At 63.4% G+C, this 896336-nt stretch carries 818 protein-coding genes, 9 tRNA genes, 3 rRNA genes, 1 other RNA gene and 17 pseudogenes (1 of these 848 only partly in view); 449 read left to right on the top strand and 399 right to left on the bottom strand.

Annotated features, from left to right (window positions below; translation table 11 throughout):
• From ACZ0AV_RS10175 to bamJ, 9 genes and pseudogenes are all read left to right on the top strand, one after another.
• Positions 1-668 carry the 3' portion of a LysR substrate-binding domain-containing protein gene (locus ACZ0AV_RS10175; RefSeq protein ID WP_499150931.1) on the top strand. The gene continues 253 nt to the left of window position 1, outside the view, so the window shows 668 of its 921 coding nt (coding positions 254-921); its start codon lies off the left edge, out of view; its stop codon occupies positions 666-668.
• Between the two features lie 147 nt (positions 669-815).
• Positions 816-1961 (top strand): annotated as a pseudogene (locus ACZ0AV_RS10170) (Cache 3/Cache 2 fusion domain-containing protein); the annotation flags it as partial.
• On the top strand, positions 1956-2816 hold the full coding sequence (locus ACZ0AV_RS10165) for a methyl-accepting chemotaxis protein (RefSeq protein WP_499153341.1): 861 nt from the start codon (positions 1956-1958) through the stop codon (positions 2814-2816). The pseudogene ACZ0AV_RS10170 and the gene ACZ0AV_RS10165, both read left to right, overlap by 6 nt.
• A 618-nt stretch (positions 2817-3434) precedes the next feature.
• Positions 3435-4598: a type III PLP-dependent enzyme gene (locus ACZ0AV_RS10160; RefSeq protein WP_499150930.1), complete on the top strand. Its 1164-nt coding sequence runs from the start codon at positions 3435-3437 to the stop codon at positions 4596-4598.
• 149 nt (positions 4599-4747) lie between these two features.
• Positions 4748-7219, top strand: a complete 2472-nt coding sequence (locus ACZ0AV_RS10155) for a Lon protease family protein (protein WP_499150929.1) — start codon at positions 4748-4750, stop codon at positions 7217-7219.
• A 181-nt stretch (positions 7220-7400) separates the two neighbouring features.
• Positions 7401-7742 (top strand): PA4575 family protein, encoded by a 342-nt coding sequence (locus ACZ0AV_RS10150; protein ID WP_499150928.1) that lies wholly within the window; start codon positions 7401-7403, stop codon positions 7740-7742.
• A gap of 190 nt (positions 7743-7932) precedes the next feature.
• Positions 7933-8421, top strand: a complete 489-nt coding sequence (locus tag ACZ0AV_RS10145; protein ID WP_499150927.1) for a TIGR00645 family protein — start codon at positions 7933-7935, stop codon at positions 8419-8421.
• Positions 8422-8529: 108 nt separating this feature from the next.
• Positions 8530-8835, top strand: a complete 306-nt coding sequence (locus tag ACZ0AV_RS10140; protein WP_499150926.1) for a DUF6482 family protein — start codon at positions 8530-8532, stop codon at positions 8833-8835.
• A 65-nt stretch (positions 8836-8900) separates the two neighbouring features.
• Complete coding sequence (gene bamJ, locus ACZ0AV_RS10135; RefSeq protein ID WP_499150925.1) at positions 8901-9518, top strand: BamJ family beta-barrel-assembly machinery protein; 618 nt, start codon at positions 8901-8903, stop codon at positions 9516-9518.
• Between the two features lie 77 nt (positions 9519-9595).
• On the opposite strand, the gene ACZ0AV_RS10130 is transcribed toward bamJ, so the two are convergent.
• Together ACZ0AV_RS10130 and ACZ0AV_RS10125 are read right to left on the bottom strand one after the other, a co-directional pair.
• Positions 9596-9823, bottom strand: coding sequence for a PA4570 family protein (locus tag ACZ0AV_RS10130; RefSeq protein WP_042556302.1), 228 nt, complete (start codon positions 9821-9823; stop codon positions 9596-9598).
• A 182-nt stretch (positions 9824-10005) separates the two neighbouring features.
• Positions 10006-10974 carry a polyprenyl synthetase family protein gene (locus tag ACZ0AV_RS10125; RefSeq protein ID WP_499150924.1) on the bottom strand — a complete coding sequence of 323 codons (969 nt, stop codon included), beginning with the start codon at positions 10972-10974 and terminating at the stop codon, positions 10006-10008.
• 313 nt (positions 10975-11287) lie between these two features.
• Between ACZ0AV_RS10125 and rplU the strand changes: the two genes are divergently transcribed.
• From rplU to ACZ0AV_RS10100, 5 genes are all read left to right on the top strand, one after another.
• Positions 11288-11599 (top strand): 50S ribosomal protein L21, encoded by a 312-nt coding sequence (rplU, locus tag ACZ0AV_RS10120; RefSeq protein WP_042556304.1) that lies wholly within the window; start codon positions 11288-11290, stop codon positions 11597-11599.
• 38 nt (positions 11600-11637) lie between these two features.
• Entirely contained in the window at positions 11638-11895 is a 258-nt protein-coding gene (gene rpmA / locus ACZ0AV_RS10115) for a 50S ribosomal protein L27 (RefSeq protein ID WP_042556305.1), read from the top strand.
• Positions 11896-12109: 214 nt separating this feature from the next.
• Positions 12110-13333, top strand: coding sequence for an Obg family GTPase CgtA (cgtA, locus tag ACZ0AV_RS10110; RefSeq protein WP_499150923.1), 1224 nt, complete (start codon positions 12110-12112; stop codon positions 13331-13333).
• Between the two features lie 100 nt (positions 13334-13433).
• Positions 13434-14552, top strand: coding sequence for a glutamate 5-kinase (gene proB / locus ACZ0AV_RS10105; RefSeq protein ID WP_499150922.1), 1119 nt, complete (start codon positions 13434-13436; stop codon positions 14550-14552).
• A gap of 17 nt (positions 14553-14569) precedes the next feature.
• Positions 14570-15034, top strand: coding sequence for a CreA family protein (locus ACZ0AV_RS10100; protein ID WP_499150921.1), 465 nt, complete (start codon positions 14570-14572; stop codon positions 15032-15034).
• Positions 15035-15338: 304 nt separating this feature from the next.
• Here the strand turns inward: ACZ0AV_RS10100 and rpsT are convergent, their stop codons facing one another.
• A complete protein-coding gene (gene rpsT, locus ACZ0AV_RS10095) occupies positions 15339-15614 on the bottom strand; it encodes a 30S ribosomal protein S20 (protein ID WP_042556309.1) in 276 nt (91 codons plus the stop codon).
• 279 nt (positions 15615-15893) lie between these two features.
• Here rpsT and murJ point away from each other — a divergent pair, with 279 nt between their 5' ends.
• The 8 genes from murJ (at position 15894) to ispH (ending at position 23799) form a co-directional block, all read left to right on the top strand.
• Positions 15894-17438: a murein biosynthesis integral membrane protein MurJ gene (gene murJ, locus ACZ0AV_RS10090; protein ID WP_499150920.1), complete on the top strand. Its 1545-nt coding sequence runs from the start codon at positions 15894-15896 to the stop codon at positions 17436-17438.
• A 112-nt stretch (positions 17439-17550) separates the two neighbouring features.
• The gene (gene ribF / locus ACZ0AV_RS10085; RefSeq protein WP_499150919.1) at positions 17551-18489 is read left to right on the top strand and encodes a bifunctional riboflavin kinase/FAD synthetase; all 939 of its coding nucleotides are present in this window, start codon (positions 17551-17553) and stop codon (positions 18487-18489) included.
• A gap of 9 nt (positions 18490-18498) precedes the next feature.
• Positions 18499-21333 carry an isoleucine--tRNA ligase gene (ileS, locus tag ACZ0AV_RS10080; protein WP_499150918.1) on the top strand — a complete coding sequence of 945 codons (2835 nt, stop codon included), beginning with the start codon at positions 18499-18501 and terminating at the stop codon, positions 21331-21333.
• A gap of 30 nt (positions 21334-21363) precedes the next feature.
• Positions 21364-21870, top strand: a complete 507-nt coding sequence (lspA, locus tag ACZ0AV_RS10075; RefSeq protein ID WP_499150917.1) for a signal peptidase II — start codon at positions 21364-21366, stop codon at positions 21868-21870.
• Positions 21863-22300 (top strand): FKBP-type peptidyl-prolyl cis-trans isomerase, encoded by a 438-nt coding sequence (locus ACZ0AV_RS10070; protein WP_499150916.1) that lies wholly within the window; start codon positions 21863-21865, stop codon positions 22298-22300. Before lspA ends, ACZ0AV_RS10070 begins: the two co-directional genes overlap by 8 nt.
• A gap of 48 nt (positions 22301-22348) precedes the next feature.
• Positions 22349-22543 (top strand): type II toxin-antitoxin system RelB family antitoxin, encoded by a 195-nt coding sequence (gene relB / locus ACZ0AV_RS10065; protein ID WP_499150915.1) that lies wholly within the window; start codon positions 22349-22351, stop codon positions 22541-22543.
• Positions 22543-22818 (top strand): type II toxin-antitoxin system RelE/ParE family toxin, encoded by a 276-nt coding sequence (locus ACZ0AV_RS10060; RefSeq protein ID WP_499150914.1) that lies wholly within the window; start codon positions 22543-22545, stop codon positions 22816-22818. The genes relB and ACZ0AV_RS10060 overlap by 1 nt, the downstream gene beginning before the upstream one ends.
• Positions 22819-22854: 36 nt before the next feature.
• Positions 22855-23799 (top strand): 4-hydroxy-3-methylbut-2-enyl diphosphate reductase, encoded by a 945-nt coding sequence (gene ispH, locus ACZ0AV_RS10055; protein WP_499150913.1) that lies wholly within the window; start codon positions 22855-22857, stop codon positions 23797-23799.
• Between the two features lie 148 nt (positions 23800-23947).
• On the opposite strand, the gene ACZ0AV_RS10050 is transcribed toward ispH, so the two are convergent.
• Positions 23948-24658 carry a hypothetical protein gene (locus ACZ0AV_RS10050; protein ID WP_499150912.1) on the bottom strand — a complete coding sequence of 237 codons (711 nt, stop codon included), beginning with the start codon at positions 24656-24658 and terminating at the stop codon, positions 23948-23950.
• 465 nt (positions 24659-25123) lie between these two features.
• On the opposite strand from ACZ0AV_RS10050, the gene ACZ0AV_RS10045 reads away from it, so the two are divergent.
• Positions 25124-26002: a diguanylate cyclase domain-containing protein gene (locus tag ACZ0AV_RS10045; protein WP_499150911.1), complete on the top strand. Its 879-nt coding sequence runs from the start codon at positions 25124-25126 to the stop codon at positions 26000-26002.
• 56 nt (positions 26003-26058) lie between these two features.
• Positions 26059-26943 carry a dienelactone hydrolase family protein gene (locus tag ACZ0AV_RS10040; RefSeq protein ID WP_499150910.1) on the top strand — a complete coding sequence of 295 codons (885 nt, stop codon included), beginning with the start codon at positions 26059-26061 and terminating at the stop codon, positions 26941-26943.
• 54 nt (positions 26944-26997) lie between these two features.
• On the opposite strand, the gene ppa is transcribed toward ACZ0AV_RS10040, so the two are convergent.
• Complete coding sequence (gene ppa, locus ACZ0AV_RS10035) at positions 26998-27525, bottom strand: inorganic diphosphatase (protein ID WP_499150909.1); 528 nt, start codon at positions 27523-27525, stop codon at positions 26998-27000.
• A gap of 37 nt (positions 27526-27562) precedes the next feature.
• A complete protein-coding gene (locus ACZ0AV_RS10030) occupies positions 27563-28432 on the bottom strand; it encodes a M90 family metallopeptidase (RefSeq protein WP_499150908.1) in 870 nt (289 codons plus the stop codon).
• 211 nt (positions 28433-28643) lie between these two features.
• Between ACZ0AV_RS10030 and mpl the strand changes: the two genes are divergently transcribed.
• Genes mpl through ACZ0AV_RS10015 form a run of 3 tightly spaced genes read left to right on the top strand, consistent with a single transcriptional unit; the run spans position 28644 to position 30917 of the window.
• Positions 28644-29996 (top strand): UDP-N-acetylmuramate:L-alanyl-gamma-D-glutamyl-meso-diaminopimelate ligase, encoded by a 1353-nt coding sequence (gene mpl / locus ACZ0AV_RS10025; protein ID WP_499150907.1) that lies wholly within the window; start codon positions 28644-28646, stop codon positions 29994-29996.
• A 2-nt stretch (positions 29997-29998) separates the two neighbouring features.
• Positions 29999-30631: a flavin prenyltransferase UbiX gene (gene ubiX / locus ACZ0AV_RS10020; protein ID WP_164090966.1), complete on the top strand. Its 633-nt coding sequence runs from the start codon at positions 29999-30001 to the stop codon at positions 30629-30631.
• Positions 30624-30917, top strand: a complete 294-nt coding sequence (locus tag ACZ0AV_RS10015; RefSeq protein ID WP_092371114.1) for a YceK/YidQ family lipoprotein — start codon at positions 30624-30626, stop codon at positions 30915-30917. The genes ubiX and ACZ0AV_RS10015 overlap by 8 nt, the downstream gene beginning before the upstream one ends.
• A gap of 89 nt (positions 30918-31006) precedes the next feature.
• On the opposite strand, the gene ACZ0AV_RS10010 is transcribed toward ACZ0AV_RS10015, so the two are convergent.
• The 4 genes from ACZ0AV_RS10010 to ACZ0AV_RS09995 form a co-directional block, all read right to left on the bottom strand.
• A complete protein-coding gene (locus ACZ0AV_RS10010) occupies positions 31007-31939 on the bottom strand; it encodes a 2-hydroxyacid dehydrogenase (protein WP_499150906.1) in 933 nt (310 codons plus the stop codon).
• Positions 31940-31990: 51 nt separating this feature from the next.
• Entirely contained in the window at positions 31991-32581 is a 591-nt protein-coding gene (locus tag ACZ0AV_RS10005) for an IMPACT family protein (RefSeq protein WP_499150905.1), read from the bottom strand.
• Complete coding sequence (locus ACZ0AV_RS10000; RefSeq protein WP_499150904.1) at positions 32581-33240, bottom strand: TetR/AcrR family transcriptional regulator; 660 nt, start codon at positions 33238-33240, stop codon at positions 32581-32583. Before ACZ0AV_RS10000 ends, ACZ0AV_RS10005 begins: the two co-directional genes overlap by 1 nt.
• 124 nt (positions 33241-33364) lie before the next feature.
• A complete protein-coding gene (locus tag ACZ0AV_RS09995) occupies positions 33365-34288 on the bottom strand; it encodes an aldo/keto reductase (protein ID WP_499150903.1) in 924 nt (307 codons plus the stop codon).
• A gap of 221 nt (positions 34289-34509) precedes the next feature.
• Between ACZ0AV_RS09995 and ACZ0AV_RS09990 the strand changes: the two genes are divergently transcribed.
• A complete protein-coding gene (locus ACZ0AV_RS09990; RefSeq protein ID WP_499150902.1) occupies positions 34510-34860 on the top strand; it encodes a hypothetical protein in 351 nt (116 codons plus the stop codon).
• Between the two features lie 245 nt (positions 34861-35105).
• Here ACZ0AV_RS09990 and ACZ0AV_RS09985 read toward each other — a convergent pair whose 3' ends face one another.
• Positions 35106-36026, bottom strand: coding sequence for a LysR family transcriptional regulator (locus ACZ0AV_RS09985; protein WP_499150901.1), 921 nt, complete (start codon positions 36024-36026; stop codon positions 35106-35108).
• Between the two features lie 167 nt (positions 36027-36193).
• Between ACZ0AV_RS09985 and aptA the strand changes: the two genes are divergently transcribed.
• Positions 36194-37540 (top strand): omega-aminotransferase AptA, encoded by a 1347-nt coding sequence (gene aptA / locus ACZ0AV_RS09980; RefSeq protein ID WP_499150900.1) that lies wholly within the window; start codon positions 36194-36196, stop codon positions 37538-37540.
• Positions 37541-37679: 139 nt separating this feature from the next.
• Positions 37680-39179, top strand: a complete 1500-nt coding sequence (locus tag ACZ0AV_RS09975; RefSeq protein ID WP_499150899.1) for a CoA-acylating methylmalonate-semialdehyde dehydrogenase — start codon at positions 37680-37682, stop codon at positions 39177-39179.
• A gap of 163 nt (positions 39180-39342) precedes the next feature.
• On the opposite strand, the gene ACZ0AV_RS09970 is transcribed toward ACZ0AV_RS09975, so the two are convergent.
• Positions 39343-39876 (bottom strand): REP-associated tyrosine transposase, encoded by a 534-nt coding sequence (locus ACZ0AV_RS09970; RefSeq protein WP_499150898.1) that lies wholly within the window; start codon positions 39874-39876, stop codon positions 39343-39345.
• A 773-nt stretch (positions 39877-40649) separates the two neighbouring features.
• Here ACZ0AV_RS09970 and azu point away from each other — a divergent pair.
• Positions 40650-41099 carry an azurin gene (azu, locus tag ACZ0AV_RS09965; RefSeq protein ID WP_499150897.1) on the top strand — a complete coding sequence of 150 codons (450 nt, stop codon included), beginning with the start codon at positions 40650-40652 and terminating at the stop codon, positions 41097-41099.
• Between the two features lie 567 nt (positions 41100-41666).
• Here the strand turns inward: azu and ACZ0AV_RS09960 are convergent.
• Together ACZ0AV_RS09960 and ACZ0AV_RS09955 are read right to left on the bottom strand one after the other, a co-directional pair.
• The gene (locus tag ACZ0AV_RS09960) at positions 41667-42308 is read right to left on the bottom strand and encodes a TetR family transcriptional regulator (protein WP_499150896.1); all 642 of its coding nucleotides are present in this window, start codon (positions 42306-42308) and stop codon (positions 41667-41669) included.
• An 85-nt stretch (positions 42309-42393) separates the two neighbouring features.
• The gene (locus ACZ0AV_RS09955) at positions 42394-42834 is read right to left on the bottom strand and encodes a Z-ring associated ZapG family protein (RefSeq protein ID WP_499150895.1); all 441 of its coding nucleotides are present in this window, start codon (positions 42832-42834) and stop codon (positions 42394-42396) included.
• Positions 42835-43012: 178 nt separating this feature from the next.
• On the opposite strand from ACZ0AV_RS09955, the gene ACZ0AV_RS09950 reads away from it, so the two are divergent.
• The 3 genes from ACZ0AV_RS09950 (at position 43013) to zapE (ending at position 46486) form a co-directional block, all read left to right on the top strand.
• Positions 43013-43642, top strand: coding sequence for an alpha/beta hydrolase (locus ACZ0AV_RS09950; RefSeq protein ID WP_499150894.1), 630 nt, complete (start codon positions 43013-43015; stop codon positions 43640-43642).
• Between the two features lie 157 nt (positions 43643-43799).
• A complete protein-coding gene (locus tag ACZ0AV_RS09945; RefSeq protein WP_499150893.1) occupies positions 43800-45149 on the top strand; it encodes a tryptophan--tRNA ligase in 1350 nt (449 codons plus the stop codon).
• Between the two features lie 242 nt (positions 45150-45391).
• Complete coding sequence (gene zapE / locus ACZ0AV_RS09940; RefSeq protein WP_499150892.1) at positions 45392-46486, top strand: cell division protein ZapE; 1095 nt, start codon at positions 45392-45394, stop codon at positions 46484-46486.
• 12 nt (positions 46487-46498) lie between these two features.
• On the opposite strand, the gene ACZ0AV_RS09935 is transcribed toward zapE, so the two are convergent.
• On the bottom strand, positions 46499-47515 hold the full coding sequence (locus tag ACZ0AV_RS09935; protein WP_499150891.1) for a GlxA family transcriptional regulator: 1017 nt from the start codon (positions 47513-47515) through the stop codon (positions 46499-46501).
• A 129-nt stretch (positions 47516-47644) separates the two neighbouring features.
• Here ACZ0AV_RS09935 and nfi point away from each other — a divergent pair, with 129 nt between their 5' ends.
• Positions 47645-48352, top strand: a complete 708-nt coding sequence (nfi, locus tag ACZ0AV_RS09930; RefSeq protein ID WP_499150890.1) for a deoxyribonuclease V — start codon at positions 47645-47647, stop codon at positions 48350-48352.
• Between the two features lie 200 nt (positions 48353-48552).
• Here nfi and ACZ0AV_RS09925 read toward each other — a convergent pair whose 3' ends face one another.
• Positions 48553-49590: an NADP(H)-dependent aldo-keto reductase gene (locus ACZ0AV_RS09925; protein ID WP_499150889.1), complete on the bottom strand. Its 1038-nt coding sequence runs from the start codon at positions 49588-49590 to the stop codon at positions 48553-48555.
• 247 nt (positions 49591-49837) lie between these two features.
• Here ACZ0AV_RS09925 and rplM point away from each other — a divergent pair, with 247 nt between their 5' ends.
• From rplM to ACZ0AV_RS09875, 10 genes are all read left to right on the top strand, one after another.
• Positions 49838-50266: a 50S ribosomal protein L13 gene (gene rplM, locus ACZ0AV_RS09920; RefSeq protein WP_042556349.1), complete on the top strand. Its 429-nt coding sequence runs from the start codon at positions 49838-49840 to the stop codon at positions 50264-50266.
• Between the two features lie 14 nt (positions 50267-50280).
• A complete protein-coding gene (rpsI, locus tag ACZ0AV_RS09915) occupies positions 50281-50673 on the top strand; it encodes a 30S ribosomal protein S9 (RefSeq protein ID WP_499150888.1) in 393 nt (130 codons plus the stop codon).
• A 554-nt stretch (positions 50674-51227) separates the two neighbouring features.
• Positions 51228-51824 (top strand): ubiquinol-cytochrome c reductase iron-sulfur subunit, encoded by a 597-nt coding sequence (gene petA / locus ACZ0AV_RS09910; protein ID WP_499150887.1) that lies wholly within the window; start codon positions 51228-51230, stop codon positions 51822-51824.
• Positions 51821-53047 carry a cytochrome b gene (locus ACZ0AV_RS09905; RefSeq protein ID WP_499150886.1) on the top strand — a complete coding sequence of 409 codons (1227 nt, stop codon included), beginning with the start codon at positions 51821-51823 and terminating at the stop codon, positions 53045-53047. The genes petA and ACZ0AV_RS09905 overlap by 4 nt, the downstream gene beginning before the upstream one ends.
• A complete protein-coding gene (locus tag ACZ0AV_RS09900; RefSeq protein ID WP_499150885.1) occupies positions 53047-53829 on the top strand; it encodes a cytochrome c1 in 783 nt (260 codons plus the stop codon). Before ACZ0AV_RS09905 ends, ACZ0AV_RS09900 begins: the two co-directional genes overlap by 1 nt.
• 158 nt (positions 53830-53987) lie before the next feature.
• Positions 53988-54605 carry a glutathione S-transferase N-terminal domain-containing protein gene (locus tag ACZ0AV_RS09895; protein WP_499150884.1) on the top strand — a complete coding sequence of 206 codons (618 nt, stop codon included), beginning with the start codon at positions 53988-53990 and terminating at the stop codon, positions 54603-54605.
• 51 nt (positions 54606-54656) lie between these two features.
• A complete protein-coding gene (locus ACZ0AV_RS09890) occupies positions 54657-55070 on the top strand; it encodes a ClpXP protease specificity-enhancing factor (protein WP_499150883.1) in 414 nt (137 codons plus the stop codon).
• A gap of 287 nt (positions 55071-55357) precedes the next feature.
• A complete protein-coding gene (locus tag ACZ0AV_RS09885; RefSeq protein WP_499150882.1) occupies positions 55358-55723 on the top strand; it encodes a BON domain-containing protein in 366 nt (121 codons plus the stop codon).
• Between the two features lie 62 nt (positions 55724-55785).
• Complete coding sequence (locus tag ACZ0AV_RS09880) at positions 55786-55983, top strand: CsbD family protein (RefSeq protein WP_499150881.1); 198 nt, start codon at positions 55786-55788, stop codon at positions 55981-55983.
• Positions 55984-56149: 166 nt separating this feature from the next.
• A complete protein-coding gene (locus ACZ0AV_RS09875; protein WP_499150880.1) occupies positions 56150-57022 on the top strand; it encodes a hypothetical protein in 873 nt (290 codons plus the stop codon).
• A 21-nt stretch (positions 57023-57043) separates the two neighbouring features.
• On the opposite strand, the gene ACZ0AV_RS09870 is transcribed toward ACZ0AV_RS09875, so the two are convergent.
• A complete protein-coding gene (locus ACZ0AV_RS09870) occupies positions 57044-57994 on the bottom strand; it encodes a threonine dehydratase (RefSeq protein WP_499150879.1) in 951 nt (316 codons plus the stop codon).
• Positions 57995-58073: 79 nt separating this feature from the next.
• Here ACZ0AV_RS09870 and ACZ0AV_RS09865 point away from each other — a divergent pair, with 79 nt between their 5' ends.
• Positions 58074-59414 (top strand): aminotransferase-like domain-containing protein, encoded by a 1341-nt coding sequence (locus ACZ0AV_RS09865; RefSeq protein ID WP_499150878.1) that lies wholly within the window; start codon positions 58074-58076, stop codon positions 59412-59414.
• Between the two features lie 42 nt (positions 59415-59456).
• A complete protein-coding gene (amn, locus tag ACZ0AV_RS09860; protein WP_499153340.1) occupies positions 59457-60962 on the top strand; it encodes an AMP nucleosidase in 1506 nt (501 codons plus the stop codon).
• Positions 60963-61002: 40 nt separating this feature from the next.
• Here the strand turns inward: amn and ACZ0AV_RS09855 are convergent, their stop codons facing one another.
• Both ACZ0AV_RS09855 and ACZ0AV_RS09850 read right to left on the bottom strand, forming a co-directional pair.
• Complete coding sequence (locus ACZ0AV_RS09855) at positions 61003-61227, bottom strand: hypothetical protein (RefSeq protein WP_499150877.1); 225 nt, start codon at positions 61225-61227, stop codon at positions 61003-61005.
• Positions 61228-61296: 69 nt separating this feature from the next.
• Entirely contained in the window at positions 61297-61761 is a 465-nt protein-coding gene (locus ACZ0AV_RS09850; RefSeq protein ID WP_499150876.1) for an Lrp/AsnC family transcriptional regulator, read from the bottom strand.
• 225 nt (positions 61762-61986) lie between these two features.
• Here ACZ0AV_RS09850 and ACZ0AV_RS09845 point away from each other — a divergent pair, with 225 nt between their 5' ends.
• Positions 61987-63117 (top strand): cysteine desulfurase family protein, encoded by a 1131-nt coding sequence (locus ACZ0AV_RS09845; protein WP_499150875.1) that lies wholly within the window; start codon positions 61987-61989, stop codon positions 63115-63117.
• Positions 63118-63456, top strand: a complete 339-nt coding sequence (locus ACZ0AV_RS09840) for a hypothetical protein (RefSeq protein WP_499150874.1) — start codon at positions 63118-63120, stop codon at positions 63454-63456.
• 80 nt (positions 63457-63536) lie between these two features.
• Here the strand turns inward: ACZ0AV_RS09840 and pobA are convergent, their stop codons facing one another.
• Positions 63537-64739 carry a 4-hydroxybenzoate 3-monooxygenase gene (gene pobA, locus ACZ0AV_RS09835; RefSeq protein WP_499150873.1) on the bottom strand — a complete coding sequence of 401 codons (1203 nt, stop codon included), beginning with the start codon at positions 64737-64739 and terminating at the stop codon, positions 63537-63539.
• 140 nt (positions 64740-64879) lie between these two features.
• Between pobA and ACZ0AV_RS09830 the strand changes: the two genes are divergently transcribed.
• From ACZ0AV_RS09830 to ACZ0AV_RS09810, 5 genes are read left to right on the top strand one after another with little or no spacing between them, the layout of a single operon-like run.
• Entirely contained in the window at positions 64880-65746 is an 867-nt protein-coding gene (locus ACZ0AV_RS09830) for a helix-turn-helix domain-containing protein (protein WP_499150872.1), read from the top strand.
• A gap of 41 nt (positions 65747-65787) precedes the next feature.
• Positions 65788-66174 (top strand): DUF4345 domain-containing protein, encoded by a 387-nt coding sequence (locus tag ACZ0AV_RS09825; protein WP_499150871.1) that lies wholly within the window; start codon positions 65788-65790, stop codon positions 66172-66174.
• A gap of 31 nt (positions 66175-66205) precedes the next feature.
• Positions 66206-66919 (top strand): GntR family transcriptional regulator, encoded by a 714-nt coding sequence (locus ACZ0AV_RS09820; protein WP_499150870.1) that lies wholly within the window; start codon positions 66206-66208, stop codon positions 66917-66919.
• On the top strand, positions 66912-67097 hold the full coding sequence (locus ACZ0AV_RS09815) for a hypothetical protein (RefSeq protein ID WP_499150869.1): 186 nt from the start codon (positions 66912-66914) through the stop codon (positions 67095-67097). The genes ACZ0AV_RS09820 and ACZ0AV_RS09815 overlap by 8 nt, the downstream gene beginning before the upstream one ends.
• A 9-nt stretch (positions 67098-67106) precedes the next feature.
• Positions 67107-67382, top strand: coding sequence for a GNAT family N-acetyltransferase (locus ACZ0AV_RS09810; RefSeq protein ID WP_499150868.1), 276 nt, complete (start codon positions 67107-67109; stop codon positions 67380-67382).
• Positions 67383-67676: 294 nt separating this feature from the next.
• On the opposite strand, the gene ACZ0AV_RS09805 is transcribed toward ACZ0AV_RS09810, so the two are convergent.
• Both ACZ0AV_RS09805 and ACZ0AV_RS09800 read right to left on the bottom strand, forming a co-directional pair.
• Positions 67677-68624, bottom strand: a complete 948-nt coding sequence (locus ACZ0AV_RS09805; protein ID WP_499150867.1) for a PDR/VanB family oxidoreductase — start codon at positions 68622-68624, stop codon at positions 67677-67679.
• 58 nt (positions 68625-68682) lie between these two features.
• The gene (locus ACZ0AV_RS09800; protein ID WP_499150866.1) at positions 68683-69747 is read right to left on the bottom strand and encodes an aromatic ring-hydroxylating dioxygenase subunit alpha; all 1065 of its coding nucleotides are present in this window, start codon (positions 69745-69747) and stop codon (positions 68683-68685) included.
• Between the two features lie 361 nt (positions 69748-70108).
• On the opposite strand from ACZ0AV_RS09800, the gene ACZ0AV_RS09795 reads away from it, so the two are divergent.
• A complete protein-coding gene (locus ACZ0AV_RS09795; protein ID WP_499150865.1) occupies positions 70109-71437 on the top strand; it encodes an MFS transporter in 1329 nt (442 codons plus the stop codon).
• 40 nt (positions 71438-71477) lie between these two features.
• Here ACZ0AV_RS09795 and ACZ0AV_RS09790 read toward each other — a convergent pair whose 3' ends face one another.
• A complete protein-coding gene (locus ACZ0AV_RS09790; RefSeq protein WP_499150864.1) occupies positions 71478-72797 on the bottom strand; it encodes an OprD family porin in 1320 nt (439 codons plus the stop codon).
• Here ACZ0AV_RS09790 and ACZ0AV_RS09785 point away from each other — a divergent pair.
• The 6 genes from ACZ0AV_RS09785 to ACZ0AV_RS09760 all read left to right on the top strand — a co-directional run bounded on the left by ACZ0AV_RS09785 (position 72786) and on the right by ACZ0AV_RS09760 (position 80430).
• Entirely contained in the window at positions 72786-72992 is a 207-nt protein-coding gene (locus ACZ0AV_RS09785) for a hypothetical protein (protein ID WP_499150863.1), read from the top strand. The genes ACZ0AV_RS09790 and ACZ0AV_RS09785 overlap by 12 nt on opposite strands.
• 159 nt (positions 72993-73151) lie before the next feature.
• The gene (mhpT, locus tag ACZ0AV_RS09780) at positions 73152-74369 is read left to right on the top strand and encodes a 3-(3-hydroxy-phenyl)propionate transporter MhpT (protein WP_499150862.1); all 1218 of its coding nucleotides are present in this window, start codon (positions 73152-73154) and stop codon (positions 74367-74369) included.
• A 510-nt stretch (positions 74370-74879) separates the two neighbouring features.
• Positions 74880-75710 (top strand): p-hydroxycinnamoyl CoA hydratase/lyase, encoded by an 831-nt coding sequence (locus ACZ0AV_RS09775; protein ID WP_042556760.1) that lies wholly within the window; start codon positions 74880-74882, stop codon positions 75708-75710.
• Between the two features lie 64 nt (positions 75711-75774).
• A complete protein-coding gene (locus ACZ0AV_RS09770; protein WP_499150861.1) occupies positions 75775-77223 on the top strand; it encodes an aldehyde dehydrogenase in 1449 nt (482 codons plus the stop codon).
• A 115-nt stretch (positions 77224-77338) separates the two neighbouring features.
• A complete protein-coding gene (locus ACZ0AV_RS09765; RefSeq protein WP_499150860.1) occupies positions 77339-79195 on the top strand; it encodes a feruloyl-CoA synthase in 1857 nt (618 codons plus the stop codon).
• The gene (locus ACZ0AV_RS09760) at positions 79192-80430 is read left to right on the top strand and encodes a thiolase family protein (protein WP_499150859.1); all 1239 of its coding nucleotides are present in this window, start codon (positions 79192-79194) and stop codon (positions 80428-80430) included. The genes ACZ0AV_RS09765 and ACZ0AV_RS09760 overlap by 4 nt, the downstream gene beginning before the upstream one ends.
• A 48-nt stretch (positions 80431-80478) precedes the next feature.
• Here ACZ0AV_RS09760 and ACZ0AV_RS09755 read toward each other — a convergent pair whose 3' ends face one another.
• The 3 genes from ACZ0AV_RS09755 to ACZ0AV_RS09745 form a co-directional block, all read right to left on the bottom strand.
• On the bottom strand, positions 80479-80958 hold the full coding sequence (locus tag ACZ0AV_RS09755; protein WP_499150858.1) for a MarR family winged helix-turn-helix transcriptional regulator: 480 nt from the start codon (positions 80956-80958) through the stop codon (positions 80479-80481).
• Positions 80959-81131: 173 nt separating this feature from the next.
• Positions 81132-82628: an aldehyde dehydrogenase family protein gene (locus tag ACZ0AV_RS09750; protein WP_499150857.1), complete on the bottom strand. Its 1497-nt coding sequence runs from the start codon at positions 82626-82628 to the stop codon at positions 81132-81134.
• A gap of 179 nt (positions 82629-82807) precedes the next feature.
• Positions 82808-84109: an alginate export family protein gene (locus ACZ0AV_RS09745; RefSeq protein ID WP_499153339.1), complete on the bottom strand. Its 1302-nt coding sequence runs from the start codon at positions 84107-84109 to the stop codon at positions 82808-82810.
• Between the two features lie 401 nt (positions 84110-84510).
• On the opposite strand from ACZ0AV_RS09745, the gene ACZ0AV_RS09740 reads away from it, so the two are divergent.
• The 3 genes from ACZ0AV_RS09740 (at position 84511) to feaR (ending at position 87784) form a co-directional block, all read left to right on the top strand.
• Positions 84511-86010, top strand: coding sequence for an APC family permease (locus tag ACZ0AV_RS09740; RefSeq protein WP_499150856.1), 1500 nt, complete (start codon positions 84511-84513; stop codon positions 86008-86010).
• Positions 85991-86578: a DUF3156 family protein gene (locus tag ACZ0AV_RS09735; RefSeq protein ID WP_499150855.1), complete on the top strand. Its 588-nt coding sequence runs from the start codon at positions 85991-85993 to the stop codon at positions 86576-86578. The genes ACZ0AV_RS09740 and ACZ0AV_RS09735 overlap by 20 nt, the downstream gene beginning before the upstream one ends.
• 255 nt (positions 86579-86833) lie before the next feature.
• Positions 86834-87784, top strand: a complete 951-nt coding sequence (feaR, locus tag ACZ0AV_RS09730) for a transcriptional regulator FeaR (protein ID WP_499150854.1) — start codon at positions 86834-86836, stop codon at positions 87782-87784.
• 62 nt (positions 87785-87846) lie between these two features.
• Here the strand turns inward: feaR and ACZ0AV_RS09725 are convergent, their stop codons facing one another.
• From ACZ0AV_RS09725 to ACZ0AV_RS09695, 7 genes are all read right to left on the bottom strand, one after another.
• Positions 87847-88617, bottom strand: a complete 771-nt coding sequence (locus ACZ0AV_RS09725; protein WP_499150853.1) for an SDR family oxidoreductase — start codon at positions 88615-88617, stop codon at positions 87847-87849.
• On the bottom strand, positions 88617-89405 hold the full coding sequence (locus tag ACZ0AV_RS09720) for an SDR family NAD(P)-dependent oxidoreductase (protein ID WP_499150852.1): 789 nt from the start codon (positions 89403-89405) through the stop codon (positions 88617-88619). The genes ACZ0AV_RS09725 and ACZ0AV_RS09720 overlap by 1 nt, the downstream gene beginning before the upstream one ends.
• Positions 89398-90219, bottom strand: a complete 822-nt coding sequence (locus ACZ0AV_RS09715; RefSeq protein ID WP_499150851.1) for a molybdenum cofactor biosynthesis F family protein — start codon at positions 90217-90219, stop codon at positions 89398-89400. The genes ACZ0AV_RS09720 and ACZ0AV_RS09715 overlap by 8 nt, the downstream gene beginning before the upstream one ends.
• 90 nt (positions 90220-90309) lie before the next feature.
• Entirely contained in the window at positions 90310-91749 is a 1440-nt protein-coding gene (locus tag ACZ0AV_RS09710) for an amidase (RefSeq protein WP_499150850.1), read from the bottom strand.
• A gap of 60 nt (positions 91750-91809) precedes the next feature.
• Entirely contained in the window at positions 91810-93039 is a 1230-nt protein-coding gene (locus ACZ0AV_RS09705) for an MFS transporter (protein WP_499150849.1), read from the bottom strand.
• 10 nt (positions 93040-93049) lie between these two features.
• On the bottom strand, positions 93050-93979 hold the full coding sequence (locus tag ACZ0AV_RS09700) for a SphA family protein (RefSeq protein WP_499150848.1): 930 nt from the start codon (positions 93977-93979) through the stop codon (positions 93050-93052).
• Positions 93980-94044: 65 nt separating this feature from the next.
• Positions 94045-95055: a helix-turn-helix domain-containing protein gene (locus ACZ0AV_RS09695; protein WP_499150847.1), complete on the bottom strand. Its 1011-nt coding sequence runs from the start codon at positions 95053-95055 to the stop codon at positions 94045-94047.
• Between the two features lie 219 nt (positions 95056-95274).
• On the opposite strand from ACZ0AV_RS09695, the pseudogene ACZ0AV_RS09690 reads away from it, so the two are divergent.
• Both ACZ0AV_RS09690 and ACZ0AV_RS09685 read left to right on the top strand, forming a co-directional pair.
• Positions 95275-95892, top strand: a pseudogene (locus ACZ0AV_RS09690) (methyl-accepting chemotaxis protein); the annotation flags it as partial.
• A 33-nt stretch (positions 95893-95925) separates the two neighbouring features.
• On the top strand, positions 95926-97014 hold the full coding sequence (locus ACZ0AV_RS09685) for a substrate-binding periplasmic protein (RefSeq protein WP_499153338.1): 1089 nt from the start codon (positions 95926-95928) through the stop codon (positions 97012-97014).
• A 49-nt stretch (positions 97015-97063) separates the two neighbouring features.
• On the opposite strand, the gene ACZ0AV_RS09680 is transcribed toward ACZ0AV_RS09685, so the two are convergent.
• From ACZ0AV_RS09680 to ACZ0AV_RS09625, 12 genes are all read right to left on the bottom strand, one after another.
• The gene (locus ACZ0AV_RS09680; protein ID WP_499150846.1) at positions 97064-97735 is read right to left on the bottom strand and encodes a helix-turn-helix transcriptional regulator; all 672 of its coding nucleotides are present in this window, start codon (positions 97733-97735) and stop codon (positions 97064-97066) included.
• Between the two features lie 46 nt (positions 97736-97781).
• On the bottom strand, positions 97782-98147 hold the full coding sequence (locus tag ACZ0AV_RS09675) for a cupin domain-containing protein (RefSeq protein WP_499150845.1): 366 nt from the start codon (positions 98145-98147) through the stop codon (positions 97782-97784).
• Between the two features lie 53 nt (positions 98148-98200).
• On the bottom strand, positions 98201-99499 hold the full coding sequence (locus ACZ0AV_RS09670) for an NAD(P)/FAD-dependent oxidoreductase (RefSeq protein ID WP_499150844.1): 1299 nt from the start codon (positions 99497-99499) through the stop codon (positions 98201-98203).
• A 232-nt stretch (positions 99500-99731) separates the two neighbouring features.
• Positions 99732-100280 carry a hypothetical protein gene (locus tag ACZ0AV_RS09665; protein WP_499150843.1) on the bottom strand — a complete coding sequence of 183 codons (549 nt, stop codon included), beginning with the start codon at positions 100278-100280 and terminating at the stop codon, positions 99732-99734.
• A 67-nt stretch (positions 100281-100347) separates the two neighbouring features.
• A complete protein-coding gene (locus ACZ0AV_RS09660) occupies positions 100348-101802 on the bottom strand; it encodes an NAD-dependent succinate-semialdehyde dehydrogenase (RefSeq protein ID WP_499150842.1) in 1455 nt (484 codons plus the stop codon).
• Between the two features lie 43 nt (positions 101803-101845).
• Positions 101846-102664, bottom strand: coding sequence for a 4-hydroxy-2-oxoheptanedioate aldolase (hpaI, locus tag ACZ0AV_RS09655; RefSeq protein WP_499150841.1), 819 nt, complete (start codon positions 102662-102664; stop codon positions 101846-101848).
• A gap of 17 nt (positions 102665-102681) precedes the next feature.
• On the bottom strand, positions 102682-103485 hold the full coding sequence (gene hpaH / locus ACZ0AV_RS09650; RefSeq protein WP_499150840.1) for a 2-oxo-hept-4-ene-1,7-dioate hydratase: 804 nt from the start codon (positions 103483-103485) through the stop codon (positions 102682-102684).
• A gap of 8 nt (positions 103486-103493) precedes the next feature.
• Positions 103494-103904, bottom strand: coding sequence for a 5-carboxymethyl-2-hydroxymuconate isomerase (locus ACZ0AV_RS09645; RefSeq protein WP_499150839.1), 411 nt, complete (start codon positions 103902-103904; stop codon positions 103494-103496).
• A 76-nt stretch (positions 103905-103980) separates the two neighbouring features.
• Complete coding sequence (gene hpaD / locus ACZ0AV_RS09640) at positions 103981-104904, bottom strand: 3,4-dihydroxyphenylacetate 2,3-dioxygenase (RefSeq protein WP_499150838.1); 924 nt, start codon at positions 104902-104904, stop codon at positions 103981-103983.
• Between the two features lie 101 nt (positions 104905-105005).
• The gene (gene hpaE / locus ACZ0AV_RS09635; protein ID WP_499150837.1) at positions 105006-106466 is read right to left on the bottom strand and encodes a 5-carboxymethyl-2-hydroxymuconate semialdehyde dehydrogenase; all 1461 of its coding nucleotides are present in this window, start codon (positions 106464-106466) and stop codon (positions 105006-105008) included.
• Positions 106467-106488: 22 nt separating this feature from the next.
• On the bottom strand, positions 106489-107253 hold the full coding sequence (locus tag ACZ0AV_RS09630) for a fumarylacetoacetate hydrolase family protein (protein WP_499150836.1): 765 nt from the start codon (positions 107251-107253) through the stop codon (positions 106489-106491).
• Between the two features lie 10 nt (positions 107254-107263).
• Positions 107264-107920 carry a fumarylacetoacetate hydrolase family protein gene (locus ACZ0AV_RS09625; protein WP_499150835.1) on the bottom strand — a complete coding sequence of 219 codons (657 nt, stop codon included), beginning with the start codon at positions 107918-107920 and terminating at the stop codon, positions 107264-107266.
• A gap of 291 nt (positions 107921-108211) precedes the next feature.
• Between ACZ0AV_RS09625 and hpaR the strand changes: the two genes are divergently transcribed.
• The 5 genes from hpaR (at position 108212) to ACZ0AV_RS09600 (ending at position 113636) form a co-directional block, all read left to right on the top strand.
• Positions 108212-108634, top strand: a complete 423-nt coding sequence (hpaR, locus tag ACZ0AV_RS09620) for a homoprotocatechuate degradation operon regulator HpaR (protein ID WP_499150834.1) — start codon at positions 108212-108214, stop codon at positions 108632-108634.
• Positions 108635-108653: 19 nt separating this feature from the next.
• Positions 108654-109571: a 4-hydroxyphenylacetate catabolism regulatory protein HpaA gene (hpaA, locus tag ACZ0AV_RS09615; RefSeq protein ID WP_499150833.1), complete on the top strand. Its 918-nt coding sequence runs from the start codon at positions 108654-108656 to the stop codon at positions 109569-109571.
• A gap of 285 nt (positions 109572-109856) precedes the next feature.
• Positions 109857-111032, top strand: a complete 1176-nt coding sequence (locus ACZ0AV_RS09610) for a Bcr/CflA family multidrug efflux MFS transporter (protein WP_499150832.1) — start codon at positions 109857-109859, stop codon at positions 111030-111032.
• Positions 111033-111469: 437 nt separating this feature from the next.
• Positions 111470-112639, top strand: a complete 1170-nt coding sequence (locus ACZ0AV_RS09605) for a p-hydroxyphenylacetate 3-hydroxylase oxygenase component (RefSeq protein ID WP_499150831.1) — start codon at positions 111470-111472, stop codon at positions 112637-112639.
• Between the two features lie 61 nt (positions 112640-112700).
• Positions 112701-113636: a p-hydroxyphenylacetate 3-hydroxylase reductase component gene (locus tag ACZ0AV_RS09600; RefSeq protein WP_499150830.1), complete on the top strand. Its 936-nt coding sequence runs from the start codon at positions 112701-112703 to the stop codon at positions 113634-113636.
• Positions 113637-113880: 244 nt separating this feature from the next.
• Here the strand turns inward: ACZ0AV_RS09600 and ACZ0AV_RS09595 are convergent, their stop codons facing one another.
• Positions 113881-114318, bottom strand: a complete 438-nt coding sequence (locus ACZ0AV_RS09595) for a hypothetical protein (RefSeq protein ID WP_499150829.1) — start codon at positions 114316-114318, stop codon at positions 113881-113883.
• A gap of 246 nt (positions 114319-114564) precedes the next feature.
• Positions 114565-115560: a LysR family transcriptional regulator gene (locus tag ACZ0AV_RS09590; protein WP_499150828.1), complete on the bottom strand. Its 996-nt coding sequence runs from the start codon at positions 115558-115560 to the stop codon at positions 114565-114567.
• Between the two features lie 144 nt (positions 115561-115704).
• On the opposite strand from ACZ0AV_RS09590, the gene ACZ0AV_RS09585 reads away from it, so the two are divergent.
• The 13 genes from ACZ0AV_RS09585 (at position 115705) to ACZ0AV_RS09525 (ending at position 138494) form a co-directional block, all read left to right on the top strand.
• Positions 115705-116505, top strand: a complete 801-nt coding sequence (locus ACZ0AV_RS09585; RefSeq protein ID WP_499150827.1) for a response regulator transcription factor — start codon at positions 115705-115707, stop codon at positions 116503-116505.
• A 7-nt stretch (positions 116506-116512) separates the two neighbouring features.
• Positions 116513-118963, top strand: a complete 2451-nt coding sequence (locus ACZ0AV_RS09580; RefSeq protein ID WP_499150826.1) for a hybrid sensor histidine kinase/response regulator — start codon at positions 116513-116515, stop codon at positions 118961-118963.
• A gap of 26 nt (positions 118964-118989) precedes the next feature.
• Positions 118990-121254, top strand: coding sequence for a TonB-dependent receptor (locus tag ACZ0AV_RS09575; RefSeq protein ID WP_499150825.1), 2265 nt, complete (start codon positions 118990-118992; stop codon positions 121252-121254).
• Between the two features lie 263 nt (positions 121255-121517).
• The gene (locus tag ACZ0AV_RS09570) at positions 121518-123293 is read left to right on the top strand and encodes a ShlB/FhaC/HecB family hemolysin secretion/activation protein (RefSeq protein WP_499150824.1); all 1776 of its coding nucleotides are present in this window, start codon (positions 121518-121520) and stop codon (positions 123291-123293) included.
• A 40-nt stretch (positions 123294-123333) separates the two neighbouring features.
• The gene (locus ACZ0AV_RS09565; protein WP_499150823.1) at positions 123334-129003 is read left to right on the top strand and encodes a YDG domain-containing protein; all 5670 of its coding nucleotides are present in this window, start codon (positions 123334-123336) and stop codon (positions 129001-129003) included.
• A gap of 171 nt (positions 129004-129174) precedes the next feature.
• Positions 129175-130017: a phage integrase gene (locus ACZ0AV_RS09560; RefSeq protein WP_499150822.1), complete on the top strand. Its 843-nt coding sequence runs from the start codon at positions 129175-129177 to the stop codon at positions 130015-130017.
• 39 nt (positions 130018-130056) lie between these two features.
• On the top strand, positions 130057-130485 hold the full coding sequence (locus tag ACZ0AV_RS09555) for a type II toxin-antitoxin system RelE/ParE family toxin (protein WP_499153337.1): 429 nt from the start codon (positions 130057-130059) through the stop codon (positions 130483-130485).
• On the top strand, positions 130425-130757 hold the full coding sequence (locus tag ACZ0AV_RS09550) for an XRE family transcriptional regulator (protein WP_499150821.1): 333 nt from the start codon (positions 130425-130427) through the stop codon (positions 130755-130757). The genes ACZ0AV_RS09555 and ACZ0AV_RS09550 overlap by 61 nt, the downstream gene beginning before the upstream one ends.
• A 369-nt stretch (positions 130758-131126) precedes the next feature.
• Complete coding sequence (locus ACZ0AV_RS09545; RefSeq protein WP_499150820.1) at positions 131127-132626, top strand: type I restriction-modification system subunit M; 1500 nt, start codon at positions 131127-131129, stop codon at positions 132624-132626.
• Positions 132623-132760 (top strand): hypothetical protein, encoded by a 138-nt coding sequence (locus ACZ0AV_RS09540; protein ID WP_499150819.1) that lies wholly within the window; start codon positions 132623-132625, stop codon positions 132758-132760. The genes ACZ0AV_RS09545 and ACZ0AV_RS09540 overlap by 4 nt, the downstream gene beginning before the upstream one ends.
• Positions 132753-134297 (top strand): type I restriction-modification system subunit M, encoded by a 1545-nt coding sequence (locus ACZ0AV_RS09535; protein WP_499150818.1) that lies wholly within the window; start codon positions 132753-132755, stop codon positions 134295-134297. Before ACZ0AV_RS09540 ends, ACZ0AV_RS09535 begins: the two co-directional genes overlap by 8 nt.
• On the top strand, positions 134294-135433 hold the full coding sequence (locus ACZ0AV_RS09530) for a restriction endonuclease subunit S (RefSeq protein ID WP_499150817.1): 1140 nt from the start codon (positions 134294-134296) through the stop codon (positions 135431-135433). Before ACZ0AV_RS09535 ends, ACZ0AV_RS09530 begins: the two co-directional genes overlap by 4 nt.
• A 10-nt stretch (positions 135434-135443) precedes the next feature.
• Complete coding sequence (locus ACZ0AV_RS09525) at positions 135444-138494, top strand: type I restriction endonuclease subunit R (RefSeq protein WP_499150816.1); 3051 nt, start codon at positions 135444-135446, stop codon at positions 138492-138494.
• A gap of 147 nt (positions 138495-138641) precedes the next feature.
• Here the strand turns inward: ACZ0AV_RS09525 and ACZ0AV_RS09520 are convergent, their stop codons facing one another.
• From ACZ0AV_RS09520 to pmcY, 8 genes are all read right to left on the bottom strand, one after another.
• Complete coding sequence (locus ACZ0AV_RS09520) at positions 138642-140579, bottom strand: DUF6119 family protein (protein ID WP_499150815.1); 1938 nt, start codon at positions 140577-140579, stop codon at positions 138642-138644.
• A gap of 138 nt (positions 140580-140717) precedes the next feature.
• Positions 140718-140990, bottom strand: a complete 273-nt coding sequence (locus ACZ0AV_RS09515) for a hypothetical protein (protein ID WP_232917578.1) — start codon at positions 140988-140990, stop codon at positions 140718-140720.
• Complete coding sequence (locus ACZ0AV_RS09510; RefSeq protein WP_499150814.1) at positions 140987-141967, bottom strand: site-specific integrase; 981 nt, start codon at positions 141965-141967, stop codon at positions 140987-140989. The genes ACZ0AV_RS09515 and ACZ0AV_RS09510 overlap by 4 nt, the downstream gene beginning before the upstream one ends.
• Positions 141968-142919: 952 nt before the next feature.
• On the bottom strand, positions 142920-144176 hold the full coding sequence (locus ACZ0AV_RS09505; protein ID WP_499150813.1) for an integrase domain-containing protein: 1257 nt from the start codon (positions 144174-144176) through the stop codon (positions 142920-142922).
• A gap of 187 nt (positions 144177-144363) precedes the next feature.
• Positions 144364-144755: a transfer-messenger RNA gene (ssrA, locus tag ACZ0AV_RS09500) on the bottom strand.
• Positions 144756-144860: 105 nt separating this feature from the next.
• Positions 144861-145136, bottom strand: coding sequence for a PA2433 domain-containing protein (locus ACZ0AV_RS09495; protein ID WP_499150812.1), 276 nt, complete (start codon positions 145134-145136; stop codon positions 144861-144863).
• A gap of 154 nt (positions 145137-145290) precedes the next feature.
• Positions 145291-146178 carry a cation diffusion facilitator family transporter gene (locus ACZ0AV_RS09490; protein WP_499150811.1) on the bottom strand — a complete coding sequence of 296 codons (888 nt, stop codon included), beginning with the start codon at positions 146176-146178 and terminating at the stop codon, positions 145291-145293.
• A 59-nt stretch (positions 146179-146237) separates the two neighbouring features.
• Entirely contained in the window at positions 146238-146657 is a 420-nt protein-coding gene (pmcY, locus tag ACZ0AV_RS09485) for a periplasmic Zn2+ metallochaperone PmcY (protein ID WP_499150810.1), read from the bottom strand.
• A 151-nt stretch (positions 146658-146808) separates the two neighbouring features.
• On the opposite strand from pmcY, the gene hrpB reads away from it, so the two are divergent.
• A complete protein-coding gene (hrpB, locus tag ACZ0AV_RS09480; protein WP_499150809.1) occupies positions 146809-149340 on the top strand; it encodes an ATP-dependent helicase HrpB in 2532 nt (843 codons plus the stop codon).
• Between the two features lie 248 nt (positions 149341-149588).
• On the opposite strand, the gene gudD is transcribed toward hrpB, so the two are convergent.
• The 3 genes from gudD to ACZ0AV_RS09465 form a co-directional block, all read right to left on the bottom strand.
• Positions 149589-150935 (bottom strand): glucarate dehydratase, encoded by a 1347-nt coding sequence (gene gudD, locus ACZ0AV_RS09475; RefSeq protein ID WP_499150808.1) that lies wholly within the window; start codon positions 150933-150935, stop codon positions 149589-149591.
• A gap of 587 nt (positions 150936-151522) precedes the next feature.
• Positions 151523-152563: a LacI family DNA-binding transcriptional regulator gene (locus tag ACZ0AV_RS09470; protein WP_499150807.1), complete on the bottom strand. Its 1041-nt coding sequence runs from the start codon at positions 152561-152563 to the stop codon at positions 151523-151525.
• A gap of 36 nt (positions 152564-152599) precedes the next feature.
• Positions 152600-153259, bottom strand: coding sequence for a YciC family protein (locus ACZ0AV_RS09465; RefSeq protein WP_499150806.1), 660 nt, complete (start codon positions 153257-153259; stop codon positions 152600-152602).
• Positions 153260-153426: 167 nt separating this feature from the next.
• On the opposite strand from ACZ0AV_RS09465, the gene ACZ0AV_RS09460 reads away from it, so the two are divergent.
• The 7 genes from ACZ0AV_RS09460 (at position 153427) to ACZ0AV_RS09430 (ending at position 160491) form a co-directional block, all read left to right on the top strand.
• The gene (locus ACZ0AV_RS09460; protein WP_499150805.1) at positions 153427-153906 is read left to right on the top strand and encodes an NYN domain-containing protein; all 480 of its coding nucleotides are present in this window, start codon (positions 153427-153429) and stop codon (positions 153904-153906) included.
• 8 nt (positions 153907-153914) lie between these two features.
• Entirely contained in the window at positions 153915-154520 is a 606-nt protein-coding gene (locus ACZ0AV_RS09455) for a 3'-5' exonuclease (protein ID WP_499150804.1), read from the top strand.
• Positions 154521-154638: 118 nt separating this feature from the next.
• A complete protein-coding gene (locus ACZ0AV_RS09450) occupies positions 154639-155151 on the top strand; it encodes a sigma-70 family RNA polymerase sigma factor (RefSeq protein WP_499150803.1) in 513 nt (170 codons plus the stop codon).
• On the top strand, positions 155148-156065 hold the full coding sequence (locus tag ACZ0AV_RS09445) for a FecR family protein (RefSeq protein WP_499150802.1): 918 nt from the start codon (positions 155148-155150) through the stop codon (positions 156063-156065). Before ACZ0AV_RS09450 ends, ACZ0AV_RS09445 begins: the two co-directional genes overlap by 4 nt.
• A 78-nt stretch (positions 156066-156143) precedes the next feature.
• Complete coding sequence (locus tag ACZ0AV_RS09440; protein WP_499150801.1) at positions 156144-158525, top strand: TonB-dependent siderophore receptor; 2382 nt, start codon at positions 156144-156146, stop codon at positions 158523-158525.
• Positions 158526-158707: 182 nt separating this feature from the next.
• A complete protein-coding gene (rhlE1, locus tag ACZ0AV_RS09435; RefSeq protein WP_499153336.1) occupies positions 158708-160036 on the top strand; it encodes an RNA helicase RhlE1 in 1329 nt (442 codons plus the stop codon).
• Entirely contained in the window at positions 160036-160491 is a 456-nt protein-coding gene (locus tag ACZ0AV_RS09430; protein WP_499150800.1) for a GNAT family N-acetyltransferase, read from the top strand. Before rhlE1 ends, ACZ0AV_RS09430 begins: the two co-directional genes overlap by 1 nt.
• Before the next feature lie 66 nt (positions 160492-160557).
• Here ACZ0AV_RS09430 and ACZ0AV_RS09425 read toward each other — a convergent pair whose 3' ends face one another.
• Genes ACZ0AV_RS09425 through ACZ0AV_RS09415 form a run of 3 tightly spaced genes read right to left on the bottom strand, consistent with a single transcriptional unit; the run spans position 160558 to position 163140 of the window.
• A complete protein-coding gene (locus ACZ0AV_RS09425) occupies positions 160558-160920 on the bottom strand; it encodes a VOC family protein (protein WP_499150799.1) in 363 nt (120 codons plus the stop codon).
• Between the two features lie 24 nt (positions 160921-160944).
• Positions 160945-162189 carry a TIGR03862 family flavoprotein gene (locus tag ACZ0AV_RS09420; protein ID WP_499150798.1) on the bottom strand — a complete coding sequence of 415 codons (1245 nt, stop codon included), beginning with the start codon at positions 162187-162189 and terminating at the stop codon, positions 160945-160947.
• A 30-nt stretch (positions 162190-162219) separates the two neighbouring features.
• Positions 162220-163140 (bottom strand): histone deacetylase family protein, encoded by a 921-nt coding sequence (locus ACZ0AV_RS09415; protein ID WP_499150797.1) that lies wholly within the window; start codon positions 163138-163140, stop codon positions 162220-162222.
• A gap of 230 nt (positions 163141-163370) precedes the next feature.
• Between ACZ0AV_RS09415 and tesB the strand changes: the two genes are divergently transcribed.
• Together tesB and ACZ0AV_RS09405 are read left to right on the top strand one after the other, a co-directional pair.
• Complete coding sequence (tesB, locus tag ACZ0AV_RS09410; RefSeq protein WP_499150796.1) at positions 163371-164240, top strand: acyl-CoA thioesterase II; 870 nt, start codon at positions 163371-163373, stop codon at positions 164238-164240.
• Positions 164241-164335: 95 nt separating this feature from the next.
• Positions 164336-164932 (top strand): HAD family hydrolase, encoded by a 597-nt coding sequence (locus ACZ0AV_RS09405; protein WP_499150795.1) that lies wholly within the window; start codon positions 164336-164338, stop codon positions 164930-164932.
• Here ACZ0AV_RS09405 and cueR read toward each other — a convergent pair whose 3' ends face one another.
• The 3 genes from cueR to ACZ0AV_RS09390 all read right to left on the bottom strand — a co-directional run bounded on the left by cueR (position 164933) and on the right by ACZ0AV_RS09390 (position 168218).
• Positions 164933-165337 (bottom strand): Cu(I)-responsive transcriptional regulator, encoded by a 405-nt coding sequence (gene cueR, locus ACZ0AV_RS09400; RefSeq protein ID WP_499150794.1) that lies wholly within the window; start codon positions 165335-165337, stop codon positions 164933-164935.
• Positions 165334-167736 carry a heavy metal translocating P-type ATPase gene (locus ACZ0AV_RS09395; RefSeq protein ID WP_499150793.1) on the bottom strand — a complete coding sequence of 801 codons (2403 nt, stop codon included), beginning with the start codon at positions 167734-167736 and terminating at the stop codon, positions 165334-165336. Before ACZ0AV_RS09395 ends, cueR begins: the two co-directional genes overlap by 4 nt.
• Positions 167737-167831: 95 nt before the next feature.
• Complete coding sequence (locus tag ACZ0AV_RS09390; RefSeq protein WP_499150792.1) at positions 167832-168218, bottom strand: hypothetical protein; 387 nt, start codon at positions 168216-168218, stop codon at positions 167832-167834.
• Between the two features lie 143 nt (positions 168219-168361).
• Between ACZ0AV_RS09390 and ACZ0AV_RS09385 the strand changes: the two genes are divergently transcribed.
• Positions 168362-168580 carry a heavy-metal-associated domain-containing protein gene (locus ACZ0AV_RS09385; protein WP_499150791.1) on the top strand — a complete coding sequence of 73 codons (219 nt, stop codon included), beginning with the start codon at positions 168362-168364 and terminating at the stop codon, positions 168578-168580.
• Here ACZ0AV_RS09385 and ACZ0AV_RS09380 read toward each other — a convergent pair.
• Positions 168564-169184: a TetR family transcriptional regulator gene (locus tag ACZ0AV_RS09380; protein ID WP_499150790.1), complete on the bottom strand. Its 621-nt coding sequence runs from the start codon at positions 169182-169184 to the stop codon at positions 168564-168566. The genes ACZ0AV_RS09385 and ACZ0AV_RS09380 overlap by 17 nt on opposite strands.
• A gap of 167 nt (positions 169185-169351) precedes the next feature.
• Between ACZ0AV_RS09380 and ACZ0AV_RS09375 the strand changes: the two genes are divergently transcribed.
• Positions 169352-170542 (top strand): multidrug effflux MFS transporter, encoded by a 1191-nt coding sequence (locus tag ACZ0AV_RS09375; protein WP_499150789.1) that lies wholly within the window; start codon positions 169352-169354, stop codon positions 170540-170542.
• A gap of 7 nt (positions 170543-170549) precedes the next feature.
• On the opposite strand, the gene ACZ0AV_RS09370 is transcribed toward ACZ0AV_RS09375, so the two are convergent.
• From ACZ0AV_RS09370 to ACZ0AV_RS09350, 5 genes are all read right to left on the bottom strand, one after another.
• Positions 170550-170726 carry a hypothetical protein gene (locus ACZ0AV_RS09370; RefSeq protein WP_499150788.1) on the bottom strand — a complete coding sequence of 59 codons (177 nt, stop codon included), beginning with the start codon at positions 170724-170726 and terminating at the stop codon, positions 170550-170552.
• A gap of 376 nt (positions 170727-171102) precedes the next feature.
• A complete protein-coding gene (locus ACZ0AV_RS09365; protein ID WP_499150787.1) occupies positions 171103-171894 on the bottom strand; it encodes a Crp/Fnr family transcriptional regulator in 792 nt (263 codons plus the stop codon).
• Between the two features lie 195 nt (positions 171895-172089).
• Complete coding sequence (locus ACZ0AV_RS09360; RefSeq protein ID WP_499150786.1) at positions 172090-172362, bottom strand: TfoX/Sxy family protein; 273 nt, start codon at positions 172360-172362, stop codon at positions 172090-172092.
• An 88-nt stretch (positions 172363-172450) separates the two neighbouring features.
• Positions 172451-172807, bottom strand: coding sequence for a pentapeptide repeat-containing protein (locus ACZ0AV_RS09355; RefSeq protein WP_499150785.1), 357 nt, complete (start codon positions 172805-172807; stop codon positions 172451-172453).
• A 246-nt stretch (positions 172808-173053) separates the two neighbouring features.
• Positions 173054-174616: a bifunctional aminoglycoside phosphotransferase/ATP-binding protein gene (locus ACZ0AV_RS09350; protein ID WP_499150784.1), complete on the bottom strand. Its 1563-nt coding sequence runs from the start codon at positions 174614-174616 to the stop codon at positions 173054-173056.
• Between the two features lie 117 nt (positions 174617-174733).
• Here ACZ0AV_RS09350 and mrcB point away from each other — a divergent pair, with 117 nt between their 5' ends.
• From mrcB to ACZ0AV_RS09335, 3 genes are read left to right on the top strand one after another with little or no spacing between them, the layout of a single operon-like run.
• Positions 174734-177052 carry a penicillin-binding protein 1B gene (gene mrcB / locus ACZ0AV_RS09345; RefSeq protein WP_499150783.1) on the top strand — a complete coding sequence of 773 codons (2319 nt, stop codon included), beginning with the start codon at positions 174734-174736 and terminating at the stop codon, positions 177050-177052.
• A gap of 12 nt (positions 177053-177064) precedes the next feature.
• On the top strand, positions 177065-177811 hold the full coding sequence (locus tag ACZ0AV_RS09340; RefSeq protein WP_499150782.1) for a tetratricopeptide repeat protein: 747 nt from the start codon (positions 177065-177067) through the stop codon (positions 177809-177811).
• A complete protein-coding gene (locus tag ACZ0AV_RS09335) occupies positions 177808-178137 on the top strand; it encodes a YqcC family protein (protein WP_499150781.1) in 330 nt (109 codons plus the stop codon). The genes ACZ0AV_RS09340 and ACZ0AV_RS09335 overlap by 4 nt, the downstream gene beginning before the upstream one ends.
• Before the next feature lie 18 nt (positions 178138-178155).
• On the opposite strand, the gene ACZ0AV_RS09330 is transcribed toward ACZ0AV_RS09335, so the two are convergent.
• On the bottom strand, positions 178156-178593 hold the full coding sequence (locus tag ACZ0AV_RS09330) for a DUF4124 domain-containing protein (protein ID WP_499150780.1): 438 nt from the start codon (positions 178591-178593) through the stop codon (positions 178156-178158).
• Positions 178594-179133: 540 nt separating this feature from the next.
• Here ACZ0AV_RS09330 and ACZ0AV_RS09325 point away from each other — a divergent pair.
• Positions 179134-180864 carry an acetolactate synthase 3 large subunit gene (locus ACZ0AV_RS09325; protein WP_499150779.1) on the top strand — a complete coding sequence of 577 codons (1731 nt, stop codon included), beginning with the start codon at positions 179134-179136 and terminating at the stop codon, positions 180862-180864.
• Position 180865: 1 nt separating this feature from the next.
• Positions 180866-181357 carry an acetolactate synthase small subunit gene (ilvN, locus tag ACZ0AV_RS09320; protein WP_073268711.1) on the top strand — a complete coding sequence of 164 codons (492 nt, stop codon included), beginning with the start codon at positions 180866-180868 and terminating at the stop codon, positions 181355-181357.
• Between the two features lie 49 nt (positions 181358-181406).
• Here the strand turns inward: ilvN and ilvY are convergent, their stop codons facing one another.
• Positions 181407-182288 (bottom strand): HTH-type transcriptional activator IlvY, encoded by an 882-nt coding sequence (gene ilvY / locus ACZ0AV_RS09315; protein WP_499153335.1) that lies wholly within the window; start codon positions 182286-182288, stop codon positions 181407-181409.
• Positions 182289-182413: 125 nt separating this feature from the next.
• Here ilvY and ilvC point away from each other — a divergent pair, with 125 nt between their 5' ends.
• From ilvC to ACZ0AV_RS09255, 12 genes are all read left to right on the top strand, one after another.
• Complete coding sequence (gene ilvC / locus ACZ0AV_RS09310; RefSeq protein ID WP_499150778.1) at positions 182414-183430, top strand: ketol-acid reductoisomerase; 1017 nt, start codon at positions 182414-182416, stop codon at positions 183428-183430.
• Positions 183431-183583: 153 nt separating this feature from the next.
• Positions 183584-184399: a CDP-diacylglycerol--serine O-phosphatidyltransferase gene (gene pssA / locus ACZ0AV_RS09305; RefSeq protein WP_499150777.1), complete on the top strand. Its 816-nt coding sequence runs from the start codon at positions 183584-183586 to the stop codon at positions 184397-184399.
• A gap of 62 nt (positions 184400-184461) precedes the next feature.
• Positions 184462-185475 (top strand): protein-methionine-sulfoxide reductase catalytic subunit MsrP, encoded by a 1014-nt coding sequence (msrP, locus tag ACZ0AV_RS09300; RefSeq protein ID WP_499150776.1) that lies wholly within the window; start codon positions 184462-184464, stop codon positions 185473-185475.
• Positions 185475-186095: a protein-methionine-sulfoxide reductase heme-binding subunit MsrQ gene (msrQ, locus tag ACZ0AV_RS09295; protein WP_499150775.1), complete on the top strand. Its 621-nt coding sequence runs from the start codon at positions 185475-185477 to the stop codon at positions 186093-186095. The genes msrP and msrQ overlap by 1 nt, the downstream gene beginning before the upstream one ends.
• Positions 186096-186655: 560 nt before the next feature.
• Positions 186656-188192: ribosomal RNA gene (locus tag ACZ0AV_RS09290) — 16S ribosomal RNA — on the top strand.
• 66 nt (positions 188193-188258) lie between these two features.
• Positions 188259-188335: transfer RNA gene (locus tag ACZ0AV_RS09285), tRNA-Ile, on the top strand.
• A 31-nt stretch (positions 188336-188366) separates the two neighbouring features.
• A tRNA-Ala gene (locus ACZ0AV_RS09280) sits at positions 188367-188442 on the top strand.
• Positions 188443-188694: 252 nt separating this feature from the next.
• A 23S ribosomal RNA gene (locus ACZ0AV_RS09275) occupies positions 188695-191585 on the top strand.
• A gap of 141 nt (positions 191586-191726) precedes the next feature.
• Positions 191727-191842 (top strand): 5S ribosomal RNA (rrf, locus tag ACZ0AV_RS09270).
• Together the 16S, 23S and 5S rRNA genes with 2 tRNA genes alongside form the textbook arrangement of a ribosomal RNA operon.
• Before the next feature lie 340 nt (positions 191843-192182).
• Positions 192183-192842 carry a paraquat-inducible protein A gene (locus ACZ0AV_RS09265; RefSeq protein ID WP_499150774.1) on the top strand — a complete coding sequence of 220 codons (660 nt, stop codon included), beginning with the start codon at positions 192183-192185 and terminating at the stop codon, positions 192840-192842.
• Entirely contained in the window at positions 192829-193452 is a 624-nt protein-coding gene (locus ACZ0AV_RS09260; RefSeq protein WP_499150773.1) for a paraquat-inducible protein A, read from the top strand. The genes ACZ0AV_RS09265 and ACZ0AV_RS09260 overlap by 14 nt, the downstream gene beginning before the upstream one ends.
• Positions 193445-195742: a PqiB family protein gene (locus tag ACZ0AV_RS09255; protein WP_499150772.1), complete on the top strand. Its 2298-nt coding sequence runs from the start codon at positions 193445-193447 to the stop codon at positions 195740-195742. Before ACZ0AV_RS09260 ends, ACZ0AV_RS09255 begins: the two co-directional genes overlap by 8 nt.
• Before the next feature lie 92 nt (positions 195743-195834).
• On the opposite strand, the gene mksF is transcribed toward ACZ0AV_RS09255, so the two are convergent.
• The 3 genes from mksF to mksB form a co-directional block, all read right to left on the bottom strand.
• Positions 195835-198669 carry an Mks condensin complex protein MksF gene (gene mksF / locus ACZ0AV_RS09250; RefSeq protein ID WP_499150771.1) on the bottom strand — a complete coding sequence of 945 codons (2835 nt, stop codon included), beginning with the start codon at positions 198667-198669 and terminating at the stop codon, positions 195835-195837.
• Positions 198666-199358 (bottom strand): Mks condensin complex protein MksE, encoded by a 693-nt coding sequence (mksE, locus tag ACZ0AV_RS09245; protein ID WP_499150770.1) that lies wholly within the window; start codon positions 199356-199358, stop codon positions 198666-198668. Before mksE ends, mksF begins: the two co-directional genes overlap by 4 nt.
• 181 nt (positions 199359-199539) lie before the next feature.
• Complete coding sequence (gene mksB / locus ACZ0AV_RS09240; RefSeq protein ID WP_499150769.1) at positions 199540-200784, bottom strand: Mks condensin complex protein MksB; 1245 nt, start codon at positions 200782-200784, stop codon at positions 199540-199542.
• A 267-nt stretch (positions 200785-201051) separates the two neighbouring features.
• Here mksB and ACZ0AV_RS09235 point away from each other — a divergent pair, with 267 nt between their 5' ends.
• Positions 201052-202149: a carboxynorspermidine decarboxylase gene (locus ACZ0AV_RS09235; protein WP_499150768.1), complete on the top strand. Its 1098-nt coding sequence runs from the start codon at positions 201052-201054 to the stop codon at positions 202147-202149.
• 47 nt (positions 202150-202196) lie between these two features.
• Positions 202197-203441, top strand: a complete 1245-nt coding sequence (locus tag ACZ0AV_RS09230) for a saccharopine dehydrogenase family protein (protein WP_499150767.1) — start codon at positions 202197-202199, stop codon at positions 203439-203441.
• Positions 203442-203513: 72 nt separating this feature from the next.
• Here the strand turns inward: ACZ0AV_RS09230 and ACZ0AV_RS09225 are convergent, their stop codons facing one another.
• Positions 203514-205139 carry a methyl-accepting chemotaxis protein gene (locus ACZ0AV_RS09225; RefSeq protein WP_499150766.1) on the bottom strand — a complete coding sequence of 542 codons (1626 nt, stop codon included), beginning with the start codon at positions 205137-205139 and terminating at the stop codon, positions 203514-203516.
• A gap of 193 nt (positions 205140-205332) precedes the next feature.
• On the opposite strand from ACZ0AV_RS09225, the gene ACZ0AV_RS09220 reads away from it, so the two are divergent.
• A complete protein-coding gene (locus tag ACZ0AV_RS09220) occupies positions 205333-206466 on the top strand; it encodes a lactonase family protein (protein ID WP_499150765.1) in 1134 nt (377 codons plus the stop codon).
• A 64-nt stretch (positions 206467-206530) separates the two neighbouring features.
• Here ACZ0AV_RS09220 and ACZ0AV_RS09215 read toward each other — a convergent pair whose 3' ends face one another.
• Genes ACZ0AV_RS09215 through ACZ0AV_RS09205 form a run of 3 tightly spaced genes read right to left on the bottom strand, consistent with a single transcriptional unit; the run spans position 206531 to position 209565 of the window.
• Positions 206531-207838 carry a CitMHS family transporter gene (locus ACZ0AV_RS09215; protein WP_499150764.1) on the bottom strand — a complete coding sequence of 436 codons (1308 nt, stop codon included), beginning with the start codon at positions 207836-207838 and terminating at the stop codon, positions 206531-206533.
• Positions 207839-207892: 54 nt separating this feature from the next.
• The gene (locus tag ACZ0AV_RS09210; RefSeq protein ID WP_499150763.1) at positions 207893-208216 is read right to left on the bottom strand and encodes an AtuA-related protein; all 324 of its coding nucleotides are present in this window, start codon (positions 208214-208216) and stop codon (positions 207893-207895) included.
• Positions 208216-209565, bottom strand: coding sequence for an acyclic terpene utilization AtuA family protein (locus ACZ0AV_RS09205; RefSeq protein WP_499150762.1), 1350 nt, complete (start codon positions 209563-209565; stop codon positions 208216-208218). Before ACZ0AV_RS09205 ends, ACZ0AV_RS09210 begins: the two co-directional genes overlap by 1 nt.
• A gap of 105 nt (positions 209566-209670) precedes the next feature.
• On the opposite strand from ACZ0AV_RS09205, the gene ACZ0AV_RS09200 reads away from it, so the two are divergent.
• The 3 genes from ACZ0AV_RS09200 to rimI all read left to right on the top strand — a co-directional run bounded on the left by ACZ0AV_RS09200 (position 209671) and on the right by rimI (position 211910).
• Complete coding sequence (locus ACZ0AV_RS09200) at positions 209671-210564, top strand: LysR family transcriptional regulator (RefSeq protein ID WP_499150761.1); 894 nt, start codon at positions 209671-209673, stop codon at positions 210562-210564.
• 120 nt (positions 210565-210684) lie between these two features.
• Positions 210685-211461 (top strand): energy transducer TonB, encoded by a 777-nt coding sequence (locus tag ACZ0AV_RS09195; protein ID WP_499153334.1) that lies wholly within the window; start codon positions 210685-210687, stop codon positions 211459-211461.
• The gene (rimI, locus tag ACZ0AV_RS09190; protein ID WP_499150760.1) at positions 211458-211910 is read left to right on the top strand and encodes a ribosomal protein S18-alanine N-acetyltransferase; all 453 of its coding nucleotides are present in this window, start codon (positions 211458-211460) and stop codon (positions 211908-211910) included. Before ACZ0AV_RS09195 ends, rimI begins: the two co-directional genes overlap by 4 nt.
• 4 nt (positions 211911-211914) lie before the next feature.
• Here the strand turns inward: rimI and ACZ0AV_RS09185 are convergent, their stop codons facing one another.
• Positions 211915-212160 (bottom strand): hypothetical protein, encoded by a 246-nt coding sequence (locus ACZ0AV_RS09185; RefSeq protein ID WP_499150759.1) that lies wholly within the window; start codon positions 212158-212160, stop codon positions 211915-211917.
• A gap of 173 nt (positions 212161-212333) precedes the next feature.
• On the opposite strand from ACZ0AV_RS09185, the gene can reads away from it, so the two are divergent.
• Both can and ACZ0AV_RS09175 read left to right on the top strand, forming a co-directional pair.
• The gene (gene can, locus ACZ0AV_RS09180; RefSeq protein WP_499150758.1) at positions 212334-212975 is read left to right on the top strand and encodes a carbonate dehydratase; all 642 of its coding nucleotides are present in this window, start codon (positions 212334-212336) and stop codon (positions 212973-212975) included.
• Entirely contained in the window at positions 212972-213898 is a 927-nt protein-coding gene (locus tag ACZ0AV_RS09175; RefSeq protein ID WP_499150757.1) for a DMT family transporter, read from the top strand. The genes can and ACZ0AV_RS09175 overlap by 4 nt, the downstream gene beginning before the upstream one ends.
• Positions 213899-213963: 65 nt before the next feature.
• Here the strand turns inward: ACZ0AV_RS09175 and ACZ0AV_RS09170 are convergent, their stop codons facing one another.
• Positions 213964-214881 carry an ABC transporter substrate-binding protein gene (locus ACZ0AV_RS09170; RefSeq protein ID WP_499150756.1) on the bottom strand — a complete coding sequence of 306 codons (918 nt, stop codon included), beginning with the start codon at positions 214879-214881 and terminating at the stop codon, positions 213964-213966.
• Between the two features lie 293 nt (positions 214882-215174).
• Here ACZ0AV_RS09170 and ACZ0AV_RS09165 point away from each other — a divergent pair, with 293 nt between their 5' ends.
• Positions 215175-215972, top strand: coding sequence for a hypothetical protein (locus ACZ0AV_RS09165; protein WP_499150755.1), 798 nt, complete (start codon positions 215175-215177; stop codon positions 215970-215972).
• Positions 215973-216011: 39 nt separating this feature from the next.
• Here the strand turns inward: ACZ0AV_RS09165 and ACZ0AV_RS09160 are convergent, their stop codons facing one another.
• Both ACZ0AV_RS09160 and ACZ0AV_RS09155 read right to left on the bottom strand, forming a co-directional pair.
• On the bottom strand, positions 216012-216353 hold the full coding sequence (locus ACZ0AV_RS09160) for a zinc ribbon domain-containing protein YjdM (protein ID WP_499150754.1): 342 nt from the start codon (positions 216351-216353) through the stop codon (positions 216012-216014).
• Positions 216354-216429: 76 nt separating this feature from the next.
• On the bottom strand, positions 216430-216834 hold the full coding sequence (locus ACZ0AV_RS09155; RefSeq protein WP_499150753.1) for a RidA family protein: 405 nt from the start codon (positions 216832-216834) through the stop codon (positions 216430-216432).
• Positions 216835-217053: 219 nt separating this feature from the next.
• Between ACZ0AV_RS09155 and ACZ0AV_RS09150 the strand changes: the two genes are divergently transcribed.
• Positions 217054-217947 (top strand): YihY/virulence factor BrkB family protein, encoded by an 894-nt coding sequence (locus ACZ0AV_RS09150; protein WP_499150752.1) that lies wholly within the window; start codon positions 217054-217056, stop codon positions 217945-217947.
• On the opposite strand, the gene ACZ0AV_RS09145 is transcribed toward ACZ0AV_RS09150, so the two are convergent.
• The 3 genes from ACZ0AV_RS09145 to ACZ0AV_RS09135 all read right to left on the bottom strand — a co-directional run bounded on the left by ACZ0AV_RS09145 (position 217940) and on the right by ACZ0AV_RS09135 (position 220112).
• Positions 217940-218422: an LEA/WHy family protein gene (locus tag ACZ0AV_RS09145; protein ID WP_499150751.1), complete on the bottom strand. Its 483-nt coding sequence runs from the start codon at positions 218420-218422 to the stop codon at positions 217940-217942. The two genes, ACZ0AV_RS09150 and ACZ0AV_RS09145, sit on opposite strands and share 8 nt — an antisense overlap.
• Before the next feature lie 55 nt (positions 218423-218477).
• Positions 218478-219323 carry an EamA family transporter gene (locus tag ACZ0AV_RS09140; RefSeq protein ID WP_499150750.1) on the bottom strand — a complete coding sequence of 282 codons (846 nt, stop codon included), beginning with the start codon at positions 219321-219323 and terminating at the stop codon, positions 218478-218480.
• 153 nt (positions 219324-219476) lie between these two features.
• A complete protein-coding gene (locus ACZ0AV_RS09135) occupies positions 219477-220112 on the bottom strand; it encodes a TetR family transcriptional regulator (RefSeq protein ID WP_499150749.1) in 636 nt (211 codons plus the stop codon).
• 200 nt (positions 220113-220312) lie between these two features.
• Here ACZ0AV_RS09135 and ACZ0AV_RS09130 point away from each other — a divergent pair, with 200 nt between their 5' ends.
• From ACZ0AV_RS09130 to ACZ0AV_RS09120, 3 genes are read left to right on the top strand one after another with little or no spacing between them, the layout of a single operon-like run.
• Positions 220313-221455, top strand: coding sequence for an efflux RND transporter periplasmic adaptor subunit (locus ACZ0AV_RS09130; RefSeq protein ID WP_499150748.1), 1143 nt, complete (start codon positions 220313-220315; stop codon positions 221453-221455).
• A 14-nt stretch (positions 221456-221469) separates the two neighbouring features.
• Complete coding sequence (locus tag ACZ0AV_RS09125) at positions 221470-224613, top strand: efflux RND transporter permease subunit (RefSeq protein ID WP_499150747.1); 3144 nt, start codon at positions 221470-221472, stop codon at positions 224611-224613.
• Entirely contained in the window at positions 224610-226061 is a 1452-nt protein-coding gene (locus ACZ0AV_RS09120; RefSeq protein ID WP_499150746.1) for an AdeC/AdeK/OprM family multidrug efflux complex outer membrane factor, read from the top strand. Before ACZ0AV_RS09125 ends, ACZ0AV_RS09120 begins: the two co-directional genes overlap by 4 nt.
• Before the next feature lie 80 nt (positions 226062-226141).
• Here the strand turns inward: ACZ0AV_RS09120 and ACZ0AV_RS09115 are convergent, their stop codons facing one another.
• The 3 genes from ACZ0AV_RS09115 to ACZ0AV_RS09105 form a co-directional block, all read right to left on the bottom strand.
• The gene (locus ACZ0AV_RS09115) at positions 226142-226804 is read right to left on the bottom strand and encodes a DedA family protein (protein WP_499150745.1); all 663 of its coding nucleotides are present in this window, start codon (positions 226802-226804) and stop codon (positions 226142-226144) included.
• 188 nt (positions 226805-226992) lie between these two features.
• Positions 226993-227439, bottom strand: coding sequence for a hypothetical protein (locus tag ACZ0AV_RS09110; RefSeq protein ID WP_499150744.1), 447 nt, complete (start codon positions 227437-227439; stop codon positions 226993-226995).
• 132 nt (positions 227440-227571) lie between these two features.
• Positions 227572-227934: an RcnB family protein gene (locus tag ACZ0AV_RS09105; protein WP_499150743.1), complete on the bottom strand. Its 363-nt coding sequence runs from the start codon at positions 227932-227934 to the stop codon at positions 227572-227574.
• Between the two features lie 214 nt (positions 227935-228148).
• On the opposite strand from ACZ0AV_RS09105, the gene ACZ0AV_RS09100 reads away from it, so the two are divergent.
• From ACZ0AV_RS09100 to ACZ0AV_RS09060, 9 genes are all read left to right on the top strand, one after another.
• The gene (locus ACZ0AV_RS09100; RefSeq protein WP_499150742.1) at positions 228149-228538 is read left to right on the top strand and encodes a DUF3592 domain-containing protein; all 390 of its coding nucleotides are present in this window, start codon (positions 228149-228151) and stop codon (positions 228536-228538) included.
• Positions 228539-228809: 271 nt separating this feature from the next.
• Positions 228810-229373, top strand: coding sequence for an antibiotic biosynthesis monooxygenase (locus tag ACZ0AV_RS09095; protein WP_499150741.1), 564 nt, complete (start codon positions 228810-228812; stop codon positions 229371-229373).
• Positions 229374-229409: 36 nt separating this feature from the next.
• The gene (locus tag ACZ0AV_RS09090) at positions 229410-230228 is read left to right on the top strand and encodes an alpha/beta fold hydrolase (RefSeq protein WP_499150740.1); all 819 of its coding nucleotides are present in this window, start codon (positions 229410-229412) and stop codon (positions 230226-230228) included.
• 148 nt (positions 230229-230376) lie between these two features.
• On the top strand, positions 230377-232218 hold the full coding sequence (locus tag ACZ0AV_RS09085; protein WP_499153333.1) for an amidohydrolase: 1842 nt from the start codon (positions 230377-230379) through the stop codon (positions 232216-232218).
• 158 nt (positions 232219-232376) lie between these two features.
• Complete coding sequence (locus ACZ0AV_RS09080) at positions 232377-234032, top strand: MFS transporter (protein WP_499150739.1); 1656 nt, start codon at positions 232377-232379, stop codon at positions 234030-234032.
• Entirely contained in the window at positions 234029-234655 is a 627-nt protein-coding gene (gene ycaC / locus ACZ0AV_RS09075) for an isochorismate family cysteine hydrolase YcaC (protein ID WP_070881174.1), read from the top strand. Before ACZ0AV_RS09080 ends, ycaC (ACZ0AV_RS09075) begins: the two co-directional genes overlap by 4 nt.
• A gap of 51 nt (positions 234656-234706) precedes the next feature.
• Positions 234707-235609, top strand: a complete 903-nt coding sequence (locus ACZ0AV_RS09070; RefSeq protein WP_499150738.1) for a LysR family transcriptional regulator — start codon at positions 234707-234709, stop codon at positions 235607-235609.
• 175 nt (positions 235610-235784) lie between these two features.
• Positions 235785-236741, top strand: a complete 957-nt coding sequence (locus ACZ0AV_RS09065; RefSeq protein WP_070881176.1) for a GlxA family transcriptional regulator — start codon at positions 235785-235787, stop codon at positions 236739-236741.
• Positions 236742-236963: 222 nt separating this feature from the next.
• Positions 236964-238388, top strand: a complete 1425-nt coding sequence (locus tag ACZ0AV_RS09060) for an ATP-binding protein (RefSeq protein ID WP_499150737.1) — start codon at positions 236964-236966, stop codon at positions 238386-238388.
• A gap of 17 nt (positions 238389-238405) precedes the next feature.
• On the opposite strand, the gene ACZ0AV_RS09055 is transcribed toward ACZ0AV_RS09060, so the two are convergent.
• From ACZ0AV_RS09055 to ACZ0AV_RS09045, 3 genes are all read right to left on the bottom strand, one after another.
• Entirely contained in the window at positions 238406-238837 is a 432-nt protein-coding gene (locus tag ACZ0AV_RS09055; RefSeq protein WP_499150736.1) for a helix-turn-helix domain-containing protein, read from the bottom strand.
• Positions 238838-238978: 141 nt separating this feature from the next.
• The gene (locus tag ACZ0AV_RS09050; RefSeq protein WP_499150735.1) at positions 238979-239617 is read right to left on the bottom strand and encodes a response regulator; all 639 of its coding nucleotides are present in this window, start codon (positions 239615-239617) and stop codon (positions 238979-238981) included.
• A complete protein-coding gene (locus tag ACZ0AV_RS09045; RefSeq protein ID WP_499150734.1) occupies positions 239614-242667 on the bottom strand; it encodes a sensor histidine kinase in 3054 nt (1017 codons plus the stop codon). The genes ACZ0AV_RS09050 and ACZ0AV_RS09045 overlap by 4 nt, the downstream gene beginning before the upstream one ends.
• Positions 242668-242887: 220 nt before the next feature.
• On the opposite strand from ACZ0AV_RS09045, the gene ACZ0AV_RS09040 reads away from it, so the two are divergent.
• The 5 genes and pseudogenes from ACZ0AV_RS09040 to ACZ0AV_RS09020 form a co-directional block, all read left to right on the top strand.
• Entirely contained in the window at positions 242888-243178 is a 291-nt protein-coding gene (locus ACZ0AV_RS09040) for a hypothetical protein (RefSeq protein WP_499150733.1), read from the top strand.
• Positions 243179-243517: 339 nt separating this feature from the next.
• Positions 243518-243883, top strand: a complete 366-nt coding sequence (locus ACZ0AV_RS09035; RefSeq protein WP_499150732.1) for an excalibur calcium-binding domain-containing protein — start codon at positions 243518-243520, stop codon at positions 243881-243883.
• A gap of 837 nt (positions 243884-244720) precedes the next feature.
• Positions 244721-244993: a type II toxin-antitoxin system Phd/YefM family antitoxin gene (locus tag ACZ0AV_RS09030; RefSeq protein ID WP_499150731.1), complete on the top strand. Its 273-nt coding sequence runs from the start codon at positions 244721-244723 to the stop codon at positions 244991-244993.
• Entirely contained in the window at positions 244959-245273 is a 315-nt protein-coding gene (locus ACZ0AV_RS09025) for a type II toxin-antitoxin system RelE family toxin (protein ID WP_499150730.1), read from the top strand. The genes ACZ0AV_RS09030 and ACZ0AV_RS09025 overlap by 35 nt, the downstream gene beginning before the upstream one ends.
• A gap of 236 nt (positions 245274-245509) precedes the next feature.
• A pseudogene (locus ACZ0AV_RS09020) lies at positions 245510-245902 on the top strand (tyrosine-type recombinase/integrase); the annotation flags it as partial.
• A 29-nt stretch (positions 245903-245931) separates the two neighbouring features.
• On the opposite strand, the pseudogene ACZ0AV_RS09015 reads toward ACZ0AV_RS09020, so the two are convergent.
• The 3 genes and pseudogenes from ACZ0AV_RS09015 to ACZ0AV_RS09005 all read right to left on the bottom strand — a co-directional run.
• Positions 245932-246132 (bottom strand): annotated as a pseudogene (locus tag ACZ0AV_RS09015) (IS3 family transposase); the annotation flags it as partial.
• Positions 246093-246797: an IS3 family transposase gene (locus ACZ0AV_RS09010; protein WP_499150729.1), complete on the bottom strand. Its 705-nt coding sequence runs from the start codon at positions 246795-246797 to the stop codon at positions 246093-246095. The pseudogene ACZ0AV_RS09015 and the gene ACZ0AV_RS09010, both read right to left, overlap by 40 nt.
• Positions 246794-247087 (bottom strand): transposase, encoded by a 294-nt coding sequence (locus tag ACZ0AV_RS09005; RefSeq protein ID WP_499150728.1) that lies wholly within the window; start codon positions 247085-247087, stop codon positions 246794-246796. Before ACZ0AV_RS09005 ends, ACZ0AV_RS09010 begins: the two co-directional genes overlap by 4 nt.
• Positions 247088-247288: 201 nt before the next feature.
• Between ACZ0AV_RS09005 and ACZ0AV_RS09000 the strand changes: the two genes are divergently transcribed.
• Positions 247289-247567, top strand: coding sequence for a type II toxin-antitoxin system RelE/ParE family toxin (locus ACZ0AV_RS09000; protein WP_499150727.1), 279 nt, complete (start codon positions 247289-247291; stop codon positions 247565-247567).
• Positions 247568-247579: 12 nt separating this feature from the next.
• Positions 247580-247885: a HigA family addiction module antitoxin gene (locus ACZ0AV_RS08995; RefSeq protein ID WP_070881183.1), complete on the top strand. Its 306-nt coding sequence runs from the start codon at positions 247580-247582 to the stop codon at positions 247883-247885.
• Positions 247886-247958: 73 nt separating this feature from the next.
• Here ACZ0AV_RS08995 and ACZ0AV_RS08990 read toward each other — a convergent pair.
• The 11 genes from ACZ0AV_RS08990 to ACZ0AV_RS08940 form a co-directional block, all read right to left on the bottom strand.
• Positions 247959-248035 (bottom strand) — tRNA-Met (locus ACZ0AV_RS08990).
• Positions 248036-248173: 138 nt separating this feature from the next.
• On the bottom strand, positions 248174-248740 hold the full coding sequence (locus ACZ0AV_RS08985; RefSeq protein WP_499150726.1) for a cupin domain-containing protein: 567 nt from the start codon (positions 248738-248740) through the stop codon (positions 248174-248176).
• Between the two features lie 137 nt (positions 248741-248877).
• Positions 248878-249978, bottom strand: coding sequence for a redox-regulated ATPase YchF (ychF, locus tag ACZ0AV_RS08980; protein ID WP_308838252.1), 1101 nt, complete (start codon positions 249976-249978; stop codon positions 248878-248880).
• Between the two features lie 35 nt (positions 249979-250013).
• Positions 250014-250604: an aminoacyl-tRNA hydrolase gene (gene pth, locus ACZ0AV_RS08975; RefSeq protein WP_499150725.1), complete on the bottom strand. Its 591-nt coding sequence runs from the start codon at positions 250602-250604 to the stop codon at positions 250014-250016.
• Positions 250605-250656: 52 nt separating this feature from the next.
• Positions 250657-251277: a 50S ribosomal protein L25/general stress protein Ctc gene (locus ACZ0AV_RS08970; protein ID WP_499150724.1), complete on the bottom strand. Its 621-nt coding sequence runs from the start codon at positions 251275-251277 to the stop codon at positions 250657-250659.
• 110 nt (positions 251278-251387) lie between these two features.
• The gene (locus ACZ0AV_RS08965) at positions 251388-252329 is read right to left on the bottom strand and encodes a ribose-phosphate pyrophosphokinase (protein WP_499150723.1); all 942 of its coding nucleotides are present in this window, start codon (positions 252327-252329) and stop codon (positions 251388-251390) included.
• Positions 252330-252373: 44 nt separating this feature from the next.
• Positions 252374-252448: transfer RNA gene (locus ACZ0AV_RS08960), tRNA-Gln, on the bottom strand.
• A gap of 59 nt (positions 252449-252507) precedes the next feature.
• A tRNA-Gln gene (locus ACZ0AV_RS08955) sits at positions 252508-252582 on the bottom strand.
• Positions 252583-252607: 25 nt separating this feature from the next.
• Positions 252608-253480, bottom strand: coding sequence for a 4-(cytidine 5'-diphospho)-2-C-methyl-D-erythritol kinase (gene ispE, locus ACZ0AV_RS08950; RefSeq protein ID WP_499150722.1), 873 nt, complete (start codon positions 253478-253480; stop codon positions 252608-252610).
• Positions 253481-253744: 264 nt separating this feature from the next.
• The gene (gene lolB / locus ACZ0AV_RS08945; RefSeq protein ID WP_499150721.1) at positions 253745-254365 is read right to left on the bottom strand and encodes a lipoprotein insertase outer membrane protein LolB; all 621 of its coding nucleotides are present in this window, start codon (positions 254363-254365) and stop codon (positions 253745-253747) included.
• Positions 254365-256095, bottom strand: a complete 1731-nt coding sequence (locus tag ACZ0AV_RS08940; RefSeq protein ID WP_499150720.1) for a tetratricopeptide repeat protein — start codon at positions 256093-256095, stop codon at positions 254365-254367. The genes lolB and ACZ0AV_RS08940 overlap by 1 nt, the downstream gene beginning before the upstream one ends.
• A 374-nt stretch (positions 256096-256469) precedes the next feature.
• On the opposite strand from ACZ0AV_RS08940, the gene hemA reads away from it, so the two are divergent.
• From hemA to ACZ0AV_RS08910, 6 genes are all read left to right on the top strand, one after another.
• Positions 256470-257750 (top strand): glutamyl-tRNA reductase, encoded by a 1281-nt coding sequence (gene hemA / locus ACZ0AV_RS08935; RefSeq protein ID WP_499150719.1) that lies wholly within the window; start codon positions 256470-256472, stop codon positions 257748-257750.
• 10 nt (positions 257751-257760) lie between these two features.
• Complete coding sequence (prfA, locus tag ACZ0AV_RS08930; protein ID WP_499150718.1) at positions 257761-258843, top strand: peptide chain release factor 1; 1083 nt, start codon at positions 257761-257763, stop codon at positions 258841-258843.
• A gap of 32 nt (positions 258844-258875) precedes the next feature.
• A complete protein-coding gene (prmC, locus tag ACZ0AV_RS08925; RefSeq protein ID WP_499150717.1) occupies positions 258876-259709 on the top strand; it encodes a peptide chain release factor N(5)-glutamine methyltransferase in 834 nt (277 codons plus the stop codon).
• Positions 259702-260469 (top strand): molybdopterin-synthase adenylyltransferase MoeB, encoded by a 768-nt coding sequence (locus ACZ0AV_RS08920; protein WP_499150716.1) that lies wholly within the window; start codon positions 259702-259704, stop codon positions 260467-260469. Before prmC ends, ACZ0AV_RS08920 begins: the two co-directional genes overlap by 8 nt.
• A complete protein-coding gene (murI, locus tag ACZ0AV_RS08915; protein WP_499150715.1) occupies positions 260462-261250 on the top strand; it encodes a glutamate racemase in 789 nt (262 codons plus the stop codon). The genes ACZ0AV_RS08920 and murI overlap by 8 nt, the downstream gene beginning before the upstream one ends.
• Before the next feature lie 270 nt (positions 261251-261520).
• Positions 261521-262039 (top strand): acyloxyacyl hydrolase, encoded by a 519-nt coding sequence (locus ACZ0AV_RS08910; RefSeq protein ID WP_499150714.1) that lies wholly within the window; start codon positions 261521-261523, stop codon positions 262037-262039.
• Between the two features lie 86 nt (positions 262040-262125).
• Here ACZ0AV_RS08910 and ACZ0AV_RS08905 read toward each other — a convergent pair whose 3' ends face one another.
• From ACZ0AV_RS08905 to ACZ0AV_RS08875, 7 genes are all read right to left on the bottom strand, one after another.
• Entirely contained in the window at positions 262126-262443 is a 318-nt protein-coding gene (locus tag ACZ0AV_RS08905; RefSeq protein WP_499150713.1) for a YkgJ family cysteine cluster protein, read from the bottom strand.
• Between the two features lie 39 nt (positions 262444-262482).
• Positions 262483-262983 (bottom strand): DUF2878 domain-containing protein, encoded by a 501-nt coding sequence (locus tag ACZ0AV_RS08900; RefSeq protein ID WP_499150712.1) that lies wholly within the window; start codon positions 262981-262983, stop codon positions 262483-262485.
• Positions 262984-263191: 208 nt separating this feature from the next.
• On the bottom strand, positions 263192-264640 hold the full coding sequence (phrB, locus tag ACZ0AV_RS08895; protein ID WP_499153332.1) for a deoxyribodipyrimidine photo-lyase: 1449 nt from the start codon (positions 264638-264640) through the stop codon (positions 263192-263194).
• Between the two features lie 11 nt (positions 264641-264651).
• The gene (locus tag ACZ0AV_RS08890) at positions 264652-265596 is read right to left on the bottom strand and encodes a MerR family transcriptional regulator (RefSeq protein ID WP_499150711.1); all 945 of its coding nucleotides are present in this window, start codon (positions 265594-265596) and stop codon (positions 264652-264654) included.
• Positions 265593-266561, bottom strand: a complete 969-nt coding sequence (locus ACZ0AV_RS08885; RefSeq protein WP_499150710.1) for a YbgA family protein — start codon at positions 266559-266561, stop codon at positions 265593-265595. Before ACZ0AV_RS08885 ends, ACZ0AV_RS08890 begins: the two co-directional genes overlap by 4 nt.
• 126 nt (positions 266562-266687) lie before the next feature.
• Positions 266688-266915: a TIGR02450 family Trp-rich protein gene (locus tag ACZ0AV_RS08880; protein WP_499150709.1), complete on the bottom strand. Its 228-nt coding sequence runs from the start codon at positions 266913-266915 to the stop codon at positions 266688-266690.
• The gene (locus ACZ0AV_RS08875; RefSeq protein WP_499150708.1) at positions 266912-267904 is read right to left on the bottom strand and encodes an NAD(P)/FAD-dependent oxidoreductase; all 993 of its coding nucleotides are present in this window, start codon (positions 267902-267904) and stop codon (positions 266912-266914) included. Before ACZ0AV_RS08875 ends, ACZ0AV_RS08880 begins: the two co-directional genes overlap by 4 nt.
• A gap of 282 nt (positions 267905-268186) precedes the next feature.
• On the opposite strand from ACZ0AV_RS08875, the gene ACZ0AV_RS08870 reads away from it, so the two are divergent.
• A complete protein-coding gene (locus ACZ0AV_RS08870; protein WP_499150707.1) occupies positions 268187-269086 on the top strand; it encodes a TIGR01777 family oxidoreductase in 900 nt (299 codons plus the stop codon).
• A 14-nt stretch (positions 269087-269100) separates the two neighbouring features.
• Positions 269101-270123 (top strand): ferrochelatase, encoded by a 1023-nt coding sequence (gene hemH, locus ACZ0AV_RS08865; protein ID WP_499150706.1) that lies wholly within the window; start codon positions 269101-269103, stop codon positions 270121-270123.
• Between the two features lie 115 nt (positions 270124-270238).
• On the opposite strand, the gene ACZ0AV_RS08860 is transcribed toward hemH, so the two are convergent.
• Positions 270239-271516, bottom strand: coding sequence for a uracil-xanthine permease family protein (locus ACZ0AV_RS08860; protein WP_499150705.1), 1278 nt, complete (start codon positions 271514-271516; stop codon positions 270239-270241).
• A 3-nt stretch (positions 271517-271519) separates the two neighbouring features.
• Positions 271520-272158: a uracil phosphoribosyltransferase gene (upp, locus tag ACZ0AV_RS08855; protein WP_499150704.1), complete on the bottom strand. Its 639-nt coding sequence runs from the start codon at positions 272156-272158 to the stop codon at positions 271520-271522.
• A 355-nt stretch (positions 272159-272513) separates the two neighbouring features.
• Here upp and ACZ0AV_RS08850 point away from each other — a divergent pair, with 355 nt between their 5' ends.
• Positions 272514-273071: a hypoxanthine-guanine phosphoribosyltransferase gene (locus ACZ0AV_RS08850; protein ID WP_499150703.1), complete on the top strand. Its 558-nt coding sequence runs from the start codon at positions 272514-272516 to the stop codon at positions 273069-273071.
• A 236-nt stretch (positions 273072-273307) separates the two neighbouring features.
• Here ACZ0AV_RS08850 and dauA read toward each other — a convergent pair whose 3' ends face one another.
• Positions 273308-275014: a C4-dicarboxylic acid transporter DauA gene (gene dauA, locus ACZ0AV_RS08845; RefSeq protein WP_499150702.1), complete on the bottom strand. Its 1707-nt coding sequence runs from the start codon at positions 275012-275014 to the stop codon at positions 273308-273310.
• Positions 275015-275276: 262 nt separating this feature from the next.
• On the opposite strand from dauA, the gene ACZ0AV_RS08840 reads away from it, so the two are divergent.
• Positions 275277-275564 (top strand): PA4642 family protein, encoded by a 288-nt coding sequence (locus ACZ0AV_RS08840; protein ID WP_499150701.1) that lies wholly within the window; start codon positions 275277-275279, stop codon positions 275562-275564.
• Positions 275565-275620: 56 nt separating this feature from the next.
• Here the strand turns inward: ACZ0AV_RS08840 and ACZ0AV_RS08835 are convergent, their stop codons facing one another.
• The 14 genes from ACZ0AV_RS08835 to ACZ0AV_RS08770 form a co-directional block, all read right to left on the bottom strand.
• Entirely contained in the window at positions 275621-275929 is a 309-nt protein-coding gene (locus ACZ0AV_RS08835) for a DUF2845 domain-containing protein (protein WP_499150700.1), read from the bottom strand.
• The gene (locus ACZ0AV_RS08830) at positions 275926-276216 is read right to left on the bottom strand and encodes a DUF2845 domain-containing protein (RefSeq protein ID WP_499150699.1); all 291 of its coding nucleotides are present in this window, start codon (positions 276214-276216) and stop codon (positions 275926-275928) included. The genes ACZ0AV_RS08835 and ACZ0AV_RS08830 overlap by 4 nt, the downstream gene beginning before the upstream one ends.
• A gap of 7 nt (positions 276217-276223) precedes the next feature.
• A complete protein-coding gene (locus ACZ0AV_RS08825; protein ID WP_499150698.1) occupies positions 276224-279169 on the bottom strand; it encodes a DUF748 domain-containing protein in 2946 nt (981 codons plus the stop codon).
• A gap of 77 nt (positions 279170-279246) precedes the next feature.
• Positions 279247-280263, bottom strand: a complete 1017-nt coding sequence (locus ACZ0AV_RS08820; RefSeq protein ID WP_499150697.1) for a class I SAM-dependent rRNA methyltransferase — start codon at positions 280261-280263, stop codon at positions 279247-279249.
• Between the two features lie 107 nt (positions 280264-280370).
• The gene (locus ACZ0AV_RS08815; RefSeq protein WP_499150696.1) at positions 280371-281237 is read right to left on the bottom strand and encodes an oxygenase MpaB family protein; all 867 of its coding nucleotides are present in this window, start codon (positions 281235-281237) and stop codon (positions 280371-280373) included.
• Between the two features lie 76 nt (positions 281238-281313).
• Complete coding sequence (acs, locus tag ACZ0AV_RS08810) at positions 281314-283251, bottom strand: acetate--CoA ligase (RefSeq protein WP_499150695.1); 1938 nt, start codon at positions 283249-283251, stop codon at positions 281314-281316.
• 130 nt (positions 283252-283381) lie between these two features.
• Positions 283382-285046 carry a glucose-6-phosphate isomerase gene (gene pgi, locus ACZ0AV_RS08805; protein WP_499150694.1) on the bottom strand — a complete coding sequence of 555 codons (1665 nt, stop codon included), beginning with the start codon at positions 285044-285046 and terminating at the stop codon, positions 283382-283384.
• 122 nt (positions 285047-285168) lie between these two features.
• Complete coding sequence (gene panC, locus ACZ0AV_RS08800) at positions 285169-286029, bottom strand: pantoate--beta-alanine ligase (protein WP_499150693.1); 861 nt, start codon at positions 286027-286029, stop codon at positions 285169-285171.
• Positions 286026-286826 carry a 3-methyl-2-oxobutanoate hydroxymethyltransferase gene (gene panB, locus ACZ0AV_RS08795; RefSeq protein WP_499150692.1) on the bottom strand — a complete coding sequence of 267 codons (801 nt, stop codon included), beginning with the start codon at positions 286824-286826 and terminating at the stop codon, positions 286026-286028. The genes panC and panB overlap by 4 nt, the downstream gene beginning before the upstream one ends.
• Before the next feature lie 233 nt (positions 286827-287059).
• Positions 287060-287539 (bottom strand): 2-amino-4-hydroxy-6-hydroxymethyldihydropteridine diphosphokinase, encoded by a 480-nt coding sequence (gene folK, locus ACZ0AV_RS08790; protein WP_499150691.1) that lies wholly within the window; start codon positions 287537-287539, stop codon positions 287060-287062.
• A 4-nt stretch (positions 287540-287543) separates the two neighbouring features.
• Positions 287544-288938: a polynucleotide adenylyltransferase PcnB gene (locus tag ACZ0AV_RS08785; RefSeq protein WP_499150690.1), complete on the bottom strand. Its 1395-nt coding sequence runs from the start codon at positions 288936-288938 to the stop codon at positions 287544-287546.
• Between the two features lie 655 nt (positions 288939-289593).
• Entirely contained in the window at positions 289594-291018 is a 1425-nt protein-coding gene (locus ACZ0AV_RS08780) for a sigma-54-dependent transcriptional regulator (protein ID WP_499150689.1), read from the bottom strand.
• Between the two features lie 94 nt (positions 291019-291112).
• A complete protein-coding gene (locus ACZ0AV_RS08775; RefSeq protein ID WP_499150688.1) occupies positions 291113-294067 on the bottom strand; it encodes a sensor histidine kinase in 2955 nt (984 codons plus the stop codon).
• Between the two features lie 119 nt (positions 294068-294186).
• Positions 294187-294363, bottom strand: coding sequence for a hypothetical protein (locus ACZ0AV_RS08770; protein WP_499150687.1), 177 nt, complete (start codon positions 294361-294363; stop codon positions 294187-294189).
• A 210-nt stretch (positions 294364-294573) separates the two neighbouring features.
• On the opposite strand from ACZ0AV_RS08770, the gene ACZ0AV_RS08765 reads away from it, so the two are divergent.
• From ACZ0AV_RS08765 to ACZ0AV_RS08755, 3 genes are read left to right on the top strand one after another with little or no spacing between them, the layout of a single operon-like run.
• A complete protein-coding gene (locus ACZ0AV_RS08765; protein ID WP_499150686.1) occupies positions 294574-297864 on the top strand; it encodes a transglutaminase family protein in 3291 nt (1096 codons plus the stop codon).
• 60 nt (positions 297865-297924) lie between these two features.
• The gene (locus ACZ0AV_RS08760; RefSeq protein WP_499150685.1) at positions 297925-300414 is read left to right on the top strand and encodes a circularly permuted type 2 ATP-grasp protein; all 2490 of its coding nucleotides are present in this window, start codon (positions 297925-297927) and stop codon (positions 300412-300414) included.
• The gene (locus ACZ0AV_RS08755) at positions 300411-301307 is read left to right on the top strand and encodes a transglutaminase family protein (protein WP_499150684.1); all 897 of its coding nucleotides are present in this window, start codon (positions 300411-300413) and stop codon (positions 301305-301307) included. The genes ACZ0AV_RS08760 and ACZ0AV_RS08755 overlap by 4 nt, the downstream gene beginning before the upstream one ends.
• Before the next feature lie 28 nt (positions 301308-301335).
• Here ACZ0AV_RS08755 and ACZ0AV_RS08750 read toward each other — a convergent pair whose 3' ends face one another.
• The 8 genes from ACZ0AV_RS08750 to ACZ0AV_RS08715 form a co-directional block, all read right to left on the bottom strand.
• Complete coding sequence (locus ACZ0AV_RS08750; RefSeq protein WP_499150683.1) at positions 301336-301629, bottom strand: hypothetical protein; 294 nt, start codon at positions 301627-301629, stop codon at positions 301336-301338.
• Positions 301630-301841: 212 nt separating this feature from the next.
• On the bottom strand, positions 301842-303173 hold the full coding sequence (locus tag ACZ0AV_RS08745) for a DUF58 domain-containing protein (protein WP_499150682.1): 1332 nt from the start codon (positions 303171-303173) through the stop codon (positions 301842-301844).
• Positions 303174-303198: 25 nt separating this feature from the next.
• Entirely contained in the window at positions 303199-304245 is a 1047-nt protein-coding gene (locus tag ACZ0AV_RS08740) for an AAA family ATPase (RefSeq protein WP_499150681.1), read from the bottom strand.
• A complete protein-coding gene (locus ACZ0AV_RS08735) occupies positions 304242-305465 on the bottom strand; it encodes a DUF4350 domain-containing protein (RefSeq protein WP_499150680.1) in 1224 nt (407 codons plus the stop codon). The genes ACZ0AV_RS08740 and ACZ0AV_RS08735 overlap by 4 nt, the downstream gene beginning before the upstream one ends.
• On the bottom strand, positions 305462-307048 hold the full coding sequence (locus tag ACZ0AV_RS08730; RefSeq protein ID WP_499150679.1) for a DUF4129 domain-containing protein: 1587 nt from the start codon (positions 307046-307048) through the stop codon (positions 305462-305464). The genes ACZ0AV_RS08735 and ACZ0AV_RS08730 overlap by 4 nt, the downstream gene beginning before the upstream one ends.
• Entirely contained in the window at positions 307035-308015 is a 981-nt protein-coding gene (locus ACZ0AV_RS08725; protein WP_499150678.1) for a stage II sporulation protein M, read from the bottom strand. The genes ACZ0AV_RS08730 and ACZ0AV_RS08725 overlap by 14 nt, the downstream gene beginning before the upstream one ends.
• Entirely contained in the window at positions 308012-308737 is a 726-nt protein-coding gene (locus ACZ0AV_RS08720; RefSeq protein ID WP_499150677.1) for an RDD family protein, read from the bottom strand. The genes ACZ0AV_RS08725 and ACZ0AV_RS08720 overlap by 4 nt, the downstream gene beginning before the upstream one ends.
• A gap of 88 nt (positions 308738-308825) precedes the next feature.
• Positions 308826-309587 (bottom strand): hypothetical protein, encoded by a 762-nt coding sequence (locus ACZ0AV_RS08715; RefSeq protein WP_499150676.1) that lies wholly within the window; start codon positions 309585-309587, stop codon positions 308826-308828.
• A gap of 195 nt (positions 309588-309782) precedes the next feature.
• Between ACZ0AV_RS08715 and sbcB the strand changes: the two genes are divergently transcribed.
• A complete protein-coding gene (sbcB, locus tag ACZ0AV_RS08710; protein ID WP_499150675.1) occupies positions 309783-311213 on the top strand; it encodes an exodeoxyribonuclease I in 1431 nt (476 codons plus the stop codon).
• 165 nt (positions 311214-311378) lie between these two features.
• Here sbcB and mvaT read toward each other — a convergent pair whose 3' ends face one another.
• Complete coding sequence (mvaT, locus tag ACZ0AV_RS08705; RefSeq protein ID WP_499150674.1) at positions 311379-311759, bottom strand: histone-like nucleoid-structuring protein MvaT; 381 nt, start codon at positions 311757-311759, stop codon at positions 311379-311381.
• Positions 311760-312094: 335 nt separating this feature from the next.
• Between mvaT and purU the strand changes: the two genes are divergently transcribed.
• The 3 genes from purU (at position 312095) to ACZ0AV_RS08690 (ending at position 315066) form a co-directional block, all read left to right on the top strand.
• A complete protein-coding gene (gene purU / locus ACZ0AV_RS08700) occupies positions 312095-312946 on the top strand; it encodes a formyltetrahydrofolate deformylase (protein ID WP_499150673.1) in 852 nt (283 codons plus the stop codon).
• A 54-nt stretch (positions 312947-313000) separates the two neighbouring features.
• Positions 313001-313177, top strand: coding sequence for a hypothetical protein (locus ACZ0AV_RS08695; protein ID WP_499150672.1), 177 nt, complete (start codon positions 313001-313003; stop codon positions 313175-313177).
• Positions 313178-313581: 404 nt separating this feature from the next.
• Positions 313582-315066, top strand: a complete 1485-nt coding sequence (locus ACZ0AV_RS08690; protein WP_499150671.1) for a helicase HerA-like domain-containing protein — start codon at positions 313582-313584, stop codon at positions 315064-315066.
• 52 nt (positions 315067-315118) lie between these two features.
• Here ACZ0AV_RS08690 and ACZ0AV_RS08685 read toward each other — a convergent pair whose 3' ends face one another.
• Positions 315119-315337 carry a hypothetical protein gene (locus tag ACZ0AV_RS08685; protein WP_499150670.1) on the bottom strand — a complete coding sequence of 73 codons (219 nt, stop codon included), beginning with the start codon at positions 315335-315337 and terminating at the stop codon, positions 315119-315121.
• Between the two features lie 217 nt (positions 315338-315554).
• Positions 315555-316427: an aldose 1-epimerase gene (locus ACZ0AV_RS08680; protein ID WP_499150669.1), complete on the bottom strand. Its 873-nt coding sequence runs from the start codon at positions 316425-316427 to the stop codon at positions 315555-315557.
• A gap of 111 nt (positions 316428-316538) precedes the next feature.
• Here ACZ0AV_RS08680 and ACZ0AV_RS08675 point away from each other — a divergent pair, with 111 nt between their 5' ends.
• Positions 316539-317297: a FadR/GntR family transcriptional regulator gene (locus ACZ0AV_RS08675; protein ID WP_499150668.1), complete on the top strand. Its 759-nt coding sequence runs from the start codon at positions 316539-316541 to the stop codon at positions 317295-317297.
• A 107-nt stretch (positions 317298-317404) separates the two neighbouring features.
• On the opposite strand, the gene ACZ0AV_RS08670 is transcribed toward ACZ0AV_RS08675, so the two are convergent.
• From ACZ0AV_RS08670 to ACZ0AV_RS08645, 6 genes are all read right to left on the bottom strand, one after another.
• On the bottom strand, positions 317405-318316 hold the full coding sequence (locus ACZ0AV_RS08670) for an EamA family transporter (protein WP_499150667.1): 912 nt from the start codon (positions 318314-318316) through the stop codon (positions 317405-317407).
• A 120-nt stretch (positions 318317-318436) separates the two neighbouring features.
• Complete coding sequence (locus ACZ0AV_RS08665; protein WP_499150666.1) at positions 318437-319717, bottom strand: TRAP transporter large permease; 1281 nt, start codon at positions 319715-319717, stop codon at positions 318437-318439.
• Positions 319717-320244 (bottom strand): TRAP transporter small permease, encoded by a 528-nt coding sequence (locus tag ACZ0AV_RS08660; protein WP_499150665.1) that lies wholly within the window; start codon positions 320242-320244, stop codon positions 319717-319719. Before ACZ0AV_RS08660 ends, ACZ0AV_RS08665 begins: the two co-directional genes overlap by 1 nt.
• 61 nt (positions 320245-320305) lie before the next feature.
• Positions 320306-321280: a TRAP transporter substrate-binding protein gene (locus tag ACZ0AV_RS08655; RefSeq protein WP_499150664.1), complete on the bottom strand. Its 975-nt coding sequence runs from the start codon at positions 321278-321280 to the stop codon at positions 320306-320308.
• Between the two features lie 89 nt (positions 321281-321369).
• Positions 321370-322263: an SMP-30/gluconolactonase/LRE family protein gene (locus tag ACZ0AV_RS08650; RefSeq protein ID WP_499150663.1), complete on the bottom strand. Its 894-nt coding sequence runs from the start codon at positions 322261-322263 to the stop codon at positions 321370-321372.
• 39 nt (positions 322264-322302) lie between these two features.
• Positions 322303-323127 carry an NAD-dependent epimerase/dehydratase family protein gene (locus tag ACZ0AV_RS08645; RefSeq protein WP_499150662.1) on the bottom strand — a complete coding sequence of 275 codons (825 nt, stop codon included), beginning with the start codon at positions 323125-323127 and terminating at the stop codon, positions 322303-322305.
• 583 nt (positions 323128-323710) lie between these two features.
• Here ACZ0AV_RS08645 and kdgD (ACZ0AV_RS08640) point away from each other — a divergent pair.
• Positions 323711-324622: a 5-dehydro-4-deoxyglucarate dehydratase gene (gene kdgD / locus ACZ0AV_RS08640; RefSeq protein ID WP_499150661.1), complete on the top strand. Its 912-nt coding sequence runs from the start codon at positions 323711-323713 to the stop codon at positions 324620-324622.
• A gap of 124 nt (positions 324623-324746) precedes the next feature.
• Here kdgD (ACZ0AV_RS08640) and ACZ0AV_RS08635 read toward each other — a convergent pair whose 3' ends face one another.
• The 3 genes from ACZ0AV_RS08635 to ACZ0AV_RS08625 form a co-directional block, all read right to left on the bottom strand.
• On the bottom strand, positions 324747-326252 hold the full coding sequence (locus ACZ0AV_RS08635; protein ID WP_499150660.1) for a tripartite tricarboxylate transporter permease: 1506 nt from the start codon (positions 326250-326252) through the stop codon (positions 324747-324749).
• A gap of 10 nt (positions 326253-326262) precedes the next feature.
• The gene (locus ACZ0AV_RS08630; RefSeq protein ID WP_499150659.1) at positions 326263-326763 is read right to left on the bottom strand and encodes a tripartite tricarboxylate transporter TctB family protein; all 501 of its coding nucleotides are present in this window, start codon (positions 326761-326763) and stop codon (positions 326263-326265) included.
• A 63-nt stretch (positions 326764-326826) separates the two neighbouring features.
• Complete coding sequence (locus tag ACZ0AV_RS08625) at positions 326827-327795, bottom strand: tripartite tricarboxylate transporter substrate binding protein (protein WP_499150658.1); 969 nt, start codon at positions 327793-327795, stop codon at positions 326827-326829.
• A gap of 587 nt (positions 327796-328382) precedes the next feature.
• Here ACZ0AV_RS08625 and kdgD (ACZ0AV_RS08620) point away from each other — a divergent pair.
• The 5 genes from kdgD (ACZ0AV_RS08620) to ACZ0AV_RS08600 all read left to right on the top strand — a co-directional run bounded on the left by kdgD (ACZ0AV_RS08620) (position 328383) and on the right by ACZ0AV_RS08600 (position 334489).
• A complete protein-coding gene (gene kdgD / locus ACZ0AV_RS08620) occupies positions 328383-329294 on the top strand; it encodes a 5-dehydro-4-deoxyglucarate dehydratase (RefSeq protein ID WP_499150657.1) in 912 nt (303 codons plus the stop codon).
• A 157-nt stretch (positions 329295-329451) separates the two neighbouring features.
• Positions 329452-330495 carry a LacI family DNA-binding transcriptional regulator gene (locus ACZ0AV_RS08615; RefSeq protein WP_499150656.1) on the top strand — a complete coding sequence of 348 codons (1044 nt, stop codon included), beginning with the start codon at positions 329452-329454 and terminating at the stop codon, positions 330493-330495.
• A 489-nt stretch (positions 330496-330984) separates the two neighbouring features.
• Positions 330985-332541: a galactarate dehydratase gene (gene garD, locus ACZ0AV_RS08610; RefSeq protein WP_499150655.1), complete on the top strand. Its 1557-nt coding sequence runs from the start codon at positions 330985-330987 to the stop codon at positions 332539-332541.
• A 293-nt stretch (positions 332542-332834) separates the two neighbouring features.
• Positions 332835-333764, top strand: coding sequence for a 2-hydroxyacid dehydrogenase (locus tag ACZ0AV_RS08605; RefSeq protein ID WP_499150654.1), 930 nt, complete (start codon positions 332835-332837; stop codon positions 333762-333764).
• A gap of 278 nt (positions 333765-334042) precedes the next feature.
• Positions 334043-334489, top strand: coding sequence for a YybH family protein (locus ACZ0AV_RS08600; protein WP_499150653.1), 447 nt, complete (start codon positions 334043-334045; stop codon positions 334487-334489).
• Between the two features lie 6 nt (positions 334490-334495).
• Here ACZ0AV_RS08600 and ACZ0AV_RS08595 read toward each other — a convergent pair whose 3' ends face one another.
• The gene (locus ACZ0AV_RS08595) at positions 334496-335059 is read right to left on the bottom strand and encodes a tetratricopeptide repeat protein (RefSeq protein ID WP_499150652.1); all 564 of its coding nucleotides are present in this window, start codon (positions 335057-335059) and stop codon (positions 334496-334498) included.
• A 209-nt stretch (positions 335060-335268) separates the two neighbouring features.
• Here ACZ0AV_RS08595 and ACZ0AV_RS08590 point away from each other — a divergent pair, with 209 nt between their 5' ends.
• Genes ACZ0AV_RS08590 through ACZ0AV_RS08580 form a run of 3 tightly spaced genes read left to right on the top strand, consistent with a single transcriptional unit; the run spans position 335269 to position 338488 of the window.
• A complete protein-coding gene (locus ACZ0AV_RS08590; RefSeq protein ID WP_499150651.1) occupies positions 335269-336558 on the top strand; it encodes an NAD(P)/FAD-dependent oxidoreductase in 1290 nt (429 codons plus the stop codon).
• Positions 336559-336569: 11 nt separating this feature from the next.
• A complete protein-coding gene (locus ACZ0AV_RS08585) occupies positions 336570-337127 on the top strand; it encodes a helix-turn-helix domain-containing protein (protein ID WP_499150650.1) in 558 nt (185 codons plus the stop codon).
• Between the two features lie 20 nt (positions 337128-337147).
• Positions 337148-338488, top strand: a complete 1341-nt coding sequence (locus tag ACZ0AV_RS08580) for a glutamine synthetase family protein (RefSeq protein WP_499150649.1) — start codon at positions 337148-337150, stop codon at positions 338486-338488.
• Between the two features lie 68 nt (positions 338489-338556).
• On the opposite strand, the gene ACZ0AV_RS08575 is transcribed toward ACZ0AV_RS08580, so the two are convergent.
• Positions 338557-339168 carry a Yip1 family protein gene (locus ACZ0AV_RS08575; protein WP_499150648.1) on the bottom strand — a complete coding sequence of 204 codons (612 nt, stop codon included), beginning with the start codon at positions 339166-339168 and terminating at the stop codon, positions 338557-338559.
• Positions 339169-339598: 430 nt separating this feature from the next.
• Between ACZ0AV_RS08575 and ACZ0AV_RS08570 the strand changes: the two genes are divergently transcribed.
• From ACZ0AV_RS08570 to ACZ0AV_RS08535, 8 genes are all read left to right on the top strand, one after another.
• Positions 339599-339901 carry a hypothetical protein gene (locus ACZ0AV_RS08570; protein ID WP_499150647.1) on the top strand — a complete coding sequence of 101 codons (303 nt, stop codon included), beginning with the start codon at positions 339599-339601 and terminating at the stop codon, positions 339899-339901.
• Entirely contained in the window at positions 339901-340509 is a 609-nt protein-coding gene (locus ACZ0AV_RS08565) for a DUF6436 domain-containing protein (RefSeq protein WP_499150646.1), read from the top strand. Before ACZ0AV_RS08570 ends, ACZ0AV_RS08565 begins: the two co-directional genes overlap by 1 nt.
• Before the next feature lie 451 nt (positions 340510-340960).
• Positions 340961-341857, top strand: a complete 897-nt coding sequence (gene cyoA, locus ACZ0AV_RS08560) for a ubiquinol oxidase subunit II (protein WP_499150645.1) — start codon at positions 340961-340963, stop codon at positions 341855-341857.
• A gap of 3 nt (positions 341858-341860) precedes the next feature.
• Positions 341861-343834: a cytochrome o ubiquinol oxidase subunit I gene (gene cyoB / locus ACZ0AV_RS08555; RefSeq protein WP_499150644.1), complete on the top strand. Its 1974-nt coding sequence runs from the start codon at positions 341861-341863 to the stop codon at positions 343832-343834.
• Positions 343835-343837: 3 nt separating this feature from the next.
• Entirely contained in the window at positions 343838-344461 is a 624-nt protein-coding gene (gene cyoC / locus ACZ0AV_RS08550) for a cytochrome o ubiquinol oxidase subunit III (RefSeq protein WP_499150643.1), read from the top strand.
• The gene (gene cyoD, locus ACZ0AV_RS08545) at positions 344461-344793 is read left to right on the top strand and encodes a cytochrome o ubiquinol oxidase subunit IV (protein ID WP_499150642.1); all 333 of its coding nucleotides are present in this window, start codon (positions 344461-344463) and stop codon (positions 344791-344793) included. The genes cyoC and cyoD overlap by 1 nt, the downstream gene beginning before the upstream one ends.
• Before the next feature lie 10 nt (positions 344794-344803).
• The gene (gene cyoE / locus ACZ0AV_RS08540; protein ID WP_499153331.1) at positions 344804-345748 is read left to right on the top strand and encodes a heme o synthase; all 945 of its coding nucleotides are present in this window, start codon (positions 344804-344806) and stop codon (positions 345746-345748) included.
• 213 nt (positions 345749-345961) lie between these two features.
• Positions 345962-346348, top strand: a complete 387-nt coding sequence (locus ACZ0AV_RS08535) for a 3-phosphoshikimate 1-carboxyvinyltransferase (protein ID WP_499150641.1) — start codon at positions 345962-345964, stop codon at positions 346346-346348.
• Here ACZ0AV_RS08535 and ACZ0AV_RS08530 read toward each other — a convergent pair.
• Entirely contained in the window at positions 346335-347273 is a 939-nt protein-coding gene (locus ACZ0AV_RS08530) for a class I SAM-dependent methyltransferase (RefSeq protein WP_499150640.1), read from the bottom strand. The two genes, ACZ0AV_RS08535 and ACZ0AV_RS08530, sit on opposite strands and share 14 nt — an antisense overlap.
• 142 nt (positions 347274-347415) lie before the next feature.
• Positions 347416-348672 (bottom strand): OprD family porin, encoded by a 1257-nt coding sequence (locus tag ACZ0AV_RS08525; RefSeq protein ID WP_499150639.1) that lies wholly within the window; start codon positions 348670-348672, stop codon positions 347416-347418.
• Positions 348673-349221: 549 nt separating this feature from the next.
• On the opposite strand from ACZ0AV_RS08525, the gene ACZ0AV_RS08520 reads away from it, so the two are divergent.
• Positions 349222-349578 (top strand): 5-carboxymethyl-2-hydroxymuconate Delta-isomerase, encoded by a 357-nt coding sequence (locus ACZ0AV_RS08520; RefSeq protein WP_499150638.1) that lies wholly within the window; start codon positions 349222-349224, stop codon positions 349576-349578.
• A 32-nt stretch (positions 349579-349610) separates the two neighbouring features.
• On the opposite strand, the gene gcvT is transcribed toward ACZ0AV_RS08520, so the two are convergent.
• From gcvT to ACZ0AV_RS08495, 5 genes are all read right to left on the bottom strand, one after another.
• Entirely contained in the window at positions 349611-350732 is a 1122-nt protein-coding gene (gene gcvT, locus ACZ0AV_RS08515; protein ID WP_499150637.1) for a glycine cleavage system aminomethyltransferase GcvT, read from the bottom strand.
• Between the two features lie 91 nt (positions 350733-350823).
• Complete coding sequence (gene gcvP, locus ACZ0AV_RS08510) at positions 350824-353676, bottom strand: aminomethyl-transferring glycine dehydrogenase (protein ID WP_499150636.1); 2853 nt, start codon at positions 353674-353676, stop codon at positions 350824-350826.
• 9 nt (positions 353677-353685) lie between these two features.
• Entirely contained in the window at positions 353686-354069 is a 384-nt protein-coding gene (gene gcvH, locus ACZ0AV_RS08505; protein ID WP_499150635.1) for a glycine cleavage system protein GcvH, read from the bottom strand.
• A gap of 264 nt (positions 354070-354333) precedes the next feature.
• Positions 354334-355137: a SirB1 family protein gene (locus tag ACZ0AV_RS08500; protein ID WP_499150634.1), complete on the bottom strand. Its 804-nt coding sequence runs from the start codon at positions 355135-355137 to the stop codon at positions 354334-354336.
• 105 nt (positions 355138-355242) lie between these two features.
• Complete coding sequence (locus tag ACZ0AV_RS08495; protein WP_499150633.1) at positions 355243-355506, bottom strand: YebG family protein; 264 nt, start codon at positions 355504-355506, stop codon at positions 355243-355245.
• 285 nt (positions 355507-355791) lie between these two features.
• Between ACZ0AV_RS08495 and ACZ0AV_RS08490 the strand changes: the two genes are divergently transcribed.
• Positions 355792-356265: a phosphate-starvation-inducible protein PsiE gene (locus ACZ0AV_RS08490; RefSeq protein WP_499150632.1), complete on the top strand. Its 474-nt coding sequence runs from the start codon at positions 355792-355794 to the stop codon at positions 356263-356265.
• 9 nt (positions 356266-356274) lie between these two features.
• Here the strand turns inward: ACZ0AV_RS08490 and ACZ0AV_RS08485 are convergent, their stop codons facing one another.
• From ACZ0AV_RS08485 to yaaA, 7 genes are all read right to left on the bottom strand, one after another.
• Positions 356275-358908: a DEAD/DEAH box helicase gene (locus ACZ0AV_RS08485; protein ID WP_499150631.1), complete on the bottom strand. Its 2634-nt coding sequence runs from the start codon at positions 358906-358908 to the stop codon at positions 356275-356277.
• A gap of 111 nt (positions 358909-359019) precedes the next feature.
• On the bottom strand, positions 359020-359265 hold the full coding sequence (locus ACZ0AV_RS08480; RefSeq protein WP_499150630.1) for a hypothetical protein: 246 nt from the start codon (positions 359263-359265) through the stop codon (positions 359020-359022).
• A gap of 65 nt (positions 359266-359330) precedes the next feature.
• Positions 359331-360749, bottom strand: coding sequence for a GGDEF domain-containing protein (locus tag ACZ0AV_RS08475; protein WP_499150629.1), 1419 nt, complete (start codon positions 360747-360749; stop codon positions 359331-359333).
• A gap of 66 nt (positions 360750-360815) precedes the next feature.
• Positions 360816-361202 carry an ABZJ_00895 family protein gene (locus ACZ0AV_RS08470; protein WP_499150628.1) on the bottom strand — a complete coding sequence of 129 codons (387 nt, stop codon included), beginning with the start codon at positions 361200-361202 and terminating at the stop codon, positions 360816-360818.
• Positions 361203-361259: 57 nt separating this feature from the next.
• Positions 361260-362090: an SDR family oxidoreductase gene (locus ACZ0AV_RS08465; RefSeq protein ID WP_499150627.1), complete on the bottom strand. Its 831-nt coding sequence runs from the start codon at positions 362088-362090 to the stop codon at positions 361260-361262.
• A 51-nt stretch (positions 362091-362141) separates the two neighbouring features.
• The gene (locus ACZ0AV_RS08460; RefSeq protein WP_499150626.1) at positions 362142-362606 is read right to left on the bottom strand and encodes a multidrug transporter; all 465 of its coding nucleotides are present in this window, start codon (positions 362604-362606) and stop codon (positions 362142-362144) included.
• 93 nt (positions 362607-362699) lie between these two features.
• Positions 362700-363479 (bottom strand): peroxide stress protein YaaA, encoded by a 780-nt coding sequence (yaaA, locus tag ACZ0AV_RS08455; protein WP_499150625.1) that lies wholly within the window; start codon positions 363477-363479, stop codon positions 362700-362702.
• A 419-nt stretch (positions 363480-363898) separates the two neighbouring features.
• Between yaaA and ACZ0AV_RS08450 the strand changes: the two genes are divergently transcribed.
• From ACZ0AV_RS08450 to moaE, 4 genes are all read left to right on the top strand, one after another.
• Positions 363899-365290 carry a PhoH family protein gene (locus ACZ0AV_RS08450; protein ID WP_499150624.1) on the top strand — a complete coding sequence of 464 codons (1392 nt, stop codon included), beginning with the start codon at positions 363899-363901 and terminating at the stop codon, positions 365288-365290.
• Between the two features lie 111 nt (positions 365291-365401).
• A complete protein-coding gene (gene moaC / locus ACZ0AV_RS08445) occupies positions 365402-365881 on the top strand; it encodes a cyclic pyranopterin monophosphate synthase MoaC (protein ID WP_499150623.1) in 480 nt (159 codons plus the stop codon).
• Positions 365878-366120 (top strand): MoaD/ThiS family protein, encoded by a 243-nt coding sequence (locus ACZ0AV_RS08440; RefSeq protein ID WP_499150622.1) that lies wholly within the window; start codon positions 365878-365880, stop codon positions 366118-366120. Before moaC ends, ACZ0AV_RS08440 begins: the two co-directional genes overlap by 4 nt.
• A gap of 1 nt (position 366121) precedes the next feature.
• A complete protein-coding gene (gene moaE, locus ACZ0AV_RS08435; protein WP_499150621.1) occupies positions 366122-366589 on the top strand; it encodes a molybdopterin synthase catalytic subunit MoaE in 468 nt (155 codons plus the stop codon).
• A 40-nt stretch (positions 366590-366629) separates the two neighbouring features.
• Here moaE and ACZ0AV_RS08430 read toward each other — a convergent pair whose 3' ends face one another.
• On the bottom strand, positions 366630-366794 hold the full coding sequence (locus tag ACZ0AV_RS08430; RefSeq protein WP_499150620.1) for a hypothetical protein: 165 nt from the start codon (positions 366792-366794) through the stop codon (positions 366630-366632).
• A gap of 280 nt (positions 366795-367074) precedes the next feature.
• Here ACZ0AV_RS08430 and purT point away from each other — a divergent pair, with 280 nt between their 5' ends.
• Positions 367075-368256, top strand: a complete 1182-nt coding sequence (purT, locus tag ACZ0AV_RS08425; protein ID WP_499150619.1) for a formate-dependent phosphoribosylglycinamide formyltransferase — start codon at positions 367075-367077, stop codon at positions 368254-368256.
• On the opposite strand, the pseudogene ACZ0AV_RS08420 reads toward purT, so the two are convergent.
• The 3 genes and pseudogenes from ACZ0AV_RS08420 to ACZ0AV_RS08410 form a co-directional block, all read right to left on the bottom strand.
• A pseudogene (locus ACZ0AV_RS08420) lies at positions 368170-368391 on the bottom strand (hypothetical protein); the annotation flags it as partial. The gene purT and the pseudogene ACZ0AV_RS08420 sit on opposite strands and share 87 nt — an antisense overlap.
• Complete coding sequence (locus ACZ0AV_RS08415; protein WP_499150618.1) at positions 368298-369545, bottom strand: CNNM domain-containing protein; 1248 nt, start codon at positions 369543-369545, stop codon at positions 368298-368300. The gene ACZ0AV_RS08415 and the pseudogene ACZ0AV_RS08420, both read right to left, overlap by 94 nt.
• 4 nt (positions 369546-369549) lie before the next feature.
• A complete protein-coding gene (locus ACZ0AV_RS08410; protein ID WP_499150617.1) occupies positions 369550-370350 on the bottom strand; it encodes a cytochrome C assembly family protein in 801 nt (266 codons plus the stop codon).
• A 193-nt stretch (positions 370351-370543) separates the two neighbouring features.
• Between ACZ0AV_RS08410 and ffh the strand changes: the two genes are divergently transcribed.
• The 10 genes from ffh to thrC all read left to right on the top strand — a co-directional run bounded on the left by ffh (position 370544) and on the right by thrC (position 379580).
• On the top strand, positions 370544-371920 hold the full coding sequence (ffh, locus tag ACZ0AV_RS08405) for a signal recognition particle protein (protein WP_499150616.1): 1377 nt from the start codon (positions 370544-370546) through the stop codon (positions 371918-371920).
• A gap of 144 nt (positions 371921-372064) precedes the next feature.
• Positions 372065-372316 carry a 30S ribosomal protein S16 gene (gene rpsP / locus ACZ0AV_RS08400; protein WP_084306325.1) on the top strand — a complete coding sequence of 84 codons (252 nt, stop codon included), beginning with the start codon at positions 372065-372067 and terminating at the stop codon, positions 372314-372316.
• 7 nt (positions 372317-372323) lie between these two features.
• Positions 372324-372860 (top strand): ribosome maturation factor RimM, encoded by a 537-nt coding sequence (gene rimM / locus ACZ0AV_RS08395; RefSeq protein WP_499150615.1) that lies wholly within the window; start codon positions 372324-372326, stop codon positions 372858-372860.
• Positions 372861-372864: 4 nt separating this feature from the next.
• Positions 372865-373617, top strand: a complete 753-nt coding sequence (trmD, locus tag ACZ0AV_RS08390; protein WP_499150614.1) for a tRNA (guanosine(37)-N1)-methyltransferase TrmD — start codon at positions 372865-372867, stop codon at positions 373615-373617.
• Positions 373618-373658: 41 nt separating this feature from the next.
• Complete coding sequence (gene rplS, locus ACZ0AV_RS08385) at positions 373659-374009, top strand: 50S ribosomal protein L19 (protein ID WP_070881295.1); 351 nt, start codon at positions 373659-373661, stop codon at positions 374007-374009.
• 508 nt (positions 374010-374517) lie between these two features.
• Positions 374518-374925: an acyl-CoA thioesterase gene (locus ACZ0AV_RS08380; RefSeq protein ID WP_499150613.1), complete on the top strand. Its 408-nt coding sequence runs from the start codon at positions 374518-374520 to the stop codon at positions 374923-374925.
• Between the two features lie 46 nt (positions 374926-374971).
• Positions 374972-375868, top strand: coding sequence for a site-specific tyrosine recombinase XerD (gene xerD, locus ACZ0AV_RS08375; RefSeq protein WP_499150612.1), 897 nt, complete (start codon positions 374972-374974; stop codon positions 375866-375868).
• A 108-nt stretch (positions 375869-375976) separates the two neighbouring features.
• The gene (locus ACZ0AV_RS08370) at positions 375977-376702 is read left to right on the top strand and encodes a DsbC family protein (RefSeq protein WP_499150611.1); all 726 of its coding nucleotides are present in this window, start codon (positions 375977-375979) and stop codon (positions 376700-376702) included.
• A gap of 104 nt (positions 376703-376806) precedes the next feature.
• Entirely contained in the window at positions 376807-378111 is a 1305-nt protein-coding gene (locus ACZ0AV_RS08365; protein WP_499150610.1) for a homoserine dehydrogenase, read from the top strand.
• A gap of 59 nt (positions 378112-378170) precedes the next feature.
• Positions 378171-379580, top strand: coding sequence for a threonine synthase (gene thrC / locus ACZ0AV_RS08360; protein WP_499150609.1), 1410 nt, complete (start codon positions 378171-378173; stop codon positions 379578-379580).
• Positions 379581-379673: 93 nt separating this feature from the next.
• Here the strand turns inward: thrC and ACZ0AV_RS08355 are convergent, their stop codons facing one another.
• The 6 genes from ACZ0AV_RS08355 to ACZ0AV_RS08330 form a co-directional block, all read right to left on the bottom strand.
• Entirely contained in the window at positions 379674-380396 is a 723-nt protein-coding gene (locus ACZ0AV_RS08355) for an endonuclease (protein ID WP_499150608.1), read from the bottom strand.
• Between the two features lie 224 nt (positions 380397-380620).
• The gene (locus tag ACZ0AV_RS08350; protein ID WP_499150607.1) at positions 380621-381661 is read right to left on the bottom strand and encodes a DUF2157 domain-containing protein; all 1041 of its coding nucleotides are present in this window, start codon (positions 381659-381661) and stop codon (positions 380621-380623) included.
• A gap of 118 nt (positions 381662-381779) precedes the next feature.
• Complete coding sequence (gene rhlB / locus ACZ0AV_RS08345) at positions 381780-383204, bottom strand: ATP-dependent RNA helicase RhlB (RefSeq protein ID WP_499150606.1); 1425 nt, start codon at positions 383202-383204, stop codon at positions 381780-381782.
• 102 nt (positions 383205-383306) lie between these two features.
• Positions 383307-384470 carry a dipeptidase gene (locus ACZ0AV_RS08340; protein ID WP_499150605.1) on the bottom strand — a complete coding sequence of 388 codons (1164 nt, stop codon included), beginning with the start codon at positions 384468-384470 and terminating at the stop codon, positions 383307-383309.
• 56 nt (positions 384471-384526) lie between these two features.
• On the bottom strand, positions 384527-385465 hold the full coding sequence (locus ACZ0AV_RS08335) for a GGDEF domain-containing protein (RefSeq protein ID WP_499150604.1): 939 nt from the start codon (positions 385463-385465) through the stop codon (positions 384527-384529).
• 209 nt (positions 385466-385674) lie between these two features.
• Positions 385675-386328 carry an alpha/beta hydrolase gene (locus tag ACZ0AV_RS08330; RefSeq protein ID WP_499150603.1) on the bottom strand — a complete coding sequence of 218 codons (654 nt, stop codon included), beginning with the start codon at positions 386326-386328 and terminating at the stop codon, positions 385675-385677.
• A gap of 480 nt (positions 386329-386808) precedes the next feature.
• Here ACZ0AV_RS08330 and ACZ0AV_RS08325 point away from each other — a divergent pair, with 480 nt between their 5' ends.
• The 9 genes and pseudogenes from ACZ0AV_RS08325 to ACZ0AV_RS08285 all read left to right on the top strand — a co-directional run bounded on the left by ACZ0AV_RS08325 (position 386809) and on the right by ACZ0AV_RS08285 (position 394630).
• Complete coding sequence (locus tag ACZ0AV_RS08325) at positions 386809-387837, top strand: amino acid ABC transporter substrate-binding protein (protein ID WP_499150602.1); 1029 nt, start codon at positions 386809-386811, stop codon at positions 387835-387837.
• A 64-nt stretch (positions 387838-387901) separates the two neighbouring features.
• Entirely contained in the window at positions 387902-389080 is a 1179-nt protein-coding gene (locus ACZ0AV_RS08320; RefSeq protein WP_499150601.1) for an amino acid ABC transporter permease, read from the top strand.
• A gap of 11 nt (positions 389081-389091) precedes the next feature.
• Complete coding sequence (locus ACZ0AV_RS08315) at positions 389092-390192, top strand: amino acid ABC transporter permease (protein ID WP_499150600.1); 1101 nt, start codon at positions 389092-389094, stop codon at positions 390190-390192.
• Positions 390193-390347: 155 nt separating this feature from the next.
• Positions 390348-391109 carry an amino acid ABC transporter ATP-binding protein gene (locus tag ACZ0AV_RS08310; RefSeq protein ID WP_499150599.1) on the top strand — a complete coding sequence of 254 codons (762 nt, stop codon included), beginning with the start codon at positions 390348-390350 and terminating at the stop codon, positions 391107-391109.
• Positions 391110-391311: 202 nt separating this feature from the next.
• Positions 391312-391926 (top strand): annotated as a pseudogene (locus ACZ0AV_RS08305) (substrate-binding domain-containing protein); the annotation flags it as partial.
• A 66-nt stretch (positions 391927-391992) separates the two neighbouring features.
• A complete protein-coding gene (locus tag ACZ0AV_RS08300; RefSeq protein ID WP_499150598.1) occupies positions 391993-392499 on the top strand; it encodes a nuclear transport factor 2 family protein in 507 nt (168 codons plus the stop codon).
• A gap of 105 nt (positions 392500-392604) precedes the next feature.
• A complete protein-coding gene (gene pcsA / locus ACZ0AV_RS08295; RefSeq protein ID WP_499150597.1) occupies positions 392605-393315 on the top strand; it encodes a phosphatidylcholine synthase in 711 nt (236 codons plus the stop codon).
• A gap of 9 nt (positions 393316-393324) precedes the next feature.
• Positions 393325-393639: a GIY-YIG nuclease family protein gene (locus ACZ0AV_RS08290; RefSeq protein ID WP_499150596.1), complete on the top strand. Its 315-nt coding sequence runs from the start codon at positions 393325-393327 to the stop codon at positions 393637-393639.
• A gap of 55 nt (positions 393640-393694) precedes the next feature.
• Positions 393695-394630 carry a glutathione S-transferase family protein gene (locus ACZ0AV_RS08285; protein ID WP_499150595.1) on the top strand — a complete coding sequence of 312 codons (936 nt, stop codon included), beginning with the start codon at positions 393695-393697 and terminating at the stop codon, positions 394628-394630.
• A 272-nt stretch (positions 394631-394902) separates the two neighbouring features.
• On the opposite strand, the gene eutC is transcribed toward ACZ0AV_RS08285, so the two are convergent.
• The 4 genes from eutC to exaC form a co-directional block, all read right to left on the bottom strand.
• Entirely contained in the window at positions 394903-395715 is an 813-nt protein-coding gene (eutC, locus tag ACZ0AV_RS08280; protein ID WP_499150594.1) for an ethanolamine ammonia-lyase subunit EutC, read from the bottom strand.
• A gap of 31 nt (positions 395716-395746) precedes the next feature.
• Positions 395747-397141 (bottom strand): ethanolamine ammonia-lyase subunit EutB, encoded by a 1395-nt coding sequence (locus ACZ0AV_RS08275; protein WP_499150593.1) that lies wholly within the window; start codon positions 397139-397141, stop codon positions 395747-395749.
• Positions 397142-397348: 207 nt separating this feature from the next.
• Positions 397349-398794, bottom strand: coding sequence for an ethanolamine permease (gene eat, locus ACZ0AV_RS08270; protein WP_499150592.1), 1446 nt, complete (start codon positions 398792-398794; stop codon positions 397349-397351).
• A 75-nt stretch (positions 398795-398869) separates the two neighbouring features.
• Positions 398870-400390, bottom strand: coding sequence for an acetaldehyde dehydrogenase ExaC (gene exaC, locus ACZ0AV_RS08265; RefSeq protein ID WP_499149811.1), 1521 nt, complete (start codon positions 400388-400390; stop codon positions 398870-398872).
• A 348-nt stretch (positions 400391-400738) separates the two neighbouring features.
• Between exaC and qhpR the strand changes: the two genes are divergently transcribed.
• Entirely contained in the window at positions 400739-401830 is a 1092-nt protein-coding gene (gene qhpR / locus ACZ0AV_RS08260) for an AraC-like transcriptional regulator QhpR (protein WP_499150591.1), read from the top strand.
• Between the two features lie 208 nt (positions 401831-402038).
• Here the strand turns inward: qhpR and ACZ0AV_RS08255 are convergent, their stop codons facing one another.
• Both ACZ0AV_RS08255 and ACZ0AV_RS08250 read right to left on the bottom strand, forming a co-directional pair.
• Entirely contained in the window at positions 402039-402365 is a 327-nt protein-coding gene (locus tag ACZ0AV_RS08255; RefSeq protein ID WP_499153330.1) for an FCD domain-containing protein, read from the bottom strand.
• 155 nt (positions 402366-402520) lie between these two features.
• Positions 402521-402715, bottom strand: a pseudogene (locus ACZ0AV_RS08250) (GntR family transcriptional regulator); the annotation flags it as partial.
• Positions 402716-402917: 202 nt separating this feature from the next.
• Between ACZ0AV_RS08250 and ACZ0AV_RS08245 the strand changes: the two are divergent.
• The 3 genes from ACZ0AV_RS08245 (at position 402918) to ACZ0AV_RS08235 (ending at position 408456) form a co-directional block, all read left to right on the top strand.
• Positions 402918-404672, top strand: coding sequence for an IlvD/Edd family dehydratase (locus ACZ0AV_RS08245; RefSeq protein WP_499150590.1), 1755 nt, complete (start codon positions 402918-402920; stop codon positions 404670-404672).
• Between the two features lie 92 nt (positions 404673-404764).
• Positions 404765-406117: a GntP family permease gene (locus ACZ0AV_RS08240; protein ID WP_499150589.1), complete on the top strand. Its 1353-nt coding sequence runs from the start codon at positions 404765-404767 to the stop codon at positions 406115-406117.
• Between the two features lie 218 nt (positions 406118-406335).
• On the top strand, positions 406336-408456 hold the full coding sequence (locus ACZ0AV_RS08235) for a CHASE2 domain-containing protein (protein WP_499150588.1): 2121 nt from the start codon (positions 406336-406338) through the stop codon (positions 408454-408456).
• Between the two features lie 17 nt (positions 408457-408473).
• On the opposite strand, the gene ACZ0AV_RS08230 is transcribed toward ACZ0AV_RS08235, so the two are convergent.
• Positions 408474-409070, bottom strand: coding sequence for an OmpA family protein (locus ACZ0AV_RS08230; RefSeq protein WP_499150587.1), 597 nt, complete (start codon positions 409068-409070; stop codon positions 408474-408476).
• A gap of 12 nt (positions 409071-409082) precedes the next feature.
• Positions 409083-409547 carry a FecR family protein gene (locus ACZ0AV_RS08225; RefSeq protein WP_499150586.1) on the bottom strand — a complete coding sequence of 155 codons (465 nt, stop codon included), beginning with the start codon at positions 409545-409547 and terminating at the stop codon, positions 409083-409085.
• Positions 409548-409744: 197 nt separating this feature from the next.
• Here ACZ0AV_RS08225 and ACZ0AV_RS08220 point away from each other — a divergent pair, with 197 nt between their 5' ends.
• On the top strand, positions 409745-411739 hold the full coding sequence (locus ACZ0AV_RS08220) for an HD domain-containing phosphohydrolase (protein ID WP_499150585.1): 1995 nt from the start codon (positions 409745-409747) through the stop codon (positions 411737-411739).
• Positions 411740-411968: 229 nt separating this feature from the next.
• Here ACZ0AV_RS08220 and ACZ0AV_RS08215 read toward each other — a convergent pair whose 3' ends face one another.
• Positions 411969-412739, bottom strand: a complete 771-nt coding sequence (locus ACZ0AV_RS08215) for an SDR family NAD(P)-dependent oxidoreductase (protein WP_499150584.1) — start codon at positions 412737-412739, stop codon at positions 411969-411971.
• Between the two features lie 607 nt (positions 412740-413346).
• Here ACZ0AV_RS08215 and ACZ0AV_RS08210 point away from each other — a divergent pair.
• The gene (locus ACZ0AV_RS08210) at positions 413347-413847 is read left to right on the top strand and encodes a ProQ/FinO family protein (RefSeq protein WP_499150583.1); all 501 of its coding nucleotides are present in this window, start codon (positions 413347-413349) and stop codon (positions 413845-413847) included.
• Positions 413848-413901: 54 nt separating this feature from the next.
• On the opposite strand, the gene ACZ0AV_RS08205 is transcribed toward ACZ0AV_RS08210, so the two are convergent.
• Positions 413902-414957, bottom strand: coding sequence for a serine hydrolase domain-containing protein (locus ACZ0AV_RS08205; RefSeq protein ID WP_499150582.1), 1056 nt, complete (start codon positions 414955-414957; stop codon positions 413902-413904).
• Positions 414958-415426: 469 nt separating this feature from the next.
• Here ACZ0AV_RS08205 and ACZ0AV_RS08200 point away from each other — a divergent pair, with 469 nt between their 5' ends.
• Positions 415427-416908, top strand: a complete 1482-nt coding sequence (locus ACZ0AV_RS08200) for a SulP family inorganic anion transporter (RefSeq protein WP_499150581.1) — start codon at positions 415427-415429, stop codon at positions 416906-416908.
• Positions 416909-417326: 418 nt separating this feature from the next.
• Here ACZ0AV_RS08200 and ACZ0AV_RS08195 read toward each other — a convergent pair.
• The 4 genes from ACZ0AV_RS08195 to ACZ0AV_RS08180 all read right to left on the bottom strand — a co-directional run bounded on the left by ACZ0AV_RS08195 (position 417327) and on the right by ACZ0AV_RS08180 (position 422999).
• A protein-coding gene (locus tag ACZ0AV_RS08195; RefSeq protein WP_499150580.1) for an IS3 family transposase occupies positions 417327-418477 on the bottom strand; the annotation gives its coding sequence in 2 pieces (ribosomal slippage) (positions 417327-418234 and positions 418234-418477; 1152 coding nt in all).
• 428 nt (positions 418478-418905) lie between these two features.
• On the bottom strand, positions 418906-421302 hold the full coding sequence (locus ACZ0AV_RS08190) for a TonB-dependent siderophore receptor (protein ID WP_499150579.1): 2397 nt from the start codon (positions 421300-421302) through the stop codon (positions 418906-418908).
• Between the two features lie 264 nt (positions 421303-421566).
• On the bottom strand, positions 421567-422487 hold the full coding sequence (locus tag ACZ0AV_RS08185) for a FecR domain-containing protein (protein WP_499150578.1): 921 nt from the start codon (positions 422485-422487) through the stop codon (positions 421567-421569).
• Positions 422484-422999 carry a sigma-70 family RNA polymerase sigma factor gene (locus ACZ0AV_RS08180; RefSeq protein ID WP_499150577.1) on the bottom strand — a complete coding sequence of 172 codons (516 nt, stop codon included), beginning with the start codon at positions 422997-422999 and terminating at the stop codon, positions 422484-422486. The genes ACZ0AV_RS08185 and ACZ0AV_RS08180 overlap by 4 nt, the downstream gene beginning before the upstream one ends.
• A 350-nt stretch (positions 423000-423349) precedes the next feature.
• On the opposite strand from ACZ0AV_RS08180, the gene ACZ0AV_RS08175 reads away from it, so the two are divergent.
• Positions 423350-424564, top strand: coding sequence for an aldose 1-epimerase family protein (locus tag ACZ0AV_RS08175; protein ID WP_499153329.1), 1215 nt, complete (start codon positions 423350-423352; stop codon positions 424562-424564).
• Between the two features lie 201 nt (positions 424565-424765).
• Here ACZ0AV_RS08175 and ACZ0AV_RS08170 read toward each other — a convergent pair whose 3' ends face one another.
• The 3 genes from ACZ0AV_RS08170 to yjeH form a co-directional block, all read right to left on the bottom strand.
• Positions 424766-425089: a glutaredoxin family protein gene (locus ACZ0AV_RS08170; protein WP_499150576.1), complete on the bottom strand. Its 324-nt coding sequence runs from the start codon at positions 425087-425089 to the stop codon at positions 424766-424768.
• A 37-nt stretch (positions 425090-425126) separates the two neighbouring features.
• Entirely contained in the window at positions 425127-426134 is a 1008-nt protein-coding gene (gene yejK / locus ACZ0AV_RS08165; RefSeq protein WP_499150575.1) for a nucleoid-associated protein YejK, read from the bottom strand.
• 102 nt (positions 426135-426236) lie between these two features.
• Complete coding sequence (gene yjeH / locus ACZ0AV_RS08160; RefSeq protein WP_499150574.1) at positions 426237-427499, bottom strand: L-methionine/branched-chain amino acid transporter; 1263 nt, start codon at positions 427497-427499, stop codon at positions 426237-426239.
• Between the two features lie 158 nt (positions 427500-427657).
• Here yjeH and ACZ0AV_RS08155 point away from each other — a divergent pair, with 158 nt between their 5' ends.
• Both ACZ0AV_RS08155 and ACZ0AV_RS08150 read left to right on the top strand, forming a co-directional pair.
• Positions 427658-428077, top strand: a complete 420-nt coding sequence (locus ACZ0AV_RS08155) for an Lrp/AsnC family transcriptional regulator (protein ID WP_499150573.1) — start codon at positions 427658-427660, stop codon at positions 428075-428077.
• Positions 428078-428165: 88 nt separating this feature from the next.
• Positions 428166-428558: a hypothetical protein gene (locus tag ACZ0AV_RS08150; RefSeq protein ID WP_499150572.1), complete on the top strand. Its 393-nt coding sequence runs from the start codon at positions 428166-428168 to the stop codon at positions 428556-428558.
• Positions 428559-428624: 66 nt separating this feature from the next.
• On the opposite strand, the gene ACZ0AV_RS08145 is transcribed toward ACZ0AV_RS08150, so the two are convergent.
• From ACZ0AV_RS08145 to ACZ0AV_RS08130, 4 genes are all read right to left on the bottom strand, one after another.
• Positions 428625-429344, bottom strand: a complete 720-nt coding sequence (locus tag ACZ0AV_RS08145) for a lipopolysaccharide kinase InaA family protein (protein WP_499150571.1) — start codon at positions 429342-429344, stop codon at positions 428625-428627.
• Entirely contained in the window at positions 429344-430021 is a 678-nt protein-coding gene (locus ACZ0AV_RS08140) for a class I SAM-dependent methyltransferase (RefSeq protein WP_499150570.1), read from the bottom strand. The genes ACZ0AV_RS08145 and ACZ0AV_RS08140 overlap by 1 nt, the downstream gene beginning before the upstream one ends.
• Before the next feature lie 79 nt (positions 430022-430100).
• Positions 430101-431372: a sensor histidine kinase gene (locus ACZ0AV_RS08135; protein ID WP_499150569.1), complete on the bottom strand. Its 1272-nt coding sequence runs from the start codon at positions 431370-431372 to the stop codon at positions 430101-430103.
• Positions 431362-432045, bottom strand: a complete 684-nt coding sequence (locus ACZ0AV_RS08130; protein ID WP_499150568.1) for a response regulator transcription factor — start codon at positions 432043-432045, stop codon at positions 431362-431364. The genes ACZ0AV_RS08135 and ACZ0AV_RS08130 overlap by 11 nt, the downstream gene beginning before the upstream one ends.
• A gap of 106 nt (positions 432046-432151) precedes the next feature.
• Between ACZ0AV_RS08130 and ACZ0AV_RS08125 the strand changes: the two genes are divergently transcribed.
• The 3 genes from ACZ0AV_RS08125 (at position 432152) to ACZ0AV_RS08115 (ending at position 433622) form a co-directional block, all read left to right on the top strand.
• Positions 432152-432841, top strand: coding sequence for a dual specificity protein phosphatase family protein (locus ACZ0AV_RS08125; protein ID WP_499150567.1), 690 nt, complete (start codon positions 432152-432154; stop codon positions 432839-432841).
• Positions 432838-433206: a hypothetical protein gene (locus ACZ0AV_RS08120; protein ID WP_499150566.1), complete on the top strand. Its 369-nt coding sequence runs from the start codon at positions 432838-432840 to the stop codon at positions 433204-433206. Before ACZ0AV_RS08125 ends, ACZ0AV_RS08120 begins: the two co-directional genes overlap by 4 nt.
• Before the next feature lie 176 nt (positions 433207-433382).
• Positions 433383-433622: a DUF6434 domain-containing protein gene (locus ACZ0AV_RS08115; protein ID WP_499150565.1), complete on the top strand. Its 240-nt coding sequence runs from the start codon at positions 433383-433385 to the stop codon at positions 433620-433622.
• 30 nt (positions 433623-433652) lie between these two features.
• On the opposite strand, the gene ACZ0AV_RS08110 is transcribed toward ACZ0AV_RS08115, so the two are convergent.
• From ACZ0AV_RS08110 to ACZ0AV_RS08100, 3 genes are all read right to left on the bottom strand, one after another.
• Positions 433653-434339, bottom strand: coding sequence for an HAD family hydrolase (locus ACZ0AV_RS08110; RefSeq protein ID WP_499150564.1), 687 nt, complete (start codon positions 434337-434339; stop codon positions 433653-433655).
• A gap of 133 nt (positions 434340-434472) precedes the next feature.
• Positions 434473-435816 carry an APC family permease gene (locus tag ACZ0AV_RS08105; RefSeq protein ID WP_499150563.1) on the bottom strand — a complete coding sequence of 448 codons (1344 nt, stop codon included), beginning with the start codon at positions 435814-435816 and terminating at the stop codon, positions 434473-434475.
• A gap of 3 nt (positions 435817-435819) precedes the next feature.
• Positions 435820-436614: a methyltransferase domain-containing protein gene (locus tag ACZ0AV_RS08100; RefSeq protein ID WP_499150562.1), complete on the bottom strand. Its 795-nt coding sequence runs from the start codon at positions 436612-436614 to the stop codon at positions 435820-435822.
• A gap of 231 nt (positions 436615-436845) precedes the next feature.
• Between ACZ0AV_RS08100 and sbcD the strand changes: the two genes are divergently transcribed.
• A complete protein-coding gene (gene sbcD / locus ACZ0AV_RS08095; RefSeq protein WP_499150561.1) occupies positions 436846-438060 on the top strand; it encodes an exonuclease subunit SbcD in 1215 nt (404 codons plus the stop codon).
• A gap of 70 nt (positions 438061-438130) precedes the next feature.
• Here sbcD and ACZ0AV_RS08090 read toward each other — a convergent pair.
• The 3 genes and pseudogenes from ACZ0AV_RS08090 to ACZ0AV_RS08080 all read right to left on the bottom strand — a co-directional run.
• Positions 438131-438721, bottom strand: a pseudogene (locus ACZ0AV_RS08090) (methyl-accepting chemotaxis protein); the annotation flags it as partial.
• 267 nt (positions 438722-438988) lie between these two features.
• Positions 438989-439675: pseudogene (locus ACZ0AV_RS08085) on the bottom strand (cache domain-containing protein); the annotation flags it as partial.
• Positions 439676-440058: 383 nt separating this feature from the next.
• On the bottom strand, positions 440059-440796 hold the full coding sequence (locus ACZ0AV_RS08080) for a GntR family transcriptional regulator (RefSeq protein ID WP_499150560.1): 738 nt from the start codon (positions 440794-440796) through the stop codon (positions 440059-440061).
• A gap of 174 nt (positions 440797-440970) precedes the next feature.
• Between ACZ0AV_RS08080 and ACZ0AV_RS08075 the strand changes: the two genes are divergently transcribed.
• On the top strand, positions 440971-441801 hold the full coding sequence (locus ACZ0AV_RS08075) for an amidohydrolase family protein (RefSeq protein ID WP_499150559.1): 831 nt from the start codon (positions 440971-440973) through the stop codon (positions 441799-441801).
• Positions 441802-441833: 32 nt separating this feature from the next.
• Positions 441834-443135, top strand: a complete 1302-nt coding sequence (locus ACZ0AV_RS08070; protein ID WP_499150558.1) for an SLC13 family permease — start codon at positions 441834-441836, stop codon at positions 443133-443135.
• A 112-nt stretch (positions 443136-443247) separates the two neighbouring features.
• Here ACZ0AV_RS08070 and ACZ0AV_RS08065 read toward each other — a convergent pair whose 3' ends face one another.
• The 3 genes from ACZ0AV_RS08065 to ACZ0AV_RS08055 form a co-directional block, all read right to left on the bottom strand.
• A complete protein-coding gene (locus tag ACZ0AV_RS08065) occupies positions 443248-444375 on the bottom strand; it encodes a PQQ-dependent sugar dehydrogenase (RefSeq protein ID WP_499150557.1) in 1128 nt (375 codons plus the stop codon).
• A gap of 344 nt (positions 444376-444719) precedes the next feature.
• Positions 444720-445208 (bottom strand): cyclophilin-like fold protein, encoded by a 489-nt coding sequence (locus ACZ0AV_RS08060; RefSeq protein WP_499150556.1) that lies wholly within the window; start codon positions 445206-445208, stop codon positions 444720-444722.
• A 312-nt stretch (positions 445209-445520) separates the two neighbouring features.
• Positions 445521-446414 (bottom strand): LysR family transcriptional regulator, encoded by an 894-nt coding sequence (locus ACZ0AV_RS08055; RefSeq protein WP_499150555.1) that lies wholly within the window; start codon positions 446412-446414, stop codon positions 445521-445523.
• Positions 446415-446572: 158 nt separating this feature from the next.
• Between ACZ0AV_RS08055 and ACZ0AV_RS08050 the strand changes: the two genes are divergently transcribed.
• The 15 genes from ACZ0AV_RS08050 to ACZ0AV_RS07980 all read left to right on the top strand — a co-directional run bounded on the left by ACZ0AV_RS08050 (position 446573) and on the right by ACZ0AV_RS07980 (position 466982).
• A complete protein-coding gene (locus tag ACZ0AV_RS08050; RefSeq protein ID WP_499153328.1) occupies positions 446573-447772 on the top strand; it encodes an MFS transporter in 1200 nt (399 codons plus the stop codon).
• Between the two features lie 45 nt (positions 447773-447817).
• Entirely contained in the window at positions 447818-448846 is a 1029-nt protein-coding gene (locus ACZ0AV_RS08045; RefSeq protein WP_499150554.1) for an alpha/beta hydrolase, read from the top strand.
• Between the two features lie 156 nt (positions 448847-449002).
• Positions 449003-452416: an AAA family ATPase gene (locus tag ACZ0AV_RS08040; RefSeq protein WP_499150553.1), complete on the top strand. Its 3414-nt coding sequence runs from the start codon at positions 449003-449005 to the stop codon at positions 452414-452416.
• A 52-nt stretch (positions 452417-452468) separates the two neighbouring features.
• Positions 452469-452999, top strand: a complete 531-nt coding sequence (locus ACZ0AV_RS08035; RefSeq protein ID WP_499150552.1) for a hypothetical protein — start codon at positions 452469-452471, stop codon at positions 452997-452999.
• 134 nt (positions 453000-453133) lie between these two features.
• Positions 453134-454771 (top strand): glucan biosynthesis protein D, encoded by a 1638-nt coding sequence (locus ACZ0AV_RS08030; RefSeq protein WP_499150551.1) that lies wholly within the window; start codon positions 453134-453136, stop codon positions 454769-454771.
• A gap of 108 nt (positions 454772-454879) precedes the next feature.
• Positions 454880-455431: a YaeQ family protein gene (locus tag ACZ0AV_RS08025; protein ID WP_499150550.1), complete on the top strand. Its 552-nt coding sequence runs from the start codon at positions 454880-454882 to the stop codon at positions 455429-455431.
• 62 nt (positions 455432-455493) lie between these two features.
• A complete protein-coding gene (gene recJ, locus ACZ0AV_RS08020) occupies positions 455494-457206 on the top strand; it encodes a single-stranded-DNA-specific exonuclease RecJ (RefSeq protein WP_499150549.1) in 1713 nt (570 codons plus the stop codon).
• Positions 457207-457610: 404 nt separating this feature from the next.
• Positions 457611-458342: a tellurite resistance TerB family protein gene (locus tag ACZ0AV_RS08015; RefSeq protein ID WP_499150548.1), complete on the top strand. Its 732-nt coding sequence runs from the start codon at positions 457611-457613 to the stop codon at positions 458340-458342.
• A 201-nt stretch (positions 458343-458543) separates the two neighbouring features.
• A complete protein-coding gene (locus ACZ0AV_RS08010; RefSeq protein WP_499150547.1) occupies positions 458544-460166 on the top strand; it encodes a methyl-accepting chemotaxis protein in 1623 nt (540 codons plus the stop codon).
• A gap of 4 nt (positions 460167-460170) precedes the next feature.
• Positions 460171-460686 (top strand): chemotaxis protein CheW, encoded by a 516-nt coding sequence (locus tag ACZ0AV_RS08005; protein ID WP_499150546.1) that lies wholly within the window; start codon positions 460171-460173, stop codon positions 460684-460686.
• Complete coding sequence (locus ACZ0AV_RS08000; protein WP_499150545.1) at positions 460683-461930, top strand: CheR family methyltransferase; 1248 nt, start codon at positions 460683-460685, stop codon at positions 461928-461930. The genes ACZ0AV_RS08005 and ACZ0AV_RS08000 overlap by 4 nt, the downstream gene beginning before the upstream one ends.
• Entirely contained in the window at positions 461920-462600 is a 681-nt protein-coding gene (locus tag ACZ0AV_RS07995; protein WP_499150544.1) for a chemotaxis protein CheW, read from the top strand. Before ACZ0AV_RS08000 ends, ACZ0AV_RS07995 begins: the two co-directional genes overlap by 11 nt.
• Complete coding sequence (locus tag ACZ0AV_RS07990) at positions 462597-464888, top strand: hybrid sensor histidine kinase/response regulator (protein ID WP_499150543.1); 2292 nt, start codon at positions 462597-462599, stop codon at positions 464886-464888. Before ACZ0AV_RS07995 ends, ACZ0AV_RS07990 begins: the two co-directional genes overlap by 4 nt.
• Entirely contained in the window at positions 464885-465892 is a 1008-nt protein-coding gene (locus tag ACZ0AV_RS07985) for a chemotaxis response regulator protein-glutamate methylesterase (protein WP_499150542.1), read from the top strand. Before ACZ0AV_RS07990 ends, ACZ0AV_RS07985 begins: the two co-directional genes overlap by 4 nt.
• 61 nt (positions 465893-465953) lie before the next feature.
• Positions 465954-466982, top strand: coding sequence for a diguanylate cyclase domain-containing protein (locus tag ACZ0AV_RS07980; RefSeq protein WP_499150541.1), 1029 nt, complete (start codon positions 465954-465956; stop codon positions 466980-466982).
• Between the two features lies 1 nt (position 466983).
• Here ACZ0AV_RS07980 and ACZ0AV_RS07975 read toward each other — a convergent pair whose 3' ends face one another.
• Complete coding sequence (locus ACZ0AV_RS07975) at positions 466984-468636, bottom strand: sensor domain-containing diguanylate cyclase (RefSeq protein WP_499150540.1); 1653 nt, start codon at positions 468634-468636, stop codon at positions 466984-466986.
• 163 nt (positions 468637-468799) lie between these two features.
• Here ACZ0AV_RS07975 and prfB point away from each other — a divergent pair.
• The 5 genes from prfB to ACZ0AV_RS07950 all read left to right on the top strand — a co-directional run bounded on the left by prfB (position 468800) and on the right by ACZ0AV_RS07950 (position 473897).
• Positions 468800-469895 (top strand): peptide chain release factor 2 gene (prfB, locus tag ACZ0AV_RS07970; protein ID WP_499150539.1). Its coding sequence is split into 2 segments (ribosomal slippage): positions 468800-468871 and positions 468873-469895, totalling 1095 coding nucleotides; the frame shifts between segments, so codons are not numbered across the junction.
• A gap of 61 nt (positions 469896-469956) precedes the next feature.
• Entirely contained in the window at positions 469957-471459 is a 1503-nt protein-coding gene (lysS, locus tag ACZ0AV_RS07965; protein ID WP_499150538.1) for a lysine--tRNA ligase, read from the top strand.
• 150 nt (positions 471460-471609) lie between these two features.
• Positions 471610-472161, top strand: coding sequence for a hypothetical protein (locus ACZ0AV_RS07960; protein WP_499150537.1), 552 nt, complete (start codon positions 471610-471612; stop codon positions 472159-472161).
• A 51-nt stretch (positions 472162-472212) separates the two neighbouring features.
• The gene (locus ACZ0AV_RS07955) at positions 472213-473508 is read left to right on the top strand and encodes a flavohemoglobin expression-modulating QEGLA motif protein (protein ID WP_499150536.1); all 1296 of its coding nucleotides are present in this window, start codon (positions 472213-472215) and stop codon (positions 473506-473508) included.
• Between the two features lie 89 nt (positions 473509-473597).
• On the top strand, positions 473598-473897 hold the full coding sequence (locus ACZ0AV_RS07950) for a PA3694 family proteiin (RefSeq protein WP_499150535.1): 300 nt from the start codon (positions 473598-473600) through the stop codon (positions 473895-473897).
• Positions 473898-473986: 89 nt separating this feature from the next.
• Here the strand turns inward: ACZ0AV_RS07950 and lptF are convergent, their stop codons facing one another.
• The 3 genes from lptF to ACZ0AV_RS07935 form a co-directional block, all read right to left on the bottom strand.
• Positions 473987-474772: a lipotoxin F family OmpA-related lipoprotein LptF gene (gene lptF, locus ACZ0AV_RS07945; protein WP_499150534.1), complete on the bottom strand. Its 786-nt coding sequence runs from the start codon at positions 474770-474772 to the stop codon at positions 473987-473989.
• Between the two features lie 43 nt (positions 474773-474815).
• Entirely contained in the window at positions 474816-475250 is a 435-nt protein-coding gene (locus ACZ0AV_RS07940; protein ID WP_499150533.1) for a DUF4398 domain-containing protein, read from the bottom strand.
• Positions 475251-475498: 248 nt separating this feature from the next.
• Positions 475499-475843 carry a pilin assembly protein gene (locus ACZ0AV_RS07935; protein ID WP_499150532.1) on the bottom strand — a complete coding sequence of 115 codons (345 nt, stop codon included), beginning with the start codon at positions 475841-475843 and terminating at the stop codon, positions 475499-475501.
• A gap of 187 nt (positions 475844-476030) precedes the next feature.
• Here ACZ0AV_RS07935 and ppc point away from each other — a divergent pair, with 187 nt between their 5' ends.
• From ppc to ACZ0AV_RS07905, 6 genes are all read left to right on the top strand, one after another.
• Positions 476031-478667: a phosphoenolpyruvate carboxylase gene (gene ppc, locus ACZ0AV_RS07930; protein ID WP_499150531.1), complete on the top strand. Its 2637-nt coding sequence runs from the start codon at positions 476031-476033 to the stop codon at positions 478665-478667.
• A gap of 332 nt (positions 478668-478999) precedes the next feature.
• Positions 479000-479647, top strand: coding sequence for an adenylate kinase (gene adk / locus ACZ0AV_RS07925; RefSeq protein ID WP_499150530.1), 648 nt, complete (start codon positions 479000-479002; stop codon positions 479645-479647).
• A 53-nt stretch (positions 479648-479700) separates the two neighbouring features.
• The gene (locus ACZ0AV_RS07920; protein WP_499150529.1) at positions 479701-480714 is read left to right on the top strand and encodes a 5'-nucleotidase, lipoprotein e(P4) family; all 1014 of its coding nucleotides are present in this window, start codon (positions 479701-479703) and stop codon (positions 480712-480714) included.
• 203 nt (positions 480715-480917) lie between these two features.
• Positions 480918-481610 carry a tRNA (adenosine(37)-N6)-threonylcarbamoyltransferase complex dimerization subunit type 1 TsaB gene (tsaB, locus tag ACZ0AV_RS07915; protein ID WP_499150528.1) on the top strand — a complete coding sequence of 231 codons (693 nt, stop codon included), beginning with the start codon at positions 480918-480920 and terminating at the stop codon, positions 481608-481610.
• Positions 481611-481737: 127 nt separating this feature from the next.
• Positions 481738-482079 (top strand): hypothetical protein, encoded by a 342-nt coding sequence (locus ACZ0AV_RS07910; RefSeq protein WP_499150527.1) that lies wholly within the window; start codon positions 481738-481740, stop codon positions 482077-482079.
• A 70-nt stretch (positions 482080-482149) separates the two neighbouring features.
• Positions 482150-483013, top strand: a complete 864-nt coding sequence (locus ACZ0AV_RS07905) for a DUF72 domain-containing protein (RefSeq protein WP_499150526.1) — start codon at positions 482150-482152, stop codon at positions 483011-483013.
• 371 nt (positions 483014-483384) lie between these two features.
• Here the strand turns inward: ACZ0AV_RS07905 and ACZ0AV_RS07900 are convergent, their stop codons facing one another.
• The 8 genes from ACZ0AV_RS07900 to ACZ0AV_RS07865 form a co-directional block, all read right to left on the bottom strand.
• Positions 483385-484479, bottom strand: a complete 1095-nt coding sequence (locus tag ACZ0AV_RS07900; RefSeq protein WP_499153327.1) for a DUF1513 domain-containing protein — start codon at positions 484477-484479, stop codon at positions 483385-483387.
• A 9-nt stretch (positions 484480-484488) separates the two neighbouring features.
• A complete protein-coding gene (locus tag ACZ0AV_RS07895; RefSeq protein ID WP_499150525.1) occupies positions 484489-485550 on the bottom strand; it encodes an imelysin family protein in 1062 nt (353 codons plus the stop codon).
• Between the two features lie 10 nt (positions 485551-485560).
• The gene (locus tag ACZ0AV_RS07890; RefSeq protein ID WP_499150524.1) at positions 485561-486979 is read right to left on the bottom strand and encodes a di-heme oxidoreductase family protein; all 1419 of its coding nucleotides are present in this window, start codon (positions 486977-486979) and stop codon (positions 485561-485563) included.
• A gap of 161 nt (positions 486980-487140) precedes the next feature.
• Positions 487141-488478, bottom strand: coding sequence for an imelysin family protein (locus ACZ0AV_RS07885; RefSeq protein WP_499150523.1), 1338 nt, complete (start codon positions 488476-488478; stop codon positions 487141-487143).
• Positions 488479-488631: 153 nt separating this feature from the next.
• Positions 488632-490695 carry a putative bifunctional diguanylate cyclase/phosphodiesterase gene (locus tag ACZ0AV_RS07880; protein ID WP_499150522.1) on the bottom strand — a complete coding sequence of 688 codons (2064 nt, stop codon included), beginning with the start codon at positions 490693-490695 and terminating at the stop codon, positions 488632-488634.
• 297 nt (positions 490696-490992) lie between these two features.
• Complete coding sequence (locus ACZ0AV_RS07875) at positions 490993-491574, bottom strand: superoxide dismutase (RefSeq protein WP_499150521.1); 582 nt, start codon at positions 491572-491574, stop codon at positions 490993-490995.
• A gap of 272 nt (positions 491575-491846) precedes the next feature.
• Positions 491847-492686 carry an EamA family transporter gene (locus ACZ0AV_RS07870; protein WP_499150520.1) on the bottom strand — a complete coding sequence of 280 codons (840 nt, stop codon included), beginning with the start codon at positions 492684-492686 and terminating at the stop codon, positions 491847-491849.
• A 59-nt stretch (positions 492687-492745) separates the two neighbouring features.
• Positions 492746-493348 (bottom strand): LysE/ArgO family amino acid transporter, encoded by a 603-nt coding sequence (locus ACZ0AV_RS07865; RefSeq protein WP_499150519.1) that lies wholly within the window; start codon positions 493346-493348, stop codon positions 492746-492748.
• Positions 493349-493500: 152 nt separating this feature from the next.
• Here ACZ0AV_RS07865 and ACZ0AV_RS07860 point away from each other — a divergent pair, with 152 nt between their 5' ends.
• Together ACZ0AV_RS07860 and ACZ0AV_RS07855 are read left to right on the top strand one after the other, a co-directional pair.
• Positions 493501-494394 carry a LysR family transcriptional regulator ArgP gene (locus ACZ0AV_RS07860; RefSeq protein ID WP_499150518.1) on the top strand — a complete coding sequence of 298 codons (894 nt, stop codon included), beginning with the start codon at positions 493501-493503 and terminating at the stop codon, positions 494392-494394.
• Positions 494395-494456: 62 nt separating this feature from the next.
• Complete coding sequence (locus ACZ0AV_RS07855) at positions 494457-495443, top strand: NAD-dependent epimerase/dehydratase family protein (RefSeq protein ID WP_499150517.1); 987 nt, start codon at positions 494457-494459, stop codon at positions 495441-495443.
• Here ACZ0AV_RS07855 and ACZ0AV_RS07850 read toward each other — a convergent pair.
• Complete coding sequence (locus ACZ0AV_RS07850; protein ID WP_499150516.1) at positions 495434-495715, bottom strand: hypothetical protein; 282 nt, start codon at positions 495713-495715, stop codon at positions 495434-495436. The genes ACZ0AV_RS07855 and ACZ0AV_RS07850 overlap by 10 nt on opposite strands.
• Positions 495716-495971: 256 nt before the next feature.
• On the opposite strand from ACZ0AV_RS07850, the gene ACZ0AV_RS07845 reads away from it, so the two are divergent.
• The gene (locus ACZ0AV_RS07845) at positions 495972-496841 is read left to right on the top strand and encodes an ATPase (protein ID WP_499150515.1); all 870 of its coding nucleotides are present in this window, start codon (positions 495972-495974) and stop codon (positions 496839-496841) included.
• A 66-nt stretch (positions 496842-496907) separates the two neighbouring features.
• On the opposite strand, the gene ACZ0AV_RS07840 is transcribed toward ACZ0AV_RS07845, so the two are convergent.
• Complete coding sequence (locus ACZ0AV_RS07840; RefSeq protein ID WP_499150514.1) at positions 496908-497957, bottom strand: alkene reductase; 1050 nt, start codon at positions 497955-497957, stop codon at positions 496908-496910.
• A gap of 94 nt (positions 497958-498051) precedes the next feature.
• Entirely contained in the window at positions 498052-498363 is a 312-nt protein-coding gene (locus ACZ0AV_RS07835; protein ID WP_499150513.1) for an ArsR/SmtB family transcription factor, read from the bottom strand.
• Between the two features lie 155 nt (positions 498364-498518).
• Here ACZ0AV_RS07835 and ACZ0AV_RS07830 point away from each other — a divergent pair, with 155 nt between their 5' ends.
• Positions 498519-499100: an acyl carrier protein phosphodiesterase gene (locus ACZ0AV_RS07830; protein ID WP_499150512.1), complete on the top strand. Its 582-nt coding sequence runs from the start codon at positions 498519-498521 to the stop codon at positions 499098-499100.
• Positions 499101-499106: 6 nt separating this feature from the next.
• Here the strand turns inward: ACZ0AV_RS07830 and ACZ0AV_RS07825 are convergent, their stop codons facing one another.
• The gene (locus ACZ0AV_RS07825) at positions 499107-500018 is read right to left on the bottom strand and encodes a GntR family transcriptional regulator (protein WP_499150511.1); all 912 of its coding nucleotides are present in this window, start codon (positions 500016-500018) and stop codon (positions 499107-499109) included.
• Between the two features lie 382 nt (positions 500019-500400).
• On the opposite strand from ACZ0AV_RS07825, the gene ACZ0AV_RS07820 reads away from it, so the two are divergent.
• Complete coding sequence (locus ACZ0AV_RS07820) at positions 500401-501447, top strand: AbrB family transcriptional regulator (RefSeq protein ID WP_499150510.1); 1047 nt, start codon at positions 500401-500403, stop codon at positions 501445-501447.
• 6 nt (positions 501448-501453) lie between these two features.
• Here ACZ0AV_RS07820 and ACZ0AV_RS07815 read toward each other — a convergent pair whose 3' ends face one another.
• Together ACZ0AV_RS07815 and olsB are read right to left on the bottom strand one after the other, a co-directional pair.
• Positions 501454-502224, bottom strand: a complete 771-nt coding sequence (locus ACZ0AV_RS07815) for a lysophospholipid acyltransferase family protein (RefSeq protein WP_499150509.1) — start codon at positions 502222-502224, stop codon at positions 501454-501456.
• A gap of 119 nt (positions 502225-502343) precedes the next feature.
• Complete coding sequence (olsB, locus tag ACZ0AV_RS07810; protein WP_499150508.1) at positions 502344-503102, bottom strand: L-ornithine N(alpha)-acyltransferase; 759 nt, start codon at positions 503100-503102, stop codon at positions 502344-502346.
• A gap of 238 nt (positions 503103-503340) precedes the next feature.
• Here olsB and ACZ0AV_RS07805 point away from each other — a divergent pair, with 238 nt between their 5' ends.
• Both ACZ0AV_RS07805 and ACZ0AV_RS07800 read left to right on the top strand, forming a co-directional pair.
• On the top strand, positions 503341-503634 hold the full coding sequence (locus ACZ0AV_RS07805) for a hypothetical protein (RefSeq protein ID WP_499150507.1): 294 nt from the start codon (positions 503341-503343) through the stop codon (positions 503632-503634).
• A 118-nt stretch (positions 503635-503752) separates the two neighbouring features.
• Complete coding sequence (locus ACZ0AV_RS07800) at positions 503753-504910, top strand: phospholipase D-like domain-containing protein (protein WP_499150506.1); 1158 nt, start codon at positions 503753-503755, stop codon at positions 504908-504910.
• Here the strand turns inward: ACZ0AV_RS07800 and ACZ0AV_RS07795 are convergent.
• Both ACZ0AV_RS07795 and ACZ0AV_RS07790 read right to left on the bottom strand, forming a co-directional pair.
• A complete protein-coding gene (locus tag ACZ0AV_RS07795; protein ID WP_499150505.1) occupies positions 504885-506198 on the bottom strand; it encodes a sensor histidine kinase in 1314 nt (437 codons plus the stop codon). The two genes, ACZ0AV_RS07800 and ACZ0AV_RS07795, sit on opposite strands and share 26 nt — an antisense overlap.
• Positions 506199-506395: 197 nt before the next feature.
• Entirely contained in the window at positions 506396-507304 is a 909-nt protein-coding gene (locus ACZ0AV_RS07790) for a LysR family transcriptional regulator (RefSeq protein WP_499150504.1), read from the bottom strand.
• A gap of 105 nt (positions 507305-507409) precedes the next feature.
• On the opposite strand from ACZ0AV_RS07790, the gene argC (ACZ0AV_RS07785) reads away from it, so the two are divergent.
• A complete protein-coding gene (argC, locus tag ACZ0AV_RS07785; protein WP_499150503.1) occupies positions 507410-508348 on the top strand; it encodes an N-acetyl-gamma-glutamyl-phosphate reductase in 939 nt (312 codons plus the stop codon).
• Positions 508349-508423: 75 nt separating this feature from the next.
• Here the strand turns inward: argC (ACZ0AV_RS07785) and ACZ0AV_RS07780 are convergent, their stop codons facing one another.
• The gene (locus tag ACZ0AV_RS07780; RefSeq protein WP_499150502.1) at positions 508424-509515 is read right to left on the bottom strand and encodes an NADH:flavin oxidoreductase/NADH oxidase; all 1092 of its coding nucleotides are present in this window, start codon (positions 509513-509515) and stop codon (positions 508424-508426) included.
• A 54-nt stretch (positions 509516-509569) separates the two neighbouring features.
• Between ACZ0AV_RS07780 and ACZ0AV_RS07775 the strand changes: the two genes are divergently transcribed.
• Both ACZ0AV_RS07775 and ACZ0AV_RS07770 read left to right on the top strand, forming a co-directional pair.
• Positions 509570-509905, top strand: coding sequence for an ArsR/SmtB family transcription factor (locus ACZ0AV_RS07775; protein ID WP_499150501.1), 336 nt, complete (start codon positions 509570-509572; stop codon positions 509903-509905).
• 143 nt (positions 509906-510048) lie between these two features.
• Positions 510049-510486, top strand: coding sequence for a hemerythrin domain-containing protein (locus ACZ0AV_RS07770; RefSeq protein ID WP_499150500.1), 438 nt, complete (start codon positions 510049-510051; stop codon positions 510484-510486).
• Between the two features lie 94 nt (positions 510487-510580).
• Here ACZ0AV_RS07770 and ACZ0AV_RS07765 read toward each other — a convergent pair whose 3' ends face one another.
• Complete coding sequence (locus tag ACZ0AV_RS07765) at positions 510581-513349, bottom strand: PAS domain-containing hybrid sensor histidine kinase/response regulator family protein (protein WP_499150499.1); 2769 nt, start codon at positions 513347-513349, stop codon at positions 510581-510583.
• Positions 513350-513606: 257 nt separating this feature from the next.
• Between ACZ0AV_RS07765 and ACZ0AV_RS07760 the strand changes: the two genes are divergently transcribed.
• The 3 genes from ACZ0AV_RS07760 (at position 513607) to ACZ0AV_RS07750 (ending at position 516354) form a co-directional block, all read left to right on the top strand.
• The gene (locus ACZ0AV_RS07760; RefSeq protein ID WP_499150498.1) at positions 513607-515205 is read left to right on the top strand and encodes a histidine kinase famiy protein; all 1599 of its coding nucleotides are present in this window, start codon (positions 513607-513609) and stop codon (positions 515203-515205) included.
• A gap of 204 nt (positions 515206-515409) precedes the next feature.
• On the top strand, positions 515410-515613 hold the full coding sequence (locus tag ACZ0AV_RS07755) for a hypothetical protein (RefSeq protein WP_499150497.1): 204 nt from the start codon (positions 515410-515412) through the stop codon (positions 515611-515613).
• 201 nt (positions 515614-515814) lie between these two features.
• Positions 515815-516354 carry a thioesterase family protein gene (locus ACZ0AV_RS07750; RefSeq protein ID WP_499150496.1) on the top strand — a complete coding sequence of 180 codons (540 nt, stop codon included), beginning with the start codon at positions 515815-515817 and terminating at the stop codon, positions 516352-516354.
• A gap of 66 nt (positions 516355-516420) precedes the next feature.
• Here the strand turns inward: ACZ0AV_RS07750 and ACZ0AV_RS07745 are convergent, their stop codons facing one another.
• Complete coding sequence (locus ACZ0AV_RS07745; protein ID WP_499150495.1) at positions 516421-516867, bottom strand: MarR family winged helix-turn-helix transcriptional regulator; 447 nt, start codon at positions 516865-516867, stop codon at positions 516421-516423.
• A gap of 241 nt (positions 516868-517108) precedes the next feature.
• On the opposite strand from ACZ0AV_RS07745, the gene ACZ0AV_RS07740 reads away from it, so the two are divergent.
• The 5 genes from ACZ0AV_RS07740 (at position 517109) to ACZ0AV_RS07720 (ending at position 525676) form a co-directional block, all read left to right on the top strand.
• Complete coding sequence (locus ACZ0AV_RS07740) at positions 517109-518203, top strand: DUF3182 family protein (protein WP_499150494.1); 1095 nt, start codon at positions 517109-517111, stop codon at positions 518201-518203.
• Positions 518187-518957 carry an alpha/beta hydrolase family protein gene (locus ACZ0AV_RS07735; RefSeq protein ID WP_499150493.1) on the top strand — a complete coding sequence of 257 codons (771 nt, stop codon included), beginning with the start codon at positions 518187-518189 and terminating at the stop codon, positions 518955-518957. The genes ACZ0AV_RS07740 and ACZ0AV_RS07735 overlap by 17 nt, the downstream gene beginning before the upstream one ends.
• A gap of 318 nt (positions 518958-519275) precedes the next feature.
• Complete coding sequence (locus ACZ0AV_RS07730; RefSeq protein WP_499150492.1) at positions 519276-523406, top strand: CheR family methyltransferase; 4131 nt, start codon at positions 519276-519278, stop codon at positions 523404-523406.
• 189 nt (positions 523407-523595) lie between these two features.
• The gene (locus ACZ0AV_RS07725; protein ID WP_499150491.1) at positions 523596-524585 is read left to right on the top strand and encodes a hypothetical protein; all 990 of its coding nucleotides are present in this window, start codon (positions 523596-523598) and stop codon (positions 524583-524585) included.
• On the top strand, positions 524582-525676 hold the full coding sequence (locus ACZ0AV_RS07720; RefSeq protein ID WP_499150490.1) for a hypothetical protein: 1095 nt from the start codon (positions 524582-524584) through the stop codon (positions 525674-525676). Before ACZ0AV_RS07725 ends, ACZ0AV_RS07720 begins: the two co-directional genes overlap by 4 nt.
• Positions 525677-525832: 156 nt before the next feature.
• On the opposite strand, the gene ACZ0AV_RS07715 is transcribed toward ACZ0AV_RS07720, so the two are convergent.
• Both ACZ0AV_RS07715 and ACZ0AV_RS07710 read right to left on the bottom strand, forming a co-directional pair.
• Positions 525833-526051 carry a hypothetical protein gene (locus ACZ0AV_RS07715; protein ID WP_499150489.1) on the bottom strand — a complete coding sequence of 73 codons (219 nt, stop codon included), beginning with the start codon at positions 526049-526051 and terminating at the stop codon, positions 525833-525835.
• Between the two features lie 210 nt (positions 526052-526261).
• Complete coding sequence (locus tag ACZ0AV_RS07710) at positions 526262-527038, bottom strand: AraC family transcriptional regulator (protein WP_499150488.1); 777 nt, start codon at positions 527036-527038, stop codon at positions 526262-526264.
• Between the two features lie 143 nt (positions 527039-527181).
• Here ACZ0AV_RS07710 and ACZ0AV_RS07705 point away from each other — a divergent pair, with 143 nt between their 5' ends.
• The 5 genes from ACZ0AV_RS07705 (at position 527182) to ACZ0AV_RS07685 (ending at position 533765) form a co-directional block, all read left to right on the top strand.
• Positions 527182-528402, top strand: a complete 1221-nt coding sequence (locus tag ACZ0AV_RS07705; RefSeq protein WP_499150487.1) for an MFS transporter — start codon at positions 527182-527184, stop codon at positions 528400-528402.
• A gap of 99 nt (positions 528403-528501) precedes the next feature.
• Positions 528502-529158, top strand: a complete 657-nt coding sequence (locus tag ACZ0AV_RS07700) for a hypothetical protein (protein ID WP_499150486.1) — start codon at positions 528502-528504, stop codon at positions 529156-529158.
• Positions 529159-529267: 109 nt separating this feature from the next.
• A complete protein-coding gene (locus ACZ0AV_RS07695) occupies positions 529268-529708 on the top strand; it encodes an anti-virulence regulator CigR family protein (protein WP_499150485.1) in 441 nt (146 codons plus the stop codon).
• A gap of 426 nt (positions 529709-530134) precedes the next feature.
• Positions 530135-533524, top strand: coding sequence for a DNA ligase D (ligD, locus tag ACZ0AV_RS07690; protein WP_499150484.1), 3390 nt, complete (start codon positions 530135-530137; stop codon positions 533522-533524).
• Between the two features lie 16 nt (positions 533525-533540).
• Positions 533541-533765: a DUF2188 domain-containing protein gene (locus tag ACZ0AV_RS07685; RefSeq protein WP_499150483.1), complete on the top strand. Its 225-nt coding sequence runs from the start codon at positions 533541-533543 to the stop codon at positions 533763-533765.
• A gap of 298 nt (positions 533766-534063) precedes the next feature.
• Here the strand turns inward: ACZ0AV_RS07685 and ACZ0AV_RS07680 are convergent, their stop codons facing one another.
• Positions 534064-534921, bottom strand: a complete 858-nt coding sequence (locus tag ACZ0AV_RS07680) for a glucose 1-dehydrogenase (RefSeq protein WP_499150482.1) — start codon at positions 534919-534921, stop codon at positions 534064-534066.
• A 183-nt stretch (positions 534922-535104) separates the two neighbouring features.
• Here ACZ0AV_RS07680 and ACZ0AV_RS07675 point away from each other — a divergent pair, with 183 nt between their 5' ends.
• The 6 genes and pseudogenes from ACZ0AV_RS07675 to ACZ0AV_RS07650 all read left to right on the top strand — a co-directional run bounded on the left by ACZ0AV_RS07675 (position 535105) and on the right by ACZ0AV_RS07650 (position 540201).
• Complete coding sequence (locus tag ACZ0AV_RS07675; protein ID WP_499150481.1) at positions 535105-535485, top strand: termination factor Rho; 381 nt, start codon at positions 535105-535107, stop codon at positions 535483-535485.
• 242 nt (positions 535486-535727) lie between these two features.
• On the top strand, positions 535728-536156 hold the full coding sequence (locus ACZ0AV_RS07670; protein ID WP_499150480.1) for a DUF2231 domain-containing protein: 429 nt from the start codon (positions 535728-535730) through the stop codon (positions 536154-536156).
• Positions 536153-537445, top strand: coding sequence for a PQQ-dependent sugar dehydrogenase (locus tag ACZ0AV_RS07665; RefSeq protein WP_499150479.1), 1293 nt, complete (start codon positions 536153-536155; stop codon positions 537443-537445). Before ACZ0AV_RS07670 ends, ACZ0AV_RS07665 begins: the two co-directional genes overlap by 4 nt.
• Before the next feature lie 533 nt (positions 537446-537978).
• Positions 537979-538556, top strand: a pseudogene (locus tag ACZ0AV_RS07660) (DUF1016 N-terminal domain-containing protein); the annotation flags it as partial.
• 387 nt (positions 538557-538943) lie between these two features.
• Positions 538944-539768: an AraC family transcriptional regulator gene (locus tag ACZ0AV_RS07655; RefSeq protein ID WP_499153326.1), complete on the top strand. Its 825-nt coding sequence runs from the start codon at positions 538944-538946 to the stop codon at positions 539766-539768.
• A gap of 49 nt (positions 539769-539817) precedes the next feature.
• Positions 539818-540201 carry a cupin domain-containing protein gene (locus ACZ0AV_RS07650; protein ID WP_499150478.1) on the top strand — a complete coding sequence of 128 codons (384 nt, stop codon included), beginning with the start codon at positions 539818-539820 and terminating at the stop codon, positions 540199-540201.
• A gap of 56 nt (positions 540202-540257) precedes the next feature.
• Here ACZ0AV_RS07650 and ACZ0AV_RS07645 read toward each other — a convergent pair whose 3' ends face one another.
• From ACZ0AV_RS07645 to ACZ0AV_RS07630, 4 genes are all read right to left on the bottom strand, one after another.
• A complete protein-coding gene (locus tag ACZ0AV_RS07645) occupies positions 540258-541334 on the bottom strand; it encodes a polyamine ABC transporter substrate-binding protein (RefSeq protein WP_499150477.1) in 1077 nt (358 codons plus the stop codon).
• 184 nt (positions 541335-541518) lie between these two features.
• Entirely contained in the window at positions 541519-541860 is a 342-nt protein-coding gene (locus ACZ0AV_RS07640) for a cupin domain-containing protein (protein ID WP_499150476.1), read from the bottom strand.
• 31 nt (positions 541861-541891) lie between these two features.
• Positions 541892-543298 (bottom strand): NAD(P)/FAD-dependent oxidoreductase, encoded by a 1407-nt coding sequence (locus tag ACZ0AV_RS07635; protein ID WP_499150475.1) that lies wholly within the window; start codon positions 543296-543298, stop codon positions 541892-541894.
• A gap of 117 nt (positions 543299-543415) precedes the next feature.
• The gene (locus ACZ0AV_RS07630; protein ID WP_499150474.1) at positions 543416-544276 is read right to left on the bottom strand and encodes an AraC family transcriptional regulator; all 861 of its coding nucleotides are present in this window, start codon (positions 544274-544276) and stop codon (positions 543416-543418) included.
• Between the two features lie 195 nt (positions 544277-544471).
• Here ACZ0AV_RS07630 and metE point away from each other — a divergent pair, with 195 nt between their 5' ends.
• A complete protein-coding gene (gene metE, locus ACZ0AV_RS07625) occupies positions 544472-546769 on the top strand; it encodes a 5-methyltetrahydropteroyltriglutamate--homocysteine S-methyltransferase (protein WP_499150473.1) in 2298 nt (765 codons plus the stop codon).
• Positions 546770-546876: 107 nt separating this feature from the next.
• On the opposite strand, the gene ACZ0AV_RS07620 is transcribed toward metE, so the two are convergent.
• Positions 546877-547425, bottom strand: a complete 549-nt coding sequence (locus ACZ0AV_RS07620) for a cysteine hydrolase family protein (protein ID WP_499150472.1) — start codon at positions 547423-547425, stop codon at positions 546877-546879.
• A gap of 93 nt (positions 547426-547518) precedes the next feature.
• Between ACZ0AV_RS07620 and ACZ0AV_RS07615 the strand changes: the two genes are divergently transcribed.
• The gene (locus tag ACZ0AV_RS07615) at positions 547519-548490 is read left to right on the top strand and encodes a GlxA family transcriptional regulator (RefSeq protein ID WP_499150471.1); all 972 of its coding nucleotides are present in this window, start codon (positions 547519-547521) and stop codon (positions 548488-548490) included.
• An 18-nt stretch (positions 548491-548508) separates the two neighbouring features.
• Here ACZ0AV_RS07615 and ACZ0AV_RS07610 read toward each other — a convergent pair whose 3' ends face one another.
• Entirely contained in the window at positions 548509-549183 is a 675-nt protein-coding gene (locus ACZ0AV_RS07610; protein ID WP_499150470.1) for a DUF1028 domain-containing protein, read from the bottom strand.
• Positions 549184-549338: 155 nt separating this feature from the next.
• Between ACZ0AV_RS07610 and ACZ0AV_RS07605 the strand changes: the two genes are divergently transcribed.
• The 3 genes from ACZ0AV_RS07605 (at position 549339) to ACZ0AV_RS07595 (ending at position 553436) form a co-directional block, all read left to right on the top strand.
• A complete protein-coding gene (locus ACZ0AV_RS07605; RefSeq protein WP_499153325.1) occupies positions 549339-549926 on the top strand; it encodes an RNA polymerase sigma factor in 588 nt (195 codons plus the stop codon).
• Positions 549923-550903 (top strand): FecR family protein, encoded by a 981-nt coding sequence (locus ACZ0AV_RS07600; RefSeq protein ID WP_499150469.1) that lies wholly within the window; start codon positions 549923-549925, stop codon positions 550901-550903. Before ACZ0AV_RS07605 ends, ACZ0AV_RS07600 begins: the two co-directional genes overlap by 4 nt.
• A gap of 118 nt (positions 550904-551021) precedes the next feature.
• Positions 551022-553436: a TonB-dependent siderophore receptor gene (locus ACZ0AV_RS07595; protein ID WP_499153324.1), complete on the top strand. Its 2415-nt coding sequence runs from the start codon at positions 551022-551024 to the stop codon at positions 553434-553436.
• A gap of 991 nt (positions 553437-554427) precedes the next feature.
• Here ACZ0AV_RS07595 and ACZ0AV_RS07590 read toward each other — a convergent pair.
• The gene (locus tag ACZ0AV_RS07590; RefSeq protein ID WP_499150468.1) at positions 554428-555951 is read right to left on the bottom strand and encodes a fumarate hydratase; all 1524 of its coding nucleotides are present in this window, start codon (positions 555949-555951) and stop codon (positions 554428-554430) included.
• Between the two features lie 195 nt (positions 555952-556146).
• On the opposite strand from ACZ0AV_RS07590, the gene ACZ0AV_RS07585 reads away from it, so the two are divergent.
• The gene (locus tag ACZ0AV_RS07585) at positions 556147-557274 is read left to right on the top strand and encodes a GGDEF domain-containing protein (protein WP_499150467.1); all 1128 of its coding nucleotides are present in this window, start codon (positions 556147-556149) and stop codon (positions 557272-557274) included.
• On the top strand, positions 557267-558205 hold the full coding sequence (locus ACZ0AV_RS07580; RefSeq protein ID WP_499150466.1) for an iron-sulfur-binding ferredoxin reductase: 939 nt from the start codon (positions 557267-557269) through the stop codon (positions 558203-558205). The genes ACZ0AV_RS07585 and ACZ0AV_RS07580 overlap by 8 nt, the downstream gene beginning before the upstream one ends.
• Positions 558206-558265: 60 nt before the next feature.
• On the opposite strand, the gene pyk is transcribed toward ACZ0AV_RS07580, so the two are convergent.
• Both pyk and ACZ0AV_RS07570 read right to left on the bottom strand, forming a co-directional pair.
• Positions 558266-559717, bottom strand: coding sequence for a pyruvate kinase (gene pyk, locus ACZ0AV_RS07575; protein ID WP_070881430.1), 1452 nt, complete (start codon positions 559715-559717; stop codon positions 558266-558268).
• Between the two features lie 71 nt (positions 559718-559788).
• Positions 559789-560697, bottom strand: coding sequence for a universal stress protein (locus ACZ0AV_RS07570; RefSeq protein ID WP_499150465.1), 909 nt, complete (start codon positions 560695-560697; stop codon positions 559789-559791).
• A 188-nt stretch (positions 560698-560885) separates the two neighbouring features.
• Between ACZ0AV_RS07570 and ACZ0AV_RS07565 the strand changes: the two genes are divergently transcribed.
• The 3 genes from ACZ0AV_RS07565 to ACZ0AV_RS07555 are packed head-to-tail and all read left to right on the top strand — an operon-like array spanning position 560886 to position 562133.
• On the top strand, positions 560886-561263 hold the full coding sequence (locus ACZ0AV_RS07565) for a tetratricopeptide repeat protein (protein ID WP_499150464.1): 378 nt from the start codon (positions 560886-560888) through the stop codon (positions 561261-561263).
• A 30-nt stretch (positions 561264-561293) separates the two neighbouring features.
• The gene (locus ACZ0AV_RS07560) at positions 561294-561716 is read left to right on the top strand and encodes a DUF4124 domain-containing protein (protein ID WP_499150463.1); all 423 of its coding nucleotides are present in this window, start codon (positions 561294-561296) and stop codon (positions 561714-561716) included.
• A 60-nt stretch (positions 561717-561776) separates the two neighbouring features.
• Positions 561777-562133: a PilZ domain-containing protein gene (locus ACZ0AV_RS07555; RefSeq protein WP_499150462.1), complete on the top strand. Its 357-nt coding sequence runs from the start codon at positions 561777-561779 to the stop codon at positions 562131-562133.
• 552 nt (positions 562134-562685) lie between these two features.
• On the opposite strand, the gene fdxA is transcribed toward ACZ0AV_RS07555, so the two are convergent.
• Together fdxA and mutS are read right to left on the bottom strand one after the other, a co-directional pair.
• Complete coding sequence (gene fdxA / locus ACZ0AV_RS07550) at positions 562686-563009, bottom strand: ferredoxin FdxA (RefSeq protein ID WP_499150461.1); 324 nt, start codon at positions 563007-563009, stop codon at positions 562686-562688.
• A 142-nt stretch (positions 563010-563151) separates the two neighbouring features.
• Positions 563152-565725 (bottom strand): DNA mismatch repair protein MutS, encoded by a 2574-nt coding sequence (mutS, locus tag ACZ0AV_RS07545; protein ID WP_499150460.1) that lies wholly within the window; start codon positions 565723-565725, stop codon positions 563152-563154.
• 78 nt (positions 565726-565803) lie between these two features.
• On the opposite strand from mutS, the gene ACZ0AV_RS07540 reads away from it, so the two are divergent.
• The 3 genes from ACZ0AV_RS07540 (at position 565804) to recX (ending at position 567916) form a co-directional block, all read left to right on the top strand.
• Positions 565804-566316 carry a CinA family protein gene (locus tag ACZ0AV_RS07540; RefSeq protein ID WP_499150459.1) on the top strand — a complete coding sequence of 171 codons (513 nt, stop codon included), beginning with the start codon at positions 565804-565806 and terminating at the stop codon, positions 566314-566316.
• 83 nt (positions 566317-566399) lie between these two features.
• Entirely contained in the window at positions 566400-567443 is a 1044-nt protein-coding gene (gene recA, locus ACZ0AV_RS07535; protein ID WP_499150458.1) for a recombinase RecA, read from the top strand.
• Positions 567444-567451: 8 nt separating this feature from the next.
• Entirely contained in the window at positions 567452-567916 is a 465-nt protein-coding gene (gene recX / locus ACZ0AV_RS07530) for a recombination regulator RecX (RefSeq protein WP_499150457.1), read from the top strand.
• A gap of 110 nt (positions 567917-568026) precedes the next feature.
• Here recX and ACZ0AV_RS07525 read toward each other — a convergent pair whose 3' ends face one another.
• Both ACZ0AV_RS07525 and ACZ0AV_RS07520 read right to left on the bottom strand, forming a co-directional pair.
• A complete protein-coding gene (locus tag ACZ0AV_RS07525) occupies positions 568027-569097 on the bottom strand; it encodes an LOG family protein (protein ID WP_499150456.1) in 1071 nt (356 codons plus the stop codon).
• Positions 569098-569170: 73 nt separating this feature from the next.
• Positions 569171-569572, bottom strand: a complete 402-nt coding sequence (locus tag ACZ0AV_RS07520) for a quorum-sensing-regulated virulence factor family protein (protein WP_499150455.1) — start codon at positions 569570-569572, stop codon at positions 569171-569173.
• A gap of 251 nt (positions 569573-569823) precedes the next feature.
• On the opposite strand from ACZ0AV_RS07520, the gene ACZ0AV_RS07515 reads away from it, so the two are divergent.
• A complete protein-coding gene (locus ACZ0AV_RS07515) occupies positions 569824-570534 on the top strand; it encodes a tRNA-uridine aminocarboxypropyltransferase (protein ID WP_499150454.1) in 711 nt (236 codons plus the stop codon).
• Here ACZ0AV_RS07515 and ACZ0AV_RS07510 read toward each other — a convergent pair.
• Positions 570518-571414, bottom strand: a complete 897-nt coding sequence (locus ACZ0AV_RS07510) for a DMT family transporter (RefSeq protein WP_499150453.1) — start codon at positions 571412-571414, stop codon at positions 570518-570520. The two genes, ACZ0AV_RS07515 and ACZ0AV_RS07510, sit on opposite strands and share 17 nt — an antisense overlap.
• Before the next feature lie 157 nt (positions 571415-571571).
• Here ACZ0AV_RS07510 and erdR point away from each other — a divergent pair, with 157 nt between their 5' ends.
• The gene (gene erdR, locus ACZ0AV_RS07505; RefSeq protein ID WP_499150452.1) at positions 571572-572222 is read left to right on the top strand and encodes a response regulator transcription factor ErdR; all 651 of its coding nucleotides are present in this window, start codon (positions 571572-571574) and stop codon (positions 572220-572222) included.
• A gap of 71 nt (positions 572223-572293) precedes the next feature.
• Positions 572294-572665 (top strand): diacylglycerol kinase, encoded by a 372-nt coding sequence (locus tag ACZ0AV_RS07500; protein ID WP_499153323.1) that lies wholly within the window; start codon positions 572294-572296, stop codon positions 572663-572665.
• On the opposite strand, the gene ACZ0AV_RS07495 is transcribed toward ACZ0AV_RS07500, so the two are convergent.
• The gene (locus ACZ0AV_RS07495) at positions 572662-573588 is read right to left on the bottom strand and encodes a LysR family transcriptional regulator (protein ID WP_499150451.1); all 927 of its coding nucleotides are present in this window, start codon (positions 573586-573588) and stop codon (positions 572662-572664) included. The genes ACZ0AV_RS07500 and ACZ0AV_RS07495 overlap by 4 nt on opposite strands.
• A gap of 120 nt (positions 573589-573708) precedes the next feature.
• Here ACZ0AV_RS07495 and fpr point away from each other — a divergent pair, with 120 nt between their 5' ends.
• Positions 573709-574488, top strand: coding sequence for a ferredoxin-NADP reductase (gene fpr / locus ACZ0AV_RS07490; protein WP_499150450.1), 780 nt, complete (start codon positions 573709-573711; stop codon positions 574486-574488).
• Between the two features lie 230 nt (positions 574489-574718).
• Here fpr and bfr read toward each other — a convergent pair whose 3' ends face one another.
• The 5 genes from bfr to pyrC form a co-directional block, all read right to left on the bottom strand.
• Positions 574719-575189, bottom strand: a complete 471-nt coding sequence (gene bfr / locus ACZ0AV_RS07485; protein WP_499150449.1) for a bacterioferritin — start codon at positions 575187-575189, stop codon at positions 574719-574721.
• A 204-nt stretch (positions 575190-575393) separates the two neighbouring features.
• Entirely contained in the window at positions 575394-575612 is a 219-nt protein-coding gene (locus ACZ0AV_RS07480) for a bacterioferritin-associated ferredoxin (RefSeq protein ID WP_070883855.1), read from the bottom strand.
• A 304-nt stretch (positions 575613-575916) separates the two neighbouring features.
• Positions 575917-576849 carry an N-acetyl-gamma-glutamyl-phosphate reductase gene (gene argC, locus ACZ0AV_RS07475; RefSeq protein WP_499150448.1) on the bottom strand — a complete coding sequence of 311 codons (933 nt, stop codon included), beginning with the start codon at positions 576847-576849 and terminating at the stop codon, positions 575917-575919.
• 5 nt (positions 576850-576854) lie between these two features.
• Positions 576855-577529 (bottom strand): ribonuclease T, encoded by a 675-nt coding sequence (rnt, locus tag ACZ0AV_RS07470; RefSeq protein WP_499150447.1) that lies wholly within the window; start codon positions 577527-577529, stop codon positions 576855-576857.
• Positions 577526-578572, bottom strand: a complete 1047-nt coding sequence (pyrC, locus tag ACZ0AV_RS07465; protein WP_499150446.1) for a dihydroorotase — start codon at positions 578570-578572, stop codon at positions 577526-577528. Before pyrC ends, rnt begins: the two co-directional genes overlap by 4 nt.
• 149 nt (positions 578573-578721) lie before the next feature.
• Here pyrC and ACZ0AV_RS07460 point away from each other — a divergent pair, with 149 nt between their 5' ends.
• Positions 578722-579654, top strand: coding sequence for a flagellar protein MotY (locus tag ACZ0AV_RS07460; protein WP_499150445.1), 933 nt, complete (start codon positions 578722-578724; stop codon positions 579652-579654).
• A gap of 98 nt (positions 579655-579752) precedes the next feature.
• Positions 579753-580970 (top strand): argininosuccinate synthase, encoded by a 1218-nt coding sequence (locus ACZ0AV_RS07455; RefSeq protein WP_499150444.1) that lies wholly within the window; start codon positions 579753-579755, stop codon positions 580968-580970.
• 194 nt (positions 580971-581164) lie between these two features.
• Here ACZ0AV_RS07455 and ACZ0AV_RS07450 read toward each other — a convergent pair whose 3' ends face one another.
• From ACZ0AV_RS07450 to ACZ0AV_RS07425, 6 genes are all read right to left on the bottom strand, one after another.
• Positions 581165-581506, bottom strand: a complete 342-nt coding sequence (locus tag ACZ0AV_RS07450) for a HopJ type III effector protein (RefSeq protein WP_499150443.1) — start codon at positions 581504-581506, stop codon at positions 581165-581167.
• Positions 581503-581805, bottom strand: a complete 303-nt coding sequence (locus ACZ0AV_RS07445; RefSeq protein WP_499150442.1) for a DUF1244 domain-containing protein — start codon at positions 581803-581805, stop codon at positions 581503-581505. The genes ACZ0AV_RS07450 and ACZ0AV_RS07445 overlap by 4 nt, the downstream gene beginning before the upstream one ends.
• Before the next feature lie 86 nt (positions 581806-581891).
• Positions 581892-582263 (bottom strand): dihydroneopterin triphosphate 2'-epimerase, encoded by a 372-nt coding sequence (folX, locus tag ACZ0AV_RS07440; RefSeq protein WP_073265483.1) that lies wholly within the window; start codon positions 582261-582263, stop codon positions 581892-581894.
• Between the two features lie 2 nt (positions 582264-582265).
• Complete coding sequence (gene folE, locus ACZ0AV_RS07435; protein ID WP_499150441.1) at positions 582266-582826, bottom strand: GTP cyclohydrolase I FolE; 561 nt, start codon at positions 582824-582826, stop codon at positions 582266-582268.
• A 22-nt stretch (positions 582827-582848) separates the two neighbouring features.
• Positions 582849-583559 carry a dihydromonapterin reductase gene (gene folM, locus ACZ0AV_RS07430; RefSeq protein ID WP_499150440.1) on the bottom strand — a complete coding sequence of 237 codons (711 nt, stop codon included), beginning with the start codon at positions 583557-583559 and terminating at the stop codon, positions 582849-582851.
• 153 nt (positions 583560-583712) lie between these two features.
• Complete coding sequence (locus ACZ0AV_RS07425; RefSeq protein ID WP_499150439.1) at positions 583713-584285, bottom strand: antibiotic biosynthesis monooxygenase; 573 nt, start codon at positions 584283-584285, stop codon at positions 583713-583715.
• Between the two features lie 385 nt (positions 584286-584670).
• Between ACZ0AV_RS07425 and ACZ0AV_RS07420 the strand changes: the two genes are divergently transcribed.
• A complete protein-coding gene (locus ACZ0AV_RS07420) occupies positions 584671-585624 on the top strand; it encodes a MerR family transcriptional regulator (protein WP_499150438.1) in 954 nt (317 codons plus the stop codon).
• A gap of 10 nt (positions 585625-585634) precedes the next feature.
• Here the strand turns inward: ACZ0AV_RS07420 and ACZ0AV_RS07415 are convergent, their stop codons facing one another.
• Positions 585635-586222: a hypothetical protein gene (locus ACZ0AV_RS07415; RefSeq protein WP_499150437.1), complete on the bottom strand. Its 588-nt coding sequence runs from the start codon at positions 586220-586222 to the stop codon at positions 585635-585637.
• Positions 586223-586298: 76 nt separating this feature from the next.
• Positions 586299-586751, bottom strand: a complete 453-nt coding sequence (locus ACZ0AV_RS07410; protein ID WP_499150436.1) for a PAS domain-containing protein — start codon at positions 586749-586751, stop codon at positions 586299-586301.
• A gap of 136 nt (positions 586752-586887) precedes the next feature.
• On the opposite strand from ACZ0AV_RS07410, the gene ACZ0AV_RS07405 reads away from it, so the two are divergent.
• Positions 586888-587358 (top strand): flavodoxin, encoded by a 471-nt coding sequence (locus ACZ0AV_RS07405; protein ID WP_499150435.1) that lies wholly within the window; start codon positions 586888-586890, stop codon positions 587356-587358.
• Positions 587359-587937: 579 nt separating this feature from the next.
• Here ACZ0AV_RS07405 and gcsR read toward each other — a convergent pair.
• A complete protein-coding gene (gene gcsR, locus ACZ0AV_RS07400; RefSeq protein ID WP_499150434.1) occupies positions 587938-589467 on the bottom strand; it encodes a transcriptional regulator GcsR in 1530 nt (509 codons plus the stop codon).
• Positions 589468-589637: 170 nt separating this feature from the next.
• On the opposite strand from gcsR, the pseudogene ACZ0AV_RS07395 reads away from it, so the two are divergent.
• Positions 589638-590057, top strand: a pseudogene (locus ACZ0AV_RS07395) (malonate decarboxylase subunit alpha); the annotation flags it as partial.
• A gap of 35 nt (positions 590058-590092) precedes the next feature.
• Here the strand turns inward: ACZ0AV_RS07395 and ACZ0AV_RS07390 are convergent.
• Positions 590093-590404 (bottom strand): I78 family peptidase inhibitor, encoded by a 312-nt coding sequence (locus ACZ0AV_RS07390; RefSeq protein ID WP_499150433.1) that lies wholly within the window; start codon positions 590402-590404, stop codon positions 590093-590095.
• Positions 590405-590676: 272 nt separating this feature from the next.
• On the opposite strand from ACZ0AV_RS07390, the gene ACZ0AV_RS07385 reads away from it, so the two are divergent.
• From ACZ0AV_RS07385 to ACZ0AV_RS07365, 5 genes are all read left to right on the top strand, one after another.
• On the top strand, positions 590677-591600 hold the full coding sequence (locus ACZ0AV_RS07385; RefSeq protein ID WP_499153322.1) for an ABC transporter ATP-binding protein: 924 nt from the start codon (positions 590677-590679) through the stop codon (positions 591598-591600).
• A 145-nt stretch (positions 591601-591745) separates the two neighbouring features.
• Positions 591746-592507 (top strand): ABC transporter permease, encoded by a 762-nt coding sequence (locus tag ACZ0AV_RS07380; protein WP_042552012.1) that lies wholly within the window; start codon positions 591746-591748, stop codon positions 592505-592507.
• 93 nt (positions 592508-592600) lie between these two features.
• Complete coding sequence (locus ACZ0AV_RS07375) at positions 592601-593203, top strand: CoA pyrophosphatase (RefSeq protein WP_499153321.1); 603 nt, start codon at positions 592601-592603, stop codon at positions 593201-593203.
• A 22-nt stretch (positions 593204-593225) separates the two neighbouring features.
• Complete coding sequence (locus ACZ0AV_RS07370) at positions 593226-593750, top strand: gamma carbonic anhydrase family protein (protein WP_499150432.1); 525 nt, start codon at positions 593226-593228, stop codon at positions 593748-593750.
• Positions 593750-593941, top strand: a complete 192-nt coding sequence (locus ACZ0AV_RS07365; RefSeq protein WP_499153320.1) for a DUF1289 domain-containing protein — start codon at positions 593750-593752, stop codon at positions 593939-593941. The genes ACZ0AV_RS07370 and ACZ0AV_RS07365 overlap by 1 nt, the downstream gene beginning before the upstream one ends.
• A 259-nt stretch (positions 593942-594200) precedes the next feature.
• Here ACZ0AV_RS07365 and ACZ0AV_RS07360 read toward each other — a convergent pair whose 3' ends face one another.
• Complete coding sequence (locus tag ACZ0AV_RS07360) at positions 594201-594872, bottom strand: COG3650 family protein (protein ID WP_499150431.1); 672 nt, start codon at positions 594870-594872, stop codon at positions 594201-594203.
• 66 nt (positions 594873-594938) lie between these two features.
• Between ACZ0AV_RS07360 and ACZ0AV_RS07355 the strand changes: the two genes are divergently transcribed.
• On the top strand, positions 594939-595334 hold the full coding sequence (locus tag ACZ0AV_RS07355; protein ID WP_499150430.1) for a DUF488 domain-containing protein: 396 nt from the start codon (positions 594939-594941) through the stop codon (positions 595332-595334).
• A 3-nt stretch (positions 595335-595337) separates the two neighbouring features.
• Here ACZ0AV_RS07355 and ACZ0AV_RS07350 read toward each other — a convergent pair whose 3' ends face one another.
• From ACZ0AV_RS07350 to ACZ0AV_RS07340, 3 genes are read right to left on the bottom strand one after another with little or no spacing between them, the layout of a single operon-like run.
• Positions 595338-595652: an NIPSNAP family protein gene (locus tag ACZ0AV_RS07350; RefSeq protein WP_499150429.1), complete on the bottom strand. Its 315-nt coding sequence runs from the start codon at positions 595650-595652 to the stop codon at positions 595338-595340.
• Positions 595653-595711: 59 nt separating this feature from the next.
• Positions 595712-595960, bottom strand: coding sequence for a hypothetical protein (locus ACZ0AV_RS07345; protein ID WP_499150428.1), 249 nt, complete (start codon positions 595958-595960; stop codon positions 595712-595714).
• Positions 595961-595973: 13 nt separating this feature from the next.
• Positions 595974-596849: a LysR family transcriptional regulator gene (locus tag ACZ0AV_RS07340; RefSeq protein ID WP_499150427.1), complete on the bottom strand. Its 876-nt coding sequence runs from the start codon at positions 596847-596849 to the stop codon at positions 595974-595976.
• A gap of 87 nt (positions 596850-596936) precedes the next feature.
• Between ACZ0AV_RS07340 and ACZ0AV_RS07335 the strand changes: the two genes are divergently transcribed.
• From ACZ0AV_RS07335 to guaA, 4 genes are all read left to right on the top strand, one after another.
• A complete protein-coding gene (locus ACZ0AV_RS07335) occupies positions 596937-597401 on the top strand; it encodes a multidrug/biocide efflux PACE transporter (protein ID WP_499150426.1) in 465 nt (154 codons plus the stop codon).
• Positions 597402-597518: 117 nt separating this feature from the next.
• Positions 597519-598055 carry a sugar ABC transporter ATPase gene (locus tag ACZ0AV_RS07330; protein WP_499150425.1) on the top strand — a complete coding sequence of 179 codons (537 nt, stop codon included), beginning with the start codon at positions 597519-597521 and terminating at the stop codon, positions 598053-598055.
• Between the two features lie 247 nt (positions 598056-598302).
• A complete protein-coding gene (guaB, locus tag ACZ0AV_RS07325; protein WP_499150424.1) occupies positions 598303-599772 on the top strand; it encodes an IMP dehydrogenase in 1470 nt (489 codons plus the stop codon).
• 78 nt (positions 599773-599850) lie between these two features.
• On the top strand, positions 599851-601428 hold the full coding sequence (gene guaA / locus ACZ0AV_RS07320) for a glutamine-hydrolyzing GMP synthase (protein WP_499150423.1): 1578 nt from the start codon (positions 599851-599853) through the stop codon (positions 601426-601428).
• Between the two features lie 276 nt (positions 601429-601704).
• Here the strand turns inward: guaA and ACZ0AV_RS07315 are convergent, their stop codons facing one another.
• The 5 genes from ACZ0AV_RS07315 to ACZ0AV_RS07295 form a co-directional block, all read right to left on the bottom strand.
• Complete coding sequence (locus tag ACZ0AV_RS07315; RefSeq protein ID WP_499150422.1) at positions 601705-602229, bottom strand: putative natural product biosynthesis protein; 525 nt, start codon at positions 602227-602229, stop codon at positions 601705-601707.
• Positions 602230-602450: 221 nt separating this feature from the next.
• Positions 602451-604529 (bottom strand): TonB-dependent receptor, encoded by a 2079-nt coding sequence (locus ACZ0AV_RS07310; RefSeq protein WP_499150421.1) that lies wholly within the window; start codon positions 604527-604529, stop codon positions 602451-602453.
• Between the two features lie 102 nt (positions 604530-604631).
• On the bottom strand, positions 604632-605018 hold the full coding sequence (locus ACZ0AV_RS07305; RefSeq protein ID WP_499150420.1) for a DUF2946 family protein: 387 nt from the start codon (positions 605016-605018) through the stop codon (positions 604632-604634).
• A gap of 315 nt (positions 605019-605333) precedes the next feature.
• Positions 605334-605726 (bottom strand): DUF2946 domain-containing protein, encoded by a 393-nt coding sequence (locus ACZ0AV_RS07300; RefSeq protein ID WP_499150419.1) that lies wholly within the window; start codon positions 605724-605726, stop codon positions 605334-605336.
• Positions 605727-605869: 143 nt separating this feature from the next.
• Positions 605870-606829, bottom strand: coding sequence for a GlxA family transcriptional regulator (locus tag ACZ0AV_RS07295; RefSeq protein WP_499150418.1), 960 nt, complete (start codon positions 606827-606829; stop codon positions 605870-605872).
• A 248-nt stretch (positions 606830-607077) separates the two neighbouring features.
• Between ACZ0AV_RS07295 and ACZ0AV_RS07290 the strand changes: the two genes are divergently transcribed.
• The 3 genes from ACZ0AV_RS07290 (at position 607078) to ACZ0AV_RS07280 (ending at position 610477) form a co-directional block, all read left to right on the top strand.
• Positions 607078-607365, top strand: a complete 288-nt coding sequence (locus ACZ0AV_RS07290; RefSeq protein ID WP_499150417.1) for a hypothetical protein — start codon at positions 607078-607080, stop codon at positions 607363-607365.
• A 23-nt stretch (positions 607366-607388) separates the two neighbouring features.
• Positions 607389-607790 (top strand): PA0061/PA0062 family lipoprotein, encoded by a 402-nt coding sequence (locus tag ACZ0AV_RS07285; RefSeq protein WP_499150416.1) that lies wholly within the window; start codon positions 607389-607391, stop codon positions 607788-607790.
• A 551-nt stretch (positions 607791-608341) separates the two neighbouring features.
• Entirely contained in the window at positions 608342-610477 is a 2136-nt protein-coding gene (locus ACZ0AV_RS07280) for a TonB-dependent siderophore receptor (RefSeq protein ID WP_499150415.1), read from the top strand.
• Between the two features lie 180 nt (positions 610478-610657).
• Here ACZ0AV_RS07280 and ACZ0AV_RS07275 read toward each other — a convergent pair whose 3' ends face one another.
• The 3 genes from ACZ0AV_RS07275 to ACZ0AV_RS07265 all read right to left on the bottom strand — a co-directional run bounded on the left by ACZ0AV_RS07275 (position 610658) and on the right by ACZ0AV_RS07265 (position 612372).
• On the bottom strand, positions 610658-611029 hold the full coding sequence (locus ACZ0AV_RS07275; protein WP_499150414.1) for a PH domain-containing protein: 372 nt from the start codon (positions 611027-611029) through the stop codon (positions 610658-610660).
• A 131-nt stretch (positions 611030-611160) separates the two neighbouring features.
• Complete coding sequence (locus ACZ0AV_RS07270) at positions 611161-611775, bottom strand: TetR/AcrR family transcriptional regulator (protein ID WP_499153319.1); 615 nt, start codon at positions 611773-611775, stop codon at positions 611161-611163.
• Positions 611776-612372, bottom strand: coding sequence for an NAD(P)H-dependent oxidoreductase (locus tag ACZ0AV_RS07265; protein WP_499150413.1), 597 nt, complete (start codon positions 612370-612372; stop codon positions 611776-611778).
• 188 nt (positions 612373-612560) lie between these two features.
• Here ACZ0AV_RS07265 and ACZ0AV_RS07260 point away from each other — a divergent pair, with 188 nt between their 5' ends.
• The 5 genes from ACZ0AV_RS07260 (at position 612561) to ACZ0AV_RS07240 (ending at position 618084) form a co-directional block, all read left to right on the top strand.
• A complete protein-coding gene (locus ACZ0AV_RS07260) occupies positions 612561-613553 on the top strand; it encodes an extracellular solute-binding protein (RefSeq protein WP_499153318.1) in 993 nt (330 codons plus the stop codon).
• A 2-nt stretch (positions 613554-613555) separates the two neighbouring features.
• Positions 613556-615130, top strand: coding sequence for an ABC transporter permease (locus tag ACZ0AV_RS07255; RefSeq protein WP_499150412.1), 1575 nt, complete (start codon positions 613556-613558; stop codon positions 615128-615130).
• A gap of 280 nt (positions 615131-615410) precedes the next feature.
• On the top strand, positions 615411-616787 hold the full coding sequence (locus tag ACZ0AV_RS07250; RefSeq protein WP_499150411.1) for a multicopper oxidase family protein: 1377 nt from the start codon (positions 615411-615413) through the stop codon (positions 616785-616787).
• 30 nt (positions 616788-616817) lie between these two features.
• Entirely contained in the window at positions 616818-617294 is a 477-nt protein-coding gene (tadA, locus tag ACZ0AV_RS07245) for a tRNA adenosine(34) deaminase TadA (RefSeq protein ID WP_499150410.1), read from the top strand.
• Positions 617295-617433: 139 nt separating this feature from the next.
• On the top strand, positions 617434-618084 hold the full coding sequence (locus tag ACZ0AV_RS07240) for a tetratricopeptide repeat protein (RefSeq protein WP_499150409.1): 651 nt from the start codon (positions 617434-617436) through the stop codon (positions 618082-618084).
• Between the two features lie 242 nt (positions 618085-618326).
• Here ACZ0AV_RS07240 and ACZ0AV_RS07235 read toward each other — a convergent pair whose 3' ends face one another.
• Entirely contained in the window at positions 618327-618758 is a 432-nt protein-coding gene (locus ACZ0AV_RS07235) for a bleomycin resistance protein (RefSeq protein WP_499150408.1), read from the bottom strand.
• 84 nt (positions 618759-618842) lie between these two features.
• On the bottom strand, positions 618843-620306 hold the full coding sequence (mltF, locus tag ACZ0AV_RS07230; RefSeq protein WP_499150407.1) for a membrane-bound lytic murein transglycosylase MltF: 1464 nt from the start codon (positions 620304-620306) through the stop codon (positions 618843-618845).
• 212 nt (positions 620307-620518) lie between these two features.
• On the opposite strand from mltF, the gene purL reads away from it, so the two are divergent.
• Both purL and ACZ0AV_RS07220 read left to right on the top strand, forming a co-directional pair.
• A complete protein-coding gene (purL, locus tag ACZ0AV_RS07225; protein ID WP_499150406.1) occupies positions 620519-624415 on the top strand; it encodes a phosphoribosylformylglycinamidine synthase in 3897 nt (1298 codons plus the stop codon).
• A gap of 301 nt (positions 624416-624716) precedes the next feature.
• The gene (locus ACZ0AV_RS07220; protein ID WP_499150405.1) at positions 624717-625034 is read left to right on the top strand and encodes an NGG1p interacting factor NIF3; all 318 of its coding nucleotides are present in this window, start codon (positions 624717-624719) and stop codon (positions 625032-625034) included.
• A gap of 60 nt (positions 625035-625094) precedes the next feature.
• On the opposite strand, the gene ACZ0AV_RS07215 is transcribed toward ACZ0AV_RS07220, so the two are convergent.
• The 5 genes from ACZ0AV_RS07215 to tatA form a co-directional block, all read right to left on the bottom strand.
• Positions 625095-626105, bottom strand: coding sequence for an alpha/beta hydrolase (locus ACZ0AV_RS07215; RefSeq protein ID WP_499150404.1), 1011 nt, complete (start codon positions 626103-626105; stop codon positions 625095-625097).
• 27 nt (positions 626106-626132) lie between these two features.
• Entirely contained in the window at positions 626133-626561 is a 429-nt protein-coding gene (locus ACZ0AV_RS07210; RefSeq protein ID WP_499150403.1) for an organic hydroperoxide resistance protein, read from the bottom strand.
• Between the two features lie 363 nt (positions 626562-626924).
• Positions 626925-627674: a twin-arginine translocase subunit TatC gene (gene tatC / locus ACZ0AV_RS07205; RefSeq protein ID WP_499150402.1), complete on the bottom strand. Its 750-nt coding sequence runs from the start codon at positions 627672-627674 to the stop codon at positions 626925-626927.
• Positions 627671-627961: a Sec-independent protein translocase protein TatB gene (tatB, locus tag ACZ0AV_RS07200; protein WP_092364090.1), complete on the bottom strand. Its 291-nt coding sequence runs from the start codon at positions 627959-627961 to the stop codon at positions 627671-627673. Before tatB ends, tatC begins: the two co-directional genes overlap by 4 nt.
• Positions 627961-628191, bottom strand: coding sequence for a twin-arginine translocase TatA/TatE family subunit (tatA, locus tag ACZ0AV_RS07195; protein WP_499150401.1), 231 nt, complete (start codon positions 628189-628191; stop codon positions 627961-627963). Before tatA ends, tatB begins: the two co-directional genes overlap by 1 nt.
• A gap of 150 nt (positions 628192-628341) precedes the next feature.
• Between tatA and gspK the strand changes: the two genes are divergently transcribed.
• Positions 628342-629307, top strand: coding sequence for a type II secretion system minor pseudopilin GspK (gene gspK / locus ACZ0AV_RS07190; RefSeq protein ID WP_499150400.1), 966 nt, complete (start codon positions 628342-628344; stop codon positions 629305-629307).
• Positions 629308-630287: 980 nt separating this feature from the next.
• Here the strand turns inward: gspK and ACZ0AV_RS07185 are convergent.
• On the bottom strand, positions 630288-632327 hold the full coding sequence (locus ACZ0AV_RS07185) for a PhoX family protein (RefSeq protein WP_499150399.1): 2040 nt from the start codon (positions 632325-632327) through the stop codon (positions 630288-630290).
• 241 nt (positions 632328-632568) lie between these two features.
• Here ACZ0AV_RS07185 and ACZ0AV_RS07180 point away from each other — a divergent pair, with 241 nt between their 5' ends.
• From ACZ0AV_RS07180 to ACZ0AV_RS07125, 12 genes are all read left to right on the top strand, one after another.
• On the top strand, positions 632569-634206 hold the full coding sequence (locus ACZ0AV_RS07180; protein ID WP_499150398.1) for a bifunctional UDP-sugar hydrolase/5'-nucleotidase: 1638 nt from the start codon (positions 632569-632571) through the stop codon (positions 634204-634206).
• The gene (locus tag ACZ0AV_RS07175; protein ID WP_499153317.1) at positions 634206-634628 is read left to right on the top strand and encodes a pilus assembly protein PilZ; all 423 of its coding nucleotides are present in this window, start codon (positions 634206-634208) and stop codon (positions 634626-634628) included. The genes ACZ0AV_RS07180 and ACZ0AV_RS07175 overlap by 1 nt, the downstream gene beginning before the upstream one ends.
• A gap of 3 nt (positions 634629-634631) precedes the next feature.
• Positions 634632-636584 (top strand): type II secretion system secretin GspD, encoded by a 1953-nt coding sequence (gene gspD, locus ACZ0AV_RS07170; RefSeq protein ID WP_499150397.1) that lies wholly within the window; start codon positions 634632-634634, stop codon positions 636582-636584.
• Entirely contained in the window at positions 636578-638035 is a 1458-nt protein-coding gene (locus ACZ0AV_RS07165; RefSeq protein ID WP_499153316.1) for a GspE/PulE family protein, read from the top strand. The genes gspD and ACZ0AV_RS07165 overlap by 7 nt, the downstream gene beginning before the upstream one ends.
• Positions 638036-638037: 2 nt before the next feature.
• Positions 638038-639240, top strand: a complete 1203-nt coding sequence (gene gspF, locus ACZ0AV_RS07160; protein WP_499150396.1) for a type II secretion system inner membrane protein GspF — start codon at positions 638038-638040, stop codon at positions 639238-639240.
• Positions 639241-639254: 14 nt separating this feature from the next.
• A complete protein-coding gene (gene gspG, locus ACZ0AV_RS07155; RefSeq protein ID WP_499150395.1) occupies positions 639255-639689 on the top strand; it encodes a type II secretion system major pseudopilin GspG in 435 nt (144 codons plus the stop codon).
• Positions 639690-640322: 633 nt separating this feature from the next.
• A complete protein-coding gene (locus ACZ0AV_RS07150) occupies positions 640323-640802 on the top strand; it encodes a prepilin-type N-terminal cleavage/methylation domain-containing protein (RefSeq protein ID WP_499150394.1) in 480 nt (159 codons plus the stop codon).
• Positions 640799-641164: a type II secretion system protein gene (locus ACZ0AV_RS07145; protein WP_499150393.1), complete on the top strand. Its 366-nt coding sequence runs from the start codon at positions 640799-640801 to the stop codon at positions 641162-641164. Before ACZ0AV_RS07150 ends, ACZ0AV_RS07145 begins: the two co-directional genes overlap by 4 nt.
• Positions 641161-641751 carry a prepilin-type N-terminal cleavage/methylation domain-containing protein gene (locus ACZ0AV_RS07140; protein WP_499150392.1) on the top strand — a complete coding sequence of 197 codons (591 nt, stop codon included), beginning with the start codon at positions 641161-641163 and terminating at the stop codon, positions 641749-641751. Before ACZ0AV_RS07145 ends, ACZ0AV_RS07140 begins: the two co-directional genes overlap by 4 nt.
• Positions 641748-642854: a type II secretion system protein GspL gene (locus tag ACZ0AV_RS07135; protein WP_499150391.1), complete on the top strand. Its 1107-nt coding sequence runs from the start codon at positions 641748-641750 to the stop codon at positions 642852-642854. Before ACZ0AV_RS07140 ends, ACZ0AV_RS07135 begins: the two co-directional genes overlap by 4 nt.
• Entirely contained in the window at positions 642851-643237 is a 387-nt protein-coding gene (gene gspM, locus ACZ0AV_RS07130) for a type II secretion system protein GspM (protein WP_499150390.1), read from the top strand. The genes ACZ0AV_RS07135 and gspM overlap by 4 nt, the downstream gene beginning before the upstream one ends.
• Positions 643234-643893, top strand: coding sequence for a hypothetical protein (locus tag ACZ0AV_RS07125; RefSeq protein WP_499150389.1), 660 nt, complete (start codon positions 643234-643236; stop codon positions 643891-643893). Before gspM ends, ACZ0AV_RS07125 begins: the two co-directional genes overlap by 4 nt.
• A 6-nt stretch (positions 643894-643899) precedes the next feature.
• Here the strand turns inward: ACZ0AV_RS07125 and ACZ0AV_RS07120 are convergent, their stop codons facing one another.
• The 3 genes from ACZ0AV_RS07120 to ACZ0AV_RS07110 all read right to left on the bottom strand — a co-directional run bounded on the left by ACZ0AV_RS07120 (position 643900) and on the right by ACZ0AV_RS07110 (position 646421).
• Positions 643900-644403 carry a L,D-transpeptidase family protein gene (locus ACZ0AV_RS07120; RefSeq protein ID WP_499150388.1) on the bottom strand — a complete coding sequence of 168 codons (504 nt, stop codon included), beginning with the start codon at positions 644401-644403 and terminating at the stop codon, positions 643900-643902.
• A gap of 278 nt (positions 644404-644681) precedes the next feature.
• Positions 644682-645404, bottom strand: coding sequence for a pirin family protein (locus ACZ0AV_RS07115; protein ID WP_499150387.1), 723 nt, complete (start codon positions 645402-645404; stop codon positions 644682-644684).
• A 129-nt stretch (positions 645405-645533) separates the two neighbouring features.
• A complete protein-coding gene (locus ACZ0AV_RS07110; protein ID WP_499150386.1) occupies positions 645534-646421 on the bottom strand; it encodes a LysR family transcriptional regulator in 888 nt (295 codons plus the stop codon).
• Between the two features lie 97 nt (positions 646422-646518).
• On the opposite strand from ACZ0AV_RS07110, the gene ACZ0AV_RS07105 reads away from it, so the two are divergent.
• Entirely contained in the window at positions 646519-647667 is a 1149-nt protein-coding gene (locus ACZ0AV_RS07105; RefSeq protein ID WP_499150385.1) for a pyridoxal phosphate-dependent aminotransferase, read from the top strand.
• A gap of 69 nt (positions 647668-647736) precedes the next feature.
• The gene (locus ACZ0AV_RS07100; protein WP_499150384.1) at positions 647737-648519 is read left to right on the top strand and encodes an amidohydrolase; all 783 of its coding nucleotides are present in this window, start codon (positions 647737-647739) and stop codon (positions 648517-648519) included.
• Positions 648520-648653: 134 nt separating this feature from the next.
• Here the strand turns inward: ACZ0AV_RS07100 and ACZ0AV_RS07095 are convergent, their stop codons facing one another.
• Entirely contained in the window at positions 648654-649718 is a 1065-nt protein-coding gene (locus ACZ0AV_RS07095) for an NAD(P)-dependent alcohol dehydrogenase (protein WP_499150383.1), read from the bottom strand.
• Between the two features lie 221 nt (positions 649719-649939).
• A complete protein-coding gene (locus ACZ0AV_RS07090) occupies positions 649940-650830 on the bottom strand; it encodes a LysR family transcriptional regulator (protein ID WP_499150382.1) in 891 nt (296 codons plus the stop codon).
• A 154-nt stretch (positions 650831-650984) separates the two neighbouring features.
• Between ACZ0AV_RS07090 and ACZ0AV_RS07085 the strand changes: the two genes are divergently transcribed.
• The 5 genes from ACZ0AV_RS07085 to ACZ0AV_RS07065 all read left to right on the top strand — a co-directional run bounded on the left by ACZ0AV_RS07085 (position 650985) and on the right by ACZ0AV_RS07065 (position 657867).
• A complete protein-coding gene (locus ACZ0AV_RS07085; protein WP_499150381.1) occupies positions 650985-652367 on the top strand; it encodes a glutamine synthetase family protein in 1383 nt (460 codons plus the stop codon).
• A 13-nt stretch (positions 652368-652380) separates the two neighbouring features.
• Positions 652381-653874, top strand: a complete 1494-nt coding sequence (locus ACZ0AV_RS07080) for an aldehyde dehydrogenase (RefSeq protein WP_499150380.1) — start codon at positions 652381-652383, stop codon at positions 653872-653874.
• 174 nt (positions 653875-654048) lie between these two features.
• On the top strand, positions 654049-655326 hold the full coding sequence (locus ACZ0AV_RS07075) for an NAD(P)/FAD-dependent oxidoreductase (protein WP_499150379.1): 1278 nt from the start codon (positions 654049-654051) through the stop codon (positions 655324-655326).
• Between the two features lie 51 nt (positions 655327-655377).
• Entirely contained in the window at positions 655378-656133 is a 756-nt protein-coding gene (locus ACZ0AV_RS07070; RefSeq protein WP_499150378.1) for a gamma-glutamyl-gamma-aminobutyrate hydrolase family protein, read from the top strand.
• Between the two features lie 198 nt (positions 656134-656331).
• Positions 656332-657867, top strand: a complete 1536-nt coding sequence (locus ACZ0AV_RS07065; RefSeq protein WP_499150377.1) for an APC family permease — start codon at positions 656332-656334, stop codon at positions 657865-657867.
• A gap of 136 nt (positions 657868-658003) precedes the next feature.
• Here the strand turns inward: ACZ0AV_RS07065 and leuA are convergent, their stop codons facing one another.
• The 5 genes from leuA to xseA form a co-directional block, all read right to left on the bottom strand.
• Positions 658004-659680, bottom strand: a complete 1677-nt coding sequence (leuA, locus tag ACZ0AV_RS07060) for a 2-isopropylmalate synthase (protein WP_499150376.1) — start codon at positions 659678-659680, stop codon at positions 658004-658006.
• 303 nt (positions 659681-659983) lie between these two features.
• Positions 659984-661231: a mechanosensitive ion channel family protein gene (locus ACZ0AV_RS07055; RefSeq protein WP_499150375.1), complete on the bottom strand. Its 1248-nt coding sequence runs from the start codon at positions 661229-661231 to the stop codon at positions 659984-659986.
• A gap of 323 nt (positions 661232-661554) precedes the next feature.
• Positions 661555-662223 carry a glutathione S-transferase gene (locus ACZ0AV_RS07050; protein WP_499150374.1) on the bottom strand — a complete coding sequence of 223 codons (669 nt, stop codon included), beginning with the start codon at positions 662221-662223 and terminating at the stop codon, positions 661555-661557.
• A gap of 103 nt (positions 662224-662326) precedes the next feature.
• Positions 662327-663148, bottom strand: coding sequence for a peptidoglycan DD-metalloendopeptidase family protein (locus tag ACZ0AV_RS07045; protein ID WP_499150373.1), 822 nt, complete (start codon positions 663146-663148; stop codon positions 662327-662329).
• Positions 663149-663321: 173 nt separating this feature from the next.
• The gene (xseA, locus tag ACZ0AV_RS07040; protein ID WP_499153315.1) at positions 663322-664701 is read right to left on the bottom strand and encodes an exodeoxyribonuclease VII large subunit; all 1380 of its coding nucleotides are present in this window, start codon (positions 664699-664701) and stop codon (positions 663322-663324) included.
• Between the two features lie 185 nt (positions 664702-664886).
• Between xseA and ACZ0AV_RS07035 the strand changes: the two genes are divergently transcribed.
• On the top strand, positions 664887-665639 hold the full coding sequence (locus ACZ0AV_RS07035) for a response regulator transcription factor (RefSeq protein ID WP_499150372.1): 753 nt from the start codon (positions 664887-664889) through the stop codon (positions 665637-665639).
• 29 nt (positions 665640-665668) lie between these two features.
• Positions 665669-666994, top strand: a complete 1326-nt coding sequence (locus ACZ0AV_RS07030; RefSeq protein WP_499153314.1) for a sensor histidine kinase — start codon at positions 665669-665671, stop codon at positions 666992-666994.
• A gap of 655 nt (positions 666995-667649) precedes the next feature.
• On the opposite strand, the gene ACZ0AV_RS07025 is transcribed toward ACZ0AV_RS07030, so the two are convergent.
• A complete protein-coding gene (locus ACZ0AV_RS07025) occupies positions 667650-668549 on the bottom strand; it encodes a LysR family transcriptional regulator (protein WP_499150371.1) in 900 nt (299 codons plus the stop codon).
• 249 nt (positions 668550-668798) lie between these two features.
• Between ACZ0AV_RS07025 and ACZ0AV_RS07020 the strand changes: the two genes are divergently transcribed.
• Both ACZ0AV_RS07020 and ACZ0AV_RS07015 read left to right on the top strand, forming a co-directional pair.
• Positions 668799-669755, top strand: a complete 957-nt coding sequence (locus ACZ0AV_RS07020; protein ID WP_499153313.1) for an SDR family oxidoreductase — start codon at positions 668799-668801, stop codon at positions 669753-669755.
• A gap of 18 nt (positions 669756-669773) precedes the next feature.
• The gene (locus ACZ0AV_RS07015; RefSeq protein WP_499150370.1) at positions 669774-671111 is read left to right on the top strand and encodes an NTP/NDP exchange transporter; all 1338 of its coding nucleotides are present in this window, start codon (positions 669774-669776) and stop codon (positions 671109-671111) included.
• A gap of 403 nt (positions 671112-671514) precedes the next feature.
• Here ACZ0AV_RS07015 and ACZ0AV_RS07010 read toward each other — a convergent pair whose 3' ends face one another.
• Complete coding sequence (locus tag ACZ0AV_RS07010) at positions 671515-673479, bottom strand: TonB-dependent receptor domain-containing protein (protein ID WP_499150369.1); 1965 nt, start codon at positions 673477-673479, stop codon at positions 671515-671517.
• A 253-nt stretch (positions 673480-673732) separates the two neighbouring features.
• Here ACZ0AV_RS07010 and ACZ0AV_RS07005 point away from each other — a divergent pair, with 253 nt between their 5' ends.
• Positions 673733-673978, top strand: a complete 246-nt coding sequence (locus ACZ0AV_RS07005; RefSeq protein ID WP_499150368.1) for a type II toxin-antitoxin system CcdA family antitoxin — start codon at positions 673733-673735, stop codon at positions 673976-673978.
• On the top strand, positions 673978-674295 hold the full coding sequence (locus ACZ0AV_RS07000) for a CcdB family protein (protein WP_499150367.1): 318 nt from the start codon (positions 673978-673980) through the stop codon (positions 674293-674295). The genes ACZ0AV_RS07005 and ACZ0AV_RS07000 overlap by 1 nt, the downstream gene beginning before the upstream one ends.
• Positions 674296-674389: 94 nt before the next feature.
• Here the strand turns inward: ACZ0AV_RS07000 and ACZ0AV_RS06995 are convergent, their stop codons facing one another.
• The 10 genes from ACZ0AV_RS06995 to rimO all read right to left on the bottom strand — a co-directional run bounded on the left by ACZ0AV_RS06995 (position 674390) and on the right by rimO (position 681249).
• On the bottom strand, positions 674390-674830 hold the full coding sequence (locus ACZ0AV_RS06995; RefSeq protein WP_499150366.1) for a hypothetical protein: 441 nt from the start codon (positions 674828-674830) through the stop codon (positions 674390-674392).
• Positions 674831-674924: 94 nt separating this feature from the next.
• A complete protein-coding gene (locus ACZ0AV_RS06990) occupies positions 674925-675404 on the bottom strand; it encodes a GNAT family N-acetyltransferase (RefSeq protein ID WP_499150365.1) in 480 nt (159 codons plus the stop codon).
• 74 nt (positions 675405-675478) lie between these two features.
• The gene (locus tag ACZ0AV_RS06985; RefSeq protein ID WP_499150364.1) at positions 675479-675865 is read right to left on the bottom strand and encodes a hypothetical protein; all 387 of its coding nucleotides are present in this window, start codon (positions 675863-675865) and stop codon (positions 675479-675481) included.
• 94 nt (positions 675866-675959) lie between these two features.
• The gene (locus ACZ0AV_RS06980; RefSeq protein ID WP_499150363.1) at positions 675960-676439 is read right to left on the bottom strand and encodes a hypothetical protein; all 480 of its coding nucleotides are present in this window, start codon (positions 676437-676439) and stop codon (positions 675960-675962) included.
• 155 nt (positions 676440-676594) lie between these two features.
• Entirely contained in the window at positions 676595-676846 is a 252-nt protein-coding gene (locus ACZ0AV_RS06975; protein ID WP_499150362.1) for a hypothetical protein, read from the bottom strand.
• 65 nt (positions 676847-676911) lie between these two features.
• Positions 676912-677433: a hypothetical protein gene (locus tag ACZ0AV_RS06970; protein WP_499150361.1), complete on the bottom strand. Its 522-nt coding sequence runs from the start codon at positions 677431-677433 to the stop codon at positions 676912-676914.
• An 88-nt stretch (positions 677434-677521) separates the two neighbouring features.
• Positions 677522-678265: a hypothetical protein gene (locus tag ACZ0AV_RS06965; RefSeq protein ID WP_499150360.1), complete on the bottom strand. Its 744-nt coding sequence runs from the start codon at positions 678263-678265 to the stop codon at positions 677522-677524.
• A gap of 68 nt (positions 678266-678333) precedes the next feature.
• On the bottom strand, positions 678334-679074 hold the full coding sequence (locus ACZ0AV_RS06960; protein WP_499150359.1) for a hypothetical protein: 741 nt from the start codon (positions 679072-679074) through the stop codon (positions 678334-678336).
• Between the two features lie 216 nt (positions 679075-679290).
• Entirely contained in the window at positions 679291-679728 is a 438-nt protein-coding gene (locus ACZ0AV_RS06955) for a hypothetical protein (protein ID WP_499150358.1), read from the bottom strand.
• Positions 679729-679923: 195 nt separating this feature from the next.
• Positions 679924-681249, bottom strand: coding sequence for a 30S ribosomal protein S12 methylthiotransferase RimO (gene rimO, locus ACZ0AV_RS06950; protein WP_499150357.1), 1326 nt, complete (start codon positions 681247-681249; stop codon positions 679924-679926).
• Between the two features lie 189 nt (positions 681250-681438).
• Between rimO and ACZ0AV_RS06945 the strand changes: the two genes are divergently transcribed.
• Entirely contained in the window at positions 681439-682779 is a 1341-nt protein-coding gene (locus ACZ0AV_RS06945) for a short-chain fatty acid transporter (protein ID WP_499150356.1), read from the top strand.
• A gap of 42 nt (positions 682780-682821) precedes the next feature.
• Here ACZ0AV_RS06945 and ACZ0AV_RS06940 read toward each other — a convergent pair whose 3' ends face one another.
• From ACZ0AV_RS06940 to ACZ0AV_RS06920, 5 genes are all read right to left on the bottom strand, one after another.
• Entirely contained in the window at positions 682822-684093 is a 1272-nt protein-coding gene (locus tag ACZ0AV_RS06940) for a virulence factor family protein (protein ID WP_499150355.1), read from the bottom strand.
• Positions 684093-686723 carry a bifunctional lysylphosphatidylglycerol flippase/synthetase MprF gene (mprF, locus tag ACZ0AV_RS06935; RefSeq protein WP_499150354.1) on the bottom strand — a complete coding sequence of 877 codons (2631 nt, stop codon included), beginning with the start codon at positions 686721-686723 and terminating at the stop codon, positions 684093-684095. The genes ACZ0AV_RS06940 and mprF overlap by 1 nt, the downstream gene beginning before the upstream one ends.
• Before the next feature lie 232 nt (positions 686724-686955).
• Positions 686956-687032: transfer RNA gene (locus ACZ0AV_RS06930), tRNA-Met, on the bottom strand.
• A gap of 120 nt (positions 687033-687152) precedes the next feature.
• Positions 687153-687229 (bottom strand) — tRNA-Met (locus ACZ0AV_RS06925).
• 117 nt (positions 687230-687346) lie between these two features.
• Positions 687347-687423 (bottom strand) — tRNA-Met (locus ACZ0AV_RS06920).
• A gap of 275 nt (positions 687424-687698) precedes the next feature.
• On the opposite strand from ACZ0AV_RS06920, the gene dinB reads away from it, so the two are divergent.
• The gene (dinB, locus tag ACZ0AV_RS06915) at positions 687699-688769 is read left to right on the top strand and encodes a DNA polymerase IV (protein WP_499150353.1); all 1071 of its coding nucleotides are present in this window, start codon (positions 687699-687701) and stop codon (positions 688767-688769) included.
• Between the two features lie 250 nt (positions 688770-689019).
• Here dinB and ACZ0AV_RS06910 read toward each other — a convergent pair whose 3' ends face one another.
• The 26 genes and pseudogenes from ACZ0AV_RS06910 to ACZ0AV_RS06785 form a co-directional block, all read right to left on the bottom strand.
• Positions 689020-689421, bottom strand: a complete 402-nt coding sequence (locus ACZ0AV_RS06910; RefSeq protein WP_499150352.1) for an META domain-containing protein — start codon at positions 689419-689421, stop codon at positions 689020-689022.
• Complete coding sequence (locus tag ACZ0AV_RS06905; RefSeq protein ID WP_499150351.1) at positions 689421-689858, bottom strand: hypothetical protein; 438 nt, start codon at positions 689856-689858, stop codon at positions 689421-689423. The genes ACZ0AV_RS06910 and ACZ0AV_RS06905 overlap by 1 nt, the downstream gene beginning before the upstream one ends.
• 78 nt (positions 689859-689936) lie before the next feature.
• Positions 689937-690530 carry a biliverdin-producing heme oxygenase gene (locus tag ACZ0AV_RS06900; RefSeq protein WP_499150350.1) on the bottom strand — a complete coding sequence of 198 codons (594 nt, stop codon included), beginning with the start codon at positions 690528-690530 and terminating at the stop codon, positions 689937-689939.
• Between the two features lie 94 nt (positions 690531-690624).
• The gene (locus ACZ0AV_RS06895) at positions 690625-692748 is read right to left on the bottom strand and encodes a hypothetical protein (RefSeq protein ID WP_499150349.1); all 2124 of its coding nucleotides are present in this window, start codon (positions 692746-692748) and stop codon (positions 690625-690627) included.
• Positions 692749-694104, bottom strand: coding sequence for an efflux RND transporter periplasmic adaptor subunit (locus tag ACZ0AV_RS06890; protein ID WP_499150348.1), 1356 nt, complete (start codon positions 694102-694104; stop codon positions 692749-692751).
• Positions 694101-694871, bottom strand: coding sequence for an efflux RND transporter periplasmic adaptor subunit (locus ACZ0AV_RS06885; protein ID WP_499150347.1), 771 nt, complete (start codon positions 694869-694871; stop codon positions 694101-694103). Before ACZ0AV_RS06885 ends, ACZ0AV_RS06890 begins: the two co-directional genes overlap by 4 nt.
• Positions 694861-696567: a TolC family protein gene (locus tag ACZ0AV_RS06880; RefSeq protein ID WP_499150346.1), complete on the bottom strand. Its 1707-nt coding sequence runs from the start codon at positions 696565-696567 to the stop codon at positions 694861-694863. Before ACZ0AV_RS06880 ends, ACZ0AV_RS06885 begins: the two co-directional genes overlap by 11 nt.
• A 23-nt stretch (positions 696568-696590) precedes the next feature.
• Entirely contained in the window at positions 696591-702524 is a 5934-nt protein-coding gene (locus ACZ0AV_RS06875) for a putative Ig domain-containing protein (RefSeq protein WP_499150345.1), read from the bottom strand.
• Between the two features lie 56 nt (positions 702525-702580).
• Positions 702581-704185, bottom strand: coding sequence for a hypothetical protein (locus ACZ0AV_RS06870; RefSeq protein ID WP_499150344.1), 1605 nt, complete (start codon positions 704183-704185; stop codon positions 702581-702583).
• A 255-nt stretch (positions 704186-704440) separates the two neighbouring features.
• Positions 704441-704896 (bottom strand): YbaN family protein, encoded by a 456-nt coding sequence (locus ACZ0AV_RS06865; RefSeq protein WP_499150343.1) that lies wholly within the window; start codon positions 704894-704896, stop codon positions 704441-704443.
• A 91-nt stretch (positions 704897-704987) separates the two neighbouring features.
• Positions 704988-705575 carry a TadE/TadG family type IV pilus assembly protein gene (locus ACZ0AV_RS06860; RefSeq protein ID WP_499150342.1) on the bottom strand — a complete coding sequence of 196 codons (588 nt, stop codon included), beginning with the start codon at positions 705573-705575 and terminating at the stop codon, positions 704988-704990.
• The gene (locus ACZ0AV_RS06855) at positions 705572-706081 is read right to left on the bottom strand and encodes a TadE/TadG family type IV pilus assembly protein (RefSeq protein WP_499150341.1); all 510 of its coding nucleotides are present in this window, start codon (positions 706079-706081) and stop codon (positions 705572-705574) included. Before ACZ0AV_RS06855 ends, ACZ0AV_RS06860 begins: the two co-directional genes overlap by 4 nt.
• A 4-nt stretch (positions 706082-706085) precedes the next feature.
• Positions 706086-706931 carry a tetratricopeptide repeat protein gene (locus ACZ0AV_RS06850; RefSeq protein ID WP_499150340.1) on the bottom strand — a complete coding sequence of 282 codons (846 nt, stop codon included), beginning with the start codon at positions 706929-706931 and terminating at the stop codon, positions 706086-706088.
• A gap of 60 nt (positions 706932-706991) precedes the next feature.
• Positions 706992-707924, bottom strand: a complete 933-nt coding sequence (locus ACZ0AV_RS06845; protein ID WP_499150339.1) for a type II secretion system F family protein — start codon at positions 707922-707924, stop codon at positions 706992-706994.
• Positions 707921-708910: a type II secretion system F family protein gene (locus ACZ0AV_RS06840; protein WP_499150338.1), complete on the bottom strand. Its 990-nt coding sequence runs from the start codon at positions 708908-708910 to the stop codon at positions 707921-707923. The genes ACZ0AV_RS06845 and ACZ0AV_RS06840 overlap by 4 nt, the downstream gene beginning before the upstream one ends.
• Positions 708910-710277 carry a TadA family conjugal transfer-associated ATPase gene (locus tag ACZ0AV_RS06835; RefSeq protein WP_499150337.1) on the bottom strand — a complete coding sequence of 456 codons (1368 nt, stop codon included), beginning with the start codon at positions 710275-710277 and terminating at the stop codon, positions 708910-708912. Before ACZ0AV_RS06835 ends, ACZ0AV_RS06840 begins: the two co-directional genes overlap by 1 nt.
• Positions 710278-710290: 13 nt before the next feature.
• Positions 710291-711517 (bottom strand): CpaE/TadZ family protein, encoded by a 1227-nt coding sequence (locus tag ACZ0AV_RS06830; RefSeq protein ID WP_499150336.1) that lies wholly within the window; start codon positions 711515-711517, stop codon positions 710291-710293.
• A gap of 32 nt (positions 711518-711549) precedes the next feature.
• The gene (locus tag ACZ0AV_RS06825) at positions 711550-712203 is read right to left on the bottom strand and encodes a CpaD family pilus assembly lipoprotein (protein ID WP_499150335.1); all 654 of its coding nucleotides are present in this window, start codon (positions 712201-712203) and stop codon (positions 711550-711552) included.
• Between the two features lie 11 nt (positions 712204-712214).
• The gene (locus ACZ0AV_RS06820) at positions 712215-713780 is read right to left on the bottom strand and encodes a type II and III secretion system protein family protein (RefSeq protein ID WP_499150334.1); all 1566 of its coding nucleotides are present in this window, start codon (positions 713778-713780) and stop codon (positions 712215-712217) included.
• A gap of 23 nt (positions 713781-713803) precedes the next feature.
• Entirely contained in the window at positions 713804-714028 is a 225-nt protein-coding gene (locus ACZ0AV_RS06815) for a hypothetical protein (RefSeq protein WP_499153442.1), read from the bottom strand.
• Positions 714029-714087: 59 nt separating this feature from the next.
• Positions 714088-714723, bottom strand: a pseudogene (gene cpaB / locus ACZ0AV_RS06810) (Flp pilus assembly protein CpaB); the annotation flags it as partial.
• A 15-nt stretch (positions 714724-714738) separates the two neighbouring features.
• Positions 714739-715302, bottom strand: a complete 564-nt coding sequence (locus tag ACZ0AV_RS06805) for an A24 family peptidase (RefSeq protein WP_499150333.1) — start codon at positions 715300-715302, stop codon at positions 714739-714741.
• Between the two features lie 19 nt (positions 715303-715321).
• Positions 715322-715522 carry a Flp family type IVb pilin gene (locus ACZ0AV_RS06800; protein ID WP_042551910.1) on the bottom strand — a complete coding sequence of 67 codons (201 nt, stop codon included), beginning with the start codon at positions 715520-715522 and terminating at the stop codon, positions 715322-715324.
• A gap of 126 nt (positions 715523-715648) precedes the next feature.
• Positions 715649-717082 carry a sensor histidine kinase gene (locus ACZ0AV_RS06795; RefSeq protein ID WP_499150332.1) on the bottom strand — a complete coding sequence of 478 codons (1434 nt, stop codon included), beginning with the start codon at positions 717080-717082 and terminating at the stop codon, positions 715649-715651.
• A complete protein-coding gene (locus ACZ0AV_RS06790) occupies positions 717069-717734 on the bottom strand; it encodes a response regulator transcription factor (protein ID WP_499150331.1) in 666 nt (221 codons plus the stop codon). Before ACZ0AV_RS06790 ends, ACZ0AV_RS06795 begins: the two co-directional genes overlap by 14 nt.
• A gap of 286 nt (positions 717735-718020) precedes the next feature.
• Positions 718021-720786 (bottom strand): ATP-binding protein, encoded by a 2766-nt coding sequence (locus ACZ0AV_RS06785; RefSeq protein WP_499150330.1) that lies wholly within the window; start codon positions 720784-720786, stop codon positions 718021-718023.
• A 136-nt stretch (positions 720787-720922) separates the two neighbouring features.
• Between ACZ0AV_RS06785 and ACZ0AV_RS06780 the strand changes: the two genes are divergently transcribed.
• The 13 genes from ACZ0AV_RS06780 to ACZ0AV_RS06720 all read left to right on the top strand — a co-directional run bounded on the left by ACZ0AV_RS06780 (position 720923) and on the right by ACZ0AV_RS06720 (position 737248).
• Positions 720923-721630 (top strand): response regulator transcription factor, encoded by a 708-nt coding sequence (locus ACZ0AV_RS06780; protein ID WP_499150329.1) that lies wholly within the window; start codon positions 720923-720925, stop codon positions 721628-721630.
• 49 nt (positions 721631-721679) lie between these two features.
• On the top strand, positions 721680-722984 hold the full coding sequence (locus tag ACZ0AV_RS06775) for a HAMP domain-containing sensor histidine kinase (RefSeq protein ID WP_499153312.1): 1305 nt from the start codon (positions 721680-721682) through the stop codon (positions 722982-722984).
• 146 nt (positions 722985-723130) lie between these two features.
• Positions 723131-725209, top strand: a complete 2079-nt coding sequence (locus ACZ0AV_RS06770) for a TonB-dependent receptor domain-containing protein (RefSeq protein ID WP_499150328.1) — start codon at positions 723131-723133, stop codon at positions 725207-725209.
• A 370-nt stretch (positions 725210-725579) separates the two neighbouring features.
• On the top strand, positions 725580-726503 hold the full coding sequence (locus tag ACZ0AV_RS06765; RefSeq protein WP_499150327.1) for an ABC transporter substrate-binding protein: 924 nt from the start codon (positions 725580-725582) through the stop codon (positions 726501-726503).
• The gene (locus tag ACZ0AV_RS06760) at positions 726500-727513 is read left to right on the top strand and encodes a FecCD family ABC transporter permease (RefSeq protein ID WP_499150326.1); all 1014 of its coding nucleotides are present in this window, start codon (positions 726500-726502) and stop codon (positions 727511-727513) included. Before ACZ0AV_RS06765 ends, ACZ0AV_RS06760 begins: the two co-directional genes overlap by 4 nt.
• Positions 727510-728568 (top strand): FecCD family ABC transporter permease, encoded by a 1059-nt coding sequence (locus ACZ0AV_RS06755; protein WP_499150325.1) that lies wholly within the window; start codon positions 727510-727512, stop codon positions 728566-728568. The genes ACZ0AV_RS06760 and ACZ0AV_RS06755 overlap by 4 nt, the downstream gene beginning before the upstream one ends.
• A 40-nt stretch (positions 728569-728608) precedes the next feature.
• The gene (locus tag ACZ0AV_RS06750) at positions 728609-729427 is read left to right on the top strand and encodes an ABC transporter ATP-binding protein (protein ID WP_499150324.1); all 819 of its coding nucleotides are present in this window, start codon (positions 728609-728611) and stop codon (positions 729425-729427) included.
• A gap of 195 nt (positions 729428-729622) precedes the next feature.
• On the top strand, positions 729623-730528 hold the full coding sequence (gene cysM / locus ACZ0AV_RS06745) for a cysteine synthase CysM (RefSeq protein ID WP_499150323.1): 906 nt from the start codon (positions 729623-729625) through the stop codon (positions 730526-730528).
• Positions 730528-731877, top strand: a complete 1350-nt coding sequence (gene rlmD, locus ACZ0AV_RS06740) for a 23S rRNA (uracil(1939)-C(5))-methyltransferase RlmD (protein WP_499150322.1) — start codon at positions 730528-730530, stop codon at positions 731875-731877. Before cysM ends, rlmD begins: the two co-directional genes overlap by 1 nt.
• A 184-nt stretch (positions 731878-732061) precedes the next feature.
• Positions 732062-734308, top strand: coding sequence for a GTP diphosphokinase (gene relA, locus ACZ0AV_RS06735; RefSeq protein ID WP_499150321.1), 2247 nt, complete (start codon positions 732062-732064; stop codon positions 734306-734308).
• Between the two features lie 58 nt (positions 734309-734366).
• Positions 734367-735194: a nucleoside triphosphate pyrophosphohydrolase gene (gene mazG / locus ACZ0AV_RS06730; RefSeq protein ID WP_499150320.1), complete on the top strand. Its 828-nt coding sequence runs from the start codon at positions 734367-734369 to the stop codon at positions 735192-735194.
• 77 nt (positions 735195-735271) lie between these two features.
• Positions 735272-735811, top strand: a complete 540-nt coding sequence (locus tag ACZ0AV_RS06725) for a DUF2058 domain-containing protein (RefSeq protein WP_499150319.1) — start codon at positions 735272-735274, stop codon at positions 735809-735811.
• 105 nt (positions 735812-735916) lie between these two features.
• Positions 735917-737248, top strand: a complete 1332-nt coding sequence (locus ACZ0AV_RS06720) for an IS4 family transposase (RefSeq protein ID WP_499149135.1) — start codon at positions 735917-735919, stop codon at positions 737246-737248.
• Between the two features lie 41 nt (positions 737249-737289).
• Here ACZ0AV_RS06720 and ACZ0AV_RS06715 read toward each other — a convergent pair whose 3' ends face one another.
• The 4 genes from ACZ0AV_RS06715 to purM form a co-directional block, all read right to left on the bottom strand.
• Positions 737290-737472, bottom strand: a complete 183-nt coding sequence (locus tag ACZ0AV_RS06715; RefSeq protein WP_499150318.1) for a hypothetical protein — start codon at positions 737470-737472, stop codon at positions 737290-737292.
• Between the two features lie 212 nt (positions 737473-737684).
• Positions 737685-738401 (bottom strand): DUF3108 domain-containing protein, encoded by a 717-nt coding sequence (locus ACZ0AV_RS06710; RefSeq protein ID WP_499150317.1) that lies wholly within the window; start codon positions 738399-738401, stop codon positions 737685-737687.
• On the bottom strand, positions 738386-739060 hold the full coding sequence (gene purN, locus ACZ0AV_RS06705) for a phosphoribosylglycinamide formyltransferase (protein WP_499150316.1): 675 nt from the start codon (positions 739058-739060) through the stop codon (positions 738386-738388). The genes ACZ0AV_RS06710 and purN overlap by 16 nt, the downstream gene beginning before the upstream one ends.
• Positions 739060-740118, bottom strand: a complete 1059-nt coding sequence (gene purM, locus ACZ0AV_RS06700) for a phosphoribosylformylglycinamidine cyclo-ligase (RefSeq protein WP_499150315.1) — start codon at positions 740116-740118, stop codon at positions 739060-739062. Before purM ends, purN begins: the two co-directional genes overlap by 1 nt.
• A 280-nt stretch (positions 740119-740398) precedes the next feature.
• Here purM and ACZ0AV_RS06695 point away from each other — a divergent pair, with 280 nt between their 5' ends.
• From ACZ0AV_RS06695 to hda, 3 genes are all read left to right on the top strand, one after another.
• The gene (locus tag ACZ0AV_RS06695) at positions 740399-741481 is read left to right on the top strand and encodes a DUF2066 domain-containing protein (protein ID WP_499150314.1); all 1083 of its coding nucleotides are present in this window, start codon (positions 740399-740401) and stop codon (positions 741479-741481) included.
• Positions 741482-741595: 114 nt separating this feature from the next.
• Complete coding sequence (locus tag ACZ0AV_RS06690) at positions 741596-742666, top strand: AI-2E family transporter (protein ID WP_499150313.1); 1071 nt, start codon at positions 741596-741598, stop codon at positions 742664-742666.
• 166 nt (positions 742667-742832) lie between these two features.
• Positions 742833-743537 (top strand): DnaA regulatory inactivator Hda, encoded by a 705-nt coding sequence (hda, locus tag ACZ0AV_RS06685; protein WP_499150312.1) that lies wholly within the window; start codon positions 742833-742835, stop codon positions 743535-743537.
• A gap of 71 nt (positions 743538-743608) precedes the next feature.
• Here hda and ACZ0AV_RS06680 read toward each other — a convergent pair whose 3' ends face one another.
• The 3 genes from ACZ0AV_RS06680 to arsC are packed head-to-tail and all read right to left on the bottom strand — an operon-like array spanning position 743609 to position 744979.
• On the bottom strand, positions 743609-744031 hold the full coding sequence (locus ACZ0AV_RS06680; RefSeq protein WP_499150311.1) for a DUF2069 domain-containing protein: 423 nt from the start codon (positions 744029-744031) through the stop codon (positions 743609-743611).
• Entirely contained in the window at positions 744015-744629 is a 615-nt protein-coding gene (gene wrbA / locus ACZ0AV_RS06675) for an NAD(P)H:quinone oxidoreductase (protein ID WP_499150310.1), read from the bottom strand. Before wrbA ends, ACZ0AV_RS06680 begins: the two co-directional genes overlap by 17 nt.
• Positions 744626-744979: an arsenate reductase (glutaredoxin) gene (arsC, locus tag ACZ0AV_RS06670; protein ID WP_499150309.1), complete on the bottom strand. Its 354-nt coding sequence runs from the start codon at positions 744977-744979 to the stop codon at positions 744626-744628. The genes wrbA and arsC overlap by 4 nt, the downstream gene beginning before the upstream one ends.
• A gap of 258 nt (positions 744980-745237) precedes the next feature.
• On the opposite strand from arsC, the gene ACZ0AV_RS06665 reads away from it, so the two are divergent.
• Together ACZ0AV_RS06665 and ACZ0AV_RS06660 are read left to right on the top strand one after the other, a co-directional pair.
• A complete protein-coding gene (locus ACZ0AV_RS06665; RefSeq protein ID WP_499150308.1) occupies positions 745238-746467 on the top strand; it encodes a YihY family inner membrane protein in 1230 nt (409 codons plus the stop codon).
• A 139-nt stretch (positions 746468-746606) separates the two neighbouring features.
• The gene (locus ACZ0AV_RS06660; protein WP_499150307.1) at positions 746607-746807 is read left to right on the top strand and encodes a hypothetical protein; all 201 of its coding nucleotides are present in this window, start codon (positions 746607-746609) and stop codon (positions 746805-746807) included.
• Here the strand turns inward: ACZ0AV_RS06660 and ACZ0AV_RS06655 are convergent.
• Together ACZ0AV_RS06655 and ACZ0AV_RS06650 are read right to left on the bottom strand one after the other, a co-directional pair.
• Entirely contained in the window at positions 746792-747190 is a 399-nt protein-coding gene (locus ACZ0AV_RS06655; RefSeq protein ID WP_499150306.1) for a hypothetical protein, read from the bottom strand. The two genes, ACZ0AV_RS06660 and ACZ0AV_RS06655, sit on opposite strands and share 16 nt — an antisense overlap.
• Positions 747191-747293: 103 nt before the next feature.
• A complete protein-coding gene (locus ACZ0AV_RS06650; RefSeq protein ID WP_499150305.1) occupies positions 747294-748691 on the bottom strand; it encodes a PilZ domain-containing protein in 1398 nt (465 codons plus the stop codon).
• Between the two features lie 30 nt (positions 748692-748721).
• On the opposite strand from ACZ0AV_RS06650, the gene ACZ0AV_RS06645 reads away from it, so the two are divergent.
• Together ACZ0AV_RS06645 and ACZ0AV_RS06640 are read left to right on the top strand one after the other, a co-directional pair.
• On the top strand, positions 748722-749201 hold the full coding sequence (locus tag ACZ0AV_RS06645) for a TlpA disulfide reductase family protein (protein ID WP_499150304.1): 480 nt from the start codon (positions 748722-748724) through the stop codon (positions 749199-749201).
• A 3-nt stretch (positions 749202-749204) separates the two neighbouring features.
• A complete protein-coding gene (locus ACZ0AV_RS06640) occupies positions 749205-749480 on the top strand; it encodes an acylphosphatase (protein ID WP_499150303.1) in 276 nt (91 codons plus the stop codon).
• 3 nt (positions 749481-749483) lie between these two features.
• On the opposite strand, the gene ACZ0AV_RS06635 is transcribed toward ACZ0AV_RS06640, so the two are convergent.
• The 3 genes from ACZ0AV_RS06635 to ACZ0AV_RS06625 all read right to left on the bottom strand — a co-directional run bounded on the left by ACZ0AV_RS06635 (position 749484) and on the right by ACZ0AV_RS06625 (position 753691).
• Positions 749484-750440: a hypothetical protein gene (locus ACZ0AV_RS06635; RefSeq protein WP_499150302.1), complete on the bottom strand. Its 957-nt coding sequence runs from the start codon at positions 750438-750440 to the stop codon at positions 749484-749486.
• 17 nt (positions 750441-750457) lie between these two features.
• A complete protein-coding gene (locus tag ACZ0AV_RS06630; RefSeq protein ID WP_499150301.1) occupies positions 750458-752173 on the bottom strand; it encodes a proline--tRNA ligase in 1716 nt (571 codons plus the stop codon).
• A 255-nt stretch (positions 752174-752428) separates the two neighbouring features.
• On the bottom strand, positions 752429-753691 hold the full coding sequence (locus ACZ0AV_RS06625) for an OprD family porin (protein ID WP_499150300.1): 1263 nt from the start codon (positions 753689-753691) through the stop codon (positions 752429-752431).
• 668 nt (positions 753692-754359) lie between these two features.
• Here ACZ0AV_RS06625 and ACZ0AV_RS06620 point away from each other — a divergent pair.
• On the top strand, positions 754360-754788 hold the full coding sequence (locus ACZ0AV_RS06620; RefSeq protein WP_499150299.1) for an HIT family protein: 429 nt from the start codon (positions 754360-754362) through the stop codon (positions 754786-754788).
• Positions 754785-754991, top strand: coding sequence for a SlyX family protein (locus ACZ0AV_RS06615; RefSeq protein WP_499150298.1), 207 nt, complete (start codon positions 754785-754787; stop codon positions 754989-754991). Before ACZ0AV_RS06620 ends, ACZ0AV_RS06615 begins: the two co-directional genes overlap by 4 nt.
• Positions 754992-755050: 59 nt before the next feature.
• Here ACZ0AV_RS06615 and ACZ0AV_RS06610 read toward each other — a convergent pair whose 3' ends face one another.
• The 3 genes and pseudogenes from ACZ0AV_RS06610 to ACZ0AV_RS06600 form a co-directional block, all read right to left on the bottom strand.
• Positions 755051-755275, bottom strand: coding sequence for a cold-shock protein (locus ACZ0AV_RS06610; RefSeq protein WP_167359775.1), 225 nt, complete (start codon positions 755273-755275; stop codon positions 755051-755053).
• A 57-nt stretch (positions 755276-755332) separates the two neighbouring features.
• Positions 755333-755653: pseudogene (locus ACZ0AV_RS06605) on the bottom strand (cold shock domain-containing protein membrane protein); the annotation flags it as partial.
• A gap of 257 nt (positions 755654-755910) precedes the next feature.
• Positions 755911-756381 (bottom strand): Dps family protein, encoded by a 471-nt coding sequence (locus ACZ0AV_RS06600; RefSeq protein WP_499150297.1) that lies wholly within the window; start codon positions 756379-756381, stop codon positions 755911-755913.
• 284 nt (positions 756382-756665) lie between these two features.
• On the opposite strand from ACZ0AV_RS06600, the gene aspS reads away from it, so the two are divergent.
• The 15 genes from aspS (at position 756666) to ACZ0AV_RS06525 (ending at position 768916) form a co-directional block, all read left to right on the top strand.
• Positions 756666-758441 carry an aspartate--tRNA ligase gene (gene aspS / locus ACZ0AV_RS06595; protein WP_499150296.1) on the top strand — a complete coding sequence of 592 codons (1776 nt, stop codon included), beginning with the start codon at positions 756666-756668 and terminating at the stop codon, positions 758439-758441.
• A 219-nt stretch (positions 758442-758660) separates the two neighbouring features.
• Entirely contained in the window at positions 758661-759407 is a 747-nt protein-coding gene (locus ACZ0AV_RS06590) for a YebC/PmpR family DNA-binding transcriptional regulator (protein WP_499150295.1), read from the top strand.
• 189 nt (positions 759408-759596) lie between these two features.
• A complete protein-coding gene (gene ruvC / locus ACZ0AV_RS06585; protein ID WP_499150294.1) occupies positions 759597-760121 on the top strand; it encodes a crossover junction endodeoxyribonuclease RuvC in 525 nt (174 codons plus the stop codon).
• Between the two features lie 96 nt (positions 760122-760217).
• Positions 760218-760823: a Holliday junction branch migration protein RuvA gene (ruvA, locus tag ACZ0AV_RS06580; RefSeq protein WP_499150293.1), complete on the top strand. Its 606-nt coding sequence runs from the start codon at positions 760218-760220 to the stop codon at positions 760821-760823.
• A complete protein-coding gene (ruvB, locus tag ACZ0AV_RS06575) occupies positions 760824-761879 on the top strand; it encodes a Holliday junction branch migration DNA helicase RuvB (RefSeq protein WP_499150292.1) in 1056 nt (351 codons plus the stop codon).
• Between the two features lie 50 nt (positions 761880-761929).
• Positions 761930-762382, top strand: coding sequence for a tol-pal system-associated acyl-CoA thioesterase (gene ybgC, locus ACZ0AV_RS06570; protein WP_499150291.1), 453 nt, complete (start codon positions 761930-761932; stop codon positions 762380-762382).
• Between the two features lie 32 nt (positions 762383-762414).
• Positions 762415-763086, top strand: coding sequence for a protein TolQ (gene tolQ / locus ACZ0AV_RS06565; protein ID WP_111462204.1), 672 nt, complete (start codon positions 762415-762417; stop codon positions 763084-763086).
• Positions 763087-763119: 33 nt separating this feature from the next.
• Complete coding sequence (gene tolR / locus ACZ0AV_RS06560; RefSeq protein ID WP_192424948.1) at positions 763120-763578, top strand: protein TolR; 459 nt, start codon at positions 763120-763122, stop codon at positions 763576-763578.
• Entirely contained in the window at positions 763575-764588 is a 1014-nt protein-coding gene (gene tolA, locus ACZ0AV_RS06555; protein ID WP_499153311.1) for a cell envelope integrity protein TolA, read from the top strand. The genes tolR and tolA overlap by 4 nt, the downstream gene beginning before the upstream one ends.
• Positions 764585-765883: a Tol-Pal system beta propeller repeat protein TolB gene (gene tolB, locus ACZ0AV_RS06550; protein WP_499150290.1), complete on the top strand. Its 1299-nt coding sequence runs from the start codon at positions 764585-764587 to the stop codon at positions 765881-765883. The genes tolA and tolB overlap by 4 nt, the downstream gene beginning before the upstream one ends.
• Before the next feature lie 57 nt (positions 765884-765940).
• Positions 765941-766438 carry a peptidoglycan-associated lipoprotein Pal gene (gene pal / locus ACZ0AV_RS06545; RefSeq protein ID WP_042553163.1) on the top strand — a complete coding sequence of 166 codons (498 nt, stop codon included), beginning with the start codon at positions 765941-765943 and terminating at the stop codon, positions 766436-766438.
• A gap of 6 nt (positions 766439-766444) precedes the next feature.
• The gene (ybgF, locus tag ACZ0AV_RS06540; protein WP_499150289.1) at positions 766445-767266 is read left to right on the top strand and encodes a tol-pal system protein YbgF; all 822 of its coding nucleotides are present in this window, start codon (positions 766445-766447) and stop codon (positions 767264-767266) included.
• A gap of 190 nt (positions 767267-767456) precedes the next feature.
• On the top strand, positions 767457-768104 hold the full coding sequence (gene queE, locus ACZ0AV_RS06535) for a 7-carboxy-7-deazaguanine synthase QueE (RefSeq protein WP_499150288.1): 648 nt from the start codon (positions 767457-767459) through the stop codon (positions 768102-768104).
• Position 768105: 1 nt separating this feature from the next.
• Positions 768106-768780: a 7-cyano-7-deazaguanine synthase QueC gene (gene queC / locus ACZ0AV_RS06530; RefSeq protein WP_499150287.1), complete on the top strand. Its 675-nt coding sequence runs from the start codon at positions 768106-768108 to the stop codon at positions 768778-768780.
• A 60-nt stretch (positions 768781-768840) separates the two neighbouring features.
• A tRNA-Lys gene (locus ACZ0AV_RS06525) sits at positions 768841-768916 on the top strand.
• 132 nt (positions 768917-769048) lie between these two features.
• Here ACZ0AV_RS06525 and ACZ0AV_RS06520 read toward each other — a convergent pair.
• On the bottom strand, positions 769049-770068 hold the full coding sequence (locus ACZ0AV_RS06520; protein WP_499150286.1) for a branched-chain amino acid aminotransferase: 1020 nt from the start codon (positions 770066-770068) through the stop codon (positions 769049-769051).
• Positions 770069-770495: 427 nt separating this feature from the next.
• On the opposite strand from ACZ0AV_RS06520, the gene nadA reads away from it, so the two are divergent.
• Positions 770496-771554 carry a quinolinate synthase NadA gene (gene nadA, locus ACZ0AV_RS06515; RefSeq protein WP_499150285.1) on the top strand — a complete coding sequence of 353 codons (1059 nt, stop codon included), beginning with the start codon at positions 770496-770498 and terminating at the stop codon, positions 771552-771554.
• Positions 771555-771691: 137 nt separating this feature from the next.
• On the opposite strand, the gene ACZ0AV_RS06510 is transcribed toward nadA, so the two are convergent.
• Positions 771692-773128: a M48 family metallopeptidase gene (locus ACZ0AV_RS06510; protein ID WP_499150284.1), complete on the bottom strand. Its 1437-nt coding sequence runs from the start codon at positions 773126-773128 to the stop codon at positions 771692-771694.
• Positions 773129-773236: 108 nt separating this feature from the next.
• Here ACZ0AV_RS06510 and ACZ0AV_RS06505 point away from each other — a divergent pair, with 108 nt between their 5' ends.
• The gene (locus ACZ0AV_RS06505) at positions 773237-773488 is read left to right on the top strand and encodes a sulfurtransferase TusA family protein (RefSeq protein ID WP_499150283.1); all 252 of its coding nucleotides are present in this window, start codon (positions 773237-773239) and stop codon (positions 773486-773488) included.
• A 57-nt stretch (positions 773489-773545) separates the two neighbouring features.
• On the opposite strand, the gene ACZ0AV_RS06500 is transcribed toward ACZ0AV_RS06505, so the two are convergent.
• Both ACZ0AV_RS06500 and ACZ0AV_RS06495 read right to left on the bottom strand, forming a co-directional pair.
• Positions 773546-774016, bottom strand: a complete 471-nt coding sequence (locus tag ACZ0AV_RS06500; protein ID WP_499150282.1) for a peroxiredoxin — start codon at positions 774014-774016, stop codon at positions 773546-773548.
• Positions 774017-774027: 11 nt separating this feature from the next.
• Positions 774028-774585, bottom strand: coding sequence for a glycine cleavage system transcriptional repressor (locus ACZ0AV_RS06495; RefSeq protein ID WP_499150281.1), 558 nt, complete (start codon positions 774583-774585; stop codon positions 774028-774030).
• A gap of 226 nt (positions 774586-774811) precedes the next feature.
• Between ACZ0AV_RS06495 and dapA the strand changes: the two genes are divergently transcribed.
• The 3 genes from dapA (at position 774812) to ACZ0AV_RS06480 (ending at position 777844) form a co-directional block, all read left to right on the top strand.
• Complete coding sequence (gene dapA, locus ACZ0AV_RS06490; RefSeq protein ID WP_499150280.1) at positions 774812-775690, top strand: 4-hydroxy-tetrahydrodipicolinate synthase; 879 nt, start codon at positions 774812-774814, stop codon at positions 775688-775690.
• A gap of 17 nt (positions 775691-775707) precedes the next feature.
• The gene (gene bamC, locus ACZ0AV_RS06485; RefSeq protein WP_499150279.1) at positions 775708-776826 is read left to right on the top strand and encodes an NlpB/DapX family lipoprotein; all 1119 of its coding nucleotides are present in this window, start codon (positions 775708-775710) and stop codon (positions 776824-776826) included.
• A gap of 151 nt (positions 776827-776977) precedes the next feature.
• Positions 776978-777844, top strand: a complete 867-nt coding sequence (locus ACZ0AV_RS06480) for a phosphoribosylaminoimidazolesuccinocarboxamide synthase (RefSeq protein ID WP_499150278.1) — start codon at positions 776978-776980, stop codon at positions 777842-777844.
• A 178-nt stretch (positions 777845-778022) separates the two neighbouring features.
• Here ACZ0AV_RS06480 and ACZ0AV_RS06475 read toward each other — a convergent pair whose 3' ends face one another.
• From ACZ0AV_RS06475 to ACZ0AV_RS06465, 3 genes are read right to left on the bottom strand one after another with little or no spacing between them, the layout of a single operon-like run.
• Positions 778023-778505, bottom strand: coding sequence for a phosphatidylglycerophosphatase A family protein (locus tag ACZ0AV_RS06475; protein ID WP_499150277.1), 483 nt, complete (start codon positions 778503-778505; stop codon positions 778023-778025).
• On the bottom strand, positions 778502-779560 hold the full coding sequence (locus tag ACZ0AV_RS06470) for a CNNM domain-containing protein (RefSeq protein WP_499150276.1): 1059 nt from the start codon (positions 779558-779560) through the stop codon (positions 778502-778504). The genes ACZ0AV_RS06475 and ACZ0AV_RS06470 overlap by 4 nt, the downstream gene beginning before the upstream one ends.
• Entirely contained in the window at positions 779553-780929 is a 1377-nt protein-coding gene (locus tag ACZ0AV_RS06465) for a hemolysin family protein (protein WP_499150275.1), read from the bottom strand. The genes ACZ0AV_RS06470 and ACZ0AV_RS06465 overlap by 8 nt, the downstream gene beginning before the upstream one ends.
• A gap of 597 nt (positions 780930-781526) precedes the next feature.
• Here ACZ0AV_RS06465 and putA point away from each other — a divergent pair.
• From putA to ACZ0AV_RS06450, 3 genes are all read left to right on the top strand, one after another.
• A complete protein-coding gene (gene putA, locus ACZ0AV_RS06460; protein ID WP_499150274.1) occupies positions 781527-784703 on the top strand; it encodes a bifunctional proline dehydrogenase/L-glutamate gamma-semialdehyde dehydrogenase PutA in 3177 nt (1058 codons plus the stop codon).
• Between the two features lie 184 nt (positions 784704-784887).
• Entirely contained in the window at positions 784888-786378 is a 1491-nt protein-coding gene (gene putP, locus ACZ0AV_RS06455; RefSeq protein WP_499150273.1) for a sodium/proline symporter PutP, read from the top strand.
• A gap of 101 nt (positions 786379-786479) precedes the next feature.
• Entirely contained in the window at positions 786480-786692 is a 213-nt protein-coding gene (locus tag ACZ0AV_RS06450; RefSeq protein ID WP_092364341.1) for a VF530 family protein, read from the top strand.
• Between the two features lie 266 nt (positions 786693-786958).
• Here the strand turns inward: ACZ0AV_RS06450 and ACZ0AV_RS06445 are convergent, their stop codons facing one another.
• A complete protein-coding gene (locus tag ACZ0AV_RS06445; RefSeq protein ID WP_499150272.1) occupies positions 786959-790069 on the bottom strand; it encodes a transglycosylase domain-containing protein in 3111 nt (1036 codons plus the stop codon).
• A gap of 199 nt (positions 790070-790268) precedes the next feature.
• On the opposite strand from ACZ0AV_RS06445, the gene ACZ0AV_RS06440 reads away from it, so the two are divergent.
• Complete coding sequence (locus ACZ0AV_RS06440; protein WP_499153310.1) at positions 790269-791090, top strand: aldo/keto reductase; 822 nt, start codon at positions 790269-790271, stop codon at positions 791088-791090.
• Between the two features lie 994 nt (positions 791091-792084).
• Here ACZ0AV_RS06440 and rapA read toward each other — a convergent pair.
• On the bottom strand, positions 792085-794928 hold the full coding sequence (gene rapA, locus ACZ0AV_RS06435; protein ID WP_499150271.1) for an RNA polymerase-associated protein RapA: 2844 nt from the start codon (positions 794926-794928) through the stop codon (positions 792085-792087).
• 175 nt (positions 794929-795103) lie between these two features.
• Between rapA and ACZ0AV_RS06430 the strand changes: the two genes are divergently transcribed.
• The 7 genes from ACZ0AV_RS06430 (at position 795104) to ACZ0AV_RS06400 (ending at position 799906) form a co-directional block, all read left to right on the top strand.
• The gene (locus ACZ0AV_RS06430; protein WP_070881669.1) at positions 795104-795400 is read left to right on the top strand and encodes an aspartate-semialdehyde dehydrogenase; all 297 of its coding nucleotides are present in this window, start codon (positions 795104-795106) and stop codon (positions 795398-795400) included.
• Between the two features lie 35 nt (positions 795401-795435).
• A complete protein-coding gene (locus tag ACZ0AV_RS06425) occupies positions 795436-796032 on the top strand; it encodes an alpha-ketoglutarate-dependent dioxygenase AlkB family protein (RefSeq protein ID WP_499153309.1) in 597 nt (198 codons plus the stop codon).
• Positions 796029-796187 (top strand): hypothetical protein, encoded by a 159-nt coding sequence (locus tag ACZ0AV_RS06420; RefSeq protein ID WP_499150270.1) that lies wholly within the window; start codon positions 796029-796031, stop codon positions 796185-796187. The genes ACZ0AV_RS06425 and ACZ0AV_RS06420 overlap by 4 nt, the downstream gene beginning before the upstream one ends.
• A 214-nt stretch (positions 796188-796401) precedes the next feature.
• Positions 796402-796518, top strand: coding sequence for a cytochrome c oxidase subunit CcoM (ccoM, locus tag ACZ0AV_RS06415; RefSeq protein ID WP_499150269.1), 117 nt, complete (start codon positions 796402-796404; stop codon positions 796516-796518).
• A 193-nt stretch (positions 796519-796711) separates the two neighbouring features.
• On the top strand, positions 796712-798697 hold the full coding sequence (locus tag ACZ0AV_RS06410) for an FUSC family protein (RefSeq protein WP_499150268.1): 1986 nt from the start codon (positions 796712-796714) through the stop codon (positions 798695-798697).
• A complete protein-coding gene (locus ACZ0AV_RS06405) occupies positions 798684-798887 on the top strand; it encodes a DUF1656 domain-containing protein (RefSeq protein ID WP_070881667.1) in 204 nt (67 codons plus the stop codon). Before ACZ0AV_RS06410 ends, ACZ0AV_RS06405 begins: the two co-directional genes overlap by 14 nt.
• Before the next feature lie 167 nt (positions 798888-799054).
• Entirely contained in the window at positions 799055-799906 is an 852-nt protein-coding gene (locus tag ACZ0AV_RS06400) for an efflux RND transporter periplasmic adaptor subunit (protein WP_499150267.1), read from the top strand.
• Positions 799907-800087: 181 nt separating this feature from the next.
• Here ACZ0AV_RS06400 and codA read toward each other — a convergent pair whose 3' ends face one another.
• The 6 genes from codA to ACZ0AV_RS06370 form a co-directional block, all read right to left on the bottom strand.
• The gene (gene codA, locus ACZ0AV_RS06395; protein WP_499150266.1) at positions 800088-801323 is read right to left on the bottom strand and encodes a cytosine deaminase; all 1236 of its coding nucleotides are present in this window, start codon (positions 801321-801323) and stop codon (positions 800088-800090) included.
• Complete coding sequence (locus ACZ0AV_RS06390; protein ID WP_499150265.1) at positions 801320-802561, bottom strand: PucR family transcriptional regulator; 1242 nt, start codon at positions 802559-802561, stop codon at positions 801320-801322. The genes codA and ACZ0AV_RS06390 overlap by 4 nt, the downstream gene beginning before the upstream one ends.
• On the bottom strand, positions 802558-803829 hold the full coding sequence (codB, locus tag ACZ0AV_RS06385; RefSeq protein WP_499150264.1) for a cytosine permease: 1272 nt from the start codon (positions 803827-803829) through the stop codon (positions 802558-802560). Before codB ends, ACZ0AV_RS06390 begins: the two co-directional genes overlap by 4 nt.
• Positions 803830-804074: 245 nt before the next feature.
• A complete protein-coding gene (locus ACZ0AV_RS06380) occupies positions 804075-804581 on the bottom strand; it encodes a DUF1993 domain-containing protein (protein WP_499150263.1) in 507 nt (168 codons plus the stop codon).
• Positions 804582-804800: 219 nt separating this feature from the next.
• The gene (locus tag ACZ0AV_RS06375; RefSeq protein ID WP_499150262.1) at positions 804801-805271 is read right to left on the bottom strand and encodes a MaoC family dehydratase; all 471 of its coding nucleotides are present in this window, start codon (positions 805269-805271) and stop codon (positions 804801-804803) included.
• Entirely contained in the window at positions 805268-806242 is a 975-nt protein-coding gene (locus ACZ0AV_RS06370) for an alpha/beta hydrolase (protein WP_499150261.1), read from the bottom strand. The genes ACZ0AV_RS06375 and ACZ0AV_RS06370 overlap by 4 nt, the downstream gene beginning before the upstream one ends.
• Positions 806243-806390: 148 nt before the next feature.
• Here ACZ0AV_RS06370 and fadD2 point away from each other — a divergent pair, with 148 nt between their 5' ends.
• Both fadD2 and fadD1 read left to right on the top strand, forming a co-directional pair.
• Positions 806391-808079: a long-chain-fatty-acid--CoA ligase FadD2 gene (fadD2, locus tag ACZ0AV_RS06365; RefSeq protein ID WP_499150260.1), complete on the top strand. Its 1689-nt coding sequence runs from the start codon at positions 806391-806393 to the stop codon at positions 808077-808079.
• A 425-nt stretch (positions 808080-808504) separates the two neighbouring features.
• The gene (gene fadD1 / locus ACZ0AV_RS06360) at positions 808505-810193 is read left to right on the top strand and encodes a long-chain-fatty-acid--CoA ligase FadD1 (RefSeq protein ID WP_499150259.1); all 1689 of its coding nucleotides are present in this window, start codon (positions 808505-808507) and stop codon (positions 810191-810193) included.
• A gap of 367 nt (positions 810194-810560) precedes the next feature.
• Here the strand turns inward: fadD1 and uvsE are convergent, their stop codons facing one another.
• From uvsE to ACZ0AV_RS06335, 5 genes are all read right to left on the bottom strand, one after another.
• On the bottom strand, positions 810561-811589 hold the full coding sequence (uvsE, locus tag ACZ0AV_RS06355) for a UV DNA damage repair endonuclease UvsE (RefSeq protein WP_499150258.1): 1029 nt from the start codon (positions 811587-811589) through the stop codon (positions 810561-810563).
• Between the two features lie 67 nt (positions 811590-811656).
• Complete coding sequence (gene phnE, locus ACZ0AV_RS06350) at positions 811657-812424, bottom strand: phosphonate ABC transporter, permease protein PhnE (protein WP_499150257.1); 768 nt, start codon at positions 812422-812424, stop codon at positions 811657-811659.
• Positions 812421-813248, bottom strand: coding sequence for a PhnE/PtxC family ABC transporter permease (locus tag ACZ0AV_RS06345; RefSeq protein ID WP_499150256.1), 828 nt, complete (start codon positions 813246-813248; stop codon positions 812421-812423). Before ACZ0AV_RS06345 ends, phnE begins: the two co-directional genes overlap by 4 nt.
• Entirely contained in the window at positions 813242-814039 is a 798-nt protein-coding gene (locus ACZ0AV_RS06340) for a phosphonate ABC transporter ATP-binding protein (protein WP_499150255.1), read from the bottom strand. Before ACZ0AV_RS06340 ends, ACZ0AV_RS06345 begins: the two co-directional genes overlap by 7 nt.
• A complete protein-coding gene (locus ACZ0AV_RS06335) occupies positions 814036-814887 on the bottom strand; it encodes a putative selenate ABC transporter substrate-binding protein (protein ID WP_092364392.1) in 852 nt (283 codons plus the stop codon). The genes ACZ0AV_RS06340 and ACZ0AV_RS06335 overlap by 4 nt, the downstream gene beginning before the upstream one ends.
• Positions 814888-815120: 233 nt before the next feature.
• On the opposite strand from ACZ0AV_RS06335, the gene selD reads away from it, so the two are divergent.
• The 3 genes from selD (at position 815121) to ACZ0AV_RS06320 (ending at position 818124) form a co-directional block, all read left to right on the top strand.
• A complete protein-coding gene (gene selD / locus ACZ0AV_RS06330; RefSeq protein WP_499150254.1) occupies positions 815121-816155 on the top strand; it encodes a selenide, water dikinase SelD in 1035 nt (344 codons plus the stop codon).
• Positions 816155-817246, top strand: a complete 1092-nt coding sequence (gene mnmH, locus ACZ0AV_RS06325; protein ID WP_499150253.1) for a tRNA 2-selenouridine(34) synthase MnmH — start codon at positions 816155-816157, stop codon at positions 817244-817246. Before selD ends, mnmH begins: the two co-directional genes overlap by 1 nt.
• Before the next feature lie 344 nt (positions 817247-817590).
• Entirely contained in the window at positions 817591-818124 is a 534-nt protein-coding gene (locus ACZ0AV_RS06320) for an REP-associated tyrosine transposase (RefSeq protein ID WP_499150252.1), read from the top strand.
• A 996-nt stretch (positions 818125-819120) separates the two neighbouring features.
• On the opposite strand, the gene ACZ0AV_RS06315 is transcribed toward ACZ0AV_RS06320, so the two are convergent.
• Positions 819121-820290, bottom strand: a complete 1170-nt coding sequence (locus tag ACZ0AV_RS06315) for a cyanate transporter (RefSeq protein WP_499150251.1) — start codon at positions 820288-820290, stop codon at positions 819121-819123.
• Positions 820287-821189 carry a DMT family transporter gene (locus tag ACZ0AV_RS06310; protein ID WP_499150250.1) on the bottom strand — a complete coding sequence of 301 codons (903 nt, stop codon included), beginning with the start codon at positions 821187-821189 and terminating at the stop codon, positions 820287-820289. The genes ACZ0AV_RS06315 and ACZ0AV_RS06310 overlap by 4 nt, the downstream gene beginning before the upstream one ends.
• Positions 821190-821272: 83 nt before the next feature.
• Between ACZ0AV_RS06310 and ACZ0AV_RS06305 the strand changes: the two genes are divergently transcribed.
• From ACZ0AV_RS06305 to ACZ0AV_RS06295, 3 genes are read left to right on the top strand one after another with little or no spacing between them, the layout of a single operon-like run.
• Positions 821273-821770: a MarR family winged helix-turn-helix transcriptional regulator gene (locus ACZ0AV_RS06305; protein ID WP_499150249.1), complete on the top strand. Its 498-nt coding sequence runs from the start codon at positions 821273-821275 to the stop codon at positions 821768-821770.
• 14 nt (positions 821771-821784) lie between these two features.
• On the top strand, positions 821785-822081 hold the full coding sequence (locus ACZ0AV_RS06300; protein WP_499150248.1) for a hypothetical protein: 297 nt from the start codon (positions 821785-821787) through the stop codon (positions 822079-822081).
• 53 nt (positions 822082-822134) lie between these two features.
• On the top strand, positions 822135-822344 hold the full coding sequence (locus tag ACZ0AV_RS06295; protein WP_499150247.1) for a hypothetical protein: 210 nt from the start codon (positions 822135-822137) through the stop codon (positions 822342-822344).
• 37 nt (positions 822345-822381) lie between these two features.
• Here the strand turns inward: ACZ0AV_RS06295 and ACZ0AV_RS06290 are convergent, their stop codons facing one another.
• Complete coding sequence (locus ACZ0AV_RS06290) at positions 822382-823275, bottom strand: LysR family transcriptional regulator (RefSeq protein WP_499150246.1); 894 nt, start codon at positions 823273-823275, stop codon at positions 822382-822384.
• A 94-nt stretch (positions 823276-823369) separates the two neighbouring features.
• On the opposite strand from ACZ0AV_RS06290, the gene ACZ0AV_RS06285 reads away from it, so the two are divergent.
• Entirely contained in the window at positions 823370-824536 is a 1167-nt protein-coding gene (locus ACZ0AV_RS06285; protein ID WP_499150245.1) for an MFS transporter, read from the top strand.
• 250 nt (positions 824537-824786) lie between these two features.
• On the opposite strand, the pseudogene ACZ0AV_RS06280 reads toward ACZ0AV_RS06285, so the two are convergent.
• Positions 824787-826220: pseudogene (locus tag ACZ0AV_RS06280) on the bottom strand (efflux transporter outer membrane subunit); the annotation flags it as partial.
• A gap of 90 nt (positions 826221-826310) precedes the next feature.
• On the opposite strand from ACZ0AV_RS06280, the gene ACZ0AV_RS06275 reads away from it, so the two are divergent.
• The 7 genes from ACZ0AV_RS06275 (at position 826311) to ACZ0AV_RS06245 (ending at position 835415) form a co-directional block, all read left to right on the top strand.
• The gene (locus ACZ0AV_RS06275; RefSeq protein WP_499150244.1) at positions 826311-826925 is read left to right on the top strand and encodes a TetR/AcrR family transcriptional regulator; all 615 of its coding nucleotides are present in this window, start codon (positions 826311-826313) and stop codon (positions 826923-826925) included.
• Positions 826926-827006: 81 nt separating this feature from the next.
• The gene (locus ACZ0AV_RS06270; protein WP_499150243.1) at positions 827007-828113 is read left to right on the top strand and encodes an efflux RND transporter periplasmic adaptor subunit; all 1107 of its coding nucleotides are present in this window, start codon (positions 827007-827009) and stop codon (positions 828111-828113) included.
• Positions 828110-831187, top strand: a complete 3078-nt coding sequence (locus ACZ0AV_RS06265; RefSeq protein ID WP_499150242.1) for an efflux RND transporter permease subunit — start codon at positions 828110-828112, stop codon at positions 831185-831187. Before ACZ0AV_RS06270 ends, ACZ0AV_RS06265 begins: the two co-directional genes overlap by 4 nt.
• Before the next feature lie 80 nt (positions 831188-831267).
• Complete coding sequence (gene fabF / locus ACZ0AV_RS06260) at positions 831268-832560, top strand: beta-ketoacyl-ACP synthase II (protein ID WP_499150241.1); 1293 nt, start codon at positions 831268-831270, stop codon at positions 832558-832560.
• On the top strand, positions 832557-833801 hold the full coding sequence (locus tag ACZ0AV_RS06255) for a multidrug effflux MFS transporter (protein ID WP_499150240.1): 1245 nt from the start codon (positions 832557-832559) through the stop codon (positions 833799-833801). The genes fabF and ACZ0AV_RS06255 overlap by 4 nt, the downstream gene beginning before the upstream one ends.
• 244 nt (positions 833802-834045) lie before the next feature.
• The gene (locus ACZ0AV_RS06250; protein ID WP_499150239.1) at positions 834046-834465 is read left to right on the top strand and encodes a DoxX family protein; all 420 of its coding nucleotides are present in this window, start codon (positions 834046-834048) and stop codon (positions 834463-834465) included.
• A 26-nt stretch (positions 834466-834491) separates the two neighbouring features.
• On the top strand, positions 834492-835415 hold the full coding sequence (locus ACZ0AV_RS06245) for an NADP-dependent oxidoreductase (RefSeq protein ID WP_499150238.1): 924 nt from the start codon (positions 834492-834494) through the stop codon (positions 835413-835415).
• A gap of 125 nt (positions 835416-835540) precedes the next feature.
• Here the strand turns inward: ACZ0AV_RS06245 and ACZ0AV_RS06240 are convergent, their stop codons facing one another.
• The 3 genes from ACZ0AV_RS06240 to ACZ0AV_RS06230 all read right to left on the bottom strand — a co-directional run bounded on the left by ACZ0AV_RS06240 (position 835541) and on the right by ACZ0AV_RS06230 (position 838091).
• Complete coding sequence (locus ACZ0AV_RS06240; protein ID WP_499150237.1) at positions 835541-836512, bottom strand: helix-turn-helix domain-containing protein; 972 nt, start codon at positions 836510-836512, stop codon at positions 835541-835543.
• A gap of 80 nt (positions 836513-836592) precedes the next feature.
• The gene (locus ACZ0AV_RS06235; protein WP_499150236.1) at positions 836593-837012 is read right to left on the bottom strand and encodes a nuclear transport factor 2 family protein; all 420 of its coding nucleotides are present in this window, start codon (positions 837010-837012) and stop codon (positions 836593-836595) included.
• A 173-nt stretch (positions 837013-837185) separates the two neighbouring features.
• Positions 837186-838091, bottom strand: coding sequence for a LysR family transcriptional regulator (locus ACZ0AV_RS06230; protein WP_499150235.1), 906 nt, complete (start codon positions 838089-838091; stop codon positions 837186-837188).
• Between the two features lie 101 nt (positions 838092-838192).
• Between ACZ0AV_RS06230 and ACZ0AV_RS06225 the strand changes: the two genes are divergently transcribed.
• The gene (locus tag ACZ0AV_RS06225; RefSeq protein WP_499150234.1) at positions 838193-839110 is read left to right on the top strand and encodes a pirin family protein; all 918 of its coding nucleotides are present in this window, start codon (positions 838193-838195) and stop codon (positions 839108-839110) included.
• A 465-nt stretch (positions 839111-839575) separates the two neighbouring features.
• Positions 839576-840340 carry an SDR family NAD(P)-dependent oxidoreductase gene (locus ACZ0AV_RS06220; protein ID WP_499150233.1) on the top strand — a complete coding sequence of 255 codons (765 nt, stop codon included), beginning with the start codon at positions 839576-839578 and terminating at the stop codon, positions 840338-840340.
• Between the two features lie 108 nt (positions 840341-840448).
• Here ACZ0AV_RS06220 and ACZ0AV_RS06215 read toward each other — a convergent pair whose 3' ends face one another.
• The 7 genes from ACZ0AV_RS06215 to pstS form a co-directional block, all read right to left on the bottom strand.
• Positions 840449-842929, bottom strand: coding sequence for a bifunctional diguanylate cyclase/phosphodiesterase (locus tag ACZ0AV_RS06215; protein WP_499150232.1), 2481 nt, complete (start codon positions 842927-842929; stop codon positions 840449-840451).
• A gap of 484 nt (positions 842930-843413) precedes the next feature.
• The gene (locus tag ACZ0AV_RS06210; RefSeq protein ID WP_499153308.1) at positions 843414-844040 is read right to left on the bottom strand and encodes a hypothetical protein; all 627 of its coding nucleotides are present in this window, start codon (positions 844038-844040) and stop codon (positions 843414-843416) included.
• Positions 844041-844054: 14 nt separating this feature from the next.
• Positions 844055-844753, bottom strand: coding sequence for a hypothetical protein (locus tag ACZ0AV_RS06205; protein WP_499150231.1), 699 nt, complete (start codon positions 844751-844753; stop codon positions 844055-844057).
• Positions 844754-844851: 98 nt separating this feature from the next.
• Positions 844852-845613: a phosphate ABC transporter ATP-binding protein PstB gene (pstB, locus tag ACZ0AV_RS06200; RefSeq protein WP_499153307.1), complete on the bottom strand. Its 762-nt coding sequence runs from the start codon at positions 845611-845613 to the stop codon at positions 844852-844854.
• A gap of 73 nt (positions 845614-845686) precedes the next feature.
• Positions 845687-846580, bottom strand: coding sequence for a phosphate ABC transporter permease PstA (gene pstA, locus ACZ0AV_RS06195; protein ID WP_499150230.1), 894 nt, complete (start codon positions 846578-846580; stop codon positions 845687-845689).
• Positions 846580-847545: a phosphate ABC transporter permease subunit PstC gene (pstC, locus tag ACZ0AV_RS06190; RefSeq protein ID WP_499150229.1), complete on the bottom strand. Its 966-nt coding sequence runs from the start codon at positions 847543-847545 to the stop codon at positions 846580-846582. The genes pstA and pstC overlap by 1 nt, the downstream gene beginning before the upstream one ends.
• A 75-nt stretch (positions 847546-847620) precedes the next feature.
• Positions 847621-848652 (bottom strand): phosphate ABC transporter substrate-binding protein PstS, encoded by a 1032-nt coding sequence (pstS, locus tag ACZ0AV_RS06185; RefSeq protein ID WP_499150228.1) that lies wholly within the window; start codon positions 848650-848652, stop codon positions 847621-847623.
• Positions 848653-849209: 557 nt separating this feature from the next.
• Between pstS and ACZ0AV_RS06180 the strand changes: the two genes are divergently transcribed.
• On the top strand, positions 849210-849473 hold the full coding sequence (locus ACZ0AV_RS06180; protein WP_499150227.1) for a hypothetical protein: 264 nt from the start codon (positions 849210-849212) through the stop codon (positions 849471-849473).
• Between the two features lie 123 nt (positions 849474-849596).
• Positions 849597-849761: pseudogene (locus ACZ0AV_RS06175) on the top strand (con-10 family general stress protein); the annotation flags it as partial.
• A gap of 209 nt (positions 849762-849970) precedes the next feature.
• Here ACZ0AV_RS06175 and ACZ0AV_RS06170 read toward each other — a convergent pair.
• Positions 849971-850219, bottom strand: a complete 249-nt coding sequence (locus ACZ0AV_RS06170; RefSeq protein WP_499150226.1) for a DUF1652 domain-containing protein — start codon at positions 850217-850219, stop codon at positions 849971-849973.
• A gap of 326 nt (positions 850220-850545) precedes the next feature.
• Between ACZ0AV_RS06170 and hrpA the strand changes: the two genes are divergently transcribed.
• On the top strand, positions 850546-854649 hold the full coding sequence (gene hrpA / locus ACZ0AV_RS06165) for an ATP-dependent RNA helicase HrpA (protein WP_499150225.1): 4104 nt from the start codon (positions 850546-850548) through the stop codon (positions 854647-854649).
• Between the two features lie 359 nt (positions 854650-855008).
• Here the strand turns inward: hrpA and ACZ0AV_RS06160 are convergent.
• A pseudogene (locus tag ACZ0AV_RS06160) lies at positions 855009-855563 on the bottom strand (nucleotidyltransferase family protein).
• Between the two features lie 131 nt (positions 855564-855694).
• On the opposite strand from ACZ0AV_RS06160, the gene ACZ0AV_RS06155 reads away from it, so the two are divergent.
• Both ACZ0AV_RS06155 and ACZ0AV_RS06150 read left to right on the top strand, forming a co-directional pair.
• Complete coding sequence (locus ACZ0AV_RS06155; protein ID WP_499150224.1) at positions 855695-856168, top strand: hypothetical protein; 474 nt, start codon at positions 855695-855697, stop codon at positions 856166-856168.
• Positions 856155-856514: a hypothetical protein gene (locus tag ACZ0AV_RS06150; protein WP_499150223.1), complete on the top strand. Its 360-nt coding sequence runs from the start codon at positions 856155-856157 to the stop codon at positions 856512-856514. Before ACZ0AV_RS06155 ends, ACZ0AV_RS06150 begins: the two co-directional genes overlap by 14 nt.
• 72 nt (positions 856515-856586) lie before the next feature.
• Here ACZ0AV_RS06150 and ACZ0AV_RS06145 read toward each other — a convergent pair whose 3' ends face one another.
• Positions 856587-857492 carry a LysR substrate-binding domain-containing protein gene (locus ACZ0AV_RS06145; protein WP_499150222.1) on the bottom strand — a complete coding sequence of 302 codons (906 nt, stop codon included), beginning with the start codon at positions 857490-857492 and terminating at the stop codon, positions 856587-856589.
• A 160-nt stretch (positions 857493-857652) separates the two neighbouring features.
• On the opposite strand from ACZ0AV_RS06145, the gene ycaC (ACZ0AV_RS06140) reads away from it, so the two are divergent.
• From ycaC (ACZ0AV_RS06140) to ACZ0AV_RS06115, 6 genes are all read left to right on the top strand, one after another.
• A complete protein-coding gene (ycaC, locus tag ACZ0AV_RS06140) occupies positions 857653-858285 on the top strand; it encodes an isochorismate family cysteine hydrolase YcaC (protein ID WP_499150221.1) in 633 nt (210 codons plus the stop codon).
• Between the two features lie 138 nt (positions 858286-858423).
• Positions 858424-858942: a hypothetical protein gene (locus ACZ0AV_RS06135; RefSeq protein ID WP_499150220.1), complete on the top strand. Its 519-nt coding sequence runs from the start codon at positions 858424-858426 to the stop codon at positions 858940-858942.
• Between the two features lie 10 nt (positions 858943-858952).
• A complete protein-coding gene (locus ACZ0AV_RS06130) occupies positions 858953-859396 on the top strand; it encodes a DUF421 domain-containing protein (RefSeq protein ID WP_499150219.1) in 444 nt (147 codons plus the stop codon).
• A gap of 130 nt (positions 859397-859526) precedes the next feature.
• Positions 859527-861884: an FdhF/YdeP family oxidoreductase gene (locus ACZ0AV_RS06125; RefSeq protein ID WP_499150218.1), complete on the top strand. Its 2358-nt coding sequence runs from the start codon at positions 859527-859529 to the stop codon at positions 861882-861884.
• Between the two features lie 152 nt (positions 861885-862036).
• Entirely contained in the window at positions 862037-862942 is a 906-nt protein-coding gene (locus ACZ0AV_RS06120; RefSeq protein ID WP_499150217.1) for an SDR family oxidoreductase, read from the top strand.
• A gap of 76 nt (positions 862943-863018) precedes the next feature.
• Complete coding sequence (locus tag ACZ0AV_RS06115) at positions 863019-863570, top strand: ATP-dependent Clp protease proteolytic subunit (protein WP_499150216.1); 552 nt, start codon at positions 863019-863021, stop codon at positions 863568-863570.
• Between the two features lie 38 nt (positions 863571-863608).
• Here ACZ0AV_RS06115 and ACZ0AV_RS06110 read toward each other — a convergent pair whose 3' ends face one another.
• Positions 863609-863833: a hypothetical protein gene (locus ACZ0AV_RS06110; RefSeq protein ID WP_499150215.1), complete on the bottom strand. Its 225-nt coding sequence runs from the start codon at positions 863831-863833 to the stop codon at positions 863609-863611.
• A 196-nt stretch (positions 863834-864029) separates the two neighbouring features.
• Here ACZ0AV_RS06110 and ACZ0AV_RS06105 point away from each other — a divergent pair, with 196 nt between their 5' ends.
• The gene (locus ACZ0AV_RS06105) at positions 864030-864470 is read left to right on the top strand and encodes a hypothetical protein (RefSeq protein ID WP_499150214.1); all 441 of its coding nucleotides are present in this window, start codon (positions 864030-864032) and stop codon (positions 864468-864470) included.
• A gap of 9 nt (positions 864471-864479) precedes the next feature.
• Here ACZ0AV_RS06105 and ACZ0AV_RS06100 read toward each other — a convergent pair whose 3' ends face one another.
• Both ACZ0AV_RS06100 and ACZ0AV_RS06095 read right to left on the bottom strand, forming a co-directional pair.
• Entirely contained in the window at positions 864480-864743 is a 264-nt protein-coding gene (locus ACZ0AV_RS06100) for a DUF1652 domain-containing protein (protein ID WP_499150213.1), read from the bottom strand.
• Between the two features lie 92 nt (positions 864744-864835).
• Positions 864836-865060, bottom strand: coding sequence for a PLD nuclease N-terminal domain-containing protein (locus tag ACZ0AV_RS06095; protein WP_499150212.1), 225 nt, complete (start codon positions 865058-865060; stop codon positions 864836-864838).
• Between the two features lie 467 nt (positions 865061-865527).
• Between ACZ0AV_RS06095 and ACZ0AV_RS06090 the strand changes: the two genes are divergently transcribed.
• Both ACZ0AV_RS06090 and ACZ0AV_RS06085 read left to right on the top strand, forming a co-directional pair.
• Positions 865528-865878, top strand: coding sequence for a hypothetical protein (locus tag ACZ0AV_RS06090; RefSeq protein WP_499150211.1), 351 nt, complete (start codon positions 865528-865530; stop codon positions 865876-865878).
• Between the two features lie 70 nt (positions 865879-865948).
• On the top strand, positions 865949-866209 hold the full coding sequence (locus tag ACZ0AV_RS06085) for a DUF1652 domain-containing protein (protein WP_499150210.1): 261 nt from the start codon (positions 865949-865951) through the stop codon (positions 866207-866209).
• Positions 866210-866216: 7 nt separating this feature from the next.
• Here ACZ0AV_RS06085 and ACZ0AV_RS06080 read toward each other — a convergent pair whose 3' ends face one another.
• The 4 genes from ACZ0AV_RS06080 to denD form a co-directional block, all read right to left on the bottom strand.
• A complete protein-coding gene (locus ACZ0AV_RS06080; RefSeq protein WP_499150209.1) occupies positions 866217-868013 on the bottom strand; it encodes a methyl-accepting chemotaxis protein in 1797 nt (598 codons plus the stop codon).
• Between the two features lie 247 nt (positions 868014-868260).
• Positions 868261-869421, bottom strand: coding sequence for an L-talarate/galactarate dehydratase (locus ACZ0AV_RS06075; protein ID WP_499150208.1), 1161 nt, complete (start codon positions 869419-869421; stop codon positions 868261-868263).
• 182 nt (positions 869422-869603) lie between these two features.
• Positions 869604-871010: a GntP family permease gene (locus ACZ0AV_RS06070; RefSeq protein ID WP_499150207.1), complete on the bottom strand. Its 1407-nt coding sequence runs from the start codon at positions 871008-871010 to the stop codon at positions 869604-869606.
• Positions 871011-871065: 55 nt separating this feature from the next.
• Positions 871066-872022: a D-erythronate dehydrogenase gene (gene denD / locus ACZ0AV_RS06065; protein WP_499150206.1), complete on the bottom strand. Its 957-nt coding sequence runs from the start codon at positions 872020-872022 to the stop codon at positions 871066-871068.
• A gap of 190 nt (positions 872023-872212) precedes the next feature.
• Here denD and ACZ0AV_RS06060 point away from each other — a divergent pair, with 190 nt between their 5' ends.
• The 5 genes from ACZ0AV_RS06060 to otnI are packed head-to-tail and all read left to right on the top strand — an operon-like array spanning position 872213 to position 876548.
• Positions 872213-872923: a FadR/GntR family transcriptional regulator gene (locus ACZ0AV_RS06060; protein WP_499153306.1), complete on the top strand. Its 711-nt coding sequence runs from the start codon at positions 872213-872215 to the stop codon at positions 872921-872923.
• On the top strand, positions 872910-873854 hold the full coding sequence (ltnD, locus tag ACZ0AV_RS06055; RefSeq protein ID WP_499150205.1) for an L-threonate dehydrogenase: 945 nt from the start codon (positions 872910-872912) through the stop codon (positions 873852-873854). The genes ACZ0AV_RS06060 and ltnD overlap by 14 nt, the downstream gene beginning before the upstream one ends.
• Positions 873855-873856: 2 nt before the next feature.
• Positions 873857-875128, top strand: coding sequence for a 3-oxo-tetronate kinase (gene otnK / locus ACZ0AV_RS06050; RefSeq protein WP_499150204.1), 1272 nt, complete (start codon positions 873857-873859; stop codon positions 875126-875128).
• The gene (gene otnC, locus ACZ0AV_RS06045; protein WP_350008642.1) at positions 875125-875766 is read left to right on the top strand and encodes a 3-oxo-tetronate 4-phosphate decarboxylase; all 642 of its coding nucleotides are present in this window, start codon (positions 875125-875127) and stop codon (positions 875764-875766) included. The genes otnK and otnC overlap by 4 nt, the downstream gene beginning before the upstream one ends.
• A gap of 5 nt (positions 875767-875771) precedes the next feature.
• Entirely contained in the window at positions 875772-876548 is a 777-nt protein-coding gene (gene otnI, locus ACZ0AV_RS06040; protein WP_499150203.1) for a 2-oxo-tetronate isomerase, read from the top strand.
• Positions 876549-876780: 232 nt separating this feature from the next.
• Here otnI and ACZ0AV_RS06035 read toward each other — a convergent pair whose 3' ends face one another.
• Complete coding sequence (locus ACZ0AV_RS06035; RefSeq protein ID WP_499150202.1) at positions 876781-877824, bottom strand: LacI family DNA-binding transcriptional regulator; 1044 nt, start codon at positions 877822-877824, stop codon at positions 876781-876783.
• Between the two features lie 171 nt (positions 877825-877995).
• Between ACZ0AV_RS06035 and ACZ0AV_RS06030 the strand changes: the two genes are divergently transcribed.
• From ACZ0AV_RS06030 to ACZ0AV_RS06000, 7 genes are all read left to right on the top strand, one after another.
• Positions 877996-879162, top strand: a complete 1167-nt coding sequence (locus tag ACZ0AV_RS06030; RefSeq protein ID WP_499150201.1) for a zinc-dependent alcohol dehydrogenase — start codon at positions 877996-877998, stop codon at positions 879160-879162.
• A gap of 361 nt (positions 879163-879523) precedes the next feature.
• A complete protein-coding gene (locus ACZ0AV_RS06025; RefSeq protein ID WP_499150200.1) occupies positions 879524-879877 on the top strand; it encodes a hypothetical protein in 354 nt (117 codons plus the stop codon).
• Positions 879878-879957: 80 nt separating this feature from the next.
• Positions 879958-880458: a YciE/YciF ferroxidase family protein gene (locus ACZ0AV_RS06020; protein WP_499150199.1), complete on the top strand. Its 501-nt coding sequence runs from the start codon at positions 879958-879960 to the stop codon at positions 880456-880458.
• Between the two features lie 222 nt (positions 880459-880680).
• Positions 880681-881190 (top strand): ferritin-like domain-containing protein, encoded by a 510-nt coding sequence (locus ACZ0AV_RS06015; protein WP_499150198.1) that lies wholly within the window; start codon positions 880681-880683, stop codon positions 881188-881190.
• 231 nt (positions 881191-881421) lie between these two features.
• Positions 881422-881901, top strand: a complete 480-nt coding sequence (locus ACZ0AV_RS06010) for a RipA family octameric membrane protein (protein ID WP_499153305.1) — start codon at positions 881422-881424, stop codon at positions 881899-881901.
• Between the two features lie 117 nt (positions 881902-882018).
• Positions 882019-882618, top strand: coding sequence for an SCO family protein (locus ACZ0AV_RS06005; protein WP_499150197.1), 600 nt, complete (start codon positions 882019-882021; stop codon positions 882616-882618).
• Complete coding sequence (locus tag ACZ0AV_RS06000) at positions 882618-883277, top strand: cytochrome c oxidase assembly protein (protein WP_499150196.1); 660 nt, start codon at positions 882618-882620, stop codon at positions 883275-883277. The genes ACZ0AV_RS06005 and ACZ0AV_RS06000 overlap by 1 nt, the downstream gene beginning before the upstream one ends.
• Before the next feature lie 51 nt (positions 883278-883328).
• Here ACZ0AV_RS06000 and ACZ0AV_RS05995 read toward each other — a convergent pair whose 3' ends face one another.
• Positions 883329-884129 (bottom strand): methyl-accepting chemotaxis protein, encoded by an 801-nt coding sequence (locus tag ACZ0AV_RS05995; protein ID WP_499153304.1) that lies wholly within the window; start codon positions 884127-884129, stop codon positions 883329-883331.
• 57 nt (positions 884130-884186) lie between these two features.
• Positions 884187-884975, bottom strand: a pseudogene (locus ACZ0AV_RS05990) (MCP four helix bundle domain-containing protein); the annotation flags it as partial.
• A 329-nt stretch (positions 884976-885304) separates the two neighbouring features.
• Between ACZ0AV_RS05990 and ACZ0AV_RS05985 the strand changes: the two are divergent.
• Genes ACZ0AV_RS05985 through ACZ0AV_RS05960 form a run of 6 tightly spaced genes read left to right on the top strand, consistent with a single transcriptional unit; the run spans position 885305 to position 890732 of the window.
• Positions 885305-886156 carry an STAS domain-containing protein gene (locus tag ACZ0AV_RS05985; protein WP_499150195.1) on the top strand — a complete coding sequence of 284 codons (852 nt, stop codon included), beginning with the start codon at positions 885305-885307 and terminating at the stop codon, positions 886154-886156.
• 4 nt (positions 886157-886160) lie between these two features.
• Positions 886161-886523, top strand: a complete 363-nt coding sequence (locus ACZ0AV_RS05980; RefSeq protein WP_499150194.1) for an STAS domain-containing protein — start codon at positions 886161-886163, stop codon at positions 886521-886523.
• On the top strand, positions 886520-886924 hold the full coding sequence (locus ACZ0AV_RS05975; RefSeq protein WP_499150193.1) for an anti-sigma regulatory factor: 405 nt from the start codon (positions 886520-886522) through the stop codon (positions 886922-886924). Before ACZ0AV_RS05980 ends, ACZ0AV_RS05975 begins: the two co-directional genes overlap by 4 nt.
• Positions 886921-887931, top strand: coding sequence for an ATP-binding protein (locus ACZ0AV_RS05970; protein ID WP_499153303.1), 1011 nt, complete (start codon positions 886921-886923; stop codon positions 887929-887931). Before ACZ0AV_RS05975 ends, ACZ0AV_RS05970 begins: the two co-directional genes overlap by 4 nt.
• Positions 887924-888799, top strand: coding sequence for a sensor histidine kinase (locus ACZ0AV_RS05965; RefSeq protein ID WP_499150192.1), 876 nt, complete (start codon positions 887924-887926; stop codon positions 888797-888799). Before ACZ0AV_RS05970 ends, ACZ0AV_RS05965 begins: the two co-directional genes overlap by 8 nt.
• Complete coding sequence (locus tag ACZ0AV_RS05960; RefSeq protein ID WP_499150191.1) at positions 888789-890732, top strand: PAS domain-containing hybrid sensor histidine kinase/response regulator; 1944 nt, start codon at positions 888789-888791, stop codon at positions 890730-890732. Before ACZ0AV_RS05965 ends, ACZ0AV_RS05960 begins: the two co-directional genes overlap by 11 nt.
• Positions 890733-890786: 54 nt before the next feature.
• Here the strand turns inward: ACZ0AV_RS05960 and ACZ0AV_RS05955 are convergent, their stop codons facing one another.
• Together ACZ0AV_RS05955 and ACZ0AV_RS05950 are read right to left on the bottom strand one after the other, a co-directional pair.
• Positions 890787-891572 carry a 2-keto-4-pentenoate hydratase gene (locus ACZ0AV_RS05955; RefSeq protein WP_499150190.1) on the bottom strand — a complete coding sequence of 262 codons (786 nt, stop codon included), beginning with the start codon at positions 891570-891572 and terminating at the stop codon, positions 890787-890789.
• A gap of 24 nt (positions 891573-891596) precedes the next feature.
• Positions 891597-892517: an NAD(P)-dependent oxidoreductase gene (locus tag ACZ0AV_RS05950; protein WP_499150189.1), complete on the bottom strand. Its 921-nt coding sequence runs from the start codon at positions 892515-892517 to the stop codon at positions 891597-891599.
• A 104-nt stretch (positions 892518-892621) separates the two neighbouring features.
• Between ACZ0AV_RS05950 and ACZ0AV_RS05945 the strand changes: the two genes are divergently transcribed.
• Both ACZ0AV_RS05945 and ACZ0AV_RS05940 read left to right on the top strand, forming a co-directional pair.
• Positions 892622-893512, top strand: coding sequence for a LysR family transcriptional regulator (locus tag ACZ0AV_RS05945; protein ID WP_499150188.1), 891 nt, complete (start codon positions 892622-892624; stop codon positions 893510-893512).
• A gap of 138 nt (positions 893513-893650) precedes the next feature.
• Positions 893651-896113, top strand: a complete 2463-nt coding sequence (locus ACZ0AV_RS05940) for a PAS domain-containing protein (RefSeq protein ID WP_499150187.1) — start codon at positions 893651-893653, stop codon at positions 896111-896113.
• The last annotated feature ends 223 nt before the right edge of the window (positions 896114-896336 follow it).

The raw sequence follows: 896336 nt of genomic DNA, 5'->3' as shown, positions 1-896336 counted from the left end.
CGACCCTGCTCGTGGAGGACGGCACCTTGCGTCTGAAGGCGCCTTCGACCCTGACCATGCGCTGGCTGCTGGCGCGCCTGTCGCTGTTTCGCGCCCGGCATGCTGGCCTGGAGGTGCAGCTCACCAGTGCATGGATGGATCTCGATCGTGTGGATTTTCTCCATGAGCCTTTTGACTGCGCCGTGTTGCTCAGCGCAGGCACCTTCAGCAACGAATGGCATAGCGTGCGGCTGTTCGAGGAATGGCTGATCCCTGTGTGTGCGCCTGCTGTACTCGGCGAGCAGCCGTGGGACGTCAGCCGCCTGCAGCAGGCCGAGCTGGTGCATCCGACGCCCGATCGCCGTGACTGGCGCCGCTGGCTGCAGGCCATGGGCCTAACCGACCAGGTGTCGCTCAAGGGCGGGCAGGTGTTCGACACCCTCGAGTTGGGTATCGTCGCGGCGTCGCGCGGTTACGGCGTGTCGATCGGCGACCTGGCGATGGTCGCCGAGGATGTGCTGCTCGGGCGTCTGGGGTTGCCGTGGCCGACAGCAGTGGCCAGTGGCGACAGCTACTACCTGGTCTGGCCGCGAGCGCGTCGCGGTCAGGAGCGCTTCGAACGGCTGCGCGACTTCCTGCTTGGCGAGGTGGCGGCGATGCAGATGCCGGCGGTTGAAATGCGTCGCTGACTTGCCCGGCCCTGCATTTTTACGCGTCAGAAAAAAAACGCCTTAATTACGTCACGACAGCCATTGACGCACTAAGTTACTCAAGTATTCTCCGCGCTCGCCGATTCCAGGCCGTCCAACCGTCTATTTTATTCGCTCCAGTCATGGATGATGGCGGAGCTCGGAGATGTCATGACCCAACCTCGTTCCCGTATCGCCTGGCAGCTGGCGACGGCCCTCGCTGCCATGCTGGTGTTGCTGATCAGCGTCAGCACGCTGTTCGCCCTGCGTTCATTGAGCAGCGCCAACCTCGTTACCCGAGAGGAGCACCTCGGCAGCGAAGCGCGCCTGCTGGCCGATCAGTTGAGCACCTTCCATGACAGCCTGCGCGAAAGCACGCAGCGCCTGGCCGGGTTGTTCGAGCGCCGGTTCAGTAGCGGGCTGCGGGTCAGCCCGGACGAGCGGGTCACGGTCGGTTCCCTGCAGGCGCCCGCGCTGTACCTGGGCAGCACGCAGTTGAACAACAACTTCTCCGAGGTCGACGAGTTCAAGCAGCTCACCGCTGGCGTGGCAACCATCTTCGTCCGCGACGGTGACGACTTCGTGCGCGTGACCACCTCGCTGACCAAGCAGGACGGTAGCCGCGCCATCGGCACGGTGCTCGACCGCAATCATCCGGCCTACGCACGGCTGCTCGCCGGCAACAACTACGTGGGCCGCGCGCTGCTGTTCGAGCGTTTCTACATGACCCAGTACACCCCCGTGCGTGACAGCGCCGGTCGGGTGATCGCCGTGCTGTTCGTGGGCTTCGACTACACCGACGCGCAGAACGCCCAGTTCGCCAACCTGCAGCGCTTCCGCATCGGCAGCACCGGTTCGCTGGCGCTGCTCGATGATCAAAACAAATGGCTGGTTCCGCCTTATGCCGCGCAGCGCCCTGAGCAGCTGACCGGCAACATGACCAAGGTGCTTGGCACGCCGGGCAAAGGCGCTTTCTGGAGCGACGGCGAGCAGCAGTTCTACAGCGTCGCCGTGCCGTTCCCAGGTGGCCCGTGGACGGTCGTGGCGAGTATGCCGGAAGCGGAAATCCAGGCAGTGACCTGGCGTGTTGGCAGCCAGTTGGCGATCGGCAGCCTGGTCACCCTGGTGCTGGCGGTGATCGCCGTGATCTGGCTGCTGCGTCGCAAGCTGCGCCCGCTTGGCGATCTGGTTCGCCAGGCACAGGCATTGGGCGCCGGCGACCTCAGCGTGCGCCTGGACGTTACCAGCAACGACGAGATCGGCGAGCTGTCGCGCAACTTCAACCAGATGGGCGCGGCGCTGTCGACCATGGTGGAGCGCGTGCGCGCGGCTGCCGGCAACGTCAACCAGCGTGCCGAGGCCCTGTCCGGTTTGTCGCGCGGTGCCTATGAAGGCATCGAGCAACAGTCGGGCGAGATCAGCAGCATGGCCGGCGCCGTCGAAGAGTTCAGCGCCACCTCGCTGAACATCGCCGATAACATGCGCAGCACCGAGCGCATGGCCAGCGAGAACGCCAGCCAGACGCGCATCGGTCGCACCTCGATGGAGGAGGCGTCCAACGCGCTGGAGCAGATTTCCGCCTCGCTGAACAGCGCCGCCAAGGTGATCGACAGCCTTGGCCAGCGTTCCCAGGAGATCGGCGGCATTCTCAGCGTCATCACCTCGATCGCCGACCAGACCAACCTGCTGGCGCTCAACGCCGCCATCGAGGCGGCGCGTGCCGGTGAGCAAGGCCGCGGCTTCGCCGTGGTAGCCGATGAAGTGCGCAGCCTGGCCGGCCGGACCCGCGAGGCCACCACTGAAATCTCCGCCATGATCGGCAGCATCCAGGGCGAAACCAGCAGCGCCATCAGCACCATGGAACATGGCCGGCAGTTGATGCAGAACGGCCTGGAACTGAACGCCAAGGTGGCCGCAGCGCTGGGGCAGATCGCCGAGCAGACCAGTGCTGCAGGCGAGCAGTTTGCCGCCATCACCACCGCGACCAGCGAGCAGAGCAGCACCGCCACGGTGCTCAGCAGCAACCTGCAGAGCATCGCCCAGGCCAACGGCGAGCAGCGTGAAGTGATCGCCAACCTGGCCCACACGTCCAAGGAACTGGAGAGCCTGGCCAGCGACCTGCACCGCGAAGTCGAGCGTTTCCGCTAAGAACCTTGTCAAAGCCTGCTGCGCGTCGGCACTGCGGCGTTAAAAACAGACTCGGAGCGCTCATTCACATCAATAAACTCCGCCTCCTGGTCTGTTTTCGCCTTGCATTGCGCTAGCTCGCGAGGCTTTGCGCGGTCACCAAGGCGTCGCTGACCTTCGGCGGTGCAGCGGCGGCTGTCACTGTCGTGCAATCACCCCGTGCCAGGCTGAACGCCTGCACGGGGTTTTTCGTTATGGGTGCCGGCTGTTGTGCAGCATTTCGCGGTGCGTTGTGTGGAATCCAAAACGCTGGGGAAATCACTGCACCACCAAGGCAATTTTTGATTGATCTGAGCGGGGCATGGTCTTAAAGTCCGCGCCGAACGTCCATGCTGGCAACGATCCATCCGGCTCAAGTACTGACGACGAGAGGTTGCAGGGCCTGCCATACGGGCTCGGCAATTCTCGGCGACATGCCTTGGGAAGTAGGCGAACCAAAGTGGGGAAACTGATCAGACGTTCCAAGCCTGCCAGCAGGCTTATCGGCCGATTGCACGATGGCCGCCCCCATAGTTGAACCTGTGCCCGGTTCAATTGCCCGAAACCTAGTGTTCATGGTTTAGCCATCTGGAGTCCTGCATGTCGATCAAGGTCGAAGATTATTACCCGCGCGAAACCTTCAACAAGATGAAGGCCTTCGCTGACCAGCATGAAACCCCGTTCGTGGTGATCGACACCGCGATCATCAGCCAGGCCTACGATGACCTGCGCGCCGGTTTCGATTTCGCCAAGGTGTACTACGCCGTCAAGGCCAACCCGGCGGTGGAAATCATCGAGTTGCTGCGCGACAAAGGCTCGAACTTCGACATTGCCTCGATCTACGAGCTGGACAAGGTCATGAGTTGCGGCGTTGGCCCGGAGCGCATCAGCTACGGCAACACCATCAAGAAAGCCCGTGACGTGCGTTATTTCTTCGAGAAGGGCGTGCGCCTGTTCGCCACCGACTCCGAAGCCGACCTGCGCAACATCGCCAAGGCCGCGCCGGGCTCGAAGATCTACGTGCGCATCCTTACCGAAGGCTCGACCTCGGCCGACTGGCCGCTGAGCCGCAAGTTCGGCTGCCAGACCGACATGGCCATGGACCTGCTGATCCTCGCCAAGCAACTGGGCCTGGTGCCGTACGGTATTTCCTTCCACGTGGGGTCGCAGCAGCGTGACATCGACGTGTGGGACGCCGCCATCGCCAAGGTCAAGGTGATCTTCGAGCGCCTCAAGGAAGAAGACGGCATCGTCCTGCAGATGATCAACATGGGCGGCGGTTTCCCGGCCAACTACATCACCCGCACCAACAGTCTGGAAACCTACGCCGAGGAAATCATCCGTTTCCTCAAGGACGATTTCGGCGACGAATTGCCGGAAATCATTCTCGAGCCGGGCCGGTCGCTGATCGCCAACGCCGGCATCCTGGTCAGCGAAGTGGTGCTGGTCGCGCGCAAGTCGCGCACAGCCGTAGAGCGCTGGGTGTACACCGACGTGGGCAAGTTCAGCGGCCTGATCGAAACCATGGACGAAGCCATCAAGTTTCCCATCTGGACCGAGAAGAAGGGCGAGATGGAAGAAGTGGTTATCGCCGGGCCGACCTGCGACAGTGCCGACATCATGTACGAGCACTACAAGTACGGCCTGCCGCTGAACCTGGCCAGCGGTGACCGCCTGTACTGGCTGTCCACCGGCGCCTATACCACCAGCTACAGCGCCGTGGAATTCAATGGTTTCCCGCCGCTGAAATCCTTCTACCTGTAAGCCTTCCTGGTGACCGAAACGCCCGCACGTGCTGCGGGCGTTTTCGTTTCTGCGCCGTGGTGGGGCGGGCATTGCCATCGGCGCCTTGCCAGGGGGAAGGGGGCAGCGCGAGAATGCAGACACTTCTCCGCGGTATTTAAGGATCTCCGATGCCCGATCCCGTTGCAGCCGGCCTGCGCCTGGCGCCCGATGCACTCACCCGTCCCTTCTCGCCCCAGCAGTTCGCCTTCACCACCACCGATGACCTGGAGCCTTTTCGCGGCGTGCTTGGCCAGGAACGCGCCGTGCAGGCACTGCAGTTCGGCGTGGCGATGCCGCGCCCCGGCTACAACGTATTCGTCATGGGCGAGCCGGGCACCGGTCGCTTCTCCTTCGTCAAACGCTACCTGCGGGCCGAGGGCAAACGCCTGGAAACGCCGCCGGACCGCGTCTACGTCAACCATTTCGACGAGCCTCGCGAGCCGCGCGCCGTCGAGCTGGCGCCCGGTACGGCCGGCGCGTTCATCGCCGACATCAACGCCCTGATCGACAACCTGCTGGCGACCTTTCCGGCAGTGTTCGAGCATCCCTCGTTCCAGCAGAAGAAGAGTGCCATCGACCGTGCCTTCAACAAGCGTTACGACCAGGCGCTGGATGTGATCGAAAAGCTCTCGCTGGAGCGCGGCATCGCGCTGTACCGCGACAGCACCAATATTGCCTTCACGCCGATGCTCGACGGCAAGTCGGTGGACGAAACCGAATTCGCCCAGCTGCCGGAGGCCGAGCGCGAACGCTTCCACGCCGACATCGCCGCGCTGGAAGAACGCCTCAACGAAGAGCTGGCCAGCCTGCCGCAGTGGAAGCGCGAGTCGAGCAACCAGCTGCGCCAGCTCAATGAAGAAACCATTACCGTCGCCCTGCAGCCGCTGCTGGCACCGCTGTCGGAAAAATACGCCGAGAACGCCGAGGTCTGTGCCTACCTGCAGGCCATGCAGGTGGACCTGCTGAAAAGCGTGGTCGACCTGCTCATCGAAGTGGAAAAGGCCGATGCCCAGACCCGTAAGATGCTCGAGGAAATCTACGCGCCGAGCCTGATCGTCGGTCATCACGCCGACGGCGGTGCACCGGTGGTATTCGAGCCGCACCCGACCTACGACAACCTGTTTGGACGCATCGAATACAACACCGACCAGGGCGCGCTGTACACCAGCTATCGCCAGCTGCGCCCCGGTGCGCTGCACCGCGCCAACGGCGGCTTCCTGATTCTCGAAGCGGAGAAGTTCCTCAGCGAGCCGTTCGTGTGGGAGGCGCTCAAGCGCGCCTTGCAATCGCGCAAGCTGAAGATGGAATCGCCGCTGGCCGATCTCGGGCGGATCACCACCGTGACCCTCAACCCGGAAACCATTCCGCTGCAGCTCAAGGTGGTGATCATCGGCTCGCGTCAGCTGTATTACGCGCTGCAGGATGCCGATCCGGACTTCCAGGAGATGTTTCGTGTGCTGGTCGACTTCGACGAGGACATTCCCCTTGGCGACGACAGCCTGGAACAGTTTGCGCAGCTGATGAAAACCCGCACCACGGAAGAGGGCATGGCGCCGTTGAGCGCTGCGGCCGTTGCCCGTCTGGCGACCTACAGCGCACGCCTGGCCGAACACCAGGGGCGCTTGTCGGCGCGCATCGGCGACCTGTTCCAGCTGGTCAGCGAAGCGGATTTCATCCGCAACCTGGCCGGCGAGGCCGTTACCGATGCCGATCACATCGAGCGGGCCCTCAAGGCCAAGGCGACCCGCACCGGGCGCGTCTCGGCGCGGATCATCGATGACATGCTGGCCGGCATCATTCTCATCGACACCGCCGGCGCGGCCATCGGCAAGTGCAACGGCCTGACCGTGCTGGAAGTCGGCGACTCGGCCTTTGGCGTGCCGGCGCGGATTTCCGCGACCGTCTACCCGGGCGGCTCCGGCATTGTCGACATCGAGCGTGAGGTCAACCTCGGCCAGCCGATCCATTCCAAGGGCGTGATGATCCTTACCGGCTTTCTGGGCAGTCGTTACGCCCAGGAGTTCCCGCTGGAAATCTCCGCAAGCATCGCCCTGGAGCAGTCCTACGGCTATGTGGACGGCGACAGCGCTTCGCTGGGTGAGGTCTGTACGCTGATATCCGCCCTGTCGCGCACACCGCTCAAGCAGTGCTTCGCGATCACCGGTTCGATCAACCAGTTCGGCGAAGTGCAAGCGGTCGGCGGGGTCAACGAGAAGATCGAAGGCTTCTTCCGGCTTTGCGAAGCGCGTGGCCTGACCGGCGAGCAAGGCGCGATCATTCCGCATTCCAACGTCTCCACCCTGATGCTCGACGAGCGCGTGCTGCAGGCCGTGCGTGCCGGACAGTTCCATGTGTATGCGGTGCGTCACGTAGACGAGGCGCTGAGCCTGCTGGTCGGCGAAGACGCCGGAACGCCGGATGCCAAGGGCCAGTTCCCGGCGGGCAGCATCAACGCCCGGGTAGTCGAGCGCCTGCGCGAGATCGCCGAGATCGGCATGGGCGAAGAAGACAAGCCCGAGCAGGCCAAGGAAGCGCTCACCGCAGCGCTGCCAGCTAAGGCGCCAAAGAAACCGCGCGAGAAGAAGCCGCCCGTCGAATGAGCGGCGTGGGCGGGCTGGTCAATTCCTGAGCGCCTCGCCCGCAGCGATCCGGCAGGGCAGGTGGGCGCGCTTGCTCACCTGTCATGCACAGTGTTATCCACAGGTTCTGTGCATAAGCCTGCCTTTGCCGATCCGGGTCACGGGTGTAGGCTGAACGCCTGTTCCCGCGAGGATCGCCATCATGTCGCGTAACCTCTGCCTGATCCGCGAATACCTGGGCATGACTACCCGCATCGAATGCGCGGCACTGCCGCTGGCTGGCGAGCGTGGCCTGTGGACACTCATCTGCATTGCCGGAATGACCGCCAGGCAACCTTCTGCCATCAACGCGCAAGGCCCGTTCCATGGGCCTCTGGTGGTCGAGGAACTGCTCGACGAGATCGCCGACAGCCTGGCGGTCCAGGGTTACGTGGCCTGTAACGAGCCACCGATCTGGCGCCTGCATGCCCGGGCCGAACTGCGCCGCCTCAACGGTGACAGCGGCCACGCCGGTGCCGTGCACCTGTCGTTGCCCGATAGCTGAGCGAGCGCTGCACAGGGTTGCTGCCGGGGCGCTGGCGGCGCTGCTGCGGCGTTGCGTCGCAGCGCTTATCCACAATCGGCATCGTGCCTGGCCGTTGCGTCACCGCCGGCCTGTTGCGGCCTGCGGCCCGGGTTGCCGTGGATGTGCTGCTGGGTATACTCGCCCGCTGTGCAATCATTTGTGAGAACCCATGGAACGCTTTATCGAAAACGCGATGTATGCATCGCGCTGGTTGCTGGCGCCGATCTACCTGGGCCTGTCGCTTGGCCTGCTGGCGTTGGGGCTGAAGTTCTTCCAGGAAGTGTTCCATGTCCTGCCCAACGTGTTCGCCATGGCCGAGGCCGACCTGATTCTGGTGTTGCTGTCGCTGGTCGACATGGCCCTGGTTGGCGGGCTGCTGGTGATGGTGATGATGTCCGGCTATGAGAACTTCGTCTCGCAGCTGGACATCGACGAAGGCAAGGAGAAGCTCAGCTGGCTGGGCAAGATGGATTCCAGCTCGCTGAAGATGAAAGTCGCCGCCTCCATCGTGGCGATCTCCTCGATCCATCTGTTGCGGGTGTTCATGGATGCCCGCAACCATGAGGCCGATCACCTGATGTGGTACGTGATCATCCACATGACTTTCGTCATCTCGGCCTTCGCCATGGGCTACCTGGACAAGCTGACCAAGCACTGACCGCGCGGGAAGCATCCGACGCCCGGCCCTCAATTGCGAGAGCCGGGCGTTTTGTCATCTGCACGCAGGCAATCGTATAGTGGCGGCTCCAGCCATCGAGGACATGCCATGACTTTGCCTGAACTGCTACGCGCGACGCGCGACGGCGCGGTAAGCGAACTCGAACTGATTTCCCTGGAAGGCGGCATCTACCTGCTGCAGATACTCGGTGCGCAGCAGCGTTCCTATCTGGTGGACAACGCCGGCCGCAACCAGCACCTGCGCTCGGTCGAACATGCGCGTGACCTGCTGCAGGAACTGCCGGAGGTGCCGTTGTTCCTGGTGCACGCCTCGGCATACGACGAAATGTGCGGCCTGCCAGCCGGTACCCGTGACGCCCTGCGTGTTCCGGTGGCGTTGCGCAGCCGCTGGTAAGCCGCAGGGCTGGGCTGGAACCGTGGTAGGCTAGCCGGCCTTTTTTCAGCTTGCGGAGCGGCGCCATGTCCGAACTCACTCTTTCCACTGACGAAGCACGCGTCAGCTACGGCATTGGCCGCCAACTCGGCGGCCAATTGCGTGACAACCCGCCGCCGGGCGTCAGCCTCGACGCCGTGCTGGCTGGCCTGGCGGATGCATTCGCTGGCCTGGAAAGCCGCGTCAGTGAAGCCGAGCTGTCGGCCAGCTTCAAGGTGATTCGCGACGTCATGCAGGCCGAAGCCAAGGCCAAGGCCGATGCGGCCGCGGGTGCTGGGCTGGCCTTTCTCGCGGAGAACGCCAAGCGTGACGGCATCACCGTGCTGCCGTCCGGCCTGCAATACGAAGTGCTCAATGCAGGCGAGGGCGCCAAGCCATCGCGTGAGGATAGCGTGCGTACCCACTACCACGGCACGCTGATCGACGGCAGCGTCTTCGACAGCTCCTACGAGCGTGGCCAGCCGGCTGAATTCCCGGTCGGCGGCGTGATCGCCGGCTGGACCGAGGCCCTGCAACTGATGGGCACCGGCAGCAAATGGCGCCTGTACGTGCCGAGCGAGTTGGCTTACGGCGCCCAGGGCGTGGGCAGCATCCCACCGCACAGCGTGCTGGTGTTCGATGTCGAGCTGCTAGACATCCTTTAAGTCTGTTGTGGCGTGGCGCAGTGCTGGCGTTCAGCGCTTCGCCACTTCGCCCAAAGCGCTTAGGTTTTCAGCATGTTTCACGGGCGCAAGGCTCGTGCATAGCAATACAGGAACAGGCTGCGCACCAATTCCTTGAGCACCAGCGGTTCGCTGGAATTCAGCTCGTGCAGGTCCAGATCACCCTGCTTGCGCAATTCATCCAGCGCCTCTTCCTCGAGTACGGCGCACACTTCGCCTGTTTCCCTGTGCAGGATGCGCAGGTAGGGGTGAGGGCGATCCAGCCAGGCATCTATCAAGTAGGTCATGCTCATCTCTCCCGATTCAATGGTTGATATGAGAATAATTCTTATTACGTTAATAGCAAGCGTTAATCGCGCTTTTCGTCGATCTGCCTGCGGCAGCCAGGTTTCACGGCTTGCTACCGGCTGCCGGAACGACAGGCATGAAAAAGCCCGTCACGTGGACGGGCTTTGGCAGGCGTGCGGTCTCAGTGGGTGCGGGCAACCGCGAAGTGGCTGAGCTCCACCAGAGCGTCGCGGTACTCGCTCGGCGGCAGGACCTCCAGGCAGGCAATGGCGCGCTCGGCGTAATCGCGTGCCAGGTTGGCGGTGTAATCCAGCGCGCCGGCGGCTTCTACCGCATTGCGGATGCTTTCCAGGTCTTCCAGGCCACCCTTCTGGATCGCCGTACGCACCAGGGCTGCCTGATCGGCGTTACCTTCGCGCATGGTGTAGATCAGCGGCAGCGTGGGCTTGCCTTCGGCCAGGTCGTCACCGACGTTCTTGCCCAAGGTGGCAGCATCGCCTTTGTAGTCGAGCAGGTCGTCGACCAACTGGAAGGCAACGCCCAAGTGATCACCAAAGGTGCGCAGCGCTTCGTTCTGCTCCGGGGTGGCGTCGGCCAACGCCGCGGCGCTCTGGGTCGAGGCCTCGAACAGCATGGCGGTCTTGCCGCGGATGACTTCCATGTAGGTTTCTTCGCTGGTGCTGGCGTCGCGAATCTTGGTCAACTGCAGCACTTCGCCTTCGGCAATCACCCGGGTGGCCTTGGCGAGGATCTTCATCACCGGCATGGAGCCGAGCTCGACCATCATTTCGAACGAGCGCGAATAGAGGAAGTCACCGACCAGCACGCTTGGCGCGTTGCCCCACTGGGCGTTGGCGGTGCTGCGGCCACGGCGCATGTCGGACATGTCCACCACGTCGTCATGCAGCAGGGTGGCGGTGTGCAGGAACTCGATGGTCGCGGCCAGCAGGCGCAGCCGGTCGTCGTTCAGGCCCAGGGCCTTGCCGCTGAGCAGCACGAGCAGCGGGCGCAGGCGTTTGCCGCCAGCGGAAATGATGTAGTCGCCGATCTTCTCGACCAGCGGGACGCGGGAAACCAGCTGTTGACGGATAATGCCGTCCACGGCGGTAAAGTCATCCGCTACCACACTGTAAAAAGCCTGGGGTTGCATCAGCGACACGTGCTCCTTCTGGGTTGCGCGGCATGTTAGGGGCTGTTGAGGTTTCAGCGCAAGCCGAAGGACTGCGGGTGCGGCTCATTGGAGGGCCGCGATCCTGCCTGGCAGGGCAGGGTCGCTGCCGCTGGGTGCTTATGAAGCTTGCGCCGCTTCAGGGGCTTGCGTACAATCGCGCACCCTGAACTTCCCCCTGGGTATTTCCCTGCCTTACGCAATTGCAAGGGTGTCCTTCCGGCCCCAAGCAGCCATGCAAGCCGACACTTATTCCTATAAAGCGCTGGGTGAGCAGGATTAACGGAGATTTACCATGTACGCAGTAATTGTAACCGGTGGCAAGCAATACAAAGTCACCGAAGGCGAATACCTCAAGGTCGAGAAACTGGAAATCGCCACTGGCGAAGCCGTTACCTTCGACCGCGTGTTGCTGATCGGCAACGGTGACGACGTGACCATCGGTGGTCCGGTCATCGAGGGCGCCAAGGTGTCGGCTGAAGTCGTTTCGCAAGGTCGTCACGATAAGGTCACCATCATCAAGTTCCGTCGTCGTAAGCATCACATGAAGCGTCAGGGCCACCGTCAGTGGTTCACTGAGATCAAAATCACCGGTATTCAGGCCTGATTCGTTTCGCCTGAACCCTTTATAGGAGTATTGAACTCATGGCACACAAAAAAGCTGGCGGTAGTACCCGCAACGGTCGCGATTCAGAAGCCAAACGCCTTGGCGTGAAGATGTATGGCGGCCAGAAAATCATTCCTGGCAACATCATCGTGCGTCAGCGCGGTACCCAGTTCCACGCTGGCTACGGCGTTGGCATGGGCAAGGATCACACCCTGTTCGCGAAAATCGAAGGCGTGATCAAGTTCGAAGTAAAAGGCGCCTTCGGTCGTCGTTACGTGAGCGTCGTCGCGGCCTGATCGCGAGGTTGCTGGAAAAGCCCCGTCCTGCGACGGGGCTTTTTTGTTTCTGTATCCTAGTGTGGCGTTGTCGCTTTTTATGAAGGTGTCGAGTCGCACATGTGTGGGTTCTTGCCAAACTGTCCTGGGGTATTGCGGGCGGTTTCAGGGCAATTTCGCAAGCACCCGATTTTCCTTGTTTCAGAGACCCGCGTTTTAGGCGGGAGGCGTACCCATGAAATTCGTCGATGAAGTATCGATTTCTGTAAAAGCTGGTGATGGTGGCAACGGCATGATGAGCTTCCGTCGCGAGAAGTTCATCGAGAACGGCGGCCCCAACGGCGGCGATGGTGGTGATGGCGGCTCGATCTATATCGAAGCGGCGGCGAACCTCAATACGCTGGTGGATTACCGGTATACCCGTCGCTTTCAGGCGCCGAATGGTGAGAAGGGCGGCAGTACCGATTGCACCGGGGCGAAGGGCGAGGACCTGATCCTGCCGGTGCCGATCGGTACCACGGTGATCGACGCCGGTACCCAGGAAGTGATCGGCGACCTGACCAAGGCCGGGCAGCGCCTGTTGGTCGCGCAAGGTGGCTGGCATGGTCTCGGCAACACGCGCTTCAAGTCCAGCACCAACCGTGCGCCGCGCCAGACCACGCCCGGTAAGCCGGGCGATGCGCGTGACCTCAAGCTGGAGTTGAAGGTGCTGGCGGACGTTGGCCTGCTTGGCCTGCCGAATGCGGGCAAGAGCACCTTCATCCGTGCGGTCTCGGCTGCCAAGCCCAAGGTTGCCGACTATCCGTTCACGACCTTGATCCCGAACCTGGGGGTGGTCAGTGTCGATCGCTACAAGAGTTTCGTGGTCGCCGATATTCCAGGGCTGATCGAAGGGGCTTCTGACGGTGCTGGCCTGGGTATTCGCTTCCTCAAGCATTTGTCACGTACCCGCTTGCTGCTGCACCTCGTCGACATGGCGCCGCTGGATCTGACCGATCCCGCCGAGGCCGCGGCAACCATCGTTGCCGAACTGACCAAGTTCAGCCCGTCGCTGGCTGAGCGTGAGCGTTGGCTGGTGCTCAACAAGGCCGACCAGATGCTCGATGAGGAGCAGCAGGCGCGGGTCGCCGAGATCGTTGCGCGAATCGAGTGGACGGGCCCTGTGTACGTAGTCTCTGCGCTGGCGCGCGAAGGCACCGAGCAGCTCTGCTATGACATCATGGATTTTCTCGAGGCGCGTGCCGAGCGTATCCAGGAAAACCCGGAATACGCCGCCGAGCTGGCCGAGCTCGACACCCGTATCGAAGACGAGGCGCGTGCTCAGTTGCAGGCGCTGGACGACAAGCGCGCGCTGCGACGCAGTGGTGTGCGGGCTGTTGCCGACGTCGACGAGGACGACAGCTTCTGGGATCAGGAAGATGAAGAGGACGGCCCGGAAATCATTTACGTCCGGGATTGATTGGACGACAGACGCCGCTTTATAGCGGCGTTTTTGTAAGTTCTGAGCGTGGCCGTCGGCGACGGCTGGCAATGGTTGGCTTCTGGCTGGGGTTGGGAACATGCGTGACAAGGTAAGTGGTGCGCAGCGCTGGGTAGTGAAGATCGGCAGCGCCTTGCTGACTGCCGATGGCAAGGGGTTGGACCGTGCCGCCATGGCAGTATGGGTCGAGCAGATGGTGGCGCTGCGGGCGCAGGGTGTCGAGCTGGTGCTGGTGTCGTCCGGCGCCGTGGCGGCCGGCATGAGCCGCCTCGGCTGGACCGCCCGCCCGAGCGCCATTCACGAGTTGCAGGCAGCCGCTGCCATCGGCCAGATGGGCCTGGTGCAGGCCTGGGAGTCGAGCTTCGGCGAGCATGGCCGGCGCACCGCGCAGGTGCTGCTGACCCATGACGACCTGTCTGACCGCAAGCGTTACCTGAATGCCCGCAGTACCCTGCGCACCCTGATCGATCTCGATGTGGTGCCGGTGATCAATGAGAACGACACCGTGGTGACCGACGGCATCCGGTTTGGCGACAATGACACCCTGGCGGCGCTGGTGGCCAACCTGGTGGAGGCCGATCTGCTGGTGATCCTCACGGATCGCGACGGCATGTTCGACGCCGACCCGCGCAACAATCCCGCTGCCCAGCTGATCCACGAGGCGCGTGCCGATGATCCGGCGCTCGATGCGGTGGCTGGTGGTGTAGGCGGCGCGCTGGGGCGTGGCGGCATGCAGACCAAGCTGCGCGCGGCGCGCCTGGCCGCGCGTTCCGGTGCGCACACGGTGATCGTAGGTGGGGCCATCGAACAGGTGCTGGCGCGCCTCAAGGCTGGCGAGCTACTGGGTACCCTGCTGCTGCCCGAGCGCGGCATGCTGGCTGCGCGCAAGCAGTGGCTGGCCGGGCACCTGCAGACCCGCGGCACCCTGGTGCTGGATGCGGGGGCGGTGAAGGCGCTGGCGTCTGATCGCAAGAGCCTGCTGCCGGTTGGCGTCAAGGCCGTGCAGGGCAGTTTCCGCCGCGGTGAGATGGTGGTCTGTGTGGCTCCGGATGGTCGTGAGGTTGCTCGCGGTCTGGCCAACTACAGTGCGCTGGAGGCGCAGAAGATCATCGGTCGGCCTTCGGATGAAATCGAGCGGCTGCTGGGCTATGTCGATGAGCCCGAACTGGTGCATCGCGACAATCTGATTCTGGTCTGACTGTGGAGAGGGTGGCGATGCGTAGGCTTCTGTTGATTGCCGCGGCGATGATGGCGTTGCCACTCGGTGCTGCGGCCGAAGAGATCGGGCAGGTCTCCACGGTGTTCAAGTGGGTGGGGCCGAACGACAAGATCGTAGTCGAGGCGTTCGACGATCCCAAGGTGGCCGGCGTGACCTGCTACCTGTCGCGCGCCAAGACCGGTGGCGTGAAGGGCGGCCTCGGTCTGGCGGAGGATCGCGCCGAGGCGTCGATTGCCTGTCGGCAGGTCGGGCCGATCAGCTTCGCCGGCGAGCTCAAGGATGGCGAAGAGGTGTTCCGCGAGCGTACCTCGCTGGTGTTCAAGACCATGCAGGTGGTGCGATTCTTCGATCAGAAGCGCAACACTCTGGTGTACCTGGTCTACAGCGACCGCGTCATCGAGGGCAGCCCACAGAACGCGGTGACTGCCATTCCGATCCTGCCCTGGCCCAAGGCCGGCTGACGGGTATTCGCTGGCGGGCCGGGCCGGCGTGCAGGCCTTTGGATCTCCATCCCTGATGTCATTCGCCGACTGATGAGGTTGCGCCGGCCTCTGGGTTGACGTGGTTGGCGCTGGCCGATGGCGGGCGCGACGCACCAAATGCGGCGGTTGCAGGGATTCAGGGCTCGACGGGGCCGGTGCTGTGGCTGTTGGCCGGCGCGCTGTCATAGGCCGCGCATGCCGCATGCCGTGGGTTGGGCGGGTCACTTTTTCCGCAGGCAATAAAAAACCGACCCTGAGGTCGGTTTTTTATGAAACGGATCGTTTAGGCAGCAGCTTGGCTGAGTGCTTTAACGTGACCGTTCAGGCGGCTCTTGTGACGAGCGGCCTTGTTCTTGTGGATGATGCCCTTGTCGGCCATACGGTCGATAACAGGCACAGCCAGAACGTAAGCAGCTTGTGCTTTCTCGTGGTCTTTGGCGTCGATAGCCTTGACTACGTTCTTGATGTAGGTACGAACCATGGAGCGCAGGCTGGCGTTATGGCTACGACGCTTCTCAGCCTGTTTTGCGCGTTTTTTGGCAGAAGGTGTATTGGCCACCGTCAAGCTCCTCGAAAATGGGTTGCAAACAAATAAGGCCGCGAATCATGCAGGCGAGCCATGCACTTGTCAAGGCGGATCGCTGCGCGGTCGTGGTGAACTGCCGGACGGGAAGGGTGCTTTCTCGGCGCGGGGATTCTACACTCGCCAGCCGTGGCGGTGAATGCCGCACGAGCAGGAATTTTTGTGGTCTGTGTCTGGCGCAATGTAGCCACTGCCCCGGGCTGGCGTGCAGGGCGTAAACCAACGCTTCGAACCTGAATCAGGCGCTTTCGCTGAATGAATCTTCTCAAGTCGCTGGCCGCAGTCAGCTCGATCACCATGCTGTCGCGGGTTCTCGGTTTCGTGCGCGACACCATCATGGCCAGGATCTTTGGCGCCGGCATTGCTTCGGACGCCTTCGTGGTGGCCTTCAAGCTGCCCAACCTGTTGCGTCGCATCTTCGCCGAAGGGGCTTTTTCCCAGGCCTTCGTGCCGATCCTGGCCGAGTACAAGACCCAGAAGGGCGAGGAGGCAACACGCACCTTCGTCGCATACGTGGCCGGCCAGCTGACGCTGGTGCTGGCCGTGGTGACGTTGCTCGGCGTGCTGGCGGCGCCCTGGATCGTCTGGGCGTCTGCGCCGGGCTTCAGCGATAATCCCGAGCGTTTCGAGCTGACCAGCGACCTCTTGCGGGTGACCTTTCCTTATATCCTGCTGATTTCGCTGTCGTCCTTCGTCGGCGCGCTGCTCAACACCTGGAACCGCTTTGCGGTGCCGGCGTTCGTGCCGACGCTGCTCAACGTCAGCATGATTTTCTTCGCCCTGTTCCTGACCCCTTATTTCGATCCGCCGATCATGGCCATGGGCTGGGCGGTGCTGGTCGGCGGCCTGCTGCAGCTGCTCTACCAACTGCCGCACCTGCGCAAGATCGGCCTGCTGGTGCTGCCGCGTCTCAATCTGCGCGACAGCGGCGTATGGCGAGTACTGCGGCAGATGGGGCCGGCGATTCTGGGCGTATCGGTGGCGCAGATTTCCTTGATCATCAACACCATCTTCGCCTCCTTTCTGGTGGCGGGCTCGGTATCATGGATGTATTACGCCGACCGCCTGATGGAGCTGCCGGCCGGTGTGCTGGGGGTGGCGCTGGGCACCATTTTGCTGCCATCCCTGGCGAAGACCCACGCCGCTGAAGATCCCGCCGCTTATTCGAAACTGCTCGATTGGGGCCTGCGCCTGTGCGTGCTGCTGGCGCTGCCCTGTGCGCTTGCCTTGGCGCTGCTGGCCGAGCCGCTGGTGGTGGCGCTGTTCCAGTACGGCAAGTTCACTGCCACCGACGCCGATATGACTCAGCGTGCCTTGCTCGCCTACTCGGTGGGCCTGCTCGGTATGTTGCTGGTCAAGGTGCTGGCTCCGGCGTTTTACGCGCGCCAGGACATCCGCACGCCGGTGCGCATCGCCATGTTCACCCTGTTGATGACGCAGGTGATGAACGTGCTGTTCGTGTTCGTGATTCCCCTGGCGCATGCCGGTCTGGCCTTGGCCATCGGCCTGGCGGCCTGCCTGAACGCGGGGCTGCTGTTCTGGAAGCTGCGCGCCCGCGGCTTCTATCAGCCGCAGCCCGGCTGGGGCATGTTCGCCAGCAAGCTGCTGGCGGCGATGCTGGTGATGGCGCTGGTGCTGGTAGGCCTGTTATGGCTGATGCCCGCCTGGAGCGACGGCAACATGCTGCAGCGCCTGCTGCGCCTGGGGGCGCTGGTGGCCGCCGGGGCGCTGAGCTACTTCGCGGTACTGGGAATTCTGGGCTTTCGCCTGCGCGATTTCGCCCGTCGTTCGGTTGGCTGAACAGTGAAGGTGTCGCCAGGGTGGGCGACACCGGCAAAGGAGCGCCGCATCAGCCTACCCGGCGCCAGCCGCTGTGCGTATAATTGGCCACTTTGTGAGCAAGAAGCGCGTTATGCAGCTGGTTCGAGGCCTTCATAATCTGCGGCCCCAGCATCGGGGCTGTGTCGCCACCATCGGTAATTTCGACGGCGTTCATCGTGGCCACCAGGCGATTCTGGCGCGTTTGCGTGAGCGCGCCGCAGAACTTGGCGTGCCGGCCTGCGTGGTGCTGTTCGAGCCGCAGCCGCGCGAATACTTCGACCCCCAGGGTGCCCCGGCACGCTTGAGCCGCCTGCGCGACAAGCTGGCACTGCTGGCTGCCGAAGGCGTCGACCGGGTGCTGTGCCTGGCCTTCAATCCGCGCTTTCGGGAACTGAGCGCCGCCGAGTTCGTGCAGCGCATCTTGCTCGATGGCCTCGGTGTGCTGCACCTGGAAGTGGGGGACGATTTTCGTTTCGGCTGCGACCGTGCCGGCGATTTCGCCTTTCTGGCCGAGGCTGCGCAACGCGAAGGCTTTACCGTCGAGGCGGCGAAGACCGTGGAGATCGATGGCCAGCGCGTCAGCAGCACACGGGTGCGCGAGGCCTTGGCCAAGGGTGATTTCAAAATGGCCGAGGCGATGCTCGGGCGACCGTTTCGCATCGTCGGGCGGGTGCTGCACGGGCAGAAGCTCGGCCGCCAGTTGAATGCGCCGACCGCCAACGTGCAGCTCAAGCGCAAGCGCGTACCGCTGACCGGGGTCTACCTGGTCAGCGCCGAGATAGAAGGCCGGCCATGGCCCGGCGTCGCCAACATTGGCGTTCGCCCCAGCGTGGCCGGTGACGGGAGCGCCCACCTCGAGGTGCACCTGCTGGATTTTGCCGGCGACCTGTATGGCCGGCGTTTGACGGTGGCATTCCACCACAAGCTGCGCGATGAGCAGCGTTTCGCCTCACTCGAGGCACTGAAGACGGCAATTGCTGCCGATATTGCCGCCGCCCGCGCCCATTGGCAGGGCCAACCGCTTAAGTGAAGAGCCGAGATGACCGACTATAAAGCCACGTTGAATCTTCCTGATACCCCGTTCCCGATGAAGGCCGGCCTGCCGCAACGCGAGCCGCAGGTCCTGCAACGCTGGGACGACATTGGTCTGTATCAGAAGCTGCGTGAGATTGGCGCCGACCGGCCGAAGTTCGTTCTGCACGATGGCCCGCCCTATGCGAACGGCAGCATTCACATCGGTCATGCGCTGAACAAGATCCTCAAGGACATCATCACCCGCTCCAAGACCATCGCCGGTTTCGACGCCCCTTACGTGCCGGGTTGGGATTGCCATGGCCTGCCGATCGAGCACAAGGTGGAAACCACCTTTGGCAAGAATCAGCCCGCTGACCTGACCCGTGAGCGCTGCCGCACCTACGCCGGTGAGCAGGTAGAGGAGCAGAAGGGCAACTTCATCCGCCTTGGCGTGCTGGGCGAGTGGAACAACCCCTACCTGACCATGAACTTCGCCAACGAGGCCGGCGAGATCCGCGCGCTGGCGGAGATCGTCAAGAAAGGCTTCGTGTTCAAAGGGTTGAAACCGGTCAACTTCTGCTTCGATTGCGGTTCGGCCCTGGCCGAGGCCGAGGTCGAATACCAGGACAAGAAGTCCGATGCCATCGACGTTGCCTTCCCGGTCGAAGACGCCGACCAGCTGGCCGCCGCATTCGGCCTGGCCAGCCTGAGCAAGCCGACCAGCATCGTCATCTGGACCACCACGCCCTGGACCATTCCGGCCAACCAGGCGCTGAACGTGCACCCGGAATTCAACTACGCCCTGGTGGACGTTGGTGACCGCCTGCTGCTGCTGGCCGAAGAAATGGTCGAAGGCAGCCTGCAGCGTTATGGCCTGCAGGGCGAGGTCATCGCCACCGCGCCAGGCGCCAAGCTGGAGCTGATCAACTTCCGTCACCCGTTCTACGAGCGCCTGTCGCCGGTCTACCTGGCCGACTACGTCGAACTGGGTGCCGGTACCGGTATCGTGCACTCCGCGCCGGCCTACGGTGAGGATGACTTCTACAGTTGCAAGCGCTACGGCATGAGCAACGACGACATCCTCAATCCGGTGCAGAGCAACGGCGTCTACGTCGATTCGCTACCGTTCTTCGGCGGCCAGTTCATCTGGAAGGCCAACGCCAACATCGTCGCCAAGCTCGAAGAAGTCGGTGCACTGCTCAGGCACGAAGCCATCAACCACAGCTACATGCACTGCTGGCGCCACAAGACCCCGCTGATCTACCGCGCCACTGCGCAGTGGTTCATCGGCATGGATAAGCAGCCGAACGAGGGTTCGACCCTGCGTGAGCGCTCGCTGGCGGCCATCGAAGACACTCAGTTCGTACCCGCCTGGGGCCAGGCACGTCTGCACAGCATGATCGCCGGCCGCCCTGACTGGTGCATCTCGCGTCAGCGCAACTGGGGCGTACCGATCCCGTTCTTCACCCACAAGGAAAGCGGCGAGCTGCACCCGCGTACCGCCGAACTGATGGAAGAAGTGGCCAAGCGCGTCGAGCAGCAGGGCATCGAAGCCTGGTTCAAGCTCGACACCGCCGAGCTGCTGGGTGACGAATCCGGTCAGTACGACAAGAGCCGCGACACCCTGGACGTGTGGTTCGACTCGGGTACTACCCACTGGCATGTGCTGCGCGGCTCCCACGCCGAGCTGGCGCACCCGACCGGCCCGGCTGCCGATCTGTACCTGGAAGGTTCCGACCAGCACCGCGGCTGGTTCCATTCGTCCTTGCTGACCGGCTGCGCCATCGACGGCCACGCGCCGTACAAGGAACTGCTGACCCACGGCTTCACCGTCGATGAGCAGGGCCGCAAGCAGTCCAAGTCGCTGGGCAACGTGGTTGCGCCGCAGAAAGTCATCGACAGCCTGGGCGCCGACATCCTGCGTCTGTGGGTCGCCTCCACCGATTACTCGGGCGAGATGGCCGTCTCCGACCAGATCCTGCAGCGCAGCGCCGATGCCTACCGGCGTATCCGTAACACCGCGCGCTTCCTGCTCTCCAATCTCAGCGGTTTCGATCCTGCCCAGCACCTGCTGGCTCCCGACGACATGCTGGCGCTGGACCGCTGGGCCGTGGACCGCGCCCTGTTGCTGCAACGCGAGATCGAAGAGGCCTACACCAGCTATCGCTTCTGGAACGTGTACCAGAAAGTGCACAACTTCTGCGTGCAGGAGTTGGGTGGCTTCTACCTCGACATCATCAAGGACCGCCAGTACACCACCGCCGCCGACAGCGTGGCGCGGCGTTCCTGCCAGACCGCCATGTTCCACATCGCCGAAGCCCTGGTGCGCTGGATCGCGCCGATCCTGTCGTTCACCGCGGACGAAATCTGGCAGTACCTGCCGGGCGAGCGCAACGAGTCGGTGATGCTCAATACCTGGTACCAGGGCCTCAGCGAGCTGCCGGCCGGTTTCGAGCTGGATCGCGCCTTCTGGGAGCGCGTCATGGCGGTCAAGACCGCGGTCAACAAGGAACTGGAAAACCAGCGCAGCGCCAAGCTGATCGGTGGCAACCTGCAGGCCGAAGTGACCCTGTTTGGCGAAGAGTCGCTGGTGGCCGACCTGACCCGTCTCGGCGACGAGCTGCGCTTCGTGTTGATCACCTCCGGCGCCAGCCTGGCACCGCTGGCCGCCGCGCCGGTTGATGCGGTGCAGACCGAGGTCACCGGTCTGAAGCTGAAGATCGTCAAATCCGGCCTGACCAAGTGCGCCCGTTGCTGGCACTTCTGCGCCGACGTCGGCAGCCATGCCAGCCACCCCGAGATCTGTGGCCGCTGTGTCGACAACATCGATGGCAATGGCGAGGTGCGCCACTATGCATAAGCCTCCCGCCCGTACCCTGGAGCTGCAGTCATGAGTGCGCGTTTCGGCAAACTTGGCTGGGTGTGGTTGAGCGTGGTGGTCTTCGTGGTCGATCAGATCACCAAGTACTGGTTCGACAACAACCTGCAGATGTACGAACGCATCGTGGTCATCCCTGATTACTTCAGCTGGACGCTGGCCTACAACACCGGTGCCGCCTTCAGCTTCCTGGCGGGTGCGGGCGGCTGGCAGCGCTGGCTGTTCAGCCTGATCGCCCTGGTGGTCAGCGTGGTGCTGATCGTCTGGCTCAAGCGTCTGAAACCGGGCGAAACCTGGCTGGCCGTGGGCCTGGCCCTGGTGCTCGGTGGTGCGCTGGGCAATCTGGTGGACCGCGTGGTGTTTGGCCACGTGGTCGATTTCATTCTGGTGCACTGGCAGAACCGCTGGTATTTCCCGGCGTTCAACCTGGCCGACAGCGCGATCACCGTGGGTGCCGTACTGCTGGCGCTGGACATGTTCAAGAGCGACAAATCGCGAGAAGAGGTGGCACGTGACTGATGTACGTATCGGCCCGGATCGGCAGGTGACCCTGCATTTCGCGCTGAAGCTGGACAATGGTGATGTCGTCGACAGCACGTTCGACAAGCAGCCGGCCACCTTCAAGGTCGGCGACGGCAACCTGCTGCCGGGCTTCGAATCCGCGCTGTACGGCTTCAAGGCCGGCGACAAGCGCAGCGTGACCGTGCTGCCGGAGCAGGGCTTCGGTCAGCCCAACCCGCAGAACGTGCAGGTCATGCCGCGCTCGCAGTTCCAGGACATGGAGCTGTCGGAAGGGCTGCTGGTGATCTTCAACGACGCCGCCAATACCGAGTTGCCCGGTGTGGTCAAAGCCTTCGATGATGCTGAGGTGACCATCGACTTCAACCACCCGCTGGCTGGAAAGACGCTGACGTTCGATGTCGAGATCATTGAGGTCAAAGCGGTCTAGGCCGTGTAGGATGAATGTATTGTCGCCCGCTAACACGGAGGCCGCGCCATGAGCGTACAGCGTTCCCCCATCGTTTCGGAGTTCGAGACTCAGGAAATGGCGGACTGCCATGACGATTGGTTTCGCCGCAAGGTCGAGGAGTCCCTCGCGGATTCCCGCGGTGTGGTCGCTCATGATCAGGTAATGTCCGATGTCGAGGCCATCATTGGCGAGGCAGAGGCTCGGCAGCAGAGTGGGGATTGATGCTGCCCATCGTCTGGCGAGCGACTGCCAGGGACGATCTTTTGCAGATCATTCGCTATATCGCCAATGAAGATCCCCTGGCTGCCAGGCAGTTGAAGGAGCGCCTGGAGTCGGCAGTGCTGCCAGTGGCCGAGCATCCCTACCTGTATCGTTTGGGTCGGGTGCCTGGAACACGTGAGCTGATCGCACATCCAAATTACATACTGGTTTACCGAGTAGCCGCTGACGTTGTGGAAGTGGTGAATGTTCTTCATGCTCGCCAACAGTATCCTTGAGCCTCTGTTCGGCGCCGCGTAATCGAGACAACCATCATGCATATCAAACTCGCCAATCCCCGCGGTTTCTGCGCCGGTGTCGACCGTGCCATCGAGATCGTCAACCGCGCCCTCGAGGTATTCGGTCCGCCGATCTATGTGCGTCACGAAGTGGTGCACAACAAGTTCGTGGTCGAGGACCTGCGTTCGCGCGGTGCGATCTTCGTCGAAGAACTGGATCAGGTGCCCGATGACGTCATCGTCATCTTCAGCGCCCACGGCGTTTCCCAGGCCGTGCGCAACGAAGCCACCAACCGTGGCCTGAAGGTGTTCGACGCCACCTGCCCGTTGGTCACCAAGGTGCACCTGGAAGTGGTCCGCTACAGCCGCGACGGCCGCGAGTGCATTCTCATCGGCCACGCCGGGCACCCGGAAGTCGAAGGCACCATGGGCCAGTACGACGCCAGCAACGGCGGCGCCATCTACTTGGTCGAGGATGAAGAAGACGTCGCCAGACTGCAGGTGCGCGATCCCGATTCACTGGCCTTCGTCACCCAAACCACGCTGTCGATGGACGACACCAGCAAGGTCATCGACGCTCTGCGCACGCGCTTCCCCAACATTGGCGGGCCGCGCAAGGACGACATCTGCTACGCCACCCAGAACCGCCAGGACGCGGTCAAGCAACTGGCCGACGAGTGCGATGTGCTGCTGGTGGTCGGCAGCCCGAACAGCTCCAACTCCAACCGCTTGCGTGAGCTGGCCGAGCGCATGGGCACCCCGGCGTACCTGATCGACGGTGCTGACGACCTCAAACGCGAGTGGTTCGACGGCGCCAAGGGCATCGGCATCACCGCCGGCGCTTCGGCCCCGGAAGTGCTGGTACGCGGGGTGATCGATCAGCTCGGCGAGTGGGGCGCCAGCAACGTTCAGGAGCTCGATGGCCGCCCGGAGAACGTCACCTTCTCCATGCCCAAGGAACTGCGTCTCAAAGCGGTGTGAGACGGCGCGGCAGCTGAGCCAGGCCAGGGCATTGCCCTGGTTTTTTCATGCTGGGTGCTTCAATTGGCGTTCAGCGTGCCCCTCCACCGGCCGGCCGTGTGCCACCGTCAGGGGATACCAGCGCGGGCCGGGATCAGGCTGTTGAGCGCTAGGCGCGGTTGCCTACCGCAATTTCCGACTTTTCGAACAGAGCCCCGAGGTACTTCAGGGCCTCGCGGCTGAGCAGGTTGGTGGGGCCGAATCGAGTGGCGGCCTGGGTGGCTATCTTCAGGAAATCCATCTTCTGCTCTCGTCCCAGGCCGTAACTGATTTTCCCCGCTGTGCGGGAAAAGGCCTGGAAGTCCGCGCCGCGATGACGAAGGTAGAAGCGCGCACCCTGCAGGGTGCCGATACGTTGATCGAGGGACCATTGCTGGCAGAGCGTGGTAATGCCCTGGACCACCTGGTGCTGCTGGTAGCCGCTGACTTCCATGATGTACAGGAGGCTGCGAAGCGCGTCGCGGTACTTTTCGGTCACGCTATCGAACGAGTGTTCGGGCGTGCCTGCATAGAGGCTTAGCAGATGCTCGTAGATGTTCGCCACGTCAGCGGAGCTATTGATGTCATGGCAGGAAATTATCCTGCCGTAGCGCAGTTCGCGGTCCACGCCCGCAGTACGGCATCGGCCGAACAGGCCGGACTCGTCGAAATAACGAACATCCACGATACCGCGGCTTTCGCTGTCGTCCGGGTTCAGGTAGCGCAGGCGCAGCACGGCCTTTAGCGGTGTCCCGCACAAACGCCATGAAGTCTCGTCGGCTTCGACGCCTTGGACAAACCCGTCTTCTACCAGGGTTTTGACTAGAGAAATCATGACCATTCCTTGGCGATGCGCATTTAATTATTCAGGGTCCCGAAGTCTGGTGGAGTACTGCAATTACCATCTCGCATGAAAGAAGCTGACTGACACATTTGTGCCTAAGTTCGATTTAAATGCGGGGCGGACACACGTTATCTGACGGCCTGTATGACAGCGCTATGGCCACTTCATTCCTGGGGCCCATATGGGCTCTCCACCGAGCGCACTGATGCCGAGGTCGATGGAGAAATGCGAGTAAAGGAAGTGCTCGCCGACCCGCTCGGGTTGACCTGAACTGCGGCAGGGCAGCGAAGCGGGGGCTCAGTGCTACAGGGGGCGGCGAGGTGGGCGGTGCAGAACCGCTGGTAGGCGGCGCACAAGCCCGGCGCTGGCCGGGTTTTCTCGCGGTCTCCCGGGTTACACCTTCCTCGCCAGCAGTGGTTGGCATCAGGCTATGATCAGCCTCCAGAACCGGATTGCCGATCTATGCCTGTCGACCTTCAAGCGCTCTATCCCAAACTGATTCATCTGATGCTGGATACGGTTTTTGTGGTCGATCCGGACAACCGCATCGTATTCGTCAGCGATGCCTGCGAGGCATTGCTCGGATACCGCGCCGACGAACTGACCGGCACGTTGATCACCCGCTACATGCACCCTGATGACCTGGCCGCGACCAAGGCCTCGATTGCCCGCGTCATGAACGGTCAGCCGCACTTCGACTTCCGCAATCGCTACATCCGCAAGGACGGCGGGGTGGTGTATATCCTCTGGGCCGCCTTCTGGTCCGAGGAGGTCGGCGCGCGCATCGGCGTTGCCCGGGATGTGACGGCGCTGGCGCATGCCGAGGAAGAACTGCGCTTCCTCGCTCACCATGACCCCCTCACCAAGCTGACCAACCGCGCACTGTTCCGTGATCGCCTGGAAACGGCTCTGCGCGCCGCGCATCGTCATACCAGTACGCTCGCCTTGCTGTTCCTGGATATCAATGACTTCAAGGAAATCAATGATACCCACGGGCACACAGCGGGGGACCAGGTGCTCTGCGAGATTGCTCGGCGCCTGCAACGTTGCGTACGCGAAACCGATACCGTCGGCCGGATCGGCGGTGACGAGTTCACCGTGCTGCTGACCGAGCTACACACGCCGCAGGCCGCCGCCGAGAAGGTGGAGGAGATACTCGCGGCGCTGGGCGAGCCGCTGAGCGATGAGTTCACGGCACCGTGCATGCCGAGCTGCAGCATTGGCGTAGCGTGCTATCCGGCAGATGGCGCGGACGCCGATGCACTGCTCGGCCATGCGGACGAGCGGATGTACCGCATAAAGCGAGCGCGTCTGCCATCGAATGGCGGCCCGTTGGGCTAGTCCCGCGAGTGAGGGACTGGCCTCTCGTCATGCCTTTTCGGAGCGGCCTCGGTGACTTGACGGTTTTTGTCGCTGAGAAGATCGTCGCCGCTGAAATCAGCCGGCACTCGATTGCCATATTGTTGATCAATGCCTGGTCCCGTTCATTTATGCCCGCCGTTGCCAGGCGATGGTGCAAGGCATCCAACAGGAGAATCGACATGGCTCACGAGCAAACCACCATCACCACACCAGACGGCCAGTGCCCGGCACACGTGTTCACACCAACTGATGGACAGGGCGGGCCGGCGGTCATCTTCTATATGGACGCTGGCGGCATCCGCCCGGCGGAATTCGCCATGGCGCAGCGACTGGCCGATGCGGGCTATGTGGTGCTGCTGCCGGATCTGTATTACCGCTACGGCGCCTACGGGCCGTTCGATCCCAAGGAGGTTTTCAAAGGCGACTTCCGGGCAGTGCTTGGACCGCTAATGGCGACTACGGGCAATGCCAAGGTGGCGGCCGACACGGATGCCTACCTCGCCTACCTGGCTCAGCGCAGCGACGTGCAGGGCGAGCGGATCGGCGCGGTGGGCTTCTGCATGGGCGGCGGCATGGCGATCGCTGCGGGCGGTTCGCGGCCCGAGCGTTTCGCTGCGATTGCCAGCTTCCACGGTGGCAACCTGGCGACAGATGCCGATGACAGCCCGCACCGCTGCGCTGGCGCGCTCGAGGCTGAGCTCTATATCGCGGCGGCCGAGCATGACGGCAGCTACCCAGCGGAAATGGCCGCGCGCTTCGAGAAGGCCATGAGCGATGCTGGCGTGACCGTTCGTTCGGAAACCTACCCGGCCAAGCACGGCTGGATGAAGCCGGACTTCCCCGTGTATGACGAAAAAGCGGCCGAGCACGGCTGGCAGCAGATGCTCGCGTTCTTCGCCCGCACCCTGGCGCGCGGCTGAATCGCAGGCACAAAAAAGCCGGCTCGTGGCCGGCTTTCGTAAGGCAGGTTGTGCTTACTTTTGGTAAGCCGCAACCGCCTTGGTGATTTCAGCGCGGGCCGCTTCTGCGTTGCCCCAGCCTTCGACCTTGACCCATTTGCCTTTCTCGAGATCCTTGTAGTTCTCGAAGAAGTGCTTGATCTGCTCGATCAGCAGCGGCGGCAGGTCGGTGTATTCCTGGACGTCTTTGTAGATGGTGGTGAGCTTGTCGTGTGGCACGGCGATCAGCTTGGCGTCGCCACCGGCTTCGTCGGTCATGTGCAGCACGCCGACCGGACGGGCGCGGATCACCGAGCCTGGCGCGACCGGGTACGGAGTCACGACCAGCACGTCGAGGGGGTCGCCGTCGTCGGCCAGGGTGTGCGGGATGAAGCCGTAGTTGGCCGGGTAGAACATCGGAGTGGCCATGAAACGGTCGACGAACAGGCAGTCGGTGTCGTGATCGATTTCGTATTTGATCGGCGCGTGGTTGGCCGGAATTTCGATAGCGACGTAGATGTCATTCGGCAGGTCTTTACCGGCCGGAACCTTGCTGTAGCTCATGGGTGACTCCCTGATGTGGGCCAAAAAAGTGGCCGGATTATAGGTGGATTCCCGCGTCGTTGCCATTACAGCCATTGGTCGTAATGGGCTCGGCGGGGCTGCTGTCCTGATAGTCCGGGTGTTCGACCTGCAGGCGGCGTAAACGTGCCAACGGGTCTTGCCGATAGAACAGGCGCAACTGCGTATAGACCGCCGGGAAGGCCTCGTCGAGCAGGTCGGGGGCGTTGAAGAAATACTCGCTGGTCACCGCGAAGAACTCGGCGGGGTTTTCCGCGGCGTACGGGTCGAGTGCGGTCTGCGCGTCCGGGTCGGCATCCAGCGTGGCGTTCATGCTGTCGAAGGCCTGCTGCATCGCCGCCGCCCAGTCCGGGATGGACATGTCGCGGTGCAGTGGCGGCAGGCCGTTGGCGTCGCCGCCGAGCATGTCGAGCTTATGGGCCAGTTCGTGGGCCACCAGGTTGTAGCCTTCCCAGCCACCGCTGGCCTGCACACCGGGCCAGGCGAGAATCACCGGGCCCTGCTGCCAGGCCTCGCCGCTGTGCTCGCCGTCCCACTCGTGCTCGATGCCGCCCGAGTCGCGATAGCGCTGCGGGCTGACGAAATCGTCCGGGTAGAGGATCACCTCATGGAAGCCCTGGTACCAGTTCAGGTCGGCCAAACCGAGCAGCGGCAATTCGGCGAGCGTGGCCAGGGCCAGGCGGTCGTCGTTGTCCAGCTCCAGGCCGGGCAGGGTGGTCAGGTGCTTGTTGTGCAGAAACAGTACGGCGCGCTCGCGCAGGCGCTGCTCCTCTTGCGCACTGAGGCCGTCGAGAATCGGCAGGCGCTGGCGAACCACGGCCCAGCTGTCGTCGCTGACCGGATGACGGGAGAGGATGCGCTTGCGGCGCCAGGCGCTGAACGACCACATGGCTGGAGCTCGATGACAGGGTGGCGTCACCTTAAGCAGGCCATGCCCTTATCGCAAGGGTGCAGGCGGTACTCGCTGTTGAGTGATGTTGCGGCGGCTGAGGGGCTGGCGCAGCCGCTAGCGCTCGGGGCGCGGGCGTTGCTGTGCTAATCTGCGGCGATGTTTTCGCCCGGCCCGCCCGACCTTCGGCGCGCCTGTTTTCGAGGTTTTCATGCATATCCACATTCTCGGCATCTGCGGCACTTTCATGGGCTCGCTCGCCGTGCTGGCCAAGGACCTGGGCCACCGCGTGACCGGCTCCGATGCCAACGTCTACCCGCCGATGAGCACCCAGCTGGAGGCGCAGGGCATCGAGCTGATGCAGGGCTACGACCCCGCGCACCTGCAGCCGGCGCCTGATCTGGTGGTGGTAGGCAATGCCATGAGCCGCGGCAACCCGGCCGTGGAGTATGTGCTCAATCAGGGCTTGCCCTACGTGTCCGGGCCGCAATGGCTGGCCGACCATGTACTGCAGGGCCGCTGGGTGATGGCCGTGGCCGGCACCCACGGCAAGACCAGCAGCTCGAGCATGCTCGCCTGGGTGTTGGAGCACGCCGGCATGGCGCCGGGCTTTTTGATCGGCGGTGTGCCGCAGAACTTCGGTATTTCCGCGCGCCTCGGCGACACGCCGTTCTTCGTGGTCGAGGCCGACGAATACGACAGCGCCTTCTTCGACAAGCGCAGCAAATTCGTCCACTACCGCCCGCGCACGGCGATCCTCAACAACCTCGAGTTCGACCACGCGGATATCTTTCCGGACCTGGCAGCCATCGAGCGGCAGTTCCACCACCTGGTGCGGATCATTCCCAGCGAGGGCCTGGTGATTCACCCGGCCAGCGAAACCGCGCTGGCGCGGGTCATCGAGATGGGCTGCTGGACGCCAGTGCAGACCACCGGCGCAGGCGGCCAGTGGCAGGCACGCCTGCTGGCCGCCGACGGCTCGCGCTTCGAGGTCAGCTTCGACGGCAAGGTCGAAGGCGTGGTCGACTGGGGCCTGACCGGCCAGCACAACGTCGCCAATGCTCTGGCGGTGCTGGCAGCGGCGCGCCATGTTGGCGTGGTACCAGCGCTTGGCATCGAGGCGCTGGGGCAATTCATCAACGCCAAGCGGCGTATGGAAAAGGTCGCCGAGGTAGGCGGCGTGACCATCTACGATGATTTCGCCCACCACCCAACGGCTATTGCTACCACGCTCGACGGCCTGCGCAAGCGCGTCGGCGACGAGCAGATCATCGCGGTCATCGAGCCGCGCTCCAACTCCATGAAGCTCGGTGCTCACCGCGACGGCCTGGCCGAGTCCGCCCAGCAGGCCGACGCGGTATTCTGGTATGCGCCGCCGAACCTTGGCTGGGATCTGGCGGCTACCGTTGCCGGGGCGACCAACCCGACTCAGGTCTGTGATTCGCTGGAAGCGATCATCGAAGGCGTGAAGGCGCGGGTGCGCCCGGGCACCCAGGTGGTGATCATGAGCAATGGCGGCTTCGGCGGCCTGCACGGCAAGCTGGCCGTGGCGTTGGAGGCATGAACGTGGCCGGACCGGAGCGCATCACCCTTGCCATGACTGGCGCCTCGGGCGCCCAGTACGGATTGCGCCTGCTCGACTGCCTGGTGCGCGAGGACCGTGAGGTGCACTTCCTGATCTCCAAGGCCGCGCAACTGGTGATGGCCACCGAGACGGACGTCAGCCTGCCGGCCAAGCCCCAGGCGATGCAGGCGTTTCTCACCGAATACACCGGTGCCACCGACGGACAGATCCGCGTCTACGGCAAGGAGGACTGGATGGCCCCGGTGGCCTCCGGTTCTGGTTCGCCGACCGCGATGGTGGTGGTGCCCTGCAGCACCGGCACCCTGTCGGCCATCGCCACCGGTGCCTGCAACAACCTGATCGAGCGCGCTGCGGACGTCACGCTCAAGGAGCGCCGCCAGTTGATCGTGGTACCGCGCGAGGCGCCGTATTCGAGCATTCACCTGGAGCACATGCTCAAGCTGTCCAACCTGGGCGTGACCATCCTGCCTGCCTCGCCGGGTTTTTATCACCAGCCACAAACGGTGGACGACCTGGTCGACTTCGTCGTCGCGCGCATTCTCAACTGCCTGAACATCCCCCAGGACATGCTGCCACGCTGGGGCGAGCACCACCTCAACAGTGGCGATGACTAGGCGCACGAGCTGGCTGCTGGTGCTGGCCTGCCTGCAGTTGGGCGGCTGCGCCACTGCACGCACCCTCGACGCTGCCAAACCCGGCGCGCCGGTGGTCTACGCCGGCACGCGGCTGGACTGGTACGCACTGCAGGGCGGGTGCTGCCCGGTCGAGCGTTTCGGTGCCGAGGCGCCGCGCTATGCCGCCGTCGACCTGCCGGCCAGCGCGCTGCTCGATACCTTGCTGTTACCGCTGTCGCTGGCCAAAGCCCTGGGCATTGGTTTGCAGGTCAGGGGTGGTGGGTAGCGAAATCAACCGTTTGCCGCGACGCGGTCTGGGGCGCCGAGCGGCGTCCGCCTCGGCCCGCCGTGTCGCGCCCGGCATCCGCCTTCTGATCAGATCGGCGTCAGCAGCGATTCACCGCGAAAGTGCCGGCCGATATTGTCGAGGAACTGCGTCAGCGACTGCTCCAGCGCCTGGGGCGAGTTGCCGCCGACGTGGGGCGTGATGATCAGATTGTCGAGATCGAGCAGCTCGCTTGGCGGCAGCGGCTCGCTTTCGTAGACGTCCAGCGCGGCGGCGCGAATACGCTTGTCGCGCAGCGCCACACCCAATGCGGCGGTATCCACCACGCTGCCACGGGCCACATTGACCAGATAACCTTGCGGCCCCAGCGCGTCTAGCACGTCGGCGTTGACCATGTGCAAGGTCGAGGCACCGCCGGGAATCGCCACCACCAGGCAGTCGCACCAGCGCGCCAGGTCTAGCGCGCTGGTGAAGTACCGGTGCGGGCTGTCGGGCTTGGCCGAGCGGTTGTGATAGCCCACCGGCATGTCGAAGGCGGCGGCGCGGCGGGCGAGTTGTTCACCAATCGCGCCGAAGCCGAGAATTCCCAGGCGCTTGCCGCTGACCCCGTCGGTCATCGGCAGGGCATCACGCCAGATGCCGGCGCGGCAGGCGTTGTCCAGGCGGCGCACGTCGCGAATCGCTGCCAGCAACAGCGCCATGGCATGGTCAGCGACGCAGACAGCGTTGCTGCCGGCGCCGTTGCTCAGGGCGATGCCGCGGGCGCGGGCCGCCTCGATATCGACCTTTTCATAACCAACGCCCAGGGTACCGACGAAACCCAGCGCTGGCAGGCGAGCGATTTCCTCGGCCGTCAGGCCGATGGTGCCGATGGTCAGTACGGCCTGCACGCTGTTGCCGTGCTCGGCGATGGCCACCTCGCGGGCTGCGGCGTTCGGTGCATGGGTTACCCAGTAGTGCTCGGCGATCCGCGCCAGGCTGGCCTCGCTGAGCGGGTTGAGAATCAACAGATGGGGTTTCATGAGGTCTCCATGGTAGGCAGCCTGTAGTAGAGGGTGGGCCGCAGAGCGCGCTCACGGTAACACCACGCGCAGGCGGCTGCGCCCGCGGCTGATATCCGCCAGCAGGCGCTGTAGGGCGTCGAGGTGCGGCTGCGGAACGGCCAGGTGCAGTTCGGCGCCCTGGGCGTCGAAGGTTTCCTGCTCCAGCACCGCGTCGAAGTCGGCGAGGCGTGACTTCAGCAAAGCCAGCTCGGCGAAACCGCAATGGCAGGCGCAGGCCGTGCGCGGTATCTGTTCCTGGCGCTCGGCGTTCTGCAGGCATTTGTTGGCACTGCCGCCATAGGCGCGAGCGAGGCCGCCGGTACCAAGCTGGATGCCGCCGTACCAGCGCGTGACCACCACCGCCACGCCGTCGAAGCCCTGGGCCTCGATGGCTGCGAGAATCGGCCGGCCTGCGGTGCCGCCGGGTTCGCCGTCATCGCTGAAGCGGAACTGCTGGCCGGCTTTCCAGGCCCAGCAATTGTGCGAGGCGCTCGGGTCGCTGACCGCATCGATGAACGCCTGGGCGTCTGCTGCGCCGGTGATTGCGCAGGCCTGGGCGAGAAAGCGGCTCTTGCGGATTTCTTCGCGGTAATCGCAGGGAGCGAGGAGCACAAACGCCATCAGATGCCTGGCTGCAATCCGCAGCCCTTCAGGATGATGCGCACCAGGTTGTCGGCAGCCGCCTGGTAGTCCTGCTTGGTCAGGCGTGAGCGGCCGCTGACCCGGCAGATCTCGGACGCGAAGTCGGCGTAGTGCTGGGTGCTGCCCCAGATCATCAGGATCAGGTGCATCGGGTCGACCGCATCCATCTTGCCGGCGGCGATCCAGTTCTCGAACACCGCCGCGCGCTCGCGAAACCAGCTCCGTTGGTCTTTGCCGAAATGCTGCGCCAGACAGGCGCCGCCGCTGATCACCTCCATGGCGAAAATGCGCGAGGCTTTGGGGTAGCGGCGCGAATACTCCATCTTGGCGCGGATGTAGCGCTCCAGCGCTTCGGCCGGGTCATCCTCGACACGCAGGGTATTGAAGGCGCTGTCCCACAACGACAGGATCTTATCCAGCACAGCCAGGTAAAGGCCCTGCTTGCTGCTGAAGTAGTAGTGAAGGTTGGCCTTGGGCAAGCCCACCGCCTGGGCGATGGTGTTCATGCTGGTGCCCTTGAAGCCGTGGCGGGCGAACTCGTCCTCGGCGGCAGCGATGATCGCTTCTTCGTTCTTCTGCCGGATACGGCCAGTCGGCTTGTCGGGATTGGCGCTGGGGGCGAGGGCGTCGAGGGACATCGAAGGGTTTCCCGTTCTGATCAGAATGCACAGCGGGTGAACAGATACTCCACCGTTGCCGACGTGACAAGCGCCTGTCTCTGAAAATTACCTGGCCGGCGTCCGCTGCCGGCCGTCTCGCGGTCTAGGTGAAGGCTTGGACGATGCGCTCACGCAGCTCGGCATTGGGCAGCCGACCCTGGCCGGCCTTGAGGTTGTCGACCACATAGCGTGGGTTGGAGGTGGCGGGAATCACCGCCGTCACCGCCTCGTTGGCGAGGATGAACTTGAGCAGCAACTGCGCCCAGGAAGTGGCATCGATCTCGGTGGCCCACTGCGGCAGCGGCTGGCCTTTTACCCGGCCCAGCAATTGCGCGCGCTGGAACGGCCGGTTGATCAGCGTGGCGATGCCGTTATCGGCGCAGTAGGGCAACAGGCGCTCTTCGGCGTTGCGCTCGCCGACCGAGTAGTTGAGCTGCACGAAGTCGACCTTCTCCTTGGCCAGTACGGCCAGCAGGTCGTCGTGGGCCGACTCGATGTAATGGGTGATGCCGATGTAGCGCACCTTGCCTTGTTCGCGCAGCTCGCGCGCCAGCGCCAGTTGGGTGGTGGTGTCCTGCAGGTTGTGCACTTGCAACAGGTCCATCTTGTCGGTCTGTAGCGCCTTGAGGCTGGCCTCGAACTGCGCCAGGCCGCGCTCGCGCCCGGTGCTCGACAGCTTGGAGGCGAGAAACGCCTTGCCCTGGGTCTTGGTGCGCTTGAGCAATTCGCCAGTGACTGCTTCCGCGTTGCCGTAGCTGGGCGCGGTATCGATCAGCGTGGCGCCGCCGTTGATGAAGGCGCGCATCACCTCATCCAGATCGTCGAGGCTGTCGTCATCCATGCCGACGTTGAAGGTTTGTGAAGTACCCAGACCGATCACGGGCAGCGCCTCGCCACTCGATGGAATCTTGCGCTGCAGCAGCGGAGCTGGATTCGCGGCGAACGCGAAGCCCGGCAACAGCTGGCTACCTGCCGCGAGGGTCATCAGGGCAGCGCTACCCTGCAGGAAATGACGACGATTAGGCATGGCGTGCTCCAGCGGCTGGTTGAAGAGACAATGGCTTGAGACTAGACGCCCAGCCTCATGGATTGTCGACAGCCTGTTACCGGGTATGTCGCTAAAGGTTGACCGGCGAATAGGGAACCAACCTTTGCGGGGCTCATCACAGCAGAGCCCATCAGCTTCTCTGATACGTCTGAAATGTTCAGGTTGCCTGCCTGAACCGTTGCCTAAGGACCCTGCAGCCCGTGTTGTCTCGCCATCTGTTTTTACCCGTATTCGCTCTACTACTGGGCGGTTGTACCCAATACCGCGAAGTGCCGCCGCAAACTGCCGAAGGCCAGGCCTGCGTCCAGCAGTGCAACCAAACGCAGCGGGCCTGTGAGCGCAGTGAGGATGAGTCTTACCAAGGCTTCAAAGTCATCCATGACAGCCAGAACCAGAGTTACCAGAACTGCCTGCATTCCACCGAAGACCCCAATCTCAAAACGATGTGCCCTAAGCCCACGGCAATCGGCGGGCCTGACTACCGAATCTGCTCGGAGGTCTACAAGAACTGCTTCGTCAGATGTGGCGGCAGCTACGAGAAGGTCGAGTAAGCCCTGCATGGCAGGGTGGTGGCGAAAGCAGACGTAGGGTGGATGACGCTCTTTTCATCCACCATTGCGATCGGTGGACAGGTCGGGCCGCGTAGGTGAGGCGTCGTCCACCCTACGACTGTGGGAGCGGGCCGTGCCCGCGAATAATCACGGGCATGGCCCGTTCCCACAATGAATCACCGAACGTCCGCTTGCGCCTTATAGCCGCCAATTCGAACGCACATCTAATTGATCAAAAAGACCTCTCACGCACTCGCCGCGAGCTCCTCGAGAAAACTCTCCAGCACCAGGTGCGGGCGACGACCCTTGCGCGTGACCGAGGCCAGGTTGATGTCGTAGAAGCGTGTTTCGGCCTTCAGGGCACGCAGGCGGCCTTCCTTGATCCACGCGGCGGCATAGTGGTCCGGCAGGTAGCCGATGTAACGTCCAGTCAGAATCAGAAACGCCATGCCTTCGCGATCCGAAGCACTGGCCGTGCAGTTGAGCGCCTGGTAGTGGGTCTGGATTTCCGGCGGCAGGCGGAAGGTCGGAGCAATGGCGTCCTGGGCATTGAGCCGTGCGTCCGGCAGTTCGTGGTCATCGACATAGAACAGCGGGTGGCCGACCGCGCAGTAGAGCAGCGAGCGCTCGTCGTACAGCGTCTGGTACTCGAGACCCGAGAGGGCGCCGACCATCGGCACCACGCCGACGTGCAGACGGCCGTCGAGCACGCCCTGCTCGACCTCGCTGGGCGGGGTCATGCGGATGTGCACGCGCACCTCCGGCCCACGCTCCTTGAGGCGGGCGAGGGCACCGGTGATGCGCATGTGCGGCACCGTCACCAGGTTGTCGGTGAGGCCGATGTTCAGCTCGCCGCGCAGGTGCTGGTGCAGGCCGTTGACCTCGGTGCGAAAGCTCTCCAGGGCTGCCAGCAGTTGCTGGGTCGACTGGTACACCTCGCGACCTTCCTCGGTCAGTGCGAAGCCGGCACGGCCGCGTTGGCACAAGCGCAGGCCGAGGCGCTGCTCCAGATCGCTCATCTGCTGGCTGATCGCCGAGCGGCCGATACCGAGCACGCTTTCGGCCGCAGAAAAACCGCCGCATTCGACCACGCTGCGAAACAGCTTGAGCAGGCGGATATCGAAGTCGCTGACCTGGGCGAGGGGCTCCGGGCGTCGGGCGCTCATTGTTTAGTCACCAGTGAACTGAGGATAAGAAGAGTCAGGTTTGAGTGACTTTATGCCTGTGGCACCTTCACTGACAACCGATACGCTTCTGATAGACGGCGCGACTGCTGCGAGATTTCTCAGCCTGCCCGTCACCGGACACCCGCCACTTACGAGGCCCACCCGCCATGAACATGCCGCAGACCGCCACGCCGCCGCTGGCCAGCCAACTGAAGCTCGATGCCCACTGGATGCCGTTTTCCGCCAACCGCAGCTTTCATCGCGACCCGCGCATCATCGTCGGCGCCGAAGGCTCCTGGCTGACCGACGACGCGGGGCGCAAGGTCTACGACAGCCTTTCCGGCCTGTGGACTTGCGGCGCCGGCCATTGCCGCCCGGAAATCCAGGAGGCAGTGGCCAGGCAACTTGGCACCCTGGACTACTCGCCGGGCTTCCAGTACGGCCACCCGCTGTCGTTCAAATTGGCCGAGGAAATGGCCGAGTTGATGCCGGGCGAGCTCAACCACGTGTTCTTCACGGGCTCGGGCTCCGAGTGCGCCGACACTGCGGTGAAGATGGCCAAGGCCTATTGGCGCCTCAAGGGTCAGGCCAGCAAGACCAAGTTCATCGGCCGCGCCCGCGGTTATCACGGCGTCAACATCGCTGGCACCAGCCTCGGCGGCATCGCCGGCAACCGCAAGATGTACGGCCAGCTGATGGACGTCGACCACCTGCCGCACACCCTGCAGCCGGGCATGGCCTTCACCAAGGGCGCGGCGCAAACGGGCGGCGTCGAGCTGGCCAACGAGCTGCTCAAGCTGATCGAGTTGCATGACGCCTCGAACATCGCCGCGGTGATCGTCGAGCCGATGTCCGGCTCGGCCGGCGTCATCGTGCCGCCGACCGGCTACCTGCAACGCCTGCGTGAAATTTGCACCCAGCACAACATCCTGCTGATCTTCGATGAAGTGATCACCGCTTTCGGACGCATGGGCAAGTGGACCGGCGCCGAGTACTTCGGCGTTACACCGGATATCCTCAACGTCGCCAAGCAGATCACCAACGGCGCCATCCCGCTGGGCGCGGTGATCGCCAGCCGGGAGATCTACCAGACCTTCATGGGCCAGCCGACCCCCGAGCACATGATCGAATTCACCCACGGCTACACCTATTCAGCCCACCCGGTGGCGTGCGCCGCCGGCCTTGCGTCGCTGGAATTGCTCAAGCGCGAGAATCTGATCCAGCAGGCCGCCGAGCTGGCGCCCAAGTTCGAGAACGCCATCCACGGCCTCAAGGGCGCCCGGCACGTTCTGGACATTCGCAACTGCGGCCTGGCCGGTGCGATTCAGCTGGCGCCGCGTGACGGCGACCCGACGATCCGTCCGTTCGAGGCGGGCGTGGCCCTGTGGAAGGCCGGCTTCTATGTACGTTTCGGCGGTGACGGGTTGCAGTTCGGGCCAATGTTCAACGCCAGGATCGACGACCTCGACCGCGTGTTCAGTGCTGTCGGCGACGTGCTCAACAAGCTGGACTGATACGCCTGGCTGCATGGATTTCTATGGGAGCCCCACCCCCTTGGGCGATTGGCGCAGGCAACTCTGAGGGTGCCGTACGGCCGCCATCTTCGCGCCGAGGGCGACGCTCCTACCACCGTACAATTATCGAGGAAGTTTTATGACCACCATCCAGCACCTGATCCATGGCGAACTCACCGATGGCCAGGGCGGTCGCAGCGCCGACGTGTTCAACCCGGCCAGTGGGGAAGCGGTGCGCCGCGTTGCCCTGGCTGACGTAGCCACCGTGCAGCAGGCCATCGATTCGGCCAAGCAGGCCTTCCCGGCCTGGCGCAACACGCCACCGGCCAAGCGTGCCCAGGTGATGTTCCGCTTCAAGCAATTGCTCGAGCAGCACGAAGACGCCATCGCCAGGCTGATCAGCGAAGAGCACGGCAAGACCCTCGAAGATGCCGCCGGCGAGCTCAAGCGCGGCATCGAAAACGTCGAGTACGCCTGCGCTGCGCCGGAAATCCTCAAGGGTGAATACACCCGCAACGTCGGCCCCAACATCGACGCCTGGAGCGACTTCCAGCCGGTGGGCGTGGTCGCCGGCATCACTCCGTTCAACTTCCCGGCCATGGTGCCGCTGTGGATGTACCCGCTGGCCATCGTCTGCGGCAACTGCTTCATTCTCAAGCCCTCCGAACGCGACCCCAGCTCCACGCTGTACATCGCCCAACTGCTCCACGAAGCCGGCCTGCCCAACGGCGTGCTCAACGTGGTGCACGGCGACAAGACCGCCGTGGATGCGCTGATCCAGGCGCCTGAGGTCAAGGCCCTGAGCTTCGTCGGCTCCACGCCGATCGCCGAATACATCTACGCCGAAGGCACCAAGCGCGGCAAACGCGTGCAAGCCCTCGGCGGCGCCAAGAACCATGCGGTGCTGATGCCCGATGCCGACCTCGACAACGCCGTCAGCGCGCTGATGGGCGCCGCCTACGGTTCTTGCGGCGAGCGTTGCATGGCCATCTCCGTGGCGGTGTGTGTGGGCGATCAGATCGCCGATGCGCTGGTCGAGCGAATCGTCCCGCAGATCAAGGCCCTGAAGATCGGCGCCGGCACCCAGTGCGGCCTCGACATGGGGCCGCTGGTTACCGCTGCGGCGAAGGACAAGGTCACCGGCTACATCGACGCCGGTGTCGCCGCGGGTGCCCAGTTGGTGGTCGACGGCCGTGGCCTGAGCGTGTCCGGCAGCGAAAATGGCTTCTTCCTGGGCGGCACGCTGTTCGACCGGGTCACGGCGGACATGACCATCTACACCGACGAGATCTTCGGCCCGGTGCTGTGCATCGTGCGCGTCGACAGCCTGGAAACCGCCATGAAGCTGATCAATGACCACGAGTACGGCAACGGCACTTGCATATTCACCCGCGATGGCGAAGCGGCGCGACTCTTCTGCGACGAGATCGAAGTCGGCATGGTCGGCGTCAATGTGCCGCTGCCGGTACCGGTGGCCTACCACAGCTTCGGTGGCTGGAAGCGCTCGCTGTTCGGCGACCTTCACGCCTACGGCCCGGACGGCGTGCGCTTCTACACCCGTCGCAAGTCGATCACCCAGCGCTGGCCGCAGCGCAAGACCCACGAGGCGGCGCAGTTTGCGTTTCCCAGCAATAGCTGAGGTGGGGTGAGATAACGACAAGGCCGATCAATTGATCGGCCTTTTTATCAGTGGCGATAATCGCGTCGGCGCCCTGGGTATCGCTACGCTCAATCCAGGCTACCCACGATCCCGTAGCCCGGCGTCGAGCGAAGCGACACCCGGGGACGATTCTCATGGCGCCTTACAATCTCTCCCCCGTAAATATCTCGTCGTTCCCACCACCTGCCCAATCCGCCGGCAACTTTCCTGCCGCCACATAACGATGAAACGATGACCACGGCCAATCCACCACCCGCTCGACATGCCTATGCTTGCGCGGATTGTGGTGGATGTAGTCGACATGCCTCGCGAAGTCCTCATCGTCACGAATGCGATGTTCCCAAAATCGCCGCTGCCAGATACCTCGCTCGCCTTTACGTTGTCGGCTGGGCGATTGACGCTCGCCTAACGGCAAGGCCCTGGAAAATCCGCTCTTGATCAGCCGCCATCGCAGCGCGAAATCCGCATCGCCAGCTGGCAACGTGCAGAGCGCATGCAAATGATCGGGAAGGATGACGATGGCGTCGATTTGCCAGGGATGCAGGCGCATCACATGCGTGAAACTGCTGCGCAGAAGATCGATATGCGCAATCAGTAAATCGCTGTTGCGGTTAGCCAGATTGAGCGTGAAGAACCAGGTCGCGCCCGGCGTTGTATCGCGGCGATAAAGCACCATTGCCTGCAGTCCCTTGCAGAAAAAACACCATTCACTCTAGCCCGGGTCGAGCGCAGCGACACCCGGGAATCGGCGCCCTGGGTATCGCTTCGCTCAACCGCAGGCTACGGGCTTTGCTGGTGGTGTGGTTTTGTGGCGGCCATTCTCGAATAAGTAGCCCGGGTCGAGCGCAGCGACACCCGGGGATCGGTGCCCTGGGTATCGCTTCGCTCAACCGCAGGCTACGGGCTTTGCTGTTGGTGGGATTGTGGCGGCCATTCTCGAATAAGTAGCCCGGGTCGAGCGCAGCGACATCCGGGAATCGGCGCCCTGGGTATCGCTACGCTCAATCCAGGCTGCACTCCGCCGCCGCTTATCAACCGGTTTCGCCCTTACGGCGAGTCCCTTTTGGCAAACGCCGGATGGCCGGCCCCGCCCAAAAGGTCTGTGCCCCTGCATCCAGATTAGCAAGTAGCCCGGATATACGTAGGGTGGACGGCGCTTCAGGCTTCGCCTGGCGGTCGTATATGAAGTGCTTAAAGGGACGTGCCGCTCGTGCCTTGAGCGTAAGCGGCAAACCACTGCTGCAGGCTGTCAACGATTGTCATGATTCTCTCCTTCAGGTCGTTGGGCACAGGGTAGAGCCTGTGCCATAGTCCGGCCGCTTGTTTGTCTGGATCGCTTCGATAGCTTTTCTGGATGAGCCTGCGGTCTGTTGCCTCAGGTCATGGGCAAGCGTCGCGGGTTCAGGCACGCTGCACGTAGCAACCGCCTTTACTGCCAAGGAGACGTCCATGATTCGCAAGTTTGTCGTTGCCTCTGTGCTGGCCCTGGCCAGTGCACCGCTGCTGGCTGCCGAATGTTCGGTGGAAGTGCAGTCCACCGACCAGATGACCTTCGACACCAAGGAAATCAAGGTCAGCAAGAGCTGCAAGACCTTCACCATCGACCTCAAGCATGTCGGCGACCTGCCCAGGCATGTGATGGGGCACAATCTGGTGCTGGCCAAGACGGCGGATGTGCAGGGTGTCAACACTGACGGCATTGCCGCTGGCGTCGACAAGGGTTACCTGAAGGAAGGCGATGAGCGCGTGATCGCCCATACCAAGCTGATCGGTGGCGGCGAGTCCGACTCGGTGACCTTCGACGTCAGCAAGCTGGATGCGGCCGAGAGCTACCAGTTCTTCTGCTCATTCCCCGGCCACGCGGCGCTTATGAGAGGCGCGCTGACGCTGGTCGACTGACCGCTGGCTTTACGAAAGACAAGGCCGCTGCAATGCCAGCGGCCTTTTTGCATCTGTACCTGAAACGCGCTTGGCGATGTTATGCACAAAGGCTGTTGATAAGTCTGTTTCGAAGCTGTGCGCAAGTAGACACAGCGCCCTGTTCAGGCTAAGTCGCGTTTCCAGTACTTTTTTTGAGCAGCAATTTATCTATTTAAAACAGTAGGTTGTGCATAGCTATCGGGAGGGCGTGGAATTGTCCACGGCTTCTGTGGGCAGGGCTGTGGATAAGATGAGCATGATTATCTGCAGCCTCTAAGGGGCGCGGGCTGGAGTGTGTTGATGGTTATTTGATCAAGCCCTGCCGGCCTTGGATGCCCCCTTCGATACCGTGCTGAAGTCAACAAACAATTGAGTTATTTCAGAGGTTTGCGGCCGATTTGCCGGCAGCGTGGGGGTGTTGTCCACGATAGCTGTGGGGCAAGCTGTGGATAACGTGGGGGCAGGCTGGTGCAGGCCGCTGTGCATCGGCCGTATCGCGATCCGGCGATTTTTCGCTCAGTCGCGCAGCCGCAACGCGTCGTACGCTCAGTCGTCGCCAGACTCGCTCATGCCCAGGCCGCGCCAGCGCTTGGCACCAATCAGAATGAAGCGCAGTTGCTCGGTCATCTTGGTTTCCGGGCGGCGGTGCAGGGGCAGGGAGGCCGACCGCGGGTCGATCAGCTCGGGCAGGGTGGCGAACACCGTCTTTACCACCAGGTCGGCCAGCATGCTGCGCGCGGGCTCATCCAGATGCTGCAGCTTGGGCATCAGGCTGAGGTCGCTGGCCAGGTCGGCGGCAATGCCTTCACGAAACGTGGCCAAGGCCAGACGCACGGGCAGCGAGCCGCCGAATTGTTCGCGGGCGAGAAACAGAAATTGCCCGCGGTTCTGCTCCACGGCGCTGAGAAATATCTGCACCGAGGCGTCGATCATGCCACCCAGCTCGAATTCGTTGCGCCGCACCTGGCGCAGGGTAACGCGGAAGGTCTCGCCCACCTCCGCCACCAGGGCGAGGCCCAGGGCGTCCATGTCCTTGAAGTGGCGATAAAAGCCGGTCGGCACGATGCCGGCGACGCGTGCCACTTCGCGCAGGCTGAGGCTGCTGAAGGCCCGGCCGCTGTCGAGCAGTTCCCGGGCTGCATCCATCAGCGCCTGGCGGGTGGGGTGGTGGGGGCTGTGTGCTGGCATCGAATCGCTTCCCTGGTCTGCCCGATTCGGGGTCGTAAAGCAAAACCCCGCCAGGCGGCGGGGTCGGGACTACTCGCGCCGCTGGTTAATAGCGGTTCTTCAGGCCGTAGCCTTCGTCGAGCATGCCGGGGACGTCATCGGTCTTGGGGGCATAGTCCTTGGGGATTTCATTGTCGCGCGGCGGGGTCAGGCGGTCACGTTTCTCGCCAGTCGGCTCGGCGTGCAGGGTGGCGAGCAGGCGCTGGCGCGTCACTTCGTCGAGGGCCAGGCGGTCAGCGCCATGCGACAGGTGCTCCTGAACATCGTGATAGCTCTGGGTCAGCTTCTTGACCAGATTGGCGGTGGTGTTGAAATGGGTGACCACTTCGTTCTGGTAGGTCTCGAAACGTTCCTGCATCTCGTCCAGCTGGCGCTGGGTGCGGCTGGGGGCGGCATTGGGCGCGAGGCGGGCGATCAGGAAACCGATGGCGATGCCAGCGACCAGGGTAAGTGCCGGTAGCAACCAGGCGGTGAGCGTCTGTTCCACGAGTCCTTCCTCTCTAAACGGCTTTGCTTTACGTTAACGGCTGGAACCTGCGCTGTACACTGCTAAGTGCGTAAGTGCGTGTATGCGAAGGTGTTTAAGGTATTTGCCCACCAGCCCGGCAAGGGCTTGGGTGAATCGTTCGACGAGTCGACCCTGTTCAAGGTCACGGAGTTCACTGTTGCTCATGCGCGAAACCCCCGTAATGATCGATGGCCCGAGCGGCCAGCTCGAGGCCCTTTCTCTAGAGGTGGCCGAGGCGCGCGGCGTCGCGCTGATCTGCCATCCCAACCCGGTGCAGGGTGGCACCATGCTCAACAAGGTGGTGTCGACGCTGCAGCGCACCGCCCGCGATGCCGGCTACCACACCCTGCGGTTCAACTACCGTGGCGTCGGCGCCAGTGCCGGCAGCCATGATATGGGCAGCGGCGAAGTGGATGATGCCGAAGCCGTAGCCCACTGGCTGCGCGCCACCTATCCCGAGCTGCCATTGACGCTGCTGGGGTTCTCCTTTGGCGGCTTCGTGGCGGCCAGCCTTGGTGCGCGCCTGGAAGAGCAGGGCATCGAGGTGGCGAAGCTGTTCATGATCGCCCCGGCGGTGATGCGCCTGGGTGGCGACAACCCGCCGGCCGAGCGTTGTCCACTGGTGGTTATCCAGCCGGATGCCGATGAAGTGGTCGAGCCGCAGTTGGTCTATGACTGGTCCGCCAACCTCGGGCGTGCCCACGAGCTGCTGAAAGTGGCAGAATGCGGGCACTTCTTCCATGGCAAGCTGACGGATCTCAAGGACCTGCTGCTGCCTCGTCTCTGACTGCTGCGCGGCGATCTGGCGGCGTTGAACATGGGCCTGGGGGCGGCTGGCGAATGCCGGCAGCCCGCCCGTCGTCGACACCGCCGGCCATCAGGCTGGCGTCCGCGAGCTTGCCGCGCGCAATCATCCAGTTGCTCCACGTAAAGCGAACCCGAACATGACCACTCGTATTCTTACCGGTATCACCACCACCGGCACGCCACACCTGGGCAACTACGCCGGCGCAATTCGTCCGGCCATCGTCGCCAGCCGCAGCCCCGATGCGGACTCGTTCTATTTCCTCGCCGACTACCATGCGCTGATCAAGTGCGATGACCCGGCGCGCATCCAGCGTTCGCGCCTGGAAATCGCCGCGACCTGGCTGGCGCTGGGCCTGGATACCGACCGCGCGACGTTCTATCGCCAGTCCGACATCCCGGAAATCCCCGAGCTGTGCTGGTTGCTCACCTGCGTGGCCGGCAAGGGCCTGCTCAATCGCGCCCACGCCTACAAGGCCTCGGTCGACAAGAACGTCGAAGCCGGCATCGAGCCGGATGCCGGCGTGACGATGGGCCTGTTCAGCTATCCGATCCTGATGGCCGCGGACATCCTGATGTTCAACGCCGAGAAGGTGCCGGTGGGCCGCGACCAGATTCAGCATGTCGAAATGGCCCGCGACATCGGCCAGCGCTTCAACCACCTGTTCGGCCAGGGCAAGGAGCTGTTCAAGCTGCCCGAGGTGGTGATCGAGGAAGACGTCGCCACCCTGCCGGGGCTCGACGGCCGCAAGATGTCGAAGAGCTACGACAACACCATCCCGCTGTTCGGCAGCGCCAGGCAGCTCAAGGACGCCGTGGCGCGTATCGTCACCGACTCGCGCCAGCCTGGCGAGGCGAAGGACCCGGACAACTCGCACCTGTTCACCCTCTACCAGGCCTTTGCCGCGCCGACCCAGCAGGCGGATTTTCGCGCTGCGCTGCTCGACGGGCTGGCCTGGGGCGAGGCCAAACAGGCGCTCTACGAGTTGCTCGAGGCCGAGCTGGGCGAGGCGCGCGAGCGTTATAACGCGTTGATCGCCCGCCCGGCGGATCTTGAAGACATCCTGCTGGCCGGCGCCGCCAAGGCCCGTCGCGTTGCCACCCCATTCCTCGGCGAACTGCGCGAAGCGGTAGGCCTGCGTTCGTTCCGCAGCCAGGCGTCCGGCAGCGAAACCGTCAAGAAGAGGGCAGCCAAGCGCGCGCGCTTCGTCAGCTTCCGCGACGAAGACGGCAGCTTCCGTTTCCGCCTGCTGGATGCCGACGGCGAGCAACTGCTGCTGTCGCCATCCTTCGCCGATGGCAAGGCGGCCGGGCAGGTGAGCAAGCGCCTGCAGAGCGGCGAGCCGTTGGACATCCGCGTCCAAGGGCAAGCTTTCGCTGTGTGGCTGGACGGGCAACGGGTCGGCGAAAGCCCTGCCTTCGCCGACGCGGCCGCTGCCGAGGCTGCCATTGCCCGCTTGCGTGACGCGCTGGCGCCGGAAGAAGCCTGACACCAATGGCGGGGGCTACGGTCTGAGTTTGTAGCCAATGCCGGTGACAAGAGGGCGCGTGGTTGACGCGCCCTTTGTCTGCCTGCTGATCGCAGAACGGGCGGGCCGACCCGGCTTCGTCCACTCCACGCCACTCTGCGGGAGCCTGCCAGGGCGCTTTCTCGTTTCAGTGCGTGGCTTGCGCTGAAGCGGGGACAGCCCCTAAAGTGTCGCCCCCGCTTTATTTGCCCGGTTTACGCACTATGACCCCGCTCGAACGCTACCAGGCCGACCTCAAACGTCCGGACTTCTTTCACGATGCCGCCCAGGAACAGGCCGTGCGCCACCTGCAGCGCCTGTACGACGAGCTGATCGCCGACGACCGCAGCAAGCCCGGGGTGCTCGGCAAGCTGTTCGGCAAGAAGACCATCACCCCGGTCAGGGGCCTGTACTTCTGGGGCGGCGTCGGCCGCGGCAAGACCTACCTGGTCGACACTTTCTTCGACGCGCTGCCGTTCAAGGAGAAGGAACGTACCCACTTCCACCGCTTCATGAAGCGCGTGCACGAAGAAATGCGCACCCTCAAGGACGTCAAGAACCCGCTGACGGTGATCGGCAAGCGCTTCTCCGAGCAATTCCGGGTGATCTGCTTCGACGAATTCTTCGTCTCCGACATCACCGATGCGATGATCCTGGCGACCCTGCTCGAAGAGCTGTTCAAGAATGGTGTGACCCTGGTGGCGACCTCGAACATCGTGCCGGACGGCCTCTACAAGGACGGCCTGCAGCGCGCGCGCTTCCTGCCGGCGATCGAGCTGCTCAAGGTGCACACCGAAATCGTCAACGTCGACAGCGGCATCGACTATCGCCTGCGTGCCCTGGAGCAGGCCGAGCTGTTTCACTTCCCGCTGGGCGAGGCTGCCGAGCAGAGCCTGGAGAAGAGCTTCAAGAGCCTGTTGCACGAGAAGGCCAGCGTCCAGGAAAACGAAGCGCTGATGATCGAGAACCGTGCCATCACCGCGCGCCGCGTTGGCGGCGACGTGGGCTGGTTCGATTTCCGCGAGCTGTGCGACGGCCCGCGCAGCCAGAACGATTACATCGAGCTGGGCAAGATATTCCACTCGGTGATCCTCTCCAACGTCGAGCAGATGAGCGTGGCCAAGGAAGACATGGCGCGGCGCTTCATCAACCTGGTGGACGAGTTCTACGACCGTAACGTCAAGCTGATCATCTCCGCGGAAGTGGAGCTCAAGGATCTTTACACCGGCGGGCGCCTGAGCTTCGAGTTCCAGCGCACCTTGAGCCGCCTGCTGGAAATGCAGTCCCACGAGTTCCTGTCGCGCCCGCACAAGCCCTGATCGACGCGGGGTTCAACCGAGTGGGCTGATCTGTTGCGTCTGTTGCTGGAACTGCTGGCGGTAGTGGTTTGGCGACAGGCCCGTGTGCTGGCGGAACAGGCGGGCAAAGAAACTGGCATCGTCGTAGCCGATTTCATAGCTCACCGTCTTGATGCTCTTCGGTGAGGACGACAGCAGGCCCTTGGCTGTTTCGATGCGCAGCCGCTGCAGGTAGTACAGCGGCTTGTCGCCAGTGGCGGCGTGGAATCGACGCATGAAATTGCGGATGCTCATACCGTGCTCGCGGGCGACATCCTCGAAGCGAAAGCGCTCGGCGAAGTGGTCCTCGAGCCATTGCTGGATCTGCAGGATCTTCGGGTCCTGGTGCTGTTTCTGGCCGCCGAAACCGATCAGCCCCGGTGTATAGCTGCGCCGGACTTCGTAGAGGATGTCGCGGGCCACGCTCTGCGCCACCGCAGTGCCGCAGAAGCGCTCGATCAGGTAGATGTACAGGTCGCACGCCGAGGTCGGGCCCGCCACGCAATACAGGTTGTCCGCGTCGGTCAGGTGCTTGTCCTGGTTCAGTACCACGCCTGGAAAGCGCGTGCTGAACTCGCCGAAGAAGCGCCAGCACGTGGTCGCCTCCTTGCCGTCGAGCAGCCCGCTGCCGGCCACCCAGAACGCACCATTGGCTTCGCCGCACAGGCTGGCGCCCGCGGCGTGGCGTTCGCGCAGCCAGTCGAACACCTGCGGGTAGCGGCTGCACAGCGCGTCGTAGTCGTCCCAGAACGCCGGCAGGATGATCAGTTCGGCCTGCCCATCGAGCGGGCCGTCGACCGGCAATTGAACATCGCTGAAGCTGCGTACCGGCAACCCGTCCGGGCTGACCGTGCGCACCTCGAAGGTCGGCACCAGTCCCAGGCCCTGGTGCTTGCCGTGGCGCAAGGCAGCCATATGAAAGAAATCTCTGGCCTGCATGAGGGTCGAAGCGAATACACCGGACGTGGCGAGAATGCTCACGCGAGTGAGCGAAGACGGCGGGCTGGGCATGGTTGTTGTTCTTGTTCGAGTGAGTGAATCGGGCTGAGGGTAAAGCCGTCAGGCCGTGGCTGAATCGTCTTCTTTTATCGATGCTGCGTCCAGTCTGGTCTTGCCATCCATGTTCAAGGAGCTGTCGCCATGATCGCGTTTTCCGAACTCGCTGCCTCACCGTTCACCGACTGGGACGGGACGCCGGCCGCTGCCCGCATTCTGCAAAAACAGCTCGCCGAGCAGGTGCGCCTGGAAGACGATTTTCCGCCACTGCGCGTGCTGGCCGGGGTCGACGTCGGGTTCGAGGAGGGCGGCACCATCACCCGCGCGGCGGCAATATTGCTCGATGCCGAAACCTTGCAGCCGATTGCCCAGTGCGTGGCGCGCATTCCCACCAGCATGCCCTACGTGCCGGGTTTGCTGTCGTTTCGCGAGCTGCCGGCGCTGATCGATGCGCTGGCGGGGCTGCCCGCCGAGCCGGACCTGATCGTCGTCGACGGCCATGGCATTGCGCACCCGCGTGGCTTGGGCATTGCCGCCCACCTCGGGGTGGCCAGCGGACGGCCCACCATCGGCGTGGCGAAGAAGATCCTTACCGGTTCGCACGGCGAGTTGGGCGAGGAGCGGGGCGACAAGGTCGAGCTGCTCGACCGCCAGGGCCGGCAGATCGGCTGGATGCTGCGCAGCAAGCGCAAGGTGAAGCCGTTGATCGTCTCGCCCGGCCATCGGGTCAGCATGGATCGTGCGGCAGAGTTGGTGTTGAGCTGGGGGCGCGGTTATCGGCTGCCGGAGCCGACGCGGCTGGCTGATCGGCTGGCTTCGCGCCGCGATGACAAGGGCCCCACGCTTCTCTAGGCTGCTTGGTGCAAGGATATGATGGGCTGTCGCCTATCCTACGGCTAACGCCCAAGCAGCTTGTGTGATTTGCAGGAAGAGGGTGGGCCAGCCCCACCCTTCCGACTGAAAGAGCTCACGCAACGTAGCCCGGTGTCGAGCGCAGGCTACGGATGCGGGGCGATCTTCCCGACGGCACAACGCACCGCAAGGGCGCTGCTTTATGGCGCCGGGTTGGGTTGTGCCTTGTGGATCGCCTCGATGCCTTCGAGCACCGCGTCGCTGAGCGTCAGCTCGCTGCTCGCCAGGTTGGATTCAAGCTGCTCGAGCGAGGTGGCGCCGATGATGTTGCTGGTCACGAAGGGGCGGCTGGTCACGAACGCCAGGGCCATCTGCGCTGGGTCCAGGCCATGCTCGCGAGCCAGGGCCACGTAGCGTGAGCAGGCTGCGAGGGTTTGCGGGCTGCTGTAGCGGGCGAAGCGGCTGAACAGGGTGAGGCGGGCGTTATCCGGGCGGGCGCCGTTCTCGTACTTGCCGGACAGCATGCCGAACGCCAGGGGCGAGTAGGCCAGCAGGCCACACTGTTCGCGAATGGCGACTTCCGCCAGGCCCACTTCGAAGCTGCGATTGAGCAGGTTGTAGGGGTTCTGGATCGACACCACGCGCGACATGCCGCGGCGTTCGGCGGCCTGCAGAAATTTCATGGTGCCCCACGGCGTTTCGTTGGACAGGCCGATGTGGCGGATCTTGCCGGCTTTGACCTGCTCGTCCAGCGCCTCGAGAATGTCGTCGATGGGCGTGGTGTCGGCGTCCTGGTGGTTGTAACCGAGCTGGCCGAAGAAGTTGGTCGGGCGCTCCGGCCAGTGCAACTGGTAGAGATCGATCCAGTCGGTCTGCAGGCGCTTGAGGCTGGCGTCCAGGGCCGCGACGATGTGCTGGCGATTGTGCTTGAGCTGGCCGTCGCGGATATGCGTGATGCCGTTGCCTGGGCCGGCGATCTTGCTGGCCAGAATCCAGTTTGCCCGATCGCCGCGCTGCTTGAAGTACTCGCCGATGATCTGTTCGGTCTTGCTGTAGGTTTCGGCGCGCGGCGGGACGGGGTACATCTCCGCGGTGTCGATGAAGTTGATGCCGTAGGCCTTGGCGCGATCGATCTGGGCGAACGCCTCAGGGGCGTCGTTCTGTTCCCCCCAGGTCATGGTGCCCAGGCACAGGGCGCTGACGTTGAGATCGGTTTGGCCGAGCTGGCGGTATTCCATTGGAGCGTCCTCTGACAAAAGAGCCATACAAGCAGGTTGATATTTTTTTCGCAATCAGGATAATCCGCCTCCTCTTTCTGCGGTGGAAGTGATGCGCCGCCTGCCGAAGAATCTTGCCGTACGCGGACGCGCTGACCCGAGCCCCCGAATAGCGCCCGCATCCGGCTGCCTTTGACTTGTCAAAGTACGCACTATTCAGTAAGATCCGCCGTCTATTTTTGCTGGGCGGCCCCTGAGGCTATAAAGAATGAAAACTTTTACCGCTAAACCAGAAACAGTAAAGCGCGACTGGTTTGTGATCGACGCTGCTGGCCAGACCCTGGGTCGTCTGGCTACTGAAATCGCTAGCCGCCTGCGTGGCAAGCACAAGCCCGAGTACACCCCTCACGTTGACACCGGCGACTACATCGTCGTCATCAACGCCGAGCAGGTTCGTGTGACCGGTGCCAAGACCACCGACAAAATGTACTACTCGCACTCCGGTTTCCCGGGTGGCATCAAGTCGATCAGCTTCGACAAGCTGATCGCCAAGGCGCCTGAGCGCGTGATCGAGACCGCGGTCAAAGGCATGCTGCCGAAAAACCCGCTGGGTCGCGACATGTACCGTAAGCTGAAAGTCTATGCGGGCGCTGCTCACCCTCATACTGCTCAGCAGCCTCAAGAACTGAAGATTTAACGGAATAGTTCATTATGTCGGCGACTCAAAATTACGGCACTGGCCGTCGCAAGACTGCAACCGCACGCGTTTTCCTGCGTCCGGGCACTGGCAAGATCTCCATCAACAACCGCACCCTGGACACCTTCTTCGGTCGTGAAACTGCCCGCATGGTAGTTCGCCAGCCGCTGGAGCTGACCGAGATGACCGAGAAATTCGACGTCTACGTTACCGTTATCGGTGGCGGTGTGAGCGGTCAGGCTGGTGCGATCCGTCACGGTATCACCCGCGCTCTGATGGACTATGACGAGACGCTGCGTCCGGCTCTGCGTAAAGCAGGCTTCGTGACCCGCGATGCTCGTGAAGTCGAGCGTAAGAAAGTGGGTCTGCGTAAAGCGCGTAAGCGTCCTCAGTACTCCAAGCGTTAATTCGCTGCTGTACTCGAAAACGCCCAGTTTCCTCACGGAGCTGGGCGTTTTTTATGGCCTGCCATTTCCTGGCGGCCATCCTGCGGGCCGTCGCAAGCGACGTAAAAATAGCTCCCGGCCATTTATTCATGTCTGCTCCAGGCTGCGTTCACTCCCGCCTGCTCGCCCTGAGCGCCGGGCGCCCGGGTCTACTCGCCGCTTCGTTGATGCGCGTCATGAGTCGCCGGTCTGGCCTGTGCGACTCTCGCGCCGGATTGCAGGCAGGCTGCTTCTACGGCGTGATCCTCAGCGCTTTTTGCCCTTTCATCTCAGGGTGCGCCGCGACAGCCAACCCTGCCCGGGCAGCCAGCCCGTGGGAAGGGAGTAGAGTCCGCGATGCACCGTCGAATGGATCATCGGCTGCGGTCCACAAGGTGTGAGCCCTGGCACGGGCAGTGACAAGCCTGTTTTGCGAAGGGATTTATTCATTACCATCTGGCCGCCGTTGCACGCGACCAACCGTTAATCATGAGAGGCCTGAGCGACAGGCCGGAAAGCCGATGGGAGACGACTGAATGAGCAATGACGGCGTGAATGCGGGCCGGCGTCGCTTTCTGGTGGCAGCCACTTCGGTGGTCGGGGCCGCCGGGGCGGTGGGGGCTGCAGTTCCGTTTGTGGGGTCGTGGTACCCGAGTGCCAAGGCCAAGGCCGCTGGCGCGCCGGTCAAGGTGAATGTCGGCAAGATCGAACCCGGCCAGCAGATGGTCGCCGAGTGGCGCGGCCAGCCGGTGTTCATCATGCGCCGCACCGAGGCGATTCTCGGTAACCTCGCGCGCATCGAAGACCAACTGGCTGACGCGAATTCCGAACAGTCAGTGCAGCCCGGCTATGTCGATCCGAAGACCCGCTCGATCAAGCCGGAGATTCTGCTACTGGTCGGGCTGTGCACCCATCTGGGCTGCGCGCCGTCGTTTCGCCCGGAAGTGGCGCCAGCAGATCTCGGGGAAAACTGGCTGGGTGGCTATTTCTGCCCATGCCACGGTTCACGCTACGACCTCGCCGGCCGGGTCTACAAATCGCAGCCGGCACCGCTGAACCTGCCGGTGCCGCCGCATGCCTACGAGTCGGCTGACGTGATCATCATCGGCGTGGATCAGGAGCAAGCAGGATGAGCAAATTGATGGACTGGGTGGACGCGCGCTTTCCCGCCACCAAGATGTGGAACGATCACCTGGCCAAGTATTACGCGCCGAAGAACTTCAACTTTCTGTATTTCTTCGGCTCCCTGGCGCTGCTGGTGCTGGTCAACCAGTTGCTCACCGGCGTATGGCTGACCATGAGCTACACGCCCACCGCCGAAGGTGCCTTCGCCTCGGTCGAAGGCCTCATGCGCGACGTGCGCACCGGCGATACGCCCCACGGCGCGATCCTGCGCTACATGCATTCGACCGGCGCCTCGGCGTTCTTCATCGTCGTCTACCTGCACATGTTTCGCGGGCTGCTTTACGGCTCGTACCAGAAGCCCCGTGAGCTGGTGTGGATCTTCGGCATGCTGATCTACCTGATGCTGATGGCCGAAGCCTTCATGGGCTACCTGCTGCCGTGGGGGCAGATGTCCTATTGGGGCGCCCAGGTGATCATCTCGCTGTTCGGCGCCATCCCCTATATCGGCGATGCGCTGACCGAATGGATCCGCGGTGACTACCTGATATCGGGTATCACCCTCAACCGCTTCTTCGCCCTGCACGTGGTGGCCTTGCCGATCGTGATTCTCGGCCTGGTGGTGTTGCACATCCTGGCGTTGCACGAGGTCGGCTCGAACAACCCGGACGGCATCGACATCAAGAAATACAAGGACGAGAACGGCATTCCGCTCGACGGCATTCCCTTTCACCCGTATTACACGGTGAAGGATATCGTCGGCGTGGTGGTGTTCCTGTTCGTGTTCTGCTTCGTGGTGTTCTTCTTCCCGGAGATGGGCGGCTATTTCCTCGAAAAGGCCAACTTCGAGCAGGCCAACCCGTTCAAGACCCCCGAGCATATCGCCCCGGTGTGGTACTTCACGCCGTTCTACGCGATCTTGCGGGCGATTCCCGACAAGCTGATGGGCGTGATCGCCATGGGCGCCGCCATCGCCGTGCTGTTCGTGCTGCCCTGGCTGGATCGCAGCCCGGTGCGCTCGATGCGCTACAAGGGCTGGCTGAGCAGGCTCTGGCTGCTGCTGTTCTGCGTGTCCTTCGTGATCCTCGGCGTGCTCGGCGTGCTGCCGCCGACGCCGGGCCGTACGCTGCTGTCGCAACTCTGCACGGCGCTGTATTTCGCGTACTTCATCCTGATGCCGTTCTACACCAGGCTGGAAGCGACCAAACCCGTTCCGGAAAGGGTGACCGGCTGATGAGAACGCTATTTGCTGCATGGGTGATCGCGCTACTGCCTGTATTCGCCCTGGCCGCCGGTGGCCACGGCGTGGCTCTGGACAAGGCCGATATCGACCTGACCGACAAGGCCGCGCTGCAGGATGGCGCGCGGACCTTCGCCAACTACTGCATGGGCTGCCACAGCGCCAAGTTCCAGCGCTACGAGCGGGTCGCCGCGGACATCGGCGTCTCTGCGGAGCAGATGATGGCGAACCTGGTGTTCACCGATGCCAAGATCGGCGATCACATGAACATCGGCATGAAGCCCGAAGACGCCAAGCGCTGGTTCGGTGCAGCGCCGCCGGACCTGACCCTGGTCGCCCGGGTGCGCGGCAACGACTGGCTGTACACCTACCTGCGCACCTTCTACGACGACCCGGCGCGGCCTCTGGGAGCCAACAACCTGGTGTTCCCCAATGTCGGCATGCCCAATGTGCTGGGCACGCTGCAGGGGCGCCAGTACATGGGCTGCAAGCAGGTGCAGGTGGTCGACGATGGCAAGAAACAGTACGACCCGCTGACCGGCACGCCGCTGACCACCGAGGCCTGTGACCAACTGGTGCTCGAGCCCAACAGCGGCCAGCTCGGCCCCCAGGCCTTCGACGACAAGGTGCGCAACCTGGTGACCTTCCTGGCCTACTCGGCCGACCCCAACAAGCTGCATCTGCGGCGCATTGGCACCTACGTGCTGATCTACCTGGCGGTGTTCTTCGTGTTCGCCTACCTGCTCAAGCGCGAGTACTGGAAAGACGTGCACTGACTGCATCCGGTATCATGGCCGACCTGCGTGCTTCCCCTGGAGGCCCGCAGGTTTTTTTGTGACCCGCCAACCCTGGCAGTCGCCCTCGCGGGCCGTCGCGAGCGTCATCGAAACCGCTCCCGGCGACTTTTTGTGCTTTGAAATTCTGGAGGATCGCCTTGGCTGCGACCAATCGGTTGGCCTGTTATTCCGACCCCGCTGACCATTATTCCCACCGCGTACGCATCGTGCTCGCCGAAAAGAGCGTCGTCGCGGAGATCATCAGCGTCGAGAAGGGCCGCTCTCCAACCAAGCTCGTGGAGGCCAATCCCTATGCGAGCCTGCCGACCCTGATCGATCGCGACCTGGCCCTGTACGAGCCGACGGTGATCATGGAATACCTGGAGGAGCGCTACCCGCATCCTCCATTGATGCCGGTGTACCCCGTGGCCCGTGGCAACACCCGCCTGCTGATGCACCGTATCCAGCGCGACTGGTGCTCGCTGGTCGACCTGATCCTCGACCCGCGCAGCAAGGAGGCCGCCCGCGTGCAGGCACGCAAGGAACTGCGCGAGAGCCTGACCGGCGTATCGGCGTTGTTTGCCGACAAACCATTTTTTCTCAGCGACGAGCTGAGCTTGGTAGACTGCTGCCTGTTGCCGATTCTCTGGCGCCTGCCAGTGCTGGGCATCGAACTGCCAAGGCCGGCCAAACCGCTGCTCGACTACATGGATCGCCAGTTTGCCCGCGAGGGTTTTCGCCAGAGCCTGTCCGATGTCGAACGTGACATGCGATAACCCATTTTTCCAGGCGCGCCGCTCACGGCGGCCCCAAGCCCAGGAGGTTTGATGAACTCCAGTCGTCCCTATCTGATTCGTGCGCTTTACGAGTGGATCGTCGAAAACGATTGCACCCCCCACTTGCTGGTCAATGCCGAGTACCCGGGCGTCCAGGTGCCGCCGGGTTTCGTCAACGATGGGCAGATCGTGCTCAACGTCTCGCCCACGGCTGTCCGTGAGCTGGCCATCAACAACGATGCGGTGAGTTTCGAAGGCCGTTTCGGCGGCGTCGCGCACAGCCTGTTCGTGCCGTCGCCGGCCGTGCTGGCAATTTATGCGCGGGAGAACGGACAGGGCATGGTGTTCGACCTTGAGCCGCCGGTGACCCAGCCGGGCAGCGAGACGGTGGATGACGAGCCCACGCCACCTGATGACGAGCCGCCGCGGCCGAGTGGGCGACCGAGCCTCAAGGTCGTCAAGTAGCCTGTTGTCGTCATTGCCAAAGCCGGTCCCGGGACCGGCTTTTTCATGCCTGGGCGATTGGTACAAGCGGCGGTGGCCAAGGCTTTGGATATTTCGTGCAATCTGCCTGAGGCGTTTCGCTTGAACATGCAGTTTGCACGGAGCAAGTAATCGATATAATTTCTAAGTGTTTGTTTTTAAAGAATAAAATTTATGAAAAAAGCTGGCACAGCGCTTGCGATAGTAAGGGGGAAGCCACCGCTTAATGAATGTCGGTGGCTCCCTCGAATTAACCAGGAGTGATACCCATGAAACAGCCAATCAATAAGTTCGCCTTTGCCGCTATCACTGCGACCGCCCTGAGCTTGTCCGTGGCGGGTACCGCTTTCGCCGACAGCTACAGCAGCACCCAGCCGACCATGCTGGCTGCCAACACCATGGACAAAGCTGAAGAAGCCGTCTCCGACACCTGGATCACCAGCAAAGTGAAATCCACTTTCCTGGCAGACGATGGCCTTAGCGGTCTGGATATCAAGGTTGAAACCAACAAGGGTGTTGTTGCCCTGTCCGGTGTGGTTGCCACTGAAGCCGAGCGTGATCTCGCTGTCGCCAAAGCCAAAGAAATCAAAGGCGTTCAGGCAGTTTCCGCTGATGGCCTGAAAACCGCCGACTGATCATGCGTGCAGGGCAGGCTCGGTGAGCCTGCTTACTTCATTGCGTACAGGAGAAGCGAATCATGAACTCGGACATCATCAAAGGTAAGTGGAAGCAGCTCAGCGGCGATATCAAAACCCGCTGGGGCAAGCTCACCAACGACGACATGGACGTCGCCGAAGGCCATAGCGAATACCTGGCCGGAAGGCTGCAGGAGCGCTACGGCTGGACCAAGGAAAAAGCCGAGGACGAGTTGCGCGATTTTCGCAGCAAGTACTGATTCGCCGCTGGCGCCAGTCGCGCCATCGCTTGTACGGAAAACCCTGGCCGATGCCGGGGTTTTCTGTTTTTGGTGTTGGCGTTCGCAGTTGGTTTGCCGATCATCGGTTCAAGTTCGCAGGTGGCAGGCCGATAGCCTGGCATACTCGTCAGGCGCAGGATGCAGCATGTCGACCATCACCTCAACGCCCGCGGCTGCTATCAGAGCCGTGCCGGCTCGTTCTTCGAACGCCTCTTCCGCGGCTGAGTCCGAGGCTGCCGTCGAGCCCGAGAAACAGCGACCCTCCGTCACCCTGACCCTTAGCGACTACACCCGCAAACGCATGCAGACCATGCGCGAAGCCACGGCGAAGATGCGCGCGATGCAGAGCGCCCAGCAGGAGGCCCGCAAGGATGCAGCGCGCCAGCGCCTGGAAGACATCAAGCGGCGCATCGAGATGCTCAAGCAACTGGTCATGGCCCTTGGCCCCGCGGCGGCCAAGGGTGCGCTGCGGCAGATCAAGCAGCTCGCCGAGGAATTGGGCCAGGCTGCTTCCGTGCTCAAGGAACCCTCGAACGGCGGTGCCGTCACCCTCGATGCCGGCGCGGCGTCGGCGCCAGGTGGCGGCAGCGCTGTGGCAACGGAAACGGCCACCGTCGTCGAGCCGGCCAGCGCAGTGCCGCCCGAGGTCGAAGCCGATCCGCAAACACTGCCGGCCGCCGCTGCAGCCGAGCAGGCAGCTGTAGAGAACGAAGAGGATGGAGATGGGGCCGAGGGCGGCGAGCAGGGCGAAACCACTCTCGAACGCGCCCGCCATGACCGCGACGACCAACAGCGTCGCGATGATGCCGATGAGTTGAAAAAGGTTGCCCGCCAGCTCAGGCAGCTGCTCGCCATGGTCAAGGCGCAGCTCAGTGCGCAGCCGGATGAAGAAAACCGGAAGCTGGTGGGCGACATCGGCAAACAGCTGGCCGACGTGGAGAAGGCCGCCAGCGACATCGGCGGCGGCGGGGTGGCCGTTTCGGCTGCGGTGGGTGCCACGCTGTCGATCAGCGTCTGAACCGCCACCGGCCAGGCTGAGTCAGGCCAGAATCGACGCCAGCACGGTGCGGTCGATGTTCGCGCCGCTGAGCACCACTGCCGCCCGTTCCCCACGGTTGATCTCACGTTCCTGAACCAGCGCCGCCAGGGCTGCCGCTCCGGCACCTTCGGCGAGGTTGTGGGTGTCTTCATGCAGGATGCGTATCGCCTGACGAATCTCCTCGTCATCGACCCGCACGATACGCGCGGCGCCGGCGCTGATGATCTCCAGCGCCTCGGGCTGCGGTACCCGGCAGGCCATGCCATCGGCGAGGGTATCGGCGCTGTCGGTGGTGATGATTCGCCCGGCGGCAACGCTCTGTGCGTAGGCGTCGGCTGCGCTGCTCACCACGCCGATCACTTCGGTATCCAGGCCAAGCAGGTCGCGGGTGCGGATTACTCCGCAGATACCCGACCCGAGCCCGATCGGCACGTAGATTCGCCTGAGCGGCGGCGCGGCTTCGAACAGTTCCAGCGCATAGGTGGCCACGCCGCGAATCAGGTCCGGGTGCAGCGAGGGCACGAAGTGCAGGCCGCGTTGCACGGCGAGTTCGCCAGCCCTGGCGCGGGCTTCGTCGAAGTCGCGACCGTATTCGATCACCTCGGCACCCAGTGCTGCCATCGCTGCGTTCTTCTCGCGGGAATTACCGTGCGGCACCACGATGCAGATCGCCAGCCCGGCCTGGCGCGCGGCCAGTGCCATGCTCTGCCCGTGGTTGCCGCGCGTGGCCGACACCAGCCCGGTGACGGTCGGCTCGCGGCGTACCAGGGCGTCGACATACACCAGGCCGCCGCGCACCTTGAAGGCGCCGGTCGGCGTGTGGTTCTCGTGCTTGACCCACACCTCGCAGCCCAGTCGCTCGGCCAGTAAAGGCCAGGCGAACTGCGGCGTCGCCGGGACGCTCGGGCGGATCAGGGTGGCGGCTTGGCGTAGCGCGGCAAGGTCGAACATCTGGTGGCTCCGGTTGGCTTTGACCCGATGCTACGGCCCTGTCATTGTATGGGTAAATGTTTATATTGCATGGCAAACAATGTGGTTACCTGAGTTGCACGGCAGCACGCTGCCCACCTACCTGGCGTTGGTCGAGGCGATTTCCGCAGCCATCGGCAAGGGCGAGCTCAAGCCCGGCGAGCGCCTGCCGCCGCAGCGCCGGCTCGCCTGGACGCTGGGCATCAACCCGAGCACGGTGATGCAGGCGTACCGGGAAGCCGCGCGCCGCCATTTGGTGTCCGGCGAGGTGGGCCGTGGCACCTACGTGTTGGCCGATAGCCGCGAAGCCAGCCTGTTCCATCTCAAGCAGCCGAGCGCGCCGGCACAGGGTATCGACCTGTCGACCAACGTGCCGGTGCACGACGGCGACAGCGATGACCTGTCGCGCACGCTTCAGCAGCTCATCGCCAGTGGCGGCCTCGACGCGCTGCAGGCCTATGCGCCGGCCGAACTGGAAATGCGTGGCCGGTTGGCCGGCAGCCTGTGGTTGCAGCAGCGTGGGCTGCATGATTCGCCGTCACGTGTGCTGCTCTGTGCAGGCGCCCAGCAGGGCGTGTCGGCAGCGCTGCTGGCACTCTGCGAACCGGGCGATCCGGTGTTGGTCGAGGCCTTCACCGCACCAGGCATCAAGGCCGCCGCGCGGCAGTTGCGCCTGCCTCTGCACGGGGTGGCGATGGATGCGTGCGGCATTGTTCCCCAGGACCTCGACCGCCAGGTGCGCGCCACCGGCGCCCGGGTGCTGGTGCTCACGCCGTGCCTGCAGAACCCCACTGGCAGCAGCATGGATGCCGAGCGCCGCGCGCGCATCGGCGAACTGGTTGAGCGCCACGGTCTGTGGCTGATCGAGGATGATGTCTACGGTGCTTTGGGCAGCCAGGCACCTCTGGCGGCCTCGGTACCAGCGCGTAGCCTGCTGGTCACCAGTCTGTCGAAAACCGTGGCACCCGGGCTGCGGCTGGGCTTCGTGCACGGGCCGCAGGCGCTGCTCGAGCGCATCGACCCGCAAGGGCACGCCACCGGCTGGGCCGTTTCGCCGCTGTGCCTGGCGCTGGCCTGCACCTGGATCGAGGACGGCACCGCTGCGCGCAAGCTGGCCTGGCAGCGGGACGAACTGCAGCAGCGCTGGCGCCTGGCCGCGCGGATACTCGGTGCGCGCATGCCGCTGGGCCGCGAGGTGGCACCGCATTTGTGGCTGGAGGCGGCCAACTGCCGTGAGCTGGCGGCTGCCTGCCGTGCTGCCGGGGTCGACGTGGTGCCCGCCGAGGTTTTCGCCGTGGGCCCGGCCTCGGCCAGCGCGATCCGCATCAGCCTGGCCGCCGCGCGCAGCCGCGTCGAACTCAAGCAGGCGCTGGAACGCATCGTCGCCGCGTGGCCGCAATGATCACCTGCGCTTGCACCCAAGCTGTAATGGGTATCAGCTATGATGCGTGAATTCCACGATAAGGATCCGTGCATGTCCCTTTCCACAGACGGCGCTTTTATCGTCGTCCGCTCTGCCGAAGAAGCCGTCGAACGCCTGTCCGCGCTGCACCAGCGCGCCACCGAAGGCCTTAGCCAGGCGCTCAAGCGCTACCTGAAAGACCGCATCCGTCCCGATGCCGAGCAGCAGGAGGTATTTCGCTATCCCGAGCTGCGCCTGACCTACGACTGCCAGGGCGAGGTGCCGACCACGGTGCGCGCCTACGCCAAGGTACAGGTGCCTGGCACCTACAGCGTCACCATCACGCACCCGGCGGCGTTCCGTAAGTACCTGCTCGAGCAACTGCAGCCGCTGATGGCCGACTTCACCCTGACCGTGGAAGTGGGGGTCAGCCAGCAGTACATCCCCTATCCCTACGTGGTGGAGCAAGGCGATGAGTTGGCCGGCTCCGGTGTCACCGCTGCCGAACTGGCCCGGGTATTCCCCAGCACCGACCTGTCGGCCGCCACCGACGGCACCGCCGATGGCCTGTACGACTGGGAAAACACCGACCCGCTGCCGCTGGCGCTGTTCGATGCCGCCCGGGTCGACTTCTCCCTGCGCCGCCTGGTGCATTACACCGGCAGCGACTGGCGCCACGTACAGCCGTGGATCCTGCTGACCAACTACCACCGCTACGTCGACCAGTTCATTCGTCATGGCCTGGACATGCTGGTGGCCGAGTCGCGTTTCGAGCGCATGGTGTTGCCGGGCAACGTGGTGATCGAGCGTGGCATGCCGGAAGGCGAGATGCAGGCGATCATCGAGACCGTGGTCTGGCACCGTTACCAGATGCCGGCTTACCACCTGCAGGCCGCCGATGGGGATGGCATCACCCTGGTCAACATCGGTGTCGGCCCGTCCAACGCCAAGAACATCACCGACCACCTCGCCGTGCTGCGCCCGCATTGCTGGCTGATGATCGGCCACTGTGGCGGCCTGCGCCAATCGCAGACCATCGGCGACTACGTGCTCGCTCACGCCTACATGCGTCGCGACGGCATTCTCGACCGCGTGCTGCCGCCGCACATCCCGCTGCCGGCTTTGGCCGAGGTGCAGCAGGCGCTGCAGGATGCCGCAGCGCAGGTCACCGGCGAGCGCGGTGACGACCTCAAGCGGCGGCTGCGTACCGGCACCGTGCTGACCTACGACGACCGCAACTGGGAACTGCGCTGGGCGCAGGAGCGGCCGTTGATCAACCTGTCACGGGCTGTGGCGGTGGACATGGAAAGCGGCACCATCGCAGCGCAAGGCTACCGGCTGCGCGTGCCGTACGGCACCCTGCTGTGCGTGTCCGACAAACCGCTGCACAGCGAGATCAAGCTGCCGGGCGCCGCGGGCGCCTTCTACGAGCGGGCGGTCACCCAGCACCTGCACATCGGCATCGCCGCGCTGGATCTGCTGCGCGGTCAGCTCAACTCGCTGCACTCGCGCAAGTTGCGCAGCTTCGACGAGCCGCCGTTCCGCTGAAAATGGCCCGGCCTTCACGCGCCCTGGTGGCGTGCGAAGGCTATTTGCGTGGCTTGCCGACCATCATCCGCCAGCGGTTGCGGTTGAGCAGCACGTAGCCGGTCAGCTGCATGCCTGCGGCCACCAGCAGGCTGCGGGTCAGCCCCGCCTCTGCAGGCTGCGGGTCGCTGTAGATGGCGTACAGCGCGTACGCCACGCCGATCAGGCCGAGGATGAAGAACGCCAGGCCGAGAAGAGTCAGGCGATGCAGGTTGCGTAGGGACATGGCAAGAGTCGTCGTGGATGAACGGGGTGGCCAAACTAACCCGGAACAGCGGCTTTCGCCAGCCGCCGCCTACCTGCCCACCTGCTGGAGGGGCAGGGCGGTGGTCGACTTGATGCGCTCCATGGCGAAGCTGGAACTGATGTCGGCGATGCCCGGAATCTCGATGAGCCGCTTGTAGACCGCGTCGTACCCTTCGATATCGGGCACCACCAGACGCAGCAGATAGTCCGTGACGCCGGCCATCCGGTAGAAGTCCACCACCTCGTCGATCTCCGCGACCCGGCTGTGGAACTGCTTGAGCCATTCTGCGTTGTGCTGGTTGGTACGCACGAAGGCGAACACGGTGACCGGCACACCCACCTTGCGCGGGTCGAGCAGCGCTACCCGCGCACCGATCACGCCGCTTTCCTCGAGTTTCTGGATGCGCCGCCAGCAGGCGGTGTTGCTCAAACCGACACGCTCGGCGATCTCGCCCAGGGGTTGGGTGCAGTCCTGCTGCAGCAGCGCGAGCAGGGCGCGGTCGAATTTGTCCACGGTTGGGCGCTCCGGTCAGACGATCGAGGAATAGCCTCAGTATGAAATGGGCTAAGCCTGGAAAATAATTTCGTTTACTGTTGCTGGAGGGGAAATTTATTCCGATTAGGCGTCTGGTGGACAGTGAAATAACAAACTATTTCACCTGCGCCGCTTTTAGCATGTTGCCCCATGATCATGCCGCCGCTGCGGCGCCTTCCACTTCCTGCTACGGCCGCTACTTCCATGTCAGAACTGTATTTCGATTACGCCGCCACCACCCCCATCGACGATGCGGTCATCCAGGGCATGCTGGCCTGCATGGGTCGCGAGGTTGCGTTCGGCAACCCGGCCTCCGCCTCGCACTCCTTCGGGCAGCGCGCCCGCCTGGCGGTCGAGAAGGCGCGCAAGCAGGTGGCCGCGCTGGTGGGCACCCATGCCGACCGCCTGGTCTGGACCTCCGGGGCGACCGAATCGAACAACCTGGCCCTCAAGGGCGTGGCTGCGCTGGCCGCTGGTCGCCGCCACATCATTACCAGCACCATCGAGCACAAGGCCGTGCTGGACACCGCGACGCAGCTGGAGCGTGAAGGTTTCGAGGTGACGTGGTTACAGCCCGACGGCAATGGCCTGATCCAGCCCGACGCGGTGGCGGCGGCGCTGCGTGACGACACCTTGCTGGTCTCGTTGATGCTGATCAACAACGAGCTCGGCACGCTGACCGATATCGCCGCCGTGGGCGAGCAGGTTCGTCGGCGTGGCGCGCTGTTGCACGTGGACGCCGCTCAGGCGACGGGCAAGGTGGCCATCGACCTGACCGTCCTGGCGGTGGACCTGATGTCGTTCTCCGCGCACAAGACCTACGGCCCAAAGGGCATCGGTGCGCTCTACGTCGGTGAGCGCGCGCGCGGGGCGATCCAGGCGCAAATCCATGGCGGCGGGCATGAGCAGGGCTTGCGCTCCGGCACCCTGGCAACCCACCAGATCGTCGGCATGGGCAGTGCGTTCGCCCTGGCCGGTGAGCTGATGGACGAAGAGAACAAACGCATCACTCAACTCTGTGCGCAATTGCGCGAGGGCCTGCTGGCGCTGCCCGGCGTGCGCCTAAACGGCTGTGGCCGACAGCGCGTGCCGCATACCCTCAACCTGTGCATCGACCACCCCTGGTTCGCTGCCGAGAACCTGCAGGGCAGCCTGGCCTTCTCGTCCACCTCGGCGTGCAACTCGGCCAGCAGCGCGCCATCCCACGTATTGCTGGCGCTGGGCCTGGACCAGGCCCAGGCCGCTCGCAGTATCCGCCTGAGCCTGGGCCGCTACACCACGCTCACCGATGTCGAGCAGGCCATCGAGGCGATTCGCCTGTGCCTGCCCGAGTGAATGGCTAGCCCCGCGCGACACCCGACTACACCCGATGGCCGCTATTTCGTGGTCAAGGGCCAGCTCTGGCGGTGCAGCAATCCTGACTTGCCGCAAGCGGTGCGCAGCCAGTGGGTGAGCGAGCTAATGCAGGCGCGGCGGGCAGTCAAGTCGGCGGGCCAGGCGCAGGACGATGCCGCGATGCGCCTCGCCAGAGCGCGCGTGCAGGCCGCCAAGGTCGCCCTGGGCGAACGCGGACCGGTGTGGTGGGCGGATGGCGCCGCGGATTACAACAGGCACAAGGTCGCCAATACCCCTTACGCCGCTTGGTACGCCTCGCTGCAGCCTGCAGCCGAATGACGACCAGGCCGCCCACACAGCGGCTCGGCGACTGCGCTAGCGGGCGGGCGATTGCACGGTGACATGCCCGCCGATAGGCGTCAGAGGGTGCGGGGTGCGTCGTCTAGCGGCTCGTAAGGCAGCCCCACGTAGTTCTCGGCGATGCTGGTACGGCCGGCTTCGGAGCCGACAAAGTAGTCCAGTTCGGTCTGCCGCATGCGGGCGGTGAAGGCATCGGTGTCCGGGAAAGTGTGCAGCAGGCTGGTCAGCCACCAGGAAAAGCGCTCGGCCTTCCACACCCGGCGCAGGCAGATCGCCGAATAGCGTTCCAGCCATTCGGTACGACCCTCGCGGTACACCTTGAGCAGGATGCGGTACAGCGTGCTGACGTCGCTGGCCGCCAGGTTGAGGCCCTTGGCGCCGGTTGGCGGCACGATATGCGCGGCGTCGCCGAGCAGGAACAGCGTGCCGTACTGCATGGGCTCGACCACGAAGCTGCGCAGCGGCGCGATGCTCTTCTCGATGGACGGGCCGGTCACCAGGCTGGCGGCGGTGTCGGCGGGCAGGCGTGCCTTGAGCTCGTTCCAGAAGCGCTCGTCCGGCCAGTCCTGCACCTGCTCGTCTAGGCCGACCTGCACGTAATAGCGGGTGCGGGTGGGCGAGCGCATGCTGCACAGGGCGAAGCCACGCGGGTGGCTGGCGTAGATCAGCTCGTCGGCCACCGGCGGCGTGTCGGCCAGGACCCCGAGCCAGCCGAACGGGTAGGTGCGCTCGAACACCTGCAGGCTTTCGCTGGGGATCGACTGCCGGGCTATGCCATGAAAGCCGTCGCAACCGGCGATGTAGTCGCAGTCCAGGCGACGTGCCTCGCCGTCCTGGCGGTAAGTGACATAGGGTGAGCCGCTTTTCAGGTCGTGCAACTGCACATCGCTGACCGCGTAATGGGTCATTGCGCCACTGGCGGCGCGCGCCTCCATCAGGTCGCGGGTGACTTCGGTCTGACCGTAGATCATCACCGTTCTGCCACCGGTCAGGCCCTTGAGATCGATACGCTCGCGGCGGCCGTCGAAGGCCAGTTCGAAGCCATCGTGCACCAGCCCTTCGCGATCCATGCGCGCACCGACCCCGGCTTCGCGCAGCAGCTCGACCATGCCCTGTTCGAGCACGCCGGCGCGGATGCGACCGAGTACATAATCGGGGGCCTGGCGTTCGAGAATCACGGTGTCGATGCCGGCGTTGTGCAGCAACTGGCCGAGCAGCAGGCCGGACGGGCCGGCCCCGATGATGGCGACGGAGGTTTTCATGGCGTCCTCGATAGTATTGTGTGGGACTGTTGTGCTTGTATTTTTGATTGGCCTTGGCCGGCGGATAAGGCAAATTCACGTCGTTTACTTGGACTTTCGTAAACTCCGTTCGGCTATCGGCCATTATTCGAGGAACACCCATGACCCAGGCACAGATCGCTGTTCCGGTGTTCAAGCTGTATGGCGACGTGCTCGAGTGGCCGACACCCGATCTGCTGCATTGCGAATCGATTCCCAAGCGCAGCCGCCTGCATGACTGGGTGATCGAGCCGCACCGCCACCCGGATCTGCTGCAACTGCTGTACCTGCGCCAGGGCTCGGCGTTGATCGAAGTGGAGGGCGTGCAGTCGCGTATCGACGAAGCGGCGCTGCAGGTATTGCCGCCGTTGTGCGTGCACGGCTTCCAGTTTTCCGATGACGTCGACGGCTACGTGCTGACCCTGGCGGCGCCGCTGGTGGTGCAGCTGGAAGCACATCTCGGCGCCCAGCATCCGGTGTTCAGTGCGCCGGCGCTGTACCCGGTGGGTGACGAGCGGGCGTATCTGGATGGTCTGTTCGAGGCCATCGACAGGGAGTACGGGCAAAGCGCGCCGGCGCGTAACCTGCTGCTCCAATCGCTGGTCGGCGTGCTGGCCGTGTGGCTGGGGCGCCAGGTGCTGGTGCGCCAGGCCGCTGATCGACCGGGGCGCGGCGAGCAGCACCTGATCACGTTCAATCGCCTGGTGGAGCAGCATTTTCGCGAGCAGCTGTCGGTCGAAGAGTATGCGCGGCGCCTGGGCATCACCACCGCGCACCTCAATACCATGACCCGCCGCTACGCCGGGCAGAGCGCCCAGGCGCTGGTGCACCAGCGCCAGTTGCTGGAGGCCAAGCGCCTGCTGGTGTATTCGTCGATGACCCTCGCCCAGATCGCCGACGTTCTGCAGTTTTCCGAGCCGGCGTATTTCTCGCGTTTCTTCAAGCGCCTGACCGGGATGACGCCCAGCGCCTTTCGGCAGCAGCGTTGAGTGGCCTATGCTCAGCCCATGTGCCCACCAGGATTTCAGTCATGCTGTTTGCCCGCGTTTTTCTTGTTGTGCAGATTCTCGTGCTCACCGGCCTTGGCCTGGCCTACTTCCTGCGCCCGCAGGAAATGGGTGCAGTCAGCGGCATGCTGCTGATGGAGTCGGCTGCGGTGACCGACGTGCGCGCCTACTATGGCGCCCTGCAGATCGGCCTGGCGGTGTTTCTCGGCCTTGGCCTGTGGCTGCGCGAGTTGGCGCGCCCGGCGCTGATCCTGCTGCTGGTGCTCTACGCCAGCCTGGCACTGGGGCGCATCGCCGGCCTGTGGCTGGACGGCGGTGCGCAGCAGACCTTCAATCTGTGGGCCACCCTGTTCGAGGTGGTGTCAGCCGCCCTGGCGGGTTGGGCACTGCAGCGTTGGCGAGCGGTATGATGGGGTTTGCCATGAGGGTGACGAGGGCGTGATGTACAAATCCGGACAACGGGTGCTGGCGGCGTTGCGGCAGATGATCGCCTCGGGCGAGTTGGTGGCCGGTGAGCGTATTGCCGAGATCCCGACTGCCGAGCGGCTGCAGGTGTCGCGCACGCCGATTCGCATCGCCTTTCGCACCCTCGAACAGGAAGGCCTGTTGTGCAAGGCGCCGGGGCGCGGCTACACGGTTCGAGCGGTCACCGACGAGGACATCGCCGGTGCCGTGGAGGTCCGTGGTGTACTCGAAGGGCTGGCCGCACGCCAGGCCGCCGAACGCGGCCTGAGCGACGATATCCGCAATCGCCTGTACGCCTGCCTGGTGGAAGGCGATCGCCTGTTCGAGAAGGGGCATGTGGTGATGGAGGAACTGGAGATCTATCACGACCTCAACAAGCGCTTTCACCAGGCGCTCATCGAGGCCAGCGGCAACAGCGCCATCGCCGTGGCCCTGTCACGCAACGATCACCTGCCGTTCGCCTCGGTCAGCTCGCTGGCCGTGGACGGCAACGACATGCCCCGCGAATACCGGCGCTTCAGCTTTGCCCATATGCAGCATCACGCGGTTTACGACGCGCTGATCAATGGCCAGGGCGCTCGCGCCGAAGGCATCATGCGCGAGCACGCCAATGCCACCCTGCGTTATGCCAGGGTGGTGCATGGCGCTGCAGGCGGTGAGGCGGCGATGACCATCCTGCGTGATGGCTGAAGCCCGAGGCGGTTGGCCGATCCGCCAGGCCGACGAGGCGGATGCCGAGGCCATCAGCGCGGTCATCGTGCACGCCTTGCGGCTCAGCAACGCCCGGGACTATTCGGCCGAGGTGATCGAGCGGGTGGCGGCCCATTTCGATGCCGACGGCGTGCGCATGCTGATCGCCTCGCGTTAGGTGTTCGTGTTGCTCGATGGCGCGCGCATCGTCGCCACCGCGAGCCTGGCGGGTGATGTGGTGAGGTCGCTGTTCGTAGTTCCAGAGCGGCAGGGGCAAGGGCTGGGCACGGCGCTGATGGTTCATGTCGAAGGCGTCGCCCGCGCTGCCGGCGTGCAGCGATTGTGGGTGCCGGCCTCGTTGACGGCGGTGTCGTTCTACACGGGCCTTGGTTACGACGTGATCCGCGAAGTGGTCGAAGGTGACGAGCGTACTTTTGTCATGGCGCGTGAGATGTGCAGCTAAATCGATCTTGAGTGGACGCTGAGTTATGGGCGGCCGCCTCTGTGAGCGGGCCGTACCCGCGTTTTTTCATGGCGCCCTCCCACGGTATTTGCGTAAGGCGCTCGATATCTTTCACCTCCAACATGTGTAGCGAGCGGTCGCGTAGGTGAACGCCGCTTTATCCGTCCACCACTCGGTGCGTGTGAATGCTGAAAAGCGTGTGGATCAGCAAACCACCCTGAGCCCAAGAGAGCCTGTGGGCGCGGGCATGGCGCGAATCGCGCACTCCCGCAATTGCCGAGTCTGCCGAATACCTCAGATATCCAGCACCAGCCGCGCGCTTTTCGAGCGTGAGCAGCAGGGCGTGAACTGGTCGTTGGCGGCCTGTTCGTCTTCGGTGAGGAACAGATCGCGGTGATCCGGCTCGCCTTCGAGTACACGGGTCAGGCAGGTGCCGCAGATGCCCTGCTCGCAGGACACCGGGATTTCCACGCCAATGCTGCGCAACACCTCCACCACGCTGCTGCCTTCCGGTACCTGCAGCACCTCGCCGCTGCTGGCCAACTGCACTTCGAAGCCCGCCTGGGGCTGGTCGTCGGGTTCGGCGCTGAAGTATTCGCGGTGCAGGTTGTCGGTCGCCCAGCCCAGATCGCGGGCGCTGCCCAGTACGAGCTCCATGAAGCCGCCGGGGCCGCACACGTACAGGTGAGCCTGCGCCTGCGCCGGGCCGATCAGCGCGGCGATGTCCGGGCGCTTGCCCGGCTCGCCATCGTCGAAGTGCAGGTGCACGCGATCGGCGAACGGTGACTGGCGCAGGCGCTCGACGAACGCCGCCTGCTGCGCCGAGCGGGCAAAGTAGTGCAGGGTGAAATCGCCGCCGGTATGGCTCAGGCGTTCGGCCATGCACAGGATCGGGGTGATGCCGATGCCGCCGGCCATCAGCAGGTGGCGCCCGGCGTCGTGCTGCAGGGCGAACAGGTTGCGCGGCTCGCTGATGCGCAGCCTGACGCCCTGCTGCAAGCCGTGCATGGCGATGGAGCCGCCGCGCGAGTCGGCGCTGCGCAGTACGGCGATCTGGTAGCGGTGCCGTTCCTCGGGGTGGTTGCACAGCGAATACTGGCGGATCAGCCCGTCCGGCAGGTGCACGTCGATATGCGCACCGGCGCTGAAGGCCGGTAGCGGTTCTCCATTGTCGCGTGCCAGGTCGAAACTGAGAATGTCCCGGGCCTGCGACTCGATGGCGGTGACGATGACGTCGATCATGGTGGTGCTCTCGTGAAGGCACGCGCTCACCACCGGCGAGGCGCGTGGTGGGCTGCAGTCAGCCGACCTGGCGGACGTCGATTTTCTGGGCGGCGAGGGCCTGCTCTTCGGCAAGCAGCCGTTCGATGATGCGCCGCGATTGCACGCCGCCGGCATCAATATTGAGCTTGAGCAGCTGCCGTTCGGGCTGCCAGAGCAGGTTGCGCTGCTGCAGTTCGAGCATCTCCAGGTCTTCGCTGAAGATCTTGCCCTGGCCTTCGCGAATGCTGTCGGTGAGGGCCTGGTCCGCTGGCTCGAAGCTGCGCGCCATCCCCCAGAAGTACCAGATCGAGGTGTCGCTTTCCGGGGTGATGAAATCCACCACGATGCTCGCCGCCTTGACCTTTGCGGGTGCCTCGTAGCCGCCATGGCCGGCGTGGGCCACGCCGACTTCGATCATCACGTGGCTGGGCGGGTTGAAGCGGCAGATCTGCCAGCGATCAACTGGTACATCGTCGGCCAGGCCGTTGCCACGCAGGGCCATGCGCCAGAACGGCGGTGCCATGATGTTTTCCATATGCCGGCTGGTGATCACCTCGTCACCCTCGACCTTGGTCACTGGCGGGGCTTCGTCGATTTCCTTCTGGCCGATGCTCGAAGCGTGCACATACGTTTCGTGGGTCAGGTCCATCAGGTTGTCGATCATCAACCGGTAGTCGCAGTTGATGTGGAACAGCCCGCCGCCATACGCCCAGTCGGGATTCTCTGCCCATTCGAGGTGGTGGATGGTGGCGGGGTCGGCCAGGGCCTGGTCACCCGTCCACACCCAGACGAAGCCATAGCGCTCCACTGCGGCGAACGCGCGGATGCCCGGGAAGCCTCGCACGCGCTGGCCGGGCATGGCCACGGTCTTGCCTTCGCAACCCATCTCCAGGCCGTGATAGCCGCAGATCAGGTTGCCGTTCTCAACGTAGCCGAGTGACAGCGGCGCGCCACGGTGCGGGCAGAAGTCTTCGAGGGCCACTACCTGGCCTTCGGCGCCACGGTAGAAGACGATCTTTTCTCCGCAGATCTGCCGGCCCAGGGGCTTGTCGGCGATCTCGTCAGGCGTACAGGCGACATACCAGGCATTTTTCGGGTACATGGTGACCTCGTTTTATTATTGATTATTGGATCCAATGGTTGGTTTTTAATCAGGCTAATGTCAATGCCCGGCTAGGAAAATAGTTAACAACACAAACTGTCCGATCAGCGAACGCTATATTCCATCCCATGTGGCGGCGTCGGGCCGCAGATTTCGGGAGTTGCGCCCGGATGCCTGGTCGTTTCAGGAGGTGCAGCGTCATTCGCTGGATTGAATATTGGATCCACTTCTGCAAGCTTTGCCCTGGCTGTTCCCATAAAAACAATCCAGGACCTGCGCCGATGAACCATCGACCCACGCTGTCGGCTGCCGATTACGGCATGCCTTGCCCGTTCTCCATTCCTGCTGTGGGAGGTGTGCGATGAGCGACCTTCGGCAGGTTGTCGACCAGGGGCCGATGCGCGGCTTTCAATGGGTCGCCATCGGCGTGTGCATTGCCCTCAACATGATCGACGGCTTCGACGTGCTGGTGATGGCCTTCACCGCCTCCTCGGTAGCCGCGGACTGGTCGCTCAGCGGCGCGGAAATCGGCCTGCTGCTCAGCGCCGGGTTGCTCGGCATGGCGGCCGGCTCGCTGTTTATCGCGCCCTGGGCGGACCGCATCGGCCGGCGCCCGCTGATCCTGCTGTGCCTGGTGATCTCCGGCTCCGGCATGCTGCTTTCCGCGCTCAGCCAGACGCCTACCCAGCTGGCATTGTTGCGCGGCCTCACCGGGCTCGGTATCGGCGGTATCCTGGCCAGCAGCAACGTGATCGCCAGCGAATACGCCAGCACGCGCTGGCGTGGCCTGGCGGTCAGCCTGCAATCCACCGGTTACGCCCTGGGCGCCACCCTCGGCGGCCTGCTGGCGGTGTGGCTGCTGTCGCACTGGGGCTGGCGCTCGGTGTTTTTCGCCGGCGGCCTGATGACCTTCGCGGCCATCGTGCCGGTGCTGCTGTGGTTGCCCGAATCCCTGGATTTCCTGCTCTCCAGGCAGCCCGCCAAAGCCCTGGTGCGCGTCAACCGCCTGGCGGTGAAGCTGGGCCAGCCGAGCCTGGCCGCGCTGCCGTCGTTGCCGGTCGGCGGGCACGGCAGTGGCGGCTCCTTCGCGCGGCTGTTCGACCCTGAGCAGCGGCGTAGCACCTTGCTGATCTGGGTGTTGTTCTTCCTGGTGATGTTCGGCTTCTACTTCATCATGAGCTGGACCCCCAAGCTGCTTACCCAGTCTGGCCTGTCGGTGCAGCAGGGCGTCACTGGCGGTGTACTGCTGAGCGTTGGCGGCATCTTCGGCGCGGCGTTGCTGGGGTTGCTGTCAGCACGTTTTTCCCTGGCCCGGGTGCTGGCGGCGTTCATGTTGGTCACGGCGGTACTGCTGGTGGTGTTCACCGGCATCGGTTCATCGTTCGGTGCTGCGCTGGGCATGGGCTTGCTGATCGGGCTGTTTTCCAACGGCTGCATCGCCGGCCTGTATGCGTTGTCGCCGCTGATCTACGGCGCGTCGGTGCGGGCGACCGGGGTGGGCTGGGCGATCGGTATTGGCCGTGGCGGGGCGATCCTGTCGCCGACCGTGGCCGGCTTCATGCTCGACGACGGCTGGCAGCCATTGCAGCTCTATACCTGGTTCGCCCTGGTGTTCGTGGCGGCCGCGGTGCTGCTGCTGACCCTGCTGCCGGCGCAGAAGCCGCAGCAGATGACGCCGGCTCAAGCCTGAGCCGCAACGAGCGCGAGGCCGCTGCCCCGCGCCCGGGTGCTCACCAGAGCGCCAGGGTGTAGTCGATGTGCAGGCGGGTCTGGTTCTCGTCGCGAAAGGCCGCGCCGGCGGCAAAATCGTTGCGGTAGATGGAATGCCGCGCCTTCAGCCCGACGCCCTTGAAGGTGCCGCTCTGGATCACGTAGCCGATCTCCATCTGCAACTCGCGCTCGTTGAGGTCGGCACCACCCAGGGTCGGCAGTTCGATGTTGCTGCCGCGCAGGTAACGCAGGCGGCTCTTCAGGCCCGGTAAGCCGGCAGCGGCGAAGTCATAGTCGTAGATCGCCTGCCAGGTACGTTCCTTGGGGTTGACGAAGTCCGAGCTCATGGCCATTTCGCTGATCACCATCGATTCGGTTCCGGAGATGTAGGGCTTGGCGGTGTCGCCACTCTGGTGCATGTAACCGAGGGTGAAACGGTGGCCGTCGAGGGCGTAGGCGAGCTGCGCGGCGAGGTTGCGGTTGTCCACCTTGCCAGCCCGGGCGCTGCCGTCTTCGCTGCTGTCGAAGGCGCGCAGGTCGGTGCTCAGTACACCCGGGCCCACCGGCAGCTCGTGCAGCAGGCCGAGGTATTGCTGGCGGTACAGGTCGGCGACGGTGGTGTGATGAGCGCGCAACTTGAGGCTTTGGGTGAGCTGATAGTCGCCGCCGAAAAATACCGCATGGGAGCTTTCCGCCACCGGGTTGAAGCGCCGGTTCGGCGAGGCGACGGTCATCGCCTGGTAGTTGCTGGAGTCGCGACGGTTGATCCGGTCGAGGTAGCCGGCGTGCAGCGTCAGGTCATCGATGTCCATGGACTGCAGATACGCGCCGCGGAAGGACTGCGGGAGCAGCCTGGCCGGACTGGCGACGATCGAGGGCAGGAACGGCGAGACGTCGCCCATTTTCAATACGCTGTTGCCGGCGCGTACCTTGGCCGTAGGCGCCAGGCGTGAAAATTCGTCCGCTGCGCGACCCGTGCTGGCGGATACCGGAAGCAGGTCGGTACCGCTGCGATCCGGCGAGGAATCCAGCTTCACCCCCAGCAAGCCGGTCACGTCCATGCCAACGCCGATGTCGCCGGGCGTGTAACCCGATTCCATCCTGAGGATGAAGCCCTGGGCCCATTCCCGGGCCGCCGACTTGGCGCCGTCGTCCTTGTAGTCACGGTCCAGGTAGTAGTTGCGGGTGGTCAGCTTGGCGCTGCTGTCTTCGATGAACCCCTGCGCCAGGGCATTGCCGGCCAGCGCCCAGGGCGCCAGCAGGATACTCAGCAGGGAAACGGCATGGCCGCGGTGGGGCTGACAGGGCGTGGAGGTGAGGGTCACCCGATGGGTCTGCATGTCATTGTCCTTTTATTCTTGTTGTGGGCCATGTGCGCAGCCGCCGGGCGGCTGTTCATGGGCAGCGAGGCGTGGCTGCTGCGTGGCGAGAATGGAAAGGCAATGACGGGTGGTCAATCTCAACTGATCGATAATCGAACGTTAAAGTTGTTAATTATTTTCGTGTTTAACCCTGCCGCTCCGCTAACTCGCTGATTTTTGTCCGGAATCGAACGAAATGACGGGCAATAAAGATTACTTTAGTTATTCGTTATCTTTGTTAATCTTTTGAAAGGTCGTTCGGCAACTGAGCGCCCAGGGCGGTTATCGGTCGCCTGTGGGCGGATACAACAACAATAAAATCGAGGGTTACCCATGGACACGCCATCGCGTCGCTCGACGCTGACCGTCACGCTGTGTTTTATCGTCGCGCTTATCGAAGGCCTGGATCTGCAATCGGCGGGCATCGCTGCAGCGGGCATTCGCCAGGCGTTCGAGCTGGATCAGAAAATGATGGGCTGGATGTTCAGCGCCAGCATCATCGGCCTGCTGCCTGGGGCTTTCTTTGGCGGCTGGCTGGCCGACCGCATTGGCCGCAAGCGCGTACTGATCGGTGCAGTGATCCTGTTCGGCATCTTCTCGCTCTGGACGGCTTTTGTCGCCAGCGTCAACGGCCTGCTGCTGGCGCGCTTCATGACCGGCCTGGGCCTTGGGGCGGCGTTGCCCAACCTGATCGCCCTGTGCGCCGAGGCGGTTGACGAGCGACGCCGCGCGACGGCCATCAGCATCATGTACTGCGGTGTGCCGCTCGGTGGCGCCATCGCCGCCGTGGTCGGCATGCTCGGTGGTGAAAGCTGGCAAACGGTGTTCATCGTCGGCGGCGTGGCGCCCTTGCTGGTCGCACCGCTGCTGATGGTGCTGCTGCCCGAGTCCCGGGATTTTCGCGAGCAGCGCCAGCGGCCCGCTACCGCGCGCGAATCCACGGTGCACGCGCTGTTTGGCGAGAACCGCGCGGGCGCGACGCTGGCCCTGTGGGTCAGCTACTTCTTCACCCTCACGGTGATGTACATGCTGCTCAACTGGCTGCCCTCGCTGCTGCTCGAACAGGGCTTCAGCAAGGCCCAGGCCGGCACCATTCAGATGCTTTTCAACATTGGTGGCGCGATTGGCTCGCTGCTGGGCGGGGTGTTGCTCGATCGCCGCGGGCGCACTGCCGTGGTCCTGTTCGTTTACAGCGGAGTGCTGGCTTCCCTGGCCGGGCTGGGGCTGGCCACGGGTATGCTGGCCATGGCCAGCGCGGGGTTCGCTGCGGGGTTGTTCGTGATTGCCGCGCAACTGGTGCTCTACGCGTTGGCGCCGCCAACCTATCCCACCTCGGTACGCGCGACCGGAGTAGGGGCTGCGGTCGCCGTGGGGCGCCTGGGTTCGGTGTCCGGCCCACTGGTTGCCGGGCAGATTCTCGCCGCCGGCGCCGGCGCCACGGGCGTGTTGCTGGCAGCGTCACCAGGGCTGGTGATCGCGGCGCTGGTGGTGATCGGCATGAGCCGGCGGCGGGCGGCAGAAGCATCGCCGACGTCGACCACCTCCCGCTAGCGGCGCTGCGCTGAAGAGCCGATGCGCAGGCTGACGCGCCTGACCGCCTTGCGTGGCAAGCCGCAGGGCGTCGTGTCAGCCTGCAGGGACTGTGGTGGAGGCTGAAGTGAACCCGTGGCACGGCGGCCTGGTGCGGGGCACTTTTGCACAGGCAATAAAAAACCCGCCGAAGCGGGTTTTTACTGACCAATGCCAACATCCTGTCGGCTGCCATCCTGGCTTTGGTCACGTCATCCATGACCCTGAGCACGTCCTGTGCTGCAGGTATGGGGTTAGATTACGGTCCCACCGCAATCGCCGCCAGAGCGAACCGGCGCGCCGTCGTGTAAGCCTTTCGCTATAGCGAGGCGGTGCGACCATTATCGATAGCGCCAAGCCCTCGGATTACGGCCCTGGCAGAGCGTTGTCCGAATTTGGCAAAGGTGGTGATTTTTATTAATAGTTAATTGACATAACTAATTTGCAGGGTTAGCGTCTGTCCATCGACAACCCACAACAAGAGCGCACCCCATGAGCAAGTACGAAGGCCGCTGGCAAACCGTCAAGGTCGATGTCGAGGAAGGCATCGCCTGGGTCACCCTCAACCGTCCGGAAAAGCGCAACGCCATGAGCCCGACCCTCAACCGCGAGATGGTCGAGATTCTCGAAGTGCTGGAGCAGGATGCCGAGGCCCGGGTGCTGGTGCTGACCGGCGCTGGCGAGTCATGGACCGCGGGCATGGACCTCAAGGAATACTTTCGCGAGGTGGACGCCGGCCCGGAAATTCTTCAGGAAAAGATCCGCCGCGAGGCGTCTCAGTGGCAATGGCGGCTGCTGCGCTTTTACGCCAAGCCGACCATCGCCATGGTCAATGGCTGGTGCTTCGGCGGTGGTTTCAGCCCGCTGGTGGCCTGCGACCTGGCGATCTGCGCGGACGAAGCCACCTTCGGCCTGTCGGAAATCAACTGGGGCATCCCGCCAGGCAACCTGGTGAGCAAGGCGATGGCCGACACCGTCGGGCATCGGCAGTCGCTTTACTACATCATGACCGGCAAGACCTTCGGTGGTCAGAAAGCCGCGGAAATGGGGCTGGTCAACGAGAGCGTACCCCTGGCGCAATTGCGTGAAACCACCCTGGAGCTGGCGCGTAATCTGCTGGAGAAGAACCCCGTGGTGCTGCGTGCAGCCAAGCATGGCTTCAAGCGCTGTCGGGAGCTGACCTGGGAGCAGAACGAAGATTACCTCTACGCCAAGCTCGACCAGTCGCGGCTGCTCGACGAAGAGGGTGGTCGCGAGCAGGGCATGAAGCAGTTCCTCGACGACAAGAGCATCAAGCCCGGCCTGCAGGCCTATAAACGCTGATCGCTGTGCCCGGTGCCAGGCAGGCACCATTGCATCCCTGACAATGACAACAAGAGGACGCATCATGCTGGACGTGCCCCTGCTGATCGGCGGTCAATCGCGCCCCGCCGGTGATGGACGAACCTTCGAACGCTGCAACCCGGTGACCGGCGAGGTGGTGTCGCGCGTCGCCGCCGCCACCCTGGAGGATGCCGATGCGGCGGTTGCCGCGGCTCAGGCCGCGTTTCCCGCCTGGGCCGCGCTGGCGCCCAACGAGCGGCGCACGCGCCTGCTCAAGGCGGCTGAGCAGATGCAGGCACGCGCTGGCGAGTTCATCGCCGCTGCCGGAGAAACCGGGGCGATGGCCAACTGGTACGGCTTCAACGTGCACCTGGCTTCCAGCATGCTGCGCGAGGCGGCGTCGCTGACCACGCAGATCAATGGCGAGGTGATTCCTTCCGATGTGCCCGGCAGTTTCGCCATGGCGCTGCGCCAACCTTGTGGCGTGGTGCTCGGCATCGCGCCGTGGAACGCGCCGGTGATTCTCGCCACTCGCGCCCTCGCCATGCCGCTGGCCTGCGGCAATACCGTGGTGCTCAAGGCCTCCGAGCTGAGCCCGGCGGTGCACCGGCTGATCGGCCAGGTGCTGCAGGATGCCGGGCTTGGCGATGGCGTGGTCAACGTGATCAGTAACGCGCCGGCCGATGCCGCGGCGATCGTCGAGCGGCTGATCGCCAATCCGGCGGTGCGGCGGGTCAACTTCACCGGCTCGACCAAGGTCGGGCGCATCGTCGGCGAGCTGTCGGCGCGCCATCTCAAGCCAGCGTTGCTGGAGTTGGGCGGCAAGGCGCCGCTGCTGGTACTCGACGACGCCGACCTGGATGCGGCCGTCGAAGCCGCTGCGTTCGGCGCCTACTTCAACCAGGGGCAGATCTGCATGTCTACCGAGCGGCTGGTGGTCGACGGCAAAGTAGCCGATGCCTTCGTCGCCAGGCTGGCCGAGAAGATCGCCAGCCTGCGTGCCGGTGACCCTGCCGACAGCGCCTCGGTGCTCGGCTCGCTGGTCGACGCCTCGGCGGGTGAGCGTATCGAGGCGCTGGTCGAGGATGCCGTCAGCAAGGGCGCGCGGCTGGTCGCCGGTGGCCAGGTCGAGGGCAGCATCATGCAGGCCACGCTGCTTGATCGGGTGACACCGGCGATGCGCCTGTACGCCGAGGAGTCCTTCGGGCCGGTGGCCGTGGTGCTGCGCGGTGACGGAGACGAGGAACTGCTGCGCCTGGCCAATGATTCCGAGTTCGGCCTGTCGGCGGCAATTTTCAGCCGCGATACCAGCCGCGCGCTGGCCCTGGCGCAGCGGGTCGAGTCGGGCATCTGCCACATCAACGGGCCGACCGTGCACGACGAGGCGCAGATGCCGTTCGGCGGCGTCAAGGCCAGCGGTTATGGCAGTTTCGGTGGCCGATCGGCGATCGAGCAGTTCACCCAGCTGCGCTGGGTCACCCTGCAGAATGGCCCACGGCACTACCCGATCTAGCCGAGCGGTTGCGGTATTCCTGCGTGTGTCGGCCGCCTCGTTCGAGGGGTGGTGCGGCGCTGCGTGACAACAAGAACAACAGGGACGAGCAGACTCGCCCGCGTGGAGAAGCAAAGTGAACTCCGATACCGGACCGCGTTATCGCCAGGTGTCCATCGGCCACCCGGCCGTTGAGGTCAGCGAACGTCAGGGTGTGTTGCACATGCGCTCGCTGGAACCCCTGGCGCCATTACCCGAACGCCTGCTCGACCGCCTGGTGCACTGGGCCGGCGTGCGGCCGCAGCAGGCCTTCTTCGCCGCCCGCGACAGCCACGGTGCCTGGCAGTACACCACCTATGCGCAGATGCTTGCCCAGGTTCGCGCCATTGCCCAGGGCCTGCTGAGCTTTGGCCTGAGCGCCGAGCGGCCGCTGGTGATCCTGTCCGGCAACGGCCTGGAGCACCTGCAGATCGCCCTTGGCGCCCTGTATGCGGGCATCCCTTATTGCCCGGTATCGCCGGCCTATTCGCTGCTCTCCCAGGACTACGCCAAGCTGCGCCATGTCTGCGATCTGCTGCGTCCCGGGCTGGTTTTCGTCGCCGATTGCCAGCCGTTCCAGCGCGCCATCGAAACGGTGATCGCGGCCGAGGTGCCAGTGATTTGCGTACGCGGTGAGATCGAGGGCCGCCACTGCATCAGCTTCACCAGTCTGCTACAGGAGCCAGGTGGCGCCGAAGCCGAAGAAGCCTTCGCAGCCACTGGGCCGGACAGCATCGCCAAGTTCCTGTTCACCTCCGGTTCGACCAAGCTGCCCAAGGCGGTGGTCACCACGCAGCGCATGCTCTGCGCCAATCAGCAGATGCTCTTGCAGACCTTTCCGGTATTCGGCGAAGAGCCGCCGATCCTGGTCGACTGGCTGCCCTGGAACCACACCTTCGGCGGCAGCCACAACCTGGGCATCGTTCTGTACAACGGCGGCACCTTCTACCTCGACGACGGTAAGCCGACGCCCCAGGGCATGGCGGAAACCTTGCGCAACCTGCGCGAGATCTCGCCCACCGCCTACCTGACGGTGCCCAAGGGCTGGGAGGAACTGGTCACTGCGCTGGAGCAGGACGCAGCGCTGCGCGAGACATTCTTCGCCCGCATCACGCTGTTCTTCTTCGCCGCTGCCGGGCTGTCGCAGAGCGTCTGGGATCGCCTTGATCGGGTCGCCGAACAGCACTGCGGCGAGCGTATCCGCATGATGGCCGGTCTCGGGATGACCGAAGCCGCACCGTCTTGCACCTTCACCACCGGGCCGCTGTCCATGGCCGGCTACATCGGTTTGCCGGCGCCGGGCTGTGAGGTGCGCCTGGTGCCGGTGGACGGCAAGCTGGAAGGGCGGTTTCGCGGGCCGCACATCATGCCCGGCTACTGGCGCGCGCCGCAGCAGAGTGAGGAGGCCTTCGATGAGGAGGGTTTCTACTGCTCGGGCGATGCGCTCAAGTTGGCGGATCCGGCTGAGCCGCAGCTCGGCCTGATGTTCGACGGGCGCATCGCGGAGGATTTCAAGTTGTCGTCCGGGGTGTTCGTCAGTGTCGGCCCTTTGCGCAACCGCGCCGTGCTCGAAGGCTCGCCCTACGTGCAGGACGTGGTGGTCGCCGCACCGGATCGCGAGTGCTTGGGATTGCTCGTGTTCCCACGCCTGCACGAGTGCAGACAACTGGCTGGACTCGATGCCAAGGCCAGCGATGCCGAAGTGTTGGCCAGTGCGGCGGTGCGCGCCTGGTTCGCCGACTGGCTGCAGCGCCTCAACCGCGAGGCAACGGGCAACGCCACGCGCCTGGAGTGGATTGCGCTGATGGACCAGGCGGCCTCGATAGATCGCGGCGAGATCACCGACAAGGGCTCGTTCAACCAGCGCGCCGTGTTGCAATGGCGGGCGGACAAGGTAGAGGCACTCTACCGCGGGCGCGATGAGACGATTCTGCGGGCCGAGCCGCGCCCGTGAGCGGCGGGCAGTTCACGTGCTTCGATGATGTGGCGGTCATCGAGGCGGTGCGCACGCCCTGGGTCGATCTCAATGGCGCGCTGGCCCAGGTTTCGCCCATCGACCTGGGCATCAAGGTCGCACGCGCCGTGCTGGCGCGCGCCGGCCTCGAACCGGGCAGCGTGGACAGCGTGCTGGCGGGCTCCATGGCCCAGGCCAGTTTCGATGCCTACCTGTTGCCGCGGCATATCGGCCTCTACAGTGGCGTGCCGCAGCACGTGCCGGCGTTGGCTGTGCAGCGGATTTGCGGCACCGGCCTGGAGCTGTTGCGCCAGGCCGGTATGCAGTTGCGTGATGGCGTGCAGCTGGCGCTGTGCGTGGGCACCGAGTCCATGTCGCGCAACCCCATCGCCGCCTACGGGCATCGTGGTGGCTTCAGGCTTGGCGCCGCTGTGGAATTCAAGGACTTCCTCTGGGAAGCCCTGCACGATCCGGCACCGGGCGTGGACATGATCGCCACTGCCGAGCGCCTGGCCCATGACCATGGCATCAGTCGTGAGCAGGTCGATGCCTACGCCCTGGGTAGCCACCGGCGTGCCCTGCAGGCTCGTGACACGGGTTGGCTAGCAGGGGAGATCGTCGCCGTGGGTAATGAGCGGTTCGCGCTGGAGGGCTACCAGGCCCGCGGCATCCAGCTGCCCAGGCGAGTCAGCGAGGTGGTCCACGACAGCCACCCAAGGCCCACCGATGCCGAGGCGCTGGCGCAATTGGCGGCCATTCACCCTGGCGGTGTGCAGACCGCCGGCAACAGTTGCGCGGTGGTCGACGGTGCTGCCGCGGCGCTGGTCGGCCGGGCGTCCGACTGCAGGCGGCCGCCCTCGGCGCTGCTGCGTGCCGCCAGTGTGGTCGGCGTGGCACCGGAGGTCATGGGCATCGGCGCGGCGCCGGCCATCCAGTTGCTGCTGCAGCGCAGCGGCCTGCAGCCTGACGAGATCGGCCGGCTGGAGATCAACGAAGCGCAGGGCGCCCAGGTGCTGGCTGTCGGTCGGGTTCTGCAACTGGATCCGGCGCGCCTTAACACCCGGGGTGGGGCCATCGCCCTGGGGCACCCACTGGCGGCCACCGGCCTGCGCCTGGTCATGAGCCTGGCGCGGCAGTTGCGTGACGACAACCTGCGCTACGGCATCGCTGCCGCCTGCATCGGCGGTGGTCAGGGCATGGCGTTGCTGATCGAGAACCCTGCGTACCTCCACTGAGGATGGCCGAGCAGCACGGCAACGGGAAGGCGCCTGCCGCCTGGCAGGCTAGCCGTTGACCTTTTGCAGCAGGCGCAGCAGTTGCTCGCGTTCGTCGTCGTCGAGCGCGTCGGTGGCGGCGTTGTCGCTGGCTACTGCAACCGCCTTGAGCTGCTCGAGCAGCAGCATGCCGGCCTTGGTCAGAAACACCCCGTAGGCGCGTTTGTCCTGCACGCCGCGCACCCGCTGCGCCAGGCCGCGGGTTTCCAGCTTGTTGAGCAGCGGGACCAGTTGCGGCGGCTCGATCGCCAATTGCCGCGCCAGGTCCGCCTGCATCAGGCCCGGCTCGCGTTCGATGATCACCATGGCGGTGAACTGGGCCGGGCGCAGGTCGTGCTCGGCGAGGTTGCCAACCAGGTGCTGGAACACTTTCAGTTGAGCACGGCGTAGCGCATAGCCGACCAGCGTATCCAGCCAGGAACCGTTGGGGGAAACCTCGGTGGGGGCAACCTGGCCAGGCGCGTCGATCTCGCTGGGACTGTTGTTCATCAGGCGGGGCTCTATTCACTTAAGCAAGTTAAGTAGTTTGCCTGAGTTGTGACACACAGGCCAGGTAGCCAGGCTGGTCGGCCGCACCGCCGCCTGGCGATTCGGGCCCGGGGAGCGGGCGTGGGTCGGTCAGCCCTGCCAGCCTGTGCGCTGGCCTGGCAGGGCGGCGTGGGTCAATAGGTGATGCACACCGACTTGGTTTCGGTGAAGCCTTCGATGGCGGCCTTGCCGAATTCACGGCCGATGCCCGACTGCTTGTAGCCACCGAACGGCAGGTTGGGGTCGACGGGCACGTGGTTGTTGACCCACACCGTGCCGGCCTCGATGCGCGGAATCAGGTCCATGACGCGGCCCAGGTCATTGCTCCAGATGCTCGCGGTCAGGCCGTAGCGGCTGTCGTTGACCATGCCCAGGGCCTGCTCGACATCGTCGAATTGCAGCACCGACAGCACCGGTCCGAAAATCTCCTCCTGCACGGCGGTCATGTGCTGCTGGAGGTTGGCCAGTACTGTCGGCTGCACGAAGTAGCCGGGCAGGTCGGCGCGCTCGCCACCGGTGGTGAATTGCGCGCCTTCCTGGCGGGCGATGGCCAGGTAGTGCAGCACGCTGTCCTGCTGCTTGCGCGACACCAGCGCGTTGATCTGCGCGTCGGCGTCCATGCCGGCACCGACCTTGAGTGCGCTGACCTGGGCGGTCAGGGCCTCGACGAAATCCTGGTAGCGGCTGGCATGCACGTACAGACGCGAGGCCGCAGCGCAGACCTGGCCCTGGTTGAGCAACCCACCGCCGATGGCACCGGCCACGGCTTTCTCGATGTCGGCATCGGCCAGCACCAGCATCGGGTTCTTGCCGCCCAGTTCGAGGGTGAAACGGGTCATGTTGTGCAGCGCGGCGATGCCCACCTGCTTGCCCACCGCCGTGGAGCCGGTGAACGACACCTTGCTCACCAGCGGGTGGGAGACCAGTGCCGCGCCGGCTTGCGAGCCATTGCCCACCAGGACGTTGAACACGCCGGCCGGAACGCCGGCCTCGATGGCCAGTTCGGCCAGGCGCAGGGCGGTCAGTGGTGTTTCGTCGGCCGGCTTGATGACGATGGTATTGCCGCAAGCCAGTGCCGGCATGATCTTCCACAGCGCGATCATCAGCGGAAAATTCCACGGCACGATGCCGGCGACCACGCCGACTGCCTCGCGGCGGGTGTAGGCATTGAAGCGCGCACCGGCCGGAACCGGGATGGAAACGTCGAGGGTCTGGCCCTCGATCTTGGTCGCCCAGCCGGCCATGTAGCGCATGTAATTGAGTGACGCACCGACTTCCACGGCACGCGCCAGGTGGATGGATTTCCCCTGATTGAGGGTTTCCAGCTGGGCGAGTTCTTCGCCGTGCGCCTCGACCACATCGGCGAAGCGCAGCAGGATGCGCTCGCGCTCGGCCGCCGCCAGGCCGCTCCAGCTGCCCGATTTGAAGGCGCGATGCGCCGACTGCACGATGGCCTCGACCTGTTCGGCGCTGGCCTGCACGCTGCTGCTCAGCACGCCGGCGGTGGCCGGGTTGTGCAGGTCGCGGCGGGTGCCATTGGCGAGCCGGCTCTGCGCGCCGTCGATGAACGAAGCGTGAGAGCGGGCCAGGAAGGCCTCGACCTCGGGAAGGGTGTCGATGAGAGTACTCATGCGGTGCTCCAGGGCTTGATGGGTTGGCAGACGCCGGTGGCGCGCGTGGCCCGAGCATAAGCAAGCGCCCGGCGGATCTCTTGACTGTGCCTGCCGTGCCGGCATGACTCTGGCTGCACGGCGGCTGGCCCGCGAAGCGCGCGGTAAAGCCCGCTGCGCGCGCCATCCGCCGCGCATGCCTAGAAGGGCACCGCCACGGTCAGCTGGCTGTAGACATTGGTGCCATTGCCGCCGACCTGGTTGCCGCCGTTGGCTGCATCCTTTTCCGGTTGGTAGAGGCCGAGCAGCGGGCTGATGATCAGGTGCTCGCTGACCGCCCACTCGGCGTACAGGTCCAGCTCCCGGGCGTCGAGATTCAGCGCATCGCTTTTCTTCAGCGTGTCGAAATCGAAATACAGGGCGCCAAGGGTCAGGTTCTCCAGCGGCGTGACCTTGAAGCCGACGTGATGGATACCGGTGTTGCTGTTGAACGGGCCGGCATAGTTGGAGGCCACCTCGCCCTGGAACCAGGTGCCATAGCCGGTACTGAAACCGTTGAACAACGCATCCCAGTCGTTGGAGTAACGGCTGTAGCGGTAAGTGAGCTTGGGTGCCCAGGCGATATCGGCGAAGGTGTAGCCGGCTTCCAGGTACCAGGCTTTTTCGCTGCCGGCAGCCTTGTCCTGCCAGGCGTATTCGAAGCCGAAGCTGGCGTTCTCGAGCCCCGCGTCGCCTTCTCCGCGCAGGCTGTAGACGTCCATGCCGTCGCGCTGTTGCTGGAAGTCGCTGGCCCACTGGTCGGTGACCCCCAGGCCGCGGATGTAGGTGAGGCCCAATGTGCCGACCGCGCCGGTGTAATCCAGGGTGCCGCCGGCCAGCGAGGTTTCCGCCTGGGCGCGGTTGTCGGACTTCAGCCAGAAGGCGCTGCCGTGCAGGCCGTCCTGGCCGCCCAGCTTCAGCACGGCGGTGCGGTCGAAGGCATGGCGGGCCGCTATGTAGTAGGCGCCGCCACGGTCGAGGGCACCCTCGGCGGGGCCCTGGCCGAGGTTGGGACCGTCGTCGTTGATCAGGAAGCCGCTGCCCAGCTTGATTACCTGGCGGCCGAAGGAGGCGTCCACACCGTCCTTGCCCAGCACCGGGAACATATCGCCGGAGCGCCAGCCCAGGTAGGCATCCTCGATCTTGGTGGTGCGTTCGGCGCCCGTGGTGTTGCCGGCTGCGTCGCCATCGCCCCAGGTGCCGGAACTGACCAGGCTGAACGCGCCGTAGACACTGCCCGAAGCGCCGAGGCGCTGGTCACCACTGAGGCCGTATTTGATGAAACCTTCGCGCCAGCTGGAACCGCCTGCGGTGCCGTCGTAGTTCTTGCGGCTGTTCATCCAGCCGTACACGGCCAGAAAGTCGGCGTTGAGCCGGGTGTCGTCATCGGCATACAGCTCATAGGCGTTGGCGGCCTGGCCGGCGCTCAGCATGGCCAGGCTCAGGCCGACGGCCCGGGCCATGGGCACACGGCGGGTGGAATGTGCCATGAGGCGTGCTCCCTGTTGCAGGTGTGGGTTGGCGGCGAAGCTTCTTGGGGCTTCGGCGGGCGCGCCAGGAGCTCGGTGCTGGCGCTGCGGGCTATTAGTCACACTGCTGCGAGGGCGCGTCTTGATCGTCTCTGCCAACCGCGTTGATCGCCATGGACAGACAGCGCGGCGATGTCAGCCAGCAACAAGAATGCCGGCAGCCAATGGCAAGACGACCCTTGCAAGCCCGGCGCAGAGTGGTGCCAGCTGTGCTTGCAGGGCCTTGAGCCGGAGCACGGGGAGGGGTGACGGCGGTGTCGGCGATCCAGCGGATCGGCATCGGCCGGGTGCCGGCATTACTGACAATCAGACGATCCGCTTTCGAGGTCCACACGATGTCGATCAACGCTACGCTCAATGAGCACCTGGCACGCGGGACGGTGGGTTTTCCGACTGCGCTGGCCAGCACCGTCGGCCTGATCATGGCCAGCCCGGTGATCCTTACCGCCACCATGGGCTTCGGCATCGGCGGCAGCGCCTTCGCCATGGCGATGATCATCGCCCTGCTGATGATGCTCGCGCAGTCGACCACCTTTGCAGAGGCGGCCGCGATCCTGCCCACCACCGGTTCGGTGTACGACTACATCAGTGCCGGCATGGGGCGCTTCTTCGCCATCACCGGAACCCTGTCGGCCTACCTGATCGTGCACGTGTTCGCCGGCACGGCGGAAACCATTCTGGCCGGCACCATGGCACTGGTGAATTTCGAGCACCTCAACACCCTGGCCGAGTCGTCCGGTGGCGCCTGGCTGCTCGGCGTGGTTTTCGTGATCGGCTTTGGCATTCTCAATGCCTTCGGCATCAGCGTGTTCAGCAAGGCCGAGGTGATCCTCACGACCGTGATGTGGAGCACCCTCGTGGTATTCGGCATCGGCGGGCTGATCGCCGCCCCGGCAGTGGAGCTGGACGGTCTGTTCGGCGCCTCGATGGTCGGCACCGATCTGATCACCATCCTGTCGCTGGTGGGTATGGCCATGTTCATGTTCGTCGGCTGCGAGTTCGTCACACCGCTGGCGCCGGACCTGAAACGCTCGGCCTGGGTATTGCCGCGCGCCATGGCGTTGGGGCTGCTGGGGGTTGGCGCCTGCATGTTCGTCTATGGCGCGGCGATGAAGCGCCAGGTGGAAAACGTGCTGCTCGACGAAGCCAGTGGCGTTCGCCTGCTGGACACGCCCATGGCCATTCCGCAGTTCGCCCAGCAGGTCATGGGCGATATCGGCCCGATCTGGCTGGGGATCGGCTTCCTGTTCGCCGGCGCCGCGACCATCAACACCCTGATGGCGGGTGTGCCGCGCATCCTCTACGGCATGGCCGTCGATGGCGCGCTGCCAAAGGTGTTCGCCTACCTGCACCCCCGCTTCAAGACGCCTCTGGTGTGCATCGCTGTGGTGGCGGCGATTCCCTGCCTGCATGCCTGGTGGCTGGCGGGCAATGCGGACAGCATGCTGCCGCTGATTCTCGCCGCGGTGTGCGCCTGGGCGACGGCCTATTTGCTGGTGACCCTGTCCGTGGTGATCCTGCGCATTCGCCGCCCGGACCTGCCGCGAGCCTACAAGTCGCCGTGGTTCCCGCTGCCGCAGATCATCTCCTCGGTCGGCATGCTGCTGGGCATCTGGTTCATCGCCCCACCTGGCATCGAACCTCGCGCCGTGTACCTGCCATTCGCGCTGATGCTGGGCATCACAGCCGTGTACGCGCTGTTCTGGACACTCTGCGTGCAGCGGGTCAACCCGTTCAAACCGGTGCCGGTGGAAGAGATACTGGCCAAGGAATTCAGCCACGCACCTGGCGCACACGGCAGTGAGTACTCCTTCGATGCTGCAAAGACTGTCTGAGCTGTTCGGCAAGCAGCGGCGGCCCTCGGGCTATCGGCCGGGAGCGACCCTGGAACAGGTACGCCGCAACTTCGCCGGCCTGCCGTTCGAAGCCCTGGAAGGCGGCACACGAGGGCGCTTCAGGGTGGCCGCCGCGGACCTGAGCTTCGAGGTGGCCGAGCGCACGCACAGTGAGTTGCTGATGCACCTGGTGCTGACCGATTTCATCCTGCGGGTGCCCACGCTGGGCAGCGGTCTGATGGCTGTCGACATCCGCCACAGCGGCGCGCTCACCCGCACCGGCCTGGCCTGCAAGCGCCGCCAGGGCGATGACGCCGAGCTGGCCGCGGTGGAGCAGCGCCTGCTCGGTGATCAGTCCTTGTGCCGGGCGCTCATGCCCCTGGACTTCAAGCGCCTGGCGATCGCCCGGGTGGGCGAGCACTGGCAGGTCAGCCTGGAGCACATGGCCGCCAGCGAAGTGGTCAACCGGGTACCCAGCTTCCGCCGCTACATCCGCCTCGGTGACGAGCAGCGCGACTGCCTGATCGCCGCACTGGTGGCCCTGCAGCGCATCCTGCGCACCTGCTGAGTGCCACTCGGCGGCGCCTGCACCACGCGCAGGCACGCCAGCTGGCCCGCTGCCGGCCAGTCGATAAGCGGACATTCCCTCGCTCACCGCGCCCGGCCTTCACTGCCGGCAGACGAGCGCCCGAAAGGTGCTTGTCGGGGCGCCGGTGGCACCAAAACTGCAACGGTTGGCGGGACACGTTTGCCTGTTGCGAGCAGATCGATAACATGTTAACTATTGGGCGACAAGAACAAGACAGCATCCGTGGAGGTGCGTATGAATGGCCAAAGCATGGGCCACGACGGGCTCGAGAACTGGAATGCTTCATTGCAGGCGATCTGCGGTCGCTTCGAGACCCGCATGGCGTTCAACCGCTCCCTGTTCATCGGCGATATTTCCCGGCAATGCCACGCCGGGCTGTACATGGCGCACCTGCGCACCAATGCCGGGCTGATCGCCCGCCATTCGATAAAGCCCGACCACGACGATGACCAGCACTGTTTCCTGGTCAGCCAGCGCAGCGGTTTCTCGCAAGTTTCCCAGAATGGCCTGAACATCCAGCTGGCGCCTGGCGACCTGCTGCTCATGGACTCGGTCGGTTCGTGCGAGATCACCCCGTTCGGCCTGATCGAGCACGCCTCCCTGCACCTGCCGCGGGACGCGGTGAACCAGGCACTGGGGGTGGGCCATGGCAAGTTCGGCAAGATTTCCTCCGCCTGCGCCAGTGGCCGCATGCTGCACCTGCTGGTGGACCAGCTCTGCCGTGAGGCCGACGGCAGCAACCAGGGACAGGCGCTGGAAAGCGCGTTCGTGTCGCTGCTCGCGCCCGCCTTGGCGGGTGACGACCGGGGCGAACTGTCCACGGATGGCCTGCAGGGTTCCAGCCTGCGCAACCACGTGCAAAAGCTCATCGATGAGTCGCTCGGCCAGCCCAACCTCAATCCGCTGGGCCTGGCATCACGCCTGAACATCTCGGTTCGGCACCTGTATCGCCTGTTCGAGGAACAGAACGACAGCGTGTGTCGTTACATCCAGCGCTCACGCCTCAAGCGCAGCGCCGAAGACCTGGCCAACCCGTTTCTCAGGAGCGAGTCGATCACCTCCATCGCCTACAAATGGGGGTTCACCGATTCCGCCCATTTCAGCCGGGCGTTCAAGAAGCAGTTCGCGCTGTCGCCCAAGGATTACCGCGCGATGGCGCTGATGGAAACCGCGGGCGCTGCCTGAAGGCGAAGGCACTGCGCAGCCCTCTGCCGCCTGCCGGGCGCCAGAGGGCTTTTGCTTTCCGGTCAGCCAAGGGTGGCGAGGGTTTCGGGCAGGGTGGCGCCGCCGTCGACGATGATCGTCTGGCCGGTGATGTAGCGGGCCTTGTCCGAGGCCAGGAAGAGCATCGCGTCGGCAATGTCCTCGGGCTCGCCCAGGCGGCCCAATGGCACCGCCGCGGCGATGCGTGCGCTGAGCTGGCGGTCGCCGAGGTTGTCCATCGCCGGGGTGCGAATCATGCCCGGTTCCACACCGTTGACGCGCACCCCGAGCGGTGCCAGCTCCAGCGCCGCGCTGCGGATGAAACCGTTGACCCCGGCTTTGGAAGCCGCGTAATGGCTGAGCCCCGGATAGGCCACCCGCGGCCCGGTTACCGAGGAGGTGACCAGCAGGTTGCCGCTGCCCTGGCGCTCGAACAGCGGCAGCGCGCCCTGGGCCAGCCAGAACAGCGCGCTGAGGTTGACCGCCAGGGTGCGTTCGAGAATCGCCGGGGTGATCTCGGCGAACGGCGTCAGCGGAAAGTAACCGGCGTTGTGCACCAGCACGTCCAGGCGGGGCAGGCCGGCCAGCAGCCGGGTGATGGCATCGCGGTCAGCCAGGTCGACGCCCAGCGCCGCGGCGCTCGACCCGCGCGCCAGCAGGTCGTCGGCCAGCGCCTGGGCGGCCTCCAGGCGCAGATCGGCGATCAACACATGGGCGCCACTGGCTGCAAAGGCTTCGACGATCCCGCGGCCTATGCCCTGGGCGCCGCCAGTCACCAGTACGGTCTGCCCGGCGTAGTCGAAATGGCTGGCCATCAGGCACCTCCGAGCCTGGCGTAGGCCAGGGTGGGCACGTCGACCACGGTGGAGCCGCCATCGGCGACGATGGCCGCGCCGGTGATGATCGAGGCCTCGTCGCTGATCAGAAAGCGGCACACGCTGGCGATCTCCTTCGCACTGGCGGCGCGGCGCAGGGGCACGTCGGCGGTGACCCGCGCGTAGGCGGCGTCGAGGTCCTCGCCGTAGTGCTGCATCAGCGGCTGCATCTCGTCGTCGGCCATGGGCGTGCGCACCCAGCCCGGGCACACGCAGTTGACCCGCACGCCCTGCGGCCCGTAGTCGCGCGCCAGCGAGCGATTGAGGCCGAGCAGCGCGTGCTTGGCGGTGGTGTAGCCGCAGACGCCGGCACCGGCGGCCAGGGAGGCGATTGAGCCGAGCAGGACGATGCTGCCGCGCCGCTCGACCAGCAGCGGCAGGCAGGCGCGGGCACTGTAGAAGGCGCTGTCCAGGTTGCTGCGCATGGCCGCCTGCCAGCCGGCATCGCTGGTCTGCGTGGCGCTGCCCAGGCCGTGCCCGCCGGCACAGGCGAGCAACGCGTCGATGGCGCCGAAACGCTGCGCGATGGCCTCGATGAAGCCCGTCCAGGTCGCGCCATCGGCAGCATCACCGACCAGCACCAGGCCGCCGGTCTCGGCGGCCACTCGCTGCAGCGGCTCGGCTCGCCGGCCGATCAGCACCAGGTTGGCACCTTCGCCGGCCAGGCGACGGGCACAGGCCTCGCCGATGCCCGTACCGGCGCCGGTAATGACGATTGTCCTAGGCATCACCGTACTCCGTGCGATTGAGCACATCGCAGTGCGATGCCACGGGGAAATTGGACAGTGCTTTGAGCCCCTCGTCGGCGTAACCGAATATCTTGCCGTCGCTGCGGTGCTGCTGCATATCGATCATCACCAGGCCCAGGGTCGGCACGATCTTCTCGCGCCAGACGAACAGGTACAGGCCATCGGCGATCCGGTAGTAGTCGCAGCGGTCGGTGTCGCACAGGCCCTGCTCGACACCTTCCAGGCATTGCCAGGTGTAATAGTTCGGGTTGAGGTAAATGTGCTCGTAAACCTCGGTGGGGCTGTAACGGTAGCGGTTGCGCAGGCCCACCAGCTCGGTGCTCGGCGCATGCGGACAGGCGCCTTGCTGCCAGGGACGGTCCAGCGTGCCGTGGAAGAACGTGGCCTCCACGCTGGTCAGCGTCTTGCCCGCCAGCGCGCGGGCATACAACCCTTCGCGGGTGTCGGCGGCGGTGGGCAGTTTGCCGATCACCGCGGTGAAGGACTGGCTGTGGGTATCGAGCACCAGGCTGATCGACCAGTCCTGATCGTGTTCGTTCTTGAGGAAGTCGACCAGGTAGATGCCCGGCCGCACCGAGGTGGCACGGTAGCTGGCGCTGCCGCTGGAGTGACCGTCGGCCGCGTGCCAGTGCAGCTGTTCGGCGTCGAAGCGGTGGGCGATCTCCCAGCCATTGGCGAAGTGCAGGGTGAAGCGTTTGCCTGCCAGGTCGGCCAGGTTGGGCAGAATGAAGGCGGCAGGGGCGAAGCCGTCGGCCAGGTCGCCGACGGTGATCCAGTCGGATGTGGTGCTCATGATGATCCTCCAAGGGTGGGCGGGAGGCCTATGGTGCGGTGGCCGGGGCGCGGCGGGTATCAACCGGATGGTTGATACCCCGCGGTCTGGTCACGTGCGCCGGGCGTTGACCGGTGGCACGCGCGCCGCCCAGGGCTGTGCCTGTTCCAGCTGCGCGGCGAGGGCCAGCAGGGTGCCTTCCTCGGCGAAGCGGGCAGCGAAATGCGCGCCCAGGGGCAGGCCCTCGGGCGTCCAGTAAAGCGGCACCGACATCGCCGGCTGGCCGCTGGCGTTGAACAGTGCGGTGAACGGCGAGTAACTGTGGAAATGCTCGATCAGCGTGGCCAGGTCGATGCGATCGTCGAACACGTCCAGGCTGCCGATCAGCGGCGCCTCGCGGGTCAGGGTCGGGGTGAGCACGATGTCGTAGTCGACGAAGAAGTGCGCCAGCCTGCGGCCCAGGGCGTGGATGCTCTCCACGGCACTGGCATAACGGGCGCCGCTGACGCCGCCCTTTTCGCGCAGGATCACCCGCGTGCGCGGCTCCAGCTCCTCGTCGGTTACCGGCAGGCCGCGCATCTCGCCGACCAGGTCGAGGTAACTGCGGGTGCTGGCACCGATCACGTCGAACACCTGGTCGAGGAACGCCAGTGGCTCGACCGGCAGCACCGCCGGTTCCACGTGGTGGCCGAGCGACTCGCAGAGTTTGGCGGCGTGGCGTACCGCGGCGAGGGCCTGGGGGCCGCTGCTCCAGGGCGCCAGGTGTTCGACCAGTGCAATGCGCAGCGGGCGCTGCACCCGGTGCAGGCTGTCGACGAACGGCTCGTCCTGCCAGGGGGCGGCGTACGGCGCGCCGAGGTCGCTGCCGGCGGTGATGTCGAGCAGCGCCGCGCTGTCACGTACCGACAGGGTGATCGCGTGGGCCGTGCCCATGCCGGCCCAGCCTTCGCCCACCAGTGGCCCGCTAGGCAGGCGACCGCGACTCGGTTTGAGGCCGAACACGCCACAGCACGACGCCGGTACGCGTAACGAGCCGCCGCCGTCGTTGCCGTGTGCGAAGGGCACCACGCGCGCGGCCACCAGCGCTGCTGCGCCACCACTGGAGCCGCCTGCGCTATGTGCCGGATTCCAGGGGTTGCGGGTGGCGCCGAAGCGGGTCGATTCGGTGGTGTAGGAGGTGCCGAACTCCGGCGACGTGGTGGTGCCGATGAACTGGCAGCCGGCCTCGCGCAGGCGCGCGACCACGGCGTCGTCCAGGCCCATGCGGGCTTCGCCGAGCGCCAGGGAGCCGTTGCTCATGCGCGCTTCGGTCAGTGGCGAGAACAGGTCCTTGATCAGTGTCGGCACGCCGGCGAAGGGGCCGTCGACGGGGGTTGCCGAACGGGCGCTGTCATACAGCTTCTCGGCTACCGCGTTGAGCTGCGGCTCGACCTTCTCCAGGCGTGCGATGCTGGCTTCGAGCAATTCGCTGCGGCTGATTTCGCCATTGCCGACCAGTTGCGCCAGGCCGGTGGCATCGTGTTGATCCATGAGGGCGTGGATGTCTTGCATGGTGATCCTCGAATGATGATGACCGCCGCGGGCAAACCCGCGGTGGCTCGATGGAAGGGATTACGGGTGGGTGCTTAGCGCGCCGTGACGAGGCTTGAGCAGCGCCGTCACGGCCCATGCGGCAGCGCCGACCAGGCTGGCGATGGCGAGCCACTGGATGGCGCCGCGCAGGTCGTGGCCGAAACCGCCGAGCATGGCGACCACCAGCGGGCTGACGAACTGGCCGATGTACAGGCAGGCGGTGAAGATGCCCAGGCCCCGGCCGCGAGTACTGGCACTCAGGGCATTCATCACCGGGGCCATGGCGTTGGGGACCAGCAGCCCGGCGCCAATACCGTGGATGGTCGAGGCCAGCAGCACGTCCTGATAGCTCTGCGCGCGCATCAGCAGCCACAGGCCCAGCGCCAGCAGGGCCAGCAACAGGGCGTTGCAACCGGCGATGCCCAGGGTTCTGCGCAGCAGCGGCCAGGTCAGGGAGCCGCCGAGCGTCGCCAGCAGGCCGAGCCCGGCGCAGGCGCCGATCATCGTGCTGGAGGTGACACCCAGGCTGACCAGCAGGATGGGCGTCTGCACTGGCACGACGAAGTTGAGGATCATGCCGCCGAGTATCAGCAGGTAGCCCACCAGCAGAGTGGGAATGGACACCTGGTCGTCACCCTGGTCATGAGCGCTCGGTGCAGTGGTGCGCAAAGGCTCCCAAAGCACCCGGACCATCGCCGGCACCAGCAGCAATGGCAGCAGGTACAGGTAGAACGGCAGGCGCCAGGAGTGCTCGCCGAGAACCCCGCCGAGCAAGAAGAACAGCGCGCCGACCAGGCCGATGGTGACCACCTGCAGGTTGACGAAGCGCATGCGCTCTTCGCCGCGCCAGTAATCGGCGATCAGGGTCGCGCAGCAGGTCATGATCGCCGCCTCGGCGCACCCGAACAGCAGCCGCGCCCCGACGATGCTCGGCAGGTCGTTGAGCAGCGCGGGCACCACGCCGAGCACGGCGTAGAGCAGCGTGGCGACGATCAGCAGCGCCTTGCGCCCGACCTTGTCGGCCAGCCAGCCGGCCAGCGGGGCGACGATGGCGATGGCCAGCGCAGGGCCGGTCACCGCCAGGGGCACCAGAATGTCGGCGCGCGGCTCGATGGGCCCGAACTCGGCGCCCAGTTTCGGCAGGATGGGGGCGACCATCACCGCGCCCATGATGGTCAGGCTGCTGCCCAGCAGCAGCACCACGCCTTCGCGACGACCGCTGGCCTGGCGTGACGGTGCCGCCGCTGAAACGGATTGCTCTATGGACATGGTGATGGCCTCAGAAACTATGAGAGACGCGCAGGGCGATGGTGTGGCCTTCGGCGCGGTTGCGAGCACCGAACTCCTTGTAGGCGTGCAGCCACACCGGCGGCAGGCCGGGCTTGAAGAAGCTCACGGCAGGGCCTACCGCCAACACCCGGGCGCGGTTGCCGTGGTCGAGGTTGGGGGCGTCGTCATCGGTCAGTTGGCGGTAGTAGTAGCCGCCAAGCCCGACGGTCCAGGGGCCGACGTGCTGGCCAACGGCGAACTCATGACGATATTCGACCCCGCTGCGGTAGTCGGTGGCGCGGTTGCGGGTGTTGAAATCCAGTTGGAAGCTGGATGAGGCTTCGAATCCGCCATCGCTGATCCAGGTCGCGTTGAGCATCGGCGACACCGTCCAGTGGTTGACGCCTGGCGATATCAGCCGGTCCTCGTCGTAGTCGCCGGTGGGGGCCTGGATCTGCAGCTGGCTGTTGACGAACAGGTTGCGCGACAGGTTCCACTGCAGGATCAGGGGCATCACCTGCAGGTCCGCCTGGCGGAACACTTCCTCCTGGAAGCGCAGCGGGCCGAACGGAGTGTTGACCTTCAGTCGCGCGTCCATCTGGAAGAACGGCATCACCGCCCCGAAGCCGTACTGGGCACCGAACAGTTGCCGGTCGGTCATGCGGATGTAGGCCAGGCCGATGGACAGCACGTCGAGGGAAAAGGCGTTGTCGACCTTGTCGCCATTGCGGTCCTTTTGCACGTTGGCCGAGTAGTAGGCGGTGCGCAGGCCCAGGGTGCCGAACGGCGTGGCAGGCGGCGACATGCCTGCGCCGAAGTCGTAAACGCCGGCCGCCGTGGTGGGCGCGCCATTCTCGGTAGCCTGCGCAGCGATCGGGAGGAGGAATGGGAAGAGCAATAATCCTGAGGCGATCAGCGGTGATTTTCTTTCTTTGTGCATGGAAAACCCCTTTTTCTTATGTTGGCTGGTACGGGCTCCAGCCTAGGGGCTCTAGGGATAGGGTGTTATCCGATTTCAGCACAGCCACCCCGTGCCCGGCGCAGGGTGTCGGAAGGGCGCTCGCCGAACAGTTGGCGGTAGTCCGTGGCGAAGCGGCTGAGGTGCCAGAACCCCCAGTTCGCGGCCACCGCCTGCACCGAATCGCTGCCGTTGCCCAGGAGCAACTGACGGTGCACGGCGTTCAGGCGCAGGGCACGCAGGTAGGCCACCGGGTTGGTGCCCAGGGTCTCTTGAAAGCAGTACTGCAGCTTGCGGCGGCTGGCGCCGATCTGGTTGCACAGCTCGAGGATGTTCAGCGGGCGGTCGCAGTTGGCCAGGGCGTAATCCCGGGCGCGGTCGACCATGCGCTTGCGGGCACTGAGGGGCAGCGGGTGGTCGTCTTCGCTGTCGATCAGCTCCAGCAGGTGCATCAGGATGGCGTCGCGTATGGCCCCGCGAATGGTGACGTGGTCGAGCAGCGCGGTGCCGCTGCCGTGTTGTTCGAGCACATCGCCGAACAGGCGGATCAGCTCGTGCTGGTTGAAGTCGCTGAGCAGGCGGTAGCATTTTGGCAGGCGCTGCAAGTCGAGCTCGCGGTGCTGGCGCTGCAGTGCGTCCTGCAGCGGTTGCTCGTCGATGGCGATGCAGATCAGGTCCAGCCCACCCGGCACGCGCAACTCCGGTAGCTGCTCGGCCCTGGCAACCAGCAGGCTGGGTTCGTGGATCGAGTGGCCGGTGCAGTGGAAGTGCGGGTTGGCGCTCAACGGCATGCTGAAGGTGATCGAGCCGGGCCAGGCTGCACCATTCTTGACCATCGCCTGGCTGGAGCGGTCACGGATTAGCTGCATGCCGCTCAGGTGTATCTCGGTCAGCTCCCCCGTGAACTGACCGGCGCCGAGCTGATCGTAGCGCAGCTTCCAGCCTTGCAGGCTCTGGGCGTGCTCCTCGATATCCTGGGTCTGCCGGTAGTGGATGAGGTTGTCGGTGATGGCTGCTTCGCCGGCAGGGGTGCTGCCGACGACGGCTTGACTGTGCATTTTCGAAACCCTTTCGCAACGACCGCTGATAGAGCGCAAAACACGCAATTTCCGTTCCCTCGGGCGGGTGATCGGCAAGCTTTGCCGAAAACGGATAAGCCCGCCATCGATGGGCGCTAACCTGGCACTCAGGGCCAACAGGTGTGGCAAGGCGGAACAAGCATCGGGGTGCGCCGCCGGGTAAGAAAAGGCTCGCCAATCATCCTGGAGCGCCCTGTCATGCCTAGAAGCTGGTTCAGCAAACCGTCACCACCGGTCGAGGTGGTACCCGCGGTTGTTACCGAAGTGCCCCATGCGGTGGCGAATCCCACCCACTGGCCGTCGCAACGTTTGTTCGAACTGCTGACCAGCCTGGCCAGCGCCACCGCAGCCGGGCTGGACAGCGCCCGCCAGGCTTGCGTGGAGATTCAGCGCAGGGGCCAGCAGATGGAACATGCGCTGGGCGATTCGGCGGGGCACATGCGCCAGAGCAATGCGCTGGCCGAAGCCATGCAGCAGGCATTGAGCGAACACCTGAGGCAGGTCGAGCGCGATATACGCCAGCATCTGGACGAAGTGGCCGTGCAGCTCACCGCCAAGTCGAATGAGGTGATCACGGTGCTCAGCGACATTGGTGACATCGCCAGGCAGGTCAACCTGCTGGCGCTGAACGCGGCCATCGAATCGGCCCGGGCCGGGGAGGCGGGGCGCGGTTTCGCGGTGGTTGCCGACGAGGTTCGCAAGCTCGCTCAGCGCACCCTGCTCAGTGCCCGTGATGCCACCGAGCGCATGGACCTGAGCCCCCTGCAACAGCGCATGGCCAGTGTGTCGACCCATAGCCAGGGCAGCTTCGAGCTGCTCACTCGCCAGCTGGACGCCTCGCTGGGGCAGATGAACACGCTGTTCGCCACTATCAGTGGCAATGTCGAGGGGTTGCAGCAGACCAATCGGGTGATCCTCGAAAGTGCGCCGCAACTGGGCGAGCGGCTGAGCCACCTGCTGGGCCTGGGCGAGCGCGCCGGCAGCATCGCCCGCGGTGCAGGCGAGGCGCTGGTGGATGGCGTGACGGCCGAAAGGCGCCTGCAGCGCCTGCTCGGCGAGCAACGCATCGCCACCCGCTGCGATCAGGACCGCCTGGCGACGGTGCTCGAGCGCGGGCGCCTGCGCGTGGCCATCGAGCCGAACCTGGTTGGCATGTCGTTTCGCCAGCGGCCCGGCGAGCCGTTGCGCGGCCTGGATGCCGATTACGTCAGGGCCTTTGCCCAATGGCTCGGCGTCGAGGTGGAGTTCATCGAGCATGGCTGGGAACACTGCATGTCGTTGCTGGCCTTTGGTCGGCGCGCGGGCGAGGCACCGGCCGACCTGATGTGGAGTGCGTTGCCGGTTTCCCCGGCGTTCAACGATCTGGCGTTCTCTCGCCCCTACAGTGTTGCACCGCTGATTCTCGCCCGTCGCCAGGGTGACGAGCGCATTGCCGGCCTGGCCGATCTGCAGGGCCGCGTGCTCGGTTGCGGCAACGACCCCGTGGCCCTGGAAACCCTGGCGCAGCTCGGCGTGCGCTGGTCGGCCAATCGTCATCTGCCCGGTGGCCGTGTCGAGTTGGCCAACCTGATGGTGTTCTCCGATCAGACACGCATCCACGACGCGCTGGTCGAGGGCGTGGTGGATGCCTTTGCCGCCGAGCGGCCGGTGTATCACTGGGCTGCCAGCCATCGCCAGAGCCGCTGGTTCGGCAAGCTGGAGATCCTGCCGCAAGCGCTCGGCGAGCGGCTCTGGCACTACGGCGTCGGGGTGGCCCGGCGCGGCGAAAATGCCAGCTTGCTGGCCAGGGTCGACGCGTTTCTCGAACAGTTCCAGGACAGCGCACGGCGCAAGGAAATCGAAACCACCTGGCAAGGGGGCGCGCTGGTTGCGCCTGCCGGCAGCCTGGAACTCAAGGGGGTGGCCGACGCCCGTGAACTGGCGCGCCTGCCGCGCTGAGGGCATGCCGAGCTCCAGCCGGCCGCAGTGCAACACGCGGCCGATGAGGTCACAGAAACAGCGTGCTGACCAGCTCGGTGCGGTTGCGCACGCCGACCTTGCGATAGAGGTGCAGCAGGTGCGTCTTGATCGTTGGCAGGCCCAGGCCCAGTTGGCGTGCCAGCAGTTTGTTCGGCAACCCGTCGCGCAGCAGCACGGCCAGCTCGCGCTCGCGTGGCGTGAGCCCCGCCAGGCGCCTGTCGGCGCAGAGCGGCTGGCTCTGCGCCGCCAGCTGCATCAGCCCTTGCAGGGGCAGCAGGCAGGCCAGCTCGTCAGCCCGGAAAGGGCCCAGCCGCGTGCCGCGCAGCAGTGAAACACCGGCGCTCGGCTTGCCGTCGACGAGGGCGATTATCTCCACCACATCGACCACGGCATGCTGCTGTAGGAAGCGCCGGTACTCGCGGTTGTCTGCCTCGCTTTGCAGCGCCAGGCCGGCGTGCAAGGGAACTACCGGAGTGCCTGCGGCCTGGCAATGGCCCGGCCGCAGGGGGTCGACATGGCGGTAGTGGTGCAGGTAGGCATCGTGCATCGGGTCGAGCATGTCCAGCAGGATGAAGTCGCATGCCTGCAGTTGCGCGTCGATGCGGTAGAAGGCGCCCTGCGATGCCGGCACGAGCTGGCGGAAGGCAGCGAGGCAGTGGCGACCGAAATCGCCCGGGGGCTCGTGGGTGACTGCTGGCATGCTGCGCTCGCCGCATGAAGCGCCAGCCGAGGCCGGCGCCGCGGGGTCAGGCGACGGCGTAGTAGTGCTTGACGAAGCTGTCGCTGAGCACTTCCCACAACACGGGCGTGCCCTGGGTCACGAACCAGCTGTCGCCGGCCTTGAAGCGGCTGGTCTGGCCGGTGGATTCATCGGTCAGTTGCACCTCGCCAGTGACGATGGTGGCTTGCTCGCTGAACGGATAGGTCATCCGGAACTTGCCTTTGGTGGTGCCGAAATAGGCCGCACTGACCGGGTCGGTCGGCGCGCCGGCGGTCATTTTGCCGAAGCACCGGACCTCGCCTTCGAGGATCTCCGAGCCCAGATCGGCAACGGTGCCCCAGGCGTCCAGCTGGTCGAGGGTGATGCCGTTCTTGATGGCGGTGAGTGACATGGGGATTGCTCCTGTGCAGGGAAAAGAGGGTTTCGATGGGCCGCCGCGGGTGGTCAGCGGCGGCCATTCCAGTAGCCGGACAGCTGGTGCAGGGTCTTGCCGCCGGTCAGCAGCAGGGGCCGGAAGTGGTCCTTGCCGATGACGTTGATGCGCCGGATCGAACTGACCAGGTCATAGCGCGCCGAGCCTTCGCTCATGCCCTCCGCCAGTACCTTGCAAATGATGTGGCTGGGAGTCACGCCGAAGCCTGAATAGCCCTGCACGAAGAACGCGTTGGGGCGACCCGGCAGGCTGCCGATCTGCGGGAACAGGTTGGGGCTGGTGGCCATCGGGCCGCCCCAGGCCAGGTCGATCTTCACGTCCTTGAGGTAGGGGAAGATCTTCAGCATCAGGTTGCGATTCCAGGCCTTGAGGTCGTTGGGGATGTGTTCGATGAAGGGCGTGGCGGCGCCGAACAGCAGGCGGTTCTCGTTGGTCACCCGGTAGTAGTCGATGACCGGGCGGATGTCGCTGTAAGCGCCGCGGATCGGGCTGATGCGCTGGATCATGTCGTCCGACAGCGGCTCGGTCATGATCTGGAAAGCGTAGGTATTGATGGTGCTGCGATGCAGTTCCGGCTCCAGTTTGTTGAGGAAGCTGTCGCAGGCCCACAGCAACTTGCTGGCCTTGACCGAACCCTTGCCGGTGCGCACGGTAATGCGTTCGCCGTAGGTCACGTCCAGCGCCGGGCTGTACTCGAAGATCTTCACGCCATAGCTGCTCAGGGCCTTGGCCTCGCCAAGCAGCAGGTTCAGCGAGTGCACGTGGCCACCGCCCATGTGCAGCAGGGCGCTGCCGTAGGCATCGGAACCGATGATCTGCTTGACCTCGGAGCCGCCCAGGAAGCGAATTTCGTGGGGCGAGCCGAGGGATTTGAAGTCCCGCTCCCAGGCGCGCAGGGTCTTTTCCTGGCGCGCATTGAAGCCCAGGTAGCCATAGCCGTGGCAGAAGTCGGCGTCGATGTCGTACCGGGCGATACGCTCCTTGATGATGTCGGCACCCATGTCGCTGATCTCGAAGATCTGCCGCAGGCCGTCTTCGCCGACGTCTTTCCTGATCTTTTCCATGTCGTGGCCGATGCCGGCCATGATCTGTCCGCCATTGCGCCCGGTGCCGCCGAAGCCGAGGTAGCGGGCCTCCAGCACGACGATGTTGGTGATGCCTTTTTCCGCCAGCTCCAGCGCCGTGTTGATACCGGAAAAACCACCGCCGATGATGACCACGTCCGCTTCCAGGTCCTGGTCCAGCGAAGGAAAACTGAGGTCGTACTTCTTGGTGGCGGTGTAGTAGGTGGGGGTTTCGATGTTGATCATGGCAACGACCTGGACACGATGGGAGATACCTGCGTTGACGGATAGTAGACCCCTGTCACCCCCGCGCGTCTTGTTCCTGTCTGTCGTCGCCCTTGACCCTGCCTGACAGGGCGCTTCGGCCTGTGCGCGGCGGGCTCTGCGGGCGCCCGCGGTTGAGCCTGGGCGCTTGTGGTGCGTGGCGCGCCCGGGCCTTGATTGCCTGCAGACGAACGCGGCCGGCGCAGCATGGCGATCATCGCGGCAGCCCGCTGGCCTGCGCCGCGGTGAAGCCTTCGAGGCGTGCTGCCGCGGCCTCGAAGTCTCCGTTGCTGGCGTGGCCCAGTGCATCGACCTGGGCGCGCTCCTGTTCGATCACGTAGGCCCAGAACGCCCGGCTTTCGGCGTCATCGGGAGGCTGCACGGCCTGCAGCTCGGCAAGGTAGTCGGCGGTGGCGCCGGCGAGCATATTCACGAAGGTGGTCTCCAGCAGCCAGGAAAATACCTTCGACCCCCAGGCCTTGACGCCGCCGCTGCGTGTATCGGCCAGGCCATGGCGACGGGCCTCGGCCTGGTAACGAGGCACCTGGGCGTGTTCCAGGTCGGCGTAGGCAAGCCAGAACCGCCCTTGCACCGTGCCGGCGTGGCGCGCCGCCAGTGCCGGCACCACGGCAAGTGCAACCGCGCGGTTGGCCAGCTCCTTGTCCAGGGCGGCGAGGTAGGCGGAGTCGAGCGCCACGGCCGGGCGTGCCAGCGCGACCAGGCAAAGGATACTCAGCAGGTGTTTCACGGGCCGGCGCAGCATGGCGGCGTCTCCAAAAAAAGGCCCGGTGAGGGGCCAAAGGGTGACAAGCAGCGGGGAAGGCCCGGGATCAGGCGATACCCAGGCACATGTATTTCAACTCGACGTAGTCATCGATGCCGTGGCGTGAGCCTTCCCGACCCAGGCCTGATTGCTTGATGCCGCCAAAGGGCGCGACCTCGGTGGAGATCAGCCCCTCGTTGACGCCGACCATGCCGCACTCCAGCGCCTCGCTGACGCGCCAGGCACGGCCAAGATCGCGGGTGTAGAGGTAGGCGGCGAGCCCGAACTCGGTGTCGTTGGCCATCGCAACGGCCTGCTCTTCGGTGTCGAAGCGAAAGATCGGCGCCAGCGGGCCGAAGGTTTCATCGCGGGCGACCAGCATGTCCGGGGTCACATCACCCAGCACCGTGGGCGCGAAGAAGTTGCCGCCGAGCGAATGGGGCGTGCCGCCGGCCAGCAGCCTGGCGCCCTTGCCGAGCGCATCTTCGATGTGCTCCTGCACCTTGGCCACGGCCTTGGCGTTGATCAGCGGACCTTGCTGGGCGCCGTCCTCGCTGGCCGGGGCGACCTTCAGGGCATTCACGGCAGCGACCAGGCGTGTGCTGAACGCCTCGTACACGCCGCTCTGCACCAGCAGGCGGTTGGTGCACACACAGGTCTGCCCGCTGTTGCGGAATTTCGAACCCAGGGCGCCTTGCACGGCGGCGTCCAGATCGGCGTCGTCGAAGACGATGAAAGGCGCGTTGCCGCCCAGTTCCAGGCTGACCTTCTTGATGGTGTCGGCGCACTGCGCCATCAGCAGTTTGCCGATGCCGGTGGAGCCGGTGAACGACAGCTTGCGGACCCGCGGGTTGGCGGTCAATTGCGCGCCGATTTCCCCTGAGCGGGTACCCGGCACGATGTTCAGCACGCCGGCCGGAATGCCCGCGCGTTCGCCCAGCGCGGCCAGTGCCAGGGCCGACAGCGGGGTTTCCGAGGCGGGCTTGAGCACCACGGTGCAGCCGGCGGCCAGGGCCGGGCCGACCTTGCGGGTGATCATGGCGTTGGGGAAATTCCACGGGGTGATGGCTGCTACCACACCGATGGCCTGCTTGATCACCACCAGGCGGCGGCCCTGCTTGTCGTGGGGGATCACCTCGCCATAGACGCGCTTGGCCTCCTCGGCGAACCACTCGATGAAGCTGGCGCCGTAGGCGATCTCGCCACGGCTTTCGGCCAGCGGTTTGCCCTGTTCCCAGCTCAGCAGGCGGGCCAGGTCCTCCTGGTTGGCGATGATCAGCTCGAACCAGGTGCGCAGGATCGCGCTGCGCTCCCTGGCCGTGCGGTCACGCCAGGCCGGCAACGCGGCGTGGGCAGCCTCGATGGCGCGGGCCGTCTCGGCGCGGCCGAGAGAGGCGAGGCTGGCGATCAGCTCGCCGTTGGCCGGGTTGGTCACGGCGAAGCGGGCATCGTCATCGGCGTTGGTCCATTGGCCATCGATGTAGGCCTGTTCGCGCAGTAGGGTCTGGTCGGTGAGTTTCATGGGGTTCTCGACAATGCGGGTAAAGCCGTGGTGATGACGGCGCTCAGTACACGCCACCACCGCTGGTGATCGGTGCGGGCACAGCTTGAAAGGCCGCAGCCAGGGTCTGCAGGCCACGCATCAATACCGTGGTATCGACGCCGACGGCGACGAACCGCGCGCCCAGTTCGATGTAGCGGCGGGCCAGGGTCTGGTCTGCGCTGAGAATGCCGGCGGCCTTGCCGGCGCTGGCGATGCGCACGATGGCCCCTTCGATGGCGGCCTGTACCTCCGGGTGCCCCGGGTTGCCCCGGTGGCCCATGGCGGCGCTGAGGTCGGCCGGGCCGATGAACACGCCATCGACGCCGTCGACCGCGACGATCTCGTCCAGCCTGGCCAGGCCTTCGAGGTTCTCGATCTGCACCAGCAGGCACATCTGTTCGTCGGCCTTGTCGAGGTAGCCGGGCACGCTGTTCCAGCGCGAGGCGCGGGCCAGGGCGCTGCCGACGCCGCGCACGCCGTTGGGCGGGTAGCGCATGGCGCGCACCAGCTCGCGGGCCTGTTCGGCGCTTTCCACCATGGGCACCAGCAGGGTTTGCGCGCCGATGTCGAGAAGCTGCTTGATCAACGCGGTGTTGCCGATCACCGGGCGAATCACCGGTTGAGAGCCCCCCGCTTCTCTGCCGTAGGGCGCCACGGCCTGCAACTGGCCGAGCAGGCCGCGCAGGTCATTGGGCGCGTGTTCGCCGTCGATCAGCAGCCAGTCGAAGCCGGCATTGGCGGCCAGCTCGGCGCAGTAGGGATCGGCCAGGCCGAGCCACAGGCCGATTTGCGTCTCGCCCGATTGCAGGCGTTGCTTGAAGTGATTGATGGGCATGTCCATGAGCGGCTCCGGGGGGCTCAGACGAATCGGCAGGCGATGCTGCCGAGCATGTCGTAGTCGACGTGAAAGGTGTCGCCGGGGTTGGCCGCCACCGGGCGGGTGAACGAGCCGCCGAGGATGATTTGCCCCGGCTGCAGGGTGACGTCATAGGGCGCCAACTTGTTGGCCAGCCAGGCCACGCCCTTGGCCGGGTGGTTGAGCACCGCCGCCGATACTCCGGACTCCTCGATCACGCCGTTGCGGTAGAGCACCGCCGGCACCTTGCGCAGGTCGATCTCGGTCGGCCGCACGGCGCGGCCGCCCATCACCACACCGGCATTGGCGGCGTTGTCGGAAATGGTGTCGAAGACCTTGCGGGTGGCGCCGCTGTCCGGGTCGACCTGCTGGATGCGCGCATCGATGATCTCCAGCGCCGGGATCACCCATTCGGTGGCGTCCAGCACGTCGAAGAGCGTCACGTTCGGGCCTTTCAGCGGCTTGCCGAGAATGAACGCCAGCTCCACTTCTACCCGCGGCACGATGAAACGTGCGAAGGGGATGTCGGTGCCTTCATCGAAGAACATGTCATCGAGCAGCGCGCCGTAGTCCGGCTCGCTGATGTTCGAGGACACCTGCATGGCGCGTGAGGTCAGGCCGATCTTGTGGCCGACCAGTTTGCGGCCGCCCTCGATCTTGCGGGCCACCCAGGCGCGCTGGATGGCGTAGGCGTCCTCGATGGTGATGGCCGGCTGGTCCAGGGAAAACTGGCGCACCTGCTGTCGCGAACGCTCGGCGGCGTCCAGGCGGGCGGCGGCTTCTCTGATGAAGGCGGAGTCGAGCATGGCAAACCTCAGGGCGTCTTGTTGAAAAGGGGGTGCAGGCTGCTGTGCTTGCCGTCGTAGACCTGCGCCTGGCCTTCGTCGATCTGCAGGGTGATGCCTACCGGGCGCTGCGCGACGATCTCACCCAGGGCGCTGCGCAGCACCGCCAGCAGGCTGTCGCCGACCCGCGTGTGTACCGCGGCGCTGCGGCCCGGCCCCATGCGCAGGTTGGCGTACAGGAAGCCATAGTCACCCTGGCCGTCGGCGACCGCCGCATGTGCAGCCGGGTAGGCCAGTACGCGGGTACCGCCGGTGGGGAACACCGCCTTGCCCTGCTCATCACGCTGTTCGAGCATGCCGTCGGCCAGGGCCCGGCACAGGCCGGGGATGTCTGCCTCGTGCTCGAGGTCAGGGGTGTAGAGCAGCACCAGGTGGGGCATTTGGTTCTCCAGGGCGCTGGCGCGACGGCTGTCGCGCCAGCGAAACGTGCACGTGGCTTGGGGGTGTGCGGTGCGGCTACAGGCGGCTGGTCGACACCACACCTGCCGGGTTGGCGGCCTGGGGCGGCGGCAGTGCTGAACCATCCTGGGGCGTGACCGGGAAAACCGCGTTGATCTGCCCGGTGCCCGAGGCGGCGAAGTAGGGCGTCAGTACTTCGGCCTGGCCGTCGTACGCGGACCAGCCCAGGGCGCCCAGCAGCATGGCGGTGTCGTGCATGAAACCTTCGCCATGGCCCTTGGCCGCGTACTCGGGCAGCATGCCGCAGAACTCCTGCCACTCGGCGTTCTGCCACATCTCGATGACACGCTCGTCGAGGGTTTCCAGAAACGGGCTCCAGATCTTCGTGGCGTATTCCGGCGCCTGGCCGTTCTGGGCGAAGCGATGCGACAGCGAGCCGCTGGCCAGGAATGCGACGTTGCCGTCGTAGTTGTCTTCCACCGCCTTGCGCATCGCCCAGCCGAGGCGGGCGCTGTCGTGTAGGTAGTGCGAGGTGCACAGCGAGGAGACCGAGATCACCTTGAAGTGCTGGTCCTTGTTCATGTAGCGCATCGGCACCAGCGTGCCGTATTCGGGGGCGAGGGTAGTGGCATGGTGGGCCATGGTTTCCACGCCGAAGCGGTTGCACGCCTCGGCGAGGAGCTGGCCCAGCCCGGGGTTGCCCGGAAACTCGTACGCCATGTTGCTGATGAAGTGCGGCAACTCGTTGCTGGTGTACAGCCCCTTGAAGTGCGGCCCGCAGTTGATGTGGTAGTTGGCGTTGACCAGCCAGTGGGTGTCGAACACCACGAGGGTGTCCACGCCCAGTTCACGGCAGCGTCGGCTGATTTCCAGGTGCCCGTCGATGGCCGCCTGGCGAAAGCCCTGGCGTGGCCCCGGCAGTTCCGAGACGTACATCGATGGCACGTGGGTGATCTTGGCAGCTAGAGCGACTGTGCCCATGACGGGTTCTCCTCGCGATGTCTTGTGGTTGGTCTGCACGCTGGAAACGGGTGACACAGGCCGGTTATAAACCCGCCCGGATCATCCGCGCGAGCCGATCGTCAAACACCCCAGCGTGGAATGTGATGACTGCCCATGGAAATGCACACGTTCTTCACTTCGCTGAATACCTCGAAGCTGTATTCGCCGCCTTCACGGCCGGTGCCGGAGCCCTTCACGCCGCCGAACGGTTGGCGCAGGTCGCGCACGTTCTGGCTGTTGATGAACACCATGCCGGCCTCGATGCCGTGGGCCAGGCGGTGGGCCTTGCCGATGTCCTGGGTCCAGATGTAGGAGGCCAGGCCGTACTCGGTGTCGTTGGCCAGGCGCAGCGCTTCGGCTTCGTCCCTGAATTTGATCAGGCAGGCCACCGGGCCGAAGATTTCTTCCTGGGCGATGCGCATGCGGTTGTCGACGTCGGCGAACACCGTCGGCTGGATGAACTGGCCGCGGGCCAGATGGGCCGGCAGGTTGGCCGGGCGCTCCAGGCCGCCAGCGACCAGGTTGGCGCCTTCCTCGATACCGATCCTGATGTAGCCGGTGACCTTGTCGTAATGCGCCTGGGTGATCATCGAACCGACCTGGGTCTTCGGGTCGGTCGGGTCACCGACGATCAGGCGCCTGGCACGGGCGGCGAACTCGGCGACGAACTGCTCGTAGACGGTTTCCTGGATGAAGATCCGGCTACCCGCGGTGCAGCGCTCGCCGTTCAGCGAGAAGATGGTGAACAGCGCGGCGTCGAGGGCACGGTCCAGGTCGGCGTCGTCGAAGATCAGCACCGGGCTCTTGCCGCCCAGCTCCATGGAGTACTTCTTGAGGCCGGCGGTCTGCATGATCCGCTTGCCGGTGGCGGTGCCGCCAGTGAAGGAAATGGCGCGTACGTCCGGGTGGCGCACCAGGGCGTCGCCGGCGGTGGCGCCATAGCCCTGCACCACGTTGAGCACGCCGGGCGGAATGCCGGCTTCCAGCGCCAGGCGGCCCAGCTCGTTGGCCGTCAGCGGCGACAGCTCGCTCATCTTCAATACCGCGGTGTTGCCCAGGGCCAGGCAGGGCGCGGTCTTCCAGGTCGCGGTCATGAACGGCACGTTCCACGGCGACACCAGCGCACAGACGCCCACCGGCTGGTACAGGGTGTAGTTGAGCATCTGGTCGTCGACCGGGTAGCTGTGGCCGTCCATGCGCGTGCAGACTTCGGCGAAGAAGTCGAAGTTGTGCGACGCGCGGGGGATCAGCACGTTCCTGGTCTGGTGGATCGGCAGGCCGGTGTCGAGGGTCTCCAGCTCGGCCAGGCGCGGCACGTTCTGGTCGATCAGCTCGCCCAGCTTGCGCATCAGCCTGGCGCGCTCCTTGGCCGGGGTGCTGGCCCACTTCGGAAACGCCTCCCGGGCGGCGGCCACGGCCTGGTTGATTTCCTCGGCGCCGCCGCTGGCGACTTCGCCGATGGCTTCGTTGGTGGCCGGGTTGTAATTGGTGAAGGTCTCGCGGCTCTCGACTTCCGTGCCGTTGATCCAGTGCTTGATCATGCTCGTTGTCTCTCTGCTGGGGTTAGCCGCGAGCGGCGAAGAAGTCGCGTTCACTGACGATGCGGTTGACCAGCCGGCCAACGCCTTGCACCTCGGTCACCACCACGTCGCCCGGCACCACGTCGGCCAGGCCTTCGGGCGTGCCGGTGGCGATCATGTCGCCGGGCTGCAGGGTCATGAAGCTGGAGAAGTATTCGATCAGGTAGGGGATGTCGAAGATCATGTCGGCCGTGGTGCCTTCCTGCTTCAGCTCGCCGTTGATCCAGGTGCGCAGCGTGAGCGCCGAGGGATCCGGCACCTCGGCGGCATCGATGATCCAGGGCCCGACCGGGGTGGTGCAGTCGCGGTTCTTCACCCGCAGATTGGGCCGGTAATAGTTTTCCAGGTAGTCGCGGATCGCGTAGTCGTTGCACACGGTGTAGCCCGCCAGGTACTGGAGCGCCTCTTCGCGCCTGACGTTCTTCGCCGGCTTGCCGATCACCGCCACCAGTTCGCACTCGTAGTGCATGTACTTGACGTTGTCCGGGCGCCAGGTCACGCCGTTGTGGCCGGTGTAGGTGCCCGGTGACTTGATGAACGCCAGCGGCTCGGTCGGCGCCTTGAAGGCCAGTTCGGCGGCATGGTCGGCATAGTTCAGGCCGAGGGCGAACATGCTGCCCTGGGCCGGCGGCAGCCACTCGACCTCGGCTTCGCCGAGCAACCGACCATCGGCCAGGCGCAGCGCGTTGTCGGCTTCCACGGTGACCTGATGGATCGTGTTCTCATAGCGGATACGTGCGTGTTTCATGGTTCTGGCCTCACTGCGCCACGATGCTGTTGCTCAGGCGGCCCAGGCCGCTGATTTCGACCACGACTTCGTCGCCGGGCTGGACGTCGACACGGCCTTCCGGCGTGCCGGTGATCAGCACGTCGCCAGCGTGCAGGGTCATGAATTCGCTCAGTTCGGCAATCAGCTGGGGAATGCCGCGCACCAGGTTGGCGGTGCTGTTTTGCTGGCGAAGCTCACCGTTGACCAGCAGCTTCAGGCTCAACGCGTGCGGGTCGGCTACCTGGCTGGCGGGCGTCACCTCGCTGCCCAGAGCGCAGAACCCGTCACGGCACTTGGCCTTGACGGCTGGCCGGTAGTAACTGTCTTCCGGCAGGCTGAATTCATTGACGATCAGGTAGCCGGCGACGTGGGCGAGGGCGTCGGCCTGGCTGACGCGGCTGGCGCGCGTGCCGATCACCACCCCCAGCGCCGGGCCCGGTTGCAGGCGCTCGCCAGCGGGGGCGAGCACCGCCTGGCCATCGCCGTTGCGGGTGTTCGGGGTCTTGATGAACAGCACCGGTTTGACCGGTGGCTTCTGGTAGGGAAGTTCGTTGAATTCAGCCAGTCGGCTGTCCAGCAGGCCCTGGTAATTCAGGGCGATGCCGAACAGGGTGCCTGTGGCGATTTCGCTGGTGGCGCGACGCATGCTTCACTCCTGGCTCGGACTGCCGCTGCCCGAGAGCGCCGCTGGCGGCTCACTGATCGGTCGGCAGGTCGAGTAGTTTATTAATATGTTAACGATGGTTGCGTGGCGATGCCTTTCACTCGGTCCATGGGGGCTATTTAAACCGTCATTGGCGCGGGCCGATTGTCTGCGGCTGCCAGGCTTTTTGATCGAGCGTGCCAACGGCCGGCAGCGTCCAAGCCGCGTTTGCGTCCGCCAGGCGGTTGTTGCTTAAATCAGACCTGCCGCTACCCACCAGCCATGAGTGAACCGATGTCTGCCTACCGACCCTCCCTGACCCTGACGCTTCTGCAAGCCCGTGAAGCGACCATGGGGTTCTTTCGGCCCTCGCTCAACCAGCACGGGCTGACCGAGCAGCAGTGGCGGATCATCCGTATCCTGCGCCAGAGCGGCGAGATGGAGAGTTACCAACTGGCGCAGCAGGCGTGCATCCTCAAACCGAGCATGACCGGCGTGCTCGCGCGCATGGAGCGTGACGGCGTGGTGCGCCGCTGGAAGGCGCCGCAGGACCAGCGGCGCGTCTACGTGGGCCTCACGGAGGCGGGCCAGCAATGCTTCGTGGCGATGAGCGAGGATATGGAGCGCAACTACCAGCGGATTCTCGAGCAGTTCGGCGCTGACAAGCTCCAGCAACTGCTGGGGCTGCTCAACGAACTGAAACAGATCAAGCCCTGAGGCCGGGGAGGGTGTAGCGATGGCGAGTCGTGCACCGATACCCAACATCGACATCGGCCAGGTCTACGATCAGCGCTACGCCGATGCCGACGTGCATTACGAGGCCCTGGGCAAGCTCGCCGATTTCTTCGGGCGCAACATGCCGGTGCATCGGCATGACCGTTTTTTCCAGGTGCATTACGTCAAGAGCGGCACGGTGCGGGTATTTCTGGACGACCAGCGTTACCAGCAGCAGGGGCCGATGTTCTTTCTCACCCCGCCTACCGTCCCGCATGCCTTCGTTACCGACGCCGAGGCCGATGGCCACGTGCTGACCGTGCGCCAGGAGTGGGTGTGGCCGCTGCTGGAGGCCAGCCATGGTCTGGCTGCCGGGCCGCGCATCGGTGCGGTGTGCGTGGCATTCGACGAGCTGGGCGGTGGCTTCGAGGCAGAGGTCGCCCGGCTCGACCTGTGCTTCGAGCACCTGCGCAGCGAATTCGCCGCGGCCCATCCCGGCCGGGCGGCCAGCCTGGAGGCGCTGACGCGGCTGATCATGATCGGCTTGCTGCGCTTGTCCACGCGCTCGCTCAAGGCCCAGCCGGAACGCCGCGACGACCTGCAGTTCTTCCATCGCTTCAACGCATTGATCGAGCAACATTACCCGCAGCACTGGCCGCTGGCCGCCTATGCGGCGAGCATTGGCGTGACCGAGGCGCGCCTCAATGACATTTGCCGCCGCATCGCCGGCCTGCCTTCCAAACGCCTGGTGCACGAGCGCCTGATGCAGGAGGCCAAGCGGCTGTTGTTGTTCGGCGGCGCTTCGATCAGCGAGGTGGGCTACCAGCTCGGCTTCAAGGATCCCGGCTACTTCAGCCGCTTCTTCGCCCGCAACGCCGGCATGGCGCCGGGCGAATACCGCCAACGGCACTGGCAGGACAAGCAGGACGCCTGGCGCTGAGTCGGCGCTTTCGGGCAGCAGGCTGCTCCCCTCGGTTCCCAGGTTCATCGGCTCGTCGCACTGGCCGCTTGTGGATTTGCGTGAAAATAAATTAACTTGTTAACTAATTTAATCCGGCCGTCTTCTTTTCAGGCAACGCGCAGGTGCGCTGTGCGAGCTGCGAGCATGTGGATCAGTACGGCGAATAGCCCCGGCTGCTGGCAGCCCCAGCGGCGATCTCGGCCTCGATTTCACCCTGCTGCCGGGCGCCGTTGCTGGTGTTTCTCTGACTGTACGGAGTCTTGCATGTCACTCGTTCACCAGCCGAAACGGCTGATCGTTCTGCTCGCCGCACTGGTGGCGTTCGGTCCGCTGTCGATCGACATGTACCTGCCCAGCGTGCCGCTCATTGCCGACGACCTGCAGGCGAGTGCAGCACAGGTGCAGATGACCATCGGCCTGTTTCTCGCCGGCTTCAGCCTGGGCATGCTGTTCTACGGTCCCCTGTCGGACCGTTTCGGGCGGCGGCGCCTGCTGCTTGGCGGCATCTGCCTGTACATGCTGGCCAGCCTTGGTTGCGCACTGGCCAGCGAACCGCACCAGCTGATTGGCTGGCGGCTGCTGCAGGCGCTCGGTGGCGCTTCCGCCTCGGTGCTCGCGCGGGTCATCGTGCGCGACCTGTTCCCGCTCGATGACGCGGCGCGGGTGCTCTCGCTGATGCAGCAGGTGACCATGATCGCCACGCTGATCGCTCCGTTGCTTGGTGGCTACCTGATCCTGGTCAGTGGCTGGCGGGTGTTGTTCGTCATCCTCCTGGGGTTCGCCGGGGTGTGCCTGGTGCTGGTCTGGCGCGGCATTCCCGAAACCCTGCCACGCGAGTCACGGGGTGCCTCGGTGGGGCTGGCCTTTCGTGCCTACGTGCAGATCGCCCGTCAGCCCCAGGCCATCGGCTACATCCTGTGCATGGGCCTGGCGTTCGCCGGCATGTTCGCCTTCATCACCGCGTCGCCCTTCGTGTACATCGAGTTCTTCGCCGTCTCGATGCAGCACTACGGCTGGCTCTTTTCGCTGAACATCCTTGGCATCATGGCCATGAGCTTCGTCAATGCGCGGCTGGTCCGGCGCGTGGGCCCATCGCGGATGCTGGGGCTGGGCGCCGGCATCAGCGCGCTGGCGGGCATGGCCCTGCTGTTTTTCGCGGCCAGCGAGTGGGGCGGCTTGCCGGCCTTGGTGCTGTGTGTGCTGGCCTACGTCAGCGTTACCGGAATGATCGCGGCCAACTGCCTGGCCTGCCTGATGTCGCTGTTCCCGCGCCAGGCTGGCGCCGCTGCCGGGCTGGCGGCAGCCTCGCAATTTGGCCTGGGTACCCTGGCCAGTGCGCTTGTCAGCCTGTTGTACGACGGCAGCCCCTGGCCGATGGGCCTGCTGATGGGCTGCGCCGGGGTCGGTGTGCTGCTGGCCTTTCTGTTGAGCCGTCGCTAAGAGCCCGTTCATAATCTTTCAGCCCAGGTTCGTCGATTTTGGCAGCTAAGTGGCGCAAGCGGTCATTCCCCCTATCCTGTGGGAACGGGCCATGCCCGTGATTTTTCGCGGGCATGGCCCGCTCCCACAATGGACCAGCGACGGCTGCTAGCTGCCGCTTCTGCACATGCAGATCGTGAACAGGTTCTAAGGCCCGGCAGGTTTGCAGTCGGCCAGAAGGGTGGTTTGGTAGAACGGTCGTAATCGCCACGGAAAGTACAATATTGCCTGCGGAACGTGCATTTTTGCCGCCCGCAGCGCTCTGCATAATGACCTCGCAAACATTTCGGTACGCCCAATGCACCCCAGGCGCTGTGCGCTTCACGCGCAACCCTGGTTGCCTTGGGTACGCGCCCCGTGCCGATGGCCGATAACCAACAATAAGCAGGTCGAACAGCATGAATAAGCCAAACTCGCTCCTCGCCGCGCTCCGTGAAATTCTGCCTGCCATCGCCGCCAATGCTGGCCGGGCAGAGCAGGACCGCATGGTGCCGGCCGAGAATATCGCGATGCTCAAGGGCATCGGCCTGCACCGTGCCTTTCAGCCCCGTGCTTATGGCGGCCTGGAAATGTCCTTGCCCGAGTTCTGTGACTGCATTGCCCTGCTGGCCGGTGCGTGCGCCAGCACCGCCTGGGCCCTGAGCCTGCTGTGCACCCATAGCCACCAGTTGGCGATGTTCCCCAAACAACTGCAGGACGAGGTCTGGGGAGACGATCCGCATGCCACCGCCAGCAGTTCCATTGCCCCCTTCGGCAAGGTCGAAGAGGTCGAGGGCGGTGTGCTGTTCAGCGGCCAGATGGGCTGGAGCAGCGGCAGCGACCACGCCGAGTGGGCCATCGTCGGCTGTCGCCGGCACAATGCCGAGGGTGGGCAGGACTACTGCTTTGCGGTGTTGCCGCGTGATGACTACCAGATCCGGGATGACTGGTACGCGGTCGGCATGAAGGGCAGTGGTACCAAGACGCTGATCATCGACAACGTATTCGTGCCGGAGTATCGCATCCAGAAAGCCAGGGACATGATGGAAGGCAAGTCGGCCGGCTTCGGCCTTTACCCGGACAGCAAGATCTTCTACAGCCCTTATCGTCCTTACTTCGCCAGTGGCTTCTCCACCGTCAGCCTGGGCGTGGCCGAGCGCATGCTCGCGGCCTTTCAGGACAAGACTCGCAACCGCGTGCGCGCCTACACCGGTGCCAGCGTCGGTGCTGCCACGCCGGCGCTGATGCGCCTGGCCGAATCCACTCATCAGGTCGCTGCCGCCCGCGCGTTTCTCGAAAAGACCTGGCGCGAACACGCCGAACATGGTGAGCGCCAGCAGTACCCGAGCCGCGAAACACTGGCCTTCTGGCGCACCAATCAGGCTTATGCCGTGAAGATGTGCGTGCAGGCCGTCGACCGGCTGTTCGAAGCTGCAGGCGGCACCGCCTGGATGGAGAGCAACGAGTTGCAGCGCCTGTGGCGCGACTCGCACATGACCGCCGCCCATGCCTACACCGACTACGACGTGTGCGCACAGATCCTCGGTCGGGAGCTAATGGGGCTGGAGCCTGACCCGAGCATGGTCTGAATCCGCCATCCCCTTCCCGCGAATCGATAGGCCGGGCGCGCGCCCGGCAGTGAGGACAACCATGACCGATCAACAACCGGCGGGCTTCGACCCGCGTGCCTTTCGCCGTGCCCTGGGCAACTTCGCCACCGGGGTAACCATCATGACTGCCGCAGTCGGCGGGCGTAAGGTCGGCGTGACCGCCAACAGCTTCAACTCCGTGTCCCTGGAGCCTGCGCTGATTCTCTGGAGTATCGACAAACGCTCCACCAGCTACGAGGTGTTCAACGAGGCCAGCCACTTCGTCGTGAACATCCTGGCGGCGGACCAGATCGACCTGTCCAACCAGTTTGCCCGTCACAGCGACGACAAGTTCGCCGACATCGAACATGACGCCGGTGCCGGTGGGGCACCGCTGCTCTTTGACTGCGCAGCGCGTTTCCAGTGCGAAATGCACCAGCAGGTCGACGGCGGTGATCACTGGATCCTGATCGGCAAGGTGATCGCCTTCGATGACCTGGGGCGCTCGCCACTGCTTTATCACCAGGGCGTCTATTCGTCGGTATTGCCCCACCCGCGATCACTAAAAAAGACCGATAGCGTTGGCAAGACCGCCTTTCAGGGGCGCCTGAGCCATAACCTGTACTACCTGATGACCCAGGCGGTGCGCCGCTACCAGACCGACTACCAGCCGCGCCAACTGGCCACCGGCTTTCGCACCAGCGAAGCCCGCATGCTCATGGTCATGGACAAGGATTCCAGCCTGGACATGGCCGACCTCCAGCAACTTGTCGCCATGCCGGTACGGGAAATCGAAGAGTCGCTGGAAACGCTCAAGCGCAAAGGCATGTTGCGCGATTGCGGGGCTGGGGTAGGGCTCACCGAGCTCGGCCATGAACAGGCCGAAACCCTGTGGAACATCGCCGAGCAGCAACAGGTTCGCGCATTCGCGGGGTTTTCCGCAGCGCAGATCGAGGCGTTCAAAAGCGTACTGCGGGGTGTTGCCGGCGGCTTATGAGCGGTGACTGCGCACCGCTGCGGCCTGAGCCGGACATGTCATGGTCTTGTCGGGGCTGGCTGACAGCGCGCACGTGGCCAGGCCAGCCCAACGCCAGCGGGCAGGCGCGCTCGGCGATCGTTTCAGGGGAGAGTCCATGCAACGCGCCTGTGCTGCCGGGCCGCAGCCCGGTTCAGCACAGCGGCTGACGGGATCCGCTGTGGCTGGGCGTGCCCCGCCTGTCAGGCTCTGGTCGCTGCGCTGGTCACACTGCCTTGGACTTTGGATAGCTCTTCTGGTAGCGCGTGAGCTCGTCCGTACCCGGCTGGCGGTACGGAGTGCCCGGGCCGTCGTTGGCAATGTAGAAGGTGTCCGAGGCAGCATGCTTTTCAGCTGCTTTGTAAACCGTGTCGAGCGCCACCCAGGGCAGAACGACAGAACCCTTCTTGAAGCAGGTGCAGCCGTTTATGGAAGCAAGGTAGAGCGTCTTCTGCGCGCCGCCAGGCAGGACCACCGTCGCCTCACGCTCGTCGAACAAACGTTTGGCTACTTCCTGCCCGAACAACCTCTCGATAGGCGCAGCCAGCCCGTCCCTGTTGCCCGGCATCGTCAGCAGGATCTCGTCATGCTTGCTCATGGCAACGCGCAGAACCCGAGTGAACTCGTCCGGGTAAACGCCGTGTTTCGTCGTGTGATACATCATGTTCCGCTTCCTTACGTGCTTGGTTCCCTACCAGTCCAGCCCATAGGTTACCGGCTGTTGCAGCAACCGGCACATCAATTTCGATGGCTGGCACTACCAATAGCCAGTCTGTCTTCCAGGGCTTTCATGCAGCGGGGCCGGCCGAGTGATGACGCCGAGAGCGCCCCGCCTTGCTCTTGCGCACCGGAGTATAGATTGCCGCAGCCGAACGCGCCGGCTTTGGCGCCCTATCGATGGCGGGGGCGTTCACTGATACGTGGCGATATCATCATCCAGCGCGGCGATTCCTGTAATCGTCTCTCCTATCAACGAGTATCGAAGATGTTTGACGAGTGCGCGGGCTGCAGGCGTTATGCTTTTGTGAGGATTCATGAGTGCATGAAGCTTCGATGGCAATGGACGTTCCGCTGAACAGGTAAGCTGCAATTTGCCGGCCTGCAGGTCTGCGACGCACCCATGTAACGGTAGGCAGGCCAGGCCCAAGCCGGCACGAGCACCGTTGAGTACAGCCTGATAGCCTTTTGCATGCAGGGCGGGCCTAAAGGTTGATTGTTCATCGTTGCCCAAAGTCCGTGGGCGTGTATCGGCTGGCGACATCGCGGCCAGCAGATCCAGATCCTTCACAATTGCCAGACGCTTGGGGTCGCCAAGTTTTTCCACGAGCTGCGGTGTGCCTACGATAACCATCGGCAGTTCGGCCAAAGGCCTGGAAACTACATCGGTGCTATCGCCGGGTACATCGCGGAAGCTGAGGGAGGCATCCAGCTGATTGTTCGCCAGATCGATTAGGTCATCGGCCTCGGTAACGTGTAGCTCTACTTCGGGGTAATCATTCTTGAACGTGCGTAGGCAGCCGTAAATCCATGACGAGAGTATGCCCGGCGCTGCCAAATGCAACGGGCCGCGCGGAACGCCATTTGCCTGTTTGGTGATTCTCTCCACTGCTTCTGCAGCGTGCAGCATGTCCAGAGCATGCTGATAAATGCGTGAACCTGTGGGCGTAAGGTGCAGAGCGCCTGGTTTCCTGATGAGCAGCTGCACCTCCAGGCGCTTTTCCAACTGGATGATGCGCCTGCTCAGATTGGATTTGGCCATTCCGGTGCGCGACGCCGCAGCGGAAAAGCCGCCAGCTTGGACAACGTGCACCAGCCAATAGAGATCTGCCAGGTTGGTTGCCTGCAGGGGAGAGGTGGCCGCTGGTTTTTGGGACGACCTGTAGTCATATGTGGGACGCGGCATCATGTCTATCTACAAGGCTTTGCGTTATCTTAGCGCGCTATCGATGATGGGCCTTTTGCCGTGGCGGACGACGCTTTTGCTTTGAAGGATGTGCAGCGACTCATGATGGATCGTTCGCCGGGCCCATGTCGCAGATGGGACGAATTCATGCAGAACAATTTCAATAATGCACCGCATATCCTAGTCATAGACGACTCTCCCGAGGAGCTGCGCGGTATCGTCGGCTTGCTGCGTCAGCAGCCCTGGCGTCTTTCCATGGCAAGCGATCCTCGTCAGGGCTATCAGCGTGCCCTGGCGCTCAAGCCTGATCTTATTCTGCTTGATGTGCGCATGCCGGGAATGGATGGTTTCGCCCTATGCCGCATGTTGCGCGAAGCGCCTGCGACGCAGCGAACGCCGGTGATCTTTCTTACCTCTGCCGGCGCGGTGGAGGAACGTATCGAGGGGCTGACGCTGGGCAGCGTGGATTATGTCCTCAAAAGCTGCGATCCCCAGGAGATCCTGGCGCGTATCCGTATTCATCTGCAGCTGTCATGGCGTGAGCCTGCGGTAGCCCCGAGCGCCGATGCCGTTGAACCGGCGAATCAGGAAGAGGTTTCTCTGCGCGTAGCCATGCGGGTGATCACACAGAACCTGGCAGAAATGCCCTCGCTGGCAGAAATTGCCCGCAAGGCCGGCACCCATGAGAAGCGCCTGTCGAGCATCTTTCGTGAGCATCTGGGCAGCACCGTATTCGCCTACATCCGCGACGTGCGCATAAGACGAGGCCAGGAGTTGCTGAGCGACAGCGCGATGGATATCCAGGACATTGCCGATCAGGTCGGCTTTCGAAGCGCATGCAACTTCACCACGGCCTTTCGTGAGCGTGTTGGCATGACGCCCAGTCAGTATCGCCAGCAAGCGCACGCCAAGAATAGTCACCACGCAGCCGACGAAAGTCGGCAATGACCCGCTGATGTCGGCTCGCCTCATCTGCTGGCTCCGCCAGGTCGCTTCCTTGTTCTGTTCTGTGCGGTTGCGCAGGTCTGGCTGCGCCTCTGGGTTTTTGTGCCTGCTCCTATCGTTTGGCCCATCGGCGTGGGCGCTGGATGTTTGTCAGGCCTCGCGCGTGGATCTCGCGCCCCAGGCAAAGATTTTCGAGGACGTGACTGCCCGGCTCGATGCCGCACAGGTGTTGGCGTTGCCTGAGTCCCGTTTCCAGGCTGCAACGCCCGAGTTGCTTGGCCAGGAGTACAGTCACTCGGCCTACTGGCTCAAGTTCGAGCTGTACAACGGCCATTCACAGGTATGTCGCCGCTGGCTTACGGTAGGCGAGCCCCGCCTGCATGACATCCAGGTGCATGTCCTTGACCGCGATAACTGGGGCAGGCAGGTCGCGGGAGCGGCTTACCCGCTGGAGCAATGGCCGGTGGCGGAACGGCAGCCGGTATTCGAGCTGCTGGTACAACCCGGTGAACGTGTTCAGGTATTGGTGCGCATCAGCACGCCGACCCTGTTGCTGCTGCAACCAGTCCTGTGGGACGAGACGACGCTGCTACGGGATAGGCAATGGGTTTCTCTGGCTGACGGCATCACCCTTGGCATCGTGTTGCTGATAGTGCCGTTCAGCCTCGTGGTCGGTTGGATTGTGCGTTCACGCCTGCTGGCCGTGCATGCGACAACCGTATTTTCCTATGTACTGGTGACCGTTGTCGCGAGCGGGTACCTGATCCTGTGGCCGGGGTTGATGCAGTGGAGCCTTCCATTATGGTCAGCGCTCAGTATCCTGTCGTTTTTGTGCTTTTTGGCCTATGCCCGTGAGTTGCTGCAGGTGCGACAGCTGCCGCCAGTCTGGGGATGGCTTTATCACGGTGTACTGATCGCTTTCGCTGCAGCCTGCCTCTGGGGGCTTCTTGTCGACTCCGTACAAGGAAGGCCCCTCTCCGAGTGGTGTACGCGCGTGGCTGCCTACATCCTTTTGCCGGCAACGCTGATCGTCGCCTGGCGGCGCGGTTTGCAACTGAGCTGGATGGCATGGGCTGTACCGCTATTCATGCTGGTGCAATTCGTTGTCCGCTATGTTCTGCAGCTCGACACGCTGCCCTGGCAGGCTCGCGCGAGCGTTCTCAGCCTGTCTTCGACCTTGCCGGGCGTTGCCATCCTGGTATGTACCCTGGTCACCGAGGTGGTTCGCAGCAGGCGCCGCGAGCGTCACGCGCTGACGGCGCTCGAAAATCAGCAGCGCGAAGAGCAGGAGCGCCTGGAAAGCACCGTCGCCATCCGTACCGGGCAGTTGAATGAGTCCTTGCGAGCGCGTAGTTCGTTGATGGCACGTATCAGCCATGACTTGCGCTCACCGCTGGTGAGCATCATCGATTATGCGCGCATGGCCCGGGCCGGCGTTGTTGAAGATTTCCCCAACAAGGTCGAGCGCAATGCGCGGCAGCAGCTGGATCTGATCGATGAATTGTTGGAGTTTTCCAAGAGCGAGCTACAGCAACTGGAACTCACATTGGCACCCGGATACCTGTACGGTTTTCTGCAGGAGCTGGGAGAGGAGGCCGGGTTCCTGGCGGCGCGTCAGAACAACCGCTTTGGCTGCTGCTTCGCCGACGATCTGCCCGCCCTGGTACGTGCTGACTTCCGTCGCCTTCGCCAGGTGCTGTTGAATCTGTTGGGCAACGCGGCGAAATTTACCCATGACGGCGTAATCGTTTTCGAGGTGACCTGTCAGCAGACCTCACCTGGTCACGTGCTTCTGTACTTCAGCATCAGCGACAGCGGTATCGGCATAGACGCCCAGTCTCCAGAGCGACTGCTCAAGCCGTTCCAGCGTGGTCAGGGGGTAGAGGGCTACGATGGCAGTGGCCTGGGGCTGTCGATCGTCACTCAGCTACTACAAATCATGGGCAGCGAGCTCGAGCTGCAGCGACTGGAGCCGAAAGGCAGTCGGTTCAGCTTTCAGTTGCCGCTAGCCTGTGCCAGCGAAGAGGACCTCGACAGCAGCTTCGTCGAGAACCATGGGGTGCAGGTTGACGGTAGTGGGCGAAAAATTCTGATCGTCGATGATTTGCCGCAAAATCGTGATTGGGTCAGTGATCTGTTGGCGGGCTACGAATTCGAGGTGCAAACCGCTGCCAGTGCTGAGGAGGCTCTGGGGCAATTGGAATCCGAAACCTTTGATTTGCTGATTTCCGACATGCGCATGCCGGGCATGGATGGCTGGGCGTTATTGAGCCGGGTGCGCGCGCGCTGGCCAGAACTGCCCGTGCTGCTGTATTCGGCTGTGCCTGCGTTGCGCCCCATGGATATGCCAGGCAGCCTGCGCTTCGATGACACACTGCTCAAGCCTGCCTCCAGCAGGGATTTGCTGGCACGCGTGGATAAGCTGAGCCGCATCGCCAGTGCATCTCAGGAGGCGGTGTGAGGTGCGTCACGAGGGCATCTTTGTGCATGCTGATTGCGCTGCCAGGCATCACCCTGGCTGTGGAGCTCGAGGCGGTAAATGTCGTTGGCGCGAGCCATCGTGAAGAACCGAACCAGCGGGTTCCTGCCAGCGTTTCGGTAATCGAGGGTGATCGACTGCATGATGCCGATCTGGGCGCATTGGCGCAGCGTGTTCCCGGCGTGTTGTTTAGCGCCCCCAATCCGCGTTATGCCGCCATCGGTATCCGGGGGTTGGGCACGAGCTCTGCCAACGATGGGCTCGACGGTAGCGTTGCAGTATTTCTCGACGGCGTTTACCTGGGCCGCCAGGGCATGACCCCACTGGATTTCGGCGATATCGAGCGTGTCGAGATTCTGCGCGGACCGCAAGCAACGCTATACGGCAAGAATGCCACCGCTGGCGCCATCACCCTGACAAGCCGTATGCCGAGTTTCGTCAATGAAGGGCAGGGTGAAATCAGAATGGGCCAGGATGGTTTGCGCCACTACCGTGCAAGCGTCGCAGGCCCGCTGATTGATGACGAACTGGCAGGGCGGCTGAGTGTTTTCGACGTAAGCCGAGACGGCGATATCGACAATCGCTTCAACGGCGAGCGGCTTAATGAACAAGATCGCCAAGGGTTTCGCGGCCAGCTGCTATGGACACCAAACGAGCGGTTCAGCGCCAGGCTGATCGGCGACTATGCGGTGCAGGACGAGAGCGCGGTTCTCGCTGCCAGTCAGCTGAGCGGCATTACGCGGCAGCGAGCAGCATTCGTCGGCTACCAACCCTTACCGGTCTCGCCGTTTGCCCGCCGTGTCGAGCAGAACGATGGCAATCGCCTGCAAACACGGCAGCGCGGCCTGACGCTGCAACTCGATAACTACTTGGACAACGATCTCACGCTGACCAGCCTATCCGGCTATCGCGATTGGTCTTATGACAGCCGCCATGACGCCGACAGCATGCCGCTCTCGGTCGCGCGTTCGGCGGTACAGCTCGATCATCACCAATTCAGCCAGGAGCTGCGTCTGGCGCAGTCACTCGGCGAGCGTTTCGACTATGTGCTTGGTGCCTATTACCTGCAACAGCGGCTGCAGCGGGACGTCGATGTGGCCTTCGGACGTGATGCCGCGGCCTTCTTTCTAGGCGACCGTCCTGAGGTCCGCGCACTCGGTATCACCGCCCGGATGGTTCCCGCGTCCATTCTGCAGGGTGCGCAGCAGCAGTTTCGTGGCGGCCAGGACAGCGACACACAGGCACTCTTCGGCCAGTTCACCTGGCGCCCCACGGAGCGTTTGGCTATCACGCCTGGGCTGCGTTTTTCTCGCGAGCGCAAGCGAGGCGAAATTACGCGAGGTGTCAGTGGCCTGGCGCCGCTGGGTGCTGACCTGGTATCGCAATTGGGCGGCCAACTGCTGCGTGATATCGCCTTGGGCGGTGCTTACACACGAAGCAACCGCGTTGCGGAAAACAACCTGTCCGGGCAGTTGGCGGTCAGCTACCAGCTCAGCGACACCGTGGTTGGTTATGCCCGCTGGTCGAGGGGCTACAAGGCCGGGGGCATCAATCTTGAGGTCACGGGAGATGCAGTCGCGCCGGTGTTCGATGCCGAGCGCGCGACGGCTGTGGAGGTCGGTATCAAGAGCCGGTGGTGGAATGACCGTGCCTCGCTCGATGTGGCTGTTTATCAGACCGACGTTGACGACTACCAGGCGCTCAGTAACAGCGAGCCAGCCGATGAGCTATCCCCGCCGTTGCGCGACAGTTTGATCAATGTCGGCAAGGTACGTCTGCGCGGCATCGAGGCCGATGGCCGCCTGCAACTCACTTCACATGTTGGATGGCGACTGGGGCTGGCATTGAGCGATGCGCGCTACCGTTCCTTCGACAACGCACCCTGTGCTCCCGAGAGTGGCGGGGTGTCGTGCGACCTGTCAGGTAAGCAGCTGTTCAATGCGCCGCGGTGGAGCCTTTCCACCGGGATCGACTATCGCAGGCCGCTGGTTTCCGGTCTGGAGTTGTTCGGCGCCATCGATCATGATTGGCGAAGCGGCTACTACGGCGTGCTGGAGCGAGGCGAAGGCAGCTACCAGTCTGCCTATGGCCTGACAGACCTGCGCCTGGGGGTAGGGCGCTCTGACCAGGGCTGGGCCGTAGAATTATGGGCGCGCAATATCTTCGATCAGGACTACGCCAGCGCCTTCTACGCCACGCTCGGCTCCGGGGACTACGGAGTCCTGCCAGGTGCGCCGCGCACCGTTGGCGTTTCATTGCGCGGCCGTTACTGACGCTCCAGATGCTCGCGGGTCAGTTAAACCACCTGACCTACCGGCTAGTGATTCACAGGCCTTAAGTGCCATGAACCCATCGAGCGGGCTTGGTTCTCTCGGGTTTTCGCCTTTTGGCGGATTTCACACGCGATATCCGCTGCAGCAAAACATCCGTCCGGCCATACAAAATCGTCCTGTTCTGCGCGTGATTAGACTCCGCGGGCTTTTCACCCCCCAGCTACGGCTTGGCGGTGGTTTCCCAATTTTCATGGAGTTGTACGATGCCAGTTCCTTACAAGGATTCCGTACGTGCGGGTAAGCATCTGCTGTATTGCGCTGTTGTGCTGGCCGGTTCCGGAACCGCTCAGATAGCGATTGCACAGACGCTGCCCGACGCAGGACAGCTGCTCAACGAGCATCAGCAGACGCGGCCTTCCGAGCCAGATTCCACCCAGCCCCCTGCCGCGTTCGAGTTGCCTTCCGGTACCAATGGCAGCGCAACGAATTCGGGCTTGCGCGTACAACTCAAGGCCATTCGCTTCAGTGGCGACACCGATCTGGCCGAGATCGAGAACCTCAGCGAGCTGACCAAGCCGGTGCTGGGCAAGACCCTCGACCATGCAGGCCTGCAGCAATTGGTTGAGAGCCTGACCCGTTACTTGCGCGGCCGTGGCTACGTTTTGGCACGCGCTTATCTGCCTCGCCAGGACTTGACCAACGGCGAATTGGAAATCGCGCTCGTCAAAGGCCGCCTGCAGTCCGACGCCTCGCGTATCGAGGTGGACGGCAACACCCGCAGCAGTCCCGAGCGCTTGCGCCAGATTGCCGAATCTGCCCTGCCAGAAAATCAGGTTTTGCGCGCTGAAGATCTGGAGCGAGCGCTGTTGCTGATCAACGATCAGCCGGGCGTCAGCGCTCAGTCAGCTTTGGACATGGGTACCGAGCCGGGCACCAGCCGCCTGTTGATCAATGCCAAGAAAGGCCCGCTCGTATCAGGCAATTTGTCCGCGGACAATTATGGCAATCGGAGCACCGGTACTGCTCGGGCCAACGCCCAGGTGAGCCTCAACGATCCGTTGGGCATCGGCGATCAGTTGAGCATTGGGCTTAGCAAGAGCACCGGCACGGATATTGTCGGCGCATCCTACAGCCTGCCACTCACCGCCTCGGGGCTGCGCCTGAATGCAGCGGGCTCTTACCTGCGCTATGAGGTCGACCAGGAGCAGTTTCGTCCACTGGACTTGCGCGGCAACGCCCGTAGTGGATCGCTTGGCCTCAGCTATCCCGTGATTCGCTCGCGGATGCAGAACCTGAACCTCTCGGCCACCTATGAACATAAGGCTCTGGAGGACGAGGCGTTAGGCATCAACTTGCGTGATCGCGAGTTGAACAACGTCATCCTGGCCATGAGCGGCAACCGCTTCGACTCGTTGGGCGGAGGCGGGGTAACCGACGCCATGCTGGCGTTGACCATGGGTGAACTGGATCTCTCCGGCAACCGTGACGATCAATTCGCCGACCGCGTAAGTGCCGGCAGCGATGGCAGCTTCAACAAGCTGAATCTGCGCGTTTCTCGCCTGCAAAGCCTGGGCGCATCCAGCCCCTGGACGCTGTTTGGTGGCGTCTCGGCGCAATGGGCCGGCGACAACCTCGACTCCTCCGAGAAATTCCTGCTCGGTGGTCCCGCCGGCGTGCGTGCTTACCCGGTTGGCGAAGCGTCCGGTGACCAGGGCTGGCTGGCCACCCTGGAGCTGCGCCGCAATATCGCTGTGAACCTGCCAGGTGTCGTGCTGCAGGGGCTGGGCTTTGTCGATACCGGCCGTATCTGGCTGCATCAGGATACCTGGCCAGGCTCGATCAACAACGCCGGTGATACCAACCGTTATGACCTGCACGCCATCGGTGTCGGCGCTAACGCATGGGCCGGCAATTTCAGTGTGCGCACGGCCGTCGCGCGGACCCTGGACAACAACCCGGGGCGCAGCTCATCCGGCCTGGATGCCGATAGCCGTGCCAGCGACTGGCGCGCTTGGGTTCAAGCCTCTTACGCATTCTGATCTGCCCATTGCAGCCCATTACAAAATTTAGGAGCACTCCATGAAGCGCGCTTCGTTGAACCATCTCTATCGCCTTGTCTGGAGCGATGCCGATCAGGCGTTCGTAGCCGTTGCAGAACACTCGACCTCCCGCGGCAAGCGCGGCGGCATGATCGGCTTCCTGGCCGCCGTCGGCCTGCTGGGTAGCGGTGCGGTGCTAGCCGCCGACTTGCCTACGGGCGGGACCATCGTCGGTGGTAGCGGCGCCATCTCGCAGAATGGCAGCCACATGGTCGTCGACCAGCAAACCGGCAAGCTGGTCACCAACTGGAACAGCTTCGATATTGGCGCCGATGCGAGCGTGACCTTTAACCAGCCGGGCGCCAGCAGCATTGCGCTGAACCGGGTGATTGGCGGTGGTAATGCCAGCCAGATTCTCGGCAAACTCGATGCCAATGGCCAGGTGTGGCTGCTCAACCCCAACGGGGTGGTGATCGGCAAAGGCGCCGAGGTCAACGTGGGCGGCCTGGTTGCCTCCTCACTGCAGATCAGCGATCAGGATTTTCTTGCTGGTAAAACCGCGCTCAGCGGCGGTGCTGGCGCAGGTGCCGTGTTCAACCATGGCACCGTGAATGCCGCACCGGGCGGCGTGGTAGCGCTGATCGGGCCTCAGGTGGGCAACAGTGGCACCATCAGCACATCGGGTGGCAGCACGGTGCTTGCCGCTGGCGACCGGGTCAGCCTGGATTTCCAGGGCGATGGCCTGGTCGGCGTCAACGTCGAACGCGGCGTGTTCGAGGCAGCCGTGCGCAACGAGGGGCATATCAGCGCCGATGGCGGCATGGTAGCCCTGAGCGCTCGCTCAGCCGATGCACTGCTCAATAGCGTCATCAACAATACCGGCGTCATCGAGGCCAAGGGCCTGGTGGAGCGGGGTGGTCGTATCCTGCTTGACGGTGACGCCGAGGGCGGCTTGACCCAGGTTGCCGGTACGCTCGATGTGTCGTCCGAAAACGGCAAGGGTGGCAGCATCGTGGTCACCGGCGAGCGCATCGCCGTGGCTGACGCCAAGCTCGACGCCAGTGGTACAACCGGTGGCGGCACCATCAAGGTCGGGGGTGGCTGGCAGGGCCAGGACGCCACGGTGGCCAATGCCACTCAGGTGGCCGTCGAGCGCAACGTCAAGGTCAAGGCCGATGCGACCCAGGCTGGTGATGGCGGCACTGTGGTGTTCTGGGCTGATGGCGATAACCGTTTTGCCGGTGATATTTCGGTGCGCGGTGGCGAGCAGAGCGGTAACGGTGGCAAAGCCGAAGTATCCGGCAAGCAAACCCTGCAATACGCCGGCAAGACCGATGCCCGTGCGACCAAGGGACGTACCGGTGACCTGCTGCTCGACCCGACCAATATCACCGTTTCCGGCGGCAGCGGCACCAGTGGTGACTGGTCTGCTGGCAGCGGTAACGTGACGGTGTATGAAAAGACCCTGGAGGAGCAGGCCGCCAACGTGCTGATGCAGGCTACCGACAGTATTCACTTCGCCGACCTGACCCTGAACGGCGGTGATGGCACCATCAGCATGCAGGAGAACGTGAGTTTCCGTGCAGAGGTGATCAATAGCGGCACTGACCGAACGATGATGACGTTCGAGAATGCCGCCAACACACTGGAAGTGTCCGGCACCGGCAGTATCTACCTGCAGGCCGGTGGCGGCGGTACCGGGACAATTGGCGACAACAACGGTAACAGGGGCCTTTTCAATCTGATTGCCCATGGCCAGGGCGAAAACCCTGACGTGGCCGATATCCCCGCGCATATCGTCGATCAGATCGGCAGTGGTACGCCGGGTGCCGGCACCATTACCGTCCTGGGCGCCGACGGCGCCACGCTGGCGGGCAAGATCCAGACCAACGGGGGCTACGTGCGTATTTCCGTGGATTCCGATGCTGGCGTGAGCCGCGGTGGTGCCGGCAACCTGTTGATCAACAAGGGCGCCGACATCACCACCAACGGTGGCAATCTTTACCTCTCCTTCGGGGGTAACGATCACTCGGCCAGGCTGCTCAGCGATATCACTCTCGGCCAGGGCCGTCTGTATTTCGGCGATGCCATACCGGGTGGCATCACCAAACAGCTGGGCTCCTCGACGGGGCGCAAGGAGCTTGGTGGGCTGTTGAGCCTCAGTGGCGACGTCAACTTCAATACCCCGCTGACCATGCTTGGTGGCGCGTCCATCTACACCGATGGCGCGATCAACTTCACCAGCACCGTCAACCTGGACACCGGCACTGACCTGCTGACGCTGCGCGCCAACAACGTCGACTTCACCCAGGCCACGTTGCAGAACCTGTCCACCGCCAGCATTCGTCTGGAGCCGTACGACGCCACTACCAACATCCTGCTCAACAGCACCAGCGGCAATGCTGGCGGCGGTATTTTCCTGGACAGTAATGCGCCTGCCACCGATATCAGCAAGCTGGTGGGCATCAAGAATCTCACCATCGGTCGCGCTGATGGCACCGGTACCACGACGGTCGACTCTTCCGGCTTCAGCTTCGATGCCAGCAACAACCTGTCGCTGCTCAACGGCAACATCCAGGTCGATGGGGCGCTGAGCAACAGCAATGGCAGTGGGCATGTAATGGCCCAGGCAGGTGTGGGCGATGTGTTGATCGGCAGCGGCGGCACCGTTACCGCGCAAGGCAGTGGTGATGCCGTGGTGCTGGTGGCCGAGCGCAACTTCGTCAACCTGGCCGGCAGCGATGCGCTTTCGGCTACCAATGGACGTTGGCTGACCTACTCCAGCAACCCATCGGATGATATGCGTGGCGGTCTGGACGTAGCCTTCAAGCAGTACGCTGCGCAGTACGGCGACACCGTTCTAGGCTCTGGCAACGGCCATCTCTACACTTACGCGCCCAAGGTGAAAGTCGAGTTGCAGGGAGAGGTGCGCAAGACCTACGACGGCAATGCCGCCGCCAGTGTCAGCGACGCCAATTTCGCCATGAGTGGTGCTATCGATGGCGATACCATCGACGTGCTTTCCTTTGGCAATGCCTACTACGCCGACAAGAATGCCGGTGTGGGCAAGCAGGTCACCGTAGACAATGTCGAGGTGTCCGAAGCCACCAACGGCAATGTCAAAGTCTATGGCTACCAGGTCGACGCCTCCAGCGTGAGCGGCGACGTCGGGCAGATCGACCGCAAGGTGCTGACCGCCAACGCCGATGTAGCGGACAAGACCTACGACGGCACCACCACCGCGAACCTGAGCAATGTTTCGCTGGTGGGCATCGTCGGCGGTGATGAAGGCAAGGTGAACACCTCCGGCACCACTGGCGCGTTCAGCGACAAGAACGCCGGGCAGAACAAGTCCGTCAATGGCTCAGGTCTAGCCCTGACCGGCGAGGAAGCCGACAACTACAGCCTCGACACCAATGCCGAAATCGGCAAGGCGGACATCGACCGCAAGGTACTGACAGCCAACGCCGATGTAGCGGACAAGACCTACGACGGCACCACCACCGCGAACCTGAGCAACGTCTCGTTGGTGGGCATCGTCGGCGGTGATGAAGGCAAGGTGAACACCTCCGGCACCACTGGCGCATTCAGCGACAAGAATGCCGGCCAGGACAAATCCGTCACCGGTTCGGGCATCGCCCTGACGGGGGACGAGGCGAACAACTACGCCTTCGATACTGACGCTGAAATTGGCAAGGCGGACATCGACCGCAAGCTGCTGACTGCCAGCGCCGATGTAGCGGACAAGACCTACGACGGCACCACCACCGCGAACCTGAGCAACGTCTCGTTGGTGGGCATCGTCGGCGGTGATGAAGGTAAGGTGAACACCTCCGGAACCACTGGCGCGTTCAGCGACAAGAATGCCGGGCAGGACAAGTCCGTCACCGGTTCGGGCATCGCCCTGACGGGAGACGAGGCGAACAACTACGCCTTCGACACCGATGCCGAGATCGGCAAGGCGGACATCGACCGCAAGCTGCTGACTGCCAGCGCCGATGTAGCGGACAAGACCTACGACGGCACCACCACCGCGAACCTGAGCAATGTTTCGCTGGTGGGCATCGTCGGCGGTGACGAAGGCAAGGTGAACACCTCCGGAACCACTGGCGCATTCAGCGACAAGAATGCCGGCCAGGACAAATCCGTCACCGGTTCAGGCATCGCCCTGACGGGAGACGAGGCGAACAACTACGCCTTCGACACCGATGCCGAGATCGGCAAGGCGGACATCGACCGCAAGCTGCTGACTGCCAGCGCCGATGTAGCGGACAAGACCTACGACGGCACCACCACCGCGAACCTGAGCAACGTCTCGTTGGTGGGCATCGTCGGCGGTGATGAAGGCAAGGTGAACACCTCCGGCACCACTGGCGCGTTCAGCGACAAGAATGCCGGCCAGGACAAATCCGTCACCGGTTCGGGCATCGCCCTGACGGGAGACGAGGCGAACAACTACGCCTTCGACACCGATGCTGAGATCGGCAAGGCGGACATCGACCGCAAGCTGCTGACCGCCAGCGCCGATGTAGCGGACAAGACCTACGACGGCACTACCACCGCGAACCTGAGCAACGTCTCGTTGGTGGGCATCATCGACGGTGATGAAGGCAAGGTGAACACCTCCGGCACCACTGGCTCGTTCAGCGACAAGAATGCCGGCCAGGACAAATCCGTCACCGGTTCGGGCATCGCCCTGAACGGTGAGGAGGCCGAAAACTATGCCTTCGACAGCGATGCCGAGATCGGCAAAGCGGATATCGACCGCAAGCTGCTGACCGCCAAGGTCGAGGTTGCAGACAAGCTCTATGACGGCAAGAACACCGCCATCATTCGCGACATCGCCCTCGATGGGGTCGTCGATGGCGATGCAGTAGGGGCGGTTGGTGAAGCCAACTTTGAAACCCCGGCTACCGGGCAAGGGAAAACCGTCACGGTGATCGATCTGCAACTGCTCGGCGACGATGCTGCAAACTACCAGCTGGCTGACCAGCCGGTTGTCGGTGTTGCCAGCATTCAGCCGCCGATGCTTCCTCCAGCCGGCCTGATTAACACCCCGGAAGGTGCCAACGGCACTGGCACAGCAGTTAAGCGCCCAGATAATCAGCCTGTTGTATTCGAGCCTGCCTCGTATCAGCCGTTGCCGTCGACTGCGCTGTTCAGCGATACACCAAGCCTGGCAACCAGCCCGGTGAACGTGGCTGCTGCTGATGCTCTCGTCCTGCAGGACGCTGTACTTTCAGGCAATGGCCGAATGAGTCTGGCCTTGGCCAACGGCCCTTCGGAACCCGCCGTGCGTAAAAGCCTGCATATCTACCGTACCCGTGCTGGCGAGCCACTGCGCGGTGAGGGGCAGTATGCCGCGACCGATCTGGGTTCCAGCATCACGCTGGAGCTTGCCGATGCAGGTAGCCGCCAGGCTCCGGTACTGCAAGCCGCAGGCGCGAAGTCGGCGCAGGGCTCGGTGGCGCTTGCCAGCGGACAGCGCTTGAGCCTTCAGGTGACGTTGATGGCTGATGGTGTGCTGCTGGTGCAGGTGCCACAAGAGGCGGGTAGCCTCGATAGTGACGAAGTGGCTGCTTACGGGCTTGCCATAGCGAAGAAAAGCCTGGGCACCAGCGTTAATAGCATCGAAAACGTTGTGGTGGAGCATGCTCTCAGGCAAGCAGAAGTGAGCACCAAGGCACGTGTCGAGGTGGCTGCCCGCTAAGCCAAATCCCTGGTAGCTACTACCGAGAAATGCTTGAGGCACAAATCAGGTAGTCGGGGGAATCGCTGACTACCGCCACAGCGGGCATACAGTGCGTCTTACGAAATCCGCCTCGCGGCGGATAGGCTGTATGCAAGCAGAGCAGTACTTGGACCCAAAGCCCCGCCAGAAATGGATGGGGCTTTTTATTTCAGCTGTCCTGTCCTGAATAAGATTTACACTTTCTGGTATGGCCTTCACGGTCACTCGCTCCGATACGCGGACGGTCGCCTTCGCAACCTGCTCTATCTGGCCAAGCGCCTGCGCGATCCCGTGGCGATCCGACTAGACCCACATGTCCATGCGAGTAACCGGCGTTTGAGGATGGAAGCAGGCACGTCACCCAAGACGCTGAACAATGAGCTGGGCTACCTGCATGCTGTGTACAACGAGCTACGCGGCCTGGGCGTTATCGACTACCCGAATGCGCTGGAGTTGGTTAAGCCGTTGCGTGTCCAGGAACGCGAGCTTTCCTGGCTGACAAATGAACAGATAGCCGAGCTGCTGCAGGCAATCCGGACTGGCTGCGATAATCCGCACGTCGAAATCATCGTGCTCATCTGCTTGGCCACTGGGGCTCGATGGTCTGAGGCGGAAAAGCTCAAGCCGCATTCAGTGCGTAACCGGGTGATCACCTTCAGCGGCACCAAAAGCGGCAAGGTGCGATCAGTACCTATCTCTGCCGAGCTTGAAGCCAGGATCATTCGGCACTGGCGTCAGCATGGCCAGCCGAACTCGGCCATTACCGCGTTCCGCCGCGCCTTGGCCCGTACGACCATCAAACTACCAAAAGGGCAGGCGGCGCATGCACTGCGCCACACCTTCGCTAGTCACTTCATCCAGAACGGCGGAAACATCGTCACGCTGCAGCGCATTCTGGGGCACTCAAGCTTGGCCATGACTATGCGGTATGCGCACCTTGCACCTGATCATTTACAGGATGCTTTGCGCTTTGGCCCGCTTTCGTCTCTCTGATTCAGATATTCCATTGAGGGAATATTCCTTTGAAGTTATATTTTAGTCACGACTTGGGATATCGAATATACCGATGAGTTCGGTGAGTGGTGGGAACGCTTGTCTGCCGAGGAGCAGGAGTCCGTTGCGGTGTCGGTTCAGCTCTTGGAAGAGCGAGGCCCGTCCCTTGGCTTTCCACATAGCAGCGGGATCAACGGCTCGCGTCACGGCCACATGCGGGAGCTGAGGACACAGCATGAAGGCCGACCATACAGAACCCTGTACGCATTCGATCCCAGGCGTTCGGCTATTTTGCTGATCGGCGGCGACAAGACTGGTGATGATCGTTGGTATGACATCAACGTTCCGCTGTCTGATCGATTGTATGACGAACATCTGGTACAGCTTGGAAAGGAGGGCTTTGATAGATGGCTAAGAAATTCGCAGAGCTGCGCGCAAAGATGGCTCCTGGGTCTCAGGCCAGAGTAGAGGCGAAAGCCCAAAAGCTGCTTGCAGAAATGCCGCTTAATGAGCTTCGCCAGGCTCGTGGACTGTCACAGAAGGTGTTGGCTGAAGTACTGCATGTACAGCAACCCGCCATCGCGAAGATGGAAAAGCGTACTGACATGTACATTTCCACTTTGCGTAGCCACATAGAGGCCATGGGTGGTCAATTGGATGTCGTTGCCCGGTTTCCCGATGGCTCAGTTAGGATTAGTAATTTTTCAGATATCGAAAGCGATCTCATACAACAAGCTTAGCGCTTCGACACTTTTTCGACACCCAAAGAAAAACCCCTGACTTTCTCTAGGAAAATCAGGGGTTTATTTGCCGGGGTAATTTGAACAGGATTGTTAAATTGTTGATTTTGATAGGTAATTTTATTTTTTTGATTTGTGTGGAATACCTTTTGGAATACCAGAGGTTTCCGCAGGTTGCTGAGATTCTCAGCGATATCTCTGCCAATTGTCTTGACTAAGCTGAAGCGCTTCCATCCTCACAGCGCTAAGACCTCCGTAGTTTCGACATGCGGACCTTCGATTCAATGATATCCAGTACACTTGCCCCATCTCTAGCCTGCCAGCGGAGCAGGCTACCCGAACAGCTGCTCAAGATTTTTTCGAGTAAAAATGACCGTGATTAAATTAAAAGACCTTGAAGCGCACCTATGGCACGCCGCACACATCATCACCGGCCCCATCGACGCCTCCGACTACAAAACCTACATATTCCCGATCCTATTCTTCAAACGGATCTGCGATGTATATGACGAAGAGTATGAAGAGGTGCTGGCCAAGGTCGGAAGCGCGGAGCTGGCGCGCGAGAAAATCTTCCATCGCATCCAGGTTCCTGTTGGCAGCCACTGGGATGACGTGTTCGCCAAGTCCCACGACATTGGCAAGGCACTCAAGGATGCTTTTCTAGGCATAGAGCAAGCCAACACGCAGTTGCATGGCATCTTCGGCGATGCCAGTTGGACTAACAAAGAGCGCCTGCCGGATGAGCTGCTAGCCACGCTGCTCAACCACTTCAACAAAGTCGATCTCGGGGTTGCCAGCGTTCGTAACGACGATATGGGGCGCGCCTACGAATACCTGATCAAGCGCTTTGCCGACAAAGCCAACAAGAAAGCCGGCGAGTTCTACACCCCGCGCACCATTGTGCGGCTGATGGTCAACATTCTTGATCCCAAAGCGGGTGAAAGCGTTTATGACCCGGCTTGCGGCACGGGCGGCATGTTGCTGGAGACCATTCACCACGTTCGAGAAAACGCGGGTGATCCTCGGCTGCTGAAGCTCAAAGGTCAAGAAAAGAATCTGACCACTGAAGCCATTGCCCGCATGAACTTGTTTCTCCACGGCCAGGAAGACTTTGAGATTGTTCGCGGCGATACCCTGCGTGAGCCCAAATTCCTGATCTATGACCAGCTCGAAACCTTTGATTGCGTGATCGCCAATCCACCGTTTAGCCTCAGCGAGTGGGGACATGAACAGTGGGCGGCGGACGCCTACAGCCGCAACACATACGGCCTGGCCCCGAAAACCAACGGTGACTTCGCTTGGGTGCAGCACATGTTCGCCTCCCTCAATGCCGATGGGCGCATGGCGGTTGTGCTGCCCCATGGCGTGCTGTTTCGCGGAGCTGCCGAGGGCCGAATCCGCACCCGCCTGCTCAAAGAGAACCACATCGAAGCCATTATCGGCGTGGCCCCGAACCTGTTTTACGGCACCTCTATCCCGGCTTGCATCTTGTTGCTGCGCAAGCAGCGCCCTGAAGAGCATCGTGACCATGTACTGATCATCAATGCCGAGGAGATTTTCACCAGAGGCCGCGCGCAAAACACCTTGAGCAATGCCCAGGCGGATCAGATTTACCAGATCTACCTGGAGCGGTATCAGCAAGGCCCCTCTGCCACAGCATTGGAAGGCTTAGCGCGCTGGGTGCCGTTGGGTGAAATTGCTGAAAACGACTTCAGCCTGAACATTGCCCGCTATGTGCAAAAGCCACTGGAAGAAGAAACCATCACCGTCGAACAGGCGCTGAAAGTCTTTCAGCAGAAACTGGCCACGTTAGAGCAGGCCGAGCAGGAGCTGGAAGAGTTGCTGATCAAGGAAGGGTTTGAGCTATGAGCAGGGATAGCGCCGACAGCAACACCTCGCAGTTCATCATCTACCAGAGCGAAACCGCTCGCGCAGATAAACGCCTCGCCGACCTGAGCCAGCTTGCTCATCAGCTATCAAACAAGACTCATAAGAATGATTGATTACCAGAAGAACCAAGCCTCCCAGCTCGGCAAAAAGAAACTCGAAGACCTGCTCTGGGGCGCGGCCGAATTTCTGCGCGGGCAGATCGACGCCTCCGACTACAAGCAGTACATCTTCCCCTTGCTGTTCTATAAGCGCTTGTCCGACGTTTACCTGGAAGAGTATGTCGAAGCTATGGAAGTCAGCGAGGGCGACGCTGATTACGCCGTTATGCCTATGTTTCACCGCTTCCATATTCCCCAGGAGGCGCACTGGGAAAAGGTGCGCCACACCAGCAAGAACATCGGCGAAGCCATCCAGAATGCCCTGCGCCTGATCGAGACCCACAACGAACGTCTGCACGGCGTATTCGGCGATGCCCAGTGGACCAACAAAGAGCGTCTACCCGACCATCTGCTGGCTGACCTGATTCAGCACTTCAGCAAGATCCCCCTAGGCATCAAATCGGTGGCCCAGGACGACCTAGGCGAAGCTTACGAATACCTGATCAAGAAGTTCGCCGACGACTCCGGCCACACTGCCGCCGAGTTTTACACCAACCGCACCGTGGTGCACCTGATGACCCGAATCATGGGTCTCAAACCCGGCGAGACCGCCTATGATCCCACCTGCGGCACCGGCGGGATGCTGCTTAATGCGGTGATGGATTTGCGTGCGGCAAGCAAGGGGTCAGCAGCGCAGAACCAGGAGTGGCGCAGTGTCAAACTCTATGGTCAGGAAGTTAACCTGCTTACCTCTGCCATCGCCCGAATGAACATGTTCCTGCACGAGATCGAAGAGTTCGAGGTGTTACGCGGCGATACTCTGGGTGAGCCCAAATTTATCGAGGGCGACCAACTCAAGCAGTTCGACGTGATCTTCGCCAACCCGCCGTACTCCATCAAAAAATGGAACCGCGACAAGTTCGCCGCCGACCCCTATGGCCGCAACCTCTACGGCGTACCACCGCAGGGCTGCGCTGACTATGGCTTCTACACCCATATAATCAAGAGCCTTAAGCCTGATACAGGGCGCGCCGCCATGCTCTGGCCCCACGGAGTACTGTTCCGTGACTCGGAGCAAGCCATCCGTAAGCAGGTGATCGAGTCAGACATTATCGAAGCAGTGATCGGCCTAGGTCCCAACCTTTTCTACAACTCGCCGATGGAATCCTGCGTGGTGGTGCTCAACTGCAATAAGCCCACTGAGCGCAAAGGCAAAGTCCTGTTTATCAATGGCGTTGAGCATGTCACCCGCGAGCGCGCACATAGCCGCCTCTCGGATGATGATCTGGTTGTACTGACCGAAGCCTACTGTGCACCGAGCAACCAGCCGGCCATTACCGCGTTAGTGGATATAGAGGCGATTCGCGAGAATCAGCACAATTTATCGATTCCGCTCTATGTGCAGGCCCTCTGCGATGAAGACGTGCATGATATTGAACATACCATTGAAGTTTGGAAGGTGGGTCGGCTACAGCTAAGTAAAAATAACAAGCAACTATTAAAGAGCTTAAGCGAGTTGGGATATCAGATTGATGGCGAGGAAGCTCTGTGATTAGTGAAAAACAGACTGTGAGCTTTGGTGATCTCTGTCGCGAGATCAAGCTGACTACCAAAAATCCAGTTGCTGACGGATATGATCGCTATATTGGGTTGGAGCATTTGGACTCTGGGTCATTAAAAATCAAACGCTGGGGGGAAATCGCTGAAGATAATCCAGGATTTACGCGTGTATTTAAGAAAGGACATATTCTTTTTGGCAAGCGTCGACCATATTTAAAAAAGGCTGCAGTTGCAGAGTTTGATGGGATCTGCTCGGGAGATATTATCGTTCTGGAGTCAACGGAGAGATTGGCGTGCCCGGATATTATTCAGGTGATTGTTCAGTCGCAAGGCTTCTGGAACTACGCTGTAAGTAACTCGTCAGGCTCCTTGTCGCCACGTACGAAATTTAAGCTATTGGCTAATTACAAGTTCGAACTCGGAGATGAACTCTGGCAAAAGAATACACTCTCCGTGTTTTATGCATTTCAGTCCGCAAAATTTTGCGCAGCAGAAGCACAATCGTATTTTCAAATTCTCTTCACTTCGGTACTGAAGGAAATGTTGGTACTAAAAGCTAAGGGGGATGAAAAAAGTCTAGAGGATGTATGTACTATAGTTAGGGGGAGTTCACCTAGACCCAAGGGAGATGCTAGGTACTATGGTGGGAATATCCCTAGATTAATGGTTGAGGATATTGTCCGTGATGGTAAATATGTAAGCCCTTGTATTGACTATCTTACAGAAGAAGGTGCTGAGAGAAGTCGGTTAAAAGAAGAAGGAGCTTTGGTGATCGTTTGTAGTGGTACACCTGGAACTGTGGGTAGGCCGGCGATTCTTAATTTTCCTGCATGTATACACGACGGAATTATATCGCTAGATAAAATTGATGAGACCATTGTAAGAAAGGATTACTTGTATTATTTGTTGCTGCTAAATCAGCGGCAAATATATAATCTGGCGACTCATGGTGGAACTTTTGTTAATCTTACAACTTCTATAGTAAAAAAAATGAGGTTTGTTTTTCCCGCGCTAGAGTATCAAGATAGCCTTGTCTCGGTGCTTGAATATTTTGAAAGACAGGTTGGCTTGTTGAGTTTGAGGTCAGAAAATATTAGTGATCTAGAGATATTAACGGGTTCGCTATAAGGGCTGCTATATGTTTAACGAACAAACCGTCACCGAAAATGGAGTTATCGACCGCTTAAAAAATTTAAGCGGGATAAAGTGGACCTACTGCCACGGCGAGAGCCTGCCCAAGAAGGCGCAGGATATCTTTGTCGATGAGTGGCTAAAAGATGCGTTATGTTCGTTAAACCCGGCGATCGACAAACAACCGGATTACGCCGATGAAGTGATTCACAAGTTACGCGGTGTACTGCTGGAGGCCCCGCACAGTGGCTTGGTCCGGGCCAACGAAAATTTCCAGCCGTGGTTGCTGGCTGAAAAAACGTTGGCCTTTGGCGAGAACGGCGAGCACGTCACCATCAATCTGATCGACTTCGACAACCTCAACAACAACCACTTTGTGGTGGCCCAGCAGGTGCACTATGTGGCGGCTGGCGAGGTGTTCTTCGATATCGTGCTGTATGTAAACGGCATCCCGCTGGTGGTGGGTGAAGTGAAAAGCGCCACTCGCCCCAGTGTCAGTTGGCAAGACGGTGCCGCTGACTTTATGGGCGGAAAGAAGCACTATTGGCAGCATGTGCAGGCCTTCTTCGTGCCCAACCTGCTTTGCTTCGCTAGCGAGGGCAAAACCTTTGCCTACGGCGCGATCAATGCCCGTGTCAAGGATTGGGGCCCTTGGCACCACACTGATCAGCGCGAGGATATTCCCGCCACCCTGGCCTCCGTGTTGGAGAGCGTCGAAGGGCTACTGAACCCGCAAACCCTGCTGCAACTGCTGGCCTCCTTTGCGCTGTTCTCTACCCATAAAACCGGTAAAGGCACGCCGCCCAAGCGCATCAAATTGCTGCCGCGTTACCCGCAGTTCGAGACGGCCAAGCAGATTGTCGAGCGGGTCAAACAGGGTTACCCGAAAAAAGGCTTGATCTGGCACTTCCAAGGTTCGGGCAAGTCGCTGCTGATGCTCTACGCGGCCAAGATGCTGCGTGCCGATAACGAGCTGAAAAACCCCACCGTGCTGATCGTGGTCGACCGCCGCGACCTGGACAGCCAGATCAGCGAGACCTTTGGCGGCGCTGACGTAAAAAACCTGGTTAAGGTGCAGAGCTGCAAAAAGCTCGGTGAACATATCGAGCAGGACAGCCGCGGTATCCTCATCACCACCATTTTCAAGTTCAAAGATGTTGAGATCGATGAGCGCAACCTGGCGGGCCTAAATAGTCGCGACAACATCATCGTGCTGGTGGATGAAGCCCACCGCACCCAGGAAGGCGGCTTGGGCGAGAAGATGCGCTGGGCGCTGCCCAATGCCCACTTCTACGGCCTGACCGGCACGCCGATCTCCGGTATCGAGCGCAATACCTTCAAGCTGTTTGGCGCCGATGAAGACCCCGGCCGCTATATGAACCGCTACAGCTACAAACAGTCGATCCGCGACGGTGCCACTAACCCGGTTAAGTTCGAGCCCCGGCTAGCCGAATTACGAGTCGACCGTGAGGCGATCAACGAAGAGTTCGAGCAACTGGTCAAAGACAACAACCTGGACGAGGACGAAAAGGCCGCCCTGTCCAAGCGCGCCGGCAAGCTGGCCGTGATGCTCAAGGCACCGAAACGCATGGAGGCCATCAGCGCCGACATTGCCGAACACTTCACCAGCCATGTGCAGCCGAAAAAGATGAAGGCCATGGTGGTGGTCTATGACCGCGATGCCTGCGTGCAGATGTATTACCTACTTGGTAACAAGCTGGGTTTCGACGCACTGGAGGTGGTCATGAACCTCGACCAGGCGCCAGTGAAGGACGAGAACGGCAAGCTCAACAAGGACTGGAACAAGTGGAAGGAAGAGCTCAATCTGCCGATCAAGCAAGCCGACTTTGAGCGCTGGCAGAAGTTTGATGGCGAAGAGCAGGCACAGAAAAACCTGCTGGAAACCTACAAAGACCCAAAACAACCCCTGCAACTGCTGATCGTAACCGCCAAGCTGCTGACCGGTTTCGATGCGCCAATCTGCTACTGCATGTACCTGGATAAACCGCTGCGCGACCACACCTTGCTGCAGGCCATGTGCCGCACCAACCGCCTGTATGAGGCGGACGGGGTGGTCAAGCGTATGGGCCTGATCATCGATTATCTGGGTGTATTCGAAAACCTGCGCACGGCGCTGGCCTATAACCCGGAAGAGATCGACGGGATTGTCGAAGGCATCGAGAAGTTCAAGGAGTTGCTGCCAGAGCAGTTGAAGCTGTGTCTGGCCTTCTTCCCAAACGTGGACCGCACCGTGGCAGGCTTCGACGGTATCCTAGCCGCACAGGAATGCTTGCCGGACAATAAAAGCCGCGATGAGTTTGCCGCAGCCTTTGGCGTGCTGGCCAAACTCTGGTCGGCCATCAACCCCGACCCTTTCCTGACGCCCTACCGCCAGGATTACAAATGGCTGGCGCAAATCTATGAATCAGTACGCCCGGTTGGTCAAACGGGAGCACTGGTCTGGGCCGCGTTAGGGCCGGAGACCATCAAAATGATTCACGAGCACACCGATATCAGTCGCATACGCGATGACATCGATGAGCTGATCATGGATGAACACGCGATCTTCACCCTGACCGAGAAAGAGCAGGAGAAACGTGCTCGTCGGCTGGAAATAGACTTGATGGGACGTCTGCGCGGCCATGGCGAGGCTGTATTCGTCGAGCTGGGCGAGCGCCTGGAGAAACTGCGCCGAGAATATGAAGCAGGCGTAATCAAGGCTATCGATTGGCTCAAGGGCCTACTGGATGCCGCCAAAGATACGGTGCAGGCCGAGCGTGAAACCGGTGACCCGGTGGTAACGGAGGCAGACAACAAGCAGGCGCTGACCAAACTCTTCCTGGAAACCCGCCCGGAAACCACGCCGAAGCTGATTGGTGATGTGGTCGAGCAGATCGACAAAATTGTGAACGCTACTCGCTTTGAGGGCTGGCAAAACTCCAAAAGTGGTCCACGCGAAATCCAGAAAGCACTCATGCTGACCCTGGCGCAGTTTGGCCTAAGCAAAGACAAAGACCTTTTTGAGAAGGCCTATGCTTATATTGAAGAGCATTACTAAGTCGATGACGTACCGCCGTGACCTGACGGTGACATCGGCATCACCCTTAATGCTAAGCTCCTGAGATGTGCTCAGGAGCCGCTTATGCTACATATAACTACAGTTGATACTGAGGCCTATATGTTATATCTGAAGGGCTTTCATTATTTATAGCGCCTCAAAGGCCCAGAGGTGACTTGAGTAAGGCGCCCCTTCTTTGTTAAGTTTATAAAAAATTCTGAATTGAGACCCGGCCGCACTATCCGTGATGGCGGTGGCGCAGCGACTAACTTTAGTCCCTTGTTGTAGAGTTTGACCGACAGTTACCCACGCTTCGTTTTTGTTTTTTCTATGCACCACCTCGACAATTACGGAAGGGAGGGCGCTGAATTTTCCCTTTGCCGGACTTGCGTCGGAAATGTAAGTGATCGCAGACGGGATCTGCATCAACTCCAAGCTCTTGAGGCAGCGCATTAGACTGATTTTTGAAAATAGCGGTAGATTTTCCGAAAGATGATTTGGGTCTTTGTTTGTTATAATTCCATATATTATTTTTATATTAATATTTTCAATTGCGTCGCAGTATTGCTGTAAATTATTTTGGCCAATTCGTTCTGTGATCAATTCCTTCAGCTTTTCCCGGCATTTTGGCTCTAAAATTATTAGCTCAGCTGAGTTTATGCCCTGGTTGAATAAATGGCTGAGTTGAGATGATCTAGTGGATATCTTTAAGTGGTAGAGTTTAGCCAGCTCTTGGCCGCCGTCATCAGCCCTGCTCAGAGTGTATAAGTCACAAGGCTCAATGGCAGTCTGCCCATCGAGGCTCATATTTGTTTGGTCCAAACATATAAACGCGGGTAGACTTTCAGATACAGCAGTATTATAAGATTCTTCGCTGTAATGGCTGATCCCATCCTTTGTAAAGTCGTGATTGTAATCAAATAAATCCGTGCGCTCGAATTTTGTGTCGAGGTATTCTTTAAGTAGCTCTACGTATTCTCGCTCTACTCGATACCATGAGCCTTCACATATGTGATAAATTTCTGCTTGCTCATGAATGTCAAGCAGTAGGCAGTTATATATATTATAGGCTTTGTTGATGTTTCCATCTGTATCGCACAATGCAACGCTAAAAGATTTTAATTTGTCTATAGTGAAATCAGTCAGATCGATTTTTTCGCCAAGGTAGTCGTAAAATGCTTCCAGCGATATGTCTGTATAGATTTCCGCCACTCCACCGCGTCCTTGAAATCTGCAGGAAGTGTTGTCTCGGTAATCTACGATATCAGGGATGCAAATGGAAAGCGACGGATCTCGGGCAATAAAAAACTTTAGAAGTTTATCATCTAGGGTGCGCACAATATCAGGATCATTTTCAGGTGAGATTTTCCCAACATTTGGAAAAGTGTTCAGGTAATCATTGCTGTTGTACAGCGCTAGTAAGTTGGTGCACAGGCCATGAAGCTCCTCAGGAAGGAACTTTAAACTGACCTTGAGGCTCGCTGAGCCTGTTGCACTTTTAAAAAGTCCAGTTAGATCCTCCCTGACAGCCCCTGTGAGGCTTCGAACAATTTCTGTATTGCTGTCAAAGTCAAGAAACGTTATATCTGCAGCCGCTGGGATCTGGGTTCTCTTCCTTCTTGAAGCGCCAGGATCCATTACGTCTGCACTTTTCAGTTTTTTTGGATCGAGACTATTAAGTGTTACTAGTAGTCCAAAGTCATACTCGTAGCAGTTGTCGCGAAGCTTATGAAATACATGTCCAAACGATAGGGCAAACCATCTATCTGCTACTGGTATGAAGACTAGTGCGCCTTTGTTTGATTGTTGGAGAGGGTTAGCGATATTGAAGTATTGACGCCACCAAGGCTCTCTTGGTTGGCCGTCTAGAATATAAACGCTTGAGTTCTCTGGAAGACGATCTGATGCTACGACTTGACCTAACTCGTGCTCTTCTTTTAGCGAGTTAGTGGCGTTGAATCCTTGTTTTAGCAGGAATATAGTAAAAGGACGACTTTTCAATTGCTGAATCCCTTCGGTTGGCATTGATTGAATGTTGTTTAGAGCGGTGACGGGAATCCTATCCTCTTGTTGGCATATTGCCATCATCTTTCATTATATGACTGAATTTTCTTCCAAATGCAAGCCGTCCTTTATTCAGGCTTCGTGCTGTTCTCATCAGCCCCTCGACGGTTTCTTGACGTATCTAATGCTGTCGGTCGTGGTGACTGGCGCGGGTTTTAATCATAGTAAGAACCATGGCTTTTTCAGGCGTTTCGCGAGCAGCCGAACTGTCAGTAGATAGTAATAGCGCGTCGCGTCACTGCGACCTGCCAAACAATTGTCAAGAAACCAAATTAAATGCTTCCTCTGCCAATTCCACGGTGTCTCTCGCTGCCATCGCTTTGCGATAGCCACTTGGATAGCCCTAGCTTGCCGAAAATGACGTCGCCGTGTCGCATGCGACCCACTCAGTACGCCGACTAAGAACAACTCCATATCGAATGGCTTGCTCATGTCCGTCCTCCGATGTAGGCCGCGACCACGTCAATCCTACCGTGCCCAAGCTCGTAGCTGATTTGCTTTCGGGCCTCACGATCTAGGGTCTTATCTACCTGACAACATCGGCCGCCGTTGATAGGTGCGCGATGTTGAGTCATTTGCTCATAGCGCTCACATGCGTATGCCGCTCGTAGCTCATGGAAGCCTTTGAGCGTATGTGCATGCAGGACGTCCCTTGCAGGGCGGATGATCTCCTGGAGAACATTCAGGTAGCTTTCGTGTGGCGCAAGCAGGTTGCGGCTACCCGCAGGCGACACTTGCCGTGCAAACCCAAGTGCACCTCGACCATAGCCATCCACCGCGATCCAACGTGGAGCCGAGGCACCGGCGCGGCCGCCTTTGGTGCCATCCTGAATGTTAATCCTGCCTAAATACTTAGCCTCACGGCTTAGCCGTGGCAGGTCAGCCAAGATAGCCTCGCGCAAGCGCATGCCGGTGGCTCGCGCCAACAGAACGATCGCTGCCGCTCGTAGCTGATGACAACTGCAAAGCGCATCGACGATCTGCTTAACCTGTTCGCGGTCTTGGCCTTGCGGCACTGATTGTCGAACCCCGGTACGCTGCATACCTAACGCCTTGCTCGGGCTGGGCAACTTCACGCACTGATCACCGCGAAGCGCCGCCATGGTTCTGTTAACGCTGGATATCCGGTTTTGTGCAGTGCTGACGGCGAGCTCACCGCGCCCAACTACGTCGCGCAGATGCGCCGCATAGTCGGCCAACACCTTCAGATCAATCTGCCGCGCATCATTGATACCGGGCCCCAGTTCGGAACGGCACCATTTGACAAATGCCTGCCACCGATCACAGTGCGCTTTGACTGTGCCGTAATGGCCACCGCCGAACATATCTTTCAGCGCCAGCAGTCCTGCATAGCTCAATTGCCTGCCGTAGCCGAAATTGCGGCCATCGCGTCTCCCCAGCAATGCCATGTCGGTCACCTCATCGTCCGCTCTCCGATCCTCGCCCCACATCATCCCGCCAAGAATGTTGAGTGTTATCAGGGATCAAGGCCCCTGCGACCTGTGGGGAGTGTCCACCACGCAGGACTGGCGGCTCCTTACAACCGGGAGCAAGGGCATCTCATGATCTGGCCTCCTGAGCACCGATACCGGTGGGCGGGTGGAGGCTGCACTGGCTGACGAGACCAGCGCCTGAAGATCCTGAGCTGGGTGAACTCAGCGATGCGATGACCGGGGCATACCTGACTGTCAGTCAGGTGCAGTCCATTCCGTGGTCTGCGGCACCATCATCTACAGCGCTGTTGCTGGTGACGTCGGCGTTTGTCACGCCAATTGTCACGAGAGGAGTTGCCGCAAAGCCACGTGCGACGAGGCCTGCAGCAGTGTTTGAAGCGCCCGTCTCTTTCCAGGAGAAAGAGACGGGCGCAGGTTGGCGCAAGATTCGGCCAAGCGGATAGGTTGCTGCAGGGCAGTGAAGTAGGAAGTGTCGTCTGGCGCACGAGGGCCATGATCTGAAGTAGGCATCCATCACTGGGGAGGTGACCGGGCGAGCTGCCGGACGCGAATCGCCATTTGGGGGAGAACCACCGCGGGAGCGGCGTGGCCTTCAAGGTTCGGGCCACCTGGGTTGCTGTCATCGACAGCGCTTGCACGGCCAGTTCTACGCCTGTGGATAAACCCGGTCAAGGTTCGAAATTCAGCGCCAATTTGGACTTAAAGAACTGTTATCCACCGGTGGAGTTCCGTGGTAAATCCTGGACAACCTGGTCGCTTTTAGCTCTTCAAAGTAAGGTCCATCCAAACAGGGCGGCTTTGCAGCCCTGTTTGGATGGACCCGCGCTTAGAAGCGGATAAGTGAGGCTGTTTGCCCCGAATCTTGAGCGCTCAGTTGTTGCTGCTGCCGTTCTGGCGCCGTACAGAGCTAGCGAATCGGTACCACGTTCTTGTCTCTGACTTGGCCGTACGCTGAGGCAAGCAGACTTCCGGTCGCGGCTTTCTGGATGTACTCACTCCACCACGCCATCATCGGACGCCGGCGCTCGATGTAGTCGGCTCGGTTGTACGCACTGCGCACCTCATCCTTGTCGACATGCGCCAGTGCGACCTCAATGAGTTCCGGGTCCCAGCCATGCTCATTCAAGATGGTGCTGGCCATCGAGCGCATGCCGTGGCTGACAAGTCGATCCTGGAAGCCCATACGTTTCAACGCCATGTTGGCGGTCTGGCTATTGGCGTGGGTGCGAGGATTTCTGTCTGCCGGGAAGACGTATTCGCGATGGCCGCTGTGACTCTTCAGCGACTCCAACAGTGCGACAGCGTGGTCACTCAACGGGATGCTGTGTGGGCGACGCTTCTTCATCCGCTCCGGTGGGATAGTCCAGACACGCCTTTCAAAGTCGATGTCAGCCCAGCGAGTAGTCGCCGCCTCGGCAGGGCGAGTCATCGTGTGCAACTGCCATTCGATCAGGCAGCGGGTCGTGCGTTTGATACTGGCGTTCGCGATCTCCAGCATAAGCTCGGGGAGCTCTTCGGGCGGAAGCGCAGCCATGTTCTCTTTCTTAGGCTTCTTGAAGACCGCCCTGATACCGCTGAGTGGGTTGGCGAAGATCAGACCAGAGTTCACCCCGTAGGTCATGATCTCGTTAAGCCGTTGGCTAAGACGCTTGACCGTCTCCAGACTGCCTTTCGCTTCGATTGGACGAAGTAACCCGATCACCATCGGCGCGGTGATTTTCGTGAGTGGTGTCGTCCTCAAGTCGGGGAACACATGCAGCGTGAGCGACCGCCAAATGTCCTCGGCGTAGGCCGGGGTGACCGAGTCTTTCTTGAGCTCGAACCAGGCGGTGGCCACGTTCTCGAAGGTGTGTTCGGTTTCCGCGCGCTTGGCTTCATTCAACGTATTGCGCTGCACCTTCGGATCGATGCCCTGGGCGAGCAGCTCGCGTGCATCGACTGCCATCTTTCGGGCGTTCGCCAGTGACAGTTCGGGGTAGGTCCCAAAGCCGATGTTGATACGCTTCTTGGTCACCGGCTCGCGGTAGTTGAAATTCCACAGCAACGAGCCGTTGCTGCGTACGCGGAGCTGCAAACCGTCACCGTCAGTGAGGACATAATCCTTGGACGCGGGTTTGACTCCCTTGAGCTGTCGATCGGAGAGGCGGAGGGTTTGAGCAGGCATGAGATTGTCCTCAAGCACTGAATCGGTATTCCAAAGACTAGCACCGGATGTGCTGGAATACCGTCTGGAATACCCAAATGGCTGGAACTCAAAAACTCTCAAAAGACCGCAAAAGCGCTGGAAGCCGCGTATTTACTGAATTTCAGGCACAAAAAAAGACGTCAGTGGACGTCTTTAGATGATGAAGTGGTGGAGCCGGGGGGATTTGAACCCCCGTCCGCCAGTTCTCCACTGTCGGTACTACATGCTTAGCCGTGTCTATTGAGTTAATCCTCAGCCGCCCGACGGGCAGGGTGCTTTGGACGAGTTGTGTAAGTTTTAGCCGCTTCGTCCACAACGTACTACGCGGCGATCCTGTTCTGCATGACAATCACTTCGGGTTTACAGGCATCCCCTAGTGATCGCTGGAGCCGAAGCTACCAGAAGGACTAGTCGCGCCGCTTACGCAGCGAGAGCGTAGCCCTCGTAGTTTTCGTCATTGGCAACTATAGAAAGTTGCAACAGTGGATTTACGACTTCTGTTACCAAGTCGGCATGCACCTCGAGCTTCGCTACCGGCGTCGAATCCTAATCGGCCCCGAAACTTGCAAGAAGCGCAGTGTACGCGAAAGGTCGCGTGGAGTCGACCGGGGCATGCACTGCGCCGCTGAATCATGCCTGCATTACAGCTGGCCGGACTCTCTATCAGCTGGTTGCGCCGCTGCCGTCGTCGCCAGGCGCGTCGAGCAGTTGCAAGGCACGCTCGGCGTGGGTGCCACAGGATTTCAGGTCGCCAGCAGCCTGGGCATCGGTTGCTTGCTTTTTGGCTTCTTGTACCTGGCTTTTCAGCGGCTCGGAAAGGGTGGCTTTGGTGGCCACGGCATTGTCGAGTTTCTGCAGGTTGACGGTGCACAGGTCATCGGCTGCGAAGGCTGGTGCAGCCAGTACGGCGGCAATGACGAACATGGATACGCGCTTCATGTGGTAATCCTCTCATCACGAATAGGTTCCCGGTGCCGCCCTGGTCGAGGGTGAGGAGAGCCGGGAGCGACCCACCCAATCATTTGGGCTTACAGAACCTGACTGGCCGTACGCAACGGCGGTTCAGTGTTTTTCTGCTGGCGGATCGCCTGCATCAAGTTGGTGCGGGCGTATCGACAGGGTCGGCGTGCACGAGCACTTCTGCCTGGCCGAATTCGCCTCGAATGGCGTGCTCGACTCGTTCGCACTGCGCGTGGGCTTCGGTGAGGCTGAGGTCGCCCGGCAGGTCGACGTGCAGTTGCACGAACCAGCGCGTGCCGGACAGCCGCGTGCGCAAGTCGTGGATGCCAATGACGCCGGGCACCGCGCGGGCCAATTCGCTCATGCGCGTGCTGACGTCGGCGGCGAGTTCCTGGTCCATCAACACGCCGACCGACTGGCGGGCGATGCTGAAGGCACTCCACAGGATGTAGGCGGCGATGGCAATGGCGAACAGCGCGTCGCCCTGCTGCCAGCCCAGGTAGGCGAGCAGCAGGGCGAGAAGGATGCTGCCGTTGAGCAACAGGTCGGAGCGGTAGTGCAGCGAGTCGGCGTGGATTGCCGTGGAGCCGGTCTGGCGCACCACGTGGCGCTGGAACAGTAGCAGGGCGATGGTCAGCGCGATGGACAGGAGCATCACGGCGATGCCCAGTGCCTGCGCGGTGAGCGGTTCGGGCTCGCGCAGACGCTCGAAACCCTGCACCGCGACGAGAATGGCGCTGGCGGCGATGAACAGCGCCTGGCCCAGCCCGGCCAGCGCTTCGGCCTTGCCATGACCGTAGCGGTGATCGTCATCGGCGGGCCGCAGGGCGATGTTCACGGCGATCAGGTTGAGCAGCGAGGCGGCGCTGTCGAGCAGCGAGTCGGTCAGACCGGCGAGCAGGCTTACCGAGCCACTGGCCCACCAGGCAATTGCCTTGCAGAGCACCAGTGTGAGCGCCACGCAGAGGGCGGCGGCGGTAGCCTGACGCATCAGGCGGGCGTGCTGGCGGTCGCGGGTCATGGGGTGTCCGAACGGTGCGCCAAGGGCAGCCCGTCAGCGCGACGGGCTGCCGGAGAGCATCAGGCAGCGGGGCGCAGGCCGTAGGCCGCCAACTGCTCGCTGCTGCCGCTGTGCTGGATCAGGCGTGGGTCGTCGAGCGGCAGGCTGTGGCCGGTTTGGGTCTCGATCAGCGCCTTGAGCTTGGCGGTGTCGACCTTGCCGTCGGCGCCGACCACGTCCTGTAAGGAGTCCGGGTTGACCTGGGCGCTGAGGCCGCCTGGCAGGTAGATCGCGCCCGTGGCGAAGTCGACGCCGAAGGCGATCAGGCCGGGGATCACGTAGAACAGGATACCGATGGCGTTGAGGCCGACGATGACCGGGTCGACGCGGCCTTCGATCTGCCCACGGCGATCAGGGTAGAAAATGGTGCCGCAGGCCGTGAGCTGAGTGACCAATGTGACGGCGAGAACGCCGCCGATAACGCGGGATTTCGTGCGCATCGAGCACCTCCAGGAAAAGTGGACGCCACTATAGCAAGGCGTTGATTGCAAAGCTGCTGTGGCGCTGCGAATACGCAGCGTTCGATGCCATCTGACCGGCGAAGCACAGAGGCGGTTCGCCGTATAATCGTCGGCCTATGATGGAGCCTCGATGAATACCCTGCCGATCGATTCCCTGCTGCCTGACCTGTGTCGCGCCCTGGCCGAGCGCCATGAGGTGGTGCTCGAAGCGCCGCCAGGTGCGGGCAAGACCACCCGCGTGCCGCTCGCGGTGCTCGACCAGCCGTGGCTGGCGGGGCAGCGCATCATCATGCTCGAACCTCGCCGGCTGGCCGCGCGCGCCGCGGCCGAGCGGCTGGCCAGCGAGCTGGGCGAGGCAGTCGGCGAGACGGTGGGGTATCGCATCCGCCTGGACAGCAAGGTGGGCCCCGCCACGCGAATCGAGGTGGTGACCGAAGGCATCCTTGCCCGGCGCCTGCAGGATGATCCGGCGCTGGAGGGCGTGGGCCTGGTCATCTTCGATGAGTTCCACGAGCGCAGCCTGGACGCCGATCTGGCCCTGGCGCTGACCCTCAATGGGCGGGCGATGTTTCGCGGCGCAGACAGTGGCGAGGCGCCGCTCAAGGTACTGTTGATGTCCGCCACGCTGGAAGGCGAGCGCCTGGCCGGCCTGCTCGATGAAGCACCGGTGCTGCGCAGCGAAGGACGCATGTTCCCGGTGGAGACCCGTTGGGGAGCGCCCTGGCAAGCGGGCGAGTGGCTGGAGCCGAAAGTGCTGCAAACGGTACTGCAAGCGTTGGCCGATGAGCCGGGCAGCCTGCTGGTGTTTCTGCCTGGCCAGGCGGAGATTCGCCGGCTGGCCGAGCAACTGGGCGAGGCGCTGGCAGGCCGACCCGACGTACGCGTCTGCCCGTTGCACGGTGAGCTGGAGCTCTCGGCTCAGCGCGCGGCCATCGAGCCGGCCCCGGCCGGGCTGCGCAAGGTGGTGCTGGCCACCAATATCGCCGAGACCAGCCTGACCATCGACGGCGTGCGCGTGGTAGTGGACGCCGGCCTGGCGCGGATACCGCGTTTCGACCCGGGCAGTGGCATGACGCGCCTGGAAACCCAGCGCATTTCCCGGGCGTCCGCCACACAGCGCGCCGGCCGTGCCGGTCGCCTGCAGCCGGGCACGTGCTACCGGTTGTGGTCGCAGGCGCAGCATGAGCAGTTACCTGCCTATTCCTCGGCGGAGATTCTGCAGGCAGACCTGGCGGGCCTGGCGCTGCAGCTGGCGCGCTGGGGCGTCGAGGTGGCGGAGCTGGTGTGGCTCGACCCACCGCCTGCTGCCGCTTATGCCCAGGCCCGCGAGCTGCTGCAGCGCCTCGGCGCACTCGATGCGCGTGGCGTGCTCACCGCGCACGGCCAGGCCATGGCCGAGCTGCCGGCGCATCCGCGCATCGCTCATCTGTTGCTGCGCGGGCAGGCTCTGGGCCTGGGAGAGCTGGCCAGTGACCTGGCCGCGTTGCTGGGCGAGCGGGACATCCTGCGAGGCGGCGGTGCCGACCTGCATAGCCGGCTGGCTTTGCTTTCGGGTGAGAGCAGGGCGGCGCGCGGTGCTAATGGCGGGGTACAACGCGCCCGGCAGTTGGCCAGGCAGTTTCAGGGCTACCTGCGCCGCGTACCGGTCAGCGAGCCTGTGAATGATCCCGGGCACGCCCGCTGGCTGGGCGCGCTGCTGGCCTTCGCTTACCCGGACCGCATCGCCCGCCAGCGGCGCGAGGGCGGCGCCGAGTACCGCCTGGCCAATGGCCGCGCCGCGCTGTTCAGCGAAGCCGACGGGTTGATGAAGCACGCCTGGCTGGTGGTCGCCGACCTGGGCAGCCGTCAGGGCCAGCGCGAGGAGCGCATCTACCTGGCCGCCGAGCTGGACCCGGCGCTGTTCGACACGGTGTTGGCCGAACAGGTGAGCAGCCAGGATCTGCTCGAATGGGATGAACGCGAAGGCGTCCTGCGCGCCGAGCGGCAGCGCAGGGTCGGTGATCTGGTGCTGAGCAGCGAGGGGTTGCCGGGGCTGGATGCCGAGGCACGCACCACCGCGTTACTCGGGTTGGTGCGACGCAAGGGGCTGGCGCTGCTGCCCTGGACGCCGGAGCTGCGCCAGTGGCAGGCGCGGGTGATGCTACTGCGTGGGTTGGATATGCAACAAGGCAAGAGCGAATGGCCGGATGTCTCGGATGCGGCACTGCTGGCCAGCCTGGAAACCTGGCTGGCGCCGTACCTGGGCAAGGTCACCCGGTTGAGCCACTTCGGCAACCTCGACCTGCCAGCGATGCTGCAAACCCTGCTGCCCTGGCCGCTGCCCCAGCGCCTCAACGAATGGGCGCCGCGCAGCCTGCCAGTGCCGTCCGGCTCGCGCATCGGGCTGGATTACAGCGAGTACCCGCCCGTGTTGGCGGTGCGCTTGCAGGAACTGTTCGGCCTTGCCGAGACGCCGCGCATCGCCAATGGTCGGCAGCAGGTCTTGCTGCACCTGCTGTCACCAGCCCGTCGCCCGGTGCAGGTGACCCAGGACCTGGCTAATTTCTGGCGCACCACCTATGCCGAGGTGAAGAAGGATTTGAAGGGGCGATATCCGAAACACTACTGGCCCGACGACCCGCTGATCGCCGAACCGACGGCTCGGGCCAAGCCGCGGAAATAACAACAATCGTCTAGCCTAGGCGGCCGGGATGTTGCCGAGGGCGTTAACGCGTGGCCAGCCCGACCACCGGTATGCGTTCGGCTGGAAATGGCTGAACAACCACCTTGTGCACCCCAGGCATTGCGCGCCAGGGCCGGTGTGAAAAGCGATGCACCGTAGCCTGGCGTTGAGCGAAGCGATACCCGGGAGAACGCCGGGCGCCGCGGACTCAAGCCAGGCTACGGGCTAAAGGCCAGTCTCGATAATGCTCAGCGCACCAGGCAGGGCTTCTTGTTATCGAAGGTCCAGCCGCTGATCAGGTACTGCATGGCCACGGCGTCGTTGCGCGCGCCCAGGCCCATGCCCTTGTAGCACTCGTGGGCCTTGGCCACGGCGTCCATGTCCAGCTCCACGCCCAGGCCCGGCTTCTGCGGCACTTTGACCAGGCCGCCTTCGATGCGGAATGGCTCCTTGGTCAGGCGCTGGCCGTCCTGCCAGATCCAGTGGGTATCGATGGCGGTGATCTTGCCTGGTGCCGCGGCGGCGACGTGGGTGAACATGGCCAGCGAGACATCGAAGTGATTGTTCGAGTGCGAGCCCCAGGTCAGGCCCCAGTCGTTGCACATCTGCGCCACGCGCACCGAGCCCTGCATGGTCCAGAAATGCGGGTCGGCGAGGGGAATGTCGACCGATTGCAGCTGGATCGCATGGCCCATCTGCCGCCAGTCGGTGGCGATCATGTTGGTGGCGGTCGGCAGGCCGGTGGCGCGGCGGAATTCAGCCATTACCTCGCGGCCGGAGTAGCCGTTCTCGGCGCCGCATGGGTCTTCGGCATAGGCGAGAACATGGTGCTGGTCGCGGCACAGGCGGATGGCTTCCTGCAGCGACCAGGCGCCGTTCGGATCGAGGGTGATGCGCGCGTCCGGGAAGCGCTCGGCCAGCGCGGTGACCGCTTCGATCTCGTCATCGCCGCGCAGCACGCCACCCTTGAGTTTGAAGTCCTTGAAGCCGTAGCGCTCGTAAGCGGCTTCGGCCAGGCGCACCACGCCCTGGGCGTCCAGCGCCTCTTCGTTACGCACACGGAACCAGGCGTTGTCGGCATCGGCTTCCTGGCGGTAGGGCAGGTCGGTTTTCGTGCGGTCGCCGATATAGAAGAGGTAGCCGAGCATCTCCACTGCATCGCGCTGCTGGCCTTCGCCGAGCAGGGCGGCGACCGGTACTTCCAGGTGCTGGCCGAGGAGGTCGAGCAGGGCGGCTTCCACGGCGGTGACGGCGTGGATGGTGATGCGCAGGTCGAAGGTCTGCAGGCCACGGCCGCCCGAGTCGCGATCCGCGAAGGCCTGGCGCACCTGGCCAAGGAGTTTCTGGTACTGGCCGATGGATTGGCCGATCAGCAACTGGCGTGCGTCTTCCAGGGTCTGGCGAATGGCTTCACCGCCGGGCACTTCGCCGACGCCGACATGCCCGGCGTTGTCACGCAGGATCAGCAGGTTACGGGTGAAGAACGGCGCGTGCCCGCCGCTCAGGTTGAGCAGCATGCTGTCGTGGCCGGCAACAGGGATGACCTCGAGCGAGGTGATGACTGGGGTGCCTGTATGAGTGTTGTTATTGTTCATCGCTTGACTCCTGTTGCCGTCGTCGGCGTTGCGGATGGTCTGGCTACCTCGCGGGGCAGCGGTTTGATCGAAAGATAACGTTATCATCATAAACAGATAACGTTATCATTCAAGTGCAAAATTTGCGGATTGGCGGTTGCAGAGGATGCTTTTGAGGCGATTGGTGGCGGCTGGAAGGCCCCGGGCTGATGGCGGTCATGGGGGGCAAATCTGATTCGGATGGATCACTCGCCAGCGAGCGCTGCGGCACCGAGGTGTTCGCGAATAGGGGCGACGTCAATCGGGTAGGAGCGCCAACCCGGCATGAATGCGGTTGTGGTCACTCTCCATCTCTGTGGTGTGACCAACATTCGCCGTGGGGTCGCGGCTCCTGCAATGAGATTGTGGCCACTGCGAAGAGTCGTGTTGTTACCCCAGTTCGTCCACATGCGGGGCCGACCACACCCCTAGGCAAGGGGCGTCGCTGACAGTGAGTCTGCTACGCGGGGAACGTGGATCGTTTTCCAGATGGGACCTGGGGTGATACCAGCTTGCTTGCTGCCGGGTATCGCTGCGCTCAGCCCAGGCTACGGGCAGCCGACTTCCATTCAGCCCGTACTGCTGCGCTCGATGATCGCAAACCCGGTATCCAGGCTGCGCTCCGCTCCTTGACCGTCGAAGCGGCGCAGCAAGGCCTCGGCGACCTGGCGGCCCATGTCGGTGGCATTGACGCTGACGGTGGACAGCGCCGGATCGGCGAACTGGCCGTTGAGGGTATCGCCAAAACCCAGCACGGCGACGTCTGTCGGGACGCTCAATCCCCGGCTGGCCGCCTCCACCAGTACGCCAAGGGCGACGGTGTCCGAGCTGCAGAAGATGAAGTCAGGGCGTTCGCCGGCATCCAGAAGGTTGGCCAGGCCCCTGCGGCCAACTTCCCAGGTGGCCGGCAAGGGCAGGGTCTGTACCGCCACTTGGTCGAGACCCAGCCCTGCCAGGCGCTCGATCACTGCATTGCAGCGGCGTTGCGCACGCGGGTCATCGACGCCGATCACCGCCCAGCGCCGGTAGCCGCTGGCGAAGAAGTGTTCGGCCACCGCGGCGCCGACCTGCTCGTGCGAGAAGCCTACCTGCATGTCCAGGCCGTCGTCGCTGAGGTCCCAGGCTTCGACCACCGGAATGCCGGCGGAAGACAGGCGCTCGCGGCTGGCCTGGGTGTGGAAGGTACCTGTCAGCACGATGCCGTCCGGACGGCGGCCGAGGATCGCCGCCAGCAGCGCTTCCTCGTGTTCGGGCGTATATCCGCTCGGCCCGACCAGGGCGTGATAGCCGGCCTCGGCGAGGCGGTCCATGATCGCCTGCACGACGCTGGCATAGATCGAGTTGGCGATGGTCGGCAGCACGATCGCCACCAGGCGGCTCTTGCTCGTCGCCAGGCCGCCGGCCATCAGGTTCGGCACGTAACCCATGGCGCGTACCACTTCCAGCACGTGCGCGCGGGTGGCGTCGCTGACCAGCTCCGGGCGCTGGATCGCCCGCGACACGGTGATCGGCGATACGCCAGCCCTTAGCGCGACATCCTTGACCGTGATCGGCAGGTCACCGAGCTCACCGCGGTCTTTGGCCAGTTCTCTGCGCGATTTTCGTGCCACGGGTTCTTCTCGATCGATGCGATGGGTCGCGGCAGGTTACGGCAGCGGTGCGGCATTGTCGCCGGTGCGCAGCATGAACAGGCGGAACACCACCACGGTGGTGAACAGCTGGCAGAGCCCGAGCAGCAGGTCGAGCGCCAGGCGGCCGGGTGGCTCACTGGCGATATCGCCAGCCAGCAGGCCGAGTCCCCAGGTCGGCACCATGACCAGCAGCACGCAGGCGAGGATCGGCCAGAAGTGCCCGTGGGTCAGTTGCAGGCTTTGCTGCAGTGCTTGCAGGGGCGACAGCCCGCGCAGCACCAGCAGGTAATCGGAGAACACCAGCCGCACCATCAACCACAGCCCCGGCAGAATGAACAGCGAAGCGCCGAGCATGATCAGCAGGGTGCCGATGCCGGCCAGCAGCACGAAGCGCGGCCACAGGCTCAGGCTGGCCACGATCAGCGCGCCCCTGGCGGGTTGCTCGCCACGGCTGCGTGCATCGATGAAGAGGATCAGCGCCGCGCTGTACAGCGGATAGAAGCACAGCCCGAGCAGCACGTCGTAGAGCGGCAGCTTGGCTGCATCGACCAGACTGTCGAGCTGCTGGCGGATGAGCGCTTCGGCGAGCACGAAGGGCAGGCACAGCAGGACGATTTGCAGCAGGTTGTGCCGAAAGAAGAACCAGGCGTCACGCAAGGCGTCGAGAGGATTCATGAGCGTCGCAGCCAGAAAAACAGGCTGCCATGATACGAGGGCGTCGGTTTCGCGGCCAGCGAGGATGCACGCCTGTCGCCCTTCGGCCGCCGCTTTCGACCTGGAGGGGCCTGGGCTGGCATACTGGCAGGCCGTGCACTCCGCGCGGGCCCTTGTGAGGATGTCCGGTGAAGAAAATAGCCGTGTTCGCCGACGTACAGAATCTCTACTACACCGTGCGCCAGGCCTATGGCTGCCACTTCAACTACAGCGCACTGTGGGCCGAACTCGCCGCTGGCGGCGAAATCGTCGAGGCCTATGCCTATGCCATCGACCGCGGTGATCCCAAGCAGCAGCAGTTCCAGCAGATCCTGCGCAACCTTGGCTTCACCGTGAAGCTAAAACCTTACATCCAGCGCAGCGACGGTTCCGCCAAGGGCGACTGGGACGTGGGCATCACCATCGACGTGATGGACGCGGCGGCGAATGTCGACAGCGTGGTGCTGGCCTCCGGCGACGGCGATTTCGATTTGCTGCTCGAGCGCATTCGCCAGCGTCACGGTGTCGAGGCCGTGGCCTATGGCGTACCCGGGCTGACCGCACAATCACTGGTGCGCGCAGCCACTCGTTATGTGCCCATCGATGGCCACCTGTTGTTGAAACACTGAGGCTTTACGTGAAACCCATTGCTGTCATCGACTTCGAAACCACCGGCATGTCGCCGGCCCAGCAGGCGCGCGCCACCGAGATCGGCGTGGTGATCATCGAGAACGGGCAGATCACCGCCCGTTACCAGAGCCTGATGAACAGCGGCGCCTGGGTGCCGCCGTTCATCGAGCAACTGACCGGCATCAGCAACGCCATGCTGCGCGACGCGCCGCCCGCCGCGGAGGTGATGCACGCGGTGGCCGATTTCGTCGGCGACATCCCGATGCTGGCGCACAACGCCTCGTTCGATCAGAAGTTCTGGGACGCCGAGCTGGGGCTGATCGGCCGCAGCCGCGTGCAGCAGTTCGCCTGCTCGCTGCTGCTGTCACGGCGCCTGCTGCCCGGCGCACCCAGCCACAAACTGGGTAACCTCAACCGCTGGGCGCGCCTGCCGGATACCGGCAAGGCCCACCGTGCGCTGGCCGATGCGGAGATGGCCGCCAACCTGACCCTGCACCTGTGCCGGGTATTGCGCGAGCAGTATGGGCGCAGGGCCGTCGATCACGATTTTCTGCGTCAGTTGCAGGGCATGTCTGCAGCCAAGGTGCGTGCGCTGCTCGATGCGGTCGTCTAGGCACCGGTTTGCGAGTATAGGATAACAAATAGTTCTCATTTACTTTGCTTGAGGGCGCTCTCTATACTGCCGGCCCCCTGACGGCTGCCGCTGTCGTGACCTGGCCGAGGTGTAGAGAATGGAGTGGGGCGGAATCAACTTGCGCTGGGCCTACACCGACCTGCTCCTGAGCCTGAGTCGGCGCACCCACTGCGTGCAGCGTGCCTATGACGTGCTGCACGATTCCTTCATCCGCTTCGTCCTGGCCAGCCAGCGCAGCGCCATCGAGCAGCCCAATGCCTACCTGCGGCGCATCGCCCATTGCGTGCTGATCGATCATTACCGCGACGCCTCGCGCTACCTGCCGCTGCCCGATATGGACGCCGAGCCGCGCATGGAGGCGCACGACAGTGCAGCCTTCGTGCCGTCTGCCGAGCACCTGGCCGATCTGCAGCAGCGCCTGGATGCCCTGCAACGCATTCTCGACTGCCTGCCGCCGCGTTGCCGCGAGGTGTTTTGGCTGGTGCGTATCGAAGGGCACCGCCAGGTGGACGTCGCCGCCATGCTGGGGATCAGCATCTCGATGGTCGAACGCCATCTGGTGCGCGCCTTGCTGGACCTGCACGAGGCCCGCGAGCTGCTCTGCCCATGAGTGCGCGACGCCGCGAGGCCGCACACTGGTTCGCGCGCCTGCTGGAGTTGCCGGACGAGCACCCCGAGCGGCAGGTGTTCGCCAACTGGCTGGCCGCCGATCCGCGCAATGCCCAGGAATTTCACAGCTTCAAGCGTCTGTGGGGCGACTTCTCCAGCACCGACCAGACCCGCGCCCTGGCCGGTGCCATGGAAAACGTCGGGCGCCGGCGACTGCTGCGCAACGGCCTGCTCGGGGGGCTGCTGCTTGGAGGGCTGGGTACCTGGCTGCTGGCCGCTCATGCCGCGCGTCAGGAGCTGCAGCTGTTCACCGGCATGGGGGCGTTGCGCCGCATGCGGCTCGCCGACGGCAGCGACGTGCAAATGGATGCCGACACACGCCTGCATGTGCTGTTCGATGGCCAGGTGCGGCACCTGACGCTGCTGCGCGGCCGGGCGATCTTCGATGTGCGCCATGATCCGCAACGCCCGTTCGTGGTGGATGCCGGCGAGGCCCAGGTGAGGGTGCTGGGTACCTGTTTCGTGGTCGAGCGCTTCGAGCGGCGCGTGCAGGTTGCCGTGGCCCGCGGCCGGGTGGAGATGGCGGCTGGCGGGCAACGGCTTGAATTGGTCGCCGACCAGGTCGGCCTGTATCGCGTCGAAGGCGGTTTGCAGCGCTCCGAGCGCACCGCCGCTGGTGCTTTTGGTTTCAGCAACGGCAGCCTGTTGTTCGAGCAGGCCGATCTGGCGGAAGTGCTCGCCGGCCTCTCCCGCTACCGCGCAAAACCCCTGCGCCTGGAGCACGCCGAGGCGACGCAGCGCATCACCGCCGTGGTCCAGGTCACCGATGTCGAGGCATTCGTCCAGGCGCTCCCGCAACTTGCCCGGGTACGGATACAGGAGCGGGCCGACAGCACGCTGGTGCTGGCGCGGTGATTTTTTTCACCTGAGGGGTTGGGGTTTTTGCCGGCTGCCTCGTCATGGGGTATCCGAGCATCATCAAGAGAGCCATTCATGCTGCGCACCTCCCTGAAAACCTTGGTCACCGCGAGCGCTCTGACGCTGGCGCTGGGCGCGTATGCCGCTCCCCTCGAACTGGATCTGCCTGCCCAGCCCCTGGCTGCTACCCTCAAGCAGTTGGCCAGCCAGGCCGGCGTCACCCTGGCGGTCGATGATCGCCTGGTCGCGCGCCGCTCGGCGCCCGCGTTGAAAGGCACCTTCGCCGTCGATGAAGCCCTGAGCCGTCTGCTGGCGGGTTCCGGCCTGGTGGTGCAGCGCAGCGGCGATGTGTGGCTGATCATGGAAAACCAGCCGTCTGCCGCGCTCGACCTGCAGGCCACCACCATCAGCAGCGACCTGCCGAGCACCGCCACCGAAGGCACCGGCTCCTACACGGCCCGCGCGGTGACCCTCGGCAAGGGCGCGCAGTCGCTGCGCGAGACGCCGCAGTCGGTCAGCGTGATCACCCGCAAGCAGATGGACGACCGCAACTTCACCTCGCTGGACCAGGTGCTCTACAGCGCACCGGGCATCACTCTGCAAACGCGCAACTTCGGCGATCACCAGTACAACTCGCGCGGTTTCGAACTGGGCGCCGATGCCTACCTGGTCGATGGCATGCCCGGTGTCATCCACAGCCCCACTGGCTGGATGACGCCGGATACTGCCGTCTATGATCGCGTCGAGATCCTGCGTGGCGCCGCCGGCCTGCTGGTTGGCAATGGCAACCCGGGCGGCGCGGTCAACCTGGTGCGCAAACGGCCGACTGCCGAACCGCGGTTTTCGGTGACCAGCCGAGCCGGCTCGGATGACTTCTACCGCGTGGACCTGGACGGCAGCGGCGCGCTGAACGAGGCCCGCACCCTGCGCGGCCGCGCCCTGGTCGCCTACGAAGACCGTCAGTATTTCTACGACCGCGAGGCCAGCCGCAAGCCACTGTTCTACGGCATCGTCGAAGCCGACCTCAATGACGCCTCGACCCTGTCCGTCGGCCTGCGCCGACAAACCAGCGTGACCACCGGCTATTCGATCTTCGGCCTGCCGCGTTACAGCAACGGCAAGGCACTGGACGTCTCGCGCTCCACCTCGCTGGCGCAGGACTGGAACCGCCACGAAAGCGAGCAGACCGAAGTCTTCGCCGACCTGGAGTATCGCCTCAGCGATGACTGGACCAGCAAGACCTCGCTGACCCGTGCCGAAGGCGGTTTCGACCAGCGCTCGGCATTGCCGCAGGGCGAGATCAATCCCGCCACCAACACCGGTTCGCGGCTGTTCCGAACGCTGTACCGCAGCGATGACGTGACCAATACCGGCATCGACAGCAATCTGTCGGGCAGCTTCGAGGCGTTCGGCCTGCGTCACACGCTGATGGTCGGCGGCAACTGGTCCCGCGAAGGGCAGTACAGCAAAACCGCCAATATCGCCACACCGAACGGCGTGGGGGCCATCGATGTGTTCAACCCGAATCCTCATACGCTGCCAAGACCGACGCGCACCGCGTGGACGGCCGTCAACGACAGCACTGAAACCCGTTATGGGGTCTACGGCAACACACGGCTGTACCTCAGCGAACCGTTGAGCCTGGTACTGGGCGGGCGCCTGAGCTGGTACGAGTACGAGACCGAAGAGATGCGCACGGGCGTCAAGGCGGGCAACCGTCAGGATCACGAGTTCACCCCGTTCCTGGGCATCATCTACGACCTCGATGAGCACTGGTCGTGGTACGCCAGCTACGCCGATATCTTCCAGCCACAAAGCGATTACCGCACGGCAGCCGGCGCATTGCTGGACCCGGCTGTTGGCGTTAACTACGAAACCGGTATCAAGGGCGAGCTGTATGACGGACGCCTGAACCTCTCCGCGGCGCTGTTTTACATCAAGCAGGATGACGTGGCGGCAGAAGACCCCAGCGGCGCGCTGTGCGAGGAGAACATCGATGGCCTCTGCTACCTCAACAGCGAAATCCAGCGCAGCAAGGGCTACGAGCTGGAAGCCAGCGGCGAGCTGTTGTCGGGCTGGCAGGTGGCGGCCGGCTACACCTTCAACCAGACCAGCAAAGCCAGCGGCGGCCCTACCGATTACCAGACGCCCAAGCACCTGCTGCGCGCCTCGACCACCTACCAACTGCCCGGCGCACTTAATCGCTTAACCGTCGGCGGCGCCGTTTCCGCGCAGAGTGGTTACAGCACCGATACGTATGGCCCAGAGGTGAGCAACGCCGGCCGCGCGGTCTACGACGCCTTGGCCACCTGGAAAATCGACCAGAACTGGACCGTCGGCCTCGACGCCAAGAATCTGTTCGACAAGAAGTACTACAAATCGGTGGGTGAGCTGCGCCGCGGTAATTACTACGGCGACCCGCGCAGCTACATGCTGACCCTGCGTGGGGAATTCTGAGCCGCTGCTGGATCACGTAGCCTGGCGTTGAGCGAAGCGATAGCCATATTTTGCATTTCCCGGGTGTCGCTGCGCTCGACCCAGGCCGCGGCTACGTGTTCGCCGCGCTGCAACTGCTGAGCGGGCGCTACCCGGACAGGATAAACTGTGCAGCATCTCCACTGCCCACCACGTTGCCCGCCATGACCTTCGCTTCCCTCGGCCTGATCGAACCCCTGCTGCGCTGCCTCGACGGCCTCGACTACAAGACCCCGACGCCCGTCCAGGCCCAGGCCATCGGGCCGATCATCAAGGGCCGCGACATCATGGCCGCGGCGCAGACCGGCACCGGCAAGACCGCGGCCTTCGCCTTGCCGATCCTGCAACGGCTGATGATGGAAGGCCCGGAGGTGGCCAGCAATTCGGTGCGTGCGCTGATACTGGTGCCGACCCGTGAGCTGGCCGAGCAGGTGCAGCAAAGCGTGCAGACCTACTCGCAATTTCTGCCGCTGCGCAGCTACGCGGTGTACGGCGGCGTCAGCATCAACCCGCAGATGATGAAGCTGCGCAAAGGCCTCGACGTCCTTGTCGCCACCCCCGGCCGGTTGCTCGACCTGTATCGCCAGAATGCAGTGAAGTTTTCCCAGTTGCAGGTGCTGGTACTCGACGAAGCCGATCGCATGCTCGACCTGGGCTTTGCCCGCGAGCTGGATGACCTGTTCGCCGCCCTGCCGAAGCAGCGTCAGACCTTGCTGTTTTCCGCCACCTTCTCCGAGGCCATCCGTACCTTGGCCGGCGAGATGCTGCGCGACCCGCTGAGCATCGAAGTCAGCCCACGCAACGCGGCTGCCAAGTCGGTCAAGCAGTGGCTGATTCCGGTCGACAAGAAGCGCAAGGCCGAGCTGTTCCTGCACCTGTACCGCAGCAAGAAATGGTCGCAGGTGCTGGTATTCGTCAAAACCCGCAAGGGTGTCGACGAACTGGAGCAGGAGCTGCTGGCCGCCGGCATCAAGGCCGATGCCATCCACGGCGACAAGCCACAGCCGACCCGCCTGCGCGCCCTGCAGCGCTTCAAGGCCGGCGAGGTCGACGTGCTGGTGGCCACCGATGTGGCCGCCCGCGGCCTGGATATCGACGACCTGCCGCTGGTGGTCAACTTTGACCTGCCCATCGTCGCCGAAGACTACGTACACCGCATCGGTCGTACCGGCCGTGCCGGCGCCACGGGCCAGGCCGTGTCGCTGGTCTGCGCCGACGAAGTGCAACTGCTCTCGGCCATCGAGGCGCTGATCCAGCAGATCCTGCAACGCGTCGACGAGCCGGACTTCATCCCCGACCACCGCGTGCCGCAGACGGTCGCCGGCGGCCTGGTGATAAAGAAGCCAAAGAAACCGAAAAAGCCCAAGGTGGTGGGCGGTGGTAAATCCGGCAGCCTGGGCCGTTGGATGGAAGCCGACGAACCGGCTGCGCCGCCGGTCAAGGCCGTGCGCAAGGTGCCGAGCTTTGGTGGCAAGCCGAAGGGCGGGCGTTAGTGCTGATACGCCGCGCCAGCGAGGTGGATGTCGACGCGATAACCGCGATAGTTCACGAAGCCTACGCCCCCTACATTCCGCGAATCGGCAAAGAGCCGGCGCCGATGCTCGATGACTATCGCCAGGTCATGGAGCAATGCAGGGTGTTTGTATTGGAATTGGACGGTGCGGTGAGGGGCGTCCTGGTGCTGGAGCATGAAGGCGATGTCCTGCATGTGCAGAACGTCGCGGTGTGCGATCAGGGCCGTGGCCAGGGACTTGGCAAGGCGCTGATTAGCTTCGCCGAACGTCAGGCTCGGGAGCTGGGTTGTGGGGCCATTGAGCTGTACACCAACGAGCTGATGACCGAGAACATCCTGTTCTACCCGCGTTTGGGGTATCGGGAAACTTCCCGGGCGGTTGAGGAGGGTTACGCTCGGGTGTTCTTTCGAAAAGCGATTTCTCCCGAAAGCTAGACAGTGCATTACGAAACAGCTCCTGGGTATCGCTGCGCTCAACCCAGGCTACATGTTGTTTTCCGCTCAGATGTTCTGCCCGATCCGCCATAGCACGCCGCTGGGGTCGAAGAGGATGAATTCGCGGATGCCCCAGGGCTGGTCTTCGGGGGCGATGGTGCGCACGCAGAAGCGTTCGGCGAGGTTTTCCTTTTGCACATTGGCCCACCAGGCTTCGACGTCATCGACCAGCAGGTGCATGACAGAGTTGTCCGCCTGTTCCTTCACGTAGAAATTCTGCAGCAGGAACGCGCAGTGCTCGCCGTTGCTGAAATAGCTCATTTCGTCCGACTGCCAGCCGGGCGTGAAGCCCAGGGCCGTGTAGAACGCCTGGCTGGGTGGATAGTCCTTGGCCAGGATGAAAGTCTTGAGCTGGACACTGGTCAGCATGCTGGCTGTTTCCTGATCCATGGATTATCGGTTTGTGGATTGCAGCCAGCGGACAATGCCCTGGCCGGCCACGCGGCCGCTGGCGAAGCAGGCGGTCAGCAGGTAGCCACCGGTGGGTGCTTCCCAGTCGAGCATTTCGCCTGCGCAGAAGGTGCCGGGCAGGGCGGTCAGCATCAGCCCTTCATCGAGTACCTCGAACGGAACGCCACCGGCGCTGCTGATCGCTTCCTCCAGCGGGCGTGGTTGGCGCAGCACGATCGGCAGGGCCTTGATCGATGCAGCCAGGCGCAGTGGATCGGCGAAGTGCTCGGCGGGGGCGAGCTCGCGCAGCAGGGCGGACTTGGCGCCATCCAGCCCGGCCTGGCGATGCAGATGCTTGGCCATGGAGTGTGAGCCACGTGGTTTGCTCAAGGCCTGGCCCAGGGCGTCTTCGCTGCGCTGCGGCAGCAGATCGAGGTGCACCGTGCAGCGACCGTCGCGGGCGATGCGCTGACGAATCCCGGCGGACAGCGCATACACCAGGCTGCCTTCGACGCCCGTGGCGGTGAGTACGAACTCACCCTGGCGCTGCGCTTCGCCTTGCAGGCCCAGGGCGACGTTTTTCAGCGGTGCGCCGGCGAACTTTTCGCGCAGCAGCGGGCTCCAGGCCGCCACGTCGAACCCGCAGTTGCTTGGCTGCAGCGGTGCGACGGCAATCCCGGCCTGCTGCAGGTGTGCTACCCAGCTGCCGTCTGAGCCCAGCCGTGGCCAGCTACCACCACCGAGGGCCAGCAGCACGGCATCGGCATGGATCGCCCGTTCGCCTTCGGCGCTTTGCACACGCAGGCTGCCATCGGCGTTCCAGCCCAGCCAGCGGTGCCGGTTATGCAGCTGCACGCCGGCTTCGCGCAGGCGTTTGAGCCAGGCGCGCAGCAGCGGCGCGGCCTTCATGTCGGTGGGGAATACGCGGCCCGAGGTGCCGACGAAAGTCTCGATACCCAGGCCATCAATCCATTCGCGCAGCGCATCGGCATCAAAGCCTTGCAGCAGCGCGTCGATCTGCGGCTGGCGCTCGGCGTAGCGGGCGACGAAGGCCGGGTAGGGCTCCGAGTGGGTGATGTTCATGCCGCCGACGCCGGCGAGCAGGAACTTGCGGCCCACCGAAGGCATGGCGTCGTAGAGGTCGACCCGCACGCCGGCGAGCGCCAGCGTTTCGGCGGCCATCAGCCCGGCGGGGCCGCCGCCGATGATGGCGACCGAGTGGGCGATGGGTTTGGAAGTATCGATCATGGTCGCGTCGGGCTGGGCAAAGCGCGAAGTTTACCCGAGCCCTAGCTGCTGCCATACCCGCGCAGCGCTGTGATGAAGAATGCCGTGACGTCGCGCCAGGGCGTGGCGATCCTTGCTATAGCCGCCACCGATCACGCCGACCACGGGGATGTCGCGGCCCAGGCAATGATGCAGCACGGCTTCGTCGCGAGCGGCCAGGCCGGCATCGGTCAGCTTCAGGTAACCGAGGGCATCGTCCTGGTGTACGTCCACGCCGGCGTCGTAGAGCACGATGTCCGGCTGGTACAGCGGCAGCAGGTAGTTGAGGCTGTCATCGACCACTTTCAGGTAATCGCTGTCGCCCATACCGCGCGGCAGAGGGATGTCCCAGTCGCTGTCGGCCTTGCGCGCCGGGAAGTTCTGCTCGCAGTGCAGGGACACGGTGACGGCGTTGTCCTCGTGTTCGAGCAAACGCGCGGTGCCGTCGCCCTGGTGTACGTCGCAATCGAAGATCAGCACGCGCTGCGCTTTGCCGCTGGCCAGCAGGTAGCGGGCGATCACCGCCAGGTCATTGAAGATGCAGAAGCCCGCCGGGTAATCGTAGTGGGCGTGGTGGGTGCCGCCGGCCAGGTGGCAGGCCAGGCCGTGTTGCAGCGCCTGTTCGGCGGCCAGCAGCGAACCGCCTACGGCGCGTACGGTGCGCTGCGCCAACGCCGGGCTCCAGGGCAGGCCGAGGCGGCGCTGGTCTTCATGACTCAGCTCGCCGCTCAGGTAGCGCTCGATATAGGCGGGGCAGTGGCAGAGGGCGAGGACCTCCGCGGGGCAGATCTCCGGGCGCAGCAGCTCCTGATCCCGGGTCAACCCGCTGGCTACCAGGTGGTCACGCAGCAAGCGGAATTTCTCCATCGGGAAACGATGCCCGTCGGGAAACGGCGGGCTGTAGTCGTCGTGGTAGATCAGCGGCAGCGGCATACAATCGTGGCGTTTGGTGGACCCTGGGCAGTATGCACGAGAAGTGAAATGGATGTGATCGAGCTGCGCAAAGCGGGCCTGCTTCCGTGCACCTGCCCTCACGACGGGCTCGGCCTGCCACCTGCGCGCTCATGCCAATATTCCTGGCGGGCGGCAAAGGCATTACCATTCACCCGCCGCGCACCCCGCGCGTGTCGCTGTATGCCCTGGCGAGGGCCGTGGAGATCCGTATGAGTCAAGTCCTGCAAGAGTTGGTGGCGCTGCTGAGCCTGGAGGCCATCGAGGAAAACCTGTTTCGTGGCACCAGTCAGGATCTCGGTTTTCGGCAGCTCTTTGGTGGGCAGGTGCTGGGCCAGTGCGTGTCGGCGGCGACCCAGACGGTCGAGGCGGATCGCCACGTGCATTCGCTGCATGGCTACTTTCTGCGCCCGGGCGATGCGGCTTTGCCGGTGGTCTATCAGGTCGACCGGGTACGCGACGGCGGCAGCTTCAGCACACGCCGGGTAACCGCCGTGCAGAAGGGCAAGGCGATCTTTACCTGCAGCGCCTCGTTCCAGTATCAGGAAGAAGGCCTCCATCACCAGGCGCAGATGCCTGACGTGCCGGGGCCGGAAGGGCTGCGTTCGGAAACCGAGCTGGCCAGCCAGGTAGCCGATTCGCTGCCGCCGCGAGTGCGCGAGCGCGTGCTGTTCGACAAGCCCATCGAGATTCGCCCGGTGGCGGTCGACAACCCGTTCGCGCCCAAGGTAAGCGAGCCCGTGAAGTACGTGTGGTTTCGTGCCGATGGCGAGTTGCCGGACACCCCGGCCGTCCACAAGTACCTGCTCGGCTACGCCTCGGACTTCAACCTGTTGACCACCTCGATGCTGCCCCATGGCGTGTCGGTGTGGCAGAAGTTCATGCAGGTCGCCAGCCTCGATCACTCCATCTGGTTCCACCAGAACCTGCGCATGGACGACTGGCTGCTTTATGCCATGGACAGCCCATGGGCAGGCAATGCCCGCGGCTTTTCTCGCGGCAGCGTGTTCAACCGCCAGGGGCAACTGGTGGCGTCGGTGGCACAGGAAGGCTTGATCCGCCTGCGCGAAGACTGGCGTTGAGCGCTGCAGCGTCTCGCTGCCAGCTTTGCCGCGGTGGTGATGATTCCGGCGCCGCCGTATGCTGCGCCCTGAATTCTGCCGTTGTTGGAGGGGCGATGAGCCTGCAGCGCTACACCCACTGGGTTTTCGACATGGACGGCACGCTGACCATTGCCGTGCATGATTTTGCCGCCATCCGCGTGGCGCTGGACATCCCGCCCGAGGACGACATTCTGCATCACCTGGCCGCGCTGCCGGCGGAGGTGTCGCGAGCCAAACATGCCTGGCTGCTCGAACACGAGCGGGAGTTGGCCATTGCCGCGCGGCCTGCCGCCGGTGCCGTGGCGCTGGTGCGCGCGTTGCATGCGCGCGGGGTGCGCCTCGGCATCCTCACCCGCAATGCCCGCGAGTTGGCCTTGCTGACCTTGCAGGCCATCGGCCTGGACGATTGCTTCGCGCCGAGCGATATCCTTGGCCGCGACGAAGCGCCGCCCAAGCCTGACCCCGGCGGCCTGCTGCATCTGGCTGACCGCTGGCAGGTCGCGCCGCGGGATATGGTGATGGTCGGCGATCACCGCCACGACCTGGCCTGTGGCCGGGCGGCGGGTACCTCGACCGTACTGGTCAACCTGCCGGCCAACCCCTGGCCCGAATTGAGCGATCATTTTGTCGTCGATTGCGCGGCGCTGCAGCGCCTGTCGCTGGGCGTCTGACTAGGCGCAACAGCCGCTGCCGGCTTGCAGGTCTTCGAGAATCGGGCAGTCGGGGCGGTGATCGCCCTGGCAGTGATCGACCAGGTTCTGCAGCGTATCGCGCAAGGCTTCTAGCTCGACGATCTTCTGGTTGAGCGCGGTGATGTGCTCGACGGCCAGTGCCTTCACGTCGGCGCTGGCGCGCTCGCGGTCGTGCCACAGGGCCAGCAGCTTGCCCGACTCGGCCAGCGAGAAGTCCAGGTCACGGGCGCGGCGGATGAAGCGCAGGCGCTGCAGGTCGTTTTCGCCGTACTGGCGATAGCCACTCTCGCTGCGCCCGGCATTGGGCAGCAAGCCGATCGTTTCGTAGTAACGGATCATCTTGGCGCTGAGGCCGGTGTGCTTCGCCGCCTGGCCGATGTTCATCGTGTTGCCTCGCTCGAGTGATTGGGTCGCCAGGTTTTCAGCAGCAGGGCGTTGCTCACCACGCTGACGCTCGACAGCGCCATTGCAGCCCCGGCAAGCAGCGGATCGAGCAGGCCGAAGGCGGCCAGCGGGATGCCGACCAGGTTGTAGATGAACGCCCAGAACAGGTTCTGGCGGATCTTGGCGTAGGTGCGCCGGGCAATGTCCAGGGCCGCCGGTACCAGCCGCGGATCGCCGCGCATCAAGGTGATGCCGGCTGCCTGCATCGCCACATCGGTGCCGCCGCCCATGGCGATGCCGACATGCGCGGCGGCCAGGGCCGGGGCATCGTTGATGCCGTCACCAACCATTGCCACCACGCCAGCGGCTTTCAATTCGCCGATGATACGCGCCTTGTCCGCTGGCAATACCTGCGCATGCACCGACTCGATACCGAGCTGGCGCGCGACGGCCTGGGCGCTGCCCTGGTTATCGCCGCTGATCAGGTGGCTGTCGATGTGCTGGCGGGCGAGTTCGGCGATGGCGTCGCCCGCGCCGTCCTTCAGCGTATCGCCAAAGGCGAACAGCGCGAGCACTCGCGGTCGCTCGCTGCACTCGATCAGCCATGACAGGGTGCGGCCCTCGGCCTCCCATCTGGTGGCGGCCTCGGCCAGTTCGGCCGGTTCACTCGCGCCGCTGGCGCTGAGCAGGCGGCGATTGCCGAGCTGTAGTACCTGGCCATCGACCTGCCCGGCGATCCCCCGTCCCGCGAGGGCCTGGCTGGCGCTGACGGGCACGCGCGTGATGCCGCGTTGCTCGCAGGCCTGCAGCACGGCCCTGGCCAGCGGGTGCTCACTGCCCTGCTGCAGAGCGCCGGCCAGGCGCAGCGCCTGATCGGCTTCGATCTCGACGGTGTGCAAATGGGCGACCTGCGGCGTGCCGGAGGTCAGCGTACCGGTCTTGTCAAAGGCCACCACAGTGACGCCGTGGGCGATCTCCAGGGCTTCGGCGTCCTTGATCAGGATGCCATGGCGGGCCGCCACGCCGGTGCCGGCCATGATTGCCGTGGGGGTGGCCAGGCCCAGCGCGCAGGGGCAGGCGATCACCAGCACGGCGACGGCATTGAGCAGGGCGGTTTCCAGGCCGGCACCGAGGCTCAGCCAGACGCCCAGTGTGAGCAGCGCGATCAGCAGTACCACCGGGACGAACACCTGGCTGACCCTGTCCACTAGTTTCTGGATTGGCGCCTTGGCCGCCTGGGCATCCTCGACCAGGCGGATGATCCGTGACAGCACGGTTTCGGCGCCCAGGGCGGTGGTCTCGACCAGCAGGCGGCCCTCGCCATTGATAGCGCCGGCGGTTACCGAATCACCGCGCGTCTTGGCTTGCGGCACGCTTTCACCGCTGATCATCGCCTCGTCGGCATGGCTGTCGCCGTCCAGGACCTTGCCGTCGACCGGAAAGCGCTCGCCAGGCCTGACCAGTACCTGGTCGCCGAGGCTCAATGCGCTGACGGCCACGCGTTGCTCGACGCCACCCTGCAGGCGCAGCGCTTCATCGGGGCGCAGCGCCTGCAGGGCGCGGATGGCACTGGTGGTCTGGCGCTTGGCGCGGCTCTCCAGGTATTTGCCGAGCAGGATCAGGGCGATGATCACTGCCGAGGCTTCGAAGTACAGGTGCGGCGCGTGCCCCGCCGGGGTAATCGCCCATTGGTACAGGCTCAGGCCGTAACCGGCGCTGGTGCCGAGGGCGACCAGCTGGTCCATATTGCCGGCACCGCTGCGCAGGGCGCTCCACGCCGCCCGGTAGAAGCGTGCGCCGAGGATGAACTGCACTGGCGTGGCCAGCAGAAACTGGGTCCAGGCCGGTAGCATCAGGTGCACCCCGAAGGGTGCCAGCAGCATCGGCAGAACCAGCGGCCCCGCCAGCAGCAAGGCTAGCGCCAGGCGCCAGCGCTCGCCCTGCAGGTGGCGCTCGGCGGCGTCGTGATCGGGTTGCTGATCATCCACCAGGCTGGCCGAGTAGCCTGCCGCGGTAACGGCAGCAAGCAGCGGCTGGCTGTCCAGCGCGCCGATCAGTTGCACCTGCGCGCGTTCCGTGGCCAGGTTTACGCTGGCCGACAGCACGCCGGGCTGCCTGGCCAGCGCGCGCTCGACGCGGCCCACGCAACTGGCGCACGTCATGCCGCCGATGGCCAGGGTGAGGGTGTGCGTCGGTACCGCGTAACCGGCTTGCTCGACCGCCGCTACCAGCGCCGGCAGTCGCTCGGCAGGCGCTGCGACCCGGGCGTGCTCGGTGGCCAGGTTGACGCTGGCCTGGCTTACCCCCGGCACGCCCTGCAAGGCACGCTCGACGCGCCCGGCGCAACTGGCGCAGGTCATTCCGCTGATCGGCAAGTCCAGAGTGGACGGGGTAGGCATGCTGGGCTCCGGCGAATCCTGACTGTTGAGCACAGGATCAACCTTGACCCCTGGGGAAGGTCAAGCCCCGCAGCGACAGGGGCAGGATTACCCGCTTACTGGGCCGACGGCGCCGGCGTCAGGTAAGGCCCCGACGGGCTGAGACCGATGCGGTAGCGACGTATTTCGCCGGCCTGCAGGGTCAGTTGCTGGCTTTCGAGCGGTGTGATGCCGGCCTGGCAGCTTTCGGTGCCGATCATTCCCAGGCGCACCGAGACCTCACCCGGGGGCAGGTTGAAGGAGGCCGACTGGCCATGGAACAGCCGGGCTGCCAACTGATCTTGCAGATACACGCCGAACTCGCACGGCGAGGCCACCTCCAGGCGCTCACGGGAGATGATCAGCACGGCGTAACCGTCGCCCATGGTGGTGTGCGACGGCAGTACCTGAGCCAGGGCGGGCAGGGGCAGGGCGAGAAACAATGAGAGCAGGAGACGGTTCATGGTCAGACCAGATGGCGTGGAGTTTTTCAGAGCTTGGCCGAGGTTGGCGGGTTCAACAAGGGTTGAAGCTTGACCTTGACCCGATGGCAAGCTCGACACTGCCTCACTCAGCTAACGATGGCCCGAAGGGGCAGGAGACGACGATGCAGGTATTCAAGGTAGATGGCATGACATGCGAGCACTGCGTAAAGGCGATCAGTGGCGCGGTGCACGCGATCGACTCCACGGCGCAGGTGCAGGTCGACCTGGCGGCCGGTGAGGTCAGGGTGCAGACCACGCACCCCGTCGATCAGGTGCTCGAGGCGATCATCAACGAAGGGTACAAGGCCGAGGCCGTGCCGGCCGCTAAGACCAATCGCTGATCAGGCCGCGGAACAGCCCGTCGATCATCACCGGCCCGTCCTGGCGCGGGTCGAACAGGTTGTTGTCGCGCAGCCAGTCGCTGAGCATGCCCAGCACCAGTGCATGTAGCGTCCGCGCCGCCAGGCGTGGCGTCATGCCGGGGCGCAGGCGGATTTGCGCGGATGGGTGGGAGAAGATCGCCTCGCAGAGACCGATGAACTGGTTGATGAACGCTTCGTGGCGTTCTTCCGCCTCACGCAACTCCTCGGTAAATTCGCAGCGATGCAGCAGAACCGTGAAAATGCGCCGCTTCTGCTCGTCCAGCGCGATGCCGGCAATGCCCTCGACGCACAGCTCGCGCAGCGATTGCAGGCCGTCGCCGGTGTGGCTTTCCTGCAGGTGCCTGGCCAACTGCTCCGGGGGCAGGCGTACCTGGCTGAGCATGTCATGGAACAGGTGGGCCTTGTTCTGGAAGTGCCAGTAGACCGCCCCCCGGGTCACGCCGGCATGCTTGGCGATATGTTCCAGGCTGGTGTGGGCCACGCCCTTTTCCAGGAACAGCATCTCTGCGGATGCCAGGATGGTGGTGCGGGTCTGCTCTGCTTGTTCTTTGGTTCGACGCATACGACGGGGTCAAAATCAGTTCAGGAGCGGCGAGTGTAATTATTTTTTGCCGCCAAGGTTTGTTTTACAGACGAAGTTGTATGTAATTGTTCGCGTTCACTCAACCAGGGCGTTCATCGCCCGTTCGCAGACCCAGCCTGGCTGGGGCACCCGTCGAGTACTTTGCAATGACGTTTCGCCTGTTGATTATCCTTGGCGCCCTCAGCGCCTTTGGTCCCCTGGCCATCGATTTCTACCTGCCGAGTTTTCCTGCGCTGGCGCTGGCGTTCGCCACCGATACCGAGCATGTACAGCTCTCCCTGGCGTCCTATTTCGCAGGCCTGGCCATCGGGCAACTGGTTTATGGGCCGCTTGCCGATCGTTTCGGTCGGCGCATCCCGCTGCTCGTGGGCGTGTCGCTGTTCACCCTCGCGTCGCTGGCCTGCGCAGTGGCCCCGAGCCTGGAGTGGCTCATCGCCGCACGCTTCGTGCAAGCCCTTGGCGGTTGCGCGGGCATGGTGGTGTCGCGGGCTGTGGTGCGCGATCTTTGTGATCCGATCAGTTCCGCCAAGGTGTTTTCGCAACTGATGCTGGTGATGGGGCTGGCGCCCATCCTCGCGCCTGTGGCAGGTGGCGTGCTGCTCAACCTGTTCGGCTGGCCCTCGATCTTCATCTGCCTGACGCTGTTCAGCGTGGCGTGCCTGGTTGCCCTTTATCTGTGGCTGCCGGAAACCCTCGATCCGCATGTCGAGCCGGCACCGTTGCGCGGCGCACTTGGCGAATATCGCCGGTTGTTCACCGATCTGCCCTTCATCGGCCACGCCTTGACCGGCGGCCTGGCGATTGCGGGCATGTTCGCCTATATCGCCGGGTCGCCCTTCGTGTTCATCGAGCTCTATGGCATACCGACCGAGCATTACGGCTGGCTGTTCGGTACCAATGCCGCTGGCTTCATCCTGGCCGCGCAACTCAACGCCTGGCTGGTGTCACGCCAGGGGCCTGCATACTGGGCCAGGCGCATCGTCTGGTTCTACCTGGGCTGCGGCGCGCTGCTGCTGTTGCTGGCCTGGGTACACACCCAGGCACTGTGGCCGCTGATGATTCCGCTGTTCGGCTGCATCGCTTCACTGGGCATCCTGCTGCCGAACACCTCTGCCTGTGCCATGGCCGGCCAGGGGCGCCATGCAGGTAGCGCGTCGGCGCTGATGGGCAGCCTGCAGTTCACCATCGCGGCCACCGCCGCGTCGATGGTCGGGATACTGCACGACGGCAGCGCCGTACCGATGGCGCTGGTGATCTTCAGCTGCGGTTCGCTGGCCGTGGTGGCGTCGCGCTTCACCCGCTGGGCCGAGAAGCGTGCAGGCCACCCGACGGCCTGAGCCGGGGTCAGCCCGCCAGGCGCTGGCGACCTGGCAGCGCGTGGGGCGCTTGCACCCGCGCCTCGAGCGTGGCGACGAACTGGCGTGCCTCGCTTTCGCTGCGAAAGCTGATCTGATGCCTGTCCAGGCTGACTTGCCAGTGGGTACCGTGGGGGTCTTTCAACGCACGTATCCGGATATCCATGAAGGTGTCTCCCAGTGAGCGTGGAATCATTCTAGACCCAACTGGAGGTACTGCCTGCTTGATGAGGATCAACGAGCCGAAGGAGGGGAGATGCAGAGGCAGGAACATTTTGCCCAGGCAAAAAAAGACCCGGCAAAGAGCCGGGTCAATAACCGTGATTAGCCTGATGAGGAGATAATCTGAAGAGTCCGACCTAAGGTCTCTTTAGGTTATCGGCTGATCTCGCGACCAGCTGATGCAAATAATAGCAATTCTCATTTCATAGTCAACGATTATTTGGAAATTATTTTCACGCATTGTGGCGATAGGCATTTGGCGGTGCCTGAAAATACAAACCCCGGCGCAGCAGGCCGGGGTTTTCGTGAGCGGGCAGGTTCTAGCCAGGCTGACGCAGCCCGGTCACTTCCTTGTTCAACAGGTCGATACGCCTGGCCATGCTCTCGACCAGGCTATGGGCAATGCGTGGGTTGCTTTCCATCAGGCTGAGGAACTGGTCCTTGGGAATCACCATGACCGTGCAGGCTTCACTGGAGATCACCGTGGCGCTGCGCTTTTCATGGGTGAAAACCGCCATGGCGCCGAATATTTCGTCTTTCTGTACGTCGCCAACCTTTACCCCGTCGACGAAGGCTTCGGCATGCCCTTCGATGATGATGAAGACATGATCGGCCTCGTCCCCCTGGTTGATCAGCGCCTCGCCCTTTGCGAAATGCTTGAAGCCGGTAGCCGGCCGCACCTCCGGCTGTTTTATGCGCGCCAATGCGTCCGAGAGCAGGGCGGTGTGCCCGACCAGATACTGGATGAACAACTCCTGGCGCGGCTCGCTGGCGTAGATGTGCTTGAACACGTCACTACGCAAGTAGGGAATCAGGGTGATCGGCTCGTCGCTGGTATAGCGGCAGGTGGGCAGGTCGATACCCTGGCGCAGGCCGACGAGGTCGCCTTCCTGCAGATAGAACAGCGGACGTTCGTCGACCAACGCATGCAGCAGGCCATTGTCGATGATGAACAGCTGGTTACTCGGCAGTTCCCGGGCCAGGTCGTCGCTACGCTCTACCTGCAGCGTCGCGCCGCAGGGGCTGAGCCCGTCGAGTAGTTGCGCGGGGATACTCTGCAAGCGGCTGATCAGTTGGTCGGCGTAAGCCGGTTGTTCCCCGAGTAAATACATGATGATTCCTTGAGCGGGTCGTGCCGGATACGCACGAAAATCCCTGAAACGATAATCCTCGCCGAGCGCCAGGTAAATGGACCTCGCTGGAGGTTGTGAACCACGGCGTATTCTTTAGCGTTGCCAAGGTGCCAGCCACTGAGCTGCCTGCGCCAGGGGCTTGGTTGGCGACCACGGGCTGCGCAAACGCCACGGTTATACGCCGTCGCTGTTCATGGCGTGCTCGACCTGCAGGTTGAGGCTTTGCTTGCGGGCTGGGGGCAGCTCACTCCAGTGAATATCCAGCAGTGCACCTTCGATTGCATACAACAATACCTTCGAAGCCCTGAAGCCGCGCGCTCGAACGGCCCTGTACGCCTCGACCGCGCCTCGCCGACGCAGGTCGCTGGCGGTGTGTATACCCACCGCGTGTAGCCATTGCGATGAGGTCTTGCCAAGGTTCTTCAGGTGCTGCAACTCGTCGATCACGGTGTCTCCCTCCTGGCCGTTCGTGGACGGGCTGTGGGGTCGCTGAATCGCAGCCTTACGGCTTCTGGCGTCGAGGCTGGACAGGGCGCTACCGTGAGTCGGGATGAGTATGGCAGCGCAGGCGTGTGCCGAAGTTCATCGACATGAGGATTTCATCGGCGCTCAGCGCAGCCGGGAAGTAGGCGCCGGATATCTGCGCATGGGCGATGCTTGCGCCCTCCAGCCGCGCCGAGCGCAGGTCCACCCCGCGCAGGTCGGCACCGCGAAAATAGGCGTTACTGAAGTCGATGCCCTCGGCATCCAGGCTGCGCAGATCGAGGCCGCGAAAATCTCCACCGCTGAGATCGATGGCAACGCCCTGGGGCCGCTGCTTGTTGAACGCGGAAACGTCATCGTTGTGAAGCAGGCGATAAAGCGGGCTGTCCAGCTGGCTGGGTTGGCTCATGATGGCACTGATCCGGTGGCGGTGATGGGCTCACAGCCAGTATAGGCCAGCTATCAGGGCGGCCTGTCTTATCGTCATCGCGCTGCTCGCGCAGCGCTGGTGCGTATGGCGGGCGTGACGCTCGCCTGTTCTTGGCGCTGCAGGTTGCAAGCGCAGCAGGGCGTATCACCCGTGGTGTCGGGTTGCGCCTGTTGCCGTGAGCGGTCCTGCCCGTGCGCAGCAAGTGCGCACGGGGTGGCGCGCCGCTTAGAGGGTGGGGAAGCGCTGACGAATGGCGATGACCAGCTCGTTGAGGCTGGCGCTGTCGTGCGTATCCACGCGCTTGCAGTGGCTCTGCTCGGCAGCGTCGAGGGCGTCCTGGCCGGCACGCTGAGCCTCTATCACTTGCAGCGTGGCATCGGACGGGTCGTCGCCTTGTTGCTGGCGCTGCTGCAGCCAACTGCTGATCACCGCATCGGGCGCCTGGCAGTCGACGATCAGGAACGGAACGCCGGTTTCCTCGGCGACGCCCTGAGCCGCCTGGCGCTGCGCTCGCTTGAGGAAGGTGGCGTCCAGCACGACCGGGTAGCCGGCGTGCAGCGCCAGGTCGGCCAACTGGTTCAGCTGACCGTAGACCGCCTTGCTGGCCTCGTCGCTGTAGATGCCGGTATTCAGCTCGTCGCCGCTGCCCGCCTGCTGCGCACCCAGCTGGCGCTTGCGCTCGACGTCCGAGCGAATGCGTATGGCGCCGAGTGCCTCGACCAGGCGCAGGGCGACCTGGCTCTTGCCGACCGCCGATACGCCACACGTGATCGCCAGGAAGCGCGCCGGAATGGCGCTGTAGCTTTCCGCCAGACTGGCGTAGCCGCGGTACTGGCGCAGGATCACGGCGCGTTGCACCGCGTCCTGCTCCTGGCCAAGGCGGAACAGGGCAACCTTGGCGCGCACCAGGGCGCGGTGGGTCTTGTACAGGTCGAACAGCTTGAGCGAGCCGTAGTCGCCGGTGTGCTCCAGCCAGCCGTTGAGCAGGCGGCGGGCCAGGCACTTGAGGCCGCGGTCCTCCAGGTCCATGACCAGGAAGGCGGTGTCCAGGGCGATGTCGGTCATGCGGAACGGTTCGTTGAACTCGATGCAGTCGAACAGCGTGGCCCGGCCATCGAGCAGCGTCGCGTTGCCCAGGTGAATGTCGCCATGGCATTCGCGGATGAAGCCATCACGGGCGCGGGCTTCCAGATCAGGCCAGAGTCGCTCCAGGCTGCTTTCGGTCCAGGCTTCCAGGGCGTCCAGTTGCTGCAGGTCAGCCTTGTCGCTGAGCATCGGGCGAATTTGCTCGAAGTTCTGCCGCAGCGGCGCGACGATAGCGGTGGCGTTGCACAGCGGGTGATCGCTCGCAACCTGGGGCGTGGCCTTGTGGAAATCGGCGATCTGCCTGGCCAGGGCGTCGATATGCGTTTCGTTGAGCTCACCCCGTGCCTGCACCTGCGCCAGCAGTTGCTCCTGGGGGAACTGGCGCATCTTCAGCGCATACTCGATGGCCGGGCCCTGTCCATCGAGCCGCGGTGCTTCCACGCTGCCGCCAATGGGCAGCACTTCCAGGTACAGGTTCTCGGTCAGGCGCTGATTGAGGCGTAATTCTTCGTGACAAAAGTGTTTGCGTGCGTCCAGCGAGGTGAAGTCGAGAAAACCGAAATTCACCGGTTTCTTGACCTTGTATGCGTAAGGCCCGGTCAGCACCACCCATGATATGTGGGTTTCGATGACACTGAAGCCGTCCACCGGGTGCGGATAAAGGGCCGGATTCTGCAAGGCGGCGATCAGGTCTTGGCTCACGGGGGATCCTTGATGTGAAAAGATAAGAACAGGTGCGCATTATGGCCCCTCGTCGTCGGGCTGCAAACCGCTGGCGGTCCCTGCCGGCGCTTCGCAAAGTGCGTATAATGCCGCGCCATGACTCGTACCCGATCTCCCCGCTCCCGTTCCAAACGCCGCCCCCGTGGCATGCATCCCTTGCTTGGCTGGGCTGTAAAGCTCGGCTTGGTGGGCCTCGTGCTGTTCGCCGGTTTCGCGGTTTACCTCGATGCCATCGTGCAGGAGAAATTCTCCGGCAAGCGCTGGACCGTCCCGGCCAAGGTGTATGCCCGGCCCCTTGAGCTGTTCGTCGGCCAGAAGCTGACCAAGGACGACCTGCTCAAGGAAATGGATGCCCTTGGCTATCGCCGCGAAAGCGTGGCCAATGGCCCAGGCGCAGTGGCTGTCTCCGGCAATAACGTGGCCTTGCATTCGCGTGGCTTCCAGTTCTACGAGAGCGTGGAGCAGGCGCAGCAGGTCAATGTGCGTTTCTCCGGCGACTACGTTGCGGCCTTGACCAAGGCCGACGGCAAGGATCTCGCCGTGGCGCGGCTGGAGCCGATGCTGATCGGCGGCCTGTACCCGGCGCATCAGGAGGACCGCGTGCTGATCAAGCTCGATCAGGTGCCGGCCTATCTGGTGGAAACCCTGGTGGCGGTCGAGGACCGCGACTTCTTCGATCATTTCGGGGTGTCACCCAAGGGCATTGCCCGCGCCGTGTGGATCAACGCCTCCGCCGGCCAATTGCGCCAGGGGGGTAGTACCCTGACCCAGCAGTTGGTGAAGAATTTCTACCTGACCAACGAGCGCAGCCTGACCCGCAAGATCACCGAAGCGATGATGGCGGTGCTGCTTGAGCTGCACTACGACAAGCGCGAGATTCTCGAGGCTTACCTCAACGAGGTGTTCCTCGGCCAGGACGGCCAGCGTGCGGTGCACGGGTTTGGCCTGGCCAGCCAGTACTTCTTCAGCCAGCCATTGTCCGAGCTCAAGCTCGAACAGGTGGCGCTGCTGGTGGGCATGGTCAAGGGACCGACCTTCTATAACCCGCGCCGCAACCCCGAACGGGCACTTGCCCGGCGTAACCTGATCCTCGACCTGCTGGCCGAGCAGGGCGTGGTGTCGCCGGAAGAGGTCGCAGCCGCCAAGGCGCGCCCGCTCGGCGTTACCCAGCGCGGCAGCATGGCCAACGGCTCGTTCCCGGCTTTCCTCGACCTGGTCAAGCGTCAGCTGCGCCAGGATTATCACGACGAGGATTTGACCGAGGAAGGGCTGCGTATCTTCACCAGCTTCGACCCGATCCTGCAGCTCAAGGCCGAGGAGGCCCTGGCTGAAACCTTCAAGCGTCAGGCCGGGCGCAAGGGTTCCGATCAGGTCGAAGCCGGCATGGTGGTCACCAACCCGGAAACTGGTGAAATCCAGGCGCTGATCGGCAGCCGCCAGGCGCGTTTCGCCGGGTTCAACCGGGCCCTGGACGCGGTGCGGCCGATCGGCTCGCTGATCAAGCCGGCGATCTACCTGACCGCCCTCGAGCAGCCCAGCCAGTACACGCTGACCAGCCGCGTGCTGGACGAACCGTTCTCCGTGAAGGGCCAGGACGGCCAGGTGTGGAAACCGCAGAACTATGATCGCAAGGCCCACGGCAGCATTTACCTGTACCAGGGCCTGGCCAACTCCTACAACCTCTCCACCGCCAAGCTTGGCCTGGAACTGGGCGTACCGAATGTGCTCAAAACCCTCGAGCGCCTCGGGGTGTCGCGGCAGTGGCCGGCGTACCCCTCGATGCTGCTGGGCGCTGGTGCGCTGACCCCGCTGGAAGTCACCGGCATGTACCAGACGCTCGCCAGTGGTGGTTTCAACACCCCACTGCGCGGTATTCGCAGTGTGTTGACCGCCGAAGGCGAGCCGCTCAAGCGCTACCCGTACCAGATTCAGCAGCGGTTTGACGCCGGCGCCATCTACCTCTTGCAGAACGCCATGCAGCGCACGATGCGCGAAGGCACCGGCCGTTCGGTGTACAGCCAGTTGCCGAGTTCGCTGGCGCTGGCCGGCAAGACCGGTACCAGTAATGATTCACGCGACAGCTGGTTTGCCGGCTTCAGCCAGGACCTGCTGGCGGTGGTGTGGATGGGCCGTGATGACAACGGGCCGACGCCGTTTACCGGTGCCACCGGTGCGCTGCAGGCCTGGACCGGCTTCATGCGTCGTGCCGACCCGCTGCCGCTGGACATGCCGGTACCGGACAACGTGGTGGTGGCGTGGGTGGATGCGGCGACCGGGCAGGGCTCGGCAGAGAATTGTCCGGGTGCGGTACAGATGCCGTATATTCGCGGCAGCGAGCCGGCTCCGGGGCCTGGCTGTGGCATTCAGGCGCCCGTCGACTCGGTAATGGATTGGGTGAAAGGCTGGTTGGAATAAGAGAGGTTTGACGTGAGCAAGTGGTTGATTCCCGTTTTGACTGCTTCGGTGGTGCTGGGAGGCTGTGCCAGCGTACCGCGCGGTTCCATTCCGGTCGTGGATTCCGGTACGTCTGCTTACGGGCAGGACGATCAGCCGGGCGGCGGCTACGGCAACGCGCCAGCACCGGCGCAACCGCAGATGCAGGCCGTCCCCGAGGACTCGGGGGTGGTGGTGATGGTGCCGGGTGGTAGCGCGCCGCCCGCGCCGATCGATACTTACGCCGCACCGGCCGGCGCACCCGCCAACGGTGGGGGGCTGACGTTCGACGAGCCGCCGCTGAGCAGCGAGCCGTTGGGTTCGCCAGGTTACGGCAGCGCGCCGCAAACGCCGCCTCCTTCGACCCCGAGCGGTATCCCCAGCGGCAACGGTGGTGGCCTGGCGGCCGACGAGCAGCTCGACGGCCCGGTGCTGGCGCTGCTTACCAGTGCGCAGCAACAGCAGGGTGGCGGCGACCTCAATGGCGCGGCCTCCAGCCTCGAGCGTGCACAGCGTATCGCCCCGCGCGAACCACAGGTGCTCTATCGTCTGGCCGAAGTTCGCCTGGCTCAGGGCGATGCCGCTCAGGCCGAGCAGTTTGCCCGTCGCGGCCTGAGCTACGCGAGTGGCCGCCCGGCACTGCAGGCCAGTCTGTGGGACCTGATCGCTCGTTCCCGTGAGAAACAGGGCGACGCCGCCGGTGCTGCCCAGGCGCGTGAGCGGGCGCGAGTCAATCTGTGAGTACTGCGCCCGTCGATCAGGTAGCCGACCAGCTGTTGCTGGTCGAGCGCGCGTTGCGGGTGCAGGGCTGGTGGGACGCCTCACCACCCAGCGCGCAGGCGCTCGCCAGTGTCGAGCCGTTCTGTGTGGATACCCTTGATTTCGCCCAGTGGCTGCAGTGGATCTTTCTGCCGCGCATGAAGGCCATCATCGAGGCGGGTGCTGAGCTGCCTGCCGTGTCAGGCATTCTGCCGATGGCCGAACAGGTCTACGGTGCCGACAGTCGCGCCGCGGCGGAATTGCTCAAGGCGCTCGGTGATTTCGATCGCCTGATCACCGCGGGCTGAAGCCCGCGGTCGTTTCTGCTACCGGCAGTTTTTGGCAATCGCCTGCTTGCTGTCGGCAATTCGCTGCTGGCGCTCGTCCTCGCCCAAACGGCGCATCTCGCCGCCTTCATCTTCTACACGCACGCGCGGGTTGTTCTCCAGCTGAGCCAGGTTGTTGCGCTGCGCTTCGCAGTACTTCACGCGCTGCGCCTCCTGCTCGGCCAACTCCTTTTTCACCTTGGCGTCGGCGGCGGCCTGCTCGGGATCGGCGATGTCCTGGAAGGTGGGTGCCGGCTTTGATTCGCTGGTGGGTGGGGGCGGCGTGGCGGTATTCACGGTAGTGGCTTGCTGGCCCTGCGGCGGTTGCTCGCTGAAATGCGTGACACCCTGGGCGTCAACCCATTTGTAGACCTGGCCGGCCATGGCAGTGCTGCTCAGGGCAAGCGCCAGGCTGGCGGTGAGGATCATGCGGCGCATGGAGATTCCTTCTAGAGCCGTTGCCGGACCTTGCGGTGCGCAACGGGGATTCATGGTCTGTGACTCATGTGCCGGACGCCGGTGGCGACAGGTACGCGGTAGCTGACGATTACTATAACCAAATCGGCGGCCTGTCCATGCTGCACTGCTTCACATCGACATGGATTTTTCACCGTCGGCGGCAGGTGCCCGTGCGGTCTGCCGAGAGTGGTGCCCCGGGCTGCACATTCCATCACGGATCGCTTGACTTGCCGTGCTCGAATCACAACAATCAACTGCTCGCTGCAGTGGGGTCAGCCGCAAGCTGGCTTCAGCTCAGTAGACATGAGGCGTTACCCGCGCCGACCTTTCGTTACACCCGCAACGCGTTACCTCGCGCTGGGTGGGAAAATCCCGCAACACACCAGGGACTCTCCCAATACTTGCTCAGTTGTAGCTGACGTAGTCGGCGACCACAGTCGCTCATGCTCTGCTGGCAGTAAACCTACTCGGGCCGACCCTGCAAAAGGGCGGTTTTCTGGCGTTTTAGAGGTGAACAACGTGGAGCTTTTATCCGGCGCTGAAATGGTCGTCCGCTCGTTGCGTGACGAAGGCGTTAAGTACATCTACGGGTATCCGGGTGGTGCCCTCCTGCACATTTATGATGCCCTGTTCAAAGAACCGGAAGTGACCCACGTGCTGGTGCGCCACGAACAGGCGGCCACCCACATGGCGGACGGTTATGCCCGCGCCACCGGCAAGGCCGGCGTGGTGCTGGTGACCTCCGGCCCTGGTGCGACCAATGCCGTGACCGGTATCGCCACCGCCTACATGGATTCGATCCCGATGGTGATCATTTCCGGCCAGGTGGCCAGCACCGTGGTTGGCACCGATGCTTTCCAGGAAGTCGACATGGTCGGCATCTCGCGTCCGATCGTGAAGCACAGCTTCATCATCAAGCATCCTTCGGAAATCCCCGAAGTGATCAAGAAAGCCTTCTATCTTGCCGAATCCGGTCGCCCGGGCCCGGTGGTCGTGGATATCCCCAAAGACATGGGCGATCCGACCCAGAAGTTCGAATACAGCTACCCGAAGAAGGTCAAGCTGCGTTCCTACAGCCCTGCGGTGCGTGGTCATTCGGGGCAGATCCGCAAGGCGGCGGAAATGCTCATCGCGGCGAAGCGGCCGATCATCTATTCCGGCGGCGGCGTGATCCTCGGCGGGGCTTCGGCGCACCTGACCGAGCTGGCGCGCGCGCTCAACGTACCCGTCACCAATACCCTGATGGGCCTCGGCGCCTACCCGGGCGATGACCGTCAGTTCGTCGGCATGCTCGGCATGCACGGCAGTTACACCGCCAACCTGGCCATGCACCACGCCGATGTCATCCTGGCGGTCGGTGCGCGTTTCGATGACCGGGTGATCAACGGTGAAAATGCGGCCAAGTTCTGCCCGAATGCGAAGATCATTCACATCGATATCGACCCGGCGTCGATCTCCAAGATGGTCAAGGCGGATATCCCGATCGTCGGCCCGGTCGACAGCGTGCTGAGCGAGATGGTCGCCGCACTCAAGGAGATCGAGCAACGCCCGGACAGCGACTCGCAAGCCACCTGGTGGAAGCAGATCGAGGAATGGCGCGGCAACCGCGGCCTGTTCCCGTACGACAAGGGCGACGGCAGCATTATCAAGCCGCAGACCGTGATCGAAACGCTGTCCGAGGTAACTCACGGCGAGGCGTTTGTCAGTTCCGACGTAGGCCAGCACCAGATGTTCGCGGCCCAGTACTACCGCTTCAACAAGCCGAACCGCTGGATCAACTCCGGCGGCCTGGGCACCATGGGCTTCGGCTTCCCGGCCGCTATGGGCGTCAAGCTCAATTTCCCGGACGCCGATGTCGCCTGCGTGACCGGCGAAGGCAGCATCCAGATGAACATTCAGGAGCTGTCGACCTGCTTGCAGTACGACCTTCCGGTGAAGATCATCAACCTGAACAATGGCGCGCTGGGTATGGTTCGCCAGTGGCAGGACATGCAGTACAGCAGCCGTTACTCGCACTCGTACATGGAATCGCTGCCTGATTTCGTCAAGCTGGCCGAATCCTATGGGCACGTGGGCATGCGCATCACCGATCTGAAGGATCTCAAGCCGAAGATGGAAGAGGCGTTCGCGATGAAGAATCGCCTGGTGTTCCTCGACATCGCCGTGGATACCAGCGAGCACGTCTACCCGATGCAGATCCGCGGTGGAGCGATGCGCGACATGTGGCTGAGCAAGACGGAGCGTACCTGACATGCGTCATATCATTTCCCTGCTGCTGGAAAACGAACCGGGCGCCCTGTCGCGTGTAGTCGGCCTGTTCTCCCAACGCAACTACAACATCGAAAGCCTCACCGTGGCGCCCACCGAAGACCCGACCCTGTCGCGCCTGACGTTGACCACCATCGGCCACGATGACGTGATCGAGCAGATCACCAAGAACCTCAACAAGCTGATCGAAGTGGTCAAGCTGGTGGACTTGTCGGAAAACGCCCACATCGAGCGCGAGCTGATGCTGGTCAAGGTCAAGGCCACGGGCGCCCAGCGCGCCGAGGTCAAGCGCACCACCGACATCTTTCGCGGGCAGATCGTCGACGTCACGCCGAGCGTCTATACCATCCAGTTGGCAGGCACCAGCGACAAACTGGACAGCTTCATCCAGGCCGTCGGCACCGCGCTGATACTGGAAACCGTGCGTAGTGGGGTGACCGGTATCGCCCGCGGCGACAAGGTATTGAGTATCTGATCGCCGCCGTAAAAAAACCCGCCCAGTGCGGGTTTTTTTTGCCTGGAAATTACCGCTGACGGTTCCAGAAGGCCGCGATCAGTGGGTCCTTGAGGCGTTTCTCAAGCGCGAACAGGCCAATATCGTAAGCGGTAAGGGGTGGCTGGATATCGTAGAGGCGTATGCGCGCGGCTAGCGGACTGTTGTCCAGCACGATCTGCGGTACCACGCCGATACCGAAGCCCAGGCTGACCATGCTGACGATGGCCTCGTTGCCGCTCACCTGGGCGTAGATACGCGGTTTGATGTTATGACTTTTCAGCCAGCGGTCGGTGCGGGTCCGGGCCAGGCCTTCCTCGGAAAGGATCATCGGTACGTCCTGCCAGCTTTGCGCCCCGGGCTGTTTCACTTGCTCGTCACTCAGCAACTGAGGTGCTTGCGGACCGATGAAGCGCAGTTCCGAGCGAGTGATCGACTGAAAGACCACGCCGGCCGGCAGGCTGTCGGGAAGGGCGCCGATGGCCAGGTCTTCCAGCCCCTGCTGCACGCGCTCGACGGCCTTGGCCGGATCGCCAGTGTGCAGCTTCATCTCGATGCGCGGATAGTCCCGCCGGAAATTGCTCAGGATGTCATAGAGGAAGCTGTAGCTCGCGGTTACCGAGCAATACAGGGAGAGCTCGCCGTGAAGGATCAACTGATCCTGCCTGACGGTCTGCCGAATGGCCTGCCAGCCGTTCATGACATCGTTGGCGTAGGCGCGGAACTGCTGCCCTTCGCGGGTCAGCTGCACCGAGCGGTTATCGCGAATGAACAGCGGCGCGCCAAGCTCTTCCTCGAGCTGCTTGATGCTGCGGCTGAGCGCCGAGGGGCTTACATGTTGCTCGCGGCTGGTTTTACCGAAATGCAGGTTCTCGGCCAGGGAGAGAAAGAGGGTAAGCGCGTGGCTGTCCATTTTGTGTTTCATATATCGGCATGTGGTATTGCAAATATATCATTTTACGCAATGGGGCGGATCCCTTAAGGTGCCCCTGTAGCGGTGCCAGCACCCATCCCTTTCGATTCCAAGAGCCAATGACAATGAAAGTTTATTACGACAAAGATTGTGACCTCTCGATCATCCAGGGCAAGAAAGTTGCCATCATCGGTTACGGCTCCCAGGGCCATGCCCAGGCCTGCAACCTGAAGGATTCCGGTGTCGACGTCACCGTCGGTCTGCGTAAAGGTTCGGCCACCGTTGCCAAGGCCGAAGCTCATGGTTTGAAAGTGGCTGATGTGGCGTCTGCCGTCGCTGCCGCCGATCTGGTCATGATCCTGACGCCCGACGAGTTCCAGGGCCAGCTGTACAAGAACGAAATCGAGCCGAACATCAAGCAGGGCGCTACCCTCGCGTTCTCCCACGGCTTCGCCATTCACTACAACCAGGTCGTTCCACGCAGCGATCTCGACGTGATCATGATCGCGCCGAAGGCCCCGGGTCACACCGTACGTACCGAATTCGTCAAGGGCGGCGGTATCCCTGACCTGATCGCGGTGTACCAGGATGCTTCGGGCAATGCCAAGAACGTTGCCCTGTCCTACGCCTCGGGCGTTGGCGGTGGCCGTACCGGCATCATCGAAACCACCTTCAAGGACGAAACCGAAACCGACCTGTTCGGTGAGCAGGCTGTTCTGTGTGGCGGTACTGTCGAACTGGTCAAGGCCGGTTTCGAAACCCTGGTGGAAGCCGGTTACGCGCCGGAAATGGCCTACTTCGAGTGCCTGCACGAACTGAAGCTGATCGTTGACCTCATGTACGAAGGCGGCATCGCCAACATGAACTACTCGATCTCCAACAACGCCGAGTACGGCGAGTACGTGACCGGTCCGGAAGTCATCAACGCCGAATCCCGCCAGGCCATGCGCAATGCACTCAAGCGCATCCAGGACGGCGAATACGCGAAGATGTTCATCAGCGAAGGCGCCACCAACTACCCGTCGATGACCGCCAAGCGCCGCAACAACGCTGCCCATGGTATCGAGATCATCGGCGAGCAGCTGCGCTCGATGATGCCGTGGATTTCGGCCAACAAGATCGTCGACAAGTCGAAGAACTGAGTCGAGTCGATCGAGAAAGAACGCGGCCTTGGTCGCGTTTTTTCGTTATGGGAGACGCATCTGGTATAAAGCCCGGACGCTAATGCCGACGTTAGGGCGAACGCTTGCCCGGCGACTCGGTCGAAAATTCAAATCCGCAACTAGGTATTGTTCATGAGCGAGCGTCCGCAAGAGCCAAAGTCGTCCAAGGACGATGAGAGCTTACTGCCCATCGACGAGCATATAGAGGAAGGGCACGACGACGAGGGGCGCAAGGTTCGCCACCGTGGCATCTATCTGTTGCCCAACTTGTTCACCACCGCCAATCTGTTCGCCGGCTTTTACGCCATCATCAACGCGATGAACGGCAATTTCTACGTGGCTGCCGCGGCGGTCTTCGTGGCCATGGTGCTGGACGGTCTGGATGGTCGGGTTGCGCGCCTCACCAATACCCAGAGCGCCTTCGGTGCCGAATACGATTCGCTGTCGGACATGGTGGCCTTCGGGGTGGCGCCGGCGCTGCTGGCGTTCGAGTGGGCCCTCGGCAGCATGGGCAAGGTCGGCTGGATGGTCGCTTTCATCTATGTAGCCGGCGCAGCGCTGCGTCTGGCGCGCTTCAATACCCAGATCGGCAGCGTCGACAAACGCTACTTCATCGGCCTGGCCAGCCCGGCAGCCGCTGGCGTGGTGGCCGGTACCGTATGGGCATTCAGCGATTTCGGCATCCAGGGCTCCAACATGTCCTTCGTGGTGGCGATCCTGGTCGCAGCTGCCGGCATGTTGATGGTCAGCAACATCAAATACAACAGCTTCAAGAATCTCGATCTGAAGGGTCGCGTGCCATTCGTGGCGATTTTGGCCGTGGTGCTTGTGTTCGCGGTGGTGTTCAGCGATCCGCCGCGCATCCTGTTGTTGATCTTCCTGGCCTATGCCGCGTCGGGTCCGATCCAGTATTTGCTGCGTTTGCGTCGTCGCCAGACCGGCGAGTGATGTAATTTCCTGCAGACTCCGTAGTCTATTGGGCACGCCTGTCCCGATACTGCGGAGTCACCATGCTCATCAAGCTGCCTCAGGCATCCGAATGCAACGAATCGGATGTCACTCCCGAGTCTGTGTACCTTTCCCGTCGCACCTTCATGTCCGCAGCTGCTGCTGGAGTGGCACTAGGCAGCCTGCCCGTGTGGGCGCAGTCTTCGCCTGTCGAGCGTTACGCGGATGTCGAGGCGGGGAATGCGCCCGCCTGGCTGCAAAAGCAGATCGCGGCAACCCGCTGGGAAGCCGTGACCGTCAAGGACGAGGCGCTGACGCCGTTTCGCGATGCCACGAACTACAATAACTTCTACGAGTTCGGCCCCGACAAGTCGGATCCGGCAGCGAATGCCGCAAGTCTGAAGACCGAACCCTGGTCCGTGGTGATCGACGGCGAAGTCGGCAAGCCGGGGCGCTATGCACTCGAGGACTTCCTCAAGCCCTATCAGCTGGAGGAGCGCATTTACCGGCTGCGCTGCGTGGAAGCCTGGTCGATGGTGATTCCCTGGATAGGTTTTCCCATCTCGGCTCTTCTTAATAAGGTGGAGCCGACCTCGGCGGCGAAGTTCATCCGCTTCGAAACCCTCAATGATCCCGACAGCATGCCCGGCCAGCGCTCGCGTTTCGGTCTGCTCGAGTGGCCCTATGTGGAAGGTTTGCGCCTGGACGAGGCGATGCATCCACTGGCCATCCTGGCGGTGGGCATGTACGGCCGTGAGCTGCCCAACCAGAACGGTGCGCCCTTGCGGTTGGTGGTGCCGTGGAAGTACGGCTTCAAAAGCATCAAGTCCATCGTGCGCATCAGTCTGGTCAGCGAGCAGCCGCAAACCACCTGGCAGAGTATCGCCGCGCAGGAGTACGGCTTCTACGCCAACGTCAATCCGACCGTCGACCACCCCCGCTGGACCCAGGCACGTGAACGTCGGCTGCCCAGCGGGCTGTTCAGTCCCAATGTTCGCGAGACGCAGATGTTCAACGGCTACGCGGATGAAGTGGCCAGCCTCTATGCCAACCTTGACCTGCGGAAGAACTATTGATGCGTCATGCGTTGTGGCGGTTGTGCGTGTTCCTGCTGGTAGCGGTCTGGCCGTTGTACTGGTTGTATCAGGCCTGGCTGTTCGCGCTGGGGCCGGACCCGGGCAAGGTGCTGGTCGAACGGCTGGGCTTGGGCACGCTGATTCTTCTGCTTATCACGTTAAGCATGACGCCGCTGCAGAAGCTCAGTGGCTGGTCGGGGTGGATCGCCGTGCGTCGTCAGCTGGGGCTGTGGTGCTTTGCCTATGGCGTGCTGCATCTGATTGCCTATGCCGTTTTCATCCTTGGCCTGGACTGGTCGCAGTTGGCGGTCGAATTGCGCAAAAGGCCCTACATCATTGTGGGTGCCTTCGCCCTGTTCGGTCTGTTGCTGTTGGCCGTCACCTCGAACCGCTATAGCCAGCGGCGGCTTGGCAAATCCTGGAAAAAGCTGCATCGCCTCATCTACCTGATTCTGCCGCTTGGATTGCTGCATATGCTGTGGATCGTGCGGGCCGATCTGGCGGAGTGGGCCGTATACGCCTTCATGGCTGGCGTGCTGCTCACGCTGCGTATCCCGTCGGTGATGCGTCGAATTCCGCGCGTCATGGGCAAGCAGGCGGAAATTTCCAGAAAAGCGTAAATTAACGGTTGACCTGAAATTGTGGCGGCCTATAATGCGCACCACTTCCGGCGTGGCCTGATCTGAAAACTCCTTGCAAAACAAGAAGTTAGAGGAAAATAAGGGTTGCACGGGCGGCGAATTCGAGTAGAATGCGCCGGCATCGACAGGGTGGTTTGAGTGTTCTGTTGGTGGCTCGATCAGGTTGGATCGAAAGCGGTTGAAAAGGTGGTTGACAGCGGTTTGTAACGCTGTAGAATGCGCCTCCCGCTGGAGAGAAGATGATCTGGTGGGGTGCTGCAAGGTGTTGAGAAGAAAGAAAAAGTTCTTCAAAAACAGCTTGACAGGAAATGAGGCTGCTGTAAGATGCGCGCCTCGGTTGAGACGAAAGGCTTAACCAAACGTTCTTTAACAACTGAATCAAGCAATTCGTGTGGGTGCTTGTGGGTTAAGACTGAGGATCGCAAGATTATCAGCATCACAAGTAAACACTCGTTAATTCGAGAGTTAACTCTTTAGCAATAAAGAGGTTTGCGATTGCTGAGCCAAGTTTAGGGTTTTCTCAAAACCCATGCAGTATTGAACTGAAGAGTTTGATCATGGCTCAGATTGAACGCTGGCGGCAGGCCTAACACATGCAAGTCGAGCGGATGACGGGAGCTTGCTCCCTGATTCAGCGGCGGACGGGTGAGTAATGCCTAGGAATCTGCCTATTAGTGGGGGACAACGTTTCGAAAGGAACGCTAATACCGCATACGTCCTACGGGAGAAAGCAGGGGACCTTCGGGCCTTGCGCTAATAGATGAGCCTAGGTCGGATTAGCTAGTTGGTGAGGTAATGGCTCACCAAGGCGACGATCCGTAACTGGTCTGAGAGGATGATCAGTCACACTGGAACTGAGACACGGTCCAGACTCCTACGGGAGGCAGCAGTGGGGAATATTGGACAATGGGCGAAAGCCTGATCCAGCCATGCCGCGTGTGTGAAGAAGGTCTTCGGATTGTAAAGCACTTTAAGTTGGGAGGAAGGGTTGTAGATTAATACTCTGCAATTTTGACGTTACCGACAGAATAAGCACCGGCTAACTCTGTGCCAGCAGCCGCGGTAATACAGAGGGTGCAAGCGTTAATCGGAATTACTGGGCGTAAAGCGCGCGTAGGTGGTTTGTTAAGTTGGATGTGAAAGCCCCGGGCTCAACCTGGGAACTGCATCCAAAACTGGCAAGCTAGAGTACGGTAGAGGGTGGTGGAATTTCCTGTGTAGCGGTGAAATGCGTAGATATAGGAAGGAACACCAGTGGCGAAGGCGACCACCTGGACTGATACTGACACTGAGGTGCGAAAGCGTGGGGAGCAAACAGGATTAGATACCCTGGTAGTCCACGCCGTAAACGATGTCAACTAGCCGTTGGGTTCCTTGAGAACTTAGTGGCGCAGCTAACGCATTAAGTTGACCGCCTGGGGAGTACGGCCGCAAGGTTAAAACTCAAATGAATTGACGGGGGCCCGCACAAGCGGTGGAGCATGTGGTTTAATTCGAAGCAACGCGAAGAACCTTACCTGGCCTTGACATGCTGAGAACTTTCCAGAGATGGATTGGTGCCTTCGGGAACTCAGACACAGGTGCTGCATGGCTGTCGTCAGCTCGTGTCGTGAGATGTTGGGTTAAGTCCCGTAACGAGCGCAACCCTTGTCCTTAGTTACCAGCACGTTATGGTGGGAACTCTAAGGAGACTGCCGGTGACAAACCGGAGGAAGGTGGGGATGACGTCAAGTCATCATGGCCCTTACGGCCAGGGCTACACACGTGCTACAATGGTCGGTACAAAGGGTCGCCAAGCCGCGAGGTGGAGCTAATCCCATAAAACCGATCGTAGTCCGGATCGCAGTCTGCAACTCGACTGCGTGAAGTCGGAATCGCTAGTAATCGTGAATCAGAACGTCACGGTGAATACGTTCCCGGGCCTTGTACACACCGCCCGTCACACCATGGGAGTGGGTTGCACCAGAAGTAGCTAGTCTAACCTTCGGGAGGACGGTTACCACGGTGTGATTCATGACTGGGGTGAAGTCGTAACAAGGTAGCCGTAGGGGAACCTGCGGCTGGATCACCTCCTTAATCGAAAGATCCCAGCTTATTCATAAGCACCCACACGAATTGCTTGATTCATTGCGAAAGACGATTGGGTCTGTAGCTCAGTTGGTTAGAGCGCACCCCTGATAAGGGTGAGGTCGGCAGTTCGAATCTGCCCAGACCCACCAATTGTTGAGGGTGCAGGCCTTGAAAGTATTTGGGGCCATAGCTCAGCTGGGAGAGCGCCTGCCTTGCACGCAGGAGGTCAGCGGTTCGATCCCGCTTGGCTCCACCACTTACAGATGTTGATGCGTATAGAGTTCAGAAATGAGCATTCCTGTTTAGGCAGATGAGTGTTGATTTCTGGTCTTTGACCAGTCGAAAAATCGTTCTTTAAAAATTTGGGTATGTGATAGAAGTGACTGATTGATTACTTTCACTGGTAATTAATTTGGTCAAGGTAAAATTTGCGTTGTTCTCAAGTGCAAATTTTCGGCGAATGTCGTCTTCACGTTATAGACAGTAACCAGATTGCTTGGGGTTATATGGTCAAGTGAAGAAGCGCATACGGTGGATGCCTTGGCAGTCAGAGGCGATGAAAGACGTTGTAGCCTGCGATAAGCTTTGGGGAGTCGGCAAACAGACTGTGATCCAGAGATCTCTGAATGGGGGAACCCACCTAGCATAAGCTGGGTATCATGCACTGAATACATAGGTGCATGAGGCGAACCAGGGGAACTGAAACATCTAAGTACCCTGAGGAAAAGAAATCAACCGAGATTCCCTTAGTAGTGGCGAGCGAACGGGGACTAGCCCTTAAGTTGATTTGAGATTAGTGGAAGGCTCTGGAAAGTGCCGCCGTAGTGGGTGATAGCCCCGTACACGAAAATCTCTTATCAATGAAATCGAGTAGGACGGAGCACGAGAAACTTTGTCTGAATATGGGGGGACCATCCTCCAAGGCTAAATACTACTGACTGACCGATAGTGAACTAGTACCGTGAGGGAAAGGCGAAAAGAACCCCGGAGAGGGGAGTGAAATAGATCCTGAAACCGTATGCGTACAAGCAGTGGGAGCAGACTTGTTCTGTGACTGCGTACCTTTTGTATAATGGGTCAGCGACTTATATTCAGTGGCGAGCTTAACCGAATAGGGGAGGCGTAGCGAAAGCGAGTCTTAATAGGGCGTTTAGTCGCTGGGTATAGACCCGAAACCGGGCGATCTATCCATGGGCAGGTTGAAGGTTAGGTAACACTGACTGGAGGACCGAACCGACTACCGTTGAAAAGTTAGCGGATGACCTGTGGATCGGAGTGAAAGGCTAATCAAGCTCGGAGATAGCTGGTTCTCCTCGAAAGCTATTTAGGTAGCGCCTCGTGTATCACTGCTGGGGGTAGAGCACTGTTTCGGCTAGGGGGTCATCCCGACTTACCAAACCGATGCAAACTCCGAATACCAGCAAGTGTCAGCACGGGAGACACACGGCGGGTGCTAACGTCCGTCGTGAAAAGGGAAACAACCCAGACCGTCAGCTAAGGTCCCAAAGTTATGGTTAAGTGGGAAACGATGTGGGAAGGCTTAGACAGCTAGGAGGTTGGCTTAGAAGCAGCCACCCTTTAAAGAAAGCGTAATAGCTCACTAGTCGAGTCGGCCTGCGCGGAAGATGTAACGGGGCTCAAACCATACACCGAAGCTACGGGTTCATCTTAGGATGAGCGGTAGAGGAGCGTTCTGTAAGCCTGTGAAGGTGAGTTGAGAAGCTTGCTGGAGGTATCAGAAGTGCGAATGCTGACATGAGTAACGACAATGGGAGTGAAAAACTCCCACGCCGAAAGACCAAGGTTTCCTGCGCAACGTTAATCGACGCAGGGTGAGTCGGCCCCTAAGGCGAGGCAGAAATGCGTAGTCGATGGGAAACGGGTTAATATTCCCGTACTTCTAATTACTGCGATGGAGGGACGGAGAAGGCTAGGCCAGCACGGCGTTGGTTGTCCGTGTTTAAGGTGGTAGGCTGAGATCTTAGGTAAATCCGGGATCTTAAGGCCGAGAGCTGATGACGAGTTGTCCTTTGGGACGATGAAGTGGTTGATGCCATGCTTCCAGGAAAAGCTTCTAAGCTTCAGGTAATTAGGAACCGTACCCCAAACCGACACAGGTGGTTAGGTAGAGAATACCAAGGCGCTTGAGAGAACTCGGGTGAAGGAACTAGGCAAAATGGCACCGTAACTTCGGGAGAAGGTGCGCCGGTGAGTGTGAAGGGTTTACCCCGTAAGCACATGCCGGTCGAAGATACCAGGCCGCTGCGACTGTTTATTAAAAACACAGCACTCTGCAAACACGAAAGTGGACGTATAGGGTGTGACGCCTGCCCGGTGCCGGAAGGTTAATTGATGGGGTTAGCTAACGCGAAGCTCTTGATCGAAGCCCCGGTAAACGGCGGCCGTAACTATAACGGTCCTAAGGTAGCGAAATTCCTTGTCGGGTAAGTTCCGACCTGCACGAATGGCGTAACGATGGCGGCGCTGTCTCCACCCGAGACTCAGTGAAATTGAAATCGCTGTGAAGATGCAGTGTATCCGCGGCTAGACGGAAAGACCCCGTGAACCTTTACTATAGCTTTGCACTGGACTTTGAGCTTGCTTGTGTAGGATAGGTGGGAGGCTTTGAAGTGGGGACGCCAGTTCTCATGGAGCCAACCTTGAAATACCACCCTGGCAACCTTGAGGTTCTAACTCTGGTCCGTTATCCGGATCGAGGACAGTGTATGGTGGGTAGTTTGACTGGGGCGGTCTCCTCCTAAAGAGTAACGGAGGAGTACGAAGGTGCGCTCAGACCGGTCGGAAATCGGTCGTAGAGTATAAAGGCAAAAGCGCGCTTGACTGCGAGACAGACACGTCGAGCAGGTACGAAAGTAGGTCTTAGTGATCCGGTGGTTCTGTATGGAAGGGCCATCGCTCAACGGATAAAAGGTACTCCGGGGATAACAGGCTGATACCGCCCAAGAGTTCATATCGACGGCGGTGTTTGGCACCTCGATGTCGGCTCATCACATCCTGGGGCTGAAGCCGGTCCCAAGGGTATGGCTGTTCGCCATTTAAAGTGGTACGCGAGCTGGGTTTAGAACGTCGTGAGACAGTTCGGTCCCTATCTGCCGTGGACGTTTGAGATTTGAGAGGGGCTGCTCCTAGTACGAGAGGACCGGAGTGGACGAACCTCTGGTGTTCCGGTTGTCACGCCAGTGGCATTGCCGGGTAGCTATGTTCGGGAAAGATAACCGCTGAAAGCATCTAAGCGGGAAACTTGCCTCAAGATGAGATCTCACTGGAACCTTGAGTTCCCTAAAGGGCCGTCGAAGACTACGACGTTGATAGGCTGGGTGTGTAAGCGTTGTGAGGCGTTGAGCTAACCAGTACTAATTGCCCGTGAGGCTTGACCATATAACACCCAAACAATTTGGCTGTTAGACGGTAGAAGTCGACAGTAATGCCGAAAATTTGTAAAACGAACACGCAACACCAACTGATATCACATACCCAATTCGGGGAAGCGACCTAAAAACCGACTCCCCAACCGGATTGCTTGACGACCATAGAGCGTTGGAACCACCTGATCCCATCCCGAACTCAGTAGTGAAACGATGCATCGCCGATGGTAGTGTGGGGTCTCCCCATGTGAGAGTAGGTCATCGTCAAGCTTCTACCAGAAACCCCAGATCTCGACAGAGGTCTGGGGTTTCGTCTTTGTGGCGGCAAAAAAGGTCAGCGGCCAGGGTGACGGGCAGGCAACAGACTCGTAGCCTAAAGTGCGACGCTTTGGTGGCACCCCCGGGTGTCGCTTCGCTCGACCCAGGCTACGCAGCACGTGCAGGTGGTTGCCAGGCGCGCGGGGTGAGGCTAGGTGCAAAGATGGGGTCTTCCATCTTCGGATAGTTTTTTCGTGAGCGCCGACGGCCATCGGCGGAAATAATCGCTACAACTGTGCGCCGTCGTCTGGCTCTCGTTTAGAATGCCCCGATCCTTTCGAGAACTCCTTCCATGCCCGAGCTGGCCGAGCGGCAGTCGTTAGCTGAAGTCCCCCTGAGCGAGCTGGTCGCCTGTCATGAGTGCGATCTGCTCATGCGCAAGCCGCAAATCGGTGATGGTGAAAGCGTTGAGTGCCCACGGTGCGGGTACGAGCTTTACAACCACCGTCATCAGGTGGTGCGTCGCAGCCTTGCGTTGGTGCTGGCGGCGCTGCTGCTTTACGTGCCCGCCAACTTTCTACCGATCATGCACTTGACCCTGCTGGGGCAAACCGCCAACGACACGGTGTGGAGCGGTGTGCTCGGCCTGTACAACAGCGGCATGCAGAGCATCGCCGTGGTGGTGTTTCTCTGCAGCATGGCGGTACCGCTGCTCAAGCTGGTCTGCCAGTTGCTGGTGCTGTTGAGCATTAGCCTGAAGATAGGCCGCGGCTATGGGCTGCTGCTCTATCGCATTTATCACCACATGCGCGAATGGGGCATGCTCGAGGTGTACCTGATGGGCATTCTGGTTTCCATCGTTAAACTGGCCGACATCGCCGCATTGTCGCTGGGCTTTGGGTTGTTCTGCTTCATTGCGCTGCTGCTGGTGCAGGTCTGGCTGGAGGTGACCATGTCCCCCCACCAGATCTGGGAAGCTCTGGCCGGGGAGAGTATCAGTGCGCGCCATTGATGCCGGGCTGCTGATCTGTCACGAATGCCACCAGCTCAACCGCCTTCAGCCTGATCTGAAGCGGCAGTTCTGCTCGCGTTGTGGTGGACGGGTGCATCCCCGTCAGCCCAATAGCCTGATGCGTACCTGGGCGTTGCTGATCACCGCAGCCATTCTCTACATTCCCGCGAACCTGCTGCCGATCATGACCGTCAACTCCCTCGGCAAGGGACAGCCGGACACCATCATGTCCGGTGTCATCAGCCTGGTCGAGAATGGCATGCTGCCCATTGCTGCGGTGGTCTTTATCGCCAGCATACTGGTGCCGACCTTCAAGCTGGTTGGAATCGGGCTGCTGCTTTATTCGGTGCAGCGGCATCAGCCGATGTCGGCGCGCCAACGAATCTTGATGTACCGCTTCATCGAATGGATCGGACGCTGGTCGATGCTGGATATCTTCGTCATTGCCATTCTGGTGGCGGTGGTGCGATTCGGCAGTCTGGCAAGCGTCGAGCCAGGGATAGGGGCGGTGGCATTTGCCAGTGTGGTCATCCTGACAATGCTGGCAGCGCTGACCTTCGACCCTCGATTGATTTGGGATAACACGGAATCGGATGACGACCATGAATGATCTGCCTACAGCCAGGACGCGCCCCGCTTCCAACTGGTCCGCGATATGGGTGCTGCCGCTGATCGCCTTGCTGATTGGCGGCTGGCTGGGCTGGCGTGCCTACAGCGAGGCCGGTATCCAGATACAGGTGGTGTTCGCCAGCGGTGAGGGCATCGAAGCCGGCAAGACCGAGGTGGTCTACAAAGGCATGTCGATCGGCAAGGTCACCAGCCTGACCCTGGACAAGAGCGAGAAGCAGCGAGGTGTGGTCGCCACGCTGGAGATGAACAATGACGTCGAGTACCAGCTGCGTTCCGGTACGCGGTTCTGGCTGGTCAAACCGAGCGTCAGCCTCGCCGGGATCACCGGGCTGGAAACGCTGGTGTCGGGCAACTACATTGCGGTCAGCCCCGGTGTCGGTGAGCCGACCTACGACTTCCAGGCGCTGCCCCAGGCGCCGCCGTTGTCAGACGAGCAACCGGGCCTGCACCTGACTCTTAAGGCCGAGCGGCTGGGTTCGCTGAACCGTGACAGCCCGGTGTTCTACAAGCAGATCCAGGTCGGCCGGGTGAAGAGCTATGAGCTCGCCAGCGACCAGACCTCGGTCGACGTGAAGGTGTTCATCGAACCGGCCTATGCCGATCTGGTGCGCAAACACACACGCTTCTGGAATGCCAGCGGCATCAGCATCGACGCCAATTTCTCCGGCGTGAAATTTCGCAGCGAGTCCCTGTCCAGTATCGTGGCGGGGGGCATCGCCTTCGCGACCCCGGAACACCGCAAGGACAGCCCGCCGACCGACCCCAGCAAGCCCTTCCGCCTCTATGAGGACTTCGATGCGGCGCAGGCGGGCATCAAGGCGGTGGTCAAACTGACTGATTTCGAAGGGCTGCAGGCCGGTCGTACGCCGGTGATGTACAAGGGTATTCAGGCCGGCACGCTGAAAACCCTGAAGGTAGATCCCGACCTCAAGAGTGCTACGGCCGAGCTGGCCATGGACCCGCTGGCCGAGGACTATCTTGTAGAAGACAGCCAGTTCTGGGTCGTCAAACCCTCCATCTCGCTGGCCGGCATCACCGGCCTGGAGGCGCTGGTAAAGGGCAATTACATAGCCATTCGTCCCGGCGAGCTGGGCGGCACGCCGCGTCGTGACTTCGTCGCCCGGACCAAGGCGCCGCCGCTCGACCTCGGTGCCGAGGGGCTTCACCTGGTGCTTTTCAGTGACGTCCTCGGCTCGGTCGACGTAGGCAGTCCCATCCTCTATCGGCAGATGAAAGTGGGTACCGTGCAGAGCTTCCAACTGTCGCGCGACAACAAGCAGGTGGTGCTCGGCGTGCACATCGAGCCGGAATATGCCGGGTTGGTGAACCGTACCACGCGCTTCTGGAATGTCAGCGGTATCACCCTCAAGGGTGGTCTTTCCGGCGTTGAGATCAAGAGCGAATCCTTGCAGACGCTGATGTCCGGCGGCATCGCTTTCGAGACCGATGACCTCAAGGCGCCTGCCGAGGCCAAGCGGGTGCAGCGCTTCGACCTTTATGCCGACCGCGATGCGGCGATGCAGAGCGGTGATGCCGTGAGCATCCGGGTCGAGCGTGGCGATGGTCTGTCTGCCGGCACAGAGATCCGCTTCAAGGGGTTGCAGATCGGTACCATCGATCGCGTCGAGCTGACCGGTGATCTGCAGGCTGTGATGCTTCAAGGCCGCCTCACCACGGCGGCGCAGCAGGTCCTGCGGCCGGGATCGCGCTTCTGGGTGGTGAAACCGCAAGTCAGCCTGGCCGGTGCCGCCAACCTCGATACCCTGATCGGCGGCCAGTACATCGAGGTACTGCCGTCAGGGCAGGCCAGCGGGCGGCAGACCGAGTTCGTGGCCCTTAAAGAGGCGCCGGAGCAGGTGGTCGAGGAGCCGGGGCTGAAGCTGGTGCTGAGTGCGCCACGCCGTGGCTCGCTGAAGGCTGGAGCCCCGGTGACCTATCGAGAGGTGCAGGTTGGCAAGGTGACCCAGTACGAGCTGGGCGCCACGGCGGACCGCGTGCTGATCCACATTCTCATCGAACCGCGTTATGCGGGCCTGGTGCAGACCGGCAGCCGCTTCTGGAACAGCTCGGGCTTCGGCATCGATGTCGGCCTGTTCAAAGGCATGACGGTGCGCACCGAATCGCTGGAAACCCTGGTGGCCGGCGGCGTCGCGTTCGCCACCCCGGAGACCAGCGGCAATGCGGCAAGACCGGGACAGACCTTTGCGCTGTTCGACGAAGCGCAACCCGAATGGCTGCAATGGGCGCCGAAAATCGCCCTGCCGAAATGAAGGGTGACGGGCCTCTGCCGTAGCCGGATGCCCGCCGTCGAAATGCCACGAAAAAGGGCCGCATCAGCGGCCCTTTTTCGTGGTGCGAGGAATCAGGCCGGCTCGACCTGATCCTGGCCGCTGCCAGCCGCCACATCGGCTTGCTCGCGGCGCTTGATGTACTTCCAATCCGCTTCGTCGATGTAGATGCCGTTCGGCCCGCTGCCGCCTTCCAGATCGATGGCCACGGTGGCCGACACCTGCGGTTTCACCGACGCGAGGATCGGCACGAAGCCCAGTTGCAAGCTGGTTTCTATGAGCGCCTGCTGATTGCGCTCATCGATGTCCGCGGCCTCGTCGAGGTAGTAGGGTAGACGTACCCGGCCGGCCTGGTCGCGGTCCATCAGGTGCAGCAACAGGTACATGTTGGTCAGCGCCTTGATGGTCATCGTGGTGCCGTTCGACGCAGCGCCATCGATATCCGTATGGATCACTGGCTGGCCATGCACCTTGGTGATCTCGAAGGCCAGTTCGAACAGGTCCTTGAGGCCCAACTGGTTGCCGTTCGCAGCCACCAGGCGCGACAGGTAATCCTTGGCCTGCTCGTTCTTGGCGTCCTGGTCACTGCTTTGTTGCAGGTCGAAGACCGACAGGGTTTCGCCTTCTTCATACTGGCCGGCGCTGTGGATGATCTGGTCGATATGGCGCAGGGCATCCTTGTTCGGCGCCAGCACGATGCGAAAGCTCTGCAGGTTGGACACCTGGCGCTTGTTGATCTCGCGATTGAACAGCGCGAGCTGATGCTCCAGGTTGTCGTAGTCGCTGCGGATGTTGCGCAGGGTGCGGGCGATATCGGTGACCGCCGCACGTCTGGCCTTCGCCAGGGTGAGGGCTTCGTCCTGGCGGTGAGCGTAGGCGTTGACCAGCAGTTGCAGGCGGCGCTCCATGTCGTCTTCGCTGTCGAACTTGGCGACGCCCTTGAGGCGCACCTGAGCGTACAGCGCCTCGATCTGACCGTCGATACGTTGCAGGCCTTGCCAGGTGTCCTGGTAGTCGTTGAGCAGCGGCTGCAGGTTGTCCAGCGAGTCGTCGACCGGCTCCATGTAAGGCGTGCCGAAGGGCAGGTCGGCGGGCAGTAGCTGGCGGCGGCGCAGGGCGTCTTCCAGGGTGCGCTCCTTGGCTTCCAGGTCGGCGATCTGCCGACCGATCAGTTGCAGCTTGGCGGAAAGCTGCTGGACGCGCTCGGTGAAGGCGTCACTGGCGCGCGTGAGTTCGTCCTGGGCGGCTTCCAGTTGCGCGAGCTTTTCCAGCTTGCCGTTTTCCTCGGCGGCCAGTGTCTGGCTGCGGCGGAAGTCTTCCAACGCCTTCTGGGCATCCAGTACGGCCTGGTACAACTGCTCGGCCTGGGCCTTGCTCGCGGCGCGGTCGGCGGCTACCGATTGCTGGGTCTTGAGCTGCTTGTACTCGCGGTCGAGGCGGTCTTTCTGGTCGCGCAGGGCGGCGCGGTCGGCCAGCGCCTGCAGGGCCGGCGGCTCGATGTGCGAGAGGTCGATGTCCAGACCGGGCACCTGAAAGCGCTCGCCTTTGAAACCATCGAGGATCGCCTCCAGGGATTTGACCCAGACGTCGCCGTCGTCGAGCTGAATGCCTTTTTCGCCTAGCGGCAGGCTGAACAGTTGGCCATTGAACAGGCGCATCAGGCGGTCGACGTCAGCCTGGGAAAACTCTTCGCGCAGGCGCGAGTAGCTGTTGTTGTCGGCGTGGTCGAGCTGCTGCTTGACCGACTTGAGGCGCTTCTCCAGGTCGCGCAGACGTTCGTCCAGATCCTCGCTGGAGAACTGGCGAGACTGCGCAAGCGCACCGGCCAGTTCGTCGTGGGCATCCTTGGCGGCCAGCAGCTGGGCTTCCAGCACCTTGACGTCATCGACCAGGGCAAAGCGGTTCTTCAGCACCGCGAGCTCGCCCAGCCAGCGCTGGATCTCGCTGATCTCGCGCTCCATGCGCATCAGTTCCTGAGTGCCGCCGCGCTGGTCGTTCTGCAGGCCGTCCTGCTCGTTGCGGTAGTGCTCGGCCTGGATCACCAGCTCTTCCTTACGAGCATCGGCATAGTCGTGCCAGGTGCCGAGCAGCGAATCGAGCAGCGGCGACAGGCGATGCAGCTTGCCGCGCAGGTGTTCGCGCTGGGCAACGCCGGAGGCCAGGGCTTCGATCAGCGGGCCGGCGGTGACCAGTGCCTGGTAGTCCTGCTCCATGCGGCGCACGTCGCGGAAGGCTTCTTCGGTGGCGGCGATGTAGTCGACACTGCCCGAGCGCAGGCTGTGCTCGAAGGCGTCGAGGAACAGCTGTTTCAGCTTCGCCGCGGTGATCTCGCGCATGTGCAGCAGGTTGATGAACAGTGCGCGGAAGGTCTTCAGGCTCTGCTCGCTGGTCGAGCGCAGCGGAATCAGGGTCAGGTCCAGCGGAATGCTGGTGTGCCCGCCCACCAGCAGGCGACGCAGTTCGTCAGGCTTGAGCTCGTAGGCGGTGATGCCGGCCTGGCCGAGGTTCTTGAACAGTTCGCGCTGGCGCAGGCAAGTGCCATTCTGCTGGTAGTGATCCAGATCCAGCTCGCCGGCATAAGCGAAGAACTGGTGGCCGAAACCACCGCCCGGGCCGCGGCCAGCTACGCCGATCACATGGGGGCCATGGGGCAGGGCGACTTCGACGAGGATGTAGCTGGTGTCGGTGGCGAAATAGAATTTGCGCGACTGCTCCAGGCTGTACTTGCCGAAGCTCATGTCCGACATGCGCGCCAGGATAGGGAACTGCAGGGCGTTGATCGAGGCCGACTTGCCGAGGTTGTTGGCGCCGTACACCGACAGCGGGTTTTCCAGCGGGAACAGGCCGAGGCTGTAGCCGGCGGTGTTGAGCAGCGCGAAGCGGCGGATGCCGTAGCGTTCCTGGGTCATGCGTCTTGCTCCTGTGCGGCGCGTTCTTCTGCCAGGGCACGGGCCATGGCCTCTTCCTCGGATTCTTCGGCGTCATCGAGGGTGATGATCGGGTCGCCACTGTCGTCGTCGATCAGCACCGGGGCCGGCAGCGGCAGGTCGGTGCTGTGCAGGCTGGCGGCCAGGTCACGGTCGTGCTGCACGGACAGGCACACGTCGAGGAAGCGGTGCATCGGCGGCAGGAAGCGATACACGCCGTTGCTGTCCTCGGCGAAGCCAAGTTGGGTCAGGCGGCGGATGACCTTGTCTTCCAGCTCTTCATGGGTGGTGACTTCGGCCTGCAGGAACAGGTCGCGGTACTTGTCGAGCAACGCCGGCAACTCGTCGCGGCCGATGCTGCCGCCGTCAAGCACGCTCAAGGGGTCGCGCCCCTGATCGGCCAGGTGCTCGACCAGGATGAAGGTGAACAGCGCCAGGCGCTGGGCGGTCTTGTTGACCTGGGCCGCGGCCTGCTCGGGCACGAAGTAGTAAAAGCCGCGCGGGTCGCATACCAGTTCGAAGCCCATGGCCTTGAACAGGGCGCGGTACTGATCCTGCATCGTGGACAGCTGGGCGTAGCATTCCGGCTCGCTGCGCGAGAGGTGATAGCCCTTGAAGAGCTCGCGGAAGATCGCCGCGAGCTGGGTCATTTCTTTCAAATCAATGTTCATGCGTCATGCTCACGGGCAGTCTTAGGGTGAAAGGCGCGAAGCGCTTTCCACCTGAGAATTTGATAGGGCTGATGGCGGGCTGGAGTAGGGTGGACGACGCTTCATCCGTCCACCGCCCGGCAATCGACAAGGTGGACAAAAAAAGCGTTGTCTGCGCGCCCCGATCCACCCTACGTAAAAATCAGCCATTGGGGCGGCCCACCAGGGCATAGGAGCTGATGCTGATCTCATGCTCGCGGGTCAGGTAGGTCTGACGCTCCAGGCGGTCGCGCTGGAAGCGGCCTTCGCGTGACAGGCGCGAGAACCAGTAGAGCAGCTCATCGGTAGCACCTTCTGGCTCCTGCTCCAGCAGCCAGCTCATCAAGTCGGGCAGCGGCAGCGACTGTTCGCAACGGTCAATCATTTCCCGCGCGGTTTTCGGCGCGCGCGGGTTGTCGCCCTTGCGCTTGCCGCTGGCTTTCGGGAAGTGGTTGGGCTTGGCTTCGAAGCGCGCCAGGGCATAGACGTAGGCCTCGACCTGCGACGCACTGCCAAGGAAGTTGCTCTGCGGCCGGCTGAACAGCGGCATGGCCGCTTGTGGCACGGCGTCGATGCCTTTCTTGCGTATGACCGACAGCGCCAGCGCCGCACCACGGGTCACCGCGTTGTGGCGACGGGCTTCCTCGCGCAGCGGCAGCAGCAATTCGCGAGCCTTGCGCAGGGTCAGCTGGGCGCTGGTCTGCATTTCCAGGATGCGCGCGTGGGTACGCAGCAGCAGGTCATCGTCGACCAGTTGGCCAAGGCGCTGCTGCTCACCGAGCAGCTTGAGCAGCACCTGCTCGACACGGCGTACGCCTTGCTCGAAGGCGCCGTCGGCGGCGACCAGCTGGATCATCGGTTCGACGTACTCATCCCAGGTGGCCAGCACTTCGGCGTAACGCTGGCGCAGGGGAATCTGCCGGTCACTGGTCTTGGCCCGCTCGGCCACGCCGATCAGTGCCTGCTCGTCGTTGTTGAGCTTCTTCAATACGTCGCGTACGCGCATGTCGAGCAGGCGCAGCTGGCGGGCCAGGTCGTTGCCGTCGCGAATTTCGAAGGCGTCCTGGATGTGGCCGGCCAGGCGTTCGAGGTGACGCAGGTAAGCTTCGATTTCCAGGCACAGGCCGAGGCGGTGTTCGCGGCGCAGGTAGGACAGAAAGTCGTGAATCTGCGCGTTGAGCTCGAAGCGGTTGGGGCTCTTGGCCACCGGCACCAGGATGTCCAGGCGGATCCACTGATCGAGCAGGGCGGTGACATCCACCGCCGTGCTCTGCGGTGGTAGCTGGGCGGTCAGCTGGTTGCGCAATTCCACCAGGCTCAAGGTGCCGGCATCGAAGCGTTCACCGAGCGGTTCGAGCAGGGCCCAGTGCTCGGCAAGGGCGCGCAATACGCGTTTGGGGTCGATCATCGCGGGACGGTCGCTCGCTTGCGAAAAAACGTCAATTGTACGGGAAAGCGAGGGGCACCTGCATTGTCACGCGGGCGTCATCCGTGTGGGGCATGCTCGGCCTCGAATCACCGGCTCACGGTGCGCAATACGCCATGAAATATCCGTAAATGGACAAAATATGCTCAACGGCCTTTCGATCTCTGGCCGTTGTCGGCACAATTCGCGTCCGCTTTTTTCGGGAGGCTGGCGGGCTCCTGTTGGCCGACCTTTATTACGGATTGCGCAATGATCAAAACGCCGTACTACCTCATCGACAAACAGAAGCTGCTCGGCAACATGGAGAAGATCGCCTACGTGCGCGAACACTCCGGGGCCAAGGCGCTGCTGGCACTCAAATGCTTTGCCACCTGGTCGGTATTCGACCTGATGCAGCAGTACATGGACGGCACCACATCAAGCTCGCTGTACGAGCTCAAGCTCGGCCGCCAGAAGTTCGCCGGCGAAACTCATGCTTACAGCGTGGCCTGGGCCGACGACGAGATCGAGGAGATGCTGGCCAACTGCGACAAGATCATCTTCAACTCCATCGGCCAGCTCGAGCGCTATGCCGAAGCGTCGGCGGGCAAGGTGCGCGGCCTGCGCGTGAATCCGCAGGTGAGCAGCTCCGATTACCTGCTCGCTGACCCGGCGCGGCCGTTCAGCCGTCTGGGCGAGTGGGACCCGGTGAAGGTCGAAGCGGTGATCGATCAGATCTCCGGTTTCATGTTTCATAACAACTGCGAGAACGGCGATTTCGGCCTGTTCGACAAAATGCTCAGCCACATCGAAGAGCGCTTCGGCCACTTGCTGCACAAGGTCGAGTGGGTCAGCCTTGGCGGCGGCATCCACTTCACCGGCGAAGGCTACGCGCTGGACGCCTTCTGCGCGCGTCTCAAGGCGTTCTCCGAGAAGTACTGCGTGCAGGTTTACCTGGAGCCGGGTGAAGCGGCCATCACCGGCAGCGCCTCGCTGGAAGTCAGCGTGCTCGACACGCTCTATAACGGCAAGCACCTGGCCGTGGTCGACAGCTCCATCGAAGCGCACATGCTCGACCTGCTTATCTATCGCCTCAACGCCAAGCTGGCGCCCAGCGAGGGTGAGTACACCTATATGGTGTGCGGCAAATCCTGCCTGGCCGGCGACATCTTCGGCGAGTACCCATTCGCCAAGCCGCTGCAGATTGGCGATCGCCTGTCGTTCGTCGACGCGGCGGGTTACACCATGGTCAAGAAGAACTGGTTCAACGGCCTGAAGATGCCGGCTATCGCGGTCAAGCAGCTCGACGGCAGCGTCGAGGTGGTGCGTGAATTCGGCTTCGAGGATTACCTGTCGAGCCTGTCGTAATACCGCAGCATTTTCTCAACGAGCGCAGTACCCTGGGGGTGAAACAATTGAAGAAGAACGTTCTTATCATTGGTGCAGGAGGTGTCGCCAAGGTGGTGGCCCACAAGTGCGCGCAGCACAACGACGAACTCGGTCGTATTGCCATCGCGTCACGGAACATCTCCAAATGCCAGGCCATCATCGACAGCGTCAAGGCCAAGGGTAGCCTCAAGGTTCCCGCCGACATCCAGGCCTTCTCGCTCAATGCACTGGATATAGAAGCGACCAAGACGCTGATCCGCGAAACAGAATCGCAGATCGTGATCAACGTCGGTTCCGCCTTCCTCAACATGTCGGTGCTGCGTGCCTGCATCGATACCGGCGTGGCCTATCTGGACACCGCCATTCACGAAGAACCGGGCAAGATCTGCGAAACCCCGCCCTGGTATGGCAACTACGAGTGGAAACACCTCGAGGAATGCCAGCAGAAAAACATCACGGCCATTCTCGGCGTCGGTTTCGACCCGGGTGTGGTGAACGCCTATGCGGCCCTGGCCCAGCAACGGCATTTCGACACGATCGAGTCGATCGACATCCTCGACGTCAATGCCGGCAGCCATGGCAAGTATTTCGCGACCAATTTCGACCCGGAAATCAATTTCCGCGAGTTCACCGGACAGGTCTACAGCTGGCAGAACAGCCAGTGGACGACCAACACCATGTTCGAGGTCAAGCGTACCGATGACCTGCCCGTCGTCGGCGAGCAGAACCTGTACCTGACCGGCCATGATGAAGTGCATTCGATCTCCAAGAACCTGGGCGTGCCCAACGTGCGTTTCTGGATGAGCTTCGGCGAGCATTACATCAACGTATTCACCGTGCTGAAGAACCTTGGCCTGCTCTCCGAGCAACCGGTGAAGACCGCTGAAGGCCTCGAGGTCGTGCCACTGAAGGTGGTCAAGGCCGTGCTGCCCGATCCTGCCTCGCTGGCGCCGGGTTACACCGGCAAGACCTGCATCGGTGATCTGGTCAAGGGCACCAAGAATGGCCAGCCGCGCGAAGTGTTCATCTACAACGTGGCCGACCACGAAGACGCCTATGCCGAAACCGACAGCCAGGGCATTTCCTACACCGCAGGCGTACCGCCTGTGGCCGCTGCGCTGCTGGTAGCCCGCGGCGAATGGGATGCCAAGCGCATGGTCAACGTCGAGGAGCTGCCGGCCGAGCCGTTCCTCAGGGCGCTGGACGTGATGGGCCTGCCGACGCGGATCAAGGATGAGCATGGCGACCGTCCCTGGGATCAGTCGCTGTAAGGCTTGTTTGCGTAACGGCTGCACAAGAAAGGATCGCCTAGGCGATCCTTTTTTATTGCGCGACCGGCCGGGCTAGACGCTGAAGCGGCCGACCAGGCGGTTGAGATCCGCTGCCAGGCGCGACAGTTCGTGGCTGGAGGCGCTGGTCTGGTGCGCACCGGTGGCAGACTGTACCGACAGGTCGCGGATGTTCACCAGGTTGCGGTCGACCTCGCGGGCCACCTGGGCCTGCTCTTCGGCGGCACTGGCGATCACCAGGTTGCGCTCGTACATTTCGCTGATGCCGGTGGTGATCTCGCCTAGCGCGGCGCCGGCACTTTGCGCCAGTTCGCGGGTTTCACGGGCTCTGCTGGCGCTCGCCTGCATCGACGTCAGCGCCTGGCTGGCTCCGGTGCGCATGCTGGACACCATCTGTTCGATTTCCTGGGTGGAGTTCTGCGTGCGATGGGCCAGGGCGCGCACTTCATCGGCGACCACTGCGAAGCCGCGGCCGGATTCACCTGCACGCGCCGCCTCGATGGCCGCGTTGAGCGCCAGCAGGTTGGTCTGTTCGGCGATGGCGCGAATCACATCCAGCACCTTGCCGATTTCCTGGGATTGTTCGGCCACCCGCTGTACCAGAGTCGAGGTGCCTTCCACTTCGCCGGACAGGTCGCTGATCGCCGCGATGGTTTCCGACACACGCGCCTGGCCAACCTGGGCCGACTGGTTGGAGGCTTTCGAGGCTTCGGACGTGGACACCGCATTGCGGGCCACCTCGTCGACGGCGGCGCTCATCTGGTTGACGGCCGTGGCGGCCTGTTCGATTTCGTTGTTCTGCTGCTGCAGCCCGCGCCCGGCCTCTTCGGTTACGGCGTTGAGCTCATCGGCAGCGGCCGCCAGCTGTGTCGAAGAACCGGTGATCTCCGCAAGAGTGTCGCGCAGGCGCTGCTGCATCTGCGCCAGCGAGCTTTGTAACTGGCTGACTTCGTCGCGGCCATCGACGGCGATGCGTTTGGTCAGGTCACCTTCCGCCACGTAGCGGGCGGCCTGCACGGCATCTTTCAGCGGCCCGACGATGCTGCGCGTCAGCAGCCAGGCCAGCAGCACGGTGATCAGCGCGGCAAACAGAATCACGGCAATTACCACCAGGCGGGAACTGGCGTAGTACTGCGCCGAGACCTGGCCCTCCTGTGCGATGCCCTTGCTGTAAATATCGCCCAGCTCGGCAAGCTGCGCGCCGGTGCCATCGACCACCGGCTTCATGTCCACCAGCAGCAGTTTGTTCAAGGCATCGCGGTTGCCACCGCGTGCCAGCACGAACGAATCGGCCATGCCGCGCTGATAGGCGGCGAAGTCCTTGCGGAACTGGTCGTAGATGCGCCGCTCGTCAGGGGTGTCGATAAAGGGCTCGAAGTCGCGGATGTTCTGTTCCAGCACCTTGTTGCGAGCGTCGTACTGGCCGACGTAGGTGCCGACATTGGCAGGATCGGGGTCGAGTGCCACGCGCAGGGAAATGGTGCGGATGCGCAGCATGTTCTCGCGTATGGAACTGACCGCCTGGATGCTGGGCACCCAGTCGGTCTCGATGGTGCTGGCCCGCTCGCGGATACTGGACATGGTGGAAAGCGAAAAGATACCCAGGAAGGCCACCATCAGCGCGATCAGGGCGAATCCGAAGGCCGCTCGGGGAGCGATATTGAACTGGCGTAATGACATGAAGGCCTCGTTGGCTCAGGCAGATATTATTGTAATCAACCAGCCTATCGGCTGAGTTTTGAACGGCTTTAGGGTGCTTGCGCAGCCCGGCGTCTTGCTCTTGTGACGGCGCAAAGCTCGTCACGCTTGCGGTAACAATTATCAGGTCATACGATGACTGATCACAATAATCACAACAACAAGGCCATCCCTCATGTTCAAGCCGCTTCTGCTCGCTACCGCACTCGCCTCATCGCTGGCGCTTCCAGCGCATGCCGCCGCGCCCTTCGCCTATATCTCCAGCCCCAATGACGGTTTGATCTCCCAGTACCAGTTGGACGAGGGCAGCGGCGCCATCTCGCTGGTCGAGCAGACCAAGGCGGGTGACAAGGTCAACCCCATGGCGCTGTCGCCGGATGGCACCACGTTGTTCGCGGCACAGCGCGTCGCGCCGTTCACGGTGCTGGTCTACAGCATCGACGCGAAGACCGGGCATCTGCAGAAACGCAGCCAGGCGCCGCTGGCGGACAGCCTGGCGTACATCTCCACAGACCGTAGTGGCCGTTTTCTGATGGGCGCTTCCTACGGTGGCGCGGTGCTTACCGTGCAGGCCATTGATGCCGAAAAGCAGGTGTCGGAAAAGGTTGCGGTGTACAAGACCGGCCCCTTCGCCCACTCGATTCGCAGCGATATTAGCGACCGTTTCGTCTATGCCGGCAACCTCGGCGCCGACAAGGTGCTGCAGTTCAGCCAGGACAAGCAAACCGGGGCGCTGACGCCCATCGGCGACGGCTATGCCAGCACCGCGGCCAAGAGCGGACCGCGGCACATCGTGTTCTCGCCCAACGGCAAGTTCCTCTACGTGGTCGGCGAGCTCAGCGGTACGGTAACCGGCTATGCCATCGACCCCGACAGCGGCGCTCTGCAGCAGGTCAGCCAGGCCGACGGCGTTCCCGCCAGCCTGGGGCTTGCCCAGGGCGAGGCCCGCAGTGCGGCCAACAACGATCTCAAGGATGACCCGACGCCACGCATCTGGGCGGCCGATATCCGCCTGTCGCCAGATGGTACGCTGCTGTACATCACCGAGCGCACCAGCAGCTCGGTATCGGCCTTCAGGGTCGATCCGCAAAACGGCAACCTGAGCTTCATGGGCAACTATCCGGTGAAGGAAAAGCAGCCGCGCAACATCGCCTTCTTTCCCAGTGGCAAGTGGCTGCTGGTGACCGGCGAGAAAAGCCAGACCGTGGGCAGTTATGCCATCGGCGACAAAGGCAGCCTGAAACGGGTCGGCGAGGCGAAGTCGGGTGATGGCGCGCTGTGGATCGAGATCCTGCAGCCCAAGCCCTGATCACCTTTCACGTCACGCAAAAAGGATCGCCTCGGCGATCCTTTTTGTTGCCAGCTCGTGGCCTCTACACCGTAACCACACCCAGCAGCACCGCGCATGCCAGCATGACCAGGCTGATACCCCAGGCCCACAGCACCGTGTAGCGGATGTGCTTGTACAGTTCCACGCCCGCCAGGCCGATGGCCAGGTAGACGCTGGGCACCACCGGGCTGACGCCGAAGCCGGTGTTCTCGCCGATCAGCATGGCATTGGCGACGGCGGCCGGATCAACGCCGGCCGCCACCGCGACGTCACGAATCACCGGCAGCAGTGCGAAGTAATAGGCGTCCGGCGAAAACAGCATGCCCAACGGCACGCCAAAGGCGCCGATGATCACGTGCAGCCAGTTGGCCGAGCCTGCGGGCAGGATATCGATCATCCAGCGGGCCATGCCTTCGGACATGCCGGCGCCGGCCAGCACACCGAGCAGAACCCCAGCGGCAAGCATCACCAGGGCCATTTGCATGGCGTCGCTGGCGTGGCGCAACACCGCCTTGTTCTGTTGCTCCAGGCTCGGGTAGTTGAGCACCAGGGCCACGCCGAGGCCGACCATGAAGCAGGCGAACAGCGGAAACGCACCGGTGAACAGGCAGACGAGGATGATCACCGTCAGCGCCAGGTTGGCCCAGTAGCGCCATGTCCGAGGGCTGAGCAGGTGCTCGCTATCGGCCACTGGCGTTGCGTCGGCGTCGGGCTGGCCAGCCATGGCGCCGTAGCCGGCAAGCTGGCGTTGAGCGCGCAGGCCGAGAAGTACCGCCAGGCCCATGACCAGCGTCAGGCCGATCACCTGAATGGGGATCAGCGAGATCCACAGTTGCGAGGCATCGATGCCGGTCACGGCCGAGGCCCGGGCCGTCGTGCCGCCCCAGGGCACCATGTTCATCACCCCGGCGCTGAGCACCACCAGGCACAGCAGCATCTCGCGGCTCATGCCCAGGCGCAGGTACAGCGGCAGCAAGGCCGGGATGACCAGTAGAAACGTCGCCGCGCCGATGCCGTCCAGGTGCGTGACGGCAGTCACCGCCACGGTGACGATCGCCACTACCAACGGCCGGCCCTTGGTGCTCTTGAGCAGGAAGCTCACCAGGGGAGCGAACAGGCCGCGTTCGCGCATGACGCCGAAATACAGGATGGCGAAGATGAACAGGGTGGCCGTCGGCGCGACCGCCTTCAGGCCTTCGGTGATGAATTTGCCAATCTCGCCAAGGCCGAAACCGGCCACCACGCAGGCAATTACCGGCATGGTGACGAACGCCACCAGGGGCGTGACGCGGCGCATCAGAATCAGCGCGACGATGATGAACATCAGGGTAAAGCCGAGGGCGGTGATCATGTCGATCTCTCCGATTTTATTATTGTTGGAGTCGCGGGGCTGTTAGCGCTGGCGCTATGAGGGCGGTGGCAGCCTCAGGTCGAGCAGGGCATAACTCAGGCTTTTACCGTGGCGGTCGATGGCGGGGCTGGCATTCACGCCACCCTCCAGGGCGTTTTCCACCACGAAGTTGAAGCCGCCCAGGTTCGGCAGTTCATAGCGGCGCACCGGGCCGATCTGCCGGTGAGCCAGGCAGCCCGCCACACGTTCCACGGTCAGTTCGGCGGCCAGCCAGGTGTAATGCGCCGGGTCATAGGCGAACACCGCGACGCTCAGGGTGTTGCCCTTGTCGCCCGCGCGGGCGTGGGCGTAATCGCACAGCAGTACCTTGTCACTCATCAGAACCACTCCACCCGTTGCTGCACCTCGGTGCGGGGGATCAAAAAGCTCGCCGTGCCCAGCGACTCGCTCAGGTGCCGCCTCACTCCGCCGCCACCTGCCGGGCCGTTGGTGTACAGCGACTCGGCGTCGAGCAGCAGGTTTTCCAGCAGGGCCTTGTCCTGGTCGACGAAGCTGATGCGCAGGCGCACGTCCTGCGGATCAGGCGTCTGGGCCAGGCGCTGCTGCAGCCATTCGCCGCGGGCATCGTTGAACAGGCTGGCGACGCCGATCAGGTCGATCCACGGCGTGAGCTGCGGCGCCAGGCGCGCGCAGCGCTGTAGCAGAACGTCCCGGGCCAGCACGGCGCGGGGCAGGGCGCCGTGCCCGGCGTAGGAGATTTCCGCTTCGGCGAACCACTTGCCGCGCAGGCCGACCAGCCCCTTGAGTTCGGCTGGGCGTGGATGGCCGCGCACACCTTCGACCTCAACCTGGTCGGGGCCGGCCTGGCGCACCCGCGCCTGGGTGAGGTCCAGGGTCACGTCCGGGGTCAGGTAGGCGGCCGGGTCATGCACTTCGTAGAGCAGCTGTTCCTTGACCGTGCGCTCGGTGACGCAGCCGCCAGTGCCAGCCGCTTTGCCAATGGTCAGGCGGCCATCGGCCTGGATGCTGGCGATCGGGCAGCCGACGTTGGCCAGATCCGGCACGTCCTTGAGGCCGGGGTGGGCGAAGTAGCCACCGCTCACCTGGGTGCAGCATTCGAGCAGGTGGCCCACCGTGGTGGCCAGGGCGATGCGGTCCCAGTCGTCGGCCTGCCAGCCAAAGGCATGGCGCAACGGGCCGACCGCCAGGCTGGGGTCGGCCACGCGACCACAGAGGACGATATCGGCACCTTCGTCGAGGGCCTGAACGATACCATCGGCACCTGTGTAGACATTGACCGACACCACTTCGCCGTCCAGAGGCTCGGGCAGCCAACGTTGCAGCGCGTCGTTCGAGTCGAGCAGATCGTCACCCAGTACGCAGGCGATGCGCGCCGCGGCGAAGCGGCTGTTCTGCAATTGGCTGCGCAGGCGCCGGGCTGCGGCGCTCGGGTTGGCCGCACCGCCATTGGTGATGATCGGGATGCCGGCCGCCAGGCAGGTCTCCAGCACCGGCTCGAGAAAGTCGAACAGGCGTGTGGCGTAACCGCTTTCGGTATCAGCCAGGCGGCGCAATTGCGCCTCGGCCAGGGTGCGCTCGGCGAGCAGTTCGAAGAACAGGAAGCGGTGACCGTCACGCGCGGCCAGGTCCCTGGCCAGCGCCAGGGCAGCATCGGGGCGATCATTGGCAAAGCCGGCCCCGCAACCGATATGGACTGTTGTCATCATTATTGATCCAGGTCGAGGTCTGCTGGCAGCCTGCAGCGTCTGGATTTAGTTGTGAATTCGAAATGTGGTATTAATTGATAAGTATCTTTTATAAGAGACGCCTCCATGGACATCAGCTTTCGCCAGTTGCAGGCCTTCGTGCTGATCGCCGAGCAGCGCAGCTTCAGCCGCGCCGCCGAACAGATCCACCTGTCGCAGCCGGCGCTCAGCTACAGCCTGCGCAAGCTCGAGGAAGCCCTGGGACTGTCGCTATTCGCGCGCAATACCCGCAGCGTGGAGCTGACCGAGGCCGGGGTGCGCTTCCTGGAACAGGCCCGGCGCCTGTTGCGCGACATGCACAACGCGGTGCACGACGCCCAGGAACAACTGCACCTGCAGAGCGGCTCGCTGCGCATCGGCGTGCTGCCGTCGGTGGCCATCGAGCCGCTGCCACGGGTACTGGTCGATTATCGGCGCCGTTATCCGGGCATCGAGATCAGCCTGCGCGACGGTCGCGCCGGGGAGATCCGCCAGTGGGTCAGCGCTGCCGAAGTGGACTTCGCCATCACGTCGGCAGCCGAGGAGCCCGGGGTACTGGATTTTCAGCCCCTCTACGACGACAGCCTGGTAATGCTGGTACGCGGCCTCGGCAGACTGCCGGCGGGCGATCTGGTCGCGTCCGTGCGCGAGCTGGATTACATCGCCACGACCCCTGACACCAGCCTGCGCACCATGGCCGACCAGACGTTGCAACGCATGGGCCTGCTGCGCGAGCCGCTCTGGGAGGTGGCCTACATGAGCAGTGCCGCCGCGCTGGCCCGGGCGGGCTTGGGCTACGCGCTGCTGCCGGCGAGCGTGGCGCACACCTTCAACGCCGACGGCAGCCTGTCGGTTCATGCGCTTCGCGCAGCACCCACGCGAGGGATCGGTGTGTTGCAGCGCAAGCCCTGCTACCTGAGCCCGCCAGCGCAGGCGTTCGTCAGCCTGCTCAAGCAGCATGCGGCGACCGCTGGAGATTAGCGTGGCGAGAGGGCTACCCGCAGCAGGCGATTCACGCGACAATCAGCGCCCTTGAAAATCGATGTGCCGGGTACCCGAGATTTGAACACCGAGCTGCGACGCCGCGCCTATCTGGATGCCATGCAAGTGGCCACCTGGCTGCCGCGTGTCGAACTGCCCTTCGCGGCGCCATCGCGGCCCGAATTGCTGGCTGCATTCGAGCCTGAGCCCGAGGCCGAACTGCAAAGTGTCGTGGCGCCGAATGTGCCGCCCAGGGCGCCGGCCGCAGCGCCTGTGGTCGCGCCTGCCGGTAACGAAGTGGTACGCGAGCGACCTCGCATCGAGGTGCCCAAACCCGGTGCAGCCACCAAGGCCAGCGAGCCCGCAGCGACTGCCGAAGTCAGTGCGCCGCCAGCGCGCGAGCGCCCGACGCCGCCACCGCGGTTCGCCCTGCAGCTGTTGCGCGCCGGCAGTTGTGCACTGCTGGTCGAGCTGCCCACCGGCGAGCCGTTCCAGAGCCGCGACCCAGCCTACCTGCTACTCAAGGACCTGCTGCGCGCCGCCGGCCTGCCGGACGCGCCGCAGATCATCGGTGAGCCGGTGCGCTGGCCGCTGCTGGTGCGCGGCAACATGGACCAGGGCCCGCAGGCGGCGCTGGATTTCGTGCAGAGTTTCATCGGCGCGCGGCTGGAAGAGCAGGAGCCCTGCGCCTGCCTTTGGCTGATCGGCCTGCCGGCGATTCGTTTCGCTGGCGATGCCGACGCCGAGGCCTACAACCGGGAATTGCAGGTCGAGGAACTGGGTGCCGCGTGGGCGCTGCCCGGGCTGGAGTTGTTGATGGACGAGCCGCAGCGCAAGCGCGAGCTGTGGCAGGCCATGCAGCGGGTACGGCGTCGGTGGCTGGAGGCTTCGGCATGAGCGACGCGATTTCCTTCCGCCGGGCCACCGAGGCGGATATCGACGCGGTACTGAAGATCGAATACGCCGCCTTCAGCCACCCATGGACGCGCGGCATCTTTCTCGACAGCCTGAAATCCTACGAAGTGTGGCTGATGTTCGAAGGCAGCCAGCAGGTCGGCCACGGGGTGATCAACGTGATCATCGACGAAGCGCATTTGCTCAACATCACCGTCAAACCCGAGAGCCAGGGCCGCGGGCTGGGCCTGCGGCTGCTGGAAAAACTGATGGAGCGCGCCGCCGAGCTGAAGGCGGGTGAGTGTTTCCTCGAGGTGCGCTCCAGCAACCAGGCGGCCTATCGGCTTTACGAGCGCTACGGCTTCAACGAAATCGGCCGGCGTCGCGATTATTACCCGGCGCCAGGCGGTCGCGAAGATGCCCTGGTGATGGCCTGCACCCTGGTCGAGTGATTCATCAGCGACGCGCCTGACGGCGCAGCTCGCGCTCCTCATCGACCAGGCTCAAATCGTACTTGTCCGACAGGGCTGGTGCTTCATCGCCGTCTTGCTGGGTGCCTGCGTCTTCGCGTGCCAGTGGCTTCTGCTCGGCTGGCGCGTCGCCGCGCTGCGCACCGAACATCTGCCCGTGCCGGGATGCGCGCTCTTGTGCTGCGCTGCGGAGCGCGGGCAATTCGTTGTTTCGCGCGTGTTTGTCAGTCATGACGACTCCTACCTGTCGATGGCTACACGCAGTGGACGGCCAGGCAGGGGCAAAGATTCCCCGTTTCGTTGGCAGCCCAGCGGCTGGCGGCGGCGGGTCGGCGCTGAAATCGTCTTGTCAAAAAGGCCGATGCATCCGTATGGTGCGCATCGACCTTTTCCGGAGCCACTGGAATGAGCGACCTGAAGCACCTGTTTGACAACAATGAGCGCTGGGCTGAGCGCATCACCCAGAACGACCCGGACTTCTTTCCACGCCTGGCCCGGCAGCAGACGCCGGAGTACCTGTGGATCGGCTGTTCGGATGCTCGCGTGCCGGCCAACGATATCGTCGGGCTGCTGCCCGGTGAGCTGTTCGTGCACCGTAATGTGGCGAACGTCGTGCTGCATACCGACCTCAATTGCCTGTCGGTGATCCAGTACGCGGTCGACGTTCTCAAGGTCAGGCATATCCTGGTCACCGGCCATTACGGCTGCGGCGGCGTGCGTGCGGCCATGCACGACACGCAATTCGGTCTGATCGACGGCTGGCTGCGCAATATCCGTGACCTTTGTTACGAGCAGCACGAACACCTGGCCACCTTCGCGGACCAAGAGGCGCGGGTCGATCGCCTGTGCGAGTTGAACGTTATGAAGCAGGTGGGCAACGTCAGTCGTACCAGCATCGTCCAGAACGCCTGGCACCGCGGCCAGCCGCTGTCGGTGCACGGCTGCATCTATGGCCTCAGGGATGGCCGCTGGAAGGACCTGGATGTGACCGTGAGCAGTGCCGAGCAATTACCCGAGCAATACCGCTTGCGTGCGCCGCAGTCATGAACACGCGTGGCGCTTCTCGCCAACTGGCGATTGCCGGGGTGCTCTTGGCGGTGCTCTGCTGGGCGGGCAATGCCCTGGTCGCACGCGCTTTCGCCGGGGAAATCCCGCCGTTCGCCCTGGCCTTCTGGCGCTGGAGCCTGGCGCTGGTGATCGTGCTGCCCTTCGTCGCCGTGCCGATCTGGCGGCACCGGGCGGCGATACGGCGCGCCAGCTGGCGGTTGCTGGTAATCGCGGCATTCGGGGTCGCCGGCTACAACACCTTCCTGTACAGCGCGGCGCAGACCACCGCGGCGATCAACATCACCCTGGTCAATACCTGCATCCCGCTGATGACCTTTATCTTTGCCGGCCTGCTGCTCGACGAATGGCCGGCACGTCGCGCCTGGTGGGGCATGGCGCTGGCGGTGCTGGGCCTGCTGGTGCTGATCTGCCGCGGCGACTGGCAGACCCTTGCCGGGTTGGCATTCAACCGCGGCGACCTGATCATGCTCTTGGCGGTGCTCGACTGGGCGCTGTACACCGTTTTGCTGCGTCGCTGGGGGGGCTACCTGGCGCCCATCCCGCCGCTGGCGCTGCTCGGCGTCTTCATGCTGCTCGGCGTGCCGCTGATCCTGCCGCTGTATCTCTACGAGCTGGCTAACGGCGCGCAGTTGCTGGCTACGCCGGCCAATCTGGCAGCCATCGCCTACACGGCAATCTTTGCCTCGCTGGTGGCCTATCTGGGCTGGAACAACGGGGTGAAGGTGCTCGGTGCCTCGACCGCGGCCATGGGCAATTATTTGATGCCGGTGTTCGTGGCGATTCTTGGCTGGATCCTGCTGGGCGAACGTTTGCAGGGTTTCCACTGGGTCGGCGGCGCGATGATCTTTGCCGGCTTGCTGCTCGCGACGCTGCCCAGACGTGCCATGCACCGACCGGCCTGAGCACTGGCCTGGCAGCCCGGCCGTCGCTGTGCGCAAGCCGGGCTACCAGGGCGGTGCTACGAGGCTTAGCGGTAAGCCGCCAGCACCTGGTCGATTTGCAGGTCGATGCTTTGCAGGCCGCCGCCGGACAGGTACCACAGCGCCGGGTCGAGATAGACGATGCGCTTGGCCTTGGCGGCCGCGGTAGTGGCCAGTGGTGAGTCGCCCAGCGTGGCGACATCCAGAGGCGTGCCGCCGATTGCTGCGCTACGGTCGATGATGAAGATCACCTCCGGGTTGGTAGCCGCGATGCTGTCGGCGGTCAGCGGCTGAGGACGCTGGCGCGGTGCGTCGGGCGCCTGTGGTGCGGGAGCCGGCAGGGCGCGTGGCGCCTGCAGCAGGGAATAGATCAACGGCTGTTCGGTGGGCGCGAAGCGGCCCTCGTTATGGGTGAGCACCAGGGTCCGTTTGGCGGACGCGGCGATGGCCTGGCGAGCGCGTTGGGCCTTGTCGCCCAGCGCAGCGAGTGCTTGCTTGGCCTCGGCAGACTTGCCAAACAGCTCTCCGAGCAGCGTGACGTTGTGAGTCACCCCGGCGAAATAGTCGCGACCGGTGATGCCCATGTCCAGGGTCGGGGCGATCTGCTGCAGCGCCTCGCGGCTTTCGCCCTGGCGCCCGGTAATCAGGATCAGCTCGGGCTGCAGGCTGCGCACCTTGTCGAGGTCGGGCGTCTTCATGCCGCCGGCATCGCGCACGTGTGCGGCCTGGCCTGCCAGGTAGGGTGGAACGTTGGCGGGGGCAGCCACCACGCGGTCGCCGACGCCCAGGGCGATCAAGCTGTCGTAACTGCCGAAATCAAAGCTGACGACCCGTTTGGGGTTCGCCGCGACTACGATTGGCCCGCCGGGCTGGGCCACGCTGACGCTGGCCGGCTGATGCGAACGGTTATGGCTGCAGCCGGCTATTGCCAGTGCCAGCAGGGTAAGCGCAATGGCCTTCTTCACCTGGATGATGCTCCTTGGAAATAACGGGGTGCCGCCGACGTGCCGGCACCCTTCAGGGCGGGGAACATAGCATCGCAAGGTTGATCGAGACGCTTTCTCAACGGGTAAAGATTGCAAGTCTCGCGTGCCCCCGAACTTTGTAGGGGCAATTTCGGGGGGCTGGAAAACTTTGCCAGGTCATTGACGGTCTACCCTCGTGGTTGGCGTCCGTGACGAACATGGCGCCGTGAACGGGCATAAGGGCAATCTGCTTGCTAGTGTTATGCCATCTGCGCAAGATGGACCGTGAGTCAATGGATTACTCGCACGCCTCTCGACCTGCCGAACCCTACGCCGTCACGCCGCTGACGGCGTCTGCCGTGCCCGTTCGTGGCTCCTGCTGGCAGGGCCTGATGGTGATTGCGATAGTGCTCAGCCTGACCGGCTGCGCACGCAACCAGAACAACGGTGCCTTTCTCAGCAACAGCGCGGCGGCCACGCCCGGTGAGCTGTTCCAGACCAGCTCCGACCGCGTCGCCACCATTGGCATGCGCAACAACCTCGACAGCCTCTATCGGCTGATGGACAAGCTTTACCAGCGTAACCCGCGGGAATGGCGCAAGAGCGGCCAAGGGGACCGCGAGGCCACCCAGCGCGCCGTGCAGCAGGCCATCGAGCAGGGCCGGCCACCGCCGTCGCTGGCCGGTCGCCAGGATATCGTGGCGCTCAGCTACGCATTGAGCAGCGAATTCCAGGGCGACCGCGTCGGTGCCTTCATCTATGCCATCGGCAGCATGCTGGTAACCGCCCACGGTGGGCGCACACAGTTCTACCTCACCGATTCCATCGACGCCCAGTTCGTTTACAACGCGGCGCGCAATATCGAGAAAGCCACCTGGCTACTGGCGACCCGCCGCGATGCCCAGGGCAACCCGCTGCTGCTGTCCAACGAGATATCCGAGCAAGGGCGCAACCTGAGCTTTGCCGTGGAGTTCGGCAAGATCGTCGCGCGCCTGGATTACCTCAGCGATGTGCTCGACGAGCGCTACCGGCGCATTGGCGTCAACTACGCCCACAGCCTGCTGTTCCTGAACTTCCTGCCGGTGCAGTAGCCGCCCCCGCAGCGAGCGCTAGCGGCTCGCAACAGGTTCTCAGACCTTTCTGACGAATTCCGATTTCAGCTTCATCGCCCCGATGCCGTCGATCTTGCAGTCGATGTCGTGATCGCCATCGACCAGGCGGATGCCCTTGACCTTGGTGCCGACCTTGACCACCAGCGACGAGCCCTTGACCTTGAGGTCCTTGATCACGGTGATGGTGTCGCCGTCCTGCAGCACGTTGCCGACCGAATCCTTGATCACCCGGGCGTCATCGCCGGACGCTTCGCCGGCGCTGGCCGACCATTCGTGGGCGCATTCCGGGCAGACCAGTTGGGTGCCGTCTTCGTAGGTGTATTCGGAGTTGCAGGCGGGGCAGGGTGGCAGCGTGCTCACGGGGGATCCTTAATGAGGCCGGTGATAAAAGGCCGCAGATTATATAGGGTTTTACCGCGGCCTGCTGGTGCGCGCATCAGGCGTCCGGCAGCAGCGCTTCGGCCTCGATCTCGATCAGCCATTGTGGCTCCGAGAGGCCGCTGACGAGGATCCACGAGGTGGCGGGTGGTCGCTCGGGGAAGTACTCGCGCAGCGCCTCGACGATACAGCCCTGGTCCTCGCGCGCCGCGGCGACTATGTAGATGCGCATCACCAGCACCTGCGCGAGGCTGCCGCCGGCGTGTTCGACCAGCCTGCGCACGTTGTCCAGGGCCGCGCGGGTCTGGCTGGCCAGGTCATCACCGGCCAGGCGTTCGTGGGCGTCGACTCCGATCTGCCCGGAGAGGTGCAAACGCCGCCCGCCCTGGCTGATCACCGCCTGGCTGAAGCCATATTGCAGGCTGTCGAATACGCAATCCGGATTGAGGGTTTGTCTGTACATAAGCGCCTCCTTGGCAAACAGCCAGCCAGTCTAGGGCACTGTCGCGCAGCGATTAAACGGATAACTGTTACCGGCTGCACAGCGCGGCGCGGATAAGCCGAACTCATGTGGTGTTAGGGACCTCCAAGCGAGAGCGGGCCGAACGTAGGGCGGTTGCCGCTCTTGACGACGATTCCACCGGCCGCACGCAAGCGGCCGGTCATGGCCAGCGGAGGCGCTATGTTTCTACCCAATTTGCAGGGTGTCAGCCTGTTTCAGGTGTTGAAGAAGACGGTGAACGACTTCATCGAGGACGAGCTGCCTACCTACGCGTCGGCCCTGGCATTCCAGATGTTCTTTTCGCTGTTTCCCTTCCTGCTGTTCCTGGTCGCGCTGATCAGCCTGCTGGACATGCAGCCGTTCTTCGACTGGCTCCGCCAGCAGGCCGAACTGGTCTTGCCGCGATCCACCGTGGAGCTGGTCAACCCGGTCATCGACCAGTTGCAGACGCAGAAGGCCGGGCTGTTCTCGATCGGTATCGTGGTGGCGTTGTGGACCGCCTCCTCGGCCGTACGCTCGACCATGGATGCGATGAACAAGGCCTATGGCGTGAAGGAGGGCCGCAAGCCGTGGAAGCGCATTCCGCTGTCGCTGCTCTATACCATCGGTATCGCCGCTGCGCTGCTCACGGCCGCGGCGCTGATGGTGCTGGGACCGCAAGTGATGAACTGGCTGGCTCAGCAGATCGGCATCGAGCAGATCGTGGTCACGCTGTGGAACTGGCTGCGCTGGCCGGTGGCGATTTCCCTGCTGATGATCGTGGTGGCGGTGGTGTATTTCGTGGCGCCGGATGTCGAACAGCGGTTCCGCTTCATCACTCCCGGCTCGGTGCTGGCGGTGGTGGTGTGGATCGGCGCCTCGCTGGGCTTTGCCTACTACGCGCAGAACTTCGCCAACTACAACGCCACCTACGGCAGCATCGGGGCGATCATCATTTTTCTGCTTTACCTGCACATCTCCTGTGCGGTGCTGCTGTTCGGCGCCGAGCTCAATGCGGTCATCGAGCACTTCTCGAAAGAAGGCAAAGAGCCAGGCGACAAGCAGATCCTGCCGGAGAACGAGCCCGCTACCTGACGGTGGGCTGCACTGGCGGCCACGTCAATTGCCCGCTGTCGCTGAAGCGGCGGGTGCCGAACAGGCCATCGGCAAGCTTGCCGCGCAACTGGTAGGGCAGGCTCTGCCCCGGCTGATGGCTGCTGGCGCCCCAGGCTTGGCGCAGTACCGAGTAGGCGGAGATGGTCACCGGCACGCGGATCACGGTCTCGCCGAAGCGCGGCACCTGGCCGCGCTGGTCACTGACGCCACGCGCCAGGGGCTGATCATTGATGTCCAACTGCAGCGACACGCCGTTGAAGTCTATGGCGCTCTCGTTGGGATTCTGGACTCGCAGCGTTACCGCGAAGCGCATCTCCAGGCCTTCGCCAGGCAGGGGCTCGAGGCCGACCAGATCGATATGCAACGGGTCGCGTGGCGTCAGGCTGGCGCAGGCGCAGAGGCCCGATAACAACAGCAGAAGCGTCAAGTGGCGCAGCCGGCCTGCGAGGCGCATGGCAATTCTCCGGTAATCGATGGTGCATGTGTGACCACGCCAGTCCGCGTTTGGCTCAGGCCTTTGCGCGCTGCCGGGCGCCAAGCACCAGGGCTATGCCGCCCAGCACCGCCAGCGAGCTCAGGGTCAGGCGCAGACTCAGCGCTTCACCGAGCAGCAAGCTGCCAGCCAGGGCAGTGATGATCGGTACGCTCAACTGCACGGTGGCCGCCTGAATGGCCTTGAGCTCGCTGATCGCCGTGTACCAGATCGCATAACCAAGGCCGGACGCCAGTGCGCCGGAGGCCAGGGCATAGAGAAGGCCGGGCAGGTCCCAGCGGGCGCTGTGCATCAGTACCAGGCTGAGAAGCAGCGCGATGGGCACGCAGCGCAGGAAATTGCCCGTGGTGGCGGCGAGCGCATCGCTGCTGGCGCGGCCCAGCAGCGAGTAAGCGCCCCAGGCCGCGCCGGCGATCAGCATCAACAGCGAGGGCATGAGTGCCGGTGCGCTGGCGCCCGGTAGCAACAGCACCAGCAATCCGGCGAACGCCAGCAACAAACCGGCAAGGCTCGCCGGGCTCGGTCGTTCACCTTGTCGCCACCCCCACAGCAGCATGCTTATCTGCACCGCGCCGAACAGCATCAGGGCACCCGCTCCGGCATCCAGGCTGACATAGGCGAAGGAGAAGGCCGCTGCATAGATGAACAGCGCCGCGGCGCCGTACCAGCTACCTGCAACGGCAAAGCCGCGCTGGCGCAGGCGCAGCAGCAGCGCGAGCATCAGCGCGCCGCTGAGAAGGCGCAGGCTGGTAAAGCTGGCCGGGTCAATCTGGGTGGTTTTCAGAGCCAGGCGGCAGAGCAGCGAGTTGCCGGCGAAGGCGAGCATCGCAACGGCGGTGAGGAGCAACGTGCGTGCTGCCATGGGCCATCCTTTTGCGCAGGTCTGGCGGTGAGTCGAGCCGTTCAGGCGCGGCGGTACTCGGCTACCGCTGCGCTGATGGAAGGAGCGAGTGTAAGCAAGCCAGGCATGGGAGGGCTATGCCCAGAAGGTCTTAGGGCACCATCATCGCTGCGATCAGGCGCTGCGCAGCGCGCGGCTGTGCAGCAACATGTCGATCATCGCCTCGACCATCGCGGGGGCGTGGGCGCCGAGGTCATACGCGTCAGGGTTGAGCAGCCAGTGCGCCTGGATGCCATCCATGTACGCGTGCAGGCAGATCGCCGCACGCTGGCAATCAAGGTCGGCCGGCAATTGGCCGCGATTCACGGCATTGCGTAACGTTTTCGCAATGCGCTGGTCGCAGTCTTGGTTGAAGGTTTGCATCTGCTGACGCAGGTCACCGAGCTCGGCGGTGTACTCGCACTTGTATTGCAGGATTTCTCCGACGCGTCGGCATTGTGCGTCGCTGTACATGCGCAACAACAGTTGCACCAGAAGCAGGCGCATGCTGCCCAGCGGATCAGGCTCGTCCTCGCTTTCGCAGGCGCGTGCCAGTTCTTCCTGGGGCAGCATGAGGCGGTCGAGCATGGCCTGGAAGACGTCGACCTTGTTCTGGAAGTGCCAATAGATGGCGCCACGGGTCACACCGGCTGCGGCCGCGATGTCGGCCAGCGAGGTGTTGGACACGCCTTTTGCATAGAACTCCCGCTCGGCCGCATCGAGAATGTGCGTGCGGGTTTCTTCGGCTTCCTCTTTGGTGCGTCTCGCCATCTGGGCAGGTTCCACGGTCAAAAAAGTGGATGAAGACCCTCGTTCAGGGTTTCAGGCGTCCACAGTGTTACACAAAAGATGCGTTTACAAACATTCTCGGATGTAAGTATATTTGCCGCCTATTCCTACTATCCACCTCGGCTATCTGCCCAGGTAACGCCCGCGCGGCTCGAATCAATATGACAATGAGGTTCTTTCAGATGCAGAAGAAGCCAGCCTTCGCCGCTATGGTTTCCGCTATCGCTCTGGCCACGCTGACGCTCGCAGGCTGCAGCGATGAAGCCGCGCCGCCGCCCCGCCAGGCCCCTACGGTCGGCATCGTCACCCTGCAGGCCGAGCCCTATACGCTGACCACCGAACTGCCCGGCCGCACCGCTGCGTTCCGGATTGCCGAAGTGCGCCCGCAGGTCGACGGCATCATCCAGAAGCGCCTCTTCACGGAAGGCACGGAAGTCAAAGTCGGCCAGCAGCTTTACCAGATCGACGCATCGGTCTATGAAGCGGCCGCCAAGAGCGCCCAGGCCACGCTGGCATCCGCCAAGTCGCTGGCCGAGCGTTACAAGGATCTGGTCGCCGATCAGGCCGTCAGCCGCCAGGCTTACGACGAAGCCCAGGCTGCGCGCCTGCAGGCCGAAGCCGCCCTGGAGCAGGCGCGCATCAACGTGCGCTATACCAAGGTGCTGGCGCCGATTGCCGGTCGCGTGGGGCGCTCTGCAGTCACTGAAGGTGCCCTGGTCAGCAACGGCCAGACCAACGCCATGGCGACCATTCAGCAGCTCGACCCGATCTATGTCGACGTGACCCAGCCGACCAAGGATCTGCTACGCCTGCGCCGCGAACTGGAAAGCGGTCAGCTGCAGAAGGTCGGCGACAACGCCGCCAAGGTTCAACTGCGCCTGGAAGATGGCAGCACCTACCAGCATGAGGGCACCCTGGAGTTCTCGGAAGTGTCGGTCGACGAGGGTACCGGATCGGTCACCCTGCGCGCCGTGTTCCCCAACCCGGATCACCTCCTGCTGCCCGGCATGTTCGTGCATGCGCGCCTGGCCGCTGGTGTGAACCAGCAGGCGATTCTTGCGCCGCAGCAGGGCGTGACGCGCAACCCCAGAGGTGAGCCCACCGCGCTGGTGGTCAACGCCGAGAACAAGGTCGAGCTGCGCCAGTTGAAAGCCGAGCGTACCGCCGGTAACCGCTGGCTGGTGCGTGAAGGCCTGAACCCCGGTGACAAGCTGATCACCGAGGGGCTGCAGTTCGTACAGCCGGGCGCCGACGTGAAAGCCACCGAAGCGAAGAACGTAGGTGAACCGCAGTCGTCGGGTTCCGACCAGGCTGCCAACCGCTAAGGAGCGATTACACGATGTCGAATTTCTTCATCGACAGGCCGATCTTTGCCTGGGTGATCGCTCTGGTGATCATGCTGGTGGGCGGCTTGTCCATCCTCAAACTGCCGGTCAACCAGTACCCGAGCATCGCCGCTCCGGCCGTGAGCATCCAGGTCAACTACCCGGGTGCCTCCGCGCAGACCGTGCAGGACACCGTGGTGCAGGTGATCGAGCAGCAGATGAACGGTATCGACGGGCTGCGTTACATCAGCTCGGCGAGCAACTCCGATGGCAGCATGGAGATCATCGTCACCTTCAACCAGGGCACCAACCCGGACATCGCCCAGGTTCAGGTGCAGAACAAACTGCAACTGGCGACCCCGATGCTGCCTCAAGAGGTTCAGCAGCAGGGCCTGCGGGTCACCAAGTCGGTGCGTAACTTCCTGCTGGTGATCGGTGTGGTTTCCACCGATGGCAGCATGAGCAACCAGGACCTTTCCAACTACATCGTCGCCAACCTGCAGGACCCGATTTCGCGGACCCCGGGTGTGGGTGACTTCCAGGTGTTCGGTGCCCAGTACGCCATGCGCATCTGGCTGGACCCGGCCAAGCTCAACAACTTCCAGCTGACCCCGGTCGACGTGCGTTCCGCCGTCGAAGCGCAGAACGTGCAGATATCGTCCGGCCAGTTCGGCGGCCTGCCTGCCGAACCCGGCCAGCAGCTCAACGCCACCATCATCGGCAAGACGCGACTGCAGACCCCCGAGCAATTCCGCGACATTCTGCTCAAGGTCAACCGTGACGGCTCCCAGGTGCGCCTGGGTGACGTCGCCCGCGTCGAGCTGGGCGGCGAGAACTATAACGTGCGTGCCGAGTACAACGGCAACGCCGCGTCCGGCCTGGCCATCCGCCTGGCCACCGGGGCCAACGCCCTGGATACCGCCAAGGGAATTCGCGCCACCATCGACGAGTTGAAGCCGTTCTTCCCGGCGGGTATGGAAGTGGTGATGCCGTATGACTCCACCCCCGTGGTGCAGGAGTCGATCAACAGCGTGATCATGACCCTGATCGAAGCCTTCGTGCTGGTCTTCCTGGTCATGTACCTGTTCCTGCAGAACTTCCGCGCCACGCTGATTCCCACCCTCGCGGTGCCGGTGGTGCTGCTGGGCACCTTCGGCGTGCTGGCGTTGTTCGGCTACAGCATCAACACCCTGACCATGTTCGCCATGATCCTGGCCATTGGCCTGCTGGTGGACGATGCCATCGTGGTGGTGGAGAACGTCGAGCGGGTGATGCGCGAAGAGGGGCTGTCGCCGCTCGAAGCGACGCGCAAGTCCATGGGGCAGATCCAGGGCGCGCTGGTGGGCATCGGCGTGGTGCTCTCGGCGGTACTGCTGCCGATGGCCTTCTTCGGCGGCTCGGTGGGGGTGATCTACCGGCAGTTCTCGATCACCATCGTCTCGGCCATGGTGTTGTCGGTCATCCTCGCGCTGATCTTCACGCCGGCGCTGTGCGCCACCATGCTCAAGCCCATCGCCAAAGGCGACCACCATGAGAAGCGCGGCTTCTTCGGCTGGTTCAACCGCACCTTCGATCGCAGCGTGAACAGCTACGAGCGGGGCGTGCGTGGGGTGGTCAAGCGCAAGGCGCCGTTCCTGATCATCTATGCGGCGATCGTCGCGGCGATGGTTTGGCTGTTCACCCTGATTCCCTCGGCGTTCCTGCCCGACGAAGACCAGGGCGTCCTGTTCGCCCAGGTACAGACCCCATCGGGCTCCAGTGCCGAGCGTACCCAGGCGGTCGTCGACGACATGCGCAAGTACCTGCTCGAAGACGAGAAGGACGTGGTCAGCTCGGTGTTCACCGTGACCGGCTTCAACTTCGCCGGCCGTGGGCAGAGTTCGGGCATGGCGTTCATCATGCTCAGGCCATGGTCCGAGCGCACCGCCGACGGCACCAGCGTGTTCGACCTGGCGCAACGCGCCCAGGGGCGCTTCTTCGGTGGCGAGTTCCGCGATGCCATGGTGTTTGCGTTCCCCCCGCCAGCGGTCATGGAAATGGGTAACGCCACTGGCTTCAACCTGTTCCTGCAGGACCGTGCCGGTGTCGGCCAGGCCACCCTGAACGAGGCGCGCGACAAGTTCCTGCAGCTGGCACGACAGAACCCGGCGCTGACCAGCGTGCGGGCCAACGGCCTGCTCGACGAGCCGCAGTTCAAGTTGCTGATCGACGACGAGAAGGTGCGCAGCCTCGGTATCTCCCTGTCGGACGTCAACAGCACCATGCAAATGGGCTGGGGCGGCAGCTACGTCAACGATTTCATCGACAAGGGGCGCGTCAAGCGCGTGTACCTGCAGGGTGAAGCCTCCTCGCGGATGAGCCCGGAAGACTTCGGCAAGTGGCACGTGCGCAACGACCAGGGCCAGATGGTGCCCTTCACCGCCTTCTCCTCGGGTGAGTGGACCTACGGGTCGCCCAAGCTGTCGCGCTACAACGGTGTGAGCGCCATCGAGATTCTCGGTGAGCCAGCCCCGGGCTTCAGCTCGGGTGAGGCGATGGCCGCGGTCGAGGAGATCGCCAGCCAGTTGCCGGAAGGGATCGGCTACTCCTGGACGGGGCAGTCCTACGAGGAGCGCCTGGCGGGTTCGCAGACACTGGTCCTTTATGCGCTATCGCTGCTGGTGGTGTTCCTGGCCCTGGCCGCGCTGTATGAGAGCTGGTCGATTCCGTTCTCGGTGATACTGGTGGTTCCGTTGGGTATCATCGGCGCCCTGCTGTTCACCTTGGGGCGTGGGCTGTCGAACGATGTGTTCTTCCAGGTGGGGCTGATCACGACCATCGGTTTGTCGGCGCGTAACGCGATTCTCATCGTAGAGTTCGCCAAGGCGCTGCACGAACAGGGCAAGAGCCATGTCGAAGCCGCTGTAGAGGCGTGCCGCATGCGTCTGCGTCCGATCATCATGACCTCCCTGGCGTTCATCCTCGGGGTGATTCCGCTGGCGATTTCCAGCGGCGCGGGTGCCGGCAGCAAACACGCCATCGGCACCGGTGTGATCGGTGGCATGGTCACCGCTGCGGTTCTGGCGATTTTCTGGATCCCGCTGTTCTACGTGCTGGTCAGCTCGATGTTCAAGGACAAGAGCGCCAAACCAACCAACGAGAAGGAGGCCGTCCAGTGAGGCAGTCCCTGTTGTCTCTGGCGGTCGCGAGCATCGTGCTCAGCGGCTGCACCATGATCCCCGACTACCAGCGCCCTGCGGCGTCGGTAGACGGCGCCTGGCCCCAGGGCCAGGCCTACGAAGGCAGCAACGTGCAGGGCACGGTGGCTGCGGCTGACCTGGGCTGGCGCGAGTTCCTGCGTGACCCGGCGCTGCAGCGCCTGGTGGAAACCGCGCTGACCAACAACCGCGACCTGCGTGTTGCCGCGTTGAACGTCGAGGCCTTCCGCGCCCAGTACCGCATCCAGCGTTCCGAGCTGTTTCCCAACATCTCGGCCGATGGCAGCGGCACCCGCCAGCGCACCCCCGCTGACTTGTCGCAGACCGGCCGTTCGACCGTTGGCGGGCAATACAGCGCCACTCTCGGCGTGAATGCCTGGGAAGTCGACTTCTTCGGGCGCCTGCGCAGCCTCAACGAGCAGACCCTGCAGCAGTACTTCGCCACCGAAGAAGCGCAGCGCGGCGCGCAGATCAGCCTGATCGCCAGCGTGGCCAATGCCTACCTGACGCTGCAGGCCGACGAAGCGCTGCTCAAGGTGACCCGCGAAACCCTGGGTGCCTTCCAGCGCAGCCTGGAGTTGACCCAGCGCAGCTTCGACGTCGGCGTGACCGACGCGCTGGCGCTCAGCCAGGCGCGCACCTCGGTGCAGACCGCCCAGGCCAGCCTGGCTCAGTACACCCGCCTGGTCGCCCAGGACCGCAACGCCCTCGGCGTGCTGCTTGGCGGCCCGGTGCCGGCGGACCTGCCTCAGGGCGAAGGTCTGGACAAGCAGCTGCTCGCCGATGTTCCGGCTGGCCTGCCGTCCGAGTTGCTGCAGCGTCGTCCCGATGTGTTGCAGGCCGAACGTGAGCTGCTTGCCGCCAATGCCAGCATTGGTGCTGCACGGGCCGCGTTCTTCCCGAGCATCAGCCTGACCGCCAATGCCGGTACCGCCAGCAGCCAGCTGTCAGGCCTGTTCGATGGCGGCTCGGGCACCTGGCTGTTCCAGCCACAGATCAACCTGCCGATCTTCACGGCCGGGCGCCTGCGCGCCAACCTCGACTATGCCGAGATCCAGAAGAACATCGAGGTGGCGACCTACGAGAAAGCCATCCAGACGGCCTTCCAGGAAGTCGCCGATGGCCTGGCGGCGCGAGGCACCTTCGAGGAGCAGTTGCAGGCACAGCGCAGCCTGGTGGAAACCTCGGAAAATTATTACGACCTCGCCGATCGCCGCTTCCGGACCGGGGTGGACAGCTACCTGACCCTGCTCGATGCCCAGCGCCAGCTGTTCAATGCGCAGCAGGAGCTGATCGGTGTACGCCTGTCCCAGCTGACCAGCGAGATCAACCTGTACAGGGCGCTCGGTGGCGGCTGGAATGAGCGCACGCCGGCTGCTCCGGCGACCGCGGCCGCCCCGCGGTCATGACCCGTTAGCGGTACGTGCATGAAAAAGCCCCGCAATTGCGGTCGCAATTGCGGGGCTTTTTCATGGCTGCGCTTTGTCGGTCACGGCGTTTGCACGCGGCGGGCCGAGCTGTTCATCTTGTGGCGAACCAACTGAACCACGCCCGGCAGGATCGATACTAGGATGATGCCGATGATCAGGTAGTGCAGATTGCTCTGCACCGCCGGCAGGTTGCCGAAGAAGTAGCCGCCATAGGTGAACAGGGTGACCCAGAGGATGGCGCCGACCACGTTGTACGCCGCGAAGTGGGCGTAATTCATGTGGCCCATGCCGGCGACGAAGGGCGCGAACGTGCGCACGATGGGCACGAAGCGCGCGAGGATGATGGTCTTGCCACCATGGCGGGCATAGAACTGTTGGGTGATTTCCAGGTGGCTGCGGCGAAAGATCTTCGAATCCGGATTGCGGAACAGCCGCTGGCCCATGAAGCGGCCGATGGTGTAGTTCAGGGCGTCGCCCAGGATCGCCGCGGTGATCAACAGCAGCACCAGCAGGTGAACGTTCATGGTGCCGTGCACGGCGATGGCACCGGCAACGAACAGCAGCGAATCACCCGGCAGAAAGGGCGTGACCACCAGGCCGGTCTCGCAGAATACGATCAGGAACAGGATCGCGTAGATCCAGGTGCCGTATTGGGCGGTAAGGGCCGCCAGGTGCTGGTCGATATGCAGAATGAAATCGATAACCAGGTGAATAAAATCCATCGAGGGCTCCAACAGTGGTGCGCGGCGGCCGTTACAGGGCGGGCTGCTCAGAGGCGGCATATCGATGCAACAGCGCGACGGCGCATGCTGCAAGGGGTCAGGCAGGTCTTTGAGCCGCGCTCCGGGCAAGCGTTCCATCGGCCCTGCACCGGGCGACGAAATTGACGGGAGGGCAGGGCAGGGCGCTGCTAGCGACGTGCGTTATCGGGAAGGTGCAACTCGGTGGTCTGCGCTTCGTTGGCCGGCATGGCGAGCGAGCCGTTGCCCGTAGGGTTCTGCAAGGACCGCAGCCTGGCGTTGGCGGCCATCTTTTCCGACCAGGCGAACTGCAGCTCGCGGTATTGCGGCGCCACCGCAGCACTGTTGAGGCGCGCCTGTTCTTCCCAAAATGCGGCGTCGCCGCGCCACCAGGGATCTTCACCCGGTGCCGGGGGCTCGATGGCCTTCGGCCTGGCCGATGTGATCGAGATCGGTATCGCGGTGATCGGCTGCGGCGTCGCGGGCGGCGGCTCGTCCTTGAACAGGGCGAACAGATACACGCTCCCATACGCCAGCGCGGCGCCAACGACCATCGCCGCGGCACCGCGCAGTAGCTCGCTGCGCGAGCCGTAAGAGTTACCAGCTGAAGCTTTCATCATCCATCCCCATATCCATCCTTAGATAGAGAAAGAGCCAACATGCACGGGTGGCGCAAACGTCCGTGAATGATAGCTACTTACGTAGCGTCGACGGACTTTTTTCCACGCGTGCACTGTACCGCAAATGCGTTACTTGGCCTTGATGATGCGCTGGATGGTACCGGTGTTGTTGTTCAGCAACACGTAGTCGGTACCGATCTTCACCCAGTGCTCATGTTCCTTGTCTTCGGGCTCGGGCAGGTTGTGTTTTTTCAGGTCCTTGATGGCGTAATCGTCGCGCCAGTATTTGTGCGGCGCGGGCGTGCCTTCCTTCAGGTGACCGATGTGCATCGGATCCTTGGCTTCCGGTTCTTCCTGGTCGGGCTTCTGCTGCAGCACCTGGTCCTGATAGACCTCACGGGCCGGTTCCTGTTTTGCCGGATCGGCCGCCTGGGCAAGACCGCTGATCAGCAGAGCGCCGAGCAATACGCTGAGGGTGGGCGTGGTTTTCATGGTGACTCTCCTTAATCCGTGTCCATGTTTATGGACAGGAACAGGTTGCAGAACACTCAACCTAAATTTTCACCGCAGCTTGCAGAGCGCCGTTTCGCCTGTGCTGGCAGGGTGAAATCAGGCAGGTGACCGGCTGCCGAACGGTGGTTTTTTTCAGTGAACCTTCGCGGTTGTCGGCGCGCCTATTGAGGATGTTCATCGAGTCGAGTCGGTCATGCCCGTTTCAGTTTTTCTTGCCCTGGTCTTTGGTAGTGTCGGTGCCGTACTGATGGGCATCGGCCTTTCGCGCCGCCGTGCCAGCCGCGACTGGCAGCAGGCGCAGGGGCGCATTATCGCCAGCGACTGGGGGCTCAACACCTCAAGCAGGTATCCGCGCTTCGAGTGGCGCGACGAAGATGGCAACCTGCATATGCACGAAAGCAGCATGAGCAGCTGGCGCCATTATCGTAAAGGTGACCCGGTGCCGGTGCGCTACGATCCGGCCTTTCCCAAGCACGCCGTGATCGATACACCCGTGCAGCGCGGCGCCTCGTTCTTCTGGCTCGGCGTGTTGCTGTGCAGCATCTGCGCGACGTTTCTGCTCGTCGAGCTGGCGCTTCAGTAGAGCGCTTCACCGCCGGCCGCCGTCGGCCTGCGACGATCGAGCACATACGTCCAATCGATAGCCTGCCCCAGGCGGCATAGTGGCTGCACGGTCAACGCGGCCCTGTGCCCGCTGATCGTCACGCCACCGGCTGCCGGATCGCCGCGTGGATCCCGATCCGATCATGGGGACACCTCCTTGAAGCCGCTGCTGCGCTGCCTGCCAACCTCGTCTGCCCGGTTACGTCACCATGCCGGATGCGCCTGCATGCCTGTCTCGGGGGGGCGTTGAGATGGCTGCCATCGAGCCTGGGCGCGTCGTCACGTTGGTCATTCAGCACAAGGTGCTTGCCGGTTGCGTGCCGGCCTACGAGGCCTGGCTCAAGCGCGCGGTCAGCGCCGCCGAGCAGCAGAACGGTCACCTGGGCGTGAACGTGATCCGCTCGGACGGGCAGAACGACACCTTCACCACCGTGCTGCGCTTCGCCGAAAGCTGGCAACTGGACGACTGGATCGCCTCGGACCGCCGCCGCCTGCTTATCAACGAGGTGCTGCCGCTGCTCGAAGGCGGTGACCAGACCCAGGTCAGCCGCGACCACGAATTCTGGTTCAGCCCCGCACATGCCCAGGCGCCGCAGCCGCCGAAATGGAAACAGGCAGTGCTGACCTATCTGGTCATCTGCCCCTTGACCATGCTCATTCCGCAGTTCTGGCTGCCGCTGTTCCAGCAGTACCCGGCCCTTGGCGGGGTGGTACCGAGCAACCTGCTGATCACCCTGTGCATCGTCGTGCCGGTGGTGTTCTGGATCATGCCGGTGGTGACCCGCTGTTGCGCCGGCTGGCTGAGCGCCCGCTGATTTCCCTTCCCTATCGATACCCGAGAGGACATGTCCATGAGCACCTTCACCACCCGCGACGGCACCGAGATCTACTTCAAGGACTGGGGCACCGGCAAGCCCGTGCTGTTCAGCCACGGCTGGCCACTGGACGCGGACATGTGGGAATACCAGATGGAGTACCTGAGCAGCCGCGGTTACCGCACCATCGCCTTCGACCGTCGCGGCTTTGGGCGTTCCAGCCAGCCGTGGACGGGCTACGATTACGACACCTTCGCCGACGACATCGCTGAGTTGATCGAGCATCTCGACCTGCATGACGTCACCCTGGTCGGCTTTTCCATGGGCGGCGGCGACGTCAGCCGCTACATCGGCCGTCACGGTACCGCGCGGGTCGCCAAGCTGGCGCTGCTCGGCGCGGTCACGCCGATTTTCGGCAAGGCGGCGGATTTCCCTGAAGGCGTCGATGCTTCGGTGTTCAACGGCATCAAGGACGGTTTGCTGAAAGACCGCGCGCAGTTCATCGCCGACTTCGCCACCCCGTTCTATGGCATCGACAAGGGCCAGCAGGTCTCCGATGGGGTGCTCAGCCAGACCCTAAACATCGCCCTGCTGGCCTCGCTCAAAGGCACCATCGACTGCGTGACGGCCTTCTCGCAAACCGATTTCCGCGCCGACATGGCCAAGATCGATGTGCCGACCCTGGTGATCCACGGTGACGCCGACGCCATCGTGCCGTTCTCCACCACCGGCAAGCGTGCCGCGCAGATGATCGAGGGCGCCGAGCTGAAGGTGTACGAAGGTGCTCCCCACGGTTTCGCCGTGACCCACCAGCAACGCCTCAACGAAGACCTGCTGGCCTTCGTGTCCCGCTGATCACCTGGAGCGCCCCGCCATGACGTCTGATCCCAAAGACCCCAAGCGCCGCCAGATCGTCGCGGCCGGCAGCCTGCTCGGCGCCGCTGGTGCGCTCTGGTCCGCCTTACCTTTTGCCGGTCGCGCCGGCTATGCATTCGGAGCGAACATGAACGACGCCGACCTGATCCTGCTTAACGGCACCTTCCATACCGTCGACCCCGAGCGCCCCCACGCCACCGCCGTGGCCATCAAGGGTGGCCGCTTCATCGCCGTAGGCAGCGATGCCGAGGCGATGGCCACCAAGGGCGCCGGTACACAGGTCATCGACCTGAACAAGCGCACCGCGATTCCCGGCCTCAACGACTCGCACCTGCACCTGATCCGCGGCGGCCTGAACTACAACCTGGAGCTGCGTTGGGAAGGCGTGCCATCGCTGGCCGACGCCCTGCGCATGCTCAAGAACCAGGCCGACCGCACGCCGACTCCGCAGTGGGTGCGCGTGGTGGGCGGCTGGAACGAATTCCAGTTCGCCGAAAAACGCATGCCCACCCTGGACGAGATCAACCAGGCCGCACCCGATACCCCGGTGTTCCTGCTGCACCTCTACGACCGCGCCTTGCTCAACCGCGCCGCGCTGCGCGTGGTGGGCTTCAACAAGAACACGCCCAACCCGCCGGGCGGCGAGATCCAGCGTGACAGCAAGGGTGAACCGACCGGCATGCTGATCGCCCGGCCCAACGCCATGATCCTCTATTCGACCCTGTCGAAAGGGCCGACGCTGCCGCTGGAATACCAGGTCAACTCGACTCGCCAGTTCATGCGCGAGCTCAACCGCCTGGGGCTGACCAGCGCCATCGACGCCGGTGGCGGTTACCAGAACTACCCGGATGACTACCAGGTGATCCAGCAACTGGCCGACAACGACCAGCTCACCGTGCGCATCGCCTATAACCTGTTCACCCAGAAGCCCAAAGAAGAGCTGGCCGACTTCCAGAAATGGACCAAGACCGTTACCTATGGCCAGGGCACCGACTACTTCCGCCACAACGGCGCCGGTGAAATGCTGGCCTTTTCCGCCGCTGACTTCGAGGACTTCCTCGAGCCGCGCCCGGATCTGCCGCCCGGTATGGAAGCCGACCTGGAGCCGGTGGTGCGTCACCTGGTCGAGCACCGCTGGCCGTTCCGCCTGCACGCGACCTACGACGAATCCATTACGCGCATGCTCGACGTGTTCGAGAAGGTCAACCGCGACATCCCGTTCAATGGCCTGCCGTGGTTCTTCGACCATGCGGAGACCATCACCCCGCGCAACATCGAGCGGGTCAGGGCGCTGGGCGGCGGTATCGCCATTCAGCACCGCATGGCCTTCCAGGGTGAGTATTTCGTCGACCGCTACGGCGCCAAGGCCGCCGAAGCCACGCCGCCGATCAAACGCATGCTCGCCGAAGGCGTACCGGTCGGCGCCGGCACCGACGCCACCCGCGTGGCCAGCTACAACCCGTGGACCTCGCTGTACTGGCTGGTCAGCGGCAAGACTGTCGGCGGCACCGCGCTGTACCCCGAAGGCCTGTCCCGCGCCGTTGCGCTGCAGTTGTTCACCCAGGGCAGCGCCTGGTTCTCCAGCGAGCAGGGCAAGAAGGGCCAGGTCAAGGTTGGCCAATTGGCTGACGTGGCGGTGCTCTCGGCGGATTACTTCAGCGTGAGCGAAGAGGCCATCAAGCACCTCGAGTCGGTACTCACCGTGGTCGGCGGCAAGGTCGTGTATGGCGCCGGCGAGTTCGACAAGCTCGGCACACCGCCGTTGCCGGTACTGCCGGAATGGTCGCCGGTCGCCCTGGTGCCGGGGCACTGGAAGCCGTCGGCGCCGCTGCAGGCGGCCGTGCACCAGTGCATCGGTTCCTGCGCGGTGCATGCCCACAGCCACGAGCGCGCCCGGCAGAGCAAGGTGCCGGTGAGCGACTACGCCGGCTTCTGGGGCGCGTTTGGGTGTTCGTGTTTTGCGTTCTAGCGCTTAGCCCCCTGTGGGAGCGGGCCATGCCCGCGATTCGCGCGCATGGCGACGCTCCCACAGGTAATACACACATTTTTTAATTCGGCGCCTCTGCGCCGCCTCGGGCACGGCTGTGCCCGTTTTTTACCAACACAGACTTTTTATCGAGATAGCCCATGACCCGCGTCACCCCACAAACCACCGCCAGCCCCTGGAGCCCGTTGCGCAACAGCGTATTCCGCTGGTTGTGGCTGGCCAGCATCGCCTCCAACATCGGCACCTGGATGCACGAGGTGGGTGCCGGCTGGCTGATGACCTCGCTGTCGGCCAGCCCGCTGGCGGTGGCGATGGTGCAGGTGGCGGCCGCCTTGCCGATGTTCTTTCTGGCGCTGCCCGCTGGCGCTCTGGCGGATATCGTCGACAAACGCCGCTACCTCCTCACCGTGCAGCTGTGGATGGCCACGGTCGCGGTGCTGCTCGCCGGGCTGACGCTGCTTGGCCTGATGAACGTGCCCCTGCTGCTGTTGCTGACGCTGGCCATGGGCATCGGTACCGCGTTGATGATACCTGCCTGGTCGGCGCTCACCCCGGAGCTGGTCGGCAAGCATGAACTGCCCGCTGCGGTGGCGCTGTCGAGCCTGGGCATGAACGTGGCGCGGGCAATCGGCCCAGCCATCGCCGGGGTGCTGGTCAGCCTCAGCGGCCCCTGGCTGACCTTCGCCCTCAACGCCGTGTCGTTCTTCGCGGTAATCGCCGCCCTGTATGCCTGGAAGCGCACGCCCACGGCGAGCATTCTGCCGGCCGAGCGGCTGTTCGGTGCCGTGCGCCTCGGTGTGCGCTATGCGCGCAGTGCCAAACCGCTGCAGGCGGTGCTGGTGCGCACCCTGGCGTTCTTCGTCGGCGCCAGCGCGGGCATGTCGTTGCTGCCGCTCTTGGTGCGCCGCGAGCTGCAGGGCACGGCTGCCGATTTCGGCATCCTGCTCGGCTGCGTCGGCGCCGGTGCCATTGCCGGGGCAATGTTCCTGCCCAAGCTGCGCGAGCGCCTGCGCAGTGACGTGATCGTCGCAGGCGCCAGCGTCGCCTATGCCGGGGTGTTGTTCGGCCTGGCCTTCATCCGCGAATTCGCTCTGCTGATCCCGGTGATGCTGATCAGCGGCGCCGCCTGGATCGCCGTTCTGTCGAGCCTGCAAGTGGCCGCGCAAACCTCGGTGCCGAGCTGGGTCCGGGCCCGCGCGCTGGCGGTGTACATCCTGGTGTTCTTCGGCTGCAGCGCCCTGGGCGGCATCGTCTGGGGGACGCTGGCCAGCGAGTATTCGCTCACCGTGGCACTGGCCGGTGGCGGGGCGATGCTCCTGCTCGGCGTGCTGCTGTCCTGGCGCTTTGGGCTGCCGGTCACCGACGCTGAAGACCTGGCGCCCTCCGTGCACTGGCCGGCGCCAGTGCTCAGCGCCGATATGGACCGCGAGCGCGGCCCGGTGATGGTGACCCTGGAATACGACATCCCTCAGCAAAACGCCGAGGCCTTCAGCCAGGCCATGCTGGCCGTGCGCGCCATGCGCCGGCGCAACGGCGCGTTGTCCTGGGGGCTGTTGCAGGACAGCGAGAACCCCAACCTCTGGCAGGAATTCTTCTTCGATGCCTCATGGCTCGAGCACCTGCGCCACCACGGCCGGGTCACCGTCGCCGAACAGCGCATCGAAGCCCACGCCCGGCAGTACCAGCGCGAGGGCGTGGCCGTGCGCATTCGCCACCTCCTCGGCGTGCCGGCACCGCGTGGCCCGCACACCCCTTCATCAAACACCCCGCATGCAACCACAGGAGTTTCACCATGACCGTTCCCTACAAGCGCCTCAACAAAGATGACGCCGTCGTTCTGCTGGTCGACCACCAGGCTGGCCTGATTTCCCTGGTGCAGGATTTCACCCCGAGCGACTTCAAGAACAACGTGCTGGCCCTGGCCGCCTGCGCCAAGTTCTTCAACCTGCCGACCATCCTCACCACCAGCTTCGAACAAGGCCCGAACGGTCCGCTGGTTCCCGAGCTGAAAGAGATGTTCCCGGACGCGCCGTACATCGCCCGCCCTGGCCAGATCAACGCCTGGGACAACGAAGATTTCGTCAAGGCGATCAAGGCCACCGGCAAGAAGCAGATCATCATCGCCGGCGTGGTGACCGACGTCTGCGTGGCGTTCCCGACCCTGTCGGCGATCGCCGAGGGCTTCGACGTGTTCGTGGTGACCGACGCTTCCGGCACCTTCGACAAGACCGTGCAGCAGGCCGCCTGGAACCGCATGAGCGCCTCCGGTGCCCAGCTGATGAACTGGTTCAGCGTAGCCTGTGAACTGCATCGCGACTGGCGCAACGACATCGAAGGCCTGGGCGCCTTGTTGTCCAATCACATCCCCAACTACCGTAACCTGATGACCAGCTACTTCACGCTGACTGCCGGCAAGTGATACCACCCGGCCGCAGCGTTCAACCGCCGCGGTCGGCTCCGGAGCACCGTCTTGAACCGTAACGATCTACGCAAAGTCGACCTGCAACTGCTGGTCGTGTTCGAAAGCCTGATGCACGAGCGCAACCTCACGCGCACGGCTGAAAAGCTGTTTCTCGGCCAGCCGGCGATCAGCGCCTCGCTGACCCGTCTGCGCGACTATTTCAATGATCCCCTGCTGGTGCGCAACGGCCGCGAAATGGAGCCGACGCCACGGGCAATGGAGATCTTTCGCCGCCTGCCGTCCGCCCTGGATGGCATTTCCCAGGCCATCAGCGAAGTCCGCGATTTCGACCCGAGCAGCAGCACCTCGGTGTTTCGCATCGGCATGTCCGACGACGTCGAATGCGGCCTGCTGCCCCAACTGCTCGCCCACCTGCGCCAACAGGCGCCCGATTGCGTGCTGGTGGTACGCAACGCCAACTTCCTATTGCTGCCGGGCCTGCTCGCCACGGGCGAGGTGTCCATCGGCATCAGCTACACCACGCAGCTGCCGGCCAACGCCAAGTGCCGCAGCCTGCGCGACATCCGCGCCATGGTCATCCGCGCCGCCGATGGTTCGCCGCCGTTGAGCCTGGACGACTACTGCACGCGCCCCCATGCCCTGGTGTCGATGTCCGGCGACCTGTGCGGCAACATCGACCAGGACCTGGCACGCCTCGACCGCACCCGCAAGATCGCCCTGGCCGTGCCGCACTTCAACGGTCTCGGCGCACTGCTGCGCAACTCGGACATGATTGCCACCATCCCGGACTACGCCGCCGAAGCGCTGTTACAGGGCGGTGGCCTGGTGACCGAGGAGCCGCCGTTCGACATCGTGCCCGCGCAGTTGACCATGGTCTGGCGCGCCGCCCAGGACCAGGACCCCGCCGAACGCTGGCTGCGCGAGCAGATCCTGCGTTTCATGGGCACCTGACCCGCGCTGGCGGAGCCTGGCTGCCTGCCATCAACACTTTCGTGTGGCTGCACGACAACCCTTGCGGGTCTGCCGCTGCGGCTGTCCTGCCTCGATAATCGGCGTTACGATCTACAACCTGATAGCTGCCCGGCCTGGGCCGCTGCCTGTGTCCCTTCGCGCCCCGAGACCCCCGATGACCACCAAGACCGTCGCGATTCTGCTGTTTACCGACGTGCTGATGCTCGACGTGGCCGGCCCCATCGAGGTGTTTTCGGTCGCCAACCGCTACCTGCCCGAGAGCGACCACTACCGCATCGTCACCCTGGGCGCTACATCACTCAGCGTGCGCGCCTCCAATGGCATCGTCATGCAGGCCGATCAGCTGGCCGCCGAGGCGCCGGTCGCCTACGACACGCTGCTGGTACCGGGCGGCCCTGGCGCCTACAACGCCGACCACCCGCACCTGCACGGTTGGCTGCGTGAAGCCGCGGCGGCGTCGCGGCGCCATGGCGCGGTGTGCACCGGCGCGTTCATCCTCGGTGAAGCCGGCCTGCTCGATGGCCATCGCGTCACCACGCACTGGCATTACCTGGATCGGCTCGCCAAGCGCTTCCCCAAGGCCTGCCTGGAAAGCGACCAGCTGTTCACCAAGGACGGCAAGCTGCTCAGCTCCGGCGGTGTAACGGCAGGCATCGACCTGGCGCTGTCGATCCTCGCCGACGACCACGGCAAGAAGCTTGCGCTGGATGTCGCCAAGGTGCTGCTGGTGGTGATCAAGCGCCAGGGCGGCCAGGCCCAGTTCAGCCCGCTGCTGCCGCCGACCGGGCAGGGCGCCACGCCGCTGGAGCGGGTGCAACAGTACGTGCTGGAGAATATCCAGGAATCGTTCAGCGTCGAGCAACTGGCCGAGCTGGCGGCGATGAGCGTGCGCAACTTCGCCCGCGTGTTCACCCGTGATCTGCAGATGACGCCCATGGAGTTCGTGCTCAACGCACGGATCGACCACGCCCGCACCTTGCTGGAAAGCACCGACCTGCCGTTGAAGACCATCGCCTTTCGCAGTGGCTTCGGCAGCACCCGCTACATGCGGCAGATGTTCGACAAGCGCCTGGGGCTGACCCCGGTGCAGTACCGGCACCAGTTCGGCTAGTGGCGCAGTGCCCCGGCGTGAAACGGCGTAAGGCCCGTGCCAGAGCGGTTGACGCTTGTCCGTGATGCGCACCGGTATGGCCGGATCGAGCCCCCCGCGGCGATGTCGCCCAGCGGGTGAAGAGTAGAGAATGATTCTCTTGAACACGGGAAGGAGCGGCGTATCGCCGCGAGCCGGCGCGCTGGAGTAGGGGCGCTGGCTTGGCGGGATGCTGAAACGATCATGCACGATCTCGACACCGACGGCGAAGAACGCGTCCTGCGGTTCGGCCGCTTCGAACTGCACCCGCAGCGACGCCTGCTGCTCGATGGCGACCGCGCCCTGCCGATTGGCGCCCGCGCCCTGGATATCCTGCTGGTGCTGGTTGAAAGCGCCGGCAAGATCGTCAGCAAGGAAACGATCATTTCCCAGGTCTGGCCGAAGACCTTCGTCGAAGAAATCAACCTGCGCGTGCACATCTCGGCCCTGCGCCGTGCCCTCGGCGTGTGTCCGCAATCGCGGGACTACATCACCAACGTGCGCCAGCGCGGCTACAGCTTCGTCGCCTACGTCGAGCAAATCAGCCGGCGCACCGGCGAAGTGGCGCTGCAGCCCTGCGATGTACCGAGCCTGCCGAGCCGACCGGTGCGTATCGAAGGCCGCGACAAACTGATCGAAGACCTGACCCGCCGCCTGCACGCCCGTCGGCATATCACCCTGATCGGCCCCGGTGGCGTCGGCAAGACCACCGTGGCGTTGCGCGTGGCCCAGCAGCAGTTGGGCCGTTTCCGTGATGGCGTGCGTTTCGTCGACCTGGCGAGCGTCAGCGACCCGGCCTGCCTGGTCAGCGTGCTCGCCTCGGAACTGGGCCTTGCCGTGCCGGAGGGCGTGGACGCCCGGACCCATCTGTTCGCCATCCTGGCCAACCGCCACATGCTGGTGCTGCTGGATAACTGCGAGCACCTGATCGATGCCTGCGCCGCACTCTGTGAAGCGCTGCTGCACGCCGGCCCGGCGCTGCACATTCTCGCCACCAGCCGCGAGGCACTGCGCACCTGCGAGGAGTACGTGCAACCGCTGGCGCCGCTGGAGTCGCCGCCCATGGGCAGCCACTTGCGCCTGGCCGCGGCCTTGCGCTACCCGGCAATCAAGCTGTTCGCCCGCCGCGCGCGGGCGCGGCAGTCAGGCTTTCGGTTGCGCGAAAGCGACGTTCTGCGGGTGGTCGAGTTGTGTCGCCGGCTCGACGGCTTGCCGCTGGCCATCGAACTCGCCGCTGCGCAACTGGATGCCCAGAGCCTGGAAGGCATCCTCGCGTTGCTCGACAACCACGGCTACCTGAGCCTGCTCGGCCGGCGCAGCACGCCGGCCCGCCAGTCCAGCCTGATGGCCTCGCTGGACTGGAGCTATGCGCTGCTCGACGAGCACCAGCGCAGCTGCCTGCACGGGCTGGCCGCGTGTGGCGAGTACTTCACCGTCAGCGATGTGCGCGATGCGCTAGGTCGCCTGCCGATCAGCGACACCGAGCGCTGCGGCTCGATTTCCCGGCTGGTCTCGCTGTCGCTGATCGGCCTGCGCCGTGATGGCGACAACGTCTATTACCACATGCTCAACAGCACCCGCGCCTACGCCGCCGAGAAGGGCCGCCAGGCCACCATCGCCGCGCAGTAGCCCAGCGCCACGGCGGCCTAGCAGGCAATCCGGTGAAGCGCATCGGCGACTGGCTGTCGCGCCAGTTGCTCACGCTTCCAGGCCAGGGGGCTCATGCCGATGCTTTTGGCGAATACCCGGCAGAAATGCGCCTGGTCGAAGAAGCCGCACTCCATGGCGATATCGGTCAGCGAGAGCGAGGATTGCAGCAACAACTCCCGAGCCTTCGTCACCCGCTGCTGGCGCAACCACACATGGGGCGAGAGGCGGGTGCTTTCCTTGAATTTGCGAGTGAAATGGCTGCGCGACATGGCGCAGGCCTCGGCCACTTCGGCGACCGAAATGCCGGCATCCAGCCGATCGAGCATCAACCGTTTGGCAACCGCTTCCTGCCAGGGCATGAGCTTGCCAATCGCTGCGGGGCTGATTGCAGGGACAAGCGTGGGGCCGGCGCGCAGTGCTTGATTCATGCTGATATCCGTATGGGCTGCTGGCGTCACCGCGGAGGCGGAACGGCGCGGCGTCAGGTGCGCCGCGGGCAATACGGATTGTTGAAGAGTGGGGCGCTGGGGGCGAGTTGCGTAATGTTAATTAAGGTTAAGAACGCGGCCTTAACCTTGGGGCCAGCTGTCGATGATGCCGCGTTGCAGGGCAATGGCCACGGCATGGGTACGGTTACGTGCCTTGAGCTTGTCCATGATGCTGCGCATGTGGCCCTTCACCGTGTCTTCGGAGATCGCCAGCTGCGCGGCGATGTCAGCGTTGCCCAGGCCCTCGGCGACAGAGCGCAGCACTTGGGCTTCGCGCGTGGTGAGGGCGTCCTGGGCAATGGCTCCGAACAGCTCGCTGGCGATCGGCTCGGGAAAGTAGCGCTTGCCTGCCGCCAGGGTGCGAATGGCGCTGACCAGCTCCTTGCGCAGCATGCTTTTCAGCAGGTAGCCGCGGGCGCCAGCCTGCACCGCCTGGAGCGCACGGGCATCGCCGCTGTAGGTGGTGAGCACGGCGATGCAGGCGTCGGGGTAACGCGCGCGAATCGTCTGGATCGCCTCGGTGCCACTCACGCCAGGCATCTGCAGGTCCATCAGCGTCACGTCCGGGCGCAGCTCGCTGAAACGCTCCACGGCCTGCTGGCCATCGGCGGCCTCGCCGACCAGCAGAATGTCGGGGTGGGCCTCGATCACGGCGGCGATACCCTCGCGCAGCAGCGCGTGGTCGTCCACTACCAGCAGGCGGATGGGGGTGTCGTTCATACCTCGTCTTCCGTTGGTGAGCGCGGCCCCAGCCAGCGCCGCCAGATGCTGCTCGTTCGGTCGGCATAGGCCAGACTCGCGCTCAGTTCCAGTTGTACACGGGTGCCGCCACTGACCAACTGTTGCACGGTGAGCCGCGCGCTGATTGCGTGGGCTCGCTCATGCATGCCGCGAATACCCCAGCGCCCGGGCCGGCCGTCGGCGGCGGTGTAGTCGGGCGCAATGCCCCGGCCATCATCGTCGACACGCAGCTGGAAGCGCCGCCCACCATACACCAGGCGCACCTGGATGCGTCGCGCCGCAGCATGGCGCACGGCGTTGCCGATGGCTTCGGCGGCGACGCGGTAGGCTTCGTCGTGGACCAATGGATGCAAGGGCCGTTTATGGCCACTGACCTGCACGGCAAAGGCCAGGCCGGGCTCGTCCAGCGTCTGGCCGAGCTGCGCCAGCTCGGCGGACAGGCCAACGCCGGGCGCGCCCGGCAACCGCAGGGCCTGCACCCGCTCGCGGCCTTCGTTCATCACCTCGTCGGCGCGGTCCAGGGCGCGCTCCAGCCGCGCTCGCGCCGGGTTTCGCGTGGGCAGCGTGTCCGCTGCCGCCTGAAAACGCAGCATCAGCCCCTGCAGCCCTTGCAGCAACGTGTCATGCAGTTCGCGGGCGATGCGCTCGCGTTCGGCCTGCTGGGCCTGCAGCCGTAACTGCAGGCGCCGGATGTCGCGGCGCACCACGCGCCGGTGCAGCCACCAGAGCCCGAACAGCAGCGCGGCGCCGAGCGGCAGGTAGAAGAGCGGGCGCAGGTAGAACACCGGCTCGACACTGAACGTCAGCACCGTCGGCGCAGCAGGCACCGCGCCGCTCTGGTCGAAGGTCTGCACCTCGAACCGGTAATCACCGGCCGGTAATCCCGTGTAGGTGGCGCGCCGCTGGCGCCCGGCCTCGATCCAGTCGCGGTCGTAACCCTGCAGGCGATAGCGGAACGCGAGGCTTTGCGGCGCGCGCAGGTTCAGCGCGGTGTAGTCGATCACCAGGCGCTGCGTTGCTGCCGGCAAGTGCAGCGGTGCCGCCAGGGGCTGCGGGGCGCCATCAACCTGCACGGCTTCGATCACCACGGGCGGCACGGGCGGCGCTGGCGGTTGGCTGGCCGGGTCGATCCAGCTGACCCCGGCGCTGGTGGAAAACCACAGCCGGCCGTTCTGCCCGCGCACGGCGGTGGGCAGCGGCAGCACCCGGTAAGGATCGTTGGCCAGGCTGCCGTCCAGGCCGACGGAGCGGTAACGCAGGCGATAGCCCGGCTCGGCCAGCGCGCGCCGCAGCTCGGCAGCCGGCAGCTGGATGATGCCCGCCTTGCCATGCACCCACAGGTCACCGCCGTGGCCGGGCAGGATTGCATAGAGGTTGTCGAACTGGCCGTTATCCGGCAGTTGCAGCGTCTGGAAGCGCTGGCCATCGAAGCGCGCCAGGCCGTGCTGGCCGCCCACCCAGTCGGCGCCCTCGTGGTGCAGCTGCGCCGTGACGTGGCCGATGTCCAGGCCCTGCGCGGCGCCCCATTGGCGCACCTCGGCACCCTGGTAGGTGACGATCAGGTTGTCGCGGTAGCCGAACCACAGGCGCCCTTCGGCATCGCTGCTCGCACTCACCGGCATCACCTGGCTCGGCGCCTCGCTGGGGTGCGGCAGCGCCTGCCAGGTGTCGCCGCGCAGCACGTACAAACCGAGGCGGTTGACCGATACCCACAGCGCGCCATCTGCGCCCACCGCCATGGCACGCACCGAGGCATCGTCCGCTGCCCCGGGTGGCAGCTCGGCCATGTGCATGATGGCGTCTTGCTTACCGCGCCAGATACCGTGGGGGCCGCCGGCCCACACCTCGCCGTCGCGTCCGGCGACCAGGCTGGTAATCGGCTCGGCGATCGGCCAGCGCTGCACCGTCTCGCCCCGCAGGCGAAGCAGCGCGTGGTGACTGCTCGCCGCCCACAGGGCGCCGTCGCTGCTCACTGCCAGGGCTGCGTTGAGCGTGCCGGCCGGCAGTGGGGCGGGGGTCATCTCGCGCAAGCGAAAACGGTCGAGCCCGGCGCTGCTGCCGGCCCACACGCTGCCGTCGCGGTCTTCCAGCAGCGGCCACAGGTAGTCGGCGCTCAGCCCCTGCGCGCTGCTGAGCCGCTCCGGTTGCTCGCCCAGCGAGTCGCCTGCCATCCGGTAACGGCGCAGGCCGTTGCCCGGTTTGCTGGTCCACAGCCCGCCACGGCGGTCGAACAACAGGCCGTTTATGGGTGAGGTCACCTGCTGGCTATACAACCGCGCCGCAGGCCCTGGCGGCACATGGTGCAGGCGATTGACGTAGCGTTCGCCCACCCAGAGGGTGCCGTCTGCCGCCTGGGCGATCTGGCTGGCCCAGTCGAGGTTGCCGGCTATTTCAGTGAAACGCTGCGCACCGGCAGCACGCCGATACAGTCGCTCGCTGCTTGCTGCCCACCGGGTGCCATCACGGTCCACGAATACCGCCCGGGCGCTGTGCGCCGCAAAACCCTCGGCGTCGCCGACCACCTGCCAGCGCTCGCCATCGAAACGGGCCAAACCGTCGTGCGCAGCCGCCCAGATCACGCCATCAGTGTCACGGGCGAAGCCGTACACCGGGCCTGGCGGCAGGCCCTTTCCAGGGGCGAAATAGCGGGAAGTGTGCCCTTCAATCAACCGTGCGCCACCCGCCCGCAGCCCGACCCACAGGCTATCGCCCACAGCCAGCAGGCTGGCCACGGTACCCAGTGGCTGGCCGTCGTCGGGCCGGTAGGTGGTGAAGTTGAAGCCATCGAAGCGCAGCAGCCCGTCATCGCTGCCCAGCCACAGGTAACCATCCGTCGTCTGCGCCAGTGCACCGACCTGATTGGGACCGTCGTGGTCCGCGGTGGTCCAGCGGTGATGCTCGCGCAGTGCCAGTGGGTCGGCGTGGCTCGTCGCCGCCGCGAAGCCCATGACGACCATCAGCGACCAGGCACGGCAGCGCCGCGCCCACAGGGGCGGGTTGGCGACTTGGAGCAGGGCGGGGTTCTTCACGACAGATAATCAGGCAACCGCGGAAAAAGCAGATTGTGCGCCTGGCGCCAGGTTGATGCCAGCGGCGGGCGGGTACGCAAAGAATGTAAGTGGTACTTAAATCACAGCCAATGGCGCTGTGGCACGCTACTCTGTTTACAGGTGTAAACTGAACTCGCAGCTGCCCACGCAGCTCTGAATGATCACGTGGAACGATCATTACCAGCCAGGAGGGCTGACCATGGGATTGGAAGACCGGGAATGGTGGCGCGAAGGCCGCCGACAGCAAGGACACAACGCATCATGGGAGAACTTCAGGGCCAAGCCTGATCCCGATGCCCTGATGCCTGAAGGCGGCACCGTACTCAGAATCCAGAGTCCCGCCAAACTGCGCGTAGCGCCTTCCTTTCCCCTACTGCACGCCGAGCAACTTCTCGAAAAACCCGATGCCTCCCCTACCAGCCGCCTGCTGCTGGTACTTGGCCTGGTTGCCTGCGTATCGATGTTGGTGGTTGGCTATTTCGTCTTCTAGCAACCCAGGCCTTCACGGCCGTGCAGCGATCCGCCTGTTTATGGGGAGCATCAACCTCAGTTGGCGGCGCTGTTACGGCAGCAAGCGCAGCCTGCCGCGTTTCAACTTCGTCGCTGTTCATCTCGCCTACCAGCCATGCATGCACTAGCATCTTGCGGCTGCAGGATCTGCGGCTGCAGGATCTGCGGTGCACTTGTCGCAACGCAATGGGCAGATCGGGGCAGAACAAGCCTCATTGGGCTCATTCGACAAAACAGATGTTTTCCGGGGTAGGGCCGGGCTCTTTGGATGCCGCTTCAAGCAGAGGTCGTGACCACCCCCCAGGCAAAGGAGTGCAGCATGAAGAAACTTGTCGTGTTATTGGCCCTGGGCTTCGCAGCTTGGCATTTCTACCTGAAACCGCAGGCTAGTCCGGTCATCACCAATATCGCTGCAGACGGCTCCCGGCTGAGCGAGCCGCTGGTTCAGCAGCCTGTGCCGGTCTTTTCGCTCGAGCGTTTCCTGCCCGCCTTTGCGTCGAGTGAGCCAACACCTCAGGGCAAGGCGACTGCACGGCCGGCGGCGAGTTATCGTTGCGATGGTCGGACCCATTGTTCGCAGATGCGCTCCTGCGAAGAAGCGACCTTCTTTCTGCGCAACTGCCCAGGCGCAGAGATGGATGGCAACCACGACGGCGTGCCCTGCGAGCGGCAATGGTGCGGGTAGCGTCAAGTGGGTGAGCAAGGGGCATGGCTTTCGCCGGTTCTCCGGCCCCGCTCGTTTTGCATCCCGGCAGCATATTCACCCCAGCGAGATGCGGCTGCTCGTCTCGTTGGTCTTCAGCGCTCGTCAGCCGTTACATGATGCAGGACGGCAATGTCCTCGCCTCGCAGCGCATTCAGGGCATGAAGATGGCCATGCGCTATTCGCATCTGGCCCCTGATCATCGGCGCCGGCTATCAGGTCGACTGGTGGGCGTAAGTGAGGCTGAGTGGATTCAGGCAAACATCGATTCAGCGGTTTGCGACTATTGCGCATGACCGCCATTTGCGAGCGCTGTATCGGTGAACCCATCGCCTGGGGGGACAGAAAGGGCCCGTGTGGACCCCCATAAACAAAAAAGAGCTTACCTTCGGTAAACCCTTGTTTTGTCTGGCGGCTACGCAGGGGATGAACCCCGGCCCCCAGCATTATGAAAGAGCGCAACAATTAGTCGACCACGCTGGATTCCGCTAAAACCCGGGGGCACTGCCAAAGCCGCCCGTTGGTATCCATTGAGTGGTGAGGCGCAGCCAAACGCGAACACTTCACCCGACATGCTCTGGCCTAGGCTCTTGAGTGACAAGGGCTTTTATCCTCATGCTAAGTGGTGCTTTTAAAAGTGCTTTTTAACATGCTATGGTGCTATCGCTTACCCCGTGTTCGCACACAACCATACGAAGACAAGTCCTGCATAGCTCGGCCCTAGAGATGAAACCCCGGATAGGCCCAATGAGGTACGGTGGTTGGCCAGTACATAGAGCTCAGGCGCATTTTAGATATAGAGAACAGGTGGCTATGGCGATGACATACGCAGTGCTGGCTGACGTTGCAGCGTCGGTGACAGACCTTAAAAAAGACCCTATGGGCACTATTCGTGAAGGCGGCGGCGAAACGGTCGTGATCCTCAATCGAAATGAGCCAGCGTTCTATGCCGTGCCCCCCGCACGCTACGAAGCCATGCTGGAGCTGATTGATGATCTACGTCTAGCTGAAATCGTGCGTGAGCGAGGTGGTGAACCCACTGTACGAGTAGATATCGATGATCTCATCGCGCGAGCCGGCGGAGCCGACTAAATACGCCTTGGAGTTCAACGCCCAGGCACTCAAGGAATGGGGCAAGCTTGGCAACACCATTCAATTGCAGTTCGCCAAAAAGCTTAAGGAGCGCCTGGCGAATCCCAGGGTCGAGGCCGACAAGCTTCGGGATATGCCCAACTGCTACAAAATCAAACTGCGCTCCATTGGTTACGGCCTGGTTTATGAGGTGATCGACAGCCGTGTAGTTGTCAGCGTGATCGCCGTAGGCAAGCGGGAGGGAGGTAAGGTCTATGGCACTGCCACCAAGCGCTTGTAGGGTACTTCAAGTGATGTACAGCCCAACGCCCCAGGCCCGTTATCATTGATGTCTAACTCTGAAGCCAAATGGCACCAGCGGTCGTGAACTGGCCGAAAGCTGCGCGTAGACCCTTCAACTCAAAGCAGGGTACTCAAGGGCACTAGCCGTGTGACACCGGAAATAGCCCTACGCCTCTCTATAGCACTTGGTCGCTCGCCGAAAGGCTGGCTGGCCATGCAGAAATGCTCACGATTTATGCAATGCATGCCAGTTGCCTTGCTACCGGGGCGCGTTTGGATGAAGCCGAAAGCTTGGCACGTTCAGAAGTGCGCAATGGTCAGGTGCGGTTAGTGCGCACCAAGAACGGGAAGGGGAGGTCAGGAGATCGAAAGTCCCGATCTGCACCAATCCAAAAGGAAGTTGAAGAGGCTGCCCTATCTGTTGCGATGCCAGGATCTGGCCGACTGTTCATGCCCTGCAGGGGTGCTTTCCGTAGTGCGTACCAGCGTTGCGGTTTCCATACGCCGGGTCAGCTGACCCACATCCTGCGGCACACCTTCGCCAGTCACTACATGATGGGGGGAGGGGATATTCTCAGCCTGCAGCGCATCCTGGGGCATTCCTCCATTCCAATGACCATGCGCTATGGTCTGTCCCGGAGCTGGTGGACAGGTAGTTAAGAGCTACTGCTCGCATTTTGCCGTTCAAACTCTATCGGACTTAGATAGCCCAACGTCGAGTGGCGACGACGGTGATTGTAGAAGCGGATGTAGTCGAATAGGTCAGTTTTCGCCTCCTGGTAGCTGGCATAGCGAGTCAGGTACACCCGCTCGGCCTTCAACGAGCGGAAGAAACTCTCCATCGCCGCATTATCCCAACAGTTTCCCCGTCGTGAATGACTAGGCACGATGCGATGCCGCCGCAGCAGTGCCTGGTAGTCATAGGCGCAATTTGGCTGCCACGATCCGAATGCAGCAGCACCTCCGTCTTTGGCTGCCGGCGTGCAACGGCCATCTCCAGCGCTGCATGTACCAGAGCCTGTTGCATGCGGTGGTGCATTGCCCAGCCGACAACGGCGCGCGAATAGAGATCAAGCACTACCGCCAGGTACAGCCAGCCCTGCGTAGTTCGCACGTAGGTCATGTCCGAAACCCAGTGACGATTGGCGCGATCCGAAGCGAACTGGCGATCCAGGTGATTCGCAGCAATGGGGAGGTCGTGACGACTGCCTGAAACCAGCCTCCAACGCTTGCGTGATCGAACTCGCAGGTCGGATTCACGCATCAGTCGAGCGGCCCGGTGCCGGCCACACGCATGCCCCATGGCCGACAGCTCAGCTTTGATGCGGCGATGGCCATAGATCCCGTTTACTTCATGGTGGATAGCGCGAATTTCTTGGATCAGGCGCCGATTGGCCATCTCTCTCGCCGAAGGAGGCCGCTGCTGCCAGGCATAGAAACCGCTGCGAGACACCCGCAATAGCCTGCACGTCGGTGCTACGGGATAACGACCGGCCAACGCTTCAATAGCGCCGAATCTCACTTCGTGGGCTGCGAGAAGATGGCGATCGCCTTTTTTAAAACATCGCGCTCCATGGTGACTTGGGCCAGTTGCTGGAGTAGCCGACGAAGCTCGGCACTCTCACCGCGCTGCTTGCCATTGCCCGGAAAAGCATTGTCACCTTGCTGTTCGTACTGGCGCTTCCATTTGCCCAACAGGCTTTCAGCGATGCCGAGCGTCTCGGCCACATGACGAAGCGGCGTGCCGGCAAGCACTTGGTCTACCGCTTCAAGTTTGAAAGATTCGGGAAAACGTCGTCTGGTCTGGGTCATGAACACTCCTTGCGGCGGACATTATCCACCTTAAGTCAGTGTCCACTCAGCCCGGGACAGACCACTATGCGCATCTGTCGCCAGACCACCGGGAGTCGGCTCTGAGGCTCTCGCCCTTGCAGCAGAGCGGCCATGCGTTCACTTGAAGATCCAGGTCAATGGTGTAGTATGTCTGTAACGCTTAACGTTAAGGATTAAAGCGTGATTTTGAGTTTCAAGTGTCCAGAGACCCAGGCTCTGTTCGAAACCGGTGATTCGCGGCGGTGGAAGAATATTCTGAATGTCGCCACCCGCAAATTAACCATGCTGCACGCGGCCACTGAGCTCCGAGACTTACGGTCTCCACCCGGTAATCGACTTGAGGCGCTGCTGGGAAATCGGGCAGGTCAGTACAGCATCAGAATCAATGATCAATTCCGCATTTGTTTCGAGTGGTCGGACGCCGGCCCGACGAATGTTGAAATAGTCGACTATCACTAAGGAGGTCGCATCATGGCAATTAACGGTATGCGCCCCATCCATCCGGGCGAAATCCTTCGAGAAGAGTTTCTAGAGCCGCTGGATATTTCCCCGGCCGCACTGGCGCGTGCGCTCCATGTATCTGCTCCCACGGTGAATGAAATCGTGCGTGAGCGACGTGGGGTGACTGCAGATATGGCTATTCGTCTTGGACGCTATTTCGATACGTCCGCGCAGTTCTGGATGAACCTGCAAACCGACTATTCGTTAGCAACGACTTTTGCCGCCAATGGCGAAGAGATTGAGCACGAGATTGAGCCGCTGCGTGCCCAGGCATGAGGCCCGGTGGTCTGGGTGTAGTCTGCCCCAGAAACAAAAAAGGGCTTACCTTTCGGTAAACCCTTGTTTTGTTTGGTGGCTACGCAGGGACTTGAACCCCGGACCCCAGCATTATGAATGCTATGCTCTAACCAGCTGAGCTACGTAGCCGAGTGGCGCGCATTTTCCGCAGAAGGCTCTGCTGTGTCAACCCTTTCTGCATAATAAATTTACGCACTTTCAAACGCTTAGGCGCTTTTCTGCGGGGAGTGGCCGCGGCGCCCCCGCTGTGCGCGCCAAATCGGCTGCCTAGCCGAGCACGGGGTCGCTGGAGGGGTAGGGCGTTTGCTCGATGGCACGCTGTTGCTCCGCGGTTGGCGCTGCGCGGCAGAGGTCCGGTTGCTGGCCCTGTGGATAGCCGCCCACCACGAGAAAGTCAGCGCTGCTGCCGAGGTTGCAGTGCCCGGTGCCAGCCGGCAGCACCAGTACATCTCCTGCCTGCACGGTCAGCTCCTGGCCGCCAGGGCCGCCCACCATGACTCGTGCATGACCCTGGATGACGCCCAGCACCTCGTGTGCGTTGCTGTGGTAGTGGTGGTAGTCATAGATGCCGTCTACCCACTGCGCAGGCCAGCCATGCGCCTTGAACAGCTGTTGCGTGCCGGCTGGGTCCGGTAGCCCCTTGTCCTGGAGTGCCTGCCGGAATAACCGGACGGGGTGGCTGCTGTTGTTGGGCACCCACTCGTTGCGTGTCAGGAGCAGTTGTTCGGCGTTCGCTGGGGCGTATTCGCTGTGGGGCGATGTACCGAAGTCGCCCGAGGCTTCGCCCAGGCTGGCGAGGTAGTGCAGCGCTAGGCGGTGGGAAAGTAGATCCATGGCGTGTGCCCTCTCAAGGCATTGGTTTCACCTTAATAGAGGGTGTTGTGGCGCCGGTGTTTAGATTATTGCTGGCCTGCAAAAGCAAAGCCCCTCGAGAGCAGGCTCTGGAGGGGCTTGGTGTCGCGCGGGGCCGCTTACACGTTGAAGCGGAAGTGCATCACGTCGCCATCCTTGACGATGTATTCCTTGCCTTCCAGGCGCCATTTGCCGGCTTCCTTGGCACCGGCTTCGCCCTTGTACTGGATGAAGTCGTCATAGGCGATGACTTCGGCGCGGATGAAGCCTTTTTCGAAGTCGGTGTGGATCGCGGCAGCGGATTGCGGTGCGGTGGCACCGACCTTGACGGTCCAGGCGCGCACTTCTTTCACGCCAGCGGTGAAGTAGGTCTGCAGGTTGAGCATCGAGTAACCGGCGCGAATCACGCGGTTCAGACCTGGCTCGGTCATGCCCATGGTTTCCAGGAACATCTGCATTTCTTCCAGATCGTCCAGTTCGGCGATTTCCGCCTCGATCTTGTTGCACACCGGTACGACGATGGCGCCTTCGGCGTCGGCGATGGCTTGCACCACGTCGAGCAGCGGGTTGTTCTCGAAGCCATCTTCGGCGACGTTGGCGATGTACATCACCGGCTTGGTGGTCAGCAGGTGGAAGGTCTTGGCCAGGCGCTTCTCGTCGTCACCCAGGGTTTTCAGCAGGCTGCGTGCCGGCTTGCCTTCGGTGAAGTGCGGGATGAGCTTTTCCAGCAGCGCCTTCTGCGCTACGGCTTCCTTGTCGCCGCCCTTGGCGGTGCGGGTGACGCGCTGCAGTTGCTTTTCGCAGCTGTCGAGGTCGGCCATGATCAGTTCGAGGTCGATGATCTCGATGTCACGCTTGGGGTCGACGCTGTTGGCGACGTGGATGACGTTCTCGTCTTCGAAGCAGCGTACGACGTGGGCGATGGCATCGGTCTCGCGGATGTTGGCGAGAAACTTGTTGCCCAGGCCTTCACCTTTCGAGGCGCCTGCTACCAGGCCGGCGATATCGACGAATTCCATGGTGGTAGGAATCACGCGCTCGGGCTTGACGATTTCCGCCAGGGCGTCGAGGCGCGGGTCGGGCATCGGCACGATGCCGCTGTTAGGCTCGATGGTGCAGAACGGAAAGTTCTCGGCCGCAATACCGGATTTGGTGAGGGCGTTGAACAGGGTGGACTTGCCGACGTTGGGTAGGCCGACGATGCCGCAATTGAATCCCATGGTGTGTCCCTCGCGCCAAAGGCGGTAGATAAAATTTAGAGAGTGGCTTTCTGGCTGTGCAACTTGCGCATCGCCACCGTCCAGTCACCGGCAAGAATCTCCGGGAGGACGTCGAGGGCGAAGCCGATGCTGGCATCCAGCAGTTCCTGCTCGCCACGCGGTGCGCGGCCCAGCACGAAGTTGGAAACCAGGCTGGCGTGCCCGGGGTGGCCGATGCCAAGCCGCAGGCGGTGGAAATTATTCTGGTTGCCGAGTTGCGCGATGATGTCGCGCAACCCGTTATGCCCGCCGTGCCCGCCACCCTGTTTGAGTTTGGCGACGCCGGGAGGCATGTCGAGTTCGTCGTGGGCCACCAGGATTTCTTCAGGCCCCAGCTTGAAGAAATTCGCCAACGCCGCCACGGACTGGCCGCTGCGGTTCATGAAGGTGGTGGGGATGAGCAGACGAACTTCGCGGCCCTCATGGGCGAATTTGCCCACCAGGCCAAAATACTTGCGATCAACGCTGAGGTTGACGCGCTGGCTGTCAGCCAGGCGCTCAACGAAAAGGGCCCCTGCATTGTGCCGGGTCTGGTCGTATTCGGGGCCCGGGTTACCCAGGCCAACGATCAGTTGTACGGCAGTCATACAGGAGCCCTTTTCTCAAGCAAGGCCCACACCGAGGTGTGGAGCACACCGATTACTCGGCGGTGCTTTCGCCTTCGCTGTCTTCTTCTACACGAACGCGCGGCAGGTGGATGCTGGCAACCGGCAGATCGCTGCCGTGGGCCAGAGCAACCAGCTCAACGCCTTTCGGCAGTTTGATGTCGGACAGGTGAACGGTCTGGTCAACTTCGACCGCAGCCATGTCGACTTCGATGAATTCCGGCAGGTCTTTCGGCAGGCAGGAAACTTCGACTTCGTTCACAGCGTGCAGCACTTCGCCGCCGCCTTGCTTGACGCCAACCGAGGTGGCTTCGTTGATGAAGTGCAACGGTACGTGGGCGGTCAGTTTCTGGCCGGCGATCACGCGGATGAAGTCAGCGTGCAGAACGAAACCCTTGGACGGGTGACGCTGCAGGGCCTTGATCAGCACGTTTTCTTTCTTGCCATCAACGATCAGGTTCAGCACGTGGCTGAATGCCGCTTCGTTTTCCAGCAGTTTGGCGAAATCCTTGGCAATCAGGCTGATCGACACAGGGGCTTTGTCGCCACCGTACACTACAGCCGGAACCAGGGCGGCGTTACGACGCAGGCGGCGGCTCGCACCTTTCCCCAGGTCGGAACGCGCTTCGGCATTCACAGTAAATTCAGCAGTCATTTCACTTCTCCAAAATAACCAAACCGCCCGTTACGCTTGCGACCAGCGACGGGGCGGTTCAGTGAAATGCCTGGCCAGTCGGCCAGGCGTCTTTTATCAGTGCGTTGCCCTTAGCGGAACATCGCGCTGATCGATTCTTCATTGCTGATACGGCGTACCGCTTCAGCGACAACCGGCGCGATGTCCAGTTGGCGGATGCGCGGGCAGGATTGTGCGGCGGCCGACAGCGGGATGGTGTTGGTCACCACCAGCTCGTCGAGTACCGAGTTCTCGATGTTCTCGATGGCGCGGCCCGACAGTACGGCGTGAGTAGCGTAGGCGAATACCTTGGCAGCGCCATGTTCCTTCAGGGCCTTGGCCGCATGGCATAGCGTGCCTGCGGTGTCGACCATATCGTCAACCAGGATGCAGGTACGGCCTTCCACGTCACCGATGATGTGCATCACTTCGGAGTGGTTGGCCTTCTCACGACGCTTGTCGATGATCGCCAGGTCCACACCCAGGGACTTGGCCACGGCGCGAGCACGCACCACGCCGCCGATGTCCGGGGAGACGATCATCAGGTTTTCGAAGCGCTGGTCTTCGATGTCATCCACCAGCACGGGGGAGCCGTAGATGTTATCCACCGGAATATCGAAGAAACCCTGAATCTGATCGGCGTGCAGGTCGACGGTGAGTACACGGTCGATGCCGACGACGGTCAGCATGTCGGCCACGACCTTGGCGCTGATTGCCACGCGGGCGGAACGCGGACGGCGATCCTGGCGGGCATAGCCGAAGTAGGGGATGACAGCGGTGATTCGAGTGGCTGAGGACCGGCGGAAGGCATCTGCCATCACCACCAGTTCCATCAGGTTGTCATTGGTTGGCGCGCACGTCGGCTGAATCAGGAATACGTCTTTACCGCGGACGTTTTCGTTGATTTCGATCATGATTTCGCCGTCGGAGAACTTTCCGACAGAGGCATCGCCGAGGGGGATGTGCAGCTGACGAACGATACGTCGCGCCAGATCGGGGTTAGCGTTCCCCGTAAAGACCATCATCTTGGACACGCGCAGTACCTGCCGGCTGAGGGTAACCTGGATGAGTATAAAAATGGCAGGGGCGGCTGGATTCGAACCAACGCATGCCAGGATCAAAACCTGGTGCCTTACCGCTTGGCGACGCCCCTGTATCGTGTGTGACGCAATGCTGCTCAATTCGGTAGTACGAGCCACCCTTGGGTGGTTATGGCAGGGGCGGCTGGATTCGAACCAACGCATGCCAGGATCAAAACCTGGTGCCTTACCGCTTGGCGACGCCCCTGTAACGTATAACCGATGCTACGCATTCACTTCCTGACCAGTTCTTGCAGCGTGCGGTGCAACATCGAAACGTTGGCACCCTGCGCAACAAAACTTGGCAGTGTGGCTGGAAGTTGGCGGGCGACTTTATCAGCATCGTCCCTGTTTGGGAAGCTCCCAAACACACAAGCTCCAGTGCCGGTCAATCTTGTCGGAACAAATTTGTTCAGCAAGATCAGCGCGTTACGAACAGCTGAGTAACGCTTCTCGACGACCGGCTGGCAGTCATTACGACCACCCCCCTCAAGAAGGCTGCGAACTTTAATGGGCGGCGTATCGCGTGTCAACTCAGGGTCGGAGAAAACTTCTGCTGTACTGACAAGCACTTGCGGCACCGCGACGAGAAACCAGGGCTCCGGCAGCTCGACAGGGGTCAGTTTCTCGCCAACGCCCTCGGCGAACGCAGCACGGCCGCGCACGAATACTGGCACGTCGGCGCCCAGGCTCAGGCCCAGGGTTGCCAGGCGATCCTCGCTCCAGCCCAGTTGCCAGAGGTGGGCGAGGCCGAGCAGGGTGGTGGCTGCATCCGAACTGCCGCCGCCAATACCGCCGCCCATGGGCAGCCGCTTGTCCAGCCAGATGTCGGCCCCCAGGGACGTGCCGCTCTGCGTCTGCAGCTGCCGTGCGGCGCGTACGATCAGGTTGCTGTCGTGGGGTACGCCGTCGATCTCGGTGTGCAGGCGAATGACGCCGTCTTCGCGCAGGGCAAAGCCGAGTTCGTCACCATGGTCGAGAAACTGGAACAGGGTCTGCAGCTCGTGATAGCCGTCTTCACGGCGGCCAAGGATGTGCAGCATCAGGTTCAGTTTGGCCGGGGCGGGCAGGATGAGTTGAGCGTGAGCGGGAATGGCGTCGATCATTGCGGGCTTTGTAGGTCACTGAGGTGGCAGCCGATTATGCGCCGTCCTGATGGCTTTGAGGATCGTGTTGTTGACTCGACCCCGCCGGTGATGCTCGCGCCGGGCGACGCTGCTACGAGGGTGTGTGGTTTGTAGGCGGGGGCAGGCCCATTGGCACTTGCGGCCGCACTCTTTCGCGCCGGGGCGAGGCTCCTGCGTGGGATGCGGTGATCATGGGCAATGGCGGCGCCCCGCGTGAATAACGCAGGGGCGCGCGGGCAGCGGTTACTGGCCGAGCTGGCGGGGTTGCCAGTCCTTGATCACCAGGGTCACCTGCAGGTCGTGGCCTTCCAGGCGCAGGCGCTCTGGTAGCCAGTAGCCGTTCTGTTCGACATAGCGGGTGTAGCTGACTTCCCAGCCATCCTGGGTAAGTTGCGCCAGGCGGCTGTCGGCATCGAGGGTCAGGCGGCTTTTGCTGTCCGGCGCAGGGAGGCCACGAATCCACCAGAGCAGGTGCGACACCGGCAGGTTGAGGCCCAGCTGCTGCTGCAGCAGTTCCTCGGGCGATTCGGCCTGGTAGCGGCCCTGGTTGGCTACTTCCAGCTGCACGTCGCCAGGGCGCCCGGTCAGGCGCGCCGCACCGCGGCCCAGGGGGCCGGACAGGCGAATGTCCGCATAGTCCTGGCGTTGCAGCCAGAACAGCGTGCCGCTGCCAGAGTCGCGTGGGGCGCGAATGCCGACCTTGCCGTTGATCTGCCAGCCATCGAGGGTGCTGATCTGTTGCTTGTGAGCCTGCCAGCGGGCGGGATCACCCAGGCCCTGCTCCACCGCTTCACGGGTGGATAGGCCGGAGCAACCGGCGAGCAGGGTTACCAGGGCGAGTGCAAGTAGGGGGCGAAACTGCATCAGGGCCTCTCTGATCCGGTCAGGCGCAGCACGGTGCTGCGCAGGATTTCACTGTCGGGCTGTTCCTTGAGCGCGTCGCGCCAGATCTTTCTGGCCTCGCGCTGCTTGTTCTGCGCCCACAGCGTTTCGCCCAGGTGGGCGGCGACTTCATGGTCCGGGAAGCGTTCGAAGGCCTGGCGCAGCAGTTTTTCCGCTTCCACCAGGTTACCCAGGCGAAAATTCGCCCAGCCCAGGCTGTCGAGAATCGCCGGGTCTTCGGGGTTGAGGTCGTGGGCCTGTTCGATCAGCTCCAGGCCTTCCTGGTGGCGATCCGTACGGTCGACCAGCGTATAGCCAAGGGCGTTCAGGGCCATGGCATTGTCGGGCTCGCGCTCGAGTATGGTGCGCAAATCGCGCTCCAACTGCTTCAGGTCGTTACGGGGCTCGGCCAGCATGGCGCGGGTATACAGCAGGTTGAGGTCACCCGGGTACTGCTTGAGCGCTTCCTGAATCAGCGCCCAGGCCTTGTCCGACTGGTCCTGCTTGGACAGCGATTCGGCTTCGATCAGGTACAGTTGCAGGGCATAGTCGGGCTCGCTGTCGCGGGCCTGTGCCAGGCGCTTGGAAGCCTCCGCGCCGCGGCCGCTGGCAACCAGCAGGTCGGTCATGCGCGCCTGGGCGGGCAGATAGTCGTTGCCGGCGCCGACCATGGAATAGGCGAGCAGCGCTTCGTCCACCTCGCCCAGGGCTTCATGGGCACGACCCAGGTGGTACTGGGCCGGGTCGACATGCGCATCGCGCTGGATCAGCTCTTCCAGGTAAACGATCGCCTCGCGCCAGGCTTCGGCTTCCAGGCACACCAGCGCCAGGGAGAAGCGCAGGTCATCGTCTTCGGGGAATTGTTGCAGCAGCGAAGAAAATTCGCTGCGCGCCTCGTCCATGCGGCCCAGTTCCACCAGTTGGCGGGCATAGGTCAGGCGCAGGCGCTTGTCGTTGGGGTTCTGTTCCATACCCTTCTTGAGCAGCGGCAGCGCTTGTGCGCCACGGCCCAGGCCCTGCAGCAGGCGTGCGCGCAGCAGCAGGGGCGCGGCCTGGTCCTGCTTGGCATCGCTGTTTTCGAGCAGCTTGAGGGCTTCCTCGGGGCGGCCATCCTGCTGCAGCAACAGGGCCTTGCCGAATAGCAGTTGGCCGTCGTTGGGGTATTTTGCGAGCAGACGGTCGAAGCTCTGCAGCAGGCCGGCACGGGTTTCCGGATCGGATTCCGCCGCTGACAGGGCGAGGAAGTCGAAATGGGTGTTGCCCTGGCGCTGACGCACCCGCTCCATGTAATCCATCGACTCGTCGAAGCGCCCGGCGCGGGCCAGTTGCACGGCGGCGGCGCGTTGCGCGTCGACATTGCCCGGCGCGTTCTTGGCCCACACCAATGAGGTCTCCAGGGCTTCCTGCTCGGCGCCCAGGTACTCGGCGATGCGGAAACCACGCTCGGCGACGCCGGCATCCTGGGTCGAATTGGCCTGCTGGACGTAATTGCTCAGGGCGATGTCGAAGCGATTGCGCTGGCCGGCCAGTTCGGCGGTCAGCAGTGCCAGCAGGGTTTCCTGGCTGAACGAACCGTACGCCTCAGGCGCCTCGGCCTGCGCTTCTTTACCCGGCTCTTCGACGGGTACGTTGCCGTCCGGAGCGGACGGCGAGAAAGTCTGGCAACCGCCCAGAAAGGCAAGGGCGGTCAGCAACGCGATGGGTCTATTCATAGGGGAAATGCGACTAACCTGCGGTTTTGGCCATCATGACACAAGCCGTTGGGCAAGCCCATGGGCAGCCCGTGTGTCCTGGCGATGTGAGGTTGGACTGCTTGCGTTGGGCTGTGTTGCATCGGATGAAGGCACGGGTTGCGATACACCAGTCGAGCGCCCGCCAACTGGCCGATCAGCGCACGCGCCTCGGTCGAGCGAACCGCCATACGAGCATGGCCGGGCGGGCGGGGAGGCCGCCCGTGCCGGTTGGCTGAGTCATTCTCATTGCCGACGATCAAGCCGGGCTATCGTCGCGATGCGTTGGCCAATGGTTGTCCTGCACCGGTCGAAGTAGGACAATTGTCGGCTTCCACCCCCTGTCAGCGACGTGCATGGCCTTTATTGCCCTCGGTATCAACCACAAGACCGCTTCGGTGGATGTCCGCGAGCGCGTGGCATTTACCCCTGAGCAGCTGGTGGAGGCCCTGCAACTGCTGTGTCGGCACACGCCCAGCCGTGAGGCGGCGATCCTGTCGACCTGCAACCGCAGCGAACTGTACCTCGAACAGGACGGGCCAGGCGTCGAAGCGGTGCTCCGTTGGCTGGCCGATTATCATCATTTGAGCGTCGACGAACTGCGTGCCTGCGCCTATATCCATGAAGATGATGCGGCAGTTCGTCACATGATGCGCGTGGCATCCGGCCTCGACTCCATGGTTCTGGGCGAACCGCAGATTCTCGGCCAGATGAAGTCGGCCTTCGCCGTGGCCCGCGAGGCTGGCACCCTCGGGCCGCTGCTGGGGCGCCTGTTCCAGGCCACCTTCAGCACCGCCAAGCAGGTGCGTACCGACACCGCCATCGGCGAGAACCCGGTGTCGGTGGCCTTCGCCGCCGTGAGCCTGGCGAAACAGATCTTCGCCGACCTGCACCGCAGCCAGGCGCTGTTGATCGGCGCCGGCGAGACCATCAGCCTGGTCGCCCGCCACCTGCACGACCAGGGCATCCAGCGCATCGTGGTGGCCAACCGTACCCTCGAACGTGCCAGCAGCCTTGCCGAGCAGTTCGGCGCGCACGCCGTACTGCTGTCCGATATCCCGCAGGAGCTGGCGCACAGCGACATCGTCATCAGTTCCACCGCCAGCCAACTGCCGATACTCGGCAAGGGTGCGGTGGAAAGTGCCCTGAAGCAGCGCAAGCACAAGCCGATCTTCATGGTCGACATCGCCGTGCCACGGGACATCGAGCCGCAGGTCGGCGAGCTGGATGACGTCTACCTGTATACCGTCGACGACCTGCACGAAGTCATCGAGGAAAATCTCAAGAGCCGCCAGGGCGCTGCCCAGGCGGCGGAAGAGCTAGTGGCCGTGGGCGCCGGCGACTTCATGGTGCGCCTGCGCGAGTTGGCCGCCGTGGACGTGCTGCGCGCCTACCGACAGCAGGCCGAACGCCTGCGTGACGAGGAGCTGGCGCGCGCCCAGCGCATGCTCGCCAACGGTGCCGCCGCCGACGAGGTGCTGGCGCAGCTGGCCCGTGGCCTGACCAACAAGTTGCTGCACGCACCCAGCGTGCAGCTGAAAAAATTCTCCGCCGACGGGCGTGCCGATGCGCTCGGCGTGGCCCAGGAGCTGTTCGCCCTCGAAGACGGCGCGTCGCCCGGCTTGGTCAATAAATAGAAGGCATGCAATGAAAGCTTCGCTGATCAACAAACTCGACGTGTTGCAGGATCGCTTCGAAGAAGTCACGGCGCTGCTCGGTGATGCCGGCGTCATCGGCAACCAGAGCCAGTTCCGCGCCTACTCCAAGGAATATGCAGAGATCGAACCGGTGATCGCGGCGTTTCGCCAGTTCCGCAAGGTGCAGGCCGACCTCGAAGGTGCCCAGGCGCTGCTCAAGGACAGCGACCCGGACATGCGCGAAATGGCCGAGGAGGAGGTCGATACCGCCAAGACGCGCCTGCTCGAACTGGAAGACAGCCTGCAGCGCATGCTGCTGCCCCGCGACCCCAACGACGGACGCAACGTGTTTCTCGAAGTGCGCGCCGGTACCGGCGGCGACGAGGCGGCGATCTTCTCCGGTGACCTGTTCCGCATGTACTCGCGCTACGCCGAGAAGCAGGGCTGGCGCGTTGAAGTATTGTCAGCCAACGAAGGCGAACATGGCGGCTTCAAGGAAGTGATCGCGCGTATCGAGGGTGACAACGTGTTCGCCAAGCTCAAGTTCGAATCCGGTGCGCACCGTGTGCAGCGGGTACCGGAAACCGAATCCCAGGGGCGCATCCATACCTCGGCCTGTACCGTGGCGGTGTTGCCCGAGCCGGACGAGCAGATGGCCATCGAGATCAATCCGGCCGATCTGCGCGTTGATACCTACCGCTCCTCGGGTGCCGGCGGCCAGCATGTCAACACCACCGACTCGGCGATCCGCATCACCCACATTCCTACCGGCACGGTGGTCGAGTGTCAGGAAGAGCGCTCGCAGCACAAGAACCGCGCCAAGGCCATGGCCTGGCTGGCGGCCAAACTCAAGGATCAGCAGGAAGCCGCCGCGCACAAGGAAATTTCCGACACGCGCAAGCTGCTGGTGGGCTCCGGTGACCGTTCCGAGCGCATCCGCACCTACAATTTTCCCCAGGGGCGGGTGACCGATCACCGCATCAACCTGACCCTGTATTCGCTCAACGAAGTGATCGCCGGCGGCGTGGACGCGGTTATCGAGCCACTGCTGGCCGAATACCAGGCCGACCAGTTGGCCGCCCTGAGCGATTGAGAGCGGGGCGCTGCGCCCGACACGAGAGAACCATGGCGACCATCGAATCCCTGCTCAACGCCGCCTGCCTGCCGGACTCGCCCAGCGCCCGCGTGGACGCCGAGCTGCTGCTGGCTGATGCGCTTGGCAAGCCACGCAGCTACCTGCGCACCTGGGCTGACCGTGAGGTCGAGGCCGACGCGGCTGAGCGATTCGCCGCCAGCCTGGCGCGCCGTCGTAACGGCGAGCCGGTGGCCTACATCCTCGGCCGGCAGGGCTTCTGGAGCCTGGAGCTGGACGTCGCGCCCCACACCCTGATTCCCCGTCCGGACACCGAGCTGCTGGTCGAGGCCGCCCTCCAGTTGCTGCCCGACGGCAGCGCGCGCGTGCTCGATCTCGGCACCGGTACTGGCGCCATCGCCCTGGCATTGGCGAGCGAACGCCCGGCATGGCAGGTGACCGGCGTTGACCGGGTCGAGGAAGCCGTGGCCCTGGCGGAGCGCAATCGGCTGCGTCTGGGGTTGGGCAACGCTGTGCTGAAAACCAGCCACTGGTTCGATGGCCTGGGCGGCGAGCGGTACCGGCTGATCGTCAGCAATCCTCCTTATATAGCCTGCGACGACCGCCATCTCGGCGAAGGCGACGTGCGCTTCGAGCCCAGCAGTGCGCTGGTCTCGGGCGCCGATGGGCTGGACGACATCCGCTTGATCATCGACCAGGCACCAGGCCATCTGGCCGCGCCCGGCTGGCTGCTGCTGGAGCACGGCTTCGACCAGGCCAAGGCGGTGCGCGACCTGCTGGCCGCCCGCGGCTTCAGCGAGGTGCACAGCCGGCGCGACCTGGCCAACCACGAACGCATCAGCCTGGGGCGGTGGCCGCATGAGTGAACAGTTGAGTGACGGGGAGCTGCTGCGCTACAGCCGGCAGATCCTGCTGGCGCAGATCGATATCGACGGGCAGTTACGGCTCAAGGGCAGCCGCGTGTTGATCGTCGGCCTGGGCGGGCTCGGCTCGCCGGTGGCCTTGTACCTGGCGGCTGCGGGGGTGGGCGAGCTGCACCTGGCGGATTTCGACACCGTCGATCTCAGCAACCTGCAGCGGCAGATCGCCCATGACACCACCAGCATCGGCCTCAGCAAGGTGGACTCGGCGCTGGCGCGGCTCGCGGCGATCAACCCGGGCATCGGCCTGCTGGCTCATCGGCAGGCGCTGGACGCCGGCTCCCTGGCTGTGGCAGTAGCAGCGGTCGATCTGGTGCTCGACTGTTCGGACAATTTCGCCACCCGTGAGGCGGTCAACGCGGCCTGCGTGGCGGCCGGCAAACCTCTGGTCAGCGGCGCGGCGATCCGCCTCGAAGGGCAGTTGTCGGTATTCGACACGCGCGTCGAGAACAGCCCCTGCTACCACTGCCTGTATGGCCACGGCAGCGAGGCGGAGCTCACCTGCAGCGAAGCCGGTGTCGCCGGGCCGCTGGTCGGCCTGGTCGGCAGCCTGCAGGCGCTGGAGGCCATGAAGCTGCTGGCCGGTTTCGGCGAGCCGCTGGTCGGCAGGCTGCTGCTGATCGACGCCCTGGGGTCACGTTTTCGCGAGCTGAGGGTCAAGCGAGATCCCGGTTGTGCGGTATGCGCGAGCCGCAATCATGAGTGAGGCGCCAATCGGGGTATTCGATTCCGGCGTGGGCGGCCTCACGGTGCTGCGCGAGATCCGCACGTTGTTGCCCCATGAATCGCTGCTCTACGTGGCCGACAGCGGCCATGTGCCCTATGGCGAGAGGAGCGCCGAATTCATTCGTGAGCGCTGCCGGGCAATCGCCGAGTTTCTGCTCACCCGCAATGCCAAGGCGCTGGTGCTGGCTTGCAACACGGCGACCGTAGCCGCAGTCGCCGACCTGCGCCTGCTTTATCCGCAATTGCCCATCGTAGCCATGGAGCCGGCGGTCAAGCCCGCGGCTGCGGCGACCCGCTCGGGCGTAGTGGGTGTGCTGGCCACCACTGGCACCCTGAAAAGCGCACGCTTTGCCGCGTTGCTCGACCAGTTCGCCAGTGATGTGCGCGTGGTCACTCAGCCGTGCCCGGGTTTGGTCGAGTTGATCGAAGCGGGCGACCTGGACAGCCCGGCGTTGCACCGCTTGTTGCGCGGCTACGTCGAGCCGCTGCTTGCCGCAGGCTGCGACACGCTGATTCTCGGCTGCACTCACTACCCCTTTCTAAAGCCCCTGCTGAGCCAATGGCTGGGCCCGTCGATCAGCCTCATCGACACCGGCGCGGCGGTCGCGCGGCAATTGCAGCGGCTGTTGCACGAGCGCCAATTGCTGGCCAGCGGGCCGGCTGGCCCTGAACGGTTCTGGTGCAGCGGCGAGCCCTTGTTGATGCAGCAAGTAATGCCCTGCCTTTGGGGCAGTGCCGAGCCGGTGCGGCACTTTCCATAACAGTTCACTACATGGCCGCCACCAAGCTGCTTTAACCAGCACTGCACGCGCCGGCAATGGCGGCTGTTATTGCATGCCTTTCTGATCGACAGCTGTGCGCAACAGGCTGCTATCGCGTCGTTGCGGCAGCGTTGCAATGCGCGATACAAAGCGCGGCCACTGGCCATTAAAAATTGTTAGAACAAATGAAACTTGGCTAAAGTCTGTAACTATAGTTTTCCCGTGCACACACTTAACAAACCGTAAATCCCTATAAAAAGGATGTTTCCAATGAAGAAGCTGGTTGGCTTGGCCGCTGCAGTTGCGTTGTCTCTTGGATCGGTAACAGCAGCTCAGGCCGCGGGCGTGACCTTCTCGGTAGGTCAGTCCGGTGACTCGACCATGGTTTACCGACTGGGCGCTCAATTCGACTTCAACAGCCGTTGGTTCGAAAGCAGTGTCGGCCATCTGGGCGGCTACTGGGACGCCGGGTACACCTATTGGGAAGGTGACGATACCTCGACCAATCACAGTGTGTCGTTTGCGCCGGTATTCGTTTACGAATTCGCCGGGCAGAACGTCAAACCCTACCTGGAAGCGGGTATCGGTGTAGCAGCGTTCTCCAACACCAAACTGGAATCCAACGACCTGGGGTCCTCGTTCCAGTTTGAAGACCGTATCGGTGCCGGCCTGCGTTTCGCGGGTGGCCATGAAGTCGGTATTCGTGCGATCCACTATTCCAATGCCGGCATCAAGAGCCCCAACGATGGTGTCGAAGCTTACTCGCTACACTATCGTTTGAATTTCTAAGTCTGCGTTATCGCTGCACCATGAACCGGGCCACGCGCCCGGTTTTTTGATGTCGGCAATACCGCCAGAGGAAGTAAGCGGTGTCGTCAGCGATAGGCGTCGGCAATACCGAGGCGTTCTTCCAGGCACTCCGGGGCGCCCATTTCGAACTCGCGGCAGATCAGTGGGCGTACCGAGTAGATGGTGCAGCGCATGGTGTCGCGGTCCAGCGCCGCGCACCAACCATCATCGAGCCGGCGCATCACTTCGCCGCCCCATTGGTCATTGTCGATGAAGCGTTCCGGCACGCCAGTGTCGGTGATCAGCATCACTTCCAACTGGCAGCAACAAGCCGCGCAGTTGCTGCAACTGACCTCGACGGTTTCGGGAATCTGCGTATGCGGTATGTGGGTGGCGCTGCTCATCGCGCTAGTCTACGCCAACTGCCAATGCACCGAGTGGTTTCAAGCCGGGCGGCCTGGTGCATGCAACTGGGCGAAACCGTGCAACAGTGGCAGCACTGCCGCCCAGAGCAGCGCCAGCAACGCCAGGGTGACCGTGGCACCGAGGGGAAAGGTTAACCCGCCAAGGGCTGCTGCGGCGCCATAGGACGCCGGCGCGTAGCAGGCTCCGAGCAGGCTGCCGTACCACCAGGGCCGCGCTGTCCAGGCCAGGCAGTGGCGCAACGTGGTGCCGAGCAGCAGCCAGGACAAGGCCAGCCAGAGTGGAATGAGCTGGCGAGGCGCACCGAAGTCGAAGACGCCCATTTGCAGCAGGAAGCTGTCCAGCGCGCTGCCGAATAGAAAGGCGCAAACCAGCAGCTTGCCCTCGCGCTGCCAGCCACCCACTCGCCAGAAGTGCATCAGCATGATGGCCGCCACCAGCCATAGCCCATGGCCACCAGCGACCATGCAGGCCAGCCAGCCGGTGATGAATAGCAGCGCGTTGAGGTAGTTCTTGGACACCGACGGTTCCACCAGTTAGACAGGGAGGCCAGCTACCGTTTCGCTCGGCGCCGGTCCGGGGGCGACGATGTTGCCTGCGCTGCGGCAGCGGGTGCAACAGTGGTCGTCGTCGGGCGGGCGCTGCGTTGGTGTCTGCGCGTGTCGCGTCTGCAGGCGATTCAGTCCCGCACTTCCTGCAGGCACAGGGCCGGAGCCAAGGCTGACGGCATCAGGCCGGTGGGCTGGTCGATGGCAGATTTTTGAACGCATCCAGCGCACGCTGCCGGCTGGCGCGCAGGTCGACGATGGGCAACGGGTAATCCGTCGCGGCGCCGAACAGACTGGCCTGCCCCTTGCGACCTGCGTGCGGGTCGTGAATCGCCTTGTCGCTGAGGGCTGCCAGTTCCGGCAGCCACTGGCGGATGAAGCGGCCATCCGGATCGAAGCGCTGCGACTGGCTGACCGGATTGAAGATGCGGAAGTAGGGCACCGAATCGGTGCCCGTGGAGGCGCTCCATTGCCAGCCACCATTGTTGGCGGCGAGGTCGCCATCGATCAGGTGGCGCATGAAGAACCGCTCGCCTTCGCGCCAGTCGATCAGCAGGTTCTTGGTGAGGAACATCGCCACCACCATGCGCAGACGGTTGTGCATCCAGCCGGTGGCCAGCATCTGGCGCATCGCCGCATCGATGATCGGAATGCCGGTGCGGCCTTCCTGCCAGGCCTGCAGATCGCCCGTGGCGTGGCGCCAGGGCAAGGCTTCGGTTTCCGGGCGGAAGGCCCGGTGCATGGAAACCCGTGGATAGCCCACCAGTATATGGGTGTAGAACTCGCGCCAGATCAGCTCGTTGATCCAGGTAACGGCGCCCTGGTTGCCGCTCTCGAATTCTCCGCCGTTGTAGTTCAGGGCGGTGTGTAAGCACTGGCGTGGCGACACCACGCCAGCGGCGAGGTAGGCGGACAGCTGGCTGGTACCAGGGCGTGCGGGAAAATCGCGGGCTTCGTGGTAGTCCTCGATCCACTCATCGGCGAAACGCTGCAGGCGTTCGCGGGCGGCTTGCTCGCCGGCCGGCCAGGCATCACGCAGCGCCCGGCTCGGCGGCTCGAAACCAGCCACTTGCGCCGGCAACGGATCGCCAGCAACTTTCAGCTTGGCCTGAGCCTTTGGCAAGGCCACCAGCGGCGGCAGGGCACTGTGCAGGCGCTGGTAGCAGACCCCGCGAAACTGGCTGTAGACCTTGAAGTAAGTGCCGGTACGAGTGAGCACGCTGCCGGGCTTGAACAGCAGGCGGTCGAGGTGGCTGCGGACAGTGACGCCAAGCGCATCCAGCGCGGCGGCGACCTGCTCGTCACGGCGCGTTTCGTTGACGCCGTATTCCTCGTTGACGTGCAACGCGGTGGCCTGCAACTCCCTGGCCAGCGCGCTGATCACCTCGGGCGCCTGGCGCCAGTCATCGGCGTCGCGGATCAGCAACGGCACGTTGAGGCGCTGCAGCTCTTCACTCAGGCACGCGAGGTTGCGCAGCCAGAAATCCACCTTGCTTGGTGCGTCATCGTGCTGGCGCCATTGGCCGGGGCTGAGCAGAAATACCGCGACCGTCGGACCGGCCTGCATGGCAGCCGCCAGCGCGCTGTTATCGGTGACGCGCAGGTCGGTGCGAAACCACATCAGTTGCAGCATGGGTTGTCCTATTCGAGCAGGTGGCGATCAGCGAGCGTCTGCAACGCGGCAAGGGGATCGGCCATGAAGGTGATGTCCGCGCCGGCGGGCGCGTTGGCGACAAGCTGCTGTCCGCGTGCCGGGTCCTCGATGCCAACCAGCAGACAGGGAATGCCGTGGTCGGCCAGCCACTGGTGCAGCGAGGATTCGGCATCGGTATTGGCGTCCGCTTCGCAGAACAGCAGCAGGGCGCGCGGCTGCAAACGGGCGATCGCCAGAGGCAGCTCGTGCACCGGAATCGGCCCGTCGAACGCGTCGACCGGGCAACCGGCAGTGCCGATCAGCCAGGCGCATAGCCAAAGTTGCGGCGACATCGGCATCTGACACAGGTTGATCAACAGCAGCGGCTTGCCGTGGTGCTGGCGATTGTCGTGGTACACCCGCGCACCGAGCTTGCTGCGCAGCCAGCTGTGCAGGAACAGCCGCTCGGTGGTCGCGCCAGGGCGTTGCGGCCAGCGTGTTTCCAGCGTCACCAGCAACGGCAGCAGCAGGTGCTGGCAGAGTATCTGGGGTGGATACAGCGCCAGTTCGGCATTGAAGCGTTCGTCCAGCTGCCGCTCGTCGAGCAGGTGAATGGCGCTGCACAGCTGCTCGCGTTTTGCCTGCCACTGCGAGGCCTGCTCGGCCGGCAGCGGTTGGTCGGCGCGCAGCAGGCCCTTGACCTGGCCTACCGATACACCGCGGTTGAGCCAGCCCAGTACGGCGTGAATGGTCTGCACCTGATCCGGGGAATAGAGACGGTGGCCCTTGGGCGTGCGATGGGGCACCACCAGTCCGTAGCGGCGTTCCCAGGCGCGCAGGGTGACCGGGTTGACGCCCGTGAGGCTGGCCACCTCACGGATCGGCAGGTACCCCTCGGCGACCGCGTCGCGGTAGCCTTCGTCGCCTGGCTCGGTCGAGATGGGCTGGTTCATAGGGCGTTGCGCAGGCTGAGATTTTCCGGATGCGGCTGCAGATACACCTGCTGCGCAATGTAGCGGTCGGGATGCTGGCGGAAATGGTGCTTGAGCAGGGTCAGCGGCACCACCAGCGGCACGATGCCGTGGCGGTATTGGCCGATCAACTGCTGCATTTCCTGTTTCTCTTGCGCACTCAACGCGCTTTTGAGGTAACCGCTGAGGTGCTGCAGCACGTTGCTGTGGGTACCACGGGTGGCGCAGCGCTTGAGGGCGGTCATCAGTTCGCTGATGTAATGCGCGGCCAGGTCGTCGAGGTTCTCACCGGCCAGATCACCGAGCAGGCGGCCGAGCCGCTTGTAGCGCAGCGGGTCGGTGGCCATCAGCAGGTACTTGTGACGGGCATGGAATTCGATCAGCTTGCCACGGCTCAAGCCCGATTCGCACAGTGCCTGCCACTGTGAATAGGTGAACACGCGGGTCATGAAGTTTTCCCGCAGCACCGGGTCGTTGAGCCGACCGTCTTCCTCGATCGGCAGGTTCGGGTGCCGCTCGCAGAGCACGCGTGTGTACAGGCCGCGGCCTCTGGGTTCACTCGGGTGGCCGTTGTCCTGGTAGACCTTGACGCGCTCCAGGCCACAGGAAGGTGATTGCTGCATGACGATGTAGCCGCTGATGGGCGGCAGGTTGGCAGCTACCTGCTCACCGTAGGCGAGCAGTGCGTCGGTGTGATCCCGGTCGGGGTGTACCGTGCCAACCGCGCGCGGTGCATCGGGGTCGCCCACGAGGCGGATCGGCTCGCGCGGAATCCCGAGGCCTATGGCAACTTCAGGGCAATACGGCACGAAATCGAAGTATTCGCTCAACTGATCAAGGCACAGGCGGGACGCCTTGTGGCCACCGTTGTAGCGCACCTCGGTGCCAAGCAGGCAGGCGCTGATGCCCAGTTTGAGTTTTTCGCGGTGGAGCGGGGTAGCTGACATGGCGCACCTTCGAAATGTTCTTGTACAAAGATTTATTTTTGTACAAGTTTTATCTCATAGTAAGCGCGATCTTGTACAAGTCAAATCCTCTGTACAGTCTGTTTGCTTCACGTGGCACCGCGACGCTCATTGCCACCCCATTCGCCAGGTGCCGGCATCCTGCAGCGCTCGCCAGTCGAGGCGCTGGGCCCGCTTGCTGAGCACGGCTTGCAGTTCCACTTCCAGCACCACGCCTTCTTCATCGCAGATCAATTCGGTGACCAGAAAGTGTTTTTCACGATTTTGCGGCCGGGCTGCCGTCCATTTGGACAGCAGCAGTTTGCGCGGGTTGAGGCGGTGCGTTGCGGTCGTCATTGGTTATGCGCGATCAGCTTGCGCGCTGCTTCCTGGCCGCTCAGCCACGCACCCTCGACGCGGCCGGACAGGCACCAGTCGCCACAGGCATACAGGCCCAGGTCGGCATCGGCCAGGGCGCCGAGCTGGTGCGCAGCGCTCGGGCGTGCGTACAGCCAGCGGTGAGCGAGGCTGAACACCGGTTCGGGCACCACGCAGCCGATCATCTCCGCGAAGGCGCCGTGCAGGTGTTCGACCACCTGCTCCCTGGACAGATCCAGGTGCTGGCGGCTCCAACTGCTGCTGGCATGCAGCACCCATGTATCCAGGGTGGTATCCCGGCCCGGCTTGCTGCGGTTGCGCGCCGTCCAGTCCAGCACCTCACCCTGCACGAAGCAGCCTTCCACCGGCGTTTGCAGCGGCTGCGCAAAGGCCAGCGCCACTGCCCAGGTCGGTTCCATGCTGACGCTCGCCACGGTGCCAGCTAGCTTGGGTGCAGAAGCCAACAGGGCACTGGCCTGAGGGGCCGGCGTGGCAATGATCACGTGGCTGAACGGCCCGTGGCTCTTGCCATCTGCATCGAGCAGGTGCCAGTGCTGCTCGCCGCGAAACACTTCGGCGATGCGGCAGGAAAAATTCACCGGCAGGGCCCCGAGCATCGCGCGGGTAATGGCGCTCATGCGTGGCTTGCCTACCCAGCGAATCTGCTCGTCGGCGGAGGGGTTGAGCGTGCCGTGGGCGTACTGATACAGGCTGGGTGTCCATTCCTCGACCCAGCCGCGGGCTTGCCACTGCTGCACCGTGGCAGCAAAGCGGCGGTCGCGGGCGGTAAAGTATTGGGCGCCCAGATCCAGGGCACCGGCATCGCTGCGCTTGCTGGCCATGCGGCCACCGCTGCCACGACTCTTGTCGAACAAGTGCACCGAGTAGCCGGCTGCATGCAGCGCCTCGGCGGCGGACAGCCCGGCAATACCGGTGCCAATGATGGCGATAGGGACTGTGCTGGTCATCGTTTACCTCGTGTGCTGCCGAGAAGGCGCGACTGCACGCCGACAGCTCGCTAGGGCCAAGGCTACCTCCTGAACATAACCTATACAATCTAGAATTGTTGTATAAGTAGGTGTCCATATGGTCGGTATCCGCAGCCAGGGCATCTATTCTTCAGAATAGGCGCGCACGCCAATAGTTTCCCCGTTATGTCGGCCAACTGCCCGCGCGGAATATTGTCGTTGTCGCCACGCCGTTGCCACCGGCAACGGCGAAACTGCCACGCACCCTATGAGGAAGCTGCCATGCATATCCTGATCACCGGCGGTACTGGCTTGATCGGTCGCGCCCTATGCCGTTACTGGGTCGAGCAAGGGCATCAGGTGACGGTCTGGAGCCGTCGCCCTGCACAGGTCGCCATGCTCTGCGGCACCCGCGTGCGCGGGGTCGGGCGCCTGGAAGAGGTCGGCGACGGGCCGCTGGACGCGGTGGTCAACCTGGCCGGGGCACCCATCGCCGACCGCCCCTGGAGCAAGGCGCGCAAGCAACTGCTCTGGGAGAGCCGCATCGGCCTGAGCGAAAAGCTGCTGGCCTGGCTGCAGGGCCGGGAGCAGAAACCCGCCGTGCTGTTATCCGGTTCGGCGGTCGGCTGGTATGGCGACAGCGGTGAGCACATCGTCGATGAACAGGCCGGCGCCGGCGCCGATTTCGCTGCCCAGTTGTGCATCGCCTGGGAAGACACTGCCCAGCAGGCCGAAGCGCTGGGCATGCGCGTGGTGCTGTTGCGCACCGGGCTGGTACTGGCCAAGGACGGTGGGATTCTCAAACGGATGGTCACACCGTTCCGCTTCGGTCTTGGCGGGCGCATCGGTGACGGACGCCAATGGATGCCGTGGATTCACCTCGCCGACCAAATCGCCCTGATTGATTTTCTCTTGCAGCATGAGCAGGCACGCGGTCCCTATAATGCCTGCTCGCCGCACCCGGTCCGCAACGCCGAATTCGCCAGCGAGCTGGGCCACGCTGTGCACCGCCCGGCCATCGTGCCGCTACCGGCCTTTGTGCTGCGCGCCGCCCTCGGCGAGATGTCGATGCTGCTGCTGGGTGGCCAGCACGCCTTGCCGGTCAAGGCGCAGGAGGCCGGCTTCGAATTTCGCTTCACGCATCTGGATGTGGCTCTGGTGGATTTGCTGAGCCTTCACTAACAGGATGACATTGCATGACCGATCACGCCTTACTGCTGGTCAACCTTGGCTCACCGGCTTCCACGCGAGTCGCCGATGTTCGCAGTTACCTCAACCAGTTCCTCATGGACCCTTACGTGGTCGATCTGCCCTGGCCGCTGCGTCGGCTGCTGGTGTCGCTGATCCTGATCCGCCGTCCGGCGCAATCCGCCCACGCCTACGCCTCGATCTGGTGGCCGGATGGCTCGCCGCTGATCGTGCTCAGCAAACGCCTGCAGGAGGCGATGAAAACCCAATGGACCCAGGGCCCGGTCGAGCTGGCCATGCGTTACGGCGAGCCATCGCTGGACAACGTGCTCACGCGCCTGGCCGGGCAGGGCATCACTCAGGTGACCCTGGCGCCGCTGTATCCGCAGTTCGCCGACAGCACCACCACCACGGTGATCGAGGAGGCCAAGCGGGTGGTGCGCGAGCGCAAGCTGCCGATCCGCTTCGCCATCCTGCCGCCGTTCTTCCAGGACCCCGATTACATCGACGCCTTGGCCGATAGCGCCCGCCCTTACCTGGAAAAGGAGTTCGATCACCTGCTGTTGAGCTTCCACGGCTTGCCGGAGCGGCACCTGCGCAAGCTCGACCCGAGCAAGCATTGCCTGCGCGGGCCCGACTGCTGCAAAACGGCGCCCCCGCAGGTGCTCGCCACCTGTTACCGCGCCCAGTGCATGCGCAGCGCCGAGGCCTTTGCCGAACGCATGGGCCTGCGGCCTGAGCAGTGGTCGGTGTCGTTCCAGTCGCGCCTGGGCAAGGACAAATGGATCGAGCCCTACACCGAGGCGCGCCTCGACGAGCTGGCCGCCCAGGGCGTGAAGAAGCTGCTGGTGATGTGCCCGGCCTTCGTCGCCGATTGCATCGAGACGCTCGAGGAAATCGGTGATCGCGGGCGCGAGCAATTCCAGGAGGCAGGAGGCGAAAGCCTGGAACTGGTCCCCTGCCTGAACGACCACCCGAGCTGGGTGGCGGCACTCACGCGGCTTTGCGAGCGGGCGCCGCAAAACGTATGAAAAATGCCCGGCTGGCGCCGGGCATCTTCTTGAGCCCTTCCAAGGTTTTGCAAGCTAGCGCCTGCAAGGCCTGGGCGGCGCCACAACCGACGCGCAGCAGGGCTCTAAAAGGTTCTCAGATGTCGGGCGCGTCGTCGGCACGCTTCTTCTTCCAGCCGTCGTTACCCGGCAGGATCAGATTCAGCAAGATGGCGACGATGGCGCACAGGGCGATGCCCTTGAGGCCGAAGTCGTCCGGGCCGTCGCCGGTACCGATCAGCACACCACCGATACCGAACACCAGCGTCACCGAGACGATCACCAGGTTGCGTGCCTCGCTGAGGTCGACGCTGTGGCGGATCAGGGTGTTCATGCCGACGGCGGCGATGGAACCGAACAGCAGGCACAGGATGCCGCCCATCACCGGCATCGGGATGCTTTGCAGGATGGCGCCGAACTTGCCGATGAAGGCCAGGGTGATGGCGAAGATCGCCGCCCAGGTCATGATCTTCGGGTTGTAGGCCTTGGTCAGCATCACCGCGCCGGTAACCTCCGCGTACGTGGTGTTGGGCGGGCCGCCGAACATACCGGCTGCCGATGTAGCCAGGCCGTCACCGAGCAGGGTGCGGTGCAGGCCGGGCTTTTTCAGGTAGTTCTTGCCGGTCACGCTGCCCACGGCGATCACGCCGCCGATGTGCTCGATGGCCGGCGCGAGGGCCACAGGCACGATGAACAGGATCGCCTGCCAGTTGAATGCCGGAGCGGTGAAGGCCGGCACTGCCAACCAGGGCGCGGTAGCCACGTGGCTCAGGTCGAGGGCGCCGAAGTAGATCGACAGCGCAAAGCCCACCAGAATGCCGGAGATGATCGGCACCAGGCGAAAGATGCCACGGCCGAACACGGCGACGATCAGTGTGGTCAGCAGGGTTGGCATGGAAATCCACATCGCCGTGCTGTAGGGCAACAGCACGCTGCCGTCACCAGCCTTGCCCATCGCCATGTTGGCGGCGATCGGCGCCATCGCCAGGCCGATGGAAATGATCACCGGGCCGATCACCACTGGCGGCAGCAGGCGGTCGATGAAACCGGTGCCCTTGATCTTCACGGCGAAGCCGAGAAAGGTGTACACAAAACCGGCCGCGACCACGCCGCCCATGGTTTCCGCCAGGCCGAACTGGCCCTTGGCGAGAATGATCGGGGTGATGAACGCGAAGCTCGAGGCCAGGAATACCGGCACCTGGCGGCCGGTGACGATCTGGAACAGCAAGGTGCCGAGACCGGCCGTGAACAGCGCCACGTTGGGATCCAGACCGGTGATCAGCGGCATCAGCACCAACGCGCCAAAGGCCACGAAGAGCATCTGCGCGCCGGACAGCACTTGCCGCCACAACGGATCGTTGAATTCGTCGTGCATCGATCAGGCGTCCTTCTGCTTGGTGCCGAAGATCTTGTCGCCGGCATCGCCCAGGCCAGGAATGATGTAGCCGTGTTCGTTGAGGCACTGGTCGATGGATGCGGTGTAGATCCGCACGTCCGGATGCGCCTGGTTGACCGCCTTGATGCCTTCGGGCGCGGCTACCAGCACCATGGCGCGAATTTCCTTGCAGCCGGCCTTCTTGAGCAGGTCGATGGTGGCGACCATGGAGGCGCCGGTGGCCAGCATCGGGTCGATGATCATCGCCAGGCGCTCGTTGATCTCCGGCACCAGTTTTTCCAGGTAGGTGTGCGCCTGCAGCGTTTGCTCGTTGCGCGCCACGCCCACGGCGCTGACCTTTGCACCCGGAATCAGGCTGAGCACGCCGTCGAGCATGCCGATGCCGGCGCGCAGGATCGGTACCACGGTGATCTTCTTGCCGGAGATCTTCTCGACCTGCACGGGGCCTGCCCAGCCGGCGATCTCGTAGTTTTCCAGCGGCAGGTCCTTGGTCGCCTCGTAGGTGAGCAGGGCGCCGACTTCCTGGGCCAGCTCGCGGAAATTCTTGGTGCTGATATCCGCGCGGCGCATGAGGCCGATCTTGTGGCGAATCAGCGGGTGGCGGATCTCGAGGACTGGCATTGCGGGGTCTCCGGCAAAAATGGGCAAAAAACACGCTAGATTAAAGCATTGCGCCGCAGTATGGGCGCTGCACATGGGCAACTTTTTGCAATCGCCAGTGCTGGCAGGGCTGTCTCAGGCGGCCGCACAGCGCCTGCGCCGGCTGCACGCGAGGGTTTTCTGCACTCGCCTGCGGGCGCCTCGCCATTGGTCGAGCGCGTGCGCAGCCGCTTGCGCCACGCGGGCCGGATGCGTAACGTTGCGGCCTTTTTTCTGACCCGGTGATCAGCTTGCCCGCCGGGCCATCCATAACATGCGGTTCGACGCCTGTGCTGCCAGCCTGCTGGCCCGGCGCCGCCGCCAACGAGGAGCTGATATGCCTGCCGATCTTGCCCACATCCGCCAGGTAATGGCCGAAGCCGACTGCCTTTACAACGAAGCCGAAGTGGAGGCCGCCATCGAGCGCGTCGCCGTGGCCATCAACGGCGAGTTGGCCGACCGTAATCCGGTGGTGTTCTGCGTGATGAATGGCGGGCTGATCTTCTCCGGCAAACTGCTGACCAAGCTCGACTTTCCGCTGGAGGCGTCTTACCTGCATGCCAGCCGCTACCGCAACCAGACCAGTGGCGGCGAGCTGTTCTGGAAGGCCAAGCCGGAAGTCTCGTTCATCGACCGTGACGTGCTGATCATCGATGACATTCTCGACGAAGGTCACACCCTTGGCGCGATCATCGACTTCTGCCACCACGCCGGTGCTGCCAACGTGCACACCGCGGTGCTGATCGACAAGGATCACGACCGCAAGGCGCGCCCGGACCTCAAGGCCGACTACGTGGGCCTGCCATGCATCGACCGCTACATCTTCGGCTACGGCATGGACTACAAGGGGTACTGGCGCAACGCGCCGGGCATCTACGCGGTCAAGGGGCTCTAAGACCCTGTTTACGATCTTTATGTGCATGAAGCGGCAGCTACAAGGCAAAAGCGGCCTGTCGTAGGGTGGACGACGCTTCATCCGTCCACCGCTCTGCGATCGCAATGGTGGATGAAAAGAGCGTCATCCACCCTACATAGAGAACGGCAGCTTTCGCCACTTTGCGGGCAAAGCGCTTAAGTCGAGCCGAAAGATCGTTAACGGCTTCCAAGCCCTGCGGCTGGTCGGCGCGCGGCTCAGGCGTCGCTGGACCAGCCTTCACAGATCGCCCGTGCCTGGGCTAGATCACGGGCGTAGCTCAGGCGCCCGTGGGCCCGTTGCAGGCCGGCGCGGCGCAGCTTCAGGCGCAGCGACGGCGAGGCGCCGCTGACGATCAGGGCGATGCCGTGCCGGCGATACTCGAGCACGATGGCGTGCAGCGCTGCGAGCGCCGTCATGTCGAGCATCGGCACGGCGCTGACGTCGAGAATCACCACGCGGATATGCGGGTCGAGACGGCGTAGCGCGCCCAGCGTGCGTTCTGCGGCACCAAAGAACAAAGGGCCGCGGATGGCCAGGGCCAGCACGTGCTCCGGCAGATCGTGCAGGGTCTGATGGCCGTTGCGAGGCAGGCTGCGGGCATCGGTCAGTTCGCTCATGCGTTTGATGAACAGCCCGGCAGCCAGCAGCAGGCCGACGCCGACCGCCAGCACCATGTCGAACAGGACCGTCAGCGACAGGCAGGTCAGCAACACCAGCACGTCGCTGCGCGGCGCGATGCGCAGGGTATGGACCACGTGGTGGGCCTCGCTCATGTTCCACGCCACCATCAGCAGCAGGGCCGCAAGCGCGGCCATCGGCAGGTAGCTGAACAACGGGGCGAGAAACAGGATCGCGGCCAGCACCACGGCGGCGTGGATGATCGCGGCCAGCGGTGAGTGGGCACCGGCCCTTACGTTGGCGGCGCTGCGCGCGATAGCGGCGGTGGCGGTGATGCCACCGAACAGCGGTGCGACCAGGTTGCCGATACCCTGGCCGAGCAACTCGGCGTTGGGGTCGTGCTTGCTGCCGGTCATACCGTCGGCGACCACGGCGCAAAGCAGTGATTCGATGGCCCCGAGCATGGCGATGGCAAAGGCTGGCGCGGCCAATTGGCGGATCAGCTCGAAGGACAGCACCAGCGGCCGACCATCGGCGCCTGGCAGTTGCCAGGGCCAGGCGAACGTCGGCAGGAAGGGCGGAATTCCGGGGTAACTGACCCCATCGACGCTGTAGCTGAAACGCTCGCCCAGGGTGGCCACCGACACGCCGCTGCGTTCCAGCAGCAGGCCCAGCAGAGCGCCGACCGTCAGCGCTACCAGATGGCCGGGTATGCGCGGCACCAGCCGCGGCCATACCAGCAGCACGCCAAGGCAGGCCACGGCCACCAGTGCGTCGCCAGGCTGAATGCCGGGCAGTGCCTGCAGCAGCATCTGCACCTGTTGCACGTAATGGCTCGGCTGGCCGGCCAGCTGCAAGCCCAGCAGGTCCTTGAGCTGCAGGGTGGCGATGACGACGCCGATACCGGCAGTGAAGCCGAGCGTAACCGGGTAGGGGACGAATTCGATCAGTCGCCCGGCCTTGAGCAGCCCCAGTGCGATCAGAATCAGCCCGGCCATCACCGTGCACAGCAGCAGGCCGCCGATGCCGAACTGCCCGGTGATCGGCAGCAGAATCACCACGAAGGCCGCAGTGGGGCCGGAGATATTGAAGCGTGAGCCGCCACACAGGGCGATCAGCGGAGCGGCGATCAGCACGGTGTAGAGGCCATGCTGCGGGGCCACGCCGATGGCGATCGCCAGGGCCATGGCCAGGGGAATGGCGATGATGCCGACGGTCAGGCCGGCGGCCAGGTCGCCTCGCAGGCTGGCCCAGGTGTATCCGCCGCGCAGGCTCTGGCGGCAAGCGGCGAACAGGCTGGGCATGGTGGCTGTTCCTGAGGGCTGTTGGCGTATCAGCGCCAGTTGCGGCGACTTGGCGCGGCCGGGCCGAAACGCCGGCAACTGCCTGGTTGGCAACAGTATAGGCGTGAGCGCAGCCGCCAGTCGTTGACTTAAGTCGCGTACCGCTGCGTTGCCGGCGATGCTAAACCGCTCTGCTGCTCGCGCCTTGGCGCACCGCGTTGAGCGCTCGCGACGCCGGGGTTACACTGCCGGCCCCGTGTGGTCTGGTTTGCTGGAGTGAGCGATGCGTAAAGACAAGAAGCAGGTGATTGGCGACGAAGTGAGCGACGAGCAGATCAAGCTGTTTCTCGCCGTGGAACCGGCTGACGCCACGCCGCCCTCGCTGCACAAGCTGGTCAAGGCCTACCGCGGCCTGCGTGACCATGACTTCGAGCGTTTCGTTGGCTTCTTCGTCGCGGCCGGCTATGACCTCGATGCCCGGGATGCCGACGGCAACGACTTCATCGCCCTGATCAGCGATCAGCGCAATGCCGAGCCCTACATCCAGGCGATCAACGCCGCCCGCAGCTGAGCGCAGCCAGGGTGACGGCGCATGGCCGTCGCCCGGGCTGCCCAGGCAGAAGCACCTCAGTCGCCGCGCTTGCTGTCGATCTTTTCCAGGCGGTTGCCCTCGAAACGCAGAAAGTAGTGCATGCCGTTGCGCGGGCCGTAGCTCCATTCCTCGAGCTGCACCTCATTGGCGAACCCATAGCGGTCGGTCACTTCCTTGTAGCCGAGAAACGCGCGGTTGTTCGGTTCGCCGCATTTGGACTGGACTTCGCCCGTGCTGTCGCCGGTGCTCACCAGGCCGCTGCCGCAGCGCCAGCTGGCGGCGTTGGCCGTGCCGGCCAGCAGCACCAGCAGGGTGCAGGAAATGAATGTCTTGATCATCGTCATTGACGGCGTTTGCGCTCGATGCGCGTCAGCCGATTGCCCTCGAAGGTCAGGATGGTGAACATGCCATTGCTGGGCTCGTAGGCCCATTCCTCGATGTTCGTTTCGCGTTGATTATAAGCCCCGACGGTGTAGCCGACCGGGTCACGAAAGGCAGGTTCGCCGCATTTCTGCATCACTTCGAAGGTGCGGTCGCCAAGGTTCACCAGCTTGCTGCCGCACCGCAGAGTATCGGCATGGCTCAGCAGCGGGCTGGCGCACAGTGCCAGCAGCAGCGTCAAACGTTTCATAGGCCTGTCACTCACTGTCCAGATGGAGGGGTGTGGCCACGCGGCCGTCGGGTTGCGCCTGACCAAGGCCGACGTCGAGCAGGTAGACCCGCTCGCCGGCCAGTTGGCCACGGTCTACCAGGTAGTCCTTGATTGCCGCCGCGCGGTCCTGTGCCAACTGGCGTTGCAGGCCGCGGCTGTCGGTCCAGGAGCCGAGTACCGCCTCGCGCAGCCTGGCGGTGCGTTGTTCATCGTCCAGCTCGGCCCAGTCGGCCGGCGGCTGCTGTTTCAGGCGGGCACGGTAGATGCCTTCCAGCAGGGGACCTTTTTCGTCGTCCGGGACGCTGATCAGGTCGGCGCTGGCCGGCACCTGGTCACCCCGGCGCTGCATGATGCGATACAGGTAATCCTGGTACTCACGCTCCAGGCGCTGGGCGGCCAGCAGCGGACCGTCGCTGCTCTGTGCGCTCATGCCCTCGATCTCCAGGCGCAGGGCAGGGCGTTCCTTGAGTGCATCGGCGAGCATGTCCAGCGCCTTTTGCGCCTGCCCGTCCAGTTCGGCACTGCCCGGCGCGAACACCACCGTGCTCAGGTCCATATCGGCGCCACCGCCGCCGACCAGGCCGCCGATGAACTTGAACGGCGCCTGGGCGGTGCGCAGCACCAGATTGCGCAGGGTTTGCCAGACGATCGGCATGACGCTGAACTGCGGGTCGTTGAGGTCGCCCTGCAGTGGCAGTTCCAGGGAGATGCGCCCCTGGGTGTCCTTGAGCAGGGCCACGGCCAGGCGGATCGGCAGGTCGACGGCGTCCGGGCTGTCGACCTGCTCGCCGAGCTGTAGCTGTTCGATCAGCACCTTGTTCTCGGCGTTGAGTTTGCCGTCGTTGATGCGGTAATGCAGGTCCAGGTTGAGGCGCCCCTTGCGGATGCGGTACCCGGCGAACTTGCCGGAATACGGCGTCAGGGTGGTCAACTCGACCTGCTTGAACTGGGTGGCGATATCCAGGCTCTGCAGCGGGTCGAAGGGCGTCAGGCTGCCCTTGATGCTGACCGGCGCATAGCGGTCGACCTTGCCACTGATGTCCACCGGCGCGGGCTTGTTGCTGGTGCTGTCGAGGGTACCGATGCGGCCGTTGAGCTGCTGCACGGCGGTGGCGAAGTTGGGGCGCAGGCTGAAGTCGGCGAAATTGGCCGAGCCATCCTTGAGGCTGACTTCGCCGATGCGGATCGCCAGGGGCTCGGCAGACTCGGCCGAAGCCTGCGCCTGCCCGGCGTTGCCGGCGGGCTGCTTGATGATCAGCTCGTTGACGTTGGTGGTCAGGTCTTCGTTGATGATGAAGCGCGCGTAGGGCTGGGCCAGGTCGACCCGCTCGATGTCCAGACGCTCGCCGTGGCGGTAGTCGATACCGCCCAGGTCGAGCTGTTTCCAGCGCAGCAGGTCACGGCCCTTGAGCGTGTCGAGGGTGTGCAGTTGAGTGACCTGCGCCTTGCCCTGCACGCGCAACGCCAGAGGCTCGGTGGACGCCAGTACAACGCCGAGGTCGCTGCTCAGCAGGCCGCTGCGCAGTTCCAGGTGCACGAACGGGCTGATGTAGGCCTGGGCGATGCGCAGGTCGAGGTTGCGGGTGGCGACCTTCAGGTCGGCGGTGGTCGGGCTCAGCTGCACCTGGCCTTCGGCCTGCAGCGCGCCCTGTTTGCCGACACCGGTATTCAGCTTGAGCGAGAAGGGCGAGGTGCCGAGACTGTCGAAATTCTGCATGTCCAGATCGAGCGGGCCGAGCTCGACGGCAACGGCTTCACTCGGTACCCGGTCGACCAGATGTGCGTGGTAATCGCGCAATTGCACATCCTTGACTTGCACGCGCCAGGGTTTGCCAGGCGCGCTTTGGGCCTCGGGTGCGGTATCGGCCGAGGCGTTGGCCGGCGCGGCATGCTCTGCGGCCGCTGTCGGTTTCTGCGCGGGTGGCTCGCTTGGCTTGCCGGTCAGCAGCGTCTGCCAGTCCAGCTGGCCGTCGGCTTCACGGGCCGCCCAGGCTTCCAGTTTCTGCCCGCGTACCTTGCCGATCACCACCTGCTGCTTGGCCAGGTCCAGTGACGTGTCGCTGACCTCCAGTTCGTTGAAGGCGAGCAGCGGTTTGCCGTCCGGTGTCTGCATGGCGAATGGTGCGACCTTGACGCGCGCGTCGCTCAATTGCAGGTCGGTACCGTCGCGCAGGTTCAACTGATAGTCGGTCGACAGGCTGACCACGCCTTTCTCCAGCACCAGCGGCACGGCGTCACGCACGTAGGGCCAGAACGCCTGCATCGGCTCGTCGGTGACCTTCAGCGTACCGCGGGAGCTGATCGGGCTCAGGCTCAGTTCACCGTTCCAGTCGATCCGGCCGCCTGCCGGGCCGGTGGCGACCAGGGTCATGTCGGCGTTGTCGTCGGGCAGGGTACTGAGGTTATGCAGTTGCAGGTTGAGGTCGTCGTAGTGGATGTCGATCGGCTCCTGCGGGCGCAGGTCCTGAAAGTGCAGGTTGCCGCCCAGCAGCTCGATACGGTCGATGCGCAGCGCGAACGGCTCGCCGGACGGCGGCTCGGGCTGCTCGCTGGGCGGCAGCTTGAACAGCTGGGTCAGGTTGAGGGTGCCGTCCTTGCCAAAGCGCACTTCGGTGTGGGGGTTGACCAGTGTCACGTCGGCCAGGTGCAGCGCGCCGCTCCACAGGCTGTCCAGTTGCAGGTTGACGGCCAGGTGCTCGAACGCCAGCTGTTGCTTGCCGGGCTCACCGATGTGCAGGCCCCAGGCATCCACCTCGAGTGTGAAGGGGTTGAGCTGCAGGCGATCCAAACGCGCCGGCTGGGTCGCGTACTGCTCCAGTTGCCCGTTGGCGATGCGCAGCGCGATGCCGGGCAAGACGAGAAACCCGATCAGGCTGTACAGGCCGATGGCAATCAGCAGGGCGGTAACGGCGCGTCGCAATCCTTTGGGCATGGTTCTGCTTCATCTTCCTGGCGAGAGTGCCTTGGATTATGGCATGGGGGCTGGGTTCCGCGGCACGCTGCGGGCGTTCAAAAATGCAGGGCGAGGGTTTTCAGCGGCGGATTGCCATCCGAAGACGGAAAATCCGCGGCGGGGAACAACTGTTCATGCTCGCGCGCCGGCCGACCCAGCTTGCTGGCGCAGCGCAGCACCTGCTCGCGCCACTCTGCCATTGGCACTTTTGCCAAATTGTTGCAGCACACCAGGGTGCCGTGCTCGGCGGTGGCGAGAATCGCCGGCTTGAGCAGACTCTGGTAATCACGCAGCAGGTCGACGGTGCCGAAGGCGCTCTTCGCCCAGGCCGGCGGGTCGAGAAACACCAGGTCGAACTGGCGCTGCTCAAGGCGCGGGTAGCTGGGCAGCTTATGCCCGCGGCGTGCGGCGATGGGCAGCCCGGCCCACTGGCGGATCGCCGGAAAATAATCGGACTGTACGAACTGCATGGGTGCCAGCCCCGGGTTGAGCGCACCGTTCTCGCGGCCGACGGCAAGGTTGCCCTCGGCGAAGTCCAGGTTGACCACCTCGCTGGCCCCGCCAGCTGCCGCGTTGAGCCCCACGCCGCAGGTGTAGGCGAACAGGTTGAGTACGCGCTTGCCGGCACTGTGACGCTGGACCCAGCCCCGGGCGTTGCGCAGGTCCAGAAACAGCAGCGGGTCCTGCCCCGCATGACGGCCGCGCACCCGGTAGTCGAGGCCCCATTCGCGGCCAAGCAGGTCGGCCAGGGCCTCGTCGCTGGCGCTGTACACCGGGTCGCTGCGGTCGATGCGCGAATTGCCCTTGGAGCGGTCGTTGTAGACCAGCAGCATCGGCAAGCCGAGTGTTTCGTTGACGAGCGCGTGCAGGCCCAGCAGTTCGTCGCGGCTCAGGCTCTGGTGGAAGCTCTGCACCAGCAGTTGCAGGCCGTAGCGGTCGACGGTCAAGCCGCTGGCGCCTTCCTGGCTGCCATGAAACAGGCGGTAGCAGTCGGTGCCTTGAGCGTGCAGTTCGCTGAAAAGGTTTTCGCGGGCAGCGAGGGCGGCGCGCAGCGCCTGGTCAAGAGATGGCACGCGCGGCGTCTCGGAATTGGGAGGCCGGCAGTTTAGCAAAAAACCGTCGATTTCCGCAGTTCACGGCCCGGGTTTGCGCGGGTTGCGTGCGACCCGCAGCTGCCTGGCTAGGGCGCCAGGCGGCGACGTGCACGCTGCGCAGCGCTATTGCTCACGGCCCAGCGCAGCACCTTGGCGGTGCGTCGCACGCCTGCGCGGATCAGTGGCCGGCGCCAGGCGGCCTGGCGTTCGCCGAGCAGCTCGCTGGCCCAGTCAGGCTGCAGGTCGACACCGGCCTGCATCATCAGGCTGCCAAAGGGCTTGGCCAGGATGCTCGGCATCGGCGCGGTGTACAGCAGCCTTACCACTTCGCGCGTGCGTTCGTCGCACAGCAACTGCGGGCGCATGCCTTCGAGGTAGTCGCTGACGGCCTGGCTCGACGTGGGCACGCCCTGGGCGCCGAGGCGTTCGGCGATCAGCGCCACCTCGCGGTAGTAGCGATCCTGCTCGGCCACTGGCAGGTGCGGGTCGACATAGCGCAGGTAGCCGGCGAGGAACTGGCTGACTTCCGAGACGTGTACCCAGGTCAGCAAGTCGGGATCGGTGGCGGCATAAGGGCGGCCGTCAGGCGCCTGGCCGATCACCTGCAGGTGGACGCGGCGCACCTTGTCGATCAACTGCTCGGCGTCGTGCAGGCCGCCGTAACTGGTGCCGGCGATGAACAGGCTGGTCCGGCGCAGGCGGCCGAGCATGTCCTGGCGGAACGTGGAGTGATCCCAGACACCGGCCAGGGCCAGGGGGTGGAGCATCTGCAGGAGCAGGGCGGAGATGCCGCCGACCATCATCGCGGTGAAGTCGGCGTGCACTTCCCAGACCATCGACTCGGCGCCGAACAGGCCGGGGTCGAAGCGCGGCTGGTCCAGGTCGAGCACACCCAGCGAGGCGCCGGTAAGGCTGTGCACCTGTTTTTCTATCTGACGACGTAGGCTTTCCATGCGGCGCAGTGTCGGCGCTTGGCGGGGCCAAGGCAAGCCGCCTCATGGCCCCGCAGAGACGGAGCCATGAGGCGCGTCAGTGGTTGAGGCGCTGTTCGATCAGGCTGTCGACCACGCTCGGGTCGGCCAGTGTCGAGGTGTCGCCGAGGCTGTCCAGCTCGTTGCAGGCGATCTTGCGCAGGATGCGCCGCATGATCTTGCCTGAACGGGTTTTCGGCAGACCCGGCGCCCATTGGATCAGCTCGGGTTTGGCGAAGCTGCCAATTTCCTTGCCGACCAGGCCGAGCAACTCTTTCTTCAACTCGTCGCTGGGCTCGACGCCGTTCATGGTGGTGACGAAGGCGTAGATGCCCTGGCCCTTGACGTCATGGGGGTAGCCGACCACGGCTGCCTCGGCCACCGCCTCGTGCAGCACCAGCGCACTCTCCACTTCGGCGGTGCCGATGCGGTGCCCGGAGACGTTGATCACGTCGTCGACACGGCCGGTGATCCACCAGTAGCCGTCCTCGTCGCGGCGCGCGCCGTCGCCGCTGAAGTAATAGCCGGGGTAAGCGGTGAAGTAGGTTTCCAGCATGCGTTGGTGGTCGCCGTAGACGCTGCGTATCTGGCTTGGCCAACTGGCCTTGATCGCCAGCACGCCGGCGCCGGGGCCGTCGATTTCCTTGCCCTGCTCGTCGAGCAGCACCGGCTGCACGCCAAAGAACGGCCGCGTTGCCGAGCCGGGTTTGAGGTCGGTGGCGCCTGGCAGCGGGGTGATCATGATGGCGCCGGTCTCGGTCTGCCACCAGGTGTCGACGATGGGACAGCGCTGTTCGCCGACCACCCTGAAGTACCACTCCCAGGCCTCCGGGTTGATCGGCTCGCCGACAGTGCCAAGCAGGCGCAGGCTGCTGCGCGAGGCCTTCTTCACTGGCGCTTCGCCTTCGCGCATCAGGGCGCGCAATGCCGTTGGCGCGGTGTAGAAGATGTTCACCTGGTGCTTGTCGATGACCTGCCAGAAGCGCGAGGTGTCCGGGTAGTTGGGCACGCCCTCGAATATCAGGCTGGTGGCGCCATTGGCCAGCGGGCCGTAGACGATGTAACTGTGCCCGGTAACCCAACCGACATCGGCGGTGCACCAGTAGATGTCGCCGTCGTGGTAGTCGAACACGTATTTGTGGGTCATCGCCGCCTGCAACAGATAGCCCGCCGTGCTGTGCAGCACGCCCTTGGGTTTGCCGGTGCTGCCGGAGGTGTAGAGGATGAACAGCGGATCCTCGGCATCCATCGGCTCGGCGGGGCAGTCGGCGCTTGCCTGCTGCGCGGCCTCGCGGTAGCAGAGATCGCGTTTCTCGTCCCAGTCGACCGGGTTGCCGGTGCGCTTGACCACCAGCACGGTGGAGACGTTGGGGCAGCTATTCAGCGCCTTGTCGACGTTGCTCTTGAGCGGGATGAGCTTGCCGCCGCGCACCGCTTCATCGGCGGTGATCACCGTGCGGCAGTCGGCGTCGAGAATGCGGTCGCGCAGCGCGTCCGGGGAGAAACCTCCGAATACCACCGAATGCACGGCACCGATGCGCGTGCAGGCGAGCATGGCGTAGGCCGCCTCGGGCACCATCGGCATGTAGATGCACACCCGGTCGCCTTTCTTCACGCCGCGCGCCTTGAGTACGTTGGCCAGGCGGCAGACCTGTTCGTGCAGCTGTTTGTAAGTGATGCGCGCCGAGTCCTTGGGGTCGTCACCTTCCCAGATCAGCGCCACCTGATCACCGCGGGTGGCCAGGTGGCGGTCGATGCAGTTGTGGCTGATATTCAACTGGCCGCCGGAGAACCAGCGAATGTCGCCCTTGCTCAGGCTGCCGCTGAAGACGTCGTCCCAAGGCTTGAACCAGTCTAGAAAGGCCTTGGCCTGCTCGCCCCAGAAGGTCTGCGGATCGTCGACCGACTGACGGTAGAGGCGCTGGTAGGCGGCCTCGTCGAGGTGGGCGTGCTGACGGGTGGCGTCGCTGACGGGGTGGCGGCTGATCGTGGACATGGGCGGTTCCCCTCTTGTTGTTTGTCCCCATAGGACAATAAGGGTAGCAGCCAAGTCTTATGGGGCGAGCCCGGCGAGCCGCGTAGTGCTGCAAGGTATTGCAGGGCCCGCCGGGGCGGGCCCCGGGTGATCAACCGCGATGGCGGCCGCGGAAGTAGTTGATCAGGCCCTGGGTCGAACCGTCTTCGGCGTGGCTGTCTTCGCTGCCGACCATGCGCGAATAGACGCCCTTGCCGAGCTCCTTGCCCAGCTCGACGCCCCACTGGTCGAACGCGTTGATGCCCCAGATGGCGCTCTGGGTGAATACCTTGTGCTCGTACAGGGCCACCAGCGCGCCGAGACGGCGGGGGCTGATGCGTTCGAGTACCAGGGTGTTGCTCGGCCGGTTGCCGGCAATCACCTTGTGCGGTGCCAGGCGCTGCACGTCGTCTTCGGCCAGGCCCTTGGCGCGCAGCTCGGCTTCGGCTTCTTCGCGGGATTTGCCGAGCATCAGCGCCTGGCTCTGCGACAGGCAGTTGGCGTATAGCCACTGGTGATGGTCGGCCACCGGGTTGTAGCTGACCACCGGGACGATGAAATCGGCGGGAATCAGCTGCGCGCCCTGGTGCAGCAACTGGTGATAGGCGTGCTGGCCGTTGCAGCCGACGCCGCCCCAGATCACCGGCCCGGTCGCGCCGCTGGCCGGGCTGCCATCCTGGCGCACGCTCTTGCCGTTGGATTCCATGTCCAGTTGCTGCAGGTGCTTGGTGATGTTGCGCAGGTAGTGGTCGTACGGCAGGATCGCCTGGCTTTGCGCGTCCCAGAAGTTGCCGTACCAGATACCCAGCAGCGCCAGCAGCACCGGCATGTTCTGCTCGAACGGCGCGGTCTTGAAGTGCATGTCCATGCTGTAGGCGCCGGCCAGCAGTTCCTTGAAGTTGGACATGCCGATGGACAGTGCGATCGGCAGGCCGATGGCCGACCACAGCGAATAGCGACCACCCACCCAATCCCACATCGGGAAGATGTTCTCTTCGCGAATGCCGAAACCTACTGCGGCCTCGCGGTTGCTCGACACGGCGATGAAGTGCCGGTACAGCTCGGCCTCGGAGCCGCCCTGAGCGAGGTACCAGCCGCGCGCGGCCTGGGCGTTCTTGAGCGTTTCCAGGGTGCCGAAGGATTTCGACGAGACGATGAACAGGGTGGTCTCGGCCTGCAGCTTGGCCGACACCTCGTGGAATTCACTGCCGTCGATATTGGCCAGGTAATGGCAGCGCACGCCGCGCTGGGCGAACGGCAGCAGCGCCTCGGAGACCAGTTGCGGGCCGAGGAAGGACCCGCCGATGCCAATGTTCACCACGTCGGTAATGGGTTTTTCGGTGAATCCACGCCACAGGCCGCTGTGAATCCGCCCGACCAGTTCGGTCATCTGCTGCAGCACGCGCTGCACCTGGGGCATCACGTCGACGCCATCGACCAGCACCTTGTCGCCCAGTGGGCGGCGCAGCGCGGTGTGCAGTGCCGGGCGGCCTTCGGAGGCGTTGAGTTTTTCACCGTCGAACATGGCGCGGATCGACTGCTCCAGGCCCACTTCACGGGCCAGGGCCATCAGCAGCGCGATGGTCTCGTCGCTGGCCAGGTTCTTCGAGTAATCGAGGAACAGGCCGCAGCTGCTCAGGGAAAACTGCTCGAAGCGCTGCGCATTGCCCGCGAAGGCTTCGCGCATGCTGAACCGCTGCATGGCCTGGCGATGCTGCTGCAGGGCCTGCCAGGTGGGCAGGGCGAGAACATCGAGTGGCTGTTGGAAATACGCCATGGGGCTTCCTTGTTGAGGCATTCGAGGGGCCAGGCTGCAGCGGCAGCCAGATACCAGAAAGCCCGGAAAAATCGTCCGGGCTTTCGAGTGTAGCCGGGTTCGGCGGCGCGGTGCAGTGTCCGTCAGTAACCCTGGTCGAGGCTGAAGCTGAGGTTGTCGATCAGCCGCGTGTTGCCCAGATAGGCGGCTACCAGCACCACCAGGTCGCGGTCACCCGGGCTGACCTCGCGCAGGGTCTGCGCCTCGCGCACTTCCAGGTAGTCGGCGCGCAGGCCGGCGTCGGCGTGCTGGCGCTGCGCCTCGGCGAGCAGTGCCGGCAGGTCGCGCTCCCCGCCCCGGATGGCCTCGGCGATGTGCTGCAGCGAACGATAGAGGACGGTGGCGGTATCGCGTTGCGCGTCGCTCAGGTAGCCGTTGCGCGAGGACAAGGCCAGGCCACTGTCGGCGCGCACGGTCGGCTCGCCGATGATCTGGATTGGCATGTTGAGGTCACGCACCAGGGTGCGGATCACCGCCAGTTGCTGGAAGTCCTTCTGGCCGAACACCGCCAGGTCGGGCTGCACCATGTTGAACAGTTTGGTGACCACGGTGGCCACGCCCTCGAAATGCCCGGGGCGGCTGGCGCCACAGAGGCCTTCGGAAACGCCGGGTACGGTGATGCGGGTCTGCTCGCCCATGCCGCCCGGGTACATCTCCTCGACGTCCGGGTGAAACAGCAGGTGGCAGCCGGCCTCGATCAGGCGCTGCTGATCGGCTTGCAGGGTGCGTGGGTACTTGTCGAGGTCTTCGGCGGGGCCGAACTGCATCGGGTTGACGAAGATGCTGGCGACCACGAAGTCGGCTCGCTGGGCGGCCTTTTCCACCAGCGCGGCATGCCCGGCGTGCAGGTTGCCCATGGTCGGTACCAGTGCTATCTGCCTGCCTTCGGCGCGGGCCTGGGCGACGGCAGCGCGCAACTCGCGCACGGTCTTGACGGTGTTCATGCGGAAAACCCATGCTCGGCGGCAGGGAAGGTCACGGCCTTGACCTCGTTGACGTAGGCGGCAAGGGCCGCCTGGATACTCGCCTGGCCGCTCATGAAGTTCTTCACGAACTTGGGTACCCGGCCACTCAGCGACAGGCCCAGCATGTCGTGCAGCACCAGCACCTGGCCGTCGGTCTGCGCGCCGGCACCGATGCCGATTACCGGCACCTTCACCGTGCGGCTGATTTCCCCGGCCAGGTCGCTCGGCACGCACTCGAGCAGTAGCATCGCCGCACCGGCCTGTTCGAGGGCGATGGCGTCCGCCACCATCTGGCGTGCCTGGGCCTGTTCACGGCCCTGCACCTTGTAGCCGCCGAGAATGTTCACCGCCTGAGGCGTCAGCCCCATGTGCGCGCACACCGGCACACCCCGTTCGGCGAGGCGCGTGATGGATTCAGCCAGCCAGGCGGCGCCCTCGACCTTGATCATGTGCGCGCCTGCCTGCATCAGCAGGCCGGAATTGTGCAGGGTCTGGTCCAGCGTGGCGTTGGCCATGAACGGCAGGTCGGCGACGATCAGCGCACCAGCGTTGCCGCGCTTCACGCTGGCGGTGTGGTACACGGTATCGGCCATGCTCACCGGCAGGGTGCTGTCATGTCCCTGCAGTACCATGCCCAGCGAGTCGCCGATCAGCAGCACCTCGACACCGGCCTGGCTGCAGGCGCTGGCGAACGTGGCGTCGTAGCAGGTGAGCATGGTGATCTTTTCACCCTTCTGCTTGAGTGCTCGCAGGGTGGTCAGGGTGACATCAGGCATGAACGTATCCTCACTCGGAACCTGTGCGGGCCTGCTGGTTACAGGCTCTCGTGGAGCAGGTTCTTTCTGGCATTCAGGAGGCAGCAGGGCTGCTTCAATTCGGCCTGTTTAGCGGCCCTTTGTGCTCCGCTAGGGGGCAATGGGTGGCTATAGTCCCGATGGCGGGGGGCCAAGTCAATGGAATGTGTTACCGCGCCGTTACGTCGTTACCCTCATCGATGCGACCACCTCGTTCAGGGCGCCAGACGTTCCAGACCCTCGAAGGGGCAGGCCGCCAGCAAGGCGTCCAGAGTGCGGCCATCGGGCAGTTCGAGGCCGGCGGCGATTTCCGCCAGCGGGTAGAGAACGAAGGCGCGGGCGTGCAGGTGGTAATGCGGCACGCGCAGGCGCGATTCGTCGATCAGCCGGTCGCCAAACAGCAGGATGTCCAGATCGAGGGTGCGTGGCCCCCAGCGCTCGTGGCGCTCGCGGCCCTGATCGAGCTCGATGGCCTGCAGGGCATCGAGCAGTTGCAGCGGCTGCAGATCGCTGTCCAGGGCGGCCACCGCGTTGGTGTAGCGCGGCTGGCCCGGCAACAGTGAGTCACTGGCATAGAACGAGGAGCAGGCTACCAGGCGGGTGTGCGGCAATGCCTGCAGCGCCGCCAGCGCCTGACGCAGTTGTTCGGCAGGCGCGGCGAGGTTGCTGCCCATGCCGATGTAGACGCGTTCCATGGGCCTACTCGGCAGCGCCGTCCTGGGTGGGGCGTTTGCGCTTGCTGGCGCCGCTGCGGCGGCGCTTGCGCGGTGCGGCCGGGCCATCGTCCTTGCTGGACAGATTGCGGATCATCACCCGGCGATCGCTGTCGCTGGCGTCCTGGTAGTCCGTCCACCAGTCGCCCAGGCCGTTGGTTTCCTCGCCAGCGCTTTCACGCAACAGCAGGAAGTCGTAGCCGGCGCGGAAACGCGGGTTCTCCAGCAGCAGGTCGGCGCGCTTGCCACTGCGACGTGGCAGGCGCTCCTGCATGTCCCAGATCTCGCGGATCGGCAGCGTGAAGCGCTTTGGCACGGCGATGCGCTGGCACTGCTCGGCGATCAGTTCGTGAGCGGCTTCCTGCATCGCCGGAATCGGCGGCATGCCGCGATCCTGCAGGCGAATGACCCGTGCCGGCAGGGCCGGCCAGAGCAGGGCGGCGAACAGGAAGGCGGGGGTCACCGGTTTGCCCTGCTGGATGCGCAGGTCGGTGTTGTCCAGTGCATTGCGGATCAGCGTGTCGGTGTAGTCGTGATTGTGCTTGAGGGCGGCAGCGCTGGCCGGGAACAGCTGGCCAAACAGGCCGTAATCCACCAGCAGGTCGTAGGTATAGATGGCGTAACCGCTGAGAAACAGCTTGAGCACTTCGTCGAACAGCCGCGCGGCCGGAATGCCGCTCAGCAGCGGTGCCAGGTCATGGATCGGGTCGGCGCTGTGCTTCTCGATGTCGAAGTCCAGCTTGGCGGCGAAACGCACCGCGCGCAGCATGCGCACCGGGTCTTCCTGATAGCGCTGCGTCGGGTTGCCGATCAGCCGCACCAGGTTGTTGCGGATGTCGTGCATGCCGTTGGCATAGTCCAGGATTCGCTCGGAAACCGGGTCGTAGTAAAGGGCATTGATGGTGAAATCGCGGCGCTGAGCATCGTCTTCCAGGGTGCCGTAAACGTTGTCGCGCAGGATGCGGCCGCTCTCGTTGCGCGAAGACTGGCTGGTGTCCTCTTCCTCGTCACCCTGCGGGTGATTGGCGCGGAAGGTGGCGGTTTCGATGATCTCGCGGCCGAAATGCACATGCACCAGCTTGAAACGGCGGCCGATCACCCGGGCATTGCGGAACTCACCCCTGACCTGCTCGGGCGTGGCGCTGGTGGCGACGTCGAAATCCTTTGGCTCGATGCCCAGCAGCAAGTCGCGCACGCAGCCGCCGACCAGATAGGCCTCATAGCCTGCGTTCTGCAGGCGCTCGACCACACTGATGGCGTAGCGGCTGATCTGCCCGCGCTGGATCGGGTGCTGATTGCTGTTCAGCACCTGCGGCGTACTGTGGGGCTTGTGCGCGCGGCGCAATGGCGAACGAAGGGACTTGAACAGCTTTTTCAGCATGGAGGGCACTGTATGACGAAATGAGCGGCCAGAATAAAGTAAAGGCGCAGAAATATCGCGGATTCTAGCATTGTGTGAGGCGTGGTGTAAGCGGGGGAGGGCGGCAGGCCGGGATCGAAGCTACTGGGGGAGCCGAAGCTCCCCCATAAATGTTACTGCGCGTTTTTCTTGTTAGGCGGGCGTGTTGTTTTTGTTGGATCGCCCGTTCCGGAACTGTGTGCCCGGAAATCTCCCGATATGGGGAGCAAGAGCAAACGGATTACTTTGGATGCTGACGCTACCTCAGGTCATCGACCCAACCAGAACCGTTGCTGTCTATCGACAGTTTTATTGTTCTCTATCTGGTCAAGGGCAAAGGCCCTGCAAGGCAATCCTCTCCAAAAGAATCAGTTAGCTGCGTCTCCTGCCGTCTTGTTCTTATTGTGCTGGAGTCGTTACGTCTTATTTTTATTGTCGTGGATCATGCTTGTTATTGTTGTTGTGCAAGAGATAAAGCATTCACCGTGCCAGTTTTTGTTTTTCTTTTAAAAACAGGTAGTTAGGTTTTTTGATTTTCTGTGAGGCAAAAAAAAGCCGGGATTCCGTTACCGAAAACCCCGGCTTTGTTACGGGCCCCGTCCTGGCGCGGTAACAGCCGCCGCAGAGCCGTCGCGGCTCATTCGTTGATGACGCTCGACTTGCGCCGCGGAATGCCCAAACGTTGGCGGCGCTCCCACAGGCATTTGCGGCTGATCCCCAGCTTGCGGGCCAGTTCGGTCTCGGTCATGTGGTCCTGATGTTCGAGCACGAAGTGCTGGAAGTAGTCCTCCAGCGACAGGTCTTCGCTGGGATCCTGGCTGGTGGGGTTGACCGCGCCGTTCTGTGGCGGCAGGCCGCGGAAGGCGTCGTCGTCCAGGTCTTCCAGCTCGATGTCGATACCCAGCAGGTCGGCATTGATGGTGCTGCCTTCGCAGAGAATCACCGAGCGCTCGATGGCATTCTCCAGCTCGCGCACGTTACCCGGCCAGCTGTAGTGGTGGATGGCCTGTTCGGCATCCGGCGCGAAATGCAGGTCGGTGCGGCCCATGCGGGTGGACTGACGCAGCAGGAACGCGCGGGCGATTTCCAGCACGTCGCTACCTCGCTCGCGCAGGGGCGGCAGTTTCAGGGCGATGACGTGCAGGCGGTAATAGAGGTCTTCACGGAACTGGCCGGTTTTCGACAGGGTTTTCAGGTCGCGGTGAGTGGCCGCGATCAGGCGTACGTCGACCTTCTGCGACTGCACCGAGCCGACCCGGCGAATTTCCCCTTCCTGCAGAACCCGTAGCAGACGCGCCTGGGCCTCCAGCGGCAGCTCGCCGATTTCGTCGAGAAACAGGGTGCCGCCGTCCGCCGCTTCGACCAGGCCCGCGCGGCTGGCGCTGGCACCGGTGAACGCGCCCTTTTCATGGCCGAACAGCTCGGACTCGATCAGGGTTTCCGGGATCGCCGCACAGTTGACCGAAATCAGTGGCGCCTTGGCGCGCTTGGACAGGTTGTGCAGCGCGCGGGCGACCAGCTCCTTGCCGGTACCCGATTCGCCCTGCACCAGTACGTTGGAGTCGGTCGGCGCCACCTTGCGGATCTTGCTGTACAGCTCGAGCATCGCCGGGCTGGAGCCGATGATGCCGATTTCGCCGTTGCTGGCCTTGTCACCTTTTTCAGCCGCGCGGGCCGGCGTGGGCGCACTGCCTGCCTGGCTGCGCAGTGCCTGGCGGTCACGCAGGATGCGCGCTACCGCTTGCAACATTTCGTCATGATCGAAGGGTTTGGCGATGTAGTCGACCGCGCCCATTTTCATCGAGTCGACCGCCGAGCGCAGGCTCGCGTAGCTGGTCATGATCAGCACCGGAGCGCCCTGGGCCAGCTTGATCAATTCGGTGCCCGGTGCCCCAGGCAGGCGCAGGTCACTGACGACCAGGTCGAACCCGGGAATGTCGAAGCGCTCCTGGGCTTCCTGCACAGAGCCGGCTTCACTGACCTGGTACTGGTTGCGTTCGAGCAGGCGACGCAGGGCAGAGCGGATGATGGTTTCGTCTTCGACGATCAGGATATGAGGCATTTAAACAAATTCTCTCGACGGTCTCGGAGCCTGCTTCCCGGTGCTGCAGCCAAGCCGGGCCGCGCGCATCGCCAGGAATGCGGTTCTTCGCAATTTAGGTCGCCAGTGGCAGTGCCTCGATATGCCGCGGCAGCGTCACCCGAACACGGGTGCCACGTTGCTGCTCGAGGTCGATCGGGCTGTCGATTGTTATCTGGCCATAATGCTCTTCCACGATGGAATAGACCAGCGCGAGGCCGAGTCCGGTTCCTTTGCCGGGGTCCTTGGTGGTGAAGAACGGCTCGAACAGCTGATCCATCACGCCCTTGGGGATACCGCTGCCTTCGTCCTCGACGATCAGGTCGACGGTGTGCTCCGAGGCTTCGCTACGCACCCGGATGGAGCCGCCCGCGGGCGAGGCATCACGGGCATTGCTCAGCAGGTTGATCAGCACTTGGGCCAGGCGCTGTGGATCGCCGTCGGCCCAGTGCTCGGGTTTGCACAAGTTGAAGAACTGCACATCCACGCTGCGCCGGTTGAGTGCCAGCAGGCCGATGGCTTCCTGGGCGATTTGCGCCAGGCACACCGGCTCGTCGGCCTGCTGGTGGCTGCCGGAGTGGGCGAAGTTCATCAGCGAGTGGACGATGCGCGTGACCCGTTTGGTCTGTTCGAGGATCTGCCCGCTGATTTCGGTCAGTTCGGCGTCATCCTCGCGCTCTTCACGCAGGTTTTGCGCCAGGCAGGCGATGCCGGTGATCGGGTTGCCGATTTCGTGCGCCACGCCGGCGGCCAGGCGGCCAATGCTGGCCAGGCGCTCGGAGTGCACCAGCTTGTCTTCGAGCATCTGCGTGTCGGTCAGGTCCTCGACCAGCAGCACCAGGCCACTGTTGCCCGGCGCCAGGGGTTCGTCGATCGCCGCCTTGTGCAGGTTCAGCCAGCGGATCTGTCCGTCCAGTGCCAGGCGTTGCTTGTGCAGGTGTTCGTCGGGCAGTTCGATGAAGCTTTGCAGCAGTCCGCGCCAGGGCTCACCGAGCGTCGACAGGCGTGAGCCGACAATGCGCTGGGCGGGAATTTCGGTCAGCTCTTCCATGGCCTTGTTCCACATCAGGATCTCGTGGTCCTTGGCCAGCGAGCAGACGCCCATGGGCAGCTCCTGCAGGGTCTGGCGGTGGTAACGGCGCAGGGCATCGAGCTCGGCGGCGAGGCCGGTGAGGCGCGAGTGGTAATCCTCCAGGCGGCTCTCGATGAAGTGAATGTCCTCGGTGACGTAGCTTTCGCTGCCGGTCTTGTAAGGCAGGAAGGATTCGATGATGTCCTGCGCCACGCTCGGCCCCATCAGCCCGGACAAGTTGGCCTCCAGGCGGTCACGCAGGCGGCGCAGGGCGTACGGGCGGCGTTCGTCGAACGGCAGGTGCAGGTCGCGCAGGGCTTGCTCGACTTCGCGCTGCGCGGTCTTGGCGCCGAGCGGCTTGGCCAGTTGGGTGGCGAACTCCTGGGGCGACAGCGCCAGCAGTTCACGACGCTGTGGGCGGCGTACGTTGTCCACCGCACAGGCTTCGGCTGCGCTGTCTTCCTCGGGGCTGGAATCGGTGAACACCGAGACCAGGGTGAACACCAGCACGTTGGTGGCCAGGGATGCGATGGCCGCCATGTGCCAACTGCTGTCGTCCAGCACGTAGACCAGGTCCAGAACCGGCACATAGAGCCCCGGCAGGGTGCCCAGGAGCGGCATCAGCATGCTCACCGACCAGACGCCGATGCCGGCCAGCAAGCCGGCGATGAAACCCCGGCGATTGGCGGTCGGCCAATACAGCACCGAGAGCACACCCGGCAGGAACTGCAGGGTGGCGACGAAGGAGACGATGCCCAGGTTGGCCAGGTCCTGCTGGGCGTCGAGCAGGTTGTAGAAGCCGTAGCTGGCGAGAATGATGGCGACGATCAGCGCACGGCGGGTCCATTTCAGCCAGCGGTAGATATTGCCTTCCGCCGGTGGCTGGTAGAGCGGCAGCACCACGTGGTTGAGCAGCATGCCCGACAGCGCCAGGGTGGTGACGATGATCAGCCCGCTGGAGGCCGAAAGGCCGCCGATGTAGGCGATCAGTGCCAGTGTCGGGCTGTCGACGGCGATGCCCAGGCCAAGGGTGAAGTACTCCGGGCTGGTGGTCGAGCCCAGGCGCAGGCCGGCCCAGAGAATCAGCGGCACCGCCAGGCTCATCAGCAGCAGGAACAGCGGCAGACCCCAGCTGGCGCTGACCAGCGCACGTGGATTGAGATTCTCGGTAAAGGTCATGTGGTACATGTGCGGCATGACGATGGCCGAGGCGAAGAACACCAACAGCAGGGTGCGCCAGGGTCCTTCCTGCAGGGGCGTATGCAAGCTCGCCAGCGCCGCCTGGTTGAGTACCAGCCACTGCTCCAGGTCGCGCGGCCCGTCGAACACCGCGTACAGTGCGTAAAGGCCGATGGCGCCCATGGCCAGCAGCTTGACCACCGACTCGAAGGCAATCGCGAACACCAGCCCCTGGTGTTTTTCGCGGGTTGCCAGGTGGCGCGCGCCAAACAGGATGGTGACCAGGATGAACAGCACGCAGAACGCCAGCGCTACCTGCGGCTGCACCGCCTCGCGGGTCAGAATGCCGATGGCGTCGGTGACCGCCTGGATCTGCAGGGCCAGCAGTGGCAGCACCGCGACCAGCATGCACAGCGTGCTCAGCGCGCCGGCCCAGGTGCTGCGAAAGCGAAACGCGAACAGGTCCGCCAGCGAAGACAACTGGTAGGTGCGGGTGATGCGCAGGATCGGGTAGAGCAGCACCGGCGCCAGCAAAAACGCGCCGGTCACCCCCAGGTAACTGGCCAGAAAACCGTAGCCGTACTGATAGGCCAGGCCGACGGTGCCATAAAAAGCCCAGGCACTGGCGTAGACGCCCAGTGACAGGGTGTAGGTCAGCGGGTGACGGATCAGCCGGCGTGGTATCAGGCCACGGTCGGCGCACCAGGCGACACTGAACAGCACCAGCAGGTAGGCGACGCTGACCAGCATCAGCTGGGTCAGGCTAAAGCTAATCGGCATTGCGAGGGCTCTGGGGGGCAAGGCAAGCGGTGGTCAGGGGGGCGACGCGCGCTGGTTGTGCCGGTAGCGGCACTGTGCGGCGAACAGTCTGCATGCACGGCGAAATGCCCCGTGCCGGTTCAGAGTTCGTCGGCATCACGCTGGCCCTGCAGGATGAAGGTCACCACGATGAGGATCAGCCACAGCATGTACGGCCGGTACCAGGCGCCGTTGGGGTCGATCCACCAGTCCATGATGGCAGGCGAGAACAGGTAGATGCCCACTACCAGAATCAGAACCAATCGATAGATATACATGCCGCATCTCGCTACTGAGTGTGCCGATGGTAACGGAAGCGCACTGCCCTGGCTAAGGTGCTGTTATGGTGCGTGGTGTTCGTTGTGGGGCGTGGTATGCCTCAGGCTGGTGCCAAGTCTGCGTCAGGGTGTCTGCGTTGCCGCCATGGGCCGGCGCTGGCACAAGTCTTGCGCCAATATTGTTATCGCCCAGGTCGCAGGAGGCCCGCCGTGTCGATTCATGTCGCGTTGCATCACGTCACTCATTATCGCTACGACCGAGCCATCAACCTGGGGCCGCAGATCATCCGCTTGCGCCCCGCCCCGCACAGCCGCACGCGGATCCTGTCCTACTCCCTGAGTGTCGAACCGGGCGAGCATTTCATCAACTGGCAGCAGGACCCCCAGGGCAACTACCTGGCGCGCCTGGTGTTCCCGGAGCAAACCCGCGAGCTGCGCGTGGAGGTGGATCTGGTCGCCGAAATGGCGGTGTTCAACCCGTTCGACTTCTTCCTCGAGCCCTACGCCGAGCAGATTCCACTGACTTACACCGAGGGTGAGCAGCGCGAGCTGGCACCCTACCTGGTGAAGCTGCCGGGCGAGGCGCGCTTTACCGAATACCTGGCGGGCATCGACCGTACGCCGCGCCCTAGCGTGGATTTCCTGGTTGCCCTGAACCAGCGCCTGGCCGCCGATATCGCTTACCTGATCCGCATGGAGCCGGGTGTGCAGACCCCGGAACAGACCCTGGTCAATGGCTCCGGCTCATGCCGCGACTCGTCTTGGCTGCTGGTGCAACTGTTTCGTCATCTGGGCCTGGCGGCACGCTTCGTCTCCGGTTACCTGATCCAGCTCAAGGCCGATGTCAAGTCGCTGGATGGCCCGTCCGGCACCGAGGTGGACTTCACCGACCTGCACGCCTGGTGCGAAGTCTACCTGCCGGGTGCGGGCTGGATCGGCCTCGACCCCACCAGCGGGTTGTTCGCCGGCGAGGGCCATATTCCCCTGGCCTGTAGCCCGGAACCCTCGTCGGCGGCGCCGATCAGCGGGGCGGTTGACGAATGCGAATGCGAGTTCAGCCACGAGATGCGCGTCGAGCGCATCTGGGAAGCGCCGCGGGTCACCAAACCCTATAGCGATAGCCAGTGGCACGACATTGTCGAGCTGGGTCGCCGCGTCGATGAAGACCTGCAGGCCGCCGACGTGCGCCTGACCATGGGCGGCGAGCCGACCTTCGTCGCGCTCGATTACCCGGACGATGCCGAGTGGAACACCGCCGCCCTGGGGCCGAACAAGCGCCGGCTCGCCACCGACCTGTTCATGCGCCTGCGTGAGCACTACGCGCCGGCTGCCCTGGTGCATTTCGGGCAGGGCAAGTGGTACCCCGGCGAGCAATTGCCGCGCTGGTCGTTGAATGCCTTCTGGCGCCGTGACGGCCAGCCGGTCTGGCACAACGCCGCGCTGCTGGCGGATGAGGGCCGCGACTACGGGGCCGATGCGCAGATGGCCGCGCGATTCCTCGCCAGCCTGGCCGAGCGCCTGGGTGTCGACCCCGGGCACAGCTTTCCGGCTTTCGAAGATGGCCTGTATTACCTGTGGCGCGAGGGGCGCCTGCCCGACAACGTGACAGCCGACGATGCGCGGTTGCGCGATCCGTTGGAGCGCGAGCGTTTGCGCCGAGTATTCGAACAGGGCCTGGATAGGGTCATCGGTCACGTGCTGCCGCTGGCCCGCGATGAGCGCCGGGCAGGTTGGCGCAGTGGCTGCTGGTACCTGCGTGAGGAGTATTGTCGCCTGGTACCGGGTGACTCGGCGCTGGGTTATCGTCTGCCGCTCGATTCGCAGCCTTGGGTGAGGGCCGAAGAGTACCCCTACGTTACCCCGGCCGATCCCTCCCAGGTGTTCGCGCCGCTGCCGGCTGCGGCTGATCTGCAGCAACAGTTGCGGGGTGTATGGAGCGGCAGCCGAGGTGCCGCTGCTGCCAAGCCCAAACGTGGCCAGTCGGCGCCGGAGGTGGTGCGCACCGCCTTGTGCGCCGAGCCGCGCGGCGGGCGTTTGTACCTGTTCATGCCGCCGCTGAGCGAACTTGAAGACTACCTGGCGCTCACGGCCGCCATCGAAGAAACCGCTGCCGAGCTTGACTGCCCCGTGCTGCTCGAAGGCTACGAGCCGCCGGGCGATCCGCGGCTGCAGTTCTTCCGGGTCACGCCGGACCCCGGCGTGATCGAGGTGAATATTCATCCGGCCGCCAGCTGGAACGAGCTGGTCGAACGCACCGAGTTTCTCTATGAGCAGGCGCGCCAGTGCCGCCTGAGCAGCGAGAAATTCATGGTCGACGGCCGGCACACCGGCACGGGCGGCGGCAACCACTTCGTGCTGGGCGGCGCCACGCCCGCCGATTCGCCGTTCCTGCGGCGCCCCGACCTGCTGCGCAGCCTGATCAGCTACTGGCACAATCACCCGTCGCTGTCCTACCTGTTCTCCGGGTTGTTCATCGGCCCTACCTCCCAGGCGCCGCGTGTCGACGAGGCACGCAACGACTCGCTCTACGAACTGGAGATTGCCTTCGCGCAGATGCCGGAACCCGGGCGCGAGTGCGCGCCTTGGCTGGTCGACCGCCTGCTGCGCAATCTGCTGGTGGACGTCACCGGCAATACCCATCGGGCCGAATTCTGCATCGACAAGCTGTACTCCCCGGATTCCGCGTCGGGGCGCCTTGGCCTGCTCGAACTGCGTGCGTTCGAAATGCCACCCCACGCGCAGATGAGCCTGGCCCAGCAACTGCTGCTGCGGGCATTGATCGCGCGCTTCTGGAAGGAGCCCTACCGGCCCACGCGCCTGGTGCGCTGGGGTACCGAGCTGCATGACCGCTTTCTGCTGGCGCATTTCGTCGAGCAGGACTTCGCCGATGTGCTGCAAGAGCTCGGTACCTTCGGCTACCGCCTGCGCGCCGAGTGGTTCGCGCCGCATTTCGAGTTCCGTTTTCCCAAGGCCGGCGACTTCAGCATCAAGGGCATCGACCTTGAACTGCGCCAGGCGCTGGAGCCCTGGCACGTGCTGGGCGAGGAGGGCGCGGTTGGCGGCACGGTCCGTTACGTCGATTCGTCCCTGGAGCGTTTGCAGGTCAAGGTCAACGGCCTGACGGCCGACCGCTACGTGCTTACCTGCAACGGCGTACCGGTGCCGCTCAAGGCCACGGGCACGGTGGGCGAGTTCGTCGCCGGGGTGCGCTTTCGTGCCTGGCAGCCGGCCGCCTGCCTGCAGCCGACCATCGGTGTACACGCGCCGCTGATTTTTGACCTGGTCGACACGTGGATGAACCGTTCCATCGGTGGATGCCAGTACCATGTTACCCACCCCGGCGGGCGCAACTACGAGAGCCTGCCGGTGAACGCCTATGAAGCGGAAAGCCGGCGCCTGGCGCGCTTCTTCCGCGTTGGCCATAGCCCGGGCAAGCGTGCGCTGTTGACGCCAACTGCCAACCAGGAACTGCCAATGACCCTGGATCTGCGCCGTATCTGACGGCGCAGGCTACGCTGCTATACCGCAATGCCCCGAAAACAAGACTGCACCGAGACAGTGATGGCTGACCTGCTTGCCGATTACCCGTCCAACGACACGGCCTACGATGAACTGCTCGACGCCAATGGGCAGGTACGCCCTCACTGGCGCAAGCTGCTGGCCCGGCTGCAACGCAGCCGCCCGGCGCAATTGCAGCAGCGCCAGGCGATGCTCGCCCGGCAGATCCAGGAGAACGGCGTTACCTACAACGTTTACGCCGATCCCGATGGCGCCGACCGCCCCTGGGAGTTGGATTTGCTGCCCAACCTGATACCTGCCGACGAGTGGCAGACCATCGCCGCCGGGGTCGCGCAACGCGCGACGCTGCTCGACAAGGTGCTGGCCGATCTCTACGGGCCACAGCAGTTGCTGGCCGACGGGCTGCTGCCGCCGGAACTGGTATTCGGCCACGAGAACTACCTCTGGCCGTGCCAGGGGCTGCAGCCACCCGGTGGCACCTTTCTGCACGTGTATGCCGTCGACCTGGCGCGCGCCCCGGACGGCCGCTGGTGGGTAACGGCCGATCGTACCCAGGCGCCTTCCGGCGCAGGTTACGCCCTGGAAAACCGGCAGATCGTTTCTCGCGCCTTTCCCGAGTTGTACCGCGACCTCGGCGTTCAGCACCTGGCCGGGTTCTTCCGCACCCTGCAGGACACCCTGGCCCGCCAGGCCCCGGCCGACGGCGAGACGCCATTGGTGGTGGTGCTCACGCCTGGGCGCTTCAACGAAAGTTACTTCGAGCACCTCTATCTGGCCCGCCAGTTGGGTTACCCGCTGGTCGAAGGCAGCGACCTGACCGTGCGCGACGCCACCCTCTACCTCAAGACTCTCGCCGGCCTGCGCCGGGTGCACGCGGTGCTGCGGCGGCTCGATGACGACTTTTGCGATCCTCTGGAGCTGCGCACCGATTCCGCCCTGGGCGTACCCGGCCTGCTCGAGGCGGTGCGCCAGGGCCGCGTGCTGGTGGCCAACGCGCTAGGCAGCGGAGTGCTGGAATCACCCGGGCTGCCAGGCTTCCTGCCGGCGATCAGCGAGAAGCTGCTGGGCGAGCCGCTGTTGCTGCCGAGCGTCGCCAGTTGGTGGTGTGGCGAGCCACCGGTGCTCGAGGAGGCGCTGGAGAAGTTGCCTCAATTGCTGATCCGGCCAAGCTTCCCATCGCAGAGTTTCACCCCGGTGTTCGGCCGCGACCTGGATGCCATGCAGCGCGCCGAACTGGCCGAACGCCTGCGTTTGCGCCCGTATGCCTACGTCGCCCAGGCGCTGGCGCAACTGTCCCACGCGCCGGTCTGGCAGGGCGACGGCACGCTGCAATCGCGCGCCATCGGCATGCGCGTGTTCGCCGTGGCCAGTGCCGAGGGGTATCGGGTGATGGCCGGCGGCCTGACCAGGGTGGCCGCAGAGGCCGATGCCGAGGTGGTGTCGATGCAGCGTGGCGGTGCCAGCAAGGACACCTGGGTGCTCGGCGAGCGACAGGGTGGTGGCGAGCCCTGGCAGGGAACACGGCCGCTTGGCGCCGCGGATCTGGTGCGCAGCGACCCCTACCTGCCGTCGCGGGTGGTGGAAAACCTGTTCTGGTTCGGCCGCTACAGCGAGCGCTGCGAAGACAGTGCGCGGCTGCTGCGCATCATGCTCGGCCGTTATGTCGATGACGATGACGATCCCCAGGCCCTGGCGGCGGCACTGGAGCTCGGCGAGAGCCTCGGGCTGCTGCCGGACGAAGAGCATGGCGCGCTGGACGCCCGGCTACTGGAGGCGGTAATGGGGAGCGAATGGCCGGCCAGCCTGCGCATCAACCTGCAGCGCCTGCAGTGGACCGCCGGCAGCGTGCGCGGCAAGCTGTCCCAGGCCAATTGGCAGGCGCTGGTGGAGTTGCAGCGTGACGCCCAGAACCTGGACGCCCGTGGTGGCGATTTCGGGCAACTGCTGGATTTTCTCAATCGCCTGCTGATGTCCCTGGCCGCGCTTTCCGGTTTCGCGCTGGATGACATGACCCGCGACGACGGCTGGCGCTTCCTGGTGCTCGGCCGCTGCATCGAGCGCCTGCAGTTCCTGTGTGACAGTGTCGGCGGTTTCCTGCGAGGCCCGACCCCGGATGACCAGTCGGCGCTGGAATGGCTGCTGGAATTGGGCAACAGCAGCATCACCTACCGCACTCGCTACATGGCGTCGGCCCAGCTGATTCCGGTTCTTGACCTGCTGTTGCTCGATGAGCAGAACCCCCATGCCGTGCTGTTCCAGCTACGCATGCTGCTGCGCTCCATGGAGCGCCTCGCCGAACGCTTCCATTTGCCCGATGCGCCGGCCCTGGCGCAGCGTGAGCGGCAGCTCAGTGCGGTTGATCTGCGCAGCCTGGAAAACCCGCTGTTCGGTGCACGGGGTATCCGTGACGTGCTCGATGGCCTGGCCTCGCTGCTCGAAGCCATCGGCCAGGCCGCGGGTCAGGTATCCGACGAGCTGGGCCTGCGTTTCTTCGTGCACGTTGCCGCCAGCCAGGGGACCCAGTCCTCATGAGCGCGCGCTATCAGGTGCTGCACGACACCCACTATCGTTACGCCTCGCCGGTTTCCCTGGCCCAGCAACTGGCCCACCTGTGGCCCCGCGAGTGCGCCTGGCAGCGCTGCACCCAGCGCGTTTTGCAGGTCACGCCGGCGCCCAGCCAGCGCCACGATATCCTTGACGTGTTCGGCAATCCGCTGACTCGCCTGGCGTTCGAGCGGCCCCACGATGCCCTGAAGATCTGTGCGAAACTCGACGTCGAAGTGCTGCCGCGGGCCTACCTTGACCTGCAGGACTCGCCTGCCTGGGAGAGGGTCTGCGATGTCCTTAGCTATCAGGGGCGGCCCTGGCAGCCCGAGCTGCTGGACGCCACGCGCTATCGGTTCCAGTCACCCTACGTACGCCTCAAACGTGCCTTCAGCCTGTTCGCCGACGATTGCTTCCCAAGCGGGCAACCGCTGCTGGTCTCGGTACGCGCTCTGATGCAGAAAATCTTCGACGAATTCACCTTCGACGCCGAGGCTACCCAGGTGGCGACGCCGCTGACCAAGGTACTAGAGGAGCGTCGCGGCGTTTGTCAGGACTTCGCCCACCTGATGCTGGCCTGCCTGCGCTCCCGTGGCCTGGCGGCGCGTTACGTCAGCGGCTACCTGCTCACCCAGCCACCACCCGGCCAACCGCGGCTGATTGGCGCCGACGCGTCGCATGCCTGGGTATCGGTGTATTGCCCGCGCAATGGATGGGTGGACTTCGATCCGACCAACAATATCCTGCCGGCGCTGGAGCACATCACCCTGGCCTGGGGCCGCGACTTTGCCGATGTCTCACCGCTGCGTGGGGTAATCCTCGGTGGCGGTGATCACGACCCCGAGGTGCAGGTGACGGTGATGCCGCTGGCGGCGCACTGATCGTTGGCGCATTGGTGCGTGGCGGGGCTTAGCCGACGACCACGCGGATCACCGCGATCAGCTGGAAGGCACAGAAGAACCCGAGGGCGATGCGCATGGGTTTCGAGAGGTTGCTGCCCAGGCTTTCGCGCAGCGGCTGGAGCATGAACTGCGGGGTGAGTGCCAGGCCGACCACCAGCGAGACCACGGCGAACATCGAAAAGAATTCGCTGCTCATCGGCGGCACTCCCGAGGTGAAGCCGTACAGCAGACAAGCGATGGCCACGGCGAAGAACGCTGCGCAAATCAGGCGCTCCTTGGGTGTCCAGGAGGAAAAGTTCAAAGGCGTGCGCTCCACAGGCGAAAACGATGGGCGCAGTATAAGGAATGGCGCGTTCGCTGGAAGTAGCCTGATACAAACTACTGGCCATGGGGCATCAAACACAGCGCACGACCCGCGATTTGCAGGTGTGGCCTGGGCGCAATGCCGCGTTGCGCCTGGCTTTACGGCAGCCCCGCCGCCGGTCGGAGCAGGCCGAAGCGCTGCCGGCTCGCTTACAGTACTCCGGCCTTTTTCCACGCCAGGTAGCGGTTGACCAGCTCGGGGCCAAGCTCTGTGGGACGCGCGTCGAGCACCGGCACGTTATGGGCGCCGAGTCGCTCATGCAGGGTATTGCGTGCGTTGAGGTAGTCCACGGCGCCGCAGTAGTTGAGGGCCGACTCGTAATCGCGTACCGGGGCGTGGCGCAGGTTGTCGAGGACGTCCTCACGCAGGCTGGCGATCAGCACCCGGTGGCGCCGTTCCAGACGCTTCACGGCGCCGAGCAGTTGCTCGTCGTCTTCGTCACGCAGGTTGCTGATCAGCACCACCAGGGCGCGGCGGCTTTGCCGGCTGAGCAGGCTGTCCACCGCCGCGGCATAGTCGGCAGGGCGTTGGGTGCTCTGCAGGTCATAGACTGCGTTGAGCAGCACATTCACCTGCGCCTGGCCTTTGACTGGCGGCAGGTAGCGGGAGTGCTCGCCGGCGAAGGTCATCAGGCCCACGGCGTCGCCCTGGCGCAGCGCCACGTAGCTGAGCAGCAGGCTGGCGTTGAGGGCGTGATCGAAATGCGACAGCTCGCCGTCCTGGCTGCGCATGCGCCGGCCGCAATCGATCAGGAAGACGATCTGCTGGTCGCGCTCGTCCTGGTATTCACGGGCGATCGGCATGCGTTTGCGGGCGGTGGCTTTCCAGTCGATCTGGCGCAGCGTGTCGCCATCGCGAAATTCGCGCAACTGGTGAAATTCCTGGCCCAGGCCGCGGCGCTGCCGCTGGCGCACGCCCAGCTGGGCGACCCAGTCGTCCACGGCCATCAGCTGCGCGCCGTACAGCCGTGCGAAATCCGGGTACACGCGGGCTTCGTCGTGTACCTCCAGGTAACGCCGCGACTGCCACAGGCGCAGCGGGCTGGGCAGGCTGATCTCGCACCGGGAGAAGACGAAATGCCCGCGCACCAGCGGGCGCACCCGATAGCTGAAGGTGGTGTGTTCGCCAGGACGCAGTTCCACCTGCTGGGGCAGGTGCTCGACGGCCATGTCCTGGGGGACGTGATCGAACACGCCGAGGTGCACGATCCGCGAATAATCGTGTTGGGCGGTCAGTTGCACATCGCTCCAGCGGCCCAGTGGCAGGTTGCCCGGCAACTGCCGCTGCAGGCGCGGCGATGCTTGCCGGGAGAGCCGCAGGGCATCGACCGATGCAGCGCCCGCCAGCACCAGCAGGGCGCCCCACCACAGTGCGATAAGGCGCTCCGGCACGGCCACCGACAGGGCATCCAGCGCGCCAAGGGCGATGGCGACGAGCAGCAGGGCGGCCAGCAGGCGGAGCAGGACGGAGGAGGGCTTCATGCCGCGCTATCCCGGGTCGAGGCGTTCATAGACGGGGCGCGGCCACCTGGTCGAGCAACTGCAGCAGCACCTGGTCGATGGAAAGGCCTTCGATGTCCAGCTCCGGTGACAGGCGCACGCGGTGGCGCAGTACGGCCAGGGCGCAGCCTTTGATGTCGTCGGGCAGGACGAAATCGCCGCCGCGCAGCAGGGCACGAGCGCGGGCGCCGCGTACCAGGGCAATCGAGGCGCGGGGCCCGGCACCGATCGCCAGTCCAGGCCAGCTGCGCGTGGCACGCGCCAGGCGCACTGCATAGTCGAGAACCTGATCGTCGAGCGGCAGGTCGCCAGCGATCTTCTGCATGATCAGCACGTCCTTGGCCTGCAGCAGCGTGCGCAGAGGCGTCACCTCGAGCATGTCGGCCTTGGTCGAGCGGCTGACCTGGCGAACCATGCTCAGCTCCTCGTCCTGCTCGGGGTAGTCCATGTGCAGCTTGAGCATGAAACGGTCGAGTTCGGCCTCTGGCAGCGGGTAAGTGCCTTCCTGCTCGATGGGGTTCTGGGTGGCCAGCACCATGAACGGCAGCGGCACCGCCAGTGCGCGGCCTTCCAGGGTCACCTGGCGCTCCTGCATGACCTCCAGCAGGGCGGCCTGGGTCTTGGCCGGGGCGCGGTTGATCTCGTCGGCCAGCAGCAGGTTGGTGAAGATCGGCCCCTTGCGCAGCTTGAACTGCTCGCTTTGCAGGTCGTATACGGCGTGGCCGGTGATGTCGCTGGGCATCAGGTCCGGGGTGAACTGGATGCGTGCGAATTCGCCGCCGAAGCAGCGCGCCAGGGCACGTACCAGAAGGGTCTTGCCGAGGCCCGGTACGCCTTCGAGCAGCACGTGTCCGCCGGCGATCAGCGCGGTGAGCACGTCGTCGATCACGGCCGTCTGGCCGATCACGGCCTTTTGCAGTTCCTGGCGCAGGGCCTGCGCCAGTTGGCTGGCGCGCTGGCGTTGCAAGGCGATATTGTTTGCCGCCGGCGCCGCAGCGGCGCTGGCAGGTTCGCTGATCGGACTGCTCGGCTGGTCGGGCGTATGTTCGCTCATAGGGCATTCCTGAGTGTTTGCAGGTGGGCGACCTGGCGGGTGAAGTCGCTGGCGGAAAGACGTTTGTTGCCCAGCGGGCGCATGGCCTGGCTGATGGCGGAGGACGGCAGACGGCTGAGGCGGCCGAGGATCTGCCACTGGTCGGCGACCCCGAGGCGCTCGAAGCCGGGATGGCGACGCCGCGCACGGCGCAGGATGTCCTGCTGCAAATTGCCGAGCAGGCGCTGCTGGCCGCCATGGCGCAGCAGGAAGTCGGCGGCCCCGCGCAGGTGTTCCTGCAGTTGCCGACGGCTGGCTGGCTGCGGTTGCAGCGAGCCCTGGCGCTGGCCGACGTGCCAGAGCAGCAGTGCCAGGAGCAGACCGAGGGCCAGCAGCGCAGGCGTGAAGTGACGCTGCAGCAGGGTCAGCAGGTTGTCGCGATCGGCGTTGTAGACCAGGGTCACGGCGCTGTCCTGGCTGAGGTACCAGAGCAGCCAGGCGTTGTCGTGGTTGCCCAGCTTGTCGTTCTGCCAGATCCAGGCGTCGGTGACGATGCTGATCAGCCCTTCGCCGTGATAGATCTGCAGCAGGTGCGTAGCTTCGCCACTGTTGGCCCAGACATGGGCCAGGTCGTCGGCGTCGTAAAGGTGGAAGTCGGTATCGAAGCCGATATAGGCCGGTGCCTGTTCGTTTTCCAGGTACAGCTTGGTGAGGCCGGGGTAGGTATCCAGCGGCTGCTCTGCACTGTTCTCGCTGCCCGGCTCCGCCGTGTCCTCGTCGGTAGCGTCCTCGCTGGCGGCCTCATCCTCGTCCTTGTCGAGGTTCTCGACGGGGTACTGCTGCACATTCAGCCTGTCGAGCAGTTGGTCGCCGCTCTTGCCCTCGGCCTCGTCCCACATGCGCTCGGCGATGAACAGCAGGTGGCCGCCCTTGGCGGTCCATTGCAGCAGGCGCTCGTTCTGCTGCGGCGTGAGGTTGCTGCGGTTGGCCAGCAACAGCAGGGTCTGTCCGCGGCTGGGCAGGGTAGCCAGGCCGGCAAGGTTGTCGGCGCGTGTCACCGCGATGCCGCGCTCGCGCAGGAAGTATTCGGCAGCCAGATACGGATTCGCCCGGGCCTCAGGCGAGGGGCCGTGGGTCACCACTTCCTCGTAGGATTCGGCACGGCCCAACAGGTAGCTGCCAAGCAGGCCGAGGCCCAGCACCAGCAAGCCACCAAGGGCGATGCGAGTGGTGCGGTTCATGGTTGGCCACCGTGCTCGACCAGGCGGCGCCAGTCGTTGCAGAGCACCGGGCACAGCTCGGCCGGTGGCAGGCGATGGCCGTACGCGAGGTTCTGCCAGTGGCGGGTCAGGTTCTGGCTGAAGTTGCTCAGTTCGGGGTCATCCAGGCTATCGACAAGCGGCAGCACCTCGGCCTCGGTGTGGGAATTTTTAAGCGCCAGCCTGTGGTCGTGGATCAGTCGGCTGAGCAGTGCGCGGTACAGCAGGCCCAGGGCGGCGCGTGGATCATCCTGCCAGAGACGTTCGGCGGCACTGGCGACATCGTCGGGCAGGCTCTGCGGCAGCACCTGCAGGCCGAACAGCTGGCTGGGCGCCTCGTTGCGCTCCGGCAGGCGCAGGCGGGCCCGGCCGGCGAAGGTGCTCAGCCAGTCACGGTAGCGCCAGATCACCAGGGCAATGATGCCAATCACCAGCGCCCACAGCAGCGCCTCGAAGAACAGGGCGAGGCCTTTCAGCACAGTCCAGTTCTCGACCATTTCGAGCAGCGCCTCGACGGCCTTGGCCCTGTCTGCCGATGGCTCGCTTTCGGCCTGCTCGGTGTCATCGCCGAAACGCCAGCGGGTCACCGTTTCCCGGTTCTCGAACGGTGGTGCGTCGAGTATCGCCAGTGCGGACTGGCGCGAAGCCTCGCTGGTCAGTGGCTGGGCGAGCAGTCGCGCGGCCTCCGGGCCGTTCGGGTCTTCCTTGGGCAGTGGGCAACTGTACGTGGTGTCGGTTTCGGTGTCGGCGAACGCCGGCGTGGCGGGCTGCAAGAGCAACATGCCAATGCCGAGCAGCAGGGCATAGGCCGCGCCAGTGAGGCGCTGCCGCAGGCGGCGGAAGGTCAGTTCGATATCCCAGCCTTCCAGCGCGGTGCGGCGATTGAGGTACAGGGTGAACCCGCAGGCCACGTAGATCGGCTCCCAGAAGACCAGCAGTGCTACGTAGAACAGGTTGGACAGGTGCTCCAGCCAGAGCCATTCGCTGGTGTCGCCATTGATCAGGCTCTGCCAGTCCCAGTCCATCTCTATCTGCGTGGGCATGAACAGGTACACCAGGCTGCCCAGGCCGATCCACAGGGCAACTTCCAGGTGCACGCCCACCAGCGTCAGCCAGGTGGCGGCACCGGCGTCGCGCTGCGCCAGTACGTTCAGGCGCTGCGTGCGCGCCTGGCCCTTGAGGCCTTCGAGCTGCAGCACCGGCAGGTCGAAACTGCGCGTCGGGCTGAAGCGGCGCCAGGTCAGGCTGGCCAGCAACTGCGGCCTGAGCAGGCCGGGAAGTGCCCTCAGGGCCTCCTTCAGTGTCGGCGTATCGGCAAACAGCGAGCGCGACAGGATGTACAGCGGCAGCCGCTCATAGGCGGGCTTCAGCCACCAGAACACGAACATGGCCCAGGAGGGGTATTGCCATAGCAGCGCACTGAGCAGGGCAAACACCGGTAGCGTGACGATGGCCCAGCTGGCCATCAGCAGGCCGCGATGACGGCCGGCCATGAGCACGCCCAGGTCGATCGCCTCCCAGGCGGTGCGCGGGCGAATCGCCACGCTGGCGTCAGTCAGGCGCATGCTGCCCCCTGCCGGCCAGGCACAGGTAAGCCAGCACCAGGCCCCAGAGGGCGGCGCCGACGGCATACTTGATATGCGGGGTGGCGAAGGTCATGGAGGACCAATAGGCCTCGATGAACGCGGCTACCAGCAGGAACAGCGCGGCGCCGCCAAGCAGGCGTACGGCGCGGATCGCCGCCAGGCGCAGCGCTTCGCCACGCGGCAGGCGTCCGGGCGCGAGCAGCGCCCAGCCGAGCTTGAGCCCAGCGGCGCCAGCCAGGGCGATGGCGGTCAGTTCGAAGGCACCATGGCCGATCACGAACGACCAGAAGGTTTCGCTGTAGCCCAACTGCGTCAGGTAACCGGCCACGGCACCGATCATCAGGCCATTGAAGAGCAGGAAGAACAGGCTGCCGACGCCGAACAGCAGACCGCTGGCGAAGGTCTGAAAGGCGATGCCGATGTTGTTCATGATGTAGTAGCCGAACATCATCCAGTCGTCACCGGAGTCGCGCTCGCCGAAACGGCCCAGGCGGGTGGTGTCCGGGTCGTACATGCGTTCCATCTCACTGACGCGGTCCGGGTCCATGACGCTGTAGACCAGGTCCGGAAACAGGTAGACCAGGCTGCCCATGACCGCCAGGCTGCCGAAGAACAGCAGGCTGGCGATGGCCACCAGGCGCCATTCCTCACGAACCAGGCGTGGAAAACCGGCGAGCACGAAGCCAATCAGCTGTGGGCCGATGGCACTGCGGTGGCGATAGAACTGCTGGTGGCCGCGCAGTGCCAACTGTTGCAGTTCATCGATCAGGTGATTGCTGTAGCCGCGTTCCCGGGCCAGGGCGAGGTGTTGGCACAGGCGCCGGTAATCGGCTGCGAACGTGTGGCTTTTCTGCGCGTCGACGCCTCCTTTTTCAAGGCGCTCGAGGTATTCGGTGAAGGCCTGCCACTGCGGTTTGTGCCGGGCTTCGAAAAGGCTCTGCTTCATGTCGGACCCAACAGGCCGCGGGCGATGCCGTTGATCTGCCGTTCGGCATGTTCGGCATCGACCTGTAACGGCTCCGCCAGAATGGCCGCCAGTTCTGCGCGGCGTGCGGTAGACAGGGTTTCACCGCGCTCGGCGAAGGCTAGCAGGGCGCGCTGTTCGGCCAGGTCCAGGGCAATGGGCGCGTGCAGCGCATCGGCGTCCGGCAGTTTGGGCCGCTCGATTGGCTGGTCGCGGTAGACCACCAGCGTGCCGGCGGCGATATCGCCGAGGCGTTTGAATGCGCGGTTGCTCAGGCAACTGATGATGCCCAGGGTGTAAGCGAATGGCAGCAGGTCGACGAAGCGCAACAGGTTGCGGGTCAGCGAAGCCGGCCAGCCAATCGGTGTGCCGTCGTCATGCACGACCCGCAGGCCAAGCATCTGCTTGCCGGGCGAGCGGCCCTGATTGAACATCTCGAACAGCACCATGTACCACCAGGTCACCAGAAACATGATGATGGTCGCCAGGCCCATGCCGAATTGGCCGAGCCAACCGAGCACCAGGTAGACGACACCGAGAATCGCCCCGCGGATCAGCAGGTCGATGGTGAAGGCCAGGGCACGCGGCACCAGGCCCGCCGGGCGCAATGCCAGGTCGATGCCTTCCGGCGTTTCCACCTGATAGCGTGTGTCCAGCACGGTTGGCTGTTGTCGATTGAGAGGCGAAGCGGAGGAGGGCGGCATCGTCACGTCGTATGTGCAAAGCCCGATGCTAGCCAGCAGCGAGGCAGTAAGCAACCTGACCGCGCGAGCGCGGTCAGGCGGGCGGCGGTTAGCGTGCTACCGGGAGCACGCCGAAGATGGTGCGGTACAGCACGCCCATCGTCACGACGAAGAGCGGAATGCTCCAGATCAGGCCGATACCCAGCGGGATGGCGCTGAGAATGACGATCACACCAATCAGCAGGAACAGGCCGAAGGCCTTGAACCAGTGTTGGCTGATTGCCTTGCGCGAGGCTTCCAGCGCCTGCCACGGCGACAAGCCGCGCTCGACCACTAGCGGAATCGCCAGCATGTAGGCCACCGCCAGGTAGATGCCCGGGAGCACCAGCAGGAAGAAACCGATGTAGATCAGCAGCATCATCAGCAGGGCGGTGAGCAGCAGCGGTACGGTACGGCCGAAGTGGCTGAAAATCTCGTTGAAGCTGAACGGCTGCCCGGCGGCGCGGCGGATACCGACCATGTTGAGGCCGGCCATGAACGGATAGGCCGCGGCAGAGGCGAGAATCATCGTCACCACCTGGCCGATGATGATCAGCGCCAGGCTGTCGCTGAACATTGTGAAGATACCGAAGGCGCCACCGATCACGAAAGACGCGATGAACAGCGCCACGTAGAACACCAGGAAGCCGCCGATGATGATGCCTTTGGTGCCCTTGGTCAGTTGCCAGGCCTCGCTGATCAGCGAGCCGATGCTGAAGTCGTAACCACGGCTTAGCGCCTGCTCGATGCTGAGGGCCTGGTCGCCGTTGGGGGCATCGCGCAGATCGCTGGTGGGAACGGCGTAGGGATTGGTGGAAAGCGTGTCACTCATGATTCATCCTTGGCGAGTGTAAGTAAGATTTGTTTCCTGATATTAATGGTCGCGCAGCCGGCCCACAAGGATAACCGTATCGCCGCTTCGCTGAGGTGTGCGCATGATCAAGCTTTCGAGGACGGGTTGCGGTTTGTGATGCCTCGCCAACACGCCGTAGACTGCGACGTTTACTCGCTAAATTAGGAGCACGCCGTGCCGTCCAGCCTATTCTGGTACGACTACGAAACCACGGGCATCGATCCGCGCCGTGACCGCCCGCTCCAGGTCGCGGGTATCCGCACCGACGAGCAGCTCAACGAGATCGAAGCGCCGCTCAACCTCTATTGCCAGCCCAGCGATGACATCCTCCCGCACCCGGCGGCCTGCCTGATTACCGGCATAGGCCCGGAGCGTCTGGCACGTGACGGCCTCGGTGAGGCGCAGTTCATGACGCGCGTGCATGCCGAACTGGCTCGCCCCGGTACCTGCGGCGTGGGCTACAACAGCCTGCGTTTCGATGATGAGGTAACGCGCTACAGCCTGTACCGCAACTTCTTCGATCCCTATGCCCGTGAATGGCAGGGCGGCAACAGCCGCTGGGACCTCATCGACATGGTGCGAACCGCCTATGCATTACGCCCCGAGGGCATCGAATGGCCTCAGGGCGAAGCTGGCGTGAGCCTCAAGCTCGAGCAATTGACCGCTGCCAACGGCATCGAGCACGGCCAGGCCCACGATGCGTTGTCCGACGTGCGCGCGACCATCGCCCTGGCGCGCCTGGTGCGCGAGCGCCAGCCGAAGCTTTACGACTACCTGTACGGGTTGCGCAGCAAGCAGCGGGTGCTTGACCAGATTCGCCTGCTGCAACCCCTGGTGCACGTGTCCGGACGTTTCTCAGGGGCGCGTCATTACCTGGGCATCGTCCTGCCGCTGGCTTGGCACCCGCGCAATCGCAACGCGTTGATCGTCTGTGACCTGCACCTGAACAGTGCGCCGTTGCTGAACGAAGACGCCGAGACGTTGCGCCGTCGCCTGTACACCCGGCGGGAGGCCCTGGGCGAAGGCGAGCTCCCGGTGCCGCTCAAGCTCATCCACATCAATCGTTGCCCGGTGGTCGCACCGCTTAGTGTCTTGCGCGCTGAGGATTGCGAGCGGCTGCAGGTGGACAGGGCCGATTATCTGGCGCGTGCTCAGCAGTTGGTCGCCCGCCAGGGCGAGTGGCAGGAAAAATTGCCGCAGGTCTATGAAGAGGAAAGTTTTGCCAGCGGGCTGGATCCGGAACAGCAGTTGTACGATGGTTTTATTGGTGATCGTGACCGGCGACTGTGTGAACGCGTGCGCGACAGCGATCCGCTGCAGTTAGGCACGCAGGCCTGGCCGTTCGATGATCAGCGGTTACCGGAATTATTGTTTCGTTACCGGGCGCGAAACTTTCCAGCCACGTTGACGCTTGAAGAACAACAGCGTTGGAGAACATTCTGCGGTCAGCGCCTTGGCCAGCCGGAATGGGGGGCACCCAATACGCTCGCGAGTTTCGAGGCGGACATGGCAACAGTGCTGAGTGGTGCGACGGCCGCGCAGCGGGTAGTACTCGAGGCGTGGCGTGCGCATGCGCAGGAGTTGCGGCAGCGTTATGGCCTATAAGGCTGCAGATGATTATCGAACGGGTGAGGCGGGCAGGTATCTTTCGGGCTGAAGAGCACAACGTGCTCACTGACCGCTGAGCAGGTGTGTTCCGTGCAAACAGCGCCCATAAAAAAACGCCAGCAGTGCTGGCGTTTTTTTATGGGCTCACCGCCCCAAGCCGTTTCAGCCCAGCAGGGTAGCCCAGCTTTCGACGACGTCGGCGCCCCACTTGGCTTTCCACTCTTTCAGGGTTTTATGGTTGCCACCTTTGGTTTCGATGACTTCGCCGGTGTTCGGGTTCTTGTACTGCTTAACTTTGCGAGCACGCTTGCTGCCAGTGGTGGCAGTTTTGGTGGTGCGCTGGTTCTTGCCGGATTTGGCTTCCGGATCCAGCAGGGCAGTAATGTCGCGCAGCGACTTCTGATATTCGCCCATCAAGGTGCGCAGTTTGCCTTCGAATTCGAGTTCTTTCTTCAGCTTGTCATCCTGCGACAGGCTCTTCAGACGCTCTTGCAGTTCTTTGATGTTTTCTTCGAGGCTGCGGTATTCGGTGATCAGGGACATGTGCTTACCTTTAAATGCTGGGGGGTAGTAGCCAAGTGTTGCTTATAGTAGACATCGGTAAATTATAAGTAAACCGGTTTGTAATGGAGACGATGTTGTTAAAGAGAAGTTGCAGGCAGCAACACGCATTTACTTTTTAATTGCCACTTAAAAAAGGGCGATGACTAATCCGGTTTGTGTGAGGTAGTCGCCACATTATTAGCCGGCTCAATACGCTATTGCCGATCACTTGGCGGGCGCTTGCCGCGCACCGAAGCCCCGGCTCGTCGTGGTGCTGCCGTTTTGTCCCTAGTCTGGCTAAAATGCGCGCCTTCGCTATTTCTCTGGAGTTGTTCATGCGCACTTTTCGGCTGGTCATCGCCTGCCCTGACCGTACCGGTATCGTGGCCAAGGTCAGTAACTTCCTGGCGACCTACAACGGCTGGATCACCGAGGCTAGCCACCACTCGGACACGCAGAGCGGCTGGTTCTTCATGCGCCATGAGATTCGTGCCGATTCGTTGCCGTTCGACCTGGACGGCTTCAACCAGGCCTTCTCGCCGATCGCCAGGGAATTTTCCATGGAGTGGCGGATTACCGATTCGGCACAGAAGAAGCGCGTGGTACTGATGGCCAGCCGCGAATCCCATTGCCTGGCCGACCTGCTGCATCGCTGGCACAGCAATGAACTGGACTGCGAGATTCCCTGTGTGATTTCCAATCACGACGACCTGCGCAGCATGGTCGAGTGGCACGGCATCAGGTTCATCCACGTGCCGGTGGACTCCCAGAACAAGCAGCCGGCATTCGACGAGGTGGCGCGCCTGGTCGAGGAACACCGCGCCGACGTCATCGTGCTGGCGCGCTACATGCAGATCCTGCCGCCGAAACTGTGTCAGGACTACGCCCAGCGGGTAATCAACATCCACCACAGCTTCCTGCCCTCGTTCGTCGGTGCCAAGCCTTATCACCAGGCCTCGCTGCGCGGCGTCAAGCTGATCGGCGCCACCTCTCACTACGTGACCGAGGAGCTGGATGCCGGCCCGATCATCGAGCAGGACGTGGTGCGCGTTAGCCACCGCGAGTCCATCGAGGAAATGGTGCGCCTTGGCAAGGACGTGGAAAAAATGGTGCTTTCCCGTGGTTTGCGCTATCACCTTGAGGACCGTGTACTGGTGCATAACAACAAGACCGTGGTATTCGATTGATCCTCACGAGCCGCATCCTGCCACTCGGTGTTCGCCCGACTCACGGAGCTGATGATGAGCGATGACACACCTCCTCAGCCGGGTACCGCCACCCCGCCACCAACCTTGGGCGAGGGCTGTGTGCGGCGCTACGATCCCGATGCCTTGAGTGACGACGATGGCGCCGAGTTCGAGGGGGCCGAGGCGCTTTGGCGTCGTTTGCAGCGTGAGGGCGAAGCACCTGCGCAATGAATGGGCAGAAACGAGAAGGGGCGCCAGTGCAGGCTGTATGAAACTGCTGCGCCCTGTCATGCGGCGTTGAAAACCAGCCCAAAACGCTCATTGGCAACTCGTAAACTGCTCTTATCGCCGGTTTTGCCATGCCTGCCCTTCGCTCGCTATTTTTTACACGGCCTGAGTGGCGCCTCTTTTTGTTTGCCCGCCGCTGGCGAAGGCGGGCTCGCCCTTCAGCCTGGCTGGCAGGGTGAGGTGGCCGAGCTGCAAGTTTCTGGTCATGGCATCTTGCATCCGGCATTCACTGGAACCAGTCTTGTAAGGCCTCGCCCGTCGGCGAGTCGGGAGGGTGCTGCACCGGTCGCTGGCTGGCTGCTGTGCCAGCCGCGACGCCATGAAGCTTCAATCCAGAGGACGGCAGCATGTCTTTGAATCAGCAATTCGTTTTCGGAGCGGGTAGTGATGGCCAGGCGGTTGGCCAGTCGCTGCGCCTGGCCAACCGCCATGGTTTGATTGCCGGTGCCACAGGCACCGGCAAGACAGTTACCCTGCAACGCTTGATCGAAACTTTCAGTGATGCTGGCGTGGCGGTTTTCGCGGCGGATGTGAAGGGCGATCTGTGTGGCCTTGGTGCTGCCGGCGCCCCCCAGGGCAAGATTGCCGAACGTATCGCCAGCATGCCTTGGCTGGCGCACAACCCTGCGGCCTACCCGGTCAGCCTGTGGGATGTCCACGGGCACAGCGGTCATCCACTGCGTACTACCCTCAGCGAGATGGGGCCACTGTTGCTTGGTGCCCTGCTGGAACTCACCGACAGCCAGCAGGCGGCGTTGTATGCGGCGTTCAAGGTTGCTGATCGCGAAGGCCTGCTACTGCTCGACCTGAAGGACCTGAAAGCCCTGCTCAACCACCTGCGGGAGCAGCCCGAGGTGCTGGGTGCTGACAGCGCCCTGTTTACCGCCAGCTCCGCCCAGGCATTGCTGCGCCGGCTGGCCAGCCTCGAACAGCAGGGCGGCGACGCGCTGTTCGGCGAGCCTGCCCTGCAGCTCGAAGATATCCTGCAGCCGGACGGTGACGGTCGCGGGCGCATCCACCTGCTCGACGCCAGCCGGCTGGTGCACGAGGCGCCCAAAGTCTATGCGACATTCCTGCTGTGGCTGCTGGCGGAGCTGTTCGAGCAGTTGCCTGAGCGCGGCGATGCCGACAAGCCGCTTCTGGCGCTGTTCTTCGACGAGGCGCACCTGCTGTTTGCGGACACACCGAAGGCCCTGCAGGCGCGCCTCGAACAGGTGGTGCGCCTGATCCGCTCGAAAGGGGTGGGCGTGTACTTCGTGACCCAATCGCCCGGCGACCTGCCTGACGACGTGCTTGCGCAATTGGGCCTGCGCATCCAGCACGGCCTGCGGGCCTTCACCGCGCGTGAGCAGAAGGCGTTGCGCGCCGTGGCCGAGGGCTTTCGCCCCAACCCGGCATTCGACAGCCTGGCGGTGCTGACCGAGCTGGGCATCGGCGAGGCGCTGGTGGGTACCCTGGAAGACAAGGGCACGCCAGCGATGGTGCAGCGTGTCGCTATCGCCCCTCCACAGTCGCGGATCGGGCCGCTTTCCGAGGCGGAGCGCGCGGTGCTGGTTCGCCAATCGCCCCTGGCCGGTCGCTACGACAAGGCCTTCGACCGTGAGTCGGCCTACGAGATTCTGACCGCCCGCGCAGTCCAGGCGAGCGAGCAGGTGCAGGCTGGCAAGCCGGTGCCGTCTACGGCCAGCGTGGCCAGCGACTTTCTTGGCGGGCTGGCCAGCCAGGCGGTAAAAAGCGCGGTGCGCCAGGTTGCCAATCAGCTTGGTCGGCAACTGGTGCGGGGCTTGATGGGCTCTCTGCTGGGCAGCAAATCGAGCGGCAAGCGGCGCTAGCGCGAATGCTGGCGGTCGGCGGCATAAGGCCGACGGCTGCAGCTGTGCAGGGTCAGGCGCTTTCGGCGCTGGCCTCTGCCTTGCTGGACAGGTCTTTCTCGATTTTCTCTAGTTCTTTGTCAAATGCCTGGTCGAGCAGGCTGGCTTTCTTGCGCCACGGCTTGCGTTCCGGATCCGGTTGAGCGGCGTAGGTGATGACTTCACCGCCGTATACGTCCTTGTAACGCTGCGCCTGGCGCTCGAGTTCGGCGCGCAGTTCGTCTTTCGTCACGATAGTACCCATGGTTTTCTGAATAGGAGAGCGGTGACACGTAAGACCGGGCGGTCTTACTGATACGGTCACTCGCTCTACTTTGAAGCGTTTGCCCCCAGCAAAGTTCCGGGTATCCACGACAGGCCTTGCGGGACGCGGGAGGGCAAGCGCCTGATTATCACCGACCGCTGGCGAATGTCCAGTGCCGTCGCACTGCCCTCTGTTGGCCGCGCGGTCAGGAAAGCGCCCGGTATTGCAGGCTGAAGGTCAGGCTGTGGTGCTCGCCCCGATTAAGCAGGACCAGCCCGGGCTTGCCAGGCATGTGGTGGGCGTTGACCGGGTGGCTGACTGGCTCGAAACAGAAGAAGGGTTTTTCTTCGGGGCAGAAGAGCAAATACAACTCGCTGCCTTCGGCACTGATTTCCAGACTGTAACCCGCATCCGGCTGAAGGATGCGCGCCTGGCCGTCCCAGCCTACGAAGGCATTGTCGGTGTGGCGTTGTGGCAGTGCGGCCGCTTGCGAGAAATTCCAGTGCGTTGGTACTTCACCAAGCGTGGTCGGCAGGCTGTCGCGGGTGCATTCCCACACGCGTTGCGCACCCGCCTGCAGGCGGGTGTTGGCGAGCCGTGGAAAATAGGGATGCAGGCCCAGGCCGTGCCACATCGGAGTATCGGCCAGGTGGGTGACCTGCAGATGGATGTCCAGGCGGCCCTCATGCAGACGAATGCGCTGCTCCGCACGGTAGGCAAAAGGAACCTGGCTATCAAGGCGCAGCACAGCGGAGTTGTCGCTGTGCTCGACCACCTGCCAGGGTTGTTGCCAGGCGCTGCCATGAATTGGCAGCGGCGAGTTTTCCGCATTGGCCTCCAGGGCTAGCCAGCCCTGCGGATTGTCGAAACCGCCCTCGCTGATTCGGTTGGACCAGGGTACCAGCGGGTAGCAACACAGCCGGCGCGGCGTGCCGGCGTGCAGGTCCTGCTCGTCGCTATGGCGCAACAGGGGCTGCCCGGTTTCGCTGACCACCCAGTTGGCGATGCTGCCCCCGGTTGCGGGCGCGAGCGTAAGGCTGGTGTAGCGGTCTTGCAGTTGTAATCTGTTGTGCGCCATCGTGTGATACCTGTGCGGTTAGCGGGTCATATGCGGTAATTAGAAGGGCGTGTCATCATACAACTGCCTGATATATGATGCGCTTTGGCCATCCAGACGATATCTAGTGCTATGGAAAATCAGAACACGCCGCCACGTGCGCGCCGCAAGCATCGCAGCCTGGCTCAGGAGCTGGTCGCGGAGCTTTCCCAGCGCATTCGCGATGGGGTGATCAAGCGTGGCGAAAAGCTGCCGACCGAGTCGGCGATCATGGAAGAGCAGGGCGTCAGCCGCACCGTGGTGCGTGAAGCCCTGTCGCGGTTGCAGGCTTCCGGCCTGGTGGAAACCCGCCATGGCATTGGCACCTTCGTACTGGATACGCCCAACCCCGGTGGCTTTCGCATCGATCCGGCGACCATCGTCACCCTGCGTGAAGTGCTGGCGGTGCTCGAATTGCGCATCAGCCTGGAAGTCGAGTCGGCCGGCCTGGCGGCCCAGCGTCGCACGGCCGAGCAATTGGCCTCGATGCGCCAGGCGCTGGATGCGCTCAATGAGGGTGTGGCTCACGAGAGCGATGCGGTGTCCTCCGATTTCCAGTTTCACCTGCAGATTGCCCACGCCACCGGCAACCGTTATTTCACCGATATCATGAATCACCTGGGTACCAGCATCATTCCACGTACCCGGCTGAACTCGGCGCGCCTTGCTCACGACGATCATGCGCACTACATGGCGCGCCTCGAGCGCGAACATGAGCAGATCTACGAAGCCATCGCCCGCCAGGACTCCGATGCCGCCCGTGCTGCGATGCGCCTGCACCTGACCAACAGCCGCGAGCGGCTGCGCCAGGCCCATGAAGCGGCGGCCGAGGTCGCCGTCAAGCAGGCCTGAACCCCCGGTCGACGGTGAGGGTGTCGCCCGCGCTCTGCTGACCATCATGCCCGCCGGCCCTGCTCGAGTTGATGCAGGGCCGGCGCGCGATGGATCACCGCAAGGTGTCAGGCGTCCTTGCGATAGGTCAGTAACACGATTCCCGCCAGCACTATCGCCCCCCCGATCATCTGCATACCGCTCAGTACCTGATCCAGCAGCAGCCAGCCGAACAGCAGCGTGGCGATCGGCTCCATGTTCATCACCGGTGCGTTCTTGGCCATGTTCAGGCGCGGCACGGTGACGAACAGCATGCAGAAGGCGATGCCGTAGAGCAGCACCAACGCGCCCAGGGCGATCCAGCCGGTGGAATTGGCCGGCAGGTTCATGCCGCCGGGAATCAGATCGGCGCTGCCGGCAAGGGCCATGCTGCTGAACACGATCATCAGGGTCAGCATGCTGCGTACCGAGCCACGCAGACTCGACAGCTTGTGATCGGTGATCCACAGCGCGCAGGCGAATACGCAGGCGGCCAGGAACGATGCGCTGACACCGACCACCCATTCCGGACCAGCCGGCTCGCTGGCGCCCAGGCGTGCGGGCAGATCCAGGGCGAAGACCAGGCCGAGCAGGATCAGCCCCATGAGCATTACCGTACGCCGCGTCGGTGCCGAGCCGCCCAGAGCCCAGGTGAGCAGGGCGAGCAGGATCGGGAAGGTGTTGCCGATCAGCAGGGCCAGCGCTACCGGGATGCGCGCTACCGCGGAATACAGGCAGATGCTCTGGGTGGCGATCAACAGGCCCAGCAGCAGTTGCCAACGCCAGGCGCCGGGTGGCAACTGCAGTGTCTGGCGCTGCCAGAGCACGATACCGAGCAGGACCAGCATGGTGACACCGGAGCGGCAGAGGATTGCGAGCAGCAGGCCGGTGTCATTGTCGAAGGCGATGCGTGCGGCGATATGGTTGCCGGCGAACGAGCAGGCTAGCAGCGCCAGCAGCAGCACAGCGATATGACGGGGAAACAGGGCAGGGGCAGTCATGTCAGCAATTTCCGTATCGAGTTGAGCCTGAAGCGCTTGATGGTGTGCTCACCATTCGCGTTGCGCTAAAAAAAACGGCGGGTCGCGTTATGCACGCGACCCGCCGCGGGTGTAGCAGTATCAGAGTACGACGCTAGGCAGCCACAGCGAGATGGCCGGAATGTAGGTCACGGCCATCAGCACCATGAACAGCGCGGCGTAGAACGGCAGCAGTGCCTTGACCGTTGCTTCGATGGTCACCTTGCCGATCGCCGCACCGACGAACAGCACAGCGCCAACAGGCGGGGTGATCAGGCCGATGCCCAGGTTGACCAGCATGATCATGCCGAAGTGCACCGGGTCGACACCGAACGAGGTCACCACCGGCAGCAGGATCGGCGTGAGGATCAGGATCAGCGGCGCCATGTCCATCAACGTGCCGAGCACCAGCAGCATGAAGTTGACGCACATCAGGATCACGTAGCGGTTGTCCGAGAAGGTCAGGAACGCGGTGGTGATCTTCGACGGAATCTGCATCAGGGTCATGATGTAGCCGAACGCGGCGGCGAAGGCGATCAGGATCATCACGATCGACAGGGTGCGCACGGTGCGGTGCATCATCTTCGGCAATTCGCGCCATTTGTAATCGCGGTAGATGAACATGGTCACGAAGAACGCCCAGATCACCGCAACGGCCGCCGACTCGGTGGCGGTGAACACGCCCGAGAGGATGCCGCCGAGGATGATGACCATGGTCATCAGGCCCCACAGCGCTTCGATACAGATCTTGATCGCCTGACGCAGCGGGATCACTTCACCTTTCGGATAGTTGCGCTTCTTGGCGAACCACAGGCACAGCGCGGCCATGGTCGCGCTCATCAGCAGGCCCGGACCGATACCCGCCATGAACAATGCGGCGATGGACACCGTACCGCCTGCGGCCAGCGAGTAGATCACCGAATTGTGGCTTGGCGGGGTAAGCAGCGCCTGCACCGAACCCGACACGGTCACGGCGGTGGCGAACTCACGTGGGTAACCCTTTTTCTCCATTTCCGGAATCAGCACCGAACCTACCGACGCGGTGTCGGCCAGCGACGAGCCGGAGATGGCGCCAAAGAAGGTCGAAGCGGTGATGTTCACCAGCGACAGGCCACCGCGTACGAAGCCGACCAGCACGCCAGCGAAGGCCACCAGGCGACGAGCCATACCGCCTTCGGCCATGATCGCGCCGGCCAGCACGAAGAACGGAATGGCCAGCAGGGAGAACTTGTTGACGCCGCCAGCGATCTGGATCATCACGGCGTGCAGGGGAATCTCGATCCACCAGGCGCCAATCAGCGCCGAGATGCCAAGCGAGTAGGCGACGGGAACGCGCAGCAGGATCAGGACGATGAAGCTGCCTACGAGAATGGCGGCATCCATTACACGGCCTCCTTGGAGTCTTCGACCGCTTCGAAATCAACGACGCGTCGCTTGTGCTGATCGCCGTAGAGCAACTGCTCGATGACGAACATCAGGGTGATGAAGCCACCTACCGGAATCGGCATGTAGCTGATGCCAACGCTTACCGAGGGCAGGGTGCTCAGGTACTGGTTCCAGGTTGCAACGCACAGCTTGTAACCCCAGATCAGCATGAACAGTGCGACGGCTCCCATCGTCAGGCGCACAAAAAGAGTGATCACTGGTGCCGTTACTTGCGGCAGGCGATCGGTCAGCGAAGTCACGGCCATGTGAGCGCCCGCGCGGTAGCTGGCGGCGGCACCCACGAAGGTGAACACCACCATCAGCAGAATCGAGATAGGCTCGGGCCAGCCCAGTCCTTGCCCCAGCACGTAACGGCTGAAGACGCCCCAGGGGATGATCGTGGCCATGATCACGATTGCCAGGCTGGCAACCATGATGCAGGCGCGGTAAATGGCGTCATTGACGCCCAGAACCAGGTTTTTCATGAGACTTCACCGGATGGCATGGAGCCGGCGGCAGCCGGCTCCATGCGCTTGCGCGAGAGGATTACTGGACGGCTTCGATGCGCTTGATCAGATCGGCGTACTTGGCACCGTACTTCTCACGAACCGGGGCGGTCGCTTCATAGAATGGCTTGGTGTCCACTTCGATGAACTCGACGCCTTCGGCTTTGAGTTTCTCGTCGCTGGCCTTCTCTTTGGCTACCCACAGGTCACGCTCTTCGAGCTGCGCTTCCTTGGCCAGTTTCTTGATCAGGGTCTGCTGCTCCGGCGTCAGTTTCTCCCAGGCGGCTTTGGACATCAGCAGCGGCTCGGGCAGGATCAGGTGGTGAGTCTGGGTGTAGTACTTGGCGACGCGGAAGTGGTTGTGCTCGAGCAGGGTCGGCGAGTTGTTCTCGGCGCCGTCGATCACGCCGCTCTGCAGGGCGCTGAAGATCTCACCGGTGTCCATGGCGATGCCGTTGGCGCCCATGGCGTTGAGGGTGTCGATGAACAGCGGGTTGCCGATCACACGGATCTTCATGCCCTTGAGGTCTTCGAGCTTGCGCACCGGTTTCTTGGTGTACAGGCTGCGGCTACCAGCTTCCATCCATGCCAGGCCGACCATGTTGAAGTCGGAGTTGGTAATGGCGTCGAGGATTTCCTGACCGATTTCACCGTCCACCACTTTGCGCATGTGGTCGATGTCACGGAACACGAACGGCATGTTGAAAACGTTGGTGGCCGGAACCACCGGGCCGACCGAACCGAGGCTGACGCGGGTCAGCTGAACGGCGCCGATCTGGGTTTGTTCGATGACTTCCTTCTCGGAACCGAGAACGCCACCGGCGAACATACGGCCCTTGATTTCGCCGTTGGTGGCGGCTTCCAGTTTCTTGCCGAGGTTTTCCATGGCCACTACGGTTGGGTAGCCTGCCGGATGGATTTCGGCGATTTTCAGGGTGGTGTCAGCCTGAACCAGGCTCGACAGACCAATGGCCAGCGGGAGTGCGGCGATGAGCAACTTGCGCTTGAAATTCATGTGAATCTCCATTTTGTTGTTGTTGGTTGCAGCGTTGTGAAGCTCCAGAGTGGCCCATCGGATCAACAGGCCTTCCAGATGTGGGTAAATCAGGATCGCAACGGTGTTTCTTCAATACCGCTTACACCCGGCTGCAAGGCGAATACACCACCCGCCAGCGGCTGGTCGTCCAGGTTGCCGCCCGGACGAATCGAGGTAACGTACAGGGTGTCCATATTCGGCCCGCCGAAGGCGCACATGGTCGGTTTTTTCACCGGCACTTCCAGCGAGCGGTCGAGACGACCGGCTGGGGTGAAGCGGTGAATCAGGCCGGCATCGTTGCCGCAGATCCAGTAGCAGCCATCTGCATCCACTGCGGCGCCGTCGGGGCGCCCGGGAAAGTCGTTCATGTCGACGAACAGGCGGCGGTTGTGCGGCGTGCCACTGTCGATGTCGTAGTCGAAGGCCCAGATCAGCTGTACCGACGGATGCGAGTCGGACAGGTACAGGGTGCGGCCATCCGGGCTGAAGCCCAGGCCGTTCGGCACGATCAGGTCATCCAGCAGGACGGGCAGGCTGCTCTGCCCGGCGCCGTCATAGCGATATAGCGCGCCGACGTTGGCGCCTGCCGCCATGTCCAGAAGCATGCTGCCGGCCCAGAAACGACCTTGGCGATCGCAGCGGCCATCGTTGAAGCGCATGCCCTCGCGGGCATGATCCACTGCGATCAGGCGCTCGCCGACCAGCCGACCATCATCGGTAGCGGTCAGTTGGAAAATCCCGCTCTGCATACCGGCGATCCAGCTGCCATCCGCACGGCGAGCGATGCAGGCAAGCATCTCGTCGGCTTCCCAGCTTTGCGTGGTGGCATCCGCAAGGTTCCAGCGGTACAGCCGCTTATTGGGAATGTCGACCCAGTAAAGGGCCTGGTCGCGGGCGCACCACACCGGGCTTTCGCCCACGGCGTTGCGCGCGTCGAGAATCAGTTCGGCTTGCGTGGGCATGTCCGACCTCTTGTTATTGTTGTCGAAGAGGGGTGTGTATCAGTCGCCGAACGGGCCAACCGCCGTGAAGGCACCACCCTGATAGATCGCGTTGGGATCATCGGCCGCCATCGGCGGCTGCGCCTCGACCTTGTCGCGGAACACTTCGGAGGTATCTTTGGGCGCGTAACCCAGATGAGCGGCCTTGTGGTTGTCCCACCAGACGATCTTGTTTGCCGATACGCCGTACACCACTGTGTGACCGACGTTCGGCGTGGTCAGCCCACGCTCGATCAGTTGCACCAGGTCGTCGTAGCTCAACCAGGTGCTCATCATGCGGCGGTTCAGCGGTTCGGTGAACGAGGAGCCGATCCGCAGGCTGACGGTTTCGATGCCGTAGCGGTCGAAGTAGAAGCTGGCCATGTCCTCGCCATAGGACTTGGACAGGCCGTAGTAACCATCGGGGCGGCGCGCGCAATCGGCGTCGATGGTATCGGTCTGCTTGTGGAAGCCGATGACGTGGTTGGAGCTGGCGAAGATCACACGTTTTACGCCATGGCGACGCGCTGCTTCATAGATGTGGAATACGCCGCTGATGTTCGGACCTAGGATTTCCTCGAACGGGCGCTCCACGGAGACCCCGCCGAAGTGCAGGATGGCATCGACGCCTTCGACGAGCTGATGAACGGCTTGCTTGTCGGCCAGATCGCAGCGCTGAACTTCGATGTGTTGGCCTTCGGCAGGTGCCATCTCGACGATGTCCGAAAGACGCAGGATCTTGGTCAGGGGCTGCAGGCGTTCGCGCAGTACCTTGCCCAGTCCGCCAGCCGCACCGGTGAGCAGCAGGCGATTGAAGGGGGGGTGTGCGTTGGAAGTCGTAGTCATGGGCGGGAGGCCTGTTCTCTGCTTGTTGTTATTTAGAGAGTGTCATCTGTTGTCGTATGACATTGACGAATTATCGGCATCCCCCCAAGCGTTTGTCAACGCGCTCACCCTAAGACGATAGTCCCCCATCAAAGGACTATATAGGTCTGAAATAGGCAAGATAGACGCTTCGCTCCTAACTGGTGGGAATGGCGGGGCGCCCGTCGGCATCGCCTGTCACTGCGCTACCGCGAAAAGGCCATGGTGACCGGTGCCCGGCTGGCGACTCGAGCGCAGCCCTCACCGCCTTCGGACCGGCAATAGCGGCAGAGGCCGGCGGCAGTCGCGGCGCACGCCGCAGGGGCGCAATGGTCGGCAAGCGCAATGGCGCCTTGTATGGCGCAACAATGGTTCGTAAAACGGTGGGAATGGGTGGCCGGCAAGCGGCGTGGCGCCGCGCAACGTGCCGTCAAGACACGCGGGCTAGAGGGGGCCGTGAAGAGGGGAAGAGAAAAGTATGGCTTTCAATAATGTCGTACGATAACGTATCTCTAACAGCCTAGGCTGCTCCTTTTCCATACGTGCGCTACAGGTGTTCGACGAAATGACCCCACAAGAATTAAAAACTGTCCTCTCCTCCGGTCTGTTGTCTTTCCCGCTGACCGATTTCGATGCCCAAGGTGAATTCAACCCGGCCGGCTATGTACGTCGCCTCGAGTGGCTGGCCCCGTACGGCGCCACTGCGCTGTTCGCCGCTGGCGGTACCGGTGAATTCTTCTCCCTGGCGGCTGACGAGTATTCGTCGGTGATCAAGACTGCCGTCGACACCTGCGCCGGTAGCGTGCCAATTCTCGCCGGCGTCGGTGGTTCCACCCGTCAGGCCATCCAGTACGCCCAGGAAGCCGAGCGTCTTGGCGCCAAAGGCCTGCTGCTGCTGCCGCACTACCTGACCGAAGCGTCGCAGGAAGGCGTGGCCGCTCACGTCGAGCAGGTCTGCAAATCGGTGAAGATCGGCGTGGTGGTCTACAACCGCAACGTCTGCCGCCTGACCGCGCCGCTGCTCGAGCAACTGGCCGAGCGTTGCCCGAACCTGATCGGCTACAAGGATGGCCTGGGTGACATCGAACTGATGGTCTCGATTCGCCGCCGCCTGGGTGACCGTTTCAGCTACCTGGGTGGCCTGCCGACCGCCGAAGTCTACGCCGCTGCCTACAAGGCGCTGGGCGTGCCGGTCTATTCTTCGGCGGTGTTCAACTTCATTCCGAAAACCGCGATGGACTTCTACCACGCCATCGCCAAGGACGATCACGCCACCGTCGGCAAGATCATCGACGACTTCTTCCTGCCATACCTGGATATCCGCAACCGTAAATCCGGTTATGCCGTGAGCATCGTCAAGGCGGGTGCGAAGATCTCCGGCTACGACGCCGGCCCGGTCCGCGCACCGCTGACCGATCTGCTGCCAGGCGAGTACGAGCAACTGGCCGCGCTGATCAAGGCGCAAGGCGCTCAGTAAACGCCGTATGAGGCTGTAAGGCAGCTGAATACGTTCAGCCAGATGGCTGCAAAAGGCCCCGGATTTCCGGGGCTTTTTTATGCAGGTCGGAAACGCTGTCGCGTGTTCATCGAGACGCCTGGCGTCAGCCATCGGTGAGCGGACGAGGGCGGCGGCTACGCGATTTGGCAAATTCCTTGTAAGCGGTAACCACCACCACGATGAAGGTGCCCAGCAAAACCAAGCCGGAAATCGGTTCGGTGATGAAGGGCAGCACATCGCCCTGGCTGCTCATCAGCCCACGGCGCAGGTTGACCTCGATGATCGGCCCGAGGATGAAGCCGAGCAGCAGGGGTGTCATGGGGATCGAGGCCTTCTTCATCAGCCAGCCGATCAGACCGAACAGCAGCATGCAGCCGACATCGAACAGGCGGTTGTTGATGCCATACGCACCGATTACGCAGAGCATCATGATCAGCGGCAGAAGAATGTGCTTGGGTACCGACAGCAGGCGCACGAAGCCGCGCATGAAGCTGAACAGGCCGACCACCATCACCAGGTTGGCGATCACCAGGGCCGTGAAGATGCCGTAGACCAGCAGCCCCTGGGTCTCGAATAGCATGGGGCCCGGGGTTATGCCATGGATCATGAAGCCGGCCAGAAGGATGGCGGCGGTGTTGTCGCCTGGAATGCCGAGGGTCATCAGCGGCACCAGCGCGCCACCGGTCGAGGCGTTGTTGGAAGATTCACTGGCGACCAGCCCGTCGGTGATGCCCGTGCCGAACTGCTCCGGGTGCCTGGAGTATTTTTTCGCCGCGCCGTACGCCAACAGGTTGCACACCGACCCGCCGAGCCCGGGCAGTATGCCGACCCCCGTCCCGATCAGTGATGATCGCAGCCAGTTGCCGAAATGGCCGAAGCCGGCGCGTATGGAGAATCCCATCTGCCGCAGGTTGTAGTTGGCCGCCGCCGGCGGCGTGCTGCTATCGCGTGATTCGGCTTCCTCCAGGAGCTGCGAGACGGCGAACAGGCCGATCAGGGCCGGCAGCAAGGCAATGCCACCGTCTAGCTCCGCCCAGCCGAAAGTGAAGCGCGGGAAAGCGGTGATGGGCGCCATGCCGACGAAGGCGATGATCAGGCCGATGGCCGCAGCCCCCAGGCCTCGCGCCAGCGAGCCACCGCTGAGGCCGGCAACCAGTGTCAGCGAGAACAGCGCAATGGCGAAGTATTCATAGGGGCCGAACTGCAAGGCGACCTCGGCCAGCCTTGGAGCGATGAAAAACAATACGCCGAGGCTGAAGATACCGCCCAGGAACGAGCAGATGATCGACACCGACAGGGCTTTGCCTGCCTCCCCGCGCGAGGCCATGGGGTGGCCATCGAAGGTGGTGGCGATCGACGCCGGGGTGCCGGGGATTTTCAGCAGGATCGCCGAGATCAGCCCACCCGATGTGCCGCCGATGTAAAGGCCCATGAGCAGCGACAGGCCGTCCACCGGTGACATGGCGAAGGTGACCGGCAGAAACAGCGCAACGCCCATGGTGACCGTCAGGCCAGGGATGGCGCCAATGATGATGCCCAGCAGCGTACCGCCGGTTATCAGCAACAGCGTCTGCATGTTGAGTACGGAAAGGATGCCTTCTATAAGCATGTGCAGCTCCTCAGCCCAGAATTCCCGCGGGCAGGCTGATATCGAATACGTTGACGAACAGGTAGTAGAAACAAGCGGCTGGCAACAGTGCGACCAACGCGAATTTCAGGTAGGTGCGCTTGGCGTCCTTGGCCAGGATCAGCATTTGTACAAAGCCGTACAGCGCCGAGGCCGGCAGGAAACCCAGCGGTTCGAGCAGCGCCAGGTACAGGCCCATGATCACCACGCTTGCCGCAACGGCAGGCAGGCCAGCGAACATCGGGGGCGAGGGTGGCGTCGCGGGCTCGCTGCGCAGCCGGGGGCGCAGGGTCTGGCGCCAGCCGTCGACCAGCAGGGCGATGGCCACCACCATCAGCAGGCCGGCGGTCAAGCGCGGCACGAAGGCGGAACCAACGCCGATGGCGGCGAATTCTCTGATGTGCTGGCTGGCCCAGAACAGCAGGATGCTGGTGCCCAGGAATACCGCGCCGGTAATGAGGTCAGGGCCGGGCAGACGTTTCTCTGCATGCATGAGTTGGGTCCTCGTCATGGCGAACACTGCGCACGTGCCGGGGCGCAGGTGATCGCGGTGGCTTCACTGGGCGGTAAACAGCTGCTGGAACTGCTGGAGGTAGCGGTACTGCTTATCCGCGTATTCGGTTGCAGCTGCTGGGGCCATGTAGGTCGGCGAGAGGAAGAATTTCTTCGCCTCCTGCTGGTATTGCGGGTTCTCGACGACGCGTTTCACCGCTGCGGAGAATGTCTCGATGACCGGCTGCGGGGTGCCTTTGGGCATGGCGAAGAAAAAGAACTTGCTGAATTCCAGCGGGAAGCCCGCTTCGCCAGTGGTCGCCACGTCCGGCATCAGCGGGTTGCGCTCCGGCGACAGCAGGCCTAGGTTGATGAAATCTCCGGAGCTGAAGTAGTCCTTGGCGATGCCGTACTGGACGTTGATCAAGTTGATCTTGTGGCCGCGCAGGGCGACGATTTTCGCCGAATTGCCGCCGACATCGACCATGTTCATTTCGATTCCCAGCTGCTTTTGCGCGGCAATGCCTACCAGATGCGGATAGCCGCCGGTCAACATGCCGAAATCGACCTGGCGCGGGTTGGCTTTGGCGTATGCGACCAGCTCCGCCATGGTCTTGAAGGGGGCGTCCTTGTGGGTCGCCAGCACGGTGGTGTTGTCCAGCAAGGCGATGGCGACCATGTCCATGGAGTCGATGCCGACATCCACCAGGCCTGCAAGCTGCGGCACCATGGCTTCACCATGGAAGAACATCGCGGTGTAGCCGTCCTTCTTGGCCGCCATTACCCGGCGCATGCCGATGGTGCCGCCGCCGCCATCGACGTTCACCACCACCAGCGATTGTCCCAGCTCCTTTTCCAGGTATTTGTTGAACAGCCGGGCGTTGGTGTCGGTATCGCCACCCGGGGCGACGGGCACCACGACCTGGATGGCCTTGGTGGGGTAGGCGTCGTCGGCCTGCGCGAGCCCCGCGCCTGCAGTGAGGGTAAGGGCGGCCAGCAGGCCGATGGCGGTGCGTAGGGAGGTGGTTCGCATGGGGTATTTCCTTCTCTTGTTATCGTGCCGCGATGGGTGGCGCCGCCAGCGTGCTCCGGTGATTAGCCGAAGGTCGCCGCAGGCGCTGCAAGTGGAGCGGATCGGCGCAGTGCTGCGTTATCTATGGTGTGGGTGGTTACCTGCCGGCGTAGGGCGCAGTCGTGTGAACGGGACCGGCAGGGCAGGGTGTCAGGCGGTGGTGCGTGCGTGTGGAGAGAGGACTGCGGAAGGGTGTCGTCATGGTGCGCACCTTTATGATTGTTGTTTCATCACGGCGTTTTGGCTGATGTTGTCATACGACTAGCGTGCCGCTGAAGGCACTCGACAAATGCATCAGCGCGGAATCTCTTTCGCCATAAAGTGACTTTTCATCAATCTAAAGGATGTTATTTCCAATGTAATTGGAGATTTTGAGAGGTTTTTCCTATTTTTTGGACATTTCATTGACATATTCGGGGTCTGCTCCCAAATGGTGCGGAAAGAAGAAAAGCACTGGAAAAGACTAGGAATATTTATAGTTGTACGATAACGTATGACTTCAGTCGCCGGTAACGGCCTCCATGTCCTCATCCAAGGGTGTAAGAAGAATGACTCCACAAGAACTAAAAACCGTCCTCTCCTCCGGCCTGCTGTCCTTCCCGCTGACCGACTTCGATGCCCAGGGTGAATTCAACCCGGCTGGCTACGTTCGTCGTCTCGAGTGGCTGGCCCCCTACGGCGCCTCCGCTCTGTTCGCCGCTGGCGGTACCGGTGAATTCTTCTCCCTGGCGGCTGACGAGTACTCGTCGGTGATCAAAACTGCCGTCGACACCTGCTCCGGTAGCGTGCCAATCCTCGCCGGCGTCGGTGGTTCCACCCGTCAGGCCATCCAGTACGCACAGGAAGCCGAGCGCCTGGGCGCCAAGGGCCTGCTGTTGCTGCCGCACTACCTGACCGAAGCGTCGCAGGAAGGCGTTGCCGCTCACGTCGAGCAAGTCTGTAAGTCGGTGAAGATCGGTGTGGTTGTCTACAACCGCAACGTCTGCCGCCTGACCGCGCCGCTGCTCGAACAACTGGCCGAGCGTTGCCCGAACCTGATCGGTTACAAGGATGGCCTGGGCGACATCGAGCTGATGGTGTCGATCCGCCGCCGTCTGGGCGACCGACTCACTTACCTGGGCGGTTTGCCGACCGCTGAAGTCTACGCAGCGGCCTACAAGGCACTGGGCGTACCGGTTTACTCGTCGGCGGTGTTCAACTTCATCCCGAAAACCGCGATGGACTTCTACCACGCGATTGCCCGTGAAGATCACGCCACTGTCGGCAAGATCATCGATGACTTCTTCCTGCCGTACCTGGATATCCGCAACCTGACAGCCGGCTACGGCGTGAGCATCGTCAAGGCTGGCGCCAAGATCGCCGGGTACGACGCAGGCCCGGTTCGCGCGCCGCTGACCGATCTGCTGCCAGCCGAGTACGAGAAACTGGCCGCACTGATCGATGCCCAGGGCCCGCAGTAAGCTGTCGGCTTTCTGAAGCCACTTGCAAAGCCCGGGCTGTATGCCCGGGCTTTGTGCTTTTCGGGCAACACGCAATTACAGCTTGGCGCGCCGGCCGCTAGTGGCCGCCCGGCCGGCTGGTTAAGATGCGGTTCCCTTGCGCTATCAGCGGCTCGCCATGGCAAAGAAATCTTCACGTTCTGCATCCGCATCTTCGCCTGTGAAGAAGGGCGCGAGCGTTACCCTGATCGATGTCGCCAAGGTGGCCGGCGTTTCGCCGATCACCGTCTCTCGGGCGCTGCACCGGCCCGACGTGGTCAGCGAGGATGCACGCAAGAAAGTGCTCGAGGCCGTGCGCGTGACCGGCTATGTGCCAAACATGCTGGCCGGTGGTCTGGCGTCGAACAAGAGCCGGTTGATCGCCATTTTCGTGCCGACCATCGCGCATTCGATCTTTGCTGAAACCGTGCAATCGCTGATGGACCACCTGACAGCCGCGGGCTACCAGACCATGATCGGGCTGACCGGGTACTCGGCCGAGCAGGAAGAGCGTTTGCTTGGCGCCCTGCTGGGGCGTCGGCCAGACGGCATCGTGCTGACCGGCACGCTGCACACCGAGGAGAGCCGCCTGCGCTTGCTGGCCGCCGGTATCCCCGTGGTCGAGGCCTGGGACCTGGGCGCGTCGCCCATCGACATGCAGGTAGGCTTCTCACATGAAAAGGTTGGCCAGGCAATTGCCAGCCATCTGCACGGCAAGGGCTATCGGCGTTTCGCCATCGTTTCGGTGGACGACTCCCGAGCCCTCAAGCGCAGCGGCAGCGTGGTCGCACAACTCAACACCTTAGGCGTGGCCGAGGTGCCGATGGCAGTTCTGGCGGCGCCGGCTACCTTGCAAAGCGGCCGGGAGGGGCTGCGTCAACTGCTCGACGCGGGGCACGCTCCGCAGGTCATCGTGTGCAGTTCGGACACCGTGGCGCAGGGTATCCTGGCCGAGGCGGCGAGCAGGAAAATCGAGGTGCCCGGGCAGCTAGCGGTCATGGGCTTCGGCGACCTGTCCAGCGCTGCCCATTTTCATCCGGCTTTGTCGACGGTGAACGTCGACGGCGCGCGCATGGGCAAGCTCGTTGCCAATGCGCTACTGCAACGTTTTCGCGACGATGGCGAGCAACAGCCGGTGCGCCTGGATACCGGTTTCACCCTTGTCGATCGTGCCACCACCTGACACTTCATCGGACACTGGAAAAGCGGCAATTATTTGCTTGAATGATTGCGCAATCATAGTAGAGTCTGCTTTGTAAAGAACTGCGTGGTGCCTTGTTCATCGTTTGAATGATTGCGCAATCATAGAATTGCCAGTCACCAGGCGGGGGCACCGTCAGCCAACAAGGATAATAAAGCCGTGAACATCAGTATCCGCACATCATCTGCGTGCCCTGCCACGGGCAATCTTCGTCCGTGTGCCTTTGCAGATACCCCCAGACCCGATCCCGGTTTGCGGGCGTCCGCCGCCTCGGGCTAGTGATCGGCTTCGATCCTTTGCCAACCCGCGATCTTCGCCTGGGAGGACTGGCGCGGTGTCGAAGGACGAAAACGGCCATGTCATCAACGCCCCGGCGCACACCGCGCTGGCAACCTGACTTCCCGCGCGGCGTGGCCTGCTACTGGCAGGCGACGCCGCGCGCGTAAAGACAACAAAAAGAGGATTAGCCCCATGGATCTCATTCAACATCAGGACTCCCCGCGTTACATCCGCCTGCATGCCGACGACAACGTTGGCGTCGTCGTCAACGAGCAGGGGGTGGCGGCCGGTGGCCGTTTCGCCGATGGCCTGGAGGCGCTGGAGGGTATTCCGCAGAGCCACAAGGTCTCGCTGGTGGCGATCCCCGAAGGCGGCAACGTAGTGCGCTACGGTGAAGTGATCGGCTATGCCCTGAACCCTATCCCGGCGGGCACCTGGGTGACCGAGGCGCTGCTGCGCATGCCCGAGGCCCCGGCGCTGGACAACCTGCCCAAGGCGACGATCACGACGGCCGTACCCGCGCCGTTGGAGGGCTACACCTTCGAGGGTTTCCGCAACCCGGACGGCACCGTTGGCACGCGCAACATCCTTGGGGTGACCACCACCGTGCAATGCGTGGTCGGCGTGCTCGACCATTGCGTCGACCGCGTGCGCAAGGAGCTCTTGCCCAAGTACCCGAATGTCGACGACGTGGTGGCGCTGTCGCACAGCTACGGCTGTGGCGTGGCGATCAACGCGCCAGACGCCGTCGTGCCAATCCGCACGCTTTACAACATCAGCCGCAACCCCAACCTCGGTGGCCAGGCGCTGGTGATCAGCCTGGGCTGCGAAAAGCTGCAGGCCAACCAGTTGATGGATGGTGACCCACTCACCAATGGCATGGATGAGGAGGACTGGCTGTTCCGCCTGCAGGATTCCAGCACCGGCTTCAGCGGCATGGTCGAGGAAATCATGGCCATGATCGAGACGCGCCTGAAGGTGCTCGATCAGCGTCGTCGCGAAACCTGCCCGGCCAGCGAACTGGTGGTGGGCATGCAGTGCGGCGGCAGCGACGCCTTCTCCGGCATCACCGCCAACCCGGCGCTGGGTGTGGCTTCGGACCTTCTGGTGCGGGCCGGCGCCACCGTGATGTTCTCGGAAAACACCGAGGTGCGTGACGGCATCCACCTGCTTACCCCACGTGCGGCGAGCGTCGAAGTTGCCGATGCGCTGATCCGCGAAATGGACTGGTACGACCGTTACCTGGAGCGCGGCATGGCTGATCGCAGCGCCAATACCACACCGGGCAACAAGAAAGGCGGCCTCAACAACATCGTCGAGAAGGCCATGGGCTCCATCGCCAAATCCGGCAACAGCCCGATTGTCGGGGTGGTGTCTCCCGGCGAGCGGATTCGTGGCAAGGGCCTGTACTTCTGCGCCACCCCAGCCAGCGACTTCATCTGCGGCACCTTGCAGCTGGCCGCCGGCATGAACCTGCACATCTTTACCACCGGCCGCGGCACGCCTTATGGATTGTCCATGGTGCCGGTGATCAAGGTGGCGACGCGCACCCAACTGGCCGAGCGCTGGCCGGACCTGATCGACGTGGACGCCGGGCAGATCACCTCCGGGCGCATGACCCTCGACGAGATGGGCTGGCACATCTTCCAGCTCTATCTGGATGTGGCCAGCGGCAAGAAGCAGACCTGGGCAGAGAAGCACCGCCTGCACAATGACCTGGTGCTCTTCAACCCCGCTCCGGTGACGTGAGAGCCAGCCGCACGTCAGCTGCGCAGAGGCCTTGCGCACTTCGGTGCGGTTGCAGAGGGTCGAGCGGAGCGATAATTGTGCGTTACAAGGCGCCCCCGCCGCTTGCTTCGCTGCGGGGCCGTCGGCGGTTACCAGGCTACGCTGCGTTTCTTGCCAGTTCTTGCGTGGCTGCCTGCGCTTGGCAGTGCGCTAGCGGGAAGACCTGAAGCGGGTCGTTTCATGGCACGAAGCTTTGTGCTGCGCTGCGTTGGCCTTCACTATGTCGCATTGATTCAGGATTGAAGGAGAGCTGCATGAGTCGTCCCACAGTGCTTCAGGTCGGTCGTTTCCCGCCGCGTTTCAACGAGCGCCTGCAGCGTGATTACCAATTGGTGCGGTTGTGGGAGCAGCAGGATGTGCTCGCCGAACGCGGCGCCGAGATCGATATCGTGGTCACTTCGGCGCGCTACGGCTGCTCGGCCGAGCAACTGGCGCAGATGCCCAACCTCAAGGCCATCTGCAGTTTTGGCGTCGGTTACGATTCGATTGCCGTCGACCAGGCCAAGGCCCGGGGCATCCCGATCAGCACCACCCCCGATGTACTCAACGAATGCGTGGCCGACACGGCGATCGGTCTGCTTATCGACACTGCCCGGCAGTTCGCGGCTTGCGATCAGTACGTGCGCGAGGGCAAGTGGCTCAAGGGCCAGTACCCGCTTGGTCGCAAGGTCAGTGGCAAGAAACTGGGCATCGTCGGCTTCGGGCGGATCGGCAAGGAGATCGCCAAGCGTGCGGCCGGGTTCGACCTGGATATCCGCTACCACAACCGCCGTCCCGATCCGGGCACTGCGTACGGCTACGAAGCTGACCTCAAGGCGCTGGCAAGCTGGGCCGATTTCCTGGTGGTGGCGTGCCCGGGTGGCGCGTCCACGCATCACCTGATCGATGCCGCCGTGCTCGAGGCGCTCGGCCCCGACGGTATTGTCGTCAATATCGCGCGTGGCAGCGTGATCGACGAGCAGGCGCTGGTAGCCGCTCTTCAGGCTGGCACCCTGGGCGGTGCTGGGCTCGATGTGTTCGAGGATGAGCCGCGGGTGCCCGAGGCGTTGTTCGGCATGCCCAATGTGGTGCTATTGCCCCACGTCGGCAGTGCCACCGAGGAAACCCGCCTGGCCATGGAGAACCTGGTGTTCGATAATCTCGATGCCTTCATCGAGCGCGGCGAGTTGCTCACCCCGCTCTGATTACCCTATATGCAGGGTGGCGCCCGCTGCCGCTGCGTATACGCGAAGGGCCACAAGCCCGGTTGCGTCCTTCACCCTGAGCGTCACCCGGTGCACCACGAGTGCATCGGTTCCTCCCTTCGCGCTACCGTGGCGCTGCATTGACCGACCATCTGTGCTTTACCGCAACGCAACAGTGCGTTCGTCGCCCTGTCTGGCCGCCGTTTGTCGCGGGGTTAGAGTGAGGTGAGGTCGGGGCGCACGGGCGCTTCGCAGGTGGACGACGAGTGGAGGTGGCGATGACGACCATTACCCGCAATGCGGCTGACCATGCCGGCATCGAACAGGCGTTGGAGCAGTGGCGCCAGGCGGTTGTCGACAAGGACCTGCCGCGTATCCGCGGACACTACTGCAGTGATGTGAGGGCGTTCGACGCGGTAGGGCAACTGCAATTCAAGGGCCGCGAGGCCTACATGAGCCACTGGCAGGTCTGCCTGGTCACGTGTCCGGGGCCGACGCTGTTCGACATGCAGCAGTTGCACATCGAGTTGGGTCAGGATCTGGGCTTCGGCCATTTTCTCTGCCATTGCGGCGGCCCCAACGAGCAGAGCGAGATGCAATCGGCGTGGATGCGCGTCAGTCAGTGCTACCGCAAGCAGAACGGGCGCTGGCTGATCGTCCACGAGCATTTCTCCATCCCTTTCGACATGCACACCGGCCAGACGGCCTTCACGCTGCAGCCCTGAACGGTGTCAGGCGCCTGGCGCGCTGTCGAGCGCCTTGCAGCTGGCTGCGTAGTTCTGCCGGCAGGCGCTCTGGAACAGGCGGCGGGCCTGGTTCGGGTCGCGTTCGACACCCTGGATGCCACGCATGTACAGGTTGCCGAGGATGTGCTGGGCCATCGGGTTGCCGCTGCTGGCGGACTGGTTCAGGTACTTGAGCATGGCCGACGGGTTGCCGAACTCCGGGTTGTCGCGGCCGGTGTAAAGATACGCCAGGCTGACGGCCGCTTCGGCGTGGCCGCGATCGGCTGCCTGTTTCCACCAGTATTCGGCCTGCTTGAGGTCCTTCTGTGGTTTGCCGACGAAGTAAAAGCTGCCGAGCTTGAACTGGCTGTCCAGGTCGCCACGTTGCGCAAGGCTGCTCAGGCGCTGAAAGTCGTCTTCGGCCGCCTGCTGTTCGGGCGCTACGCGCGTGTCCGGCGTCGGTGTTGCGGCGGGCGTTTCCGGCTGTGCGCCATGCTGGGCGCAGCCGGCCATCAACAGTGTGCCGAAGCCCAGTAACAGGGTGGTGGAGAGGTGGGCAAGTCGGGTCATTGCAGGGTGCTCCAGGGCTAGGGCAGGCTGGGCGTTATGACCATTTGGGGCATGCGGTCGCCAGCGCTTCGATTGTTGTGGGGGGTTCGACCCGGCTGGAGCGCAAGCGTTCGCTCGCTCATGGAAAGCTGTCGGCGATCCGCCAGTACTTGGGTTTGTGAAATTAATGGTGTATTTTTTCATGAAATATATTTCGATAATTTCATGTCATGTTCCTGCAGTCTGCTCGACATACCGGCACCTACTACGCCGGCACCTTTCCCGGCTCGATCCCGCTGCGGCCGAGCCTTGAGGCAAGCCTCGACTGCGACGTGCTGATCATCGGCGCCGGGTTCAGCGCCCTGCACACCGGCCTGCGCCTGGCGCAGGCCGGCAAGCGCGTGGTGTTGCTGGAAGCCAGCCGAGTGGCCTGGGCGGCGTCCGGGCGCAATGGCGGGCAGGCATTGCTGGGTTGGTCCTGCGATATGTCGCCGCTGGAAAAGGCCTTGGGCGTGGGCGGCGTGCGTGATTTGTGGGACAGCATGTGCTGGGCCGCCGAAGAGCTGCGTGCCTTGCCTGAGCGCCATGGTTTCGAGGTGGATTACCGACCCGGCAGCCTGTGGACTGCCGTGCAACCGCGGCGCGTCGAGATGCTGCGTGCCGCGCAACGTGATGCGCGGCATAAGTGGGCCTATGCAGACCTGCGCCTGATCGAGGGCGCGGAGCTGCGCGAGTGGGTCGACAGCCCGCGCTACGTTGCCGCCCTCCACGACGCCCGGGGTGCGCACCTCAATCCGCTGAAGCTGGCCCTTGGGTTGGCGACCGCTCTTGAACAGGCCGGAGGGCGGATCTTCGAGCAGAGCCAGGTGCTCGACTACACGCAGATACCTGGCGGCTATCGGGCGCGTACCGCTCGGGGAGAGGTACGCGCTGACGTGCTGGTGCTGGCGTGCAACGCCTACCTCGACGATCTGGACCGGTCGTTGTCCGCTCGCCTGCTGCCGGTGGGCTCCTATCAAGTGGCCACCGCGGTGCTCGATCCAGCGCTGGCGCGCTCGTTGTTGCCCCACGACAGTTGTGTGATCGACAACCAGTTCGTGCCGGATTACTTCCGCCTGACGCCGGACAATCGCCTGCTGTTCGGCGGCGGTTGCACGTATCTGGGTGGGTTGCCCAAGGATGTTCCAGCGGCGATTCGGCCGTATCTGCAGCGTGTATATCCGCAGCTCGCCGGGGTGGATATCGAGTTTGGCTGGGGTGGGCACATTGATGTGACCCTCAGGTGCACACCCGATATCGGTCGCCAAGGGCAGCGCTACTGGCTGCAGGGCTTCTCTGGCCACGGTGTGCTGCCGACCCTGGCTGCAGCGCGGGCGGTCAGCGATTCGATTCTGGGTGACGAGCACCTGCTGGCGCTTTATCAGCGTATCGGCAATCCCCGCTTCCCCGGCGGATCCTGGCTGGCCGCGCCGCTCGAAGCGGCAGGCAAGGCCTGGTACCGCCTGCGCGACCTTATCTAGAGGATTACCCCATGGACATGCAGGAAGAGATCGAGGGGCTGGCAATCCTGATACGGGACCTGCGCAAGCACAAGGGCCTCACGCTCGGCGAGCTGGCGACGCGTATCGGCCGTTCGGTGGGTTTTCTTTCGCAGGTAGAGCGAGGCCTGTCACGGCCCACCGTGGCGGATCTGACGGCCATCAGCGAGACCCTGGGTGTGCCGACCACCTACTTCTATAGCCTCACCAGCCCGCGCTCGTTGCCGTGGATCACCCGGCCCGGCGAGCGCCGCACGCTGCACTACGCAGGCGGCATCACCGATGTGCTCGTCTCACCCCGCATGTCGGCGGGGTTCGCCATGCTGGAAAGCCACCTGGCGCCGGGCGCCACCAGTGGTGACGGGCACTTGAACGACAGCTCCGAGCAAGGTGGCTTCGTGCTCGAGGGGCAGTTGAGCATCTGGCTCGATGACCAGCCCGAGGCGGTTACCCTCTGCCCCAACGACAGCTTCCAGCTGCCGGCACACAGCCGATTTCGCTACGCCAACCTTACCGACCAGCCCGCACGGGTACTCTGGGTGTTCCGCTGAGCGGACACAGGATCCTCGACATGACCACCGACAACCTGCTCGACGAAGTCCGTACATTCCGCGCCGCTCACCCCGAGGTGCGCTATGTCGACCTGATCTGCCTGGACATCCCCGGCCACTTCTACGGCAAGCGCTATCCCATCGACATGCTCGAGAAGGTGGCGGCCGGCAGCCTGCTCAAGTTACCGCAGAACTGCGTGCTGTTAGGCGCCCAGGGCGGCCTGCACCCGATTGGCGATTATTGCTTCAACGATGGTGACCCGGATGCGCCCCGTCGGTTGATTCCCGGCACGCTCAGGCCGGTGCGCTGGGACAGCCAGCCATTGGCGCAGATGCTGATCAGCTCCGATGGCACTGCATCGCCCATCGAATTCGAGCCCCGTGAAGTCTTGTCGCGGGTGCTGGCGCGTTTGGCGGCCAAGGGCATTCGCCCCGTGGTGGCCTTCGAGCTGGAGTTCTACCTGTTCGACCGAGCCCTCAAGGACGGCTTGCCGCAGTATCCCCGCGATCCGCTGTGCGGTGACGAGGACGACCAGCCCAATCTGCATATCGAGCGCCTGTCGCGGTTTTCGCAGGTGCTGCACGAGATCGTCGAGACCGCCAACGAGCAGGGCATCGATGCCAACGTGATCACCGCAGAAATTGGTCCAGGGCAGTTCGAGATCAATTTCGGCCATTGCGAGGACGGGCTGCAGGCCGCCGACTGGGCTGCGCTGTTTGGCCGGCTGACCCGTGGCATAGCGCTCAAGCACGGGCACCGGGCCAGCTTCATGAGCAAGCCGTACCTGGATGCACCGGGCAGCGGCATGCATGTGCATGTCAGCCTCTATGACGGGCAGGGCAACAACCTGCTGGCGCTCGACGAACAACGTCCGTTGCGTCATGCAGTAGCCGGCTGTCTGGAGTGGCTGCCGCACTGCATGCCGATCTTCGCCGCGCACCATAACGCCTACCGCCGTTACGGCTCGCGGGTGAACGCGGCGAGCCGCGCCAGTTGGGGGTATGAAGACCGTGACGCCTGCGTGCGCGTTCCCGATTCCGATGCCCGCAACCTGCGCATCGAACATCGCCTGGCCGGCGCCGATGCCAACCCCTACCTGGTGCTGGCGGCGATTCTGGCGGCCATGGAACATGGGCTGGAGCAGCGCCGCGAGCCTATCGCGCCCTTGAATGAAAATCGCCAGAGCGGCATCGATTTTCCCATGGACATGCTCTCTGCGGTCACTGCAATGCGCCATCATCCGGCGGTGAACAGCGGCCTTGGCGAGGAATTCGTGATGGTCTATTGCGAGAACAAGCGCCAGGATCATCTGGCGTTCATGGACAGTATCAGTGCGCGGGAGTATCGCTGGTTTCTCTGAGCGGGCTTTGCGCTGTGCAGAAAACAAGAAACCCGCCAATGGCGGGTTTCTTGTCAGTTGCGGCAGTGTCAGCGGAACAGCGACCAGCTTACGGCGTAGTCGTCGAAACCCAGGCCCCATAGCGCCACCGTCAGCGCAATGAGCAGCTCCAGCACCAGCACCCCGATGGCCAGGGTGCCACCGGAAATGGTCAGCCCTTCGTTGACCGGAATGCGCAGGAACGCCGGCATGCCTACATAAAGAAGTCGAGCGCTGTAAGCGAGGGCGATCAGGCCGACGATCAGCAGCAGCCACGCTTTCGGGTACAGCAGGGCGATACCGGCGATGAACAGCGGCGTCGCGACGTAACCTGCGAAAATGATGCAGCGACTACGACTCGGCCGGCTGGCGAACGAGTCGGACATCCAGTGAATCACGTTGCCCATGATGGCAACGCCAACGAGCATCAGGATGTAAAACACGATGCCCAACGCTGCAGCCGTCGGCATCGCTACCTTGTAAGCTTCGCCTCCCAGATGCCAACCGATTTGGGTAGTACCGATGAAGGCGCTGACGACAGGGATGAGTGCCATCAGTAGAACGTGACGGGCATAAAGGTTGGTGATGCTTTGCTTCTCCCGATCAATGTTGCGCCACTCGCGGCCCGGATTGGCCAGCAGCCCCCAAATGTGATTGATCATGACTCTTCTCCTCTGGCTCCAGCTTCCCGCCGGCATGAGATATCCGAGAGCTGATCAGCCTGTATCGTGCGGCGAACCGCAAATCAATTCAGCCCTCACAGGGTATGAGTGAAGTTCACCGCAATAGGTTTGACCAGAAATTTACCGGTAGCCCCTCTCACACGCCCGCTGGATGTGACGTGGTGCGCCAGACGCTACGGTTGGCGGGAGGTTAGGTAGCGTGGGCGACACCCAGGAGGGTCGTAACGGCGTATGTCCGGCGTTGCCCGTAAATCCCCGGCGTCTGGCCTGGAGCCCCTGATAGCAGGCAGCTGCGCGCGACAGGGCAGGTGAGGGCAGTACCCCTGCTTTTTATGTGTGCTTTTTTGGCCCCTGCCGCCGCAGGGGTAAAAAGTGCTATGTTCCGCACCCTCTTCGATGGGGTGAGACCATGAGCGACGACCAGGCACGCAATCAATCCTCAGAGCAACCCGATACCGGTGGTCGCGGCGGCTGCCTGTGGCTGACGCTGCTGGGCCTGGCATTCATCGCGCTGGTCTTCGGCATCATCATCTACGCCATCACCCGTGAGCAGACAGCCGATATCGAGGCCAACGAAGTGGGCGCCATCAAGGCGTGCTGGGTCAAGGCCAGGGATCCGAGCGCGACACCGACATCACGCACCTTCGCGACCGACAGTTGCAAGGAAATGGAAAAGCAGTTCCGTATCAAATACGGCCGTGAGCCCGAGTGATGAGCAAGAGCCAGACCGCGCCCTCGAAACGCTTTCTCCTGATTCTGTGCCTGCTGGCGCTGGCGATCATGCTGGCGATCGCTACCTGGGTCTGGTCCCGCTTCGGCGTGGCGTACCTGCGCCCGTTCAGTGATCAGGAACAGGCGGTGTTCTTCCAGGGCGGCGGCCTCAAGCTGCCGGCCGAGCTGGCCGGGCCGGGCAATATTCGTGTGGTGCATTTCTGGGATCCGCAGTGCCCGTGCCACAAGGAAACCGACGCGCACCTCAATTACCTGATCAGCCTCTACCGCTTTTCCGGCGTCGAGTTCTACAGCGTGCAGAAGCCCGGGAGTGAAGGTGAAATGCTGCCCTTCCTGCGTGGCAAGCTGACGCCGCTGAAGTCCCTGGAAGGCATGGAGTCGATTCCGGCGAGCCCGGCGATCGCCATCTGGGACCAGCAGGGGCGGCTGGCTTATGCCGGCCCCTACAGCGAAGGGCTGGTGTGCAACTCGTCGAACAGTTTCGTAGAGCCGATTCTCGATGCGCTTTCCGCCAACCGCAGCGTGTCCGCAGCCAATACCATGGCGGTTGGCTGCTACTGCGACTGGAAGCCTGACGAGGGTTCTTGATCGAAGGCAGTGACCCTCCTTTTCGAGTGGTCTCTGCTGTGCGACATATTGCCGCGCAATCTGCGCGATATGAGCCACTATTATAAGTCGTAACTCACCGTTTATTTGCCGCCAGTTTCCAAGCCATGGCTCTGCCGTGCGCTACAGGTGCGGTCATATGGGGCTTTGCGAGCTGAGCGAGATGTCATCGGTCGCAGGGTTGCGGCTGTTGGTGTAGGGCTGGGGCAGGTCGGGTCGAGCAACATAACCCGACTATTTGCAGGCCCATCGTCGTTATGCGGTTGGTTTTTTCGGCCGCGTAACCGAAAATGTCGCCCCCTCCGTTTAGTGGTTTCGATGCTGAAACAATTTCGGTGTGCGAGTGCACCCGTTTTCCTGGCATGCCCTGCCGTATTGGGCATCAGGCTGAACAGAACGCTATGTGGGATATCACTTTGCTGAAGGTCGTGAAATGAGAGAAGAGAAGTACCACCGCTTGTTCCGCACGCTTCTGACGATTGTCGTGGCCGTCTCCCTGAGTGGCTGCGATTGGGTTCTTTTCGATTCGAAAGGCCAAATCGGCATCGAGCAGCGCAACCTCATCATTACCGCCACCCTGCTGATGCTGATCGTGGTGGTTCCCGTCATTTTCATGACCATTCTGTTCGCCTGGCGCTATCGCTCCTCGAACAAGGACGCGACCTACGCGCCCGAGTGGGCTCATTCGCACAAGATCGAGGCCATCGTCTGGGGCGTCCCTTGCGTGATCATCATCGTGCTGGCGGTGATCACCTGGAAGACCACCCATTCCCTGGATCCGTACCGGCCGATCGAGCACGAGAACAAGCCGCTGGTGGTCGAAGTGGTGTCCCTGGACTGGAAATGGCTGTTCATCTACCCGGAGCAGGGCATCGCCACGGTCAATGAGCTGTACATCCCGGACAACACGCCGGTCAGTTTCCAGATCACCTCGCAGTCGGTGATGAACACCTTCTTCATCCCGCAACTGGGCGGCATGGTTTACGCCATGGGCGGCATGCGCACTCAACTGCACCTGATCGCCAACGAGCCGGGCGAGTTCTTCGGCCTCTCGGGCAACTACAGTGGTCACGGTTTCACGGGCATGAAGTTCGCCGTCCATGCGACCAGCAACGAAGAGTTCGAGCAGTGGGTGGCCAAGGTCAAACAGTCGCCGAACACGCTGGACTTCAACGACCGCTATCAGATGCTGGCCAAGGCGAGTGAAAACAACCCTGTCGAGTACTTCAACGCTCAGCCTGGTCTGTTCCGTCAGATCCTTGGCCAGTACATCGATTACAAGAGCAACCCTGTGAGCGAAGCCGCGCACGATTCAGGTGCGGAGGAATAAACGATGTTCGGAAAGCTGACACTAGACGCAATACCCCTGCACGAGCCCATTCTCGTGGTCACGATGATTGCCGTGGCCCTGGGTGGGTTCGGTTTGGTTGCCGCATTGACCTACTTCAAGAAGTGGGGCTACCTGTGGACCGAGTGGCTGACTTCGGTCGACCACAAGAAAATCGGCGTGATGTACATTCTCGTCGCCCTGGTCATGCTGCTGCGTGGTTTCGCTGACGCCATCATGATGCGTACCCAGCAGGCGCTCGCCCATGGCGGCTCCGAGGGTTACCTGCCTCCGCACCATTACGATCAGATCTTCACCGCTCACGGTACGATCATGATCTTCTTCGTGGCGATGCCGATGGTCATCGGTCTGATGAACATCGTCACGCCGCTGCAGATCGGTGCGCGCGACGTTGCCTTCCCCTTCCTCAACTCGCTGAGCTTCTGGCTATTCGCGATCTCCATGGTCCTGATGAACCTGTCGCTGTTCGTCGGTGAGTTCGCCATGACCGGCTGGGTCGCTTATCCGCCATTATCAGGCATCGAGTACAGTCCGGGAGTTGGCGTCGACTACTACATCTGGGCGCTACAGATATCAGGTGTCGGTACGCTGTTGACCGGTGTCAACTTCTTCGTGACCATCATCAAGATGCGTGCCCCTGGCATGGGTCTGATGAAGATGCCGATCTTCACCTGGACCATCCTGTGCACCAGCGTGATCATCTGCGGCGCGTTCCCGATCCTGACCGTCACGCTGGCAATGCTGACTCTGGATCGCTACCTGGATTTCCACTTCTTCACCAACGAAGCCGGTGGCAACCCGATGATGTACGTCAACCTCATCTGGGCCTGGGGCCATCCTGAGGTGTACATCCTGATCCTGCCAGCCTTCGGTGTGTTCTCCGAAGTGACGGCGGTGTTCGCGCGCAAGCGTCTGTTCGGTTATGCCTCGATGGTCTGGGCTACCGTGGCCATCACCGTCCTGTCGTTCGTGGTCTGGCTGCACCACTTCTTCACCATGGGCTCTGGCGCCAGCGTCAACGCCTTCTTCGGTATCGCGACGATGATCATCGCCATTCCGACCGGTGTGAAGATTTTCACCTGGCTGTTCACCATGTACCGCGGGCGCCTGGAATTCACCACGCCGATCCTGTGGACCCTGGGCTTCATCATCACCTTCTCCATCGGTGGTATGACCGGCGTGCTGCTGGCCGTCCCGGGTGCAGACTTCCTGCTGCACAACAGCCTGTTCCTGATCGCCCACTTCCACAACGTGATCATCGGTGGTGCGGTGTTCGGCTACCTGGCAGGTATCACCTACTGGTTCCCGAAAGCCTTCGGTTTCAGGCTGCACGAGGGTTGGGGCAAGGCGTCGTTCTGGTGCTGGATCATCGGTTTCTACCTGGCGTTCATGCCGCTGTACATCCTCGGCTTCATGGGCATGACTCGCCGTCTGAATCAGGTGACCAACCCAGAGTGGGTGCCGATGACCTACGTGGCCGTTTGCGGTGCTGCACTGATCGGTATCGGTATCCTGTGCACCCTGATCCAGTTCGTCGTATCGGTGATCAAGCGCAAGGAACTGGCCGACGTGACCGGCGACCCATGGGACGCCCGTACCCTGGAATGGTCGACTTCGTCGCCACCGCCGTTCTACAACTTCGCGGTCACCCCGCGTGGTAATCGCATCGACGAGTTCCACGAGATGAAGCGTGACGGTCTGCCGCCCGCGCCGACCAAATACGCGCCGATCCACATGCCGAAGAACACCGGCGTTGGCCTGATCATGTCCATGGGCGCTCTGGTCTTTGGTTTCGCTCTGATCTGGCACATCTGGTGGCTGGCAGGGTTGAGCTTCGTGGGTATCTTCGCCGTCCTGATCTACAACAGCTACAACACGGACGTCGATTACTACGTGCAGCCCGATGAAATCGAACGCATCGAGAAGGCACACATTCAAGCAAAGGCTAAGCAGGCGTAAACCATGTCCAGTGAAGTTTTGAGCAACCACGCTGCTCATGCCGACGAGCATGAGCACGAGCATCACCACGACGCGGGTGAGATGAAGGTTTTCGGGTTCTGGATTTACCTGATGACCGACTGCATCCTGTTCGCGACCCTGTTTGCCGGTTACGCGGTGCTGAGCACCGCGTACGCTGGCGGTCCTACTCCAAAGGATCTGATCGACCTGAAACTGGTTCTGGTCGAAACATTCGCGCTGCTGTTCTCGAGCATCACCTACGGCATGGCCATGTTGGCCATGTACCGTGGCGACAAGGCCAAGGTGCTGGTCTGGCTGGCGGCGACCTTCCTGTTTGGTGCGGTGTTCCTATCGATCGAGCTGTACGAGTTCCAGCACCTGATCCACGAAGGTGCCGCTCCTCAGGTCAGTGCTTACTGGTCGGCGTTCTTCACCCTGGTCGGTACCCACGGTCTGCACGTCAGTGCCGGCCTGGTGTGGATGGCGGTGATGATGCACCAGGTCGCCAGCCGCGGCCTGACGCCTGTCACTCAAACCCGTCTGAGCTGTCTCAGCCTGTTCTGGCACTTCCTCGACGTCGTCTGGATCTGCGTGTTCACCGTTGTCTACCTGATGGGGGCTCTGTAATGGCTCATGATCACCACTCTGCCGCTGGCGCAAGCCATGGCAGCACCAAGGATTACGTCGTCGGCTTCGTGCTGTCGGTAATCCTCACCGTGATCCCGTTCGCGATCGTGATGAACCCCGTCATGTCGAAAGCGGCCACGTTGTTCACCATCGTCGCCTTCGCGGTCGTGCAGATCTACGTACACCTGGTGTACTTCCTGCACATGAACTCGTCGTCCGAGCAGCGCTGGAACACGGTTGCCTTCGCGTTCACCGTCCTGATCTCCATCATCGTCGTAGCGCTCTCGATCTGGATCATCTGGAGCATGCACTACTACATGATGGTCAACTAAAGAGAGCAGCCTGATGTTCAAGCAATACCTGCTCCTGACCAAGCCGGGCATCGTCTTTGGAAACATGATTTCCGTGGCCGGTGGCTTCTTCCTGGCTTCAAAGGGGGATATCGACCTGATGCTGTTCCTGGCAACAGCGTTCGGCGTCGCTCTGGTGATTGCTTCCGGTTGCGTGTTCAACAACTACATCGATAGGGACATCGATGAAAAAATGGAGCGGACCAAGAACAGGGTGCTGGTAAAAGGCCTGGTTCCGCCGACTCATGCCATTGTTTACGCCTGCATCCTCGGGATCGCAGGCGTTGCCTTGCTCTATAAAGCCACGAATCTGCTTGCAGTCGGCCTGGTCCTGATGGGCTTCGTCGTCTACGTCGGGCTGTACAGCCTGTACCTCAAGCGCAATTCGGTTTATGGAACGCTGGTTGGCAGTCTGTCGGGCGCCGCTCCGCCTGTTGTGGGCTATTGCGCTGTAAGCAACGAGTTCGACATGGGGGCAGCCATCCTGCTGCTGATCTTCAGCCTCTGGCAGATGCCCCACTCGTACGCTATTGCCATCTTTCGCTTCAATGACTACCAGGCAGCCAACATTCCGGTGTTGCCGGTGATCAAGGGCATTCCCGCTGCCAAGCGCAGCATCGTCCTGTACATCGCCGCTTTCCTGGTCGCCACGCTCATGCTGACCATCAGTGGTTACGCCGGTTACAGCTACTTCGTGGTAGCGGTGGTCAGCGGTGCCTACTGGTTGTGGATGGGCGTGTCGGGCTACAAGGCCGTCGACGACAAGGTCTGGGCACGCAAGCTGTTCGTGTTCTCCATCGTCACCATCACCGCGCTGAGCGTGATGATGTCGGTGGATTTCCAGGCTACGCCGAGCCAGATGCTGATGACCTCGGTCAACAGCATCTGCGGCGTCGACAACGTCAGTGGCTTCTGCGCGGCATTCGCCTCACGCTAAAGCCGCCGCGCGAATCGAACGGGCCCCGCCATCAACTGATGACGGGGCCCGTTTTCGTTTGGCAAGCGCTTGGCTACTACGCGTAAACTCCGCCTTCATACTTTTTGCGGGCCGTCATCGGCATTGCGCTGGTAGCCCGCCTCTGTTTTCAAACTGCCTGCCAGGGCTGGTATGGTGGCGCGCATCAAGTTGCCGCTATCCGGAGAAATAACCATGGATGAGCAGGATCCCTTCATCAGGGGCCTCAAGGAGCGTCTGCCCGACGACCTCAAGGAGTCGTTCAGCGCCGAACAGCTCGATGCACTGCAGGTGGCATTTGGCGCGCGCCAGTGGGGGCGACATCGCCTGGACCTGCGCGGCACCGTCAAGCTGTGGCGCTGGCGCTACTACTTCGTATTGCTGGCCGGGCGCAACAGGCGCGATCTCAGCCGCACCGAGCACGAGCTGTCGCTGACCGCCAAGGCACTGGGCGTAAGCGCGTTTCTGCTGGTGTCGCTGCTGCTTGGTCTGGTCTTTCTTTACCTGGTCAAGTCGGCGCTGGGCATCAACCTGTTTTCCGGGTTTTCCCTGGGCCTGTGGGACTGGTTCAAGGGCAGCTGAACAGCAGCGCCTTGAGACCGCCTTCGGGCTCTGAGTCCGGGAACTCCGGCGGATTGTCGAGGCGTTGTTCGAAGCGCAGTTGCGGGGCATGCTCGGCCATGCCGGCGGTCAGGAAATCACTGCCGATAGTGGGGTCGTTGACGCAAGCCAGCACGCGGCCCTGCAGGCTGAGCAACTCCGGAAGCCTGCGCAGGATCTTCTGATAGTCCTGGGTAAGCGCGAAGCTGCCTTTCTGGAAGGAGGGCGGGTCGATGATGATCAGGTCGTAGGGGCCGTGTCGTTTCACCTTGCCCCAGGACTTGAACAGCTCATGGCCGAGAAAGCTGACCCGACTCAGGTCGTGCTCATTGAGCCGGTGGTTGTCGCGCCCACGGCTCAACGCTGCCCTGGCCATGTCCAGATTGACCACATGCTCCGCGCCACCGGCGATTGCCGCAATCGAGAAGCCGCAGGTGTAGGCGAACAGGTTCAGCACTCGCTGCCCCCTGGCATTGTCACGCACCCAGCGCCGACCCAGGCGCATGTCGAGGAACAAACCGGTGTTCTGCTTGCGGCCCAGGTCGAGCAAAAAACGCAGGCTGTCTTCTTCGATGATCCATTGCTCCGGCAATTCCCCCACCAGGCACTGCATCGGGCTGTCGATCTGGTAGCGGTGCTGCAACAGCAGGCTGTGCGCCTGGCTGGCCTGCCAGGGTGCTGACTGGCTGACCTGCAGCAGCATCGCTTGCAGGGCGTCGAACTCATCTGCGGGCAGCTCCCTGAACAGGCACACCAGCACGATGCCTTGCAGCCAGTCGACCGTGATGTGTTCGAGCCCCTGCCAGCAGCGCCCGCGACCATGGAAGAGGCGGCGGGTCTGGGTCGGCGCATCGCTCAGGGCGCTGCTCAGGTGTTGGTTTAGAAAGGCGAGGTTGGCCGGGGTCATGGGCATTGTCGGTCGGCGGGGAGGGGCGGCAGTTTAAAGCAAAGCGCTCGGTTGCTCATGGCGATGGCGGGCATAAAAAAGCCCGTCACGAGGACGGGCCAAATATGCCATGACACTGGAGTTGTACGATGTAGTGTCGCGCTTACAGGATCGACAGCGGGTAGTTGAAGATCAGGCGGTTCTCGTCGAACTCGTTGCTGCTGTAGTCGCGGCGCAGGCTCGAGTTCCTCCAGCGAACGCTGAGGCTCTTGAAGGTGCCGCTCTGCACGACGTAAGCCAGCTCGGTTTCGCGGCCCCACTCCTTGCCGTCATTGGTGGTGGCGGTTTGCACATCGCTGCCACTGATGTAGCGGTTCATCAGGGTCAGGCCGGGGATGCCGGCCGCGGTGAAGTTGAAGTCGTGACGCACCTGCCAGGATCTTTCCTTGGCGTTGTCGTAGGCCGAGTTGTAGCTGTCGTTGGCCAGGGTGCCGCCGCTGGTGCCGTTGACGCGCATCCAGCCGGTGTCGCCGCTGACCTTCTGCAGGCCGACGTAGAAGGTGTTGCTGCCGTACTTGGCGGAAAACAGACCGGAGTAGGTCTTGTTGTCCAGCCGGCCGGCCCGCGCGGAACCCTCGTCTTCGCCCTGGAAGTAGCCGAGGTTGGCCCCCAGGGTCCAGTCGCCAATGGGCTGGCTGTGGGTCAGTTGCAGGTACTGCTGCTCGTAGACGTCCTTGAGCTCGGCGCCCCACAGGCCGACCATGGTGCGGTCGCCATTGAACTTGTACTCGCCACCGACGAAGTTGAAGCGATCGGAGTCGTTCGCCGAGCTGTTGCCATTGAGGAACATGTTTTCCATGCTGGCATTGTTGCGCTCGCTGTTCTGACGGAACTGGCCGCCGTACAGGGTCAGCCCGGCGACCTCGTTGGAGGTGATCTGCGCGCCCTGGAAGGTCTGCGGCAGCGAACGGCCGTCGTCGGCACGCAGGATCGGCAGCACCGGCATCCACTCGCCAACCTTGAGTTCGGTCTTGGAGACCTTGGCCTTGGCAGCCAGGGCCACGCGGCCAAAGTCGTCGGCCGGGCGGCCATCGTCATGGCGCGGCAGCAGGCCGGTGCCGTAGGTGCCGCCACCGCCATCGAGCTTGACCGAGAGCATGCCCAGGGCATCGACACCAAAGCCGACCACGCCCGGGGTGTAGCCGGAGCGCGCATCGAGGATGAAGCTCTGGGTCCACTCTTCGGCCTTGCTCTGGGCGTTTGCCGGGTTGGTGAAGTTGCGGTTGATGTAGAAGTTGCGCAGGTTCAGGGAAACCTTGGCATCTTCGACAAAGCCTTCTGCCTGTGCAGCGAAGGGCAGGGCGAGGGCCATTGTCCCCGCGCCGATGAGGCCCAGCGAGACGATCTTGCGTGCTGTCATTGTTGTTGTGCTCCCATTTTTTAACGAGCCTTCCTCTATCGACTGATGGGTCGACATGCCATGGGGAAGGCGTGAATAGCCCTGTGCAGGGCGACAGACCGGCGTGCGAGCACGCCAGTCCCTGCTTCAGGCCCTAGCCGTCGGCGAATAGGTGGCGCGCAGGAAACGAGATGAATGCGACTGGCCGGGCAGAAGAGCCCAGGCGACTGGATTGGGTGCGGAGAGAAAGACTGAGCGTGTCTTCATGATGCGACCTTTTTTGTTTTTATAGGCTTTGTTGTCATACAACATTTGTCGCGGATTATTTGCAGCTCGCAATCCGCTTGTCAACGCACCCAGACAAAATGTTTCAAGCGGTCCGATTAAAGGCGCGCATGGCGATCCCGTATTATGGGATAAGCCTAGTGGTTCGGGCGTTGCGGCGGAACATGCAGCTTCATTCTGGGACCTGCGCAGCGAGCTGCGTATACGACTTTGGGTGTACTGGCTGGAAGCGGTAATGTCGTGTGATAACGTATGACGATATCTTCAATGACATGAGACTGCTCGATGCCACATTGCCTGATCGAAGGTGCACGCACGCTTGAACACCACATTTGCGCCGATGAATTGGTGACCCTGGTGCACGGGACAGTCATGGACAGCGGCCTGTTCAAGGAAGGCGAGGTGAAGGTACGGCTCAGTCTCTATGACCACTACAGCGTGGGTGGCAGCCAGGCAGAGTTCGTCCACGTGATCATCTATCTGCTGGCAGGGCGCAGTGATGAAATGAAGAAAGCGCTGTCGATGGCAGTCGTGGGGGCGCTGGTAGAGCGCCTGCCGGCTGTCGAGAACGTGTCGATGGATGTTCGCGACATGCGTCGCGAAGCCTTCAGTAATCGGCGCCAGTATCTGGATAGCCGCTAATCCGGGCGGCGGGGGCCGCCCGGGGGAGATGCCTAGCCGCGGTGGTAACGCTGCGCCACGAATGGCGTTTTCGCGACTTTCATGGCGACGCGTTTGCCGCGCACCAGCGCCCATACGTCAGTGTCCGCGCCGGCATGGCTGCTCTGCAGGTAGCCCATGGCCAGCGGCGCACCCAGGCTTGGGCCGAAGCCGCCACTGCACACCTGACCGATGATCTCGCCATCGGCATTCACCAGCTCTGCCCCCTCGCGTACGGGCGTGCGCTCCTGCGGTAGCAGGCCAACGCGCTTGCGGGCAACGCCGTCGCGCTGGTGGGCGAAGATCCGCTCGGCGCCGGGAAAGCCGCCTGGCCGCGTACCATCGGCACGGCGCGCCTTGGAGATCGCCCACAGCAGGCTCGCCTCGACCGGCGTCGTGTCGGCGCTCATGTCGTGGCCATACAGGCACAAGCCGGCTTCCAGGCGTAGCGAATCGCGGGCGCCCAGGCCGATGGCCTGCACCTCCGGCTCGGCTAGCAGGCTGCGTGCCAGCGCTTCGGCGTGGGCGGCGGGAACGGAAATCTCGAAACCATCCTCACCGGTGTAGCCGGAGCGGCTGACGTAGCAATCGACACCGAGCAGACGCACGGCGCGAAATTGCATGAAGGTCATCTTCGCCATTTCCGGTGCCAGGCGAGTCAGCACGTCAACGGCCTTGGGGCCCTGCAGGGCAAGCAGGGCGCGCTCGAAGCGCGACTCGACCTGGCACTGGTTGGCGATGCGCTGTTGCAGGTGCATCAGGTCCTGGTGCTTGCAGGCTGCGTTGACGACCAGAAACAGCGTGTCATCGCCCAGGTTGGCGACCATCAGGTCATCGAGAATGCCGCCATTCTCATTGGTGAACATGGCATAACGCTGCATGCCGACCGGTAGGTCGAGGATATCCACCGGCACCAGGCTTTCGAGTGCCTGGGCGGCGCCTGCGCCGCGCAGAATGATCTGGCCCATGTGCGACACATCGAACAGGCCGGCGGCATCGCGGGTATGCAGGTGTTCCTTCATCACGCCGAGTGGGTACTGCACCGGCATCTCGTAGCCGGCGAACGGCACCATGCGCGCACCCAGTTCCAGGTGCAGGGCGTGAAGGGGTGTTTTCGCCAGAATGTCAGTGGTCATGGCGCTCTCCTGTATAGGCTTTGAGCGGCCCGCGCCAGCGCGCGGGCTTGGAGAAGGGGAAACTGCCGAACCGTTCGGCAGTCGGGCGTGATCAGGCGTCCTGATACGCTTCGATGGGCGGGCAGGCGCAGACCAGGTTGCGGTCGCCGAACACATTGTCGACCCGGCCGACAGGTGGCCAGTACTTGCCGTCGATCAGGCTGCGGGTCGGGAAGACCGCCTGTTCGCGGCTGTACGGGTGCGTCCAGTCGCCGACCAGTTCGGCAGCGGTGTGCGGGGCGTTCTTCAGCGGGTTGTCGTCGGCGCTCAGTTCGCCGCGTTCGACCGCGCGAATCTCCTCGCGAATGGCGATCATGGCATCGCAGAAGCGATCCAGTTCCTGCTTGGACTCGCTCTCGGTCGGCTCGATCATCAGCGTGCCGGCCACCGGGAAGGACATGGTCGGGGCGTGGAAGCCGAAGTCGATCAGGCGTTTGGCCACGTCGTCGACGCTGATGCCGCTGCTGTCCTTGAGCGGGCGCAGGTCAAGGATGCACTCGTGGGCCACCAGGCCGCCTTCACCGCTGTACAGCACCGGGTAGTGCTCTTCCAGGCGACGGGCGATGTAGTTGGCATTGAGGATGGCCATCTGCGACGCCAGCCGCAAGCCGGTACCGCCCATCATGCGAATGTACATCCAGGTGATCGGCAGGATGCTGGCGCTGCCGAACGGCGCTGCGCTGACCGCGCCTTCCTTGCGTTGCATGTGTGCGTGGCCGGGCAGGAACGGCGCCAGGTGGGATTTCACCCCGATCGGGCCGACCCCCGGGCCGCCACCGCCGTGGGGGATACAGAAGGTCTTGTGCAGATTGAGGTGCGAAACGTCGCCACCGAACTGGCCGGGCGCACAGAGGCCGACCATGGCATTCATGTTGGCGCCGTCGATGTACACCTGGCCGCCGTTGTCGTGAACGATGGCGCAGATCTCGCGGATGCCTTCCTCGAACACGCCATGGGTGGACGGGTAGGTGATCATGATCGCGGCCAGTTGGTCACGGTGCTGCTCGGCCTTGGCGCGCAGGTCGTCAATGTCGACGTTGCCGCGGGCATCACAGGCGGTGACCACCACGCGCATGCCGGCCATGTGCGCGGTGGCCGGGTTGGTACCGTGGGCCGACTGCGGGATCAGGCAGATGTCGCGCTTGTCGTCGCCACGGCTGTGGTGATAGGCGCGGATCGCCAGCAGGCCGGCATATTCACCCTGGGAGCCGGCATTGGGTTGCAGCGACACGGCGTCGTAGCCGGTGGCGGCGCAAAGCATGGCTTCCAGCTCGTCGGTCAGTTCCTGGTAGCCCGCGCTCTGTTCGGCCGGGGCGAAGGGGTGCAGGTTGCCGAACTCGGCCCAGGTGACCGGGATCATCTCGCTGGCGGCATTCAGTTTCATGGTGCAGGAGCCCAACGGGATCATGCTGCGATCCAGGGCCAGGTCCTTGTCGGCAAGCTTGCGCAGGTAGCGCATCAGCTCGGTTTCCGAGTGGTAGCGGTTGAACACCGGGTGCTCGAGGATCGCCGACTGGCGCAGTTGCGCGGCGGGCAGGCTGCTGTCGGCCCCGGCGGCCAGGGCGGCGAAGTCCGGCGCCGGCTTGCCATCCGCGAACAGCGACCAGAGCTGCTCGATATCCGCCTGGGTGGTGGTCTCGTCGAACGACAGGCCGAGGCGCTCGGCATCCACTTCACGCAGGTTGATGGCGGCTGCGCGGGCTTTTTCATGCAGGGCGGCGGTTTGCGCACCAGTGTGCAGGGTCAGGGTGTCGAAGAATGCCTGCTGCTCAACCGCAAGGCCGAGGCTCTGCACGCCGCGGGCGAAGATCAGGGTCAGTTGATGGACGCGCTGGGCGATCCGGGTGAGCCCCTGGGGGCCGTGGTAGACGGCGTACATGGCGGCGATGTTGGCCAGCAGTACCTGAGCGGTGCAGATGTTGCTGGTGGCCTTCTCGCGGCGGATGTGTTGTTCACGGGTCTGCATGGCCAGGCGCAGGGCCGGGTTGCCGAAGCGGTCCACCGAGAGGCCGACGAGTCGACCTGGCATGTCGCGCTTGAAGGCATCGCGGGTGGCGAAGTAGGCCGCGTGGGGGCCACCGAAACCCAGCGGCACGCCGAAGCGTTGCGCGCTGCCCAGGGCCACGTCGGCGCCGAACTCGCCCGGTGCTTGCAGCAGGGTCAGGGCCAGCAGGTCGGCAGCGACGGCGACCAGAGCGTTGGCAGCGTGGAAGCGTTCGACCACCTGGCGGTAATCGAAAATATCGCCATTGCTGGCCGGGTACTGCAGCAGCGCGCCGAAGAATGCGCTCGCGTCGTCGATGGCGGCTTCGTCACCGATCACCACTTCGATGCCCAGTGGCTCGGCGCGGGTGCGCAACACGTCGAGGGTCTGCGGGTGACAGTGCCGGGAGGCGAAGAAGGCGTTGGCGGCCTTGTTCTTCGACAGGCGCCTGCAAAAAGTCATGGCTTCGGCGGCGGCGGTGCCTTCATCGAGCAGCGAGGCGTTGGCGATCGGCAGCCCGGTGAGGTCACTGATCAGCGTCTGGAAGTTCAGCAGCGACTCCAGGCGACCCTGGGATATCTCTGGCTGGTAGGGCGTGTAGGCGGTGTACCAGGCCGGGTTCTCCAGCAGGTTGCGCAGGATCGGCGACGGCGTGTGGGTGCCGTAGTACCCCTGGCCGATGTAGTTGCGCAACAGCCTGTTCTTGCCAGCGATGGCCTTGATGGCGGCCAGGGCCTCGGCTTCGCTCTGGCCGTCGCCGGCCGGCAGCACGCTGGTGCCCTTGATGCTGCCCGGAATCACGCTGGCGGTCAGCGCGTCGAGGTCGCCGAAGCCCAGGGTTTCCAGCATGGCGGCGGTGTCTTGTTCACGCGGGCCGATATGCCGGGCGATGAATTCGTTGCGGGTGGTCAAGTCAGTCATGGGCTTCTCTCAAGCGTCGGCTTTGGCGTTGAGCAGGCGCTCGTAGGCGTCCTGGTCGAGCAGGTCGGCCAGGGCGCTGGCATCGGCAGGGCGGAAGCGGAAGAACCAGCCCTGGCCCAGCGGCTCGGCATTGACCAGCTCGGGGCTGGCTTCGAGATCGGGATTGACCTCTACCACCTCGCCGTCGATCGGCATACCGATATTGCTGGCGGCTTTCACGGATTCCAGCACGGCCACTTCATCACCAGCAGCGTAGGCCTGCAACTCGGGCAACTGCACGAACACCACGTCGCCCAGCGCGTCTTGAGCGTAGGCGGTGATCCCTACGGTGACCAGGCCATCGGCTTCCTGACGCAGCCATTCGTGTTCGACGGTAAAACGCATTTCGCTCATGGGGATCCCTTGTGGTCATTGTGCCCGGCATGCAGGCGCGGCTAATGAGCAGGCTGAATGCAAGGGTGATGCCATTTTATTATTATCTTATAAATCAATGACTTATATTTGCGCAGTGAAAATTATCAGGGCTCTTGTATCGATATCGATACGGAAGGCGACAGCGCCTACCGCACCCCCTCACTGTGCGGGCCTGTCGCTGTCAGGCTGGTGTGTGTCGTATTGAATACGCTGTATCGTAATCAATACGGTAGCGGGGACGCTTCAGTGCAGTGCCGTGGTTGCACTCAGCTGGCGCAGCCGATCGCCAAGGCGCAGGCGCAGACCGGCGTCTTCGCACAGCAGCAGGGCACGCTGGAGATCGAAGCGCGCCGCTTGTGGGCAATCGAGTCGCTGATAGATATCGGCGCGCACGAGGTGGTCAGCGACATTGGGAGGCGTCAGTAGCAGCACGCGCTCAGCATCTTTCAGCGCCGACAGGTAGTCGTCATCCTGCATGTGCAGGTGGCGCAGGTTGCGCGACAGGCGAACGATCATGCCACGCGCGTCACAGGCCTGCATGTGCTCGGCTCCGAGCTGGGCTTGCGGGCCGACATAGCGCAGGAGCATGTCGCGGCAATCACGCGGATACAGGCGCCGGCCGCCGCACGGGTCGAGAAGATGGTCGGCGCCCGGCACGCGCAACAGGAAGTACCCGGGGAAGTTGATGCCTTGCAAAGGGATGTCCAGCCGCCGTGCCAGCTCCAGGGCGATCAGCGCGATACTCAGCGGCTGGCCACGGCGTCGCTGCAATACACTGTGCAGCAATGCCGCGCGGGGGCGCATGGGGCTGTCGTCGTCTTCCTGGAAATGCAGGTCGTTAAGCCGCCGCAACAGCGGTTGCGCCAGTTCCTGCCGAGGCAGGCTGGGCAGGCCGGCATCGACCTGATGGCGCAGGCCATCGAGTTCATGCAGCACCTGCCTGGGCTGCAGCGTGCTGTCATGTTCGGTCGCGACCCATAATGCGGCTTCGAAAAGAGCCGGCTGTGCAGTACTCAGACAGGCAAGGCAGTGGTCGCGCGCGCTCATGGTCACCTCCCGGGGGTAACCTTGTTTTAACTGCGCGCGCGCCTGCCGTCTAGCGGTCGAGAGCGAGGAGATGTTGCCGGCGATGGGGCAGCCAACGCCTGGCGGTTACTGCGCCTCGGGCTCGCTGACCAGTTCGGCCAGCGCATCGGGTTGGTTCTTGAAGGCCCGGGCGAACACATCGCGATTACGCGCCATGTAGACGCCCAGTTCCTCTCCCTGCTCTTCACTGAGCGACGGCACGGCCTTGTGCAGCACTTCGCTGAGTCGCTCGGCGAGCTCCAGCATCTTGTCGTGACGGTCGGCTTCGGCTTTATCCATGAATAAACGCTCCGGATCGCGACTGCTGCGGTACACCACTTCGACGGCCATTCATCACCTCTACGCCTTCACGCTAATGGTTAAATATACTGTTCATGCATACAGCTTCGGCAAGCATAATCAACCCGGGTGCTTTTGAACAGGATAACCACGCTTTTCGGCCGGCGTGGCATCTTGTCACGTCTCTGGAGATTGGCCATACGTGTCTTTTCGGCGACGGCGCGCTTCTTTGTGGCCTCGCCGCCACGCGCATTGGTCCTGTTTCTGCATGGATTGTCATGCAGACGCACCATGCTGCTGCGCTTGGCCTGCATCAATCGGTAAAAGGGGAAGGGTATGAACTGGCTGGACAAGAGCCGTATGCAGATGCACAAGGGAGCGAATTCGGTTGGCAACCTGTTCGTCGAAGGCTTTCACTACCTGGGGCTGTTCGTCATCGGCGGGGCGACGGCGTGGGCGTCGGTCGCGGCCTTCCTGGGCATGCTGGAAAAAGGCAGTGCCAGCGTGGATGACATCCTCCTGCTGTTCATCTACCTGGAGCTGGGGGCGATGGTCGGGATCTACTTCAAGACCAACCATCTGCCGATCCGCTTTCTGCTGTACATCGCCATTACTGCGCTGACCCGCTACCTGATCGGCGACGTGTCCCATCACAAGGCACCGGATATCGGCCTGCTGTACCTGTGTGGCGGGATCTTCTTTCTGGCGCTGTCGGTGCTGGCGGTGCGCTTCGCGTCGTACCGGTTTCCGTCGAGCAAGGCCATCGACTCCTCGGGGGACGTGGTTGGCGACAACTACAGCGAGAAATGACCTCGCTGCTCAGTCACTCAGCGGGGCGAACAGCGCCTGCAGGTCGTCTTCGCTGAGTTGCCACTGGGCCTGGCTGCCGCCTTCTTCCAGCAGGCCGCGGGCCAGGCTTGCCTTGGCCTGTTGCAATTGCTGAATCTTCTCTTCCACGCTGCCGCGGGCGATCAGTTTGTAGACGAACACCGGTTTGTCCTGGCCGATGCGATAGGCACGGTCACTGGCCTGGGCTTCTGCGGCCGGATTCCACCAGGGATCGAAATGAATCACGGTGTCGGCTGCCGTCAGGTTGAGCCCCGCGCCGCCTGCCTTGAGGCTGATCAGAAACACCGAAAAATGCCCCGCCTGAAACTGCTCCACCGGGGTGCGTCGGTCGCGGGTGCTGCCAGTCAGCTTGGCGTAGGCAATACCGCGTGCCAGCAGTTCGCCTTCGATCAGCGCCAGCATCGAGGTGAACTGCGAGAACAGCAGCACCCGGCGGCCTTCGCCGATCAGTGCCTCGAGCATGTCCAGCAGGCTGCTGAGTTTTCCGGAGTCGCTACTGGTCAGGTCTTCGCTGGCATCGTTGAGCAGCCGTAGATCGCAGCACACCTGGCGCAGGCGCAGCAGTGCCTCGAGAATCACGATCTGGCTGCGTGCCAGGCCCTGGCGGGTAATTTCCTCGCGCACCTTGCGGTCCATGGCCAGGCGCAGGATTTCATAGCGGTCGCGCTGCGCAGGTGTCAGCTCCACCCACTGGATGATCTCCGTCTTGGGCGGGAGCTCGCGGGCTACCTGTTCCTTCTTGCGGCGCAGCACGAACGGCTTGATGCGCCCGCGCAGGTGCGCCAGGCGCTGCTCGTTGCCGTGCTTTTCGATGGGGGTGCGGTAGTCGCGGGTGAAGGCCTTGCTGTCGCCGAGCCAGCCTGGCATCAGGAAGTTGAACAGCGACCACAGCTCTCCCAGGTGATTCTCCAGCGGCGTGCCGCTCAGGCACAGGCGCTGGCCGGCGATGATTTGCCCGGCGGCCATGGCGGCCTTGCTGCGGGGGTTCTTGATGCTCTGCGCTTCGTCGAGAATCAGCGCGTGAAATCGCTGCGCGGTCAGTGCCTTCAAGTCACGCGGCAACAAGGCATAGGTGGTGAGCACGATGTCGTGCTCGCCGATGAGCTTGAACAGGCTGCGTCGCTTGCTGCCATGCAGGGCCAGTACCCTGAGCGTCGGCGCGAAGCGGGCGGCTTCATCCTGCCAGTTGGGAATCAGGCTGGTGGGCATGACGATCAGTGCGGGTTGCTGCAGGCGGCCGTGCTGTTGTTCCAGAAGCAGGTGCGCCAGGGTCTGCAGGGTCTTGCCAAGGCCCATGTCGTCAGCGAGCACGCCACCCACCTGCAGTTCGCGCAGCGCCTGCATCCAGCCCAGGCCCTGGAGCTGGTAGGGGCGCAGTTGCGCTGCCAGGTCGTGCGGCGCGGTGACGGTTTGCAACGTGGTGTGCTGCAGCCGCTCGGCAAAGTCGCGCAGCTCGGCACCGCCCTGCCAGTTTAGCGCGGGGCCCTGCTGCAGGGCATTGAGGCGCGTGGCGTCGGCGCGCGGCAGACGAACGCGGGTGCCAATCTCGTCACCGTCGCCAATGAATAGCTCACCCAGCGCCGCCAGCAGCGGCCTCAGCCGTGCATAGGGCAGTGCCACTCGGCGCTGGCTGTGGGGCAGCGTGACCAGCAGCATCTCTTCATCCTGCCGCTGGGCGAGGGCTTCACCGGAAAGCAGCCAGGGCGTACGGCGAATGGCCTGCAGCAAGATCGGCAGCAGGCTGATGCGCTGCCCCTCTACCTCGATACCCAGCTCCAGATCAAACCAGCCGTGCTCGGGTACGTCCTCGACATCGGCGTACCAGTCGTCGATGTGCGCCAGGTTGTAATGGAAATCCGGCTGGATCTCGATACGCCAGCCCTCGTCGAGCAGGGCCGGAACCTGCCGCTGCATGAATGCCAGCCAGGCGGCATCGCCGAGCAGTTCGAAATGCTCGCCGGGGTGCTGGGCCAATGCCTCGCTCTGTCGCAGGGCGGTGCGCAGGCCACCGTCTTCGAGGCGTTTGCGCAGTTCGCCTTCGCGGGCAGCGTCGCGCACGATGCGCAACTGGCGGGCGGGCCCAAGGCGCACCAGCAGGTCCTTGGCTTGCTTGCCCACGGCGCTATGGCCCTGATAGTCGAAGGCCAGGGCCGCACGGTGCTGCGTCTGTTCCTGCATGCGGCCCTTGCGGGCATCGAAATGCACGCGCACATGGCTGCCGAGGGTCAACACGGGGAGCGGCGGCACGTCATCGAGACGGGTTTCTTCCAGGGGCTTTTCGCTCACGATCAGCGAACCGAGGTCGTCGCCGTTGCGCTGGCGCGCCTCCAGGGTAAGCAGGGCGGCGGCGACATGCTTGCAGTTGAAGCCGACCGGGCAACTGCAGTGGCCGGTGACCCCCCAGCCCTGGCCGTAGGGGTGCAACGTGATGCGCTGTTGGTAGGGGCGTTCGCCGCTGCCCAGGCAACTGGCGAGCAGCGACAGGTCCTTGAGGCTGAGCAGGCGGCTGAGCCCGCGGGTCGCGTAGTCCTGGCCCCTGCGCAGCGCGCCGTCATCGAAGTCGCCGCGCCAGTCGGCCTGCTTCAGGTGCAGGATATCTGGCATCAGGCGGGCTCTCTGGAGTCAACGGCGCGGTTTGGCATGGCGAGACGGAAACGATGGCAAGCCGCCGATGGTCTCACAGCTCAGCCGTGATTGGCAGCACTGGGCCGACCGTCAAGCCGCCTGTCGATCCGTTTCCGTCTTGATCGCGCCGCGGATGTTCATGGCCCCCAGGCACAGTTGCAGCACGATCAGTGCATACGCGTGGCTGTGCAACCCCCAGACGATCCACAGCAGGTTGCTGACCATGAACACCCAGAAACCCAGGTTGCGACGTCGCCGCTGCTTGGAGGCGACCAACCAGGCTGCCGCGACGGTGATGAGCATGGCCGGCCATTGCAGCCAATCGATGTACTCCATGATGACGCCCGTTTACCGAGAATGACATCAGGTGCGACTTGTCCGGGCCGCGGGCGTTCGACCTTTCAGACCGGCTCGCACTCGCGCTGTGCCTTGTCGGCGTACATCTCGGCGTCGGCCATGCGCAACAGCTCGCTGGCGGTTTCGCCGTCCTGTGGGGCAATGGCGATACCGACGCTGATGCCGATCTGCAGAGTTTGCTGGTTGAAGGTGATGGGTTCGCCCAGCGCATCTTCGATGCGCTGCCCGAAACGTATCGCCGCGGCGCGGTCGAGGCCCGGCAGCAGTACGGCGAATTCGTCGCCGCCCAGCCGCGCCGGTATGTCGATGCGCCTGAGCAGGCCGCGCAGGCGTTCGGCGCTGACCTTGAGCACTTCATCGCCGGCGGCGTGACCGTAGCGGTCATTGATCAGCTTGAATTGATCGAGATCGATCATCATCAGCGCGAACGGCGTGCTGCGGCCTTTGTCACTCAGCGCATTGGCAACGCTGCGGTCGAACAGCCGGCGATTGGGCAGCTCGGTCAGCGAGTCCAGATGGGCCAGGGTGTTGAGCGGGCGCAACAGATGGCGGCTGATCAGCAGGATGACCAGCGCCGAGAGCAGCAGGCTGGCGAGCAGCAGATAAAACTGCAGGTTCTCGATGCGCTGGTACGCGGCCATGCTCTGGCCCAGGGATTTGCCCATGATCAACAGCACCTCGCTGGCACCCTGAGCATTGACACGAGTGAGCGATACCGAGCGCATCCGGTAGTCGCCACGCTCGTCCTGCAGCGTCCAGGTGGCGCCAGCGGTCAGTGCTGCCGGATTGCCGAGCAGTCGATCAAAGGTGCTGCTCAGGGTATTGCCATGCAGTTGCCAGGCGCCGTTCTCACCCCGCGAAAGCAGTACGAATTCGGTGTCGGTGACTTGCTTCAGCTCTTCGGCCAACGCATCGTCGATCGCAAAACCCAGGGTCAGTTCGGCTTGGGGCGTCGGCATGTTCACCACGCTGTGGACCAACTGATAGAGCATGCCGGCCTGGGTGCGCAGCATGGCGATGGGCATCTGGCCGTCGACGCTGCCGGACAGCGCTGCGGCCTTGAGCAGCGGGGCGAGATCCGCCTGCTGCAGCTCGCGGGGCACGCTGGCGATCAATTGACGATCAAGGGTATTGAGCACGGCGATGTCGGCCTGCAGGCGACTACCGTGGTTCTGCAGCATCGACTCGATGGTCGCCCGTTCACCGACGGCGATGGCTTCCTTGAGGCCATAATCGGCGGCCAGTACGGCAGCGCCCTGAGTGAGCTGGCGCTGGCGCAGCTCGAGCAGTTGGTCGACCACTTGGGCGGTGGTCTCCAGCTGGGTGCTGACGGTGTCTTCGACGATGGTGCGGTTGCTGCGCACGCTGACCAGGTAGATGACCACCTGGACCGTCAATAGCGCAGCGAACAGCGCCAGAATGATGCGCCGCTCCTGAGTCTTGATATGCCGGCTGGTTCTCATCTACTACCCGATCAGGTTTATTTGCTATCGAGTGTAGAGCGGCGATTTGCCTGCAAGTGCCGCAGCTCATGGCATTCGCTTGAAGATTCGCTCCGAAAACAGCAGTTGGGCGAGCAGCGGGTAGCTCAGATAATGCAGGGCGAATATCACCACGCCCATCGGGCTTGGCTCGTCCTGCAGGGTCATCATGGTCAGCAGGCCGGCATACAAAACGGCCAGCATGCCGCTGTACAGCCATACCAGCCGGCGGCGTTCACCGCGGGTGGGCGGGCGGCGCTGCTGCCAGGCGAACAGCAGGGCCATCAGCGCCGCGACGCTGGCGGCGATCACCAGCGTGGCCAGTACTCCGCCAAGTTTGACGAAGCTGCGCAGCAGCACGTTGATCAGTACGGCGGCCACCACGCCGACGACGGCGTAGCGGGTCATGGCGACGGACAGTGGAGATGCGGGCATGGCGGCACGGCTCAGTGCGTGAAGGGGAACAGGGAGTTTCGTCGCTGATGCCGGCTTCTACAAGCTGCGATCAAGGCCGAAGCGGCGGCTCAGCACGCGGTCCAGCAGCGCGCCGGGCACCAGTGCGGCGAGCAACGGCAGCGCACGGCTGCCGTTGCCGAGGCGCACTACACGCGGGCGCTTGCCGCTGGCGACGGCGGCGAACACGTTGCGTGCGACGTGGCTGGCCGGCGTCGGGTTGTCCTGGGAGGCCATCGCGCGGGCGCGAATGCCATCGCGCATCGGCCACCAGGGCGAGTGCTCGCCGATCAGTTGCTCGGCCTGGCGACTGGCGTGGGTGCCGAAGCTCGACTCGATGGCGCCAGGCTGCACCTCCAGTACGCCGATACCGAACGGCGCGAGTTCCAGTCGCAAGGCATCGCTGAGCGCGTGCACCGCGGCTTTCGAGGCGCAGTAGGCGCCCGCGAACGGGGTGACCAGCACCGCCGACACGCTGCCGATATTCACCACCAGGCCCTTGTTCTGGCGCAGCAGCGGAAACAGCGCACGCGTGACGCTGACGATCGAGAACACGTTGGTCTCGAACTGCCGGCGCATGGCCGCTGCGCCGCCATCGAGCAGCGGCCCCATGGCGCCGTAGCCGGCGTTGTTGATCAGCACGTCCAGTCCGCCGATCCGGCCCTTGAGGGTGGCGGCCAGCCGTTCGACCGCGGCGCCGTCATTGACATCCAGCAGCACGGCGTTGAAGCCGGCCGCGCTGAGGCGCGCCAGGTCGTCTTCGTTGCGGGCGCTGGCCCAGACCTGATAACCGTGTTGCAGAAAGGTGTCGGCCAGTGCCCGGCCAATGCCACTGGAGCAGCCGGTGATGAGAACCGTGGGTTGGCTCATGCGGGAATCCTTGTGGTTGTTATTGTCAGGAGCATGGCGGTTGCGTCTGTGTCAGCGGCTGAACGTGCCCTGCAGCTGTTCGGCACGAAACTCCAGCGTGCTGGCGCGGTAACCGCTACGCAGCGTAGGCAGCGGCAGGCAGGTTTGCCAGTCGGCGCCGGGCAGCAGCTCGCCCGGCCCGCTGTAGCGCGGCGTTTCGTAGAGGCGCTGTGCCAGGTTGACGCTGTCGCCCGGCCGGTAGGCGGTTATCTGCCAGCGCAGCTCCAGCAGCGCCGCCTCGCTGCCATTGTGCAGGTGCAGGTTGAGCGGGCGGTCCGCCGGGCAGCTTTCGGGCGCATGGGTAAGGCGCAGTTCGAGATGGGCCAGGTGGCGCGTCTCACGGCTTTCCTGCCACAGCACCCAGCTCGCCACCATCCCCAGGCCCACCAGTGCGGCGAGGGAAATGGGCAGGGCCTTGGCGGGGTAGCGGATCAGCAGGATGAACCAGCTGAGCACCAGAATTGCACCGAAAATCATCGCTGAACCTTGTGCGTTGAGTGTTCGCCAATCCTACACAAGCGCGGGTGGCGCGGCATCCAGGCAGCGATTGGCGGATGTTTCGGCGGTCGATCAGTCCGCCGCGCTGTCACGCAGAAACACCAGTTTGTCGGCGCTGGAGTCCTTGGCCGAGAAGCGGTAGCCCTGGTCGTTGAAATCCTTGAGGTCTTGCGGGTTTTTCAGGCGCTCCCGGATCACATGGCGGGCCATCAGGCCGCGGGCTTTCTTGGCGTAGAAACTGATGATCTTGTACTGGCCGTTCTTCAGGTCCTTGAACTCGGTATCGATGATGCGCGCCTTGAGCACCTTGCGCTTGACGGCACCGAAGTATTCGTTGGAGGCCAGGTTGAGCAGTACGTCGTCGCCCTGGGCCTGCAGCGCCTGGTTCAGCCAGTCGCTGATGTGTTCGCCCCAGAACGCGTAAAGGTCCTTGCCGCGGGCGTTGGCCAGCTTGGTGCCCATTTCCAGGCGGTAGGGCATCATCAGATCCAGCGGGCGCAGCAGGCCATAGAGCCCGGAGAGCATGCGCAGGTGCTGCTGGGCGAAGTCGAAATCCGCCTCCTGGAAGCTCTCGGCATCCAGGCCTGTGTACACGTCGCCCTTGAAGGCCAGCAGCGCCTGTTTGGCGTTGTGCCGGTCGAAGGCTGGCGTCCAGCTGCCGAAGCGCGCGGCGTTGAGACCGGCGAGTTTGTCGGAGAGGTGCATCAGCTCGGCGATCTGCGCCGGCAAAAAATCACGCAGTTGGGCGACCAGCTCCTGGGCATGATCGAGAAACTCGGGTTGGGTGAAGCGTGACGTCACCGGCGCGGTGTCGTAATCGAGGGTCTTGGCGGGTGAAATCACCATCAGCATGCGTCGTCTCCTTCAGCGAAGCGCCGATTCTAGCCGATTCGATGGCCGCAGCAGTGAGCAGCAGCGAACTGAGGAGAGGATTCGCCAAGTAAGGCGATGCAGAGGAACTTAGGACTTTAGCGGCGCGCTGCCCGGGCGCCAAGCGTCATTCGTCACACCGAAAAATAAACTTCAAAAATCTGAAAAGATCGTTTTCCTGTCACATCTTTTGGAGTATCAACGAGCTGTGGTGTGCAGCGAGCCGATCATGAGGATCGGCCGCTGCAGGCCGCCTTGAAAGACCGCCGAACCCTGCAGACAGGTGGCGGCCCTCGGCCCTCATCCGTGTGCACCTTTCCGTTCAAGCGGAGAGTCGGTGGCCCTGTGTGGCGGAGCGCCGTTTGGCATTCCGTCGCTGGATCCGACAAGAGGTGACGAGTATGGATGACCACGGACGCATCAAGCCCACCGCCCCAACCCTGTACGCCCTCGACACCAATGTCCTGATTCACGATCCCAACGCGCTGCTCAACTTCCAGGAACACCACGTTGCCATTCCGATGACGGTGCTGGAGGAACTCGACAAGCTGAAGACCGGCAAGCAGGGCGTCGCCGCCGAATGCCGACAGGCGATCCGCCTGATCGACAAGATCCTCGACGGCGCCAGCCCCGAGGAAGTCGAGCACGGGGTGCCGATCCAGCGTGGCAAGGGAGATCCTAGCGGTTTCCTGTCGATTCTCATGAGCAAGAGCGCGGCGCCGGTGACCTGGCTGCCGGAAGACCTCAACGACAACAAGATCATCAACCAGCTGGTGGAGCTGAAATCACGCCGGCCGGGCACGTCCGTGGTGCTGGTGACCAAGGACATCAACATGCGCCTGAAGGCCCGTGGCTGCGGGCTGGATTCCGAGGATTACCACACCGACCAACTGGTCGACGACATCTCGCTGTTGTCCAAGGGTTACCACAACGTCGAAGGCGCCTTCTGGGATCGTGTCGCCACGGTCGATACCCGTCAGGGGCATGGTCGCACCTGGCATCGTGTGCAGTTGAGCGAGGAACTCCCGGGGGTGAACGTCAACGAATTCATCATCGACGAGCAGGGTTTCGTCGGCTGGGTAAAGGAGGCCGAGGCCGGCGAGCTGCTGATTCTCGATCTGCACCAGGAGCCGCTGCTGCACCAGGAGGCGTGGGGCCTCAAACCGCGCGACATCTATCAGGCGCTGGCGCTCTACGCATTGCTCGACCCCGACATCCACCTGGTTAACCTGACCGGTGCCGCCGGCTCCGGCAAGACCATTCTCGCGCTGGCCGCGGCCATCGAGCAGACCATGGTCAGCAAGCGCTACCGGCGTATCATCGCCACCCGGTCCGTGCAGGGGCTCGACCAGGAAATCGGCTTCCTGCCCGGCACCGAGGCCGAGAAGATGGAACCCTGGCTGGGCGCCATCACCGACAACCTCGAAGCCCTGCACATGGACGACGAGAACACCCACGGCAGTGTCGACTACATCCTGCAGAAGGTGCCGCTGCAGTTCAAATCGCTGAACTACATCCGTGGCCGCAGTTTCCAGCAGAGCCTGATTCTCATCGATGAATGCCAGAACCTCACGCCGCATCAGATGAAAACCATCATCACCCGCGCCGGTAGCGGCTCCAAGGTCATCTGCCTGGGCAACCTGGCGCAGATCGACACGCCCTACCTGTCGGCACCCAGCTCCGGCCTGACGTACCTCACCGAACGCTTCAAGGGCTTCGAACACGGCGTGCACATCACACTGCAGGGCGTACCGCGCTCGATACTCGCCGAGTACGCGGAAAGCCACATGTAAACCGCTGGCCCGGGGCCGCCGAGCGGTTCCGGGTGTTTTTCCGGGCACCCGCGGTTTGCACCGGCCAACGCGGCGCCTACAATCGCCAGGTTTTCTACTTGGAGATTGCCCGTGCTGACCCATCTCGACTCCCAGGGGCGCGCCAATATGGTCGACGTCAGCGACAAGGCGCAAACCGTGCGCGAGGCCGTTGCCGAGGCCCGGGTGCGCATGTTGCCCACTACCCTGCAGATGATCGTCGACGGCGAGCACCCCAAGGGTGACGTATTCGCCGTGGCGCGTATCGCCGGCATCCAGGCGGCGAAGAAAACCTCAGACCTGATTCCACTGTGTCATCCGCTGATGCTCACCAGCGTCAAGGTCGAGCTGCAGGCCGAGGGCGAAGACGCAGTGCTGATTCATGCGCGCTGCAAGCTCACCGGCCAGACCGGCGTGGAAATGGAAGCGCTGACCGCGGCCAGCGTCGCCGCGCTGACCCTCTACGACATGTGCAAGGCGGTGGATCGCGGCATGGTCATCGAGCAGGTGCGCTTGCTGGAAAAGCTCGGCGGCAAGAGTGGGCACTACCTGGCGGGCGAGGGCGAACGATGATCCGTGTGCAGTATTTCGCCCGCTACCGGGAAGCCCTGGGCCTCGACTGCGAAGAGGTGGCGGCCAGCTTTGCCACCCTGGACGAACTGCGCCGGCACCTGCTGGGGCGCGGCGGTGCCTGGGAGGTGCTCGCCGAGCGCGGCCTGATGTGCGCACGCAATGAAGAACTCTGTGGGTTGAGCGAACCGCTGGTCGATGGCGACGCGGTAGCCTTTTTCCCGACGGTTACCGGAGGCTGAGGTGGGCATTCGCGTACAGCAGGCAGTGTTCGATCCGGGATTGGAGACCAACGCCGTGCACGCGGCCAATCGCGGGGTCGGCGCCGTGGCGTGCTTCGTCGGCTACGTACGCGATTTCAATGACGGCCAGGCGGTGGCGGGCATGTTCCTAGAGCATTTCCCGGGCATGACGGAAAAGGCCCTGGCTAGTATCGAAGCCCAGGCCCGTGAGCGTTGGCCGCTACTGGGCGTCGAGGTGATCCATCGCGTAGGCAGGCTGGAGCCGGGCGAGCCAATCGTTTTCGTCGGCGTGGCCAGCGCGCACCGACAAGCGGCCTTCCAGGCCTGCGAGTTCATCATGGACTACCTGAAGACCCGCGCGCCGTTCTGGAAGAAGGAAGACACCGCCAGTGGCCCGCGCTGGGTCGAGGGCCGCGGCAGCGACCAGGCGGCGTTGCAGCGCTGGCAGGCCGACAGCGAAAGTTCATAGCGGCGCAAGCGGCTGAGCGGTGGTCCAGCAGAGCCGGGGCTCAGCCGAATTCGATGAACACCTTGAATAACAGCGGCGCGAACATCGACAGGGCACCCAGGCCCGTCAGCCAGATGCCCCATTCCTGCTCGCGGTTGTTGAAGCCGATGCCCAGCAGCAGAAAACCGCTGATCAATATCACGATCATGATGTGGAACGCGTCCATGGCGATGCCTCCTTTGCAAGTCTACGTGCCAGGAGCTGCGCCGCTGCATCGGCGGACGATGCCGCGACGACATCCATATTGAGCGTAGACGAAGCCTTGCCCCCTCGCCCTGATGCACAGCAATTCGCGGCATCCATGAGGGTTGCCCGCGCGCCGACTGTCGGTAGCCGACGGGCTGTCGCCGCGGCGCGTTGGCGGGCGCGCCGATTTAAGTCGCGGTCGTCGCCCGCGGTGATTAAAATCCCCGCCTGAATTCTTCCTGCTACCCAAGGATCCTGTTATGCCCCGTATCGGAACCCCCCTGTCGCCAAGCGCGACCCGCGTGTTGCTGTGTGGCTCGGGCGAGCTCGGCAAGGAAGTGGTGATCGAGCTGCAGCGCCTCGGCGTCGAGGTCATCGCTGTTGACCGTTACGCCAACGCGCCGGCCATGCAGGTGGCCCATCGCAGCCACGTGATCAGCATGCTCGATGGCGCAGCGCTGCGCGCGGTTATCGAGCTGGAAAAGCCGCATTACATCGTGCCGGAGATCGAAGCGATCGCCACCGCGACCCTGGTCGAGCTGGAGAACGAAGGCTACACCGTCATCCCCAGCGCCCGCGCCGCGCAGTTGACCATGAACCGCGAGGGCATCCGTCGCCTGGCGGCCGAGGAACTGGGTGTGCCCACCTCGCCGTATCAGTTCGCCGACTCCCTCGAGGAGTTCCAGACGGCAGTCAGCGCCATCGGTTTCCCCTGTGTGGTCAAGCCGATCATGAGTTCCTCGGGCAAGGGCCAGTCGGTGCTCAAGGGTGCCGACGACGTGCAGAAGGCCTGGGATTACGCCCAGGCCGGCGGGCGCGCCGGCAAGGGCCGGGTGATCGTCGAAGGCTTCATCGACTTCGATTACGAAATCACCCTGCTGACCGTGCGCCACGTCGGCGGCACAACCTTCTGCGCGCCGGTTGGCCATCGCCAGGAGAAGGGCGACTACCAGGAGTCCTGGCAGCCCCAGGCGATGAGCCCGGCGGCGCGTGCCGAAGCCGAGCGTATCGCCCTGGCGGTGACCGGTTCGCTGGGTGGGCGTGGCCTGTTCGGCGTCGAGCTGTTCGTCAAGGGCGATCAGGTGTGGTTCTGCGAGATATCGCCGCGCCCTCACGACACCGGCCTGGTCACCCTGATTTCTCAGGACCTGTCCGAGTTTGCGCTGCATGCACGGGCCATTCTCGGTCTGCCGATCCCGGCGATTCGCCAATTCGGCCCGTCGGCTTCGGCGGTGATTCTGGTGGAAGGCGAATCGCAGCAGGTCAGCTTCGGCAACCTGGGCGCCGCGCTCGCCGAGGCGGATACCGCGCTGCGCCTGTTCGGCAAGCCGGAGGTCAGTGGCCAGCGCCGCATGGGCGTGGCCCTGGCGCGCGACGAGTCGCTGGAAGCTGCGCGGGCCAAGGCCCTGCGCTCGGCACAAGCGGTCAAGGTCGAACTCTGACGGAAAGCGCCAGCGGTGGCACAGGCGACCGCTGGCGGTATTTACCTTGGCAGGGCTTCCCAGGCCCGCACTTCGAGCACCCGGCTGCCGCTGGCACTGAGTATTTCGAAGCGGTAGCGGCCTACCTGCAGGCATACCGCGTTAGCCGGGATGTTCTCCAGTAGCTCGGTAACCAGGCCGTTGACGGTCTTCGGCCCGTCGACCGGCAGGCTCCAGCCCAGCGCCCGGTTGATTTCACGCAGGTAAGCGCTGCCCTTGATCGCCCAGGTGCCATCGCCCAGCGGCTGGAACTCGCGTGGATGCGCGGTTTCCACGGTACTCAGGTCGCCCACTATCTCTTCGAGAATATCTTCCAGGGTAACGATGCCCATGGCCTCGCCGTATTCGTCGACGACGATGCCGGTGCGGTACTTGTGCTGCTGGAAATTCACCAGTTGGTTGGCCAGCGTGGTGCCTTCGGGCACGAAGTAGGGAGCGTCACAGGCCAGCAGCAGCGCCGCTTCGTCCAGTTCACCGCGGCCGGCCAGGCGCCGCATGTGCAAAATGCCCTCGGTCTGGTTGAGGCTGTTGCGGTACACCGGCAGGCGCGTGTGGGCGGCGTTGCGGACCTGCTCGATCAGCGGCGTGCTGCCTTGCAAGTCGATGCCGGTGATCTCGTGGCGGGGAATCATGATGTCGTCGACGCTGACGCGGTCCAGTTCCAGCACGCCCAGCAGCATCGCACGTCTTTCGCCGGGCAGTGGCAGGTCGTCGGCCTGCAGCGCACCGCGCAGTTCCTCGAGGCTGAGGTCGTCGCGCTGGACCATCGACGGCCTGCCAATCGTGGCGCGTAGCGCCTGGCTGAGGCTCAGCAGCAGGCTGGTCAGCGGCGACAGCGCGGCACTGACCATCAACAGAGGTCTGCTCGTCGGGTAAGCGAACAGCGGCGCCGGCAGCCCGGCCAGAACGCGCCCCAGGGGGTGGGCCAGCATCAGGGCGGCAAGGGTCAGCAGCAGCGGCCAGATGGCCAGGGTGGTACTACCGCCCTGATGCAGGGCCAGCAGCGTGGCCGTTACCGAGGCGGCCACGGTGCTGCAGAGGTTGCCGATGCGCAGCGTGGCAGAGAGGCGTTGCGGCTGATCGAGCAGGCGGATCAACCGCGTGGCGGCGCGGTGCCCCTGGCGGGCACGGTGGCGCAGCCGGTAGCGGTTGAGGCTGAACAGCACGGTGCGGGCGCAGGTGAAGAACGCCGCGCAGGCGAGCAACACAAGCAGCACGGCCAGCAGGGGGATGGGTGAGGGCGTGTCCACGGAATCAGATGTGCAGGATGAATTCGCGGACCAGCTTGCTGCCGAAGAAGGCCAGCATCAGCAGGCAGAATCCGGCAAGCGTCCAGCGAATCGCCTTGTGTCCGCGCCAGCCGAGCTGATGGCGGCCCCACAACAGCACGGCGAACACCACCCACGCGAAGCAGGACAGGATGGTCTTGTGCACCAGGTGCTGGGTGAACAGGTTGTCGATGAAGATCGCCCCGGACAGCAGCGACAGCGACAGCAGGGCCCAGCCGCTCCACAGAAAGCTGAACAGCAGGCTTTCCATGGTCTGCAGGGGCGGGAAGTTGCGAATCAACCCGGACGGGTGCTTGTGCTTCAGATGATGATCTTGTACCAGCAGCAGCAGCGACTGGAACATGGCGATGGTCAACATGCCGTACGCCATGATCGACAGCAGGATGTGCGCGAGGATTCCGGGGCCTTCTTCGAGCGGCTGGGTGGTACCGCTGGGTATGAACTGGGCGCACAGCACCGTCAGGCCGCCCAGCGGGAAGAGAAACAGCAACAGGTTGTCCACCGGCATTCGCCGGCAGGCCAGCAGGATCAGCGCTATCACCGTGAAGGCGATCAGGCTGGCGGTGTTGAAGAAATCCAGATTCAGCCCGGCGCTGTAGTGCATCTGCATGAACAGGCTGCCGCCATGAAAAAACAGCGCGACGACGCCCACGAGCGCGAGCAGGCTTTTGCGGGGCGTGCTGCGCCGGGTCAGGTGCAGGCCTTGGTAGCTGGCGGCGCCAAAGTAAAGAATGGCTGCGGCGAGGCTGGGCAACAGAGGGTGCATAGATCCTGGATGACAAGGCCGGAAAGGCGCTGAGTGTGGCACACAACGGGTGTCGCAAAAAGACTGCAGGCGCTATCCGCTCTCATATGTCGCAGGGGTGCCGACAAAGAAGCCTCGAAAGGCTGGCAGTCTTCGTTATAATCCGCCGTTTGCTGCAAGCCCATCCCGGCCCGACGGCCCGAAAGGAACGCGCATGTTCGAAAATTTAACCGATCGCCTCTCGCAGACCCTGCGCAGCGTCACTGGCAAGGCCAAGCTGACCGAGGACAACATCAAGGACACCCTGCGCGAAGTGCGCATGGCGCTGCTCGAGGCCGACGTGGCGTTGCCCGTGGTCAAGGATTTCGTGGGGCGGGTCAAGGACCGTGCCGTCGGCACCGAAGTGTCGAAGAGCCTGACGCCTGGCCAGGCGTTCGTGAAGATCGTGCGCCTGGAGCTGGAAAGCCTGATGGGCGCGGCCAACGAAGACCTCGACCTGAGCACCACGCCGCCTGCGGTGGTGCTGATGGCCGGTCTGCAGGGCGCGGGCAAGACCACCACCGTGGGCAAGCTGGCGCGCTTCCTCAAGGAGCGCAAGAAAAAGAGCGTGATGGTGGTGTCCGCGGACGTCTACCGCCCCGCAGCGATCAAGCAGCTGGAAACCCTGGCGAGCGACATCGGGGTGACCTTCTTCCCGTCCGACATCAGCCAGAAGCCGGTCGCCATCGCCGAAGCGGCGATCCGTGAAGCCAAGCTCAAGTACATCGATGTGGTGCTGGTGGATACCGCCGGTCGTCTGGCCATCGATGCCGAGATGATGGCCGAGATCCAGGCACTGCATGCGGCGGTCAAGCCGGTGGAAACCCTGTTCGTGGTCGACGCCATGACCGGCCAGGACGCCGCCAACACCGCCAAGGCCTTCAATGACGCGCTACCGCTCACCGGCGTGGTGCTAACCAAGGTCGACGGTGATGCCCGGGGTGGTGCCGCGCTGTCGGTTCGCGCGATCACCGGCAAGCCGATCAAGTTCATCGGTATGGGCGAGAAGAGCGAAGCGCTCGAACCGTTCCACCCCGAGCGGATCGCCTCGCGTATCCTCGGCATGGGTGACGTGCTCAGCCTGATCGAGCAGGCCGAGCAGACCCTCGACCGTGACAAGGCCGAGAAGCTCACCAAGAAGCTCAAGAAGGGCAAAGGCTTCGATCTCGAAGACTTCCGTGACCAGCTCGTGCAGATGAAGAGCATGGGCGGTCTGGGCGGCCTGATGGACAAGCTGCCGCAGATGGGCGGCGTCAACCTGTCGCAGATGGGCGGCGCTCAAGGCGCAGCGGAGAAGCAATTCAAGCAGATGGAGGCGATCATCAACTCGATGACGCCTGCCGAGCGCCGGGACCCGGACATCATCAGTGGGTCGCGCAAGCGGCGTATCGCCATGGGGTCCGGCACGCAGGTGCAGGACATCGGCCGGCTGATCAAGCAGCACAAGCAGATGCAGAAGATGATGAAGAAATTCAGCGCAAAAGGTGGCATGGCCAAGATGATGCGCGGCATGGGCAGCATGATGCCGGGCGGCGGTATGCCGAAGTTCTGAAGCGTCTGCGCCGGCCTGTCGAGGGTCGGCGGAAAAAGAGATTTGCAAACAGCCGCATAATCCTTAGAATATGCGGCCTTTCGGGCCTAGGCCCATTTTTGATGTGTGCCTCAAGTTAGCACCGACTACAGGAACGATGTTCACATGGTAACTATTCGTCTCGCTCGTGGCGGCTCCAAAAAGCGCCCCTTCTACCACCTGACCGTGACCAACAGCCGCAATGCGCGCGATGGTCGCTTCGTAGAGCGTATCGGCTTCTTCAATCCGATCGCCTCGGGTGCCGAAGTCAAGCTGTCCGTCAATCAAGAGCGCGCTACCTACTGGCTCGGCCAGGGCGCACAGCCGTCTGAGCGCGTTGCTCAGCTGCTGAAAGAAGCTGCCAAGGCTGCTGCCTAAGCACTTTATGAGCACGACGCCGGCTCCCGCCGAGGATTTCATCGTTCTCGGCAAGATTGTTTCGGTGCATGGCGTCAAGGGTGAGGTGAAGGTGTTTTCCTTTACCGATCCTCTGGATAACGTGCTCGATTACCCTCGCTGGACGCTGCGGCGCGATGGTGAGGTGAAACAGGTTGAACTGGCTGGTGGACGCTTGCAGGGCAAGGTTCTGGTCGCCAGGCTGAAAGGGCTCGATGATCGTGAAGTGGCGCGTACCTACGCCGGTTTCGAGATTACCGTGCCCCGCAGCCAGCTGCCCGAACTGGACGACGGCGAGTTCTACTGGTACCAGCTGGAAGGTCTCAAGGTCATCGATCAGGCAGGGCAATTGCTCGGCAAGGTCGACCACCTGTTCGAGACCGGTGCCAATGATGTGATGGTGGTCAAGCCGTGCATCGACAGCCTCGATGATCGCGAGCGCCTGTTGCCCTATACGCAGCAGTGTGTGTTGTCGATCAGCCTCGAGGCTGGCGAGATGCGGGTCGACTGGGATGCGGACTTCTGACGCCATGCCGAGCTTGCGCGTCGATGTCATTACGCTGTTCCCGGAAATGTTCGCCGCCATCGGCGATTACGGCATCACCAGCCGTGCGGTAAGGCAGGAGCTGTTGCAGCTGACCTGTTGGAACCCACGCAGTTACACCACGGATCGTCATCACACGGTTGACGATCGCCCCTTCGGTGGCGGTCCTGGCATGGTGATGAAGATCAAGCCGCTCGAAGATGCTCTGGCTGATGCCAGGCAGGCCAGCGGCGGTCCGGCGAAGGTGATCTACCTTTCGCCGCAGGGCCGCCCGCTGACGCAGGCGGCGGTACGCGAGCTGGCGAAGGAGGAACGTTTGATCCTCATCGCCGGCCGCTACGAAGGCGTCGACGAGCGTTTCATCGAAACGCACGTCGACGAGGAATGGTCGATTGGCGATTACGTCCTGTCCGGCGGTGAGCTGCCGGCCATGGTGCTGATCGATGCGGTAACGCGCCTTTTGCCTGGTGCATTGGGTCATGCAGACTCGGCCGAGGAAGACTCCTTCACGGATGGCTTGCTCGACTGCCCGCACTACACCCGCCCGGAGGTGTATGCGGATAAACGTGTTCCTGAGGTGCTGCTTGGTGGCAACCATGAACACATCCGGCGCTGGCGTTTGCAGCAGTCCCTGGGGCGCACCTGGGAACGCCGTGTCGATCTTCTGGATAGCCGCTCGCTTTCTGGAGAAGAGAAAAAGCTGCTGGAGGAATACATCCGCCAGCGGGACGATAACTAAATATCGATGGCCGGCCTGACGGCCCGTCTTAGGAGCGCAGCATGACCAACAAAATCATTCAGCAGATCGAAGCTGAGCAGATGAACAAAGAGATCCCGACCTTTGCCCCGGGCGACACCGTGATCGTCCAGGTAAAAGTAAAGGAAGGTGACCGTCAGCGTCTGCAGGCGTTCGAAGGTGTGGTAATCGCCAAGCGTAACCGCGGTCTGAACAGCGCCTTCACCGTGCGCAAGATCTCCAGCGGTGTAGGCGTCGAGCGTACTTTCCAGACTTACAGCCCGCTGGTCGACAGCCTGTCCGTGAAGCGTCGTGGTGACGTTCGCAAGGCCAAGCTGTACTACCTCCGCGACCTGTCCGGCAAGGCAGCACGCATCAAGGAGAAGCTGGCTTAAGCCACGCTTCCCTCTCGAAAAAAGCAGCCTTGAGCTGCTTTTTTCGTTTCTGGCGTTTGTTCGTTTCGATCATCGAAGTGTCGTTCATGACCCCCAGAGAGCAGGAAATCCAGTTCGTAGGGTGGACGACGCCTCACCTGCGCGGCCCGACCCGTCCACCGCTCTACTATCGCAACGGTGGACAAAAAGAGCGTTGTCCACCCTACGGGGATGAAAGGCTACTTGCGCCTTGTAGAGGCCCTTCTTATTGGGTGCGATTTTTGTATCTACTACGCACACCAAAGTCGTGAGCAGGTTCTGAGTGATGACCCCCAGAGAGCAGGAAATCCAGTTCGTAGGGTGGACGACGCCGCAACCGTCCACTGCTCTACTATCGCAACGGTGGACAAAAAGAGCGTTGTCCACCCTACGGGGATGAAAGGCTACTTGCGCCTTGTAGAGGCCCTTCTTATTAGGTGCGATTTTTGTATCTACTACGCACACCAAAGTCGTGAGCAGGTTCTGAGTGATGACCCCCAGAGAGCAGGAAATCCAGCGGCGTACCGAGCTGTCGGAAACGCGGGTGGCCAAGGCAGTATTCCCACCGACCACCAACCACCACAACACCCTGTTCGGCGGCACGGCCATGGCGTGGATGGACGAGGTGTCGTTCATCGCCGCCACGCGCTTCTGCCGGTTGCCGCTGGTGACGGTGTCTTCCGACCGTATCGACTTCAATCACCCGATTGCCGCGGGCACCATCGTCGAGCTGGTCGGGCGGGTCAGTGCGGTGGGTAACACCAGCATGAAAGTGCAGGTGGACGTGTTCGTCGAGGACATGTACGGCGCGGGGCGCGAGTTGGCCATCCAGGGTGCCTTCAGCTTTGTCGCCATGGGTGACGATGGCAAGCCGGTACCGATATTGCCGGGTTTCTGAGCGCGCGTCGCCGGTGCCTTCCACTCTCTTTTTTCAGGGCTAACCGATGCCTGCAGTCGACCATCCGCTGATCGAGCGTTTCATCGAAACGCTATGGCTTGAGAAGGGCCTGTCCGAGCACACACGGTCGGCTTACCGCAGTGATCTGGCACTGCTCAACGGCTGGCTGCAGAGCCGTGGGCTGGATCTGCAGGCGGTCGGGCGCGACGTGCTGCTCGATCACCTGGCCTGGCGCATGAACGAAGGCTACAAGGCGCGCTCCACGGCGCGGCTGATTTCCGGCATGCGCGGGTTCTATCGGTTCCTTCTGCGCGAGGGGGTGATCGACAGCGATCCGACCCTGCAAGTGGACATGCCACAGCTCGGGCGGCCGCTGCCCAAGTCGCTATCGGAAGCGGACGTTGAAGCGCTGCTGGCCGCTCCGGACCTGGACGATCCGATCGGCCTGCGTGATCGCGCCATGCTCGAAGTGCTGTATGCCTGCGGGTTACGGGTCAGCGAGCTGATTGGCCTGACGCTCGAGCAGGTCAACCTGCGCCAGGGCGTGTTGCGGGTATTGGGCAAGGGCAGCAAGGAGCGCCTGGTGCCGATGGGGGAGGAGGCGATCGGCTGGGTCGAGCGTTATTGCCGCGAAGCGCGCCCGGCGCTGCTGAGCGGGCGTCCCGGTGATGTGCTGTTTCCCAGCCTGCGTGGCGAGCAGATGACCCGGCAGACCTTCTGGCATCGCATCAAGCACCAGGCCCGGGTTGCCGGCATCGCCAAGTCGCTGTCGCCGCACACCCTGCGCCATGCCTTCGCCACCCACCTGCTCAATCACGGCGCGGACCTGCGGGTGGTGCAGATGCTCCTGGGGCACAGTGATCTGTCCACCACGCAGATCTACACCCATGTGGCGCGCGCGCGGCTGCAGGCGTTGCACGCCCAGCACCATCCGCGTGGTTGAACGGGCCGGTGTCAGTTCGCGCTTTGCATCTGCCGCCCGCAGTCAGGGCCCCTGGTTATGGTAGTCTTCGCTCTTCCCTCGTCACCCCGTCGCTCGATAGGAGTATCCATGCGTGTGACCCGCCTTTTCGCGGCCATGGCCCTTGGCCTGGTCAGCACCCTCGGCCACGCTGCCGATCCGGATCAGACGATCCGCAAGAACTTGCTGTCGATCCAGCCGGATCTGCCCATCGAAGCCATTGCCGAAAGCCCGATGCCCGGCGTCTATCAGGTGCAGCTCAAGGGCGGGCGCCAGCTGTACGCCAGTGCTGACGGGCAATTCGTCATGCAGGGTTATCTGTTCCAGTTCAAGGACGGCCAGGCGGTGAACCTCACCGAGGTCGAAGAGAGCCGCGCGGTGGCCAAGCAGATCAACGCCATTCCCGCCAAGGACATGGTGGTGTTCGCACCCAAGGAACCGAAGGCCCACATTACCGTATTCACCGACACCGACTGCGGTTATTGCCAGAAGCTGCACAGCGAGGTGGCCGAGCTGAACAAGCAGGGCATCGAGGTGCGTTATCTGGCCTTTCCGCGCCAAGGCCTGGGCAGCAAGGCTGCCAAGGATCTGGCCAGCGTCTGGTGCTCGAAGGATCGCCAGGCCGCCATGAATCAGGCCAAGGCGCGCCAATCGGTGCCTGAAGCCACCTGCGCCAATCCGGTCGCCCAGCAATACCAGCTCGGGCAGATGATCGGCGTCAACGGCACGCCGGCGATCATTCTTGAAAACGGCAAGATGATTCCGGGTTATCAGCCGGCGGCGCAGCTCGCTCGTCTGGCCCTGGAAGCCAAGTGATCCGGCTTGATTGACTATCAGACAGCCGCTTCGTAAGGTGCGGCTCTTTTTTCACGGCTGGCGCCTGCGTCGGCCGTTTTACGCAGTGCAGTTGGGGGTCTAGTGTGAATCCGGTCAAAGTAGGCATCTGTGGGCTGGGTACCGTCGGTGGCGGTACCGTCAATGTGCTCAAGCGCAACGCCGAGGAAATCGCGCGTCGTGCCGGGCGTGGCATCGAGGTGGCGCAGATTGCCACCCGCACACCCAAGCCCCAGTACCAATCGACCGGCATTACCATGACCGACGATGTCTTCGCGGTGGCCTGCAACCCCGAGATCGATATCGTCGTCGAACTCATTGGCGGTTACAGCGTGGCTCGCGAGTTGGTGCTCAAGGCCATCGACAACGGCAAGCATGTGGTCACCGCCAACAAGGCGCTGATCGCCGTGCACGGTAACGAGATCTTTGCCCGCGCCCGCGAGAAAGGCGTGATCGTCGCCTTCGAGGCGGCGGTGGCAGGCGGCATTCCGGTGATCAAGGCGATCCGCGAGGGCCTGGCGGCCAATCGCATCAACTGGCTGGCCGGGATCATCAACGGCACCGGCAACTTCATCCTCAGTGAAATGCGCGAGAAGGGCCGCACCTTCGAAGACGTGCTGGCCGAAGCCCAGGCGCTGGGTTATGCCGAAGCCGACCCGACCTTCGACGTGGAAGGCATCGACGCCGCCCACAAGCTGACCATTCTGGCTTCCATCGCCTTTGGTATCCCGCTGCAGTTCGACAAGGCCTACACCGAAGGCATCACCAAGCTGACCACCGCCGACGTCAATTACGCCGAGGCGCTGGGTTATCGCATCAAGCACCTGGGCGTTGCGCGGCGTACCGATGCCGGCATCGAGTTGCGTGTGCACCCGACGTTGATCCCGGCCGACCGCCTGATCGCCAACGTCAACGGCGTGATGAACGCGGTGATGGTCAATGGCGACGCCGCTGGCAGTACGCTGTTCTACGGCGCGGGGGCCGGCATGGAGGCGACCGCTTCGGCAGTCGTGGCAGACCTTGTCGACGTGGTGCGCGCCCTGACCACCGACCCGACCAACCGCGTGCCGCACCTGGCGTTCCAGCCGGACTCGCTGTCCGACCACCCGATCCTGCCGATCAGCGACTGCGAAAGCGCCTACTACCTGCGCATTCAGGCCAAGGATCGCCCCGGCGTGCTGGCCCAGGTGGCGAGCATCCTGTCGGAGCGTGGCATCAACATCGAATCGATCATGCAGAAGGAAGTCGAAGAACAGGACGGCCTGGTGCCGATGATCCTGGTCACTCATCGCGTTGCCGAGCAGCGCATGAACGACGCCATTGCCGCACTGGAAGCGCTGAACGACGTGGTGGGTAACGTCGTGCGGATCCGCGTCGAACAACTCAACTAATTTCAGCCGCACGCTGCGAGCGGATCGCGGCGTGACGCTCAACCGAAGGTTTGCAGACAATGCGTTATATCAGCACTCGCGGCCAGGCACCGGCCCTGAATTTCGAAGAGGTTCTGCTGGCAGGCCTGGCTACCGATGGTGGCCTGTACGTGCCGGAAAACCTGCCGCGCTTCACCCAGGAAGAAATCGCCTCCTGGGCCGGCCTGCCGTACCACGAGCTGGCGTTCCGGGTGATGCGCCCATTTGTGACTGGCAGCATTCCGGACGCCGATTTCAAGAAGATTCTCGAAGACACCTACGGCGTGTTCGAGCACGCGGCCGTGGCGCCATTGCGCCAGTTGAACGGCAACGAATGGGTGCTGGAGCTGTTCCACGGCCCGACCCTGGCGTTCAAGGATTTTGCCCTGCAGTTGCTCGGCCGTCTGCTCGACTACGTGCTGGCCAAGCGCAACGAGCGCGTGGTGATCATGGGTGCCACCTCGGGTGACACCGGTTCCGCTGCCATCGAAGGCTGCAAGGCCTGCGATAACGTCGACATTTTCATCATGCACCCGCACCAGCGGGTGTCCGAGGTGCAGCGCCGGCAGATGACCACCATCTTCGGCGACAACATCCACAACATCGCCATCGAAGGCAACTTCGACGACTGCCAGGAGATGGTCAAGGCCAGCTTCGCCGATCAGGGCTTTCTCAAGGGCACGCGCCTGGTGGCGGTCAACTCCATCAACTGGGCGCGGATCATGGCCCAGATCGTTTACTACTTCCATGCCGCTCTGCAGCTCGGCGGGCCGGCACGTTCGGTGGCCTTCTCGGTGCCGACCGGCAACTTCGGCGACATCTTCGCCGGTTACCTGGCACGCAACATGGGCCTGCCGGTCAGCCAGCTGATCGTCGCCACCAACCGCAACGACATCCTGCACCGCTTCATGAGCGGCAACCAGTACGCCAAGGGCGACCTGTACCCGACGCTATCGCCGTCCATGGACATCATGGTGTCGTCGAACTTCGAGCGCCTGCTGTTCGACCTGCATGGTCGTAACGGCCCGTCGATCGCCGCGTTGATGACCGAATTCCGCCAGACCGGCGGCTTCACCGTCGAAGATGATCGCTGGACCGAAGCGCGCAAGCTGTTTGATTCGCTCGCCGTGAGCGATGAGCAGACCTGCCAGACCATCGCCGAGGTGTACGCCGCCACCGGTGAGTTGCTCGACCCGCACACCGCCATTGGCGTGCGTGCCGGCCGCGAATGCCGGCGCAGCCTGAGCGTGCCGATGGTGGTGCTGGGCACGGCGCACCCGGTCAAGTTTCCGGAAGCGATCGAAAAATCGGCGGTGGCACTCTCGCCAGCGCTGCCAGCGCATCTGGCCGATCTGTTCGAGCGTGACGAGCGCTGCACGGTGCTGGCCAACGACCTGAAGACCGTGCAGGCCTTCGTCGCTGCCCACGGCAACCGCGGCAAGCCGCTGTGATCGACTGAGCGCTGCAGCCCAAAAGGCCGATCACCACAAGGGATCGGCCTTTTGGCTTTCAGGGGTTATGTCTCACGTTTTCGTCGTCAGGTTCTAGCGCCGACCAACCGCTGCCACTGGAGCCGGCTCGCACAAGCGCTTGTCGAGCTGCCCGACATAGGGGTTGGTCCAGCCCATCACGCAGCCCATCAGCTGGTTGCGCTGGCGTTCCCATTGCTGGGCCGGGTAGGTCTTGTGCCAGGCGGTATACAGCTGGCGATTCTGCCTCGACAGGCGCAGCTTGTAACGGTCGCTCATGTACAGGTACGTGCGGGCGATCATGCCGCGCACTTCCTTGCGCGGCATGACCTTGCGCGCCTTGAAGTCGACCACTGTCGGGCACGCGCCATATTGGCTGGGCTTCTGGGGTAGCCAGCCAAAGTCATAGTTGCTGCGATCACCGTTGACCTCGCCAATCGCTGGTACCAGGTTGTGCAGGTCGGCTTCGGCACGCCGGAACACCGGGTCGTTCCGGCTGCAGTTCTTGCGACCGCCATGCTGCCAGCATTGGCGTTGGTGGCCGATTTCCCAGGCCGAGACGATGTGTTCCCATTCTATTCGCGAGGCCCGGTTGGCATTCTTGCGCGGGATGTAGCCGCAGCTTTTCAGGTCGACCCGATTGCCGCTGAAACTGCAGCCACAGTAGAACTCTACCGACTGGCGCTCGTAGAGCTTCCAGCCGATCTTCTTGGCCTGGCTGAAGGACTGTGGCGGCGCGGCGGCGAGGGGCGTAGCGAGAACGAGAAACAGCAGGGCGATGAGGCGGCGGGGCGGCATGCGGCTTTCCGGAAAAGTGCCGCATCATACCGATTCGCTTGCAGATTCCAAGGCTAGCCAATTGATGGCGCAAGCCGTCCGGTGCGCCCTGTAAGTCCTTGTTTGCAGGTGGCTTTGCAGCGCAGTGAGCGCGCGCCAGCTTGGGCCGCGCCGATTGCCAACGCTCGCTGGGAGGGCGTCGGCACGGTGGGCGCTGGATTGCCTCAGGAGGCGTGCGAGTCAGCTCAGCGGCGCAGCGCCGGCAGGAACCGTTGCCAGCTTTCCGGCATGTGGCGGCGCAGGGCGCTGGTCATCGCTTCACGGCGTTTCTGGTAGAGCAGGCCGAGGCCGATGACGCCCAGGCCGATCAGGCTGACCACCACGGGGAACAACAGCGAATCCTGGAAAACGTCATGGGCCAGGTAGCCGAGGTAGGCGGCCACCCCGATGGCGCCAAACACCATGAACAACGGGCGGCGCAGCAGCACGGCAAAACCTATCAGCCCCAGGTTGATCAGGCAGTAGAACAGTTTGCCGAACTCGCTGCCGCTGTCCATCAGGCTTAGGCTGCCCCAGAAGGCGGTGAGGCCGGCCAGGTAACCCCAGAAGGCGAAGTCCTGTTTGCTGCGGCCGTCCACCACCAGGCTGCCAAGCAGGATCAGCAGGCCGAACCACAAGGACACCTCGCGGCGTTTTTCCCAATCCAGGTATTCACCGTGAAGCAGCTCGCTCAGGTCCATCGACATGAACCACAGTGCCACGGCCATCGGCATGACGATGAACGGGAAGGGCATGATGCGCAGTACCAGCAAGCCGACAACGATCGTCGCCACTTCCATCATCAGCCAGCCGCCTTGCACGTAGCGGTAATAATCGACGTAGTCGGTTTGTGCGTCGCCCGTTGGCCAGAAGGCGAACACGCCCTGGGCGGCGAACATCACCAGCGGCGTGAGGCTCACCGCCACGGCGGCTAGCAGGCCGCCTGGAATGCTCTGGCCGCGTTGCCAGAGGCTTCGACCACCCAGCAGGAACAGCAGCAGATAGGCGCCGCTGATCACGAGCAATGCGGTGTCGCCGATGCTCATCCAGGCTTCGGTCATCAACCAGCCCATGGCGCCGATGATCAGCAGGGCGCCGAAGTAGTAGGCCACGTGGGACAGTTGAAAACTGGGGCGGCTTTGCGGGGCGTGGCGCAGAAAGTCGAGGAGGGCATGGTCCTGGCCTGGCTGCAGAACGCCCGCCTGGACGGCGCGGCTCAGGTCGCTGCTGTCGATCTTGAGTGTCATGAACGAATCCCTGTTATGGCGACGCCCTGTCGGGCATTGCCATGACAGGGCGCTAAATGGTCAAGCGGGGGGGGGAGGGCCGGGCGAGCGCCTGGTCATCGAGCAGCGACGGCGGCCCTCAGTGCTTGCGCGGTACCGGCTTGAGCAATTCCTCCGGCGGCATCTCGCACTGAATCTTGCGACCGATCAGTTGTTCGATCGGCGGCAGGGCAAAGGCGTCGTCCTCACCGGCGAAACTGATCGAGGTGCCACTGGAGCCGGCGCGGCCGGTACGCCCGATGCGGTGTACGTAGTCGTCCGGGTCTTCCGGCAGGGTGAAGTTGATCACGTGGCTGATGGCGTCGACATGGATGCCGCGGCCTGCCACGTCGGTGGCGACCAGTACGCGAATGCTGCCTTCGCGAAAGCCTTCCAGGACCTTGATGCGCTTGTGCTGCGGCACGTCGCCGGACATCTGCGCGGCACTGATGCCGTCGCGGGTCAGGCGTTCTTCGATGCGCCGTACTTCGTCCTTGCGGTTGGCGAAGACCATCACGCGGATCCAGTCGTTCTGGGCGATCAGGTTGTAGAGCAGCTTGTACTTGTCGGCCGAGGCTACAGCGTAGACATGCTGCTCGACGGTATCGCTGGCGACGTTTTCCGGCTCGATCTCGACGATGGCCGGATCGGTGGTCCACTGCTTGGTGAGGTTCATCACGTCTTCGGTGAAGGTCGCGGAGAACAGCAGGGTCTGCCGCTCGCCCTTCATCGGCGTCTGGCGAATGATCTGCCGCACCTGCGGAATGAAGCCCATGTCGAGCATGCGGTCGGCTTCGTCGAGGACCATCACCTCGACCATATCCAGGTGCACTTCACCGCGCTGGTTGAAGTCCAGCAGGCGACCCGGTGTGGCCACCAGGATGTCGCAGAAGCGTGATTCGAGCAGCTTGAGCTGCTTGTCGAAATCCATGCCGCCGACGAAACTCATGACGTTAAGGCCGCAGTACTTGGTCAGCTCGGCCGCGTCCTTGGCGATCTGCACCACCAGCTCGCGGGTCGGTGCGATGATCAGCGCCCGCGGCTCACCCATGTAGCGGTCTTTTGGCGGCGGAGTCTGCTGCAACTGGGTGATGATCGAGATCAGGAAGGCCGCTGTCTTGCCGGTGCCGGTCTGGGCACGGCCAATGGCGTCGCGGCCCTTGAGCGTATAGCCCAGTACCCCCGCCTGGATCGGCGTGCAGTAGGGGAAGCCCAGGTCGTGGATCGCGTGCATCAGCTCCGGCGACAGTTTGAAGTCGTGGAAGCGGGTCTTGCCGGGAGTCGGCTCGACGTTGAAGTCTTCGAGTTTCCAGGTGTCCAGCGGCTTGGGCGCGCGCTCGCGGCGCGGCTTGGCAGGCGTATTGCGAGGTTTCTGGGCAGCGGGGGCCGACGCTTTCGGTGGCCGCGGCTGGTGTTCCTCGTTAACGGGGCTGGCGGGGGGCGAGGAGGGCTCGAGGGTCGCGGAGACTGAGCTGTGTGGCTCACTTTCGGTTTTGCCGAATATTTTTTTGAGTGCTTTGAGCACGGTCATCTCGTCGGTTGATTAAGGAATGAACGACAGCCAGTGTAAAGCAAGACGCGCGCAGGGCGAAGTACCCTGCCGATGCCCTGGTTGCAGGCGTTGCGATCAGCCGGGCGGCAGGCTGGCAAGCAGCAGGCGCTGGACGTTGCCGCCCATGATCGCGGCGATCTCCTCGCGGTTGAAACCGGCGCCAAGCAGCCCTTCGGTCAGCTGGGCAAGGCCGGTGACGTCGAACGGCGCGTGAATGGTGCCGTTGAAATCCGAACCGAGGGCGACATGGCGCACGCCAACCAGATCCGCCGTATAGCGAATCGCCTCGACGATGGCAGCGACCGAGGTCGCGCAGACGGCGGTATCCCAGTAGCCGATGCCGATCACCCCGCCCGTGGCCGCAATGGCACGCAGGTGCCGGTCACTCAGGTTTCGGGTGCCAGGGCAGGTGCCTGCTACGCCGCCATGGGATACCAGCAGTGGGCGCGTGGCGATAGCCAGCACATCGTCCATCAGAGGGCGTGAGGCATGCGCCAGGTCGATCAACATGGATTTTTCTTCGAGGCGGGCGATGACCTGCCGGCCAAGCGGTGTCAGGCCTCCTTTCTTCAGGCCGTGGGCCGAGCCGCCGACCTCGTTGTCGAAGAAGTGCGTCAGACCCGCCATGCGAAAGCCGGCGTCATACAGACGATCCAGGTTCGCCAGCTGCCCTTCGAGTGGATGCAGGCCTTCGGTCGCCAGCAGGGTGGCGACGCGGCGCGGATCGGCGTTCCAGGCCTGCAGAAAGGTGTTCAGATCGGCCTTCGTCCTGATCAGCACCAGCCGCCCATCGCTATCATCGGCAGCCTCGCGCAGCTTGTCGGCCTGATACAGCGCGCGCTGCAGCAGGCTGTCCCAGGTCGCCCGCGGCCAGCGTTGGGCCATGGCGAGCAGGGTGATGGTGTCGCTGTCGGCAGCGTTGCTTTCGTAGTTCAGGCCGCGAGGCGATTTGGTGACCGTGGAAAACACCTGCAGGCCGACACGACCGTCCAGCATGCGTGGCAGGTCAGAGTGGCCGTAGCTATAGCGCTTGAGCAGGTCGCGCTCCCAGAGCAGGGCATCGTCGTGCAGGTCGGCGATGAACAGGCTGTCGTGCAGGCGGGCGGCTGCCTCGCTGGCCGGGTAGGGCGCTGGCGTTTCGACGCTGTTCATGTGGCGGTCCAGCACGCTGGGTAAGGTGAAGAAAACGCCCGCAGCGACGATCAGGGCAAGCGGCGCGATCAGCAGGCGTTTACGCATCGGCAGAATCCACGGGGCAGGCTGGGTCGGTTAGCGTGCCACGCGCTGACGGCATTTCAATGACAGAGGCGGTTGCGGCCGCCGTCCTTGGCTTGGTACAGGGCCTTGTCGGCGCGGGCGATGAGGCTGTTGAGGTTGTCCTTGGGCATCATCTGGGTCAGCCCCAGCGATATCGTCACGCCGGGCTGGGCGCCCAGTGGCGAGTAGAACGCGCTGATCTGCTCCAGGCTCTCGCGCAGGCGTTCGGCGATGTCCGCTGCCTGCTGCAACGACAGCTCCGGCAGCAGCACGACGAACTCCTCCCCGCCAAAGCGCACCAGGCTGTCGCGCGCGCGCAGTTGCCGGCGCAGGGTGTGGGCGACCAGGCACAAGGCGTAGTCGCCGGCCAGGTGCCCGTGCTGATCGTTGTAGTCCTTGAAGTGGTCTACATCGAGCATCAGCAGGCTCAGCGGCTGGCAACTGAACAGGCAGCGACTGCGCTCACGCTCGAACATATGCTCCAGCCAGCGGCGGTTGAACGCGCCGGTGAGCTTGTCGACGTTGGCGTTCTGTTCGCTGTCGATCAGTTGGCGGTTGCCCTGGCGCACGCGGCTGCAGAGTACCTCCAGCAGGTTTTGCAGCATTTGCGGGGACTGCTCGAACAGCGTGTTCAGGGCATCGCGGTGCAGGCGCAGCACGCTACTCGGCTCGGTGGCCACCACGTAGGCGCTGGGAGGCGCGTTGTCGATAAAGCTGATTTCGCCAGCACACTCGCCGGAGCGCAGCGTGGTCACCGGCTGGTTGTCCAGGGAGCCGAGGTAAACCTTGAGATTGCCGCTGACCACTATATAGAGGTACTGATTGCGCTCGAATGGCGACAGCAGCACTTCGCCGGTATCCAGATCATAAGGGCTGAAGGACTCCAGCAGCTGCGTCAGGCTGCTCAGCGCAACGTTGTTGAACAGCTTCAGTTTGCGGATCTGCTGAAGGTCAATCGACCATTGGGTTGCCTTCATGGCATCAGCATCCTTGCCCGAAACGCGTAACGATTGGCACCGCTAACGCTCCCTATTCAATGACCGCATTCATGGCGAATGACCTGGCCTTGTGGCGCCGACAGTATCCGGCGGCTCGTTGGCTGACAATGCTCTCACATCACGCCGACGACAAGCGGCATGCGCACTGTGACCATTGTCACAGCCCGGTCAGTTTTGGCAGACGGCCGTTATAGACGGCCTGCCAGCCAGGCACCGATGTCGCGGATTTGCTGCGGTAGCACCTCATGGCCCATGGGGTATTGCTGCCAGGTCACGCTGACGTCGCGCGCCTGTAGCCAGTCGTGGGCAGCGCGGCCCATGCTCTCAAGCACCACGCCATCCTGATTGCCGTGCAGACAATAGACCGGGATGCCGCGTTGTATCTCGGTCAGGTGCAGCGAATCCGCAAACGTCGGTGCATAGGTCGACAGCGCCAGCACGCCGCCCAGGGGGCCCTGCCAACGCAGAAAGGCGGTGTGCAGCACCACCGCGCCACCCTGGGAAAAACCGGCCAGGAAGATCCGCGCCGGATCGATGCCGCCGTCGCGCTGCGCCTCGATCAGGTCGATGACCTGCTGCGCCGACTGCTCCAGTTGATCACGGTTGATCGCCCTGGCCGGACTCATGGCGAGAATGTCGTACCAGCTGGGCATCTCGTAGCCGCCATTGACGGTCACCGCGCGACTTGGCGCCTGTGGCAGTACGAAGCGTGTGCTCGGCAGGGTCTGCTGCAATGCCTTGGCCACCGGCTCGAAGTCGAAGCGGTCTGCACCCAGACCGTGCAGCCAGATCACGCAGGCATCGGCGGCAAGTGGGGGCTGCAGTAGCAATGTGGTATCCATATGTTGCTCCAATGTGGGGCTTGTGCATTACTTTGGTGCGTAACTGTTTTTCGTCACTGTACCTATCCATGAACAAGATGTCGCAAGGTTACAAGTTTCGCCCTTGACCTGCCTGTTGCACAGATAAAAACCGCGTGTGGTATGGGCTTTGCTATAGAACACGAGACTGATGTCGCCGGCCTGGGGTGGTAACACCGCTCTGGGCCGCGGAGCAGACGGGAAAGCCGATTTGATGGGGTTTCCAAAAGGTTCGCCGGGCGCTGCATGCCTGTCGATGTACAAATTCGCTATCCGTCTCGGGCCTGCTCACCCGCGGGCTGGTGCAAGCGCTGATGACTTCGCTCTCGAATAGGTCACGGCACTGCACCGAGGTCTGGTCACCGGTCTACACTGTTGCTGCCTACAGTGACGACATGCCCCAAAAGGGTACGGCGATCGGGCTGAGACTCCAACACAACAAAAGCAACCGGAGAATGTTCAATGAAGATGGTCAAAACCACCCTGGCGATGTTGACCGCCGCCGCCGTTCTTGGCGCAGCAGGCATGGCGCACGCCGGTGCCACGCTGGACGCCGTGAAGAAGAAGGGCTTTGTGCAGTGTGGCGTCAGTGACGGCTTGCCGGGTTTCTCGGTACCGGATGAGAAGGGCAACTATCAGGGCATCGACGTCGATATCTGTCGCGGTGTTGCCGCTGCAGTGCTGGGCGACGCGAGCAAGGTCAAGTACAGCCCGCTGACCGCCAAGGAGCGTTTCACCGCGATCCAGTCCGGTGAAGTCGACATGCTGTCGCGCAACACCACCTGGACCAGCTCCCGCGATGGTGGCATGGGCCTGGTGTTCACCGGCGTGACCTACTACGACGGCATCGGCTTCCTGGTCAACAAGAAGCTGGGCGTTGCCAGCGCCAAGGAACTGGATGGTGCGACCATCTGTATCCAGGCCGGTACCACCACCGAGCTGAACGTCTCCGACTACTTCCGCTCGAACGGCCTCAAGTACACCCCCATCACCTTCGATACCTCCGACGAAAGCGCCAAATCCCTGGAAGCCGGCCGTTGCGACGTGCTGACCTCCGACCAGTCGCAGTTGTACGCGCAGCGCATCAAGCTGGGTGCGCCGAATGACTGGGTCGTGCTGCCGGAAGTGATCTCGAAGGAGCCCCTGGGCCCGCTGGTTCGTCGTGGTGACGAAGACTGGATGGCCATCGTCAAGTGGACCCTGTTCGCCATGCTGAACGCCGAAGAGCTGGGTGTCGACTCCAAGAACGTCGAAGCCCTGGCCAAGGAAACCAAGAACCCTGACGTCGCCCGTATGCTGGGTGCCGACGGTGAGTACGGCAAGGACCTGAAGCTGCCGAAGGACTGGGTCGTCCAGATCGTCAAGCAGGTCGGTAACTACGGCGAAGTCTTCGACCGTAACATCGGCAAGGGCAGCGAGCTGAAAATCGAGCGTGGCCTGAACGCTCTGTGGAACAAAGGCGGTCTGCACTACGCTCCTCCAGTGCGTTGATTGACCTGTCGCCCGGCAGCCTGCTGCCGGGCGATTTTCGTTCCGTTATACCTGGGGCATTCCCATGCAGAAAAACATCGGCGCACCGCAGGGGTTCTCCCTTAGCGATCCACGTGTGCGTGCCTGGCTATTCCAGATCATCACTGTCGTTGCGGTGATCGCGCTAGGCTGGTTCCTGTTCCACAATACGCAAACCAACCTGCAACACCGGGGTATCACCTCCGGCTTCGACTTTCTCGAGCGCAGTGCCGGCTTCGGCATCGCTCAACACCTGATCAGCTACACCGAAGCGGACAGTTATGCCCGCGTGTTCGTCATCGGCCTGCTCAACACCCTGCTGGTGTCGATCATCGGCATCGTGTTGGCGACCCTTCTCGGTTTCATCATCGGTATCGCGCGCCTGTCGCCGAACTGGATGATCAGCAAGCTGGCGACGGTCTACATCGAGGTCTTCCGCAACATTCCGCCGTTGCTGCAGATTCTCTTCTGGTACTTCGCCGTGCTGCTGCCGTTGCCGGGGCCACGTACGAGCATCAGCGTCGGCGACAGCTTCTTCCTCAGCAACCGCGGCCTCAACATGCCGGCTGCCGAGGCGACTGGCGCCTTCTGGCCGTTCGTGGCAGGGCTGGCGGTGACCCTGGTCGCTATCGTGCTGATGACCCGCTGGGCCAACAAGCGCTTCGAAGCCACCGGCGTACCGTTTCACAAGTTCTGGGCAGGCCTGGGCCTGGCGATCGTCATCCCCACTCTGTTCGCGCTGCTCTTCGGTAGCCCTCTGCACTGGTCGGTGCCCGAACTCAAGGGCTTCAACTTCGTTGGCGGCTGGGTAATGATCCCCGAGTTGCTGGCCTTGACCATCGCGCTGACTGTCTATACCGCGGCGTTCATCGCCGAGAACGTGCGTTCCGGCATCAATTCGGTCAGCCACGGGCAGACCGAGGCCGCTCGTTCGCTGGGCATGCGCCCGGGCCCGACGCTGCGCAAGGTGATCATCCCGCAGGCCATGCGCGTGATCATTCCGCCGCTGACCAGCCAATACCTGAATCTGGCGAAAAACTCCTCCCTGGCGGCCGGTATCGGTTACCCCGACATGGTGTCGCTGTTCGCCGGCACGGTACTCAACCAGACAGGGCAAGCCATCGAGGTGATTGCCATCACCATGAGCGTTTACCTGGCGATCAGTATCAGCATTTCCCTGCTGATGAACTGGTACAACAAGCGCATCGCGCTGATCGAGCGGTGAGGACCTAGCGCATGAGCACAACCCATATTTTCAAACCGGATCAGCCGCCACCCGGCGCCAGCATTGGCGCAGTCGCCTGGATGCGCAGCAATCTGTTCTCCAGCTGGCTCAACACCCTGCTGACCCTGTTCGCCATCTACCTCGTCTGGTTGATAGTGCCGCCGCTGCTCAAGTGGGCGTTCATCGACGCCAACTGGGTGGGCAGCACCCGCGCTGACTGCACCAAGGAAGGCGCCTGCTGGGTGTTCATCCAGGCGCGCTTCAGCCAGTTCATGTATGGCTTCTACCCCGGCGAGCTGCGCTGGCGCGTGGACCTGACCGCCGTGCTGGCGATCGTCGGTGCCGCGCCGCTGTTCATTTCCAGCTTCCCGCGCAAGGCGGTCTACGGCATCGGTTTCCTGGTGATCTACCCGATCGTCGCCTGGTGCCTGCTGCATGGCGGCGTGTTCGGCCTGGAAACCGTACCGACCAGCCGTTGGGGCGGCCTGATGCTGACCCTGGTGATCGCTGCCGTCGGTATCGCCGGTGCGTTGCCGCTGGGCATCCTGCTGGCGCTGGGGCGGCGCTCCAACCTGCCGGCGGTGAAGGTGGTCTGCGTGACCTTCATCGAGTTCTGGCGCGGCGTGCCGCTGATCACCGTACTGTTCATGTCCTCGGTGATGCTGCCGTTGTTCCTGCCCGAAGGCATGAGCTTCGACAAGCTGATGCGTGCGCTGATTGGCGTCATCCTGTTCCAGTCGGCCTATATCGCCGAGGTGGTGCGCGGTGGCCTGCAGGCGATTCCCAAGGGGCAGTACGAGGCTGCCGGCGCCATGGGCCTGGGCTACTGGCGGATGATGGGTCTGGTGATCCTGCCGCAGGCGCTCAAGCTGGTGATTCCGGGTATCGTCAATACCTTCATCGCCCTGTTCAAGGACACCAGCCTGGTGATCATCATCGGCCTGTTCGACCTGCTCAATAGCGTCAAGCAGGCGGCTGCCGACCCTGCGTGGCTGGGCATGGCCACCGAAGGCTACGTGTTCGCCGCCCTGATTTTCTGGATTTTCTGTTTCGGCATGTCCCGCTATTCGCTCCATCTGGAGCGCAAGCTCGACACCGGTCACAAGCGTTAGGAGCTGTTCAGTATTCGCTGCGCGTCGGCCAGGCGGCGTTGAAAACACTCTCGGGATGCTCATGTACAACCGTACATTCCGCTCCCTCGACTGTTCTCGCCTTGCCTGGCTCTAGCTCGCTAAATCCTGAATCAGCCCCTCGAGAGGAGTGAATTATGAGTGAAGCAAACAAGCAACCCAGCGCCGAGCCGATCATTCAGTTGCAGGGCGTGAACAAGTGGTACGGGCAGTTCCACGTACTCAAGGACATCAACCTCGATGTGCGTCAGGGTGAGCGTATCGTGCTGTGCGGGCCGTCGGGTTCGGGCAAATCCACCACCATCCGCTGCATCAACCGCCTGGAAGAACACCAGGCCGGTCGCATCGTGGTCGATGGTACCGAACTGACCCGTGACCTCAAGGACATCGAAACCGTGCGCCGTGAAGTGGGCATGGTGTTCCAGCACTTCAACCTGTTCCCGCATCTCACCGTGCTGCAGAACTGCACGCTGGCGCCGATGTGGGTGCGCAAGATGCCCAAGCGCAAGGCCGAAGAAATCGCCATGCACTTCCTCGAGCGCGTGCGCATTCCGGAGCAGGCTCACAAGTATCCGGGGCAGTTGTCCGGTGGCCAGCAGCAGCGTGTGGCCATCGCCCGCGCGCTGTGCATGAAGCCCAAGATCATGCTGTTCGACGAGCCGACCTCGGCACTCGACCCGGAAATGGTCAAGGAAGTACTCGACACCATGATCGGTCTGGCCCAGGACGGCATGACCATGCTCTGCGTAACCCACGAGATGGGCTTCGCCCGTACCGTAGCGGATCGGGTGATCTTCATGGACAAGGGCGAAATCGTCGAGCAGGCCGAGCCCAATGCCTTCTTCGACAACCCGCAGAATGAGCGTACCCAGTTGTTCCTGGGGCAGATCCTGCACTGAGAATGGTCGGGCAGCGCGCAGCATTGCCTGCGCAATGCCCGAACGTTCATGAAAAACGCCGGGGCTGAAGCCGACACAGTACGTGAGTACGTTGCCTGGACTCAGCCCCGGCGTTGTTTTGCCTGTGCCTGATAGGCCGCCTGGCGGCCGGCCGATAAAACCGATGGCGTAAGTTGCGAACGCCGCCAGTAGGCCGCTGAGCGGTTCGACCGAGGGCTTCGGCAGCTATTTCGTGGCGCCGCAACGGGGTGGTTTTCAGGGCATCTACCCGAACATCGCCATCGACCTGTTGCCGGTGCCGCATTTCATCAGCCTGTCCCGGCGCGAGGCGGATATCGCCATCACCCTGGAGCGCCCCGAACCCGGGCCCCATGTATGCTCGAGGCTGTGTGACTACAACCTCAACTCTACGCAACGCCCGGCCATCTCAGCGCACCCCCGCCGATCACGGCCTGCATGAGCTGGGGCGGCACGCTTTCATCACCTATGTCGATGACCTGGCATTCAGCCCGGTGCTGTTCTACCTGGTACCCAATGCCAACAGCCTGTTGCGCAGTACCCGTGTCGTCACGCAGTACATGGCGCACTGCAGGGGCGTGCGCCGGCCGTCCTGCCGTGTTTCCTGGCAGCGCCAGATGCCTGCCTGATCGAGGGGCGGCCCGAGCAGGTGAAGGTTACCCGGCAGTTCTGGCTCTATTACCGGGAGGGCCTGCGCAAGCTCAAGCGCATCACCCTGGTCGCCGATTACCTGCGTGACTGCGCGGAGCGCAATCGCGAATTTCTGCTCGGCGATACCGTCGAGATGGTGCTTCCGTGACTCGCCCGCTCTTGGCGGCCGTTCGCGGCAAGGTGATACTGCAGCACGTTTCCCGGAGCCCAGGCCATGTCTGCAGAAAATGCCCAAGTGATCACCCGTTTCTACCAGGCTTTCCAGCGGCTCGATGCCGAGGAGATGGGCCGCTGTTACGCGCCGGACGTGCGTTTCACCGATCCGGCTTTCGGCACCCTGAGCGGCGGCGACGCCGTTGACATGTGGCGCATGCTGACCACCCGGGCGCGCAATTTTTCCCTGACTTTTTCCAATGTGCAGGCCGATGCCCAGGGCGGCAGCGCCGATTGGGAGGCGACGTATCTGTTCAGCCAGACCGGGCGCACGGTGGTAAACCGCATCCGGGCCTCGTTCGTGGTCCGTGACGGATTGATCGTCGAGCACCGCGATCACTTCGACATGTGGCGCTGGGCCGCTCAGGCACTGGGCATTAAAGGTGTCTTGCTTGGCTGGACACCCTTGTTGAAAAATACCGTGCGCAGGCAGGCCAGGAACGGCCTGCGGCAGTTTCAGGCCGCCCGTGCGTCAGACGGGCAGCACGGTGTAGAAGCGCGCGGCTGAACGGAGTGGTACGCTCTCCGGTCAGAATCTTCGCTGATGAATGGCCGAGCGTATGTAAAGGCTCAATTCGTCCAGTGAACGCCCGTCCGCCAGAGTATTTCGATCATGAGTGTTATGTCCCTATCTCCCCGTAAAGCCAAAGCCTGGAGTGTGCACGCGGTAACTGCCAGTGGGGTCATCCTCGGCATGCTCGCACTGCTGGCGCTGATCGACGGGCGGGCGGAAAGCTGCCTGATGTGGTTGGGGCTTGCGCTGCTGGTCGACGGCCTGGACGGCACCCTGGCGCGCAAGTACGAGGTCAAGGTGGTGCTGCCGCATTTCGACGGTTCCACGCTCGACCTGGTGATCGACTACCTCACCTACGTGTTCATCCCGGCAATCTTCGTGTACCGCTTCATCCCGCTGCCCGAGTACACGCTGCTGCTGTCCGTGGGCATCATTCTGTTGTCGTCGCTGTTCTGCTTCTGCAACGTCAACATGAAGAGCAAGGACAACTATTTCGTCGGCTTCCCGGCGGCGTGGAACGTGGTGGTGGTGTACCTCTACCTGCTCGATTTCCAGCCCTGGGTGACCTTCCTGGTGATCATGGTGCTGGCCGGTCTGACCCTGACCCGCATGAAGTTCCTGCACCCGTTCCGGGTCAAGCAGTTCATGGCGCTGAATATCGCGGTGACCATGATCTGGATGGTCGCCTGTGCCGGTTTGATTCTGCAGTTCCCGACCCAGCCGGTCTGGTTGCTGGTGCTGTGGGGGCTGTCGTCGGCATATTTCGTCGGCATGTGCGTATGGCGTTCCGCCCGCGAGTGGTTCGCCTGATCCCTGGCAATGAGCGTTACGCCGGATAAAGCCTGGTTCGTCTACCTGGTGCGCGCCGCCAATGGCGCGCTCTACTGCGGCATCAGTGACGACCCGCAGCGGCGCTTCGCCCAGCACCAGAGTGGCAAAGGCGCGCGCTTCTTCTTTTCCAGCCCCGCGGTAGCCCTGGTCTATAGCGAAAGTTGTGCGGGCAAGGGCGACGCCTTGCGCCGCGAGCGAGCCATCAAGCGGCTCGGCAAGGGCGCCAAGGAAACGCTGGTTGCTACCGGCAGCCTGATGCATGTGCATGATGAGCAGCCATCCGCCTCACTGGGTTCTGCCTAGCGCCAACGTCAGGCTGAGGTAAGCTGCTGGACTCATCCGCCTCCGGAGGTTTCCGATGTCTGAGCTGATCCTGCACCATTACCCCACCTCGCCATTTGCCGAAAAAGCGCGTCTGCTGCTGGGTTTCAAAAACCTGGCCTGGCGTTCTGTGCAGATCCCGCCGCTGATGCCCAAGCCGGACCTGACTGCCCTGACTGGCGGCTATCGCAAGACGCCGGTGCTGCAGATAGGCGCTGACATCTACTGCGACACCGCCTTGATCGCCCGTCGCCTGGAGGCGCAGCAGCCGCAGCCGGCGCTGCTGCCGAGCGCGCAGGCGTTCGCCATTGCCGCCTTCGCCCAGTGGGCCGATTCCGTGGTGTTCCAGCATGCGGTAAGCTTGGTGTTCCAGCCAGAATCCATCGCCGTGCGCTTCGCCAAGGCACCGCCGGAGTTCGTGCAGGCGTTCGTTGCTGATCGCGCCAAGCTGTTTTCCGGCGGCCAGGCCGCTCGCCTGCCTGCCGAAGTGGCCAGGCACCAGTGGCCGGTTCTGATGGCGCGCTTGCAGGCTCAGTTGCAGGCCTGCGGCGGCCAGTTTCTGTTCGGCGAGGCGAGTCTGGCCGACATCGCCATGGCGCATCCGCTGTGGTTCCTGCGTGCCACGCCGGTCACCTCGCCGCTGGTTGACGGCTACCCGGTCGTCGCGGCGTGGCTGGACCGGGTGCTGGCGCGCGGGCGCGGCAAGCCAGAGGAGCTGAGCAGCGAGGGCGCCATCGATGTGGCGCGGACGGCCACGCCGGCGGCGTTGCCAGAGGATGCGTTCAGCGATCCGAATGGCTTCGTGGCCGGTCAGCGTGTGGCGATCTCTGCCATCGACTATGGTGTGGAAGCCGTGGAAGGCGAGTTGCTGTTCGCGGGTGTGGAGGAGCTGATCCTGCGCCGAGAAGACGACCGCGCCGGCGTCGTGCATGTGCACTTCCCAAGGCTCGGGTTTCGCATCGAGGCGCGCTGAGGCCACAGGCAGGCCAGCGATGACGGCTCGTTTCGTCTACAGGGACAAGGCGGCTACTGGCTCAGGTATGTGGGAGCGGTCCATGCCCGCGAAAAGCCACGGGCATGGACCAAGCGTACCCGCCCGTTCCCACAGGTACGGTGCCGATGGCCCCTGTTGGCCTTCGGCCGGTCTTTCAACTGCCAGAATGGTGACAATCCGAAGGGTGGATGACGCTCTTTTCATCCACCTTTGCGGCCGCGATGGTGGCGGATGAAGCGACACCCTGCGCGTTAATGCTGACCCGGCAGCAGAAAGTTGCCCGGCCCGGCGTCTTCGAGGGTCGGCACTTCGGCTTCGTCCTTCAAGTCGACGCCCGATAGCTGGCGCCGGCAGGCCTCACGCATCAGGTACATCAGCCGGAAGGTCGCCATGCCGTAGCTCAGGCCCTCCAGGCGCACGTTGGAGATGCAGTTGCGGTAGGCGTCGTTGAGGCCTACCCGTGGCGCATAGGTGAAATACAGGCCCAGGCTGTCGGGCGAACTCAGGCCCGGGCGTTCGCCGATCAGGATCACCGTCATCTTCGCGCCCAGACGCTCGCCCACTTCGTCCGCCACTGCGACTCGGCCCTGCTCGACCAGGGTGATGGGCGCCAGCTTCCAACCTTCTTCGTCAATCTGTTCGAGCAGCCGTTCCAGAAATGGCAGGCTGTGGCGGCGCACGGCCAGGGACGACAGGCCGTCGGCGATGACGATGGCCAGGTCATAACCGCGGCCCTTTTCCCTGGCGTAGTCATCCAGGGCCTGGGCCGATTCCTCGTTGAGGCGGCGACCCAGGTCCGGGCGCTGCAGGTAGGTATGCCGGTCCGCTGCCGCGCTTTGCACCAGCAGGGTGTCGAGCCCGCGCCCCTGCAGCTCCTCACGCAGACCTTCATGGTCGAACGGCAGGTGCACGGCGTCACGGGCCTGGGCGTGGGCGAACTGGAAATCCAGCTGGGCAGCGGTCGGCAGGCTGGTACCCGCGCGCCCCAGGGCGATACGCGCCGGCGTGAGTTGTCGCAAATGCTGCCAGGGGTTTTTGGTAGCGGGGGATTTGTCGTCTGGCATGGAAACCTCGAGGCGGGCGAGAAGGGGGGAGTCAGGCGAGCTGCGCCAGGGCCTTGCGGAAGGCCGGCGGCAGTTCCTCGCCCATGCGCAGGCGGCCGCCCTGTTGCTGGAAGATGCCCATGCGCGCCAGCCACTCTTCGAATTCCGGGGCGACATGCAACCCAAGCACCTTGCGCGCGTACAGCGCGTCATGGAACGAGGTGGTCTGGTAGTTGAGCATCACGTCGTCGGAGCCGGGTATGCCCATGATGAAGTTGATGCCCGCGGTACCGAGCAGGGTCAGCAGCGTATCCATATCGTCCTGGTCGGCTTCGGCATGGTTGGTGTAGCAGATGTCGCAACCCATCGGCACGCCAAGCAATTTGCCGCAGAAGTGATCCTCCAGGCCCGCGCGGATGATCTGTTTGCCGTTGTACAGGTACTCCGGGCCGATGAAGCCGACCACCGTGTTGACCAGGAACGGATTGAAGTGCCGGGCCACCGCATAGGCGCGGGTTTCGCAGGTCTGCTGGTCAACGTTGTGGTGGGCGTTGGCCGACAGGGCGCTACCCTGGCCGGTTTCGAAGTACATCAGGTTGTTGCCCAGGGTGCCGCGCCCCAGGCTCAGGCCAGCTTCGTAACCTTCCTGCAGCACCTTGAGGGTCACGCCGAAACTGGCGTTGGCCGCCTCGGTGCCGGCAATCGACTGGAACACCAGATCCAGCGGCGCGCCGCGCTCGATGGCGGCGATGGAGCTGGTGACGTGGGTCAGTACGCACGACTGGGTGGGAATCTCGTAGCGCTGGATGATCGCGTCGAGCATGTCCACCAGGGCGCGGATCGAGCTTGCGCTGTCGGTGGCGGGGTTGATGCCGATCATCGCATCGCCGTTACCATACAGCAGGCCGTCGAGGATGCTCGCGGCGATGCCCGCCGGGTCATCGGTTGGATGATTGGGCTGCAGCCGCGTGGACATCCGCCCGCGCAGGCCCATGGTATTGCGAAAACGGGTGACCACGCGGGTCTTCTGCGCGACCAGTACCAGGTCCTGCACGCGCATGATCTTCGACACCGCGGCAGCCATCTCCGGCGTCAGCCCGGGAGCCAGGGCGCTCAGGCTTGTTTCGTCGGCGGCGTCGCCCAGCAGCCAGTCGCGCAGGCCGCCCACCGTCAGGTGGCTGACCGGAGCGAAGGCGGCGGTATCGTGGGTGTCGATGATCAGCCGGGTGACTTCGTCCTGTTCATAGGGGATCAGTGCCTCCTGCAAAAAATGCGTGAGCGGCACGTTGGCCAGCGCCATCTGCGCCGCGGCGCGTTCGGCATCGCTCTGCGCGGCCACCTCTGCCAGGTAATCGCCGGAGCGTGCCGGGCTGGCCTTGGCCATCAGCTGGCGCAAGCTATCGAAGCTCCAGGTCATATTGCCGATGGTATGGGTAAAACGAGCCATATACTTCCTCCCGGGCGCCTCTAAAAACTACCTGCGTTGTCATCGCTGCGTTGAAAACAGGCTCGTGCGCGAGTCCGATCAGAATGCTCATGTACAAAAGTACACTCCGCTTCCTCGCCTGTTTTCGCCTTGCGCTGACCGCCTCGCCTACGTTTCTAAAGGTGCCCTCATTGTCGAGCGGCCGCCGGAGCGGCCACTTGGAGTGGATCAGCGCAGGGAGCGTTCGGCGGCCTGGATGGCGGCGAACTCTTCCTCCGGCGTACCGGACACCAGGTGGTGACGGCTGTACAAGGCGAAGTAGGCGATGAACAGAGCGTAGATGACTGCCGCACCGATCACGACCCGCGGGTCGACCAGAAAACCGGCCACCAGGGCCACTGCCGCGAGCACCAGGGCGACCGAGGAAGTCAGCACGCCACCGGGAGTGCGATACGGGCGCGGCATGTCCGGGCGGCGCACGCGCAGGGTGATGTGCGCGGCCATCATCAGCACATACGACAGCGTGGCACCGAAAACCGCCACCAGAATCAGCAGGTCGCCCTGGCCGCTCAGCGACAGGCCAAAACCGACGATGCCCGGCACGATCAGCGCCATTACCGGCGCCTTGTTGCGGTTGGTCAGCGACAGGCCGCGCGGCAGGTAACCGGCGCGCGACAGGGCGAAGATCTGCCGCGAATAGGCGTAGATGATCGAGAAAAAGCTGGCGATCAGGCCGGCCAGGCCAATCAGGTTGACGAACTGGCTCATCCATGTCGAGCCGCCGTAGACCTTGACCAGCGACTCCACCAGCGGGTTGCCCGAGGCGATCAGTGACTGGGCGCCAGCCGCGCCAGGGCCAACCAGCAGGATCAGCCCGGCGAAGGCCAGTAGCACCAGCATGGCGCCGATCAGGCCGCGAGGCAGGTCGCGTTTCGGGTCTTTGGTTTCTTCAGCGGCCAGCGGCACGCCTTCGACGGCCAGGAAGAACCAGATCGCGTAGGGCAGGGCAGCCCAGATGCCCAGGTAGCCAAACGGCAGGAAGCTGCTGGCGCCGGTGGCCTCGGTGGCCGGGATGTCGAACAGGTTGGCAACCTGGAAGTGCGGGATCATGGCCACGATGTAGACGCCCAGGGCGATGGCCGCCACGGCCGTGATGGCGAACATCAGCTTCAGGGCCTCACCGGCACCGAGGATGTGAATGCCGATGAACACCACGTAGAACACCAGGTAGATGATCCAGCCGCCGACGCCGAACAGCGACTCGCAGTAGGCGCCGATGAAACAGGCGATGGCCGCGGGCGCGATGGCGTATTCGATGAGAATCGCCGTGCCGGTCAGGAAGCCGCCCCACGGGCCGAAGGCGGTGCGGGTGAAGCCATAGCCGCCACCCGCCGTGGGGATCATCGATGACAGCTCGGCCAGCGAGAAGCACATGCACAGGTACATGGTCGCCATCAGCAGCGTGGCGATGAACATGCCGCCCCAGCCGCCTTGCGCCAGGCCGAAGTTCCAGCCGGCATAGTCGCCGGAAATCACGTAGGCCACGCCGAGGCCGATCAACAGGATCCAGCCGGCGGCGCCTTGCTTCAATTGCCGGTTGGCAAAGTAGTCGGCGCTGACTGCTTCGGTTTCCACACCGCCCTGAGAGGGTGTGGTCAGTGTCTCTTTGGACATTTCAGACTCCTTCATACCCGCCACAGGGTGGCGGGCTCTGCTTTATGGGTTGGCTAGCTAAGGCGAATCGGCAGATCAGAAGAAGCCCAGCGGGTTGATGTCGTAGCTGATCAGCAGGTTCTTGGTCTGCTGGTAGTGGTCGAGCATCATCTTGTGGGTTTCGCGCCCGACCCCGGACTTTTTGTAGCCGCCAAAGGCAGCGTGCGCCGGGTACAGGTGGTAGCAGTTGGTCCATACACGGCCGGCCTTGATGCCACGGCCCATGCGGTAGGCGCGGTTGATGTCGCGCGTCCACACGCCGGCGCCCAGGCCGAACTCGGTGTCGTTGGCAATCGCCAGGGCCTCGGCTTCGTCCTTGAAGGTGGTCACGCCCACCACCGGGCCGAAGATCTCCTCCTGGAACACGCGCATCTTGTTGGTGCCCTTGAGCAGGGTCGGCTGGATGTAATAACCGCCGGCCAGGTCGCCCTCGAGCTTCTCGCTGGCGCCGCCAGTGAGCAGTTCGGCGCCTTCCTGCTGGGCGATCTCCAGGTAGCCCAGGATCTTGTCGTACTGCTGCTGCGAGGCCTGAGCGCCGACCATGGTCTCGGTATCCAGCGGGTTGCCGCGCTTGATGACCTTGATCTTTTTCATCACCTCGACCATGAACGGCTCGAAGATCGACTCCTGCACCAGTGCGCGCGATGGGCAGGTGCACACCTCGCCCTGGTTGAAGAAGGCCAGGACCAGGCCTTCGGCGGCCTTCTCGATGAACGCCGGCTCGGCCTGCATGATGTCCTCGAAGAACACGTTCGGGCTCTTGCCGCCCAGCTCCACGGTGCTCGGGATGATGTTGGCGGCGGCGCACTTCATGATGTGCGAGCCGACCGGGGTGGAGCCGGTGAAGGCGATCTTGGCGATGCGCGTGCTGGTGGCCAGGGCCTCGCCGGCCTCACGGCCAAAGCCTTGGACGATGTTCAGCACGCCCGGCGGCAGCAGGTCGCCGACCAGTTCGGCGAATACGGTGATCGACAGCGGCGTCTGCTCGGCGGGTTTGAGCACCACGCAGTTGCCGGCTGCCAGGGCCGGGGCCAACTTCCAGGCGGCCATCAGCAGCGGGAAGTTCCAGGGGATGATCTGCCCGACCACGCCCAGCGGTTCGTGGAAGTGATAGGACGCGGTGTGTTCGTTGATCTCCGCTGCGCTGCCTTCCTGGGCGCGGATGCAGCCGGCAAAATAACGGAAGTGGTCGGCAGCCAGCGGCACGTCGGCATTCAGGGTCTCGCGCACGGCCTTGCCGTTGTCCCAGGTTTCCGCCACGGCCAGCAGTTCGAGGTTGGCTTCGATACGGTCGGCGATCTTCAGCAGCACCAGGGCGCGGTCCTGCACGGAGGTTTTGCCCCAGGCGTCGGCGGCGGCATGGGCGGCGTCCAGGGCCTTGTCGATGTCCTTGGCGTCGGAGCGGGGGAATTCACCGATCACCGAGGCATCCACCGGGCTGGTATTGGTGAAGTACTGACCGCCCACGGGCGCGACGAACTCGCCGCCGATGTAATTGCCGTAGCGCGGTTTGAGGGTGATGACGGCGCCTGCGGTACCGGGTTTGGCATAGATCATGTGACGTTCTCCCAATGCGGTTCTTGTAGTTGTCAGGGTGGGTCGCGAGCACGACCGAGGCTCGCGTTGAACTATGAGACGAATTCATGTGGCCGACTTGACGCTAGGCGAGGGTGGCTGTTGTGCAAAGTCAACTTTTGCAATGAGCCGGCGCTGTGTCGGGTGGAGCCAATGGTGCGCTCGGTTTTGGTGCGGGTGTTTCCGAATGACTCGTTTTGGGCCCGCCGATCGGCAGCGCGCTGTCGCAATCAATGGCACGCCGCTCGCAGCCAGCGGGGTGCGCAGCTATCGGCAGCACAGCGGCGTACTTCTTGCTTCCAGACATGAATTGTCACCTAGGAGGCGCCGATGAGCTCCGTACTCTCTCAGCCTGATCTATCCACCGGTTTGTCGTTGCTCGCCGGTGGGCAAACCCATACCGGTGTATTGGCGGCGGCTGCCAGCGGCCTGTGCGGCTTCATCGAGAAACACGGCGGCGATCCGGACCGCGTCCTCGGGGTGTCCGGCATCGATCCGGAGTCCCTGCGCCACCCCACGCTGAGCCTGGCCCTGCCCAATTACTGCCAGGTGCTGGAGGAAGCGTCACGCCAGTCCGGTTGCGACAACTTCGGGCTTTACTACGGCCAACAGTTCAAGCCCCAGGCGCTGGGGCTGCTCGGCTATATCGGCCTGTGCTCGGCGACCGTGGAACAGGCGCTCATCAACTTCGCCCGTGCCTTTCCACTGCACCAGCGCAACAGCCTGATCCGCCTGGTGGACGAAGGTGAGTGCTATCGCTTCGACTACCAGGTACGCCATGGGGCCATCCTCTGCCGCCGCCAGGACGCCGAGCTGACCCTGGGCATGGCGCTCAACCTGGTGCGTCACGTGCTGGGTAGTCAGTGGGCACCACGCGCCGTGCATTTCGAACACCCGCGCCCTGAACACTGGCAGGAGCACTGCAAGGTTTTCGATGCACCGGTGTATTTCGAGCAGCCATTCAATTCGCTGGTCATCCCCAAGCGCGGCCTGGACCGCGCCATGCCGCAGGGTGATCCGGTATTGCTGCTGGTGATGCAGGACTCGCTCAGCCAGCTCAGCAACCTGAGCGGCAGAGGCGCGCGTGACCTGGCCGATGACGTACGTGAGCAAATTCGCCAGCAGCTGCTGATGGGCGAACCCGTACTGGAATTGGCCGCCGAACAGCTCGGCATGAGCAGTTGGTCACTGCAGCGCCGCTTGCGCGACCAGGGCCTGACCTTCTCCACGATGGTCGACAAACTGCGCTGCGAACTCGCTACTCACTACCTGCGCCAGCATCAATTGCCCATCTCCAACCTGGCACCGCTGCTCGGCTACTCGGAAGTCAGCGCTTTCTCCCGCGCCTTCCGCCGCTGGTTCGGTGTCAGCCCTCGGCAGTGGCGCCACGCAAGCGATGGGGTTGACGGGCGCCGTCACTGAGCAGCAGGCGAATGCTGAGGTGCTGTTGGACGGCCTATCGGGCAACGTGCTGACAGGCAGCAGGTTGCACGCCGCTGGGTCGATGCACGGCGCCTCGCACAGCCACGTGAAACAACCTGCCTGGAGCAGGCATGTCGGGCGCACCGCTTTCAGTCTGACACCGGCTCGATGGGTAGCGCACCGTACGGCCAGGGGTGGAGTGGGCACATCAGCCTTCAGATGTTTCAGGCTGGGGCGGGCAGCGACGGTTTTGTACCTCGATGTAGGCATCCCTCGAGGGGCTCAGGTGGATGCTGCAAAGCTCTGCGAGGCGCTGCGTATCACCGGCACGCAATGCATCGATAAGTAGCCAATGCTCCTTGCGAGCCTGCTCCACTCGTTGGGGCAGAGCCATGGTCGAGGCACGGATCGAATGCGCGCGTTGCGCATGATCCTGTATGGCTGCAACCAGGACGGGGTTATTGGACAGGCTGAAGAACTCTCGATGAAACGCCACGTTGAGACGAAAGATTTGACGCATGTCGCCAGCCGCCACTGCCGCATCATGCTGCTCCTGTATGGCCACCAAGGCCTCCAGCCTTGCGGGGGGAGGGGAAAGCGAATCATCCGGGCGCCTTGAGTTTCCAGGAGCTCACGCACGGCGTAGAGGTGTTTCACTTCTTGCGCGCTGTAGGCCTTAACCAACGCACCGATATTGCGTTTGCGCTCTACCAGCCCCATGCGTTCCAGTTCGGCCAGCACCTGACGGACAACATGACGTTTTAGCTGGAAGCGGCCGAGCAATTCGTCCTCCACAAGACGCTCTCTTGGGTGCAGAACCCCAAGCACGATCTCCTCTTCAAGCGTCTCGACCACCCGGCTCACCGCAGGGTCGACGTCGCGCATTTTTTTTATGTTCGCAGCTTCCAGAATCACGCTCTCGGTTTCCGCATCATTGGGCCCAGTCGCCAGAATATAGGGCGCTTTGTCCCGTGTCTCAATCCGGTGTCCTGATGGGCGGCCGCCGCCAGCGGTTGCCATCCAAGGCATGACGTGGCTAACTGTATCGACAAGATTATCAATAATCTAATCAACAAGAGACTGCCTCATGACCAGAAAAGCAGCCGATACCCCCGCCGTGGTGGTGCCCAAAGGGATTCGCAAGGGGCTCACCAATTATGGTGACACCGAATTCTCGTTGTTTTTGCGCAAGGCCTTCATCAAGGGTGCCGGTTACACGGATGAAGCGCTTGACCGAACCATTATCGGTATCGCCAATACCGGGAGCGGTTACAACCCTTGCCACGGCAACGCGCCGCAACTGATCGAGGCGGTAAAACGCGGCGTGATGATGGCCGGTGGGTTGGCGATCGACTTCCCGACAATTTCCATCGCCGAGAGCTTTTCCAGCCCTACCAGCATGTACTTGCGCAACCTGATGTCGATGGACACGGAAGAGATGATCCGCGCGCAGCCTATGGACGCAGTGGTGTTGATTGGAGGGTGCGATAAAACCGTGCCCGCTCAATTGATGGGCGCAGCGTCGGCCAATGTGCCTACCATCCAGCTGATTACCGGCTCCATGCTCACCGGTGGCCACCGTGGTGTACGTGTTGGGGCGTGTACAGACTGCCGGCGTTACTGGGGGCAGTTCAGGGGCCAGGAAATAGACGAGCAGGAAATCAACGAGGTCAATTCCAGGTTGGTGGCGAGCGTTGGCACTTGTTCGGTAATGGGCACGGCCAGCACCATGGCCTGCCTGGGCGAGGCGCTAGGTATCGTGATGCCTGGTGGAGCCTCTCCACCCGCCGTCACGTCGGATCGTATCCGCATCGCCGAACTGACCGGCAAGCATGCCGTGGAGATGGCTCGTAGCGGGCTGACGCCGGACAAGATTCTCACCGCCAAGGCTTTCGAGAATGCCTTGCGCGTACTGCTGGCAGTCGGTGGCTCGACCAACGGGATAGTCCACCTGACGGCGATCGCCGGCCGCATGGGTTTCGATATCGACCTGCAAGCCTTCGACCGCATGAGCCGCGAGACGCCAGTGCTGGTGGACCTGAAGCCGTCAGGGCAGCACTACATGGAGGACCTGCATCGAGCCGGGGGGCTGCAGACGGTTCTGCATCAGCTGCGCCCACTCCTGCATCTGGACGCTCTCACGGTCACCGGACGCACACTGGGTGAGGAGCTGGATGAAGTACCCGTGTTCAGCCAGGACGTGGTACGCAGCCTCGTCAATCCAATCTATCCGGCAGGCGGTATCGCTTTTCTGCGCGGCAACCTCGCGCCAGAAGGCGCCATCATCAAACAGTCCGCAGCCCACCCCGAGCTCATGGAGCACGAAGGCCGGGTCGTGGTATTCGAAAACTCCGAAGACATGGCGCTGCGCATCGACGCCCCGGAATTGGACGTCAACGCAGATGACATTCTGGTGTTGAAAAACATCGGTCCGATCGGTGCGCCAGGCATGCCGGAGGCGGGTTACATACCCATTCCCAAGAAACTTGCCCGGGCCGGCGTCAAGGACATGGTGCGCATCTCCGATGGCCGCATGAGTGGTACGGCCGCCGGCACGATCGTCCTGCATGTGACGCCAGAGGCTGCCAAGGGCGGCCCCCTGGCGCTGGTGCAGAACGGTGATCGGATCCGCCTGAGCGTTGCCGAGCGCAGCATTGAACTGAAAGTATCGGACCAAGAACTGGCTCGTCGCCGCGCTGACTGGCAGCCGCCCAAGCCGGTGGACGCCGAGCGGGGCTATCGCAAGCTGTTCTACGAGCAGATCCAACAGGCCGACAAGGGCTGCGACTTCGAGTTTCTGAGACCGCCGGTCATGCATGCGAAGGTCCCCGAGGACCGTTGATTCACGCGCCATAACGCAGGCACTGCCCGGTTTGACGCCGGGCGCTGCCACCTCCTGTCGATACTCCCCTATAAGAACAAACGGAGTTACTCATGGAAAACACAGCCCTGATCGTCACGATCTCGGTCAGTGCCATCCTGGCATTGTTGATTCTGATCGTAAGGTTTCGATTTCAACCCTTTCTCGCGCTTATCCTGGTCAGTGTGGGAACCGGGCTTGCCCTTGGAATGCCTGCACAGGAGTTGCTCGACTTTATCGTCAAATCCATGGGCGGCACGCTGGGGTTCGTGGCACTGATCATTGGCCTGGGCGCCATGTTCGGAGAAATGCTGCGGGTAAGCGGTGGCTCGGAGCGCCTGGCGCTCAACCTGGTCGAGCGCTGCAGCGATAAAAGCGTACCGTGGGCGTTGGGGCTGACAGGTTTTCTGGTGTCGATAGCAGTCTTCATCGATGTCGCCATCATCATCCTCGTACCGCTGATCTACGGTATTGCCAAGCGCACCAAACGCTCTTTGCTGTACTACGGTATCCCCCTGTGCGCGGGCCTGAGCGTGACGCATACCTTCATTCCACCGACACCCGGGCCGATTGCCACGGCGAGCATTCTGGGCGCGGATCTCGGTTGGGTGATCATCTGGGGCGTGATCGCGGGCCTGCCGGCGATGGCAGTGGCGGGACCCATCTTCGGAAAATACATTGCCAAACGGATCTTCGTACCCGTTCCGGAGCACATGAATCAGGGGCAAAGCGCCTTCGAGGACGCGAGCAAGCTGCCCTCGTTTCGCTCTGTGGTTTTGATCCTCCTGCTCCCCCTGCTGTTAATCCTGAGCAATACCTCCGCCGAGCTGATGCTGGCCGAAGGAAATGCTCTGCGCGATGTCCTGATGTTCGTGGGCAATCCGATCATTGCGCTATTGCTGACCTGTCTTCTGACCTTCTGGGTCTTCGGCCACAAGCGTGGTTACAGCAAGGATGAACTGCAAAAGATCGCCACCAAGGCGTTGGAGCCTGCAGGGATCATCATTTTGATTACCGGGGCTGGCGGTGTTTTCGGGAAGATTCTGGTTGCTTCGGGTATCGGCGAAATTCTCGCGGCGGGCATGCAGAGCCTGAGCATGCCACTGGTGCTCTTCGCCTTCATGACCTCTGCGGTGATGCGTATCTCCCAGGGTTCGGGAACGGTTGCGATGATCACCGGAGCGAGCCTCACGGCACCGGTCGTGCAATTGATGGGCGTCAGTGATCAAATGACCGCGTTACTGGTGATAGCCATCGCGTGCGGCGGTACCGCTTTTTCTCATGTCAACGATTCCGGGTTCTGGATGGCCAACCGCTATTTCGGCATGAGCGTGCCTGACACCTTGAAATCCTGGACCGTGATGAAGACCCTGGTTGGTCTGACGGGGTTGCTGGTCTGCCTGATCATCAGCCCGTTCATTACCTGATCCCCTGGAGCAGGCTTTGCCGGGGCTGGAGATACTCGAGCCCCTGGCGCTTGCCTCTTGCCATGTGCTCGTGCATGGCGCTCTACCAGGGCGCGTGTTCTTCGCTGGGGTACGCTGTTTTCCCTTTGTCCTGTGACGCACCCGACCTGTCCCGCGATTTTTTCGGTATCTTCGGATGAACCCGTTGCCGTTCTCCATCCTGCCCTGAGCCTCTGTGTGTGCCTAGATTCCGTCTGTTGTCGTTAGGGGGCGGCTTTTGCCTTGCCGTCTTGCTGGGTCTGCTGGTGGTATTTCTGCTCGATCCAATGCCGGTACAAAAAGTCCGCAATGCGGTTTTCGACCAGTACCAGCGTTGGCATCCGCGGCTTTACCAGGAGGCGCCGGTGCGTATCGTCGACCTCGACGAGCAAAGCCTCGAGCGCGTCGGCCAGTGGCCCTGGCCGCGGACCGAGGTCGCGGCGCTGGTGGACAAGCTCGAGCAGGCGGGCGCGGCTGCGGTGGTGTTCGACGTATTGTTCGCCGAGCCGGACCGCACCTCGCCCACGCAGCTTCTGCGCGGCAACGCGTTGCCTGCTGAGTTGGCCGCCGGGCTGGCCGCCTTGCCAGACCACGACGCGCAGCTCGCCGAGGTATTGAAGCGCGGCAACACCGTGCTCGGATTTGCCGCCGAGCAGAGCGCCAGTGCGGACGGGCCGCCGCTCAGCCGCTTTGGTACGGTGGTGCAGGGGCAATCCCCGCTCGCCTTCGTACCTGCGTTCAAGGGCGCTACCCGCCCGTTGGCGCAGCTGGAACAGGCTGCCCGCGGCAACGGCGCGATGACCTTCAAACCGGATGCCGACGGCGTGGTCCGGCGAGTGCCGTTATTCCTGTCGCTGGCGGGGGAGCTGCGGCCATCCCTGGTGGCGGAGGCCCTGCGTGTGGCGCAGCGCACTGGTCGTTACCGAATCATCAGCAGCGAGTCCGGGGTGCAGCGGGTCGACATCGGCCGGCTGCAGATTCCCACCGCGGCCAGCGGCGAACTCTGGGTGCATTTCACCGCGCCTCAACCGGGCCGCAGCATACCGGCCTGGCAGGTGCTGGAAGGGGCGGCGCCATCCGTGGCAGGCGCCATCATCATGATCGGCACGTCTGCCCAGGGGTTGCAGGACCTGCGTTTCAGCCCGATGGGCGGGATCATTCCAGGCGTCGAGGTCCATGCCCAGGCGCTGGAACAGATCCTCACGGACACCTTGCTGCTGCGCCCAGGCTGGACGCTGGCGGTGGAGAGCCTGACCCTGCTGGTGGCTGGGCTGCTGCTTGGAGTCCTGGCGCTTAATGCGCCGGCGCTGGCGTCGGCGGTGCTCATGCTGTTGCTGGTGGCAGTGCTCAATGCCGGCGCCTGGTATGCGTTCGTGGCGCACCGGTTGCTGCTCGACCTGTTCACGCCGTCGCTCGGGCTGCTGCTGGTATTCGGCGCTGCCAGCATCGTGCGGCACATGGCTGCCGAGCGCGAGCAGCGCTGGATCCAGGCCGCCTTCTCGCGGTACGTCTCGCCCAACCTGGTCAGCCATCTGGTGGCACACCCAGAGCGGCTGACACTCGGTGGGCAGCGGCAGACGTGCAGTTTCGTGTTCACCGACATCACTGGGTTCACCTCGATGATGGAGCGTCAGGCCCCCGAGGCGGCGGTAAGCCTGCTCAACGACTACCTGGAGCAGGTCATCGGCATCGCCTTTCGTCATGAGGGCACGCTGGATCGAATTGTCGGGGATGCGGTGGCTATCATGTTTTCCGCACCGATCCCGCAGGCCGATCATCAGCAGCGAGCGCTATCCTGCGCGCTGGAGATCAATCGATTCACCCGGGCCTATGTCACCTCGTTGCGCGAGCGGGGCATCGAATTCGGCCAGACGCGCATCGGCGTGCACAGTGGCGATGTGGTGGTGGGCAACTTTGGCGGCTCGATGATCTTCGATTACCGCGCCCTGGGCGACCCGGTAAACACCGCATCGCGGCTGGAGAGCCTGAACAGCCAGATCGGCACGCTGCTGTGCGTGTCCGAAGCGATTCGCCAGAGCTGCCCCGACGTGCCGATGCGCCCGGTGGGCGAGGTGGTACTCAAGGGTAAGGTCGAGACCGTGCGGGTGTTCGAACCGCTTGAGGCGATGGTCGAACCCGCGTTGCCTGGCGATGAGGCTTACCAGGCAGCCTACCGGCTGCTGGAAAGTGGCGATCCAGGCGCGCTGGCGGTATTCGAGAGTCTTGGCGAACACCGCCCCCGGGACGGGCTGGTCGCCTTCCACCTTCAGCGCCTGCGGGCGGGTGAGCAAGGGGCGCGGTTCGCGATGAGCCGCAAGTGAGAGCCCGCGGCGCGGGCTCAGCGTACGGTGACTTCGACCCGGCGGTTGGCGGGCTCCGGAGTATTGTCCCGGGTCTTCACCAGCAGGTTGCCTTCGCCGTGGGAGGTCACGAGCAGCTCCAGCGCCTGGAGGCCGTTCTCCTGCAACTGGCGGGCGATGTCGCGGGCGCGCAACAGCCCCAGGTCCTCGTTGCTTGTCTTGCTGCCGACCGTGTCGGTGTGGCCGATCACGGAAACGGCCGATGGCCCTCGCTCCCTGACCGTTCGCAACACGTCGGGGATTTCCGCCTGGGACTTCTCGGTCAGCCTGGTACCGCCGGTCCTGAAGTACAACAGGTAGCTTTTCGGCAACGCAGGCTGAGCCGCGCGGGCGGCGGAGAAGTCCTTGTCCAGTCTCGGCTCCGCCACCAGGAATGGCTTGGCGCTGCTGCCATCTAGGGCAACCGCGTAACCCTTCTGGTCAATGCGAGTGAGGCCCTTGTCAGTCCTGACGTCGATGGCACCGGTGCTTCCGTCGGGGCTTTCTACCAGCACCACATAGGTCTTGGAGGCGCAGCCACTGCTCAGCAAGGCGCAGAGGATAAGGCCGGTCAAGTGGGTATAAGTTGCAGGCATGCCGTTTCGGACTCAATCAACCTTGACGAGAAAGTGTGTGCCACGCACGCCGATGGTACCGGTGGGGGTGTTGATCTCCACGGCCTCGGGCTTGAGTTTGGCGATGGTGCCGGAGATGTAATCGAGCGTGCCGTGGCTGATCTTGGCGCTCAGTTTCAATTCGTCCTGGGCCGGGTCGAACAGAAACTCGTCGAGGGCCAGCTCGCTGTTGGGGCCGAACGACATCACCGTGTTGTCCTTGAGGGTTACGCCCATCGAACCGGCGGGGCCGGTTTTTACGATGCTGCCGACGTACAATGGTGTACCAATCGTCGCTGATTGCGTTGTGCCATCTATGCTGACGGTGGCTTCTCCCTGTACCTTCATCACGTAACCTATTGATGTGGCTGGCTCAAGCGCGAATGCTGCCGAGGTCATCAATGCGCCGGCAAGCGGCCATATCTTGAAACGAGCAAACACAGTAATCTCCTTTTTCATTCTATTTCCCCGAGTCGAGCTGAGCGTTGTACATCTGGCCGCAGCACCGCTGTCTGGCCGAATGTGCGAGTCGTACGCAAAGGGATCGTAGCGCAGGTTGCAGTATGTCATCAGGGCAAATCAAGCCGCGATTCAGGCTACGGTTCAAAAGCAGGAGCCTGGTCGTCATCACGCTCCTGCTTTTGCAGCTGGGGCCCATGCTGGCGCTGACTCTGGGTGTTTCCCCGGCCGTGGCGCTGTGCCTGTCCATCGCGATAGTACTGTGCACCATGCCGCTGGTACTCAACGGTGTGGAAAGCATCGATCGGACCATCAAACTGCTGGTGCAGGACACCCAGAAAATCCGCCAGATGGACTTTTCCGGCGAGCTGCCGGCAGCTTCGATGTTCGCCGAGATCGAGACCCTCAATCGCAACCATATCGAGATGAAAGCCGCGTTGCAGAGCCAGACCCAGGCCCTGCAGGTGTCGCAGATGAAGCTTTCCAGCCTGGTCGAGAACGGCTTGCTGCTGTCGTCCGAGCGCGACCGTGATGCCTTGCTGCGGCACATCCTGATGCAGGGAAAGCGCATCTGTAATGCCCAGGCCGCCACCATGTACCTCAAGACCGAGCACAACACGCTGCGTTTCGCGTTGCGGTCCATGGACGACGAACTGCCGACCATCGAAATTGCGCTGCACGATCCGCAGACCGGCTTGCCCAACGAACGGCATGTGTCGACCTACGCCGCCCTGCACAACGAAACCGTGGTGATAGACGACGTCTACGCCGAAAGCCGTTTCGATCTCAGCGGAACGCGCAGCTTCGACAGCGAGTCCGGGTTCCATACGGTGTCCATGCTCACCGTGCCGCTGGCGCCACGAGGTGGCGAGGTGATCGGCGTGCTGCAGTTCATGAATGCCCTGGACGTCGAAACCGGCGAGGTGATCGCCTTCTCGCCGCAGGTTATGTCATTCATCGGGGCGCTGGCCTCGCAAGCCGCCGTGGCGCTCGAGAACCACAACCTGATCGATTCGCAGCGTGCGCTTATCGACGGCATGATCGAGATTCTGGCTGGCGCTATCGACGCCAAGAGCCCCTACACCGGGGCGCACTGCGAGCGCGTACCGGAGCTGGCGATGATGCTTGCGGAGGCGGCCAGCGAAGTCAGCGAAGGACCGCTGGCGGGCTTTCGTTTCACGACCGCAGACGAATGGCGTGAATTTCGTATCGGCGCCTGGCTGCATGACTGCGGCAAGATCACCACGCCTGAGCATGTCGTCGACAAAGCCACCAAGCTGGAGACGATCCACAACCGCATCCACGAGGTGCGCATGCGTTTCGAGGTGCTGCTGCGCGACGCGCAGATCGAGCGACTGCAGTACCTGCTCGACGGTCACGACCGGTCGGCGGCCGATGCCCGTTATCAGGAGCTGGAGCAAACGCTCCAGGACGAATTTGCCTTCATCGCCGGCTGCAATATCGGCGGCGAACTGATGAACCCGGACCATGTAGGCACCCTTGGCAAAGCGGGAGCGCGTACCTGGCTGCGGCATTTCGATGATCGCCTCGGGCTCTCGGCAACGGAGTTGGCGCGCGTCGCCGACGTACCCGTGGCGCCGCTGCCCGCGGTTGAACGGCTACTGGCAGACAAACCACAGCATATTTTCCCGCGCCCCGAGACCAAGGCGCTCGACCCCAAGTACGGCTTCAAGGTCAGCGTTCCGGAGCACCTCTACAACCATGGCGAGCTCTACAACCTGAGCATCAGCCGCGGCACGCTCACGGAAGAAGAGCGCTTCAAGATCAACGAGCACATCATCCAGACCATCGTCATGCTCGAAAATCTACCCTTGCCGTCGAACCTCAAGCGGGTGCCAGAGTATGCCGGCACCCATCACGAAACCCTTCTTGGTACGGGCTACCCGCGCAAGCTCGACAAGAGTCAGCTGTCCATCCCGGCGCGCATCATGGCCATCGCCGATATTTTCGAAGCGTTGACGGCTTCCGACCGGCCCTACAAGCGCGCCAAGACATTGTCCGAGTCGATCGAGATTCTCGCCAGGCTGCGCGACAAGGGGCATATCGACGCCGATCTGTTCGCCTTGTTCTTGCAGTCCGGGCTGCCGGTACGCTACGCCGAACGGCATTTGCACCCTGATCAGATCGACGCCATCGACGTTGAGCGCTTCTTGCAGGCCGAGCCGAGCTGAAGAACTGCCAGCTCTTGCGCTGCTCATGGCCCTGCCGGGCACCGGGGCTGAACCATGAGGTTGATGATCTCGGTATCCGCCAGTAACCGCTCGCGCGGTTCAGGTGGTACAGCACAATAGCGCCGAGCAGGGTGGCCCTGCGCCGAACGGATCTGGATTGACTCCGAAAACAACCGGTCAGGCAGCAAGGACTCGCCTGAACGTTGGAGCGTTTTCGCGAGTGAACACGTCACCAGACAATGGGCTTGTCGTTCCAGGCCCAGAAGGTCCCGCTGTCGGCCGGTCCATGTGCTTGAATCAGCTCGATAATGCGATCCGCTGAGAAAGCTGGTTCGAATAGTTGCCCATCAGGCACGTTCGCCTGAAATGGCTGAGACAGATCCGTGTCAGTCGTGCCCGGGTGTATTGCCAGGACAGTAGAGGCCTGGTTCAGGCGCTTCAACTCGATACTGGCCGTGTGCAGCAACTGGTTGAGCGCCGCTTTGCTGGCTCTATAGCTGTACCAGCCGCCCAATCGGTTATCGCCAATCGAGCCAACCCTGGCCGAGAGCGCCGCAAAGGTAGACGGTTGTTTGCGCAACAACGGGAGCAAGTGTTTAAGCAGCAGGATCGGCGCAAAGGTGTTGGTCGCGAAGCTCGCTTGCAGGCTCGCAAGCGTGAGTTGCGTCAGACCTTTTTCTGCTTTTGCACCGTCCTGATGAAGAATGCCCAGCGTACTGATGACCAGATGCAGGTGATCGCAGCCTTCGAGCTTCTCGCTCACGAGTGCTTCAAGGGATTGCTCATCGCGTGCGTCGCAGTCAACTCGTACAAGGCGGTGGCCATACTGCTCTGCAAGCGCGGCCAGCGCTTCGCAGGTGCTGGCTTTGCGCGCTACTGCCCATAGTTGAGCCACATCATCGCGAGCGAGCAGAGCCGTGCACAGTGCCAACCCGATACCTCGGCTGGCTCCGCATATCAGCACGTTAGCGCCGCTCTTCAGTTCGGGTATCAAATGCATAAGGCACCTTGAGGACTGGCTGAAGCGGTTAAGACGTCCCGGCACGTTGTGACGTTCAGGTGGGCGCTTGTTGACGAGGGACCTTCAACGAAAGCGGTATTGTGCTGGCATGAATCAGGCAGCCAATCACGAGGCGAACCCTCGAAAGTGTAAATGGGTTTTCAAAGGCATGACCATCAACGCGTCTGCACGATCAGGACCGGGCGACGGTTTGCAGCGCAGGGCGGGGCAATGCCGTATCGCTCTTTCCGAGGCTGATTTATCTCTCGCCTGGGACGGTGGTTGGGTTATTGGACCACTACAATCATCGCGTCCATTGAATGCAAGGGCGCAACGGCATGGCAATGAATGATACGAGGCAGAAGGAAAAGGCCTAACCCGGTAAGATACCTCTCGGTACTGAGCGGACAAGCCGTATCTGCCGGAAGCCTGGGAGTAAGCACACGCTATAGGTGATGCGCCTTGGCCGGGAGCCGCCGCAGGTGCCGGGTACTTGTGCTCCAGGGGCGTAAAGACGGCTATCGCCTGGCGTAGTAGTGAACGTTCCCGGGAACTGTGTGGAAAAACCCTTATGATACGAATCAATATTGAGACGGTGAACTGAACGATGGGTTTTGAGCAACTAGCTGAACTGCGTGACCGCCTGCGGGCTGAAAAACAGCCCAAGACCGATGGTGCCAAGCAGCGCAAGCGAGCGCCTTCCGTGCAGGCGAAGCCGCGTGAGCAAGACCCTGCGGTAGAGGCGATCTGGCGATTGCAGAAGCACTTTCCGCTGGCCTTCCCGGTCAATCCGGCACCCAAGGTTCCGCTGAAGGAGGGCATCCTCAAGGACGCCGAACAGCACCTTGAACTGCTTGGCATCTCCAGGGAACAACTCAAACTGGGTCTCGCCTCCTGGTGCCGCGGAAACCGTTATTGGGTAAGCATGACGGAGAATGCGCCGCGCCTGGACCTGCACGGGCAACCAGCCGGCGAGGTAACGGCAGCCCAGGCCGCGCGGGCAAGGCAGCAGGCAAGACAGCATCGAGGGCAGGCACAGCGCGCTCGGTCAAAGCGGCAGGAACCTGCTCCTGCAACCGATGCCGCTGCGCAAGGGACCCCGGACTAATACGCTGGGCCGGCCGGTGACCCTTCCCGTCGGGCCGTTGCGGCTAAACGGCGTTCAGGGCGTTTGCGTCGAGGACGCGATGATGAGTGCGAGCAGGCGGTGAAGGTCCCTGCGGTGGCCGCTCTGGGCCGCTGACGCATGCTCGTCCGACGTCATGACCACGGTCAAACCAAGCCGCGGCACCAGGTAGAGCATCTGGCCGCCATAGCCCCAGCCGTAGCGGATGTCCTCACCGGCGATACGGGTCAGGAACCACGCATAACCATGCCCGTCGCCCGTCCAGGGCGACCGCGTGCGTTGTTGCCAGGACGCATCGATCCAGGCCTGCGAGACCAGGCGCTGGCCGGACGTTGTTACGCCGCCGCGACGGTAGAGTTCGCCAAATGCCAGCAAGGACCGCGGGCTCATGGCCATCTCGTTGCCGCCCATGTAGATACCTTGAGGATCGCGGCTCCAGCTGGCGATCTGGAAGCCGTCCATAGGGCCCAGCCAATCACGCGCCAGTTGCAGGGTCGAGCGCCCACTCTGCCGGGTCAGTATTGCCGAGAGCAGATGCGTGGAGCCCGTGGAATAGATCATCCGGCCGCCGGGTTCGTCCTCGAACGGGCGCGCCAGCGCCGCCCGCACCCAGTTGCGGCTGCCAACCCAGGCGCCGTAGTTCCGGCCGGATGTCGAGCCTAGCCCAGCCTGCATCGAGAGCAGGTGGCCGATCGTCAACCGCTGCAGGCGTGGATCAGGGGTGGCCGGCAGCTCGGGCGCCAGTAGCGGCGCCACTCGCTGACCGGCTGCGTCGAGAATGCCCTTGTCAATGGCGATGCCGACCAAGGCTGATATCACCAGCTTGGAGGCCGACTTGATATTGGTGGCGGCAGTGGTGCGATGCCCCCGGTAGCCGCGCTCGGCGATGATCTGCCCATCGCGTGCGACGATCACCGTTTCCAGTGGCACCAACTCAACTGCTTTATCGAGAACACTATCCAGCGTGGCTGTGTTCGCTGTTTCGGCGGCATGCGCCGGAGCCCCCCAGGCGAGCATCGCGGCAAGGGCGAGGGCACAGTTCGTCAATCCGCCCCGTGCACGGCTCGACGGGAGGAGGGTGGATACGATCACGTGGCTGACTCCGAAGTAACTGATGGGTGCACGCGTTCTACCAACGGTGCGATCTGATCGTGTCTGTGTGGCTGCGATGTTAGGCGATGCTGGTGGTATGTCGGAACCCAAAGGATGGGGAGCAGCACTGTCGTCGTGGTCACCCTTTCTGGATTCGTCAGGGCCGTCCTCGGATTTGGCGTGCGACAGCGGTTACGTGATCGCGATAAAAAGAGTAGCCTACCCGTTCCGAAAGCGACCTTGATTACTCGCCATCGTGCCTAGCTCAACTCAACACCTCTGGCTGCCTACGCCGCCATAGCGCTTCGCCCCCCGCATTACCTTGCCGCTCGCCTCGATCGCGGCACTGCCTGTTGTGCTTGTGATTCTATGCCCTGGCACAGCCCACTGAACTCAAAAAATTGATTCTGTATTGCCACGTGCCGTGCGCATTCGCGCGGTGCTGCGTGATCCAATTCGTGGGATTTCTATGTTCGCAAAACTGCAGCAGACCTGGTTTTTCAACGTCCGTGGCGACGTGCTCGCCGGTATCGTCGTCGCCCTCGCGCTGATTCCGGAGGCAATCGCTTTCTCGATCATTGCGGGTGTCGACCCGAAGGTTGGTCTCTACGCCTCTTTCTGCATCGCAGTGGTTATCGCCTTTGTGGGCGGCAGGCCGGGAATGATCTCGGCGGCTACCGGGGCGATGGCCCTTCTGATGGTCACCCTGGTCAGAGAGCATGGGTTGCAATATCTGCTGGCCGCGACGCTGCTCTGCGGCGTGCTCCAACTCTTTGCGGGCTACCTGAAACTGGGAAGCCTGATGCGCTTTATCTCGCGCTCGGTGGTCACCGGATTTGTAAACGCCCTGGCCATTCTGATTTTCATGGCCCAGTTGCCCGAGCTGACCAATGTCACCTGGCACGTCTACGCGATGACCGCAGCGGGACTCGCCATCATCTACCTTCTTCCTTACGTACCGCTCGTAGGCCGCCTGCTCCCGTCACCCCTGGTATGCATTCTCGTTCTTACGGCCGTGTCCATGGCGTTCGGCCTGGACATCCGCACCGTTGGCGACATGGGGGCGCTGCCTGACACGTTACCAGTCTTCCTCTGGCCCGAAGTCCCGCTGAATCTCGAGACCCTGCTTATCATCCTGCCTTACTCCACAGCACTGGCGGTCGTGGGCCTGCTTGAGTCGATGATGACCGCAACGATCGTTGACGATCTCACGGACACCGCGAGCGACAAGAACCGTGAATGCAAAGGCCAGGGCGTTGCAAACGTGGCGTCCGGCTTGATTGGCGGCATGGCGGGCTGCGCAATGATCGGCCAGTCAATCATCAACGTGAAATCGGGAGGCAGAGGGCGGCTGTCGTCGCTGACCGCAGGCGTCGTGTTGCTGGTGATGGTGGTATTTTTGAGTGAGTGGGTAAGCCGGATCCCCATGGCAGCGCTGGTTGCAGTGATGATCATGGTATCGATCGGTACGTTCAGTTGGGCATCGCTTCGAGACCTGCAGAAGTACCCGTTCTCGACCAACCTGGTAATGTTCGTGACCGTGGTGGTGGTGGTCTGGACCCACAACCTTGCCTATGGCGTTCTGGCTGGTGTATTGCTCGCCGCCATGTTCTTTGCGAACAAAATCGGGCGCCTGTTGGCCATCGATTCGGAGCTCATCAACGGAACGCGCCGCTATCAGGTAGTCGGTCAGGTGTTCTTCGCATCCGCTGACCGCTTCATCAATGCATTCGATGTGAAAGAACCCTTGGAAAACGTGGTCATCGAACTCACTCACGCGCATTTCTGGGACATCACTGCGGTTGGCGCACTGGACAAGGTAGTGCTCAAGTTCCGCGCTGCCGGCACCGAGGTTGACCTGGTGGGCCTCAACAAGGCCAGTGCGACACTGGTAGACCAGTTCGGCATCCACGACAAGCCCGACGCACTGGATCAGCTTCTCAAACACTGAGTCGACTCGACTGCCGTTTGGGTGGGTACCAACCGACCAATCGGCCTATCCACGCAGAGTGGACACACTTCAGCGTGCTGTACCTAAGGCAGCTTACCGGCAGGTGCGGCCGGTGGGGTGCAATGGCTCAGCGATAACGGCTCCGCCTACACTGCCGAACAGACGCGCCTGTTTGCTCGGCAGATCGGATCGAGGGATAGAGGCCGACGCTCTCGCCACATAATCGGCTTAGCGGTTTTAAGCGGGAGTAGTTTGACAATAGTTTTGATTTGACCCTATAAAAATTCTCACATTCTTTATTTGGGGTTTTTCCATGAAAGCGATGGTTTATTACGGTGAAGGCGACATTCGTTTGGAAGAGCGCGAAAAGCCAAAATTGCTTGCACCCACTGATGCGATATGAATCGCCCCGGCTTTCCTAGACACTTTCCAAGCTCTGGAAATAGCGCTTTTCAAAATCCACTGGCGATAGCTGCATAGCGCTGCTGTGCCGGCGTTTAGGGTTATAAAACATCTCGATGTAATCGAACACATCAGCACGTGCTTCTTCACGAGTGCCGTAGGTTTTTCGTCTGATGCGTTCGCGCTTCAGCAGTTGGAAAAAGCTCTCTGCCACGGCGTTGTCGTGACAGTTACCGCGCCGGCTCATGCTACTGATTAGGTTGTTAGCCTTGAGGAAACTTTGCCAGTCCAGGCTGCTGAACTGACTGCCCTGGTCTGAGTGGATCATCACTTCCTGCTTGGGTTTGCGCCGCCACACCGCCATCAGTAAGGCATCAATCGCGAGATCGCTGCACATCCGTGGCTTCATCGACCAGCCGACCACCTGGCGTGAGAACAGATCCAGCACCACAGCCAAGTACAGCCAGCCTTCATAGGTGCGAATGTAGGTGATGTCAGTGACCCAGACCTTATTGGGCTCTGCGACCTTGAACTGTCTCTCCAGGCGGTTGGGCGAGGCCACTTTTGGCTTGCCACCGTAATAGCCAGGGCGCCGACGATAGCCGGTCTGCGAACGCAGCTTCTCCAACCTCATCAGGCGGGCCACTCGGTGACGGCCACAGGACTCACCCAACTCACGCAGGTCGTCGTGGATCTTCCGATAGCCGTAAACACCACCACTTTCCAGCCACGCATGCTTGATCAACCCAAGCAGACGCTGATCTTCCTTGGCGCGTACGGAGCTAGGCTCGGATAGCCAAGCGTAGTAACCGCTGGGATGCACTTTGAGGGTTTGGCAGAGACGCCGAACCGGATACTCCACCGACAGCTTGCTGATGAAGGCGTACTTCAGCCGGACTCCTTGGCAAAGTACGCGGCGGCCTTTTTTAGGATGTCTCGCTCTTCGGTCACTCGCTTGAGTTCAGCACGCAGACGACGCAGTTCGGCCTGCTGATCGCCCTCTTGCTGCCGCTTTTCCTGGGGCTTGCTGTAGCGCTTGATCCAGGCATACAGGCTGTGCACCGACATACCTAACCGCGCTGCCACTTCGGCTACAGGAAGGCCACGCTCGGTCACTTGCTTGACCGCTTCGATTTTGAATTCTTCGGGGTAACGCTGGTTGCTCATGGCACCTCCTAGTGGGCCTCATTATGAGGCTTGGAGGTGTCTACGAAACTAGGGGCGATTCACCATTTGCACCACGGCGACTACACCGAGAACAAAAACGAGCCCGATAATCAATGCAAAAAACAGCGCAGCTCGTGGAGCGAGATTGAGGTTTCTAAGGCGCATGAGAGCTTCCAGATTTGGCGGATGACCGACGTGGTACTGAAGCTATCGACCCGCCGCAGGAAACTTTAGCCACATCCGGAAACAATTAGCGGTCCGCATCCCTCCCCATACTCTGGGCTGATAGCAGCCGGTCGCAACAGAGTCATCGGCCGAAGGCTGCCAATCGCCCAGGCTGTGGAACAACCCTGACAAGTGCTCATTTGTGCTTGCCAGGCAACGTTGTGCTTGTCGAGCCTTCTCCCAGCACAACGTTGCAGTGCGCATCAGAACGAATACTTCAGCGAAAGCACCGCATTTCTCGGTTCGCCATACACGCCGTTTTCGGTCACTGAAGCGAAGTATTTTTTGTCGAGCAGGTTGCTGACGTTCAAGGTTGCGGAAAGCTGCCTGCTGATGTCGTAACGGGTCATGGCATCCAGTACTAAATAGCTTTTCTGCTCTGGGAAGCCCTCTCCCTCGAAGCCAAATCGACTCTTCCAGTTGAAGCCGCCACCTAGGGTGAACTTGTCCAGGGGGCCGGCAAGACGGTAGGTTGTGAACCCCTTGAGTGAGTGACGAGGAATTCGGCTCATGGCCCGCTTGCCCTGAGCATCTTCGCTCACGCTGTAGGCGTAGCCGCCGAAGACGTTCCAGCCCTCGGTGAGTTCGCCGTTAGCCTCCAATTCCACACCCTCGGTGGTGATGCCTTGCAGGGTTCGATAGAAACCTGTCGTGCCGTCGAGCTCCGCGACGTTGTCTTGCTCGCTTCTGAAAAGTGCCAGGCTGGCGTTGATTCGAGCCTCGTCGAACCCGGCCTTGATGCCCACTTCATAGGCAGTGCCTTCCTCCGGATCCAGTGGCGCATTGTTGATGTCACGTACAGCGGCGCCCTGGGGGTTGAAGATTTGCGTATAGCTGCCATAAAGCGCCCACACATCATTCAGGTCGTAGACCAGGCCGGCGAAAGGCACTACTACGCCACTTTCCTTTTTACTTTGTTTGCTGCGCAAACCTGTCACTCGCTTGGTTTCCGAGTCGCGCCGCCAATCCATGACACGTGAGCCAAGTATCAGGTGAGTGGCGTCGGTCAGGTTGAAACGCGAGGTCAGGTAGGCGCTGTACTGAGTCTCTTCGGTATCGGTTTTACCGGTCATGTCGAAGTTCGGGCGATTCGCGCCGCTGCCGTCCCATTGCCATATATCGCCTAGGGTACCGTCGTAGGTGCTGTTCCAGCTGTACAGCCAATTGTAGTTCTCGGACTTCATGTCTTTATGAGATACGGCCATGCCAGTGACCAGCTCATGCTCTCGCCCGAACAACGAGAATGGGCCGGTCAGGTAGGCGTCCAATGCAGTGGTCCGAGTAGGTTGCACCCATTTTGCCGCGGTAATACTGCTGCCGAGTCCAGTCGCCGGATCGATCTCGCCATACTGGAAGTAGGACACCGCGTTTTGTTCGTACTGCGTATGACTGAGCTCCATCTTGCCAGTCCAGCCATTGCCGAATTGGTGATCCATCGCGACGAACAGATTGCTTTGTTGGAGATCGTAAAATGACCAGTCCGGCGCATTGTTGTAGGAGCGCGGCAGGTTGATCTTGGTGCCATTGGCGTAGAAGAGCGGTACGCCGCTGCGCATTGGCGACTCGTTATCGTTGCGCTGATGGCTCAGGCCGATGCTGAGCATGGTCGAGTCGCTCAGGTCGAACTCGGTAACGTTGTAGAACAGGCTGGTTCGGCTTTCGTAGCGATCCAGCCAGCTGTTCTGGTCCTGATGGTCGAGTACCAGGCGACTGCGGATATTGCCGGCCTCGGTGAGTGGCCCGGATATATCGACCCCCAGCCCGTAATGATCCCAACTGCCGACCTCTGTGCTGATACTGGCCTGGCGCTCGAGGGTCGGGCGCTTGCGGATCATGTTGATCGACGCGCCGGGGCTACCCACTCCACCCATCAGGCCAGTGGCACCGCGCACGATTTCAACTCGGTCATATAAGGCCGTCGAGGTTTGCAGGCTGTACATCCCGCTTTCTCTTGGCAGCCCATCGAGCATGTAGTTTGAAACGGTGAAGCCTCGTGAGTACGGCTGATCCAGGTCTGTACCAATGCCTTGATTGAACGTGCTGATGCCGACCGAGGCTTCCAGAACGTCGGTGACAGTGGAGAGGTTCTGGTCGTCCATGCGCTGGCGTGTAACCACGCTCACCGATTGAGGCGTTTCCTTCGCGCTCAATCCCAGCTTGGTTGCCGTGCTGGTCGGGCGCGTCATGGTGTAAGAACCGGTACTTTCCGTGTTCGTCTCTAGCCCCGAGCCGGTAATGCTGGTCGCACCGAGTTCCAGTGTGCTGGCCGCTTCCTGCCTGGTCAGCACATAACGTTTCTCGCCTGCCTGTCGAATCTGCAAACCGCTGCCTTGCAGGAGCCGGCTGAAGCCCTGTTGCAGCTCGTAATCGCCGCGCAGACCTGGCGACTGCAATCCGCTGGTTTCGCCACTACTGAAACTGATGGTCACGCCGCTGGCGGCCGCGAACTGGCTGAGCGCGGCGGCCAAGCTCCCCGCCGGGATGTTGTAGGCGAGCGGTTCGGCCCGGGCGGTCGTAGTCGCCAGCAACGAGCCGCAGAGGCTCAGCGCCAGCGTCACGTGGCGGATGCTACGGCCTAGAGGGGAAGGGTGTGCGGACATCAATGGGTTCCTGTTCGAGTTGGCATTGGCGAGCGTCTCTGCGCGCGTTGAGTGTGGAGCCGAAGCAGGAATGGGAATCTGTTACCCCCAGAGCAGAAAAATTCTGCCGGGGCAAAAATGATGTTGCCGGGTCATCCGCGGCTCGGATGTAGCGATGGGCTATGGATGAATGGCTGGCGTGGGTATGGTGCGGCTCAACCGCAGGCAACGTTGCTGTCATCGTGTGTGGCCGGGTGCCAAGCGCAGCGATACGCAGTGTCTTGCTTACGCATCCCGCGGCTCGACCCGCACCCAGTAGCGGGTCAGGCGACGGACCCTTACAGGCAGAGAATCTTCCAGGTTAGCGAGGGCCGCATCGCTGTCATCCAGGTTGAAGGCACCGGACAGGCGCAGATCGGCGATCTGCTCGGCGCAGCCGAGGTGGCCGGGGCGATGGCGTGACAGTTCGGCGATGACATCGGCCAAACGCCAGTCTACGGTGACCAGCATGCCGCGCGTCCAGGCCTGGGCGTCTGCTGCCGTCGGCTGCAGCGGGCCGAGCCGATCAGCAGCGAAATTCAGGCTCTGCCCGGCGTCTACGCGCATGACCTGTTGCGGCGCCCTTTCGGGGCGTACTTCGACCGCGTGGGCGGCGACCGTGACGCAGCTCATTCCTGCTTCCTGGCGTACGCTGAACCGTGTGCCGAGGGCGAGGATGCGTCCCTCGGCAGTCAGCACACTTAGCGGGCGCCGGTCATGGGCGGTTTCCACGAGGATTTCACCGTGGCGCAGGTGGATCAGGCGCTCGCCGGCATCGAAGCGGATATCCACGTGCGTATCGGTGTTGAGGTCGAGGCGGCTGCCGTCGGCCAGGGTCAACTGACGGCGCTCGCCGACGTGGGTGACGTAGTCCGCACTCCATGGCGATACCCGGTAGCCTTGCCAGCCGACGACGCCTACTCCGAGCAACAAAGCCAAGGCTTTGATGGCGCTGCGGCGATCCTGGCGGGCGTTTTCAAGTGTCATGGCGGCGCCGCCGGGCGCCTGCGCCATGCGCTGCTGCAGTTGCTCCAGGCGTGCCCACGCCTGCGCGTGGCGGATGTCGGCGACTAGCCAGGCCTGCCAGCTGGCGCGGGTGGCATCGCTGACGTGGCTGTCGTGCAGGCGCACGTACCAGTCCACCGCCTCGGCGAGAATGGCTTTCATGCGTCGTCGAGCAGCAGGCAGTGCATCAGCGCCCGAGCCAAGTGTTTGCGCACCGTGCTCACCGAGACACCGACGCGCTCGGCAGCCTTTTCGTAGGTCAGACCGTCCAGTTGCACGGCGAGGAAAATTGCCCGCGTGCGTACGCCCAACCCATCGAGTAGGCGGTCGATTGCCAGCAGGCTGTCGAGAATCAGCACGCGGGTTTCGGGGGAGGGCGCGTGGATTTCCGGGCGTAGCGCCAGCGCTTCGAGGTAGGCCAGCTCCAGGCTGCGGCGGCGGTACAGATCGATGACCAAGCCACGGGCGATGGTTGCCAAGTAATGACGCGGCTCATTGAGCGTATCGGCCGTACGCGCCAACAGCACGCGAATGAAGGTGTCCTGCGCCAGGTCGGCGACATCGGCGGAATCGTTCAAGCGATGCCGAAGCCAGCCGCGCAACCAGCCGTGATGTTGGCGGTAGAGCGCGTCCAGCCCTGCATGGCACTCCGTATTGGGGCACACCGTGGACATCCCGCCTCCTTGGGATAGCTGAGAATAGGAATTTTTCTCAATTCTACGGTGCGTGGCGGTGAGTTGGGAATAGGCGGTTCAACTGCTGCTCGACCATACGAAGCTGAAGAGTACCGTCCGATATCTGGGGCTTGAGGTCGATGACGCTCTGGAGATGGCGGAACAGGCCAGGTTTCGACCATGCAAAGCGACGGTCGGAGCCAAGCCGCCGGTAACCGGCCAATCAGCGACGTTCCCGTGTTTGCACTGCGCTCGCTGCCAGCCTCGCTGGAGTTCTGTCGATTTTTAGCTTGCTGAAACGTTTCATCAAGTTTATAAAAAATGCAACAACTCCAAGAGAAGCTACCGCCATGACCTCGCTCAAACTCGTTGTTGCCCTCAGCGCACTCTCCGCTGCCTCCCACGCCATGGCCTGGGATTACGTTCTGCTCGACACCGACAAAGCCGCGCAGAGCTGGCAGATCACCAGCCAGCAACTCGGAATAAAAACCGACAAACCCTTCAGCGTTACCCTGCGCACCTTGCATGGCGGTCGGCAGGAGGGCGTCAGCATCGTCGACATCGATAACGGCACGATGAAACTCTCGGTAGTGCCGACTCGTGGAATGAATGTCTTGCAGGCCTCGGTCGGCACTGTGCGCATGGGCTGGGATTCTCCGGTCAAGGAAGTGGTCAATCCGTCCTTCATCGAACTCAATGGCCGCGGTGGTCTGGGCTGGTTGGAAGGGTTCAATGAGCTGGTCACCCGCTGCGGATACGAGTGGGTCGGCCACCCCGGCGTCGACAACGGCGAAATGCTGACCCTGCACGGTCGGGCCGCCAACATTCCTGCGAGCAAAGTCACCCTGCATATCGATGAAAAACCACCGTATGCCATCACGCTGCGCGGCGAACTGAAAGAACAGGCTTTCAAGAAGGTCGACTTCTCGGTCGCGACCGAACTGGTTACAGAACCCGGCAGCGTCGTGTTCGCCCTCAACGACACCCTGACCAACAACGGCGACTATCCGAAGGAATACCAAGCGCTGTATCACAGCAACTTCAGCACCCCGTTCCTGGAGGAGGGCGCTCGTTTCGCCGCGCCGGTGAAACAGGTGTCGCCGTTCAACGACAAGGCCAAGGGCGATCTGCCCGACTGGCAAACCTACCGCGCACCCACCCGGGACTACGACGAAACGGTTTACAACGTGGTGCCGTATGCCGATGCCAAGGGCGATACCTTGACCGTGTTGCATAACAAGGCCGGTAGCCTGGGCGTTTCGGTCGGCTTCAATACCCAGACACTGCCCGTGTTTTCGCTGTGGAAAAACACCGATACCCAAGGCCAGGGCTATGTCACGGGGCTGGAGCCGGGGACGAGTTTTTCCTACAACCGCCGTTATCAGCGTCCACTGAACCTGGTACCGACAATCGGGCCCAAGGAACACAGGCAGTTCCGCATCAGCTACAGCTTGTTGGCGGATAAGGCGGCGGTGGATAAGGCCTTGAAGAAAGTGAGCGAGATTCAGGGCGGGCGGGAGACCGAGGTGCGGCAGACACCGTTGGTTGATCTGACCAAGGGGTGACAGCGGCGGGAGCCTTGTCAGCCGATGTTGCAGCCCCTCGGCCAAGTGTTCGCGTCTGATCCCGCCGGCTTGTTCACGGTCCGCCCGCGAGCGCGTGACCTCGAGCAGCCGATGGGCTGCTCGACGATTCGGCCGCTGTCCGCCCCAGGTCGACAGTCACCCAGTAAAAAGCATCGCGCGCTTTCTTCCGCGTGTCCCAGCTCAATACGCCGCCAGAATCCCCTGGGGGTCGTAGCCGTGGATTACCGTGTCGTTGACCTTGACCACCGGCACGCCACGGCCGCCCAGGGCGTCGTAGGCACGGCGGGCTTCTGCAGATTTTTCGATATCCATTTCGGTGTAGGCAATACCCCGTTCGCCGAGAAATTCGCGGGTTTTGGCGCAGTAGCCGCACCAACTGGTGGCGTAGAGGATGACCTGGCCGCTGGCGGCAACCTGCTCGCCGCCGCCAAACAGCCGTGGCTCGATACGATCCCAATGTTGCCAGGCGGCCAGCACCGCGAGAATCAGCAAAATCCGTTTCATGATGGGCGTCTCAGCGGGGGAGTCCGACGTTTATCGCTTAATCCTTGCGGCGTTTCAACTGGTCGGTCAATTGGGTCGGCAGGTTGCGGATGGTCAGGGTGTCCGACGCTTCGTCGTACTCGATCTTGGAACCCAGCAGGTGCGCCTCGAAGCTGATCGACAGGCCTTCCGCGCGGCCGGTGAAGCGGCGAAACTGGCTCAGGGTGCGTTTGTCGGCGGGGATTTCCGGCGACAGGCCGTAATCCTTGTTGCGGATATGGTCGTAGAAGGCTTTTGGGCGCTCTTCATCGATCAGCCCGGAGAGCGCTTCCAGGGTCATCGGCTCGCCCATCTTGGCCTGGCTGGTGGCGTAGTCGACCAGGGTGTCCGTCTTGGCGCGCGCCTGTTCCTCGGGCAGGTCTTCACTCTCGACGAAATCGCTGAACGCCTTGAGCAGGGTGCGTGTCTCGCTCGGCGAGTCGACGCCTTCCTGGCAGCCGATGAAGTCGCGGAAGTACTCCGAGACCTTCTTGCCGTTCTTGCCCTTGATGAACGAGATGTACTGCCTGGACTGCTTGTTATTGCGCCATTCGCTGATGTTGATGCGCGCCGCCAGGTGCAGTTGGCCGAGGTCCAGGTGTTTGGCCGGGGTCACGTCCAGCGCGTCGTTCACCGCCACGCCCTCGCTATGGTGCAGCAGGGCGATGGCCAGGTAATCGGTCATGCCCTGCTGGTAGTGGGCAAACAGCACGTGGCCGCCGGTGGACAGGTTGGACTCCTCCATCAGCTTTTGCAGGTGCTCGACGGCCTGGCGGCTGAACGCGGTGAAATCGCCACCTTCTTCCAGGTAAGCCTTCAGCCAGCCGCTGAACGGGTAGGCGCCGGATTCTTCGTGGAAGAAGCCCCAGGCCTTGCCCTGCTTGGCGTTGTAGCTGTCGTTGAGGTCGGCGAGCATGTTCTCGATGGCCTGGGAGGCCGCCAGTTCGCTGTCGCGGGCATGCAGTACGGCGGGGCTGCCATCGGGCTTCTTGTCGATCAGGTGGACGATGCAGTGACGGATCGGCATGGAGGGTCTCTTCCGGCGTTGACGCAAAAAATGGCCGCCTGACGGCGGCACGAGTTGCGCAAGTTTACCCGACTGACGTCACCGCGGTCGCGCGCTGCGCAGTCAACCTGTGGCGAGCGCCAAACGGCGCGCCTGGCGCCGGCGGTCGAGGAGCAGCAGAACGCCCAGCAGGCCGATGGCGTACAACGCGTCGAGGCCGAGCATCAGCAGGATGCCGACGCAGAGCAGCGCACTGATGCCCGCCAGCCAGCGCCAGAAGCCCCTCAACAGCACCCAGCCCGCGGCCATGCTGAGCAGGTAGATGACGATGAAGTTGCCATTGGCATAGCGGATCAACTGATCCAGCGGCAGCGCCAGGCACCAGATCACCGTGGTGCTCAGCGCGCAACCGAGCACTACCAGCAGCAGTGCATTGGCCGGCACGCCATTGCTGTTGCGGCTGGCGAGGCGGCGCGGCAGCTTGCCTTCGTCGGCCAGGCTCCAGATCAGCCGTGCGAAGCCCTGGATATACACGTTCATCGAGGCGAAACAGGCCAGGTAACCGATGCTTGCGCTCAGCCAGCGCGCCTGGTCGCCCAGCAGCAGATCGAGCATGCGTGGCAGCGACGCCGCATCGGTGCGCACATCGCCGTAGGCATGGAAGCTCAGCACCGCCACCGAACAGGCCCAGTACACCAGGCCTGCCAGCAGCACGCCGAGCAGCAGTGCCAGGGGAAAGTCGCGCTGCGGGTTCTTGAATTCTTCGCCCAGGTGCGTGAAGGCCTCGATGCCCACGAAGCACCAGAACATCACCCCGAGTGCCACGGGCAGCAGCTGCCAGTTGCCGGCCAGGGGCGGCAGCAACGGCTGCTCGGCGTGCGGCAGGTCGCCTTTCCACCAGATCAGCGCAATGGTCGCGATGATCGCCAGGGCGATGGCGATCTGTACGCCGCCCGAGGTGCGTGCCGGCCGTTGACCGAGAAGCAGGATGATGGCCAGGGTGACCAGTTGAATGGCCAGGATGGCCAGGTCACTCAGCATGAAGACGGCATGCCAGAAGCCACTGGCGATATGCAGCGCTGCTGGCAAGCCGACCGGCAGCACGGCGAGGAACAGGAAGGCGCTCATGCGTTCCATCCGCCCACCGAAGGCGCGGCCGATCAGGTGCGGCGCGCCGCCGGCGTGGGGGTAGTTACGGCCCAACTGGGCGAAGGTGAAGGCCATCGGCAGGATCAGCACGATCAACAGCAGCCAGGCCCACAGGGATATCTCGCCCGCGGCCGTGGCGGCCAGCGCCGGGATCACGAACACACCGGTGCCCAGCAGCGACGTCGACAGCAGGCCGATTCCCTGCAGCAGGCCCAATTCCTTGTTCAATCGACTCATGTTGTATGCTCTCACCCCTGACCGGCCCTTGGCAGAGCGCCTGCCGGCCTTGCCAATATGGTAAGGCCGCCTCGCTTGCAGGGCAGCTGGCGAAGCGTCGGAGAGCGCCGACGAAACGGCGGCAATGGCCATCATCCCGTTTGTGCAGAGAACCCTGTGTGGATAAGTTCGATCAACGCATCATCGCCCTGCTGTGCGCCGACGCGCGCCTGACCGTCACCGAGGTGGCGCGGCAGGTCAACCTGTCACGCTCGGCCGTCAGTGAGCGCATTCGTCAGTTGGAAGCCAACGGCGTGATTCAGGGCTATCACGCACGGATCGCCGAACCTGCTGCGGTGGTGGTCAAGGCCTACCTGGAGCTGTTCTATACCGGCGGGCGCTGCGAGCAGTACGTCGAGCGCATGCGCGTCTTCCCCGAAGTGCGTCGCTGCTCGGGCATCAGCGGTGAGACCGACATGCTGGTCTACGTGGAAGCGCCCTCCATGGAGCGGCTGGCCGAAGTGCGTGGCGAGATCGAGAATTTTCCCGGGGTCTATAAGGTGAAGACCCACATGCTGGTCAAGGATTGGCTAATGTGAAGCCGGGCAGGCGGTGGATCACGCCTTCGATCCATCAGGCACTCGCTACCCTGAACCAGGGCGCAACCACCGTGCCCATGGCAGACGGTTGAAAACCACCATCCGGCCTCTGGATCGACGCACGCCACGGGCGAGGCAGGCCTCAATGGGCAGGTGCGGCCATTGGCCCAACAAAAAAGACTTCAAGCGGGATGGCGCCATGAGCAAAGCGATTGCAGCCGCCTATGTCGTGGCAGTTCTGATACTGATGGTCGCTGCCAGCCGTATTGGTTGGCTTCGCTGCGAAAATTTCGGCTGCATGGGCATTGGCGTCGCCTGGTTTGCCTGGAGCCTGGCGTATATGCCTGTCCTGGCCGTTGGTGTTGCACTGCGGTGGCGCTGCGCGCTCGGCGCAACCCTGGGCAAGGTCGTGCGCGTGTTGCTGTGGGCCCAGGTAGCGGTAGGCGTTGCGCTGTTGGCTACCTGGGTGGCACGCGCATAGCGGCCTGCTGGCACTGAGAAACGCTGCCTTTACGCGAGGCGCAGGTGCGTTGCAGTGATCAGTCAATCAGCCAGCGGCGTGCACCGGCGTTGAGGGGCGCATCAACGCCGCATAGGTCTCCATCAGAAGGCTCCAGTCGCCGTCGGGCATCGCACCACAATGGCGTCGCAACTGACGCATGTCATGGCGGGAGGCGTCTACCGGGCGCCAGCGACGGCGACTTTTTTCCAGATCGAGCAGGGCGATTTGCGCGTTCGTGGGTTCGCCGCCCTGGTCGTTGGTTCTGATGAAGAGGTGCTTGGCGTAACAGCAGCCATGCTGCCAGCGGCTCTGGTGCAGGCGTGCCAGGGTGATGGCCAGGGCTGTCAGCATACTGGCCGATTGTGCGGCGCTTGGCGCTCCTTGATACCACTGCTCCAGGCTGACGAAACCGGTCAGCGCCTGGGTGATCAGCAGCGCCTGCCAGTGCCCGTGGTGTTTGCGGGCCGAGCCATAAATCAGCTTGGGCACGGCGATGCCTAGCCGGGTAAATGCCTGGTAGGCACGCAGCTCGCGCAGGATCGTCGGGCGGCCCAGGGGATGGCGCAGGCTGCGATACAGGTGGCCGGTCTGGCGCTTGCTGTACAGCGCCGGGAGCGAAGCGTCGCGCGGTTGTAGCAGTTGCACGCCGCTTTCACCTGCGCGCCGCTGGTTGAGAGGCTCTACCCAGGCGCCGCTGCACTGCCACCAGTGTTCGAAGGTGCAACTGGCCTGTGGCCGCGACGGGTAACCGATTACCATGGCCATCACTGCACCTCGCGCTTGCGCAGCACGTAGGTGCGCCACATGGCATAGCCGGGCAGAAAGTCGCGCTGGCCGAGCACCTGGAAGCCGGCCTTGAGAAACTCGAATTCGATCTCGTCGCGGCGCACCACGAACCGGTTTTCGCCAGCCCCCCGACGTTTTTCGAGGCGGTTGCGTCGCCAGGCCTTGAAGTTGCCATCGACCCATAGCGACACAATCACGGTGTCGCGGGTAACCCGATGAAATTCGCGCAGCGCGGCCAGGCGATGGTCCGAGGATTTGAAGTGGTGCAGCAAACGAATGCAAAACACGCAGTCGACGGCGTTGTCACCCAGACCGATGTCGAACGCCGAGGTCTTGAAAGTCTTTACCCGGGCGACCACCTCACGCGGCTGGGCGGCGAGGGCGGTGTCGATCATGTCGGCGGAGTTGTCGGCCGCCAGGATCACCCGGTTCGGATGTTCGGCAAGCATCGGCCAGAAACGGCCGGCACCGCAGGGCAGATCCAGTACCAGGGCAGGGTCACCGGCCAGGCGCAAGGCGCTGCGGCCCACCTGGACGTCACGCCAGTTGGACAGGCGTCGCGCCAGCCCGTGCCGGTGCTTGTTCAGGTAACCCTGGGCGTGGGGCTGGTCGTACTTGCTGGAAAATGCGAGCTCGGGGGAGCGGGGCTTGGGCATGGCGAGGCACCTTGGTGGTAGTGCCTCGATGGTAGGAAGCGGCTTCTGATGAAGCCGTTAAGCGGACGTGAAAAAAACGTTAGGTCGCGGTCTCGAATAGCACCTGGAAACAGCTCCCGGTGACCGGCAGGCTGTGCACCGATATCTGCCACCCCTGATGCGCGCAGATACGCTTGACCAGCGACAGCCCCAGGCCGAGGCCCTCGCCACGGGCCTGCTCGCCGCGCACGAACGGATCGAAGATCTGCTCGTGGTGCTGCTCGGGAATGCCGACGCCGCTGTCCTCGACCCGAAACCCGCCAGGCTGCAGGGTCAGCTTCACGAAGCCGGTTTCGGTGTAGTGCAGGGCGTTGCGCAGCAGATTGGCCATCACCGTACGCAGCAAGGTGGGGTTGTAGACACCCTCATCCTGCGCCTGCACCTCCATGCGGAAATCCAGGCCTTTCTCGCGCATCAACGGAGCCCAGACATCGACCTGTTCGTCAGCGATCTGGCGCAGGCTGGCGCTACCGGCGAACAGGCTTTCGTTGCCCTTGACCCGGGCCAGTTGCAGGAAGGTCTGCACCAGATCCTGCATTTCCCCGCTGGCTCTTTCGATGCGCGCCAGCTGCTTGCGTTGCGCGGGCTGCAGCTCAACCTGCGAGAGCAGTTCGCAGGAGCTGGCGATGACCATCAACGGGGTACGCAGCTCGTGGCTGACGTCGCTGGTGAACAGCCGCTCGCGCTCCAGCGACTGGCGCAGGCGGCCCAGCGTGCTGTCGAAAGCGGCAGCGAGCTGGCCGACCTCGTCGTCGGGGTATTCCGGCGCCAGGGCAGGGGCCAGCGGCAGTAGCTGGTCGCGGTGGCGCACCTGGTTGGCCAGCTTGCTCACCGGGCTCATAACCCGCTCGGACATGAACCATCCCAGGCCCAGCGCGCCGAGTACCGACAACAGAAACCCCGCCAGCACGACGTTGAACAGCACCTGCTCGCGTTTCTCGAATTCGCTCTGCTCCTGCACCAGCAGGTAGCGCTCACCGTTGATCATCTGGGTAAAGATGTAGAACGCGCGCTCGCCCTCGACCTGTTCGCTGAAGCCTTCCGGCAGATCGGCATAGCGGTCGGGAATGGCGTACTCAGGGTAATTGGACGCATAGAAGCGGGTTCTCGAGTCCAGGCGTGGCGACTCGCCGCTCTTCAGGTCCTGCTGCACCACCACGCCCAGTTCCAGGGCGAGTTCTTCGGAAACCAGGTGTTCCTCGATGAGATGGACAATGGCCACGATGCTCAGGGAAAACACCCCGCTGACCAGGATGGTCATGGTCACGAAGGCGATCAGGATGCGCCGTCGGAAGGGCTGTTTAGTTTCCATCGCGATTCGCTGCCAGGCGGTAACCCACGCCGTGCAGGGTATGCAGCAAGGGTGTGGCGAAGGGTTTGTCGATCGCCTGGCGCAGTTGGTGAATGTGGCTGCGCAGGCTGTCGCTGTCCGGGCAGTCGTCGCCCCACAGGGCTTCCTCCAAGGCCTCGCGGCGCACCACGGCGGGGGAGCGCTGCATCAGCACGCCGAGCAGCTTCATGCCCAGCGGGTTGAGTTTGATGGGCAGGCCAGAGCGCGTGACGCTCAGGGTGTCGAGGTCGTAACTGAGGTCGGCGACTTCCAGCACACGCCGGCGGTTGCCCTGGGAGCGGCGCAGGATGGCTTCGATGCGGGCAACCAGTTCGGACAGCGCGAAGGGTTTGACCAGGTAGTCGTCGGCACCTGCGCTGAGCCCCTGCAGGCGGTCTTCCAGGGCATCACGGGCGGTGAGCATGAGGATCGGGATGCTACTGCGCGCTTCCTCGCGCAGGCGACGGCACAGCTGGTAGCCGTCGAGGCCAGGCAGCATGATGTCGAGCACGATCAGGTCGTAATGGCCCTGCGTGGCCAGGTGCAGCCCGGACAGGCCGTCCTGGGCGCAGTCGGCGGTGTAGCCCTTGAGCTGCAGGTAATCCAGGATGTTGGCCAGGATGTCGCGGTTGTCTTCGATCACCAGAATGCGCATGCAACGTTCTCTTCACAGGGATTGACGCTTTTTTCACGAAGCAATGACGGCGCCCTCACGGGGGGCTCGCAAGACTGTGGCTCGTTCATCCAGCCAGGACCATACGATGCCACAGCTGCGCTACGCCTCACCACGCCCGTTGTCGTTTGCCCGCTGGCTGCTGGCGATTTTGCTGGCCATGCCGCTTTCGGTTGCCTGGTGCGCCGTGCAGGTGGTGGGCGACCCGCCTGCGGACCTACCCTGGGCAACCGCGGTAGACACGACCTTCAATCTCTATCGCATGCAGCCGGACCTTTACCGCAGTGCACTGCCGAGCGCCGACCGGCAGGCCGAGCTGCAGCGCCTGAAGATCGCCACGGTCATCAACTTCTACCAGCGCAGCGATGCCCAATGGCTGAGCGACCCGCGCATTCGTCAGGTCCACCAGCCCCTGCACGCCGACCGTGTCGACGACGCCGATGTGTTGCAGGCGCTGCGCGCCATTCGCCAGGCCCAGGCCGATGGTCCGGTGCTGATCCATTGCAGGCACGGGCAGAACCGCACCGGCATGATCGCGGCCATGTACCGCATCGTCTACCAGGGCTGGAGCCGGCAGCAGGCAATCGACGAGATGCGCGAAGGCGGCTTTGGTGGGCGTGAACGTTTCGACGATGCCGAGCGCTACCTGCGGGGCGTCGACTTGCAGCGCTTTCGCAGCGCGTTGAACAGCGGCGCCTGCAGCACCAACCCATGGGCGTACTGCGTGTTGAAGGCAAAGGTTCTGGGCGCGCTTGGCGCAGACGAGATGACGCCATGACCAACAAGCGCCGATTGCTGCTGGTGATGCTGCTGGCCCCGCTGGCAGGGGGCTGCCAGAGTACCCAGCAATACCTGCTCGCCCAAGGTTACCCGCCGGAGTTCGCTGCAGGCTACGCCGATGGCTGCAGCAGCGGCGACAGCGCCGCCAAGGCACTTGGCGCCTTTCGCAAGAATGTGCCCGCCTACCTGGCGGACCTTGCGTATTCCACCGGCTGGGACGACGGCTTCCGGCAGTGTCAGGCCAGCGCCAATGCGGCCATCGAGCGTCGTCTGCAGCGTGACAGTGACGAGGACCGCGACTGGCGCAGGCAGGTCGATCAGGACATGGCCAGCGCCTTGAGACGTTCGCGGAAAAAAGGCTGAGCGCCAGCCAGGCCTTTAAAAAGACATCAAGGCAGGGCACATTGGTGCGCATGGTGGCGGGGCGCTGGTGCGCCGCGTGCGGCCTGTTTCCAGCCGATCGTCGAGAGGCTTGCATGCCCTCGTACTGATTGGCTGGCCGGTGCTGTAACGGTGGCTTGATGGGGAAGGGGCAGCGCATGACGTTCGACTGGCACAGCGGCAGTATTACCCGCGATACGCCTCTGAGTGGCGATTACCGCAGCACCCAGAACGTGCGGCGTTTCATGCGGACACAGTGCGGTGCCGCCTTTCGTTTCGACCGCGCGTTCATGGCCTGGATTCGCAGCGGAGCGCCGCGCACCATGGGCGATGTGGTCGACGAGTGGCAACAGCGCAACGGCATCGCAGGGGCCGGCACACAGGGCGACGGCGCTTAGCGAACCGCCGCCGGAATGTCGGTCAGAGCTTCAGGCTCCGCCCTCTTGCAGGCGCCGCACCAATCCCGGTAGCTCGCTCATACGTCCTATCAGGTGCTCAACGCCCAGCTGACGCAGGGCTTCGCCGTGTTCCGGAGGGATGTGGCTGGCGCCGAGAAAGCCGATCACCTGCATGCCGGCGGTCAGCGCGGCGGTGGCGCCGGTGATGCTGTCTTCGACGACCAGGCAGTTGCGTGGATCGACGCCAGCACTTTCCGCAGCGAGCAGGTACAGGTCCGGCGCGGGTTTCGGCCGCTCGACCTGGTCGGCGCTAAACGCGCCACGGTTGACTCGTTCAACCAGCTCGCAACGTTGCAGGGCGAAGGCCACCGCGTCTGCATAACTGTTGGAGGCGACGGCCAGCGGCAAGTCGATCTTCAGCAGGGCATCGCGTACGCCTTCGATTGGCTGCACTTCAGCGCGGATTAGCGCCTTGATGCGGGTGCGGTTCTCTTCGAGAAAGCCTTCGGGAAGGCGTTTGCCGAAGTGCGCTTCGACCCGCGCCAGAATGTCACGGCTCTGCAGCCCGAAGGTGCCGGCCAGTACCACGTCGAGTTCATGGGCCGGATAGTGTTCGGCCAGTGCCGCGTGCAGGTGGCGCTCGGCGATGATCTCGCTGTCGATCAGTACGCCGTCGCAGTCGCAGATCAGCAGTTCGATGGGCATTTTCGGCGGCATGCGTGGGGTTCTCCTCGGCAAAGAAACCCTGTTTAGCATATTCCGTCGCTCGGGTGTGCGTAGCCCCGGCCCCGCCAGGCAGGCTGCAGGCCCCAGCCTGGAGGCTCGGCCGTGCAGCGCGGGCCGAGTCGATCTAGAGCGGCGCCGATTGCGCGGCAGGGCGTTGCAGCAGCAGGAGCGGCAGGCCGGCAGCGAGTACCAGCAGGCCAAGCAGCGCTCCCGCACCCGCATACAGCGCGCTGGAGACGAACAGCGCCAGGCAGCTGGCGGCGAACAGCAACGGCATCAGCGGGTACAGCGGCACACTGAACGGTCGCGGCCGATTCGGCTGCAGGCGGCGCAAGCGCAACAGCGACAGCGCGGTCAGGCACATGAACAGCCAGAACACCGGCGCGGTGTAGGCGACCATGCTCTGCACGCCGCTTTCGCTGAGCGCACCGAACAGAATCAATGGCAGGGTGATCAGGCATTGCACCAGCAGCGCCCGTACCGGAGTCGCTGCCCGGTCATTCCAGGCACCGAGCATGGACAGCTGCGGTACGTCGCGGCCCAGCGCGTAGTAAACCCGCGAGCCAGTGAGGATGGTTGCATTCAGCGTGCTGATCGCGGTGATGCAGATCAGCACGCTGAGCAGCACGCCGCCCCATGGCCCGGCGACGATGGTCATCAGGTCGGCGCCGATGGCGGTTGACTGGCGCAGGCCTTCGAGCCCGAAGATGTTGATGAACACCAGGTTGGCCAGCAGGTACACGGCAGTCACCACCAGCGTGCCGAGCAGCAGCACGCGGCTCATGTTGCGCCCGGGGTTGCGCAGTTCGCCGGAGAGGTACGCCGCCTCGTTCCAGCCGCCGTAGGTGAGCAACACGAACACCATGCCCATGCCGAGCATGCCGGCCAGGTTGCCGCTGACCTCCGTGGCGGCGGGCGCCAGGGCCTCCACCGGCTCGGCCAACATCAGGCCGGCGATGATCACCGTGACCAGCGCTGCCAGGGTGATGCCGGTGAACAGCACCTGCAGGCGCTTGGATTCGTGGGTGCCGAGGATATTCAGGGCAGTCAGCGCCAGCACCACCAGGGTCGCGTGCCAGGCGCTGCCGTAGTCGCCCAGTGGCAACAGGCGCTGGGCATAGTCACCATAGATGAATGCCACCACGGCAATCGCCCCGGTCTGGATCACCGTGCCCCTGGCCCAGGCGAACAGTAGGCTTACCTGCCGCCCCCAGGCCAGGTTGAGGTAATGGTATTCACCGCCGCGATCCGGGTAGCTGGCACCGAGCTCGGCGTAGCACAGCGCGCCGACCAGCATCACCAGGCCTCCGGCCAGCCACAGGGCGATATACAGCACGGCGTTGTCGGCGTGCTGGGCGACCAGGGGCGGGAAGCCGAAGATGCCCACGCCGATCACCACACCGACCAGCATGGCGACGCCGTCGATGACCGACAGGCCGGGTTGTCGTGTCGCTGTGCGTGCGTTCATGGCTTAGCTCCGTCGCGCGCGCCAGCCCGTCACCGCGCCTTCGGCGGAAATCGGTTCGATGCGATCACCCTCGACCTGGCCGACGTGCAGCTTGCCGTCCACCTCGAAGCGCAGTTCGGTGCCGTTCAGGCGGCCGCGCAGCTGTTCCTGGTGCTGGGTGGTGCCGGAGACTTCCTGGAAGCGCTGCTGCAGCTCGACCTCGAAGGTTTCGCCTTCGCTCTCGATCTGCCAATTGCCGGCTACCTGTGCCGGTACGATCCACAGATAGATGCGCGCGCCCTCGACGATATCGCTGCGGTCAGGCTCCCAGTCCTCCATGCTGAACGCGTGGGATACCACCCGGGTGCCGGGCTTGAGGGTCTCCAGGATCACAGGGCGCAAGCGCAGGTTGACCGAATTCAACAGGTACATGGTCAGCACGTCGGCATCGGCGATGTCCTTCTTGAACAGGTCGCCCTGCTCGAACTCCACCTTGTCCGCAACACCGGCCTGCTGCGCGTTGGCTTCGGCTTCCTCGATGCGCTGAGGGTTGAGATCGATACCGTAGGCGGCCCTGGCGCCGCGGTCCTTGACGGCCGAGATGGCGATACGGCCATCACCCGAACCCAGGTCGATCACGTAGTCATCGGGGCCGACGTTGGCCATTTCCAGCATGCGCGCCACCACCGGCTCGGGCGTCGGCACGTAGGGCACGTCGAGGGCGATTGGCTGGGCGTGGGCGGCGGCGCTGTGCAGCAGGCCGCACAGGGCCAGTGCGGTGGCGCAGAACGACAAGGGGCGGGCGGGCACGTTACTCATCGGCGTTGACTCCTCGACAGGATCGATAGGGGCAGGGGACGATTTTCCGACCGAGGCCCGCGCGGCATGGTTCGGCCCGTGAAACGACCGGTGCCGGGCCATTCGTTCGCAAATGCTCGCCAGCTCAGCTATCACGGTGTCTGCAGGTGTGTTACCTGATGTGAAACCATTGCCTTGCAGGCGCCGAAAAGGCATGGTGGCCGGGTTTTTTCAGTCACGGATCGGGCCCGCATGCGCCTTCTGCACACCTCCGACTGGCACCTGGGCCAGCACTTCATGGGCAAGACCCGCCAGGCCGAGCACCAGGCGTTTTGCGCCTGGCTGATCGAGCAGGTGCGCGAGCACGCTGTGCAGGTGGTACTGGTCGCGGGCGACATCTTCGACACCGGCTCGCCGCCCAGTTACGCCCGAGAGCAGTACAACCATTTCGTGGTTGCCCTGCGCGACACCGGCTGCCAGTTGGTGGTGCTCGGCGGCAACCACGATTCGGTGGCCATGCTCGGTGAAAGCCGCACCTTGCTGGCCCAGCTCGGCACCCGGGTGATTCCCGGCGTTGGCGTTCACCTGCAGGACCAGTTGCTGGTGCTCGACGGCGCCGATGGCGGGCCGGCGGCGCTGCTCTGCGCCATCCCCTTCATTCGCCCGCGGGATGTGCTGCGCAGCGAGGCGGGGCAGAGCGCGGCGGACAAGCAATTGTCGCTGCAGCAAGCTATTCATGGGCACTATCAGGCGCTCTTCGAACTGGCCCAGGCGCGTCGCGCAGAACTGGGCGCCGCGCTGCCTATCATCGCCACTGGGCACCTGACCACCGTGGGTGCCAGTGCCAGCGAGTCGGTACGGGAAATCTACGTGGGCGCGCTGGAAGCCTTCCCGACGTCATCGTTTCCGGCTGCCGATTACATCGCCCTGGGGCATATCCACCGGCCGCAGAAGGTCGGTGGCCTCGACCACATCCGCTACAGCGGCTCGCCGATCCCACTGAGCTTCGACGAAGCCAGGCAGCAGAAGGAGGTGTTGCTGGTCGAGGTGGACACCGCCGGGCTGCGTGAGGTGCGCGCCCTGCCGGTGCCGTGCTTCCAGGCCCTGCAGTCGATTCGCGGCACATTGAAAACGTTGCCCGCCGCCCTGGCCGAGGCGGCTGCCGCCGGCAGTGCTGCATGTCCGGTGTGGCTGGAGGTGCAGGTCGAAGGCGACGATTACCTCAGCGATCTGCAGGTGCGAGTCGCCGCGTTGTGCGAGGGGCTGCCCGTAGAGGTATTGCGTATTCGCCGCGCCCGCGGCAGCGCCGTGGCCAGCCTGCAGGGCGAGCAGGTGACCCTCGATGAGCTGACGCCGCAGCAGGTGTTCGCCCAGCGCGTGCAGCAGGAAAACCTCGACGAGGCGGATGTGCAGCGACTCGAAACGCTCTACCGCGGGGTACTGGAACACCTTCGCAACGACGGTTGATAGCGGGGCGCTTGACTGCCAACGCCACCTGGGCCAGGCCGCTCAGGTGGCGTTTTTCGTGGGGCAGACGCTAGACGCGGAATTGCCCCAGCAGGCGACCGAGCTGCTCGGCGAGTTGCTTGAGGTGCTGGCTGGCGGCACTCGACTGCTCCGCCGACTCGGCGGCGCTGTGGGCCAGGGCGGCGGTGTGGGTGACGTTCTGGTTGATGTCGTCGACCACGTGGGACTGCTGCAGGGTAGCGCTGGCGATGGAGGCATTGAGCCCGGTGAGGTTGCGCAGTGACTGAGCGATCTGCGCCAGGCTTTCGCCGGCCTGGCTGGCTTGCTCGACCGTCAGTTGCGAGGCCCGGCTGCTGTCGCTGATGGCCTTCACCGCGGCCTCGGAGTTGCCCTGCAGGCGCTCGATCATGCCCTGGATTTCCGCGGTGGATTTCTGTGTGCGCTGAGCCAGCAGGCGCACCTCGTCCGCCACCACGGCGAAGCCGCGGCCCTGCTCACCGGCCCGCGCCGCTTCGATGGCCGCATTGAGCGCCAGCAGGTTGGTCTGTTCGGCGATCGAGCGGATCACCTCCAGCACCCCGCCGATCTGCGTGCTTTCCGCGGCCAGCGACTGGATCACCGTCACCGCCTTGTCGATGGTGCCGGACAACTGATCGATCTGCGTCAGGCTGGCGTCGATGTTGCGCTGGCCCTGCTTGGCCTGCTCCTCGGCGGTGTGCACTTCGCTGGAGGCGTGTTCGGCATTCTTCGCCACGTCCTGCACGCCGTAAGTCACCTCGTTGACCGCGGTGGCGACCAGCTCCATCTGCTGCGCCTGCTGCTGGCTGTGCTGCTGGGCGGCGCTTGAGATATCGCCCAGCGAGCGCGCCGCCTGGTCGAGCGAGCCGGCGGAGTCGAGCAGTTGGCGGATCACCTGACGCATCTTGCCGGTGAACGCGTTGAAATGGCCGGCCAGGGCGGCGAGTTCATCACGGCCCTGATCGTCGAGCGTATGGGTCAGGTCGCCTTCGCCACTGGCGATGTTGGACATCGCCGTCACCGCCTGCTGCAGGGGCAGGGCGATGCTGCGCGAGATCAGCACCACCAGCGCGATCAGCAGCAGGGCGGCCGGTATGCCGATGGCCAGAGCGCGCAGGGCCTGGGATTTGAATTCGGCCTGCACGTCGTCGACATACACGCCGGAGCCGATGATCCAGCCCCAGGGCTGGAACAGCTCGACGTAGGAAATCTTCGGCACCGGCTCGCTGCTGCCTGGCTTGGGCCAGCGGTAATTGACCTCGCCCGCGCCCTGGGCACGGGTAACGGCAACCATGTCGCTGAACAGGGCCTTGCCGTCCGGGTCCTTGAGGCCGGAGAGGTTCTGCCCTTCGAGCTTGGCGTTGGTGGGGTGCATGATCATGGTCGGCGTCTGGTCATTGATCCAGAAGTACTCCTGGCCGCCGTAGCGCAGCCCGCGGATCACGTCTATCGCCTGTTTCTGCGCCTGTTCGCGGGTCAGGCTGCCGTTGGCTTCCAGACCCTGGTAGTACTTGAGCAGGCCAACCGCGCTCTGCACCACGTGCTGGGTCTTTTCCGACTTGCCGGCGTAAAGCCCTAGGCTGATCTGGTGGAGCATGTACGCGCCGAGCAGCACCATCATCAGAACAGGCAGCACGATGATGAGCCATAGGCGACGGTTTATCGGCAAGCGGCGCAAGCTGTTCATGGGCGCATTCCTGATTCTGTTGTTGTAGTTGTTGTTGGCAGCACGGCATCTTTCTTCAAGCACCTGATAGCACTTCGGCAGCACCGCGTAAATCTAAATAGCGGGCCGCCAAGATTTACTTGTGCGAGCGGGCGGATGCGGGATCCGGCCTGGCGTCAGGCGCTGCAGGGGCAACGCGTTATGCGGGGAGGGCGAAGGTCAGGCGCGCCGGGCGGCGTGTGCTGCAAGCAGCCCCGGCGGAAGGAACGGTGAGCGGGCTCCTGGTGCTAGCGGCATGGCGCCCGGCTGTCGTTTCAGCAGATGTCGATCTGGTAGCGGAAGTTGTCCGCCGCTGCGCGTGACAGGCGATATTCCAGCGGGCTGTGGTCGTAGCCCAACGCGGTGCGCTCGATCACCACTATCGGTTTGCCGGGGTCGATGGCCAACAGGCGCGCGACCTCATCGTCGGCCGTGGCGACCGTCAGGGTCTCCCGCGCCGAGGCGATACACTGGCCGCATTGCTTCTCGTAAAAAGGGTAGAGCAGGTCGCCGAAGGTTGCCGAATCGATATCCAGCAGCACGATGAAGCGCGAGGCGGGCAGCCAGATTTCCTCATGAAACAGGGTGCGGTCCTCGATCATCCGCAGGCGCTCCATGCGCAGCACCTGCTCGCCCTGCTTCAGGGCGAGTGCCTTGGCGACCTCCCTGGGGGCTTTGTGCAGCGCCTTCGACAGTATCTGGCTGCGGGGTATTTCCTGGCCACCGCTGGCGTTCACCTGGCGGAAGAAGCGTGCCAGCGAAGCATCGAAGTTCGGGCGGCGCACAAAGGTTCCTCGGCCCTGGCTGCGCAGCAGCAGCCCCTCGTTGACCAGCGTATCCACCGCCTTGCGCACGGTGCCGATGGCCACCCCATAGAGCTTGGTCAGCTCCGCTTCGGTAGGGATTGGCGCGCCGGGCGACCATTCCCCCGCGGCGATCTTGGCGAGCATTTCCTCACGCAGCCGCTGGTACAGGGGCAGGCGCTGGTCGTATCCGAGGGTCGAGGCATTCATGTGTCGTTCATGTCCGGTTGCCACAGGCAGGCAGCAACTCTACCACCGGCAGGTCGATTGACAGAATGGCAAAGTCATATATATGGTTAACTATTCATATATATGAATTAATGTCGTGATAACAGCGGCCGCGCTGACGCCGGCCTCCATAACAATCGATCAGGTAACGCTTTCATGAGCACGTCCAACCCCGCCTTCACCGGTGTCGACACCCATGCGCACATCTTCCGCCAGGATCTGCCAATGGTCGCCAACCGCCGTTACAGCCCTGCTTACGACGCCCTCGTCGAACAGTATCTCGACCACCTGGACCGCCACGGCCTGTCTCACGGCGTGTTGATCCAGCCAAGCTTTCTGGGCACCGACAACCGTTTCATGGTCGAGGCCCTGCACCGCTTTACCCAGCGCCTGCGTGGAGTGGCCGTGGTGGAGGCCTCGGTCAGCGAAGCCCAGCTGGACGAGCTCGGCGCTTGCGGCGTGGTCGGCATCCGCTTGAACCTGATCGGCAAGGCGCTCGAGGATTACACCGGCCCGGCGTGGACCGCGCTGTTCGAACGGCTGGCGCGCCGCGGCTGGCAGGTAGAGATCCAGCGCGGGCTCGATGACCTGGCGCAGATCGTGCCGGTCATCCTGGCCACCGGGGTGACCGTGGTGGTCGACCATTTCGGCCTGCCGAGTGGCGGCATCGATGTGCAGAAACCCGGTCATCAAGCGTTTCTGCATCTGCTCGGCCATTCCCGGGTGTGGCTGAAGCTCTCCGCGGCTTACCGCAGCCAGTGCGCACCGGCCCAGGCGGCGAGCGTGTTGATGCAGGTGCGCGAAGCAGCGGGCGGCATCGAACGGTTTGTGTGGGGCAGCGATTGGCCGAACACCCAGTTCGAAGATCGGACAGACTATGCCAGGCAGTTCGAACTGATCGAGACGTTGTTGCCGGACGCGGCCGAGCGGCGCCAGGTGCTGGTCACCAACCCCGCGCGCCTTTTCGGTTTCACCCGCAGCCGCTGATCCCATTCGAACAACAACAGGAAAACTCCATCATGATGAGCATGCTCGTCGTCGCGGCCATCGTCGTCGCGGTCGCCCTCGGCTACAAAACCAAGATCAACATCGGTCTGTTCGCCATCGCCTTCGCGTACCTGATCGGCTGCTTCGGCATGGGGCTGAGCCCGTCCGAGGTCATCGGCATGTGGCCGCTGAAGATTTTCTTCATCATCTTCTCCGTGTGCCTGTTCTACAGTTTCGCCACCGTCAACGGCACCCTGGAAAAACTCGCCGAGCATCTGATCTACCATTGCCGCCGTGTGCCGCAGCTGTTGCCTTTCGCGGTGTTCTTCACGGCAACGGTGATCGCGGCGATGGGCGCGGGTTATTACACGGTGCTGGCGTTCATGGCGCCGATCACCCTGCTGCTCTGCCAGCGCACCGGCATGAGCCTGATCGTCGGCGGCATGGCGGTGAACTACGGTGCGCTGAGCGGCGCCAACTTCATGTCCAGCCAGAGTGGCATCATCTTTCGTGGCCTGATGACCAACGCCGGCATCAGCGACAACGATGCCTTCATCAATGCGTTCGGCATCTTCGTCAGCACCCTGGTGATTCCGTTGTTGGTCATCTCCGCGTTCGTGTTCCTGACCCGTGAAGGTCGAGCGATGAAGGCCGCGGTGTTCGACGCCAGCGAGCCGACGGCGCTTGATCGCGAGCAGAGGATTACCCTCTGGCTCACCCTGGCGATGATGGCCATCGTGCTGGCTGCACCTATCGCGCATATCGCCCTGCCAGAGAACGCCACCATCACCTTCATCAACTCGAAGATGGACATCGGCCTGATCGCCAGCATCTTCTCGGTGATCGCGCTGTTGCTCAAACTGGGTGACGAGCGCAAGGCCATGGCATCGGTGCCCTGGGGCACGCTGATCATGATCTGCGGCGTCGGCATGCTGATCTCGGTGGCCATCAAGGCCGGTACCATCGATCTGCTGGCCTCCTGGATCGGCGGCAGTATCCCGCCAATTCTGGTGCCAGTGGTGTTTGGTGTGGTGGCGGCGTTCATGTCGCTGTTCTCCAGCACCCTGGGCGTGGTCACCCCTGCGCTGTTTCCCATGGTGCTGCCGATCGCGCAGGCCCTGGGCCTGGAACCCATGGTGTTGTTCATCGCCATCGTGGTGGGCGCTCAGGCCACCTCGATTTCACCATTTTCCTCCGGTGGTAGCCTCATTCTCGGTTCCTGCACTTCCGAGCAGAGTCGCGCCTCGCTGTTCCCGCAGCTGTTGTTCAGGGCCGCGCCGATCGGTTTCGTCGCCGCGCTGGTGTTCAACGTGCTGCTGACGTTCGTCTACTAGGCCGGTATCAAGCATTAAAAAACCGCAGCCAGGCTGCGGTTTTTTAATGGGCGACGCGGCAGGTCGCTGGCATCGAGCGACGCGATACCCAAGTGCAGGTATCGCCGCCCGGTTACTTGGGTTGCAATTCCAGCAAGCGACCGCTGCTGCCATCTTCGAGCAGCCAGATGCTGCCATCGGGACCCTGTTCCACTTCGCGAATGCGCGCACCCATGTCGTAACGCTCGGCTTCACGGGCGTTGTCGCCCTCGAACGCCACGCGTACCAGCGCCTCGGAGGAGAGCCCGCCGATCAACCCGGCGCCAGCCCAGCCGGGGAAGCGCTCACCCTGGTAAATGACGAAGCCTGCGGGAGAAATGACCGGGTTCCAGGTGAGCTTGGGCGCCTCGAATTCCGGGCGGGTATCGTGATCGGGGATCGGTTTGCCGCCGTAGTGGTCGCCGTTGGAAACCTCCGGATAGCCGTAGTTTTCGCCACGCACGATCAGGTTCAGCTCGTCGCCACCGGCTGGGCCCATCTCGTGCACCCAGAGTTTGTCCTGGGCGTCGAAAGCGATACCGAGCATGTTGCGATGGCCCAGCGACCAGACCTGAGCCGCCACGCCGCCTTGGTCGGCGAACGGGTTGTCGCCCGGCAGGCTACCGTCGTCGTTGAGGCGTACCAGTTTGCCGAGGTTGGCCTTCATGTCCTGGGCCGGGGTGAATTTCTGCCGCTCGCTGGAGGTGATCCACAACTTGCCGTCCGGGCCAAAGGCCAGGCGATGGCCGTAGTGACCGCCGCCGCTGACTTTTGGTGTCTGCTGCCAGATCACGCTAAGTTCGGTCAGCGCACCGCTGCCGTCATCATTGAGCTGCAGCTTGGCGCGCGCCACCGCGGCGCCCCGGGTATCGCCATCACCGGCTTCGGCGTAGCTGATGTAGACCCAGCCGTTGTCTGCGAAGTCCGGGTGCAACAGCACATCGCCAAGGCCGCCCTGGCCGCCGTAGGCGACTTCCGGCACGCCGGCGATATCGTGGGCCTTGCCGGTCTTAGGGTCGACATGTTTGAGCGCGCCGCGCTTCTCGGTCACCAGCAGCGTGCCATCGGGCAGGAAGGTCATCGCCCACGGCTCGTCGAGCGTGGCGCGCGGTTCTGCGGTGAATGGCCACTGCGCCTTGGGCAGTGCCTCGGTGGCGTGAGCGCTAAGGGTGGCGAGACTGAGTGCGATGCCACCGAGCAGGTGGTGAACGGGACGGACCATGGCGAATCTCTCTCCTTGTGAGCGGATCTCACACGTTACCCGCGCGTAGCGGGGGGCGGCGGAACGTTTTTGTTACTGCCCGCGACATGGGGCGATTTGCCCGAGTCGCTGGTGAGTTCGGGCGCTGTCTGGCAAGAGCGTGATTTTAGAAAACAATCTCCGTTAGGGCATCGAGGGAAAGTCGGTTGTACAGAGTATTGATTAGCTGCATGTAGGAACTCACACCGCTACCGTCTCTCCTTAATGCCAGCAAGTTCAACGCATGATGGTGCGTGATCTTCTCTTCAGCTGAGAGGGATTCTGTTTGCTTGTGTATGACTGCTCGCCTGATGCACACCTAACGTTCAGTGATTGATTAGTTCGAACCTGACGTTCAGCGGGCTTGGCTGGCGAATGATGTCTAGATTTGATTCGAGCGTGCCAAGCTTTATAAGCCCGGGCGAGTACGTGAAGCCTTTGTAGAAAATCGCAATATTGCCCCATGGGGCGTAATAGGCGAAATCTCCCGTTACCGGCGTTATACCTGGTGCTGCGTCTTGGGTGCTCAACTTGCGAGATAGCGTGGTGATCTTCTCGCTGGCGGCATAGTCTTCCAGCGTTAGGTCGAGTGGCAGCAGAGCGACGAAGTCTCTGGAGGTCTGATTATTTTCGAGGCTGATGGTCACGGACTCACCATTGACTAGCATTGCAACACGCATGGCTTGTTCTCGGTTGGTGGGCTGAGCTGTTTCTGCATAGGCCTGAGGCTGCAGGGTTGCGGCAAAAACACTGAGCCGCAGCAGGATAGTCAACCATCTCCCGGCACAGTGAGCGCTCAGCGTTTTTTCGATCATAGGGCGTACCCTGAAGCATGAGCGCTAGGAGGATGCAGCATATGTCACTACTGAGTAATTCATTACCTCGCCGGTCTTGTATGAGTATGTGAGGGTTACTCAATAATCACCCATACAGTGATAGTCAAACATGTTCTGCGTATTGTTGAAATGTCGCCTGGCAGGCTAAGCAATAGTCACACTTGTTGCGATGACGCCCATTCACTAAAGGTATGGCTACGCTGGGCTATCTATTTTCCCTGCCCTGGCCCGAGTTCAAACGGCTTGCGAAACCCGGACAAGTTCTCGGCAAGGCCAGCGCCGAAGTTCCTGTCATCCCCGATATCTGATTGCATCCACAAATGCCGTGAACGCGGGGGATGCCTGGTGGCGATTGGGATAATAGAGATGAAAACCTTCGAAGTAGGGACTCCAATCGGCGAGTACTTCCTTGAGGCGTCCGCTGGCCAGATGCGGTTCGGCTAGAAAATCCGGTACATAAGCCAGCCCTACGCCATCAAGGGCAGCGTTCAGGACGTGGATCATGCTGTTGGAGGTGAACTGGCCGCTGACCCGCGTGTTCAGCTTGCGGCCGTCCTTTTCGAATTCCCAGGCATAGCAGTTGCCATTCGGTGAGTGGCGGATGTTGATGCAGGTGTGCTGGGTCAGGTCTTGGGGCTGCTGCGGTGCGGGGTGCTTCTCGAAATACTCGGGGGTGCCGACGACCGACAGGCGCCAGTCCGGCCCCAGGCGTACAGCGATCATGTCCTTGCTGATCGACTCCCCGAGACGTATCCCCGCATCGAAACGCTCGCTGACGATATTGGTGAACCCGTAGTCGATGCACACCTCGACGTGAATGTCCGGGTACTGGGCCAGAAAACCCGTCAGCTTGGGGCGGATTATGTTCTCGGCGGCGTCATCGGAGCACGTCACACGGATGGTGCCCGCGGGCTTGTCGCGCATCTCGCCCAGCACTGCCACTTCTGTAGTGATCTGATCCAGCAGCGGTCCGATTGCATTCATCAGCTTCTCGCCCGCTTCGGTCGGCGCCACGTTGCGCGTAGTGCGAGCCAGCAAGCGCACCCCCATTTTTTCTTCAAGACCGCGAATGGTGTGGCTCAAGGCCGAGGCGGTGACGCCAAGCTTCACGGCTGCGCGAGTGAAGCTCTGATCCCGCGCCACTGCGAGGAAGGCTTGCAGGTCATTCAGTCTGGGTGTGCTCATTGCTGAGTTTCTCTCACAATCGCATGGAAATTGTGTCGTCTAATCATGGTAATCCCTTTGCTCTAGCCTGTGCTTCACATTTTTACGGTCGTCGGGCTGGCAGCGGATGGCATGCGTTGCGTCAGTTTGTCGGCCGGGTTCAGACAGGTCATTGGTGCATGAAAACATTTGCTTCATCTACGGGACACAATGCGGCTGCGGCCTATCCTCCCGCTTGGGGTGCAGTCTTTTCGATGGCGCTGTGTGTGGTCGTGCTGATTGCCTCGGAGTTCATGCCGGTCAGCCTGCTGACGCCCATCGCGCAGGACCTTGGCATCAGCCAGGGGCAGGCAGGTCAGGCGATTTCCATTTCCGGCTTCTTCGCGGTGTTGACCAGCCTGCTCAACACGCCGCTGACCGGGCGCTTTGATCGCAAAAGAGTGCTGCTCGGTTTCAGCTTCCTGCTGCTGTTATCGGGTGTGACGGTGGCGTTTGCGCCCAACGGCGTGGTGTTCATGACCGGTCGTGCCTTGCTGGGTGTCGCCATCGGTGGCTTCTGGTCGATGTCGACTGCCACAGTCATGCGTCTAGTGCCGAGGGATTCGGTCGCCAAGGGACTGGCGCTAATCAATGGCGGTAACGCGTTAGCCGCGACTGTCGCCGCGCCGCTGGGCAGTTTTCTGGGGCAGTACATTGGCTGGCGTGGCGCGTTCTTTCTGGTGATCCCGCTCGCGGTGCTGGCCTTCGCGTGGCAGTGGTTGAGCGTCCCGGCGATGAGCAGCCCGCAGAACAGCCGGGCGACCAATCCTCTCAAGCTGCTGCGCAATCCGCAGGTGGCCATCGGCATGCTCGCGATCATGCTGTTGTTCATGGGCCAGTTCGCGGTTTTCACCTACCTGCGTCCGTTTCTGGAAAGCATCACCGGCGTGAGCGTGACCACGTTGTCGCTGATGTTGTTGTTGCTGGGCCTCTGCGGTCTGGCAGGGACCTGGATGATCGGAGGACTGCTGCAGAAACGCATTTACGCCTACCTGATCGCAATCCCGCTGGCGATGGCTGTGCTAGCTGCTGTGTTGATTGCGCTGGGGCATTCGCCTGTGGCCGTCGCCTTTGTGCTCGGTGTCTGGGGACTGGTGGCCACGCCTGCGCCGGTGGCCTGGGGTTTGTGGCTCAGCCGCACGCTGCCAAACGACGCCGAAGCCGGTGGCGGCCTGATGGTTGCGGTCATTCAGATGGCGATCACCGTGGGTGCTGGCGTGGGTGGCGCGTTGTTCGATCACCTCGGCTGGTGGAGCCCTTTCGCATTTGGCGCCGTGGTGTTGTCCGGTTCGGCCGCCTTTGCCCTGGCCGCAATGCGCCACGCTCGATTCAGCGCATGAAGCAATAAAGAACCTTTGTTTATCCCTCGATTCAGGAAACCGCAAATGAAGAGACTTCTGGTGATACTTGGGCTTTTAGTGGGCTCTCATGTGGCAATGGGAGCAGATATGTCCAACGGCGCAGACAACTTCTACAAGAGCGACAGGCTCATTCAGCAGAAGGTGACGTTCAACAATCAGTACAAGATGCGCGTGGCCGGGAACCTGTTCATTCCGAAAGGCTGGGACCCGGACGTAAAGGGGCCGGCCATCATCGTCGGCCACCCCATGGGGGCAGTGAAAGAGCAGAGTTCCAACCTGTATGCACAGAAGCTGGCCGAACAGGGTTTCGTGACCCTGTCCCTGGACTTGTCGTTCTGGGGCGAGAGTGAAGGCCGACCACGCAATGCCGTATCACCGGACCTCTACGCCGAAGACTTCAGCGCGGCAGTGGACTTCCTTGGCACCCAGACCTTCGTCGACAAAAACCGCATCGGTGTTCTGGGTATCTGCGGCAGCGGCAGCTTCGTCATCAGCGCTGCCAAGATCGACCCGCGCATGAAAGCCATCGCCACCGTTAGCATGTACGACATGGGCGCTGCCAACCGTAACGGACTCAAGCACTCGCAGACGCTGGAGCAAAGAAAGAAGATCATCGCCGAAGCGGCGGCGCAGCGTGACCTGGAATTTGCGGGCGGCGAGACCAGATACACCAGCGGCACCGTGCACGAGATCACCGAAAAATCGCATCCGATCGAGCGCGAGTTCTACGATTTCTACCGTACGCCGCGTGGCGAGTTCACGCCTGAAGGCCAGTCGCCCAAGCTGACGACGCACCCGACGCTGACCAGCAACGTCAAGTTCATGAACTTCTATCCATTCAATGATATCGCCTCGATCTCGCCGCGACCGATGCTGTTCATCGCAGGCTCCGAAGCGCACTCGCTCGAGTTCAGCCAGGAAGCCTTCAAGCTCGCTGGTGAGCCTAAACAACTGGTGATTGTGCCAGGGGCTGGTCATGTCGATTTGTACGATCGGGTCAAACTGATCCCATTCGACGCGCTGAGCGAGTTCTTCAGAAAGAACCTGAAGTAACAGGCTCGACCGACCAAAACCCTGCTGGTGAGACGCATGTTGAGCCGGTATCCCAGCTGATCACTCTCCTCAACAAGCAGGGTCCCGGCATGGGCGACAGCCTCGCAACGGTGCGACAATAGCTGTTCTGCCGTGACCCGAGCTCAGTCCCCGTCCATGAAAATCCTCAGCCTGCGCCTGAAGAACCTCAACTCGCTCAAGGGCGAGTGGAAGATCGATTTCACCGCCGAGCCGTTCGCCAGCAATGGGCTGTTCGCCATTACCGGACCAACAGGCGCTGGCAAGACGACGTTGCTCGATGCCATCTGCCTGGCGCTGTATCACCGCACGCCGCGTATGGAACGGGTCGGCGGCGAGAACGAGTTGATGACCCGGCACACCGCCGAGTGCCTGGCCGAGGTCGAGTTCGAGGTGAAGGGGCAGGGCTATCGCGCGTTCTGGAGCCAGCGGCGCGCAAGGGACAAGTCCGATGGCGCGTTGCAGGGCGCCAAGGCCGAACTGGCGCGGCTCGATGGTGAGATCATCACCGACAAGCTCAGCGAGAAGCCGCGCGAAGTAGAGCGCCTGACCGGCCTGGATTTCGGCCGCTTCACCAAGTCGATGTTGTTGGCGCAGGGCGGTTTCGCGGCGTTTCTCGAGGCCTCGGCCAACCAGCGTGCCGAGTTGCTGGAGGAGCTGACCGGCACGGATGTCTACGGGCTGATTTCCCAGCGGGTGTTCGAGCAGACGCGCGAGGTGAAGACCCAACTCGACCAGTTGCGCGCCCGTGCCGATGGCGTCGAGCTGCTGAGCGATGAACAGCGCCAGGCCCTTGCGGACGAGGCTGAGCAATTGGCGGCCGAGGAGGCCAGGATGCAGCACGCCTGCGCCGAGGCGGGGCGACAACGCCAGTGGCTGACCGATCTGGCCCGTGCCGAAGAGCAGGTAAGCGTCGCCGCGACCCAGCTGGAGGCCGCAGTTCAGGCCGAGCAAAAGGCGGCAGGCGAGCTGATGCGCTTGCAGCACAACGAGCCCGCGCAACGGCTGCAGCCGATCTATCAAGCCAAGCGTGATGCAGGCAAGGCGCTGGTCGTGAGCGAGGACGAGCAGCGCGTGCATCAGCGCGAGCTCGCAGAGGTCAGCGAGCGCCTGCATGCCAGCCTCGAACAGGCGACGCAGGCCAGCGCTGCTGTCGCGCTCGACCAGCAGCAGACGCTGCAGCAGCTGGACGATGAATGCCGCGCCCTCGATGCGCAGTTGCAGGCAGCCGGCGACCAGGAGCGGCTGTTTGCGCAGCTCAGCGGCTGGCAACATGCATTCGAGGTGCGCCAGCAGGCGCAACAGGCCATTGCCGCGTTGCACCAGCGCCAGCAGGCCGGTGTCGAGCAATTGCAGCAGTTTCAGCTCAACCTGGGCGGCCTCGTTCGATCGGTGCAGGCGGCCGCCCAGGCCAAGGTCGATGCCGAGCAGCGGCTTGCCGAGGTCGAGGCGCGTTGGCACGAGGCGCTGGGCGGGCGCAGCGAAGCGCAGTGGCGCGACCACTGGCAACGCGTACATGCCCACGGCAGCGCACTGGAACAGCTGGCGCAACTGGCCGAGCGGCGCAGCCAACTGCACCAGCAACAGCAGCGGGTCGCCACCAGCCTGGCGCGCCAGCAGCAGGGGCTGAGCGAGCGGGAAAGCGAGCGTGAGGCCTTGCGTGCGCGCTATCGCGAGGTGAAGCAGCGGTTGGCCGATCAGGACAAACTGCTCGAGCAGGAGCAGCGCATCCAGGCCCTGGAGACGTATCGGGCGCAGCTGCAGGCGGGCGAAGCCTGCCCGTTGTGCGGCGCCACCGAGCACCCGGCCGTCGCCGCCTACCAGGCGCTGGATATCTCGGCCACCCAGCGCGAACGCGACGATGCCCGACTCGTCCTCGAGGCGCTGACCGAGCAGGGCCAGACCCTCGGCAATCAGGTCGCCGCGCTGCAAGCTCAGGTGGCGCATAGCCAGGAGCAGGCTGAGGACCTGCAGCGCCAGCTCGATGCACTGACCGCCACCTGGCAGCGCCTGGGCGAGCTGCTCGATCCGTTGCCGGAGGACCCGCAGGCCATTGCGGCAGCGCAAACCCGGCAGCTCGCCGAGCATGTCGAGGTCAGCACCACGCTGAAGAAGCTCGACGGTCTCAAGCTGGACCTCGAACGTGCCCGTCAGGACGGCAGCATCTGCACCCAGAAAAACCTCGCAGCCCAGCAGCAACTCGGTGCCGTGGAGCGCGACCGTGACCTGGCCCAGGCCGCGCAGCGGGCGCTGGCCGAGCAGCGTGAGGCACACGCTGCCCGGCAGCAGCAGGTCGAGGCAGAGCTGACCATGCAACTGGCTGCCTTCGGCCATGGTCTGCCTGATGACGGCGCCGCCTGGCTGGCCGACCGCCAGGCCGATGCCACGCGCTGGCAAGCGGCGCAGCAGCGGCGCCAGGCATTGACGCAACGGCTGCCGGCGCTGCAGCACCAGCTCGGCGAGGCACAGAAACGCGCGCAGCAATGGCTGGAACGCTGGCAGACTGGCGGCGGCGAACCGCTCCACGCGCAGCGGCTGGATGACCCGCAGGCGCAACTGGAAGCCGCGGACGCGACTTGGCAGAGCGCCGAGCGGCGCGGTCTGGAACTGCGCATTACCCTTGAGAGCCTGGCCCGGCGACAGATCACGTTGCGCGATGCCGAGCAAGCCGCTGCCGCGCAGTGGCAGGCGGCGTTGGCGAACAGCCCGTTCGACGATGAAACGGCTTTTCTCGGCGCGTTGCTCGATGACAGCCAGCGTGAGCAACTGCAAGCGCTCAAGGAGCGCCTGCAGACGGCGCGTACCGAAGCACATGCCTTGCACGCCGCCGCCCAGGCCCAGTTGACGGCGCTGCGAGCCGCGCCGCAGACCGAACACAGCGCCGCCTACCTCGACGAGCACCTGCAGGCGCTGCAGGCAAGCGTGAAACAGCTAGGCCAGCGCCAGGGCGAGATTCGCGGGCAGTTGCAGGGCGATGACACGCGCCGCCTCAACCAGCAGGCGCTGTTCGAGGCGATCACCGCCCAGCAGCGCGAGTACGACAGCTGGCAGCAGCTCAACAGCCTGATCGGTTCGGCCGACGGTGCCAAGTACCGCCGCTTCGCCCAGGGGCTGACGCTCGGCCATCTGGTGCACCTGGCCAACGGTCAGCTGCAGCGCCTGCATGGCCGCTACCAGCTGGCGCGCAGAGCCCAGGGAGAACTCGAACTGGAGGTGATCGACACCTGGCAAGGGGACATCGCCCGCGATACCCGCACGCTGTCCGGGGGCGAGAGCTTCCTGGTCAGCCTGGCCCTGGCTTTGGCGCTGTCCGACCTGGTCAGCCACAAGACGCGCATCGATTCGCTGTTTCTAGACGAAGGTTTCGGCACCCTGGACGGTGAAACCCTGGAAGTGGCGCTCGACGCCCTGGACAACCTCAACGCCAGCGGCAAGATGATCGGCGTGATCAGCCACGTCGAAGCGCTCAAGGAGCGTGTCGCGGTGCAGCTCAAGGTCAGCAAAGGTGTGGGTATGGGCTACAGCAGCCTGGAGAAACGTTATGCGCTTTGACCCACCGCCAGAGAGACGCCGGTGGCGATCTGGCAACGCAGAGAGGCTCGACATGTTCATCGATACCGTTGAACGGCGCCTTTGCGGGCGCGTTCAGCTCGGCGTGCCTGGGTTTTTTTCGCGGCCTGTTCGCCTGCTGACGCTGTGCCTGCTGGCCGGCGTTGCCCACGCGGAAGTCGCGCCGAACGATCATGGCCTGCAAACCATGGATGAGCGCGGCTGCGTACTGGGCAATGCGTCCATGCAGGCGCCGACCCTGACGCTGATGACGGCCGCCTACGGGGAGTCCGAGGCGCGCAAGGACCTGGCTCTGGCGCAGATCAACCAGGCACTCGATGCGGGCTGTCCGGTCGACGAACCGGACCAGATGGGCCTGTCTGCGCTCAATGGTGCGATTCTTTATGGCGAGCCGGTGTTGGTGGGGTTGCTGCTGGAGCGCGGCGCCGACCCGCGGCGCAAGATCGTCAGCCCGAAAACTACTGTCAACGGTCTCGACTCCTTCGCTTTTCTCGACCTGCTCACCCAGCGGGACGGCAAACGTGATCGCACCGCCATCAGGGTGCTGCTGGAAGCGAAGCGCTAGGCGTTTCGCTTGTCGCCGGGCGGCTGAACACCGGTTTTTTGCGAAGTCGCCGCGGAACCATGTGGCTGCAGGGCTATCTGTTGTAGGTCTTTTTACCGCCTTCGTGCAGATTTCCAACCCATTCAGGTACGCCCATGCAAAGACGTAACCTCCTGAAAGCCTCCATGTTGATGGCGGCTTGTGCCGGTCTTCCGGCCGGCCTGTTCAGCCTGCGCAGCTTCGCCGAAACCGCTGATGGCGACGCCGAACCGTTCGACTTCAAACAGCTGCAGGCGCGTGCCAAGAGCATGGCCGGCCGTGCCTACAAGGGCACTGCCGAGGTGCTGCCCAAGACGCTGGCCCAGCTCACGCCGCAGCAGTTCAACGCCATCCAGTACGACCCGGCGCATTCGCTGTGGAATGAACTGGACGGGCAGCTCGACGTGCAGTTCTTCCACGTCGGCATGGGTTTCCGCCAGCCGGTGCGCATGCATGCCGTCGACCCCAAGAGCCGGGTCGCCCGCGAGGTGCATTTTCGTCCCGAGCTGTTCGAGTATGGCAAGAGCGGGGTAGACGTCGCGCAGCTCAAGGGTGACCTGGGCTTCTCCGGCCTCAAGGTGTTCAAGCAGCCGAACATCGCCAAGTACGACATCGTTTCCTTTCTCGGCGCCAGTTACTTCCGGGCGGTGGACAATACCGGCCAGTACGGTCTGTCGGCCCGGGGCCTGGCGATCGACACCTTTACCGATACGCCGGAAGAATTCCCCGATTTCACCGAGTTCTGGTTCGAAACCCCGGACAAGAACGCCACCCGCTTCGTGCTCTACGCACTGCTCGACTCGCCTAGCGCGACCGGCGCCTTCCGCTTCGATATCGACTGCCTGGAAGACCGCGTGGTGATGGACATCGACGCGCACATCAACGCCCGCAAGACCATCAAGCAACTGGGCATCTCGCCGATGACCAGCATGTTCTCCTGCGGCGGCCACGAGCGACGCATGTGCGACTTCGTCACCACCGCGATTCACGACAGCGACCGCCTGTCCATGTGGCGCGGCAACGGCGAGTGGGTCTGCCGGCCGTTGAATAACCCGGAAAAGCTGCAGTTCAACGCCTTTGCCGACACCAACCCGAAAGGCTTCGGGCTGGTGCAGTTCGACCATGACTTCAAGTCCTACCAGGACACCGTGGTGTGGTACAGCCGCCGGCCGAGCCTGTGGGTCGAGCCGACCACCCCGTGGGGCGAGGGCAGCATCGACCTGCTGGAGATCCCTACCACCGGCGAGACCATGGACAACATCGTCTGCTTCTGGAACCCGAAGCAGGCCATCGAGCCCGGCACCTCGCTGAATTTCGGCTACAAGCTGCACTGGGCCGCGCTCCCGCCGGTCAAACCGACCCTCGCTCAGGTGCATGCCACGCGCTCCGGCATGGGCGGCTTCACCCTCGGCTGGGCACCGGGCGAGCATTGGCCGAAACAGTGGGCCCGCCGCTTCGCCATCGATTTCGGCGGTGGCCCGCTGGCCAAGATGGATGCCAAGGCACAGGTCGAAGTGGTGGTCGAAGCGTCCCATGGCGAGGCCAAGGATTTCAGCATTCTTGCGTTGTACCCGGAAGTCGAGGGGTTCCGCGCCCAGTTCGACTGGTTCCCGACCAGCGACAGCGTCGAGCCGGTGAACATGCGCGCCTTCCTGCGCCGTAGCGACAACAAGGAAGTGCTCAGTGAGACCTGGCTGTACCAGTACTTCCCGCCTGCGCCGGCCGAGCGCCGCTATCCGGACTGGAAAGGCTAACAAGCAGCCCGGTGAAACGTGGCGGGCGCCCCTTTGGGCGGCGCTCTGCCCACGTTTCCGACCGGCCTGATAGACTGGCGCACTTTTCCGAATTCCAAGAAGTGCGCAATGGCCCAGCCGTCCACGACCTACAAGATCGATCTCAACCTCACCGATATCGATCGCAGCATCTATGAAAGCCTGCGTTTCACCGTGGCCCGCCATCCCTCGGAAACCGAGGAGCGTCTGGCGTCGCGTCTGATCGCCTACGCGCTGTTCTATCAGGAACACCTGGCCTTCGGTCGCGGCCTCTCGGATGTCGACGAGCCGGCGCTGTGGGAGAAGAGCCTGGACGGTCGTGTGCTGCATTGGATCGAAGTCGGCCAGCCGGACAGCGAGCGCATTACCTGGTGCTCGCGAAGGACCGAGAAATTCAGCCTGGTGGCCTACGGCAACCTGCGCGTGTGGCAGACCAAGTGCCTCGACCCGGTGCGTACCCTGAAGAACATCAATGTCGTCGCCCTGGGCCAGGAAGCGTTGGCCGATCTCGCTCAGGATATGCCCCGTGCGCTGAGCTGGAGCGTGATGATCAGCGACGGCGAGCTGTTCGTCACCGACGAACGCGGCCAGCACGAAATTCCCATCGAGTGGCTGGCTGGCGAGCGCACTACAGGCAACTGATTCACAGGCGTCCGTTCGGCTGACGCCTCCCGTTTTAACCGCACGAGTAGAATCCGACCTCCATGCGTATCGAGTCCCGCCCGCTTCCTGCTTCGCTGCCCGACCTGGGTAACCTGCCACCGTTGTTGACCCGTCTTTATGCGGCCCGTGGGGTGCTGTCGGCAGTTGAACTGGAGAAAGGCCTTGCGCGGCTGATCCCGTTCACGCAGCTCAAAGGCATCGAAGCGGCGGTGGAGTTGCTGGTGGAGGGCTTGCAGCAGCGCCAGCGGCTGTTGATCGTCGGTGATTTCGATGCCGACGGCGCCACCGCCAGCACCGTTGGTGTGCTCGGCCTGCGCATGCTCGGCGCGGCCCATGTCGATTACCTGGTGCCTAACCGCTTCGAGTACGGCTATGGGCTGACGCCGGAAATCGTTGCCGTCGCGCTGACCCGCGAACCCGAACTGCTGATCACCGTCGACAACGGCATCTCCAGCATCGAGGGGGTGGCGGCTGCCAAGGCGGCCGGCCTCAAGGTATTGGTCACCGACCACCACCTGCCCGGCCACGCGTTGCCGGATGCCGATGCGATCGTCAATCCCAACCAGCCGGGCTGCACGTTCCCCAGCAAGTCGCTGGCGGGCGTTGGGGTTATCTTCTACGTGCTGCTGGCGCTGCGTGCGCGGCTGCGCACGCTGGGCTGGTTCACCGCCGAGCGGCCCGAGCCCAACCTTGGCGAGCTGCTCGACCTGGTCGCCCTCGGCAGCGTCGCCGACGTGGTGCCGCTGGACGCCAACAACCGCATCCTGGTGCACCAGGGCCTGGCGCGCATTCGTGCCGGCCGGGCGCGGCCGGGGCTGCGCGCACTGCTGGAAGTCGCCGGCAAGCAGCACGGGCGAATCACTTCGACCGACCTGGGCTTCATTCTCGGCCCACGCCTGAACGCCGCCGGCCGCCTCGACGACATGAGCCTGGGCATCGAATGCCTGCTCTGCGAAGACGAAGCCCTGGCGCGCGACATGGCCGTGCAGCTCGATCAGTTCAACCAGGACCGCAAGGCCATCGAGCAGGGCATGCAGCGCGAAGCGCTGGCCCAGCTCAAGGACCTGCCGCTGGAGAACCTGCCGTTCGGCCTCTGCCTGTTCGAGGCCGACTGGCACCAGGGTGTGATCGGCATCCTCGCTTCGCGGCTCAAGGAGCGCTACCACCGCCCGACCATCGCCTTCGCCGATGCCGGCGACGGCCTCTACAAGGGCTCCGCGCGTTCGGTGCCGGGGTTTCATATCCGCGATGCACTGGACGCCGTGGCATCGCGTCACCCGGGGTTGATCAGCAAGTTCGGTGGCCACGCCATGGCTGCCGGCCTGTCATTGCCGGCCGAGCATTTCGAGACCTTTGCGGCGGCGTTCGATGAAGAAGTTCGTCGCCAACTCTGCGAAGACGACCTGACCGGCCGGCTGCTGTCCGATGGCATGCTGAGCATCGACGAGTTCAACCTGCCGCTGGCCCGCGAGCTGCGCAATGCCGGGCCCTGGGGTCAGCATTTCCCGGAGCCGCTGTTCCATGGCGCGTTCCAGTTGGTGCAGCAGCGCATCGTCGGTGAGCGCCACCTCAAGGTGGTGCTGAAAAGCGAATGCGGCAGCCTGCAGCTGGACGGCATCGCCTTTGGGGTCGACCGCGACGTATGGCCCAACCCCACCGTGCGCTGGGTCGAACTGGCCTACAAGCTGGACGTCAACGAATTCCGCGGCCAGGAGTCGGTGCAGTTGCTCATCTCCCATCTGGCACCGCGCTAGCAGGTCGTTGAAAAACTACCTCGGCTTTGGCGTCCTGCGTCGCTCTACCTCCTGCATCCATGCAGTCGTGCGTTGCCATCGCTGCGTTAAAAACAAACTCGGTAAGCCGCTTGCGGCTAACGCGCTTTAGCGCGGCCCGAAGGGCGAGCGAAGCGAGTCATGCTCATGTACAAAAGTACGGTCGCCCGCGACCCCGGCCGCTTCATCGCTTATTGCCTTGCGCTGGCTGCCTCGCCTACGTTTTTAAACGGCCTGCTGGTACGAGCTTGAACGACGCTTGCTCTGACCGGTCTATTCGACGAGGTTTGAGGTGCTTGCCTGCGCAATATCCTGACGCAATATGTTGCCGACGGCTGCCAGGCTTCGCAGTAGATTCGTCCGTTCCTGAACCATTGGAGATCTCCATGAATACGCGCGGCTTGCTCGATCAACTGCTGAAATCCGGGCAGGAGTTGCTGCAACAGAAATCCGGCGGCAAATCCTCTTCGGGGCTGGGGGGCGCTCTGGGTGGTTTGCTGGGCGGCGCCGGCAAGGGTGGCGTAGGTAAAAGCGACAACGGCGGCATCGGCTCGATGCTCAAGGGGGCGGGCGGCGGTGCTGCCCTGGCCATGCTGCTGGGCAACAAGAGCGCCCGCAAAGTTGGTGGCAAGGTCATCACCTATGGCGGCCTGGCTGCACTCGGCGTGATTGCCTACAAGGCCTATGGCAACTGGCAGGCCAAGCAGGCTGGTGCGCCTCAGGGCGAGCCGCAGACCCTCGATCGCCTGCCGGCACCCGAGGTCGAACTGCACAGCCAGGGCATCCTCAAGGCGCTGGTGGCTGCGGCCAAGGCCGACGGTCACGTCGACGAGCGTGAGCGCGAGCTTATCGAGGGCGAATTCAGCAAGCTGACCAGCGACGCCGAAACCCAGCGCTGGCTCCAGGCAGAGCTCAACAAACCACTCGATCCCGCCGACGTGGCACGCTCGGCCAGCACCCCGGAGATGGCCGCGGAAATGTACGTCGCCAGCGTGCTGATGGTCGATGAAGAGCACTTCATGGAACGTGCCTATCTGGAAGAACTGGCCCGCCAGTTGAAACTCGACCCAGCGCTCAAGGCCGAGCTCGAAGCCCAGGTTCGCCAGGACCTGCAATAGCCCCACCTGGCTCCGCTGCCGACGTGCTGACCGCCGTCCGGCAGCGGCATGCCCCTTTTCCCCGACACCGACCCGCCTGTTGCTACAGTAAATAGGCTCGGCCTCGCTTGCGCTGCAACTGCAACGCCCATAGAGTCCGGCGCATGACCTGCAGGCGCGGCCTGCAGGCTTGATTCAGGGTCTCGGCAGATGGGGTTGAATGTGAAGAACTGGACTGTTCGGCAGCGTATCCAGGCAAGTTTTGCGGTTATCGTCGCGATCATGCTGTTGATGGCCGCGGCATCCTTCGAGCGCCTGCTCAAGGTCGAAGGAGGCGCCACCCGCCTGCTGGACGATGCCATGCCCGGCATGTTCCATATCACCCAGGTGCGCAGTGCCTGGACGGACCTGTTCCACCAGACCATCGTGCAGGTGAGTATCAAGGAGCAGCACACGCTCAGCGATACCGACCTGCAGCAGATCAAGGTCGCCAGCGACAGGCTGATCGCCTCCCTGGCCGAATACCGGGCGACCATCCGCGACACCACTGAGAGCAGTGCTCTCGACGCCTTCGAGCAGACCCGCGAGCAGTTCGCCCAGCAGCAGGCCGGCGTATTGGCCGTCTACGACCAGGGCCGCTCCGTCGAAGCCCGTGCCCAACTGGCCGGGCAGCTCACCGATACCTGGAACACGGGGCGCGCCCAGCTCACCTCGATGATCGCGCTCAACCGCGATGTGGCCTACTCCTCAGCGGGGGATATCGTCTCCGCGGTCAACCGTGCCGAGCTGAGTATGGCCATTTCGGTGGTGCTGGCGATCATTGCCGCCTTCGTCTGCGGCTATTTCCTCATGCAGGCGATCACCCGGCCGGTGCAACAGGTGGTGCACACCCTGCAGACGCTTGCCAGTGGTGACCTGACCGCGCGCCTGAACCTGGGCCGGCGAGACGAGTTCGGCGCCATCGAAACCGGCTTCAACGGCATGGCCGAGGAGATCAAGACCCTGGTCGCCCAGGCGCAGCGTTCCTCGGTGCAGGTAACGACCTCGGTCACCGAGATTGCCGCCACCTCCAAGCAGCAGCAGGCCACCGCAACGGAAACCGCCGCTACCACCACGGAAATCGGCGCGACCTCGCGGGAGATCGCCGCCACGTCGCGCGATCTGGTGCGCACCATGACCGAAGTGTCGGGCGCCGCCGAGCAGACCTCGACCTTGGCCGGTGCCGGCCAACTGGGCCTGGCGCGCATGGAAGACACGATGCATCAGGTGATGAGCGCCGCCGAGCTGGTCAACGCCAAGCTGGCGATCCTCAACGAGAAGGCCGGCAACATCAATCACGTGGTCACCACCATCGTCAAAGTCGCCGACCAGACCAACCTGCTGTCGCTCAATGCCGCCATCGAAGCTGAAAAGGCCGGCGAGTATGGGCGCGGTTTCGCGGTGGTCGCCACCGAAGTACGGCGCCTGGCCGACCAGACCGCGGTCGCCACCTACGACATCGAGCAGATGGTCCGCGAGATTCAGTCGGCGGTATCTGCCGGCGTCATGGGCATGGACAGGTTTTCCGAAGAAGTGCGCCGCGGTATCGGTGAGGTCGGCCAGGTCGGTGAGCAACTGGCCCAGATTATCCATCAGGTGCAGGCGCTGGCGCCGCGGGTGCTGATGGTCAACGAAGGCATGCAGGCGCAGTCCACCGGCGCCGAGCAGATCAACCAGGCACTGGTGCAGCTCAGCGAGGCCTCTTCGCAAACCGTCGAGTCGCTGCGCCAGGCCAGTGCCTCGATCGATGACCTCAACCTGGTGGCGAACGGTCTGCGCACCGGCGTCAGCCGCTTCAAGGTCTGAATCGGTGAGCGAAACGGCCAGGCCATCGCCGGGGCGGCGCAGCCCCGGTCAACTGTTCCTGTTGTTCAGCATGGGCACGGACCGCTACGCGCTGGATGTTCGCGAAGTGGTCGAAGTGCTGCCGCTGCGCCGCTTGAAGCAGATTCCCGCAGCACCTGATTGGGTGGCCGGGCTGTTCGTCTTCCGCGGCACGCCGGTGCCGGTGCTCGACCTGTCCTGCCAGGCCCTGGGTCGGCCCGCCATCGTGCGCACCAGTACGCGCCTGGTGGTGGTCAGCTACCAGCCGCAGGCAGGCCAACCGGCGCGCTGGCTGGGGCTGATTCTGGAACAGGCCAGCGATACCCTGCGCAGCCCCGTCGAGGCGTTCGTGGCGGGTGGACTGAGCGTGCCCGATGCCGCCTATCTGGGACCGGTACTGAAAACCGAGCAGGGCCTGGTGCAATGGGTGCGGGTGGCCGACCTGCTCGATGAGGCGACGCGTGCACTGCTTTTCGATGCCGCTGCGGAGCTGCGCCCATGAACCGCCGTATCGAGGGCCTGCTGCACGGCCTGATCGGCCTGGATGCCGAGTCGGTCGGCCAGGTCGTCATCGACCGCGCGGTTCGCCAGCGTATCGCTGCGCTGGGCTGTGCAGACGAAGATGCCTATTGGCTGCAGCTGCAGGCGTCGGCCAGCGAGCAGCAGGCGCTGGTCGAAGGCGTGGTGGTGCCGGAAACCTGGTTTTTCCGCTACCCGGAATCCTTCACCGCGCTGGTGCAATTGGCCCGCGAGCGTGTCGGGCAGCTGCATGGCGTGCGGGCGCTGCGCATTCTCAGCCTGCCGTGCTCCAGCGGCGAAGAGCCGTATTCGATCGCCATGGCATTGCTTGACGCCGGGCTGCCGAGCGAGTCGTTTCGCATCGACGCCATGGACATCAGCGAGGCCATTCTGGTGCGCGCTCAGCGCGCGCTGTACGGGCGCAACTCGTTTCGGGGCGACGACCTGGGCTTTCGGGGTCGGTACTTCGTCGAGACCGAGCAAGGGTTCCAACTGCGGGACGAGGTATGCCGCAAGGTCCGTCTGCTGGCCGGCAACCTGCTGGCGCCTGGCTTGCTGGCCGGCGAGGCACCCTATGATTTCGTGTTTTGTCGCAATCTGCTGATCTATTTCGACCGGCCTACCCAGCACGCCGTGGCCGCCGTGCTGCAGCGGCTGATGCGTGAGGACGGTGCGCTGTTCATCGGTCCTGCCGAGGCCAGCCTGTTCAGCCAGGTCGGCATGCAGGCGCTGAATATTCCGCTCGCGTTCGTGTTCCGTCGTGCCACTGACAAGCCGCCGCGCCTCGCTGCCAGCGTAAGCCCGCAGCCGCCGGCGACAGCTGCGCGGCCGCGCGTCGCGATGCCCGTGGCGCCTGCCGGTAAGCCGCCTGTACGGCACCCGCCGCCTGCACCGCTGGCAGTAGCTGCCGCCAGCGATGCGGCATTGGAGGCCATCGCCCAATTGGCCAACGCCGGGCGCAGCGATGAAGCGCGTGCCGCCTGTGAGCGCTACCTGGCTGCCCACGGCCCGACGGCGCAGGCCTTCTACTGGCTGGGGTTGCTCAGCGATGTGGCCGGGCGCAGCAGCGAGGCCCAGGACTATTACCGCAAGACTCTGTATCTGGCGCCTCGGCATGCCGAGGCGCTGGCCCATCTGTCGGCGCTGCTCGCTGCCCGTGGCGACCTGGCTGGAGCCAGGCGTCTGCAGCAGCGGGCCGGGCGTGGAGTAAGCCGCGATGACCGATAGTCTTCTGCCGTTGAGCGATGTGGAGCGGGCGGCCGTCGATGACTGCTGGAACCGTATCGGTGTGCAAGGCGACAAGTCTTGCGAGCGTCTGCTCACGCACATCCATTGCCGTAACTGTGAAGTGCATGCTGCCCTCGCGACCCAACTGCTGGACCGTTTCGCGCTGCAGCGCAGCGAGTCGGAGCCCGAACACGAATGGGTGGAGGAAGACGACTGCGAGCGCCGCTCGATGTTGATTTTCCGCGTTGGCGAAGCCTGGCTGGCGGTGGCGACCCGTGCGTTGAGCGAAGTGGCGACACGTACCGCGATTCATTCGCTGCCGCACCAGCGCTCCCTGGGGCTGATGGGGGTGACCAATGTACGTGGCGCCCTGGTGGCCTGCGTCTCGCTGGCGGAAATGCTCGGCCTGGATAGCGCCGAAGCCATCACCGAGCGGCGAGTGGTGCCGCGCATGCTGATTTTCAACCTGCCTGACGGGCCGGTGGTCATGCCCGTCGACGAAGTCGAAGGTATCGAAGCCGTCGCGGTCAGCCAGGTGGTCGAGGCGGCTAACGGCAGCGTACCCATGGCGCGGCGCTTCGCCTCCGGGGTATTGCAGTGGAAGGGGCGCAGCGTGACCCTGCTCGATGAGCATATCCTCCAGCAAACCATCGCCAGGAGTCTCGGATGACGCCCGATCAGATGCGCGACGCCTCGCTGCTGGAGCTGTTCAAGCTGGAAGCCGAAGCCCAGACCCAGGTGCTCAACAACGGCCTGCTGGTGCTCGAGCGCGACCCGCGGCATGCCGACAGCCTCGAGGGCTGCATGCGCGCGGCCCACTCGCTCAAGGGGGCCGCGCGTATCGTCGGCCTCGATGTCGGCGTGAAGGTCGCCCACGTGATGGAGGATTGCCTGGTCGAGGCCCAGGAAGGTCGCCTGCTGCTGCAGCCCGAGCACATCGATGCACTGTTGCAGGGTGCGGATATCCTGCTGAGCCTGGGGTCGCAGTCGAGCGGGCCGAGCGCCGCCGTCGACGAACTGATCGAGCGCCTCGGCATCCTCGCCCGCGGTGGGCATGTGCCGAGTCGTCCTTCGGTAGCGCTGTCGACGTCAGCGGCTCTGCCTGAGCCTGAACTGCCGGAGGCACCTCCACTTCAGACCGAGCCCGAGGCAAAGGCGGCGCCTGGCACTGTGCTGAAGGCCGAAAGCGGCGATGCTACCAGTGAAGGGCGAGGGCGCATCCTGCGAGTCAGCGCCGAGCGCCTTGATCACTTGCTGGACATCTCCAGCAAGTCGCTGGTCGAGTTCCAGCGCATCAAACCCCTGGGCGACGGCCTGCGGCGCCTCAAACGCCTGCAGACCACGGCGCGCCGCGCGCTGGACGTGGCGCGCGAAGCGCTGCCGGAAGGCAGTATCGATGCCCAGGCCGAGGCCATGCTGGTGGAAACTCGGCAGGCCCTTGCCGAATGTCAGCAGGTGCTGGCGCAGCACATGACCGACCTGGACGACTTCGGCTGGCAAGGCGGCCAGCGGGCCCAGTCGCTGTATGACGCTGCGCTGGCCTCGCGCATGCGGCCCTTCGCCGATGTGCTGGCCGGTCACGAGCGCATGCTGCGCGACCTGGCCCGGGCACTCGGCAAGCAGGTACGGCTGGTGATCGAAGGTGAGGCAACCCAGGTCGACCGCGATGTGCTCGAGCGCCTGGAAGCACCGCTCACGCACCTGCTGCGCAACGCCCTGGATCACGGCATCGAAGCACCCGAAACGCGCCTGGCGCGTGGCAAGACGGCCGAGGGCCAGATCCTCATCCGCGCCCGCCACCATGCCGGCATGCTGCTCCTGGAGTTGAGCGACGATGGCGGCGGCGTGGACTTGAACAGGCTGCGGGCTGCCGTGATCAGCCGCGGCTTCGCCACCGAACAGACCGGCGAGCAGCTGACCGAAGAGGAACTGCTGGCCTTCCTGTTCCTGCCCGGCTTCAGCATGCGTGACCAGGTCACCGAGGTGTCCGGCCGCGGCGTCGGCCTGGATGCGGTGCAGCACATGGTGCGCCAACTGCGTGGCGGTGTGCGCATGCAGCAGCGTGCGGGACAGGGCTCTACCTTCCACCTCGAAGTGCCGCTGACGCTGTCAGTGGTGCGCAGCCTGGTCGTCGAGGTGGGCGGCGAAGCCTACGCCCTGCCGCTGGCACACATCGAACGAATGACCCGCCTGCAGGCCGAGGACATCGTGCAGCTCGAAGGTCGCCAGCATTTCTGGAGCGAAGGCCAGCACGTCGGGCTGATCGCAGCCAGCCAGATTCTTCAGCGCCCGGAAGGCAAAGCGGCCGACAACGGCATCGCGGTGGTGCTGATCCGTGATCGGGACAGCCTGTTCGGCCTGGTGGTCGAGCGTTTCGTTGGCGAGCGCACGCTGGTGGTGATGCCGCTGGACGCGCGCCTGGGCAAGGTCCAGGACGTCTCGGCCGGTGCGCTGCTGGATGACGGCACACCGGTGCTGATTCTCGATGTCGAGGACATGCTGATGTCGGTGTCCAAGCTGCTCGGCAGTGGCCGCCTGGAGCGGGTCGACCGCAGCGTGCGGCAGCTTGCCGGCGCGGCGCGCAAGCGCGTGCTGGTGGTGGATGATTCGCTGACCGTGCGCGAACTGGAACGCAAGCTGCTGCTGGGCCGCGGTTATGACGTGGCGGTGGCGGTCGATGGCATGGACGGCTGGAACGCGTTGCGTGCGGAACACTTCGACCTGCTGATCACCGATATCGACATGCCGCGCATGGACGGCATCGAGTTGGTTACCCTGGTGCGCCGCGACAGCCGCCTGCAGGCGCTGCCGGTGATGGTGGTGTCCTACAAGGACCGTGAAGAAGATCGCCGACGTGGCCTGGATGCAGGAGCCGACTATTATCTTGCCAAGGCCAGTTTCCATGACGAGGCGTTGCTCGACGCCGTGGTTGATCTGGTAGGGGAACCGCACGAATGAGGATAGGCATCGTCAACGATATGCCGCTTGCCGTGGAGGCGTTGCGTCGGGCCCTGGCGCTGGAGCCAGAACACCGCATCGCCTGGATCGCTGGCAACGGTGCCGAGGCAGTGCAGAACTGTCAGGTCGACCTGCCGGACCTGTTGCTGATGGACCTGCTGATGCCGGTCATGGATGGCGTCGAGGCGACCCGGCGCATCATGGCGCAAAGCCCCTGCGCGATCCTCATCGTTTCGGTGGACATCGAGCAGTACGTCAGCCGTGTGTTTGAAGCCATGGGCCATGGTGCGCTGGACGCCGTCAACACGCCTTCGCTGGGCAGCGACCAGTCGGCGGATGCGAGTACGCTGCTGCGCAAGATCCAGAACATCGGCTGGCTTATCGGCCAGAACACCGGCCGCAAGCGCAGCGCATCGGCGGTGCAGGCGGATGAGCCAGCGGCGCGCCGGCTGGTCGCCATCGGGGCGTCGGCGGGCGGGCCAGCCGCGCTGGCGACCTTGCTCAAGCACCTGCCTGGCGACCTTGACGCTGCGGTGATTCTGGTCCAGCACGTCGACCAGGTGTTCGCCGCGGGCATGGCCGACTGGCTGGCGGGCGAATCGACGCTGCCGGTGCGCCTGGCCCAGGATGGTGAGAGGCCGCAAGCCGGCGTAGTGCTGTTGGCCGGGACCAATAACCACATGCGTTTGCAACGCAGTGGCGAGTTGACTTACACCGAGGAGCCACGCAGCCACATCTACCGGCCTTCCATCGACGTGTTCTTCGACAGCGTGGTCGAGCACTGGGCAGGTGACGCCATCGGCGTGCTGTTGACCGGCATGGGCCGCGATGGCGCTCAGGGCCTCAAAAACATGCGCGGTCGGGGTTTCCTCACCATCGCCCAGAACCAGGCCAGCTGTGCGGTGTATGGCATGCCCAAGGCGGCAGCTGAACTCGACGCCGCCAGGGAAATACTCGGGTTGGAGAGCATTGCGCCGCGTATCGTTGAGCTATTGCAGGGATAGACTTACCCTGCGTGTAAATTTTTAGCCTCCCATCTCCGCACGAGGTGGTTCTGGAGCCCATATGCAAACCCCTCATTCCATGGACGAATTCGGCGTACGCAAGGATGGTGCGGTGATGGTGCTGCTGGTCGACGATCAGGCGATGATCGGCGAGGCCGTGCGCCGCGAGTTGCAGGGCGAGCAGGGAATCGACTTCCATTACTGCTCCGATCCTGCGCAGGCGGTCGCCGTGGCGGAGCAACTGCGGCCCACGGTGATCCTGCAGGATCTGGTGATGCCCGGCATCGATGGTCTGACCTTGCTCGGCGCCTACCGGGCCCGGCCGTCACTGCGCGATGTGCCGATCATCGTACTGTCGACCAAGGACGACGCGACGGTAAAGAGCACCGCCTTTGCATCGGGCGCCAACGATTACCTGGTCAAGCTGCCGGACACCATCGAGCTGGTGGCGCGCATTCGCTATCACTCGCGTTCCTACACCGCGCTGCAACAGCGCGATGAGGCCTACCGCGCGCTGCGCGAAAGCCAGCAGCAGCTGCTGGAAACCAACCTGGTGCTACAGCGCCTGATGAACTCCGACGGGCTGACCGGCCTTTCCAACCGTCGCCACTTCGACGAGTACCTGGAGATGGAGTGGCGCCGCGCCCTGCGCGAGCAGACGCCGATGTCGTTGCTGATGATCGACGTCGATTTCTTCAAGAGCTTCAACGACAACTTCGGCCATGTGGCTGGCGACGAAGCCCTGCGCCGTGTCGCCGGTGCACTGCGCGGCTGCTGCAGCCGCTCCACAGACCTTGCGGCCCGTTACGGTGGCGAAGAGTTCGCCATGGTGCTGCCCAGCACCTCGGCTGGCGGTGCACGCTTGCTGGCCGAAAAGGTCCGCCGCGCCGTTACCGACCTGGGCATCCCCCACGACAAGCCTCTGCCCGGCTCGGTGCTGACCGCCAGCCTGGGGGTCGCCACGCTGGTGCCGCGGGCTGGGCAGACGTCACTGCAACTGGTCAACCTGGCTGATCGTGGGCTGTACATGGCCAAGGAGGCCGGCCGCGATCAGGTAGGCCTGGTCAACGACACCAGTTCGCTGGGCTGACTCACGCGGGCGGCGTGCCGAGCGGCGGATCACCATGGAATACCGCGCAGCGTCGCCCCGCCTGTTTGGCGCGGTACAGCGCCTGGTCCGCCAGCTCCACTACCTGCTCCAGGCTGGCATCGTCACGCGGCCATAGTGCGCCGCCTATGCTGCAGCCGACGCGCAAACTGTGCCCTTCCCATGCGATTTCCTCTCCCAGCTTCTGGATGGCCCGCTCGGCGATCTGCCGCGCCTGGACGGATGCCTCGTCAAGCGACACCTGCAGGATCATCAGAAACTCGTCGCCGCCCAGGCGCACCACCAGATCGCCGGCTCGCTGGCTGCCGCGCATGCGTGATGCCGACTCGCGCAGCACTTGATCGCCCACTGCATGGCCGTAACGGTCATTGACCGGCTTGAAGCCGTCGAGATCCAGGTACAGCACGGCAAGCCCGCCATGCCCGCCGTGATTGCGCTGCTGAGCGAGCGGCAGATAGCGGGCCAGTGCCGCGCGGTTCGGCAGGCCGGTCAGGGGATCATGGTGGGCACGGTTTTCCAGGGCGTCGAGCTCGCTGTGCTGGCGCGTCAGGCTTTCCACCAAGTGGCGAATCGACTGGCTGAGCTGGGCGACTTCGCGCGGGCTGCGAACCTGCGGAATGACGGTGATCTCGCCGCTGGCCAGGCGGTCGGCCGCCGCGGCGATGATGCGCAGCGGGCGTGCGATGTAGTGGGCCAGAACCCAGCCACAGGCAGCGAACAACAGGGCCAGCGCGATGCCCCATAGCATGATGGTGGTGCGCATCGTCCGCACCGGCTCCTCGGCCTGCTCCAGGGGCTGGCGGGCGATGACCATCCAGCCAAGCCCCGGATAATCCAGGTGGCCCTGGCTGCGCGCCAGGCCGGTCAAATAGCGCTGGCCGTCCGGCCATTGTTGCACCGCCCAATCGCTGCGCTGGCTCGACAGGCTTTGCATGGCCGGCAGGTGCAGGCGCTGGCCAACCGTGTTGTCAGGCGCCAGCAGTACGGTCCGGTCCTGGCCGACCACGAAAAATTCTATCTGGCGATTATCCTCGATGGGCTTGAGGATTGCCTGGCGCACCTCGTCGGCCCACGACCACGACAGGTGCGAGGCCAGTACCCCGGCCAGGTTACCGTCGCGGGTATGAACCGGCAGGCTGATGTCGACGAACTTCATCGCTTCGCCGGTGGGGTTGGGCAACAGCTTGGCGAGCAGCACGGCTTCGTGCACATCGCCGATGAACAAACCCTTGCTGCCTTCCTGAAACACCGGGCGCTGGGCGATGCTGGCGCCTTCGAGCACGCGGTTGCTGGAGGCCAGCACCGTGCCGCGCGGGTCGCTGAAACCGATCCAGGCGATGCTCGGGAACTGGCCCTGGAGGTGATCGAGCAGGCGGCGCATGTCGTCGATGTCGTCCGCCTGGCGCAGCACGCGCAGGCTGCCAAGCACCTGCAGCATGCTGGCGCGGTTCTGCAGGTCGCGATCCAGGCGGTCGAGCATCATGTACGAGGCTTCGGCCAGATCCTGGCCCACGTCCGCGCGGATGCGTTCGCTGGCGTCGCGGCTGACCAGGCTGCCGAACAGCCAGCTCAGCACGCTCACCAGCAAGACGATCAACAGGGCATAGCGGCTGCGCAGGCTTTGAGTGCGGAACATGGCGGCGCGGTGGTCCTCATGCGGGTGGAGGGCGGTCTTGGCAGTATAGATGGCCGTCGGTCTGCCGCAGGCGGGTCGACGCGCTCGATCGTGCTGTCAGGCAATCCGCAGTCAGGTATACTCCGCGGCTTTTCCGAAGTTTTACCTGCGAGTGCCGACAGCCATGGAAATCAACCCGATCCTGAACAGCATCAAGGACCTGTCCGAGCGCACCCAGACCATTCGGGGGTATCTTTGACTACGATCACAAGCATGATCGTCTGGTCGAAGTAAACCGCGAGCTCGAAGACCCGAACGTCTGGAACAAGCCGGAATACGCCCAGAACCTGGGCCGTGAGCGTGCCACCCTGGCGCTGATCGTCGACACCATCGATGACCTGACCGGCAGCCTGGCCGATTCCCGCGACCTGCTCGAGATGGCCGTCGAAGAAGACGACCAGGGCGCCGTCGACGACGTCGCCGCGGAAATCGAGCGCCTTCGCGAGATCCTCGAGAAGCTCGAATTCCGCCGCATGTTCAGCCACGAAATGGACCCGAACAACTGCTACCTGGATATCCAGGCCGGCTCCGGTGGTACCGAGGCGCAGGACTGGGCCAACATCCTCCTGCGCATGTACCTGCGCTGGGCCGACAAGCGCGGCTTCAGCGCCGAGATCGTCGAGCTGTCCGAAGGTGAAGTCGCTGGTATCAAGGGCGCCACCGTGCACATCAAGGGCGAGTACGCCTTCGGCTGGTTGCGCACCGAGATCGGCGTGCACCGCCTGGTGCGCAAGAGTCCGTTCGACTCCGGCGCTCGTCGCCACACCTCGTTCTCGGCGGTGTTCGTGTCGCCCGAGATCGACGACAAGGTCGAGATCGACATCAACCCCTCCGACCTGCGCATCGACACCTACCGCTCTTCCGGTGCCGGTGGTCAGCACGTCAACACCACCGACTCGGCAGTACGTATCACCCACGTGCCGACCAACACCGTGGTGGCGTGCCAGAACGAACGCTCCCAGCACGCCAACAAGGACACCGCCATGAAAATGCTGCGGGCCCGGTTGTACGAGCAGGAGATGCAGAAGCGCAACGCCGCCTCCCAGGCGCTGGAAGACACCAAGTCCGATATCGGCTGGGGTCATCAGATCCGCTCCTATGTGCTCGACGATTCGCGCATCAAGGACCTGCGAACTGGCGTGGAGCGTAGCGACTGCCAGAAAGTTCTCGATGGCGACATTGACCAGTACCTCGAAGCCAGCCTGAAACAAGGCCTGTAATACCTTTTGGTTCCGCCCCAACGAGGGGCGGCGACTACCCCGTGATGGAATCCCGACGAACATGAGCGACCAACAAGCCGACCAGCAGCAACTGCAACAGGAAGAAAACAAGCTGATTGCCCAACGCAAGGAAAAGCTTGCAGTCATCCGCGAGCAGGGCAATGCCTTCCCCAACGATTTTCGTCGCGACAACCTCTGCGCCGACCTGCAGAAACAGTACGCCGACAAGACCAAGGAAGAGCTCGAAGCCGCTGCCATTCCGGTCAAGGTTGCCGGTCGCATCATGCTCAACCGTGGCTCCTTCATGGTCATCCAGGACATGAGCGGGCGCATCCAGGTCTACGTCAACCGCAAGACGCTGCCCGAAGAAACCCTGGCCGCAGTGAAGAGCTGGGACATGGGCGACATCATTGCCGCCGTCGGCACCCTGGCCCGTAGCGGCAAGGGCGACCTGTACGTCGAGATGACCGACGTGCGCCTGCTGACCAAGTCGCTGCGCCCGCTGCCGGACAAGCACCATGGCCTGACCGATACCGAGCAGCGCTATCGCCAGCGCTACGTTGACCTGATCGTCAACGAAGAGGTGCGCGAAACCTTCCGCGTGCGTTCCCAGGTGATCGCCCACATCCGCCGTTTCCTCGCCGAGCGCAACTTCCTCGAAGTGGAAACGCCGATGCTGCAGACCATCCCGGGCGGCGCTGCGGCCAAGCCGTTCGAAACTCACCACAACGCCCTGGACATGGCCATGTTCCTGCGCATCGCGCCGGAGCTGTACCTCAAGCGGCTGGTGGTTGGCGGCTTCGAGAAAGTGTTCGAGATCAACCGCAACTTCCGTAACGAAGGCGTCTCGACCCGGCACAACCCCGAGTTCACGATGCTCGAGTTCTACCAGGCCTACGCCGACTACGAAGACAACATGGACCTGACCGAGGAGCTGTTCCGCGAGCTGGCGCAGAGCGTGCTTGGCACCACTGACGTGCCGTACGGCGACAAGGTGTTCCACTTCGGTGAGCCGTTCGTGCGCCTGTCGGTGTTCGACTCGATCCTCAAGTACAACCCGGAGATCACCGCGGCCGATCTGCAGGATCTGGACAAAGCGCGGGAAATCGCCAAGAAAGCCGGCGCCAAGGTGCTCGGCTTCGAAGGCCTGGGCAAGTTGCAGGTGATGATTTTCGAAGAGCTGGTCGAGCATAAACTTGAGCAGCCGCACTTCATCACCCAGTACCCGTTCGAAGTGTCGCCGCTGGCGCGCCGCAACGATGACAACCCGAACGTCACCGACCGCTTCGAACTGTTCATCGGTGGCCGCGAAATCGCCAACGCCTACTCCGAGCTGAACGACGCCGAAGATCAGGCCGACCGCTTCCAGGCCCAGGTGGCTGACAAGGATGCCGGCGACGACGAAGCCATGCACTACGACGCCGACTTCGTGCGCGCGCTCGAATACGGCATGCCGCCGACGGCGGGCGAGGGCATTGGTATCGACCGCCTGGTGATGTTGCTGACGAACTCACCGTCGATTCGCGACGTGATTCTGTTCCCGCATATGCGCCCGGAACTCTAAGGGTTTACCAGAGCCGCCTCCGGGCGGCTTTTTATTGTCTGCGATTCAACGCCTATCCTGTTCAAAGACGCCCAGCGGGATGCTTGACGCGCTGCGTCGCCGGAATGGACTATCAGCCCGGCAGCCCACGATTGTCTCAAGGAGAGCAAGATGAAAGCCTGGCGCGCACTGATGGTGCTGTCGTTTCTGCTGTTGAGTGGCTGCCTGGTGACGTTCAAGGAGCCGATCCCGGCCAATGAAGCGGCACCGATTCCGCTGCTCGGGGTCTGGTCGCGTACCGATGAGTGGGGCGAGCTGCGCTACCTCGATGTGACCCGTTCCGGCTCCAACCTGTACAAGGCCGACACCTACGTGGACAGCCCCGATAATGTGGCCAGCCTGCAAAGCTTCAGTTTCACCGTCGCCCACCATGGCCGCCGCTGGTACCTGTCGGCAGGCGTGCCCAAGCGCATGGGCGCGAATTTCGCCATCGGCGGCTTCGAGCTGACCCACAACAACGAACTGGTGCTGTTCAACCTGGACGTCGGGCAGATTCTGCAGGCCATCGACAGCGGCGAACTCGAAGGCAGCGGCGTGGACATGCCGCAAGGCGAGGGTGTGTTGGTGTCCAGCAAGCTGGAGCAGGTGTTCGCTTACCTTAACGACCCTGCCAATTCCGACGTATTCGTCGAAGTGGCACGCTATCAGCGATCCGCTCCTTGAGGATCACTTAGGCAATTTCAAATAATCAGCAGCGACGCAGAGAGGATTTCCATGAACAGCCACACAGGACTCGACGGTTACCAACTGGTCGTGCGCGCGCTGTCCGATCGTATCGTCGAGGCGCAGACGCCGATCCGCGTACTCGACGCGGTGAAATGGGACGACTCCATTCGCCAGGCTTTTCTCAAGCACAAGGGCCGAGAGCTGCCTGCCGTCGACCGCGCCTACTACGATAGCCGCCCACTGGCCTTTGACCCGGCCGCAAAGAAGCTCGAATTCCAGAATATCGAGCGCGACATCACCCGCCAGCTTGGCCAGTTCAACCCGGTCGGGCAGATCATGCGGCGCATGTGCCGCGAGTACCGCATGGTCATCCGTATGCTGGAAGCTCGCGGCACGGCGGATTTCGGGCTGATTTCCCAGGAGCTGTACGGCGCCGCCTCCGACGCTTTCCACGCCGGCGATCCAACCCTGGCGGACCTTGGGCTGATGTTTTCCGGCTACCTGAACAACATCGACAGTCGCGGCGACCTCAAGGATGAACCCAAGACGCTCAGCGCCAAGGACGCGGTGGCGTTGCTGCAGAGCCGGCTGAATGTGGTGTTTGGCGAGAGCGACAGCACCATACGGGTGTTCGAGTCGGACGGGATTCTGGCCGACGCGGCGGCGGGCGCTGACTACATCAAGATTCGCACCGACGCGATGTTCAACGAGCGTGACGTCAAGGCGCTCGAAGTCCACGAGGGGCTGGTGCACGTGGCGACCACGCTCAATGGCCAGAACCAGCCGATCTGCACCTTCCTGGCCAAGGGGCCGCCCTCGTCGACGGTCACCCAGGAGGGCCTGGCCATTCTCATGGAAGTGATCGCTTTCGCTTCTTATCCGAGCCGTCTGCGCAAACTCACCAACCGCACCCGCGCCATCCACATGGCCGAGCAGGGCGCCGATTTCCTGCAGGTCTGTGAGTTCTACCGCGAGCAAGGCTTCAGCCTGGAGGACAGCTACAGCAACGCCAGCCGGGCATTTCGCGGCTCTGCGCCGGATGGCCTGCCCTTCACCAAGGACCTGTCGTACCTGAAGGGTTTCATCATGATCTACAACTACATCCAGCTCGCCGTGCGCAAAGGCAAGCTGGAACAGATCCCTTTATTGTTCTGCGGCAAAACTACGCTCGAAGATATGCGTACGCTACGCCAGCTGGTCGATGAAGGCCTGGTGAGTCCACCCAAGTACCTGCCGCAACAGTTCCGTGACCTCAATTCGCTGTCGGCCTGGATGTGCTTCTCCAACTTTCTCAACCACCTGAGCCTGGACCGGATCGAAGCCGACTACGCCAACATTCTCTGACCGCACGGTGGGGGATGACGGCGAGGCGGCGCGCCGATCTTCCCTTCATCGATCCGCGTCGCGATGCGGATCGCCTGCGAGACCTGTGCATGAGCGAGCGCAACCCCATTCCCCTTATCCTCACCGCGATCGGCAGCGTTGCCGGGACCGTTGCGGTACTTGGCTTTTACGGCTACCTGCACATTGCCAAGCCCGAGGATGCCTTGTTGCTGTCGGCGTTCACCATGCTCAAGACCGTTCCTGGCGAAGACTACAAGGTCAGCCTGAAACCGGCCGATCAGTTGGCGCGCTGCATCGACGGCGTGCTGGTGTTGTTCGACCAGCAACAGAAGGGACTCAGCGGTGTGCTGATCGACGACCGCAAGCGCGCGGTGCGCTGCAACGGTTGACCGGACGCGCAAACAACAAGCCCCGCAAAAGCGGGGCTGGTTGGCGCAAGCATCGGCGTTACGCCGACGTTGCGAGAAGGCCTAGGGCCTTAGTTGCTCATCGAGGTACGCGGTGCAACCGGCTTGTCGTCGTTGGAGATGGTCACTTCCACACGACGGTTCATGGCGCGGCCGGAAGCGTCAGCGTTGCTGGCGACCGGGTAGTCCTTGCCATAACCCTGGGCAACGATGCGCTCCGGGCCTACACCCTGACGCACCAGTGCCATGCGCACGGCGTTGGCGCGACGCTCCGACAGGCTCTGGTTGTATTCAGCCGAACCGGTGCTGTCGGTATAGCCTTCGATGATCACCTTGCGGTCCGGGTTTTCCTGCAGGAATTGGGCGAGTTTGGTGATGTTGTGCATGCCGCCCGGCTTCAGCTCGGCACGGTCCAGGTCGAACAGCACGTCGCCGAAGGTCACCAGGGTGCCACGTTCGGTCTGCTTGGCGTTGAGGCTGTTCTGCAGTTGCTTGATCTGCGCGTCGCGGGCTTCAAGGCGGGCCTTGGCACGCTGGGCTGCGGACTGCTCCAGTTGCTGTTCGGTGGTGCGCAGCGCGATGGTCTGGTTGGCCACTTCGATACGCTGGTTGGCCAGGTAAGCGAGCTGATCGACCTTCTTCTCGTCTTCCTTCTCGCGGAAGGCGCGCTCGGCTTTCTCCAGTGCTTCACCCGCGTCCTTGGTTTCCAGGGCCGCAACCTTCACCGCTTCGGGGTTGGTCTGCAGGGAGGAGTAGCTGCTGCGCGCCTGCTCCAGGTTGACGTTGGGTTGGGTGGAGCAGGCAGCGAGGCCAACGCTCAGGGCCAGCAGGGCTGGAATCATCACTTGTTTACGCATGATCGTTCATCCTTTATTCGGTGGGCGAAGTCTGACGAGGCCGTTACTGGCCCTGGATCGGAGCCTGTTGAGCACCGCGCAGACCTTCCTGGCGCAGTTCCTCGATACCCTGCTGGGCATCCTGCAGTGCCTTGTTGGCCTTGGCTGCCTGAGTCTTGCGAACGGCAACGCGGGCGTCCCACTCAGCCTGTTCGGCCAGGCGCTTGGCTTCTTCGTAATTCTGGTCCAGCAATTCCAGCTCGGCCTGCTTCAGTTTGTCCTGGGCCGATTTGGTTTCCACTGCGGCGAATTCGGTACCGCCAGAGCTCACGGCTTCGTTGACGGCAGATTTGGTCACGGCCATTTGCTCGCTGGGCGGGTTGCCTGCACAGCCGGCAAGCAGCAGGGTGCTGCCGATGGCGAGTGCCGCGAGCTTCCAGCCGGCCAGTTGAGTACGTGCGTTTGAGGCAGTTTTAGTGGTCATGGTGTGCAACTCCATTGGTAATTTCCTGGCAAACAGTCGGTTCCCACGATGGTCACCTGCCGTCCGGAACTCACGAGCAATACAGGCTGAGTAAGTTTTTCCCCGGCGACCAGCGGTCACTACGGCATAACCCTGTGAGTTGAGCGAAGCCGTAAACGTTCAGCAAAAAACTGCCTGGCACCGGCTGCCCGGCACGTTGAAACCGCGCCAGGCCACGCCACGCGGCGCTTTGCCAGCGATTGCAGAATTGTCGGCAAGGGCGCTCACGGGTGTGGTTGACCGTCGGCATCGGTCATTTCCTGCAGGTAGTGGCGCGCCAGTTCGAGAAAACGCGGGGTAGGGCCGACGTCCTCGTACACCGGGTTGCCTTCCTCGTCGGTGGCGACCACCTGGGTGCCCTGCACGTACGGCAGGCTTGCCTCGAGATCCTCCAGCGCGGCGCCCAGCAGCTCGGCCAGCAACTCTTCGGGGCGCCGCTTGGGGTACATGTGGGCGAGGGCCGACAAGCGCGCGGCGGCCTCGACGTCCAGGTGCACCTGGTAGGGCGTGCTGACCAGGCGGCCGGTGGCGTTCTGTTCCCATTGCTGGACGAGTTCGCGGATCTTCATAGGTACCTCGCAGGGGGGCGGATTCTTCGTTACAGACCTGGCAGCCCCCGGCTGCGTTCCGCTTGCTTGCCGGCCGCAAGGCAGGGCCGGTGACGATGGTCATGGCTGCTGCGGGTACAGGCACGCTTGTCAGTCGCGCCAAGGCTGGGCAATCTGGAGGCTCACGCAGCGGCGCAGGGGAACTGGTATGACGCAAATCGACGCACGCCTACGCGAAGACGTTCACCAGCTTGGTGAGCTTCTCGGCACCACCATCCGCGAGCAGTACGGCGATGCCTTTCTCGACAAGATCGAACGCATCCGCAAGGGTGCCAAGGCGGCTCGCCAGGGCTCGGCAGAGGGTGCCCGGCAGCTCAGCGATACCCTCGACCAACTCAACGACGACGAGCTGTTGCCCGTGGCGCGCGCGTTCAACCAGTTTCTCAACCTGGCCAATATCGCCGAGCAGTACCACCGCGTACGCCGGCGTCACCCCGGCGAGGCGCAGCCGTTCGAGAACCGTATCCTGGACGAATTGCTCCAGCGCCTGCGCGCTGGCGGCCACGATCGCGAAGCCCTGGCCCGGCAGGTGGGGCGGCTGGACATCGAACTGGTGCTCACCGCCCACCCGACCGAAGTCGCGCGGCGCACACTGATCCAGAAGTACGACGCCATCGCCGCGCAACTGGCGGAGCAGGATCATCGCGACCTCTGCGAGGCCGAGCGCGATGCAATCGCCAGCCGCCTGCAGCGGCTGATCGCCGAAGCCTGGCACACCGAGGAGATTCGTCGGGTACGGCCTACGCCGGTGGACGAGGCGAAGTGGGGTTTTGCCGTGATCGAGAACTCGCTGTGGTATGCCGTGCCGACGGTGTTGCGCAAGGCCGACCAGGCGCTGCAGCGCGAGACCGGGTTGCGTTTGCCGCTGGAGGCCGCGCCGATCCGCTTCGCCTCGTGGATGGGCGGTGACCGCGACGGCAATCCCAACGTGACCGCCAAGGTGACCCGTGAAGTGCTGCTGCTGGCGCGCTGGATGGCGGCTGACCTGTACCTGCGCGACATCGATAGCCTGGCCGCCGAGCTGTCCATGCAACAGGCCAGCGACGAGCTGCGTGCCCGCACCGGTGACAGCGCCGAGCCCTACCGCGCGCTGCTCAAGCAAGTGCGCGAACGCCTGCGCGCGACCCGTGCCTGGGCTCATGAATCCCTGGCCGGCCCGGCGAGCCCGCCGGCTGCGGTGCTGCATGACAATGCTGACCTCTATGAGCCGCTGCACCTGTGCTACCGCTCGCTGCACGACTGTGGAATGGGCGTGATTGCCAATGGCCCGCTGCTGGATTTCCTGCGCCGGGTCAGTACCTTCGGCTTGTTCCTGGTGCGTCTGGATGTGCGCCAGGACGCCACCCGGCACGCCTCGGCGCTCGGTGAAATTACCGACTACCTGGGCTTGGGTCGCTATGACGAGTGGGACGAGGAGCAGCGCCTGCAATTCCTGCAGACCGAGCTCAATGGCCGCCGGCCGTTGCTGCCGGCCGACTTCCGCCCGAGTGGCGATACCGCCGAAGTGTTGGCCACCTGCCGTGAAGTGGCAGCGGCGCCGGCTGCTTCGCTGGGTTCGTACGTGATCTCCATGGCCGGTGCGGCGTCCGACGTGCTCGCCGTGCAACTGCTGCTCAAGGAAGCCGGGCTGCGTCGGCCAATGCGCGTGGTGCCATTGTTCGAAACCCTGGCGGACCTGGACAACGCCCCGGTTGCCATCGAGCGCCTGCTCGGGCTGCCGGGCTACCGGGCCAAGCTGCATGGCCCTCAGGAGGTGATGATCGGTTACTCCGACTCTGCCAAGGATGCTGGCACCACCGCCGCCGCCTGGGCGCAGTACCGCGCCCAGGAGAGCCTGGTGGACATCTGCCAGCAGCATCAAGTGGAGTTGCTGCTGTTTCACGGCCGCGGCGGCACCGTCGGGCGTGGCGGCGGCCCCGCCCACGAGGCGATCCTGTCGCAGCCACCCGGTTCGGTTAACGGGCGTTTTCGCACCACCGAGCAGGGCGAGATGATCCGCTTCAAATTCGGCATGCCGGACATCGCCGAGCAGAACCTCAACCTCTACCTTGCCGCCGTGCTGGAGGCGACCCTGCTGCCGCCGCCAGCGCCGCAGCCGACCTGGCGGGCGCAGATGGACCGGCTCGCCGCAGACGGCGTAGCGGCCTATCGCGGGGTAGTGCGGGAGCATGAGCAGTTCGTCGAGTATTTCCGCCAGGCCACACCCGAGCAGGAACTGGGCCGGTTGCCCCTGGGTAGCCGGCCAGCCAAGCGCCGGGAGGGCGGGGTGGAAAGCCTGCGCGCCATCCCGTGGATCTTCGCCTGGACCCAGACCCGCCTGATGTTGCCCGCATGGCTTGGCTGGGAGGCTGCGTTGAGCGGTGCGCTGGCCCGGGGCGAAGGCCAGCTGCTGGAGCAGATGCGCGAGCAATGGCCGTTTTTCCGCACCCGTATCGACATGCTGGAGATGGTCCTGGCCAAGGCCGATGAGTCGATTGCCCGGCTGTATGACGAGCGCCTGGTCGACGCCGGGCTGCATCCCTTGGGGGCTCATTTGCGCGACCTATTGTCGCAGGCCGGGTCGGTGGTGCTGGGGCTGACCGGGCAAGCGCAGTTGCTCGCCCACAGCCCGGAGACGCTGGAATTCATCACCGTGCGCAACACCTATCTGGATCCGCTGCATTTGCTGCAGGCCGAACTGCTTGCCCGTTCCAGGCAGCGCGAGCACGAGGCCGGAAGCGCTCTGGAACAGGCGCTTCTGGTCAGCGTCGCGGGGATTGCAGCAGGGTTGCGCAATACTGGCTAGGTCTCGTCCATTGGCTCCAGCAGTGGAGAACGTGCCGTCAACGGCGTCCAAGTTCGCGCAATTCATGGGAATTGCCCTGGGGTTGCGCGAGTTTGGACGTTAGTTGTATGGCGCCGGGGCGACAATCCGGTGCAAGCTGCAGCACGCAGCCTGGACATGCGGCCTCAGGTCGCATTTGTCTGCGACTTTCGACGGCTTGTGCGGCTCAGGGGCGCTGTGTATCTTGATCGACCTTCTGGCAGTTCGGCCCCTGGCTCGCCTGCTGAAATTTTTCGAGATTGGCCCCACGAGGCGAGTCCACCATCACTACCAAGAACTTGAGGAGCACATCGATGCGCGTGATTCTGTTGGGGGCGCCCGGTGCCGGCAAAGGTACTCAGGCTGGTTTCATTACCAAGAAATTCTCGATTCCCCAGATTTCCACGGGTGACATGCTGCGTGCTGCGGTCAAGGCCGGTAGCGAACTGGGCATGGCGGCAAAGAGCGTGATGGACGCCGGTGGCCTGGTCTCCGATGAACTGATCATCAACCTGGTCAAGGAGCGCATCGCGCAGCCCGATTGCGCCAATGGCTTTCTGTTCGATGGCTTCCCGCGCACCATCCCCCAGGCCCAGGCACTCAAGGATGCAGGCGTACAGATCGATCACGTGGTGGAGATCGCCGTCGACGACGAAGAGATCGTCGGCCGCATCGCTGGTCGCCGGGTGCACCCGAACTCCGGCCGCGTGTACCACACCGAGCACAATCCGCCGAAAGTCGCCGGCAAGGATGACGAAACCGGTGAGGACCTGATCCAGCGTGACGACGACAAGGAAGCCACCGTGCGTCATCGCCTGTCGGTCTACCATTCGCAGACCAAGCCGCTGGTGGATTTCTACCAGAAACTCGCGGCCGCCGAAGGCACGCCGAAGTACAGCGCCGTTCCGGGCGTCGGTTCGGTCGAGCAGATCACCGCCAAGGTCATGGCAGCGCTCAGCTAAGCCTGCCTGCACGACGACAACGGCCCGCTTGCGGGCCGTTGTCGTTTTCGGGCATGCCGCCATCCCTGCGGGTCGGCTGCGTGTCGTTCCCGGGCAGTAAGCGAAGCGGCTATGCTTCTACAATGGTGACGTGCCGGACGTCGGTGATGCATGCATGTGTGGCGCGCGATGGCGCTGCCCAGCGTCCGGGCACGGCCAGCCGGGTTCATCGACCGTCACCAGACCGCCTTGCTGCAGGTGAGGAACGCGGTAATTCATCAACCCCCATCAGAGTGCATTCCATGACCAGGAACAGAAGACTTGCCTGCCTGCCCATCGCCATCGTGGCGTCGGCATTGAGCGCATCCGTCGCATTGGCCGACGGCGCCCCGCAGAAGAAGGGCGAGTGCTCGGTTGCCGAGTTCACCATGGCGCTGCGCTATCAGCAGCAATCAGCCGAAGTTCGGGCATTGCAGATGCAGGCTTACAACATCGCCACCGAGAAGCTGGATGCCGCCGTGGCGGCTGCCGAGGACCCATCCAAGCTGGCCATCGTGACCGACGTGGATGAAACGGTGATCGACAACTCCGCGCTGCTCGCGCGTGACCTCGCCAATTGCCACACCTATGATGGCTGGGACACCTGGCTGCCCTGGGAGCGTGATGGCGAGCCCGTGCTGATTCCGGGCGCCAGGAAATTCCTCGAACACGCCGACAAGCTGGGCGTGGTCATTCGCTATGTTTCCGATCGCTCGGATGAGCAGAAGGACTACACCCTCAAAGCGCTGAAAAAGCTCGACCTGCCGCAGGTCAGCGCAGAAAGCGTGATGCTGCTCGGGCCGCCGAAGGTCGAGCGCCGGGCGCTGGTCGCCAAGGATTACCGCATCGTGATGCTGCTCGGCGATACCCTGCATGATTTCGATGCGCGTTTCCGCAAGACGCCGGTGGCCGAACAACGTGCGACCGCCGAGGCTGAATCGGCCAAGTGGGGCACCGAATGGATCGTGTTCCCCAACGCCGGCTATGGCACCTGGTCGAAAGAGCCGCTCAAGGGCTGGGACGCCAAGCCCGTCATCGAAAAATGGTAAGCGACGCAGCCCCCGTCAGCGTGGGCTGACAGGTCAAGCGCTACTGCCGCACCGGGCAGTAGCGCAGGCACGGCAGTGCACTGCTGTAGCGCTTGCCCGTTCATCCCCCGCCGGCGCCCGCCAGCGGCTTGACCCGCTGTGCTGGAAAAAAGCGCGGCAAACCGTTTTAATGCCCGCCCGCTCAGCCACCTCTACAGATCGCCATGACCACTCTGCTGGCCCTCGATACCGCCACCGAAGCCTGTTCCGTCGCCTTGTTGCATAACGGCCGGGTGACGAGTCATTACGAGGTGATCCCGCGTCTGCATGCGCAGCGCCTGCTGCCGATGATCAAGACGTTGCTCGCCAGCCAGGGCGTGGCGCTGTCTGCGCTGGACGCCATCGCCTTTGGCCGTGGCCCTGGCGCCTTCACCGGCGTGCGCATCGCCATCGGCGTGGTGCAGGGGCTGGCGTTCGCGCTCGACCGCCCGGTGCTGCCGGTGTCCAACCTGGCGGTGCTGGCGCAACGCGCCCTGCGCGAACACGGCGCGGGCCAGGTCGCGGCCGCCATCGATGCGCGAATGGATGAGGTGTACTGGGGCTGCTACCGCGCCGAGCAGGGCGAAATGCGCCTGGCAGGTCGCGAGGCGGTGCTGGCGCCGGAGCAGGCGCAACTGCCGGGTGATGCCGATGGTGAGTGGTTCGGTGCCGGCACTGGCTGGGGCACGTTCGCGCCGCGTATCGCGGCCCAGGTGTCGGCACGTGAGGACGCCATGCTGCCTCACGCCGAAGACTTGCTCAGCCTCGCCCGTTTCGCCTGGGCGCGGGGGGAGGCGGTGGTTGCCGACCAGGCGCAGCCCATCTATTTGCGTGACAAAGTGGCGACGCCAAAGATGCCGCCACCGGCTGGTTTCTGAGTTGCCGATGGGCGGTAGGGTTATAGTCGTCCTTTTGTCGTCAAGTTCCCGACCATCGATTGCCAAGGGCCTGCGCGGCGGCTAAATTGCCAGCACTCCCGCACGTCTTTCTGCCGAGCCTTCACTGATGCGTATCGACGGTAACATCGCGCCCTATTCACCGGATCGTGGCCCCCGCTCGGGGACTGCGGTCACGCCCTATCGCGAGGCGAACCGGGAACAAGAGGTCAAGCGCGAGCAACCGGCACCGAGCGCGGCGTCCCAGGGCTTCGAGCAGATTCCGCAGATCCGTCGCGTGCAGCAGAGCAGCGCCAGCGCGGACAACTTCCCCGTGCGTTCGCTGGATGTCACCTACCAGCCCGCCATCAGCAATCGCGCCGCCCAGGCCATTGCCAGCTACAGCAGCACCGAAGCCTACGTGCGCGACATGGATGCCCAGCAGGTACTGGGCCTCGATCTCTACGCCTGATCGACTCGCGGTCTGTTTCACGCGCCTCGCTCAGGCACAATGGCCGCTTCAGAATGATCAGCGGTTCGCGATGCTTCCCTATTTTCTCGGTTGTCCCTCCTGGAGCGATGCCGCCTGGCGCGGCAGCTTCTACCCGCCCGACCTGAACATGAATGACAGCCTCGAGCATTACTGCCGGGTGTTCAATGCCGTGGAAGGCAATACCACCTTTTATGCGCGCCCGGACGAGGAGAAACTCGCCCGCTGGGTGCAGCGCATGCCGGCTGATTTTCGCTTCTGCGCCAAGGTTCACAAGGACATCAGCCACGACGGCGACCTGCGCGATCAGCTCGACAGCACCCGCGCGTTTCTCGCGTTGCTCGCGCCACTGGGCGAGCGGGTGACGCCGCTTTGGCTGCAGCTGCCGGCGATGTTCGGCCCGGCACGGCTGGGCGAGCTGGCAGTGTGGCTGGATGAATTCGCCCACCGGCGGCTGGCCGTGGAGGTGCGCCATCCGGCGTTCTTCGACAGGGGCGACGATGAACGTGCGCTCAACCGCCTGCTGCACGACCGGGGAGTGGAGCGCATCTGTCTGGACTCCCGTGCGCTGTTCAGCTGCCAATCGAGCGACCCGGCGGTGCTGCACGCGCAGTCGAAGAAGCCGCGCCTGCCGATTCGCCCGACAGCGTTCAGCGACAGCCCGCAGGTGCGCTTCATCGGCGGGCCGGATCTGGCTGCCAATCAGCCGTTTCTCGAGCCCTGGCTGGACAAGGTGGCGGCCTGGATCGAACAGGGCCTCACGCCCTACGTGTTCCTGCACACCCCGGACAACCACCTCGCCGCCGCCCAGGCGCTGCGTTTTCACGAGCTGTTGAGCGAACGCCTGCCGGGTCTGCCGCCGCTGCCGCCCTATACCGACAGCGAGCCCAGGGCCGAGCAGCTGGGGCTGCTTTAAGGCAGAAGCAGCCGTAGGGTGGATGACGCTCTTTTCATCCACCATTGCGATCGCAGAGCGGTGGACGGGTCGGGCCGCGTAGGTGAGGCGTCGTCCACCCTACGACTGTGGGAGCGGGCCATGCCCGCGAAAAATCACGGGCATGGCCCGTTCCCACAATGAATCACCGAACGGCTGTTTGCGCCACCTTGCTGCCCGTCAGGGTAGGATGGGTGAAACCCATCAATTCATCGATGGGTTTCACCTACGCGGCCCGCCCCATCCTACGGGCTGGAGCGTGGGAGCCGTGGTAAATGCTGGCGGACTCATGTGGGAGCGGGCCATGCCCGCGAAAAGTCGCGAGCACGGCGTGTTCCCACAGTCGATAGCGCTCAGGCCAGGCGCAGGTGGTTGTCCCAGAGCCCGGCAGGCAGTTCCAACGGCTGCATGGCGATGCGCTCGGCGCGGCAGTCATACAGACGGCAGCGGCCGACCCCGGCGCTGACCACGAAGCCGTTCGCTACCGCGCCGACGCCGGCGCAGTCCGGCAAGCCGGCGTCCAGGCGCACGGCGCCGCTGTCCAGGTCCCAGATGAACAGGCGATTGCCGCGCGGTGCGGTCATCGCCAGCAGGCGCAGATCGCTGTGTACGGCCACGCTGGCGGTGTACTGATTCATCATCTGGCGCTGCGCGTCGGCCATCGGGAAGTGCTGGAAAGGCTGGCCTGGCCGCTTGATCGCTACCAGCGGCACGGCATCCATGGCATCCCCCATGTATTGCTGGCCGCTGACGATGGTGCCGTCGCTGGCGACGGCCAGGTGGCGCACGCTGTTCATGCGCTCGGGCAACTGCTCCTTGCTGTGCAGCGCACCGTCGCGGGCCATCAGCACCAGGCTCGCTTCCATGGCGTCGAGGTTCATCTCGACCCGGCTTTCCGCCTCGGTGCGGATGCCGCCATTGGCCACCACCAGGGTTTCGCCATCAGGCATCCACAGCACCTGATGCGGGCCCAGACCGTGGGTGGGCAACTCGTTGCGGCGCACCAGGCGTTCACCGTCCAACTGGTAGGCGCCGAGCACGCCGCGGCCCGGATCGGTGGTGTCGTTTTCGGTGGCGTACAGCCACTGGCCGTCCTTGTGGAACACCGCGTGGCCATAGAAATGCCGGTCCGGCTCGCTGCGCAGGGTCTGCAGCAGACGACCGTCGCGCGTGTCGATCAGGTAGCTTTCAGTGCTCGGCCGGCGGCCAACGAACACCGCCATCGGTAGGCTCGGGTGCGGTACCACATCGTGGCAGCGTTCGCTTACCGGGGTAGCGAAGGCGCGCTGGCCATCGAGGCGGTAGCCGACCGCGTAATGCTTGCCGCCTTCGTCATTGCGTGCCGACAGCAGCAGCGGCTGGCCGCCGTGGTGGCCCAATTTCCAGCCGCCGACGGCGCCAGCCGCCAGCACCGCGGCGCTCAGGCCGAGAAAGGCCCTGCGTTTGATCGCCATGGCTCAGTCCCCGTCGTGCGCGTTGAAGCCCAGCTGGATACCCAGCGCCTTGGCCAGTTCACCTTCGTGCAGGCGGTGCAGCACGTTGAGGCTGTCATAGAAGGCGTTGAGCGTCTGCCGCCCGGCCTCGTCGGCCAGTAGATCACCAAGCGGGCGCTGCAGGCCGGCGAGCTGTTGCCGAGTGTCGGCGTAGGCGGCATCGATACGCTGCTTGAGTGCGTCCTGATCGCTGTCCAGTAGCGCCTGCAGACCATCACCCTTGGCGCCATGCCACAGCTGTTCTGCTGCGCTTAGCGCCGCGCCCAGGTTGGCCAGGCTGGCCTGGCTGCGCCAGGCTTCGGCCTGGTAGGGCTGCGGCACACCCTTGCTCTGCCGGCCCAGCGGTGCACCGAGCTTCTTCTTCAGCCCGTCGATGGCGCTGACCTGGGTGCGCAGCAGGTCGGAAATGGCTTCGCTCGCTTCGGCATAGCGCTCGTTGGGGAACAGCTTGAATTGGCTGAGCGCGCCGGTTTCACCCTGCCATTGGTCCAGGACCGTGCTCGCCAGTGCCTGCTGGTGCTCGCCAATGGCCGTCAGCAGTGGGCAATAGCGGGTTTTCTGCTCGGCGTTCTGCAGGTCTATGGCCGGGTCGAACATCAGGTATTCGTAGGCCGTCAGCCCCTGGACGACGACGCTGGCGTTATCCAGGTCCGCTGCAGTGAGCTGCGGCTTGCTGTTGACCAGCGCCTGCACCTGGCGCGCTACCAGGTTCTTCTTGTCCGGCCAGAACTGCACTTGCCAGGCGCGGTTGCCTTCGGCGAGCGGTCCCACGGCCAGGGGCTGCAAGCTCGCCCAGGCGCTTTGTGCGGTAAGAAACGCCTGGCGGGCTGCCGGCAGGTCTTCACTACCCGCGCAGAAGGCCTTGGCGCTCGTGGCGAGGGCCACGTCGGCTTCTTTCCAGACGCTGTGTGCCGGTAGCAGCACACCGTCGGCCAGCGCCGTACTGACGGTGGTCTGTGGGTCTGAAGGTGAGCACGCGGCCAGGCTCAGGCCCAGCAGGGCGACGGTCAGCGGAGAACGGATCATGCGCGACTCCTTACAGTGAGTTCAGAAACGCCAGAAGCGCGGTGCGCTCCTCGCTGGAAAATTGCAGGACATGTTGCCTGGCCGCTTCGCCTTCGCCGCCGTGCCAGGCGATGGCTTCGAGCAGATTACGGGCGCGGCCGTCATGCAGGAACTGGGTGTGGCCGCTGACCCTCTCGGTCAAGCCGATGCCCCACAGCGGCGCGGTTCGCCACTGCCGGCCATTGGCACGAAACTCGTCACGGCGATCGGCCAGGCCTTCACCCATGTCGTGCAGCAACAGGTCGGTATAGGGGCGAATCGTCTGGTTGGCCAGCTCCGGTTCGGCAGCGTCGGCGGCGGTGACGAAGCTGGGCGTGTGGCAGCCCTGGCAGCCAGCGCGGTGGAACAGGGTCTTGCCGGCCAGCACCTGGGCATCGTCGACCTGGCGGCGTGCCGGCACGGCCAGGTTGCGGGTGTAGAACAGCACCATCTTCATGATGTTGTCGCTGACCTCCGGTTCGCCGCCGTGGGGAGCCTCGCGGCAGGCGGTTTGCGCATCGGTGCACTGGTCGCGGGGCACAACGCTGCTGGTCAGGCCCATGTCGTGGGCGAAGGCGTGGGCGTTTTGCTGATTCAGGGTTGGTTGACCGGCTTTCCAGCCGAAACGGCCGAGCGCGGTCTTCTGCCGGGCGTCGTCCCACACCCAGTTGGGCTGCCCGGCGATGCCATCGCCATTTTTGTCTTCGGGGTCGGCATTGGCGAGGATGGCCGTCTCGGGGATCGCCTCGAGCAGCCCCAGGCCGGGCATCGGCGGGGCGATGCGCGCGGAGAGCCGCGTATCCGGATGCATCGGGCCATAGCCCAGCTGGCTGATGTTCAACTGCGGCTTGCGCAACTCTAGGGTAAACCCGTCGGCGAACTGCACGGTGTGCGTAGTGTACTCGACGCGTACCTTGCCTTCCGGCGCTACGCCGGGGTTGGCCATGTCCTGCAGCTGCGCGCCGTATTTCGGTTCGGGCAGCACGCCCTGGCGCTCGATGATCCACCCATCGGCACTGCCGGCTGGGATCGACAGGCGCACCAGCATCGATACGGCGTTCACGCTGCCAGGTTCCGGCGGATGGCCTCGGCCGTCGCGAACGTGGCAGTTCTGGCACGCATTGGTGTTGAACAGTGGGCCGAGACCGTCACGGGCGGTTGTGGTGGAAGGCGCGATCACCCAGGGGTTGCGGAAGAAGCTGTTGCCCACGCTGAAATCCAGGCGGCGCTCGGCCTTGAGGTTGGCGGAGGGCAGGGAGAAGGCGTTGTGGTCAGTGCGCGACACCGTGGCCGTGCCGGCGGACAGCGCTTCGCCAGGCTCGGCAGCGGTGAAGCGCGGGGACTGGTCACAGGCCGCCAGGCTCAGGGCCAGGCCCAGCAGCGGCAGCAGACGACCGGGTAGCGCAGGCATCGACGGAGTCCGTGACAGGAAAATCAAGGGCGGGAATCTTAGCAGCCTATGGACATTTAAATAAGATGGATTTGCATGTGTAGACGGCCCACAGCGCAGAAATGAAAAAGGCCGATGCGAGGTGAGTCGCATCGGCCTGGTCTACGCCTGAGGTTCTAGGATCAGAACTCGTGGTCGGCGGTGTCCGGGTTCAGATCGCTGATGCCCAGTTTGCCCGCTGCTTGCTCGATGGCACCGGTCTGCTTGACCAGCGCAGCGATGGCATCACGTACCAGTTGCTGGCCGTCGGCATTGTCGGCGGCGATCAGCTGGTCGAAGTGCACACCCTTGTTCGCGCTGTCGACCAGTGCCTGCAGTTTGGCTTCGGTCGCTTCCAGGTCGGCCTTCAGGGTGCTGTCGGCGGCGGCGTCCGCCTTGGCGACCAGCGAGGACAGGCTCGGCCCGGTCAGGCTGCTGCCGTCGACCTTCTTGTACTCGCCCAGGTAGACGTTGCGGATGCCCTTGCCGTTGTAGAAGTGCGAGTTGTGGGTGTTGTCGCTGAAGCAGTCGTGTTCGTCTTCGGTGGAATTGGCTTCCAGCGCGACCTTCATGCGTTCGCCAGCCAGCTCGCCAAGGGACAGGCTGCCCATGCCGAAGAGCATCTTGCGCAGGCCGTTTTCGGCCGATTCGCTTTCCAGGGTGGCGCGGTAATTGTCGGCGACGCCGGCTTTCCACTGGCCCGCCATTTCGTCGAGGTCGGCGACCAGCAGTTCGGTAGCGGCTTTCAGGTAAGCGCGGCGACGCTCATTGTGGCCACCGGTGGCGCCTTCGCCGACCACGTAGTCGGTCGCCGGGCGTTCGCCGGCACCCGGGCCGCTGCCGTTCAGGTCCTGGCCCCAGAGCAGGAATTCGATGGCGTGGTAACCGGTGGCGACGTTGGCTTCGGAACCGCCCAGTTCGTTCAGGCTGGCCAGCAGGTCCGGGGTGATTTCGGTGACGTCGACCTTGTCTTCACCAACCTGGATCTCGGTGTTGGCGATGATGTTGGCGCTGGCGCCCGGGTTGCCCAGGGCGTGCTGGTAGTCGGCGTCGACGTAGTCGATCAGGCCTTCGTCCAGGGGCCAGGCGTTAACCTGGCCTTCCCAGTCGTCGACGATGGTGTTGCCGAAGCGGAACACTTCACTCTGCATGTACGGCACGCGTGCTGCCAGCCAGGCTTCGCGGGCGGCCTTGAGGGTATCGGCGTTCGGTGTGGCGAGCAGGGCATCGACGGCCTTTTGCAGGGTCTTGGCGGTGCTGGCGGCGTCGTCGAACACAGCGGACGCGATGTCGGCGTAGTGCTTGACCACGGCCTGTGCAGCGGCTTCGTCGAAAGCGCCGGCCGCTGCTGGTGCACTGCTGGTGCTTGCTTGCGGAGCCGGGGCGGCGGCTTGGCTGGCAGGCGCCTTGTCTTCGCCGCAACCCGCGAGGGCGATGGCGATGGTCAGCAGGCTGGCAGAAGCCAGGGGCATACGAATCATGACGAAATCCTTTGCGTGTTAATGGGGAGCGTGCGTGGTCGGCCACGCGAGCTGCGACATAATGCGAAAGATTTGCATTTTACGCAAAGGCTGGATGTGCTACCGCCCGATCCGAGCCCCGATGCAGGGCTGGAATACCTGGAACTGCCCCGGTCAGAGGGTGGCCGGGTTGATACGCTGCCGCGCCCGGCTCGACTGCTTGAGGTAGTGCGTGAGTTCGCGAGCCGGCAGGGGGCGGCTGTAGAAGTAGCCCTGACCTTCGTGGCAACCCTGGGCGATGATGTACGCCTCCTGCTCTGCGGTCTCCACGCCCTCGGCGATGACCTGCATACCCAGGCTCTTGCCGAGCTGGATGATGGCGCGAACGATGGTGGCGTCGTCTTCGTCGTCGAGCAGGTCCTGAACGAAGCTCTTGTCGATCTTGATCTTGTCCAGGGGCAGGCTCTTCAGGTAGCTGAGTGACGAGTAGCCGGTGCCAAAATCGTCGATGGCAATCAGCGCCCCGGAACGACGCAGGCTGAGCAGGTGCTGGGCGGCCGTGCTGATGTCTTCCATCAGGCCGGTTTCGGTCACTTCCAGCTCAAGGCTGCGGGCGGGCAGGCGGTACATCTGCATCAGGTTGTTGACCACCCGCGGCAGCTCGGCGTGGTGCAGCTGCACGGTAGACAGGTTGACCGCCATGCGCAGGTCGCCGTAGCCCTGGTCGTGCCACTCACGCAGTTGCCGGCAGGTCTGGTCCAGCACCCACTCGCCAATCGCGATGATACTGCCGTTCTGTTCGGCCAGCGGGATGAACAGGTCCGGCGCGACCAGCCCGTGCTGCGGGTGTTGCCAGCGCAGCAGCGCTTCGACGCCGACCACGCGCTGATCGCGGAAACTGATCTGCGGCTGATACACCAGGTGCAGTTGATTCAGTGCCAGGGCGTCGCGCAGGTCCTTTTCCAGTTCGCGACGGCGACGCATCTCGCTGTCGACGCTGGCGATGTAGAACTGATAGCGGTTACGCGAGCGGCTCTTGGCCAGGGTCATGGTCTGCTCGGCTTTTTGCAGCAGTTTCTCGGGGCTGTCGCCGTCCTCCGGAAACAGGGTGATGCCGATGGTCGCGCGCAACTGCACCTGGTGTTCATCGAGCACGAATGGCGCCTCGAGATCGTCGAGCACGCTCTGCGCCAGCTCGGCGGCCTCGTAGGGCTGCTCGATATCGGCCTGCACCAGGGCGAACTGATCGCCCCCGAGGCGCGCCAGAGCGCCCAGCCGCCCGCTGTGACTGCGCAGGCGGTCGGACAGGGCTAGCAGCAACTGGTCGCCGGTCTGGTAGCTGAATTGCTCGTTGATGCCCTTGAAGTCATCCAGGCCGACGCACAGCACGGCGACGCGGCGTTGCAGGCGCCCGGCATCTTCGAGAATCTGCTCCAGCTGGCCCTGCAACTGCTGGCGGTTCGGCAGGCCGGTGAGAAAATCGTACTGTGCCATGCGCTGCAGGCTGTTCTCGGCTTCATGGCGCAGGTGCGTATTGCGCTCGATCGAGGCGAGCAGTTGGTTGGCGGTGTTGATCCACAGCCCCAGCTCGTTCTTCTCGTTGCCGGCAAGCATGGGCAGCTTGTTTTCGCTGGGGCGGTCCGGGTTGATGCTGCTCAGGTGATCGATGATCTTGGCCAGCGGTTTGGTCAGCAGCCAGTAGTAGACCAGGTACAGCACCAGCCCCATGGCCAGGGCGCGCAGCACGCCGGAGACGAAGATGATCACCGAGTTGGTGAGGAAACTCTCACCGTACAGGGCCGTATCCAGGGTGATGTTCAGGTCACCGTAGTACTCGTTATAGGGTTCGCGGCCTATCAGGCGAATGGCGAACGTCTGCTCCTCGCCGAGGATGGGATCGGTCAGCCAGCGGATCGGCAGCTCGGCCAGCGGCCGGCTGCGCTCGGCGAGCATCTGCTCGCCCGGATGGCCGATGGACGCCTGGCGCACCGACTCATGCTGGAAAAGACCTTCGACGACCTGCATGCCCATCTCGCGATCCAGACTGTAGACCGCCTGGGTCGAGGGGTCGCGGAACATCGCGAGGATGCGCTGGGCATCGCCGGTGATGGAATGGCGGGTCTTGTAGATATCGAACACGATCTGCCCAAGGCTCAGCACCACGCCAACGGCAAGCGCGGAGACCAGCACCACGCGAAGCAGTTTAACGGACAGACTGTGCTTGAGTTCCAGCTTCAAATGGCAGTTCCTTGTGCGATACCCGGTCGCCGGATAGGGGTGAGTATTGGCAAAGTCGCGGTGGCAGTCAAAGACTTGAATGACAAGGCATCTCAAAGGCGCCCGTGCGGTTTGCGCCGGCAACCTGCACTGTTTCGGAGACGGCCCCCAGGACTTGAGTACCGTCCGTCGCTCTCGGCGTATCGGCCGCCTGCTGCAAGCGGCCCTTTGCAGACGAAAAAAAGCCCCCCTGACCTGCGTCAGGGGGGCATCTTCATTCTACGCCGGTGGCTTGCTGGCAAGCCCGCCGGAGGGGGGTCAGGCTGCGAAGTTCTTCGCTACGAAGTCCCAGTTGACCAGGTTCCAGAACGCCTCGACATACTTCGGACGGACGTTGCGGTAGTCGATGTAGTAAGCGTGTTCCCACACGTCGCAGGTCAGCAGCGGGGTGTCGCCTGCAGTCAGCGGGCAACCGGCGCCGATGGTGCTGGACAGCGCCAGGGAGCCATCGGCCTTCTTGACCAGCCAGCCCCAGCCGGAACCGAAGGTGCCGATGCTGACCTTGCTGAACTCTTCCTTGAAGGTGTCGAACGAGCCGAAGGCCTTGTCGATCGCCGCGGCCAGTTCGCCGGTAGGCTGACCGCCACCGTTGGGGCTCAGGCAGTTCCAGTAGAAGGTGTGGTTCCACACCTGGGCGGCGTTGTTGAAGATGCCGCCGGAAGAGGTCTTGACGATTTCTTCCAGGCTTTTGCCCTCGAATTCGGTACCCGGCACGAGGTTGTTCAGGTTCACGACATAGGTGTTGTGGTGCTTGTCGTGGTGGAACTCCAGGGTTTCCTTGGAGATGTGCGGCTGCAGAGCATCGTGTGCGTAAGGCAGCGGCGGCAATTCGAAAGCCATGGTTATTCTCCTAATCAGGTCTGTTGCAATGAGCGCAAGGCCGATCACGGGCGGCCAAACTAGCGTCGGCGGGTTTATACCCTTTGCGACGCAGGGCAGGGATCATAGCATCGGGGGGGCTGCATAACCACGCGGCAACTGTGCGGGAAAGCGGTGCTAGAGCCTTTCTCGGCAGGCGTGTCGTCACCCGGGCGAAGCCGGCGAGGACATACGAATTTCAGCATGTGCGATGCACCGGCCTGCATGGCGTAAGCCACAAGGCAGGAACGGGCTCAGGCGAGTTTCATGGTCGCCACGCCAGCGAGGATTATCAGGCAGGCCAGTAGCCGAATCGGCGGCAGGCGCTCCTTCAGCCACAGGCTGCCGATCAGCAGGGCGAACACCACGCTGGTCTCGCGCAGGGCCGATATCAGCGCCACCGGGGCCTGGGTCATGGCCCAGATGACGATACTGTAGGCGAGCAGCGACATGCCCCCGCCGAGTAATCCGGCGCGCCAGTGCGGGCCCAGTTCGCCAAGGATACGGGGGCCGCGTTGCCCGATGATCACCACGGCCATCACCACGCCGTTCACCGCGAACAGCCACAGCGAGTAGGACAGTGGATCGCCATTGGCCCGTGCACCGCTGGCGTCGGACAGCGTATAGCCGGCGATGAACAGCGCCGTCATCAGCGCACTGAACAGCAGGCCGCCACTGGTAGCGCCGTTGCCGCCGCGCACCGCCATCAGCCAGATGCCGGCGACCAGCACGGCCAGCCCGAGCAGTTGCCCGCCCGGCAGCACTTCGCCGAGCAGCAGCACCGACAGGCCGGCTACCAGCAGCGGCGAGCTGCCCCGCGAAATGGGATAGACCTGGCCGAGATCACCGTAGCGGTAGGCACGGCTGAGAAACGCGTTGTAGCCGATGTGCAGGAGCGCCGAGAGACCGATCCACGGCCACGCGGCGGCGCCGGGCAGGGCCACGAAGGGCAGGGCAAGCAACGCGACGGTGCCGGCGCCGATCTGGATCAGTGAGGCGGTGAGAAAACGGTCCAGGCCGACCTTCAGCAGCGCGTTCCAGCCCGCGTGCAAGGCCGCCGAGGCGATGACCATGATAAAGACGCTGGTTTCCACAGGGGCTCCGGCCGGGCGCTGCGAGCCCCGCAGCATAGCACCGGCACCCTCGCCCGGGCTCAGAGTGGATTGGCGATCAGTTGCCAGGCGATGGCGAACATCATCGCTGCCACGCACAGGTCGATGATTCGCCAGGTCAGCGGGCGCGCCAGCCAGGGGGCCAGCCAGGCCGCGCCGAGGGCGAGGCACAGGAACCACAGCAGCGATGCGCTGGCTGCACCGGCCGCATAGGCGCCGGGTACGCTTTGCTGTGCGCCGAGCGAACCGATCAGCAGCACCGTATCGAGGTAGACGTGAGGGTTGAGCAGGGTAACCGCCAGCGTGGCCAACAATACTGCACGCAGCGAGCGTGGAGCCGCACCTTCGACCTGCAGTGCGCTGGGGCGGCATGCGCGCAGCAGGGCCTGGGCGCCATACCAGAGCAGAAACGCCGCACCACCCCAGCGGGCAATGCTCAGTAACAGCTCGCTCTGCAGCAGCAGGGTGGCCAGGCCGAACACGCCTGCGCTGATCAGCAACGCATCGCAGACGATGCACAGCAGCGCCACCGGCAGATGGTGCTCACGGCGCAGACTCTGGGCAAGGACGAAGGCGTTCTGGGCGCCCAGGGCAACGATCAGACCGGCGGTGATCAACAGTCCATTGCTATAGCTCTGCCACATGCTCAGCGCTCCTGAACGGAACTGTAGGGGGTCGAGGTGCCGAGAGCTGACATGTGCGATGACGTCCTGTGTGGAGGGGAGTGGCTGACAGTCTGCGGTGATTGGTTGTATAAGAAAAAGCAATATTGCTGATCACGCATTAGGAAAATAGATTGCTCGATTACAAATTGCTGGCCGCCCTGGCGGCGGTCGTCGAACAGGCTGGCTTCGAGCGTGGCGCTCAGGTGCTGGGTCTGTCGCAATCGGCGGTGTCGCAGCGCATCAAGCTGCTGGAAGCGCGTATCGGCCAGCCCGTGCTGCTGCGCGCCATGCCGCCGACCCCCACGGATGTGGGCCGGCGCCTGCTCAACCACGTGCAGCAGGTACGCCTGCTCGAGCGTGACCTGCAGGCGCAGGTACCATCCCTCGACGCCGACGGTGAAGCGCAGCGGCTGCGCATCGCGGTGAATGCCGACAGCCTGGCGACCTGGTGGGCGAAAGCGGTGGCGGACTTCTGCGCGGTCCACCGCGTGCTGCTGGAGCTGGTCGTCGAGGATCAGGAAGTTGGCCTCAAGCGCATGCGTGCCGGCGATGTCGCCGCCTGCGTATGCGCCGCGCCACGGCCGGTGTCCGGCGCACGCAGCTTGCCGCTGGGAGCCATGCGCTACCGGGCCATGGCCAGCCCGTCGTTCCTCGCCCGACATTTTCCCCAGGGCGTGACCGCCGAGCGGCTGGCCGGGGTGCCGGCCATCGTGTTCGGCCCGGACGACCAGTTGCAGCATCGCTACCTGAGCGAATTGGGCCTGTCAGGCAGCTTTCTCCATCACCTGTGCCCGTCTGCAGAGGGCTTTCTGCACCTGACCGCCGAAGGTCTCGGCTGGGGCATGGTGCCCGAGCCGCAGATGCGCGAGGCGGTGGCCAGCGGCAAACTGGTCGAGTTGCTCGCAGACCGGCCCATCGATGTGCCGCTGTACTGGCACCACTGGCGCAATGGTGGCGAGCTGTTGGATCGCCTCACCGGCCATCTGCACCGCCACGCCGGCGATTATCTGGTGCCCCTGGCATGACTGCCGCTGCTGCTCGGCGGCGGCAGGCCTTATAGTGCAGCGATAGGCGAGCGGAGGACGTCATGAAGATTCTGGTCACCGGAGCAAGCGGTTTCATCGGCGGGCGCTTCGCCCGCTTTGCCCTGGAACAAGGGCTGGAGGTGCGCGTGACCGGGCGTCGCGAAGACGCCGTGGAGCACCTGGTGCGTCGTGGTGCGCACTTCATGCCCGGCGACCTGGCCGACCCGCAGCTGGCCCTGGCGCTGTGCCGCGACGTCGAAGCCGTGGTGCACTGCGCCGGAGCCGTGGGCGTGTGGGGGCGGTACGAGTATTTTCACCAGGGTAATGTGGTGCTCACCGAGAACGTCATCGAGGCCTGCCTCAAGCGACGGGTACCGCGACTGGTGCAGCTGTCCTCGCCGTCGATCTATTTCGATGGGCGCGACCATCTCGGCCTGCGCGAGGAGCAGGTGCCCAGGCGCTTTTCCAGCCATTACGCACGCACCAAATTCCTGGCCGAGCAACGGCTGTTCGGTGCTCAGGAGTTCGGCCTGGAGGTGATCGCCCTGCGCCCGCGCTTCGTCACCGGAGCAGGGGACACGAGCATCTTTGCGCGGCTGATCGCGCTGCAGCGCAAGAAGCGCCTGGCGATCATCGGCAACGGGTTGAACCGGGTCGATTTCACCAGCGTACACAACCTCAACGACGCGCTGCTCAGTTCCCTGCTGGCCACCGGCCCGGCCCTGGGCAAGGCCTACAACATCAGCAATGGCGCTCCGGTACCGCTCTGGGATGCGGTCAATTACGTGATGCGCCAACTTGAGCTGCCGCTGGTCACCCGGCATGTGCCAGTCGGCCTGGCGCGCAGCGTCGCAACCGTCAACGAAGGGCTATGCAGCCTGTTGCCGGGGCGGCCCGAGCCCTCGCTGTCGAGGCTGACAGTGGACGTGATGAGTCGCAACTTCTCCCTGGATATCAGCCGGGCGCGTGAGCATCTCGACTACGCCGCCGGCGTCGATCTATGGGCGGCGCTGGACGAGTTCTGTCGCTGGTGGCGGGCTCAGGCGTAGATGCGCTGGCCGCGGTAGACGCGGTTCGAGGTGCTGGCCAGCGGCTGCGGGATGTCGCTGCCCGCCGGCAGTTCCTGTCGCACCACGGTGTCGCTCAGTTGCGCCAGGCGCAGGCCCAGTGCGCGGGTGTGCGCGTCGTTGGAACGCAGGCAGGCGATCAGCATGGCCGACACCACGTCTGGCTGGCTGAGGCGTATGTCCACGGCCAATTCGTCGCGCAGGCGGCGGCGCAGGTTTTTCATGCACTCCAACACTTCTCTGTTCAGTTCCATGTGCCAACCCCCGTGCTGATGAAAGGCTGCGCCGAGTGCGGGTGACCCGGTCGCGCGGTGTAAAGCTGGCAAATGGCTAGCAAGGGGCGTGCCCGATCACCCGGTGCGGAACCTGGCGGGCTGCGTGGCGGTCTCTGAGGCCAGGCTGCCCCGCAGCGGTGCAGCCGTTACCGGAAGCGCGACACTGAAGCGCCTCGCGCGAATCGGTATACTGCGTGGCAATCTGCCCTCACCGTGTTTTTTCAAGGTCTTTCCCATGCGTAACGATGCCCACGACGAATTCGACGACGTGCCCAGCCTCAAGCCGGATCCGCGCGATCACGATGATTTCGACCCCGAGCCGCAGCCCTATGCCCGGGCCGGTGTACCTGCCCTGGCCGCGGCGGCACCGCGGGCCGCCAGCACGGGCCCGCTATGGGCGCTGGTTGGCGCACTGAGCATCGCGCTGGGCGCGGTGGGGTGGTGGAGTTTTCAGCAGATCAACCTGATGGAGCAGCAACTGGTCGCCACCCAGGAAAGCTTCGCGCGTATCAGCGAGGAAGCGGCAGGCCGCATCCAGGACATTTCCGGCAAGGTGGTGGCCGCCGAATCCAACGTCACCACCGGCAGCGAGGCCTTGCGCCTGCAGGTTCGCCAGCTGGAAAACAAAGTCGCCGAACTGACCAAGCAGCAGCAGGCGGCCGGCGGCCAGCAGAGCGGTCAGGACAAGCGCATCGAACAACTGCTCGCTGACGTCAAGGCCCAGCAGGGTGATGCCGGCAAGTATGCCGACAGCCTGAAGACTCTGGGCAGCGGTCAGGATTCGTTGAAAGGCGAACTGGCAGCGGTGAAAACCGAGTTGGCCTCGCTGGCCAGCAACCAGGGCGATGCCGGCAGGCTGGCCACTCAGGTGAAGAGCCTGACGGCCGAGGTCGAGACGCTGAAGAAGGCTGGCAACGCCAATGCCGCAGTCGACCGTCTGGAGCAGGACCTGCTGGTGCTCAAGAGCCAGCTGGATAACCGCCCGGCCGCCAGCAGTGGCGGCAACACGGCAGAGTTCGATGCGTTCCGTGCGCAAACCACGCGCAGCATCAACACCCTGCAGGCGCAGATACAGAACCTGCAGCAGCAAATCGACGCTCGCTAAGACAAAACGGCGCCGATACGAAAAGGCCCGCGTGAGAACGCGGGCCTTTTTATTGCTCGGTGAACGTTACAGGCGCGGATAGTCGATATAGCCGACCGGGCCGGGGGCGTAGAAGGTGTCACTGTGCGCTTCGTTCAACGGTGCGTCCTGGCGCAGGCGCTCGGGCAGGTCCGGGTTGGCAATGAAGGGCACACCAAATGCCACGGCATCGGCCTTGCCGCTGGCCAGCCAGGCGTTGGCCTGGTCCTTGGAGAAGCGTTCGTTGGCGATGAACACGCCGCCAAAGGCTTCTTTGAGGCTTGGCGACAGGCTGTCGTCGGCTTCCCGCTCGCGGGCGCAGAGGAAGGCGATGTTGCGCTTGCCGAGTTCGCGGGCCACGTGGGTGAAGGTTTGCGCGCGGTTGGAGTCGCCCATGTCGTGGCTGTCCGCACGTGGCGCCAGGTGCACGCCGACCCGGCCCGGCTCCCAGACGCCGAGCACCGCATCGGTGACTTCCAGCAGCAAGCGCGCGCGGTTTTCCAGCGAGCCGCCGTAATTGTCGGTGCGCTGGTTGGTGCTGTCCTGCAGGAACTGGTCGAGCAGGTAGCCGTTGGCCGCATGGATTTCCACGCCATCGAAACCGGCGGCCTTGGCATTTTCCGCACCCTGACGGTAGGCCTCGACGATGTCGGCGAGCTCCTCGGTTTCCAGGGCCCGCGGGGTGACGTAATCCTTCATCGGGCGGATCAGGCTGACATGGCCGGAAGGCTTGATGGCGCTGGGCGCGACGGGCAACTCACCGTCCAGGTAGGACGGGTCGGAAATCCGCCCCACATGCCACAGCTGCAGCACGATCTTGCCGCCGTTGGCGTGCACGGCCTTGGTCACGGCGCTCCAGCCGCGCACCTGGTCATCGGACCAGATGCCCGGGGTATTCGGGTAGCCGACGCCCATCGGCGAGACCGAGGTGGCCTCGCTGATGATCAGGCCGGCCGAGGCGCGTTGCACGTAGTACTCGGCCATCAGGGCATTGGGCACGCGGCCTTCGTCGGCGCGGCAGCGGGTCAGGGGCGCCATGATGATGCGGTTGGCGAGTTCCAGATCGCCGATCTTGATAGGGTCGAACAGGGTGGTCATAGCGTGGATCCTCGGGTCATCTGTTGGGTACGGTTGCAAAGCGGTGTGCGTGTGAAAAGGGGGCGAGCAGCCGGTTCCTGGCGCGGGTTGCGGTTCAAAGCTGTTCACCCAGCAGGCGCAGGAAGGTGGCGATGGTGGCGTCGTTGCGCTTGAAGAAATGCCACTGGCCAACCTTGCGGCTGGTCACCAGACCGGCGCGCTGCAGGGTGGCCAGGTGCGCCGATACCGTGGACTGCGAGAGGCCGGTACATGCGTGGAGCTTGCCGGCACACACGCCGATGTCGAACGGGTGGTCCTGCTCGGCGAAATACGCCTGCGGCTCCCTGAGCCGGCGCAGTATGTCCCGCCGCACGGGGTGGGCCAGGGCCTTGATCACGTCGTCGAGGTCGATGTCAGCGGCGCTCATGGGATCTCCTGATATCGGTGCAGCGCAATATCGCGATGCAGCGAACTCTATATCGGAGCGTGGCGATATACAGATCGTTCAGGCAGATAGTGCCCATCGACAGGCGTGATGGGCGACCGCTCGCGCATGGCGTGCCGAGGCTTTAAGCTGCCTGCATGAACTACCTCGCACATTTGCACCTGGGCGGCGATGAGCCCGCCGAACTGCTCGGCAGCCTGTACGGCGACTTCGTCAAGGGACCGCTGGCCGGGCAATGGCCGGCCGCCATCGAGGCCGGCATTCGCTTGCATCGGCGTATCGATGCATTCACCGACAGCCACCCACTGCAGGCACAGGCGCGTGCGCGGTTTCCAGCGCAGCGTCGGCGTGTGGCCGGGATCTTTCTCGATCTGTTCTTCGACCATTGCCTGGCCCGCGATTGGCAGCAGTACAGCGATCACCCACTTGAGCGCTTCACCACCCGTGTGTACGGCGTGCTGGCCTCCGAGGCGCAGCTGCCCGGTAATCTGCAGCGCATCGCCCCGCGCATGGCAGCGCAGGACTGGCTGGGCAGCTATCGCGATTTCGAGGTGCTGGAGCACGTGATAGCGGGCATGGCGCGGCGCCTGTCGCGCCCAGGCTTGCTGGATGGCGGCCTGGACGACCTGCGTCGGTTGTACGCGCCGCTCAGCGAGGATTTCGCCGCGTTCTACCCCGCGCTGATGCGCTTCGCACGCGAGCAGCGCGCTCAGCCATAGCTTGCTTCAGTCTTCGCTGTGCAGGCCGAGCCGCTCGAGCAGGGCCGGGTTGAGCTTGTTGCGCCTTGCACCTTCGAGGTGGGCACGCAGGCGATCGGCCGCGCCGAGGCGATCACCGCGCTCGATCAGGTCGAGGATCTCCAGATGCTCCAGCACCTGCTTGCGGCGTGCCTGACGCGGCAGTTCCACACGGTACTCGACCAGCCTGCGCAGCCCGTTGAGGCGTTTGAGCGATTGCAGTAGAAAACGGTTGCCGGAGAAGCCGGCGAGGATCTCGTGGAATTTCGAGTTGGCCTCGAACAACTCCTGGGTGGTCATGCTCAGGTAGCCCGAGTCGGCGATGTACTGCTGCTGCTGGCGACACAGCGCCAGCACCGCCTGGTCGACCTGGAAGGTCGGCGACAGCAGCCCTGCCGGCTCGATGGTGACGCGAAAGGTGAAGCTTTCCTCGTAGGCTTCCACCGAGTCGATCACCGGCAGCATCTTCCAGCCCTGCCCGGTGCGTTGTTCGGCCCAGCCTTCCTGCTGCATGCGCAGCAGTGCCGCGCGCAGTTCGGTGCGCGACACCGCGAACTGGCGCATCAGGTCGATCTCGGTGATGTGCTCCGGCAGTTGCCTGGCCAGGCGCAGTTCGACGAACTTCATGTACACCGCATCCTCTTCCGCCTCGGCGATCTCCAGCACCAGATCGTTGAGGTCGTCCGCGGCGCGGGAGAGGAAGAAGCCACGGTTGCGGTCATGTTTGAGCATGCCGCGTTCGCTGAGATACCCCAGCACGAACTTGACCGGGGTACGCGAGGTATTCAGCGTGTGTGCCAGGTGCGATTCGGCCAGGTGGTGGCCCACGGGCAGCCGTTCGCGGCGAACGTAAGCGATGATCTCGCGAGCAATGCGTTTTTGCAGGGCAGTGAGCGTCATCGGAGGAATGCTGTCCTGGGCCGTGCCTGGTCGAGTGTCTGGCTAGCGCCGCATTCTGCTACGGAATCAGCCCCTCGCAAAGAGCTGCTCACGGTCTCTTTGCTTTCGTGCTCATTGTTTTTTATTTAGATTAAGAGCAATATTACGGCATTGATTACTTCGTATCGCCTGCCGAATGGAAGGGTTTCCTCGCGCTGGAGAAAAAACTCACCTGAACAGTATCTGGCCATAACGCACACAGCGTGTTCGTGCACACATGCTCCAGAGCCGCGGCGCCGTTACCGGCCGTAGCGGTAGCGCCGCCATTGCGCGGCACCCGGGCCAGCAGGCGTAAGCCGGCTGTCGCCGTCACCGCAGTCGCACTGACACCCAAGGGGACAGAATGCTCAAAGGCCATTGGCTGAATTACCTGGGAACGCCGTTGGTAGGCGTACTTGGCGCGCTGCTCGCCAGCGCGGTCGGCTGGCCGCTGCCCTGGATGATTGGCTCGCTGGTGGCGGTCATTCTGGTGCGCTGCACTACTGCCTGGCAGTTGCAGCCGCTACCCGGTGGCCGCAAGTTCGGCCAGTGGATCATCGGTATCGGCATCGGCTTGCACTTCACCCCGGCCTTGATGGCGCAGATCGCCGGGCACCTGCTGCCCATCGTCATCGGCGCATTGATTACCGTGTTGAGCAGCGTCATCGGTGTCTGGTTCATGCGCCGCACCGGTGAGACGATGGCCACTGCCTATTTCTCCAGCATGCCGGGTGGGTCCGGTGAGATGGTCAATCTCGGCGCCCGCAATGGCGCTGAGCTCACCCGGGTCGCTGCCGCACAGAGCCTGCGCGTGGTGGCGGTGGTGCTGCTGGTGCCGGCATTGTTCAAGTTTCTGATGGGCGAAGGCGAGGTGCATGTGCACACCGCCCATGCCGACTGGCCATGGCTGGCGGTGATCCTGCCGCTGGCCGCTGGCGCCGGCTGGCTGCTGCAGCGCCTGCGGCAGCCGAACCCCTGGTTGTTCGGGCCGCTGTTGGTCAGCGCGCTGTTCAGTATCGGCTTCGACCTGAGCAGTACCTTGCCGGCCGGCGCCAGCCAGGCAGGGCAGCTGATGATCGGCAGCGCGCTGGGCTGCTTCTTCAACCGCGCCTTCTTCCGCTACGCCCCCTCTTTTCTGGCCCGCACGCTGATCACCACCCTGGCGATGATGCTGGTGGCCTTTCTGGCCGCATTGCTGATCGGCTGGGTGAGCGGCCTGGATTTCCAGTCCCTGACCCTGGGCATGATGCCGGGCGGCATCGCCGAGATGAGCCTGACCGCAGAAACCCTGCAACTGGCCGTGCCGCTGGTGACCGCGATGCAGGTGATCCGCCTGTTCCTGGTGCTGTTCTTCGCCGAACCCATCTACCGCCGCTGGTTGCGCGAAGAGCGCCAGTTGCCCGCAGGCTAGCGGTGCTCAGGCGGCCAGGGCGGCGGTTTCCGGGGCGCCGTATAGCGCCGTGTGGATAGCCGCCTGGGCGCGCCGGGCCAGTTCGTTGCGATTGCCGGCCTGGCTGTCGATCGGTTCCAGCAGCTGGATTTCCACCTCGGCAACCTCGCTGCCCATCAGGCGCAGCAGGTGCGAGAGCAGGTCGTCGTCGCCGATGAAGGGCGCGACGCTGCACGGCTCTCCGTTGCGCAGGTAACGAATGGCCACCGGCTGCAGGTCGATGCCGCCTTCGATGGCGCTGCTCAGCAGACGACCATGGAAGGTCCGCAGGGCGCTGCCGTCGCAGGTGGTGCCTTCCGGAAAGATCAGCAGGTGCCGACCGCCGCTCAGGTGGCGGCCCAGTTGATGGTTGAGCAGGCCGCCATCGCCTGCGCCACGGCGGATGAACAGGGTGCCGGCCTTGTGCGCCAGCCAACCGGCCACCGGCCAGGTGCGCACCTCGGCCTTGGAGAGGAACGACAGCGGCGCCAGCCTGCCGATCAGCGGGATGTCGGTCCAGGAGATGTGGTTGCTGAGCCACAGCATGGGTTTTTTCGGCAAATGGCCCTTCACGCTGACGCGAAACGGCAGGGCATTGCTCAGGCGCGCCATGAACCAGCACGTCAGGTGTTGGCGCAGGCCCATCAGGTCACGGCGGCTCAGGCGTTCCAGCGGGACCAGCAGGGCCGCGAGCAGGGTGCCCATCGCGACCACCGCCAGCAGGCGGGCCAGGCGCGAATAAAGACGCAGTTTGCTCATCGAGGTCGGCACCTTGCACGGGGGAAGGAGGAGGGGCGCCGCGCGGACGATGCTCGTCAGCGCGTCGCAACCGGCGCGGCATTTTTTACCGCGGTCAGTCGCCATCGGCAAGCGTGCGCTCAGACCGCCGCCTTGAAATGTCGCGCGTAGCGGGGGCACAGCTCGTCGCGCTTGAGCAGGATGAACACGTCGGCGACCTGGAAATCCTTGTCCCAGCACGGCTCGCCGCAGACCTTGGCGCCCAGGCGCATGTAGGCCTTGAGCAGCGGCGGCATTTCGGCGATGACATTGCCGGCCAGTTCCAGGGTTGGCAGTGGAGTCTTCGGTTCGGCGCGCAGGTGCTCGGTACACAGGTGGCGTTCGCGCAGGCGCTGCATGATGGCCTGGGCCTGGATGCCGCCATCGCGCATGGGGATGCTGGCGCAGCCCATCAGGTAGCGATAACCGCCTTCATTGAGCACCTCGGCCAGCTCGGCCCAGAGCACGGCGATGGTGCCGCCATTGCGGTAGGCGCTGTCCACGCAGGTGCGGCCAATCTCCAGCACCGGGCCTTGCAAGTGGGGCAAACCGTGCAGGGCGAATTCCTCCTCGCTGTAGAAGCGCCCGAGGCCGGCGGCGGCCTGGTGGTCGAGCAGCCGGGTGGTGGCCACCAGCTCGCCGCTGCTCAGGTCGCGCACGCCGATGTGCCGGCAGTGCAGGTCGTAGTCATCCATGTCCAGGCCCAGTTCGGCGCCTTTGAGCTTGGCGTCGAACTCGCTGCTGAACACGCGAAAGCGCAGGGCCTGGGCCTCGCGCAGTGCATGCGGGCTGGTCAGGCGCTCGGCCTGCAGGCGACGAGGAGTGGTGCTGCGCGCGGGTGCCATGGCGTTCTGGGTCATGCCTTACCTCCGTTGCGGGTCGGGGCAGCCGTTGCTGCGCACGCGAACCGGATTGGCCTGCTGACCTGAGCGAACTCAGGAAACGATTTCAGGCTAGGCAGGGCGGGTGTCACAACTGTGAAGCTTCGGTGATGCTTACGTGACAGGCGCCGGGCTGCTCGCTGCCAATGGGCGATGTGCCTGTGCAGCCGGCGTGGCGTTGCTTACCATGTGCGCCCGATTGTCGTGAGCGCACTCCATGTTCTTCATCAGAAACCTCGGCCTGCCCTTCATCCTCATCGCCGGTGGCCTGGTGGCGATGATGGGCGTGCTGCTGTTGTCGCAGCAGGGCGAGGCGCAGCCGGCGCTGGCGCAGGCCGCACGTACGCTGTTCCCATGGCTGATGGTGCTGCCGGCCTGCGGTGCCGCCTGGACGACCCTGCGGCTGGTACAGATCTGGCGCTGGCGCCGCGGCACTTTGAACGGCGGCTGCCCACGCTGCACCGGAGTAATGGATGGCGCCCGCTGCCGCATGTGTGGTCACCGGCATTGAGTGGTGACACCCTGGCGCTTTGCAAGGTGCACGCGGGCGGCTATCGTGGCGCATCCCCAGCCTGCGGCCGAGATGTCATGTGCCCGTTGCCCCGCTTTTCAGCGCCTGTGAGTGATTGATGCCCGGTCAGGTATTTCCCTGGCGGGAAGGCAATCGTTTCACCCTGCTCAACGATGGCCCGGCCTTTTTCCCGCGGATGATCGCCTGCATCGACGCGGCGCAGCACACCGTCGAGCTGGAGCAGTATCTGGTAGTCACCAGCGCCTGTACCGATGCCCTGCTGCGTGCCCTGTGCGCCGCAGCGCAGCGTGGCGTGGCGGTGCGCTGCCTGTTCGATGCGTTCGGCTGCCAGGGCCTCAACCAGGCGGATCGGCAGGCGCTACTCGATGCCGGCGTGCAACTGCGTTGGTACAACCCGCTGCGCTGGCGCCGCGGCATGCGCAACCTGTACCGCGACCACCGCAAGTTGCTGGTGGTCGATGCGCGGGTGGCGTTCGTGGGGGGCACCGGTTCGACCGATGAGTTCTGGACGCCCGGTGAGCCGGTGAGCGCCTGGCACGAGGTGATGGTGGAGATTGTCGGGCCGCTGGTGGCCGACTGGCTGCAACTGTTCGATGGCCAGTGGCAGGCCAACAATACGCGATTCGCCTGGCGCCCTTATCTCACTCCGCACCGCAAGCCGCTGCCGCATCTGCCGCCGGCCGGGCCGGGCTGGGGCCGAGTGGCCTATGCCGACGCTCGTCAACATCGTGACATCCTGCAATCGCTGATCCGCGCGCTGAACGGCGCGCAGCGGCGCGTGTGGCTGGCGACGCCTTACTTCCTGCCGACCTGGAAGGTCCGCCGGGCGTTGCGCAAGGCGGCGGCGCGCGGCGTGGAGGTGCGCCTGTTGCTCAGCGGCCGGCACACCGACAACCCGCCGGTGCGTTTCGCCGGCCAGCGCTATTACCCGCGGCTGCTCAAGGCGGGCGTACGCATTTTCGAGTTTCGCCCGCGCTTCCTGCACCTGAAGATGGTGCTGATCGACGACTGGGTCAGTGTCGGCTCGTGCAATTTCGATCACTGGAACCTGCGCTTCAATCTCGACGCCAACGTCGAGGCGCTGGATGCGGCGTTCACCGCAGCGGTGCAGCAGAGCTTCGAAACCGATTTCCCGCAGAGCCGCGAGGTGGACCTGCAGATGTGGCAGGCGCGCCCGTTCTGGAAACGCCTGCGTCAGCGGCTGTGGGGCTGGCTGGATCGCCTGGTGGTCAACCTGCTCGATCGACGGCGCTGATGTGGCCGAGCACGCGCAGGTAGAGGTTCATGGTAGTGCCGGCACCTGGCGCCGTTTCGATCCGCACCTCGCCACCGGTCTGGTTGGCGAACTCGCGGGCCTGGGCCAGCCCCAGCCCGGTGCCCTGGCCGGCCTGTTTGGTGGTGAAGAACGGGTCGAACACCCGGCTCGCCAGCTCTGCCGACATGCCTGGCCCATCGTCGGTGACGCTGAGTATCAGGTACGCGCCGTCGTTGAGCTGCGGGTCGCCGGCTAGCTGCAGCAGCCGCGTGGCGATGTGCACGTGACCACGACCCTGCATCGCATCCCGCGAATTGCTCAGCAGGTTGAGCAGCACGGCCTGGAGTTGTACTTCGTCACACATCACCCCCGCATCACGCGCAGCGAGATCGAAGGTCAGTTCGATGGATTCACCCAGGCTGCCCGCCAGCAGGGCGCGGGAGCCGTCGATGCGCTCGCTGATGTCGATGCACACCAGCTCGGGGCCATCCTGGCGCACGTTGGCCAGCAGGTGCCGGATCAGCTTGCCACCCTGTTCGACGGCCTGCAGCCCGGTCTGGCTGAAACGCTCCACCTCGGCCGGGCGGCGTGCGCGCAGGTGGGCCATCTGCAGGCTGGCGCCGAGCACTTGCAGCAGGTTGTTGACGTCATGGGCGATGCTCGCGGTGAGCATGCCCAGCGACGAGACCCGGCGCGCATGGCGCAGGGATTCCTGCGCTTCGCGGTGTTGCGCCTGCGCCTGCTGCAGTTGTTCCACCAGCTCGCTGGCGCGCTGCTCGCGCTGTTTCTGCAGCAGCCGTAATTGCAGCAAGGCCGCGGTTTGGCGTGCCAGGGCCTGAAGCGCGGTGCGCTGTGAATCGCTGAGGCTGCGTGGGCGGGTGTCGATCACGCACACGGTGCCCAGCGGATAGCCCGCCTCGGTACGGATCGGCGCGCCGGCGTAAAAGCGGATGTAGGGCGGGCCAAGCACCAGATCGCTGTACTGGAAGCGCGGGTCCTGGGTGGCGTCTTCCACCACCAGCACTTCATCCGGCGCCAGTATCGCGTGGGCGCAGAAGGCCAGGTCACGGTGGGTTTCGCTGACTGGCAGGCCGATGCACGCCTTGAACCATTGCCGCTCACGGTCGACCAGCGAGACCAGGGCGATCGGCGTATCGCACAACGTGGTGGCCAGCAGGACGACGTCATCGAAACCCTGCTCCGGCGCGGAGTCGAGAACGCCGAGGTGCTCGAGCGACAGAGCACGTTCTTCCTCGTCAGACGGGAAGGGGGCAGGGCGATGGGGCATCGGAGGGTACCGCGGCGAGGAGTGGCGGCATGATGCGCCGTGCCCGCAGGCTCGGCAAGGGACTTGTGAGCGATCGGATGTGCCGGTTTACGGCTTGATCAGCCCCGGCCAACGGCGGCGTCATGTTGATTGCGCAACCACCTTGCGCGGCAGATGTTCCGCCGGAAATAGAATGTGCCGGTGCTCAGCTGCGAGCCTCATGGTCTGGGTAATGTCGGTCTCTGATCCGTATTCAGCTCCCACAACACATCGAGAACGTGCTGTGTCGCGCGTTCCAGGTCGCTGCTGCGGTGGGCTATGCCGAGTTGCCGCCACAGCTCCGGATTTAGCGGGCGCATCACCGTTCTTGGGTCGGGTTGCGGGGTCGACGCTTCGTGGGGCAGCAGCGTCGCACCATACCCTGCTGCGACGAGGCTCTTGATCGCGTCGTTGTAGTTCAGCTCGATACGCGGTGTGGGCAGCTTTTGCGCCGCTGCGAACCACTCGGCAAGCAATCTCGAAAGCTGGGTGCTTTTGTCATTCAGAATCAGCGGCTGATCGGCCAGCCACTCCGGTGTCACCGAATCGGGAAAATTCCAGCGAGCAGGCAGGAAAGCCATTACGGGGTCGCGTCGCCAGTGGGTGACATGAAGATTCTTGATGGCGGGTTGCGGCAGTGCGACCAGACCAATTTCCAATTGCCCCTCCGTGAGGTGCCTCAGTGTTTCCTGTGACGTGAGTACGGAAACCTGGATATCGATTGCCGGGTGACGCTCGCTGAGAATCTCCAATGCCCGTGGCAGCAACTGGGCAAGTGCGCCCGTGGAGGCACCCAGCCGCACGCGTCCGGTCAGTCCTTGTACCTGTCGTCTTACCTCGTCCAGTGCTTGCTCGGCATCGGCGAGTAAACGGCGTGCGCGCTCAACCAGCGTGTAGCCAATCGCAGAGGGCTGAATGTTCCCACGAGTACGGGTGAGGAGTTTGCCGCCGACCCGCGACTCCAGCTCCGATATATGCAAGCTCACGGTTGGGGGCGCCAGATTCAGCCGGGTGGCAGCCTCGGCAAAGGAGCCCAGGTCAGCGACAGCGACCAGTGTTCGTAGGCGATCCAGACTGATTTCACGCATCGCTGACTCGATTCAGAAAAAATGAATTATAGGATTTATAAATTCAACTTTTACAACCCTGCTGGTTCTTGGAGGATGAGATTTCTTCTTCAGGAGTAGAGCGGCATGAAGTCTCCAAGCGTATTCATCGACGGCGATCAGGGCACCACCGGCTTGCAGATCCACCAGCGCCTACGTGATCGACACGATCTCAAACTGGTGGCCCTGGCTGGCGAATATCGCAAGGATCCCAGGCGTCGTGCCGATGCCATCAATGCCTGCGACTTCGCAATTCTATGTCTGCCCGATGATGCGTCCCGTGATGCAGTGGCAGCTATCGAAAGTCCGCAGGTCAGGGTCATCGATGCCAGCTCTGCGCATCGTACTCATGCGGATTGGGTCTATGGTTTTGCCGAGATGGATTGCGCGCAGGCTCGCCGGATTGCAACGGCAACCCGGGTCAGCAATCCGGGCTGCTACCCTACTGGCGCGATTGGCTTGCTGCGTCCATTGCTGGAAGCCGGTTTGCTGCTACGAGATTTTCCCGCGGTCATTCATGCCGTATCAGGGTATTCCGGGAAGGGTCGAGCGGGGGTGGATGAGTACGAGGGCGAGCGGTCGCTATCGGCCCCTGCGCTGCAGGTCTATGGGCTTGGCCTCGCGCATAAGCATGTGCCGGAGATTCAGCGGCACAGTGGGTTGCTGGAGCGCCCGGTCTTCGTGCCTGCCTATGGTGCCTACCGGCAGGGCATCGTACTGACCATTGCAATTCATCCGCGCTTTCTGGCCGAGGGCACCAATCCCCGGCAACTGCATGATTGCCTGGCCACGCACTATCGCGCCGCCAAGTACGTACAGGTAATGCCCAGGCATGAGGCGAGTGAGTTGTCGCACCTGGATCCGCAAGCACTCAACGCACGTGATGGTATGCGCCTGGCGGTACTGGGCAATGAGGTGTCCGGGCAGGTGCTACTCAGCGCCGTGTTCGACAACCTAGGCAAGGGTGCGGCTGGCGCTGCTGTGCAGAATCTGGAACTGATGATGAGCGTGGGGCAGGCGCAGTGAGCGCAGGCGTATGAAGCTATCGCGTGCTGCGTTCGCCCGGCCACTGAAGCAGCCAGGCGAACGCGCTATTGCCGCTTAGCGGTAGCGTTCCAGCCAGTGGGCGTAGGGTGCCGGCAGGGTCCAGGACGCCTTGTCGACACCCAGTTCCCTGGCTGCGAAGTACGGCCAGTGCGGGTCGGCGAGGTGGGCGCGGCCGATGGACACCAGGTCGAGGTGCCCGGCCTGCACGGCTTCCTGCGCCAGCTGCGGTGTGCCGAAGCCCCATGCCGATGTCACCGGGATATCGGCCTCGCGGCGCACGCGCTCGGCGATCGGGCCCATGAACGCCGGGCCCCAGGGGATGTTGGTATCGGGGATGGTAAAGCCGACGCTGACGCTAAGCAGATCCAGGCCACCGGCCCTGAAACGGCGCGCCAGTTCGATGGACTCTTCGAGGGTCTGCTCGTCACGGCCGTCGTACTCCAGCACGCCGAAGCGAGCGGTCAGCGGCAGATGCTCAGGCCATACCTCGCGAACCGCGGCGAGAGTTTCCAGCAGGAAGCGGCTGCGGTTGTCGAAACTGCCGCCATAGGCATCGGTGCGCTGGTTGCTGTGGGCAGAGAAGAAGCTCTGGCCCAGGTAGCCATGGGCGAAGTGCAGCTCGATCCACTCGAAGCCGGCATCGCGGGCGCGGCGGGCGGCGTCGACGAAGTTCTGGCGAACCCGGGCGATGTCTTCCAGGGTCATGGCGCGCGGTACTTTTGGCAGGTGCTCGCCAAAGGCGATGGCCGATGGCGCGATGGTTTCCCAGCCACGCGAGTCGTTGTCGGCGATATGGTCGTCGCCCTCCCATGGGCGGTTGGCGCTGGCCTTGCGCCCGGCGTGGGCGATCTGGATGCCCGGCACGCAACCGGCAGCCTTGATGGCCTTGACCACCGGCACGAATGCTTGTGCATGCGCATCGCTCCAGATACCGGCGCAGCCCGGGGTGATGCGGCCTTCCGGGGCCACCGCGGTGGCTTCCACGACCAGCAGGCCGGCGCCGCCACGGGCCATGCCGGCCAGGTGGACGTGATGCCAGTCGTTGATCATGCCGTCTTCGGCCATGTATTGGCACATGGGCGGGATGGCGATGCGGTTGCGCAAGGTGACGTCTTTCAGCGTGAAGGGTTCGAACAGCGCGGACATGAGGCGACTCCAGAAAGGCTGAATTAATTACTGTCGTTCGATATTAATCGAACTATGGCAATTAACGATAGCCCCGTTATCATGCGCAGCATGCGAGCCTTCAAACACCCCGACCCCAGTGACCTGACCCTCGAGCGTCTGTTGTATGCCCTGAGCGACCCGGTGCGCCTGGAAATCGTCCGTTGCCTGGCGGGCGTGCCCGAGGCCACCTGCGGCGAACTCGATGGTGGTCGGCCGAAGTCGAGCATGTCCCACCATTTTCGGGTACTGCGCGATGCCGGGCTGGTGCACACGCGCAATATCGGCACCACACACATGAATTCGCTGCGCCGCTGCGAGCTGGAGGCGCGGTTTCCCGGCCTGTTGAGCGCGCTCCTGGCGCAGCACTGAACGCGCGACCCGGCGCCAGGCCGGCTGAGCCCGGCAGGGTGGCGTGCCGCGAATTGGTTGAACCACAATTTCGCCGCTTCGGTCAGACCCATCAGAGGGCCTCGAAAGGCCACGGACATGCCGTACTCTGATGAGGAAACTCCATGCAAATTTTCGAAGCGTTGCGAGAAAGCCACGACCGTCAACGTGAACTGGCCGAGGCGCTGGTCGGCACCCACGGTGATTCTCCCGAGCGCGCGCAGTATTACCAGGAACTGAAGGACGAGCTGCTGGCCCACGCCCGCGCCGAGGAACGCTTCTTCTACTCGCCGTTGATGAAGCACGACGCCGGCGTCGACCTGTCCCGTCATGGTGTGGCGGAACACCATGAGATGGACGAGTTATTGGAAGCCCTGGAAGAAACCGACCCCTCCAGCCCGTCCTGGATCGCCACCGCGCGTAAACTCAAGGACAAGATCTTCCATCACCTGGAGGACGAAGAGCACACCTTCTTCCAGCAGGCCGGCAAAATGCTCACCCAGCAGCAGAAGACCTCCCTGGCCAGCGATTACGTGAAGGATTATCAGGAAGCCCTGGGCTGATAGCCGCGCCTGGCCAACCGACAGTCGACAGTTAAAAACGCCGCCGCAGAGTCGCTCTGCGGCGGCGTTTTTGCTTGCGCTTGGCGCAGTGCGGCTACGTCTTCATCAGCTCGCGTATGCGCGATGCGAGGGCGTCCAGGGTAAAGGGCTTGGTCAGCACGGCCATGCCCGGGCTGAGCTGGCCGTCGGTGAGCAGCGAGTTTTCCGCGTAGCCGGTAATCAGCAGCACCGGTAGATCGGGCCTGTTGGTCAGCGCCGCGTCGGCCATCTGGCGGCCGTTCATGCCACCTGGCAAGCCAACGTCGCTGATCAGCAGGTCTACCGAAGCGGCCGATTGCAGTACCTGCAGCCCTGCAGCGCTGTCGGCGGCTTCGATGACCGTGAACCCCAATTCATCGAGCACTTCGCTGACCAGCATGCGAATCGCCGGCTCGTCATCGACCACCACGGCGGTCCTGCCGGTTCGCTCGGCTGCCTCGAGGCCGACCAGGGCCGACGGCGTGGCGCTGGCCTCCGGCTTGCCATCGTGGCGCGGCAGGTAGAGGGTCACGACCGTGCCTTTGCCGACTGCAGAGGTGATGCGCATCTTGCCCCCGGACTGCTTGGCGAAACCGTAGGCCATCGACAGCCCGAGGCCCGTGCCTTCCCCCATTGGCTTGGTGGTGAAGAAGGGTTCCACGGCGCGTGCAACGATAGCGGCCGGCATGCCTACGCCATTGTCCTGCACCGCCAGGCTTAGGTATTCACCCGCTGGCAGATTGAGGGCGGCACCCTCGCTGCCGTCGATGCGCAGGTTGCGCGTGCTGGCGCGGATGACCCCGCCGCCGGGCATCGCATCCCGCGCATTGATGCACAGATTGAGCAGGGTGTTTTCCAGTTGTGAGGCGTCCACCAGTGCGGTCCACAGGTCAGGCAGCAGGTCGCTTTCCAGGCGTATGGCGGGCCCCACGGTACGCTGGATCATCTCCAGCATGCCGGCGATCAGCTGGTTGGCGTCGGTTGGCCTGGGCAGCAGCGTCTGCCGGCGGGAGAAGGCCAGCAAGCGGTGGGTCAGCGCGGCCGCACGGCGGGTCGCGGTTTCCGCGGAACTCATATACTTGGTCAGCTCGTGGAAGCGGCCCTGTTCGATGCGCAGGCGCATCAGTTCCAGCGAGCCGGACACCCCCGCCAGCAGGTTGTTGAAGTCGTGGGCCAGGCCCCCGGTCAACTGACCGATGGCTTCCATCTTCTGTGACTGCCTGAGCGACTCTTCGGCCATGTGCTGGGCGGTGACATCGCGGCCGACGAAGTGGACGATACCCAGGGATGTGTCCGGTGCGGCAGTCCACAGGAAGGAGCGGGCTTCACCATTCTTGCCACGCAGTCGGCTGGTAAAACCGCTGACCTTCTCACCCTTGACCAGGCGCTCCATCATGCCCAGCACATCGGGGCGGTCGTCCTCGACCACGAACTCCATGAATGGCTCGCTGAGCAGGTGTTCGGTGTCCCAACCAAGCAGTTGAGACCAGGCCGGGTTGATGGTCTTGAAATAACCGTCGAGGCCCGCCGAGCCCATCAGGTCGTTGGTGCTTTCCCATAACCGGTCGCGCTCGGCGGTGCGCTTTCTCAGTTCGGCGCGGTAAAGCTTTTCGCGGGTCACGTCACGGGCCGAGCAGTAGGTCCTACCGCCGTCTGGAACCGCCACCCAGGACAGCCAGCGCCATTCACCGTTGCTGCAACTGAACCGATTCTCCAGGCCCAGCGCTGGCTCACCGGTGTCCTTCAGGCGTTGCCAGTAGGCCTGCGTGCCGGCGAGGTCGCGGGGGTGCACCAATTGCAGAAAGTGGGTGGTGGCCAACTCGTCTTCCGTCCAGCCGAGTGTCGCCTGCCACGCCGGGTTGGAGGCCTCGAAGTAACCCTCGTTGTTGAGCACACCGAGCAGGTCAGGGGTGATCTGCCAGGTACGGCCGCGCTCGAAGGTCTTGGCGATGACCTTCTGCTCGAGCTCCTCGTTGAGCGCCATTACGCGTGCGATGGCCCGGTCGCGCTCACCTTCGATGGCGCGGCGATCCTCGACGTTGATCAGCACGCCGGGAAAGCTCAGCCCCGTGCCATCGGCCGCCAGCTCCACGCGACCATTGGCCTCCAGCCAATAATAGCGACCATCGGCGCGGCGCACCCGATACTGGTGGGCATAGGGGCCGCCGCGGGCGATCGCTTCGTCGATGGCTTCGCTCAGGCTGGCGACATCGTCCGGGTGAACCGTAGCGATCACCTGTTCCAGGCTCAAGCCGTCGCGGCCCAGCGCCGGGTCGAGGCCGAAGTTGCGCGCGAAGGCTTCATCGACGGTGAAACGGTTGGTCGGCAGGTCCCAGAACCAGGTGCCGATGATCGCCCCCGCGGCCAGCGCCAGCTGAACGCGCTCGGCATTGGCGATGGCAGGCTGCTCGATCATCACCAGGCGGGTCGTTTCGATTGCCACGTTGAGAAAGCCGGCGGTGTTGCCCGACGCGTCAGTCAGAGGGCTGTAGGAGAAGGTCCAGTAGGTGTCTTCCGGGTAGCCCTTGCGGGTCATTACCAGGTGCATGTTCTGCTGGTGAACGGGCTCGCCAGCCAGCACTTTGTTGACCAGCGGGCCTATGGTTTCCCAGACGTCGTGCCAGACCGCCTGGATGGGCTTGCCCAGAGCGTCGGGATGCCGATTGGCCAGAAACGGAATGTACGCCTCGTTGTACAACAAGGTGCGCTCCGGGCCCCAGGTAGCACACATCGCGAAGCTGCTGGTGGTCATGATGCCGTACGTGGTTCTCAAGGCATCCGGCCAGCACTCCGGGGCCCCGAGCGGGGTGGAGGCCCAATCGAAATGGTCGAGAATGGAGCGCACGGTAGGCATCCTTAGGCGTTGCAGTGGACGAAAAAACGGCAGTTTGCCAGCACCCGTTGAAACCTTCACCGGTTGCTCGACTAGTGGGCGATACCCGCGTCGTCAGCCGTGATGAAGGATTTGAGTGAGCCTGTCAGCAGGCAGCATAAAGTTGTACAAGCTTTGCTCGATGTAGAACTAATTGACGGGTGGTCGCTCGAATTATACAGAGCGGCCGTTCCGCTGGCTGCGCCCTCTATACAGGTAAACCAATGTCTATGAGTGGCAAACAGAGCTTTCGTGTCGACAACGCCGCGTCCGGCGACCTGTCGGATTCGGGCAAGAACGTCTTCTTTGCGGCGGTGGAAACCACTCGCATGCCGATGATCGTCACCGATCCCAATCGGGACGACAACCCGATCATTTTCGCCAACAACGCTTTTCTGGAAATGACCGGCTACCAGGCCGACGAGATCGTCGGCACCAATTGTCGTTTCCTGCAGGGGCCGGAAACCGATCGGTCGGTGGTCACCCAGGTGCGCGAGGCCATCGCCGAGCGTCGGGAAATATCGGTCGAGCTGATCAACTACCGCAAGGATGGCTCGACCTTCTGGAATGCCCTGTTCATTTCGCCCGTGTACAACGACGCCGGCGAGCTGATCTATTTCTTCGCGTCGCAACTCGACATCAGCCGCCGTCGCGATGCCGAGGAAGGCCTGCGCCAGGCGCAGAAGATGGAGGCGCTCGGCCAGCTCACCGGCGGCATCGCCCACGACTTCAACAACCTGCTGCAAGTGATGATCGGCTATCTGGAGGTGCTTGACCGCACGGCCGCCAAGCCAGCCTACGATCAGGAACGCATCCAGCGCTGCGTGCACAATGCCCGCAGCGCGGCTGACCGCGCCGCGACGCTGACCCAGCAGTTGCTGGCGTTCTCGCGCAAGCAGAAGCTCGAGGGGCGGGTGCTCAACCTTAACGGGCTGATCACCGGTTTCCAGGAGCTCGGTGAGCGCACCCTGGGGCGTACCAACATGCGCTTGATGCTCGATCCGGCGCTGTGGAATTGCCGCATCGATCCAACCCAGGCCGAGGTCGCCTTTCTCAACATACTCATCAATGCGCGTGACGCGCTGGAAGGCCGTGACCAGCCGACCGTGCACATCGAGACCAGGAATGTGCAGGTCGAAGACCTCGGTAGCATGGCCTATGACGGGCTGATGCCGGGTCGCTACGTCAGCGTGGCAATCACCGACAACGGCATCGGTATGTCGGAAAGTGTCAGCAGCCGGGTCATGGACCCGTTCTTCACCACCAAGGAGGAGGGCAAGGGCTCGGGCCTTGGCCTCTCCATGGTGTATGGATTCGTCAAGCAGTCTGGCGGCACGGTGCGCATTTACTCCGAAGAGGGGGTGGGCACCACGCTGCGCCTGTACTTCCCCGCCGACGACAGCCAGGTGGTTCACAGCCCTTCCAGAGAGCGACCGAACGAGCGCAACGGTAGCGAACGGGTATTGGTCGTCGAGGACCGTCCCGATGTGGCGGACCTTGCCAAGATGGTGCTCGAAGATTACGGCTACGTGGCCGAGATCGCGCTCAATGCCCGCGAGGCGCTGCAGATGCTGGACGTCGCCGATTACGACCTGCTGTTCACCGACCTGATCATGCCCGGCGGCATGAATGGCGTGATGCTGGCGCGCGAGGCCAAGCGCCGCAAGCCGGGATTGAGGGTGTTGCTCACTACCGGATATTCAGAGAGCTCCCTCGAACGTACCGACGCGGGTGGCAGCGAGTTCGATGTCATTTCCAAGCCCTACGTGCCCTCCGATCTGGCCAGAAAGATTCGCCAGGTACTCGAGGGGCCGACCGGTGTTAGCTGATCGCCGCCCAGGGGAACATGCGACAACGCCGCGATGGGGCCAGCCCGCCGACGGGTGGCGAGACGAGCGGTCTCAATACAATGCGAACGGATTTGCAGATAATCGCCTCACAAGGTTATGGACAAATACATAAATAGATTCGTCACGGACACGGGCTGCCAGCTGGACCTTGAAAAAGGTCCTACCGGCATTTGCTTCATTGCCATGTCAAACGAAGGACAGTGCATCGGACGCCGCTACCTGAGTACAGCCCAGTTGGCCAATGGCCCTCTGGTACAGGCGGTGATGCTCGACTTCATCGCCCAGACCAAGCGCCTGCTCGAATCAGGTGGCAATGTCGGCGGTAACCTTCACCCTTGCGAAAGCCCGACCGGTTCGGCAGAAGGCGCCTGCGCACAGCGCGATTGAAGCCTGGGCCGCCACTGCGCAGCCTGTGCCTGCTCGGTAATACGCTCTCGGCGTTTTAGCCTGGGGCAACAGCGCCTGCGCGGTCAGCCGCCCGGCGCGATGGCGTGGCGCAAAAACCTCGAATAAGGCGTTTATGCAGCTACCCGCCAAGGCAGGGCATTGTTTACAGTGCACGCCTTTGCTCAAGCAGGTAGTGGTGCGATGAATCTCTGGTTTCGGCTTTTCCTCATGCTCCTGCGCCGCCCCTGGCGCCGTCCGGTGGCGGCCTTCGACACCACCGTGGTGCGTATGCGTGTCTGGCCGCTGGACCTGGATTTCAACCGCCACGTCACCAATGGCCGTTACTTCACCCTGGCCGATGTCGGGCGCATGGATTACGTGCTGCGCAGCGGCGCCTTTCGGGTTGCCCTGCGCCAGCGCGCGGTGCCTATCGTGGGCGATGTGTGGGGCAAGTTTCGCCGTGAATTGAAGCTGTTCGAGGCGTTCGAGATCCATAGCCGCATGCTCGGCTGGGATGACAAGTGGAGCTTCATGGAGCACCGCTTCGTGAAGGATGGCCGGGTCGCCGGGGTGGTGATCATGCGCGGCCTGTTCCGCAACGCCAAGGGCACGGTTTCGCCCCTCGAGTTCGCCGGCGAACTGGGCTTGCCGGAGCAGTCTCCGCCGCTGCCGCGCTGGCTGGCGGACTGGTCGGCGAGTTGCGACCAGTTGAGCGGTCAGTTGCGGGAAGAGGAACAGTAAAACACGCCAGCCCCTGCACGCACGCGACCAGGCGACTACCCGGCACGCCGCGTCGGTCGCCGGCCATCAGCGCCCGTCGGGTTCGGCCTCATCGAGGGATTCGATGCAGGCGTCGAGCAGCGTATGCAGGGCCGCCACGCGCTCCATACCCAGGCGTTCATTGAGCGCCGTCTGCGCCGCCAGCCAGGCGAGCTGCCCTTGCGTGCGCTTGGCATGGCCCGCCTCGGTGGCCGTCACCAGGCGACTGCGCGCATTGTTGCCCGCGCCCGTTTCGGCCCAGCCTTGCGCCACCAGGGGCTGCAGGTTGCGGGTCAAGGTGGAGGCGTCCATCTGCATGCGCCTGGCCAGGTCGCTGGGGCGAATCGGCCCGAGCCGCACGATGTGCGAGAGCAGCGCGTACTGGGTGTTTTTCAAACCACACTCGGCCATGTAGCGGTCGTAGTGACGCGTCACCATGCGAGTGAGCTGACGCAGCTTGAGGTTGGTGCAGCCCTGCGGCCGGTTGGTTTTCATCGGGTCATTGTAGCGCTGACCGTGGGCCGTTCAACGCGGGGCGGCCTTCAACAGCCGAGACCATTGCCAGCGCCATGTAACGGCCAGCCGCAGCGGGTCACCTATACCGTTTCTCGTGTCGGGTGAACTTCGCTTGCAAGGGCTGCTTCCTACTAGGAAATGGGATGCCCGGGGCCACGCTGGCCCTCGTTGCCGGGCCCACCCTGAAAACCTCCACAGGCAACTTACCGGACGGTTTGCGATGACCAACAAAGCAGGTGTGGCACTGATTGCCCTCAACGGCCCCGTGCCCGAGCACGATGCGGCGATGCAGCAACTGCTGGGCGAACGCCTCGCCGCGTTGCTGGGCATTCCCTTTCTGGGCTGGCAGCGCCCGGATACGCAACGCAATTGCTACTGGGTACCCGATGAAACCGTGATGGGCGCCGCCAGCAGGACCGATCTAGGCCTGCACGCCGCCGAGGATTTTTTCGGCGGCGCGGTGCCGCGCCCCTATATGGCCACCAAGGCGATCAGCCACCCGCTGCCCGGCAGCCCGCGGCGGGTTCCAGAGGGCTGGTGTGCAGCCTTTCATCCTCACGTGGCGTCGGCAGTGCTGCGCGGCCACACGGTCTTCGATCTGGACGATGCACGGCAGGCCGCGATGTCCATGCTCGATGTCGGCCCTATCAGGCTCAAGGCCGTGCGTGGCAAGGCCGGAAGAGGGCAGTGGCGGATTACGGACGGCGCAAGCCTGAATGCCTGCCTGGCCGATCAGGCCCCCGATGAGGTCGCCCGCTGGGGCCTGGTGATCGAGGAGCACCTGCAGGACGTGCAGACCTTCAGCGTTGGCCAGGTGACCGTCGCAGGCATTACCGCGAGCTATTTCGGCACCCAGCGGCTGACCCGGGACGCTACGCAGCACGAGGTGTATGGCGGCTCGCAACTGACCCTGGTGCGCGGCGGCTTCGAGGCCCTGCAAGCGCTGTCGCTCGATGATGCCGCGCGGCAGGCGATTCGCCAGGCGCAATGCTATGACCAGGCGGCGCTCGCGTGTTTCGGCCTGATCGCCTCGCGCCGCAACTACGACGTTGCCCAGGGCCTCGGCGCCGATGGACAGCCGCGTTCCGGGGTACTCGAACAGTCATGGCGACTGGGCGGTGCCAGTGCCGCCGAACTGTTCGCCGTGCAGGCGCTGCAGCGCGACCCTCAGCTGCAATGCCTGCGGGCCAGTACCCATGAGTCCTATGGCGACGATGCCCCCGCCGGTGCGCAACTGCTGCAGCGCTGCCGGCTGCAGCCCCACGGCACTCTCAGCCGCTATGTAAAGGTGGAAGTCGATGCCTGCCCACAGTGAAATCATCAGCATCTCGGTTGGCGACGAGGAGCTCGCCGGCACCCTGATGTCCCCAGAGCGCAAGGTGCCGGGCGTGTTGTTCGTGCATGGCTGGGGCGGCAGCCAGCAGCGCGACCTGGCCAGGGCCAAGGGCATCGCCGGGTTCGGCTGCGTATGCCTGACCTTCGACATGCGCGGCCATGAAAACACCGCTGCCAGCCGTGAAACGGTCTCGCGTGAGCACAGCCTGGCGGACATCGTGGCGGCCTATGACCGGTTGCTCAGCCAGCCGGCTATCGACCCGGAGAAGATCGCGGTGATCGGCACCAGTTATGGCGGCTATTTATCGGCCATTCTCACCGAACTGCGCCCGGTTCGCTGGCTCGGCCTGCGGGTGCCGGCGCTGTACTGGGACGATGAATGGGAGCAGCCCAAGCAGGCGCTCGACCGCGCTGGCCTGGCCCGCTACCGTCGCACCGCCATGGGACCGCTGGAAAACCGCGCGCTCAATTGCTGCTCGCGCTTCACCGGCGATGTGTTGCTGGTCGAGTCGGAGTTCGACGACTTCGTACCGCACACCACCTTGATGAACTACCGCGCTTCGTTCGATAAAGCACACTCGCTCACCCACCGCATCATGAAAGGCGCCGATCATGCATTGAGCGACGACAGTGACCAGAAAGCCTATACCTCGATTCTCACCAGTTGGTTAAGCGAAATGATCATTGGCGCGCGCACGGCCGAGTACCCGTATTACTCGCCGTACTATTCCTGAGTGCATAACGTGGCCATTAAAAGTTGTGCAAACTTTGCGGGTGTATAGCAGTGTTTAGTTGATGTAGATCATGCTGTTTTGATATCGCCCGGCGCTGTTTTTTACGCTATTCAAGTTGCTGGGCAATCAAGCTGGAGCAGGCGCCAATGCTCGGCTAGTGTGATAAAGTCGATACTCTTGATACTCACCGCAAGGCTGTAATCGAACAGCCTGTTCATTGTGACTAAGACGGCAAGTACTCCGCTGATTAGCGTGCCATCAATCAGGTAGTTGTGGTCACCCTGGATTCCTTTCTACAGGACAAAATTAGGACGATTGATGAGCAAGCCCACTCGATCAAAGGATCTTTCCACGGCACCCGTCGAACCCAGTCACCTGAAGTTTCCCATCGTTGGAATAGGCGCATCGGCCGGTGGGCTGCCCGCACTGTTACGCCTGTTCGAGCACATGCCGGGCGATAATGGCATGGCGTTCGTGGTGGTGATGCACCTGTCGCCGAACCACGAGAGCAACGCCGACAGCATTCTGCAAAAAGTCACCAAGATGAAGGTCCGGCAAGTCACCACGCCGGTGCCCGTCGAACAGAATTGCATCTACCTGATATCGCCAGCCATGCAGTTGACCATGAGTGATGGGTACCTGCGTGTGAGCGAAATGACGGCGAGCCAGCCTCGGCATATCGCCATCGACCTGTTCATGCGCACCCTGGGCGACGCTCATCAGGAACGTGCAATCAGCGTGATTCTCACCGGCAGTGGCAGTGATGGCGCGGCCGGCCTGGTGCGAGTGAAGGAACAGGGCGGTGTGACCATCGCGCAAGCGCCTGACGATGCCGAATACGACAGCATGCCGCATAGCGCGATCGCCACCGGCCAGGTGGATTTCATCCTGCCGCTCACCGACATCCCCCAGAAGCTGGTGGAACTGTGGGAAACCATGCGCAGCATCCAACTGCCCGCTGACGCCGACGTACAGGCGCCGATCAAGGGCATTCAGGATCCGCAACAGGCAATCGATGCCGAGGCGGCCCTCAGGGATATCCTGACCATCCTGCGTACGCGTACCGGCCACGACTTCAAGCATTACAAACGGGCCACGGTGCTGCGGCGTATCGAGCGGCGCATGCAGGTCAATCGGCTCAGCGATCTGCCCGCCTATCGGGCTTACCTGCAGGAGCATGTCGAGGAAGCCAGGAAGCTGCTCGACGACATGCTGATTGGCGTTACCAACTTTTTCCGCGACCGCGAAGCCTTCGAGGCGCTGGAGCGCGACATCATCCCACGGTTGTTCGACATTCCCTGCGACAGCGAGAGCGGTGTCCGGGTATGGAGCGCCGGTTGCTCGACGGGTGAAGAGGCCTATTCGTTGGCCATGCTGCTGGCCGATCAGATCGAATACAGCCAGCGCGATTGCAAGTACCAGGTATTCGCCACCGACATCGATGAGCACTCGATTGCCGCCGGACGCATGGGCCTGTACCCGGAAGCGTTGTTGCCCGACGTTGCGCCGCCGCGCTTGCGCCAGTATTTCACCAAGGAGCAGTCGCGCTACCGGGTGAAGAAGGAAATCCGCGAACGGGTGCTGTTCGCCCTGCACAACCTGCTGCGCGATCCGCCGTTTTCCAAGCTGCAGATGATTTCCTGCCGCAACCTGCTGATCTACCTGGATCGTGAAGTGCAGCAGCAGATCTTGCAGATGTTCCATTTCGCGCTGTTGCCCGGTGGCTATCTGTTTCTCGGCAGCTCCGAGTCCGCCGATATCTGCCTGGAGTTGTTCACCCCGGTCGACAAGAAGAACCGCATCTACCGGGCCAAGCCCGGCGCCGCGCAGATTCGCCCCAGCACGCCGCTGCCGTTCGAGTCCTATACGGCGTCGCTGCGCGTCAGCCCGGGGAGCTCCCCGGAGCGCCGCAAAATCTCCTTCGCCGACCTGCACCAGCGGGTACTGGAGCAATACGCACCGCCCAGCGTGATCGTCAATCACGAGTCCAACATCGTGCATATGTCCGATCAGGCCGGGCGCTTCCTGCGCTATGTCGGCGGCGAGCCATCGCACAATCTGCTGTCATTGATCCATCCCTCACTGCGCCTGGAGCTGCGCACCGCCTTGTTTCAGGCGTTCCACACGGGCAAGAGCGTCGAGGCGCGCCGGGTGCGGCATAGCCGTGACGAGCGCAGCTATTACATCAACATGATTGCCCGGCCGTTCCGCGACATGGATGCGGACTTTGCCCTGGTGCTGTTCGACGAAGTCGAAGAGACCATGAGCAACGACGGCACCCCCACGCAGAAAGAGGCCAAGGACAGCGTACTGTCGCAGTTGGAAAGCGAGCTGCAGAACACCAAGGAACAGCTGCAGGCGACGGTCGAGCAGGCGGAAACCTCGACCGAGGAACTGAAGGCTTCCAACGAAGAGTTGCAGGCGATCAACGAAGAACTGCGCTCGACCACCGAGGAGCTGGAGACCAGCAAGGAAGAACTGCAGTCGATCAACGAAGAGCTGATCACCGTCAACCAGGAGCTCAAGTCCAAGGTCGAGGAAACCGGCAAGATCAACGACGACTTGCAGAACTTCATCGCCTCGACCGACATTGCCACGGTATTCGTCGATCGGCACATGCGCATCAAGTCCTTCACGCCGCGCGCTACCGAGATATTCAGCATCATCAACTCGGACACCGGGCGCTCGTTGCTCGATATCACTCATCGCCTCGATTACCCGAACATGGCCGAGGACGCGGCGACGGCCTTCGAGTCGCTGCGGGTCATCGAGCGCGAAGCGTCCAGCTCGGACGGGCGTTGGTACATCACCCGCATGCTGCCGTACCGGACCACCGACAATCTCATCGACGGCGCGGTGCTGACCTTCATCGACATCACCCAGCGCCGCCTTGCCGAAGAGAAGGTGCGTGAGGGCGAGGAGCGCCTGCGCCTGGCAGCGGAAACCACCCAGGATTACATCATCATCACCATGGACCCGAAAGGCCAGGTGACCGGCTGGAACCTGGGCGCCGAACGCATGTACGGCTACCGAGAAGAGGAAGTGCTGGGACTGTCTGCCGACCTGGTCCTCGGCGAGGAAGATCGCCAGGCAGGCGTGCTGGCCCGCGAACTGCAGGCCGCTTCGCGAGAAGGGCGCGCCGAGGACGACCGCTGGCATGTGCGCAAGGACGGCTCGCAGTTCTTCTGCAGCAGCGTCACCACCTGCCTGGCCAACGGCGGCACCCATGGCTTCGCCAGAATCGGCCGCGACATCACCGAGAAGAAGCGCCGCGAGGCGGAGCAGGAAAGCCTGCTGGTGGAAAATCAGGCCAACGACAAGCTCAAGGACGAGTTCTTCGCCATGATGTCCCACGAGCTCAAGCACCCGCTGAACCTGATTCAGCTCAACGCTGAACTCATGTCACGCCTGTCGGTGGTCAAGACTCAGGCCGTCGCCGCGCGGGCGGTTGACACCATCCTCGCGTCGATTCGCAGCCAGGCGCGGATCATCGACGATCTGCTCGACCTGTCGCGCATCAATACCGGCAAGTTCAAGCTCAACCACGCGCCAGTGTTGCTGCAGCCGTGCATCGACGAGATCGTCGGGGTGCTGCAGGCCCACGCCACCGAGCGCGACATCGTCATCGAGATGCACATGCCGCCTGCTGGCAGCGACCCACTGGTGGCGCATGCCGACCCGGTGCGCGTGGAGCAGATCGTCTGGAACCTGCTCAACAACGCGTTGAAGTTCAGCGACGACGGCGGGGTGATGCATGTCGGGATGAGCCAGGACGGCGATTACGTGAAGTTCTTCGTCCGGGATCAGGGCGAAGGGATTCCGCCGCAGTCGCTGTCGAAGATCTTCGACCTGTTTGGCCAGGTGCCCGAGCACCGCCGCTCGGCCCGCAAGAACGGCCTGGGCATCGGTCTGGCGCTGGTCAAGGAACTGGTGGATGCGCACCAGGGCCGCATCGAGGTGGTGTCGCCCGGCGTCGGGCTGGGCGCGACCTTCAGTGTGTGGCTGCCGCTTTACCAGAAGGAAGGTGAGCCGCTGATCCTGGAGGACATCACCGACGGGGTGTTCAACGACCTGGATGTGCTGATCGTCGATGACTCGACGGAAATCTGCACGATCATGGAAGCCCTGCTGGAAATGGAGGGCGCCCGCGTCACCGTCGCCGAGAGCGGTGCCGCCGCCCTGGCAGTCCTCGAAAACCAGGCCTTCGACCTGATTCTCTCCGACATCGGCATGCCGGTGATGGATGGCCATGAGCTGATGCGCCGCGTGCGGCAATTGCCTCAGCACGGCAAAACGCCATCCGTGGCGCTCACCGGCTACGGCGGTGCGAGCGATATCGACAAGGCCTACGAGGCGGGCTTCAACGCCCACGTGAGCAAGCCGGTGTCTCTCGACGCGCTGGAAAAGCTGCTGCTCGAACTGGGCCTGCGCAAGGGCGAGCACCGCTAGCCCGGCGGCGCTCGGCTTTTCCGAGGGCAGCCGCTTGACGCTGGTTGCCAGTTCCCTCTCTGCTGGTTAAAAGCCTGGGCCGGGTAGGTCCTCAACCCGGTTCGATTCGGTATGATGGCGCATCGCTATGCCTGGCGGTGGGCCTACCCGCTCGCTCCGGCATGGCAGGGCACATGCACCGGAGAGGCAATGGGCAGGGAACCGCTTGGCAAACCGCAACTCAAGGACCTGGTGCGTCGAGTCGTCGTCGCCCAGGGCAACGCCTTCATCAAGGAGTTGCTGCGTGGCACCGGGGTGAAGATCGGCGCCACCAAGGAGGACTTCGCCGCCAACCTGGACGCGGCCATCGATGCCGATGAGCTGACCCAGGACCTGTTCGAGGCCTGGCTCGCGGAAGTGGAGGGCTGGGGCGACCAGCACCTCTACCTGGTCGAGCCGCCACCGTGCGATGGCGCCACGCTGGCTGCCGCGGTCGTCGCCAGCCCCCATGGCCACCTGCTCGATGCCGGCGCCAGCCTGGCGTTTCCCGACCTGCTGGCGCTTACCCACATCAGCGTGAACGGCGGCCTGTCGGTGGTCTGGCACCAGGGCAAGGCCGGCTGGAATCGCTGGAGGCCCAGGGACTTCAGCGTTGACGAGGCACTGGAACGCTACCGTTTCGAGGCCTACCGGCAGCGTCTCGACCGCAGCGTGGTGCGCTACGAATGGCGCGCCGGCGAGCCTTATGCCGCGATCCTCATCCACCGCAACCCGGACATCGATCACAAGGCGGTGTTCGCCGAGGTTCGCGCGACGCTGGCCACGTTCGGCTGCCCGGATACCGCGCCGACGCCAATCCCGCTCAACCAGGCGGTGAAAGTGGCGGCGGCGCAGGGCCGCGGGGTGCACTCGACGCGCTTCGAGCTCGATGGCGGGTACGTGGAACTGGCGTCGACCCTGGCAGAGGGTGGGATCGAGGCCGTAGAGCCGGTGCGTGTGGTGCTGCAGGCCGTGGATACCGGCCAGTTCGACCGCGCGCAGGGCATGCTGCATTTCGCCGCCGAAGAGCACGGTACCAGCCGGCGCATCGCCGTGCAGGTCTATGGCCGTGAGGGCCGGCTGCGAATCTGGGCGCAGTGCAAGCGCGAGGACATCGTGCGCATCCTCGAGCTGCTCTGGGGGTACAACAACGCACCATGAACAGCCCATTACCATGCCCCTGGCAGGCTGAGATCGAGCGGCGCCTGGCGCACGGCGTCGAACTGGAGTTCACCCTGGCGCAATTCGCCCGGCGGGTCGCGGCACAGGGCGAGGACGATGCCCTGGCCAGGTTCTTCGACACGCTGGTTGCCTCGGGCGCCGCGCGGCGCATCGCGGCCTATCGTTGCCCCCTGGCCGAGTGCGGGCTAACCCTGCCGCCCGCGGCGCCGCACAGCGCCTGCCCACATTGTCACCAGGACTTTGCACAGCGCGGCGTAGAGGCCATCGCCGAGCCGTTCTACCGGCTGGCAGGTGAGACCAGCCGCGACATACGCTGGGTTATCGTCATCCACGGCATGAACAGCCGCGCCAAATGGCAGGAAGAATTCAGTTGGGAGATCGCCAATCGCCTCAGCTATTCAGCGCCGGTACTCATCTACAAATACGGCTGGGCAACCATCGACGTATTCTCCCGCTGGTTGCACCGGCAGCTCGCCAGGCGCCTCGGTGAGCGCATCAGGATCGCCATCGAGCAGGCACGCAAGAGCGGCTTGCCCACCCAGCCGGACATCATCGCCCACAGCTTCGGCACGCTGTTGCTCTCCCAAGTGCTGGATGACTCGCGGTTTGCCGACCTGAGGTTCGGCCGAATCATCACGGCGGCCAGCATCATCCGCCCGGATTTCGGCTGGGACCGGTTGATCGACGAGGCGCGGGTCGAGGCGGTGCTCAACCATGTGGGTGCCGAGGATGGTGCGGTGCCCTATGCGCAGTACGCGATTCCCGGCGCGGGGCCCGCGGGCGTGGTCGGCTATTGCGCCACGCAGGTGCTCAACGTGCGCAGCGAGGGTTATGGTCATTCCGGCTTCTTCATCCCTGAGAACCTGCGTGTGCTGATCGCCAGCCAAGGCCTCTGGAATGCCTTCCTGACCCGCCCGCTGGCGCATTTTCGCCCCGCCGGCACCTTCATGCCCGAACCTGCCTGGCGCCCGGCTCCGCTGCCCGCGCGGGTGCTCACGCGGGCGCTGGCCTACATCGTTTTCGGCATGTTGGCGCCTTTCTCATGGTTGCGCAGACGGCTCGATCCATAGTCCGCGAGGGCTCGCTTGCCCGCCTGCATGCCGGCTGCGGTGGCTACGGCCAGTGCGCAGGTCTGCCAAGTGGCAAGCCGCGCACACGCCAACACGCGCCATCAGCGCTGGCGCGGGCAGGGGAAAGGTGCTTAGCGGCCTGAAAGGGCCTGGCGATCAGAGGCGAGGCGCGCTTTTCACCGTGGACAGTGCGCGTTCGATCGCCTCGTGTGGCGTCGATGCCAGGGGTTGTTCGACATGGTTGTACTTGCTGTTGTCGAGAATCAGAATCTGGGCTTGCCGGGCCAGCTTGTCGACGTCGTAACCCAAGTCGATACATGCGCCCAAAACGGCCAACATGGCCTGTTCCAGCACCATTTCACTATGCGTAGCCATCTCTGCACCTCGGTCCATGGCCTGTAGCCGGCCGGAATGATCATACGTATCTGCTGCTACTGGTGAGGTATGACTGCGCAGATGGCATAAGGATTCAGCCAGAGTTGACGCCAGCCGTCGCCCGCCGATGATCTGGCATGCCCACCGCAGGTGCCAGCTTCACCGCAGGCGCCTCGCCCGGGAGCAGGCTGCAACGGCAGCGCGCCTGGCTCACCTGAAGAACTGGCTGGGCGTGGTGCCGAAGTGCTTCTTGAACATGTTGGCGAATGCACTGGGGCTTTCGTAGCCAAGGTCGCCGGCGATGTCGATGATCTTCTCGCCACCCGCCAGCCGTTCCAGGGCGAGAAGCAGGCGAGCCTGCTGGCGCCACTGGCCGAAGGTCATGCCGGTGTGGCTGCGAAACAGCCGCTGGATGGTTTTCTCGTCCACGTTCAGGCGAGCGCTCCAGTCGGACAGCGTCGAGCCGTCGCCGGGGTCGGCCTGCAGGGTCGAGCAGATGACCGCGAGGCGCCCCTCGGTTGGCTGCGGCAGGTGCAGCGGCAGGGTGGGCAGCAACTGCAGTTCATCGAGCAGCAGGCCCATCACCCGTGCCTCGCGAGAGTCCTGCGGATAGGGCTCGGTGATGCTGACCGAGGTCTTGATCAACTCGCTCAGCAGGGGCGAGACGCCCACCACTCTGGGTTCGGTTGGCAGGTGCGCCAGGCCGTCCGGGTGCACGAACACGCTGCGCATCTTTACCGCCCCGATGCACCTGACCTCATGCAGCTCACCGCTGGGCATCCACAAGCCGCGGTTCGGCGGCACGGTCCACTGGCCCCTGGCTGCGCGCACCACCATCACGCCTTCGATGGCGTAGATCAGTTGGTGCTTGTTGTGCCGGTGAGGAGCGATGTGCCGGTCGCGCGGGTAATCGGTGGCGCTGCACCTGACTCGCCAGTTCGCCTCGTCGATCTCGATGATCAGCTGATGCAGCGATTTGATGGTCATGTCCTTTTCGAGTGGTTCGGGTCCCCAATTGCGTGAGACAGGCAAGGCGGACGGCCCTAGCATAGCGCCGAACTCCATTCACCAGCAGTGCCGTGCAGCGGGCATGTTCCGCGCCGGTATCGCCATTGCCGGAAGCGTCCCGTATGGCCCTCAGTTCCTCCGCTGCCACCGTCGCAGCCTCTACCCAGGTGGCCGCGCAGGCCAGCCCCCTGGTCATGCGAGTGATTGGCGCCTGTGCCCTGGCGCACCTGATCAATGACCTGATCCAGGCCGTTCTACCGTCGATCTATCCCCTGCTCAAGGCCAGTTACGGGCTGACCTTCACCCAGGTCGGGCTGATCACCCTGGTGTTCCAGCTCACCGCTTCACTGCTGCAGCCCTGGGTGGGCTACCACACCGATCGTCACCCCAAGCCCTGGCTGTTGCCCGCCGGCTCGCTGTGCACGCTGGTCGGCATCCTGCTGCTGGCGTATGTCGGCAGTTTCCCGGCGATCCTGCTGGCGTCGGCGCTGGTGGGGATCGGTTCATCGACCTTCCACCCGGAGGCATCGCGTATCGCCCGGCTGGCTTCGGGCGGCCGCTATGGCCTGGCGCAGTCGACCTTTCAGGTGGGCGGCAACGCCGGCAGCGCGTTTGGCCCGCTGCTGGCTGCGGCTATCGTGATTCCCTATGGGCAGGGCCACGTGGCGTGGTTCGGGTTGTTCGCCGTGTTCGCGATCCTGGTGCTGTACGGCCTCAGCCGCTGGTACCGCAACCACCTGAACCTGTTCAGGCTCAAGCAGGGCGGGCAGGCCACCCACGGGCTGTCGAGGCGTCAGGTGAGAGGTGCATTGCTGGTGCTGGCGTTGCTGGTGTTCTCGAAATACTTCTACATGGCCGGTTTTACCAGCTTCTTCACCTTCTACCTGATCGAGAAGTTCGGCGTGTCGATCGCCAGCTCCCAGCTACACCTGTTCCTGTTTCTCGGCGCCGTTGCCGCCGGCACCTTTTTTGGCGGGCCGATTGGCGACCGCATCGGCCGCAAGAAGGTGATCTGGTTTTCCATCCTCGGCGTCGCCCCGTTCACCTTGGCCCTGCCCCACGTGGATCTGTTCTGGACCAGCGTGCTGAGCATGGTCATCGGCTTCATCCTGGCCTCGGCCTTCTCTGCCATCGTGGTGTTCGCTCAGGAGCTGATGCCGGGCAACGTGGGCATGATCGCCGGGCTGTTCTTTGGCCTGATGTTCGGCTTCGGCGGAATCGGCGGGGCGTTGCTGGGCTATCTGGCGGACATCCACGGTATCGAGTACGTGTTTTTCCTGTGCTCGTTTTTGCCGCTGCTGGGCATCCTGACCGTTCTGTTGCCGTCCACGCGGCCGCGCTAGAGCGGCCTTCTGGCGGCTGTCGATCAGCACAGGTGAATCCGGGGCGGCATATGGAGTAGCCTTGCGGCTCTTTGGGGTTGCATCGGTAGGAGTCTGGCTGTGAGTCACAAGAGCAAAGCGATCCTCTGGGGCAGCATGGGCCTGAGCCTGTTGCTGTTGATTGTCGGGCTTCGCCTGTTCACCGTGTGGGCCACCACGCTGCCTCTGGATGTGCCCGTGCGGCTCGACAAGGGCGAAACCCAGGAGCTGCCGGTGAAGGTTCGCACGCTCGAATTCGACATGCTGGCGGTGGTGTTTTCCACGGGGGAGTTGCCGCTGTACACGGTGCGCAAGCTGTCCGGCGGGCCGATCTGGGAAAACGAGCAGTGGGTCGAATACCCGCCGGCGCCCATGACCCTGGCCTGGAAGCTGTTCACCCCGGCCGGCGAGCTGGTCTCCGAAGGGCAGGGTGAGGTCGGCAAAGAGCTCGTCAGCTACGGCAGCGATGAGATCACCCGCGCCGTGTCGCGGATACCGCTGGAGCCGGGTGACTATCGCCTGCAGGTGCGCGCGGCGACCCCCGATCCGCGCTTTGGCGAGGTCGCCACGCGGCTGGTGTTCGTTGCCGAAGGCAAGGGCAAGACCTGGCAGTCGGGGGTCGCCTGGTGGAGCTCGATGCTCTCCGGGGTGTTGTTGATCCCGCTGGTGCTAATCTGTGGGTTGCTGACCCTGCATCACTTCACCCGCTGGCGCTACGGCGCTCCCTCGGCGGATTGATGGCGGCCGCTGGCGGCTACGCCAGCGAACAGAGGTCGATCCTGCCTGGCGCGCGCTGGCGGCGGGCGCTTTTATCGGCAGCGGTGAACACCCTTCAGGAGTAACCCCCATGCTCAAACTCACGACGTTATCGGGCGCGCTTCTAGGCGCCGTGCTGCTGGCCTCGGCGCCTGCACTGCTCGCCGACCCGGGCAATGGCAAGGGAAATGGCAACCGCCACGACAAGGGTGGCCAGCAGGGCAGCCAGGGGCATGGCGGCAATGACGGCTGGCAGGGCGGGCCGTCGATCGACATTGGCGGGGTCAGGATCATCCTCTCGGACAATCGCAGTTACTGGAACCCTGGCGCACCCCTGCCACCGGGTATCCAGAAGAACCTGGCGCGCGGCAAACCACTGCCCCCCGGCATTGCCAAGAAGCTCGACAGTCGGCTGCTCGGCCAACTGCCTCGCTACGACGGCTACGAATGGCAACAGGCGGGTACCGACCTGCTGCTGGTGGCGATTGCCACCGGGGTGATCCAGGAAGTGCTGCGCGGCGTGCTGGACTGAGCGTACGCGATCAGCGACCTGGGGCGGCAGCATCGCTACCGGCGGCCAACGGTCACTCGTATCGAGCACTCGGGCTGTCAGTCGTAGCGGCGCCCAGGGCTCCCGGTTCTGCGCGAGCCGGGAGTTGGAGTCAATCCATTTCGTGGAGCAGCGTGACGCCCATGTAAAGGCCGGCTGCGGTTACCAGGAACAGGGTTAGCAGATAAACGAGCATGAGTTCGCCTTGTCGCCATTGTCGGGTGCGCCATCGCGGGCGCCTGAAAAATAGAAGCAGGCGAGTCGCAAAACGTTCAGGGAATTTGCGCGCGCCTCTCCTGAGCTGCCGCACAGGCAACTGGTCAAAAACTTCGAACACTGATCACCGTCAGCGCTCTAGACATGACAGCCAGTTCGGCTCGCTGAACGCAGGTGTCATCGGGGCGGTGCATGCAGAACCTCAAGATTGCGACCTTCAACATCAACGGCATCAACGCGCGGCTGGCCAATCTGCTGGACTGGCTCGGGCGCGAGAAACCGGATGTGGTCTGCCTGCAGGAGCTCAAGGCGCGCGACAACGCCTTTCCCGCGCGCGAGCTGGAGGCCGCCGGCTACGGGTCGCTGCACCATGGCCAGGCGTCGTGGAACGGCGTGGCGATTCTTGCCCGCGATGCCGAGCCACTTGAGATTCGCCGCGGCCTGCCCGGCGCGGATGACGACAAGCAGGCGCGCTACCTCGAAGCCGCGGCTCATGGGGTGGTCGTCGCCAACCTTTACTTGCCCAATGGCAATCCGCAGCCGGGGCCAAAGTTCGCCTACAAACTGGCCTGGTTCGAGCGGCTGATCGCTCACGCCGAGCAACTTCAGGCCAGCGAGCATCCGGTGGTGCTGGCGGGCGACTTCAACGTGGTGCCCACCGATCTGGATATCTACAACCCGAAATCCTGGGCCAAGGACGCCTTGCTGCAACCGGAGAGCCGCGCCTGCTTCGAGCGCCTGCTCGCCCAGGGCTGGGTCGACGCATTGCGTCACCTGCACCCCGAGGAGCGGATCTACACCTTCTGGGATTACTTCCGCCAGCACTGGCCGCGCAATGCCGGGCTGCGTATCGACCATCTGCTGCTCAACCCGGTGCTGGCCGCACACCTCAAGAGCGCCGGCGTGGACAGCTGGGTGCGTGGCGAGGATCACCCCAGCGATCACGCACCCGTATGGATTCAGCTCGGCAAACGCCGCCGCGCGGCACCGCGCGCAAAAACCGAGAAAGCCGCAACACCTGCAAAAACCGCGAACGAGGACTCGCAGCCCTCGGCCGGCGACGCGCTCGAGGCGTACAACCGCAAGCGCGATTTCGCCGCCAGCCCCGAGCCCGAGGGCACCCGCCCGGCAACGCGCAAACGGCGCGCTGCCGGGCTGCAGTTCTGCGTGCAGAAGCACCACGCCACCCGGCTTCATTACGACTTCCGCCTGGAGATCGACGGCACGCTGAAAAGCTGGGCAGTGCCCAAAGGCCCGTCGCTGGACCCATCGGTCAAGCGCCTGGCCGTGCATGTCGAAGATCACCCGCTTGCCTACGCCAGTTTCGAAGGTGTCATTCCCGAGGGGCACTACGGCGCGGGAGAGGTCATCGTCTGGGACACCGGTATCTGGCGGCCGCTGTCCGACCCCGGCGAGGGCTACCGCAGCGGCAAGCTCAAGTTCGAGCTGCAGGGTGAAAAGCTTGGTGGCGTGTGGAACCTGGTCAAAACCAGTATCGCCGGAAAGCAGGAACAGTGGTTTCTGATCAAGCATGACGACGCCCAGGCCCGCCCGACGAGCGAGTTCGATATCGTCACTGCGCTGCCCGGCAGTGTTCTCAGCGACCGCGTACTCGGTACGCGCAAGCGCCGCGGCAAGGCGGCGCAACCGAAACCCGCCGCCGCGGTGCCTGCGCCACGGCGCAGAAGCGGGGACGTGCAGTTGCAGGGCGCCCGCAGCGCTGTGCTCGCCGACACTTTCAAACCGCAGCTTGCCACCTTGGTCGAGGCCGCGCCGGCGGGTGAGTGGCGCTACGAAATCAAGTTCGACGGCTACCGCATCCTCGCCCGCATCGAGGATGGCGAGGTGAAGCTGTTCACCCGCAATGGCCACGACTGGACCCACAAACTGCCGCGCCAGGCCGAAGCGCTCGCCAGCCTGGGCCTGGAATCGGCATGGCTGGACGGCGAAGTGGTGGTCGCCAACGAGCGTGGCATCCCTGATTTCCAGGCCCTGCAGAATGCCTTCGAGGTCGGCCGTAGCGGCAGCATCGTCTACTACCTGTTCGATATGCCGTATCTCAACGGCATGGACCTTCGCCAGGTGCCGTTGGAGCAGCGCCGCGCCGCCCTCTCTCAGGTACTGGAACGCAGTGAGGACGATGTGCTGCGGTTCTCCGAGGATTTCGAAGAAGCGCCCGATGCGCTGCTCAACAGCGCCTGCCAGATGCAGATGGAAGGCTTGATCGGCAAGCGCGCGGGCAGCGTCTACCGCTCCGCGCGCAACCACGACTGGATCAAGCTCAAGTGCCAGCGCCGGCAGGAGTTCGTGGTCGTCGGCTACAGCGACCCCAAGGGCGCCCGCAGCCGTTTCGGCGCGTTGCTGCTGGCGCTGCACGACGGGCAATCCGGCGAGCTCAGGTATGCCGGCAAGGTCGGTACCGGGTTCAATGAGTCGACGCTCGCCACCCTCCATGAGCAACTGGTGCCGCTGGAAATCAAGCGGCCGGCGGTGGTCAATCCGCCTACCGGCTTTGAGGCGAAGGGCGTGCACTGGCTTGAGCCGGTGCTGCTGGCCGAAGTCGCATTCGCGCAGATCACTCAGGAGGGCGCAGTGCGCCACGCCGTGTTCCACGGCATCCGCAATGACAAAACGGCCGAGGCGATTCTTGAGGAAAAGCCCGTTGCGCCACCCCCGGGAAAAAAAACTCCAGCCAGGCAGGAGGCGGTGACCGTTCGCCTTACCCATCCCGGGCGGGTGATCGATGCCAGCAGTGGCACCACCAAGCGGCAACTGGCCGATTACTACATTCGCGTGGCCGAATGGATACTGCCGCACCTGCAGGGGCGGCCGGTGGCATTGGTGCGCGCACCTGATGGCGTGGCCGGCGAGCTGTTCTTCCAGAAGAACGCCGGGCAACTGGCGATCCCCGGTATCCAGACGCTGGACAAGGCGCGTGTCGGCCACCCCGGCATGCTGATCGACACGCCGCAGGCGCTCATCGGCGCGGTGCAGATGAGCACCCTCGAACTGCACACCTGGAACGCCACCGTCGCGGATCTGCAGCAACCCGACCGCTTCATTCTCGACCTAGACCCCGATCCTGCCTTGCCGTGGAAGGCGATGGTCGAGGCCACGCACCTGACGCTGACCGTGCTCGATGAGCTGGGCCTCGAGTCGTATCTGAAAACCAGCGGCGGCAAGGGCATCCATATCGTCGTGCCGCTCACGCCCGAGGCATCGTGGGAGGCGGTCAAAGGCTTCAGCCACGGCATCGTCAAGCACATCGCGAGGCTGATACCCGATCGATTCTCGGCGGTGTCCGGACCCAAGAACCGGGTCGGGCGCATCTTCATCGATTACCTGCGCAACGGCCTCGGCGCCACCACGGTGTGTGCCTATTCGGCGCGCAGCCGCGCAGGACTTCCAGTGTCGGTGCCGATCCGGCGCGACGAGCTGACCGAGATCAAGGGCGCCGATGCGTGGAACATCCACACCCTGCACGAGCGACTCGACACCCTCGAGGATGACCCGTGGGCGCGTTTTTTCGAGACACCGCAACGCATCACTGCCGACATGCGCAAACGCATCGGCCTGAAGTAACCAGGAGGAAATCCAGATGGGCAATTACCACATCACCAAAGGCGACAGCGGCTGGGTACTGAAGAAGGAGGGGGCGCAACGGCCGTCAAAAACCGCGGCGACCAAGGACGAGCTGCTCGCCATCAGCGCCGCATTTCTGGAGGGGAAGATTGCCTCCGTGAAGATCCACAAGGAGGACGGCACCATTCAGGAGGAGCGAACCTACCCACGCAGCGCCGACCCGCGCAGAACTGAGGGGTGATTCGCCGCCAACGCGCGCCGGCACCCAGCGGGTAGACCCCAATGCTTCGGCACGTGTACCGACCTCGTATTTCGCGGCGGTATCACCCCCGCGTAGACCAATGCACTTGCCGTCGCCGTTGGCGCGATCGATCACGATGCCGTGTTGCAGGCACGCATCGGCGGGCTGGCCGCCGATGCCTGGGTCGCACACCGGTGCCGAGGTGAGTCTTCGCCCGCGCGATTGCCGTGGATCGACAGTGGACTGACTGGCTGCGTACCGTGGAGCCAACAGCTGGGGCAAGGCGATCCTGCCCCTCTTACAGGATAGGCTTGCCGCCAGTGACGGCATAACGCGAGCCGGAGATGTAGCTGGCTTCGTCGGAGGCCAGCAAGACGAAGATCGGCGCGACCTCGACCGGCTGGCCTGGCCGACCGAGCGGCGTCTGCTCGCCGAACGAAGTCACTGCCTCCTGGGGCATGGTCGAGACGATCAGCGGTGTCCAGATCGGCCCGGGCGCCACGCTGTTGACGCGGATGCCCTTGGGCCCCAGCAGTTGCGCCAGGCCGGCGGTGAAGTTGGCGATTGCTCCCTTGCTGGTCGCGTAGGCGAGCAGGGTGGGCGTGGGGTCATCGGAATTGACCGACGTGGTGTTGATGATCGAACCGCCCGCCGGCATCGACGGCACCGCCGCCTGACACAGGCGGAACATGGCCGTGATGTTCACATCGAAGGTGCGTAGCCACTCCTCGTCCGGAATCTCCTCCAGTGATTGGCGGGTCATCTGGAAGGCGGCGTTGTTGACCAGCACATCGATGCGCCCGAAGCGCTCCACGGTCTGTGCCACGGTGTCCTGACAGACCGCCTTGTCGGCCAGGTCGCCGGGCAGCAGCAGGCACTGGCGGCCCGCCTGTTCAACCCAGTGGGCGGTCTCTCTGGCGTCTTCGTGCTCCTCCCAATAGGCCAGTGCCACGTCCGCGCCTTCGCGGGCAAAGGCAATGGCCACCGCGCGGCCGATGCCGCTGTCGCCGCCGGTGATCAGCGCGACCTTGTCTTTCAGCCGGCCGCTGCCGGTGTAGGAGGTTTCGCCACAATCCGGCTGCGGCTGCATCTTGCGTTGCGAACCCGGCACGGGCTGCGGCTGGGCGGGGAAGGGCGGTGTTGGGTAACTAGGCATGGCGGTGGCTCCTGTGCAGGGAAGGGTGTTCCTTTTCGGAGAACCTTCACGGCGCGGAAGTTGAATCAATCGAATCATCTGTCGACGAAAGGCCTATCGCCGCTGCCGCTCGTCTGCCGGGTCGCACTCGCGTCGCCAGGCGATCTCACTTACTTAACCCTCATGCGTTCGGGAGTGATCACCATGCCACGTGGCAGCAAGGACACCTACACAGACAAACAGAAGCGCAAGGCGCAGCACATCGAGGAGAGTTACGAGGACAAGGGCGTGTCCAGCGGCGAGGCCGAAGCGCGTGCCTGGGCCACCGTCAACAAGCAGTCCGGCGGCGGCGAGAAATCCTCCGGCTCGGGGCGCAAAACCGCGCCGAGCGACAAGAAGACCGCGCGCTCCGACTCCGCCAAACGTGCCGCCAAGACCCGTGAGGGCAATTCGCGCTCGTCCACCTCGTCGCTGGAAACCCAGACCAAGCAAAGCCTGCTGACCGAGGCGCGCAGCCGCGGTATCGCCGGGCGTTCGAGCATGAACAAGGCGCAGCTGATCGACGCGTTGCGCAAGCAAGGCTGAGGATTCACGCGCTACCGCAGGTGCGTACAACGCATCGTCACCGTGCGGCGCACTGTCGAGTCTCGCGCCGGTTCGAGCAGCCGGCTATGAGTGGATTTTGCAGGATATTTCAATCTGGAAATGGAGCTGAACTAACGTTCCGCCAGCGCGATCCGTTTCTATGCGCAGCCAGCGCGAGCCCGATGGGCCGGTGTATCCGTGCCGAGCCCGAGCCCAGGGTAGCTGAATGATAAGGAGCCACCGTGACCGTTACCGCCCACCCCGCCTACCGGCATACGCCAGGTCCGCTGCATGCGATCCTGCTTGCCGGAACCGTCCCCCTTTTTCTTGGCGCGTTGCTGAGTGATATCGCCTACTACAAGACCTTCCAGATCCAGTGGAGCAACTTCGCCTCGTGGCTGATCGCCGGCGGGCTGCTGTTCTGCGGGCTGGCGCTGCTTTTCGCGCTGGCCAACCTGATCCGCGCCGACCGCAAGGCCGGGCGCCCGGTCATGTATTTTCTGTTGCTGCTGATCACCTGGGTATTCGGGCTGGTCAATGCGTTCGAGCACGCAAAGGATGCCTGGGCCATCATGCCGACGAGCCTGGTGCTGTCGGTGATCATGACCTTGCTGATCACCGTCACCGCGTGGATCGGCCTCAGCAACCTGCGTTCGGGAGGCGAGCGATGAGAACTGCAAGCGCACTGACGGCCATGAGCGTGGCCCTGCTGCTGAGCGCCTGTGGCGGCGAAGCGGACACCAACCTGGATCGCGGCCCCGACCCCAAATTGCCTGAGCCGCAGCGTGGCCTGCTGCCGAGCATGAAGATCGCCGATCCGGCGCAGTGGGGCGACCAGAAGCCCAGCGTGCCGGATGGTTTCAGCATTACCGCCATCGCCACCGACCTGAAGATTCCGCGTCAGACCCTGGTGCTGCCCAACGGCGACATCCTGGTGGCCGAAGGCCGCGGTGGCAACGCCGCGAAGCTCAAGCCCAAGGACGTGATCGCCGGCTACATCAAGGCGCAGGGCAATACTCAGGTCAAGGGCGGCAACCGCCTGACCCTGCTGCGTGACGGCGACGGCGACGGTACCTACGAGACGCAAACGGTGTTCGCCGAGAATCTCAATGCGCCCTATGGCCTGGCTTTCTTCGAGGGCGCCTTGTACGTGGCCAACCAGGATGCGCTGGTGCGTTTCGATTACCAGGACGGCCAGACCGAAGCCGGCGGCCCGCCAACCACGGTCACCAAGCTGCCCTCCGAGATCAACCACCACTGGACCAAGGCGCTGACCATCAGCCCGGACGGCCGCTATCTTTATGTGGGCATCGGCTCCAACAGCAACATCGGCGAACGCGGCATGGAGGTCGAAGCCGATCGCGCTCTGGTCTGGCAGGTCGACGCTGAAACCGGCGCGCACAAGCCATACGCTACGGGCCTGCGTAACCCGACCGCGCTGACCATTCAGCCGGAAACGGGGCAATTGTGGGCGGTGGTCAATGAACGCGACGAGCTGGGCCCTGATCTGGTGCCCGATTACCTGACCTCGGTGCAGGAGGGCAAGTTCTACGGCTGGCCCTACGCGTACTGGGGCCAGAACGCCGACACTCGCGTACAGCCGCATAAACCGGAGATGGTCGATATCACCATCAAGCCGGATTACAGCCTGGGCTCCCACGTCGCGGCCCTGGGCGTCGACTTCTCCATCCCGGAGATGGGCGAACAGTTCGCCAACGGTGTGTTCGTCGGCGAGCACGGCAGTTGGAACCGCGACAACCCGGTGGGCTACAAGGTCATCTTCGTGCCCTTCGCCGACGGCCGACCGGCGGGTGATCCTGTCGATTTCGCCACCGGCTTCCGTGGTGACGACGGCAAGACCCGTGGCCGCCCGGTGGGGGTCACCGTCGACCCGAAAGGCGCGCTGATCATCGCCGACGACCTCGCCAACACGGTGTGGCGCGTAACGCGTAATCAGTAACGCATGACCCCCGGGGCGGGCAATCCGCCTCGGGAGTTATAGTCTCTTTCCTTTACAGCGAATTACCTAACGCCTGTCGTTATCAAACGGCATCGTTGAAAAGCATTCCCCAAGCACTGCGATGAGTTGGCCAAAAGGTCAACCAGCACTGGAACGCGCATTTCCCTACCTGAAACTATCGGCAAGTCTGCGGCGAGCAGCGAGCACTCATGTGCCAAACCTGGTCGACCCGGCGCCCACACCAGCAGAGCCAGAGTGAGGGCATGCGGGTTACTTGGGTGAGCGCATGCCGTTGAGATTCAGGGTAAGAAACCGATCCGCGGCAGCGGCGATGGACCTGCCCATGTCGCAGCCCTGGCGCGGCAGCATGATCTGACCTCAAGCACTGGCTTGCCACGGAATGAGCGGGTAAGGTTCGCCATCGTTAGACGGTACCCAGGAGATCGCCAGTTGGCGTACTCCCGCTTTTGCTCAAGGAATACACGCGTGAACCAGCAAAACCTCGCCGACTTGCAGCCCTCGATGAAGGATGCATGAGCGCGTCCACACCACAGACCACGTTGCAACCCTTGCTCACTGAACTGGCCGAGCTGATCCGCCAGGCGCGGCAGCAGGCGGTGCGAGCGGTGGATACGATCCAGGTGCAAACCTGTTGGGTAGTGGGTCGCCATATCGTCGAGTTCGAACAGGGTGGGCAGGCGCGAGCCGCCTGTGGCAAGAAGCTGCCGGCTAATCTGGCCGATGGGCTGACGATCGAGTTCGGCAGGGCTTCGATGAGCACAACCTGCGGCACATGCGCGCCTTCTACCAGGCATTCCCGATTTGGAACGCACTGCGTTCCGAATTGAGCTGGACGCACTATCGCACCCTGTTCAAGGTGGAAAGCGACAGCGCCCGTCAGTGGTATATGAACCTGGCCGCTATTCAGAACTGGAGCACCCGCGCGCTGGAGCGGCAGATCGGCACGCTGTATTACGAACGCCTTTTGGCCAGCCAGGATCGCGCTGCGGTCGAGCAGGAAGCCGCGAGCAATCTGCATGTGTTGGGCAAAAGCCCGCGTGAGTTCGTGCGCGACCCGGTGTTACTAAAGTTTCTCGGCCTGCCCAATGCCGAGGAAGGCTTCATCCTCGATGTGTTGCAGAACTACACCAGCTACGACGTGGCGCTGCGCATCCCGAGCCTGGAGGGGGGCGCCAGCTTCGCCCGTTTATTGCGCAAGCGGCTCAAGGGTGTCGGCGCCGAGCAGGTGGATCTGGGGGACCTCAAGCTCAGCCACTACCGGGTCAAACCAGGCGAGCGGCTTGATGGGGTGGTGCCGCAAGCCGAGAGCCCCGGTCTTTATGGGATTACCGATAGCGGCCTGCGCGAAGCGCGTGACCGTGAGACTGTTTAGTCGTCGATTCATGCATGCTTGCGCGTAACCTAGTGTTTTGTGCATCACTTCGACATGCTGCTTTTTTTTCCCAGACGAAGGGTATTGATCGAGAGGTGCTTGAGAATGGGCGAACTGACTGGCAGCCGCGACTGGGTGCTGCGTAGCCGCGCGCCGGGTAAGGTGGAACGTATCGAGGCTTATTTCAGCGGCCACGGATACGATCCGCATCGCCATGATTGCTACGCGATTGGCCGCACGCTATCCGGGGTGCAGAGCTTTCGCTATAGGCGCGCGATGCGTCATAGCGTTCCGGGCGGCACCCTGGTCCTGCACCCGGATGAGCTGCACGACGGTATGGCGGGTACCGAGGACGGTTTTCGCTACCGCATGCTGTACATCGATCCGGTGCTGATCCAGCAGGTTCTGGGCGGTAAGCCGTTGCCTTTTGTTGCGGGCGGGTTGTCCGATGATGTGCGCCTGCAACGCGCCATCGGGTCATTCATGCAGGCGGTGGATCACCCCCTTGAAGCGCTCGAGGAGGATGACGCGATCTACGACCTGGCGCACGCACTCGACGCCGTCGCTGGCACCAGGCGTGGTCGCCGCGCGTTCGATTATCCGGCAGCACAACGCGCTCGCGAGTTCATTCACAGTCGCAACGGTGCGAACATCACCCTGGATGAGCTGGAGCATGTCAGTGGGCGCGACCGTTGGAGCCTTTCCCGGGATTTTCGCGCATTGTTCGGCACCAGCCCGTACCGCTACGTGACGATGCGTCGGCTGGATCGCTGCCGCGAGCTGGCGTTGGCGGGGATCGGCTTGGCCGATGCGGCGCTGATTGCCGGCTTTTTCGACCAGAGCCACATGACACGTCATTTCGTCAGCAGCTTTGGCCTGCCGCCGGCGCGATGGCTGGGCATGATTAAGTTGCAGGATCGTACAAGATAGCGCCTGAGGTGCCTCGCTAAGGTAGTGAAAACCAACCGAGGAGCCTCTTGTGAGCCAGCCAACCCGATCCACCCAGCAAGCCATCAACCTGATCCGCAAACTCGATCTGATCGCCGAGCAATGGCAACCTCGCGTCGTGGCGGAAATGAACGACTACCAGTTCAAGGTGGCGCGCCTGCAGGGCGATTTCATCTGGCATTCCCATGCCGAAACCGACGAAGCCTTCCTGGTTCTTGATGGCACGTTGCGCCTGGATTTTCGTGACGGATCGGTGACGCTTGGCAGCGGCGAGCTGTACGTGGTGCCCAAAGGTCTCGAGCACAAGCCTTGTGCCGAGGAGGAGGTCAAGCTGCTGCTCATCGAACCACGGGGTGTATTGAATACCGGCGAGCAGGGCGGCGAGCGCACGGCGCTCAATGACCGCTGGATCTGAGCGCAACGCCAGGCGTTCATTGCGAACGCCTGGCCTGCGTCGTTACCTCTCTTGTCTCAGGTGCCGCTCTTCACTTTCGTCCAGATCCGCGTGCGGATGCGGTCGACGTTCAGCGGCATGGCTTCCAGTGCGTAGAGCTTTTCCATGACGTCATCGGGCGGGTAGACGGTGGTGTCTGCCTTGAGGGCCGGGTCGACCAGGCCGTCGGCCTTGCTGTTGCCGTTGGCGTAGTGCACATGGTCGCTGATGCCGGCGATCACCTTGGGCTCGAGCAGGTAGTTCATGAACGCGTAGGCGGCCTTCTCGTTGGGCGCGTCCTTGGGGATGGCGACCATGTCGAACCACATCGGCGCGCCTTCCTTGGGAATCACGTAGGCGATATCGATGCCATTGCCGGCTTCTTTCGCGCGGGCGCTGGCCTGCATGATGTCGCCGGAGAAACCGACCGCCATGCACACGTCGCCGTTGGCCAGCTCACCCACGTACTTGGAGGAGTGAAAGTAGGCGACGTTCTTGCGCATCTCCATCAGCAGTGCTTCGGCTTTCTTGTAGTCCTCCGGGTTCTGGCTGTGGTGCGGCAGGCCCAGGTAATGCAGGGCGATGGGCAGCATTTCCGGGCCATTGTCGAGAATCGCCACGCCGCACTTGCTCAGTTTGGCCATCAGCTCGGGCTTGAAGATCAGGTCCCAGGAGTCCAGCGGCACGTCGTCGCCGAGCACCGCCTTGACCTTCTCGACGTTGTAGCCGATGCCGGTGCTGCCCCACAGGTACGGGAAGCCGTGCTGGTTGCCCGGGTCGTTGCCTTCCAGCGCCTTGAGCAGCGTGGGGTTGAGGTTCTGCCAGTTGGGCAGTTGGCTCTTGTCCAGCTGCTTGAGCGCGCCGCCCTGGATCTGCCGAGCCATGAAGTGGTTGGAGGGAAACACCACGTCGTAGCCGGAGCGCCCGGCCATCAGCTTGGCATCGAGGGTTTCGTTGCTGTCGTAGACGTCGTAGTGGGGCGTGACGCCGCTGGCCTGCTGGAAGTTCTTCAGCGTGTCGGGGGCGATGTAGTCCGTCCAGTTGTAGATGCGCACGTCTTGCGCCGCCTGGCTGACCGAGGCGACGAGCATCAGCGGGATGAGCGATTTCAGCATGGGAGACCTCAACGATTGTTGTGATGTTGTGGAGGCAGCAGTCAGGATCTGTTCAAAGTCTGCTGCGCGTCGGCACTGCTGCGTTAAAAACAGGCTCAGAATGCTCATTTACAGCGCGTAAACTGCGCTTCTTCGCCTGTTTTTGCCTTGCATTGCTCTAGCTCGCGAAACTTTGAATAGATCCTCAGAAAATCAGTACATAGGTCTTGCGCAGCGTTTCTTGTATGTCCCACACGCCAGTGGTGTTGGCCGGCAACATGAGGGCGTCGCCGGCTTTGATGTCGATGGGTTCGCCCACGTCGGGGGTGAACGTACAACGCCCGGCGATGAAGTGGCAGAACTCCTGTTGCACGATCTGTCGGCGCCAGCGCCCCGGTGTGCATTCCCAAATGCCGGTTTCCACGCCGTCGTCGCGCTCCACGCAGGTTACCGAGGTGATGGCGGCAGGCTCGCTGAGCGGGACTGCGACCGGGTTGTGCTCGTCGAGGGCGATGCTGGCGGTATTACGAAAATGCGTGATGGTCATGGCATGCAACCTGAGTGTCGGATGAGGGCGTTCATTTCATGAAACCTTCCATCAGGCTGGCCACGCGCTGCGCCATGTAGCGCTGCCACGGGCGGCTGGATGGATCGGCGAGCAGCTTGTCTTCACGCACGAAACTGCGAATCACGGCGTTGTAACCCAGCCAGCGGCAAGGCTCTGGCTCCCAGCGCGGCAGGTCCTGCACGCGGGTGTCGTGGCGCACCCAGGGCTGGCGGGTGAGCAGGCTGTCGGTGCCGAGAATCAGGTCGGCCAGGGTGCGCCCACCCAGGTTGCTGGCGCCAACGCCCTCGCCACCGTAGCCACCGGACAGGGCGATGCCGTTGCCGCGGTCGCAGAGCATGTGCGGATGAAAACGCCGTGCCATGCCCAGGTTGCCGCCCCAGGCGTGGGTGATGCGCACGTTGCGCAGTTGCGGGAACAGTTCGCTGAACAGGTAGCGGCGCAGGCCGCGTTCTTCATCGTTGAGGTTGAAGTCATTACGCAGGCGGCTGCCGAAGCGATAGCCACCGCGGGCACCGAAGATCAGCCGGTCGTCGAGGCTGCGTTGGCCATAGGTTACCTGGCGGCTGGTTTCACAGAACGCCTGGCCGCGCTCCAGGCCGATCTCGGCCCAGGTCGAGGCCGGTAGCGGTTCGCTGGCGACGATCAGGCTCTGCACCGGAATCTGGTGGCGGCCGAGTGGCGGCAGGTTGGCGGCATAGCCTTCCACGGCCGGCACGATCCAGTTGGCGCGCACCTCGCCCGCAGCGCAGCGCACGCTGCCGGCCTGCCAGCCCAGGGCCGGTGTGCCTTCATGGATGCTCACGCCCATGGCTTCCACGCAGCGGGCCAGGCCGCGCACCAGGCGCGCCGGCTGGATGGTCGCGCAGTGGGGCGTGTACAGCGCGCCATAGGCGCCGGGAATGCGCAACTGCTGGGCGAGCTCATCGGCGGGCAGCCAGCGGTAGTCGTCCTCGCCCAGGCCCTCTTCGCGGTAGCCGCGCAGGTACTCGCGCAGGCGCAGTTCCTGCTCCGGGTAGCGGGCCGCGCAATACAGCACGCCGCCTTTGCGGTAGTCGCAGTCGATGCCCTCGCGCTGCAGCACCTGGCCGACTTCATCGGGAATGCCGTGCAGCAGGTCGTAGGACTGGCGCCGCGCTTCGGGGGAAAGGCCGGCGAGCAGGCGATCCTCGCCGAGCAGATTGCCCATCAGCCAGCCACCGTTGCGACCGGAAGCGCCGAAGCCGGCGATCTTCGCCTCGAGGATGACGATACGCAGTTCGGGTGCCTGACGCTTGAGGTAATAGGCCGTCCACAGCCCCGTGTAACCGGCGCCGATGATGGCGACATCGGCCTGGATATCGCTTTGCAGCGATGGGCGCGGTGTCAGCGGCTCATCCAGTTGGTCCATCCACAGGCTGATGTTGCGCCAGTCGTTCATGCACCGCTTCCGCACAAAAGGTATGCGGCAAGACTAGAAGCCCAACTCGTCGTTGTCTTGCGTGCGTACCCGCGCGTAGCCGGCGCTGGAGTCGGTAACGGCGCGAGGCCGCGGCTCTCACTGCTGGGGGTCGGCGGCCCGGGCCGATGGCGAGGCCGTGGTGGGCACCACCGGGGCGCCGTCCTGGGGCAGGTGAAGGGTTTTCAGGTAGGCCTTCGGCGTCATCCCGGTATGGCGGCGGAAGGTGCTGTAGAAGGCGGTCAGGGAGTTGAAACCGGCCTCGAAAGCCAGCTCGTCCATGCGCCGCAGATCATTGCCGGCCTGCAGGCGTTGCAGCAGATGCTGCAGCCGCGCCTGGTTGACGTAGCGGTAGAAGCTCTGGCCGAGCACCTGGTTGAGCAGGTAGGAAATCTGGTTGCGGCTGTAACCGGTGGCCGTCGCCACCTGCTGCAGGCTCAGTGCCGGGTCGAGAAAGGGTTGGCGACGCTGGACGTAATCTTGCAGGTCCTGGGCCATGAAGCCCAACTGGCGGGTCGACAGGCCCAGCTTGCTGATCGCGGCGCTGCTCTGGATCGGTACCCGTGCATCGGGCCCTTCATGCACCAGCGAAGCGTATTCGTTGACCCGCCAGATGAGCCCGTCGCGCACGGTGATGGCCTCGGCAGTGCGAAACGACACCAGGCCCCCGCCACCCTGCAGGGTGGTGCGGTACTGGATGAACGCGGTGTGGCCGTCGATGCGGATGCGGTCGGTGTGTTCCAGCGCTTCGTCCGGCTGGCGCGGCATGGTGCCCAGCACGTAGTCGCGCAGCTCGGCGAGGCCCATGCTGCGATTGAGGAAGAAGTCGTGGTACTCGACCTCGGGGTGATAGAGCGCCATTACCGCGTCGAGGTCGCGGTACTTCCAGCTGTAGTGGTAGCGCAGCACGATCTCGCGGGTGCGTTCGGTCTGGGCGGGGTCGTCGGGGAAGTCAGGCATGCCGGGTTCGTCCAGAGAGCAGCGGCCAGCTTGCCCGACTGCGCCAGGCACCTCAAGCAGAGTGGCGGGATGCGGCCTGATCCGCTTCGACTGAACATGAGTAGAACTTGTTCTTAACGTTAGAAGGTTGAGTTTGTTTCATTTGTGATGGGTCTCGACAATGCACGCCATCATTTATGCACTGGAGAGATCGCCATGGCCCTGGCACACAGCCTCGGATTCCCCCGAATCGGACGTGACCGCGAATTAAAAAAAGCCCAGGAAGCCTTCTGGACAGGCGACCTCGACGAAGCCGGCCTGCGTGCAGTGGGTCGCGAGCTGCGCGCACGCCACTGGCAAGTGCAGAAAGACGCCGGTATCGACTTGCTGCCGGTCGGCGACTTTGCCTGGTACGACGGGGTGCTGGCCCATTCGCTGGCCTTCGGGGTGATTCCCGAGCGCTTCCGCCCGGCCAATGGCAAGCCGACCCTGGATACGCTGTTCGCCATGGCCCGTGGCGTGACCGGCGACAACTGCTGCGGCGGCGCCCATGCGCAAGAGATGACGAAGTGGTTCGATACCAACTACCACTACCTGGTGCCCGAATTCACCGCCGACCAGCAGTTCGCCCTGAGCTGGGAACAACTGTTCGAGGAAGTCGCCGAAGCCCATGCGCTTGGCCACAGCGTCAAACCGGTGGTGATCGGTCCGCTGACCTACCTGTGGCTCGGCAAGCTCAAGGGCGAGGCCCAGGGCTTCGACAAGCTGGAGCTGCTCGAGCGTCTGCTGCCGGTGTACGGGCAGATTTTTCAGCGCCTGGCGGAGCAGGGCGTGGAATGGGTACAGATCGACGAGCCGATTCTGGTGCTCGACCTGCCTCAGGACTGGAAGAACGCCTTCGAGCGCGCCTACAACAGTTTGCAGCGCGAACCGCTGAAGAAGCTGGTCGCCACCTACTTCGGCGGGCTCGAAGAGAACCTCGGCCTGGCCGCCAACCTGCCGGTGGGCGGCCTGCACATCGACCTGGTGCGCGCGCCACAGCAGTACCCGACCATTCTCGACCGTCTGCCGGCCTACAAGGTGCTGTCCCTCGGCGTGGTCAATGGCCGCAACGTGTGGCGCTGCGATCTGGAAAGCGCCCTGGCGGTGATCGGCCATGCCCATAGCCGGCTTGGCGAACGCCTGTGGATCGCGCCGTCCTGCTCGTTGTTGCACAGCCCGGTCGACCTGGCCCGTGAACAGGAGCTGGATGCCGAGCTGAAAAGCTGGCTGGCCTTTGCCACCCAGAAGTGCGCCGAGGTGGCGCTGCTGGCGCGGGCCGTCAACCAGCCCGATGCCCCCGAGGTGAGCGCCGCGTTGGCCGAGAGCCGCGCCGTGCAAGCCAGCCGGGCGGCATCACCGCGCATCCACAAACCGCAGGTACGGGCACGCCTTGCAGCGGTGCAGGCGAGCGACAGCCAGCGCCGCTCGCCATTCGCTCTGCGCATCGCCAAACAGCGTGCTGGCCTGGCTCTGCCGCCGTTCCCGACCACCACTATCGGTTCGTTCCCGCAGACCTCGGCGATCCGCCTGGCCCGCCAGGCCTTCAGGCAGGGCAAGCTGTCGCTCGGTGACTACACAGACGCCATGCACAGCGAGATTCGCCACGCGGTACAGATTCAGGAACGCCTGGGCCTCGACGTGCTGGTGCATGGCGAGGCCGAGCGCAACGACATGGTCGAGTACTTCGCCGAGCAGCTCGATGGCTACCTGCTCACCCGCTTTGGCTGGGTGCAGAGCTACGGTTCGCGCTGCGTGAAACCGGCGGTGATCGTTGGCGACCTGTGCCGCCCCCAGGCGATGACCGTGGCGTGGACGCGCTATGCGCAGAGCCTCACGGGCAAGGTGATGAAGGGCATGCTGACCGGCCCGGTGACCATGCTGATGTGGTCGTTCCCGCGCGAGGACGTCAGCCGCGACGTGCAGGCGCGGCAATTGGCCCTGGCGCTTCGTGACGAGGTGGTGGACCTGGAAGCGGCTGGCATCAAGATCATCCAGATCGACGAAGCGGCATTGCGCGAGGGACTGCCGCTGCGCAAGGCCGACTGGCAAGCGTACCTGGATTGGGCGACCGAGGCGTTCCGCCTGTGCGCCAGCGGCGTGCGCGACGAAACGCAGATCCATACGCATATGTGCTACAGCGAATTCAACGACGTGATCGAGTCCATCGCCGCGATGGATGCGGACGTGATCACCATCGAGACGTCGCGTTCGGACATGGAGCTGCTGGACGCCTTCGAGGCCTTCGAGTACCCCAACGAGATCGGCCCGGGCGTCTACGACATCCACTCACCGCGGGTGCCGGACATGGCCGAAATGGTCAAGCTGATGCGCAAGGCGGTGCAGCGCATCCCGGCCGAGCGCCTGTGGGTCAACCCGGATTGCGGTTTGAAAACCCGCGGCTGGCCCGAGACCGAAGCGGCGCTGGTCAACATGGTCGCCGCAGCGCGGCAGCTGCGTAGAGAGCTGGCATGAGTCTGGTCGCGGGATTGCCTATTCGGTAGCCCGGCGTCGAGCGCAGCGACACCCGGGACGGTTGCCCTGGGTATCGCTGCGCTCAACCACAGGCTACGGGGTGCCGTTTAGCCAGCCAGGTATTGTTCGGTCGAGGTGACGGTCGCATAGGCGAATGCCAGTGCGGCCATGTAAGCCGCCTGCACCTGAGTTGCCGCCACATGGCTGCCTTCGAATTCCTGGTCGCGGGTCGCGCAGGCGTCGTGAATCACCGTGGTGGCGTAACCGTAGTCGGCGCTGGCGCGGGCGGCGGCGTCGATGCACATGTGGCTCATGGCGCCGACCAGGGTGATCTCCTTGATACCCGCGTTGTCGAGCAGGGCCTTCAGGTCGGTGCCGATGAACGCGTTGACCTTGTGCTTGAGCACCTGGCTTTCGCCCTCCAGGGGTTTCACGCTGGTGTGGATATGCGCGCCTTGCGAACCGGCGACGAAGAAGGGTGCGCCGTCGCCTTCGAATTCATGGCGCACATGGATCACCATCTGGCCGGTCTGGCGGGCGGCAGCCAGCACCCGTGCGGCGTTCTGCGCGGCTGCGTCCATGTCGTGCAGCGGCCATTTGCCGCCTGAGAAGTAGTCGTTCTGGATGTCGATGAGGATCAGGGCGCGCGTGCTCATGGTGTTCTCCGTGGGATATATGCGATACACCTTAGCCCTGACGTGCTCGGCTGGGCATGGGCAGGGCCGACATTCTGCAGGGAAAAACTGACAATGAAGCGATACGTGGAGATCGGGCTACTGCTGTATCCCGGTGTTCAGCTGGCGGCGGTTTATGGCTTGGGCGACCTGTTCACGGTGGCCAACCGCATGGCGGCCAGCCAGGGCCGCGAGGGCGTGCCGGAGCTGCGCGTCAGTCACTGGCAGGCAGACGATCAGGGATCGCTGCAGCGCGTCTATGACAGCGCTGCACAGCAGGCGGGTTGCCCGCAGGTGGTGATCCTCGCGCCGAGCCTGGAAGCCGTGCACGGCCGGCAGGTAGGCGAGCCATACTGCAGCTGGCTACGTGAGCGCCACGCCGCCGGCGTCACCCTGGCGTCGGTATGTGCAGGGGCTTTCCCATTGGCAGAAGCGGGGCTGCTCGACGGCCGCTCGGTCACTACCCACTGGGGGCTTGGCGCCGAGCTCGCGACGCGCTATCCCGCGGTGCGCGTGCTGCCAGAACGGATGATCGTGGACGACGGTGACGTGCTGACCGCCGGCGGTCTGATGGCCTGGACCGATCTTGGCCTCGCGCTGGTGACGCGTCTGCTCGGCGCGACCATCGCCGCAGAAACCGCGCGCTTTCTGGTGGTCGACCTGAACCGTACTTCACAACGTCACTTCAGCCGTTTCACCCCGATTTTCGACCACGGCGACGCGGCGATACTCGCCGTGCAGCACTGGCTGCAGGGGCTGGCAGTGGTCGATGTCGGCCTGGTCAGCATGGCCGAGCGAGCCAGCCTGGGCGAACGTACTTTCCTGCGCCGCTTTCGCGCGGCTACGGGTCTGAATCCTACGCAGTATTGTCAGCAACTTCGGGTCACCAGGGCGCGCGACCTGCTCGAGTTCACCCGGCAGAGCATCGATCAGGTGGCCTGGCAGGTCGGCTACCGGGACAGCGGCGCCTTTCGAACGGTATTCACCCGGCTTGTCGGCCTGTCGCCTGGCGATTACCGTAAACGCTTTGGTGCGGCGGCGCGCTAGCGTGGGCAGCGCCCGACGTCAGACCGAATCTTCGGCGGCCTTGCCGGCCGGATTCTCGCGGGTAGGCATGGCGAGTATTTCCGGCAGCACATCGCGGGCGAATACGCCGTGCAGGCGCCACAGCTCGGCGACCGGGTCGCGGTGGTGGTCGACACGGATGTCCCATAGTGGGTATTGCTCGCGGTCGACGATATAGATCACCGCCGATGACTCGCCATGGCGATCCCCGCCGCGGTCATCGCCGGCCTCCAGCGCGTCAATCAGGCGCTCGACCAGTGGCCGGTCTTCACCGAGGCGGAAGGCGTCGGCCACGGCATCCAGCACCTGCGGGCCGGCCAGGCGATTGCCCTGCACCGAGAACTGCTCGCCAGACAGCGAACCTGCCCAGGGAATGCATTCATCACCTGTCCAGCACACGCTGTCCCCGTTGCGGTCGATCAGCGCCAATTGCCGCAGTTGCATGCACGGGTCGGTGTCCATCAGCCTCTTCAGTGCAGCAGGCGCCGAATGGCCCTCGCGTAACAGCGCCAGCCCATCGAGCCCCAGGTACGGGTTCACCTGGGCCTGGGTCGCCACGGCGCCTGCTCCGGCGGCGGCATGGCTGAGCAGCTTGCCCACGGCGGGCATGGCGGTAGCGGCCGCCACGCCGAACTGGCCGGTGCGCGGGCAGCGGGCAACGATGGAAAAGGTCATGGGCAACTCCTGAGTGCGCGTGTCATTTAGGCCACCAACAGGGCCTTATCGTTCCGCTTGCCTGCAGCGTGGTGCTATCTGCATTGGTTGATAAGCATTATCATTGGTGGATTGCCGCCTCGCTTCCGGCGCATCGTCAAGAGCAACTCACCCAGATGGTCGATCTTCCATCCTCGCCCGAACCTCGCCCGCGCACTCCATCGGCCCCCGAACCGCTGGAGCGTGATGCGTTCGTGCGCACCTTTCTGGCCCGCCGCGCGCAGATGGAAGCGCTGCTGCGCCGGCGTGTCGGTTGTCGGGCGACGGCGGCGGATCTGCTTCAGGAGCTGTTCCTGCGCTTCTGGCGACGGCCCGGCGCGCCGCTGGAAGACATGGGCAGCTACCTGATGCGCAGCGCCCATAACCTGGCCATCGATCACTTGCGCAGTGAGGGCGCACGCTCGCGTAACGAGACGGACCAACAGCGCGAACAGCAGGGTGACAGTGCTGCTTCCCCGGATGCGGCCCTCGAGGCCAGAAGTGACCTGCGCCGTGTGGAAGCGGCCTTGCGCGCCTTGCCCGAGCGTACCCGGCACATCTTTTTGCTCAACCGCATCCACGGCCAGACCTATGGGCAGATCGCCCGCAGCATGGCGCTTTCCCAGAGCGCCGTGGAAAAACATATGATGCGCGCCCTGGAAGCTTGCAAGGCCAGCGTTATCGACACGTCGGCCAGCCCCTCACACGGAAACGTCGCCCCATGAGCCATGAGCCACTTCGTCAGGAGGGATCACTGTCGGCCATCGAGCAGGACGCCTGGCTGTGGCTCGGCCGTTTGCAGGGGCAGCCGGGCGACAAGGTGCAGATGGCCTTCGAGCAGTGGTTGGCCGCGGCGCCCGAGCATGTCGACACGTTCGTGCGCATGCAGTCGCTCTGGCACCTCGGCCGCCCGGCTGCTCAGCGCCTGGCCCAGGAAGAGGCTGTCGCTTTGCAGCGGTACTTGCATCCGCCGGCGAGTAAACGCCCCTACTGGTCCGCCGCACTGGCGATGGCCGCCTGCCTGCTGATCGTAGTGTGGGGTGGCGGTTGGCAGCCACTGCGCTGGGCCGACGACCTGGGCGCAGATGTGGTGTCGGCGCCCGGGCAGGTGCGCAGCGTGACGCTGGGCGACGGCTCCACCGTGGTACTGGATGCCGACAGCGCCATCGCCGTCGACTACGGCGCAGGCGAACGGCATGTCGAGCTGCGCCGTGGCGCGGCGTATTTCAGCGTGGTACCGGGCGAGGTGCCGTTCACTGTCGCGGCTGCGGGTGGCGAGGCACGCGTACTCGGCACCCGTTTCGAGGTCCGCCGCATCAATCAAGGCGCCCGGGTTTCGGTGTTGCAGGGCCGGGTCGCCGTGCGCGGCGGGCCGCTGGAGGCGCCACGGGTGTTGGCCGCTGATCAGCAGCTGAGCTTTGCCGATGGCGCCAGCGCCAACCTGCGCAGTGTCGACGCCGAGGCACTGACGGCGTGGCGTGATGGCCGCTTGAGTTTCTACCGCGCGCCGTTGGGCGAGGTGCTGGATGAACTGCGCCGCTACTACCCGGGCCGCATCCTGCTGCTCGATGATGAGCTGCGTGAGCGGCGAGTCAGCGGCAGCTTCGCCAGTCACGACCCGCTGGCGATTCTCGATGCGCTGCAGGGCGTGGTCGGCTTCGAGCAACACCGTGTTCTGGGGCGGCTGGTCATCCTGCGTTGAAAATATTTCGCCAGTTCGGTGAGGTAAATCCTTCTGGCGTTCGTGTAGTGCTTGAAATGCGAGAAGTTCGCAGATGAGAGCCACTACAGCTGGGGTTGAAACCACGATGAATGACCGCATGATGCGTCGGCAGGATGCCTTCTGGAAACGCCTGAGCCTGGCAGTCCTGCTCGGCACCGCGAGCCTGCCGCTGGTGCAGCCAGCCCTGGCTCAGTCTGCCACTGAGCAGGCCGCGACCTACGCGTTCGCCATCCCGGCGCAGGCCTTGCCGCAGGCGCTGGATGCCTTCAGCCGGGTCACCGGCATCAATGTGGTGTACACCGATGAAGCGCCATACCGCATGCAGGCGCCCGCGCTGAATGGGCGCATGACTGCCGAGCAGGCGCTGGCCCGATTGCTGGCCGGCTCCGGCTTTAGCTACCGCCAGCCCAGCGCCGGCACCGTGGCGCTGCAGGCATTGCGCAGCGAGGGCGCGGTCAATCTGGATGCCGTGAACATCCAGTCGCAGCGCACCCCGAGCTACAGCTACCAGCCGCCGGAAACCACCTCGCTGACGCGCAGCGATACGCCGCTGCTGGAGATTCCCCAGGCCGTTGCCGTGGTGACGGCCCAGGCGCTGCAGGACCAGCAGCCGCAGAACCTCGACGACGCACTGGTCAACGTCAGTGGCATCACCCAGGCCAATACCCTGGGCAGTACGCTGGATGCGGTGATGAAGCGCGGCTTCGGCGACAACCGCGACGGCTCCATCCTGCGCGATGGCATGCGCACCATCCAGGGGCGCAACTTCACCGCCACTGCCGAGCGCGTGGAGGTGCTCAAGGGGCCGTCGTCGATGCTCTACGGCATTCTCGATCCGGGTGGCGTAATCAACGTGGTGGGCAAGAAGCCGCAGTTGCAAAGCTACCGGGCCATCACGGGGCGTGCGTCGACCTATGGCCATGGCAGGAACGGCAGTGGCGGCACGCTGGATGTCACCGGCCCGCTGGGCGAAACGGGTTTGGCCTACCGCCTTATCGCCGATTATGACGACGCCGACTACTGGCGCGAGTTCGGCCACAACCGCGACAAGACTTTCGCACCCTCCCTGGCCTGGTACGGCGAAGACACCACGGTGACCCTCAGCCACGAGTACCGCGAGTATTCGGTGCCGTTCGACCGCGGGACGATCTTTCGTGATGGCAAGCCGCTGGACGTTCCTGCCGAGCGTCGTATGGACGAGGCCTACAACATCACCGATGGCCGCTCGCACCTGACCCTCTTCGACCTGTCCCGTCAGCTCAACGAAGACTGGAAGGCCCACTTCGCCTACAGCTACAACCGCGACCGCTACGACGATTATCAGGCGCGCATCTTCCGTGAGCCTGGAACGGCATCCAGCAACGCCTACACACGGCGCTTGGACGGCACCCAGGGGGCGGTCAGCACCTCGCATTTCGCCACTGCCGACCTGGACGGCACGGTCACGCTCGGCGGCATGCAGCACGACCTGCTGATGGGCGTGGACCACGAATACCGCAAGTTCTACCGCGAAGACCTGCTGCGTCAGAATACTGCTATCCGCTTCGATCCCTTCAACCCGGTATACGGCGCCGTGCCGATCCCGACAGCGGTCGCCGCCAGCGACAGCGACCAGACCGATCGGGTGGTCACCCAGTCCGCGTTCTTCCAGGATTCGGTGCACCTGGGCGAGCGGTGGATCTTCGTGGCCGGCGCCCGCTATCAGCTCTATGACCAGCTTGCCGGGCGCGGCCGGCCGTTCAGCAACAACACCGACATCGACGGCCAGGTGTGGGTGCCACGCGTCGGCCTGGTGTACAAGCTCAACGAGGAGCTGTCGCTGTATGGCGGTTATACCGAGTCATTCAAGCCCAACTCGACCATCGCGCCGCTGACCGGTAACGCCTCCATCGACGGCGTGCAGCCGGAGGAGGGCAAGAGCTGGGAGATCGGCGCCAAGCTCGATAGACCCGGGCGTATCACCGGCACCCTGGCGCTGTTCGATATCGTCAAGGAAAACGTGCTGGTGACGCAGACCGATCCTGGGACCGGACTCTCGGTCGCCAGCGGCGCTGGCGAGGTGCGTTCCCGAGGCGTTGAACTGGACGTGACCGGGCAGTTGACCAACGACCTCAGCCTGATCGGCACCTACGCCTTCACCGATGCCGAAGTGACAAAGGACCCGGAGCTCAAAGGCAATGGCCTGCAGAACGTTGCCCGGCACACTGCCTCGCTGTACGGCGTGTATGACCTTGGCCAGCTATTCGGCGCCGACCGCCTGCGCGCCGGTGTGGGCGCCCGCTACGTGGGTGACCGAGAAGGCGATGCGGCCAACAGTTTCACCCTGCCGTCCTATACCGTGGCCGATGCCTTCACCAGTTACGACACGCGCCTGGGCGATAACAAGCTCAAGCTGCAGCTCAACGTGAAGAACCTGTTCGACAAAACCTACTACAGCTCGTCGGTAAACAACCTGGCCGTCTCCGTCGGCGAGCCCCGCCAGGTGCAGCTCTCCAGCACCCTGGAGTTCTGAACCTGCTCACCCCCGAGCCGGGTAGCCGGCGAATGGTGGCCGTTACGCGATGGTGCAGGACGGCCGCAATCGTTCGCGCCGAGGGCGATGCTCCCACGCGATGGGTGGCTCCGCCGTGACTCATCGTGGGAGCCGCGACCCCGCGGCGAATGGCGGCCGTTACGCGATGGTGCAGGACGGCCGCAATCGTTCGCGCCGGGGGCGCCGCTCCTACGCAATGGGTGGTGATGCCGCGATCACTTGTAGGAGCCGCGACCCCGCGGCGAATGGCGGCCGTGACGCGATGCTACGGTAAGCCCGCAATCGTTCGCGCCGGGGCGACGCTCCTACGAGAGAGGTGGTGATGCCGCGATCACTTGTAGGAGCCGCGACCCCGCGGCGAATGGTGGCCGTTACGCGATGGTGCAGGACGGCCGCAATCGTTCGCGCCGGGGGCGACGCTCCTACGCGATGGGTGGTGATGCCGCGATCACTTGTAGGAGCCGCGACCCCGCGGCGAATGGTGGCCGTGATGCGATGCTACGGTAAGCCTGCAATCGTTCGCGCCGGGGGCGACGTTCCTACGAGAGAGGTGGTGATGCCGCGATCACTTGTAGGAGCCGCGACCCCGCGGCGAATGGTGGCCGTGACGCGATGGTGCGGTATGGCCGCAATCGTTCGCGCCGGGGGCGACGCTCCTACGCGAGAGGTGGTGATGCCGCGATCACTTGTAGGAGCCGCGACCCCGCGGCGAATGGAGGCCGTGACGCGATGGTGCGTTATGGCCGCAATCGTTCGCGCCGTGGGCGACGCTCCTACGCGAGAGGTGGTGATGCCGCGATCACTTGTAGGAGCCGCGACCCCGCGGCGAATGGCGGCCGTTACGCGATGGTGCAGGACGGCCGCAATCGTTCGCGCCGGGGGCGACGTTCCTACGCGATAGTGTCGGGCGCGCCCCATAAACGCGAAAGCCCGGCACTTGGCCGGGCTTTCGTTTACTGCAGGGCGTTGCTTACTGCACTTCCACCGCCAGGCTGTCGGCGATCTTCTTGTTCCAGATCGCCGGGCCAGTGATGTGCACCGACTCGCCGTTGCTGTCGACCGCTACGGTAACCGGCATGTCCTTCACGTCGAACTCGTAGATCGCTTCCATGCCCAGTTCGGCGAAAGCCAGCACCCTGGACTTCTTGATCGCCTGCGCCACCAGGTAGGCGGCGCCGCCGACGGCCATCAGGTACACGGCCTTGTTGTCCTTGATCGCTTCGATGGCGGTCGGGCCGCGCTCGGATTTGCCGATCATGCCCAGCAAGCCGGTCTGCTCGAGGATCTGCCGGGTGAACTTGTCCATCCGCGTGGCGGTGGTGGGGCCGGCCGGGCCAACCACTTCGTCGCCGATCGGGTCGACCGGGCCGACGTAATAGATGAAGCGGCCTTTCAGGTCGACCGGCAGTTCTTCACCCTTGTTGAGCATCTCGACCATGCGCTTGTGCGCCGCGTCGCGGCCGGTGAGCATCTTGCCGTTGAGCAGGATGGTCTCGCCCGGCTTCCAGCTCTGCACGTCTTCCGGGGTCAGGGTGTCGAGGTCGACACGACGCGCCGACGGGCCCGCTTCCCAGACGATTTCCGGGTAGGCGTCCAGCGATGGTGCTTCCAGCTCGGCCGGGCCGCTGCCATCGAGCACGAAGTGGGCGTGGCGGGTAGCGGCGCAGTTGGGAATCATGCACACCGGCAGGCTCGCTGCGTGAGTCGGGTAATCCATGATCTTCACGTCGAGCACGGTGGTCAGGCCACCCAGACCCTGGGCACCGATGCCCAGTTGGTTGACCTTCTCGAACAGCTCCAGGCGCATTTCTTCGATCTTGTTCTGCGGGCCACGGGCTTTCAGCTCGTGGATGTCGATGGATTCCATCAACACTTCCTTGGCCATCACCGCCGCTTTCTCGGCGGTGCCGCCGATGCCGATGCCGAGCATGCCTGGCGGGCACCAGCCAGCGCCCATGGTCGGAACGGTCTTGAGCACCCAGTCGACGATCGAGTCGGACGGGTTGAGCATGGCCATCTTCGACTTGTTCTCGGAGCCGCCACCCTTGGCCGCGACGTCCACTTCCACTTTGTCACCGGGGACGATGGAGTAGTGGATCACCGCTGGGGTGTTGTCCTTGGTGTTCTTGCGGGCACCGGCCGGGTCGGCCAGGATCGAGGCGCGCAGCACGTTTTCGGGCAGGTTGTAGGCGCGGCGCACGCCTTCGTTGATCATGTCGTCGACGCCCATGGTGGCGCCGTCCCAGCGCACGTCCATGCCGACCTTGACGAACACGGTGACGATGCCGGTGTCCTGGCAGATCGGGCGGTGGCCGGTGGCACACATGCGCGAGTTGATCAGGATCTGCGCCATGGAGTCGCGCGCGGCCGGCGATTCTTCCTTCAGGTAGGCTTCGTGCATCGCCTGGATGAAGTCGACGGGGTGGTAGTAGGAAATGAACTGCAGGGCGTCGGCGACGCTCTGGATCAGATCGTCTTGCTTGATCACGGTCATGCGGGGCGCTCCCTTGTAGGGCAGGAACTGAGGCGCCGGAACATGGCCGGCGCGTTCTAGAAGGCGCGGCAGTATACCGCGGGGCAGGCGCCTCGGACACCCGTAGGGGCAGGCCGCGATAAGCGAAAGCGTCGCTAGGCTTTTTACCAGCTCGCGGGTAGAGTGGCGGCTAGTTGCCAGTATGGGACGGAGCCCGTGAACTCAAGCAACCGCCGTTTGACCCAACGCACGCTGCAGAATCTGCTGATGAAACGTTTCGGCATGGCTGTAGCGAGCTACCTGTTGATCACTGCACTGGCGGGGATCGCCTATTGCCACGAGCTTTTCAGCGTGAGTGGCAGTGCGGTCGCAGGCCTGGTGGGCGTTGCCGTGCTCAGTCAGATGGGTTTTTACGGTTTGTTGCTGAGCGGCCGCAACCTTGCCTTTCGCGACCCCAGCCTCACCGAGGTGCAGGTGCTCGTCGCGCTGGGCATGGCGACCGCGCTGATGGCGATGCTCGGTGAAGCCCGTGGCAGCATGCTGCTGATCTATCCCATGGTGTTGTTGTTCGGCCTGTTTCACCTACCACGACGCGTGTTTTTCCGCTGCACTGGCCTGGCGTTTCTGGGCTTCGTACTGGTCAATCTTTACGAGGCCTATCAGATGCGCATGCGTGACCCGGGCCTGGCGACCCTGCAGGTCTGCGCGTTGGGGCTGGGGCTGCTGTGGCTGAGCGTGTTCGCCTCCTACATGCAGAGCATGCGCCAACGGATGCGCCAGCGCCGCTTCGCGTTGCAGGCCCACCAGGAAACCTTGCGTGGGATGATGCGCCAGCTGGAAGACCTGGTGGCCACCGACGAGCTCACCGGGCTGTTCAACCGCCGCCATTTCCTGCGCATGGCGGCCCTCGAGCTTGAGCGGTTGACGCCCAAGCGCCAGCACGGGCTGGCGCTGATTGACCTCGATCATTTCAAGACCATCAACGACCGCTATGGGCATGCCGCCGGAGACCGGGTGCTGCAGGCATTCGCCAGCGTGGCGGCAGGTTGCCTGCGCGAGGGTGACACCGTCGCGCGCTATGGTGGGGAAGAATTCGTGCTGCTGGTGCCCGATACCGATCCGGTGGCCTTCCGGTCCTGCTGCGAGCGACTGCGTATGGCCTTCATGGAAATCGAACCGAGCGGTGTCAAGGTGCAAAACCCCAGCCTATCCGTGGGGATGACGATGGTGGCCATGCACGACGATCTCGACGAAGCCCTGCATCGCGCCGATCAGGCGCTGTACCAGGCCAAGCGCAGCGGCCGCAACCGCTGCGCGGCTACCTGGGAAGCCGTCGATGCCTGAGATACGGGTCGGTGACCGGTGCATCAGCGTGGCCACCGGCAGCAACCTGCTCGACTCGCTGCTGCACGCCGGGGTCGCCGTTCCCCATAGCTGCCGCGCCGGCAGTTGCCAGGCCTGCGTGGTGCACTGCCTGGTCGGCGATCCGCTGGATGCCCGGCCCGATGCCCTCGACCCGCAACGTCGCCAGGCCGGTTGGCGGTTGGCCTGCCAGTGCCGGGTGGTCGAGGACCTGCAACTGCAGACCTTCGACCCCCTGCGTGACGGCATACCAGCGCGGGTTCAGGCCTGCGACTGGTTGAGCGAGCATGTGCTGCGCATCCGTCTCGTGACGCAGCAGCCGGTGCGTTACCGCGCTGGCCAGCACCTGCTGCTGTGGACCGCGGATGGCATCGCCCGACCTTATTCGCTGGCCAGCCTGCCGGAAGAGGATGCCTGTCTCGAATTCCACGTGGATTGTCGCCAGCCCGGCGCATTCAGCGACGCCGCCCGGCAGTTCACGGTAGGTGCACAGCTGCGCCTTGGCGCGTTGAGCGGCGGGGCGCTGCACTACGACGTCGATTGGCAGGCCAGGCCGCTGTGGCTGCTTGGCAGCGGAACCGGGCTGGCGCCACTGTACGCGGTGCTCCGCGAAGCGCTGCGCCAGGCGCACCAGGGCCCTATCCGGGTCATGCATATCGCGCGTTCGCCGGGTGACCACTACCTGGCCGAGGAGCTGGCCGACCTTGCCCGCCGCTATCCTCAGGTCGAGGTGGAACTGGTCGACAAAGCTGAACTGCCCGAGTGGCTGAAGGCGCTGCGGCTCGCCTCGCGGCAGACGATTGCCTTGCTCTGCGGTCGGCCGGAGACCGTCGAGTTGCTCGCCCGGCGCCTTTACCTGGCCGGCCTGCCTCGCAGCCAGCTGTTCACCGAACTGTTCCTGCCCCACGCCTGACGGGTGCAAAACGAAAAGGCCCGCGATCAACGCGGGCCTTCTGGCTGGAGCGGCGGCTGGTCAGACCAGCGCATCACCGACATGCAGGATCTTCATGCCGTTGGTGCCACCAATGGTGTGGTAGCTGTCGCCCTTGGTCAGGATCACCCAGTCGCCTTGCTGCACGAGGCCGCGCTTGAGCAGTTCGTCCACCGCTGCCTGGCTGACTTCGCCCGGTGGAAGGGCCGCCGGATCGAAGGGGATGGTATACACGCCACGGAACATTGCCGAACGCGCCTGGGTGTCACGGTGCGGGGAGAAGGAGTAAATCGGCACCGAGGAGCGGATGCGCGACATGATCAGCGGCGTGTAGCCGCTCTCGGTCAGGGCGATGATGGCCTTGACGCCCGGGAAGTGGTTGGCCGTGTACATCGCCGCCAGGGCAATGCTTTCGTCGCAACGCTCGAAGGTCTTGCCGATACGGTGGCTGGAGCTCTTGCCGGTCGGGTGACGTTCGGCGCCCAGGCAGATACGCGCCATGGCCTGCACCGCTTCCAGCGGGTAGGCACCGGCGGCGCTTTCCGCCGAGAGCATGACCGCGTCGGTGTAGTCGAGCACGGCGTTGGCCACGTCGGACACTTCGGCACGGGTCGGCATCGGGTTCTGGATCATCGACTCCATCATCTGGGTCGCGACGATCACCGCCTTGTTGTGGCGGCGGGCGTGCAGGATGATCTTCTTCTGAATGCCGACCAGTTCGGCGTCGCCGATTTCCACACCCAGGTCGCCACGGGCCACCATCACCACATCGCTGGCCTTGATCAGACCGTCGAGGGTTTCGTCGTCGGCGACCGCTTCGGCACGTTCGATCTTGGCGACCAGCCAGGCCTTGCCGCCGGACTCGTCACGCAGTTGGCGGGCGTATTCCATGTCTGCCGCATCACGCGGGAAGGAAACGGCCAGGTAGTCCAGGTCCATTTCTGCCGCGAGCTTGATGTCGGCCTTGTCTTTCTCGGTCAGGGCTGGAGCCGTCAGGCCGCCGCCACGGCGGTTGATGCCTTTATGGTCGGACAGCGGGCCGCCGATCAGCACCACGCAATTGAGGGTGTCGGCAGTGGTGGTTTCCACGCGCATGACCACACGGCCATCGTCGAGCAGCAACTCGTCACCTACGCCGCAATCCTTGACCAGATCCGGGTAATCAATACCCACGATGTCCTGGTTGCCGTCAGTCAGCGGATGGCTGGTGGAGAAGGTGAAACGATCACCGACCTTCAGCTCGATACGCTTGTTGGCGAACTTGGCGATACGGATCTTCGGTCCCTGCAGGTCACCCAGCAGCGCGACGTGACGGCCGTGTTTGGCGGCGATGTCACGAACCAGCTTGGCGCGGGCCTTGTGGTCTTCGGGCGAGCCGTGGGAGAAGTTCAGGCGGGCAACATCGAGCCCTGCAAGAATCAGTTGTTCCAGCATTTCCGGGGAATTGCTGGCTGGGCCGAGGGTGGCGACGATTTTGGTGCGGCGAGCGGTCATGCGCGGACTCCTAAGTTGAAGCAGACCGCGAGGCTACTACGCCGCAGCGCTGTAGTCATTGTTCCTCTGCACTACTTTTCGGCAGCGAGTTTCACCACCAGCAGGTCACAGTCCACCGATTCGAGCAGGCGTTCGGCGGTGTGGCCGATGAGAATGGTATCCAGGCGGCCGCGGGCGATCGCGCCCATCACCAGCAGGTCGATTTGGTGCTTTTGCACGAAGCGCGGCAGCATGTTTTCCGGCGCGCCTTCGAGCAGGTGGGCCGAGTCGTCGGCAATGCCGTGCTGGCGAACCAGTTCGGCAAAGGCCTCGTTGTGCTGCTGCGCATCGTCGGCGACGAACTGCTGGTAGGTGGCCAGCAACTCGGTGTTATTGAGTAGCGTGCGCGGCAGGGGCGCATGGCAGTGCACCACGTCGGTGTGCATGCCGAGTGCGCTGGAGAGTGCCAGGCTGGTGCTGATCAGGTGGTGGTCCAGGGCGGCGGGCTTGTCGTCCTTGTGCAGCGGATCGACTGCCGTGCACAGGTTGTGCCCGCGCCAGTCGGCGTGGTGCACCAGCCACAGCGGGAAGGGGCAGTGGCGCATCAGTTGCCAGCAACTGTCGGTCAGTAGCAGGCGGCGCAGCAGGTTGTTCTGGGCAGCGGATTTCAACACCAGGTCGGGCTTGAGCTGCGCCGCCACCTCGAGCACGGTTTCGTGCAGCCGTTTGCCCCAGCGCACCTCCTGCCGGATCGCCAGGCCTTCCTCGCGTAAGGGGTCAAGCAAGGTATCCAGCCACTCGCCGCGCTGCTCCAGCAGCGCATCTCGCGCCCTGTTCTGCAGGGTGTTCTCGAGCAGGCTGCCATCCAGAGCAGCGTTATACTCGACGAGCAGGATGTGCAGCCGCGCCTGAGTACCACGCGCCAGCCAGGCTGCACGCTCGAGCGCCGGATGGCTGGGTTGGCTGGCATCGATCACGACCAGTAGCTGTTCGAGTTTCATGACGTCGACCTCGCGGAGTTGGTGGACCTGATTGCATCCCATCGCATGACGGCATGCGTTGACATGCATCAGCTTAGAAGACCGAGCCAATCCTTTCTTTCTTCGCGAGTCACAACGCAATGCAGTATGTTGCGACAGTTCAGTTTTTCCGGTCTGCGCCGATACGCTCTCCATTGGAGGAGAAACCCATGCGTATTCTGTTAGTGCTGTGCTGTGTGCTGATGATCGGCGGGTGTAGCCGCATGTCGCTCGACCATCACCTGAACAAGGCGTACCACGCCTACGAACTGGGTGATTGTGACGACGCCTTGCTGTACCTGTCTCAGGCCGAGCGGGTAAGCCGTTCACGCAGCTATATTCAGCCGGAGATTTCCCTGCTGCGTGGCCAGTGCCTGGAGCGCCAGAGCCTGTACATCGATGCTGCGCAGACCTACCAGTTCATCATCGGCCGTTATCCCACCAGCGAGTATGCATTCCGGGCTCGTGCGCGTCTGGAAACCCTGCGCCAGCTAGGCCATCATGGCTTGCCGGAGCCCGCCAAGGTATCGCCTGCTGGAGCGCTTTGACGGCCACCTGATGGAATAGGGACTGGTGTAATGCGCGCATGGATCAGCCTTCTGTTGCTGCCCACCCTGGCCCTGGCGGACGTTTATCGTTGGGTCGACGAGCAGGGGCGGGTGCATTACGGTCAGCAGCCGCAGGCGGCAGAGGCCGAGGTTATCGACATCCGCCCGCAGGTGGTGGAACGCGATGCTTCTACCCGCGAGCGCGAACAGCGCAGCGAGCGTTATTTCCAGGCCCGCCGTGAAGAGCAGGCCCAGGCTGCGCAGGTGCGCCGCCAGCAGCAGGCGGAGCGGGCAAAGGAGTGCCAGGCATTGCGCACGCAGCTGGCATCCATTCCGCAAGGCCGACGGTATTATGAGCCTGGTGCCGACGGTGAACGCCGCTACTACAGTGATGCGGAGCTGGACGCCGGGCGGGAGTACCTGCGTCGCCAGTTGTCCGAGCGGTGCAATTGAGGCTGGCCAGTTCAACAGGCTGGCGGCATACTCACCCGACACTCATAGCGTTTCGCCATTATGAATGCCAATCGCCATATAGAGCGGCACCAGTTGCCGTACTACCTCAACGTCTTCAATGCCTTCACCGACAAGCCGATCGGTCACCTGGGCAATGTCTCGCTGGATGGTCTGATGCTGATCAGCCAACTGCCCGTGCTGGTGGGCGGCTGTTTCGACATGCGCCTGAAGATTCCGGGCCAGGACTCCATTCGGCACATCGACTTCAGGGCCACGTGCCAGTGGTGCCACGAAGACGTCACGCCGGGCAGCTTCGACTCTGGCTTCGTGCTCAGTGCGCCACCGGCAGACTACGTCGAGATGGTCGACGCCCTGCGCTATTACTTCAGCTTTCATCCGCTCGCCGCCTCGGTCTGACCCCGCGCTGACCATCCGCTGGTGTGCTGCGTCTTTGCGGCGCGGTGCGTCGGCGCCTGTCTTGCGATAAACCGTGCGCCTGCGTAAGCGCTGATTTGTTCTCTGTGCATGTAAGTATTTGCTTACGCGAGCTGTAAGCATTGCTGGCATTTTGCCGCTGTAAAGCTGGCGGTGCGGTTTTAGATCTCTTAAATTTATGATTATAAAGGAATTATTTTTTATGCTGATGCCCGGCGCGTCAGCTGTGGGAATAACCGCGCCGTTGTGATTAATACCAGCATCGCTAGTATCTGAACCGTGCTTAGGGATAAAGCGCAGGTTGCCAGGGATAGTGACCAGGACATCGCGGGACGCGATTCATCAGGACGATGAATTGGGAGTATCAGGGAATAGGAACAAAAGAGTGGGCGGGTAAAACCGCCCCTTTTTTTCGCCTGCAGAAAAGTCCATTGCCAGGATCACGGCCCCTTGAGCCGCGAACGGCGGCCATAAAAAATGCCGCGTCCCGGCCGGGAGCGGCATTCATCGGCGATGCATGCAGCGAGCCTGGGCTTAGCGTTCCAAGTGCTGCAGTTTTTCTTTCACGCCATCCCATTGTGCCGCATCGGGCAGTGCGTCTTTGCGCTCGGTGATGTTCGGCCAGATCTCCGCCAGCTCGGCGTTCAGCTCGATGTATTCCTGCATGCCATCGGGTATCTCGTCTTCGGAGAAAATGGCCTGCGCCGGGCATTCTGGCTCGCAGAGTGCGCAGTCGATACATTCATCCGGGTGAATCACCAGGAAGTTCGGGCCTTCGTAGAAGCAGTCCACCGGACAGACTTCCACGCAGTCGGTGTACTTGCACTTGATGCAGTTGTCGGTGACGACGAAGGTCATTTCTAGTTTTCTCCTCGGGCTACGGCAGCGAGCCGCTCCTTGATCAGCAGCTCTCAGGCTCGGGAATCGGGCTGGCAGGCCAGGCTAATGACTGCAGCACTCCCGGAGCGCGCGGGATTCTAACAGCTTGTGGCGGGCGGCGTTAGACTCGCGCCTTCCATGTATATAACAGTTCGAGCGCCTTGCGCGGGGTCAGGTCATCCGGCTCGACGCGCTGCAGCTCTTCGAGCACAGGGTGCGGCAGGCTGGCGAACAGGTCGCTTTGCATCGGCGCTGCGGCTTTGCCGATGCCTGGTGTCGGCAGATCGTGAGGCAGGCTGGTGGTTTCCAGCCGCGCGAGGTGCTCGCGTGCACGCAGGATTACCGTTTCCGGTACGCCCGCCAACTGCGCCACCGCCAGGCCGTAACTCTGGCTGGCAGGGCCGGGCAGCACATGGTGCAGGAAAACGATACGCTCGTTGTGCTCGGTGGCATTGAGGTGCACGTTGGCGACCACCGGCTGGCTTTCCGGCAAAACGGTCAGCTCGAAATAATGGGTGGCGAACAGGGTATAGGCGCGTAGATGCGCCAGCTGCTCCGCTGCGGCCCAGGCCAGCGACAGGCCATCGAAGGTGCTGGTCCCGCGGCCGACTTCGTCCATCAGTACCAGGCTGCGCTCGCTGGCGTTGTGCAGGATGTTGGCGGTCTCGCTCATTTCCACCATGAACGTCGAGCGCCCGCCAGCCAGGTCGTCGCTAGAGCCGATACGGGTGAAGATGCGGTCGACCATCGACAGCTCGCAGCGCGCCGCCGGCACGAAGCTGCCGATGTGGGCGAGCAGCACGATCAACGCGGTCTGACGCATGTAGGTCGATTTACCGCCCATGTTCGGCCCGGTGATGATCAGCATGCGTGTGGCGTCGTCAAGCTTGAGATCATTGGCGACGAACGGCGTCGTCAGCACTTGCTCGACCACCGGGTGGCGGCCTTGCTCGATCAGCATGCACGGCTCGTCGACGAAACGCGGGCGATTGAGGTCCAGGTTCAAGGCGCGCTCGGCCAGGTTGCTCAATACGTCCAGTTCGGCAAGGGCCGCAGCGCTGTCCTGCAGGGGGCCGAGGTGGCCGATCAGTTCTTCCAGCAGGGCGTCATACAGTTGCTTTTCACGTGCCAGGGCGCGGCTCTTGGCCGACAGCGCCTTGTCCTCGAACTCCTTGAGTTCGGGGGTGATGAAGCGCTCGGCACCTTTTAGCGTCTGGCGCCTTATATAGTCGGCGGGCGCCGATTCGGCCTGCTTGCTGGGCAGCTCGATGAAGTAACCGTGTACGCGGTTGTAGCCGACCTTGAGGTTGGCCAGGCCGGTGCGGGCCTTCTCTCGGGTTTCCAGGTCCATCAGGTACTGGCCGGCGTTTTCGCTCAGCGACTGCAGCTCGTCCAGTTCGGCGTCGTAGCCGGTTTTCAGCACGCCGCCATCGCGAATCACCGCTGGCGGATTGTCGATGATGGCCTTGGCCAGCAACTCGGCGAGTTCCGGGTAGGTGCTCACGGTGCGCGCCAGGCTTGCCAGGTGCGGCGACTCCAGCTCGGCCATCGCGCTTTGCAAGGTTGGCAGGGCGGCGAGGGCGTCGCGCAGGCGCGCCAGGTCACGGGGGCGGGCGTTGCGCAGGCCGATGCGGGCGAGGATGCGCTCCAGGTCGCCGATCTCCTTGAGCTGCGGCTGCAGGTTCTCGAAGCGGTAGCGATCCAGCAGGCAGGCAATCGACTCCTGCCGCGCCTCGAGCACTGTGCGGTCGCGCAGCGGACGGTTCAGCCAGCGGCCGAGCAGGCGACTGCCCATGGCGGTCTGGCTGCGATCGACCACCGATTGCAGGGTGTTGTCGCGCCCGCCTGCCAGATTGACATCCAGTTCCAGGTTACGGCGGCTGGCGCCGTCGAGGATCACCGTGTCGTCGATACGCTCGTGGCGCAGGCTGCGCAGATGGGGCAGGGCGGTGCGCTGGGTTTCCTTGGCGTAAGCGAGCAGGCAGCCGGCCGCGCCGATGGCCAGGGTCAGCGTTTCGCAGCCGAACCCCTTGAGGTCTTGGGTGCCGAACTGCTGGCACAGGCTTTTCAGTGCGGTATCACGTTCGAAATCCCAGGGCGCGCGGCGTCTCGAGCCGCGGCGTTTTTCCGCTGGCAGGCCCTGCGGCCAGTCATCGGGAATCAGCAGCTCGGCAGGATTGAGCCGTTCCAGTTCGGCCAGCAGGTTTTCCCAGCCGGCGATCTCCATGACGCTGAAACGCCCACTGGTAATGTCCAGCACGGCCAGGCCGAACAGGTGCTCGTCGCCCAGCACGGCAGCCAGCAGGTTGTCGCGGTGTTCGTCGAGCAACGCTTCGTCGCTGATGGTGCCCGGGGTGATGATGCGCACCACCTGGCGCTCCACCGGCCCTTTACTGATGGCCGGGTCGCCGATCTGCTCGCAGATGACCACCGACTCGCCCAGCTTGACCAGCTTGGCCAGGTAGCCCTCGGCGGCGTGGTAGGGGATGCCGCACATCGGAATCGCCTGGCCGGCGGACTGGCCGCGGGCAGTCAGGGTGATGTCGAGTAGCTTCGCGGCCTTTTTCGCGTCCTCGTAGAAGATTTCATAGAAATCGCCCATGCGATAGAACATCAGCTGATCGGGGTGCTGGTTCTTCAGCCGCCAATATTGCTGCATCATCGGCGTATGGGAGCTGAGGTCGCTTTGGCTCATCGTGTCGAGTGTCCGGCTAAATAGCAAAAGCGCCTAGTGTACGGTATCGACCCCACCGCCTTTAACCCCGGAGCGCAGATGAATTTCGATGACCAGCCCCTGAGCAGGCTCGCTGCACGGCTTGGCGAGGCTTTGCAGGCGCATGGTGCGCAAGTCAGTACGGCCGAGTCCTGTACGGGCGGCGGCATTGCCGAAGCCATTACCCGCGTCGCCGGCAGTTCGGCCTGGTTCGAAGCAGGCTTCGTTACCTATTCCAATGGCCAGAAAACCCGCCAGCTGGGGGTGCCCGAGGCGCTGTTCGCCAGTGTGGGCGCGGTCAGTCGTGAGGTGGTCGAGGCCATGGCGATCGGTGCCCAGAGACAAAGCGGCGCGCGCTACGCCACGGCGGTCAGCGGCGTGGCAGGCCCCGGTGGCGGCAGCGTGGAAAAACCGGTTGGTACGGTATGGGTCGCCTGGGCGGATGGCGAACAGCTGTTCAGCAGGCGCTTCCAGTTCGCCGGCTCGCGGGATGCGGTGCGCGCGCAGACCGTGGAAGCGGCACTGGCAGGGCTGTTGCGACTACTGGCGCAAGAAAATCCATCGTCGGGGTAGGCGAGTGACGAACCCTGTGGAATAATACTGTCTACTTATACAGTTATTGGCCGTCAGGCCCTTCTGATCACGTGAGGAATGTAATGGACGAGAACAAGAAGCGCGCGTTGGCGGCTGCACTGGGCCAGATCGAGAAGCAGTTCGGCAAGGGCGCGGTCATGCGCATGGGCGATCATGATCGTCAGGCGATCCCCGCCATCTCCACCGGCTCCCTGGGCCTTGATATCGCTCTGGGCATAGGCGGTCTGCCGAAAGGCCGTATCGTCGAGATCTATGGTCCGGAGTCTTCCGGCAAGACCACGCTGACCCTGTCGGTGATCGCCGAAGCGCAGCGCATGGGTGCGACCTGCGCCTTCGTCGATGCCGAGCATGCGCTGGACCCGGATTATGCCGGCAAGCTGGGCGTCAACGTCGACGACCTCTTGGTATCGCAGCCGGATACCGGCGAGCAGGCCCTGGAAATCACCGACATGCTGGTGCGCTCCAACGCCATCGATGTGATCATCGTCGACTCCGTGGCGGCCCTGGTGCCGAAGGCGGAAATCGAAGGTGAAATGGGCGACATGCACGTTGGTCTGCAGGCGCGCCTGATGTCTCAGGCGCTGCGCAAGATCACCGGTAACATCAAGAATGCCAACTGCCTGGTCATCTTCATCAACCAGATCCGCATGAAGATCGGTGTGATGTTCGGTAGCCCTGAAACCACCACTGGCGGTAACGCCCTGAAATTCTATGCCTCGGTTCGTCTCGACATTCGTCGTACCGGCGCGGTGAAGGAAGGCGACGAGGTGGTCGGCAGCGAAACCCGTGTCAAGGTCGTCAAGAACAAGGTGGCACCGCCATTCCGCCAGGCCGAGTTCCAGATTCTCTACGGCAAGGGCATCTACCGTAACGGCGAAATCATCGATCTGGGTGTGCAGCACGGCTTTGTTGAAAAAGCTGGTGCCTGGTACAGCTACCAGGGCAACAAGATCGGTCAGGGCAAGGCCAATGCGGCCAAGTACTTGGAAGACAACCCGGAAGTGGGTCGCGCCATCGAAGGTCTGATTCGCGAGAAACTGCTCGTTGTCAGCCCGACGGTCAAAGCCAATTCGGCTGTTGAAGCCAACGCCGAAGCCGACCTCTGATCTGACCTGTGCCGGCCATACTGGATAACGTGCAGGCGGTGCGCCACACCGCAATGGATTTGTTGGCGCGCCGTGAGCATGGTCGTGTCGAGCTGGCGCGCAAGCTGCGCCAGCGCGGTGCCAGCGACGAACATATCGACGTTGCCCTCGACCGCCTGAGCGAAGAAGGGCTGCTCTGCGAAGCACGCTATCTGGAAAGCTTCATCGGTTACCGGGCACGCTCGGGCTTTGGCCCGCAGCGTATCCGTGACGACCTGTCCCAGCGCGGCCTGGCGCGTGCGGATATCGAACAGGCATTGCGCGACAGCGCAATCGACTGGCGTGCGGGCTTGCAGGAAACCTGGCAACGCAAGTATGCCGGGCAGTTACCGTCCGATGCCCGTGAGCGGGCCAAGCAGATGCGCTTTCTGGTTTACCGGGGTTACCCGATGGAGCTGGTCGGCCAGTTGCTGCGTGGGGCCTTCGAGGACTGACTCTTTCACGTAGCGGTTTGCCAGTAGCCAACCGTGCTGCCGCAGCACAGCCACGTTCCTGAAAACTCATGCTTGCCAATGAGCGCCATCACTGTGCGCGGTCCCGCCGTTCAGGACCGCCAGTGGTGCGGCTGATTGATCACGTCGAACAGCTCCCGCAGACGCCCGGTGTTGCGCCCGCTGAAGGCGAAGACCAGACGCGGCAGCATGCGCAGCTCGGCGGTTTCGGTCCGCTCCTCACCGCCCTGTTGCTGTTCGATTTCACCGTGCGTGCACAGATCGCTGAAGTGCAGATTCAGGTAGGCGAGGGCATCGTCATTCAGAGCATGGCGCAGGCGTACCACCAATTGCCCGCTCAACCAGCGGCTGGAATGGAAATTGGCGTAGAAACGATCGATTTCCCGGGCTGCCGATTCGGCATCGTGAACCAGGCGCATCAGGTTCAGATCGCTGGACAGGATGTAGCCATTGCTGTCGAGGTTCTGCTGGATGTAGTCGAGCAGCCCCTGCCAGAACGTGCCGTCAGGCTCGTCGAGGAGAATCACCGGGACCAGCGGGCTCTTGCCGGTCTGGATCAGGGTGATCACTTCCAGGGCTTCGTCGAGGGTGCCAAAGCCGCCGGGGCAAAGCACCAGCGCATCGGCCTCCTTGACGAAGAACAGCTTGCGCAAAAAGAAGAAGTGAAACGACAGCAGGTTGTCGCTGCCTTGCAAGGTCGCGTTGGCTGATTGCTCGAAGGGCAGGGTGATGTTGAAGCCCAGGCTGTTGTCCCGGCCGGCGCCTTCGTGGGCCGCTGCCATGATGCCGCCGCCCGCACCGGTGATGACCATCAGGTCATGGCGTGCCAGGGTGGCACCCAGGTCCCGTGCCAGTGCGTATACAGGATGGCCTGGCTGGGTGCGTGCGGAGCCGAATACGGTGACCTTGCGGCGGTGCCTGAAGCGCTCCAGCACGCTGAAGGCACGCTCCATCTCACGCAGGGTCTGCAGCATGATCTTGGCGTCCCAGCGGTTGCGATCGGCTTGGGCCATGCGCGCCACGGTCGCCAGCATTTCCCGGTACAGCGCCACGTTGGGGCTGTCCGGCGGGGTCAACCGAGCGGCCAGTTCGTCGAGGCTTTGCGTCAGTTGGGCTTGGCTGTCAGGGCTGCGTGGCGAGAGCTTGTTCGCGTGATCATCCATGCGCTGCTACCTCGATAAGCACCCCTGCGGCTTAACCGGCGTGGGCGCTATCTGTATTTCCCGGCCTACCTGGTTACAGGCGGCAGTCGGTCTTGTTGATGCGTTCGGTGGTTACCGGGCGGTTGCTCTGAATTTCGCTGAATTCGTAGCGCAGCACCGCACCGCTGGCCAGCAGTTTGCGGAAGCCGGGGTTGCTGCACACGCTGTTGGCCAGCTGGGCGCGCACGGTGTCAGGGTTGCCGCGCATCTGCGAGGCGTGGCCCGGGCGGACGCTGAGGTGATTGATCAGTTCGTTGCCCTCGACGGTGTAGCCCTGGTCGAGGATGTCTTCATTGATCGCGCGCGGTGTGCCGACGCTGCTTTCGCGTGCCACTTTCTCCAGCGTTTGCGTCAGCTCGTAGCCTTTTAACGATGCCGCCTGGGCCGTCGGCAACAGCAGGCTGACGAGAAGGGCGGAAAGGGCGATACGCTGCATTGGGCTGACTCCTGAAAACGGTGAGCGGGTATAGACCCGGCTCGCTTCTTTATGTTCGCTTTGGCGAAGGGGCTCGCCGGGTAACGGGCAGATGGTGGCAATCCCCGGCGGTGCATGGAGATTAGCAGGGCCGATGAGGTATTTATAAGTGCGCACTTGATAGACTACGCCCCCTCGTTGCTGGACCCCATGGCGACCATGTCCTTGTCTTTCTCCTTTCGTATCTGTTCGGGCTCCCGGAGTGCGCCGGCATGAGCCATGCCGTTGCCGCCTTACGTGCTGCGCGCCTGGCACGCAGCGTCAAGCCGTTTCTGGCCAGAGGTTCGCGTGCCGAGCGCTGTCCGGCTTGTCGGCTGGCGCGCAGCCACTGCCTGTGCGCCTGGCGGCCGCAGGTCTCGGCGAATGCGGGCGTGTGCCTGCTGATGCACGATGTCGAGGCGCTGAAACCCAGCAATACCGGTTGGCTGATCGCCGATGTGGTTGCCGACACCTCGGCGTTCGGCTGGTCGCGTACCGAGGTCGATCCGATGCTTCCCGCATTGCTGAGCGAGCCCCAGTGGCAGCCGTATCTGGTGTTCCCGGGTGAATACGCCGAGCCCGAACGCGTGGTGACCTCAGTGGATGTGGCGGCCGGCAAGCGCCCGATGTTCGTGATGCTCGATGCCACCTGGACGCAGGCGCGCAAGATGTTTCGCAAGAGCCCCTACCTGGACCATTTGCCCGTGCTGAGCCTGCAACCGGAAGCGCTGTCACGCTACCGTCTGCGCCGTTCCAAGCGTGATGACCATCTCTGTACTGCCGAAGTGGCAGCGCTGTGCCTGGAATTGGCCGGTGACGAGCGGGCCGCCGACGCGCTGAATGCCTACCTCGATGTGTTCAGCGAGCATTACCTGGCCTCCAAGGCGCCGCATGCCGTGGACCTGGACAACCCACTGCACCAGCGTCTCAAGGCGTTCCTGTAATGGGCTTCGGTTTCGGCCAGAGCTGGGCCAGCAGCATGCCGCCGAACATCAGCGCGCAACCGAAATAGCCGCGCGCCGACAGCGATTCACCGAGCAGCACGGCGCCGGCAATGGCCGCGAACACCGCCTCCAGAGAAAGGATGATCGCCGCATGGGAGGCGATGGCGTGTTTCTGCGCCACCACCTGCAAGGTAAAGCCCACCGCCACGCCGAATATTCCGCCATACAGAATCGCCGGCAGGGCCTGGATCAGGTCGGCGCTCGGCAGGTGCTCGAAGACCACTGCCAGCGCCAGGCTGATGACTGCGCAGGTGACGAATTGCACCAGGGCCAGCAACAGTGCGTCGTGCCGGGCGGCGAACACGCCTACCAGCAGCACGTGGATGCCCCACACGAAGGCCCCCGCCAGTTGTAGCCAGTCACCGGACGCGACCTGGAAACCCTCGCCGACACTGAGCAGGAACATACCGATCACCGCCAGTGACGCCCCCAGCCAGATGCCCGTGCCAGTCTTGTGGCCCAACAGCAGCCCGAGCAAGGGCACCACGATCACGTACAGGCCGGTAATGAAACCGGAGTTGGTGACGCTGGTGAACAGCAAACCGACCTGCTGCAGGTTGATACCGAGCGCCAGCACCGCACCCATCAGGCTACCGCCCAGCAGCAGTGGCCGACTCAGCGGCGAAGCCGGTTGCCCGTTGCGTCGTCTCAGCAGCACAACCAGCGGTAACAGCACCGCGACGGCCAGGGCGAAGCGCAGGCCGCTGTAGAGATAGGGCCCGATGGCATCCATGCCCATGCGCTGGGCAACGAACGACGAACCCCAGATCATGGCAGTCAGCAACATCAGCAGATCGGCGCGCAGCGCTTGGTTGGGCATCATCGGGCTCTTGGCAGGAAGGGCGCAGACTTTGCCGTAAAGCGCCGCGCTTGACCACCCCGCCCGCGCTGGGCATGCTGTTGGGCGCCGTACGCCACGCCGTCAGGCGGACGCAGTCTTGCAGTACGGCCTGCCTATAAAAAGAACAGGATCTGCCATGGTCGCTTACGAAATCCTGATAGCCGATGATCACCCCCTGTTTCGCAGTGCGCTGCAACAGGCCCTGACAATGGGGCTTGGCGCCGGTGTTCGGCTGGTCGAAGTGGCCAGCATCGCCGAGCTGGAAGCGCGACTCGCCGAAAAGACCGACTGGGATCTGGTGCTGCTCGATCTCAACATGCCTGGCGCCTATGGGTTTTCCGGGTTAGTGCTGCTGCGCGGGCAATACCCGCAGATTCCGGTGGTGATGATCTCGGCCCAGGAAGACGCCGCGGTCATGGTGCGTTCTCGCGAGTTCGGAGCGAGTGGCTTCATTCCCAAGTCCAGCTCGCTGGAGATGATTCAGCAGGCCGTGCGGCAAGTGCTCGACGGCGAGGTCTGGTGGCCGCCGCAAAGTGAGGAGTCGATCAGCCTGTCGGCCGAGGCGAAGGCTGCCAGCGCCGGCCTGGCCAGCCTCACCCCGCAACAGTTCCGGGTTTTGACCATGGTCTGCGAAGGGCTGCTGAACAAGCAGATCGCTTATGAGCTGAGTGTGTCGGAGGCGACGGTCAAGGCTCACGTCACAGCGATATTTCGCAAGCTGAACGTGCGCACCCGCACTCAGGCAGCGCTGCTGCTGCAACAATTGGAGTCTGTGCCGGCCGCCTGACAGCAGCGATTGTGCGGGATTTTTCTCGGTCTCTGGCGTACCCTGCCGGCCTTTTCCTGTCTTGCGGTTCGCTGTCTATGTCGCCATTCAAAGGACAAACCGGGTTCAAGCGCATCCTCAATGCAGCGGGCTATTCGCTGGATGGCCTGCGGGCCGCATTCGTTGGCGAGGCGGCGTTTCGGCAGTTGGTGCTGCTCAACGCGGTGTTGATTCCCGCGGCGCTGTTGCTTGACGTCAGCCGTGGCGAGCGTGCCCTGATGGTCGCCGTGTGCCTGCTGGCACTGATCGTCGAATTGCTCAACTCGGCGGTCGAAGCCGCCATTGACCGCATCTCGCTCGACCTCCACCCGTTATCCAAGACCGCCAAGGACATGGGCAGCGCCGCGCAGCTGGTGTCGCTGACGCTGATCGCCAGCGTGTGGGGCATTATCCTGCTTGGCTAACGCACCTCGGGCAGCACGATCTCGTCGCTGCGGCGAATGCCTGCGGTCAGCGCCCGGCACATGTCCAGAAATTCGCGCATGGCGGCGGTCTGGTACTTCTGGCGATGCCAGATGAAGTAGAACTGCCTGCGCAGGTCCAGGTCCGGCGTCTCCACCGGCACCAGGCTGCCGCGGCGAAAGGCATCGCGCAGCGCCAGGCGCGAAATGCAGCTGATACCGAGGCCCGATTCCACGGCGCGCTTGATCGCCTCGGTATGTTCCAGCTCCAGGCGGATGTTGAGAGCGTCGGAATGATGCCGCATGGCCTGGTCGAAGGTCAGGCGCGTGCCGGAACCCTGCTCGCGAAGAACCCAGGCCTCACCGCTCAGCTCGCGGATGCCGGCATGACCGCGCTGGGCAAGCGGATGCTGGGGGGCGCAGAACACCACCAGTTCGTCCTCGACCCAGCTCTGCACCTCGATATCGGGGTGGTTGCAGTCACCCTCGATCAGACCCAGATCAATTTCGTAATGGGCAACCTGTTGCACGATATGCGCAGTGTTCTGAACGTGAAGTTTCACCTGGCTTTCCGGGTGCTCTTTCATGAAGCCGCCGATCAGCAGGGTCGCCAGGTAATTGCCAATGGTCAGGGTGGCGCCCACGGCCAGCGAACCGAAACCGGATTTACCCTTGAGCAGGTCCTCGATTTCCTTGGCCTGGTCGAGCAGCGCCACGGCCTGTGGCAACAATTGCCGCCCGAGGGCGTTGAGGCTCAGGCGTTTGCCGGCGCGGTCGAACAGCTGGCAGCTGGACTGCCGCTCCAGCTCGGTTATCGAGGTGCTGGCGGCCGACTGTGACAGAGCGAGCAGGGTGGCGGCTCGGGAGACGCTCTCCTGCTGGGCGACGGCGACGAATACCTGGAGCTGGCGGAGAGTAAATCGCATATCTATATAACCGATAACCTATATCTTGATAATTCATTTAACAGATATTGTGGCCGCGATTAGAATGCCGCGCAATTGCGCTCAAGAATCAGCGCGTCTGACGTTTTTAGGAGCCTCTAAATGAGCAACATGAATCACGAACGCGTTCTCAGTGTGCACCACTGGAACGACACGCTGTTCAGCTTCAAGTGTACCCGAGATCCGGGCTTGCGCTTCGAGAATGGCCAGTTCGTGATGATCGGCCTGCAGCAGGAAAACGGACGCCCGCTGATGCGCGCCTATTCGATCGCCAGCCCGAACTGGGAAGAGCACCTGGAATTCTTCAGCATCAAGGTGCCAGATGGCCCGTTGACCTCGCAGCTGCAGCATCTCAAGGAAGGCGACGAAGTCATCATCAGCAAGAAGCCCACCGGTACGCTGGTGCTGGATGACCTGAATCCCGGCAAGCATCTGTATCTGCTCAGCACCGGTACCGGCCTGGCGCCGTTCATGAGCGTGATCCAGGACCCGGAAACCTACGAGCGTTTCGAGAAGGTGATCCTGGTTCACGGTGTGCGTTATGTGAATGAGGTGGCCTACCGCGAATTCATCACCGAGCACCTGCCACGCAACGAGTTCTTTGGCGATGCGTTGAAGGAAAAGCTGATCTATTACCCCACCGTGACCCGCGAGCCATTCGAAAATCAGGGGCGCCTGACCGATCTGATGCGCAGTGGCAAACTGTTCGCCGACATTGGCCTGCCACCGATCAATCCGCAGGATGACCGTGCGATGATCTGCGGCAGCCCGAGCATGCTCGACGAGACCAGCGAAGTGCTCGACAGCTTTGGGCTGAAGATCTCCGCGCGTATGCGTGAGCCGGGGGACTATTTGATCGAGCGCGCCTTCGTCGAGAAGTAATCTGATGAGCAGCTGCGCGTCGGCTCTGCTGCGTTGAAACCGAAATAAAAATGCTCATGTACAAAAGTACACTCCGCTTTTTATTTCGGTTTCGCCTTTCAGCGCTCTAGCTCGCAAGCTCCTTGAATCAGTAAAAAACCGGAGCGTCTTTAGGCGCTCCGGTTTTTATGCCCACATCAAAGGCACAAAAAACGGGAGCCTTGGCTCCCGTTTTTCTTTGCCGCTGACGCTTATTCGTCCATCTGCGACTGCAGGTAGTTCTGCAGACCAACTGCCTTGATCAGGCTGAGCTGGGTTTCCAGCCAGTCGATGTGCTCTTCCTCGGACTCGAGGATTTCTGCAAGCAGTTCGCGGCTGGCGTAGTCGCCGATAGTTTCGCAGTAGGCGATGGCTGCCTTCAGGTCGATGTGCGCCTTGTGCTCGATTTTCAGGTCGCACTCGAGCATTTCCTGGGTGTTCTCACCGATCAGGATCTTGCCCAGGTCCTGCAGGTTCGGCAGGCCTTCCAGAAACAGGATGCGCTTGATGAGCTTGTCGGCATGCTTCATCTCATCGATGGACTCGTGGTACTCGTGCTTGCCCAGTTTGGTCAGGCCCCAGTCCTCGTACATGCGGGCGTGCAGGAAGTACTGATTGATCGCGACCAGCTCGTTGCCGAGGATCCTGTTCAAATGCTGGATAACCGTCTTGTCGCCTTTCATGCTGAAGCCCTTCCTGCCTGGAAATAAGTAACCGATGGCGAATTCTGGGCTTGCCAAATACGACTGTCAAACGTAAGTTATTGAAATATAAGTAAAAATAAATATAAATGAGAGTGTTTAAGTTGTGCGTCTTGACGCTAACTCATTGAATTCTAGGCATAAAAAAACCGGATACAGGATCCGGTTCTTGATAAAACAGGCGATTCAGGCAGCAACAAAATTTCCTGGATAGGCCATGGCCACCTGACTTTGCTGCACTTCGCCCAGCGTTTCGCGTACCACCTGCTTGGCCAGGCAAGCGCATTTGCCACACTGACTGGCAACGCCCAGCGTTTCACGGACTTCACGGTAGCTGCAGCAACCTTCGTAGATTGCTTCGCGGATCTGACCGTCGGTGACACCTTCGCAGAGGCAGACGTACATAGGCTTGGCCCGTCACTTGGCTGAGACTGATGGCAAAGGATACTAATGTTAATGAGAATGCGTGTCAAAGATAAACTGGCTGTTGATTGGCACCAATTCGTGACTTTGGATGAGCGGTAATTCAGCCTGGCTGGTCTGCTCGTTGAGCGGCGGTGCGGCCTGGATTGCGGCGAGCTTTCTTGCCGCTTGCGAGCGGCGTGAAGACGTATGGCCGCCCCGTTGGAATCTATCTTCTCGGGCCGCTGCGGCGGAACATGAGCATAAAAAAACCGGCTCGCGAGCCGGTTTTTTTACAGATCAGGATTCAGTCGATCTGCGTGCACAGCCGTTCTTCCAGGCCGAGCATGATGTTCAGGTTCTGCACGGCAGCCCCTGAGGCACCCTTGCCCAGGTTGTCGAGCCTGGCCACCAGCAGGGCTTGCTTGCCGCTGCTCGCGCCATATACCTGCAGTTCTGCACGGTTGCTGCCGTTCAGCCCGTGAGGGGTGACGAATGGCGCCGAATCGGCCGGGATTTCGTTGTAGGGCAGTACCTGCACGAAATGTTCGCCCTGGTAGTAGGCGGCCAAGGCGTTTTGCAGGGCTGCGCCGTCGCAGCCCTGCAGCGGGATCATCACCAGCATGCCCTGGTCGTAGCTGCCGACCGCTGGCTGGAAGATCGGCCGGGCGTGCAGGCCACTCCAGTGCTGGATCTCCGGAATATGCTTGTGATCGAAGCCGAGGCCATAGGCGGCGTATACCGGGGCGTCGTCCTGCTGGTAGCGCTCGACCATCTTGGTGCCGCCGCCGGTGTAGCCGGAGACCGCATTGATGCATAGCTCGCGATCCGCGCTCAGCAGGCCCGCTTCGATCAACGGACGCAGCAGCAGGATGGCGCCCGTGGCGTAGCAGCCGGGGTTGCTTACCGCACTGGCCGTGGCAATCGCTTCACGCTGCCCCTTGGCCAGTTCGGCCATGCCGAACACCCAGTCGCTGGCGGTGCGGTGTGCGGAGCTGGCATCCAGCACCCGGCAACCGACTTCGCGTGCCTGGGCAGCGGTCTCCTTCGCGGCGTCGTCGGGCAGGCACAGCACGGTCACGTCGACCGAACGCATCAGTTCGAGCTTGGCGTGCACGTCACGGCGCTTGTCGTGGTCGATGGTGACCACCTCGATCTGCGGGTGGTTGGCCAGCCGCTGGCGGATCTGCAGACCCGTGGTGCCGGCCTGTCCATCGATGAAAATCTGGTATTTTTTCATGGCATTCACTCGTCGAAGTCTTCCCAGCCGCCCATTTCCTTCCAGCGATTGACGATGCCGCAGAACAGCTCGGCAGTCTTCTCGGTGTCATAGCGGGCGGAGTGCGCTTCACGGCCGTCGAACTCGATGCCGGCGGCCTGGCACGCCTTTGCCAGCACGGTCTGGCCATAGGCGAGACCTGCCAGGCTGGCGGTGTCGAAGCTGGAGAACGGGTGGAAGGGGTTGCGCTTGAGGTCGCAGCGGGCGACGGCGGCGTTAAGAAAGCCCAGGTCGAAGCTGCTGTTGTGGCCAACCAGAATCGCGCGTTTGCAGCCATTGGCCTTCAGAGACTTGCGCAGGCCGCGGAAAATCTCGGTCAGCGCGTGCTCTTCGCTTACCGCCATGCGCAGCGGATGATCGAGCTTGATGCCGGTGAACTCCAGCGCCGCCTGTTCGATATTGGCGCCTTCGAACGGCTCGACCCGGAAGAAATGCGTGTGGTCCGGGTACAGGTAGCCACTCTCGTCCATGCCGATGGTCGTGGCGGCGATTTCCAGCAGGGCGTCGGTGGCGCTGTTGAAGCCGCCGGTCTCGACGTCGACGACCACCGGCAGGTAGCCGCGGAAACGCGCCGCCATGGGGTGGCGCGGGCCGCTGTTGCTCGGCTGCTCAAGGTCGTCTTCGTACTGTTCTTCGCTCATTGACCGGCCTCCAGCAGGCGCCAGCGCAGCGCTTCGCCTGCGCGCAAGGGGATTACCATCTGCTCGCCAAACGGCAGGCTGGCCGGGGCGTTCCAGGATTCACGCACCAGGGTGATGGTGTCGGTATTGCGCGGCAGGCCGTAGAAGTCCGGGCCGAAGTGGCTGGCGAAGGCTTCCAGCTTGTCCAGCGCGCCACGCTGCTCGAAGGCCTCTGCGTACAGTTCGATGGCCGCATGGGCGGTGTAGCAGCCGGCGCAGCCGCAGGCGTTTTCCTTGGCGTGCTGTGCGTGGGGCGCGGAGTCGGTGCCCAGGAAGAACTTCGGATTACCGCTGGTGGCCGCGTCGAGCAGCGCTTCCTGGTGCGTGTTGCGCTTGAGGATCGGCAGGCAATAGAAGTGGGGGCGAATGCCGCCGACCAGCATGTGGTTGCGGTTGTAGAGCAGGTGCTGGGGCGTGATGGTGGCTCCGACGTTGGCCGGCGCCTCCCTGACGAACTGCGCGGCATCGCCGGTGGTGATGTGCTCGAACACCACTTTCAGCGTCGGGAAGCGCTCGACCAGGCGGCGCATGTGTTCGTCGATGAACGCCTTCTCGCGGTCGAACACATCGATCTCGGCGCGGGTTACTTCCCCGTGCACCAGCAGTGGCAGGCCGGTTTCCGCCAGGGCTTCCAGGGCTCCGGTGATGGTGTCCAGGCTGGTCACCCCGGAATCGGAATTGGTGGTCGCGCCCGCCGGGTACATCTTGGCCGCGTAGACGAAGCCGCTGGCCTTGGCGGCGCGGATATCGTCGCCAGTGGTGCGGTCGGTGAGGTACAGCACCATCAGCGGTTCGAACCGGCTGCCTGCTGGCCGTGCGGCGAGAATGCGCTGGCGATAGTCTCCCGCTTCGGCGGCGTTGCGTACCGGCGGCACCAGGTTGGGCATGATGATCGCGCGGGCGAAGGTGCGGGCGACATCGGCGACGGTGTGCGGCAATACCGCGCCATCGCGCAGGTGAATGTGCCAGTCGTCGGGACGCAGCAGGGTGATGCGGTCGGTCATTGAGGCTTCCAGGCGGGGGCGAAACATGCCTGGGATGCTACCGGAAAAGGTCGACGGGGGCACGCCGCAGATCGCCACCGGGCTGCTCAAGTTTTCTGCCTCGGCACCGATACCCACAGGGAACGTTATGTTTTCCTGTGGAGCTCGTCGTGCGTCAGCCACTTTTCCTCATCATTGGATTGCTTGTCGGCACAGGTGCGAGTCTGCCTGCGGCCGCGATCAGCTTCCAGACTCGCCTGGAAAAGGCCGAGTGGCAGGTGGCGGGTGACCAGTTCGAGTGCCGCCTGAGCCAGCCGATCACCGATTTCGGTGCTGGCGAGTTCGTGCGCCGCGCGGGCGAGCAGGCGACCTTCCGCCTGCAGCCCAGGGAGCGCTGGCTGGGCAATGGCTCGGCAACCCTGCTGGCTGCAGCAGCGCCGTGGCAGCCAGGGCGCGGCGACATCAACCTCGGCGTGGTCAGTGTTGGCAGCGGCGATGTGCCGTTCAATAGCAGTCAGGAGCAGGCCGGGCGCTTGCTGACCGGGCTGCTGGAAGGCCGCAGCCCGCTGGTGCGCCATCGCAGCCCGATGAGCGGGGAGAACCTCGAGGTGCGCCTGTTGCCGGTGCGCTTTCGCAAGGCCTACGACGACTACCTCACGTGCACGGCCAAACTGCTGCCGGTCAATTTCGATCAGGTGCGCCAATCCAACATCGGCTTTCCGGGCGGCGGTACCGAGCTCGATGCCATGGCCAAGGCCAGGCTGGAGATCATCCTCGACTTCATGAAAGCCGATCCCACGGTCAATCGCATCGAACTGGATGGCCATTCCGACAATAGCGGCAACCGCCTGACCAATCGTGACCTGTCGCGCCGCCGTGCGTTGGCGGTGATGGATTACCTCAAGACCCAGGGGGTGCCTGAAGAGCGCATCGTCATGCGTTTCCATGGCGAGCGTTATCCCCTGGCGCCGAACAACACGGCCGCCAACCGTGACAAGAACCGGCGGGTGTCCGTACGCCTGGACAAGGTGCCTGAAGCCCCTGTTCAGCCTACCGAACAGGCAGCACCCGCCGAGCCTGCGACACCGGCCGCCACCTCCTGATCCTGTCGCTTCAATGCCATCGGCTGTCGCACCCCTGTAAATCGAGGCCCATGGGCAGTAGAATCACGGGCTTTCGCACAACCCGTGGAGTGGATGGCATGGCGGACGTCAAAAAGGTAGTTCTGGCCTATTCCGGTGGCCTGGACACCTCGGTGATCCTCAAGTGGCTGCAAGATACCTATAACTGTGAAGTGGTGACCTTCACCGCCGATCTCGGCCAGGGCGAAGAGGTCGAGCCGGCCCGCGCCAAGGCCAAGGCCATGGGCGTCAAGGAAATCTACATCGACGATCTGCGCGAAGAGTTCGTGCGTGACTTCGTCTTCCCGATGTTCCGCGCCAACACCGTTTACGAAGGCGAGTACCTGCTGGGTACCTCCATCGCCCGTCCGCTGATCGCCAAGCGCCTGATCGAAATCGCCAACGAGACCGGCGCCGACGCCATCTCCCATGGCGCGACCGGCAAGGGCAACGACCAGGTACGCTTCGAGCTTGGCGCCTATGCGCTCAAGCCGGGCGTCAAGGTGATCGCGCCTTGGCGCGAGTGGGACCTGCTGTCGCGCGAGAAGCTGATGGACTACGCCGAGAAGCATGCCATCCCGATCGAGCGTCACGGCAAGAAGAAGTCGCCGTACTCCATGGATGCCAACCTGCTGCACATCTCCTATGAAGGCGGCGTGCTGGAAGACACCTGGACCGAGCACGAAGAAGACATGTGGCGCTGGACCAAGTCGCCGGAAGCGGCGCCGGATGCGCCGACTTACATCGAGCTGACCTACCGCAACGGTGACATCGTCGCCATCGACGGCAAGGAGCTGAGCCCGGCTACCGTTCTGGCCGAGCTGAACCGCATCGGTGGCGAGAACGGCATCGGCCGTCTGGACATCGTCGAGAACCGTTTCGTCGGCATGAAGTCCCGTGGCTGCTACGAGACACCAGGCGGCACCATCATGCTGCGTGCCCACCGGGCCATCGAGTCGATCACCCTGGACCGCGAAGTCGCTCACTTGAAAGACGAGCTGATGCCCAAGTACGCCAGCCTGATCTACAACGGTTTCTGGTGGAGCCCGGAGCGTCTGATGCTGCAGAAGATGATCGACGCTTCCCAGGCCAGTGTGAACGGCGTTGTGCGCCTGAAACTGTACAAGGGCAATGTCATCGTCACCGGCCGCAAGTCCGATGACTCGCTGTTCGACGCCAACATTGCCACCTTCGAAGAAGACGGCGGCGCGTACAACCAGGCTGACGCGGCGGGCTTCATCAAGCTCAATGCGCTGCGCCTGCGCATCGCTGCCGGCAAGGATCGCAAGCTGCTGTAACGGCTAGCGCTCGAACCACACCGGGCCCTGCAATCGTCAGGGCTACGGTGTGTGATTTCTCTGCAAACATCACCCACGACGTACCAACCGACTGCCTTTGGCGATCTCGCTTCAGGGCGGTTTTTGTGTGGGCGTGATGATTGTCGAGGGCGCAGCTGGCCGGGCGAACGCCCAGCCGGAGGAGGCGCGAAGAATCAGGCCTTGCGAGTCAGCGACTGCTGTTCGAACTTGACGCCAGCCAGGCCGGTTTTCATCAGGGCGCGGATATTGCCATGGTCACTGCCTTCGGGCGTGGCCAGCACACTGCGGTAGTGCTCGCCAAAGCACAGCAGGGCTTCCTGATCGCTCAGGCCTTCAAGCAGGGCCAGGCCGAGGGTCTTGCAGGAGCCTTCGTTCTGGCCGGCAGCGTTCTCTACCTCGCCGTTGCGAAAGGCGCTTGGCTGGTAGTCGTAGTGCTCGGCGACAAAGGCCAGGGTTTCGGCAAAGGCGAAATGCTCGGCAGCGAGGCGTGCGCGGAAGTCGTTCAGGTGGCTCATGCGGATCCTTTCGGGTTCTTGGCGGTGAAGGCGGCCTGTTGCTCGGCACTGGCTTCGGTCTGGTACTTGGCCTTCCACTCGGCATAGGGCATGCCGTACACCTCTTCGCGGGCCTGGTCGGGCGTGATGGCGATATCCAGGTCGTCGGCCGCAGCCTTGTACCATTTGGACAGGCAGTTGCGGCAGAAGCCGGCCAGGTTCATCAGATCGATGTTCTGCACATCCGGCCGTTCGCGCAGGTGCTGAACCAGGCGGCGGTAGGCGGCGGCTTCCAGTTCGAGGCGTTCTTGGTCATTCATGGCGATGCTCTCTGGAGGGAGTGGCTGCGATGATAAGAGCCGGCACGCAGGTCGGCAACCGGGCCAGCCTGCGGTTTTTCGAAGTGTCAGCGATGGCCGGCGAGGGTGATCGACACCGACTCGGCAAAACGCAGTGCGTGGGGCTTGTCGACTTCCACTTCGGCGTAGCGCACGGCCTCGTTCACCATGACCAGGTCGAGGATCTCCTGGGTCAGACGCTCCAGCAGGGCAAAGCGGTTGCCCTCCACATGGCCGATGATGGCCTTGGTGATCGTGCGGTAGTTGAGGGCGTGGTCGATGTCGTTGTCGCGCACCGCATCCACTGCGGGATAAAGAATGGTCAGGTTGATCAGCACATCCTGCTTGTTGTTGATTTCCTCTTCCTTGATGCCGATGAACGTGCGCAGGCGCAGGTCCTTGACGCGGATGCGCGCCATGCCGGGTTCCAGTCTGGGCATCGTTACTTGCTCCGTCCGATCAGTTGCAGGAATTCATGGCGGGTATTGTAGGACTCACGAAAGGCACCGAGCATCACCGAGGTGCTCATTACCGAATTCTGCTTTTCCACACCGCGCATCATCATGCACATGTGCTGGGCTTCGATCACCACGGCGACGCCGGCAGCGTGGGTCACTTCCTCGATGGCATTGGCGATCTGGCGCGTGAGGTTTTCCTGAATTTGCAGGCGCCGCGCATACATGTCGACGATGCGCGCGATCTTCGACAGGCCGAGCACCTTGCCCGTCGGAATGTAAGCCACGTGCGCCTTGCCGATGAAGGGCAGCAGGTGGTGTTCGCACAGCGAATACAGCTCGACGTCCTTGACGATCACCATCTCGTCGCTCTCGGAGCTGAACAGCGCGCCGTTGACCACTTCTTCCAGGCTCTTCTCGTAGCCGTTGCACAGGTACTGCATGGCCTTGGCCGCGCGCTTGGGGGTGTCCAGCAGGCCTTCACGCTCGGGGTCTTCACCAACGCCGAGGAGGATTTCACGGTAGTGATTGGGCAGTAATGGGTTCATCGTCATTTATCCTCGCGGCGCCTCACTTGAGGTGGCGGCCGCCGTTCACGGTCAGGGTGGTGCCAGTGATGTACGGGTTGTCCAGCAGGTAACGCAGGCTCTGATAGACCACGTGGGGACCTGGCTCGAAGCCCAGCGCGGATTTGTTCAGGGCTTTGTTTCGGTAATCGGCGTCGTCGTCCGGGTTGAACATCAGCAGGGCGGGCGCGATGCCGTTGACCTTGATGCCGGGTGCCAGGCGCGCCGCGAAGGACAGCGTGAGGCTGTCCAGGCCCGCCTTGCTGGCGCAGTAAGCCGGGCGGTTGCCGCTGCCCTTGCGTACCACATCGTCGCTGATATGGACGATGTCCGCCTGTTCACTGCGCTGCAGCAGCGCGGCGCAATGCAGGTTGATCAGGTAGGGGGCGAGCATGTGTACGGTAAACAGTTGCTGAAAAGCTGCCGCTTCCTGGCCTGGTGTTTCCGCGAACCAGGCCGAAGCGTTGTGCACGATGGCGCGCAGGGAGTTGGTGTGGCCGCGCAGCGTGTCGATGAAGGCAAGGATGCTGGCTTCGTCGGTGAAATCGGCATGCAGGGTCAGCGCGCCCTGCGCACGCAGCGTTTCCAGCCCAGGCGTTTCGCTGCGGTAGCTGACGATCAGTGCATGGCCGTCGTCGAGCAGCCGTTCGGCGCAATACAGACCGACACGCTGGCTGGCGCCGGTAATCAGGATCGGGGCGTTGTTGACGCTCATGAGCAATTGGCCGGGGAGTGGACGGGAGGGCGCCGCCGTGAGGGCCAATGGCCCAGGCTGTGCAAAGTTATAGCAGCGGCGAAAGCTGTACAACCCTTCGTACAATGTGGGTATACAGGGCGCCAGGCCCTTGCGGGCCATGGCGGTACCGGCTCAGCGGCTGGTGGAGGGGCTGATGCGACGCAGCAGCCCTGCAGGTCGGGCGCCTTGCAGCCAGGGGGCCAGCAGGCGGGTCACCAGAGGTATGAACAGATAGGTCATCAGCGGCGTCAGGGCCAGGGTGCTGAGCAGTACCCGTGTAACCAGCGGGAGATCCGCCAGCCAGTGGCCGAACAACAGGTTGAACCCCAGGGAAACCGGGAAGAAGGCCAGCCAGATGGCGACCGTCTGCTTCCAGCGCGGCGGCTGTCGCAGGCCGCTGCCGAACCAGGCGTCGATGCCCAGCGCGCGGTGCTCGTGGGGCTGCGCAAACAGGCCCTTGCCCCGGGCCAGCCAGGCCCGCCGGGACGCAGAGTGCTCCCAGGCCGCCATGGTCTGCTCGTCGGCAAACCTGAACACCATCTGGAATTCATCGTCACCCGCAGGGGGGGCAAGAACGCCGGAGCCCAGATAGCCCGGAAAATCCGTGGCCAGTTGTTCGCCCTCGCGCAGCCAGGCGATGAAATCGTGGTAACGCCCGCTGGCAACGCGGCGCGCCACCATGAGGGTGACTGGTTCGGTAGACATCGTGTATCTCCTGCTTGGCACCTGACCCGGGTAGGGCTTAGGCGAATGCGCGGCTCGGGGTGATGAGGCGCGGCTTGGAACGCAGCAAGGATTATTCCTGTTTTCCGAAAATAAGCCAGATGTCTCGGCAGGGGAGCGTGGTAAATGGCGCAATGCCTCCATCTACAAGGGCTGAAGAAGGCTACCGTTCGTCGTCGGACGACGCCACGGAGGGTGGCCACGCTCTGATCGGAGTGATTGCAGGTGCGCATGAATACGGATAGTGCACCCTGAACGACCTGTAATCGCCTCGTTGGGACGCTGTACAGGGTTTGTATAAGTAACGGGAAGTGGCGGCAAAGGTGGAGTAAACTTGAACAATTCTGACTTAAAAGCGGTTTTTTCTATGTCCGATCTGGTTGGCACCGCGCCATTCGTTACCGCTGCGTTGAAGGAGGAAGAACTTTTCCCCATCCGCGAAGTGGCCCGTCTGACGGGGGTCAACCCTGTGACGCTGCGCGCCTGGGAAAGGCGTTATGGCCTGATCCAGCCGGTACGCACCGACAGCGGCCACCGGCTGTACTCGCCAGCCGACGTGGAGATGGTGCGCAGCGTCCTTGCCTGGATCGAGCGCGGCGTGCCGGTCAGCAAGGTGGGGCGCATCTTCGCTCGCCATGGGGCGAACGAAGCTGCGCCTGCACAGACCTACGAGTCCGCGACCTCCAACGAATGGTCGCAATACCAGACCCGCCTCCTCAATGCCGTGCAGGCGTTCGATGAAGCGGAGCTCGATCGAGTCTATGGCCAGGTGTTTTCCAGCTATCCGTTGTCGGTCACCTTTCAGGACGTGATCATGCCGCTCTGGCGCCGTCTGCTGGTGCGCTATGGCCGCCCGGGTTACGGCAGTGAGTGGCTGTTTCTCGACACCTTCCTGCGCGGGCGCGTGTTGCAAAGGCTGCGCAACCTGCGCGATCAGACCGCCGAGCGGATCCTGCTGGTCGCGCTGCCAGGCCGGTGCCGGGAGCTGGAACTGTTGGTCGCGGGGCTGCTGCTGAGTCCGCAGGATGCGGCGGTGCATGTGCTGGGCATTGGCCAGCCGCTCGACGAGTTGCCGGGCGTCTGCGGCAAGGTTCGCCCCCAGGCGGTGCTGGTGTTTTCCAATCAGGCGCCTGCCGCGGATACGCCGCGCGATCTGGAGCGCCTGGCGCTAACCCTCGAATGCCCGGTGGGGCTGGTGGGCGAGGGCGCGGACCTGCTCGAGGACACGCTGCGTGGCTCGCCGATCGCCTGCCTGGGAAGTGAAGGGCGGCTGATGCGTCAGCGCCTGCGACAGTTGCTGGCGGGGCGGCTGGACACCTGAGAACGAGGTTTCAGAGGCTGTGAAGTGGCCCGTAGAGGCTGCGATGCTGCTCGTACAGATAGTGCTGCAAGCACTTGCCGTTTTCTTCGTCCAGGGTCAGTTCATAGGCCAGCAGGCCCTCGTCGGTCACCCGCACCAGGCTGCCTTGCAGAATGATGGGCGCCTGCTCGCCAATGTCCATCGCCAGGCTGAAGCGATCCGGCGGCGAAGACTCGGCCGTCTGCGCTACCAGCAGGCCGCTTAGCGACAGTTCATGGATCAGCAGGCTGGTCGGTTGGCCGTCACGTGCCAGGAGCGCGCGCGGCGGGTCGAGCGGCAGCCGCCATGAGCGATTGAACGAGCCGTCCTCGAAAATCTGCGGCACCCCCAGTTCCAGGTGCGGGGTGTTCTGCTCGTCGGTCACCAGGTGAGGGGTGAACGTCAGGCGCTGGTTGTCGATGTGCGCCTCGATGGTCAGCTGTTCCTTGGCCGCACAGCTGGCGAGCAGCTCGGCGGTCTGCCGCGCGGCATCGACCTGCAGGCCCGGGTCGGTTTCGGCCGGGGCAGGGCTGTTTTCGGTGAGCTGTTGGATGAATTCCATTTCGAGGGGTGTTAACAACGACGAATCTTGCATGACGGCGTTCTGCGCGTGTTAAGGGCAAGAATATGACCACCAGACTCTTGTTTCGTTGCCGCTAGCGGTTTTTTTTCAGTTCGGCCAGTTCCGCTTGCAGCGCGGCCACCTCGGCCTCCAGCTTCCTGACCCGCTCCTGATTCTGGACATGTTCGCTGACGTTTTTCTGGATGCCGATGTAATAGGTCAGCTGGTCGCCCTCGTTGAATACCGGGGTGATCGACAGTTCGTTCCAGAAGGGGCTGCCGTCTTTACGGTAATTGCGAATTACCTGGCGGCACGGCTGATTGCTGCGCACAGCGTCGCGAATCAGCGCGAGCGCGGGCTGGTCACGATCGCCGGCCTGCAGGAAGCGGCAGTCCTGGTAAAGAATTTCGTCGCTGTCATAGCCCGTGAGCGCCTGGAACGCCGGGTTGGCATAGATGAGGATGTTGTCCTCGCCCTCCTGCTCGGCAACCACAATGCCGTCGTTCGAAGCGTCGATGACCAATTGCAGCAATTTGGCGCTGATCATTGCAATGCGTTCCCATCCGTTTGCGACAGTCTATCAGAGGCATGTCCGGCTGCTCAGCGGTACCTTTGTCGAAGAAACCGGTGCATGGCCAATGCGGCATAATGTCTGGCGCAGCCCCTAACATTACGGAGTTTCAATGAAAGTCGCGATCCTGTCCGGTTCGGTGTACGGCACGGCCGAAGAAGTGGCCCGTCACGCCGAAGGGCTTCTCAATCAGGCCGGTTTTCAGGCCTGGCACAACCCTCGGGCGAGCCTGGACGATGTGCTCGCGTTTGGCCCCGAGGGCTTTCTGGTGGTGACCTCGACCACCGGTATGGGCGAGCTGCCGGATAACCTGATGCCGCTGTACTGCGCGATCCGCGACAGCCTGCCCGCCTGGCGTGCATTGCCCGGTGCAGTGATTGCCCTGGGTGATTCGAGCTATGGCGACACCTATTGCGGCGGTGGCGAGCAGGTACGCGAGCTGTATGCCGAACTGGGCGTGTGCGAAGTGCTGCCCATGCTGCGTGTGGATGCCAGTGAAAGCGTGACCCCCGAGCAGGACGCCGAACCCTGGCTCGCCGAGCTCATCGATGTGCTGCGTGACCCTCACCGTTCGTCCTGCTGAGCGAACGATGTCGAATTGCCGCTGGTCGGGTATAGGGAGCGCTGGTTTCATTGATGAAGGCAGTGAACTCTCCACCAACCTGGACGAAGGTGACGACAATGAACTCGATGAAAATACCTGCTCTCATACTCAGCGGCCTGCTGGCCGGTGCCGTGCTGCCTGCCGTGGCGGACTCCAGTGCTCCGGCGCCCGGCACCACTACGCCGACAACGCCTTCAGCTCCGGGAACTCCGCCTACCGATAATGGCACCCTGAATCCAGGTACCGGCACGCCTGGGCCGGGAACCGACGGCAGCAGTACTGTGCCAGGTACCGGAACCGGTAGCGGCAATGGCACTGGTGCAGGCTCCGACCCGATGCCAGGTGGTACCGGCACCAATGGTGGCGGCACAGGCACCGGGACCGGAACGGGCACCGGAACAGGTACCGGAACAGGTGGTAGCGGCACTGGTGGTGCGGGCGGCGCCGGTGGTTCCGGTGGCGCTGGTGGCGGCAGCTGACCAGCCGTTGACTGGGCGAGCATTCTGGCAACTGGCTGGAATGCTCGACCGATTACAGGCGGCCAGCCCCAGGTCGCCTTTAGCGGTCGCGTCCGATGCCGTACTTGCGCAAGCGCGTGGCAATGGCGCTATGTGAGGTGTTCAGACGTGCAGCGAGCTGTCGCGTCGACGGGTGGCTCGCATAGAGTTTTTCCAACAGATCCTTCTCGAATGCCGATACGGCTGCTTCCAGGCTGCCCACTTCCGCGCCCGGCTGCGGGGCGACGGCAGTGCCGGCAATGTCCAGATCGCCTACCTGCACCAGGTTGCTTTCGCAGATAGCGGCTGCTCGAAATATCACGTTCTGCAACTGGCGCACGTTGCCCGGCCAGCCATTGCCCAGCAGCGCCGGGTAGGTGTCAGGGGTCAGGCGGCATTGAGTGCGCTGAATTTGCGCACAGGCGTGCTGCATGAAATGCCGGGCCAGCAGCAGGATGTCCTGGCCGCGTTCGCGCAGCGGCGGTACTTGCAGGTTGAGCACGTTCAGGCGATAGAACAGATCCTCGCGAAACGCCCCTTCGCTGACCATCTTTTCCAGGTCGCGGTGCGTTGCGCTGATGATGCGCACGTTGACCCGTTCCTCTCGGTCACCGCCTACCCGGCGAAAGGTGCCATCACTGAGAAAACGCAGCAGCTTGGCTTGCAGGTAGGGCGACATTTCTCCGATTTCGTCGAGAAACACGGTGCCCTGGTTGGCCAGTTCCAGCAGGCCTGGCTTACCGCCGCGCTGGGCGCCAGTGAATGCGCCTGGGGCATAGCCGAACAGCTCGCTTTCGGCGAGGCTCTCCGGCAGCGCAGCGCAGTTGAGTGCCAGGAACGGCGCGCTGTGCCGGGTGCTTAGCGCATGGCAGGCGCGTGCCACCAACTCCTTGCCGGTACCGGTTTCGCCATGGATCAATAGTGGCGCGTCGAGTGTGGCGACTCGCTGCGCGCGGGCCTTGAGAGTCCGGATGGGCAGCGAGTCGCCGAGCAGCGAATCGAAGCCTTCGGCGTGGTCGTGGTGCAGTGCGGCCAGGCGAGCACCGATACGGCTGGGTTCGTAAAGGGTCAGTAGCGCACCGGCCAGCTGGCCGGTTTCGGCGGTTTCGCTGATGGGCGCGGCATCGAGCAGCAGTGCCTGGCCGTTCAGCGTCACCTCGCGCAACGGCAGGCGCAAGTGCTGATCGAGCAGGGCCTGCTGCAGGTCCGCCTCGCCAAACAGTTCGCCAAGCGCCTCGCCTTCGGGCTCGCGGCCACACAGGGCGATCAGCGCGGGGTTGGCGAGCAGCACCCGGCCGTCTCCGTCGACCGCCAGCACCGGATCGCTCATCGCCGCCAGCAGCGCATCGAGCTGCAAGCGTCGGCGTTGTCCTGGAAGGATGTCGACCACGGTCACCGCCTGGACCCCGCGCACCTTGAACAACGCTTCGCGCAACTCATCGAGCACCGCGGCGCTGAGCGTGGGCGCATCGATGTAGACATTGGGCGGCACCATCTCTACGGCGTCCAGGTTGAGATTGCGGCCGCCCAGCAGGGCGAGCACTTCCTGGGTGATGCCGACGCGATCGATAAACGTGACGTGAATGCGCATGTGTGGCCGGGTAGCGAAAGATCGGTGGCGCAGTATGCCCGGTCTGCCCCCTGAGGTTAATCGGTACGAATCGTTAACCTGATCGTAACGATAGGGCGCCGCGCTTGATTGATCAGGCGAATGGGCACTTCCACTGTGTCTTCACGACAGCGGAACTCGTGGAGTCTTCAATGACAACAATATCCCCACCGCCGCAGTGGTCGCGCCGCCGTGCCGAAAAGGCCCGGCGTCTCGATCAGGTGCGTGCCTTCGCCGATGGCGTAGTCCTGCCGGGCGACAAGATCGTCGCCGCGCTCGAAGCGCTGATCGCTTCGGGCGACCGGGTGGTGCTGGAGGGCAACAATCAGAAGCAGGCTGATTTCCTGTCCCGCTCGCTGGCGCAGGTCGACTCTGGTCGTTTGCACGATCTGCACATGATCATGCCGAGCGTCAGCCGCGCCGAGCACCTTGACCTGTTCGAACGTGGTATCGCCCGCAAGCTCGACTTCTCCTTCGCCGGGCCGCAGCGCTTGCGCATCAGCCAGTTGCTCGACGACGGCCTGCTCGAGGTGGGTGCCATCCGTACCTACATCGAGCTGTATTCGCGCCTATCAGATTGTGGCGCAGATCAGCGGCGGCCAACAAATCAGCCGCAGGTGATGCGCTCGATCACTTCGGCTTCGCTGATGTCGATGTTCAGGCGCTGCGAATCGTAGTCCAGGGTCACCATGTCGCCGGGCGACAGCACGCGTGCGGTGCGGGCGCCGGAGCGTTCACGGGCTTGCTCGACGAGGTCTGCGGTAGCCACCTGGCCCAGCAGGTTCTGCGCGCCTTCGGCGCTGCATTTACCGTCGCTGTTGGCGGGTTTCGAGGCCTGGGTGGGCGCTGTGTCGGTCGAGCTGCAGCCGGCGAGCAGGGCGAGCAGAGCGGCGCCGCCAATCAGGTGTTTGAAAGCCATTGCATGATCCTTGTATCTGAAGGGTTCACTGTGAAGTGCGTGAGTGTGCCGTGTATCGGACTGCCTTGTCGTGCCCGTGTTCCGAATTCGGTGCAGGCGGCAATGAGTCGGCGAAGGCTGTAGGGCGCTGTCGGTGGCGCTGCAGCCACCGGGTTTGCTGGCGGCGCGCAAGTCGCTGAGCGAGCTGCAATGGGGCGCCGCCGCCGAGCGGGCAGCACGAGCGGTAGCATTTCTTTACAATGACCGACTGTTTCCAGGATCAAGGCAACGCCGTGCAATCGGTCATTTCCATTCAGCAATTAAACAAAACCTACGCGTCCGGCCACCCGGCGCTGAAATCCATCGACCTGGACATCCACAAGGGCGAGATCTTCGCGCTGTTGGGGCCCAACGGTGCGGGCAAGACCACGCTGATCAGCATCATCTGCGGCATCGTCAATCCGGGTAGCGGCTCGGTGACGGTCGGCGGTCACGACATCCTGCGCGATTATCGGGCGGCCCGCTCGAAGATCGGTCTGGTGCCTCAGGAACTGTTCAACGAGGGCTTCGAGAGTGTCTGGGCAGCGGTGCGCTTCAGCCGCGGGCTGTTCGGCAAGGCGCCGAACAACGCGTATCTGGAGCAACTGCTGCGCGACCTGTCGCTTTGGGAAAAGAAAGATGCGCGCATCTTCGAGCTGTCGGGCGGCATGAAACGCCGGGTGATGATCGCCAAGGCGCTGTCCCACGAACCCGAGATTCTGTTTCTCGACGAGCCGACCGCCGGCGTCGACGTCGAACTGCGCCGCAACATGTGGGAAATGGTGCGCAAGCTGCGCGAGCGCGGCGTGACCATCATCCTCACCACCCACTACATCGAGGAAGCCGAGGAGATGGCCGACCGCATCGGGGTGATCCGCAAGGGCGAGATCATCCTCGTGCAGGACAAGGACACGCTGATGCGCCAGCTCGGCAAGAAACAACTGACCCTGCACCTACAGCAGCCGTTGAGCGAATTGCCGCCGGCGCTGCAGCGCGATGACCTGCAGTTGCGTGACGACGGCCATGAGCTGGTTTACAGCTTCGACGGCCAGCAGGAGGACACCGGCATCGCCGCGCTGCTGCAGGCGCTGGCGCAGCACGGCATCGCCTTCAAAGATCTGCAGTCGAGCGAGAGTTCGCTGGAAGATATTTTCGTCAGCCTGGTTTCAAGCCGATGAGAGGCTACTGCACTCGGCTATGCCGCGTTAAAACCCGGCTCGGCCTGCTCATGTACCGCGCGTACACTGCGCGGCCTCGCCTGGTTTTGCCTTGCCTAGCCTTCGCTCGCTACGCCTCTCAACGACCTGAAATGGAGTGCCGGCCATGAATTTCTACGCGATCCGCGCCATCTACCTGTTCGAACTGGCGCGAACCTGGCGCACCCTGCTGCAGAGCATCGCCACCCCGGTGATCACCACCTCGCTGTATTTCGTGGTGTTCGGCTCGGCCATTGGCTCGAGCATGACCCAGGTGCACGGCGTCAGCTACGGCGCCTTCATCATCCCCGGGCTGATCATGCTGGCGCTGCTGACCGAGAGCATCTCCAACGCCTCGTTCGGCATCTACATGCCCAAGTATTCCGGGACCATCTACGAAGTGCTGTCGGCGCCGATTTCCTACCTGGAAATCCTCCTCGGCTACGTCGGTGCAGCGGCCACCAAGTCCATCGTGCTCGGTTTGATCATCCTCGCCACGGCGCGACTGTTCGTCGATTTCGAGATTCTCCATCCCTTTTGGATGCTCGCCTTCCTGGTGCTGACGGCGCTGACCTTCAGCCTGTTCGGCTTCATCATCGGCGTGTGGGCCGATGGCTGGGAGAAGCTGCAGATCGTTCCGGCGCTGATCGTCACGCCGCTGACCTTCCTGGGCGGCAGCTTCTACTCGATCAGCATGCTGCCACCGGTGTGGCAGACGGTGACCTTGTTCAACCCGGTGGTCTACCTGATCAGTGCGTTTCGCTGGAGCTTCTATGGCGTGTCGGACGTCAATGTGCTGGTCAGCCTGGGGATGATTCTCGGCTTCCTGCTGGCGTGCATTCTCACCGTCGGGTGGATTTTCAAGACCGGCTACCGCCTGAAGAGCTGATGTTGCGGCCCTGCGCACGCGGCGGCGGCGCAGGGTTGGGCAGCGCCGCGCTTTCATGCCATTATCCGGCGCAGAAGAATGCCGAGAATGCCCATGCTGGACGAGCTACTCCAACGTGTACGCGACTACAGCCCGCGCTTCATGGAAACCCAGGAGGGCTTCCCAGAAGCGGCGGTGCTGGTGCCCATCACCCGCAGCGACGAGCCGGAGGTGGTGCTCACGCTGCGTGCCAGCGGGCTGTCCACCCATGGCGGCGAAGTCGCCTTTCCGGGTGGGCGCCGCGACCCGGAAGACCGTGACCTGATCGACACCGCCTTGCGTGAAGCCGAGGAAGAGATCGGCCTGCCGCCCGGGCTGGTGGAAGTCGTGGGGCCGCTCAGCACGCTGGTGTCGCGCCACGGTATCCAGGTAACGCCCTATGTCGGCGTGGTGCCGGATTTCGTCGACTACCAGGCCAACGATGGCGAGATCGCCGCGGTGTTTTCCGTGCCGCTGGTGTTCTTTCGTGATGACCCCCGCGAGGTTACCCACCGTATCGACTACCTCGGGCACAGCTGGTACGTGCCGAGCTATCGTTACGGCGAATACAAGATCTGGGGGCTGACGGCGATCATGCTGGTCGAGCTGGTCAACCTGGTTTATGACGCCGGTATCGACATGCGTCGCCCGCCCGAGCAGTACATTCACCTCACCTGAGCCCGGCTCCGAGACCCTCGCCATGAAATACCGCCTGGGCAATGCCCGCGTCGAGCAGCATCCGCAAAGCTGGGTCGCCCCCAATGCCACCCTCATCGGCAAGGTGCGCCTCGAGGCGGGCGCCAGCGTCTGGTTCGGCGCAGTGCTGCGCGGTGACAACGAGCTGATTCATATCGGCGAGAACAGCAACGTGCAGGACGGTGCGGTGATGCACACCGACATGGGCTCGCCGCTGACCCTCGGCACAGGCGTGACCGTCGGCCACAACGCCATGTTGCACGGCTGCAGCGTGGGCGACTACAGCCTGGTCGGCATCAATGCGGTGGTGCTCAACGGCGCGCGCATCGGCAGGTACTGCATCATCGGCGCCAATGCGCTGATCGCCGAGGGCAAGGAGATTCCCGACGGTTCACTGGTGGTGGGCTCGCCCGGCAAGGTGGTGCGCGAACTCACCGAGCAGCAGAAGAAACTGCTCGAAGCCAGCGCCGCGCACTATGTAGAGAACGCCCGGCGCTACGCCGCCGAGCTGACCGAGCAAGACGAATGATGCACACCACGGAACGCCCCGTCGCCTCGCCCTGCGTGCATGTGTGCGCGCTGGACGAAGAGGATATCTGCATCGGGTGCCAGCGCAACGTCGACGAGATCACTCGCTGGAGCCGCATGGATAACGACGAGCGTCGCCAGGTGCTGGTGGTCTGCCATGAGCGTGCACGGGACAAGGGCATCCTGCTCTAGCAAGCTGTTCACGATTTATCAGCGGTTTTCGCCGGATATAGTCGCAAACCGTGAGGCGCAAGGCTGCCTGTAGATACCGCCTTGATCGTTGCCCCGCAATCAGACCGTTAACCTGTGGGAGCGTCGACCTCGGCGCGTTGCGATAGCCGTCATCCTGGAAGATTCAGGGTGCGGCCACAAATCGCCGCGAGGTCGCGACTCCTACAAAAGCGTGCCTGTTCGTAGCGCGTAACCCGCCGGGCAATGCCATGCTCACTGGTCAGTTGTCGCGCGCACCGCCGAACGAGGCGCAGCCGCGCATCAGTTTGCCATTGAGGCGCAACTCGGCGCTGAGGTGTTGCACCGCACCACTCATCTCGTTGACGCAGCGCTGCGGGGCGATCCACAGCTCGACGCGCTGGCCGTTGGCTTCGCTGGTCAGGTTCAGGCGGCCTTCCGGCAGCTGCTCTTCCATATAGGGCAGTGCCAGTGGCTCGCTGTCCGGGCTGCTGAGCACCATCCCCTGATTGCTCACGGTCACGCTCCAGAACGGCTCCTGGCCGCTGGCGTGCAGCACCGTGCGTTTGAAGTCGGGGTCGTCGCAGCCGTTGCCCTCCGGCTGCAGGCGGTACACGCGGCTCAGTTCGAAGCCGCCGTCGGCGCCGCTGACCGGGGTCGAACCCATGCGCCCACGCAGATCCGCGAACAGTACCGAGTGGCCGTCGCCGAGCAGCTCGCTGCTGTCCCGGGCGATGCCGGTATTGCCCTCGCTGACGGCGAACCGTCGCGGGTCGCTGCACGGCGAGAACCACAGCTGGCCGGCTTCGCGCCTCAGCTCGCCCTGCAGGCGGGTCTGCGCCTGTTCCGGCTCCGCGGGTTTGCCCGTGTACACCGCGCAACTGGCGAACAGCGGCAACAGGGTGAACACTATGAGTTTGCGGCTGATGTGCATGGGGCTCTCCGTTTGGCGAGCGGCCACGTTACCGAGGCGGCAGGGCAATCTCAAGGGACGTTACCGATGATCCACTGCAAGCGTGTTTACGAATCCGCGCAGGAGGGCGACGGCTACCGCGTGCTGGTCGATCGCCTGTGGCCACGCGGCTGTCGCAAGGAGGCCGTGCTCCATGACGAATGGCTGCGTGAGGTCGCGCCGTCAGAGGCGTTGCGCCGCCGCTTCGGGCACCAGGCCGAGGCTTACGCTACCTTTCGCGACGCCTACCGCCGCGAACTGGCTGCGCATCCGGAATATTGGCAAGGCCTGCTGGCGCGCGCTGCGGCCGGCAACCTGACCTTGCTCTACGCCGCTCGGGACACCGAGCACAACAACGCCAGGGTGCTGCAGGATTTTCTCGAAGACGAGCTGGAGCGGCGCGGGGCCAGCAGCTCACCGGTCTGTTACGCAACTGAGCTCTGAGCGTCAACGGGGCTCGGTGCCCACCGGGCGCATGAAGCTGCGCTCGTAGCTGAGGATGCAACGGTTCTGCTGGGCGTAGGCGAAGGCGGCCAGGCATTCCTCATCCTGCATGGAGCGCTCGCGGTAGTCCTCGTAAGCGGCCAGGCTGGGGAAGCTGAACAGGGCCAGGGCCACGTTGTTGGCACCTTCCGACGGCAGAAAGTAGCCATGGTGCTGACCGCCGAACTTCTCCACCAGCGGGATCCACAGCTTGGCGTAGTGCTCGAATTCGGCGAGTTGGTAGGGGTCGATGATGTAGCGCAGGTAGCAGGTGATCATGGCGGTCTCCTTGACGGGCGAGCAGCATAGCTCAGCCCGTTTCCGCTCAACAGTCAGCCTCAGCCAAAGGCCCGCGCCAGCAGCCGCAGGCCTTCGCTGCCTCTACGCAGGGCGCCGTCCTTAGCAAACACGGCGAGATGGATCAGCAAGCCGTTTGGCAGCAGCAGAAAACCGGCCAGCCAGGGATTGAAGGCGATGCCGATCAATGCATACAGCGACAACCCGAGCACCACGGTGAAAATCAGGAAGAAGGCGCGGCGCACGCCCGTGAAGCTTCTGCGTTCGAGATCGATCGGAGTGCTCTTCATCTGCAAACGCCGCTCAGACGGCCAGCAGCCGCTCCAGCAGCCACGCCGCTGCAGGGCCCAGCGGACGCTCTCGCGACCAGACCACGTCAACCGGAACCTGCTTGGGCCAGCCATTGATAGCCAGTTCCTGGAGGCGCCCATCGCCGTGTCCCAGCACCAACTGTCGGGGTAGCGCCGCCCAGCCAAACCCCAGGGTGGCCATTTCCAGCAACAGCAGGTAGTCCGGCGCCGACCAGCAGCGTCCGCCGCTACCTGGCAGGTCGTCCAGCTCGGCGCCCTGGTCGGCCACGGTGCTCAGGCGCAACACGCGCCAGTGGACGAGATCTTCGGTAGTGACGCGTGGCAACTGGGCGAGCGGATGCCCCTTGGCCACGAACAGGCCGAAGTCCGCGCAGTCCGCCAGGCTGGCGTGGGCCAGCTCCGGCGGGTAGCTGGCCTGGGCCGCCAGCAGACCCAGGTGGCCGCGGCCCTGACCGACCAGGTCGAGCACATCGGCGTGCTCGGCGAAAAAGCATTCGAACTCCAGGTCCGGGTAGCGCTGATCCAGCTCCACCAGGCGCGCCTGGTATTGGCTGGCCTGGTAGGCGTCCGACAGTATCAGGGTCAGCTTGGGTTCCAGGCCGGCGGCAAGTTGCCCTGCCTGGCGCAGCAACCGATCAGAGGCCGCCAGCACGTCCTGCACACGGCTCAGCAGGCTGCTGCCTGCCTCGGTGAGCGTCAGCTGGCGCGCGCCACGCACGAACAGGCTGACATTGAGGTCGATTTCCAGGCGGGAAATTGCCTCGCTGACTGTCGACTGGCTTTTGCCGAGCCGCCTGGCGGCGGCGCTGAACGAGCCGGTGGCCGCCGCCTGAGCGAATGCATGCAGTGATTCGGGTGATAGGTTCATATCGGTTTTGCCGATGGCTGGCAACTTTGCTCTGGCTGTTTTTCCGATGAGGATAGCGTCATCGTCGTTACCTTGCGAGTTACCGGAATGAGTCAGCCCAATCATCTTGCCCGCCGCACCTTCAAGGAGCGCGTGCTGCACGCGACCCTGTTCGAAGTCATCGCCGTGGTGGTGTGCGCGCCGCTGCTGGCCTGGGTCATGGGCAAATCCCTGGCGCACATGGGCGCCCTTACGCTGATGTTTTCGGCCATCGCCATGCTCTGGAACATGATCTTCAACGTCCTGTTCGACGCAGCCCAGCGCCGCATGGGGTTCGAGCGCGGTCTGTGGGCGCGGATCAGTCATGCCTTGCTGTTCGAAGCCGGGCTGATACTGGTGCTGGTGCCCCTGGCGGCCTGGTGGCTGTCGATCAGCCTGCTGGCAGCATTCTTTCTGGATATCGGCCTGATTCTGTTCTTCCTGCCTTACACCCTGGGCTACAACTGGGCCTACGACAGCCTGCGCGAGCGCTACTTCAACCGCCGCCAGGCCCGCCAACTGGCCTGCCGCTAACCGCGGGGCACGCGCCTGGTCGGCAAGGGCAGCCTGTCGGCCAGGCGCGCTGTGGCTTGTGATCGACTGCCGGCAACCCCTAAGCTTCGCGGTTTGCAGCTTCTCGAAGGCAAGGCCATGGCCACTCAAAGCATCCTCGTCCCACGGATTTCCACCTTCCCTGGCCACGAGCGCAAGGCGCAGCAGATTCTCCGCTGGCTCGCCAAGCGCGATATCGTCGAGGCGCTGCCTACCACCTGCGGGCGCAGCGGCATGGCCTATGCCATCGCACCGGGGGCGAGCAGGGTGGTCGAGTTCGCCGAGCGGCTGCCGTTCGGCCAGCCCATCAACGGCCTGGAGGTCATCTACCGGCGCTGCATCTACACGCCCCTTGAGGATTTTCTCGAAGAAGCGGGTTGCCCCGAGTGCCGCCGGGAAGTCGGTGAGGCGCTGTTCGAGAGCCTGGACGAATGGATGCCCGGCGACACCGACAACTTCACCTGCCCCGAATGCCGGCACGAAGATGACATCAACGGTTTTCTGTTTCTGCAGCCCTGCGGCTTTTCCAACCTGGGGTTCATCTTCAACGGCTGGGCCGATGCGCGCTTCACGCCGGCCTTCGTCGAAGAGTTTGCTGAACGGCTGGGTTACCCGGTGGCGCTGGTGCAGGCCTGAGGCGAGGCGGACGCAGCGCCGTGCCGCGGCGTGATGATCAGCCGGTGGTGTGGCGCTGCGGGGGAAAGGGGAGCTCTTCCTTGAGCCTGAGATAGATCAGGCTACATGAATCCGCTTCGGTTCCCCGGTCGTTGAGAATCAATGATAATAATTGCCAAACGGTCGATCCCTATTCTTTACATTGAGTGACAGGGGCGGACTCGGTATAATGGCGCGCTTCCGATTTTCCCGCCTGGGAGCCCCCGCCATGCTGCGTATCAGTCAAGAAGCCCTTACCTTCGACGACGTTCTTCTTATTCCCGGTTTTTCCGACGTTCTGCCGAAGGACGTGAGCCTCAAGACTCGCCTTACCCGTGGCATCGAGCTGAATATCCCGCTGCTTTCCGCCGCCATGGATACCGTGACCGAAGCCCGCCTGGCCATCGCCATGGCGCAGGAAGGCGGCATCGGCATCATCCACAAGAACATGACCATCGAGCAGCAGGCTGCCGAAGTGCGCAAGGTCAAGAAGTTCGAAGCAGGTGTAGTCAAGGACCCGATCACCATCGAGGCCGACGCCACCGTGCGTGACCTGTTCGAACTGACCCGCCAGAACAACATCTCCGGTGTACCGGTGCTGAGCAACGGTGACCTGGTCGGTATCGTCACCTCCCGTGACGTGCGCTTCGAGAACCGTCTGGACGCCACCGTGCGTGAAGTGATGACGCCCAAAGAGCGTCTCGTCACGGTCAAGGAAGGTGCCGCCAAGGAAGTCGTCCGTGAGCTGCTGCACAAGCACCGCATCGAGAAAGTCTTGATCGTCGACGACGCCTTCACCCTCAAGGGCATGATGACCGTCAAGGACATCGAAAAAGCCAAGGCCTACCCGCTGGCCAGCAAGGACGACCAGGGTCGTCTGCGCGTGGGCGCAGCCGTCGGTACCGGCGCCGATACCGGTGACCGCGTTGCCGCACTGGCCAACGCGGGCGTCGACGTGATCATCGTGGACACCGCTCACGGCCACTCCAAGGGCGTGATCGAGCGCGTGCGCTGGGTCAAGCAGAACTTCCCGGACATCCAGGTGATCGGTGGCAACATCGCCACTGGCGCCGCCGCACTGGCGCTGGCCGAAGCGGGCGCCGATGCGGTCAAGGTCGGTATCGGCCCTGGCTCGATCTGCACCACCCGTATCGTCGCTGGCGTTGGCGTGCCGCAGATTTCCGCCGTCGCCAACGTCGCCGCCGCCCTGGAAGGCTCCGGCATTCCGCTGATCGCCGATGGCGGCATCCGTTTCTCTGGTGACCTGTCCAAGGCCATCGTTGCCGGTGCTTCCTGCGTGATGATCGGCTCCATGCTCGCCGGTACCGAAGAAGCGCCGGGCGAGATCGAGCTGTTCCAGGGCCGCTCCTACAAGGCCTACCGTGGCATGGGTTCGCTGGGCGCCATGTCCCAGGCACAGGGTTCCTCGGATCGCTACTTCCAGGATTCCGCGGCCGGTGCCGAGAAGCTGGTGCCGGAAGGCATCGAAGGCCGCGTCGCCTACAAGGGCGCCATGGGCTCCATCGTTCATCAGCTGATGGGCGGCCTGCGTGCCTCCATGGGCTACACCGGTTGCGCGACCATCGAAGAAATGCGCACCAAGCCCGAGTTCGTGCGTATCACCGGTGCCGGCATGGCCGAATCTCACGTCCACGACGTGCAGATCACCAAGGAAGCGCCGAACTACCGCGTAGGTTGATGCGCCGGTAATACCTGTAAGCGGGGCTGTTATCGACAGCCCCGCGTTGTTTCTGCTTTCCACTGACGAGAACTAGTCATGGCCCTCGACATCCACGCTCACCGCATCCTGATCCTCGATTTCGGTTCCCAGTACACCCAGCTGATCGCCCGCCGCGTGCGCGAAATCGGCGTGTACTGCGAGCTGCACCCGTTCGACATGGACGATGAGGCAATTCGCGAATTCGCTCCGCGCGGCGTCATCCTCGCCGGTGGCCCGGAGTCGGTACACGAAGCCAACAGCCCGCGCTGCCCCCAGGCGGTATTCGACCTCGGCGTGCCGGTGTTCGGCATCTGCTACGGCATGCAGACCATGGCCGAGCAGCTCGGTGGCCGCGTAGCCGGTTCCGACCTGCGCGAATTCGGTTACGCCCGTGTCGATGTAGTCGGCAAGAGCCGCATCCTTGATGGCATCGAAGACCATGTCGATGCCGACGGTGTATTCGGTCTCGACGTGTGGATGAGCCATGGCGACAAGGTCACCGAAATTCCGGCTGGCTTCCACGTGCTGGCCAGCACGCCGAGCTGCCCGATCGCTGGCATGTTCGACGACGACCGCAACTACTATGGCGTGCAGTTCCACCCGGAAGTGACCCACACCAAGCAGGGCGAGCGCATCCTGTCGCGCTTCATTCTCGACATCTGCGGCTGCGAAGCCCTGTGGACGCCATCGAAGATCGCCGAAGACGCCATCGCCCAGGTGCGCGCCCAGGTGGGCGATGCCAATGTGCTGCTCGGCCTGTCCGGTGGCGTGGACTCCTCGGTGGTTGCGGCGCTGCTGCACAAGGCCATCGGTGATCAGCTGACCTGCGTCTTCGTCGACAACGGCCTGCTGCGCCTGCACGAAGGCGAGCAGGTGATGGCCATGTTCGCCGAGAACATGGGCGTCAAGGTGATCCGCGCCAACGCCGAAGCGCAGTTCCTCGACAACCTGGCCGGCGAAGCCGACCCGGAGAAGAAGCGCAAGATCATCGGCCGCACCTTCATCGACGTGTTCGATGCCCAGGCCAGCCAGCTCGACAACATTCAGTTCCTGGCGCAAGGCACCATCTACCCGGACGTGATCGAGTCCGCGGGCGCCAAGAGCGGCAAGGCCCACGTGATCAAGTCGCACCACAACGTCGGCGGCCTGCCCGAGGAAATGAACCTCAAGCTGGTCGAGCCATTGCGCGAACTGTTCAAGGACGAAGTCCGCCGCCTCGGCCTCGAGCTGGGTCTGCCGTACGACATGGTCTACCGCCACCCATTCCCGGGCCCGGGCCTGGGCGTGCGCATTCTCGGTGAAGTGAAGAAGGAATACGCCGACCTGCTGCGTCGCGCCGACCACATCTTCATCGAAGAACTGCGCAAGGCCGACTGGTACCACAAGGTCAGCCAGGCGTTCGTGGTGTTCCAGCCGGTTAAATCGGTTGGCGTGGTTGGTGACGGCCGCCGTTACGCCTGGGTCGTGGCCCTGCGCGCGGTGGAAACCATCGACTTCATGACCGCCCGCTGGGCACACCTGCCGTACGAGCTGCTGGAAACCGTCAGCGGTCGTATCATCAACGAAATCGACGGCATCTCCCGCGTCACCTACGACGTGTCGAGCAAGCCGCCAGCGACTATTGAGTGGGAATGATCCCGCGTCCGGCGCAAGCCAGCAGTAGCGAATTAAGTGCTTCCAAGCCCGCGTAACAGCGGGCTTTTTTCATTTCAGCCTTGTGAAACCATGTGCTCGGTGGGTGCGGTAGATGTCATGATCCCTGAAAAGGCGTTCGTCGATTGGATAGGAAAACAGGCATTGATATGCCTGCCTGAGCAAGTTGCGGGTTTAAAACGCAAGCGCCCCTCAGCTGCCGCATAGGCTGCGAACCACAGCAGCATGCGCGACTCTGGAGGTTGGTTGTGACCATCGTCACTCGGGTATGCGTAGCCAACGCTGGAATCCTTGCTCCCCACTTGCAGTTAACGGCGACCAGGCAAAATCCATCCTGGCGGGGGGCAGCACTTGAAAGTCGCTAGCCGGTTGACTGTCGTAGTCTTTCCACTCGAGCGTGATTGCCGGTATCAACGTGCATACGATCACTATGCCCTTCGCGCGGCTGTAGTCATTGCTTGCCCAGCGCGCCGCAGCCGCGCAGAGCAAGCTCTCGACATGAGGCGTATGCACTTCGGCAGCGAACGCTGAGCTCAGCAACCACCGACACAGGCTCACATGAAACGTCCAGTCTTGTGAGGGCTGGTTGCGATAGGCCCAGCTCATGAATCGCCGGAACACCTTCAACCCATCAGGCGGGTCCAGCTTCAAAAGCACGGGGCACAAGTCGAAGATCAGGTGCCAGTAAGGTAGCAATTTCGAGTCCAGCGTAATGAATGTCCTGGCGTTGCTCGGGTAGTCTGGAAATATCGCATCATTGGGTCGTTGCTTAGGTACAGGCATGATGCTGAGCCTCACTGCGTATGCGGCGGGTCACGTCTTCGCGCTGGCTGTCGCTGTGAAGCAGCGGACCGCCAGGAGAAATGCCGTACGCCAAGTAACGATGTACTGGGTGTTCATCAGGTAGGTTTGTCATTTTCGAGCCCGTATAAGGGTCCTCGTAAGCGTTCGCCGCATGAGCGAATGCCACGTAGCTAGCACTGCGTGGCACTTGTCGCTGCTGTTTAAAAGTCCAGCGTGAGCCCTGCATAAACCGCCCGGCCGTCGCCAGCAGCGTGTAGCGATTGCTGCACGCCGGCGCTGTCGTCATACCAGGCGTATTCGTAGTAACGGTCGGTGATGTTCTTGGCTTGAACATCGATGCTCAGGGTTGGCGTGACCTGATAACCCGCACCCAGGTTGAGCAGCACGTAATCGCCGAACTTCCCGGTGCTGTTGGTGCGCTCCAGGTAGTAGTCGCTCTGGCCATTGACCCAGGCGGACAGCTCGAGCTTTGGCGTCAGCTGATAGGTCGAGCCTGCTGCATACAGGTGATGGGGAACGTGATCCATCTCCTGCCCCTTGCTGGCCGGCAGGTTGGGGTTGGGCTCAAGGATCTCGGAGAACTGCCGCGAGTAGGACAGCCAGATGCTACTAGCGTCGGTGGGGTATAGATTGAGCTGCACGTCCCAGCCCTTGCGCAGGGTCTTGCCGACGTTCTCGGCATCGCCGACCGCGTCGTTGAGCTTGCGCTGCACTTCATCCGACGCCTTCTGCTCCCAGTAGGCGATACGGCCATCGATCCAGGCGGCTGGCTTGAACTTGATACCGGTTTCCCAGCCATCGTTGATCGAGGGTTTCAGGTCGTCGCTGAGGGTCGCGAGGCGATAAGCCGCCGAACCGACACCGACCTGATAGCTGCGGCCCCAGTTGGCATACAGGCTGGCTTGCTCCCAGGGCGAGTAGACGACGCTGATCTTTGGCTGTTTGATCAGGCCGTAATCGTTGACGTCGGCGTGTTCACCGCTCAAGCCGTTGACGTACCCGCCGTAGAGTTTGTCGACACGGTACGCGGGAATGATCTTCAGTGAGTCGGTGGGCTCGATCACCGCTTGTACGTAAGTGCCGTAAACATTCAGGTCGAATCGCTGCTCGCGAGTTTGCGCAACGCGGTTGCGCTGCTGCGTGCGGTAACGCAGGCTTTCGTTCTCCTGGCGCTGCACTTCGGCGCCACCCTCCAGAGCGAAGGCATGCAGATGCTCTACTTCTGGGCGCCAGGTCAGGCTGCTCAGCGCGCCGTATTGGGTTTCGTCGGCGTAGCGCTCCTGTTGCGACGAGGTTCGCCAGTACTGCGTCCAGCGGCGGTCTTCGAAGGTATTCACGTAGGCCTTGCTGGCCCAGCTCAAGGTGTCCGAGAGGTTGGCGTCCAGGTGCAGGCTGAGCTGGTTCATTTCCCGCTCACCGGTGTCGGTGGCGTTGTTGGCGTAGGATTGTCGCGGCCGGTCGCGAGAGTCGGCGCGGCTCAGGTAGCCGGCTTCGTCGGCATCGACGGTGTAGTGCCGGGCGATCAGACCGGCACGCCAGCCGTCATCGTCTGCGGTATAGAACCACTTGCCTGAGAAGCTCATGCGCTCGGCCGTTGCATGATCCCGATAGCCATCGCTGCCCTGATAGCTGAACGCGTAGTTCTGGCTCCAGTTGCCGTCTTCGATGCCTTTGACCAGTTGCAGCTCGCGGGTGTCGAAGCTGCCATGGCGCAGCCGCAGCTTGCCTTCGTTGCCGCCCTGGCGGGTGTTGATGCTGGCGTTGCCGGCAATGTTGTGCAGCCCGTAACGCGGGTCGTTGGTACCGCGCACCACTTCGATGCTGTCGATCTCCAGCGGGAAGACCATGTCGATGAAGGGCATATTGCCGTCGTTGGTATTGCTGGGGATGCCGTCGATCAGCAGTTTGACGGCATTGACCTCACCCTCGCCATTGAAACCGCGAAACGACAACTTGCCGGAGGTGGTGCCCTGATTGAACGGGGTCAGCATTACGCCCGGGACACGATTGAACAGCTCCCAGCTGTATTGCACCGGCTGCCTTGCGAGGATGTCGGCACCCAGCACATCGACCGAGCTGAGAATGTTGTGGCTGGCCAGCGGGCCGGCTTGCCCTGCAACGACGCTGACCGCGCCGAGGGTGACGACCGAATCGCCCGTTGTGCGGGTGTCGGCAACGGCCTGACTCAGCGGAGCAAGAGCAAATAGGCAAGACAGCAGCAGGGGCGGTGTCGAGCGGCAGGTGGATCGGGAGCGAATATCTACGGACATTATGTGCATCCTGTGGACACGATAGGCGTAAGCAGCACGCCTCGATGCGAGGCATGCAAGCCAAAGGGTCAAGCCAAATCGAAAAGAGCTGTCAGGCCGTTAGCCAGACAGTCAGCAGGAAGGCGGCGCCCGGGGAAGATGCGCCACACGGTCATGCAGTGCCGTGGTGTGGGGTGTTTGATGAGGGGGAGTGAATGGAGTGTTCAGTGCCGGCAGGGTTACCAGCCAGGCGGTACTCTTCAGCGACGCGACCCCACCGCCGAACGAGCACATCGGGCAGTCGATCTTGCTCAGCGGTTGTGGCAAGGCCTGGCCCGCCAGCCCCTTCATCTTTGTGACGGCCTGGTTGTCGAGGGAAAGGCAAAACCCGCCTTGCAATCCGCTGAGCGTCAAGCCGCTCAGCTGCCCGTGCGCCGTTGCGCAGGCGAAAAGGTTGAAGAGCACGCAGCCATAGAGCGCCCAGGCGGTGAATGCTCCAGGAGGGCGGCTCATCGGCATGCGTTGTTGCTCTGGGTGTCTGGTTTGGACAGCCACCGGTGCCACGGATGGAGATAGCGCTTCATGGTGGTCAGACGCGCAGAGTGGTAAGGCTGGTCTGCCTCAGGCAGCACGCGTCTCTACAAGCCTGCAGCTCTCTACCATCGGCAAGCGGATTGTGCTCTCGGGTAATTCGAACACGCGCAAGACTGCAGGCGCCACGCCGCTGCACCAGAGGGGTGTTTTGTTGATTCATGAACAGCAATTCCACACGAATGGGTACGCGCTGTTTCCGAGCAACGCCAAGGCGTAATGCTGCGGATCAGCCAGAAGGATTCACACTGCGTAGGAAGTGGTGGGTGGTGCGCGGGGGTTGAGAGAGGGCCAGCAGTCGCGGGGAGGGGGCTGCGCCAGGGTACGTGTGACTACCGGAGAAAGGCTGCCCTTGGGCATGTCGCGCAGATTCCAGTCAGCCATGTTGACGGCGACTGCAAGCGAAGAGGAGGAGCACAGCGGGCAGTTGAGTTGGGAGGCCGCATGTTGCGTCTGGTCGGAGCCGTCTGCCTCGAAGCCCTGGCCGCCACTCATTGAGCAGTAGCCGCCATCGAGGCCGCTAAGCGCCAGTCCGCTCATTTGACCGTGATGAATACCCCAGGCGAACAGACTGAACAGGACGCTGGCGTACAGCATCCATGCAACGAGTGTCCGTTCATTGCGCGAGATGTTCATGGGCGCGACTTTACCACTCGGGCGCGTGCACGCGCGGGCAGGAGGCGTGGTTAATTGCCGCACGTTGGCGGGGGTGCAGAGCGTACTCGGCAAGCCCGCAGCAACGTCGCTGCGTTAACGCCGCATGCGGTTCATGCAGCCCGTCATGGCCTTGATCTGAAATGCGCACGATGCTCCCTTGGCGTCACGCCGAATGCTTTGATGAACCGCCTGATCAACGTTGCTTCACTACCAAGGCCTGATTTGTAAGCTATTTCCTTGAGGGGGCTGTTGGAGGTGACAAGCAGGTGGCGGGCAGCATCCAGCCGAAGCAGCTCGACCATTTTGCTGGGGGTCTGCCCTGTATCCGCAGTGTATTTACGAAGAAAAGTACGCTCGGTCATGTGCATGAAATCGGCCAGTACCGGAACAGAGAGATCCAGGTTCAGGTTTGTACTTATCCAGGCGTGCAGGTCAGAAAACTGGCTGCTGCCGGACTGCAGTTTCAGGGATGAACTGAACTGATCCTGATCACCGGGGCGCTTGAGGAACATTACCAGGTGCCTTGCGACTTCAAGTGCTGCGGTGTGGCCCAGGTCCTGCTCGATAATGGAAAGAGCAAGATCGATCCCTGACGTCACGCCCGCTGACGTCCAGACGTTCCCATCATTGATGAAGATTGGCCCTCTCTTGACGATCACGTTGGGATAGCGTTTTTCCAGTTCTTCATAAGCCGACCAGTGAGTCGTTACTTTTCGGCCGCTCAATTTACCGCCCGCCGCTAATGCGAATATGCCGGTGCATACCGACACCAGGCGTTCTGCCTTGTCCGCATGAGCGACGAACCTGGAGAATTTCGATTCTTTGCAAAACGCCTGAATACCTGGCCCGCCAGGAATTATCAGCATGTTCGGTGCCGGCGTATCAGCGCTTAGCACGTTGGCACTCAGGGAAAGCCCCGTGAAAACCTCCGTATTGCTCTCCAGCGCGATGATGGATAACGAGTAGGGAGGGGTTGGCGATTTCGTGTAGTGGTTGGCCGCGATGAAAACATCGAGAGGCCCCGCCAAATCGAGAAGGCTGATCCCCGGATACGACATGATCTGTATCGACTTGCTGACCATTGAGACCCCTGCCGAGGGTGGCCGCCGAGTTTTCAGCGATTGGCGGAAACAAGAAGGTTTTTGTCATTTTCGCCAAATTAGCCTGATTTATGCTGGCTCCGCAATCCCGAAAAAGCCTCTTTCAGCTCATGAATTCGCGCCTGCTCGGCGCGGTATCGGGAATGCCAGGGCGACCACCGCAGCCGTTCCATAGGCACGTTCGCCTTCAAATGCCCTTTCTATGCGCGCCAAGCCTTAGGGGTTTCAGAATGTCACCGGTAATCAACGTAATAGAGTTCGAAGCGAAAAAGGGCGAAGACCTGCAGTTAGAGGTTCTCTTGCTTTTGAAATACATAAGGCAGGTCTCGGTCAGGTGTATGGGGTGCAGATTGCAACGAACTCAGGTCACCAATGGCTGGGTCATCGAGTTCGTCTGGTATGACGCAAACGCCATGCACGATCACCTGTCTTCAAAACCGCTTGAAGTGCTTGTCAATCTGCTGATTGCCAAATGTTCCAGGGTCTCGTTCGGGGACTTGGCCAGTGCAGCAGCATGAAACACCGCGCTTGCGGAAATTGAATGCCAACCACACTCGACGGTAAAAAAATGAATAGGTGGATGATTGTTGTCGCGGTCGTGTTGTTGTCAGCCTGTACCAACAGGCTACCGGCACCAGCGGCCTCGAACAGTGTAGTGATGCTCTCCAGTGACGCCACTTACACACTGGTGGCCAGCAAGTTGAATGGAGCGGCTGTGGAACATGGGCGTTACTTTTCCGTTGCGCCAGGGCCCAACCGCCTGGAAGTGCTTGTGGTTGGTGATTCAGGTAAAAACGACACGCTCAACAAATTTGTGCTGATCGATTACCACCGTTTCGCAAAGGCACGTAGTTACCAACTATCGCTCGTTGACAGGGGGGTGACCAAAGCCCTGCAATTGAGTGACGAGCATGGCGTGCTGTTGGCGGAACGTGCTTTTTGATGCATACCAACGGATAAGTTGTCTCGGTACCTTAACGCCTCACATCACGTTAGCTTTTCATATGACTCGAGCGCGGCTGCCTTTCCGCTTGCGGTCTACGGAATGTACCTCGACACGACCTCGGCACGCATACAGGGCTGAGTGCGCGCTGGCGTAACCTCACCGAGGAGACCTGCGCACGCTTCATTCATCAGCCCGACACCCAGCCACCGGGTGCTGCTCACGGAACCCCCGCATGCCAGGCATCGCCGGGGTCGCCATGCAGCTGCGGTCTCCTGATCAAACGCGGAATGATCCCGAATGGTCCGCCAGAAGGGCTGCCTGTGCGCCGTGAATTCTTGCGTGTTCGAGGTGCGGTAGCGGCCCGTCATGTGGCGATGGGGTGCCTGGTTTTTGCCCGCAGGTGCGTTTTGTCGGGTTGTGAGGAGAATTTCAGTTTTACATGTGAATGACTATCGTTGTGATAGTTATTTTCGAATACCATTGGTTGTACGATCTCCGCCGGGCCTTCACGACGACGGAAATGTCCATAACAATCAAGGATCTTGAGCATGACTCATTGCAAAACCGGGGCTATCACCACCACGATGTCCTGGCAGCGAACCGCTACGGCCGCCCTGTTCTGGGCTCCACTGGTAGCGGCTCCCCTCGGAGCGAACGCCCAGGAGGCGATCACTATCGGTGAGGATGAGACCTACCGCCTTGCGCCGATCATCGTCAATTCCCAGGCGGCTGCAAGCGATGACGCCAGTACGGTCGTCGCTCAGGAGCTGTGGGTGGGTGGCAAGGTCGCCACCAGCATCCTCAACACGCCTGCTTCCGTATCCGTCGTGACCCAGAAGGAAATGGAGCAGCGCAGCGCCAGTACTACCGAAGAGGTACTGCAGTACACCCCGGGCATCCTCACCGACTATTACGGCTCAGATGACCGTAATGATTACTTCAAGATCCGCGGTTTTCAGGCCACCACTTATCGTGATGGTCTGACCCTCAGTTCGATGCGTGGTGTGCGTGAAGACCCCTTCGCCTATGAGCGGGTCGAAGTGCTGCGCGGCGCCAACTCCACGCTGTTTGGCCCGGCTGATCCAGGTGGCTCGGTAAACTTCGTGAGCAAACAGCCTCGCTTCAACTCGTTTGGCCAAGGCTATGCCACCTACGGTTCCTTCGATCACAAGGAAGTCGGCATCGATGTGGGCGATGCGCTCAATGATAGTAAGACTCTGGCCGGCCGTTTGACCGCGAAGAAGCAAGACAGTGAACGCGAGTACGACCATTCGCAGGACGATAATCAGCTTTTGATGGGCGGCCTCACCTGGGCACCGACCGAATTTACTTCGGCGACCATTATTCTGGATCACCTGAAAACCGAAGGTTCGCCCAACAGCGGTGGTTATCCGTTGGACAGGGAATACGACCGCGATGAGTTCTTTGGAGAGCCCAGCTACAACTTCCACGATGTTGAGCGCACGAGCTTCAGCGGCAATATCACCCACGATTTCGACAATGGTTTCGTGCTTCGCAGTAACCTTCGCTATAGCGAGCTGACTGATGACTTCGGCTACGTGTACCTGAGCGATACCGCTGGACGTGTAGGCACCACCATCGACCGTGTGCAATTCGCGACGGACAGTGAGGCAGACCAGCTCAACGGCAACGTGATGCTTCAATACGATCACCGCTTCGAGAATATCGACAGCAGTTCGCTGGTTGGGATCGAATACCTCGACTCTTCGACCAAAACCAGTTCGATCTTCACACCTGCTTCCTCGATCGACATTGCCAACCCGGTGTTCACCGGAGTGGCACGCGGAGCCGCACCCTATACAGTTCGCGATGAAAACGCCAAAACCACTGCCGTCTTCCTCCAGCAGAACCTTTCTTTCTATGAGCGCTTCATCGTAACGGCCGGCGCGCGTAGGGATTTCATGGATCTGTCCAGCAAAGGATTCAACAACTTCAACGCCGTTCCAGAGTTTGACGATAACGACAACTTTTCCGAAACGTCTTACCGCGGTGCGTTGACCTATATCGTCTCCGACGAAGTGTCTACTTACGTCAGCATGGTCGAGTCGGTCGCTCCACCCGAGATTGGCACCACGCCGAAGCGCGGTAAGCAGTATGAAATCGGCGTGAAGTATGCCCCCATGAATATGAATGCGCTGTTCTCGGCGGCCGTCTATGACTTGACCCAGGATGACGTTACCTTCGCGGTTACCCTGCCGGACAACCGCATCGAGCAACAAACGATTGGTGAGACACGCACGCGCGGCCTGGATCTGGAAGCGAAGGCTGATATCACCGAAAACCTCAGCTTGGTCGGTGGCTATTCCTATATGGAGTCAGAGATCATTCGTGACATCGATCCCTCTCGCGAGGGCAACGAGTTCGATGTTGCGCCGAAGCATTCTGCGTCGCTGTGGAGTTATTACAGCTTCCCTGGCACGAAGATGAGCGCAGGCCTGGGGGCTCGTTATGTAGGCGCCTATTACTTCAACCTTGCCAATACCAGCAAAAGCGACGCCACCACCCTGTTCGATGCCGCCTTCAACTACAACATCACCAAAGGCACTGACCTGGCCATCAACGTCAGCAACCTGCTGGACGAGCAGCACGTGGTCGGCTCGGGTACTGCCCACTACTACAACCCTGGCCGCGAAGTGACGGCGAAAGTGAGTTACAACTGGTAATCCGGTAGAGCATTGCCCGAGCGGTACTTTCCTGCTCGGGCGATGCCCCGTGCATGCCGCAGGCTGCTTCGAGGCTCTGCATCGGCGGCGGGGACAGCTCATGAAAAAGGCGCGAATCGCTGGTCGATTCGCGCCTTTTTCTTTGTGCCTGGGTCGTGGCGATGGCACCGCTTGAGGGCGTCAACCAAACACGTGTGACGATATCAGCTTGGAGATTTCCACTATCGCGGTCTTGCCGGTGAATTCGAACTTCACGCTGCCGAGAGACGAGAAGTGGATTTCCAGTTCCGAGTCGAGATCGAAGGTGCCCGACGTCTCGATCGAATAGGCGACGATGTTCTTGTAGGGCAGGGAGGTGAAATCCTTCTTGCTGCCGGTCAGGCCCTTCACATTCACGGCGATGATGCGCTTGTTGGTGAACACCACACCGTCACGCATGGATTTGTAGGCTTCGACGACATACTCGTTTTCAACCAGCAGGGCGCTGACGCGCTGGGCGTATTCGTCGTTCTGCTTGAGTTTGAAATAGCCTTTGTTGTTGAAATCGATCATGCGCTGCGCTCTCCGTGAGGTTCAGGTCTTGCTGTGTAGAAGACGGCCATGGCGTGCTTTTGGCAAGCGGCAAACCAGGCAGGTCGGTTGGCGATCGTCTTCGCGCGTTGCGGCTATGCGCCGAGGCTGCGTTAACGGCTCCGCTCGACCAGGCCGAGGATGATGGCCTGCAATTCGTCCTGTGCCTGTTGCTCGCTGATGTCGCCTGCGACGGCTGCATCCGAGAGCGAGTCGGCAGCGCCGAGCATCGCCCACATGCCGGCGGGCGAAATATCGCCGCGCGCGCAGAAGGGCGCGAGAATGGCCGCGCATTTGTCGATGAACGCATGCTGGTACTGCTTCTTCACCGCCGCCAGCTCCGGGGAGCCGGTGAGGGCGGCCACCACATCGGAGATCTCCCGGCCCTGGGTGAGCACGCAGTTGACGTAGCTGGCGGCGATGACGCGGCTCTTGTCCTGCAGGTTTGCCGCTGTGGCGTGCACGGCGGCGTCGAAAATCGACGTCTGGCGCTCGTCGTAGTCCTGATAGAGCGCTGCCAACAGCCCGTTGCGGGTGCCGAAGTGGTCGTACACCACCGGCTTGGTCACGCCGGCCGCTTCGGCCAGCCTGCCCAGCGTCAGCGCATCCGTGCCGTCTTCACCGATCAGTTGCCAGGCCACTTCGAGAAGCTGACGCGTGCGTTCCTCGCGGGGCAGGCGGCGGCGTGGTGACAGGGGGGCTGCGAACTCATCGGGACTCCAGGCGATTCAGGATTGCTCGGCGCACAGCTTACGGCCAATCGCCAGTGCCGTCTCCAGATGGGCCTCCGGAAAGCCAGGGTCGGAGGCCAGCAGGTAATGGGAAGACACCACCGGAGCGCCGCAGTAATCGAATATGCCATGGTCGATCTGGGTCTTCATCGCCTCGCCATAGCCGTGGCGCGTGAAAGTGCCTGCGTCCGCTCCGCCCACGGCCACCAGGTGGACCTGCAGGCGTTGCAGTTTTTTCAGTACCTTGCCGTTCTCGGCATCCTCATAAGCCCAGCCGTTGGTGAACACCCGGTCGATCCAGCCCTTGAGCAGGGCAGGGAAAGACCACCAGTAAATCGGGTAGACCAACACCAGTGCATTGGCACGGTCGAGGCGTGCCTGTTCGGCGGCGATATCCGCTGGTGTGGAGGTGGTTCTTTGAAACAGGGCGATATCCGCTGCGTTGAAGCGCGGATCGAAGCCTTCGGCTGCAAGGTCGGCGATCTCCACCGAATGGCCGCTGTCGACGCTGGTCGCGCCGTAACCGATCTGCCTGGCGATCGCCTGGGTCAGGGAGTGTGTGTCGGGGTGTGCGACAACGATCAGGGTATGCATGAGAGGTTTCCGAGAAGTGAATTCCTACTATTAGTAACTTACCTTTGGTAGGTTGTCGAGTCCTGCACCGGTCACCTTTGAACGGTTTCCTCGCATTGCTTGAGAAGCAGCCGCAATTGGCCCGTATAATCGCTGGTAACTTTTTGTTTCAGAGGAAGCGGTCAATGTCGGCTAATCGAGTAACCGGTATGGCGCGCGCTGTTGGCGCGGGCATTCTGTCCACCCTGCTGTTTGCTGGCGGCGTGCAGGCCGACGACGCAGTGACCCTGACGCTCTACAACGGTCAGCACGAGGCCACCGGCAAGGCCGTGGCGGCAGCCTTCGAGAAGAAGACCGGCATCAAGGTGCTGATACGCAAGGGCGGCGGCGGCCAGTTGGCCAACCAGATCGCCGAAGAGGGCGAGCGTTCGCCGGCCGACATCATTTACACCGAAGAAGCCCCACCGCTGATCAAGCTCGGCAGCCAGGGCCTGCTGGCCAAGGTCGATGACGGCACCCTCAAGCAGATCGATGGCAAATTCTCGGACGATAACGGCAACTGGATCGGCATCACCTCGCGCGTGCGGGTGCTGGCCTACAACCCGGATCTGGTCAGCGAAGCCGAGCTGCCGAAAAGCGTGCTGGAAGTGGCCGACCCCGAGTGGACGGGCAAGATCGCCTTCGTGCCGAGCAGCGGCGAGTTTCTCGGCCAGACGGCAGCGGTCATCCGCCTCAATGGCCGCGAGGCGGCCGAGGAGTGGCTGACCGGCCTCAAGGCATTCGGCAGCACCTACACCAACAACGTGATTGCCATGAAGGCCGTGGAAAACGGTGAAGTGGGCGCCGCGCTGGTCAACAGCTACTACTGGACGGCCTTGAAGAAGGAGAAGGGCGAACTGACGTCCAAGCTGCATTACTTTGCCGATGGTGATGCAGGCGGCCTGTCGAGCGTGTCCGGAGCTGCGGTGGTCAAGGCGAGCAAGCACCCGAAGGAAGCCCAGCAGTTCATCGCCTTCATGGTCAGCGAGGAAGGGCAGCAGGCCATCCTGAGCAAATCCGCCGAATACCCGGTCAACCCCAAGGTGCAGGCCGATCCGTTGCTCAAACCGTATGACCAGCTCAAGCCACCGGCCATTACCGCCGCGCAGATCGGCCTGGCCGAAGATGCGCTGGAGCTGCAACGCGAAGTGGGTATGAACTGACCATGCAGCCCCAGGTGGTAACCCCTGAACTGCCACTGCCTCCGGTAGCCGCCAGCGCCCGGCGGCGCAAGGCGCCGCCGATCTGGTTGCAGGTTCCGGTGCTGGCGCTGCTGCTGCTCGCCGCCCTGCCGCTGTTCTTCGTGGTGGTGCGTGCCACGCAGGTGGGCCCGCATGAAGCCTTTGCGCTGCTCTGGCGGCCCTTCGTATTCGGCCTGCTGGCCAACACCCTGAAACTGATGGTGCTGGTGACTCTGGGCTGCGCACTGCTTGGCCTGGCGCTGGCCTGGCTGGTGGAGCGCAGCGACCTGCGCTGGCGCCGGCACTGGAACGTGCTGCTGTGCCTGCCGTTCGCCATCCCGTCGTTCGTCAGCGGTTTTACCTGGGTGTCGCTCAGCCCGTTGTTCGAGGGCCTGGGCGGCACGGTGATGGTGATGATCCTGTCCAAGTACCCGTTGATCTACCTGCCGGTGGTGGCAGTGCTGCGCAACCTCGACCCCGCCCTCGAAGAGTCGGCGCGCATGCTCGGCTGCAGCCGTCGCCAGGTGTTCCGGCGGGTGACGCTGCCGCTGCTGCGCCCGGTGCTGATGGCCACCAGCCTGCTGGTCGCCGTGCACATGCTGGTCGAGTTCGGCGCGCCGTCGATCATGCGTTACCAGACCTTCACCACCGCCATCTATCAGCAGTTCGAGCTGGAGTTCAGCGGCAGCAACGCCGCAATGCTGTCTGCCCTGCTGCTGGGGCTGTGCATGCTGCTGTTGTGGGGCGAGTTCCGCCTGCGCGGGCGCGGTTATGCGCGCACCGGCCAGGGCGTGGCGCGCAGTGCGGCGCGGGTGCGGCTGGGCGGCTGGAGCATCCTGGCGCAGGCAGTGCTGGCGGCTTTGGTGGCAGCCGGCTGCGGTGTGCCGCTGGTGATGCTGGGGTTCTGGATCGTCGAGGGCAGCTCGGCCAGCTTTCCGGTCGCCGAAATCGCTCGAACGCTGTGGTCCTCGCTGACCTATTCCTTCGGCGGCGCCTTGCTCAGCTGCTTGTTGGCGCTGCCGGTGTGCCTGGTCGTGGTGCGCTACTCCGGGCGCATGGCAACCCTGGCGGATCGCCTGCCGTACCTGCTGCACGCCCTGCCGGGCCTGGTGATCGCCCTGTCGCTGGTGTTCTTCGCCCTCGGCTACGTACCGGCGCTGTACCAGACCAGCATCCTCTTGCTGCTGGCCTATGCGCTGCTGTTCATGCCCATGGCCCAGGGGCCGATCCGCGTGGCGCTGGAGAAGGCCTCGCCGCAGCTGGAAGAGGCCGCACGTACCCTCGGCCACACGCCGATCGCAACCTTTCTACGGGTGACGCTGCCGATCATCTCGCCGGCCATCGGTGCCGGCTTCGTGCTGGTGTTTCTCGACAGCATGAAGGAACTGACGGCCACGCTGATTCTCGGTCCGACCGGTCTGGAAACCCTCGCCACCAAGGTCTGGTCGCACACCGGCAACCTGGAATATGCCGGCGCCGCGCCTTATGCCGCGCTGATCGTGCTGGTGTCGGGCTTGCCGGTGTATCTGCTGACCACGCGGGCTTATCGGCGATCGTAACGGGCGGGGCGCTGGCATCGGTTCGTGGGCCAATGCGTGATCGCGGTGGTGGATGAACGGCGGGTCGTCCACCCGACGCACCGTGCCAGATCTGGCAGGGGGACGATGCCTCGTCCACCTGGCGATCCACCCGGCGACGTCGTTCGCCGGCACATTACCGAGGCGCAGCCTTAACGGCCCAGCCCTCAGGGTGTATCGTTCGCAGCTTTCCAGCGCCCGCAGAGGCGCGGGCGATCAACCTGATTTAGCGTCACCGCAGTCCCGTTTCAGGAGCAGCTTCATGAGTTTCACCCGTAGGCAGGTATTGGGCGGTCTGGTCGGCCTTGGCGTCGTTGGCCTTGGCGCCGGCGGGGCGCGCTATTGGCTGGGGCGCCCGTTCGACCGCAAGACCCACGACTACGAGCTGATCGCTGCCGCCCATGACATCGAACTGGTGCCCGGCCATGTGACGCCCGCCTGGACCTTCGGTGGCCAGGCACCCGGGGTGGAGCTGCGCTGCCGCCAGGGCGACGAGCTGCGGGTGCGCTTCATCAATCACCTGCCCGAAGCGACCACCATCCACTGGCACGGCATCCGCCTGCCGCTGGAAATGGACGGCGTGCCCTATGTGTCCCAGGCGCCGGTGCTGCCCGGTGAGTTCTTCGACTACCGTTTCGTCACTCCGGATGCCGGCAGCTACTGGTACCACCCGCATGAGTCGAGCGCCCGACAACTGGGCCGCGGCCTGGTCGGCCCGTTGATCATCGAGGAGCGCGAGCCGACCGGCTTCAGGCACGAGCGTACCCTCTGCCTGAAGAGCTGGCACGTGGACGAAGAGGGTGCCTTCACCGCCTTCAGCGTACCTCGCGAGGCGGCACGTGAGGGCACCCGTGGGCGCTTGTCGACCATCAATGGTGTGTCGCTGCCGACCCTGGAACTGCCCGCCGGCCAGGTGGTACGCCTGCGCCTGATCAACGTCGACAGCACCATCACCTACCGGCTCAACCTGCCAAAGGGCGAGGCACGCATCTATGCGCTGGACGGCAACCCGGTCCAACCGCGCCCGCTGGGCAAGGAGTACTGGCTGGGGCCGGGCATGCGCATCGACCTGGCGCTCAAAGTGCCGGCAGTCGGCGCGGATGAGCTGTCGCTGCGCAACGGGCCGCTGCGCCTGGCCACCATAAAGGCGCGGGCCAGTGCTGAACCCACCGCCGACTGGCCGCCAGCCCTGCCGCCGAACCCGGTGGCCGAGCCGGACCTGGCGCAGGCCGAAACGCTGCGCTTCAACTTCGAATGGGCGGCCTCCCTGGCATCGCCTGCCGACGAAGCCGCCGGGCGCTACAAGTACTGGCAGATCAACGGCCAGGCCTGGGACATCAACGACAAGACCTGCGCCGACCGCCCCATCGCCAGCCTGAAGAAGGATGGCCACTATATCTTCGTGCTGCGCAACATGGCCCAGTACCAGCATCCGATCCACCTGCATGGGCTGATTTTCAAGGTGCTCGATTCCAACCGTCGCAAGATCGAGCCGTACTACACCGACACCTTCCTGCTCGGCAAGAACGAGACCGCGCGCATCGCCTTTGTGGCCGATAACCCCGGCGTATGGATGTTCCATTGCCACGTCATCGACCACATGGAAACCGGTCTGATGGCCGCCATCGAGATCGCCTGAAGTGAGTGCGCCTGATTTGAGAGCTCAACGTTGAGAGCCCCGCTGATCATCGACCGCAGCCACGACGAGCGCTTCATGCGCGAGGCGCTGGAGCTGGCCGCCGAAGGCGCTGCCCGTGGTGAAGTGCCGGTCGGCGCCGTGCTGGTGCAGGGCGGCGAGGTGATCGGTCGCGGTTTCAACTGCCCGATCTCCACCAGCGACCCCAGCGCCCACGCCGAAATGGTCGCCATCCGCGCCGCCGCTCAGGCAGTCGACAACTATCGCCTGCCGGGCAGCACCCTGTACGTGACCCTGGAGCCCTGCGCCATGTGCGCAGGGCTCATCGTTCACTCGCGCGTACAGCGCGTGGTATTCGGCGCCAGCGAACCCCGCGCTGGCATGGCGATAAGCCGCGGCCAGTTCTTCGATCAGGGGTTTCTCAACCACCGTGTGCTGGTCGAGGGCGGGGTGCTGGCGGAGGCGTGCGGGGCGGTATTGAAGGCATTCTTCAAGGCGCGGCGAGGGTAATGCCGGCTCACAAAGGGCGCCATAGGTCCAGGGCGGCAATCGACGCGTACTACCTGGGTGATCAGCCTCGGCAGCGATTGTTAGCCGTTATGCAGCGGTGCTGTATATGATCGCTCATCTTTCAGTCTGGTGAATGCTCATGCGCGATTCTGCGAAGCGGCTCTTGTTGCTGTCCCTCTTCCTGGCCTTTTGCGTGTTCCAGCCAGTGCGCCTGATGGCACAGCCGGCAGCCTTCGATGAGTACAGCGAACTCGCCGCGGTGGTCGAGTCTGCCAACAAGGGCAATATCGACGCCCAGTACGAACTGGGCAACCGTTACTACATGGGCAAGGGTTTGAAGCAGAGCTTCGAGCAGTCCGCGCAGTGGTACACCAAGGCGGCCGAACAGGGGCATTCGGGTGCCGCCGTGTGGCTCGGGCGCCAGTACGAGTTTGGCTGGGGCGTGGAAAAGCGCCCGGACCTGTCGTTCAAGTGGACGCTCAAGGCCGCCGAACAAGGCAACGAAACAGCAGCAACTGCCGTAGCAGCCAAGTACGCCATCGGGGAGGGCGTGGCGAAAGATCCCCAGCAGTCTTTCAACTGGACCAAGAAGCTCGCCGAAAAAGGCGTTCCGGGGGCGCAGAAGCTGATGGGGATCATCTACGACGGTGGCAGGATTGTCCCCCGCGATTATCAGCAGGCGGCGTATTGGTACCGGGCTGCTGCGAACCAGACCAAAGATCCTGACGAGGCGCGCAGTGCGCAGCAGTATCTGGATTCGCTGCTCAGCAGGATGGAAAAGGACAAGTAATGCCAGCGCCCTGCCATTTCAGGCAGGTGCCGTGCTGGCCGCTCAGCTTTTCAGGAGTAGAGCAGGTGACCATGGGAAGGTTGGCTGCTTCTCGGGGGCTGTTCGCCTCCAGTGGATAGGCGGCTTTATTACTCCAGCCACCGTCACGTTACTGCCGCGTTGCGCACGTTCACTGAGATTATGAAAAGTCATTTCCAGGGGCGGTTACTGTGCGCACACGCTTATCGGGCCTGTTCGGCGGGCTACGTGATTTGCCGATCTCTGACACCTAGCCGCTCTACCAACCTGACGAGATAGCCGTCAGGGTCTTGGACGAGAAATTCGCGTTGCCCCACCTCTGATTCATCGGCCCGGTACCAGACGTCTTCGCAAGCGCGGAACAGAGCATGCCCGGCCTGTTGGAGTTTCTCGATGATGGGTTGCACGGCGCGAACATCGATTTGCAAATTAAGACCGCGGCCCAAGGGCGGTTGCAGCGGGCCGGTAATCCACTGTCCGGCATGTGGGTCGATCTGCTCCAGCATGATCTGGGCCCCGTCCCTATCCAGGTACGCGAAGCCTTCATCATTACGCTGATAGGCAACCGTGAACCCCAGGCACGCCACCCAGAATTTCAGGCTTCTATCTAGGTCCATCACCATCAATTCGGGAACCAGTCTGCTTCTGTTCAGCATGAGCTGGCTTCCGTCGATGGCGAGTGGCTAAGGCTGTCTCGGATGGATAGCGCTCTAGGAAAAGGGTCGGTAAGACGGCCGCACTCAGAGCGGCGCCTTTTCCTGCTGCTCGGGGTGATCCTTGGAGACTGCCGGCACGTGCAGGCCGCTTTCGGCGACCTGGCTGCCTTCGAGCTGCGGCTGGGTCACCCAGGTGAGGATGTCGTAGTAGCGGCGGATGTTGCGCACGAAATGCACCGGCTCGCCGCCGCGGGCGTAGCCGTAACGGGTTTTGCTGTACCACTGTTTCTGCGACAGACGCGGCAGGATCTTCTGCACGTCGAGCCACTTGTTGGGGTCCAGCCCCTCGGCTTCGGTCAATTTGCGCGCGTCTTCCAGGTGGCCGCCGCCCACGTTGTAGGAAGCCAGGGCGAACCAGGTGCGGTCTGGCTCCTGAATGCTGTCCGGCAGCTGTTCCTTGACGTGCACCAGGTACTTGGCGCCGCCCTGGATGCTCTGCTGCGGGTTGAGACGGTCGGATACGCCCATGGCCTGGGCGGTGCGCAGGGTCAGCATCATCAAGCCCCGCACGCCGGTCTTGGAGGTCGCGCCGGGCTGCCAGAGCGACTCCTGATAGCCCACCGCCGCCAGCATTCGCCAGTCCAGGCCATGTTCCTGGGCGGCCTTGCGAAAGTGCTTCTCGTAGCGCGGCAGGCGCTGCTGCAGGTGCTGGGCAAAGGTGTAGGCGCCCACGTAGCCGAGTACGTCGACGTGCCCGTAGTAGCGCTCCTTGAGGCGCTGCAGGCTGCCGTTGTCCTGGGAGCGGCGCAGGAAGCCGTCGACCTGTTCGAGCAGGCTGGTGTCTTCACCTGGTGCCACGGCCCAGCCCAGGTTGCGCGAGTCGCCAAGGTCGAAACCGACGCGCACGTTGGGGAAATACACCTGGTTCATGGCCAGTTCGTTGGAGTCGACCAGGGTGAGGTCGATCTGCCCTTCATCGACCATGCGCAACAGGTCGACCACCTCGACATCGGCCGACTCTTCGTACTGCAGTTCCGGCACTTCGATCTTCAACGCCGCCAGTTGCTCGGCATGGCTGCTGCCCTTGAGTACCAGGATGCGTTTGCCGACCAGGTCCGCAGGGCGGCTCGGGCGGCGCTGGCCGTTGCGGTAGACGATCTGCGGCGTGACTTCCAGGTAGGGTACCGAGAACCGCGCACTCTGCTGGCGGCCCTGGCTTTCCACCAGGCCGGCCGCAGCCAGCACCGGGCCGTTAGGCTGGCCAAGGCGGGCGAACAGGTCATCGAGGTTGTCGGCAGTCTGGATCTCCAGCTTGACGTCCAGGTCGTCGGCGAAGCGCTTGACCAGCTCGTACTCGAAGCCGGTTTCGCCGTTGCGGTCCTGGAAATAAGTGGCCGGGCTGTTGCGGGTTATCACGCGCAGCACGCCTTCCTCCTTGATCCGCTCAAGGCTGCTGGGAGGTTCCGCGCAGCCGCCGAGCATCAGGAGTAATCCGATCGCCGAGAGCCAACCGGCGTAGCGCTTGCCAATCAGGTAAGAGGAGGGCATCGGGGCAGTATACGCCAACGCCGTGCCGTTCCATATCTGGACAGTGCAGCGGCGCTCTGCTAGGCAAACGCACTTTATTTGCCGCCCATGCGAGGCGCCAGCGAGGCGCTGCCCGGGCGCTTGCCGCATGGTGCGAGCGGACGTGCCGCGCACGACGCTTTAGGCTAGAATACGCGGCCTCAAAGTACACCCCTTCCCAGAGGCTGTCCCCGATGTTGATCCTGCGCGGCGCTCCCGCCCTTTCTGCTTTTCGCCACGGTAAATTGCTCGAGCAACTGACCAGCAAGGTGCCCGCTGTGACCGGCCTTTACGCCGAGTTCGCACACTTTGCCGATGTCGACGGTGCGCTGAGTGCCGACGAAGAGCAGGTGCTGGCCCGTCTGCTGAAGTACGGGCCGAGCGTGCCGGTGCAGGAGCCCTCCGGTCGCCTGTTGCTGACCATTCCGCGTTTCGGCACCATTTCGCCGTGGTCGAGCAAGGCCAGCGACATCGCCCGCAACTGCGGCCTGGGCAAGATCCGCCGCCTGGAGCGGGGCATCGCCTATTACCTGGCGGGCGAGCTGAGCGACGCCGATGTGCAGCGGGCGGCGGCCATCCTGCATGACCGCATGACCCAGCTGGTGCTCGGCAACCTGGAAGACGCCGCCGAGCTGTTCAGCCATGCCGAGCCCAAGCCGCTGACCGCCGTGGACATCCTTGGCGGTGGCCGCGCCGCGCTGGAAAAGGCCAATACCGACCTGGGCCTGGCCCTGGCCGAAGACGAGATCGATTACCTGGTCAGCGCCTTCCAGAACCTCGCGCGAAACCCGCACGACATCGAACTGATGATGTTCGCCCAGGCCAACTCCGAGCATTGCCGCCACAAGATCTTCAATGCCAGCTGGGACATCGACGGCGAAAGCCAGGAAAAGTCGCTGTTCGGCATGATCAAGAACACCTACCAGATGCACAGCGAGAACGTGTTGTCCGCTTATAAGGACAACGCCTCGGTGATCGTCGGCCACACCGCCGGGCGCTTCTTCCCCAATCCTGAAACCCGTCAGTACGGCGCGGTGCAGGAGCCGGTGCATATCCTGATGAAGGTGGAAACCCACAACCACCCGACGGCCATCTCGCCGTTCTCGGGTGCGTCCACCGGCTCCGGCGGCGAGATCCGCGACGAGGGCGCCACGGGCCGCGGCGCCAAGCCAAAGGCCGGGCTGACCGGTTTCACCGTCTCCAACCTGAACATTCCCGGCTTCGAACAGCCGTGGGAGCAGGCCTACGGCAAGCCGGAGCGTATCGTCACCCCGCTGGACATCATGATCGAAGGCCCGCTGGGCGGCGCGGCGTTCAACAACGAATTCGGGCGCCCGGCGCTGACCGGCTACTTCCGGACCTTCGAGCAATCGATCAGCACCCCCCACGGCGACGAAGTGCGTGGCTACCACAAGCCGATCATGCTCGCCGGTGGCATGGGCAACATCCGTGAAGATCACGTGCAGAAGGCCGAGATCACCGTCGGCGCCAAGCTGATCGTGCTTGGCGGCCCGGCCATGCTGATCGGCCTCGGTGGCGGTGCCGCGTCGTCGGTCGCCACCGGTGCCAGCTCGGCGGACCTGGACTTCGCCTCGGTGCAGCGCGAGAACCCGGAAATGGAGCGCCGTTGCCAGGAGGTCATCGACCGCTGCTGGCAATTGGGCGACAAGAACCCCATCGCCTTCATCCACGACGTGGGCGCCGGTGGCATCTCCAATGCGTTCCCGGAACTGGTCAACGATGGCGGCCGTGGCGGCCGTTTCGAACTGCGCAACGTGCCCAACGACGAGCCGGGCATGGCCCCGCACGAGATCTGGAGCAACGAGTCCCAGGAGCGTTACGTACTGGCCGTCAGTGCCGTCGATTTCGACCGCTTCCAGGCTATCTGCGAACGCGAGCGCTGCCCGTTCGCGGTGGTTGGCGAGGCCACCGAAGAGCCGCACCTGACCGTCACCGACAGCCATTTCGGTAATACCCCGGTGGACATGCCGCTCGAAGTACTGCTCGGCAAGCCGCCGCGCATGCACCGTTCGGTCACCCGGGAAGCCGAGCTGGGCGATGATTTCGACCCCAGCACCCTGGACATCACCGAAGCCGCCGAGCGCGTGTTGCGTCACCCGGCTGTGGCCAGCAAGAGCTTTTTGATCACCATCGGCGACCGCAGCATCACCGGCCTGGTGGCGCGTGACCAGATGGTCGGCCCATGGCAGGTGCCGGTGGCCGACGTTGCCGTCACCGCCACCAGCTTCGATGTCTACACCGGCGAAGCCATGGCCATGGGCGAGCGTACCCCGCTGGCACTGCTCGATGCGCCGGCGTCCGGGCGCATGGCCATCGGTGAAACCCTTACCAACATCGCCGCCTCGCGCATCGACAAACTGTCCGACATCAAGCTGTCGGCCAACTGGATGTCGGCAGCCGGCCACCCCGGTGAAGACGCGCGGCTGTACGACACGGTCAAGGCCGTGGGCATGGAGCTGTGCCCCGAGCTGGGCCTGACCATCCCGGTCGGCAAGGACTCGATGTCGATGAAGACCAAGTGGAGTGAGGAGGGCTGTGATAAGAGCGTCACCTCGCCGCTGTCGCTGATCATCACCGGCTTCGCCCCGGTCACCGACGTGCGCAAGACCCTGACCCCCGAATTGCGCATGGACAAGGGCGAGACCGACCTGATCCTGATCGACCTCGGCCGTGGCCAGAACCGCATGGGCGCCTCGATCCTCGCCCAGGTGTACAGCCAGCTCGGCCGCCAGGCGCCGGACGTTGACGACGCCGAAGACCTCAAGGCGTTCTTCGCGGTGATCCAGGGCCTCAACGCCGACGGTCACCTGCTGGCCTACCACGACCGCTCCGACGGTGGCCTGCTGGTCAGTGCGCTGGAAATGGCTTTTGCCGGCCACTGTGGCCTGAACCTGCAGCTCGACGGTCTGGCCGAGAGCCGCGAGGAACTGGCCGCCATCCTCTTCAACGAAGAACTCGGCGCGCTGATTCAGGTCCGCCAGGACGCCACCCCGGACGTGCTGGCGCAGTTCAGTGCTGCCGGCCTCGGCGATTGCGTCGCGGTGATCGGCCAGCCCGTCAACAACGGTGACGTGGCCATCAGCTTCAACGACCAGCCGGTATTCACCGGCCAGCGTCGTCTGCTGCAGCGCCAATGGGCGGAAACCAGCCACCGCATTCAGCGTCTGCGTGACAACGTCGACTGCGCGGACCAGGAATTCGATGCGCTGCTGGAAGAAGACAACCCCGGCCTGAGCGTCAAGCTGGGCTTCGACGTCAACGACAACATCGCCGCGCCGTACATCAAGAAAGGCGTGCGCCCGCAGGTCGCCGTGCTGCGTGAGCAGGGCGTCAACGGCCAGGTGGAGATGGCCGCGGCGTTCGACCGCGCCGGTTTCGCGGCGCTGGACGTGCACATGAGCGACATCCTCGCCGGTCGTGTCGACCTGAACGACTTCAAGGGCCTGGTCGCCTGTGGCGGCTTCTCGTACGGCGACGTACTTGGCGCCGGTGAGGGCTGGGCCAAATCGGCACTGTTCAATACCCGTGCCCGCGATGCCTTCCAGGCGTTCTTCGAGCGCAAGGACAGCTTCACCCTCGGCGTGTGCAACGGCTGCCAGATGCTTTCCAACCTGCACGAGCTGATTCCGGGCAGCGAGTTCTGGCCGCACTTCGTGCGCAACCGTTCCGAGCAGTTCGAAGCGCGCGTGGCCATGGTGCAGGTGCAGGAGTCGGCCTCGATCTTCCTGCGTGGCATGGCCGGTTCGCGCATGCCGATCGCCATCGCCCACGGTGAAGGGCATGCCGAGTTCGAAAGCGAAGAGGCACTGCTGGAGGCTGACCTGTCCGGCACCGTGGCGATGCGTTTCGTCGACAACCACGGCAAGGTCACCGAAACCTACCCGGCGAACCCCAACGGTTCGCCGCGCGGGATCACCGGGCTGACCAGCCGCGACGGCCGCGTGACCATCATGATGCCGCACCCGGAGCGCGTGTTCCGCGCCGTGCAGAACTCCTGGCGCCCCGACGACTGGCAGGAAGACGGCGGCTGGCTGCGCATGTTCCGCAATGCGCGGGTGTGGGTCGACTGATCACCCGACAGGCCGAATGAAAACGCCAGGCATTGCCTGGCGTTTTCATTCGGGGGCATCGTCGAACCGGCTTGCAGGGCGATGCCTGTCGCCAGGGTGCGCGACGGTTTGCCGCGCCACTGCGGATGTGCGGTATGTCGCGCAATGCAATTACCGCTGCTTTCTCTAGGAACGGTGCCCCTGGACGTGAGTCTGAATATGTCAGCAATGTCGGTTCCGTCACGAACCTGATAAGGCGATATGCCATTACGCTATGGCATGATTAGCTCATTGTTTTCAGCGACTTGCAGCGGAGTAGTTGATGTACAAACTGTGTTTCTACGTTCCGGAAAGTCATCTGGAAAGCGTGAAGTCGGCAGTGTTCGCCGCTGGCGCCGGGCGCGTTGGCGGCTATGAGCAGTGCTGCTGGCAAACCCTCGGCCGTGGGCAGTTCCGTCCGCTCGACGGCAGCACGCCGTTCATCGGGCAGCCGGGCGAGCTGACCACCATTGCCGAGTGGAAGGTGGAGCTGGTGGTGGCTGACGAACTCATCCATAACGCCGTGAAGGCCATGAAGAAAAACCACCCTTACGAGACCCCGGCCTTCGACGTGTGGCGCCTGTCCGATCTGAACTTTTAGCTTCTGCACACAACGAGGCCCCACGGCACCTGATGCCATGGGGCCTCGTCGCATCGCCGATTATTTCAGGTGGTGCTTGAGCGCTTCACCGGCCTGTTGCACGGCCAGGCGCACGGTCGGCACCTCGCTCAGCGCATTGAGCAGGCCGTAATCGTGGATCATGCCGTTGTAGCGAACCGCGGTGACCGTGACCCCCGCCGCGTTGAGTTTGCGGGCGTAGGCTTCGCCTTCGTCACGCAGCACATCGAGCTCGGCGGTCTGCACCAGCGCGGGTGGCAGGCCCTGCAACTGCTGCGTGGTTGCCCGCAGCGGCGAGGCGTAGATTTCCGCGCGCTGCTTGGGGTCGGTGGTATAGCTGTTCCAGAACCACTTCATCATGTTGCGGGTCAGGAAGTGCCCTTCGGCGAATTGCTGATAGGACGGCGTGTCGAAGTTGGCATCGGTAACCGGCCACAGCAGCGCCTGGAACTTCAACGCCGGGGTGCCCTTGTCCTTGGCCATCAGAGCGACCACCGCCGCCATGTTGCCGCCCACGCTATTGCCAGCCACGGCCAGGCGCTTGCCATCCACCTCGATCTGGCGGCCATGCTCGGCGACCCAGCGGGTGGCAGCGTACGCCTGGTTGATCGCCGTCGGGTAATGCGCCTCGGGTGATGGCGTGTAGTCGACGTAGATCGCAGCGGCGCCGGAGTAGTTGACCAGATCGCGGATCAGCCGCTCGTGGGTCGGGTAATCGCCCAGCACCCAGCCGCCGCCATGGAAGAACATGAAGCCGGGCAGAGTGCCTTTGGCACCCGCCGGGCGAACCACCGTAAGGTTGATGGACTGCCCATCGACCGTGATGGTCTTGTGGCTCACCTCCGCAGCCGGCAGCTTGGCGCCTGCCTGGGCACCGCTGAGCACGGCGCGGGCCTGTTTGGGGGCGAGGGTTTCCAGTGGTTGTCCACCACCGGCTGCCAGGGCATCGAGGAAGCCCTGGGTCTGCTTTTCGACATCAGGGCCACCGGCCGCGAACGCCTGGCCAACGGCAAGGGTGAGTGCTGCAGTGGCGAAAACCTGGATCAGTTTCATGGGTGCATTCCTGAGTGGCGAGTGGGGTCAGACGTTGATGTTCAGGCGCACGGCAATGTTGCCGCGGGTCGCGTTGGAGTAAGGGCAGACCTGGTGTGCGGCATCGACGAGTGCCTGGGCGGCGGCCTGATCGAGCCCCGGCAGGCTGATGTCCAGCTCGACGGCGAGGCCGAAACCGTTGGGAATCTGGCCGATGCCGACCTTGCCGGTGATCGACGTGGCCGCGGGCAACGCCTGCTTTTTCTGGCCGGCAACGAATTTCAACGCGCCGATGAAGCAGGCCGAGTACCCGGCCGCGAACAGCTGCTCCGGGTTGGTGGCATCACCGCCTTGGCCGCCCAGCTCAAGCGGCGTGGTGAGTTTCACGTCGAGGTTGCCGTCGGACGAGACGGCACGGCCGTCGCGGCCCCCGGTGGCGGTAGCAGTGGCGGTGTAGAGGGCTTCGATGGTGTGCATGAGCGTGGTTCCTTTTGCTGTCTGATTAATATCTTGTGCGCTAACTAATTCACTGGGATGAAATGTAGTCCGATAAAATATTGCGCGCAAGATAAATATGAAAAAATTTCCACACCCGATGGCCAAGCTTTGCAGGCAGGGGATCGGGGGGTGGCCAGGTAATCTGATTGGTAGGCCTGGACAGGCACGGCGCTCGCTGCGCCAAGGGCATTTCGGCCAGGGGCAGGGGGGGCAGCGCGTTGACTCACGAAACGGGTGGCCGCTCTGCCCGCCTTCCAGTGGCTGCTGGCGCAGAGCCGAGTGGGCGTTTGCGGGTGCCGCCGGGCAAGCGTTCGCGCGCTCGCCGGCGTGCCGTGCCGGCCGTCAGTCGGCGACCGCCAGTTCCTGCTCGCCGTCCTGCCTGGTTCGGCGCTGGATGCTGCCGCAGGCGATCAGGCCGACTTCGAACAGCAACCACATCGGTACCGCCAGCATGGTCTGCGAGAACACGTCGGGCGGGGTGAGCAGCATGCCCACCACGAAGCAGCCGACGATCACGTAAGGCCGGCTGCGGCGCAGGGTGTCGACGTCGGTCAGCCCGGCCCAGACGATGATGAAGGTGGCCACCGGAATCTCGAACGCCAGTCCGAATGCCAGGAACAGCGCCAGGATGAAATCGAGGTACAGGGCGATGTCGGTCATCATCTCCACGCCGTCCGGCGTGACGCTGGCAAAGAAGCCGAACATCATCGGGAATACCGCGAAGAACGCGAAGGCCATGCCGGCATAGAACAGCAGGATGCTCGACACCAGCAGCGGCACTGCGATGCGCCGCTCGCGGCGATACAGCCCCGGTGCCACGAAGCCCCAGGCCTGATGCAACAGTACCGGCATCGAGATGAACACGGCGACCATCAGGGTCAGCTTGAAGGGCGCCAGGAACGGCGAGGTCACGCTGGTGGCGATCATGCTCGCGCCTTCGGGCAGGTAGCGGCGCAGCGGCTCGGAGATCATCGTGTAAAGCGTCTGTGCGAACGGAAACAGGCCCAGGAATGCCAGCAGGATCACCAGCAGGCAGCGCACCAGGCGCTTGCGCAGTTCGCCCAGGTGAGCGGTCAGCGGCATGTCGCTCATGTGGTGGCCTCCGGTTTGCCGGTTGCTGGCTGCGGTTGTGCCTGCAGGTTGATCCCGCGACGCAGTTCCTGCTCCAGTTGTCGCAACGGTGCGGCGTCCAGTTCCTTGCCCACCGCTTCGGCATCCAGCTCACGCTCGACCTGGTCGCGCAGCATACGCATTGCCCGTTTCGCCTGCCCCAGGCCGCGCCCCAGGGTACGGGCGGCGACCGGCAGGCGCTCCGGGCCGAGCACCAGCAGCGCCACCACGCTCACCAGCAGCAATTCGGTGAAACCGACCTCGAACATCAGGCCTGGCGATCCGCGTGGGCGTGAGACTGTTGGGGGCCGTGCACAGGCGTGCTCTGCTCAACCTGCGTCGGCGCCTCGTCGGGTGCATTGCTGCTGGCCATGGATTTACGGAAACCCTGGATGGTTTCGCCCAGATCGCCACCCAGTGTCTTGAGGCGCTTGCTGCCGAACAGCAGGAACACGATCAACAGCACGATCACCAATTGCCAGATACCGATGCCGCCCATGAAAACTCTCCAACGCTATGAAATTGAAGGGCTAATCTGCCTGGGCTTTATGACGCTACGGTGACGCGGCGATGACCGGAAGTGCGTTTTGCCACGTCGCTGCAACATTCAACCTGTTGACTGTCGGCTCTTTGGTTCGGGGTGCGAGTGATGGGATGCAGGCGGCAACGTGGCGCGGCGTTATTGATGGTGCTGGTGGCCCTGGCCATGCTCGCCGGCGGGCTGGCGTGGATGGTGCAGCAGGGACGGCAGCAGGTCGATGCGGTGCGCCTGCAGCAGCAGCGGATCCAGGCGCGGGCCCTGGAAGTCGCCGGCCTGGCCTTCGCCGAGCAGGCGCTCAGGGACCCTGCCTGGCGGCAGAGCCCGTTGTTCTGGCAAGCCCTGCGTGGGCAGCCGCTGCGCTACGCCTTCGCGGGCGGAGCGGCGACCCTGCGTATCCGTGATCTGCACAGTTGCTTCAACGTCAATGCGCTGGCCGGCCAGGAGGCCGAGCGGGCCGAACGCCAGTTGCAGCACCTGCTTGGCGACGACCTGGCCGCCGAGCAATTGGTACAGGCGCTGGCGGACTGGATCGACGGCGATGGCGAGAGCCGCCTGCACGGGGCCGAAAGCGATCAGTACCTGCGCCAGACACCGGCGCGGCTGGCGGCCAACCAGCCGATGGTCGACATGAGCGAACTCAATCTGTTGCTCGCGCCGCAGCGTGGTCGGCAACTGCGCTACCCGCAACTCTGCGCGTTGCCGCAGACCTCGGGCTGGCGATTGAATGCCAACGCCTTGAATCTGGAGCATCTGCCCTTGCTCGATGCGCTCTACGAGGGCGAGTTCTCGCGTTCGCTGCTGGCCCGCATCGTCACCGGCCGACCCGCCAACGGTTACCGTGATGCGGCTGCCCTGCGTGAGGCTCTGGGCGCCGTCGACGACGCGACTTTTGAACGCCTGAGCGAAGGGCTGCTACTCAACAGCGGTGATTTCATGCTGCAACTCGAGTTCGAGCAGGATGGTCGGCCCATCACCAGCCAGTTTCAGGTGCAGGCCCAGGGCGTGGTGCGCTGGCACGCCCAGGTGCCCGCTCAGCGGGTGCAGGTGATCAGCCGTGAACCCTTGCCGTTCTAGGGGCTGTTGCCGTTTCAACGCGACAGACCCTAGGGCACTGACAGAGAACCTGTTCACGATCTTTGGGTTTCTGGGCGCCTGTATTCTTCGGCCTCGGCGCGAATGCGATGGTGGATGTTCTGAAAATCCGCGGTGTCGCCGCTATTTGCCGCGGGGTCGCGGCTCCTACGATATCGAGGTGCCTGCAAGGGGGCGTTCGACGCCGCACGTGTGGGAGCGTCGCCCCCGGCGCGAATACGATGGTGGATGTTCTGAAAATCCGCGGTGTCGCCGCTATTCGCCGCGGGGTCGCGGCTCCTACGATATCGAGGTGCCTGCAAAAGGGGCGTTCGACGCCGCACGTGTGGGAGCGTCGCCCTCGGCGCGAATGCGATGGTGGATGTCCTGAAAATCCGCGGTGTCGCCGCTATTCGCCGCGGGGTCGCGGCTCCTACGATATCGAGGTGCCTGCAAAAGGGGCGTTCGACGCCGCATGTGTGGGAGCGTCGCCCTCAACGCGAATGCGATGGTGGATGTTCTGAAAATCCGCGGTGTCGCCGCTATTCGCCGCGGGGGCGCGGCTCCTACGATATCGAGGTGCCTGCAAGGGGGCGTCCGACGCCTCATGTGTGGGAGCGTCGCCCCCGGCGCGAATGCGATGGTGGATGTTCTGAAAATCCGCGGTGTCGCCGCTGTTCGCCGCGGGGTCGCGGCTCCTACGATATCGAGGTGCCTGCAAAAGGGGCGTTCGACGCCGCATGTGTGGGAGCGCCCTCGGCGCGAATGCGATGGTGGATATTCTGAAATCTGCGGTGTGGCCGCTATTCGCCGCGGGGTCGCGGCTCCTACGATATCGAGGTGCCTGCAAAAGGGGCGTCCGACGCCGCATGTGCGGGAGCGTCGCCCTCGGCGGCGAATGCGACGCACGGGGAGAAGGGCCTGGATGTCGCGGAGCTCGATCCAGGTAAATGGCACGGGATGAACCCGTGCCAAGGGGCAGGTCAGACGCCGATTTCGCCGCCGTCGTCGCGCTGGATCACCACCGTCGAGGCGCGTGGGCGCACAGTGGTGCCGGCGGGCGTTTCGTCCGTGGCGACGTCGGTGAATGGCCAGTTGCTCGGGTGCTGGATGTTGACGAACATCGTCTTGTTGTCTGGCGTGAAGGCGATGCCGGTCACCTCGCTGCCATTGGGGCCAACGAAGAAACGGCGCAGGTCCACCTGGTTCTGCGCGTTGACCGGCACCTGTTCACCGTTGGCGTCGACCAGGTTGGTGGGCACGACCGCCAGCATCTGGTCGTTGGTGTAGCTGGTCACGGTGGCTTCGCCGTTGTCGGTCTGGATCCACAGAATGCCGCGGCTGTCGAAACTCATGCCGTCCGGGCTGGCGAACTGGTTGAGTTCGGTCAGGCCGGAACGGTTGATGTCCGGGGCGCCGGCCGCATTGGCACCGAACACGAAGATGTCCCATGCAAAGCTCAGCTGGTCGTCGCTGTCGTGCCAGCGGATCACGTGACCGTGGCGGTTCGGGCCGCGCGGGTTGGCGGCATCGACTTGCGCGGCGGTGCGTGCGCTGTTGTTGGTGAGGGTCAGGTAGACGTCGCCATTGAGCGGGTTGACGGCGGTCCACTCCGGTCGATCCATCGGCGTGGCGCCCACTGCATCGGCAGCGCCGCGGGTATTGAGAATGATCCCCGGCAGGTCGGTGAACAGGGCGCCCAGGGTGCTGCCGCCGGTCGTCGGTGTGGCCGGTACCAGGGGAAGCCAGGCGCCGGTGCCATCGGCATCGAAGCGGGCGACGTACAGGGTGCCGTTGTCCATGTACTTGGCGCCGGTGGCCAGGCGGTCGCTCGGGTTGGCGTCGGCTGCATCCCACACTGCGTCGGAAACGAACTTGTACAGGTATTCGTTGTTCGAGTCGTCGCCGCTGTAGAACACCACCGGCCTGCCGACCACCGGCAGTGCGGGCCAGCAGCCCTCATGGCGGAAGCGGCCCAGGGCGGTGCGTTTCACGGCGCGGGTGCTGGAATCATAGGGGTCGATCTCGACGATGTAGCCGTAGGTGCTGGCTTCGTTGCGGTAGTCGTCGGTCGCCGATGCACCGCTCGGGGTGATGTTGAAACGGGCGAATTCCTCGTCCTGTTCCGAAGCATCCCCGGCCGCGGTTTCCCAGCCATAACGGCCGGTGCTGGTGGCGATACCGATACGTTGCTGATCGGCGGGGCGCACGCCGGTGTTGATGAAGATCGACGGCCAGTTTTCCTCGCAGGTCAGGTAGGTGCCCCACGGGGTGTAGCCGTTGCCGCAGTTGTTGTTGGTGCCGCGGGTCTGGGTGCCGGTCGGCGAGAACTTGGTTTTCAGCGAATCGGTGCCGCTCATCGGGCCGGAAATGTCCATGACCGTTGCCGTGGTGAAACGGCGGTTGAGCGGGTCGTTGTCGACCACCTGCCAGCGGCCGCCGACCTTGCTGATACGCACCACGCCTGCCCCGTGAGCGTTGATCTCCTTGCGCACCTCTTCGGCCGGGCGGCGGCCATTGGTGGTGGTCGGGCCACTGGGGTGCAGGGCGTTCTCGTCGATGTATTCGTAGTTGATCGCCAGCAGGCCGTCATCGGAGCTGCCGTTGATGGGGAAGAAATGCATGCCGTCGTGGTGCATGCCGGCCGAGTTTTCCTGCTCCAGGGCGGTGTTGGTGCCATCGGCTCTCCAGGTGCCGCCTGCGCTGTTGAACGGCGTGCCCCAGGGCGCGAGTACGAAGGCGCTGTAACCGGCAGCTACCACGCAGGCGTCGGTGCGCGAGCCGGCGATGGACTGGAAGCCGAGCGCCAGTGGGGCCTCGGCGGGCGGCTCGGTGGCCGGATCGTCGTTGGAGCTGTCACTGTCGAAACAGCCGGTGAGGCCGGTGCCCGCGATCATCGCAATCGCGGCGCCCAGGCCACCGCGCATCACGCTGCGACGGCTCAGGTACGTATCCAGAACCGATGCCATCGGCAGGTTGCCACTGAGGTTACGGTCCAGGTTATCGCCGGTATCTCGACTCATCAGGTCATGTCCTTTTTCTATTGAAGCGGCTTGAGGAAACCGGGACTGTAGAGATCGAGTGTGATGATTTCTTGGCAGTTGTGTTAACGGCTATTTAAAACTTTGTGACGCTACCTGTTTGATTTATCTGATTTTTTTAATCGGTAATAAAGAAGCCGTCGTCAGACAACTGCCATTAAACTGTCACATAATCCGCCCAGTATCCCGCCCCGACCATTGAGCAAGTGAGGCGAGCGGGGCCATGACGAACATCGGCAGACGTGAAGTGATGGGCTGGATGGGCATCGGCGCCATGGCGCCCCTGCTCAGTGCCTGCTCGGGCTTCGCGACCTCGCGGCCGGACGGCCAGTCCGAGCTGGAGCTGCTGTATTTCGCCGACACCCTGGACGCGCGCCAGCCCGGCCAACCGGTGGTGCCGGCCACCCGCCTGGGACCTGTTTCGCACCTCGGGCGAGCGCCCTGGCGCAGTGGCAGTGATGCCCACCAGGCGCGCAGCGAACTCAACCCGCTGCTCGATGCACGCCTGGCAGAGGGCGTCAGCACGGGCGGCTATGCAGTACTGGGCGCCCTGCTCGAAGAGCTGCGCCAGCGACACGGCACGCAGCGCTGCCTGACGCTGGAGAATGGCCAGGGCTGGAACGGCAGCGGCCTGGCTTACCTGAGCCAGGGCGATAGCGGTATTCAAGGCAGCCAATTGCTGGGCAGCGAGGTGCGCGTCAGCAGTGACGAACGCGTGCTGTGGCCACAGCGCTGTGCCGGCCTCTATCGCCAGTACGCGCGGCCCGTGGTCGCTGCGGGCCTGGCAGAAGCCCAGGCGCAGACGCTGGGCACCCAGCCATTCACCGTGATCCACCGGGCCGGTGTACGGGTGGCGGTAGTCGGCGTCACCGACCCTTATGCCGCCGATCAGCGCGCCTCCCTGAAACAGTGGTACCAGTCGCTGCTGCCGGCCTTCCAGCAAGCTCGCGCAGAGGCCGATCTGGTCATTGCCCTGGCCGATGTGGGAACCGGCCCCGGGCTGTGGCTGGCCGAGCGGCTGGGCGATGCCGATCTGTTGCTGTGTGCCCGCGGCCAGGATTTCTGGCCAGCACCCATCGAGGCGCTACAGAGCAGCGGCAGGCGCGTGCCGGTGTTGCTGGCCGGCTGTCGGGCCAGCGGTGCCTTTCATATCGGCTGTCAGCGGCAGGCCGGGCAATGGACTTTCGTGGTCCGTTTCCATCCTGCCTTCGAGCACCTGCTCACCCCGACGGGCCAGGCGCATGCGGCGCGTTTGCGCACCCAGTTGCAGGGCCAGCGCGCCTCCCATGCCGCCTGGCTGGACCAGCCGCTGGGCAAGGCACCTGAGGCGCTGTGGCGGCGCGATACCCGCGGCGGCAGTTGGGACCGCCTGCTGCATCAGGCGCTCTCCGACGACGGCCAGATGCAGGTGCTTCTGCCCGGCCTGCGTTACGACAGCCCCGTGGCCGCCGGCCAGGCCATTACCCGCGAGCACCTGATCAGCCTGACCGGCGGCCACCCGGCACCCGTGGTGGAGGCGCCAATCGGGCCGCTCGACCGGGTGCTGGAAAATGCCGCCGAGCAGCTGTTCGGCGATCCCCTGTTACTCGACAACAGCCAGGACCTGCCGCGCTGGCAGGGGCAGCCGTGGCAGGTCAGTTACAGCCCGACCGGCAAGCGTATCGCCGGCCTGGCGCCACACGAGGGTGCGTGCCGCAGCATCTCGATGGGCGCCGAGGCCGCGCCAGGCGAGCCGCTGTGGCAGCGCATCGAGGCGTGGCTGGCCAGGCAACCGGACGGCTGGCAGTTGCCTGCCCTGCATCTGCCCAGTGTGCGCTTCGTGCAGGGCCATCCTGGCTGGCATCCCAGGGGTATCAGTTGATCAGCCGGCCGCAGGTGTGGGCGGGGCTGTGGCTGACCCTCGGTGCCTGGCTGGCGGCGCAATGCGTGTTGCAGCTCAGCCAAGAGCCGCAGCCGGCACGGGCGCCCGCCGTCGACATGGCGGTGGTGCCCGGCCTGCTGGTGGGCCACTGGCAACTGCAGGCCGGCGACGGTGCCGTGCCGTTGACGCGCCTCCCGGTTCAGTACCTGGGTGGGCTGCGCGCGGTACCCCTCAGCGCCACCGTGGTGGTGCTGCGCTTCGGCCAACAGGTGCGCAGCATCAGCCTAGGGCAACGCCTGGCGCCCGGCATCGTGCTGCAGGAGATCGACGACACGGGGCTGATTTTCGACAACCAGGGGCGGCGCGAGCGCCTGCCCTGGCCGCCACGGCCTGCCGTGACCGGTTTCAAGCGGCAAGGATAAGAGATGATCGTTCGCTACTGCCTGACCGCGCTGCTGGCCCTGGGCTCGGCACCGATTCTGGCCGAGGAGGTGCTGGACCTGCCAGTCGCCGAGTCGCCGCTGTACGAGGTGAATTTCGTCGACACCGAGCTCAGCGAGTTCATCGACAGCGTGTCGCAGATTACCGGCACCACCTTCATCGTCGACCCGCGGGTCAAGGGCAAGGTCACCGTGCGTACGGTCGAACGCCATGACAGCGAAGCGATCTACGACATCTTTCTCGCCCAGCTGCGCGCCCAGGGCTTCGCCGCGGTCAACCTGCCCAATGGCAGCGTGAAAATTCTCCCTGATCAGGCCGCGCGCCTGGAGCCGGTGCCCGTGGACCCGAGTGGCGAGCAGACGGCAGGCGGCGACGGCATCGCCACGCGGGTGTTCAGCGTACGCAATGCCGCCAGCGAGCAATTGCTCGGCATTCTCAAGCCGCTGATCGACCCGCGGGTCGGCGTCATCACCCCGTATCCGGCCGCCAACCTGCTGGTCATTACCGACTGGCGCAGCAACCTGGCGCGTATCGACCGCCTGCTCGCCGAGCTCGATCAGGTCAGTGACGAGCCGCTGCAGGTGATGCCCCTGCAGCACGCCAGCGCCGCCGACACCAGCTTGCTGATCACCCGCCTGCTGGCCAGCGAAAAGGGCGGCGACAGCGCCCAGGTAATCGCCGACCCGCGCAGCAACGCCCTGCTCGTACGCGGCAGCGCCGACAGCCGTGAGCGGGTGCGCGCCCTGCTGACGCAGCTGGACCGCCCCGGTGGCGAGCTGCGCAGCTCCAACACCCAGGTGATTTACCTGCGCCATGCCAACGCCGCCGAGGTGGTCAAGGTGCTACGCGGGCTCAGCCAGGAGGCCCCGCAGACACCCGGCGAAGGCGCCGAGGGCGCCCAGGTGGCGCGCCTGCCGATCAGCGATTCGGGGGTGCGCCTGGAGTACGAAGAGGGCACCAACGCGGTGGTGATGGTCGGCCCTGACAGCGAGCTGGCCGCCTACCGCTCCATCGTCGAGCAACTGGACATTCGCCGTGCCCAAGTGGTGGTCGAGGCGATCATCGCCGAAGTCTCCGACTCGCGCGCCGAGGAGCTGGGCGTGCAATGGCTGTTCGCCGACGAGAGGCTCGGCGCCGGTGTGGTCAACTTCAGCGCGGGCGGCGCGAACATCGCGAGCATCGCCGGTGCGGCGGCCAGCGGTGACAACGCCGCCCTTGGCGAGCTGCTCTCGGGCGTCAACGGCGCGACCGCCGGGATCGGTAATTTTGGCGGCGGTTTCAATTTCGCCGTGTTGCTCAATGCGTTGAAGAGCAAGAGCGGTTTCAACCTGCTGTCCACGCCGACCCTGCTGACCCTCGACAACGCCGAGGCGTCGATCCTGGTGGGCCAGGAAGTGCCCTTCGTCACCGGTTCGGTGACCCAGAACAACAGCAACCCGTACCAGACCATCGAGCGCCGCGAGGTCGGCGTGAAGTTGCGTATCAAGCCGCAGATCAACATCGACAACAGCGTGCGCCTGGACATCGTCCAGGAAGTGTCGTCGATCGCCGACTTCGCCTCCGCCAGCGATGTGATCACCAACAAGCGGGAGATCAAGACCAAGGTGATGGTCGAGGACAACGGCCTGATCATTCTTGGCGGGCTGATCAGCGATGAGGCCAGCACCACCGATCAGAAGGTGCCGCTGCTCGGTGACATCCCCGGCCTCGGCCGCCTGTTTCGCTCCACCGGCAAGAGCGGTGTGAAACAGAACCTGATGGTGTTCATCCGCCCGCGCATCCTGCGCGACGGGCCGAGCATCGCCAGCTTCAGTGCCGAGAAATACCGGAACCTGCAGCGCGACACCGTGCTCAAGCTGCCGGCCGCGGACGCCGATCCCGGCTTGCCGCAGTTGTTTCCGGCCAGCCGTGCACGCTTCGACGAGGGTGTCTGGTGAGCCTTTTGCCCTACCGCCTGGCGCGCCAGGCCGGCCTGGCCTGGGTGCCCGGGGAGGGCGACTGGAACCTGTGGCTGTGCGATGACGCCGACAGCGACCAGTTACAGGAACTGCTGCGCGTCGCGGGTGCGCCGGGTTCGGTGTGCCGGTTGCCACGCGCCGAGTTCGAGCAGCGCCTGGGCCTGTTGTACCAGGCTGGCGAGGGCGCGAACGCGGCGCTGATCGAGGGCATTGGCGAACAGGTCGATCTGGCCAGCCTGATGAACGAGATGCCGCGCATCGAGGACCTGCTCGAAAGCGATGACGAGGCGCCGGTGATCCGCCTGATCAATGGCTTGTTCGCCCAGGCCCTGCAGCTGCAAGCCTCCGATATACACATCGAGACCTTCGAGCAAAGCCTGGTGGTGCGCCTGCGCATCGACGGCCACCTGCGTGAGGTGTTGCGCCCGCCGCGTGCGCTGTCGGCCATGCTGGTGTCGCGGATCAAGGTCATGGCGCGGCTGGACATCGCCGAAAAGCGCCAGCCCCAGGACGGCCGCATCACTCTGCGGGCTGCCGGGCGCGAGGTCGACGTGCGGGTGTCCACGTTGCCGGGTATCCATGGCGAGCGCGTGGTGATGCGCGTGCTCGACAAGCAGGCCAGCCTGCTGGCACTGCCCAACCTGGGCATGCCGCCCGCGGTGGAGCAGGGCCTGCGCGCCTGCCTGAGCCGCCCCAATGGCATCGTGCTGAGCACCGGGCCGACCGGCTCGGGCAAGACCACCACGCTGTACGCCAGCCTCAACAGCCTGAACGACGGCAGCCGCAACATCCTCACGGTCGAAGACCCGGTGGAATACGCCATCGCCGGCATCGGCCAGACGGCCATCAATCCGCGTGCCGGGCTGACCTTCGCCACTGGCTTGCGGGCGATCCTGCGCCAGGACCCGGACGTGATCATGCTCGGTGAGATCCGTGACCGGGAGACCGCACAGATTGCCGTGCAGGCCAGCCTCACCGGGCATCTGGTGCTGTCCACGCTGCACACCAACAGCGCGGTGGGCGCGGTGACGCGGCTGCGCGACATGGGCATCGAGCCCTTTCTGATCGCTTCCTGCCTGCGCGGTGTGCTCGCTCAGCGCCTGGTTCGCCGCCTGTGCAGTTGCGCGGTGCGCAAGCCCCTGCAGGACGCCGAACGGCACCTGATGCCGGAGCTCGCCGGGCTCGATCACAGCTTCCATCCAGTCGGCTGCGAACAATGCCAGGGTTGCGGCTACCAGGGCCGCCTGGGCCTCTATGAATTCATCGAGCTGGACGCCGGGCTGATCGCGCTGCTGTACAGCGGCGCCAGTGAAGTGAGCATGCACGCCTACCTCGAGGATCGCCGCCAGAGCCTGTCGGCGATGGCCTGCGACTGCCTGGCCCGCGGCGATACCAGCCTCGCCGAAGTGTTGCGAGCGGTGCAGGGCTGAGTATGCCGACCTATCGCTACCAGGCCATCGACCTGGCCGGAAAACCGCACAAGGCCAGCCTGCAGGCGGACAGCGAGCGCCACGCCCGGCAGTTGCTGCGCGAGAACGGGCTGTTCGCCCGTGAGCTGCATCGCCATGACTCACACAGCCGCCAGCCGCGTCGTCTGCGGGTCAGCCGCGCGCAGTTGTGCGAGCTGACCCGGCAACTGGCAACCCTCACCGGCGCCGGCATTCCGCTGGTCGACGCCCTGGGCACTCTGGAAAGGCAACTGGTCCAGCCGGCCCTGCGCAGCCTGCTGGTGGCGGTACGCGGCTCCCTCGCCGAAGGCGTTGGCCTGGCTCGCAGCCTGGCCCGCCAGGGCGGTGTGTTCTCGACCCTGTATTGCGCGCTGGTCGAGGCCGGTGAACGTTCCGGGCGCCTGGCCCAGGTGCTCGAACGCCTGGCCGAGCACCTGGAACAGGTGCAGCGGCAACAGCACAAGGCGCGCACCGCGCTTATCTATCCGGCGGTGCTGATGGGCGTCTCCCTGGCCGTGGTGATCGGCCTGATGACCTTCGTGGTGCCCAAGCTCACCGAGCAGTTCGCCCACGCCGGGCAGAGTCTGCCGTGGATCACCACGCTGTTGATCGGCATCAGCAATGCGCTGGTGCTACTCGGCCCCTGGCTGCTTGGCGCAGCGCTGCTGGCGACCCTGGTCGGCCATCTGCTGCTGCGCAAGCCGCACTGGTGTCTGCGCCGTGACGATTTGCTGCTGCGCTTGCCCCAGGTCGGTGTGCTCCTGCAGGTACTGGAGAGCGCACGGCTGTCGCGCAGCCTGGCGATTCTCGCCGGCAGTGGCGTGCCGTTGCTCGAAGCCCTGCAGGTGGCGACTGCCACGGTCAACAACCGGCGCATCCGCCTGGCGCTGGAACGCGTCAGCAGCGAGGTGAAGGGCGGCGTCAGTCTGCACCGTGCGCTGGAAGCCAGCGGGCACTTCCCGCCGCTGCTGCTGAACATGGTCGCCAGTGGTGAAGCCAGCGGCACCCTGCCGGACATGCTCGAACGCGTGGCGGACAACCAGGAGCGAGGCTTCGCCCGCCAGGTGGACACCGCCATGGCGCTGTTCGAACCGCTGATGATTCTGGTGATGGGCGGCGTGGTGCTGTTCATCGTAATGGCCGTGCTGCTGCCCATCATGCAGCTCAATCAGGGCCTGACACTGTGATGAGGAGAGCCATCATGCGCAGCAATCGTTTCACTCAACGGGGCTTCACCCTGATGGAAATCATGGTGGTGATTTTCATCATGGGGCTCTTGATCGCCGTGGTCGCGCCCAGCGTGCTGGGCAGCCAGGACAAGGCCATGAAGCAGAAGGTGATGGCCGACCTGTCGACCTTCGAGCAGGCCCTGGACATGTACCGCCTCGACAACCTGCGCTTCCCCAGCAACGAGCAGGGGCTGACGGCGCTGGTCACCAAGCCGAGCGTCGAACCGCTGCCGCGCGCCTGGCGCGCCGACGGCTACATCCGCCGCCTGCCACAGGACCCCTGGGGCAAGCCCTACCAGTACCGCAGCCCCGGCGAGCATGGCCGGGTCGATATCTACTCGCTGGGCGCCGACGGCCTGGAGGGCGGCGAGGGCATCGATGCCGACCTGGGCAACTGGGAGCTTTGAGACGCGGCCATGAACCGGAATGACAGCGAGGTGGCGCAAGCGTACGTAGGGTTTACAGCGCTGTACGTGCCCACCATCACGATCACGGTACGTAGGGTGGACAACGCTCTTTTTGTCCACCATTGCGATCGTAAGCGGTGGACGGGTAAAGCGTCGGCTACGCGCCCCGATCTACCGTACATGGCTGTTGCCATGCCGGATGAAAGGCATGTCATCCATCCTGCGTCTGCGCAGGTACGTAGGGTGGACAACGCTCTTTTTGTCCACCATTGCGATCGTAAGCGGTGGACGGGTAAAGCGTCGGCTACGCGCCCCGATCTACCGTACATGGCCGTTGCCATGCTGGATGAAAGGCGTGCCAGCCACCCTGCGTCTGCGCAGGTACGTAGGGTGGACAACGCTCTTTTTGTCCACCATTGCGATCGTAAGCGGTGGACGGGTAAAGCGTCGGCTACGCGCCCCGGTCCACCGTACATGGCTGTTGCCATGCTGGATGAAAGGCGTGCCAGCCACCCTGCGTCTGCGCAGGTACGTAGGGTGGACAACGCTCTTTTTGTCCACCATTGCGATCGTAAGCGGTGGACGGGTAAAGCGTCGGCTACGCGCCCCGGTCTACCCTACGTGGCTTTTGCCATGCTGGATGAAAGGCGTGTTATCCACCCTGCGTCTGCGCAGCGCGGGTTCAGCCTGCTGGAGCTGCTGGTGGTGCTGTTCATCGCCGGCCTGCTGACCAGCCTCAGCGTGGCCTGGCTCGACAGCGGCCAGGCGCCGGCGCAGCAGGCGCTGGAGCGCCTTGCTGCGGCCAGCCGCGCCCAGGGCGAACTGGCGCTGCATACCGGGCAGATTCATGGGCTGCGCTGGAATGGCCAGCGCCCGCAGTTCGTGCGCCAGGTGCGCGAGGGCGATGGGCTGCGCTGGCAGGTCGAGCCGGTAGCGCTGGGCGAGTGGCCGGCGGTGCTGAAGCCCGACTGGCCGGCAGCCGGAGAGCCGCGGCTGGTGTTCACGCCGAACGGCATGGGCACCGCTCGGCCCATGCGCTGGCGCTGGCCACAAGGCGCTGAACAGTGGCAATGGGAAGGCGCAGGGCGCCTGCAGCGGACGTCGCTGCCATGAAGCGCCAGCGGGGTTTCACCCTTCTTGAAGTAACGGTCGCCCTGGGTATCGCCGCCACCCTGGCGGTGATGACCAGCCAGGTGCTGCGCCAGCGCCTGGCCGTGCAGCAGAGCGTTCAGCAGCACCAACTGGGCGCGCTGTGCGCCCGGGAGCTGGAAGCGCGTTTTGCGGTCGAGCAGCTGTGGCCTGCGCAGAACAGCCTGACGGGGGTTCTTGCCCAGGGCCATGCCGACTGCCACTGGCAGCTGCTGGTGCGGGGCACAGGCGTGCGAGATCTGCGCCGCGCTGAACTGAGCCTGTTCGGCGACCCCGATCGCCGCGAGCCACTGGGCGCGTATCAGCTGTTTCTGGTGCGCCCGTGATGAGCAGGCAGGGTGGCCTGAGCCTGGTGGAACTGCTGGTGGCCCTGGCGCTGACCGCCTTGCTCGGCGTGCTGCTGGCAGCCCTGGTCAACGGCTGGATCAACGTTCGTGAGCGCCTGTCACAGGGCTCGCCAGGCATGCCGGTGCTGGACTTCTGTCTGGCGCTGGAGCGACGTTTCGACACCACCGTGCTGCGCCAGCTGCACGAGCAGCGTCTGCCGCTGAACCTGAACTGGCTGGACTGGAAGCCCGACGCGCTGCAACTGCAGTGGGTGGCGCTTGGCGCCTGGCCGAGCGCCGAAGGCGGCGCCCGCTTGCAGCGCCAGCGCCTGACCTACGACCGCCGCAGCCAGCGCCTGCTGTTGCATACCTCCGCTGACCTGTACGCCGCTGGCGCACCGGTCTGGACTCTGCGCGAGCAACTGGAACAAGTGGAATCGGTGAGTTTCAACTTTCGCCAGGACAGCCGCTGGCTGGCTTGGCCATCGACGGACAGGTTGCGCCCGGACAGGGGCGTGCGCCTGACGTTTCAGCGCCATGGAGCACCCTATGTGTGTACGTTCGCCCTGCCTTGGGGCCGTTCATGAAGCTTGAGCGCTGGGGCCGCGCCGCGCCGCGCCCCTGGCTGTTGGTGCGCCCCGGTACGCATGCCGAGAGCTGGCAATGGGCACGCGTGGAAGGGGGAGGTGTGCAGGCATCTGGCACGGGAGCGCCACCGCCTGTGGCCGCTGCGCGGGTGGCGCTGGTGTTGCCGGGCGAGCATTGCAGTCACTTCCAGGTGCCGGCCCCGCCGGGGCTGAAGCGTCACGAGTGGCCGCTGTTGCTCGAGGATCGCCTGCTGCAGGGGGCCCAGGGCCTGGCCTGTGGCTGCCTGGCCCGTGAGCCCGGCTACCTGCAACTGGTCTGCACCGACCAGGCGCTGCTGGATGGCTGGCTGGACCAGTGTGCAGCGTGGCAGCTCGACGTGCAGCGCTGCTGGGCGGAGTTCCAACTGCTGCCGGTACCCGCTGCCGGCACGGCATGGTGCTGGCAGCGGGACGCGCGGTTGAGCCTGTTCGTGGGTAGCAGTGCGCAGGCGCGCCAGCACTGGCTGGCCTGGCCCGGCGAGCTTCAGGCAGCAGCACCCGCCGGTATGTGGGGCGAACTCGAGATGCAGGCGCTCGAGGGGGCTTGGCCTGAGCGCTTCGCCGCGCTGGATGGCCTGCCGACTCTGTTCGAGCGGCGCCGCGCCAAACGCCAGGCCCGGCAGAGGAGCCCGGGTCTATGGCGCCTGCCTGCTGCCTGTCTGGCCCTGGCCGTGCTCTGGGTTGGCCTGTGGTCCAGCCAGCAGTGGCGGCAGCAGGGCATCTATCGAACTCAGGTGGAAGCAGTGGTCGGGCCAGTCGCTTCCGTCCGTGAAGCTGCACAACGGTTGAAGCAGCAACGTCAGGGGGCAGATGAACGACAGCTTCGCCTGCGGCAACTGGAGCACCTGCAGGCCGAAATCGATGGCTGGCTGCGCGCCAACGGTAGCTGGCAATTGAGCGCTGCCCACTTCGACGGCCAGCGTTGGACGCTGCGTCTGCAAGGGCATGAGGTCATCGACGATTCACCCTGGCAGGCGATGGCCAGCGCCATAGGCGTGGCGGTGCAGGTGAGCGAGGAAAGCGACGAGCTCAATCTGACCTTCGATCTTGGAGCCGCATCATGAACCTGCATCTCGGGCGCCGCAGCGTGCGGCTACTGGCGGCCCTGGTCATCGCCGTGTTGCTGGCGCTGCTGGCCTGGCGTGAAGGCCAGCAGCGCTGGCAGGCGTTCGGCCAGTGGCAGGCGCTGGCGCAGTCGGCCCAGGCCCTGCGAGCCGACAGGGCACTGACCGCCGACGACCTGCAGCAGGCTGCCAGGGCGCACGGCATTCCCCTCGAAACCCTGGAGCCCGGCAGCGAGGAGTGGTTGTTGCGCGGGCGCCTGAAAGATGCCGGGCAATTGCAGGACTGGCTCCTGCAATTGCAACGCGACGGTGCCCAACCGCTGCGCTGGGGGCTGCAGCGCGACGAGTCGGCGCTGCAGTTCGAACTGGTGCTGCAGCGATGACGCGGCATCGCTGGCTGTGGGCGCTGCTGGTGTTCACCATCACCCTGCTGGTCGAGTTACCCGCCCGGTGGGCGTTGGCGCCACTGCCGGTGCCGCTGGCCGGCATCAGCGGCAGCCTCTGGCATGGGCAGGCCGAACGCCTGGGTGATCTCGGCCCGCTGCACTGGCGGTGGCAGCCCTGGCAGCTACGGGCGCAGGCGAGTGCCGGTTATCAGGGGCAGCGCTGGCAACTGCAGGTGTCGGGCTGGCCCTGGGCCTGGCGGGCCTCGCTGCAGCCGGCAGACGACCCGCAGACCCTGGTCACCGGGTACCGTCTTGCAGGGCGGTGGCAGGGCACTATCGAATTGAAGGGCACTGGGTCACGCTGCCTGTCAGCCGACGGCCATTTACAGGCCGATGGCTTGGCGCTGCTGGCGCCCTGGCAGTTGGATCTGGGGCAGGCGCGTCTGGCGCTCGATTGCCGCGCCGGCTGGAAATTGGCGGGGCAGTTGAGCCTGGCTGGGCAGCATCAGGCCGACCTGGCGGCCGATCTGCTCACCCGGCAAGCCCGCCTGACGGGGCGAGTCGAACCCGGCGCGGCACTGCAGCCGGTCCTGGTCAGTGCGCAATGGCTGGCACCGGGCAGTAGCGAGGTGGCGCGAAGCATTCGCTGGTAGATCGCCTCAGGGACGGATCTCGATCAGCGTGCCGTCTTTCACCAGTGTCCAGACCTCACGCATGTCGGCGTTCTTCATGGCAATGCAGCCTTCGGTCCAGTCCAGGGTGTGGAAGAACCACTCGGGGTATTCGTCGTCCAGCGGCGTGCCGTGGATCATGATCATGCTACCCGGTTTCACGCCCGCGGCCTTGGCCTGTGCCTGGTCACGGGCGTTGGGGTAGGAAATGTGCATGGACAGGTTGTACTTCTCGCTCTTGCGACGCCAGTCGATCCAGTAGAAGCCTTCCGGCGTGCGCAGGTCGCCCTCGCGCAGCTTGGCGCCGAGCGGCTGCTTGCCCAGGGAGATGCGATACGACTTGAGCGTCTTGCCCTGGCTGATCAGTTGCAGCCGGCGCTGGGATTTCTCCACCAATACCTTGTCGACGGTCGCCACGGGAGCGGTGGGCGCAGTGGCGGCATGCCCGGCCAGGGCCAATGAGAAGAGCGTGAAGGCGAGCAACCAGCGCATGGGGATTTTCGACTGAGCAGATGGCCGGCGGGCGGCGGAGGCTCATTCTAAAGGCTGGGGCAGTGAGGCGCCTAGAGGCTGGTGGCCCGTGCATCGAATTGCCGGGTAGCCTGGCGTAGAGCGTAGCGAAACCCAGGAAGCGGCACCCGCTCTGCCCGAGCCGGCAAGGCTGAACACCGCTCCCTGCGCATCGCTTCGCTCAGCGACAGGCTACGAAAAACCAGCAGCGATACCTGAGCGGTCAATCCCGGGTATCGCTGCGCTCAACGCCGTACCTATCAGGAAAGCGACGGCAGTTCGTTGGGGCGCAGGTCGAACACCAGCACTTCGGCCTGCTGGCCATGGCTCAGGTGCAGCTCGCGCACGTCGCGCAGCCTTACGCCGTCACCGGCCTGCAACTGCTCGCCGTTGAGCTGAACGCTGCCGCGGGCCACATGAACGTAGGCGTAGCGGTTGTCGTCCAGTTGCAGATGAGCCTGCTCGTCAGCGTCGAACAGCCCGGCGTACACCCGCGCATTCTGCCGTACGCTCAGCGAACCATCAGCGCCATCCGGCGAGATGATCAGCTGCAGGCGGCCGCGTTTCTGCGCCTCGCTGAAGTGCTCCTGCTGGTAGCGCGGCTCGGCCTGACGCTCGCTCGGCACGATCCAGATCTGCAGAAAGTGCACCGATTCGCTGCGCGAGTGGTTGAACTCGCTGTGCGACACACCACTGCCGGCGCTCATCAACTGCACGTCGCCGGGGCGGATCACCGAGCCGGTGCCCAGGCTGTCCTTGTGTTCCAGCGCGCCTTGCAGCACATAGGAGAAAATCTCCATGTTGCGGTGCGGGTGTTCGCCAAAACCCTGGCCGGCGGTCACGGTATCGTCGTTGATCACCAGCAGGTCGGAGAAGCCGCGCTCTTTCGGGTTGTTGTAACTGGCGAACGAGAAGGTGTGAAAGGAATTGAGCCAGCCATGGTTGGCGTGGCCACGATCGGTCGATTTACGGATAGCCAGCATGATGAATCCTCCTGTTGATGGTCGCTGCCTGAGTCGGCGGCATGGAGGTGAGTCTACTGACTATCCATGGATTGATTAACCGGCTGAAAATGGACTTATTGTCTCATTTAGGTTGACTGTAGCCAGGATTCAACGGCCCATGTGCTGGACGTGGTCCTTGATGAAATCCGAAAACACCTGCACCGCACGGGCGGATTGCCGGTGCTGCGGATACACCGCGTACACCGCGGCCGGCGCCGGCCAATGGCTGTGGAGGATCGGCACCAGCGCGCCGCTCTCCAGGGCCTGGCCAACGATGAAGGTGGGCAGGTAGGCGATGCCCATGCCGGCGATGGCGGCATCGCGGATCAACTCGCCATTGTTGGCGCGCAGCTGACCACGCATGGTCAGGTTGCGGGCCTTGCCCTGGTCACGCAGGCGCCATTCGACATGCCGGCTGTGGCCGTAGAGCAGGCAGGCATGTTGCTGCAGCGCGGCGAGATCGGCGGGCGTGCCGTGCTCCTTCAGGTAAGCGGGGCTGGCGCAGAGAATGGTCTGCATGTCGCTCAGGCGCTTGGCGATCAGGCTGGAGTCTTCCAGGGTGCCGATGCGGATCGACATGTCGTAGCCGTCGGCGAGCAGGTCGACGGCGCGGTCGTTGAGGTCGATCTCCAGGTTGATGTGCGGGTGCTGCTGCATGAACAACGGCAGCAGGTGGCTCAGGTGCAGCGTGGCGAAGGTCATCGGCGCGCTGACTCGCAGGGTGCCGCGCAGGGAAGCGCCCTGGGCCGAGACCAGTTCCTGGGCATCGCGAAGGTCGGCGAGAATGGTGGTGGCCTTGTCGTACAGCAGCAGGCCCAGCTCGGTGGCCTGCAGGCGGCGCGTGGTACGGTTGAGCAGGCGCACGCCGAGCAGCGCTTCCAGGGCGGCGACGCGGCGGCTGACGTACTGCTTGGTCACCCCGAGGGTATCGGCGGCAGCGGTGAAACTGCCCGCGTCCAGGGTGGTGACGAACAGGCGCAGGTCTTCGACGTTCATGGGCTTCTCATCGGTTGGCCGGTGATTATTACCGGGTGCGTGGGCTTCGCGCCATCGGCTATCCTCGGGGTCTGCCTCGACTGCCCAGGACGCCTCGATGTTCACCAGCAAGCTGCCCTCCGTCGGTACCACCATCTTCACCACCATGTCACACCTCGCCGCGCAGGCGGGCGCCATCAACCTGTCCCAGGGTTTCCCCGATTTCGATGGCCCTGAAGGCCTGCGCGAAGCGCTGGCGCGGCACGTGGCAGCGGGGCACAACCAGTACGCACCGATGAGCGGCCTGCCGGCGCTGCGTGAGCAGATCGCGCTGAAGATCGAGCGGCTTTACGGCCGGAACGTGAGTGCCGACAGCGAGGTGACCGTTACGCCAGGCGCCACCCAGGCGATCTTCTGCGCGATTCAGGCGGTGATCCATCCTGGCGACGAAGCAATCGTCTTCGACCCCTGTTACGACAGCTACGATCCGAGCGTGACCCTGGCCGGTGGGCGCTGCGTCCACGTGCCTCTGGCCAGTGGCGATTTCGCCATCGACTGGCAGCGCCTGGAGGCGGCGCTCAGCCCGCGTACCCGGCTGATCGTCCTCAACACGCCGCACAATCCCAGTGGTTCGCTGATTGGCCCTGACGAACTGGATCGCCTGGCTGGGTTGATCCGCGACCGTGACATTTACCTGATCAGCGACGAGGTCTACGAGCATCTGGTGTTCGATGGCCGCCAGCACGCCAGCGTGCTGGCCCACGACGAGCTGTACGCGCGTGCCTTCGTGGTCAGCTCGTTCGGCAAGACCTACCACGTTACCGGCTGGAAGACCGGCTATGTGGTGGCGCCACCCGCGCTGAGCGCCGAGCTGCGCAAGGTGCACCAGTACGTCAGCTTCTGTGGGGTGACGCCGCTGCAGTGCGCACTGGCCGATTTCATGGCCGCCTGCCCCGAACATGTCGACGAACTGCCCGGCTTCTACCAGGCCAAGCGCGACCTGTTCTGCGACCTGCTGGCGGGCTCGCGCTTGACCTTCAGTCGCACGCCGGGCACCTATTTCCAGCTGGCCGACTATTCGGCCATCCGCCCCGATCTGGATGACGTGGCGATGGCTCAGTGGCTGACCCGCGAGCACGGCGTGGCGGCGATTCCGGTGTCGGTATTCAGCGAGCGGCCGGACCCCGCCCAGCGTCTGCTGCGTTTCTGCTTCGCCAAGCGCGAGGACACCCTGCGTCAGGCCGCGGAAAAACTCAGCGCCATCTAGCGCCTTGCAGGGTGGACAACCGCGAAGCGTTGTCCACCGCTTGGCATGCGACATCACGGAGGGCTATCCATGAGCAAACAAGACCACCTCGAACTGGCGTTGATCCAGAGTGACCTCGCCTGGCACGACCCGGCGGCCAACCGCAGCCACTTCGAGACGCAGCTGCAGCAGGCCGCGGGCGCCGATCTGGTGATTCTGCCGGAGATGTTCAGCACCGGGTTTTCCATGCAGTCGGCCGAGTTGGCCGAGCCGGAAGGCGGCCCCACCAGCCTTTGGCTCAGCGAGCAGGCACAGCGCATCGGCGCGGTGATCACCGGCAGCCTGATCATCCAGGCCGCCGATGGCCGTTATCGCAATCGCCTGTTGTGGGCGCGGCCGGATGGTTCCGTGGCGCATTACGACAAACGCCACCTGTTCCGCATGGCCGGGGAGCACGAACACTACGCCGCCGGTGAGCGGCAGGAGGTGTTCGAGGTCAAGGGCTGGCGGGTGCGCCCGCTGATCTGCTACGACCTGCGTTTCCCGGTCTGGAGTCGCGATCCGCAGGGCACCGACCTGCTGCTCTACACCGCCAACTGGCCGGCCGCGCGACGTGCGCACTGGAACCGGCTACTGCCGGCCCGGGCGATCGAGAACCTGTGCTACGTGGCAGCGGTGAACCGCATCGGTGTGGACGGCACAGGCCACCCCTACAGCGGTGATTCCCAGGTGCTGGATTTTCGTGGCGACAGCCTGCTCGATGCCCATGACCAGGCCGGCGTGTTCCATCAGCGGCTCGATCGCCGCGCTCTGGCCGCCTACCGCGAGCGCTTCCCGGCGCACCAGGATGCCGATCCGTTCGCATTGGGCTGACCTGGCTGGGCAGGCGCCCCGTGGGCGCTACCCGCACAGGCGCGGCAGGTCGCGCGCGCGGGGGCATCGATAAAACGCCAGCGGCCCGGATCGCAAGGGCGAAGCCGGGCCGCTGGAGGGGGAGTTGCCTGGGGTCAGGCTGCGTGCTGATCCTTGGCCAGGGAGGCCATGTCGATCACGAAGCGGTATTTCACGTCGCTCTTGAGCATGCGCTCAAAGGCTTCGTTGATGTTCTGGATGTCGATCAGTTCGATGTCGGAGACGATGCCATGCTCGGCGCAGAAGTCGAGCATCTCCTGCGTCTCGGCGATGCCGCCGATCAGCGAGCCGGCCAGGCGGCGGCGCTTGAAGATCAGGCTGAAGACTTCCGGCGACGGGTGCGGTGAATCCGGTGCGCCGACCAGGGTCATGGTCGCGTCGCGCTTGAGCAGGCCGAGGAAGGCGTCCAGGTTGTGCGGCGCGGCGACGGTATTGAGGATGAAGTCGAAGCTGCTGGCATGCGCGGCCATCTCGTCGGCGTTCTTCGACACCACCACTTCGGCAGCGCCGAGGCGCAGCGCGTCTTCGCGCTTGTTCGGCGAGGTGGTGAACAACACCACATGGGCGCCCATGGCTGCGGCGATCTTCACGGCCATGTGGCCAAGGCCGCCGAGGCCGACCACACCCACCTTGTCGCCCGGTTGCACGTTCCACTGGCGCAGTGGCGAATAGGTGGTGATACCCGCGCAGAGCAGCGGTGCGACGGCGGCCAGGTTGTCGGTGTGGCTGATGCGCAGGACGAATTTCTGGTCGACGACGATGTTGTCGGAGTAGCCGCCAAAGGTGTTTTCGCCACCGAATACCGGGCCGTTGTAGGTGCCGGTGAAGCCGTTCTCGCAGTACTGCTCCAGCCCCTCGGAGCAGGAAGGGCAGCTCTGGCAGCTGTCGACCATGCAGCCGACGCCGGCCAGGTCACCGACCTTGAAGCCGGTCACGTCACTGCCTACTGCGGTGACCTTGCCGACGATCTCGTGGCCCGGTACCGACGGATAGAGGGTGTTTTTCCATTCGTTGCGCGCGGTGTGCAGGTCGGAGTGGCAGACGCCACAGTAAAGAATGTCGATCTGCACGTCATTGGCACCGACGGCGCGGCGCTGGAAGCGGTGGGGCGCGAGAGGTGTGCTGGCGCCCTGGGCGGCATAGCCGAGAATGGTGGTCATGGGCAATTCCTGTCGTGTGAAACGCGGCGAGGAGGGCCGCGACTAGGTGGTTCAGGGTAGTTCAGGGGCCAGGTGGACCGATTGCACAATCCTGTCGCTGTCTGTCCTGATCCTCTGTGATGTTTTAAGAAGGCGCCGGCAGGCAGATGGTTCCCGCGTTCCGCCCGTTGTCTGCCCGGCAGGGCTCTGCGCCGGTGCCTGCGGCAAGTGGCGCCGCTGGCTCAGCGTGTATTCAGGCGTGCGCGCAGCAGCGGAGTGAGCTGGTCGAACAATGTCTGAACCGAGCGCAGGGCCAGGCAGTCGGGGCGGGTCAGCAGCCAGAAGTCGGTGTCGCAATCGGCCAGCGCGTCACTCAAGCGCGCAACGCCTTCGAGGCTGCGGGCCATGAAGTCGGGCAGGGCCGCGATGCCCAGGCCGGCCTGCACCAGCGTGGCCACCGCCGACATGCTGCTGCAGCGATAGCGAGGCACCAGGCTGGGGTAGACCTGGTGCCGCCAGGCCACGGTGATGTGGTCGGGCATCGAGTCGTCAGGGGCGATCCACGGCACCGACATCGGTGCCTGGGTGAACAGCTCGCGATGCTCGGGGCGGCCGCAGATGTAATAGGCGGTGTGTCCCAGGTGGCGGCCCACCAGATGGTCGGGTGGGGCGTTGGATAGGCGCAGGGCGATGTCGGCATCCCGGCGGCTGAGGTTGGCGAAGGTGTTGGTAGTGGCCAGCTCCAGCGACAGTGCCGGGTAACGCGGCATCAGCTCGGCCAGGCTGGGCAGTAGCAGGTTCTGCAGCACCGCATCGGTGCACGTCAGGCGCACGGTCCCGCTGATGACCTTCTCGCCATGCTGCAAGGCGATACGCGCGGCATCCAGGGCCTGCTCCGCACGCTCGGCCTGCTCGGCCAGGGCCTGGGCGCTCTGGGTCGGCATGTAGCCGCGGCGGCTTTTTTCGAACAACGCGACGCCCAGGCTGGCCTCCAGCTTGCGAATGGCCCGGAACACCGTGGAGACGTCCACGTGCAGCTGTTCGGCGGCTCTGGCCAGGGAGCGCCCACGCACCAGCGCAAGGACCAGGGCGAGGTCGGCATGGCTGATCTGATATTGCGTCGATGCAATCATGAATTGTCTGAATGCCAGTATCGGTTGCGTATGCGCCCACTTATACTCAGGGCGTTGCCTTGAATCAAATCCGCTTGCGGATACCCAGAATAATGAGGCGCCAGGCTCGTGAGATGTCTTCCGCGGGCGCGCCGAACCAAAAGGAATGATGTCCATGACTTCGGTAACCCCCCGTGTCGTCCAGCTCAATGAGGCGAACACCTTTCTCAAGGATCACCCGGAGATCCAGTACGTCGACCTGCTGATCACCGACATGAATGGCATCGTGCGCGGCAAGCGTGTCGAACGCGCCAGCCTGCATAAAGTGTACGAGAAAGGCATCAACCTGCCGGCTTCGCTGTTCGCCCTGGATATCAACGGCTCGACGGTGGAAAGTACCGGCCTGGGCCTGGATATCGGCGACTCGGACCGCATCTGCTACCCGATCCCCGACACCCTGTGCAAAGAGCCCTGGCAGAAGCGCCCGACCGCGCAACTGCTGATGACCATGCACGAGCTGGACGGCAAGCCGTTCTTCGCCGACCCGCGTGAAGTGCTGCGCCAGGTGGTTGAGAAGTTCGACGAGCTGGGCCTGACCATCTGCGCGGCCTTCGAACTGGAGTTCTACCTGATCGACCAGGAAAACGTGAACGGCCGGCCGCAGCCGCCGCGCTCGCCAATTTCCGGCAAGCGGCCGATCTCCACCCAGGTCTACCTGATCGATGACCTCGACGAATACGTCGACTGCCTGCAGGACATGCTCGAAGCCGCCAAGGAGCAGGACCTGCCGGCCGATGCCATCGTCAAGGAAAGTGCCCCGGCGCAGTTCGAGGTCAACCTGCACCACGTCGAGGATGCCATCAAGGCCTGCGATTACGCCGTGCTGCTCAAGCGCCTGATCAAGAACATCGCCTACGACCACGAGATGGACTCCACCTTCATGGCCAAGCCCTACCCGGGCCAGGCGGGCAACGGCCTGCACGTGCACATCTCGCTGCTCGACAAGAAGACCGGCCAGAACATCTTCGCCACCGATGACCCGGAGCAGCACGCGCCGCTGCGCCATGCCATCGCCGGCATCCTGGAAACCATGCCGGCTTCGATGGCCTTCCTGTGCCCGAACGTCAACTCGTACCGCCGTTTCGGCGCGCAGTTCTACGTGCCCAACGCACCGAGCTGGGGCCTGGACAACCGTACCGTGGCGGTACGCGTGCCGACCGGCAGCAGCGATGCGATCCGCATCGAGCACCGCGTCGCCGGCGCCGACGCCAACCCCTACCTGATGATGGCTTCCATCCTCGCCGGCATTCACCACGGCCTGACCAATCAACTGGACCCGGGCGAGCCCATCGAGGGCAACTCCTACGAACAGCTTGAGCAGAGCCTGCCGAACAACCTGCGTGATGCCCTGCGCCAGCTCGACGACAGCGAAGTGATGAATAAGTACATCCGCCCGGAGTACATCGACATCTTCGTGGCCTGCAAGGAAGCGGAAATGCACGAGTTCGAAACCACCATTTCCGACCTCGAATACAACTGGTACCTGCATACCGTTTGAGGGAGTTACGCACATGAGTACACTCACTCGCCGGGACTGGGAGCAGCGTTACCGTGGCCTGGATATAGAGGCACGTGCCTTTATCGATGGTGCTTACCGCGATGCCGTTGGCGGCGGGACGTTCGACAGCGTCAGCCCGGTGGACGGTCGGCATCTGGCCCGCGTGGCCAGTTGCATGGCCGAGGATGCCGAGCTCGCCGTCCAGGCTGCCCGCGCCGCTTTCGAGCGGGGTGACTGGGCGCACCAGGCGCCGGCACAGCGCAAGCGTGTGCTGATCGCCTTCGCCGACGCATTGCTGGCCAATGCCGAAGAGCTGGCGCTACTGGAAACCCTCGACATGGGCAAGCCGATCAGCGATTCGCTGGGCATCGACGTACCGGCGGCGGCCAATGCCATCCGCTGGAGCGCCGAGGCGATCGACAAGCTGTATGACGAAGTAGCGCCAACGCCCCGTGACCAGCTCGGCCTGGTGACCCGCGAAGCGGTCGGTGTAGTGGCGGCCATCGTGCCGTGGAACTTCCCGCTGATGATGGCCTGCTGGAAGCTCGGCCCGGCGCTGGCGACCGGCAACTCGGTGATTCTCAAACCGTCCGAGAAGTCGCCGCTGACGGCCATCCGCATCGCCCAGCTGGCGCTGCAGGCCGGCATTCCGGCTGGTGTATTCAATGTGCTGCCAGGCTACGGGCACACGGTGGGCAAGGCGCTGGCCCTGCATATGGACGTCGACACCATCGTGTTCACCGGCTCCACCAGGATCGCCAAGCAACTGCTGATCTACGCCGGCGAGTCGAACATGAAACGCGTGTGGCTGGAGGCCGGCGGCAAGAGCCCGAACATCGTCTTCGCCGACGCGCCGGACCTCGCCGCAGCCGCCGAGGCTGCGGCCGCTGCCATCGCCTTCAACCAGGGCGAAGTGTGCGTTGCCGGCTCGCGCCTGCTGGTCGAGCGTTCGATCAAGGAGCGCTTCCTGCCGATGGTGGTCGAGGCCCTGCAACGCTGGAAGCCCGGCCATGCATTGGACCCGGAAACCCGCGTGGGAGCCCTGGTCGACGACGGCCATCTCGACACCGTGCTCGGTTTCATCGAGTCCGGTCGCCAGCAAGGCGCGGTGATCGTCAGTGGCGGTGAGCGTGCGCTGCAGGAAACCGGCGGCAGCTACGTGCAGCCAACGATTTTCGACGGTGTGGACAACGCCATGCGCATCGCCCAGGAAGAGATCTTCGGCCCGGTGCTGTCAGTGATCACCTTCGACAGCGATGAGCAAGCGTTGCGCATCGCCAACGACACGCCCTATGGCCTGGCTGCTGCCGTGTGGACGCGTGACATCTCGCGGGCTCATCGCATCGCCCGTGCGCTGCGCGCCGGCAGCGTGTGGGTGAACCAGTACGACGGCGGCGACATGACCGCGCCCTTCGGCGGCTTCAAGCAATCGGGCAATGGCCGCGACAAGTCGCTGCATGCCTTCGATAAATACACCGAGCTGAAGGCCACCTGGATCAAACTTTGAGGTTAAAAACCGACCTGCTGCGCGTCGGCCCTGCGGCGTTAAAAACAATCTCGGAATGCTCATGTACGACAGTACATTCCGCTTCCTCGTCTGTTTTTGCCTTGCATGGCTCTAGCTCGCGAGGTCTCGAAGGGTTTGTCCCAAGGCGGAAACTTTGCAGTTAAGGAGTTTCACATGACTCAACACGTCGACAGTTACTACGCCGCCTCGCGCAACCCGCGGGTCGATTACCCCACGCTCGGCGAATCAGTCGAGACGGATGTCTGCGTCATCGGCGCCGGCTACACCGGCCTGTCCACCGCGCTGTTCCTGCTGGAGAACGGTTTCCGGGTGACCGTGCTGGAGGCCGCCAAGGTTGGTTTCGGCGCTTCGGGGCGCAATGGCGGGCAGATCGTCAACAGCTACAGCCGCGATATCGACGTCATCGAAAAGCAGGTCGGCGCGCGCCAGGCGCAACTGCTCGGCGAGATGGCCTTCGAAGGCGGGCGCATCATTCGTGAGCGGGTCGCCAAGTACAACATCCAGTGCGACCTGAAAGATGGTGGCGTGTTCGCTGCCATCACCCCCAAGCAGCTGGGCCACCTGGAAGCCCAGAAGAAGCTGTGGGAGCGCTACGGCCACACCCAGCTGGAGCTGATGGACGAGCGGCGCATCCGCGAAGTGGTCGGTACCGACCGCTACGTCGGCGGCATGCTGGACATGAGCGGTGGCCATATCCATCCGCTCAACCTGGCCCTGGGTGAAGCCGCAGCGGTGGCTTCCCTGGGCGGCGCGATCTATGAGCAGAGCCCGGCAACCCGTATCGACCGTGGCCCGCAGCCCGTGGTGCACACGCCGAACGGGCAGGTGAAGGCCAAGTTCGTGGTGGTGGCCGGCAACGCCTACCTGGGCGGGCTCATGCCGGAGCTGGCCGCCAAGTCGATGCCCTGCGGCACGCAGGTGCTGACCACCGAGCCGCTGTCGGACGAACTGGCTCATAGCCTGTTGCCGCAGGATTACTGCGTGGAGGACTGCAACTACCTGCTCGACTACTACCGCCTCAGCGCCGACAAGCGCCTGATCTATGGTGGCGGCGTGGTCTACGGTGCCCGCGACCCGGCAGACATCGAGGCGATCATCCGCCCCAAGCTGCTCAAGACCTTCCCGCAGCTCAAGGACGTGAAGATCGATTACACCTGGACCGGCAACTTCCTGCTGACCCTGTCGCGTCTGCCGCAGGTCGGTCGCATCGGCGACAACATCTACTACTCCCAGGGCTGCAGTGGCCACGGCGTGACCTACACGCACCTGGCCGGCAAGGTGCTGGCCGAGGCATTGCGCGGCCAGGCCGAACGTTTTGACGCCTTCGCTGGCCTGCCGCATTACCCGTTCCCGGGCGGGCAGTTGCTGCGCGTGCCGTTCACCGCCCTGGGCGCGGTTTATTACCAACTGCGCGATCGCCTCGGTATCTGATGCTGCGCCTGCCGACGCGCTCCGTCGGCAGGCTTTTCCGGAGAGAACACCATGACCCGTATGCCCCTGATCGGCGTTACTGCCTGCCGGCAGCAACTTGGCAAGTACGATTCGCACACCGTCGGTGACAAGTACGTCGAAGCCGCCGCCCATGCCGGCCTGCCGCTGGTGTTGCCAGCGCGCAGCACGCCGAGTGACCCACATCAGCTGCTCGATCAGCTGGACGGCATCCTGTTCACCGGTTCGCCGTCCAATGTCGAGCCGCGCCATTACCAGGGCTCGCCGAGCCTTGAAGGCACCCAGCACGACCCGCGCCGTGACGCCAACACCTTGCCGCTCCTGCGCCTGGCGATAGAGAAGGGTGTGCCGGTGTTCTGCATCTGCCGCGGCTTCCAGGAGCTCAACGTGACCCTGGGCGGCACCCTGCACCAGCGGGTGCAGGAGTTGCCGGGCTATCTCGACCACCGCGAGCCGCAGCGCGACTCGGTGGCCGAACAATACGCGCCGCAGCACGCGGTCAACGTTCAGCCGGGCGGGGTGTTCGAGCGTATCGGCCTGCCGATGCAGTTCGAGGTCAACTCCCTGCACAGCCAGGGCATCGACCGCCTGGCGCCGCGCCTGCGCGTCGAAGCCCTGGCGCCGGATGGCCTGGTCGAAGCGGTGTCGATTCCCGATGCGCCAGGTTTCCTGATCGGCGTGCAGTGGCACCCGGAGTGGCGTTTCACCGAGAACCCGGAGTCGCTGGCGCTGTTCCAGGCCTTCCGCGCTGCCTGCCAGGCTTATGCCGAGCGTCGCCTGCGCCAGTGACCGGCGGCTTTTCCGCGGCGCATCGTGAGGCCAGGCGGCCTCGCATGTGCTGTTGCGCCCCGCGAGCGCGGCGGTGTATGCCCGCTCTGCGGCTCTATGGTGCATGGCGAAAACGAGGCGCGCGAGCAGGCTGAATCCGCCCTGAATCCCGCAGATTCGGGGCTCTCTGACGAACAATCACAACGATGGCAGAGGCTTATGAGTGAATCATCGACCGTCCAGGGCACCCCGGCAGGCGCTGCCGCCGTGGTCTCCGGCAAGGGGCTGGCGCAAGGCAAGATAGGGCTGCTGGCCTGCGTGGTGCTGGGCATTTCCACTATCGCGCCGGTCTACACCCTGACCGGTGCCCTCGGCCCCACGGTGCGCGAGGTCGGCGTATACCTGCCGGCGGTGTTCATCGTCGGCTTTCTGCCGATGCTGCTGGTGGCCCTGGGGTACCGCGAATTGAATGCCGCCGAGCCAGACAGCGGCACCTCGTTCACCTGGTCGGCGCGTGCGTTCGGGCCGATGATCGGCTGGATCGGCGGTTGGGGGCTGGTCACCGCTACCACCATCGTGCTCTCCAACCTGGCGGGCATCGCGGTGGACTTCTTCTACCTGTTTCTCGCCCAGCTGACCGGCCTGGACTGGCTGGCCGACCTGACCCGCAACCTGCTGGTGAACATCGTCACCTGCTGCGCCTTCATCGCCATGGCCGTGTGGGTCTGTTGCCGCGGCATCGGCATGACCATGGGCGTGCAGTACACCCTGGTGGCCCTGCAACTGGTGGTGCTGATCGGCTTCGCGCTGGCGGCCTTCGCGGCGGCGCCAGACAGCTCGCCGGTGGTGTTCCATCCCGAGTGGTTCAACCCGTTCAACATCGACTCGTTCTCGGCGTTCGCCGCCGGTCTGTCGCTGTCGATCTTCATTTTCTGGGGCTGGGACGTGTGCCTGACGGTCAGCGAAGAGTCGGTGGGCAGCGAGAAGGTACCGGGCCGGGCGGCGACCATCACCGTGCTGCTGATTCTCGCCCTCTATCTGTTCACCGCGGCCGCCACCCTGCAGTTCGCGGGTACCGGCGATACCGGCCTTGGCCTGGGCAACGCGCAGATCCAGGAAAACGTTTTCGCCCACCTGGCCGGCCCGGTGATGGGCCCCCTGGCGATCCTGATGTCCATCGCGGTGCTGGCCAGCACCGCGGCATCGCTGCAATCGACCTTCATTTCGCCGGCGCGCACGTTGCTCGCGATGGGTTATTACCGGGCCGTGCCGAAGCGGTTCGCCAGCGTGCATCCGCTCTCGCAAACGCCCCGTTACGCGACCATCGCCGCCGGCATTGCCACCGCGGTGTTCTACGTGACCATGCGCACCCTCAGCGAAAACGTGCTGGCCGATACCATTACCGCGCTGGGCATGATGATCTGCTTCTACTACGCGCTGACCGCCTTCGCCTGCGTCTGGTACTTCCGCCACAGCCTGTTCGACAGCGCCCGGCACTTCTTCATGCGTGGCCTGTGCCCGCTGGTGGGTGCGGTGATGCTGTCGATCATTTTCTGGCAGACCACCTTCGACAGCATGTCGCCGGACTTCGGCAGCGGCTCGCACATCGGTGGGGTTGGCCTGGTGTTCGTCATCGCCGTGGTGATCCTGCTGCTGGGCCTGGTGCTGATGTTCATAGCGCGCTGGCAGGCGCCGGCGTTCTTCAAGGGCAATACCCTGCAACGGCAGGCGAAGCTGGCAAAGGCGAGTTCGTAGCCTGGCGTTGAGCGCAGCGATACCCAGGGCAATTCCCGGGTGTCGCTGCGCTCGACCCGGGCTACAGAAACATGGTTCTGGAAACGACAAAGGGACGCTGCGCAGCGTCCCTTTGTCGTTTACCGCAGGCTGATTATCAGGCCGCCTGGGTTTTCCCCTCGGCCTGCTTCACCGCGCGGTTGAGCGCGCTGAACAGGGCGCGGAAGCTCGCCGTGGTGATGTTCTCGTCGATGCCGATACCGTGCAGCGGGCGTTGGCCGTCGAGGCGGATCTCGATGTAGCAGGCCGCCTTGGCGTTGGCGCCGCCGCCGATGGCGTGCTCGTGGTAATCCATGATCTCCACTGCCAGCGGCACGCTCGACACCAGCGCTTCCAGCGCGCCCTTGCCAGCGCCGCTCCAGCGCTGCACGGCGCCGTCCACCAGCACTTGCACCTCGACATTGCTGTCACCGTTTTCTTCCTGCAGGCGATGGCCCTTGAGCTCGTAAGGCGCCTTGGCTTGCAGGTACTCGCGCTCGAGCAGGCCGTGAATCTGCCCGGCAGTCATCTCCAAGCCCAGGCGATCGGTCTCGCCCTGTACCACCTGGCTGAACTCGATCTGCATGCGGCGAGGCAGGTTGATGCCGTATTCCTGTTCGAGCAGGAAGGTAATGCCGCCTTTGCCCGATTGGCTGTTGACGCGAATCACCGCCTCGTAATCGCGACCGATATCGGCCGGGTCGATCGGCAGGTAGGGCACTTCCCACACCGCGCCTTCTTTCTGCTGGGCGAAGCCCTTGCGGATCGCGTCCTGGTGCGAGCCGGAGAACGCGGTATGCACCAGGTCACCGACGTACGGGTGGCGCGGGTGCACTGGCAACTGGTTGCACTCTTCGACCACCTTGCGAACGGTGTCGATGTCGGAAAAATCCAGCTGCGGGTCGACGCCCTGGGTGTAGAGGTTAAGCGCCAGGGTGACCAGGCAGACGTTGCCGGTGCGCTCGCCGTTGCCGAACAGGCAGCCTTCGACGCGATCGGCACCGGCCATCACGGCCAGCTCCGAGGCCGCCACGCCGGTACCGCGGTCGTTGTGGGTGTGCACGCTGATCAACACGCTGTCGCGCCTGCTCACATGGCGGCCGAACCACTCGATCTGGTCGGCGTAGTTGTTCGGCGTGGCGCACTCGATGGTAGCGGGCAGGTTGAGGATCAGCGGGTTGGCCGGGGTCGGCTGGAACACGTCGATCACCGCATTGCACACCTCGACGGCGAAGTCGATTTCGGTGCTGCTGAACACTTCAGGCGAATACTCGAAGCCCCACTGGGTGTCTGGCGCCGCAGCGGCCAGGCGTTTGATGGTGGTGCCGGCGGAAACGGCGATGGCTTTGACGCCGGCCTTGTCCTGGTTGAAGACGATCTTGCGGAAGCTCGGCGCGCAGGCGTTGTAGTAATGCACGATGGCCTTCCTGGCCCCCTTGAGGGATTCGAAGGTGCGTTCGATAAGGTCGTCGCGGGCCTGGGTCAACACCTGGATGGTCACGTCGTCAGGGATGTGACCGCCTTCGATCAGCTCACGCACGAAGTCGAAATCGGTCTGCGAGGCGGACGGGAAACCCACTTCGATTTCTTTCAGGCCGACCTGCACCAGGCACTTGAAGAACCGCATCTTCTTTTCGGCATCCATCGGCTCGATCAGCGACTGGTTGCCGTCGCGCAGGTCGGTGGACAGCCAGATGGGCGCCTTGTCGATGATCTGGTCGGGCCAGGTGCGGTCCGGAATCTGGATCTGGGTGAACGGACGGTATTTCTGCGAAGGGTCTTTGAGCATGCTCATGGATCAATCCTGAAGGCGAGGGCCAGCGTGGGCCATGCTGAATAAGAGAGGAAACGAAAAGACGAAAAGGGGCCGGTAGACCCTATCGCAGTCGCTGAGCGACCAGGCAGAGGTTGGCATGTTGCCGAAGCAGAATGAGAGTTTGGGAGGTGTTCATGGAACCAACCCTATCCACTGAGGGGAAAGCTGGCAAGCCTGTCTGGTAAATTGGTGAAAACCACCAGATTGTCAACTCTGGTGGTTTTTTATTGCGCATATGGCTGCTTTCTGGATTGCGCGTTGCGCAGCGCCAGCTGGCAGCGGTCAGCTTGGCTGCAGCGCCGGGCGCAGCTCGCGCATGTCGGCACCGCTCGGGTGCTGGAACACACGCAGGCCGAACTCCGGCAGGATCGCCAGCAGGTGATCGAAGATATCCGACTGGTAGCCCTCGTACGGCACCCAGGCCACCGTGTTGGTGAAGCAGTACAGCTCCAGCGGCAGGCCGTTGGCGGTCGGTTGCAGCTGGCGAACGATCTGCGTCATGTTCTGATTGATGCCCGGGTGCTGGCGCAGGTAGTGCTCGACATAGGCCCGGAAGGTACCGAGGTTGGTGACGCGGCGCGTGTTGGCCGGCTCCTGCGCCGCTTCGGCCAGCTCGGTGTTCCAGCTCAGCAGCTCGCTCTGCTTGTTGCTCAGGTATTGACCGAGCAACAGAAAACGCTGCAGATGGGCGATTTCCTCGGGGCTTAGAAAGCGCACGCTGGTCTGGTCCAGATACAGGGCGCGCTTGATCCGCCGGCCGCCGGACTCCTGCATGCCGCGATAATTCTTGAACGGGTCGCTGATCAGTCGCTTGGTCGGGATGGTGGTGATGGTCTTGTCCCAGTTCTGCACCTTGACCGTGTGCAGGGCGATGTCGATCACGTCGCCGTCGGCGTTGAGCTGCGGCATTTCGATCCAGTCACCGACGCGCACGATATCGCTCGACGAGATCTGCACGCTGGCCACCAGCGAGAGCAGGGTGTCCTGAAAGATCAGCATCAGTACCGCGGCCATTGCGCCGAGGCCGGACAGCAGGATCAGCGGCGAACGATCGATCAGCGTCGCGATCATCAGAATCGTGGCGATCGCATAGATGACGATGGTCACCACCTGGATGTAGCCCTTGATCGGCTTCAGGTGCGCGCTGGGGCGACGCTGGTAGAAGGCATTGACCAGGTTCAGCACGCCGCCAATCGCCAGGGCGATGGTGAGGATGATGAAGGCGCTGCAGACGTTGTCGACTACCGTAACCACCGCTTCCGGCAGGTGCGGCACCACCTTGATGCCGCTGGCCAGGATCAGCGCCGGCACGATGTTGGCCAGGCGGCGCACCACGTGGGAGTCGGTCAGTGCCTTGTCCTGCCCCACAGTGGTAGAGCGCAGTGCCCGGTACAGGCCACGCACCAGGATGCGCTTGACGATCCAGTTGGCCAGCCAGGCGCCAATCAGCAGCGCGCACAGGCTGATCAGGGTGTGCAGCTCGGGGTACTGCTGCAGCCACTTCAGGGTGGACTGATAGTGTTCTTTCATCGCTTCTCTCGTTTGCTTCATGGCAGCGCGCGGCGCAGCTCGGCACGCGGCGGGCGGGTACGATAGCAAACGCAGGCCGCCCTCGGGCAACTGCGCAGCGTTGCCTGCCTATGCGGTTTGAGTACGCATGTTGCGCGTGGCATGCGCGGGAGGAGTCGAGGGCTGCGCGCCCCGTCTGCTGGTCAGCTTGATGGTCGCCCGCCAGATAAGGCCGATGCACCTTCCGGGCTGCCGATCCGCTACTGCAACGCATGCCGCCGCACCGATGTGCCATCGCGGGCAACTGTCTCGGTACGACCAGGGGCGGCGTGCCGTGCGGCGCCTCAGTTGGCGTAGGCGTACTCGCCGCCTTTCTCCAGCGCACGCCGGTAGGCGGGGCGGGCGTGGATGCGCTCGAGGAAAGCTGTCAGACGCGGGTGGCTGGCGTCCAGGCCGGCGCGGGAAGCGGCGGCTTCCAGGGGGAAGCTCATCTGGATGTCGGCTGCGCTGAACTGCTCACCGGCGAACCAGGTGCTCTTGCCCAACTCGCTTTCCAGGTAGTCCAGGTGCAGCCGCAGCTGTGGAGCAATGAAGGCATTCTTGACCTTCTGCGCGATGCCACGGGCGACGGGTTTGACGAAGAAAGGCATCGGGCTGCTTTCAACCTTGTCGAACACCAGCTTGAGCAGCAGGGGCGGCATGGCCGAGCCTTCCGCGTAGTGCAGCCAATAGGTGCAGCGCAGGCGCTCCGGCCTGTCGGCAGGCGGCAGCAGGTGCGGGCCGTAGCGATTGGCGAGGTAGTCGATGATGGCGCCGGACTCGGCTAGCGTCAGGCCGTCGTCGGTGACCACCGGCGACTTGCCCAGAGGATGCACGGCGCGTAACTCCGGCGGGGCGAGCAGGGTTTTCGGGTCACGCTCGTAGCGTTTGATCTGATAGTCGATGCCCAGCTCTTCGAGCAGCCAGAGGATGCGCTGCGAGCGCGAGTTGTTCAGGTGATGGACGGTGATCATCGTGGCTCCTGCTGGGCGGGGAAGACGACTCCCCCTGCACAGCGCTGCGCGCGTGGAAGTCATCGGCAATCGTCACGTTATACACCAGTGCCCCCGAGTTGATTCAGGGCTTGAACGCACCGATGAAGATCGCCGGGTCGACCCGTGCATCGTTGAGGCTGACGTTCCAGTGCAGGTGCGGGCCGGTAGCGCGGCCGGTGGCGCCGACCTTGCCGAGTACGCCGCCGCGGGGCAGCTCGTCGCCAACCTTCACGCCGATCTCCGAGAGGTGGCAGAACATGCTGATCAGGCCCTGGCCGTGGTCGACGAAGACCGTCTTGCCGTTGAAGAAATAGTCGCCCACCAGGATCACCTTGCCCGCTGCTGGCGCCTTGATCGGCGTGCCGCGGTTGGCGGCGAAGTCCAGGCCGGAATGCGGGTTGCGCTCCTCGCCGTTGAAGAAACGGCGCAGCCCGAAGGGGCTCGACAGCGGCCCGTTGACCGGCTTGTCGAACAGCAGGTTGCTTGGCTGGCGGGGGCTGAACTGCTGGTAGGCGCGGGTCTGTTCGGCCAGTTCCCGCTCGATGCGCGCGAGGTTCTTGGCGTTCGGGTTGACCTGCTGCTGGTTCTTGATGGTGATGCGCTGCTCGACGTAGGTCTTGCTGCCCACCTGAAAGCTCAGGCGCTGGCCGCTCGACTCGATCTGCTGGGTGCCAGGTTTTACGCTCAGCGGAATGCCGACGATGGCGATCCAGCGCTGCCCATCCTCATGCACCACCAGCACCGGTTTGCCCTGGTAGGTAGCACTGGGCGCACTGGTCGAGGCGCCCAGGTCGACCACGGCAACGCCACCGGGCACCGGCTTGTTCAGCAGGCGACTGATGAAGCCTTCGGCATGGGCGGGCAGGGCGAGGCACAGGGTGAGCAGCAACAGCAGGGAGCGCATTGATTTTCCTTTTTATCGAGGCCTGAGAAGGGTTCTGTCAGGGTGAGCGTGGGCATTCTGTGAAAGCCCGCTATGGCTGCCATTCGCCGGCAAGCCGGCTCCTACATGGGAATGTGGGTTCTCCGCATTGTGTAGGAGCCCGCTTGCGGGCGAGATGAGGGTGGCCATCATGCTCAGTCCAGCAGCGACAGGGTGGCGGGCGCGACGTGATTGTCTTCGACGCGCACGTCCAGTTCGCCTTCGCCGAGACGTGCTTTGAGGCGTTGCCCCGGCTGGGTGGCGGCCGCGCTGCGGATCGCCCGGCCACGGTCGTCGAGCAGGATGCTGTAGCCGCGGCCCAGGGTCGCCAGCGGGCTGACCACCTGCAGCGTCTGCACCTGGCTCTGCAGCGCCAGACGGCGGGCCTTGAGGCCTTCCTTCATGGCCCTGGGCAGGCGCTCGGCGAGGCTGTCGAGGCGCTGGCGCAGCAACTTCAGGTGCCGGCCCGGGTGCTGGCCAGCCAGGCGTGCCTGTAACTGCGCCAGTTTGTGGGCACGCTGATTGACCTGCTGCGCGTAGGCGCGGCGCAGGCGCATGTCGAGATCGTCGAGACGCTGAGCCTGCTGACGCAACCGCTCGCCAGGATGGCGCATGCGCCGGGTCAGGCCGTCGAGGCGCATGCGCTCGCGCGCCAGGCGGCCATTGATGGCCAGAGTCAGGCGGCGCTGCAATACGGTGACGCGCTGCACCAGATCATCGCTGTGCGGGGCCAGCAACTCAGCTGCGGCAGAGGGCGTAGGGGCGCGCACGTCGGCGACGAAATCGCTGATCGATACATCGGTTTCATGGCCGACCGCGCTGACGATGGGGGTGATGCAGGCATCCACGGCGCGCGCTACGGCCTCTTCGTTGAAGCACCAGAGGTCCTCCAGCGAGCCACCACCACGGGCCAGGATCAGAGCATCGAAGCCCTGCGCATCGGCCAGCTTCAGGGCGCGGACGATCTGCGCAGTGGCCTCGCGGCCCTGCACGGCGGTGGGAATCAGGCTCAGTTCGACCTGCGGCGCGCGGCGGCGAAACACGCTGATGATGTCGCGGATTACCGCGCCGGTGGGCGAGCTGATGATGCCGATGCGCCGCGGGTGAGCGGGCAGGGCGCGCTTGCGCTCGGCGGCGAACAGGCCCTCGGCGCCGAGCTTCTCCTTCAAGGCCTCGAATGCCAGGCGCAGCGCGCCGTCGCCAGCGGGCTCCACCGAATCGAGGATCAGCTGATAGTCGCCACGGCCCTCGAACAGCGAGACCTTGCCGCGCACCTTGACCGCCAGGCCGTCACGCAGCGCCTGGCGCACCTTGGCGGCATTCTGCCGGAACAGCGCACAGCGCACCTGGGCCTGGCTGTCCTTGAGGGTGAAATAGACATGCCCGGAAGCCGGCCGTGCGAGATTGGAAATCTCCCCTTCGACCCAGATGCCGCCGAAGACATCTTCGAGCAGCAGGCGCGCGCGGTTGTTGAGCTGGCTGACGCTGAGCACCTCGCGGTCGAGGTTCAGGCGTTGGAACGGGTCTTTGATCATGGCCGGCATGATAAGCCCAGGTGCATGCACGCCGAAACCGTGTGTCAGCAAATGCAGCCGATGCCGCAGGCCGCTGTGTGAAGTCACTGCAAGCGAGGCGGGCTCTCGGGTATTATCGGCATGCAAATGATTATCCTCTGCATAAGCAGCCCGAGCTGTACAGGCGGCGCCTGCCGCGAGCCATCATGAATCCACCGACTACACATTCCGCACCGCGCATTCTGGTGGTTGATGACCACCGCAAGATTCGCGAGCCGCTGGCCGTTTACCTGCGCAAGCATGGCTTCGACGTGCGCACCGCGGAAAGCGCCGAGGGCATGTGGCAGTTGCTCGAGGCGCAGCCGTTCGATGGGGTGGTGCTGGATGTGATGCTGCCCGACGGCGACGGCTTCGAACTGTGCAGCCGCTTGCACCGGCGCAATGGCGTGCCGGTGATTCTGCTCACGGCCCGTGACACCGCCAGTGACCGCGTTCGGGGGCTTGATCTGGGCGCCGACGATTACCTGACCAAACCCTTCGAGCCGCGCGAGCTGGTTGCGCGCATCAACAGCGTGTTGCGCCGGCGCGGCCCGTTGGGCAGTGTGCCCGCCACGGCCGAGCCATCGGTTCAGTCTGTGCAGCGACACTATCAGTTCGCCGGTCTGGGGTTCGCCAGTGGCAGTGGTTGCCTGAGCGCTGGCGACGGGCAGTCGATTCGCCTGAGTACGGCAGAAAGCCGTTTGTTGCAGGTGTTTCTCGAGCACCCCAACCAGGTACTGGCCCGCGCGCGGCTGATCGACCTGACTGCGCGTGCGGACAGCGACGTGTTCGACCGCACCATCGACCGCCAGGTCAGCCGGCTGCGGCGCAAGCTGGCCGACAGTGCCGGCTGTGACGACCTGCTGCGTACCGTGTGGGGCGGCGGCTACATGCTGGTCGCCGACGTAGCGCGTTCATGAGGATGGTGGTGCGTCTGTGGCCGCAGCGCCTGGTTCATCAGTTGGCGGTACTGCTGATCCTCGCGCTGCTGGCTTCCCATGCCATTGCCGTGCTGCTGCTGCAACGCACCGGCGCCCTGGTGCATCCGCTGTCGCGCACCCAGGTGGTGGAGCGTCTGAGCACCGCCTACCATGCTGTCGACGCGTTAGGCGAAGCCCACGGCGCGCGGCTGCTGGCGACGATGGGCGGCCCCGAGGCGCGCTTCTGGACGGCAGCCGAGGCGGACGTCGCACCCTTCGAGATGCACCCCGAGGAACGGCGCTTGTCGGCTGAGCTGGCCGGCGAGCTGCAGGTTCCGGTGAGCGACATTCACATGCAGCTGGACAGGGTCGGCGGCGGGCCGGCGCGCGAAGACGTGCTCAGCCCTGCCGGCTGGGAGCCGTTGCGCCTGCGCAGCAGCATCCGGCTGCCGTCGGGCCAGTACCTCAATGCGCTGCAGCACCCCTCCGGTGCCTATGAGTGGAGCCGCCTGCTGGCCTATGCCTTGCCGCTGAGCATCGTGCCGATCCTGCTGATCCTGCTGTTCGTCATGGCTCGTGTAGTGCGCCCGTTCAGAACGCTGGCGGCAGCCACCGAGCGCATCAGCCGCGGCGAACGCATCGCGCCGCTGGCACTCGCCGGCCCGCGCGAGGCGCAGGAGCTGAGCCAGGCGTTCAACCTGATGCAGGAGCGCCTGGCGCGGCATGTGGAAGGGCGCACGCAGATGCTTGCGGCGCTGAGCCACGACCTCAATACGCCGCTGACCGAACTGCGCCTGCAGCTCGAGTTGCTCGACGATGGTGCATTGCGTGAAGACCTGCTCGACAGCCTCGATGAGCTGCGTGCGATGGTCGCCGAGACACTCGGTTTCATTCGCGACGACGCCGTGCAGGAAGCCACTGTGCGCCTGTCACTGACCGGGCTGCTCGATGACCTGGCACGGCGTTACCGCACCCTGGGCCAACCGGTCGGTTGGCAGGCAGGCGATGAGGTGTTCTGCCGCTGCCGGCCATTGGCGCTGAAGCGCGCACTCACCAACCTGATCGACAACGCCCTGCAGCATGGCGGGGACACCACCCTCAGTTTGGCGACTGCGGCTGACGGCGAATTGCGCCTGGAGATCCTCGACCAGGGGCCCGGTATCGACCCCGCTCACCTGGAGCAGGTGTTCGAGCCGTTCGTGCAGTTGAATGCCGAGAAAAGCGGCAGAGGCTTGGGCCTTGGCCTCGCCATCGCCCGTGCCTGCGTGCAGGCCCACGGCGGCGAACTGACCCTCGAAAACCGCCTGCCCGCTGGCCTGTGTGCAGTGGTGCGTTTACCGGCGGATGGTTGTTGATCCCGATAAACCCACCTACCTCGGTGTCCGCCCCGCACATCGCTGCGCTCAGTGGCAGGCTACGGTTGTACGGCGATCCACCCGTAGCCTGGCGTAGAGCGAAGCGAAACCCAGGAAGCGATTTACGCCACGCCACCGACACGGACCCGGCAGCCGCTTCCCGCACATCGCTGCGCTCAGTGACAGGCTACGGTTGCACGGCGATCCACCCGTAGCCTGGTGTAGAGCGAAGCGAAACCCAGGAATCGATTCGCGTCACGCCACCGATACCGGCCCGGAGACCGATCCCCGCACATCGCTGCGCTCAGTGACAGGCTACGGTTGCAACGCGATCCACCCGTAGCCTGGCGTAGAGCGAAGCGAAACCCAGGACGCGATTTACGCCACGCCACCGACACCGACCCGGCAGCCGCTCCCCGCACATCGCTGTGCTCAGTGACAGGCTACGGTTTACACCACTATCCACCCCGTAGCCTGGCGTAGAGCGCAGCGAAACCCAGGGCGCGATTTACGCCACGCCACCGACACCGACCCGGCAGCCGCTTCCCGCACATCGCTGCGCTCAGTGACAGGCTACGGTTGCAACGCGATCCACCCGTAGCCTGGCGTAGAGCGCAGCGAAACCCAGGGCGCTATCTCGCTGACACCGATGCGCTCAGCCTTGGTTTTCGGTCTTGAGAAAATCCACGAATGCGCGCAGCGGCGAGGGCACGTGGCGGCGGTCGTTGTAGTACAGGTAGGGGCCGTCGAATGCCTGCCACCAGTCTTCCAGTACCGGCAGCAGTGCGCCTTGATCGATCAGCGGCCGGAGGTAGTCTTCAAAGGTGTAGATGATTCCCGCACCTTCCACGGCGGCACTCATCTTCAGATCGGTAGACGACGTGATGAGTGGGCCCTGGGGCGGAACGCGCACGGTGGCACCGTCTTTCTCGAATTCCCATACGCCCAGTTTGCCGCTCTCGAAGCGATGGCCGATCAGGCGATGATTGAGCAGGTCCCGCGGATGCAGGGGCGTGCCGTGCGCTTGCAGATAAGCCGGCGATGCCGCGGCGACGAAGCGCTGGCGCCGAGGACCGATGGGCACCGCGATCATGTCCTTGGCGACACTTTCCTCATAGCGCACGCCGGCGTCGAACCCGGCGGCGATGACATCGATGAAGGTATTGTCCATCGCCACCTCGACGCTCACCCCGGGGTAACGCTGCAGAAACGCCGGGATCAGGCAAGGCAGCACGAAGCGCGCCACTGGAACCGGCACGTTGAGGCGCAGGCTGCCCACCGGGCACAGCGCATCGTCATCGAGGTCGCTGAACGCGGCACCGATTTCATCGAGGGCAGGGCGCAGGCGCTCCAGCAGGCGCGCGCCCACCTCGGTGGGAAACACGCTGCGGGTGGTGCGGTTGAGCAACCGCACGCCCAGGTCGCTCTCCAGCCGGCGCACGCAGTCACTGATGGACGACGCCGACATCCCGCGTTTCTGCGCGGCCACCCGGAAACCGCCGGCCTCCACGACTGCGGCGAACAGAGCGACATCCGTCAGGTTGGGCTGGCGCACGGGCAATGCTCCACGAGGAAAGTACCGATTGTACGAATGGCCGTACACGGCGTCCATTTTGTTGTGGCTTATCGGCAGTAATGCCAGGGGCAACAATGCTCACGTCGGCCGCCGCCTGGCGGCTTGCCGGACCACAATCCACGTGAGGATCAGACAATGACAAACATAACCCTACAGCTTGACCCCCTGCTCGCCACGCGCTCGGCCTGGCGCAAGATGCTGGCGACCATTGGCCTGGCGCTGACGTGCATGCTCGAAGCCGGCGGCGCCACCGCGCAAACGCAGCCCAAGCCGGACTGGAGCCTGAGGGATATGCCGTCGCAGAGTGGGCGTATCTTCCTGGTCACCGGTGGCACCAGTGGCATGGGCTATGAGGATGCCAAGGCGCTGGCCGCCGCAGGCGCCGAGGTGGTGATCGCCGCACGCAATCCACTGCGCGGCGAAGAGGCCATTGGCCGTATCAAAAACGAAGTTCGCGGTGCCCAGGTGCGGTTCGAGGCGGTCGATCTGGCGGATCTGGATTCGGTCAAGGCGCTGGGCGAGCGTCTCAACAGAACCTTGCCGCGCCTCGATGGGCTGATCAACAACGCCGCGGTCATGGCGCCGCCCCAGCGCGGTACGTCGGCGGATGGCTTCGAGCTGCAACTGGCCACCAACTACCTGGGCCATTTCGCGCTGACCGGCCATGTGCTGCCGCTGCTGCGCAAGAGCGACGCGCCGCGGGTGGTCACGCTGTCCAGCATCGCGGTCGCGCGTGGCAGCATCAACTTCGATGATCTGCAATCCGAACAGGCGTACAACCCTTACGCATCCTATGCCCAGTCCAAACTGGCCGTGTTGATGTGGGCATTCGAGCTGCAGCGCCGTAGCCAGGCCCAGGGTTGGGGTATCCAGAGCATCGCCGCGCATCCCGGGGTGGCCGTTACCGAACTGATCAAGCGTGGGCCGGGCCTGGACAGTGAGTTCGGACGCAATTGGGCCAAGGACCGTGAGGACTATCACTCGGCCGCCCAGGGGGCACTGCCGACCTTGTTCGCAGCCACTGCACCGCAAGCCCAGGGAGGCGCCTACTACGGGCCCGTCGGCGAGGAAGAGAAGCGCGGACCGCTGGGGTTCGCCACGGTGCCGGATGCTGCCAAGGACGCCGCAGCGGCTGCTCGCCTGTGGCAGGTTGCCGAAGAGCTGACCGGCGTCAGCTACCGCTGAGCCTCGAGGAGAGTCGTCATGTTGTCAGCAATCCTGGTGCAACGCCTTGGCGTCGCCATCAACGCCGAACGCCACGAGCTGAATCCCGCACTCGCGGGGTTCGCCCTATTCTTTTGCCTGTTCTCCGGCTACTTCATGCTGCGGCCCATTCGCGAGTCGATGGGCATCATGGCCGGGATCGATAACCTGCAATGGCTGTTCACCGCCACCTTCGTGGTCATGCTGGTGGCCGTGCCGTTGTTCGCCTGGCTCAGCTCGCGGGTGCCGCGTATTCACTTCGTCGACTGGGTTTACGGGTTCTTCTGCCTGAACCTGCTGGCGTTCGCCGCGCTGTTTCAGCTCAGCGAAGACAGCATCTGGCTGGCGCGGGTGTTCTACGTGTGGATCTCGGTCTACAACCTGTTCGTGGTATCGGTGGCCTGGAGCCTGATGGCCGATGTGTTCGACGGGCACCAGGCCAAGCGGCTGTTCGCTTTCATCGCGGCCGGCGCCAGCGTCGGCGGCCTGGTCGGGCCGGCGATGAGTGCGCTGCTGGTCGGCACGCTGGGCCAGTCCGGGCTGGTAGTGCTGGCCGGCGTGCTGCTCGGCGTCGCCCTGGCGCTCAAGGCACCGCTGATGCGCTGGCGCGAGGTTGGCGGTGCTGGCCGACCCGGTGCGGTGGCCACGGAGAGCACGCGCAAACCGGTGACGGGTAACCCGTTCAGCGGCCTGACGCGCGTGCTGCAATCGCCTTACCTGCTGGCGATCGCCGGCTTCGTGGTGCTGCTCGCGACCGTGACGACCTTTCTGTACTTCGAGCAGGCGCGGCTGGTGGCGGAGCGCTTCCCGGACCGCGAGTCGCAGATCCGGGTGTTCGGCATCATCGATGTGATCGTGCAGGCCGGCGCTTTGCTGTCGCAGTTGTTCATCACCGGGCGCATCGCCCAGAAACTCGGTGTGCGCATGCTGCTGGCGATTGTGCCGATGCTCGTCTGCGTGGGTTTCGTCGGCCTCGCCCTGGCACCGACGTTCGCCATGCTGGCGGCGCTGATGATCGTCCGCCGCATTGGCGAGTACGCGTTCGTGCGGCCCGGACGGGAAATGCTCTTCGCGCCACTGGATGCGGAGAGCAAATACAAGGCGAAGGGCTTTATCGACACCGTCGTCTATCGGGCCGGCGACGCCATCAGTGGTTGGGTGAAGAGTGGGCTGGACATGCTTGGCCAGGGCGCGGTGCTGGTGGCGCTGGTCGGTGCATTCTGCGCCTTGGTCTGGGGAGCGCTCGGCTGGTATCTGGGCAGGCAGGCCGATGATATGAACAAGCGAGGCACGCCGGAGGCGAAAGAGGACACCGAGGCCGTGCTTGCCAGCAGCTAGTGTTGCGGTGCTCGGTCGTCCCTGCGCCGCGCTCCACCCGTAGCCTGGTGCAGAGGTAGCGAAACCCAGGAAGCGATCTCCGTCACGACACATAGGCCGCCTCACAGATCGCTCCCTGCACATCGCTGCGCTCAGTGAAGGTTACGGTCTACGCCGCGCTCCGTAGCCTGGCGTAGAGCGCAGCGAAACCCAGGAAGCGATCTCCGCCACGACACATAGGCCGCCTTACAGATCGCTCCCTGCACATCGCTGCGCTCAGTGACAGGCTACGGTCTGCGCCGCGCTCCGTAGCCTGGTGTAGAGCGCAGCGAAACCCGGGAAGCGATCTCCGCCACGACACATCAGAGCATCCCTCCAGGCTTCACATGGGGATGATCACATCCCGGTCAGCGGGCCGTCACTTTTAGAAGTCCAGCGACGCCCCGAGCCAGTAGGTACGGCCGTAATTGACCGTGCCGTCGTCCTCGTCATTCAGGCGCTTGTTACCCAGGTTGTAGATGGCCGAGTTGAGCGTCAGCGACTCGGTCAGCTTGTACGAACCGCCGACATCGGCCGTGGTGTAGGCACGTGACGATTCGCCGGTCAGCGTGGCGCCATATTCCTCGCCGCTGTAATGGGTGGCGGCCCAGGCCAGGGCTCGGTCGGTGATGTCCCAGTCGGCACGCAGGCTCGCCTTGCGCTTGGGCGTCAGCGACAGCGGCCGGCCCTTGTCGACGCCGCTCTTCTGCTCGGAATCCAGGTAGGTGAAGTTACCCTTGACCGCCACATTGGCCAGCGCCTGCCAGTTACCGCTCAACTCCAGGCCGCGGATCACCGCCTTGTCGACGTTCACTCGCTCCATCACCGTCAGGCCCTGCCACTGTTCGGCGGTGGTGACGGTGGACAGCTTGTCCTTGAAATCGTTGTAGAACAGCGTGGCGCCGGCCGACAGGTCGTCACGGTTCGACCACATCGCGCTCAGCTCGTAGTTGGTGCTGCTCTCTGGCTTGAGGTTGGCGTTGCCGAACTGCACGAAACGGTTGCGGCGAATCACCGCGTAGTCGTCGATCACTGCACGCAGTTCCGGCGCCTTGAAACCACGGGCCACGCCACCTTTCAGCGTCCACTCGTTATTCAGGTGCCACACGCCATAAACGCGTGGGTTGACGTGGCTGCCGTACTGCTCGTGATGATCCAGGCGCACGCCGGTGGTGAGGGCGAAGTCGTCGGTGATCGACCACTCGTCTTCGGCAAACAGCGCCTTCTGCACCACCGAGTACTCCTCGTTTTCCCGCTCGCGAGCGGTGCCGCGATTAGCCTGGTTCCAGTCGGTCAGCGTCGCTTCGTTCCACTGCACGCCGGTGGTGGTGACGTGATACTCGGTAGGGATCACCAGCTTGCCGTCCAGCACGCGATTGCGGATTTCCGGCTTGCGCCCGAACACATCGGCCTGCGCCGGGGTCGCCTTACCCTCGCGGCTGGTGGTTTCCTCGGCGAAGGACAACGTCGAATCCGCCCAGCCCCAGCGACCGTCATGGGTCAGTGACCAGTGATCACGGTTGTTCTTCTGCTCGCGAGTCGACCAGTTGGCGCTCAGGCCATCGCCATTCTTCAGGCGTGAGGCGCCGGCTTCGAGCAGAAATTCATGGTTCTCGCTCGGCGTCAGGGCCAGGCGCGCGGTCAGGCTCTTGTTGTCGGATTTGGCGAAGCCTTCGTTGGCTTCGGCATCGTCATCGGCCTGGCGGTCGAGGTAGCTGCCCCACACCTGCAGGCCGAGCACCTCGTTGATCAGCGGGCCATTGAGGTAGAACTGGGTGTTGCGGGCATTGCCCTGGTCGCTGTTCGGCCGCGCCGAATAGTCGTAGGACACATTGCCGCCCCACTCGGGCGACACCTTGCGGGTGATGATATTGATCACCCCGCCGATGGCATCCGAACCGTACAGCGACGACATCGGCCCACGCACCACTTCGATACGCTCGATGGCCGCCGCCGGCGGCACGAAGCTCTGCTCGTAGCCCCGGTTGCCATTGACCCGCGAATCCCGCCCGCTCTGGCGTTTGCCATCGACCAGGATCAGCGTGTAATCACCCGGCATGCCACGGATCTGAATATCGGTCTCGTTGGCACCGCCATTGACCACCACGCCTTCCACATCGCGCACCGCATCGGCCAGGTTCTGCACCGAGCGTTTGCGCAGGTCATCACCACTGATAACCGTGACCGACGCCGGAGCATCCTCCAGGTTCTGGGCAAAGCCGGAGGCGGTCACCACCATATCGTCCAGCTCGACCGTGTCGGCCTGGGCGAGGGCGCTGCCAGTGGCCAGGCATAAAGTCGCCAGGCGAATCAATGTGCCGACAGGGCGGCGAGGGAAGGGCGCGTGCATGGAGTAGTCCTTACGAATCGTTTGCAGGCGCGAATCGTATGCATCCATGGCGGGGAAGGTTGGACAAAGTGAGACAGCGGGGCGCGGTGCTGGGGAGCAACAACTTGGTGCGGATCTGCTGGGCGGTGTGGTGCCAAGAGCGGCGCTTCAGCGTGTGAGAAGAGCCCATATACAGTTATTAGACGCGCCTTTGACCGCAGGTCGGTATGCGCATACCATGTGCGCATGAAAGCCTAGGAGGGAGGGAATGCCCATGCTTGCTGCCTACAACCCCAACGCCCCCAAGCGGCCTGCCAACCTCAGCGTTAACGGCGACTTGCTCAATAAAGCCAAGGATTTGGATATTAACCTCTCGGCGACATTAGAACAGGCTCTGGCTGAGGCCCTGAGGAAGAAACAGCGTGAGCAATGGCTGGACGAGAATCGGAAAGCCATCCATGCCTATAACGAACATGTGGAAGCTCACGGCGTGTTCAGCGACGACCTAAGGGGCTTCTGATGCCTCAGTTCGCAGTACACAAGAACACAAACGCCGCCACAAAGGCTGCAGTGCCCTTGCTGCTTGATGTGCAGAGCGACCTGATTGCTGAGCTTGGTACGAGGGTTGTAGTACCGCTTTACACGGCTACCGCCATGAAAGGGAAAACTCTCGCAACCCTCACGCCAACGTTTGAAATTAATGATCAACAGTACGTGATGGTGACTCCGCAGCTGGCCGGTATAGCCAAGAAACAACTCGGCACTCAAGTTGCCGACCTCTCAGCACAGCGTAATGAAATAATTGCTGCTCTTGACTTGCTGATCACCGGTATCTGATAGGTGCGTCTAACGATTAAGCTAAGGGGGGCTTTAGCACTTCCCGGTGAGCGAAGTGAACCGCTTAAATAAGTTGTTAGGCTAAAGCGTGCTGTTATGTGGGAGACTTGCTTTCAAGTACCTTAAGATCTTCTATCGAATAAATGAAGCCGCTGATTTTGCCTTGTTGGTAGCTTGATTCCTGGCAGTAGTTGTAATTACTCCTTGAATCAACTTCTTCATCAAGAGTCGCTCGTACATTTTGCTCGGAGTTAAAAAACAATTTCGAGTGATGCTCGATGACATTCTGCTCCGGACTCGCTTTAATAATCTCTTCTAGTCGGCCGTTCCATATGCTCATATATGTATGTTTAAAGCCATCTTTAAAGGCGTTAAAGTCACAGGTGGCATTGATGTCGCTTTGTTTTATTTTAACGTTTTTAACATACCCTGAAGCGTCACCTACTGATAATTCTTCCCCATTTATATGGGATTTTCCAGCGCATCCTGCTAGCGAGGTGGCAATAAAAAAAGCATAGATCATTGGTTTGAGCATTTAGATTATTTCTCCTTGGTTGAGCCTAACGTAGAGTTTTGCAGCAATATTGTAGCCGCGAAGCGGTGGAAAATTATCCGGCAAAAGCGCCTGGTTAAATGACTTTTCGGTAAACCATTTCATAAGGCAGATAACCTTTTTTCACATAAAACTTACGAGCAACTGCGTTTGTGTGTAGCACTGATAGTTTAACGGTGAACAATCCAAGGGAATGACAGAAGGCCTCTGCGTGCTGTAGAAGCTCAGAAGCGACGCTTGAGCCACGATGAGACTCTGCCACGACAAAGTCTGTAATTAGGCCGTACTGGATATATTCTGGGTATACGTGTTGCGTGCCCGGGTGTTCATTGTCACGGAATACTACGATTAGGCCAACAGCCTGAGCTGACTCAATAGCGAGGAATATTTTTCCTATTGAGCAACCAACTGCAGCTATTAAATAGTCGAGTTGGTTTGCTGAAACTTCATCGGAGGGTGGCCGGTCACTATTTAAACGACGCTCATGCTCTTGTAGTAAACACATCAGATCAATAGCTGATTCTCGGTACTTCCCATCATATTCGATAATTTTCATAGGCATTTAACCTTTGGTTAAGGGGAGGGCTTTAGCCTGTCCCGGTGAGCGAAGCGAACGGTTTGAACCACTAGTTAGGCGGCCTGCAAACCATCGCTATTTCTCCAATACAACGTTGATTCGTACTGGAATGAAACCACAAAATTAGCATCGGTTTTGGTTGTAAGGAGTTTTACAAAGCGCTCTAGATCACCAAGTGCAGAAAAACCTTCTGGCTCCGGCCCTTTTATTCGCATGTAACAGCGAATGGCTACAGGGAAGATCATGTTTTTAGTGTCTTCCGCGTATAGCGTATGGTCATTTAGTTCGCACGCGGCGCTTACTGATAATCCGGACTCGAAAATTCCTTCCACCGTATGGTCGTCATCGTCTGTATCCTGTGCGCCGAGTTCGCTCAATGTCGTAGAGACAGTGGCTATTGAAAGTCGCTCATCGGCTTCAAGGTGAATGTCGAGACTCATTTTTTTAGCCTAACGTTTGGTTAAGAGGCGGGCTTTAGCCCGTCCCAGTGAGCGAATCGAACGATTTGAACCACTTGTTAGGCACTGGGTGGCATCAGGCATAGTCTTCGGGGTAGAAGGTCTGGCCGTCGAATAGCGACGGTCCGGAGCCAGATAAGCTTTCCAGAAATGGCCCAAGCTTGTTCAAACTCAATTGATAACCTGCGAGACCGTGTTGCAACCGAATGCCGTTCACGAATATCCAAGCTGTTGCAAGCCGAAATTGCGGCAAATGCTTCCAATAGAGGGATGAAAATATCCAGGAGCAAACATGCCTCGGATCATCGTCAATGTCGCCACACTCATCAAGAAATACTTGCCAATCGTCCTGCTTCTGGAAAATTCCTGGATTGGCCCCGAAAGCGGCTGCAACGCGATTATTGAGAGCTAGAATAGCAACTGCGTCAAGTGTTAGACGCCTCCCCTGGGCTTCAAGAGTTGTCGCGTCCCAGATAGTCCGAAGTCGGTCGCAGAGTTCAAAGACACTTATTGTAGGTTCGCGCATCTGATGATGCTCGCACACGGCAATGGCCATGAATTGCTCCCGTCGTTCACGTGTGTCGTCTTCCATAAGTCTCACTGTTGGTTTGCGGGTCATATTGGCGGTTTTCGTTGGCGTCTTACTGCTGCCTAACCCCCTACTAAGCCGCCGGAACGCAGCGAAGGTCGGTTTGAGTTGTTTTTTAGAACTCACTCCAGCCCTGCATTAGCCATAAAATTTGCGCAAAACTCTGCTGCTTCCCCTTGTTTAATTTTTTGAAAAAGTTCAGCACTTTCTTGGGCTACTTCTGCCAAAATCTTTTTTTCCTCATCCGAGCACTCAGACAGAATGGCAGCCACTTGCTCCAAAGCTTCTGCAGCCTCGTCTGGATTTACTGTCTCATCGTCCCATAACTCAAATTTCGACGTAGCCTGTAAAACAGCTAAAGCTAAATTCCTCATTGCTAATCCTTAAAGTTATAACGTTTGGTTAAGGGGCGGTTCAAACTGATTTCGGCGAACCACTATTACCACTTGGAACCAGACGCGTCCTTCATTCGAAGGCACGCTAAGCCTGAAGGACGAAGATTCATCTTTTTAAGGAGCAACGGTTCTTTTTTTCCATCGTCGGGCACTCTTTCTCCACTAACAGTGCAGTAAACGTCTGGACCTGAGAGAAAGCCAGAAACGCCAGATTTTTCTTCAATGAGCGAGCCTTGGTTGAAGACGTATTTTGAGTTTTCTTCGGGTGTGAATGAAAAGATTATTCTGCAGAACGAACCGGAGAGTTGATTTTCCAATGCCAGGTATGTAGTCCTGTTGGCATGGATTTTTACCGTTTTACCAGATGAACCAACCGATGAGGTCCCTGCGAAGCACCCGTTTTTGTCCATGTTGAAAATGTTAAACCATGAGCCTCCGCTAAACTCTACGACGACTTCGGCGGAAGGCTCATTGTCTTTGGGGAATATATAGGGTTTGTTACCTAGCCTGTCATAGAAGGTGCAACTGCTTAGAAGGGCGGTCAGTATGATAAGTGTGATGCGCATAATTTCTCGTTGTGAATGATAGTATTTAAGTTGTCGCTGCAAAAAATTGGGATCAACATGAGCGGCAGATCCGATATCTGAATGACGACTATCCTTGTCCTGCGGTCGTAAAGGCATAATCGCCTGTTGGTATCCACATTTCTGAACCTGATTTAGAATCGATCAGGCGCTGTAGTAATTCAAATGCCGTCTTTCTAGGTAGATGGAACCGGCTGGGGAACCAACCTATTCCTTCACCACAGCAGGGGCAGGCCTCGGGCGCATGGTACCGAGCTTCAACTTGAGTGCTAAGGCAGTCAGGTGTCCTTGCGTAAAACCCGCTATCGCTGCCTGGCGTTTGGAGCGTGCATACGGCATAAATTTCGGTAAATGAGAAATTTAGGTTTTCACCTAAGTCATTTACCAAAAATACATGACCGTTCGGTTCACGCATGGCCAGCTTTATTGCTTCATCGATGCTGGTAGCCGCATGGCCGTCATAGAAGTTCGGTTCGAGTGTCCAGGGTGAATCGGATGTCATGATCTTGTCAGAGCCCTTGGCAGTGAGTAGATCATTGTTGCTAGCGTAAAAAATGTCGCCGGTTGCTATCTGGTTTCGATGCGTTTTTATGGCTTGGCGTGACTCAACTGAAAGTTTGGCGCAAATTGCGCACGCGCCTTCATTCTTAATTGCTGTTGCCAGCAAGATCATGCTGCCACACTCGTTGCATTGAATGCGGTCGTAGCCAGTTGTCGATCCGTTAGGTGTATGCGATAACGAGTTGAATGGATTTTTTCCGCGAATAAGCGAAATCAATGAGTTAAGCCAGCGTCTGGTTTGCCACTCTTTCATCATCTAGTTGCTGTTTGTTGGTCGTGGGGCTGTTTATAAGATGAACGCGCATGTGCCACCTAAGGCTTTCATTTCCCAAAGAGTCGGGAAAAGAAGCCTTTTTTGGAAGGCTGCGATTCCATTTTTTGCTTTTCAATTGCCTCGTTCAGTTGTACCGCTACAGCTTTACTATAAAGAAGGGCTCCCTCTGGGTTGCAGTTGAACAGATTCGACAAGCTGCGGCTCGCGTCTAGATCCAGTGGGTTGGGCTCGACAATCTCAGATGCTTCGATAAGGCCAAAGCCATTCTCAATCGCATCATCTACCGCTTTCCAGAAAATATCCAAACGTTCATGTGAGAAGGTTTCATCCATTTTTGCTCTTACATGTGGTGCCGTTTGGTAGTCTGCACGTAATTTTCTAAGTGCTGCGTGAGGCAAATAAACACCACCGCAGTAATTTTCTGTTAACTGGTTTTCGATCTTTTTTTCCCAATAGGCTTCAGGAATCAGCGTTTTCCAGTCGCCTAAATACGTCGCCATTACAGCGTCGTCTACAAGGAATGAAAATGCGCCGCCCCTTATGTAGTGGTGCTTTCTTAAAAAACCTAAAATGATCGCTACATAAAAGGCATGCCCTTTGTTAAAGGGAGTGTCTTCGTCTAGGGTGCGCGCTTCTTCAAATCTCATTCTCAGTTGCTCAGCATAGAATTCATCGACGCTGAACGTCTCAATAATGGAGTTGATATGATTCGGATCGGTAAGCCCTTGAAAGTAAAGTGAGCGAATTTCGTCGGCTCCGATCGGGTGATAAGTAATATCCCATCCCATATACTGCTCCTTTGATAGCTTTATCTTGTCGCCTTCGAGGTCCGCCGCCTATGAGCTTCTCGCACCTGCGTAGTTAGCGAGTAGGCCAATGACGTTTTCTATCGCCCTCGCAAGCTGCGGCATCCAAAATACTTCCGAGTTGCCACTGCTCCAATTCTCAGCCAAGTTCGCGAGGCCTCTAAGGTTGTGCTCCCATGTGCTGCGCTGCTCAGAAGGTCACTGTCGGTGCTTCTTGGCACCCTCCCATACATACCGCTCCCCACCACCAAAATAACGCCACTCGCCGTAAAACTCCGTGAAGCGGTCATCGAAGTTGAGTTCGAGATCTCCGTAGCCGTATTTGTCTATCCACACGCACTTAAGGAGCAGAGTGTGCAGCGGCTTACAATCTTTGAGCCGGCCTTTGGTTTCGCCATCCTGGTCGGTCAGGACATAGCTGCCGGACAGGGTATCTTTGGTGCTCCAGCGCAGGGAGGTGACCACGTTGTCCAGCTTGCCGGCGTTTTCGATCTGGCCCTCGTAATCGCCTGCCATATTCGGCTTGGCGGCAACAGCCAGGGCTGGGCAGCAGGTAATAAGCAAAGCGAAAAGGGCGGTCGGGCTTGGAGCTAAGCCATGCCGCTTGGCGATGCGAGGGGGGATGGTGGGCAACATTCCTTGTTTTCTCACAGCTCAGATCCGGGTTGAGCGTTTGGCGTTTCGGTGACGGGTTATGGGCCGTCAGCGCCTAGTTGGGAGTGGCAAGACACTACTCGGCTTGTACCTGGTCTGTCTATCTCGAGCAGGCTCGCGTCGATACAAAAACGCCCACTGGCCAAGCTGGCGCAGTGGGCGTTTGTTAGAGGGGGCTTAAACCCGCTCAGCCCACATATCGTATTCATCGGCATCGACGATGCGCACACGCACCTTGTCACCGGGCTGGAAGTCGGTGCCTTCGATGAACACGCTACCGTCGATTTCCGGGGCGTCGGCCCAGGAGCGGGCGACGGCGCCCTGGTCGTCGACTTCGTCGATCAGCACGTCCATTTCGCGGCCGATCTTCATCTGCAGGCGTGCGGTGCTGATGGCTTGTTGGTGGGCCATGAAGCGATCCCAGCGGTCCTGTTTGACGTCATCGGGCACGATGTCCACGTCCAGGTCATTGGCCGGTGCGCCTTCCACCGGCGAGTACTGGAAGCAGCCGACGCGGTCGAGCTGGGCTTCGGTCAGCCAGTCGAGCAGGTACTGGAAGTCTTCTTCGGTTTCACCTGGGAAGCCGACAATGAAGGTCGAACGGATGGTCAGGTCCGGGCACTGTTCGCGCCAGGACTTGATACGCGCCAGGGTACGGTCTTCGAAGGCCGGGCGCTTCATCAGCTTGAGTACGCGCGGGCTGGCGTGCTGGAAAGGGATGTCCAGGTACGGCAGCAGCTTGCCGGCGGCCATCAGCGGGATGATGTCGTCGACGTTGGGGTATGGGTACACGTAATGCAGGCGCACCCACACGCCCATGCTGGAGAGCGCTTCGCAAAGCTCTTTCATGCGCGTCTTGACCGGCTGGCCGTTCCAGAAGTCGGTCTTGTACTTGAGGTCGACGCCGTAGGCGCTGGTGTCCTGGCTGATGACCAGCAGCTCCTTGACGCCGGCCTTGACCAGGCGCTCGGCCTCGCCCAACACGTCGCCCACCGGGCGGCTGACCAGCTTGCCGCGCATCGACGGGATGATGCAGAAGCTGCAGCTGTGGTTGCAGCCTTCGGAAATCTTCAGGTAGGCGTAATGGCGCGGCGTGAGCTTGATGCCCTGCGGCGGCACCAGGTCGATCAGCGGGTTGTGGTCCTGGCGCGGCGGCACCACGTCGTGCACCGCGTTGACCACCTGCTCGTATTGCTGCGGGCCGGTGACCGACAGCACGCTGGGGTGCACGTCACGTATGCTGCCTTCTTCGACGCCCATGCAGCCGGTGACGATGACCTTGCCGTTTTCCTTGATCGCCTCACCGATCACTTCCAGCGACTCGGCCTTGGCGCTGTCGATGAAGCCACAGGTGTTGACCACCACGACGTCGGCGTCCTGGTAGGTCGGCACGACCTCATAACCTTCCATGCGCAGCTGGGTGAGGATGCGCTCGGAGTCAACGAGAGCCTTCGGGCATCCGAGGCTGACAAAGCCGACTTTCGGCGTGGCGGTGGTGGTCATGCGGGCGAACCTCAGGCTAGGCGATGCGGGCGCTGGGGCGCCTCTGATCAAAAAGTGCGCAATTCTAGCGGCGCGCGCGTGACTTTGCCAGCACTGCCGGTAGGCCGTGCCACCCGTGTGTCGGCAGGTAATTGCCATTTCGGGCCTTTGCTACGCTGTGCTCACAACAACCACAAGAGATGTTCGCCCATGTTCGCCAGAATCACTTCGCTGAGCGTCAACCTGGTTCAACGCTACCTGCCATCGCCGTTCGTGTTTGCCCTATTGCTGACGTTGTTGGTGTTGCTGCTCGGCATGGCCACCACTGGCCAGAGCCTGGTGCAGATGACGCGACACTGGGGCAACGGCCTCTGGGGCCTGCTGATGTTCACCATGCAGATGGCGCTGGTGCTGGTTACCGGCCATGCACTGGCGAACGCGCCGGCGGTCAGCCGCTTGCTCGATCGGTTGGCGCGTATTCCGCGTTCACCGGGGCAGGCGATCATATTCGTCACGCTTGTGGCCATGCTCGCTTCGCTGATCAACTGGGGCTTCGGCCTGGTCGTCGGCGCGGTGTTCGCGCGGGCCCTGGCGCGTCAGGTCAAAGGCGTGCATTACCCATTGCTGGTGGCCGCTGCCTATTCGGGTTTTCTGGTCTGGCATGGCGGCTTGTCGGGTTCGATCCCGTTGTCACTGGCCACTGGCGGCGCTGATCTTGAGCGCATGACCGGCGGCGCGCTGACCGCAGCGGTTGGCGTGGAACACACGCTGTTCTCCACGTTGAACCTGGCGATCATCGCCATGCTGGTGATTGGCGCGCCGCTGTTGAATCGCGCCATGCAGCCTGCCACACCGACGGTTGCCGACCCTGCCTTGCTGGTCGACCCGCCGGCGCCCCACGTGCCGCGCGAAACCGGCGCTCAGCGCCTGGATGACAGCCGCATTCTTGGCCTGCTGCTGGTAGCCATGGCGGCCGTCTACTTCGGTTTTCATTTTGCCGAGAACGGTTTTGGCCTGACGCTCAATCTGGTGATCGGCATGTTCCTGTTCGCCGGGCTGCTGGCCCACGGCTCGCCTGAGCGCTATGCCCGTGCGGTGCAGGGGAGCGTCAGCGGCATCAGCGGGATCATCATCCAGTTTCCGTTCTATGCCGGCATCATGGGCATGATGGTGGGCGCCAGCCCCGAGGGCGAAGTGTTGGGCCGGCAGATAACCGACCTGTTTATCGCCTGGTCGACGGCTGACAGCTTCCCGGTACTGGCATTCCTGAGTGCCGGGTTGCTGAACGTGTTCATCCCGTCCGGTGGCGGCCAATGGGCGGTGCAGGGGCCGATCATGCTGCCGGCCGGGCAAGCGCTCGGTGTAGCGCCGGAAGTCACCGCGATGGCGATTGCCTGGGGCGATGCCTGGACGAACATGATACAGCCGTTCTGGGCCTTGCCGCTGCTGGCCATCGCCGGGCTGGGCGCGCGGGACATCATGGGCTACTGCCTGATCATGCTGTTGTATTCGGGCGTGGTCATCGCCGGCGCCTTCTATTTCCTGGGGTGATCGCACAAGTGCCCGCAGCCGGTTTGCAGCCGGCTGCCGGGGCTATCGGTGCGTTGCCTGTTGGCGTTTCTGAATGGCGGCGATCAGGCGTTCGGCCAGTGCCGGGTAATCCTTGTCGTAATGATGGCCGCCTGGCAGCTGCAGCTTTTCGCCAACGGCCTGCGGCTGGGTGCAGCCACTCTGCAAGGCTTCTTCGGTGCCGTAGACGCACAGCACCTTGTCGGCCGGCAGCTTGACCAGCTCCGGGCCGGTCGCCGCTTCGGTTGCATCCTTGCCCAGCCAGCCCTGGACGCGGATCTCGAACGCGCCGCTGCGCGCCAGGGCCAGCAGCAGCACGGCATCGACCTGCTGCTTGTCGCTGTCGGGCAGGTGGTTGTAGAGCGCAGGCATCACATCGGCGCCGAAGGAGTAGCCGATCAGCACGAAGCGCTTGGCGTGCCATTTCTCGCGGTATTGGCGCATCAGCTCGGAGAGGTCGCTGGCGGCCTGCTCCGGGCTCTTGCGTTGCCAGAAATAGCGCAGGGTGTCGACACCGACCACCGGGTAGCCGCGCTCGGCCATCTGTTCGGCCACGGCTTTGTCCAAGTCGCGCCAGCCGCCGTCGCCGGAGTAGAACAGGCTCACCGTATCGCCAGGCTGGGCAGCTGGCACTTCGACCACTGGCAGATCATCGCTGGCGCCCTGCAGCAGGCGGCGCAGCTGCGTCATCAGCAGGGTCTTGGGTTCGGTCTGGTAATCACCGATTAAAGTTTCGGCGTTGGCCTGCTGGCGCACGAAACGGGCGCTGGCGTCATCCGGATTGTCGTTCCAAACGGCCAGCCAGTGGCCATGGGCACTGCTTGCAGGGGGCGCAGTGGCGCAATCGGGCTTGGCGAGCGAAAAGCCGACGGACAGGGCCTGGGCCTTGTCGTCGTTCTGCGTGGCGAGCCAGCGCCAGGCGAGCATGGCGCCAGTATCGCTGCCTGCCACCAGGTCGGTCGATCCGCCGAGCGTCGCGCTGGCTTCTTGCAGGCGCTTGGCCTGGTCCTCGCAGCTCTTCTGTGTGGGCTGATACTGACCGATCGCGGCGTGGTTGGATTGCGCCAGTTCCAGCAACTCGGCGTCGCTCAGTTGTTGATCGACAGGCAGCGCCAACAGCACGCGACGTTGCACCGTACCGCCGGGCGTGGCCAGCAGCAGGTCACCGCCCGAGGCCAATGGATGGCGTGTCAGGCTGGGCTCAGGCGCGGGCCGCAGCCAGTGATAAAGGCCGCCCGCCAGCAGGGCGAGCAGCAGGAGGACGAGCGGCAGCAAGCGTTTGGCAGTGCGAGTCATCAGCGTTTCACCAGTCCGGTAAAGCCGCCTGCGATCAGCGCGGCGGTGTCGGTCAGCGCCACCAGCGGGTCGAGCCCCGCGGGCACGGCCATGTAGCGAGGCTCCCAGTCCGGCTGGAACTTGTCCTTGAAGCGGCGCAGGCCCTGGAAGTTGTAAAACGCCTCACCGCGCTGAAACACCAGCGCACCCAGACGCTGCGCCAGTGGCGCGCCACGACGAGGCTGCAGGCCGGACAGCGGCACCATGCCCAGGCTGAAGCGGGCGAAGCCGGCCGCCTTGAAATGCAGAATCAGGCCGAGCATGAGAAATTCCATGGTCAGCTTCGGTGCGTCTGGCAGCACGCGCATCAGGTCGAGGGTGGCGAGGTCGCGGCTGTCGGTTTCCAACAGGTTGGCAAAGGCCACGGCACGGCCTTCGACCCGCGCCACGACGATGCGGAAGTGGCGCAGGTAGGCGGGGTCGAAGCGGCCCAGGGAGAAGCCTTTCTCGCGCATCTGCTTGCCGTTCAGCCAGGCATCGGAGATCGCACGCAGTTCGTCGAGCGGCGCTTCACCGGGTGCGAAGAATTCCAGCACCAGGCCATCGCGCTGCCCACGGTTCCAGGTGTAGCGCAGGTCCTTCATGGTCTTGCCGGTGCTTTCCAGCTCGAAGCGGTTGAGGTCGACCCGGGCTTCTTCGCCCAGCTTGATGGCGGTCAGGCCGATGTCCATGTACAGCGGCAGGTTTTCGGCGCGCACCTGGTAGAAGACCGGGCGCGTGTGGTGGCGGTCGCAGAGGTCGCGAAACTGCCAGACCAGCTCGGCACGTCGCTGCGTTGTGCCAATCGGGTCGAACAGCGCGACCATGCTGCGCGCGCGCCGCGCATACATCAGAAAGGCATCGCCCTCTGGGTGTACCAATAGTGCTTTGTCGCCGGTCAGCGCCAGGCCGCCGTCGGCCTGATCGGAGGCCTTGACGATGCGCGCAGCGCGGTCCAGTTCTTCGCTGTCGGGCAGGGCGATGGCCGGTGGTGCGGCCCGTAGCAGCCAGGCGAGAAACACCACGCTGAGCACCAGCACGCAGCCCAGTGCCGCCCGCAGGCCGCGTGGGGCATCGGCATTCACCGCGAACTGCCACCACAGCTGATGTTCGTACGGCACATTCTGATAGGCGAAGAACAGTAGCCAGATCGAAGCGCCGAGCACGCAGGCGCTGGCCGCCAGGTGCCAGGGCGAAAAGGGCAGTTCCATGATGCGGCTGGGGCGATAGAAATACGGGCGGAACAGCGCCAGCAGGCCCGCGGTGATGCTCAACAGCAGGGCTTCCTCCCAGTCGAAGCCCTTGAGCAGCGACAACACGGCGCCGGTGACCAGCAGCCCCAGGGTCATCGCCCAGGCCGCGGAGAGGCGGCGACGCAGCCCTTGTGCCAGCAACAGGCAGAGCAGGCCGATCAGGCTGGCGCCAAAGTGCGAGGCGTCGATCAGCCTGTGCGGAATGAGAAAGTCGAGAATTTCCAGGCGCTCGTCCAGGCTTGGCGTGGCGCCAGAGAACAGCAGCACCATCCCGGAGATGAACACCAGCAAGGCCAGGATGGGCGCCGCCAGGCCGCTCGCCGCACGGATGGCCTGGCGCGCGTCGACCAGGCGGCGCAGCTCCATGGCCAGCAACAGCAGGCAGGCCACCAGCAGAGGCAGCACGATATAGATGAGGCGATAGAGCAGCAGGGCGGCCGCGAGGGGCGCAGCACCGAGGTCGTTGGCGAAGGCCGCCAGCAGCACCGCCTCGAATACGCCGACCCCGCCGGGCACATGGCTGAGCACCCCGGCTGCCAGTGCCAGCAGGTACACCAGCAGGAAGGTAGTGAAGGGCGGTGCTTCGGGGAGTAGCAGATACAGCACGCCAGCGGCGGCGCTGACGTCGACCAGGGTGATCAGCACCTGCAGCAGCGTCAGCCGCGTATCGGGCAAACGCAGCAGGTGCCGATGCACACGCACGGTCACGCAGCCCGGCGCGGGGCGCTCTGCGAGTCGGGCGCGATGCACCGCCAGGAGCAGCGCGCCGCCAAGCGCCAGCAGCATCACGCAAATGGCGATCAGCAGCGGTGTCGGCAGGTGCAGCGCTGTCGCCGCAGCAGTGGGGGCGGCGAGCGCTGCGAGTGCCGCCAATAACGGCAGGGCGCAGCCCAGCGACAGGCTGGCGAATACCGTCATGCGGGCTATTTCGCCGGCGCCGATGCCATGCCGGGCGTACAGGCGATAACGGATCGAGCCACCCGAGAGCATCGACAGGCCGACCGCATTGCCGATGGCGAACGCGCAGAAACCGCCGGTTGCCAGCGTGCGAGCTGGAAGGCTGACGGCGGCGTAGCGGCTTGCTGACCATTCGTAGCCGAGCAGGGCGATGAAGCCGAGGACGGTCAGGCCGACTGCGCCAAACAGGTTGGCGGCCGGCACGGCCAGAATGGAGGCATGCAGCGCGCTGGGGTCGAGCTCATCGAGCAGGTGCCGGCAGGCTAGCAGCGCGACCACGAACAGCAGCAGCGCTGCCCCTAGCCCCAAAGGCTGGCGGTATCGATCGAGGCGCTGTCGCCATAGCAGGAGTTGGGATTTGGGCAGGGACGGTTGGGCAGTAGCGTCGGAGCTGGCGCGCATCGGATACCTCTTGGGTAGTGCGGCTCAGATTGTAAGGCAGAAGCCAAGTTTCTTTGTGTGACAAATAATGTATGGGTACAGGCGAACCGCTTCAAGGTGTCGTGCCTGACGTCATGAAGATTTATCTGCAAGAAGGATAGTGGCTGATAGCCGTTGTGCCGGGCAGTCAAATTTCGAGCGCCCACAAACAAAAGCCCCGACAGCGAGGCTATCAGGGCTTTCGTTTCGAAGGTGGTTGCGGGAGCCGGATTTGAACCGACGACCTTCGGGTTATGAGCCCGACGAGCTACCAGACTGCTCCATCCCGCGGCGGCAATTCTATATAAAAACGCGCTTCTGTCAATCGATTTCTGCTTTCTAATCAATTAGTTAAATCGACAGGGCGGAAAAACAAAAAGGCCACTCGATTGAGTGGCCTTTTTGAGTATCTGGTTGCGGGAGCCGGATTTGAACCGACGACCTTCGGGTTATGAGCCCGACGAGCTACCAGACTGCTCCATCCCGCGCCGGCAATTCTATACAAGTAAGCTTCTCTGTCAACCACTTTGTGCTTTTCAATCAAATAGTTAGTCGACAGGCGGAAAGCAAAAAGGCCACTCGATTGAGTGGCCTTTCTGAGTATCTGGTTGCGGGAGCCGGATTTGAACCGACGACCTTCGGGTTATGAGCCCGACGAGCTACCAGACTGCTCCATCCCGCGGTCGCCATTCTATTCATTTGAAACATGTTGTCAACGCTTATCTCGGAAAAACTGTTTTCCGTTCAATCGGTTAGCGTTGATCAGCAAGCGGGTCGAGCGATGCAACCCCTGCCATGCGGGGCTTTCAGGCGGTTTCGCGGCGCTAAGGCGCATGGCAGATAAAACCATCCGGTTGGCGGGGCAGGCTGGAAGGCTGTTCTTTTATACAGTAAGGTGCCCATCCCATCGTCGCTCGGCCGCCTGCGTGGTCGTCCAGCTCTCTCGTTTTCAGGTTTATGGCGCAGCGAAAGATCATTCACGTCGACTGTGACGCCTTTTATGCCTCGGTCGAAATGCGCGACAACCCGGCGCTGGCCGACAAGCCGATGGCAGTGGGTGGCTCGGCGGATCGGCGTGGGGTTATCGCCACCTGCAACTATGAAGCGCGGGCGTATGGGGTGCGCTCGGCGATGGCTTCCGGGCACGCGCTGAAGCTGTGCCCGGACCTGCTGATCGTCAAGCCGCGCTTCGATGTGTACCGCGGCGTTTCGCGAGAAATCCACGCGATCTTTCGCGATTACACCGACCAGATCGAACCGCTGTCGCTGGACGAGGCCTTTCTCGACGTGTCGCACTGCGAGCATTTTGGCGGCAGCGCCACGCGTATCGCCCAGGACATTCGCCGCCGTGTGTCCAGCGACCTGCATATCACCGTGTCGGCAGGCGTGGCGCCGAACAAGTTCCTGGCCAAGATCGCCAGCGACTGGCGCAAACCCAACGGGATATTCGTGATTACGCCGGATCAGGTCGAGGATTTCGTTGCCGAGTTGCCCGTCAACAAGCTGCATGGCGTCGGCAAAGTCACCGCCGACAAGCTGACACGCCTCGGTATACGCACCTGCAGTGACCTGCGCGAATGGAACAAGCTGCGCCTGGTGCGTGAGTTCGGCAGCTTTGGCGAGCGCTTGTGGAACCTCGCCCACGGCATCGACGAGCGCGTGGTGCAGACCGACAGCCGCCGCCAGTCGATGAGCGTGGAAAACACCTACGATCAGGATCTGCCGGACCTGCAGGCCTGCCTTGAACAGTTGCCCGCATTGCTGGAAGAACTGGAGCGGCGCATGACCCGCCTGGACGGCAGCTACCGGGCCGGCAAACCCTTCGTCAAAGTGAAGTTTCACGACTTCACCCAGACCACCCTGGAACAGGCCGGTGCGGCGCGTGATCTGGACAGTTACCGTGTGCTGCTGACCAACGCCCACGCACGCGGCAATCGCCCGGTGCGCTTGCTGGGCGTGGGCGTGCGGTTGCAGGATTTACGTGGTAAGCACGAGCAGTTGGATCTCTTTACGCCGCCAGAGCCCTAGCCGCATGGCCACAGCCGCGCGCGCCGGAGGCGATGCTCTTACCCGATTGCGTTTTGTAGGAGCCGCGACCCCGCGGCGAATGGTGGCCGCAGCGCCATCATTGCAGCACGACCACGCCCGTTCGCGCCGAGGGCGACGCTCCTACGCGATTACGATTTTTGTAGGAGCCGCGCCCCCGCGGCGAATGGTGATATCCCCACCGTCAGCAGTTAGAAACTGCTGCTGTCGCAGCGAACTCGGCCTCTGTTGCTTATTCGTCAGGCCACAGCCGGAGCGGTTTGCCACTGGCCGGCCATAGTCGCAGTTGCTCGATGGGCGAGATATCCCAGCGTTCGATGGTGCCGAGGCTCTGCAGAAAACGACTTTCCTGTTCCATCAATGCCGGCGCACACATCTTGCGGGTGCTGCCGGCCTCGCTGAAGGACAGCGTGTCGCCGTCACGCTGGTAGTTGGCGAACCAGTGGTTGCAGCCGGCGTTGCCGTAGGCACGGCCGTCTTCACCCAGGGTGATGGTCAGGTGGCTGTTGTCGATCAGCGGGCGTTCGCCAATCCATTCGACGCGGTACACGCGTTCGGTCTCCAGTTGCACCGGTTTGCCAGCGCAGCCGGCAAGGGCCGCGGTCAGCAAGCCCAGGGCGAGTAACGGTTTCATCAGGCCTCCTTCTTCAGGCACGCGGGGCAGAGGTGCTTGCCCTCCTGTTTGCGCCAGCCGAGTTCCGCAAGGCGAGCATCGGCGGCAGGCGTCTGGGCTTTCTTGCCCAGTGCACTGTCGACCGCGAATTCGAAGTCCAGTTGCTTGCCGCAGCTGTCGCAGGTGACCTGCCAGTTGAAAATCGACAGCTCGGTGAAGGCCGGCCCGTGTGCCACCGCTACCCATTGGCCTGGCGGGTTGATCAGGTGGCGAACCTTGTCGACCTGCAGGCGCATGTTCAGGTCGCGGCTGCCCTTGAGGCTGACCACCAGGGTGTCGGCGTTCTTGATCGAGCCGCCGTTGCCGGTGACCTGATAGCGGCCGGGAGCCAGGGCGCGGCACTCGATCAGCGTGTGTTCGGGATTGAGCAGGTTGTAGCGGAAATCGTGTTCGGCCATGGTTCCTCCGGATAAGGAGGGCATTCTAACAGGCCGGGATGGAGGAGGGCGGGCAGCGAAAATAGCTGCCCGGGTCGATCATGCCGCCGGAAAGATCTCCCGCAGCGCTGCGCGGTAGTAATCGAACGCCGCGACGGCGCCGCCGACCGCTTCCGCGCGCTGTGCTTCGCTCAGTTCAAGGCCATCGAGCAGGGCGACGAACTGACGCCAGTGCAGGCCGCGGCCAATCGGATGGGCAGCCAGGTGGCGGGCGCCGCGCTCGGCATCGAGGCCGATCTGCTGGGTTTCCTTGAACAGGAAGGCCGCGCCCAGGTTCGAGCCCTCGCTGCAGTACAGCCAGCCCAGCGCCGCATGGGGGCTGCCGGGAACCACCGCTGGCGGTGTCGGCGGCACCGGTAACTGCAGGTCGTCGAGGTCTCTGCAGACCGCCTCGAACCGCGGCAGTTCGCTCAGGCCCGGCAGCAGACGATTGAGCTCGATATCGTCGTACAGTGCGTCGATGGCGCCGTGAAACCGGTGCTGCAGGCACAGGAAGTAACCGTAGCGCTCCAGGCTTTCAAATGGCCGGCACTGCATGACCAGGGCGTCGACGCTGTCGTGATCGCGGCTGGTGCCGGCTTTCAGGCATTTGGTCAGGGGCAGTTGCGCAGTGGGTTGGGCGATGGCTGTCATCGTTTGGCTTCCGGTGAAAGGTTCTCAATGCCATTGATGATGGCGAGAACCCAGGTGTGGAACAATCAGCGGATCATTAAGAACGCTTAACCGTTCAAAATGCCGACTCGCGGATCACGATGGTCAGCACCTGACGCCAGGCCTGCATCAACGGACTGCGGGCATCGCCACTGATCGAGGCATTGCCGCGCAGGGTGATCGGCAGGCTGTCAGCCTGGCTGTCCAGTGGCCGCAACTGCACACGATACAGCGCCTGTTCGGGGATCGGTACACGCTCATCGTCGAGCTTTGCCGCAAGCGCGCCCTGGTAGACGGAGGCGAGCTCCGGTGCCGCGCTGAGCTGGCGCACCGCGGTCTGGCCGATATCCTCGACTTGCAAGAGGCGGCGTGGTCGCCCGGGGTCTTCGGGCAGGAACCAGGCCTGGGCGCCAACCTGCAGGCGCTCTCGATCCGCCTCGGCGACGAACGCTTCGACCCGCTCGCTCCCCGTATCGGCGACGGTACCCAGCCATTCGCCGGCAGGCAACCATTCGCCCTCGGACAGGGCCGCAGGGCTATCGACCAGCACGCCGTCGAAGGGCGCCTTGACCTGCAACTGGGCCATTCGCTCCTGCAAGGCAATACGCCGCTCCAGCGCCACCTGTAACTCTTCCCGGGCGATTGCCTGGCGGGCGGCGCCTTCGCTGGCGCGAACCTGCAGGCTGCTTTGCTGGCGCAGGCGCTCGATTTCCCGCTCAAGGCCCTGGAAGTCGTGCTGCAGCTGCGCCGAGTGCAGGCGAAACAGTGTTTGCCCGGCACGCACCGGTTCGCCCGGCTGCACCGCTATACGCTCCAGCCTGGCACCCGCCGGGGTGAGCAGTATCGCCTGTCGTTCCGCGCGCAACAGGGCGGGCGCCTCGATCCGGCTTCGCCAGGGCCAGGCCAGTAGAAACAGTGCGACCAGCAATACGCTGGCGCAGATCAGGGTGTTGCGGTTCACGCGGTAGTCCTTGCGGCGTTGGTGCCAGTGGTGCAGCTCGCCGATGATCGGGCGAAGGATGAAATGCCCGATCTCGACGATGAACAGCAGCATTCCGAGCAGCTTGAAGGCGAAGTGATAGACCAGCAGGGCGATGCCCAGAAACAGGAAGAAGCGGTACACCCAGGTGGCGAATGCGTAGCCCAGCAGCACGCGCCGTAGCGCCGGCGCGAAGTATTCGGGGGGCGCATCGCCAAAGCCGAAAAGGGTTTCGCGCATGTGCCAGCGGGCGAGCGCGAAGGCGCGCTCCTGCAGGTTGGGTACGTCGAGCAGGTCGGAGAACAGGAAGTAGCCGTCGAAGCGCATCAGCGGATTGAGATTCACCGCAAGGGTGAGTATCCAGGTGGTGCTGGCCAACATGAATGCCGCGCTGCGCAGCATGCCATCCGGTAGAAAGCTCCAGGCCAGGGTGGCCCAGGCGGCCAGGCACAGTTCCACGCCCATGCCGGCAGCGCCGATGGCCATCCGTTGTCGTCGTGAGGTGAGCCGCCAGGCGCCGCTGGCGTCGGTGTAGAGTACTGGCCACAGGACCAGGAAGGCCACGCCCATGGTCGGCACTCGGCAGCCGTAGCGCTTGCAGGTGTAGGCGTGCGCGAACTCGTGGAGCACCTTGGTCAGGCTCAGCGTGACGGCAGCCAGTAGTGCGCCTTCCAGGCTGAAGAAATGCAGGAAGGTATGCACGAAGCTGTCCCATTGGCGGGTCGCCAGGTACAAGCCGACCGCTGCCGCCATGAGCGTAGCGAGTGCGAAGGTGCGGCTGAACAACGGGGCGATGTAGCGATAACTGCACGACAGGAAGCGGTCCGGGCGAAGCAGTGGAATGCGGATCGACAAGTAGTTGCTCAGCAACCAGGTGCTCCAACCACTGCTCTTGCCTGCTTCGCCGCGTGTGCGCAGGTCGGCCAGGGCGGCGTCCCCGCTGACGTCGACCAATTGCATGCTGCGTAGAAACTGCGTGAACGCGTCGACGTCCTCGCTGCTCAGTGCCAGGGTGGTTTCCCTGCTCACCGCTTCGGCAATGGCCCGGGCACTGCCCATCTGCCAGCGGGCAAGAATTTCCGCTTCCGCCCAGCCGATCCGGTAGAAGCGCCCACGGGGAAGGTCTTCGAGCGTCCAGCTTGGTGCGCCGTCCCGCGAACGAGGCCCTGGGTGCAGGCGCAAACTGCGGCGCAGGTCGGGCAGGGCGAGTGGTGCGTTCATCTACCAGCCCAGGTGGACGCGCAGCGCGGCCAGGGGACGACGCAGCAGGTAGTGAATCAGCAGGGTACGTTCGCCATACAGCTTGGCCGTGCCCTTGAGGCCGACACGCAGGCGCGGATCGGCCTCGTTGAAGCCTGCCTGCAGGCGGTAAGCCATGCCACCGTCCGCGCTGGGCGAGGCACGGTAGCCATAGCGTTCGAGGCTGGCGGGGAGCGGGCTGCCCGGTTGGCTGTTGAGAAACAGCAGCACGTCGGCAGCCGGCTCCAGCGCGATGGCATCGGCCACCGGCAGCTGTATTTCCAGCTGAGCGTCGTGGGGGGCGGCGATCTGCATGATGCGTTCACCGAGGGCCACCGGCCGGCCGATCCAGTCACCGGGGTCGTCGAAGATCGCCACCCCATCACGGGGCGCCAGGATCAGGCTGCGCTGCAGATTGTCATCAAGAAAAGCCAGGTCAGCGCGGGCCTGGTCCCGACGGGTGATCAATTCGGCCAGGGCGGCCTTGGCGCGTTCGTCGAACAATGCTTGCTGGCGAGTCTGGCGCAACTGGGCGTCGGCTGCTGCGAAGGTTTGCCGGGACGATTCCAGTCGGTTTTCCAGCTCGCGCTTGTCCAACTGCACCAACGCCTCTCCGCTTTTCACCACCTGATTGGGTTGCACCAGAATGCGTTCGACCACTGCCTGCAAGGGCGCACGCAGCACCGCCGGGTTGCGTGGCATGATTTCAGCCGGGGCCAGTACCGTTTGATGCACCGGCAGCAAGGCAATCGCCAGCGCCAGGGCGCAAGCGACCAGCGCGACTCGCCTTGGGCGCTTGCGCAGTTGGCTGACCAGCGAGCGTTTCCTGCCCCCCAGGAGGCAGGCCCAGGCGTGGCCGTAAGCGTCCTGCAGCAGTTCCAGCAGTGCCCGCTCCGGGCGCGCCAGCACCTGTTCGCGGCTGAGCAGCAGGCTGCCAAGCGCATGGCCGTCACGGTCCTGCAGGGGCAGGCGCAGCAGGTTGGGCGCCAGGTACTCCGGCCACTCGCCCTGCAGTGCGCCGGGGGCGTCGGTGGCGCGCAGATCACGCAGTTCGGCTGCCCAGGGCTGGGTATCCCAGTCGCTACAGAGGCGGCCGAGGAACAGCATCAGCGGTGCATTGGCTTCCACCTGGGCGAGCCCGGAACAGGCGCTTATACGGCGTGTGTCGGCATCCCACAGAAAGGCCTCCTGATAGTCAAGCAGCTGGCGGGTATCGTTGACCATCAGGAAGCCAAGGCCAGCCGCGTCGCGCTGGGCGCGGGCGCGACGCTCGAGTTGCAGCAACAGCGCCATGCGCTCGGCGCGTCTGTCAGGCAGGGCGGTGACAGTGGCGTTCATGAACCGTCTGCCGGTGGTTGCAGCAGCGCGACACCGCTCATTCCCGGAAGCAAGCCGGCGCTCTCTCCCGTGATGCGCGCGAACACCTTGAGCGATTGGCTGAGTGGGTCGATGGCCGCACCGAGGCGTTCGATCTGCGCGCGATAGCGTTGCCCGGTTTCGTCCAGTTGTACCTCGAACTGGACGCCGGGCTTGAGCCAGGACATCCAGGCCGAGGGAGCGATCAGTTCCAGTTGATAGGCGCTGTCGTCGTAGATCGCCAGTAACTCGGTGCCTTCGGCGACATGCTGGAAGCGCTGCGCCATGCGCTGCGAAACGCGCCCGGCAAAGGGCGCATCCAGGTTGCAGCGTTTCAGCAGGGCGCGGCCCACGCCGCTTTCCGCCTGGGCCACAGCCATGTCGGCCTGGGCCTGGGCGACCTCGGCCTGGCTGATGGACTCCAGGGCATCGAGGCGCTTGGCGACGTCGAGCTTCTTCTGCGCACCACGCTGCACCGCTTCACTGCGGTTGAGCTGGGCGCGCTGCACCGAACAGTCGAAGGCGGCCAGGCGCTGGCCTTCCTTGAAGCGATCACCTTCCTTGACGGCCAGATCGGTGAGCTTGCCGCTGAGCTCGCTGGACAGCACCGTCTGGCGGATCGGGCTGAGCTGCACACGCAGCTCGCTGCTCGCCTCATCGGCATGGGCGAGGTTGGCTGCCGTGGCGATCAGGATCGCCAGCACTCCGGGCCACAAACGCTCCGTTGCAAGCGGCTGGTCAGCGGGCATTGGCCTGCTCCACCGGAACCAGTTCGGCGCCTCGCAACGAGCCGAGGCTTTCCCACATATCCAGGCGCAGCGTATTGGCTTGCGGCTGTGCACGCTGGGTCACCAGAGGTGCGCCTGGCGCCGCAGCCGTCACCAGCGGCGTGGCGGCGCCGTAAGGAACCTGCTGGGCAGCGGCGATGCCGGCGGGCACGGCGCCCTGGCCCTGGTTGAGGCGCATGGCGTTGCCCGCGATGGCGCGGGTCAGCTCATCGACGCTGCTGCCAGCGATACGTGCAGGCAGCGGATCGAGACCGGCGGCCTGGTAAACGGCGCCGTGAGCGACCTGCAGTTCGGCGAAAGCACGGTCGCGGGTGCGCGTTGCCAGTACCGTTTCGGTGGCGGTGCGCACGCGTTCCAGGCGGCTCTGCGCCTGGCTGGAGAATGCGCTTTCGCTCTGCCGGAAAATGCCGCGTTGCACCTGCTGCAGTTCGTTGGAGCGGGCGAACACCTGGCTGGAACGCTCGTACTCGCGCCAGGCCACGTTGACCTGGGTGAGTACCGCCATGCGCATGGCCTGGCGGCGCAGCTCGGCGACCTGCAGGCGGGTTTCGCCGGTTTTCCTGATGGCCGGGTAAGCCAGGACGTTGAACAGGTTCCAGCTCACCTGCATGCCGGCATCGGCCCAGTTGTCGTTGACCAGGTAACTGTTGCTGTCGTAATTGGCGCCGACGAACAGGTTGGCGCCCGGCAGCAGCTTGAGCATGGCGGCACGGGTTTCCAGCACGGCATTGCGTGCCTGATAGCTTTCGCTGCGGATCTCCGGGCGCTCGGTCATGGCGGTCACTTCAAGATCCGCCAGGTTGTAGGCCAGAGCCGGTTGGGCGTAGCTCGATTCTTCCGGCAGTACCAGGCTGAACGCGGTCGCTGGCGGCAGGTTCATCAGGCTGGCCAGGCGCGCTTTGGACACCGCCAGTTCGCCTTCCACCACCTCGAGCTGGCGGATCATTTCCAGCAGACTCTTCTGGTAACGCAGCGATTCCAGTGGTGCGACCAGGCGTTGGCGTTCGGTCTGCCGGGCCTGGTCCAGGGCGCCGCGGGCATCACTCAGCGCGCGTTGCACGTCCGGCTGCAGGCGCTCGGCACTGGCAGCCTGCCAATAGGCGTCACGGACCTGCTGAACGATATCGGCGACCACCTTGCGGCGCGCCTCTTCGGCGGCCAGCACCTTGTTGGCCTGGGCCTTGGCGCTGAAGTAGCTGACCCCGAAATCGAGCACGTTCCACGACAGGCGCAGGTTGGCGTCGCGGCTTGCGCGATCGCTGCTGGTCGACGGCTCCAGGGATTGCCGCCCGGTGGTGACCGATTCGCTGGACGAGCCGGCGACATTGTCGCGTCCCTTCCACCCTGCGCTGACTGCCAGTTGAGGCAGCAGGCTGAGGTTGGCGACGCTCAGGCTGTTGTCTTCCAGGGCTCGCTGCATCAGGCCGAGGCGCTGTTGCAGGTTGTACTTCACGGCGCGGGCCATGGCTTCGTCCAGACCGATGGCGCGCGTCACTGGTTCCTGATTGTCGAACATGGCGCTGCGGTCTTTCCGGGCGTCGGCCAGTTGTTGCTCGGGGGTCAGTACTTGCGGGGTGACGGCGCAGGCGCTCAGGCCCAACGCGGCGCAGGCGACGGCCAGACGCAGGGTGCAGCGGTCGAAGGTTATGCGGTTCATTGATCGATGATCCTTGGCAGTGTTCAGGCGATGTGGCGTGTGGTGACAGCGACCGGCTCCCCAGCCAGGTCACTCAACTGGTTGAGCAGCTCGAGCGCTTCGCTGAGCAGGGCGTTCGAGGTGTCCTGGCGCATCCGCTCCGGCAACGACTCTGCTGCGGGAGCGGGTTGCTGTAGCGCTTCACTGGTGCTTTGCGCCGCCGCGCCCTCGGCACGAATATCCATTGGCGTACGCTGTTCGCGGCCCTCGCCATCGCGGCTGATCAGGGTCAGGCGCAGCACTCCATCGCGCTGCAGGCGCTCACGATCGATACGCAGCTCCCCGCTGCGCGCATCGAACGATGCCCAGCTTGGCAGCGGCAGGCCGTTGGCCAGGGTGATGCGCTGTGCCGTGCCGCCATTGGGCAGCTCGACCGGCAACTTGAGGCTGACGCTGCGCTCGCTGCTGGCGTTGAGGTCGACGCTGGTGTTGAAACGCGCGCCATCGAAGCTGAAGCTGCCACCGGTGTTCTGGTAGCCGCTGTCGGTGATCACGCCAGCGGCGTTGGCCAGTTGCTGGCTCAGCGAACCGCGCCCATCGGCCAGGCCGTTACCGCTGCTGCGCAGCAGGCTTTGCACCGTTGGTGCCGGTTGCGCGGAGGTAGGCGCTTCGGTTGGGGTGTTGGCCGGTGCATCGCTGGCTCCGAACAGGGGGGCGTTCAGGGCCTGGCCGCCGAAGCTGGCAGTTGGCGCCGTGTTCGGCTGCGGCTGGAAGCCGGTGTTCAGCTCCGGCAGGGCGGCTTCGCCCGTGTCTTGTACCGGCAGGGCCACAGCCAGGGTTAACGTGCGAGAAACCGTCGCGCCATGTGGGTCGGTGGCGGTGATGGTAATCGAATGACTGCCCGCCACATCCGGCGCGGTGCCAGACAGGGTGCGGGTGGCCGCGTCGTAGGTCAGCCACTCGGGCAGCTCGAGTTCCCAGTTCAGTTCGCTGTCGTTGGCGTCGGTGAACAGGTTTTGCGCCAGGGTTGCGCTGTAGGCCAGGCCGCTTTGGGCGCTGTCCAGGCTGTAGGCGATGCCGATTTGCGGTGCAGAGTTGACCACGTCGAGCGTCAGTTCATGCTCGGCCGTTGCGCCGCGCCCGTCCGTGGCGGTGAGGGTAAAGCCGTAGTTGCCCACTTCGGTCGGCGCGCTGCCGGACAGGGTCCGCGTCAGCGCATTGAAGGTCAGCCCTGGTGGCAGACCTTGTACCGACCAGGTCAGTGCATCGCCCTCGGCATCGTTGAACAGGTCGTTCGGCAGTACGACCGAATAGGCCTTGCCTGCCTCGGCTGCGACCGGGGCATAGCCGTCCGGGCCCGACCACACCGGAGCCTGGTTGGCTGGCAGCAGGGTGAACTCGATGGTGCGCGCAGGGCTGTCCGCCTCGCCGTCATTCATGACCAGCTCGATACCATGATTGCCCGGCGTACCCGAGGCACTGACGTAGGTGATCTGACGCAGCAGTGCATTGGCATCGCTGCCGCTGATGGCGGAGGTAAAACTCAGCACGGCGCGGTTGCTGGTCTGCGCGAACGTCGCCACTTCGACCCCACCGCGCAGAATGCGCTCGCCTTCGGCCGTATAGGTGGCGTTGTCGCGAAAGCCAAAGACATCGCCGGCCTGCCCGCTGATCGTGACGTTGGCACCCTGGTAGTTGTCGGCGGCGTCCAGTTCGGCGTCGTTCAATTCGATTGCCGGGAAGAGGATGGCGGGCGCTCCGCCAATCTCGCCGCCAGGGCCAGGCATCGCCGGTGCATTGAATACGAGCAGGCGACTGCCGGTGACGATCACCGCGCCATCTGCCGAAACCGCCAGGCGATCCGCGCCTGCCAGGCCCGCCTGTGAAGAGGGCAGTTTTTCCAGCGTGATGGCCGAATGGTAGGCCAGTGAGCCATCGTTGCGAGTGATGAACAGCGCCTTGCCGTCGGCGGACAGGGCGATGTCTTCGACCGTTGGTGTATCACTGATCGTACCGAGGTGGGTCAGGGCGCCGGTGGCAGGATCGAGGCTGAAGCCATCGACCTGCTGAGGGTGGTTGTGGATAACGGTTTCGACGGGTGTGCCCCACCCCCCGATCACCGAGCTGGTACGGCTGTTGGCAACGAAGATGGTCCGACCATCGGCGCTCACGGCGATGTGCTGAACATTGCTCAGGTTTACGGTCTTCCCGGTTGCATCGCTATTGCCGGAGCGGATGTTGACGGGCGCTGTCAGGTTGCCATCGGTATCGCGTTCATAAACGATGAGCGAGGAGCCGTTGCCGGGGTTGGTTACCACGAATACCAGGTTGCCTCTGGAAGCGATCTCGGTGGGGCTCCACAGGTAGGGCGCGCTGTCCATGTCAGCGACGAGATCGCCCAGGTGGTCGAGCGCTCCGCTGGCGGTATCGCGGCTGTAGGCGCTGATCGTGTTTTGGTTGATGAGGTAGAGGTTTCTGCCGTCGTCGGAAAGTGACATGCCCTGGATGTTCCACAGGCCCGAGAGCGACTCCTGCTGCTGCAACCTGCCGTCGGCGTCCACCGCGAACCAGGTGATGACGCTGTTGCTGCCGTTCTCCTGCAAGGCATAGAGCATGCTGCCATCGCTGGTCAGCTGGAGCTCAACGATACCGGTCTGCCCCGCGAAGGTCTGTACATGGCTCAGTTCGCCGGTGCCCGCATCGCGGCTGAACAAGGCAATGTTGCCCTGGCCGTCGGCGACGTACACACGGCTGCCGTCAGTGGACAGGGTGCTGCTGGTGGGGGCAGACAGGCCTGGAATGTCGCGCAGGTCCTGCAGACTTTGCAGATCGCCCAGGGAGCGGATCGGGTCATCGTTGATCACCGGTGCGTCGTTGACGGCGGTGATGGCGATGCTCAGTGATCGCTCCACCGACAGGCCGCGCTGATCGGCCAGCGTGATGCTGACCGCGACGTTGGCACCCGGTACGTCACTGCCGTTGGCATAGGTGATCTGCCGCAGGGTGTTCTGCACATCGGTGCCCGTGGGGGCGCCACCCGAGGCATCGCTGAAGGTAATGGTCATTACGCCGTCAGCAAGGCTGACGTGGCCTATCGTCAGGCCGTCTTTCTGCAGATTGTCACCGGCGATGCTCAAGCCATTGGCGCCGAGGAAACCCAGGCTGTCTGAGTTGCTTTTGCCGACACCCAGCGTGATGGTGAGTGTGGCGCCATTGTAGTTGCCCTGGCCGCCATTGAACGCCTGCAGTTCGGTGTCACCGAGGGTGGCGGCTGGCACTAGTGCTACCGGGCTCGCCTGCTCCGTGTACGGGACGGTGGGCGAAACGCCGTTCAGTGTCGGTGCGCTATTGGGTGTGAGCGCTGCAGACAGTGTCACTACAGCCTTGTCGGCCACGGTGGTCAGCTGGTTTTCATTCGCCATTTCCCTGAATGCCAGCGCAATGGTGCGCTGACCGCTGACGTCGTTGCCGGTGTGCTCAAAGGTCAGGCTATCGACCAGTGCTTCCACTTCGGCGACGGGTCTGCCAGTGGTATAGACCCAGACCGAGGTCGTGCCGTCGGCATGGCGGATGATGTTGTACTGTTGACCGGTTCCGGTGGTGCCGACACCGGTAGGGCCGTCGAGTGCGATGCGGCCATTGCCAACGCCCAGCACGTCGCCGGGGCGAACGGCATCGATGGTGAGCGCCACGTACCAGATGGTCTGGCCCGCTTCTACGGTATCGATGCTGGTATTTTCGAACAGGGGAACCCGTTCGCCTTCTGCATTGAAGGTCGGATGCAGAATTGTGGTCTCGACGATGGCCGGATCGTTCACTGCTTGCAGGGTGACGTCGACGATCCTGCTGGTGCTCTGCGCATCACCGTCGCTGAATGTCATTCTCAGATTGGCTTGAGCGGCCAGATCGTTGCTGCTGTTGCTGTACGCGATGCCGCGTAGCACCTTCTGCGCATCGGCTTGGCTGAGGCTGGCGATGAAGGCCAGAGTCAGCGTGCCCTGTGCCTGGGTGAAATCGGCAATCGCCACGCCGTCGAGCAGGAGCTTTTCACCCGAGAGGCTCAGGTTTGCGTTATCGATGAAGCTGAAGCGGTCTTCTGCCTGCGCACCGTTCTCACGTGCGACCACGATGCTGGCACCGTTGTAATCGCCTTGGCCATCGTTGAGTGCATCGAGTCGCGTGTCGGCCAGGGTGCCGCCGGGCAGCACGACGACCGCATTGCCGCCTTCGGTGAAGCTCGAACTGGCGGCCTGCAGATCGAGTACCAGTAACCCCTGATTCCAGGAAAACTCGCCGCTCAGGTAAATCTGGCTGCCATCGCTGCTGAGGCTGGCACTGCGCAGTTCATCAAGGTTGCTGCCGTCGAAGCTCGAATACGCCTGGCTCAGGGCGAACGTGCCGCTGCCGTTGCGGGTGAACAGCTCGATCTGGGCGGCGCCGGTGATGATCAGTGCATTGCCATCTTGAGAGACGATGATCTGCTTGCTGCCCGCACTCAGTTCGACAGGTGTACCGCTGGCGCCCAGGCGACCATCGCTGGCAATCGTCAGCGTGTACAGGGCGTTGCCGTTATCCAGCGCATACAGGGATTGGCCATCCGCAGAGAGTGCGATGGCACTGACGAAGTGCTCGCCGCCGTCAGCTGTTGCGTCTGCCACATGGGTCAGGCTGCCATCAGCGTTGATGCGAAACACACTGGCCAGGCTGGTGCTGCCGGATACGCCGGCAAACAGGAATTGGCCATCGCTGGACAACTGCAGGGCGGTCAGTTGGGCGAACTCGGCCTGAGCCGTTTCGCTGTCCTGCTCCACCAGGTTTTCGCCCTGGCGTAGGTAGACTTTCAGTGCATCACCTGTGGATACATAAAGGCGGTCACCGATGGCCACCACATCGCTGACCAGGCCCACATCTCCCAGGCTGGCCAAGGCGCTCAGGCTGCCCGTGCCGGCATCACGGTGAAACAGGGTTACACCCTCGCTGTTGCTGACGAACAGGGTGCCACCGTCCGCCGAGGCGCCAATGTCCCAGGCGCCATTCAGGCCGTTCCGGGGAGTGGCTGCGAGGGTTTCTTGCAGGCTCAGGGTACCGTCCTGATTGCGCTGGAAAATGTACAGGTTGCTGATCTGTACGTCGGCACCGCTACCGGTTGTCTCGTCGTAGACCCATTCACTGGTGGTGCGCACGGCGTAGACGTCATCGCCCACGCTGACTACCCCCTGAATGCCCTGGTAAGGATTGGGGAAGTCGTCGGAGAAAATCCGCTCGGCAAGGTCCAGCGCACCGGTTTCCGCACCCAGCTTGGGGCCCTGATCGTCTGCCACCAGCAGGTTCGCTCCTGCCTGTTCACTGCTGTCTCCGAGGGTTTCTGAGAACTGGGAGGTGCTCTGGTTGACGACCGTGACCGTTGTGCTGATGGCGCTCAGGTCGGCGACGTCACCGTTAGTGTCGCTCAGGGTTTTCAGGGTTACATCGATGGTGCCGCTGGCTACCGTGCTGTCCAGAGTGCGGTAGGCGATGCCATCGATCAGCCTACCAAGATCCGTTGCACTGGCAGCGTTGGGGGAGAGGCTCAGGGTGACGGTGGCCGTACTGCCACTGAGTGAAACCTGATAGCGATGGTTGTCGGTGGTGCCTTGGCCTGCCAGCAGCGCGATTTCCTTCCCGTCGATCAGCAGTGCCTGGTTGGCACCATTGGTGCTCACGTCTATCACCAGTTCGGCAGGTGCCGAGCCGCTGCCATCGAGCGTTACCTGAACGTCGTCGAACAGATTGACGAGCGGGAAGCTGGTGGTGCTATCGGTGATGGTGATCGTGCTATCGACCGGCCTTGCCTCGACGCCCGGCGCCTCGGCAGTTGCCGGCGCATCGACCTGGGCCGCCACGTCCGCGACTGTGGCGACTGCGGCCGCATCCAGCAGGATGCGCGGCTCCAGGGCCAGGGCCCGGAAATAGCGTGGCGAGTGCTTGCGTGTGGTCATGGCAGTCTTCCAGGACAAGGGTCGGTGAAATCGAAAGAGTGGGATGAGAGTTGGTGCTACTCGACCAGCCGGACGTAGGAGCCTTGCCTGCGGATCTCTTCGAGAATTTTGTCGAGGCGGTCCTGTATGCCGCCTTCGGCGGTCGTGAAGTCGAAGCCGGGGAGGTAGGTGATGTCACCAGCCTGTTCGGCGCAGCGGGCCAGGCCGGGGCCCGCAAGGCGGCGAAACTCGGAGGCGCCGTTGATCAGCGTGCCTTCTGCGCCCAGGTCGTTGTTCTCGATCTCGTCCTGGCCGATGGCGATCATGAAGAAGCGCAGCTTGCGTTGGCGAAAGCTGTCGCACAGCCGGGCAAAGCGCTGTGTTCTCAAACTGTGGTTTTCGCCGTCAGTGCCGGTCTCGCCATCGATGGCCTGGGCGGTGTCGGCGTTGTAGGAATCGCTGTCGAACCAGCGTTGCCCGGTGGTATTGACCAACATGACGATGGCCTTGTAGCTGTCGCCGCCGTCGTCCTTGAAGTCCTTGGGCAGCTCGTCGGGCAGATCCCAGCCGCTGCTACCCCTGAAGGCCGGCGCCAGGGCCATGGCGCTCCAACCCATGGCAATGGCGTAATTGACGTTGAAGCGCGTGGACATCTGATCGAGACGTTCCTCGATCTTGTCGAGGTCATTGCTCAGTGGCAGCAGGGGGGCGGAGGGGCAGCCTCTGTCGGCGACCATCCAGCGGGTATCGTTGATACCAGTGGCTTGGCCATCCAGTGGAGGAGGGCCGATCCAGTTGATTGGCGTAGCGCCGGGGCTGCCGTTTTCCGGCAGGTCATCGCGATAGTAAATACGGAATTGCCCGCTGGGGGCGCGATCCCAGAAGTAGTTCTGCCCACGGTTCAGACCGCGATACATGCACAGCAGATTGGCGCGACGGTCCGGGATGCGGCGATCCTGCAGACCCGCGTAGCCAGTGCGGAACAGCGTGGTCAGTTCCACCGGGCGCAGGGCGCTGGCCATGGCCCAGTTGTTCAGGCGTCGCGCATGGCTGGCGCTTGGCCCGGGCGGTGTGCGTGACTCCGGGTTGGTGTAGTCGGGCGAGACGTTGACCGCCTGGCTGTAAGGTACTAATGCCAGCCAGGCGTCGTCGCGCCCCTCTACCAGCTTTCGAGCGAAGCGCATGCTCTGGCGACGCAGTACCCGCAGATTGCTTTCGTTTTCCGAACCTGTGTTTGGCAACGCTAGCGCGACCTCCAAGCCACTAGGTTGCACCTCGACGGTGGAGTGCACACGGATCTCTTCCACCTCGCCACCGAGCAGTTCCGGAGCGGCCTCGAAGACCACCTCGACCCTGTAGCGCGTGCGTTGCTCGTCGTCGGTTTCCTGACTGAGAGCGATATTCTCGCTGCTGATCTGTTCGCCCAGAGCGCTGTCCATGCCGAGGTTATTGAGTACGTAGCCTTCGGCCAGTAGCTGCAGTTTTTCCAGGGGCTGCTCACCCTTGAGCAGGCGCTCGTTACCCACCGCCATCGCCGCTGCGTCGGTGGCACGTTTGATCTGCCCGGCGCTGTTGGTCATGCGACTGGTATCCAGAGCATAGGCCGTGGCCAGCAGTGCGCCGCCGATGGCCAGCACCATGAAGGATGCGACGCTGCCACGCTGCTGCCTGCGGCGAATCATGGGCGGCACTCTTCACGCGGCGTGCAGGTTTGAATGACGCAGCTGTCGAAGGGCAGGTAAGTGGCTGTCATGGCGGGTAGGCAAGCGATCCGTGGGCGATACTGGGGAGGTACCAGAGTGGTCGTAAAGATAAGAATAATTCCCAATATCAGGCAATCGCCGCTTCATTAAGAATGCTTAATGAGCGCAGTGCAGAAGGGCGGCAGGTCGTTGCGTCCCGAGCTCGCGCGATGATTTTTCAGGGGGGCGGAATGCTCAGTGGCTTTCCAGCTCTGGATGGCTGATCGCCGGCGTGCGGTGTGGCTCCGGCCGTGACCACAGCCACAGTGGCCCGCACGCCATTCCAGCGGCCGCCGTTATCAGTAGCCATAGCGGCGGCTGATGCCAGAGCAGCAAGGCGAAGCACAGCAACATGCTGGCGCTGGCCATCCACTTGGCTTTGCGGGCGACCGTACCCGCCTGCCAGTCGCGCAGCAGGGCGCCGAACAGGCGATGCTGGTGCAGCCAGCGGTTCAGGCGCGGCGATCCCTTGGCTGATGCCCAGGCTGCCAGCAGCACGAATTCGGTGGTCGGCAGGCCGGGAAGGATCACGCCGAGCACCGCACAGCCGAGGCTGAGGTAGGCGAGCAGCAGATAGCCCATACGCTTGACGCCACTCGTTGGCGGCGGCTGCCTGGAGTCGCAGGCAGCCCGGGAGGTATTGATGCGCATGGCGGTAATCCGTTCTGGTGAACACACAGTTAAAGAGACGTCCTGTTGGGCATCAAGTTAAGAGGGCTTCATGTTTGCCACGCGGCGTATCTCAGTCCTGATAATCCACGCCAACTTCCTCGCTCAGCAGCCGATCCAGTGCGACGTCGCTGTGCACCATGCGGCCAAAGGCAATGGCTTGCATGTCTTTGTTCATCAGCAGGCCATTGCTCAGTGCCAGGTTGTCGCTGTTGCGACAGAGCTGCACGACCAGTATCGACGCGCTGCTGGCCGCGGCCTCTTCGCCTGCCTGGGGCTGGCGCTCCACCTCCTCCGGTAATTCGCCGGTATAGCGCTCGCCTTCCGCGTTCACGGGGCACAGCCCTTCGAGGTTGCCCCGCCGCAGCGGGCGCCACGTCATGCTGCGGTCGAGGTTCACCTTGCTGATCAGCAGTTCGTAGTCACCCAACACCTGCGGCGCGGCCGCGTGGTCGATCAGCGCCTGCAGGCCGTCGCGATCGAGGCGCTGCTGCAACGTCAATGTGCTGGCGATGGCATGCGCTGATTGCTCGAGGTGGGCACGAGCCAGGTTGATGTTGTAAAGGTCTGCGATCAACAGCGCGGCGCCCACCAGCAGTGGCAGGCTCAGGGCGCCTTCGACCAGGGCATTGCCGCGCTGACGTTTGAGGGAGTGGCTCATGGTGCTTCCTGCGCACCAGGGCGCTCGCTGGTGAGGTTGCCGAGCAGTTGCCGGTGCTGGTACTGGAAGGCGTCACCCAGGCCGAACAGCGCCGGCAGTGGGGTGATGAACTGTTGTGTCATGTCCACGGTAACGCTCAGCACCTGGGGCGAGGCATCTGCCGCGTCGCGCTCTGCGTCGGGCTCGCCGCCGCCGAGCTGACGCAGATTGTCGAAGGCCAGCAGCTCGACCTCCAGGTCGCTCTGATCGAGCAGGCCGTAGGAGCCGGCCACCAGCCGTGTCTCGATGGCCTCCTGCAGGGTTTCCTGGCTTTGCTGGTAGAACGCCCGGTCATGGCGAAAATCCTGCAGCGAGCGCTCGAGCGCGAGGCTGCCAACGCCGATCATCAGGGCGATGCGCGCCAGCTCGAAGAGCATCATCACGCCAAACAGCAGCACTGGCATGATCAGCGCCGTTTCCACGGCGGTAACGCCATCCTGGTCGCGCAGCAACGCCTGGGTATGCATGAGGTCAGTCCTGTTCTTTCAATGCCAGGGGCTGCTGGCTGGCGGCCAGCAATTCGCTGGCCAGCGGCGCGCCAGCCTGAACGCGCTCACGGGCGGCGCGGAAGCCGTCGAGAATCCGCGTGGCGTATTCCGCTTCCAGGTTGTCGAGCAGAACCCGTTCAGCGGTGTCGTCATGGCCGGACATCACGTAGGCCAGGGCGAGATTGAGTTGCAGCGATATGTCGCCCTGGCCGCGGGCGCCATTGAGCAGGCCGATGGCGCGGCTGCTGTCGCCACTGGCCAGCCAGGACAGCGCCAGGTTGTTCAATGCGGGGCGGTAACCAGGGTCGCTTTGCAGGGCCCGTTCGAACTGTTGACGTGCCCGGTCGTCGTGGCCCTGCAGGTTCATCACCACGCCCAGGCCGTTGTGGGCCATGGCATCGTCGGGGCTGGCTTTAAGGGCGCAACGAAAGTCCCGCTCGGCCTGGGCAGACTGACCCAGAGCCAAGTGCGCGCGCCCCGTGCCGTTGCACAGCGCCAGACGCTGCTCGTTCGGCAAGCGGCTGTCGCTGGCGAGCGCTTGCTGAGCGCGCTGGTACAAGGCCAGGGCGTCCGGGGGAGGGCGCACGGCACTGGCGACGCTGGCGTATTCGAGCAGGTAGCTGCCATCGAGCTGGCCGCGTTCGTCCATGCGCGCATAGACCGCGTGGGCCGCCTGCAGGCGACCGTTGTCGCGCAGGGTGTGGGCGAGATGCAGGGCCTCGCGGGCTTCCTTGCCCAGTGCGGGGGTGGCGTTCGGCAAGCCGATGCTGGCGCAACCGCTGAGCACCAGAACCAGCAGGGCAGGCAGAAGAGGATGGTTCAGGCGCATGGCAGGTCTCGATTCATTGGCTGAGGAGGCGGACGATGCGCACCATGGCCGGTGCTCCCATCATCGCCACGATGGGGGGAGGATCAGGGTCATCAGCGGCACGCTGAGCTGGGCGGGCAGTTTGCCGGCGCGCTCTTCGAGCGTGAGAATCAGGGTCTTGCGACTTTCTTCGGAAATGGTGCGCAGTGCCTGCGACAGTGGCGTGCCGTAGCGTTCTGCCTGGATCAGGGTAGCGACCATGCTTTCGATGCCCTTGGCACCGGTACGCTCGGCCAGGTTGAGCAGGGCTCGCGGGCGGTCGCTGAGGATCTGCAGTTCGGCGTAGGTGTAGCGCAGCTCGTCGGCCAGCTCCGGAGCTGAGAGGGTCAGCTCCTTGGAGACCACCTGCAACACGCGACCCAGTGGGAGGCCGGCTTCGGCGCAGATCACCATCAGGTCGAGGCCGTCCGGCAGGCTGTGCTCCAGGCGTTCGCCTCGCCGGGCGCTGCGCACCTTGAGCCACACTTCCGGCAGGGTGGTGCCGGCGAACAGCGCGATCAGGCCGCCGGCGAGGCCGTTGAGGCCAAGCCGCGAACCGGGTTCGAGCACACCGAACAGGACGATGCCGGCCAGCAGCAGACCCAGTGCATATTTACCGGCCATCAACAGGCCCAATGCTTCCTGGCTGCGCAGGCCTGCCATGGACAGCAGCCGCCGCAGTTTGTGGCGATCCTGGTCGGTGCCGGCCAGCGTTTCACCGACGCGCGCCACCGGCAACAACAGGGCCTGCAGGCGGGGCGGCATGTGCAGGCCCTGCTGGCGCAGGATGTCATTGATGTGGGCGGCACCCGGAGCGGGCTTGTCCAGGCTGGTGCGCTGCCCACCGGGCAACAGCCGTTCACGCAGCGCTGCCGGCCGCGAACGCTGGTGCAGGGCAATCAGCAGCAGGCCGATACCGGCGAGCAGAATAGCCAGGGCGACGCTGGCCAACGGGTCATCGAGCCAGCTCTTCATGACACCCTCCGAACCATCAGTTGGGTGATCGTCAGGCCCAGGGCGACGCTGCCGAAGGCGTACAACAGCACGATATTGCCGGTTGGGTCGTTGAGCAGAAAGTGGAAGTCCTTCGGCGAGTTCAGGTACATGTAGCCGAGCGCGAAGGGCACCAGGGAGGCGACGATCTTGGCCGAGGCACGTGCTTCGGAGGTCTTGGCCTGGATCTTCAGGTGCAGTTCCTGGCGGTCGCGCAGGGTGGCGGAGAGGCGATCGAGGGTTTCGCCCAGCCGGCCGCCGGCTTCCTGGTTGATGATCAGGATCACGGCGAAGAACCGGTATTCGTTGAGAGGAATGCGTCGCGCCGAATCCTGCATGGCCTGGCGCAACGGCACGCCGAGGCGCAGCCAGTTATCGATCAGGGCGAACTCCAGGGCCAGTGGGCCCGCCAGGTTCGGCCCGACCAGGGCGAAGGCGTTGCTCACCGGCACCCCGGCGCGGGCGGTGCGGGTCACCGCGTCGATGGCTTCCGGCAGGCTTGCCTTCAATTCACGCAGGTGTTTGGCCATACCGCTGCGGTAACCGAGCAGGGCCAGCAAGACGAAGGCACTCAGGCCCAGCAGCAGGCTGCCGAGCACGGGGATAGGCGTTTCGCGGCCCAGCAGCACGCCGATCATCAGGCTGGCGAAGGCGGTCAGGGTCACACGCATGCGCAGGTTCTGCTGCCAGCCCAGCACGCTGAGGCCAAGCCAGATGCGGGCGATACGCGGGCCGAGTACCGGCAGGTCTGCGAATGGCGTGCGCTCCATGTCGCGCAGAATGCCGTCTACGGTCGGCAGGCGGCTGTGCTGGTGGGCCTGGCCGTCGAGCGTCTCCTTGAGCTTCAGCAGGCGCAGGCTCACCGCCTTGTCGCCGTGACCGCGCCTGGACAGGCTGCGGGCGGCCAGCATGGCGAGGATCACGGTGACGAACACCAGCAGGGTCAGCAGGTCGAGTACGGCCTCCATCAGTGCTGGCCCTCGAACAAATGCGCGTGGGTGCCGTAGAACTGCGGGCGCTGACCGCTGGCCACGTACTGCCCCAGCAGGCGGCCCTGGGCATCGATGCTGCTGGTCTTGAAGGCGAACAACTCCTGGGTCTGGATCACGTCGTTCTCCATGCCGCAGACTTCGGTGATCGAGACGATCCGTCGACCGCCGTCGCGCATGCGCTCTACCTGGACGATCAGGTTCACGGCACTGGCGATCTGTCGGCGAATGGCTTCCAGAGGCAACTGCATGCTGGCCATCATCACCATGTTTTCCATACGCATGATGGCGTCGCGCGGGGTGTTGGCGTGCACCGTGCAGAGTGAGCCGTCGTGGCCGGTGTTCATCGCCTGCAGCATGTCGAAGCTCTCGCCGCCGCGCACTTCGCCGAGGATGATGCGGTCCGGGCGCATGCGCAGGGCGTTGCGCACCAGATCGCGCTGGTCGACCTTGCCGGTGCCTTCGGCGCTGACCGGGCGGGTCTCCAGGCGCACCACGTGAATCTGCTGCAGCTGCAGTTCGGCAGCGTCTTCGATGGTGATGATGCGGTCTTCGAAGCTGATCTTCTGCGACAGGGCATTGAGCAGCGTGGTCTTGCCCGCACCGGTGCCGCCGGAAACGATGATGTTGAGCTTGGCGACCATGGCTCTGCGCAGCACTTCGACCATCTCCATGGACAGCGCACCGCGTTCGGCGAGGATCTCCAGCGACATGTTGCGGCGCATGAACTTGCGGATCGAAATGGTCGTACCGTCGATCGCCAGCGGATAAGTGATGACATTGACCCGGCTGCCGTCGGCCAGGCGTGCATCGACCATCGGATGGCTTTCGTCAATGCGCCTGCCCACGGCAGCGGCGATGCGCTGAGCGGTATTGAAGACATGTTCCTCGTCGACGAAGGTGATGGGCGACAGCTCGAGCTTGCCAAAGCGCTCGACGAACACCTGGCCGGCGCCGTTGACCAGAATGTCGTTCACCGAGTCATCGGCCAGCAGCGGCTCGATGGGGCCGATACCGACCATCTCGTTGAGCATTTCCTCGCCGATGGTTTCCTCTTCCTGGCGCGACAGCTGCAGACGGTTGTCATCGCAAATGCGGCGGATCATCGATTCGATTTGCCCGCGCAGCTTGTCGCGACCCATGGCCGCCGCCTTGAGGGGATCGATCTGGTCGTAGAGGTAGCCGCGAATCAGCTTGCGGTTCTGTGCGCCGAGGGTATCAGTGGGGCGCGCCTGGGCAGTGCGCTGCACGCTGGTGGCGCGCACCTCTTGCGTTGGTTGGGGTGTTGTTTGCGCAGCGTTCGGCTTACGCGCTTCACGGCTGCGGTTCGGAGGGCGGATGAGCATCGGCGTTTTCCTCTCAGGCCGCGGAACGCTGGCGGTTCAAGACCTGGCGCAGGCGTGCCAGCAGGCTGCTTGACGTGCTGGCGATACGTTTCGGCGAATGCCCGGTGGCGAGGTCGGCCAAATCCAGCAGCGCGTCCTTGAAACCGGCCGCGTCGTCCAGCCGCAGTGGCCCGCTGAGCAGGCTCCCGGCCAGTGCGTCACTGGCGTGGGGCAGCAACAGGTCGATGGGGCGCTCAATGAAGTCCTCGAACTGCGCCCGCTCGACAACGCCTTGGGCACGGCCACGCGCGGCGTTGACGACTACCAGCAATTGCTGGCCGTCGCTTTCGTCGCCGATTTCACGCAACAGCCGATGCAGGTTGCGGGCGTCCTGTACGGTCAGGTCGGTGATGAGGATGCGCGTCTGGGCGTGGGCCAAAACCTCCAGGCTGCCTGGTGGCCGGCTGGCCGGCAGGTCCCAGATCACCTGGTTGAACAGGCGGCAGAGGTTGCCGCCGAGGTTCAGCAGGTGTTCGCGGTCGAGCGGGGCATCGCCACGTAGCACCGGGGTCTGTGCGAGCAGGTGCAGTCGTTCATTGATTTGCCCCATGGCCCGTTGCAGCAGGCGGGTATCGATCTCGCTGCTGGACAGCGCACCGGCCAGGCCGGCTTCGCCTTCGTAGCCGAGCAGTAGGTTCTGGTCGCCGTTGCTGCGGTCGAAGTCGACGACCGCTGTGGCTGTGTGGCGCTGTTGCGACAGCAACTGACCGATGCCGGCGGCCACCGTGCTGGTGCCGCAGCCGCCGGAGGCACCCGTGACGGCGATGGTACGGCCACTGCGCACGCCGTGAGGGTCACTGTGACCGAGGGTGCGGGCACGGTTCAGGGTGGCGGCGAGCAGATCCAGCGGCACCGGCTTGACCAGGTAATCGAACACGCCGCTGTGCAGCAGGCTGCGGTACAGATCGACGTCCTGCTTGCTGCCCAGGGCGACGATATGGCAGGCCGGATCGCAGACGTCGGCGAGCTCGGCGAGTGATTGCAGGGGCAGCGGATCATCATCGAGGTCGACGACGAGCAACTCCGGGGACGGGTTGCTGCGGCTCCAGGCGATGGCGGCTGCAAGGCCCCCCGTGCGTGCCTGGTCGGCGCCGAAGCCCAGGCGAATGAGGCGTTCGCCGTAATGACCAGCCTGTTCATTGTCGACGGCGAACAGCATGAGATTCGCCGTGGCGTGGCGTTGGATCGAGGTGTCGTTCATGTCGCGATTCTCTTTGCGCCGGGCGCGGGGGCTCAGTTTTCCTGGAAGTCGATGTCGAGCAGTTCACGGATCTCGTCGTCGTGATAACGGCCGACCGCATTCACGGCAGCCATGCCGTCGCCGGCATCCAGCGCCTGAGGGCGCATCAGGTCACGCGGGTCTGAGACCATGCGGGCAAGGTTGGCGCGGGTGGCGCAGCCCAGCGGGCCGACAGCCTCATGGGGTTTGACCGTCCAGGCTTGCTGGTTGGCGATGCTGCAGTCCGGTACCGTCACGACCAGGGCTTCGGAGACCACCTGCAGATCCCAGTTGCCGCCGTTGGCTGACTCCAGGCGCGCGGGCATGACGATCACCTGCGTGGCAGGCGCACCTTGTTCACGCAACACCCTGCCCAGCCGTTCGGCCAGCCGCTCGCCGCTTGGGGTAAAGGGCTGCAGGGTCAGGGTCTGCTGTGACAGGCGGCCCTGGGCGCGGAGCAAGGTGTTCAGGTTGTCCAGTGATTCAGCCGTGAAGCTGCCGTTGCCGCTGGCCTGCAGGGACGTGACCAGCGCAGAGGGCGCGACGCTGGGCCGTGGCGCCGTTTCGTAGGGCGCCAGGCGCTGTTCGCGCATCTGGTTGATGTGGCGGTCACAGCCGGTGACCAGCAGTGAAACTGCCAGCAGCGGCAGTACGGATCGAATGGACATGATGGCGCTCCTCAAAACAGGTAGCCGGCGGTGGCCTGGGCAGGGAGCTGGGCATCCAGCGCACGAATACCGCGGCCAGGGGTTTGCAGCTCACCGGGCGCCGTGGGCTCGACCACGTAGGCGGTGGCGATGATCACCAGTTCGGTGTCTTCCTGGGTGTTGGTCTCGGTCTCGAACAGACGGCCAAGGCCTGGAATGCTCTTCAGGCCGGGAACGCCATTGATCTGTTGGGCGAGGTTGCTGCGCAGCATGCCGGCGAGGGCGAAACTCTGGCCGCTGGCCAGTTCTACCGTGGTATCGGCGCGGCGCACCTTGAAGGCCGGGATTGTGAAGCCTTCCAGTTCCACCGCGCCGTCGCTGGACAGATCGCTGACCTCGGGTGCCACGTGCAGGCTGATGCGTTTGGGCGACAGCAGGGTTGGCGTCATGCGCATGATCACGCCGTACTGTTTGTAATCGATGTTCACGCTGTTGTTGACGAAGGTCACGATCGGTACCTCGCCACCAGCGGCGAAACCGGCGGTCTCGCCGGACATCGCAGTCAGGTTCGGCTCGGCCAGTACCGTAGCCAGGCCGTCTTCGGAAAGGGCGGTGAGCAGGCCGGACACGGTCGTGGAACCGTAGCGGTGGAAGCCGCCGGCCACCGCATTGGTGGCGGCGCCGCCACTGAAGGCGCCGGTGGTCGCGTCGAACAGCGAGGTACCGCTGCGCAGGAAGTAATTGCCGTCTTTCAGCGCTATGTCCCAGTTCAGCCCCAGTGACGTGGTCAGGCTGCGAGAAACTTCGACGATGCGCACGCTGATGTTGACCTGGGCAGACAACTCGACCTTGAGTTGGTTGATTACCCGTGGGGCGGGCGTCTGCCCCTGCTGGCCGCCGCCTTGCGGGGCACGAGCATTGCCGCCGGCGCTGCTGGATGCTGCGCCGAGGTTGGCCTCCACGCTATCCATCACCTGCTTGGCCTGTTGTGGGGTGCGCACGCTGCCGCGCACGATCAGGCTGCTGCCGGACGGCAGGAACTCGACCCGGGCACCGGGAACTTCGCGGGCGATCTGGTCGCTCAGGCGGCCGAGCGCCGCCATGTCCTGGCTGGCGACCAGGCGGATCGCTGATATCACTTCATCGTTGCCGTCCAGCGCGTACAACGTGGTGGTGCCGGGGGCCTTGGCGAACACGAAGACGCTGCCCGGCGTGGGTACCTGGTAGCTGGCAATCTCCGGGTTGGCGACCATGACCGTTGCGGCGGCGCGCGGCAGTTGCAGCAGGCGGCCCTGGTTGAGCATCAACTGCACGGTTTCGGTTTCGTCGACCTGTACCAGGTGCCTGCGTAGCGGACGTGGCGCTGGTTCAGGCGCAGGCGCCGAGGCAACAGCTGCCTCGCCTGGCGTTGCCACGCCGTTTTGCGCGTAGTACTCGCGGGCAAAAGCCAGGTCCAGGTCCGGGTTGTAATCGGCAGGCTCTGCAACCGGCAGATCGAGCGCTTCCTGCGTTTGCGCATGTGCGAACCCGGAGGCGAGACCGCCAGCGGCAAGCAGGCAGGTCAGGGACAGCGCAAGAGGGGTATACGCGAACTTCATTCTCGGTCTCTCGGTTGGCCGGCTCACTGGGAGCCGAATTGCACGGCGGTGGCAGCGTCGCCACGGAAGGTCTGCACGTTCGGTGTGGAGGTTTCCGCCGACGCCTTGTACACGCTGGTGGTCTGGGCCAGGGTGGTGACCCGGTCAGTGCCGGGTTTGGCCAGCCCGTCGCTGGCTTCCAGGCTGCTGCGCAACACCATCTGCAAGGTGCCGATCTGGCTGGCGAGGGCCAGCCGTTCGGCATACACGGGGGGACTTCCAGGGTGACGATTTCCGCATAGGAAGTGGGGTAGCCCTCTGCCTTCCTGTTCTGCGCTTTGGCGTCTGGCACCTCCATTGGCTGCAGGGGGCTGCGCACGCGGTTGTTGATCGACAGCACGCGCACGTCCTGCAGCAGGGTTTGCGCGGCCAGACGCGGGGTTTGCTGGCCGCTGCTCTGCGCCTGTTCCTGGTCGCGTTGCAGGTTGACCAGCACATCCACACGGTCGCCCAGGCTGAGCATGCTGTAGAGGCTTGCGCTGTTGCTGGTGGGCACCGCGATGGCACGCATGCCGGGCTTGATCACGGTGGCGATGAAGCCCGGTTCATTGGCCTTGACCACCAGGTTGCTTGTCAGCGGCGCGCCGGCCGCGATCGGCTGGCGCACGCTGGCGCCGGTCAGTTGCCGACTCCCTTCGGCCCCCTCGATGAAATACAACTGGTCGTCATGGGCGCTATCGCTGGCCTGCCAGCGCAGTGCCGACGGGTCGATGAAATCGCCGGGCTGCAGGTCGCGGCTGGCGACCAGGATGGCCGGATGACTTGGTTTGGGCTGCTCCACAGGCTTGCTTTCCACCACCTGCGGCGGGGGTGGCGGCGGGGTCAGCAGGACGCGAGCCAGCAGGGCGGCGCTGCCGGCAACCAGCAGGGTGCCGGCCAGAAGAAGGACTGAAGGGGTTTTCATGGTTGAACCGTGCACTCAGTAGTGAAGGGGGCCTAACAGCGTGTAAAAGGCACCCGCCGCGATGGCCAGGCCATAGGGAATGCCGGCCGGTCGCTGGTCGGTCAATACCGTGGGTGTCTGTATGCGCAACGACGGCCGGGTAATGGCAAGACGTTGCCAGGCTTGTGCCAAGGTGTTTTCCAGCACTGACAGCAAGGGCAGGGCCAATGCCAGAAAGCCCCCCGCCAGTGCGGTGACGATCAGAAAGGTCATCTGGTTGCCCTGACCCATCCACAGGCAGATGACGGCCATCAGCTTTACATCGCCTGCTCCTACGCGGCCGAGGCAGAACAGGCCGTAGCCCACCAGTAGCACCAGGCTGGCGCCAAGCAGCGTGCGGGCAATGCGTTCCACCAGCTCGCCAGTACTCAGGTCGGCCCAGGGGCCAAAACCGAACGGCGCACAGAGCGGCAGGATCAACCACAACGCCAGGAGCAGGAGAACCATCAGGTTGTGTATACGACGGTAGAGCAGGTCCGAACAGCAGACGAAGAGCAGGGCCGGAAGCAGGACCAGGAGGCTGAAGGTATCGGTATCCATGATGCTCCAGCCTCGATGCTTACTTGCTGCTGCCAGGGTTGTTGGTATTGGTGATCTGGTCGGCGATCGACGAGAAGCGTTCCTTGAGCGCGGTGACGAACACGCCATCGGAACCGAAGATCACACCGATGGCAGCGGCCATGGCAGCCGCGAGAATGCCGTACTCGATGGCAGTCACGCCGCTTTCATCGGCCAGAAATTTCTTCAGTTGGTTGGCCATGGGCACAACTCCTTGGATGGGTTTGCAGGGTGATGAACAGAGAGTGATATTAGGATTCATTATCAATTGAGCATCAAGCGGCGCTTCATTAAGAATGCTTAAGGAAGGTTGGCGCAGCGCCTGTGTTCAGGCCGCCGAGGTGTGTTTCGAGGTGTCCGGCGCAGGGTGATCGGGTACCGGCCTGGCCGCCGCCTTGAGGCGTAAGGTGGCGCGCAGGCCGGGTCGGTTGTCGTCTAGGATCAGCTCACCACCATGCAGTTCGGCGATCGCCTTGGTCAGCGTCAGGCCAAGGCCATTACCGGGAATCGCGCTGTTGAGGTGCAGGCGCTGAAAGCGCTCGATTGCCTTGCCGTTGAGTTCGGGCGCAATGCCAGGGCCGCTGTCGGCAACGCTCAGGTGAGCCCACCCGCCCTGGCCGTAGGCAGCGAGCACGATGGGTTGTCCGGCAGGCGCGTACTTGAGGGCGTTGTCGATCAGGTTGGCCATGGCCTGGAAGAGCAGCGCCTGGTCGCCGTAGAGCTGCAGGTCGTTGTGCCTGATCTTCAGCTCGCAGCCGCGCTCCTCCGCCAGTGGCAGGTAATAGTCGCGAACGTCTTGCAGCAGCTGGCAGGCGTCGAGGGCGCTGAACTGGTGGGCGCAGCGGCCGGTCTCCACCTCCGCCACGCGCATGACTGCGCGAAACAGGTTGTGGATGCGCTCGCTGTCCTGCACGGCGCGCAGCAGTTCTTCACGCGGCTCGCCGTCGAGGGTCTCGGCGACATTCAGCAGACGATTCTGCAAGCGGGTCAGGGGCGTGCGCAGTTCGTGGGCGATATGGCTGGTGATGTTCTGCACGTCATCCATCAGCCGGTCGATGCGCAGCAGGGCGTGGTTGATCTCCGCACTCAGTTGGTCGAACTCGTCACCCCGCTGTTCGCAGGGCACCCTCACGCTGTGGTCGCCGCTGGCATAGAGCACCAGGGCATCGCGTATGCGGTTGATGCGATACAGGTTGCGCAGGCTGAATGGCAGGCTGAGGATCAGTATCGAGAGCAGGATGATCAGCAGGCCGGCGCCGGCCATCAGCGGAATGATGCGAGTACGCTCGAGCATTGGCCGCAGGTCGTAACCGCTGAAATATTGGCCACCGTCCTGCAATGGCACGATCAGGCCGAACATTTCACTGGGATTGCCGCTGGCGTCGAGCCGTTCGACATGGCGCCAGTTGCTATCGCAGGGCGCCGGGCAGCCGCCGGGGAACAGGTCGCCGTCGCCGTAGAGCAGGGCGCCGTGGCTGTCGAGCACGATGGAGTGACGGTCCTTGCGAATTTCCATCGGCTGGCGGTAGAGCAGTAGCTCGGCAACCTGCGGCGCATTGGTCAGTCGGCCCTGCATCTGCTGGGTGCGAATGTCCAGCAGGATCATGTCGCGCACGTGGTTGCGCATGATGATTTCCAGCAGGTGGTTGCTGAAGATGATCGAGGCCAGCGCGACCAGCAGGCAGATGAAGGCCACCGTCGTGGCCTGGTGAAAGCTGCTGGTGGCGAGCAACTGGTGCAGGCGATTGTCAGCCAAGGACATAGCCGATCGCCCTGATGGTGCGCAGCAGCGCCGGGCTGAAATCCTTGTCGATCTTGTTGCGCAATTTCGACAGGTGCACGTCGATCAGGTTGGTCTGCGGGTCGAAGTGATAGCCCCAGACTTTTTCCAGCAACATGCTGCGCGTCACTGTCTGGCCGCGGTTCTCGGCCAGCACCAGCAGTAGCTTGAACTCCTTGTCGGTGAGGTCGATGCGTTGCCCGGCGCGCGTGACTTGGCGGTGGCCCAGGTCGATGCTCAGGTCTTCGATAAGCAGGCTTTCTGCGGCAAGGCGTTGCGGGCGTCGGCGAATCAGCAATTCCAGGCGCAGCAGCAATTCGGTGAAATCGAAGGGTTTGCCCAGGTAGTCGTCAGCGCCGGCGCGCAGCCCCTCGATGCGGTCGGCGGTCTGGTCATTGGCGGAAAGAATCAGCACTGGCGGATGGGGGCGGCCATGCAGTTGGCTCAGCACCTCGATGCCATCCATCTTCGGCATGATGCGGTCGAGCACCACCACATCGAAGGCTTCGGTCTGGATGATCTGCAGCGCGCCCTCGCCGTTGTCGACCATTTTGCAGTTGTGGCCGGACGCGTGCAGCTTACTGCTTATCCAGTGACCGACGGCCACATCGTCTTCGACTACGAGCACACGCATGACCGGTTCCTCGTTCCCACCCCCATTGCTCACGGGGACCTTTTAGCAAAGGAGGGCGCGAGGGATGGAGTTAAGAATTCTTAATTTTAGTGTTAATGATTCTCATTATGTATTAACTCGGAATTAAATGAATAGCGTTTTGTCACTGCGCTGCAGTGAAAAGCGAAACGCTGGGCGTGGGATGCGCGGCGGCTGGTCGCAAGCCGCAGTTGTCGGGGGCTGACCGGGACGTCGATCAATCGTTGCAGGCCTGCACGGCCGCTCCGGGCTGCGCAGGCGTTCGCCGTCAGGGTTGCGGTGGCAGGTACTCGGCATCGGCCAGTTGCTCAAGGCGCTGTATCGCCTGCTCCAGTTCATCCAGCCCGCTGCTGCGGATCGGCTGGTCCTGCTTGAGCTGGGTTTCGCTGTGCTGGCAGGCGGCGCGCAATTGCGGCACGCCACAGTAGCGGGTGGCACCGTGCAGGCGGTGGATGCGTTCGATCAGGGCGTTGCGGTCGCCCTCGGCGCGGGCCTGGCGGATGGCTTGCAGGTCGCCGGGCAATCCGGCGAGCAGCATGTTCAGCATCTCGGCTGCCAGGTCGGCCTTGCCCGCGGCGAGGCGCAGGCCTTCCACGGTATCCAGAACCGCCGTGGCTGGAGCGGCGGCCAGGTCGGGGGCCGGTTCCTGGGCACTGCCCTGCAGGGCCATGCCGGTCCACTTCAGCACCACCTGGGCCAGTTGCCGCTCGCTGATCGGCTTGGTCAGGTAGTCGTCCATGCCGCTTTGCAGCAGCGTGCGCTTCTCATTGGCCAGGGCATGGGCGGTCAGGGCCACGATGGGCATGGGCGTGCGGCCGCTGTCATGTTCCCACTGGCGAATGGCCTCGGTGGCCTGGCGGCCATCCATGCCCGGCATCTGTACGTCCATGAATACCAGGTCGAAATCCCGTTCGCGCGTGATTGCCAGAGCGTCGAAACCACTGCTGGCAACGGTCACCCGCGCGCCCATGCCATCGAGCAGGGTCTGCACCAGCAGCAGGTTGGCGGCGTTGTCGTCGACACACAGGATGGCTGGCGAACGCGTGGTGTTGTGTGGAGCCTGCTGGCGGATGTGCTTGGGAATGATCAGCTCACTCAACGAGCGCTGCAGCTTGCGGGTGCAGGCCGGCTTGGCCTGCAGCTGGACATGCCAGTCTGGCACGCAGTCCTGGTACTGCGATTGTTCGGTGGTAGGGCATAGCACCACGCTCTTGCAGCCCAGGTGGTCGAGGTCCCATACGCGCTTGCCGAGCTGCTCCGGGGCCAGATAATTGTGCGTCACACCCAGCACCGCGCAGTGGAACGGCTGGGGCGATTGGCTGGCCGCCGCGACGGCTGCGCACAGGCTGTTGAGGTCCTCGAATACGCCGACCTGCAAGCCACAGTCTTCCAGTTGGTGCTGCAGCGCCTGGCGCGCCAGTTCATGGGCTTCCAGGATCGCGACGCGGCGTCCGGCCAGGGCGCGGGGTTGGTCGTCGGCGTCGCCGCGGGCCTTGGGCAGGTTGAGGCTGATCCAGAACTCAGAACCTTCGCCGGGGGCGCTTTCCACGCCGATTTCCCCGCCCATCTGCTCGATCAGGCGTTTGGAAATCACCAGGCCGAGACCGGTGCCCCCCGCCTGACGCGACATGGAATTGTCCGCCTGGCTGAAGGCCTGGAACAGCGCACGCAGGTCTTCGTCGGCCAGGCCGATGCCGGTGTCGCGCACGCTGATGCGCAGCTGGGCGCGATCGGGGGTTTCCTCTTCGAGCATGGCGCGGATGACGATGCTGCCCTGGCGGGTGAACTTGATGGCATTGCTGACCAGGTTGGTCAGCACCTGCTTGAGGCGCAGCGGGTCGCCGGACAGCGAAACCGGCGTGTCACGGTAGATCAGCGAGAGCAGCTCCAGCTGCTTCTCATGGGCGGAAGGGGCCAGGATGGTCAGGGTGTCCTGCAGCACGTCGCGCAGGTTGAACGGGATGTTTTCCAGTATCAGCTTGCCGGCCTCGATCTTGGAGAAGTCGAGCACCTCGTTGATGATCCCCAGCAGGCTGTCGGCGGATTTTTCGATGGTGCTCAGGTAGTCCTGCTGGCGCGGGCTCAGCTCGCTCTTCTGCAGCAGATTGGTGAAGCCGAGGATGCCGTTGAGCGGCGTGCGGATCTCATGGCTCATGTTGGCCAGGAACTCGGACTTGATGCGGCTCGCTTCCAGGGCTTCCTTGCGGGCGAAGTCCAGCTCAATGTTCTGGATCTCGATGGTCTCCAGATTCTGGCGCAGGTCTTCGGTAACCTGGTCGATGCTGTGCTGCAGCTCTACCTGGGCGTTCTGCAGAGACTCGGCCATGCGGTTGATGCCCGAGGCTAGTTCGTCCAGCTCATGGCTGCCGAGCGGTGGCAGGCGCGTTTCCAGGTGGCCGTCCTTGAGCAGCGCGACGCCGTTCTTGATGCGCAACAGCGGGTCGTTGATGCTGCGGCTCATGCGCAGGGCCAGCAAGCCGGTGATGATCAACCCGGTGACCACCAGCAGCAGGCTCGTCAGCAGGCTGCGGTAGCCGCTGAGCAGGGTGTTTTGGTGCGACAACTCCAGTTCGACCCAGCCGATCGGGTCTGCCGCGGAGGCGGGCTGTTCTTCGCCGCTGAGGGTCAGGTGCTGGGCCATGACCGGTAATAGAAAGCGGGTGGCATCCTGGCTGCTGTGCTGGGCGACACCCACGGTGTCGCTGTCGATCTCGGGCCGGTCGTTGAGCATGCTGGGCCCGGCATGGGCGAGGCGATCACTTTGCGTGGTCAGGAAGCTCACCGCGCGCACGTCGGGCTGCTCCAGCGCTTCGGTGGCGATACGCTGCAGCAGCGAGTTATCGCGGTGCAGCAGGGCGGGCGCCGCCAGGGGCGCCAGTTGCTCGGCGATCATGTGCCCGCGCTGGAGCAACTGCCCCTGCAGACCGGACAGCTGCATCCAGATGAAATAGCCGCCCAGTACTACTGCCAGCAGGCTGGTGGGCAGCAGGGTAAGCATCAGTACCCGGCCCTTGATGCCAATATCCTTGAACACGCGACGCCCTCTTTCCACGATGCCAGGCAGTGTAGCGACTCCGCCGTGAGAGCGCTCGACTGGTATTCGTGGCCGCTTACCTGGCCCGCTACTAAAAGGTAGAATCATTCACATTTGTCTTCAGGGCCTGCCTGTCATGTTGCCGCCAACCACCCGTGCCACCCGTATTCTCGCGGTCGAAGACGATCCGGCGCTTGCCTCGCACCTGCAGGCCCACCTGCACGGCTGCGGTTTCGACGTGACGGTGAGCCTCGATGGCAGCGAGGGCCTGCGCCTGGCCCAGGAACAGGCTTTCGACCTGATTCTGATGGATATCCTGTTGCCCGGCAGCAACGGCCTGGACGTGCTGCAGCGCCTGCGCGAACGGCGCCATGTGCCGGTCATCCTGATGTCGGCGCTGGGCGCCGAGCAGGATCGCATCGCCGGGTTCAGCAAGGGTGCCGACGACTACCTGCCCAAGCCGTTCAGCCTTGGCGAGCTGAGTGTGCGCATCGAGGCCATTCTGCGCCGGGTGGCCTACGAGCGTCGTGAACAGCCGCCCTTGCAGCAGGGCACGCTGGTGTTCGCCGAAGACCGCTGCGACGTGTGCCACGAAGGCCGCTGGGCGACGTTGACGCCTACCGAATACCGCTTGCTGGAAACCTTCTCGCGGCACACCGAAGAGGTGCTGAGCAAGGCTTTCCTGTATCAGCACGTGCTGCACCGCGGCTACGCCCAGCATGATCGCAGCCTGGACATGCACGTCAGCAACGTACGCCGCAAGCTCAAGGCCATCGCCTACACCGGTACGCGGCTGGAGTCGGTCTGGGGCAAGGGCTACGTGCTGACGGCCAGGGAATCCTGAGGTGCCTGGCCGCCATTCGCTGTTCTGGAAGCTGATCGTCGGGCTGGCAATGTTCTGCCTGCTGATCGTCAGCCTGCATCTCGACCTGGACAAGCGGGTCTACGCGGCCATGTCCACCCTGTCGGAATCCAGCCGGCGCGCCCTCAACGGGTTCGCCAGGGAGGCCGAAACCGCGTGGAAGGAAGAGGGGGCCGCGGGCCTGGATGCCTATCTGGCGGCGTTGCGCGAGCGCGAACAGGTCTGGGCCATGGTGGTCGATGATCATCGTTCGCTGTCGTCACAGCCGCTGAGCGCCGACGAAGCGCTGCGCCTGAATTTCGTGCGCAGCCTGGATCAGAAGGTCGGCCGGCCCGGGGGGCGGCCAGCGTTCTACATCCCCTTCAGTGACGAGCGCATCCGCCTGGTGATGGAGCTGCCGCCACGCCTCGATCCACGTCACTACCAGCCCGTGTGGGAGTTTCTCCTGCAGAAGGTCTTGCCGGCATTGCTGGCCATCCTGCTCGGTACCTTGCTGTACCGCCTGTTCATCGCACCACTGGTGATTTTGCGCCGCCAGGCCAATAGCCTCAGTGCTGGCGACCTGAGCGCGCGGGTCGGTGCGCCGGTGGCCGCACGCAAGGACGAGTTGGGGGAACTGGGGCGTGCTTTCGATCATATGGCCGAGCGCCTGCAGGGTACCGTCGCCTACCAGCGGCGCCTGCTGCGCGACCTGTCCCACGAACTGCGTACGCCGCTGAGCCGCCTGCAGGTGGCTGCGGACGGTGAGCGCGACCCACAGGCGCTGCGCCAGCGCCTGGAGCGGGAAATCGCCATCATGCAGCGGCTGGTCGAGCACTCGCTGCAGCTGGCCTGGCTGGACTCCGAGCGCCCGCACTTCACCTGTGAGCCAATCCGCCTGGTGCAGCTCTGGGACATGCTGGTCGAAGACGCCTGTTTCGAAACCGGGTGGTCGAGCGAACGATTGCCGTTCGAGGTGGATGAGGGGTGCCTGGTCGCGGCGAATCTGACCAGCCTGGCCCAGGCAATGGAAAACCTGCTGCGCAACGCCATCCGTCATTCGCCCCCCGATGGCCGGGTCCGCCTGCAGGGTGAGCGGCGCGGGGAGGATTGGCACCTGTGCCTGATCGACGACGGGCCGGGCATCGATCCCCGTTACCTGGAAACCATCTTCGAGCCCTTCGCGCGCCTCGACAGCGCCCGGCCGGGTGACGGCGGCTTCGGCCTCGGCCTGAGCATCGCGCGTAGCGCCATCGCCTTGCAGGGCGGCCGGCTCTGGGCCCAAAGCCCGCCCGGCAGTGGCCTGCACATGCACCTCCTGCTGCCCGCTGCAGAGCTGCAAAAGCAAAGTGTATAGAGTGTAAATGACGTTTACTCTCATATGATATTAAATATCATTTGCGTCGTTATCGCGGCGGGATGGCTCTAGCACGCTCATCCAAGAGAACCGGTATCGCCGCCTTTGCCCGCTCGGGCCTGATATTTATGCGGTTGGGGACGTCAATGAATCCGAAATACACACCTAGTGTGCTGGCCACGGCCATCATGGTGGCGTTCAGTGCGCCGGCGTATGCGCAAACCCCGTCGCTCGAAGGGGCTGGGGTGATTCGAGAGACCGGCATAGTCGAGCTTGAAACTACGATGGTGCGTAGTGCGTCGGGATTCGAGCAGAACATAGCTGAAGCCCCCGCGAGTATCTCCGTAGTCACTCGCGAGGAACTTGAGAAGCAGTCTTATAGCGATATCACTGACGCCGTGAAAAATATTCCGGGTGTTTATGTCACGGGCGGAGGTGGCGCCCAGGACATCAGCATTCGTGGCATGGCGGCCGCGTATACGCTTTATCTGATCGACGGCCGACCCGTTTCGGCAGGTCGTTCGGTGAACACCAACGGTTCCGACGGCGGCAAACAGATTGCACTGCCGCCGCTTTCCATGATCGAGAGGATCGAAGTCATTCGTGGGCCGATGTCTTCGCTATATGGTTCGGAGGCTATGGGTGGCGTCATCAATATCATCACCCGCAAGTCAAGCACGCAATGGCATGGCAGTTTCAATACCGAGTACACCCATTCGCTCAATGACCTGAGCAACGATGGTAATCAGGTCGACTTGTTCGCGGGGGGGGCTCTGATTCCCGGGTTGTTGGGCATGCAGCTCAACGGCTCGTACCTAAATACCCAGGAGAGTGACCACCCGGGCGGCACCGATGGCGCGGAAAGCACACCGGACAGTACCAATAAAAAAGGCGGCGCCCGGCTTTCCTTTACACCAGACGAAAGCAACGAGTTCGCGTTCAGCTACGATTCTGCGACCCGTAAATATACCCATAACCCCGGCAGAAGCATTGCAGCGGATGCGGATCGTTCCGCCACGCGATATGACAAGGATGTATATGTCCTTTCCCACGATGGCAGCTACGGGGACGTCCTTCTCAATACCTACCTACAGCACGATATTTCCGACAGGGTCCAGGATGATACCAGGCGTGAGCGAGTGACCACTCTCAACTCTCAGGGCACCTGGTTCCTCGACCGGCACACGCTGACTTTCGGCGGGCAGTACAAGAATGAGAGTTTTGTCGATGAAACCAACGGGCTGTTGACTGCCAACGTACCGGGAGCGGTAAAGAAGGTTGATCGATGGCTGGCAGCTGTGTATGGCGAAATCGAATGGAGCGTGCTGGATGATTTCGCGATTACCACAGGGTTGCGCTACAACGACGATGAACTTTTTGGCGGGCATCTGTCGCCACGTATCTATGGCGTGTACCACCTGTCTCCAAAGCTGACGTTAAAAGGCGGCGTATCAACCGGGTACCTACAGCCTAGCCTGACCTCGGCGACCGAAGGTTTCGGACGCGGAACCGGAGGTGGCGGTTCTCCTGCACCGCATCCGCGGGCATTGATTATCGGTAACTCCGAGCTCGAGCCGGAGACCAGCACCAGTTATGAGATCGGCTACGTCTACGAGGACCGGGATATCGGCCTGAATACCAGCCTCATGCTGTTCCATACGCAGTACAAGGACAAAATCACCGAGTTTCGAACGTGTGAAAGTCCGAACTCGACAGCGAACAGGAACAACCCTGCGGCCTGGACCTGCGCATTCGGCGGCAACAACTATCTGTTCTTGAGCACCCAGGAGAACGTCAGTGAAGCGGTGATGCAAGGTGTGGAGTTCACGCTGGATTATGCCCTGCGCGACGACCTGGACTTGCGCACGAGTTACACCTTCTCGGACTCCGAACAAAAAACCGGTGAGTTCAAGGGTGACCCTCTCAATCAAACGCCTCGGCACATGGTCAATATTGGTCTGGACTGGGCCATCACCGATCGGCTGAAGAGTTGGGCGCAGTACAACTACCGCGGCAAGACCAGCGATTACTTGAGTCGGGTCAGCATGAGTGACGGCACGCCAGGCTATGGATTCTTCGATGTCGGTGCCGTCTATCAACTGACGCGCAATATCGATATCAAGGGTGGCCTGTACAACGTAGCAAATAAGGAAGTCAGCAACGACGATTTTGGGGTCGTGCTCGATGGGCGTCGGCTCACCGTCGGTATGACCGTCGACTTCTGAAGTTAACGTGCCACGGTCCGTCAGGAGATAGGGCTTTGCCAACCAACGGCCAGGCCTTACCCCTTGCGACCCACGTCTCTGGATACGGCTCAAGCGGGTATTCAGTGTGTTTTTCCCATGCTCCCGGCCTCCCTCGGGCCGGCCCTGCGCCTGAGTGCTGGTGACGATGCCGTTGTCGCGCACGTGCTTGCACGATGAGCCCTGCCGGGGTACCTGCGCCTGCCGCGGGCTTTACATATGTAAATGAAATTCCTGGGTATTTTTGCCGCAGTATGGCGGCTGCCGACAATCAGGGCGTGCCACAGGCCGTTGCACTGTATCGGCTACCCGTTGGTAGCCGTCCGTTTTACCGTCAAGAAAGGATGTTCCGATGATTGCTAGCCTATCCCGATGCTCGCGCCTGTTGGCGTTTTCCGGCCTGTTCGCGCTGCTGCCGCTGGGCAACGCGCTGGCTGAGCCGCGCACCCTCGATACGGCCTTTGGCGCGGTCGAGCTGCAGGGCACGCCGCAGCGCGTGGTGACCCTGGGGGAGAACGCGCTGGATGTCGCTCTCGCTGTCGGTGTTAAGCCTCTGGGCAGCGTCGCGACCCGCGGCGGTAGCAGCGTATCGGACTACCTCAAGGACAAGGCGGGCGATATCAAGATCGTCGGCACGGCCCGGGAAACCAACCTGGAATCGGTGTTCGCCCTGCGGCCTGATCTGATTCTGGCCTCGCCGGAGCTGAGCAAGGATCAGTACCAGAAGCTCAGCCTGATCGCGCCGACCGTAGTGCCCAAGGGCGATTCGTTTCAGGACTGGCGCAATAACGTGGTGTTCTACGGTGACGCGCTGAACAAGCCTGCCGAGGCCAAGGCGGCCATCGCCGGCGTGGACACGCGCATCGAGCGTCTCAAGGGCAGGATCGAAGCGGGGCAGGTCGCCTCCGTGGTGCGCTGGAGCCCACAGGGCCCGGGCGTGATGTCTCAACACCTGTTCGTCGGCCAGTTACTGAGCCAGCTCGGTTTCAAGGGCACGGCGATGGCAGCGGAACTCACACAAAAGCCGCACAGCGACGCCCTGAGCCTGGAGAACCTGTCGCGTATCGACGGTGACTGGCTGTTCCTCGCCACCCTCAACGCCGATGGCGACAAGGCGCTGGAGCAGGCGCGTCAGCAGCCGGCGTTCGCCCGCCTTAAGGCGGTCAGCAGTGGCCATGTGCAGAGCGTCGACGGGCAGATCTGGAGCAGCGGCAGCGGGCCGTTGGCGGCCAATGTGATTCTCGATGACGTCGAGAAGGCCATCGCCTCGCAATGACCGCACAGGTACCGGGCGCTCGCCTGCCGCTGCCCCGTGCGCTGGCGTGGGTGGCCGTGGCATTGGCCCTGCTGTGCCTGGCCAGCCTGCTGATCGGCGCGGGTGAGGTCGGCATCTTGCGCAGCCTGGCGGCACTGCTCGGCAGCGTGGATGACGAAGCACGCTTCGTGCTGCTCGAGTTGCGCCTGCCGCGTACGCTGCTGGGGCTGCTGGTCGGCGTCGCGCTGGGTGCTGGCGGTGTGGTGCTGCAGGCGGCGACCCGCAACCCGCTCGCCGAACCTGGCTTGCTGGGTGTGAGTGCCGGAGCGTCTTTCGCGGTAGTGGTGGCGATCAGCCTCGGCGCCAGTGCGGCGACTTTGAACCTCGGGGTCGCCATCGGTGGTGCCATGGCTGGCTGCCTATTGGTGCTGCTGGTGACGCAAGTACGAGGTGTCGGCGATGACCCGGTTCGCCTGGTGCTGGCCGGCGCAGCCTTTTCGGGCATTCTCACGGCCATCAGTACGTTGATTCTGCTTCACGACCAGCGCAGCTCCGACGAGATTCGTTTTTGGATCATCGGCGCCTTGGCTGGCAGGCCGCAGGATGTGCTGAGCTGGAGCACACCCGGTCTGCTGCTTGGCCTGGTGTTGCTGCTGCCGCTGATCCGCCCACTGGCGGCCCTTGCACTTGGCGAGAAGATGGCCAGCGGCCTTGGCCACCATCCAGGTCTGACTCGGCTCGGCGCCTTGCTGGGCGTTGCCGTGCTGGTTGGCACCGCTACGGCGGCGGCGGGCCCCATGGCCTTCGTCGGTCTGGTGGTGCCATTCGTGGCGCGCCGCCTGGTGGGGCCGGATATCCGTCGCACCATCGGCCTCTCGCTGTTGCTCGGGCCGATCATCGTGCTGTTTGCCGACATCCTCTCGCGGCTGCTGGTCAGCCCCTATGAACTGCCGATAGGCGTGGTAACCGCGCTGATCGGTGCCCCGGTGCTGATCGCCGTGGTGCGCAGCCAGAGGTTGCCGACGCTATGAGCACCTGGCGTTGCGGCGCGGCGCCGAGCGGCTATTGGCTGCTGGCATTCGGCTCACTGCGCGTGTTGCTGAACCGGCGTGGGGTGTTCGCCGCGCTGGGGCTCTCGGCCGCCCTGCTGATCATCACGGGCATCAGCCTCGCTTCCGGTGCCGCCGGGCTGTCGCCCTGGACGGCCCTGGCCGCTGCGCTTGGCCAGGGCGAGCCGATGCACGTGTTTCTGGTCCAGGAGCTGCGCCTGCAGCGCCTGGTCGCCGGCCTGCTCAGCGGCGCGGCGTTCGGGATCGGCGGTTGCCTGCTGCAGACCCTGGCGCGCAATCGCCTGGCCACGCCCGGCGTGATCGGTATCGATGACGGCGCCACGGCGTTCGCGGTGGCGTCCATCGTCGCCGTACCGACGACTCTGGCGCCCTCGGCGCTGGCGCTGATGGGGGCGACTACCGCCGCAGTGCTGGCATTCGGCTTGAGTGCCGGCGCGGGGGCGCGCGGCTATCGCTTCATCGTGGTGGGGATTGCCGTGGGCGCGGTGTTCGGCGCGCTGACCAACCTGATGCTGGCACGGGCCGATATCGATGCCGCCAACATTGCCTATCCCTGGACGGTCGGCAGCCTCAACGCACGGCCGGCACTGGCGGTCTGGCTGCTGGGCATCGGCCTGCTTCTATGCCTGCCGCTGGTCAAGTACCTGGCCCAGCGCCTGGAGCTGATGCGCTTTTCCGACAACGTGGCGGTGGGCCTCGGCGTGCAGCTCAAGACCATGCGCCTGCTGACACTGCTCACCACGGTGTTGTTGACGGCGCTGGCAGTCGCCGTGGCGGGCCCGGTGGGCCTGGTCGCCCTCGCGGCGCCGGAGATGGCCCGCTACCTGAGCGGCCACCGTGGGGTGCCGGTGCTGTGTTCGGCGCTGGCTGGAGCATTGCTGATGACCTGCGCGGACTGGGTAGGGCGGACCTGGCTCGCACCGATCGAAATTCCCGTCGGGGTTATCACCGCCGTAGTTGGCGGGCCTTACCTGCTGTGGATCCTGTTGCGACAGCCATCGCGCAAACTGACATGAACGGCCACCCGAACCCGGTGGCTACTCTGGAAACGAGCCCATGACCACCTCCAACCTGTTTGCCACCCGGCCCGAGGCCGAGGCGTCCCTACACGCCGAGCACCTGAGCCTGGGGTATCCCCACGCGGCGATCATCGAGGGGTTGTCGCTACGCATCCCGCCAGGGCGGGTGACCGCCATCGTCGGCCCCAATGGCTGCGGCAAGTCGACCCTGCTGGCTGGCCTGTCGCGGCTGCACAAACCAAGCGCCGGCGCGGTGCTGCTCAATGGCAAGGTCATCGGTAGCCTGCCGTCCAGGCAGGTGGCGCGGCAGCTGGCACTGCTGCCCCAGGACGCCACGGCACCGGACGGCCTGACCGTTTCCGAGCTGATCCGCTTCGGTCGGCAGCCGCACCAGAGCCTGCTGCGGCAGTGGTCGGCCGAGGACCAGGCGATCGTCGAGGAGGCGCTGCGCGTGGCCGACCTGCAGGCATTGGCCGAGCGCCCGCTGGAGTCGATGTCCGGGGGCCAGCGCCAGCGCGCCTGGATCGCCATGGCGGTGGCCCAGCAGACGCCGTTGTTGTTGCTCGACGAACCGACCTCGGCGCTGGACCTCGGCCACCAGATCGAGGTGTTCGAGCTGATCCGCGCCCTGGCCTCGGTCGGCAAGACGGTGGTCATGGTGGTGCATGACCTGTCCAGCGCCTGCCGCTACGCTGACCACCTGGTGGCCATGAAGGCCGGGCGCATCATGGCCGAAGGCGCGCCGGTCGAGATCGTCACCCCGGCGCTGGTCGAGGAACTGTACGACGTGCGCTGCACCCTGATGCGCGACCCGGTCAGCGGCACGCCGGTGATCGCCGGGATAACCCGACGTTAGATGAATCCGTTATCAGCTTAGATCGGCTGGTTCGTATGGCCCGCCGCCTGACGTGCAAGTGCCGGTAATCGTGGCGTTGCGGCGGTTGCCCGGCTGACCATGTGGATTCGCCACGCGTTCAGGCGGTAGTAGGGCTGGCGCCGTTTTGCCGGTATCATGGCCGCCCCCTGCAGCCGTCTGGACTCGATCGACGCCATGACCCCGCACTACCCCACGATCGCCGAATGCGTCGGCAACACGCCGCTGGTTCGCCTGCAACGCCTGCCCGGCACCACCAGCAATACCCTGCTGGTGAAGCTCGAAGGCAACAACCCGGCCGGTTCGGTGAAGGATCGCCCGGCACTGTCGATGATCAGCCGTGCCGAGCTGCGCGGTGATATCCAGCCAGGCGATACGCTGATCGAGGCGACTTCGGGCAACACCGGCATCGCCCTGGCCATGGCGGCGGCGATCAAGGGTTACCCGATGATCCTGATCATGCCGGACAATTCCAGCGCCGAGCGCAAGGCGGCGATGACTGCCTACGGCGCCGAGTTGATCCTGGTGAGCAAGGAAGAGGGCATGGAAGGTGCCCGCGACCTGGCGCTGTCCATGCAGGCGGCCGGCCGCGGCAAGGTGCTCGACCAGTTCGCCAACGGCGACAATCCGGTCGCCCACTACACCGGCACCGGCCCGGAAATCTGGCGCCAGACCGCCGGGCAGATCACCCATTTCATCAGCTCCATGGGCACCACCGGCACCATCATGGGTGTGTCGCGTTACCTCAAGGAGCAGAACCCCGGTGTGCAGATCGTTGGCCTGCAACCGATGGAAGGCGCCGCAATTCCCGGCATCCGGCGCTGGCCGCAAGCCTACCTGCCGAAGATCTTCGAATCCGAGCGCGTCGACCGCATCGTCGACATGTCCCAGGCCGAGGCCGAGGACGTGATGCGCCGCATGGCACGTGAGGAAGGCATCTTCTGCGGCGTTTCCTCGGGTGGCTCGGTCGCCGCCATGCTGCGCTTGTCTCGGGAAGTCGAGAACGCGGTGCTGGTCGCCATCATCTGTGATCGCGGCGACCGCTATCTGTCCACCGGCGTATACGACGCCCCGGAGCGCTGATGGCCCGCAAGAATGGCGGCCTGCGTTTCCAGCCCAGTGGCGGAACGCGTGCAGCACAGGTGCCGGTCGGCAAGAAGCAGCGCCTGAAGATCGAGCGCCTGGCCAACGATGGCCGCGGTATCGCTTTCATCGACAACCGCACCTGGTTCGTCAGCGGCGCATTGCCTGGCGAGGAAGTCGAGGCGCGCGTGCTCGACGCCCGCAGCAAGGTGATAGAAGCCCGTACCGAGCGCGTCTTCCAGGCCAGCCCCGCACGGCGTGACGAGCCCTGCGTGCACGCCCGCGTCTGCGGTGGCTGCAGCGTGCAGCACATGGCCGAAGAGGACCAACTGGCCCTCAAGCAGCGGATGCTCATCGAGCAGCTCGATCGCCTGGGCGGTATCGCGCCCCAGGCCTGGGCCGAGCCGTTGCGCAGCCCGGCGTTCGGCTATCGCCGCCGTGCGCGTATCGCCGTGCGCTGGGACATGAAGCACAAGCACCTCGAAGTGGGTTTCCGTGCCGCGGCCAGCCAGGACATCATCGCCGTCGGCGAATGCCCGGTACTGGTCGAGCCGCTGCAGCCGATCCTGCGTGCGCTGCCGGCAGTGCTGGCAGGCTTGCAGGCGCCAAGGGCCATCGGTCATGTCGAACTGTTCCATGGCACTGCCAGCGCGGTGCTGGTTCGCCACACCGAAGCCCTGAGCGAGGTGGACCTGGCGAGTTTGCAAGCCTTCTGCTCGGTGCACCGTGCCCAGTTGTGGCTGCACGGCGAGGGTGAGCCGCAACCGGTGGACGCGACGCAGTCGCTGGGCTATCGCCTGGAACCCTGGGACCTGCAACTGGCCTATCGACCTGGCGACTTCGTGCAGGTCAACGCCGCGGTCAACCAGGCGATGGTGGCCCAGGCCTTGCAGTGGTTGGCGCCGCGCAGTGATGAACGGGTGCTGGACCTGTTCTGTGGTCTGGGCAATTTCGCCCTGCCGCTGGCCCGCCTGGCACGTGAAGTGATCGCCGTGGAAGGCGTGCAGGCCATGGTCGAGCGCGCCGCTGGCAATGCCCGTGACAATGGCCTGGGCAATGCGCACTTTTATCAGGCCGATCTGTCCAAATCGCTGACTGATGCGGCCTGGGCAGTGGGCGGTTTCGACGCCGTGCTGCTCGATCCGCCGCGCGATGGTGCGTTGCAGGTGGTGCAGCAGGTAGCCGCGCTAGGCGCCACACGGCTGGTCTACGTATCCTGCAACCCGACCACGCTGGCGCGCGACAGTGGCGAATTGTTGCAACAAGGTTATCGCTTGAAAAAAGCCGGTATTCTCGACATGTTTCCGCAGACGGCGCATGTCGAGGCGATGGCGCTCTTCGAGCGTTGAAAGGCTGCTCGACGCATCTGCCATCCGCCGACCGGCCATTTGGCAGGGCGTCGCAGGTTCTACGCTGTAGAGACACGAATAGTGCAGTGGCGCACAGGGATTGCGCCGATGTGGTCAAACCGACCGGCTCGCAGAAGGCTGGCGACATTTAGCGGGGTACGCCCCCGCTGTAGGGAAGGTAGAGATGGTTCAGGTTAGAGTGCACCAGCCCATCAACGATGATGGCAGTATCAATCTCGAGGCCTGGCTGGAGCACGTCACGAGTGTCGACCCCGCACTCGATCGCGATGCCCTGCGCGACGCCTGTGAGTTCGCCCGAACGGCGGAGCAGCAGGCCAATGCGGCGCAGAATCTGTGGACCGAGGGTGCATCCAGTTTCAGTGCAGGGCTTGAAATCGCCGAGATCCTCGCCGACCTCAAGCTCGACCAGGACTCTCTGGTCGCTGCGGTCATCTACCGTGGCGTGCGTGAAGGCAAGATCCCCCTGGCTGACGTGCGTCAGCGTTTTGGCCCGGTGGTGAGCAAGCTGATCGAAGGCGTGCTGCGCATGGCCGCGATCAGCGCCAGCCTCAACCCGCGTGGTGAATCCCTGGTGCTGGGCTCCCAGGCCCAGGTCGACAACCTGCGCAAGATGCTCGTGGCGATGGTCGACGATGTGCGCGTGGCGCTGATCAAGCTGGCCGAGCGAACCTGCGCGATCCGCGCGGTGAAGGACACCGACGAAGAGCGCCGCCAGCGCGTCGCCCGCGAGGTCTTCGATATCTACGCACCGCTGGCCCACCGCCTGGGTATCGGCCATATCAAGTGGGAGCTGGAGGACCTGTCCTTTCGCTACCTGGAGCCGGAGCAGTACAAGCAGATCGCCAACCTGCTGCACGAGCGCCGCCTGGACCGCGAGCACTACATCAACGAAGTGATGGAGCAACTGCGCGAGGAGCTCGAAGCCACCGGCATCAAGGCCGACATCAGCGGCCGGGCGAAACACATCTATTCCATCTGGCGCAAGATGCAGCGCAAAGGCCTGCAGTTCAGCCAGATCTATGACGTACGCGCCGTGCGCGTGCTAGTGCCGGCGGTGCGTGACTGTTATACCGCGCTGGGCATCGTGCACACCTTGTGGCGGCATATCCCCAAGGAGTTCGACGACTACATCGCCAACCCGAAGGAAAATGGCTACCGCTCCCTGCACACTGCCGTGCTCGGCCCGGAGGGCAAGGTGCTGGAAGTGCAGATTCGCACCTCCAACATGCACGAAGAGGCCGAACTCGGCGTCTGCGCCCACTGGCGTTACAAGGGCACCGACGTCAAATCCGGTTCCAGCCACTACGAAGAAAAGATTTCCTGGCTGCGCCAGGTGCTCGAGTGGCACGAGGAGCTGGGCGATATCGGCGGCCTGGCCGAACAGTTGCGCGTCGACATCGAGCCGGACCGGGTATACGTGTTCACGCCTGACGGCCACGCCATCGATTTGCCGAAAGGCTCCACGCCGCTGGATTTCGCCTACCGGGTGCACACGGAGATTGGCCACAACTGCCGCGGTGCCAAGATCAACGGCCGCATCGTGCCGCTGACCTACAGCCTGCAGACCGGCGAGCAGGTGGAAATCATCACCAGCAAGCAGGGCACGCCGAGCCGTGACTGGCTCAACTCCAACCTGGGCTACATCACCACCTCGCGGGCCCGGGCGAAGATCGTCCACTGGTTCAAGCTGCAGGATCGCGACCAGAACGTCGCCGCCGGCAAGTCGATGCTCGAGCGGGAGCTGGCGCGCGTGGCATTGCCGCCGGTGGACTTCGAAAAACTCGCCGAGAAAGCCAACCTGCGCACCGCCGAGGACATGTTCGCATCGCTCGGTGCCGGTGACCTGCGCCTGGCGCAGCTGGTCAACCTGGCCCAGCAACTGGTCGAGCCGGAGCGCGGCAACGAGCAGCTCGAACTGATTCCGCGCAAGGCCCAGGGCTTCAAGCCGGGCAAGCGCGGCGACATCCAGATCCAGGGTGTCGGCAACCTGATGACGCAGATGGCCGGCTGTTGCCAGCCGTTGCCGGGTGACCCCATCGTCGGCTACATCACCCTGGGCCGTGGGGTCAGCATCCATCGCCAGGACTGTGCGGCGGTGCTGCAGCTCGGCGGGCGCGAGCCCGAGCGGATCATCCAGGTCAGTTGGGGGCCGGTGCCGGCGCAGACCTACCCGGTGGACATCATCATCCGCGCCTACGACCGTTCCGGTCTGCTGCGTGACGTGACCCAGATGCTGCTCAACGAAAGGCTCAACGTGCTGGCGGTCAATACCCGCTCCAACAAGGAAGACAACACCGCCTCGATGTCGTTGACCGTCGAGATTCCCGGTCTGGATGCCTTGGGCCGTCTGCTCGGGCGTATCTCGCAGTTACCCAACATCATCGAGGCGCGCCGCCACCGGGCGCCTTGAGCCGCCAACAGGCATGAGGTGTTGCTGCGCCTCATGCCAGCATCGACTGGATCCTTCCATGTACCAATTGAACGACCTGCTCACCCTCATGGCCCGCCTGCGCGACCCGCAGTACGGCTGTCCCTGGGACCAGCGTCAGTCCTACGCGAGCATCGTGCCGCATACCCTCGAAGAAGCCTATGAGGTGGCGGACGCCATCGAGCGCGAGGCCTTCGATGAGCTGCCAGGCGAGCTGGGCGACCTGCTGTTTCAGGTGGTCTATTACAGTCAGTTGGCCAGGGAGGAGGGGCGCTTCGATTTTGCTGCGGTGGTCGACGGCGTCACCCGCAAGCTGGTGCGGCGCCACCCCCACGTGTTTCCCGATGGCGATCTGTATGGCCCGCTCGATCAGCCGCGGCTGGACGAGGCCCAGGTCAAGCAGCGCTGGGAGGCGATCAAGGCCGAGGAGCGTGCCGAGCGCTCCGCCGCGCCGCAGCAGTTATCGCTGCTCGATGACGTGCCGAACGTGCTGCCGGCGCTGAGCCGCGCCAAGAAGCTGCAGGGGCGTGCGGCTCGGGTCGGCTTCGACTGGCCTGATGCGCTGCCGGTCCTCGACAAGGTGCGCGAAGAGCTCGATGAAGTGCTCGAAGCGATCAGCGAGAACGACCCGGAGGCCATCGCCGAGGAGATCGGCGATCTGCTGTTCAGCGCCACCAACCTGGCGCGCCACCTGAAGGTCGACCCGGAAACGGCACTGCGCGCGGCCAACGGTAAATTCGAGCGGCGCTTTCGTTTTATCGAGCAGGCATTGCGCGAAGCGGGTCGGCCCATCGAGAATTGCACCCTGGATGAGCTTGACGCCCTGTGGGGCGAGGCCAAGAAGAACGAGAAGCAGCGAGGCTGCTGAGTCGAGGCGCAACGGTCGCCTGGACGCAATCCGATGGGCGTGGCCCATCTCATCAATTGTCTGCGGATAGGTAGGTTATGGCGATTTCATTACGTGACCAGTTGCTCAAGGCGGGTCTGGTCAACGAGAAGCAGGTCAAACAGGCCAGCAAGCAACAGCACAAGCAGCAGCGCATGGTGAAAAAGGGGCAGGCCGAGGAAGACAAATCCGGCCAGCTTGCGGCCCAGCAGGCCAAGGCCGAGAAGGCGGCGCGTGATCAGGAACTCAATCGCCAGCAGCAGGAAAAGGCCGAACAGAAAGCCCGTGCCGCGCAGGTCAAACAATTGATCGAGATATCCCGGTTGCCGAAGCTGACCACCGAGGACTATTACAATTTCGTCGATGACAAGAAGGTCAAACGCCTGTCCGTCAACACGCTGATGCGCGACAAGCTGAGCCGTGGTTCGCTGGCCATCGTTCGCCATGGCGGCGGTTATGAAGTCATTCCTCGTGAGGCGGCCTTGAAGATCCAGGAGCGCGACCCGCAGCGCATTCTGCTGCTCAACACGCCCACCGAAGCACCGGACGAGGATGATCCGTACGCGGCCTATCAGGTGCCTGACGACCTGATGTGGTGAGATGAAAAAGCCCGCTGTCAGCGTAATGCTGTTCACTTAAGCATTTGAGCCTAAGCCGGGACTTCTAGAAAATCCGATACCAGCTCCCTGGTATCGGATTTTTTTATGCCTATTCAGCAGCAATTGCTCGACCTCGGCGACCTCTTCAATTTCTCAGACCTCAGCACCTTCACCCAGAATATCCCTGTTGAATGGGTTGCCAGTGCGTTGGACCTATCTGCACAAGCCACTATCCGGCGGCGGCGTCTGCCAAGCGACCAAGTGCTTTGGTTGGTGCTGGGCATGGCCTTGTTTCGCGACGAGCCTGTGCACGAAGTGGCCAGACGCCTGAATATCTGCGCCCAAGGCTTGGCCTCCGATCAGCTACTGGCACGTAGCGGCGTAACTGAAGCACGGAAGCGACTGGGAGCCGATCCAGTCGAGTCTTTGTTTCGCCAGACAGGTAAACAATGGGGCTGCGAGCGATACGAGGGGGATGACTGGGGCGGTTTGCAGGTGTTCGCGGTGGATGGTGCGTTGCTGAGAACACCCGATTCACCTGAGTTGCGAGAGCATTTCGGCTCGGGCAACACGGGTACCGAGCGCCAGACACCGTTTCCCATGTTACGCCTGGTTGCGCTGATGAATGTGCGTTCCCACGTGATCCTCGATGCCCAACTCAGCCCGTACCGTGGTAGTGAGATGCGCTTGGCCGAGACCCTCCTTGAGCAGATTCCGGACAACTCGATAACGCTGTTCGATAAAGGCTTTTGGGGCGCGGATCTGTTGTTGAGCGTCGCTGAGGGTGGCGACAATCGTCACTGGTTAACGCCGGCTCGCAAGAAGCTGGTCATGGAGGAAGTCGAGCGTTATGGCGAGCACGATCGTCGTATTCGGATGAAGGTTTCGCCCCAGGCGCGCAAGCGAAACCCGAACTTGCCTACACACTGGGAGGCGCGGGAAGTCAGCTATGAAAGCATGGGGCAGATCAGGTCGCTGCTCACATCGCTACCTGCCGAGAACTACAGCGCAGAAGCTGTAGCCCAGCTGTACCTGGAGCGCTGGGAGATTGAATTGGGGTTTCGAGATATCAAAAGCTCGATGCAGCAGAACGCCGTGACACTGCGCAGCAAGAAGGTCGAGCTGATTTATCAGGAGGTCTGGGGTCTGTTGCTGGCTTACAACGTCATACGACGAGAGGCCAGCCAAGCCGCAGTAGCCTTCGGCCGAACGCCTTCGGACATACGGTTCAAGCCGGCCTGCCAGTACATCGCTGTGCAATTGATCGTCATGGCGGCCGCCAATCCGGTATCGGCAACAGGTAGGCGGTTGGTAGAGTTGCGCGGAGGTATCGGGGGACTGTTTCTGGATCACCGTCCGAGGCCACCAAGACCGCGGACGGTGAAGATTTCCAAAACCCGTTATCCGGTGGATCGTAAGGCTGCTCCGCTTAAGTGAACAGCATTACGCTGTCAGCGGGCTTTTTGTTTCGATTCCGTTCAGTGCGTGAGAGCGACTTCGGAGGATTCCAGTTCCGCCTGGTAGGCGACTGCCTCTTCTTCAGAGGGGAATATGCCGACCAGCTGGTCGTTCTGGTAGACGTCCCAGATGCGTTTTCCTTCGGCCTGGGCTTCATGAGACATGTGGTGTTCGTCACGCTCGGTCACTACTACTACGCTCATTCTTCTTTCTCCAGTGTTGCCGGATAGGTGCGGCGCAAAGCCTTCTTGTCGGTGCTTAGCCTGCTAATCACCGACACCTTTACGACTGTAGTAATTAGTTACAAGTTCCGCAAGCGCTTCGCTTGCTGATTTTTTGCAGCTCTGTAGCGGGCGCTCCAGACGCAGAAAAGCCGGGACATGCCCGGCTTTTCTGGGAGTAGTGGTTCGAGGAGTCAGTCGCGGCGACCTTCGACTGTCTTGCCATCGACCGTGCCTGATTTGAGCATGATCTGGTATTCCTTGCCGTCTTTCTCCACCTGGTGCAGGCGAACCAGCAGGTAATCCCAATCCTTGGCGAACCACAGGATGGTCTTGCGGCTGCTTTGCGTGGGGTCACGGACGCGTTCGACCTTGATTGCATCGATCAGGCCGGCGCTGGTGCGCACCACTTCCTCGCCGAGCACGCGGAAATCGTAGGTTTCGATTTCGTCGCCGTCGACCACCTGGTAGCTCATGCTCTTCTCGCCGTCGGCGACGTCGTGCTGCAGGGCGAGCTGGTAGGTGGATTTGTCCTGCATGCCACGATTGAGCGGGAAGCGCACGGGATCGCCCCGATCACTGCCGATCACCTGCTTCTGCGACCAGTCGAAGTCGAATTCGACATCCTTGCTCTTGCCCAGGCCACTGCGCTCGAACTTGTAGCTTTGCGGCAGGAAGGCGTCGCCCTCCATCGTGAAGGTACTTTGCTCGGTAAGGCCGGCAACCAGCATGGAGGCCTTGAAGACCAGTTGCCAGCGCCCGTCCTCGAGCTTCTGCAGGCTGCGTTCGGCAGAGCCGCTGACCGGCACCTGTTTCCAGTCGGCGGTGTAGCTGGCGGAGAAGGGCTTGGGCTCTGCGGCGAGTGCAGGCAGGCTGAACAACGCCAGGGCTAACATTAAGGCACGGCGCATGGAGTCTCCTTGCTGTTGATGAGGTAGCCGGTGACCGGCAACGGGTTACCGTCGAGCTGCGGGCCCGAGTCACCCAGGCGCAAGCGGCCTTCGGCAAACCAGCGCACGGCCAGCGGATAGACCTTGTGCTCTTGCAGGTGCACCCGCTGTGCCAGGCTGACGGCAGTATCCTGCGACTCTACCGGGATTACTGCCTGTACGACCAGAGGGCCACCATCGAGTTCCTCTGTCACGAAGTGCACGCTGCAGCCGTGCTCGGCGTCTGCAGCCTCCAGCGCACGCTGGTGGGTGTGCAACCCTTTGTGACGGGGCAGCAGCGACGGGTGGATATTCAACAGGCGACCATGATAATGGCGCACGAAAGCGGGGGTGAGGATGCGCATGAAGCCGGCGAGCACCACCAGGTCGGGGGCGAACGCATCGATGGTGTGCATCAGCGCCTGATCGAAGGCATCGCGCCCGTCATAATCGCCATGTTCGAGAACCCGAGTCGGGATGTTTGCATCCCGGGCTCGTTGCAGGCCGAAGGCATCGCTGCGGTTGGCGACAACCGCGGCGATGCGCGCCGGGTTGTCGCCATCGGCGCTGCTGTCGATCAAGGCCTGCAGGTTGCTGCCCGTGCCGGACAGCAGCACCACCACGTTGCAGGGTCGCGGCATCAGTGGCTTTTCAGGTTGTTCAGCACGACACGCTCGGCGCCTTCCGCCGCTGCGGCAATCTGGCCGATGACCCACGGCTGCTCGCCGGCGTTACGCAGGGTCTGTAGCGCGACCTCGACCTGATCCTGCGCCACGCAGATGACCATGCCCACGCCGCAGTTAAGCACGCGGTGCATTTCGTGCTCGTCGACGTTGCCTTTCTCCTGCAGCCAGTCGAACACCGCCGGGCGCTGCCAGCTCGCCACGTCGACCACCGCCTGGGCGTTGTCCGGCAGTACCCGCGGGATGTTGTCGAGCAGACCGCCGCCAGTGATGTGGGCCATGGCCTTGACCGCGCCAGTGTCCTTGATCAGTTGCAGCAGTGGTTTGACGTAGATGCGCGTCGGTGCCATCAGCAGGTCGGCCAGCGGCGCGCCATCGACCTGGGTGCTGCCGATGTCGGTGTTGGACACTTCGATGATCTTGCGGATCAGCGAGTAGCCGTTGGAGTGCGGGCCGGAAGAGGGCAGGGCGATCAGCGCATCGCCGGCGGCAACCCTGGAGCCGTCGATGATCTCGGCCTTTTCCACCACACCGACGCAAAAACCGGCCAGATCGTAGTCTTCGCCTTCGTACATGCCGGGCATTTCGGCGGTTTCGCCGCCGACCAGCGAGCAGCCAGCCAGTTCGCAGCCGGCGCCGATGCCGGTGACCACGGTGGCGGCAACGTCGACATTGAGCTTGCCGGTGGCGTAGTAGTCGAGGAAGAACAGCGGCTCGGCGCCACATACCACCAAGTCGTTCACGCACATGGCCACCAGATCCTGGCCGATGCTGTCGTGCTTGTTGAGGTTCAGGGCCAGGCGCAGTTTGGTGCCGACGCCGTCGGTGCCGGAGACCAGAACGGGCTGCTTGTAGCCGGCCGGGATCTCGCACAGGGCGCCGAAGCCACCCAGGCCACCCATGACTTCAGGACGGGCGGTGCGCTTGGCTACGCCCTTGATGCGCTCGACCAGGGCTTCGCCCGCGTCGATATCCACACCTGCGTCCTTGTAGCTGATGGAGGGTTGCTTGCTCATAGATCCAGGCCTTTGGAAGGTGAAAAGTCGGAATAGCACCGGCCCCACGGGGCCGTTCTGCGAAGGCGCGCGATTTTATCAGGCTTGCCCCGCAGCGGCCAGCCACAGCGCCGTTCGGCGGCGCTGTGGCTGGTTGTGCGAAACACAGGGTCTGCGCGTTGGGTCGTACCATCATCATGGCGCGGGCGACGCGGCTTGCGATGCAAGGGCAACAGCACCTAAGGTATAACGCTTCGGCTTCTGCCGTGCGCCGCCTCCCATTCGTCGAGAGTCCCAATTCATGCGCCCGACCTTCCGCCCGTTGCTCCTTTGCCTGTCGCTCCTCAGCCTGCCGACCCTGGCGGCTACGGTCAGTGACCTCTATCAGGTGCGGGAAACGGTTGCCAGCCAGCAGCCCGAAGAGCGTGAGGCCGCCCTGCAGCGCGCGGTCGATACCCTTGTGCTGCGCCTGACCGGCAAGCCCGAGGCGTCCAAGGGCAATGCCCTGGCCGCATTGCGCAAGGATCCGCAGCAGATCATCAGCCAGTACGCGTATGAAGGCGATCACCTGGTGGTCGACTTCGACGCCGTGTCCACGGACCGTTCCCTGCGCCAGGCCGGCTTGCCGCTGTGGGGCGTCAATCGGCCGGCCATTCTGGCCTGGTGGCTGAACGATACCGCCAATGGCTCGAACATGGTCGGTGATGGCCAGGCCAGTGCAGAGCCGCTGCGCCAGGCTGCGCAGCACCGCGGTTTGCCGCTGCGGCTGCCACTGGCCGATTTGAGCGAACAATTGCTGGCCACCAGCGAAACCCTCGGCGGCAAAGACCCAGGCCCGCTGCGCGAGGCCTCGGAGCGCTATGACGCCGATGCGCTGCTGGCCGTTCGGGCCAGCGAAGCCGACGGTAAATGGCAGGCCAGCTGGCAGCTGTGGCTGGGGGACGAGCGCGAGCAAGGCAAGGCGGAGGGCGCCGACCAGGCGGCCCTGGCCGATGCGTTGTTGCTGGCGGTAAGTGAGCGCCTGGCGCCGCGTTTCGTGGTTGCCCCGGGTGCCAGCAGCACCCAGACCGTGGAAATCATCGGCGCCGACCTGTCGCGTTATGCCGAATTGCAGCGGGTGCTGGAGCCTTTTGGCGCCCAGCTGCAGGCCGTACAGGCGGATCGGCTGACCTACAAGGTCAATGCCACCGCCGAGCAGTTGCGTGCGCAGCTGGCACTGCTGCAGTTGCGTGAGGTGTCGGCTGCCGAGCTGGCTGCCGAAGCGGCGAGCCAGGCCGAGCCGCCTGCACCGGTCGATGCCGGGCAGGTGCCGGTCGAGCCTGCGAGCGAGCCCGCGGCGCCTGGCATCGTGCCGCGTGACGATGTGTTGCGTTTTCGCTGGTAGACTGCGCGCTCTCTGAACATCACCGCTTCGCTGTAGACGGCTCGGGGCACGCTGGCGCCTGGCTTGTGCGTCCGCTAGGGCGGTGATCCATCATTTCCCTTTCGAGGATTGCGCATGCCCCTTTCGTCTCGCTGGCTATGGATTGCTGCATTGCTGGTGCTGGGTGGCTTCCTGTATGTGCTGCATCCGATCCTGTCGCCGTTTCTGATCGGCATCCTGATCGCTTACCTCGGTGATCCGCTGGTCGATCGCCTGGAGCGCCTGAAGCTGTCGCGCACCTGGGCGGTAATCGTGGTGTTCACCTTGTTCACGCTGCTGATCGCCGTCGCACTGCTGGTGCTGATCCCTATGCTGGGCAAGCAACTGGCGCGCCTCTACGAGCTGCTGCCGCAGATGCTCGATTGGGCGCAGAACCAGGCGCTGCCGTGGATTCAGGTCAAACTGGGGCTCAATGAAGGGTTCTGGCGTTTCGATCAGTTGAAAGCCGCGATTTCCGCGCACCTGGGGCAGACCACCGATATCGCCGGGCTGATTCTTTCTCAGGTCACCGCCTCGAGCCTGGCGCTCATGGCCTGGCTGGCCAACCTGCTGTTGATTCCGGTGGTGAGCTTCTACCTGATGCGCGACTGGGATCTCTTGGTCGCCAAACTGCGTGGCCTGGTGCCGCGCGGCAGGGAAGGCTTGGTGGTCAAGCTGTTTGGCGAGTGCCACGAAGTGCTGGGCGCGTTCCTGCGCGGACAATTGCTGGTGATGCTGGCGCTGGGCACCATGTATGCCGTCGGGCTGATGTCCATCGGCCTGGAACTGGGGCTGTTGATCGGCGTGCTGGCGGGCCTGGCGAGTATCGTGCCTTACCTCGGCGTGGTGGTCGGCATCGGTGCGGCGCTGGTGGCTGGCCTGTTCCAGTTCGGAGGCGATCCATACCCCTTGCTGGCGATCGCCGCGGTGTTCGTGATCGGGCAATTGCTCGAGGGCATGCTGCTGACGCCGTTGCTGGTGGGCGATCGGATCGGCCTGCATCCGGTGGCGGTGATTTTCGCCATCATGGCCGGTGGGCAGCTGTTCGGCTTTACCGGCATCCTCCTCGCGTTGCCGGTTGCTGCGGTGATCATGGTACTGCTGCGCCACGTACATGACCTGTACAAGCAGTCCGCGACATATGGCGGGCAGAACCCGGCCGCCTGATGACCCGGGCGCCGGCCGCTCGCCGGCGCCTCGTCGATCCCGCGCTGCCTGGCTAAATCCTTGTATTGCCTTGGAAAGTGCGGCAATGACAGGGCGCCGCCAAGGGTATAAACTTTGCGGCCTTTACCCAGAGCCCCGACCTGGCTCCAGCGAGCCGTCCCCCAGCATGAAGCCGATTCAGTTGCCCCTGGGTGTGCGTCTGCGTGACGACGCCACCTTCGCCAATTACTACCCGGGCGCCAATGCCGCTGCCCTGGGTTATGTCGAGCGCCTGTGTGAAGCAGAGGCGGGGTGGACGGAAAGCCTGATTTATCTGTGGGGTGGCGAGGGCGTCGGGCGCAGCCACCTGTTGCAGGCAGCCTGTCTGCGCTTCGAGCAAAGCGGCGAGCGTGCCGCCTATCTGCCATTGGCCGAGGTGGTACAGCATGGCCCGGAGATTCTCGATAACCTGGAGCAATTCGAGCTGGTCTGCCTCGATGATCTGGAGGCGGCCGCCGGCCAGCGTATCTGGGAAGAGGCGCTGTTCCACCTGTTCAATCGTCTGCGTGACAGTGGCCGTCGGCTGCTGCTGGCGGCCAACGCATCGCCTCGCGAGTTGGCGATCACGCTCGCCGACCTGAAGTCGCGGCTGACTCTGGCGCTGGTCTTCCAGTTGCAGTCGCTGTCCGACGAAGACAAGCTGCGCGCATTGCAACTGCGCGCTTCGCGGCGTGGCCTGCACATGAGTGACGAGGTCGGCCGCTTCATCCTTACCCGTGGCGAGCGCAGCATGAGCGCCCTGTTCGAATTGCTCGAACGCCTCGATCAGGCCTCGTTGCAGGCCCAGCGCAAGCTGACCATCCCCTTCCTGAAAGAGACGCTTGGCTGGTAGCCGCGCCGGCGCTACTGGGCTGAAGCGCGGCGCATGCCGCTTTATTTCTACGCTGCGGTGTCAGCATGCTTCTACGGCTCGGGATCGCCGGAGCCCGTGCCAATGCGCTGGTATTGTGCGCACCACCGCGTGTAGAACAGCGCGCTGGTGAACAGTGTCAGGCTGAGGAATATTTCCAGCCATCCGAACAGCCGCTTCGAGGGGTCGAAAGCCGCCAGTACGCCCTGGATGAAATACAGGTTGACCACGAAGCAGGCCCAGGAATGGGTGCGCGGGTGCCCGCCGAACATACCTGGTGCAAGCAGCAGCAGCGGTAGCATCTGAAAGGCCAGCACCGCCCACAGCAACCTGGCCGGTACGGCAGCGTAGCCAAGGTTCCAGATCAGCAGTAGCGCTGCCAAACCCAGAAAGCTGGCCAGGCTCAGGTAGCGGCATATGCGCAGGCGTGGTAGCAGCCAGGCGATGCTGGGGAGCGCTTTAGCGGTTTTGCCCACGGCCATTTCCCAGTTTCAGAGCGATGGTTGCCAGGCGCTGGCCGAGGGCTCGGCACAGGGCGGTTTCGTGCTCGTCCAGGGGGCGTTTGCCGTCCGCGCCCGCGTGGTGGCTGGCACCATAGGGGGTGCCGCCGCCACGGGTGTCGACCAGTGCCGATTCGCTGTAGGGCAGGCCGGCGACCAGCATGCCGTGGTGCAACAGCGGCAACAGCATCGACAGCAGGGTGCTTTCCTGGCCGCCGTGCAGGCTTGCGGTCGAGGTGAACACGCCTGCGGGCTTGCCGACCAGGCTCCCGGTCAGCCACAGGTTACTGGTGCTGTCCAGGAAGTACTTCAGCGGTGCGGCCATGTTGCCGAAGCGTGTCGGGCTGCCGAGGGCCAGGCCGGCGCAGTTCTTCAGGTCGTCGAGGCTCGCATAGGGCGCGCCTTCGGCAGGGATGGTGTCAGCCACCGCCTCGCACTCGGCGGATACCGCCGGCACCGTGCGCAGACGCGCCTCCAGACCTTGCATCTCCACGCCACGGGCGATATGCCGGGCCATTTCCGCCGTCGCACCGTGGCGGCTGTAGTAAAGCACGAGGATGTAGTCATTGCTCATGGCAGCAGATCCAGGATGTTCTCGGGCGGGCGGCCGATCACTGCGCGGTCGCCCGCAATCAGGATCGGCCGCTCGATCAGGCGTGGTTGGGCGACCATGGCGGCGATCAGTTGCTCTTCACCGAGCGCCTCACTGGCCAGGTTCAGCTCGCGGTACTGGTCTTCGCCGGTGCGCAATAGTTGGCGCGCGGCAATGCCGAGTTTGTCCAGCAATTCGCGCAGTTGCGCGGCACTGGGTGGCGTTTCCAGGTAAAGCACCACGGTGGGTTGCACGCCGCGTTCTTCGAGCAGTTGCAGGGCGCTGCGGGATTTGGAACAGAGCGGGTTGTGGTAGAGCGTCAGATCGGTCATTGGGGTCGCTTCTGGCGGCAGGTGACGGCTATTCTAACCGCGTTGACGCCTCGCGCTGAACCGGGTGCGGCAAAGGAGGCGAACCAAAACGCGGGCGCTGCGTCTGTTAGCCATCGGCCCGTCGTGTTGACGGTGATGGCTGCGCGTTCGCCTGGCCTGTCTGCCTGACCGGCGCGCTGCCTTGCAGCGGCTCGGCGCGAGCCGTGGTGCTCGCAAGGCAGTCGTTGGCGATATCAGGACAGGCTCAGAGGAGTGGCTATGCAGCAACGTTTGCGCGATTGGCTGGAATTCTGGCGGTTCCTCTGGCATCGGTTTTTTGCCAATCGCGGGGCCGATAATGCCGCTGCGCTGACGTATACCACGCTGTTCGCGGTGGTGCCGATGATGACGGTTACCTTCGCCATGCTCTCGGCCGTTCCGGCATTCCAGGGCACCGGTGAGCAGATCCAGGCGTTCATCTTCCACAACTTCGTGCCATCGGCGGGCGAAGCCCTGCAGCAATACCTGGGTGAGTTCACTGCCCAGGCACGTCAGCTGACCTGGATCGGCGTAGCGGTGCTGGCGATTACCGCGTTCTGGATGCTGGTAACCATCGAGCGCACCTTCAACACCATCTGGCGGGTACGCCAGCCGCGCCGCGGAATTTCCACCTTCCTGTTGTATTGGGCGATTCTCAGCCTTGGGCCGATGCTGCTTGGCGCCGGTTTCGCGGTCAGCACCTACATCGCCTCGCTGTCGCTGCTCAGCGGCCCGGACGCGGTCGTCGGCGCCCAGACCCTGTTGCGTTTCACGCCCCTGCTGTTCAGCGTGGCGGCCTTCACGCTGCTCTATGCCGCGGTGCCCAATGCGCGGGTGCCGCTGCGCCACGCCTTGTGGGGCGGGCTGTTCACCGCGGTGTTGCTGGAGCTGGCCAAGGCGCTGTTCGGCCTCTACGTGCGCCTGTTTCCCGGTTACCAGCTGATTTATGGCGCCTTCGCCACCGTGCCGCTGTTTTTGTTGTGGATCTTCATGTCGTGGTTGATCGTGCTGATCGGTGCCGAGCTGGTGTGCAATCTCGGGGTTTCCCATCAATGGCGCAAGCGGGCTATGCCCAAGGTGCTGGTGTTGCTGGGGATCCTGCGGGTTTTCCAGTCCCGCCAGCGTACCGGCCTGCCGGTGCGCCACCGTGATGTGCAGCGCCAGGGCTGGCTGTTGCCAGAGCATGAGTGGGAGGAAATGCTCGGCTTCCTGGAGGGTCAGCGCCTGGTGGCCTGCACGGGAGGTGACAGCTGGATGCTCAGCCGCGACCTCGGTCATTACTCGCTGCAACAGTTACTGGAGCGCAGCCCCTGGTCGTTGCCGCGCCTCGACCAGTTGCCCGACGAGCTGGAGGAGCCCTGGTACCCCGCGATGCGCGAGGCACTGCAGCGCCTCCACGAGGAACACCGGCTGTTGTTTGGCGACAACCTGGCGCGGTGGCTGGAGGGCGAAGGGAGTGACAAAAAATGACAGATTGCGCGGTAGTGCGCTGCGGCACATGAGCAAGGTGCGCGCAGCGAGTCAGTAATATCAATGATTTGTTGGCGCCTGAATACTGGCACGGATCTGGCAGAGTGCCAGTGTAGCGAACAGAGTCGGGAGCAGGCGCATGAGTGCAACAGTCAACAAGGTCGTCAGGCTCCATCCGGACGGCAGCAGCGCCGCGCTGGAGAACCTGAACCGGATTACCGGATTGCAGTTCAGTCGCTGGCCGGAATCGCTGGCTGCCGCGCCAGCAGCGCCGCCCGGTCAGGCATTACAGCCGGGTGCCGAGCCCGATGCGCCCCGCCTGGATCAGGCGTTCGCCTGATCCAGTTGCGTTTGCACGTATGCAGGTTCGACAGCCTGCACGAACAGCTCCTCCACCTTGACCTCGACCCGAGGCTGTGCCGACCGCAAACGTATCTGCATGTCCTCGATCTGCTGCACTACCGGCAGGCGAGCGACACCGGATAGAAGGAGCCTGTCCTGGGTGCCGACCTTGGCATGGTCGAGGTTGACCAGGCGCCGTTGCTCGCCATCACGGTAGCTCACCTGCAGCGACACCAGACTACCGGCCTGGCCTGGCAGGTGCAGCCAGGCTGCTATGTTGAATTGCGCCACGCGTCCGTCATAAGCCGTGAGGTGCAGGTGCGCGCTGCGTACAAGATGAGCGGGTACTTGGCCGATCAAGGTGTCGTGGGCATTAGGCATGGGGTGATCCCTGGCTGCGAAAGGCATGAGCGAGGGATTATAAAGACGCCCGCTGCTTGCCGACTGTGCGCCAGGCAGGAGCCTTGCGTGATCTGCGTCGCATTTATGGCAGTTCGAGCGGGTAACGGCTGACCATGGCCCCTGTCAGGTTGCTCGGGGGCAACTGCAGCGGATTCTGGCTTGCCGCGTTGGGCATTTGCAGCCACAGGTTTTCAGCCTCGGCGAACTGGTTGCGCGGCAGCCACAGCCCATGGTGCCAGCCGTGGCGTGGCTTCGGTGTGCTTTGCAGGATGCCGAGGTGCGGCTGACTGCTCGGCGTGCGCCTTATCCAGGTCGGCTGCGCCAGCCCCTTGAGGTAGCGCAGACCGACATGCAGCCCCTCGGCATTGACATGCCGCCAGCAGACCAGTGCGAGAATGTCGCTGTCGGCCATCAGCAGCACCAGTTCGCCGATGGGCAGCGTACCCGCCGCGTGCACCCTGCACAGCAGGCGCGCGCCGCCAGGGCCGATATCCATGATCCTGCCTGGTGTGCACTGCGGATGCTGTTCCAGCAGTTGGGCATGAATTGCCGGCACACCAACGGCCAGGCGGCAATCGCTCTGCTGCGGGGTGCGCAAATGACGGCGCTGATTGTTGCCTTGCCAGTGCTGCCGCACCCGCTCCAGCAGTTCGCGTTCCGCGCTGCTCTGCAGGGGCGCCGGTTCGCCCAGCGCTACCAGCAGGGCGCCCAGTTCCAGGCGGCGCAGGGTATCGGCGCCGCTCTGCGGACGCTGCTGGAGGGTCAGGCAAGGCTGCGGCCGCTCCAGGTCGATCAAGGCGCCCTCAGATTTGTCCTCGATGTCCCAGGTTAACAGCCGCGCTGTGGCGGCCAGTGGCGCGAGGGCAGTGAACAGGCGCTCGCATTCTTCCGGATGCAGGTGCGGCGGGTTGCTCAGGGCCAACAGCAGAAGTTGCTGATAGAGGCCGCGCAGGGTGTCGGCCGGTGTGGGGGAAAACGCCGCAGCCACGGGCTCGTCAAGGCAGTCCTGTTGTTCACCCAGCCAGTACAGCAGGTGGCTGTCGCGCCAGAGCCCGGCGTCAGGTTCCTGATACTGCTGGTAATGACGCAGCAGCGATTGGGCGAGGAAATGCTGCGCCATGTACAGGCACCAGGCCAGGTGAGGGCGCGATGGCTTGTGGCCCTGCAGTATCTGCAGCAGCAGGCGCTTGAAGCCGATTGCCAGTTCATTGCACAACGTGGTCAGCAAAGGCGAGTGCGTGGCGCGCATGGCGGCCGCATAGTGACGATATTCATCGCTGAAATTTTGCAGCGTGCGCTGCCTTTCGAGTAAGGTCATCGCAGTGCGGTTGAGGCCTGCTAGCAGTGCCACGACCTCTTGCAACCCTGCGTCGCCCGGCAGTTGGCGGGACGCGCTGATGCGCTCGCCAAGTACGGCCTGGCTGATCGAATGGCTCGCAAGAGCCTCGGGAACGTCGAGCTGCGAGGCATCCAGTGTCATAGCAACCCTATCGGTGTGAGGACCGTTTCCATGGTAAAGCGACTCCAGTCAGTCATTCGGATCGTGGTATTACTCGTCGCCGTGGTGGTGCTGGCGGGATGCGGGGATGACTTCGGTGTCGATCAGCATGGGCGAAAGGTAGCGGCTGAGCGCCTCGAAGGCCAGTGGCTGGTTATCAATTACTGGGCTGAGTGGTGTGGTCCGTGCCGTTCCGAGATTCCAGAGCTGAATGCATTGGCGCCAGAGCTCGAAAAACAGTCGGTCGGTGTGTTCGGTGTCAACTTCGATGGTCTGCAGGGCGATGAGCTCGCCAAGGCTACCCAGGCGCTGGGTATCGAGTTCACCGTGCTGGCCACGGACCCCGCCGAGCGCTTCGGGTTGCCGCCCAGTGATGCACTGCCAGTGACCTACATCGTCGATGGCCAGGGCAAGGTGCGCGAGCGGCTGCTCGGCGAACAGACTGCCGAGGGGCTGAAAGAACGCTTGAGCGCGTTGCGCCAGGAGGGCTAGTGCATGGCCGGATTGTGTCTGCATGGCCATGTGAGCGGGCGCGTTCAGGGGGTCGGCTTCCGTCAGGGCACGGCCGCCGAGGCGCGCAGGCTGAACCTGGCAGGCTGGGTGCGTAATCTGCAGGACGGACGCGTGGAGGTGTGGGCCGAGGGCGACGCTGTAGCCGTGCGTGCATTGGCTAGCTGGCTGGAAAACGGTCCGGCACACGCACAGGTAACCGATCTCGAGCTGCGGGAGCAGCCCTGTCAGGGCCTGCAGGGTTTCGAGATACGGCGCTAGGGGTCAATCCTCCTCGCCGGGGTCGGCGACCAGTCGACCTGCATCCTCCGTCAAGGATTTGAGAAACGCCGCCTGCAGTTCCGGGTCGTTGCGGGTCAGCTCGATCAGGCTTTGCTCGAGCTCGCTGGCTTCTTCTTCAAGCCCCAGTTCGGACAGGCGCTTGACGCGGTGCACCCACTGCTCCACTTCCGCGCCTTCCAGGTCGTCATAGATCAGGTCGTGTGCTTCGCGCAGCTTGCCGCGCAGAGTGCGGCTGACCAGCAGGGTCGCCTCGGTACTGGTCGAGTCCTGATCATCGGTCACCGTCAGCAGCAATGTGCCGATGAGGGCGGTGTCCTGATCGGCGAACGGGCCGTCGAGCAGGTTCAGCCTCAGCACGCCGTTGCGGTCGGTAAGCAGCTCGTGAGTCTGATCACCGGCTTTGACCAGTACCGGCCGTTCTGCCCAGGGCAGGCTGGAGTAATCGGTTCGGGTGTCCCGGCGCTTTTCGTCGATGCCGGCCAGGTTCTGCTGGGAGCGGCCATTGGACTCGACGTTCATGAACGGATTGATACCCGCCACGCCATAGCTGATCCAGTCTTTGGTGGCGGTATCCGGCAGTGTTCCCAGCGCTACCACGTTAAGCACGTTGGCGCCCACGCCGCCGACGATGGCCACTGCGCCCAGCGGCACTTCGTACAATTCACGCCAGGGTTGGTAAGGCGTGTAGCGGTCGTAATGGCGCGTGACCTCGAACGGCGTCACCTCGAAGACTTTCTGCTCATGCACGCGCACGCGCCGTTGCGGCAGTTCCAGTACCGGGGGCTGCCCGACATCGATCTGCAGGCTGTGGCTCAACAATGTCCGCTCGATGCGCTCTTCATGCTCACTGCGCTGCGGCAGGTGATTGGCACAGCCCGTGAGGAAGAGGGCGCCACAGGTGGTGGCGCCGAGGAGACGTAGGGTGCTTCGCTTGAACATGACGGCTCTTTGGCGGGTCAGCGGCGGATACGGTTCTGGAGGAACGGCACGACCTCGGCAACCGCAAGCGGCTGAGCCTCGGTTTCCACCCGGCTCTTGTATTCCAGGTTGCCTTCGGCGAGGCCGCGGTCGCTGACCACGATGCGATGCGGGATGCCGATCAGTTCCATGTCTGCGAATTTGATGCCCGGACTGGTCTTTTTGTCACGGTCGTCGAGCAAAACCTCGAAGCCGGCGGCGGTGAGCTGCGCATACAGCTTGTCGGTCGCCTCGCGCACTGCGTCGGTCTCGTAGCGCAGCGGCACCAGAGCGATCTGGAAGGGCGCCAGGGTGTCGTTCCAGATGATGCCTCGCTCGTCGGCGTTCTGCTCGATGGCCGCAGCCACCACACGGGAAACGCCAATGCCGTAGCAACCCATGCTCAGGGTGACCGGCTTGCCATTTTCGCCCAGCACCTGGCAATTCATCGATTCGCTGTACTTGGTGCCCAGCTGGAAGATATGCCCGACTTCGATGCCACGCTTGATTTCCAGGGTGCCCTGGCCATCCGGGCTCGGGTCGCCGGCGACCACGTTGCGCAGGTCGGCGACGGTCGGAACGGGCAGGTCGCGCTCCCAGTTCACGCCGAAGTAGTGCTTGTCGTCGATGTTGGCGCCAATGGCGAAATCGCTCATCAGTTCCACGGAACGGTCGATGATGATCGGCAAAGGCAGATTCAGCGGGCCCAGGGAACCGGCGCCAGCGCCAATGGCAGCGCGCAATTCGGCATCGGAGGCCATGACCAGCGGGCTGGCAACGCCGGGCTGATTACCCGCCTTGATTTCGTTCAGTTCGTGATCGCCGCGGATGATCAGGGCGATCAGCTTGCCTTCTTCTTCGGCATGCACGATCAGCGTCTTGATGGTGCGCTCGATGGGCAGGTCGTAGCCGTCCACCAGCTGCTGAATGGTTTTTGCGTTCGGCGTGTCGACCAGGCGCAGCTCTTCGGTAGCAGGCTGGCGGGCGGTTTCGCGAGGAATCGCCTCGGCCTTTTCGATGTTGGCCGCGTAGTCGGACGCGTTGCTGAACACGATATCGTCTTCGCCGGAGTCGGCCAGCACGTGGAACTCGTGGGAGCCAGCGCCGCCGATCGAGCCGTTGTCGGCCACCACCGGGCGGAAGTTCAGGCCCAGGCGGGTGAAGATATTGCAGTAGGCCTGGTGCATGCGGTCGTAGGTCTGCTGCAGCGATGCCTGGTCGGCATGGAAGGAGTAGGCGTCCTTCATGATGAATTCACGGCCGCGCATCAGGCCGAAACGTGGGCGGATCTCGTCGCGGAATTTAGTCTGGATCTGGTACAGGTTCAGCGGCAGCTGCTTGTAGCTGTTCAGCTCGTTGCGGGCCAGGTCGGTGATGACTTCTTCGTGGGTCGGGCCCACGCAGAACTCGCGATCATGGCGATCCTTCACGCGCAGCAGTTCGGGGCCGTACTGCACCCAGCGGCCGGATTCCTGCCACAGTTCGGCAGGCTGAATGGCGGGCATCAGCACTTCCAGGGCACCAGCCGCATCCATCTCCTCGCGCACGATCTTCTCGACCTTGCGCAGGGTGCGCAGGCCCATGGGCAGCCAGGTGTACAGGCCGGAAGCGAGCTTGCGGATCATTCCTGCGCGCAGCATCAGCTGGTGGCTGATGACGACAGCATCGGAAGGCGTTTCTTTGAGGGTCGAAAGCAGGAACTGACTGGTACGCATGATGGGCCGTTCTGTCGGTTGCAAAGGGGATTTTTATGGCTCGGCATTGTACGGCGGCAGCTCTGTGGCGTATAGGACGCAGAGTCCCGATGGCCCTGGTAAAAAAACTGGCGGACCTCGACAGGCGCTTTTGCCTGGCAACTGGACGCCTTAAGGCCAGGTCGCATCATTTCGACCGCAAGATCGCTCAGTGGACAGCCAATAAAAAACCCGGCCGAAGCCGGGTTTTTGAACTGCGGTCAGGCTTGCGCGAGATTACAGAACGCTGAGCGGGTAGTTCACGTAGAAGCGAACTTCGTTGGTGTCGTCGATGTTGACATCACTAACTTCGGAGTTGGCACGCAACAGCGAGGCACGCAGGCGGAAGGACAGATCCTTGGCAGCACCGCTCTGAACGGTGTATGCCACCTGGTTGAAGAACTCGTGCTCTTTACCGTTGGTGTTAGTGATCACGCCGGCATCACGTGAGGTGATGTTGTCCGCCCAGATATAGGCAGTTTTGAACGCCAGGCCAGGAACGCCATAGCTTGCGAAGTCGATGTCATAGCTGGCTTGCCAGGAGCGCTCGTCTTCCAGGTTGAAGTCGGACAGGAAGCTGTTGGCTACGAAAATTGAGCCGCCGCCGTCACCGTTGCCATACAGGAAGCCTTGGCTGCCGGTGTTGCGTTGGTGAGCGATGGTAAAGGCATGGGCGCCGACGCTGTATTTGGCCGCCAGGCTCCAGATGGTGTTATCGCCACCACCAACTTCGCGATCATAATCGCTGTCGTAGATGTTGAAGTCGAAGCTCAGAGCCTGTTCTTCGGTCAGTGGCAGGTTGTAGTTCAGGTTGGCGTAATTGCGCTTGTACTGATCTTCCAGGTCGCTGTGGTACAGGGCAGCGCTCAGGTCGTCGGTAAAGGAGTAAGAGCCACCGAATACGTTGATAGATTTCAGTCGAATGCTATCGCGACCGGATTGGCGCATTTCGTTTTGAGCAGTGAAACGACCGGCGTTCAACTCGAGACCTTCGATCTCGGTGCTGGTGATCATGGTGCCTTCGAAGGTTTCCGGCAGCAGGCGGCCGTCATCGTAGGCCAGAACCGGCAGAGCAGGCATTTGCGAACCGTAGGTCACGACGGTGTTGGAGAAGCGCGCCTTGACCGCTGCGTTGGCGATGCTCAGGTCCTTGCCTTCGTTCTCGGGGAACATGCCTACGCCACGGCGGCCGCTACCGGTGTCCAACTGCCAAAGCGCGCCAGCATAAGCGTTGACGCCGAAACCTACGGTGCCTTGAGTAAAACCGGACTCATAAATGGCGCGGGCGCTGGCGCCCCACTCTTCGGAGTAACCGTTGCCTTCGGTGCCGCGAGAAGCACCATTACGGGCATCGCGGTTGTAGTACATGCTGCGCGCCAGGAGCGACAGGCTGCTGTCTTCGACGAAACCCTTGGATTCGGATTGGTCCGAAGCCACTGCCATTTGAGAGGTACCCGCGGCTACTGCCAGGGCCATTACGCTCCACTTCATCACTCGCATCGTGATTTGCTCCTTTGGTTTAGAAGAGTACTTCCGCTGCTCAAGTTGGTTGTTATGGCGAGCAGCTCTATTTCTTTTTGTGTCGGATGGAACTTATAGCACGGCGCCTTGTAAGTCGATAGTTTCAATCTATCCACTGGTCGTACTTTGCACGCCATAAAGAGCGTGCCTCGCCTTCCCAGCGCCGTTTTTTATCCCACAAGCGCCACACCCTTGTCCTTTCAGCTTCCGATCCAGCGCAATCGCGTTACCTGAGTGCGCTGGCAGGGAGCGTTGAAGGCTCTAAAGCAAGACTCGTGCTCAAAATTGCTTTTGGTTCCAATTAATAGGGTTTGCGTTACAAATTGGTCATTTGCAGCGCTGCAAATACATATTCTCGACGTAAATTTTTAGTTTCTCCCTTTTTCGGTAGGTTGCTTATTAGTAGTCACCAAGCTTTTCAGTCATTTTGCTGATAATGAGTATTGATTGAGGGCGGTGGTGTTTCCCTTATGTTTACTTTGGGGAACAATCTTGGTGCGTCCCGAAAGGCGGGGTCTCGGTGTGTGCGCTTTTTTGGTGCGAACCATGCCTGGGTTTAAAATCACCACTGCCGGTAGGTATGCTGGCCCCCCCTATCCGGTTGCCCCTGACGGGATGCGCCTACCTTTCAACGGAGTAGTGAATTGATGTTCGAATTGGATAGCCGTCTGCAGCAAGACACCTTTGTGCTGGGGGATTTCCCCTTGAGTCGCCTGCTGCTTAGCAATGATGCACGTTATCCGTGGTTCATCCTGGTGCCACGTCGCGAGGAGGTCAGCGAGCTGTTTCAGCTGGGCGTCGAGGACCAGCGCGCGTTGTGGAGCGAGACCACGTTGCTGGCTGAACTGCTGAAGGATGTGTTCAAGGCGGACAAGATCAACATCGCCACGCTGGGCAATGTGGTAAGCCAGCTGCACATGCATGTCATCGTCCGTTATCGCGGTGATGACGCCTGGCCGGCGCCGGTATGGGGTCGCCACCCGGCCAAGCCTTACGAGTCGGAGCAGGTTGCCGAGTTGCGCGACAGATTGCGTTCGGTGATGCCGGCGCAGTTTCGCTTGGGGGGCAATGAATGAAGGTGCTCGAAGACCGTATTGTGGAGCTCGAAAGTCGCCTGGCATTTCAGGATGACACCATTCAGGCGCTCAACGATGCCCTGGTGGAGCAGCAGAAACTGATCGAGCGTCTGCAGTTGCACATGCAGGCGCTGGCCAAGCGGCAGGAGGAGGCAGGCCCTTTCTCCGGAGCCCAGGAGGAAGCTCCTCCGCCTCATTACTGAGTCCTGCCTGTTGAAATGAAAAAGCCCGCATCGCTGCGGGCTTTTTGCTGCGTGTCGCGTCAGCGCCGGGTTGGCAAGGCGGCGATCACGTCCTCTGCCTGCAGGCCCTTGTCGCGCTGCATCACGGAAAACTCGACGCGCTGACCTTCTACCAGAACGCGATGACCTTCACCGCGGATGGCTCGAAAGTGCACGAAGATATCTTCGCCAGCGTCACGCGAGATAAAGCCGAAGCCCTTGGAGGTGTTGAACCACTTCACCGTGCCGGTCTCGCGGTCGCCCAGGTCTTGCGTAACCGACGCTTTGTGTCGGTCGAAACGCAAGTTGGTCGCCAGGTGCAAGGCAACGGCGGCGGCGATGATCAACAGGCTGAACAGCAGGGCCGGTTGTTCGGCTATCAACGGCAGGGGAGCGAGGAGGATAAGCGCCTGCAGCAATGTACCGAGAATCAGCAGGGCGCAGACCAGGTTTTGCAGTTGTTGACGAAGGTTGCTGTGCCAGAGTGGGAACTGCGTGGCCAGGAGAAGATTGAGAAAGCCAAAGAGAGCCAGGCACAGGGCGTCCGGATGCTGCAGGAACGGCTGGGCGTGATCGCTCAGGCTGGGTGTGGTGGACAACAGCAGGGCACAAAGCCCTACCAGTAGGTGGACGATTTTCAACATGTTCACGCACTCACTAGATAAAGGATCACCAGGAAGAGCTGGCTCCACGCGATTTGCCGAGATGTAAGGGCGATGGATAGACGAGAGGGCCAGCCTATGCGCCAATCCCATGAGTCGGGATGACGGCACGGGGCGTATTTAACAGCAAAGAGGGGGGCTTCTCAAATAAGCGCTGTTACCGCGCGCCATTGCAGCGCGAGGCGGGTGTCGCAGAAAGAAACGATGGCCGCAAAAGATCGGCCATCGTTCTCGGTGTATCAGGACGCGAGCAGGCTGCGCAGCATCCAGGCGGTTTTTTCATGAACCTGCATGCGCTGCGTCAGCAGGTCGGCGGTCGGCTCGTCACTGACCTTGTCCAGCAGCGGGAAGATGCCGCGAGCGGTGCGCACGACAGATTCCTGACCTTGCACCAGCAGCTTGATCATTTCATCGGCAGTCGGAATGCCTTCTTCTTCCTTGATCGAAGAAAGACGCGCGTAGGCGGAATAAGTGCCCGGTGCGGGGAAGCCCAGTGCGCGAATGCGTTCCGCAATCTGGTCCACGGCCAGTGCCAGCTCGGTGTACTGACCTTCGAACATCAGGTGCAGGGTATTGAACATCGGCCCGGTCACGTTCCAATGGAAGTTGTGGGTTTTCAGGTACAGGGTGTAGGTGTCGGCGAGAAGGCGAGAAAGGCCCTCGGCGATGGCTTCGCGATCCTGTTCGGCGATTCCGATGTTGATTTCCATGGTTGCTCTCCTGATTGGCCAATGGGTAAAGAGTCGATAGCGAAAAGCCTATCATGGCCGTTCGTCACATGCTCCGGGTTCGTCTCAATGACGGTCATGCTTGGAATCAATCATTGCACGTCAGGTTCCACTCTTTTGCAGCTGATCGGGCGCACATCACGTGCTGCGCCCTGTCAATAAAGCCTATATAATTTCGCCCTTTTCACGCGTGCGGCTCAGACGCTTTGCCCCAGTGGCAGTCGATGTCGACGAATTCAGAACCGATCAGAGAAGCGAACCCGATCATGATGCGCAGCCACTATTGCGGCCAGTTGAACGAAAGCCTGGACGGCCAGGAAATCACCCTCTGCGGATGGGTTCACCGTCGCCGTGACCACGGTGGCGTGATCTTCCTCGACATCCGTGACCGTGAAGGCCTGGCCCAGGTGGTGTTCGACCCGGATCGTGCCGACACCTTCGCCAAGGCTGACCGCGTGCGCAGCGAATACGTGGTGAAGATCACCGGCAAGGTGCGCCTGCGTCCAGAAGGCGCGCGCAATGCCAATATGGCCAGTGGCGCCATCGAAGTGCTCGGTTACGAGCTGCAAGTACTTAATGAGGCGGAAACCCCGCCGTTCCCGCTCAACGAGTACACGGACGTTGGTGAAGAGACGCGCCTGCGCTATCGCTTCATCGACCTGCGTCGCCCGGAAATGGCCGAGAAGCTGAAGTTGCGTTCGCGCATCACCAGCAGCATTCGGCGCTACCTGGACGAAAATGGCTTTCTCGACGTGGAAACGCCGATCCTCACCCGCGCCACGCCGGAAGGCGCGCGTGACTACCTGGTGCCGAGCCGTACCCACGCCGGCAGTTTCTTTGCCCTGCCGCAGTCGCCTCAGCTGTTCAAGCAACTGCTGATGGTCGCCGGCTTCGACCGTTACTACCAGATCGCCAAGTGCTTCCGCGACGAAGACCTGCGTGCCGATCGCCAGCCGGAATTCACCCAGATCGACATCGAGACCAGCTTCCTCGATGAAGCGGACATCATGCACCTCACCGAGACCATGATCCGCAACCTGTTCAAGGAAGTGCTGGGCGTCGAGTTCGCTGAGCTGCCGCACATGACTCTGGCCGAGGCCATGCGCCGCTTCGGTTCGGACAAGCCAGACCTGCGCATCCCCATGGAACTGGTCGATGTCGCCGACCAGCTCAAGGATGTCGACTTCAAGGTGTTCTCCGGTCCGGCCAACGACCCGAAAGGCCGTGTTGCCGCGCTGCGCGTCCCGGGCGGGGCGAGCATGCCGCGCAAGCAGATCGACGACTACACGAAGTTCGTCGGCAACTACGGTGCCAAGGGTCTTGCCTACATCAAGGTCAACGAGCGCGCCAAGGGCGTCGAAGGGCTGCAGTCGCCGATCGTCAAGAACATTGCCGAACCGAACCTCAACACCATTCTCGATCGCGTCGGTGCGGTCGACGGTGACATCGTGTTCTTTGGTGCCGACCGCACCAAGGTGGTCAACGATGCCCTGGGCGCACTGCGGATCAAGCTTGGCCATGACCTCAACCTGCTGACCGCCGAATGGGCGCCACTGTGGGTCGTCGACTTCCCGATGTTCGAAGAGAACGACGATGGCAGCCTGACCGCCATGCACCACCCGTTCACCTCGCCGAAATGCTCGCCCGAAGAGCTGGAGGCCAACCCGGCCGCCGCTCTGTCGCGCGCTTACGACCTGGTGCTCAACGGCACCGAGCTGGGCGGCGGTTCGATCCGTATCCACGACAAGGGCATGCAGCAGACCGTGTTCCGCGTATTGGGCATCAGTGAAGACGAGCAGCAGGAGAAGTTCGGCTTCCTGCTCGACGCTCTGAAATATGGTGCCCCGCCCCACGGTGGCCTGGCCTTCGGCCTCGACCGCCTGGTGATGCTGATGACCGGTGCGTCGTCGATTCGCGAAGTGATCGCCTTCCCGAAAACCCAGAGCGCGGCCTGTGTCATGACCCAGGCGCCGGGTGTGGTGGACGGCAAGTCGCTGCGCGAGCTGCACATCCGTCTGCGCGAGCAACCCAAGGCCGAGTGATAACCTGCTGCACTTGGTCATGCTGCGTTGGAAAGCAGTTCGAAATGCTCATTTGCTACAGCAAACTGCGCTTTCTCACTGCTTTCCGCGATCCACAAGGATGTGGTGAATGCAGCAGCCCGCCGGGAGCGGGTGCTGCCTTGCCTGACCTGCGCTCGCGACGGTTCTCATCTCGGCTTTTGCCGGCTGCCATCTAATTTGAAGGAAATGGAGTGAATTATGGCTGGTCATTCCAAATGGGCCAACATCAAGCACCGCAAGGGCCGCCAGGACGCCAAGCGCGGCAAGATCTTCACCAAGCTCATCCGCGAGCTGACAGTCGCCGCCAAGCATGGCGGGCCGGTCCCGGCTGACAATCCGCGCCTGCGCCTGGCGGTTGACAAGGCGCTGACCAACAACATGTCGCGAGACGTCATTGATCGCGCCATCGCTCGCGGCGCCGGCAACAACGAAGCCGACAATGTCGTCGAGTTCAGCTACGAAGGCTATGCGCCGAGCGGTGTGGCGATCATCGTCGAGGTGATGACCGACAATCGCAACCGCACCGCCGCCGAAGTGCGCCATGCATTCACCAAGTGCGGTGGCAACCTGGGTACTGACGGCTCGGTCGCCTACATGTTCGAGCGCAAGGGGCAGATCAGCTTCGCCGCCGTGAATGAGGACGAGCTGATGGAGGCAGCCCTGGAAGCAGGCGCCGACGACGTGGAAATGGGGGAGCAGGGGGATGCCCTGGTATCGACCAGTTTCACCGAGTTTCACGCCGTCAATGAAGCGCTGGCGGCTGCCGGGCTCAAGGCCGAGGAGGCAGACATCGCCATGATTCCATCGATCAGCGCGCCGATCACCGACCTGGAAACGGCCCAGAAGGTATTCAAGCTGATCGACATGCTCGAAGACTTGGACGACGTGCAGAACGTCTACCACAACGCCGAGGTGTCCGACGAAATCATGGAGCAGCTCGGCTAGGCTTGCGACAGGCTGTAAGGCCGGAAGCCGCCGCTGGGTGCTTCCGGCTTTTTTATGCGCGCCTTTCCAGAATCGGAGTGTCATTGGCACGTCGAGTGAATCCTTTGGATGACGGCGCCCGTGCGTCGACCCTATACTCGCGCCTGGATAAATAGACAGTGTGGCCAATGCCACTGATGGAAGACTGGCATGACGCTCATTCTGGGGATCGACCCCGGCTCCCGCATTACCGGCTACGGTGTGATACACGATACGGGGCGCACCTGCGAATACGTGGCCTCGGGCTGCATTCGTACCGGCGGCGGGCCGCTGCCCGAGCGGCTGCAGATCGTGTTTCGTGGCGTCAGCGAGGTAATTCGCACCTTCGGACCGGTCACCATGGGGATCGAACAGGTATTCATGGCGCGTAATGCCGATTCTGCGCTCAAGCTCGGGCAGGCACGCGGTGCCGCCATCGTCGCTGCGGTCGAGGCCGGCCTGGAGGTCAGCGAGTACACCGCGACCCAGGTCAAGCAGGCGGTAGTCGGTACGGGTGGGGCCGACAAGGAGCAGGTGCAGATGATGGTCATGCACTTGCTCAAGCTGGTGCAGAAACCTCAGATCGACGCCTCGGATGCGCTGGGTATCGCATTGTGCCATGCGCACCATCGGCAGAGTCTCATCCCGCATGGGCTGGCCGGTGCCAAACGGCGCGGTGGCCGGCTTCGCTTGTAAGCGCCTATCCGGTCGGCAAGGGTGGGCCTAGGCCTATGGTTGCCTCGTCTGCAGGGCTGCAAACAGGCTTGAATTTTCTACTTGAGGAATACGCCGGTGATCGGACGTTTACGCGGCACCCTGGCGGAAAAGCAGCCGCCGCATTTGATTCTGGATGTGAATGGCCTGGGCTATGAACTGGAAGTCCCGATGACCACGTTGTACCGTTTGCCCGCCGTGGGTGAGCCTCTGACGCTGCATACGCACCTGGTGGTGCGCGAGGATGCCCATCTGTTGTACGGCTTTTTCGAGAAGCGTGAGCGTGAGCTGTTTCGCGAGCTGATCCGCCTCAACGGTGTCGGTCCGAAGCTGGCACTTGCTCTGATGTCCGGGCTGGAGGTCGATGAGTTGGTACGTTGCGTCCAGGCGCAGGACACGGCCGCGCTGGTGAAGATCCCGGGCGTTGGCAAGAAAACCGCCGAGCGGCTGCTGGTCGAGCTCAAGGATCGCTTCAAGGCTTGGGAAACCGTGCCCGGCATGGCCAACCTGGTGGTTGAACCTCGTGCAGGTGGCGCAGTCTCAAGCGCGGAGAATGATGCGGTAAGTGCGCTCATCTCGCTGGGGTACAAGCCTCAGGAAGCCAGTCGCGCCGTCACGGCAGTCAAAGAAGATGGGTTGAGTAGTGAAGACATGATTCGTCGCGCGCTGAAGGGAATGCTGTAAATGCTCGAAGCAGACAGGCTGGTCACGGCTGGCGGCCGCGACCGCGACGAGCAGGTCGACCGTGCCATTCGTCCCCTGACCCTGGCCGAGTACATTGGCCAACCCGTTGTTCGCGAGCAGATGGAGTTGTTCATCCAGGCTGCGCGCGGTCGCAAGGAATCACTCGACCACACCCTGATCTTCGGCCCGCCAGGCCTGGGCAAGACCACCCTGGCAAACATCATCGCCCAGGAAATGAACGTTTCCATCAAAAGCACCTCCGGCCCGGTGCTCGAGCGCCCCGGTGATCTGGCCGCGCTGCTCACCAACCTTGAACCCGGCGATGTGCTGTTCATTGACGAAATTCATCGTCTGTCGCCCATCGTCGAGGAAGTGTTGTACCCGGCCATGGAGGATTTTCAGCTCGATATCATGATTGGCGAAGGCCCTGCCGCGCGATCGATCAAGCTCGACCTGCCGCCTTTCACGCTGGTGGGGGCCACCACCCGGGCCGGCATGCTGACCAACCCGCTGCGCGACCGCTTCGGCATCGTGCAGCGCCTTGAGTTCTACGGTACCGAGGACCTGGCCACCATCATCACCCGGGCCGCCGGAATTCTCGGCCTGCCGATCGAGGCGCAGGGCGCATACGAGATCGCCCGCCGGGCCCGCGGTACGCCGCGAATCGCCAATCGCCTGCTGCGGCGCGTGCGCGATTTCGCCGAAGTGCGCGGCCAGGGTGATATCACCCGGCAGATCGCCGACCTGGCATTGAACCTGCTGGATGTCGACGAGCGCGGCTTCGATCACCAGGATCGCCGCCTGCTGCTGACCATGATCGAGAAGTTCGACGGCGGGCCCGTAGGCGTCGACAGCCTGGCCGCCGCGATAAGCGAGGAGCGCCACACCATCGAAGACGTGCTGGAACCCTATCTCATTCAGCAGGGTTACATCATGCGCACGCCAAGGGGGCGCGTGGTCACCCGTCATGCTTATCTGCATTTCGGCCTCAATACGCCAAAGCGCATGGAGGAACGGCCGACACTCGATTTGTTCACCAGTGGGGAAGGGCAATGAAAAAAATACTTGCCCGGCCGATTGGCAAGACTCGGGGCTGGCACTAGAGTATGCGCGCGCAATACGCAGGTCAGCCTTTTGTCCATCGCTGTCGTGTTTACTACGAAGACACCGATGCCGGTGGTGTCGTCTATTACGTCAACTACCTCAAATTCATGGAGCGGGCTCGCACCGAGCGGCTGCGCGAACTGGGTTATGCCCAGTCGGTGCTGGCCGGTGAGGGGCTGTTATTCGTCGTGCACTCCAGCGAGGCGCGTTATCACGCGCCGGCGCGGCTGGACGACGAATTGCTGGTGAATGCCGAAGTATGTGAATTGAACCGTGCCAGCCTGCGCTTTCGTCAACAGGTAAGGCGGGCGACGGATAACGTGCTGCTCTGCGAAGGGCAGTTTCTGGTGGCCTGTGTGCGCGCCGATAATTTCAAACCCCGGGCCATGCCTCTGTCTTTGCGAACTGCGTTCGCCGAACAGGTGGGTGCCGGTACCTTTACTGCAGGAGAGTAAGCGTGGAAGCCAACGCAAATGCCGTTGACCACATGTCGATGTGGAGTCTGATCAGCAACGCCAGCCTGGTGGTGCAGTTGGTAATGCTCACCCTGGTGGCCGCCTCGGTCATGTCGTGGGTGATGATTTTCCAGCGCAGCAATTTCCTGCGCTCGGCCAAGCGCTCGCTGGACAGCTTCGAGGAGCGCTTCTGGTCGGGTATCGACCTGTCCAAGCTGTATCGTCAGGCTGGCAGCAATCCCGATCCGGATTCGGGGCTGGAGCAGATTTTTCGTGCCGGTTTCAAGGAGTTCTCTCGCCTGCGCCAGCAACCGGGCATGGACCCCGATGCGGTGATGGACGGCGTTGCGCGCTCCATGCGTGTGGCGATTTCCCGTGAGGAAGAAAAGCTCGAGCAGAGCCTGCCGTTCCTGGCCACCGTCGGTTCCACCAGCCCGTACATCGGTCTGTTCGGTACTGTCTGGGGGATCATGAACTCGTTCCGCGGCCTGGCCCAGGTGCAGCAGGCGACCCTGGCCACCGTGGCACCCGGCATTGCCGAGGCACTGATCGCCACGGCAATCGGTCTGTTCGCCGCCATCCCCGCGGTTATTGCCTACAACCGGTTCGCTGCCCGCGGTGAAATGCTGATCTCGCGCTACTACATGTTCGCCGACGAATTCCAGGCGATCCTGCACCGCAAAGTACACAGCAGCGAAGAATAAGCCTCCGGCGCACTCAACACAGGTTTCACTACCATGGCCAGAGCCAGAATTCGCAACAGACGCAAGCCCGTCGCCGAGATGAACGTGGTGCCCTACATCGACGTGATGTTGGTGCTGCTGGTCATCTTCATGGTGACGGCGCCGATGCTCAACCAGGGGGTCAAGGTCGACCTGCCGCAGGTCAGCAGCGAAGTGCTGCCTCAGGACAACGATTCCCAGGTGTTGACCATTTCCATCAAGTCGGACAAGTCCTACTACTGGAACATGGGCTCGGAGGTCGATACCGATACCGTGCAGGATCGCGCGTTGACCCTTGACGAGATGACCCGCGCGGTCACCGCCATCATCAACCAGACCCGCAGCCAGGGTAAGCAGGTTCAGGTGTTCGTGCGTGGCGACAAGGCGGTCGATTACGGCACCGTGATGTCCGCCATGGGCGGCTTGCAGCAGGCTGGCGTGGGTAACGTCGGCTTGATTACCGAGGCGCCCTGATGCAGCAGCGTGAACGCTCACCTTCGCAAAGCCTGTTCTGGCCGGTTATCTGGGCCGTAGGGCTGCACGCGCTGATGTTCGCCATGCTGTTCGTCAGTTTTGCCTTCGCACCCGAGCTGCCGCCAGCAAGGCCGATCGTGCAGGCTACCCTGTATCAGTTGAAGTCGCAGAGCCAGGCCACGACCCAGACCAACCAGAAGATAGCTGGCGAAGCGAAGAAAACCGCGGCGCCGCAGTTCGAGACCGAACAGCTCGAACAGAAGAAAGCCGAGCAGGAAAAGCAGGCGCAGGCCGAGGCGCAGAAGCAGCAGGCCGCGAAAGCAGCGGAACAAAAGAAAGTCGAGGAAGCTCGAAAGGCCGATGCAGCGAAAAAGTCAGAGGCCGATGCAGCGGCAAAAGCCGCCGAGCAGAAGAAACTTGCTGACGTTGCCAAGGTAAAAGCTGCGCTGGAGGCCGACAAGAAGAAGGCCGCCGACGCAGAGGCGAAGAAGAAAGCCGCTGAAGATGCCAAGAAAAAGGCAGCCGAAGAGGCCAAGAAGAAAGCCGCAGCCGATGCAGCGAAGAAAAAAGCTGCAGAGGATGCCAAGAAAAAAGCCAACGCCCAGGCAGCCGAGCGCAAGGCGGTAGAGGACAAGAAGGCAGCGGCGCTGGCCGAATTGCTGTCCGAAGACACCGAGCGGCAGCAGGCATTGGCCGAGACACAGGGTGATGAGGTCGCCGGTAGTCTGGATGACCTTATCGTCAAGCTGGTCAGTGAGCAGTGGCGGCGTCCGCCGTCGGCGCGCAATGGCATGAGCGTGGAAGTGCTGATCGAGATGTTGCCCGATGGCACCATCACCAATGCCAGCGTCAGCCGCTCCAGTGGTGATTCACCGTTTGACAGCTCGGCAGTGCAGGCAGTGCGCAACGTGGGGCGCATTGCGGAAATGCAGCAACTTGATCGTGCCACGTTCGATCGGCTTTACCGGCAGCGTCGTGCCGTCTTCAAACCGGAGGATTTAGGTCTGTGAATACCCTGATGCGAATCGTTGTACTGGGCCTGGCCATGCTGGTCGGTACCGTGCAGGCGGCTGATCCGCTGGTGATCAGCAGCGGTACTGACCGCGCCACGCCAATTGCCGTGGTGCCGTTTGGCTGGCAGGGCGGCAATGTGCTGCCCGAGGATATCGCCACCATCGTTGGCAATGACCTGCGCAACTCGGGTGTCTTCGAGCCCATCCCGCGTCAGAACATGATCAGCCTGCCGACTCAAGGCAGCGAAGTCATCTACCGCGACTGGAAAGCCCTGGGGGCGCAGTACGTGCTGGTTGGCAATATCGTCCCCAATGGTGCGCGTCTGCAGGTGCAGTTCGCCCTGTTCAACGTCGCTACCGAACAACAGGTGCTGACGGGCAACGTCGGCGGTGGCGTCGATCAGCTGCGCGACATGGCTCACCATATCGCCGACCAGTCGTTCGAGAAGCTCACCGGCGTCAAGGGTGCCTTCTCGACCCGCATGCTTTACGTCACGGCAGAGCGTTTCGGGGTGAACAACACCCGTTACACCCTTCAGCGTTCGGACTACGACGGCGCGCGTGCAGTTACCCTGCTGCAATCGCGCGAGCCAATCCTGTCGCCGTCGTTCGCCTCGGATGGCAAGCGTATCGCCTACGTGTCGTTCGAGCAGAAGCGCCCACGCATCTTCGTCCAGCACATCGATACCGGGCGTCGCGAGCAGATCACCAACTTCGAAGGTCTGAACGGTGCACCGTCCTGGTCGCCGGACGGTAGCCGCCTGGCGTTCACGCTGTCGCGAGATGGCAACCCGGAAATCTATGTCATGGACATGGGTTCGCGAAACCTGCGCCGCATCACCAATCATTCCGCCATCGATACCGAGCCCTTCTGGGGCAAGGACGGCCAGACCATCTATTTCACGTCTGACCGCTCTGGCAAACCACAGATTTACAAGACCAACATCAGTTCTGGTGCGGTCGAACGAGTGACCTTCGTCGGCAACTACAATGCCAACCCTAAATTGTCTGCTGACGAAAAGACCCTGGTGATGATCCATCGCCAGGATGGTTACACCGTGTTCAAGGTAGCCGCACAGGATCTTGAGCGTGGCAATCTGCGAATTCTTTCCGACACAAGTTTGGATGAGTCGCCTACTGTTGCGCCCAACGGCACCATGATAATCTACGCTACCCGCCAGCAGGGGCGGGGAGTCCTGATGTTAGCGTCCGTTAACGGTCGCGTTAGGCTCCCTCTACCTACCGCTCAAGGCGAAGTTCGAGAGCCATCCTGGTCCCCCTTCCTGAACTGATGCGCGGTGCTTTACCTGTTTGATGCTTAACACACTGGGGTTCATTAGGAGTTACACATGGAAATGCTGAAATTTGGCAAGTTTGCTGCACTGAGCCTGGCTCTCGCCGTGGCTGTTGGCTGTTCCTCCAAAGGCGGTGACACCGCTGGCGAAGGCGCTGTAGACCCGAACGCTGGCTACGGTGCAAACACCGGCGCCGTCGACGGCAGCCTGAGTGAAGAAGCCGCTCTGCGCGCTATCACCACTTTCTACTTCGAATACGACAGCTCTGACCTGAAGCCGGAAGCCATGCGCGCTCTGGACGTTCACGCCAAGGATCTGAAAGGCAATGGCGCTCGCGTCGTCCTGGAAGGCCACGCTGACGAGCGCGGTACCCGCGAATACAACATGGCTCTGGGCGAGCGTCGCGCCAAGGCCGTTCAGCGTTACCTGGTACTGCAGGGTGTTTCCCCTGCTCAGCTGGAACTGGTTTCCTACGGTGAAGAGCGTCCTGTTGCCACTGGCAACGACGAGCAATCCTGGGCTCAGAACCGTCGCGTCGAACTGCGTAAGTAATTCGATATGCGAATTTGCCAGCGTGTAGTAACCGTTATGGCGCTGAGCCTGCCGCTTGCGGTCTGGGCTCAGATTCCCGTACAGGATGGCAGCACCGGTAACGGTGGTGGCAACCCGAATGCCGGTTACGGCACGTCTGGCGCCTACGCTGGCGGTGGGGTGCAAACCCCATCGACAGCGCAGGGCATGCTGTTCAGTCAGCTCCAGCAGATGCAGCAGGAAATTGCTCAGCTGCGGGGGATGCTTGAAGAGCAGCAGAACGAGATTCAGCGTTTGAAACAAGAAGGCCTGGAACGTTACCAGGAACTTGACAAGCGTATGAGCAGTGGTGCCGCAGCTGGTGCTGCAGCAGCTACACAGAATTCTCCAGCCGCAGGCGCCGGTACCGGTGCAGGTGGTTCTCCAGCAGGTGCTGCAGGGCAGGCGCAAGCCTCCGGCGAACCCGCTGATCCGGCGAAGGAAAAGCTCTTTTACGATGCAGCCTTCGACCTGATCAAAGCCAAGGACTTCGACAAGGCAAGCCAGGCTTTCGCCGCGTTCCTGCGTCGCTATCCGAACAGTCAGTATGCCGGCAATGCCCAATACTGGCTCGGCGAGGTCAATCTTGCCAAAGGCGACCTGCCGGGCGCGAGCCAGGCCTTTGCCAAAGTAGGCCAGGCCTACCCGCAGCACTCCAAGGTGCCCGATTCGCTGTTCAAGCTGGCCGATGTGGAAATCCGCATGGGCAACAACGACAAGGCCAAGGGCATCCTGCAGCAGGTTATCGCGCAGTACCCCGGCACCTCCGCCGCACAGCTGGCGCAGCGTGACCTGCAGCGAATCCAGTAGACCGCCTGCGGTAATCGATCAACCCGCGCCTGCCGCGGGTTTTTTGTGCGCTTCAGTTTTTGAGCAGGGTAGCTTCGAGAAACCCTCGGATCCTCGAAGATGCCCGGCCGGCCATGTTTTCGTTTAGAATCGCCGTCCTTTTCCGCAACGGAGGCGGATGGCCTGTTTCGCCGTCACGCCCGTGGCCCTTATGAAAGAAACCCTGCGCATCACCGAGATCTTTTTCTCGCTGCAGGGGGAAACGCGTACTGCCGGCTTGCCGACGGTATTCGTACGCCTGACCGGCTGCCCCCTGCGCTGTCAATACTGTGACACCGCCTACGCCTTCAGTGGTGGCGAAATCCTTTCGCTGGATGCCATTCTCCAGCAGGTTGCGGGCTATCGGCCGCGCTATGTATGCGTAACCGGTGGCGAGCCGCTGGCACAACCCAATTGCATTCCCCTGCTTGAGCGCCTGTGCGACGCCGGTTATGAGGTGTCGCTGGAAACCAGTGGTGCGCTCGACGTTTCCGCCGTCGATCCGCGCGTAAGCAAGGTCGTCGATCTGAAGACCCCAGGCTCGGCCGAGGTCGGGCGTAATCGCTACGAAAACATCGAGTACCTGCTACCGCGCGATCAGGTGAAATTCGTGATCTGCTCGCGCGAAGACTACGACTGGTCGGTGAGCAAGCTCATTCAGTATGGCCTGGCTGATCGCGTCGATGAGGTGCTGTTCTCGCCCAGTCACCAGGAGGTGAGCGGTCGACAATTGGCCGAATGGGTGATCGCCGATAACTTGCCTGTACGCATGCAGCTGCAGTTGCACAAGATTCTCTGGAACGATGAGCCGGGGCACTGACATGAGTGAAAAGAAAGCGGTCATCCTGTTGTCCGGCGGCCTCGATTCCGCGACGGTCGTCGCCATGGCCCGGGAACAGGGCTACAGCTGCTACAGCATGAGCTTCGACTATGGTCAGCGGCACCGCTCCGAGCTGCAGGCTGCCGAACGGGTTGCCCGGCAGCTGGGAGTCATCGAGCACAAGGTGATCGGCATGGATCTGGGCGGTATCGGCGGCTCGGCACTGACCGACTCGAGCATTGATGTGCCACAGAGCCCGACCACTGGCATCCCGGTGACCTACGTGCCGGCGCGCAATACCGTGTTTCTGGCGTTGGCGCTGGGCTGGGCCGAGGTGCTGGAGGCGCAGGATATTTTCATTGGCGTCAACGCGGTGGATTACTCCGGCTACCCGGATTGCCGCCCGGCGTTCGTCGAGGCATTCGAGCGGGTCGCCAACCTGGCAACCCGTATGGGCGTGGAAGGGCAGGCCATCCGCATCCAGGCCCCGCTGCAGATGATGAGCAAGGCGCAGATCGTCCAGGCAGGTTCGCGACTGGGCGTAGATTACGCCTTGACCGTCTCCTGCTACCTCGCCGACGCGGATGGTCGTGCATGCGGCACATGCGACAGCTGCCGTCTTCGCTCTGCCGGCTTCGCCGCTGCCGGTGTGCCCGACCCAACCCGCTACCAGTAAAATATTTTTCGGCGGGTGTTGAATTCCTGAATTAAATCAGTATCATACCGCTCGCACAACGGGTCGTTAGCTCAGTTGGTAGAGCAGTTGGCTTTTAACCAATTGGTCGTAGGTTCGAATCCTACACGACCCACCATCTCAAGCCTTCCAGATGAAGGCGCACAAAAAAGCCCGGACCTCGCAAAGGATCCGGGCTTTTTCGTTTCTGCTGGCATGCAGCCTTACAGCGAGTGTTGGCGAGCCCCGCAAGGCTCGCCAGTGCGCCGCATCAGACTTTGACGATCCAGCCTTGCGGTGCTTCCACATCGCCGGATTGCACGCCAGTCAGTTCGCTATAAAGGCGGCTGATGGTCGGGCCGACCTCGGTCTCGCTGTAGAACACATGGAGCTTGCCCTGGTACTCGATACCGCCGATCGGGGTGATCACGGCAGCGGTGCCACAAGCGCCCGCTTCCTTGAACTCGCCCAGGCGATCAATGAACACGTCGCCTTCGATGACCTTGAGGCCCAAGCGGCTTTGCGCCAGTTCGATTAGTGACAAACGGGTGATACCCGGTAATACCGATGGCGATTTAGGGGTGACGAATTCATCGTTGTGGGTGATGGCGAAGAAATTCGCCGAGCCCACTTCCTCGATCTTGGTGTGGGTCTGCGGATCGAGGTAGATGCAGTCGGCGAAGTTGTTCTTCTTGGCCTGGGAGCCCGGCATCAGGCTGGCAGCGTAGTTGCCGCCAACCTTGGCGGCGCCGGTGCCCTGTGGCGCTGCGCGGTCATAGCCGGAGATCACGAAATTGTTCGGCTTCATGCCGCCCTTGAAGTATGGGCCTACCGGGATGCAGAACACCGAGAAGATGAACTCGGGGGCGGTACGCACGCCAATGTTGTCGCCCACGCCGATCACGAACGGACGCAGATACAGCGCGCCGCCGGAGCCATAAGGCGGGATGAAACGCTCGTTGGCGCGCACCACCTGCTTGCAGGCCTCGATGAACTGTTCGCTCGTTGGTGCTGGCATCAGCAGGCGCGCGCAGCTGCGCTGCATGCGCAGGGCATTCTGATCCGGGCGGAACAGGTTGATCGAGCCGTCCTTGCAGCGGTAGGCCTTGAGGCCTTCGAAGCACTGCTGGCCGTAGTGCAGCGCCGTGGAGCCTTCGCTGATGTGCAGTACGTTGTCTTCGGTCAGCGTGCCCTGATCCCACTCGCCGTCACGCCAGTGCGACAGGTAGCGCTGATCGGTCTTGATGTAGTCGAAACCCAACTTGTCCCATTCGATGCTTTCGTAAGCCATGACATCCTCAATCGCTGTACGACCACTGCGGGCGCGCGCGTGGCCGATGTTTTTTCCAGGGTGGTAATACGGTAATCCATGCCGCGGCCGTGTTCGGCCGCTGCCATGCTGAACCTGGGTGCCAGGTGAGGGCAATTGCCCCATTTCATGGCCTCTCAGTCTTCCCGGTGACTGTCGCTCGGCCAGGCGGGTGTGTTCTGATGCTGATGATGCGGCGGTTTACCGTGGCGATCAACCTGTGCGGCGATGCGAGGTCGCCCGCGCGATTGAAAAAGGCCTGACAATGCCCTTACCATGCGCGCCCGCGCACTGTTGGCAGTATGCTGCTGTTCAATACGTGACGCCCCAGGCGTTTACCGACCAGCCGTTATCGTCTGGCGATATACTCCAGGTTCCGTGCTGATAGACCTCGATAGGGCCTCACGACATGACGCAGATTGCCGAACGACTTCTTGTCCAGGCTCATCTTGATGCCAAGCAGCCAGAGACGCTGACGGCGGAGCAGGAAGCGTTCTACCGTGACGAAATTGCGCAAGAGCTGAAGCGCCAGAACGCCGTTCTGGTCGCCCACTACTATTGTGACCCAGTGCTGCAGGCGCTGGCCGAAGAAACCGGCGGCTGTGTGTCCGACTCGCTGGAAATGGCCCGCTTCGGCAATCAGCACTCGGCGCAGACCGTGCTGGTCGCCGGCGTCAAGTTCATGGGTGAGACGGCAAAGATCCTCAACCCCGAGAAGCGCGTGCTGATGCCGACGCTGGAGGCCACCTGTTCGCTGGACCTGGGGTGCCCGGTCGATGAGTTCGCGGCGTTCTGTGACCAGCACCCGCAGCGCACCGTGGTGGTATATGCCAACACTTCGGCCGCGGTGAAGGCACGCGCCGACTGGGTGGTGACGTCCAGCTGCGCGGTCGAGATCGTCGAGCACCTGATGGACAACGGCGAGAGCATCATCTGGGCGCCGGATCAGCACCTGGGCCGTTTCATCCAGAACAAGACCGGCGCCGACATGCTGCTCTGGGACGGTGCCTGCATCGTTCACGAGGAGTTCAAGGCCCGCCAGCTGGAAGAAATGAAGGCGCTGTACCCGGACGCAGCGGTGCTGGTGCACCCGGAGTCGCCGACGGCGGTGATCGACCTCGCCGATGCGGTGGGTTCGACCAGCCAGTTGATCGCTGCGGCCCAGCGCATGCCCAACAAGACCTTCATCGTCGCCACCGACCGCGGCATCTTCTACAAGATGCAGCAGCTGTGCCCGGACAAGGAATTCGTTGCCGCACCGACTGCCGGTAACGGCGCCGCCTGCCGCAGTTGCGCCAATTGCCCGTGGATGGCGATGAACACCCTGCAACGTACGCTGCAGTGCCTGCGCGAAGGCAGTAACGAAGTGTTTGTCGACCCGGCGCTGATCCCGCGTGCGATCAAGCCGCTCAAGCGCATGCTGGATTTCACCCAGGCCGCACGGCTGAAGCTGGCAGGTAACGCCTGATCGGTGGCCAGGGGCAGCGGCGTCATTGCCCCGGGGCAGGGGGATTACGCTCTTGTCATCCTCCAGCATGCTCAGGGTTGCCGGCTGCTCGTTCCGCTCCGCCCAGGGCAGGCTCGATCCATGAGGTGCGTGCCGGCTTAGCCGCGCAGCATTTCCTCGCTCATGCGTTTCTCTTCGATCAACTCCTTCTGGCGCGCGTCGATACGCGAAGCCATCTGGAAGTTGTTGGCGGCGCGCCGCTTGGCGAAGTCGAGCTGTTCGATGGCCTGATTGAAATCTCCCACCAGGGCGAAAAACTCGGCGCGGGCCTGATGCAAGCCGATGGTGTTACCGCTGAGGCCGCGCACTTCCGCCACCTGGTACCACACGTCCGGATCCTTCATGCGGCGCTTGAGCAGCTCGTTAAGGGCGTTCTCGGCTTCCGGGATCTTGCGTTGCTTGAGCAGCAGGTCGATGCGCGCCTGATTGAGCGGGTAATTGCCCGGGTACAGGTCGAGCAGTCGCTTGATGCGTTGCTCGGCAGCCGGCAAGCGGTTGGCAGCGGAGTCCAGGCTGATCTGCGCGAGGTTGTAGGTAACGTCGTCAGCGGCCTTTTGCAAAAGAGGGGCGAGAATGTCGCGCGCTTCGTCGAACTGGCTGCCCTTGATCAGCGCGATGGCCAGGCCGTAGCGTGCGGCATCCATGTTCGGGTTTTCATCGAGCTGCGCGCGAAAGCGCTTGGCGGCGATGCCGGGCGTTTCCTCGTAGGTCAGCTGCACGCGGGCGCGCATCAGTTGATAGCGCAGGCTGTCTTCGGTGCCGCCTGGCTGGTACTGCTCGGCGCGGTTGCGCGTATCGGCGATGCGCGATTCGGAAACCGGGTGAGTCAGCAGAAATTCCGGCGGCATGCGGTCATAGCGATACTGGCGCATCAGGCGCTCGAACATGCTCGGCATCGAGCGCGGGTCGTAGCCGGCCTTTTCCAGGTTGACCAGGCCAATACGGTCGGCTTCCTGCTCGTTCTGCCGGGAGAAGCGTCGCTGCTCCTGAATGGCCGCTGCCTGGGTCGAGGCGATGGCCGCGATACCGGCATCACCGGCACCCGCTGCGGCTGCAACGATACCGGCGAGCATCGCTGCCATGACCGGCAGTTGCATGCGCTGCTGAGCTTCCAGGCCGCGTGCGAAGTGGCGTTGCGACAGGTGAGCGAGTTCGTGGGCAAGTACCGAGGCGTATTCGCCCTCGGTCTGCGCATACAGGAACAGCCCGCCGTTGACGCCGATGATCCCGCCGGGGGCCGCGAAAGCGTTGATCTGCGGGCTGTTGAGCAGCACGAATTCGAGGCGGCGATCCTGCACCTGGCTGGTTTCGGCAAGGCGGTAGACGCTGCTCTCGACGAAGTCCTTGAGCTGCGGGTCCGACAGTTGGCTGACCTGGCCGCGGACGATACTCAGCCAGGCGCGGCCGAGCTGGTATTCCTGTTGCGGGGACACCAGCGCGGAGCTTGCATCGCCGAGCGATGGCAGGTCGTTGGCGATCGCCGGCTGGGCCAGCAGGCAGGCGAGCGTCAGCAGGGTGGGGCGCAGAACATTCATGCATGGAGCTCTTGTCGGATCAGTGCCGTACTGTAGCCGGGCAGGCACTTGCCTGACCAGCGCCGGCGGGCCTTGGGTTATGCTGTCGCACAGTGAACAGGAGGCAATATGAATGATGTAAAGGTTTGGCAGGGCGAGCATCAGCGTGAGCTGGATGCCTGTGGTCTGAACTGCCCGCTGCCTTTGCTGAAGGCCAAAATGGCCCTCAATGGCCTGGCCAGTGGCGAGGTACTCAAGGTGCTGGCCACGGATGCCGGGTCGCAGCGCGACTTTCGGGCTTTCGCCCGGTTGGCCGGCCATGAACTGCTTCGGGAAGAAGCCGAGGGTGAGGTGTTCAGTTACTGGCTGCGCAAGGCATGAAAGACGCCTGAACGGAGGCCATGAAAAATGCCGCTCGAGAGCGGCATTTTTGTTGTATCAGGCTTTGTTCAGCGCCTGGGCAGCAGCCAAGACTTCATCGACATGACCCGGCACCTTCACCCCTCGCCATTCCTGGCGCAGCACGCCGTCCTTGTCGATCAGGAAGGTGCTGCGGTCGACGCCCAGGTATTCCTTGCCGTAGAGCTTCTTCAGCTTGATCACGTCGAACAGTCCGCAGACGACTTCGTCCTTGTCGGAAATCAGCTCGAACGGGAAACCCTGCTTGGCCTTGAAGTTCTCGTGGGTCTTGAGGCTGTCGCGGGACACGCCGATGACTACCGTGTTGGCCGCTGCGAACGCCTGGTGGCTGTCGCGAAAGCCCTGCCCTTGAGTCGTGCAGCCTGGCGTGTTGTCCTTCGGGTAGAAGTAGATCACCAACTGCTTGCCCTTGCAGGCGGCCAGGTTGAAGTCGCCGCCGGTGGCGGGCGCGCTGAAATCGGCGACCGGGGAATCGATAGCGATGGCCATGAAACGCTCCTTTATGGGTTCTGAGGACGCCAGGGTTCGATCAATGCATCCAGGTTCAGGGCATCGGCGAAGTCGAGGAACTGATCGCGCAGCCAGCTGATCTGGGTGCCGGCGGGCAGGGTGACGGTCAACGTGGCGTTGAGCATGGTGCCGCCGGTCTGCGGCGCCTGGTAGGTGTCGCAGGTCAGCGCTTCCAGTTCAACGCGATGATCGATGAAGAACTGGCAGAGTTCGTTGAGGATGTCCGGGCGGTATACCGAGCTGACGTAGGCCACGTAAGGCAGCGCCTGTGGGCGAACTTCCGAGGCGCCGCTGCGGATCACGTTGGCAGTGAACTCGTGCTTCTTGGACAACGCCGGTAAACCCGCTTCCAGGCGCGCCAGGGCATCCCAGTTACCCGAGATCTGCAGCACCAGTGCGCTGAACTCCCCGTGGCGGCTCAGGCGCGTACTGATGACCGCGCAGCGGTTTTCATGGCTGGCTCGGCACAGCACATTGGTCAGCTCCATGGCGTTGGTGCCGAGTGCACTGATGACGAGGAATTGTTCGCGAACTGGGGGGGTGGACATGCAGCCTTCCTAAACGTTGAACGCTCGGCTCTATAGACAGTGCCAAACAAACTCGCAGGGTAGCGAAAAGCGCCCGTCAGGGGAATGACCAGATACCGCTATCCGCGCGCAGAGAGTGGCGGTCAGTGCCAGAAATCACGGTGCTTCACGCCACCTGCTACTTCGCTTGTGCAAGGCTGGTGGCGCCAGTACCATTACCGCTCTCTTTTTCGGCAGGAGCGGTTGCATGATTGCGGGCAGTATGGTGGCACTGGCCACGCCCATGGATGCGCAGGGTAATCTCGATTGGGACGCCTTGAGCAAACTGGTGGACTTCCACCTGCAAGAGGGCACCAACGCCATCGTCGCGGTCGGCACTACCGGTGAGTCGGCGACGCTCGACGTCAACGAGCACATCGAAGTCATTCGTCGTGTGGTCGACCAGGTCGGCGGCCGTATTCCGGTCATCGCCGGTACCGGGGCCAACTCCACCCGCGAAGCCGTCGAGCTGACCCAGAACGCCAAGAGCGCTGGCGCCGACGCTTGCCTGCTGGTCACGCCGTACTACAACAAGCCGACCCAGGAAGGCCTGTACCTGCACTTCCGCCATATCGCCGAAGCCGTGGCCATACCGCAGATCCTCTACAACGTACCGGGCCGTACCGCCTGCGACATGCTGCCGGAGACCGTCGAGCGCCTGTCGCATGTCGACAACATCATTGGTATCAAGGAAGCCACTGGCGACCTGCAGCGCGCCCGCGACATTCTCGAGCGCGTCGGCGCCAACTTTCTGCTCTATTCCGGCGATGACGCCACCGCGGTCGAGCTGATGCTGCTAGGCGGCAAGGGCAACATTTCGGTGACCGCCAACGTCGCACCGCGTGCCATGAGCGACATGTGCTCGGCAGCCATGCGTGGCGAAGCGGCGATTGCCCGGGCGATCAATGACCGTCTGATGCCGCTGCACAAGAACCTGTTCATCGAAGCCAATCCGATTCCGGTGAAGTGGGCGCTGAACGAAATGGGCATGATGGCCGACGGCATTCGCCTGCCGCTCACCTGGCTGAGCCCCCGTTGTCACGAACCGCTGCGTCAGGCCCTGCGCCAGTCCGGTGTATTGGTCTAATCGAGGAATTACGACGCATGAAGCGACTGGCCGGACTTTCCGCACTTGCTCTGATCATCACCAGCACCAGTGGCTGTGGCTGGGTCTGGGGCGAAAATGGCTACTTCCGCGATCGCGGCAGTGATTACCTCACCGCTCGTCAGACGGCGCCCATGCAGCTGCCAGCCGATGTCGAGGCCAAGCGCCTCGACCCGCTGCTGCCGGTTCCGCAGCAGATTCGCGACAGCGATGTGCAGGGCAAGTACGACGTACCGCGTCCGCAGCCCCTGGCGGTGACCGGGGAAGTCAGCGAATTCAGCCTGCAGAACAGCGGCGACTCCAGCTGGCTGGTCGCTCAGCGTGTGCCCGCCGAAGTGTGGCCGGGTGCCCGCCAGTTCTTTGAGGACGGCGGCTTCCGCATCGTTGACGAACGCCCGCAAACCGGTGAGTTCAGCACCGACTGGCAGCGCTTCGACGCCTTGTCCAGCAGCATGCAGAGCCGTCTGAGCGGCCGCGTTGCCGGGCTCGATGGCAATACCGAAACCCGCGTGCACGTGCGCCTCGAACCTGGCGTGCAGCGCAACACCAGCGAAATCTTCGTGGTGACCGCGCAGCGTCCGGCTGGCAGCAGCGCCGATGTGCCGTTCACCGAACGCAGCGTCAACAAAGCGCTGGACGCCGCGCTGCTCGACGAATTGCAGGTCACCCTGACGCGCAGTGTCGAGCAGGGCGGTTCCGTATCTCTGCTGGCTGGTCGTGACTATGACGCGCCGAGCCGCGTGAGCCTGTCCGAAGACGGCACCGGCAACCCCGTGCTCAATCTGAGCACCGACTTCGACCGTGCCTGGTCCGGCGTTGGCCGCTCGCTGCGCATGGCCGAACTGCGCATCGACGACATCAACCGTACGCTGGGCGTCTACTACGTCAACCTGGCCGAAGGCCCGCAACGCGACAACGAGAAACCTGGCTTCTTCAGCCGCCTGTTCGGCGGCTCGGAAAGCAAGGACGAGATCGAGGCCCGCGCCGAGCGTTATCAGGTTCGCTTGACCGCCGTGGGCGACACCGTGCAGGTGACGGTCGAGAAAGACCTCAATACCGTGGCGCCGGCCGATGTGGCTCGTCGCGTTCTTGGCATGATCCAGGAAAACCTCGGCTAAGCCAGCTTGGTCGAGTGGTTGCGATAGGCGAAACCCCCAGGGGGTTTCGCCTTTTGTTTTAACGGGCGGGGCGTTTGCACTGCCGATCTACAGCCGCGTCGGCGTCGACGCAGCGCGGCGCGACTTTCACGCGACAAGGCGGAATCTCGACATGACCACACCTTCCCTTAGCCTGAAAAAGATCTATTCGGGCAAAGTCCGCGATCTTTACGAGATCGACGACAAGCGCATGCTGATGGTTGCCACCGACCGCCTGTCGGCCTTCGACGTGATCCTCGAGCAGCCGATTCCGGAGAAGGGCAAGATCCTTACCGCCATCTCCAATTTCTGGTTCGAAAAGCTGGCAGGCGTGGTGCCCAACCACTTCACCGGTGATCGCGTCGAAGACGTGGTGCCGGCCGCCGAGCTACCGCTGGTGGAAGGTCGCGCCGTGGTCGCCAAACGCCTCAAACCGGTTGCCGTGGAAGCCATCGTGCGGGGTTACATCGTCGGTTCCGGCTGGAAGGAATACCAGAAGAGCGGCACCGTCTGCGGTATCCAGTTGCCGGCTGGCTTGAAGGAAGCCGCCAAGCTGCCGCAGCCCATCTTCACCCCGTCGACCAAGGCTGCCGTGGGTGACCATGACGAGAACATCAGCTTTGCGCAGTGCGAAGCGATCATCGGCGCCGAGCTGGCCGCCCAGGTGCGCGATACCTCCATCGCCCTGTACAGCGCCGCAGTCGAGTACGCTGCCACCCGTGGCATCATCATCGCCGACACCAAGTTCGAATTCGGCCTCGATGAAAACGGTACGCTGACCCTTATGGACGAAGTGCTGACCCCGGATTCCAGCCGCTTCTGGCCCGCCGACAGCTACGCCGAGGGCAGCAACCCACCAAGCTTCGACAAGCAGTTCGTTCGTGACTGGCTGGAATCCACCGGCTGGAACAAGGAGCCGCCAGCGCCAGCGGTACCGGCCGATGTCGCGCAGAAGACGGCTGACAAGTACCGCGAGGCGCTGACCCGCCTGACTGCGTGAGCTGATCTCGCGAAAAAGAGCCGCCGACCCGCTTAGGGTCGGCGGCATATTCAGGAAAACCCGCTACGGCGGGTTTTGCTTTTTTGAGGGATCGCTGTAACTACAGGCGAAATTGCGAGACCTGGCTGTTCAGCGACAGGGCGGCAAGGCGTCTTGGGCGGGGCGGCGCAGACCTGGATCAGGCAGCGTTCCTGCTTTTCAGCCTGCGCATCAGTGCGCGGCCGATAACGATCACAAGCAAGGCATAGACGGCCGCCATGAGATCGTCCAGCACGATGCCTATGCCGCCACCCACGGCTTCGAGGAGATTTACCGGGGGTATCTTGAGCGCATCGAACAGGCGGAACAGTACGAACGCTATCAGCAGCATCCGCAGGCGTCCTGCCAGAGAAAGCCCCAGCACCGCTACCGGGAACATCAGGTACTCGTCGGCGACTATTTGCGGGACATCGCCGCCGCCGAGCCATATCGAGGCCCAATGGCAGAGTGGTACTGCAACGATAAACAGCACGATGACGATGAGCGCCTGCCGCTTTGGCGGATGCCCCATGAGCCACCAGGCCAATGGCAGGCCGAGCAACGAGCCGAAGGTCCCAGGCATGAACGGCAGCAGACCAAGGCCGAAGCCGGTCGCTGCCTGTACCACGATGCTCTCTATCATTTGCTATTGCGACCCGATTCGATGGCTGCCGGATCAGCCTGCGAGGGCGCGGTCACCGGCAGTATGCGTTCCAGTATGTCGGCCAGCGTCACGACGCCTGTCATCTGGCCTTGGCTCATGACCACCGCAAATTGCACGCTTGATTTGCGCATCAGTGCCAGTGACTCGTAGACCGGCGTTTTCGCATCCAGTACGAACACCTTGCGGGCGATTTCGCGTGCCGGCCTCAGGTCAGGTTCGAGCAGGGTGTCACGAACATGAACGACCCAGGGAAGCGTATTGCCGGTCCCCAGAACCAGAATGCGCAAGTGGCCGGATTGGGCGGCTGCGTGACGAACCTCGGCCACTGATGCATCGAACGCTACCTGTGCCAGGGTAGAGCAGCCGGTTGCCAACGCTTCCACCGGCATGGAGCCCAGGTCGATCACACTGGAAATCTGCTGCTGCAAGGCAGGTTTCAGTGTGCCCACTTCAGCTGAGTGTTCGACAAGCTGACGTATGGTGGCAATGTCCTGGCCGCCAATGGCGGCGCTCTCGACGGGCTCGACGCCTGATGCTCGCACCAGGCGGTTGGCAATCCTGTTCACCCAGCGCATCAGCGGGCGTATTGGCCAGATGTAGGCGCGCGAGATGATGCCGATGGCCAGCGCCGACCTCTCCGGGTGGGCAATCGCCCAGGATTTGGGGGCCATTTCACCGACCACCAGATGCAGGAAGGTCACCGCGAACAGCGCGATTGCAAACGACGCCCCACCCGCTATCCACTCGGGCACGCCCCAGACGATCAGCAGTGGGCCGAGCCAGTTGTCGACCGCCGGCTTGGTCACTGCTCCCAGGGCGAAGGTGCAGAACGTGATACCGAGTTGAGCCCCTGCAAGCATGAGGGTCAGGTCGTTCATGCCGCGTAAGGCGGCCCGGGCAGAGGAGCTCGTTGGCGCGAGCGCCTCGAGGCGATGCCGGCGCGAACCAAGCAGTGCGAACTCGATGATGACGAAGATTGCGCTCAGGACAATGAGTGCGGCGGTTACCAGCGTGACGATCAGCGCGTCATTCATGTGGCTCGTCCCCCTGCACGGTCTGTATGAGCGTGGCGCGCACCTGAGTCGGTACATAGCGTTCAACGCGCAGTACCTCGATCATCAGCTGTCGCACCACGGGCACATCGGACACCAGGTCAGAAACTTCTTCAGGCAGGGTTATCGCCACGATATCGCCTTCGGCAGGCAAGGCACCGAGTTCGGCAATCAGCAGGCCAGCGATGGTTTCAACCTGCTCACGAGGCAGGTCGTAGCCGAGCGCTCGCTCGACTTCGTCCAGGTGAACATCACCATTCATGATCCACACACCCTCTGCGCCGGTAATGACCGGGGCCGAGTTGGCTTCATCATGCTCATCGGTAATTTCGCCGACGATTTCTTCGGCAAGGTCCTCGAGAGTCAGCACGCCAACGAAACTGCCGTATTCGTCGATCACGCAGGCCAGCTGATTGTCGGTCTGGATCAGCTGCGCCAAAGCGTCCGGCAGCGGCATGAGGGTCGGAATGACCACCGCAGGTCGCATCACGGTGTCGATGGTTTCTTCGGTTGCCTGCGTCGACAGTCGCAACAGGATATCGGCCAGGTGAACGACGCCGACAGGGGTATCCTCGTGGATCACCGGGTAGCGAGTGTGACCGCTGGCCATCAACTCGCGCAGCCTGAGCAGCGTTGTTTCCGGGGGAAGCCAGTCCACCTGTGACCGTGGAATCATGGCGTGCTCAACGTCGCGACTCGGGAAGTCGAGAATGCGATCGATCACCAGGGAGAGTTCGTCAGGAAGGTCGCCACTGTGGCGCGAGTCGGAAATGATGTGCGGCAGGTCATCCGCCGAGACACTCACGTCCAGATCGTGGACGGGTTCTATGCGCAGCATCCGCAGGAACAGGTTGGCCGATTTGTCGAAAAAGCCGATCAACCAACCGAATACGGTCAGGTAGATCAGCGTCGAGCGGGCAAGCCCTCTGGCCATCGGGTCTGCATTGGCGATGGCCAGGTTCTTCGGGTAAAGCTCACCGAAAATCATCTGGATGACCGTCGCTGCCAGCAGGGCAAGCAGGGTACCAACGGTTACGCCGATCTCTGCCGGGACGCCTACCCCGCCCAGCAGAATACCCAGTGACCTCCCAACCAGAGGCTCCGCGACGAAACCGACCATCAGGCCTGTGACGGTGATGCCCAGCTGGGCACCCGACAGCATGAAGCTGGTTCGCTTGGTGACTTCGAGGGCGCGCTTCGCGGAGGCGTCACCTTCTGCCGCCAACACGGCGAGTCGTGTCCGATCAGCGGCCATGTAGGCGAATTCCTGGGCGACGAAGTAACCATTTGCCGCAATGATCGCCAGGATGATCAGGGTGCCGAACAGAAGGGCGAGGATCGGCTCGGTCACCGCGTCACCTCACTATTTGTTCGTTTAGAAAGGTCTCTACAACCGTCAGAACTTGATGTGTCCACAATGGGGCCGAGGTTAAAAGGGTCCTCATTATAATCCTTCGCCATCGGTAGGCCACTCTGCTGGTCGGGCCAGAGTATGCAGGCAAAGGCCCGTGGCTCGGTGCTCTCAGCGCTTCAGGCAGTTTTCACAACATTTGAAAACAATTGCCGCTCGAGCGTCAGCGACCCCGCAAGGCCGCCTCGACAAGTGGATGAGCATCCCCGGGGGGATCGCTCGGCGACCGCAACGGCAATGAGTGATGGTGCCCCGCCGTCTCGATTGCCGCCCCTGCATGGCGAACTGTCCAGCAGTTGCCTACAGATGGCGGTTTTGGCCGGCGTGCACGCGCAAGCCCCTGCACCTAGTGGCGCTTGCGCGCGCGCCTGGAGTTTTCTGCAAAAACTTCAGAGGTTTCCGAAAGAAGCGGTCATCCATTTGCTACTACATTCCGCCATCCGCTTCTGCAAAGGTGGGATCGCCAGATTCCCGTATCTGGGCTAGACCCAACGCAGGGGTACCCCCATACATAATCCCTACAAGAGGATGGGCGTGATGTTCAAAGCCAGTCACGTCTTGCACCAGGAGTTCCTCGACCGGATCTCCGCTGCCAAGGCCGCCGATTTCTTCCCTGCCATCAGCGCCAACTACAACGTTGACGAGGCCGCCTACCTGGGCGAGCTGCTGCAGCTTGCCGATCCCGGCGCTGCCGGTATCGAGAGCGTTCGCCGGCAGGCACGCAGCCTGATCCAGGACGTGCGAGGCCGCGACAATGCCGTCGACACCCTCGACGCACTGCTACGCCAGTACAGCCTGGATACCCAGGAAGGTCTGATGCTGATGTGCCTGGCCGAGGCGCTGTTGCGCGTGCCGGATGCAGCCACCGCCGATGCGCTGATCCGCGACAAGCTCAACGCCGCCGAGTGGGAGCGCCACCTGGGCAAGAGCGACAGCGTGCTGGTCAACTTCGCGGCCTGGGGCCTGGTGATGACTGGCAAGGTCGTGGACCCGCAGACCGGTGATGGTCGTCCGAAGAACGTGCTCGGCCGGCTGATCCAGCGTTCCGGCGAGCCGGTGATTCGCGCGGCGATGAACCAGGCCATGAAGCTGATGGGCAAGCAGTTCGTGCTCGGCCGCACCATCAGCGAAGCGCTGAAGAACGGTCGCCCGGAGCGCGAGAAGGGCTACACCTATTCCTTCGACATGCTCGGTGAAGCGGCGCTGACCGCCGAAGACGCCGAAAAATACATGGCCGACTACCGCAAGGCGATCGACACAGTCGGCGCCGAGCCGCAGGTTGGTCCAGGCCCCAAACCGTCGATCTCGATCAAGCTCTCGGCGCTGCACCCGCGTTACGAAGTGGCCCAGCGCGAGCGCGTGCTGACCGAGCTGTTCGCCAACGTACGCGAACTGGTGATCCGTGCGCGCAAGCTGAACGTCGGGATTTCCGTGGACGCGGAGGAGGCGGATCGCCTCGAACTGTCTCTGGAACTCTACGAGAAGCTGCTGCGTGACCCCGCGGTGGCCGGCTGGGGCGAGTTCGGGCTGGTGATCCAGGCGTACTCCAAGCGCTGCCTGCCGGTGCTGGTCTGGCTGACCTTGCTGGGCAGGGAGCTCGGCGAGAAGATGCCGCTGCGCCTGGTCAAGGGCGCCTACTGGGACAGCGAGATCAAGCAGTGCCAGGTGTGGGGCCTCGATGGCTACCCGGTGTTCACCCGCAAGGAGGGCACCGATACGTCCTATCTGGCTTGCGCCCGTTACCTGCTCAGCGAGTTCACCCGTGGTGTGATCTACCCGCAATTCGCCAGCCATAACGCGCACACCGTCAGCTGCATCCTGGCCATGGCCGCCGAGCAGGCGTCGCCGCGCGAGTTCGAGTTCCAGCGCCTGCACGGCATGGGCGACGCGCTGTACGACACGGTGCTGGAGAAGCACCGCAAGACCGTGCGCATCTACGCGCCCGTAGGTGCCCACAAGGACCTGCTGCCGTATCTGGTGCGCCGCCTGCTGGAGAACGGTGCCAACTCGTCGTTCGTGCACCAGCTGGTCGACCCGAGCGTGCCGGTCGACTCGCTGATCGATCACCCGGTCACCCAGCTGAGCAAATTCGCCAGCCTCGGCAATAACAAAATCCCGCTTCCGCCAGCGCTGTACGGGGGCACACGGAAAAATTCTCAGGGCATCAACATGAACATCCAGAAATCGCTGACCGAACTCGAAAACGCCTACACGCCGCAACTGGACCGCCAATGGCAGGCTGCCACGGTGATCAACGGCCAGACCTTGAGCGGCACCGCCGAGGAAGTTCGCTGCCCGTACGACTTGAACAAGGTGGTCGGCACCGCCCAGTTCGCCACCGCCGCCCAGGCCGCCCAGGCGCTGGATGGCCTGAGCGCCGCCTGGCCGAAGTGGAACGCTGTCGCTATCGATGAGCGTGCGAGCATTCTCGAGCGCCTTGCCGACCTGCTGGAAAGCAACCGTGCCGAGCTGATGGCGCTGTGTACCGTGGAAGCGGGCAAGTCGATGCAGGACGGTATCGACGAAGTGCGCGAGGCGGTGGATTTCTGCCGTTACTACGCGCAGCAGGCACGCCTCAAGCTGGGCCGCGAAGAGCTCAAGGGACCGACTGGCGAGCGCAACGAGCTGTTCCATGAAGGCCGCGGCATTTTCGTCTGCGTCAGCCCGTGGAACTTCCCGCTGGCCATTTACCTGGGCCAGATCAGCGCTGCGCTGGTCTCCGGTAACGTGGTGCTGGCCAAACCGGCCGAGCAGACCAGCCTGATCGCCGCCCGCGCCCTGGAACTGATGTTCGACGCCGGCCTGCCAAAGGATGTGATCGCCTTCCTGCCCGGTGATGGCGCCACCCTTGGTGGTGTGTTCTGCCGCGACCCGCGTGTGGCCGGCGTGTGCTTCACCGGCTCCACCGACACGGCGCGCATCATCAACCGTCAGTTGGCCGAGAAGGACGGCATGATCGCCACCCTGATCGCCGAGACCGGTGGCCAGAACGCGATGATCGTCGATTCCACCGCACTGCCCGAGCAGGTGGTCAAGGATGCCGTCGGCTCGGCCTTCACCAGCGCCGGTCAGCGCTGCTCGGCACTGCGTGTGCTGTATGTGCAGCGCGACATCGCCGACCGGGTGATCGACCTGCTCAAGGGCGCCATGGCCGAACTGAAGATCGGCCCGACCTACCTGCGCGAGAACGATATCGGCCCGGTGATCGATGCCGAGGCCCGTGAAGGTTTGCTGGCGCATATCAATCAGCTCAAGGGCGAAGGCAAGCTGATTGCAGAGGCCTCGCTGCGCGCTGACCTGAACGGCCATTTCATCGCACCGGTGGCGTTCGAAATCGGCGGGATCGATGAGCTGAAGAAGGAGCAGTTCGGCCCGGTGCTGCACGTGGTGCGCTATGACGCCGCCGACTTGGAGAAGGTGGTCGCGGCGATCAACGCCACCGGCTACGGATTGACCCTTGGCATCCACAGCCGAAACGAGGAAACTGCCGCCCGCATCGAAAGCCTGGCGCGCGTCGGCAACCTGTACGTGAACCGCAACCAGATCGGCGCGGTGGTCGGCGTACAGCCATTCGGCGGCTGCGGCCTGTCCGGTACTGGCCCGAAAGCCGGCGGCCCGAGCTACCTGTTGCGCTTCGTCAATGAGCGCACCACCTCTGTGAATACCACGGCGGTGGGCGGCAACGCCTCACTGCTGTCGCTGGGCGACGAGTAATCACAAGCGGGCGGGAATCATAAGGTTTCCGCCCGTTTTGCTATTGGGGGCTGATGCCCCGAATCGGTAATGCCACCAGCAGAGTGGTGTACCTGGAGCGCGACCGTGACCGCTGGTCGTGATGTGCCAACTGGGCTGGGTAACCCCCGGTTCGAATAAAAACAAACGAGAGGGGCATTCCCCAATGACTGCAAGTACTCCCATGCTGGTCACCTTCGTGGTCTATATCCTGGCCATGGTGCTGATCGGTTTCATTGCCTACCGTGCGACCAAGAATTTCTCCGACTACATCCTTGGCGGCCGCAGCCTCGGCAGCTTCGTCACGGCGCTGTCCGCTGGCGCGTCCGACATGAGCGGCTGGCTGCTGATGGGCCTGCCAGGCGCCATCTTCATCGCCGGTATATCTGAAAGCTGGATCGCTATCGGCCTGATCCTCGGTGCATGGCTGAACTGGCTGTTCGTTGCCGGCCGCCTGCGTGTGCACACCGAGCACAACAACAATGCGCTGACCCTGCCGGACTTCTTTACCCACCGCTTCGAAGACAACAGCAAACTGCTGCGCATCTTTTCGGCGCTGGTGATCCTGGTGTTCTTCACCATCTACTGCGCATCCGGCGTGGTGGCCGGCGCCCGCCTGTTCGAATCGACCTTCGGCATGAGCTACGACACCGCCCTGTGGGTCGGTGCGGCGGCAACTATCCTCTACGTGTTCGTGGGCGGCTTCCTCGCGGTGAGCTGGACCGACACCGTGCAGGCGACGCTGATGATTTTCGCGCTGTTGATCACCCCGGTATTCGTGATCCTCGCCCTGGGCGATTTCGATGCGGCCATGGTGACCATCGAGCAGGCCAACCCGGCCAACTTCGATATGTTCCGCGGCCTGTCCTTCGTTGCCATCATCTCGCTGTTGGCCTGGGGGCTGGGCTATTTCGGCCAGCCGCACATTCTGGTGCGCTTCATGGCGGCCGATTCGGTGAAGTCGATTCCGGCCGCTCGGCGCATCGGCATGACCTGGATGATCCTCAGCCTGGGCGGTGCAGTAGCGGTCGGCTTCTTCGGCATCGCCTACTTCGCCAACAACCCGACGCTGGCTGGTCCGGTCACCGAGAACAGCGAGCGCGTGTTCATCGAACTGACCAAGATCCTCTTCAATCCGTGGATCGCCGGCTTGATCCTGTCGGCCATTCTGGCGGCGGTGATGAGCACCCTGAGCTGCCAACTGCTGGTTTCGTCCAGCGCCCTGACCGAAGACTTCTACAAAGCGTTCCTGCGCAAGAACGCCAGCCAGACCGAACTGGTCTGGGTTGGCCGTGGCATGGTGCTGCTGATCGCGCTGGTGGCCATCGGCATCGCCTCCAACCCGGAGAGCAAGGTGCTGGGCCTGGTGTCCTACGCGTGGGCCGGTTTCGGTGCGGCCTTCGGCCCGGTGGTGATTCTCTCGCTGGTGTGGAAAGGCATGACCCGCAACGGCGCGCTGGCCGGCATGGTGGTCGGTGCGGTAACCGTGGTGGTGTGGAAGAACTTCATCGGCCTGGGCCTCTACGAAATCATCCCGGGCTTCATCCTCGCCACCCTGGCCATCGTCGTGTTCAGCAAGATCGGTCGCCCGGCGACGCCGACCATGGTCAAGCGTTTCGACGAGGCCGAGAAGGAATACCAGGACGCGCATCTCTGATCGCGTTTCGGTAACCGATTGGTCAAAAGGCCCGGACGGTTGTCCGGGCCTTTTCGTTCGCGTCGTCTGGTAAGCTGCCGCGCCGCGATAGGGAGAGACCCATGAGCACAACCAACGACCCGCTACACGGCCTGACGCTGCAGGCCATCCTCACCGATCTGGTCGAGCACTACGGCTGGGACGGCCTGGCCCAGCGCATCGATATCCGCTGCTTCAAGAGCGACCCGAGCATCAAGTCGAGCCTGACCTTCCTGCGTAAAACACCGTGGGCGCGGGAGAAGGTCGAAGCGTTGTACCTGCAGCGCAGGCGTTAGCTTCTATTGGGGTAGTGACCGTCGCGAACAAGGCAGAAGCAGACGTTCGGTGATTCATTGTGGGAACGGGCCATGCTCGTGATTATTCGCGGGCACGGCCCGCTCCCACAGTCGTAGGGTGGACGACGCCTCACCTACGCGGCCCGACCCGTCCACCGATCGCAATGGTGGATGAAAAGAGCGTCATCCACCTTACGAATGTCCCCTATCGCCACATTGCTGCCTGTCTTTACGGCGGCTCGCTTTACTGGCTATAAAGCTGGCCTTTAGCGAGCCGGTTGCGCGGTTGCTTCCTGCGGCGGCGGGGCGCAGAGGGTGCGGGCGGCTGTTTGCAGGTAGGGGGCAAGAATCGGCTGCATACCTTTGAGTACCTGTACCGGCAGCGCCGAGGTGAAGCGGAAGTTTTCTGCCGCGCGGCCGGGCACGAAGGCGGTGAGGGTGCCAAAGTGGTCCGGGCCGAGAAAGAACACGAACGTAGCCGTGCGGTTCTGCACCCGTGAGCTGATCACCTGGCCACCACGGCCTACGCTGGTCAGGCGGTTATCGCCGGTACCGGTCTTGCCGCCGAGGGTCAGGGGGCTGCCATCGGCCAGGGTGAAGGTGCCCTGCAGGCGCCGCGCCGTACCGCCATCCACCACCTGTGACAGCGCACCGCGCAATGCGGCGGCGACTTCCGGCGCCATTACCTGTCGGCCAGGCTCCAGCACATGACCCAGACGCGTTTCGTAGGGCGTGCCGGTGGCGAAGTGCAGGCTGTCGATGCGCACGGTGGGCAGGCGCAGGCCATCGTTCTGGATGATGCCGATCAGCTCCGCCAAAGCAGCGGGGCGGTCGCCGGAGCTGCCGATGGCCGTGGCCAGGGACGGCACCAGGTATTCGAAGGGATAGCCCAGGTTCTGCCAGCGCTGGTGAATGTCGAGAAACGCTTCGACCTCCAGCATGATGCGAATGCGGCTGTCCCGTGCGCTCTTGTGGCGGCTCTTGAACAGCCAGCCATAGACTTCCTGGCGCTGGTCGCGGCTGGCGGTCACGGCGTCATCGAAGGCGGCTTGCGGATGGTCGATCAGGTAGGCGAGCAGCCACAACTCCAGCGGGTGAACCCGGGCGATATAGCCTTGGTCCGGCAAGCTGAAAGCGCCCGGCCCGTAGCGCGTGTAAAGATCGTCGATGCGCTTGGCACTTGGCGGCTCACCCGGCAGGTGGGCCTTGAGAAAGCCGGCAAAGGTGGCTTTATCGACATCGGGCATCAGGTAGCGGTGAACTGCCGCCAGGCGCGTGTCGGTAAGGCGCAAACCGCCGATGAAGGTGTCCAGTCGCTGCTGTGCAGACTGGCCCTGGTACTTGCGCCAGAAACGCAGCAGAAAGGTGGTGCCTTCGCGGTCGGCAAAGCGGCTCAGGTACTCCTGGCGCCGCGGATCCTTGTCGTCCTTGAGCAGGGCGGCGCTGTTGCCCGGTGCCTGGTAGGTGCTGTAACGCACCAGGTCACGCATCAGGCGAATGAACGGCAGGTTGATCGATTCCTGCAAGGACTCTCGCAGAGTCGGGCGCCGGCCGTCGTCTTCGCGGCGGAAGTTACCAAAGGTATGCAGGCCGCCGCCGGTAAAGAAACGCTCGCTGGGGCTGGCCGAATAGCGCCGCTCCAATGCGGCGTCCAGCATGCCCGCCAGATCCGTGCCGGGCGTGCGCAACAGGTAGTCGATCGCCCAGCGGCTGAGCAGGTCCATGTCGGCCACCTCCACCGTACGCAGCTGGGCGGCGCTCATGCCGGCATGCCGCGCATGCAACTCGGCGATCACCTCCAGGTAGGTCGCCATTACCCGCAGCTTGGCGGTGGAGCCCAGCTCCAGCTTGCTGCCTTCGTTGATGTCGAACGGCTGGTGGGTGTTGTCGGTTTGTACCCGCACCTGGTTACCGTTGGGCGTACGTTCGAACAGGGTGAAGCTGTAACGCACATCGGCGGTCTTGCTGGGCGACAGCAAGCGGTCGCCAAACAGCCCCACGGTTTCGGCGAAGACCGGGTCGGCGAGCTGTTCCAGGTACAGGCTGACCTCCTGTTGCAGATCCGAGTTGAGGCTGGCGCGAGCATCCAGGTCGAGGCGGTCGAGCTGGTAATAGGACAGATCGAGCAGGCTGGCCAGCCGCGCCCGGGCCATGCTGATGCCTTTGTCCGAATCGACGCGCTGCAGGTTGGGATCGGTCTGCCAGTCGCGGTAAGTCACCTGCTCGGCCAGCGCCGCGTCGCGCAATTTCGCATCCAGCACGCCACCATCGGCGAGCAGGCGCAGGTGACTGTCGACCAGCTTGGCCAACTCTGCACGCCCTCGAGACAAATAGTACGAAGGCCGACGCTGGGCGATCATCAGTGACAGTACCTGCCGCAGGGCAAGGCCGCGTTCTGCCAGGTTCGCATCAGCGGAACGCTGCGGGTCGAGTAGACCATTGGTGGTGGCGAAGTCGGCGCCGTACCAGATGCGCAGGCCATCCGCGAGGCCGTGTACTTCACCATGCCCGGGCGCGGCCGAAAGCGGCACGCTGTTGAGGTAGTCACGCACGATGTTTTGCCGGGCTTCGAGGGTCTGCGGGCCACCCTGATAAGCACGCACGCTGGCAGACACCATCTGCCGCAATTTCTCCGCAGGCGCGTGGGTGATGCCATCCGGCGAGTGGCGATACTTCTCCAGTTGCGTGGCCAGGGTGCTGCCACCGGCGGACTGATCCTGCATACCGACGTACTTGCCGGCCTGCGACAGCGCCGCCTTTACGAAGCGCGGCCAGTCCACCGCCGGGTTGGCCTCGGCGGGTTCGCCGGCCAGTAGCTTGCGGTCTTCGATGAACAGCAGGCTGCCGACCACCAGCGGCGGGATCGCCTCGAAGCTGGGGTAACGCTGGCGCGGATTGCGCACCGTGTAGAAGGGCGTGCCGCGGCAGTCTTCGATGGCCACGCCGGTCTGCGCCTTTTCATCGAAGGGCGGGAAGAAGCCCCGTTCGGCGTAGCGCATCAGCGCGGGAGAAAAATGGCTCTGCTCCAGTACTTCGAAGCCTCTGCTTTGCAGACGTTCGATGAAGGTGGGCAAGCGGCTGTAGCCCATGCGCTGGTCGAAAGGGCCGGCGCCGGGGTAGATGACCGCGTCGCTGGAGCCGCTCTCGACCTGGTAGGTGAGCTGCGTGGCGTAGCGGCTCAGTTCAGTGGATTGGAAATAAGCGGTACGCAGCTCGTAGGCTACCAGAGCGGCGCCAGCTATCAGCAGGAGCATCAGCAGTGTACTGACGGCCCAGCGCACCCGGTGCGATGGGCGCCGGGGCTCGAGATGCACAGCGGTCGCCGCTTTGCGCGTGCTGACAGGCGGTGCTGGATCGGATCGCCATAGTGCGCCCATCGTCAACTGGCCCTGGCTTGTCCTTTATCACCAGCGTAGACGCTGGGTCGTATTGTGCCGTGCCCGCCGGGCGGAAAACTGACCGTCGAGGCGCGTGCGGCAGCCTGCGCTAGACACCTCACGTCGAGGTCATGGCTGTGCGCAGCCTGAACCTGGGTAGCGGCTGTCGGTCAGCATGCAATCAGCAGGAGGAAGCATGATGCGAACACTCGAAATGGCTGGTACCCAGGTACCGGTGATCGGCCAGGGCACCTGGCGCATGGGCGAGAAACCGGACCAGCGACGTGGCGAAGTGGCGGCGTTGCGCGAGGGTATCGAGCGTGGCCTGAGGCTGATCGACACCGCCGAGATGTATGGCGAGGGCGGCGCCGAAGAGGTGGTCGGCGAGGCCATCGCCGGCCTGCGTGATCAGGTGGTGCTGGTCAGCAAGGTCTACCCGCACAACGCCAGTCGTACGGGTGTGGCAGCGGCCTGCGAGCGCAGCCTGAAGCGCCTGGGTACCGAGTATATCGACCTGTATCTGATGCACTGGCGTGGGCAGTACCCGTTGGCGGAAACGGTAGAGGCGTTCGAGCGCCTGCGCGAGCAGGGCAAGATCGGCCGCTGGGGCGTATCCAATTTTGACCTGGATGATCTTCAGGAACTGGACCTGCCTGGCTGCGCGACCAACCAGGTGCTCTATAACCCCGAGGAGCGGGGCGTGGAGTTCGACCTACTGCCTTGGCAACAGCGCCAGGGCATGCCGCTGATGGCTTATTGTCCGTTGGGGCAGGGCGGTGCGCTGCTGGCCAACCCGACGTTGCGCCAGGTGGCTGAGGAGCACGGCGTGAGCGCTGCGCAGGTAGCCTTGGCCTGGGCGCTGCGCCAGCCCGGGGTAGTGGCGATTCCGAAAGCAGGCGACCCACGGCATCTGGCAGAGAATGCAGCCGCCGCCGATCTGCAGCTCAGCGAAAACGATTTGCGGATGATCGACAGCGCTTATCCGGCACCGACGCGCAAGCAGCGGTTGCAGATGGTATAGAGCGTGGTTTTCAGGGTGGCGTTGAGCGAAGCGATACCCGTGTAGGTGCGGCGTTGAGCCCCTGTGGCGTGGCGAGGCCGCAATCGTTCGCGCCGGGGGCGACGCTCCTACGCGATGGGTGGTGATGCCGCGATCACTTGTAGGAGCCGCGACCCCGCGGCGAATGGTGGCCGTGATGCGGTGGTGCGGTATGGCCGCAATCGTTCGCGCCGGGGGCGACGCTCCTACGCGATGGGTGGTGACGCCGCGATCATTTGTAGGAGCCGCGACCCCGCGGCGAATGGTGGCCGTGATGCGGTGGCGTGGCGAGGCCGCAATCGTTCGCGCCGAGGGCGACGTTCCTACGCGATGGGTGGTGATGCCGCGATCACTTGTAGGAGCCGCGACCCCGCGGCGAATGGTGGCCGTGACGCGATGGTACGGTATGGCCGAAATCGTTCGCGCCGAGGGCGACGCTCCTACGCGAGAGGTGGTGATGCCGCGATCACTTGTAGGAGCCGCGACCCCGCGGCGAATGGTGGCCGTGATGCGGTGATGCGGTATGGCCGCAATCGTTCGCGCCGGGGGCGACGCTCCTACGCGATGGGTGGTGACGCCGCGATCACTTGTAGGAGCCGCGACCCCGCGGCGAATGGCGGCCGTGATGCGGTGGCGTGGCGAGGCCGCAATCGTTCGCGCCGGGGGCGACGCTCCTACGCGATGGGTGGTGATGCCGCGATCACTTGTAGGAGCCGCGACCCCGCGGCGAATGGTGGCCGTGATGCGATGGTACGGTAAGCCTGCAATCGTTCGCGCCGGGGGCGACGCTCCTACGCGATGGGTGGTGACGCCGCGATCACTTGTAGGAGCCGCGACCCCGCGGCGAATGGTGGCCGTGATGCGGTGGTGCGGTATGGCCGCAATCGTTCGCGCCGAGGGCCGAGGGCGACGCTCCCAATGGGTATTCAGACCATCGGCCCAGCTCCCGCCCTCCGTTTGGAGGGCAGGAGAACGGTCAACCCGCGACCAGCACCCGGATGGCTTCCAGGCGCAACGCCGCTTTGTCGAGCATCGCCAGGCCCTGTTCGCGCTGCTCACGCAGGGCTGCCAGCTCGCTGTCACGCACGCTCGGGTTGACCGCTTGCAGGGCGGTCAGGCGGGCGAGTTCCTCGTCCAGCTCGGCCGCCAGGCGACGCTTGGCTTCACTCACGCGTTCGATATGGCGCGGCTGGATCTTCGCTTCACCGGCGGCAATCTGCGGGTTGAGGGCGTCGCGCTGGGCCTGCACGAACTTGTTGGCGCTGGCACGCGGCACGCTTTCCAGCTGGTCGTTGAGGGTCTCGAAGGACACCTTGCCCGCCAGGTCATTGCCGTTGCCATCGAGCAGGCAGCGCAGCGCGGCCGGCGGCAGGTAGCGACCCAGTTGCAGGCTGCGTGGTGCGACCACTTCACTGACGTAGAGCAGCTCGAGCAGCACGGTGCCGGGCTTGAGCGCCTTGTTCTTGATCAGCGCCACCGAGGTGTTGCCCATCGAGCCGGAACGCACCAGGTCCATGCCGCCCTGCACCATGGGGTGTTCCCAGGTGAGGAATTGCATGTCTTCACGCGACAGGGCCAGGTCGCGGTCATAGGTGATGGTCACGCCTTCGTCGTCGCCGAGCGGGAAGCTGGCATCCAGCATCTTCTCGCTGGGGCGCAGGATCAGGGCGTTGTCGGAGTGGTCCTCGCTGTCGATGCCGAAGGCGTCGAACAGCTGCTCCATGTACATCGGCAGGGCGAACTGGTCATCCTGCTCGAGGATCGCTTCGACCAGCGCTTCACCTTCACCAGCGCCGCCGGAGTTGAGCTCCAGCAGGCGGTCACGGCCGGCGTGCAGCTCGCTTTCCAGGCGCATGCGCTCGGCAGTGGCTTCGTCGATCAGCGCTTGCCACTGGCCATCGTCGGCGTTTTCCAGCATCGGCAGCAGGCGGCTGCCGAACCGGTGTTGCAGGGCGTTGCCGGTGGGGCAGGTGGCCAGGAAGGCGTTCAGTGCCTGGTGATACCACTGGAACAGACGCTCCTGTGGGCTGTTTTCCATGTACGGCACGTGCAGCTGGATCTTGTGCTTCTGGCCGATCCGGTCGAGGCGGCCGATGCGCTGCTCGAGCAGGTCCGGGTGGGCTGGCAGGTCGAACAGCACCAGGTGGTGGGCGAACTGGAAGTTGCGGCCTTCGGAGCCGATTTCCGAGCAGATCAGCACCTGGGCGCCGAATTCTTCGTCGGCGAAGTAGGCCGCGGCGCGGTCGCGCTCGAGGATGCTCATGCCTTCGTGGAACACCGTGGCCGGGATGCCGGAGCGCACGCGCAGGGCGTCCTCCAGATCCATCGCGGTTTCGGCGTGGGCGCAGATGACCAGAACCTTGAATTTCTTGAGCATCTTCAGGGTGTCGATCAGCCACTCGACGCGTGGGTCGAAGCGCCACCAGCGCTGCTCTTCCTCGATGTCCGCCTGGCCCTGGTAGCTGACTTCCGGGTACAGCTCGGCGTGTTCGCCCAGCGGCAGCTCCATGTATTCGTCGGGGCTCGGCAGCGGGTAGGCGTGCAGTTCGCGCTCCGGGAAACCCTGTACGGCGGCGCGGGTGTTGCGGAACAGCAGGCGGCCGGTGCCGTGGCGGTCGAGCAGCTCGCGGGTCAGGCGCGCACTGGCCTCGATATCGCCGTCGGCGACCGCGGCCAGCAGGGCTTCGCCCTCGGCGCCCAGAAAGCCGTGGATGGTCTTGTGCGCGGCGTCGGACAGGCGGCCCTTGTCGAGCAGCTCCTGCACGGCTTCGGCGACCGGCTGATAGTTGGCGCTTTCGGCACGGAAGGCTTCCAGGTCATGGAAGCGGTTCGGGTCGAGCAGGCGCAGGCGCGCGAAGTGGCTGTCCTGGCCCAATTGTTCGGGAGTAGCGGTGAGCAGCAGCACGCCAGGGATGACTTCGGCGAGCTGTTCGACCAGGCTGTATTCGCGGCTGGCCTTTTCCGGGTGCCAGACCAGGTGGTGGGCTTCGTCGACCACCATCAGATCCCAGCCGGCGGCAAACAGCGCGTCCTGGGCTTTCTCGTCTTCGCACAGCCATTCCAGCGCGACCAGGGCCAGTTGCGCGTCTTCGAACGGGTTGCTGGCATCGCTTTCGATGAAGCGCTCGGCGTCGAACAGCGCCACTTCAAGGTTGAAGCGACGGCGCATTTCCACCAGCCACTGGTGCTGCAGGTTCTCCGGTACCAGGATCAGCACACGGTTGGCGCGGCCGTTGAGCAGCTGGCGGTGGATGACCAGGCCGGCTTCGATGGTCTTGCCCAGGCCCACTTCGTCGGCGAGCAGAACGCGCGGCGCGATGCGGTCGGCCACTTCGCGGGCGATGTGCAACTGGTGGGCGATGGGTTGGGCGCGCACGCCACCCAGGCCCCACAGCGAGGACTGCACCTGCTTGCTGGTGAATTCCAGGGTGCGGTAGCGCAGCGAAAACCACGGTAGCGGGTCGATCTGGCCGGCGAACAGGCGGTCGCTGGCCAGGCGGAATTGAATGAAGTTGGACAGCTGGGTTTCCGGCAGGGTGACGTTCTGGTTCTGCGCATCCAGGCCGTGATAGACCAGCAGGCCGTCGACGTCGTCGACTTCGCGCACGGTCAGCTTCCAGCCTTCGAAGTGAGTGATCTCGTCACCCGGCGAGAAACGCACGCGGGTCAGCGGCGCATTGCGGGTGGCGTATTGGCGGGTTTCGCCTGTGGCCGGGTAGAGCACGGTGAGCATGCGGCCGTCCTGCATGAGGATGGTGCCCAGACCCAGTTCCGCTTCGCTGTCGCTGATCCAGCGTTGCCCCGGTTGATACTCCGCCATGCTGCCTGTCTCCACCTGTGAAAAAGCCGGCTATGGTACCGGAAACGCCGGCCCTCGGCCAAAGGTGCATGGTGTGGATTTGGCACTTACTGACCGATACCCGGTCAGAAGTGTAGCGATACGACGCTAAAGCTGCCTGCCCGGCTGCCGACAAGCGTACAAAGGGAGCGCTTTTATGTTGCCGCCGATTCCACAAGGCCTGATTCCGGTCACTGCCCAGCAGGACGTGGTCAAGCCGCGCCCGGAAATCGCTCCGGTAACGCCGACCGCCGAGACCGCCCAGGAAGATGCGGTCGGATTGGAAAAACGCCATCCTCAGGAAGTCGAAGAGCGCCTGCGTGAAGAGCAGCGGCGTCGGCAACGGCGTGGTTACACCGCCGCCGAGCTGGCCGAAGGCGACGTGGATGAACAGGATGAGCCCGCCATCGACCAGTTGCCCCGCCAGGGCCTGTGGGTGGATGTTGAAGTGTGAGCAACGTTGACCCCGCCTCCAGCGCCCAGGGCGCTCTGTTCGACCGATCCGATCTGAATCTGCCCGACGCTGACCTGACGTACCTGCCCGCCTGGCTCGACCGCGCCACGGCCGATCACTGGCTCGACCAACTGGTCCGCGAGACGCCGTGGCAGCAGCCCGAGGTGGTGCTGTTTGGCAAGCGTCATCCGGTGCCACGGCTGTTGGCCTGGTATGGCGACGCCGAGGCCCGTTATCGCTATTCCGGGATGGTGCATCAGCCGCTGCCCTGGACGCCGCTGCTCGCGGAGATCCGCCAGCGCCTGGTCGATACACTGGGGCATTCGCTCAATGGCGCGCTGCTCAACTACTACCGCGATGGCCAGGATTCCATGGGCTGGCACAGCGACGACGAGCGCGAGCTGGGCGAGGACCCGCTGGTGGTTTCCCTGAGCCTGGGCGGCGAGCGGCGCTTCGACCTGCGCCGCAAGGGCCACACCCGCATTGCCCATTCGCTGATGCTGGCGCACGGCTCGCTACTGGTCATGGGCGGCCAGACGCAGCATCATTGGCAGCACCAGGTGGCGAAAACGCGCAAGCCGTGCGCGCCGCGCCTGAACCTTACATTTCGTCTGATCCGGGCGCCGCTATGAGTAACGATGTAAAGCTGATCGACTTTGCCGCCGAGCGCGACAAGCGCATTCACGACCTGCGTGACAAAAAGCTCGAGGAAATGCGCAATGCCTTCGAGCAAGCGCTGCCGCTGCCCAAAGGCAAGAAGAAGGCCAGGAAGCCAAAGAAGCGCTGAGCAGTATTTTCCCTGACGGAGTGGGCTCTCTGCTTCGTTTCCCTCCTGTTGCGTATCCAGCTCATGGATACGTGCGCAGATTTCCCGTTCCGCATCCCCTCATGATCCCTGACTGTTTCGGCAGGCCGTGCGTTGCCCTTGATCTGGGTCAATGGCGCGCGGCGCAGCGCTGTTAACGTAGCCCCATACCCGAACAGCAGATGCAGAAGGCAGCATGTTCGTCGATGGGGTGGTCCTCGTCGGTATCGCTGCCGTGGGGCTGATGCTGCTGTTCTGTGCCGGGTTCGCTTATTTCATCAGGAAGGGCGCGCGCCACAAGCGGCCGCGCTAAGTCCGGATTCACAGGCACGCAAGGCATTGGGGCGACTTCGGTCGCCCTTTTTTTTATACGGCGATTTCAAGGGGCGCTTGGAGGCGGGCTCTGGACAGCGATAGTTAGCTAGCTAATAATTGGCGTTCTGCACGGAGGCGGAACCGTTTAGCGACAGCTATGTTCACAGCTGAGACCCCTTTAGGTAACCAACGTGCGTGATTCCCTGCTGGCGTTCTTTGCGCCGAGCTCGCAAGCCATCCAGTTCGCGATCAAGACCCTGCTTGGCGGTGGTCTGGCGCTTTGGCTTGCCCTGCGATTGGGCCTGGAGCAGCCGCAGTGGGCGTTGATGACAGCCTTTATCGTCGCCCAACCGCTCTCCGGCATGGTGGTGCAGAAGGGCCTTGCGCGCTTGCTCGGCACCCTGGTCGGCACGTTCATGGCCGTGGTGATGATGGCCTTGTTCGCCCAGACACCGCTGTTGTTTTTGCTGGCGTTCGCGCTCTGGCTGGGCTTGTGTACGGCAGCGTCGACCATGCTGCGCAGCTCGTGGTCCTACGCCTTCGTGCTGGCTGGCTATACCGTGGCGATCATTGGCTTGCCGGCCATCGGCAAGCCTCTGGTGATCTTCGACGAAGCCATCGCCCGCTCCACTGAAATCTGTCTGGGCATCATTTGCGCCACGCTCAGCAGCGCCTTGCTGTGGCCGCAACGGGTCGAGCGACAGCTGGCGCAGCAGGCCCGCGCGGCGCTGCAGACCGGGATCAAGGCGGCGCGCCAGGCGTTGACCGGCGAGGCTGAGGCACGCCAGGGGCTGCTGGAGGCGCTGTCGCGTATCGTCGCCGTCGACGCCCAGCGCGAGCACGCCTGGTTCGAAGGCGAGCGCGGTCGCCAGCGCGCCGTGGCGTTGCGCGTCCTCAGCCGCGACCTGCTCGGCGTACTGCGGCTGGCCCGTGGTGTGGCGCGCCAGTGGCGGCAGTTGAGCGGCAGCGAAGCCGAGGCCGTCGCGCCCTGGTTGCAGGAAGTGGACGAGCATCTGCAAGAGGGGCAGGGCGACCTGCCGGCGTTGATCGAGCGCTTGCGCCAGGCGGCCCAGGACGAGGAGTTGAACAGCGGCCAGCAGCTGTGCCTGGAGCGCATGGCCGTTCTGCTGCTGCGCATCGAAGATGCTGGCCGGGCGCTGCTGGCGGTCGAGGAGGGCCGCGCACCGGCCGACGCTCCACGCGCGCTGTCCTGGCACTACGACTGGCAGAGCGCGCTGGTGTACGGTTCGCGCAGCGCTCTGGCGTTCCTGACCCTGGCCACATTCTGGCTGGCCACCGCGTGGACGCACGCCATCGGCGCGATGCTGCTGGCCTGCGTGGTCTGCAGCCTGTTCGCGCGGCTCGAGGCGGCCCCACAGATCGGCATGATGTTCCTGCGCGGCATCCTCTACGCGCTGCCGGTGGCGTTCTTCGTCGGGCAGATCCTGATGCCGCAGATCGATGGTTTCGTGATGCTCTGCCTGGTGCTCGGCGTGCCGCTGTTCTTCGGTGTGCTGGGCATGGCCAAACCGCCGCTGGCCGCTACCTCGACTGCCTTCTGCCTGCACTTCATCGTGCTGTGCCTGCCGGCGCCGGGCGTTGGTTACAACGTCGAGTTCTTTCTCAACGAAGCGCCGGGCATGCTCATGGGGGTCGGCATCGCCGTGTTGGCGTTCCGTCTGGTGGTGCTGCGCAACCCGGTGTGGCATGGCCGCCGCCTGATGCACGCCACGCTGGTCGACCTCGGCCGCCTGACCCGGCGCGAACTGGGCCGCGCGGAAAACTGGTTCGGCGGGCGCATGGCCGACCGCCTGCTGCAGCTTGCCCGGCACTATCCGGCGCGCCCGGACCAGGCGCGCAGCCGCTGGGACGACGGCGTGGCGGGTCTTGACCTTGGCGATGAGCTGCTGCACCTGCGCGCCTGCCTGGCCAATGCCGACCCTGAACTCGATCGTTCGCAGCGGCGTTTTCTGCGGCGCCTCGATGATGCACTGGAACGCGGCCCGGCGCCGGGTCGCGAAGGTGATCTGGATGGCCCGGTAACGGATCTGCAGGCGGCCTTGCGCGCCTGTGCGCCAAGTGTCGACAAGCGCCTGGCCGAGGCCGCGCTGCTGCAATTGCAAACCGGCTGGCGCCAGTGGTGCCACCTCAGAGGAGAAGCTCATGGGCTTGCATGAGTGGTCGCTGGGCGGGGTGTTGCTAAGCCCCATGGCGGCCTACGCGGTATTGGCGCTGCTGCTCACCGGCGTTATACGCCTCGGGCTGCAGCGCGTGGGAATGGCACAGTGGATCTGGCACGAAGCCTTGTTCGATTGCGCCCTGTTTGTGTGTGTATTGGCGGCTGTGGTCGCCGTGCTGGGAACCTGAAAGCTTGTCAGCATCTGCTGCGCGTCGGCCCTGCGGCGTTAAAAACAGGATCGGATTGCTCATTTACAAACTCGTAAACTCCGCTTCCTCGCCTGTTTTTGCCTTGCATGGCTTTAGCTCGCGATATGCTGAACAAGCTTTGCGGATCGGTTAAGGAGATATGGAACATGCGTTCGACGATTCGCGTCGGCATCACCCTGGCCATGGTCCTGGCGGCGATTTTCGCTGGCTCCTGGATCTGGCAGCACTACATGTATTCGCCGTGGACCCGCGATGCGCGGGTGCGTGCCGACGTGGTGACCATCGCCCCCGACGTATCGGGTTGGGTGGTCGAGCTCACGGTGCGCGACAACCAGCAGGTGAAGGCCGGCGACCTGTTGATGACCATCGACCGTGATCGCTACCAGGCCGCGGTGGAAAAGGCCCAGGCCGTGGTAGACATTCGCAAGCAGCAGCTCGGCTTGCGCGAACACGAAGCCTCCCGGCGCGCGCGCCTTGGCTCCCAGGCGATCAGCGCCGAGCTGCGCGAGAACGCGCAGATCAACGCCGAGATGGCGCGCAGCGAATTTCGCGAAGCTCAGGCCGACTTGCGCATCGCCCAGCTCAACCTGGCGCGCAGTGAAGTGCGGGCGCCACGTGACGGGCAGATCACCAATTTGGTGCTGGCCCAGGGCAATTACGTGACGGCAGGGCAGGCGGTGATGGCGTTGGTCGACACCGGCTCGTTCTACGTGCAGGCGTACTTCGAGGAAACCAAGTTGCCACGCATCCAGGTCGGTGCGCCCGTCGAGGTATGGTTGATGGGCGGCGAGCAGGAAATTCGCGGCGAAGTGCAAAGCATCAGCCGCGGCATCACCGACCGCAACGCCAGCCCGGACGGCCAGTTGCTGGCCAATGTCGAACCGACCTTCAACTGGGTGCGACTCGCGCAACGCATTCCGGTGCGCATCAAGCTCGATGCCATGCCCGAGAACGTTCAACTGAGCGCCGGCATGACCGCCAGCGTGCGGGTCGAGTAGGCGCCGCAGCCGCTTTCGTAGGGTGGATGATTTCCGGCGTGCGGATGGCATGACCCTCTATAGGAGCCGCGCCCTCGCGGCGAATGGCTCAGGCAACTCCGATACCGAAATATGCCTACGATTCGCCCCGGGGTCGGGGCCCTACAAGGTAGCGTTTGGCTATCCGGTATGTGCTCGCGGATCAACCGCGCTGCACACTCGCCGGGGTTCTGCGCATCAGCACTTCGCCGTTGCGGAGCGACACCAGGGCATAACCCTGGGTGCGGATCATCTCGTAGTCGTCGGGGGCCGAGAGGATCAACAGATTCGCCGGGCGGCCCACTTCCAGGCCGTAGCGCTCGCCCAGGTGCAGGGTGCGGGCGCTGTTGTCGGTGATCAGGTCCAGGCTGCGCTGCAGGTCGCTGTAGCCGAGCATGTGGCAGATGTGCAGGCCCGCTTCGAGAATGCGCAGGATGTTGCCATTGCCCAGCGGGTACCACGGGTCGACGATCGAATCCTGGCCGAAGCAGATGTTCATGCCGGCGCGGTCGATCTCCGCGACACGGGTCAGGCCGCGGCGCTTCGGGTAGCTGTCGAAGCGGCCTTGCAGGTGGATGCTCTCGGTCGGGCAGGAGACGAAGTTGATCTTCGACATCTTCAGCAGACGAAACAGCTTCGAGCAGTAAGCATTGTCGTAGGAGCCCATGGCCACGGTGTGGCTGGCAGTGACGCGTTCGCCCATGCCGCGCACGCGGGCCTCTTCGGCCAGCACTTCGAGAAAACGCGACTGCGGGTCATCGGTTTCGTCGCAGTGCACATCCACCAGGCAGCCCGTGCGTTCGGCCAGGTCCATCAGGAACTTGATCGAGCTGACGCCCTGGTCGCGGGTGTTCTCGAAGTGCGGAATACCGCCAACCACATCCGCGCCCAGCGCCACCGCCTGCTCCATCAGCGCGCGGCCATTGGCATAGGATTCGATGCCCTCCTGGGGAAAGGCGACGATCTGCAGGTCGATCAGGTGGCGGGTTTCCTCGCGCACCTCGATCATCGCCTTCAACGCCGCCAGGCTCGGGTCGGTGACGTCGACGTGGGTGCGCACGTGCTGGATACCATGATCGACCAACATGTCGATGGTCTTTCTGGCGCGGGTCTTGGTGTCTTCGTGAGTAACCAGCGCCTTGCGCTCGGCCCAGCGCTCGATGCCTTCGAACAGCGTGCCGCTCATGTTCCAGGCCGGCTCGCCAGCAGTCAGGGTCGCGTCGAGGTGAATGTGCGGCTCGACGAAGGGCGGCACCACCAGGTTGCTGGCGGCGTCGAGGTCGCCTTCTGTCGCGGTGACGGCGGCCGGCTGCGCGCTGATGGCGGCAATCCGTGAGCCCTCCAGGGCGATATGGAATAGGCCTTCGCGGCCACGTAGGCGGGCGTTGACGATGTTCATGGGGTACTCCTTGGCAGGCTATGAGACGACAGGCGGCGAATCAGCAGCGCAATGCTGATATTCAACCGGTCGTGTGGATCATCGAACGAGCAGCCGGTCAGCGCTTCGATACGCTGTACACGGTAGCTCAGGGTGTTGCGGTGCACGCCCAGGCGTTGTGCGGCCAGGGCCAGGTTGGCGTTCTCGTGGAACCAGGCTTCCAGGGTTGGCATGAGCACCGGCTCATGCCGCGAATCATCGCCGATCAGCGGGCCCAGCGTGCGTTCCACGAAGCGTTCGAGCAGGCTGCGGTCGCGAATGGCGCCGAGCAGTTCGATCACCCCCAGCTCATTGAAGCTACACAGCCCCAGGCGCTCGGGAAAGGCCTGGGCGGCGACCAGTGCCTGGCGGGCCTGACCTAAAGCGCGGGCAAATTGTTCGGGGTCATGGCTGCCGCTGCTGAGGCCGAGTACCAGGCGCTGCGGCTGCAGGCGCGGGTCCAGCGCGGCGAGCAGATCCAGCAGCAGGCGCCGGTTACGTTGTTCGTCCTGGCTGCTCGTGCAGGGCAGCAGGGCGATCCAGTGCTCGCCCTGGCTGATCAGCGGCAGCCCTTCACCCAGTTGCTGCAGGCACTGCTCCAGGCGCTGTTGCAGGCACTGGCGATTGTCGCGCAACAGGCGCTCGCCATTGTCGGCCGCTTCGCCATCGAACAGCTGTTCACTGTTCTGCAGACGCAGCAGGGCGACCTGGCGGGGCACACCGAGCGGCAGGTCGAGGCTGGCGGCGCGCTGCAGCAGCACGTCGAGCGACTGGTAATCGCCTTCCAGCAATTGCTCCAGCACATGCTGGCGCGAACTGCCCAGCATCTGCTGCTGTACCAGGGCGGTTCCGATCGCCTGGGTGACCACCACCATCTTAAGCCCGTAGGGCTGCTCCAGCAGCGGCAAACCGAGGCGCTCGGCTTCGGCGATCACGCTGGCTGGAATCTGCTGGATGTATTCGGCGCCAGTGAGTATCACCAGGCCAGCGGTGGCGCGCTCGACCGCCTGGCGCACCAGGAGCAGCAGGTTGGCCTCATCACGCGGGTGGTTGATGCCGGTGACGAAGACCAGCTCGCCGCCCATCACCCAGTCGGCGATGTCGGCGTTCTCGGCCACGTACGGCCAGCGCACCGGGTTACCCAGCGCCGCCTGGCCGGCGCGCAGGCGCAGGTCATGCAAGCCGGGCAGGGCCAGAATATCGGTGACGCTCAGGCTCATGCGTCGGCGACCAGGCCGCGGGCGGCGAAGACTTTCTTCGCTTCGAACAGGCTGACGTAGACCAGCGCGGCGACGGCGATGCCCACCAGCGGTGCAACCCAGGGCGAGAAGTATGCGCACAGCGCACCGACGCCATAGGCGCCCAGGCCGACCCAGTTGAATGCCGGCAGCCGGGCGGTGGCGAGCAACGGGTAGCGGCCCTTATGCCCGTAGAAGTAGTCCGCCATGATCACGCCGCCAATCGGCGGGATGATCGAGCCGAGCAGGATCAGGAAGGGAATCAGCATTTCGTACATGCCGCCGATGGCCAGCAGCGTGCCGATGCCGGCGCCCACCACGGTGACGGTCTTGCGGCGCCCGGTGCGCAGCAGGTTGCAGCCGGCCGCGGCGAAGTTGTAGATGGTGTTGTCCTGGGTGGTCCACAGGTTGAGGAACAGCATCACCACCGCGGCGATGGACAGGCCCTGCAGCACCAGCACTTCGACGATGTCCGGTTGCTGGTAGACGATGGCGCCATAGGCACCGGCGACGATCATCAGGCCGTTGCCAAGGAAGAATCCGACCATGCTGGCCATTACCGCGATACGGCCGGTACGGGCGAAACGGGTCCAGTTGGTGGCCTGGGTGGCGCCGCTGACGAATGTGCCGAAGACCATGGTAATGGCGACGCTCAACGTCATGCTCTGGGTCGGCTCGATGGCCAGCAGTGCGCTGATGCCGCCCACGTCATCGGTGGCGATCCACAGCGAGCAGACCAGCAGGGCCAGCATGGCCGGTACCGAGATGCGCGAGAGCATGTCCAGGCCCTTGTAGCCGATGAAGGCGGTGAGGCAAAAGCCGAAGCCGAACAGCACCATCAACGGCACGGTGAGGCTCTCGGGCAGGCCGAGGATCTTTACCAGCACGATGGCGACCGTCGCGGTGCCCCAGGCGTACCAGCCGATCTGCGTGAAGCCCAGCAATACGTCGGAGAGCTTGCTGCCCGCTTCGCCAAAGCAGAAACGGCCCATCAGCACCGAGTTCAGGCCGCTGCGACAGGCGATCAGGCCCAGTATTGCCGCGTAGGTGCCGAGCAGCAGGTTACCGATGATCGCGGCCCAGATCAGCGTCTTGAAGTCGAAGGCCATGCCGATCTTGCCGCCGGCGAACATGGTGGCGGTGAAGAAGGTGAAGGAGAACAGCATGATCGAGGTGGAGAACAGCCCCTTGCGGGCGCCGGCCGGCACTTCGCTCAAGGGGTAGTCGCTGTCGGTGGTGGGGTGCGTCATGGCCTAGCTCCACGGGGTGAGAGAAGGCTTGGCTATAGCAGGTGACGTGCCAACTGATCAGTTCGGCAGCTCTTACAGTGCGGTTTGTGCGAAGTGCACAATGAAATGCTGATTTTAAGGGTGCAGGCTGATTTTACTTGTTGGCTTTTAACAAGGTTGACCTGTCTTGGTGCGATGCCCGGCGGGCATGCACCAAGAGGTCACGACAGGCAGGGAGCCTGTCCATCATCTGGCCAGCAGGGGGCTCAGCGGGTGCCGAGGAAGTCGCGCTTGCCCAGCTCCACGCCGTTGTGGCGCAGGATGGCGTAGGTGGTGGTCAGGTGGAAATACAGGTTCGGCAGCACGTGGTCGAGCAGGAAGGCCTGACCCTGGAAGTGGGTCTCCTTGTCACGGCGCTTGAGGGTCACGGTGCGGTCTTCGCTGCCGTCGAGCTGGGCGGCGCTGATGCCTTGCACGAATTCGAGGGTCTTGGCGATGCGCGCCTGCAGCTCGGCGAAGCTGGTTTCGTCATCGGCATGGCTTGGCGCTTCGACGCCGGCCAGCAGGGCGGCGCCGGCTTTTGCGGTGTCGCAGGCGATCTGCACCTGGCGGGCGAGCGGGAACATGTCCGGGGCCAGGCGCGCGTTGAGGAGCACGCTTTGCTCGATCTTGCGGGTTTCGGCGTTGGCGGCGGCGATGCCGAGGATGGTCGACAGGTTGTTCAGTTGGCGGGTGAAGACCGGGATGGAAATGGAATGCATGGACAGTGGCATGGAAGGCTCCAGAAAAATGTACGTCGTATGAAATCGCAGGATGGGTCGGGCGGCGTAGGTGAAACCCATCTACGGACTATCTATGGCCTCAGTGGCCTTTTGTAGGGTGGACGACGCTTCATCCGTCCACCGTTTCGCACTTGTAATGGTGGACAAAAAAGCGTTGTCCACCCTACGTCCAGCTAGAGATCGTGAACAGGTTCTAAGGCTGCAAAAAAATCAGCCGATGCTGATGGGCGGCAGGGTCGCCAGCTCGACAGTAAAGGCTTTGCGTGGCGCGATGATTTCAGCCTCGCCGTCGACCACCAGTTCGTCGTTCTGGTTGAACACGCGGGTGGCAATCAGTACGCGAAATTTCGGGCGCTTCTCGAGAATTTCCAGGCGCACGGTGAGGGTGTCGCCGAGCTTGACCGGCTTCTGGAACGTCATCTGCTGGCTGACGTAGATGGTGCCAGGGCCGGGCAGGGTGCAGGCGACGGCGGCGCTGATCAGCGCGCCGCTGAACATGCCGTGCGCGATGCGCTCCTTGAACATGGTGGTGGCTGCGTATTCGGCATCCAGGTGCACCGGGTTGTGGTCGCCGGAGACGGCGGCGAACAGCAGGATGTCGCGTTCTTCCACGGTCTTGCTGTAGGTAGCGGTCTGGCCGACTTCGAGTTCTTCGTAAGGGGTGTTGCTGCTTTGCGTCATGGCGTGGATTCCTGAGGAAGTGATGGTCGGTGGCGGGGCTGCTCCAGTGCCTGTTCCAGCCAGTCGATCAGGTCGCGGGTAACCTCGTCACGGTTCAGTTCGTTGAGCAGTTCGTGACGGGCCTGTGGGTAGTGTTTGAGAGTGGTGCGGGCATGCCCCGAGCGGGCCAGTGCGTCGGCCAGTTTCTGCAGGCGCCCGCTCCGGCTCACCGGGTCGTGCTCGCCTGCGATGATCAGCAGTGGCAACTGCGGGTCGATCTGCTTCAGGTCGGCGATGCGGCCGATACGCTGCAGGCCGCCGAGCAGGTCGAGCCATAGCTGGTTGCTGCAGCGAAAGCCACACAACGGGTCGGCGATATAACGGTCGACCTCGGCGGTGTCGCGGCTCAGCCAGTCGAACGCGGTACGCGCCGGTTTGAACGGTTTGTTGAAGGCGCCGAACGACAACCAGTCGATCAGTGCGCTGCGCCCGGTAGGGCCCTGTCGCCAGCGCTCAAGGCGGGCGACCAGCGCGGCGGCCTTATAGGCGCGTACCGGCTGATGGCTGGTGCCCGAGAGGATCGCCCCCTGCACGCTGCTGCTGTGGTGCATCAGGTAGGCGGTGGCGATGTAGCTGCCCATGCTGTGGCCCAGCAGGAATATCGGCGTCTGCGGGTACTGCTGGCGGATGTGGTGATTGAGCGTGGAGAGGTCGCCGACCACGCGCGCCCAGCCATCCTGATCGGCGTAATGCCCGAGGCTGCCGTGCTGCGCCGTGTGGCCGTGGCCACGTTGGTCATGGGCGTAGACATCGAAGCCGGCCGCTACCAGTGCTTCGGCAAAACGCGCGTAACGGCCGCTGTGCTCGGCCATGCCGTGCGCCACCATCAGCACCCCGCGCGCGGGCTCGCCGGGCACGCCTTCGGCACGCCAGTGATTGACGTACAGGGGTACGCCATCGCTGCTGTCGAGCCAGAAGGTGCGGTGCTGCATGGCAGTTCCTTGAGCCTGCGGTTGCCGCGCATTGTAGACCGCGCAGGGGCTGAAATTCACGGTATTGATTGTCGGTTTGCGAGCGGGTGCCTTGCTGCTAAGTTCGCTGAAGCTTATCCACGCTATTCAGGGAATGAGGACAACAACAATGCAACCTGATTTCTGGAACGACAAGCGCGCCGCCGGTGTGCCCAACGACATCGACATGAGCGCCTACCAGTCGGTGGTCGACGTATTCGAGCGCTCCTGCAAGACGTTCGCCGACCGGCCCGCCTTCAGCAACCTGGGCAGAACCCTGAGCTACCGGGAGCTGGACGAACTGTCCGCCGCATTCGCCGCCTACCTGCAACAGCACACCGATCTCCAGCCAGGCGACCGCATCGCCGTGCAGATGCCCAATGTGCTGCAGTACCCCATCGCCGTGTTCGGCGCGATGCGCGCCGGGCTGATCGTAGTCAACACCAACCCGCTGTATACCGCCCGCGAAATGCGCCACCAGTTCAAGGACGCCGGCGTGCGCGCATTGGTGTACCTGAACATGTTCGGCAAGCTGGTGCAGGAGGTGCTGCCCGATAGCCCGATCGAGTACCTGATCGAGGCGCGCATGGGCGACATGCTGCCGAGCCTCAAGGGCTGGCTGATCAATACCGTGGTGAAGAAGGTCAAGAAGATGGTGCCTGACTACCATCTGCCCCAGGCACTGTCCTTCAAGCAGGTACTTCGCGAAGGTGCCCACCAGGCGGCACGACCGGCTACAGCCACCCAGGACGATATCGCCGTGCTGCAGTACACCGGCGGCACCACCGGTGTGGCCAAGGGCACCATGCTGACCCACGGCAACCTGATCGCCAACATGCTGCAGGCCGATGCCTGCATGTCACAGCACGGCCCCGACGGTACGCCGCTGATGAAGCGCGGGCAGGAGGTGATGATCGCGCCACTGCCGCTGTACCACATCTACGCCTTCACGGTTAACTGCATGTGCATGATGGTCAACGGCAACCACAACGTGCTGATCACCAACCCGCGCGACATTCCCGGCTTCATCAAGGAGCTGGGCAAGTGGGAATTCTCCGCGCTGCTCGGGCTCAACACGCTGTTCGTGGCGCTGATGGACAACCCGGGCTTCAAGAACCTCGATTTCAGCCACCTCAAGGTCACCAATTCCGGCGGTACCGCACTGGTCAAGGCCACGGCCGAGCGCTGGCAGAGCCTGACCGGCTGCACGGTGGTGGAGGGCTACGGCCTCACCGAAACCTCGCCGATCGCCAGTGCCAACCCCTACGGTGATCGCGCCCGGCTGGGCACCGTGGGCATTCCAGTGCCGGGCACGGCATTCAAGGTCATCGACGACGACGGCAACGAACTGCCGCTCGGCGAGCGCGGCGAGTTGTGCATCAAGGGGCCGCAGGTGATGAAGGGGTACTGGCAGCGCGAGGAGGCCACCGCCGAGGTGCTGGACGCCGAGGGCTGGTTCAAGTCCGGCGACATTGCGGTGATCGACGAAGACGGCTTCGTGCGTATCGTCGACCGCAAGAAGGACATGATCATCGTTTCCGGCTTCAACGTGTACCCCAACGAGATCGAAGACGTGGTGATGGCCCACGCCAAGGTCGCCAGTTGCGCAGCCATCGGCGTGCCGGACGACAAGTCCGGCGAGGCGGTCAAACTGTTCGTGGTCAAACGCGACAGTAGCCTGACCGCCGAGGAGCTGAAGGCCTATTGCAAGGACAACTTCACCGGCTACAAGGTGCCGAAGCACATCGTCTTCCGCGATTCGCTGCCCATGACCCCCGTGGGCAAGATCCTGCGCCGCGAGCTGCGCGACCAAGCGTAACTGTAGGTGCAAGGCGCAGCGACAGCCGCAATGGCGCCTGTCGCTGCGTTGTCGATGCCCATGATCTCTGCAGGCGCCTGACCGGGCTGCGGCAGCAGACGTTGTCCCGGCCTCTTTTCTGCCACTCCCTGCGGATTGCCAAATCACTCGCGGCATAAAAGCTCGCAGGCGTCTATCATGGGCGTTGCCTGCTGTTTCATGGTGCCTGCCGCACATCGAGCAGGCAGTAAAAAGCCAGTTGTGACTATTTTTGTATATGTGGTCATTTCTGATACCGGCGGGCCTTTTCGAGCTCTGGTCGGTATCTGGCAACTCTGCTACTCTCGGCCCCGCTTTGCGCCTCACAGGGGCGAACAGGCAGGCATACATACAACAAACAACCGCATACGCGGTGAAGACAAGCAGTTGCTTAGGAGTGGGTGTCCATGACCGAAAACTTCTGGACGGACAAATATCCCGAGGGGATCGCGGCCGAGATCGATCCCGACCAGTACCCCAACGTTCAGGCGGTGCTGAAGCTGTCCTGCCAGCGGTTTGCCGACAAGCCCGCGTTCACCAACCTGGGCAAGACCATTACCTACGGTCAGCTATACGAGCTGTCCGGGCACTTCGCAGCGTACCTGCAGCAACATACCGACCTGCAGCCCGGCGACCGCATTGCCGTGCAACTGCCCAACGTCCTGCAATACCCGGTGGTGGTGTTCGGCGCGCTGCGCGCTGGCCTGGTGGTGGTCAACACCAACCCGCTGTACACCGCGCGGGAGATGGAGCACCAATTCAAGGATTCCGGGGCCAAGGCGTTGATCTGCCTGGCCAACATGGCTCACCTGGCCGAGCAGGTGGTGCCCAAGACCGGCGTGACCACGGTGATCGTCACCGAAGTCGGCGACATGCTGCCGCCGCTCAAGCGCCTGCTGGTCAATGCCGTGGTCAAGTACGTGAAGAAGATGGTGCCGGCCTACCACCTGCCATCTGCCATCAAGCTGACCGATGCCCTCAGCCAGGGCCGCGGCAAGCCGGTGAGTGAGGCCAATCCGGCCGCCCATGAGGTCGCGGTGCTGCAATACACCGGCGGCACCACCGGCGTCGCCAAGGGCGCGATGCTGACCCACCGCAACCTGATCGCGAACATGCTGCAATGCCGCGAGTTGATGGGCTCCAACCTCAACGAAGGCAACGAGATTCTCGTCGCGCCGTTGCCGCTGTACCACATCTACGCCTTCACCTTTCACTGCATGGCAATGATGCACTGCGGCAATCACAACCTGCTGATCACCAACCCGCGTGATCTGCCGACCATGGTCAAGGACCTGTCCAAATTCCAGTTCAGTGGTTTCGTTGGTCTCAATACGCTGTTCGTGGCGCTGAGCAACAACGAGGGTTTCCAGAAACTCGACTTCTCCAAACTGAAGGTCACCCTGTCCGGCGGCATGGCGCTGCAGCAGGCGGCTGCCGAGCGTTGGAAGCAGGTCACCGGCTGCGCCATCTGCGAGGGCTACGGCCTGACGGAAACCAGCCCAGTGGCCTCGGTCAACCCGATCACCAATATCCAGTTGGGCACCATCGGCATTCCTGCGCCGTCCACGTTGTTCAAGGTGATCGACGACCAGGGCAACGACCTGGCGCTGGGCGAAACCGGCGAGCTGTGCATCAAGGGCCCGCAAGTGATGAAGGGCTACTGGCAGCGCCAGGACGCCACCGATGAAGTGATCGACGCCAACGGCTGGTTCAAGACCGGCGACATCGGCATCATCCAGCCCGACGGCTACATTCGCATCGTCGACCGCAAGAAGGACATGATTCTGGTGTCCGGCTTCAACGTCTACCCTAACGAGCTGGAAGAAGTGCTGGTGGCCCTGCCGGGTGTGCTGCAGTGCGCGGCCATCGGCGTGCCGGACGAGCGTTCCGGCGAATCGATCAAGGTGTTCGTGGTGGTCAAACCGGGCATGACCCTGACCAAGGAGCAGGTCCTGCAGCACATGCACGACAACCTCACCGGCTACAAGCGACCCAAGCAGGTCGAGTTCCGCGAGAGCCTGCCAACCACCAACGTTGGCAAGATCCTGCGCCGCGAGCTGCGTGACGAAGAACTGAAGAAACTCGGCAAGAAGTAAACCTTGGCGCCGTAACGAAAGGCCCTGCACTGCAGGGCCTTTTGCATTATTGGGCGGGCAGTTTCGACTCCGAAGCCTGGCGTTGAGCGAAGCGATACCCAGGTCGATTTCCCGGCTGTCGCTGCGCTCGACCCAGGCTCCGAACTGCATCGCCAGGCGCTGCATTTACAGGAGTTTTGCCCTGGGCGAATCGTGGATGTATCCCGGGTTCGGCGTTGTATGCGCGATTCGCCGCGGGGGCGCGGCTCCTACAGGTTGTGGCGCTACCCACAGGCTATTGGTCATCCTCGTAGCCTGGGTGTCGCTGCGCTCGGCCCAGGCTACGAGCTGCATCGCCCGGCACCAGGAGCGGTTTGGCAGTGATCCGCTAGCGGTCGGGTTGCAGGTAGCGTGCGTAGAATTCCAGGGTCGCGACGTTCTTGTCCTTGGCCTCGAACATGATGTCGAAGCGATCCAGGAACTGCAGCACGTACTGGTTCGTCCAGTCGTTCCACATGCGTGCGCTGTGGCCATACAGCTCGCGTTTGGGTACCACCTTCAGCACCTCGGGCATTTCCAGTTTGCGCTCGGCGGCGAGCCCCAGTTCCTGCAGGCGTTCCTGCGGCTGCGACAGGTGCATGGCCGGCCGCACCCCGCGCCAGCTGTCGATGATGCGGGCCACGCGCTCGGCCTGCGGGTCGATGTAGTCGTTCTCGTGAATCCAGCAGTGGTGCACGTCGAGCACCACGGGCGCCAGGTCGGCGAGGGCCAGGCAATCATCGACGCCGTAGGTCTTCTCGTCATTCTCGAAGGTGATGCACTGGCGCGCTTCATGGGACAGCCGCGGCCACACCGCGCGAATACCGTCACCGCCGAGTTTGCCGGCGATGTGCAGGTTGCATTTGAAATCCTGGAACTGCCGGCCGTAGCCCATCATGCGGATCATGTCGGCATGGTATTCGAACTCGGCGATGCTGTTCTCGACCACCTCCGGGCGATCCGAGCCCAGCACGCAGTACTGGCCAGGGTGCATCGACAGGCGAATACCCGCCGCGCGGGCCATCTCCCCAATCGCTGCAAACCCCTCGATCAGGCGCTGCTGCATCGGCGGCTGCCGGTAGAAGGCACTGACCTTGGGGTGGCTGTAGAACGGCAGCAGGTCGCTGCTCAGGCGCAGCATCTGCAGTGGCTCGGGCAGGGTGACCACATAGGCGAGCAGGCGCAACTGGGCCAGCAGGTTGTGCTCGACGATCTCCACCAGCTTGGCGTGGGCCATTGCTGGGGCAACGCTGTCCATCCAGCGCAGTGTGGTAGTGCGCGGGTTGAACGCCGCATCGATGGCTTTCAGCTCGCCAGCCGGCAGGCTGCGATCCGGGTGGCGATACTGGCAGGCGAAGCCAATGCGGGGTGAGGACATGGACGAGTCTCGCAAGTAACGTTCGTTGTCGGTAGTCAGACCCTGGCCACGGCCCATGGCTCAGTGATTAATTGCGCACCCAGCGTTGCCGGGTCCAGCCGCTGAGGGCGTCGACGGCCAGTACCAGCAGTAACATGGCGAGGATCACCGTGCTGGCCTGGGCTTCCTGGAACAGGCTCAGGCTGACGTAAAGCATCTGCCCCAGCCCGCCGGCACCGACGAAGCCCATGATCGCGGCCATGCGGATGTTGTTCTCCCAGCGGTACAGGGTGTACGCCAGCAACTGTGGCCAGAGGTTGGGCAGGGTGCCGTAGCAGAAGGCCACCCAGGCGCCGCCGCCCTGCAGGCGAATGGCGGCGGCCGGCTGCGGCGGGGTGTTCTCCAGCGCCTCGGCGAACAGCCGGCCGAGCACGCCAGCGGTGTGCAGCGCCAGCGCCAGTGTGCCGGCGTTGGGCCCCAGGCCGGCGGCCAGCACCATCAGCACCGCCCACACCAGCTCGGGAATGGCGCGCAGCGCATTGAGCAGCAGGCGTGTGACGCTCTGCAGTGGCCAGCCCAGGCGGCCGGCTGCCGGCAGGGCGAGAAACACGCCGAGCAACGCGGCAAGCAGGGTGCCGAGTGCCGACATTGTCAGGGTTTCCAGTGCGCCTGTAGCGGTCGCCTGCAGGTGCTCGGCGCTCAGGTCCGGGCTCATGAAACGCCCTGCGTAACTGGCCATGTGCGCAAGGCTGTCGCCGTTGGCCAGGCTCAGCAGATCCAGACCCAGGTACACGAACGAGCCGACCACTGCCGCGCCGATGGCCAATACCAGCACGCTATTGCCCAGGCGCTTCATGCGAACCTCGCGCGCAGCAGGCGGCTGAGCTGGTCGGCCAGCAGCACCAGCACCAGGAAGGTCAGCAGCATGCTGGCCACTTCGGCGCCGGCGAACATGCGCATCGACAGGTCGATCTGCTGGCCCAGGCCGCCGGCGCCGACGAAGCCCATCACCACCGAGGCGCGCACTGCGCACTCCCAGCGATACACCGTGTAGGAGGTCAGCTCTGCCGCGGCGCCCGGCAGCACGCCGTAGGCAAAAGCCGCCAGGCGCCCGCTGCCGGCTTGCAGCAACGCGTGCACCGGGCGCTGGTCCACCGACTCGAGGATTTCCGCGTAGACCTTGCCGAGCATGCCCGCGTAAGTGATGGCGATGGCCAGCACACCCGCGGTAGGCCCGAGGCCGACGGCGCGCACGAACAGCAGCGCCCAGACGATTTCCGGCACGCTGCGCAGCACGATCAGCAGCCCGCGCACCGGCCAGCGCAGGGACTGGCCGAGCAGGCTGGGGCGCCCGCCACGGCAGGCGGCCGACAGCGACAGTGCGCGGCTGGCCAGCAGGCAGGCCGGCACCGCCAACAACAGCGCCAGGGCCATGCCCGCGGTGGCGATGGCGAGGGTCTGCAGGGTGGCGTCCAGCAGCAGTGTCAGGAATTCGGCATCGTGCGCCGGGGGCCAGAAGCCCGCCAGGAAGCTGCCCATCGAACGGGTGCTTTCCGGCTGCAGCAGCACCGCCAGGTCCAGTTCGGCGAGCTGGATGCCAGGCCACAACAGGGCAATGGCCAGCAGGCTCAGGAGCAGGCGTGGAGCGGCCGCGGGATCGCGTCCGTCGCGTCTCAGCATCGCGGTGCCCATGCGTTCGCAGCAGCCGCGAGCTGGGTGTCGGGGCTCAGCTGTTCGTTGGCGTACAAGGCGTCGAGGCGCTGATGATCGACATCGCTGGCCGCCAGGTCGAAGACGATCTGCCCATCACGCAGGCCGATCACCCGCGGAAAATGCGCCAGGGCCAGTTCCACCGTGTGCAGGCTGGCGACCAGCGTGACCTGGCTGGCTTGCGCGTGGCGGCACAGCAGCGACAGCGTATGGTCGGCCAGGCGCGGGTCCATCGCCGACACCGGCTCATCCGCAAGAAGCAGTTCCGGCGCCTGATAGAGGGCACGCGCGATGCCGACCCGTTGCAGTTGGCCGCCGGACAGCTCGCCGCAGCGGGCGAATAATTTGTCGGCCAGATCGAGCTTCGCCAGCTCGGCGCGCGCGCCGGGAATGTCCAGTGGGTGCAGCAGGTTGAGCAGGCTCTTGCCCAGGCTCCACTGGCCGAGCTTACCGGCCAGCACGGCGGTGACCACCCGTTGCCGCGAGGGCAGCGGTGGCGCCTGGTGGATCAGCCCGATGCGCGCACGCAGGCGTTGCCGTTGGCGGCTCGACAGCTGCCAGGGGCGCTCGCCGAGCACCTCGACGTCACCCGTACTGGGCGCCAGCGCGGTAGCCAGCAGGTTGAGCAGGCTGGACTTGCCCGCGCCGGAGGGACCGATGATCGCCACCCGTTCGCCGCGCGCGATGCTCAGCTGCAACCCTTCGAGTGCCTGAACGCCGTTGCCGTGCCGCAGGCCAATGCCGGACAGGCGCAGGGTCATTTCAGCAGGTCGGCAGCGCGGGCAGCCTCTTCGATGCCGGTGTAGTTCTCAGGCTTGGTAGCAATGAAGCGGCTGGCGGCCTGCAGATCGAGAATCGCCTTGTGCTCCGGGTTCGCCGGGTCGAGTGCCAGGAATGCCTGCTTGATCTTCTCGGCGAGGGCCGGGTCGAGGCTGCCACGCACGGTCCAGTTGTAGTCGAAGTAGGTCGGCGTGGTGGCGAACACCTTGACCTTGTTCGTGTCGACCTTGCCGCTGTTGACCAGCTTGTCCCACACGCTGGCGTTGAGCACGCCGGCATCCACCTTGCCGGCCTGGACCCAGGCGGCAGTGGCGTCGTGAGCGCCCGAGTAGGCCACGCGGCTGAAATAGGCCTCCGGCTTGATGCCGTCCTTGAGCATGAAGTAGCGCGGCATCAGGCTGCCCGAGGTGGATGACACCGAACCGAAGGCAAAGGTCTTGCCCTTCAGGTCGGCCAGGGATTTTACGCTTGGGTCCGAGGTGATGAATTTGCTGGTGAATTCGGCATCCTGCTCGCGCTGTACCAGCGGAATGGCGTTGCCGGTCTTCAGGTGCACCTGCACGAAGGTGAAGCCGCCCAGCCAGGCCATGTCGAGTCGGTCGGTGGCCAGCGCTTCGACCACTGCCGGGTAATCCGCCACCGGGACGAACTCGACTTTCATGCCCAGCTGCTGCTCCAGGTACGCGCCCAGCGGCTTGAACTTGCGCAGCAATTCGGTCGGTGCTTCGTCGGGAATGGCCGACACGCGCAGGGTGTCAGCGGCGTGCGCGGTGAGAGCGGACAAGGACAGGGCGAGGCCGGTGACCAGCGACAGGGTGCGCTTGAGCATGGAGTTCTCCGGTTCAATAGCGGAAAAAACGGCTGGAAGGCGCTCATCGGTGCGCGTTCCAGAAGTGGGTAAAGAGCGCGGCGATTATAGGAGGCGCCGCGAGAAAGGCCAGCTTTGCCGGGGTTTGTCGTCGTTTCATGGGGCGCAGCGGGGCCACGGACGCGCGGCCGTGAATCAAACGGCCGCAGCCCCTATAATCCCCGGCCTGTTTCCCAGCTGTCGAGAACGTTGCCATGAGTGAGCCGATCCGCCTGACCCAGTACAGCCACGGTGCTGGTTGCGGCTGCAAGATTTCCCCCAAGGTGCTGGAGGTGATCCTCGCCGGCAGCGGCGCGCAGAATCTCGACCCCAAGCTCTGGGTCGGCAACGCCTCGCGTGATGACGCCGCGGTGTATGCGCTCGACGACGAGCGCGGCGTGGTATCGACCACCGACTTTTTCATGCCCATCGTCGACGACCCGTTTGACTTCGGCCGTATCGCCGCCACCAACGCCATCAGCGACATCTACGCGATGGGCGGCGATCCGTTGATGGCCATCGCCATCCTGGGCTGGCCGGTCAACCTGCTGCCGCCAGAAGTCGCCCGCGAAGTGATCCGCGGCGGCCGTGCGGTGTGCGACGCCGCCGGTATCCCGCTGGCTGGCGGGCATTCCATCGACGCGCCGGAGCCGATCTTCGGCCTGGCGGTGACCGGCGTGGTGAACAAGCGACACATGAAGCGCAACGACACCGCCCAGGTTGGCGACACCCTGTACCTGACCAAACCGCTGGGCATCGGCATCCTCACCACGGCCGAGAAGAAGGCCAAGCTGCGCGCCGAAGACGTCGGCCTGGCACGCGACTGGATGTGCACCCTGAACAAGCCGGGCAGCCGCTTCGGCAAGCTCGAAGGCGTCAACGCGATGACCGACGTGACCGGCTTCGGCCTGCTCGGCCATCTGGTGGAGATGGCTGACGGCTCGGGGCTCAGCGCGCGCGTGGATTATGCCGCGGTGCCGCGCCTGCCGGGCGTCGAGCATTACCTGGCCGAGGGCTGTGTGCCGGGTGGCACCCTGCGCAATTTCGACAGCTATGGCGAGCGCATCGAGGCGCTCAGCGACGAGCAGCGCGACCTGTTGTGTGACCCGCAGACCAGCGGCGGTCTGTTGATCGCCGTCAGCGAGCAGGGCGAGGCAGAGTTTCTCGCGGTTGCCGCCGAGCTGGGCCTGGAGCTGGCGCCCATCGGCGTGCTGGTGGAGCGACAGCGTCACGCCGTCGAGGTGTTCTGATGCGCGACGACGCACGCGATTACCGCGATCTGTTTTTGCGCGATGCGCCGATGATGGATACCCGCGCCCCGGTGGAGTTCGTCAAAGGTGCTTTTCCCGACGTACTCAATCTGCCGCTGATGACCGACCTGGAACGCCAGAAGGTCGGCACCTGCTACAAGCAGCACGGCCAGGAGGCGGCCATCAAACTGGGCCATCAACTGGTCGGCGGGCAGACCAAGGCCAAGCGGGTCGAGGCCTGGGCCGCGTTCGCCCGCGCCAACCCCGACGGCTACCTGTACTGCTTCCGTGGCGGCCTGCGCTCGCAGATCGTCCAGCAGTGGCTCAAGGAAGCCGGCATCGATTACCCACGCGTGGTCGGTGGCTACAAGGCGATGCGCACCTTCCTGCTGGACACCCTCGATGAAGCGCTGGGGCAGTGCCGGTTCATGGTCGTCGGCGGCATGACCGGCACCGGCAAGACCGACGTGCTGGCGCAACTGCCCAATGCGCTGGACCTCGAAGGCCATGCCAATCACCGCGGCTCCAGCTTCGGCAAGCGCGCCACCGGCCAACCGGCGCAGATCGATTTCGAAAACGCCCTGGCCATCGACATCCTGCGTAAGCGCGCGGCGGGCATCGAGCAGTTCGTGGTGGAAGATGAAGGCCGCATCGTCGGCAGTTGCAATGTGCCGCTGGCGCTGTACCAGGGCATGCAGGGTTACCCGCTGGTGTGGCTGGAGGACCGTTTCGACAACCGCGTCGAGCGCATTCTGCGTGATTACGTGGTCGACCTATGCGCCGAATTCATCGGCGTGCATGGCGAGGAGCAGGGCTTCGGACTGTTCGCCGAACGCCTGCTGCAGAGCCTCGATAACATCCACAAACGCCTCGGCGGTGAGCGCCACAAGCGCCTGCTGGCGATCATGCAGGCAGCCCTGGACGAGCAGCAGCGCAGCGGCGCGGTCGAGCTGCACCGCGGCTGGATAGAAGGCCTGCTGCGCGAGTACTACGATCCGATGTACGCCTACCAGCGCGACAGCAAGGCCGAGCGCATCGAGTTTGCGGGCGACGAAGCAGCCGTGGTCGCCTACCTGCGCGGGGCGAACTGACCCGCCTTGGCCATATAGGGCGTACGCGAAGCAGTACGCCGTGTGCCGGTATGGCGGACTGTTCGCTTCGCTCCTGAGTCCGCCCTACGTGGAGTGCTGGCCTGACGAGTACAGACGTAGGGCGTACTCGCGAAGCAGTACGCCGTGCGCCGGTATGGCGGACTGATCGCTGGCGCTCCTGAGTCCGCCCTACGTGTAGTGCTGGCCTGACGAGCACAGACGTAGGGCGTACTCGCGAAGCAGTACGCCGTGTGGTGGTATGGCGGACTGTTCGCTTCGCTCCTGAGACCGACCTGCGTGGTTGGTCTAGGCTCTACTCGTTAGAACCGTCAAGGACGACGCATATGCCCAACTATCGCCGTGTATGGCGCCCTGGCGGTACCTACTTCTTCACCCATGCCCTGCGTTTTCGACGCGGCAACGATCTGCTCGTGCGCCACATCGACACCCTGCGTGAAGCCGTGCGTGTCGTCCGGCAACGTCACCCGTTCGAGATACACGGCTGGGTGGTATTGCCCGATCACTTCCACTGTCTGATCGAACTGCCGCCAGGCGAGGTCGATTTCTCACTGCGCTGGCGCTTGATCAAGATGGTCTTCTCCCGAGCTGTACCGGCGGACGAGTGGCGTTCGAAGATTCTCCGGGATCGTCGGGAGCGGGGCATCTGGCAACGCCGTTACTGGGAGCACCTGGTACGTGACGAAGAGGATTTCAGGCGTCATCTCGATTACATCCATATCAATCCGCTCAAGCATGGCCTGGTGCCGCGAGTAGGCGATTGGCCCTATTCCACGTTTCACCGGGATGTCGAGCGCGGGCTCTATCCCGCGGACTGGGCCGGACGCCCGGAGACCGACGCAAGCCTGTATGACGATTGACCTGGGGTCAGGAGCGATCATGGGCGCCCGATTCGCCACGTAGGGCGTACTCGCGAAGCAGTACGCCGTGTGCCGGTATGGCGGACTGTTCGCTTCGCTCCTGAGTCCGCCCTACGGACTGTGCGGTTGGGCGGCGATGTGTTTGCGAAGCCGCCACGTAGCCACGTAGGGCGTACTCGCGAAGCAGTACGCCGTGTGCCGGTATGGCGGACTGTTCGCTGGCGCTCCTGAGTCCGCCCTACGTGCCTGTGGTTGGGCGGCGATGTGTTTGCGAAGCCGCCACGTAGCCACATAGGGCGTACTCGCGAAGCAGTACGCCGTGTGCCGGTAAGGCGGACTGTTCGCTGGCGCTCCTGAGTCCGCCCTACGTGCCTGTGGTTGGGCGGCGATGTGTTTGCGAAGCCGCCACGTAGCCACGTAGGGCGTACTCGCGAAGCAGTACGCCGTGTGCCGGTAAGGCGGACTGTTCGCTGGCGCTCCTGAGTCCGCCCTACGTGCCTGTGTGGTTGGGCGGCGATGTGTTTGCGAAACCGCCACGTAGCCACGTAGGGCGTACTCGCGAAGCAGTACGCCGTGTGCCGGTAAGGCGGACTGTTCGCTGGCGCTCCTGAGTCCGCCCTACGTGCCTGTGGTTGGGCGGCGATGTGTTTGCGAAGCCGCCACGTAGCCACGTAGGGCGTACTCGCGAAGCAGTACGCCGCGCGCCGGTAAGGCGGACTGTTCGCTGGCGCTCCTGAGTCCGCCCTACGTGCCTGTGGTTGGGCGGCGATGTGTTTGCGAAACCGCCACGTAGCCACGTAGGGCGTACTCGCGAAGCAGTACGCCGTGTGCCGGTAAGGCGGACTGTTCGCTGGCGCTCCTGAGTCCGCCCTACGTGCCTGTGGTTGGGCGGCGATGTGTTTGCGAAACCGCCACGTAGCCACGTAGGGCGTACTCGCGAAGCAGTACGCCGTGTGCCGGTATGGCGGACTGTTCGCTGGCGCTCCTGAGTCCGCCCTACGTGCTGAGTCGCGTATGGAAGTGCCCGCTGCCCGGCTTGAAGCGCGCGGCCATGATCATCAGCGCCAGGGTCGCCACGGCCATGGCCAGCCAGCTCAGGCGCAGGTCGTCGGTGTACTGGCGCAGCAGGCCCGCCAGCAGCGGCGAGCTTGCGGCGATCAGGTAGCCGCCGCCTTGCACGAACGCCAGCAGGTCGCCGGTCTGCCGTGGATCGTCGAGGTGATCCTGGGCGACCACCAGCGACAGCGGAAAAAGCGCGCCGATGCCGACGCCGATCAGGATGCAGATCGGCACGACCAGTTGCAGCGGTGCGAACAGCAAACCCAGCAGGCCGGCCAGCAGCGACAGCAGCACCACGGCCAGCAGCGGGCGGCGATCCGGGTAGCGCGCCAGCAGGCTCGAGGCCAGTAGGCCGGCGGCCACCTCGCAAAGCGTCAGCGCGGCCAGCAGCAAGCCGCTGGACTGCGCGCTCCAGCCCAGAGCGGTGTAGTAGGGCGGCAGCCAGGCCAGCACCAGGGTGTAGCCGGCGGTGCCGACGCCGAAGAACGCCATCAGCAACCAGGCTCGCGGCGAGCGCCAGGCGTCGAGGTGCCGCACTTCGCCAGTCGGCGGCGCGCTATCGGCCGGTGCCGCTCTGTTCCACAGCAGGCTCGCGCCGACCGCCGGCAAGGCCCACAGCGCCAGCGCCCAGCCCCAACCGATCCAGTGCGCGAACCAGGGCGTGAGCGCTGCGCCAAATGCAGCGCCGCCCATGATCGCGCAGCTGTAGAAGCCTATCAGGCGGCCACTGTCGTTGCTGAAACGTGCCTTGATCAGGCCAGGCAACAGCGCCTGCACGAACGCGATGCCCGCACCGGCCAGCAGTGCGCTGGCGATCAGCGGTGCCGCCTGAGGCAGCACGCCGCGCATCGCGCAGGCCAGCGCGATCAGCACAACCCCTGCGAGGATGCCGTTCTGCTCACCCAGGCGCCGGCGCAGCACGCCGGCCGCCAGCGCCCCGAGGCCCATGATGACGATAGGCAGGCTGGTCAGCAGGCTGGCGCCAACATGGCCCAGGCCGGTGTCGAGCTGGATGCGGTCGAGCAGCGGGCCGAGCGCCGCCAGCACCGGGCGCAGGTTGAGGCCAAGCAGCACGATGGCGAGTAACAGCAGGGTCTGGCGTTTCATGACTTGTTCTCCTGCGCACCGCGCCACGCCACCAGCAAGACACCGCCGACGATGCACAGCGCCGCCAGCAACATCGACAGGCTGCCGTGCTCGCCCAGCAGGGTGACGGCCATTGCCGCACCGAGCATCGCGGCCACCGAACCGATCTGGCTGAGGTACACCGCGCCGGCCAGCTTCTGCAGCACGAAATACAGCGCGTAGACGATGGCGAACAGCGCCATCTGCACCAGCAGCAGGCTGATCGCCGGTCCGCTGTGCAACGCCGGGGCGAGCGTCACGTCGAACAGGGCCAGCGGTAGCAGGAGCAGGGCGCCACCCAGCAGCATGCCCGGCGCCAGCGACAGCGGGCTGGCACCGGCCGGCCAACAGCGCGAACGGTAGATGTTGCCCAGGCCGAGAAACACCGGTACCGCCAGCGCGGCAAGAATCCACAGCAACGGGCTGTCGCCGCTGTGCATCTTGTCCAGCGCCAAAAGCAGGCTGCCGCTCAGGCCAATGCAGATACCCAGCAGGCGCACCCGGCTCAACGGCTCCATGCGCAGTGCCAGGGCCAGCAGGTAGGTGATCAGCGGCGGAAATGCCAGGCACATCGACGCGAAGCCCGCACCCACATGGGGAATCGAGCTGAACAGCAAGCCATTGGGCAGGGCGATGCTTAGCAAGCCCGAGGCCAGGTAGTAGCGCTGCAGGCGAGGGCTCAATCCTGGCGCTTCGCCACGCAGGCGGGTGAACAGCAGCAACAGCAGGCCGCCACCGAGCAGGCTCCAGAGCAGATAGGCCACCGGCGACCAGCCCGCGGCGCTGGCCAGTTTCACCAGGTTGCTGGTCAGCCCCATCAGCGCGCCGATGCCGAGCAACAGCAGAAGTGACAGGAGCGGTCGTGATTGTGGGGCGGCCATGGGTGGTTCCATCCAATGAATACGCTAAGATGGAAACATTCTTTTTGAAAAGTATCTTGATGGCAAGATAAATCGAGGGCGATATGCAGGATCGTGCACAACTGGCCGCCGAGCAGTGGCAACAACAACGCCCGGACCTGGACGGCTTTTCCATGGCGGTGATCGGTCGCCTCGCCGAGCTGTCCCACGTTATCAGCCGCGACCACCTGCTGCCGTTCTTCGCCGAGCACGGCCTGCAAGCCGGCGAGTTCGACCTGCTCGCCACCCTGCGCCGCGCGGGCGAGCCCTACGCATTGATGCCCACTGCGTTGTACGAGAGCGCGATGATCTCCTCGGGCGGCATGACCAGCCGCATCGACCGCCTGGAGAAGGCCGGACTGATCGAGCGCCGCCGCCACCCAAGCGACCGCCGCGGCATTCTGGTGGCCCTGACACCGGCGGGCTTTGCACTGATCGACAACATGCTCACCGCCCACGTCGCTAATCTGCAGCGCGTGCTCGCTGCCCTCAACGACGAGGAAAAACAGCAACTGCATACACTCACTGGCAAGCTGTTGGCCAACCTGCAACCGGGTGAATGAAGGGAGGCATGTGCATGTCGCTTACGGCATTGATCATCGGCGTGATCGCCCAGTTGTTCTTCGCCGGCCTGCAGGGTCTGATCGTGGTGTTCTCCGGCGCCGCAATCGCCAACCACAGCGAGCTGACGCCGCTCCAGGATCGCCTGCTGTCGAGCCTGATGCTGCTGTTACCGGCCATCTCGCTGTTCACCGCCGGTCTGCTGGTGGTCGGCTACCTGAGCGCGGCGCCGTGGCTGTCCAACCTCTGGCACTTGCTGCCGGTCGTGGGGTTCGGGCTGTATCTGCTGGTGCTGTTTTTTCTGAATCACTAACGCTGGTATCAAGGCGGCCGGGTTACCCAGTACGCCGAGGAGATGGACACATCATGGAAGTGGTTTTCAACACCATCGGTGTCCTATTTGAAGTCGTGTTCAGAGTGCTCGGGCTTTGGGTGTTGAAGGCGATGACGTTCGGGCGTTATCGCGATACCAACAGCTACCTGCATTTCCTGCCGAGTTTCGTTGGTTTGGTATTTTCGCTTGTGGTGCTGTTCGTCATTGCGCTGCTGTTTATCGGATTAAAGGGCCTTATGTAGCTAACTGCCGCTGCGGCCGAAGATCGACGGCGAAACCCTAAAGCCGATGATGCTCGATCAGAAAATCCACGAACACTCGCACCCGCACCGGCATTGCCGAGCCGCCTACGAATACCGCGTGAATCGGTTCCCGGTCGCCGGGGTTGCAGGCTTCGAGCAGCGGTATCAGCTCGCCGCGCTGGATGTCCTCGCTCACGCTGAACTCGCCGATGCGGGCGATACCGGCGCCGACACGGGCCAATTGCGCCAGGGCCTCGCCGCTGCTGCATTCGATGTTGCCGCCCACCTTCATGAAGAACTCGTTTCCGTCGCGCACGAACGGCCAGTTGGGTTCGGCACGGCGGAAGTTGAAGCGCAGGCAGTTGTGCCCCAGCAGGTCTTCCGGTTCCTGGGGCGTGCCATGGCGCTGCAGATAATCGGGTGAGGCCACCACCACCTGGCCGGTGTCGCCGATCTTGCGCGCGGTCAGTGGGCTGTCGGGCAGATGGCCAAAGCGCACCGCCACGTCGGCCTGGCCGCCGAGAATGTCGACCACTTCGTCACCCAGAGTGAGGTCGACGGTGATGTTCGGGTAGCGCGCACTGAAGGCCGCCACCAGCGGCACGATGGCCAGCCGCCCATGGCCGAGCGCGGCGCTGACGCGGATGCGCCCCTTCGGCACGCTCTGGTCGGCGATGGCGTCCTCGACCTCGGCCATGTCGGCGAGGATGCGCCGGGCGCCGCGCAGGTAGGCCTCGCCCTCGGCGGTGAAGGTGATCGCCCGGGTGGTGCGCAACAGCAGGCGAGTGCCCAGGCGCTGTTCGGTGCGCGCGATGATCCGGCTGACCGCCGAGGGTGTCAGGCCCAGGGTGCGCGCTGCCGCCGACAGGCTGCCTGCCTGCGCCACGCGGACAAGCACCGCCATCTCGCCTGATCGGCCGCCTACGTCCATTCGTGCCTCCACGGCAAAGGTGTTTGCCAGAAAAGCGGTCTACCGCCATCGGGGGCGGGATCGTAGCATCTGCGGCATAGATAAGGAGCCTCTCATGCGTATCAATCCACCCCTCGTCGCACTCGCCATCGGGGCCTTCGGCATCGGTGTCACCGAGTTCGCGCCCATGGGCATGTTGCCCGGTATCGCCAGTGATCTCGGCGTTTCCATTCCCGCCGCCGGTCTACTGGTCAGTGCTTACGCCCTGGGCGTACTGCTCGGCGCGCCGCTGATGACCCTGACCACCGGCAGGATTCCCCGGCGCTACCTGTTGATCGGGCTCATGGCGATATTCACCCTGGGAAATCTGATGTCGGCCCTGGCGACCGATTACTACAGCCTGATGGTCGCCCGGGTGGTGACCTCACTGAACCACGGTGCGTTCTTTGGCGTTGGCTCCATCGTCGCCGCCAGCGTGGTCGTCCCAGAGAAACGTGCCGGGGCGGTGGCGGCCATGTTCATGGGCCTGACCCTGGCGACCATCGGTGGTGTGCCGCTGGCTGCCTGGTTTGGCGAAGTGCTCGGTTGGCGCACCGCATTCTGGGGAATTACCGGCCTCGGCGTGGTGGCCATGGTCGCGTTGTGGTTCGCCTTGCCCAACCTGCCAGCGCCGAAAAGCGTCGGTGTAATGGCCGAAGTTCGCGCGCTGGGCCGTGGCCCGGTGCTGGGGGCGCTGGCCCTGACCGTAGTCGGTTCGAGTGCGATGTTCACCGTATTCACCTACATCGCGCCGATCCTCGGCAGCGAGACCCACGCGTCCACCGCGTTTATTACCGCGATGCTGGTGTTGTACGGGGTGGGCCTCACGTTGGGCAACATGTGGGGCGGCAAGGCCGCTGACCGATCCATCGACCGCACCCTGATCGTTTCGCTGAGCGTACTGATAGTTGTACTGCTGGCGTTCACCGTACTGATGCGCTGGCCGCTGCCGGCCGCCGTGGCCATCCTGATCTGGGGCATCGCCAGCTTCGCCATCGTGCCTCCGCTGCAGATGCGCGTGATGGAGGCCGCCAAGGATGCCCCGAACCTGGCCTCGGCGGTGAATATCGGCGCTTTCAACCTGGGTAACGCGATTGGCGCGGCGCTGGGCGGCGCGGTGATCAGCGCGGGGCTGGGTTACCCGGCGGTCTCCCTGGCCGGGGCAGCCATGGCAGGGCTGGGGCTGTTGATGGTAGTGGGCTTTGCCTGGCGATCAAGGACGGTCGCGGCGGCGCTGGGCTGAGGGGGGCGCAAGTACTCGCGGTCTACCCATCGAAGGTGCAGCGCTTGCTGCGCCTTTGTGCAACAAACATGCATGTGCAACGCATGCAGCCCGGTGCGCCGATGAGCTGAAGGTCCGCGCACCGCAGCCTGGCGTCGACAGCGCAGACTCAGCTGGTTGGTCGGGTGTCTGCCCTGCGTTCCGGTTCAACGCGCGCTGGCTGCTGGGCCTGGGCAGCTGGCGCGGTGAAGCCTCTACCATCGGTGTTGTACTCCGATGGCTCCCAGCCTCCGCCCAAGGCTCGGAAAGCGGCAATGGCGGCACGAGCCGCTTCTGCCTGTGCCTGGGCCCTGGCGTCAGCGGCACGCAGCAGGGTCTGGTCGGCATTGAGCACGTCGATCAGGCTGGCCGCGCCGTTCTGATAGGCGACGAAGGACGACTGCCTGGCGCCGCTGAGGGAGGTTTCACCGGCCGCCAGGGTCACCGCCTGAGCCTCGCGATTGACCAGCGCCGAGAAAGCGTTCTCGACCTCTTCACTGGCCCGCAGTACCGACTGGCGATAGGCGGCGAGTGCTTCGGCTTCCTGCCCCCTGGCCTGGTCGATCTGCGCATTGATGCGGCCGAAGTCGAACAGCCGCCAGCGCAAGCCGAGCATGCCTGCCGACTGCGCGGCGCCGCTGCCGAACAGATTGCCGCTTTCGGTGGTGGCGCTGCCGAGCAGGGCGGCCAGGGAGAACTTCGGGTAGTACTCGCCGATTGCTTCGCCGATACGCGCATTGGCGGCGACAAGGCGACGTTCGGCCGCGATCAGGTCGGGCCTGCGGCGCAGCAGATCAGCCGGTGAGCCGGTGCCCGTCAGTTGTGGCGCCCGTGGGATCGCGCTGGCGCCGGCGAGTTCGCTGCGGTGGCTGCCGGGTGGCGTACCGAGCATCACGTCCAGTGCGTTCATCGCCGCGTCCAGGCCGGTCTGCAGTACTGGCAGGCTGGCCTGAACCTGGGCGAGCTCGCCCTCGGTCTGCTGCACCTGGTACTCCGCGGCAAGGCCCCGGGCGTGCAGCAGGCGAACCTTGTCCAGCAGCTCCTGCTGGGTGTCCACCTGCCGCCTGGCAATCGCCAGCCGTGCCTGTAGCCCGCGCACGGTGGTGTAGATGTCGGCGGTTTGCGCGGCGACGGCCAGTCGCGTAGCGACGTTGCCGGCTTCGGATGCCTGGTACTCGGCCAGTGCTGCTTCGCGCCCGCGGCGCAGGCCGCCGAACACATCCAGTTCCCAGCCTGCTTCGAGGTTGGCCTCGTAGTTATTGCCATAGCGGTCATAGCCGGGTGTGGCGTCGAGTACCCGTCCCAGCGGCGTTTCCACGGATTGATAGGCCCGTGCGGCCTGGCCGTTGACAGCGGCAGAGGGCAGCAGCGCCGCATTGGCTGCGCCCAGGCCGGCACGTGCCTGGGCCACACGGGCCTGGGCTTGAGCCATGTCGAGGTTCTGCGCAAGGGCTCTGCTGACCAGCGCGCTCAGGCGAGGATCGGAGAAGCCTTCCCACCAGGCGGCAAAGGAGGTGGGTGTGGCTCTGGTCCGCCGTTCCACGGCGGCCTGTCCCAGGTACCGATCGGCCAGCGGCAGGTCCGGCTGCCGGTAATCGGGACCGACCGCACACCCGGCCGCCAGGCTGGTGCTTATTGCGAGGGCAAGGGTGCGCATGGCAGGCATGATGATTCCCAGAGGCAAAATAAGGTTGTGACCATATTATAGATTGGTCACTATCTGTCAATCAGCTCTCCGGAAAGGTAAGCTTTAGCCATGAACGACGATATGAATACCTCGACCACTCGCGGGCCGCTGGATCACGAGATCCGCGACCAGATCATCAATGCGGCAACCCAGCATTTCGGCCATTACGGGTACGAGAAGACCACCGTCTCGGACCTCGCCAAGGCCATCGGCTTTTCCAAGGCGTACATCTACAAGTTCTTCGATTCCAAGCAGGCGATAGGCGGGGTGATCTGCACCAACCGCCTGGCCATGATCATGGGCATCGTCGAGGCTGCGCTGGCCGATGCACCAACCGCCACCGAGAAGCTGCGACGTCTGTTTCGCTCGATTTCAGCCGCGGGCAGCGATCTGTTCTTCCATGATCGCAAACTCTATGACATCGCTGCCGTCGCTTCCCGTGACCAGTGGCCTTCGGCGATGGCTCACCAGGAAAGGATCCGCGAACTGATTCGGCTGATCCTTCTGGAGGGCCGCGAAACTGGCGAGTTCGAGCGCAAGACACCGCTTGACGAGGCCTGCAGCGCGATCTTCCTGATCATCCTGCCCTATGTCGACCCGGCTCAGCTGCAATACAACCTGGATAACGCCGCCCAAGCCGCGGTACACCTGCCTGCATTGATATTGCGCAGCCTGGCACCGTAGCGATTTGCTTTGTGACCATTGACAGATTTGGTCACTAGAATAAGAATGAGGTTCCTACTTTGCTCTTGAGTAACGGAACCCATGCGCCTCGAGCCTGCCGTTTTGACCCTTTGCCTACTGCCCCTCGTCCTGGTGGCGTGCGGCGACTCATCCGTTCAGAAAGACCCGCGCGACAAGCCGCCGCTGGTCCGGACGGCGGCGGTCGAAAATTCGATCGAGTCCTCACGCTCGTTTACCGGGGTGGTGGTGGCTCGCACGCAAAGCGACCTGGGTTTTCGGGTGTCCGGCAAGGTGCTCGAGCGTCTGGTAGATACCGGGGAAACGGTCAAGCGCGGCCAGCTGCTGATGCGCCTCGATCCCATTGATCTGCAACTGCAGGCACGTGCCCAGCAAGAGGCCGTCGCATCCGCCCAGGCGCGGGCCAGGCAGACGTCTGACGACGAGGCGCGTTATCGCGGCCTGGTCGCTGCCGGTGCGGTGTCCGCGTCAGCATATGATCAGATCAAGGCCGCTGCGGATTCCGCCAGGGCGCAGCTCAGTGCTGCCCAGGCTCAGGCGGATGTGGCCCGTAACGCCACGGGTTACGCGGCCTTGCTGGCGGATGCCGACGGTGTGGTGATGGAAACCCTGGTCGAGCCCGGCCAGGTGGTCAGCGCCGGCCAGGCAGTGGTGCGCCTGGCACGCGCAGGGCAGCGCGAAGCCATCGTGCACCTCCCCGAAACGCTACGCCCTGCGCCGGGCTCGGCGGCTCAGGCCACCCTCTATGGCAGCGACGGTGCTGCCGTCGCTGCCAGGCTGCGCCTGCTTTCGGAGGCCGCCGACGCCACCACGCGTACCTTCGAAGCCAGGTATGTGCTCGATGGAGCACTGGCCAGTGCGCCGCTCGGTTCGACCATCACCTTGAGCATCGGAGAGGGCAAAAATAGCGCTCAGGTGCGCCAGGTACCCATCGCCGCGCTCTACGACCCGGGCAATGGCTCGGGTGTGTGGGTGATCGCTGGCCAACCTGCAACGGTCGCCTGGCGCCCGGTGCAGATACTGGCTGTCGGCGATGATACGGCACGGGTGGCCGGCAACCTCGAGGCCGGCGAGCAGGTGGTGGCGCTGGGTGCACACCTGCTGCGTGATGGCCAGGAAGTACGGCGTGCTCCGACTGCCGTTGCGCCGGTAGCCGGGAGCCAGCCATGAGCGAGGGGCGTTTCAACCTGTCCGCCCTGGCGGTACGCGAGCGATCCATCACGCTGTTTTTCATCCTGTTGATCGCCGTGGCGGGGACACTGGCGTTCTTCCAGTTGGGCCGCGCTGAAGATCCGCCCTTCACCGTCAAGCAGATGACCATCATCACCGCATGGCCGGGCGCCACCGCCCAGGAGATGCAGGACCAGGTCGCCGAGCCGCTGGAAAAACGCATGCAGGAGCTGCGCTGGTATGACCGCAGTGAAACCTACACCCGTGCGGGCCTGGCGTTCACCATGGTGTCGTTGCTCGACAGCACGCCGCCAGCGCAGGTGCAGGAAGAGTTCTACCAGGCCCGCAAAAAGCTTGGCGACGAGGCGAAGAGCCTGCCGGCTGGCGTCATCGGGCCGATGATCAACGATGAATTCTCGGACGTGACCTTCGCGCTGTATGCCCTGAAGGCCAGGGGCGAGCCGCAGCGCCAACTGGTGCGTGACGCCGAGTCGCTGCGCCAGCGCCTGCTGCATGTGCCAGGGGTCAAGAAGGTCAACATCATTGGCGAGCAGGCCGAACGCATCTTCGTGTCCTTCTCCCATGACCGCCTGGCGACCCTGGGCGTGACCCCGCAGGATATCTTCGCCGCACTCAACAGCCAGAATGTCCTGACGCCTGCCGGTTCGGTGGAAACCCGTGGGCCGCAGGTGGTCATGCGCCTGGATGGGGCATTCGACACGCTGGCGAAAGTCCGCGAAACACCAATTGCCGTGCAAGGTCGTTCGCTGAAGCTTGCCGATGTGGCAACGGTGGAGCGCGGCTACGAAGACCCCGCCACTTTTCTGGTGCGCAACGGCGGCGAACCGGCGCTGCTGCTCGGGGTGGTGATGCGCGAGGGCTGGAACGGCCTCGATCTCGGCGCGGCACTCGACGCCGAGACGGCAGCAATCAACGCGGCCATGCCACTGGGCATGGCGCTGGACAAGGTCACCGATCAGGCGGTCAATATCAGCTCGTCCGTCGACGAGTTCATGGTCAAGTTCTTCGTCGCCCTGCTGGTGGTGATGCTGGTCTGCTTCGTCAGCATGGGCTGGCGCGTGGGTATCGTGGTCGCCGCTGCCGTGCCGCTGACACTGGCCATCGTCTTCGTGGTGATGTCGGCCAGCGGCAAGAACTTCGACCGCATCACCCTCGGCTCGCTGATCCTTGCCCTGGGCCTGTTGGTGGACGACGCCATCATCGCCATCGAAATGATGGTGGTGAAGATGGAGGAGGGTTATGACCGCTTCAAAGCATCGGCCTATGCTTGGAGCCATACCGCCGCGCCGATGCTCTCCGGCACGCTGGTCACGGCCATCGGCTTCATGCCCAACGGCTTCGCGCAATCCACGGCGGGCGAATACACCAGCAACATGTTCTGGATCGTCGGCATCGCGCTGATCGCCTCCTGGGTGGTGGCGGTAGCCTTCACCCCCTACCTGGGCGTGAAGTTGCTGCCAGAGATCAAGCAGGTCGAGGGCGGTCACGCGGCCATTTACAACACCCGTCACTACAACCGGTTCCGCACGCTGCTGGCGCGGGTCATCGCCCTCAAATGGCTGGTGGCTGGCGCCGTCATCGCCGCGTTCGTGGTTGCGGTACTGGGCATGGGGCTGGTGAAGAAGCAGTTCTTCCCGACCTCCGACCGGCCCGAGGTGCTGGTCGAGCTGCAGATGCCGTACGGCACCTCCATCGAGCAGACCAACGCCACGGCCGTCAAGGTCGAGTCGTGGCTGCGCGAGCAGGAAGAAGCCAAGATCGTCACTGCCTACATCGGCCAGGGCCCGCCGCGGTTCTTCCTGGCCATGGCACCGGAGCTGCCCGACCCATCGTTTGCCAAGATCGTGGTGCTGACCGACAGTCAGGAGGCCCGCGAAGCGCTGAAGCTGCGCATTCGCGAAGCCGCCTCCGAAGGGCTGGCGCCGGAGGCCAAGGTGCGCGTGACGCAACTGGTATTCGGCCCTTACTCGCCGTACCCGGTGGCGTACCGGGTGATGGGCCCCGACCCCATGCAATTGCGCGAAATCGCCAGCCGTGTGCAAGGCGTCCTGCAGGCCAGCCCGATGATGCGCACGGTGAATGCCGACTGGGGCCCGCGGGTGCCGACACTGCATTTCTCGCTGGATCAGGACCGCCTGCAGGCCGTTGGCCTGACCTCCAGTGCGGTGGCGCAGCAACTGCAGTTCCTGCTCACCGGCGTGCCGATCACCTCGGTACGTGAGGACATCCGCTCCGTGCAGGTGGTCGGCCGGGCGGCGGGAGACATCCGCCTCGACCCCGCGAAGATCGAGGGCTTCACCCTGGTCGGTGAGGGCGGCCAGCGCATTCCGCTGGCGCAGATCGGCGAGGTCGATGTGCGCATGGAAGACCCGGTCCTGCGCCGCCGTGATCGCACGCCGACCATCACCGTGCGCGGCGATATCGCCGAGGGGCTGCAGCCGCCGGATGTGGCCACGGCGGTGTGGCAGGACCTGCAGCCGATCATCGAGACGTTGCCGGCTGGCTACCGCATCGAGATGGCCGGTTCCATCGAGGAGTCGGGCAAGGCCAGCCAGGCGATCCTGCCATTGCTGCCGATCATGATCGCCCTGACGTTGCTGATCATCATCCTGCAGGTGCGCTCGATCTCGGCCATGGTCATGGTGTTTCTCACCTCGCCGCTGGGCCTGATCGGCGTGGTGCCGGTGCTGCTGTTGTTCCAGCAGCCATTCGGTATCAATGCGCTGGTCGGCCTCATCGCGCTGTCCGGGATTCTGATGCGCAACACGCTGATTCTGATCGGGCAGATCCACCATAACGAGAGCGAGGGCCTGGATCCGTTCAATGCGGTGGTCGAAGCCACGGTGCAGCGCGCCCGGCCGGTATTGCTGACGGCACTGGCGGCGATCCTCGCGTTCATTCCCCTGACCCATTCGGTGTTCTGGGGCACCCTGGCCTACACCCTGATCGGCGGCACCTTCGTCGGCACCATCATCACCCTGGTGTTCCTGCCGGCGATGTACGCCATCTGGTTCAAGATCCGCCCCGTTACCCGCAGCGTCGCGACAGCCTGACGCCGCCGACCTCCGGCGAGCGTCTGCCACCCACCCTCCCGCAGCCGGGGAGGGTGCCGACCGACTACAGAGAGGTTCCAATGACTCCCATTCAGGCTCATCAACGTATCGTGGTAACCGGCACCGGCATCGTCGGGCCGCTGGGCTGTGGCGTGGACGAAGTGTGGCGTCGCCTGCTGGCCGGGCGTTCGGGCATTCGAACACTGCCGGCACAGATCACCGAAGGCACGGGCGTCACGGTGGGCGGTCAGGTGCCCACGCACGCGGAGGACGCGCTGGCCGGCTATCGACCCGAGTCGTTAATAGCGCCCAAGGAGCGCAAAAAGATGGATCGCTTCATCGAGTTCGCCCTGATCGCCGCTCACGAAGCACTGCAGCAGGCGGGCTGGCAGCCGAGCAGCGAAGCGCAGCAGGCGCGCACGGCGACCATCATCGCGTCGGGCGTGGGTGGATTTCGCGCGCTGGCCGAGGCGGTACGCACCACCGATTCACGCGGGCCGCGCAGGTTGTCACCGTTCACCGCGCCGTCGTTCCTGGCCAATATGGCGGCGGGGCACGTGTCGATCCGCAATGGTTTCAAAGGTCCGCTCGGCGCGCCGGTCACCGCCTGTGCGGCGGGTGTGCAAGCGATTGGCGATGCAGCTCGGCTGATCAGAAGCGGCGAAGCCGATATCGCCGTCTGCGGCGGTACCGAGGCGGCCATCGACCGAGTGACCCTGGGCTGCTTCGCTGCCGCGCGCGCGCTGTCGACCGGCTTTGCCGAGCGCCCGCAGGAAGCCTCGCGGCCGTTCGACCGCAACCGCGACGGTTTCGTAATGGCCGAGGGTGCCGGGCTGCTGGTGATCGAGTCGCTGGAGCATGCCCAGGCGCGGGGCGCCATGCCGCTGGCCGAGCTGGTGGGCTACGGCACCAGTGCCGACGCCTATCACCTCACCGCCGGTCCCGAGGATGGCAGCGGTGCGCGTCGTGCCATGCAACAGGCGCTGCAGCAGGCGGGCCTGAGCCCCGAGGACGTGCAGCACATCAACGCGCACGCCACCTCGACACAGGTTGGTGACAACGGTGAACTGGCCGCCATTCGCGCACTGTTTGGCGCCGGGGCGGGTGCGGCGATCAGTTCGACAAAATCCGCCACCGGCCACTTGCTGGGTGCAGCTGGCGGGATCGAGGCGATCTTCACGGTGCTGGCGCTGCGTAACCAGATCGTGCCGCCGACCCTGAACCTCATCCATCCGGACGAAGCCGCTGCGGGGCTCGACCTGGTGGCGCTGAGTGCCCGGCAGATGCCGATCACCCACGCGCTCTCCAACGGCTTTGGTTTTGGTGGCGTGAATGCCAGCGTGTTGTTCCGTCGTTGGGAGGCCACGCCTTGAGCGTGCAACACCGGTGCGTAGAACGCGCCAGCCCGATTCCCGGCGCAACGCGGCTCACCGGCAAGGTCGTTGCGCTGCTGGCCGGCCTTTCGGCGATCAGTATCCTGTCCACCAACATCATTCTCCCGGCCTTCCCGGACATCGGCAGGCAGTTGGGCGTGTCCGCGCGTGAGCTTGGGCTGACGCTTTCCAGCTTCTTCATCACCTTCGCGCTTGCACAGCTGGTGGTGGGGCCGCTGGCTGATCGTTTCGGCCGCAAGCGCCTGGTGCTCGGTGGGCTCACGCTGTTCGTGGCGGGCACCCTGGTTGGCGGTCTGGCCGGCTCACTCGACATGCTGATTGCCGGTCGGGTCATCCAGGCGCTGGGTGTCTGCGCCGCAGCGGTGCTGGCGCGTGCCATCGCCCGCGACCTGTTCGAGGGCGAGACGCTGGCGCGCGCACTTTCCCTGACCATGATCGCCACCGCGATGGCGCCCGGTTTCTCGCCGTTGCTCGGCAGCTTGCTGACCACCGCCCTGGGCTGGCGGGCGATTTTCGTGATGGTGGGGGTGGCCGCCGTGGCGATCGCCTTGTTCTACGCCCGCGGCCTTGGCGAAACGCTGCCGCCTGAACGTCGCGTCAGGCAAACGGTGCCACAGGTGATGGGCGCTTACGGCAGGCTGCTCGGCGATGGCCGGTTCATCCTGCCCGCCTGCGCAGTGAGCTTGCTCATGAGCGGTTTGTTCGCTTCGTTTGGTGCGGCGCCGGCGATCTTGATGAGCGGCATGGGACTGTCGTCCCTGGAGGCCGGGCTGTACTTCGCCGCTACGGTATTCGTGGTGTTCGCCGCCGGCATGGCTGCACCGCGCCTGGCCCGACGCTTCGGTGGCCGCAGGATAACCGCCCTCGGGCTCGCCACTGCGGTGCTGGCCGGCAGCCTCTTGCTGATTGGGCCGAGCGACCCCGGCCTGGCCTGGTACACGCTGTCGATGATGATCTTCCTCTGGGGCATGGGCCTCGCCAACCCGCTGGGTACCGCCATCACCATGGGCCCATTCGGCAAGGAAGCGGGGCTTGCATCGGCGCTGCTCGGCTTTCTCACCATGGGCGCTGCAGCGATCACTACCTGGCTGGTTTCCGTGCTGGAGTTCGCGCCCGTGACTACCCTGGGCGCCACTCAGGTAGTGGTCTGCCTGATCGGCTTGGGACTGTTCACGTTGGGTAATCACCTGGCGGCCGGATCGAGCGCGCAGAGCCGATAGCGCCTCTGGTGCGCTCATCGCGACCGGGGCTGCCGCTGGCTGCCCGGCAGCGGGCCGGGATACGTGATGGTTGATGCAGCGGGTGCTTTGTGTCGGGCAAAGACTCACCGGAGCGTGCGCCGGAGATGTTCGATTAAATAGAAAGTATCATTCTAAATTAGGCGGCTATTTAGTTAAGTTGCCTGCGGGCATCATTTCCTCACTGCGGCTCACCACGGTGGTGGCCCTTATCGAGGAACCAACCATGACTCAATCCACTGCACTCACCCATACCTCTGCCGGTCTTTCTGCTGGCGCTTCACTTGCCGGGCGGATATTGCTAAGCGCCATCTTCGTCCTGTCCGGCATCTCCAAGCTCAGCGCTCCAACTGCAATGATCGGCTACATCGAATCGGTCGGCCTGCCGTTTCCTGGCGTGGCGCTCGCGCTGGCCATCCTCGCCGAACTGGTCGGCGGCGTGGCGTTGATCGTCGGCTATCGGACTCGCCTTGTCGCAGCCGGCCTTGCGGTTTTCAGCATCGCCACGGCACTCGCGTTCCATAACCAGTTGGGTGACCAGAACCAGTTCATCCATTTCTTCAAGAACCTCGCCATGGCGGGTGGGCTTTTGCAGGTAGTGGCGTTCGGCTCCGGCCGTTTCAGCCTCGATGCGCGTCGCGGCTGACTGCGAACTGACAGAGGGGATACAGCATGAAAGCGGTACGCGTTGTGCAATACGGCGAGCCGGAAGGCCTCACGCTCCAGGAACGTCCGGGCCTGGTTCCCGTCCAGGGTGAAGTGCTCATCAACGTGGCGGGCAGCGGCGTGAACCCGATCGACTGGAAGCTCCTGTCGGGTGGCCTGAAAGCGTTCATCCCGCTGGAGCTGCCCTACACACCCGGCGTCGAAGTAGCTGGGCAGGTGGGGGCGGTGGGAGAGGGCGTTCAGGGGGTCGCGGTCGGTGACCAGGTATTCGGATTCATTGGAATCGTCGGGGGCTTCGCCTCTCAGGTGGTCGCCAGTGCTGATCGGCTGGCCCATCGTCCGGCGCGGCTATCGGCGCTCGAGGCCAGTGGAGTTCCTGCTGCAGCCTTGACAGCGTGGCAGGCGCTGCACGAGCACGCGCAGGTCGCCGCCGGTCAACTGGTGTTGATCCATGGCGCCGCGGGTGGGGTGGGCAGCATGGCGGTGCAGATGGCGCGGATTGCCGGCGCCACGGTGATTGCCACCGCCTCGGCGGCCAACCACGACTATCTCAAGGGGCTGGGGGCGCATCAGGTGATCGACTACACCCGCACGGCGTTCGAGACGGCGGTCGATAAAGTCGATGTGGTGCTCGACCTGGTCGGCGGCGACACTCAGGCGCGCTCCTGGGCGGTGCTCAAGGCCGGTGGCGTAATGGTGTCACCGGTGAGCTCACCGGACGTCGCTGCCGCCAGGGCTGCCGGCGCCACGGGCAAACATTTTGCTACTCGTTCCGACGGCGTTCAACTGGCCGAGATCGCCGCACGTTTCGACACCGGCGAGCTGACGATCAATGTCGACGTGCTGCCGTTGTCGCAGGCCGCAGAGGCCTTGCGCAGGAGCTCGCAACGACATACCCGTGGCAAGCTGGTGCTCGACGCCAGCCGATGAAACCGTTCAGCAGAAGAGCCGGGCATAGCCCGGCTCTTCTGCGTGCGCAAAATGCCCGATAGCCAGGGCAATCGGGCGACAGTTGCTCGGTAGGGCCAATTTCGGGTTGCCGGGCGTGTGCTCGATCACCGCGACCCTAGGCCCGTTGCGGGTTGCGGGTTGCGATAGGCGCTTGGCGTCACGCCCACTGCTCGCCGAAATACCTGCGAGAAGTGGCTGGGGCTCGAATAGCCGACCTCCATGGCGATATCGATCACGCTATGGTCAGTGTCGAGCAGCAATTGTCGGGCCCTGGCCATACGCAGGCGGATGAAGTATTGCGAAGGCGACGCGCCGGTGGCGCGCTTGAACAGCCGGCTGAAGTGGTATTCGCTCAATTGGGCCGTTTCCGCCAGGTCTGCCAGGCAGAAGTCGGCCGCCAGGCGCTCGTGCATCTGGTCGATCACCCGGCGCAGCTTGTAGGCCTGCAGCGAGTTGGCGCGCCGTGTCGTGGATAGCGGATCGTGGTAGGCACGTACCAGGTGGACGCTCAACGCCTGGGCCAGGCTGTGAACGAACAGGGGGCTGGGGTCGCGTATCTCGGCCAGCTCGACGCGCAGCTGTTCGAGCAGCATGCGGACCAGGCTGTCCCGGCCGCCGGAAACATCACGCAAGTTGACGCTATCCGCGTGGGAGCCCAGCACGTCACGCGCGGCCTGGTCGATCAGCGAATGGGCAAGGTAAAGGTGCATCACCTCGAAGGTGTCGCCTCCCCGGGTTTGCCAACGCATCTCGTAGGGCTGGGCCGAATAGGTCAGGTAGAAGTCACCGACCTCGACTTCGCTCGCTGCCCATTCACCCCCCAGGTTCCGCTCCTCGACGGTAGCGGCCCCCGCCAGCACCATCACCAGCAACGGCTCGGCCACCGCCGGCACGAGGATCGGCTCGGCGATGCTGTGGTGCGTGAACAGCTGCAGCACGACGTCCCTGAGGCCGGGGCGCGGCGCCAGGGCACGGTGTGCGCTCGGCATGTACCGGAGCATGGCTTCGGCAGGAATCCGTTCGGCGTGAAGGGGCGGTGCCTCCACAGCGGGATTGGTCTGATTGGATCGTTTCATGGGGAGCCATCGACGATGCCCGCGGGTGAGGGCGCCGGTCGACAGGGTAGCGCACCGGTGGGCGCGTGCAACCGGATTGCTCAGCCCGCCAGTGCCGGGATGGGTGCCTGCAGCGCGATGGCGGCGCGTACCGGGTCGAAGTATTCGCGGATGAAGACCAGCTTGCCGTTCTGCACACGCACGAACAGTACGTAGTCCTGCTGGTAAAGGCGGCCTGTCGGCTTGATCACGCCTTCGGCCCTGATCTCGGCGCTGGCCTCGGAAGGAACGGCGCCCGGGTGCACCTGTAAATCGAAGAAGCGGAAGTTCTCGACCGCGCCGACGAACCACCCTACATGCGCCAGTACCTGCTCGCGGCCTTCCAGCCGTGCTGGGTGCCCGAGCGTCGGCGCGAAGGGCAGCTCCCAGACGAGGTCGTCGGCAATGAGTGTTTGCCAGCGTTGCGGGGCGTCGACAAGGGTGGCGAAATGCAGCTCAAGCAGTTCGGCGGCAGTGATCATGGCTGTGCTCCAGTATAGGGTGTGGACCGATCCTGGCCCAGCGGGCGCCCAGGCAGCCTGGTCGAGATATGGCTGTGGGGGCTGCATGTCGCCTGGATGGAGAGCACTGTCTCACTGCCGTGAGTTCGAAAAAAGCCGGCTAATTTCGACTCTGACGTTCGATGAAGTCGAACTCAGGCAGTCTGCGCCTGGGTTTTGAATCGTTCGATCAGCCAATGGGCAGCGGGGCCGGGTGGCGTGTCGGTGCGGTAGATGACATCGAACAGGTAGTCGCCGCCGGGGCAGTCGGGCAAATCCAGGCAGACGAGCCGCCCGCTGGCCAGATCGTCTCGAATGATCGGTTCGGGCATGTTGCCCCAGCCGATGCCTTCGCGCAGCAGCATATGCTTGGCCCCCAGATCCGCCAGCCTCCAGGTTCTCGTCCCGACCACGGCAAACTCCTGGTCGTCCGTGAGCCTGGAACGGTCGGTAAGTACCAGCTGCACGTGTTCCCGGCCAGCCCCAGGGCCGTGTGGGCCGGTAGCGGCCAAGGGGTGGGCCGGTGCGGCAACGGGAATCAGCGCGACCTTGCCAGCGCCGATGCGATCGATGCCGTCGATGCTTCTGGTCAGCGGGCCGCTTACGCCGAGCGTGGCACCGCGGTCGAGTACGCGCTGGGTGACAGCACCCAATGCCTCAATATGCAGGTGCAGCGAGACGGTCGGAAATTGTTCGCGAAACGCCTTGAGGGCGTCGACTACGCGTTCGCTCGGCAGCATTACGTCCAGTACCAGATGAACCTCCGCCTCGAGGCCGTGCAACAGACCACTCACCTTGGCGCGCAACCCGTCGATGCCGCTGTAAATGCTGCGAGCCTCGGCCAGAACCGTGCGCCCGGCATCGGTCAGCTGCGGTTTGCGGGTGGTCTTGCGGTCGAACAGGCTGATGCCCAGCTGCATTTCCAGGTTGGCAATCGAGTAACTGACGACGGACGTGGCGCGATGCAGCTTGCGCGCGGCACCCGCAAAACTGCCCACGTCTACCACCGTCAGAAATACCCGCAACTGGTCCAGGGTGGGCGTGCCGGGATTATTGATCATTTCTAATTCCTAGAACGTTTTTATGCATATTATATGGCTTTTTCCGAAAAGCCAGCGCGCCTAGAGTGGTCCCATCAACCAGCCGCTCAGCGAGATTCATCATGACGCTTCACACTGCCGCCTCGCCAATCGAACAGATCGTTCTGCCCAACGTGCGTGACATCGGCGGGTTCGATGTTCACCGTGCGCTTCCGTCTGCGCAGCGTCGTATGGTCGGGCCGTTCGTTTTCCTCGACAGCTTCGGGCCGGTCGTCTTTGGCGCTGGAGAGGGGCTGGATACCCGACCACATCCGCACATCGGTCTGGCTACGATCAGCTACCTGCTTCAGGGTGAAATGCTGCATCGCGACAGCGCCGGACATATCCAGCAGCTCAAGGCCGGCGAGGTAAACGTGATGGTCGCCGGCCGCGGCATCGTCCATTCCGAGCGATCGAGCGACCCGGTGCGCGCCAGTGGCGGCACGCTCATGGGGCTACAGGCCTGGGTGGCGCTGCCCCAGGCGCATGAAGAAAGCGAACCGGGCTTTCACCATCTGAGCGCGCCCTCGCTGCCGGTAATGGAAGGCGAGGGGGTCTCGCTCCGTTTGCTGGCTGGTGCGCTCGAAGGCCGAAGTGCCTCGACCCAGACGTTCTCCGCGCTGTTCTATGCCGATCTGCAACTGCAGGCTGGTGCGCGTTACCAGCTGTCTGCCGAGCACATTGAGCGCGCTCTTTACGTGGTCAGCGGCGAGGTGGAAGTGCTCGGCCAGGCCGGCCGTTTCGTGGCGAATCAGTTGGTGGTGTTGCGGCCCGGCAGTGAGGTCGTCATCCGCACGCTCAGCGGGGCGACACTGATGTTGCTGGGCGGCGAGCCGCTCGACGGGCCTCGCCATATCTACTGGAATTTCGTGTCCAGCCGGCCGGAACGAATTCTCCAGGCGGCCGAGGATTGGCGTGCACGCCGCTTTCCAGATGTTCCAGGCGAGCGTGAATACATACCGCTGCCCGACAGCGAAGCGCGCTGGCGTTTCAAGGGCTGACCCAGCGCCCCTGCAGCGGCTTGGCCATTTGTGATGAGCCGCAGAGCAAAGAAAACCGATTGGTGAGGCGCGATCGCCGATGCCGGCCATTCGTTCGTCACCCATGTATAGGCATCCAATACGAGGACAGGGCAGTCATGCTTTCCTATCGCTTTTTCATTATCGCAGCGCTGGCAGTGCTCACCAACGGCATGTCCATGCTGGGTTTCGCTGAGCAGTCCGCCGGTGCGGTGGCGCGTAGCCTTGAATGCAAAAGCGCCATCACCCGAACCTCGGAAATCCTCCGGTCGGGCACGCTCAGGGGCGAGCCGCTTTCATCGAATCGCAAAATCCCGACAGCCTCGGCAAGGCTCCGAAGGTCCTCGGCGACCGTCTGCGAGACAGTAGAGCCGTCATCAATGACGGCACCTCCCGAGGTGCAGGCCGGCGAATGTCTCGTTCGGTCACGAACTTGGAGGAAATACCATGGCTGACATCACCAACACGGCACTGCAGGAAGTCGCCGGCAAGGTCGCGCTGGTAACCGGCGCTGCCAGTGGCATTGGTAAGGCGATTGCACTGCTGCTGCATACCCGTGGCGCAAAGGTCATCGCCGAGGACCTCAACCCTGCGGTCGAAGAACTCGCCCGGCCCGGGCTGGTGCCGCTGGTGGCGGACATCACCGAAGATGGCGCCGCCGAGCGCGCGGTAGCCCTGGCTGTCGAACAGTTCGGTCGGCTCGATATCCTCGTGAACAACGCCGGCATCATCATCAACAAGCGGGTCGTGGACATGACCCGGCAGGACTGGGAGCGCATCCAGGCCGTCAATGCAACGGCAGCGTTCCTGCATTGCCGGGAGGCAGTCAAGGCAATGATGCCGAACCAGTCCGGCGCCATCGTCAATATCGCGTCCTACGCCTCGTACTTCGCTTTCCCGACGATCGCCGCCTACACCGCATCCAAGGGTGCCCTGGCCCAACTGACGCGTACACTGGCGCTCGAAGCCATCGAGCATGGCATCCGGGTCAATGCCATCGGCGTGGGCGACGTGGTCACCAACATCCTCAATGATGTGGTCGAGGACGGGCCGGGCTTCCTGGCCCAGCACGGCGAGGGCGCGCCCATCGGGCGGGCAGCACAGCCGGAGGAAATCGCCGAAGTGGTCGCCTTCCTGGCATCGGAACGCGCGAGCTTCATGGTCGGTTCGGTGGTCATGGCAGACGGTGGCATGACGGTCACCGCAGGCTGACGGAATGAGTCCGCTTGCACCAGGTCATGCTGGCGCAAGCGCTGCGGCTTCGAGGCAGTGGCCACCTATCATGAACCGGGCGGCGCGCCCGCTGCCGCCCGGGCAGCGTCATGGTTCAGTGGCGGCGCAGGGGCGATTGGCGGGTTGTGTCAGCAGGGCCTCGAACTGTTCCAGGTGCTGTGGGCGGCCCAGGTAATAGCCCTGGGCCTCGTCGCAGTGAACGCCGGCCAGGTCGCTCAGTTGGCTGGCGCTCTCCACACCTTCTGCCGTCACGGTCATCGACAGGGCCCGGCCCAGGCCGATGATCGACTCGATAATGGCGATGGCGGTGGTTTTCGCATCACCCTGCAAGTCGGCGATGAAGCTGCGGTCTATCTTTATCCCGTCGAAAGGGTAGGTGCGCAGATAGCTCAGGGATGAATAGCCGGTGCCGAAATCATCCATCGATAAACGCACCCCCAGGTGTTTGAGTTCGAGCATGATCTGCAGGGCGGAGACGGAGTCCTTGATCATCACGGTTTCGGTGATCTCGAGCTCCAGGCGGCCTGGCGCCAGTCGGGTCGATTCCAGCGCATGACGGATGCGCCCGACGAGATCGCCGCGCTGGAATTCGACGGGAGACAGATTGACCGACACCTGAAGATCGCCGGGCCAGTGGGTCGCCGCCTTGCATGCGCTGTGCAGCACCCAGTCGCTGAGCGCAATGATCAGGCCGGTTTCTTCGGCGATGGCGATGAATTTGTCCGGCATCAACAGGCCCCGCGTCGGGTGCCGCCAACGTACCAGGGCCTCGGCGCCAGAGATCGTCTGTTGGCTGATCGTATAGCGCGGCTGGAACTCGAGAAACAACTCGGATCCGCGCAATGCGTTGCGCAGATCGGTTTCGATCTTGCGACGATTGACGATACGTTCATTCATTTCGGGTGCGTAGAACTGCCAATTGTTCCTGCCAGCGGCCTTGGCTTCGTAGAGCGCCATGTCTGCATAACGCAGCAGATCGCTGGCGTGCACGGCATCCTGTGGTGCAATGGCCACGCCGATGCTGACACCGAGCAACAGCTCGTGCTCGCCGCTGACAAACGCTTTGCCAATGCAATCGCAGATTCGCGCGCACAGCAGTTCCAGATCGGCCCTTGGCAGCGGGTCGTCGACCACCAGCACGAACTCGTCGCCACCCAGCCTGGCCACCATATCGTCCTCGCGTACGCACTCCTTGAGCCGCTGGGCGACCGCGAAGAGCACCTCGTCTCCGATGGAATGGCCGAGGGTATCGTTCACCGGTTTGAATCGATCGAGGTCCAGGCTCAACAGGAAAATGCGCCCCTGCGGATTGTCCAGTTTGGTCTGCAGGTAGGCCTGTAAATAACGGCGGTTGGGCAGGCCGGTAAGCGCATCGTGATACGACAGGTGGTTGATCTGGCGCTTGGCTTCGACCTCTTCGGTGATGTCCGTCACCGTGCCCTGGTACCCCAGGTGTTTGGCTCCCTGGGGGATGAGACCAATGGACAGCATGCAGTGACGGGAAACGCCGCGGGCATCGGCGTAGGAACACTCGATTTGCCGCCGTGCCGTTGCCGCCTGCGGCGATGCCGTAGCCTGGGAAAGGAAGGTATGCGGTTCAAGGCCCAGCAGGTCATACAGATACTTGCCCTTCCACGCGCCGGTCGCAAGGCCGGTCATGACCGTGAACCGTTCGGAAATGAAGGTGAGGCGGCCCTGGCTATCGGTCTCCCAGATCCAGTCGGACGTCGACTCGGCGACCGAGCGAAATCGCTGTTCGCTGATCCGCAGCGCTTCCTGGCCGGCATCGAACAAGGCCGAGGCCCGCAGCATGCGTCGCTGAAGAGCCCACAATACCAGCCCGAAAACGATGGCGATGAGCACGAGCAGCGGCAAAAGGGCGGTCAGAAACGCATCGCCGGGGCGCGCGGGCGTCCAGGTCAAAAAGAATGGCGAGCCGAACGCCGAGTCCAGCGTGACGTAGGGAGCGTCGTCATCCGCGCGCATGGCTGCGCGCAGGTTGGCTATTTCGGTGGTGCGGCCGAGGGCCTCGATATCCAGGCGGTCTACAAACAGCATGACGGACGTGCCGGCGAATGACTGTTCATCCGTCATATCGTCGGGTTTGATCGCCGCCGCGTAAGCCAGGGCGACCGTCCCATCGACAGGGTAATAGCCAAAGGCGGCCTGGCCACTGGCAGCATGCTTGCGAGCCGCCTCGACAAGCGGCCTGACGTCGGCGGAAAGGAATTGCAGGGCAGTTACCGAGCCCAGTTCGCCGTTGATCACCGAGTAACGGGTTTGCTCCGCACGGTCTACGATGAACGCCCCTTCGATCGAAAAGCTCGAGAGCAGCGATTCGCCCATGTTGTCTCGCCCATAGGCCCAGTCGATATCGACCTGGTCGCGGCCCACATGCTCATAGGCGTCGTTCCAGAATGCGTAGTCCACCACCGTGGTTCGCAGGGACTTGGTGATGGTTTGGAGCGAACGGGAGACGGTCTCTCTGTCATGCTCAACCTGAGCGAGGTTTTTCTGGTAGGCGATGGCAATCAGTGCACCACCGGCGATGGCAAGCAGGCTCGCCATCAACACTGCAAACCCAGCTGCGAACTTTCGTGTCATTTCGGTATGACTGCGCATTCCGCCGAAATCGTTTGGCATTGATGCCTACCTTCACTCATTGCAATCGGTTGCTGGCGGTACCGCCAACTCGTCTTTATCGGCTGCTAATGGCTTTTCGTGAGGGCCGAGGAGTGTTTGCCGTCGCCGAGTCCGGGAGCGTGCCAGGGCGCTGCCCGGAGCGAAGCGTTGCTCGCGGGCGCATCTGTTTGAAGAGAGTTTAGCGGCAATCGGCAGCGGCCCTTGCGCGGCCTGCCATTGATGCGTGAGTGAACAGCCGACGCGAAAAGCACCGGCTTCCCCGCGATGGTGCTATGACGCCTTCGTGAAGGATCGCTGCCGGCCCGCTCAGGGAATACCGGCACGCGGGGATTGCCGCCCGGAAAGCGGTGAGACAAGGCTTGAATGGCTAGTGGGTGGTCGCGCCCTGCGTGCTACTGGCCATGACCGTTCACGTCGATGACGATAAAGTTCTGGCGCTGCCACCCCTGCCAATCAGGCGATGGTTGAGTGGTTGTCGCCAGGCCATTTGTGTCTGCACCTGTGCCACGGCATCGAGCACGCGCTTGGCCCACTGTTCATCATCTGGACGCACGACAACCACGCGGAAACCATGATGCTGACCTTCGATCTGCACACCCTCGGAGTCATCGACATGCAGGTCTATGTCGAATGCGCAAGGCAGTTTCGAGGGGGCGTTCGACAGCCCACGTGCGGTAAGGGCATGCCTGTGGCGAACACTATTGACGACACCGTCCACGTGGATGCCGTGGAGCATCAGCCAACGCCTGATATAGGCTGGTGTACGACCGGAAGAGGTATACACCCAGACACTGCAATCCTGGCGACGCAGCTCTCTGATCAGCGAGCGTGTGCCGATACGCAGTGGCTCACCCAGCCAGCGATGAATGAACCCGGGCAGCCTGCTGGGCTCGGCCTCACTGTGTAGAGCCTGGCACGCCAGGGTGTCGTCGATATCGAAAGAAATACGCAAGCGCTGGCGGCCGAACGGGAGCAACGGAAGGCGCTCGCTAGCCTTCCTGAACTGCCGGCCAGCGAAGCGGCAGGATCGCAACAGCGATTTTTTTACCATCAGGCCTCCCTCCGCTCTGCGCCGATGTGCTTTTCGCTGAGAAAAAACTTCTTCCGTTCAGGTGACTGCTCTTCCAGAAAAGCGGCGTATTTTTTCTTGATCTTGGGCAGCTCGTACAACGCCTTGACCCCGTGCTTGGCGGAATTGCGGATCACCGAAGAAGGGTTGAAATAGCCCTCGGCATTTTTCAGGCTCAGCACGAAAGGCGGCAGGCCGGCACGCATCAGCAAATAGCTGACGATCAGCGAACCGGTGCGGTTGTTGCCTTCGATGAACAGCTGCGGCTTGCTGAGGATGCGCACATAGACGCCAGCGGCGCGTTTCCAGACCGACTCGTTGCGGTGCGCACAGTACCAATTGAACACGTCCTTGATACCGCCTTCGATATTGTTGAAGAAGCGCGACTCGGTGGCCGCCAGGTGCTGGGCGTACTCCTGTCGGTCTGCGGGCTTCTGGCCACAGAGCACGGTGGCATTGAGCTCCAGCATCAGGTTCAGGTGCTGCAGCTCGAACAGGTCGATATCGCGCGCGACATAGTCGTCAATCAGTGCATAACCATCAAGCACATTTTCCACCACTTCGTCCGTCAGCGGATCACGAGGCTCGGTGAAGTGCTTGCTGAGTTCCGCGAAATGGCCTTGCACCTCACGCAGTGCGCACTCAACCGCAGGTAAATCAAGACGACGCTTTGCAGGCATTGGCATTCCTGAGGGAAAAACATGAAGCGGCAAAAAGGCCGGATACGCGCCAGCGCTGTGGCTGTTGGCGGTATCCAGCCTGGGTTGGCAATCGCTGGCTAACTGAATTTTCCGCAGATGTAATCCTCGGTCATTTTCTCTCGAGGGTTTTCGAAGATCTGGGTCGTCGAGCCCATTTCAACCAGGTAACCGGTGCGGGTGCCCTGGGAAATATCCACCGAGAAGAAGGCGGTGGTATCAGCCACACGAACGGCCTGCTGCATGTTGTGGGTGACCAGGGCGATGGTGTAGTCCTTTTTCAGCTCGACCATCAGTTCCTCCACCCTGCGCGTGGCTATCGGGTCGAGTGCCGAGCAGGGCTCGTCCAGCAACAGGACTTCTGGCTCGGTGGCGATAGCGCGAGCGATACACAGGCGCTGCTGCTGGCCACCGGAAAGCGACAGACCGCTGGCCTTGAGCTTGTCCTTGACCTCGTCCCACAGCGCGGCCCCCTGCAGTGCATGCTTGACGCGATCACCCAGATCGCCCTTGTAGCGGTTGAGTCGCAGGCCAAAGGCAACGTTGTCGAAAATGCTCATCGAAAACGGGTTGGGCTGCTGGAACACCATGCCGATATAGCGGCGCACGATGACCGGGTCGACGCCCTTGCCGTAGACATCTTGCCCGAGAAAATGAACGTGTCCTTCGAAGCGGAAACCTTTGATCAGATCGTTCATGCGGTTGAGGCTGCGCAGCACGGTGCTCTTGCCGCAGCCGGAGGGCCCGATGAAGCCGGTGATCTTGTTCTTCTCTATCGGTACATGGCTGTCGCGTACGGCGAGGAAGTTGCCATAGAAAATCTTGTCCAGCTTGCAGTCCATGACCACAGGTGCCTGGGTCTCGAACGGGGTGGCTATTTGTGCAGATAATTGATTCACAATACGGTGCTCCCACTCAAAACTTAGGCTTGCCGAAAATACGGCTGACGATATTCACGATGAGCACGATCATCACCAGAACCAGCGAGGCCGCCCAGGCGAGCTCCAGCTGATTGTCGAATGGCATGCCGGAGAAGTTGTAAATCAGCACGGCAAGCGATGCCGTCGGATTCATCAAGGCCAGTTCGCCGTCGTGGTAGATCCAGTAGTTGCTGAACAGCGCGGTGAACAGCAACGGCGCGGTTTCACCAGCAGCGCGTGCCACGGCCAACATGACGCCCGTGAGGATCGCCGGCAGGCCGGTAGGCAGAATGATCTTCCAGATCACCTGCGAGCGGGTACAGCCCATGCCATAAGCGGCATCCTTCATGACCTTGGGCACCATCTTCATCGACTCTTCGGCCGTCAGCACGACAATGGGCAGCATCAGTATCGCCAGTGCCACGCCACCCGCAGGTGCCGAGTAGGTGCCCGTGGTCACCACGACCAGTGCGTAAGCGAACACACCGGCGAGGATCGACGGCAGGCCGGTGAGCATCTTGGCAGCGAAGCGCGCAGCATTGGCGAGCTTGCTGTGCGGGCCCAGCTCGGCCAGGAAAATCGCGGCCATGATGCCGACCGGCACTGCGATAGCGGCAGCAATGCCCACCATCATGAAGGTGCCTGCCATCGCATTACCGAAGCCGCCACCGGTCTCGAACCCGGTGGGTGGCAACTCGGTGAACACTTCGAGGCTCAGACGAGCACCACCACGGGTGATGAGCATGTAGAGCACCGAGATCAGCGGCACACTGGCCAGCAACGCGCCAAGCCAGACGAGCGTGGTCAATACCAGGCTGCGCAGCGCGCGCCCTTCAAAGCGGCGTTGCAGGCTGGGCATCGCGACATCAGGGGAAGTCAGGCTTGTCATCATTTATTCCCACGCTGGGCATAGACCATCAACATCGAGCCGATGATGTTGACGATCAGAGTGATCAGCATCAGCACCAGTGCGGCGTACATCAACACCTCGACCTCCTTCGGCCCCGCTTCCGGGAAGTTCAGCGCCAGCAATGCAGCCAGGGTATTGGCGGGCGCGAACAGCGAGAGTGAAATGTTGTTGGCGTTGCCGACCAGCATGGCCAGGGCCATGGTTTCACCCAGCGCACGGCCGAGGCCCAGTACCAGGGAGCCGAAGATGCCGGTTGCGGCGGACGGCACCATGACCTTGAGAATCGCTTCCCAGTGAGTGGTACCCATGCCGTAAGCGGCCTGCTTGGTCTTCATCGGTACGCTGGTGAGCGCATCCTGGGACACGGCTGCAATGGTCGGTAGAATCATGATCGCCAGCACCAACGCGGCAGGCAGCAGCCCAGGGCCGCTCAGGGAGGTGCCGAAAAAGGGTATCCAACTGAGTTCGCTGTGCAGCCAGGTGGTCAGCGGCCTGATTGCCGGGATCACCACATAAATCCCCCATAGGCCATAAACGACGCTGGGGATGGCCGCGAGCAGTTCGACGATGGTGCGAAATATCGCCGCGAGTCTGACGGGAAGAAAATCCTGGGTCAGAAAGATTGCCATGCTGATGCCGAAAAAACCGGCGATCAGCAGTGCGATGAAAGCACTGTAAAGCGTACCCCAGATGGCCGGCAGAATGCCGTACTTGTTCTGGTTCACGTCCCAGACGCTGCCAAGCAGCACGTCGAACCCGTGCTCCTGCATACCGGGAAGCGCTTTGCGCCCCACTTCGAAAATCAGGGCGAATACCACGGCCAGGATCAGTACCACGCCAACCCGGGAGAGCGCGCGGAAAATGCGGTCGACCAGCATGTCTTTGGTGGAGGGAGGCCGGCAGGCGGAATCTGGGTTTTCCGGTACAACGAAAGGGCGGGTCATTGGCTGGGTTCCGGCGCGTGTGCAGGCCTCTTCAATCGCGTGATGCAGCCCACGATGGAAGAGGCCTTGCGAGCATTACTGGATGTTGGCAGACGCTTTGCGAACCTGATCGATGACCGACTGAGGCAGTGGGATGTATCCCATCGAGTCGGCAATCTTCTGACCTTCGGTCAGGCTGTACTCGACCATGTCACGCAGGGCTTTGGCCTTGGCCGGGTTGTCGTTCTGCTTGCGGAAGATCATCCAGGTGTAGGTGGTGATCGGGTAGGACTTGGCGCCGTCCGGATCGGGCAGCCAGGCCACCAGGTTCTCCGGCAGTTCCACGGCGGCAAGGGCCTCGGCGCCGCTTTCAGCGTTCGGTACCACGTATTCACCGGCCTTGTTCTGCAGCACGGCGAAGTCGACCTTGGCCAACTTGGCGAAGCCGTATTCGATGTAGCCGATGGAACCCGGGGTCTGGCGTACGGTGGCGGTCACCCCATCGTTTTTGGGTGATTTGATGAATTTGTCGCTGGCTGGCCAGTTGACGGTGTTGCCTTCGCCCAGCTCCTTGTTGAACTGCTCGTTGATGGTCGACAGGTGCTTGGTGAACACGGCGGTGGTGCCGCTGGAGTCGGCGCGCACGACAACGGTGATCGGCAGATCAGGCAGCTCCAGATCGGGGTTGGCGGCCACGATCTTTGGGTCGTTCCATTGAGTGATCTTGCCCAGGAAAATATTGGAGTAGACGTCACGCGGCAACTTGACGCCCTTCGGACTGCCGGGCAGGTTGTAGGCCAACACGATCTCGCCAGCGGTCATCGGCAGCAGTTGCACGCCTTCGGCAACCTTGGCGATGTCTTCCTCTTTCATCGCCGAGTCACTGGCGGCGAAATCGACGGTCTTGTTCAGGAAGTCCTGCACGCCGGCACCACTGCCCTTGGATTGGTAATCGACGGTGACGCCTTCGGTCTTTTGGCTGAAGTCCTTGAACCAGCTCAGGTAGATCGGGGCCGGGAAGCTTGCGCCAGAGCCGGTCAGGCGCACATTTTCCGAAGCGAAGGACACCGAGGTCGCACAAAGAGAAACCGTGAAGGCGAGCGCGGCAGACGTGATCAACTTTTTCATAAGGAATTCCTTGTGGGACGGAGCACGAACTCTGCAGCAGTCGTGTGAAGATTTTATGACACTGCATGGCGAATTGCCGTCATCCGGCTGTCGTGCATCCGCAACGGCCGTTCACATCCCACGCCCACCAGGCCTGCCGAGCCAGTGAGCATGTAATTACCGCCTCACAAATTGCCCCTATCACTTGGCCACTCCACCTGCCTATCGAGCGGCTTTTCATGTCCTTAATTGCAGACAGCCTGGTACAGCGTATCCACCGCGAATTGCTTGACCACAGTGACGATTGATGAAGTTGTGGTCGACCTGACCGCTGGTGTCCAAGCGCCATACCCGTTGGCTCGACCTTGCCGCCTTGCTTGTTCGATTGATTCGCATTGAACGGCACCGCTCAACAGGCGACGCTCGAGCCCGGCAGGCGGGCTCCTCATCGATAGCGGGCCAGGGCGTATTCAGGGCGCAACCTTCTGGTGGTAGCAGATCGCCCGAAACCTCCTGTAAGATAATTTGAACAGTCCCGGATGCAGTAGCTCTCAGCTGCATAAGCCAGAGCATTCACCATGAACACATATGTTGAGCAGCTTGCGGCCGCGGTAGCCGAGCGATTTATTATCCAAACCGAGCAAAGCGCTGCGGGTCTGTCCATTTTTTGCCGGGATCCGCAAGGCAACCTGGTCACCAGCCGCATTCTCACGGCGAAGCAGTTGCGCAATGCTTCGCTGGTGAGCCTGGTGATGACGGATCTGAAAAACACACTGCTCGCGGCGCCGAGTCAGCCTGCCATCACCCCGTTGCCAGAGTCACTTCACCCTAGCGCGTCATAAGCCAGGTTCCATCCCGCTTGTCGCCATACTCGAACGACCGTAAGCCGCCTCACTTCATATGCCTGTAGTCATGTACTCCACACGGCATCCATTGAAGGAAACGGGAAAATGGCGAGCAACAATCCAGGCAACTTTGCAAACAATCGCGAAAAAGCCGCTGAAGCAGGCCGCAAAGGTGGGCGCAACAGCGGGGGCAACTTTGCCAATGACCGCCAGAAGGCTGTCGAGGCGGGGCGCAAGGGCGGTCAGCAGAGCCGTCGGAAAACGCCGGATGAAACACCCGCCTGAACTGAAGGCTCCGCGTTCCAGACTGTGTGAAAACCACTGCGCTCGGTCATGCGGCGTTAAGAACCAGCTCATTAGGCTCATTTTACAACGCGTAAACTGCGCTTTTTCGCCAGTTCTTGCCTTGCCTGACCTTCGCTCGCCACGTTTTCACACGGCCTGTTTCGCGGGCCTGATTTTGCAATGAAATGACCAGTTGTGCAGGTTAGTGGCTAGGCAATGCTTCGCTCATCTCCCGTGTCGCGGGGTAATTTGCGCAGCAGGTCGGCGGCGAATGTGCTGATCGCGGCCCAGTTCACCAGATCCCTGATACACACACCGTCAACTTCCAACAGCACGACATCGCTGACCGGGTCGGATACTCGAATGGCTGCAGCGCCAACGGCAGAAACAGTGCATTTACAGGCACGCGGAAGAAACGCCGCCTCGATTAATTGCCGTTGCTGCCTAGTCGACATCATTTTGAAAATTCCACGCTCGTGGGTTCATGTGATACTCCCTTATCAAATGATTGATAACGGCAGTATGCGACCATTTCGCAACAACTCATGTTCGATTGCGGCATAACCTTATTCCTTTTGCGACTATCGCCCGGTCGATTTGCGGCTAGTCATCCCAGGCTTTCGAACTGAAGGCAGGCCGAGTCAGCGGAACAACTTCCCGTTTCAGGCGCAGCGCGAAGAGCGTCGTAGCGCTGACCTCGGCGTATAAGCGGGCTCCCCCCTCCTGCACGCCCTGTGGCGGAATCTGCGACAATTGCTCCTTTCCCGCGACTGCCCCGAGCCTGATGACCGACGCCCCCTTCGATTTCGCCGCCCTGCAGAACAACCTCGATCACGCCATGATCGCTGACCGCCATCGCTTGCGCCGGCAACTGCACGAGTTGCACAAGCAACCTGACGAGGCCAGGCAGGCGCAGTGGTTGGCACGCTTTCAGGCGTCCTGTGCCAAGGTCGAGGCGCGGCGTCTGAGCGTGCCGGTGATGCGCTACGACGATGCCTTGCCAATCGCGGCCAAACGCGACGAGATCAAGGCGGCGCTGGCCAAGCACCAGGTACTGGTGATTGCCGGCGAGACCGGTTCGGGCAAGACCACCCAGTTACCGAAGATCTGCCTGGAAATCGGGCGTGGGCAGCATGGGCTGATCGGCCACACCCAGCCGCGGCGACTGGCGGCGCGCAGTGTGGCGACGCGGGTGGCCGAGGAGATCGGTACGCCGTTGGGCGAACTGGTCGGCTATCAGGTGCGTTTCGAGGACCAGAGCAAGGACACGTCGCTGATCAAGCTGATGACCGACGGCATTCTGCTCGCGGAAACCCAGCACGACCGTTTTCTGGAGAAGTACGACACCATCATCGTCGACGAGGCCCACGAACGCAGTCTCAACATCGACTTCCTGCTCGGTTACCTGAAGACCCTGCTGCCGCGCCGCCCCGACCTCAAGGTGATCATCACCTCGGCGACCATCGACCTGGAGCGTTTCAGCAAGCATTTTGGTGGGGCCGGCCTTCCGGACGCGCCCATCGTCGAAGTATCCGGTCGTACCTATCCGGTGGAAACCTGGTACCGGCCGCTGGCTGCCGAAGTGGACGAGGAGGGTGAGCGCCTGCTTGACGACCTCACCGTCGATCAGGGCATTCTCGCCGCGCTGGACGAGATCGACGCCCATGAGAAAAGTGTCGGCCAGCGCCCCGGCGACGTGTTGATCTTCCTGCCGGGCGAACGTGAGATTCGTGATGCCGCCGAGGTGCTGCGCAAGGCCAACCTGCGCTTCACCGAAGTGCTGCCCTTGTATGCGCGGCTGACACCGGCCGAGCAGCAGAAGATTTTCGCGCCCATGGCCGGGCGCAAGATCGTGCTGGCCACCAACGTCGCGGAAACCTCGCTGACGGTGCCAGGCATTCGTTACGTGATCGACAGCGGTACCGCGCGGATCAGCCGTTACAGCTACCGCGCCAAGGTGCAGCGCCTGCCCATCGAGGCGGTTTCCCAGGCCAGCGCCAACCAGCGCAAGGGCCGTTGCGGGCGGGTCGAACCGGGCATCTGCGTGCGCTTGTACAGTGAGGAGGATTTCCTCGGTCGGCCGGCATTTACCGATCCGGAAATCCTGCGTACCAACCTGGCGGCGGTGATCCTGCAGATGCTGCATCTGCGCCTGGGCAGCATCGAGGATTTCCCCTTCATCGAACCGCCGGATGGCAAGGCCATCAGCGATGGCTTCAACCTGCTGCAGGAGCTGTCCGCGGTCAATCGCGAAGGGCAACTGACCCCGCTGGGCCGCCAACTGGCGCGCCTGCCCATCGACCCGCGCCTGGGACGCATGGTGCTCGAGGCGGCCAAGCTCGGCAGCTTGCCGGAACTGCTGATCGTCGCCAGTGCCCTGTCGGTGCAGGACCCGCGTGAGCGGCCGATGGACCGCCAGCAGGCGGCTGATCAGGCCCACGCGCAATGGAAGGATGTGGATTCCGACTTCGCCGCGCTGATCAACCTGTGGCGCGGCTTCGAGGAGAAACGCCAGGAGCTCGGTGCCAACCCGCTGCGCAGTTGGTGCAAGAAGAATTTCCTCAACTACATGCGCCTGCGCGAGTGGCGTGATGCCCATCGCCAGCTGGTGCTGCTGGCCAAGGATCTGCAACTGGCGCCCGGCACGTCATCAGCTTCCCAAACTCATGACGTGCGTAGGGTGGACAACGCCGCAGGCTTGTCCGCCAAGGTGGACGGCTCCGGCAGTACGCCCTACGAGAAAGGCGAGCGTGCGGCGCCGACCACCGACACCAAGGTCAACGTGATCCTGCGCGAGCAGGCCGAGGCCAACGAAGCGGCGCAGCGTGCCAAGGGCTACGCGGCCGTGCACAAGGCGATCCTCAGCGGCCTGCTCAGCCAGATCGGCCAGAAGACCGAGGAGGGCGACTTCCTGGGTGCCCGCCAGCGGCGCTTCTGGGTGCATCCGTCGTCGGTGATCGGCCGCAAGAAGCCCAACTGGATCATGGCCGCCGAGCTGGTCGAGACCACCAAGCTGTTCGCCCGCCAGGTCGCCAAGATCGAGCCGGACTGGATCGAGCCGCTGGCCGGTCACCTGATCAAGAAGAACCACTTCGAGCCGCACTGGGAGAAGAAGCGCGGCCAGGTGGTGGCGTACGAACAAGTCACCCTGTACGGCATGATCGTGGTCGGTCGGCGTCCCGTGCATTACGGGCCCATCGACCCGCTGGCGTCCCGTGAACTGTTCATCCGCGAGGGGCTGGTGCGTGGCGAAATCAACAGCCGCACCAAGTGCCTGAGCGCCAACCGCGTGCTGCTGGAAAAGCTCGACGAACTGGAAGCCAAGGCGCGCCGCCGCGACATCCTCGCCGACGAGGAAACCCTGTTCGCCTACTACGAGGCGCGTATTCCCCAGGACATCTACCAGACCGCGACCTTCGAGAGCTGGTACAAGCGCGAGAGTGCCAAGGACCCGCAACTGCTGATGATGCGCGAGGAGGATGTGCTGGCCCGTGAGGCGCTGGAAGTCACCGCCTCCCAGTACCCGGACACCCTGCATATTGGCGAGCTGCAGTTGCCGCTGACCTACCACTTCGAGCCCAACCACCCCCGCGACGGCGTGACCCTGCGGGTACCCGCGCCGCTGTTGCCGCAACTGCCGGGCGAGCGCCTGGAGTGGTTGGTGCCGGGGCTGATCGAGGCCAAGGCCATCGACCTGGTGCGCGGTCTGCCCAAGGCGCTGCGCAAGAACTTCGTGCCGGTGCCGGACTTCGTCGGCGCGGCCCTGAGCAAGTTGACCTTCGGCCAGGGCAGCCTGCCGGAAAACCTCGGTCGTGAACTGCAGCGCATGACCGGCGCGCGGATCGATGGAGAGGCATGGGTCGAGGCGACCCGCCAGCTCGAACACCACCTGAAGATGAACATCGAAGTGGTCGACACCCACGGCAAGCCCCTCGGCGAAGGCCGTGACCTGGCCGAGCTGACCGCGCGCTTTGCCGAAGCCAGCCAGGCCGCGCTGGCCATCCCGCAAGCCGACAAAGTGCAGAAGCCGGTAGAAGCCAAAGGCTTCGCCCAGGTCGCCGAGAAGACCCAGCAAAAGGTCGCCGGGCTTTCCATGACGGTGTTCCCGGCGCTGGTGGAAGATGCTGGTGTGGTCAAAGAGGGGCGCTTCCCGACCCAGGCCGAAGCAGAGTTCCAGCACCGCCGCGGCCTACAGCGCCTGTTGCTGCAACAGCTGGCGGAGCCGGCCAAGTTCCTGCGCGGCAAACTGCCGGGCCTGACCGAGCTGGGCCTGCTGCACCGCGACCTGGGCCGCGTCGATGCGCTGGTCGAAGACATCCTGCTGGCCAGCCTCGACAGCTGCATCCTCGAAGGCGAGCAGCCGCTACCGCGCGACGGCGCCGCATTGGCCGCCCTGGCCGAGAAAAAACGCGGCGCCTGGGCCGATCACGCCGAGCGGCTGGCGCGCCTGACCCTGGAGATTCTCAAGCTGTGGCACGGCCTGCAGAAGCGCTTCAAGGGCAAGATCGACCTGGCCCAGGCCGTGGCGCTCAACGACATCAAGGCGCAGCTGGGCAATCTGGTGTATCCCGGCTTCGTCCGTGAAACGCCCGCTGAATGGCTCAAGGAAGTGCCGCGCTACCTCAAGGCCATCGAACAACGCTTCGACAAGATCGCCGCGCAATTGCAACGCGACCGGGTGTGGAGCGGCGAGTTGGCGGGCTACTGGGAGCAATACCAGGCGCGCCTCGGCAAACACCTGCAGGAAGGCAAGCGCGACGCCGAACTGCAGACCTATCGCTGGATGCTCGAGGAATACCGTGTGTCGCTCTGGGCCCAGCAGTTGGGCACCAAGATGGCCGTGTCGGACAAGCGCCTGAACAAGCAGTGGAGCCAGGTCGAGGGTTGATCGCCTGGCGCTTTTGTAGCCAGGGTCGAGCATAGCGACACCCGGGAAATCGTCCTGGGTGTCGCTGCGTTCAACCCAGGCTACCGGGCAGTCCCGTTTTGTCCTTTGTGGGAGCGCGTCATGCGCGCGAAATGACGGATGCACGTTCTGCACGGTTGCAACTGCCGCGCAGGTCCGTAGGGCGGCGGGTGTCGCTCCTTACATCCGCCATGGTGGATCGGTGAAGCGAGATCCACCCTACAGGGCTGGAACGCAATAAAAGCGTTGTCCACCGTACGGCCAGGCCCATGGGCAGGCGCGTCGACCTGGCCCTCGGTAACGCTGCGCTCGACCCAGGCGGCTTGCATGGTAAGGATGGCTTAGTCGATCACGGTCAGATCAGGCCATCTGGCTCGCCACTGTTTGCTTTGCAGGCGCTCCAGAAACAGGTGCCTTTTCTCGTCTCGAAACTTCCCGGCTGGCCGTACCACGAGGTCGAACAGGTCTTCCAGGCCAAATGGCGCGGCAATCTACAGTTCGTCGTTGGTATCGAGGCGTACCGCGACTGCCGTTGCGGTCTCGGGCCAGTACCTCATTGCATCCGTCGCTGATGCATAAGGTCGATCACCATTGCGCAAGTGCATGCGTGCTTGGTTCTTCACCGACCAGTTCAGCGTGTTGTCGATGCGCTGCAATCGGGCTTCCAGCTCGCTGTCTTGCTCTTGCGACGCCCTGCCCGTATCGAACCAGATCACATCGATGTCAGGCGGCAAGGGTGAATGCGTCCGCTCGTGCAGGCGATCCCAGACAGCACTACGTAGGAAGCCCGCGGCCACCCAGCCATCTGGCAGGTGCAGGTCGCGCAGGTGCTGCAGTATTCGCCAGCGATGTTCGTCGGTGCTGAGCAGAGTCTGAATGCAGGTGAGGTGGTTCATGGGCGAATCGTATCAGGCGCACCAGGGATTTATTTACTTTGTGCGTGGTCATTCACGGTGGACTGCGTGTGGCTCGGTCATGCTTGTTCAGCGACATCGCCACCGACCTGCGTACACATAAGGAGCATGTGATGGAAATGAAGATACTGGCCAGCGGTATTGGCGCAGCGCTGCCCAAGACCAGCATTGGTTTCAGCCTGTTCAGCGGCGTTTATATCCAGCTAAGACGTTCCAGCAACGACCAGCCGCAGACCTTTGGCATTGCCTCCGGTGTCGAAATAGGTGGCAACAGCGGCACGTTGATCGCCGGGCATATTGAAACGGCGTGGATGAAGATCGACACCACCAAGCACGCCTGGTTGTGCAGCCGCTCTTCACTGGTTGGCGAGTTGGGTGAGGTGGAGCTGAAGGGTACGCTGGCATTCAGCGGTACCGTGGACGTGAATTTCACCATCTTCGATTCGAACAACGAGTCCACGTTCTCGCTCAGCCGCATCAAGGTCGAGTCCAAGGGTGGGCAACTGGCGGACACCAAGATTCGTGGCGTGATCAAGGACATGATGGGCAAGACCCAGAACGGGAGCGCGCTCTGTGCACAGCCGTGACGTGGGGCGCTTCCCCCGGCTGAAGACCTTCTGCAACCTGATCCTGCTTGTGCTGCAACTGATCACCGTGGCGGCGTACTGGGGGCTCGTCGATGCAAGGCCCGATTACATGGCGATCAGCCAGGGGCTTTACCCGGACAGCGCGCTGCTGATGAACAGCCAAGTCGCCGACTGGTTGGTATCCATGCCGGCGTTTCTGGCCGTGGCATTGGTGTTTGCAGGAAGTGTCGCCAAGGAGTTTTTCGGGTTTTCCAAGGGGCGGCGCATCCTGCTCAATCTGGTGCTGCTGATTGTGCTGGCGGCGGTGTTCGGCCTCGCGGCATCGCAGCTTCACCCCGGCGTTTAAGAGTCGGTAGCCAGGGGCAGGGCGTCGTGCCTGGTTGCCCACCCTTTGGCAGCGTGGGCCAGAGCAGCTGACTCACGCCATATCGCTCTCGCGAAACTCCTCGGCCAGAAAATCGATCAGCGTACGCACCGATGGCAGCAGGCCACGGCGGGACGGGAAGATGGCGTGGACGATGCCGCACTTGGGTTCCCAGCCCGGGAGCATTTCCACCAGGGTGCCGGCGTCCAGGTCTTCACGCACCGCGACCCTCGGTACGTGGGCGATACCGACGCCAGCCAGGGCGCCGTGGCGCAGGGCGATCAGGTCGTCGGTGACCATGCGCGGGCGATGCGCAATGACCCGCTTGGCGTTCTCGGGGCCGAGCAGTTCCCATTGGTACTCACGCTGCGAGCTACCCCAGTGCAGGCTTGGTAGCGTGCCGAGGTCTTCGGGTGAAAAGTCTTTCGGTAGCTGCGCCAGAAAATCCGGGCGGCCCACCAGGCATTGCCGGCTGTTGCCGAGCACCTTCATCACCATGTCGGTGTTTTCCAGCGGCGGGAAGCGCACCCGCAGGGCGATGTCGAAGCCTTCGTGGAGCAGGTCGACGCGGCGGTTGGTGCTCTCGATGAACAGCTCAACGGCCGGGTAGCGCAGCATGAAGCGGGTCAGCATCGGCCCGACCCAGGAGTTGAGCAGGGTGGTAGGGCACGCCAGACGTACCAGGCCGCGAGGCTCGGCGAGGTTGCGTTCGATCACCTCGGCGGCGCCTTCCGCCTCCACGCGCATGGCCACGCAGCGCTGGTAATACTCCTGGCCGATCTCGGTCAGCGAACAATGCCGGCTGGTGCGGTGCAGCAGGCGCACGCCGAGGCGTTCTTCGAGCAGGGCGATGCGCCGGCTGAGTTTCGATTTGGGGATGTCCAGTGCACGCCCGGCCGGTGCGAAGCCGCCGTGCTCCACCACCTGGGTGAAGTAGTAGAGCGTGTTTAGATCTTCCATAAATCATCCGTTCTAATAATGGAACGCTGTAGACGATTTTTGCCGTCTGGTGCGAGAAGGGTGTCGAATTTAATCTTTACCACAGGCAGCGACAACTGCACGACACCAACCAACTTCAGCCGAACGACTCGGCAGCCTACTGAAAATCGAGGACCGCGCCATGACCACTTCCTACACCTACAATCGCCTGGACAAAGACAACGCTGCCGTTCTGCTGGTCGATCACCAGGCCGGCCTGCTCTCCCTGGTGCGCGATATCGAGCCGGACAAATTCAAGAACAACGTGCTGGCCCTGGCGGACCTGGCCAAGTTCTTCAACCTGCCGACCATCCTCACCACCAGCTTCGAAACCGGCCCCAACGGCCCGCTGGTCCCCGAGCTCAAGGAGATGTTCCCGGACGCGCCATACATTGCGCGCCCTGGCCAGATCAACGCCTGGGACAACGAGGATTTCGTCAAGGCGATCAAGGCCACCGGCAAGAAGCAGCTGATCATCGCCGGCGTGGTGACCGAAGTCTGCGTGGCGTTCCCGGCGCTCTCGGCGCTGGAAGAAGGCTTCGATGTGTTCGTGGTGACTGACGCCTCGGGCACGTTCAACCCGATCACCCGTGATGCCGCCTGGAACCGCATGTCGACAGCCGGTGCGCAACTGATGAACTGGTTCGGCGTGGCCTGCGAGCTGCACCGCGACTGGCGCAATGATGTGGAAGGGCTGGCGAAAATCTGTTCTGACCACATCCCCGACTACCGCAACCTGATGACCAGCTACAACGCGCTGACCGGCAACCGCTAAGCGCTGCGCCTTTCCAGGAGAGCAGGCACTTCCCGTGACGTGCCTGTTTTCGTTCCGGTGCCTGTACCGCAGTGATTGTTCGAACCGAGCGTTTGCCGGGGCGGTCACTCCTTTATAGGCCCCTGGGAGGTCATTGGCATGAGCCGATCACAGCTCAATCCGCACGAGCTTAAAAGCCGTTGTGTTCCCGTCGAAGAAAACATGCGCGTGCAGCAGCGCTTCTGGTTCGTCGAGCAGTTAGGGTGCGTAGTGCTGGCCGCTATCGTCGTGCTCACCCTGCTGGGGGCGTTCTCCAACGGGCTGCTCAGCGACAGCGTGCGCGCGAGCCCAGGCCACGGGCTGCAAGTGGAATACGAGCGATTCCTGCGCAACGGCGCCACCACCTCGATGGTTATCGAAGCCCGCCAAGCCGGCGATGCCCCGGTGAAGATTACCCTGACCGGCGAGCAGTTCGACAACACCACCCTGGAAAGCCTGTACCCGCAGCCGCTGGTCAGCGCCTCCCTGCGCGATGGCCTGGTGTTCAGCGTGCAGCCCGATGCCAACGGCCGTGCGCGCCTCTACCTGTCATTGCGGGCCGACGGCGTCGGGCTGTTCGACTCCCAGGTCGGCGTGGCCGGTGAAACGGTGCCGCTGCGCCAATTCATCTACCCCTGAGGGCTGCACGATGGATGCGGTACTGCGAGCGGCGGCGATCTACGTCGTCCTGATGATCCTCTTCAAGTTCTCCGGCCGCCGTTCGTTGAGCGAACTGACGCTGTTCGATTTCGTGCTGTTGCTGATCATCGGCGAGGCCACCCAGCAGGCGCTGCTCGGTGACGACTTTTCGCTGACCAATGCGGTGCTGGTGATCGCCACCTTGCTGGCCATCGATGTCGGGCTGTCACGCCTGAAGTGGCGGTGGCCGCGCTTCGATCTCTGGCTCGAAGGCTCGCCAGTCATAGTGGTCGAGCATGGTCGGCCGCTCGAGGGGCGGCTGCGCGCAGCGCACCTGCGGATCGAGGACATCCTCGAGTCGGCACGCGAGAAACAGGGGCTGGAGCGCCTGGAGCAGATCAAGTTCGCGATCATCGAAAAGAACGGCAAGATTTCCATCATCCCCACCGAATGAAGCGCCGTTTCGCTTGATCACGCAGGACACAAACGGTCATGAACCGCCTCCCAGACCGCAGGGCCGTTTACCCGAACCTTTGCCGACACGGCTTCGTCGTACCTGTACAGACCACGTGCAGGAGAGGGTAATGCTGACCGATTCGAAAACCCGCTACCGACCTTATACCCATGCTGCCGGTGGCTGGGGTTCGGCTAAGTCCGTCACCGATATCGTCTTGCGCGAGCAGGCGCCGTTGAAGATCGGTGCGGCGCTGATCAGGCAGAACAAACCCTCCGGCTTCGCCTGCGTCAGCTGTGCGTGGGCCAAACCCGACGACACCCATCCCTTCGAGTTCTGTGAAAACGGTGCCAAGGCCACGGCCTGGGAGCTGACCGCGAAGCGCACCAGTCCGGCGTTCTTTGCCGAGCACAGTGTGAGCGAGTTGCGCAACTGGTCTGCCCATGCGCTGGAGCAGCACGGCCGGCTGACCCATCCGCTGCGTTACAACCCCGCCAGCGACCGCTACGAGCAAACCAGCTGGGAAACCGCCTACCAGCAGATCGGTGCCAGCCTGCGGGCGATGCAGCCGGACGAGGTGGTCTTTTACGCCTCCGGGCGCGCCTCGCTGGAGGCTTCGTTCATGTACCAGCTGTTCGCCCGCGCCTATGGCACCAACAACCTGCCGGACAGTTCCAACATGTGCCACGAGAGCACTTCCGTGGGGCTGCAGGAGAGCATTGGCGTGCCGGTCGGCACCGTGACGCTGAACGATTTCGAACACACCGACTGCATCCTGTTCTTCGGCCAGAACGTCGGCAGCAACAGCCCGCGCATGCTCCACCAGCTGCAGGAAGCGCGGCAGCGTGATGTGCCGATCATCACCTTCAATCCGCTCAAGGAGCGTGGCCTGCAGGAGTTCGTCAACCCGCAGTCGCCTGGTGAAATGCTCGGCCCCAACACCACGCAGATCAGCACCCAGTACCACCAGGTGTGCATTGGCGGTGATACCGCTGCGATCACCGGTATCAGCAAGGCGCTGCTGGACATGCACGATGCAGCATTGCAGCGTGGCCAGCCTGGGGTTCTGGACGAGGCATTCATCGCCAGCCATACCGCAGGTGCCGAGCAATTCCTGCGTTATGTGCGCGCGCAGGACTGGGCCGCGCTGGAGTCGATTACCGGGCTGACCCGCGCTGCCATGGAGGCGACCGCGACCGTCTACGCCCAGGCGCAGCGGGTGATGATCATCTACGGCATGGGGCTGACCCAGCACCGCCAGGGTGTGCAGAACGTGCAGATGCTGGTGAACCTGTTGCTGCTGCGCGGCAACATCGGCAAGCCCGGTGCGGGAATCTGCCCGGTGCGCGGGCATTCCAACGTGCAGGGCCAGCGTACCGTGGGCATCAGCGAGGACCCAGCCAAGGTGCCAGTGGAGCTGATCGAACAGCACTTCAACTTCAAGGTGCCCGAGCAGATGGGCGTGTCTACCGTGGACGCCTGCAACGGCATGCTCGAGGGCCGCATCCGAGGCTTCGTCAGCCTGGGTGGCAACTTCCTGCGCGCGGTGCCGGACACCACCTTGATGGAGCCCGCCTGGCAGCGCCTTGCGCTCAACGTGCAGGTGGCGACCAAACTCAATCATTCCCATCTGCTACCGGGTGAGCACGCCTGGCTACTGCCGTGCCTGGGGCGTATCGAAATCGACCGCCAGGACGGCATCGAGCAGGCCCACAGCACCGAGGACAGCACCGGTTGCATCCATGGCTGGCGCGGCAATAGCGAGCCGGCCAGCGAGCACCTGCGCTCGGAGCCGGCGATCATCGCCGGGTTGGCGCGAGCCACGCTGACGACGCCGGTCGGCATCGACTGGGAGGCCTGGCGCCGCGATTATTCGCTGGTCCGCAAGGCGATCGCCGCAGTCTATCCAGAGATTTTTCATGACTTCGAGCGGCGCATGTGGGAACCGGGTGGCTTCCACCGGCCGCTCGGCGCGGCCAAGCGCGAGTGGGCGACCGAGAGTGGCAAGGCGCAGTTCGTGACGCCCGAACAGCTGATTGCTGACGACGACGTGCAGGCGTCTTATGTTCGCCGCGACGTGCTGCAGCTGATGACGATCCGCAGCAACGACCAGTTCAACACCACCATATACGGCTACAACGACCGCTTTCGCGGTGTGCACGGCACCCGCTCGGTGATCTTCATGAACACCGACGACATCGTGCGCCTCGGCCTGGCTGCGGGTAGCTGGGTAGACGTGACCACTGCCATCGAGCCGGAGGTCGAACGCCGGGTCGGACCGCTGCAGGTCCTCGCCTACGACATCCCCCAGGGCTGCTGCGCGGCGTACTACCCGGAGTGCAACCCGCTGGTGCCGCTGTGGCACCACGCGAAGCGCAGCAAGGTGCCGGCGGCCAAGTCTGTTCCTGTGACGCTTGCCCCAAGCACTGCAAGTGCGCCGGGAGATGTCCGTCCGCAACAGTCCGCTGTCATCGCGTCACAGCGTTAGGGGCGGACCTCACGGGCCACTGCTCGGAAGGTTTGAACTTCAAACGGCGGGGTTCCTTCCTAATTCAGACGCTGCGATTTTCGTCCCGGCTCGGCTCCAGCGTTGCCATCCGGGCGCGAATCGCTTCCTATCCGCAGCCTCAGGAGAAGCCGATGACTCGCAATACCTCCAACCAATACGCCATGCAGAACCCACTGACCCAGTACCCACAGCCCGAATTTCCGGCTCAGCATCAGCCGGAGCCAGGCCTCGACAGCAAGATGACGCCGGAGCCCGATCACGGCGAGGAGAGCTATGTGGGCTTCGGTCGCCTGGCGGGTCGCAAGGCGCTGATCACAGGCGCCGATTCCGGTATCGGCCGTGCCGCCGCGATTGCCTATGCGCGCGAAGGCGCCGACATCGTGCTCAATTACCTGCCTGAGGAAGAGTCCGATGCGCAGGAAGTCGTGCAGTTGATCGAAGCCGAGGGACGCCGTGCCGTGGCCATCCCCGGCGACCTGAAGGACGAGGCGTTCTGCGTGTCGCTGGTCAACGAAGCGGTCGAGGCCCTGGGCGGCCTGGATATTCTGGTCAACGTGGCCGGCAAACAGATTACCCAGAAGCATATCTCCGAGATCACCACCGAGCAGTTCGACCACACCTTCAAGACCAACGTGTATGCGATGTTCTGGTTGTGCAAGGCGGCTGTGGCGCACATGCCGCCCGGTGCGGCGATCATCAACACGGCGTCCATCCAGTCCTATGACCCATCCGGCACACTGCTCGACTATGCGTCCACCAAGGCGGCCATAGTCGCCTTCACCAAGGCGCTGTCGAGCCAGGTGATCGAGCAGGGTATCCGCGTCAACGCGGTCGCCCCAGGACCGATCTGGACGGTACTGCAGCCCAGCGACGGCCAGCCTCGCGAAAAGATCCCGACCTTCGGTTCGCAGGTGCCGATGAAGCGCCCGGGCCAGCCGGCCGAATGCGCGCCGCTTTACGTGCTGCTGGCATCGCAGGAGTCCAGCTACATCACTGGCGAAACCTTTGGGGTAACCGGGGGCAACCCGCTGCCTTGACAGCATCAGGCCCGTGGCAGCTCGCCGCGGGCTTCGCCACATCGGCTTACCACGCTTACAACCAGCAGAGGTGACCATGACCACTCATGTCGTTCATTTCACTGCGCCGATCAACTCCAATACCTGTGGGCAACTGATCGACAGTTGCACCAAGGCGCTGCAGCAGGGCGCCAGCGAAATCGTGTTGAAAATCGCCACCATGGGCGGCGAATGCAGCTACGGGTTTTCGCTGTACAACTTTCTCGTTTCCCTGCCGATTCCGGTGACAACCCACAACCTGGGCACGGTGGAGTCGATGGGCAACATCATCTTCCTCGCCGGCAGCCGGCGCACGGCCTGCGAGTACAGCAAGTTCCTGTTCCACCCGTTCCACTGGACCCTCAACGGCTCGGTGGACCACGCACGGATGGCCGAATACGCGATGAGCCTGGATTACGACATGCACCTGTATCGCGCCATCGTCGAAGAACGCACGCGCTCGGCAGCTCAGCCTCTGGATATCGTCGCTTGCCTGACGGCATCGCCACGCATCATCAATGCCGAAGAGGCGCTGGGTGCCGGGCTGATCGATGAAGTGAACTGCCTCACCGCAGACGCCAATGCGGTGCAGTGGGCCGTTCATTCCTGACCTGCTGAAAGGCGCCGGCCGCGTGGTCGGCGCCGGTATCACGCCTGGCCGTCGACCTTGCGTCGCACTTCGTCCGCGGCCTGGCGCATCTTTTCAGCTTCCTGTTCCTTGGTCTTGATCGACGTCGGGGTGATCACCCGGTCGATGGTCTCGGTGTTCTCGCCTGGCCGCTGGTTTTCCTTCCTTACCACGTTGACCTTGTCGCCCTGCAGGTCCTCTGCCGGTTTGTTGGGCGGGGTCTGGTCGATCGATGAATCGCTCATGGCGTACTCCTGGTGCTGATGGGTTCTACAGTTAGGAGGCCGATCGGGTCGGTCGAGTTCGAGCTAATTGCGGTCTGTATCCGGATGCTTCGAAACGGCCTGTTCGGCACGTCGCGGGCGCAGATAATCGGAATCTCTCCGGGCTACCCGAATCGAATGCCGTGACCCTTCGATAACCACGATGCTGGAGAAACACATGGGCGAATTCAGGATTTACCTCGACGATGAGCTGCAGTGCAAAACCACCTTGCCAGTCCTGGCACAGGCCGCCTGGCATCGCGCATCGCGTGATGGCCGGGTGGCCGAGGCGGGTGGTTTCGTGAAAGCCTACGAAGGCGAGGTGACCGTGGCGGAGATGCGCCCCGAACCACGTGTTGGTCACCCGTGGCCGGACGGTCGTGATCATCAGGCTGATCTGCGTGATGTGTGGGACAGCTTGCTGCGGCTGCTCATGCAACAGGGGCTGGATGACCAGGCGCTGACCGGCGCGCTGAACCGCTACGGCTGGACCACCAACAGCGTGGAAGGCGCCGTCCGCGATGAGCTGGGTGGCCGAACCGTGCCGTCGGCGGCCGAGCTGGTGGTGTTGCTGGAGGCGCTCTACCAGGATCGCCAGAACGCCGTACCGGATGCCTGATACAGGCTGTCAGCGGCGCATGCTGTTCATGCGATGACGTTCGAACAAGTCAGGCCAATCGAGGCGAACCCGGTCTTCGATCAATTGAATGATTTCGAACACTTCCAGTGGAGTCAGGGTGGTTTTACAGGGAATGCCACTGACATGAATGGAGGTGCTGGAACCGGGTTCTTTAAGTGTCACGCTCATGCGAGAAGGAGTATCCAGAGATGCCTGTACAACAAGCGGGGTGAAATAGTTGTACAGCAGCGCCATTGCGTCCAGGAATCTCATGGTTGCCACAATAATTACTCTCGGAATAACTCCTTAAATGGCCGCTATAGTGGCTGAATGAATGGTGTTGTCAATTAGCGAAGTTTGATGCGCTATTTGCTTTGCTCGGGTGACGACGGCGGCTTGGGCATGCCACGCGGTCCCGCGATACCCCAGGCTATCAGCCCGACTACCGGCAGCAGGATAATAAGCAAGGTCCACATCAGGCGCGTGTTGGAACTCTTCTCACTGCGCCACAAGTTCATGATGGCCACGAAGTCAACGAAAGCGATGACGACGATGGCACCCAGCCAGAAATACACAGAGGGATCGCCCATGGTTGGTCTCCTTCGTTCTTGGTTGTAGAGGGCAAGCCTGATCAGGCGCATACCCGTGGAGGCTCCAGTACGCTGTTTTGCGTGGTCGTCGTGGTGAATCCACAGCAGACCAGGGTACCGGTAGGGCCCGTTCGGAAGTACGACGCCCTGATAATTACGAAGTGTCGGTTCAGATTAAGTTCGCCTGAAGAACAGGGGCGGCGGATAAGCGGTCAAGTCTACGACTCGGGTGCTGTTATCGTGATATCACGGCGTGTGTTTCGGTGCATGCACCTTGCCTGTTTAATAAATAGACATTCATGCATTCTGCATTGGTGTATTGCGTACAGCAGCCAGGCGGGCCACATGAATCGGGGCCTGGCCGGTTATTGGGAAGTTGGCATGTGTGATGCAAAGGCTATTGGCAACGCATTGTTGAATTAGCGTTCTGCCAATAAGGCCGCTGCCAATAAATAAGGATTGCCCCCATGACCCTCACTGCCATTAATCAACTGACCGCCGTTCTGCCCGATCATCAAGTTTCCATCACGCCGCGCCCGGATGGCATGTTCCTGCTGACCATTACCAAGGACGGCGCTGCGATCTTTACCAAGGCGATCGACAAGCAGGCAGTGAGCGAAGAGGGGATCCGCGCGCTGGAGCATGAAATTCTGCGCGACCGTAAACTGGTCAGCGGCGAGGTGAACTGGAAAGGCGCTGGCGCACAGTGGGTGTCGCGCAAACTGCCGACCTTCACCGGCGCACCGGTCAACCCTACTGCGGCGAAGATGATGTGGTCGCGTCGCAACCTGGACCGCCGCCTGCGCCCGACTGCCTGATCGGCCGCATAACCGAGCCCCGCTTGTCGGGGCTTTTTACTGCCCGGACGTGCCAGCTGAGGGGCCGAATATGCTGACGGTAGGCGAACTGCGACGGGTCATCGAGTCGGCATTTCTGCCGCTGCCTTGTCGCTGCACGGTAAGTCATGAAGACTCGCTGGTGGTGACGATCAGCGACCCTGGCACCGGCGAGCCGCTGCTCAGCGTGCTCGGTATGCCGCTGAGCCAGCTGTCGACGACGGCGGACCTGTCGCGTTTCGTGCGCGAACTTCGCCAGCAACTGCGCGAACGCCAGGCCGACCAGCAGCTGCGGGAGCAGGCACCGCGTTAGCCGTGGTTCAGTTGGCGAGCAGCTTCGAGGCGTCGAAGCCCATGCGCATGTTGCCCCAGTGACGGCCATCGAAAATGAACGGCACGTCGATCTCGGTCATGATCTCGCCGGTATCGCGCAGATAGGTTTGCAGCAGGAAGCGCTGAGTGTTGGTGGCCGCGCGCATTCCCACCGGGTCGGAGAACATGCGCTTGTTTCGGCAGACTGGCAGGTCGGTGGCGCGGTTGCCGGTTGGCGGCTTGGACACCCAACTGTTGTTGACCGGGCAATAGCCCCGGTTGTCGACGATGAAGGTAACGATGCCGCCCGGAGTGCCCTTGGTCAGCTTGTCGATCTCTTCCTGGCAGACCTGTGCGAAGCGCTCGGTATAGCCCGTCATGTACTGCTTGGGATCGGTGTTGGGCACCAGCCGGTAATTCTGGTCGAACAGGTTCACGCCCTCGCGCTGCAGGGCGGCCAGGCGGACCTGCAGAACGTCCCGGCACTTGCTGGCGCGAGTGATGGCGGCGTCCAGTTCGCCCTGGCCGAGGACGAAACGTCCCAGCAGCGTCTGCACCCGTTCGGCCACGCCGGACAGGTCACGGGTGGCGGTGGCCGAGCGCTGCATGCGCTGATCGATGGCCTGGCTGTCGGCATGGATCTGGGTGACCCGCTCATTGATACCGGTGTTGGCGTCGGCCACCTGCTGGATGTGTTCGGCGATCTCGGCCAGCTTGCCGTTGGTGGATTCGAAGTCGACGATCATGCTTTCGAAATGCCCGGTGGCGCGTTCCACCACCACCTGGGTTTCACGGGCGCTGTCACTGATCAGCGCGGTCTGCTGATGCGTCGAGGCCACTTCCATGAGCATCGCATCGATGTTCTGGGAAATGTCCCCGGTGGCGCGGCTGACGTTCTGTGCCAGGGTACGTACCTCATCCGCCACCACCGCGAAACCACGGCCGCTTTCGCCGGCTCGTGCCGCTTCGATGGCCGCATTGAGGGCCAGCAGGTTGGTCTGCGAGGAGATTTGCTGGATCAGCCCGACCACGGACTTGATGTTCGACGAGCGCTCATTGAGCGCCGAGACCAGCGTGCTGAATTCGCCAAGGCTGGTGGAAATGGCGCCGATGTTGCCGGTCACCTCCAGCAATTCGGCGTAAGAGTCGCGGGCCATGCTCAGATTCTGCGCGGTGGTGCTGGAGATCGCCTGGGTCTGCTGCGACACCTCATCGATGCGGCCGACGGCACTGTTGCTCTCGCTCATCACTTCGTTGGCGAAGCGTGCCTGGTGGGTGGCGCTTTCGCTGGAGTCGCTGATGTTCTTCAGTGAACGGGCCGACTCGACGGCGATCTGCACGGTGAGCGCCTGTACGTTGCTGATGATCTCGCGCTGCTTGGCCAAAAAGCGGTTGCAGGTACTGGCCAGGGTGCGGATTTCATCGTGGGTCAGCAGTGGCAGGTCGCGGGACAGGTCGCCTTCGCCATTGGCGATTTCCTCCAGCGCGCGGGTCATGTTGTCGACCGGGCGCACGATGAGGTGGCGAAAGTACCAGACCATGAAGCTGACCATGGTCAGGGTGAACAGCGCGCTGAGCAGCAGGGCGGTACCCAGAGTGTCGAGTTTGCCCTGGATCTGGCCGAGCAGCGCCGGGTCGATCTGCGCAGCCTGCAGCAGTCTCAGGATGTCCGCACGCAGGCTGGTGGCTACCCAGAACAACAGTCCGCTGACCACGACCAGCAAAAAGAGGCTGGACAGCTTTTTGGTCAGGGTATCGAAAAAGTGCATCTCGATTGAGTCGTACAGCGACTTTAACGACTGCATGCCACAGCTCCCGGCAAAATAAGAATCCTTGGTTTCTATTATTCGACCGCCGACGCCGAAGCTTTAATGCCAGGCGCGGTTTGCCGATGTTTGCGGCCTGTTGACGAGTGCGCAGGCGCAAAGCGGCGCGCAGTGTAGTGGGTTGCTCGATGCAGTTAAAGTGACCAGGGGCCGGTATTTTCCAGCCTATAAAACACGGCTACCGGCACGCGGCCGGTAGCTGTGAGCTGCCTGGGTGGCAAGCGGCTCAGGCGCGCTGGCCTATTTCCACTTCCTGTGCCGTCCAGGCCGCCACCTGGTCACTGAGCGACAGGCCGAGGCCCGGACGGGTCGGCACCAGCATGCGGCCGTCGCGGGTTTCCAGGCGCTCGTTGAACAGTGGTTCCAGCCATTCGAAATGTTCCACCCAGGGCTCCGTGGGGTAGCTTGCGGCGAGGTGCACGTGCAGTTCCATGGCGAAGTGCGGGGCAAGCATCAGCCCGGCGTGTTCGGCCAGCGAGGCGATTTTCAGGAACGGGCTGATACCGCCCACGCGCGGCGCATCGGGCATCAGATAGTCGGCGCCGCGTTTGTAGATGAACTCGGCGTGCTCGGCCACGCTGGTGAGCATCTCGCCGGTGGCGATCGGCGTGTCGAAAGCGGCTGCGAGGGCGGCATGGCCTTCTGCGTCGTAGCAGTCCAGCGGCTCCTCGATCCACACCAGGTTGAACGCCTCGAACTGGCGGCACATGCGCTGGGCGGTGGGGCGATCCCATTGCTGGTTGGCATCGACCATCAGCGGGAATTCGTCACCCAGGTGCTTGCGAATGGTACTGACCCGGTGCAGATCGAGCGCCGAGTCCGGCTGGCCAACCTTGAGCTTGATGCCGCCGATGCCTTTCTCTCGGGACAGGTCGGTGTTCTTCATCAACTGGTCGAGCGGTGTGTGCAGGAAGCCGCCCGAGGTGTTGTAGCAGCGCACCGAGTCGCGCTGGGCGCCCAGCAGGCGCGCCAGGGAAAGGTTGGCGCGCTTGGCCTTCATGTCCCACAGGGCGACGTCGAACGCACCGATGGCCTGGGTCGACAGGCCGCTGCGACCGACCGACGCGCCGGCCCAGCACAGCTTGGTCCAGAGCTTTTGAATATCGCTGGGGTTCTCGCCGAGCAGGGCCGGGGCGATTTCCCGGGCGTGGGCGAACTGGCCAGGGCCGCCGGCTCGTTTCGAGTAACTGAAACCGAGGCCGCGATGGCCGTCCTTGCTTTCGATCTCCACGAACAGCATGGCGACCTCGGTCATTGGTTTCTGCCGACCGGTGAGCACCTTGGCATCGCTGATCGGGTTGGCCAGGGGCAGAAATACCGATGCAATGCGGATCCAGGCGATCTGATCCTGGTCTGCACAGCCTTGGGGAAGGGGTTGTTCGCTCACACTGATTACCTCGCTTGACGTTCTTGTAGGGGCCGCCAGAGGCTTGAAACTGCTGGCGTGACCCTGGACGTTAAGCTGATTGGGTAATCATTCAAGCCTGTAGTAGCGCGCTCTTGAGCCGTCTGTCGAGGTTTGAGAAGCCGGCAGCCACGGCTTTTGCAGGCCATGGCTGCCGGCGGCGTTCAACCAAGAATGGCGTTGAACAGCAGAAGCGTCAGCAGCGAGGTGAGCCAGCCCAGGGTGGTGGGCACCGACCAGGTGAGCAGCTGATGTTTGGCGTTCTTCACGCCCAGCATACGGTTGACCACCCAGAAGTAGCTGTCGTTGAAGTAGCCGAAGACCATCGAACCAATGGCGGCGGCCTGGGCGGCGAACACCATGTTCACATCGGGGATGGTCGCCAGGATCGGCGCAGAGATCGATGCACCGGTGATCATCGCCACGGTGCCGCTGCCCTGGATAAGGCGCACCAGCGAGGCGATCACGAAAGGAATCAGCACCGCCGGCAACGGCAGCGTCGCCACCCATTCGCCCATGTACTGGCCAGCGCCGCTGTCACGCAGCACGGCGCCCAGGGCGCCACCGGCGCCGGTCACCAGCAGGATGATCCCGGCGCTTTCCACGCCTTTTTCCATCTCGGCGATCACTTCATCACGCGGACGACGCGGCACCAGGCCATAAAGGGCGACGACCACGCCCAAGCCGACCGCGATCACCGGGTTGCCGAGAAAGGCCACGGTCTGGCCGAGCAGGCTCTGCTGCAAGGTGCTGGCGGCGTCGAGCTTGGCGATCACGCCGATCAGGGTGTTGGCGAAGATCAGCAGAATCGGCAACAGGATCGGCAGCATCGACAGCCACAGCGGCGGCAGCTCGGCTTCACGTTCTTCGGCGCGCTGCAGCACTTCGCGATAGGCCACCGCCGGATCGACGGGCGCCTGGCCGCTCTGGGCGATCATCGCCTCGATCCGCGGCCCCATGAAGCGGGCGTAGGCGACCAGCACGAAGGTGGCGGGCAGGGTGAACACCACGCCCCAGAACATCATCAGGCCGACATCGATATTGAAGATCCCGGCGATGCCCAGCGGCCCCGGCGTTGGCGGCACCGCGTGGTGGGTGAGCATCAGGCCGCCGGCCAGGGCGATGCCCAGGGTCAACATGGATTTGCCGGTGTTGCGCGACAGCGCGCGCACCAGCGGATTGAGGATGACGAATGCCGAATCGCAGAAGATCGGTACCGAGACGATGTAGCCGGTAACCATCATGGCCCACTCTTCGCGCTTGTTGCCCAGCCAGCGCACGAAACTGTAGGCCATGCGTTCGGCCGCGCCGGAGACTTCCAGCAAACGGCCCATCATCACCCCGAAGCCGATCACCAGGCCGATGGTGGACAGCGTGGTGCCGAAGCCGGTGGTGATCGATTTGACCAGGGCATCGGGCGCCATGCCGCCGACCAGGCCGGTGATGGACGCGGCGATGATCAACGCCAGCAGGGCGTGGATACGGGTTTTAAGCACGAGCACGATGAGCACGACGATGGCCAGAACCAGGCCAACCATTAGCTGTGGCCCGGCGATGGAGGTTGCTTGCATGGTGGATTCCTCTTGTTGTTATTAGATGCAACGGTTGCGGCGCTGGCCGCGTTGGCTAACGACTGATGTCGCGTTGGTGAGCCCTGATTACCGCGTCGAAATCCTGGTCGGCCGTGAAGCCCAGTTCACGCGAGCGGGTGATATCGAAGTCGCCGGGCCAACTGCACACGATGCCCTGGATGCGCTCGTCCGGCTCATGGCTGACCCGCTGGCGCGCCGCTTCGCCGCCTACCCGAGCGAGACTGTCGAGCATCTCGCTGACCCGCACACTGACGCCCGGCAGGTTGAGCGTGCGGCGCTGGCCAACGGCCTCGACCTCCAGGCGCGCGGCATGAATCAGGTTGGCGATCACCGTGCCGGGTGACGAGAGCCACAGGCGGGTGTCGAGCGGCACCGGGCAATTACTGGCCTGGCCGGCCAGCGGTTCACGCAGGATGCCGCTGGCGAACGACGAGGCGGCGGCGTTGGGTTTGCCCGGGCGCACGGAAATCGTCGGCAACCGACACACGCGAGCATCGACGAAGCCCTTGCGTGAGTAGTCGTTGATCAGCAGTTCGGCCATGGCCTTCTGCGCCCCGTAGGACGACTGCGGCAGCGGAGCGAGTGACTCGGGCACCTGCTCGGGCAGCGGCCCGCCGAATACCGCGAGCGAGCTGGCGAATATGAAGCGCGGCGCCCGGCCCGCTTGGCGGCAGTGTTCGAGCAGGGCGCGGGTGGCGTCGAAATTGATGCGCAGGCCGAGGTCGAAGTCCGCTTCGGCCTGGCCGCTGACGATGGCGGCCAGGTGATAGATCAGGTGGGTGTCGGCATCGATCAGCGAGGCGAGGAAGGCAGGATCGGCAATGTCGCCGGTGCGCGACTCGACGCGTGGGTCGATGATCGGGCAGGCGGCCAGATCCGCCGAAACGATGCGCCCGCCAGGCGGCAGGAGGTCGTGCGCATCGGGCGAGAGCAGTGCCTCGATCAGTCGGGCACCGAGAAAGCCGGCGCCGCCGGTTACCAGTATGTTCATGGATCACGCTCCGCTGGGGAGAATATCCGGGCATTTGGATGCCCCGTATTCTTGTTGTTGGATGAACTAGGTGACAGGAAGTTGTCATGTTGTATGATGAATTTAACGTTGGCGCAACCGTTCGCGTCGTTCTCGTAAGTTCGAGGCGCGCGAGAACCGTCGGTAAGGTTGCCGGGAGATCACTGTGCAGATGCTGAACGAAGCCACCCCAAAGCTCGCCGAGAGGCTGGCCAAGCGCCTGAGTACGGCGGTGCACGAAGGCGAGTTGGGCGCCGGTACGCGGCTGCCCACCGAGCAGGCCCTGTGCGACCAGTACGGAGTCAGCCGCACGGTGGTGCGCGAGGCCATTTCCATGCTCAAGCGCGAAGGCATGCTCATCTCCCGCCAGGGCAGTGGTACCTACGTGACCAGCAAACCCTCGGTGGCCTTGCGCCTGTCGCAGCCGCAAGGCGATTTCTCGGCGGTGGTGGAGATCCTCGAACTGCGCAGCGCACTGGAAACAAAGGCCGCCGAGCTGGCCGCCAGCCGTCGGGACAATGCCCACCTGCGGGCGATGCGAAACGCCCTGGCCGAACTCGACGAAGCGGTCGAGCGCGGCGAGGACGGGGTCAGGCAGGACCTGGCCTTCCACCGCAGCGTGGTGGCCGCGACCGGCAACCAGCACTTCCTGGAAACCATCGATTTTCTGCACCAGTTGCTGCAGCAGGCCATTGCCGTGACCCGCCGCAACGAGGCGCGCAACGCCCACTACATGCAGCAGGTCGACCACGAACACCACGCCTTGCTGGAGGCGATTGCCGCCGGCGACAGCGAGGCCGCGCGCCAGGCCGCCTCCACGCACCTGTGCAACGCCGAAACCCGCCTGCGTGAGGCGCGCAGCGAGGCTGATGGCGCCGGATAACAATCACAAGAGGAGTCACAACATGACAGCGACATCCACCATTGGCGTGATCGGGCTCGGTTCCATGGGCCTGGGCATGGCGCGTTCCCTGTTGCGCGCCGGCCTGCCGGTCTGGGGCTACGACATTCGCGACGAGGTGCGCCGGGCATTTGCCGCCGAGGGCGGCCTGCCGGTCGCCAGCCTGGGCGATCAGGCTGCGGGCAGCGACGTGCTGTTCATCGTGGTGGTCAATGCCCAGCAAACCGAAGCGTTGCTGTTCGGTGAGCAGGGTATCGCGGCACGCCTGCGCCCCGGCACCGTGGTGGTGGCCTGCGCGACCATTGCCGCGGACGCTACGCGGCGCATCGCCAAACGCCTGGCCGAGCATCAGGTGGCGATGCTCGATGCACCCATTTCCGGTGGCGCGGTGCGTGCCGCGGCGGGTGAGCTGACCATCATGGCCTCCGGGCCTGCGGCGGCGTTCCAGCAGTGCGAAGCCGCGTTGGCGGCTGTGGCGGCCAAGGTCTATCGGCTGGGCGACGAAGCCGGACAAGGCTCGCAGATCAAGCTGGTCAACCAGCTGCTCGCCGGCGTGCATATCGCCGCCGCTGCCGAAGCCATGGCCTATGGCATCCGCCAGGGCTGCGACCCGAAGGCGCTGTACGAGGTGATCAGCCATAGCGCGGGCAACTCCTGGATGTTCGAGAACCGCGTGCCGCACTTGCTGGCTGGCGACTACCAGCCGCGCTCGGCCGTCGACATTTTCGTCAAGGATCTCGGCCTGGTGCTCGACAGTGCCCAGGACGCGGTATTCCCGCTGCCAATGACGGCCAGCGCGCACCAGATGTTCAAGCAGGCCTCGGCCGCCGGCCTGGGCCGCGAGGATGACATCGCCGTGGCGAAGATCTTTCCCGGCATCCAGCTGCCTGTCGCCGCCAACGAGGAGATGTAACCATGCCCCTGATCGGATGCATTGCCGATGACTTCACCGGCGCCACCGACCTCGCCAGCATGTTCGTGCGTGGTGGCGCGCGCACCGTACAGACTATCGGCGTGCCGCAGCGCCCGTTGGAGCTTGGCGAGGCCGAGGTGCTGGTGGTCGCATTGAAATCACGCAACCTGCCGCCTGAGGAGGCGGTAAAGCAGTCGCTGCAGGCTCTCCAATGGCTGCAGGCGCAGGGCTGCCGGCAGTTCTACTTCAAGTACTGCTCGACCTTCGACTCCACTGCCGAAGGCAATATCGGCCCGGTCAGCGATGCGCTACTGAGCGCCCTGGGCAGCGATTTCACCGTCGCCTGCCCGGCATTCCCGGAAAACCGCCGCAGTGTGTTCAACGGTTACCTGTTCGCCAACGACGTGCTGCTCAACGAGAGCGGCATGCAGGATCATCCGCTCACGCCAATGGGGGACGCCAACCTGATGCGCGTGCTGCAACCGCAGACCCGTCAGCGCGTCGGCCTGATCGACTACCGCACCCTGCGCGCCGGCGTCGAAGCGACCCGCCAGCGGATCGCCGAGCTGCGCGGCGAGTCCGTCGGTATCGCCATCAGCGACGCCACCGATAACGACGACTTGACCGTTCTGGGCGCCGCCTGCGCGCAGTTGCCCCTGGTAACCGCAGGCTCCGGCCTAGCCCTCGGCCTGGCCCAGGATTGGAAGGCCCGGGGCCTGCTCGGCGCGGGTAGCGAAGCCGGCAAACTGGACCCAGGCTGGGGGCGCCAGGCGATCCTCAGTGGCAGCTGCTCGCGGGCCACGTTGGCGCAGGTGGAGCAGGCGGCAGCGGTGTACCCGGCGTTTCGCCTCGAGGCCGGCGAGCTGATGGCCCGTGGCGGCGAGTTGGTCGCCGAGGCGCTGGCCTGGTCTGACGAGCAGCAGGGGCCGGTGCTGATCTACGCCAGTAGCCCGCCCGAGGAAGTACGCCGCGTGCAGCAGCAGTTCGGCACCCAGCAGGTGGGGGAGCGCGTCGAGGCTGCGCTGGCCGCCATCGCCCGAGCATTGGTGGACGAGCAGGGCGTCGGGCAACTGCTGGTCGCCGGCGGAGAAACCTCGGGCGCGGTGGTGAACGCCCTGGATATCGGAGGGCTGCGCATCGGCCCGAGCATCGACCCGGGAGTGCCCTGGACGCAAACCCTGGGGCGTGCCGGCAAACCCTTGGCGTTGGCGCTCAAGTCCGGCAATTTCGGCAACACCGACTTCATGGTCAAGGCCTGGGGGAAACTGGCATGAGCAAAGAGAGCCTGTTGCGCGAAGAAATCGTCGAGATCGGTCGCTCCCTCTACGGGCGTGGCTTGAGCCCCGGCTCGTCGGGCAACATCAGCGTGCGCCTCGACGATGGCTGGCTGCTGACGCCCACCAATGCCTGCCTCGGCCGGCTGGACCCGGCCGACATCGCCAAGCTCGACTGGCAGGGCAATCACCTGGCCGGCAAACCGGCCTCCAAGGAAGCCTTCCTGCACCGCGCGGTGTACGAGGGGCGAGACGATTCGGGCGCCATCGTGCACCTGCACTGCACCCATTCGGCGGCGGTGTCCTGTCTCGATTGCTTGGATGCGAGTTCCTGCCTGCCGCCGCTGACGCCGTATTTCGTCATGCGTGTGGGGCGCCTGCCGCTGATTCCCTACCACCGCCCGGGTGACCCGCAGCTGGGTGAGGCGATTCGTGGCCTGGTTGGAAAGCACAGCTCGGTGCTGCTGGCCAATCATGGGCCCGTGGTGTCGGGCAAGAACCTGGAGGCGGCGACCTACGCCATCGAAGAACTCGAGGAGACTGCCAAGCTGTACCTGCTGCTGCGCCAGCAGCCGACGCGGCCTCTAGACGATGAACAAATTGACGAGCTGCGCCAGACCTTCGGCGCCCAATGGTGACCACAATGCCACGATTCGCTGCCAACCTGAGCATGATGTTCGCTGACGCGCCCTTCATCGAGCGCTTCGGCCGCGCCGCTGCCGCCGGCTTCAAGGGCGTGGAGTACCTGTTTCCCTACGATTACCCGGCCGCCGAGCTGGCTGAGCGATTGGCCGAAAATGGCTTGAGCCAGGTGCTGTTCAACCTGCCGCCGGGCGACTTCGCCGCTGGCGAACGGGGCATCGCCGCCTTGCCGGGGCGTGAGGCGCAGTTCCGCGAAAGCGTCGACCAGGCCATCGAATACGCCCAGGCCCTGGGCTGCCCTCGGCTGCACGCCATGGCCGGGCTGATCGAGGACGAGGCGTTGCGCCCGCGGATGCGCGAGGTGTACCTGGAGAACCTGCGCTACGCGGCCCGGCGCCTTGCCGAACAGGGCCTGACCCTGCTGATCGAGCCGATCAACACCCGCTCCATTCCCGGCTACTTCATCAACCGGCAGGCCGAGGGGCATGCCGTCCTCGCCGAGTTGGGCGAGCCCAACCTCAAGGTGCAGATGGATTTCTTCCATGCGCAGATCATGGAGGGCGACCTGGCCGCCTGCTTCAAGCGGTTCCAGGCGGGGGTGGGGCACATCCAGATCGCCGGGGTGCCGGATCGTCATGAGCCGGACCTTGGTGAAGTGAACTACGCCTATCTGTTCGCGCTGCTCGACGAGCTGGGTTACGACGGCTGGATCGGCTGCGAATACAACCCGCGTGGGCTTACCGAGGATGGCTTGGGTTGGTTGGCGAATTGGCGCTGAGGGGGCGTGAGCTGACTGAGCCTGCCGCAGGCTCTACCTGGTGACGCCATTGCCGCGAGCTGTCAGGCACAGCCGATCATGCTCTCGATTTTTCGCGCGCATGGCGCGCTCCCACAATTTTAAACCTGCTCCAGGTTGCGAGTCCGATACAGGTTTCTACAATCTGTGGGAGCGGGCGGCGACGCCTAGTCCATGCCCGCGAGATTTGCGTCTTCCCGCGTAGGTGAAGCTCTCAGGCGCTCTGCCTTTCAACAATACGGAAACCGGTGTCGATGCGCACCTTCACCGGCTCTTCATGGGGATGGCCGAGGCGCTGCAAGAGCGCGCGGGCGGCCTGGATGCCGATTTCCGCGCCATTGATGCAGACCGTGGACAGAGAGGGATGCAGGTGGGCCGCCGTACTCAGGTCGCCGAAGCCCATCACCGCGAGGTCATCGGGCACACGGATGCCCAATTCGGTGGCTTGTTCGAGAATGCCGTGGGCCAGGGTGTCCGAGCTGCACACCACCACATCCGGGCGTTCGCCGCCGGCGAGCAGGCGCTGCAGTCCCTCGCGGCCAAGGTTCACCGTGGCGGGCGGTGGTAGCACCACGCGGGGTACGACGGCGATGCCCTGGCTGGCGAGCTCGGTGGTCAGGCTGTCGCAGCGCCGCAACCCGCGCGGGTCATCCAGGGTCACCACGGCGAAGCGCCGATAACCTTTGCCCGTCAGGTAGCGTGCAATGGCCACACCGACCGCCTCGTGGGAAAACCCCACCAGCATGTCCAGCGGCCTGGGCGCCAGGTCCCAGGATTCGACGATGGGAATCCCCGAGCGCGACAGGCGCGTGCGGCTGGCCTTGGTGTGCAGCGTGCCGGTGAGCACGATGCCATCGGGCCGTCGCCGCACAATCGCATCGAGTAACTGCTCCTCGCGTTCGGCGCTGTAGTTGGTCAGGCCCAGCAGGGTTTCGTGGCCGGCTTCGGTGAGGGTGTCGATCAGCGCCTGCACGGTGTCCGAGAAGATCGAATTGGCGATGGTCGGTACCAGCAGGGAAATCAGCCGGCTGCGCTGCTCGGCCACACCGGTGAGCATCGCCGGTACGTAGCCGGTCTTGTGCACCGCGCGAAAGACCTTCTCGCGCAGTTCCGGGCGGACGATCTCCGGTTGATTGAGGGTGCGTGAAACGGTGATCGGTGACACCCCGGCGACCTTGGCCACGTCGGCCAGAGTGGGTGCCTTGGCAGGGTTGGCAGCTCGGCGTTGGACGGACGGCGGATGATCTGCTTCACGCATTGCGGGGTCTCTGGCTGCGTTGATCTGACCGGTCGATGGTAGCCCAAGCGTCGTTCGGTGTGCGTGCTGGTGAGTGCAAGCGGCCACTTGTCCAGGGCCATGAACTTACCGTGAACGGTTTTTTCGGTATCTACGACAGGCACCTGAAAACCCCTCGTTCTGGAGATGACCATGCGTGCATTGACCTATCACGGCAGCCACGACGTTCGCGTCGACAACGTACCCGACCCGGTGATCCAGGAGCCGGACGACATCATCCTGCGCGTTACCGCCACCGCCATCTGCGGCTCCGATCTGCACCTGTACCGCGGCAAGATTCCCCAGGTGAAGCATGGCGATGTGTTCGGCCATGAATTCATGGGCATCGTCGAGGAGGTCGGCAGTGCGGTAACGGCAGTGCGCAAGGGCGATCGAGTGATCGTGCCGTTCGTGATCGCCTGTGGCAGCTGCTTCTTCTGCGACATGAACCTGCACGCGGCCTGCGAAACCACCAACAACGGGCGTGGCGCGATCCTCAACAAGAAGCAGATACCTTCCGGCGCGGCGCTGTTCGGCTACAGCCACCTGTACGGCGGTATGCCGGGCGGCCAGGCGGAGCTGGTACGTGTGCCCAAAGCCAACGCCGGGCCGTTCAAGATCCCCGATGAGCTCGACGACGAGCGCGTGCTGTTTCTCACCGATATCCTGCCGACCGGCTATCAGGCGGTGCTCAATGGCGGCGTGCGCGAGGGCAGCAGTGTGGCGATCTACGGCGCCGGCCCGGTCGGCCTGATGGCGGCGGCATGCGCGCGCATGCTCGGCGCAAAGCAGATCTTCATGGTCGACAACTCGCCGTACCGCCTGGAGTACGCGCGTGTGACCTATGGTGCGATTCCCTTCAACTTCGATAAGGTCGATGACCCGGCCGAGGCAATCATCGAGCAGACCGAAGGCCATCGTGGTGTGGATTGCACCATCGACGCGGTGGGTTTCGAAGCCAAAGGCAGCGCCACGGAAACCCTGCTTACCCAGCTCAAGCTCGAAGGCAGCAGCGGCAAGGCCCTGCGTCAATGCATCGCTGCCGTACGGCGTGGCGGTACGGTCAGTGTGCCCGGTGTATACGCAGGGTTCATTCATGGCTTCCTGTTCGGCGATGCCTTCGACAAGGGGCTCACGTTCAAGATGGGCCAGACCCACGTTCACGGCCTGCTGCCCGACCTGCTGGAGCGCATCCAGAGTGGCGTGCTGCAGCCGGAAATCATCATCAGCCACCGCATGAACCTGTCGGACGCCGCCGAGGGCTATCGGCTGTTCGACAAGCAGGATGACGCGTGCCGCAAAGTGATTCTGCGTCCCTGAGGTAGCGTACGTGCTGCGCCGAGGCCGGCTCTTTTGCCGGCCTTTTCATTGTGCAAGCGAAACAGGGTTGCCCGGTTAACTGCTGCGGGCCTGAGTTTAATTAACCGTGCGCCGTTTCGCTTGATTGTAAGTAATGTAAGTTCTGATATCACGTTGAAATTATATAAGTTGGATAGTTGTATTTTGATGGCATGCAGAATGCGCTGCGTTACAACTTGCATCTTGCAGTTTGCAATAACGAATGCCGTGCGAAGTTTCGCAAGAGCCCGGCTGGCGGGCTTTTCCGCCTTTTTATGAATTGGCATGCGCTGTGCAATAACAGGTGACGTTAACCCGTTATTTCATCTAGGGAGTTTTTCCGATGACTGCTGTTGCCCTCGACGTACTTGCCGCTGCACTTCCCCATCATGAAATCACCCTGACGCCACGCCCGGACGGCAAGTTTCTGCTGACGGTCATCAAAGACGGTTCTACCAAGTTCATCCGCGCCATCGATCACCGTGCGGTAACCGACGAGGCAGAGTTGCGGGCGCTGGCGCACGAGTTCGAGCGTGACGAGAAACTGGTCAGCGGAGAAATCTCCTGGAAGGGTGCAGGCGCGCGTTGGGTTCGCCGCAAGCTGCCAACCTTCACCGGCGCGCCGGTCAGCCCAACTGCCGCGAAGATGATGTGGACGCGTCGCAGCCTGGATTGCCGTCAGCGGCCGTCGGCCTGATCGAGTGACATTCGCGCATATCGCCATACGCCTTCGGGCTGGAGCGCATCCGGTCCTTCTGAAACCCAGTGGAGAGCATCATGGCTCGTAAAACCATCGAAGACCTGTTCATTCACGAATTATCAGACGTTTACAGCGCTGAAAAGCAAGGCGCCAAGGCATTGCCGCGCCTGGCGCGCGCTGCGACCAATCCGCTGCTGGTCGAGGCATTCCAGGCTCATCTGGAAGAATCCCATGGGCAGATCGAGCGCATCGACCAGTTCGTGGAACTGGCCGGGCTCAAGCTCAAGCGCATGAAGTGCGTGGCCATGGAAGGGTTGGTCGAGGAAGCCAAGGAAGTGCTCGATGAAATCGACAAGGGCCCGGTTCTCGATGCCGCGCTTATCGCGGCAGCGCAAAAGGTCGAACACTATGAAATAGCCAGCTACGGCACGCTGGTCGCAATGGCTCAGCAGTTGGGGTTGAAAAAGGATGCCGTCGCTTTGCTTCAGCAAACGCTCGCCGAAGAAAAAGCCAGCGATGAGAAGTTGAGCAGAATTGCACTGGAAGGCGGTAATCAGGAAGCGGCTAAAAAAGCCTGATGGAACAGTGGTCGATGTAATCGCGGCCAGCCTTATTTGATTGTCATCACTACATCTGGCGCAGCGTTATCCAAACCGACAGCCATGTTACGGGGGCTGTCGGTGAATACCGGCTCGCCTGAGTCGTGATGGCCCAACCGACCATTCGTCTCACTGTTCGAACGCACGACTGGTCTGTTCATTCCCAACAAGGGACATGATCATTGATTCAGGAGAATCGACATGGCAACTGAAAACGAAAACCTGTTGAGCTGGTTGCGTGATGCTCACGCCATGGAACAACAGGCCGAGCAGATGTTGAAGGCCCAGGCCGCGCGCCTGGAGCATTATCCCAAATTGAAAACCCGAATCGAGCAGCATATCGAGGAGACTCAGGGGCAACGCGAACTGCTGGAAGGCTGCCTGCAGCGCCTGGGTGAAAAGCCTTCGATGCTCAAGGACATCGCCGGCAAGCTGACCGCCTTCGGGCAAGCCGTCGGTGGTTCGATGATGAGCGATGAGGTCATCAAGGGAGCGATGAGCGGCTACGTATTCGAGAACCTGGAAATTGCCTCCTATACCGTGTTGATCGCTGCGGCCAAGGCCACTGGTGACCGTGAGACCCAGCGCGTGTGTGAAACCATCCTGCCGCAGGAAGTGGCCATGGCGGAGTGGATCAAGAATCACCTGCCCGAGCTGACCGAGGCATTTCTGGCCCGTTCCGAGGCGCCGGACACCCAGGCGAAACGCTGACTCTGCCTGCGGCATCGGCCCGGCGGGTTCGCTGCGCACCTGGTGCGAGCCCCGCCGGGCCCGTTCGAGCATCGCCGTGCGGCGCTGCTGCCCGCGCTCCAGTGTCGCCCGCTGAATTCAGCGTGGCCGACGTTCAATTCTGTATTTTTCATGCGGTAACCCTACGTGTCGATCATCACCTCTCCAAACCCACCGCCTGCCACAGATACTGTCGAGGTGTCGGACTCGCTGATGTTCGGCACGCCAAAGGAGCGACTGGATTTCTATCGGCGGGAGATCCAGTACGAGACCAATCTGCTGGCCGACCGTACCAACGCCTATCTCTCGGCGCAGTCGTTTTTGGTCATCGCCTACGCCTCCTCGATGGCAAACGCCAACCCTGGCTGGGGTGATCTGTTCACCCTGGTGGTGCCCGCCCTTTTATCGCTGCTCGGCATCGTCAGTTCGCTGAATGCCTGGCCGGGTATCAGAGCCTCCGCGGTGATCATCGGCCACTGGCATTTCAAGCAGGAACAGTTGTTGCGAAGCGAGCCGAGGTTCGGTCATGCCTATGACGAGTCACCCTTGTTCAGCGAGCATGAGTCGAGTAAGGAGCGTTACATCAAATCCCTGCGGTTCTCGCTGCGCTCTCCGTGGCTCTTCACCTTTTTCTGGGCCGGGCTCGGCCTGTTCTCGGTGTGGCTGCAACTGTCCTCGACCACCAAGCTGTAGCACTGCACCCGACCTTTGCCGTTCGATTCCCTGCACCCGCGCAGCGAGGCGTGGTCTGAGGCTGGAGAAAAGTGCGCGGGCCGGCCGCGTGCTGAAGCCCAGGGGAGGGCAACAAACGTGAAGCGTATCTGGATAGCCAGCGCTGCAACCGTCCTGCTGTTGCTTGCGGCGTTGCCGCTGTCGTACCGGTTGTGGCCGGCGCCTGTGCCCGTTGCCGCCGCGGTCGGCTCCGGCTTCGATGCGCGCGCGTTGTCCGGCTTGCAGGATCAGCACGGGCAGTTGTTTACCGAGCAGGCATTCGCCGGCCAGTGGCTGCTAGTGTTCTTCGGCTTTACGCGTTGCGCCGATATCTGCCCGACCACCCTGGTGCACATGGCCCGGGTGCTCGACGGGCTCGGCGAGCAGGCCGCACGGGTGCAACCGCTGTTCATCAGCCTCGACCCGGAGCGCGATACGCCGCAGGTCATGGCGGCCTACACGGCATTCTTCGACACGCGCATCAGCGGCCTGACTGGCAGCCCCGAGCAGATTCGCCAGGTGGCCGATGCCTATGGGGTGTATGTCGAGAAGGTGCCGATCGGCGACACCTATCTGCTGGATCACACCGGTTCGATCTACCTGGTGGCACCTGGCGGCAAGCTGGCAGAGCTGTTTTCCCTGCAGGCGCCGGTCGAGTCGATGGTTCAGGGCATCGCCCGCGCCATGAGCGCGCCTTGATGACGGCCGAGGTGCCGCGGCGTCGACCACGCAACTGGCCACTGATAGTGGGCTTTCTGGTCCTGGCCGCCTGCTGGCTGGGCCCCCTGCCAGCGATGAGCCGCACGGCGTTTTCTGCCCACATGCTGCTTCACCTCGGCGTGGTAGCCCTCGCGACGCCACTGCTGGCCATCGGGCTGGCGCGATCCGGGCTGCGGTTGGACCGGCTGCGCCATCTCGGCGCCTGGACGTTTCTGGTGTTCTGCGCCGAGATGCTGGTGGTCTGGGGCTGGCATGCTCCGCTGTTGCACGAGGCCGCGGCGCTCAATGTCTGGGCCTTCGTCGTCCAGCAGGCCAGCTTTCTCGCCGTGGGCCTCGGCGTCTGGTTGCTGGGTTTCGCCAACCGCTCCAGGCGCGGGCTGGTCGCCGCGATGTTCGGCTTCTTCCTGACCTTCGTGCACATGACCATGCTGGGGGTGATTCTGATCATGGCACCCAAGCTGATCTATCCCGCCGAGCTATGCCTGGGCGCGTTCGGCTTCGAGCAGCTGGAGGATCAGCGCTTCGGCGGCATTCTGATGGCCGCCTGGAGTGGCGTTGTCTATCTGGGCGGCGCCGTGGCGCTGGGCGCGCGTTTGCTGGCGACGACGGGCGAGGGCAGGGGGCAGCAGAGCGGTTGAGGGTACCAGCACCGCCAGCAATCGCCTGGCGGTGGTCACTGGTGCTGTCGGTTACAGCTTGAAGTTGCCCACCAGGTCATCGAGCTGCTTGGACAGGCTCTGCAAGTTGCTGCTGGCGTCGGTCAACTGGTCGGCGATCAGCGTGGTTTCCTGGGTGAACTGGTTGATCTGCTCGACGTTGCGGTTGATCTCCTCGACCACGCAGGACTGTTCTTCGGTGGCGGTGGCGACCTGGATGTTCTGGTCGCTGATCTGGCCGATGTGGCCGTTGATCTGTGCCAGCGCTTCGGCGGCCTTGCCGGCATATTCGACCACTCGTTCGCTCTGCTGACGACCCTTGGCCATGGCTTCCACGGCAGAGCGCGACTCGGCCTGCAAACGGTCGATGACCTTCTGGATTTCTTCGGTGGAGGCGCCGGAGCGGCTGGCCAGCGTGCGCACTTCATCGGCCACCACGGCGAAGCCACGGCCTTGCTCGCCCGCGCGAGCCGCTTCGATGGCGGCATTGAGGGCCAGCAGGTTGGTCTGTTCGGAAATGCTGCGGATGGTGCCCAGGGTCGAACTGATGGCGTCGATCTGCCCAGCCAGCGCGCCTACCACCTTGGCCGCCTGTTCCAGCTCGCCGCTCAGCGAATCGATCTGGCGGTTGGCCTGGTCCACTACCTCACGCCCGCCATTGGCGTGCTCGGTCGCTTCGCGCGCCACCCGTGCGGCGTTTTCGGCGTTGCCGGCGATCTCGTTGACCGTCGAGCCCAGCTCGTGAATGGCGGTGGCCACCTGCACCGTGCGATCGCTCTGCGCGGTGCAGTTGCTTTGCGTCAATTGCGCGCGCTCGGCCACTTCGCGAGCCATGTTGGCGAGTTGGCGCGAATTGCCGGCCAGTTGCAGCATGATGCCGTGGATTTTCTCCAGGAAGCGGTTGAAGCTGTGGGCGATGTCACTCAGCTCGTCGCTGCCACTGAGCTCGATGCGCGCGTTCAGAGCCAGGTTGTCGGCAGCGTTGCCCAGGCTGCTCTGCAGAGTGGACACGCGACGGCGCAGGTTGGTCACGATCAGCCAGGAGGCGATGAACGACACCAGCAGGCCAAGCACGATGATCACCAACTGGCGCGTGCGCCCCTGCTGGTAATTATCGGTGCTGCGCTGGTTCTGCTGCTCGGCCTGTTGCAGCAGGGTATCGAGCAGTTCATTGGCGCCCTGGCGCATCACTCCGTAGCTTTTCGCGTACTGGTCACGGTAGATCTGCTGAGCCCGGGCCATGTCGCCGCCATCGAGGGCCTGCAGCATCGGCGTGAGCTCACCGCTGACCATCGTCTCGAATTGATCGAGCAGGCGTTGTGCCTGGGCCCGACGCTCTGGATTGACCTGCGCCTCGACTGCGTTGCGCATCGCCTCGCGCATGCCGGGAATGTCCTCGTTGAGGGCCTCCTGCACGCGTGTCTTGACCCCCCGTTCGTCGCGCAGAGCGGTGTCCTGCAGCAGCATCATGTCGATGCCGACCCGCATGCGCGGGATCCGCGAAGCCGCCTCGGCCATGGCGCGCATCGGCGCGGAAGTATTGAGGTAGAGCGCGCTGGCCTCCCTCTGCATGTTGGACATGCTGGTAAGGCTGGTCACGGCGACCAGAATCAGGGCGATGCAAGGAATCGCCACTGCGATGATCAGGCGGGTCTTGAGGGTCAGCGTATCGAGGCGCATGGGTGCAGTCCATGTCATTGGAGTGGCGCCAGTATACGGGCGCCATTGATTTCACGCTGCCATCTCTCGTCGGGTACCCGATGTTTTTCCTGCCTCATGACGCCTTTATATAAGGGCGACGGCAACCTGACTGGCCGGCCGCCGAGAACCGGCTCCCGGCAAGCCACCCATGCTGTCATTTTGGCTTCACTTGGTACTTCTGCGCCATGATGCTTTGCTCTTATGATGCGAGGCTGAAAAACTATCTCCAACTATCGCGAACCACACCTGTCACTTTCTCACGCCGGTCGGTTCGGGAACGGCACGTATTTGTTTAGGAGTTATGGCATATGGCTGCACTGCAGATCGGCACCGTCGAAGCGATCAAGAACAATCAGGCGCAACTGCTGGGCGAGTGGGTCGCCGCGCTCGAAGCCAGCGGCTCGACCCGCAATCTGAAAGAGCAGGACCTGCAGCAGCAGACCTCCGAGTTTCTGCATCTCACCATTGCCGGGCTGGAAAGCGGCAACGGCACCAACATCTCGGCCACCAGCTGGGAGGCGGTCCGCCAGTTCCTGGAGCGTCTGTCGTCCAGCCGTGCTCTGCTCGGTCACGATTCGCATCAGACCGCCAGTTTCATCTTTGCCCTCAAGGGGCCGCTGTTCAAGTTGCTGCAACGTCAATACAGCGCGCAGCCCGACGTACTGGCACAACAGCTGTTGGACGTTTCCGAGTTGCTCGACAACCTCGGCATGCACACCATTCGCACCTTCCAGAAATCCCGCGAGTCGGTGATCAAGCGGCAGCAGGAAGAGCTGCTCGAGCTGTCCACCCCGGTGGTCAAACTGTGGGACGGCGTGCTGGCATTGCCGATGATCGGCACGCTGGATTCACAGCGCACACAGGTCGTGATGGAGTCGCTGCTGCAGCGCATCGTCGATACCGGTTCGGAAATCGCCATCATCGACATCACCGGCGTGCCGACCGTCGACACCCTGGTCGCCCAGCACTTGTTGAAGACCGTGACCGCCATTCGCCTGATGGGCGCCGACTGCATCATCAGCGGTGTGCGTCCGCAGATCGCGCAGACCATCGTGCACCTGGGGCTCGATCTGCAGGGCGTGGTGACCAAGGCCAACCTGGCCGATGCCCTCAAGCTGGCCTTGAGCCGTCTGGGCGTCACCCTCAGCAAAGCGGATTGATGCCATGGAACGCATTCCGATTTTACGGATGGGCGAATTCCTGCTGGTGACCATTCAGGTCGATATGCATGACCAGCTTGCCATGACGCTGCAGGACGACCTGTCCGATCTGATCAGCAAGACCTCGGCGCGCGGCGTGCTGATCGATATTTCCGCCCTGGACATGGTCGACTCGTTCATCGGCCGGATGATCGGCACCATCTCCGGGCTGTCGCGGATCATGGACGCCGAGACCATGCTGGTCGGCATGCAGCCGGCCGTGGCGATTACCCTGGTGGAGCTGGGCATGACGCTGCCAGGCGTCAGCACGGCGCTGAACGTCGACCGCGGTATGAAACTGCTGCGTGAGCGAGTAGCCCGGCGATGATCGTACGCAGCAGCGGCACTCAGCCGATCAACATCGAGCAGGACGTGGTACTGGCGCGCCAGACCGCGCGCAAACTGGCCACCGAGTGCGGCATGCGGTTGATCGACTTGACCAAGCTGGTGACCGCGGTGAGCGAGCTGGCGCGCAACACCATGGTCTATGGCGGCGGTGGCGACATGGACTGGCAGGTGCTCGAAGACAGCGCACGGGTCGGCCTGCGCCTGACCTTCCGCGACGAAGGCCCTGGCATTCCCGATCTGAAGCTGGCAATGACCGACGGCTGGACATCCGGCAACGGACTGGGCCTTGGATTGACCGGCGCCAAGCGCCTGGTCGACGAATTCGAACTGGATACCGCACCCGACAAGGGCACACGAATCACGATCACTCGATGGACATGACTATCCGCGGCAGCCTGACTCAAGTGCTGCCCATCGACGACACCAGCCAGGTCGGCCACGCCCGGCGCACCGCGCAGAAACTCGCCGAACAGCAGGGTTTCGACGAGCGCGATAGCGGTCGGGTCGCCCTGGTGACCACCGAACTGGCGAGCAATCTGCTCAAGCATGCGGGGCGCGGCGAGTTGCACCTGCGCGTGGTGCCGCGCCCGGCCGGTAGCGGTATCGAAGTGCTTGCGGTAGACCGTGGCAGCGGCTTCGACCTGAACGCCTGCCTGGCCGATGGCTATTCCACGGGCGGCACGCAAGGCATCGGCCTGGGCGCCATCGCCCGTCAGGCCCAGGTGTTCGACGCCTATGCCGACGCGCGCGGCGCCGTGCTGCTGGCGCGTTTCTACCCGCGAACGGACCTGCAGCCAGACTGGCGCTTCGGCGTCAGCCAGCACTCGCTGCACGATGACCCGGCGTGCGGCGATGCCTGGTGCCTGGCGGCGAACGACGGTGGTCTCAGCGCGCTGGTGATCGATGGCCTGGGTCACGGCGAGGAGGCCGAGCACGCGGCGCTGGCCGGCGCAGACGCGTTCGCCCTGGCGCCCTTCAGCGATCCGCTGATGCTGCTCGAAGACCTGCACCGCGCGATGAGCGGCAGCCGTGGCGGTGCCGCCGCCATCGCTCAGGTGAGCCACGACACTGGCAGCTTGCGTTTCGTCGGTGTAGGTAACATCAGCGCCAGCCTCGTGACTGCGGAAAAGTCGCGTGGCCTCGCCTCGCATCCGGGCATCGTCGGCGGCCAATACCGCAAGGCGCAGCCGTTTGACTACGATCAGACTCAGGGCCAGTTGTTGATTCTGCACAGTGACGGCTTGCAGTCGCGCTGGAGCCTGAAGGATTACCCCGGCCTGGTGCACTGCCATCCTGCCGTGATCGCCACCGTGCTGCACCGTGACTTCTGCCGCGGCCGTGACGATGTCACGGTCATGGTCATCGCTTTGGAGGCCGCTCATGGCTGAGCCCGTGAACCTGACCCATGAACAGCAGGCTGCGCTTATCGCCCGGCTGCAAGGCGAAACCGATGCGCTGCGTGCCGAGCTCGATGAAACCAACCAGGGCGTGCTGGCGCTGTATGCCGAGCTTGATACCCAGGCCGAGGAACTGCGCGAAGCGTCGGACCTGAAGAGCCGCTTCCTGTCCTACATGAGCCACGAGTTCCGCACGCCGCTGGGCTCGATCCTGAGCATCACCAGCCTGTTGACCGATGAGCTCGACGGCCCGCTGAGCCCCGAGCAGCATCGTCAGGTGGCGTTCGTCAGCACCGCGGCGCGCGAGCTCAGCGACATGGTCGACGACCTGCTCGACCTGGCCAAGATCGAGGCTGGGCGGATCAGCATTTCGCCCGCCTGGTTCGATATGTTCGACCTGTTTTCGGCGCTGCGTGGCATGTTCCGGCCGATCGTCGATGCCAGCGCGGTGGACCTGATCTTCGAGGAGCCGGTGGGCTTGCCACGGCTGTTCACCGATGACAAGAAGCTCGCGCAGATCCTGCGCAACTTCATCGCCAACTCGCTGAAATTCACCACCCGCGGTGAAGTGCGCGTGTCCGCGCGGCTGGAGGGCACCGACCGGGTGCGTTTCGCGGTCAGCGATACCGGCATCGGCATCGCCGCCGAGCTGCATGGCGCGTTGTTCGAGGATTTCTCACAGGTCGACTCGCCGCTGCAGAAGCGCCTGCGCGGCACCGGCCTGGGGCTCTCGCTGTGCAAGCGTTTCGCTGCACTGCTGGGTGGCGAAGTGGGCATGGAAAGCGAGCCCGGTGTCGGCTCGGTATTTTTCGTGATCATCCCCCTCGCGATCGCCGCGGAGCCGTCCGATGAAGTCTGACATCCGCTTGCTGATCGTCGATGACAACACCGCCACCCGCTATGCGCTGCGCAGGCGCCTGGAGCGTCACGGCTACACGGTGCTGGAGGCGGGCACCGGCACCGATGGCCTGGCGCTGATCGGCAGCGAGTCGCTCGATGCGCTGATTCTCGACGTCAACCTGCCGGACATGAGCGGTTTCGATATCGTGCGCATCCTGCGTGCCGACCCGCTTACGGCGCTGTTGCCGGTGATTCACGTCTCCGCGGCGTCGATCCAGACGGGCGACATCATCACCGGCCTGAACGCCGGTGCCGATGCCTATCTGGTGCACCCGGTCGATCCCGATGTGTTGCTGGCGACCCTGCGCACCCTGCTGCGTGTGCGTGATACCGAGAGCGCCCTGCGCGAAAGTGAAGCGCGTTTTCGCGAAATCTTCGCCAACGTCTCCGCGCCAATTGGCGTACTCGATTCGAGCCTCACCGTGCACGAGTGCAACCACGCCTTCGCGCAGCTGATTCAGGACAACCGCGGCACCCAGACACTGCACGAGTGCTTTGCCAGCGACCAGGCCGTGTTGCTCGATGAGCTGCGCCTGCGGCTCAAGGCAGGCGAGCGCTGGAAGGGCTCGCTGAGCATGCGCGTGCAGGGCGAAACCCGGGAAACCGAGTGGCAGGTCTCGCCGTATCGTATGCCCGAGCTGAGCCTGGTGTTCGTCGAGGATGTCACCGAGCACCGCCGCCGCGAGCGTCAGCACCTGGCCCAGCTGGACGACGCCACCAGCCGGCTGGCTCAGGAGGTCGCCGAGCGCGCCCGTACCGAAGCGCAGCTGCTGCAGGGCCAGAAGATGGAGGCCCTGGGCAACCTCACCGGCGGCATCGCCCACGATTTCAACAACATGCTCACCGGCATCATCACCAGCCTGGAACTGATCCAGAAGCGCGTGGCCGATGGCCGCATGGACCGTGTGCAGCTGTACGCCGATGCGGCGCTGAACTCGGCCATGAGCGCCGCGGCGCTCACGCACCGCCTGCTGGCCTTCGCCCGCAAGCAGCCGCTGGACAACCGCGCCGTGGACGTCAACGAGCGGATACGTTCCCTCGAGGACATGCTGGTTCGTACCATTGGTGAGCAGATCACCCTGACCCTCGAACTGGCTGGCAAGCCGGCCGTCGCGCTGGTCGACCCCAGCCAGTTGGAGAGCGCCGTACTCAACCTGGTGATCAACGCCCGCGATGCGCTGCCCCACGGCGGCAACATCTGGGTGAATACGTATACCGCCCACTCCAGTGGCGATCCGAACCTGGCCAATGGCACCTACATCGCGCTGTCGGTGCGCGACGACGGCAGCGGTATCGACCACGCCTTGATCGACAAGGTGTTCGATCCGTTCTTCACCACCAAGCCGGTCGGCCAGGGCACCGGCCTGGGACTGTCGACCATCTACGGCTTCGCTCGCCAGTCGGGCGGCAACGCGAGCATTCGCAGCGCGACTCGGCGCGGTACCGAGGTCACCATCATGCTGCCGGCCAGCAGTGAACCGGTGGTGCTTTACGCGGCGGCCGAACAGGGCGATTTCCAGGGCGCCGGTGAGCAGGTGCTGATCGTCGAAGACGTCGCCTCGGTGCGCGCCTTCGTGACCGAGGTGCTGGAAGAGGCCGGTTATCGCTGCACCCCGGTCGAGGACATCGAAAGCGCGCTCGCGCACCTGCAAAGCGATGCGGTGATCGACCTGCTGCTGACCGATGTCGGCCTGCCACGCATGAACGGGCGCGAACTGGCTGGTGCTGCGCGCACGTTGCGCGCCGATCTGCCGGTCCTGTTCATGACCGGCTACGCAGAGAACGCCATCAACCGCCAGGTGTTCCTCGACAGCGGCATGGAACTGCTGACCAAACCGTTCAAGATGAACGAGCTGCTCGAGAAGGTCCGCCGCTGCCTGCCCGAGCACTGATCCGGCGCCATCGCCCACCGTGGCCGTCCTGGGGATCTCGGTAGGCGGCTGCGTTCAGATCCAACAGCACACTTCGCCACCTGCACCCTGCGCTGAAAGCCGGTGGCCGCGGCCGCTGATGTCGAATGGCTCGCAGAGCGCCCCGGTGGACACGATGTCGCCGGCGCGCAGGGTTTCGCCGCGCTCGGCGGCGTGGGCGTAGAGCGCCGCGAGGGATGCGAGAGGATCGGTGGCGGCGTCGCCACGAAGCACAGCGGCCTTGCCCTGGCCATCCAGCTGCACGACGGTGTCGCGCGCCAGATGCTGCAGCAGGTGCAGGTCCAGCCCGTCGCAGAATGGCGCGCTGACGACCAGCGCTTCGAAGCCCACGTTGTCCGCGGTGAAACTTGGCCAGCCGACGCGCTTGCGGTCGACGAAACGCGAGCGCACCACCTCGAAGGTCAGGCAGGTATGGAGGATGTCCTCGGCTTGCACGGAGCGGTTTGGCTGTGGCTCGATATCGCGCGCCAGCACGAAGGCGATCTCGCATTCGATGGTCAGCGGCGCCTCGGCAGGCAGCTGCAGCATCGCGCCGCTGGCGTGGCAGCGTGCCGCGTCCAGTTGGCCGATCAGTGGCCGCGACAGCTGAGCGGCGCGCAGGGCTGCCGGGCTGCCGACGCCGAGCTTCCAGCCAGCCCGTCTGCCGCCGGCTGCCTTGAACAGGCAGTCCTGAACGTCATAGCCTTGCTGCAGGGTCGTTGGGCGCAGTTGGGCAGGAAGGCTGTCCAGCAAACTGGCGTTGCGCCACGCGTGCAGCAGCAGCGCGGCGCTGGCCGCAGGGTCGAAAGGTATCGGTGGCATGCTGGGCTCCGGCAGGTCGAGACATCAGTGAGGGCGTGCGCAGGCAGCATCAGGCCCGGCAGCCGCGGCGCGAAAGGTCACGCCCAGCAACTGCTCGTACACTTTGATCATGGCGCCTTTGTCCTGGCCGCCGTGGCCTTGCAGCAGGGCGGTCTGGTAGATGGCCGTGGCGGCCGACAGCAGCGGTAGGGGAATGCTCAGGTCGGCGCTCAGGCGCGCTGCGCTGGTCAGGTCCTTGTAGGCGTGCTGGAGGGGATAAGCGCTGTCGAACCGGCCGGCCAATATGTGTGGCAGGAAGTAGCGAGATGCGTGGCTGCTGCCGGTGCCGCTGTTGACCACGGCACTGACCTTCTCGGCATCCAGACCGAGCTTGACCGCCAACGGCATGATCTCCGCCAGCGCCGCGCAGTTGATATCGTAGAGGAGCTGATTGATCAGCTTGGTCAGCTGGCCGCTGCCAACGTCACCCATGTGCCGGATGGTGGTCGCCATGCTCCGCAGGTAGGGCTGCACCTCGGCGAAGAGCGCGTCGCTGGCGCCGCACATGACGGTCAGCGTGCCGTCTGCCGCACGTGATGGCATGCCCGATACCGGGGCGTCCATGAAGCGAATCCCGCTTGCCGCCAGTTGCCCGGCTATCTCCAGGGTCTGCAGGTAGTCGACGGTGCTGGTGTCGAGCACCGTGCTGCCGGGCTGCATCCACTGGGCGAGGCCGTCTGTGCCGAACAACAGGTCGCGAATCGTCCGCGCATCCGGCAGCGACAGCACGATCAGCTCGCAGCCGGCGAGCAACCGACGATCATCTGTGGCGTGGGCGCCCAACCGCGTCAGCTCGGCATAGGCGCGGCCACTGGCGGAGCTGACCAGCAGGCCGGGGTGATCGTGCAACAGGTTGATGGCCATCGGCCGCCCCATCTGTCCCAGGCCGATAAAGGCGATACGCATACAGGCACTCCAAGCAGGTGAGAGCGGCCATGCTAGGACGTGGGGCTATTTAACTAAAATATATTGTTATGATTCCTTGAATCACAAATTGTTATGAGGCTGCCGTGAATCTGAAGGCATTGAAGTGTTGCCTGGAAATCGCCCGGATGGGCAGCTTCACCCAGGCCGCGCGGGCCATGCATATCGCACAACCCGCTTTGAGCATGGCAGTGACGCGCCTCGAGGATGAGCTGGGGGTGGTGCTGTTCAACCGTGCCGGCCGGCAGGTTACCGTGACTGCCGAAGGCCAGGTGTTCCTGGCCCGTGTTGACAGGGCGCTGCTGGAGCTGGACCTGGCACGGCAGGAACTGAGTGACATGGCTGATCTGCAGCGTGGCGAAATACGCCTCGGGGTGCCGCCCATGTTCGGCATCAATTACATGCCTGAGCTGCTCAGTGCCTTTCGCCAGGCGCATCCCGGCGTGGTGATGAGCGTATTCGAGGGCAGTGCCGACGAAATCGGCCGGTTGCTTGAAGAGCGCCGGATCGACCTTGCCCTGCTCGAGTCGCGCCGCGTGGCGAGCGCATGCGAGTCGGTACTGCTGGGCACCGATGAAATGGTGCTGTGCATGCACCCCGGGCATGCGCTGGCCGGCGAGCCCTGCCTGGAGGCGGCGCGCCTGCAGGATGCCGAGATGGTGGTGTTCGACCAGAGCTTCCTGCAGCGCCACCTGCTCGACGCCTTCTGCGCCGCTGGCGGGGTGAGCTACCGCATTGCTCTGCAGAGCAATTTCGTGTCCCTGGTCACCCGCGCCACGCGCGACGGGCTGGGCATTTCCACCTTGCTACGTTCGGTGCAGCAGCGCGAGCCGGGGATCGTCGGCGTCCCGTTCGAACCGGCGCAAGCCATGAGCTTCCGATTGTGCTGGCGTGCCAATGAGTACCAGTCATTGGCCAACCGGCGCTTCGTCGAATTCGCCCGGCAAGTCGAATTTTTCACGCCCCCCACGGGCTGATGGCCTGCTCGCCCCATGCGGGCGTTTCAGCATGCTGGCGAGGGCGCAAATACCCGGTTGCGGCAGTAGCAAAAAGCCGCGCGACAGGCTTCAATAGCGCTCGCTTCGCTCTCCTTTCCCTGCCTGCCGGTTCTTATCGTGATACCTGATGACGCCGACGCGATTCGGCAGCGGTTGCAAGTGCTCGAAGACGAAAACGCCCGGCTCAAAGCCCGCCTGGCGGTGTTCGAGGGCGAGCGTTGGACGGTGGATCGAGAGCGCCGCTTCCAGCAGATCTTCGAGCAGTCGCCGGCCTCGATGGCCGTGCTGCGCGGTGAACAGCTGTGCTTCGAGCACCTCAATGCGGCTTACCAGCACGCGTTGGGACTGGGCGATGTGCAGGGCCGTCCGGTGCGTGAAGTGCTGGGCGGTCGTATCGAGAGGCGCTTCGTCGAGCTGATGGAGGAAGCTTACCGGCGCGGCCGTGCCGTACGCGCGCGTAATTTCCAGATGCCGGGTGAGGCGGGCCACCAGCGCGATTTTCTGTACTTGCCGCTCTTCGACTCGCAGGGGCACGTGGAGGGCATCTTCGTCCAGGAGCTCGATATCGCCGAGCAGCGCCGCGTCGAGACCGCCTTTGCTCAGGAGCGCGAGCGCTACGCGTTTCTGTTCAACACCATGGACGAAGGTTTCTGCGTCATCGAGTTCTTCGACGGCCCCCATGGGCCGCTCAGCGATTACCTCCACATCGAAGCCAACCCGGCGTATGCCGAGCATGCCGGCATCCGCAACGTGGTCGGTCAGACACTGCGCGAGATGGTTGGTGAAGAGGCCGACAGTTGGGTCGCACGCTATGCCCATGTGCTGCACACCGGCGAATCGATTCGCTTCGAGCAGGAGCTGATCGCCACCGGGCGCCACCTGGAAATCAGCGCGTTCCGCGTCGGCCCGGCCAGCCGCAAGCAGGTGGCGGTGCTGTTTCAGGACATCACCCAGCGCAAGCAGGTCGAGGAGTCGTTGCGTCAGCTCAACGAGACCCTGGAGATACGTGTGCGCGACGCCAATGAAGCGCGACGGGTGCTGGCCAGGGTAGTGGACAGCGCCGATGCGCTGATTTTCATCATGGACTTCGAATACCGCTGGATCGCCATCAACGGCTCGGGCATGCGCGAGTTCGAACGAGTGTTCGGTGTGTGCCCGCAGATCGGCGACAGCGTGAAGGACATCCTCCACGCGCAACCGGAGAACCTGCAGACGGTGCTCGCGCCCTGGACGCGGGCGCTCGATGGCGAGGAGTTCGAGGTGGTCGTGCCGTTCGACACTGCCGGTGGCACCCGCCATTACGAAATGCATTTCAGCCGGTTGAATGACGCCGAGGGTAGGCAGATCGGCGCCTATCAGTTCGTTTATGACATCACCGAACGCCTGCACGAGCAGCAGCGCCTGAGCATGGTCGAGGACGCGCTGCGCCAGTCACAGAAGATGGAGGCGGTGGGCCAGTTGACCGGCGGTATCGCCCACGATTTCAACAACCTGCTGACAGGCATCAGCGGCTCGCTGGAGTTGCTGCAGATGCGCTTGAACCAGGGCCGCCTGGGCGATATCGAGCGCTACGTCAGCTCTGCGCAGGGTGCTGCGCGCCGCGCCTCGGCGCTTACCCATCGATTGCTGGCGTTCTCACGTCGGCAAACCCTCGATCCGAAACCGACCCATGTCAACCGCCTGGTACTCGGCATGGAGGAGCTGGTGCGCCGTAGCGTCGGCCCGCACATCACCACCGAAGTAGTGCTCGCCGCGCAGCTGTGGTCAAGCTTCATCGACGGCTCACAGCTGGAAAACGCGCTGCTCAACCTGTGCCTCAATGCCCGTGATGCAATGCCCGGTGGCGGTCGCCTGTCCATCGAGACCGACAATGCCGAGATCGACGAGTCCACCTCGGACGGACGCAACGTACCGCCTGGCCAGTACGTGTCGCTGCGCGTCACCGACACCGGCACCGGAATGACCGAAGAAGTCGTCGAACACGCCTTCGAGCCGTTCTTCACCACCAAGCCCATGGGCGAGGGCACGGGGCTGGGCCTGTCGATGGTCTATGGGTTCGTGCGCCAGTCCGGCGGGCAGGTATGCATCGATTCCTCATTGGGGCAGGGCACCACCATGTGCCTTTACCTGCCGCGCCACCACGACGTCGATGCAGAAGAGGCCGAGCCCACCCGCCAGCCGGGCAACGCGCGCACCGACTTGCGTGAAACCATCATGGTGGTCGATGACGAACCGGCGATCCGCATGCTGGTGGTCGAGGTGCTCGAGGACCTGGGCTACACCACGCTTGAAGCCGGTGATGGCGCCGAGGGGTTGAAGATCCTGCAATCCGGCGTTCGCGTGGACCTGCTGGTCACCGACGTCGGCCTGCCGGGCGGCATGAACGGTCGCCAGCTTGCCGAACTGGCACGGGTCGAACGGCCTTGCTTGAAAGTGCTGTTCATCACCGGGTATGCGGAAAGCTCGGTGATTGGCAACGGGCGCCTGCAACCGGGCATGCGCCTGCTGACCAAACCCTTCACGATGGAAACGGTGGCCAGCCGCATCCGCGAGATGCTCACCGACGACCGGTCGGACTGACCACGTTCGCCGGGCTGCTGCAGCAGTCCTCGGCCAGGGCGTTGCTTATCGAGGGCAACCCCTGGCAGCCAGTGATCGAAATCGGTTCCTGCGCGCATGGCGTATCCATACGCTGTGACAGCGTCGCCCCGTGTGACACGACGAGCTATCTGACGGGCATTGCACGGGTGCTGCCCGGCGGTGCTTGGGCCACTCCTGGCCGCAAGGTGGGCGCCGTACCTAT

Source organism: Pseudomonas sp. AC532 (assembly GCF_979258965.1).
This window is presented reverse-complemented; position numbering and strand designations above follow the sequence as displayed.

What these genes read in the sequence shown, in the direction of transcription:
- ACZ0AV_RS08740 (WP_499150681.1), bottom strand. Translation starts at nt 304,245, where the DNA reads ATGAGCGAACATACGCCCGACCAGCCGAGCAGTCCGATCAGCGAACCT.
- ACZ0AV_RS08905 (WP_499150713.1), bottom strand. Translation starts at nt 262,443, where the DNA reads ATGAGCAGCGCCACCCACATACCGCATACGCAGATTCCCGAAACCGTC.
- aspS (WP_499150296.1), top strand. Translation starts at nt 756,666, where the DNA reads ATGATGCGCAGCCACTATTGCGGCCAGTTGAACGAAAGCCTGGACGGC.
- gcvP (WP_499150636.1), bottom strand. Translation starts at nt 353,676, where the DNA reads ATGACTGACTTGACCACCCGCAACGAATTCATCGCCCGGCATATCGGC.
- ACZ0AV_RS08315 (WP_499150600.1), top strand. Translation starts at nt 389,092, where the DNA reads ATGAGCACAACCCATATTTTCAAACCGGATCAGCCGCCACCCGGCGCC.
- ACZ0AV_RS07095 (WP_499150383.1), bottom strand. Translation starts at nt 649,718, where the DNA reads ATGACCACCATTCTCGGCTATGCCGCCCAGGGCGCCAGCACACCTCTC.
- ACZ0AV_RS07280 (WP_499150415.1), top strand. Translation starts at nt 608,342, where the DNA reads ATGACTCATTGCAAAACCGGGGCTATCACCACCACGATGTCCTGGCAG.
- uvsE (WP_499150258.1), bottom strand. Translation starts at nt 811,589, where the DNA reads ATGTCCTCACCCCGCATTGGCTTCGCCTGCCAGTATCGCCACCCGGAT.
- guaB (WP_499150424.1), top strand. Translation starts at nt 598,303, where the DNA reads ATGCTGCGTATCAGTCAAGAAGCCCTTACCTTCGACGACGTTCTTCTT.
- ACZ0AV_RS07010 (WP_499150369.1), bottom strand. Translation starts at nt 673,479, where the DNA reads ATGCACGCGCCCTTCCCTCGCCGCCCTGTCGGCACATTGATTCGCCTG.
- ACZ0AV_RS07420 (WP_499150438.1), top strand. Translation starts at nt 584,671, where the DNA reads ATGTCCGATCTGGTTGGCACCGCGCCATTCGTTACCGCTGCGTTGAAG.
- ACZ0AV_RS07845 (WP_499150515.1), top strand. Translation starts at nt 495,972, where the DNA reads ATGCGTAACGATGCCCACGACGAATTCGACGACGTGCCCAGCCTCAAG.
- ACZ0AV_RS09440 (WP_499150801.1), top strand. Translation starts at nt 156,144, where the DNA reads ATGCTGCGCACCTCCCTGAAAACCTTGGTCACCGCGAGCGCTCTGACG.
- ACZ0AV_RS07940 (WP_499150533.1), bottom strand. Translation starts at nt 475,250, where the DNA reads ATGGAGTTGCACACCATGACCACTAAAACTGCCTCAAACGCACGTACT.
- nfi (WP_499150890.1), top strand. Translation starts at nt 47,645, where the DNA reads ATGATCGCGTTTTCCGAACTCGCTGCCTCACCGTTCACCGACTGGGAC.
- ACZ0AV_RS06910 (WP_499150352.1), bottom strand. Translation starts at nt 689,421, where the DNA reads ATGAAACCGTTACTCGCCCTGGGCTTGCTGACCGCGGCCCTTGCCGGC.
- ACZ0AV_RS09725 (WP_499150853.1), bottom strand. Translation starts at nt 88,617, where the DNA reads ATGGCCAGCCATTTCGACTACGCCGGGCAGACCGTACTGGTGACTGGC.
- bfr (WP_499150449.1), bottom strand. Translation starts at nt 575,189, where the DNA reads ATGAAAGGCGACAAGACGGTTATCCAGCATTTGAACAGGATCCTCGGC.
- ACZ0AV_RS07345 (WP_499150428.1), bottom strand. Translation starts at nt 595,960, where the DNA reads ATGAAGAGCACTCCGATCGATCTCGAACGCAGAAGCTTCACGGGCGTG.
- yjeH (WP_499150574.1), bottom strand. Translation starts at nt 427,499, where the DNA reads ATGAGTCGATTGAACAAGGAATTGGGCCTGCTGCAGGGAATCGGCCTG.
- ACZ0AV_RS06370 (WP_499150261.1), bottom strand. Translation starts at nt 806,242, where the DNA reads ATGCAGCACCGCACCTTCTGGCTCGACAGCAGCGATGGCGTACCCCTG.
- ACZ0AV_RS09415 (WP_499150797.1), bottom strand. Translation starts at nt 163,140, where the DNA reads ATGCCGCTGCCGCTGATCTACCACGACGACTACAGCCCGCCGTTTCCC.
- ACZ0AV_RS06895 (WP_499150349.1), bottom strand. Translation starts at nt 692,748, where the DNA reads ATGAACGCACCACTCGCCCTGCCCGACCTGCGCCGCAGTTTGCGCCTG.
- hrpB (WP_499150809.1), top strand. Translation starts at nt 146,809, where the DNA reads ATGAATACCCTGCCGATCGATTCCCTGCTGCCTGACCTGTGTCGCGCC.
- rnt (WP_499150447.1), bottom strand. Translation starts at nt 577,529, where the DNA reads ATGAGCGAAGAACAGTACGAAGACGACCTTGAGCAGCCGAGCAACAGC.
- ACZ0AV_RS10165 (WP_499153341.1), top strand. Translation starts at nt 1,956, where the DNA reads ATGGGCGCGGCGCTGTCGACCATGGTGGAGCGCGTGCGCGCGGCTGCC.
- ACZ0AV_RS08745 (WP_499150682.1), bottom strand. Translation starts at nt 303,173, where the DNA reads ATGAAGCCCTCCTCCGTCCTGCTCCGCCTGCTGGCCGCCCTGCTGCTC.
- ACZ0AV_RS06880 (WP_499150346.1), bottom strand. Translation starts at nt 696,567, where the DNA reads ATGAACCGCATAACCTTCGACCGCTGCACCCTGCGTCTGGCCGTCGCC.
- gspK (WP_499150400.1), top strand. Translation starts at nt 628,342, where the DNA reads ATGGGATGCAGGCGGCAACGTGGCGCGGCGTTATTGATGGTGCTGGTG.
- ACZ0AV_RS07795 (WP_499150505.1), bottom strand. Translation starts at nt 506,198, where the DNA reads ATGCCCCATCGCCCTGCCCCCTTCCCGTCTGACGAGGAAGAACGTGCT.
- ACZ0AV_RS09365 (WP_499150787.1), bottom strand. Translation starts at nt 171,894, where the DNA reads ATGTATTTACTCGGGGAACAACCGGCTTACGCCGACCAACTGATCAGC.
- ACZ0AV_RS08050 (WP_499153328.1), top strand. Translation starts at nt 446,573, where the DNA reads ATGAAAACATTTGCTTCATCTACGGGACACAATGCGGCTGCGGCCTAT.
- ACZ0AV_RS08070 (WP_499150558.1), top strand. Translation starts at nt 441,834, where the DNA reads ATGATGAGCATGCTCGTCGTCGCGGCCATCGTCGTCGCGGTCGCCCTC.
- ACZ0AV_RS09395 (WP_499150793.1), bottom strand. Translation starts at nt 167,736, where the DNA reads ATGCCTACCCCGTCCACTCTGGACTTGCCGATCAGCGGAATGACCTGC.
- ACZ0AV_RS07555 (WP_499150462.1), top strand. Translation starts at nt 561,777, where the DNA reads ATGAATGCCAATCGCCATATAGAGCGGCACCAGTTGCCGTACTACCTC.
- ACZ0AV_RS06445 (WP_499150272.1), bottom strand. Translation starts at nt 790,069, where the DNA reads ATGGGCGCACTATGGCGATCCGATCCAGCACCGCCTGTCAGCACGCGC.
- ACZ0AV_RS08530 (WP_499150640.1), bottom strand. Translation starts at nt 347,273, where the DNA reads ATGACCCCGGCCAACCTCGCCTTTCTAAACCAACACCTGAGCAGCGCC.
- ACZ0AV_RS08180 (WP_499150577.1), bottom strand. Translation starts at nt 422,999, where the DNA reads ATGTCCACGGTGTGCCCCAATACGGAGTGCCATGCAGGGCTGGACGCG.
- ACZ0AV_RS09005 (WP_499150728.1), bottom strand. Translation starts at nt 247,087, where the DNA reads ATGACCCAGACCAGACGACGTTTTCCCGAATCTTTCAAACTTGAAGCG.
- ilvY (WP_499153335.1), bottom strand. Translation starts at nt 182,288, where the DNA reads ATGGACAGCCACGCGCTTACCCTCTTTCTCTCCCTGGCCGAGAACCTG.
- ACZ0AV_RS08660 (WP_499150665.1), bottom strand. Translation starts at nt 320,244, where the DNA reads ATGAAAAACCTGGTTCTGGGCGTCAATGACGCCATTTACCGCGCCTGC.
- ACZ0AV_RS07305 (WP_499150420.1), bottom strand. Translation starts at nt 605,018, where the DNA reads ATGCCGATGAGCCGCCCTCCTGGAGCATTCACCGCCTGGGCGCTCTAT.
- ACZ0AV_RS09675 (WP_499150845.1), bottom strand. Translation starts at nt 98,147, where the DNA reads ATGTCACTCACCGCCATCAAGAACGGCATCACCCTCGACCAGCTGGAC.
- msrP (WP_499150776.1), top strand. Translation starts at nt 184,462, where the DNA reads ATGCTCATCAAGCTGCCTCAGGCATCCGAATGCAACGAATCGGATGTC.
- qhpR (WP_499150591.1), top strand. Translation starts at nt 400,739, where the DNA reads ATGAGCTCCGTACTCTCTCAGCCTGATCTATCCACCGGTTTGTCGTTG.
- ACZ0AV_RS09935 (WP_499150891.1), bottom strand. Translation starts at nt 47,515, where the DNA reads ATGCCCAGCCCGCCGTCTTCGCTCACTCGCGTGAGCATTCTCGCCACG.
- ACZ0AV_RS06850 (WP_499150340.1), bottom strand. Translation starts at nt 706,931, where the DNA reads ATGCGCCTGAACCATCCTCTTCTGCCTGCCCTGCTGGTTCTGGTGCTC.
- ACZ0AV_RS08675 (WP_499150668.1), top strand. Translation starts at nt 316,539, where the DNA reads ATGGAAAATCAGAACACGCCGCCACGTGCGCGCCGCAAGCATCGCAGC.
- panC (WP_499150693.1), bottom strand. Translation starts at nt 286,029, where the DNA reads ATGAACACCGTCAAGACCGTGCGCGAGTTGCGCGCTGCCGTCGCCCAG.
- ACZ0AV_RS09040 (WP_499150733.1), top strand. Translation starts at nt 242,888, where the DNA reads ATGGGATTGGAAGACCGGGAATGGTGGCGCGAAGGCCGCCGACAGCAA.
- ACZ0AV_RS07425 (WP_499150439.1), bottom strand. Translation starts at nt 584,285, where the DNA reads ATGTCTACCGAACCAGTCACCCTCATGGTGGCGCGCCGCGTTGCCAGC.
- ileS (WP_499150918.1), top strand. Translation starts at nt 18,499, where the DNA reads ATGACCGACTATAAAGCCACGTTGAATCTTCCTGATACCCCGTTCCCG.
- ACZ0AV_RS06245 (WP_499150238.1), top strand. Translation starts at nt 834,492, where the DNA reads ATGAAAGCGGTACGCGTTGTGCAATACGGCGAGCCGGAAGGCCTCACG.
- ACZ0AV_RS08525 (WP_499150639.1), bottom strand. Translation starts at nt 348,672, where the DNA reads ATGACAGCACGCAAGATCGTCTCGCTGGGCCTCATCGGCGCGGGGACA.
- ACZ0AV_RS07740 (WP_499150494.1), top strand. Translation starts at nt 517,109, where the DNA reads ATGACCAACAAAGCAGGTGTGGCACTGATTGCCCTCAACGGCCCCGTG.
- ACZ0AV_RS06265 (WP_499150242.1), top strand. Translation starts at nt 828,110, where the DNA reads ATGAGCGAGGGGCGTTTCAACCTGTCCGCCCTGGCGGTACGCGAGCGA.
- ACZ0AV_RS10015 (WP_092371114.1), top strand. Translation starts at nt 30,624, where the DNA reads ATGACTAGGCGCACGAGCTGGCTGCTGGTGCTGGCCTGCCTGCAGTTG.
- ACZ0AV_RS07590 (WP_499150468.1), bottom strand. Translation starts at nt 555,951, where the DNA reads ATGACCGTGATCAAGCAAGACGATCTGATCCAGAGCGTCGCCGACGCC.
- ACZ0AV_RS06665 (WP_499150308.1), top strand. Translation starts at nt 745,238, where the DNA reads ATGCAGCAACGTTTGCGCGATTGGCTGGAATTCTGGCGGTTCCTCTGG.
- ACZ0AV_RS08245 (WP_499150590.1), top strand. Translation starts at nt 402,918, where the DNA reads ATGACCAGAAAAGCAGCCGATACCCCCGCCGTGGTGGTGCCCAAAGGG.
- ACZ0AV_RS09710 (WP_499150850.1), bottom strand. Translation starts at nt 91,749, where the DNA reads ATGCAAGACATCCACGCCCTCATGGATCAACACGATGCCACCGGCCTG.
- ACZ0AV_RS06215 (WP_499150232.1), bottom strand. Translation starts at nt 842,929, where the DNA reads ATGGCGAGCCTGCTTGCCATCGCCGGTGGTGCACTGATTGCCATCGCC.
- ACZ0AV_RS07370 (WP_499150432.1), top strand. Translation starts at nt 593,226, where the DNA reads ATGAAATACCGCCTGGGCAATGCCCGCGTCGAGCAGCATCCGCAAAGC.
- ACZ0AV_RS09090 (WP_499150740.1), top strand. Translation starts at nt 229,410, where the DNA reads ATGAGCACCTTCACCACCCGCGACGGCACCGAGATCTACTTCAAGGAC.
- eat (WP_499150592.1), bottom strand. Translation starts at nt 398,794, where the DNA reads ATGTCCAAAGAGACACTGACCACACCCTCTCAGGGCGGTGTGGAAACC.
- ACZ0AV_RS09450 (WP_499150803.1), top strand. Translation starts at nt 154,639, where the DNA reads ATGGAGTGGGGCGGAATCAACTTGCGCTGGGCCTACACCGACCTGCTC.
- ACZ0AV_RS07450 (WP_499150443.1), bottom strand. Translation starts at nt 581,506, where the DNA reads ATGAGCCACCTGAACGACTTCCGCGCACGCCTCGCTGCCGAGCATTTC.
- tesB (WP_499150796.1), top strand. Translation starts at nt 163,371, where the DNA reads ATGAGTCAAGTCCTGCAAGAGTTGGTGGCGCTGCTGAGCCTGGAGGCC.
- ACZ0AV_RS09720 (WP_499150852.1), bottom strand. Translation starts at nt 89,405, where the DNA reads ATGCCTAGGACAATCGTCATTACCGGCGCCGGTACGGGCATCGGCGAG.
- ACZ0AV_RS07215 (WP_499150404.1), bottom strand. Translation starts at nt 626,105, where the DNA reads ATGAAACTGATCCAGGTTTTCGCCACTGCAGCACTCACCCTTGCCGTT.
- ACZ0AV_RS07640 (WP_499150476.1), bottom strand. Translation starts at nt 541,860, where the DNA reads ATGACCATCACGCATTTTCGTAATACCGCCAGCATCGCCCTCGACGAG.
- ACZ0AV_RS07630 (WP_499150474.1), bottom strand. Translation starts at nt 544,276, where the DNA reads ATGCCTGACTTCCCCGACGACCCCGCCCAGACCGAACGCACCCGCGAG.
- dinB (WP_499150353.1), top strand. Translation starts at nt 687,699, where the DNA reads ATGGCGCAGCGAAAGATCATTCACGTCGACTGTGACGCCTTTTATGCC.
- ACZ0AV_RS09805 (WP_499150867.1), bottom strand. Translation starts at nt 68,624, where the DNA reads ATGATCGACGTCATCGTCACCGCCATCGAGTCGCAGGCCCGGGACATT.
- ACZ0AV_RS08440 (WP_499150622.1), top strand. Translation starts at nt 365,878, where the DNA reads ATGATCCGTGTGCAGTATTTCGCCCGCTACCGGGAAGCCCTGGGCCTC.
- ACZ0AV_RS08665 (WP_499150666.1), bottom strand. Translation starts at nt 319,717, where the DNA reads ATGGATGCCGCCATTCTCGTAGGCAGCTTCATCGTCCTGATCCTGCTG.
- amn (WP_499153340.1), top strand. Translation starts at nt 59,457, where the DNA reads ATGCGTGAATTCCACGATAAGGATCCGTGCATGTCCCTTTCCACAGAC.
- pobA (WP_499150873.1), bottom strand. Translation starts at nt 64,739, where the DNA reads ATGAAAACCTCCGTCGCCATCATCGGGGCCGGCCCGTCCGGCCTGCTG.
- ACZ0AV_RS07615 (WP_499150471.1), top strand. Translation starts at nt 547,519, where the DNA reads ATGAAGCGATACGTGGAGATCGGGCTACTGCTGTATCCCGGTGTTCAG.
- fadD2 (WP_499150260.1), top strand. Translation starts at nt 806,391, where the DNA reads ATGCAACCTGATTTCTGGAACGACAAGCGCGCCGCCGGTGTGCCCAAC.
- purL (WP_499150406.1), top strand. Translation starts at nt 620,519, where the DNA reads ATGTTGATCCTGCGCGGCGCTCCCGCCCTTTCTGCTTTTCGCCACGGT.
- ACZ0AV_RS06755 (WP_499150325.1), top strand. Translation starts at nt 727,510, where the DNA reads ATGAGCACCTGGCGTTGCGGCGCGGCGCCGAGCGGCTATTGGCTGCTG.
- ACZ0AV_RS09645 (WP_499150839.1), bottom strand. Translation starts at nt 103,904, where the DNA reads ATGCCCCACCTGGTGCTGCTCTACACCCCTGACCTCGAGCACGAGGCA.
- ligD (WP_499150484.1), top strand. Translation starts at nt 530,135, where the DNA reads ATGCAGAACCTCAAGATTGCGACCTTCAACATCAACGGCATCAACGCG.
- ACZ0AV_RS09095 (WP_499150741.1), top strand. Translation starts at nt 228,810, where the DNA reads ATGGCTGCCATCGAGCCTGGGCGCGTCGTCACGTTGGTCATTCAGCAC.
- mutS (WP_499150460.1), bottom strand. Translation starts at nt 565,725, where the DNA reads ATGAGCCAAAGCGACCTCAGCTCCCATACGCCGATGATGCAGCAATAT.
- ACZ0AV_RS06225 (WP_499150234.1), top strand. Translation starts at nt 838,193, where the DNA reads ATGACGCTTCACACTGCCGCCTCGCCAATCGAACAGATCGTTCTGCCC.
- ACZ0AV_RS09495 (WP_499150812.1), bottom strand. Translation starts at nt 145,136, where the DNA reads ATGAAGCGCGTATCCATGTTCGTCATTGCCGCCGTACTGGCTGCACCA.
- ACZ0AV_RS06615 (WP_499150298.1), top strand. Translation starts at nt 754,785, where the DNA reads ATGAAGGTGCTCGAAGACCGTATTGTGGAGCTCGAAAGTCGCCTGGCA.
- ACZ0AV_RS06090 (WP_499150211.1), top strand. Translation starts at nt 865,528, where the DNA reads ATGACCCTCACTGCCATTAATCAACTGACCGCCGTTCTGCCCGATCAT.
- ACZ0AV_RS07825 (WP_499150511.1), bottom strand. Translation starts at nt 500,018, where the DNA reads ATGACGCTCACTGCCCTGCAAAAACGCATTGCTCGCGAGATCATCGCT.
- ACZ0AV_RS08340 (WP_499150605.1), bottom strand. Translation starts at nt 384,470, where the DNA reads ATGCGTAAACGCCTGCTGATCGCGCCGCTTGCCCTGATCGTCGCTGCG.
- ACZ0AV_RS06760 (WP_499150326.1), top strand. Translation starts at nt 726,500, where the DNA reads ATGACCGCACAGGTACCGGGCGCTCGCCTGCCGCTGCCCCGTGCGCTG.
- ACZ0AV_RS06020 (WP_499150199.1), top strand. Translation starts at nt 879,958, where the DNA reads ATGGCTCGTAAAACCATCGAAGACCTGTTCATTCACGAATTATCAGAC.
- gspG (WP_499150395.1), top strand. Translation starts at nt 639,255, where the DNA reads ATGCGCAGCAATCGTTTCACTCAACGGGGCTTCACCCTGATGGAAATC.
- ACZ0AV_RS08565 (WP_499150646.1), top strand. Translation starts at nt 339,901, where the DNA reads ATGAGCAAGAGCCAGACCGCGCCCTCGAAACGCTTTCTCCTGATTCTG.
- ACZ0AV_RS06630 (WP_499150301.1), bottom strand. Translation starts at nt 752,173, where the DNA reads ATGCGTACCAGTCAGTTCCTGCTTTCGACCCTCAAAGAAACGCCTTCC.
- ACZ0AV_RS06315 (WP_499150251.1), bottom strand. Translation starts at nt 820,290, where the DNA reads ATGAAACGCCAGACCCTGCTGTTACTCGCCATCGTGCTGCTTGGCCTC.
- ACZ0AV_RS07300 (WP_499150419.1), bottom strand. Translation starts at nt 605,726, where the DNA reads ATGAACATCTCGCGCAATGAACGGACACTCGTTGCATGGATGCTGTAC.
- ACZ0AV_RS06080 (WP_499150209.1), bottom strand. Translation starts at nt 868,013, where the DNA reads ATGCAGTCGTTAAAGTCGCTGTACGACTCAATCGAGATGCACTTTTTC.
- ACZ0AV_RS07315 (WP_499150422.1), bottom strand. Translation starts at nt 602,229, where the DNA reads ATGCCTGTACCTAAGCAACGACCCAATGATGCGATATTTCCAGACTAC.
- ACZ0AV_RS07715 (WP_499150489.1), bottom strand. Translation starts at nt 526,051, where the DNA reads ATGGCTACGCATAGTGAAATGGTGCTGGAACAGGCCATGTTGGCCGTT.
- wrbA (WP_499150310.1), bottom strand. Translation starts at nt 744,629, where the DNA reads ATGAGCAATGACTACATCCTCGTGCTTTACTACAGCCGCCACGGTGCG.
- ACZ0AV_RS07115 (WP_499150387.1), bottom strand. Translation starts at nt 645,404, where the DNA reads ATGCTGGCTATCCGTAAATCGACCGATCGTGGCCACGCCAACCATGGC.
- mhpT (WP_499150862.1), top strand. Translation starts at nt 73,152, where the DNA reads ATGGACACGCCATCGCGTCGCTCGACGCTGACCGTCACGCTGTGTTTT.
- ACZ0AV_RS06965 (WP_499150360.1), bottom strand. Translation starts at nt 678,265, where the DNA reads ATGAAAGAGTGGCAAACCAGACGCTGGCTTAACTCATTGATTTCGCTT.
- cyoB (WP_499150644.1), top strand. Translation starts at nt 341,861, where the DNA reads ATGTTCGGAAAGCTGACACTAGACGCAATACCCCTGCACGAGCCCATT.
- putP (WP_499150273.1), top strand. Translation starts at nt 784,888, where the DNA reads ATGACTGCAAGTACTCCCATGCTGGTCACCTTCGTGGTCTATATCCTG.
- ACZ0AV_RS09185 (WP_499150759.1), bottom strand. Translation starts at nt 212,160, where the DNA reads ATGACTGACAAACACGCGCGAAACAACGAATTGCCCGCGCTCCGCAGC.
- ACZ0AV_RS08125 (WP_499150567.1), top strand. Translation starts at nt 432,152, where the DNA reads ATGCCACAGCTGCGCTACGCCTCACCACGCCCGTTGTCGTTTGCCCGC.
- hemA (WP_499150719.1), top strand. Translation starts at nt 256,470, where the DNA reads ATGGCCTTTATTGCCCTCGGTATCAACCACAAGACCGCTTCGGTGGAT.
- lspA (WP_499150917.1), top strand. Translation starts at nt 21,364, where the DNA reads ATGAGTGCGCGTTTCGGCAAACTTGGCTGGGTGTGGTTGAGCGTGGTG.
- ACZ0AV_RS10030 (WP_499150908.1), bottom strand. Translation starts at nt 28,432, where the DNA reads ATGTGGTCGTTCAGCGCCTGGCGCCGCAAGCGCATCCTCTCCCGTCAT.
- cyoC (WP_499150643.1), top strand. Translation starts at nt 343,838, where the DNA reads ATGTCCAGTGAAGTTTTGAGCAACCACGCTGCTCATGCCGACGAGCAT.
- denD (WP_499150206.1), bottom strand. Translation starts at nt 872,022, where the DNA reads ATGAACATACTGGTAACCGGCGGCGCCGGCTTTCTCGGTGCCCGACTG.
- ACZ0AV_RS09905 (WP_499150886.1), top strand. Translation starts at nt 51,821, where the DNA reads ATGAGCAAATTGATGGACTGGGTGGACGCGCGCTTTCCCGCCACCAAG.
- ACZ0AV_RS06645 (WP_499150304.1), top strand. Translation starts at nt 748,722, where the DNA reads ATGGTAAAGCGACTCCAGTCAGTCATTCGGATCGTGGTATTACTCGTC.
- ACZ0AV_RS06420 (WP_499150270.1), top strand. Translation starts at nt 796,029, where the DNA reads ATGAGTAACGATGTAAAGCTGATCGACTTTGCCGCCGAGCGCGACAAG.
- ACZ0AV_RS08460 (WP_499150626.1), bottom strand. Translation starts at nt 362,606, where the DNA reads ATGATTTTCGGTGCAATTCTGGTGCTCAGCTGGTTCATCCTGCTGATC.
- ACZ0AV_RS07005 (WP_499150368.1), top strand. Translation starts at nt 673,733, where the DNA reads ATGCTTGCTGCCTACAACCCCAACGCCCCCAAGCGGCCTGCCAACCTC.
- ACZ0AV_RS08670 (WP_499150667.1), bottom strand. Translation starts at nt 318,316, where the DNA reads ATGACTGCCCCTGCCCTGTTTCCCCGTCATATCGCTGTGCTGCTGCTG.
- ACZ0AV_RS08350 (WP_499150607.1), bottom strand. Translation starts at nt 381,661, where the DNA reads ATGACACTCAAGATCGACAGCAGCGACCTGAGCCGCGCCGTCCAGGCG.
- ACZ0AV_RS09540 (WP_499150819.1), top strand. Translation starts at nt 132,623, where the DNA reads ATGAGCAGGGATAGCGCCGACAGCAACACCTCGCAGTTCATCATCTAC.
- ACZ0AV_RS09380 (WP_499150790.1), bottom strand. Translation starts at nt 169,184, where the DNA reads ATGCGTCGAACCAAAGAACAAGCAGAGCAGACCCGCACCACCATCCTG.
- ACZ0AV_RS06205 (WP_499150231.1), bottom strand. Translation starts at nt 844,753, where the DNA reads ATGCCTGCAAAGCGTCGTCTTGATTTACCTGCGGTTGAGTGCGCACTG.
- cysM (WP_499150323.1), top strand. Translation starts at nt 729,623, where the DNA reads ATGACCCCGCACTACCCCACGATCGCCGAATGCGTCGGCAACACGCCG.
- ACZ0AV_RS08860 (WP_499150705.1), bottom strand. Translation starts at nt 271,516, where the DNA reads ATGCACGACGAATTCAACGATCCGTTGTGGCGGCAAGTGCTGTCCGGC.
- ACZ0AV_RS09630 (WP_499150836.1), bottom strand. Translation starts at nt 107,253, where the DNA reads ATGAAACACGCACGTATCCGCTATGAGAACACGATCCATCAGGTCACC.
- ACZ0AV_RS10000 (WP_499150904.1), bottom strand. Translation starts at nt 33,240, where the DNA reads ATGTCCCTCGACGCCCTCGCCCCCAGCGCCAATCCCGACAAGCCGACT.
- ACZ0AV_RS09390 (WP_499150792.1), bottom strand. Translation starts at nt 168,218, where the DNA reads ATGAACCGTCTCCTGCTCTCATTGTTTCTCGCCCTGCCCCTGCCCGCC.
- ACZ0AV_RS08875 (WP_499150708.1), bottom strand. Translation starts at nt 267,904, where the DNA reads ATGACCAGCACAGTCCCTATCGCCATCATTGGCACCGGTATTGCCGGG.
- ACZ0AV_RS07220 (WP_499150405.1), top strand. Translation starts at nt 624,717, where the DNA reads ATGTACAAACTGTGTTTCTACGTTCCGGAAAGTCATCTGGAAAGCGTG.
- ACZ0AV_RS06340 (WP_499150255.1), bottom strand. Translation starts at nt 814,039, where the DNA reads ATGACCCTGCGCCTGTCCGGCATTGGCCTGCGGCACGGCAACGGCGTT.
- leuA (WP_499150376.1), bottom strand. Translation starts at nt 659,680, where the DNA reads ATGAGCATGCTCAAAGACCCTTCGCAGAAATACCGTCCGTTCACCCAG.
- ACZ0AV_RS07410 (WP_499150436.1), bottom strand. Translation starts at nt 586,751, where the DNA reads ATGATCAGCGCCAAATTGCTGCAATTGGTCATCGACGCTTCGAACGAC.
- ltnD (WP_499150205.1), top strand. Translation starts at nt 872,910, where the DNA reads ATGGCGCCGGATAACAATCACAAGAGGAGTCACAACATGACAGCGACA.
- ACZ0AV_RS08230 (WP_499150587.1), bottom strand. Translation starts at nt 409,070, where the DNA reads ATGCCTGCAACTTATACCCACTTGACCGGCCTTATCCTCTGCGCCTTG.
- ACZ0AV_RS06770 (WP_499150328.1), top strand. Translation starts at nt 723,131, where the DNA reads ATGAATCCGAAATACACACCTAGTGTGCTGGCCACGGCCATCATGGTG.
- ACZ0AV_RS08140 (WP_499150570.1), bottom strand. Translation starts at nt 430,021, where the DNA reads ATGCCCAAGCCCCGCTCCCCCGAGCTCGCATTTTCCAGCAAGTACGAC.
- pgi (WP_499150694.1), bottom strand. Translation starts at nt 285,046, where the DNA reads ATGGCGTATTTCCAACAGCCACTCGATGTTCTCGCCCTGCCCACCTGG.
- ACZ0AV_RS06710 (WP_499150317.1), bottom strand. Translation starts at nt 738,401, where the DNA reads ATGCGCCGTGCCTTAATGTTAGCCCTGGCGTTGTTCAGCCTGCCTGCA.
- ACZ0AV_RS07125 (WP_499150389.1), top strand. Translation starts at nt 643,234, where the DNA reads ATGACGCGGCATCGCTGGCTGTGGGCGCTGCTGGTGTTCACCATCACC.
- ACZ0AV_RS08470 (WP_499150628.1), bottom strand. Translation starts at nt 361,202, where the DNA reads ATGCCCGCATCTCCACTGTCCGTCGCCATGACCCGCTACGCCGTCGTC.
- ACZ0AV_RS06840 (WP_499150338.1), bottom strand. Translation starts at nt 708,910, where the DNA reads ATGGAGGCCGTACTCGACCTGCTGACCCTGCTGGTGTTCGTCACCGTG.
- ACZ0AV_RS06780 (WP_499150329.1), top strand. Translation starts at nt 720,923, where the DNA reads ATGTTGCCGCCAACCACCCGTGCCACCCGTATTCTCGCGGTCGAAGAC.
- ACZ0AV_RS08725 (WP_499150678.1), bottom strand. Translation starts at nt 308,015, where the DNA reads ATGAAGCAGAGCCTTTTCGAAGCCCGGCACAAACCGCAGTGGCAGGCC.
- ACZ0AV_RS07725 (WP_499150491.1), top strand. Translation starts at nt 523,596, where the DNA reads ATGGGCAGGGAACCGCTTGGCAAACCGCAACTCAAGGACCTGGTGCGT.
- ACZ0AV_RS09255 (WP_499150772.1), top strand. Translation starts at nt 193,445, where the DNA reads ATGAATGATCTGCCTACAGCCAGGACGCGCCCCGCTTCCAACTGGTCC.
- ACZ0AV_RS08410 (WP_499150617.1), bottom strand. Translation starts at nt 370,350, where the DNA reads ATGCACCCTCTGTTGCCCAGCCTCGCCGCAGCCATTCTTTACTTTGGC.
- pal (WP_042553163.1), top strand. Translation starts at nt 765,941, where the DNA reads ATGGAAATGCTGAAATTTGGCAAGTTTGCTGCACTGAGCCTGGCTCTC.
- ACZ0AV_RS08970 (WP_499150724.1), bottom strand. Translation starts at nt 251,277, where the DNA reads ATGACTGCTGAATTTACTGTGAATGCCGAAGCGCGTTCCGACCTGGGG.
- ACZ0AV_RS07035 (WP_499150372.1), top strand. Translation starts at nt 664,887, where the DNA reads ATGAATCCACCGACTACACATTCCGCACCGCGCATTCTGGTGGTTGAT.
- ACZ0AV_RS07540 (WP_499150459.1), top strand. Translation starts at nt 565,804, where the DNA reads ATGAATTTCGATGACCAGCCCCTGAGCAGGCTCGCTGCACGGCTTGGC.
- pth (WP_499150725.1), bottom strand. Translation starts at nt 250,604, where the DNA reads ATGACTGCCGTACAACTGATCGTTGGCCTGGGTAACCCGGGCCCCGAA.
- ACZ0AV_RS06640 (WP_499150303.1), top strand. Translation starts at nt 749,205, where the DNA reads ATGGCCGGATTGTGTCTGCATGGCCATGTGAGCGGGCGCGTTCAGGGG.
- gspD (WP_499150397.1), top strand. Translation starts at nt 634,632, where the DNA reads ATGATCGTTCGCTACTGCCTGACCGCGCTGCTGGCCCTGGGCTCGGCA.
- ACZ0AV_RS09715 (WP_499150851.1), bottom strand. Translation starts at nt 90,219, where the DNA reads ATGAGCACCACATCCGACTGGATCACCGTCGGCGACCTGGCCGACGGC.
- ACZ0AV_RS07350 (WP_499150429.1), bottom strand. Translation starts at nt 595,652, where the DNA reads ATGATCACCTGCTACCTGCGCTACATCATCGACCCCTACCAACTCGCC.
- ACZ0AV_RS07935 (WP_499150532.1), bottom strand. Translation starts at nt 475,843, where the DNA reads ATGAAGATCCGCGAACTCGTCCAGCAATGGGAACAGAACGCCACCGGC.
- ACZ0AV_RS05985 (WP_499150195.1), top strand. Translation starts at nt 885,305, where the DNA reads ATGGCTGCACTGCAGATCGGCACCGTCGAAGCGATCAAGAACAATCAG.
- kdgD (WP_499150657.1), top strand. Translation starts at nt 328,383, where the DNA reads ATGACTCCACAAGAACTAAAAACCGTCCTCTCCTCCGGCCTGCTGTCC.
- bamC (WP_499150279.1), top strand. Translation starts at nt 775,708, where the DNA reads ATGAAGCGACTGGCCGGACTTTCCGCACTTGCTCTGATCATCACCAGC.
- ACZ0AV_RS09590 (WP_499150828.1), bottom strand. Translation starts at nt 115,560, where the DNA reads ATGATGCCGCGTCCCACATATGACTACAGGTCGTCCCAAAAACCAGCG.
- ACZ0AV_RS06765 (WP_499150327.1), top strand. Translation starts at nt 725,580, where the DNA reads ATGATTGCTAGCCTATCCCGATGCTCGCGCCTGTTGGCGTTTTCCGGC.
- ACZ0AV_RS09510 (WP_499150814.1), bottom strand. Translation starts at nt 141,967, where the DNA reads ATGGCATTGCTGGGGAGACGCGATGGCCGCAATTTCGGCTACGGCAGG.
- ACZ0AV_RS09610 (WP_499150832.1), top strand. Translation starts at nt 109,857, where the DNA reads ATGTCACTCGTTCACCAGCCGAAACGGCTGATCGTTCTGCTCGCCGCA.
- ACZ0AV_RS09050 (WP_499150735.1), bottom strand. Translation starts at nt 239,617, where the DNA reads ATGAACGACACCCCCATCCGCCTGCTGGTAGTGGACGACCACGCGCTG.
- ACZ0AV_RS06000 (WP_499150196.1), top strand. Translation starts at nt 882,618, where the DNA reads ATGACGGCCGAGGTGCCGCGGCGTCGACCACGCAACTGGCCACTGATA.
- pcsA (WP_499150597.1), top strand. Translation starts at nt 392,605, where the DNA reads ATGAGTGTTATGTCCCTATCTCCCCGTAAAGCCAAAGCCTGGAGTGTG.
- ACZ0AV_RS08890 (WP_499150711.1), bottom strand. Translation starts at nt 265,596, where the DNA reads ATGAACCAGCCCATCTCGACCGAGCCAGGCGACGAAGGCTACCGCGAC.
- ACZ0AV_RS06970 (WP_499150361.1), bottom strand. Translation starts at nt 677,433, where the DNA reads ATGCGCATCACACTTATCATACTGACCGCCCTTCTAAGCAGTTGCACC.
- xseA (WP_499153315.1), bottom strand. Translation starts at nt 664,701, where the DNA reads ATGATCAAAGACCCGTTCCAACGCCTGAACCTCGACCGCGAGGTGCTC.
- ACZ0AV_RS07390 (WP_499150433.1), bottom strand. Translation starts at nt 590,404, where the DNA reads ATGGCTTTCAAACACCTGATTGGCGGCGCCGCTCTGCTCGCCCTGCTC.
- upp (WP_499150704.1), bottom strand. Translation starts at nt 272,158, where the DNA reads ATGCCAGTCCTCGAGATCCGCCACCCGCTGATTCGCCACAAGATCGGC.
- ACZ0AV_RS07100 (WP_499150384.1), top strand. Translation starts at nt 647,737, where the DNA reads ATGAGCAAACAAGACCACCTCGAACTGGCGTTGATCCAGAGTGACCTC.
- sbcD (WP_499150561.1), top strand. Translation starts at nt 436,846, where the DNA reads ATGCGCCTTCTGCACACCTCCGACTGGCACCTGGGCCAGCACTTCATG.
- ACZ0AV_RS06690 (WP_499150313.1), top strand. Translation starts at nt 741,596, where the DNA reads ATGCCCCTTTCGTCTCGCTGGCTATGGATTGCTGCATTGCTGGTGCTG.
- ACZ0AV_RS07850 (WP_499150516.1), bottom strand. Translation starts at nt 495,715, where the DNA reads ATGGAACTGAACAGAGAAGTGTTGGAGTGCATGAAAAACCTGCGCCGC.
- ACZ0AV_RS07340 (WP_499150427.1), bottom strand. Translation starts at nt 596,849, where the DNA reads ATGAACCTATCACCCGAATCACTGCATGCATTCGCTCAGGCGGCGGCC.
- ACZ0AV_RS06430 (WP_070881669.1), top strand. Translation starts at nt 795,104, where the DNA reads ATGTTGCCGCCGATTCCACAAGGCCTGATTCCGGTCACTGCCCAGCAG.
- ACZ0AV_RS06145 (WP_499150222.1), bottom strand. Translation starts at nt 857,492, where the DNA reads ATGGAAGATCTAAACACGCTCTACTACTTCACCCAGGTGGTGGAGCAC.
- ACZ0AV_RS09405 (WP_499150795.1), top strand. Translation starts at nt 164,336, where the DNA reads ATGAGCCTGCAGCGCTACACCCACTGGGTTTTCGACATGGACGGCACG.
- ACZ0AV_RS09465 (WP_499150806.1), bottom strand. Translation starts at nt 153,259, where the DNA reads ATGAATCCTCTCGACGCCTTGCGTGACGCCTGGTTCTTCTTTCGGCAC.
- ACZ0AV_RS06125 (WP_499150218.1), top strand. Translation starts at nt 859,527, where the DNA reads ATGCTGACCGATTCGAAAACCCGCTACCGACCTTATACCCATGCTGCC.
- ACZ0AV_RS07185 (WP_499150399.1), bottom strand. Translation starts at nt 632,327, where the DNA reads ATGAGTCGAGATACCGGCGATAACCTGGACCGTAACCTCAGTGGCAAC.
- ACZ0AV_RS07835 (WP_499150513.1), bottom strand. Translation starts at nt 498,363, where the DNA reads ATGAGCGCCGCTGACATCGACCTCGACGACGTGATCAAGGCCCTGGCC.
- rpsP (WP_084306325.1), top strand. Translation starts at nt 372,065, where the DNA reads ATGGTAACTATTCGTCTCGCTCGTGGCGGCTCCAAAAAGCGCCCCTTC.
- ACZ0AV_RS08025 (WP_499150550.1), top strand. Translation starts at nt 454,880, where the DNA reads ATGGCCCAGCCGTCCACGACCTACAAGATCGATCTCAACCTCACCGAT.
- ACZ0AV_RS08760 (WP_499150685.1), top strand. Translation starts at nt 297,925, where the DNA reads ATGGCTGACCTGCTTGCCGATTACCCGTCCAACGACACGGCCTACGAT.
- ACZ0AV_RS09515 (WP_232917578.1), bottom strand. Translation starts at nt 140,990, where the DNA reads ATGAGCAAGCCATTCGATATGGAGTTGTTCTTAGTCGGCGTACTGAGT.
- ACZ0AV_RS09535 (WP_499150818.1), top strand. Translation starts at nt 132,753, where the DNA reads ATGATTGATTACCAGAAGAACCAAGCCTCCCAGCTCGGCAAAAAGAAA.
- ACZ0AV_RS09735 (WP_499150855.1), top strand. Translation starts at nt 85,991, where the DNA reads ATGCTGCAAAGACTGTCTGAGCTGTTCGGCAAGCAGCGGCGGCCCTCG.
- ACZ0AV_RS06750 (WP_499150324.1), top strand. Translation starts at nt 728,609, where the DNA reads ATGACCACCTCCAACCTGTTTGCCACCCGGCCCGAGGCCGAGGCGTCC.
- recA (WP_499150458.1), top strand. Translation starts at nt 566,400, where the DNA reads ATGGACGAGAACAAGAAGCGCGCGTTGGCGGCTGCACTGGGCCAGATC.
- ACZ0AV_RS09960 (WP_499150896.1), bottom strand. Translation starts at nt 42,308, where the DNA reads ATGCCAGCACACAGCCCCCACCACCCCACCCGCCAGGCGCTGATGGAT.
- ACZ0AV_RS06345 (WP_499150256.1), bottom strand. Translation starts at nt 813,248, where the DNA reads ATGCTGAGACGCGACGGACGCGATCCCGCGGCCGCTCCACGCCTGCTC.
- ACZ0AV_RS07995 (WP_499150544.1), top strand. Translation starts at nt 461,920, where the DNA reads ATGACCGATAGTCTTCTGCCGTTGAGCGATGTGGAGCGGGCGGCCGTC.
- ACZ0AV_RS08480 (WP_499150630.1), bottom strand. Translation starts at nt 359,265, where the DNA reads ATGGAGTACATCGATTGGCTGCAATGGCCGGCCATGCTCATCACCGTC.
- ACZ0AV_RS09225 (WP_499150766.1), bottom strand. Translation starts at nt 205,139, where the DNA reads ATGTCATTACGCCAGTTCAATATCGCTCCCCGAGCGGCCTTCGGATTC.
- ACZ0AV_RS08285 (WP_499150595.1), top strand. Translation starts at nt 393,695, where the DNA reads ATGTCTGAGCTGATCCTGCACCATTACCCCACCTCGCCATTTGCCGAA.
- ACZ0AV_RS06885 (WP_499150347.1), bottom strand. Translation starts at nt 694,871, where the DNA reads ATGCCCGCTGACCAGCCGCTTGCAACGGAGCGTTTGTGGCCCGGAGTG.
- ACZ0AV_RS08595 (WP_499150652.1), bottom strand. Translation starts at nt 335,059, where the DNA reads ATGACCCGACTTGCCCACCTCTCCACCACCCTGTTACTGGGCTTCGGC.
- ACZ0AV_RS08240 (WP_499150589.1), top strand. Translation starts at nt 404,765, where the DNA reads ATGGAAAACACAGCCCTGATCGTCACGATCTCGGTCAGTGCCATCCTG.
- ACZ0AV_RS06100 (WP_499150213.1), bottom strand. Translation starts at nt 864,743, where the DNA reads ATGAGATTCCTGGACGCAATGGCGCTGCTGTACAACTATTTCACCCCG.
- folK (WP_499150691.1), bottom strand. Translation starts at nt 287,539, where the DNA reads ATGGAACGCGTCTACATCGGCATGGGCAGCAACCTCGCCGCGCCTGCC.
- ACZ0AV_RS05975 (WP_499150193.1), top strand. Translation starts at nt 886,520, where the DNA reads ATGATCGTACGCAGCAGCGGCACTCAGCCGATCAACATCGAGCAGGAC.
- ACZ0AV_RS08785 (WP_499150690.1), bottom strand. Translation starts at nt 288,938, where the DNA reads ATGCTGAAAAAGCTGTTCAAGTCCCTTCGTTCGCCATTGCGCCGCGCG.
- gspM (WP_499150390.1), top strand. Translation starts at nt 642,851, where the DNA reads ATGAACCTGCATCTCGGGCGCCGCAGCGTGCGGCTACTGGCGGCCCTG.
- ACZ0AV_RS08495 (WP_499150633.1), bottom strand. Translation starts at nt 355,506, where the DNA reads ATGGCCGTCGAAGTGGTGTACCGCAGCAGTCGCGATCCGGAGCGTTTA.
- kdgD (WP_499150661.1), top strand. Translation starts at nt 323,711, where the DNA reads ATGACCCCACAAGAATTAAAAACTGTCCTCTCCTCCGGTCTGTTGTCT.
- fadD1 (WP_499150259.1), top strand. Translation starts at nt 808,505, where the DNA reads ATGACCGAAAACTTCTGGACGGACAAATATCCCGAGGGGATCGCGGCC.
- ACZ0AV_RS09210 (WP_499150763.1), bottom strand. Translation starts at nt 208,216, where the DNA reads ATGAGTGACAAGGTACTGCTGTGCGATTACGCCCACGCCCGCGCGGGC.
- ACZ0AV_RS07890 (WP_499150524.1), bottom strand. Translation starts at nt 486,979, where the DNA reads ATGCCTGCGCTACCCGGTCGTCTGCTGCCGCTGCTGGGCCTGGCCCTG.
- ACZ0AV_RS05995 (WP_499153304.1), bottom strand. Translation starts at nt 884,129, where the DNA reads ATGGCTCGCGAAGTGGCCGAGCGCGCGCAATTGACGCAAAGCAACTGC.
- cueR (WP_499150794.1), bottom strand. Translation starts at nt 165,337, where the DNA reads ATGAACATCGGCCAGGCGGCGAAGCACACCGGCCTCAGCGCCAAGATG.
- mltF (WP_499150407.1), bottom strand. Translation starts at nt 620,306, where the DNA reads ATGCCCTCCTCTTACCTGATTGGCAAGCGCTACGCCGGTTGGCTCTCG.
- ACZ0AV_RS07265 (WP_499150413.1), bottom strand. Translation starts at nt 612,372, where the DNA reads ATGCATACCCTGATCGTTGTCGCACACCCCGACACACACTCCCTGACC.
- rpsI (WP_499150888.1), top strand. Translation starts at nt 50,281, where the DNA reads ATGTCGGCGACTCAAAATTACGGCACTGGCCGTCGCAAGACTGCAACC.
- ACZ0AV_RS07905 (WP_499150526.1), top strand. Translation starts at nt 482,150, where the DNA reads ATGCTTCCCTATTTTCTCGGTTGTCCCTCCTGGAGCGATGCCGCCTGG.
- mprF (WP_499150354.1), bottom strand. Translation starts at nt 686,723, where the DNA reads ATGCGCGCCAGCTCCGACGCTACTGCCCAACCGTCCCTGCCCAAATCC.
- argC (WP_499150448.1), bottom strand. Translation starts at nt 576,849, where the DNA reads ATGAAAAAATACCAGATTTTCATCGATGGACAGGCCGGCACCACGGGT.
- fabF (WP_499150241.1), top strand. Translation starts at nt 831,268, where the DNA reads ATGACTCCCATTCAGGCTCATCAACGTATCGTGGTAACCGGCACCGGC.
- ACZ0AV_RS08135 (WP_499150569.1), bottom strand. Translation starts at nt 431,372, where the DNA reads ATGGAAACTAAACAGCCCTTCCGACGGCGCATCCTGATCGCCTTCGTG.
- ACZ0AV_RS07895 (WP_499150525.1), bottom strand. Translation starts at nt 485,550, where the DNA reads ATGATCCGTTCTCCGCTGACCGTCGCCCTGCTGGGCCTGAGCCTGGCC.
- mksF (WP_499150771.1), bottom strand. Translation starts at nt 198,669, where the DNA reads ATGACCCAGGAACGCTACGGCATCCGCCGCTTCGCGCTGCTCAACACC.
- folM (WP_499150440.1), bottom strand. Translation starts at nt 583,559, where the DNA reads ATGAGCGTCAACAACGCCCCGATCCTGATTACCGGCGCCAGCCAGCGT.
- ACZ0AV_RS06985 (WP_499150364.1), bottom strand. Translation starts at nt 675,865, where the DNA reads ATGAGTCTCGACATTCACCTTGAAGCCGATGAGCGACTTTCAATAGCC.
- ACZ0AV_RS06230 (WP_499150235.1), bottom strand. Translation starts at nt 838,091, where the DNA reads ATGATCAATAATCCCGGCACGCCCACCCTGGACCAGTTGCGGGTATTT.
- ACZ0AV_RS06305 (WP_499150249.1), top strand. Translation starts at nt 821,273, where the DNA reads ATGCAGGATCGTGCACAACTGGCCGCCGAGCAGTGGCAACAACAACGC.
- ACZ0AV_RS10145 (WP_499150927.1), top strand. Translation starts at nt 7,933, where the DNA reads ATGGAACGCTTTATCGAAAACGCGATGTATGCATCGCGCTGGTTGCTG.
- ACZ0AV_RS08080 (WP_499150560.1), bottom strand. Translation starts at nt 440,796, where the DNA reads ATGAATGCCTCGACCCTCGGATACGACCAGCGCCTGCCCCTGTACCAG.
- ACZ0AV_RS07515 (WP_499150454.1), top strand. Translation starts at nt 569,824, where the DNA reads ATGAGCCATGCCGTTGCCGCCTTACGTGCTGCGCGCCTGGCACGCAGC.
- ACZ0AV_RS06335 (WP_092364392.1), bottom strand. Translation starts at nt 814,887, where the DNA reads ATGCTCAAGCGCACCCTGTCGCTGGTCACCGGCCTCGCCCTGTCCTTG.
- ACZ0AV_RS07980 (WP_499150541.1), top strand. Translation starts at nt 465,954, where the DNA reads ATGCAAACCCCTCATTCCATGGACGAATTCGGCGTACGCAAGGATGGT.
- pyrC (WP_499150446.1), bottom strand. Translation starts at nt 578,572, where the DNA reads ATGACCGACCGCATCACCCTGCTGCGTCCCGACGACTGGCACATTCAC.
- ACZ0AV_RS10050 (WP_499150912.1), bottom strand. Translation starts at nt 24,658, where the DNA reads ATGGTCATGATTTCTCTAGTCAAAACCCTGGTAGAAGACGGGTTTGTC.
- petA (WP_499150887.1), top strand. Translation starts at nt 51,228, where the DNA reads ATGAGCAATGACGGCGTGAATGCGGGCCGGCGTCGCTTTCTGGTGGCA.
- ACZ0AV_RS08220 (WP_499150585.1), top strand. Translation starts at nt 409,745, where the DNA reads ATGCTGGCGCTGACTCTGGGTGTTTCCCCGGCCGTGGCGCTGTGCCTG.
- ACZ0AV_RS08835 (WP_499150700.1), bottom strand. Translation starts at nt 275,929, where the DNA reads ATGACGATGATCAAGACATTCATTTCCTGCACCCTGCTGGTGCTGCTG.
- ACZ0AV_RS06600 (WP_499150297.1), bottom strand. Translation starts at nt 756,381, where the DNA reads ATGGAAATCAACATCGGAATCGCCGAACAGGATCGCGAAGCCATCGCC.
- ACZ0AV_RS07720 (WP_499150490.1), top strand. Translation starts at nt 524,582, where the DNA reads ATGAACAGCCCATTACCATGCCCCTGGCAGGCTGAGATCGAGCGGCGC.
- ACZ0AV_RS07150 (WP_499150394.1), top strand. Translation starts at nt 640,323, where the DNA reads ATGCTGGATGAAAGGCGTGTTATCCACCCTGCGTCTGCGCAGCGCGGG.
- ACZ0AV_RS07675 (WP_499150481.1), top strand. Translation starts at nt 535,105, where the DNA reads ATGCCACGTGGCAGCAAGGACACCTACACAGACAAACAGAAGCGCAAG.
- trmD (WP_499150614.1), top strand. Translation starts at nt 372,865, where the DNA reads ATGCCGAGCTTGCGCGTCGATGTCATTACGCTGTTCCCGGAAATGTTC.
- ccoM (WP_499150269.1), top strand. Translation starts at nt 796,402, where the DNA reads ATGTTCGTCGATGGGGTGGTCCTCGTCGGTATCGCTGCCGTGGGGCTG.
- ACZ0AV_RS08370 (WP_499150611.1), top strand. Translation starts at nt 375,977, where the DNA reads ATGCGTGTGACCCGCCTTTTCGCGGCCATGGCCCTTGGCCTGGTCAGC.
- ACZ0AV_RS08475 (WP_499150629.1), bottom strand. Translation starts at nt 360,749, where the DNA reads ATGAGAACCAGCCGGCATATCAAGACTCAGGAGCGGCGCATCATTCTG.
- ACZ0AV_RS06240 (WP_499150237.1), bottom strand. Translation starts at nt 836,512, where the DNA reads ATGAAACGATCCAATCAGACCAATCCCGCTGTGGAGGCACCGCCCCTT.
- gudD (WP_499150808.1), bottom strand. Translation starts at nt 150,935, where the DNA reads ATGAACAATAACAACACTCATACAGGCACCCCAGTCATCACCTCGCTC.
- ACZ0AV_RS06440 (WP_499153310.1), top strand. Translation starts at nt 790,269, where the DNA reads ATGCGAACACTCGAAATGGCTGGTACCCAGGTACCGGTGATCGGCCAG.
- ACZ0AV_RS07635 (WP_499150475.1), bottom strand. Translation starts at nt 543,298, where the DNA reads ATGAACGACTGGCGCAACATCAGCCTGTGGATGGACCAACTGGATGAG.
- ACZ0AV_RS09560 (WP_499150822.1), top strand. Translation starts at nt 129,175, where the DNA reads ATGGATGGGGCTTTTTATTTCAGCTGTCCTGTCCTGAATAAGATTTAC.
- ACZ0AV_RS08680 (WP_499150669.1), bottom strand. Translation starts at nt 316,427, where the DNA reads ATGGCGCACAACAGATTACAACTGCAAGACCGCTACACCAGCCTTACG.
- gcvH (WP_499150635.1), bottom strand. Translation starts at nt 354,069, where the DNA reads ATGAGCGAAATGCGTTTTACCGTCGAACACGAATGGCTGCGTCAGGAA.
- ACZ0AV_RS09030 (WP_499150731.1), top strand. Translation starts at nt 244,721, where the DNA reads ATGACATACGCAGTGCTGGCTGACGTTGCAGCGTCGGTGACAGACCTT.
- ACZ0AV_RS10100 (WP_499150921.1), top strand. Translation starts at nt 14,570, where the DNA reads ATGCGTAGGCTTCTGTTGATTGCCGCGGCGATGATGGCGTTGCCACTC.
- ACZ0AV_RS06800 (WP_042551910.1), bottom strand. Translation starts at nt 715,522, where the DNA reads ATGGCCAACCAACTGAAGAAATTTCTGGCCGATGAAAGCGGCGTGACT.
- ACZ0AV_RS09600 (WP_499150830.1), top strand. Translation starts at nt 112,701, where the DNA reads ATGACCGATCAACAACCGGCGGGCTTCGACCCGCGTGCCTTTCGCCGT.
- pmcY (WP_499150810.1), bottom strand. Translation starts at nt 146,657, where the DNA reads ATGCGCACGAAATCCCGCGTTATCGGCGGCGTTCTCGCCGTCACATTG.
- ACZ0AV_RS08885 (WP_499150710.1), bottom strand. Translation starts at nt 266,561, where the DNA reads ATGTCAGCTACCCCGCTCCACCGCGAAAAACTCAAACTGGGCATCAGC.
- rapA (WP_499150271.1), bottom strand. Translation starts at nt 794,928, where the DNA reads ATGGCGGAGTATCAACCGGGGCAACGCTGGATCAGCGACAGCGAAGCG.
- ACZ0AV_RS06635 (WP_499150302.1), bottom strand. Translation starts at nt 750,440, where the DNA reads ATGTTCAAGCGAAGCACCCTACGTCTCCTCGGCGCCACCACCTGTGGC.
- hpaE (WP_499150837.1), bottom strand. Translation starts at nt 106,466, where the DNA reads ATGATCAAGCACTGGATCAACGGCACGGAAGTCGAGAGCCGCGAGACC.
- ACZ0AV_RS08840 (WP_499150701.1), top strand. Translation starts at nt 275,277, where the DNA reads ATGCGTAAAGACAAGAAGCAGGTGATTGGCGACGAAGTGAGCGACGAG.
- ACZ0AV_RS08185 (WP_499150578.1), bottom strand. Translation starts at nt 422,487, where the DNA reads ATGAAAGCCATTCTCGCCGAGGCGGTGGACTGGTACGTGCGCCTGCAC.
- ACZ0AV_RS07455 (WP_499150444.1), top strand. Translation starts at nt 579,753, where the DNA reads ATGGCGGACGTCAAAAAGGTAGTTCTGGCCTATTCCGGTGGCCTGGAC.
- rimI (WP_499150760.1), top strand. Translation starts at nt 211,458, where the DNA reads ATGAGCGACGCGATTTCCTTCCGCCGGGCCACCGAGGCGGATATCGAC.
- nadA (WP_499150285.1), top strand. Translation starts at nt 770,496, where the DNA reads ATGACGCAGATTGCCGAACGACTTCTTGTCCAGGCTCATCTTGATGCC.
- ispH (WP_499150913.1), top strand. Translation starts at nt 22,855, where the DNA reads ATGCATATCAAACTCGCCAATCCCCGCGGTTTCTGCGCCGGTGTCGAC.
- ACZ0AV_RS08060 (WP_499150556.1), bottom strand. Translation starts at nt 445,208, where the DNA reads ATGATCGAAAAAACGCTGAGCGCTCACTGTGCCGGGAGATGGTTGACT.
- ACZ0AV_RS09565 (WP_499150823.1), top strand. Translation starts at nt 123,334, where the DNA reads ATGAAGCGCGCTTCGTTGAACCATCTCTATCGCCTTGTCTGGAGCGAT.
- ACZ0AV_RS09385 (WP_499150791.1), top strand. Translation starts at nt 168,362, where the DNA reads ATGCAGGTATTCAAGGTAGATGGCATGACATGCGAGCACTGCGTAAAG.
- ACZ0AV_RS08570 (WP_499150647.1), top strand. Translation starts at nt 339,599, where the DNA reads ATGAGCGACGACCAGGCACGCAATCAATCCTCAGAGCAACCCGATACC.
- ACZ0AV_RS09670 (WP_499150844.1), bottom strand. Translation starts at nt 99,499, where the DNA reads ATGATCAACATCGAAACCCCCACCTACTACACCGCCACCAAGAAGTAC.
- ACZ0AV_RS08645 (WP_499150662.1), bottom strand. Translation starts at nt 323,127, where the DNA reads ATGACTACGACTTCCAACGCACACCCCCCCTTCAATCGCCTGCTGCTC.
- ACZ0AV_RS08320 (WP_499150601.1), top strand. Translation starts at nt 387,902, where the DNA reads ATGCAGAAAAACATCGGCGCACCGCAGGGGTTCTCCCTTAGCGATCCA.
- ACZ0AV_RS07760 (WP_499150498.1), top strand. Translation starts at nt 513,607, where the DNA reads ATGAGTGGCAAACAGAGCTTTCGTGTCGACAACGCCGCGTCCGGCGAC.
- ACZ0AV_RS07360 (WP_499150431.1), bottom strand. Translation starts at nt 594,872, where the DNA reads ATGCACATCAGCCGCAAACTCATAGTGTTCACCCTGTTGCCGCTGTTC.
- ACZ0AV_RS07085 (WP_499150381.1), top strand. Translation starts at nt 650,985, where the DNA reads ATGACTTCGGTAACCCCCCGTGTCGTCCAGCTCAATGAGGCGAACACC.
- ACZ0AV_RS09155 (WP_499150753.1), bottom strand. Translation starts at nt 216,834, where the DNA reads ATGTACAGACAAACCCTCAATCCGGATTGCGTATTCGACAGCCTGCAA.
- ACZ0AV_RS10130 (WP_042556302.1), bottom strand. Translation starts at nt 9,823, where the DNA reads ATGACCTACTTGATAGATGCCTGGCTGGATCGCCCTCACCCCTACCTG.
- panB (WP_499150692.1), bottom strand. Translation starts at nt 286,826, where the DNA reads ATGCCTGATGTCACCCTGACCACCCTGCGAGCACTCAAGCAGAAGGGT.
- ACZ0AV_RS06980 (WP_499150363.1), bottom strand. Translation starts at nt 676,439, where the DNA reads ATGGCCATTGCCGTGTGCGAGCATCATCAGATGCGCGAACCTACAATA.
- ACZ0AV_RS09995 (WP_499150903.1), bottom strand. Translation starts at nt 34,288, where the DNA reads ATGCCTAATCGTCGTCATTTCCTGCAGGGTAGCGCTGCCCTGATGACC.
- gcsR (WP_499150434.1), bottom strand. Translation starts at nt 589,467, where the DNA reads ATGCGCATTCACGTCACGTTTATCGATCGCGTCGGCATCACCCAGGAA.
- ACZ0AV_RS07445 (WP_499150442.1), bottom strand. Translation starts at nt 581,805, where the DNA reads ATGAATGACCAAGAACGCCTCGAACTGGAAGCCGCCGCCTACCGCCGC.
- ACZ0AV_RS07000 (WP_499150367.1), top strand. Translation starts at nt 673,978, where the DNA reads ATGCCTCAGTTCGCAGTACACAAGAACACAAACGCCGCCACAAAGGCT.
- ACZ0AV_RS09060 (WP_499150737.1), top strand. Translation starts at nt 236,964, where the DNA reads ATGCACGATCTCGACACCGACGGCGAAGAACGCGTCCTGCGGTTCGGC.
- ACZ0AV_RS08630 (WP_499150659.1), bottom strand. Translation starts at nt 326,763, where the DNA reads ATGCATGCAGAGAAACGTCTGCCCGGCCCTGACCTCATTACCGGCGCG.
- ACZ0AV_RS08690 (WP_499150671.1), top strand. Translation starts at nt 313,582, where the DNA reads ATGTCTTTGAATCAGCAATTCGTTTTCGGAGCGGGTAGTGATGGCCAG.
- ACZ0AV_RS07255 (WP_499150412.1), top strand. Translation starts at nt 613,556, where the DNA reads ATGCAGCCCCAGGTGGTAACCCCTGAACTGCCACTGCCTCCGGTAGCC.
- lolB (WP_499150721.1), bottom strand. Translation starts at nt 254,365, where the DNA reads ATGCAGTTTCGCCCCCTACTTGCACTCGCCCTGGTAACCCTGCTCGCC.
- ACZ0AV_RS09525 (WP_499150816.1), top strand. Translation starts at nt 135,444, where the DNA reads ATGTTTAACGAACAAACCGTCACCGAAAATGGAGTTATCGACCGCTTA.
- ACZ0AV_RS05950 (WP_499150189.1), bottom strand. Translation starts at nt 892,517, where the DNA reads ATGCGTATCGCCTTTATCGGCCTGGGACAGATGGGGCGGCCGATGGCC.
- ACZ0AV_RS07680 (WP_499150482.1), bottom strand. Translation starts at nt 534,921, where the DNA reads ATGCCTAGTTACCCAACACCGCCCTTCCCCGCCCAGCCGCAGCCCGTG.
- ACZ0AV_RS09065 (WP_070881176.1), top strand. Translation starts at nt 235,785, where the DNA reads ATGACCACCAAGACCGTCGCGATTCTGCTGTTTACCGACGTGCTGATG.
- ACZ0AV_RS06660 (WP_499150307.1), top strand. Translation starts at nt 746,607, where the DNA reads ATGAGTGCAACAGTCAACAAGGTCGTCAGGCTCCATCCGGACGGCAGC.
- ACZ0AV_RS09035 (WP_499150732.1), top strand. Translation starts at nt 243,518, where the DNA reads ATGAAGAAACTTGTCGTGTTATTGGCCCTGGGCTTCGCAGCTTGGCAT.
- ACZ0AV_RS09055 (WP_499150736.1), bottom strand. Translation starts at nt 238,837, where the DNA reads ATGAATCAAGCACTGCGCGCCGGCCCCACGCTTGTCCCTGCAATCAGC.
- ACZ0AV_RS07365 (WP_499153320.1), top strand. Translation starts at nt 593,750, where the DNA reads ATGCACACCACGGAACGCCCCGTCGCCTCGCCCTGCGTGCATGTGTGC.
- ACZ0AV_RS07250 (WP_499150411.1), top strand. Translation starts at nt 615,411, where the DNA reads ATGAGTTTCACCCGTAGGCAGGTATTGGGCGGTCTGGTCGGCCTTGGC.
- ACZ0AV_RS07755 (WP_499150497.1), top strand. Translation starts at nt 515,410, where the DNA reads ATGTCAAACGAAGGACAGTGCATCGGACGCCGCTACCTGAGTACAGCC.
- ACZ0AV_RS06180 (WP_499150227.1), top strand. Translation starts at nt 849,210, where the DNA reads ATGAACACATATGTTGAGCAGCTTGCGGCCGCGGTAGCCGAGCGATTT.
- ACZ0AV_RS08775 (WP_499150688.1), bottom strand. Translation starts at nt 294,067, where the DNA reads ATGCCGATTAGCTTTAGCCTGACCCAGCTGATGCTGGTCAGCGTCGCC.
- ACZ0AV_RS08110 (WP_499150564.1), bottom strand. Translation starts at nt 434,339, where the DNA reads ATGCCGCCGAAAATGCCCATCGAACTGCTGATCTGCGACTGCGACGGC.
- ACZ0AV_RS06095 (WP_499150212.1), bottom strand. Translation starts at nt 865,060, where the DNA reads ATGGGCGATCCCTCTGTGTATTTCTGGCTGGGTGCCATCGTCGTCATC.
- ACZ0AV_RS08500 (WP_499150634.1), bottom strand. Translation starts at nt 355,137, where the DNA reads ATGAGCGCGCGCGACCACTGCCTTGCCTGTCTGAGTACTGCACAGCCG.
- rlmD (WP_499150322.1), top strand. Translation starts at nt 730,528, where the DNA reads ATGGCCCGCAAGAATGGCGGCCTGCGTTTCCAGCCCAGTGGCGGAACG.
- ACZ0AV_RS06110 (WP_499150215.1), bottom strand. Translation starts at nt 863,833, where the DNA reads ATGAGCGATTCATCGATCGACCAGACCCCGCCCAACAAACCGGCAGAG.
- ACZ0AV_RS07145 (WP_499150393.1), top strand. Translation starts at nt 640,799, where the DNA reads ATGAAGCGCCAGCGGGGTTTCACCCTTCTTGAAGTAACGGTCGCCCTG.
- ACZ0AV_RS06120 (WP_499150217.1), top strand. Translation starts at nt 862,037, where the DNA reads ATGACTCGCAATACCTCCAACCAATACGCCATGCAGAACCCACTGACC.
- ACZ0AV_RS09195 (WP_499153334.1), top strand. Translation starts at nt 210,685, where the DNA reads ATGCAAGTGGCCACCTGGCTGCCGCGTGTCGAACTGCCCTTCGCGGCG.
- ACZ0AV_RS08290 (WP_499150596.1), top strand. Translation starts at nt 393,325, where the DNA reads ATGAGCGTTACGCCGGATAAAGCCTGGTTCGTCTACCTGGTGCGCGCC.
- ACZ0AV_RS07610 (WP_499150470.1), bottom strand. Translation starts at nt 549,183, where the DNA reads ATGACCTTTTCCATCGTTGCCCGCTGCCCGCGCACCGGCCAGTTCGGC.
- ACZ0AV_RS07135 (WP_499150391.1), top strand. Translation starts at nt 641,748, where the DNA reads ATGAAGCTTGAGCGCTGGGGCCGCGCCGCGCCGCGCCCCTGGCTGTTG.
- hda (WP_499150312.1), top strand. Translation starts at nt 742,833, where the DNA reads ATGAAGCCGATTCAGTTGCCCCTGGGTGTGCGTCTGCGTGACGACGCC.
- ACZ0AV_RS08985 (WP_499150726.1), bottom strand. Translation starts at nt 248,740, where the DNA reads ATGGATCTACTTTCCCACCGCCTAGCGCTGCACTACCTCGCCAGCCTG.
- ACZ0AV_RS08115 (WP_499150565.1), top strand. Translation starts at nt 433,383, where the DNA reads ATGACGTTCGACTGGCACAGCGGCAGTATTACCCGCGATACGCCTCTG.
- ACZ0AV_RS09975 (WP_499150899.1), top strand. Translation starts at nt 37,680, where the DNA reads ATGACCACCATCCAGCACCTGATCCATGGCGAACTCACCGATGGCCAG.
- cyoA (WP_499150645.1), top strand. Translation starts at nt 340,961, where the DNA reads ATGAGAGAAGAGAAGTACCACCGCTTGTTCCGCACGCTTCTGACGATT.
- ACZ0AV_RS07910 (WP_499150527.1), top strand. Translation starts at nt 481,738, where the DNA reads ATGCGTATCGACGGTAACATCGCGCCCTATTCACCGGATCGTGGCCCC.
- murJ (WP_499150920.1), top strand. Translation starts at nt 15,894, where the DNA reads ATGAATCTTCTCAAGTCGCTGGCCGCAGTCAGCTCGATCACCATGCTG.
- ACZ0AV_RS07120 (WP_499150388.1), bottom strand. Translation starts at nt 644,403, where the DNA reads ATGCGCTGGTTGCTCGCCTTCACGCTCTTCTCATTGGCCCTGGCCGGG.
- ACZ0AV_RS06495 (WP_499150281.1), bottom strand. Translation starts at nt 774,585, where the DNA reads ATGTCCACCCCCCCAGTTCGCGAACAATTCCTCGTCATCAGTGCACTC.
- ACZ0AV_RS06470 (WP_499150276.1), bottom strand. Translation starts at nt 779,560, where the DNA reads ATGAATGACGCGCTGATCGTCACGCTGGTAACCGCCGCACTCATTGTC.
- ACZ0AV_RS10005 (WP_499150905.1), bottom strand. Translation starts at nt 32,581, where the DNA reads ATGGCGTTTGTGCTCCTCGCTCCCTGCGATTACCGCGAAGAAATCCGC.
- azu (WP_499150897.1), top strand. Translation starts at nt 40,650, where the DNA reads ATGATTCGCAAGTTTGTCGTTGCCTCTGTGCTGGCCCTGGCCAGTGCA.
- ACZ0AV_RS06790 (WP_499150331.1), bottom strand. Translation starts at nt 717,734, where the DNA reads ATGCGTGTGCTCGTAGTCGAAGACGATGTGGCCGTCGGTCACTGGATA.
- mksB (WP_499150769.1), bottom strand. Translation starts at nt 200,784, where the DNA reads ATGATCGACCCCAAACGCGTATTGCGCGCCCTTGCCGAGCACTGGGCC.
- yejK (WP_499150575.1), bottom strand. Translation starts at nt 426,134, where the DNA reads ATGCCGATCCGTCACTGCATCGTCCACCTGATCGACAAGAAGCCCGAT.
- ruvC (WP_499150294.1), top strand. Translation starts at nt 759,597, where the DNA reads ATGACGCTCATTCTGGGGATCGACCCCGGCTCCCGCATTACCGGCTAC.
- argC (WP_499150503.1), top strand. Translation starts at nt 507,410, where the DNA reads ATGAAGTCTCCAAGCGTATTCATCGACGGCGATCAGGGCACCACCGGC.
- ACZ0AV_RS09520 (WP_499150815.1), bottom strand. Translation starts at nt 140,579, where the DNA reads ATGGCAATATGCCAACAAGAGGATAGGATTCCCGTCACCGCTCTAAAC.
- otnC (WP_350008642.1), top strand. Translation starts at nt 875,125, where the DNA reads ATGAGCAAAGAGAGCCTGTTGCGCGAAGAAATCGTCGAGATCGGTCGC.
- purT (WP_499150619.1), top strand. Translation starts at nt 367,075, where the DNA reads ATGCCCCGTATCGGAACCCCCCTGTCGCCAAGCGCGACCCGCGTGTTG.
- ACZ0AV_RS06820 (WP_499150334.1), bottom strand. Translation starts at nt 713,780, where the DNA reads ATGAAGTTCGCGTATACCCCTCTTGCGCTGTCCCTGACCTGCCTGCTT.
- ACZ0AV_RS07605 (WP_499153325.1), top strand. Translation starts at nt 549,339, where the DNA reads ATGGTCGATCTTCCATCCTCGCCCGAACCTCGCCCGCGCACTCCATCG.
- ACZ0AV_RS09785 (WP_499150863.1), top strand. Translation starts at nt 72,786, where the DNA reads ATGGGTCTGCATGTCATTGTCCTTTTATTCTTGTTGTGGGCCATGTGC.
- ACZ0AV_RS07985 (WP_499150542.1), top strand. Translation starts at nt 464,885, where the DNA reads ATGAGGATAGGCATCGTCAACGATATGCCGCTTGCCGTGGAGGCGTTG.
- acs (WP_499150695.1), bottom strand. Translation starts at nt 283,251, where the DNA reads ATGTCCACGATCAGCCGCCACCCCGTCAGCGACGCCACCCGTCAGCAC.
- ACZ0AV_RS09820 (WP_499150870.1), top strand. Translation starts at nt 66,206, where the DNA reads ATGTACAAATCCGGACAACGGGTGCTGGCGGCGTTGCGGCAGATGATC.
- ACZ0AV_RS06380 (WP_499150263.1), bottom strand. Translation starts at nt 804,581, where the DNA reads ATGCCACTGTCCATGCATTCCATTTCCATCCCGGTCTTCACCCGCCAA.
- mazG (WP_499150320.1), top strand. Translation starts at nt 734,367, where the DNA reads ATGTACCAATTGAACGACCTGCTCACCCTCATGGCCCGCCTGCGCGAC.
- ACZ0AV_RS06890 (WP_499150348.1), bottom strand. Translation starts at nt 694,104, where the DNA reads ATGAACGCCACTGTCACCGCCCTGCCTGACAGACGCGCCGAGCGCATG.
- ACZ0AV_RS07815 (WP_499150509.1), bottom strand. Translation starts at nt 502,224, where the DNA reads ATGAGCAAACTGCGTCTTTATTCGCGCCTGGCCCGCCTGCTGGCGGTG.
- ACZ0AV_RS07285 (WP_499150416.1), top strand. Translation starts at nt 607,389, where the DNA reads ATGCCAACCACACTCGACGGTAAAAAAATGAATAGGTGGATGATTGTT.
- ACZ0AV_RS09235 (WP_499150768.1), top strand. Translation starts at nt 201,052, where the DNA reads ATGATCAAAACGCCGTACTACCTCATCGACAAACAGAAGCTGCTCGGC.
- ACZ0AV_RS09840 (WP_499150874.1), top strand. Translation starts at nt 63,118, where the DNA reads ATGGCTAGCCCCGCGCGACACCCGACTACACCCGATGGCCGCTATTTC.
- ACZ0AV_RS09330 (WP_499150780.1), bottom strand. Translation starts at nt 178,593, where the DNA reads ATGCGCCGCATGATCCTCACCGCCAGCCTGGCGCTTGCCCTGAGCAGC.
- folE (WP_499150441.1), bottom strand. Translation starts at nt 582,826, where the DNA reads ATGAACCCATTACTGCCCAATCACTACCGTGAAATCCTCCTCGGCGTT.
- pyk (WP_070881430.1), bottom strand. Translation starts at nt 559,717, where the DNA reads ATGACCGCTCGCCGCACCAAAATCGTCGCCACCCTCGGCCCAGCCAGC.
- ACZ0AV_RS07600 (WP_499150469.1), top strand. Translation starts at nt 549,923, where the DNA reads ATGAGCCATGAGCCACTTCGTCAGGAGGGATCACTGTCGGCCATCGAG.
- ACZ0AV_RS09150 (WP_499150752.1), top strand. Translation starts at nt 217,054, where the DNA reads ATGTTTCTACCCAATTTGCAGGGTGTCAGCCTGTTTCAGGTGTTGAAG.
- ACZ0AV_RS09925 (WP_499150889.1), bottom strand. Translation starts at nt 49,590, where the DNA reads ATGGAATACCGCCAGCTCGGCCAAACCGATCTCAACGTCAGCGCCCTG.
- ACZ0AV_RS05965 (WP_499150192.1), top strand. Translation starts at nt 887,924, where the DNA reads ATGGCTGAGCCCGTGAACCTGACCCATGAACAGCAGGCTGCGCTTATC.
- aptA (WP_499150900.1), top strand. Translation starts at nt 36,194, where the DNA reads ATGAACATGCCGCAGACCGCCACGCCGCCGCTGGCCAGCCAACTGAAG.
- ACZ0AV_RS07105 (WP_499150385.1), top strand. Translation starts at nt 646,519, where the DNA reads ATGTTCACCAGCAAGCTGCCCTCCGTCGGTACCACCATCTTCACCACC.
- ACZ0AV_RS06520 (WP_499150286.1), bottom strand. Translation starts at nt 770,068, where the DNA reads ATGGCTTACGAAAGCATCGAATGGGACAAGTTGGGTTTCGACTACATC.
- mvaT (WP_499150674.1), bottom strand. Translation starts at nt 311,759, where the DNA reads ATGTCCCTGATCACCGAATACCGCAGCCTCGAAGAAAACATCAAAGAA.
- hpaH (WP_499150840.1), bottom strand. Translation starts at nt 103,485, where the DNA reads ATGCTCGACTCCGCCTTCATCAGAGAAGCCGCCGCCCGCCTGGACGCC.
- ACZ0AV_RS07335 (WP_499150426.1), top strand. Translation starts at nt 596,937, where the DNA reads ATGAGTCAGCCCAATCATCTTGCCCGCCGCACCTTCAAGGAGCGCGTG.
- ACZ0AV_RS06845 (WP_499150339.1), bottom strand. Translation starts at nt 707,924, where the DNA reads ATGAAGAGCTGGCTCGATGACCCGTTGGCCAGCGTCGCCCTGGCTATT.
- ACZ0AV_RS08040 (WP_499150553.1), top strand. Translation starts at nt 449,003, where the DNA reads ATGAAAATCCTCAGCCTGCGCCTGAAGAACCTCAACTCGCTCAAGGGC.
- olsB (WP_499150508.1), bottom strand. Translation starts at nt 503,102, where the DNA reads ATGACCCAGAACGCCATGGCACCCGCGCGCAGCACCACTCCTCGTCGC.
- ACZ0AV_RS08450 (WP_499150624.1), top strand. Translation starts at nt 363,899, where the DNA reads ATGGATGACCACGGACGCATCAAGCCCACCGCCCCAACCCTGTACGCC.
- ACZ0AV_RS07840 (WP_499150514.1), bottom strand. Translation starts at nt 497,957, where the DNA reads ATGACCACCCTGTTCGACCCTATCAAGATCGGCGATCTGGAACTCGCC.
- ACZ0AV_RS08655 (WP_499150664.1), bottom strand. Translation starts at nt 321,280, where the DNA reads ATGAATTTCAAGCGCAAGTTGCTCATCGCCGCACTCCCGCTGGCCATT.
- ACZ0AV_RS06720 (WP_499149135.1), top strand. Translation starts at nt 735,917, where the DNA reads ATGCCTATTCAGCAGCAATTGCTCGACCTCGGCGACCTCTTCAATTTC.
- ACZ0AV_RS08615 (WP_499150656.1), top strand. Translation starts at nt 329,452, where the DNA reads ATGGCAAAGAAATCTTCACGTTCTGCATCCGCATCTTCGCCTGTGAAG.
- ACZ0AV_RS07960 (WP_499150537.1), top strand. Translation starts at nt 471,610, where the DNA reads ATGAAAGCCTGGCGCGCACTGATGGTGCTGTCGTTTCTGCTGTTGAGT.
- ACZ0AV_RS06500 (WP_499150282.1), bottom strand. Translation starts at nt 774,016, where the DNA reads ATGGCCATCGCTATCGATTCCCCGGTCGCCGATTTCAGCGCGCCCGCC.
- ACZ0AV_RS09080 (WP_499150739.1), top strand. Translation starts at nt 232,377, where the DNA reads ATGACCCGCGTCACCCCACAAACCACCGCCAGCCCCTGGAGCCCGTTG.
- ilvN (WP_073268711.1), top strand. Translation starts at nt 180,866, where the DNA reads ATGCGTCATATCATTTCCCTGCTGCTGGAAAACGAACCGGGCGCCCTG.
- ACZ0AV_RS08120 (WP_499150566.1), top strand. Translation starts at nt 432,838, where the DNA reads ATGACCAACAAGCGCCGATTGCTGCTGGTGATGCTGCTGGCCCCGCTG.
- ACZ0AV_RS08300 (WP_499150598.1), top strand. Translation starts at nt 391,993, where the DNA reads ATGTCTGCAGAAAATGCCCAAGTGATCACCCGTTTCTACCAGGCTTTC.
- ACZ0AV_RS09265 (WP_499150774.1), top strand. Translation starts at nt 192,183, where the DNA reads ATGCCCGAGCTGGCCGAGCGGCAGTCGTTAGCTGAAGTCCCCCTGAGC.
- ACZ0AV_RS08635 (WP_499150660.1), bottom strand. Translation starts at nt 326,252, where the DNA reads ATGCTTATAGAAGGCATCCTTTCCGTACTCAACATGCAGACGCTGTTG.
- ACZ0AV_RS09200 (WP_499150761.1), top strand. Translation starts at nt 209,671, where the DNA reads ATGGACATCAGCTTTCGCCAGTTGCAGGCCTTCGTGCTGATCGCCGAG.
- hrpA (WP_499150225.1), top strand. Translation starts at nt 850,546, where the DNA reads ATGACCGACGCCCCCTTCGATTTCGCCGCCCTGCAGAACAACCTCGAT.
- ACZ0AV_RS07525 (WP_499150456.1), bottom strand. Translation starts at nt 569,097, where the DNA reads ATGGATGATCACGCGAACAAGCTCTCGCCACGCAGCCCTGACAGCCAA.
- pssA (WP_499150777.1), top strand. Translation starts at nt 183,584, where the DNA reads ATGAGCGAGCGTCCGCAAGAGCCAAAGTCGTCCAAGGACGATGAGAGC.
- purN (WP_499150316.1), bottom strand. Translation starts at nt 739,060, where the DNA reads ATGCCGCGACCCTGCAACGTGGTGGTGCTGCTGTCCGGCACGGGCAGC.
- ilvC (WP_499150778.1), top strand. Translation starts at nt 182,414, where the DNA reads ATGAAAGTTTATTACGACAAAGATTGTGACCTCTCGATCATCCAGGGC.
- ACZ0AV_RS07775 (WP_499150501.1), top strand. Translation starts at nt 509,570, where the DNA reads ATGGCAATTAACGATAGCCCCGTTATCATGCGCAGCATGCGAGCCTTC.
- ppa (WP_499150909.1), bottom strand. Translation starts at nt 27,525, where the DNA reads ATGAGCTACAGCAAGGTTCCGGCCGGTAAAGACCTGCCGAATGACATC.
- ACZ0AV_RS10010 (WP_499150906.1), bottom strand. Translation starts at nt 31,939, where the DNA reads ATGAAACCCCATCTGTTGATTCTCAACCCGCTCAGCGAGGCCAGCCTG.
- ACZ0AV_RS09885 (WP_499150882.1), top strand. Translation starts at nt 55,358, where the DNA reads ATGAAACAGCCAATCAATAAGTTCGCCTTTGCCGCTATCACTGCGACC.
- ACZ0AV_RS06835 (WP_499150337.1), bottom strand. Translation starts at nt 710,277, where the DNA reads ATGCTCATCCGCCCTCCGAACCGCAGCCGTGAAGCGCGTAAGCCGAAC.
- arsC (WP_499150309.1), bottom strand. Translation starts at nt 744,979, where the DNA reads ATGACCGATCTGACGCTCTACCACAACCCGCTCTGTTCCAAATCCCGC.
- ACZ0AV_RS09165 (WP_499150755.1), top strand. Translation starts at nt 215,175, where the DNA reads ATGGATTACTCGCACGCCTCTCGACCTGCCGAACCCTACGCCGTCACG.
- ACZ0AV_RS06030 (WP_499150201.1), top strand. Translation starts at nt 877,996, where the DNA reads ATGCGTGCATTGACCTATCACGGCAGCCACGACGTTCGCGTCGACAAC.
- ACZ0AV_RS08105 (WP_499150563.1), bottom strand. Translation starts at nt 435,816, where the DNA reads ATGAACGCACGCACAGCGACACGACAACCCGGCCTGTCGGTCATCGAC.
- ACZ0AV_RS08535 (WP_499150641.1), top strand. Translation starts at nt 345,962, where the DNA reads ATGGATGAGCAGGATCCCTTCATCAGGGGCCTCAAGGAGCGTCTGCCC.
- ACZ0AV_RS10160 (WP_499150930.1), top strand. Translation starts at nt 3,435, where the DNA reads ATGTCGATCAAGGTCGAAGATTATTACCCGCGCGAAACCTTCAACAAG.
- ACZ0AV_RS06870 (WP_499150344.1), bottom strand. Translation starts at nt 704,185, where the DNA reads ATGATTCGCCGCAGGCAGCAGCGTGGCAGCGTCGCATCCTTCATGGTG.
- ACZ0AV_RS07705 (WP_499150487.1), top strand. Translation starts at nt 527,182, where the DNA reads ATGGCCCTCAGTTCCTCCGCTGCCACCGTCGCAGCCTCTACCCAGGTG.
- ACZ0AV_RS07375 (WP_499153321.1), top strand. Translation starts at nt 592,601, where the DNA reads ATGCTGGACGAGCTACTCCAACGTGTACGCGACTACAGCCCGCGCTTC.
- ACZ0AV_RS07075 (WP_499150379.1), top strand. Translation starts at nt 654,049, where the DNA reads ATGACTCAACACGTCGACAGTTACTACGCCGCCTCGCGCAACCCGCGG.
- ACZ0AV_RS09875 (WP_499150880.1), top strand. Translation starts at nt 56,150, where the DNA reads ATGTCGACCATCACCTCAACGCCCGCGGCTGCTATCAGAGCCGTGCCG.
- ACZ0AV_RS06975 (WP_499150362.1), bottom strand. Translation starts at nt 676,846, where the DNA reads ATGAGGAATTTAGCTTTAGCTGTTTTACAGGCTACGTCGAAATTTGAG.
- ACZ0AV_RS09100 (WP_499150742.1), top strand. Translation starts at nt 228,149, where the DNA reads ATGCCCGTTTCAGTTTTTCTTGCCCTGGTCTTTGGTAGTGTCGGTGCC.
- prfA (WP_499150718.1), top strand. Translation starts at nt 257,761, where the DNA reads ATGAAAGCTTCGCTGATCAACAAACTCGACGTGTTGCAGGATCGCTTC.
- ACZ0AV_RS08130 (WP_499150568.1), bottom strand. Translation starts at nt 432,045, where the DNA reads ATGCGCATTCTGGTGATCGAAGACAACCGCGACATCCTGGCCAACATC.
- ACZ0AV_RS09215 (WP_499150764.1), bottom strand. Translation starts at nt 207,838, where the DNA reads ATGATCACCGCCCTCGGCTTTACCCTGATGTTCATCATCGTCGCGCTG.
- ACZ0AV_RS09575 (WP_499150825.1), top strand. Translation starts at nt 118,990, where the DNA reads ATGCTGATTGCGCTGCCAGGCATCACCCTGGCTGTGGAGCTCGAGGCG.
- feaR (WP_499150854.1), top strand. Translation starts at nt 86,834, where the DNA reads ATGAATGGCCAAAGCATGGGCCACGACGGGCTCGAGAACTGGAATGCT.
- ACZ0AV_RS07260 (WP_499153318.1), top strand. Translation starts at nt 612,561, where the DNA reads ATGGCGCGCGCTGTTGGCGCGGGCATTCTGTCCACCCTGCTGTTTGCT.
- ACZ0AV_RS09890 (WP_499150883.1), top strand. Translation starts at nt 54,657, where the DNA reads ATGAACTCCAGTCGTCCCTATCTGATTCGTGCGCTTTACGAGTGGATC.
- pstC (WP_499150229.1), bottom strand. Translation starts at nt 847,545, where the DNA reads ATGACCCGCCCTTTCGTTGTACCGGAAAACCCAGATTCCGCCTGCCGG.
- ACZ0AV_RS08075 (WP_499150559.1), top strand. Translation starts at nt 440,971, where the DNA reads ATGAGCACGTCCAACCCCGCCTTCACCGGTGTCGACACCCATGCGCAC.
- ACZ0AV_RS08380 (WP_499150613.1), top strand. Translation starts at nt 374,518, where the DNA reads ATGACCCCCAGAGAGCAGGAAATCCAGCGGCGTACCGAGCTGTCGGAA.
- ACZ0AV_RS07865 (WP_499150519.1), bottom strand. Translation starts at nt 493,348, where the DNA reads ATGTGGCAGAGCTATAGCAATGGACTGTTGATCACCGCCGGTCTGATC.
- ACZ0AV_RS09775 (WP_042556760.1), top strand. Translation starts at nt 74,880, where the DNA reads ATGAGCAAGTACGAAGGCCGCTGGCAAACCGTCAAGGTCGATGTCGAG.
- ACZ0AV_RS07805 (WP_499150507.1), top strand. Translation starts at nt 503,341, where the DNA reads ATGTTCTTCATCAGAAACCTCGGCCTGCCCTTCATCCTCATCGCCGGT.
- ACZ0AV_RS07800 (WP_499150506.1), top strand. Translation starts at nt 503,753, where the DNA reads ATGCCCGGTCAGGTATTTCCCTGGCGGGAAGGCAATCGTTTCACCCTG.
- folX (WP_073265483.1), bottom strand. Translation starts at nt 582,263, where the DNA reads ATGCCCAGACTGGAACCCGGCATGGCGCGCATCCGCGTCAAGGACCTG.
- codB (WP_499150264.1), bottom strand. Translation starts at nt 803,829, where the DNA reads ATGACGCACCCCACCACCGACAGCGACTACCCCTTGAGCGAAGTGCCG.
- ACZ0AV_RS08830 (WP_499150699.1), bottom strand. Translation starts at nt 276,216, where the DNA reads ATGAAACGTTTGACGCTGCTGCTGGCACTGTGCGCCAGCCCGCTGCTG.
- metE (WP_499150473.1), top strand. Translation starts at nt 544,472, where the DNA reads ATGGCCCTGGCACACAGCCTCGGATTCCCCCGAATCGGACGTGACCGC.
- ACZ0AV_RS08170 (WP_499150576.1), bottom strand. Translation starts at nt 425,089, where the DNA reads ATGAAACGGATTTTGCTGATTCTCGCGGTGCTGGCCGCCTGGCAACAT.
- ACZ0AV_RS07950 (WP_499150535.1), top strand. Translation starts at nt 473,598, where the DNA reads ATGAGCGAGCGCAACCCCATTCCCCTTATCCTCACCGCGATCGGCAGC.
- ACZ0AV_RS06940 (WP_499150355.1), bottom strand. Translation starts at nt 684,093, where the DNA reads ATGACTCGCACTGCCAAACGCTTGCTGCCGCTCGTCCTCCTGCTGCTC.
- ACZ0AV_RS07210 (WP_499150403.1), bottom strand. Translation starts at nt 626,561, where the DNA reads ATGCACACCATCGAAGCCCTCTACACCGCCACTGCTACCGCCACCGGG.
- ACZ0AV_RS09580 (WP_499150826.1), top strand. Translation starts at nt 116,513, where the DNA reads ATGTCGGCTCGCCTCATCTGCTGGCTCCGCCAGGTCGCTTCCTTGTTC.
- otnK (WP_499150204.1), top strand. Translation starts at nt 873,857, where the DNA reads ATGCCCCTGATCGGATGCATTGCCGATGACTTCACCGGCGCCACCGAC.
- ACZ0AV_RS08720 (WP_499150677.1), bottom strand. Translation starts at nt 308,737, where the DNA reads ATGCCGCCCTCCTCCGCTTCGCCTCTCAATCGACAACAGCCAACCGTG.
- mnmH (WP_499150253.1), top strand. Translation starts at nt 816,155, where the DNA reads ATGCGCGACGACGCACGCGATTACCGCGATCTGTTTTTGCGCGATGCG.
- ACZ0AV_RS09550 (WP_499150821.1), top strand. Translation starts at nt 130,425, where the DNA reads ATGGCTAAGAAATTCGCAGAGCTGCGCGCAAAGATGGCTCCTGGGTCT.
- ACZ0AV_RS06795 (WP_499150332.1), bottom strand. Translation starts at nt 717,082, where the DNA reads ATGTCCTTGGCTGACAATCGCCTGCACCAGTTGCTCGCCACCAGCAGC.
- ACZ0AV_RS06990 (WP_499150365.1), bottom strand. Translation starts at nt 675,404, where the DNA reads ATGAAAATTATCGAATATGATGGGAAGTACCGAGAATCAGCTATTGAT.
- ACZ0AV_RS09425 (WP_499150799.1), bottom strand. Translation starts at nt 160,920, where the DNA reads ATGCTGACCAGTGTCCAGCTCAAGACTTTCATCCTGGCCAAGGACTAT.
- ACZ0AV_RS08650 (WP_499150663.1), bottom strand. Translation starts at nt 322,263, where the DNA reads ATGCCCACGCAAGCCGAACTGATTCTCGACGCGCGCAACGCCGTGGGC.
- putA (WP_499150274.1), top strand. Translation starts at nt 781,527, where the DNA reads ATGTTCAAAGCCAGTCACGTCTTGCACCAGGAGTTCCTCGACCGGATC.
- ycaC (WP_499150221.1), top strand. Translation starts at nt 857,653, where the DNA reads ATGACCACTTCCTACACCTACAATCGCCTGGACAAAGACAACGCTGCC.
- ACZ0AV_RS09660 (WP_499150842.1), bottom strand. Translation starts at nt 101,802, where the DNA reads ATGAAACTCACCGACCAGACCCTACTGCGCGAACAGGCCTACATCGAT.
- ACZ0AV_RS06510 (WP_499150284.1), bottom strand. Translation starts at nt 773,128, where the DNA reads ATGAATGTTCTGCGCCCCACCCTGCTGACGCTCGCCTGCCTGCTGGCC.
- ACZ0AV_RS08585 (WP_499150650.1), top strand. Translation starts at nt 336,570, where the DNA reads ATGGACATGCAGGAAGAGATCGAGGGGCTGGCAATCCTGATACGGGAC.
- lptF (WP_499150534.1), bottom strand. Translation starts at nt 474,772, where the DNA reads ATGCGTAAACAAGTGATGATTCCAGCCCTGCTGGCCCTGAGCGTTGGC.
- ACZ0AV_RS09585 (WP_499150827.1), top strand. Translation starts at nt 115,705, where the DNA reads ATGCAGAACAATTTCAATAATGCACCGCATATCCTAGTCATAGACGAC.
- ACZ0AV_RS09800 (WP_499150866.1), bottom strand. Translation starts at nt 69,747, where the DNA reads ATGTACCCGAAAAATGCCTGGTATGTCGCCTGTACGCCTGACGAGATC.
- ACZ0AV_RS07685 (WP_499150483.1), top strand. Translation starts at nt 533,541, where the DNA reads ATGGGCAATTACCACATCACCAAAGGCGACAGCGGCTGGGTACTGAAG.
- ACZ0AV_RS06450 (WP_092364341.1), top strand. Translation starts at nt 786,480, where the DNA reads ATGAGCACAACCAACGACCCGCTACACGGCCTGACGCTGCAGGCCATC.
- ACZ0AV_RS07695 (WP_499150485.1), top strand. Translation starts at nt 529,268, where the DNA reads ATGCTCAAACTCACGACGTTATCGGGCGCGCTTCTAGGCGCCGTGCTG.
- ACZ0AV_RS09545 (WP_499150820.1), top strand. Translation starts at nt 131,127, where the DNA reads ATGACCGTGATTAAATTAAAAGACCTTGAAGCGCACCTATGGCACGCC.
- ACZ0AV_RS07090 (WP_499150382.1), bottom strand. Translation starts at nt 650,830, where the DNA reads ATGATTGCATCGACGCAATATCAGATCAGCCATGCCGACCTCGCCCTG.
- ACZ0AV_RS06695 (WP_499150314.1), top strand. Translation starts at nt 740,399, where the DNA reads ATGCGCCCGACCTTCCGCCCGTTGCTCCTTTGCCTGTCGCTCCTCAGC.
- ACZ0AV_RS10125 (WP_499150924.1), bottom strand. Translation starts at nt 10,974, where the DNA reads ATGCAACCCCAGGCTTTTTACAGTGTGGTAGCGGATGACTTTACCGCC.
- ACZ0AV_RS08145 (WP_499150571.1), bottom strand. Translation starts at nt 429,344, where the DNA reads ATGGCCATGGTAATCGGTTACCCGTCGCGGCCACAGGCCAGTTGCACC.
- proB (WP_499150922.1), top strand. Translation starts at nt 13,434, where the DNA reads ATGCGTGACAAGGTAAGTGGTGCGCAGCGCTGGGTAGTGAAGATCGGC.
- ACZ0AV_RS09105 (WP_499150743.1), bottom strand. Translation starts at nt 227,934, where the DNA reads ATGAAAACCACGCCCACCCTCAGCGTATTGCTCGGCGCTCTGCTGATC.
- hpaD (WP_499150838.1), bottom strand. Translation starts at nt 104,904, where the DNA reads ATGGGCACAGTCGCTCTAGCTGCCAAGATCACCCACGTGCCATCGATG.
- ACZ0AV_RS06905 (WP_499150351.1), bottom strand. Translation starts at nt 689,858, where the DNA reads ATGGCCGAACACGATTTCCGCTACAACCTGCTCAATCCCGAACACACG.
- ACZ0AV_RS07730 (WP_499150492.1), top strand. Translation starts at nt 519,276, where the DNA reads ATGAGCAAGCCCACTCGATCAAAGGATCTTTCCACGGCACCCGTCGAA.
- thrC (WP_499150609.1), top strand. Translation starts at nt 378,171, where the DNA reads ATGCGTTATATCAGCACTCGCGGCCAGGCACCGGCCCTGAATTTCGAA.
- ACZ0AV_RS09595 (WP_499150829.1), bottom strand. Translation starts at nt 114,318, where the DNA reads ATGATGTATCACACGACGAAACACGGCGTTTACCCGGACGAGTTCACT.
- ACZ0AV_RS05970 (WP_499153303.1), top strand. Translation starts at nt 886,921, where the DNA reads ATGACTATCCGCGGCAGCCTGACTCAAGTGCTGCCCATCGACGACACC.
- otnI (WP_499150203.1), top strand. Translation starts at nt 875,772, where the DNA reads ATGCCACGATTCGCTGCCAACCTGAGCATGATGTTCGCTGACGCGCCC.
- ACZ0AV_RS06270 (WP_499150243.1), top strand. Translation starts at nt 827,007, where the DNA reads ATGCGCCTCGAGCCTGCCGTTTTGACCCTTTGCCTACTGCCCCTCGTC.
- ACZ0AV_RS07070 (WP_499150378.1), top strand. Translation starts at nt 655,378, where the DNA reads ATGACCCGTATGCCCCTGATCGGCGTTACTGCCTGCCGGCAGCAACTT.
- ACZ0AV_RS07955 (WP_499150536.1), top strand. Translation starts at nt 472,213, where the DNA reads ATGAACAGCCACACAGGACTCGACGGTTACCAACTGGTCGTGCGCGCG.
- ACZ0AV_RS09355 (WP_499150785.1), bottom strand. Translation starts at nt 172,807, where the DNA reads ATGAGCCAACCCAGCCAGCTGGACAGCCCGCTTTATCGCCTGCTTCAC.
- ACZ0AV_RS06250 (WP_499150239.1), top strand. Translation starts at nt 834,046, where the DNA reads ATGACTCAATCCACTGCACTCACCCATACCTCTGCCGGTCTTTCTGCT.
- ycaC (WP_070881174.1), top strand. Translation starts at nt 234,029, where the DNA reads ATGACCGTTCCCTACAAGCGCCTCAACAAAGATGACGCCGTCGTTCTG.
- ACZ0AV_RS09130 (WP_499150748.1), top strand. Translation starts at nt 220,313, where the DNA reads ATGCAGAAGAAGCCAGCCTTCGCCGCTATGGTTTCCGCTATCGCTCTG.
- selD (WP_499150254.1), top strand. Translation starts at nt 815,121, where the DNA reads ATGAGTGAGCCGATCCGCCTGACCCAGTACAGCCACGGTGCTGGTTGC.
- ACZ0AV_RS06715 (WP_499150318.1), bottom strand. Translation starts at nt 737,472, where the DNA reads ATGAGCGTAGTAGTAGTGACCGAGCGTGACGAACACCACATGTCTCAT.
- ACZ0AV_RS09700 (WP_499150848.1), bottom strand. Translation starts at nt 93,979, where the DNA reads ATGCACAAAGAAAGAAAATCACCGCTGATCGCCTCAGGATTATTGCTC.
- ACZ0AV_RS06235 (WP_499150236.1), bottom strand. Translation starts at nt 837,012, where the DNA reads ATGATCACTGCCGCCGAACTGCTTGAGCTGCATTTCGCCACCCTTGTC.
- mksE (WP_499150770.1), bottom strand. Translation starts at nt 199,358, where the DNA reads ATGAACATTGATTTGAAAGAAATGACCCAGCTCGCGGCGATCTTCCGC.
- tolQ (WP_111462204.1), top strand. Translation starts at nt 762,415, where the DNA reads ATGTCGATGTGGAGTCTGATCAGCAACGCCAGCCTGGTGGTGCAGTTG.
- ruvB (WP_499150292.1), top strand. Translation starts at nt 760,824, where the DNA reads ATGCTCGAAGCAGACAGGCTGGTCACGGCTGGCGGCCGCGACCGCGAC.
- ACZ0AV_RS07380 (WP_042552012.1), top strand. Translation starts at nt 591,746, where the DNA reads ATGAATTTCTACGCGATCCGCGCCATCTACCTGTTCGAACTGGCGCGA.
- ACZ0AV_RS09135 (WP_499150749.1), bottom strand. Translation starts at nt 220,112, where the DNA reads ATGGCGAGACGCACCAAAGAGGAAGCCGAAGAAACCCGCACGCACATT.
- hpaI (WP_499150841.1), bottom strand. Translation starts at nt 102,664, where the DNA reads ATGGACATGCCCATCAATCACTTCAAGCAACGCCTGCAATCGGGCGAG.
- ACZ0AV_RS06625 (WP_499150300.1), bottom strand. Translation starts at nt 753,691, where the DNA reads ATGCGAGTGATGAAGTGGAGCGTAATGGCCCTGGCAGTAGCCGCGGGT.
- pstB (WP_499153307.1), bottom strand. Translation starts at nt 845,613, where the DNA reads ATGGACTGCAAGCTGGACAAGATTTTCTATGGCAACTTCCTCGCCGTA.
- ACZ0AV_RS06115 (WP_499150216.1), top strand. Translation starts at nt 863,019, where the DNA reads ATGACCACTCATGTCGTTCATTTCACTGCGCCGATCAACTCCAATACC.
- ACZ0AV_RS09125 (WP_499150747.1), top strand. Translation starts at nt 221,470, where the DNA reads ATGTCGAATTTCTTCATCGACAGGCCGATCTTTGCCTGGGTGATCGCT.
- ACZ0AV_RS09755 (WP_499150858.1), bottom strand. Translation starts at nt 80,958, where the DNA reads ATGAACAACAGTCCCAGCGAGATCGACGCGCCTGGCCAGGTTGCCCCC.
- ACZ0AV_RS06995 (WP_499150366.1), bottom strand. Translation starts at nt 674,830, where the DNA reads ATGCTCAAACCAATGATCTATGCTTTTTTTATTGCCACCTCGCTAGCA.
- ACZ0AV_RS06220 (WP_499150233.1), top strand. Translation starts at nt 839,576, where the DNA reads ATGGCTGACATCACCAACACGGCACTGCAGGAAGTCGCCGGCAAGGTC.
- ACZ0AV_RS07665 (WP_499150479.1), top strand. Translation starts at nt 536,153, where the DNA reads ATGAGAACTGCAAGCGCACTGACGGCCATGAGCGTGGCCCTGCTGCTG.
- rplS (WP_070881295.1), top strand. Translation starts at nt 373,659, where the DNA reads ATGACCAACAAAATCATTCAGCAGATCGAAGCTGAGCAGATGAACAAA.
- ACZ0AV_RS09665 (WP_499150843.1), bottom strand. Translation starts at nt 100,280, where the DNA reads ATGCTGCGCCGGCCCGTGAAACACCTGCTGAGTATCCTTTGCCTGGTC.
- hpaR (WP_499150834.1), top strand. Translation starts at nt 108,212, where the DNA reads ATGTCTGCCTACCGACCCTCCCTGACCCTGACGCTTCTGCAAGCCCGT.
- ACZ0AV_RS08355 (WP_499150608.1), bottom strand. Translation starts at nt 380,396, where the DNA reads ATGCCGCCCCGCCGCCTCATCGCCCTGCTGTTTCTCGTTCTCGCTACG.
- ACZ0AV_RS08430 (WP_499150620.1), bottom strand. Translation starts at nt 366,794, where the DNA reads ATGGACGCGTTCCACATCATGATCGTGATATTGATCAGCGGTTTTCTG.
- ACZ0AV_RS09795 (WP_499150865.1), top strand. Translation starts at nt 70,109, where the DNA reads ATGAGCGACCTTCGGCAGGTTGTCGACCAGGGGCCGATGCGCGGCTTT.
- ACZ0AV_RS09855 (WP_499150877.1), bottom strand. Translation starts at nt 61,227, where the DNA reads ATGTCCCTACGCAACCTGCATCGCCTGACTCTTCTCGGCCTGGCGTTC.
- ACZ0AV_RS07065 (WP_499150377.1), top strand. Translation starts at nt 656,332, where the DNA reads ATGAGTGAATCATCGACCGTCCAGGGCACCCCGGCAGGCGCTGCCGCC.
- ACZ0AV_RS09880 (WP_499150881.1), top strand. Translation starts at nt 55,786, where the DNA reads ATGAACTCGGACATCATCAAAGGTAAGTGGAAGCAGCTCAGCGGCGAT.
- ACZ0AV_RS07975 (WP_499150540.1), bottom strand. Translation starts at nt 468,636, where the DNA reads ATGTTCCGCACTCAAAGCCTGCGCAGCCGCTATGCCCTGTTGATCGTC.
- purU (WP_499150673.1), top strand. Translation starts at nt 312,095, where the DNA reads ATGCGCACTTTTCGGCTGGTCATCGCCTGCCCTGACCGTACCGGTATC.
- ACZ0AV_RS08825 (WP_499150698.1), bottom strand. Translation starts at nt 279,169, where the DNA reads ATGCCCAAAGGATTGCGACGCGCCGTTACCGCCCTGCTGATTGCCATC.
- ACZ0AV_RS06275 (WP_499150244.1), top strand. Translation starts at nt 826,311, where the DNA reads ATGAACGACGATATGAATACCTCGACCACTCGCGGGCCGCTGGATCAC.
- ACZ0AV_RS09025 (WP_499150730.1), top strand. Translation starts at nt 244,959, where the DNA reads ATGATCTCATCGCGCGAGCCGGCGGAGCCGACTAAATACGCCTTGGAG.
- ACZ0AV_RS07885 (WP_499150523.1), bottom strand. Translation starts at nt 488,478, where the DNA reads ATGATTCGTATGCCCCTGGCTTCTGCCAGCCTGCTGACCATCGCCATC.
- cgtA (WP_499150923.1), top strand. Translation starts at nt 12,110, where the DNA reads ATGAAATTCGTCGATGAAGTATCGATTTCTGTAAAAGCTGGTGATGGT.
- ACZ0AV_RS06285 (WP_499150245.1), top strand. Translation starts at nt 823,370, where the DNA reads ATGCGTATCAATCCACCCCTCGTCGCACTCGCCATCGGGGCCTTCGGC.
- ACZ0AV_RS07790 (WP_499150504.1), bottom strand. Translation starts at nt 507,304, where the DNA reads ATGCGTGAAATCAGTCTGGATCGCCTACGAACACTGGTCGCTGTCGCT.
- ACZ0AV_RS08215 (WP_499150584.1), bottom strand. Translation starts at nt 412,739, where the DNA reads ATGCATTTGATACCCGAACTGAAGAGCGGCGCTAACGTGCTGATATGC.
- bamJ (WP_499150925.1), top strand. Translation starts at nt 8,901, where the DNA reads ATGTCCGAACTCACTCTTTCCACTGACGAAGCACGCGTCAGCTACGGC.
- lysS (WP_499150538.1), top strand. Translation starts at nt 469,957, where the DNA reads ATGAGCGACCAACAAGCCGACCAGCAGCAACTGCAACAGGAAGAAAAC.
- ACZ0AV_RS08910 (WP_499150714.1), top strand. Translation starts at nt 261,521, where the DNA reads ATGAAGAAGCTGGTTGGCTTGGCCGCTGCAGTTGCGTTGTCTCTTGGA.
- ACZ0AV_RS07235 (WP_499150408.1), bottom strand. Translation starts at nt 618,758, where the DNA reads ATGCTGAACAGAAGCAGACTGGTTCCCGAATTGATGGTGATGGACCTA.
- ACZ0AV_RS06865 (WP_499150343.1), bottom strand. Translation starts at nt 704,896, where the DNA reads ATGCGCATCAATACCTCCCGGGCTGCCTGCGACTCCAGGCAGCCGCCG.
- ACZ0AV_RS10155 (WP_499150929.1), top strand. Translation starts at nt 4,748, where the DNA reads ATGCCCGATCCCGTTGCAGCCGGCCTGCGCCTGGCGCCCGATGCACTC.
- ybgF (WP_499150289.1), top strand. Translation starts at nt 766,445, where the DNA reads ATGCGAATTTGCCAGCGTGTAGTAACCGTTATGGCGCTGAGCCTGCCG.
- ACZ0AV_RS07580 (WP_499150466.1), top strand. Translation starts at nt 557,267, where the DNA reads ATGCCTGAGATACGGGTCGGTGACCGGTGCATCAGCGTGGCCACCGGC.
- ACZ0AV_RS06825 (WP_499150335.1), bottom strand. Translation starts at nt 712,203, where the DNA reads ATGTCCATTCGATCCGTACTGCCGCTGCTGGCAGTTTCACTGCTGGTC.
- ACZ0AV_RS06405 (WP_070881667.1), top strand. Translation starts at nt 798,684, where the DNA reads ATGGGCTTGCATGAGTGGTCGCTGGGCGGGGTGTTGCTAAGCCCCATG.
- ACZ0AV_RS07080 (WP_499150380.1), top strand. Translation starts at nt 652,381, where the DNA reads ATGAGTACACTCACTCGCCGGGACTGGGAGCAGCGTTACCGTGGCCTG.
- ACZ0AV_RS08695 (WP_499150672.1), top strand. Translation starts at nt 313,001, where the DNA reads ATGAGCGATGACACACCTCCTCAGCCGGGTACCGCCACCCCGCCACCA.
- queC (WP_499150287.1), top strand. Translation starts at nt 768,106, where the DNA reads ATGAGTGAAAAGAAAGCGGTCATCCTGTTGTCCGGCGGCCTCGATTCC.
- ACZ0AV_RS08520 (WP_499150638.1), top strand. Translation starts at nt 349,222, where the DNA reads ATGCCACATTGCCTGATCGAAGGTGCACGCACGCTTGAACACCACATT.
- yaaA (WP_499150625.1), bottom strand. Translation starts at nt 363,479, where the DNA reads ATGCTGATGGTGATTTCACCCGCCAAGACCCTCGATTACGACACCGCG.
- ACZ0AV_RS07275 (WP_499150414.1), bottom strand. Translation starts at nt 611,029, where the DNA reads ATGATCGATTTCAACAACAAAGGCTATTTCAAACTCAAGCAGAACGAC.
- ACZ0AV_RS09110 (WP_499150744.1), bottom strand. Translation starts at nt 227,439, where the DNA reads ATGAAAGCTTCAGCTGGTAACTCTTACGGCTCGCGCAGCGAGCTACTG.
- ACZ0AV_RS09870 (WP_499150879.1), bottom strand. Translation starts at nt 57,994, where the DNA reads ATGTTCGACCTTGCCGCGCTACGCCAAGCCGCCACCCTGATCCGCCCG.
- ACZ0AV_RS08190 (WP_499150579.1), bottom strand. Translation starts at nt 421,302, where the DNA reads ATGTCCGCACACCCTTCCCCTCTAGGCCGTAGCATCCGCCACGTGACG.
- ACZ0AV_RS07745 (WP_499150495.1), bottom strand. Translation starts at nt 516,867, where the DNA reads ATGAAAACCAACCGGCCGCAGGGCTGCACCAACCTCAAGCTGCGTCAG.
- ACZ0AV_RS07495 (WP_499150451.1), bottom strand. Translation starts at nt 573,588, where the DNA reads ATGCGATTTACTCTCCGCCAGCTCCAGGTATTCGTCGCCGTCGCCCAG.
- ACZ0AV_RS06170 (WP_499150226.1), bottom strand. Translation starts at nt 850,219, where the DNA reads ATGATGTCGACTAGGCAGCAACGGCAATTAATCGAGGCGGCGTTTCTT.
- ACZ0AV_RS07595 (WP_499153324.1), top strand. Translation starts at nt 551,022, where the DNA reads ATGATGCGTCGGCAGGATGCCTTCTGGAAACGCCTGAGCCTGGCAGTC.
- ACZ0AV_RS09705 (WP_499150849.1), bottom strand. Translation starts at nt 93,039, where the DNA reads ATGTCCATAGAGCAATCCGTTTCAGCGGCGGCACCGTCACGCCAGGCC.
- ACZ0AV_RS09865 (WP_499150878.1), top strand. Translation starts at nt 58,074, where the DNA reads ATGTGGTTACCTGAGTTGCACGGCAGCACGCTGCCCACCTACCTGGCG.
- ACZ0AV_RS06955 (WP_499150358.1), bottom strand. Translation starts at nt 679,728, where the DNA reads ATGTTGCCCACCATCCCCCCTCGCATCGCCAAGCGGCATGGCTTAGCT.
- ACZ0AV_RS09140 (WP_499150750.1), bottom strand. Translation starts at nt 219,323, where the DNA reads ATGGCAGCACGCACGTTGCTCCTCACCGCCGTTGCGATGCTCGCCTTC.
- ACZ0AV_RS06025 (WP_499150200.1), top strand. Translation starts at nt 879,524, where the DNA reads ATGACTGCTGTTGCCCTCGACGTACTTGCCGCTGCACTTCCCCATCAT.
- ACZ0AV_RS09770 (WP_499150861.1), top strand. Translation starts at nt 75,775, where the DNA reads ATGCTGGACGTGCCCCTGCTGATCGGCGGTCAATCGCGCCCCGCCGGT.
- ACZ0AV_RS08590 (WP_499150651.1), top strand. Translation starts at nt 335,269, where the DNA reads ATGTTCCTGCAGTCTGCTCGACATACCGGCACCTACTACGCCGGCACC.
- ACZ0AV_RS07780 (WP_499150502.1), bottom strand. Translation starts at nt 509,515, where the DNA reads ATGTCCGCGCTGTTCGAACCCTTCACGCTGAAAGACGTCACCTTGCGC.
- ACZ0AV_RS10140 (WP_499150926.1), top strand. Translation starts at nt 8,530, where the DNA reads ATGACTTTGCCTGAACTGCTACGCGCGACGCGCGACGGCGCGGTAAGC.
- rhlE1 (WP_499153336.1), top strand. Translation starts at nt 158,708, where the DNA reads ATGACCTTCGCTTCCCTCGGCCTGATCGAACCCCTGCTGCGCTGCCTC.
- ACZ0AV_RS08015 (WP_499150548.1), top strand. Translation starts at nt 457,611, where the DNA reads ATGAATACGCGCGGCTTGCTCGATCAACTGCTGAAATCCGGGCAGGAG.
- ACZ0AV_RS08325 (WP_499150602.1), top strand. Translation starts at nt 386,809, where the DNA reads ATGAAGATGGTCAAAACCACCCTGGCGATGTTGACCGCCGCCGCCGTT.
- ACZ0AV_RS09220 (WP_499150765.1), top strand. Translation starts at nt 205,333, where the DNA reads ATGTTCAAGCCGCTTCTGCTCGCTACCGCACTCGCCTCATCGCTGGCG.
- relB (WP_499150915.1), top strand. Translation starts at nt 22,349, where the DNA reads ATGAGCGTACAGCGTTCCCCCATCGTTTCGGAGTTCGAGACTCAGGAA.
- ACZ0AV_RS10045 (WP_499150911.1), top strand. Translation starts at nt 25,124, where the DNA reads ATGCCTGTCGACCTTCAAGCGCTCTATCCCAAACTGATTCATCTGATG.
- garD (WP_499150655.1), top strand. Translation starts at nt 330,985, where the DNA reads ATGGATCTCATTCAACATCAGGACTCCCCGCGTTACATCCGCCTGCAT.
- ACZ0AV_RS07770 (WP_499150500.1), top strand. Translation starts at nt 510,049, where the DNA reads ATGCAAATTTTCGAAGCGTTGCGAGAAAGCCACGACCGTCAACGTGAA.
- ACZ0AV_RS06805 (WP_499150333.1), bottom strand. Translation starts at nt 715,302, where the DNA reads ATGGATACCGATACCTTCAGCCTCCTGGTCCTGCTTCCGGCCCTGCTC.
- hemH (WP_499150706.1), top strand. Translation starts at nt 269,101, where the DNA reads ATGACCGATCACGCCTTACTGCTGGTCAACCTTGGCTCACCGGCTTCC.
- ACZ0AV_RS09145 (WP_499150751.1), bottom strand. Translation starts at nt 218,422, where the DNA reads ATGCGCCTCGCAGGCCGGCTGCGCCACTTGACGCTTCTGCTGTTGTTA.
- ACZ0AV_RS09745 (WP_499153339.1), bottom strand. Translation starts at nt 84,109, where the DNA reads ATGGCCCGGGCCGTCGGCCTGAGCCTGGCCATGCTGAGCGCCGGCCAG.
- ACZ0AV_RS07560 (WP_499150463.1), top strand. Translation starts at nt 561,294, where the DNA reads ATGCGCGCATGGATCAGCCTTCTGTTGCTGCCCACCCTGGCCCTGGCG.
- ACZ0AV_RS07820 (WP_499150510.1), top strand. Translation starts at nt 500,401, where the DNA reads ATGCTCAAAGGCCATTGGCTGAATTACCTGGGAACGCCGTTGGTAGGC.
- ACZ0AV_RS06650 (WP_499150305.1), bottom strand. Translation starts at nt 748,691, where the DNA reads ATGACACTGGATGCCTCGCAGCTCGACGTTCCCGAGGCTCTTGCGAGC.
- ACZ0AV_RS08770 (WP_499150687.1), bottom strand. Translation starts at nt 294,363, where the DNA reads ATGTATATCTATCGATTGGTTCTGATTCTGGTAGTGGGCATCTACCTG.
- ACZ0AV_RS08225 (WP_499150586.1), bottom strand. Translation starts at nt 409,547, where the DNA reads ATGAAAAAGGAGATTACTGTGTTTGCTCGTTTCAAGATATGGCCGCTT.
- ACZ0AV_RS06505 (WP_499150283.1), top strand. Translation starts at nt 773,237, where the DNA reads ATGAATGATGTAAAGGTTTGGCAGGGCGAGCATCAGCGTGAGCTGGAT.
- ACZ0AV_RS08940 (WP_499150720.1), bottom strand. Translation starts at nt 256,095, where the DNA reads ATGAATAGACCCATCGCGTTGCTGACCGCCCTTGCCTTTCTGGGCGGT.
- ACZ0AV_RS08000 (WP_499150545.1), top strand. Translation starts at nt 460,683, where the DNA reads ATGAACCGCCGTATCGAGGGCCTGCTGCACGGCCTGATCGGCCTGGAT.
- ACZ0AV_RS07310 (WP_499150421.1), bottom strand. Translation starts at nt 604,529, where the DNA reads ATGCACATAATGTCCGTAGATATTCGCTCCCGATCCACCTGCCGCTCG.
- phnE (WP_499150257.1), bottom strand. Translation starts at nt 812,424, where the DNA reads ATGAAGCGCCTGGGCAATAGCGTGCTGGTATTGGCCATCGGCGCGGCA.
- ACZ0AV_RS09570 (WP_499150824.1), top strand. Translation starts at nt 121,518, where the DNA reads ATGCCAGTTCCTTACAAGGATTCCGTACGTGCGGGTAAGCATCTGCTG.
- ACZ0AV_RS06375 (WP_499150262.1), bottom strand. Translation starts at nt 805,271, where the DNA reads ATGACGCAAAGCAGCAACACCCCTTACGAAGAACTCGAAGTCGGCCAG.
- rplU (WP_042556304.1), top strand. Translation starts at nt 11,288, where the DNA reads ATGTACGCAGTAATTGTAACCGGTGGCAAGCAATACAAAGTCACCGAA.
- ACZ0AV_RS06015 (WP_499150198.1), top strand. Translation starts at nt 880,681, where the DNA reads ATGGCAACTGAAAACGAAAACCTGTTGAGCTGGTTGCGTGATGCTCAC.
- erdR (WP_499150452.1), top strand. Translation starts at nt 571,572, where the DNA reads ATGGTCGCTTACGAAATCCTGATAGCCGATGATCACCCCCTGTTTCGC.
- ACZ0AV_RS08210 (WP_499150583.1), top strand. Translation starts at nt 413,347, where the DNA reads ATGGGTTTTGAGCAACTAGCTGAACTGCGTGACCGCCTGCGGGCTGAA.
- ACZ0AV_RS07990 (WP_499150543.1), top strand. Translation starts at nt 462,597, where the DNA reads ATGACGCCCGATCAGATGCGCGACGCCTCGCTGCTGGAGCTGTTCAAG.
- murI (WP_499150715.1), top strand. Translation starts at nt 260,462, where the DNA reads ATGAGTGAGGCGCCAATCGGGGTATTCGATTCCGGCGTGGGCGGCCTC.
- ACZ0AV_RS07875 (WP_499150521.1), bottom strand. Translation starts at nt 491,574, where the DNA reads ATGGCTTTCGAATTGCCGCCGCTGCCTTACGCACACGATGCTCTGCAG.
- ACZ0AV_RS07045 (WP_499150373.1), bottom strand. Translation starts at nt 663,148, where the DNA reads ATGCGCTCCCTGCTGTTGCTGCTCACCCTGTGCCTCGCCCTGCCCGCC.
- ACZ0AV_RS08735 (WP_499150680.1), bottom strand. Translation starts at nt 305,465, where the DNA reads ATGAACCGCACCACTCGCATCGCCCTTGGTGGCTTGCTGGTGCTGGGC.
- ACZ0AV_RS09695 (WP_499150847.1), bottom strand. Translation starts at nt 95,055, where the DNA reads ATGCACAGTCAAGCCGTCGTCGGCAGCACCCCTGCCGGCGAAGCAGCC.
- hpaA (WP_499150833.1), top strand. Translation starts at nt 108,654, where the DNA reads ATGGCGAGTCGTGCACCGATACCCAACATCGACATCGGCCAGGTCTAC.
- ACZ0AV_RS09740 (WP_499150856.1), top strand. Translation starts at nt 84,511, where the DNA reads ATGTCGATCAACGCTACGCTCAATGAGCACCTGGCACGCGGGACGGTG.
- ACZ0AV_RS08485 (WP_499150631.1), bottom strand. Translation starts at nt 358,908, where the DNA reads ATGCCAGATATCCTGCACCTGAAGCAGGCCGACTGGCGCGGCGACTTC.
- ACZ0AV_RS07920 (WP_499150529.1), top strand. Translation starts at nt 479,701, where the DNA reads ATGCCGCCATCCCTGCGGGTCGGCTGCGTGTCGTTCCCGGGCAGTAAG.
- ACZ0AV_RS08920 (WP_499150716.1), top strand. Translation starts at nt 259,702, where the DNA reads ATGAGTGAACAGTTGAGTGACGGGGAGCTGCTGCGCTACAGCCGGCAG.
- ACZ0AV_RS10150 (WP_499150928.1), top strand. Translation starts at nt 7,401, where the DNA reads ATGTCGCGTAACCTCTGCCTGATCCGCGAATACCTGGGCATGACTACC.
- ACZ0AV_RS09970 (WP_499150898.1), bottom strand. Translation starts at nt 39,876, where the DNA reads ATGGTGCTTTATCGCCGCGATACAACGCCGGGCGCGACCTGGTTCTTC.
- ACZ0AV_RS08330 (WP_499150603.1), bottom strand. Translation starts at nt 386,328, where the DNA reads ATGGATACCACATTGCTACTGCAGCCCCCACTTGCCGCCGATGCCTGC.
- ACZ0AV_RS09985 (WP_499150901.1), bottom strand. Translation starts at nt 36,026, where the DNA reads ATGAGCGCCCGACGCCCGGAGCCCCTCGCCCAGGTCAGCGACTTCGAT.
- ACZ0AV_RS09815 (WP_499150869.1), top strand. Translation starts at nt 66,912, where the DNA reads ATGGCTGAAGCCCGAGGCGGTTGGCCGATCCGCCAGGCCGACGAGGCG.
- rimO (WP_499150357.1), bottom strand. Translation starts at nt 681,249, where the DNA reads ATGACCACCACCGCCACGCCGAAAGTCGGCTTTGTCAGCCTCGGATGC.
- rplM (WP_042556349.1), top strand. Translation starts at nt 49,838, where the DNA reads ATGAAAACTTTTACCGCTAAACCAGAAACAGTAAAGCGCGACTGGTTT.
- ACZ0AV_RS07750 (WP_499150496.1), top strand. Translation starts at nt 515,815, where the DNA reads ATGAATCTCTGGTTTCGGCTTTTCCTCATGCTCCTGCGCCGCCCCTGG.
- ACZ0AV_RS06900 (WP_499150350.1), bottom strand. Translation starts at nt 690,530, where the DNA reads ATGACAGCCATCGCCCAACCCACTGCGCAACTGCCCCTGACCAAATGC.
- ACZ0AV_RS09490 (WP_499150811.1), bottom strand. Translation starts at nt 146,178, where the DNA reads ATGACCCGCGACCGCCAGCACGCCCGCCTGATGCGTCAGGCTACCGCC.
- ACZ0AV_RS06155 (WP_499150224.1), top strand. Translation starts at nt 855,695, where the DNA reads ATGGAAATGAAGATACTGGCCAGCGGTATTGGCGCAGCGCTGCCCAAG.
- ACZ0AV_RS08310 (WP_499150599.1), top strand. Translation starts at nt 390,348, where the DNA reads ATGAGTGAAGCAAACAAGCAACCCAGCGCCGAGCCGATCATTCAGTTG.
- ACZ0AV_RS06725 (WP_499150319.1), top strand. Translation starts at nt 735,272, where the DNA reads ATGGCGATTTCATTACGTGACCAGTTGCTCAAGGCGGGTCTGGTCAAC.
- ACZ0AV_RS07855 (WP_499150517.1), top strand. Translation starts at nt 494,457, where the DNA reads ATGAAGATTCTGGTCACCGGAGCAAGCGGTTTCATCGGCGGGCGCTTC.
- ppc (WP_499150531.1), top strand. Translation starts at nt 476,031, where the DNA reads ATGACGCAAATCGACGCACGCCTACGCGAAGACGTTCACCAGCTTGGT.
- ACZ0AV_RS07290 (WP_499150417.1), top strand. Translation starts at nt 607,078, where the DNA reads ATGTCACCGGTAATCAACGTAATAGAGTTCGAAGCGAAAAAGGGCGAA.
- ACZ0AV_RS09375 (WP_499150789.1), top strand. Translation starts at nt 169,352, where the DNA reads ATGACGTTTCGCCTGTTGATTATCCTTGGCGCCCTCAGCGCCTTTGGT.
- ACZ0AV_RS07240 (WP_499150409.1), top strand. Translation starts at nt 617,434, where the DNA reads ATGCGCGATTCTGCGAAGCGGCTCTTGTTGCTGTCCCTCTTCCTGGCC.
- pstA (WP_499150230.1), bottom strand. Translation starts at nt 846,580, where the DNA reads ATGACAAGCCTGACTTCCCCTGATGTCGCGATGCCCAGCCTGCAACGC.
- ACZ0AV_RS08850 (WP_499150703.1), top strand. Translation starts at nt 272,514, where the DNA reads ATGCCTGCCGATCTTGCCCACATCCGCCAGGTAATGGCCGAAGCCGAC.
- exaC (WP_499149811.1), bottom strand. Translation starts at nt 400,390, where the DNA reads ATGATCTATGCCAAACCCGGTACCGCAGGCGCCGTCATCACCCTCAAA.
- ACZ0AV_RS08880 (WP_499150709.1), bottom strand. Translation starts at nt 266,915, where the DNA reads ATGACGACCGCAACGCACCGCCTCAACCCGCGCAAACTGCTGCTGTCC.
- ACZ0AV_RS08605 (WP_499150654.1), top strand. Translation starts at nt 332,835, where the DNA reads ATGAGTCGTCCCACAGTGCTTCAGGTCGGTCGTTTCCCGCCGCGTTTC.
- ACZ0AV_RS06475 (WP_499150277.1), bottom strand. Translation starts at nt 778,505, where the DNA reads ATGATAGAGAGCATCGTGGTACAGGCAGCGACCGGCTTCGGCCTTGGT.
- ACZ0AV_RS05955 (WP_499150190.1), bottom strand. Translation starts at nt 891,572, where the DNA reads ATGCCACCGATACCTTTCGACCCTGCGGCCAGCGCCGCGCTGCTGCTG.
- fpr (WP_499150450.1), top strand. Translation starts at nt 573,709, where the DNA reads ATGAGCAACATGAATCACGAACGCGTTCTCAGTGTGCACCACTGGAAC.
- ACZ0AV_RS06310 (WP_499150250.1), bottom strand. Translation starts at nt 821,189, where the DNA reads ATGGCCGCCCCACAATCACGACCGCTCCTGTCACTTCTGCTGTTGCTC.
- ACZ0AV_RS06480 (WP_499150278.1), top strand. Translation starts at nt 776,978, where the DNA reads ATGACCACACCTTCCCTTAGCCTGAAAAAGATCTATTCGGGCAAAGTC.
- guaA (WP_499150423.1), top strand. Translation starts at nt 599,851, where the DNA reads ATGGCCCTCGACATCCACGCTCACCGCATCCTGATCCTCGATTTCGGT.
- ACZ0AV_RS09505 (WP_499150813.1), bottom strand. Translation starts at nt 144,176, where the DNA reads ATGCCTGCTCAAACCCTCCGCCTCTCCGATCGACAGCTCAAGGGAGTC.
- relA (WP_499150321.1), top strand. Translation starts at nt 732,062, where the DNA reads ATGGTTCAGGTTAGAGTGCACCAGCCCATCAACGATGATGGCAGTATC.
- ACZ0AV_RS06855 (WP_499150341.1), bottom strand. Translation starts at nt 706,081, where the DNA reads ATGCATACCCAGGCGTTGCTGCGCGACCAGGATGGCGTTACCGCCGTG.
- ACZ0AV_RS09790 (WP_499150864.1), bottom strand. Translation starts at nt 72,797, where the DNA reads ATGCAGACCCATCGGGTGACCCTCACCTCCACGCCCTGTCAGCCCCAC.
- ACZ0AV_RS08730 (WP_499150679.1), bottom strand. Translation starts at nt 307,048, where the DNA reads ATGCGCCTGACTGACGCCAGCGTGGCGATTCGCCCGCGCACCGCCTGG.
- ACZ0AV_RS09175 (WP_499150757.1), top strand. Translation starts at nt 212,972, where the DNA reads ATGAACACGCGTGGCGCTTCTCGCCAACTGGCGATTGCCGGGGTGCTC.
- ACZ0AV_RS07735 (WP_499150493.1), top strand. Translation starts at nt 518,187, where the DNA reads ATGCCTGCCCACAGTGAAATCATCAGCATCTCGGTTGGCGACGAGGAG.
- ACZ0AV_RS06010 (WP_499153305.1), top strand. Translation starts at nt 881,422, where the DNA reads ATGTTCGGCACGCCAAAGGAGCGACTGGATTTCTATCGGCGGGAGATC.
- ACZ0AV_RS06300 (WP_499150248.1), top strand. Translation starts at nt 821,785, where the DNA reads ATGTCGCTTACGGCATTGATCATCGGCGTGATCGCCCAGTTGTTCTTC.
- ispE (WP_499150722.1), bottom strand. Translation starts at nt 253,480, where the DNA reads ATGATCGACGCCATTCCCGCTCACGCTCAACTCATCCTGCCCGCCCCG.
- ACZ0AV_RS08780 (WP_499150689.1), bottom strand. Translation starts at nt 291,018, where the DNA reads ATGCCTCATATCCTGATCGTCGAAGACGAAACCATCATCCGCTCTGCC.
- ybgC (WP_499150291.1), top strand. Translation starts at nt 761,930, where the DNA reads ATGCGCGCGCAATACGCAGGTCAGCCTTTTGTCCATCGCTGTCGTGTT.
- ACZ0AV_RS08045 (WP_499150554.1), top strand. Translation starts at nt 447,818, where the DNA reads ATGAAGAGACTTCTGGTGATACTTGGGCTTTTAGTGGGCTCTCATGTG.
- ACZ0AV_RS06290 (WP_499150246.1), bottom strand. Translation starts at nt 823,275, where the DNA reads ATGGACGTAGGCGGCCGATCAGGCGAGATGGCGGTGCTTGTCCGCGTG.
- ACZ0AV_RS06105 (WP_499150214.1), top strand. Translation starts at nt 864,030, where the DNA reads ATGGGCGAATTCAGGATTTACCTCGACGATGAGCTGCAGTGCAAAACC.
- ACZ0AV_RS07050 (WP_499150374.1), bottom strand. Translation starts at nt 662,223, where the DNA reads ATGATCACCGTCCATCACCTGAACAACTCGCGCTCGCAGCGCATCCTC.
- ACZ0AV_RS09845 (WP_499150875.1), top strand. Translation starts at nt 61,987, where the DNA reads ATGTCAGAACTGTATTTCGATTACGCCGCCACCACCCCCATCGACGAT.
- ACZ0AV_RS09750 (WP_499150857.1), bottom strand. Translation starts at nt 82,628, where the DNA reads ATGAGTACTCTCATCGACACCCTTCCCGAGGTCGAGGCCTTCCTGGCC.
- ACZ0AV_RS08625 (WP_499150658.1), bottom strand. Translation starts at nt 327,795, where the DNA reads ATGCGAACCACCTCCCTACGCACCGCCATCGGCCTGCTGGCCGCCCTT.
- fdxA (WP_499150461.1), bottom strand. Translation starts at nt 563,009, where the DNA reads ATGACCTTCGTCGTCACCGACAACTGCATCAAGTGCAAGTACACCGAC.
- ACZ0AV_RS08490 (WP_499150632.1), top strand. Translation starts at nt 355,792, where the DNA reads ATGAACTGGCTGGACAAGAGCCGTATGCAGATGCACAAGGGAGCGAAT.
- ychF (WP_308838252.1), bottom strand. Translation starts at nt 249,978, where the DNA reads ATGGGATTCAATTGCGGCATCGTCGGCCTACCCAACGTCGGCAAGTCC.
- ACZ0AV_RS08055 (WP_499150555.1), bottom strand. Translation starts at nt 446,414, where the DNA reads ATGAGCACACCCAGACTGAATGACCTGCAAGCCTTCCTCGCAGTGGCG.
- ACZ0AV_RS05980 (WP_499150194.1), top strand. Translation starts at nt 886,161, where the DNA reads ATGGAACGCATTCCGATTTTACGGATGGGCGAATTCCTGCTGGTGACC.
- ACZ0AV_RS08200 (WP_499150581.1), top strand. Translation starts at nt 415,427, where the DNA reads ATGTTCGCAAAACTGCAGCAGACCTGGTTTTTCAACGTCCGTGGCGAC.
- ffh (WP_499150616.1), top strand. Translation starts at nt 370,544, where the DNA reads ATGTTCGAAAATTTAACCGATCGCCTCTCGCAGACCCTGCGCAGCGTC.
- ACZ0AV_RS06035 (WP_499150202.1), bottom strand. Translation starts at nt 877,824, where the DNA reads ATGCGTGAAGCAGATCATCCGCCGTCCGTCCAACGCCGAGCTGCCAAC.
- ACZ0AV_RS09205 (WP_499150762.1), bottom strand. Translation starts at nt 209,565, where the DNA reads ATGATGACAACAGTCCATATCGGTTGCGGGGCCGGCTTTGCCAATGAT.
- dauA (WP_499150702.1), bottom strand. Translation starts at nt 275,014, where the DNA reads ATGCCCAGCCTGTTCGCCGCTTGCCGCCAGAGCCTGCGCGGCGGATAC.
- ACZ0AV_RS08335 (WP_499150604.1), bottom strand. Translation starts at nt 385,465, where the DNA reads ATGAAGGCAACCCAATGGTCGATTGACCTTCAGCAGATCCGCAAACTG.
- ACZ0AV_RS10060 (WP_499150914.1), top strand. Translation starts at nt 22,543, where the DNA reads ATGCTGCCCATCGTCTGGCGAGCGACTGCCAGGGACGATCTTTTGCAG.
- eutC (WP_499150594.1), bottom strand. Translation starts at nt 395,715, where the DNA reads ATGCCAGACGACAAATCCCCCGCTACCAAAAACCCCTGGCAGCATTTG.
- recJ (WP_499150549.1), top strand. Translation starts at nt 455,494, where the DNA reads ATGCGTATCGAGTCCCGCCCGCTTCCTGCTTCGCTGCCCGACCTGGGT.
- ACZ0AV_RS09445 (WP_499150802.1), top strand. Translation starts at nt 155,148, where the DNA reads ATGAGTGCGCGACGCCGCGAGGCCGCACACTGGTTCGCGCGCCTGCTG.
- ACZ0AV_RS09115 (WP_499150745.1), bottom strand. Translation starts at nt 226,804, where the DNA reads ATGGATTTTATTCACCTGGTTATCGATTTCATTCTGCATATCGACCAG.
- adk (WP_499150530.1), top strand. Translation starts at nt 479,000, where the DNA reads ATGCGCGTGATTCTGTTGGGGGCGCCCGGTGCCGGCAAAGGTACTCAG.
- ACZ0AV_RS07110 (WP_499150386.1), bottom strand. Translation starts at nt 646,421, where the DNA reads ATGAACGTCGAAGACCTGCGCCTGTTCGTCACCACCCTGGACGCGGGC.
- ACZ0AV_RS08815 (WP_499150696.1), bottom strand. Translation starts at nt 281,237, where the DNA reads ATGGAAAGCCTACGTCGTCAGATAGAAAAACAGGTGCACAGCCTTACC.
- ACZ0AV_RS09625 (WP_499150835.1), bottom strand. Translation starts at nt 107,920, where the DNA reads ATGCGTCGCGCCACCAGCGAAATCGCCACAGGCACCCTGTTCGGCATC.
- ACZ0AV_RS08275 (WP_499150593.1), bottom strand. Translation starts at nt 397,141, where the DNA reads ATGGCTCGTTTTACCCATACCATCGGCAATATGACCTGGAGCTTCGAT.
- prmC (WP_499150717.1), top strand. Translation starts at nt 258,876, where the DNA reads ATGGCGACCATCGAATCCCTGCTCAACGCCGCCTGCCTGCCGGACTCG.
- ACZ0AV_RS06830 (WP_499150336.1), bottom strand. Translation starts at nt 711,517, where the DNA reads ATGAACGACACCTCGATCCAACGCCACGCCACGGCGAATCTCATGCTG.
- ACZ0AV_RS06875 (WP_499150345.1), bottom strand. Translation starts at nt 702,524, where the DNA reads ATGACCACACGCAAGCACTCGCCACGCTATTTCCGGGCCCTGGCCCTG.
- ACZ0AV_RS05960 (WP_499150191.1), top strand. Translation starts at nt 888,789, where the DNA reads ATGAAGTCTGACATCCGCTTGCTGATCGTCGATGACAACACCGCCACC.
- tolR (WP_192424948.1), top strand. Translation starts at nt 763,120, where the DNA reads ATGGCCAGAGCCAGAATTCGCAACAGACGCAAGCCCGTCGCCGAGATG.
- ACZ0AV_RS06390 (WP_499150265.1), bottom strand. Translation starts at nt 802,561, where the DNA reads ATGAGCCTGAGCGTCACCGATATTCTGGCCCTGCCCGGCTTGCATGAC.
- can (WP_499150758.1), top strand. Translation starts at nt 212,334, where the DNA reads ATGAGCGACCTGAAGCACCTGTTTGACAACAATGAGCGCTGGGCTGAG.
- msrQ (WP_499150775.1), top strand. Translation starts at nt 185,475, where the DNA reads ATGCGTCATGCGTTGTGGCGGTTGTGCGTGTTCCTGCTGGTAGCGGTC.
- ACZ0AV_RS08030 (WP_499150551.1), top strand. Translation starts at nt 453,134, where the DNA reads ATGCAAAGACGTAACCTCCTGAAAGCCTCCATGTTGATGGCGGCTTGT.
- ACZ0AV_RS06085 (WP_499150210.1), top strand. Translation starts at nt 865,949, where the DNA reads ATGCTGACGGTAGGCGAACTGCGACGGGTCATCGAGTCGGCATTTCTG.
- mpl (WP_499150907.1), top strand. Translation starts at nt 28,644, where the DNA reads ATGCATATCCACATTCTCGGCATCTGCGGCACTTTCATGGGCTCGCTC.
- ACZ0AV_RS07015 (WP_499150370.1), top strand. Translation starts at nt 669,774, where the DNA reads ATGTTGTCAGCAATCCTGGTGCAACGCCTTGGCGTCGCCATCAACGCC.
- xerD (WP_499150612.1), top strand. Translation starts at nt 374,972, where the DNA reads ATGCCTGCAGTCGACCATCCGCTGATCGAGCGTTTCATCGAAACGCTA.
- ACZ0AV_RS09685 (WP_499153338.1), top strand. Translation starts at nt 95,926, where the DNA reads ATGAACACGCTGTTCGCCACTATCAGTGGCAATGTCGAGGGGTTGCAG.
- ACZ0AV_RS06320 (WP_499150252.1), top strand. Translation starts at nt 817,591, where the DNA reads ATGCCCAACTATCGCCGTGTATGGCGCCCTGGCGGTACCTACTTCTTC.
- ACZ0AV_RS08035 (WP_499150552.1), top strand. Translation starts at nt 452,469, where the DNA reads ATGTTCATCGATACCGTTGAACGGCGCCTTTGCGGGCGCGTTCAGCTC.
- ACZ0AV_RS07020 (WP_499153313.1), top strand. Translation starts at nt 668,799, where the DNA reads ATGCTCGAAGCCGGCGGCGCCACCGCGCAAACGCAGCCCAAGCCGGAC.
- ACZ0AV_RS09420 (WP_499150798.1), bottom strand. Translation starts at nt 162,189, where the DNA reads ATGATCGATACTTCCAAACCCATCGCCCACTCGGTCGCCATCATCGGC.
- purM (WP_499150315.1), bottom strand. Translation starts at nt 740,118, where the DNA reads ATGAGCAAGCAACCCTCCATCAGCTACAAGGACGCAGGTGTGGATATC.
- ACZ0AV_RS08065 (WP_499150557.1), bottom strand. Translation starts at nt 444,375, where the DNA reads ATGGTCCGTCCCGTTCACCACCTGCTCGGTGGCATCGCACTCAGTCTC.
- ACZ0AV_RS06400 (WP_499150267.1), top strand. Translation starts at nt 799,055, where the DNA reads ATGCGTTCGACGATTCGCGTCGGCATCACCCTGGCCATGGTCCTGGCG.
- ACZ0AV_RS09085 (WP_499153333.1), top strand. Translation starts at nt 230,377, where the DNA reads ATGAACGACGCCGACCTGATCCTGCTTAACGGCACCTTCCATACCGTC.
- ACZ0AV_RS07180 (WP_499150398.1), top strand. Translation starts at nt 632,569, where the DNA reads ATGACGAACATCGGCAGACGTGAAGTGATGGGCTGGATGGGCATCGGC.
- ACZ0AV_RS06960 (WP_499150359.1), bottom strand. Translation starts at nt 679,074, where the DNA reads ATGGGATGGGATATTACTTATCACCCGATCGGAGCCGACGAAATTCGC.
- ACZ0AV_RS06070 (WP_499150207.1), bottom strand. Translation starts at nt 871,010, where the DNA reads ATGCAAGCAACCTCCATCGCCGGGCCACAGCTAATGGTTGGCCTGGTT.
- ACZ0AV_RS06130 (WP_499150219.1), top strand. Translation starts at nt 858,953, where the DNA reads ATGGATGCGGTACTGCGAGCGGCGGCGATCTACGTCGTCCTGATGATC.
- tatB (WP_092364090.1), bottom strand. Translation starts at nt 627,961, where the DNA reads ATGTTCGAGGTCGGTTTCACCGAATTGCTGCTGGTGAGCGTGGTGGCG.
- queE (WP_499150288.1), top strand. Translation starts at nt 767,457, where the DNA reads ATGAAAGAAACCCTGCGCATCACCGAGATCTTTTTCTCGCTGCAGGGG.
- ribF (WP_499150919.1), top strand. Translation starts at nt 17,551, where the DNA reads ATGCAGCTGGTTCGAGGCCTTCATAATCTGCGGCCCCAGCATCGGGGC.
- pstS (WP_499150228.1), bottom strand. Translation starts at nt 848,652, where the DNA reads ATGAAAAAGTTGATCACGTCTGCCGCGCTCGCCTTCACGGTTTCTCTT.
- zapE (WP_499150892.1), top strand. Translation starts at nt 45,392, where the DNA reads ATGACCCCGCTCGAACGCTACCAGGCCGACCTCAAACGTCCGGACTTC.
- ACZ0AV_RS09945 (WP_499150893.1), top strand. Translation starts at nt 43,800, where the DNA reads ATGACCACTCGTATTCTTACCGGTATCACCACCACCGGCACGCCACAC.
- ACZ0AV_RS07620 (WP_499150472.1), bottom strand. Translation starts at nt 547,425, where the DNA reads ATGAGCACGCGCGCCCTGATCCTCATCGACATCCAGAACGACTACTTC.
- ACZ0AV_RS08575 (WP_499150648.1), bottom strand. Translation starts at nt 339,168, where the DNA reads ATGATCAATCACATTTGGGGGCTGCTGGCCAATCCGGGCCGCGAGTGG.
- ACZ0AV_RS09830 (WP_499150872.1), top strand. Translation starts at nt 64,880, where the DNA reads ATGACCCAGGCACAGATCGCTGTTCCGGTGTTCAAGCTGTATGGCGAC.
- rpmA (WP_042556305.1), top strand. Translation starts at nt 11,638, where the DNA reads ATGGCACACAAAAAAGCTGGCGGTAGTACCCGCAACGGTCGCGATTCA.
- ACZ0AV_RS06620 (WP_499150299.1), top strand. Translation starts at nt 754,360, where the DNA reads ATGTTCGAATTGGATAGCCGTCTGCAGCAAGACACCTTTGTGCTGGGG.
- ACZ0AV_RS07405 (WP_499150435.1), top strand. Translation starts at nt 586,888, where the DNA reads ATGAAAGTCGCGATCCTGTCCGGTTCGGTGTACGGCACGGCCGAAGAA.
- ACZ0AV_RS06295 (WP_499150247.1), top strand. Translation starts at nt 822,135, where the DNA reads ATGGAAGTGGTTTTCAACACCATCGGTGTCCTATTTGAAGTCGTGTTC.
- ACZ0AV_RS06860 (WP_499150342.1), bottom strand. Translation starts at nt 705,575, where the DNA reads ATGAGCCACTCCCTCAAACGTCAGCGCGGCAATGCCCTGGTCGAAGGC.
- codA (WP_499150266.1), bottom strand. Translation starts at nt 801,323, where the DNA reads ATGAACATCGTCAACGCCCGCCTACGTGGCCGCGAAGGCCTATTCCAT.
- ACZ0AV_RS06945 (WP_499150356.1), top strand. Translation starts at nt 681,439, where the DNA reads ATGTTCGCCAGAATCACTTCGCTGAGCGTCAACCTGGTTCAACGCTAC.
- ACZ0AV_RS08580 (WP_499150649.1), top strand. Translation starts at nt 337,148, where the DNA reads ATGACCACCGACAACCTGCTCGACGAAGTCCGTACATTCCGCGCCGCT.
- ACZ0AV_RS06135 (WP_499150220.1), top strand. Translation starts at nt 858,424, where the DNA reads ATGAGCCGATCACAGCTCAATCCGCACGAGCTTAAAAGCCGTTGTGTT.
- mrcB (WP_499150783.1), top strand. Translation starts at nt 174,734, where the DNA reads ATGACTCGTACCCGATCTCCCCGCTCCCGTTCCAAACGCCGCCCCCGT.
- tatC (WP_499150402.1), bottom strand. Translation starts at nt 627,674, where the DNA reads ATGAGCGACATGCCGCTGACCGCTCACCTGGGCGAACTGCGCAAGCGC.
- ACZ0AV_RS07830 (WP_499150512.1), top strand. Translation starts at nt 498,519, where the DNA reads ATGAACTACCTCGCACATTTGCACCTGGGCGGCGATGAGCCCGCCGAA.
- ACZ0AV_RS07645 (WP_499150477.1), bottom strand. Translation starts at nt 541,334, where the DNA reads ATGCTGAAATCGCTCATCCCGCTGATGCTCGTCGCCTCGGTCAGCCAG.
- gspF (WP_499150396.1), top strand. Translation starts at nt 638,038, where the DNA reads ATGCCGACCTATCGCTACCAGGCCATCGACCTGGCCGGAAAACCGCAC.
- ACZ0AV_RS08465 (WP_499150627.1), bottom strand. Translation starts at nt 362,090, where the DNA reads ATGAGCCAACCCACGGTTCTCATCACCGGCTGCTCCAGTGGCATTGGC.
- ACZ0AV_RS07520 (WP_499150455.1), bottom strand. Translation starts at nt 569,572, where the DNA reads ATGCAGCGTATCGCCCTTTCCGCCCTTCTCGTCAGCCTGCTGTTGCCG.
- ACZ0AV_RS08995 (WP_070881183.1), top strand. Translation starts at nt 247,580, where the DNA reads ATGGCAATTAACGGTATGCGCCCCATCCATCCGGGCGAAATCCTTCGA.
- tatA (WP_499150401.1), bottom strand. Translation starts at nt 628,191, where the DNA reads ATGGGCGGCATCGGTATCTGGCAATTGGTGATCGTGCTGTTGATCGTG.
- ACZ0AV_RS07480 (WP_070883855.1), bottom strand. Translation starts at nt 575,612, where the DNA reads ATGTACGTCTGCCTCTGCGAAGGTGTCACCGACGGTCAGATCCGCGAA.
- ACZ0AV_RS06060 (WP_499153306.1), top strand. Translation starts at nt 872,213, where the DNA reads ATGCTGAACGAAGCCACCCCAAAGCTCGCCGAGAGGCTGGCCAAGCGC.
- ACZ0AV_RS08175 (WP_499153329.1), top strand. Translation starts at nt 423,350, where the DNA reads ATGACCTCGCTCAAACTCGTTGTTGCCCTCAGCGCACTCTCCGCTGCC.
- ACZ0AV_RS09680 (WP_499150846.1), bottom strand. Translation starts at nt 97,735, where the DNA reads ATGCCAGCAGTCACCCACGAGCCCCCGGGCGATTTCGGTCGCCACTGC.
- cyoD (WP_499150642.1), top strand. Translation starts at nt 344,461, where the DNA reads ATGGCTCATGATCACCACTCTGCCGCTGGCGCAAGCCATGGCAGCACC.
- ACZ0AV_RS07355 (WP_499150430.1), top strand. Translation starts at nt 594,939, where the DNA reads ATGATCCACTGCAAGCGTGTTTACGAATCCGCGCAGGAGGGCGACGGC.
- ACZ0AV_RS06655 (WP_499150306.1), bottom strand. Translation starts at nt 747,190, where the DNA reads ATGCCTAATGCCCACGACACCTTGATCGGCCAAGTACCCGCTCATCTT.
- ACZ0AV_RS08600 (WP_499150653.1), top strand. Translation starts at nt 334,043, where the DNA reads ATGACGACCATTACCCGCAATGCGGCTGACCATGCCGGCATCGAACAG.
- ACZ0AV_RS06590 (WP_499150295.1), top strand. Translation starts at nt 758,661, where the DNA reads ATGGCTGGTCATTCCAAATGGGCCAACATCAAGCACCGCAAGGGCCGC.
- dapA (WP_499150280.1), top strand. Translation starts at nt 774,812, where the DNA reads ATGATTGCGGGCAGTATGGTGGCACTGGCCACGCCCATGGATGCGCAG.
- ACZ0AV_RS09605 (WP_499150831.1), top strand. Translation starts at nt 111,470, where the DNA reads ATGAATAAGCCAAACTCGCTCCTCGCCGCGCTCCGTGAAATTCTGCCT.
- ACZ0AV_RS09825 (WP_499150871.1), top strand. Translation starts at nt 65,788, where the DNA reads ATGCTGTTTGCCCGCGTTTTTCTTGTTGTGCAGATTCTCGTGCTCACC.
- ACZ0AV_RS07330 (WP_499150425.1), top strand. Translation starts at nt 597,519, where the DNA reads ATGGCCACTCAAAGCATCCTCGTCCCACGGATTTCCACCTTCCCTGGC.
- ACZ0AV_RS09900 (WP_499150885.1), top strand. Translation starts at nt 53,047, where the DNA reads ATGAGAACGCTATTTGCTGCATGGGTGATCGCGCTACTGCCTGTATTC.
- ACZ0AV_RS08755 (WP_499150684.1), top strand. Translation starts at nt 300,411, where the DNA reads ATGAGCGCGCGCTATCAGGTGCTGCACGACACCCACTATCGTTACGCC.
- ACZ0AV_RS07295 (WP_499150418.1), bottom strand. Translation starts at nt 606,829, where the DNA reads ATGGTCAGCAAGTCGATACAGATCATGTCGTATCCGGGGATCAGCCTT.
- ACZ0AV_RS08715 (WP_499150676.1), bottom strand. Translation starts at nt 309,587, where the DNA reads ATGAGTGACACGCTTTCCACCAATCCCTACGCCGTTCCCACCAGCGAT.
- ACZ0AV_RS07055 (WP_499150375.1), bottom strand. Translation starts at nt 661,231, where the DNA reads ATGAAAGAACACTATCAGTCCACCCTGAAGTGGCTGCAGCAGTACCCC.
- rimM (WP_499150615.1), top strand. Translation starts at nt 372,324, where the DNA reads ATGAGCACGACGCCGGCTCCCGCCGAGGATTTCATCGTTCTCGGCAAG.
- ACZ0AV_RS07655 (WP_499153326.1), top strand. Translation starts at nt 538,944, where the DNA reads ATGGGCGAACTGACTGGCAGCCGCGACTGGGTGCTGCGTAGCCGCGCG.
- ACZ0AV_RS07570 (WP_499150465.1), bottom strand. Translation starts at nt 560,697, where the DNA reads ATGAAACTCGAACAGCTACTGGTCGTGATCGATGCCAGCCAACCCAGC.
- ACZ0AV_RS07565 (WP_499150464.1), top strand. Translation starts at nt 560,886, where the DNA reads ATGCGTATTCTGTTAGTGCTGTGCTGTGTGCTGATGATCGGCGGGTGT.
- ACZ0AV_RS07710 (WP_499150488.1), bottom strand. Translation starts at nt 527,038, where the DNA reads ATGACCATCAAATCGCTGCATCAGCTGATCATCGAGATCGACGAGGCG.
- gcvT (WP_499150637.1), bottom strand. Translation starts at nt 350,732, where the DNA reads ATGACCACTGACATTCTGGCGAAAACACCCCTTCACGCCCTGCACCTG.
- ACZ0AV_RS06775 (WP_499153312.1), top strand. Translation starts at nt 721,680, where the DNA reads ATGTTCTGCCTGCTGATCGTCAGCCTGCATCTCGACCTGGACAAGCGG.
- ACZ0AV_RS08870 (WP_499150707.1), top strand. Translation starts at nt 268,187, where the DNA reads ATGCATATCCTGATCACCGGCGGTACTGGCTTGATCGGTCGCGCCCTA.
- tsaB (WP_499150528.1), top strand. Translation starts at nt 480,918, where the DNA reads ATGACCACTCTGCTGGCCCTCGATACCGCCACCGAAGCCTGTTCCGTC.
- ACZ0AV_RS09370 (WP_499150788.1), bottom strand. Translation starts at nt 170,726, where the DNA reads ATGGATATCCGGATACGTGCGTTGAAAGACCCCCACGGTACCCACTGG.
- ACZ0AV_RS08100 (WP_499150562.1), bottom strand. Translation starts at nt 436,614, where the DNA reads ATGAGTAACGTGCCCGCCCGCCCCTTGTCGTTCTGCGCCACCGCACTG.
- ACZ0AV_RS07510 (WP_499150453.1), bottom strand. Translation starts at nt 571,414, where the DNA reads ATGCCCAACCAAGCGCTGCGCGCCGATCTGCTGATGTTGCTGACTGCC.